General features: G+C 72.2%; 626 protein-coding genes, 8 tRNA genes and 12 pseudogenes (2 of these 646 only partly in view). 332 read left to right on the forward strand and 314 right to left on the reverse strand.

The annotated features are described in order from the left end of the window. The 8 genes from WME98_RS26600 to WME98_RS26635 all read right to left on the reverse strand — a co-directional run. Positions 1-1,013: the 5' portion of a hypothetical protein gene (locus WME98_RS26600; RefSeq protein WP_437953845.1), read on the reverse strand. Its footprint begins 73 nt before the window's first position; 1,013 of the gene's 1,086 nt are visible here — the first part of the coding sequence; the start codon lies at positions 1,011-1,013; the stop codon falls past the left edge of the window. A gap of 99 nt (positions 1,014-1,112) precedes the next feature. Continuing rightward, positions 1,113-1,820, reverse strand: a complete 708-nt coding sequence (locus WME98_RS26605) for a sigma-70 family RNA polymerase sigma factor (RefSeq protein ID WP_437953846.1) — start codon at positions 1,818-1,820, stop codon at positions 1,113-1,115. Beyond that, a complete protein-coding gene (locus WME98_RS26610) occupies positions 1,813-2,076 on the reverse strand; it encodes a hypothetical protein (protein ID WP_437953847.1) in 264 nt (87 codons plus the stop codon). Before WME98_RS26610 ends, WME98_RS26605 begins: the two co-directional genes overlap by 8 nt. A gap of 33 nt (positions 2,077-2,109) precedes the next feature. Then, complete coding sequence (locus WME98_RS26615) at positions 2,110-2,394, reverse strand: hypothetical protein (protein ID WP_437953848.1); 285 nt, start codon at positions 2,392-2,394, stop codon at positions 2,110-2,112. Positions 2,395-2,581: 187 nt separating this feature from the next. Continuing rightward, positions 2,582-4,144, reverse strand: coding sequence for a serine/threonine-protein kinase (locus WME98_RS26620; RefSeq protein WP_437953849.1), 1,563 nt, complete (start codon positions 4,142-4,144; stop codon positions 2,582-2,584). Then, complete coding sequence (locus WME98_RS26625) at positions 4,141-4,371, reverse strand: hypothetical protein (RefSeq protein WP_437953850.1); 231 nt, start codon at positions 4,369-4,371, stop codon at positions 4,141-4,143. The genes WME98_RS26620 and WME98_RS26625 overlap by 4 nt, the downstream gene beginning before the upstream one ends. Positions 4,372-5,111: 740 nt before the next feature. Beyond that, complete coding sequence (locus WME98_RS26630) at positions 5,112-6,011, reverse strand: hypothetical protein (protein ID WP_437953851.1); 900 nt, start codon at positions 6,009-6,011, stop codon at positions 5,112-5,114. Positions 6,012-6,260: 249 nt separating this feature from the next. Further along, positions 6,261-7,508 carry a class I SAM-dependent rRNA methyltransferase gene (locus WME98_RS26635; RefSeq protein WP_437953852.1) on the reverse strand — a complete coding sequence of 416 codons (1,248 nt, stop codon included), beginning with the start codon at positions 7,506-7,508 and terminating at the stop codon, positions 6,261-6,263. 30 nt (positions 7,509-7,538) lie between these two features. On the opposite strand from WME98_RS26635, the gene WME98_RS26640 reads away from it, so the two are divergent. The 14 genes from WME98_RS26640 to WME98_RS26705 all read left to right on the forward strand — a co-directional run bounded on the left by WME98_RS26640 (position 7,539) and on the right by WME98_RS26705 (position 26,459). Next, on the forward strand, positions 7,539-8,618 hold the full coding sequence (locus WME98_RS26640) for a hypothetical protein (RefSeq protein WP_437953853.1): 1,080 nt from the start codon (positions 7,539-7,541) through the stop codon (positions 8,616-8,618). Positions 8,619-9,130: 512 nt separating this feature from the next. After that, positions 9,131-10,333, forward strand: a complete 1,203-nt coding sequence (locus WME98_RS26645) for an FIST signal transduction protein (protein WP_437335687.1) — start codon at positions 9,131-9,133, stop codon at positions 10,331-10,333. Between the two features lie 25 nt (positions 10,334-10,358). Beyond that, a complete protein-coding gene (locus WME98_RS26650) occupies positions 10,359-12,233 on the forward strand; it encodes a GAF domain-containing sensor histidine kinase (RefSeq protein WP_437953854.1) in 1,875 nt (624 codons plus the stop codon). A 110-nt stretch (positions 12,234-12,343) separates the two neighbouring features. Further along, positions 12,344-14,305, forward strand: coding sequence for a 4-alpha-glucanotransferase (locus WME98_RS26655; RefSeq protein WP_437953855.1), 1,962 nt, complete (start codon positions 12,344-12,346; stop codon positions 14,303-14,305). A 178-nt stretch (positions 14,306-14,483) separates the two neighbouring features. After that, positions 14,484-16,196 carry a serine/threonine-protein kinase gene (locus WME98_RS26660; protein ID WP_437953856.1) on the forward strand — a complete coding sequence of 571 codons (1,713 nt, stop codon included), beginning with the start codon at positions 14,484-14,486 and terminating at the stop codon, positions 16,194-16,196. Continuing rightward, complete coding sequence (locus tag WME98_RS26665) at positions 16,193-17,191, forward strand: hypothetical protein (protein WP_437953857.1); 999 nt, start codon at positions 16,193-16,195, stop codon at positions 17,189-17,191. The genes WME98_RS26660 and WME98_RS26665 overlap by 4 nt, the downstream gene beginning before the upstream one ends. Positions 17,192-17,204: 13 nt before the next feature. After that, positions 17,205-17,615 carry a hypothetical protein gene (locus tag WME98_RS26670; RefSeq protein ID WP_437953858.1) on the forward strand — a complete coding sequence of 137 codons (411 nt, stop codon included), beginning with the start codon at positions 17,205-17,207 and terminating at the stop codon, positions 17,613-17,615. 25 nt (positions 17,616-17,640) lie between these two features. Further along, positions 17,641-18,849 (forward strand): hypothetical protein, encoded by a 1,209-nt coding sequence (locus tag WME98_RS26675; RefSeq protein WP_437953859.1) that lies wholly within the window; start codon positions 17,641-17,643, stop codon positions 18,847-18,849. Positions 18,850-19,128: 279 nt separating this feature from the next. Continuing rightward, a complete protein-coding gene (locus WME98_RS26680) occupies positions 19,129-20,088 on the forward strand; it encodes a hypothetical protein (protein ID WP_437953860.1) in 960 nt (319 codons plus the stop codon). A gap of 42 nt (positions 20,089-20,130) precedes the next feature. Beyond that, entirely contained in the window at positions 20,131-20,901 is a 771-nt protein-coding gene (locus WME98_RS26685) for a thioesterase II family protein (protein WP_437953861.1), read from the forward strand. 90 nt (positions 20,902-20,991) lie between these two features. Continuing rightward, entirely contained in the window at positions 20,992-22,638 is a 1,647-nt protein-coding gene (locus WME98_RS26690; RefSeq protein ID WP_437953862.1) for a fumarate hydratase, read from the forward strand. A 367-nt stretch (positions 22,639-23,005) separates the two neighbouring features. After that, positions 23,006-23,329: a hypothetical protein gene (locus WME98_RS26695; RefSeq protein WP_437953863.1), complete on the forward strand. Its 324-nt coding sequence runs from the start codon at positions 23,006-23,008 to the stop codon at positions 23,327-23,329. Further along, entirely contained in the window at positions 23,329-24,276 is a 948-nt protein-coding gene (locus WME98_RS26700; RefSeq protein ID WP_437953864.1) for an alpha/beta fold hydrolase, read from the forward strand. The genes WME98_RS26695 and WME98_RS26700 overlap by 1 nt, the downstream gene beginning before the upstream one ends. Before the next feature lie 644 nt (positions 24,277-24,920). Then, entirely contained in the window at positions 24,921-26,459 is a 1,539-nt protein-coding gene (locus WME98_RS26705; protein WP_437953865.1) for a serine/threonine protein kinase, read from the forward strand. Positions 26,460-26,656: 197 nt separating this feature from the next. Here WME98_RS26705 and WME98_RS26710 read toward each other — a convergent pair whose 3' ends face one another. The 4 genes from WME98_RS26710 to treS all read right to left on the reverse strand — a co-directional run bounded on the left by WME98_RS26710 (position 26,657) and on the right by treS (position 33,024). Next, positions 26,657-27,262 carry a superoxide dismutase family protein gene (locus tag WME98_RS26710; RefSeq protein WP_437953866.1) on the reverse strand — a complete coding sequence of 202 codons (606 nt, stop codon included), beginning with the start codon at positions 27,260-27,262 and terminating at the stop codon, positions 26,657-26,659. A 264-nt stretch (positions 27,263-27,526) separates the two neighbouring features. Then, positions 27,527-28,132, reverse strand: coding sequence for a hypothetical protein (locus WME98_RS26715; protein ID WP_437953867.1), 606 nt, complete (start codon positions 28,130-28,132; stop codon positions 27,527-27,529). Between the two features lie 46 nt (positions 28,133-28,178). Then, entirely contained in the window at positions 28,179-29,057 is an 879-nt protein-coding gene (locus tag WME98_RS26720) for a hypothetical protein (RefSeq protein WP_437953868.1), read from the reverse strand. 571 nt (positions 29,058-29,628) lie between these two features. Then, positions 29,629-33,024, reverse strand: coding sequence for a maltose alpha-D-glucosyltransferase (gene treS / locus WME98_RS26725; protein WP_437953869.1), 3,396 nt, complete (start codon positions 33,022-33,024; stop codon positions 29,629-29,631). A 430-nt stretch (positions 33,025-33,454) separates the two neighbouring features. On the opposite strand from treS, the gene WME98_RS26730 reads away from it, so the two are divergent. Further along, positions 33,455-34,054, forward strand: coding sequence for a hypothetical protein (locus tag WME98_RS26730; protein ID WP_061629390.1), 600 nt, complete (start codon positions 33,455-33,457; stop codon positions 34,052-34,054). A gap of 105 nt (positions 34,055-34,159) precedes the next feature. Next, a complete protein-coding gene (locus tag WME98_RS26735) occupies positions 34,160-35,761 on the forward strand; it encodes a protein kinase domain-containing protein (protein WP_437953870.1) in 1,602 nt (533 codons plus the stop codon). A gap of 30 nt (positions 35,762-35,791) precedes the next feature. Here the strand turns inward: WME98_RS26735 and gspC are convergent, their stop codons facing one another. The 3 genes from gspC to WME98_RS26750 form a co-directional block, all read right to left on the reverse strand. Further along, positions 35,792-36,748, reverse strand: coding sequence for a type II secretion system protein GspC (gene gspC, locus WME98_RS26740; RefSeq protein ID WP_437953871.1), 957 nt, complete (start codon positions 36,746-36,748; stop codon positions 35,792-35,794). Positions 36,749-37,018: 270 nt separating this feature from the next. After that, positions 37,019-38,806 carry a cytochrome b N-terminal domain-containing protein gene (locus WME98_RS26745; RefSeq protein ID WP_061628105.1) on the reverse strand — a complete coding sequence of 596 codons (1,788 nt, stop codon included), beginning with the start codon at positions 38,804-38,806 and terminating at the stop codon, positions 37,019-37,021. Further along, entirely contained in the window at positions 38,803-39,360 is a 558-nt protein-coding gene (locus WME98_RS26750; protein ID WP_437953872.1) for a ubiquinol-cytochrome c reductase iron-sulfur subunit, read from the reverse strand. The genes WME98_RS26745 and WME98_RS26750 overlap by 4 nt, the downstream gene beginning before the upstream one ends. A 416-nt stretch (positions 39,361-39,776) precedes the next feature. On the opposite strand from WME98_RS26750, the gene WME98_RS26755 reads away from it, so the two are divergent. After that, positions 39,777-41,981, forward strand: coding sequence for an autotransporter assembly complex protein TamA (locus WME98_RS26755; RefSeq protein ID WP_437953873.1), 2,205 nt, complete (start codon positions 39,777-39,779; stop codon positions 41,979-41,981). An 81-nt stretch (positions 41,982-42,062) separates the two neighbouring features. Here the strand turns inward: WME98_RS26755 and WME98_RS26760 are convergent, their stop codons facing one another. The 5 genes from WME98_RS26760 to WME98_RS26780 form a co-directional block, all read right to left on the reverse strand. Then, positions 42,063-42,323: a hypothetical protein gene (locus WME98_RS26760; RefSeq protein ID WP_437953874.1), complete on the reverse strand. Its 261-nt coding sequence runs from the start codon at positions 42,321-42,323 to the stop codon at positions 42,063-42,065. 275 nt (positions 42,324-42,598) lie between these two features. Further along, the gene (locus tag WME98_RS26765) at positions 42,599-44,965 is read right to left on the reverse strand and encodes a (Fe-S)-binding protein (protein WP_437953875.1); all 2,367 of its coding nucleotides are present in this window, start codon (positions 44,963-44,965) and stop codon (positions 42,599-42,601) included. A gap of 198 nt (positions 44,966-45,163) precedes the next feature. Beyond that, positions 45,164-45,862 carry a hypothetical protein gene (locus WME98_RS26770; protein WP_437335708.1) on the reverse strand — a complete coding sequence of 233 codons (699 nt, stop codon included), beginning with the start codon at positions 45,860-45,862 and terminating at the stop codon, positions 45,164-45,166. Between the two features lie 13 nt (positions 45,863-45,875). Next, on the reverse strand, positions 45,876-46,712 hold the full coding sequence (locus tag WME98_RS26775; RefSeq protein ID WP_437335709.1) for a TrmH family RNA methyltransferase: 837 nt from the start codon (positions 46,710-46,712) through the stop codon (positions 45,876-45,878). Positions 46,713-46,865: 153 nt separating this feature from the next. Next, a complete protein-coding gene (locus WME98_RS26780) occupies positions 46,866-47,393 on the reverse strand; it encodes an ureidoglycolate lyase (protein WP_063823896.1) in 528 nt (175 codons plus the stop codon). A gap of 280 nt (positions 47,394-47,673) precedes the next feature. Between WME98_RS26780 and WME98_RS26785 the strand changes: the two genes are divergently transcribed. The 4 genes from WME98_RS26785 (at position 47,674) to WME98_RS26800 (ending at position 51,171) form a co-directional block, all read left to right on the forward strand. After that, entirely contained in the window at positions 47,674-48,225 is a 552-nt protein-coding gene (locus WME98_RS26785) for a LemA family protein (protein WP_237244973.1), read from the forward strand. Between the two features lie 13 nt (positions 48,226-48,238). Further along, a complete protein-coding gene (locus tag WME98_RS26790) occupies positions 48,239-49,021 on the forward strand; it encodes a TPM domain-containing protein (RefSeq protein WP_437953876.1) in 783 nt (260 codons plus the stop codon). A gap of 237 nt (positions 49,022-49,258) precedes the next feature. Next, positions 49,259-50,470, forward strand: coding sequence for a thiolase family protein (locus tag WME98_RS26795; RefSeq protein WP_437953877.1), 1,212 nt, complete (start codon positions 49,259-49,261; stop codon positions 50,468-50,470). Between the two features lie 131 nt (positions 50,471-50,601). Beyond that, positions 50,602-51,171 (forward strand): peptidylprolyl isomerase, encoded by a 570-nt coding sequence (locus tag WME98_RS26800; protein WP_437953878.1) that lies wholly within the window; start codon positions 50,602-50,604, stop codon positions 51,169-51,171. Between the two features lie 61 nt (positions 51,172-51,232). Here the strand turns inward: WME98_RS26800 and WME98_RS26805 are convergent, their stop codons facing one another. From WME98_RS26805 to WME98_RS26815, 3 genes are all read right to left on the reverse strand, one after another. After that, positions 51,233-52,303, reverse strand: a complete 1,071-nt coding sequence (locus WME98_RS26805; RefSeq protein WP_437953879.1) for a hypothetical protein — start codon at positions 52,301-52,303, stop codon at positions 51,233-51,235. Between the two features lie 163 nt (positions 52,304-52,466). Continuing rightward, on the reverse strand, positions 52,467-53,594 hold the full coding sequence (locus WME98_RS26810) for a CHAD domain-containing protein (protein WP_437953880.1): 1,128 nt from the start codon (positions 53,592-53,594) through the stop codon (positions 52,467-52,469). Next, complete coding sequence (locus WME98_RS26815; protein WP_437953881.1) at positions 53,591-55,183, reverse strand: ribonuclease J; 1,593 nt, start codon at positions 55,181-55,183, stop codon at positions 53,591-53,593. The genes WME98_RS26810 and WME98_RS26815 overlap by 4 nt, the downstream gene beginning before the upstream one ends. Before the next feature lie 434 nt (positions 55,184-55,617). Between WME98_RS26815 and sppA the strand changes: the two genes are divergently transcribed. From sppA to WME98_RS26830, 3 genes are all read left to right on the forward strand, one after another. Beyond that, positions 55,618-57,405, forward strand: coding sequence for a signal peptide peptidase SppA (gene sppA, locus WME98_RS26820; protein ID WP_437953882.1), 1,788 nt, complete (start codon positions 55,618-55,620; stop codon positions 57,403-57,405). A gap of 508 nt (positions 57,406-57,913) precedes the next feature. Continuing rightward, positions 57,914-61,327, forward strand: coding sequence for a vitamin B12-dependent ribonucleotide reductase (locus tag WME98_RS26825; RefSeq protein ID WP_437953883.1), 3,414 nt, complete (start codon positions 57,914-57,916; stop codon positions 61,325-61,327). 477 nt (positions 61,328-61,804) lie between these two features. Then, positions 61,805-62,299 (forward strand): hypothetical protein, encoded by a 495-nt coding sequence (locus WME98_RS26830; protein ID WP_437953884.1) that lies wholly within the window; start codon positions 61,805-61,807, stop codon positions 62,297-62,299. A gap of 52 nt (positions 62,300-62,351) precedes the next feature. Here WME98_RS26830 and WME98_RS26835 read toward each other — a convergent pair. Further along, a pseudogene (locus tag WME98_RS26835) lies at positions 62,352-63,229 on the reverse strand (AAA family ATPase). A gap of 331 nt (positions 63,230-63,560) precedes the next feature. On the opposite strand from WME98_RS26835, the gene WME98_RS26840 reads away from it, so the two are divergent. After that, complete coding sequence (locus WME98_RS26840; protein ID WP_437953885.1) at positions 63,561-64,349, forward strand: hypothetical protein; 789 nt, start codon at positions 63,561-63,563, stop codon at positions 64,347-64,349. A gap of 90 nt (positions 64,350-64,439) precedes the next feature. On the opposite strand, the gene WME98_RS26845 is transcribed toward WME98_RS26840, so the two are convergent. From WME98_RS26845 to WME98_RS26890, 10 genes are all read right to left on the reverse strand, one after another. Beyond that, entirely contained in the window at positions 64,440-65,570 is a 1,131-nt protein-coding gene (locus WME98_RS26845) for a hypothetical protein (protein ID WP_437953886.1), read from the reverse strand. Between the two features lie 6 nt (positions 65,571-65,576). Beyond that, complete coding sequence (locus tag WME98_RS26850; protein ID WP_437953887.1) at positions 65,577-67,133, reverse strand: AAA family ATPase; 1,557 nt, start codon at positions 67,131-67,133, stop codon at positions 65,577-65,579. Positions 67,134-67,568: 435 nt separating this feature from the next. Beyond that, the gene (locus tag WME98_RS26855) at positions 67,569-67,874 is read right to left on the reverse strand and encodes a type II toxin-antitoxin system RelE/ParE family toxin (RefSeq protein WP_437953888.1); all 306 of its coding nucleotides are present in this window, start codon (positions 67,872-67,874) and stop codon (positions 67,569-67,571) included. Then, on the reverse strand, positions 67,853-68,128 hold the full coding sequence (locus WME98_RS26860) for a type II toxin-antitoxin system Phd/YefM family antitoxin (RefSeq protein WP_437953889.1): 276 nt from the start codon (positions 68,126-68,128) through the stop codon (positions 67,853-67,855). Before WME98_RS26860 ends, WME98_RS26855 begins: the two co-directional genes overlap by 22 nt. Positions 68,129-68,170: 42 nt before the next feature. After that, the gene (gene thiL, locus WME98_RS26865; RefSeq protein WP_437953890.1) at positions 68,171-69,160 is read right to left on the reverse strand and encodes a thiamine-phosphate kinase; all 990 of its coding nucleotides are present in this window, start codon (positions 69,158-69,160) and stop codon (positions 68,171-68,173) included. 19 nt (positions 69,161-69,179) lie between these two features. Beyond that, positions 69,180-70,787 (reverse strand): ATP-binding protein, encoded by a 1,608-nt coding sequence (locus WME98_RS26870; RefSeq protein ID WP_437953891.1) that lies wholly within the window; start codon positions 70,785-70,787, stop codon positions 69,180-69,182. Continuing rightward, positions 70,784-71,512, reverse strand: a complete 729-nt coding sequence (locus WME98_RS26875) for a GTP-binding protein (protein ID WP_020732588.1) — start codon at positions 71,510-71,512, stop codon at positions 70,784-70,786. Before WME98_RS26875 ends, WME98_RS26870 begins: the two co-directional genes overlap by 4 nt. A 136-nt stretch (positions 71,513-71,648) precedes the next feature. Next, positions 71,649-73,466: a dynamin family protein gene (locus WME98_RS26880; RefSeq protein ID WP_437953892.1), complete on the reverse strand. Its 1,818-nt coding sequence runs from the start codon at positions 73,464-73,466 to the stop codon at positions 71,649-71,651. Between the two features lie 47 nt (positions 73,467-73,513). Further along, positions 73,514-74,407: a M48 family metallopeptidase gene (locus WME98_RS26885; RefSeq protein ID WP_437335721.1), complete on the reverse strand. Its 894-nt coding sequence runs from the start codon at positions 74,405-74,407 to the stop codon at positions 73,514-73,516. Between the two features lie 162 nt (positions 74,408-74,569). Beyond that, a complete protein-coding gene (locus tag WME98_RS26890) occupies positions 74,570-75,589 on the reverse strand; it encodes a homoserine kinase (protein WP_437953893.1) in 1,020 nt (339 codons plus the stop codon). Positions 75,590-75,936: 347 nt separating this feature from the next. On the opposite strand from WME98_RS26890, the gene hflX reads away from it, so the two are divergent. Beyond that, positions 75,937-77,802, forward strand: a complete 1,866-nt coding sequence (gene hflX / locus WME98_RS26895; protein WP_437953894.1) for a GTPase HflX — start codon at positions 75,937-75,939, stop codon at positions 77,800-77,802. Between the two features lie 45 nt (positions 77,803-77,847). Here the strand turns inward: hflX and WME98_RS26900 are convergent, their stop codons facing one another. The 8 genes from WME98_RS26900 to WME98_RS26935 all read right to left on the reverse strand — a co-directional run bounded on the left by WME98_RS26900 (position 77,848) and on the right by WME98_RS26935 (position 86,673). Beyond that, the gene (locus WME98_RS26900; RefSeq protein WP_437953895.1) at positions 77,848-78,810 is read right to left on the reverse strand and encodes a hypothetical protein; all 963 of its coding nucleotides are present in this window, start codon (positions 78,808-78,810) and stop codon (positions 77,848-77,850) included. Between the two features lie 12 nt (positions 78,811-78,822). Continuing rightward, positions 78,823-80,118, reverse strand: a complete 1,296-nt coding sequence (locus WME98_RS26905; RefSeq protein WP_437953896.1) for a PEGA domain-containing protein — start codon at positions 80,116-80,118, stop codon at positions 78,823-78,825. Positions 80,119-80,266: 148 nt separating this feature from the next. After that, complete coding sequence (locus WME98_RS26910; RefSeq protein WP_437953897.1) at positions 80,267-80,875, reverse strand: precorrin-2 dehydrogenase/sirohydrochlorin ferrochelatase family protein; 609 nt, start codon at positions 80,873-80,875, stop codon at positions 80,267-80,269. An 86-nt stretch (positions 80,876-80,961) separates the two neighbouring features. Then, positions 80,962-81,753 (reverse strand): hypothetical protein, encoded by a 792-nt coding sequence (locus WME98_RS26915; protein ID WP_437953898.1) that lies wholly within the window; start codon positions 81,751-81,753, stop codon positions 80,962-80,964. Beyond that, complete coding sequence (locus tag WME98_RS26920; protein WP_437953899.1) at positions 81,750-83,366, reverse strand: BamA/TamA family outer membrane protein; 1,617 nt, start codon at positions 83,364-83,366, stop codon at positions 81,750-81,752. Before WME98_RS26920 ends, WME98_RS26915 begins: the two co-directional genes overlap by 4 nt. A gap of 81 nt (positions 83,367-83,447) precedes the next feature. Beyond that, positions 83,448-84,350 carry a hypothetical protein gene (locus tag WME98_RS26925; RefSeq protein WP_437953900.1) on the reverse strand — a complete coding sequence of 301 codons (903 nt, stop codon included), beginning with the start codon at positions 84,348-84,350 and terminating at the stop codon, positions 83,448-83,450. A gap of 151 nt (positions 84,351-84,501) precedes the next feature. Continuing rightward, positions 84,502-85,191: a bifunctional phosphoribosyl-AMP cyclohydrolase/phosphoribosyl-ATP diphosphatase HisIE gene (gene hisIE, locus WME98_RS26930; RefSeq protein WP_437953901.1), complete on the reverse strand. Its 690-nt coding sequence runs from the start codon at positions 85,189-85,191 to the stop codon at positions 84,502-84,504. Between the two features lie 3 nt (positions 85,192-85,194). Then, positions 85,195-86,673, reverse strand: coding sequence for a prolipoprotein diacylglyceryl transferase (locus WME98_RS26935; RefSeq protein ID WP_437953902.1), 1,479 nt, complete (start codon positions 86,671-86,673; stop codon positions 85,195-85,197). 213 nt (positions 86,674-86,886) lie between these two features. On the opposite strand from WME98_RS26935, the gene WME98_RS26940 reads away from it, so the two are divergent. Then, the gene (locus WME98_RS26940) at positions 86,887-87,642 is read left to right on the forward strand and encodes a hypothetical protein (protein ID WP_437953903.1); all 756 of its coding nucleotides are present in this window, start codon (positions 86,887-86,889) and stop codon (positions 87,640-87,642) included. A gap of 5 nt (positions 87,643-87,647) precedes the next feature. Then, the gene (locus WME98_RS26945) at positions 87,648-89,237 is read left to right on the forward strand and encodes an MXAN_5187 C-terminal domain-containing protein (protein WP_437953904.1); all 1,590 of its coding nucleotides are present in this window, start codon (positions 87,648-87,650) and stop codon (positions 89,235-89,237) included. Between the two features lie 230 nt (positions 89,238-89,467). Here WME98_RS26945 and WME98_RS26950 read toward each other — a convergent pair whose 3' ends face one another. After that, a complete protein-coding gene (locus WME98_RS26950) occupies positions 89,468-89,620 on the reverse strand; it encodes a hypothetical protein (protein ID WP_187345854.1) in 153 nt (50 codons plus the stop codon). Between the two features lie 391 nt (positions 89,621-90,011). Further along, entirely contained in the window at positions 90,012-91,811 is a 1,800-nt protein-coding gene (locus WME98_RS26955) for a protein kinase domain-containing protein (protein WP_437953905.1), read from the reverse strand. An 871-nt stretch (positions 91,812-92,682) separates the two neighbouring features. Between WME98_RS26955 and WME98_RS26960 the strand changes: the two genes are divergently transcribed. From WME98_RS26960 to panB, 18 genes are all read left to right on the forward strand, one after another. Beyond that, positions 92,683-92,755, forward strand: a tRNA-Thr gene (locus WME98_RS26960). An 81-nt stretch (positions 92,756-92,836) separates the two neighbouring features. Continuing rightward, positions 92,837-92,918 (forward strand) — tRNA-Tyr (locus tag WME98_RS26965). Positions 92,919-92,992: 74 nt separating this feature from the next. Further along, a tRNA-Gly gene (locus WME98_RS26970) sits at positions 92,993-93,065 on the forward strand. Between the two features lie 16 nt (positions 93,066-93,081). Beyond that, positions 93,082-93,157, forward strand: a tRNA-Thr gene (locus WME98_RS26975). A 52-nt stretch (positions 93,158-93,209) separates the two neighbouring features. Further along, a complete protein-coding gene (gene tuf / locus WME98_RS26980; protein ID WP_020733175.1) occupies positions 93,210-94,400 on the forward strand; it encodes an elongation factor Tu in 1,191 nt (396 codons plus the stop codon). A gap of 9 nt (positions 94,401-94,409) precedes the next feature. Further along, positions 94,410-94,580 carry a 50S ribosomal protein L33 gene (gene rpmG / locus WME98_RS26985; protein ID WP_020732607.1) on the forward strand — a complete coding sequence of 57 codons (171 nt, stop codon included), beginning with the start codon at positions 94,410-94,412 and terminating at the stop codon, positions 94,578-94,580. A gap of 29 nt (positions 94,581-94,609) precedes the next feature. Next, positions 94,610-94,682 (forward strand) — tRNA-Trp (locus WME98_RS26990). An 87-nt stretch (positions 94,683-94,769) separates the two neighbouring features. Beyond that, entirely contained in the window at positions 94,770-95,375 is a 606-nt protein-coding gene (gene secE, locus WME98_RS26995; protein WP_437953906.1) for a preprotein translocase subunit SecE, read from the forward strand. Positions 95,376-95,405: 30 nt separating this feature from the next. Next, entirely contained in the window at positions 95,406-95,936 is a 531-nt protein-coding gene (nusG, locus tag WME98_RS27000) for a transcription termination/antitermination protein NusG (protein WP_020732609.1), read from the forward strand. A gap of 117 nt (positions 95,937-96,053) precedes the next feature. Beyond that, entirely contained in the window at positions 96,054-96,497 is a 444-nt protein-coding gene (gene rplK / locus WME98_RS27005; protein ID WP_437953907.1) for a 50S ribosomal protein L11, read from the forward strand. Between the two features lie 145 nt (positions 96,498-96,642). Further along, a complete protein-coding gene (rplA, locus tag WME98_RS27010) occupies positions 96,643-97,353 on the forward strand; it encodes a 50S ribosomal protein L1 (RefSeq protein WP_020732611.1) in 711 nt (236 codons plus the stop codon). A 3-nt stretch (positions 97,354-97,356) separates the two neighbouring features. After that, entirely contained in the window at positions 97,357-97,887 is a 531-nt protein-coding gene (gene rplJ / locus WME98_RS27015; protein ID WP_061628734.1) for a 50S ribosomal protein L10, read from the forward strand. A 97-nt stretch (positions 97,888-97,984) separates the two neighbouring features. Continuing rightward, entirely contained in the window at positions 97,985-98,377 is a 393-nt protein-coding gene (rplL, locus tag WME98_RS27020) for a 50S ribosomal protein L7/L12 (RefSeq protein WP_129572918.1), read from the forward strand. A gap of 366 nt (positions 98,378-98,743) precedes the next feature. Further along, positions 98,744-102,880 carry a DNA-directed RNA polymerase subunit beta gene (rpoB, locus tag WME98_RS27025; protein ID WP_020732614.1) on the forward strand — a complete coding sequence of 1,379 codons (4,137 nt, stop codon included), beginning with the start codon at positions 98,744-98,746 and terminating at the stop codon, positions 102,878-102,880. Positions 102,881-103,021: 141 nt separating this feature from the next. Beyond that, entirely contained in the window at positions 103,022-107,311 is a 4,290-nt protein-coding gene (gene rpoC / locus WME98_RS27030; protein WP_061628731.1) for a DNA-directed RNA polymerase subunit beta', read from the forward strand. A gap of 424 nt (positions 107,312-107,735) precedes the next feature. Continuing rightward, positions 107,736-110,030: an HD domain-containing phosphohydrolase gene (locus WME98_RS27035; RefSeq protein ID WP_437953908.1), complete on the forward strand. Its 2,295-nt coding sequence runs from the start codon at positions 107,736-107,738 to the stop codon at positions 110,028-110,030. 22 nt (positions 110,031-110,052) lie between these two features. Continuing rightward, complete coding sequence (locus WME98_RS27040) at positions 110,053-110,682, forward strand: GNAT family N-acetyltransferase (RefSeq protein WP_437953909.1); 630 nt, start codon at positions 110,053-110,055, stop codon at positions 110,680-110,682. A gap of 192 nt (positions 110,683-110,874) precedes the next feature. After that, positions 110,875-111,822, forward strand: coding sequence for a 3-methyl-2-oxobutanoate hydroxymethyltransferase (gene panB / locus WME98_RS27045; RefSeq protein ID WP_061621593.1), 948 nt, complete (start codon positions 110,875-110,877; stop codon positions 111,820-111,822). A 117-nt stretch (positions 111,823-111,939) separates the two neighbouring features. On the opposite strand, the gene WME98_RS27050 is transcribed toward panB, so the two are convergent. Both WME98_RS27050 and WME98_RS27055 read right to left on the reverse strand, forming a co-directional pair. Continuing rightward, complete coding sequence (locus WME98_RS27050; RefSeq protein WP_437953910.1) at positions 111,940-114,018, reverse strand: VWA domain-containing protein; 2,079 nt, start codon at positions 114,016-114,018, stop codon at positions 111,940-111,942. After that, positions 114,015-114,959 carry a DUF58 domain-containing protein gene (locus WME98_RS27055; RefSeq protein ID WP_061621654.1) on the reverse strand — a complete coding sequence of 315 codons (945 nt, stop codon included), beginning with the start codon at positions 114,957-114,959 and terminating at the stop codon, positions 114,015-114,017. Before WME98_RS27055 ends, WME98_RS27050 begins: the two co-directional genes overlap by 4 nt. 254 nt (positions 114,960-115,213) lie before the next feature. On the opposite strand from WME98_RS27055, the gene ftsH reads away from it, so the two are divergent. Continuing rightward, positions 115,214-117,073 carry an ATP-dependent zinc metalloprotease FtsH gene (gene ftsH, locus WME98_RS27060; protein ID WP_437953911.1) on the forward strand — a complete coding sequence of 620 codons (1,860 nt, stop codon included), beginning with the start codon at positions 115,214-115,216 and terminating at the stop codon, positions 117,071-117,073. Between the two features lie 31 nt (positions 117,074-117,104). Here the strand turns inward: ftsH and WME98_RS27065 are convergent, their stop codons facing one another. The 3 genes from WME98_RS27065 to WME98_RS27075 form a co-directional block, all read right to left on the reverse strand. Further along, positions 117,105-118,529: a choice-of-anchor D domain-containing protein gene (locus WME98_RS27065; RefSeq protein ID WP_437953912.1), complete on the reverse strand. Its 1,425-nt coding sequence runs from the start codon at positions 118,527-118,529 to the stop codon at positions 117,105-117,107. Between the two features lie 62 nt (positions 118,530-118,591). After that, a complete protein-coding gene (locus WME98_RS27070; protein WP_437953913.1) occupies positions 118,592-119,836 on the reverse strand; it encodes a serine/threonine-protein kinase in 1,245 nt (414 codons plus the stop codon). Then, positions 119,833-120,813 (reverse strand): LysM peptidoglycan-binding domain-containing protein, encoded by a 981-nt coding sequence (locus WME98_RS27075; protein WP_061624702.1) that lies wholly within the window; start codon positions 120,811-120,813, stop codon positions 119,833-119,835. Before WME98_RS27075 ends, WME98_RS27070 begins: the two co-directional genes overlap by 4 nt. Before the next feature lie 116 nt (positions 120,814-120,929). On the opposite strand from WME98_RS27075, the gene WME98_RS27080 reads away from it, so the two are divergent. Further along, on the forward strand, positions 120,930-121,928 hold the full coding sequence (locus WME98_RS27080) for an OmpA family protein (protein WP_437953914.1): 999 nt from the start codon (positions 120,930-120,932) through the stop codon (positions 121,926-121,928). A 105-nt stretch (positions 121,929-122,033) separates the two neighbouring features. Here the strand turns inward: WME98_RS27080 and WME98_RS27085 are convergent, their stop codons facing one another. The 3 genes from WME98_RS27085 to WME98_RS27095 form a co-directional block, all read right to left on the reverse strand. Further along, positions 122,034-122,906 carry a hypothetical protein gene (locus tag WME98_RS27085; protein WP_437953915.1) on the reverse strand — a complete coding sequence of 291 codons (873 nt, stop codon included), beginning with the start codon at positions 122,904-122,906 and terminating at the stop codon, positions 122,034-122,036. A gap of 149 nt (positions 122,907-123,055) precedes the next feature. Beyond that, entirely contained in the window at positions 123,056-124,609 is a 1,554-nt protein-coding gene (locus tag WME98_RS27090; RefSeq protein ID WP_437953916.1) for a glycosyltransferase family 39 protein, read from the reverse strand. Continuing rightward, positions 124,602-126,257: a helix-turn-helix domain-containing protein gene (locus WME98_RS27095; protein ID WP_437953917.1), complete on the reverse strand. Its 1,656-nt coding sequence runs from the start codon at positions 126,255-126,257 to the stop codon at positions 124,602-124,604. Before WME98_RS27095 ends, WME98_RS27090 begins: the two co-directional genes overlap by 8 nt. Positions 126,258-126,464: 207 nt before the next feature. On the opposite strand from WME98_RS27095, the gene WME98_RS27100 reads away from it, so the two are divergent. Both WME98_RS27100 and WME98_RS27105 read left to right on the forward strand, forming a co-directional pair. Further along, positions 126,465-127,688: a DUF1015 domain-containing protein gene (locus tag WME98_RS27100; protein WP_061628623.1), complete on the forward strand. Its 1,224-nt coding sequence runs from the start codon at positions 126,465-126,467 to the stop codon at positions 127,686-127,688. Positions 127,689-127,720: 32 nt separating this feature from the next. Next, positions 127,721-128,158, forward strand: coding sequence for a rhodanese-like domain-containing protein (locus tag WME98_RS27105; protein ID WP_061628622.1), 438 nt, complete (start codon positions 127,721-127,723; stop codon positions 128,156-128,158). Positions 128,159-128,224: 66 nt separating this feature from the next. Here the strand turns inward: WME98_RS27105 and WME98_RS27110 are convergent, their stop codons facing one another. Beyond that, positions 128,225-128,800, reverse strand: a complete 576-nt coding sequence (locus tag WME98_RS27110; protein ID WP_061628621.1) for a hypothetical protein — start codon at positions 128,798-128,800, stop codon at positions 128,225-128,227. Positions 128,801-128,922: 122 nt separating this feature from the next. Between WME98_RS27110 and WME98_RS27115 the strand changes: the two genes are divergently transcribed. The 3 genes from WME98_RS27115 to WME98_RS27125 all read left to right on the forward strand — a co-directional run bounded on the left by WME98_RS27115 (position 128,923) and on the right by WME98_RS27125 (position 132,422). After that, positions 128,923-129,702 carry a glycosyltransferase gene (locus tag WME98_RS27115; protein ID WP_437953918.1) on the forward strand — a complete coding sequence of 260 codons (780 nt, stop codon included), beginning with the start codon at positions 128,923-128,925 and terminating at the stop codon, positions 129,700-129,702. Between the two features lie 216 nt (positions 129,703-129,918). Beyond that, on the forward strand, positions 129,919-132,057 hold the full coding sequence (locus WME98_RS27120; RefSeq protein ID WP_437953919.1) for a HAMP domain-containing sensor histidine kinase: 2,139 nt from the start codon (positions 129,919-129,921) through the stop codon (positions 132,055-132,057). Then, positions 132,054-132,422: a response regulator gene (locus tag WME98_RS27125; protein ID WP_044985472.1), complete on the forward strand. Its 369-nt coding sequence runs from the start codon at positions 132,054-132,056 to the stop codon at positions 132,420-132,422. The genes WME98_RS27120 and WME98_RS27125 overlap by 4 nt, the downstream gene beginning before the upstream one ends. Here the strand turns inward: WME98_RS27125 and WME98_RS27130 are convergent. Beyond that, positions 132,410-133,435 carry a squalene/phytoene synthase family protein gene (locus WME98_RS27130; protein WP_437953920.1) on the reverse strand — a complete coding sequence of 342 codons (1,026 nt, stop codon included), beginning with the start codon at positions 133,433-133,435 and terminating at the stop codon, positions 132,410-132,412. The genes WME98_RS27125 and WME98_RS27130 overlap by 13 nt on opposite strands. 990 nt (positions 133,436-134,425) lie before the next feature. Next, on the reverse strand, positions 134,426-138,373 hold the full coding sequence (locus tag WME98_RS27135; protein ID WP_437953921.1) for a serine/threonine-protein kinase: 3,948 nt from the start codon (positions 138,371-138,373) through the stop codon (positions 134,426-134,428). Between the two features lie 482 nt (positions 138,374-138,855). Here WME98_RS27135 and WME98_RS27140 point away from each other — a divergent pair, with 482 nt between their 5' ends. From WME98_RS27140 to WME98_RS27155, 4 genes are all read left to right on the forward strand, one after another. Then, positions 138,856-139,380: a hypothetical protein gene (locus WME98_RS27140; protein ID WP_437953922.1), complete on the forward strand. Its 525-nt coding sequence runs from the start codon at positions 138,856-138,858 to the stop codon at positions 139,378-139,380. A 296-nt stretch (positions 139,381-139,676) separates the two neighbouring features. After that, complete coding sequence (locus WME98_RS27145; protein WP_437953923.1) at positions 139,677-140,810, forward strand: hypothetical protein; 1,134 nt, start codon at positions 139,677-139,679, stop codon at positions 140,808-140,810. A 100-nt stretch (positions 140,811-140,910) separates the two neighbouring features. Beyond that, on the forward strand, positions 140,911-142,455 hold the full coding sequence (locus tag WME98_RS27150) for a PLP-dependent aminotransferase family protein (RefSeq protein ID WP_437953924.1): 1,545 nt from the start codon (positions 140,911-140,913) through the stop codon (positions 142,453-142,455). Between the two features lie 245 nt (positions 142,456-142,700). Further along, positions 142,701-143,168 (forward strand): carboxymuconolactone decarboxylase family protein, encoded by a 468-nt coding sequence (locus WME98_RS27155; protein WP_437953925.1) that lies wholly within the window; start codon positions 142,701-142,703, stop codon positions 143,166-143,168. A gap of 99 nt (positions 143,169-143,267) precedes the next feature. Here WME98_RS27155 and WME98_RS27160 read toward each other — a convergent pair whose 3' ends face one another. Genes WME98_RS27160 through WME98_RS27170 form a run of 3 tightly spaced genes read right to left on the reverse strand, consistent with a single transcriptional unit; the run spans position 143,268 to position 146,477 of the window. Continuing rightward, a complete protein-coding gene (locus WME98_RS27160) occupies positions 143,268-144,779 on the reverse strand; it encodes an AMP-binding protein (protein WP_437953926.1) in 1,512 nt (503 codons plus the stop codon). A 10-nt stretch (positions 144,780-144,789) separates the two neighbouring features. Then, complete coding sequence (locus WME98_RS27165; RefSeq protein WP_020732644.1) at positions 144,790-145,059, reverse strand: acyl carrier protein; 270 nt, start codon at positions 145,057-145,059, stop codon at positions 144,790-144,792. Positions 145,060-145,091: 32 nt separating this feature from the next. Next, on the reverse strand, positions 145,092-146,477 hold the full coding sequence (locus WME98_RS27170) for a cystathionine beta-synthase (RefSeq protein ID WP_437335762.1): 1,386 nt from the start codon (positions 146,475-146,477) through the stop codon (positions 145,092-145,094). 151 nt (positions 146,478-146,628) lie between these two features. On the opposite strand from WME98_RS27170, the gene WME98_RS27175 reads away from it, so the two are divergent. Together WME98_RS27175 and WME98_RS27180 are read left to right on the forward strand one after the other, a co-directional pair. Continuing rightward, on the forward strand, positions 146,629-147,258 hold the full coding sequence (locus WME98_RS27175) for a hypothetical protein (RefSeq protein WP_437953927.1): 630 nt from the start codon (positions 146,629-146,631) through the stop codon (positions 147,256-147,258). A 100-nt stretch (positions 147,259-147,358) separates the two neighbouring features. After that, the gene (locus WME98_RS27180; RefSeq protein WP_437953928.1) at positions 147,359-147,793 is read left to right on the forward strand and encodes a VOC family protein; all 435 of its coding nucleotides are present in this window, start codon (positions 147,359-147,361) and stop codon (positions 147,791-147,793) included. A 58-nt stretch (positions 147,794-147,851) separates the two neighbouring features. Here WME98_RS27180 and WME98_RS27185 read toward each other — a convergent pair whose 3' ends face one another. Next, positions 147,852-149,384, reverse strand: a complete 1,533-nt coding sequence (locus WME98_RS27185; RefSeq protein ID WP_437953929.1) for a phytoene desaturase family protein — start codon at positions 149,382-149,384, stop codon at positions 147,852-147,854. 128 nt (positions 149,385-149,512) lie between these two features. Here WME98_RS27185 and WME98_RS27190 point away from each other — a divergent pair, with 128 nt between their 5' ends. After that, positions 149,513-150,877 (forward strand): sigma 54-interacting transcriptional regulator, encoded by a 1,365-nt coding sequence (locus WME98_RS27190; protein ID WP_020732652.1) that lies wholly within the window; start codon positions 149,513-149,515, stop codon positions 150,875-150,877. Between the two features lie 97 nt (positions 150,878-150,974). On the opposite strand, the gene WME98_RS27195 is transcribed toward WME98_RS27190, so the two are convergent. Then, the gene (locus WME98_RS27195; RefSeq protein ID WP_061629791.1) at positions 150,975-151,274 is read right to left on the reverse strand and encodes a CsbD family protein; all 300 of its coding nucleotides are present in this window, start codon (positions 151,272-151,274) and stop codon (positions 150,975-150,977) included. Positions 151,275-151,685: 411 nt separating this feature from the next. Here WME98_RS27195 and WME98_RS27200 point away from each other — a divergent pair, with 411 nt between their 5' ends. Both WME98_RS27200 and WME98_RS27205 read left to right on the forward strand, forming a co-directional pair. Further along, positions 151,686-151,943 carry a GlsB/YeaQ/YmgE family stress response membrane protein gene (locus WME98_RS27200; protein WP_020732654.1) on the forward strand — a complete coding sequence of 86 codons (258 nt, stop codon included), beginning with the start codon at positions 151,686-151,688 and terminating at the stop codon, positions 151,941-151,943. A 563-nt stretch (positions 151,944-152,506) separates the two neighbouring features. Further along, the gene (locus WME98_RS27205; protein WP_044987460.1) at positions 152,507-153,721 is read left to right on the forward strand and encodes a pyridoxal-phosphate-dependent aminotransferase family protein; all 1,215 of its coding nucleotides are present in this window, start codon (positions 152,507-152,509) and stop codon (positions 153,719-153,721) included. Positions 153,722-153,735: 14 nt separating this feature from the next. Here WME98_RS27205 and WME98_RS27210 read toward each other — a convergent pair whose 3' ends face one another. Continuing rightward, complete coding sequence (locus WME98_RS27210; protein WP_437953930.1) at positions 153,736-155,637, reverse strand: chloride channel protein; 1,902 nt, start codon at positions 155,635-155,637, stop codon at positions 153,736-153,738. A 1-nt stretch (position 155,638) separates the two neighbouring features. Then, a complete protein-coding gene (locus WME98_RS27215) occupies positions 155,639-156,199 on the reverse strand; it encodes a MarR family winged helix-turn-helix transcriptional regulator (protein ID WP_437317843.1) in 561 nt (186 codons plus the stop codon). Positions 156,200-156,512: 313 nt separating this feature from the next. Between WME98_RS27215 and glyQ the strand changes: the two genes are divergently transcribed. Further along, on the forward strand, positions 156,513-157,460 hold the full coding sequence (glyQ, locus tag WME98_RS27220; RefSeq protein ID WP_437953931.1) for a glycine--tRNA ligase subunit alpha: 948 nt from the start codon (positions 156,513-156,515) through the stop codon (positions 157,458-157,460). Positions 157,461-157,614: 154 nt separating this feature from the next. Here glyQ and pyrE read toward each other — a convergent pair whose 3' ends face one another. Genes pyrE through WME98_RS27240 form a run of 4 tightly spaced genes read right to left on the reverse strand, consistent with a single transcriptional unit; the run spans position 157,615 to position 159,698 of the window. Next, positions 157,615-158,193 (reverse strand): orotate phosphoribosyltransferase, encoded by a 579-nt coding sequence (gene pyrE, locus WME98_RS27225; protein WP_020732659.1) that lies wholly within the window; start codon positions 158,191-158,193, stop codon positions 157,615-157,617. Then, positions 158,190-158,900, reverse strand: coding sequence for a bactofilin family protein (locus WME98_RS27230; RefSeq protein ID WP_437953932.1), 711 nt, complete (start codon positions 158,898-158,900; stop codon positions 158,190-158,192). The genes pyrE and WME98_RS27230 overlap by 4 nt, the downstream gene beginning before the upstream one ends. Positions 158,901-158,903: 3 nt before the next feature. Beyond that, complete coding sequence (locus WME98_RS27235) at positions 158,904-159,218, reverse strand: bactofilin family protein (protein WP_020732660.1); 315 nt, start codon at positions 159,216-159,218, stop codon at positions 158,904-158,906. Between the two features lie 54 nt (positions 159,219-159,272). Beyond that, positions 159,273-159,698, reverse strand: coding sequence for a bactofilin family protein (locus WME98_RS27240; RefSeq protein ID WP_061623199.1), 426 nt, complete (start codon positions 159,696-159,698; stop codon positions 159,273-159,275). A gap of 614 nt (positions 159,699-160,312) precedes the next feature. On the opposite strand from WME98_RS27240, the gene WME98_RS27245 reads away from it, so the two are divergent. Next, positions 160,313-161,719: a styrene monooxygenase/indole monooxygenase family protein gene (locus WME98_RS27245; protein WP_437953933.1), complete on the forward strand. Its 1,407-nt coding sequence runs from the start codon at positions 160,313-160,315 to the stop codon at positions 161,717-161,719. A gap of 245 nt (positions 161,720-161,964) precedes the next feature. Here WME98_RS27245 and WME98_RS27250 read toward each other — a convergent pair whose 3' ends face one another. The 8 genes from WME98_RS27250 to WME98_RS27285 all read right to left on the reverse strand — a co-directional run bounded on the left by WME98_RS27250 (position 161,965) and on the right by WME98_RS27285 (position 174,472). Beyond that, complete coding sequence (locus WME98_RS27250) at positions 161,965-162,471, reverse strand: hypothetical protein (RefSeq protein ID WP_437953934.1); 507 nt, start codon at positions 162,469-162,471, stop codon at positions 161,965-161,967. Continuing rightward, positions 162,468-163,409, reverse strand: coding sequence for an RHS repeat domain-containing protein (locus WME98_RS27255; protein WP_437953935.1), 942 nt, complete (start codon positions 163,407-163,409; stop codon positions 162,468-162,470). Before WME98_RS27255 ends, WME98_RS27250 begins: the two co-directional genes overlap by 4 nt. Further along, positions 163,406-166,645: a PAAR-like domain-containing protein gene (locus WME98_RS27260; protein WP_437953936.1), complete on the reverse strand. Its 3,240-nt coding sequence runs from the start codon at positions 166,643-166,645 to the stop codon at positions 163,406-163,408. The genes WME98_RS27255 and WME98_RS27260 overlap by 4 nt, the downstream gene beginning before the upstream one ends. A 374-nt stretch (positions 166,646-167,019) precedes the next feature. Next, positions 167,020-167,508 carry a hypothetical protein gene (locus WME98_RS27265; RefSeq protein ID WP_437953937.1) on the reverse strand — a complete coding sequence of 163 codons (489 nt, stop codon included), beginning with the start codon at positions 167,506-167,508 and terminating at the stop codon, positions 167,020-167,022. Between the two features lie 840 nt (positions 167,509-168,348). Beyond that, positions 168,349-169,062, reverse strand: a complete 714-nt coding sequence (locus WME98_RS27270) for a hypothetical protein (protein WP_437953938.1) — start codon at positions 169,060-169,062, stop codon at positions 168,349-168,351. Further along, positions 169,059-170,042 (reverse strand): alpha/beta fold hydrolase, encoded by a 984-nt coding sequence (locus tag WME98_RS27275; RefSeq protein WP_437953939.1) that lies wholly within the window; start codon positions 170,040-170,042, stop codon positions 169,059-169,061. Before WME98_RS27275 ends, WME98_RS27270 begins: the two co-directional genes overlap by 4 nt. A gap of 75 nt (positions 170,043-170,117) precedes the next feature. Then, a complete protein-coding gene (locus tag WME98_RS27280) occupies positions 170,118-171,173 on the reverse strand; it encodes an AraC family transcriptional regulator (RefSeq protein WP_437953940.1) in 1,056 nt (351 codons plus the stop codon). Positions 171,174-171,274: 101 nt separating this feature from the next. Continuing rightward, complete coding sequence (locus WME98_RS27285; protein ID WP_437953941.1) at positions 171,275-174,472, reverse strand: VWA domain-containing protein; 3,198 nt, start codon at positions 174,470-174,472, stop codon at positions 171,275-171,277. A 283-nt stretch (positions 174,473-174,755) separates the two neighbouring features. Here WME98_RS27285 and WME98_RS27290 point away from each other — a divergent pair, with 283 nt between their 5' ends. The 3 genes from WME98_RS27290 to WME98_RS27300 all read left to right on the forward strand — a co-directional run bounded on the left by WME98_RS27290 (position 174,756) and on the right by WME98_RS27300 (position 177,477). Then, positions 174,756-175,901 (forward strand): serine/threonine-protein kinase, encoded by a 1,146-nt coding sequence (locus WME98_RS27290; protein WP_437953942.1) that lies wholly within the window; start codon positions 174,756-174,758, stop codon positions 175,899-175,901. A 458-nt stretch (positions 175,902-176,359) separates the two neighbouring features. Beyond that, a complete protein-coding gene (locus WME98_RS27295; RefSeq protein ID WP_437953943.1) occupies positions 176,360-176,953 on the forward strand; it encodes a Uma2 family endonuclease in 594 nt (197 codons plus the stop codon). A gap of 8 nt (positions 176,954-176,961) precedes the next feature. Next, entirely contained in the window at positions 176,962-177,477 is a 516-nt protein-coding gene (locus WME98_RS27300) for a hypothetical protein (RefSeq protein ID WP_437953944.1), read from the forward strand. Positions 177,478-177,585: 108 nt separating this feature from the next. On the opposite strand, the gene WME98_RS27305 is transcribed toward WME98_RS27300, so the two are convergent. After that, complete coding sequence (locus tag WME98_RS27305; protein ID WP_437944633.1) at positions 177,586-179,691, reverse strand: VWA domain-containing protein; 2,106 nt, start codon at positions 179,689-179,691, stop codon at positions 177,586-177,588. Position 179,692: 1 nt separating this feature from the next. Continuing rightward, positions 179,693-180,766: a DUF58 domain-containing protein gene (locus WME98_RS27310; protein ID WP_437944634.1), complete on the reverse strand. Its 1,074-nt coding sequence runs from the start codon at positions 180,764-180,766 to the stop codon at positions 179,693-179,695. A gap of 162 nt (positions 180,767-180,928) precedes the next feature. Here WME98_RS27310 and WME98_RS27315 point away from each other — a divergent pair, with 162 nt between their 5' ends. From WME98_RS27315 to WME98_RS27340, 6 genes are all read left to right on the forward strand, one after another. Then, positions 180,929-182,086 carry a zinc-dependent alcohol dehydrogenase gene (locus WME98_RS27315; RefSeq protein WP_437944635.1) on the forward strand — a complete coding sequence of 386 codons (1,158 nt, stop codon included), beginning with the start codon at positions 180,929-180,931 and terminating at the stop codon, positions 182,084-182,086. A 331-nt stretch (positions 182,087-182,417) separates the two neighbouring features. After that, positions 182,418-183,998 (forward strand): hypothetical protein, encoded by a 1,581-nt coding sequence (locus WME98_RS27320; RefSeq protein ID WP_437944637.1) that lies wholly within the window; start codon positions 182,418-182,420, stop codon positions 183,996-183,998. An 11-nt stretch (positions 183,999-184,009) separates the two neighbouring features. Further along, positions 184,010-185,587, forward strand: coding sequence for a vWA domain-containing protein (locus tag WME98_RS27325; protein WP_437944638.1), 1,578 nt, complete (start codon positions 184,010-184,012; stop codon positions 185,585-185,587). Positions 185,588-185,872: 285 nt separating this feature from the next. Next, entirely contained in the window at positions 185,873-186,721 is an 849-nt protein-coding gene (locus WME98_RS27330) for a hypothetical protein (protein WP_437944639.1), read from the forward strand. 16 nt (positions 186,722-186,737) lie between these two features. Continuing rightward, positions 186,738-187,637, forward strand: a complete 900-nt coding sequence (locus WME98_RS27335; RefSeq protein ID WP_437944640.1) for a hypothetical protein — start codon at positions 186,738-186,740, stop codon at positions 187,635-187,637. Positions 187,638-187,958: 321 nt separating this feature from the next. Next, complete coding sequence (locus WME98_RS27340) at positions 187,959-188,657, forward strand: DUF2382 domain-containing protein (RefSeq protein WP_437944641.1); 699 nt, start codon at positions 187,959-187,961, stop codon at positions 188,655-188,657. Here WME98_RS27340 and WME98_RS27345 read toward each other — a convergent pair. Next, positions 188,654-190,117: a WD40/YVTN/BNR-like repeat-containing protein gene (locus WME98_RS27345; protein ID WP_437944642.1), complete on the reverse strand. Its 1,464-nt coding sequence runs from the start codon at positions 190,115-190,117 to the stop codon at positions 188,654-188,656. The two genes, WME98_RS27340 and WME98_RS27345, sit on opposite strands and share 4 nt — an antisense overlap. Positions 190,118-190,201: 84 nt before the next feature. Here WME98_RS27345 and WME98_RS27350 point away from each other — a divergent pair, with 84 nt between their 5' ends. Further along, a complete protein-coding gene (locus tag WME98_RS27350; RefSeq protein ID WP_437944643.1) occupies positions 190,202-192,916 on the forward strand; it encodes a hypothetical protein in 2,715 nt (904 codons plus the stop codon). Between the two features lie 47 nt (positions 192,917-192,963). Further along, entirely contained in the window at positions 192,964-193,764 is an 801-nt protein-coding gene (locus WME98_RS27355) for a hypothetical protein (RefSeq protein WP_437944644.1), read from the forward strand. A gap of 43 nt (positions 193,765-193,807) precedes the next feature. Here the strand turns inward: WME98_RS27355 and WME98_RS27360 are convergent, their stop codons facing one another. Further along, positions 193,808-194,764, reverse strand: coding sequence for a hypothetical protein (locus WME98_RS27360; protein WP_437944645.1), 957 nt, complete (start codon positions 194,762-194,764; stop codon positions 193,808-193,810). 398 nt (positions 194,765-195,162) lie between these two features. On the opposite strand from WME98_RS27360, the gene WME98_RS27365 reads away from it, so the two are divergent. Further along, on the forward strand, positions 195,163-196,554 hold the full coding sequence (locus WME98_RS27365; protein ID WP_437944646.1) for a hypothetical protein: 1,392 nt from the start codon (positions 195,163-195,165) through the stop codon (positions 196,552-196,554). A 15-nt stretch (positions 196,555-196,569) separates the two neighbouring features. Here WME98_RS27365 and WME98_RS27370 read toward each other — a convergent pair whose 3' ends face one another. After that, complete coding sequence (locus tag WME98_RS27370) at positions 196,570-197,541, reverse strand: tetratricopeptide repeat protein (RefSeq protein ID WP_437944647.1); 972 nt, start codon at positions 197,539-197,541, stop codon at positions 196,570-196,572. Between the two features lie 467 nt (positions 197,542-198,008). On the opposite strand from WME98_RS27370, the gene WME98_RS27375 reads away from it, so the two are divergent. Continuing rightward, positions 198,009-199,694 (forward strand): serine/threonine protein kinase, encoded by a 1,686-nt coding sequence (locus tag WME98_RS27375; protein WP_437335789.1) that lies wholly within the window; start codon positions 198,009-198,011, stop codon positions 199,692-199,694. Positions 199,695-199,793: 99 nt separating this feature from the next. Next, entirely contained in the window at positions 199,794-201,983 is a 2,190-nt protein-coding gene (locus tag WME98_RS27380; protein ID WP_437944648.1) for a bifunctional alpha,alpha-trehalose-phosphate synthase (UDP-forming)/trehalose-phosphatase, read from the forward strand. A gap of 16 nt (positions 201,984-201,999) precedes the next feature. Here WME98_RS27380 and WME98_RS27385 read toward each other — a convergent pair whose 3' ends face one another. Beyond that, a complete protein-coding gene (locus tag WME98_RS27385) occupies positions 202,000-203,613 on the reverse strand; it encodes a right-handed parallel beta-helix repeat-containing protein (RefSeq protein WP_437944649.1) in 1,614 nt (537 codons plus the stop codon). 260 nt (positions 203,614-203,873) lie between these two features. On the opposite strand from WME98_RS27385, the gene WME98_RS27390 reads away from it, so the two are divergent. Then, positions 203,874-204,491, forward strand: a complete 618-nt coding sequence (locus tag WME98_RS27390) for a Maf family protein (RefSeq protein ID WP_437944650.1) — start codon at positions 203,874-203,876, stop codon at positions 204,489-204,491. A 57-nt stretch (positions 204,492-204,548) separates the two neighbouring features. Here the strand turns inward: WME98_RS27390 and WME98_RS27395 are convergent, their stop codons facing one another. Next, positions 204,549-205,565 carry a LacI family DNA-binding transcriptional regulator gene (locus WME98_RS27395; protein WP_437944651.1) on the reverse strand — a complete coding sequence of 339 codons (1,017 nt, stop codon included), beginning with the start codon at positions 205,563-205,565 and terminating at the stop codon, positions 204,549-204,551. Positions 205,566-205,954: 389 nt separating this feature from the next. Here WME98_RS27395 and mgtE point away from each other — a divergent pair, with 389 nt between their 5' ends. Further along, a complete protein-coding gene (gene mgtE, locus WME98_RS27400; protein ID WP_437335794.1) occupies positions 205,955-207,289 on the forward strand; it encodes a magnesium transporter in 1,335 nt (444 codons plus the stop codon). Positions 207,290-207,410: 121 nt separating this feature from the next. Here the strand turns inward: mgtE and WME98_RS27405 are convergent, their stop codons facing one another. Then, positions 207,411-208,016 carry a hypothetical protein gene (locus WME98_RS27405; protein WP_437944652.1) on the reverse strand — a complete coding sequence of 202 codons (606 nt, stop codon included), beginning with the start codon at positions 208,014-208,016 and terminating at the stop codon, positions 207,411-207,413. A 324-nt stretch (positions 208,017-208,340) separates the two neighbouring features. Between WME98_RS27405 and WME98_RS27410 the strand changes: the two genes are divergently transcribed. The 3 genes from WME98_RS27410 to purU all read left to right on the forward strand — a co-directional run bounded on the left by WME98_RS27410 (position 208,341) and on the right by purU (position 210,469). Then, entirely contained in the window at positions 208,341-208,646 is a 306-nt protein-coding gene (locus WME98_RS27410; protein WP_061628064.1) for a hypothetical protein, read from the forward strand. A 123-nt stretch (positions 208,647-208,769) separates the two neighbouring features. Next, complete coding sequence (locus WME98_RS27415) at positions 208,770-209,507, forward strand: histidine phosphatase family protein (RefSeq protein ID WP_061628065.1); 738 nt, start codon at positions 208,770-208,772, stop codon at positions 209,505-209,507. Positions 209,508-209,572: 65 nt separating this feature from the next. Then, positions 209,573-210,469: a formyltetrahydrofolate deformylase gene (gene purU, locus WME98_RS27420; RefSeq protein ID WP_061628066.1), complete on the forward strand. Its 897-nt coding sequence runs from the start codon at positions 209,573-209,575 to the stop codon at positions 210,467-210,469. Positions 210,470-210,693: 224 nt separating this feature from the next. On the opposite strand, the gene WME98_RS27425 is transcribed toward purU, so the two are convergent. The 3 genes from WME98_RS27425 to WME98_RS27435 form a co-directional block, all read right to left on the reverse strand. Then, on the reverse strand, positions 210,694-211,380 hold the full coding sequence (locus WME98_RS27425; protein WP_437944653.1) for a hypothetical protein: 687 nt from the start codon (positions 211,378-211,380) through the stop codon (positions 210,694-210,696). 424 nt (positions 211,381-211,804) lie between these two features. Beyond that, positions 211,805-212,497: a glutathione S-transferase N-terminal domain-containing protein gene (locus WME98_RS27430; protein WP_437954027.1), complete on the reverse strand. Its 693-nt coding sequence runs from the start codon at positions 212,495-212,497 to the stop codon at positions 211,805-211,807. A 149-nt stretch (positions 212,498-212,646) separates the two neighbouring features. Then, positions 212,647-213,504 carry a homocysteine S-methyltransferase family protein gene (locus tag WME98_RS27435; protein ID WP_437944654.1) on the reverse strand — a complete coding sequence of 286 codons (858 nt, stop codon included), beginning with the start codon at positions 213,502-213,504 and terminating at the stop codon, positions 212,647-212,649. 405 nt (positions 213,505-213,909) lie between these two features. On the opposite strand from WME98_RS27435, the gene WME98_RS27440 reads away from it, so the two are divergent. The 3 genes from WME98_RS27440 to WME98_RS27450 all read left to right on the forward strand — a co-directional run bounded on the left by WME98_RS27440 (position 213,910) and on the right by WME98_RS27450 (position 217,243). Next, positions 213,910-214,518 (forward strand): hypothetical protein, encoded by a 609-nt coding sequence (locus WME98_RS27440; RefSeq protein WP_437944655.1) that lies wholly within the window; start codon positions 213,910-213,912, stop codon positions 214,516-214,518. A gap of 47 nt (positions 214,519-214,565) precedes the next feature. Beyond that, positions 214,566-216,185 carry a S53 family peptidase gene (locus WME98_RS27445; RefSeq protein ID WP_437944656.1) on the forward strand — a complete coding sequence of 540 codons (1,620 nt, stop codon included), beginning with the start codon at positions 214,566-214,568 and terminating at the stop codon, positions 216,183-216,185. Positions 216,186-216,274: 89 nt separating this feature from the next. After that, positions 216,275-217,243, forward strand: coding sequence for a hypothetical protein (locus WME98_RS27450; protein WP_437944657.1), 969 nt, complete (start codon positions 216,275-216,277; stop codon positions 217,241-217,243). 76 nt (positions 217,244-217,319) lie between these two features. On the opposite strand, the gene WME98_RS27455 is transcribed toward WME98_RS27450, so the two are convergent. After that, positions 217,320-219,833: a glycoside hydrolase family 31 protein gene (locus WME98_RS27455; RefSeq protein WP_437944658.1), complete on the reverse strand. Its 2,514-nt coding sequence runs from the start codon at positions 219,831-219,833 to the stop codon at positions 217,320-217,322. Between the two features lie 823 nt (positions 219,834-220,656). Between WME98_RS27455 and WME98_RS27460 the strand changes: the two genes are divergently transcribed. The 6 genes from WME98_RS27460 (at position 220,657) to WME98_RS27485 (ending at position 226,918) form a co-directional block, all read left to right on the forward strand. Continuing rightward, the gene (locus WME98_RS27460; protein ID WP_437944659.1) at positions 220,657-222,234 is read left to right on the forward strand and encodes a L,D-transpeptidase; all 1,578 of its coding nucleotides are present in this window, start codon (positions 220,657-220,659) and stop codon (positions 222,232-222,234) included. Positions 222,235-222,447: 213 nt separating this feature from the next. Continuing rightward, entirely contained in the window at positions 222,448-222,828 is a 381-nt protein-coding gene (locus WME98_RS27465; protein ID WP_437944660.1) for a cupredoxin domain-containing protein, read from the forward strand. A gap of 29 nt (positions 222,829-222,857) precedes the next feature. Further along, on the forward strand, positions 222,858-223,328 hold the full coding sequence (locus tag WME98_RS27470) for a hypothetical protein (protein ID WP_437944662.1): 471 nt from the start codon (positions 222,858-222,860) through the stop codon (positions 223,326-223,328). Next, complete coding sequence (locus WME98_RS27475) at positions 223,318-224,799, forward strand: TolC family protein (protein WP_437944663.1); 1,482 nt, start codon at positions 223,318-223,320, stop codon at positions 224,797-224,799. The genes WME98_RS27470 and WME98_RS27475 overlap by 11 nt, the downstream gene beginning before the upstream one ends. 1 nt (position 224,800) lies before the next feature. Beyond that, entirely contained in the window at positions 224,801-226,129 is a 1,329-nt protein-coding gene (locus tag WME98_RS27480; RefSeq protein ID WP_437335807.1) for a multicopper oxidase family protein, read from the forward strand. Between the two features lie 204 nt (positions 226,130-226,333). Continuing rightward, positions 226,334-226,918: a DUF2914 domain-containing protein gene (locus tag WME98_RS27485; RefSeq protein ID WP_437944664.1), complete on the forward strand. Its 585-nt coding sequence runs from the start codon at positions 226,334-226,336 to the stop codon at positions 226,916-226,918. 63 nt (positions 226,919-226,981) lie between these two features. Here WME98_RS27485 and WME98_RS27490 read toward each other — a convergent pair whose 3' ends face one another. The 8 genes from WME98_RS27490 to WME98_RS27525 form a co-directional block, all read right to left on the reverse strand. Further along, on the reverse strand, positions 226,982-227,587 hold the full coding sequence (locus WME98_RS27490; RefSeq protein ID WP_437944665.1) for a Uma2 family endonuclease: 606 nt from the start codon (positions 227,585-227,587) through the stop codon (positions 226,982-226,984). A 68-nt stretch (positions 227,588-227,655) separates the two neighbouring features. Further along, complete coding sequence (locus WME98_RS27495) at positions 227,656-229,017, reverse strand: metallophosphoesterase (protein WP_437944666.1); 1,362 nt, start codon at positions 229,015-229,017, stop codon at positions 227,656-227,658. Positions 229,018-229,127: 110 nt separating this feature from the next. Next, a complete protein-coding gene (locus WME98_RS27500) occupies positions 229,128-231,179 on the reverse strand; it encodes an alpha/beta hydrolase (RefSeq protein WP_437944667.1) in 2,052 nt (683 codons plus the stop codon). Positions 231,180-231,216: 37 nt separating this feature from the next. Next, the gene (locus tag WME98_RS27505) at positions 231,217-232,257 is read right to left on the reverse strand and encodes a hypothetical protein (protein ID WP_437944668.1); all 1,041 of its coding nucleotides are present in this window, start codon (positions 232,255-232,257) and stop codon (positions 231,217-231,219) included. After that, entirely contained in the window at positions 232,250-233,479 is a 1,230-nt protein-coding gene (gene tyrS, locus WME98_RS27510; RefSeq protein WP_061623275.1) for a tyrosine--tRNA ligase, read from the reverse strand. Before tyrS ends, WME98_RS27505 begins: the two co-directional genes overlap by 8 nt. A gap of 121 nt (positions 233,480-233,600) precedes the next feature. Continuing rightward, a complete protein-coding gene (locus tag WME98_RS27515) occupies positions 233,601-233,945 on the reverse strand; it encodes an HU family DNA-binding protein (RefSeq protein WP_020732714.1) in 345 nt (114 codons plus the stop codon). A gap of 135 nt (positions 233,946-234,080) precedes the next feature. Further along, on the reverse strand, positions 234,081-236,603 hold the full coding sequence (locus WME98_RS27520) for a hypothetical protein (protein WP_437944670.1): 2,523 nt from the start codon (positions 236,601-236,603) through the stop codon (positions 234,081-234,083). A gap of 1 nt (position 236,604) precedes the next feature. Next, entirely contained in the window at positions 236,605-238,923 is a 2,319-nt protein-coding gene (locus WME98_RS27525) for a hypothetical protein (protein WP_437944671.1), read from the reverse strand. Positions 238,924-239,548: 625 nt separating this feature from the next. Here WME98_RS27525 and WME98_RS27530 point away from each other — a divergent pair. The 20 genes from WME98_RS27530 to WME98_RS27625 all read left to right on the forward strand — a co-directional run bounded on the left by WME98_RS27530 (position 239,549) and on the right by WME98_RS27625 (position 270,765). Further along, complete coding sequence (locus WME98_RS27530) at positions 239,549-239,818, forward strand: hypothetical protein (RefSeq protein WP_437944673.1); 270 nt, start codon at positions 239,549-239,551, stop codon at positions 239,816-239,818. 489 nt (positions 239,819-240,307) lie between these two features. Further along, positions 240,308-242,356 carry a GAF domain-containing protein gene (locus WME98_RS27535; protein ID WP_437944674.1) on the forward strand — a complete coding sequence of 683 codons (2,049 nt, stop codon included), beginning with the start codon at positions 240,308-240,310 and terminating at the stop codon, positions 242,354-242,356. A 12-nt stretch (positions 242,357-242,368) separates the two neighbouring features. Further along, a complete protein-coding gene (locus WME98_RS27540; protein WP_437944675.1) occupies positions 242,369-244,048 on the forward strand; it encodes a sensor histidine kinase in 1,680 nt (559 codons plus the stop codon). Between the two features lie 128 nt (positions 244,049-244,176). Further along, the gene (locus WME98_RS27545) at positions 244,177-245,007 is read left to right on the forward strand and encodes a TIGR02757 family protein (protein WP_063823778.1); all 831 of its coding nucleotides are present in this window, start codon (positions 244,177-244,179) and stop codon (positions 245,005-245,007) included. Positions 245,008-245,820: 813 nt separating this feature from the next. Further along, positions 245,821-247,020: an alpha/beta fold hydrolase gene (locus tag WME98_RS27550; protein WP_437944677.1), complete on the forward strand. Its 1,200-nt coding sequence runs from the start codon at positions 245,821-245,823 to the stop codon at positions 247,018-247,020. Between the two features lie 236 nt (positions 247,021-247,256). Then, complete coding sequence (locus tag WME98_RS27555; protein ID WP_437944678.1) at positions 247,257-250,208, forward strand: MXAN_6577-like cysteine-rich protein; 2,952 nt, start codon at positions 247,257-247,259, stop codon at positions 250,206-250,208. Between the two features lie 232 nt (positions 250,209-250,440). After that, on the forward strand, positions 250,441-253,122 hold the full coding sequence (locus WME98_RS27560; protein ID WP_437944679.1) for an MXAN_6577-like cysteine-rich protein: 2,682 nt from the start codon (positions 250,441-250,443) through the stop codon (positions 253,120-253,122). 187 nt (positions 253,123-253,309) lie between these two features. Beyond that, positions 253,310-253,525: a hypothetical protein gene (locus WME98_RS27565; protein ID WP_437944680.1), complete on the forward strand. Its 216-nt coding sequence runs from the start codon at positions 253,310-253,312 to the stop codon at positions 253,523-253,525. Between the two features lie 111 nt (positions 253,526-253,636). After that, positions 253,637-254,743 (forward strand): hypothetical protein, encoded by a 1,107-nt coding sequence (locus WME98_RS27570; protein WP_437317906.1) that lies wholly within the window; start codon positions 253,637-253,639, stop codon positions 254,741-254,743. Between the two features lie 254 nt (positions 254,744-254,997). Next, positions 254,998-255,354, forward strand: a complete 357-nt coding sequence (locus WME98_RS27575) for an NADH-quinone oxidoreductase subunit A (RefSeq protein ID WP_020732728.1) — start codon at positions 254,998-255,000, stop codon at positions 255,352-255,354. Beyond that, positions 255,342-255,926: an NADH-quinone oxidoreductase subunit B gene (locus WME98_RS27580; protein WP_129573004.1), complete on the forward strand. Its 585-nt coding sequence runs from the start codon at positions 255,342-255,344 to the stop codon at positions 255,924-255,926. Before WME98_RS27575 ends, WME98_RS27580 begins: the two co-directional genes overlap by 13 nt. Further along, the gene (locus tag WME98_RS27585) at positions 255,923-256,597 is read left to right on the forward strand and encodes an NADH-quinone oxidoreductase subunit C (protein WP_061625326.1); all 675 of its coding nucleotides are present in this window, start codon (positions 255,923-255,925) and stop codon (positions 256,595-256,597) included. Before WME98_RS27580 ends, WME98_RS27585 begins: the two co-directional genes overlap by 4 nt. A gap of 3 nt (positions 256,598-256,600) precedes the next feature. Then, positions 256,601-257,815 (forward strand): NADH-quinone oxidoreductase subunit D, encoded by a 1,215-nt coding sequence (locus WME98_RS27590; protein ID WP_437317909.1) that lies wholly within the window; start codon positions 256,601-256,603, stop codon positions 257,813-257,815. Positions 257,816-257,884: 69 nt separating this feature from the next. After that, complete coding sequence (locus WME98_RS27595; RefSeq protein WP_437335823.1) at positions 257,885-259,579, forward strand: 2Fe-2S iron-sulfur cluster-binding protein; 1,695 nt, start codon at positions 257,885-257,887, stop codon at positions 259,577-259,579. After that, positions 259,576-261,342, forward strand: coding sequence for a complex I subunit 1/NuoH family protein (locus WME98_RS27600; RefSeq protein ID WP_437944681.1), 1,767 nt, complete (start codon positions 259,576-259,578; stop codon positions 261,340-261,342). Before WME98_RS27595 ends, WME98_RS27600 begins: the two co-directional genes overlap by 4 nt. A gap of 11 nt (positions 261,343-261,353) precedes the next feature. Further along, positions 261,354-262,028: a NuoI/complex I 23 kDa subunit family protein gene (locus WME98_RS27605; protein ID WP_437944682.1), complete on the forward strand. Its 675-nt coding sequence runs from the start codon at positions 261,354-261,356 to the stop codon at positions 262,026-262,028. Positions 262,029-262,159: 131 nt separating this feature from the next. After that, positions 262,160-263,617: an Asp-tRNA(Asn)/Glu-tRNA(Gln) amidotransferase subunit GatB gene (gene gatB / locus WME98_RS27610; protein WP_437944683.1), complete on the forward strand. Its 1,458-nt coding sequence runs from the start codon at positions 262,160-262,162 to the stop codon at positions 263,615-263,617. A gap of 207 nt (positions 263,618-263,824) precedes the next feature. Next, complete coding sequence (locus tag WME98_RS27615) at positions 263,825-264,676, forward strand: lysophospholipid acyltransferase family protein (protein WP_437944685.1); 852 nt, start codon at positions 263,825-263,827, stop codon at positions 264,674-264,676. Positions 264,677-264,750: 74 nt separating this feature from the next. Next, positions 264,751-268,191 (forward strand): GAF domain-containing protein, encoded by a 3,441-nt coding sequence (locus tag WME98_RS27620; protein ID WP_437944686.1) that lies wholly within the window; start codon positions 264,751-264,753, stop codon positions 268,189-268,191. A 270-nt stretch (positions 268,192-268,461) separates the two neighbouring features. Further along, positions 268,462-270,765: a glycoside hydrolase family 15 protein gene (locus WME98_RS27625; protein ID WP_437944687.1), complete on the forward strand. Its 2,304-nt coding sequence runs from the start codon at positions 268,462-268,464 to the stop codon at positions 270,763-270,765. Here WME98_RS27625 and WME98_RS27630 read toward each other — a convergent pair. The 6 genes and pseudogenes from WME98_RS27630 to WME98_RS27655 form a co-directional block, all read right to left on the reverse strand. Next, complete coding sequence (locus tag WME98_RS27630; RefSeq protein ID WP_437954157.1) at positions 270,731-271,042, reverse strand: hypothetical protein; 312 nt, start codon at positions 271,040-271,042, stop codon at positions 270,731-270,733. The genes WME98_RS27625 and WME98_RS27630 overlap by 35 nt on opposite strands. 358 nt (positions 271,043-271,400) lie before the next feature. Then, positions 271,401-271,927 (reverse strand): annotated as a pseudogene (locus WME98_RS27635) (FAD-binding oxidoreductase); the annotation flags it as partial. A 103-nt stretch (positions 271,928-272,030) separates the two neighbouring features. Further along, positions 272,031-273,137, reverse strand: coding sequence for an enolase C-terminal domain-like protein (locus WME98_RS27640; RefSeq protein WP_437944688.1), 1,107 nt, complete (start codon positions 273,135-273,137; stop codon positions 272,031-272,033). A gap of 2 nt (positions 273,138-273,139) precedes the next feature. Further along, complete coding sequence (locus tag WME98_RS27645; RefSeq protein WP_437944689.1) at positions 273,140-274,927, reverse strand: thiamine pyrophosphate-requiring protein; 1,788 nt, start codon at positions 274,925-274,927, stop codon at positions 273,140-273,142. 215 nt (positions 274,928-275,142) lie between these two features. Next, positions 275,143-276,036: a dihydrodipicolinate synthase family protein gene (locus tag WME98_RS27650; protein ID WP_437944690.1), complete on the reverse strand. Its 894-nt coding sequence runs from the start codon at positions 276,034-276,036 to the stop codon at positions 275,143-275,145. After that, on the reverse strand, positions 276,033-276,530 hold the full coding sequence (locus WME98_RS27655) for a cupin domain-containing protein (protein WP_061628827.1): 498 nt from the start codon (positions 276,528-276,530) through the stop codon (positions 276,033-276,035). The genes WME98_RS27650 and WME98_RS27655 overlap by 4 nt, the downstream gene beginning before the upstream one ends. 64 nt (positions 276,531-276,594) lie before the next feature. Here WME98_RS27655 and WME98_RS27660 point away from each other — a divergent pair, with 64 nt between their 5' ends. The 3 genes from WME98_RS27660 to WME98_RS27670 all read left to right on the forward strand — a co-directional run bounded on the left by WME98_RS27660 (position 276,595) and on the right by WME98_RS27670 (position 286,012). Then, positions 276,595-278,082: a PLP-dependent aminotransferase family protein gene (locus WME98_RS27660; protein WP_437944691.1), complete on the forward strand. Its 1,488-nt coding sequence runs from the start codon at positions 276,595-276,597 to the stop codon at positions 278,080-278,082. A gap of 344 nt (positions 278,083-278,426) precedes the next feature. Further along, positions 278,427-281,234, forward strand: coding sequence for a YncE family protein (locus WME98_RS27665; protein WP_437944692.1), 2,808 nt, complete (start codon positions 278,427-278,429; stop codon positions 281,232-281,234). Between the two features lie 194 nt (positions 281,235-281,428). After that, positions 281,429-286,012, forward strand: coding sequence for an AAA family ATPase (locus WME98_RS27670; RefSeq protein WP_437944693.1), 4,584 nt, complete (start codon positions 281,429-281,431; stop codon positions 286,010-286,012). A 134-nt stretch (positions 286,013-286,146) separates the two neighbouring features. On the opposite strand, the gene WME98_RS27675 is transcribed toward WME98_RS27670, so the two are convergent. Genes WME98_RS27675 through WME98_RS27695 form a run of 5 tightly spaced genes read right to left on the reverse strand, consistent with a single transcriptional unit; the run spans position 286,147 to position 292,292 of the window. Next, a complete protein-coding gene (locus WME98_RS27675) occupies positions 286,147-287,745 on the reverse strand; it encodes a DUF1552 domain-containing protein (protein ID WP_437944695.1) in 1,599 nt (532 codons plus the stop codon). A 15-nt stretch (positions 287,746-287,760) separates the two neighbouring features. Continuing rightward, positions 287,761-289,452 (reverse strand): DUF1592 domain-containing protein, encoded by a 1,692-nt coding sequence (locus WME98_RS27680; protein ID WP_437944696.1) that lies wholly within the window; start codon positions 289,450-289,452, stop codon positions 287,761-287,763. Positions 289,453-289,471: 19 nt separating this feature from the next. Continuing rightward, positions 289,472-290,494, reverse strand: a complete 1,023-nt coding sequence (locus WME98_RS27685; RefSeq protein ID WP_437944697.1) for a hypothetical protein — start codon at positions 290,492-290,494, stop codon at positions 289,472-289,474. After that, positions 290,487-291,080, reverse strand: a complete 594-nt coding sequence (locus tag WME98_RS27690) for an RNA polymerase sigma factor (RefSeq protein ID WP_437944698.1) — start codon at positions 291,078-291,080, stop codon at positions 290,487-290,489. Before WME98_RS27690 ends, WME98_RS27685 begins: the two co-directional genes overlap by 8 nt. A gap of 36 nt (positions 291,081-291,116) precedes the next feature. Then, positions 291,117-292,292, reverse strand: a complete 1,176-nt coding sequence (locus WME98_RS27695; protein WP_437944700.1) for a hypothetical protein — start codon at positions 292,290-292,292, stop codon at positions 291,117-291,119. 93 nt (positions 292,293-292,385) lie between these two features. Between WME98_RS27695 and WME98_RS27700 the strand changes: the two genes are divergently transcribed. Then, positions 292,386-292,643, forward strand: a complete 258-nt coding sequence (locus WME98_RS27700; RefSeq protein WP_437944702.1) for a hypothetical protein — start codon at positions 292,386-292,388, stop codon at positions 292,641-292,643. Positions 292,644-292,762: 119 nt separating this feature from the next. Here WME98_RS27700 and WME98_RS27705 read toward each other — a convergent pair whose 3' ends face one another. Both WME98_RS27705 and WME98_RS27710 read right to left on the reverse strand, forming a co-directional pair. Continuing rightward, positions 292,763-293,275: an RNA polymerase sigma factor gene (locus WME98_RS27705; RefSeq protein WP_437944703.1), complete on the reverse strand. Its 513-nt coding sequence runs from the start codon at positions 293,273-293,275 to the stop codon at positions 292,763-292,765. 261 nt (positions 293,276-293,536) lie between these two features. After that, on the reverse strand, positions 293,537-294,718 hold the full coding sequence (locus WME98_RS27710; RefSeq protein ID WP_437944704.1) for a sigma-70 family RNA polymerase sigma factor: 1,182 nt from the start codon (positions 294,716-294,718) through the stop codon (positions 293,537-293,539). Between the two features lie 342 nt (positions 294,719-295,060). Here WME98_RS27710 and WME98_RS27715 point away from each other — a divergent pair, with 342 nt between their 5' ends. Genes WME98_RS27715 through WME98_RS27725 form a run of 3 tightly spaced genes read left to right on the forward strand, consistent with a single transcriptional unit; the run spans position 295,061 to position 298,292 of the window. Beyond that, positions 295,061-296,092 (forward strand): hypothetical protein, encoded by a 1,032-nt coding sequence (locus WME98_RS27715; RefSeq protein ID WP_437944705.1) that lies wholly within the window; start codon positions 295,061-295,063, stop codon positions 296,090-296,092. Positions 296,093-296,127: 35 nt separating this feature from the next. Then, the gene (locus tag WME98_RS27720) at positions 296,128-297,237 is read left to right on the forward strand and encodes a hypothetical protein (RefSeq protein WP_437944706.1); all 1,110 of its coding nucleotides are present in this window, start codon (positions 296,128-296,130) and stop codon (positions 297,235-297,237) included. Then, entirely contained in the window at positions 297,234-298,292 is a 1,059-nt protein-coding gene (locus tag WME98_RS27725) for a hypothetical protein (protein ID WP_437944707.1), read from the forward strand. Before WME98_RS27720 ends, WME98_RS27725 begins: the two co-directional genes overlap by 4 nt. 272 nt (positions 298,293-298,564) lie before the next feature. On the opposite strand, the gene WME98_RS27730 is transcribed toward WME98_RS27725, so the two are convergent. Genes WME98_RS27730 through WME98_RS27745 form a run of 4 tightly spaced genes read right to left on the reverse strand, consistent with a single transcriptional unit; the run spans position 298,565 to position 300,091 of the window. Next, positions 298,565-298,912: a hypothetical protein gene (locus tag WME98_RS27730; RefSeq protein WP_437944708.1), complete on the reverse strand. Its 348-nt coding sequence runs from the start codon at positions 298,910-298,912 to the stop codon at positions 298,565-298,567. A gap of 2 nt (positions 298,913-298,914) precedes the next feature. After that, positions 298,915-299,562, reverse strand: a complete 648-nt coding sequence (locus WME98_RS27735) for a nucleotidyl transferase AbiEii/AbiGii toxin family protein (protein ID WP_437944709.1) — start codon at positions 299,560-299,562, stop codon at positions 298,915-298,917. Beyond that, positions 299,508-299,813 carry a DUF6922 domain-containing protein gene (locus tag WME98_RS27740; protein WP_437944710.1) on the reverse strand — a complete coding sequence of 102 codons (306 nt, stop codon included), beginning with the start codon at positions 299,811-299,813 and terminating at the stop codon, positions 299,508-299,510. Before WME98_RS27740 ends, WME98_RS27735 begins: the two co-directional genes overlap by 55 nt. Before the next feature lie 17 nt (positions 299,814-299,830). After that, positions 299,831-300,091 carry a hypothetical protein gene (locus tag WME98_RS27745; protein WP_437944711.1) on the reverse strand — a complete coding sequence of 87 codons (261 nt, stop codon included), beginning with the start codon at positions 300,089-300,091 and terminating at the stop codon, positions 299,831-299,833. A 171-nt stretch (positions 300,092-300,262) separates the two neighbouring features. On the opposite strand from WME98_RS27745, the gene WME98_RS27750 reads away from it, so the two are divergent. Further along, on the forward strand, positions 300,263-300,439 hold the full coding sequence (locus WME98_RS27750) for a hypothetical protein (RefSeq protein ID WP_437944712.1): 177 nt from the start codon (positions 300,263-300,265) through the stop codon (positions 300,437-300,439). Between the two features lie 321 nt (positions 300,440-300,760). Next, complete coding sequence (locus WME98_RS27755; RefSeq protein WP_437944713.1) at positions 300,761-301,357, forward strand: hypothetical protein; 597 nt, start codon at positions 300,761-300,763, stop codon at positions 301,355-301,357. A 20-nt stretch (positions 301,358-301,377) separates the two neighbouring features. Here the strand turns inward: WME98_RS27755 and WME98_RS27760 are convergent, their stop codons facing one another. Beyond that, positions 301,378-301,551: a hypothetical protein gene (locus WME98_RS27760; protein ID WP_437944715.1), complete on the reverse strand. Its 174-nt coding sequence runs from the start codon at positions 301,549-301,551 to the stop codon at positions 301,378-301,380. 85 nt (positions 301,552-301,636) lie between these two features. Next, positions 301,637-302,236, reverse strand: a pseudogene (locus WME98_RS27765) (chloride channel protein); the annotation flags it as partial. 104 nt (positions 302,237-302,340) lie between these two features. Between WME98_RS27765 and WME98_RS27770 the strand changes: the two are divergent. Next, on the forward strand, positions 302,341-303,309 hold the full coding sequence (locus WME98_RS27770; RefSeq protein WP_437944717.1) for a sulfotransferase domain-containing protein: 969 nt from the start codon (positions 302,341-302,343) through the stop codon (positions 303,307-303,309). On the opposite strand, the gene sat is transcribed toward WME98_RS27770, so the two are convergent. Continuing rightward, positions 303,297-305,033 (reverse strand): sulfate adenylyltransferase, encoded by a 1,737-nt coding sequence (sat, locus tag WME98_RS27775; RefSeq protein WP_437944718.1) that lies wholly within the window; start codon positions 305,031-305,033, stop codon positions 303,297-303,299. The two genes, WME98_RS27770 and sat, sit on opposite strands and share 13 nt — an antisense overlap. A 188-nt stretch (positions 305,034-305,221) precedes the next feature. Between sat and WME98_RS27780 the strand changes: the two genes are divergently transcribed. Continuing rightward, positions 305,222-305,983 carry a sulfite exporter TauE/SafE family protein gene (locus tag WME98_RS27780; RefSeq protein ID WP_437944719.1) on the forward strand — a complete coding sequence of 254 codons (762 nt, stop codon included), beginning with the start codon at positions 305,222-305,224 and terminating at the stop codon, positions 305,981-305,983. A 116-nt stretch (positions 305,984-306,099) separates the two neighbouring features. Here the strand turns inward: WME98_RS27780 and WME98_RS27785 are convergent, their stop codons facing one another. The 5 genes from WME98_RS27785 to WME98_RS27805 all read right to left on the reverse strand — a co-directional run bounded on the left by WME98_RS27785 (position 306,100) and on the right by WME98_RS27805 (position 311,427). Further along, entirely contained in the window at positions 306,100-307,491 is a 1,392-nt protein-coding gene (locus WME98_RS27785; RefSeq protein WP_437944720.1) for a DUF1552 domain-containing protein, read from the reverse strand. Next, positions 307,488-309,224, reverse strand: coding sequence for a DUF1592 domain-containing protein (locus tag WME98_RS27790; RefSeq protein WP_437944722.1), 1,737 nt, complete (start codon positions 309,222-309,224; stop codon positions 307,488-307,490). The genes WME98_RS27785 and WME98_RS27790 overlap by 4 nt, the downstream gene beginning before the upstream one ends. A gap of 162 nt (positions 309,225-309,386) precedes the next feature. Continuing rightward, on the reverse strand, positions 309,387-310,094 hold the full coding sequence (locus WME98_RS27795; RefSeq protein WP_437944723.1) for a hypothetical protein: 708 nt from the start codon (positions 310,092-310,094) through the stop codon (positions 309,387-309,389). After that, positions 310,091-310,882 carry a tetratricopeptide repeat protein gene (locus WME98_RS27800; protein WP_437944724.1) on the reverse strand — a complete coding sequence of 264 codons (792 nt, stop codon included), beginning with the start codon at positions 310,880-310,882 and terminating at the stop codon, positions 310,091-310,093. The genes WME98_RS27795 and WME98_RS27800 overlap by 4 nt, the downstream gene beginning before the upstream one ends. Beyond that, positions 310,882-311,427 (reverse strand): RNA polymerase sigma factor, encoded by a 546-nt coding sequence (locus WME98_RS27805; RefSeq protein ID WP_061624147.1) that lies wholly within the window; start codon positions 311,425-311,427, stop codon positions 310,882-310,884. Before WME98_RS27805 ends, WME98_RS27800 begins: the two co-directional genes overlap by 1 nt. 208 nt (positions 311,428-311,635) lie before the next feature. Here WME98_RS27805 and WME98_RS27810 point away from each other — a divergent pair, with 208 nt between their 5' ends. The 4 genes from WME98_RS27810 (at position 311,636) to WME98_RS27825 (ending at position 316,263) form a co-directional block, all read left to right on the forward strand. Continuing rightward, on the forward strand, positions 311,636-312,676 hold the full coding sequence (locus tag WME98_RS27810; protein WP_437944725.1) for a hypothetical protein: 1,041 nt from the start codon (positions 311,636-311,638) through the stop codon (positions 312,674-312,676). 181 nt (positions 312,677-312,857) lie between these two features. Then, positions 312,858-314,138 (forward strand): peptidoglycan-binding protein, encoded by a 1,281-nt coding sequence (locus tag WME98_RS27815; protein ID WP_437944727.1) that lies wholly within the window; start codon positions 312,858-312,860, stop codon positions 314,136-314,138. Continuing rightward, complete coding sequence (locus WME98_RS27820; protein ID WP_437944728.1) at positions 314,135-315,682, forward strand: hypothetical protein; 1,548 nt, start codon at positions 314,135-314,137, stop codon at positions 315,680-315,682. Before WME98_RS27815 ends, WME98_RS27820 begins: the two co-directional genes overlap by 4 nt. Positions 315,683-315,693: 11 nt before the next feature. After that, positions 315,694-316,263 carry a hypothetical protein gene (locus tag WME98_RS27825; protein WP_437944729.1) on the forward strand — a complete coding sequence of 190 codons (570 nt, stop codon included), beginning with the start codon at positions 315,694-315,696 and terminating at the stop codon, positions 316,261-316,263. Positions 316,264-316,270: 7 nt separating this feature from the next. Here the strand turns inward: WME98_RS27825 and WME98_RS27830 are convergent, their stop codons facing one another. After that, positions 316,271-316,801, reverse strand: coding sequence for a hypothetical protein (locus tag WME98_RS27830; RefSeq protein WP_437944731.1), 531 nt, complete (start codon positions 316,799-316,801; stop codon positions 316,271-316,273). Between the two features lie 280 nt (positions 316,802-317,081). Beyond that, positions 317,082-317,345: a hypothetical protein gene (locus tag WME98_RS27835; protein WP_061624993.1), complete on the reverse strand. Its 264-nt coding sequence runs from the start codon at positions 317,343-317,345 to the stop codon at positions 317,082-317,084. Between the two features lie 279 nt (positions 317,346-317,624). Between WME98_RS27835 and WME98_RS27840 the strand changes: the two genes are divergently transcribed. The 3 genes from WME98_RS27840 to WME98_RS27850 all read left to right on the forward strand — a co-directional run bounded on the left by WME98_RS27840 (position 317,625) and on the right by WME98_RS27850 (position 320,030). Then, a complete protein-coding gene (locus tag WME98_RS27840) occupies positions 317,625-317,957 on the forward strand; it encodes a hypothetical protein (protein WP_437944732.1) in 333 nt (110 codons plus the stop codon). Between the two features lie 73 nt (positions 317,958-318,030). Continuing rightward, a complete protein-coding gene (locus WME98_RS27845; RefSeq protein WP_437944734.1) occupies positions 318,031-319,173 on the forward strand; it encodes a D-alanine--D-alanine ligase family protein in 1,143 nt (380 codons plus the stop codon). Positions 319,174-319,220: 47 nt separating this feature from the next. Beyond that, entirely contained in the window at positions 319,221-320,030 is an 810-nt protein-coding gene (locus WME98_RS27850; protein WP_437944736.1) for an aminoglycoside phosphotransferase family protein, read from the forward strand. Positions 320,031-320,061: 31 nt separating this feature from the next. Here the strand turns inward: WME98_RS27850 and WME98_RS27855 are convergent, their stop codons facing one another. Both WME98_RS27855 and WME98_RS27860 read right to left on the reverse strand, forming a co-directional pair. Beyond that, entirely contained in the window at positions 320,062-321,159 is a 1,098-nt protein-coding gene (locus tag WME98_RS27855) for a GHMP family kinase ATP-binding protein (protein ID WP_437944738.1), read from the reverse strand. Positions 321,160-321,450: 291 nt separating this feature from the next. Beyond that, complete coding sequence (locus tag WME98_RS27860; RefSeq protein ID WP_061624997.1) at positions 321,451-321,957, reverse strand: hypothetical protein; 507 nt, start codon at positions 321,955-321,957, stop codon at positions 321,451-321,453. 286 nt (positions 321,958-322,243) lie between these two features. On the opposite strand from WME98_RS27860, the gene WME98_RS27865 reads away from it, so the two are divergent. The 6 genes from WME98_RS27865 (at position 322,244) to WME98_RS27890 (ending at position 331,966) form a co-directional block, all read left to right on the forward strand. Continuing rightward, positions 322,244-324,559 (forward strand): ATP-binding domain-containing protein, encoded by a 2,316-nt coding sequence (locus tag WME98_RS27865; protein WP_437944740.1) that lies wholly within the window; start codon positions 322,244-322,246, stop codon positions 324,557-324,559. Positions 324,560-324,674: 115 nt separating this feature from the next. Further along, positions 324,675-324,751 (forward strand) — tRNA-Met (locus WME98_RS27870). 410 nt (positions 324,752-325,161) lie between these two features. Then, entirely contained in the window at positions 325,162-326,682 is a 1,521-nt protein-coding gene (locus tag WME98_RS27875) for a pectate lyase family protein (protein WP_437944742.1), read from the forward strand. 264 nt (positions 326,683-326,946) lie between these two features. Continuing rightward, positions 326,947-327,020 (forward strand) — tRNA-Met (locus tag WME98_RS27880). A 985-nt stretch (positions 327,021-328,005) separates the two neighbouring features. Then, entirely contained in the window at positions 328,006-329,991 is a 1,986-nt protein-coding gene (locus WME98_RS27885) for a globin family protein (RefSeq protein WP_437944744.1), read from the forward strand. A 109-nt stretch (positions 329,992-330,100) separates the two neighbouring features. Further along, positions 330,101-331,966, forward strand: a complete 1,866-nt coding sequence (locus WME98_RS27890) for a protein kinase domain-containing protein (RefSeq protein ID WP_437944746.1) — start codon at positions 330,101-330,103, stop codon at positions 331,964-331,966. A gap of 72 nt (positions 331,967-332,038) precedes the next feature. Here WME98_RS27890 and WME98_RS27895 read toward each other — a convergent pair whose 3' ends face one another. Further along, on the reverse strand, positions 332,039-332,308 hold the full coding sequence (locus tag WME98_RS27895) for a hypothetical protein (RefSeq protein WP_437944748.1): 270 nt from the start codon (positions 332,306-332,308) through the stop codon (positions 332,039-332,041). Between the two features lie 435 nt (positions 332,309-332,743). Here WME98_RS27895 and WME98_RS27900 point away from each other — a divergent pair, with 435 nt between their 5' ends. Beyond that, a complete protein-coding gene (locus tag WME98_RS27900; RefSeq protein WP_061628518.1) occupies positions 332,744-333,001 on the forward strand; it encodes a hypothetical protein in 258 nt (85 codons plus the stop codon). A gap of 532 nt (positions 333,002-333,533) precedes the next feature. On the opposite strand, the gene atpD is transcribed toward WME98_RS27900, so the two are convergent. Further along, entirely contained in the window at positions 333,534-334,964 is a 1,431-nt protein-coding gene (gene atpD / locus WME98_RS27905; protein WP_044987500.1) for a F0F1 ATP synthase subunit beta, read from the reverse strand. 793 nt (positions 334,965-335,757) lie between these two features. Between atpD and WME98_RS27910 the strand changes: the two genes are divergently transcribed. The 6 genes and pseudogenes from WME98_RS27910 to WME98_RS27935 all read left to right on the forward strand — a co-directional run bounded on the left by WME98_RS27910 (position 335,758) and on the right by WME98_RS27935 (position 404,073). After that, on the forward strand, positions 335,758-350,775 hold the full coding sequence (locus WME98_RS27910; protein ID WP_437944750.1) for an SDR family NAD(P)-dependent oxidoreductase: 15,018 nt from the start codon (positions 335,758-335,760) through the stop codon (positions 350,773-350,775). Then, positions 350,753-369,079, forward strand: a complete 18,327-nt coding sequence (locus WME98_RS27915; RefSeq protein WP_437944752.1) for an SDR family NAD(P)-dependent oxidoreductase — start codon at positions 350,753-350,755, stop codon at positions 369,077-369,079. The genes WME98_RS27910 and WME98_RS27915 overlap by 23 nt, the downstream gene beginning before the upstream one ends. 80 nt (positions 369,080-369,159) lie before the next feature. Next, positions 369,160-389,550, forward strand: a pseudogene (locus WME98_RS27920) (SDR family NAD(P)-dependent oxidoreductase); the annotation flags it as partial. Further along, positions 389,547-401,411, forward strand: a complete 11,865-nt coding sequence (locus tag WME98_RS27925) for an SDR family NAD(P)-dependent oxidoreductase (RefSeq protein ID WP_437944754.1) — start codon at positions 389,547-389,549, stop codon at positions 401,409-401,411. The pseudogene WME98_RS27920 and the gene WME98_RS27925, both read left to right, overlap by 4 nt. Further along, positions 401,408-402,538, forward strand: coding sequence for a lipase family protein (locus WME98_RS27930; RefSeq protein ID WP_061622474.1), 1,131 nt, complete (start codon positions 401,408-401,410; stop codon positions 402,536-402,538). The genes WME98_RS27925 and WME98_RS27930 overlap by 4 nt, the downstream gene beginning before the upstream one ends. A gap of 149 nt (positions 402,539-402,687) precedes the next feature. Beyond that, entirely contained in the window at positions 402,688-404,073 is a 1,386-nt protein-coding gene (locus WME98_RS27935) for a hypothetical protein (RefSeq protein ID WP_063823654.1), read from the forward strand. Positions 404,074-404,118: 45 nt separating this feature from the next. Here the strand turns inward: WME98_RS27935 and WME98_RS27940 are convergent, their stop codons facing one another. The 3 genes from WME98_RS27940 to fabD all read right to left on the reverse strand — a co-directional run bounded on the left by WME98_RS27940 (position 404,119) and on the right by fabD (position 408,776). Continuing rightward, on the reverse strand, positions 404,119-405,375 hold the full coding sequence (locus WME98_RS27940; RefSeq protein ID WP_063823653.1) for a cytochrome P450: 1,257 nt from the start codon (positions 405,373-405,375) through the stop codon (positions 404,119-404,121). After that, the gene (locus WME98_RS27945; protein WP_061622471.1) at positions 405,363-405,725 is read right to left on the reverse strand and encodes a hypothetical protein; all 363 of its coding nucleotides are present in this window, start codon (positions 405,723-405,725) and stop codon (positions 405,363-405,365) included. The genes WME98_RS27940 and WME98_RS27945 overlap by 13 nt, the downstream gene beginning before the upstream one ends. 225 nt (positions 405,726-405,950) lie before the next feature. After that, positions 405,951-408,776, reverse strand: a complete 2,826-nt coding sequence (gene fabD / locus WME98_RS27950) for an ACP S-malonyltransferase (RefSeq protein ID WP_437944758.1) — start codon at positions 408,774-408,776, stop codon at positions 405,951-405,953. 788 nt (positions 408,777-409,564) lie between these two features. Here fabD and WME98_RS27955 point away from each other — a divergent pair. From WME98_RS27955 to WME98_RS27980, 6 genes are all read left to right on the forward strand, one after another. Then, on the forward strand, positions 409,565-410,584 hold the full coding sequence (locus tag WME98_RS27955) for an NADP-dependent oxidoreductase (RefSeq protein ID WP_437944760.1): 1,020 nt from the start codon (positions 409,565-409,567) through the stop codon (positions 410,582-410,584). Positions 410,585-411,005: 421 nt separating this feature from the next. Beyond that, positions 411,006-411,203, forward strand: a complete 198-nt coding sequence (locus WME98_RS27960) for a phosphopantetheine-binding protein (RefSeq protein ID WP_061626682.1) — start codon at positions 411,006-411,008, stop codon at positions 411,201-411,203. A gap of 26 nt (positions 411,204-411,229) precedes the next feature. Continuing rightward, positions 411,230-412,039: an enoyl-CoA hydratase-related protein gene (locus WME98_RS27965; RefSeq protein ID WP_061626681.1), complete on the forward strand. Its 810-nt coding sequence runs from the start codon at positions 411,230-411,232 to the stop codon at positions 412,037-412,039. Positions 412,040-412,060: 21 nt separating this feature from the next. Then, positions 412,061-413,056, forward strand: coding sequence for a Pnap_2097 family protein (locus WME98_RS27970; protein WP_437944763.1), 996 nt, complete (start codon positions 412,061-412,063; stop codon positions 413,054-413,056). Positions 413,057-413,207: 151 nt separating this feature from the next. Beyond that, positions 413,208-414,293: a polyketide synthase gene (locus tag WME98_RS27975; RefSeq protein ID WP_437944765.1), complete on the forward strand. Its 1,086-nt coding sequence runs from the start codon at positions 413,208-413,210 to the stop codon at positions 414,291-414,293. Positions 414,294-414,446: 153 nt separating this feature from the next. After that, the gene (locus WME98_RS27980) at positions 414,447-415,688 is read left to right on the forward strand and encodes a hydroxymethylglutaryl-CoA synthase family protein (RefSeq protein ID WP_061626678.1); all 1,242 of its coding nucleotides are present in this window, start codon (positions 414,447-414,449) and stop codon (positions 415,686-415,688) included. 462 nt (positions 415,689-416,150) lie between these two features. On the opposite strand, the gene WME98_RS27985 is transcribed toward WME98_RS27980, so the two are convergent. Next, complete coding sequence (locus WME98_RS27985) at positions 416,151-416,804, reverse strand: ATP-grasp domain-containing protein (protein WP_437944767.1); 654 nt, start codon at positions 416,802-416,804, stop codon at positions 416,151-416,153. A gap of 406 nt (positions 416,805-417,210) precedes the next feature. Beyond that, the gene (locus tag WME98_RS27990) at positions 417,211-417,756 is read right to left on the reverse strand and encodes a transposase (RefSeq protein WP_061626676.1); all 546 of its coding nucleotides are present in this window, start codon (positions 417,754-417,756) and stop codon (positions 417,211-417,213) included. On the opposite strand from WME98_RS27990, the gene WME98_RS27995 reads away from it, so the two are divergent. Beyond that, the gene (locus WME98_RS27995; RefSeq protein ID WP_437944770.1) at positions 417,755-418,195 is read left to right on the forward strand and encodes a hypothetical protein; all 441 of its coding nucleotides are present in this window, start codon (positions 417,755-417,757) and stop codon (positions 418,193-418,195) included. The two genes, WME98_RS27990 and WME98_RS27995, sit on opposite strands and share 2 nt — an antisense overlap. Before the next feature lie 125 nt (positions 418,196-418,320). Then, positions 418,321-418,620 carry a hypothetical protein gene (locus WME98_RS28000; RefSeq protein WP_437944772.1) on the forward strand — a complete coding sequence of 100 codons (300 nt, stop codon included), beginning with the start codon at positions 418,321-418,323 and terminating at the stop codon, positions 418,618-418,620. A gap of 276 nt (positions 418,621-418,896) precedes the next feature. Here the strand turns inward: WME98_RS28000 and WME98_RS28005 are convergent, their stop codons facing one another. Continuing rightward, on the reverse strand, positions 418,897-419,496 hold the full coding sequence (locus WME98_RS28005) for a hypothetical protein (RefSeq protein WP_061626684.1): 600 nt from the start codon (positions 419,494-419,496) through the stop codon (positions 418,897-418,899). A gap of 388 nt (positions 419,497-419,884) precedes the next feature. Further along, positions 419,885-421,099, reverse strand: coding sequence for an MFS transporter (locus tag WME98_RS28010; protein ID WP_437944774.1), 1,215 nt, complete (start codon positions 421,097-421,099; stop codon positions 419,885-419,887). Positions 421,100-421,464: 365 nt separating this feature from the next. On the opposite strand from WME98_RS28010, the gene WME98_RS28015 reads away from it, so the two are divergent. Further along, positions 421,465-421,602 carry a hypothetical protein gene (locus WME98_RS28015; RefSeq protein WP_437944776.1) on the forward strand — a complete coding sequence of 46 codons (138 nt, stop codon included), beginning with the start codon at positions 421,465-421,467 and terminating at the stop codon, positions 421,600-421,602. A 61-nt stretch (positions 421,603-421,663) separates the two neighbouring features. On the opposite strand, the gene WME98_RS28020 is transcribed toward WME98_RS28015, so the two are convergent. The 3 genes from WME98_RS28020 to WME98_RS28030 all read right to left on the reverse strand — a co-directional run bounded on the left by WME98_RS28020 (position 421,664) and on the right by WME98_RS28030 (position 426,277). Further along, positions 421,664-422,584, reverse strand: coding sequence for a glutamate--tRNA ligase family protein (locus WME98_RS28020; protein WP_437944778.1), 921 nt, complete (start codon positions 422,582-422,584; stop codon positions 421,664-421,666). A gap of 82 nt (positions 422,585-422,666) precedes the next feature. Then, on the reverse strand, positions 422,667-424,466 hold the full coding sequence (locus WME98_RS28025) for a glutamate--tRNA ligase (RefSeq protein ID WP_437944780.1): 1,800 nt from the start codon (positions 424,464-424,466) through the stop codon (positions 422,667-422,669). A gap of 161 nt (positions 424,467-424,627) precedes the next feature. Next, positions 424,628-426,277 carry an adenylate/guanylate cyclase domain-containing protein gene (locus WME98_RS28030; protein ID WP_437944782.1) on the reverse strand — a complete coding sequence of 550 codons (1,650 nt, stop codon included), beginning with the start codon at positions 426,275-426,277 and terminating at the stop codon, positions 424,628-424,630. A gap of 623 nt (positions 426,278-426,900) precedes the next feature. Here WME98_RS28030 and WME98_RS28035 point away from each other — a divergent pair. Further along, positions 426,901-427,614 (forward strand): hypothetical protein, encoded by a 714-nt coding sequence (locus WME98_RS28035; RefSeq protein ID WP_437944784.1) that lies wholly within the window; start codon positions 426,901-426,903, stop codon positions 427,612-427,614. A 237-nt stretch (positions 427,615-427,851) separates the two neighbouring features. Here WME98_RS28035 and WME98_RS28040 read toward each other — a convergent pair whose 3' ends face one another. The 3 genes from WME98_RS28040 to WME98_RS28050 form a co-directional block, all read right to left on the reverse strand. Further along, on the reverse strand, positions 427,852-429,504 hold the full coding sequence (locus WME98_RS28040; RefSeq protein WP_437944786.1) for a hypothetical protein: 1,653 nt from the start codon (positions 429,502-429,504) through the stop codon (positions 427,852-427,854). A 191-nt stretch (positions 429,505-429,695) separates the two neighbouring features. After that, a complete protein-coding gene (locus WME98_RS28045; protein WP_437335878.1) occupies positions 429,696-430,076 on the reverse strand; it encodes an Hsp20/alpha crystallin family protein in 381 nt (126 codons plus the stop codon). A 91-nt stretch (positions 430,077-430,167) separates the two neighbouring features. Then, on the reverse strand, positions 430,168-430,632 hold the full coding sequence (locus tag WME98_RS28050; protein ID WP_437944788.1) for an Hsp20/alpha crystallin family protein: 465 nt from the start codon (positions 430,630-430,632) through the stop codon (positions 430,168-430,170). A gap of 366 nt (positions 430,633-430,998) precedes the next feature. Here WME98_RS28050 and WME98_RS28055 point away from each other — a divergent pair, with 366 nt between their 5' ends. Continuing rightward, on the forward strand, positions 430,999-431,580 hold the full coding sequence (locus WME98_RS28055; RefSeq protein WP_437944789.1) for a YtfJ family protein: 582 nt from the start codon (positions 430,999-431,001) through the stop codon (positions 431,578-431,580). Between the two features lie 46 nt (positions 431,581-431,626). Here WME98_RS28055 and WME98_RS28060 read toward each other — a convergent pair whose 3' ends face one another. After that, positions 431,627-432,541: a MerR family transcriptional regulator gene (locus WME98_RS28060; RefSeq protein WP_437944791.1), complete on the reverse strand. Its 915-nt coding sequence runs from the start codon at positions 432,539-432,541 to the stop codon at positions 431,627-431,629. A 147-nt stretch (positions 432,542-432,688) separates the two neighbouring features. Between WME98_RS28060 and WME98_RS28065 the strand changes: the two genes are divergently transcribed. From WME98_RS28065 to WME98_RS28075, 3 genes are read left to right on the forward strand one after another with little or no spacing between them, the layout of a single operon-like run. After that, complete coding sequence (locus WME98_RS28065) at positions 432,689-434,281, forward strand: phytoene desaturase (protein WP_437944793.1); 1,593 nt, start codon at positions 432,689-432,691, stop codon at positions 434,279-434,281. Then, positions 434,262-435,218 (forward strand): phytoene/squalene synthase family protein, encoded by a 957-nt coding sequence (locus tag WME98_RS28070; RefSeq protein WP_437944795.1) that lies wholly within the window; start codon positions 434,262-434,264, stop codon positions 435,216-435,218. Before WME98_RS28065 ends, WME98_RS28070 begins: the two co-directional genes overlap by 20 nt. Next, positions 435,215-436,678 carry a lycopene cyclase gene (locus tag WME98_RS28075; RefSeq protein WP_437944797.1) on the forward strand — a complete coding sequence of 488 codons (1,464 nt, stop codon included), beginning with the start codon at positions 435,215-435,217 and terminating at the stop codon, positions 436,676-436,678. Before WME98_RS28070 ends, WME98_RS28075 begins: the two co-directional genes overlap by 4 nt. Here WME98_RS28075 and WME98_RS28080 read toward each other — a convergent pair. Genes WME98_RS28080 through crtD form a run of 3 tightly spaced genes read right to left on the reverse strand, consistent with a single transcriptional unit; the run spans position 436,663 to position 439,600 of the window. Then, on the reverse strand, positions 436,663-437,154 hold the full coding sequence (locus WME98_RS28080; protein ID WP_437944799.1) for a beta-carotene hydroxylase: 492 nt from the start codon (positions 437,152-437,154) through the stop codon (positions 436,663-436,665). The genes WME98_RS28075 and WME98_RS28080 overlap by 16 nt on opposite strands. Further along, positions 437,151-438,035, reverse strand: coding sequence for a carotenoid 1,2-hydratase (locus tag WME98_RS28085; protein ID WP_437944801.1), 885 nt, complete (start codon positions 438,033-438,035; stop codon positions 437,151-437,153). Before WME98_RS28085 ends, WME98_RS28080 begins: the two co-directional genes overlap by 4 nt. Then, positions 438,032-439,600 carry a 1-hydroxycarotenoid 3,4-desaturase CrtD gene (gene crtD, locus WME98_RS28090; protein ID WP_437944803.1) on the reverse strand — a complete coding sequence of 523 codons (1,569 nt, stop codon included), beginning with the start codon at positions 439,598-439,600 and terminating at the stop codon, positions 438,032-438,034. Before crtD ends, WME98_RS28085 begins: the two co-directional genes overlap by 4 nt. Before the next feature lie 101 nt (positions 439,601-439,701). Here crtD and WME98_RS28095 point away from each other — a divergent pair, with 101 nt between their 5' ends. The 5 genes from WME98_RS28095 (at position 439,702) to WME98_RS28115 (ending at position 447,082) form a co-directional block, all read left to right on the forward strand. Continuing rightward, positions 439,702-440,610 (forward strand): polyprenyl synthetase family protein, encoded by a 909-nt coding sequence (locus tag WME98_RS28095; protein ID WP_437954028.1) that lies wholly within the window; start codon positions 439,702-439,704, stop codon positions 440,608-440,610. 510 nt (positions 440,611-441,120) lie between these two features. Further along, positions 441,121-442,887 carry an acyl-CoA dehydrogenase family protein gene (locus WME98_RS28100; RefSeq protein ID WP_437944805.1) on the forward strand — a complete coding sequence of 589 codons (1,767 nt, stop codon included), beginning with the start codon at positions 441,121-441,123 and terminating at the stop codon, positions 442,885-442,887. Positions 442,888-443,016: 129 nt separating this feature from the next. Further along, the gene (locus WME98_RS28105; RefSeq protein WP_437944807.1) at positions 443,017-444,105 is read left to right on the forward strand and encodes a MaoC family dehydratase; all 1,089 of its coding nucleotides are present in this window, start codon (positions 443,017-443,019) and stop codon (positions 444,103-444,105) included. Between the two features lie 120 nt (positions 444,106-444,225). Beyond that, entirely contained in the window at positions 444,226-446,346 is a 2,121-nt protein-coding gene (locus tag WME98_RS28110; protein WP_437944809.1) for an ATP-binding protein, read from the forward strand. Between the two features lie 190 nt (positions 446,347-446,536). Then, positions 446,537-447,082: a hypothetical protein gene (locus WME98_RS28115; RefSeq protein WP_148313296.1), complete on the forward strand. Its 546-nt coding sequence runs from the start codon at positions 446,537-446,539 to the stop codon at positions 447,080-447,082. A 47-nt stretch (positions 447,083-447,129) separates the two neighbouring features. Here the strand turns inward: WME98_RS28115 and WME98_RS28120 are convergent, their stop codons facing one another. Then, on the reverse strand, positions 447,130-448,587 hold the full coding sequence (locus WME98_RS28120; protein ID WP_061621590.1) for a cyclic nucleotide-binding domain-containing protein: 1,458 nt from the start codon (positions 448,585-448,587) through the stop codon (positions 447,130-447,132). A 195-nt stretch (positions 448,588-448,782) separates the two neighbouring features. Next, positions 448,783-449,838, reverse strand: a complete 1,056-nt coding sequence (locus WME98_RS28125) for a pepsin/retropepsin-like aspartic protease family protein (protein WP_437944812.1) — start codon at positions 449,836-449,838, stop codon at positions 448,783-448,785. 394 nt (positions 449,839-450,232) lie between these two features. Between WME98_RS28125 and WME98_RS28130 the strand changes: the two genes are divergently transcribed. Further along, the gene (locus WME98_RS28130) at positions 450,233-450,766 is read left to right on the forward strand and encodes a DUF2505 domain-containing protein (RefSeq protein WP_437944814.1); all 534 of its coding nucleotides are present in this window, start codon (positions 450,233-450,235) and stop codon (positions 450,764-450,766) included. A 40-nt stretch (positions 450,767-450,806) separates the two neighbouring features. Here the strand turns inward: WME98_RS28130 and WME98_RS28135 are convergent, their stop codons facing one another. The 3 genes from WME98_RS28135 to WME98_RS28145 form a co-directional block, all read right to left on the reverse strand. Next, entirely contained in the window at positions 450,807-451,652 is an 846-nt protein-coding gene (locus tag WME98_RS28135; RefSeq protein ID WP_437944816.1) for a ribokinase, read from the reverse strand. Positions 451,653-451,739: 87 nt separating this feature from the next. Then, positions 451,740-453,443: a hypothetical protein gene (locus WME98_RS28140; protein ID WP_437944818.1), complete on the reverse strand. Its 1,704-nt coding sequence runs from the start codon at positions 453,441-453,443 to the stop codon at positions 451,740-451,742. A gap of 709 nt (positions 453,444-454,152) precedes the next feature. Next, positions 454,153-455,991, reverse strand: coding sequence for a vWA domain-containing protein (locus tag WME98_RS28145; RefSeq protein ID WP_437944820.1), 1,839 nt, complete (start codon positions 455,989-455,991; stop codon positions 454,153-454,155). A gap of 512 nt (positions 455,992-456,503) precedes the next feature. Here WME98_RS28145 and WME98_RS28150 point away from each other — a divergent pair. The 5 genes from WME98_RS28150 (at position 456,504) to WME98_RS28170 (ending at position 461,549) form a co-directional block, all read left to right on the forward strand. Next, entirely contained in the window at positions 456,504-457,319 is an 816-nt protein-coding gene (locus tag WME98_RS28150) for an SIR2 family NAD-dependent protein deacylase (RefSeq protein ID WP_437944821.1), read from the forward strand. 96 nt (positions 457,320-457,415) lie between these two features. After that, positions 457,416-457,655, forward strand: a complete 240-nt coding sequence (locus WME98_RS28155; protein WP_044985492.1) for a DUF378 domain-containing protein — start codon at positions 457,416-457,418, stop codon at positions 457,653-457,655. A gap of 300 nt (positions 457,656-457,955) precedes the next feature. After that, entirely contained in the window at positions 457,956-459,308 is a 1,353-nt protein-coding gene (locus tag WME98_RS28160) for an erythromycin esterase family protein (protein ID WP_437944823.1), read from the forward strand. A gap of 185 nt (positions 459,309-459,493) precedes the next feature. Further along, on the forward strand, positions 459,494-460,363 hold the full coding sequence (locus WME98_RS28165) for an isocitrate lyase/PEP mutase family protein (RefSeq protein WP_437944825.1): 870 nt from the start codon (positions 459,494-459,496) through the stop codon (positions 460,361-460,363). Between the two features lie 10 nt (positions 460,364-460,373). After that, complete coding sequence (locus WME98_RS28170; protein ID WP_437944827.1) at positions 460,374-461,549, forward strand: acyl-CoA dehydrogenase family protein; 1,176 nt, start codon at positions 460,374-460,376, stop codon at positions 461,547-461,549. Between the two features lie 81 nt (positions 461,550-461,630). On the opposite strand, the gene WME98_RS28175 is transcribed toward WME98_RS28170, so the two are convergent. The 5 genes from WME98_RS28175 to WME98_RS28195 all read right to left on the reverse strand — a co-directional run bounded on the left by WME98_RS28175 (position 461,631) and on the right by WME98_RS28195 (position 465,763). Then, on the reverse strand, positions 461,631-462,251 hold the full coding sequence (locus WME98_RS28175; protein WP_437944829.1) for a glutathione S-transferase family protein: 621 nt from the start codon (positions 462,249-462,251) through the stop codon (positions 461,631-461,633). A 25-nt stretch (positions 462,252-462,276) separates the two neighbouring features. Further along, positions 462,277-462,951, reverse strand: coding sequence for a glutathione S-transferase family protein (locus WME98_RS28180; protein WP_437944831.1), 675 nt, complete (start codon positions 462,949-462,951; stop codon positions 462,277-462,279). A gap of 65 nt (positions 462,952-463,016) precedes the next feature. Next, positions 463,017-464,039: an ABC transporter substrate-binding protein gene (locus WME98_RS28185; protein WP_437944833.1), complete on the reverse strand. Its 1,023-nt coding sequence runs from the start codon at positions 464,037-464,039 to the stop codon at positions 463,017-463,019. A 10-nt stretch (positions 464,040-464,049) separates the two neighbouring features. Beyond that, positions 464,050-464,889 carry an ABC transporter ATP-binding protein gene (locus tag WME98_RS28190; RefSeq protein WP_437944835.1) on the reverse strand — a complete coding sequence of 280 codons (840 nt, stop codon included), beginning with the start codon at positions 464,887-464,889 and terminating at the stop codon, positions 464,050-464,052. 40 nt (positions 464,890-464,929) lie between these two features. Then, the gene (locus tag WME98_RS28195; RefSeq protein ID WP_437944837.1) at positions 464,930-465,763 is read right to left on the reverse strand and encodes an ABC transporter permease; all 834 of its coding nucleotides are present in this window, start codon (positions 465,761-465,763) and stop codon (positions 464,930-464,932) included. Between the two features lie 850 nt (positions 465,764-466,613). Between WME98_RS28195 and WME98_RS28200 the strand changes: the two genes are divergently transcribed. Further along, positions 466,614-467,198: a GNAT family N-acetyltransferase gene (locus WME98_RS28200; protein ID WP_437944839.1), complete on the forward strand. Its 585-nt coding sequence runs from the start codon at positions 466,614-466,616 to the stop codon at positions 467,196-467,198. A gap of 191 nt (positions 467,199-467,389) precedes the next feature. On the opposite strand, the gene WME98_RS28205 is transcribed toward WME98_RS28200, so the two are convergent. The 4 genes from WME98_RS28205 to WME98_RS28220 all read right to left on the reverse strand — a co-directional run bounded on the left by WME98_RS28205 (position 467,390) and on the right by WME98_RS28220 (position 481,479). Beyond that, a complete protein-coding gene (locus tag WME98_RS28205; protein WP_437944841.1) occupies positions 467,390-467,878 on the reverse strand; it encodes an N-acetyltransferase family protein in 489 nt (162 codons plus the stop codon). A gap of 198 nt (positions 467,879-468,076) precedes the next feature. Continuing rightward, positions 468,077-470,200 (reverse strand): ATP-binding protein, encoded by a 2,124-nt coding sequence (locus WME98_RS28210; RefSeq protein ID WP_437944843.1) that lies wholly within the window; start codon positions 470,198-470,200, stop codon positions 468,077-468,079. Further along, complete coding sequence (locus WME98_RS28215) at positions 470,197-476,709, reverse strand: AAA family ATPase (RefSeq protein ID WP_437944845.1); 6,513 nt, start codon at positions 476,707-476,709, stop codon at positions 470,197-470,199. Before WME98_RS28215 ends, WME98_RS28210 begins: the two co-directional genes overlap by 4 nt. A gap of 351 nt (positions 476,710-477,060) precedes the next feature. Next, complete coding sequence (locus tag WME98_RS28220) at positions 477,061-481,479, reverse strand: tetratricopeptide repeat protein (protein ID WP_437944847.1); 4,419 nt, start codon at positions 481,477-481,479, stop codon at positions 477,061-477,063. A 286-nt stretch (positions 481,480-481,765) separates the two neighbouring features. On the opposite strand from WME98_RS28220, the gene WME98_RS28225 reads away from it, so the two are divergent. Next, entirely contained in the window at positions 481,766-482,365 is a 600-nt protein-coding gene (locus WME98_RS28225; protein ID WP_437944849.1) for a peptidyl-prolyl cis-trans isomerase, read from the forward strand. 54 nt (positions 482,366-482,419) lie between these two features. Beyond that, positions 482,420-482,716 carry a polyhydroxyalkanoic acid system family protein gene (locus tag WME98_RS28230; protein ID WP_437944851.1) on the forward strand — a complete coding sequence of 99 codons (297 nt, stop codon included), beginning with the start codon at positions 482,420-482,422 and terminating at the stop codon, positions 482,714-482,716. Here WME98_RS28230 and WME98_RS28235 read toward each other — a convergent pair. Next, the gene (locus tag WME98_RS28235) at positions 482,713-483,051 is read right to left on the reverse strand and encodes a hypothetical protein (RefSeq protein ID WP_437944853.1); all 339 of its coding nucleotides are present in this window, start codon (positions 483,049-483,051) and stop codon (positions 482,713-482,715) included. The genes WME98_RS28230 and WME98_RS28235 overlap by 4 nt on opposite strands. 104 nt (positions 483,052-483,155) lie before the next feature. Here WME98_RS28235 and WME98_RS28240 point away from each other — a divergent pair, with 104 nt between their 5' ends. The 3 genes from WME98_RS28240 to WME98_RS28250 all read left to right on the forward strand — a co-directional run bounded on the left by WME98_RS28240 (position 483,156) and on the right by WME98_RS28250 (position 494,261). Next, positions 483,156-487,931, forward strand: a complete 4,776-nt coding sequence (locus WME98_RS28240; RefSeq protein ID WP_437944855.1) for a tetratricopeptide repeat protein — start codon at positions 483,156-483,158, stop codon at positions 487,929-487,931. Then, a complete protein-coding gene (locus WME98_RS28245) occupies positions 487,928-493,675 on the forward strand; it encodes a hypothetical protein (RefSeq protein ID WP_437944857.1) in 5,748 nt (1,915 codons plus the stop codon). The genes WME98_RS28240 and WME98_RS28245 overlap by 4 nt, the downstream gene beginning before the upstream one ends. A gap of 169 nt (positions 493,676-493,844) precedes the next feature. Further along, positions 493,845-494,261, forward strand: a complete 417-nt coding sequence (locus WME98_RS28250) for a YkgJ family cysteine cluster protein (protein WP_061623527.1) — start codon at positions 493,845-493,847, stop codon at positions 494,259-494,261. Positions 494,262-494,279: 18 nt separating this feature from the next. Here WME98_RS28250 and WME98_RS28255 read toward each other — a convergent pair whose 3' ends face one another. The 5 genes from WME98_RS28255 to WME98_RS28275 all read right to left on the reverse strand — a co-directional run bounded on the left by WME98_RS28255 (position 494,280) and on the right by WME98_RS28275 (position 498,843). Next, complete coding sequence (locus WME98_RS28255; protein ID WP_437944859.1) at positions 494,280-495,932, reverse strand: phytoene desaturase family protein; 1,653 nt, start codon at positions 495,930-495,932, stop codon at positions 494,280-494,282. A gap of 62 nt (positions 495,933-495,994) precedes the next feature. Further along, positions 495,995-496,483, reverse strand: coding sequence for a hypothetical protein (locus tag WME98_RS28260; protein WP_437944861.1), 489 nt, complete (start codon positions 496,481-496,483; stop codon positions 495,995-495,997). 26 nt (positions 496,484-496,509) lie between these two features. Then, a complete protein-coding gene (locus WME98_RS28265; protein WP_437944863.1) occupies positions 496,510-497,442 on the reverse strand; it encodes an MlaE family ABC transporter permease in 933 nt (310 codons plus the stop codon). Then, complete coding sequence (locus tag WME98_RS28270; protein ID WP_437335924.1) at positions 497,432-497,992, reverse strand: hypothetical protein; 561 nt, start codon at positions 497,990-497,992, stop codon at positions 497,432-497,434. The genes WME98_RS28265 and WME98_RS28270 overlap by 11 nt, the downstream gene beginning before the upstream one ends. A gap of 68 nt (positions 497,993-498,060) precedes the next feature. Continuing rightward, a complete protein-coding gene (locus WME98_RS28275) occupies positions 498,061-498,843 on the reverse strand; it encodes a rhomboid family intramembrane serine protease (protein ID WP_437944864.1) in 783 nt (260 codons plus the stop codon). A gap of 279 nt (positions 498,844-499,122) precedes the next feature. Here WME98_RS28275 and WME98_RS28280 point away from each other — a divergent pair, with 279 nt between their 5' ends. The 3 genes from WME98_RS28280 (at position 499,123) to WME98_RS28290 (ending at position 502,889) form a co-directional block, all read left to right on the forward strand. Continuing rightward, positions 499,123-500,085, forward strand: a complete 963-nt coding sequence (locus WME98_RS28280) for a DnaJ C-terminal domain-containing protein (RefSeq protein ID WP_437944865.1) — start codon at positions 499,123-499,125, stop codon at positions 500,083-500,085. A gap of 85 nt (positions 500,086-500,170) precedes the next feature. Then, positions 500,171-501,295 (forward strand): AgmX/PglI C-terminal domain-containing protein, encoded by a 1,125-nt coding sequence (locus WME98_RS28285; RefSeq protein ID WP_437944866.1) that lies wholly within the window; start codon positions 500,171-500,173, stop codon positions 501,293-501,295. Between the two features lie 160 nt (positions 501,296-501,455). Next, complete coding sequence (locus WME98_RS28290; protein WP_437944867.1) at positions 501,456-502,889, forward strand: serine/threonine-protein kinase; 1,434 nt, start codon at positions 501,456-501,458, stop codon at positions 502,887-502,889. Between the two features lie 52 nt (positions 502,890-502,941). Here the strand turns inward: WME98_RS28290 and WME98_RS28295 are convergent, their stop codons facing one another. Then, a complete protein-coding gene (locus WME98_RS28295; RefSeq protein WP_437944868.1) occupies positions 502,942-504,204 on the reverse strand; it encodes a chorismate-binding protein in 1,263 nt (420 codons plus the stop codon). Positions 504,205-504,268: 64 nt separating this feature from the next. On the opposite strand from WME98_RS28295, the gene WME98_RS28300 reads away from it, so the two are divergent. Continuing rightward, entirely contained in the window at positions 504,269-504,943 is a 675-nt protein-coding gene (locus tag WME98_RS28300) for a TlpA family protein disulfide reductase (protein WP_437944869.1), read from the forward strand. A 48-nt stretch (positions 504,944-504,991) separates the two neighbouring features. On the opposite strand, the gene WME98_RS28305 is transcribed toward WME98_RS28300, so the two are convergent. Beyond that, a complete protein-coding gene (locus WME98_RS28305; RefSeq protein WP_020732843.1) occupies positions 504,992-505,600 on the reverse strand; it encodes a response regulator in 609 nt (202 codons plus the stop codon). A gap of 525 nt (positions 505,601-506,125) precedes the next feature. Between WME98_RS28305 and WME98_RS28310 the strand changes: the two genes are divergently transcribed. Next, positions 506,126-506,202 (forward strand) — tRNA-Pro (locus WME98_RS28310). A gap of 389 nt (positions 506,203-506,591) precedes the next feature. On the opposite strand, the gene WME98_RS28315 is transcribed toward WME98_RS28310, so the two are convergent. From WME98_RS28315 to WME98_RS28330, 4 genes are all read right to left on the reverse strand, one after another. Continuing rightward, a complete protein-coding gene (locus tag WME98_RS28315; protein WP_437944870.1) occupies positions 506,592-509,339 on the reverse strand; it encodes an ATP-binding protein in 2,748 nt (915 codons plus the stop codon). A gap of 262 nt (positions 509,340-509,601) precedes the next feature. Beyond that, the gene (locus tag WME98_RS28320; protein ID WP_020732845.1) at positions 509,602-510,573 is read right to left on the reverse strand and encodes an electron transfer flavoprotein subunit alpha/FixB family protein; all 972 of its coding nucleotides are present in this window, start codon (positions 510,571-510,573) and stop codon (positions 509,602-509,604) included. 72 nt (positions 510,574-510,645) lie between these two features. After that, positions 510,646-511,473 carry an electron transfer flavoprotein subunit beta/FixA family protein gene (locus WME98_RS28325; protein ID WP_061622359.1) on the reverse strand — a complete coding sequence of 276 codons (828 nt, stop codon included), beginning with the start codon at positions 511,471-511,473 and terminating at the stop codon, positions 510,646-510,648. Between the two features lie 732 nt (positions 511,474-512,205). Further along, complete coding sequence (locus WME98_RS28330) at positions 512,206-513,027, reverse strand: hypothetical protein (RefSeq protein ID WP_437944871.1); 822 nt, start codon at positions 513,025-513,027, stop codon at positions 512,206-512,208. Between the two features lie 276 nt (positions 513,028-513,303). On the opposite strand from WME98_RS28330, the gene WME98_RS28335 reads away from it, so the two are divergent. Genes WME98_RS28335 through WME98_RS28345 form a run of 3 tightly spaced genes read left to right on the forward strand, consistent with a single transcriptional unit; the run spans position 513,304 to position 516,565 of the window. Next, positions 513,304-513,774: a hypothetical protein gene (locus WME98_RS28335; protein ID WP_437944872.1), complete on the forward strand. Its 471-nt coding sequence runs from the start codon at positions 513,304-513,306 to the stop codon at positions 513,772-513,774. After that, positions 513,768-515,105, forward strand: a complete 1,338-nt coding sequence (locus WME98_RS28340; protein WP_437944873.1) for a tyrosine-protein kinase family protein — start codon at positions 513,768-513,770, stop codon at positions 515,103-515,105. The genes WME98_RS28335 and WME98_RS28340 overlap by 7 nt, the downstream gene beginning before the upstream one ends. Beyond that, positions 515,102-516,565 (forward strand): P-loop ATPase, Sll1717 family, encoded by a 1,464-nt coding sequence (locus WME98_RS28345; RefSeq protein ID WP_437944874.1) that lies wholly within the window; start codon positions 515,102-515,104, stop codon positions 516,563-516,565. Before WME98_RS28340 ends, WME98_RS28345 begins: the two co-directional genes overlap by 4 nt. 93 nt (positions 516,566-516,658) lie before the next feature. Here the strand turns inward: WME98_RS28345 and WME98_RS28350 are convergent, their stop codons facing one another. Both WME98_RS28350 and WME98_RS28355 read right to left on the reverse strand, forming a co-directional pair. Next, complete coding sequence (locus WME98_RS28350) at positions 516,659-517,300, reverse strand: sigma-70 family RNA polymerase sigma factor (protein ID WP_437944875.1); 642 nt, start codon at positions 517,298-517,300, stop codon at positions 516,659-516,661. A 44-nt stretch (positions 517,301-517,344) separates the two neighbouring features. Then, a complete protein-coding gene (locus WME98_RS28355; protein WP_437944876.1) occupies positions 517,345-517,659 on the reverse strand; it encodes a hypothetical protein in 315 nt (104 codons plus the stop codon). Positions 517,660-517,966: 307 nt separating this feature from the next. On the opposite strand from WME98_RS28355, the gene WME98_RS28360 reads away from it, so the two are divergent. The 13 genes and pseudogenes from WME98_RS28360 to WME98_RS28420 all read left to right on the forward strand — a co-directional run bounded on the left by WME98_RS28360 (position 517,967) and on the right by WME98_RS28420 (position 536,972). Further along, a complete protein-coding gene (locus WME98_RS28360) occupies positions 517,967-519,256 on the forward strand; it encodes a serine/threonine-protein kinase (protein ID WP_437944877.1) in 1,290 nt (429 codons plus the stop codon). A gap of 135 nt (positions 519,257-519,391) precedes the next feature. Beyond that, a pseudogene (locus tag WME98_RS28365) lies at positions 519,392-520,075 on the forward strand (serine/threonine-protein kinase); the annotation flags it as partial. A gap of 439 nt (positions 520,076-520,514) precedes the next feature. Then, entirely contained in the window at positions 520,515-521,630 is a 1,116-nt protein-coding gene (locus WME98_RS28370) for a hypothetical protein (RefSeq protein WP_437954159.1), read from the forward strand. A 24-nt stretch (positions 521,631-521,654) separates the two neighbouring features. Beyond that, entirely contained in the window at positions 521,655-522,749 is a 1,095-nt protein-coding gene (locus tag WME98_RS28375; protein WP_437954160.1) for a hypothetical protein, read from the forward strand. 14 nt (positions 522,750-522,763) lie between these two features. Continuing rightward, on the forward strand, positions 522,764-523,888 hold the full coding sequence (locus WME98_RS28380; protein WP_437944878.1) for a PEGA domain-containing protein: 1,125 nt from the start codon (positions 522,764-522,766) through the stop codon (positions 523,886-523,888). 28 nt (positions 523,889-523,916) lie between these two features. Further along, positions 523,917-525,524, forward strand: a complete 1,608-nt coding sequence (locus WME98_RS28385; RefSeq protein ID WP_437944879.1) for a hypothetical protein — start codon at positions 523,917-523,919, stop codon at positions 525,522-525,524. 607 nt (positions 525,525-526,131) lie between these two features. Continuing rightward, on the forward strand, positions 526,132-527,052 hold the full coding sequence (locus tag WME98_RS28390) for a PEGA domain-containing protein (protein WP_437944880.1): 921 nt from the start codon (positions 526,132-526,134) through the stop codon (positions 527,050-527,052). Between the two features lie 68 nt (positions 527,053-527,120). Next, positions 527,121-528,635 (forward strand): PGRS family protein, encoded by a 1,515-nt coding sequence (locus tag WME98_RS28395; protein WP_437944881.1) that lies wholly within the window; start codon positions 527,121-527,123, stop codon positions 528,633-528,635. Between the two features lie 948 nt (positions 528,636-529,583). Next, positions 529,584-530,252, forward strand: coding sequence for a PP2C family protein-serine/threonine phosphatase (locus WME98_RS28400; protein WP_437944882.1), 669 nt, complete (start codon positions 529,584-529,586; stop codon positions 530,250-530,252). Positions 530,253-531,053: 801 nt separating this feature from the next. Further along, positions 531,054-531,221: a hypothetical protein gene (locus WME98_RS28405; RefSeq protein ID WP_437944883.1), complete on the forward strand. Its 168-nt coding sequence runs from the start codon at positions 531,054-531,056 to the stop codon at positions 531,219-531,221. Between the two features lie 1,895 nt (positions 531,222-533,116). Further along, complete coding sequence (locus tag WME98_RS28410) at positions 533,117-534,796, forward strand: L-aspartate oxidase (protein ID WP_437335946.1); 1,680 nt, start codon at positions 533,117-533,119, stop codon at positions 534,794-534,796. An 83-nt stretch (positions 534,797-534,879) separates the two neighbouring features. Beyond that, complete coding sequence (locus WME98_RS28415; RefSeq protein ID WP_437944884.1) at positions 534,880-535,752, forward strand: CPBP family intramembrane glutamic endopeptidase; 873 nt, start codon at positions 534,880-534,882, stop codon at positions 535,750-535,752. A 143-nt stretch (positions 535,753-535,895) separates the two neighbouring features. Continuing rightward, entirely contained in the window at positions 535,896-536,972 is a 1,077-nt protein-coding gene (locus WME98_RS28420) for a patatin-like phospholipase family protein (protein WP_437944885.1), read from the forward strand. 90 nt (positions 536,973-537,062) lie between these two features. Here the strand turns inward: WME98_RS28420 and WME98_RS28425 are convergent, their stop codons facing one another. Next, on the reverse strand, positions 537,063-537,563 hold the full coding sequence (locus WME98_RS28425) for a YchJ family protein (protein WP_061626685.1): 501 nt from the start codon (positions 537,561-537,563) through the stop codon (positions 537,063-537,065). Positions 537,564-537,778: 215 nt separating this feature from the next. Here WME98_RS28425 and WME98_RS28430 point away from each other — a divergent pair, with 215 nt between their 5' ends. From WME98_RS28430 to WME98_RS28440, 3 genes are all read left to right on the forward strand, one after another. Then, positions 537,779-538,246 (forward strand): Tudor-knot domain-containing protein, encoded by a 468-nt coding sequence (locus tag WME98_RS28430; RefSeq protein ID WP_437944886.1) that lies wholly within the window; start codon positions 537,779-537,781, stop codon positions 538,244-538,246. Between the two features lie 176 nt (positions 538,247-538,422). Continuing rightward, positions 538,423-540,510 carry an elongation factor G gene (fusA, locus tag WME98_RS28435; RefSeq protein ID WP_437944887.1) on the forward strand — a complete coding sequence of 696 codons (2,088 nt, stop codon included), beginning with the start codon at positions 538,423-538,425 and terminating at the stop codon, positions 540,508-540,510. Between the two features lie 11 nt (positions 540,511-540,521). Then, positions 540,522-541,838, forward strand: coding sequence for a hypothetical protein (locus WME98_RS28440; protein ID WP_437944888.1), 1,317 nt, complete (start codon positions 540,522-540,524; stop codon positions 541,836-541,838). A 168-nt stretch (positions 541,839-542,006) separates the two neighbouring features. Here WME98_RS28440 and WME98_RS28445 read toward each other — a convergent pair whose 3' ends face one another. Next, the gene (locus tag WME98_RS28445; RefSeq protein ID WP_020732871.1) at positions 542,007-542,441 is read right to left on the reverse strand and encodes a DUF6918 family protein; all 435 of its coding nucleotides are present in this window, start codon (positions 542,439-542,441) and stop codon (positions 542,007-542,009) included. Between the two features lie 376 nt (positions 542,442-542,817). On the opposite strand from WME98_RS28445, the gene WME98_RS28450 reads away from it, so the two are divergent. Further along, positions 542,818-543,876 carry a hypothetical protein gene (locus WME98_RS28450; RefSeq protein WP_437944889.1) on the forward strand — a complete coding sequence of 353 codons (1,059 nt, stop codon included), beginning with the start codon at positions 542,818-542,820 and terminating at the stop codon, positions 543,874-543,876. Between the two features lie 92 nt (positions 543,877-543,968). On the opposite strand, the gene WME98_RS28455 is transcribed toward WME98_RS28450, so the two are convergent. Continuing rightward, positions 543,969-546,767 (reverse strand): glycoside hydrolase family 15 protein, encoded by a 2,799-nt coding sequence (locus WME98_RS28455; RefSeq protein WP_437944890.1) that lies wholly within the window; start codon positions 546,765-546,767, stop codon positions 543,969-543,971. Positions 546,768-546,862: 95 nt separating this feature from the next. Here WME98_RS28455 and WME98_RS28460 point away from each other — a divergent pair, with 95 nt between their 5' ends. The 7 genes from WME98_RS28460 (at position 546,863) to WME98_RS28490 (ending at position 552,986) form a co-directional block, all read left to right on the forward strand. After that, positions 546,863-547,414, forward strand: a complete 552-nt coding sequence (locus tag WME98_RS28460) for an OmpA family protein (protein WP_437944891.1) — start codon at positions 546,863-546,865, stop codon at positions 547,412-547,414. Positions 547,415-547,564: 150 nt separating this feature from the next. After that, positions 547,565-548,305, forward strand: coding sequence for a MotA/TolQ/ExbB proton channel family protein (locus WME98_RS28465; RefSeq protein ID WP_061621835.1), 741 nt, complete (start codon positions 547,565-547,567; stop codon positions 548,303-548,305). Between the two features lie 15 nt (positions 548,306-548,320). Then, positions 548,321-548,842, forward strand: coding sequence for a biopolymer transporter ExbD (locus tag WME98_RS28470; RefSeq protein WP_437944892.1), 522 nt, complete (start codon positions 548,321-548,323; stop codon positions 548,840-548,842). Beyond that, a complete protein-coding gene (locus WME98_RS28475) occupies positions 548,839-549,699 on the forward strand; it encodes a TonB C-terminal domain-containing protein (RefSeq protein ID WP_061623473.1) in 861 nt (286 codons plus the stop codon). The genes WME98_RS28470 and WME98_RS28475 overlap by 4 nt, the downstream gene beginning before the upstream one ends. Beyond that, on the forward strand, positions 549,690-551,021 hold the full coding sequence (locus WME98_RS28480) for a tolB protein (RefSeq protein ID WP_437944893.1): 1,332 nt from the start codon (positions 549,690-549,692) through the stop codon (positions 551,019-551,021). Before WME98_RS28475 ends, WME98_RS28480 begins: the two co-directional genes overlap by 10 nt. Positions 551,022-551,479: 458 nt before the next feature. Next, positions 551,480-552,064 carry a hypothetical protein gene (locus WME98_RS28485; RefSeq protein WP_437335954.1) on the forward strand — a complete coding sequence of 195 codons (585 nt, stop codon included), beginning with the start codon at positions 551,480-551,482 and terminating at the stop codon, positions 552,062-552,064. Between the two features lie 421 nt (positions 552,065-552,485). Beyond that, positions 552,486-552,986 (forward strand): hypothetical protein, encoded by a 501-nt coding sequence (locus WME98_RS28490; RefSeq protein ID WP_437944894.1) that lies wholly within the window; start codon positions 552,486-552,488, stop codon positions 552,984-552,986. A 247-nt stretch (positions 552,987-553,233) separates the two neighbouring features. Here the strand turns inward: WME98_RS28490 and WME98_RS28495 are convergent, their stop codons facing one another. From WME98_RS28495 to WME98_RS28505, 3 genes are all read right to left on the reverse strand, one after another. Further along, the gene (locus WME98_RS28495; protein ID WP_437814849.1) at positions 553,234-554,919 is read right to left on the reverse strand and encodes a protein kinase domain-containing protein; all 1,686 of its coding nucleotides are present in this window, start codon (positions 554,917-554,919) and stop codon (positions 553,234-553,236) included. Positions 554,920-555,264: 345 nt separating this feature from the next. Next, positions 555,265-556,092, reverse strand: a complete 828-nt coding sequence (gene thiD / locus WME98_RS28500) for a bifunctional hydroxymethylpyrimidine kinase/phosphomethylpyrimidine kinase (protein ID WP_061621842.1) — start codon at positions 556,090-556,092, stop codon at positions 555,265-555,267. A 63-nt stretch (positions 556,093-556,155) separates the two neighbouring features. Further along, a complete protein-coding gene (locus WME98_RS28505) occupies positions 556,156-556,380 on the reverse strand; it encodes a hypothetical protein (protein WP_437944895.1) in 225 nt (74 codons plus the stop codon). Positions 556,381-556,584: 204 nt separating this feature from the next. On the opposite strand from WME98_RS28505, the gene WME98_RS28510 reads away from it, so the two are divergent. The 3 genes from WME98_RS28510 (at position 556,585) to WME98_RS28520 (ending at position 560,630) form a co-directional block, all read left to right on the forward strand. Continuing rightward, the gene (locus tag WME98_RS28510; RefSeq protein ID WP_437944896.1) at positions 556,585-557,379 is read left to right on the forward strand and encodes an ABC transporter ATP-binding protein; all 795 of its coding nucleotides are present in this window, start codon (positions 556,585-556,587) and stop codon (positions 557,377-557,379) included. Beyond that, entirely contained in the window at positions 557,376-559,520 is a 2,145-nt protein-coding gene (locus tag WME98_RS28515) for an ABC transporter permease subunit/CPBP intramembrane protease (RefSeq protein WP_437944897.1), read from the forward strand. The genes WME98_RS28510 and WME98_RS28515 overlap by 4 nt, the downstream gene beginning before the upstream one ends. A 234-nt stretch (positions 559,521-559,754) precedes the next feature. Further along, entirely contained in the window at positions 559,755-560,630 is an 876-nt protein-coding gene (locus WME98_RS28520) for an extensin-like domain-containing protein (protein ID WP_437944898.1), read from the forward strand. A gap of 215 nt (positions 560,631-560,845) precedes the next feature. On the opposite strand, the gene WME98_RS28525 is transcribed toward WME98_RS28520, so the two are convergent. The 4 genes from WME98_RS28525 to uvrB all read right to left on the reverse strand — a co-directional run bounded on the left by WME98_RS28525 (position 560,846) and on the right by uvrB (position 567,703). Continuing rightward, on the reverse strand, positions 560,846-562,774 hold the full coding sequence (locus tag WME98_RS28525) for a glycoside hydrolase 5 family protein (protein WP_437944899.1): 1,929 nt from the start codon (positions 562,772-562,774) through the stop codon (positions 560,846-560,848). Positions 562,775-562,860: 86 nt separating this feature from the next. Further along, the gene (locus WME98_RS28530) at positions 562,861-563,880 is read right to left on the reverse strand and encodes a LacI family DNA-binding transcriptional regulator (RefSeq protein WP_020732885.1); all 1,020 of its coding nucleotides are present in this window, start codon (positions 563,878-563,880) and stop codon (positions 562,861-562,863) included. A 331-nt stretch (positions 563,881-564,211) separates the two neighbouring features. Beyond that, entirely contained in the window at positions 564,212-565,393 is a 1,182-nt protein-coding gene (gene serB, locus WME98_RS28535) for a phosphoserine phosphatase SerB (RefSeq protein WP_437944900.1), read from the reverse strand. A gap of 105 nt (positions 565,394-565,498) precedes the next feature. After that, entirely contained in the window at positions 565,499-567,703 is a 2,205-nt protein-coding gene (gene uvrB, locus WME98_RS28540; protein ID WP_437944901.1) for an excinuclease ABC subunit UvrB, read from the reverse strand. Between the two features lie 668 nt (positions 567,704-568,371). Here uvrB and rsgA point away from each other — a divergent pair. Next, complete coding sequence (rsgA, locus tag WME98_RS28545; protein WP_437944902.1) at positions 568,372-569,484, forward strand: ribosome small subunit-dependent GTPase A; 1,113 nt, start codon at positions 568,372-568,374, stop codon at positions 569,482-569,484. A 166-nt stretch (positions 569,485-569,650) separates the two neighbouring features. On the opposite strand, the gene WME98_RS28550 is transcribed toward rsgA, so the two are convergent. The 5 genes from WME98_RS28550 to WME98_RS28570 form a co-directional block, all read right to left on the reverse strand. Beyond that, positions 569,651-570,748 carry a PAS domain S-box protein gene (locus WME98_RS28550; protein WP_437944903.1) on the reverse strand — a complete coding sequence of 366 codons (1,098 nt, stop codon included), beginning with the start codon at positions 570,746-570,748 and terminating at the stop codon, positions 569,651-569,653. 29 nt (positions 570,749-570,777) lie between these two features. Beyond that, a complete protein-coding gene (locus tag WME98_RS28555) occupies positions 570,778-571,179 on the reverse strand; it encodes a DUF7793 family protein (protein WP_437944904.1) in 402 nt (133 codons plus the stop codon). Between the two features lie 648 nt (positions 571,180-571,827). After that, on the reverse strand, positions 571,828-573,768 hold the full coding sequence (locus tag WME98_RS28560) for a sigma 54-interacting transcriptional regulator (RefSeq protein ID WP_437944905.1): 1,941 nt from the start codon (positions 573,766-573,768) through the stop codon (positions 571,828-571,830). Between the two features lie 207 nt (positions 573,769-573,975). After that, positions 573,976-575,730, reverse strand: coding sequence for a hypothetical protein (locus tag WME98_RS28565; RefSeq protein ID WP_437944906.1), 1,755 nt, complete (start codon positions 575,728-575,730; stop codon positions 573,976-573,978). Between the two features lie 219 nt (positions 575,731-575,949). Next, the gene (locus tag WME98_RS28570; RefSeq protein WP_061626462.1) at positions 575,950-576,792 is read right to left on the reverse strand and encodes an SDR family oxidoreductase; all 843 of its coding nucleotides are present in this window, start codon (positions 576,790-576,792) and stop codon (positions 575,950-575,952) included. 52 nt (positions 576,793-576,844) lie between these two features. On the opposite strand from WME98_RS28570, the gene WME98_RS28575 reads away from it, so the two are divergent. Next, on the forward strand, positions 576,845-578,020 hold the full coding sequence (locus WME98_RS28575; RefSeq protein WP_437944907.1) for an ImmA/IrrE family metallo-endopeptidase: 1,176 nt from the start codon (positions 576,845-576,847) through the stop codon (positions 578,018-578,020). Between the two features lie 26 nt (positions 578,021-578,046). Next, entirely contained in the window at positions 578,047-578,643 is a 597-nt protein-coding gene (locus tag WME98_RS28580) for a hypothetical protein (protein WP_437944908.1), read from the forward strand. Between the two features lie 285 nt (positions 578,644-578,928). Here WME98_RS28580 and WME98_RS28585 read toward each other — a convergent pair whose 3' ends face one another. The 4 genes from WME98_RS28585 to WME98_RS28600 are packed head-to-tail and all read right to left on the reverse strand — an operon-like array spanning position 578,929 to position 585,388. Then, complete coding sequence (locus tag WME98_RS28585) at positions 578,929-580,077, reverse strand: NAD(P)/FAD-dependent oxidoreductase (protein ID WP_061626458.1); 1,149 nt, start codon at positions 580,075-580,077, stop codon at positions 578,929-578,931. A gap of 6 nt (positions 580,078-580,083) precedes the next feature. After that, the gene (locus tag WME98_RS28590; protein WP_437954029.1) at positions 580,084-580,920 is read right to left on the reverse strand and encodes a 3'(2'),5'-bisphosphate nucleotidase CysQ family protein; all 837 of its coding nucleotides are present in this window, start codon (positions 580,918-580,920) and stop codon (positions 580,084-580,086) included. Positions 580,921-580,925: 5 nt separating this feature from the next. Beyond that, the gene (locus WME98_RS28595; protein ID WP_437944909.1) at positions 580,926-581,867 is read right to left on the reverse strand and encodes an aldo/keto reductase; all 942 of its coding nucleotides are present in this window, start codon (positions 581,865-581,867) and stop codon (positions 580,926-580,928) included. Beyond that, positions 581,864-585,388, reverse strand: coding sequence for a kelch repeat-containing protein (locus WME98_RS28600; protein WP_437944910.1), 3,525 nt, complete (start codon positions 585,386-585,388; stop codon positions 581,864-581,866). The genes WME98_RS28595 and WME98_RS28600 overlap by 4 nt, the downstream gene beginning before the upstream one ends. A gap of 807 nt (positions 585,389-586,195) precedes the next feature. On the opposite strand from WME98_RS28600, the pseudogene WME98_RS28605 reads away from it, so the two are divergent. The 4 genes and pseudogenes from WME98_RS28605 to WME98_RS28620 form a co-directional block, all read left to right on the forward strand. After that, a pseudogene (locus WME98_RS28605) lies at positions 586,196-586,639 on the forward strand (nidogen-like domain-containing protein); the annotation flags it as partial. Positions 586,640-586,837: 198 nt separating this feature from the next. Next, on the forward strand, positions 586,838-589,348 hold the full coding sequence (locus tag WME98_RS28610) for a DNRLRE domain-containing protein (protein ID WP_437954030.1): 2,511 nt from the start codon (positions 586,838-586,840) through the stop codon (positions 589,346-589,348). Between the two features lie 509 nt (positions 589,349-589,857). Further along, positions 589,858-590,361: a hypothetical protein gene (locus WME98_RS28615; protein WP_437944911.1), complete on the forward strand. Its 504-nt coding sequence runs from the start codon at positions 589,858-589,860 to the stop codon at positions 590,359-590,361. Positions 590,362-590,554: 193 nt separating this feature from the next. Continuing rightward, the gene (locus WME98_RS28620; RefSeq protein WP_437944912.1) at positions 590,555-591,526 is read left to right on the forward strand and encodes a pectin acetylesterase-family hydrolase; all 972 of its coding nucleotides are present in this window, start codon (positions 590,555-590,557) and stop codon (positions 591,524-591,526) included. Positions 591,527-591,597: 71 nt separating this feature from the next. Here the strand turns inward: WME98_RS28620 and WME98_RS28625 are convergent, their stop codons facing one another. Both WME98_RS28625 and WME98_RS28630 read right to left on the reverse strand, forming a co-directional pair. Further along, positions 591,598-592,944, reverse strand: coding sequence for a DUF1552 domain-containing protein (locus WME98_RS28625; RefSeq protein WP_437954031.1), 1,347 nt, complete (start codon positions 592,942-592,944; stop codon positions 591,598-591,600). A 35-nt stretch (positions 592,945-592,979) separates the two neighbouring features. Then, positions 592,980-594,620, reverse strand: coding sequence for a DUF1592 domain-containing protein (locus WME98_RS28630; RefSeq protein ID WP_437944913.1), 1,641 nt, complete (start codon positions 594,618-594,620; stop codon positions 592,980-592,982). Positions 594,621-595,683: 1,063 nt separating this feature from the next. On the opposite strand from WME98_RS28630, the gene WME98_RS28635 reads away from it, so the two are divergent. Together WME98_RS28635 and WME98_RS28640 are read left to right on the forward strand one after the other, a co-directional pair. After that, entirely contained in the window at positions 595,684-596,376 is a 693-nt protein-coding gene (locus tag WME98_RS28635) for an ROK family protein (RefSeq protein WP_437944914.1), read from the forward strand. A gap of 154 nt (positions 596,377-596,530) precedes the next feature. Further along, positions 596,531-597,820, forward strand: coding sequence for a cytochrome P450 (locus tag WME98_RS28640; RefSeq protein WP_437944915.1), 1,290 nt, complete (start codon positions 596,531-596,533; stop codon positions 597,818-597,820). A gap of 60 nt (positions 597,821-597,880) precedes the next feature. Here WME98_RS28640 and astD read toward each other — a convergent pair whose 3' ends face one another. After that, positions 597,881-599,347, reverse strand: a complete 1,467-nt coding sequence (gene astD, locus WME98_RS28645; protein ID WP_437944916.1) for a succinylglutamate-semialdehyde dehydrogenase — start codon at positions 599,345-599,347, stop codon at positions 597,881-597,883. 542 nt (positions 599,348-599,889) lie between these two features. On the opposite strand from astD, the gene WME98_RS28650 reads away from it, so the two are divergent. From WME98_RS28650 to WME98_RS28665, 4 genes are all read left to right on the forward strand, one after another. Continuing rightward, a complete protein-coding gene (locus WME98_RS28650) occupies positions 599,890-601,422 on the forward strand; it encodes a hypothetical protein (protein WP_437944917.1) in 1,533 nt (510 codons plus the stop codon). A gap of 264 nt (positions 601,423-601,686) precedes the next feature. Then, the gene (locus WME98_RS28655; RefSeq protein WP_437944918.1) at positions 601,687-602,787 is read left to right on the forward strand and encodes a PAS domain-containing sensor histidine kinase; all 1,101 of its coding nucleotides are present in this window, start codon (positions 601,687-601,689) and stop codon (positions 602,785-602,787) included. A gap of 247 nt (positions 602,788-603,034) precedes the next feature. After that, positions 603,035-603,226 carry a hypothetical protein gene (locus WME98_RS28660; RefSeq protein WP_437944919.1) on the forward strand — a complete coding sequence of 64 codons (192 nt, stop codon included), beginning with the start codon at positions 603,035-603,037 and terminating at the stop codon, positions 603,224-603,226. Between the two features lie 132 nt (positions 603,227-603,358). Next, positions 603,359-605,944 (forward strand): bifunctional serine/threonine-protein kinase/formylglycine-generating enzyme family protein, encoded by a 2,586-nt coding sequence (locus tag WME98_RS28665; RefSeq protein WP_437944920.1) that lies wholly within the window; start codon positions 603,359-603,361, stop codon positions 605,942-605,944. Between the two features lie 84 nt (positions 605,945-606,028). Here the strand turns inward: WME98_RS28665 and WME98_RS28670 are convergent, their stop codons facing one another. Both WME98_RS28670 and WME98_RS28675 read right to left on the reverse strand, forming a co-directional pair. After that, positions 606,029-606,700 carry a hypothetical protein gene (locus tag WME98_RS28670; RefSeq protein WP_437944921.1) on the reverse strand — a complete coding sequence of 224 codons (672 nt, stop codon included), beginning with the start codon at positions 606,698-606,700 and terminating at the stop codon, positions 606,029-606,031. 113 nt (positions 606,701-606,813) lie between these two features. Beyond that, positions 606,814-607,386 (reverse strand): hypothetical protein, encoded by a 573-nt coding sequence (locus WME98_RS28675; protein WP_437944922.1) that lies wholly within the window; start codon positions 607,384-607,386, stop codon positions 606,814-606,816. 276 nt (positions 607,387-607,662) lie between these two features. Here WME98_RS28675 and WME98_RS28680 point away from each other — a divergent pair, with 276 nt between their 5' ends. From WME98_RS28680 to WME98_RS28690, 3 genes are read left to right on the forward strand one after another with little or no spacing between them, the layout of a single operon-like run. Further along, on the forward strand, positions 607,663-611,562 hold the full coding sequence (locus WME98_RS28680; RefSeq protein WP_437944923.1) for a serine/threonine-protein kinase: 3,900 nt from the start codon (positions 607,663-607,665) through the stop codon (positions 611,560-611,562). After that, the gene (locus WME98_RS28685; protein WP_437944924.1) at positions 611,559-611,756 is read left to right on the forward strand and encodes a hypothetical protein; all 198 of its coding nucleotides are present in this window, start codon (positions 611,559-611,561) and stop codon (positions 611,754-611,756) included. Before WME98_RS28680 ends, WME98_RS28685 begins: the two co-directional genes overlap by 4 nt. A 12-nt stretch (positions 611,757-611,768) precedes the next feature. Then, positions 611,769-612,299 (forward strand): hypothetical protein, encoded by a 531-nt coding sequence (locus WME98_RS28690; RefSeq protein ID WP_437944925.1) that lies wholly within the window; start codon positions 611,769-611,771, stop codon positions 612,297-612,299. 78 nt (positions 612,300-612,377) lie between these two features. Here the strand turns inward: WME98_RS28690 and WME98_RS28695 are convergent, their stop codons facing one another. Continuing rightward, positions 612,378-613,883, reverse strand: a complete 1,506-nt coding sequence (locus tag WME98_RS28695) for a sigma 54-interacting transcriptional regulator (protein ID WP_437944926.1) — start codon at positions 613,881-613,883, stop codon at positions 612,378-612,380. Between the two features lie 849 nt (positions 613,884-614,732). On the opposite strand from WME98_RS28695, the gene WME98_RS28700 reads away from it, so the two are divergent. The 3 genes from WME98_RS28700 to WME98_RS28710 all read left to right on the forward strand — a co-directional run bounded on the left by WME98_RS28700 (position 614,733) and on the right by WME98_RS28710 (position 618,126). Continuing rightward, complete coding sequence (locus tag WME98_RS28700; protein WP_437944927.1) at positions 614,733-615,563, forward strand: class I SAM-dependent methyltransferase; 831 nt, start codon at positions 614,733-614,735, stop codon at positions 615,561-615,563. 350 nt (positions 615,564-615,913) lie between these two features. Beyond that, positions 615,914-616,585, forward strand: a complete 672-nt coding sequence (locus WME98_RS28705; RefSeq protein ID WP_187345862.1) for a CPBP family intramembrane glutamic endopeptidase — start codon at positions 615,914-615,916, stop codon at positions 616,583-616,585. A 17-nt stretch (positions 616,586-616,602) separates the two neighbouring features. Then, positions 616,603-618,126 (forward strand): B12-binding domain-containing radical SAM protein, encoded by a 1,524-nt coding sequence (locus WME98_RS28710; protein ID WP_437944928.1) that lies wholly within the window; start codon positions 616,603-616,605, stop codon positions 618,124-618,126. 103 nt (positions 618,127-618,229) lie between these two features. On the opposite strand, the gene WME98_RS28715 is transcribed toward WME98_RS28710, so the two are convergent. Then, the gene (locus WME98_RS28715) at positions 618,230-620,299 is read right to left on the reverse strand and encodes a hypothetical protein (RefSeq protein ID WP_437944929.1); all 2,070 of its coding nucleotides are present in this window, start codon (positions 620,297-620,299) and stop codon (positions 618,230-618,232) included. Positions 620,300-620,784: 485 nt separating this feature from the next. On the opposite strand from WME98_RS28715, the gene WME98_RS28720 reads away from it, so the two are divergent. After that, positions 620,785-621,363: a hypothetical protein gene (locus WME98_RS28720; RefSeq protein WP_437335992.1), complete on the forward strand. Its 579-nt coding sequence runs from the start codon at positions 620,785-620,787 to the stop codon at positions 621,361-621,363. 89 nt (positions 621,364-621,452) lie between these two features. Here WME98_RS28720 and WME98_RS28725 read toward each other — a convergent pair whose 3' ends face one another. The 4 genes from WME98_RS28725 to WME98_RS28740 form a co-directional block, all read right to left on the reverse strand. Further along, positions 621,453-622,439 carry an HTTM domain-containing protein gene (locus WME98_RS28725; RefSeq protein WP_437944930.1) on the reverse strand — a complete coding sequence of 329 codons (987 nt, stop codon included), beginning with the start codon at positions 622,437-622,439 and terminating at the stop codon, positions 621,453-621,455. A gap of 4 nt (positions 622,440-622,443) precedes the next feature. Continuing rightward, complete coding sequence (locus tag WME98_RS28730; protein WP_437944931.1) at positions 622,444-623,232, reverse strand: DUF5819 family protein; 789 nt, start codon at positions 623,230-623,232, stop codon at positions 622,444-622,446. A 108-nt stretch (positions 623,233-623,340) separates the two neighbouring features. Further along, entirely contained in the window at positions 623,341-623,733 is a 393-nt protein-coding gene (locus tag WME98_RS28735; RefSeq protein WP_437944932.1) for a hypothetical protein, read from the reverse strand. Positions 623,734-624,667: 934 nt separating this feature from the next. After that, entirely contained in the window at positions 624,668-625,585 is a 918-nt protein-coding gene (locus WME98_RS28740; protein WP_437944933.1) for an alpha/beta fold hydrolase, read from the reverse strand. Between the two features lie 297 nt (positions 625,586-625,882). Here WME98_RS28740 and WME98_RS28745 point away from each other — a divergent pair, with 297 nt between their 5' ends. The 3 genes from WME98_RS28745 (at position 625,883) to WME98_RS28755 (ending at position 627,477) form a co-directional block, all read left to right on the forward strand. Next, positions 625,883-626,350, forward strand: a complete 468-nt coding sequence (locus tag WME98_RS28745) for a hypothetical protein (protein WP_437944934.1) — start codon at positions 625,883-625,885, stop codon at positions 626,348-626,350. Positions 626,351-626,393: 43 nt separating this feature from the next. After that, complete coding sequence (locus WME98_RS28750; RefSeq protein WP_437944935.1) at positions 626,394-626,954, forward strand: STAS/SEC14 domain-containing protein; 561 nt, start codon at positions 626,394-626,396, stop codon at positions 626,952-626,954. A 97-nt stretch (positions 626,955-627,051) separates the two neighbouring features. Beyond that, positions 627,052-627,477, forward strand: coding sequence for an STAS/SEC14 domain-containing protein (locus WME98_RS28755; RefSeq protein ID WP_437944936.1), 426 nt, complete (start codon positions 627,052-627,054; stop codon positions 627,475-627,477). A 65-nt stretch (positions 627,478-627,542) separates the two neighbouring features. Here the strand turns inward: WME98_RS28755 and WME98_RS28760 are convergent, their stop codons facing one another. Next, entirely contained in the window at positions 627,543-628,388 is an 846-nt protein-coding gene (locus WME98_RS28760) for a GFA family protein (RefSeq protein WP_437944937.1), read from the reverse strand. Positions 628,389-628,492: 104 nt separating this feature from the next. Here WME98_RS28760 and WME98_RS28765 point away from each other — a divergent pair, with 104 nt between their 5' ends. Together WME98_RS28765 and WME98_RS28770 are read left to right on the forward strand one after the other, a co-directional pair. Continuing rightward, complete coding sequence (locus WME98_RS28765; RefSeq protein ID WP_437944938.1) at positions 628,493-628,765, forward strand: hypothetical protein; 273 nt, start codon at positions 628,493-628,495, stop codon at positions 628,763-628,765. A 145-nt stretch (positions 628,766-628,910) separates the two neighbouring features. Next, on the forward strand, positions 628,911-629,930 hold the full coding sequence (locus WME98_RS28770; RefSeq protein ID WP_437944939.1) for a hypothetical protein: 1,020 nt from the start codon (positions 628,911-628,913) through the stop codon (positions 629,928-629,930). 105 nt (positions 629,931-630,035) lie between these two features. Here WME98_RS28770 and bioA read toward each other — a convergent pair whose 3' ends face one another. Continuing rightward, complete coding sequence (gene bioA, locus WME98_RS28775) at positions 630,036-631,319, reverse strand: adenosylmethionine--8-amino-7-oxononanoate transaminase (RefSeq protein ID WP_437944940.1); 1,284 nt, start codon at positions 631,317-631,319, stop codon at positions 630,036-630,038. A 429-nt stretch (positions 631,320-631,748) separates the two neighbouring features. Here bioA and WME98_RS28780 point away from each other — a divergent pair, with 429 nt between their 5' ends. The 4 genes from WME98_RS28780 to WME98_RS28795 all read left to right on the forward strand — a co-directional run bounded on the left by WME98_RS28780 (position 631,749) and on the right by WME98_RS28795 (position 634,244). Further along, positions 631,749-632,600: an alpha/beta fold hydrolase gene (locus tag WME98_RS28780; protein WP_437944941.1), complete on the forward strand. Its 852-nt coding sequence runs from the start codon at positions 631,749-631,751 to the stop codon at positions 632,598-632,600. Positions 632,601-632,691: 91 nt separating this feature from the next. Beyond that, positions 632,692-633,429 carry an RNA polymerase sigma factor gene (locus tag WME98_RS28785; RefSeq protein ID WP_437944942.1) on the forward strand — a complete coding sequence of 246 codons (738 nt, stop codon included), beginning with the start codon at positions 632,692-632,694 and terminating at the stop codon, positions 633,427-633,429. A gap of 6 nt (positions 633,430-633,435) precedes the next feature. Then, complete coding sequence (locus tag WME98_RS28790) at positions 633,436-633,678, forward strand: anti-sigma factor family protein (protein ID WP_061622586.1); 243 nt, start codon at positions 633,436-633,438, stop codon at positions 633,676-633,678. A 50-nt stretch (positions 633,679-633,728) separates the two neighbouring features. Beyond that, positions 633,729-634,244: a putative immunity protein gene (locus WME98_RS28795; RefSeq protein ID WP_061622585.1), complete on the forward strand. Its 516-nt coding sequence runs from the start codon at positions 633,729-633,731 to the stop codon at positions 634,242-634,244. An 82-nt stretch (positions 634,245-634,326) separates the two neighbouring features. Here the strand turns inward: WME98_RS28795 and WME98_RS28800 are convergent, their stop codons facing one another. After that, positions 634,327-635,175: an oxidoreductase gene (locus WME98_RS28800; RefSeq protein ID WP_437944943.1), complete on the reverse strand. Its 849-nt coding sequence runs from the start codon at positions 635,173-635,175 to the stop codon at positions 634,327-634,329. Positions 635,176-635,300: 125 nt separating this feature from the next. Between WME98_RS28800 and WME98_RS28805 the strand changes: the two genes are divergently transcribed. Further along, entirely contained in the window at positions 635,301-636,251 is a 951-nt protein-coding gene (locus WME98_RS28805; RefSeq protein ID WP_437944944.1) for a LysR family transcriptional regulator, read from the forward strand. 97 nt (positions 636,252-636,348) lie between these two features. On the opposite strand, the gene WME98_RS28810 is transcribed toward WME98_RS28805, so the two are convergent. Continuing rightward, the gene (locus tag WME98_RS28810) at positions 636,349-639,501 is read right to left on the reverse strand and encodes a hypothetical protein (RefSeq protein ID WP_437944945.1); all 3,153 of its coding nucleotides are present in this window, start codon (positions 639,499-639,501) and stop codon (positions 636,349-636,351) included. A 278-nt stretch (positions 639,502-639,779) separates the two neighbouring features. On the opposite strand from WME98_RS28810, the gene WME98_RS28815 reads away from it, so the two are divergent. Continuing rightward, positions 639,780-640,718, forward strand: a complete 939-nt coding sequence (locus WME98_RS28815; RefSeq protein ID WP_437944946.1) for a PEGA domain-containing protein — start codon at positions 639,780-639,782, stop codon at positions 640,716-640,718. 3 nt (positions 640,719-640,721) lie between these two features. Here WME98_RS28815 and WME98_RS28820 read toward each other — a convergent pair whose 3' ends face one another. Both WME98_RS28820 and rph read right to left on the reverse strand, forming a co-directional pair. Continuing rightward, on the reverse strand, positions 640,722-642,275 hold the full coding sequence (locus WME98_RS28820) for a serine/threonine-protein kinase (protein ID WP_437944947.1): 1,554 nt from the start codon (positions 642,273-642,275) through the stop codon (positions 640,722-640,724). A 494-nt stretch (positions 642,276-642,769) separates the two neighbouring features. After that, on the reverse strand, positions 642,770-645,388 hold the full coding sequence (rph, locus tag WME98_RS28825; protein WP_437954032.1) for a rifamycin-inactivating phosphotransferase: 2,619 nt from the start codon (positions 645,386-645,388) through the stop codon (positions 642,770-642,772). A gap of 584 nt (positions 645,389-645,972) precedes the next feature. Between rph and WME98_RS28830 the strand changes: the two genes are divergently transcribed. The 3 genes from WME98_RS28830 to WME98_RS28840 all read left to right on the forward strand — a co-directional run bounded on the left by WME98_RS28830 (position 645,973) and on the right by WME98_RS28840 (position 649,491). Further along, positions 645,973-646,629, forward strand: coding sequence for a hypothetical protein (locus WME98_RS28830; RefSeq protein WP_437944948.1), 657 nt, complete (start codon positions 645,973-645,975; stop codon positions 646,627-646,629). 517 nt (positions 646,630-647,146) lie between these two features. Next, positions 647,147-648,658, forward strand: coding sequence for a B12-binding domain-containing radical SAM protein (locus WME98_RS28835; RefSeq protein ID WP_437944949.1), 1,512 nt, complete (start codon positions 647,147-647,149; stop codon positions 648,656-648,658). Continuing rightward, the gene (locus tag WME98_RS28840; RefSeq protein ID WP_437944950.1) at positions 648,655-649,491 is read left to right on the forward strand and encodes an acyl-CoA desaturase; all 837 of its coding nucleotides are present in this window, start codon (positions 648,655-648,657) and stop codon (positions 649,489-649,491) included. Before WME98_RS28835 ends, WME98_RS28840 begins: the two co-directional genes overlap by 4 nt. 415 nt (positions 649,492-649,906) lie before the next feature. Here WME98_RS28840 and WME98_RS28845 read toward each other — a convergent pair. From WME98_RS28845 to WME98_RS28855, 3 genes and pseudogenes are all read right to left on the reverse strand, one after another. Next, positions 649,907-651,676, reverse strand: a pseudogene (locus WME98_RS28845) (DEAD/DEAH box helicase); the annotation flags it as partial. Between the two features lie 61 nt (positions 651,677-651,737). Continuing rightward, entirely contained in the window at positions 651,738-652,184 is a 447-nt protein-coding gene (locus tag WME98_RS28850; RefSeq protein ID WP_061623688.1) for a hypothetical protein, read from the reverse strand. A 22-nt stretch (positions 652,185-652,206) separates the two neighbouring features. Beyond that, entirely contained in the window at positions 652,207-652,671 is a 465-nt protein-coding gene (locus tag WME98_RS28855; RefSeq protein WP_437944951.1) for a DUF3565 domain-containing protein, read from the reverse strand. Between the two features lie 271 nt (positions 652,672-652,942). Between WME98_RS28855 and WME98_RS28860 the strand changes: the two genes are divergently transcribed. Beyond that, positions 652,943-654,466 carry a dipeptidase gene (locus WME98_RS28860; RefSeq protein ID WP_437944952.1) on the forward strand — a complete coding sequence of 508 codons (1,524 nt, stop codon included), beginning with the start codon at positions 652,943-652,945 and terminating at the stop codon, positions 654,464-654,466. 294 nt (positions 654,467-654,760) lie between these two features. On the opposite strand, the gene WME98_RS28865 is transcribed toward WME98_RS28860, so the two are convergent. The 7 genes from WME98_RS28865 to WME98_RS28895 all read right to left on the reverse strand — a co-directional run bounded on the left by WME98_RS28865 (position 654,761) and on the right by WME98_RS28895 (position 663,900). Next, positions 654,761-655,867: a hypothetical protein gene (locus WME98_RS28865; RefSeq protein ID WP_437944953.1), complete on the reverse strand. Its 1,107-nt coding sequence runs from the start codon at positions 655,865-655,867 to the stop codon at positions 654,761-654,763. 12 nt (positions 655,868-655,879) lie between these two features. Then, positions 655,880-656,470 carry a hypothetical protein gene (locus WME98_RS28870; RefSeq protein WP_437944954.1) on the reverse strand — a complete coding sequence of 197 codons (591 nt, stop codon included), beginning with the start codon at positions 656,468-656,470 and terminating at the stop codon, positions 655,880-655,882. 77 nt (positions 656,471-656,547) lie between these two features. Then, complete coding sequence (locus WME98_RS28875) at positions 656,548-657,315, reverse strand: hypothetical protein (RefSeq protein ID WP_437944955.1); 768 nt, start codon at positions 657,313-657,315, stop codon at positions 656,548-656,550. Between the two features lie 540 nt (positions 657,316-657,855). After that, positions 657,856-660,729, reverse strand: a complete 2,874-nt coding sequence (locus WME98_RS28880; RefSeq protein WP_437944956.1) for a PAS domain-containing protein — start codon at positions 660,727-660,729, stop codon at positions 657,856-657,858. Between the two features lie 406 nt (positions 660,730-661,135). Continuing rightward, complete coding sequence (locus WME98_RS28885) at positions 661,136-662,041, reverse strand: DUF6999 family protein (RefSeq protein WP_437944957.1); 906 nt, start codon at positions 662,039-662,041, stop codon at positions 661,136-661,138. 1 nt (position 662,042) lies between these two features. Beyond that, positions 662,043-662,693 carry an iron-containing redox enzyme family protein gene (locus WME98_RS28890; RefSeq protein WP_437944958.1) on the reverse strand — a complete coding sequence of 217 codons (651 nt, stop codon included), beginning with the start codon at positions 662,691-662,693 and terminating at the stop codon, positions 662,043-662,045. Between the two features lie 76 nt (positions 662,694-662,769). Then, the gene (locus tag WME98_RS28895; RefSeq protein WP_437336026.1) at positions 662,770-663,900 is read right to left on the reverse strand and encodes a beta-ketoacyl-ACP synthase III; all 1,131 of its coding nucleotides are present in this window, start codon (positions 663,898-663,900) and stop codon (positions 662,770-662,772) included. Positions 663,901-664,219: 319 nt separating this feature from the next. On the opposite strand from WME98_RS28895, the gene WME98_RS28900 reads away from it, so the two are divergent. The 15 genes and pseudogenes from WME98_RS28900 (at position 664,220) to WME98_RS28970 (ending at position 684,447) form a co-directional block, all read left to right on the forward strand. Beyond that, complete coding sequence (locus tag WME98_RS28900; protein WP_437944959.1) at positions 664,220-665,233, forward strand: hypothetical protein; 1,014 nt, start codon at positions 664,220-664,222, stop codon at positions 665,231-665,233. A 36-nt stretch (positions 665,234-665,269) separates the two neighbouring features. Next, positions 665,270-665,836, forward strand: a complete 567-nt coding sequence (locus tag WME98_RS28905) for an RNA polymerase sigma factor (protein WP_437944960.1) — start codon at positions 665,270-665,272, stop codon at positions 665,834-665,836. Beyond that, a complete protein-coding gene (locus WME98_RS28910; RefSeq protein ID WP_437944961.1) occupies positions 665,833-666,756 on the forward strand; it encodes a hypothetical protein in 924 nt (307 codons plus the stop codon). The genes WME98_RS28905 and WME98_RS28910 overlap by 4 nt, the downstream gene beginning before the upstream one ends. Then, positions 666,753-667,502, forward strand: a complete 750-nt coding sequence (locus WME98_RS28915; protein ID WP_437944962.1) for a hypothetical protein — start codon at positions 666,753-666,755, stop codon at positions 667,500-667,502. The genes WME98_RS28910 and WME98_RS28915 overlap by 4 nt, the downstream gene beginning before the upstream one ends. Before the next feature lie 25 nt (positions 667,503-667,527). Next, on the forward strand, positions 667,528-669,234 hold the full coding sequence (locus tag WME98_RS28920; RefSeq protein ID WP_437944963.1) for a TolB family protein: 1,707 nt from the start codon (positions 667,528-667,530) through the stop codon (positions 669,232-669,234). A 192-nt stretch (positions 669,235-669,426) separates the two neighbouring features. Continuing rightward, positions 669,427-671,214, forward strand: a complete 1,788-nt coding sequence (locus tag WME98_RS28925; protein ID WP_437944964.1) for a peptidoglycan DD-metalloendopeptidase family protein — start codon at positions 669,427-669,429, stop codon at positions 671,212-671,214. 72 nt (positions 671,215-671,286) lie between these two features. Then, positions 671,287-672,213 (forward strand): hypothetical protein, encoded by a 927-nt coding sequence (locus WME98_RS28930; RefSeq protein ID WP_437944965.1) that lies wholly within the window; start codon positions 671,287-671,289, stop codon positions 672,211-672,213. A 100-nt stretch (positions 672,214-672,313) separates the two neighbouring features. Then, entirely contained in the window at positions 672,314-673,225 is a 912-nt protein-coding gene (locus tag WME98_RS28935) for a hypothetical protein (RefSeq protein WP_437944966.1), read from the forward strand. A 131-nt stretch (positions 673,226-673,356) separates the two neighbouring features. Beyond that, positions 673,357-674,414, forward strand: a pseudogene (locus tag WME98_RS28940) (3-keto-5-aminohexanoate cleavage protein). A gap of 29 nt (positions 674,415-674,443) precedes the next feature. After that, positions 674,444-675,424, forward strand: a complete 981-nt coding sequence (locus tag WME98_RS28945; protein ID WP_437944967.1) for a quinone oxidoreductase family protein — start codon at positions 674,444-674,446, stop codon at positions 675,422-675,424. Between the two features lie 56 nt (positions 675,425-675,480). Further along, positions 675,481-676,386, forward strand: coding sequence for a TauD/TfdA dioxygenase family protein (locus WME98_RS28950; RefSeq protein WP_437944968.1), 906 nt, complete (start codon positions 675,481-675,483; stop codon positions 676,384-676,386). 71 nt (positions 676,387-676,457) lie between these two features. Further along, positions 676,458-678,737 (forward strand): hypothetical protein, encoded by a 2,280-nt coding sequence (locus WME98_RS28955; protein WP_437944969.1) that lies wholly within the window; start codon positions 676,458-676,460, stop codon positions 678,735-678,737. A gap of 174 nt (positions 678,738-678,911) precedes the next feature. After that, the gene (locus WME98_RS28960; RefSeq protein WP_437944970.1) at positions 678,912-679,784 is read left to right on the forward strand and encodes an NAD(P)-dependent oxidoreductase; all 873 of its coding nucleotides are present in this window, start codon (positions 678,912-678,914) and stop codon (positions 679,782-679,784) included. A gap of 312 nt (positions 679,785-680,096) precedes the next feature. After that, entirely contained in the window at positions 680,097-682,895 is a 2,799-nt protein-coding gene (locus WME98_RS28965; RefSeq protein WP_437944971.1) for a phage head spike fiber domain-containing protein, read from the forward strand. 304 nt (positions 682,896-683,199) lie between these two features. Next, a complete protein-coding gene (locus WME98_RS28970) occupies positions 683,200-684,447 on the forward strand; it encodes an FG-GAP repeat domain-containing protein (protein ID WP_437944972.1) in 1,248 nt (415 codons plus the stop codon). A 61-nt stretch (positions 684,448-684,508) separates the two neighbouring features. Here the strand turns inward: WME98_RS28970 and WME98_RS28975 are convergent, their stop codons facing one another. Further along, positions 684,509-685,849 carry an MFS transporter gene (locus tag WME98_RS28975; protein ID WP_437944973.1) on the reverse strand — a complete coding sequence of 447 codons (1,341 nt, stop codon included), beginning with the start codon at positions 685,847-685,849 and terminating at the stop codon, positions 684,509-684,511. A 227-nt stretch (positions 685,850-686,076) separates the two neighbouring features. On the opposite strand from WME98_RS28975, the gene WME98_RS28980 reads away from it, so the two are divergent. The 4 genes from WME98_RS28980 to WME98_RS28995 all read left to right on the forward strand — a co-directional run bounded on the left by WME98_RS28980 (position 686,077) and on the right by WME98_RS28995 (position 692,912). Beyond that, positions 686,077-687,315, forward strand: a complete 1,239-nt coding sequence (locus tag WME98_RS28980; protein WP_437944974.1) for a YncE family protein — start codon at positions 686,077-686,079, stop codon at positions 687,313-687,315. Positions 687,316-687,777: 462 nt separating this feature from the next. Continuing rightward, on the forward strand, positions 687,778-689,826 hold the full coding sequence (locus WME98_RS28985) for an arylsulfatase (protein ID WP_437944975.1): 2,049 nt from the start codon (positions 687,778-687,780) through the stop codon (positions 689,824-689,826). Positions 689,827-689,906: 80 nt separating this feature from the next. Then, a complete protein-coding gene (locus WME98_RS28990; RefSeq protein ID WP_437944976.1) occupies positions 689,907-692,189 on the forward strand; it encodes a tetratricopeptide repeat protein in 2,283 nt (760 codons plus the stop codon). Positions 692,190-692,279: 90 nt separating this feature from the next. Further along, on the forward strand, positions 692,280-692,912 hold the full coding sequence (locus WME98_RS28995) for a MarC family protein (protein ID WP_061623211.1): 633 nt from the start codon (positions 692,280-692,282) through the stop codon (positions 692,910-692,912). A 25-nt stretch (positions 692,913-692,937) separates the two neighbouring features. On the opposite strand, the gene WME98_RS29000 is transcribed toward WME98_RS28995, so the two are convergent. From WME98_RS29000 to WME98_RS29010, 3 genes are all read right to left on the reverse strand, one after another. Beyond that, on the reverse strand, positions 692,938-693,321 hold the full coding sequence (locus WME98_RS29000; RefSeq protein ID WP_437944977.1) for a PAS domain-containing protein: 384 nt from the start codon (positions 693,319-693,321) through the stop codon (positions 692,938-692,940). A gap of 177 nt (positions 693,322-693,498) precedes the next feature. Further along, on the reverse strand, positions 693,499-694,407 hold the full coding sequence (locus tag WME98_RS29005) for an NmrA family NAD(P)-binding protein (RefSeq protein WP_437944978.1): 909 nt from the start codon (positions 694,405-694,407) through the stop codon (positions 693,499-693,501). Next, positions 694,404-694,856, reverse strand: coding sequence for a nuclear transport factor 2 family protein (locus tag WME98_RS29010; RefSeq protein ID WP_061621213.1), 453 nt, complete (start codon positions 694,854-694,856; stop codon positions 694,404-694,406). The genes WME98_RS29005 and WME98_RS29010 overlap by 4 nt, the downstream gene beginning before the upstream one ends. Before the next feature lie 135 nt (positions 694,857-694,991). Between WME98_RS29010 and WME98_RS29015 the strand changes: the two genes are divergently transcribed. From WME98_RS29015 to WME98_RS29040, 6 genes are all read left to right on the forward strand, one after another. Further along, entirely contained in the window at positions 694,992-695,930 is a 939-nt protein-coding gene (locus tag WME98_RS29015; protein WP_437944979.1) for a helix-turn-helix domain-containing protein, read from the forward strand. A gap of 455 nt (positions 695,931-696,385) precedes the next feature. Next, positions 696,386-697,570, forward strand: coding sequence for a leucine-rich repeat domain-containing protein (locus WME98_RS29020; RefSeq protein WP_437944980.1), 1,185 nt, complete (start codon positions 696,386-696,388; stop codon positions 697,568-697,570). 113 nt (positions 697,571-697,683) lie between these two features. Next, positions 697,684-699,369 carry a right-handed parallel beta-helix repeat-containing protein gene (locus tag WME98_RS29025; RefSeq protein ID WP_437944981.1) on the forward strand — a complete coding sequence of 562 codons (1,686 nt, stop codon included), beginning with the start codon at positions 697,684-697,686 and terminating at the stop codon, positions 699,367-699,369. A 328-nt stretch (positions 699,370-699,697) separates the two neighbouring features. Next, positions 699,698-700,873 carry a CmlA/FloR family chloramphenicol efflux MFS transporter gene (cml, locus tag WME98_RS29030; RefSeq protein WP_437944982.1) on the forward strand — a complete coding sequence of 392 codons (1,176 nt, stop codon included), beginning with the start codon at positions 699,698-699,700 and terminating at the stop codon, positions 700,871-700,873. A gap of 271 nt (positions 700,874-701,144) precedes the next feature. Next, positions 701,145-702,065, forward strand: a complete 921-nt coding sequence (locus tag WME98_RS29035; protein ID WP_437944983.1) for an NAD(P)/FAD-dependent oxidoreductase — start codon at positions 701,145-701,147, stop codon at positions 702,063-702,065. Further along, on the forward strand, positions 702,062-702,967 hold the full coding sequence (locus tag WME98_RS29040; RefSeq protein ID WP_437944984.1) for an NAD-dependent epimerase/dehydratase family protein: 906 nt from the start codon (positions 702,062-702,064) through the stop codon (positions 702,965-702,967). The genes WME98_RS29035 and WME98_RS29040 overlap by 4 nt, the downstream gene beginning before the upstream one ends. Before the next feature lie 89 nt (positions 702,968-703,056). Here WME98_RS29040 and WME98_RS29045 read toward each other — a convergent pair whose 3' ends face one another. Beyond that, on the reverse strand, positions 703,057-704,523 hold the full coding sequence (locus WME98_RS29045; RefSeq protein ID WP_437944985.1) for an endo-1,4-beta-xylanase: 1,467 nt from the start codon (positions 704,521-704,523) through the stop codon (positions 703,057-703,059). A 657-nt stretch (positions 704,524-705,180) separates the two neighbouring features. On the opposite strand from WME98_RS29045, the gene WME98_RS29050 reads away from it, so the two are divergent. Together WME98_RS29050 and WME98_RS29055 are read left to right on the forward strand one after the other, a co-directional pair. Next, a complete protein-coding gene (locus WME98_RS29050) occupies positions 705,181-706,074 on the forward strand; it encodes a sigma-70 family RNA polymerase sigma factor (RefSeq protein ID WP_437944986.1) in 894 nt (297 codons plus the stop codon). Between the two features lie 129 nt (positions 706,075-706,203). Continuing rightward, entirely contained in the window at positions 706,204-706,911 is a 708-nt protein-coding gene (locus WME98_RS29055) for a flavodoxin family protein (protein ID WP_437944987.1), read from the forward strand. On the opposite strand, the gene WME98_RS29060 is transcribed toward WME98_RS29055, so the two are convergent. Together WME98_RS29060 and WME98_RS29065 are read right to left on the reverse strand one after the other, a co-directional pair. Further along, positions 706,877-708,343 (reverse strand): hypothetical protein, encoded by a 1,467-nt coding sequence (locus WME98_RS29060; RefSeq protein WP_437944988.1) that lies wholly within the window; start codon positions 708,341-708,343, stop codon positions 706,877-706,879. The two genes, WME98_RS29055 and WME98_RS29060, sit on opposite strands and share 35 nt — an antisense overlap. Then, complete coding sequence (locus WME98_RS29065) at positions 708,340-708,681, reverse strand: hypothetical protein (RefSeq protein ID WP_437944989.1); 342 nt, start codon at positions 708,679-708,681, stop codon at positions 708,340-708,342. Before WME98_RS29065 ends, WME98_RS29060 begins: the two co-directional genes overlap by 4 nt. 346 nt (positions 708,682-709,027) lie before the next feature. Between WME98_RS29065 and WME98_RS29070 the strand changes: the two genes are divergently transcribed. Next, complete coding sequence (locus tag WME98_RS29070) at positions 709,028-709,522, forward strand: hypothetical protein (protein ID WP_437944990.1); 495 nt, start codon at positions 709,028-709,030, stop codon at positions 709,520-709,522. A 32-nt stretch (positions 709,523-709,554) separates the two neighbouring features. Further along, entirely contained in the window at positions 709,555-710,070 is a 516-nt protein-coding gene (locus tag WME98_RS29075; protein ID WP_437944991.1) for a hypothetical protein, read from the forward strand. Between the two features lie 73 nt (positions 710,071-710,143). Here the strand turns inward: WME98_RS29075 and WME98_RS29080 are convergent, their stop codons facing one another. Beyond that, entirely contained in the window at positions 710,144-711,787 is a 1,644-nt protein-coding gene (locus WME98_RS29080; protein WP_437944992.1) for a cell wall anchor protein, read from the reverse strand. A gap of 198 nt (positions 711,788-711,985) precedes the next feature. On the opposite strand from WME98_RS29080, the gene WME98_RS29085 reads away from it, so the two are divergent. From WME98_RS29085 to WME98_RS29100, 4 genes are all read left to right on the forward strand, one after another. Beyond that, positions 711,986-715,846, forward strand: coding sequence for a protein kinase domain-containing protein (locus WME98_RS29085; protein WP_437944993.1), 3,861 nt, complete (start codon positions 711,986-711,988; stop codon positions 715,844-715,846). A gap of 661 nt (positions 715,847-716,507) precedes the next feature. Continuing rightward, a complete protein-coding gene (locus WME98_RS29090) occupies positions 716,508-718,004 on the forward strand; it encodes a hypothetical protein (RefSeq protein WP_437944994.1) in 1,497 nt (498 codons plus the stop codon). Between the two features lie 12 nt (positions 718,005-718,016). Then, positions 718,017-718,520 carry a hypothetical protein gene (locus WME98_RS29095; RefSeq protein WP_061626389.1) on the forward strand — a complete coding sequence of 168 codons (504 nt, stop codon included), beginning with the start codon at positions 718,017-718,019 and terminating at the stop codon, positions 718,518-718,520. Between the two features lie 29 nt (positions 718,521-718,549). After that, a complete protein-coding gene (locus tag WME98_RS29100) occupies positions 718,550-719,611 on the forward strand; it encodes a hypothetical protein (RefSeq protein WP_437944995.1) in 1,062 nt (353 codons plus the stop codon). Between the two features lie 29 nt (positions 719,612-719,640). Here WME98_RS29100 and WME98_RS29105 read toward each other — a convergent pair whose 3' ends face one another. Beyond that, positions 719,641-723,819, reverse strand: a complete 4,179-nt coding sequence (locus WME98_RS29105) for a TOMM system kinase/cyclase fusion protein (protein ID WP_437944996.1) — start codon at positions 723,817-723,819, stop codon at positions 719,641-719,643. A 145-nt stretch (positions 723,820-723,964) separates the two neighbouring features. Continuing rightward, positions 723,965-725,710, reverse strand: coding sequence for a sigma-54-dependent transcriptional regulator (locus tag WME98_RS29110; protein WP_437944997.1), 1,746 nt, complete (start codon positions 725,708-725,710; stop codon positions 723,965-723,967). A gap of 306 nt (positions 725,711-726,016) precedes the next feature. On the opposite strand from WME98_RS29110, the gene WME98_RS29115 reads away from it, so the two are divergent. Further along, on the forward strand, positions 726,017-727,114 hold the full coding sequence (locus tag WME98_RS29115; RefSeq protein WP_437944998.1) for a hypothetical protein: 1,098 nt from the start codon (positions 726,017-726,019) through the stop codon (positions 727,112-727,114). Between the two features lie 388 nt (positions 727,115-727,502). On the opposite strand, the gene WME98_RS29120 is transcribed toward WME98_RS29115, so the two are convergent. After that, positions 727,503-728,846, reverse strand: coding sequence for a cellulose binding domain-containing protein (locus WME98_RS29120; RefSeq protein WP_437944999.1), 1,344 nt, complete (start codon positions 728,844-728,846; stop codon positions 727,503-727,505). Between the two features lie 660 nt (positions 728,847-729,506). On the opposite strand from WME98_RS29120, the gene WME98_RS29125 reads away from it, so the two are divergent. The 3 genes from WME98_RS29125 (at position 729,507) to WME98_RS29135 (ending at position 732,004) form a co-directional block, all read left to right on the forward strand. Beyond that, positions 729,507-729,863, forward strand: coding sequence for an ArsR/SmtB family transcription factor (locus WME98_RS29125; protein WP_061626394.1), 357 nt, complete (start codon positions 729,507-729,509; stop codon positions 729,861-729,863). After that, the gene (locus tag WME98_RS29130; RefSeq protein ID WP_437945000.1) at positions 729,850-730,374 is read left to right on the forward strand and encodes an SRPBCC family protein; all 525 of its coding nucleotides are present in this window, start codon (positions 729,850-729,852) and stop codon (positions 730,372-730,374) included. The genes WME98_RS29125 and WME98_RS29130 overlap by 14 nt, the downstream gene beginning before the upstream one ends. A gap of 310 nt (positions 730,375-730,684) precedes the next feature. Then, a complete protein-coding gene (locus WME98_RS29135; RefSeq protein ID WP_437945001.1) occupies positions 730,685-732,004 on the forward strand; it encodes a pyridoxal phosphate-dependent decarboxylase family protein in 1,320 nt (439 codons plus the stop codon). Positions 732,005-732,024: 20 nt separating this feature from the next. Here WME98_RS29135 and WME98_RS29140 read toward each other — a convergent pair whose 3' ends face one another. From WME98_RS29140 to WME98_RS29150, 3 genes are all read right to left on the reverse strand, one after another. Continuing rightward, positions 732,025-733,200: a trans-sulfuration enzyme family protein gene (locus WME98_RS29140; RefSeq protein ID WP_437945002.1), complete on the reverse strand. Its 1,176-nt coding sequence runs from the start codon at positions 733,198-733,200 to the stop codon at positions 732,025-732,027. Between the two features lie 64 nt (positions 733,201-733,264). Beyond that, the gene (locus WME98_RS29145; protein ID WP_437945003.1) at positions 733,265-734,323 is read right to left on the reverse strand and encodes an inosamine-phosphate amidinotransferase 1; all 1,059 of its coding nucleotides are present in this window, start codon (positions 734,321-734,323) and stop codon (positions 733,265-733,267) included. Positions 734,324-734,437: 114 nt separating this feature from the next. Beyond that, positions 734,438-735,442 (reverse strand): fatty acid desaturase family protein, encoded by a 1,005-nt coding sequence (locus WME98_RS29150; RefSeq protein ID WP_437945004.1) that lies wholly within the window; start codon positions 735,440-735,442, stop codon positions 734,438-734,440. Between the two features lie 806 nt (positions 735,443-736,248). On the opposite strand from WME98_RS29150, the gene WME98_RS29155 reads away from it, so the two are divergent. After that, on the forward strand, positions 736,249-736,860 hold the full coding sequence (locus WME98_RS29155) for a hypothetical protein (RefSeq protein ID WP_437945005.1): 612 nt from the start codon (positions 736,249-736,251) through the stop codon (positions 736,858-736,860). 73 nt (positions 736,861-736,933) lie between these two features. Here WME98_RS29155 and WME98_RS29160 read toward each other — a convergent pair whose 3' ends face one another. Then, a complete protein-coding gene (locus tag WME98_RS29160; RefSeq protein ID WP_437945006.1) occupies positions 736,934-737,866 on the reverse strand; it encodes an AraC family transcriptional regulator in 933 nt (310 codons plus the stop codon). A 145-nt stretch (positions 737,867-738,011) separates the two neighbouring features. Between WME98_RS29160 and WME98_RS29165 the strand changes: the two genes are divergently transcribed. Then, positions 738,012-738,899, forward strand: coding sequence for an NmrA family NAD(P)-binding protein (locus tag WME98_RS29165; protein WP_437945007.1), 888 nt, complete (start codon positions 738,012-738,014; stop codon positions 738,897-738,899). 221 nt (positions 738,900-739,120) lie between these two features. Here the strand turns inward: WME98_RS29165 and WME98_RS29170 are convergent, their stop codons facing one another. Continuing rightward, positions 739,121-740,764, reverse strand: coding sequence for an alpha/beta hydrolase family protein (locus tag WME98_RS29170; RefSeq protein WP_437945008.1), 1,644 nt, complete (start codon positions 740,762-740,764; stop codon positions 739,121-739,123). Between the two features lie 327 nt (positions 740,765-741,091). Continuing rightward, entirely contained in the window at positions 741,092-741,667 is a 576-nt protein-coding gene (locus WME98_RS29175; RefSeq protein ID WP_437945009.1) for a YceI family protein, read from the reverse strand. A gap of 146 nt (positions 741,668-741,813) precedes the next feature. Between WME98_RS29175 and WME98_RS29180 the strand changes: the two genes are divergently transcribed. Then, positions 741,814-742,713, forward strand: coding sequence for a LysR family transcriptional regulator (locus WME98_RS29180; protein WP_437945010.1), 900 nt, complete (start codon positions 741,814-741,816; stop codon positions 742,711-742,713). Positions 742,714-742,942: 229 nt separating this feature from the next. Here the strand turns inward: WME98_RS29180 and WME98_RS29185 are convergent, their stop codons facing one another. The 9 genes from WME98_RS29185 to WME98_RS29225 are packed head-to-tail and all read right to left on the reverse strand — an operon-like array spanning position 742,943 to position 762,840. After that, a complete protein-coding gene (locus WME98_RS29185) occupies positions 742,943-749,398 on the reverse strand; it encodes an RHS repeat-associated core domain-containing protein (RefSeq protein WP_437945011.1) in 6,456 nt (2,151 codons plus the stop codon). An 18-nt stretch (positions 749,399-749,416) separates the two neighbouring features. Next, a complete protein-coding gene (locus tag WME98_RS29190) occupies positions 749,417-750,535 on the reverse strand; it encodes a hypothetical protein (RefSeq protein WP_437945012.1) in 1,119 nt (372 codons plus the stop codon). Positions 750,536-750,548: 13 nt separating this feature from the next. Next, positions 750,549-752,837: a hypothetical protein gene (locus tag WME98_RS29195; RefSeq protein WP_437945013.1), complete on the reverse strand. Its 2,289-nt coding sequence runs from the start codon at positions 752,835-752,837 to the stop codon at positions 750,549-750,551. A 23-nt stretch (positions 752,838-752,860) separates the two neighbouring features. Next, a complete protein-coding gene (locus WME98_RS29200; protein ID WP_437945014.1) occupies positions 752,861-754,369 on the reverse strand; it encodes a hypothetical protein in 1,509 nt (502 codons plus the stop codon). Between the two features lie 60 nt (positions 754,370-754,429). Continuing rightward, positions 754,430-758,212: a hypothetical protein gene (locus WME98_RS29205; RefSeq protein ID WP_437945015.1), complete on the reverse strand. Its 3,783-nt coding sequence runs from the start codon at positions 758,210-758,212 to the stop codon at positions 754,430-754,432. A gap of 28 nt (positions 758,213-758,240) precedes the next feature. Continuing rightward, the gene (locus WME98_RS29210; RefSeq protein ID WP_437945016.1) at positions 758,241-759,626 is read right to left on the reverse strand and encodes a hypothetical protein; all 1,386 of its coding nucleotides are present in this window, start codon (positions 759,624-759,626) and stop codon (positions 758,241-758,243) included. Then, positions 759,623-760,813: a hypothetical protein gene (locus WME98_RS29215; protein ID WP_437945017.1), complete on the reverse strand. Its 1,191-nt coding sequence runs from the start codon at positions 760,811-760,813 to the stop codon at positions 759,623-759,625. Before WME98_RS29215 ends, WME98_RS29210 begins: the two co-directional genes overlap by 4 nt. A gap of 26 nt (positions 760,814-760,839) precedes the next feature. Beyond that, positions 760,840-761,595: a hypothetical protein gene (locus WME98_RS29220; RefSeq protein WP_437945018.1), complete on the reverse strand. Its 756-nt coding sequence runs from the start codon at positions 761,593-761,595 to the stop codon at positions 760,840-760,842. A gap of 39 nt (positions 761,596-761,634) precedes the next feature. Next, a complete protein-coding gene (locus WME98_RS29225; RefSeq protein ID WP_437945019.1) occupies positions 761,635-762,840 on the reverse strand; it encodes a hypothetical protein in 1,206 nt (401 codons plus the stop codon). A 712-nt stretch (positions 762,841-763,552) separates the two neighbouring features. Here WME98_RS29225 and WME98_RS29230 point away from each other — a divergent pair. From WME98_RS29230 to WME98_RS29240, 3 genes and pseudogenes are all read left to right on the forward strand, one after another. Further along, a pseudogene (locus WME98_RS29230) lies at positions 763,553-763,756 on the forward strand (aldo/keto reductase); the annotation flags it as partial. Between the two features lie 236 nt (positions 763,757-763,992). Beyond that, positions 763,993-764,400 carry a bifunctional diaminohydroxyphosphoribosylaminopyrimidine deaminase/5-amino-6-(5-phosphoribosylamino)uracil reductase RibD gene (locus WME98_RS29235; RefSeq protein ID WP_437339445.1) on the forward strand — a complete coding sequence of 136 codons (408 nt, stop codon included), beginning with the start codon at positions 763,993-763,995 and terminating at the stop codon, positions 764,398-764,400. 320 nt (positions 764,401-764,720) lie between these two features. After that, complete coding sequence (locus WME98_RS29240; RefSeq protein ID WP_437945020.1) at positions 764,721-766,022, forward strand: aminotransferase class V-fold PLP-dependent enzyme; 1,302 nt, start codon at positions 764,721-764,723, stop codon at positions 766,020-766,022. Positions 766,023-766,172: 150 nt separating this feature from the next. Here the strand turns inward: WME98_RS29240 and WME98_RS29245 are convergent, their stop codons facing one another. Both WME98_RS29245 and WME98_RS29250 read right to left on the reverse strand, forming a co-directional pair. Further along, positions 766,173-767,192, reverse strand: a complete 1,020-nt coding sequence (locus WME98_RS29245) for a trypsin-like serine protease (protein ID WP_437945021.1) — start codon at positions 767,190-767,192, stop codon at positions 766,173-766,175. Positions 767,193-767,654: 462 nt separating this feature from the next. Beyond that, a complete protein-coding gene (locus WME98_RS29250) occupies positions 767,655-768,713 on the reverse strand; it encodes an SDR family oxidoreductase (protein WP_437945022.1) in 1,059 nt (352 codons plus the stop codon). A gap of 127 nt (positions 768,714-768,840) precedes the next feature. Here WME98_RS29250 and WME98_RS29255 point away from each other — a divergent pair, with 127 nt between their 5' ends. Together WME98_RS29255 and WME98_RS29260 are read left to right on the forward strand one after the other, a co-directional pair. Further along, positions 768,841-769,731 (forward strand): LysR family transcriptional regulator, encoded by an 891-nt coding sequence (locus WME98_RS29255; protein WP_437945023.1) that lies wholly within the window; start codon positions 768,841-768,843, stop codon positions 769,729-769,731. 135 nt (positions 769,732-769,866) lie between these two features. Further along, positions 769,867-770,244 (forward strand): hypothetical protein, encoded by a 378-nt coding sequence (locus WME98_RS29260; RefSeq protein ID WP_437938928.1) that lies wholly within the window; start codon positions 769,867-769,869, stop codon positions 770,242-770,244. Between the two features lie 51 nt (positions 770,245-770,295). On the opposite strand, the gene WME98_RS29265 is transcribed toward WME98_RS29260, so the two are convergent. Continuing rightward, entirely contained in the window at positions 770,296-770,856 is a 561-nt protein-coding gene (locus WME98_RS29265) for a flavin reductase family protein (protein ID WP_437945024.1), read from the reverse strand. A gap of 16 nt (positions 770,857-770,872) precedes the next feature. Next, positions 770,873-771,922, reverse strand: coding sequence for an NAD(P)-dependent alcohol dehydrogenase (locus tag WME98_RS29270; RefSeq protein WP_437945025.1), 1,050 nt, complete (start codon positions 771,920-771,922; stop codon positions 770,873-770,875). Positions 771,923-772,382: 460 nt separating this feature from the next. On the opposite strand from WME98_RS29270, the pseudogene WME98_RS29275 reads away from it, so the two are divergent. Beyond that, positions 772,383-773,000, forward strand: a pseudogene (locus tag WME98_RS29275) (hypothetical protein); the annotation flags it as partial. A 198-nt stretch (positions 773,001-773,198) separates the two neighbouring features. On the opposite strand, the gene WME98_RS29280 reads toward WME98_RS29275, so the two are convergent. Both WME98_RS29280 and WME98_RS29285 read right to left on the reverse strand, forming a co-directional pair. Continuing rightward, complete coding sequence (locus WME98_RS29280; protein WP_437945026.1) at positions 773,199-774,401, reverse strand: aminoglycoside phosphotransferase family protein; 1,203 nt, start codon at positions 774,399-774,401, stop codon at positions 773,199-773,201. Positions 774,402-774,511: 110 nt separating this feature from the next. Further along, positions 774,512-775,435 (reverse strand): RNA ligase family protein, encoded by a 924-nt coding sequence (locus tag WME98_RS29285; RefSeq protein WP_437945027.1) that lies wholly within the window; start codon positions 775,433-775,435, stop codon positions 774,512-774,514. Between the two features lie 91 nt (positions 775,436-775,526). Here WME98_RS29285 and WME98_RS29290 point away from each other — a divergent pair, with 91 nt between their 5' ends. Further along, entirely contained in the window at positions 775,527-777,431 is a 1,905-nt protein-coding gene (locus WME98_RS29290; protein ID WP_437945028.1) for a response regulator, read from the forward strand. Positions 777,432-777,544: 113 nt separating this feature from the next. Here the strand turns inward: WME98_RS29290 and WME98_RS29295 are convergent, their stop codons facing one another. Together WME98_RS29295 and WME98_RS29300 are read right to left on the reverse strand one after the other, a co-directional pair. Then, positions 777,545-778,087, reverse strand: coding sequence for a hypothetical protein (locus WME98_RS29295; RefSeq protein WP_437945029.1), 543 nt, complete (start codon positions 778,085-778,087; stop codon positions 777,545-777,547). Between the two features lie 119 nt (positions 778,088-778,206). Next, positions 778,207-779,712: a carboxypeptidase-like regulatory domain-containing protein gene (locus WME98_RS29300; RefSeq protein WP_437336110.1), complete on the reverse strand. Its 1,506-nt coding sequence runs from the start codon at positions 779,710-779,712 to the stop codon at positions 778,207-778,209. Between the two features lie 377 nt (positions 779,713-780,089). On the opposite strand from WME98_RS29300, the gene WME98_RS29305 reads away from it, so the two are divergent. After that, a complete protein-coding gene (locus WME98_RS29305) occupies positions 780,090-780,596 on the forward strand; it encodes a DUF1993 domain-containing protein (protein ID WP_437318185.1) in 507 nt (168 codons plus the stop codon). Positions 780,597-780,629: 33 nt separating this feature from the next. On the opposite strand, the gene WME98_RS29310 is transcribed toward WME98_RS29305, so the two are convergent. From WME98_RS29310 to WME98_RS29325, 4 genes are all read right to left on the reverse strand, one after another. Then, the gene (locus tag WME98_RS29310; RefSeq protein WP_437945030.1) at positions 780,630-783,377 is read right to left on the reverse strand and encodes a M23 family metallopeptidase; all 2,748 of its coding nucleotides are present in this window, start codon (positions 783,375-783,377) and stop codon (positions 780,630-780,632) included. Next, a complete protein-coding gene (locus tag WME98_RS29315) occupies positions 783,374-785,542 on the reverse strand; it encodes a hypothetical protein (RefSeq protein WP_437945031.1) in 2,169 nt (722 codons plus the stop codon). Before WME98_RS29315 ends, WME98_RS29310 begins: the two co-directional genes overlap by 4 nt. A 208-nt stretch (positions 785,543-785,750) precedes the next feature. After that, positions 785,751-786,059, reverse strand: coding sequence for a hypothetical protein (locus tag WME98_RS29320; protein WP_437945032.1), 309 nt, complete (start codon positions 786,057-786,059; stop codon positions 785,751-785,753). A gap of 54 nt (positions 786,060-786,113) precedes the next feature. After that, positions 786,114-788,126, reverse strand: coding sequence for a hypothetical protein (locus WME98_RS29325; protein WP_437945033.1), 2,013 nt, complete (start codon positions 788,124-788,126; stop codon positions 786,114-786,116). A 316-nt stretch (positions 788,127-788,442) separates the two neighbouring features. Between WME98_RS29325 and WME98_RS29330 the strand changes: the two genes are divergently transcribed. Continuing rightward, positions 788,443-789,663, forward strand: a complete 1,221-nt coding sequence (locus WME98_RS29330) for a TfuA-like protein (protein ID WP_437945034.1) — start codon at positions 788,443-788,445, stop codon at positions 789,661-789,663. Positions 789,664-789,687: 24 nt separating this feature from the next. After that, positions 789,688-790,479, forward strand: coding sequence for a hypothetical protein (locus tag WME98_RS29335; protein ID WP_437945035.1), 792 nt, complete (start codon positions 789,688-789,690; stop codon positions 790,477-790,479). Positions 790,480-791,550: 1,071 nt separating this feature from the next. Here the strand turns inward: WME98_RS29335 and WME98_RS29340 are convergent. Next, a complete protein-coding gene (locus tag WME98_RS29340) occupies positions 791,551-792,159 on the reverse strand; it encodes a hypothetical protein (protein ID WP_437945036.1) in 609 nt (202 codons plus the stop codon). On the opposite strand from WME98_RS29340, the pseudogene WME98_RS29345 reads away from it, so the two are divergent. After that, positions 792,064-792,555: pseudogene (locus WME98_RS29345) on the forward strand (ATP-dependent Clp protease proteolytic subunit); the annotation flags it as partial. The gene WME98_RS29340 and the pseudogene WME98_RS29345 overlap by 96 nt on opposite strands. Positions 792,556-792,603: 48 nt before the next feature. Here WME98_RS29345 and WME98_RS29350 read toward each other — a convergent pair. Next, complete coding sequence (locus WME98_RS29350) at positions 792,604-793,422, reverse strand: hypothetical protein (RefSeq protein ID WP_437945037.1); 819 nt, start codon at positions 793,420-793,422, stop codon at positions 792,604-792,606. 579 nt (positions 793,423-794,001) lie between these two features. Between WME98_RS29350 and WME98_RS29355 the strand changes: the two genes are divergently transcribed. Both WME98_RS29355 and WME98_RS29360 read left to right on the forward strand, forming a co-directional pair. Then, positions 794,002-794,634, forward strand: a complete 633-nt coding sequence (locus tag WME98_RS29355; protein ID WP_437945038.1) for a transposase — start codon at positions 794,002-794,004, stop codon at positions 794,632-794,634. A 634-nt stretch (positions 794,635-795,268) separates the two neighbouring features. Beyond that, complete coding sequence (locus tag WME98_RS29360) at positions 795,269-795,595, forward strand: hypothetical protein (RefSeq protein ID WP_437945039.1); 327 nt, start codon at positions 795,269-795,271, stop codon at positions 795,593-795,595. A gap of 88 nt (positions 795,596-795,683) precedes the next feature. Here WME98_RS29360 and WME98_RS29365 read toward each other — a convergent pair whose 3' ends face one another. The 3 genes from WME98_RS29365 to WME98_RS29375 form a co-directional block, all read right to left on the reverse strand. Next, complete coding sequence (locus WME98_RS29365; protein ID WP_437945040.1) at positions 795,684-795,920, reverse strand: hypothetical protein; 237 nt, start codon at positions 795,918-795,920, stop codon at positions 795,684-795,686. Then, positions 795,917-796,243: a hypothetical protein gene (locus WME98_RS29370; protein ID WP_437945041.1), complete on the reverse strand. Its 327-nt coding sequence runs from the start codon at positions 796,241-796,243 to the stop codon at positions 795,917-795,919. Before WME98_RS29370 ends, WME98_RS29365 begins: the two co-directional genes overlap by 4 nt. Before the next feature lie 66 nt (positions 796,244-796,309). Continuing rightward, a complete protein-coding gene (locus tag WME98_RS29375; protein ID WP_437945042.1) occupies positions 796,310-796,705 on the reverse strand; it encodes a hypothetical protein in 396 nt (131 codons plus the stop codon). Positions 796,706-796,952: 247 nt separating this feature from the next. On the opposite strand from WME98_RS29375, the gene WME98_RS29380 reads away from it, so the two are divergent. Beyond that, positions 796,953-797,267, forward strand: coding sequence for a LamG domain-containing protein (locus WME98_RS29380; protein ID WP_437954033.1), 315 nt, complete (start codon positions 796,953-796,955; stop codon positions 797,265-797,267). 477 nt (positions 797,268-797,744) lie between these two features. After that, complete coding sequence (locus WME98_RS29385; RefSeq protein WP_437945043.1) at positions 797,745-798,935, forward strand: calcium-binding EGF-like domain-containing protein; 1,191 nt, start codon at positions 797,745-797,747, stop codon at positions 798,933-798,935. A gap of 186 nt (positions 798,936-799,121) precedes the next feature. Here the strand turns inward: WME98_RS29385 and WME98_RS29390 are convergent, their stop codons facing one another. Then, positions 799,122-800,078, reverse strand: a complete 957-nt coding sequence (locus WME98_RS29390; protein ID WP_437945044.1) for a LysR family transcriptional regulator — start codon at positions 800,076-800,078, stop codon at positions 799,122-799,124. Positions 800,079-800,151: 73 nt separating this feature from the next. On the opposite strand from WME98_RS29390, the gene WME98_RS29395 reads away from it, so the two are divergent. Beyond that, complete coding sequence (locus WME98_RS29395; protein WP_437945045.1) at positions 800,152-801,144, forward strand: quinone oxidoreductase family protein; 993 nt, start codon at positions 800,152-800,154, stop codon at positions 801,142-801,144. A gap of 67 nt (positions 801,145-801,211) precedes the next feature. On the opposite strand, the gene WME98_RS29400 is transcribed toward WME98_RS29395, so the two are convergent. From WME98_RS29400 to WME98_RS29415, 4 genes are all read right to left on the reverse strand, one after another. After that, positions 801,212-802,087, reverse strand: a complete 876-nt coding sequence (locus WME98_RS29400; protein WP_437945046.1) for a hypothetical protein — start codon at positions 802,085-802,087, stop codon at positions 801,212-801,214. A 16-nt stretch (positions 802,088-802,103) separates the two neighbouring features. Next, positions 802,104-804,521: a TonB family protein gene (locus WME98_RS29405; RefSeq protein WP_437945047.1), complete on the reverse strand. Its 2,418-nt coding sequence runs from the start codon at positions 804,519-804,521 to the stop codon at positions 802,104-802,106. Between the two features lie 211 nt (positions 804,522-804,732). After that, positions 804,733-805,383, reverse strand: a complete 651-nt coding sequence (locus WME98_RS29410) for an NADPH-dependent F420 reductase (RefSeq protein WP_437954034.1) — start codon at positions 805,381-805,383, stop codon at positions 804,733-804,735. Between the two features lie 17 nt (positions 805,384-805,400). Continuing rightward, positions 805,401-806,255, reverse strand: a complete 855-nt coding sequence (locus tag WME98_RS29415; protein WP_437945048.1) for an inositol monophosphatase family protein — start codon at positions 806,253-806,255, stop codon at positions 805,401-805,403. A 112-nt stretch (positions 806,256-806,367) separates the two neighbouring features. Here WME98_RS29415 and WME98_RS29420 point away from each other — a divergent pair, with 112 nt between their 5' ends. Further along, the gene (locus WME98_RS29420) at positions 806,368-807,276 is read left to right on the forward strand and encodes a LysR family transcriptional regulator (protein ID WP_437945049.1); all 909 of its coding nucleotides are present in this window, start codon (positions 806,368-806,370) and stop codon (positions 807,274-807,276) included. Between the two features lie 218 nt (positions 807,277-807,494). Here WME98_RS29420 and WME98_RS29425 read toward each other — a convergent pair whose 3' ends face one another. Further along, positions 807,495-807,752, reverse strand: a complete 258-nt coding sequence (locus WME98_RS29425) for a hypothetical protein (protein ID WP_061621162.1) — start codon at positions 807,750-807,752, stop codon at positions 807,495-807,497. 336 nt (positions 807,753-808,088) lie between these two features. On the opposite strand from WME98_RS29425, the gene WME98_RS29430 reads away from it, so the two are divergent. Then, on the forward strand, positions 808,089-810,335 hold the full coding sequence (locus tag WME98_RS29430; protein ID WP_437945050.1) for a prolyl oligopeptidase family serine peptidase: 2,247 nt from the start codon (positions 808,089-808,091) through the stop codon (positions 810,333-810,335). Between the two features lie 92 nt (positions 810,336-810,427). On the opposite strand, the gene WME98_RS29435 is transcribed toward WME98_RS29430, so the two are convergent. Together WME98_RS29435 and WME98_RS29440 are read right to left on the reverse strand one after the other, a co-directional pair. Further along, the gene (locus tag WME98_RS29435; protein ID WP_437945051.1) at positions 810,428-811,759 is read right to left on the reverse strand and encodes a trypsin-like serine protease; all 1,332 of its coding nucleotides are present in this window, start codon (positions 811,757-811,759) and stop codon (positions 810,428-810,430) included. 383 nt (positions 811,760-812,142) lie between these two features. Further along, positions 812,143-812,472, reverse strand: a complete 330-nt coding sequence (locus WME98_RS29440; RefSeq protein ID WP_437945052.1) for a hypothetical protein — start codon at positions 812,470-812,472, stop codon at positions 812,143-812,145. Between the two features lie 237 nt (positions 812,473-812,709). Between WME98_RS29440 and WME98_RS29445 the strand changes: the two genes are divergently transcribed. The 4 genes from WME98_RS29445 (at position 812,710) to WME98_RS29460 (ending at position 816,941) form a co-directional block, all read left to right on the forward strand. After that, positions 812,710-814,074: an ABC transporter substrate-binding protein gene (locus tag WME98_RS29445; protein ID WP_061629719.1), complete on the forward strand. Its 1,365-nt coding sequence runs from the start codon at positions 812,710-812,712 to the stop codon at positions 814,072-814,074. Further along, positions 814,074-815,057 carry a carbohydrate ABC transporter permease gene (locus WME98_RS29450; protein WP_437945053.1) on the forward strand — a complete coding sequence of 328 codons (984 nt, stop codon included), beginning with the start codon at positions 814,074-814,076 and terminating at the stop codon, positions 815,055-815,057. The genes WME98_RS29445 and WME98_RS29450 overlap by 1 nt, the downstream gene beginning before the upstream one ends. Continuing rightward, positions 815,050-815,892 (forward strand): carbohydrate ABC transporter permease, encoded by an 843-nt coding sequence (locus WME98_RS29455; RefSeq protein ID WP_437945054.1) that lies wholly within the window; start codon positions 815,050-815,052, stop codon positions 815,890-815,892. The genes WME98_RS29450 and WME98_RS29455 overlap by 8 nt, the downstream gene beginning before the upstream one ends. A 248-nt stretch (positions 815,893-816,140) precedes the next feature. Beyond that, positions 816,141-816,941 carry a hypothetical protein gene (locus tag WME98_RS29460; RefSeq protein ID WP_437945055.1) on the forward strand — a complete coding sequence of 267 codons (801 nt, stop codon included), beginning with the start codon at positions 816,141-816,143 and terminating at the stop codon, positions 816,939-816,941. Positions 816,942-817,098: 157 nt separating this feature from the next. On the opposite strand, the gene WME98_RS29465 is transcribed toward WME98_RS29460, so the two are convergent. Both WME98_RS29465 and WME98_RS29470 read right to left on the reverse strand, forming a co-directional pair. After that, positions 817,099-818,133 (reverse strand): Kelch repeat-containing protein, encoded by a 1,035-nt coding sequence (locus WME98_RS29465; protein WP_437945056.1) that lies wholly within the window; start codon positions 818,131-818,133, stop codon positions 817,099-817,101. A 150-nt stretch (positions 818,134-818,283) separates the two neighbouring features. After that, the gene (locus tag WME98_RS29470) at positions 818,284-819,252 is read right to left on the reverse strand and encodes a LysR family transcriptional regulator (RefSeq protein WP_437945057.1); all 969 of its coding nucleotides are present in this window, start codon (positions 819,250-819,252) and stop codon (positions 818,284-818,286) included. Positions 819,253-819,382: 130 nt separating this feature from the next. Between WME98_RS29470 and WME98_RS29475 the strand changes: the two genes are divergently transcribed. Continuing rightward, on the forward strand, positions 819,383-820,015 hold the full coding sequence (locus WME98_RS29475) for a DUF6151 family protein (protein WP_437945058.1): 633 nt from the start codon (positions 819,383-819,385) through the stop codon (positions 820,013-820,015). A gap of 271 nt (positions 820,016-820,286) precedes the next feature. Here WME98_RS29475 and WME98_RS29480 read toward each other — a convergent pair whose 3' ends face one another. Next, the gene (locus tag WME98_RS29480; protein WP_437945059.1) at positions 820,287-821,375 is read right to left on the reverse strand and encodes an L-type lectin-domain containing protein; all 1,089 of its coding nucleotides are present in this window, start codon (positions 821,373-821,375) and stop codon (positions 820,287-820,289) included. Positions 821,376-821,872: 497 nt separating this feature from the next. On the opposite strand from WME98_RS29480, the gene WME98_RS29485 reads away from it, so the two are divergent. After that, complete coding sequence (locus WME98_RS29485) at positions 821,873-822,757, forward strand: transglutaminase-like domain-containing protein (RefSeq protein WP_437945060.1); 885 nt, start codon at positions 821,873-821,875, stop codon at positions 822,755-822,757. Positions 822,758-822,811: 54 nt separating this feature from the next. Here WME98_RS29485 and WME98_RS29490 read toward each other — a convergent pair whose 3' ends face one another. The 3 genes from WME98_RS29490 to WME98_RS29500 all read right to left on the reverse strand — a co-directional run bounded on the left by WME98_RS29490 (position 822,812) and on the right by WME98_RS29500 (position 826,061). After that, entirely contained in the window at positions 822,812-823,927 is a 1,116-nt protein-coding gene (locus WME98_RS29490; RefSeq protein ID WP_437945061.1) for a hypothetical protein, read from the reverse strand. A 200-nt stretch (positions 823,928-824,127) separates the two neighbouring features. Then, positions 824,128-825,372, reverse strand: coding sequence for a FecR domain-containing protein (locus tag WME98_RS29495; protein WP_437945062.1), 1,245 nt, complete (start codon positions 825,370-825,372; stop codon positions 824,128-824,130). Then, on the reverse strand, positions 825,369-826,061 hold the full coding sequence (locus WME98_RS29500) for an RNA polymerase sigma factor (RefSeq protein WP_437945063.1): 693 nt from the start codon (positions 826,059-826,061) through the stop codon (positions 825,369-825,371). Before WME98_RS29500 ends, WME98_RS29495 begins: the two co-directional genes overlap by 4 nt. A 118-nt stretch (positions 826,062-826,179) precedes the next feature. Here WME98_RS29500 and WME98_RS29505 point away from each other — a divergent pair, with 118 nt between their 5' ends. After that, entirely contained in the window at positions 826,180-826,335 is a 156-nt protein-coding gene (locus WME98_RS29505; protein WP_437945064.1) for a hypothetical protein, read from the forward strand. A gap of 173 nt (positions 826,336-826,508) precedes the next feature. Here WME98_RS29505 and WME98_RS29510 read toward each other — a convergent pair whose 3' ends face one another. Further along, on the reverse strand, positions 826,509-827,456 hold the full coding sequence (locus WME98_RS29510) for an STAS domain-containing protein (RefSeq protein ID WP_437945065.1): 948 nt from the start codon (positions 827,454-827,456) through the stop codon (positions 826,509-826,511). Positions 827,457-827,835: 379 nt separating this feature from the next. Continuing rightward, entirely contained in the window at positions 827,836-828,756 is a 921-nt protein-coding gene (locus WME98_RS29515) for a hypothetical protein (RefSeq protein ID WP_437945066.1), read from the reverse strand. A 114-nt stretch (positions 828,757-828,870) separates the two neighbouring features. On the opposite strand from WME98_RS29515, the gene WME98_RS29520 reads away from it, so the two are divergent. Both WME98_RS29520 and WME98_RS29525 read left to right on the forward strand, forming a co-directional pair. After that, complete coding sequence (locus WME98_RS29520) at positions 828,871-829,788, forward strand: LysR family transcriptional regulator (protein WP_437336160.1); 918 nt, start codon at positions 828,871-828,873, stop codon at positions 829,786-829,788. 97 nt (positions 829,789-829,885) lie between these two features. After that, complete coding sequence (locus WME98_RS29525; protein ID WP_437945067.1) at positions 829,886-830,308, forward strand: DoxX family protein; 423 nt, start codon at positions 829,886-829,888, stop codon at positions 830,306-830,308. Between the two features lie 150 nt (positions 830,309-830,458). On the opposite strand, the gene WME98_RS29530 is transcribed toward WME98_RS29525, so the two are convergent. After that, positions 830,459-831,727, reverse strand: a complete 1,269-nt coding sequence (locus WME98_RS29530) for a PAS domain S-box protein (RefSeq protein WP_437945068.1) — start codon at positions 831,725-831,727, stop codon at positions 830,459-830,461. Positions 831,728-832,002: 275 nt separating this feature from the next. Next, entirely contained in the window at positions 832,003-834,423 is a 2,421-nt protein-coding gene (locus WME98_RS29535; RefSeq protein ID WP_437945069.1) for an alpha-glucuronidase family glycosyl hydrolase, read from the reverse strand. Between the two features lie 649 nt (positions 834,424-835,072). Here WME98_RS29535 and WME98_RS29540 point away from each other — a divergent pair. After that, positions 835,073-836,785: a delta-60 repeat domain-containing protein gene (locus tag WME98_RS29540; RefSeq protein ID WP_437945070.1), complete on the forward strand. Its 1,713-nt coding sequence runs from the start codon at positions 835,073-835,075 to the stop codon at positions 836,783-836,785. A 96-nt stretch (positions 836,786-836,881) separates the two neighbouring features. Here WME98_RS29540 and WME98_RS29545 read toward each other — a convergent pair whose 3' ends face one another. Beyond that, positions 836,882-838,681 carry a lamin tail domain-containing protein gene (locus WME98_RS29545; protein ID WP_437945071.1) on the reverse strand — a complete coding sequence of 600 codons (1,800 nt, stop codon included), beginning with the start codon at positions 838,679-838,681 and terminating at the stop codon, positions 836,882-836,884. Positions 838,682-839,201: 520 nt separating this feature from the next. Further along, positions 839,202-839,846: a TetR/AcrR family transcriptional regulator gene (locus WME98_RS29550; protein ID WP_437945072.1), complete on the reverse strand. Its 645-nt coding sequence runs from the start codon at positions 839,844-839,846 to the stop codon at positions 839,202-839,204. A 223-nt stretch (positions 839,847-840,069) separates the two neighbouring features. Here WME98_RS29550 and WME98_RS29555 point away from each other — a divergent pair, with 223 nt between their 5' ends. Continuing rightward, complete coding sequence (locus WME98_RS29555) at positions 840,070-843,126, forward strand: carboxypeptidase regulatory-like domain-containing protein (protein WP_437945073.1); 3,057 nt, start codon at positions 840,070-840,072, stop codon at positions 843,124-843,126. A 140-nt stretch (positions 843,127-843,266) separates the two neighbouring features. Here the strand turns inward: WME98_RS29555 and WME98_RS29560 are convergent, their stop codons facing one another. Continuing rightward, positions 843,267-849,287, reverse strand: a complete 6,021-nt coding sequence (locus WME98_RS29560) for an AAA family ATPase (protein WP_437945074.1) — start codon at positions 849,285-849,287, stop codon at positions 843,267-843,269. A gap of 245 nt (positions 849,288-849,532) precedes the next feature. Continuing rightward, positions 849,533-850,996, reverse strand: coding sequence for a glucose/sorbosone family PQQ-dependent dehydrogenase (locus tag WME98_RS29565; protein WP_437945075.1), 1,464 nt, complete (start codon positions 850,994-850,996; stop codon positions 849,533-849,535). Between the two features lie 988 nt (positions 850,997-851,984). On the opposite strand from WME98_RS29565, the gene WME98_RS29570 reads away from it, so the two are divergent. Both WME98_RS29570 and WME98_RS29575 read left to right on the forward strand, forming a co-directional pair. After that, entirely contained in the window at positions 851,985-852,998 is a 1,014-nt protein-coding gene (locus WME98_RS29570) for a hypothetical protein (RefSeq protein WP_437945076.1), read from the forward strand. A gap of 45 nt (positions 852,999-853,043) precedes the next feature. Beyond that, the gene (locus WME98_RS29575; protein WP_437945077.1) at positions 853,044-853,403 is read left to right on the forward strand and encodes a hypothetical protein; all 360 of its coding nucleotides are present in this window, start codon (positions 853,044-853,046) and stop codon (positions 853,401-853,403) included. 779 nt (positions 853,404-854,182) lie between these two features. Here WME98_RS29575 and WME98_RS29580 read toward each other — a convergent pair. Then, positions 854,183-854,950 carry a DUF4339 domain-containing protein gene (locus WME98_RS29580; RefSeq protein WP_437945078.1) on the reverse strand — a complete coding sequence of 256 codons (768 nt, stop codon included), beginning with the start codon at positions 854,948-854,950 and terminating at the stop codon, positions 854,183-854,185. Positions 854,951-855,272: 322 nt separating this feature from the next. On the opposite strand from WME98_RS29580, the gene WME98_RS29585 reads away from it, so the two are divergent. Beyond that, a complete protein-coding gene (locus tag WME98_RS29585) occupies positions 855,273-856,058 on the forward strand; it encodes a hypothetical protein (RefSeq protein ID WP_437945079.1) in 786 nt (261 codons plus the stop codon). A gap of 31 nt (positions 856,059-856,089) precedes the next feature. On the opposite strand, the gene WME98_RS29590 is transcribed toward WME98_RS29585, so the two are convergent. The 10 genes from WME98_RS29590 to WME98_RS29635 all read right to left on the reverse strand — a co-directional run bounded on the left by WME98_RS29590 (position 856,090) and on the right by WME98_RS29635 (position 865,938). Next, entirely contained in the window at positions 856,090-857,256 is a 1,167-nt protein-coding gene (locus WME98_RS29590; protein WP_437945080.1) for a CheR family methyltransferase, read from the reverse strand. Then, positions 857,246-858,193: a chemotaxis protein CheB gene (locus WME98_RS29595; protein ID WP_437945081.1), complete on the reverse strand. Its 948-nt coding sequence runs from the start codon at positions 858,191-858,193 to the stop codon at positions 857,246-857,248. Before WME98_RS29595 ends, WME98_RS29590 begins: the two co-directional genes overlap by 11 nt. Then, the gene (locus tag WME98_RS29600) at positions 858,190-860,355 is read right to left on the reverse strand and encodes a response regulator (RefSeq protein WP_437945082.1); all 2,166 of its coding nucleotides are present in this window, start codon (positions 860,353-860,355) and stop codon (positions 858,190-858,192) included. The genes WME98_RS29595 and WME98_RS29600 overlap by 4 nt, the downstream gene beginning before the upstream one ends. Beyond that, positions 860,339-861,877 carry a methyl-accepting chemotaxis protein gene (locus tag WME98_RS29605; RefSeq protein WP_437945083.1) on the reverse strand — a complete coding sequence of 513 codons (1,539 nt, stop codon included), beginning with the start codon at positions 861,875-861,877 and terminating at the stop codon, positions 860,339-860,341. The genes WME98_RS29600 and WME98_RS29605 overlap by 17 nt, the downstream gene beginning before the upstream one ends. Before the next feature lie 186 nt (positions 861,878-862,063). Continuing rightward, positions 862,064-862,645 carry a YfiR family protein gene (locus WME98_RS29610; protein WP_437945084.1) on the reverse strand — a complete coding sequence of 194 codons (582 nt, stop codon included), beginning with the start codon at positions 862,643-862,645 and terminating at the stop codon, positions 862,064-862,066. A gap of 54 nt (positions 862,646-862,699) precedes the next feature. After that, the gene (locus tag WME98_RS29615; protein ID WP_437945085.1) at positions 862,700-863,107 is read right to left on the reverse strand and encodes a hypothetical protein; all 408 of its coding nucleotides are present in this window, start codon (positions 863,105-863,107) and stop codon (positions 862,700-862,702) included. A gap of 1 nt (position 863,108) precedes the next feature. After that, complete coding sequence (locus WME98_RS29620) at positions 863,109-863,600, reverse strand: response regulator (protein WP_437945086.1); 492 nt, start codon at positions 863,598-863,600, stop codon at positions 863,109-863,111. Then, a complete protein-coding gene (locus WME98_RS29625) occupies positions 863,597-864,106 on the reverse strand; it encodes a chemotaxis protein CheW (RefSeq protein WP_437945087.1) in 510 nt (169 codons plus the stop codon). Before WME98_RS29625 ends, WME98_RS29620 begins: the two co-directional genes overlap by 4 nt. A 371-nt stretch (positions 864,107-864,477) precedes the next feature. Then, the gene (locus WME98_RS29630; protein WP_437945088.1) at positions 864,478-864,927 is read right to left on the reverse strand and encodes an ecotin family protein; all 450 of its coding nucleotides are present in this window, start codon (positions 864,925-864,927) and stop codon (positions 864,478-864,480) included. 480 nt (positions 864,928-865,407) lie between these two features. Beyond that, a complete protein-coding gene (locus WME98_RS29635) occupies positions 865,408-865,938 on the reverse strand; it encodes a YkgB family protein (protein WP_437945089.1) in 531 nt (176 codons plus the stop codon). A gap of 126 nt (positions 865,939-866,064) precedes the next feature. On the opposite strand from WME98_RS29635, the gene WME98_RS29640 reads away from it, so the two are divergent. Both WME98_RS29640 and WME98_RS29645 read left to right on the forward strand, forming a co-directional pair. Further along, positions 866,065-866,706, forward strand: a complete 642-nt coding sequence (locus tag WME98_RS29640) for a sigma-70 family RNA polymerase sigma factor (RefSeq protein WP_437945090.1) — start codon at positions 866,065-866,067, stop codon at positions 866,704-866,706. Then, positions 866,703-866,936 (forward strand): hypothetical protein, encoded by a 234-nt coding sequence (locus WME98_RS29645; RefSeq protein ID WP_437945091.1) that lies wholly within the window; start codon positions 866,703-866,705, stop codon positions 866,934-866,936. Before WME98_RS29640 ends, WME98_RS29645 begins: the two co-directional genes overlap by 4 nt. 182 nt (positions 866,937-867,118) lie before the next feature. Here the strand turns inward: WME98_RS29645 and WME98_RS29650 are convergent, their stop codons facing one another. Together WME98_RS29650 and WME98_RS29655 are read right to left on the reverse strand one after the other, a co-directional pair. Further along, positions 867,119-867,388: a hypothetical protein gene (locus tag WME98_RS29650; protein WP_437945092.1), complete on the reverse strand. Its 270-nt coding sequence runs from the start codon at positions 867,386-867,388 to the stop codon at positions 867,119-867,121. Positions 867,389-867,935: 547 nt separating this feature from the next. After that, positions 867,936-868,481: a hypothetical protein gene (locus tag WME98_RS29655; protein ID WP_437945093.1), complete on the reverse strand. Its 546-nt coding sequence runs from the start codon at positions 868,479-868,481 to the stop codon at positions 867,936-867,938. A 649-nt stretch (positions 868,482-869,130) separates the two neighbouring features. Here WME98_RS29655 and WME98_RS29660 point away from each other — a divergent pair. Then, positions 869,131-869,700, forward strand: coding sequence for a GrpB family protein (locus tag WME98_RS29660; RefSeq protein WP_437945094.1), 570 nt, complete (start codon positions 869,131-869,133; stop codon positions 869,698-869,700). Between the two features lie 180 nt (positions 869,701-869,880). Next, positions 869,881-870,087, forward strand: a complete 207-nt coding sequence (locus WME98_RS29665; protein ID WP_437945095.1) for a hypothetical protein — start codon at positions 869,881-869,883, stop codon at positions 870,085-870,087. On the opposite strand, the gene WME98_RS29670 is transcribed toward WME98_RS29665, so the two are convergent. The 3 genes from WME98_RS29670 to WME98_RS29680 form a co-directional block, all read right to left on the reverse strand. Continuing rightward, on the reverse strand, positions 870,084-870,455 hold the full coding sequence (locus WME98_RS29670; protein ID WP_437945096.1) for a 6-pyruvoyl trahydropterin synthase family protein: 372 nt from the start codon (positions 870,453-870,455) through the stop codon (positions 870,084-870,086). The two genes, WME98_RS29665 and WME98_RS29670, sit on opposite strands and share 4 nt — an antisense overlap. A 506-nt stretch (positions 870,456-870,961) precedes the next feature. Then, positions 870,962-871,858: a hypothetical protein gene (locus tag WME98_RS29675; RefSeq protein ID WP_437945097.1), complete on the reverse strand. Its 897-nt coding sequence runs from the start codon at positions 871,856-871,858 to the stop codon at positions 870,962-870,964. A gap of 237 nt (positions 871,859-872,095) precedes the next feature. Further along, entirely contained in the window at positions 872,096-874,501 is a 2,406-nt protein-coding gene (locus WME98_RS29680; protein WP_437945098.1) for a hypothetical protein, read from the reverse strand. Between the two features lie 89 nt (positions 874,502-874,590). Here WME98_RS29680 and trmB point away from each other — a divergent pair, with 89 nt between their 5' ends. The 3 genes from trmB (at position 874,591) to WME98_RS29695 (ending at position 878,628) form a co-directional block, all read left to right on the forward strand. After that, on the forward strand, positions 874,591-875,292 hold the full coding sequence (trmB, locus tag WME98_RS29685; protein ID WP_437945099.1) for a tRNA (guanine(46)-N(7))-methyltransferase TrmB: 702 nt from the start codon (positions 874,591-874,593) through the stop codon (positions 875,290-875,292). Between the two features lie 400 nt (positions 875,293-875,692). After that, complete coding sequence (locus tag WME98_RS29690) at positions 875,693-877,309, forward strand: spherulation-specific family 4 protein (RefSeq protein WP_437945100.1); 1,617 nt, start codon at positions 875,693-875,695, stop codon at positions 877,307-877,309. Positions 877,310-877,899: 590 nt separating this feature from the next. After that, positions 877,900-878,628, forward strand: a complete 729-nt coding sequence (locus WME98_RS29695) for an MXAN_6577-like cysteine-rich protein (protein WP_437945101.1) — start codon at positions 877,900-877,902, stop codon at positions 878,626-878,628. A gap of 58 nt (positions 878,629-878,686) precedes the next feature. On the opposite strand, the gene WME98_RS29700 is transcribed toward WME98_RS29695, so the two are convergent. After that, complete coding sequence (locus tag WME98_RS29700) at positions 878,687-880,024, reverse strand: serine hydrolase domain-containing protein (protein ID WP_437945102.1); 1,338 nt, start codon at positions 880,022-880,024, stop codon at positions 878,687-878,689. A 58-nt stretch (positions 880,025-880,082) separates the two neighbouring features. On the opposite strand from WME98_RS29700, the gene WME98_RS29705 reads away from it, so the two are divergent. Together WME98_RS29705 and WME98_RS29710 are read left to right on the forward strand one after the other, a co-directional pair. After that, entirely contained in the window at positions 880,083-880,751 is a 669-nt protein-coding gene (locus WME98_RS29705; protein ID WP_437945103.1) for a TetR/AcrR family transcriptional regulator, read from the forward strand. A 426-nt stretch (positions 880,752-881,177) separates the two neighbouring features. Beyond that, the gene (locus WME98_RS29710; protein WP_437945104.1) at positions 881,178-882,284 is read left to right on the forward strand and encodes a response regulator; all 1,107 of its coding nucleotides are present in this window, start codon (positions 881,178-881,180) and stop codon (positions 882,282-882,284) included. 29 nt (positions 882,285-882,313) lie between these two features. Here WME98_RS29710 and WME98_RS29715 read toward each other — a convergent pair whose 3' ends face one another. The 3 genes and pseudogenes from WME98_RS29715 to WME98_RS29725 form a co-directional block, all read right to left on the reverse strand. Next, positions 882,314-887,875: an AAA family ATPase gene (locus tag WME98_RS29715; protein WP_437945105.1), complete on the reverse strand. Its 5,562-nt coding sequence runs from the start codon at positions 887,873-887,875 to the stop codon at positions 882,314-882,316. Positions 887,876-888,079: 204 nt separating this feature from the next. Continuing rightward, complete coding sequence (locus WME98_RS29720) at positions 888,080-893,212, reverse strand: phosphorylase family protein (protein ID WP_437945106.1); 5,133 nt, start codon at positions 893,210-893,212, stop codon at positions 888,080-888,082. Positions 893,213-893,235: 23 nt separating this feature from the next. Then, a pseudogene (locus WME98_RS29725) lies at positions 893,236-893,634 on the reverse strand (thioredoxin); the annotation flags it as partial. Positions 893,635-894,003: 369 nt separating this feature from the next. Here WME98_RS29725 and WME98_RS29730 point away from each other — a divergent pair. Continuing rightward, positions 894,004-895,644, forward strand: a complete 1,641-nt coding sequence (locus WME98_RS29730) for a GMC oxidoreductase (protein WP_437945107.1) — start codon at positions 894,004-894,006, stop codon at positions 895,642-895,644. A gap of 270 nt (positions 895,645-895,914) precedes the next feature. Beyond that, the gene (locus WME98_RS29735) at positions 895,915-898,044 is read left to right on the forward strand and encodes a beta-propeller domain-containing protein (RefSeq protein ID WP_437945108.1); all 2,130 of its coding nucleotides are present in this window, start codon (positions 895,915-895,917) and stop codon (positions 898,042-898,044) included. Positions 898,045-898,086: 42 nt separating this feature from the next. Here the strand turns inward: WME98_RS29735 and WME98_RS29740 are convergent, their stop codons facing one another. The 3 genes from WME98_RS29740 to WME98_RS29750 all read right to left on the reverse strand — a co-directional run bounded on the left by WME98_RS29740 (position 898,087) and on the right by WME98_RS29750 (position 900,092). Beyond that, positions 898,087-898,563 carry a hypothetical protein gene (locus WME98_RS29740; protein ID WP_437945109.1) on the reverse strand — a complete coding sequence of 159 codons (477 nt, stop codon included), beginning with the start codon at positions 898,561-898,563 and terminating at the stop codon, positions 898,087-898,089. A gap of 315 nt (positions 898,564-898,878) precedes the next feature. After that, a complete protein-coding gene (locus WME98_RS29745; protein WP_437945110.1) occupies positions 898,879-899,082 on the reverse strand; it encodes a hypothetical protein in 204 nt (67 codons plus the stop codon). Beyond that, positions 899,079-900,092, reverse strand: coding sequence for a DUF4423 domain-containing protein (locus WME98_RS29750; protein WP_437945111.1), 1,014 nt, complete (start codon positions 900,090-900,092; stop codon positions 899,079-899,081). The genes WME98_RS29745 and WME98_RS29750 overlap by 4 nt, the downstream gene beginning before the upstream one ends. A gap of 152 nt (positions 900,093-900,244) precedes the next feature. Between WME98_RS29750 and WME98_RS29755 the strand changes: the two genes are divergently transcribed. Further along, complete coding sequence (locus tag WME98_RS29755) at positions 900,245-901,591, forward strand: hypothetical protein (protein ID WP_437945112.1); 1,347 nt, start codon at positions 900,245-900,247, stop codon at positions 901,589-901,591. A 128-nt stretch (positions 901,592-901,719) separates the two neighbouring features. Here WME98_RS29755 and WME98_RS29760 read toward each other — a convergent pair whose 3' ends face one another. The 3 genes from WME98_RS29760 to WME98_RS29770 form a co-directional block, all read right to left on the reverse strand. Next, the gene (locus WME98_RS29760; RefSeq protein WP_437945113.1) at positions 901,720-903,192 is read right to left on the reverse strand and encodes a DUF1552 domain-containing protein; all 1,473 of its coding nucleotides are present in this window, start codon (positions 903,190-903,192) and stop codon (positions 901,720-901,722) included. A gap of 4 nt (positions 903,193-903,196) precedes the next feature. Further along, positions 903,197-904,954, reverse strand: a complete 1,758-nt coding sequence (locus WME98_RS29765) for a DUF1592 domain-containing protein (RefSeq protein ID WP_437945114.1) — start codon at positions 904,952-904,954, stop codon at positions 903,197-903,199. Between the two features lie 99 nt (positions 904,955-905,053). Beyond that, positions 905,054-906,130, reverse strand: a complete 1,077-nt coding sequence (locus WME98_RS29770; RefSeq protein WP_437945115.1) for a DUF4082 domain-containing protein — start codon at positions 906,128-906,130, stop codon at positions 905,054-905,056. Positions 906,131-906,689: 559 nt separating this feature from the next. Between WME98_RS29770 and WME98_RS29775 the strand changes: the two genes are divergently transcribed. Next, positions 906,690-908,219 carry a right-handed parallel beta-helix repeat-containing protein gene (locus tag WME98_RS29775; protein ID WP_437945116.1) on the forward strand — a complete coding sequence of 510 codons (1,530 nt, stop codon included), beginning with the start codon at positions 906,690-906,692 and terminating at the stop codon, positions 908,217-908,219. Positions 908,220-908,339: 120 nt separating this feature from the next. Here the strand turns inward: WME98_RS29775 and WME98_RS29780 are convergent, their stop codons facing one another. The 4 genes from WME98_RS29780 to WME98_RS29795 all read right to left on the reverse strand — a co-directional run bounded on the left by WME98_RS29780 (position 908,340) and on the right by WME98_RS29795 (position 915,100). Then, on the reverse strand, positions 908,340-909,614 hold the full coding sequence (locus WME98_RS29780; protein ID WP_437945117.1) for an AgmX/PglI C-terminal domain-containing protein: 1,275 nt from the start codon (positions 909,612-909,614) through the stop codon (positions 908,340-908,342). 91 nt (positions 909,615-909,705) lie between these two features. Further along, a complete protein-coding gene (locus WME98_RS29785; protein WP_437336225.1) occupies positions 909,706-910,437 on the reverse strand; it encodes a response regulator transcription factor in 732 nt (243 codons plus the stop codon). Beyond that, positions 910,434-912,311, reverse strand: a complete 1,878-nt coding sequence (locus WME98_RS29790) for a sensor histidine kinase (RefSeq protein ID WP_437945118.1) — start codon at positions 912,309-912,311, stop codon at positions 910,434-910,436. The genes WME98_RS29785 and WME98_RS29790 overlap by 4 nt, the downstream gene beginning before the upstream one ends. A 164-nt stretch (positions 912,312-912,475) precedes the next feature. Next, positions 912,476-915,100 (reverse strand): M23 family metallopeptidase, encoded by a 2,625-nt coding sequence (locus tag WME98_RS29795; protein ID WP_437945119.1) that lies wholly within the window; start codon positions 915,098-915,100, stop codon positions 912,476-912,478. Between the two features lie 431 nt (positions 915,101-915,531). Between WME98_RS29795 and WME98_RS29800 the strand changes: the two genes are divergently transcribed. Both WME98_RS29800 and WME98_RS29805 read left to right on the forward strand, forming a co-directional pair. Continuing rightward, complete coding sequence (locus tag WME98_RS29800) at positions 915,532-915,684, forward strand: hypothetical protein (protein ID WP_437945120.1); 153 nt, start codon at positions 915,532-915,534, stop codon at positions 915,682-915,684. 948 nt (positions 915,685-916,632) lie between these two features. Continuing rightward, complete coding sequence (locus WME98_RS29805; RefSeq protein ID WP_437945121.1) at positions 916,633-917,475, forward strand: PfkB family carbohydrate kinase; 843 nt, start codon at positions 916,633-916,635, stop codon at positions 917,473-917,475. Between the two features lie 37 nt (positions 917,476-917,512). Here WME98_RS29805 and WME98_RS29810 read toward each other — a convergent pair whose 3' ends face one another. Both WME98_RS29810 and WME98_RS29815 read right to left on the reverse strand, forming a co-directional pair. Then, complete coding sequence (locus WME98_RS29810) at positions 917,513-919,690, reverse strand: alkaline phosphatase D family protein (RefSeq protein ID WP_437945122.1); 2,178 nt, start codon at positions 919,688-919,690, stop codon at positions 917,513-917,515. A 7-nt stretch (positions 919,691-919,697) separates the two neighbouring features. Further along, positions 919,698-920,477 carry an FMN-dependent NADH-azoreductase gene (locus WME98_RS29815; RefSeq protein ID WP_437945123.1) on the reverse strand — a complete coding sequence of 260 codons (780 nt, stop codon included), beginning with the start codon at positions 920,475-920,477 and terminating at the stop codon, positions 919,698-919,700. 219 nt (positions 920,478-920,696) lie between these two features. Between WME98_RS29815 and gcvA the strand changes: the two genes are divergently transcribed. Next, a complete protein-coding gene (gene gcvA, locus WME98_RS29820) occupies positions 920,697-921,599 on the forward strand; it encodes a transcriptional regulator GcvA (protein WP_437945124.1) in 903 nt (300 codons plus the stop codon). A 30-nt stretch (positions 921,600-921,629) separates the two neighbouring features. Here the strand turns inward: gcvA and WME98_RS29825 are convergent, their stop codons facing one another. After that, a protein-coding gene (locus tag WME98_RS29825) for a M48 family metalloprotease (RefSeq protein ID WP_437945125.1) crosses the window boundary here: on the reverse strand, positions 921,630-922,746 show its 3' portion. The gene runs 311 nt beyond the window's last position; the window shows 1,117 of its 1,428 coding nt (coding positions 312-1,428); the start codon falls outside the window, past its right edge; it ends in the stop codon at positions 921,630-921,632.

Genomic DNA, 922,746 nt, shown 5'->3' on the forward strand with positions numbered 1-922,746 from the left:
GCGGGCGCAGGCGCCGAGGGCGCGTCCTTGGATGCGGCGACGCCTTCGGGCGCCGCCTTGAGCGACGGCTTCGGCTTCGGCGCCGTCGGTGCCGGCGCATGCGTCTCGGGGGCGGGCCTCCGGCGCGCAGCGCTCGCGGCTTCAACTCGATCCGGCACGACGCCAGGCGCAGCGCGTTCGACGGGCGTCTCGTGCGCAGTGCCCGCGGGAGCGCTCTCCGCGATGGCCGCCGCGGAGCTTTTCGCGCGCTGGTCGCTCGCCGCCGCGTCGCTCGCTGCCGGCTTGCTCATCGCTCGCGCGCCGCTCGCCGCCACCTCGCTCGCCGCGGGCTGCGCCGCCTTGCTAGCCGCCGCCGCGCTCTGCGCCGGCGCCCGCTCCTTCGCCCCGCACATCGCCGCGGCCCCGATTCCCGCCGCCAGCGCCAGCGCCGCCGCGGCCGTCGCGGCGCGCCGCAGCTTGCCCGGCCCGGCCGCCGCCTCGTCCTTCTTCTCGTCCGCCGCGCTCCCCCGCCGGCGCGTCGGCGGCAGCGCGCCCTTGTCGATCACCGCCGCCGCCGCCTCGTCCCCCGCCCACGCGCTCCCGCCGGCGCTCTTCCCGGCGCCGCTCTTCTCCGCGTCGCTCTTCTCCGCGTCGCTCTTCTCGGCGCCGCTCTTCTCCGCGGCGCTCTTCTCGCCAGCGCCCTTCTCCGCGGCGCCCTTCCCCCCGCCCTTCTTCGCCACCGCCTGCCGGAGCCCCGCCGCCTCGGTCGGCTTGCCCTCGTGGTCGACCCGCACGCTGACGCTCGGCGCCCGTGGCGGCGGCCCTTGCCGCGTCCTCTCCCACGCGGCGTAGGCCTTCCAGTACGCCTCGACCTCGTCGCGCAGGTCCGGCTCGACGTGGACCACGCCCGTGTGGAACGCCGGGTGTCCCACGGGCGGGTTCGACCCCGCCGCGGGGCTCGCAGGCGCGCCCGCGCCCGCCTCGCGGCCTCTGCGCTCGTCCTGGTCCTCGTCCTTCACAGCGTCGCCTCCCATCCGTGCTGCCCGTCCGTCACCGCGATCCATCGCCCCTGCGCGCCCGGTTTCTCATCGTTCGCACCGCGATCCTCGCGCTCCTCAACCCGCCGCCGCCGCTCACAGCTCGTCTTCCCGCGGCGGCGGCTCGGTCACCCCGGCCGCGCGCAGCAGCTTGCCGAGCCGCACGATCGCGCGGTCGTGGACCCGGTACGCGCCCGGGTGCGGGATCCGCAGGGCGCCCCCGACCTCGCTGAGCGGCCGCCCCTCCAGGTAGTGCATCGACAGCACCTCCGTCTCGCGCGGCGTCAGCCGCGAGAGGCTGCTCCGGAGCAGCGCGTGGGCCCGCTCGTGGCGCTCGCGCCGCGACAGCGCCTCCTCCCCCGTCGCCGGCTTCGCCATCCCGGCGGCCGTCGCGAAGAGGCTCGCCGCGAGGCCGTCGACGTGGTCGAGGAGCCGCTCCTCCGCCTTGCCGTCGACGTCCGTCATCACATCGCCCTGCCGCCGCCTCCGCGCGATGTAGTCGTACCCGCCCTGCATGCAGAGCGCGAGCACCCGGTCCTGCTCCCGCGCCTCCCGGAGATAGCCGTCGAGCATCGCGCCCCGGATGCGGTGCCGCGCGAACCGCGGGAAGCTGTCGTTCTGCGCCGGGTCGTAGGCGAGCGCCGCCTCGATGAGCCCCTCCCGGCCGAGCGACATCAGCTCGTCGAACGAGAGGTGCTTGCGGAGCTTCGGGGCGAGCCGGCGCGCCGCGCCGCTCACCTCGTGCAGCGCCGACGCCGCCAGCGCCTGCTGCGCCGGCGTGAGCTTGTCCCTCGGCTCATCCATCCTCGCCGCCCCCCGCCTTGCGCCGCGGCGCCGGGGCGCCCTCCCGGGCCTCGATGCCGCTCCCGAGCGGCGCCGCGCGAGGCCGCGCCCGCTCCAGCAGATCCCGCCCGACCTCGTCCTCGGTGAGCGCCTCGACGAGCATCTCGCGCATCGTCTCGAGCAGCTCGCGCGACGCGATCCCGCGGTACGGCGCGAGCGTCCGCTCGACGACCTCGTCGAGGAAGGGATCGGTCGCGCTGGGTTCATCGATCGGCATGGTTCCGCTCCTTGCTCGTAGCTCCGCGCGTCTTCAGAAGATCTCCCGCCCGCCTCGGGGCTTGGCCGGCCGCGCAGGCGCGGGGACGCGCCCGCGCGAGGGGATCCCGTAGATGTCTTCCTCGTCCTCGTAGATGCCGTCCGACATGTCGCCCCGCACGCGCGGCGCCAGGGATCGCGCCGTCCCCGCGCCGGGTCGCCCCCGCGTCCCCGGCGCGGGCGCCGGCGCCCCCGCCACCGGCTTGGACGGCGCCCCCGCCACGCCCGCGCTCGCGGCGCGGGTGGACGCCGCGCTCTCGCGCGCTTCGAGCCCGATCACCGGGGGCTGGCCCTTCCCCGGGCCAGGCTTCGCTGCGTGCGCGGGCGGAGCCGGCGGCGTCCCGGTCCCGCGCTTGCCCGGCGGCGCCGCCTCGGCCCGCGCGGTCGCGGCGGGAGCGCCTACGGTCGGGACCCTGGCATTCCCGCCCGCGAGCGTGGCTGCCGCGGCCCCGCTCGCTGGCGCGGTCTCAGCGGCCCCGCCCGCTGGCGCGGTCCCAGCGGCCCCGCTCGCTGTCGCGGCTCCAGCGGCCCCGCTTGTCGGCACGGCTACGGCAGCCCCGCTCCCCGCGGCGGCCGCCGTGGCCGCCGCGGAGCGCTCGCGCTCCGCGTGGATGTACAGCGCCGTCGCGGCGCCCGAGATGGGGATCGCCAGCGCCGCGGCGGCCAGGCAGCGGCGCAGGAGCTGCGATCGCCTGCGCCGGTCCGCGACGCGGTCCGTCGCCGGCAGGCCGCGCGTCGCGCCGCTCCATCCCCGACCCCCCGGCGACGACCGCACCGTCACGGGCCCGGGGGTCACCGCCAGCGGCCAGCTCGGCTCCGTCGCCGCCGGGGCGCTCGGCGGCGGCGCCGAGGCAGGCGCCGCCCGCGCCCCCACGCCCGCCCGCGCCGCCGCGCCCGCGCCGCCGCGCCCGCGCCGCCGCGCCCTCCGCGCTAGCGTCGTCCTCGCCCGGCTCGGTCGAGATCGCCACCCCGCTCAGGATCACCCGCGTGTCGGTCGCCCTCGGCGCCGTCGTCAGCCGCTCGGGCGACCGCGGCCCGTGGTGCTCCCGCCGGGATCCCGGCTGCCCCGGCTGCCCGGTGTCCGGCCCCGCGGCGACCCGGCCGGCGCGCACGTCCGACTGGTAGCGCTCCCGGAGCTCGCGGAGCGCGCTCGCCGCAGCGCCGGCGTGCCGGAAGCGCGCGGCCGGGTCCTTCGCCAGCCCGAGCTGGAACACCGGCCAGAAGTACGGCGGGATCCACGGCGCGACCTCGTGCAGCGGCACCGGCATCCAGAAGAGGTGCGCCGCCACGAGCTGCCCCTCGCTGGGGATCCCCGTGAGGCCCCGGCCCGTCGCGAAGATGTAGCGCCCGGCCAGGAGCTCGTAGATCACCAGCATCAGCGAGTAGACGTCGCTGGCCGGCGTGCACGGATCGCCGTAGCACTCCTCCGGCGCCATGTACGCCGTCGTGCCGAACCGCTGGCCCGGCCGGGTGCTCGGCGGGCCGTCGACCTGGATCTTCGCGATGTTCAGGTCGAGCAGCTTCACCTCGCCGTGCCGGTCGAGGAACACGTTCTCCGGCTTCACGTCCCGGTGGACGATCCCGAGGTCGTGCGCCGCCGCGAGGCCGTCGGCGATCTCGATGCCGACGTGGAGCCCTCGCGCGGTCGGCAGCGGCGTTTCCACCTGGCAGATCCGGCGGAGCGACTGGCCCTCGAGCAGCTCCATGGCCATCCAGACGGTGCCGTCGGGCAGCGTGTCGGCGCTGTGCACGGAGACGATGTTCCTGTGCCGCAGCCTGCAGAGCGCGATGGCCTCCTTCCGGGCGCGCTCGCGCGCCTGCGAGGAGCTCGCGTAACCCGGGAGCAGCAGCTTGAGCGCGACCCTCCGCTGCGTGAACTCGTGGACCGCCTCGTACACGGCCCCGAGGCCGCCCGAGCCGAGCACCCGGAGGAGCCGGTGGCCCGCGACGACGCTGCCTGGAGGATAGGGGGCCAGGAGCGAGGAGCTCTGTGCTCCGTCCTCTGCCGTGCTGTCCTCGCCGTGACTCATCCCATCCACCACCGCATCAGGAGCGCGGCGACCATACCAAAGAACGCCGCCGTGGACGCGACCATCAGCCAGCTCATCGCCAGCTCCCGCGGGCGCGGGAACGCCGCGCGCGGGACCGGCGAGCGCTCCTCCGTCCGCGAGGAAAGCGGCGTCCGGCGGATCGGAGAGGGCACCTCGATCACGACAGGTCGCGTGACGGCCGCCGGCGGCAGCGGAGCCGTCGTCATGGGAACAGGCGCTGTCGTTCGCTCCGCCCACGGGAGCGGCGAGCCCGGGCGATACCCTGTCGGAAGCGGCTCGGTGGCGAGCGGGCACGGAGCAGGCGCGACGCATTCCAGCGGGCGCGTGGCGCGATCGTCGGCTTGAGCGCGTTCATCCACGGGCACGGTTGCGAGAAGACGTTCGAACGAGCGACGGGCTGTCACGGCCATGTTCCTCGTCAGAAAGCGCGGATCATCAGGAAGCGTGGACAAGACGGCAGCGAAGGCGTCCAGCGCCCTGGAGCGGGCCTGACGTCGGCCGCCCTCCTCGCGTTCGGGCGGAGCCGCCGTCCTCCTCGCGTTCGGGCGGATCCATCGACATGGGGAGGGGGAATTCTCCAAAAAATGAGGGCTGCTGCGGACCGTTCGGCCATGTCTGCGCTTTTCGCGGCCGAGACAGGGCTCCCCGCGGCCGCAGCTGCGGTTTTCGCAGCCGTGGCTGCGCTTTTCGCGGCAATGTCTGCGCTTTTCGTGGGCGTGGCTGCGCTTCCGGCGGCCGTGGTTGCGCTTTTCGTGGGCGTGGCTGCGCTTCCGGCGGCGATGGCTGCGCTTCCGGCGGCCGTGGCTGCACGCGCGCAGCGCGTGGCCGCGCACGCCCGTGCCTCGGCTGCACGCTCGGAGGGCGGTGCTGCGCCGTTGGAGCCCCAGACCGCGCGCTCCGGGAGCTCGGCTGCGCGCCGGGAAGGCGGGTAGGTGGTCCCGGCGCGCTACACGGGCGCGCCGGGCTGAAGCGGCGGCTCCGCCGCAGGAGGGGTGTCCTCGCTAGGCTTCTCGGGCTTGGTTCTCCGCGGCGAGAAGTACCGGCCGAGCGAAATGGGGATGAGCCGGGGCACCGAGGGGTCGACCTGGTGGGCGGCGTCGAAGATATCGATGACCATTTCGAGGAGAAGGAGGTTCATCCCGTCCCAGGTGTCGACCTCCGTCTGATCCACGCTCGCGCTCGCCGTCACCGCGGCCGCGGCGTCGCCGGCCTTGCGGATCTCCTCGGCGAGCGCCTCGATCTCATCGAGCTTCGCCGCGTCGAGGCGCGTCCCTCTGCGGCGCTGCTGGGCGGCCTCGGAGCGGTCGGCGAGGATCTCGCGCCCCACCTTGACCAGCGCGGCGAGCGACTTGGCGAGCTTCGCCGCGTCGGGGGCGGCGCCGTAGGCGCCGTCGATCTTCTTCAGCAGCTTCGGCTCGCCGCCGCTCAGCGTCCGGAGCGCGGTCGCGAGCTGCTCGCGCACGCCGCGGCCCCTGCGCCGCGCGGCCTCGGCCGCGGCCTCGCGCGCCGCCTTGGCGCTCCCGGCCTTGGCCACGCTGCCGTCGCGCTCGGCCGCGAGCCGGCTGCCGCGGCGCGCGGCCCAGATCGCGGTCCGCAGGAGGTCGTCGGATAGCCCGAGCAAGGCGTCGCGCTGCGCCTCAGTCGCCCTCCTCAGGAACGCGTCCGCCCTGCCGTACAGGCGCGCCGCGTCCTTGTCGATCCGCGAGGTCGCGACGGCTCGGCCCTCGCGGACGAGATCGGCCTTTTCGACGCCGCCCACGTACGCGAGCACCTCCTCGACGGTCGCCTCGCCGCGCCGCGCGACGAGGTCGTCGAGGCTGTAAATCGCGTCCTCCTCGTCCTGCATCTCTTGTGTCGGCGCGGCCGGACGGGCCTTCTCCTTCGCTTTCGGTGCGATTCGGGATGTCCCTCGCGCCGCAGCTCGGGTCTTCGTGGTGAGTTTTGTCGCCATGGTCGGAGGCTACGGAGGCTGGCGTTCCAAGCGCAACGGTGTGATCGCCGCGATTTCGTGCTCGCCGAGCCCCTGGCCAGGGCCCCACGACGGCCCCGACCGCGAGGTCGCGTCCACGGGCGCGCGCACGCGCCCGTGGCGCGCTCACTCCAGCACCACGAACTTGAGGTACCGCCCCTCCCACCACGCCGGCAGCGTCGGGTGATCCTCCGGCTGCCCGTGGATCGCCCGCACCCGCAGATCGTCCCGCTCCAGGGTGGCGTCGTCGAGCGTCGCCAGGAAGTCCTCCGCCGTGATGTGGCTCGAGCACGACGCCGCGCACAGCACGCCGCCGCGATCGAGCACGCGCGCGACCGCGGCGTGCAGCCGCCGGTAGGCGCCGAGCGCGCGCGGCTTGGCGCGCTCGCTCGGCGCGAAGCTCGGCGGGTCGGAGATGACGAGATCGTACCGGTCGCCGCGGGCGCGGGCCTTCTCGAGGAAGTCGAACGCGTCCGCCGTCACGAAGTCGTGCGCCGCGGGATCGACGCCGTTCTCGCGGAACGTGCGCTGCGCGGTCGCGTGCGCGGCCGGCGCCGAGTCCACCGAGGTGACCCGCCCCGCGCCGCCGAGCGCCGCGGCCACCGAGAAGCCGCCCGCGTAGCTGAACAGGTTGAGCACGCGCCGGCGCCCGGCCGCGAGCGCGCGCACCCGCGCGCGGTTGTCGCGCTGGTCGAGGAACGCCCCCGTCTTCTGCCCGCGCGCGAGATCGACCTCCATCGCGACCCCCGTCTCCCGCACGAAGAGGCGGTCCGGCAACGGCGGCCCGTGCGCGTGCGCGAGCTTCTTGCCGTCCGCGTCCCCGCCCGCGGCCTCCCCGCGCGCGCGCACGCCGATCGAGCGCACGCCGCGGGCGCCGAGCGCGCGGGCGAGGAGCGGGAGCAGGCGGTCGAGCCACGGCGCGAGCATGCCGCCGTCGAGGCGGACCACCGCGACGCGGTCGTACCGATCGATGACCAGCGAGGGCACCCGGTCCCCCTCGCCGTTGCACAGGCGGTAGGCCGTCGTGTCGCGGCCGGCGAACCAGCCGTCGCGCAGGGCGAAGGCGCGCTCGAGCCGCTCCGCGATGGCGCGCTCGTCGAGCGCCGGCGCCTGCGCGCGCTGGAAGACGCGGACGGCGATCGGCGAGTCGGCGTCCCAGAGCCCCCGCCCGAGGAACGGCGCGCCCTCGGCCGACAGCTCGACCACGTCGCCCGTCGCGGCGGCGCCGCCGCCGCCTCGAGGCGCGCGCTCCCCGCGCCGGCGATCCCCGGCGCCGGTCGCGCGCCCGCCGCCGCCCGCGATGCCGTCTCGGTACACCCACGGGTGGCCGCGGCGGACGGCGGCGGCGGCTGTCGCGGTGAGATGGACCCGCATCGACCCCGCCTAGCACGGTAAGCTCCCAGCGTGCTGCACCGTGTTGTCTCGATCGGCTGTGCCTGCTTCGGGGGGATCCTGCTTGCCGCGCTCGGCGGACCCGGCTGCACGCAGGACCACGACCTCCTCGGCCGGGATCCGCCGAGCGCGGCGAGCACGTCCGGCGCCGGCGGCGGCCCGGGATCGGCCTCGAGCAGCGCGACCACCACGGGGACGGGCGGCGGCGGCGTCGTCGAGCCGCCGGGGCCGACCAGGCTCACCGTGGTGAACGGCGTCGCCGATCACGACGCGGTCCGCTTCTGCTTCCTCGCCTATCCCGACGGCACCGGCGCCGGCGTGGCGCCCTGGCCGAGCGAAGGCGCGGGCCTCGGCTTCGCTCGTTCCCGGGCGATCGAGCCGCTCGGCGCGGCGATCCCCGAGGGGGCGAGCGTGCGCGCGCACGTGATCGCCGGCGACCTCGGCGCGACGGAGGGGCTCGACTGCGCCGAGATCCTCGCGCTCGCCGCGGAGCCCGCCGCTCCGATCGTCGCCGCGGGGCTCCCCGTGGTGCCGGCGCCGGTGTTCGCCGAGGAGAAGAGCCTCCTCCTCGTCGCCACCGGCTGCCTCGGCGGCGAGGGACACACGCACGCCAGGGAGAAGCAGGGCTGCGGGGACGCCTACACGGCCGACACGCCGACCGCCGGCCTCGTGGCGGTCGCCATGTCGCGGCAGACGAGCTTCGGCAGGCTGAGCTTGCAGGTCGCCCATGCGAGCGCGGCGGCGCCGCCGGTCAACGTGCGGCTCGCGCCCGGCCGCGCGGACGTGAGCGCGGTGCCCGTCGCGCAGGACCTCTCGTACGGCGCGATCTCGCCGTTCCCTCCGTTCGTCGGCCTCTCGCGCGGCGACCTCGGCGCGCTCGAGGAGGTCGAGATCGAGACCTACGAGCCGCTCTCGGCGACGGTGACGTCCTCGGTGTCGATGCGCGAGATTCTGGCGAACAGCGATGTGCCGGCGGACGACGTCTCCGACGGTCAAGGGCTCGTGCTCGTGGCCATCGGGGCTGCTCCGGGGACGGAACGCGGCGGGTTCTGGCACCCCCTGACCTACGCGCTGTTGTGGGCGGATCCCTGAGCCGTCCCGATCATCCTATCTCCGATATCCCGCGCTGACCGTCCCCCGCCGGGGGGCGGGCACACCTCGCCCGGTCGCTCTCCCGTGCCTACGAGGTGCCGCAATTCCGCCTTGGGCATCAAGGCGACGTCGAGCGTGGTCTGCAATCCACGTTGCCCGCGTGGTGCGCTGCGTTGTCCGGCGCGCGCGGCGCGACCTCGGTTGCTTCTGTGCAATCGACTCGGGTGTCCGCCGTGCCCGACGAGCTTGCAGGGGACGTGGTCGTATTGAAGGATAAGGATTCTGCTCCCTCGGTCTCGGGCACCTCTGTCTCCCCAGCAGCTCTCCTCCTCGCGGGCCCGCCGTGGCTCTGCCCGGCGCTTCATTCGAGGTTGTCACGCCGGGAAAATCGCGAGTCGCTCGACGAGCGGGAGCGCCCTGTACGGACGACATCACAGGAGAATGCGCGCCGTGACGTTCGGGTGAATCTCCAGTATAACGCGAGTGCCTACATTCCGAGGGGGGAAGAGAACATGGCGACACAGGTATTTGTCGGCGCGAGCTCCACGGCGGACCCAAAGAAGGCTGCCTCGGAGGCCGTGGCTGCGGCGCTCCGCGAGTCGGCGCGCTTCGATCACGGGGGTTCCGCGGCGCGACCCGCGTTTGCGCTCGTCCTGTCGACGGATCAATACGACGCTGACGCGCTCGCCGCGGCCACGACGAGCGAGCTGCCCGGCGTCCCGTGGGCGGGGTGCTGTACGGCCGGGGTCTTCGCGGGCAGCCGCCTTCTCCGGCAGGGGCTCGTCGTGGGGCTCGTCGTCTCGGAGACCGTGCGCGTCGGCATCGGGGTCGCGCAGCCGGTGAGCCAGGACGGGCGGCGCGCCGGCGTGCTCGCCGCCTCGCGGGCGCTCGAGGGGTTCCCGCCGTCCGTTCCGGCGGGGTGGAGCCGCGCGCTCATCGTGCTGCCGGACGCGCTCACGGGCAACGCGGCCGACGTCGTGCGCGGCGCGGTCGAGGTCGGCGGCACGGGCGTCGTCTGGGCCGGCGGCGGCGCGGGCGACAACCTCCGCTTCGTGCGCACCGCGCAGTTCGCGGGCGGCCGCGCCTACTCGGACAGCGTGGTCGTGGTCGCGATCGACTCGCCGGCGCGCATGGCGACCGGCATCCGCCACGGCTTCCGCCCCTATGGCCCGCCGACGATGGTCACCCGCGCCGAGGGCACGGTCCTCGCGGAGCTCGAGTACGAGGGCGCCTTCTCGGTCTACCAGCGCACCGCCCGGGCGAAGGGCCACCAGGTCAACCTCGACGGCTTCGCCACCTTCGCCATGACCCACCCGCTCGGCATCCCGCAGGCCGACGGCGAGCACGTCATCCGGGACCCGCTGCGCGTGATCTCGCCCGGCGGGCTCTACTGCGTCGGCGAGGTCCCGGACGGGTGCCTCATCCGCGTCATGGAGGGCGACCCCATCGGCCTCGTCGGCGCCGCGCGCGAGGCCGCGATCACGGCCCGCGACGCGGTCTCCGGGCCGATCGCCGGCGCCTTCGTGTTCGATTGCATCTCGCGGTGCATGATGCTCGGCGACACGGTGCGCGACGAGCTGACCACCTTCGAGAGCGAGCTCGGCCAGAGCGTCCCGGTGATGGGCTGCCTGACGTTCGGGGAGGTGGGCACGCTGGGCCGGGGGGTGCCGCAGTTCCACAACAAGACCGCCGTCGTGCTCGCTCTGGGGGCCTGAGCCCCGGAGCGGCAGGAGCCCCGTCATGGCGAGCGGCGAAGATCACGAGATCCAGGAGGAGCGGCTGGCGCTGCTCAGCGTCCTCCAGGAGCTCACGGTCGCCGCGCTCGACCTCTTCGATCCCCGCCAGTCGATGGCGATCTTCCTGGAGCGGCTCGCCGAGCGGCTGAGCTGCATCGCGGTGCTCGTGCTCGTCGAGCCGACGCCCCTCGCCCCGCGGCTCCTCGACGCCGCGGGGCTCTCGGCGAGCTCGCGCGCGCTGCCCATCCCGCCGCGCTCGCCGGCCGCGGCCGGCGCGCCGCTGGGCGAGGGCGCGGGCCTCCACTTGCCGTACCCGGAGCTCGCGCGGCCCGGGCTCGTCACGTGGCACTTCTCGCTGGAGGGGCAGGACGACAGCGGCGCCTCTGGCCTCATCCTGTGCTTCGAGGGCGAGCCCCCGTTCGCGCCGCGGTACCGGGGCATGATGCGCAGGCTCGCGTCGACCTTCCGCACGGCGCTCGTGCACCGCCTGCTCTACGCGCGCATGATCGAGAACGAGCGCGAGCGGGCGCGGCACCTCGCCGCCGCGGAGGCGGGGCGCGCGGCGGCGGAGGCGGCGCAGCGGCGCGCCGCGTTCCTCTCGGAGGCGAGCCGGCTGCTCTCCAGCTCGCTCAACTACGAGGCCACGCTGGTCCGCGTCGCGCGGCTGCCGGTCCCGTTCGTCGCGGACTGGTGCATGGTCGACATCATCGAGCGCGAGGCGATGCTCCGGCGCGCGGTCGTCGTGCACGCCGACCCCCAGAAGAGCGAGCTCGCGCGCCTCTTGCAGGGCCAGACGCCGATGGACTCGGTCCTCCCGGCCGGCGTCTCGCGCGTGCTGCAGACGGGCGAGGCGGTGCTCTGCGAGATCATTGCGGGCGCGCCCGCCCCCGAGGGCGAGCGCGCCGCGTACGACGGCGAGCCGCCGGTGTCCGCCAGCGAGGCGCTCCTCCGGGAGCTCGGCCTCCAGCGCTACATCTCCGTGCCGCTCGTCACGCGCGGCACGATGCTCGGCGTGCTCACCATCGCCTCGGGCCGCGACGACCTGCCCTACGGCGTGGAGGACCGCGCGCTCGCGGAGGATCTCGGGCGGCGGGCCGCGCTGGCGATCGACAACGCGCGGCTCTACGAGAGCGCGCAGCGGGCGATCCGGGCGCGGGAGGAGCTCGTCGCGGTGGTGTCGCACGATCTCAAGAGCCCGCTCGCGACCATCGTCATGAACACGAGCCTCCTGCGCCGGAAGCTGCCGAGCTCGGACGAGGCGGCCGAGCTGCGTCGCCCGGTCGAGCGCATCCAGAAGTCGGCCGATCGCATGAACCGCCTCATCCGCGATCTGCTCGACCTGGCGAGGCTCGAAGGCGGCCACATCTCGGTCCAGCCGGTGCCGCACGACGTCGCCGTCCTCCTGGGCGACGCCCTGGAGCTCCTGCGCGAGGAGGCGGCGGAGAAGTCGCTGCGCCTGGAGCTCGGCGTCGAGCTCGGCGTCGAACGGGCGCTCTGCGATCGCGAGCGGATCCTGCAGGTGATCGCGAACCTCGTCGGCAACGCGATCAAGTTCACGCCCGCCGGCGGCGAGGTCGCGATCCGCGCCGAGCCGTGGGGCAGGGAGGTGCGCGTGTCGGTGCGCGACACCGGCCCGGGCATCCCGGAGGACCAGCGGACGAGGATCTTCGAGCGTTACTGGCAGGCGAAGGAGACCGCGCACAAGGGCACGGGGCTCGGCCTCTCGATCGCGAAGGCGCTCGTCGAGGTGCACGGCGGGCGGATCTGGGTCGAGAGCAAGGTGGGCGAGGGGAGCACGTTCTTCTTCACGCTCCCGACGGCGGAGGCCGCGGCGGGCGCGACCACGGGAGTCGCGGCGGGCACGCGGCTCGGGGCCTGACAGCCGTCCTCGGGTTTCGCCGGACATCGATATCCTCCAGCCACCGAGGGCGATCTGTCCATGATTTCGCGTCTTGGCGGGCCGATCCCTTCATCGCTATACCTACCGCGATGAAGGACGCCGGGAACGACAGGGGCGACGTGGCAGAGGCCCAGGCTCGAGCGGACGAGGACGAGCGGGGGCTCGTCAAGGCCGCATTGCAGCTCTTGGGCATCCGCAACCTGGTGCTCGCGATCCACGATCCGAGCTTTCCGTCGGACGACGCCGAGGACATCGGGCGCGGGTCCCCGTATACCGAGGGCGGGCGCCGGTTCCTCCGGTTCGCGCGCGATCTCGGGTTCAACGGCATCCAGCTCGGGCCCCAGGGGGAGACCTCGGCCGACAACGCGTCTCCGTACGACGGCACCATCTTCTCGCGGAGTACGCTGTCGATCTCGCTCGCCCGGCTCGCGGAGGACGGCCCCTTCGGCGCGCTCCTGCGCCCCGAGTCGGTGCGGAGGATCGTGGCCGAGAGGCCGGCCGGCAGCGAGGGGCGCTCGCTGCACCGCTATGCCTACCGCGCGCAGCGCGCCGCGCTGCGCGAGGCGTACGCGTCGTTCGTCGACCGGCGGAGGCGCGGCGAGCTCGGCGCCCTCGCCGAGCGGCTCGACGCGTTCAGGAAGCGGAACGCGGCGTGGCTCGAGCGCGACGGGCTCTACGGCCCCCTCTGCGAGGAGCACCAGAGCGGCTGGTTTCACGGCTGGTCGGGCGAGCCGGCGCTGGATCGCCGCCTCTTCGCGCCCGGCCCTGGCGAGGTGGTCGCCTGCGAGGAGCGCAGGCGAGAGCTCCTCGATCGGTACCGCGACGAGCTCGAGCTCTACGCCTTCTGCCAGCTCCTCGCGCACGAGCAGCACGCGGCGCTCCGCAAGGTGACGGGCGAGCTCGGGCTCAAGCTCTACGGCGATCTGCAGATCGGCTATTCGCCTCAGGACGCCTGGGCGCATCAATCGGTCTTCCTGAAGGGCTATCTGATGGGGGCGCCGCCGAGCCGCACCAACCCGGAAGGTCAGGTGTGGAGCTACCCTGTCCTGGATCCGGCGCAGTACGCGGACGGGTCCTCCGGCGCGCTCGCCCTCGTGCGCGCGCGCATGGACAAGATGTTCGACGAGTTCGACGGGGTGCGCCTCGATCACCCGCACGGCCTCGTCTGCCCGTGGGTCTACGCCGCCGACGCCCCCGATCCGCTGCGCGCGGTCCAGGGCGGGGCGCGCCTCTTCTCGTCGCCCGACCTGCCGGACCACCCGCTGCTAGCGCGCTATGCGATCGTCTCCCCCGCCCAGCTGAACCGCGCCGTGCCCCGGTACGCGGACGACTGGGTCTCCGCGCTGACGCCGGAGCAGGTGGGGCGATACAGCGTGATCTTCGACACCATCGCGAGCTGCGCGGAGGCGCGCGGCCGCGCCACCACCGACATCGTGTGCGAGGTCCTGAGCACGCTCCCGTACCCGCTCAAGGCGGTCCTCGAGCGGCACGGGCTCGGGCGCTTCCGGGTCACGCAGAAGGCCGATCTCGACAACCCGAAGGACGTCTATCGCAGCGAGAACGCCGCGCCCTCCGACTGGATCATGGTGGGCACGCACGACACGCCGCCGCTCTGGCGGCTCCTCGACGCGTGGGCGCGCTCCTCCGCGCTCGAGCGGCAGGCCGCGTACCTCGCAGGCCGGCTCGCGCCCTCGCCGGCCGAGGAGGGCGCGATGGCGCGCGCGCTCGCGTCCGATCCGCGCGCGCTCGCGCAGGCCAAGTTCGCCGACCTCTTCGCGAGCCAGGCGTCGAACGTGATGGTCTTCTTCTCCGATCTGCTCGGGGTGAAGGACATCTACAATGCTCCCGGGACGATCGGCGATCACAACTGGTCGCTGCGGGTGCCCCGCGATTACGAGCGATCGTATTCGGAGATGCGCGCGCGCGGCGAGGCGCTCGACCTCCCGCGCGTGCTCGCGCTCGCGCTGCGCGCGCGCGGAGGCGCGGAGTCGCAGGAGCGCCGCGACCTCGCCGCGCGGCTAGAGCGCCGGTCCGGCGCGACGCGCGGCTAGAACGCCGGTCCGGCCCGGCGCGCGGCCAGCGCTGACCGCCCGCGAGCGCGGCGAGGCGAGCCCGCGCCTCGCGCGGCGGCGTTCGCGCGAACGTCACCCGGCGTTTGCGTGCAAGTAACAGGCTGAGCGCATCCTCGGGCCTGGCTTTTCCCTCGGGGATGGAGCCGGCCTAGGTCGAATGAGCGCTCCCAGCGATCCCCAAGGTTGGCGCAAGTACCGCCCGATCGCCGAGATCGGCAGGGGCGGGATGGCCGACGTCTGCCTCGCGGTCGCCCGGGGGCCGGCCGGCTTCAACAAGCTGGTCGTCCTCAAGCGGGCGCGGGCCGAGCTGTGCGAGGACCCCGAGATCCTCGCCATGTTCCTCGACGAGGCGCGGCTCGCGGCCCGGCTCAATCACCCCAACGTCGTGCAGACGTACGAGGTGGGCGAGGACGGCGAGCGGCTCTTCATCGCCATGGAGTACCTCGACGGCCAGCCGCTCAGCCAGCTCCGCGCCCGCGTGGGGCTGGTCGATCTGTCGCTCCCCGTCCAGGTGCGGATCCTGACCGACGCGCTCGCCGGGCTCCATTACGCGCACGAGCTGCGCGATTTCGACGGCACGCCCATTCACGTGGTCCACCGCGACGCGAGCCCGCAGAACATCTTCGTCACCTACGACGGCGTCATCAAGGTGGTCGACTTCGGGATCGCGAAGGCGGCCGACTCGCTGTCCGAGACGCGCGCCGGCATGCTCAAGGGCAAGGTCGCCTACATGTCGCCGGAGCAATCGCGCGGCGAGCGCGTGGACCGGCGCTCCGACGTCTTCTCCGTCGGCGTGATCCTCTGGGAGGCGATCGCGCGGCGGCGCATGTGGAAGGGCTACAACGACCTCGCCATCCTCGGGCGGCTCGGCCTCGGCGAGCTCCCGGAGCTGCGCGTGGCCGCGCCGGACGTCGATCCAGAGCTCGAGCGGATCTGCCACAAGGCGCTCGCGCACGCGCCCGGCGACCGCTACGCCACCGCGGCCGAGCTGCACGCGGAGCTCGAGCGCTGGCTGCGCGAGCATCACCACGGGATGAGCGCGCGCGAGGTCGGCGCGTTCGTGGCGAGCCGGTTCGCGGACGACCGCGCGCGGATCCAGCAGCTCGTCGAGGAGCAGCTGCGCGACGTGCGCTGGTCGGGCAGCTACGGGAAGGTCGCGCTCTCGGACCTGCCGAAGATCGGCGCCGGTCCGGTGTCGATGACGCCGACCTTGACGGCCCCCGCGGCGTTCAGCCCCTCGGACGCGATCTCGACGCCGCCCGCGGTGAGCTCGACCGAGACGGGGCAGACCGGGCGAACCGGGCGAACCGGGCAGGGCGAGCGCAGCTCGCGCTCGACGCGGGTGGTGGCCGCGACCGCGATCACCTTCCTCATCGCCGCGGGCGTCGTGACGGCCGGCATCCTGCGTCCGCGGCCGCCTCGCGCCGCGCCAGCCGGCCCCCCCGAGGCGCTCGCCGCTCCTCCGGCGGAGGCGCCGCCCCCGCAGCCGTCTCCGCCGCAGCAGGAGGAGGTGCGCCTCGTGGTCCGCGTCTCGCCCGCCGAGGCGCAGCTGTTCCTCGACGGAGCGCCGCTGTCGCGCGGCGACTACCAGGGTCAGCTCGTCAAGGACGGGCGCGCGCACGTCGTCCGCGCCGAGGCGCCTGGTTTCCTGGCCCAGGAAGAGAAGATCACGGCGAAGAACGATCTCGTCGTGAAGCTCGCGCTGGAGCGCGATCCGGGCGCGCTGCGCGGAAAACCGGCGCCGCTCGCCCGGAGCACGCCGGCGGTCGCGCCCACCCCCGCGCCGTCCGTGACGCCGGCGCCTGCCCCGCCGCGCACCGGCGAGAGGCCGGGGCGAGGAATCGACCTGGAGAGCCCCTACGCCCGATGACGACCTCGCGAACCCTCGCCCTCGTCGCCGCGGCGATCGTCTCCGGCTTTCCGGGCGGCGCGCTCGCCCGGCCCGCCGACAAGACCGCCGAGGCCGACGCGCGCTTCCGGCGCGGCGTCGAGCTCTACAAAGAGGCCGATTACGGCGCGGCGCTCACGGAGTTCCGCCGCGCCTACGCGCTCGCGCCCGCGTACCAGGTGCTCTACAACGTCGCGGGCGCGTGCTACCAGCTCAGGGACTACGCCTGCGCGCTGCGCGCCTTCGAGCGCTACCTGACCGACGGCGGCGCGCAGATCGTGGCCGACCGGCGGGCCGAGGTCGAGCGGGACATCGCCGTGCTGCGGGGCCGCGTCGCGACCGTCGCGCTCTCGACCTCGGTGCCCGACGTGGAGATCGCCGTCGACGACGTCCCGGTGGGCAGGACCCCGCTCGCCGAGCCGCTGCTGATGAGCGCCGGGCGGCGGCGCATCGTCGCCGCGGCGGCAGGCCGCCCGGCCGTCACGCGGATCATCGACGTGGCCGGCGGCGATCAGGTCGAGCTCAGGCTCGAGATCCCCGACGCCTACGCCGCGCAGCCCGTGGGCGCCGGCCCGCGCGTCGCCGCGCCCGCGCCGCCGGGGCAGCCCGGCGGGCCGGCCGACCGGGCGCCTCGCCGGGAGCGGAGCGTGCCCGTCCTGCCCTGGATCGCGACCGGCGCCCTCGCCGCGGGCGCGGCGTTCACCGGGGTGCTCGCGCTCAGCGCCTCGAGCGATCTCACGGCCAAGCTCGACGCGTTCGAGGCCGACGAGCGGGACATCCAGAGCGCGTCGACCCGGAAGGCGACGCTCGCGCTCACCACCGACCTGCTCGCCGGCGCCGCCGTGGTCGTCGGCGGGGTCGCGCTCTACCTCACCGTGGCCGGCGGCTCGGAGCGCCCCGGCGGAGCCCGCGCCTCGTCGCCCTCGATCCGGGCGGCGGTCGCTCCGTCGTCCCTCCGGCTCCTCGGCGCCTTCTAGGGCCGCGCGCGCCATGCAACGGCAGCCCTCCGGAACGCAGCAGCGGAACCTCACGCGGCGGTCGCCGCGCGCGCTCGGCGCCTGCCTCGGCGCGGCGCTCTCGCTCGGGCTCGCCGCGCTCGCCTCGTGCTCGCTGATCGTCGAGCAGCGGGATCGGCAGTGCGAAACCGACGACGACTGCGCGCGGTTCCCCGGCGCCCGGTGCGACCGGGCCAGGCACGTCTGCGTGCCTGCGGACGGCGTCCCGCCGGTCGGGTGCGACGGCGACGACGGCTGTTACAGCTGCGCGCCGACGACGAACGAGCAGCTCCTCAACGCCTGCACCGACGCGGCGTGCCGGCCGTTCGATGACGCGAGGCTCACGAACCTCCGCGACGGCGGGCTCCCCCCGCTGCCGGAGCCAGGCGCGGGCGGGGGTCGCTGACCCACGCCGCGGACGCGGTGCGACCATGATGCGCGACGGGATGTTCCGGACCTGCCCGATCCTCCTCCCTGCCGCGGCGCTGCTCGGCGCCGCCTTGGCCGTCGCGCCGCCGTCGGCGGCGCAGGAGGCCGTGCCGTGCTCCTCGCTGCCCTTCCCGGTCTACGTCACCGGATCGAGCGCGGTGAAGCCGTTCCTCGCCGAGCTCGCGAAGGTGCTCAGCGCGTCGACGCCCCCCATCTCGATCGTCTACCAGGGGCAGGGCTCGTGCTCCGGGGTCGCCGCCTTCTTCGAGGGCGCGCCGCTCTCGGGCGCCGGCCTGAGCACCTGGGACGCCGACACCGAGCTCCGCTGCGACGCCGATCCGGACGGGAGCCCGATCGACGTCGCGGTCTCCGACGTGTTCGCGACGACCTGCGACGCCGCCTTCACGACCTCGAGCACGATCAGCGACTTCACCGGCCCCATCCAGCCGATGACCTTCGTCGTCCCCAACGCGTCGACGCAGGCGTCGATCAGCGCCGAGGCCGCGTACTTCGTGTACGGGTTCGGCCAGGGCTCCGGCGTCGCGCCCTGGGTCGACGAGCGGTTCATCTTCCAGCGCAACGCCGGCTCCGGCACGCAGCAGATGATGGCGGCGGCGATCCGCGTCCCGGCGTCGCGCTGGCTGGGGGCGCCCACGGCGTCGAGCGACGACATGAGGAGCAGCGTCGCGTTCTCGACGGACGCGGAGCGCACGATCGGCGTCCTCGGCGCCAACGTGGCGAGCGAGAGCGCCTCGCTGCTCAAGGTGCTCGCTTACCAGCACTACGACCAGCGCTGCGGCTATTACCCCGACTCCGATCCTCTGAAGCGCGACAAGCGCAACGTCAGAGACGGCCATTACGCGATCTGGGGGCCTCTCCACTTCCTCACCCACGTGAGCATCAACACCGGAGCTCCGTTGAGCGACGGCGCGGCGCTGGTGATCGACTATCTCACCGGCAGGAAGCAGCCGCCCGCGGGGCTCGATCTCATCAAGCTCGAGGCGCAGCACGACGTCGTCCCCGAGTGCGCCATGCGGGTGCGGCGCACCGAGGAGATGGGGCCGCTCGCGTCGTTCATGCCGACGCGCTCGTGCTGGTGTTACTTCGACGCCGTCGCCGGCGGCGGCGCCGACTGCGCGCCTTGCGACAGCGACGCGGACTGCCCGTCCGACGCGCCGAAGTGCAACTTCGGCTACTGCGAGCCGCAGTGATCCGGGCGCCCCGCGCCGGCGGCCGCGCGACGCCGCGCTGACGGCGACGCGCGGCGCCCCGCCGGTGCCGCGTCGTGCGCGCTCCGGCGGGGCCGCGCGACGCAGGGCGTCGCAGGGTCGCGGCGGTCAAAAAGCTTGCATCCAGGGCGCTCGGGCTGCATTGATCCGAGCGAGCGCCGCGGTCATGGGGCCTCGCCCGTGCGATGCGGCGGCACAGTGCGACAAGGTGGTTCATCGCCCGCAGCGCCCGCGCGTCGAGAACGAGATGGGAGACACCAGGTGAGCACGACCAAAGCCTCTCTTGGCACCCTGTTCCTCATGCTCTCCCTGGCCACCCCCGCGCTGGCGCAGGAGCCGCCGGCGTCGCGGCAGCCCGTCACGGACAAGACGAAGGAGCGTTGGGCGAAGAGCCAGGGAGGCCGGTTCGGGTTCGAGGTCGACGTCCTCAGCTCATCGTACCAGGAGCAGGTCGTCGACGTGCTCCCGGGCCCGGACGAGGTCAGGCTCGAGGAGTCCGATCGGCTCGGCATCGCCATCACCGCCACCGCGCAGTACAAGATCGTCGCGGGGCTCCACCTCGACGCGGAGATACCGTTCGTCTACGGCGACGTCTCGGGCCGCCAGGACACGGACCTGTTCGGCAAGCGATTCTGGAGCGAAGGCGAGCACAGCCATTTCTTCTTCGGCAACCCCACGTTCGGCCTGCATTACGCTGGCAACGCGCTGCCGAACCTCGCGCTGTTCGGCGGCATGAGCCTGACGATCCCGCTCCATCCGCACCCGGGCTCGCGCCTCGAGGTCGCGGCGGTGGCGAATTTCCCCGCGCGGGCCTACTTCGACGCGCAGCGCGTGCTGCTCGGACACTGGGCCCTCCGGGCGCGCGTGGGGACCGAGATCCACTTCGGGAAGATCCTGTTCCTCACCCACGACGTCGCGACTCAGTTCTTCCTGCCGACCCGTGAAGGGGATTTCACGAAGACCGTCATCGAGCAGGGCAACGAGATCGCGTTTCGCCCGTTCGGCAACTTCGGCATCGGCATGCGCCTCCAGGCCGCGTTCCCCCTCTCCTCGAGCAACTCCGCCCAGCTGGCGGCGGAGCCGTTCATCGACTGGGAGCCGCTCGTGAAGGGCTCCTTCACCCGGGTCGGCGCGCTGGTCGCGCTGGACGACGATCTCGGCTTCGGCCTGAACCAGGGGAAGGTCGCCACCATCCGCGTCGCCCTCGGCAGCAAATGGTAGGGGGCGGGCGCGGCGGCGGCGAGCTACGCTGAGCGCCGCACGATGACCACGAGCTCAATCCCCGACACGTGGGTCGGCTGCCCGCGGCCGAACCCCGGCGCCCGGCTTCGCCTCTTCTGCTTTCCCTACGCGGGCGGCGGCTCATCGATATACAGCGCCTGGTGGCGCGAGCTCCCCGCGCACACCGAGCTCTGCGCGATCAAGCTCCCCGGCCGGGAAGCGCGCCTGAGCGAGCCGCCCTTCGATCGCCTCACCCCGCTCGTCCAGGCCCTCGCCACCGGGATGGAGCGCTGGCTCGAGAAGCCGTTCGCCTTCTACGGCCACAGCCTCGGCGCGCTGGTGAGCTTCCAGCTCGCGCGCGAGCTGCGCCGGAGGGGCGCTCCCCTGCCGCGCCACCTCTTCCTGTCGGGCCGGCGCGCGCCCCACCTGCCCGGCCCGGCGCCGCTCCACGGCCTGTCCGATCCCGCGTTTCTGGAGCAGATCCGCCGCATGGGCGGCACGCCCGACGAGGTGCTGCGCGAGCCGGAGCTCCTGGCGCTCTTCCTGCCCACCCTCCGCGCGGACGTGGCGGTCAACGAGGTCGAGCCGTTCGTCCCCGAGCGCCCGCTCGACTGCCCGATCTCCGCCTTCGGCGGCCTCGACGACGAGCGCGCGCGCCGCGCCGACCTGGAAGCCTGGCGCGAGCACACGAGCGGGGCCTTCCGGGTCGAGATGTTCCCCGGCGGGCACTTCTTCCTGCGGAGCGCCCGGGCGCCGCTCCTGCGGTCGATCTCGGCCCTCCTCGACGGCGTGGAGCGCTCGCTGCCCGCGTGAGGCGGCCGGCGCTGGGTGGGTGTTGAGCCCGGGGCCGGAGCCATGCAAAGAAGGGGGACCCGCAGCCTCCCGCCCCCGGAGACCCGAACGATGACCGAATTCCAGTACCAGGACATGCTGCCCATCGGCCATGACGAGACGCCGTACCGCCTCGTCAGCCGCGACCATGTCTCCACCTTCGAGGCCGCCGGCTCGACCTTCCTCAAGGTCGAGCCGGAGGGGCTCACCCTGCTCGCGCGCGAGGCCATGCGCGACATCGCCCACCTCCTCCGGCCCGGCCACCTCGCGCAGCTCGCGCGCATCCTCGGCGATCCCGAGGCCTCGTCGAACGATCGCTTCGTCGCGCTCGAGCTCCTCAAGAACGCGAGCATCGCCGCGGGGGGCGTGCTCCCGTCGTGCCAGGACACCGGCACGGCGATCGTCATGGGCAAGAAGGGCCAGCTCGTCTTCACGGGCGGCGGCGACGAGGCGGCCATCGCGCGCGGCGTCTTCGAGACCTACCGCGCGCAGAACCTCCGCTACTCGCAGCTCGCGCCGCTCGACATGTACAAGGAGGTCAACACGAACGACAACCTCCCTGCGCAGATCGAGATCTTCGCGACGGACGGCGACGCCTACAAATTCCTGTTCATGGCGAAGGGCGGCGGCTCCGCGAACAAGAGCTATCTCTACCAGGAGACCAAGGCGCTCCTGAACCCCGAGAGCCTGCTCTCCTTCGTCGAGGCCAAGATCCGCGCGCTCGGCACGGCGGCGTGCCCGCCGTACCACCTCGCCATCGTCGTCGGCGGCACCTCGGCCGAGCACACGCTCAAGGTCGCGAAGCTCGCCTCGGCGCGCTACCTCGACACGCTCCCGGCCGAGGGCAACGCGCGCGGCCGCGGCTTCCGCGACCGCGATCTCGAGCAGAAGGTCCTCGAGATCGCGCAGCGGACCGGGATCGGCGCCCAGTTCGGGGGCAAGTACTTCTGCCATGACGTGCGGGTCATCCGCCTGCCGCGGCACGGCGCCTCGTGCCCGGTGGGCATCGCGGTCTCGTGCTCCGCGGACCGGCAGGCGCTCGGCAAGATCACGCGCGAGGGCATCTTCCTCGAGCAGCTCGAGGCCGATCCCGCGAAGTACCTGCCCGACACCACGGACGCGGATCTCGAGGGCGAGGTCGTGAAGATCGACCTCCGCCGCCCCATGCGCGAGATCCGCGCCGAGCTCGCGAAGTACCCGATCCGGACGCGGCTCTCGCTGACCGGGCCGATGATCGTCGCGCGCGACATCGCGCACGCGAAGATCAAGGAGCGCCTCGATCGCGGCGAGGGCATGCCGAGCTACATGCAGGAGTTCATGGTCTACTACGCGGGGCCCGCGAAGACGCCGGCGGGCTATGCCTCCGGCTCGTTCGGGCCCACCACGGCCGGCCGGATGGACGCGTACGTCGACCTCTTCCAGGCGCACGGCGGCAGCTACGTCATGCTCGCCAAGGGCAACCGCTCGCCCGCGGTCACCGCGGCGTGCAAGAAGCACGGCGGCTTCTACCTCGGCTCGATCGGCGGTCCGGCCGCGCGCCTCGCCAAGGACTGCATCAAGAAGGTCGAGGTGCTCGAGTACCCCGAGCTCGGCATGGAGGCGGTCTGGAAGATCGAGGTCGAAGATTTCCCCGCCTTCATCGTGGTGGACGACAAGGGCAACGATTTCTTCGCCGACATCAACAAGCCCGCCGGTCGGAAGCTCGACGTCGCGGGCTGAGCTCCGGCGCCCGGGGATCGCGGCCGGGCAGCTCCCCGCGGCCTCCAGCGCGGCGCGGCCGCCGATCGGCCGCCCCACGCCGCGCGCGCCAGACCTTCCAGGACGTGCGGACGTTCCGCGCCGGCGGACCTGAAATAACGAGTTCGACTGGCGATCTTGTCCGCCGGACCGATCGTGAAAAACCCCTGTTCCATCCGTTCGTGACAAGGCCCTTGACCCGCGCTTCGCCGGGATCGAACGAGGCAAAAGGTCACACTCGGGGCGTCTTTGCCCCTGTTCAGCCCGCTCGCGGCCCCGCGATCATCTCTGGATCTGCGCTTCGCAGGGGCACGGTCCGTGCTTTGACCCCGTGCGGAAGGAGCTGAGCATGACAGTTCGACCTGATCGCACGGTGTCCCATGGCCATGCCGGGAACGGGCACCACCGCTTCGAGGATCGTCACGGTGGTCCGGAGGGGGCTCGCCATCACCTGGAGGAAGAGCGCCTGGAGCGGCTGGTGCGCGCCGCGCAGGAGGTCTCGGACCAGGCCGAGCGCGGAGAGCGCGATGGGCGCCGGGATGCTGGCCAGGCTGGCCAGCATCGACAGGCCGCCGCTGGCGGCGCCGAGGCGCGGCCGGCTCCGAGGACCGCGAGCATCGCCGATATCGAGCGCGCGGACGACGAGGGGATGCCCCCCGTGGAGGGGACGTGATGGCAGCGCGCGCGATGAGCCTCGATGGGGTCGTCGATCGTTTCCGCTTCGTGCCGACCGCGCTCCGCCGGCTGGAGCGCGCGCCCCTCGCGGCGGCGCTCGACGCGGAGATCCGGCACGTCGACACGTGGAGCGCCGGGCGCCTCGCCTATTACGTGGACACGCGCGCAACGGGGCGCCCCGTGGTGCTGCTGCACGGCGTCGATGCGGCCGCCTCGTCCAAGGAGGTGGCCCCCCTGTTCGATGCGCTCCGCGGGGAGCGGCCCGTCTATGCGCTCGATCTCCCGGGCTTCGGCCTCTCGGAGCGCGCGGACCGCGCCTACGATCGCGAGCTCTATCGCGCCGCGGTGCGCCGCTTCCTCACGGACGTGGTCCGCGAGCCTGGCGGCGCCGACGTCATCGCGCTCTCCCTCTCGTCGGAGTTCGTCGCCGCCGTCGCCTGCGAGGAGATGAGCCTCGTGCACAGCCTCGTGCTCGTCTCGCCGACGGGGCTCGGCCGCGAGGCGCCCGGCGCGAGCGCCGTCCTCCGCACGATCGCGCACGTCCATCCGGTCGCCGGAGCGCTCTATCGCATGCTGGCCTCGCCGCCGAGCATTCGCTGGTTCCTGAAGAAGAGCTTCGTCGGCGCCCCGGATCCGGGCCTCGTCGACTACGCCATCCGCACGTCGAAGGAGCCTGGCGCCCACCGCGCGCCCCTCGCGTTCATCTCGGGCGCCCTGTTCACGGAGGACGCGTTCGAGCGCCTGTATGCGCGCCTCCCCGTCCCCACCCTGATCGTCCACGATCAAGACCCGTATTCGCGCTTCGAGCGCCTCGGCGACCTCCAGCAGCGGAACGCGCGCGTCGAGGTCGCCCGCGTCGCGCCCACGCGGGGCCTCCCCCACTTCGAGCAGCTCGACGCCACGCTCGAGGTCGTGCGCAGGTTTTGGGCGCAGGACCCCTGGTAAAACCCTCCCACGAACGACCGGGACAGCGCGGAGGCGACTCCGCGCTGGGCGGATGTTGCGCGCTCGCTCAGCGCGTGGGCGTCGGCGAGCGACGAGACTGCCGGTGTCCCAGGCGATCGACCGAGAGCACGTAGGCTGGATTACGGAGACGCGCTCTCCGGGCTCGCCGGCGCCCGGCCGGCGGCAGCCGATCGGGCCGAGGAGCGACCAGGCCCCTTGCGTTCCGGGTCGTGATGCTGCTGTTGTACAACGAAGCCGTTGCCGAGCGGCGGGCGAGATGACATAGCCGCATTGTGTGCACGACCACACATGAGCCGCTCACCTTCGATCCACTTCGTTAGGACCCTGACATCCGCTGCCTCGACCGGGTTTGCCCGCGGCCGCGATGGAGCGCTGCGCAAGAATGCCACGGTGTGGCGGCGAACGATGGAGCGGCGCGCCACGCGTCCGGGAGGTGTTCCGGGAGGTGCGCGGAGTGTTTCCAAACATAAAAGTCTTTGCAAACTCGGGGTCAACGGGGTAATTAAGCTCTTATAGCGGGGGATGTCGTGAATGCAGGCGGCCAAACCATCTCGACGAACAAGCAAGCGGGCAATAGCTTGCTTGGTCGATACCGCCTGGTTGCAAAATTAGGCCGTGGGGGAATGGCGGATGTGTTCCTCGCCGTTTCCCGCGGGCCCGGGTCGTTCAACAAGCTCGTTGTTGTGAAGTGTCTCCGCGTCGGGATGGCGGAGGACCCGCGCTACGTCCTGATGTTCCTGGACGAGGCCAAGCTCTCGGCCCGGCTCAACCACCCGAACGTCGTCCAGACCTACGAGATCGGGGGCGAGAGCGGCGGGTACTTCATCGTGATGGAGTACCTCGAGGGGCAGCCGCTCAAGGACATCGTGAGGGCGGTGGTCAGCGGCTGTCCCGGCGCCGCGAGCTTCTCGCGCGCGGTGTGGGTCAGGATCATCGCCGAGGCGCTGCGCGGGCTGCACTACGCGCATGAGCTCACGGATTTCGACGGCCGCCTGCTCGGCGTCGTGCACCGCGACGTCTCGCCGCACAACATCTTCATCACGTACGACGGCGCGGTAAAGATCGTCGATTTCGGCGTCGCGAAGGCGTCCCTGAACGCTGCGCACACCGAGAGTGGGACGTTCAAGGGCAAGATGGCGTACGCCGCGCCCGAGCAGGCGATGGCGAGCGGCGACGTCGACCGGCGGGCCGACATCTTCGCGATCGGCATCGTGCTCTGGGAGCTCCTGGCGATGCGGCGGCTCTTCGACGGCGACCATGTCGCCGTGATGCACCAGCTGCTCACGCGGGATATCCCGCGGCTCTCCGCCGTCGTTCCGGACATCGATCCGGCGCTCGACGAGATCGTGGCCCGGGCGCTCCAGCGGGACCCGGCGCAACGGTTCTCCACCGCGCAGGAGATGGGCGACGCGCTGGAGAGCCACCTGCGGGCCTCGGGCGAGGACGTCCGCACCGAGCAGCTCGGCGCGCACGTGCTCCAGATGTTCGCGGAGAGCAGGGCGCTCGTGCGCCAGCAGGTCACCGCGCAGTTCGAGTACCTGACCTCGCTGGACGTCACGGGCGACATCCAGCGCACCTCGATGGTCGGCGAGTTCCCGCGCGCGTCGATGGTCATGGGGATGAACCGCTCCATGTGGCCCTCCGCGACCGCGGCGTCGCTGCCCGTGCTCACCGATCACAGCAGCCCCGCGAACCACCAGTACGAGCCTGCGGCCGTCGACCCCGACAGCCTGGGCGCGACGGTGGGGCGCGTCTCGTCGTGGCGGCAGCGCGGGTATCTCGCGTCCGCGCTCGGCGTGGCGGCGCTGCTGGCCGTGGGGGTCGTCGCGATGCTCCGCGGGAGACCGGCGGAGCCGGTGGATCCTGTCGTGTCGATGCAGCCTCCTCCCGATTCCCCGGTCGAGCAGGTGGTCGAGCCCAACGTGGCGAAGGCCAAGGTCACGATCCGGAGCGAGCCCGCGGACGCGAACGTGAGCTGGAACGGCAGCATGCTCGGCACGACGCCGCTCAGCATCGAGCTCCCTCGGGGGATGCAGGTCGTCGTGGTGTCCAGGTCCGGCTGGTTCGACGAGTCGATCTTCCTGCAGCTCTCCGCGTCCGACGTCGTCGAGCGCACCGTGACCCTCCGCCGTCAGGAGGTCACGGGGATGCCTCCGAAGTAGAGACTCCGAGCCTCGGCTCGCTTGGCGTCCTTGGCGTCGTGGCGGTCCTCGTAGCCGGGTTGCCGCCCCCGGCGCGGCCGAGTCGCACGCTGGCGCGCCCGACGGGCGCCGCGAGCGGCCCGGGCCCGGAGAGGGCGCGCCTGCCGGGAAGCGGCGCGCCCCTCGACGGGCCCGGACAGAAGAGCTCCGCGGAGGGGTTACTCCAGCTCGATGAGGCCGCAGCCGATGCGGCCGCCGGCGTTCGGATCTGCCGCGGCGTGGACGACGATCGAGTACTTCGTCACGTCGGTGGCCGGGTCGCCGCCGACGGTCCAGACGTCGGTGCCGCGCTTGACCGTGTGCGTGCCCTGGCCAGCGTCATCGCACGTGAAGCTGCCGAGTCCTTCGCCGTTCGGAATCCAGTGGGCGCCCGCGGCGTTACCGTTGTCCTCGCAGCTCTTGTTCTCGTGGATGTGCGCGGAGTGCTCGCCGGCGGGGCAGCCGGACACCGTGATGGTGAGCGTCACGTCCTCTCCGGACTGCGCGAACGTCGCAGTCCCGCTCAGGCCGCTCGAGTTGAGCTCCACGAGCTCCGCCTCGGCCTGCAGGGACCCACCGCCGCTCCCGCCGTCGCCGCCGCTCCCGCCGTCGCCGCCGCTCCCGCCGTCACCGCCGCCGTTCCCGCCGTCGCCGCCGCCGTTCCCGCCGTCGCCGCCGCCGTTCCCGCCGTCGCCGCCCGAGCCGGTCGTGGCCGACGTGCTCGCGCCGCTCGACGTGCTGCTGGACCCAGCGGGCGATTCTCCGTCGTCTCCACACGCGGCCAAGAGAGCGCTGGCACCAAAGGCAAGCAACGAAAGCTTCAACCACCGTGACATAAGTCTCCTTTCCTCGGCGCGACCCGAGCGGGCACACCATTGCCCCCGGATTCGGCCAAGCCATCGAGGGCACGAGTATGTCCCAACATGGCGAACGTCCAAGCAGCTACGCCACAAAAATCATGCAATGATCGCCTTTGGCCAAGAAATTGCGCTGATAATAGAAAGATGTGGCCCTGCTCGCCGGCTGCAGCGCTTCGACCGCGTGACGGGCTATCGGGCCCGGAGCGCCCGAGTTGCGGACGCTGCAGCGGCAGCGAGGCGATCGTATTCTCGGCCGAGCCAATCGAGAAAATCCTGATTCCACGTAGGGCCGTCTGGCCAGCCCTTAAGGACGAGCGCGGCGAGCTCTAGATCCCAGCGGCCGTAGAGGTCCACGAGCGCGTCCTGGGCCCTGCGCCCGGCCCGCGCTTCAGGGTCGCCGCGACCCTCGCCCCCGTGCGCGAAGGCGTCGTCGCAGACGTAGTAATTGCATGTCGCGGCCCGCCGGTCGGGCGGGATGGTGCACCCCCCGGGGCCGTGGAACGCGCACCGCTTCGGCAGCGCGTGGCCGTCGCCGCCCTGGGGCTCGACGCGCAGGATGAGCAGGCCGCGGCGGCCGGGGCGCAGCTTGCCCGCGGTCATCTGATCGAGCAGCCAGCCTGCGCCGCCGAGCGACACGATCCGCCCGATGTCCGACCACTCGACCCCCGGCGGGCTGGCGCAGCAGCCGGTCGGCCCCTGCGGGCAGGCACCGCACAGCGTCGCGTGCACCCGCGTATGCGCGCCTGCGAGCTCCAGCCGGATCATCGCCCCACCAGCGCTCGAGGATAACGGCATCGCCCGCGTCGTCCAGCGCGCCGGCGGGCTCAGCGGATGGGGTGGCTCACCACACGCCGCGGAGCGAGATGCCGCTGGCCGACGCGGTGACCTCGGCGCGCGGGCTCGGCGACGACTCGGTGAAGAGCGCAATCCCGAGCGTGCCGGCCGCCAGCACGCCGCCGGTGATGAAGCTGGCGGCGCCGAACTCGCGCGCCGTGAACATGGTGTCCTCGTACCTGGCGGCCCGCTTGCACTCCGGCGCGATGAGGCGAAGGCAGTTGTTGCCGCCGGCGCTGCGCGCGGTCTCGTTCCGGCTCATCTCCGCCTCGTGCGCCACGATCATCAGCCCGCCGCCGAGCGCCAGGAAGAGCGTCGAGGCCGCGGCGCCCCCGAGGATGAGGCCGGTCCGCAGCCTGGAGGCGGGCGGCGCGCTCGCGAGCGCAGGGGCCCGCGTCGCCGTGGGCCGGAGCGCCGCAGCCGGCACATCGAGCCGGACGTCGCGGAGCTCCCCGCGGCGGACATCGACGTCGACCCGGACGGCGGCGCCGTTCAGCGTCGCCACCACGGCGTGGCGCCCCGGGGTGACGGGGATCGGCTTGTCGCGCTCGATCGTGATCTGCTCGCCGTCGATGGTGCAGGTCGCCCCGGCGGGGATGGCGATGCGGAGCTCGCCGACGAGCTGGCGCGCGCGCGCCAGGTCGAAGAGCCGCGACTCGTACAGCTCGCGCTCCTCCGGCGTGCGCGGCGGCCGCATGATCTCCTTGCAGAGCGACAGCCAGCGCACGGCCGCGGGCGCGTCGCCGATCCGGTAGGCGAGCGCCCCGATATTGCAGGCGGCGACCTGGGAGCGCTCCATCGTCCAGATCGCCTCCCAGATCTCCCGGGACTCGGCGAAACGCCCCTCCGCCTGGGCGGCGTTCGCCTGCGCGCGCAAGCGGGTCACCGCGTCGCTGGCGGAATTTGCGGGCTCGGCGCGCACATTGGATGAGAAAATCAGAAGCGTGGCGGCAATGCGTAGTCCCAGGCCGAGTTGCGAACTCCTGCTCACTGGTAGGACCTCCTGGCCCGAGGTTCAGGCCAACCGCGCTCCTGGTGCTGTTCGTCAGCCGCGCAGGCCGCCAGCCTAGCAGAGATGCCCGCCGTCCGACTCGACTCTTCGCCTGCCGAGCAAGCCAGTCGTCCCACGCCAAAGCACCTTCTCCTCGGGAGAGCCGACGCGCGCGCCGCCGGACAGGCCGTCGCGGTCGCGGTGGGCGCGGCCCGCGCGGGCAACGAGCTGCAGCCCGCGCGCGAGCCGGGTCTCCGCGAGCGCCGCGCATCGGGTGCGCCCGGAGGGTGGCCGGATTTGAACATGAAGGCGGGAAGAAAAGATCAATGATCTTCCTGCCTTCCCGCCTTCATGTGAATCACTCCGGGGCAAATTGGGCCACCATCCGCGCCCGGCTGGGCGGCGCCCGATGCGGCCTGACCGGCTGGAGGGGGAGGGAAGGGGAGGGAGGCGCGCCGGGAGGTTATTACGTCCCGGGCGTAATCAGACGCTCCAGCCCGCGCAGCGGGATGTCCAGCCAGTCGGGCCGGTTGTTGAGCTCGTAGCCGACCTCGTAGATGCACTTCTCGAGCTGGTAGAAGTCGAGCAGGAGCACCGTATCCGCGTCGCTCGCGGGCACGTACGGCGCCGTCTCGTCCGCCCGCGGCTCGGCGCTCGCCTGAGCGCGCGCGATCGTCTCCAGGTATCCCGCGAGGTAGCTCGCGGAGACCCACGCCACCCAGGCGTCGGTCCACGGCTTGAGGACGGCGACGTCCTCGGGCCGGAGACGAGCGTCCCGGAGCGCCGACGCGCCGGCGTAGTCGAACGAGCGCAGCATCCCGCCCACGTCCCGGAGCGGGCCGCGCTTGTAGCGGCGCTCGCTCAGCGGCCTCGCCGGCTCCCCCTCGAAATCGATCAAGATGAAGTCGTCGCCCGTCGAGAGCACCTGGCCGAGGTGGAAGTCGCCGTGCGTCCGGATGCGGGCGACGTCGAACCTCCTCGACACGATCTGCTGGAGCTTGGCGTTGATCTCGGCCTCGCGCTGCAGCATCGCCGACACCTGCTCGCGCACGTTCTCGGGGAGCGAGCGCTCGCGCTTCCGGAGCAGCGTGAAGGTGCGCGAGAGCATGCCGTGCGCCGACTGGAAGATCGACTGCTGGTGCAGCGTCGTGAACGGCTGCTGCCCGAACGCGGGGTCCTTGCTCTCCCTGCCGAGCGTGAGGTGGAGCTGCGCGGTGCGCTCGCCGAGCAGCCGCATCCTCACGAGCTCGGTGCCCATGAGCTGGTTCACGACCGGAGGCGGCGCCGCGCGCGACGCGTCGACGAGCGTGCCGGTCGGCATCGGCGGCACGCTCCCCTTCACCGACCCCTCGTCGGTGAGCACCCGCTCGAAGAAGCGGTTCAGCGACTCGAGCGTGCTCGTCCACGCGTCGCTCTGGCTCTGCACGTACTCCTGGAGCATCGCCACCGTGGTCGGCTCGCGGCCGCGGCCCTTGTACTCGATCGCCCCGGCGAGCCGCGGCGTCGCGGGGAACTGGTGGTCGGTCAGGAACCTGCCGATCTCGAGCTCCGGGTTGATGCCCTCCTCGACCTGCCGGAAGATCTTGAGGAGCAGCTTGTCGCCGTAAATGATCGTGGTGTTGCTCTGCTCGCTCTCGGCGACGCGCGCCGGGAGCTCTCCCTCCACGCCGAGCGCCTCGAGCGTCGCGCCGAACGGCAGCGCCTGGAGCTCGCCCGCGGCGCCGGTCGCGACGCCCTGCGCGCGGATCGCGGCGAGGACGAGCGCGGCGAACTCCGGGGTCGTCAGCGCGTCGTACAGGACGCCCTCCGGCGCCGCCGCGGCGTCCGGCTCCGGATCGCGCACCGTGACGTCGGCGATCACCGCGTGGCGCGTCCGCGTGGCGAGCGTCCGCGCGTAATCGCCCGTGGCGAAGCCGATCGGCACGACGTACGTCTCCGGCGAGCCGTCCGTGTACTCGATGCGCACGAGCAGGAGGTAGTGCTCCGCCACCGTCTGCTCGCTGCGCAGGATCGGGATGACGTCCGCGAGCGTCGTCGTGCGCCGGGTGCGCGCCTTGCCGCGGAACCAGCGCCGCGCCGCGATGAACTTCCCGAGCGCCGGCTCGAGCGCCCTGCGCCCCTCGGGCGAGAGGAGCGCCCGCCACGAGCCCTTCGTCGAGATCGCGGGCACCGCCTGGGCCTCGCCCACGGACGCCGTCGGCGTCGCCGGCTCCAGCGCGAACCAGAAGAAGTCGTGCGGCCCGAGCGACAGCGGGTAGCTGCGGCTCGTGATCTCCGGGAAGCGGCTCCTGCCGAACAGCTCGACGGGCACCATGCCCTCGAAGCGCGCGAGGTCGAGCTCGACGTGCTGCGCGTACCGCGACAGGTTCGCCACGATGAGCAGCCGCTCGTCCCCGTACGCGCGGATGAACGCGAGCACCTTGTTGTTGTCCGGGTGCAGGAACTCGATCGTGCCGCGGCCAAGCACCTTGTTCTGCTTGCGCAGGGTGATGAGCCGCTTCATCCACCAGAGGAGCGAGGCGGGGTTCTGCTGCTGCGCCTCGACGTTGATCGCCTCGTAGTGGTACTCGGGGTCGATGATGATCGGCAGGTAGAGCTTCTGCGGGTTCGCCCGGGAGAAGCCGGCGTTCCGGTCGGCGCTCCACTGCATCGGCGTGCGCACGCCGTCGCGGTCGCCGAGATAGATGTTGTCGCCCATCCCGATCTCGTCGCCGTAATAGAGGACGGGCGTCCCCGGCAGAGAGAAGAGCAGCGCGTTCATCAGCTCGATCCGGCGCCGCGTCTTCATCAGCGGGGCGAGCCGCCGCCGGATGCCCAGGTTGATCCGCGCGGTGTGCTCCTGCGCGTAGACGCGGTACATGTAGTCCCGGTCCTCGTCGGTCACCATCTCGAGCGTGAGCTCGTCGTGGTTCCGGAGGAACGTCGCCCACTGGCAGGTCTCGTGGACCACGGGCGTCTGCTTCAGGATGTTGACGATCGGGAAGCTGTCCTCGAGCTCCACCGCCATGAACATCCTGGGCATGAGCGGGAAGTGGAAGTTCATGTGGCACTCGTCGCCGTTGCCGAAGTACGCCGCGGCGTCGGCGGGCCACTGGTTGGCCTCGGCGAGGAGCATGCGATCGGAGAAGTTCGCGTCGATGTGCCGCCGGAGCTTCCGCAAGAACTCGTGCGTCTCCGGCAGGTTCTCGCAGTTCGTGCCGTCGCGCTCGTAGAGGTACGGCACGGCGTCGAGCCGCAGCCCATCGACGCCCATCTCGAGCCAGAAGTCGACCACCTTGAACACGGCGGCGTGCACCTCCGGGTTCTCGAAGTTGAGGTCGGGCTGGTGGGAGTAGAAGCGGTGCCAGTAATAGGCGTTGGCCACCGGATCCCACGCCCAGTTCGACGTCTCGAAGTCCTTGAAGATGATCCGGGCGTCCTTGTAGCGGTGGGGCGTGTCGCTCCAGACGTAGAAGTCGCGCCAGCGCGAGCCCTTGGGCGAGGTCCGCGCCCGCTGGAACCACTCATGCTCGTTCGAGGTGTGGTTCAGGACGAGCTCGGTGATGACGCGGATGTCGCGGCGGTGCGCCTCGCGCAGGAGGCGGGCGAACTCGCGCCGCGTCCCGTAAGACGGGTTGATGTTCGCGTAGTCCGCGATGTCGTATCCGCCGTCGCGCAGCGGCGACGGGTAAAACGGCAGGAGCCAGATCGCAGTGACGCCGAGATCCTGGAGGTAGTCGAGCTTGTCGACGAGCCCCTCGAAGTCACCGATGCCGTCGGCGTTCGAGTCGCTGAACGCGCGGACATGGAGCTCGTAAATGATCGCGTCCTTGTACCAGAGGGCGCTGCCTTCGGCGGGAGGGGGCTTTTGATCCTGGCTCATGGCTGCTCCGACGGATGCGCGTTATCCGCGCGATGACGCCGGGCGCTCAGGACACAGCGGGACGGCCCCCCGCGGCGTGAGCACGCCGCCTGGGCCGGAGGAGGCCAGGAGGCAAGGCACGCTGGGGAGGTCCACCACTGGGCGCGCACTGCCGTCCCACGCAGGTGACGCGAATCACGTGTATAGTTTAACTACTTGGAATTGCAAGACCGCGCAGGCCAACCTCGGATAGCACGCCGCGCGCTGGGCGCAAAGCGGCGCGGCGGCGGCGGGCGCCGTCCGTTGACGTTCGTTGCCGTTCGTCGCCCCCGCGCTGTCGAGGCCGCTGCGTCGCGCGCTCGGCCCACACGTCGAACCGCAGCCGGTGTAAGAAGCCCCGGCACCTCGTTCAGTGATCGGGCGAGCTCATGCCCATCGAAGGAGCATTCTCATGATGCGTGTCTTCCACGTACTCCCGCTCTCCCTGGCCGCGCTCGGAGCGCTCGCGTGCTCGTCGACGCCTGAGCCGACGATCGACCCGAGCAACCCGTGCCCGCCGGGCCAGTGGTGCGCGTCGGCCGTGCCGACGACCGCGACCACGGTGCCCACGACGACGGCCACGGCCGCGCCCGCGGGCACGGCCGCCACGCCGATCCCGCCGGTCGCCGCGGTGGCCGCGACGCCCGTCCTGCAGGGGATGGGCACGACGGAGGCGCCGGGCATGAAGGCGGACGGCGGGCCGTTCGCGGGGCAGTTCCAGGAGGGCCAGACGCTCGAGCAGGACATCACCATCTCGGCCGGCAAGTGCTACACGGTCGTCGGCATCGGCATCGGCGTCCAGGAGCTGGATATCCAGCTCGTGTCGCAGCCGGCGCCCGGGCTGCCGCCCGTCGTCCTCGCGCAGGACAGCACGACCGGCGCCGCGGCGACGCTCGGCGGCAAGGCCTCCGGCTGCTGGAAGAACCCGCTGCCGGTCGGCGGCCCGGGCAAGGTGATCCTCAAGGCGACGAAGGGCACCGGGCTCGCGGCCGCGCAGGTCTTCTCCAAGTAAAGCCGCCGGAGCGCGCGGCGGGGGGCGCCGCGCTCCTCTTCTATTCCCCCCGCCTGCGTGCTCCCCTAGAGGCTGGCGGGCGCGGCCGTGCGCCGCGCGCGACGCATGAGCGAGACCATCTTCCTCGGCCCCGACGCCAGCAATCCCTGCGCGAGGGCGCGCTGGGAGTGGCTGTCGCCGCGGCTCCCCCCGGACCTCGAGGAGGAGGCGGTGCGGCGCATCGCGTGGGTGGCGCTCTTCACGATCGTCGCGGGCGCCGCCGGCTTCATCGTGTCGGAGCTCTTCCCGGGCGTCGCGCTCGGCCCCCGCCCGATCCGCTTCGCGGTCTTCCTGCCGTTCGTGCTCGTCTCGGCCGCGCTCTTCGTCGTCGCGCGGCGGCGGCTGCTCTCGCCGCCGCGGATCGTCGACCTCTCGTTCGCCTACAAGGTCCTGGGCGCCGCCTCGATCTCCGTCATCACCAACGCGCAGCCGTGGCCCGAGGGGCCGATGCTGCCGGGCTGGCCGCCGGTGGCCGTCTGGGTGCTGGTGTTCCCCATCATCATCCCCGCCCCGAGCGTTCGCACCCTGCTCACCTCGACGCTGGCGATCCTCACCGACCCGGCGTGCCTCTGGGTGCTCGTCCGGTGGGGCTTCATGGAGATGCCCGCGCGCGAGGCGATGTTCCGCCGCTTCTTCCCGAGCGTCATCGCGCTCGCGCTCTCCGTGTTCGTGTCGCGCGTGGTCTTCGGCCTCGGGCGCAAGCTCGACGCGGCGCGGGAGCTCGGCAGCTACCGCCTCGTCGAGCGGCTCGGCGGCGGCGGCATGGGCGAGGTGTGGCGGGCGAGGCACCGCATGCTCGCGCGCCCCGCGGCCGTGAAGCTGATCCGCCCGGAGGCGTTCCAGGGCGAGGCGGCGAGCGGCGGCAACGCGAAGGCGCGGTTCGAGCGCGAGGCGCAGGCGACCGCGGCGCTGAGGTCGCCGCACACGATCGGCATCTTCGACTTCGGCGTCGCCCGCGACGGGTCGTTCTACTACGTGATGGAGCTGCTCGACGGCATGGACCTCGACACGCTCGTCAAGCTGGACGGCCCGCAGCCGCCCGCGCGGGTGGTCCACCTGCTGCGGCAGGCCTGCCACTCGCTGCACGAGGCGCACAGGGCCTTCCTGGTGCACCGCGACATCAAGCCCGCCAACCTGTTCCTGTGCCGCTACGGCGCGGATCTCGATTTCTTGAAGGTGCTCGATTTCGGGCTGGTCGCCGTGCGCAAGAAGGACGCGGCCCCCTCCACGCTGACGGCGGACAACGCGATCACCGGGACGCCCGCGTTCATGGCGCCGGAGGTGGTGGTCGGCGACCGCCCCATCGACGGCCGGACGGACATCTACGCGCTCGGGTGCGTCGCCTACTGGCTGCTCACGGGCGCGCTCGTGTTCGAGGCCGAGACCGCGATGAAGATGGTGCTGCTCCACGCCACCGAGGCGCCCGTCGCGCCGTCGAAGCGCGTGGGGCGCCCGATCCCGCCGGCGCTCGATCGCCTCGTGCTCGACTGCCTGGAGAAGGATCCGGCGAAGCGGCCGCAGTCCGCGCGCGAGCTGTCCGAGCGGCTCGCCGCGCTCCGCCTGGACGCCGAGTGGACCGAGCAGCACGCGGCGGCGTGGTGGGAGTCGGTCGCGCCGCCGTCGCTGACGGGCCGGGCGGCCAAGGCGACGCTCGACGCCCTCGGCTGAGCCGCGCGGGGCTCCGAGGCGCCGACGCCTTCAGCGGATGTTGAAGTCGACGGTCATCAGCTGGCCGCCGCGCTCGATCGCCACGGACAGGTGGTTCGCGGTCCGGAGCCGCGCGTAGGCCTCCAGCGCCTTCTGCGGATCGGTGACGTCGAAGCCGTTGATCGACCGCAGCGAGTCGCCGCTCTCCAGCCCGAGCGACTCGAGCAGCGAGCCCCGCTTGATCCTGAGCTTCAGCCCGACGACGCGGCCCCCTTGCCGCTCCGGGATCACCCGAGCGGAGCGCATGAGGAGCGCCTGCTGCTCGAGGATCTGGTCCACCGCCGACCGGTCGACGTTGAACTCCGTGGCGCTCACCCGCCGGATGCGGGCGGCGATCTCCGGCGGGATCGAGCTCATGCCGCCATCGCCGCCGACCGGCCTCGCCTGGGGCCGCGGCGGCGGCGGCGGCTCCGGCGCGGCCGCGCGCGCGCTCTTCCCGAGCATCAGCTGGCAGCGCGCGCCGCCCGCGGCGATCCAGACGCGGTCCCAGGCGATGCGCGCGAGCGTGCCCCCCGGCGCGTCGCCGCCGAGCCGCCGGAGCTGCGTCCGTCCGTCGGGGCCCTCGATGGCCGCGAACGACCACGCGTCGTCCTGCGAGGCCGCGATGAGCACCACGCGCCCGGCGTCGCAGATCGGATCGCGCCACGGATCGCCGCCCGCCGCTGCCGCGCGCGCCTCGGGGGCTCCGCCCGGCGCCGGCAGGAGCGGCCCCGTCGCCGCGTCGAACGGGTTGCGCTGCAGGATCGCGTCGGCGTTCGTCGCGTGCAGGTCGTTCCGCTGCGTGCGGCCGGAGGCGCGCGGCAGGGACGCGACCCCCGCGGCTCTGTCCGGGATGATCGTCCTCCCGAGCAGGTGCGAGACCCCCGCTGCCTGGAAATAGGCGGCGGACGCGATCAGCGTGCCCGCGATCCACGGGAAGTGATGCTTCACGGCCGCATCCAGGTCCACGGATCCTGCTCTTTCTGGGCGCGCGCGCGCCGCCGCCGTCGATGCGAGCGCCGCGCGCACGCCGGCGTGGGAGGCGACCGTGCACGATGTCGCCACCGGCCCCCGCCCTCGGGGACGCACAGCACCGCGCATGCCGGCGCGCGCGCCGGGGCGCGCGCGAGCGCCGGCCAGCGCGCCGCGACCCGAACGGATCAGCGCGCGCCGGCGTTCATCGAGAGGAGGAGCGAGCGGAGGGAGGTCTGGGACGGCGGGGGCCCGAGCGCGGCGCGCTCAGGGCTTCTTCTCGGGCGCCTGGGCGCCGGCCGCGGCCTCGCCGCGGCCGCGGCGGTACACCCAGGCGGCGAGGATCTTCCGGTCGTTCGCGGAGATCTTCTCCTCGAACGCCGGCATGTGGCCCTCGAGATCCTTCGCCATGGCCGCCGGCGGGTAGGCCTTGCCGCTGCCGGGGTTCGCGATCTGCGCCTCGATCCACGCGACCGAGGCCCAGCCGCGGAGCTCGGGCGCGGCCGACTCCTCGTCGTCGGTCTTGCCGTCGAGCCGGTGGCAGCTCGTGCACCGCTGCCGGACCAGCTTCTCTCCCTGGGTCCCGGCGCTCGGCTCCCCGCGCGCCTGCGCCTCGAGGAACGCGGCGATCGTCTCCTGGTCGGCCGCGCTCATCGGCGTGAACACCTTCGCCGCCTCGGGATCCGCGGGCGGCTTGACCACCGACGGCATCATCTCCTTGAACGGCGTCTTGCCGAAGAGGTGGTCGGCGTCGGGATCCCTCAGCACCTCGAGCGCCCAGGCCTTCGTCCCGAACCCGGTGAGGTCCGGCGCCGTCTGCTTGTCCTTGGGCGGGCCGAGATCGTTCAGCCGGTGGCAGCTCGCGCACTCCTTCTTGTAGAGGTCCTCGCCGCGCGTCTCCGGATCGTTGCGCAGCATCGCGAGCGCGCCCTCGGGCGGGACGCCCTGCTTGAACAGCGCGATCGCGCGCGCGGTGCGCTGGGCGTTCTGCGCCTGCGAGCGCTGGTAGCCCTCGTCCTTCGCGTCGGACGCGAACGATTTCGCCAGGAGGCCGGCGGCCCCGAGGCCGACCAGGAACAGCGGCGCGAGCGCCGGCAGGCGCGCGCGGAGCGGGCCGGGCTTCCGGTCGATGAACGGGAGCAGGGCGAGGTACAGCCCGATCACGCCCGGCAAGCCGACGGTCGCGATGAGCTCCAGCGAGCCGGGGAAGAACTTGCGCAGCTCGAAGAGCGGGCGGAAGTACCACGCCGGACGGGCGGTGTAGTCGCTGACCGGGTCCGCGGGCGCCTCGAGCGGCGCGCCGTGCTCGATGGCCGCGAGATCGAAGAGCACGACGAGCGCGACCGCGCCGGCGAGGAGGATCATGCCGAGCTGCTTCGGGAAGAACCGGTCGGACTTCGAGAGGTTCGCGCCGTGGGGCGCGCCGAAGCCGTGCTTGCGGAATTGCGCGAAGCTCCCGGCGAGCAGCAGGGCCGTGGCCGCCGGCAGCACGAACACGTGCAGCGCGTAGAGCCGCGTCAGCGTCAGGTGGCCGAGCGAGCTGCCGCCGACCACGAGCTCCTGCGTGAGCGGCCCGACGACGGGGACCGCGCCCATGATGCCCGTCTCGACGCGCGTGCCCCAGTAGCCGTCCTGGTCCCACGGGAGCGGGTTGCCGGTGAAGGCGAAGCCGAGGACCATCAGCAGCAGGCCGAGCTTGAGGAACCAGCCGACCTCGCGCGGCGCGCGGTACGCGCCGTGGATCGCGAGCTGCGCCACGTGGATCCCGATCAGGATGACGAGCGCCTGCGCTCCGAAGTAGTGGAGGCCCCGGATGAGCCACCCGGCGCGCAGGGTGAAATTGATGTGCGCGACGCTCGCCCACGCCGTGGTCGCGCTCGGCGCGTACGCCGACATGAGCAGCGCGCCCGTGACGGCCTCGACGAGCAGCAGCAGCGCGAGCGCGCCGCCCCAGACGTAGCCGATGCGTGCGCCGCCGGGGATGGGCTCGTCGAGCAGGCGGCGGAGGGGCTCGCGGTAGCCGACGCGCTCGTTCAGCCAGTCGCCGAAGCTCATCCTGCGATCTCCTGGAGCTCGGCGGTCCCGTCACGGTAGCGCCGGAAGTCCACCTCGACCCAGCCGTCCACGACGCGCGTCGCGAGCGCATCCATCGGGCGCGGGGACGGCCCCGTCTCCGGCACGCCCGACAGGGCGAAGCGCGACGCGTGGCACGGGCAGTTGAAGCTCTTCTTGTCGTCGTTGAGCTCGATGCCGCAGCCGAGGTGCGGGCACGTGGCGCTCATCGCGCGGAGCTTCTCGCCCTCGCGGATGACCCAGATGGCGCCGAGCATCTGATCCTTCGCGACCGTGAAGGCGTCGCGCTCCTCGCCGATCACCTTGAGGCGTCGGGGCTCTCCCGGCGGCAGATCCGCGAGCCGCCCGACCCGCACCCAGCGCTCACGCCCGCTTGACGCGCCGGCGTTGCCGGCAGGACCGGCGATGAAGGTCGCCGCCGGCACGGCGATCGCGCCGGCGTAGGCCAGGCCGCCGATCGCCACGAGCGCCTTCAGGGCGCCGCGCCGCTCCTCGGGGGGCGGGGCTCCGAACGGCGCGCCTGCGCTCGCGGGCACCCCGGGGGCACCAGGTTCATGCGGCAATCCATATCCCGGGTACCCACCGGCACCAGGTTCCTTTTGCGTCGGCTCTGCCATCTCGTAGGCTCTCCCTCGCTCGCGCCGCTCCGAGGGCCCGCTCAGACTCGGAGCGGGCCTCTGGCGGCCGAAGTGGACGGCAGCATATCGAAAACACGGGCCTAACGTTGAATCCTCGCCATCGCGCACGCCGGGGCGATCGCATCGTCGCCGGCTCAACCGAAAGTTCTCTTTCAGGTGTTCAGGTCCGGCCGTCGCGATCCGTCGCCGCAGCGCTCACGGCGCTCGCAGCGCTGGGCGTCTCCGCCTGTGCCGCCTCGCGTCAACCGCCGGCGTGCACGCGCCCGGACCTCAGCGGGTGCGCCATCGAGGAGGTCTCGTTCGACGGCGACGAGGTGATCAGCGGCGACGAGCTCGCCGATCGGATCGCGACGGCGGAGAGCTCGCATCTGCTCGGCGGCGCGCTCGAGCCCGTGCCGATCCTGAGCATCTGGGACGCGCTCACGGTCGAGTACGAGCGGTTCGACCGGTTCGTCCTCGAGCGGGACATGGCCCGCATCGAGCGGTATTACCGGGCGCGCGGGTTCTACAACGCGCGGGCGCGCGCGGCGCGGGTGCAGCGGACCGGCGGCCCCGGCAAGGAGGGGCGCGTGCGGGTGCGCATCGTCGTCTCCGAGGGGCAGCCGGTGAAGATCGCCTCGGTGGATCTACAGTGGCGGGACTGGACCCTGGAGAAGGGCAAGGACGTCGTCCGGCCGGTGACCGACGCGAAGGCCCGGCTCCGGGTCGGCGAGCGCCTGGACGAGGAGCAGTACGAGGAGCTGAAGAAGGCGCTGCTCCGGGTGCTCACCGATCGCGGCTTTGCCTACGCGACGGTCGAGGGGCACGTCGACGTCGACCTCGTGAAGAACGAGGCGCGGGTCCGCTACACGATCGAGCTCGGCCCCGAGTGCACGTTCGGCAAGGTGAAGCTGGAGGGGCTCGGCGAGCTGCCGGAGGGGCCGGTCAGGACGGCGATCGGCATCGAGGAGGGCGAGCGCTTCTCGACCGCGGCGCTCGCGGAGGCGGAGCAGGCGCTGGCCGATTTCGGCGTGTTCGGCGCCGTCGCCGTGAAGCCCGAGCTCGCGCCGGCCGGGCAGCCGAGGAGCCCGGTCGTCCCCGTGACGTTCTCCGTGGAGCCGGCCGCGCTGCGCGCCGTGAAGCTCGGCGGCGGCGCCGAGGTCGGCTCGCGCGTCGAGGCGCACCTCGTCGCCGGGTGGGAAGATCGCAACTTCCTCGGCGGCCTGCGCCGCTTCAACATCGAGGCCCGGCCTGGGCTGGTCTTCTATCCGGTCGAGTTCTCGACCCTGTTCGGCGAGGACCTCGGGGACACCTTCCGCCTCTTGCCGGAGATCCAGCTGCGGTCCGAGCTCCGCCAGCCGGGGGCGTTCGAGCGGCGCACGGCCGCGGTGCTGCGCGGCTCGTTCAAGCTCTATTGCCCGCGGACCGGTGAGTTCTGCACCAAGCCCGATACGGCAAAGAAACCAGAAGAGGGGGAGCCAGGAAGTGCAGCAAACCCTCCTCAGGAGCCGCCGGAACACGCGATCGTCGGCTACCGCGAGTACGTCGGTTCCATCGGCCTGGAGCGGCCGTTCCTGAAATCGGACCTGAACGCGGCCCTCCTCTACAACGTTCAGCTCAACAGCCCGTTCACCTACAACGACGTGCCGGTGCCGCTGGGGTTCCAGTCCATCTTCATCCCATATTTGCAAGCGCTCGTGTCCTACGATCGCCGCCTGAACCGGGCGGGCAAGCCGGACCGGCTGACCCCTCACCATGGCTACTACGTCGCGCTGGACGCGCAGCTCGCCGGGTACTTGCGGTTCGACACCGCGCTGGCGAACGCCATCGTCGGGCACGAGGTCCGCGCCGCGCGCGACCTCCGCCTCCAGCCCGAGTTTCGCGCCTACCTCCCCGTCTCGCGGAAATGGACCCTCGGCTTTCGCATGACGACCGGGTGGCTGTTCCCGAGCGGCTACGGCGACTCGTCGTCGGCGGATCTGACCCGGTGCGACACCCTCGCGGAGGGCGATCCGGCCCGGGCGGGCTGCCGGGCGGACGTGGGGGCCGACGTCCAGCTCATGCAGTTCCGCGGGTTCTTCAGCGGCGGCGCGACGAGCAACCGCGGCTACGGGTTCAACGAGGTCGGCCCCCACGCCCGCGTGCCGAGCCTGACCGGCCAGGGGGATACCCAGGGCGATGAGGCCCCGCTGGTCCCCATCGGCGGCCGGTTGCTCTGGGAGGCGAGCCTGGAGCTCCGGATACCGCTCGGCGAGAGCTTCGGCACCGTGATCTTCGCCGACGCGGGCGACGTCACCCGGGAGCTCAGCCTGTTCCGCTCGGGGGCGCAGCGGCCGCACCTCTCGGCCGGCGTCGGGCTGCGCTACACCACGCCGGTCGGCCCGCTGCGCTTCGACGTGGGCTACCGCGTCCCGTGCATGCAGGTGTTCGGCGAGTGCACGCCCGGGGAGGATGGCTGGCCCCCGGACGAACGGACGCCGGACGCGCTGTTCGGCGTGCTGCCCATCGCCGTGAACCTGGCGATCGGCGAGGCGTTCTGAGGGGATGCCGAGGGGGAGCGAGCCGCCGGGCGGCGGCGCGGCCCGCGCCCGTCGCCCCTCGGCGCGGCGGGGGAGGCGGGCTCAGCCCTCTTCTTCCTCGGCGTTCCAGGCGGACAGCGCGGTCATTCCGATGGCGACGGCGCAGCCGCCGCACAGGGCGGGCTCCTCGATCCGGAGCTCATCGCCGCGCGACCACACGTAGAGGCCGCGCCCGGCGGGCTCGCCCTCGATGGCCGCGTCGCACACATCGCAGCGGAGCTCGGTCACGCCCGAGGCTGCTTGACGCGCGCGCAGCGCGCTGTCGGCGACCGCGTCGACCGAGATGCAGATCGGGTGAGTCAATGTCCCCCTCAGCCGGTGCTCCGCATTCGCGGCTCCCTCCAGCGTAGGGCGGGGGTCCAGGTTCGCGGTCCCCTTCAGAGCGCCTTCAATCACATCCACCTCCGGCGGCACGGCCGAATCTAGCTCAGGCCGAGACGGGACGCACGAGAAGGCTGCGCCTGATCCTCGTCAGGCCTGCTCCAGGGCGCAAATGTGGGGAAACGCGCGGGATCGTACGCCATGGGCCCCACGGCGCGGCGATCCCGCGTGCGTTCACAACGGAAATGTAGGGGAAGCTAGGCGCTGGCGGCCGTCTCGGAGCCGGCGGCCTCCTGGGCGGCGCGGCTGCTGGCCGGGCGGTCGAGGGCGCAGCTCTCTTCGAGCAGCTCGACGACGTCGAGCTGGCGGATCGAGTCCTCCTTGGACTGATCCTTGAGCCCGTCGGTGATCATCGTCTGGCAGAACGGGCAGGCGGTCGCGATCGTCTTCGCCTCGGTCTGGAGCAGCTGCAGCGTCCGCTTGACGTTCACGCGGTCCTTGTTCTGCTCCTCCATCCACATCTGCGCGCCGCCGGCGCCGCAGCAGAGCCCCTTCTGCCGGTTCCACCCCTCGGCCTCGACGAGCTGCACGCCGGGGATGCGCTTCAGGATGTCGCGCGGCTGCTCGTACACGTCGTTGTAGCGGCCGAGGTAGCAGGAGTCGTGGAAGACCACCTTCCCCTCGACCGGCTTCTTGGGGACGAGCTTCTTCTCGGCGACCAGGCCGAGCAGGAAGTCCGTGTGGTGCACGACCTCGAACTTCGCGCCGAAGTCCGGGTACTCGTTGGCGAGCGTGTTGAAGCAGTGGGGGCAGGTCGTGACGATCTTCCGGATGCCGCCCTGCTCCTTGTAGCCGTTCAGGGTCGCGGCGTTCTGCTCGGCCAGCATCGCGAAGAGGTACTCGTTGCCCGCGCGGCGCGCCGGATCGCCGGTGCAGGTCTCCTCCTGGCCGAGGATCGCGAAGTCGACGCCGGCCGCCTTCAGGAGCCGCGCGGTCGCGCGCGCGATCTTCTTCGCGCGGTCGTCGTAGCTCGCCGCGCAGCCGACCCAGTAGAGCACCGGCGCCTGCGGCTTCTCGGCCATCGTCGGGATCTCGAGCCCCTCGGCCCAGTTTGCGCGATCGATGCGCGCGAGGTTCCACGGGTTGCCGTTGACCTCGATCGCGTTGAACGGATTGCCGAGCTCGGCCGGGAACTCGCCCTTCACCATGACCAGGTGGCGGCGCATCGAGACGATCTTGTCGACGTAGCTGATCATCACCGGGCACTGCTCCTCGCAGGCCCGGCACGTGGTGCAGGCCCAGAGCACGTCCGGGTGGACGACGTTCGCCACGAGGTCGACCGGCTTGTACCCGGCCTCCGGGGTCGGGACCGGGTTCTCCGGCGCCGCCTGCTCCGCGTGGCCGGCGCCCTCCTGCGCCTCCGCGCCCTGGCCGTCCTGCGCCGCCGCCCCGTCGCCGGCGTGGCCGTTCGCCTGCGCCGCGTGGCCGTTGCTCTCGCCCCGCGGGCCGCCGGGCCGGTTGAGGAACTCGACGTCGCGGCCGTACAGGTGGTCGCGCAGGTCGAGCGTGAGCTGCTTGGGGCTCAGGATCTTGCCCGTCTTGTGGGCCGGACAGTTGTCGCTGCAGCGGCCGCACTCGGTGCACGTGTAGAAGTCGAGGATCGCCTTCCAGGTGAAGTCCTCGATGCGCCCGATGCCGACCGGCTCGGCCTTCTCGGGCTCCTCGGCGGCCTTCATGACCATCTCGCCGATCGCCTCGGCGCTGCCCGCGACGAGCGGCAGCCGGCCGCGCGGGTCGAGGTTGCGCGTGAAGACGTTCGGGATCGACGTGATGATGTGGAAGTGCTTCGAGTACGGGAGCAGGTTCAGGAACACGAGCACCAGCGTGACGTGCGTCCAGAACCCGACGTGCGCGAGGACGACGAGGACCCCGGGGCTCGCGCCGCTCAGCAGCACGGCGAACAGCGAGCCCGCCGGGGCGGGGAACAGGTGCCACCGGAGCGCCGCCGGGTCCGCGGGGACGCCCGCGAACGGGGCGGTCACGGTGGCGACGCGCTCGCAGAGCGCCGCGTCGCCGGAGGCGCACGCCGCGGCCGACCAGCGGTGGTGCAGCACCAGCGAGGCGCCGTCGTAGAGCATGTCGCTCAGCATCATCGTGACGATGATGCCGAGGATGAGCAGCCCCTCGCCGGACAGGGTCATGCGTCGCTCGCGCTTGATCGCCCGGTAGTAGATGAACACGAGCGCGCCGGCGACGACCAGCGAGGCCATGACGTCCTTCACGAACTCGTAGATGCCGCCGAGCGGCACCGCGCCGATGCCCGGCAGCCGCACCGGGTCGTGCCCCAGGATCCACAGGTCGAACGCCGGGTCGAAGCCGCGCCCCCACAGGATCAGCGTGCGGAGCAGGAGAACCAGGAATCCGAAGAAGATGAGCTTATGCGCCAGCCCGGCGAGCGGGTAGTAACCCATCTTTCGCTGGCGGAAGGCGTACTCCCAGGTGCCTTTGAGGCGCTCGGCGAGCCGGTCGAGCCGGTTTTCCCCGCGCCCGACCTTGAGGAGCTGCCAACGCCGGTTGGCGCTCCACGCGAAGGCGGCGAAGAGGCCGACGAGCAATGTGAGCATCCAAATGGGATTCATTCGCGGGACGTCTCCGGGTGCAAAATGGCCACATCTTTTAAGGTGGGGGGATGGCGGACGTCAACCGCGCGGCGGCGGTGAAGCGCGCGGATCGCTGTCGCTGGATCCCGTTCCTGCAAGGGCGGAGTCGCTGGTGCGCGCGCTCGCGGATCGCGCTCGGGCCGGAGGCGTGCCCGCCGGGGCTCAGAGCGTGAACTCGACGCTCTTCTCCTCGCTCGCGGGCGAGGGAGACAGGTCGAGCGCCATGCTGTACGAGCGCTGGCCGACCCGCGCGCTCAGGCGGACGCGGACGGGCGCCGTCGCGTCGTTCAGCTTGTCGAGCCGCACGACGACGCGGTAGCGGCCCCGGGCCGGCTCGCCCTCGGTGAGGAAGACGTTCTCCACGTTCTGCTCCTGGCACTCGCCGCTCACGCGCGGGCAGTCGCGATCTTTCATGAGGCCGCTCGCCGTCGGCTCCCCGACGCGGGCGAGCTCTCCCGCCGGATCGTAGACGTTGAGGTCGACGTCGGCCTCGGCCTCTTCCCAGGCGATCGTGAACTGGAGGATCCCGGTGTGGAGCCCGCACCCCTCGTCGATGACGCCGTTGCAGTTGTTGTCGCGCGCGTCGAAGCAGAGCTCGACCCCCGTCGGCGTGCACGCCATCTCGAGCCCGACGCCCTCGGGGACCTTGAGGTCCTTCGGCTCGAGGGGCGGCCTGGGCGGGGGCGGCGGCACCTCGATGCAGCCGGCGAGGAGCAGGGCCGCGAGCGCCGCGCCGAGCGCGCGCCTCGCCCCAGCGCGCGCCCCGCGCACGCCGGCGAGGCGCGCGCCGGGGCCGGGGGTCGCTTTCGGGATGGCGCCGCGGGCTCGGCGCTCGCGCCGCGGGGGACCGGGGCTTCGCATGGGGGGCTGCATGCTAGCCGCCTTCCGGCTCCTGCGGGGCGCCGGCGCCGCGCTCTTCCCGCGCGGGGGCCGCCGCCGGCCTCCGCGGCTTGGGGCCGCGCGGCTGCGGCGGAGGGGGCGGCGTTCCTCCGAGCGGCGGCGGCAGGCGCATGCCCCGCGCGGCCAGGATCTCCGCCGCGTGGGGGACGGTGAGCACCAGCGCGCGGGCGTAGAGGCTCGTCTGGTAGGGCTCGGGCAGATCGCCGGGCCGGCCGCTGGTCGCCTGCTCGAGCAGGATCGCCGCGGTGACGCTCACGTTGAGGCTCTCCGCGAAGCCCCGCATCGGGACGCGCACGGCGCGGGCGCAGGCGGCGGCGAGGTCGGGGCGGATCCCGTCGCGCTCGTTGCCCAGCACCAGCGCGAGGCGGGGGATGCCCGCGAGATCGCGCGGGGTCAGCTCGCCGTCCGGGCGGGTCGCGACGAGCTCGTGCCCCGAGGCGCGGAGCGCCGCGACCGCGGCCTCGGTGGTCGCGTGCGTGCGCACGTCGACCCAGCGCTCGGAGCCGCGCGAGACGGTGTTCGACACGAGGAACTGCTCGGCGCGCTCGATGATGTGCAGCCGCTGCAGGCCGAACGCGTCGCACGATCGGAGCACGGCGGCCCCGTTGTGCGGGTCGTGCGGCGCGTCCATGGCGACGGTGACGGCGTCGAGCCGCGCCGCGATGACGCCGCGCAGCCGGGCCTTGCGCTCGTCGGTGACGAACTCCTCGAGGATGCGGGCGACGGCGGCGACGTCGAGGGAATCGAGCGCGGCGAGCAGCCTTCGCTGCTCCTGCGCGACGAACGAGCAATTGGGGGTCGAGCGGCGCATGGCTGGGTCGGGGGCGCCTCTATAGCGCGGCGCGCCCCCGGAGGCTGCGGCCCATCGCGGCCCGGAGGGACCGCCTCCGCCGCGGCCCCGCCTGCGCCGGCGCGGGCCGTGGCGCCTCGCCGGGCCGGCGCGGGCGGCGGGGCGGAGCGGCGGTCAGGGCTCGATCGCGATCGCGACCCGCTCGCCCTCGGCGTACTCGACGACGGCGCAGTCGCCGGGGGAGCCGTCTTCCCAGACCAGACAGACGAAGTCGGCCTCGGCGTCGAGCGCGATCATGGGGTGGTGCCACACGCCGGGGCGATAGGTGATGCCCTGGGCGCCGTGGGCGATGAAGGCGGCGAGCGTCGTGAGGTCGGGCCGGTCGCCGCCCAGGGCGACGACGACGAGGTAGCGCCGCGCGTTCATCGGCACGAACGCCTGCGTCGAGCCGGGGTGCTTCTCGAGGAGCGCGAGCGGCAGCGGGAAGCTCGAGCGCGGAGCGCAGCGGAAGACCGAGACGTTCAGCGCCGCCTGCCCGGGGCGGAGGTTCTCGATCGCGGCGAGGTGATCGAAACGGCGGGCGGTCCCCTGGTTGGCCGGCCTGCCGGGCTGGCCGTGCGGCGAGGCCATGAGGATGTCGCCGTACGGCGCATAGGCTGCAGGGCTGAGCGAATGGGCTGCGATGCGCGGGCGGTGGCTCATCGGAACGGGCGGCTGTGGCGGTGCGCCACGCGTGTGGCCCTCCTGCGGCGAGCGCCCAGGCCGCGGGCGCGATCGCGGAAGCGAAGGGTACCACGCCGCCGGGGCGGCCGGCGGGACACCCCGCGACCGCCACGAGGCCGAGGTTTTGCATGACACGGCGCGACGCCTTACCCGTCGGGTAACGCGAGCGACCCTGGAGTCAGTCATGCGGATTGTTCACAAATCGACATTTCGGAAGCGCCTCGCGGTGTTTTCCATTTTCTTGGCGGTGCTCGCCCTCATGACGTCTGTCGTCGGCTGCCAGCGCTACGACGTGCTCGTCGAGAAGGATCAGATCGCGGCCCAGAAGTGGTCGGATCTCGAGGCGAACCTCCAGCGGCGTTACGACCTCGTCCCGAACCTCGTGGCGGTGGTGAAGGCGTCGGCCAAGCACGAAGAGCAGACGCTCGCGAGCGTCGCCGAGGCGCGCGCCCGCGCCACCAGCGTCCAGCTGAAGGCCGAGGACCTGACCGACCCCGAGAAGGTGCAGGCCTTCCAGAAGGCGCAGGAGCAGCTCAGCGGCTCGCTCTCGCGGCTCCTCGTGGTGCAGGAGCAGTACCCCGATCTCAAGGCCAACCAGAGCTTCCACAGCCTGCAGGTCCAGCTGGAGGGCATCGAGAACCGCATCCTGCGAGCGCGCGAGGAGTACAACCAGGCGGCGCGCGAGTACAACGCGGAGCTCCTGAAGATCCGGGGCCAGGTGGTGAACAAGGCGACGGGCCAGCCGTTCAAGCCGCGCGTGTACTTCACCGCCTCCCCCGAGGTCCAGTCGGCGCCCAAGGTCGCGTTCTGAGGAGGGGGCGGCGATGCGCCAGGCAGTCTCGGGCGGAGCGCGGCTGCGGGCCGTGGCCAGGGCGGTCGCCGCCGCGATCGCGCTGGTCTGCGCGCTCGTCGCTCGGCCCGCCCTCGCCGAGTTCACGCCGCCGAAGCTCACGGGGCACGTCGTCGACACCGCCGGGCGGCTCGGCCCGTCCGACCTCCTCTATCTCGACCAGAAGCTCGATCGCCTCCGCCGCCAGACCGGCTTCGAGATCGTCGCCTTCGTGGCGGGATCGCTCGAGGGCGAGACGATCGAGGACGTCGCGTACGAGGCCTTCAACGCGTGGCAGCTCGGCCAGCGGGGGGCCGACAACGGCGTCCTGCTGGTGATCGCCCCGTCCGAGCGGCGCGTCCGCATCGAGACGGGCAAGGGCGTGGGCGGGGCGCTCACGGACCTCCAGTCGAACGACATCATCCGGCAGACGATCAACCCGCTGCTCCGGCAGGATCGGTTCCGCGACGCCATCGATCAGGGGACGACCGAGATCGCCCGGGCGCTCATCGCCGGGACGCCCGAGCAGGAGCGGCGCCCGGCGCCAGGGCCGGCGCCCACCCCGGTCTCGCCCATCAAGATCGGCGTCACGCTCGTCGCCATCGTGGCGGCGCTGCTGCTCGCGGTCATCTCGCCCTCCTTCCGCTGGTTCCTGTGGATCGTCCTGCAAGCGCTCCTCTTCCGCGGCGGCGGCGGCGGTCGCGGCGGCGGTGGATCCGGCTTCGGCGGCGGCGGCGGCGGTCGCTCCGGCGGCGGCGGATCCAGCGACAGCTACTGAGCCGCTGCGGCGCGCCAGCGCCATGCCGCGCCGCGCCAGCTCGCTTGCGGCGCGCCAGCGCTCCGTCGGGAAACGGATCGGGTCGCTCGTCCGTCGCGACGTCGGCCCGCGGCGCTGTGCTGCACTGGCCGTGACCCGGCGGGCGGGCGCGACCTCGCCGCCGCCCGGCGCGGACGAGGGGTCGAGCGCGCGCGATCTCGGAGCGGCGCCGCGACCGGGCGAAGCTACGCTCTCCTGATGGCTGCTGCTCTGCGCCCTGTCTTCGTCGTCGACGCCGTTCGCACCCCGATCGCACGTTACGCCGGCGCGCTGGCGACGGTCCGCCCGGACGACCTCGCGGCGCACGTCCTCGCGGCGCTCGTGCGCCGCCAGCCCTCGCTCGCGCCGCGCCTCGACCAGGTCGTCCTCGGCGCGACGAACCAGGCCGGAGAGGACAACCGCAACGTCGCGCGCATGGCCGCCCTGCTCGCCGGCCTCCCCTACGAGGTCTCGGGCGTCACGGTGAACCGCCTCTGCGGCTCGGGGCTCGAAGCGGTGGCCGACGCCGCGCGCATGATCGCCACCGGCGAGGCCGACTGCGTGATCGCCGGCGGCGTCGAGAGCATGACGCGCGCGCCGTTCACGATGCCCAAGCAGGCCGAGCGCTTCGATCGGAGCGCGCCGACGGTCTACGACACGACGCTCGGCTGGCGCTACCCGAACCCGAGGATGGCCGCGCGGTTCGAGCTCCAGTCGATGGGCGAGACCGCCGAGAACGTGGCCAAGAAGCACGGCGTCAGCCGCGAGGATCAGGATCGGTTCGCGCTCTTGTCCCACGAGCGCGCCACGCTCGCGTGGGAGTCGGGCGGGTTCGCCGCCGAGGTCGTCCCGGTCCCCGTCCCCCAGAAGAAGGGCGCGCCCGTCCTGTTCGAGCGCGACGAGTCCGTGCGCGCCGACGCCTCGCTCGAGGCGCTGTCGAAGCTGAAGCCCGCCTTCCGCGAGGGCGGGACGGTGACGGCGGGCAACGCCTCGCCCCTCAACGACGGCGCCGCCGCGCTCCTGCTCGCCTCGGGCGACGCCGTGCAGTCCGCCGGGGCGGCGCCGCTCGCGCGCGTCGTCGCGACCGCGACCGCGGGGGTCGATCCCAACCTCATGGGCGAGGGGCCGATCCCCGCCGTGAAGAAGCTGCTCCAGCGGACCGGGCTGCGCGTGCCCAACGTGGACGTCTTCGAGCTCAACGAGGCGTTCGCAGCGCAGGCGCTCGCGTGCTCACGCGCGCTGGAGCTCGATCCGGCGCGCGTCAATGTCCGGGGCGGCGCGATCGCGCTCGGGCACCCGATCGGCTGCTCGGGCGCGCGCATCGCGTGCACGCTCGTGCATGCCATGCGCGCGCGCGGCGCCAAGGTCGGGGTCGCTTCGCTGTGCATCGGCGTGGGCCAGGGCATCGCGACGCTGTTCGAGCGCGCCTGAGGCGATTTCGCCGCTCGTCCGCGGCGCCAGATGCGATAAGACCGCCGTACCAGGACGCAGGAGGGGGGCTCGCGGCTCTCCTCCCTCGGCTGACGGCGCCGCCTCGGCGGCAAAGAACAGGAGAAGGCCCGATGGAGTTCCCCCCGATCAATGTGCCCGGCACCGGCCAGCTTCACGCTCGACTGAAGACCTCGCTCGGTGAGATCACCATCCGCCTCGAGGAGCAGCGCGCCCCGAACACCGTCAAGAACTTCGTCGGCCTCGCCACGGGCGCGATCAACTGGATCGATCCGACGACGGGCAAGGGGATGCAGGGGACGCCCTGTTACGACGGCGTCCGCTTTCACCGCGTCATCTCGGGGTTCATGATCCAGTGCGGCGATCCGCTCTCGCGCTACCCGGAGAAGGCGCCGCTCTGGGGCACGGGCGGCCCGGGCTACAAGTTCGCCGACGAGTTCAACCCCGAGCTGCGGCACGACGGCCCCGGCGTGCTCTCGATGGCGAACTCCGGCAAGAACACGAACGGCGCGCAGTGGTTCATCACCGAGGGGCCGACGCCGCACCTCGACAACCGGCACTCGGTGTTCGGCAAGGTCGTGAGCGGGCTGGACGTCGTGAACCGCATCGCCAACGTGGCGACCACGCGCGACCGGCCGAACCAGGACGTCGTCCTCGAGCGCGTCGAGATCTTCCGGCAGTAGCCGCGCCCAGCGACGCGCGATCGCGCCCAGCGTCGCGCGTCGCGGCCAGCGCCGCGCTCGTTCAGCGGGCGCAGCAGACGGTGATCTTGTCGTCGCCTTCCTCGACCTCGCCTCGGGGGTCGCCGCCGCGCGGCTGGCAGCTGCCGGCTCCGGTCACCTCGATCGACACCGAGGCGGCGGGGGGCGGCTCGCCGACGCAGGCGCCGTTGAACGGCACGGTCTCGATGGGCTCCCGACAGCGGGTCTCCCCGAAGAGCGCCAGCGTCGCCGCGCAGCGCACGCCGTCCGCGTCGCACGTGCACCGCGTGCAGCCGCGGTTGTCGACCAGCGAGCTCGCGAACACGCGTCGCTCGCCGAACCCCTCGGGGCAGCGCCGCTCCCCCTCGCGCCAGACGCAGACGCCCGGCTCGAACGGCGCGTCGACCTCTCGCGGGGCGCAGGCCTCGCCCGCGTCACATCCGCCGGCGTCCGGCCCGGGGGCGCACACGAGCCCCTCGACGCCGAAGCGCGGCGGCGGCAACGTCGCCTCGCCGCCCGACGCGGCGCACGTCGCCGAATCCACGTCGGGCGCTTCGGCGCTGTAGCTGCCGGGCTGGAAGTCGCGGAGGTTGATGCAGTTCTCCGACGCGACCGGCAGCGTGACGCTCGCCCCGTCACACCCCTCGTCCCCATACACGGTGACCGCCGGACGCTCGCACTCCACGTCCGGCGCGCCGCACGAGCACGGGCTGCAGGTCGCGGGCGTGTCGACGGGATCGCGGCCGCCCACGTCCACCCGCGTGGAGAAGCCCTCGGGACAGGCGACGTCCGCGGCCTCGGGGCCCTCGTACAGCAGGCCGGGCCCCTGCCAGTCCGCGGGCACGGCGACGCAGGCGAACCCGCCGCAGTCGTCGTCGGCGCAGTCGACCGCGCCGTCGCCGTCGTCGTCGTCGCCGTTCGAGCACTGCTCGCCGCCGCCTCCGCCGCTGGTGGTGCTCGCGGTCGTCGTCTGGCCGCCGCCGCTGCCGCCGGAGCCGCTCCCGGACGACTGCGGGAAGAGCTCGGGCTCGAACTGATCGAAGTCCTGGGTGCAGGCGCTCGCCGCGAGGAGAGCGACGATCGCGGTGACGCTTTGGACGGCAGAGCGGCGCAACACGACCTCCTGGATCGGCGAGCTTCGCCTCGATGAATGCAGCCACGGCGACCGTATCACGACCGCCTGCCGCCATGGCGAGCTCCGCGGTCGGCGAGGCTCGGCCCCCCTCCGCGGCTGTCTTGCTGCGGCGCTCCTTGCTGCACCGCGCCCGCGCGCCGCGTCACCCCGGCGAGGGTGCCGGCGGCGCGTCGGACCAGAGCGACGCGAGCGTCTCGATCTCCTGCGCGAGCTCTTCCGTCGCCTTGCCTGCGAGCCGCGCCCGCTCGGCGCCGAGCGCCTCGACGACGGCGGCGCGATCGTCGGGGGACAGCTCCTCGGCCCTCGTCATCTGCGCGAGCGCCTCGTCGACGTCGTGCAGCTGGCCGAGGCGGCGCTGCAGGCGTGACGCCGATTTGGCGGTGCGCTCGGCGCGCTCTCCGAAGAGCGGCGAGAACGTCTCCGCGGAGTAGCGCAGCCGCTTGAAGCGGATCCGGAGCGCGTGCATGGCCGCGCCGTCGCTCGGATCGCTCGCCGCGAGCGCGCGCACGTCCTGCAAGGCATCGCGGATGGCCCGCCGCGCGAGCGCCTCGGCGCCGCGCTTCTTCGCCCTCTTGCGCGAGATGCGCCGCTCGAGGCGCGCGAGGTACGGCTCCAGCCGGAGCCGCTCGCCCACCACGGGCGCGCCCGCCCGCGGCTCGTCCGCCTCGCCCACCGCCACGGGCGTGCCGGCCCGCGGCTCGTCCGCCTCGCCCGCCGGCGGCGCGTCGGCCCGCGGCTCTTCCGCGTCGCCCGCCGGCCCATCGGCCCGCGGCGCGCCTTTGTCGCCCGGATGATCCCGCCGGAGCAGCTCGACGATGTGGGCCCTCGCCTCGTGCTCGCGGCGCGAGCGCTGCGCGACCCAGGCGGCGACGGCCGCCCGCGGCGCCTCGCCCAGCTCGAGCGCGGTGAGCGTCTCGCGCAGCACCTCCTCGTCGCGCAGCGTCCCGGTCGCCCGCGCGAACTCCCGCAGCCCGTCGGCGATGGGGCGGATCCGCTTCTTGCCGTAGATGCGTCGCGCCGGCTTGAGCAGCGTCCGGAGCCGGCGGAGCGACACCCGGAAGTCGTGCACGGCTTCCTCGTCCGGCTCGGCGCCGTGCGCGCTCGTGGCGACGACGCGCCGCGCATCGGCGCGCACGCTCTCGATGTGGGTGAGCAGCACCGGACCGAGGAAGCCCCGCGCCGAGAGCTTCGCCCCGGCGCCGCCGCCCGCCGGAGGCGCGCTCCCCTCGCCGCCGCCTTCCGGCGGCGCGCTCCCCTCGAGCGGCGTCACAGCCGCGTGAGCGCCACCGTCACCAGCGGTCGCCTCCCGAGCTTCGCCTCGATCGTCCGGCGCGCCGCGAGCCGGGCGACCTCGATGATGTCGTTGTCCCGGCGCCGCGCGCGCGGATCGCAGTCGTTCACCGCCTGCGCGACCGCGCGCGCCGCGGCCCTCAGCGCGCTGCCCTCGAGCTCCCCGGTGACCCCGCGGGCGACGACCTGCGGCGGCGCCGCGAGGGCGCCGTGCACGTCGACGACCAGCGACACGAACGCCACCCCGGAGCGACCGAGGTTCGCGCGCTCCCGGAGGATCTCCTCGCCGAGCTCCTCGCCCCCCGCCGTCGCCACCCGACCGGTCACGGCCCGGCCGCTCCGGCCGAGCGGCTGCGTCTTGCCGATCTCCACGACGTGGCCGTTCTCGGCGACGAGCACCTCGGCCACGCCGCGCTCCCGCGCGAGCGCCGCGTGCCGCGTCAGGTGGTGCAGCGCGCCGTGCACGGGGAGGAAGCTGCGCGGCTGGGTGAGATCGATCATGCGCTCCTGCTCTGTCCGGTGCGCGTGCCCGCTCGCGTGCACGCGCCGATCCGTCGACCACGTCACGAGCTCGACGCCGAGGCGGAGCAGCCCGGCCATCATATCGACCACCGGTCGATCGTTGCCAGGGATGACGCGGCTCGAGAGCACGACCCGATCGCCCTCTTCGAGGCGCAGCAGCGGGTGCGTCCCCGACGCAAAGCGCGTCAGGGTGGAGGCCCGCTCGGCCTGGGTGCCGCTCGCGACGACGAGGAGCCGCTCGCGCGGCATGGAGGAGGCGACCTCGGGCGGGACGAGCAGGTCGCTCGGCCACGGGAGCCGCCCCACGGCCTGCGCGGCACGCACGTGCGTCTGCACGCTGCGGCCGAGGAGACAGATCTTGCGGCGCGCGCGGACCGCGGCCTGACCGAGGGCGAGCAGGCGCTGGACGTTGGAGGCGAAGACGCCGACCACGACGCGCGCCGGCGCGGTCTCGACGAGCTCCGCGAGCGCGTGGGCGACGTCGCGCTCGCTCCCCGCCTCGCCGGGCGAGTCCACGTTCGTGCTGTCGGACAGGAGCAGCCGGACCCCGGCGTCGCCGAGCGCGCGGAAGCGGGCCTCGTCGGTCGGCTCGTTGTCGAGCGGCGTCGGGTCCAGCTTGAAGTCCCCGGTGTGGACGACGAGCCCCGCGGCCGTGTGGATCGCCAGCGCCGTGGCGTCGACGATGGAGTGCGTCACCCGGAGCGGCTCCACGACGAAGCCGCCGATCGCGACCTCTCGCCCGACCTGCGTCGGCAGGAGCCGCACCTTGTCCTCGAGCGCGTGCTCGGCGAGCCGGTAGCGCACGAGCTCCAGCGCGTGCGGCGGGCCCCAGACGGGGACGTCGAGGTGGCGCAGGAGGAAGGGCAGCCCGCCGATGTGGTCCTCGTGGCCGTGCGTCAGCACGACGCCGCGCACCCGCTCGCGCAGCGCGAGCACGTGATCGAAGCGCGGGTGGTACACGTCGACGCCGAGGTCCGAGCTCGGGAACGTCACCCCGCAGTCGATGAGCAGAATGCCGTCGGCCTGCTCGAGCGCGAGACAGTTCATGCCGACCTCGCCGAGCCCTCCGAGAGGCACGAGCCGCAGGGTGGACGGGGCTGGCGGGGGGAGCTGGCTCGGGGCGGGGGCGCTCTGCTCGGGATGCACGTTCGGTGAAGGGGGGGTCTGCCACCCAGGGCGCCGGAGGCCTACGGCCCACGGCTTGCTGAGCTGGTCTGTAAGAGAGAGGACGACTTCTTCAAGACCTAACCGACATCGGCTCGCCGTCCCCTTCGAAACTTCGAGCGACAGTGTAGCCACAGGGTGGCCCCTTGCGTCACGCTCTCTCTTTCCAGTGGCGGCGCGAGGCCCGGGGCCGCCGGCCTCGCCGGGCTCGCGCCGCGCGGCCCGGTCCCAGCGCAGCTTGCCTTCTCCGCCGTCTCAGCGCCGCCCGATGCCGGACCCCGAGCCGCCTTTCCCCTGAACGTTCCGAGGAGCCACCGGTGATCGCTGCCCTGCTCGTCAATCTCCTCCGCCTGCTGCTGCTCCCGGCGAGCGCGCTTCGCTGGGCGTTTGCTGCACCACGGGGCGGGTATGTCGTCCTCGAAATCGACGGCCGCGTGGTCGATCTCCAGCCGCCCCGGGTCCGCCTCGCCCTCTGGTGGCGTCCTCGGAAGAGGGCCCCGCTCTCGGTGGAGCGCGTCCGGGAGCTCGGCAAGCACCTGATGAAGGACCCGCGCCCGGCGGGGCTGCTGCTCCGGATGCGATCGGTCCACGCGGGGCCCGCGGTGCTCGCCTCGCTGCGGGACGCGCTCCTCGAGATCCGCGCGGGGGGCAAGGACATCGTGGCGTACCTGCCGATGGGCGCCGACAACGCGACGCTCCTGCTCGCCTCGGCGGCGCGCGCCGTCGTCGTCGGGCCCGAGACGCTGGTGTCGCCGCTCGGGTTCGCGGTGGAGGGCCGCTACGTGCGCCGCGCGCTGGAGCAGGCCGGCGTCGAGCCCGAGGTGTTCGCGAAGGGCATGTACAAGAACGCCGGCGAGGTGCTCGTGCGCGACACGATGAGCGCCGCGCAGCGCGAGCAGGTCGGCGCCCTGCTCGACGCGCGCCTCGGCGACCTCGTCGCGGCGCTCGCCCAGGGGCGCCGCGTCGATCGCGAGACGGCCGCGCGGTGGATCGACGAGGCGCCCTACGGCGCGGAGCAGGCCGTGGCGCGCGGCATCATCGACGCGGTCGCGTACGAGGACGAGCTCGAGCACATGCTCGCGACGGGGCTGCTCCCGGGCACGACCGCGCCGCGCCGCGCCCAGGTCGGCGCCTCGGGCTCCGCGGGGGAGGGGGCCCTCGCGTCCGGCCGGCACGGGAGGGCCCGCCTCGTGGCGGCGGGCCGTTACCTGCGCGCGCGGCGCGCGCTCTCGCTGCGGCCGATGCTGCCGCGGCCCATCATCGGCGTCGTCGAGGTGCACGGCGCGATCGTCAGCCGCGCCCACTTCCGGGGCGCCTCGCTCGCCAGCGAGGAGCGGCTCGTCGCGAGCCTGCGCGCGGCGCGGCAGAACCCGCGCATCCGGGGGGTCATCCTCCACATCGACTCGCCGGGCGGGTCCGCGCTCGCGTCCGACCGGATCCACCACGAGGTCACGCGGCTCGCCGAGGTCAAGCCGGTCGTGGCGTGCATGTCGAACGTGGCGGCGAGCGGCGGCTACTACGTGGCGGCGGCGGCGCATGCGATCGTCGCGCAGCCGCAGACGATCACGGGGAGCATCGGCGTGGTGTCGGCGCGCTTCGCGCTCGGCCCGCTGCTCGAGCGGCTCGGCGTCTCGACCGACGTCGTGAAGCGCGGCGCGCGGGCCGACCTGTTCTCCCCGTCGCGCAAGCTCGACGCGGGGGAGCGGGCGGTGATGGAGCGCGAGCTCGACGCGATCTACGCGACGTTCCTCCGGGTGGTCGCGCGCGGGCGGCGGCGCCCGGTCGAGGAGATCGAGCCGCTCGCGCAGGGGCGCGTCTACAGCGGCGCCGAGGCGCAGGCGCGCGGGCTCGTCGACATGCTCGGCGGCTTCGAGCGGGCGCTCCACGAGCTGCGCCAGATGATCGGGCCGAAGGCGGCGGCCATCGAGCCGGCGATCGTGCGCGCGTCGCGGTACATCCCGCCGCCGCCGCTGCTGCCGGCGCCGGTGCCGACGCTGCTCGACCTCGTCGGGCTGCACGGGGTCGCCGCAGAGGTGACGCTCGCGATCCACTGCCAGGGGGAGCGGGTGCTCGCGTACTGCGCGGAAGCGACGGAGCTCGACTAGAGCGGCAGCGGCTGCGGGAGGTGTGGGCGCGCCCGCGCTCCTACACCTCGCCCGGCTCTCCGGATTCATTGAATCCCCTTCCGGACGGGGTCGGATTTTTGCGGGGGAAAGCTGTGCGTAATCTGTGCGCCCGGTGGGTAGCACCTGTTCAGAACTGCTCAGAGATCGCGACGAATCCCGCGCCGAACGGACGAGACGCTATATGTGGGCCCTGTTCGGCCCGGGATCCCAAGATGTAGCGGTTCTCCTTGACGCACGGGCCCTTCGCGGGTTTGACTAGCTGGCGGTCAGGCGCTCCCGAATGTCGGCGCACGCCTTTCAGGCATGGCACCTGGACCTATGCTCACTGGCCGGAAGACGGAACGTTTGAGCAGGTAGCAGGGAGAAGCAAACCGGACCTGTGGAGATCCGAGGCGAACGAGCCTCCGGTGTTCTCCCGGGAACTATTTGTGCTTTCGGTACGATCCGAGTCACCGACCGGTGCGGTGGCTTACAGGAGGACTTGGAGATGGCCCAGTCGGCAGTTGTGGGTGACGGCGGTAAGCTACCCGCCGGGAACGGCAAGATGACGGCGCGGACGAAGGAAGATGCGGGGGCCCGTCCGGTGACCGGCGGGGCTGCCAGGGCGCAGGTCAACGGCGCGGCTGCGACGAAGGCCGCGAAGAAGGGGGCCTCGCGCCCGCGCGGGCTCGGGTTCGAGCGGCGGTTCACGCACCGCGGCGTCGACCCGCTCGACGAGGTCACCTGGGAGCGCCGCTCGAGCGTCATCACCAACCCCGACGGCTCGGTCGTCTTCAAGATGGAAGGGGCCGAGATCCCCGCCGGCTGGTCGCAGCTCGCGACCGACATCGTCGTCTCCAAGTACTTCCGCAAGGCTGGGATCCACGGCAAGAAGGAGCTCGGCGAGACGAGCGTCCGCCAGGTCGTCCACCGGCTCGCGCGCACCATCCGCGAGGCGGGCGAGCACTTCGGCGGCTACTTCTCCTCCACGAAGGACGCGGACACCTTCGAGGCCGAGCTCGCGTACCTGCTCGTCCACCAGTACGGCGCGTTCAACTCGCCCGTGTGGTTCAACTGCGGGCTCTTCCACCGCTACGGCATCGAGGGGTCGGGCGGCAACTACGCCTGGAACGAGGCCTCGGCCGACGCGGGGAACGGGGGCGCCGTCGCGAAGGGCGCGTCCACGAGCCGGGCGAACGGGGCGGGCGCCGTCGACGAGATCATCGAGACCCGGAACGCGTACGAGCGGCCGCAGTGCTCCGCGTGCTTCATCCAGGCGGTCCAGGACGACCTGATGAGCATCTACGACCTCGTCAAGGCCGAGGCCCGGCTGTTCAAGTACGGGTCGGGGACGGGGACGAACTTCAGCGCGATCCGCGGGAAGCAGGAGAAGCTCTCGGGCGGCGGGACGAGCTCGGGGCTCATGAGCTTCCTCGAGGTGTTCGACCGCGCCGCCGGCGCCACCAAGAGCGGCGGCACGACGCGGCGCGCCGCCAAGATGGTCTGCCTCGACATGGACCACCCGGAGATCGTCGACTTCATCCAGTGGAAGGTCCGCGAGGAGAAGAAGGCGATGGCCCTCATCGCCTCGGGGTACCCCTCCGACTTCAACGGCGAGGCGTACCACACGGTGAGCGGGCAGAACTCGAACAACTCCGTGCGCGTGAGCGACGACTTCATGCGCGCGGCGGCGTCGGGCGCGCCTTGGGAGACGCGGTCCCGGACGACCGGCGAGGTCGTCGACACCCTGAGCGCCAAGGACCTCTGGCGCCAGATCGCCGAGGCGGCGTGGGGCTGCGCCGACCCGGGGGTGCAGTACGACACGACCATCAACCGCTGGCACACGTGCCCGAACACGGCGCGCATCAACGCCTCGAACCCGTGCTCCGAGTACATGTTCCTCGACGACTCGGCCTGCAACCTGTCGAGCCTCAACCTCACCCGGTTCCTCCGCGAGGACGGCTCGTTCGACATCGAGGGCTACCGCCACGCGGTGCGGGTGTTCTTCGTCGCGCAGGAGATCCTCGTCGACTTCTCGGCGTACCCCACCCGGAGCATCGCGAAGAACTCGCACGACTACCGCCCGCTCGGGCTCGGTTACGCGAACCTCGGCACGCTGCTCATGCTGCAGGGCATCCCGTACGACTCCGACCAGGGCCGCGCGGTCGCGGGCGCGCTCACCGCGATCCTGTGCGGCCACGCGTACCGGGTCTCGGCCGAGATGGCCGCGGCGAAGGGGCCGTTCGCCGGGTTCGCGAAGAACCGCGAGCCGATGCTCCGGGTGATGGGCATGCACCGCGACGCCGCCTATGCGATCGATCGCGACCGCTGCCCGGAGTCGCTCTGGCGGGCGGCGTGCGCCGACTGGGACGAGGCGGTGCGGCTCGGGCAGGAGCACGGCTACCGCAACGCCCAGGCGACCGTGCTCGCCCCGACCGGCACCATCGGCCTGCTGATGGACTGCGACACGACGGGCATCGAGCCCGACTTCTCGCTCGTGAAGTTCAAGAAGCTCGCCGGCGGCGGCTACTTCAAGATCGTGAACCAGTCCGTGCCCGAGGCGCTCCGGCGGCTCGGCTACCCCGAGGCCGAGGTGCAGGAGATCGTCGCCTACGTCTCCGGCACGAACACCCTCCTGGCGGCGCCGCACGTGAACCGGGCCTCGCTCAAGGCGCGGGGGCTCACGAACGACGACCTCGCGAAGGTCGAGGCCGCCATCCCCGGCGTCTTCGATCTGGATCTCGCCTTCGGCCCGTGGATCCTCGGCGAGGAGACCTACGACCGGCTCGGCGTCTCCAAGGAGTCGCGGGCGCGCTTCGGCTTCTCGCTGCTCCAGCACCTCGGCTTCTCGCCCGCGGAGATCGAGGAGGCGAACGAGACGATCATCGGCCGCATGACGGTGGAGGGGGCGCCGCACCTGCGCGAGGAGCACTACGCGGTGTTCGACTGCGCCAACCGCTGCGGCAAGAAGGGCCGGCGCTACCTCGCGCCGATGGCGCACGTCCGGATGATGGCCGCGGCGCAGCCGTTCCTGTCCGGCGCGATCTCGAAGACGGTGAACCTGCCGAACGACGCGACGATCGAGGACGTGCAGCGGATCTACGAGGAGGGGTGGCGCCTCGGGCTCAAGGCGGTCGCGCTCTACCGCGACGGCTGCAAGGCGTCGCAGCCGCTCTCGTCGACCTCGAGCTCGAGCGACAGCAAGGCGGACGCCAAGGGCAAGGCGGACAAGGCCGAGATCGCCGGGCCCGTGCTCCAGGCGGCGACGGCGCTGGCGCGCCCGCGCTCGCCCTCGGCGGCGGCGCCCGAGCGGTTCCGCCTGCCCAGGAAGCGCAAGGGCTTCACGCAGGAGGCGCGCGTCGGCGGGCACAAGATCTACCTCCGCACCGGCGAGTACGACGACGGGACGCTCGGCGAGATCTTCATCGACCTCCACAAGGAGGGGGCCGCGTTCCGCTCGATGATGAACTGCTTCGCGATGGCGGTGTCGATCGGGCTCCAGTACGGCGTGCCGCTCGAGACGTTCGTCGAGCAGTACACCTTCACCCGGTTCGAGCCGCAGGGCGTGGTCGAGGGGCACGACTACGTGAAGTTCTCGACCTCGATCGTGGACTACCTCTTCCGCGTGCTCGGGGTCGAGTACCTGAACCGCTACGATCTCGCCCACGTGCAGCCGGTCACCTCGGCCATGGAGGATCCGGTCGAGTCGCGGGCCCAGGAGAGCGGCGTGGCGTCGTTCACGCAGGGCGCCTCGGCGTCGGCGGTGCTCGACGGCGGGGGACGGGCGGCGAGCGCGCTCGACGCGCAGCTCGAGGACATGATGGGCGACGCGCCGGTCTGCGACGGCTGCGGGCACATCACCGTGCGCAACGGGGCCTGCTACAAGTGCCTCAACTGCGGCAACAGCATGGGTTGCAGCTGAAGAGCGACGGGCGGGGGTGGGGGTGATGCGGGAGGGGCTGGCGGGGGGCCCCTCCCACGAACTCGCGCCTCTTGGCGGCTATGGCCCGCTGAACCGGTGAGAGGGGGCTGGAACGCCCCGCTGCGCTGAAGGCCGGCGCTCGGATTCGTGGGGCCCTACCCCCGCCAGCCCCTCCCGCATCACCCCCACCCCCGCCGACCCGGTGGGAAAGGGGGGCGAGGAGCGATCGCCGGGACGATCGCTGACGGTGGGCGGTCAACATGGACCGCTGGGGGATCGCTGATTCGTGGACGGTGATGGTGCCCGTTGACCGCTGACGGTGACGATGAGCACCGGCGGCGCTCGTTGACGGCTCGCGATGAGCGCCGAGCCGTGGCGGAGGTCGTGCTGCGCGGGGGGTCTGCGGGGGCGTCCGGACGCGGTTCTACTTTGTCAGCCCGATGGCTGTGCTCCGCGAAGCTTTGTAGAAGACGACGCATGATCCGGTCGCGTTCGTCCATGGCCTTCGTCGTCCTTGCCTGCGGCATCCTGTCCAGCGCCTGCCAGAAAGAAGAAGCAGCGCCGGAGACCATCCCCGCGCCCGCGCAAACGGTCGCGCCGGTGGCCGCCGATCCGGTGCCCGCTGCGACGCCGGATCCGACGCCGACGCCCGCTGCAACCCAGGAGCCCTCCGCAGCGGCCTCCGCCGAGCCCGCGGCCGCAGATGCAGACGCGGGGGCGGCGACGGCCGAGCCGGCGCCGGGGGCATCCCGCGGGGGAGGCGCCTCCATCCAGGCGTGCTGCACGGCGCTCCACGCCGTCGCCACCAAGTCGGGCAAGTCGTCGGAGGCCAAGTCGAAGGCGGCGACGGCATCCCATCTCTGCGCCGGGATCGAGAAGCTCGTGAAGAGCGGGAAGACCCCGCGCGCCAAGGCGCTCACCCAGATCCGAGCGAGCCTCGGCGGAACCACGCCGCCCGCCGAGTGCAACTGAGCCAGGGCGGTCCGGGGGGTACTTAGGCCCGCAACACCGTCACGGCGCGCCCCTAGGGGGTCGTGGCCTCCTCGAAGCGGGTGCGGTCCTCGGTCGAGGGCGCGCCCGCGCGGCGATCGAAGATCACGAGCACGCCGGTCGCGAGGCCCAGCCGCTGGAGGTACTCGTCGAGCTGCGCGAGCCCCTTCTGCAGCGGGTCCCTGGCGCCGTCCCTCCACACCTTGAGCTCCAGCGCCTCGCGCTGCACCGCGCGCTGGCCGCCTTCGCCCGAGTGAGGCAAGCGCACGAGTAGGTCGATGCGCCCCCGGCCGACGCCGTACTCACGATCGACGTAGCCGCCGCCGTTCACCACGCGCCGAGGCGCAGCGACTTGAGCTTGATGTTGAACGGGCTCGAGGTCCCGAGTCGGTTCGGATCGCCGCCGCTCGCCGCCTTGTAGTCCCGCACGTCGCGCAGGCCGCACAGGACGACCGACCAGGGGAAGCGCTCCGGCCGGTTGGCGAAGCCGGCGCGGAGCTGCCGCAGCACGCTGATGAGGCTCGCGCCGCGGAGCGCGTCGATTTCATCCACGAGCAGGACGAGCGGCCGCGGGCACGCCTGCGCCCACGCCGAGAGCGTGGCGCCGAGCAGATCGCCGGGCGGGGCAGGCGGCGGCGGCGGCGACCCGAGCTCCGGCGGGAGCACGGCCGCGGCGTTGCGGAGCATCTCGCTCACGACCGTCCGCTCGGCGGACGCGATGTCCTCGCCCCACGCCTCGCCCGCCTCGCAGGAGAAGAGCACGGCGGCGTAGCGGTCCGCGGCGTTCAGCCGCTCGGCGAGGCCGCGCAGGGCGGTGGTCTTGCCCGTCTGCCTGGGGGCGTGGACCACGAAAAAGCTGCTCTGGTCGACGAGGTCCGGCGCCTCGGGGAGCCGCCGCTCGGCCGGGATCATGTAGTGCAGGTCGGGATGGCACGGTCCGGCGACGTTGAAGCGGCGGCTTCATCCCAGCGCCAGCTTGCGCCGCGCTGTCCGGGCAGCGCAAGCGCTCCGGTGAGCTGCGCGATCGTCCCGGGTCGCGCCGCCCCGTCCCGCGCGCTCGCTCGTCCCGGGTTGCGGCTCCCCACCCCGATTCCCGCGATCACGAGCGGCGGAACCCTGCCGGGCGCTCGATTGCGCGCGGCAGGCCCGGGTACCCTGCGTGGTTGCGCGGCGTTCGTCCGCGCCGCAGCGGCGGGCGACGGCGCCCGCCGTCGCGCGTCGACGCTCACGGGAAGGAGCTGTCATGCCCTCGAAGCTGGTCACCGATCGTCAGAAGAGCGCCAACTCCGTCATCGCGTCCGGCGAGGCCCACGCCGACCGGATCGCCGCGGAGCTCGAGGCGCTGCTCTCTCCGCACCTGCGCAAGGGAGAGAAGACGCCGGACGCCTCCCTCTTCACGCGCCTCGTCGGGCGCGCCCTCGCCGACGCGCGCGACCGCATGGTCGCGGCCGACGAGGCGCACCTGGAGGAGCTCGCCGACGACGCGGTCCCGCGGGAGGCCCGCGACGAGGCCGCCGCCGAGCTGTACACCGAGCTGACCGAGCTCCGCGAGTGGCTCACCGGCCTGTACGGCGCCGCGGCGCTGGCGCGCCTCGGCTTCACGGACGTGACGCCGCGCGACCCGGTGCAGCTGGAGCGCTTCGCCGGCGAGGTGGCGCGCGCGCTCGGCGCCAAGGACCTTCCGAAGCCGCGCCGTAAGGGGATCCGCTGGGACGCCGAGGAGACGGTGCTCCGGATCGAGGGCCTGCGCGGCGCGCTCCGCGGTCACCTCAAGGACGTGGCCCGCGAGGCGCGCGAGGCCGAGGCGACGCTCCTCGCCAAGACCGCCGCGATCGCGGCGTACGACGAGCGGTTCAGCCGCGCCGCGACGTTCCTCGTGGGGCTGTTCCGGCTCGCCGGTCACCCGGAGCTGGCCGCGCGGGTGCGCCCGTCCTCGCGGCGTCCCGGCCAGATCGAGGCCGACGCGCCGCCGGCGGAGCCGGGTGGCGAGGCCCCGGTGGCGCCCGAGGAGGCCGCGCCGCTCGGCGGGTGAGCGCCGTGGCCGTCGTCGCGGCGCCAGGCGCGAGCGCGAGCGCCGCGGACGCGGCCGGGAGCGCCTCTCGGGACAGCAGGCGCTCGGATCTCACGTCGAGAGCGGCGCGAGCGCGAGGCCGAAGGCCAGCACCTCGTCGGCGAGCTCTTTCAGGGCGGCGTCCTCGTCCTCGAGCAGGCGAAAGCGCTTGGCGAGATCTCGCTTCGACTTGCGGGCTTGCATCCAGCTCACGACGGCGGAGAGCGCGTCCGCGCCGAGCGCGTCGACGACGTAGCACTTGCACTCTTCCCGCTTCGTGCACTGCTCGCAGGATGCCTGGTTGCAGCGGTCACGCCCGCAGTTCTTCGCGATTGGGCGCCAGTACTTGCCCTCCTCCGGCGTCCTCGGGTTGTCGACCTGGTGGAGCCGGAGCCCGTCCTTGAGGTGCGCATAGCGGAGGACGTCGGCCGGCGCGGACCGGAGCAGCTGGGCGATCCTGTCGATGCGGGTGAGGCGCTCGGGGGACGAGAGCACCTCGCGGTAGATCGCGAGCGGCACCAGCGCCTCTGCCGTGCGCACGTGGAGCGGGCGGGCGCGCTGGTAGGTCGGACGGTCCTTGGCGGCCTCGGCCAGCTTGCGGTACGTGCCGCCGACAGCGCCACCCGGGTGTCGCTGATCGGTATCTCCGATGGCGAGCACGATGCGACCCTGATCAGCGAGGCTTCCGAACTCGCTCGCGATCGTGTCTCCGCCGCCGCCGCGAGGCTCGTGGACCATGTCGATCGCCTCCCAGCGACGCTGGGCCAGCATCATGATGCCGAGCTCTGCGAACAGGCCCGCGTCGATCCGGTTCTCGCCGAGGAGCACGCAGCACGCCGTCTTGTGGGTCCGGTCGAAAGCCGAGAGCGGCGCGCGGATCACCCTCCGGCCGCCTGGAACCTCGCGCGCCGTACCGTCGAACGCCGCGCCGATTCCCAGCTCGATCGACCAGGGGACCTCGTCACGCAGGCCGGCGATCTGGGCGAAGTTCTCGTCCACGTGCTGGAGGGCTCGCCGCGCGCGCGGGGACCAGCCGTGCGCCGAGCCGAGGAGCGCCTCGGCGTCCTCGGGGCGCAGCGAGATCACGTGATTGCCATCGAAGTGCGCGAGGAGCAGGTTCTCGATGGACGCGTGCGAGCCTCGCGCGGTGGCGCTGTTCGAGAGCGCGTCCGCCGCCGCGGACTCGTGGAGGTGAAGAAGCACCGCGCGTCACTCCGCCGCGGAGCGTACACGTCGGTCGGCGACGGGGGACAGGAAGCCGTAGGGCCAGTCGTGGAGGGCGCCGCTGTCGCGGTAGCCGGCGAGGCGCACCTCGGCCTCGCCGGTCTCCTCGTCCTTGTCGAAGAGGACGATCTGCACGTCCTCGGCCTTCAGATGGCCCTCGTGGATCAGCTTGCCGAGGCCGTTGATCAGCGACTCGCTGTGCGTCTCCACGATGATCTTCGAGCCGCTTCCGGACACCGCCTCCACGAGCGTTCGCGCGAGCTTCGCCTGGGCGGCGGGGTGGAGGTGCAGCTCGGGCTGCTCGATCGCGACGAGCGGCGCGGGGGCCCGCTTCTGCATGCGGGGGCGGATGCACGCCGCCCAGAGGGCGGCGGCCAGCGGGAGGACCTCGGAGTAGCCGAAGCCCACGTCGACGAGGTTGACGAAGCCCTTGGCCGGGCCCTCCTTGACGAGGATCTCGGCGTGGATCCCGGTCGTGCGGACCTTCGTCTCGAAGCCCAGCGTGGCCTGGGTGAAGCGGGCGAAGTCCTGCGCCTCGGGGGTGGAGAGCGAGCGCAGGAACATGGGGAGGTTCTTGCCGTCGGGATCCACCTCGTCGACGGCGAGGTTCTGGATGCGATAAGCGCGCTCCGGGCTCACGCGGAGGGGCTTGAGGTACGCGACGCGGCTCATGAGGTCGGCGAGGACGAGATCGGCTGCCTCGATGATGTAGGGCGAGATGCGTGCCGCTGCCGCGGAGGCGATGCGCTCGAACTCGTCGTCGCCGGGGCCGAGACCGCCCACCCTTTTCTGAAACTGAGTGTGATCCGAGAGGGAGACGAGCCGCTTCAGCATGGCGCTTCGCTTGCCAAGGAACAGCTCGTCGGCCACCCCGTCGATCGTGTCCGCCGACGTGTTTCCGTGAAAAAAAGGGACGAGCAACGCGGCGAGCGGCTTGAGCAGGACCGTATCTGCCTTCGTCTGGTAGTCGATCGCCTCGGGGACGAGCCCTTCCGGCACCTGGTGGTAGCTCAGCGCCGGCTCCGTGCCTGGTTGCAAGGTCGGCAGCAGGTACGACTTCGTTCCCAGCGAGAGGGGCGCTTCGGTCTGGATGGTCTCGTCGTTCGCAACGAGCCTGAGGAGCCGGCCCGTGGGGTCGAGCTCCCATCGGACGAGATGGCCCTCGGCGCCAATTTCGTAGCCCCTCACATGAGGGGTCTCGCCTCCGGCGAGCGTCACCGCGATGTCGAAGGCAGGGTCGCCGAGAGCGACCTGCGCCTGCTCTGGCAGCCGCAGCCGGAATTGGAAGGTCACCTCCGGCTCGCCGAGCCGACTGGAGGCGGCGTCCTTCAGCGAGCCGAAATCCACATACCGCTCGTGATACCAGAGGATCGGGCTGTCTCGGGGCGTCTCCACGCTCTGCCGGAGCAGCGGGAAGGCTCGAAGGAACGTGCTCTTGCCCGAGCTGTTGCGGCCGACCAGGACGGTGATGGGCCGGATCGGCACGAGGCCGGTGTCCGTCAGGCACCGCAGGTTCTTCACGCCGAACGCTTCGAGGCTCACCTGACTCGGGTAGCGAACGGGTGGCAAGCGGTCAAGAACGGGCAGGGGGCGCCCGGGATCGCGCGGCGCCGCTCGCCGCCTGCCCTCGCTGGCCCGGTACTTGATCGGTCGCGTCGCTGTTCCTTGCTTCGCTGCTGGCTGTGTCCTGCTCCGGGAAGAAACTCCAGGCGCGAGCGCCGCGGACGCGGCTGGGAGAACCCCAGGCGCGCTCGCGAGCGCCGCGGACGCGGCTGGGGGAGCCCCAGGCGCGCTCGCGAGCGCCGCGGACGCGGCCGGGAGAACGCCAGGCGCGCTCACGAGCGCCGCGGACGCGGCTGGGAGAACGCCAGGCGCGCTCACGAGCGCCGCGGACGCGGCTGGGAGAACGCCAGGCGCGCTCGCGAGCGCCGCCGCTGGAACAGGCGCAGCAGCGCCAGGCGCGACCGCCGCAAGACGTCAGAACAGCCGGTCAGCCCGGAGCAGCCGCTCCGAGCGAAGCACATGGACGATGAGCACCTTCGCGCCCTCCCGCCGGTAGATGATCCGACACGGCGGGACGATCACCTCACGGTAGAGCTTGCTCGAGATCTCCGGCACCCACCGCCCCGACTCCGGGTGCTCACGCAGACGCTCCACCTCAGCCAGCGCGCGACGGGTGAGCTCCGCGGCTGCCCTCCGGTTCTCTTGGGCGATCCAGCTGGCGATCTCGTCCAGGTCGTCGAGCGCCGGAGTCGCCCAGATCAGCGCGGCTCGTCGAGCCACCGGCTGAGCCGCGCCTTCGCTTCCTCATGCGAGGCGACGCGCCCTTCCGAGAAAGCTCGCTCGCCCCGCGCGATGCCCTCCAGGATCTCGAGGCGCCGGAGCAGGGCCTGGTAGCTCTCGACGTCGAGGAGGACCGCCGCGGAGCGCCCATGCTCCGTGATCAGCACCGGCACGCGATCGGCCTGAAGCTGCGCGATGATCTCCGTCGCGTGACGCTTGATCTCGGTCACGGGTTTAACGGCGGGCGCGTTCATGTATCACAAAAGTATCACTTTGCCCGCACCCCGCAAGCGGCATCAGGCGAAGTGGTCGTACCCCCGCGCCACGAGGCTCGTGAGCTGCCCGTCCGGGCCGAGCAGCGCCACGTCGCTCGCGCCCTCCTCCCGCGGCGCGCAGCGGCCGATCACCACGAAGCCGGGGAGCGCCCCGACGTCGGGGCCCGCGACCGCCACCGCGTAGTCTTCGCCGCCGTAGAGCGCTAGCTCCAGCGCATCGGCGCCGAGCAGCGCGGCGGCCTCGCGGAGCTCGGCGCTCACGAGCGCCCCGGGGTCGAGCAGCACGCGCACGCCGCTCGCGGCCGCGAGGTGCGCGAGATCCGCGGCGAGGCCGTCGGAGATATCGATCGCAGCGCGGGCGGCCGCGGCCGCGCGGAGGCCCGCCTCGATGCGCGCCACCGGCCGGCGGAACGCCCGGATCGCCGGGGCGGCCGCCGCGCCGGCCAGCGAGACGCGCCGATCGAGCAGCGCGAACCCAGCCGCGGCGAGGCCGACCGGCCCCGCCAGCGCGAGCGCGTCGCCGGGGCGCGCGCCGTCGCGCCGGAGCGGCGCGGCCGCGACGCCGAGCGCCGTCGTGGTGATCGAGATCTCCCCGCCCCGCGAGAGGTTGCCGCCGACGACCGCCGCGCCGATCTCGTCGCACGCGGCGCGCTGGCCCGCGGCGATGGCGCCGAGATCGTCGTCGCTCACGTCCGGAGGCAACACCAGCGCGGCGAGCAGGCCGAGCGGGCGCGCCCCCATCGCGGCGAGATCGCTCGCCGCAGCCATCGTCGCCCGGTAGCCGAGGTCCTCGAAGCTCAGGAGATCGCGCCGGAAATGCACGCCCTCGACGGCGCTGTCGACCGTCCAGACGAGCGGCGCCGCGCCGCCAGGGAGCGCCCCGCCCTGCGGAGCCACGGGCGCGAGGATCGCGGCGTCGTCGCCGATGCCGCAGAGCACGTGCTCGCCGGCCGCGCCGCCGAGCACGGCGCGCAGCAGCGCGATGCGCGTCCACTCGGAGCGCCCGCTCATCGAGGCCCGCTCATTGGAATCATTGGAAAATGGGCGGCACGAGGCTGTTCGACGACGAGCCGGCGACCGTGGGCAGCTTGACCACGAACACGGTCCCGCGCGGCTCGTTCGGCTCGATGCGGACCGTGCCGCTGTGCGCCTCGACCAACCGCTTGACGATCGAGAGGCCGAGGCCCGTGCCGCCGTGCTCCCGCGTCGAGCTCTGATCGATCTGGTAGAACGGATCGAACACCTTCAGCCGCTCGCCAGGAGGAATGCCGATGCCCGTGTCCACGACGCGGATCTCGACCGCCTGCTGGAGCGGCGCGACCAGCACCAGCCCGGGGAGATCGTCCGTGTCCTCGCTCACGGCGCGGGCGACGAGCTGCACCTCGCCCCCCGGCTCGGTGAACTTCACCGCGTTCTCGACGAGGTTGACGAAGACCTGGCGCAGCCGGTCGCTGTCCCCGAGCACCGGCGGGAGATCGCTCTCGGCGTGGATCCGGAGCTCGACGCCCTTCTTCGAGGCGGCCGGCGCCATCGTCGACGCCGCCTCCACGAGCACCGGGCCGACCGCCACCTCGGTGCGGTGCACGATCAGCGTGCCGCTCTCCAGCTTCGAGAGATCCAGGAGGCTCATGATGAGCCCGAGCAGCTGCTCGCTCTTCGACCGGATCGTGTCGATGAACTCGCGCTGCTCGCCCGTCAGCGGCCCGCCGATGCCCTCGGCGAGCATCTCGCTGTAGCCCATGATCGACGTGAGCGGGGTCCGGAGCTCGTGCGACACCGTGGCGAGGAAGTTCGACTTGAGCCGGTCGAGCTCCTTCAGCCGCTCGTACGCCTGCTCCAGCTCGGCGTTCTTCTGCGAGAGCTCTCGGAAGCTCTCGCGGATCGACGCGACGTGCATCGTCGACGTGAGGAGCGACTTGTGCCCGCTGAACAGGATGAGATCGAGGACGGCGCGGAGGTGATCCGCGATCTGGCCGAGCCGCTCCGGCCGGAGCCGCGGCAGCGGCGGCAGCCCCTCCGCCGCGCGCGCCTGATCGAGCTGCGCCGCCGCCGCGAGCTCCGCAGCGGGAGGCGCGTCGAGGCCCTCGGGCAGGTACGGGCCGAGGATCGACCGGCCGATCGCGCGACCGTCGTACTCGATCGGGAACACCTGGTAGAGCGCGCCGGGGGAGCGGGGATCCGCGAGCTCGCCGCCGGCCGCCGGGCCGCGCCCCTGCGCCCGATCCGGAGGCGCCGCGCCGGTCCGCTGGGTCTCCTGCGCGTCGCCGGCAGGGTCGCGCGGAGACGCGAGCGGCGCGGGCGCGCCGGCCTCCGCGAGCGTCGCGCCGCCGATCGACTGGATGCGGATGGGCAGCCCGAACAGCTCGTGGAACGACGCCGCCATCTCGCCGAGGGCCTGGCGATCGACGAGATCCTCGAGCGAGAGCGGGCCGATGCCGACCAGATCGACGACCGGCGCGGCCGCGGGGGGCGGCAGCGTCGAGGGCTCGGGCGCGCTCGCCGCGCCGTCGCGCTTCGAGGAGCTGGGCGCGTCCGCGACGCGCGCCGACGGCATCGGCGCGGAGCTCGGCACATGGAGGAGGTCCTCGTCGTCGAGGCCGAAGTCAGCCGGCGTCCCCTTGTGGGCGTCGGGCCTCATGGAACGATCCGGGAGCTCTTCTCGAAGCTGCCGCCCATACGCCTCGCCAGGAGTTCGCCCACCGAGCTCGTCACCCCGAGCTGGCGCGCCGCGCTGTTCAGGAGCTCCTCGCCGCTGATCGACAGCCGCTTCGAGAGCTGGTGCGTCTGATCGAGCGTCTCCCACGTGAGGTGGAGCAGGCCCATGAACGTCTCCACCGTGCCCATGCCGCGGGTCGCGATGGCCCGGTACACCGGCTCCTTGCCCCGCGCGGCGAGCCGCGCCAGCTCCTCGTCGCTCCGGATGTCGGGGAGGTCGCGCTTGTTGAACTGGATGACGAGCGGCATCCGCGCGAGATCCAGGCCGTTCTCCCGCAGGTTCTGGCGGAGGTCGAAGAACGCCTCGGCGTTGCGCTGCGTCTCCGTGATCTGCGAGTCGGCGATCAGCGCGACCCCGTCCGCGCCCTGGAGCACGAGCCGCCGCGTGGCGGCGTGCATCGGCTGGCCGGGCACGGTGAACAGCTTGATGCGGAGCGAGACGTCGCCGTCCTTCGCGCGGAAGGTGAGCGGCAGGAGATCGAAGAACAGCGTGCGATCGTCCTGCGTTTCGAGCGTCATCAGGCGTCCGCGAGCGTCCGACCCGGCGAGCCCGTGCAGCGAGACGAGGTTCGTCGTCTTGCCGCTGAGCGCCGGGCCGTAATAGACGAGCTTGATCGTCACTTCACGGGCTGCGAAGTCGAGCTGCACGGCCGCATTCTCGCATGAGCGCCCGACGATTGGATATGGCCACGGCGCCCGGCATGGCCACGGCGCCCGGCCGAGGAGGCCGGGCAGGGCAGCGCCTCCCCCCGTGTCAGGAGGCGTGCGCTCGCTCAAGCCGAGTTCAGGCCGAGCCGCCGGGCGCGTTGGGCACGCTGGACACGGGCGGGGGGATCGGCTTGCTCTCGCCGTTCTCGACGGTCCAGAGCGCGCTGCGCAGCCCCTCGAGGCGGGCCGTCAGCGCCTTGAGCGCCTCCGCCTGGTCGTCGCACGCCTTGAGCTGGCTCTCGCCGCTCGGCTCGGCGCGGACCCGCTCCTCGCGGGCCGCCTTGAGCACCTCGATGACCTCCCGGTGGAGCTCCTGGCCGGCCGTGACCACCCACGCGTCGAGGCGGCTCGCGAACTCCTGGATCATCTCGTCGAGCTTCGGCCCGATCCGGGTGGCGGCCTCGCGCAGGGCGATCGGCGCCATCTCCTTCGCCTTCTTGCGGGTCTCGGCCTCGACCTTCTCCTTCACGTACACGGCCAGGACCGGCGCCGCGAGCGCCAGGATCCCGCCGAGCAGGGCGTTCGTGAACATGACGCCGAGGCCGATCGTGAAGAGCGCGAAGACCCCGACGTCGTAGCCGAACGTGTCGACCTCGACGTTCGGCGTCTTCACGTCGCCCCCGAGCGCCTCGCTGACCCGCTTGGCCACGTCGTGCGCGTCCTCGCGGACGAGCGCGATCGTCTTCTCGGCGAGCGTCTCGAGCGCCGTGGCGATCTCCTTCGTCTCGGCCTGCGCCCATTCCGCGAAGGTGCGCTCCAGGAAGGCGCCGAGGTAGACCTTGATCTCGTCGGTGTGGGCCTCGTCGATGATCGCCGGCAGCTGCCGGAGCACGTCGTCGACGAAGCGGTCCAGGTCGCGGCGCACCCACGCGCGGATGGCGCTCACCTCCTCGCGGATGCCGGCGCGCCGCTCCTCGATGGTGCGCGACTGGCCGGCCAGGTCCTTCTCGATCATCTCGATGCGGCGGCTGAGCTCGTCGCGCGACATCGCGGTCGCCCGCCGCCGCGCGTCCACGCCCTTGCCGAGCAGCCGCGCGGACTCCAGGCCCTCGCCGAGCGCGTTGTCGAGGAGGATGCGCCCGCGCTCCTCGGCGAGGAACCGGGTCAGGTGATCGAGCAGCTCCGGCATGCCGCTGCCGGCCCGGTCGCCCTCCAGCGCCCGCTCGCTGGAGATCGGGAACACCACCGGCGATTTCACGAGCTTGCCGAGCTCGCCCCGGATGTAGGCGAGCGCCTCGGCCTCCTCGTCCTGGCTCCAGATGTCGCGCTTCGTCACGACGAAGAGGATCTTGTCGCGGGACTGCCCGAGCAGCTTGTCCTGGAGGAAGACGCGCTCGCTCTCCTTGAGCGGCTGGCCGGCGTCGATGAGGAACAGCACGGCGTCCGACCGCGGGATGTAGCTGTAGGTGATGTCCGCGCGCTGCAGCGAGAGGTCGTTCACCCCGGGGGTGTCGACGAGGACGACGCGCTCGCGCAGGAGCTCGGCCGGGTACCCCACCTCGAGGAACTTCACCTCGCCGGCGCTCGACGAGCGCTCCCCGCCGACGGTGAAGGCCCGCACGTCCTCGAACGGCAGGCCCGCGCGCTCTCCCGACGCGTAGACCACCTCGGCGCGCGGATCGGCCGCGTACTCGAGGTGGTGGATCACCGCCGTCGTGGGCGTCACGCCGACGGGCAGGATCGAGGCGCCGAGCAGGGCGTTCACGAAGGTCGTCTTGCCGTGGTTGAACTCGCCGACCACGACGAGGTGGAACCGATCGGCCTCGAGCTTCTTCACGAGATCGTTCGTGATGCGCGTCGCGACGCTCTTCGCGCCGAGGCTCTCGGCGAACTCCGAGAGCTCCCGGAGCGCCCCGGTCACGTCGTCTTTGCGGCTGTGGAAGGATTCGAGCATGTGCGTTGACCTCGGCCTTGGGTCGGTAGCCAGGAGGAGCGAGCCCCTCAGCCCCAGATCTTGATGACTTCGTGCACCTTCTCGTCGACCTCCTCCATGGAGAGGCCGCCCGAGCCGAGCCCGGCGTGGCGCTGGTAAAGCTCGCTCTCGGCGAAGGCCCGGAGCGCCAGGACGCGCTTCGGCAGCCACGGGTGGCTGGCCGTGAACTCGGCGAACCGGCCGATGCCGCCCTTGCCCTCGTCGTGCTGGGCGATGAACGCCTCGAGGTTCAGCTCCTCGTAGAGCTTGGTCGAGCCGAGCGCGAGCTTGGTGAGCGCGCGCGTCGAGACGTCGAGGCTCTTCGCGCAGAGCAGCCCGGCGCGGTCGCAGGTGACCTCGGCCCGGCGCGACCAGCCGGAGAGCGCGAGCATCGCCGGGCCGACGATCCACTTCACGAAGACCGACGCCATCCGCGTCAGGTAGTGCATCGCGGTCAGATAGACGACGTGGCTGTTGTGGATGTGGCCGCACTCGTGGCCGATGACGCTGAGCAGCTCGTCGTCGGTGAAATGGTCGACGAGCGCCGAGTGCACCATGATGAACGAGTCGTCGTTCGTGCCGTAGGTGGCCGCGTTGAGGGTGGGGCTGTTGACGATGTAGAGCGTCGGGGTCGCGATCCCGAGCGTCTCGGCGCAGTGGACCGCGAGCTTGTGGACGCGCGGGAACTGCGTGGGGCCGACCTTCACGGCGTGGCCGAGGAGCTCGTTCTTGCCGACCGTCTTGAACAGCCGGACCGCGGCGGTCACGGCGAGCTCGACCGGACGCATCTTCTCGAACGCGAGCCGCGTGTTCTTATCGGACACGTAGGCGTACGCGTTGCCAGCGCCGTCCCCGCCGCCCGCGCGCTGGCCCTTCCGTCTCTCGATGAAGCCCTTGAAATCGAGCGTTCCGACCTGTGCCATCCGGCGAAGGTAACGGTCGGGCCGCGGGCGCGCAACGCCGCCCTCGCCCGGCGCCGTGAACTTCACGCAAAATCACGAGGCGACCTTCGCGCACACTCGAATCGGACGCGAGCGGACGAGAGCGGACGAGAGCGGACGCAACGCAGGCGACGGCGGGCGCGATCAGACGCGGAGCAGCGCGAGGAGCCCCTCCGGGCCGAGGCGCTCGAGCGTCCGCTGCCGCGCGAGGAAGCGCCGGAAATCCTTGTAGACGCCGCTGCCCTTCGGGCGGAGCTCGAAGTCGGTGATCCGCGTGATGGAGAACCGCAGCGCCGCGACCAGGCTCTCGTGGAATAGACGGCCGCGCTCCTCGGTTGAGAGCGGCCGCACCGACGTGTAGCCGGCGGCGAGCGCGGCCGCGAGGTCGGGGGCGAGGTCGTCGCCGTAGCACCACGCCAGCATCGTGACGGCGAGATCGAAGGCGGCGCTGCCGCGCGAGGCGCTCTCGAAGTCGAGCAGCGCCGAGATCTCGCCGCCCTGCCAGAGCACGTTGTCGCGGAAGAGATCGCCGTGGATCAGCGTCTCGGGCCCGGGCGCCCGCGGCGCCGCGGCGCGGATCCGCTGGAGCCGGCCGGTGAGCTCGTCCACCGCGGCGGCCACGTCGGGCGGGAGGGCCGCGGCGGCCTCGCCGGTGGGGCGCGCAGGCGCGCGGAGGCCCTGGAGCCGCTGGTCGAGGCTGTCGAGGTCGAACCGGCTCACGTTCGCCCCCTCGAACGACGCGCCGACGAGGTGGACCCGCGCCAGGGCCGCGCCGACGCGTCGGGCCGCGTCCGGCGTGACGCGCGCCTGGCAGAGCGAGTCGCCCGCGACCCACGGGAACAGCGCGACCGGCTTGCCGGCGTGCTCGGCAATGAACGCGGTGTCCTCCGACCCGGACATTCCATCCTGACGGCGGAGCGGCTGCGGCGTGGCCACGCCGCCGGTCGCGAGGTGCGCCAGCATGCGCGCTTCGCGCGAGGCCGCGCCGCGCTGCTGCTCCTCGTAGATGCGCAGGAAGACCTGCCCGCGACCGTCGGCGAGCGCCAGCGCGAAGTTCGAGTTCACGCTCCCGGCGAGGAGGCCGCGCACGTCGGCGACCTCGAGGCCGTAGAGCGCGCCGATGCGGCGGGCATCTGCGAGCGAGAGGGGGGTCAGGATGGCCATCGTGGGCAGCGTTGCCACGGCTCGGCCGCGGCCTCTACAGGAACGTGGAGCCGCGCGCAGGCGGGAGACGCGAAGCGCGGGAACGGGACGCTGGAAGGGGAGATCGAGGCAGCGACGAAGGGGAAGAAGGGGCAACGCGGGGAACGCGCGGGGAGCGGAAGAGCGAGGGGGAGACAGAGGGAGGGGGAGACAGAGGGAGGGGGACACGGGGGAAGAGGACCTGACGGCGACGAGCGATGAGAAGAAAAGAAATTGCTCGACCCGCGTGAGATCCGCGGTGGCCCCGGTGCGGACCGGCCCTGCGTGCGTTATGAATGAGCGGGAGCAACACTCCCTTCAGCTATCGAATGCCCACCCTCTACGGAAACACCACCGGACTCAGCCCCCTCGCCACCAAGACCTTAGAGCGCATCTACCGCCGCAAGGTCCCGCTCGGCAGCATCGCCACGCCCGAGCTCATCAAGGCGCTCGCCGAGGCGTCGCACGAGACGGGGCGCCAGGTCGGCGCCCTGGTCCACCGCTCGGGTGAGATCGACTATGTCGTCGTCGGCGACGCGACCCGGCTGATGCTGCCCGACATCGGACGCCTCCGCGCCGCGCAGGGGCGCTTCAGGGCGCTCCGGCTCGTCCACACGCACCTCTTCAACGAGCCGCTCACGCGGGACGACCTCGTCGACCTGGTCCGCCTCCGGCTCGATCTGGTCGCGGCCGTGCAGCTCTCCCCGCAGGGAGAGCCGCGGACCCTCCAGTACGCGTACAACGTGCCGGTCCACGGGAAGGAAGCGGTCACGGTGACCGTGGACGACGAGGGCGGCGACGATCGCGGGAAGGCGGAGCTGCCGTACCGGACCGTGGGCCCCGTCGCGGTCGGCCGCCTCGACGTCGATTTCGGCGCGCTCATCCAGGCGCTCGAGGACGAGTTCGCGAAGCGATCGCGCACGCGATCGGTCGCGGCCAAGGACGGCCGGGCGATCCTCGTGCACGTCGCCGAGAAGGGCAAGGCGGGCGCGCTCGCGCGGGCCGAGGAGAGCCTGCGCGAGCTGACCGACCTCGCCGGGACCGCCGGCGTCGACGTCGCGGACACGGTCCTCCAGCTGCGCGACCGCATCGATCCGCGGCTCGTGCTCGGCAAGGGGAAGCTCGACGAGGTCGTGCTGCGCGCCTCGGAGCTCGACGCGGAGACGCTGGTCTTCGACCGGGATCTCACCCCGTCGCAGGCGTCGGCGATCGCGAAGCACACGGACCTCAAGGTGCTCGACCGGACGCAGCTCATCCTCGACATCTTCGCCCAGCGCGCGGAGTCGTCGGACGGCAAGCTCCAGGTCGAGCTCGCCCAGCTGAAGTACACGCTCCCGCGCCTCGGGCAGAAGGACGACTCCCTGTCCCGCTTGACCGGCGGCATCGGGGGGCGCGGTCCCGGCGAGACGAAGCTCGAGATCGGGCGCCGCCGCGCGAAGGAGCGCGTCAGCTTCCTGGAGGCGCAGCTGAAGCGGCTCTCCCGGCAGCGCGAGCAGCGCCGCCGGCGCCGCGCCCGGCTCGGCGTGCCGGTGGTCTCGATCGTGGGCTACACGAACGCCGGCAAGAGCACGCTGCTGAACACGCTGACCGGCGCCGACGTGCTCGCCGAGAACAAGCTGTTCGCGACGCTCGACACCCGCTCGAGGCGGCTGCGCTTCCCCGAGGAGCGCGAGGTGGTGATCACCGACACGGTCGGCTTCATCCGGGAGCTCCCGAAGGACCTGTTCGCCGCCTTCCGGGCGACGTTCGAGGAGGCCGCCGACGCCGATCTCCTGCTCCACGTCGTCGACGCGAGCGATCCCGCGCGCGATCAGCACATCGAGACGACCGAGGCGCTCTTGACCGAGCTCGATCTCATCGGCATCCCCCGCATCCTGGTGTTCAACAAGGCGGACCTGATCGCCCCGGAGGAGGGGCGGCGGCTGCTGCTCGGGCACCCGGACGCGGTGCTCCTGTCCGCCACGGACCGGGAGACGACGCGGGAGCTGCTCGCGAAGCTGGCGGATCGGCTCAAGAGCCGCTGGGAGGAGGCCGCGACGGTGCCCGCCTACGAGGTGGAGGCCGAGCGCGGCGATCTGGAGGAGGACGGCGGCCTGTTCGACGGGGAAGCCGAGTCGATGACGGTGCTCGGCCCGCCCTCCGGCGCCGAGGCCGAGGCGATCAGCGCGCGCGCGCGAGGGACGTTCGGGGCGTGAGCTCCGCCGGGCTCCGCGGGGAGCCCGGCGGGAGCCGGAGAGAGCTCAGGGATCCGGGGTCTCGATCTCGTCGCAGGCCTTGATGGCGCTGATGGTGATGCAGTTGCCGCTGGCGCACTCCTCGTCCGTGGTGCACCGCTGGCCTTCGGCCAGCTTGCAGGCGCCCTCGCCGTCGCAGACGTTGACGTCGCTGCAGTCCATCCCGTCGTCGGCGCCGAGCGGGACGTTCGAGCACGTGCCCGCCGAGCCCTCGATGTTGCAGGCCTGGCAGGGCGAGTCGCAGGCGGTGTCGCAGCAGACGCCGTCGACGCAGCTCCCGCTGCCGCAGTCGGTCGCGTCCGTGCATTCCTGACCGTTCGCGGCCTTGCACTCGCCCGCGGCGTCGCACGCCTGGTCGTCCTCGCAGCCGAGGCCCGTCGCGCCCGCCGGAGCCAGCGAGCAGGTCCCCTCGCCCGCATCGCAGACGTGGCACTTGGCGCACTGCGTGTCCTCCGAGCACTCGGCGAAGCACGCGTTCTCGTCCGGATCGCAGGCGAACGTCTCGCACGACGTCTCCTCGCCGGGCGCGCAGTCCACGCTCGTCCCGTCGCAGGTGCCGCGGGCCGTCTGGACGCCCTCGGAGCACGTCGCCTCGCCGCACTCGGACTCGGCCTTCGAGGCGCCGCACGAGCCGTCCTCTTCCCCCGACTCCTTGAGATCGGCGGTGCAGGCATCGCACTCCGCGTCGCACGCGGTGTTGCAGCAGACGCCGTCGGCGCAGAAGCCGCTCGCGCAGTCCTCTTTCGCCGTGCACGCCTTGGCGAGCTCGCACTGCGGGCAGGTGGAGCCGCCGCAGTCGATGTCGGTCTCGTCGCCGTTCTTCGTGCCGTCAGCACACCCGTCGGTGACGCCGTCGTCCCCGGGGATGCGCGAGCGGTCGACCGTGGCGATGAGCTCACAGCCCATCCCGAGCGTCGAGAGCGCGCCGGCGCAGAGCGCGATCGCGAAAAGGTACTGGTTCTTCCACATGGTGTAGTCCCCTTAGAAGGTAAACCGCGCGGCGGCGCCGCCGCCTGTCGGGCTGACGTACGGAGTGACGAACGCCCTCTTCTTCGAGCTCGAAGCAGCGGCCTTCGGCTCGGCCGGCGCGTCATCGGTGAGGAGCAGGACCGCGCCGGTGACGCCGAACGTGAGCGCCACCGCGAAGGACATGTCCGAGATCAGCGCGAAGCGGTCGACGCGATCCGCGTTCTTCGTCGTCGGCTGCTCGTCGAAGTCGCCCTTCGCGCCGAGCGCCTGGATGCCGAAGATCGTCCCGACCACGACGCCGGCGCCGGCGAGCCCGAGGGTCACGTAGGCCGGCACCGGGGAGCGCGGCTCGGTCGCCGGCGCGGGCGGCGGCGGCTGCGCCGGGGGCACCTCGGCGGCCGGCGGCGGAGCCGGGGGCTGCGCCGGCGTCGCGGCGACCGGCTCCTGCGGCTTGGGCGTCAGCGTCACGCTGACCTCGCGCGCCTCGGCGAAGGTGACCTCGAGCTCCTGGCTCGAGTCGATGAACCCCTCGGCCGAGACGGTAAGGGTGTGCTTGCCGGGCGGGACCGAGAGCTCGGTGCCCGTCTGGGCCACGCCGTCGATCGCGATCTTGAGGCCCGGCGGCGCCTCCGGAGCGGTCGCGACCTTCACCTTGGCCGGCGTCTTCTTCAGGGCCTCGACGCGCCCCTGCGCCTCGGTGATCTTGTCCTTGAACTTCTCCGCGTCCGGCTTCGAGTCGAGGAACGCCTGCCACGCCGCGACCGCCTCGGTCGCGAGCCCCTGCTTGTCGAGCGCGAGGGCGAGCTTGTACTTCGGCGCGGCGCCGGGCACGTGCTCGTCCGCCTGGCGGTACAGGTCGGCCGCGACGGCGTACTCGCCCTTCTCGAACCTGGCCTCGGCCTCCTTGTAGAGCTTCTTCGCCTCGTCCTTCTTCTGCTTCTCCGTCAGCGGCTTCTTCGGCTTGGTGGTGGTCACCTTCGCCGCGGGCTCGGCGGTCTTTCCGGGCGCTGCCGTCGCGGGCGTACCGACGGCGGGCGGCGTGGCGCCAGCGGCGGGCGGCGTGGCGCCAGCGGCGGGCGGCGTGGCGCTGGCCGGCGCCTGCGCCGCGGCGGCGGGCTTCGCAGGACCCGGCGTCGGCGCGGCCGCGGCGGGCGCCTGCGCGGCCGCGACGGGCGCCTGCGCGGCCGGCTTGCCCGCCGGGGGCGGCGCCGTCTGCGCAGATACCGGACTGACGTTCGTCAGCGTCAGGAGCCCAGAGACCATCGCCGCCGAGGTCAACATCGTCAGCCGGCCCGATCGTGAACGCATACCGTAAGCCCTCCTCCGCGGATAGTGTCGCGTGGGCGCCCACTTAAGCCTTGAAGGCCGCTCTACACAAGGGTTTTCGCGTCCGTCGGGGTCGCGCGCGCCCCCTCGTTCGCGGCGCCCCCCGCTCTGCCTGCGGCATCTCCGGACATCAAGGCTCGTCGCCTCGCTCCAGCCACGCAGGGAACCGCAGCCTCGCCTCCAGCCCGAAGCCCGAGGTGGCCTTCCGCATGCGCGCGGCCCGTTCGGCGCCCCGCGGGAGGCTCTCGCGGAGCCGCCGCAGCGCCTCGATGTAGCGCGCGAACCGGGGATCCGAGAAGAGCGCGCCGAGATCCTCCCGGATGCGCCGTATCGTCCCCGGGCTGACGCCGTGGCTGCTGAAGCTCATGGTCAGTCCGGAGGCGGAGACCACCGAAGGGTTGACGAAGTTCGACACCTCCGGGCGATCCAGCGTGCAGACGAGTCGTCCGGCGTCCGCGAGCTCGCGATGGAGTCGCCGCGAGAGCGCGTCGTCGCCCGGCGCGAGGAACACGATCGCCGCGCCGGCGAGGTCGCCGTCCGCGAACGGCCGCCGGTGCAGCTCGAGCCGCCCTTCCTGGCCGGCGCGTTCGATCGACGCGTCGACCTGCCCCGGCGCCACGACGGAGACGCGGGCGCCCGCCGAGAGGAGCCGCTCCACGGTGTAGGGGACCTCGCCGTCGGCGCCGATGACGAGGGCCCGCCGGCCGTTGAGGTCGAGCGCGATGGGGAAGAGGCGCATGGGGGTGGAGTAGACACGAACCGGGGGCGGCCGCGCAGCGATTGTCGAGCGCCGGACGCCGCGGCGGCGGGCAAGCTCGGCGCGCCTCAGCGGGTCGGGGGGCTCTGGGGCGGCGGGGGAGGGCTCGGCGGCGGAGCCGGCGGGAGGAAGGCCTGCGTGCGGAACGCGAGCCTCCGGTCGGCGTTGCCGATGCGCGTCACGAACAGGCCGACGAAGGAGCCGAACAGCGAGTCGCCGGGCCCGATCGCGGTGGAGCCGGGCGGACGCGTGACCCACCGCTTGATGCGATCGAGCATCTCGGCGCTCATGGGGTTCACCTCGACGAGCACGGCCACGAAATAGCGGTTGCCGTCGCGGACGAGCGACCGCTCCACGAGCGGCAGCCTCCGGGCCTCGGCGCAGTTGCGGAGCACGCCCTCCACGTTGACCGCGACCGTGCTCGACTGACCTCCGGCCTGGATCAGCTGGATCCGGAACACCTCGTCCCAGAGGTCGTAGACGATCCGGCAGCTCTTGGCGGCGAGCGCGACCGGGTTGCCCCCGCTCTCGTGGAAGAGATAGCCGCGCATCGTGATGACGGTCGGCAGCCCGCTGAGCAGCTTCTTCGAGATCTCGCCGTCGACCACGTCGCGGAAGCCGACGGTGAGCTGCACGATCGTCTTGTCGAGCGAGAGGCTCGCCACGCGCGTGGGCAGCGCGGCCGGCGTGCCGAGCGCCTGCTGCGCGTCCGCGTCGTCGATCTCCTTCGTCTCCTGCCGGTCGCCCGCGCCGCCGGGCCGCTCCTGGGCCGCCGCCGGACCCGCGCCCAGGGAGAGCGCGGCGAGCAGCGCGATCGAGCGCCAGCGCGCCGCGCCGCGGCCTGCGCCCGGGCAGGTCATTTCCGCTCACCGCGCCGCGCCGGGATCAGCCCGAGCAGGTTCGAGAAGGCGAGCGTCACGCCGCCGACCGCCGTGTCGACCCGCAGACCGAGGTTGTACGTGATGTCCACGGGCACGCGGGCGAGGCCCTCGTACCCGGTCGGCGGGTCGGTGAACTCGCGGCGGGTCGCGAGCCCGTACAGGCCTGCGGCGCCGAAGAAGTCGACGCCGTAGATCGAGCCGCGGCCGGCGTAGACCGGGATCCGGTACTCCGCCTCGAGCTTCGCGGCGAAGTCCCCGTACCGGACCTCGATGATGTCCGTGCTGAGGAAGTTCGGCGGCTGCCTGCGATCGGGGGCGAGGTCGAGCAGCCGATCCGGCAGGAGGTCGGTGAGGTCGCCCACGTAGAATTTCTCGAAGAAGGGGGCGTCCCCGGCGACGGCGCCGGCGAACGCCTCGACGCGGAGCACGTGCCGCATCGGGAGGCGGAACCAGCGTTGCGCGGCGAACTCGAACTTCTGGTAGCCGTAGTCGCTGCCGAACGGCGGGACGCCCACCGTGACCGCGACGGAGGCGAGCGTGCCCTGCGTCGTCAGGAACGGCGCGTCGCGCGTGTCGTAGTCGATCGCGGCGCGCAGCGACGAGAGCACCGTCCTGCCGCCCAGGATGTCGAAATCGATGGGCTCGCGGCGGTCTCCGCGCATGTGCGAGGCGACCGTGGGCACCGTCGCGTCGATCTGCTCGAGGTGGTAGTCGAGCGACAGCTGCAAGGAGGAGGAGACGTCGTGGCCCGTGCCGAGCGTCGCGCCGAACCGCTTGTAGGCGACGACCGCGTAGCCCGTGACCTCCCGCTGCTCGAGCAGGGGGGACTCGAACGAGACGTCCCGGTTGCCAAAGAAGTCGCGCGCGTCGTTGTAGAGCACCGTCACCGCGGCCGACCAGCGGGTCCCGACGAACGCGGGATCGACGAAGCGGGTCCTCAGGGCGAGCTGGTCCGCCGCGAGGCCGACGCCGGCGCCGAGCGTGATCCCGGTCCCCGCGAGGTTGGTCTCGGCGACCTGCACGCCGGTGAACGCGGAGAGCGGCCGCGCATTGCCCGCCGTGTCCTCGTCGGCCGCGATGCCGAGCCAGAGGTCCTGCACGACGAACGTGTTGCGCTCGACCACGTCGATCACGAGCGTCGCGCTCCCGCGCTCGGCCCCTTTGCGGAGCGACAGCCCGACCGAGGCGAAGAACCCGGTCCCGAGGAGGCGGTAGCGCGTGAGCTCGATCTCCGGATCCTCGACGTCGAGCACGCCGCCCGCGCGAAACCTGACGTAGCGGAGGATCACGCGCGCGGCGGTCCGCACGTTGCCTCGGATCTCGATGCCGTCGAGGGTGTACCGGACCCGGTGCCGCTCCTGCGGCGTCGCGCCGGCGGACAGCCCTGCCGCGCGGTGGCGCGCCGCGCGAGGCGTCGGCTCGGGCGCCGCGGGCCGCGCGCCGGCGGCCGCCTCCGCGCCCTGGCCGAGCGCAGGGCCCGAGCGCGACGCCACGAGCAGCGCGCTACAGAGCGCGAGGAGCGCGCGGCGGAGCACAGGGGGCAGGGGGATGGCCGGGGAGCGTGACGTGCCCCGGAATCGAGGAGGGTTCACAGGAGCGCTGCGACACCGCCGGAGCCAGCTGCGACGTCAGCGACGCACCCTTCGACGACGCATCGCTCAGCGGGGCACCGTTCAACGGCGCACCATAGCACGGCCTCCTGCTCCGCCGGCGGGATCGGCCGCGTCGAGCTCGGCGAGCGACGCGGCGTCCGCGGCGTCGTCGCCGGGAGGGGCCTCGGGCGACGGCGCCCCGCGGCGGATCCGCGCCGCGGCGGGCGCGCGCTGCTGCCGCCGCGGCTCGCGCGAGATCGGGGCGGCCTCGGTGCGCTCCGCCAGCGTGAGCAGATCCAGCCGGGCCGGCGTCGGCTCGATCAGGTGATCGGCCGCGGAGCGCAGCAGCGACCGGACCTCGTCCCGGACGCCGGCGTCGCGCGTCCAGCGCGCGCCGGCGCTCGCGGCGATGGCGCGGGCCAGGAGGAGCTCCGCGCGGCCGCGCACGTCCGCGGGGATCCAGTCGGCGATGAGCGGATCGGCGAGCATGGAGAGCGTCCTGCGCAGCGCGGCGACGCGGCGAGGGCCGAACCGCTCCGGCGCGCGCGCCGCCTGGCGCGCGAGGCGCAATGCGCTGCGGAGCGCGCGCCTCGCCGCCCTGCCGACCACGGCGCCGCGCACGGTGAGCCGCTCGCGCGGCGCATCGAGGGCGCGCAGCACCGCGGCCAGCGAGAGACCTCCCGCGATCACGAGCGCCACCGTCGCGGCGGTCGCACCGACGCCGCTCAGCGTGAAGCCGCCGGTCGCCGCGACGAAGGCGCAGGCGGCCACCAGCGAGAGCCCCAGCGAGCCCAGCGCGCCTGCCGCGTGCGACCGCCAGCGGAAGGAGCCGCCCTCGCCCTGGATCAGCCGCGCGTAGCCATCGGGCGCGATGAGCCTCCCGCCGCTCGGGATGAGGCCCACCATCGCTCGCCGCGCCGCGCGCCCGAGCCCGACCTCCAGCGGGCCGAGCTCGACGCCGGGCGGCTCACGGAACGGGCTCACGCCTCCAGGATAGCCCATCCCTCGCCGGCGCGGAGGGCGCGCCGCGGCGCAGCGGCGACGGCGGATGCGCCCGCTTTTCACGGCCTATACGCTCGGCGCGCGAAGAGCATCGCCGCCTGCAGCCTCGCCGCCGCCCTGAGGCGGCGGCCCGTCACGGCGCTCCCGCCCGGTCCTTCTGCGCCCGCTGCGCCTTCTCGACGAGGCCGCTCGTGCCCATGCGCGCCGCGAGCGCGGCGAGGACCGCGCGCAGCGGGACGCCGCGCGACGCGATGCCGACCAGCAGGTGGTAGATGACGTCTGCCGCCTCCGACGCGACGCGATCGTCGCTCTCCCCGGCGATCGCCTGCGCGAGCTCGTCGGCCTCCTCGCGCAGCTTCGCGCCGATGAGCGGCGCGCCGCCGTCGAGCAGCTTGCGGGTGTAGCTCTTCGTCGCCGACGACGCCTTGCGCGCCTCGATCTCCCGCTCGATCGACTCGAGCACCGCGGACGCGTCCTGCCCCTCGTCGGCGGCCTCCGGCTCTTCGTCGCCGCGGGCCTCGACCTGCCGGAAGAAGCAGCTCGCGCTGCCCGTGTGGCACGTCGGGCCGCGCGGCTCCGCGAGCACGAGGAGCGCATCCCCGTCGCAATCGGCGTGAATGCTCGTGACCGCGAGCGTGTTGCCGCTCGTCGCCCCCTTCTCCCAGAGCTCGCCGCGCGATCGGCTGAAGAAGGTGGCGCGCCCCGTCTCCAGCGTCCGGGCGAGCGACTCGCGCGTCATGTACGCGAGCATCCGGACCTGTCCAGTCAACCGATCCTGCACGACGGCCGGAATGAGCTTGCCCTCTCCGAATGCGATTTTCACAGCCTATGCCTCTCCGGTGGTGTCGGGCGCCTCGGCAGCGGCGCCGCGTTCGCGGGCCGTCGCCCGGCCTCCGTCCTTCGCGCTGCCGCGCTTTCCCCGCGACGGCTCGTCGCCGGCCTTCGCCTTCGCGCCGCGCTTCTCGCTCGGCGCGCCCTCCTCGTCGTCTCCGTCGCCCGGCGCGTCGTCCTCGTCCTCGTCTTCGTCGTCGCCCTCGTCGTCGGCGGCGGGCTGGCTCTGCGGGAGGTTGAGCGCCATCGCCTGCTCCGGGTGGTCGAGGGCGGCCTTGTAGTAGATCGCGAACGCGATCGACGCGGCGAGCCCGGTCGCCAGCGCGACCGCCTGGGAGGTCGAGTACTGGAGCGCCGTGGACGCGCCGAACGTCTCGGGCTTGAGGGCGAGGTACAGGGCGACCGCGGGGACGAAGGCGAGCGCCTGCGTCACCTTGCGCGCCACGTCGTTGCGGACGACGCGGGAGAACCCGATCGCGTACCCCACGGCGAAGACGAGCAGGCCGGCGGGGAGCAGCACGTGCTCCGGGAGCGTCGGCGGGATCGAGCCGCGCTCCGCGTCGTCCCGCAGGAGCTCGAGCAGGTAGCGGCAGACGCCGTAGGAGAACGTGAAGAGCAGGAAGATCTCGCCGCGGAACCTCTGCCGCCGTCGCGCGAGGAGCAGGAGCGCGAGCAGCCCCGCGCCGACGAGGGACTCGTAGATCTGCGTCGGGTGCACGGCGAGCGACGCCTCGGAGGTCGGATCCAGCCCGCGCTCCTTGACGTGCTGCACCCACGCCGGGGACCCGCTGCCGTGGTCCAGCGTGCCCTCGGCCCAGTGGGGGAAGGTGCCGAGCTTCTTCAGCCAGGCGGGCGCCGTCTCGCTGAGCGGCCGGCCGAAGTCGCAGCCGAAGAGGTAGCAGCCGATGCGCGTGATCATGAGGCCCGAGGCGAGGCTCGGGACGGCGACGTCGGCCCAGGGGAGCAGCGGGAGCCGGTGGGACCGCAGGAACAGGTACGAGCCCAGGAAGCCGCCCAGGAACCCACCGTACGCCACGAGCCCCCCGCGGCGGATGTCGAACATCGCGCCGAACGAGTCGAACTCGTCGAGGTTCGTGAGGATGTAGAGCACGCGCGAGCCGAGGACCGCGGCGAGCGCGGTGACGACGTAGCAGTTCGCCATCGTCTCCTTCGGCAGGCCGTCGCGCTCCGCGAGCCCGAGCGTCAGGTACCAGCCGACGACGAGCGAGAGGCCGAGCATGACCCCGTAGCTGTAGATGGGGATCGGACCCAGCGTGTAGGTCTGCTCCTTGAACTGGGACGCGAGCACGGCGAGCACGACGCCCGCGACGCCCGCCGCAGCGGCGCCTGGCTTGTTCTTGCCGATGAGCAGCCCGATCGCGCCCGCGAAGGCGATGCCCGCAGCGATCAGGAAGACCCAGAGCAGGGGCACGGTCCAGACGGGCAGCGGGACGCGGAACAGGATGGGATGCATGGCGCCTCTCCTTACGCCCGGGATTGGAGCCCATCAAGCGCCGTCTCTCGGGTATGACGCGGCGAGCCAAGGCGCTTTCCGTTGCTGGTCCGGCCGCGTCGGGCGCTCGCCATGCGCCCGGGCTGGCAGCGCGGCGGAGGCTCGACTCCCTTCCGGCGATGGCGTCCGCCAGCGGCCTCGAAGTCCGCGCGCACCGCTGCTAGCATCGATTCCGTGCTCTCTGGCCGTGCCACCGTCAGCGTGTTCGCCGTGCCTTCGCTGCTCGTGAGCGCGTCGTGCGTGCCCGAGGGGCCGGCCACCGGCGACATGAGCGCGCGGCCAGCCGGGACGGTCGCTGCCTCGGCCTCCGCGTCGGTCGCCGCGGGCGGCGTTCAGGGAGCGCAGCGCGCGGGGGTGTTCGAGGACGATTTCGATCGGGCGGCGCTCGGCCCCGACTGGAACGCCCTCAGCCCCAAGTGGAAGATCGAGGAGGGGCGGCTCTGCGTCCGCGGCGCGAGGAACCGCGGCGCGTGGTTGAGACGGCCGCTGCCCGAGAACGCCCGGATCGAGTTCGACGCCATCGCCGAGGCCCCCGACGGCGATCTCAAGGTGGAGCTCTGGGGCGATGGACGGAGCGGAGCGACGGCGGCGAGCTACACGAACGCGACGAGCTACCTCGTGATCCTCGGCGGATGGAAGAACACGAAGCACGTGCTCGCCCGGCTCGACGAGCACGGCGCAGATCGCCTCGAGATCGACGTGGATCCGGACAGCGACGACGAGCGCGCGCGCCCGGTCGCGCCGGGGCAGCCGTACCGCTTCCGGATCGAGCGCCGCGACGGCAGGACGCTCTCCTGGTCGGTCGACGGCGTCGACTACTTGGAGCTCAGCGATCCCGCGCCGCTCGCCGGCCCTGGGCACGAGCACCTGGGCTTCAACGACTGGGATGCGCCAGTCTGCTTCGACAACCTGCGCATCACGCCCCTCTAGCCGCGATGGAATCGAGCGAGGTCGAACGGGAGCTTGAGGAGCTGGAGACGCGCATCGAGCGGCTGCGCGCGCTGTACGAGCAGTACTTCATGGGGATCGAGCGGCTCGAGCCGCTCATCCCGCGCAAGGACGTGGAGCGCCGCATCTGGGTGATGCGGCGGGAGCAGATCAGGAACACCGGGCTCCGGTTCAAGTTCCAGATGCTGTTCCAGCGCTACAACACGTTCCAGCAGTACTGGGGCCGGATCGCGCGCGAGATCGAGAACGGGACGTACCGTCGCGACGTCATCCGCGCAGCGAAGCGGGTCGGAACGAAGGAGGCGCTCACGATCGTCGGCCGGAAGCGGGCGGAGCGCTACGCGGAGCTCGCCGAGCAGCAGGCGGCGCGCGAGACAGCCCGCCGCGACGACACCGGCGACCACGAGGAGATCGACGTCGACGACGAGGCGGTCACGCTGGCGCCCCCGCCGCTGCCCGCCGCGTCGCCGTCGCGCAAGCAGCCGCCGGTCGAGCTGGCCGCCGAGGAGGCCCCGCCGCGCGAGCCCGCCGCGCCGCCGATCGCACCGCCGGAGGCCGCGGCGCCCGCCGGCCCGCAGGTGCGCCCCGCCCTGGTGCCGCCCGCCACGCCGCAGGCGGCGGCGGCCGTGAAGCCGGCTCCGCTGGGCGGCTTGCCCCGGGGGCTCGGCCTGACCAGGCCCCAGCAGAAGCCGCCGGAGATCAAGCCGGCCGAGGCGAAGCCGGCCGAAGCAAAGCCGACCGAGGCAGCTCCAGCGGGGGTGAGGACCTCCGCGCGCCCTGCCGCCGACCGCGCCCCGCCCGCGGCGGGCACCGCCAACCGCCAGCGGCTGGCCGAGCTCGCGGCGGAGATGCGCGCTCAGCGCGCGCAGAGCGCCAAGACCGGCGACGCGGCGGCGGCCGCGGCCGGGTCTCCCGGGGCCCTGACGGACGTCGCGCCCGAGCCGCCGCCTGCTCCGCCGAAGCGACCGCCGCCTCCGCTCCCCGTCCGATCTCCGCTGAGCGCCGCGGCCGCGCCGGCAGCCGCAGCGCCGCCGGCCGCATCGGCTCCGGGCGCCGCGAAGGCGCCGGCCGCCGCAGCGCCGCCAGCCGCAGCGCCGGCGGCCACCGCGGCGGCGGCCGGCGAGGCAAAGGGCGCTGGAGCGAGGCGGCAGGACCGCGTGCACTCGGAGCGACCGCCGCCGAGCCGGCGCCGCCGCTCCACCGCGCCGCCCGCGGCGGACACGGGTACGGCGAGCGGCGGAGCGCGGCACGCGGCGCCGCGCGCCTCCTCGCGTCCGCCGGAAGCCGCGCGCGCCGGCCTGGACGCCGCGACGCGCCCTCGGCCCGGGCCGCCCCCGCAGCGGTCGGCCGCGCGCGACGACGAGCTCCCGGAGCAACGGCTGCGCCAGATCTACGCGAAGTACGTCGAGACCAAGCGCGCCGCGCGGGAGTCGACGGCCGGCGTCACCTACGAACGCCTCGCCGAGAGCCTCCGCGCGCAGGCGGCGAAGCTGCGCGCGACGAACCCGGCCAAGTCGGTGGATTACGACGTCGTCGTCAAGGACGGCAAGACGCTGCTGAAGCCGATCCTGAAGTAGCCGGTCGCCATCGCCCAGCCGGGCTCCGCCGGCGCGGGTCCAGGCGGCCCCGAGGGCGCGGGCCGCCAAGGCGGGCGCTGGCGCGCGCGCGCGAATGCCACCGCGGCGAGCTCCTGGAGCTCGAGCGCGCCGGGTCGTGCCCGGCGCGCCGGGTCGTGCCCGGCGCGCCGGGTCGCTCCGGAAGCGCTCGCTACGTCTGGTGGCGGGGTGGATGAGGTGGTTGTGGCCGATCAGTGGTGCGCGACGCGGCGCCACAGCTGCGGCAGTCGCTGGACCTGCGCCGGAACCCCGGCCTCCTCCTCGACGAAGAGGATCGCACAGGCCGTACGGTCGGCTTCGCGCATCCGCGCGCATAAGTCGGCCAGGTCGTCGTCGGCGTCCACGACGTCGGCCTCGGCCGGCTGACAGCCGCCCGTAACGTATCGGACGTTGTCAAGGGCGATCCATCGCCCAGCAAACTCTTCGGATCGACATATGTCGCGCCAGGTCATTCGAGGCGCGGCCAAACGAATCTTACTGCCCATTTCCCGTGAGCGACCTTCTCCCCCATGTTCCAAAGTCAAGCGCCGACCTACCAAGCCAGGTCATGGCGTTCACTGAACTTTCAGAACCCGTCGAGGCAGGATCTAGCATCGGTCAAAATCGCGCGTCAAGGCAAGCCTGGAACAGACCGGGCCCGCCCGGCGTTGAGCCCGATCGTCCACAGCCGTCGCAACCGCGCCGCTCCGTCCGCCTCGTCGCGTTCGTCACGTTGGCCACGTCCGCGCGGCATGGTCACTGACACTTCGCCGGCAGCTGGGACATCGCCTCGCCGGCCCCGATACGCGCGGCGGCCATGGCGTGGGACTTGGCCGCGCACCCCTTGGAGGCGACGGCTCGCTTGGCGCTCGCGCTGATCGCGGCCCTCGCCTCGGCCTTCCTGGGGCCGTCGCAGGCCGCGAAGCGCTTCACCGCGAGATCCGTGTTGCCGCCGTTCGCCAGGTTGATCGCGGCCCTGCACTCCTGCTCGGCCTTCTCGTTGCCGGGGGGTGGGGCCTTGGGCCCGGCGGTCGGGGTCGGCGTGGTCTTCGCGGGGTCGGCGGGCGTCTTGACCTGACCCGCCTGCTCGGGCGGGGGCTCCGGGGTGGAGGGCTCGCTCGTCGGCGGGGGCACGGTCGGGTCCGACGCGACGGAGACGGGCGGCGCGACGGACGACGCGCCCGAGGGCAGGGGGATCGCGGTCGACGTGCTCTCCTCGGTCGCGCCCCCGCTGCCCCTCTTCGTCATCATGACGACGCCCACGACGCCGAGCACAGCGACGGCCGCGACCGCGGCGAGGATCGGGGCTGTCTTGTTCTTCTGCACCGGCGGCGGCGGCGGCGCGGGGAAGACCTGACCGCTGCCCGTGTTCACGGGCGGGTGGGCCGCCACGGCGCCCCCGGGCATCGCCGCCTGGTCCATGACGGTGGCGGCGTGGTGGGGGACGACGGTCTTGCCCGGTCCCGTGGGCGGCCCCGCGACGAACAGCGGCTCGCCGATCTGCGTCTGACCTGAGCGCGACGGCATCAGCGCCGTCCCGCTGGTCGGGGCCTCGAGCCCGACCTGGGTGCGGGGCGGCGTCCCGAGCACCGAGAGGCGAGGCCCGGCGCCGATGGTGAGCTCCTCGTAGAACTCCCGCGCCGACTGCTGGCGCTCCTCGCGGTTCTTGCTGAGGGCCCTCATGACGGCCGCCTTCATCTTCGGCGGGGCCGCGGCGCCCATCGGCACGGCCTCGAACGGGAACGGCTGCGCCGTCATGTGCTGCGTCGCCCACGCCCACGGGGTGTCGGCCTCGAACGGCAGGCGCCCGGTGAGCATCTCGTAGGTCAGCACGCCGAGCGAGTAGATGTCGCTCCGCGCGTCGAGCTCCTTGCCCGTGAACTGCTCGGGGCTCATGTACGGCGGCGTCCCGAGCACCGTCCCCTGCTGCGTCAGCTTCTGCTCGGCCTTGGCGCTGCGCTCGTCGCGCTTCGCGATGCCGAAGTCGAGGACCTTGACGTAGTCCTCTTCGCCGGCGCGCCTGGTCAGGAAGATGTTGGCGGGCTTCAGGTCGCGGTGGACGATCCCCTTCTCGTGGGCCTCCTGGAGCGACCCGCACACCTGCGCGAGGATGCGATCGACCCGCTCGGGCGCGAGCGCGCCGCCTCGCTCGAGCGCCGTCTCCAGCGACTGCCCGGTGAGCAGCTCCATCGCGATGTAGAGCTCCCCGGTGTTCGTCTGCCCGAAGTCGTAGACCTTGATCGTGTTCGGGTGCTCGAGCTCGCTGACCGTGCCGCACTCCCGCATGAAGCGCGCGACCACCTGCGGGTCCTTCGCGTGCTGCGAGAGGAGCGTCTTGATGGCGACCTTCCGCACCGAGGTCCCCATCGGCTGCTCGCCGTTGTAGACGCGGCCCATCCCGCCCTCGCCGAGCACCCCGACGATCCGGAACCGGCCGCCCACGATCGTGCCGATGAGCGGGTCTGCCTCCACCGGCGCGACAGGGAGGAGCGCGCCGCACGTGGCGCAGAAGCGCGCCCCATCGATGTTTGGCTGATGGCAAGCGGGACAGTCCATGCGATCGAACCTCTACCCCCGAAGCGTGATGAACCGCGACGACGCTCGGCGCTGCTCCGCTGCGCGCCCGAGCGAACGTGCGCCGGGCAGGATCGCAGCAGCCGCGCGCCGAGCGCAAGGGAGCTCTTGCTCGCCCGAGGCGCGGCCAGGGCGAGTCTCCCGTCGCTTCCCGTGACTTCGCTCGCCTCCCGTGGCTCCCCGCGAGCGCGCGCGTCGCGACGGCGTCGTGCTGCGGGGGGCGCCGCGCGTCGCGACGGCGTCGTGGTGCGGGGCGCGCCGCCGTCGTGCGGAGCGCGTCGCGACGGCGTCGTGCTGCGGAGCGTTCCGTGCGACGACGGTGCGATGCGGGCTCGCCGCCGTGCCCGCGCGGCGCCATCGTGCGGCGTGGGCCCGCCGCCGTGCCCCGGCGGACGGTGCGGCTCGAGCCCGCGCCGCGCCGCTTCGCGCGCTGGGCGCGACGTCCGCCTTGAAAACAGTCGTCACTCGAGCGAGATCGGCGCTGCCGGACGAGGCGGGAGCTCCTGCCCGCCGCAGCTCGACGGCGCGCTCGACCCGCGCTTCCGCAGCCGATTCCAGCGAAACGGACGAAAACGGGACGAAAACGATGCACACCGCTTGACACGTCTCTTGCAGGGGGCTAAGAGCCTCCTCCCTTCGCGGGACTCGTCTACCTTCGGAGCGACGTGAGCAGCACCAGCCGCTTCACCTCGCTGCGGTCCAGGCCGGCTCGGGATGCCCCGAGCCGCGCAGGCAGACGGTCCAGCAGGGCCGGGAGTTGATTGCTCGTAGAGAAGTGATCGATCTTGGGACATGTCGCTAGGTCAGCACGCACGCCTCCCGGAGCCCCGGGGGCGAGCAGCGGGTCGATGTCGCTGGCGTAGCTCAATCGGTAGAGCACCTGCCTTGTAAGCAGGGGGTTAGGGGTTCAAGTCCCCTCGCCAGCTCCGATGCAAGGCAGCAGGTCGACGGTTCGGGAGGCCACGGGACGGACGAACACGGTACGGTAGAGAAAAGATAGAAAATCTGGAGGGTTGCCCGAGCGGCCAAAGGGAGCAGACTGTAAATCTGCCGGCAATGCCTACGATGGTTCGAATCCATCACCCTCCACCGGAGCGGTCGTTCGCTCCGACAGCGGTCCGACCAAGATGTAGATCCGCTGGGATCACTCCCGGCGGAGCCCCGCGGGCGTAGCTCAGTTGGTAGAGCGTCAGCCTTCCAAGCTGAACGTCGCCGGTTCGAACCCGGTCGCCCGCTCCGTGGTCGGTCGTTTGCCCACCTAGCTCAGTTGGCAGAGCACGTCCTTGGTAAGGACGAGGTCGTCGGTTCAATCCCGATGGTGGGCTCCAGCGAGGACAGCGCAACGCAGTCGCGAACTTCATTTCGGCAGGAGACATCTCGATGGCCAAGGAGAAATTCACTCGTACGAAGCCGCACGTGAACGTGGGCACCATCGGCCACATCGACCACGGCAAGACCACGCTCACGGCCGCGCTCGTCAAGGTGCAGTCGAAGCGCCAGCTGGCGAAGGCGATCTCGTACGCCGACATCGCGAAGGGCGGGACGGTCCGTGACGAGACCAAGACGGTGACCATCGCGGCCGCGCACGTCGAGTACGAGTCCGAGAAGCGCCACTACGCGCACGTCGACTGCCCCGGGCACGCCGACTACATCAAGAACATGATCACGGGCGCGGCGCAGATGGACGGGGCGATCCTCGTCGTGTCGTCGCTCGACAGCGTGATGCCGCAGACGCGCGAGCACGTGCTGCTCGCCCGGCAGGTCGGCCTGAACCACATCGTCGTGTTCCTGAACAAGTGCGACGCCGTGGACGACCCGGAGATGCTGGACCTGGTCGAGATGGAGGTCCGCGAGCTCCTGTCGAAGTACAAGTTCGACGGCGACAACGCGCCGGTCGTCCGGGGCGCGTCGTTGCCGGCGCTGCAAGGCGACCCGAAGTGGGAGGAGACGATCCAGCAGCTGCTCAACGCGCTCGACAGCTACATCCCCGAGCCGGTGCGCGACATCGACAAGCCGTTCCTGATGGCGATCGAGGACGTGTTCTCGATCAAGGGCCGCGGCACGGTGGCCACGGGCCGCATCGAGCGCGGCGTGATCAAGGTCGGCGACGAGGTGCAGATCATCGGCTTCAAGGACACGAAGAAGTCGGTCGTGACCGGCGTCGAGATGTTCCGGAAGCTGCTCGATCAGGGGCAGGCGGGCGACAACGTCGGGTGTCTGCTCCGCGGCGTGGAGAAGGAAGAGATCGAGCGCGGCCAGGTGCTCGCGAAGCCCGGGTCGATCACGCCGCACACGAAGTTCACCGGTGAGGTGTACGTCCTCAAGAAGGAGGAGGGCGGGCGCCACACGCCGTTCTTCACCAACTACCGGCCGCAGTTCTACATCCGGACGACGGACGTAACCGGCACGGTGAACCTCCCCGAGGGGGTGAAGATGGTGATGCCGGGCGACAACATCACGATGACGATCGAGCTCATCGCCCCGGTCGCGCTGGAGGAGCAGATGCGCTTCGCCATCCGCGAGGGCGGCAAGACGGTGGGCGCCGGCGTCGTCACGAAGATCCTCGCGTAGGAGGCCGACGTGGGCGAGCAGGCCGGTGGGTGGCGTGCGGCGCGCATCGCCGTCTCACTGGCCTGCTGCGAGTGCAAGTCGCGGAATTACAAGACCACGAAGGCGCCCGACCAGGTGGTTTCGCTCAAGAAGTTCTGCAAGCAGTGCAAGAAGCACACGGTTCACAACGAGACGAAGTGAACGGGTGCTCAGGAAGGCGCAGCGATTCTAGGGGTATAGCTCAGTTGGTAGAGCAGCGGATTCCAAATCCGCAGGTCGGGAGTTCGAGCCTCTCTGCCCCTGCCGGGGAATGTGGGCGCCCAGGGGGCGCCCTCGGAGCCCCATCGAGCAGGCTTCTGTCTGCCGCGGGCCGGCGCGTTTGGTGTGGTTATGGCGAAGAGTCAAGAAGACAAGCAAACGCCGAAGGTCGCGGAGGATGGGGAGCCGGACGAATCTGGAGCGCCCGCGCCCGCTGAAGCGTCGTCCCTCGTGACGCAAGGCGAGGAGCCGGGGGCCGCTGACGCCGAGGCGCAGCGCGAGGACACCGAGGAAGCCGAGGAAGAGGTCGCGGCCACGCAGCTCGGGACCGAGCGCTATGTGCTCGCCGGCTTCTTCGCCTCCGGGATGCTGCTCGCTTACCTGCTCGGCAAGGTCATCCACGGCGTCTGGGCGACCCTCTCCAACAAGGACTGGTTCAGCCGAACGCTGCCGGCGGTCTCCGCGGTGGGTGACGACGACAAGACGACCTACGGCATGGTCGTCGGCGGCGTCATCGCGATCATCGTCGTGCTGCGTGCGTTCCGCAACGCGGAGCTCCGCACCTGGAGCGACGAGGTCGCCGCCGAGCTGGCGAAGGTGAAGTGGCCGACCAAGAAAGAGGTCACGAACGCGACGTTCGTCGTCATCGCGACGACCACCGTGGCGACCCTCTACCTGGCGCTGCTCGACCGCTTCTGGGCGTTCGTGACCAACATCGTTTACGGCGATGGAAGCTGAAGCAGGGAGATCCTGAGGGAATCAAGCGCCATGGCCAAGAAGTGGTACGTCATCCATACCTACTCGGGATACGAGGCGAAGGTGCGCGACGCGCTCCAGCAGCGCGTGAAGCAGTACGGACTGGAAGATCGGTTCGGCGAGATCCTCATCCCGAGCGAGACGGTCACGGAGAACCGCCCCGGCGGCAAGACGCGCGTCCGTCAGAAGCTCAGCTTGCCCGGCTACATCTTCGTCGAGATGGAGATGAACGAGCAGGTCTGGCACCTGGTCAAGGACACGCCCAAGGTGACCGGCTTCATCGGCAACCAGACGCCGCAGGAAGTCCCGCTGGTGCAGATCGACAACCTCCGGCGGGGCATCGTCGAGGGGTCGGTCAAGCCGAAGCCGCGGCTCACGTTCGAGGTGGGTGAGGAGGTGCGGGTCCTGGACGGGGCGTTCGCGAACTTCACCGGCACGGTCGACGACGTGAAGATGGACAAGCAGAAGCTCAAGGTGAAGGTCAGCATCTTCGGCCGACCCACCAGCGTGGAGCTCGACTTCTCAGCCGTGGAGAAGCGCTAGCCGGGGGCGAACGGCTGCAAACCTGCGGGCGAGCGCCGCGCCTCCGCGGCGCTCCGCTGTTTCTCTGAAAAGTAGACCGCCCGTCGGGCGGCGGTTCGATAGGGTGCGAGATTCATCATGGCGAAGAAAGTCACTGGGTACGTGAAGCTGCAGCTTCCGGCGGGCAAGGCCAACCCGTCGCCCCCCGTCGGTCCGGCGCTCGGCCAGCACGGCGTCAACATCATGGCGTTCTGCAAGGAATTCAACTCGCGGACGGCAGCGCAGGGAGACATGATCATCCCGGTGGTGATCACGGTCTACTCGGATCGCTCGTTCACGTTCATCCTGAAGACGCCGCCGGCCTCCGTCCTCCTCAAGAAGGCGGCGGGGCTCGAGACCAAGAAGAAGCCGGGCGCGGGCTCCAAGGAGCCCAACAAGGTCAAGGTGGGCAAGGTCACGCAGAAGCAGCTGCAGGAGCTCGCCCAGCTCAAGATGCAGGACATGAACACGACGAACCTCGAGTCCGCGATGCGCAGCATGGCGGGCACCGCCCGCTCGATGGGCATCGACATCGTCGACTGAGGTGCGTCGCAGCGCTCCCCGCGGTCGGGGATGCGCGCCGCCTGGCGGCGCTCCGAGGAGGGCGCCCCGGCGGACGGGATAGAAGACTTACCACGGTAGTTTAAGGCGCACCGTGGGAGGCGAGAGCCGTTAAGAAGGAGGGCATGTGCCGAAAGTCGCCAAGAAGAAACTCGCAGCGCGGGCAGTCGTCGACCGCGCTCGAAAGTACACGTTGCAGGAGGCCTGCGCGCTCGTGAAGCAAGCCGCGCCTGCCAAGTTCGACGAGACGGTGGACCTCGCGGTCCGGCTGGGGGTCAACCCGCGGCACGCAGACCAGATGGTCCGCGGCGCCGTGGTGCTCCCGCATGGTACGGGGCAGTCGCTCCGGGTGCTGGTGTTCGCCAAGGGCGAGAAGGCCAGGGAGGCCGAGGCTGCCGGGGCCGATTTTGTCGGCGAGGCGGATCTCGTGAACAAGGTCCAGGAAGGCTTCATGGACTTTGACCGCGTGATCGCGACGCCCGACATGATGGGCCTGGTGGGCAAGCTCGGCCGTATCCTCGGTCCGCGCGGCCTGATGCCGAACCCCAAGGTCGGGACGGTCACGTTCGACGTGAAGACGGCCATCACCGAGGCCAAGGCCGGCAAGGTCGAGTACCGCGTCGAGAAGGCGGGCATCGTGCACGCCCGGATCGGCAAGGTCTCCTTCGCGGAGGGCGCGCTCCAGGTCAACGCGGACGCGCTGATCCAGGCGCTCGTCCGGGCCAAGCCGGCGACGGCCAAGGGCATCTACCTCCGGAGCATCACGATGTCCTCGACGATGGGCCCGGGGGTTCGCATCGACCCGGTCCACTTCATCGGCAAGGCAGAGGAGGCGTAGCCCATGGAACGGTCCCAAAAGGAAGAGGTCGTCGGCTCCGTCCGGCAGAAGTTCGAGCGGATGTCTTCCGCGGTCTTCCTGGACTTCAAGGGGATGAACGTCGAGGCGGTCACCAAGCTTCGCGATGAGTTCCGGAAGTCCGGCGTGGAGTACCGGGTCGTGAAGAACACGCTCGTCCGCCACGCCATCAAGGAGCACCCCTGGGCGAACACGCTGGCGAAGAGCCTGACCGGCATGACCGGCGTGGCCTGGAGCTACGAGGATCCGAGCGCGGCAGCCAAGGTCGTCAAGGCGTTCCGCAAGGACAACCAGAAGCTCCAGATCAAGGCCGGGCTCATCGAGGGGCAGATCCTCTCCGGCGACGCCGTCGAGACGCAGCTCGCGACGATGCCCGGCAAGGATGAGCTCCGCGCCACGCTGCTCGCGACGCTCCAGGCGCCGCTCCAGCAGTTCGTGCAGCAGCTCAACGCGCCTCTCCAGAATTTCGCCTATCTCCTGAAGGCGAAGGAAGACGCGGCGGGCACATCGGGCTGAGGCGGCCCTTTCGTAAAAATGGGCCTTGCGCCCGTCTGGTTTTGGTTTACATGGCCCCCTCCCCGGGGCGCGCAGAAGAGTTTGAAGGAGTCTTGCAATGGCTGAGATCACGCGCGAGCAGGTCGTCGATTACCTCTCCAACCTCCCTGTCATCCAGATCGCCGAGCTCATCAAGGACCTCGAGAACAAGTGGGGCGTCAAGGCCGCCCCGGCGGCGGTCGCCGTCGCGGCCGGCGGCGCTGCCGCCGGCGCTGCTCCGGCCGAGAAGCCGCCGGAGCAGACCGAGTTCGACGTCATCCTCGCGAACGCCGGCAGCAACAAGATCGGCGTGATCAAGGCGATCCGCGAGATCACGGGTCTGGGCCTGAAGGAGGCGAAGGACCTGGTCGAGGCCGCGCCGAAGACCGTCAAGGAGCAGGTTTCCAAGGCGGACGCGGAGGAGATGAAGAAGAAGCTCGTCGAGGCAGGTGCTACCGTCGAGCTCAAGTAACGATCACCGCTCCCTGCCAGGGGAAATCGGGATCCGCCGGAGGACGGCGGCAGGGCGGTCGTCCCTGCCGCACGTCCCGCTTTTGTCTGAAGAAAGGGGCCGCGCGTGCGGGCCCTCGCGCAACGCTGAAGAGGACCGCGGGTACGGGTCCTCGGTCAATTCTGAAGAGGACCGCGGGTGCGGGTCCTCGACCAATGCCGGAGCTCAATGGGTCGCCACGCGGTCCGCTCTGCCCCCACAACCAAGATGTTTTGGGTCCCCACATGCTGGGGACGCTCGCTCGCCATTGGTGCGTAGCTTCGTGTTCGTTGCTCGGTTCGAGCCGTGCGCCCGCCCCGCGCGGCTCGTGTGAGCCGGAGGAAATCGATGCCGTCGGTCGTCCAATCCAACTTCCGCGTCCGTAAGAACCTGGGTCGCGTTCGTCGCATCATCGACGTCCCCAACCTGATCGACATCCAGAAGTCGAGCTACGACAAATTCCTCCAGATGTCCGTTCCGCCGAACGAGCGGGAGGAGGTCGGGCTTCAGGCGGTGTTCCGCTCGGTCTTCCCGATCAAGGACTTCAACGGCACGAGCGAGCTCGTCTTCGTCTCGTACAACCTCGAGCCGCCGAAGTACGACGTCGACGAGTGTCGCCAGCGCGGCATGACCTACTCGGCCCCGATCAAGGTCACGAACCAGCTGATGATCTACGACACCCGCGACGGCGGGGAGCGGATCGTGCGCGACATCAAGGAGCAGGAGGTCTACTTCGGCGAGCTCCCGCTGATGACCGAGACGGGCACGTTCATCATCAACGGGACCGAGCGCGTCGTCGTCAGCCAGCTGCACCGCAGCCCCGGCGTCTTCTTCGACCACGACAAGGGCAAGACGCACTCGAGCGGCAAGCTGCTCTACTCCGCGCGCGTCATCCCGTACCGCGGCTCGTGGCTCGACTTCGAGTTCGACCCGAAGGACATCATCTACGTGCGCATCGATCGGCGGCGGAAGATGCACGCGACCGTGCTGCTGCGCGCGCTCGGGTACTCGACGCAGGACCTGCTGAACTACTTCTATTCGACCGAGACCGTGTACCTGGAGAAGGGGGGCAAGTACTCGAAGAGCATCGAGTACGATCTCCTGGCCGGTCAGCGGACGACACGCGACATCAAGATTGGCAACGACGTCATCGTCAAAAAGAACACGAAGTTCACCCGCGCCGCCATCCGGAAGATGAAGGAGGCGAAGCTCGAGCGGCTCAGCCTCGAGCCGGAGGAGCTCGTCGGGAAGGTCGCCGCGCACGACATCGTCGACCCGGAGACGGGCGAGGTCGTGGTCGAGGTCAACGAGGAGCTCACCGAGGCGAAGCTCGAGCGGCTGCGCGACGCGAACATCGAGCAGTTCCGCATCCTCTTCATCGACGGCCTGAACGTGGGCTCGTACCTCCGCGACACGCTCCTCACCGACAAGGTGAAGACGATGGAGGACGCGATCCTCGAGATCTACCGCCGGCTGCGGCCGGGCGATCCGCCGACGCTCGAGACCGCGAAGACCCTGTTCCACAACCTGTTCTTCAACGCCGAGCGCTACGACCTCTCGAAGGTCGGCCGGCTGAAGCTGAACTACAAGTTCTACCGGGACGTCCCCGAGGACGAGCGGCCGGGGCTCGATCTCACCGTGCTCACGCCGCAGGACATCCTGGAGACGGTGCGCCACCTGATCGAGCTGAAGAACGGGCGCGGCTCGGTCGACGACATCGACCACCTCGGCAACCGCCGCGTCCGCGCGGTCGGCGAGCTGATGGAGAATCAGTATCGCATCGGCCTCGTCCGCATGGAGCGCGCGATCAAGGAGCGCATGAGCATGTCGCAGGAGATCGACACGCTCATGCCCCACGACCTGATCAACGCGAAGCCCGTCAGCGCGGTCGTGAAGGAGTACTTCGGGAGCTCGCAGCTCTCGCAGTTCATGGACCAGACCAACCCGCTCTCCGAGGTCACCCACAAGCGCCGGCTCTCGGCGCTCGGGCCGGGTGGCCTCACCCGCGAGCGGGCCGGGTTCGAGGTGCGCGACGTCCACGCGACCCACTACGGGCGCATCTGCCCGATCGAGACGCCGGAAGGCCCGAACATCGGCCTCATCGCGTCGCTGTCGACGTTCGCCCGCGTGAACGAGTTCGGCTTCGTCGAGACGCCGTACCGCAAGGTCGAGAACGGCCGCGTGACCGAGGACGTGATCTGGCTCTCCGCGCTCGAGGAAGAGGGCAAGTACATCGCGCAGGCGACGGTGAACCTCGACGAGAGCGGGCGCTTCAAGGAGTCGCTCGTCTCGGCTCGCTACAACGGCGAGTTCAAGATCGTCACGCCCGAGATGGTGGAGCTCATGGACGTCGCGCCGAACCAGATGGTGTCGGTCGCCGCCGCGCTCGTGCCCTTCCTCGAGCACGACGACGCGAACCGCGCGCTCATGGGCGCCAACATGCAGCGCCAGGCCGTGCCGCTCGTCCAGTCGCACGCGCCGCTCGTGGGCACCGGCATGGAGGAGCGGCTCGCCCGCGACTCCGGCGTCTGCGTGATCGCGCGGCGCCCCGGCGTCGTCGAGAGCGTCGACGCGACGCGCATCGTCGTCCGGGCCGAGGGCGAGGGCGCCGAGGTGCCGGACATCTACCACCTCATGAAGTTCCAGCGCTCGAACCAGTCGACCTGCTACACGCAGAAGCCGGTCGTCCGGACGGGCGAGGTGGTGAAGAAGGGCGACGTGCTCGCCGACGGCCCGTCGACGGACATGGGCGAGCTCGCGCTCGGCCAGAACGTGCTCGTCGCGTTCATGCCGTGGCAGGGCTACAACTTCGAGGACTCCATCCTCGTGTCCGAGCGCATCGCCAAGGACGACGTGTTCACCTCGATTCACATCGAGGAGTTCGAGTGCGTCGCCCGCGACACGAAGCTCGGCAAGGAGGAGATCACCCGCGACATCCCGAACGTCGGCGAGGAGGCGCTCAAGGACCTCGACGACTCCGGCATCGTCCGCATCGGGGCCGAGGTGCGCCCGGGCGACATCCTGGTCGGCAAGATCACCCCGAAGGGCGAGACCCAGCTCTCGCCCGAAGAGAAGCTGCTCCGGGCGATCTTCGGCGAGAAGGCCGGCGACGTGCGTGACAGCTCGCTCAAGGTGCCGCCCGGCGTCGGCGGGATCGTCATCAACGCCCGCGTGTTCTCGCGCAAGGGGACCGAGAAGGACGACCGCGCGCGGGACATCGAGGACCAGGAGCGGGCCCGCATCGAGCGGACGCGCGACGAGGAGATCAAGATCCTCCGCGACTCGTTCTTCCGCCGCATCCGCGAGCTCCTCCTCGGCAAGGAGGCGACGGGCAAGCTCGTCGACGACAAGGGCAAGGTGCTCTTCCAGAAGGGCGCCATCATCGACGAGGCCTCCCTCGCCGAGATCCCCCGCAAGTACTGGGGCGAGATCCCCGTCGACGACGCCGAGCGGGTCCAGCAGATCCTGCGGGACCTCGAGGAGCTCGTCCGCACGCGCGAGGAGCACTTCCGGGACAAGATCGATCGCCTGTCCAAGGGCGACGAGCTGCCGCCGGGCGTCATCAAGATGGTGAAGGTCTATATCGCCATCAAGCGCAAGCTCCAGGTCGGCGACAAGATGGCGGGCCGCCACGGCAACAAGGGCGTCATCAGCCGCATCCTCCCCGAGGAGGACATGCCGTATCTGCAGGACGGCAGGCCGGTCGATCTCGTGCTCAACCCGCTCGGCGTGCCGAGCCGCATGAACGTCGGTCAGATCCTCGAGATCCACCTCGGGTGGGGCGCCTTCGAGCTCGGCAACCAGCTGCAGAGCATGCTCGAGCAGCAGCGGGCGACCGCCGAGATCAAGGAGCACCTGAAGGCCATCTACGCGGGCGACGAGTCGATGGCCGGCTTCTTCGACGACCTCGACGACGGCGACGTCAAGCGCTTCGTCAAGACGGTCGACGAGGGGGTCTTCATGGGATCGCCGGTGTTCGACGGCGCTCATGAGTCGGATATCAAGGGCGCTCTCGAGCTCGCGGGTCTCCCGACCTCGGGCCAGGCGATCCTCTTCGACGGGCGCACGGGCGATGCGTTCGATCAGAACGTCACGGTGGGCATCATGTACATGCTGAAGCTCCACCACCTGGTCGACGACAAGATCCACGCGCGCTCGATCGGGCCCTACTCGCTCGTCACGCAGCAGCCCCTCGGCGGCAAGGCGCAGTTCGGCGGGCAGCGGCTCGGCGAGATGGAGGTCTGGGCGATGGAAGCCTACGGCGCGGCCTACGCGCTGCAGGAGTTCCTCACCGTGAAGAGCGACGACGTGATGGGCCGCACCCGGATGTACGAGGCTATCGTGAAGGGGGATTACACCCTGGAGGCGGGGCTGCCGGAGAGCTTCAACGTGCTCATCAAGGAGCTCCAGTCGCTGTGCCTGAACGTGGAGCTGGTCGAGACGAGCGGAGGCGTGGAGGCCTCGGCCGCGGAGGAAGAGGAGTGATGCAGTTCGTCACGTCGCGAGCGCCGCGCGCCCGGTCGGTGATGGGGGGGGAGGCGCGCCGCGCGGGCGGCGCGCCCCCGAAGTCCGACTCGGTGGGCGCTGGCAGGTTCATCGGTATCGTTTCCGTCTCCGGAGGTCTCCATGCGTGACATCTTCAGCTTCTTCGAGAAGCCCAAAGACCCGCTCTCGTTCAGCGCCATCCGCATCTCGCTCGCGAGCCCGGAGAAGATCCGCGAGTGGTCGCACGGCGAGGTGAAGAAGCCGGAGACCATCAACTACCGGACGTTCAAGCCGGAGCGCGATGGTCTGTTCTGCGCCAAGATCTTCGGGCCGGTGAAGGACTACGAGTGCAACTGCGGCAAGTACAAGCGCATGAAGCACCGTGGCATCGTGTGCGAGAAGTGCGGCGTCGAGGTCATCCAGTCGAAGGTCCGCCGCGAGCGGCTCGGGCACATCTCGCTGGCCACGCCGGTCGCCCACATCTGGTTCCTGAAGAGCCTGCCGTCGCGCATCGGCAACATGCTCGATATCACGCTCAAGGACCTGGAGAAGGTGCTCTATTGCGAGGCCTACATCGTCATCGATCCGAAGGAGACCGGCCTCATGAGGGGCGATCTCCTGAGCGAGGAGCGCTACCTGCAGCTGCTCGACGAGTACGGTGACGACAAGTTCAGCGCCGGCATGGGCGGCGAGGCGATCCTCGAGATGCTCAAGCAGGTCGACGTGCACGGTCTGGCCGAGCTGCTCAGGACGGAGATGCGCGCCGCGACCAGCGAGGCCAAGCGGAAGAAGCTCGCGAAGCGGCTCAAGGTCGTCGAGGCCTTCCGCGAGAGCGGCAATCGGCCGGAGTGGATGATGCTGACCGTGATCCCGGTGCTGCCGCCGGATCTGCGCCCGCTCGTCCCCCTGGACGGCGGCCGCTTCGCGACCAGCGATCTCAACGACCTCTACCGCCGCGTCATCAACCGCAACAACCGCCTGAAGCGGCTCCTCGAGCTGAACGCGCCGGAGATCATCATCCGGAACGAGCGCCGGATGCTGCAGGAGGCCGTCGACGCGCTGTTCGACAACGGCCGCCGCGGCAAGACGATCACCGGCCCGAACAAGCGCCCGCTCAAGTCGCTCTCCGACATGCTGAAGGGCAAGCAGGGCCGGTTCCGCCAGAACCTGCTCGGCAAGCGCGTCGACTACTCGGGCCGCTCGGTCATCGTCGTGGGCCCGACGCTGCGCCTGCACCAGTGCGGCCTGCCCAAGAAGATGGCGCTCGAGCTCTTCAAGCCGTTCATCTACAACAAGCTGGAAGAGCGCGGCTACGTCAACACCATCAAGAGCGCGAAGAAGATGGTGGAGAAGGAGCGGCCGGAGGTCTGGGACATCCTCGAGGAGGTCATCAGCGAGCACCCGGTGCTCCTGAACCGCGCCCCGACGCTCCACCGCCTCGGCATCCAGGCGTTCGAGCCGGTGCTCATCGAGGGCAAGGCGATCCAGCTGCACCCGCTCGTCTGCGCGGCGTTCAACGCCGACTTCGACGGCGACCAGATGGCGGTCCACGTGCCGCTGTCGGTCGAGGCGCAGATGGAGGCGCGCGTGCTCATGATGAGCACGAACAACATCCTCTCGCCCGCGAGCGGCAAGCCGATCATCAACCCGACGCAGGACATCGTGCTCGGGCTCTATTACGCGACCCGCGAGCGCAAGTTCGAGAAGGGGTCGTTCCGCGCCGACACCCTCTCCTTCGGCGAGGACGGCGTGGCGCAGGGCTACCTGCGGGGCATCTACGCCTCCCCCGAGGAGGTGCGGATGGCGTACGACAACGGCGAGGTCGCGCTGCACGCCGGCATCCGCGTTCGCGTGCCGATTATCGACGACGACGGCAACCCGCAGCTCGACGAGTTCGGCCACGTGAAGCGCCGCATCGTCGAGACCACGGTGGGCCGCGTCATCATCTCCGAGGTCCTCCCGAAGGGGGTCGCGTTCGAGTACGCGAACAAGACCCTCGACAAGAAGGCGCTCTCGGCGCTCATCGACGTCTGCTACCGCATCCACCGCAACAAGGAGACCGTCCTCCTCGCGGACCGGCTCCGCACGCTCGGCTTCGACCACGCGATGCGGGCGGGCATCTCCATCTGCATGGATCACATGGTGATCCCGCCGGCCAAGAAGGTCCTCCTCGGCGAGGCGCAGAAGGAGGTCGAGCGCGTCGTCGAGCAGTACCAGGAGGGGCTCATCACCGACGGCGAGCGGTACAACAAGATCGTCGACATCTGGGCGAGCATCGCCGACCAGGTCACGACCGAGATGATGGCCGGCATCGGCAAGGAGACGGTCGTCGACCACGAGACGGGCAAGGAGTCGGTCGAGCCGAGCTTCAACCCGATCTACATCATGGCCGACTCCGGCGCGCGCGGCTCCACGCAGCAGATCCGGCAGCTGGCCGCGATGCGCGGCCTCATGGCCAAGCCGTCCGGCGAGATCATCGAGACGCCGATCACCGCGAACTTCCGCGAGGGTCTCAGCGTGCTCCAGTACTTCATCTCGACGCACGGCGCGCGTAAGGGCCTCGCCGACACCGCGCTCAAGACGGCGAACTCGGGTTACCTCACCCGCCGGCTCGTCGACGTGGCGCAGGACGCGGTCATCTCCGAGTTCGACTGCGGCACGCTCGACGGCATCCGCGTGGCGAAGCTCGAGGAGGCCGGCGAGGTCATCCAGCCGCTCGGCGACCGCATCCTCGGCCGCGTCGCGCTGGAGGACGTGGTCGACCCGCTCACCGGCGAGGTGCTCATCACGGCCAACACCGAGCTCGACGAGCAGGCGGTGCGGTCCATCGAGGACGCCGGCATCGAGGAGGTCGTCATCCGCTCGGTGCTCACGTGCCAGCTCCGCCGCGGGGTGTGCGCGCTGTGCTACGGCCGCGACCTCGCGCGCGGCTACCGGGTCAACATCGGCGAGGCGGTGGGCATCATCGCCGCCCAGTCGATCGGCGAGCCGGGCACGCAGCTCACGATGCGCACCTTCCACATCGGCGGCACCGCGGCGCGCGGCAAGATCGAGGCGAGCTACCTCGAGGCCCGCACCGAGGGCACCGTCCGCCTCCGCCGCGCGGTCGTCCAGAAGAAGAAGGACGGCACCATGGTGGTCATGAACCGCCACGGCGAGATCGTGGTCGTCGACGAGACGGGGCGCGAGCGCGAGCACAACCGCCTCGTCTACGGCGCCATCCTCAAGAAGGCCGACGGCGAGCGCACCAAGCCCGGCGAGCTGCTCGCCGAGTGGGACCAGTTCGCGACGCCGATCCTCACCGAGGTCTCCGGCGTGGTGAAGTTCGGCGACCTCATCGAGGGCGTCAGCGTGCAGGATCGCCTCGACGAGGTGACGGGCCTCTCGCGAAAGGTCGTCATCGAGTCGAAGGCGGCCGACGTCCGCCCGCGCATCTCGCTGAAGGACCCCGAGTCCGGCAGGACGCTGAAGCTCCCGAACAGCGAGCTCGAGGCGCGCTACCTGCTCCCCGTCGGCGCGCACATCGTCGCGCAGGAGGGGGATCTCATCGAGGCCGGCGAGGTCATCGCGAAGATCCCGCGCGACACGACGAAGGTGCAGGACATCACCGGCGGTCTGCCCCGCGTCGCCGAGCTGTTCGAGGCCCGGAAGCCCAAGGATCACGCCATCATCAGCGAGATCGACGGCGAGGTCACGTTCGGCAAGGACACGAAGGGCAAGCGGAAGGTCATCATCACGCCGTACTCGCCGGACGGGCATGCGCTCGGCGATCAGGCGCGCGAGTACCTGATCCCCAAGGGCAAGCACATCCAGGTGCAGCCGGGCGACCGGGTGCGCGCGGGTGATCCGCTCCAGGACGGCCCGCCGAACCCGCACGACATCCTCCGGGTGAAGGGCGAGAAGGAGCTGTCGGCCTGGCTCGTGAACGAGATCCAGCAGGTCTACCGGCTCCAGGGCGTCGGCATCAACGACAAGCACATCGAGGTCATCGTCCGGCAGATGCTCCGGCGCGTCCGCGTGCGCGAGGTCGGCGATACGAACTTCCTGGTCGACGAGCAGGTGGAGAAGCACATCTTCGAGAAGGAGAACGAGAACGTCATCGAGCGCGGCGGCAAGCCCGCCATCGCCGAGGCGCTCCTCCTCGGCATCACCAAGGCCAGCCTGTCGACCGAGTCGTTCATCAGCGCCTCGTCGTTCCAGGAGACGACCAAGGTGCTCACCGAGGCCGCGATCAACGGCAAGACGGACGATCTCCGCGGTCTGAAGGAGAACGTCATCATGGGTCGCCTGATCCCGGCAGGGACGGGTCTGCCCGCCTACAAGCGCCTCCAGGTCGTGGTCGAGGGCGAGCCGGTGGTGCAGGCGCCGTACGTCGCCCCGCGGCCGCGCCCCGAGGAGACGGCGCCGCTCACGGCGGTGAACGAGGAGTGACGACCGCCGGCGCGCCCGGGCGGGGCCTACCCTGCCTCCGGGCGCGCCGCCCGGCACCCACTTCCCGAGCGCGCCGCCCGCCACCCCAATCACCGGGCGCGCCGCCCCGGGCCGCTTTCCCCTCCCAGCCCTGAGCTTGCCGGCCTGGCGGAACGCGCCGGACGTGGCGTGAGCGCCTACCCGGGGTCAGTCTTCATCGCCACGTAGCAGCGCGTCGGGTCGAGCGGGACCTCGGGGGCCAACCGGCGCTGGCCGGGATGTTCACGGGGCTCGCGCACCGCTCCGAGCTCTGCTCTCATTCATCGAGCGCACCCCATGGCGGATACGCCGCGAGCGGCTGGCCAGCTTTCCCCGCGTGCTTTCGTTCCGCGAGGGTTCTTGGGCGCGCGCCTACCTCCAATTTCTGAGTAGAATCAGGGTTTCGATGGCTTCCGTTCAAGGATTGAACCAGCGGATTGCCGATCGCCTCGTCCTCGAGGGGCGCATCACCCCGGACGACCATCGTCGCGCGGTGGAGTACGCGATGCGGACCCGCGGCCGCATCGAGGACGCCATCATCGAGCTCGATATCGTCAACGAGGCCGAGCTCCTGAAGTTCATCGCGACCGTCCACAACACCCGCTTCGTCTCGACCGAGAAGCTCTCGAAGGCGATCATCGAGCCCCGCGTGCTCGCCAAGGTCTCGGCGATCACCGCGACGCTGCACGGCGTCTTTCCGGTCCTGCTCGACGAGCGGAACACGACGCTCTCGGTCGCGACCGCGGATCCCGACAACGACGCCGCGCTGCACGAGATCCGGCTGGCCGCGGGCGTGCGGGACGTACGCGCCATCGTCGCCCGGCCGGCGGCGGTGCGCGCGGCCATCGCCTACCATTACCGGGGCGACACGACCGCCTTCAATTCGCTGCTGCGTCCGGTCAGCTCGTTCGACGAGATCCTCTACAACAACAACAGCAATCCGTTCGAGCGTACGTCGATGACGTACGAGCGCGCGTCGATCCCCGATCGCACGTCGATGACGCACGTGCCGGCTGCGCAGCCGATGCACCCGCAGGCGACGATGCACGGCCAGCCGGCGCACGCGACGCCCGCGCATCCGCAGGCGACGATGCACGGGCAGGCGACGATGCACGGGCAGCCGATGCACGGGCAGCCGATGCACGGGCAGGCGACTATGCACGGGCAGCCGGCGCACGCGCAGCCGATGCACGGCCCGCCGGCGCTCGCCTCCATCCCTGCGCCGCTCGCCGCGACGCCGCAACCTCCGGCGGTGATGCGGGGGCCCGCCGCGCCCGTCGCGCCGCCGCGCGCGGCCCCGGCTGGCCCCCCGCCCACGCCGGTGCCGCCCTCGCCGCCCCCTCAGCCGCAGGTCGCCCCGGTCTCCGTGCCGGTCGCGGCGCCCCCGCCGCCGCCGCACCCGACCACGAGCCACGCGTACGTCGAGACGCTGAACGTCCTCGTGAGCCTGCTCGAGAACGCGCGCCAGGACCTCCGGGGCCACTCCTCCACGGTCGCGCGCATCGTCCGCAAGCTCTGCGAGCGCATCGGCCTGCCGCCGACGACGGTCGCGAGCTATGTGGCCTCGGCGTACCTGCACGACCTCGGCAAGAACGGCCCGTACCACCTCACCGCGCTCAACGTGGCCGAGTACGAGGGGCACCGCCTCGCCGCGACGAAGAGCGTCGATCTCCCCGCGCACCTCATGGAGTCGGTGGGGCTGCCGCAGGAGGTCGTCTCCGCGATCAGCCTGATGTACGAGCGCTACGACGGCAGCGGCTTCCCCGACGGCCTGTCCGGCAAGGAGATCCCGCTCGGCGCGCGCATCCTCGCGGTCGCGGACACCTACGCCGACCTCACCCAGAACCCGCGCAACCCCTACCGCAAGGCGCTCCGCCCGCCCGAGGCGTGCGACGTGCTCGCCCAGTACCGCGGCACCATCTTCGATCCGAACATCGTCGACCTCTTCCGCCAGGTCATGACCGGCGACGACATGCGCGCGAAGCTCCTCTCCGACCGGCACCAGGCGCTCATCGTCGACCCGGATCCCGAGGAGACGACGGTCCTCGAGCTGCGGCTCCTCGAGCAGGGGTTCGAGGTCTCGATCGCGCGCAACGTGGCGCAGGCGCGGCGCGAGCTCGAGACGAAGGACATCGAGGTGGTCGTCAGCGAGATCGATCTCGAGGAGCCCGACGCCGGCCTCGCGCTCCGCGCCGACGCGCTGAAGCTCGGCTTCGGCCGCGACAAGACGTGGGTCATCCTCACCGCGAAGACCGACCGGCAGACCGCCCAGCGCGCCTTCGATCTCGGCGTCGACGACTTCGTCTCGAAGCCGGCGTCGACCGACGTCATGGCCGCCAAGCTCCGCCAGCTCATCGAGCGGCGCTCCTCGACCGCCGCCCCGCGCGGCGTGTCCGGCTCGCTCGCCGAGATGGGCCTGCCGGACATGATCCAGATCCTCTGGCACGGCCGGAAGACGTGCGCGCTCAAGATCCAGGCGAACTCCATGGCCGGCGAGATCCACTTCGCCGACGGGCAGGTCGTCCACGCGCTCTGGGCCGGCGCGCAGGGCGAGGACGCGTTCTACAGGATGCTCACGCTGCGCGAGGGCGACTTCCGCCTCGACCCGACCTTCTCGCCCAGCACGCGCAGCATCACCGCCTCGCCCGAGGCGCTGCTCCTCGAAGGGATGCGCCGCCTCGACGAGGGGACCCTGTCGTAGGCGCGCCGCGCGGGAGGCCGGGTTGAAGAGCTCCGTCTGCATCGAGACCCCGCGGCTGCGCCTCCTCCTCCCGCCCCTCGACTTCGCCGGCCGCTACCTCGCCTATTTCGAGCGCAACCGCGAGCACCTCGCCCGGTGGGATCCGCCGCGCCCCGAGGGCTTCTACACCGAGGCGTTCTGGCGCGAGCGCCTCCTCCGCGATCACGACGACTTCGCCGCCGATCGGGCGCTCCGGCTCGCGCTGCAGTGGCGCGGCGCCCCCGACGGCGAGGTGATCGGGGTCTGCAACTTCACCCAGTTCGTGCGCGGCGCCTTCCAGGCCGCGACGCTCGGCTACTCGCTCGACCAGCGCGCCGTGGGCGCGGGCGTGATGTTCGAGGCGCTCGAGGCGGCGATCGCGTACATGTTCGACGCGCTCGGCTTCCACCGGGTGATGGCGAACTACCTGCCGCACAACGAGCGCAGCGGCCGGCTGCTCCGGCGCCTCGGCTTCGTCGTCGAGGGGTACGCCCGCGATTACCTGTTCATCGACGGCGCCTGGCGCGACCACGTCCTGACCGCCCTGACGAACCCGAGGTCCGTGCCGCCGGGCGCGTCGCGGGCGCCGGCAGCGGCGCTCCCCTCCGGCGGCGCCGGGCACCGCCGCGGGTGAGCGGCCGGCGCAAGAGCGGGCGTGCCGCGCCTGCGCCCGCCGCGGCTGCTGTCATGGATAAGTGTCCAGGATACTTGGGGATTGTGACCAGGTAGGCCGCGGCCGGCGCGCGCCGCGTCTTGCCCGGGAACGGGCGCGGCCCTAGCCTCTCCGGAGGCGTGGACCGCAGGTGCGGCCGCGACCCGGAGGAACATGTACGGTCCGCAAGGCAATGGTGGGGGCGGCGCGCGCAGGCCCGCGCAGCGCTCGACGAAGGTCACGGTCCCCGAGATCCGCGCCCGCAAAGGGGTCTCGCCGATCGCGATGGTGACGGCCTACGACTTCACGATGGCGCGGCTGCTCGACGAGGGCGGCGCCGATCTGCTGCTCGTCGGCGACTCGCTCGGGATGGTCGTGCAAGGGCACGCGACGACCCTCCCCGTGACGGTCGAGGAGATCTGTTATCACGGGCGCGCGGTGGCGCGCGGCGCGCGGCGCGCTCACGTCGTGGGCGACATGCCGTTCATGAGCTTCCAGCTCTCTCCGATGCACGCGCTCGAGAACGCCGGGCGGATGATGAAGGAGGGCAGCTTCGAGAGCATCAAGCTCGAGGGGGGCGCCGAGATCGCGGAGCACGTGCGCCGGATCGTCGCCGCGGGCATCCCGGTGATGGGCCACCTCGGGCTCACGCCGCAGTCGGTGCACGCGATGGGCGGCTTCAAGGTGCAGGGCAAGGGCGACGAGGCGGCCGAGCGCCTCATCGCCGACGCGCGCATCCTCGACGAGGCGGGCGCCTACGCGATCGTGCTCGAGGCCATCCCGCCGGATCTCGCGCAGGAGGTGACGGCGGCGGTCTCCGTGCCGACGATCGGCATCGGCGCCGGGGCGGGCTGCGATGGGCAGGTGCTCGTCTGCTACGACCTGCTCGGGATGTTCCGCGAGCTGACGCCGAAGTTCGCGAAGCGCTTCGCCGAGGTCGGCGATCAGATCGTGGAGGCGACGCGCGCTTACGTGGACGAGGTGCAGTCGCGCACGTTCCCGGCCGCGGAGCACAGCTTCAAGCCGAACGGGCCCCGCCGAGCGGCCGTCGTGCCCGCCGCGCCGGCCAAGCCCGAGTTCGCGCCGGCGGACGAGATCCCCCCGCACTGGCAGACGCACTGAGCGCGGCGGTGCGGCGGCGCGGCGTTTGACGCGCGCCGGCCGCGCCGCGCGCAAGCCACGCCGAAGGCGGCCGCCGGCCGCGCCGCGCGCAGGCCGCGCCGAAGGCGGCCGCCGGCCTCAGCCCGCCCGGAGCTCCGCCGCCTCCCGCCGCCCGCCGAGGGCGCGCAGCAGGAGCTCGGCCGCGAGCAGCGCGAGCAGCAGCAGCGCGACATACGGCGATCCGTCGATCGAGGCCGACATGCCGCCCAGCTCGGCCGCGCGGGCGCTCTCGGCGACGCGCCGCGGGCGGAGATCGATCTCGCGCTCCGGGACCGAGACGACGCGCGTCGAGCGCTCGCCGTCGAGGGTGAGCTCGTAGAGCCCGGCGAGCGGGGGCGAGACGCGCAGCCGCCGCTCGACCTCCACGACGGGGAGCGCCTCGCGCCCCGCGGGCCCCTCGGCGCGGTCGACCTGCACGCGCTCGACCTTGACGTCGCGGTAGCCGTCGAACGTCCACGTCTCGCCCGCGGCGAGCCGCCGCGCGCCGCCGCGGGCGCGCGCGGCGCCGACGAACCCGTCGAGCAGCGAGAGGAACGCCGGCCGCAGCGCGACGTCGCTCTCCTCCGTGCTGAGCGGCAGCGTCATGAACAGCACGACGCCGCGCCCGAGCGGGCGCCGCACGAGGAACGGGGCGCCGTCCGACCACCGCGCGAGCACCTCGGCGCCCTCCGACGCCTCGGCGCCAAGCGTGGCCCGGCCGCGCGGGGCCACGTCGGCGAGGCTGGCCGCGGACGGGCCGAGCCAGCCCGCCGTGGCCGGATCCACCCCGCGCGCCGGGGACGCCGACCAGCGGACGACGCCGGGCACCAGCGGCTCGAACCCGGCGCCGAGCGGCGCCGCGGCGGCGCGCTGGCCGAGCGTGAGGAGCGCGACGCCGCCGCGCTCGACCCACGCGGCGAGCGAGCGGCGCACCTCGGGCGTGAAGCCGGGCGCGTCGTCGACGATGAGCCCCGCGTGCGCGGCCAGCTCGTCCGCGTGCTCCGGGACCGAGGGCAGCGGCCTGATCTGCGCGTCGAGATCGAGCGCCGAGAGCGCCTGCTCCAGCGGCGGCGGGCCGCCCGTCTCGACGTGCGTGGTCGCGGGGTCGACCACGACGGCGATCGACAGCGGGCCGCCCGCGGAGATGATCGGCGCGCGATCGTCCTCGGCGATCGCGTCGCCGCCGGTGAGCGCGGCGATCAAGAATTCGGGCGTCCCGGCGGGCAGGTCGATCGTGAGCTCCTCGGCGCGCAGCGCCGGATCGAGCGCGACCTTGCCGATCACCGCGTCGCCGGCGCGCACCTCGAGAGACCGCCCCGCGGCGGCGGACGCGCCCGGCGACGCCGCGCCGCCGTCGCGCTCCGCGGCGGGCAGGTCGGGCCCGGGCGCGGCGGCCTGCGCGGCGGTGCAGACGACGCGGATGCGCGCCTTCTGGCTGGATCGATCCGCGCGCACGATCCCGCAGTCCTGCCCCGCCGCCTCCAGCTCCTCGAGCGGCACCCACGTGGCGATGTCGGGGGTGCCCGCGATGGGCGGCGCGCCGGGCGCGCCGTCCGCGAGATCGCTGAGGAGCACGATGCGCTTGTCGCTCTGGGGCAGCCCCCGGAGCAGATCGCGCGCGAGATCGAGGGCGCCGTCGAGGTCGGTGGCGCGGTCCGACGGCGTCACCGCGTCGAGCGCGTCGGCGACGGCGGCGAGGTTGGTCGTCGACGCGAGGGCGACGCGGGCCGGGGCGCCCGCGAGGACGAGCGCCGCGGCGTCGCCGGGCGCGAGCCCGCCGGCGAGCTCGCGCGCGGCCGTGAGCGCGCGCTCGAAGCGCGAGGGGCCGGCGCGCTCCGCGCCGTCGCCGCCCGGGCGCGCGCGCATGCTGAGCGAGTCGTCGACGACGATGGCGAGCGCGACCGACGCGCCGGCCCTGCGGCTGAGCGACAGGTGCGTGCAGCGCAGGAGCGGCGTGGCGCCGAGCACCGCGAGCGCGAGCACCGACACGGCCCGGGTGGCGAAGAGGGCGCGGTCCTCGAGGAGGCTCCGTCGCCGCGCCGTCGGCGGCGTGGGCGGGACCAGGCGCGCGGGCGGGAACGGCCGCTCCTCGGCGCGGCGGCGGCGCAGGAGGTGCGCGGCGATCGGCGCGCCGACGAGGAGCGCGACGAGCAGCGCGCCGAGCGTGACGAAGCTCATCGCCGCACCTCGGCGATCGCCTGCACCAGGGCGCGGACGACGTCGGTCGGGGGATCGGCGCTGGTCGCGCGGAGCAGGCGGCCGCCGCGCGACGCGAGCGCGCGCGCCCAGCCGTCGGCGAGGGCGGCGAGGCGCGCCTTGTACTGCGCGCGGACCGCGCCCGCGTCGGCCTCCACGACGGCGCCGCCCTCGAGCGCGCGCAGGCGCACGTTGCCCTCGAAGTCGAGCTCGGCCTCGCTCGGGTCGAGGACCTGGAGGGCGATCAGCGTGCGGCCGCCGGTGCTGAGCGGCGTGAACGCGGAGAGGGCGCGCTCCGCGCCCGATTCATGAGCGAGATCGAGCAGATCCGAGATGAGCAGGACGACGGCGCCGCGGCGGGCCTTCTTCGCGACGGGCGCGAGCGCGCGCTCGATGGCGCCCGCGTCGCCGCTCCAGTCCTGGGCGGCGGAGGTGGCCTCGAGGGCGCCCACGATCCGCTCGAACGCCTCGCGCCCCGCCATGGCGGGCAGGCCGTGCGTGCCGGCGCCGCCGAGCCACGCGAGCCCCACCGGGTCGCCGGTGGCGAGCGCGACGCGGGCCATGGCCGCGGCGATGAGCGCCGCGTAGGCGAGCTTGGCGCCGGGCGCGCGCCGGCCGCGGTAGGACATCGAGGCGGTCGCGTCGACGCACAGCCAGAGGGCGCGGTCGGTCTCGGTCTCGAACTCGCGCACCATGAGGCGATCGTGGCGGAGCAGGGCGCGCCGATCGAAGAAGCGGAGATCGTCGCCGGGCACGTAGGGCCGCTGCCCGCCGAACTCGACGCCGGCGCCCTTGCGGATGCTCCGGTGCATGCCGGCGTAGACGCCCTCGGCGACGGCGCGCGACTTGAGGCGGAGCGGGGCGAGCCCGCCCCAGTCGATGGGGAACGCGGCGAGCGAGGCGCGGTCGGAAGCGAGCGGCACAAGGGCGCTTCTTAGCCTGGATCCCGGGGGCGATCACCCGGCGGCAGCCGTACGGCGGCGAGCGGTGGCCGAGCGGTGAGACCGGCGGCAGAAGCGCGGTGGAGGCGCGGAGCCGGGCGGCAGAGCCGCCGTGACGCGCGGCCAGGCGGCTCCCGGCCGGGCTCCCCTCCCGCGCCGCTTTACCGTGTGATTTCCGGTTCTTCCGGGGCCCGGGGCTTGCCGTGGCGACGCCCGCCACACATCAGCTCCATGGAATGGCTGACGAGAAAAGGCCGGTGTCGCGCACGTGGCTCGGGTACCTGCTGATCGCCGCCGCGATCCTGGTCTTTTCCGGGATCGTCAAGCCGCCGGGGCCCCCGCTCGTGCCCTACGACGAGGCGGTCGCCGCGGTGCGGCGCGGGGAGGTCGGCGCGGCGGTCGTGAAGCCCGACGAGATCGAGCTCGTCCGCCACGCCGGCGCGCAGCGGACCGAGGAGCACGTCCGCGCGACGCGGCTGCCCGGCGTCGAGGACGAGCCGCTCGTGCGGGCGCTGCTCGAGCAGAAGGTCCGCATCGAGGCGCAGAGCGCCCGGTCCGGGGCGTGGGCGCAGGCGGCGATCTGGCTCCTGCCGCTCCTGCTCCTCAACGCGGCGTTCTTCATGATGCTGCGCCGGGCGGGGCAGGGGGCCGGCGGGCCGCTCGGGTTCCTGCGCAGCAAGGCGAAGGTCTACGACCGGTCCAAGCAGGAGCCGGTGCGCTTCTCCGACGTCGCGGGGGTCGACGAGGCCAAGGACGAGCTCGTCGAGGTCGTCGACTTCCTGAAGGAGCCGTCGCGGTACCGGTCGCTCGGCGGCCGGATCCCCCGCGGCCTGTTGCTCGTCGGGCCGCCCGGCACCGGCAAGACGCTGCTCGCGCGCGCCGTGGCGGGCGAGGCGGACGTGCCGTTCTTCTCGCTGAACGCGAGCGAGTTCGTCGAGATGTTCGTCGGGCTCGGGGCCGCGCGCGTGCGCGAGCTCTTCGAGGAGGCGCGCAAGAGCGCGCCCAGCATCGTGTTCATCGACGAGATCGACGCCGTGGGCAGGACCCGGGGCGGCCTCAGCGCCCTGTCGACCCACGACGAGCGCGAGCAGACGCTCCACCAGCTCCTCGCCGAGCTGGACGGCTTCGACGCGCGCACCACCGTGATCCTGATGGCCGCCACAAACCGGCCCGAGGTGCTCGATCCGGCCCTCTTGCGGCCCGGGCGCTTCGACCGCCAGGTCATCGTGGATCGCCCCGATCTGCAGGGGCGCGAGGCGATCCTCGCCGTGCACGCGCGGCGGGTGCCGCTCGCGAAGGACGTCGACCTCGGGCTCGTGGCGCGCCGCACGCCGGGCATGGTCGGGGCCGACCTCGCCAAGATCGTCAACGAGGCGGCGCTCGCCGGGGCGCGGCGCGGCGCGAGCGAGATCGGCCAGGCCGACGTCGACGAGGCGCTCGACCGGTCGCAGCTCGGCCTCCGGCGCCGCGGGCAGATCATGACCGCGGAGGAGCGGCGGCGCGTGGCCTACCACGAGGCCGGGCACGCGCTCGTCGCGCTCGCGCTGCCGGCCGCCGATCCGGTGGAGCGGGTGTCGATCGTGGCGCGCACGATCGGCGCGCTCGGCGTCACGATCCAGGTGCCGCGCGGCGAGCGCCAGCTGGTCACCGAGCAGGAGCTCGAGTCGCGCGTCACGGTGATGCTCGGCGGCAGGGCGGCGGAGGAGATCGCGCTGGGCCAGGTCTCGAGCGGCGCGCACGACGATCTCGGGCGGGCCACGGCGCTCGTCCGCGAGATGGTGACCCGCCTCGGGATGAGCCGGCGCCTCGGGCTACCCGCGCTGTCGCGCAACGTCGGCGCGCCCATGCTCGGCGTGATCCAGGAGGAGCGCACGTGCAGCGAGGAGACCGCGCGCGAGGTCGACGAGGAGGTGAGGGAGCGGCTCGGCGAGATGTACCTGAAGGCCAAGCAGCTGCTCGTCGATCGCCGCGAGGGCCTCGAGGCCGCCGCGGAGGCGCTCGTGCTCAAGGAGACCCTGCGCGGCGAGGAGCTGGAGCAGATTGCGACCGTGTCGACGCGCCGGAAGATCTCCGTGGGGTCGCCGAGCGCGGCCTGAGGCGCGCGCCCCGCGGCGCTGGGCCCGTGCCTCAGGCCGCGCGGCGCCGTCGCCTGAGGCCGCCCGCGAGCGCGGCGAGCGACAGCCCGGCGGCCGCCCACGCCCGGTCGCCCGCGCCCCCGGCGGCGCGGCAGCCGCAGCCGCCGTCCTCTTCCGCGAGCTCGCCGCCGTCCGGACCGTCGTCCGGCGGCGCGACGCCGATCCCGCGCACCGTGATCTCCTGCACCGGATCGCTCGGGTCGTTCGACGCGACGCGGACGGTCGCCGCGAACGCGCCGCCCGCCTTCGGCGCGAAGCGGATCGCGAAGTCGACCGCCGTCTCGGGGTCGATCTCGAGCGCCTCGTCGGCGAGCTCGAAGCTCTCCGGATCGTCGGTCTCCACGGCGACGTCGAGCAGCGCCTCGCCTGCGTTCGACAGCTGGACGATCTCCACGTTGGCCTGCCCGACCTCGACCGGGCCGAAGTCGATCTCCCGCTTGTCCAGCGCGAGATCCGGGAGCGGCACGTGGACGCGCTCGCTCTCGAAGATCCACGCCCGCTCGGTGAGCGGGAAGTCGAGCGGGATGTCGGCGATCGGGATCGACCACTCGCGGCCGAGCAGGCTGACGCTGAACGCGGGGATGAGGTGGAGCGTGCCCTCGTAGCGCACCGAGCCCTCGGGGCGCACGTTGAGCTCGACCGACGGGCCGCCCAGGTACTCCGTGAACGAGGCGCTGCGCTCCTTCGTGATGTCGCCCCCGCTCACCGTCGCCTGATCGAGCGTCTCGACGGCCACGCGGTGGGTCACGTAGCGAGCGTCGACATCCATGGCGACGTCGAGCTCGAACCTCCCCTCGATGCCGGGGATCGAGCCGCCGATGAGGTCGCCGAGGGAGACGGCCGCGAGCCGCTGCGGCGCGGTCGAGCTGGCCATCGCGACGCCCGGCTCCCAGCCCCAGGCGTCGAACGATTCGCTCTCGTGCACCTGGAAGTCGATCTGGGGCACATAAGGGATATCGCCCGTCCACTCGAAGTCCTGGCCGAGGACGGAGATGCTGACGCGCCCCTCCGCGCTGACGTCGAGCCCATAGTCGCAGCTGAACGTGCCTCCGCCCTGGTCGCCGGGGGCCGCGAGCGCGAGCGCCTCTGGCCACGACGCCTCGAGCGCCCCGCTCAGCGAGACCTGCGTGTTCGCGTACACCGCGGCCCGGAGGTTCACTTGCAACGGCGAGCCCGGAGGGACCCAGCCCGTATCGAAGTCGAGCTCGAGCGGGATTCCGTCTCTGCGCTGGAAGGTGACCGCGCCCCGCTCGCAATAGAACGGGTCGTCGGCGCACGGCGCAGCCAGCGAGTCGTAGGCCGACGCGGCCGCGGGGGCGAGGAGGGTGAGCGCGGCGGCGGCGCAGGGGAGCGCGCGCCGGGGCCGGGCGGGGCGGGAGGCCTCGAGAGCAGCGTCGCCGGACAGCAGAGAACGCATGATAGCGATTACCACGATCCGCGCGCTCCACGCCATAGCGGCATTCCAGGGGTCCAGCGTCGCTAACGTGCCCCGAACAGCGTGCCGACCACGATGCCAGCGGCCGCGCAGAGAATGGCCACCACGGTCCAGAGGAGTCGCTCGCGCGAGGCGCGCTCCGGCGTCGCCGCGGCCGCCGCGCGGCCGCCGAGCGCGTCGCCGCGCGCCGCGGCTCGGCCCGGGGGCAGCGCGCCGATCCCCTGGCGCTCCCGGGGCGGAACCGCGGGAGCGACGTCCGCGGTGGAAGCGTCGTTCTGGGGCGTCGCGGCGTAGTCCAGGCCGGTGCGCTCGAGCCCGAGCTCGGTGATCGAGATGGCGTCCGCGAGGCTCGTGGGGGTGTGGCCCACGACGCGCCGCTCGCGGCAGGCGCGCAGGGCGTCGGCGAAGGCCCGGGCGCTCGGGTGCCGCGCGGCCGGGTCCTTGGCGAGGGCCCTCAGGATGACGGCCTCCAGGCCGGCCGAGATGAGCCCGTCGCGCTTGCCGGAGCGCGGCGGGAGCGGCTGCTCGGTGATATGCGCCGTCATGACGGCGATGGGCGTCCGTTTGCTGAACGGCACGGCGCCGACCACCATCTCGTAGAGGATGCAGCCGAGCGCGTAGATGTCGCAGCGCGGATCGACGTCCTCGCCGCGCACCTGCTCCGGCGCCATGTACTCCGGCGTCCCGAAGATCATGCCCTGCTCGGTGAGCCCGGTCGTCATCAGGTCGCCGTGCACCACCTTCGCGAGCCCGAAGTCGACAACGCGGACGCGGCCCGCGAGCGGCGACGGCGCGCCGCCGCCGGGCGTGGACGACGGCGGCGCGCCCGGGCGCTCGATGAGCACGTTGGCCGGCTTCAGGTCGCGATGCACCACGCCCGCCGCGTGCGCGGTCTCCAGCGCGGCGCAGATCTGGAGGGCGATCTCGATCGCCCGGTCGACCTCGATCGGCGCGTGCTCCCGCAGGAGCTCCTCCAGCGAGCTGCCGTCGATGTGCTCCAGCGCGATCATGAGCAGCCCGCCCTCCTCGACGAAGTCGAGCATCCGGACGACGTGCGGGCCCTCAAGGCGCTTCAGGATGGCGGCTTCCCGGTGGTAGCGCCGGAAGATCTGCGGCGCGCCGGAGAGGTGCCGGTGGATCACCTTGAGCGCGACGCGCTGGCCGTCCTCGTCGCGGGCGGCGCGGTAGACGACGCCGGAGGAGCCCTCGCCGACGACCGACTCCACGGTGTACCGCGACGCGATTCGGTGCCCGGGGGCCAGGCGATCGGGCGCCGGCGGCGAGGTCACCGCGCACCACCCGCGTCCACGGCGTCCGCCGGCGCCGGGTCCGGCGGAGGCAGCCGGAGGTGCTGCTCGGTGAACGAGGTGCAGGCGCGCACGATCTTCGGGCTGAGCTCGATGGGGTCGAGCCGCGCGGTCGGATCGTGCTCGCGCCACGCGGCGCAGGCGGTCTCGGCGAGCCCGGTCGCGTCGAGCGCGACGTAGGCCTCGAGCAGGTGGCGGTGCAGCGTGGCGATCTGCATCCGGGCGAGGTCGCCGTAGCCGAGCAGCCGGCTCGCCCGCGCCACCGCGTCGATGTAGCGGCCGCTCCGCACGTCGCTCGCGAGCTGCGGCAGCTCGGCGTCGACCCGCCGCTGGGCCTCGCGCGCGCGGCCCGCCCCCTCGGAGCGCACGAGCGCGCCGGCGCTCGCGGCCTCGGCCTTGCCCTGGGTCGTGAGCGGCAGATCCGTGAGCGGCACGAGGATCACCATGCCGCGGTGCAGCGTGTCCTTCTTGAAGTGGTTGTACTTGTGGAGCATCCACGCCTTGTCCCGCTTGCCGAGGAAGCGATAGGCGATGGTGAGCAGCGTGTCGTGCTGTCCGACGACGTACCGGAGGTTGTACGGCACGATGATCTCCTGCCCGTCGGTCGGCTCGATCCAGGGCATCGTGTCGTTCGAGAGGGCGAGGACGTCGCTGCGGTCGGCGGCGCCGAGCAGGCGCTCCGCGAGGATCGCCCAGGTCTCGCCGGCGGTGACGCGGTGGTGGCCGAGCGCGGGCACCTCCAGCCGCAGGCCGGGCATGATCGGCACGCCGGCGCCGGCGTCGAGCGCGTTGGCGGCGACGAGCACCTGCTCCATCTGCACGCGCCCGTAGGTGCGCTCCGCGATCTGCGCGAGGGTCTCTCCCTCGCGGACGACGTGCGGGAACGCCGCCGCGGCGCTGGCTACCAGCGTCGTCGCGGCCAGGGCGCCCGCGGAAAACCAAGTTCGCCGAGAGCTCACGCCGGCGAGGGTACCAGGGGATCGCCCGGGGTGGGACGGCTCGTTCGGGGGCGGCCGCGGGACGTTCGCCGCGATTTCGTCGCGCCGACGGTTTCGTGCCAGAGTGCGCGCGACGCATGAACACCACGACGACGGCCGGTAGAATCCCGGCGTGGATGTCGCGGCGCTTGCCCGCCGCGGCGAGGCTCCTCACGGCCGCCCTGCTCGGTCTGGCGACGCCGGGCTGCCTCGTCCGGCAGGACCTGTACGACCAGGCGCGCGCGGAGATCCAGAAAGAGCGCGAGGCGGGAGAGCGGGCGCGCGCCGAGGCCGAGCTCGCCCGCGCCGAGGCGGCGCAGCGGTCGGCGCAGGCCGCCGCGATCGAGGCGGAGCTGTCGCGGCTCGCGGACGATCTCCGTGCGCGGGATCTCCGGCTGTCCGAGGTGACGACGACCGAGGCCGGTCTCGCGCGGCGGCTGGACGAGCTGGCCGCGATGAACGAGGAGCTGTCGGCGCGGCTCCGGAGCGCCGGGCAGAGCGTGGGACAGCTCGCGAACGAGCGCGGCAGCCTGTCGGCGGAGCTCGCCGAGGCGCGGGCCAAGGTCGACGATCTGCGCCGCCACCAGGCGGCGGCCGAGGCGCGCGCGGCGCGGATGCGCGACGTCGCGAGCCGGCTCCAGGCGACGGTGGACGGCGGGAAGGTCCGCGTCGGGATCCGCGGCGGGCTGCCGCTGCTCGAGATCTCGAGCGACGCGCTGTTCGACGGCGCGAGGACCGAGGTCAAGCCGGCTGGGCGGAAGCTCCTGGCCGAGGTCGCGGGGGCGCTCCGGACGATGACGGATCACCGGTTCCAGGTCGTGGGGCACACGGACGACCGGAAGGCGAGGGGCGCGAAGCGCGCGTCGAGCTGGGACGTCTCGACGGCGCGCGCGGTGGCGGTCGTCGAGGTGCTCATCGAGGGCGGGGTGTCGCCTCAGCGCCTGTCCGCGGCCGGGGGCGGGGAGTTCGCCCCGGTGGCGCCGAACGCCTCGGAGGAAGGGCGGGCGAAGAACCGGCGCATCGAGATCGTCCTGCAGGCCGAGCCGGAAGGGGCAGGGAAGGCGCCCGGCGAGGCGGGGGCGGCGGCGGCGCCCTGAGGGGCGCGAGAATCTCGCTCTGTGGCCGGCGTCCCGGCGCGCACTGCGTCGAGGCCGTGCGCGTCGTCGGAGCCGGCGGCGGGTGAGGCCGGTGCCTGGCCGTCCTCAACTCGGATCGTCGAGCACGTCGGCGAGCGCGGCCGCGGTGACGGCTTTCTCGATCCAGCGCTCAAGGCGTTCCGGGTCCTTCTGGGCGACGATGCGCTCGCGTGCGGCGTCTGGCACGGCGATGCCGCGAGCCCGGAGCACGCTCAACAGGGCGCGCACCGCTCCCTCGATGCGCCCCTCGTCACGGCCCTGCGCGACGTACTTCTTCGCGAAATCGCTCTGGTACTCGTAGCCCTTCATCATCGCCTCCAGTGCCCGGCGGGCCGCCTCGTTCAGGGAATTGTACAGGAGATCGTAGTAGAGCCGGGCGCGTTCGTCATCGAGCCCCTCGATCGCGGGCAGCACGGCGCTGGCGATCGTTGCGCCTTGCTCCGTCTCGCCGTGGGCCATTGCGGACAGCACCCCCAGCTCCGGTCGGCGGACCGCTTCTGCTGGGTCCGTCACGACCGGAACGCTGCTGCGACGGAGCACGGGCGGGCGCAGGACGAAGCCGGGCACGCCGATCTCGATCGGCTGCGCGCACCAGTCCGCGACGAGGGGGTCGGGCGCGACGACGAGCAGACCCGCCTGACAGCGGTGCTGATCGCGCGAGACGGTCAGATAGGCGGGCCAGCTAAACGGCTTGTTGTCGTCCTTCCTGAGCTGGACCTCGACGATGATGACGCGCACCGGCTTGCCCGCATCGAGGAGCACGACGACGACATCGGCCCGGTACTCGGCAGGCGTCGTCTCGGTCAGATCGGTGGAGGCGACTCGGGCCTCGCTGTAGGTCGGAAGCGCGACGCCGAGGACCTCGACGAGGATCTCGGCGGCGAGGGAAGGTCGGTTTCTGAAGAGATCCACGAGGACCTCGTGGCGCATGGAGACCATGGCGAAGCGCCTTCGCACAGGCCCGGACAGAGGGCCAACCAGCCGGCGTGCGACGATGACGCCGGGGGGCGCACGTCGAGACATCCGTGCGATTCCAGAACGAGCGCGCGGCGAAGCCCGTATTCAATGCATCGGGCTTGCCGCAAGCCTCAACCCATCTTGCGGTCTGTCGCGGGCTGCCCTGCTTCGCGCGTCGCCTCCCCGCGCCGCAGCGCGCACGCCGCGAGGATGCACAGCGCCGGGGTCACGACCATGTGATACCGATCCTCGCCGAAGAACACCGCGTGCGTCAGCGCCACCGAGGCGACCGCGAACGCGAGGTAGCCGACGACGCCGCCGTTCGCGGGCCGGCCCGGCAGCGGCAGCGCCGCGAGGAGCGGGATCGCCACCGCGAGCGGCCAGAACGCGTGCTCGTCTCCGACCACCCCCCACGCGACCAGCCCCAGCACCGCCGCGAGCGAAAGCAGCTGCGTGACGAGCGCCCGCCACGGCCTCGGCCGCGGCAGCGCCACCACCCCGAGCCCCGCGACCGAGAGCAAGGCGAGGTGCGACGTCGTGAGCACCCGGCGCCACGCCGCGCGCCGCCCCTCGGGCCACGCCGCCGGGTTCGCCTCGCCCAGGTACCCGACCGGGAACGACTCGTGGTCGAACGTGAAGCTCAGCTTCTTCGGAATCAGGCCCAGCCAGCGGGATGGATCGTTCTTGATCCACCGTAGCCCCTCGGCCATCCAGCAGCGGTCCTGCGCCACCTGCCCGCGCGCGATCGGGCAGCCGTCGCCGGCGCGCAGCGTCTCGAAGCGGCCCGTCGCGCGCGGGAACGCGCCGATGGCGAGGTTCCAGCCGCCGTTCGTGGAGACGAGCGCGCAGCCGTCCATCACGCGGCAGTTCCGGATCGTCCACGGCGCCACCACGGCGAGCGCCGTCGCGGTCGCGAGCGCCGCCGCGAGCGCGCCGCGCCGCCACGCGGCCCGCGCCCCGCCGGTCGCCCCGTCGGCGCCGCCGCGCGCGAGCAGCGCGAACGCCGGCGCGCAGAGCAGGCTCTGCGGCCGCACCAGCGTCGCCAGCCCGAGCGCCGCGCCCGCGAGGATCGCGCCGCGGACCGGCCGCCCGCGGGCCGCGTCGCGCGCGAGCAGCCACGGCGCCGTCACCAGGCCGAGCGCCGCGAGCGGCTCGGTCATCACGAGCGCCGCGTAGAGGACGAGCCCCGGCGAGAGCGCCGCGAGGAGCGCCGCCGCGCGGGCGCGCGCCGGCGTGGTCGCGTACCGGGCGAGGCGGTGGACCACGACGACGAGCAGCGCGCCGGTCACCGCGTTCGCGACGGTCGCCACGTGCGGCCCGGCGCCGAACAGCCTGTAGATGAGGCCCAGGAAGCCGCTGTAGCCGACCGGGTAGTGGCACCACGGGTGCCACACCGCCTGGCCGCCGACGATGAGATCGTCCGAGTAGCCGAGGCCGGCGGCGATCCGGCGCGCGCCGAAGTCGTAGTAATGGCCGTCCCACACCGGCTCGCGCGCCCACGCGATCGCCACGTAGAGCCGCGGCAGGAGCGCGAGCACGAACGCGAGCGCCGAGAAGGCGAGATCCCCGCCGGCGCCGGGTGCGCCCCCGCCCACGCGCGGGGGCGCCGAGGCCGCCCGGCCCGGTCGCGCGGCCTCGGCGCCGGCGCGCGCGGCCTCGACGCCGGCGCGCGCCGCCTCAGCCATGCTGCCTGGCGCGTGTTCCGGCGGAGATCTCGCGCAGGCGGCGCATGTAGGTCTTCGCTACCTGGGCCGGATCGAGCCGCAGGAACTTGGCGATTTCCTGAACGAATCCCTGGACATAGACGGGCGCCGGCAGGTCGCCCATCGCCTCGTTCTCGATCGCCTGGAGGTGCGCGAGCGAGATCTTCGTCCGCTGCGAGATGTCGGTGAGCTCGACCCCCTGCGACTCGCGCACCTTGCGCAAGAGCGCGCCGCTGAACTGCGTCTCGGCGTTGATCTCGCGCGCGAGCTCGGCCTGGAGCATCGCGAGCTCGGCCGCGGCGGCGGCGTTCTCGGCGCGCGCCGGGCCGAGCGGCGTGCGCGGGTCGTCCGGGTAGGTCGAGAGGTCGTAGGCGCGGCGGCGCACGGGATCGAGCAGGGTGTCGTGCGCCTCCTCGATGCGCGCCTGCTCCTTCTGGAGCACCGCGGGGCTCAGCACGCTGACCACCGGCAGGCTCCCCTCGCGGTAGATGTCGCGCTGCCGCTTGTAGGCGCGCCGGATCTCGTCGTCGGCGGCCGTCCGGGCCAGGCCGAGCGCCTCGTACAGGGTGGCCGGCGCGGCGCTCTTCGAGGCGGCGGCCAGGGCGCGCGCGTGCGCCTCGGCCGGGCGCGAGTCGCGCGCGGCGAGCAGCGCGAGGATGCGCCGGGCCACGCGCTCGAGGTTGCGCGCGCTCTTCGAGGTCGGGCTGTCGATGAGCAGCGGCTGGCGGCGCCGCGCGGTCAGCCACACCGCGTCGTCGTGCTCGATGTGCCCGAGGTAATCGAGGGAGATGCCGAGGAAGCGATCCGAGACGGCGCTCATCGCCGGGCCGAGCTCCAGGTCCGAGCGGTGCCGCGTCTGGCTGACGACGAGGTGCGGCTTCACCCGCGGCAGCTGCGCGGCGGCGAGCGACGCGACCCCCTCGTCGAACCGCTTCACCTCCATGATGAAGTCGCGCGGCGTCGCCAGCGCCGGGAGCGACGAGGCCACCTTCTCGACGAGCCGGATCTTGAAGCGCTCCTTCATGAGCGCGCGGCGCAGGGTGCGCTGGTAGAGCGCGCGGCAGAAGCGGTAGGAGTGCTCGACCGCGAGCGGCTCGGGCGTGGTGACGCAGATGCCGACGTCGGCGTGCAGGAAGAGGTCGAGCGTCGAGGAGCCGGTCGCCGCGCCGAGGCTGACGATGACGTAGTCGACGTCGAGCTCCTGGATCATTTTCATCCAGTAGGCGGCGCGGCTCGGCCGGAGCGGCGTGGCCGTCATCGGGTCGTACGCGGTCGGGACGAGCCGGAGCCCGGGCACCGTGGTCGCGATCGGCTCGGCCTTGCCCTCCTCGATGTCCTCGCGCGTGACGAGCGGCGGCGCCTCGATCCCGAGCGCCGCGTGCAACCCCGGGCTGTAGGCGTCGGTGTCGATGATGATCACGTCGCGCCCGAGCTGCGCGAAATACACGCCCAGGTTGACCGCGAGCGTCGCCTTCCCGACGCCCCCGCGGCCGCCGCCGACGGCGATCACCCGGCGGGATCGCGAGCTGGAGAACGAGGGGAGCTCGCCCGGCAGGGCGAGGTCGTCCGACGAGCCGGGCGGGAGGGTCGAGAAGCGCGACGGAGGGTAGGACTCACCGGAGCTGGACAAGGTTCCTCTTCGTGCGGCGTGCGGGGGCGATGTCGGGCGGCTGCGGGCTGCTCGCGGGGCGCGCGTGTCCCTCCTAGCACGCGCCGCGCGCCGCCATCAGCGCCGACGTCGCCGGGGCCTCTGCGGGCGCGCACGTCTGTTCGCCGCGCCGGCGTCCGACGCGTGAGCCGTCTCGACGCGCCCCGGCCGTTGGGCTAGTCGCTCGCCGTGTCCACCGTCCGACCCTTCCGCGCTTACCGACCTCCCCAGGCGCACGCGGCCCGCGTCGCCAGCCCGCCGTACGACGTCATCTCCACCGCCGAGGCGCGCGCGCTCGCGGCCGGGGGCCTGCACAGCTTCCTCCGCGTCTCCCGGCCCGAGATCGACCTGCCCGAAGGGACGGACGAGCACGACGACGCCGTCTACGCCCGCGGCGCGCAGAACCTCGCCGACCTCATCGCCAGCGGCGATCTCGCGCAAGACCCGGAGCCGCACCTCTACCTCTACGCCCAGAAGATGGGCGATCACCGGCAGATCGGCGTCGTCGGCTGCGCCTCGGTCGCGGAGTACGAGCAGGACGTCATCAAGAAGCACGAGAAGACGCGGCCCGACAAGGAGGACGACCGCACCCGCCACATCGAGGAGCTCGGCGCCCACGACGAGCCGGTGTTCCTCACGTACCGCGCCGACGCGGGCATCGACCGCGCCGTCGCGGCGGCCACGCAGTCGCCGCCCATCTACGATTTCACGACCGCCGACGGGGTCGAGCACAAGCTCTGGGTCCTCGGCCGCGAGGCCACCGCCGACCTCGAGGAGCGCTTCCAGGCGATCCCGACGCTCTACGTCGCCGACGGCCACCACCGCAGCGCCGCGGCGGCGCGCGTCCACAGGAAGCTGCGCGGCGACGGCGGCGAGCACGACGTCTTCCTCGCCGTGGTCTTCCCGCACGACCAGATGAACATCATGCCGTACAACCGCGTCGTGCGAGACCTCGCCGGCCGCAGCGCGGAGGCGATCCTCGCCGCCCTCGGCGAGCGGCTCGACGTGGCGCCGGCGCAGGACGGCGCGGCCGCGGCCCCCGCCGGCCCGCGGGCCTTCGGGCTCTACCTCGGCGGCCGCTGGTTCACCGCGAAGGTCCGCCCGGGGTCGTTCGACGCGAACGACCCGGTGGCCTCGCTCGATTGCTCCATCTGCCAGGACCAGATCCTCGGCCCGGTCTTCGGCGTCAGCGACCCCCGCCGGGACAAGCACGTCGATTTCGTCGGCGGCATCCGCGGCGTCGCCGAGCTCGAGCGGCGCGTCGACTCGGGCGCGTTCACGATGGCGATCCGCCTCTATCCGACGCAGATCGGCGAGCTGTTCGCGGTCAGCGACGCGGGGCTGCTCATGCCGCCGAAGAGCACGTGGTTCGAGCCGAAGCTCCGCAGCGGGCTCTTCATCCATACGTTCTGACGACAGCGCCGCCCGAGGGGTAGACTGCGCCCATGGCGGACATCAAGCGCGTATCACCCGAACAGGCAAAGAAGCTCATCGACGAGGAGGGGTATCTCTACCTCGATGTCCGGAGCGAGCCGGAATATGCGGCCGGGCACCCGAGCGGCGCGCACAACGTGCCGCTCATGCACGCCGCCGCCGGCGGCATGAAGCCCAACCCGGACTTCCTCGACGTTGTCTGCTCCCTCTATCCCAAGGACGCGAAGATCATCGTGGGCTGCAGGTCCGGACAGCGCTCGCTGCGTGCGGCCGAGGCCATGGTGTCGGCCGGCTACACGGCCGTCATCGATCAGCGCGCCGGCTTCGAGGGGCCGCGCGACGCGTTCGGCGCGCTCACCGAGAAGGGGTGGGGGCCCGCCGGGCTGCCCGTCGCGACGACCACGCCCGGCGCGTCGTACGCCGAGCTCCGGCAGAAGGCCGGCAGGTGACGGCCCCATCGGGCCCCCGCAGGCGATGACGACCGCGCGCGCGGCGATCAAGGCCGCGCGCGGTCGTCATCGCCGCAATCCATCGTAATCCAGCGCCGCGCGCTCCACGACGTCCCAGTCGAGGGCGGCCCGCTCCGCCTCGGCGAGCAGCTCCGCGGTGAACATCGACAGCCCCCAGAGGCCGCCCTCGCGCCGCCGGAACACGTAGCGCGTCCCCCGCGCGGTCTCGACGACGGCGCGATCGCCGTCGACCTCGACCCGCGCGACGCCGGAGAGATCCCGGCGGAGGCGGGCGATCCAGCCGAGCCGCGTCGCCATCTCGACCCAGACGTCCGCGCCGTCGGGCGCCTCGGCGTGCGCCCTGTACAGCGCGAGCAGCTTCGAGCGCTCCGGCTCCGGATAGCTGGCCTGAACCCGGTCGCTCGCCTTCTGTCGATGGTCGCGGATCGCGTGGCAGGCGCGCTGCGCTTCATCGTCGAGGGCGCTGAAGGCGGGGCGGACGTCGCCGCGGCCGAGCGCGCTCGCGAGGCGGAGATACGCCCCCTCGGGGGTGGTGTCGCCGGGGTGGCGCATGACGGTGAAGCCCGTGAGCCCGCACGCGGCGGCGGCGATCCCCAGGGCGATGGCGGTGCGACGGTGCATGGCAGGAGCGGCGTGGAGCGGAGCGCGCTCCCTCTACCACGCCCGGGCGCGCACGGGCTCGCCGCGCGCGGCGCGGCGCCGAGCGGCGTTGCCGAGGGCCGCGCCTTCCGCTAGGAAACCGCGTGCTCCACGGTGCGCGCGTCGCAGTGGTCCTCCCCGCGCGGGACGAGGCCCGGTGGATCGCCGAGGCGGTGGGGGCCGTCCCCGCCTTCGTCGACCACGTGATCGTCGTGGACGATGCTAGCCGAGACAGCACGGCCGAGCTCGCGCGCGGGGCCGGGGACGAGCGCCTCGAGGTGGTCGTGCACGCCGAGTGCCGCGGCGTCGGCGCGGCGATCGTCTCCGGCTACCGGCGCGCTCGCGCCCTCGGGGCCGCCGCCGTCGCCGTCATGGCCGGCGACGGGCAGATGGACCCGCGCGACCTCCCGCGCGTCGTCGCCCCGATCGTCTCGGGAGAAGCCGATTATGTGAAGGGCGATCGGCTGCGGCACCCCGACGTCTTCCGCGTCATGCCCCTCCCGCGGCTCGCGGCCACGGCGGCGCTCGCCGCGCTCACCCGCCGCGCGGCGGGGCTCGACGCCCTCTCCGACAGCCAGTGCGGGTACACCGCGATCTCGTCCCGCGCGATCGACGCGCTCGACCTCGACGGCCTCTGGCCCCGCTACGGCTACCCGAACGACCTGCTCGCCGCGCTCGCGGCGCGCCGCCTCCGCGTCCGCGAGGTCAGCGTGCGCCCCGTCTACCGCGGCGAGGCGAGCGGCCTCCGCGCGCGCCACGTGATCACCATCCTTCTCCTGATCGCCAGGAACGCCATAAGGCACCGCCTGAGCTCCTCAGGGAAGCCGAAAGATCGCCCAAGCCAGGACGGAACGCGTGAGTCGGAGTTCGTCGAATCGACATGAGCCGTCGCTCAAATAGGTCGACAATCCGCGCATAGGTTCCATAGCAAAGCGGCCTGGCGACCTGACTCATCGGCTTGGCGCGGCGGACCCCACAGGCGCGGACGCCGCAGCCATGCTTCAACATGGGGGGTGACGGACGTGGCGATCAGCCGAGCCGCCTGGTCTAGAATCTGGAATCCGGGGAGGGCGCGGACTCCATCCTTCACACCCCGGGTCGTGGCCTATGCGTTCGGCATCGAGCTGCCGTATAGCCTGCTCGTCCCGGTCGCTCACTTGCGGCTCCTCGGCGTCGTGGATTCAGGGGTCCAGGCGCGCATGCTCGGGATGATCGGGCTCATGTATGTCGTGAAGACGGCGGGCCTCGTCGCGCTGCTCGTCCACATGCTCCGTCCGATCGAGCACCTCCGGCGATACGCCGTGGGCCACCCCCTCCGGAGCGGCGCGAGCGTCGAGGAGCTGGGCGGCGGCGCGGCGCCTCCGGAGGAGCTCATCCTCGCCGCGGCGAACGCCGCCTACGACACGCCGCTTTCGTTCGCGACGGTCTGGGCCGTCTCCTGGGCGCTCCTGTACCTGCCCGTCACCGTGGCGCTCTACTACATCGCGCCGGACCAGCGCCCGCTCGACGTCCAGCGCGGCATCGCGCTGGCCCTGTTCGCGCTGGCGCTCTTCGCGGCCGCGCTGCCGCTCGCCTACAGCATCCTCGGCCGCCTGCTCTCGCCCGCCGCCGGCGTCATCTCGCTCATCGCCCGCGAGCGCGGGCTGTCCGTGCCCGGCAAGGGCTACTCGCTCGCCGTCCGCCTCGTGATCCTCGGCGCCTGCCTCGCCATCGCGCCGACGAGCTGGATGGCGGCGATGGTGCTCGGCGAGACGGCGGGGCCCGCCAAGCCCGGCCTGAAGCTCACGCTGGCCATCTTCTCGATGGTCGCGGTCACCTGGGCGCCCGTCTGCGCCGGCTTCCTCGCGGGCGCCCTGGCGGGCCCGTTCCAGCAGGTCGCCGCGGTCATCCAGAAGATCGTCCAGCGCGGCGAGGTCGACCGGCTGGAGCGGATCCCGGTCTACTTCAAGGACGAGATCGGCGCCCTGGCGGGCGGCGTCAACGCCATGGTCGATCGCCTGGAGGAGTCGTCCCGGCGCATGCGCAGCTACCTGGCCGAGCGCGAGCGCCTCTTGCAGGACGCGGCGCAGCGCGCGGCGCAGCTCGGGGCCGTGCTGGACAACCTCGTCGAGGGGGTGTTCGCGTGCGACCGCCAGGGCCGGCTGACGATGATCAACGCCTCGGGGCTCAGGCTGCTCGGCCTCTCGGGCCGCTCGGAGGAGGCCGGCCGGACGGTCGAGGAGGTGATGGACCTCAGCCGGATGCGCCACCCCGACGGCCGCGCCTTCACGCGCGACGAGCTGCCGATGGTGCGGGCGCTCGCCGGCGAGACCATCGTGCAGGAGGAGCAGGTGCTCGCGAACGGCCGCGCGGGCCGGGACGTCTTCCTGCGCACCAGCGCGGCGCCGATCCGCAGCGAGGGCGGGGCGATCCTCGGCGCGGTCACGGTCGCCCGCGACGTGACGGAGCTCATGGAGCTCGATCTCGTCAAGGACCAGTTCATCCGGGTCGGCGCGCACGAGCTCAAGACGCCGGTCGCGATCATGAAGGGCTACGCGCTCGCGCTCCTGCGCAACACGAGCGACCTGCCGGCGCCCCGCCGCAAGATGCTCGAGGCCATCGACCGCGGCGCGGACAGGATCAACCGCATCGTCGACGATCTCCTGGCGATCTCGCAGGTCACGCTCGACGTGCTCCAGGTCTCGGAGGAGGACGTCGATCTGAAGGAGCTCCTGGAGGAGACGGTCGACCGCGTGGCCAAGTCGGCGAGCCGCCACCGCGTGCGGCTCTCGCTCGGCGCCGAGCGGCCGCCCGTCGTGCGCGCCGATCCGGAGCGGCTGCGCCAGGTGCTCGCGAGCCTGCTCGACAACGCGGTGAAGTACTCGCCGGACGGCGGCGACATCGACGTCAGCGTCGCCGTGGCCGAGCGCGCGCCGGCGTCCTCGCCGCCGCGCTGCGACGCCGCGCTCTTCTCGCAGCGCCACGGCTCGATCCCCGGCCTGGAGGCGGTCGTGTCGGTGCGCGACCGGGGCGTCGGCATCCCGGCGCACAAGCAGGAGCGGATCTTCGAGCGCTTCTTCCGTGCCCACACGGACACCCGACACGACTACGGCGGGATGGGCATCGGGCTGTTCCTTGCGAAGGACATGATCACCCGTCACGGTGGTCGCATCTGGTTCGAGAGCGAGGAGGACAAGGGCAGCACGTTCTATTTCACCGTCCCACTCAGCAGCGAGGCCCCCGCGGTGGACCGACGATGAGCGAAAGACATGCAAAGACGGTGCTCTTGGTGGAGGACGACGCGGACCTCGTGGCGCTCGTCTCCCTCGTGCTCCAGGAGGACGGCTACCGGGTCAAGATCGCCTGCAACGGCCGCGAGGCGCTGGCCAAGCTGGAGCACGATCTCCCGGATCTCATCCTGCTCGACATGAAGATGCCGGTGATGAACGGCCCGGAGTTCGCGCGCGAGCTCGAGGTCCGTCACGGTCGGCAGGCGCCCATCATCGTGCTCACCGCCGCGGCCGACGCGCACCGGCGGGCGGCCGAGGTCGGCGCGGACGCGTGGCTGGGCAAGCCGTTCGACCCGGACGCGCTCCTCTCGACGGTGAGGCGTTACGCGGGGTGAGCGCGGGGGAGCTGCCGCCGCTCGGCGAGGTCGCGCCGCACCTCGGCCCAGTACCGCGCGGGGAACCGGCGGTGATCGAAGCCGGTCGCCCGGAACACCCGAGCGATGCGGGCATAACGGCGCAGGCTCCAGTCTCTCATGATCTCGAGCGAGGGGTGGAGGCCGCGCGCGTCGATGAACGGCGCTGCCCGCGCGTAGAGCGACGGCATGACCTCCTCGAGCCAGGACCGCATCAGGCGCTGGTATCCGGGCAGCTCGACGCACCGTCCGGAGATCACCTGAGCGCGCGTGACGCCGTGGCGCGCGAGCTCCTCCTCGGGCAGGTAGCAGAGGCCGCGATCGGCGTCTTCCTGCATGTCCCGGAGGTTGTTGAAGAACTGGTCGAGCCGGCCGAACTCCCCGGCTGCGTCCCAGTGCTCCTTCGTCAGGAACGGAACCAGCTGGAAGATATGCCCTGACAGCCGCGCCAGCATGGTGTCGTGCTCCTTCATCGTGCGGATGAGGAGCCCGGGAGCGTGGTAGTCGGCGAGGGCGCGCAGGTAGGCGTCCCAGGCGGCGAGCGCGCGCGCTTGCATGTCGTCCTGGTCGCGCCCCGCGCGCGCGGGGTGGTCGTGCCCTGGGCCGCTCGCGTCCCGGAGCCACAGCGCGCGGATGGCCGAGAGCTCGCTCGCGAAGGGGCAGCTCGGATCGACGAAGCCGCGTGAACGGAGCAGCCTCCAGGCCTCCATGAACCGGCTGAAGCGCCGTTCGTGGGGCTCGATGCGCTCGTTCTCGGCGAGGCGGTCGACGATGCGGATCCAGCGGATGCGGTCGAGCCACGCCTGCTTCACGTCCGGCTCGAGGCCGAGCACCCAGGCGGCGTTGTCCTCATCCTTCAAGGCGTCGTCGGACAGCGCGCGATAGTGCGATGAGCCGACGACCGCGGAGATGGTCTGGTAGGCAGTCCGCTCCGACGCCGGCGCCGCGAGGGGCAGGCAAGGCGGTCGGGGGGAGATGGGTTGAATAGGTTTCACGAGGTCGAGTGCCGAACGTTGATGTTGCCTGTTTCCGGTGTCCCCGGGCTCGCGCGTGAGCGTCGGTGATTATGGGCATGGCCCAATCTGGCTACTTGGGATCACCTGTGTTGATGATGCTTGTGGCCCTCTGTCTTGTAGAACTTTCCGCTCCTCCGCCGGATGCGGGGTGACGCGTGCTCGCCTTCCTTTATGAGACCTTATAGTCTCCCAGTCGACGCGGAAATTCGTCGTCCAGGGCACGGGCTCCGCAGATAATGCGCGGATTCCCTGTGTGTTTTGCCCATGTGTTGGGAGCGCGCCGGCAATGATCGTCGGTGTATACCCTGGGCTCATACGTTGTCCAACGGATAAGACCGGGATTGGCTCGACGTTTTCGCTTCTTGGTTGTCCGTCGCGGCGGTCTCTCAGTCGTCCAGGGCAGATGGCCTTTCCGGAGTTCCGGGTGGATGGCTGCTCTGCCTACATGACGTCATGCGGGGCGGCACGCGGGCGTCGCGCGACGAGCCCCCTTTTCCTCGTCGCTCAGCCCGCTGTGCCGCGCGGCGCGATCCGCTCGATCCGAGCGCGATCCGGCGCGGTGCTAGACGCACTCGTGAGCTGGATGATTCAGCGTTTGTTGCCACACAGCTCGTGCTGCGGTGAACGCGGCGACTCTGTGGTTGTGGTTACGACCCGATGCCATCGTCCGTGTCTGCGCGGTCATCCGCTCCAGACATAGGAAGACGACACATCCCCGTCGAGGGAGCAGGTCGTGCGGCGCGGGGGGATGGGCCCAACGTCCGAGCGAGAAGCCATGGAGGGAGACCGTAGGCCGCCCGGGAGGGAGCAGGGCGCGCGGGGCGGCGCGGGGGATGGGCCGATGTTTGAGCCTTGGACATCATCCCTCCGGCGCACCGCGCCGGAGGGATGATGTCCAAGGCGAGTTCGGCGGGGCCCCCGCGCCGCCCCGCGCGCCCTGCTCCCTCCCGGGCGGCCGGGCCTCCTCGATTACCGCTCTCGCAGCCGCGCCACCCGGTCCCGCCAGTACTGCAGATCGAGCGCCGAGAAGAGCCCGACCGCGCGCGCGATCTGCCGCTCGCGCCGCGGATCCCCGCGTTCGAGGTGCCGCGCGAGCTCGAACCGCGCGCGCGCCTCGTCCACGGGCAGGCCGCGCCGCAGCGCCTCGCCGATCGCCGCGACCCAGAGCCGCCGCGCGCGCGCGCGGCCGCCCGCGAGCCACGCGGCGAGCCCCCGCAGGCGGAGCGAGGTCGAGCGCCCGAGCGGGAAGACGCGCGCGTACCGGCCGAGCGCGCGGCACGCCTCCGCCGAGAGCCGCCCGAGCTCGAGCCGCTCCGACGGCGCGCGGGCCTCCTCGAGCAACGCGAGCAGCACCTCGCACGTCGCGGCGTAGCCGTACAGGCAGTGGTAGCCGGCCGGCTGCCCGTCGCGGATCATCGGGAGCGTCCGCTCGGCGGCCGCGCGCGCGTCGTCGCGCGCGCCGCGGAGCAGGTGCCCCAGCGCCACCTGCCCGTGCGTGATCTGCTGCGTGCGGTCGCCGATCCGCTGCACCTCGGCCGACAGCGCGTCGAAGATGGCCGTCGCGCCCTCGCCGTCGCCGAGCAGCAGCCGGCACTGCGCGCGGCCGCTCTCCGCCCAGAGGTGCCCCTGCGCGTTGTCGCTCGCGCGCGCCGCGTCCGCGAGCGCCCCGTACCGCTCGAGCGCCTCCGCCCAGCGGCCCTCGGTGTGCGCCACCCCGGCGAGCAGCGCGAGGCACTCCTCCTTGCGGCGGCGGTCCTGCAGCGCCTCCGCGAGCCGCTCCGCCTCGGTCAGCAGGGCCCGCGCGTCCCGGCACCGGCCCTCGCCGAGCGCCGTCAGCCCGCGCAGGAGCGACACCGACGCGACGCCCCGCGGGTCGTCGAGCGCCGCGGCGGCCTCGGCCGCGCGCGCGGCGTAGGCGTCCACCACGGCTTTCCACGGGACATACCCGAACGCGACGCTCAGGGTCGCGTAGCCGCGCGCGAGCGCGAGCGACGGCCCGAGCCGCGCCGCGGCGTTCGTCGCCGCCAGCGCGGCCAGGAAGGCGAGCGCCGGCTCGTTGCGGAACAGGTACGTCTCCGACAGCTTCTCTGCCGCGAGCGACGCCTCCGTGAAGCGCTCGCGCTCGGCCGCTTCGCCCGCGACCGGGATCGGCAGGCCCGCGACGTGCGCGAGCTGCAGCCCGAGCTGCTTCATCGAGGCCGCCGCGGCGCGGAGCCGCGCCCCGAGCGGCGCGCCGCCGCGCTCCCCGGGCGGCGCGCCGCCGCCAGAGGCGCGCAGCCACCCCGCGCCGCCCTGCGAGAGCACATCCAGCGCCGCCGCGCAGTGCCGCTCCGCGCCGATCAGGTCGCCCATGTTGTAGTGCGCCTGGCCGAGCCGCCGCTCCCAGCGCGCGCGCCGCAGCGGCGCCGCGCGCTCCTCCGGCGAGAGCGCGCCGTCCAGATCGAGCGCCCTCCGGTAAAAATCGACGGCGTCGCCGGACGCGCCGGTCGCGAGCGCCTGGGCGCCCGCCTTGTCGAGGTACTCGAGCGTCTTCTGGACGACGCCCGCGGTCGCGTAGTGGTGGGCGAGGAGCGGGTACGACAGGGCGAGGTCCGGCGCGTCGCGGTGCCGCTGCTCGATCGCGCGCGCCGCCGCGCCGTGCAGGGCCCGCCGCCCCCGCTCGGGGATGCCGGCGTAGACGACCTCGCGCAGCTTGTCGTGCACGAAGCGGAGCTGCCCCGGCTCGGCCTCCTCGAGCACATGGCGGCCGGCGAGCTCCGCGAGCGCGTCCATCGCCTCGACGTCGGCGAGGCCGGCGGCGCCGAGGAGCAGGCGCTCCTCGAACTCGCGGCCGAGCACCGAGGCGAGCCGCGCGAGCGCGAGCGCCCCCGGGCTCAGGCCCGACAGCCGGCGCGCCACGAGCTCCCGCAGCGAGCCCGGCAGCGGCAGCGACGGGGGCGGCTGGCTCGCGCGCGCGGCGCGGGCGAGCGCCTGCGCCGCGGCGCCCTCGGCGCTCGCGCGGATGCGCCACACGTAGGCCTCGTCCCGGTAGATCATCCGCTCCTGGATCGCGGCCCTGAGGTACTCGGCGATGAAGAACGGGTTGCCCTCCGACTGCTCGAAGAGGTAGCGCACGAGCGCCTCGGGCGGCTCGTCCAGCGCGAGCATGTCGCGCACCATCCGCCCGACCGACGCGCGATCGAGCCGCCCGAGCTCGATGAGCGACGCCCAGGGCGCGCCGAGCAGCGGGGCGAGCGCGGGCGCCGCCTCGTCGGTCCGGTAGGCGCCGAGCAGGACCACGGGGTGGGCGGCGAAGTAGGCGGCGTCGAGGTGCTCGAGGACGTCGCGCGAGCTCTCGTCGGCCCACTGGAGGTCGTCGAGCACGAGCAGGACGGGCCTCGTCGCCGCGAACGCGGCGAGCGTGTCGGCGAGCGCGGTCCGCAGCCGGTAGCGGGCCGCGTCCGGCGAGAGCTCGGGCGGCTCCGGGGTGCGCTCGTGGCCGCGGAGCTGGGCGAGCGACGGCTCGTACGGCGCGAGGACCCGGCCGCGCGGGCCGAGCAGCGCGTCGTAGCCGCCGGGCCCGAGCTCGTTGCACCGGTCGGCCACCGCGAGCAGGAGGGGGCGGAACGGGTGCAGCGGCGCGGCCCTGACCGCGCCCTCGCGCTCGCCCTCGGCGGACACGGCCGCGCACGCGCCCGTGACCACGGCCATGTGGACGAGCGCCGCCTGGTGCACCGCCTCGACCGCGAGGCGCGTCTTGCCGACGCCGCTCTCGCCGCCGACGAGGACGAGGCTGCCCTGGCGGCGCTCGTTCGCGCGCTCGATCGCCTCGTTGATCCGCCCGAGCGCCTCCCCGCGCCCGGCGAGGCGCGGCCGGTACAGGTACGGCTGCGCCGGCGGCGCGGGCGCCTCGTCGCGCGGCGGCGCGTCGTCGGCGCCGAGCGCGGCGAGCGCGTTCGCGACGTCGTCGGCGTAGCCCAGCCGGTCCTCGGGGCGCTTCTTGAGGAGCCGCGCGATGAGGGCGTCGAGCTCGGGGGGCACGTCGGCGACGAGCTCGGAGGCGGGGAGCGGCTCGGCGTAGAGGTGCATGGACAGCACGACCGCGCTCGAGTCGCCGAGGAACGGGACCGCCCCGGTGACGGCCTCGTAGAGCATGCAGCCGAGCGCGTAGAGGTCCGCGCGCGCGTCGACGAGATCGCCGCGGATCTGCTCGGGGGACATGTAGTCCGGGCTGCCCATGAGCCGGCCGCCGGCCTGGAGCTCGTCGCGCCCCTTGTGGCCCTCGAACCGGAAGGCGAGGCCGAAGTCGAAGAGCACCGGCGCCCCGTCGTCGCGGATGAAGACGTTGTCCGGCTTGAGATCGCGGTGGACGACGCCCCGGCCGTGCACGTACGCGAGCGGCCGGCAGATGGCGCGGAGGAGCGTCAGCGCCTGGCGGAGCGCGCCGCCCGCCGCGCGGTGGAACGGGCGCGGCGCGAACGGCTGGTACGAGCGCGGGATGATCGAGTCTGGCGCGATCTCGGCCGTGGCGGTGCTCGTCTCCGCGTCGAGGATCGCGGACACGCTCACGGTCACCTCGCTGTTCGAGGTCCCGGGGCGCCAGCGCTCCTGGTTGTGGTCCCGGAGCGTGCGCCCCTCGAGCAGCTCCATCGCGTACCACGGGATGCCGCCCTGGACGCCCTCGTCGAGGATCCGCACGACGCCCGGGTGCTGGACGCCCCGGAGCGCGTGGATCTCGCGGCGGATGCTGGAGACGAGGCTCGCGTCGCCGACGCAGACGGTCTTCAGCGCCGCGAGCGCGCCGGTCCCGCTGTGCTGGGCGCGGTAGACGACCCCCATGCCGCCGCGGCCGAGCTGCGCGAGCACCCGCCACGGCCCGATGGACACGGGGAGATCCGGGGCGTGCCTGGCCTGGCCCGAGCTTGGCGTCGTGATCATCTGGGGACCGCGGCCCCCCGGGCCTGGGCTGGGATTCGCTCCAGGTGGTAGGCCAAAGGCGGTCTCCCCACATCGCCGCTGGGACTGAGTACATCCACCCGAGGGGCTGCGATGATGTCACGGGGCGGCCGATCCTACAACAAGTCCGTGTCGGGCCCCGATCACCGCACGAGCGCCGCGCGGTGAGGTCACCGCACCGACAGGCGACTACACGCCCGCGCCCGGGCGCCGGCGCCGCGGAGCACCTCCCGGCGCGGCGCTCGGTCAAGGACGTCTCGGCGTCCTCGGGGCGCTCGGGTTGTCGAGAATGGTTCTCTTTTCTCGCTCGCTGGATTCCGCATCTCCGCGGCCGATGTCCTGTTTTGCGGGGCCGCCGCCCCGTCGAGCGGCTCAATCGTGCACAACTGAGAACGAGGTACATGGCTTGCTCTCGGGGTGCCCACGGTCGCGCCCGCGGCCGCACTTAGAAAGGAAGATAGCGAATGAAGCGATCGACTCATCTCGGGGCATTTCTGACCGTCCTCTCCCTCGCCGCGTGCGGCGGCGAAGGTGCAGATTCGGCCCCGACGGACACCGCCATGAGCAGCAAGCAGCTCAAGGACCTGACGGCCGATGACGTCCAGTCCACCTGCGATGCGCTCGAGGCGAGGGTGAAGCTCACCAAGGAAGATGCCTGTGAATATATGGGGCTCCTCGCGGCCTCCGCCCTCGGGAAGCCGTGCGGCACGCTGAGGGACGAGTGCGTCTCCGCGGAGGAGCCGGCCGAGGGGGAGGGCCCCCACCCGGACTGCATGCCTCCGACCGATCAGCGCGCGGGCTGCACCGCCACCGTGGCCGAGTACGAGGTCTGCTTGGTCGCCCAGACGCAGCAGGTCCGGGCGCTCACGTGCGACTCTTCCTTGAGCGCGCTGGACACCGTTCCCGCGGATTGTGACGCGGTGAAGCGCAAGTGCCCGCAGCTCATCGCGACGCAGGCGACCGACGGCCAGGGCTCCGAGGGCCCCTGATCGCGGCGCCGCAGCGCGCGTGATCGGGAATCGGTCGACGCGCGGACCGCTGCCTGAACGAATTGTGGGTAGGCCCGACACGGCCGCTCAGCGGCCGTGAGCCCCGTTGTCCCACCTCCGTTCTCGTGGATCTTTTGATTCCCACCGATATTCGCGCTCGTCCGCGCCTTCCGGGGCATCTCGTCGTATGATGCGTCCCGACGTCGGCGCGTCCGGGGAGCTTTCGGCTCCGGCGCGCCGGCCCGAGCGAGGCCGCGGCTCACCGCCGGGGGCTCGCTCGCACCGAGGAGGATTTCATGAAGATCACCAAGCTTTCCGGAGTGTTCGCCCTGCTGCTGATCGCCCTTGCCGCGCCCGGGTGCGGCAAGGAAGAGCAGCCGGCCGAGGCGAACGCGACGGTCGAGGTGACCGCCACCGCCGAGTCGGCGATCGGCGAAGGCGCCTACGTCGAGGAGCACGAGAGCGGCAAGGCCGCCTTCAACGTCGCCGCGGACGGGAACGTCAAGGCCGTGGTCAGCGGTCCGGACGGCAAGCCGATCCGCGAGGACGTGAGCGGCACGCTGCTGTGGAAGGACGCGTCCGGGGAGAAGACCTTGCCCCTGACGCTCGACGCGAAGACCGGGCTCCTGGTCGCCGCCGGCCCCAAGCTCGAGGCGGATCTCACGGAGATCGGCTACACGCTCAACGTCGCTGGCAAGCCGTGGAACGGCACCCTGCACGTCCCCGCCGGCGGCACCGCCGAGCTCTACGCCAACGCCAAGGGGTCGGCGGACCTCGGGCTGCCGGAGGGCAAGCTCGGCCCGCACGGCGGGCGCATCGAGATCGTCGGCGACGACCGCCTCGAGCTCCTGGTCGACGAGGCGACCGGCGAGGTCCGCGTCTACGTGCTCGACGCCGATCTGAAGCCCATCGACATCGGCGAGCGCAAGGTCACGCTCGGCGTGGTGGCCGAGGCGCCGCAGGTGGTCGTCCTCGCCCCGGTGGCCGCGACCGCGGGGGTCGCCGCGGGGGCGTACCTGACCGGCAAGCTCGCGCTCGCGGCCGATCCGCTGAAGGTGACGGTCGCCGTGCGGAACGCGGGCCGCTCGGCGGTGGCCCTCTGCGGCTACCGGGCCGGGGCGGCGTTCGCCGTCCACGCGCACGCCCCGCGCGTGAAGGTGCGCATGAAGACCGACTGGCACGCGCACGCGCACGCGCACGCCGACCTGAAGGCGAAGGCCGATCTCGACCCGAAGGTCCACGTGCACACCGGGGCCGGCGCGAAGGCCCACGCGAAGGCGAACGTGAACGTCAAGGCGCCGAGCGTCCGCGTGACGCCGCCGAGCGTGAACGTGCAGATCAAGGCGCCCAGCATCTCGATCCCCAAGCCGAGCTTCAAGGCGTCGGCGTCGGCGCGCGCCAGCGCGGGCGCGAAGGTGGGGACGCGCTGACGGGCGCCCCGGGGGGAGCGGCGCGCGGCGCGGGCCGCCCGGCGGGCGCTCCCTCCCGTTCTTCCCACCGGTTTCTTCGGCGGCGCCGGAGCTCGCCTCGTTGACGCGGACGACCTCGACGACGCCGCGGACGACCTCGACGAAGCGGCCGCGGCGGGCCTCTCCGCCCGCCGGCGCCGTGACGGCCGTGGCGCTCGACCCGGCGTCGAGCGCGCCGCTCCACCGGCAGGTCTACGAAGCGGTGCGCGGCGCGATCCTCGCCGGGCGGCTGCGATCCGGGAGCAAGCTGCCGTCGACGCGGGCGCTCGCGGCCCACCTCGGCCTGTCGCGCAACACGGTGCTCGGCGCGTACGCGCAGCTCCTCTCGGAGGGGTACCTGCGCGGCCGGATCGGCTCCGGGACGTACGTCGCCGACGCCTTGCCGGAGCGCCTGCTGCTCGCCCGGCCGAGGCCCGAGCCGCCGCCTTCGCCCTCGCCGGGCGCCGGGGCCCTGTCGAGGCGCGGCGCCCTCGTGGCGGGCGCCGCGTCGCCGTTCCGGCGCGCCGCCGCGCCGCTCGGGCCTGCCGGCTGGGCGTTCCAGGTGGGCGTGCCCGCGTTCGACGCCTTCCCCGCCGCCGTTTGGGGCCGGCTGATGAGCCGGCGCTGGGATCGCTCGTGGCGGGCGCTCGTGCCGCGCTGCGAGCCGCAGGGGTACGCGCCGCTGCGCCGGGCGATCGCCGACTACCTCGTCACCGCGCGGGGCGTGCGGTGCACGCCGGAGCAGGTCATCGTTGTCGGCGGCGCCCAGCAGGCGATCTCGCTCGCGGCCGAGGTGCTGCTCGATCCGGGCGATCCGGTCTGGGTCGAGGATCCGGGCTACACCGCGGCGCGCAGCGCCCTCGTGGCGGCCGGGGCGGCGCCGGTCCCGGTGCCGGTGGACGACGAGGGGCTCGACGTGGCGGCCGCCCTGCGGGGGCCGCCGGCGCGGCTCGCCGTGGTGACGCCGTCGCACCAGTTCCCGCTGGGCGTGACGATGAGCCTCGGGCGCCGGCTCGCGCTGCTCGACTGGGCAAGGTCGTCGGGCGGCTGGGTCTTCGAGGACGATTACGACAGCGAGTTCCGCTACGCGGGCCGGCCGCTCGCCGCCCTTCAGGGCCAATCGCCGGGCGCGCGGGTGATCTACGCGGGCACGTTCAGCAAGGTGCTGTCGCCGTCGCTGCGGCTCGGATACCTGGTGGTGCCGGAGGGGCTCGTCGACGCGTTCGTCGCGGCCAAGGCGCTGGCCGACGTGTCGTCGCCCTCGCTGGAGCAGGCGGTCCTGGCGGACTTCATGGCCGAGGGCCATTTCGCGCGCCACGTGCGCCGCATGCGCGTGCTGTACGAGCGGCGCCAGGCCGCGCTGGTGGCGGCGGCGGCGCGGGAGCTCCGGGGGCTGCTCGAGGTGCGCGCGGCGCCCGCCGGCATGCACCTGCTCGGCTGGCTGCCGGCAGGGCGCGCGGACGGCGCGGCGGCCGAGCGGGCGGCCGCGAACGGCGTGCGGTGCGTCGCGCTGTCCGAGCTCCGCGTGCGTTCGGCTGGGCCGGGGGCGCTGGTGCTCGGCTATGCCGCGGCGGGGGAGGACGAGATCGATGAGGGCGCGCGCCGGCTCAGGGTGGCTTTGCGCTAGCTCCACCCGCCAGGAGCGCGGCCAGAGAGCTCAACGCAAAGGCGCAAAGGCGCAAAGGCGCAAAACAACAAAGATGATGCATTTGCGTCTTCGCGTGAGCCCCGGCGCTCGCCCGAGCGCGCCGCGCGCGGTGGATCCCGTCGATCGTGGCGAAGTGGCCCTCGTCGCGGCGCCGCGCGCCGACTAGAGGGTGGGCTGTCGCGCGCGGCGTGGCCGGCGCAGAAGGGATGCCCACGAGGACGAGCATGCAATCACGCATCGATTACGCGAGCGTCAACCCCGAGGCCTACAGAGCGATGCTGGCGCTGAGCGCCTGTGTGAAGCGCAGCGCGCTGGAGGAGCCGCTCAAGCACCTCGTGCTCCTCCGCGCCTCGCAGATCAACGGCTGCGCGTTCTGCATCGACATGCACTGGAAGGACGCGCGGGCGGCCGGGGAGGGCGAGCAGCGGCTCTACGGGCTCAGCGCGTGGCATGAGGCCCCCTACTACAGCGAGCGCGAGCGGGCGGCGCTGGCCTGGACGGAGGCGGTGACCCTCGTGGCCCAGGAGCACGTGCCCGATCTCGTGTATAACGAGGTGCGTGAGCACTTCTCGGAGCGGGAGCTCACGGATCTGACCTGGCTCGTGGCGACGATCAACGCCTGGAATCGGATGGCGATCGCGTTCCGGAAAGAGCCGGGCTCGTACGAGCGCCCGGCGCGGTCGAACGCCTGAAGCGGCGCGAGGCCGGGCGGCTCGCGACGCCCAGGGCCGCGTGCGCGGCGCGCCATGGGGTCCGCGGGAGCATGCCTGTCCCCGGAACGCCGCGCGCGCTCAACCGGGCAGCGCGCGATAGTCGATCTTCCCCGTCGGGGTCCGCGGCAGCTCGTCCATCGTGACGATCGTCTCCGGGACCATGTACGGAGGCAGCCGCTCCGCGAGGTGCATCCGGAGCGCGCGCTCGTCCGCGTCGCCCGCGAGGGCGACGAAGCCCCGGAGCGTCTTGCCGAACCGCGCGTCCTCGACGGCGAGCACGGCGGCCTGGCGCACGGCGGGGTGCGCCGCGAGCGCGGCCTCGACCTCGCCCGGCTCGACCCGGTAGCCCCGGATCTTCACCATCCGGTCGATGCGGCCGCGGAAGTAGAAGAGCCCGTCGGCCTTGCGCTCCACCCGGTCGCGCGTCCGGTACGGGCCGCCGCCCACGGTCGTCGGCCCCGAGACCACGAGCTCGCCCGTGCCGGGGCCCTCGATGGTGCGGCCGCCCTCCTCGTCAGCGTCCAGCGCCAGCAAGGCGCAGGCCGCGTAGGGGCACGCGACGCCGATCGGGACCTCGCTCACCCCGTCCAGCGCCGCGCGATCGACGCGGTGGAACGTGCAGACGTTCGTCTCGGTCGGGCCGTACAGGTTGTAGAGCGCCGCGCCGGGGGCGCGCGCCGCGAGCGCCGCGAGCTCGCGCGGCGGGAACACCTCGCCGGCGAAGAGGATGGCGCGCACCGGCGGCGAGAGCGCCCCGGCCGGCGCGCCCGGGCCCGCCGCGGGGAGCGCCGCGACGAGCTTCATGAACATCGACGGCACGCCGTAGATGATCGTCGGCGCGAGCGCGGCGACCGCGTCGCGCAGCGCGCGCCCCGAGGCGAGATCGCGCCGCGCCATGGTCGCGAGCGTCGCGCCGGCGCGGAGCGTCGCGAGGTGGTCGAACCACGCGAGATCGAAGACCAGCTCGGCCACCCGGAGCACCCGATCCGCCGGCGCGAGGCCGATGAGATCGATGCAGAAGGCGGTGAACGCGTCGAGCCCGGCCCACGTGATCGGCACCGGCTTCGGCTCGCCCGTGCTGCCGGAGGTGTGCAGGATGCACGCGAGCTCCTGCGCCTCGGCGCCGCCTTCGCCGCCCGCGCCGTCGTCGACGCCCGCACGGGCGGGCGCCGCCCCGCGCAGCACCCGGCCCTCGGCGTCGAGCTCCACCCGCGCGAGGCCGCCGTCGAGCGCCGCGTCGATCCCGTCCGCGAGGCCCCCGGCCGCGGCGTCGAGCACGAGCGCCCGGCACCCCCGGGCGCGCGCGATCCGCGCGAGCCGCGCGGGCGGCGCGGTCGCGTCGAGCGGGACCGCCACCGCGCCGGCCGTGAGCACCCCGACGAGCGCCACCGGCTCGTCGTGCGCGCGGCCCGAGGAGAGCAGCGCCACCCGGTCGCCCGGGCGCACGCCCGCCCCGGCGAGCGCCGCGCCGACGGCCGCCGCGCGCGCCGCGAGCTCGGCGTAGGTCACCGCGGCGCCGCGCGACGCGAGCGCCACGGCGCCGCCGCGCGCCGAGAGGTCCTCGGCGCGCAGCCGGTAGGGGGCGGCCACCGCGGCCCCGCTAGCCCCGCGCCGCCGCGATGCGGCCGGCGACGAAGCGCGCCATGCGGTCCACGGTCGACACCGCGTCGAGGTCCACCTCCTCGTCCGGGATCTTCACGCCGAAGCGCTGCTCGATGAACACGAGCACCCGCGTCAGCGACATCGAGTCGAACCCCGACCCGCCCTCGAAGAGATCCTCGTCCAGGGCGAGCGGCGCCTTGCGCAGCAGGATCTCGTTCACGATATGGTCGTGCAGCGCGCGCCGCACCGTCTCGAGGTCGTGTGTCACCGCGGTGTCCCTTTCCTGTCCTGTAAAGCCGCTCAGCCGAGCGCCGGCGTCGCCTTGCGGGCAAGATAATCGATGAGGTCGATCTTGGACACGACGCCGAGCACCGTCTCCTCGCCGACGACGAGCGCGATCTTCGCGTCGCTCAGGACGCCCTTCAGGAGCTCGACCTTCGTCGCCGGCGTCACGGTCGCATAGTCGCTCTCGACGAGCCCGCCGATGCTCGAGTCGAGCGTGCCGCTCCCCTCCACGAGGTGCCGCAAGAGGTCGATCTCGTGGACCATCCCGCGCAGCTTGCCGCGCTCGGTGACCGGGAGCTGGCTTATCCCGTGCGATTTCATCATGTCGATGACCTCGCGGACCCGCGCGTTCGCGTCGGCGGTGACCACCGCGCCGCTCGGCTTGACGGCGAGCAGATCGCGCACCGTCCCGAGCCCCTTGTCCTCCTCGAGGAAGCCGTTCTCGCGCATCCAGTCGTCGTTGAAGATCTTCGAGATGTACTTGGACGCGCCGTCGGGCAAGAGGACGAGGATGTTCTCCTTCTTCCCGCTCTGCCGCGCATACTTGATCGCGCCGGCGACCGCCGCGCCCGCGGAGCCGCCCACGAAGAGGCCCTCGAGCCGCACGAGATCCCGGGTCATGAGGAAGCATTCCTTGTCGTCGACCCGGACGATCTCGTCGATGATCTCGAGGTTCATCGTGCTCGGGAAGAAATCCTCGCCGATCCCCTCGACCTTGTAGGCGAAAGGCTTCGTGATCCGCTGGGTCTTCACGTAGTCGTAATAGAGCGAGCCGACCGGATCGACGCCGACCATCTTGATGTCCGGCCTCCGCTGCTTGAGGACCTTGCCGACGCCGCTGATGGTGCCGCCCGTCCCCATGCCGGCGACGAAGACGTCGAGCTCGTCCCCGCACTGCTCCCAGATCTCGGGGCCGGTGGAGCCGACGTGGGCCTCGGGGTTCGACGGGTTGTGGTACTGGTTCGCGTAAAAGCAGTTCGGCGTCTCGTCGGCGATGCGCTTCGCGACCTGGTAATAGCTGCGCGGATCGTCGGGCTCGACGGCGGTGGGACAGACCACGACGCGGGCGCCGTAGGCGCGCAGGGTCGCGATCTTCTCCTGCGACATCTTGTCTGGCATGACGAAGACGCACTTGTATCCGCGGATGGCGGCGACCATGGCGAGGGCGGCGCCCGTGTTGCCGCTGGTCGCCTCGACGATCGTCCCGCCCGGCTTGAGCCCGCTCGCCTCGGCGTCGCGGATCATGTTCAGCGCGACCCGATCCTTGTGGCTGCCGCCCGGGTTCAGGTACTCGCACTTGACGTAGATGTCGCTCTGGAGCCCCTCGGTCACCCGGTTCAGCTTGACGATCGGCGTGTGGCCGACGGCCCTCGTGATATCGCTGAGCGCGCCTCGCATCATGGGGAAACCTCTTACCCGCCGCGCGCCGCAGCGACAAGGGGAGCAAGCGGCCGCGGCGGGCCGCGCACCATCGCCTCGCGTGCCGGCGCAGCGCGGTGGCTCACAAGCGTTTTCGCGATCGTCGGGCGGTCGATGAGATAGGGTATTATCCATGATCTCCCGCCGCGTCGCGCTCGCCGCAGCCGGTCTATCCTTCGCCGGCGCGCTCGCCCCGGGCCTGGCCCGCGCCGCGGGGCGCGCGCCCGCGCCGCTCCCGGCATTTCCCCTGTCGATCGCCGTGGCGGAGGAGGCGGCGGGGCAGCCGGTGCGCGACGACGCCTGGATCGACGCGCAGATCGCCGAGGCGGTCCGGCTGTTCGAGCCCGCCGGCGTGGCGCTGCGCAAGGTCGGCTCGCGCGCGCTCGCCCCGCGCTTTTCGCGGATCGAGACGCGTGCCGACCGGGACGCGCTCGCCGCGGCCATCGAGGCGCGCCGGATCAACGTGATGGTGGTCGCGTCGCTGCGCGACGTCGACGATCCGCGGCGCTTCCGGATGGGCGTGCACTGGCGGAACCGGGCGACGCCGGAGCGCCGCTGCGTCATCGTCGCGGCGAACGCGCGGCCCACCGTCCTCGCCCACGAGCTCGGGCACTTCTTCGGGCTCGGGCACAGCGGCGTCGACGACAACGTGATGAGCTACACGCGCACCGGGGCGCCCGTCTCCTTCGACTCGGCGCAGATCGAGAAGATCCGGTCCGCCGCGCGCGGGTACGCGGCGAGCAAGGCGTTTGAGCCCGCCTAGGGCGGGGACCCCTCATCGAGCGATCGGGGGAGCGGCCTCTGCTGCTGCCGTGTCCGTTCGCCTGGTAGTCTGTCGGGAGAGAAAAGCAGGAGAGTTTACCATGAAACCGCTGATGACCCACGTCGCGCTCCACGTGAGCGATCTCGACGCGACGATCGCCTTTTATCGCGAGTTCTGCGGGCTCAAGGTGGTTCACGAGCGCAACGACGCCGGCACGCGCGTCGCCTGGCTCGCCGAGGCGGGGAAGGAGCGGGCGTTCGTCCTGGTGATGATCGAGGGCGGCCGGCGCGCGCCGCAGGCGCCGGAGGACATGAGCCATTTCGGGTTTGCGCTCGAGAGCCGCGACGCCGTGGACGAGATCGCGCGCCGCGGCCGGGAGCACCTCGTCTGGCCGCCCAAGGAGCTGCCGTATCCGGTGGCGTATTTCTGCGCGCTCAAGGACCCGGACGGCAACTACGTCGAGTTCTCCTACGGCCAGCCGCTCGGGCCCGGCGCCGAGGCGCGCGACGCGGAGCTCTTGGCGGCCTCGCGCTGAGCGAGCCAGGGCGCGGTCCCCCGCGCGCGCGCCGGAGCCCTCGTGTGCCCGGCGCCGCTCAGCCCCCGCCCGCGCGCCCGAGGCGGCGCGCGACGCTCTCCGCGGTGCGCGCGCCGCCGATCGCCGCCGCCAGGGTGCTCTGCCCGGGAAACACCGAGTCGCCCACCATCCAGAGCCCGTCCTGCACCGGGCGCGGCCACACCGACAGGTAGTGCCCGAGCCCCGCGCGCCGCGGCACGCCGCCGACGGCGCCGCCCGCGCGCCCGGTGAAGCGCGCGAACGTCCGCGGCGACGCCGTCAGCGCGTGCACGACGTTCGCGCTCCACTCGGGCGCGAGCGCCGCGAGCCCCTCGCGCATCCGCGCCTGGATCGCGCCGATGTACTCGCCCTGCCGACCGGGCGGGAGCGCGCGGAGCTTCGCGAGCGGGACGTGCGTCGACACCGTGATCGTGCGGTGCCCCGGCGGCGCGCGGCCCTCGTCGGCGGCGCCGCTCGCGGACACGAACAGGTGGTTGCCCTCGATGAACGGCGCGCCCGGGTCCTGCACCAGCTCGAGGTGGTGCGCCGCGGGCGAGGCGCCGTCGGGCGCGCGCGCCACGAGGTAGAGCATCGCCGCGCCCCAGCCGCCCTCGTCGACGTCGCGCGCCAGCCGATCGAGCCGCGGCAGCGCGCCCGGGGCGGCGCCGAGCAGCGCGCGGAGGTCCTGCGGGAGCAGGTTCGCGATGACGTGGCGCGCGCGGATCTCGCCCGAGCGCGTCCCGGCGCGGAACCCCTCGGGGCCCGGCTCGAGCGAGCGCACCCGGGTCGCCATGCGCACCTCGCCGCCGAGCCGCTCGACCGCCCGGACGAGCGCCCACGCGAGCGCGCCGATGCCGCCGCGGACGTGGCCCGTGCCGCGAAAGTAGTAGTCCATCGCCGCCATCGCGAACGGCGCCTCGGCCTCGGCGACCCCGCACTGCACCGTGATCTGGCAGAGCCCGTCGAGGTAGTGCCGGAGCGGGGCGAAGCCCGCGACGCCGAACCGCGCGAGCACGCCCTCGAGCGGCCGGCCGACCGCCGGCAGCAGCGCGGCGTAGCGCGGGGTGCTGGCCGCGTGGCGCACGAGCGCGCCCGCGCCGAGCGGCGGCAGCAGGGCGGGGTCGTCGAACAGCGCCCAGAGCGTGTCGGCGATGCGCGCCTGGTACGCGAAGAAGGCGCGGACGCCGGCCGCCGGGGCGCCCGGCAGGCCCGCGAGGGCGGCGACGAGCGCCTCGCGGTCGCGGCCGATCGGGAGGCGGAGCGTGGGCGTCCGCAGCTCGACGAGGGGGTCGATCCAGTCGACCGCGACGTCGAGGCCGTGGCGCGCGATCCACCGGCCGAACAGCTGCTCCGGGGCGAGCCCGGAGAACAGCGTCGCCCCCGCCTCGAAGCGGTAGCCGCCGCGCTCGAAGGTGCTGGCGCAGCCGCCGGGGTACCGGAGCGCCTCGCACAGGACCACCTTCGCCCCCCGCTCGGCGAGCGAGAGCGCCGCCCCGAGGCCGCCGAAGCCGGCGCCGACGACGAGGACGTCCGCGCCCGCGCCGCGCGGCGCGCCTGGGCTGGCCGGGCTCACGCCGCACCTGTGTAGGGCGCCGCGCAATGGGGGCAAGATGGAGGGAACATGGAGGGGCGATAGGGGAGAGAGGGGAGAGAGCCGGCCAGCCCCGGCCATGCGCGGCACCGTCGTGGTAGGCTGGCGCGATGGGCTCCGAGCCGAAGGTTCACCCGAGCGCCGAGACGGCGCTCCTCAAGGTCCGCTCCAAAGAGATCGCGTTCAGCCGCTTCCGCGTGCAGGTGACGAACGGCCCCGACGCCGGGTCGTCCCAGGTGTCGGACGCCACGGAGTTCGTGATCGGCACGGCGCCCGGCAATCAGCTCATCCTGAGCGACCGGGCCGTCTCGCGGCACCATTGCGTGATCACCGTCACCCCGCGGGGCTTCTTGCTCCGCGATCTCGGCAGCAAGAACGGCACGACGCTCTCCGGCTTCCGCGTCGAGGCGGCCTACCTCCAGCCGGGCGCCACGCTCGGCCTCGGGCAGTCGACGCTCCGCTTCGAGCCGCTCGCCGAGGAGATCCGCGAGCCGCTCGGCGACGAGGACCGGTACGGCCGGGTGCTCGGGCAGAGCACCGGGATGCGCCGCATCTTCGCGGCGCTGCCGCGGATCGCCGCGTCGGACTCGACGGTGCTCATCGAGGGCGAGACGGGCACGGGCAAGGGCCTGCTCGCCGAGGCGATCCACGAGAACAGCCCGCGCGCGGGCGGGCCGTTCGTCGTGATCGACTGCGGCTCCATCCCGCCGACCCTGATCGAGGCGGAGCTCTTCGGCCACGCGAAGGGCGCGTTCACGGGCGCGCAGGCGGCGCGCGCCGGCGCCTTCGAGGCGGCGCGGGGCGGCACCGTGCTGCTCGACGAGATGGGCGAGCTCCCGCTCGACATGCAGCCGAAGCTCCTGCGCGTGCTCGAGGAGCGGCAGATCCGGCGCATCGGCACGATCGAGCCGATCAAGCTCGACATCCGGGTCATCGCGACGACCAACCGCGACCTCCGCCAGGAGGTGAACCGCGGGAATTTCCGGTCGGATCTCTATTACCGGCTGAACATCGTCCGCCTCCGCGTCCCGGCGCTGCGCGAGCGCCCGGACGACATCGCGCTGCTCACGGCGCACTTCTACCGGCAGCTCGCGCAGGGGCCGGACCAGAGCCCGCCGGGCGAGCTGCTGGAGGCGTTCATGCGCCAGGACTGGCCGGGCAACGTCCGCGAGCTGCGCGGCGCGGTGGAGCGCGCGGTGCTGATGATCGATCCGGCGCTGTTCCGCGAGGCGGTGATGGCGGGGGAGAAGGAAGGCGGCGCCCCGGCGGTCGAGGCGCTCCGGGACGACGATCTCAGCCTGTCGTTCCGCGAGGCGAAGGAGCGCGCCGTGGCGCGCTGGGAGCGGACGTACCTCGCGGCCCTGGTGCGCGCGAACGGCGGCAATCTGTCGCGCGCCGCGCGCGCGGCGCGGATGGACCGGAGCCACCTGCGCGAGCTCCTCCAGCGGCACGGCGTCTCGGCGAACGAGGTGTGACGGCGCGAGGCCGCGCAGGAGCCCGGCCGGGGAGGGCCGGGCTCCCGTCGAGCGGGCGCTTTCGCGCCTTCTCGCGCGGGCGAGCGGGGCGCGCACCCTACTGATTGGCCTTCTGCCGGTTCTCTCCCCGGAGCTCCTTGGCCTTTCCTTCGGCCGCCATCTGCTCGTTGTCGACGAGCTTCCCGACCCGGTTCTTGATGGCGCCGGCGGCCTCCTCGAGCGCGCCCCGCGCGCGCTCATCCGCCTTGGCGTCCTCTTGCTGGACCCTTCCTTTGAGCTCCTTGGCGCGGCCCTCCGCCTCCATCTGCTCGTCGCCGAGCAGCTTGCCGAGGCCCTTCTTGAGCTTGCCGCCCATCTCCTCGGCGGCCCCTTCATTCCGATCGCTCTCGTTGCTCATCGTACCCTCCTCGGGGTGAACGCCCGCAGAGCCTTTCTGCGGCGCGCCATTGCCCTCTGGAGATAGCAACCGCTGCGCCACCCCCCGCGCCGGGGCGCATCGTCGAGGTCGTGGCGGCGATTGGGGCAGGCTACCTCGCCCGCTCTCTGCTTTTCAGCCCGTCTGAGGCAATCCGCCACGACGCCGCGACGCGAGCGATCTCACGACCTGATCCGACCGTCCCGGCTCTCCAGGGCGCATTCCCCGCCGCGGTCGGATTTCGCGATGGAAAGGTGACCCGGCGCCGCTGTCCAGGCCGTTCAGCTCGCCTGATGGCCTGTGGAGAGGCCGGACTCCACGGCATGGCGCGGCGCTTGCTGAACAGACTGCATAGCAACCAGGAGCGCTTCGCTCCACTCTGGGAGGTTCATCATGTCGTTCATTCTCTTTCTCCTGTTTGGCCTCGTCGTCGGTGCTCTGGCGCGCCTTATCGTCCCGGGGCGTGAGCCTGGCGGGTGGGTCGTCTCGATGATCATCGGCGTCGTCGGCTCGTTCGTCGGCGGGCTGCTCGGCCGCATGCTCTTCATGTACCGCGAGGGTGAGCCGGCCGGGTTCTTCATGTCCCTGATCGGCGCCATCCTGCTCACGGCCGCCTATCAGGCGATCTCGCGCCGCCGCTCGGTGGTATGAAAGGGTCGATTGACCCTCTCGTGAGGCGCTACGCCCGATACCGTCTCAGGGCGCGACGAGGAGGAGCTCTCGCTCCGCTGCCGCGCCCCGTGACGTCGGGGATCGCCTTGGCCGACCGCACGAGGAGCGGGGGATGAGGCGCCGCTGTGCATGAGCTCGATCTCGGGCTCGAGCGCCGCGGCGCTCTCCTCCCTCCTCGCGGCAGGCCAGAGGGGGCCCTGTTCGTCGCATGGCTCGCCCCCCCAGGGCCGTGCGACGAGCAGGGCCTCCTCGGCAGGCTGGAGGGGGCCTCGCTCGTCGCATGGCTCGCCCCCCAGGGCCGTGCGACGAGCCGGGTCCCTTCGGGCCGGCAGCCCGCGAACCGGCCCCCGGGAGTCCCGGGACGGAACGGAATGAAGGTGGCGCGAGATGGCGCGTCGGCCCGGCGTCCGGCGCGCTCTCAGGCCGTCCCGCGCCATGTCCGGGGCCGCCGCGGGCCCCGCCAACTTGCCCGGTAGCGCTTGACGCCGCAGGATGCATTGGGCTTGCTAGCGCGCTCCGCGCTCTCGCCCAAGGTCCTGGCCATGTCGTTTTCCATCCTGCCCCCGCCGATCACGCCCCTCGCCGCGATCCTGCCGTCCGAGCCGCTGCTCCTCATGGGCGCCGGTCCGGTGCCGATCCCGCAGGCGGTGGCGCAGGCGAACGGGGTCATCATCAATCACCTCGGCCCGACCATGGATCGCGTCATCCAGAACGTGAAGTACATGGCGGCCTACGCGTTCCAGACGCGCAGCGACAAGATCATCGGCATCGCCGGGCCCGCGTCCGCGGCGATGGAGATGGCCGTCTCGAACCTGTGCTGGCCCGGGCGCAAAGTCCTCTGCCTGAAGGTGGGGACGTTCAGCGGCCGCCTCGGCGAGATGGCGCTCGGCGTGGGCGCCGACGTCACCTTCCTCGAGGGGCCGCCCGGCCGGCCCGTGACGCTCGCCGACGCGCGCGAGGCGATGAAGAAGCAGCGCTACGACGTGGTCACGATGGCGCACGGCGAGACGTCCTGCGGCGTCCGCATGGTGGAGCTGCCGGAGATCTGCAAGCTCGCGAAGTCGCAGGGCGCGCTCACGATCGTCGACGCGGTGGTCACGCTCACGGCCATGCCGGTGCACATGGACGAGTGGGGCATCGACGTCGGCATCGTCGGCGGGCAGAAGGCGCTGTCGTCGATCCCGGGCGTGTCGGCCTGCGCGTTCTCGCAGGACGCGTGGAAGACGGTCGAGGAGCGCCCCTCGCCGCGCCCGCACTGGTGCTACGACGCCACGCGCGCGCAGCGGTTCTGGGGCTACCAGCAATACCACTACACCGCGCCGGTGCCCGGCGTGCTCGCGCTGCACGAGGCGCTGCGCCTCGTCTGCGAGGAGACGCTCGAGCGGCGGTTCCGCCGCCACGAGATGAGCTCGCTGGCGATGCAGGCGGGCCTCGAGGCGATGGGGCTCGAGCTGTTCGCGTCGAAGGACGTGCGCCTCAACAGCGTGCTCGCCATCAAGCTGCCGAGCGGCGTCGACAGCGCCCGGATCCGCGAGTACATGACCAAGGCCTTCCGCGTCGAGATCTCCGGCGCCTTCGGCCTCAACATCGTGCGCGTCGGGCAGATGGGCGAGCAGTGCCGCTCGCACAACCTGTTCAAGACGCTCTACGCGATGGGCATGAGCTTCCAGCGCGAGGGCGTGAAGCTCGACGTCTCGAAGGGCATGGCCGCGCTCGAGCAGGGCCTCGCGGGCGACCGCGAGTACTTCGTCGACTAGCGCGGCCCTCGCCGCTAGCTGCGCCCGGCAGAGCCGTCGGCCGCCAGATCAGCGACGGCGGCGCGGTCGCCGAACCGCCTCGCGGCGGCGAACGCCAGCTCGCGGCGCTGCCCGGCCTCGATCCGGCTCCGGTGCGCGTCGAGCAGGTCGCTGCGCGTCAGCACCCCGATCACCTTGCGCGGCGCCTCCCTGGACACGACCGGGAGCCTGCCCACCCCCTCGGTGACCATGTGATCGGCGGCCTCGCGGAGGGAGCTGTCCTCGAACACCACCGCGGGCGGGCGCCGGAGGAGGTCGCGGACCGAGAGCGCGCCGGGCTGGTCGGTGAGCAGATCGCGCTGGGTGATCACGCCGACGAGCTCGCCGCCGCTGTCCACGACGGGGAAGCCCTGGTGGCGCGAGCCCTCCGCCCGCGACAGCAGGAAGGCGCGGGCGGCCTCGACCGTGTCGTCGGCGGCGAGCGTCACGGCCGGGCGGGAGGCGACGTCGCGCACGAGGATCTGCGCCAGGTGGTCGGCCGCGTACTCGACCATCACGGGCGCGCCGCGGCGGGCGAGCTTCTCGGTCATGATGGAGTGCCGCATCAGCAGGCTCGAGACGAGGAACGCCGCGCTGCAGCCGCCGAGCAGGGGCAAGAGCCCCATCGGCTGCCGGGTCGTCTCGAAGGCGAAGACGACCGAGGCGAGGAGCGCCCGGGAGGCGCCCGCGAAGATCGCCGCCATCCCGACGAGCGCGGCGACGCGCGCGTCCACGCCGAGCCAGGGAAAGAGCGCGGCGGCGCCGAGGCCGAGGATCGCGCCGAGCCCGCCGCCGATGGTGAAGAGCGGCGCGAGCGTCCCGCCCGAGGTGCCGCTGCCGAGCGCGATCGACCAGGAGACGAACTTCAGCACCGAGAGCGACACGAGCGCGGCGAGCGCGAGGCGGCCGCTCAGGATGTCGTCGATGTTGTCGTAGCCCACGCCGAGCGTCTGCGGCGCGACGTAGCCCACCGCGCCGATCGCGACGGCGCCGATCGCGGGCCACCACATCCAGTGCAGCGGCAGCCGCTCGAACGCCTCCTCGATCGCGTAGATGGCGCGGGTCGCGCCCATCGCCGCGACGCCGAGCGCCGCGCCGAGCACGATGTAGAAGGCGAGCGCGGGGCCGGTGGAGGGCGCCACGGCCGCCATCTCGAACGCCGGCGCGGTCGCGCCGGCGGCGAGGCGCGCGGCGGCCGCCGTGGCGGCGGCGAGGGCGACGGGGATCACCGAGCGCGGGCGGTACTCGAACAGCAGGAGCTCGATCGCGAGCAGCACCGCCGCCACCGGGCTGCCGAACGTCGCGGACATGCCCGCCGCCGCGCCCGCGGCGAGCAGCGTCTTGCGCTCGTCCGCGGTGATCCGGAGCAGCTGCCCGACCAGCGAGCCGAGCGCCCCGCCGGTCGCGATGATCGGCCCCTCCGCGCCGAACGGCCCGCCGGTGCCGATCGCGATCGCCGCGGAGAGCGGCTTGAGCAGCGTCATCCGCGGCGGGATGCGGCTCTGGTTGAAGAGCACCTGCTCCATCGCCTCCGGGATCCCGTGGCCGCGGATCGCCTGGGAGCCGAAGCGCGCCATGAGGCCGACGACGAGCGCGCCGGCGATCGGGATGACGAGCACGAGCGCGCCCGCGTGGTGATCGGCGGGGGAGGCGGGCGCGGCGGAGAGCCGGCCGAAGAACGCGAGGTTCGTGATGACGGCGATGAGCGCGGTGAGCAGCTCCGCCGCGAGGAACGCGGCGCCGGCGATCGCGATCGCGAGGCCGCTCACGAGGACGACCCGCCGGTCGACGGCGGCGCCCGGGGCGGGGACGCGGAGGTCCTCGAGGGTCGGGCTCATGGAGGGGGCGACCGGGATGCTCTCGCCGGCCGCGGTATTTGGGGCGTGCACGCTGGACATGTCAGCTCTCCTCGCGGTCTGCCGCCGCGGCGCCGGCGAGGGCGTCTTCGCCCTCGAAGAACAGGGGTGGGGCCTCGTCGCCGGCGCCGAGCGCCCGGGCGAGGGTGGTGAGGCTCTGCGCGAGCCCGCGGCGCTCGTCCTCCGGCAGGCGGTCCACGGCGGCGACGAGCTCGGCCTGCACGGTGCGCGGCGCGCGGCGGAGCAGCGCGCGGCCGGCGGGGGTGAGCGAGATCTCGGTCCGGCGCGCGTCCTCCGGCGAGGCGCGCCGGGCGACCAGCCCGCGCTCGGCGAGGCGCGTCACCACGACCGAGACCGAGCTCTGGTGGGTGAGCGTGCGCTGCGCGAGCTCGGCGACCGACGCGGCGGCCGCCTGATCGAGCTGCTGCAGCACGAACAGCTGCGCGCTGCTCAGGCCGAGCTGCCGCTCGCAGGCGCGCGAGGAGACGCGCAGGCGCTGCACGATGGCGCGGATCGCGTCCATGACCCGCTGCGCGTCCGGCCCGCCCTGGGCCTGCCGCGCGGCGGTCTTCCGCCGCGCCGCTGGAGATGCATGGGACCCCATACAACGCGCCGGAAGCTACGCCACGCGCCGGGCAAGCGCAAGCGGCCGGCAGGACCGCGCGGGCGGCGCCCCGCGGATCGGCGCGGGTCGAGGCGGGCCGGCGTGGGCCGGGGTGGGCCGGCGTGGCCCGAGGCGGGGCCGTCCTCGACGGGGTTACGCCCGGAGGGGCGACCGGCGGCGGCGGTCCACCGGCGCGGCGTTCGGCGCGCCGCGCCGGCGGACCGAGCGCCGCCTCTCGGGGGGACGGTGCGGGCGATCCTTCGCGGGGCGTCGCCTGCGCGGGCGATCCAGGCTAAGAACCGGCCCTCCCACCATGACCTTCCAAGACCTCATTCTCACCCTGCAGAAGTTCTGGGCCGATCGCGGCTGTCTCGTCGTGCAGCCGTACAACTCGGAGGTCGGCGCTGGCACCTTCAACCCGGCGACGTTCCTGCGCGCGCTCGGCCCCGAGCCCTGGAATGTGGCCTTCGTCGAGCCTTCCCGGCGGCCCGCGGACGGTCGCTACGGGGAGAACCCGAACCGGATGCAGCAGTTTCACCAGTTCCAGGTGATCCTCAAGCCGAGCCCGATCGACATCCAGGACCTCTACCTGGAGTCGCTGCGGGCGATCGGCACGAACCCGCTCGAGCACGACGTCCGGTTCCTCGAGGACGACTGGGAGTCGCCGACCCTCGGGGCGTGGGGGCTCGGCTGGCAGGTGTGGATCGACGGGCTCGAGATCTCGCAGTTCACCTACTTCCAGCAGATCGGCGGGATCGACTGCCGCCCCGTGTCCGGCGAGCTCACGTACGGCCTCGAGCGGATCGCGATGTACCTGCAGGACAAGGACAGCATCTACGACGTCGTCTACTCGGACAGCGGCGGGAAGATCGTGCGCTACGGCGACCTCTACCAGCGCGCCGAGTGGGAGTGGTCGACCTACAACTTCGAGGAGGCCGACATCCCCGAGCACTTCGCCGCGTTCGACGTGTGCGAGGCCGAGGTGAAGCGGCTGCTCACCCGGGGCGCGGATCCGGCGGCGAAGGGGGCGGCGATCGATCCGAGGAAGGCGCTCGTGCTGCCGGCGTACGATTTCGTGGTGAAGGCGGCGCACCGCTTCAACGTGCTCGACGCGCGCGGCGCGATCAGCGTGACCGAGCGGCAGCGCTACATCGGCCGGGTCCGCGCGCTGGCGCGGGCGGTCGCCGAGACGTACCTCGCGCAGCGCGAGGCGCTCGGCTACCCGCTCCTCGGCGAGCCGCAGGCGAAGGCGGCGGAGTAGCGCCGCAGGCCGAGGCGGCAGAGCAGCGCCGCAGGCGCAGGCGGCGGAGTAGCGCCGCGGGCGCAGGCGGCGGAGCAGCGCCGCAGGCGCAGGCGGCAGAGCAGCGCCGCAGGCGGCGCCGCTGCGCGCCGCCTCGCCGGGCGGGCCGCCCGCTTCAGCCGAGCGGGCTGTCGGGGATGAAATCGCGGCGCGTGCAGATCGCGACGAGCGGCAGCCCCGCCGCGCGGATCGCCTCGGCGCCGCCCTCGAGGCGGTCGACCAGGGCGATCACGCCGACCACCGAGGCGCCCGCGGTGCGCAGCTTCTCGACCGCCTTCAGCGTCGAGCCGCCCGTCGTGATCACGTCCTCGAGGATCGCGACGGGCATCCCGGGCGCGAGCCCGCGATCGCCCTCGACCAGGCGGCGCGAGCCGTGGTCCTTGACCTCCTTGCGCACGTACAGCGCGGGGAGGGGGCGGCCGCGCAGGAAGCTCGTGAGCGACACCGCGCTCGCGAGGGGGCAGCCGCCGAGCTCGACGCCGGCGACGGCCTCGCACCGGGGGAGCGCGTCGAGCGCCTCGAACATCAGCGCGCCGACGAGGGCGTGGCCCTCGGCCGTCAGCACCGACTGCTTGCAGTCGATGAAGAAGTCGCTCTCGCGGCCGGACGCGAGGACGACGCGCTTCTGCTCGAACGATCGCTCGCGCAGCAGCGCGACGAGCCGCTCCCGCTCGGACGTGCCGGCGGCGCTCACCGCCCGCCCCGCTTGCGGAGCGACGCCTTCGCGGCCCCCTTCCGGAGCGCGGGGACGACGGGCGGCGGCGGGCCGCCGGCGCCCTCGGCCGCGTCGGCCTCGTCGCCCTCGCCGTTCGCGGAGGCGGCCGACAGATCGGCCTCATCCTCGTCCTGCGCCGCCGCGAGGCGCGGCTCGGGCGCGGGCGCGGGCCTCGCCTCGACCGGGGCCGGGCGGGCCGCGGGCGCGGGGCGCGCGGGCGCCGGCGCGGGGCGGGCCGCGGGCCGCGCGGCAGGCGCCGGCGCGCGCTCCGCGGGCGCCCGCGCCGGCCGCGCCGCCGCGGGGGCGGCCGCGGCACGCGGCGCAGCTGCCGGGGCGGCGGCCCGGACCGGGGCGGGCGTCGCGGCGAGCGGCGCGCCGGTGGTGACGTTGCCGCGCACCAGCGCGCCGGCGTGGATGCCGATCTGCGGCGCGCCGAGGTCGCCGACGACGCGCGCGCCGGGCTCGAGGATCACGGCCTCCTCGCCGGAGATGTTCCCGGCGACCGCGCCGCGGACGACCACGCGCCGCCCCCGCACGTCGCTCTGGATGAGCGCGCCTTCGCCGATGGTCACGTCGCCGGTCATGACGACGCTCCCCTCGACGCGGCCGAGGATCTCGAGATCCCCGTCGCCCTGCACGTTGCCGCGGATGGCCGTCGTCGGCCCGATCGAGGACTGGGCGGCCATCGGCTACACGTCCATGTCGACGTTGCCCTTGAACGAGGCTCCGTCCGCGATGGTCAGCCGCGACGCCTTCACGTCGCCGACGAGGCGACCGCCCGCGAGGAGGTCCACGCGGTCGGCCGCCGTGACGTTGCCGGTCACGTTGCCGCCCACCTGGAGCGACGCCGCCCCGATGTCCGCTTCGACCAGCGCCCCTGCGTCGATGGTGAGAGGCCCCTCGACGGTGAGCTTGCCGCGCACCGTCCCGGCGACGATCACCTCGTCGTCGGAGGTGATCTCGCCCTCGATCGTGAGCCCGTTTCCGATGATCGTACCCGCCACGTTCGTGCTCCTCGTCGCGCCGTCGCGGCGCGGTTCTCCGTCCGTCAACGCGCGCTACCGCCCCGCCGGTTCGCGCCGGGGGCTCTGCGCGCGCCCGCCGGTCCGCTCCGAGAGCTCGGCCGGCAGGTCGAACTCCGCCTCGATGCGGCCGGCGAACGCCGCGCCTTCCTCGAGGATCACCTCGCTGCCGCCCACGTTCCCGGCGTACTGCGCGGTCGCCCGGATGGTGACGGGGCCGCGCGACGTCACGTCTCCCGTGAGCTGTCCGGCGACGACGAGCGAGCTCGCCTCGACGTCCCCGGTGACCGACGCTCCGTCCTCGATCTCGAGATCGCCGGTCAGCTGGATGTTCCCCTCGACGCTGCCCTCGACCCGGAGCGAGCCGTCGCCGTGGACGCGCCCGCGGATGCGGGAGCCCCTTCCGATGAGCGACTCGGCGGCGTCCGATTCGCGGTGCGTGGTTGTCGAGCCTCGGGCCATTCTCGTCTCCAGTGCGCGTCCAGTGCGCGAGGGGGGCCGCGCGAGCCGGGGCGCGCACACGAGGCCCGGCTCGTCCGCTCGGGCGGGGCGATCGGCGTCGCCCGGCCCTGCGGCGGCGCGGACGCTACTCCAAGGCGCTGCGCCTCGCAACCGGCGGGCGGGCTCGGTCCAGGGCGGGCTCGGTCCAGGGCGGCCTCCGCGCGCTGCAACGGAGCCCTCGGGGGGAGGGGGTGTCGCGCGGGGGGCCGAGGGGGGCCCTCCCACGAACTCGCGCCTTGTGGTGGCTATGGCCTCCTGTGCGGAGGTGCCGAGTCCATGGGCGACCCGCTGCGATGCGGGCCGGCGCTCGGGTTCGTGGGGCCCTCCCCCTCGGCCCCCCGCGCGACACCCCCTCCCCCCCGAGGGCTCTCTCCGAGGGGGGCCTCTCCGGTCGTCGGTCGTCCAGCACCTCGTAGGAGGCTTCCGGCGCTCCTGGCCGAGGTGATACGGTCTCCTTTGACTGGGCTTCCCTTGCTCGCGACGCCTCCGGTGCCCCTGACGGCGAACCGACTCGGACGGCTCGGCGCGCGTCGTCGTGAGACGAGCGCAGACCAACCCAACCCGGGGGTTTCCTCATGCGCAAGATCGCTATCGTGGGGTCTGGACAGGCTGGCTTGCTCGCGGCGCACGGCCTGGTGAAGGCCGGCTACGGCGTGACGCTCTACTCGGATCGGACACCCGAGCAGTGGCTCCACGAATCGAAGCCGACCGGCAGCGCCGCCCGGTTCGACAGGGCGCTCCAGCTCGAGCGCGAGCTCGGCCTCGCCTTCTGGGAGGACGCCGCGCCCCCGGGCGAGGGCGTCCAGCTGACCGCGTGCCCCGCGCCGGGCAACCGCCTCCTGACGTTGGCAGGGCGCCTGGAGCGGCCCTTCAGGGCGATCGATCTCCGGCTCCAGAGCCACCGGTGGATGCTCGAGCTCGAGCGGCGCGGGGGCAAGATCGCGATCGAGCCGGTCACCATCCCGCGGCTCGACGCCATCGCGGCGGAGAACGATCTCACCATCGTCGCAGCGGGACGAGGCGACCTGTGCAACCTGTTCGAGCGCGACCCGGCGCGCAGCGTCCACACGGAAGCGCAGCGCAACCTCGTCATGATCTGCGTGACGGGCCCGAAGCTCGGGTTCGACGGCGTCCCGCTGATTCCCGTCAAGTTCAACCTGTTCGCGGGCCTCGGGGAGGCGTTCTGGGTGCCCTACTACCACAAGGACGTGGGACCGAGCTGGAACTGCATCGTCGAGGCGGTGGCCGGAGGGGCGTTCGACCGGTTCCAGGGCGCCACGACGGGCGAGGAGATCGTCGCGATCACGAAGGAGCTGGTGAAGGAGCTCATCCCCTGGGACTACGAATGGTTCAGGACAGCCGAGCTGTCGGACAAGCATGGATGGCAGAAAGGCCGGGTCGTCCCGGCGGTGCGCAAGCCCGTGGGGCGGCTGCCCTCCGGCCGCATCGTGACGCCGCTGGGCGACACGGCGATGTCGCTCGACCCGATCGGCGGCCAGGGCGCCAACAGCGGCAACAAGATGGCGCGCAACCTGATCGAGTGCGTCGTGCAGCACGGCGATCGCCCCTTCGACGCCGAATGGATGACGCGCACCTTCGATCGCTTCTACGCGCGGCACGGCGGGCCCACCGACCGGTTCAACAACCTCCTCCTCTCCGGAGCGTCCGCGGGGATATTCCACCTCCTCTTCGCCCAGTACGGCAGCGACGGGCGGGCCGACAACGCGAGCCGACCGCAGGCGCTCGCGAACGCCTTCGTGAACAACTTCAACGATCCGGCGCAGCTCACGCCGGTCCTCGAGGACGTGGGGCGGGTGCGCGCGTTCATCGGGCAGACGACCGGGAAGCCGTGGCCGGTCGCGCTCGCGGCCGGGGGCGTGGGCGTCGGCCTCGCGCAGGTGCGGCAGCGCCTCGGGCTCCCGCCCGGGCACCCGAGGGCGCCGGAGCACGCGCGCACCGGCAACGACGGAGCGCTCGCATAGCGCCTCGCGGGGCGACCGCCTTCGTCTGTCGTCTTCCGTCCCACTGCTCGTCTATCGTGCGCAAGCGCGTGCTCACGTGACCAGGTCGACACGCTCGGGCAGCGCTGGCCGAGGCGACTCGCCCTGCCACCCCCTCGGCGCTGCTCGCCCGTGACGCGCCCGCGCTCGTCGCGCGCGAACGAGACCACCTCGCCCGCCGGCAGCAGCGCCGCGCTGAAGTCCGGTGTCCGAGTACTCGGTCGAGCCTACGAGGTTCCGACCACGCCTCCAGCTCCCTGCGCGAGGTAATCCTCTCCAGCCTCTTTGATGTCATCGTCATTGCTTTGCGCGGCGCGCTCTGCAAGCTTTCTGGCGAGAGCCGGGCTCAGCTGCGCGTAGACTTGTATCAACATGCGGTACTCTTCGTACGTGGCATCTCGAAGTATATTCTCCGCGTGGGCTTCGATGTTCTGGGTGACCCAGTCGCGAGGTAATAGCATGAGGAGCTGTATCGCTTCACCAGATAGACCATGCGCGTAGCAGCTTAATGCGAGCAGGTCGGGGAAGAGTTTCTTCTGATCTTCCTCGGAGAGGCAGCGGAATACGTCGACTGCCAGGGCTCGATCGGATGGCCTACTCAAGGCTGAGCGAACCAGCTCAACGATGGAATCCGCCTGTGTGAGCAAGGCTCGTCGAGCCTGGATGAATGCGTGATGTGCTTCAGCGAGGTTACGCCAGAGCGCTTCCTGCTCTGCGAGTTTTGAGCTTGTCATTTCTTTCCCCCGTAGCTCCACGGCAAGCTGTTGTATTTGCTCTCGAACTCCGTTGGTGTCATCGGTTCGGTAGCGACGATGGTGTGATGCGTCCTTGCGTGCGTGCCGCCGACGTCTTTGCCGTCGGCGACCACTCCCAATCCTTGGGGGAGCTTTGTGCCGGCTGGAAGTGTGTGGTAATGGCCGGTGATCGGCGCCTGGGAGGGGTCGGCGAATGTCGACGCTCCCTGTGTGACGTCCGGCTGTAGCATCTTGTTTGCGTCGGGGACCATGTCAGCCTTCTGCCCTGGCTTCGTGTTATGCCCTTCGATGCGCGGTGGTCGTGGTGTCGCCTTGTTCCCAAACGCATGCAGGTCTGTCGGGACCGTCGTCTGAGCTTTTTGGCACGGCTTTTCGTCGGTAGCAAGACCGAGGGCATCCACGACGGTTGATGGGCTTCCATCGAAGCCAAATAGATTCCTTCCGCCATGGATCCCGAGCGGATCCGGGCTGCACCAGCCGCCGGTCTCGGGATCGAAGAACCTGAACCTCGTATAGCAGAGCCCCGTCTCGTCATCGGCGTACTGCCCGAGCAGCCTGAACGGCGACTCGACGGTGGTCCTGTGGTTGAGGACGCTGATCGGATCGCGCCAGACGTCGGTGATCTTGCCCCAGGCGGAGTGGGCTGCCGACCAGGCGACGAGCCCGCGCGGGTCGAGCAGCTCCTTGGGCGTGCCGAGGTGGTCGTTGACGTAGGTGAGCACGCGCCCGTCCTGCTGCTGGAGCAGCGGCACGAAGGTCCCCGGCGCGTGGACGAACGTCCGCGCTCCGTGCTCGTTGTCGACGTCGGCCGCCAGCACATCGCCATCCCAGACGAACTCGACCCTGCGCGGCAGACCGACGACGGCCTCACGGAGCACCTCCTTGCTCACGCGCCTTCCGAAGGCGTCATAGGTCATGATGACGCGGTGCCATCGGGCAGGCGCACCTCCCTGAGCCTGTCGCGGCAGTCCCAGACGTAGCGGGTCATGTCCTGCTCGGTCGCGGCGCCGCCGCTCGGGTGGTTCTCGCGGTAGCGCGCCAGCTCGACCTTGGCGGTGCGGCGCCCGCGCGCATCGACCTCGTAGGCCGCGGTCTCGGTCCTGCGCAGCACGCCGCCGGGCTCGAGCTTCCACGACGGCTGCGTCCAGCCCTGGGGCTGCTGCGCCCGCGTCGCCGGCGCGAGCGGCCCCAGATCGTCGTTGCCCGCGAGCTCCTCGAGCATGCGCGTGATCGAGCCGGCCGGGTCGTAGGCGAACACCTCGCGCACGGTCCCCCGCTGCGCGGACAGCAGCCGGTCGACGCGGTCGTAGCGGTACGCGGTCGCGCCCCAGCGCGCGTCGTCGATGCGCTCGACACGACCGCGCGCGTCGTACAGCCACTGCCGCGCGACGAGCACCTTGGGCACGCCCGGCGCCGGCGCGGTCGCGCGCTGCTCGATGAGCCGGTCCATCGCGTCGTAGCTGCTCCGCACCGCGATCGCCGCCACCTCTCCGGCCGCGTCGCCGTCGCGCGGCGCGCCGCTCGTCCGCTGGACCTCGCGCCCGAGCACGTCGCGTTCGATCGCGACGCGGTGCCCGTCGTGCTCGACGGCGCTCAGCGCGTCGAGCGCGTCGTAGGCATACCTCGTCCTCGCCCCGTTCGGCATGACGCGCTCGATGCGCCGGCCGCGCGCGTCGTAGGCGTAGCGCACCGCCTTGTCGCCCTGCCGCTCGCACACCACGCGCCCGAGCCCGTCGCGCTCGAACCACGTCTCGACGCGCAGCCCGCTCGCCTCCTCGAGCGCGGCCCCGAGCAGCCGCCCCATCCGGTCGCGCGCGTAGCGGATCGCCCCGTCGGGCGTCTCGTCGCCGGTGAGGTTGCCCGCGCGGTCGTAGAACAGGTTGCGCCACCAGGTCCGGTCGGCCGCGAGCTCGATGCGCCCGAGCCGCCCCGAGCTCCTGTAGCCATAGCGGAGCTTGCGGCCGTCGAACGTCTCTTCCCGCGTCACCCTTCCTGCATCGTCGTAGCCGAAGACGTACTTCTCGCCCTTGGGGTTGGTGATGACGTGCAGCCGCTCCTTGCTCGTATATTCGAAGCGCCACACGCCCCCGCCCGGCTCGACGACCTGCGCCAGCACGCCCGTGCCCTGGTAGGCGAGCTGCGTGGTCTGCCCCAGCGCGTCGACGAGCCGCACCGGGTTGCCCATGCGATCGTAGGTCGCAACAGCCCTCGTCCCGTCGGGCCGATCCATGCGGATCGGCCGCCCCATCGGGTCGTACGTCACGCGCGTCGTCCGCCCCAGCGCGTCAGTCTTCGACACGGGCCTCCCCACCCCGTCGTGCGCGTACGTCGTCCGCGCGCCGCGCGCGTCGATCTCGGCGATCACGTTGTGCCGCGCGTCGTGCTCGTAGCCGAACAGCAGCCCGTCCTGCCCACCGCGGTGCGCGTACACGCCCGTGACCCGCCCGCGATCGTCGCGCGCGAACGAGACCGCCTCGCCCGTCGGCAACAGCACCGCGCTCACCTCGCCGCGTGCGTCGCGCATCACCTGGGTTACCAGCCCCTCGGGGCTGATCTCGCGCACCACGAGGTCGCCCTCGTGCTCCCACCGCGTCTCGTTGCCGAGCGCATCCATCTCCCGGACCACATTCCCGCGGGCGTCGTGCCAGGTCTGCACGCCCTCGCCGTCGCCGTTGACCTCGGCGACGAGGAGCGCGTCCCCGTCGTACGCCCGCTCCCACAGCACCGTCCCATCGGGCAGCGCCGCGCGCGTGACCAGGCCGTCGGCGTTCCAGGTGTACACCCGCGGCTCCTCGCCGCGGACCTCGGTCGTCCTCGCCCGCTCGTCGCGGCGGAGCTCCACCTCGTAGAGCCCGTCCCGCCCTCCAGCCTTCCGGCACCGGTGCCCGTGGGGATTCTCGTAGGCGTACCAGAACCGCTCGCCGTTCTTCAGCGTCGCCGCCGTCATCCGGCAGCGCGCGTCGACCTCGTACGCCTCGACGCCGCCCACGGCATCGACCGCCGCGATCAGGCACCCCGCGCGGTCGTACCGGTAGTCCACCCACTGCCAGAGCCGCCGCTCCGCCCAAAGCTCCAGGCGCGTGATCCGCCCGTCCTTCCACCGCACCCCGAGCTCCCGCCCCGCCGTATCCACGATCCGGACGAGCCGCTCTCCCTCGTAGTCCAGCCGGATCTCGTTGCCGTGCGCATCCCGGATCGCGCGCAACAGCGCCCTCGCCGATCCGCCCTCCGCCGCGAACACCCGCACCTGCCGCGACCCGAGCTCCACCACCCGGTACGCCCGCGCTCCGTCTCGGTGCAGCTCCAGCCGCTCGCGCCGGTGGAACGCGCGCTCTCCGAGCCCGACCTTCTCGAACCAGATCCACCGCCCCTGGCCGTCCCGCAGCGCGAGGACCTGCTCTCCCTCCTCAATCCATTGCTCGTAAGAAAACGCCCACCCCGGCCCGAGCGCCGCGTCGCGCTCCTCGTACCGAGATGAGCGGTAGTGCCGCGCCCATACGAGCGGGATCACCCCCGCCACCTCGATATCCGTCGCCGCGTCGACCACCGCGCCGTCCGTGACGTCGACCGGGTGCCCCTCGGTCGTGCACTGGTCCACCGGCGGCGATGACGACTTGCCCGCCGTCGCCCCCTTGTGGCTCTTCCCGCCGCCGCCGCCCCCGCCGCCGCCCGGCGTGCTCGGCTTCCTCCCGCCCGGCGCCCCCGCGCCGCCGCCGCCGCCGCCGCCGCCCCCGCCCCCGGCGCCCCCCGCCCCGCTCGCGCTCGTCCCGGCGCCGGCGGTGACCGACTTGTTCATCTGCCCCATGCTGCCGGTGATCCCGGCCATCCCCAGCTCGACGAGCACGTTCGGCGCGCCGAGCCACGGGAAGCACGGACCGCCCGTGTTGAGGCTCAACGTCTCCTTCAACGTGCCCGGCTCGTTGCCGTGACACGCCTTCATGCACCCGCCGACCGTCAGGATCTTCTTCCCTTCGATCTTCGTCCGCATCGGCGCGTCGATGACCCCTTCGGCCACCGTGCCCATCGTGGGGTAAGGAATCGGCAGCGGGCTGGGCGCCGCCGGCGTCGTGCACACGCTGACGGCCATGCCGGTCATCTGATGTCCAGAACCTTCGTGGACCGTATCCAGCCCCAGCGCCGTGACCTTGCTCATGGCAGCAGCAATTTCGCCCACGCTCTGTCGGGCATACAATCGGGACCCGCCCGACGCGGATGCGAACGCGACGCCGGCCGCGCCGGTCCTGGCGGCGAAGGACCATACGCTCCCCCCTCGCGCTCCTCGCCGGACCTCCGCGATCCTGAGGGGTTCTACGTGGTCGTGGATATGGCCCGCGATGGCTACTCCAGGACGGCGGCGTAGCGCCCGCTGGGCGTGAAGATGACGTGAGCCTGGAGCGGGGCGTTCAGCGCGCAGGAGAGAGCGCGCAGCTCCTGGGTCGCCGCTTGATCCACCTCGGTCGGCGCCGCGCGCGTTTGCCCGGGCGCGTCACGTCCGGGCGGTCCGCGCCCCGGTCGAGCAGCGGGAGCTCAGTGCTTCCCGAAGGGCCTGCTGAACCAGACGTTCGCGATCGAGCCGAGCCGCTCGACGACGAGCGCCGCCGTCGCCGTGTCTCCCCGCAGCACGAAGACACGGAAGCCGGCGATCGAGGCATCGGGCGCCCATGCGTGCAACGCCGGGCCGACCGCCGGCTCTCTCCTGAGCGCCTCGAGAGCTTGCTGCGCGAGCTCCCTCTGCTCCCGCGTGTGACAGCCGGGACGCAGCTCGACCCGGACGCGCCGTGGAACCGGGATCCGGGCCTGAATCGATGCCCAATCGTGGAAGCCCGGCTCGAAGACGACGACGATCGACCGCCGCTTCCGCTCGGGGACCACCCCGATGAACGACGGGTGGTTCGAGAGCAGGTCGTGCAGCGGCTGGTAGTCGGTCACGCGGAGCTCTGGCCATGCCATCTCGCCGACCGGGCTCGTGCTGCCGGGCGCCTGAACCTCCGGCTCGCAGTAGGGCTGCAGGTTCACGCCGGCCGCGTGGCCCTCGGTGATCTTGTGCTGCGCGCGCTGGATCGTCTCGAGGGTGACCGGGCTGAAGGCCGCTCGGTCCGCGGCGGGAGGGACACCGCTCGACCGACTTGCCGCCGGGGCCTCCGGCCTCGAGGACGACGGCGCGGCCGACGTCGAGGCCGGGGTTCCCCGTGGTTTCGCGTCGGTGGTCGCTGCATCGCCGCCGCTCCCCGGTGTACGAGCGTTGCACCCGGCCACGAGGAGGAGGGAAGCGGCGAGCGGTCGGGCCGCGGCGAGGCTGCAATCAAAAGGCAACGGTGACTCCTAGCTGAGATTCGATGTTGCCGACCGAGTGAAACCAGGTCTGGTCGAAGGAGGCCACCATCCTACGTCACAATGGAGTTGCGGAGCACCCCAGCGGGCCGGAAGCGCGGCCAGCGGGCCGGAAGCGCGGCCAGCGGGCCCGGAGCGCGGCCAGCACGCGGCGAGACGGCCAGGAATCGTGTCAGCAGGTCCGGGGAGCCGCACCAGCAGGTCCGAGGAGCCGTACCAGCAGGTCCGAGGAGCCGCACCAGCAGGTCCGAGGAGCCGTACCAGCAGGTCCGAGGAGCCGCACCAGCAGGTCCGAGGAGCCGCACCAGCAGGTTCGAGGAGCCGCACCAGCAGGTCCGAGGAGCCGTACCAGCAGATCCGAGGAGCCGCACCAGCAGGTTCGAGGAGCCGCACCAGCAGGTCCGAGGAGCCGTACCAGCGGGTGCCGGCAGGCCTCCCGGGGCTGCTGGGGAGTCGCCGGGAGGTGCTGGCGGCGTTCGGGGAGTTGCTGGCAGCCGACCTGGCCGAAGCGCGCGATCGCCTTCGCTACGGATCGATCGCTCGGGGCGGCGCCGCTGCCGGCGCTCCGAACGCGTAGGATACGCCCACTTCGGCGCGGAAGGGGACGAGCGGGGGCGGCTCGAGGCCGTGGGTCGATCGATAGCCCGCGCGCAGCCCGAGCTCGACGCTCGAGCCGATCGACAACCCGAACGCGAGGCTCGCGTCGAGGTAGCCCCCCGCGGGCGCATAAAAGCCGTCGCGAATGCCCGCGTAGGTCGCGCGCGCGCGATCGCTCGCCGCGATGTACGTGCTCAGGATCGCCGTGTACTCCACCTCCAGCGCGATGAACCAGCCGCGCTCGAAATACCCGCCCGCGAGCCCGGGGTGCGCGCCCACGCTCACGAACTGGAACGTCTGGTTGTCGCCCGTCTGCACCGGCAGCCCCAGGCGCCCGGCGAGCCCCCAGCCGCCGCGCTGCACGAGCATCGCGCGCGCCGCCGGCTCCAGACGGAAAGAGTCGAGCTCCGTCACGAGGAAGACCGGCAGCGTCAGCCCGATCTCGAGGTCGAGGCGGCGCACGAGCCGTTCCATCGGGATCGCGCGCCCGTAGGCGAGCTCCAGGGCGGGCGCGGAGTTCCAGCCGAGATTGACGTGCGTCGCGTTCTCTCGCTCCCCTTGATACCCGCTGATGGGCGCGGCCGACGCGACCGCGGAGACCGCCGTCGCGGCGATCGCCGCGGCGAGGGCGACGGCCCTCATCTCGCCCCCTCGTAGGCGCCGAGATGGGCGCGCAGGACCTCCATGACACGATCGGGGTGCTTGTTCACCCAGCCGTGGTCTGCGCCCTCGACGCGGACGAGCTCGACGTCGCAAAACAGAGGGGCGTGGCGGCGCTCTTGTTGCTCGAACCCGATGACGGTGTTGATCGTCGTTCCGATCAGGGTCACCGGCTTGCAGAATCGATCGAGGCCCGAAGAGAAATCGAAGTCCCACGCTCCGTCCGTCTTCGCCGAGCCCTGCAGGTCCCGCATCGCGCGCGCGCCCAGGCGGAACGCTTTGAAGTTGTCGGGGTCGTCCGGGTCTTCGTAATACCCTGGCTGTGACCAGCCCTGCCCCAAGGACAGGAGGAAGTCTGCGCGCGCGTCTCCGTCGGGGCTCATGGCCCATTCCGACCAACCGAGATCGTTCAGCCCCTCGGCGGTGAGGCCGAACGTGAAGAGCTCGGTCTCGTTCGCGATCGACGCGTTCAGGAAGCCCGGCTCGCTGAGGACGGCCTCTCCGACGCGGTCGGGGTGCCGCTGGATATAGAGGGCCGCGTACATGGCGCCCCACGAATGCCCGAACAGCGTGACCGGCGCGTCGGGGGAGAAGCGCTGGACGAGCTCGTGGAGATCCGCCGCGTACGTCTCGACGGTGAAGTCCGATGAAGGGACACGCTCCGAGAGACCGGTGCCTCGCTGATCCCAGTGGACGACGAAGTACCGCTCGGAGAGCGCGCCGAGGCCGAGCATGCCGCGCATGTCGCCGCCAGGGCCGCCGTGCAGCGTGATGAGGGTGGGGTTCTTCGGGTCCCCTTGCGTGCGAAGGTGAATGCGGGCGCCGTCGCGGAGGGTGAAGCGAGGGAGCGCGTCGTCCTCCGCCACCGTCCTCGGGACGAGGTTTCCAGGCGCGTCCGGATCCAGACAGCCCGAGGCGAGCACGAGGCACGCAAGACAAGAGCGGCGGGCGAAGGAGCGCATGACCGGAGCGTACGGACCCGGGCCGCCCTCGGCATTGTGCCGCCACGCCAATCGATTGTCCGGCGGCGCCTCCGGCTACGCCACGGAGCGGTCGCGGAGCTGGCCCGGCGTGCTCCCCGTCCACCGCCGGAACGCCTTGTAGAACGCGCTCACATCGGAGAAGCCCACCAGCGCGCCGATCTCCGCGAGCCCGATGGCGGGATCCTCCAGATAGCGCAGCGCGAGCTCTTCGCGGGTCTTCTCGACGAGCGCTCGGAAGGGAAAGCCGTCCTCCGAGAGGCGCCGTTGCAGCGTGCGCGCGCTCAGCCCGAGCCGCTTCGCCACGGTCGCCAGCCTGGGAGCGCCGCCGTGCAGCTCGAGGGCGAGCGCGTGCCGCGCGCGCTCCACGAGGCTCGCCTGGGCGGGGGGGAGCTTTTGCACGAGGAGGGCGGCGTGGCGATCGAGGACGGCGCAGAGCTCGGGGGCGGCCCCTTTCATCGGCGTCGCGAGCGCCGCGCGCGGGAGGACGATCGCGTCGCCGGGCGCTCGAAATCGGATCGGACAAGCGAAGATCCGGGTGTACGTCTCGAGCTCTGCGCAGCGCGGGTGACGGAACTGGATCGAGGAAGGCGACAATGGTGTGGCGGCGAGCGCGCGGAAGCGCAGGACGATGTTCGCGAAGCCGAACTCGGTCGCGACCCGGTGCGGGGCCGCGCCGGGGACGTGCTCCCGAACGAGCCGGGCCTCCTTGCGATCGACCTGAAGGACATGGCGCACGGCCGTGCTGATGACGGCGAAGTGCCGCGAGAACCTCTGGAAGGCGTCGCCCACCGTGTCGCTCGACGCGACGACGAAGTCCATCACGTCCCAGTGGCCGATCGAGAGCGCCTCCGCGGCGCGGAGCCCGACGCCCGGATCGCCGGCCCTCTCGACGACATCGTCCCAGAGCGCGATCCACCGGCGATAGGAGAGCCGGAAGTCGGGGTTGCGCAGCTCCTCCGGCGCGAGCCCGTGCGCTCGGGCGATCGAGCTCGCGTCGATCCCGGCAGCCTCTGCGGCTCCGAGCACGCTCCGCAGCGCCTTCACGCCGACGCTGAGCGTGCGCTCGCCCTCCGCCTTCACGAGCGGGTCGAGCCCCCGACGAGAGCTCACGAGGCGAGTCTGCGCGACGCTTCCCATGGATCGATGTTGCGGGATTGTAACGTCATCGGCGTTCCAGACGTGTCGATGGCGCGCCCGAAGTACAGGCCATGTCACTGGCGCCCGCGGCGGCGCGCCAGGATCTTCTCCGCGGCGGTGAGCGGCCGTCCTTCCGGCGTCGCTCCTGGCGCCCGAGCCTGGTGCGCTCCCTGTGACGGCGCGGAGCGAGGCGCCGCAGCCGACCCAGGTTGCGGCGCCGACCCAGGTTGCGGCGCCGACCCAGGTTGCGGCGCCGACCCGGGTTGCGCGGCCGACCCAGGTTGCACCGCCGCGGCCGACCCAGGTTGCACCGCCGACCCAGGTTGCGCCGTCCACCTCGCCGCCGCCCTCCCGGCCGCTCGCGCCTGCCCCCCCTCTCGCGCCGTCCTCGCCCGCTCCCGCGCCGACAGCAGCGCCCCCACCGTCTCGCCCGCGCTGGCCTCCTCCACCGCCGCTCCCGACCGCCGCGCCCGCAGCCGCTCCCCGGCCCGCGCGGCCCACGCCCACGCCGCCTCCGGCAGCGCGAGCCGCCGCGCCGCCACCGCCAGCAGCAGCGCGAGCGCCGCCAGGCCGACCAGCCCCGCCGTCGCGTCCCGGTACGCGAACCGCCTCGCCGCCCGGTCCTCGAAGATGCCCGCCAGCGTGTCGCGCCGCTTGCCCCCGGTGAACTCCGCGATCCGCCCGAGCAGCGACAGATCGCTGCCCGTCGGGCGCAGCTCCTCGCCCGCGGTCATCGCCGTCCCCGTCGTCCCCACGGCCTCCCCCGTCAGCTCGTCCCGCGCCACCGCCACGTAGGTGCCCGGCCGCGACAGCGGCAGCGTCGCCGTGTACGACCCCGCGCCAGTCGCCTCGAGCGGGAGCTCCCGCGCGAAGCCGTCCGGCCCCGCCACGTGCACGACCAGCCGGCGGAACGACTGCGCCCGCCCATCGTCGCCGATCACGCTCGCCCGCACCGACAGCTCGCCCCCCGACGCGTCCGCCTCGAGCCGCACGCGCGGATCCTCCGCCTTGCGCGCCACGTCGCGCGCCGCCTGCGCGATCATCCGCGCCGCGCCCGGCCAGCGCGTCCACGCCGCCCCCCAGCGGCCCTTCAGATCGCTCGTGAACGCCGCGGCCCGGCCGAGCCCCGCCGACCACGCCGCGAGCACCGGATCCCCCTCCGGCCCGGACAGCAGCACCGTCGACCGGCCCTTCGGGACCGTCACCACGTAACCCCCGAGCGGCGGCGCCTCGCCGAACGGCACGCCGGCCGTGATCGACGACGGCGCGCCCAGCGCCACCTGGAACGGCTCCTCCACGATCGCGCTCCGCGCCGCGAGGATCGTCTCCTGCGTGAACACCGCCGGCAGCCGCCCCGCGTCCTCCACCAGGTAGAACCGGCCGCCGCCGAGGCGCGACAGCGCCTCCAGCTCCGGCACGTCGGAGCCCTGGCCCAGCGCCACGACGCTCGTCGTGATCCCGCGGCGCATCGCCGCCCCCACCATCGCGCGGCACGGCCCCATGTTCTCCGCGTCCGACCCGTCGGCGAAGAGCAGCACGTGCTTCAGGTTCGTGGCCTCCCGGTCGAGCGCCCGGTACGCCGCGTCGAGCGTGATGTCGACGTAGATCCCGCCGCCGCCCGGCCCCACCGCGCGGATCGCCCTGTCGATCGCCGCCTTGTCCGCCACCGGCCCGAGCGGCACGCTCCACCGCACCGCCGTGTCGACGTGCGCGACGCCGAGCCGGTCGCCGGGGCCGAGCAGCGACGCCGACCGCGCGGCGGCCTCGTTGGCGAGCTCGAGCTTCGTGTGCGCGCCGGCGCTCGCCGCCATCGAGCCGGAGATGTCGATGCCGATCACCTCGGCCAGGCTCGCCCGCCGGCGCTCCTGCTTCAGGTCGAACGAGACGGGGGAGACCTCCTCGAGCGGCGTCCGCGCGTAGCCGCCCGGCCCCATGCTCCGGTCGCCGCCCATCAGGATCAGGCCGCCGCCGAGGTCGCGCACGTAGCTCGCGAGCGCCTCGATCTGGCTCGGCGACAGGTCCGCCGCGCGGAGGTCGCTGAGCACCACCACGTCGTAGCCGGCGAGCTCCCCGAGGTCGGTCGGGACGCGGTCGAGGCCCCCCTCGTCCACCCGGAACGCGCCGTCCGCGAGCGCCCGCGCGATGAACGCGCCCTGCCCGGCGTCGCCCTCCAGCACGAGCGCGGCCGCCGCCCCGCGCACGCGCAGGAACGCGCTCGCCGCGTTGTCCTCGGCGGCCTCGTCGAGCCGCGGATCCTTCGCGGTGACCTCGACGTCGTAGCGGTGCAGCCCCGGCCCCGGCGCCTTCTCGCGGATGCGCAGCACGTCCTCCCCGGCGGCGATCGAGGCGTCGGCGCGGGCGATGAGCTCGCCGTCGCGGCGCAGGCGGATCTCGACCTCGGCCGGCGACGGCGACGAGGTGACGAGCCGCAGATCGAGCGCCTCGCCCTCGTCGGCCCGCGCGGGCGCGCGGAGGGCGACCACGCGGACGTCGGGGACCAGGCGCTGCTCCAGCGGGAGCACGTCGATCGGCAGGCCGGCGGCGACGGCGGCCGCGGCCGCGGCCATCGTGTCGCCGCGGGTGGCGACCCCGTCGGTCAGCAGCACGACGCGCGCCGCGGAGTCCGGCGGCACCTCGGCGAGGGCGCGCCGGATGCCCGCGGCGAGGTCCGTCCCGTCGCGGCCGAGCGCGACCCGCTGCGGCGCGGGGAGCTGCGAGCGCGGGCGCGGCGGATCCTCGGTGGCGGCGCCGGCGGCGAACGCGATGGTGGCGATCCGGTCGTCGTCGCGCATGCCGAGCTCGGCGACGGAGAGCTCCTGCGCGACGCGCTTGTCGGCGTTCGGCACGAGGTCGATCGAGCGGCTGCGATCGATCGCGAGCAGGACGGTGAGCCGGTCGAGTGGTCGGCCAATCTCTGGGCCGGCCACGGCCATGGCCGCGGCGAACGCCGCGAAGGGCGTAAGGAGATCCCCGAATCGCGTGCGCCACGCTCCCTGCCTGCGGGCGTACGGCGACGCGAGCGCGAGCGCGAGGTACCGGAGCGCGACGAACGACGTGGCGCCCGCCGCGAGCAGCGCGCCCCAGGGCCGCGCGAGCCGGAGCTGCGCGCCCGAGAGCAGCCCGCACCAGACAAGCCCCACGTAGAGCGCCGGAAGCGCGCCCGCGAGCATCCAGGCGAGCAGGATCGGGCGGCGGAGCGCGCCCTGTCGGAGGGCGAGGCGGAGCAGCGCGGCGAAGAGGAGCGCGCCGGCCAGCGTGGCGACATGGGGCAAGGCGCGCAGCGCGGCCGCCGGGATCAGGGAGGCCTCCGTTCGGTCCGCATGCGGTCGTGCCGCAGTAAATCATCTTTGCGGCGCTCCGGGGATGCCGCTTCGGCGGGTGTGGCCGAGTGCCCCATCGGGGCAGTCGTGCGGCGTCCCTGTCGGTTTCGAGCGGGTTACGGGCGGCATTTGGGCCCCGCCTGTTCACATTTCCATGTTTGTCAAAGATGGCACGTTGTCTGCTTCAGCGCGGGCACGGTGCGGCGGGGCCGCGCAGCAGGGGGCAGGAGAGATCATGTCGCGCATCGAGACCACGGACGCCTGGAGCACCTCGAACGACAGCTCATGGGACCTCGACGAGGGGTTCGGTGAGGCCCCGTGCAGCGTGCACTACCAGGAGGGGGATCTCGTCGCGGGCAAGTACCGGCTGGTGCGCAAGATCGGCGAGGGGGCGATGGGCACGGTCTGGGTCGCGACCAACGTCGTGGTCGGATCGGAGGTCGCGATCAAGCTGATGCGGCCCGAGCTCCGGTCGGCGGAGCTGAACGAGTATTTCCTCCGCGAGGCGCGCGCCGCAGGAAGGCTGAACCACGCGGAGATCGTCCGGATCTTCGACCTCGGCGAGACGGCCGAGGGCGATCCGTACCTGGTGATGGAGCTCATCGAGGGCGAGTCGCTGAGGAGCGTGCTGGCGCGCGAGGGGGGGATGGCGCCGGAGCGGGCGATCGCGCTCTTGTTGCCGGTCGCGGCCGCGATGCACGCGGTGCACGAGAAGGGGGTCGTCCACCGCGATCTCAAGCCGGACAACGTGATGCTGGTGCGCCGCGGCGGCGGCCGGCTGCAGCCGAAGGTCGTCGATTTCGGCGTGGCGAAGCTCGTCGCCGAGCGCGAGGAGGGGCAGTCGACGGGGGGCCTCGAGGTGTTCGGGACCCCGGACTACATGCCGCCGGAGCAGGCGCTCGCCGTCCCCGACGTCGATCGCCGGGCCGACGTCTGGTCGTTCTGCGCGATGCTGTACGAGCTGCTCTCGGGGCGGCCGCCGTTCTCGTCGAAGAACGCGCTGGACGGCCTGCGCGCGGTCCTGCAGGACGCGGTGCCGTCGCTGGTCGACGCGTGCGGCCTCGACGCGGATCTCTGGGCGATCGTGGAGCGCGGGCTGCAGAAGGAGCCGTCGCTGCGCTGGTCGAGCATGCGCGAGCTCGGCGAGGCGCTCGCCGCGTGGCTGAGGGCGCGGGGCGTCCGGGAGGACGTGCGGGGCGTGTCGCTCGAGGGCGAGTGGCTCCCGCGCGAGGAGGCCTGCGCGCCCGTGAGTTGTGGCGTAACGCCACGCCTTTCATGGTTGGAAGAGCGCGGCCGGCCAAGCCGCCGGTGGTCGTCGCGCCGCCGGGGGCACCGGCTGCACCGGGGGCGGCCTCACGCGGAGCAGGCGGCTTGCCCGTGAGGGCGGCGGACGCTGAGGAGCGGTCCGGGCTCGGCGGAGGCGGGCGGTGGTGAGTGCGCTGCGGGCCGGCGGAAGCGCGGCACCGCGGAGGATGGCTCGACCTCGCCACGTCCTCCAAGGACACTTGAAGTGCGCCTCTGGATCGATACCAACGCGGCACGCAACCCCCGTGGAGGACGACGCTGCATCGCGGATCATCACCCAGGACGAGGGCGAGGAATGGCGGTGGCTTCGCGAGGCCGAGCCGAGTCGCGCCCTGCGCTGGGACGAGGCTGTCACCTGCCTCCAGAGCCTTCCCGCAGCAGAGCCATCGCCTGGCCGAAGCGCGTAGGCGCTGCGCCGGGCGCGCCGTCAAGGCGGGCGTTCCGGCCAGACGGCCGGCGCTCGCTCGGCTGTACCGCGCTCTCGGGAGCCCAGCCACCGCTGCCGCCGCGAGGTATGCTCGCGAGAGGTCGCGCATGAACCTCGCCGACAAACTCGTCCAGCCCGCCACGCTCGCCGACCTCGACGAGCTTCCGCCCGACTGGCGGGGCGAGATCATCGACGGCACGCTGTACGCCTTTCCACGCCCGCGCTTCGTTCACGCGAACATCGAGGGCCTGATCACGGCCGACCTGAAGAACCCTTACCAGCGAGGCAAGGGCGGACCGGGCGGGTGGTGGATCCTCCCCGAGCCGGGCATCCAGCTCGATCGCGCGCCCGAGATCTCGCCCGATGTCGCAGGCTGGCGCCGGGCGCGCATGCCGAGGCCCCCGCGGACCGGGGAGCCCATCCGGCTCGTTCCTGACTGGGCCTGCGAGATCCTCTCGCCGCGCACGGCGGGCTACGACAACCTCGTCAAGCGCCGCTTCTATGCTGAGATCGGCGTGCCTCACCTCTGGTACGTGGATCCCGTCCGGCGGACGCTGCTGGTCAGCCAGCTCGAGAACGGGCGGTGGATCGAGCTGGGGCTCCACGGTCAAGACGAGAAGGTGCGCGCGGCGCCGTTCGAGGACGTGGAGATCGACCTGGCCGAGTGGTGGGAGGGGCTCGGCGAGGACGATGAGGCCTAGAACACCGCATGACCAGGATAGAGGCGTTTGTTCCGACAGCGATGCTCTTTCAGATGATCGCCGACGTCGCTCGTCCTCACAAGGCGCGTCTCGTGCTCCAGCGTTTCGAGACCGCTCATCATGGCGCGGCGCTCTCCGTCGTCGAAGCAACCCCCCTCGCGGCTGACGAGTACTTGTGCGGCGGCTATGAGGTTGTGTATCTGGCGCTGCGGAAGGTGCCCGCGAGCGAGCAGGACTGGAGCTTCGTCGACCGTGAGGCCGCAGATCTGCTCGAGTTCGCCGGCGCGCGTCAGCGCGGTGAGGATCTCGAGCAGGTCACGATCCGCCCTTTGGCCAGGAAGACCAACGTGGCCAGGTTGTTCGCCGCGACGAAGGCGGCCATCGCGGCCGCCTGCAAACAAGGGGTGACGCTCAACGGTCAGCTCTACCCGAAGATCTTCTACGCGAAGGAGCTCGAGGCTCGAAGATCTCGGTTGTGGGTCGATATCGAGACCAAGACCATATCAGCCAGGGTGGTCGGGTAGGAGCCTGGCTCCCGCGGGACGTCGGGCCGGGGAGCGAGCCGCCATGCGCCTTCGCGCCGCTGCGTTGCAAGGACGCAAGAAATAGCTCCTCGCCTTTGCGCCTTTGCGTTAAATTCTCGCTCTTTCTTCCACTTTTGACCCGTCTGTCGCTTCAGGCGGCAGCGCTGTCGTGCCCTGCAGTCGCCGCGGCACGCGCGTGAAGTACCAGACGTCGAACACCACGAACGCGAGCGCCGCGAGCGCCACGAGCCAGGTCCACTCGGTGTGGGCGTCCGGCTCCCCCGCCGCGCTGGAGACCGCGACCTCGCCGCCGCCCTCCGCGACGAGCGGCTTCGGCGTGAGATCGCTCTCGGCGACGCTCGTGAGGTTCGCCGGCACGACGACCGACCCCGCCTGCGGCCCCTGCCAGGCGAGGCGGTAGAGCCCGGCGCGCGGCGTCTCGGCGACCACCGCCACGCCGGCGCGCTGCGCCACGTCGAGCCGCTTGCCGGCGGGGCCGATCGCCTGGAGGTCCCGCGCCGTCGCCGGGACGCTCACGCGCAGCGGCTCGCCGGTGCGCGCCGGGCCGGTGATGCCGTGCGCGCGGTGGGCCCGCGCCTGCTCGAGCAGGTTGCGCACGAAGAGCACGAAGGACGCCTTGAGCGGCCAGTCGCTCTCGCCCACGTCGAAGCCGAGCAGCGTGCCCGTCCGCGACGAGGTGGAGATGTCGGTCGCGATCGTGCCCTCCTGGGCGCGGATCAGCGCCCGCGCCGCCGCCTCCGGGGTGAGGGACGAGGCGGCGCGCAGGTGCACGCCGTCCAGCGTGAGGAAGCGCAGCCGCGGATCGGCCGTGTCCCAGGACGTGAGCGTGGGGCGCTCGAGCGCCGGCCCGACGAGCGTGCCGAAGCAGCGCCCGGGCGGCGGGTTCACGATCAGCAGATCGCCGCCCGGCGGGTCGGGCGGGCAGGCGCCGTCGATCACCACGAACGTGTCGGGATCGAGCCCGGGCGCGCCCAGGAGATCCGCGAGCCCGCCCGAGGTGACCGAGGTCATCGGGTCGGACGCGAGCGCCCGCTCGAGCCAGGCGGAGCCGCCGGACGCCGTCCCCGGCTGCGCGCCCGCCCCCGGCTGCGCGCCCGCGCCCGGATCGCCCCGGCCCGCGCCGGCCGACGCGAGGAAGACCGGGAGCCTGTCGCCGGCCGGCACGCGGCCGTAGGCGACATCGTCGAGCGGCATCGCGTCGCGCGGCGAGAGCTCGAAGACGAGCCCCTTGCGGTAGTCGCCGGGCGACGGGCGGAACGTGAGCACGACCGGCAGGCGCTCGCCCGGCTTCACCAGCACGCGCCGCGAGCCGAGCACGTCGAGCGCGCTGTCCTGCCGCATCGTCACGTAGACGTCGCGCGGCTGCGCCCCGAAGTTCGCGACCACGAGGAAGGCCTGCACCTCCTCGCTGGCCTCCGGCGGCTCGCCGCTCGCGCTGCCGGCGCTGCCGGAGCGCACGTCGACGCGGACGATGGCGGCGTTGTCGATCGGGTCGCCGACGGTGATGACGTCGAGCGGGAGCGACACCCCGCGCAGCGCGCCGGGGCGGGCCAGGTTGCCGTCGGTGATCACCACGATCCGGCGGGCGCCGCCGAGCTGGCGGAGCCGGTCGACCGCGAGCGCGACCGCGGCGCCGAGATCGCCCTCGACGTCGCGCGCGGCGACGGGATCGATCGCCGCCCTGAGCCGGACGAGATCGCGATCGAGCGCCGCGACGAGCCGCGCGTCGCGCCCCGCCTCGAGGATCAGCGCGTCGCTGCCCGGGGTGAGGCCGGAGAGGAGATCCCTGGCGAGCTGCTTGGCGAGCTCGATGCGCGTCGTCGCCTCGCCCGACGGGCCCCGCGCGGCCGCGGACATCGAGGCGCTCGCGTCGAGGATGATCGCCACGTGATCGCCGGTGAGCTCGCGCCCGCGCGAGGCGGGGCGGGCGAGGGCGAGCGCGAGCAGCGCGAGCGCGAGCGCCTGCAGAAGGAGCGGCAGCTGGGCGAGGAGCCTCCGGAAGGGCGCGCGCGCCATGAGGTCGCGCTGCGCGGCGGCCCAGAGCCACGTCGAGGGGACGCGGCGGCGGCTCCGCTTGATCTTGAGGATGTAGAGGAGGACGAGCGGGCCGAGCAGCGCGAGCAGCCACAGGCCGCTCGGGGAGAGCAGCGCGAGCGGGGCCCCCGCGGAGGCCTGGGCGAGCGGCGCGGCCACGTCAGTCGACGCTCCTCGCGACGAAGCGGCGGACGGCGCCCTCGAGCGGCTCGTCGCTCCGCGCCCGCACGTACGTCGCCCCGTGCCGGCGAGCCCAGCCGCGCAGCGCCTCGCAGAGCCCGGCGAAGCGCGCCGCGTAGGCGGAGAGGGCCGCGGCGTCCATGGTGACGTCGATGAGCGCCCCGGTCTCGGCGTCCTCGAGCGTCAGGTCCCCCTCGAAGCTCGGCGCGAGCTCCTCGGCGGCGACGACCTGGAGGAGCGCGACGTCGTGGCCGGCCTGCGCCGCGCGGCCGAGCGCGGCGGTGACCGGGCCGGGATCGAAGAAATCGGAGACGACGCAGAGCAGGCCCGGCCGGGCGCTCCGCCGCACGACGGCGTCGATGGCCCGGGCGAGGTGCGTCCCGCCGGCCGCCTTCACGCCGTCGAGCGCGCGGAGGAGCGCGGCCAGCCCGGCGCGCCCGCGCACGGGCGCGTGCTCGCGGGCGATGCCGTCGCCCGCCACGAAGAGCTGCGCGCGCTCGGAGCGCGCGAGCGACATGTAGCCGACCGCGGCCGCGAGCCGCCGGGCGGCGTCGAGCTTCGTGGGCTCCCCGAAATCGAGCGACGCCGACGCGTCGCACACGAGCCGGGCGATGACGTCCTCCTCGGCGCGGAACAGCTTGAGCACCGGCTCGCCGGTGCGGGCGTAGGCGGCCCAGTCGATGCGCCGCAGGTCGTCGCCGGGCGCGTAGGCCCGGTGCTCCTTGAACTCGGCCGATCCGCCGCGGCGCCGCGCGAGGTGCTCGCCGGCGCCCCCGGAGCGGGCGCGGATCTCGAGCCGCCGCTGCAGGACCTCGAGCTCGCGGACGAAGCTCGCGCCGAGGAGCGGCGCGGAACCGGGACCGGAACCGGAACCGGAAGAGGACGAGGGGAGCATCGGAGACGAGTAGACCTCGTCGCCGGCGAAGGGGCCAGCGGCGTCGCGGAGGAACGGCGGCCCGCGCGCGCGCGGCGTCGACGAGGGCGGCGGGCGGCCCGGCCCGCTGCCGCCGGGCGGCTCCGAGACAAAGCGCCACCCTGGGGCACCGCGCCACATTCGGATTCTCCGCAGCCCTCCAGATTCCGTCCTCGGGCGCGCATTCCCGCCGTGGCTCGCTTTATGCGACCCAGCGCTCGTGTCCAGCTGTTCGTGCGTGGGCTCGACCGGGTAGAGCCGTCGATCGCCCTGTACCGAGGGTTCACCAGAGGAGGAGGCATCGTGAAGGCGCTTGTTTTCCACAAACCTTCCGACGTCCGCGTCGAAGACGTTCCGGATCCCAGCATCAAAGAGCCCACCGACGCCATCGTGCGCGTCACCGCGACCGCGATCTGCGGCTCCGATCTCCATATCTACAACGGCTTCTTTCCGCAGGCGCGGCCCATGGTGCTCGGCCACGAGTTCATGGGCGTCGTCGAGGAGACCGGCCCGCAGGTCACGAAGCTGAAGAAGGGTGATCGCGTCATCGTCCCGTTCCCCATCGCGTGCGGACACTGCTTCTTCTGTCAGGCGGAGCTCCCGGGCCACTGCGAGCGATCGAACCCCAAGCACTATGGCCCCGAGGGCGGCGTGATCGAGAGCAAGGGCGGCGCCCTGTTCGGGTATACGGATATCTACGGCGGTTACGACGGCGGGCAGGCCGAGCTCGTGCGCGTCCCGTACGCCGATTTCGGGCCGCGGAAGGTGCCCGAGGGGCTCACCGACGAGCAGGTCCTCTTCACGACCGACGTCCTGCCCACCGGGTGGACGGCGATCGAGTGGGCCGAGCTCAAGGGCGGAGAGACGGTCGCGGTGTTCGGGTGCGGGCCGGTCGGGCTCGCGACCATGAAGATCGCCTGGCTGCGCGGCGCCGGGCGCGTCATCGGCGTCGATCGCGAGGAGTACCGCCTGAAGAAGGCCCGCGACGTCGCCCAGGCCGAGACGATCAACATCGACAAGGTCGACGTCGTCGAGGCGATCCGCTCGATGACGGACGGGCGCGGCGCGGACGTGTGCGTCGACGCGGTCGGGATGGAGGCGCACCGCACCGTCCTCGAGAAGGCCGCCAACGTGCTTCACGGCCAGGTCGGGACGATATCGACCCTGAAGCTCGCCTTCAGCGCCGTGCGCCGCGGCGGGGTCGTGCCGATCGTGGGCGTCTACGGCGTGCCGTACGACAACTTCCCGCTGGGCCAGTTCTTCGACAAGGGCCTCAGGATGAGGGCCGGCCAGGCCCCGGCGCACAACTTCGTCGATCAGATCATGCGGCACATCCAGGAGGGCCACCTCCGCGCGGACGACATCATCACCCACCGCCTGCCGCTCTCGCGCGCCCCGCATGGCTACGAGGTCTTCAACAAGAAGCTCGAAGACTGCGTCAAGGTCGTCCTCACGCCCTGACCCGGACTCCCCCGCTCTCCGCGCGCCCGCCGCGCTGCGCCGCCGCCCCGCCGCCGGCGCGGTCGCTCCCCGAGCTCACCCCGACGACGCTCGCCCGTCGGCGCGACCCGAGGCCGCGGCCCCGGGCGCCCCGGCGCCCGCGCCGCGCGGCGCGCAGCCCGGCTGCCTGACATCCGCGTCAGGGGGCGCGCCGGGGAGTAGACGCATAAGCGATTGATTTCATGAATATTTTTGTAGGGTATGGCCCTTGCTTTGGGCCGGTCCTCGGCAAGCCCCTCGTTCGCTTGCTTGGCCACCGTGCTGGCCCTCATCGCACGGAAGGACAGCCCCGATGCCTCGAGATCTGCGCTCGTATCGATCGCTCCTTCACCCTTTATGGATAGGAGCCCTGGCGCTCCTCGTCCTGAACGATCACGCCCTCAAGGGGTCTGGCCTGCTCCCCGGGTGGGCGACCGGAAAGCTCAGCGACTTCGCGGGTCTCCTGGTCGCGCCCGCGGTCCTCGCCTCGCTGCTCGGCCTCACCTCGCGCCGCGGCTTCCTCGGGGCGCACGTCGCCACGGGCGCTGTCTTCTCGGCCATCAAGCTCGCTCCGGAGGCCGCCCGCGCGGTCGAGGCGCTCATGGCGCTCACGCCGCTCCCGTGGCGCATCACCGTCGACCCGACCGACCTCATCGCCCTTCCGATGCTCGTCGTCTCGTACCGCGTGCTCGGCGAGGCCGCGCGGCGGCCCGAGCCCGCGCAGCGCCCGATCGCGCGAAGGCTCGCGCTGATGGCGGGCAGCCTCGCGTGCGTGGCCACGAGCTCCCCGCACGAGCCGTGCGGCGGCGACGAGGACCCGGGGTGTGATCCGTGGGCGCCGCCGCCGCCGCAGGAGGTCGCGTCGCTCCTGATCGGCAACGCGACCGAGACCGAGCAGCTCCTCCGCGTGCGCCGGCTCCGCGGGTCGGCGCGGGTCGACTGCAGCGTCATGCTCGCCGATCCGGAGGGGGCCCTCTCGCGCGATCTGTTCGAGAACGCCGAGACCTGGCTCATCGCGCCCGGCCGCGCGCTCCCGCTCGACAACGCGGGGTGCGACGCCTACCTGATCGACGCCGACGGGCTGCCGCTCACGCTGCTCGCGTGGTCGGCGGAGCAATTCCCGGAGGATCTCCTCGTCACCACGACGGACAACTCGCTGCCCGGCCGGATGATCGCGCTGCAGCGCGACGGGGCCCGGCTCGCGCTCGCCGAGCACCCGGCGGTGTTCGACGCGCCGCCCGCCGAGCGCCGGCTGCCCGCGGAGGCGTGCGGCGTCTCGGTGAAAGGGAGCCGGCTCGACTGGACCGTGCCCGTCTCCGAGACGGCGGTCCTCACCGGCATCATGTCGTCCCCGGACGGGTGCCACGCCCTCGCGCTCGATCGCGGCGAGATCTTCTTCCTCTGCGCTCCCGCCGAGGCGATCCCGTTCAGCGCGGGCGACCTCCTCCACCTGAGCCCGGTCGAGATCGACGGCGGCGTCTACCCGGAGCGCCCCGAGAACGAGCGGGCGTTCGCGCGCGGCATCCACATCGAGAGCGAGACGCACGCCGTGCTCGTGCTGCGCGGCAACGTGCTCGCCCGCGGATCGATGATCGGCCGGCAGCCGCCGGTCGATTTCCGGGCCGAGCTCACCCCGCTCAAGGGCTGCCGCGGGTTCCACGACGCGTGCGGCAGCCTCGTCGAGCCGCTCGAGGTGTCGCTCCTCGGCGACGGCGTCTCCGGCGTCGTCTCGCTGCGCGCCGGAGAGAGCGCCGCGCTCGCGGAGGGCGCCGAGACGCTCCTCGTCGTGCGCGCCGAGGACATGCCCGTCCGCAACGCGGACTGCTTCACCGCCCCCATCGATCAACCCCGCCTGCTCGAGTCGATCTGGATCGCCGCCGCGCCGGCGCCCTAGGAGGTCACGCCATGAAGCTTCGAATCCATCCTCTCCTCGCGCTCTGCGCCGCCGCGGCGCTCGGCGCGCTCGGCTGCAGCAGCGACGACGCGAGCGACTCCGGCGGCTTCGCCGATCCGATCGCGCCGGGGACCCCGCCGGGCAGCGTGGGCGTCTCCCAGGGCGGCTCGCAGGACTTCGGCCTGTTCCGCCAGATCCTCGAGGACGGCGAGATCCCCGGGCCGGACACGCTCGACGACGTCGGCTTCTTCGCCGAGCACAAGCTCGACTACCCCGCCGCGACCTGCGGCGACGACGTGTGCATGCACGGCCTGCTCGGGATCATGGGCAACATGATCAGCGGCTCGCCCTGCACGCTCATCCAGGTCGGGATGAACTCGCCCGTGGATCTCGGCGCGCTCGAGCGGCCGCCGCTGCACCTCGTCATCGCGGTCGACACGAGCGCCTCGATGACGGGCGACCCGATCGACTACCTGAAGGCGGGGCTCGTCGAGATGATCGACGCGCTCGGGCCGACCGACCGGATCTCGCTCGTCCGCTACTCGAACACCGCCGAGGTCGTCCTGGAGCACGCGGAGGGCTCGGACCGAGAAGCGCTCGCCGAGGCGTTCGAGGGGCTCGTCGCGGCCGGGTCGACCAACCTGTACGAGGGGCTCTTCACCGCGTTCGCGGTCGCGGAGCGGCACCTCGATCCGGGCTGGCAGAACCGCGTGATCTTCCTGTCCGACGGCGTGGCCACCGCGGGGCTCACCTCCCCGGAGCGGCTCGTCTCGCTCGCGCGCGGGTACGCGGAGATGGGGATCGGCGTCACGGCCGTCGGCGTCGGCGCCGAGTTCGACGTCGACGCGATGCGCGGGATCAGCCAGGTCGGCGCGGGCAACTTCTACTTCCTCGAGGACCCGACGGCGGTGGAGGAGGTCTTCACGGAGGAGGTGAAGACGTTCCTCGTGCCCCTGGCGCTCGACGTCGAGCTCGACGTCGCCGTGGGCGACGGCTACGTCGTGCGCGGCGTCTACGGCACGAACGGCTGGCAGGGCGGCGAGCGCGGCGGGGCCGTGAACATCCCGAGCCTCTTCCTCGCCGGCCGGACCAGCGCCGCGGAGCCCGTCGGCTCCGGCCGGCGCGGCGGCGGCGGCGCCATCCTGATCGAGCTCGTGCCGAACCCCGAGCAGCAAGGCGTCGAAGACCCGCGCGCGGTGGGCTCCCTCGCGCTGTCGTGGAGGCACCCGCTGACCGGCGAGATCCACGCGCAAGAGGTGGAGATCGAGGCGCCGAGCACGCCCGATGCGCCGCCCGAGGGCGGCTATTTCTCCGGCGATACCGTCGAGAAGGGCTTCGTGATGCTGAACCTCTACGCCGGCTTCAAGCTCGCCGCCCAGCTCGCCGCCGACGCCGACCCCCGCACCGCGCGGCGCACGCTCGAGGCGCTGCGCCCGAACGTCGAGGCGTGGCTCGAGGAGCACCCGGACCCGGACGTCGAGGACGACCTGCGCTACGTCGAGCTGTTCATCGAGAACCTCATCACGGCGGAGGCGAGCGTGCAGCCCTACACGCCGGCCGAGCCGCCGAACCCCTGGCCCGCCGATTGATTCCGCGCTCCTCCCGCGAGGTCGCCGCGTCGGAGAACGCGCCGCGGCGGCCTCGCGGGATGGCCGAACCGTCGCCCGGCATTCACATGGAGCCCATCAACTGGCGTTCACAGGCGCGCCCGATGTCCTGAAGGCGTCCTGAAACCGACGCGCACCGACGCGCGCCGACGCGCCCTGAGACGCTCCCCACGCCGCGGGCCCGAGCCGCGCAAATAGCGCTTCCCTGACGAGATTTGCCCTGTGTACCATCCTGTGTTTGCGGCCGTTCAAGAAGGAGAGTTCATCGTGAGAGCATCCAGAATTCTTGGGTTGGCGAGCATCGCCGTGGGTCTTTCGGCCGCTCTCCCAGCGCGCGCGGGGATCGAGGAGTGCGGCAACATCCGCTTCGACGAGCTCTCGGGCTGCGAGGTGCGCGTCTCGGCCGAGTGCGACGCGAGCTGCAGCGAGCTCGGTATCTACGAGACCGCGTGCGCCACGAAGCTCGTGCCGGTCTGCAAGACGGAGTGCTCCCTGTCGGCGGAGGCGACCTGCACGGACAGCTGCACCACACAGTGCCAGACGGATTGCGACAGGGGCGTCAACGTCATCTGCTCCCACAACTGCTTCGTCGAGTGCACCACCGAGCGGGACGCCGAGTGCGCCGCCGCCGCCGACCCCGGGAGGTGCTCCGCGACGTGGGACGCGAACTGCGACAGCGAGTGCGACGCCCAGTGCGTGACGGTGGATGGAGGCTGCTATCAGCACTGTATCGAGTGCTGCGGCGGCTCGTGCACCGCCGACGCCAACATGGATTGCCAGACCACCTGCCAGGACGAGATCTTCGAGGACTGCGAGCACGAGTTCCGCGCGAACTGCGATGCTTCCTGCAGCGGGGACGGGGCGCTCTTCTGCGGGGGGAAGTACATCATCTCCGGATCGCAGGTCCCGGCGTGCGTGCGAGCGCTGCTCGCGCAGGGCATCTCCGTCGAGGCCAAGGCCGAGGTCTCCATCGGTCCCGACGGCGTGACCGGGGATCTGTCCGCCGGCATGTGCGCCGTGAGCCCGGGGAGCAAGGCCCCCCTGGCCGCGCCGTTCGCCGCGCTCGCCGCGGCGGCAGGCTGGCTCGCGCGGCGGCGCAGGCGCGCGTCGCGCTGATTGGCCCCGCGTGGTCATGCGGCCGGCCCCCCAGGCGCTGCTCGCGCTGCTCGCCCTCGTCCCCTCGGCCTGCGGGGGCGAGGAGGCCGACGCGCGCGTGGTGGCCGGCCTGACGACGGACATGGCGATCGGCTTCGAGATCCACGCGATCGAGAGCACCACGAAGGTGGATGGCGTCATCACGCGCGCCGAGCGCCTCTCGTACGGCAGCGGCGATCTGTCGCTCCCGGCGGAGCTCCCGATCGCGAGCGCGCGAGACGGCGCCGAGATCGAGCTGTCCATCGCGGCGTTCCGCGACGGCGAGGCGGCGCCCATCGTGACGCGGACGACGGCGACCCGCGCCGCCTTCGGGCGAAGCTTGCTCCTGCCCGTCTCGATCGACGCGGCGTGCTCCGGGCTGGCCTGCGCCGCCGGCACGACCTGCGCGGCGGGGGCATGCGTCGATCCCTTCGTCGCCCCGTCCGCCCTCGACGACCACGATCCGATGTGGATCGCCTCGGCGAAGGACGCGTGCAAGACGCCCTCGTCGGGCGAGCCGGCGATCGTGATCGGGCAGGGGGAGAGCGCGTTTGCCCCCCTGGACGAGGGCGAGGTGGTGCCGATCGAGGCGGGCCCTCAAGGGGGGCACCACGTGTGGCTCGCGCTGCGCGTGACCGGGCTCAGGCAGATGGGCTCGCGCCTGCGGGTGGGGGGCTACTTCCCCGAGCTCGAGCGCGAGCTGCTCCCCTTCACCGCGCTCGTCACGCTGCGCCGCGCAGGCGAAGGCCGCTGCGAGATCTACGGCATCCGCTTCCAGGTGGATCGCGGCCTCTCGGTCGAGGCCGTCCGGGGTCGAGCGCTCGACGTCGAGGTCGCCTTGGAGGACCCGAACGGCGACGCGGCGACGGCGGCGCGGCGGGTCGTCATCGCTCCCTGACACCTGGCGCCTCGCGCCGCTGTCACCGCGGCGCACGGAGCCGAACGGGCGCGGCGGCGCGCTCCCGGCGACGTCGGTCTCGGGAGCGACGGCGAGGCCAGGACCACCGACGCTCTGCCGACGCTGCGATTGCATGGCGATTGCATGGCTGCATGGCGCGGAAGGACAGCGGAGGGCGCCGCGACCCGCGACGGGGCGAGCGAGCGGCCGCCCGAGATCGATGGGCCGAGCGGGCGCCGCTCAGCGGGGAGCCGAGCGGCCCGCGCCGGCGGCGCCCGTTGGCGATGCAGATCCGGAGGATTCCGGGGTTGGGGGTAGACCATGGTGAAGCAACAGGAGATCGCGCGTGGAATGGTCGTCCGGAGCTCGGACGGCGAGAAGCTGGGCAAGGTGACGCGGCTCGACGTGGACGCGTTCGAGATCGAAAAGGGCTTCTTCTTCCCGAAGGAGTACGCCGTGCGCTACGACGAGGTGCTCGGCATCCGGGACGGGGACATCATCCTCGCGCACGCCCGCGACCAGCTCGCCGGGGCGCGCGACCAGGAGCGCGGGGCCGACAGCGCGATCGCGGCGAGCGACGAGATCCGCGTGCCGCTCGTGGAGGAGGAGATCACGGCCGGAAAGACGGTGCAGGAGGTCGGTCGGGTCCAGGTCAGGAAAGAGGTCGTGACCGAGGAGAAGCAGGTCACCGTGCCGGTGGCGCGCGAGGTCGTGCACGTCGAGCGCGTCCCCGCGAGCGAGGCGCGCCCGATCGCGTCCGGCACGACGATCGAGGAGGGATCGATCAGCATCCCTGTCCGCGAGGAGCAGGTGGAGATCTCGAAGCGGCCCGTGGTGAAGGAAGAGCTGCGGATCAGCAAGGAGGTCGTCCGCGAGCAGGAGCAGGCGAGGGCGACCGTGCGCCGCGAGGAGGCCGAGGTCCGGACCGAAGGGCAGGTGCGGCGCGAGGACACGCCGGACGCGGCGACCGAGCCGATGCCGCCGGAGCTGGCGACCGGGACAGGGGGCAGGCGGCGCTAAGCGCGCCGCCGCCGCGCCGCCGCGGCCGCCGCCAGGCACGCCGCGGCGAGCGCGCCGGCCCAGCCCGCGCTCCCGCCGCCCGCGCGGCAGCCGCAGCCGCCGTCGCTCGGCCGCGCCCCGCCGGCAGGCTGCGCCCCGCCGGTGGACACCTCCGGCGCTCCGCCCGTGCCCCCGGCGCCGCTCGCCGCGCCGCCACCGCCGCTCGCCGCGCCCCCGCCGCTCGCCGCCGTCGCTCCGCCGGCGCCGGTCGCGCTGGCGCTCGCGCCGCTGCTGGCCGCGGGGGAGCCGGCGTCCGGCGCGCAGCCCTCGTGGCCCGTCATCATCGCGATGCGCGGCCAGTCGAGCGGGCAGAGCGCCCCGACCGAGGTGCTCGCCGCGCAGTCGAGCGGGCCGCGGATGCACGCCTGCCGGAGCAGCGGCTCGAACGTCGCGCCGCCGTCGAGCGAGCGGCCGATCGTGAAGTCGTCCAGGAACTCGCTCGCGCACGCGTAGAGCCCCGCCTCCGTCCAGGCGAAGCAGCGCGGCGCGACGCTCGAGACGCGCTCGAACGAGAGCGTCGACGAGGGCGCGCGGAAGACGCCGTCGATGTCGCTGCCCACCGCCACCTCCGCGCCGTCCGGCGAGATCGCGAACGCGCGCACGAACCCCTGCGTGTCGAACACCGGCTCGAACGTCGCGCCGCCGTCCCTCGAGACGAACAGGCGCCCCGGCGCGCTCGCGATCCGCACGTACAGCACGTCGGCGTCGCGCGGATCGACCCCCGCGATGTACGGCTCGCGCGACGTCGTGCTCCCCGGCACCACCGAGATCTCCCACGTCTCTCCGCCGTCGGCCGAGCGCGCGAGCTCCCCCTTGACGGGGCCGCCTCCGGTCGCGAGGCCGCTCACGTAGATGCGCCGCGGATCCGAGGGCGCGACGTCGACGGTCCGCGCCTGGAAGCCCGCCGGGAGGGGCGCCCCCGCGCTGGCCCAGCGCGCGCCGCCGTCGCGCGACGCCCACAGGCCGTGCCTTTGCCCCGCGACGACGGCGACGACGTGCGACGGGTCGCCCTGCCGGACCGAGAGATCGAGCACCGCCTTTCCCTCGAGCTCGGCGGCGCGCGCGAAGGCGCAGCCGCCCTCGACGCCGATCGCGATCCCGTCGCTCAGCGCCGCGAGCACCCTGCCGCCCTCCGCCGCCGCGATGGGCGGAGCGACGCCGCCCGTGTCGTCGTACCCGACCGCGCCCTCGCAGATCCAGTGCCAGCTCGCGCCCCCGTCCCGCGTGGTCAGCAGGCCGTACGTCATCCGGGCCACGGCGCGCGCCGGGTCCGCCGGGTCGAAGACGATCTGGTCCGCGGAGGGAAAGACGCCGTTCGCGGCGGCAGGGGAGGGCAGCGCCGAGAGCGCCGCGGCGGCGAGCGCGGCGGCGCGCGCGCGGCGAGAGCGCGCCTTTGCAGCGCGCACGGGGGGCGATCGCATCGAGGATCCATCGTACCGCGGGGCGGGCGCGCGCACGCCAAGAACCGCCCACGCGCTCTCCGCGCCCCGCTACACTCGCCGCCAATGCCGGAGCGCATCGTCGTGTCCTTTCGAGGTACTGCGGCCCTCTCGCGACCGGACAGCACGGACGCGGTCCTGCCGTCGCTCGGCCGCCGCGGCGCCGCGCGCGCGGCCGCGCCGCCCTCGCGCCACCGGGGCGCGCCGCGCGACGCGGGCGCCGCGGCGCGCGGCGAGGAGAGCTACCTCGCGCGGGCGCTCGCGCTGAAGAAGCGCGCCGAGGCGCTCGGCGCCACCCTGTGCGCCTGGAGCGCGCAGACCTTCTCCTTCGAGTTCACGCCGGACGACATCGAGGAGGCGGTGCTGCTCGCCGCGCTCGCCGCCGAGGACGCGTCCGTGCACCCCGACGCGCGCTTCGCGGTCGGCATCGCGCAGGGGGAGATGACGTACGTCGGCGAGGCCGGGCGCTTCACCGCGCTCTCGTGGGGGCAGCCGCTGCTCGTCGCCGTCATGCTCGCCCGCATCGCCCTCCCGGGCGACGTGCTCCTCGACCCCGCGCTGTCCGCCGTGCTCGCGGGCGAGCTCATGACCCTCGGCGCCCACCGCGGCGTCGACGGCGCGCGCCGGGTGCGCGGCCTGCGCCTCGACGCGCAGCAGCCGCTGCGCCGGCAGGTCGCCGAGAGCGTCGCGCGCCTCTCTCGGCCGCCGCTGATCGGCCGCGACGGCGAGCTCGCCGCGCTCGCCGTGCCCCCCGGCTCCCTCGCGCTCGTCCGCGCCGAGCCCGGCGCCGGCGGCTCGCGGCTGCTCCTCGAGCTGAGCCGGGTCCTCGCCCCGTCGCGGAGCCTCTTCGTCGCGCCGATCGGGGCCTCGCGCGAGCCGTTCGGCGCGCTCCGCCGCGCCCTCGCGCGCGCGGCGGTCCGCGCCGAGAAGGGCCGCGCCCGCGCGCCCTCGCTCCCGGATCGGCTGAGCCCCGCGCTCGCGCGGCTCATCGCCGGCGAGGGCGTCGAGCCGTGGACCGCCGCCGAGGTCGTCGCCTCGTGGCTCGCCCCGGAGGGCGCCCGCTCCGGCCTCATCCTGGTCGACGACACCGGCGAGGTCGACGCCGCGAGCCTCGAGGCGCTCGCGATCGCGCTCGAGATGGGCGGCGGCCTGCGCGCCGTCGTCCGGCTCGGGCGCTCGGAGCCGCTCCCCGCGCCGCTCAACGCGATGACCGTCTCCGCGACGGCCGCGCTGGGGCCGCTCTCCGCCGCGGGCGCCCAGGAGCTGGTCCGCCGCCTCCTCGACGGCTGCATCGACGACGCGGGCGCGCGGAGGTGGGCCGCGCGCGCGCCGGCCTTCCCGCTGGCCCTGCGCGAGCTCATCTGCGAGGCGCTGGAGAGCGGCGCGCTGCGCTGGATCGGCAGGAGCGTCGCGCCGCGCCGGCGCAGCGCCGGGCGGGGCGGGCCCGCGCGCACCATGACCGGGGCCGAGCTCGCGGCGCCGCCCGCGTCCCGCGCGATCGAGGGCCGCCTGCGCCTGCTCCCGATCGGCCCGCGCACGGTCCTCACCGCGCTGGCGACGCTCGGCGGCGACGCGTCGGAGTCGGCGATCGAGGCCCTGTGCGACGGCACGGGCGCGCCGAAGGTCGCCGCGGTCCAGGCGGCGCTGCTCGGCGCCGGCTGGGTCGTCCGGCCGGAGCCGGGCTGGCTGAAGCTCTCCTCGCGCACGCTGCGCGACGTCCTGCTCGCGGCCGTCCCGCCGGGCGAGCGCTCCGCGTGGCACCTCGCCGCGGCGCGCGTCGTCGAGGACCACGCGGGGGTGCTCGGCCTCGCCGACGCCGCGTGGCACGCCGCGAAGGCGGGCGACCGGCGCTCCGCGGCCGATCTCGCCGGGCGCGCCGCGCGCGCCGCCGGCGACGCGCTGCTCGAGTCGTCGGCCGCCGAGCTGCTCGCGTTCGCCGACGAGCAGGAGACCGCGAGGGAGCACCGGCTCGACGCGGCGCCGGACAGCACCTCGAGCCAGCCGCCCACCTTCCGCACGCCGATCGAGGTGGTCGGCGACGCGCCGGATCCGCAGCGCGGCGCGCCCGGCTCGGATGGCTCCGCCGCCGACGCGTCGCGCGAGGCGGCCGACAGCGCCGCGCGCCGGCGGGGCTCCACGATGCCGGTCGAGAGCGGCGGCGCGCGCGACGGCGCTGCCCGCGCGTCGCGGCCGGAGGGCGCGGCGGCGCCCCGGGACGTGGCGCCCGCGGGCTTCCCCGACGTGGCGCCGCTGGAGGAGGACTTTCCGCTCGCCGACGCCTCGGGCGATCCGCTCGCGAAGACCTCGGAGTCGCCCGTCCTGTCGATGAACGACATCGCGGTCCGCCTCGCCGAGCTGGCCAAGCAGGCGCTCGTGCAGGGCGAGCTCCGCACGCTGGAGCGGCTCGTGGACGAGCTCCGCCGCACCGGCGAGCACCCGGAGCTGGTGGAGCGCATGACCGGGCTGATCTCGCTCGGGCGCGGCGCCAAGGACGAGGCGCTGCGGCGCTTCCGGAGCGCGGCGGAGGCCGAGGCGTCGCCCGCGCAGAAGGCGAGGGCGCTGCTCGCCTACGGGATCGCGCTCGCCGCCGCGGGCCGCACGGAGGGCGCCCTGCTCGAGGCGCTGAGCGCCCTGGCGCGGGCCCGCGAGGCCGCGGATCGCCGCGGCGAGCAGGCGTGCGCGCAGTTCCTGGCGAGGCTCGCGGCCGCGACCGGGCACGAGGAGGCGGCCCGCACGTGGACGCAGGTGGCGCGCCTCGCCGGCGCGGCGCCCCCTGCCTGACGGCGCATCGATTGACAGCGTCGTCGCGGCTGGCCATACCCGCGGCCATGTCGTCTCGAGAGCCCGCCGGCGAGCCTTCCTCCGCGCCGGGGACCGGCGAGGGGCGCGCCGCGGCGGATGCGAGCGACGAGCGCGCTGCGCCGGATACGCGCGAGGGGCGCGCCGCGCCGGATACGAGCGAGGGGCGCGCCGCGCGTCCCGGCGTCGGCGCGCGCTGGATCGCCGCGCTCCTCGCGCTCGCGCTCTCGCTCGGCGCGATCGCCGGCGTCGCGTACCAGCGCTACGCCGCGGTGCACCTGCGCGAGCTCCCGAAGGTCCCCCGCTGCGTCCGTGGGGCGCGGGTCGCGTTGCGCAGGCCGGTCGCGGTGTCCGGCACGGAGCCCCGCCAGACGGCGTCGGGCGAGACGGTCCACCTCACGCCCGGCGAAGACCGCGCCGTCGCCTGCGCCCTGCAGTTCGATGAGGCGCTCGCCCGCCACCTCGCCGGAGCGCTGGCCGAGCAGGCGCCCGCGCAGCGCGCCGCCCGGCTGCTCGAGCTCGTGCGCGACCGCGTGCCGCCGGATCCGGCGCACGACCGCTCGGCCTCCGCCGCCTACATGATGGCCTCGGCGGCCCTGCGCGGCCTGCCCGAGGACGCGCCCGAGGTCCGCGCCGCGGCCGAGGCGCTCGAGCAGCACCACGCCTGCCGCTTCGCCACGCGGCGCGCCTGCCCGACGCGCCCCTCGCCGCCGGCGCTCGTGTGGCTCGCCGGCGTCCCCGCGGCGCTGAGCCTGCTCGGGCTGCTCGGGATCGGCCTTGCCGCGAGCGCCGCGCGCTACCGGCGCTGGACCGCGCGCCGGGCCCGCTGATCGCCCGCGCGCCGGCCGCCGAGCGCCCGCGCCCCCGCGCGCCTCAGTCGATCGCCTCGACGCGGAAGCTCGACTGGACCAGGCGGTGGCGCCCCGCGCCGATGTCGGCCACGTCGAACCCGAAGCCCGCGCCCTGGTGGTGGATCCCGCCCGACGTGGCGCCGCTCGGCATCTTCACCGACGAGCTCACCGTCACGTAGACCTTCGCGCCCTTGGCGAACGCGGCGGTCATCGCGAGGACGCGCCCGGCGAGCTGCGCCGCCGCCTCGCGCGCCACCCGCGCCCAGAGCGCGGCGGCTCCGGCCGTCGACGACAGCGCGCGCACCCCGAGCACCGCGCCGGCGCCGCTCAGCTGCACCTCGAACACCGCGCGCGCCGTCTCGGGCGTCTCGGCGGCGCGCACCGCGTCCGCCACCACGGACGCGACCGTGCCGGCGGCGGGCAGATCCAGCCCCAGCGTCTTGTCCCGATCGCGCATCGCCTCGCGCAGCACCTCGCCGCCCCTGTCCATCGACACCTCGCGCTGCGCGGGGGGCGCGGTCGGCGCCGGCGGCGGCGGCGCGCGGTCCGGCAGCACGCCGGGCAGCTGCCACACCGGAACGCCGCCGAGCCCGGCCACGCCCGGCGGCGCCTCGGCGCTCGGCGGCCCGTCGTACTCGGAAGGCGGCGCCGGCGCCGGGGCCGCGGCGGGGCCCTCCCGTGGCTCGACCGGCGCCTCCGGCGGCGCGGGCGCCTCCGGCCCGCGGCGATCGCGGCGCGCCGTCCGCGCGAGGGCCGGCGCCGCGTCCTCGCGCGGCCGCGCCCCGTCCGGAGCGCGCGGCTCGTCCTGCCGCGGGGCGAGCGGCGCGACGGGCTCCACCTCGATCTCGACCTCGGGGTAAGCGCCGCTCGATCGGGCCACGAGCGCCGGCGTCGGGCGGTCCGCGATCCGCGAGACCCACGGGATGGCAGCGTGGAGCAGCGTCGCTGCGAGCAGAAAGCGGGCCTCACGGGGGAGCAAGCGCGGAGCACCTTGCTGGCTGACGGGGAGGGGTGCAAGTGCGCGTTTCATCGCCGCCGTGCTCTGTTCACGGCGCGCACCTCACCCGCGCCGCCACGAGCACATCGCTCTCGCTCCCCCGCTTCGCCGCCCGGCGGGCTCACCCATGCGTGATCCAGCAGGGCACATCGTATTACGGTCACGCTTAAATCTGCGCGCACGGCACGGTTGCCGCTTGAGCTTGTGGCCGTGCTGGTCGATCCTCCCGCTGCCACGGCGCCTTCCAGGCTCATGGCAGGAGCAGAAACGCAGCGCGGCGCCGCACGTGCAACGCGCTCACCGAACAGAAGCAGCGCCTGGCAGCGAAGGCCGAGCGCTACGTCCCCGATGTGAGGAGGCGTATCAAAATGAAGGGAAACGTGAGCGCTGGCAGGTCGCCTGCGGACCTCTCGACGACGCCCACGCCGCCGCCCGTCACCGTGGTCCAGGGCTCCCCGGATCGCGGTCTCCCCCTCGACACGCCGCCCCTCGGCGCGGCGTCCGGTCCGCTGGAGCAAGGGCTGCTCTTCGATCCGCCGCCTGTCGGCGCCGAGCCCGGCCCGCTCCCGCCGGGGTTCGCGCCCGGCTTCGTCGATCCCGCGCCGTCGGGGGCGCCGCTCCACCTCGCCGGGGTCGGGCCGTACGGCTCCTTCTCCGCGCCGTCGCCGCGCGAGCGCCGCGCCCGCACGTGGCGCGCGCTCGGCGCGTTCGTCCTCGCGGCGGCGACCGTGATCGCCGTCGTCTTCCTCACCGCGCGCGGGATCGCCGCGAGGATGCCGGTCAACGGCGAGGCCTTCCGCGCCATGACGCCCGTCAGCCGCGCCCTGCTCCTCGCCTCGCGCTCCGTGGCCGAGGGCGCCGCGGCCAGGGTGCTCGTCGCGCCCGAGGTGTTCGCGCGCTGGCAGGGGGCGACGCCGCCGCCCGAGATCCGGCACGACGGCTACGCGTCGATCCGCGGCGGCGTGCTCTTCACGCCCGAGACGTTCAGGCCCGCCGGATCGAGCTACGATCTCGTGATCCATTTCCACGGCAACACCCAGCTCGTCCGCGAGAGCGCGGAGGTCGCCGGGCTGAACGCCGCGGTCGCCGTCATCAACCTGGGCATCGGCTCGGGCGCCTACGAGGAGCTCTACGCGCAGCCGGGTGTCTACGAGAGCCTGCTCGCGGACATCGACCGGGCGCTCGCGCAGCGCGGCCTGCCGACCCCGCGCCTCCGCCGGCTCGCGCTCTCCTCGTGGAGCGCGGGCTACGGCGCGATCGCGAAGATCCTGGAGCTCCGCCGCGGCATCGACGCGCTCGACGCGATCCTCGTCACGGACGGCATCCACTGCGGCTTCGTCCCGGACCACCCGAGCGGGCTCAACACCCTCCAGCTCGCCTCGTTCGCGCGCGCGGCGCAGCTCGCCGCCGCGGGGCAGGTGCTGTTCACGATCACGCACTCGGAGATCGACCCGATCGCGTACGCCAGCTCCAGCGCGACGGCCAACTACCTGCTCGGCGCCGCGGCCGGGCACCCCGTCGAGCGGTCGCCCGCGCTCTCTGCCCCGCCGCACCTGCGCCTGCGCGCGGCCGAGGGCGCCGTCTCGAGGAAGCTCGAGAAGCAGATGATCCCGACCACCGAGGCGACCGTGGGCGAGCTCCGCGTCCGCGGGTTCCGCGGCAACACGCCGGAGCACCACATGGCGCACCTGCTCCAGATGGCCTCGACCGTCCTCCCCGAGCTCGTCGAGCGCTGGCGCGAGGGCGGCGACCCCGCGCCGCCCTCGCCCTGAGCGCGGCCACCCCCGTCAGCTCCGGCTCCGCGCCTCGTCCATCCACGCCTTGATCGCCCCGGCCACCGGGTGATCCGACCCGAGCTCCGCCTCGGCCAGTCGGAGCGCCCGCTCGTAGAGCGGCAGCGCCGCGGAGGGCCGCCCGGCGGCGTGGTGGACCTGCGCGAGCCGGACCAGCGTCGGCCGGAGCGACGGGTGGGCGTCCCCGACGATCGCCTCGCGCGCGGCGAGCGCGCGCTCGTACAGCGCCGCCGCCTCGGCCGCGTCCCCGTGCGCCTCCCGCGCGGCGCCCAGGTTGTGGAGGATCGACGCGCGCAGCGCCCCCTCCACGGCGGGGCCCGCCTCGGCGATCTCGAGCGCCCTCCGGAGCATCGCCTCCCGCTCGGCCGCCGGGCGGTCCTCCTCGAAGAACGTGGCCGCGTTGTAAAGCGCCTCCGCGACGAGCGGGTGGCGGGCGCCGAGCGCCCCCTCGCGCAGCGCGACCGCCCGCTGGAAGAGCGGCGCCGCCTCGGCGCGCGCCCCCTTCCGGCCGAGCAGCAGGCCGAGCCGGTTGAGCAGCGCGGACAGCTCGAGCGGATCGGGGTCGCGCATCCGGTCGTAGCCCGCCAGCATCCGGCGGAACAGCGCCTCGACGTCCTCGGCCGCTCCCTCGCGCTCCAGGATGGCGGCGAGCTGCTCGAGCAGCCTCGGCAGCGGCGGGTCCGCGCCCGCCCCCGCCGCCTCGGCGATGGCGATCGCCCTGGCGGAGCTCGCGCGCGCCTCGGAGAGCCGCCCCTGCGCGAGCTGCGCCGAGCTCAGCGCGTAGAGCGGCCCCGTGAGCTCGGCGTCCCCGGGGCCGTAGATCTCCTCGGCGATGGCGATCGCCCGGGCGCACGTCGCCTCGGCCTCGGCGTGGCGGGAGCCGGCCAGCTCGGACGCCGCCTGGTCGAGTAGGCGCCGGTACTCTCTCCCCCTCCACCAGCGCCGCAGGGCGCGATCGGGTCGCATCCTTCTCTACTACCTCGTCCCCACCCGCCGGGGCGAGAGGGCCGGCAGGGACGTCCGGCGCCCGCGGCGGCGCCGCGAGGCGGGGACGATCGGAAGAGCGTTGCGCCGGCGCGGAGCAGTGTAATCTGCTCGCAGGGTCTCGTGGTGCGCAGGTGGGATGCAGACGCTCGGTGCCAGCAACTGGCGGTCCTCGTCGATCGGGGCTATGGCGCTCGGCGCATGGTGCAGCGCCTCCCGCCCGGCCTCGGGCAGGGCTTCCGGAAGGGCCCCCGGCAGGGGACACTCGGCCTCGCGGACGGGGCGATCGAGGAAAGGTCGCCAAGGACTTTTCTTCCGTTTAGACTGCCCCGACGGCCCCACGCACCGACGCCCCCCACGATCATGAGGTCCAAGCTCACGCATCGCGAGGCATCGTTACCGAGGGGAGGGCTCGCCCGCGCCCGCACGGGGAAGGCGACGGAGTTCATATGAGTGCCAACGAAAACGTCGTCGATGAAGTAGCGCGCAGCGAGCCGATCGATCCGTTGCTCGGAAAGGTGCTCAACGGCAAGTTCAAGATCCTGTCCATGCTCGCGACCGGCGGCATGGGCACGATCTATCGCGGCGAGCAGATCCCGCTCGGGCGCCCGGTGGCGATCAAGGTCCTGATCCCGAACCAGGCGTCGCGGCAGCTCGACCCGAACTTCCACAAGCGCTTCTTCCTCGAAGCGAGCATCCTCGCGCGCCTCCAGCACCCGAACATCGTCACCGTCTTCGACTACGGCCGCATCGAGGCCGACGATCAGGACCGGTTCTTCATGGCGATGGAGTTCCTCGAGGGCGAGACGCTCTTCCGGCGCGTGCGCCGGCAGGGGCGCCTGCCGCCGCCCGAGGCGATGCGCATCGCGCGGCAGATCGCGCGCGGGCTGCGCGAGGCGCACAAGCACGGCGTCGTCCACCGCGACCTCAAGCCGTCGAACGTCATGCTCGTCTCCAACGAGGACTCGGAGGAGGCGGTCAAGATCCTCGACTTCGGCCTGGTGAAGCAGCTCGGCGACGACTCGGAGGAGCTCACGCAGCAGGGCGCGTTCCTCGGATCGCCCCGCTTCATGTCGCCCGAGCAGATCTCGCACGGCAAGGTCGATCTCAGGACCGACATCTACTCGCTGGGCGTGATCCTCTACCAGATGCTCTGCGGGAAGGTCCCGTTCGAGTCCGAGAAGTCGATCCAGATCCTGATGGCGCACCTCCAGCAGCCGGTGCCGCGCATGAAGGATCGGAACCCGGACGTCGACATCCCGGAGCCGCTCGAGGCGCTCGTGATGCGCTGTCTGGCGAAGGATCCGGACGGGCGGCCCGCGACGATGGACGCGCTCATCCAGGGCCTCGGCGAGTGCGCCCGCGGCATGGGCGTGACGACCGCCTTCGGCGGCACGCAGATCACCTCGTTCGAGTCGCTGCCCGGCGTGCAGATCTCGTCGCGCTCGTCGACCGTGCAGGCGCTCAAGGAGGCCGTGACGCTCCCGGCGCCGTCGACGGACGACGAGGCGAGCGGCCGCACCTCCGGCGTCGGCACGGGCGTCTCGGCGGCGACCACGGCGGACGCGTCGAAGGGCGCCGCCGGCGCGCAGGAGGCGCGCCCCGGCGGCGGACGCAAGGCGGCGATCCTCGCCGCCATCGGCGCCGTCGTCGTGGCGGCGGTCGTGTTCGTGCTGACCCGCAGCCCCGCGCAGAGCGAGGCCACGACCGACCCCCCGCCCGCCGCCGCGCCCCCGCCGGCGACCACGCCGACCGATCACAAGGGCGCGCCGTCGTTCATGCTCATCATCGAGTCGATCCCGCCGGGCGCCGAGGTCCTCGAGGACGGCAAGTCGCTCGGGCTCACGCCGCTCCAGCTCTCGATCGAGAACGAGCAGGTGCGCGCGGCGCCGCGCCGGCTGACGCTGCAGAAGGAAGGCTTCCAGCCCTACTCCATCGTGCAGGGGCCGTCCGAGATGTCCGTCCAGACCGTCGCGAGGCTCGCGCAAGTGGCGGCGCCGGCGAAGACGGAGGAGCCCTCCACCTCGGGCAGCAAGAGGAACTGGGGCCGCACCGTTCGCCCGGCCGCGCCTCCGCCCACGACGAAGCCCTCCACCCCCGAGAACACGGCGCCCCCGATCCGGATCGACCGCTGACGTTCAGGACGAGCCCTACGATCCGTATCGGCTCGTCCTGGATTCGCGCCGCCGCGAGGGCGCGGTGCCGTCGCCATGCGCTAGCTTTTTCGCTCGCGCATGTCCCGCCTGCTCATCGTCTCGAACCGCCTCCCCGTGACCGTCCACGTCGATCAGGGCGACGTCTCCGTCGTCCCGTCGGCGGGCGGCCTGGTCACCGCGATGCGGAGCCCCCACGAGCGCCACGGCGGCCTGTGGCTGGGCTGGCCGGGCGACGTCTCGCGCCTCGGCGCGGCGCAGCGCGCGGCGCTCGAGGAGCAGCTCCGGCAGCTCGGCACCGTCCCGGTGCACCTCACGCCGGCCGAGGTGAGGCGCTATTACGACGGCTTCTCGAACGGCGTGCTGTGGCCGCTGTTCCACTACCTGACCGAGAAGGTCCACCTCGACGCCCGGCGCGACTGGGAGACCTACCGCGAGGTGAACGAGCGCTTCACCGAGGCGATCGTCGAGCAGTACAGGCCCGGCGACCGCGTCTGGATCCACGACTACCAGCTCACGCTCGTGCCGGCGATGCTGCGCCAGCGCATCCCGGACGCGCGGATCGGCTTCTTCCTGCACATCCCGTTCCCCGCGGCCGAGGTCTTCCGGAGCCTGCCGTGGCGCGAGCAGGTGCTGCGCGGCATGCTCGGCGCGGACGTCGTCGGGTTTCACACGGCGTCGTATCGGTACCACTTCGTCTACTCCGCCGCGCGCGTGCTCGGCCTCGATCCCGACCTCGAGACGCTCGCGGTCGAGGGGCGCAAGGTGCGGCTCGGCGTCCACCCGATCAGCATCGACGTCGACGAGTTCGTGCGGCTCGCCCGGGACGAGGAGGTCCGCGCGGAGGCGCGGCGCATCCGCGAGCGCGCCCAGGGGCGGAAGATCGTGCTCGGCATCGATCGGCTCGACTACACGAAGGGGATCCCGCGGCGCATGCTCGCGATCGAGCGCTTCCTCGAGCGCGAGCCCGAGCTCCGGAGCAAGGTCCGGTTCATCCAGCTCGCGGTGCCGACGCGCGAGAAGGTGGACGCCTACGCCGACTTCCGGCGCACCGTGAACGAGCTCGTCGGTCGCATCAACGGCAGCTACGCGACGCTCGACGACGTCCCGATCCACTTCCTGCACCGGTCGATGCCCATGTCCGAGGTCGTCGCGCTCTACCTCGCGGCCGACGTGATGATGGTGACGCCGCTGCGCGACGGGATGAACCTGGTCTGCAAGGAGTACGTGGCCTCGCGGATCGACGACACCGGCGCCCTCGTGCTGAGCGAGTTCGCGGGCGCGGCCGCCGAGCTGATCGAGGCGCTCCCGGTCAACCCGTACGACATCGACTCGGTGGCCGCGACGATCAAGCGGGCGCTCGTCATGCCGCCGTCCGAGCAGCGCGTCCGGATGCAGGCGCTCCGGCGCCGCGTCGTCACGCACGACGTGCACCGCTGGGCGCACTGCTTCCTGAACGATCTCGAGCGCGCGTGCAGCGCGGCGCCGGAGGTCGGGGCGGTCCGGCGGCGCACCGACGCGCCCCAGCTGAACACGATCGCGAGCGCCCGCAGCGCCCCCTCGCTGGTCGTGATGCTCGACTACGACGGCACGCTCGTCCCGCTCGCGGCGATGCCCGAGCTCGCGCCGCCGGACGAGGAGCTCATCGCGGATCTGCGCGAGCTCGCGGCGCGCCCGCGGACGCAGGTGCACGTGGTGAGCGGCCGGCCGCGCGAGGATCTCGAGCGCTGGCTGGGCGAGCTGCCCATCAGCCTGCACGCGGAGCACGGGTTCTTCTCACGCGCGGCCCCCGGCGAGCCCTGGGTCGCGCTCCGCGAGGCGTCGCTCGACTGGAAGCCGCGGGTCCGCGACATCCTCCAGGGGTTCGTCGACCGCACGGCGGGCAGCTTCATCGAGGAGAAGGTGGCGTCGATCGCGTGGCACTACCGGTCGGCCGACCCGGAGCTCGCCAGCCAGATGGCGCGCGAGGTGCCCGCGAAGCTCGAGGAGGTGCTGCGCGAGCGCGATCTCGAGCTGATCCCCGGCCGGAAGGTGCTGGAGGTGCGGCTGCGCGGCGTGAACAAGGGGGCGATCGTGCCGCGGGTGCTGGCGACGGTGCCGCCCGAGGCGATGGTCGTCGCGCTCGGCGACGACCGGACGGACGAGGATCTGTTCGCGGCGCTCCCCCCGACGGCCCTGACCGTCCACGTGGGCGGCGGGGAGAGCTCCGCGGCGTTTCAGCTGCCCGATCCGGCCGCGGCGCGGCGCTTCCTGCGCGCGCTCGTGGCGTGAGCGCCCGCGCTGCGGGTCACGCCCTCTGGCGGCGGCCGCGGCGCCGGAGGGCGGCGCCGAGGAGCGCGGTCGCCGCGGCGGCGGCCGCGCCCGAGCCGGCGAGCGGGGCGCCTGCGAGCGCGCCGCTGGCGCTGCACGCGCCGGCGCGCTCGAGGGCCTCCTCGTCGGCGGCCGCGGCGCGGTCTTCGGCGTCCGCGCCGTCCGCGGCGCCGCTGTCGATCTCCGCGCCGTCGCCGCCGGTGTCATCGCTGTCCGCGCCGTCGCTCTCGGCCGGGGCGCCGCTGTCGGCGGCGGCAGCCCTCACGGCGATCGTCGCGTCGGCGAGGCCGGGCCCGAACTCGTAGGCGCCGATGTCGATCGCGCCCGCGGTCGGCCGCTGCGGCGCTCCGCTGGCCGCGCGCACGCCCCTCGCGGGGGCGAACCGCGGCGCGGCGAGCGGGCTCGGGAACGGGTGCCCGGCCGGGCTCGGCGTCCACCGGGCGCCGGCGTCGACGAGCGGGCTGCCCGCCGACGGGCGGAGGTCCATCGAGCCGACGTCGGCGAACCCGGGATCGGCGCCCTGAAGCGTGCCTGTCCACGCCGCGGGGATGGCCGACGAGCCGGACGGGACCCAGTTGTTCGCGCCCGCGATGAGCGCCGCTCCCGTCACCCAGCTCGCCGACCTGTCGACGTAGACCTCCACGCCGCCGCCGCCGCGCCGATAGAACACGTTGTTGCTCATCTCGACGCTCTCGATGCCGTCGTACATCCGGATCGCCGGCCTCGAGCCGGGGGCGAGCAGGAACGTGTTGTTGACGAACCGGAAGCGACCGAACGTCTGCCCCGTCCCGTCGCCCCCGACGCGCGCGACGAAGTGCTGTCCCGTCTTGACGAAGACGTTGCCGACCACGTCCGAGTCCTCGCGCGCGAGCCCCTCGTCCTGGCCGTCGGGCCCGATGAGCTCGATCTCGTGGTATTTCGCGCCCTCGATCCAGTTGTAATAGATCTCGTTCCGCTCGGCGCGGCTCTTCACGTTGTTGCCGCCGTTGCCGTCGTGGACATAGCAATGCCGCATGCGGAACACCGAGCCGAGGCGCGTCTCCTCGTCGGTCGCGATGTAGATGGGGTGCCTGGTGTCGCCGGAGCCGCACGCGTAGACCTCGACGTACTCCAGCGTGAACGAGCCCGACTCGGAGTCGGCGCCTAGGATGCCGTGGCCAGGGCAATCGTGCACCACCGCGTCGCGGACGGTGACGTCGTGCGCGCGGTTGAACACGCAGCGGCTCGCGCCGCCGGTGATCTCGAATCCTTCGAAGGTGTAATGATTGCCACCGAAGACCACCGTGTTCGTCCCTCCGGACAGCACGGGGCGGCGGCCGTTCACGCGGACGCCGCGGATGGTGATCTTCTGCGCTTCGGTGCCGGACTTCTTGAAGATCACGTCCCCTGGATAGGTCGCGTCGCCCTGGACCTCGACCACATCCCCGGCAGCGAGGCGAGGGGCGATCTCCGCGAGGCTCGAATACGGCTTGCCTCGACCCACCTCGTACGTCGCTCCGCTCGCCGGCGAGGCCGCGAGCAGCACGGAGAGCCCGATGCCCGGCGCGACGAGAGAGAGCGTGACGAGGTGTCTTGTATTGAGTTGCTGCATCGCCGCAATCTCACGTGCTGAGGAGTCGAATTGCAAGCTGCTTTTTAATGAAATGCATGATGGGTAATTCAGGCGACACCTTACGGCGGTCAGCGTACGCCGTTCTTTCGCGGATCCCCGGGGTTTTGGCCATTACTGACTCTCCGTGTCCGCAGGCAGATTCGATGGAATGAATGCAGTCGGCGACGTTCGAGCGGCGCGCGGGGCAGGGGAGCCGGTCCCCCTCGGCACGGGCGTCGTTTCGTGCCATGGATCCGGCCATGTTCCGGATTGTCCTCGCCTCCACGTCTCCCTTCCGGAGGGCGCTCCTCGATCGCCTCGGGCTCGCGTACGAGGTCGCCCGGCCGGCGTTCGACGAGATCGCGCCCGAGGGGCTGCCGCCCGTCGCCTGCGCCCGCGCTTTCGCGGAGGGGAAGGCGCTGAGCCTCGCGGCCGCGCACGAGGGCGCGCTCATCATCGGCGCCGACCAGGCGCTCGATCTCGACGGCGAGCTCCTCCGCAAGCCGGCGTCGCTCGACGAGGCGGCGGACCAGCTCGGTCGGCTCGCCGGGCGCGTCCACGCCCTCCACACCGCCGTCGCGGTGCACGCGCCTCCGGGGCTGCCGCTCGCGCTCGGGGAGCCGCGGACGCTGGCCGAGGTCGTCACGGTGGAGCTCCGCGTCCGGCCGCTCGACCGCGCGCAGATCCGGCGCTACGTCGCGCTGGATCGGCCGATCGGCAGCGCGGGCGGGTACCTCTTCGAGAAGCACGGGCCGTGGCTGTTCGACGACGTGCGCCACGCCGACGAGACCGCCATCGTGGGGCTGCCGCTCGTCCCGCTCTGCCGCCTCCTGCGCCGCTTCGGGGTCGATCCGCTCGGCCTGCCCGCGCCCGCGTGAGCGACCCGCCCCGGGAGCGGCGCGCGCCGGCGCGAGCCGCCGCGGGAGCGGCGCTCGTCAGCGCGAGCAGCCGCAGGAGCGACGCAGGACGAGCTCGACGGCCAGCCGCGGCTGCGGCTCCCCGGCGCCGCGCTGGCCGCTCTGGACGAGCCGCACGAGCTCCCGGACGGCGAGCCTCGCGACGAGCTCCGTCGGCGGGCGGACCGTGGTGAGCGCCGGATCGAGGTGCCGCGCGGGGCCGATGTCGTCGAACCCCACCACCGACACGTCGGCGGGGACGCTCCGGCCCTCGCTCCGCAGCGCATCCATCGCGCCGATCGCGGCGGCGTCGCACCAGCCGACGACCGCGTCGAACGGCGCCTGCTCGCGGAGCCACGCCATCGTCGAGGCGCGCGCCTCCTCGGCGCTGAGCCCGCTGCGGCAGAGGCGCGGATCGACCGGGAGGCCGTGGCGCACGAGGGTCGCCCGATACGCCTCCTCGCGCCGCCCCGCGTCCTCGTTCCCCGCGGGGCCCCGCAGGAACGCGACGCGACGCCGGCCGTGCGCCTGGATCAGGTGCTCGACCGACTCCCGCACGCCCGCCTCGTTGTCGATGGCGATGCTCGGCAACGAGAGGCCCGGGGGCGGCGTTCGATAGACGAGGAGCGCCGGGAACCCCTCGGCCGCGAGCCGCCTCAGGCTCGCCTCGCCCATCGCGGAGCCGAAGATCAGGACGCCATCGGTGTTGTGCCGGCCGAGCATCCGACGCAGCGAGCTCTCCGAGCGCAACGCGATGAGGAGATCATACCCCTCCTCGGTGGCCGCGCTCGCGACGACCTGGAGGAAGCTCGACATGAACTCGGTGCCGATGGTGGGCAGGAGAAAGCCGAGCGAGCCTGTCCGGCCCTGCGCGAGGCTCCTCGCGGCCGCGTTCGCCACGTAGCCGAGATCGCGTATCGCGGCGAGCACCCGCTCGCGCGTCTTCGCGCTGCACTTGCCCCGATCGTTCAGGACCCGGCTGACCGTCGCCGGCGACACCCCGGCGTGCCGGGCCACCTCCTCCATGCGCACCGTCGGCCGAGCGCCGGAGTTCATCGTGACAGCCTCAGGCGAAGATTTCATATTACCAGACAAGCCAAGGAAAGCGCTTCCATCCTAGTCGTCGCGGCGGGCTTCTGTCAAACCGAACTCCGCGCGTCGACACGGTTTGATTGGCCAAGTAAAAATTCGAGGATATCGGAATGTGCCGGAGGGCGATTGGGCCGCCCCAGGCGGAGCGCTGACGCGTAGCGCTGGCCGCTGGCGCAGGCGGGCGGCGCCGCGGGCGGCGCGGCCAGCGTGGCCGGCGCGGCCGTGGCGCGCGCGTTGCTAACCGGCTGATCACCGTGGATCGAGGGTCGAGCTTGCCGCTCAGCCCCTCTGACTGAGCACCTTCTGCCGGGCGACGCCGACGGGGCGGGCCAGGCGCTCGACGAGGTGAGGCGATGATGGAACGCCCGCCCATCCAGGCGAACGAGACGCTCTCGGCCGCCGAGCTGTCCGTGTCGTGGCCGGCCCTGGAGAACGAGGAGCGGGTGCAGGCCTATCGCCGCCTGCGGCGCGAGGAGGCGGAGGATTTCTTCCAGGGCCTCCCCACCGCCGACCAGGCCGCGCTCCTCGCCGCCCTCACCAAGGGCGAGCGGAGGCTGTGGCTCCGCCTGCTCGCGCCCGACGACGTGGCGGACATCCTCCTCGAGGTGTGCCCGGCCGCGCAGGAAGAGCTCCTCTCGCTGCTCGACGAGCCGACGCGCCGGGAGGTGAGCGCCCTCCTCGCCTACGCGGAGGACGAGGCCGGCGGGCTCATGAGCCCGTGGTTCGCGCGCGTGCGGCCGGAGGCGACGGTCGACGAGGCGATCAGCTACCTCAAGCGGCAGGCCCGGGATCACCTCGAGACCGTCTACTACGGTTATGTGCTCGACGCCGAGCAGCGGTTGCGCGGCGTGGTGTCGCTGAGGCAGCTCATGATCGCGCCCGGCCACCTCCGGATCAGCGACGTCATGAAGACCGACGTCGTCTCGGTCAACGAGGACGCCGACCAGGAGGCGGTCGCGCGGCGCTTCGCGGAGCACGATCTCGTGGCGATCCCCGTCGTCGACGGCGAGGGCCGCATGAAGGGGATCGTCACCGCCGACGACATCGTGGACGTCGTGGAGGAGGAGGCGACCGAGGACATCCAGAAGCTCGGCGGCATGCAGGCGCTCGACGCGCCGTACCTCCGGACCCCGCTCTTCAAGATGCTCGGCAAGCGCGCGGGCTGGCTCTCCGCGCTGTTCGTGGGCGAGCTCCTCACCGCCACCGCGATGGGGCACTACGAGGACGAGATCGCCCGCGCGGTCGTGCTGGCCCTCTTCGTGCCGCTCATCATCTCGAGCGGGGGCAACTCCGGATCTCAGGCGACGACGCTGGTCATCCGGGCGATGGCGCTCGGCGAGATCCGGATCGGCGATTTCTTCCGCGTCAGCCGCCGGGAGCTCGCGTCGGGCCTCCTGCTCGGCGGCATCCTCGGCGGGATCGGCTTCCTGCGCGTCCTCGCCTGGGAGCAGCTCTTCGGGGCCTACGGGCGGCACTACGTGCTGCTCGCGCTGACCGTGGCCATCAGCCTGGTCGGCGTCGTGACGTGGGGCACGCTCGCGGGCGCGCTCCTGCCGTTCGCGCTCCGGGCGCTCCGCTTCGACCCGGCGAGCGCCTCGGCGCCGTTCGTCGCGACCCTCGTCGACGTCTCCGGCCTCGTGATCTACTTCAGCGTGGCCGAGCTCCTGCTCCGCGGGATCTTGCTGTGAAGCGGGCGTGCGGCCGCCGCGGCGCGCGCGGCCCGCGCGGCCCGCGCGGCGCCGCGAGGGCGCGGCTCCCCGGGCCTGGAGGCGCCCGGGGGGAGGAGGGCGCGCTCCGCCGCGGCGCGCGCTAGGGGGCGACGCGCGACGCGAGGTAGCGGGCCGCGTAGGCGGCGATCACGCGCGCGTCCTCGCGCCAGCGGCCGCCCATCGTCAGCTTGTCCGCGTCGGCCGCGCTCAGGGCCGTGTTCGGGATCGGCGACGGCGTGCGGCTCGAGAACTGGACCTCGTCGAGCACCTTGCCGTCCCGCGTCGTGATCCGCAAGGTCAGCCGGATCTGGCTGGGAGCCGAGGAGACGACCGCGTAGAAGCCGGGGTTCATGTAGCCGACATAGGGCTTGAGCACGAACGGCGCCGACGTCGTGCCGGCGGCCTCCGCGACCTCGATACCCTCCTCCTTGGCGCCTTCGACCAGGGCCTTCGCGAACTCCTCGTTGATGGAGTCCTTGTCGGCCATGAAGCGCTGGTAGTCGTCCCCGTCCTTGCCGGCGAGGTACCGGTCCTCGGACTGGTCGATGATCTGGAGGCCCACGAAGTCGATGGGCATCAGGGCGAAATACCGCTGGCCTACGAACGGAGCGGGGCTCGCCTGGGTCACGACGCGCCAGCTCGGCGCGCACCCGACGAGGGCCGCGGCGCCGAGCAGCGCGGCCGCGATGAAGCTGCGACGGTACATGAGATCTCCTTCAGGGGCCCGCCTTGTAGGCCATGTCCGAGCGCGCTGGCAAGCGCGGCCCAACGCGCTGGCAAACCGGCCCGCGGGCCGCGTTTGCCAGCGCGCGGGGCCCCGGGCGGCGGCGCGGCGGGGCCCCGGCGATCGGGCCCGGCGCCTCCTCCGGCCCGGACGGGCCGGCTCCCTCGCTCGGGAGCGCGCTCGCCGCGCGGCCGTGTGCAATGGGCGGACATGAGCCGAGCTGGCCTGTCGAATGCATGTCGATACGACAGATGCACTCGCTACCTCGTACGCGGATGCATTTTCATCGATGTTGGAGGTGAGCTCATGGTCCCGCATTTCGTAGCAGGCCTCTTCGGCCTCTTGCCCATCGTGGTATTCCCGGCGTTCGGCGTCGATCCGCCGGAGGACGCCGGCGGCAGCGGCGCCCAGGTGGGCGGCGCGTCCGAGCCGGGGAGCCCCGGCGAGCTTGGAGAGAGCGGTCCGCGGTTCGTCTACTCGATCTCCTGCATCGAGGGCAGCACCGGAGAGAAGGCCTTCCGCACGGCCGACGATTTCTGCAGCGCCCTGCGCGGCGAGCAGGTCTGCTCGGAGAGCGCGGCCTTCTTCGCGCTCCTCCACGGCTGCCCCTGAGCGCCCGCGCGGCCGCGGCACAAACCCTTGACATTCGAGGGGGGCCTTGCTCTTCCTAGCGGGCGCGGACCGCCCCGCGCGGCCGTCCCCCTCGCCAGGTCGCGCGCCTCGGAGGCTCAGATCGTGACGAACCTCTATCTCATCCGGCACGGAGAAGCGCTCGTCAACGTGAACCATATCGTGGGCGGGATGCGCGGGGACACCGGGCTGACGTCGCTCGGGATCCTCCAGGCGGAGCGGCTGCGCGATCGCCTGGCCGCGACGCGCGAGCTCGCCGCCGACGTCCTGATCGCGAGCTCCTTTCGCCGGGCGCAGCAGACCGCCGAGATCGTCGCCCCCGCCCTGGGGCTGCCCGTCACGCTCGACGACGACGTCCAGGAGCTCCGCCCCGGCGAGGCGGACGGGATGCCCGTCGGAGAGGCGATGGTGCGCTATGCGATCGATTTCGAGCGCGAGCCCTACCGCCCGGCGAGCCCCGGCGGGGAGAGCTGGGCTCAGTTCATGCTGCGGGTCTCCGTCGCCCTCGATCGCATCACCCGCGAGCACGAGGGGCGGACGATCGCGATCGTCACGCACGGCGGCTTCATCGACGTCGCGTTCCTCCACTTCTTCAAGATGAACGCGCTCGCGTTTCCGGTGGCGCACTTCGCCACCCGCCACACGTCGCTCACCCACTGGCAGCGCCGGCGGCGCTGGGGTCGCGCGGAGGCCTGGCACCTCATCTATTACAACGACAGCGCCCACCTGCGCGACGTCGAGCGCACCGTGCGCATCCCCTGGGCGGAGCTCTCCACGCTGGCGCCCAGGGGCGCGGAGGATCCGTCGGGGCCGCCGTCCTCGGAGAGCGGCGAGGGGCGCTAGCGCCCCCGCCGGCCCGCCGCGCCCCGCGCTTGCGCCGCTGCCTCGGGGCGAGCACCATGGCCCGCATGACGGGTCCTGTCCACGCAACCTTCCTCGTCGCCGCGCCCGACCAGCCCGGGCTCGTCGCGCGACTCGCGGGCTTCTTCTACAACATCGGCCTGAACATCATCGACGCGAGCAATCACACGGATGCGTTCACGGACGAGGGACCGCGCTTCTTCATGCGCCTCGTCGTCGATCTGTCCGGTCTCTCGTCGCCGGCCGCGGTCACCGCCCTGGGCGGCTCGGCCACCCGCAGCGCGATCGAGGCCGCCTTTCGCGAGCTCGCCACGTCGCTCTCGGCGCGCTGGTCGGTCGACTACAGCGATCACGTCCCGAAGATGGCGATCCTCGTGACCAAGGATCCAGCGTGCCTCTACGATCTCGTGCTCCGGCAGCGCGCGGGCGAGCTCCGCTGCGAGATCCCGCTCGTCATCTCCAATCACCCCACGCTCGAGGCGGTGGCCGAGAGCTTCCGAATCCCCTTCTTCTGTCTCCCGATCACCCCGGAGACGAAGCGCGAGCAGGAGCGCCAGGTGCTCCACCTGCTGAAGAGGCACCATGTCGATCTCGTCGTCCTGGCGCGGTACATGCAAATCCTGTCCGAGCAGATCCTCGATGAAGGGCCGCCCGTCATCAACATTCACCACGGGTTCCTGCCCGCGTTTCAGGGCGCGAAGCCGTACCATCAGGCGCACGCGCGCGGCGTGAAGCTCATCGGCGCGACGGCGCACTACGCCACGCGGGACCTGGACCAGGGGCCGATCATCGAGCAGGACGTCGCGCGCGTGAATCACCAGCTGGGTCCGGAAGAGATGACCCGGGTGGGGCGCGACGTGGAGCGCCTCGTCCTCTCCCGCGCCGTCCGGGCGCACCTGGAGCGGCGGGTCATCGTCGAGGGCCGCCGGACCGTCGTGTTCTGACAGCCCGAGGCGCGGAGGATCCAGGGGCGGATCCTGCCCTGCGCGCGGCTCCCCCCGGGGCTCGGACGAGCGGGGATCGGACCGCCGAGACGCCGAGGGCACGGGGGAGGCCGCAAAGGGTCTCCTCGGGTCCTGGCGTCTTGGCGGCCTCGTGCTCCGGATCGCCGTGCGGGGCGCGGCCCATCACGGCTCCGGTGAGCCGGAGGGGCTCGCGCGCGGGGAGATCAGGGGTTGCGCTGCTGGCCGAACCCGCCGGTCTGGCCCGTGGCGCCGGGCGCGAAGGCCGACTGCTGGCCGACGCCCAGCTGGCCGACGTGGCCGTAAGCGCCCGATTGACCGATGGCCGTCTGGCCGAGGGCGGCGGTCTGGCCAACGCCTGCGTACTGGCCCATCTGGCCCAGCATCGCCTGGCCGGATTGCTGGGCGCCGTAGCCGAACCCAGCCTTCGACGGGATCTCGCCCTTGCTCGGACCGAAAGAGCCCTTGCTCGGACCGAAAGAGCCCTTGCTCGGGCCGAAAGAGCCCTTGCTCGGGCCGAAAGAGCCCTTGCTCGGACCGAAAGAGCCCTTGCTCGGGCCAAAAGAGCCCTTGCTCGGGACGAGCCCCGCCTGGCTGGGGACGAGCCCCGCCTGGCTGGGGACGAGCCCCGCCTGGCTGGGGACGAGCCCCGCCTGGCTGGGGATGAGCCCCGCCTGGCTGGGGATGAGCCCCGCCTGGCTGGGACCGAGCTGCGACGTGCCCATTCCCACGTATCCGCCCCGCGCCCCTCCGAGCGCTTGCTCGGCCGACGCGATCGAGGCCTCGTCGAGCTCGGCTTGATCGAGATCGGCCTCGTCGGCGCTCACCGCGCAACCGGCGGCGAGGGCAGCGAAAAGAACTGCAGGCACCAGCATCTTGCTATGCATCGACATGATCGGTTCCCCCCGATGTCCGCGAGGGCCCAGCAGGCCCAGACATCTCGGCTCACCGCAGAGCAGGGTGTGTGCCTGTTCGACGTGTGCATACGTTTCCGCTCCCGGCATGCTTGACGTTGGGGGGGCGGAAGATGCAGCGCGCGCGATCGGCGTCCCGGTCCAGCCAGGGCGCACCGCTCCTCCGGTGCGCAGGGCGATGATCCGCCCGCGAGGCGCGTCGCGCGACGGCCTCGCCCTGCTCGGAAGCGCGTCGCTCGAGCCGCGTGTGCATCGCCGGGGCGCCGGGACGGGACGGTCGTCCGAGGTCGAGCCGTCCGCCCAGACCGCAGCCCCGTTCACGAGGCGTTGCGCGCCCGCGACGCTCGAGCGCACCGCCGCGGGGCGCGGAGGCCGCACCTCACGCGCGCCGCGGACGGGCGGCTCACGCCTGGGGCTTCTTGCCGAACAGCCAGCGCTTCGCCTCGTCGTCGAGCGACTGGCTCTGGTTCCGCAGCTCGCTCCCCGCCGCGAGCCCCCGCGCGACGGCCGGCCGCGCGCGCACCGCATCGATCCATCGCTTGAAGTTCGGGAGCTCGTCGGCGGAGACCCCGTACCGATCGTACAGCATCGCCCAGGGGAAGCTCGCGACGTCGGCGATCGAGTACTCGCCCGCCAGGTAGGGCCGATCCGCGAGCCGCTTGTCCATCACGCCGTAGAGCCGGCGGACCTCGTTCGTGTAGCGCTCGATCGCGTACGGGATCTTCTCCGGCGCATACTGGCCGAAGTGCCCCGCCTGACCGCTCATCGGGCCGAGGCCGCCCATCTGCCACATGAGCCACTGGGTCACCTCATAACGACCCCGGACGTCCGAGGGGATGAGCTGGCCCGTCTTTTCCGCGAGGTAGAGCAGGATCGCGCCCGACTCGAACACCGAGATCGGCGCCCCGCCGCCCGGCGGATCGTGATCGACGATCGCGGGCATCCGGTTGTTGGGGCTGATCGCGAGGAACTCCGGCTTGAACTGATCGCCCCGCCCGATGTTGACCGGGATGAGCTTGTACGGGAGGCCCGTCTCCTCGAGCATGATGCTGATCTTCCAGCCGTTCGGGGTGGGCCAGTAATAGAGGTCGATCATCGTGCGCTCCGTCTCCGTGGTGTGTCGCCGATCGCGACTGCGTGTCATCTCGGGACCTGGATCGTCTGCAGGGCGCCGCGCCGGCGCCGCCCTGCGCCTCGGGCATCGGTGGCACGTCGACCCAGGGAGAGCAACCGGCGATCGGCGCCTCAGCGCAGAGGCCCCGCGGGGCGGCGCGCCGCCTCGTCGGCGAGCGCGCGCAGCGCCGCGACGTGCGCGGGCCCCGTCCCGCAGCAGCCGCCCACGATCGTGGCGCCCGCCTCGATCCAGCCGCGCGCGAGGTCGGCGTAGCGCGCGGCCGAAGGGCGGCCCTGCCCCTCGGCCCAGCCGAGCCCCTCGGCCTCGGCGCCGGCGTTCGCGTAGGCCCCGAACGGGACGCCGCACGCCGCGAGCCGCTCGACGTGCTCGAGCGTGCGCGTCGCCGGGGTGCAGTTGACCAGGACGGCCCGCGCGCCGCGGGCGGCCGCCTCCCGCGCGGCGGCGCCGATGTCCTCGGGCGAGAGGAGATCCGCGCCCGGCCCCGCCGTGAACGACACCCACGCTTCGACGCCCGTGGCGACGGCCTCCTCGAGCGCCACGAGCGCCTCGCCGACGTGCGGGAACGTCTCGCAGAGCAGGACGTCGACGCGCGCCGCCGCGAGCGCCTGCGCGAGCTCGCGGTGCTCCTGCCGCGCGCTGGCCGGGCTGAGATCCGGCCGGTAGCAGTCCTCGAGCGGCGCGATGCTGCCGGCGATCCGGTGCCGCGGGTCCACCTCGCGGATGGCCTCGCGCGCGAGCGAGACCGCGCGCGCGAGGAGCTCGGCCCACGCGGCGCCCGCCTGCCTGCGCTTCGTGCGGAACGTGTTCGCCGTGTGCACCGTGGCGCCGGCGCGCGCGTAATCCCGGTGGATCGCGCGCACGACGTCGCAGCCGCGCGCGTCGAGCAGGGCCGCCGCGCTCCAGAGCGGCGCCGGCGTCGCGACCCCCCGCGCTGCGAGCTCGGTCCCGAGCGGGCCGTCAAGCACCACGATGTCGGACTCAGCCGTCGTTTCGACGCGCCTGGACCGCGCGCGCTGCTCGTCCACCATGTAGGCTCCGGTATGTCCGTGACCGGCTCTCAAGGCAACCCCTGATTCCCGCAGTGCGCCCGCTGTACTGCGGCAGGTACGCCGGGCCCGCACAGCGCACCGTCCCGACCACTATGCCGCAGAAAGAACGATGGAATTCTCTTTCGCGCCGGGAATTTGCTTGCCAGGTATGGGGGGGCTGCGGCACCGTTTGAAATCATCTTCCCCTCATTCGGCTCGACTCGCGGGAGTCGTGGGGTCCAACAGGCAGCCATCGCTCGAAGGACCGACAGGGGTGGAGCTCCCTCTGGTCAGCGCTAGGCCAGGTGACCTCCGTCAGTGAGCCCAAAGAAAGGAACGCCCAACATGATCCGACAGTCCATCCGTTCTTCCAAATCGCTCGCTCTCAGTGTTGCGCTCGGCGTCATCGCGGCGGCCGGTTTTACCGGATGCGGCGCGTCGGAGGAGCCGGTCGTCGATGACGCGGTGACGCACGAGCGGATCACGCAGGCCGACCTCCCGGAGGCGGGGTTCCTGAGCCTCGAGATGGACCAGAAGACGGTCTATGCCTTCGACTACTCGGCGGCGCCGATCGACTACGCGCGCATCAAGCTCTCCACCGGCGACGGCAAGGAGATCCTGCTCTCGGAGCAGATGGCCGCGGTGGAGAGCGCCGACTACGGCGACTACCCGGCGCCCGTGCTGACGGAGAGCTCGGACGACAGGTTCAGCATCGCCTCGGACGCGGCCGCCTTCGGCAAGCTGTCGGAGAGCGAGCTCGATCAGCTGAAGGCCGACGGGTTCTTCTACTCGGAGAAGCCCCTGAAGTCCCCGGGGGCGAGCCCGCAGACCACCGACCCCGAGTGCATCCACGCGTACTGCGAGATCTGCACCGACAACGTCACCGGCGGGCGCCCGGAGACCTGGTATCCGGGGACGTACACCTGCTACCTCGTCGAGCACGTCTGGTGCTGAGCCTCGCCTGACGACCTCCTCCCCCCTCGCTGGCAAGGCCCTCGTTGATGCGTTCGCTCTCGGTTTGGTGCGTCGCGCCGCTCGCCCTCGCCGCGGTGGGGTGCGGGGATGATGGACCGGTGCTCCCGAGCGGCCTCCCGCGGCCGCTCGCGGGGGTCTACCTCGACTTCGGCCCGGCGCCGGAGGAGGACCGCTTCCGCGCGCTGATCGGGTTCCCGACCCGGGACGTCCCCGGGCTCGAGAGCGCGATCGAGGACATGTACGACCCCGGGAAGCCGGAGACGTTCCGGAAGTACATGTCGGTCGACACCTGGATGGAGCGCCACGCCCCGTCCGAGAGCGATATCGCGGCCGTCGAGGCCTGGCTCACCCAGCACAAGATGGAGATCCGGCGCCGGTCCAAGAACCGGCTCCTGCTCGAGTTCGCGGGCACGGTGGAGCAGTTCAACACCGCCTTCGACACCGAGCTGCGCGACTTCGAGCGCGAGAACCCCTCGAAGGGCGGCAAGCCGCTGCGCACGTTCGGCGCGCTCGATCCGCTCAGGCCGCCGCAGAAGATCATCGACCTCACGTCGGGCGTCATCGCGGTCGACGTCCCGGCGGACACCGATCCGCTCCCCGGCGAGACGGGCTCGATCGAGAAGACGCCGCCGGAGGGGCAAGAGCAGGGGGTCACGCCCGCGCAGATCGCGCGCGCCTACGCGGTCGACAAGCTCCACGACGAGGGGCACCGCGGGCAGGGCGTGAAGCTCGGCATCGTGGTCGGGGCGCACTTCAAGACCCGCGATCTCCAGTCGTTCTGGCAATCGTTCGGCATCACGTCGCGCGACAACCCGGAGGTCGTGGTCACGGCGGATCCGGTCTCGACCCGCTACCTCGAGACGACGCTGGACACGGAGTGGGCGGGCGCGATGGCGCCCGAGGCGGAGCTCATCGCGTACGAGGGGCCGGACGCGCGCACCCTCTCGATCCTCTACGCGTGGAACGAGGCGATCGCGGCCGGCGAGGTGTCGGTGCTCTCGACGTCGTTCGCGCACCGCGAGGAGACCGAGGCGGAGCCGATCCGGCGGCAGTACCACGAGGCGGCGCGGATGGGCGCGGCGCTCGGGATGACGATCGTCGTCGCGGGCGGCGACTCGGCGAAGCCGGACGTGCCGTCGTCGAGCCCGTACGTGACGTGCGTCGGCGGGACCCGGCTCGAGTTCGGCGGCGACGGCGAGGTCGCGCGCGAGGTCGCGTGGAGCGGCTCGGGGTCGGGGCGATCGCGCCAGTTCGAGACCCCGTGGTGGCAGGAGGGCGTCGTCCTGGACGCGCAGGGGCGGCGCGCCGTCTCCGATGTCGCGCTGAACGCCTCGGGGGACTCCACGTACTGGCTCTACTACCTGGGCGAGTGGGAGCGGCGCAGCGGCACGTCGTTCGCCGCCCCGGTGTTCGCCGGGCTGATGGCGACGGTGAACAGCCGGCGGCTCGCGCAGGACAAGCCCGTCGTGGGGTGGCTGAACCGGGCGCTCTACACCGACGCGAAGGTGCAGGCGGCCTTCCGCGACATCACCGAGGGCAAGACCAACGACGGGAACGGCGAGGGGTTCAGCGCGGGGCGCGGCTGGGATTATCCGACCGGCTGGGGCGCTCCGCTCGCGGACAAGCTCGCCGAGGCGCTGCCGTAGCGCTGCCGTAGGTCGCCGCGCCTCGTCCGCTCGAGCTTCCGCCGGCCTGCGCGTCGTCTCCGCGGCGACGATGCGTCATCCTGGGTCGGATGACGCCCACCGCCGCTTCGCTCTCCCGCCCGCTCGTTTGCATCGCGCTCCTCGCGGCGGCGGCGCCGGGGTGCGACCGCGCGGGCCGGGCCGCCGGGCCTTCGCCCGCGCCGCCCAGCGCCGCGCCCGCCGCGGCGCCGGAGGGCGCGGCGCCCGCCGCGGCGCGAGAGGGCGCCGCGCCCGCCGCGGACGGCGGGGCGACGCTGGCGCCCACGGGGGACGCCGCCGCGCCCGCCTCCGCGGCGGAGGGCGCCGCGCCCGCCGGCACCGCGGCGGTCGCGCCGCTCCGCGCGGATGCGCCGTTCGTGGAGCTCCCGGTCGACGGGTTCGCGAGCGCGGTGGTGTCGGTGCCGATCGGCGCCACGGCGCGGCGCCCGGTGCTCATCGCCTCGCACGGCAACTACGACCGGCCCGAGTGGCAGTGCCAGGTGTGGCGCGACATCGCGGGGGGCGACGCGTTCATCCTGTGCCCGCGCGGCGTCGCGCGGTCCGACTCGCCGTCGGCGAGCGACGTCCGCTTCACGTACGAGAGCAACGCGCGCCTGGAGCAGGAGATCGACGCGGGGCTCGCGGCGCTGCGCGCGCGCTTTCCCGAGCACGTCGACCCCGGCGCGCTGCTCTACACCGGCTTCTCGCTGGGCGCGATCATGGGCTCCGCGATCGCCGCGCGGCGGGCGGCGCTCTTCCCGCGGCTCGTGCTGGTCGAGGGCGGACACGACAAGTGGACGCCGAAGGCGGCCAGGGCGTTCGCGGACGGCGGCGGGCAGCGCGTCCTCTTCGTCTGCGCGCAGGCCGGGTGCGGCGCCGCGGCGAAGGCGGCGGCCGCGCGCCTCGAGAAGGCGGGCGTGCTCACGCGGGTGGTGCGCAGCGAGGAGGCCGGGCACCGGTACGACGGGCCGGTCGCCGAGGAGACGCGGCGGGCGCTCGGCTGGGCGCTCGAGGGCGACGCGCGGTGGAGCGCGCCCTAGCTTCGCGTGGCCGAGCCTCCGTCTGCCCGCGCGTCGACGCAAGGCCGCGGGGTGTCGTGGAGGTGCGGGCCGTCGCTCAGTCTGCGCTCACGACCACCTTCGAGCCATTGTACGTGACCGTTTGATCCGCGGCGGCGGTGACGTCGACGCCGGCGCCATGACTTTCGCCTACCCACACGATCTTGAACGTCCTGGTGGCCGGCATCCCGTCATAGCTCCCCTCCCTTGCGCCGATGGTCAAGTCCTGGGTGGCCTCGTCCCACGTGAGCGGGATTTGCGAGTATTGCCCGTCCTCGTAATCATAGCTGTCGCCCTCGTCCTCGTACAGGGTGAAGGACCCGTTTTGGCCTTTATAGATCCGGATCTCCAGCGGGTCGATGCTCTGCGTTGCATACTGGATGTTGGGGCCCATGGGGACGATCGAGCCCGCTTTGACGAAGAGCGGCAGCTCGCTCAGCGGCGCGGGGGCCGTGACCGTGCTCCCGCCGTTCGTCGTCGCGCCTGTCCAGAAATTGTACCAGGTCCCCGCGGGGAGATAGACGGAGCGGCTGGTGGCGCCCGCGACGGTCACTGGATTGACCAGGAAGGATGGCCCGAACAGGAACTGATCCTTGATATCGAACACCTTCTGATCGCTGGGATAGTCGAAGACCAGGTGCCGCATGATGGTGTAGCCTTCGCTGGTCACCTTCCATGCCAATGAGTAGATGTAAGGCATCAGCCGATAGCGCAGGTTGTCGATCTTGAGGAGGTTGGCCTTGGTGGCGGCGCTCCAGCTGTTGCCGTACAGCTCCCTCGACCCGCCTCCGTGGATCCGGAAGATCGGCGAGAACGCGCCATACTGGAACCAGCGGGTGAAGAGCTCGTTGTTCGCGCTGGTGCTCCAGTTCACGTTGTGGCCCCAGTACCCGCCGATGTCCGTGGTCCAGTAGGGCATCCCCGCCAGCGAGAAGTTGAGCCCCGCGGGGATCTGCTTGACATAGGTCGGAAAGTCGCTGTTGATGTCTCCCGACCAGCACGTCGTGGAGTATCGCTGCTGGCCGGCGAAGGCGCTGCGGGTGAGGTTGTAGACTCGCTTCCCTTTCGGGCCGATGCTGCGCCAATGCTCGTACAGCCCCGCGGAGTGTTGCAGGGGATAAGCGTTCACGTACAGCGCCCCCTTGCCGATCGCGGTATTTGCCGCCCGCACGTTGACGGCGTCCGGATAGCCCTGCGGCTCGGTGTTGTCGGCCCAGATGCCGTCCCAGCCGTGCGGCCCCAGCAGGCGATCATGGATCTGCTGGTACACCAGGGCCCTGGCGGCGGGGTTGAAGGTGTCATAGAAGTGGTGTGAGCCGCCGCTGGCGTACAGCGCCCCAATTTCATCGAGCGCGCGATAGTTGTCCAGCTCTCCCGGCTTCCTCTCCGTGTTCACGCGTTGATACAATGGCCAGATCGATATCACCGTATGGACGTTATCGTCGTGCATCTGAGCGATCAGAGACGCTGGATTGGGATAGCGGCTCTCATCCATGAGATGGGAGCCCCACGCGTACGGGGTCCAGTAGTCCCAGTCTTGAACGATGCAGTCGAGCGGAATGTTGTTGTCGCGGTAGCCGTCCTTGACCCTCAGCAGCTCGGACTGGCTGCCGTATTTGTCCTTCGAGTGGAAGAGCCCGTAGGCCCATTTGGGGAACATCGGGGCTGCGCCGGTCGCGGTGCGGTAGCCGGCGACGACCTGGTCGATGCTTGGACCATAGAAGAAATAGTAGTCCACCATCTCGCCCGCTTCGGACGAGTAGCTGTACTTCGTGTTGTTGGACTCGGACCCGTCGAACTCCGAGACGGAGTAGTTGTCCCAGAAGATCCCGTAACCCTTGTTGGACACCAGTACCGGAATGTTGATCTCTGTATTGACGTTGACGATGCGTCGTTTCGTGCCCTTGCGGTTCATCACGTTGTCCTGGTGCTGGCCGAGGCCGAACAGGGCTTCGTCAGAGGGCGATTTGAACACGGTCTCGACGCGGTTCGTGCTGACCCCCTCGACGGTCGCTGGGGTCACGGTCTTGCTGTCTTCCGACAAGATGACGTTGCCGTCCAAGTCGGCGTAGGTGACCAAGCCGCTGGCCGTGTCGACGCTGGCCTTCAGGCGCGTGGTGGTGATGGTCACGACCCCTGAATTTTCCTCGACGCAAAAGCTCCGTGTGTCCCACTTGTTGTTGACGGACAGAGAGGTCTTGTCGGGGAGCGAAGCGGCGTTGGTGTACTGGACGCGGATGATGCTCTCGTTGCAAACCTCCAGCTTCAGCAGACCGGTTCCCACGGTGAAGGTGACGCCGGTCGCGTCGATCGCATAAGCCCCGGTCTCTGCTGGCGCAGGTGGGCAAACGAGCTGGTCGTCGCCTCCCTGGCCACCGGTCCCGCCGCCGGCGCCGCCCGCAGCGCCGGCGCCGCCCGCGCCGCCTCCCACGCCGGTCGTGCTGGCGGCGTCGGTCGCCGTGCCGCCGGTACCCGGATCGGGGGCGGGGTCGGTCCCGTCCGAGCATGCGCCGCCGAGCGGCGTGAGGCCGATCAGCGCCACGTAAAGATATCGATGGATTAAGTTTCGCATGGCTCCTCGTGAACAACAGATTGGACAGCGGATATCAGCGATTTCGGCGGTTTGCGGCGGCCCTGACCTCGCCAGGAATGCTCCTTCGCGGGGCAACTGTGGACGAGCTCCCGCAGGCGGCGGCGTGAGGGCGGCGCCTTGGATGCATGGATGACCTGTTGAGATAGCTTCGCTCCTGCAGGGTGGACCGGCAGGAGGAACCTCGGAGCGCACGAGAATGCTCTGCCGGCCAGGGGGCAGCGCCGTCAGTCGGGGACTGACGTTTCCATGCGCTTGGAATTCCTTCTCCCTTCACGACAAGGGAACCCGAAGCACCAGATTGTTAACGTTAACATTTGGAGGCGTCAATCCGAATCGGCCGGCCGGCGACTATCCTCAAACCGACGGACAAGGCTGGCGGGTCCCGTCTGGAGCGCCGCGTTAACGGGAGCGCCGCATCAAGAAGAGCCAGCGCCGGACCGCCGGCGTCGCGGTCCCGCCCGGCTCAATGCTGAGGTCGCCTACGCCGAGATATGGTCCCATCGGCGCGGCTGCCTCGCGCGCGCTCCGTTGCTCGGATCGCTGTACCGGTTTAGTGGTGGATGTCAACGGAGAGGTCGGCTACGAGCTCGCCAGGGCTCCTCCGAGTTCGTGGGTCGAGGATCGGCTCGATCGCATGCTGTCGGGCCTCCACCCTCCAGCACGCGATGGGAGACACGGGCTGGCAGCCGAGCCAGACACCGAGCTGCTCGGTCCGCTCCTCCTCCGGCGCACGCGCGGCGCGCCGTGTGGCGACGCCCTCTGGCCGGCGGGCGGCCTCTGAGCTAGACGAGGCCCGTCGTCGATGATGGCTTGCTCTTTCGTGGAGACGCGCGCGCGGCATCGCGGTGGCCCGGGTCGGTCGCTCCGCGCCGTGGCGCTCGCGGCGTCCGCCCTCGCGGCCGCCTGCGGCCCGGGCGAGGAGCCGCCGGGGCGCTCGGCCGCCGCGCTGCAGGCCGCCCCCGAGCAGCCGCCGGCCGCCTCCGGCCCCTCCGAGCTGCTCGCCGCCCTCGACGCGGGCGCCGGCGGCGAGGCCGAGCCCGCGGCGACCCGGGAGGCGTTGCGCCCCGGGCGCGGCGACAAGCTCGCGAGCATCGCGATGCGCACGTTCGTGTACGCGTCGCCCGAGCGCGGCGCCGCCAAGGTGGGGTACCTGCGGGCCGGCGCGGTCGTCGAGCGCGCGGCGGCGCCGTCGGGCGACGCGGGGTGCCCCGGCGGGTGGTACGCCGTGCACCCCCGCGGCTTCGTGTGCGTCGGCAAGGGCGCCTCGCTCGACCTGAACCACGAGATCGTCGCCGCAACGCCGGCCGGCCCGCGCCGCGGGCAGCCGTATCCCTACCGCTACGTCGTGTCGCGGAAGCCGCCGCCGCACCTCTATGTCCACCTGCCGAGCGAGGCGGAGCAGCGGCGCGTCGAGGGGCGCTCGCGCAGCCAGGGCACCCCGGCGTGGTCGCTCCGCGACGAGGCGCTCCTCGGCGAGCCGGAGCCGCTCACGCCCTTCTTCGCGAGCCGCCGCGACCTGCCGAAGCCGTTCGGCGCCGCCGAGAAGGTCCGCTTCCCCGCGCACCGCGGGCGCGCGCGGGCCGACTCGGCCTTCGGCCTGATCTCGACCTTCGCGTGGACCGGGCGGCGCTTCGGCCTGACGACCGAGCTAGATCTCATCCCGATCGACCGCACCTCCGCCGTCGTCCCCACGGCGATGCGCGGCGTCGAGGTGACGACCGAGGGGACCCCGGCGTTCGTCATGCACCACGGGGTGCGCACGCTGAAGCCGGACGCCTCGGGCGAGCTCAAGCCGGACGCCTGGGCGCCGTACCGCTCCGGCTGGGTGCTCACGGGCAAGACGGCCGCCGGCGGCGCCTATGCCGAGACGGACGCGGGCGCGTGGATCCCCGCGTCCGCGCTGCGCGTCGCGCGGCTGGGCCGCGACTTCTGGGGGCAGGCGGCGCGCGGCCGGAAGTGGATCGACATCTCGATCGAGCTCCAGATGCTCGTCGCCTACGAGGGCGTGCGCCCCGTCTTCGCGACCCTGGTGTCGACGGGCAAGGGCGAGCTCGCCGACCCGGCGACCACGAGCGCGACCGTGCAGGGCACGTTCTTCGTCCGCGAGAAGCACGTCACGGCGACGATGGACGGCGACGATCTCAGCGAGACGTCGGTCGATCTGCGCGACGTGCCCTATGTCCAGTACTTCCACAACAGCTATGCGCTGCACGGCGTCTACTGGCACGACGCGTTCGGCAAGGTGCGGAGCAGCGGTTGCGTGAACCTCGCGCCCGCCGACGCCGCGTGGCTGTTCGCGTGGACCGATCCCCCCGTCCCCGAGGGCTGGCACGCCGCGTTCAACGACAAGGGCGGGACGCTCGTGTACATCCACGCCTAGCCTCGACGTGGGCAGTCCCCCGGGGGCACCACGCGGAGAGCGCCGATGTCGACGCTGGCCAGCCCGACGACGGACGGGACACCCGAACACGCCGCCGGGCAGGCTGAGCCATGCCTCCCGCACGGCAGCCAAGGGATTCGATCGAAGACCGTGTAATGCCGCCGGGGCGCGCGCGTCCGCCAGGCACAACCCCGAACGAAGGTACCCATGGTCATGACGCGTCGCCTTGTCGTCTCCGGTTTGTTCGCTGCCTCGCTCCTCGCCCCCTCGCTGCGCCCGCCGAGCGCCGCGGCGGAGGAGGCGCCCGCCCCATCGCCGCAGGCCGTCCGCGAGATCGAGATCGTGGTGGACGGCGGTTACAAGCCGAGCCGCATCGTCGTCACCGAGGGCGAGCGGGTCCGCCTGAAGGTGGTCCGGCGGGACTACTCGCCTTGCTCGCGCGAGGTCGTGTTCGCTTCCCTCGGGATCCGGCGCGAGCTGCCGACGAACGTGCCGGTGGTGATCGATCTTCCCGCGCTGAGCCCGGGAGAGATCGAGTTCAAATGCGGCATGAACATGCTACGGGGCGTCATCGTCGTCGAGCGCCGCAAGTGATCGCGCTCGCCGATGCTGGAGCGGCTTCCATGAAACCACGTCACCTCGCTGGGCCGAACGCCCTGCTGATCCTCGTCGTTGCGCTCGCCGGCTGCGCGCCGCGCAGCGTTCCCGCGAGCTTCCCCGCATCGTCTGCCGCCTCACCGCAGGCCGCAGAGGCGCCCGCGCCGCGGATCGGCGTTGCGCTCTCCGAGGACCCTCCGCTGCCCGGAGAGCCCACCGCTGGCTGGGTTGGGCTCGAGCCGGCGTCGGCGCCAGGCGCCGATCCTCACCAGCATCACCATCACCACCATCACCACGGCGCCGCGCCGGCCCCGGCGCCGCCGGGCGGTCACCAGCACCACGACCACGGCCCCGCGCCGGCCTCGACGCCGCCGAGCGGTCCTGCGCCGGCTCCGACGCCGCCGGGGGGTCACCAGCACCACGACCACGGCGCCGCGCCGGCGCTGACGCCGCCGGCCGGCCCGCCCAGGCCCAAGGAGCCCGCCCATGCGCACTGAACCCCGTCGTTCGCGCCCGCTCGCCGCGCGCCTCGCGCCGCGCGCGGCGGTCCTCGCCCTCATCGCCGCGGCCGCGGCCGGCTGCGGCGCCCCCTCGGCCACCGCCGACATCGCGCGGATCCGCGCGCTCTCCGGCGCGGAGCTCCCGCCGAGCGCGACGTCCGACGCCGTCGACCCGGAGCCCGCCGGCGACGCGCGCTCCCCCGGCCAGGCGCCCCGACGGCCGCTCACCGCGGACGCCGCGGTGCGGCTCGCCCTGCTCAACAACCGCGAGCTGCGCGCCGCGCTCAAGGAGGTCGGCGTCGCCCGGGGCCAGCTCGAGCAGGCCGGCGCGCTGCCGAACCCGGAGATCGAGGTCGAGGTCATGCCGCGGCAGGACGGGCTCGAGCACACGCACGTCGAGCTCGCGGTCGAGATCGATCTGACCTCGGCGCTCCTGTCGCCGCTCCGCGCGCGGGCGGCGCGCTCGGAGCACGAGGCGGCGCGCTTCCGCGCCGCCGGCGCCGTCATCGAGCTCGGCTACCAGGTCCGCGCCGCGTTCTACGCCGCGCAGGCGGCGGAGCAGCGCCTCGGCATCGCGAACCGCGCGCTCGACGCGTTCGCCGCCGCCCGCGACGCCGCCCGCGCGCTCTTCGCGGCGGGCAACGTCCCGGAGCTCGACGTGGCGACGCAGGAGGCCGGGTACGAGGAGGCGCGCGTCACGGCGGCGCAGATCGAGCTCGAGCTCCTCACGCAGCGCGAGCGGCTCCACCGGCTGCTCGGCCTCTCCGGCGCGGCGACCGCGTGGACGATCGCCGGCCCGCTCCCGCCGGCGCCCGAGGCGGTCGCGACGCCCGCGCGCGCCGAGACGCAGGCCGTGCGGGCGAGCCTCGAGCTCGCGGAGCTGCGCAGCCGGCTCGACGCCGCGGCCGGCCGGGCCGGCGCCCTGCGCGCCGAGGGCTGGGTGCCGGACATGTCGATCAGCGTGCGCGGCGAGCGGGAGCTCCCCGAGCGCGGCGAGGTCGACGAGCACCCGTGGGTCCTCGGCGCCGGGCTCCGCGTCGCGCTCCCGATCTTCAACCGGCGGGGCGGCGCCGAGGCCGCGCAGACGGCGGAGTTCGACAGCCTGCTCGAGCGCTACCACGGGCGCGCCGTCGACGTCCGCTCGGCGGTCCGCGACGCCCGGAACCGGCTCGCGTCCGCGCACGCGCGGGCGCGGCACTACGAGCGCGTCGTCCTCCCCGCGCGCAAGCGGGTCCTGGAGCAGACGCTGCTCCAGTACAACGCGATGCAGGTCGGCGTCTTCCAGCTGCTCTCGGCGCACCGCGAGCAGCTCGACGCCGAGCTCGCGGCGGTCGAGGCGCTGCGCGAGCACTGGACGGCGAAGGCGGCGTTCGACGCGCTCCTCTCGGGGCGCCGCGTCGAGGCGGCGGGGGCGGAGGCGCCTGCCGCGATGCCGAGGGCCACGGGCACGGGCGAAGGAGGGCACTGACATGGATCGACGTTCGTTCATTCACGCGGGCGGCCTGGCCGCCGGCGCCGCCTTGCTCACGCGCGGGCTCGCGCACGCGCAGGAGCGCCCGGCCGCGCCGCCCGGCGCCGCGGCGCCGGCGCCCCGCCGGATCGCGGCGCCCGGGGGGCAGCCCGCCGTGGTGACGCCGAACGGCAGCACGCTCCCGCTGCGGGCGGTGGACGGCGTGAAGGTCGGCCACCTCGTCGTGGGCCCCCTCGAGCACGAGTTCGCGCCTGGCCTGAAGAGCGAGGTGTGGGGCTACAACGGCGGCACGCCCGGCCCGACCATCGAGGCGGTCGAGGGCGATCGCCTGCGCATCTACGTCACGAACAGGCTGCCCGAGCCCACCACGGTCCACTGGCACGGGCTCGTGGTGCCGAACGGCATGGATGGAGTCGCCGGGCTCAACCAGCGGCCGATCCCGCCCGGGGAGACGTACGTTTACGAGTTCGTCGCGCGGCATCCGGGGACGTACATGTATCACTCGCATTTCGACGAGATGACCCAGATCGCGCTGGGCGCGGTGGGGATGTTCGTCGTGCACCCGCGGAGGCCCCGCGGCCCGCGCGTGGACAGGGACTTCGTGCTGATGACGCAGGAGTGGAAGATCAACGCCGGGGCGCGCCGGCCCGATCCGAACGCGATGAACGACTTCAATGTCCTCACGTTCAACGGCAAGGCGTTCCCCGCGACGGCGCCGCTCCTCGTCGGCCGCGGCGAGCGCGTGCGCATCCGCCTCGGGAACCTCGGCCCCATGGATCACCACCCGATCCACCTGCACGGCCTGTGGTTCCAGGTCACGGCGACCGACGGCGGGTATGTCCCCGAGTCCGCCCAGTACCCGGAGACGACGGTCCTCGTCCCGGTCGGCAGCACGCGGGTCATCGAGTTCGTCCCCGAGGAGCCGGGCGACTGGGCGGTGCACTGCCACATGACCCATCACACGATGATGCAGATGGGCCACGGCCTCCCGAACATGGTCGGCGCCGACACCCGCGCGCTCGATCGCCGGATGAGCCGCGTGATGCCCGACTACATGACGATGGGGACCACGGGGATGGGCGGCATGGGCGAGATGCCCATGCCGGTGCCCGCGAACAGCCTGCCGATGCGCGGCGGGGCCGGGCCGTTCTCGTACGTCGACATGGGCGGGATGTTCACCATCCTGAAGGTCCGCGACGCGCCGGACACGGCGGATCCTTCCGGCTGGTACGCGCACCCCGCCGGCACCGTGGCGGGGCCGGCCAGCGCGGAGAGGATGCGGGCCGACGGGATCGACCCGGCCGGAGGAGGAAAGTCGGGCGGGTGAGCTCCTCGACGTAGGCTCCGGCGGCGGCGCGGCCCCGCCGCCGCGCCGGACACACAGGGCGCGGCCCGGCGCCCACAGGGTCGGAGAAATCCTCAATGATTCCGATGGATCAGCAGCGGTCCGCGCCTTGCCATATCGACGGCGAGACGGGGACGCCCCGGAACACGGAGGAGTGCTTCGATGGCTACGAGGATGGCTCGACGGATGACGTTTCTGGCCCTTTGCGCGGTTTCGCTCGCTGGCTGCGGTGAGCGTCACGACGCGCGGCCTCCGGCGGCGGCCGCCGCCGCGAGCGCCGCGGCGACGCAGTGCCCCGAGCCGGCGGTCGCCGTGGCGGCGCCGCCCGCGAGCCCGCCGGCTGCGGCGATGACGGCGCCGGCGCCGGCGCCTGAGGCGAGCGCCGCGGCGGACAAGGGCGGCAAGGCGGGCAGGGAGAAGGGGAGGGGCGCGGCGGAGCTGAAGGTGAAGCGGCTCGTGCTCGCGGAGGGGGTGAAGGACCGCGAGCCGGTGGCGCCGGGGACGACGTTCCGCGCGCCGGAGACGGAGCGGCTCTATGCCTTCCTGGAGATCGAGAATCGCGGCGACGCGGAGGGCGAGGTGACGGTGGCGTTCGTTCCGCCGGACGGCGGGGCGCCGGTCGGCAATGTGACGCTCGGGGTCGGGCCGTCGCCGCGGTGGCGGACGTGGGCCTTCACGCGCGGGGTGCGCAAGGCGGGGGAGTGGACGGCCGTCGTGCGGTCGGAGACGGGCGAGGAGCTCGCGCGCGCGCCGTTCGAGGTGACGCTGTAGCCGGGGCGCGCCCTCCGCGCGCGGTCGCGCCGGCTACAGCGCGCGGAGGGCGCTCCGCCTCGGTCAGGGCGCGGCCGGCGGCCCATCGCCGGTCGGGCTCCGATCGAAGACGTCCAGGTACACCCGGTCGACGTCGAGCGCGCAGTCCAGAGACGAGAGCGCCGCGCGCTCGCCCGGCCCGTGGATCCGGAGCAGCCAGGCCCCGTCCGGCTGGCGCGTGAAGACCTCGATTCGCGGCGCCTTCTGCGATGCGAGCACGTACTCCTCGAGCGACGGCAGCGTCCGGTACTGCGCGAATTTCTCTCCGCGATCGTAGGCCTCGCTGGAGTCCGAGAGCACCTCGACCACGAGGCGCGGGTTCAGGAGCGTGTCGCGCTGCTCGTCCTCGAACTCGGGCCGCGAGCACACGACCGCGCCGTCGGGGTACACGTAGCGGCGCGTCGCGGCGATCTTGATGCGCATGTCGGAGGTGAGCACTCGGCATCCTCGACCCTGGAGCGCGTTCCGCAGCTCGCCGATGACGTTCGCGGCGACCGCGCTGTGCTCCAGCGTGCCGCCTGCCATGGCGAAGATCTCGCCGTCCGCATACTCGTGGCGGAGCGGCGAGGAACGCTCGAAGGCCAGGTATTCGTGGGGCGAAAGGCCGGTGCGCGCAGCGGCTTGTGCCATGGTCCTCAGCTTCACCCAGGACGCCGAGCGCGTCCACACGGAGCCCGCGCTCGGCGAGCTCCGACGCGTCAGGCGGGCACGAGCTCGACGAGCGTGATCTCCGGCGGGCAGTTGATGCGTACCGGCAGCCAGCCGCCGGCGCCCGCGTTGACGTGGAGGCGCCGGCCGCGGTGCTCGTAAAGGCCATTGTGATAGAGCCCGGCCGGCAGCATCGGCGTGAGGGCGTAATCGCCGATCCGGCCCAGCGAGATCTGCCCGCCGTGCGTGTGGCCGGACAGCATCAGGTCGAACGGCAGCTCGCGCGCCGCGCGGAACGTGCCCGGGTGGTGGCTGAGCAGGACGCGCGGCGCACCGTCGTCCCGCATCTGCCCGAGCGCGCGGGCCAGCCCGTCGGCCGTCGGGCGCCGGGCGGGCTCTCCAGGGCGCGCGCGGCTCGGGTAGTCGATCGCGCCCATCCACAGGCGATCGCCGCCGAGGCGGACCTCGCGCGCCTCGTCGACGAGCACCTGGGCGCCCGCTTCTTCGAGGCCCTTCACGATCGCCGGGATGCTGGCCGAGCGCGCGGCGATGTACTCGTGGTTGCCCATGCAGAAGAAGAGCTGCCCCCGGGCGGGGCGCAGGCCCCGGAGCAGCCGCGCGGACAGCTCGAGCTGGGAGACGTGGTGATCGAGCAGGTCGCCCGTGATGACGTGGATGTCGGCGCGGACCGCGTTGATGGCGTCGCGGAGCTCGTCGAGCCGCTCCGCGTCCATGAAGCTGCCGACGTGCACGTCGCTGAGCTGCGCGATGGTGACGCCGTGGAGGCTCGTCAGCTCGCGCCGCACGGGCAGCGCGACCCTCACCACGACCGGCCGCTGTCGCGAGGCGAGCACGCCGCCCATCGAGACCGCGACCGCCGCCGCCGGCAGCGCCCACGACGCGCCGACGACGAGCCGACGGCGGATCTCGTCGACGGGCTCCGGCGCGGTCTCGGCCTCTTCTGGAGCGCTGTTGGCCTGAGCGGCTGGAGCGTCGGCGGCCTGAGCGGCTGAAGCAGCCCGAGCGGCAGAACCGGCCCGAGCGTTCGTGTCGACCCGAGCGCCCATGACCGCCCCGGCGTTCGGGGCCGTCCGATCGCGGCGAAGCGCACGGACGGCCGCGGTCGCGGTCGCGGTGATGCCGAGGAGCAGCCCGTACATCAGCAGGGCCACCTGAGCGCCCATGGCGACCAGCGACACCGGCTCGGGCACGTGGCGCTGGATCGCGCGCAGCCCCGACCAGCTCGCCACGGTCATGAGCAGCGCCGGGTGCGCGACAAGCAGCAGCCCCGCGGCGCACAGCCCGTCGATCAGCGCTCCGTGCCGCGGGAACGCCGCGCGGAGCCGCCGCCAGACGAGCAGGCCGAGGAGCGCGTTGACGAGCGTGACGACGAGGCCGCCGAGCTGGAACACGCGCTCGAAAGTAGCATCGCGCCGCTCGCTCGTCCGGCCGCCGGCTCCTGACGAGCGAGCGGCGTCTCCACGAGGAGCGGCGGCGCCGGCGGCGCGCCGCGCGGCCGGCCCTAGAGTCCAGCGCCGCGGCCAGCCGTCTCCGCGCTCACCGGGATCTCCCTCGCTTCGAGCCCCTCGAGCGACTCCTTGCCGGAGAGCGCGCCGAGGCACCTGTGGGCGTCACGGAGATAGCCGTTGAAGAACGCGGCGAGGTAGCCCATCGCGATCGCCTGCTGCTCGCGGCGCGGGAGCTCGGCAGGGCCGTCGAGCGGCTCGGCGAGGCCGAGCGACGTCGTGTAGCCGAAGTGGCTCGCGCCCGGCAGGGTCACGAGGTGCTTGGGCGCGCGCGCCCGGCCGTAGAGCGCCGCCGGGACCGAGGCGGAGATCGGGTCCGCGGTGCCGCGGACGACGAGCACCGGGCGAGGCTCGAGCGCGTCGATGGGCGGGGCTCGATCCGGCTCGCCCGCCGGCGCGAGCAGCGCGAGGGCGCGGACGTGGAACGGGCCGGCGGGATCGAGCGCCAGCGCGAGGGCGGCCTGCGCGCCGAGCCCGTGGCCGAGGGCGCCCACGCGATCGAAGTCGGCCAAGAGCGGGCCCCGCGAGCCGGCCCTGAGGTAAGAGAGCGCGTCCCGGAGGACCGCGGCGCGGCGCAGCGGCGCGTCGTCCGGGGCGAGCCACGAGAGATCGGGCGCGATGACGGCGAAGCCCCAGCGCGCGAGGTGCGCCATGACGCCCGCGAGCTGGCGATAGTCCTGACCGATGCCGGCGGGCGACCCACCCGTGACGGCGCTCGTGAGGAGGCGTCGATCGTGGGCGATCGCGATGACCGGGAACGGGCCTCCCGGCGAGAGCGGCGCCTCCTCGCCGTCCGCCGACGCGGGGTAGTAGAGCAGCGCGGCGCCCTGCGCGGGGCAGCGGTAGAGGGTGCCCTGGAACGGCCAGGTATCGGGGTAGCGGGCGTCCTCCGACAGCGAGAGCGCGTCGATGCGCCGGAACCCCGCTCGGTGCGGTCCGGCGCGCAGCTGCAGCGCAGCGCTGGCGGGGCGCGGCGCGGTCGGGGGCGGCGCTGCAGCGGCGGGCGAGGGCGGCTGCTGCGCCGCGGACGCGGGCGGCTGCTGCGCCGCGGACGCCGGCGGCCGCTGCGCCGCGGACGCGGGCGGCCGCGGCCCAGCCGGAGAGGCCGCGTCCGCCGCAGCGAGCCCGCTGCGGAGCACCGCGCGCCGCGACCAGAGCTCGCCGTCGCGCGCCAGGTGGACGATCTGCCCCTCGGCGCGCACGGCGAGCTCGATCCGTGCGAGCGGGCGGCTCTCGATGACGGACACCGCCTCACACCGGCCCAGCGCGGTGGCGAACACCGTCGGCCCGCGGAAGCGCGCGCCCCGGGCGCCGTCGCCGCGACGCCACCACGCGAGCCCCACGCCCGCGAGCGGCGCGAACAGCTCGAGCGCGCCCTCTCCGCCGGACGCGCTCCGGAAGAGCGCCGGCGTCCCCCGGACCCCGGAGACCACCTCCTCCGGGCCTTGCCACGCGGCCCCGGCAGGGCGCCGGAACATCACCAGGCGATCGCCGGCGCGCGCGACCACCTCGAGATCGCCCGGCGCGCCGGGCGCGTCCGCGCCGCGCTGGACCATCGCGACCGCCTCGAATCGCCCGAGCTCCGCGCCGAAGATCGCCGGGCCGTGCCATCCGAGCTCCGCGGTGTCGTTGTCGCGGTGGTAGTGCGCGATCCCGCCGCCCGCGTGCGGCACCACGAGCTCGAAGTTGCCCCGGCCGCCGAAGGCGCCCTGGATCAGCGCGGGGTCGCCCGCCACGCCCTCCGCGAAGAAGCGCGGCGCGCTCCACGACGGCTCGGGGGCGGGCGCGCACCAGAACGCGGCCAGCCGATCCCCGGCGCGCACCACCGCCTCGAGGTGGCCCGGATCGCCGAAGTTGCTCTGGATGAGCGCCACCGCGCCGACCTGGCCGAGGTCCGCGGCGAACGTCGCCGCGTGGCGCCACGGCCCGGCGGCGTCCTCGCGGCGGTGGTGCTCGACGCCGAACGGCGCCCCGGCGGCGGGCACGACGAGCTCGAGCGTGCCGCGCGAGGCGCATTGCAGGAAGTAGCCGCTGGTCGTGGTGGGCATGGTTCCGATGAGGTTTACCGGCGCGGCGCGGCCGCGCCTACCGAAGCATCTCCTCGACCCTCTCGCCCGTCGCCGCGGCGAGCCCCCGGGCGAGCGCGCGCGGGTCCAGCTCGACGGCGACGGCCACCGCGTCCTCCGCGTGCGTCGCGAGCGGCGGCTCTACCGGCGCGTCGAGCCCGAGCAGGTGACCGAACGAGCCGTGCGCGAGCTCCTCCCACGCCGCGAGCAGCTCCTCCGAGGCGGCCGCGCCGCTCGTCGAGAAATCGCCCGCCACCGCGATCGCGAGCGCGATGCCCTCGCGCGCGCTCGGCCTCGCGGCCGCGCCCACGGCCGTCGCCGCCGCGAGCAGGCCGCGCGCGCCGCGGGCGAGCTCCCCGTCGAACGGGCCCGGCGCGAACGCGCGCGCGGGCGCCGGGCCGAAGCGGGCCGCGAGCGCCGCGAGCGGGCCCTCCGACAGCGCCGTGGGCGAGCGCTTGAGGCGGCCGAGCGCGTACAGCGACGCCACCCGCGCCGGCCCGCGCTGCGGGCTGCCGCCGTCCTGCACGCCGACCACGTCCTCGCCGAGGAGCACCAGCGCGTGCGGCGCCGTGCCGATGTCGCCCATCACGCGCACGACGTCCGGGCGATCGAGCGCCCGCCGCTCCTTGCCCGTGAGCCGCCGCCGGAAGAGGCGCTCGATGGTGCGGGGATCGCCGCTGTGACGCGCCACGTAGAACCTGGCCTCGCCCGACGCCCCCGCGTACGACGCGATCGCGGCCTCGCGCACCTGCCGCAGGTCGACGCCGGTCGCGCGCGCGTGCCGGGCCAGGTTCTCCTCGGGCGCCACGAGGGCGATCGAGGGGATGAGCCACGGCACGGTCGCGAGCTCGCGGGGCCGGACCAGGACGAGCCACCGGAGCCCCGCCTGCGGCAAGAGGCGCGTGAGGTCCGCCGTGTCGAGCGGCGGCAGCGGCGGGCCCGGCCGAGCGGGCGGCCGCGGCGCGCCGCCGCACGACGGCAGCGCGAGGCCGAGGACGCAGCCCAGGACGCCGCCGAGCGCGCCGCGGCGGCGGAGCCCCCGCCCGGGCGCGTCAGCCAACGACGAGGTAGGCGAAGCGGCGGTTCTTCGAGCCGACGCGGACCAGAAATCGCTTCCCACGCTCGAGCTTGAGCTGGTCGTCCTTGATCACCTCGCCGTCGAGGTGCACCGCGCCGCCCTTCACGAGGCGGAGCGCCTCGGAGGTCGACTTGGCGAGCCCGGCCAGCGCGAGCGCCTTGCCGATGGGGATCGCGTCGCGGTCGCTCGCGACGTGGAGCTCCTCGATGACCTCGGGCAGGCCGCCGGCCGCGACGCTGCGGCGCCGCTCGAGGGCGGCGCGCGCGTCGTCGGCCGAGTGGAAGCGGGTGACGATCTCCTGCGCGAAGAGCTCCTTCACCGCGATGACGCTCTCCTCGCCGCGCAGGACCGCCTCCCGCAGCCGGGCGACCTCCTCGGGCGGGCGGGACGACAGGAGCTCCATGTAGCGCCAGATGACGCCGTCATCGACGAGCATCAGCTTCTGCAGCATGTCGAACGGCGGCTCGGTGATGCCGACGTAGTTGTCCGCGCTCTTCGACATCTTCGGGCCCACGACCTTGCCGTCCTCGATCCGCGCGTTCGTGCCCTCGAGGAGCGGCATCGTCATCACCATCTGGGCGCGCTTGCCGTAGCGGGGCATGAGGTCGCGCGCCACGAGCAGGTTGAAGAGCTGATCGGTGCCGCCGAGCTCGATGTCGGCCTCGAGCTCGACCGAGTCGTAGGCCTGGAGGAGCGGGTACATGAACTCGTGCACGTAGATGGGCCGCGCCTCCTCGTAGCGCTTCTTGAAATCGTCGCGCTCGAGCATGCGGGCCACGGTGTACTTCGCGCAGAGCTCGATCATCTGCGCCGGATCGAGCTTGTTCAGCCACTCGGAGTTGTAGCGGACCTCGGTCTTGTTCCGGTCGAGGACCTTGAACGCCTGCGCCTGGTAGGTCTCGGCCGCGGCGACGACCTCCTCGCGCGAGAGCCGCGGGCGCAGCTCGTTCTTGCCGGTCGGATCGCCGACCATCGCCGTGAAGTCGCCGACCACGAAGATGACGGTGTGCCCGAAGTCCTGGAACTCCCGCATCTTCTGCATGACCACGGTGTGGCCGAGGTGGAGGTCGGGGCGGGTCGGGTCGAAGCCGGCCTTGACGCGCAGCGGCTTGCCCTCGCGGAGCCGCTCCTCGAGCTCGGCGCGCACATGGAGGTCGACGGCACCCTTGCAGAGAATCTCGAGCTGACGTTCGGCGGGGACCATGGGGCCCCGCTTCTACCGCGCAGCGGAACTGCCCGCCAGGGGGGCGAGCGCGCCTCGAGGCGCGCGGGCGCGTCACGCCGTCGACGACGGCGACGTCATGGGCGTGCGCTGGCGCGTCGCCTCATTCGTCGTCGGTGTCCTCGTCCTCGTCGTCCTCGTCGTCGTCGTCGCCCGAGATCGCGTACGCGCGGCTCGCGTTGACGAGCTCCTTGAGCTCCTTGCCGACCTTGAAGAACGGGAGCCGCTTGGCGGGCACGGGCACCGGCTGGCCCGTGCGGGGGTTCCTGCCGCTGTACGGCTTGTACGGCCTGACCGTGAAGCTGCCGAACCCGCGGATCTCGATGCCCTCGTTGCGCTGGAGCGCCTGCGTCATCGCGTCGAAGACGCAGTTCACCACGAGCTCGGCTCGAGCCTTGGTGAGCTCCCCCCGTCCCGCGATCGCGTCGATGAGCTCGCTTTTCGTCATTGGTCCACCTCCCCCACCCGAGCGGACCGCCGCCGGCGCCCGACTTGCCGCTTTCCACCGCAGAGCCCCGGGAGATGCGCCGGTCCAGGAGCCGCATGACAACAGAATCCTATGAAAAGCTCGCATGTTACGGGACTAGCGGTCAACCGAATTCCCGCCAGCGACCGCGACCGCGTCGAGCGCAAAGAGGCCTCCGGCCGCGGGGCCGCCCGGGCCTCCCGGAGCGCTCTCGGCGGCGGCGTCGACGCGGATCCGCGCGGCATTCGCGGCCGTCGGCGTGGCGGCGCGGGCCTCGTCGCGCGGGCCGTCGCGCGCGTCTCGCCGCAACTTTCCGTGCTGGCGCGCATTCGCGCGCGCGATGGAGAGCTCGATTCCGACGGCGTCCTCGGGGATGGGGCAGGGCGGGAGCTCGACGCAGGTGAGCGGCGCGCCGGGGGCGCCCGACGCGGCGGGCTCGACCCGCCAGACGTGGATGGGGGCGCCGTCGACGGCGAGGACCACCTCGCCCGCGCCGTCGCCCGAGACCGCCACGCGCGGGCTGATCCGGGCGCCGCGGAGCCACGGGGCGGGCAGGCCGACCCGGACGACGGCCTCGCCGCTCGCCGCCGCGTGCACCGCGAGGAGGCGCCCCCCGGACGCGCACGTGCCGCCGGCGTGCTCGGGCGCTGCCCAGGCGCCGCGCTGGGCGCGCGGCGGCCACAGCGACTCGCCCTCGATGAGCGCCTCGCGGGGCGGCGCGGCGTCGAAGGCGAGCGGCGCGATCGAGACCGAGGCCAGGCCGCCGCCGTCCGGGATCGCGAAGCCGTAGCGGTAGGCCGGGGGGCGGCCGCGGGCCTCCCACGCCATGCGGTCGATCGCGTCGCCGCGGTAGCGCAGCACCGCGATGTCGCCCGCGGCGGGGTCGAAGCCGAGGTTGAAGCCGTGGTCCGTGTCGACGAACACGAGGCCGCGCGCGACGCCCGCGCGCGCGACGGCGGCGGGATCGAACATCGGCAGGCCGCCCTCGCGATCGCGGAGCGCGGCGTGGTCGAAGCCCGCGCGGAAGGCGAAGCCGGCGAGGGGGAGCGCCGCCGCGAAGAGCGCCGCCGCGAAGAGCGCCGCCGGGACGAGCGGCGCCGGAAAGAGCGGCGCCGGGAAGAGCGCGCGGAGCCGTCCCGCGAGGCCGCCGCGCGCGGCCGGCGATCCCGCGCGCTCCGCGATCGCGGCGCAGGCCAGGGCGGCGAGGGCGTGCTCCACCGGCAGCACGTCGGCGAAGAAGCGAGCGCCGCCGCCGGGGTAGTTGCCGTCGAAATAGAAGGGGGCGTAGGCGGCGATCTGGAGGAGCGGCGCGAGCGCGAGGGCGCGCGAGCGCGGCCGCCGGAAGGCGATCGCGGCGCCGACGATCACGAGCAGCGCGAGCGGCTCGGCGTTGAGCGCGTCGACCAGGTGGAGCTTCAGGCGGCGCAGCGTCGTGCCGGCGGCAGCAAGAAAACCGTATCCTTCCGCGAGGTTATGCCGGACGAAGTCGCCGTGCTCGAAGAGGCAGCCGACGCCTTCGCCGAAGCCGTAGCGGAAGCAGCCGGGCGGGCCGTCGGAGACGGCGTAGTAGGCGCTCTGCGACGACGCGAAGGCGCCGGTCGCGGCGCGCTGGTGCGCGGCGAGCAGCGCGAGGCCGGGGACGGCGCCGATCGCGAGCGCCGCGGCGAGCCGCCCGAGCCGCGGCGAGGGGCGCGGCGCGGCGTCGCCGTCGCGAGGGCCGGCCGCGGCGGTGCCCGGCGGGCGCTCCGGCAGCAGCGCCACGAGGAGCGCCGCGGCGAGGGCGAGCGCGCTCGGCGGGCGCGTGGCCGCGAGCCAGCCGGCCGCGACGCCCGCGAGCGCGGCGGCGCGGACGGCGGGATCGCGCCACCAGCGCGGCGCGCCCGCCGCGGCGGCGGGGGCCTCGTCGAGCGCGCGGCGCGCCGACGCGAGCGCGACGGTGAAGCAGAGGGCCGCGAGCCCGTGCGACATCGTGTCGGCCGTGTGGTAGCGGAGCGCGGCGCAGAGCGCCGAGAAGAGCGCGGCGAGGAGCGGCGCGAGGGGGATCCGCGCGCCGCTCCCGGCGGAGGCCGGGGCTCCTTCCGCGAACCGCGCTGCGAGGTCGTACGTGGCGACGGTCAGCGCCGCGGCGAGCAGGGGACCGATCGCGAGCGGCGCGCCCGCGAGGAAGCCGAGCGCGAGGAGGGCGGGGTAGCCCGGGGGGAAGATGACCGCGACCTCGGCCGCGCCGCGCCGAGCCGCGTCGCCTGCGGCGTCGCTGCGGACGAGGAAGCGGCCGAGCACGGAGGCCTCGGGCTCGCCGAGGGGCCACGCGAGGTGCCCGGCGGCCATGGCGCGGGCCTCGAGCCAGTAGCTCGTCGCGTCGATGATCCGGGGGCCGCCCCGCAGGTAGACCGCGACGTACGCGGCCGAGATCAGCGCCGCGGCGAGCCCGAGGGCCGCCGCCACGGCGACGCCGCGGGGCGCGCCGGAGCGCGGCGCGGGATCGAGGCCCGCGGCGCCGGGGCGCAGGGGCGCCGGGCCGGGGCGCGCGGCAGCGTGCGAGCGGCCGCGGCGGAGGAGCCAGGCGCCGGCGAGCAGCGCGGCGAGGGAGAGCGCGAGCGCGATCCACTGCGCGGGGTCGCGGGGCAGGCCGGCGCGCACGTCACGGCCCGGCGAGCGGCCGCGCCTCGAAGCGCGCGGCGCGCTCGAGGACCCAGACGTGGTGATCCACCCACTCGCCCTCGACCGGCGTGAGCGCGAGCGTGAACGTCTCGGGCAGCCCTTCGGGCAGGTCGATCGACGCCTCGGTCCAGCCGCTGCTCTCGCGGATGGCGAGGTGGCCGAGCTCGCGGCCGTCCGCGGTCACGCGGATCCTGGCGGGGCGGGACGCGGCGGTGCGGACCACGAGCCGGCCCGGGCCCGAGCGCGGGGCCCGCAGGCGGGCCGTCTCGCTCTTGCCGCCCGGGATGACGCGCCCCGCGTCGAACCGATCGCGCCCGGACCCGCGCGGGTCCGGCAGCACGCTGAAGCTGACGAAGCCGGCCTGCGGCCGCGGGAAGGCGTAGCCGTGCGCCCGCTCGCTCACGAGGTCGGCGACGTCGAGCTCGTCGAGCACCTGCTCGCCGGCGCGCATCGACGCGGGCGGCTCGCCGTGCGCGAGCGGGCTCCAGTCGGCCTGGTAGATGACCTTCTCGGCGCCGCCGCAGATGACGTTCCCGACGACGGGGATCCCGACGATCCGCTTGCCGAAGATGGCCGGGAGCTCGCCCCACCAGGTCGGATAGATGGCCAGCGCGTCGGGCCGCTCGTCGGCGGGGATGCGCTCGATGAGCTCCAGCGAGGCGCCGAGGCCGTGGACGCCCGCGCGCGCGAACGGGAGGTCGTGGTAGCCGCCGAGCCCGATGAGGTCGAGGCCGGGCCGGTCCGACGCGTAGAGGAGCGCGCCCGCGTCGCCGACGAGGACGCGGCGCACGTCGAGCTGCGCGAGGACCTTGCCGGCGACGAGGTGCTGATCGCGGATGTTGCGGCTCGCGCGGCCGAAGAACCAGATCTGGTCGCGCATCCTGGGCAGCTGGTGGACCCAGAAGAGCGCGGCGAGGGCGAGGGCGAGCGCGACGCGGGCGGCCCAGAGTCCGCGGCCCGCGAGGCCGAAGCGGCCCGCGAGGCCGAAGCGGCCCGCGAGGCCGCCGGGAGCGCCGCCGTCCGGCGCGGCCCACGCGGCGCGCGCGACGAGCAGCGCGAGCCCCATCGCCGCGAGCACCAGCAGCCAGGCGACCGCGGGCATGGTGTAGCGTTCATTCTGCCAGCGCACCTGGCCGTTCAGGGCGACGAGCGCGAGCCAGCCGACGACCTGGACCCAGAGCATCGCCGCGATCCCGCGCGTCCTGCGCGAGGCGAGGGGGACGAGCGCGAGGGCGGGGACGAGCCAACCCCAGGGGAGGGCGTCCGAGAAGTGGTGGTTGGCGTTGCGGGCGATGACGTAGCGGACGAGGAACTCGTAGGTGTCCCACTTTTCCTGCGACGTCATGTACGGGTTGTTCAGCGCGAGCTTGGCGATGGCGCCGCTCGCGGACCACTCCCCGGTGAACACGCGGTTGGCGACCGCCTGGGCGACGCACGCGATCGCGCCGGGCACCGACGTCCGGAGCAGGGTCGCGATCGCGGCGCGCGGGCCGCGGGCCCGCCCCACGGCGGCGGCCGCGTACACGCTCAGGGCCGCGACGCAGACGACCGACTCCGGCCGGGTGGCGTAGAGGAGCGCCCCGGCGAGGCCGGCGAGCCAACCGAGGCGGGCGAGGCGCTCCGGTGGCGCGCCGGCCGCGCCGGCCACCGAGAGCGCGGCGAGGGTGGCGAGGGCCCAGACGCCGAGGTGGAAGGCGTTCTCCATCCCGCTGAACAGCGACCAGTCGAGCGCGCCGATGGAGAGCGCCACGGGGGGCAGCAGGTACTTCGCCCAGCGCCCGATCGGCTCGAGGAGCCGCGCGCCGACGAGCAGGAAGCCCAGCGTCGAGGCGCAGGCGACGATCGCCGCCCACTGCATCAGCAGGAGGCCGCGGAAGCCGACGAGGTAGCCGAGCGCGAGGACGAACGGGTAGCTCAGGCTGGTGTTCCCGCTCGAGAAGCCGTTGCCCTCGGACCACTCGAACGGGTATCCGCGCGCCGTGGCGCGGGCGTAGTCGAAGTGGATGAACACGTCATCGAGCGGCGCCGACCACATGCCGCCCGTCTGCTCGTGCATCGCACGGTAGAACGCGGCGGCGGCGTAGAGGACGCACGCGCCCGCGTAGACGGCGAACAGGAACGGATCGAGGCGCGGCCATGCGGCGACCACGCGATCGAGCCGGCCGGGGGGCGCTGCCGGACCGGCGCCCTGCGAGGCCGCGGCGTCCGTGTCGCCAGGGGAGACGATGCTCGGCCGAGACGGAGGCGCAGCTCCTCCGGGCGGCGCGGAGGACACGGGTTCGGCGCTGGACGGTGACACGCGGCTCTTTTACACGACTTTCGCGCGGCCCGAGCCCGCGGAGCCCGGTCCGCGAGGGGCGCCGGCGCGGGGGAGGGGCCGGCCGACGGGTGAACGCCCGCGGCCGACGGCTCTGTCCAGCACGTTTGCAAGCGGCCGCTTCAGGATTGAAAGGCGTACGCCGTTTTCGTAGGGAAAGTGCCCGAAAGCGGGAAAGATGTACCTTGGCCCGCCTCCTGCTCAGGACAGAGGCCAGAGCGCCCGTGACGGTCTCCCCCCCCGCCGTCGAATGGGCGCTCTGTTTTTTTTGTGCTGGTGACCCCCGGCGCGACGCGGACCGATGCGCCGGATCGGGGTTGCAGCGCGGGCCGATGGCGGTGGCCCAGCCTGCTGCGGCCCAGCCTCCCGGTGGTGGCCGGATTTGAAGATGAAGGCGGGAAGGCGGGAAGAAAAGATCAATGATCTTCCTGCCTTCCCGCCTTCATGTGAACCACTCCGGGGCAAATGGGGCCACCACCGGCCTCCCGGGGGACCAGGGCAGCTGCCGGCTCGCTGCGCGGGGGTCGTGGAGACGGCGTTCGGCTTTCACATCATCCTGCGGATGCGATAGCGAGCGGCGGGCCCTCCGGGGTAGATCAGCGCACGAGTGAAGTTGCAGCGTCGAGCATCACCGATCGTCCCCTGGGTCGGGATCGCCGTCCACCTCGTGATCGGTCCGGCTTACGCGTTCGCCGGTCTCCTCGCGCCGCCTTGGGCGGTCGCGACGCTCTGGGCGATCTGGATTGCGCTGCTCGTGATGGCCATTCGGGTGCGGCGCAGCCGACCGTGGCTGACAGCGGCGACCCCGTTGATTTCGGCGGCCGTGTGGCTCGGCGTGCTCACCCTCGGCGAACGGCTGCTCGGCTGGACGGCCTGAGCCCGCCCCGAGGGGCCGCAGGCGCCGGCGCCGCCGGCGCCGCGCTCCGCCTCTCGCGAGCGGATGCGCGATGCGGTTCTCGCTGCCGGACAGCACAGCGGGTGACCGGACAGCGCGGCGGATGACCTGGAGGCGACCTGGCCGAGTGGCCCCTTCCATCGCACGACACCGCCGGCGGCGCGACCCATCGCACGACACCGCCGGCGGCGCGACAGCCGGGATCTCCCGCCTCTACAGGAATACCCGGCGGCCGTTCAGTGACCGAGCGGATTGGGCTGCGGCGCCTCGCCGCGCGCGGCGCGACTTCAGGACAGGGCGGAGTTTCCCTTCCGGTCCGCGGTTGAGAATATTTCGGGCCCTGCGCCAAAGGAGCCCGCGCGCGCTCCGTGCGGTCTGCGCGTTGACCCCTCTCGCGCGCGTCGAGTAGAACGATGTTCGCGCCAGAGCGCGCGACCCAGTCAGCGCCAGCGCGGATTGGAACCGCAAACGATGCGTTGGTTCGTCGAGATCTCGTCATTGGGCCAGAACGCGCCGCCGACCAGGAAGGTGTGCGTCGAGGCCCCGCAGTGGCAGCCCGCGCTGCAGAAGGCCCGGGCGCTCCGCGGCGATGGCGGGCCGCTCAACAATTTCTCCGTGGACCTGCTCGAGAGCGGCTACCGAGCGATCGATCCGGCGACGCGCGTGCGGTACGTCGTGCAGCGCGCGCCGGACGACGCGGCGCTGACGGACGGGGCGGACCCTCCGGCGGGCGCGCCGCCGGCCGGCGCAGCGTCTCCCAGGCCCGCCGACCCGGGGGCTCGTCTGCCGGGGAAACGGCCGGTGGCGGCCACGGTCCCGTTCATCTCGATGGGGACCGCGCTCCTCGTGCCGGAGCCCGCCGCCGCCGCGCAGGCGGCCAAGGGCGGCGCCGCGGCGGAGCGGGGCGCCACGCCGGAGCGGGACGCCACGCCGGAGCGGGACGCCGCGGCGGAGCGGGGCGCCGCGGCGGAGCGGGGCGCCGCGCCGGAGCCGAGCGCGCTGCCGCCGTTCGAGCTCGTGTCGCAGCGCGAGGAGAACCCGTCCGAGCGCTCGCCGCTCACGTACCGAGAGCTCGTCTATGCGGTCCCGACGGGCACCCCGCGCGATCTCGTCAGCGCGTTGCTGCTCGACCGGCTCGAGAAGGCACGGCAGCTCATCGACGACGCGCGCCCGGGCAAGTTCATCCATATCGCGGTGTTCGATCATGTCTTCCGCGGCCGGCCTCAGCGCGGCCCGCTCGCGACCCTCGCCTGGAAGGACTGGCGCTCGGCGGAGCCCGAGATTCAGTTTCGCCCGCGCACCGGCGCCACCTCGCCGCCGCCGGCCGCCGCGCCGCCGGCCGCCGCGCTGCCGACCGGGGGAGCTCTTCTGGCCGCCGCGCTGCCGGCCGAGGGGGCTCTCCTGCTCGTTGCGCCGCCCGCCGAAGGGTCGCCTGCGGCCGACGTCGCATCGGCGGCCGCTGCGCCGCCGGTCGATGCACCGCCGACCGATGCGTCGCCGGCCGATGCGTCGCCCGCCGCCGCGCCGCCGGCCGCCGCGCCGCCGGTCGACGGTTCCGCGCCGGCCGCGGCGCAGCCCGCCGAGGGATCGCCCTCGGCCGACGCATCGCCCTCGGCCGCCGCGCCGCCGGCCGACGCATCGCCCTCGGCCGCCGCGCCCTCGGCCGACGCATCGCCCTCGGCCGCCGCGCCCTCGGCCGACGCATCGCCCTCGGCCGCCGCGCCCTCGGCCGACGCATCGCCCTCTGCCGCCGCGCCGCTGGCCGACGCATCGCCCTCTGCCGCCGCGCCGCTGGCCGACGCATCGCCCTCGGCCGCCGCGCCGCTGGCCGACGCATCGCCCTCGGCCGCCGCGCCGCCCGGCGAGCCGAGCGCGCTGCCTCGGCCCGAAGGCGCTCTTGCGTCGGGCGAGATCCCCGCGCCCAGGCCAAGCCAGCCGCCGCGGCGGCGCTCCTCCTTCCCGCCGAGGAACGGGCGCCTCTCCGGCGACGACCTCATCGCCGAGCTGTTCGAGGCGTGCAGCGACCTGCACTTCCTCCAGGACACGCTCGCGGGCGCCGACTTCATCCTCGCGCTCACGCTCGACAAGATCCCGTGCGCCCTCGGGCTCGTGTCGCTGTTCGACATCAACCGGGGCGAGTTCGTCGTCGTCCGGCAGTACGGCGGCAAGAGCGCGCTCCTCGCCAGGCTGTCCGAGCGCGCGCCGCTCGCCCTCGCCGCCATGCGGTCCAGGCGCGCCGTCGTGGTGCCCGACGCGTCCAGGGACGAGCGCGTCATGGACGACCGGTGGAAGGCGATCGGCGTCGAGCTCCGGAGCGTCATCTGCGCGCCGGTGGAGCTCGCGGGCCGCTACCTCGGCCTCCTCGAGATCGGCAACCCCCTCGACGGCAAGCCGTTCTCCGAGAGCGACGGCAACGCGCTCACCTACATCGGCCAGCAGTTCGCGGAGTTCGTCGGGGCCCGCGGCGTGGTCCTCGACCCCGGCCTCGTGACCGCGGGGGCGAAGAGGGCCGCCCGCTAGCGGAGCTCAGCGATGGACCTCCTCCCCTCGGTCGGGAAGCGCCATCGCGTCCCGTACTTCGCCCTCGTCCCCGCCATCGTCGTCGCCGTGCTCGTCCTCGGCGGGATCGCCCTGCGCACCACGCTGCAGATCGAGAAGGCCCGCCAGCAGACCGTCTTCGACGCGACCCTCACCCTCGCCGACGAGCGCGTCGACCGCCTCGACAAGCTGATCATCGCGCAAGATAACGTCGTCGCCGCGCACGTCGACGTGGCGAACCTCTCGGTCATCGCGCGGAGGTGGCTCCCCACCGCGGCGCGCGAGACGCCGACGGTGCGCGCCATCCTCGTCCTCGACATGGACCACGAGGCCCACGACGTGCTCGCGTTCGCCTCGCGCGGCGCCTCCGGCCGGGAGGACGACGCCTTCCGCAAGCTCCTGCTCGCCCGCCTCCTGCCCCAGATGAACTTCGACGGCGACGCGGCCGAGCTGCGCCACCTCCACCACGTCATCGACCAGCAGAGCCTGCTCGTGAGCTACTGGCAGCGCGAGCACCAGGGGCGCCGGTTCCTCGTGGTCGCCTGGCACGAGGTGCCGCGCCTGGTCCACGAGGTGATGCCCCGGCTCTTCCGCGACCTCGATCGAGAGAAGAGCCGGATGAACGTCATCGACGAGGAGGGCCGCATCGTGTTCGGCCCGCCCATCATCGGCGGCGAGTTCACGGTCGGGCGCCCGTTCCCCACCACGCTCTACAACTGGCGCCTCCAGATGGCGCTCACCACCGCCGAGGAGCTCGGCGAGAAGGTGGAGCGGCAGCGCCTCATCGAGATCCTGATGGTCGGCTTCTCGGCCCTGGTCGCCCTGGCCGGGCTCGCGATCGTGGTGCTCGCCTCCGTGAACGAGCGGCGGCTCGCGGCGCTGAAGAGCGACTTCGTCGCGAACGTGTCCCACGAGCTCAAGACGCCGCTCTCGCTGGTCCGCATGTTCGGCGAGCTCCTCCTCGGCGACCGGGTGCCCAACGACGAGAAGCGCCGCCAGTACCTGCAGATCATCGTGAGCGAGAGCGAGCGGCTCACCGCGCTCATCGAGAACGTCCTCGATTTTGCCCGGGTCGAGCGGGGCAAGGCCGCCTACGAGTTCGCGCGCGGGAGCGTCGCCGAGGTGGCCGCGCGCGCCGTGGACATGTACCGCTACCGCGCCGAGCGCGAGGAGATGACCGTCGAGCTGACGGTCGCCGACGGGCTGCCCGAGGCGCTCATCGACGCGCGCGCGCTCGAGCTCGCCATCGTGAACCTGCTCGACAACGCGCTCAAGTACGCGAAGGACGGCGGCCGCGTCGCCGTCGCGGTCGAGGTCGAGGGCGGGCGCGGGGGGCGCCTCTCCGCGCTGACGCACACGGCGAGGCGCGTCGCCATCCGGGTGAGCGACCGGGGGCCCGGCATCGATCCGGACGAGCAGAAGCACATCTTCGAGCGCTTCGCGCGCGGCCGGCGGGCGAGCGAGCGGCAGGTGCGCGGCAGCGGCATCGGGCTCGCGCTCGTGAAGCACATCGCCGAGAGCCACGGCGGCGCCGTGCGGGTCGAGAGCCCGGTCACCGAGGACGGGCGGGGCAGCGCCTTCGTCGTGTCGCTCCCCGCGCTCGAGCACGACCGCGAGGCGTCGGAGCGGACCGCGCGGGCCGAGCCGCTCGCGGCCGACGCGGGGGCGACGTGACGGCGCGCACGCGTGACGGGCGCGGTGAGACGGCGCCCCGGCGGGGCGATGCGGCGCCCCGGCGGAGCGATGCGGCGCCCCGGCGGAGCGATGCGACCTCCCGGCGGGACGCTGCGCGGAGCGCTGCCTTGCAGGCGGCGCTGGACGAGGTGCGCGCGCGGTGCGCCATCGAGGAGCGCCGCGCGCAGGACCCGGTCTCCTTCGTCCATCGCTACACCGATCCGGCCGATCAGGAGCTCGTGGCGCTCCTCGCCGCGTCGCTCGCCTTCGGCAACGTGAAGGCGCTGCGCGCCAAGATCGGCGAGGCGCTCGACCGGCTAGGCCCGCAGATCGCCCTCACCGCGGACGACGCCCGGGCCGTCTCGGCGCGCCTCCGCGGCTTCCGGCACCGCGTCTACCGCGACCGCGACCTCGCGGCGCTCCTCGTCGGCGCGCGTCGGGTGCAGCGCGCCTCGGGCTCGCTCGGCGCCGCCTTCGCGGCCGAGCTCTCGCGCAGCCGCGACCTGCGCCAGGCCCTCGGCGCGTGGGTGCGGGCGATCCGGCGCGCCGGCGGGCTCGACCGCCGCCCGGACGACCGGGGTGCGGCGCACATCCTCCCCGACCCCGAGAAGGGCAGCGCCACAAAGCGGCTCATGCTCCTCCTGCGGTGGATGATCCGCCCCGCCGACGGCGTGGATCTCGGCCTGTGGCCGATACCGCCGTCCGCCCTCCTGATCCCCGTCGACACCCACATCCAGAAGCTCGGCTACAACATCGGCCTCACCGACCGCAGGGGCGCCACCTGGAAGACGGCCGAGGAGATCACCGCCGCCCTCCGCGGCTTCGATCCCGCCGACCCGGTCAAATACGACTTCGCCCTCTGCCACCTCGGCATGCTCCAGCAGTGTCCGTCGCGACGCGATCCGGTCCGCTGCCAGGGGTGCGGCGTGAAACCCGTCTGCCGCCACTGGGACGAGTGAGCACGCCGTGCACAGTCGTTTCGTCCAGGACAGCTGCAGGTGGTGCCGCGGAACGCTTTGAAATCCTTCGAATTTGCACTGGATTTCAATTTTGTTTTGCAAGGATGCAACGGTGGCGATGGAGCTGCGTGATAACTGTCTGAAACGTGGTGGTAGGCAGACCGGCACAGAGCCTGCTCTATCGGTGGGCGAGCGCCGTCGCGGAGACCTTCCCCCCCCAGGTCCGCGAGGCGCTTTTTTCATTTTGTTTCAACGGTCGCCAGAGGGCGCCCGCCCGGCGCTGCCACCGGCGTGACACGAAGCGCGCCGCAGCGGAGCCCCCCCGAGCTCCGCTGCGGCGCCTTGATGTGTGCCCCCGTGCACCGGGGTGCTTACGGGACCCTTTCCACGTCTCTCCTCTCCCCGACGTGATGCGACCCGCATGCCACGTCCCGGGCCGGTCACGATGGAACCTTTGTGCACGCATGCAGCGAAGGTTTCGCGTCGAGCCCTGTGGCCCCGGACACCCGCCGCCACCACCGCGCGATGCGACGCGGCCCAAAGCGAGCCGTCGCGACATCCGTTTCCGTCGAGAGCAGTCGCGGAAGCGCGCTGTGGGATGGAAGCGGCGGAGTCGACCGGCCAGCGCTGTGTGACTTTCTCGCGCGCTGGTAGAAATGATCATGAAACATCGTGTTCCCATGAATTCATGATCATCGGGCGCCGAGCGCCGGTAAGCGAGCTCAGCGAGCGGCTGGCCCGCGCTCCGTCCATGCGCCACTATTGCCGAGGGCGCTCGCATGCGGAAACGGCGCCAGCAGGTAGATTGGGCGTATGGTCTGGACATTCGGGGCTTATCTCCTGGTCGCGCTGGCTCTCGTGGCGCTGGCCGCGATCGGGCTGTGGGCGCACCTCTTCTACTGGGTCAAGCGGCTGACCCTGCCGCTCGAGTACAGCGTCGAAGAGGTCCTGCGGACCGAGGACGGCGCCCCGATCGAGATCCGCCGCGTCCCCGTCCCGCCCGGCGCGGAGGCGCAGCCGGATCTGCCACCGATCCTCCTGGTCCACGGGATCGCCGCGAACCATAGAAATCAGGACATCCACCCCGATTACTCGCTGGCCCGCCACCTCGCCACGCTCGGACGCGACGTGTGGCTGCTGACGTTGCGGAGCGGCCGCCTCCTCACCCGCCTCGAGCGCCGCAGCGTCCGCTTCTCGGCCATGGTCCAGTACGACCTGCCCTGCGCCTTCGACGCCATCCTGAAGCGCACCGGCGCCCGCTCGCTCGATTATGTCGGCTTCTCGATGGGCGGCATGCTCCTCTATGCCGCGCTCGGCCGCAGCGTGCCGGAGGATCGGGTGCGCCGCGTCGTCATCGTCGGCTCTCCGGGCCGCCTCGCCACGCCGGCGCGGCTCATGCGCTTTCTGCCGGGGCGGCTGCTCCCGGGCGTGCCGCTCCGCTTCATGGCGCGCAGCGTCGCCTTCGCCTCGGAGTGGCTGCCGACGCCGATTCACCACGCCGTCGCCAATCCGCGCAACGTGCCTCCCGGCGTCACGCGGCTCGCGCTCGTCAACTGCATCGAGGACATCCCCGCTGCGCTGAACGCGGACTTCGCCGCCTGGCTGGCGAGCGACGGAGAGATCCGCGTGGACGGCGAGCGCGTCCTCGACGGCCTCGCGTCCGTCGCGGCGCCGGCCCTCTTCATCGCGGGCAGCGCCGACAGGATTGCCCCCGTCCCGTCGGTGCGCGCCGCGTTCGACGCGTGGGGGCGCGATCACCCGGAGACGCCGAAGCGGTTTCTCGTGCTCGGTCGCGACTTCGGGGCGCGGGAAGATTACGGCCACGGCGACCTCGCCGTGGGCGCCTATACCGGCGTCGAGCTCTTCGAGCCGATCGCCCGCTTCCTCGGCCCGGAGCGGCAGCCCGAAGACGCGCCGGGGCCCGAGACGGGCGCTCCGGCGCTGGAGGCCGTCCAGGCGCGTCAACCCACCTCCGACCAGGCCGATCCGCTGCCGGATCACCCGGCCGTGTGACGCGTGCGCCCCGCGCGGCCGTATCGCGCATTCCGCCGGACCGCCCCTCCGTGCTGGTCCCTGCGCTCCATCTCACGATCGCGCTCACGAGTGCGTGTCCGAGTGCGTGGAGGTCGAACGATCTCGAGTCGATGCGCGGTGATCCGTGATTGCGGAGCGAAAGCGAAGAGGCGTATCCTCAACGGCGAAATCTCCAAGAGCCGCGAGGCGGCCGGCGTATCCGCCAAAGGAAGTTCATGAGTCAACCCGGATTGCGCTCCAGGTTCGAGCTGTCGTTCACAGCGCTCTGGCTGACGGCAGCTGCCCTCCTCGTCTGCTCTGCGTCCTGCGCGCGGGGAGACAGCTCGAGCATCACGTGCGATGACGGCCTCGCGATGTGCGGCGGCGCCGAGTGCGTCGACACGCAGGTCGATCCCGACCACTGCGGCGGCTGCGACGGCGTCTGCGCGAGCGGGCAGCGGTGCGAGGCGGGCGAGTGCGTCGGCGAGGACAAGGGGAACGGCGGGGGCGGCGGGGACCAGGGGGGCGTGGAGGCCCCAGGGGAGTCGGACGGGACCGGCGGCGCGCTCTGCGCGCCCGGCCTCGAGCCGTGCAGCGGCGGCTGCGTCGATCTCGACATCAACCCGCATCACTGCGGGGGCTGCGGCCAGGAATGCCCGGCCGGGCAGCTGTGCGAGGGCGGCGCCTGCCGCTGCGACGGCGGCCTCGCGGAGTGCGGCGGCGGCTGCGCGGATCTGACGAAAGATCCGTTGCATTGCGGGGGCTGCGACGTCCGGTGCGGGCTCAACGCGACGTGCGTGGACGGGGAGTGCGCCTGCGACGAGGGCCTCACGGCCTGCGACGGCAAGTGCGTCGATCTCGCGAGCCACCCGCAGCACTGCGGCGCGTGCGGCGCGGCGTGCGGCGGGGGGCTGGTCTGCCAGGCGGGCACGTGCGCCTGCATCGTCGGCGAGCACGAGGTCCTCGGCTCGACGACCCCGCAGGTCGTGAGGGGCAGTACGCTCGGCGCAGACACCTATTTCGGGCTGGACTGCGTGGCCGCCGGCTCGTCCGAGGTCGTCTACGCATTCACGGCGGACGAGCCCGGCACGTACAGGTTCGATACGGCCGGGTCCAGCTACGACACCGCGATCGCCGTGCTCGATCGCGCGGTCTGCGGCGAGCTCGCGTGCAACGACGATCGCGCGGGGCCCGAGGCGGCCGCCTCGGTGATCCTCGAGGGAGGGGAGGAGGTCCTCGTCGTCGTCTCGGGGTACAACGGCGCGCAAGGCGACTTCGTGCTCCGCATCGACCGGGCGGCGCCGCCGGCCTGCCCGGTGGGCACCCTCGAGCCGACCCTCCCGCAGTCGGTCCACGGCGACACCTGGGCGCTCGGCGACGCCCTCGTGGCGAGCTGCGGCTCGCTCGACACCCCCGACGCGAGCTACGCGTTCACCGCGCCCCACGCCGGGAGGTTCATCTTCGACACGGCCGGCTCCTCGTTCGACACCGTCCTCGAGCTGCGCAGCGGGACCTGCACAGGCTCGATGATCTCCTGCAACAACAACAACGCATCGGAGAAGACGTCGCGCGTCGTCGCGAACCTCACCGCGGGCCAGACGGTGGTGGCGATCGTCGACGGCGCCGAGGGAGAGTACGGGCCGTTCACGCTCAACGTCAGCGAGTACGTGCCGCCGCCGTGCCCGGAGTTCGTCCTCGACGCCTCCACGTTTCCGCAGCGGGTGACGGGCACCACCGCGATCGTGGATCGCGAGAGCGCCCTCCCGGCGCCCTGCGGCACAGGCGCCGGCCCCGAGGCCACCTATGCGTTCACCGCGCCGGCGGACGCGCTCTACACCTTCGACACCATCGGCACCGGCTTCGACACGGCCCTCCACATCCACGACGGCACGTGCAGCGGGCCGAGCCTCGGGTGCAACGACGACGTGGTCACCGGCGTCCTCCAATCGCAGGTGAAGGTGCTGCTCGACGAGGGGCAGACGGTCATCGTCGTCGTGGACGGCTACAGCAGCTCGGCCTCCGGCGCCTACACGCTCAACGTGAGCCAGACCTTCGTCCCCCCGTGCCCGCTGATCGATCTCGGGACGACGGTGCCTCAGACGGTGACCGGGACGACCGCGGACGCGGTGGACCTGCTGCGCCCGACCTGCGGCGGCGCCGGCGGCCGCGAGACGACGTACAGCTTCACCGCGCCCGAGGCCGGGACGTACCTCATCGATACGTTCGGATCGAGCTTCAACACGACCCTCGCCGCGCTCGACGGCTCCTGCTCCGGGACCACGATCGCGTGCAACGCCGACGCGGCAGGCAGCCAGCAGTCGCAGCTCACGCTGGATCTCGAGGAGGGGCAGACGATCATCCTGCTCATCGACGGCGATTCGGCGGGCGCGTCGGGCGATTTCACGCTCAATATCGAGCGGTTCGACGGCGGCGGCACCTGCTCGACACCCATCGAGCTCGGGTCCAGCTACCCGCAGGTCGTCACGGGGAGCACCGTGGATCAGCCCAGGTCGGTCACCCCGAGCTGCGGCTCCTCGACCGCTCCGGACATGGTCTACAGCTTCACCGCGCCGGAGAACGGGACCTTCATCTTCGATACGCTCGGCTCGAGCCTCGATACGGTCCTCCAGATCTTGAATGGAAGCTGCAGGGGCGCGTCGCTCGGGTGCAACGACGACTCTTCGGGCGGCCGGCAGTCGCGCGTCTCCACCGTCCTCGCCGCGGGTCAGACCGTCTTCATCGTCGTCGACGGCCGCGGCACCAGCGCCGGCGACTACGTGCTCCAGGTGGACCGCTTCACCGGCCCGGGGACCTGCTCGACGGCGATCGATCTCGGCTCGGAGCTGCCGCTCACGACGACCGGCACCACGTCGAGCCAGCCCAACTCGGCGACGCCAGCCTCCTCCTGCACGTACAGCTCGACCGCCGCGGACATGGTGTTCACCTACACCGCGCCGGCCGACGGCGACTACGTCATCGACACGATCGGATCGTCGTACGACACCGTGCTTCACGTGCACAGCGACGGCTGCGGCGGCGAGACGCTCAAATGCAACGACGATTGGGGCGGCACCTCGCGGTCGAGGGTGAGGCTGACGCTCACCGCCGGTGAGGTCATCACCGTGGTCGTCGACGGATACGGCTCGTTGTCGGGCAGCTTCACGCTGAACATCAACCCCGCTCCGTGAGGACGCCGCGCTCGCCCTCTCGCCGATCCGGCGGCGCCGCCGCCCGTCGCGCTGAGCTCGCCGCGGCGCCTCCGCGAGGCGCCGCGAGCACGGTCCAGGTCGCGGCTCGCGCCGCGCGTAGCCAGGCGAACTTCTCGCTCCATGAGCGCCCCCGCCGGTTGCGGATACCTCGGGCGTGGGCGTATCGTGTTATCCGCTCCGCCCCAACGGCCAGGTACCCCCAAGGATGCATATGAAACGATCCGGATTGCGCCTCAGGCCCACCCTCTCGTCCGCTGCGTTGCTCCTGGTCGCCGGGGTTGTCCTCGCGTCGTCCTGCGCCGAGAGCGCCAACTCGCTGAACCCGTGCACGGACGGGCAGTCGCAGTGCGGCGGCGAATGCGTCGATACCCAGGCGAGCGTCGACCATTGCGGCGAATGCGGCAACGCCTGCGCGGCGGGGCGTCGCTGCGCGGCGGGCACCTGCGTCGATGGCGAAGACCCCGGTGAGGGCGGGGGCGGCGAGGGCGGCGAGGGCGGCATCGACGCTCCGGGCCAAGGGGGGGCCGACGGCGCGTGCAGCGAAGAGCATACCGAGTGCGACGGCCGCTGCGTGAACCTCCAGACCGACCCGCGGAACTGCGGCGATTGCGACGTCGCGTGCGAGGAGGGGCAGGTCTGCGCGGACGGCGAGTGCGCCTGCCCCGAGGGCCTCACGGCGTGCGACGGCGCCTGCGTGGACGCGCTGACCGACAGGACCCACTGCGGCGACTGCGAGACCCGCTGCTCGCCGACCCAGCTGTGCGTCGAGGGCGCCTGCTCCTGCTCCGAAGGCCTCACGGACTGCGACGGATCGTGCGCCGACCTGGAGACGAGCGAGCTGCACTGCGGCTCCTGCGAGGTCGCGTGCGAGCGCGGGGCCATCTGCCAGGAGGGCGCGTGCACCTGCGCCATCGGCACCTACGACGTGATCGAAGACACGTTCCCGCAGACGGTGACGGGGACCACCATCGCGGGAGAGACGAACTACGGGCTCGCGTGCGTGGCGGCCGGCTCGTCGGAGCGGGTCTACCTCTTCACGCCCGCCGAGGCCGGGACGTACACGCTGGACACTTCGGGGTCCAGCTTCGATACGGCCCTTGGCGTGGTGTCGGCGACCAGCTGCGCTCAGCTCGCGTGCAACGATGACATCAGCCCTACCATCTTCCAGTCCAAGGTCCGCGCGGTCATCGGCGCGGGCGAGCAGGTCTTGATCGTCGTGACCGGCTTCGACGGCTCGGAGGGCGAGTTCAAGCTTCACCTGTCGAAGGCAGGCCCGCCGATCTGCCCTTCAGAGGACGTCGGCGACACGCTCCCGAAGACGTTCACCGGCGACACCGAGCTGCTCGGCGACGCCATCACGCCGACCTGCGGCCACCCGGGCGGCCCCGACGTGAGCTATACCTTCACGGCGCCGGCGGACGGGAAGTATGTATTCGATACGTTCGGCTCCGAGTTCAACACCATCCTGGAGCTGCAGGACGGCGAGTGCGACGGCGAGGTGCTCGTCTGCAACGACGACTCGCTAGGAGGGTCGCAGTCGCGCGCCGTCGTGGAGCTCGAGGCCGGTCAGACGATCGTGGCGGTCGTCGATGGATTCGAGGCCGCGGGCGGGCGCTATACGCTGAACGTCGCCGCGTGGGAGCCGCCCTCGTGCCCCATGATGGATCTCGGCTCGACCTACCCGCAGTCGGTCACGGGCAACACGTCGGGCCTCGACCACGTCCTCGAGTCGCCCTGCGCCTCGAGCGACAGCCCCGAGGCGACGTACAGCTTCACGGCGCCCGTCGACGGGCGTTATACCTTCGATACGATCGGGTCGAGCCTCGACACCGTGCTGCACGTCCACGACGGCAGCTGCGCGGGCCCCACGCTGGGCTGCAACAACGACGCGTCGTCCTCCTCGTCCCACTCGGTGGTGTCCACGCCGCTCTCGGCGGGACAGACCGCGTACGTGGTCGTCGACGGCGCGTACGACGACGCCGGCGCTTACAAGCTCAACGTGAGCGGCATCCCGGCGCCCCCGTGCCCGGCGAACGAGCTGGAGTCGGCCGTCCCGCAGACCGTGAACGGGACGACCGTCGGCCTCGGCGACTTCGTGAGCGCGCCGTGCGGCGCTCCCGGCGGCGCCGAGGCGACGTACGCGTTCGTCGCCCCGGAGGATGGCGTCTATGTCTTCGACACGTTCGGCTCGAGCTTCGACACGGTCCTCCACGTGCACGACGGCGCGTGCGGCGGCCCGTCGCTCGGCTGCAACGACAACACGGCCGGCCCCCAGTCGCGGGTCGCGGTGTCGCTCGTCGCCGGGCAGGCGACGGTCGTCGTGGTCGATGGCTCCGGGCCGTCCGCCACGGGGGCGTTCAAGCTCAACGTCTCCCTGTCGAACGGCGAGGGCACCTGCGCGAACCCGATCGACCTCGGCTCGACGGTCCCGCAGCGGGTGAATGGCTCGACCTTGCTGCAGCCGAACTCGGCCGCGCCGGGCTGCACGACGTCGAGCGGCAACGACCGGGTCTACCGCTTCACCGCGCCGGTGGCCGGGACCTACATCATCGACACGCTGACCTCGACCTTCGACACCATCCTTCACGTGCACGACGGCGACAGCTGCACCGGCGCCGAGCTCGCGTGCAACGACAACGCGAGCGGGGTCGCCTCGCGGGTGGAGGTCACCCTCACCGCGGGCCAGGTGATCACGATCGTCGGCGACAGCCGGCCCTCCTCCTCTGGCAACCTCGTGCTGCACATCAGCGCCGCGCCCGCGCCCGATCCCGATCCGGATGCGGGGACCGATCCGGATGCGGGGACCGATCCGGATGCGGGGACCGATCCGGACCCGGGGACCGATCCGGATGCGGGGACCGATCCGGATGCGGGGACCGATCCCGAGCCGTAGACCAGGCCCGGCGGGCCGCCTGCGTCGACCCGAAGGAGACGCCGCCAAGGCGCCAAGGCCGCCAGGAAACAAGAGAGCCAAAAAATTCTCTTCATGGCGTCCTCGATGCCTTGGCGGTTTGTTTTTCCTCGCCACGGAGAGCCGCTTCTGACCCGCGTGGCGTAGAGCCAGGGGGGAGGCTCGTGCGATGGGCGACGGCAGCGGCGCCCTCGGACGGCTCGCGCGGGGCGTGAGGCACTGGGCTGGGTCGGGCCGGCCGCTGCGCCTCGTCGGCGGGGGGACGAGCGGGCAGGGGCGGCCCCCGGAGCGCGGTGGGGGCAGGTGGCCCGGCGTGCCGCGATGGATGGCGATGGCGAACGGCGGCGGCGCGCTCGAGGCCGACGGCGATGCGCGCGATCCCTAGGAGTTTTCTTGAGAGCCGCGCGCGACCGTGCGAGTCTCGCCCCCCTGGGATTTGCGTCCGCCATCCGGGACGCGCCCTTCGGATCCGGGTCGAACCATGCCAAAGGAACGCGTGTTCTCCCTCGATGCCGTTCGGACCGACGGCTGGTTCGAGCGCATAGGCGACGGCATCGGCAGCTTCCAGGCGCTCTGCGAGATCGTGGGCGAGGCGTTCTTTGCCTTCTCGATGATTACGGGCGCCCGCATCACGGCGCTCACCGTCGACCGCCGCAACCCGGACAACACGCTGGTCGATTTCGTGATCGCGCCGCCGGGCGAGGAGGAGATCGACGGCGACGTCCAGCGGCTCACGCTCGCCGACTTCCGCCACCGCCTCGTCGGCGCCCTCCTCACGGAGGACACGACGCCGCAGGCCCCCGAGCGGGACACCGACCTCGAGGGCATCCAGCTCCACATCGGCGTCCGCTACCTGCTCCTCGCCCCCCTCTACGGCTACAGCCTCCGCAAGCTGTCCGTCGAGGGGAAGACCTCGCGCCTCCTCCTCCTGCGCGACGGCATCGAGGAGACGCACGAGCTGAACGAGTTCCGCGCCCGCATCCGCTCGCACGTGCGCGACGAGCTCGAGCGCGCCTCGGCCGGCGCGCGCTCCGCCATCGACCTCACCAAGGTCGCGGAGGCCGAGGTCGCGTCCCAGCGCGGCGACTACCCGAAGGTGATCCAGCTGCTCGGCACCTGGCCGGCGCCGCTCGCGATCTTCCTGCGCACGCCCGAGGGGCAGATGCTCACCCCGGACGCCCGCAGCCTGATCGCCAAGGGGCTCGGCCTGCTCGGCACCGCGTGCGTCAAGCTCGGCGAGGAGCACCAGGGCGAGGAGGTCATGCGCCTCGCGGTCCAGTACGCGCACGACGGGGCCGCGGCCGGCGACATCTTCCGCCGGCTGGGCGAGGCCATGCTCGACGACGGCCGGGCGGGCGAGGCCATCGGCCCCCTCCGGCGCGCCGCGAACCTCGGCGCCCCGCCGAAGCAGATATGGCCGCTCCTCGCGCGGGCGTTCGTGCAGCGCAAGAAGTTCGTCGCCGCCCTCGCCTGCGTCCGCGAGGCGCGGAGCGTCGGCGTGCCGGACGCCGAGATGGTCGAGGAGATCCGGGAGATCGAGGCGACCCTGGGAACGGCCCTGACCGCATGGAGAGGGCTGGTCCTCGTGGCGAGCCGCTCCTAGGATTGCGGCCCGCCGGTTGGGGGGCAGGTTGACCGCCGCCTCCATTGACACCCCCGCGGCGGCCGACTAGATCCGGCGCGGATTAAGCCGGGATCGCTCGGATTTTTGCTGTTTCAGGCAGCAATCGCCGCGTCGCTCTCACCTTTTGGACTGCATGGTTCGGGGCCGCGGGCCCTGAGGTCTCGCCCGAGGCGCCGCGCGCTGCGGCGAGGCGGTCGACCCTCCCGGGACCGACCCGTAGGAGTGCTCTCTCGATGGCCACCTACATCCCCTTGTTCCTGCTGTTTCTCGTCGCCGCGGTCATCGCGCTCGCGATGTTCACGCTGACGTCGCTCCTCGGCCCGAAGAACCCGACGCCCGAGAAGATGATCCCGTACGAGTGCGGCAGCGACTCGACGGGCGGGCGATTCGTCAAGCCGAGCGTGAAGTTCTACCTGACGGCGATCCTCTTTGTCGTGTTCGACATCGAGGCGGTGCTCATCTACCCGTGGACGGTCCAGTTCCGCTCCCTGGGGTGGACGGGCCTCGCAACGATGAGCTCGTTCATCGCGATGCTCGTCGTCGTGCTCGTGTACGTGTGGAAGAAGGGAGCTCTGGAATGGGAGAAATGAAGGGTGGAGGGCCCTCGACGCGGGTGATGGAGGGCTCCGAGCACGGGTTCGCGACGACGCGCGTGGACGCGCTGCTCAACTGGGCGAAGAAGTACTCCCTGTTCCAGTACCCGTTCGTGACCGCATGCTGCGGGATGGAGTACATGGCGATGGCGAGCCCGCGCTACGACATGGCGCGGTTCGGCGCCGAGGTGCCGCGCTTCTCGCCGCGCCAGGCGGACCTGCTCTGGGTGGTGGGGACCATCAGCCAGCGCCAGGCGCCCGCGCTCCGGCGCATCTACGAGCAGATGGCCGACCCGAAGTGGGTGCTCGCCTTCGGCACGTGCGCCTCGTGCGGCGGCTTCTACGACAACTACACGACCGTCGCCGGCATCGACAAGATCATCCCCTGCGACGTCTACGTGCCCGGGTGCCCGCCGCGCCCCGAGGCGGTGCTCGACGGCCTCATGCTCCTCCAGGACAAGATCGCGCGCGGCGACCGCACGCCGGCGATCGTGAAGCCGCGCGAGGACCCGGCCCAGACCGCGGAGCGCCTCGTCACCCTCCAGCGCAAGGAGAGGAGCCAGCAGTGAGCAAGAAGGTCCTCGAGATCTTGACGGCCCAGTTCCCGGGCGCCGTCCTGGAGACGCACTCGCAGTTCGGCGACGACACCGCGGTGGTCGACCCGGCGGTGTGGCGCGACGTCGCGCTCTTCCTCCGCAACGACCCGCGGACGCTGATGAACATGTTCGTCGACCTCACGGCGGTCGACTACCTCTGGCGCGGCGACGTGCCCCGCTTCGAGGTGGTCTGCCACCTGCGCTCCTTCGAGAAGAACCACCGCATCCGGATCAAGGCGCGCGTGGGCGACGAGGAGGGCAACGGCGCCGAGATCGACTCGATTGTGCCGGTGTGGAAGGGCGCGAACTGGTTCGAGCGCGAGTGCTACGACCTGCTCGGCATCGTCTTCCGCGGGCACCCCGACCTCCGGCGCATCCTGATGTACCCGGAGTTTGAGGGGCACCCGCTGCGCAAGGACTACCCGGCCAACCGCATCCAGCCGCTCATCCCGTTCCGGGAGGTGCCGAACATCGGCAAGCTGCCGCCGTTCGGCCCCGACGAGGGCATGAGCTTCGGCCGCCAGACGCACGACTTCGCGCTGCTGAACGCGGGCGCGTCGCTCGAGTCGACCGGCGGGGACGAGGCCTCGGACAAGGGCAAACCGCAGGGCATCGGCGTGGGTGCGCTGCAGGAGCGAAGCTGAACGATGGAACCGCTGGATCGCGACCTGGACGAGGCCCACCTCGATCTCCCGAGCGAGCCGATGCTCCTCAACATGGGGCCGTCCCACCCGGCGATGCACGGCACGGTGCGGATCGTGCTCGAGCTCTCGGGCGAGACGATCAACAAGGCCGACGTGCAGATCGGCTACCTGCACCGCGGCTTCGAGAAGATGTGCGAGCGCGGCACGTGGACGCAGGTCTTCCCGTACGTCGACCGGCTCAACTACGTCTCGCCGATGCTCAACAACGTCGGCTTCGCGCTGGCGGTCGAGAAGATGCTCGGCGTCACGGTGCCCGAGCGCTGCCAGTACTACCGCGTGATCCTCGGCGAGATGGCGCGCATCTGCGATCACATGATCTGCAGCGGCGCCATGAGCATGGAGCTCGGCGCCTTCACGCCGTTCCTCTACCTGTGCCGCGCGCGCGAGATCTTCTGGGAGATCTTCGAGGAGGAGACGGGGGCGCGCCTGACGCACAGCTTCGGCCGCGTCGGCGGCATGGCGCGGCCGCCCACGCCCGACTTCAAGTCGATGGTGCGGGTGGGCCTCGCGCGCGTGCTCGCGCTCGTCAACGACGCCGAGAAGCTCATCCTGAAGAACCGCATCTTCCTCGATCGCCTCGACGGCGTCGGGCAGATCTCGCAGGAGGACGCGCTCGCGCTCGGCTGGACGGGCGTCGTGCTCCGGGCGACCGGCCTGGCGTACGACGTGCGCCGCGCGAACCCGTACATGGTCTACGACCGCTTCGAGTTCGACGTGCCGGTCGGCACGCGGGGCGACAACTACGACCGGTTCATGTGCCGCCAGGAGGAGATCCGCCAGTCGGCGCGGATCATCGAGCAGGCGCTCGACCAGATGCCCGACGAGGGGCCGGTCAACATCGACGATCCGCGCATCGTGCTGCCGCCGAAGGAGGAGGTCTACACGACCATCGAGGCGACCATCCAGCACTTCAAGATCGTCATGGAGGGCATCAAGGTGCCCGCCGGCGAGTGCTACTCGTACACCGAGGCCGGCAACGGCGAGCTCGGCTTCTACCTGGTGTCCGACGGCAGCGGCACGCCCTACCGCGTCCGCATCCGGCCGCCGTGCTTCGCCACGACGCAGGGCCTCTCGCAGCTCATCACCGGGCTGATGATCCCCGACGTCGTGCCGACCTTCGGCTCGCTCAACATGATCGGCGGGGAGTGCGACCACTAGCGACGGCGCTCCCGTCATCGACCTAAGGAAGCTGGGGCCCGCGCGGCCCCGCCGGGAACCGAGAGCACGATGCCTACGATCAAGATCGACGGAAGGGAGATCCCCTTCGAGAGCGGTGACACGATCATCCGGGCGGCGCACCGCGCCGGGATCGACATCCCCCATTACTGCTGGCACCCGGGCCTCAGCGTCGCCGCCAACTGCCGGATGTGCCTCGTCGAGGTGCTGCCGCCGCCCGGGCGCCCGGCGATGAGCCTCGACATCCTCCGCTGGGACCCGGCCAAGCAGGACTACGTGCCGGCCGCGAAGCCGAAGCTCCAGCCGGCCTGCCAGATGGCCTGCGCGAACGGCATGGAGGTGCTGTCCGAGGGCAGCGATCACGTGGCCGAGGCGCGCTCGGCGGTGCAGGAGCTCCTCCTCCTGAACCACCCGGTCGACTGCCCGATCTGCGATCAGGCCGGCGAGTGCCGCCTCCAGGACTACTGGCTCGAGCACCAGCGCAAGGGCAAGCGGATGCACCAGGAGCCGGTGCACAAGCCGAAGGCGGTGACCTTCGGGCCGACCATCGTCTACGACGCCGAGCGCTGCATCGTCTGCACGCGGTGCATCCGCGTCTGCAACGAGCTCGCCCGCGATCCGGTGCTCTCGGTCCGCGAGCGCGGCAACCTCGGGGAGATCACGGTCTCGCCCGGGCGCGAGCTCGACCACAACTACACGCTGATGACCGAGCACGTCTGCCCGGTCGGCGCCCTCACGTCGCGCGACTTCCGGTTCAAGGCGCGGGTCTGGTTCCTCCGCAGCGCCCGGACCGTCTGCCAGGGCTGCGCGACGGGCTGCAACGCCTACCTCGACTACGATCCGCGCAACAACACGCCGTACCGGCACCGCCCGCGCGAGAACATGGCGGTCAACACGTACTGGATGTGCGACGACGGCATGCTGTCGTACCGGCACGCGGTCGAGGGGCGGCTGCTCACGGCGCTCGTCGGCAACGACGACGCGAGCGTCGAGGACGCCCTGGCCGCGGCCAAGGAGCAGCTCAGCGGCCACGCCGACGACCCGTCGCGGGTCGCGATCGTCCTGTCGGCCCAGCACTCGAACGAGGACAACTTCGCGCTCTACCACCTCGCCACGACGTACCTCGGCGCGACCGACTTCTTCGTGTCGGGCAGGCCGCTCGGCCAGGGCGACGACATCCTGATCAGCGAGGACAAGAACCCGAACACCCGCGGCGCCGTGCAGATCGCGGCGGCGACCCCGCCGCGCCCGGTCGCGGAGCTGCTCCAGGGGATCGCGTCGGGGCAGTACGCGTACGTCGTCGCCCTCGGGTCGGACCTCGAGGTCGACGCGGGCGAGGCGCAGCGGGCGCTCTCGCGGCTCAAGGGGGTGGTGACGATCGCCGCCCACGAGGGGCCGCTGGCGAAGGCGGCGCGCGTCGCGCTGCCGGCGTGCTCCTGGGCCGAGGCCGAGGGGACGTACGTGAACCGGAAGGGCCTCGCGCAGCGGAGCGAGCGGGCGCTGCTCCCGCACGGCGACGCGCGCCCGGCCTGGGAGCTCATCGGCCGGCTCGGGCGCGCGCTCGGGTACGAGACCGGGTGGAAGACCCTCGCCGAGCTGCGCCGCGCCATGCCGCCCGGCGCGGTCGCGGGGGCGGGCGCGCCGGCCGCGGTGCTCGGCGCGGCGCCCCCCGCGCACACGGCGGCGGCGACCGCCGTCGCCGACGGCGCGCGGGTTGAGCCGAAGAAGACGGAGGCCACGGCATGACTCTCGTCGAGGTCGTTCTCGCGATCGTGAAGATTCTCATCGTCGTCCTGTTCCTGCTGAACATGGCGGCGATCGCCACCTGGGCCGACCGGCGCCAGGGCGCGATGGTGCAGGACCGCGTCGGCCCGAACCGCGCGGTCGTCTACCTGCCGTCGATGCTCGTGCGCGGCATCGTGTTCTTCCCGCCGGCGCTGCTCGGGGCGCTCGCCGTGTTCACGGCGACGCGCGAGATGACCGGGCCGGCCGGCGTCGAGACGCTGGTGATCGGCGCGCAGCTCGCGGTGCTCGTGACCTGGCTCGGCCTGCTCGTGTTCTGCGCGTCGGCCCGCCGGGGCGGCCCGATCAACGGGGCCGAGGAGGCGCTCGCCCGCGTCGACCCGCGCAACATCTTCTACGCCGGCGTCCTGGGCCACGTGCTGGCCTTCTTCGTCACGCAGGCGATCCCGGTCGCGGCGGCGCCCACGGCCGCGCGGGTCGTGTGCGTGCTGCTCGGCGCGCTGCTCGTCGTGACGGGCGCGTACACGGCGCTGCGCGTGCCCGAGGGCAAGATCCCGCTGCGCCTGCTCGGCACGCTCCACGCGGCCGCCGACGCGATCAAGATGATCTGGAAGGAGGACTTCATCCCGAAGAACGCCGACCGGCTCCTCCACTCGCTCGCGCCGCTGCTCGCGATGTTCCCGGCGCTGGTGACGTTCGCGGTCATCCCCTTCGGCGACAAGCTCTGCTTCGCGGACAACGGCGACGGGATCTTCGGCTTCGCGGACCTCCCGCTCCTCCAGCGGACCGTCGACCAGTCGTTCACGTGCTCCGGCCACGTCGTGAACCTCCAGGTCGCCGACCTCAACGTCGGCATCCTCTACATCTTCGCGATGGCGGGCACCGGCATCATCGGCGCCGCGCTCGCCGGCTGGGCGAGCGACAACAAGTTCTCGCTGCTCGGCGGCCTGCGCGCGGCGAGCCAGATGGTCAGCTACGAGGTCGCCATGGGCCTCAGCGTCGTCGGGCTCTTCATGATCTACGGGAGCGTCCGGCTCGGCGACATGGTGCAGTGGCAGGCCGAGCACGCGTGGGGGATCTTCGTCCAGCCGTTCGCGTTCATCCTGTTCCTCGCGGCCCTCGCGGCCGAGACGAAGCGCATCCCGTTCGACCAGCCCGAGGGCGAGAGCGAGATCGTCGCCGGCTACTTCGTCGAGTACTCCGGGATGAAGTTCGGCATGTTCATGACGGGCGAGTACGTGGAGCTCATCACGTCGAGCGCGCTCCTCGTCACGCTCTTCTTCGGCGGCTACCACCTGCCGTTCCTGGACCGCGACGGCATCAACGTCGTCCTCGGCGACGCGACGCTGTTCCAGTACAAGATGACCCACTGGGCCGTGAGCCTGACGTACGTCATCGCCTTCTTCGGCAAGACGATCCTCATGTCGTGGGTCCAGGTCTTCTTCCGCTGGACGCTGCCGCGCTTCCGTTACGACCAGGTGATGCGGCTCGGGTGGACGAAGCTCCTGCCGCTCACGCTCGTCAACATGATGGTGACGGGCATCGTGATCCTGGCCGTCGACTCGGCGCCGGTGGGGCTCCGCGACGGCCTCCAGGTCGCCGCCGACATCACCCACGCGCTCGTCGCCGTGGGCGGCTTCGCGGCGGTCGTGGCGATGATCGCCGGCCTCCTCGAGCCGGTCGAGCGCCAGCGCATCATCGTCTCCACCTCGGCCCGGTTCGCCGCCGCGGCGGGGGGCACCAAGGCGACGCCGCAGCAGGCGTAGAGGAGGATCCCATGGCGAAGGCTACCCCGAGCAATCCCTGGACGAAGCCGGCCGGCAGGCCTGTCGCCGGCAAGCCGATCCCGCGCCCCTCCCGGAGCGCCGACGTGCAGGCCTACATCCCCGAGATGGTGAAGGGGCTGGGGCTCACGATGAAGCACTTCTTCAAGAACACGAAGGAGATGGTGCTCGGCCAGAAGCCGGACCCGGTGCTCAACGCGCTCGAGCCGGGGGTCACGACGATCAGCTACCCCGAGGAGAAGCGCCCCTACCCGGAGCGCTTCCGGGGCATCCACCGGCTCACGCTGCGCGAGGACGGCTCGCCCCGCTGCGTCGCGTGCCTCTGCTGCTCGACCGCGTGCCCGGCGCAGTGCATCGCGATCGATCCGGCCGAGTACCCCGAGGGGGATCGGCGGCACGGCTACGAGCGCTACCCGAGCAGCTTCGTCATCGACGAGCTCCGCTGCGTCTTCTGCGGCTACTGCGTCGAGGCGTGCCCCGTCGACGCCATCCGCATGGACACCGGCCTCCACGCGGTGCCCTACGACTCGCGCGAGCAGTTCATCTACCGGCGCGATCTCCTCATGAGCCTCACCGATCGCTCGGGCTCGCGGCTGACGGCGAACAAGCGCCACGAGCCGGGCGACCCGACGCACCCCGGCCTCACGCGCGAAGCCGCGGAACACTGAGCCGCGCCCACCCGGCGGGCTCCTGCCCGCCGGGCGATGAGACGGCGGGCTCCTGCCCGCCGGGCGATGAACCACGACAGGTAAAGCCGGAGGCCCCTCGCCCGCGCGAGGTTCTGCTAGAACGGCGAGCCATGGCGACGACGTACGGCTCCTTCGAGGCGGTCATCGGGCTCGAGGTCCACGCGCAGCTCCTCACCCGCACCAAGGCGTTCTGCGGCTGCGCGACCAGCTTCGGCGACCCGCCGAACACGCACACGTGCCCGGTCTGCCTCGGCCTCCCGGGCGCGCTCCCGGTGCTGAACCGCGAGGCGGTCCGGATGGCGGTGAGCGCCGCGCTCGCGCTCGGCTGCGAGATCCAGGAGAGCAGCATCTTCGCGAGGAAGAACTACTTCTACCCGGACCTCCCGAAGGGCTTTCAGCTCAGCCAGTACGATCGGCCGCTCGCGCTGCGCGGCGCCCTCGAGATCGAGACCGAGGCCGGCAAGCGACGGGCGGGGATCACGCGCGTCCACATGGAGGAGGACGCCGGCAAGAACCTCCACGGCATCGGCGGCCTGTCGGTCGTCGATCTCAACCGCGCCGGCACGCCGCTCATCGAGATCGTCGGCGAGCCCGACCTCCGCTCGGGCGCCGAGGCCGCCGAGTACCTGAAGCGGCTGCGCGAGATCCTGATGTTCATCGGCGTCAACGACGGCAACCTCGAGCAGGGCAGCTTCCGCTGCGACGCCAACGTCTCGGTCCGCCCGGCCGGGGAGGCGAAGCTCGGCACGCGGACCGAGCTCAAGAACATCAACTCGTTCCGCTTCGTCGCCGAGGCGATCGACCTCGAGATCCGGCGGCAGATCGCGCTCATCGAGCAGGGCGGCCGGGTGCGGCAGCAGACCCGCGGGTACAACGCCGAGAAGAAGGAGACGTACCTCCTCCGCGACAAGGAGAACGAGTCCGGCTACCGCTACTTCCCCGAGCCGGACCTGCCGCCGCTCGTCGTGGACGAGGCGTTCCTCGCCGACGTGCGCGCCGCGCTCCCGGAGCCGCCGGCCGACAAGCGCCGCCGCTTGACCGAGTCGCTCGGGCTGACGCCGTACGCGGCGCAGGTGCTGACCGGCCACCCGCAGATCGCGGCGTTCTTCGAGGAAGCGGCGCGCCTCCACGGCGACGCCGTCAAGGTCGCGAACTTCGTCCAGGGCGAGGTGCTGCGCGACACCCGCACGGCGGGCCTGTCGGCGACGTTCCCGGTCTCCCCGGCGCAGGTGGCCGGGCTGCTCCGCCTCGTGGACGAGGGCGCGATCAGCGGCAAGCAGGCCAAGGAGGTGTACATGGAGATGGCCGGCACCGACCGGGCGCCCGGCGACATCGTCCGCGACAAGGGGATGGCCGTGATGAGCGACGCCGGCGCCATCGAGGCGATCGCCGCCTCGATCATCGCCGCGAACGAGAAGCAGGCGGCGGCGTACCGCGCCGGCAAGACCGCGCTCCTCGGCTTCTTCGTCGGGCAGATCATGAAGAAGACGGGGGGCAGCGCGAACCCGGCCGTCGTGAACGACGTCCTCAAGCGGCTGCTCGAGGGCGCCCCCGTCGCCGGCGCGTGAGGGAGCTGCCGCCGCGGGCGTCGCGCGGGCCTTCGTCCCGCCGGGCGCTCGCCACGAACTTGGCGAGCGGCGGTCTCGCCGCGGTCATCTGCATCCCGTATGCGGTCGCCTGCGGCGCCCGGTCGCGCCGAGGCTTCCTCTCCGTGCAGCTCCGCGCCAAGGATCGCCGCGCCACCTGAACCGCCCGACGACCAGGACACCCGAACCATGGTCAGCGCTCTTCCCCTCGACGCCCTCCGCTTTCCGCTCCGCACCGCCGGCTTCGTCGGCCTCACCTTCGGCATGTACGGCCTGCTGGAGATCGACACCGCGCTCTCCAGCGACGCCGATCGCGAGGTGGTCCTCCATACATGGATGCGCCGTTACGGGCGCGCGCTCCTGAAGTTGTACGGCCTCGACGTGCGCGCCGGGGGTCTCGTCCAGGCGGAGCCCACGCGCGGCCCCGCCGGCGGCGCGGCCGACCCGGCCGTGGCGAGCGGGGCGTACTACCCCGGGCGCGATCCGGGGGGCGTCGGGCGGCTGTTCGTGATGAACCACCGCTCCGCGCTCGACATCATGGTCACGCTCGCGTTCTTCGAGGCGACCGTCGTGAGCCGCGCCGACCTCGCCGGCTGGCCGGTCATCGGCATGGCGGCGCGCCGCGTCGGAACGCTCTTCGTCGACCGGTCGAGCAAGCGCAGCGGCTCCGCGGTCGTGCATGCCATGTGCACCGCGCTCAAGAGCGGCCGTGGTGTGATGGTTTACCCCGAGGGGACCACGTTCTCCGGGGATGAGGTGCGGCCGTTCCGCGCGGGCGGTTTCACCGCGGCCTGCCGCGTCGGCGCCGAGATCGTCCCTGTCGGGCTCGCGTACGGCGGCGCGGAATCGTCCTACGCCGACGAGTCGTTCGCGGCGCACATGGCCCGGGTGAGCCGTACGCGACGTATCCCCGCGGCGATCGAGGTCGGCGCGCCCATCGCCACGGCAGGCCAGGACGTCGGCGCGGTCCGCGACGAGTCGCATCGGGCCGTCCAGGCGCTCGTCCACCGCGCCCGCGCGCGGCTCAGCGCCGACGTATAGGCGCCTGGCCCCGCTCCTGCGCCGCTGGCTTCTGCGATCGGCCCTCGCTACGATGCGGGCCGCCGGCGACCATCATGGAGCGTGAAGGCCACCCCACCGAGACCGCCATGGCGTGGCAGGTCCTCAAGCAGCCCCGCGGCGGGGCGATCCATAATGAGCTGATGTTCCTGGCGGACGCGAGCGAGCAGCTCACCGGATCGCTAGATCCGCACACGATCCTGGAGCGTCTCGCGCGTCTGTCGGTCCCCTTCCTCGCGGACTGGTGCACGGTCGATCTGATCGAGCGCGGCGCCGCCGACGCGATGGGCCTGGTCAGCTCCGTGCCGCCGCCGCCGCCGTCGCCGGTCTCCGAGGCCGACGGGCCGCCGTTCGCGCCGGGGGTGAGCGCGCTCGACGTCACGCCCGCGCCGGGGATCTACGCGCAGCGCCGCCAGCGCGCCGCGGCCGAGGCGGCGGGCGAAGGGCGCGCGGGGCAGGCGGGCGCGCCGAAGAACCGGTTCTGCCGGGTCGCGGCCAAGCACGTGAACCCCGAGCGCGAGGGGCTCCTCCGCGCGATCTCGCCCGACGCCGAGGAGCGCCTCGGCATCGCCAAGGTGCTGCACAGCGGCGAATCCGAGCTCCTGCACGAGCTCGACGGCGAGCAGGGCGAGGAGGCCGCCGAGCGCGCCGCCGCGCTGGAGCAGCTCGGCACGCGCTCGGCCATGGCGGTGCCGCTCATCGCGCGCGGCCGCAAGCTCGGCGTGCTCTCGTTCGGCGTCTCCGAGTCGAACCGCATCTACTCCGCGGACGACCTCGTGCTCGCGGCCGAGCTCGCGCACCGCGTGGCGCTGGCGCTCGACAACGCCTACCTCTACCGGAAGGCGGAGGAGGCGCGCCAGTCCGCGGAGCGGAGCGCGGACCGCGCCGCCTGGCTCTTCGCGGTCACGGCCGCGCTGTCCGACGCGATCACGCCGCCCGCGGTGCTCCGCGTGCTCGCGAGCGACGTCGTCGCGGCCGCCGGCGCGGTGACGGGCATGGTGGCGCTGCGCGCCGGGCTCGGCGGCGAGCTCGAGACGGTGCGCTCGACGGGGTACCTGGAGGCGCAGATCGCGCGCTTCAAGACGTTCGAGCTGAGCGCGGAGCTGCCGCTCGCGCGGGCGGTCCGCGAGCGGCAGCCGATCTTCCTCGAGTCGGACGAGCGCTTCGTCGAGTTCGAGCCGGGCTTCGTGTCCTGCTGCGCCGCCACGGGCGAGCGCGCGTACGCCGCGATCCCGCTCTTCCTCGAGGGGCGCGTGCTCGGCGCCGTGGGCTTCGGCTTCTCGGCGCCGCAGTCGTTCTCCGAGGACGACCGGGCGTTCATGCTCGCGCTGGTCCAGCAGAGCGCGCAGGCGCTCGAGCGGGCGCGCCTCTCCGCGCTGCAGACGGAGGAGGCGATGCACCTCTCGCACGAGGTGCTCAAGCAGATGCCCGAGGCGATCCTCGTGACCGACGTCGAGGGCAACATCCGGTACTGGATGGGCGAGGCCGAGTCGATCTTCGGCTACCTCTCCGAGGAGATCGTCGGCAAGAGCATGGCGCTCCTGCACCGCGACGACGTCCGCGACGAGACCACGCGGAGGATCCTCCAGCAGATCGAGGACGCGCGCACCTTCGTCGGCGAGGTCCCGTGCGTGCGGCGCGACGGCTCCGAGGTGCCGATCGAGGTGACGGCGTACGCGGTGCACGACCAGGAGGGCCGCCCGCTGTTCCTGGTCGGCATCCACCGCGACATCACCGATCGGAAGCGGTCCGAGGAGGAGCGCGCGCGGCTCATCCGGGTGCAGGCGGCGCGCGCCGAGGCCGAGGAGGCGGCGCGGCGCTTCGCCTTCCTGGCGGAGCTCAGCACGGCGCTCGCCGCGTCGCTCGACTTCACGGCCACGCTCCAGTCGCTCGCGCGGCTCGCCCTCCCGGTGCTCGCCGATTTCTGCCTGGTGGACATCGACGACGGCCTCGGCCTGCGCCACGTCGCGGTCGCGCACGTGAGCCCGCTGAAGGAGCCGCTCCTCCGGTACTTCCACCCGAGCCGCGTCGACGGCGAGCCGGGCCCGGTGGCGCGCGTGCTGCGCACGGGCCGGTCGGAGCTCTACGCCGACGTGCGCGGGGACGTGCTGCTGCACGACGCGATGACGAGCGAGGAGGCGGCGGCGAACCGGGCGCTCGCGCCGCTCTCGTACCTCGTGGTGGCGCTCCGGGCGCGCGGGCGGATCCTCGGCGCGATCTCGCTCGTGTCGTCGGAGTCCGGCCGGTTCTTCGAGCGGTCCGACGTCGCCTTCGCCGAGGAGGTCGCGCACCGCGCCGCGCTCGCGCTCGACAACGCGCGGCTGTACCGCGAGGTGCAGGACGCGAACCGGCTGAAGGACGAGTTCCTCGGGACGGTGTCGCACGAGCTGCGCACGCCGCTCAACGCGATCCTCGGCTGGGCGCGGATGATGCAGGCGGGCTCGCTCGATCGGGTGGCGGAGACGCGGGCCCTGTCGGCGATCGAGCGCAACGCCGAGCACCAGGTGACGCTCATCGACGAGCTGCTCGACGCGTCGCAGGTCGTGACGGGCACGCTGAAGATCGAGCGGCTCGCGGTGGAGCTGACGCTGCCGGTGCAGACGGCGGTCGAGTCGATCCTCCCCTCGGCCGCCGGCAAGGGCGTGGCGATCGAGACCAGGCTCGATCCCGAGGGCGTGTTCGTGGAGGGCGATCCGGCGCGGCTCCAGCAGGTCGTGTGGCACCTCCTGTCGAACGCGGTGAAGTTCGCGCGGCCCGGGGGGCTGGTCCAGGTGCAGCTCTCGCAGGACGAGCGCAACGCCGAGATCAAGGTGAGCGACGACGGGGAGGGCATCTCGGCGGACTCGCTGCCGCACGTCTTCGAGCGGTTCCGGCAGGAGGACAACAGCGGCGCGCGCCGCCACGGCGGCCTCGGCCTGGGGCTGTCGATCGTGCGGCACGTCGTGGGGCTGCACGGCGGCACGGTGCGCATCACGAGCGCCGGCCCCGGGCGCGGGACGACGTGCACGGTGCAGCTGCCGCTGTCGACGGGCGCCACGGCGACGGCGCTGACGAGCGCCGGCATCGCGCCCGACCCGCGCAACCCGTTCCCGCGGCTCTCGGGCGTGCGCGTGCTCATCGCGGACGACGATCCCGACACGCTCGCGATGCTGACGTCGGTGCTGCGGCGCTGCGGGGCCGAGGTCAGCACGGCGACGTCGAGCGCCGAGGCGCTCAAGCTGCTGGAGACGTCGGAGCCGGCGCTGCTCGTCGTCGACATCGGGATGCCGGGCGAGGACGGGTACTCGCTGATCCGGAAGGTGCGCGACCTCCTGCCGCGCAAGGTGGGGCGGACGCCGGCGCTGGCGCTGACGCCGTACGCGCGGACCGAGGACCGGGTGCGGGCGCTCGCGGCCGGCTACCAGATGCACGTGCCCAAGCCGATCGAGCCGATCGAGCTGGCGGCGGCGGTGAAGAGCCTGGCGACCGGGCTCCTGCCGTGGTCACGAGACGAGTGACCCGGGGAGTCCAGGCCCGCGGCTGCTGAGCGGAAGGGCGGGCTCCCCGGGAGCGACGCCGCGTCACCCCCAGGTCGCGCGCGAGCCGTGCCTCGCTGTGCTCGATCTGCTCGGCGGGCGCCGCGGGACCGGCGCCGGTGGTGACGCGACCTCGCTCGCTGAGGGGACGCGCGACCAATGCCCAGCGCGCCGCGCCGTCGCGCCCGGGCCATGGACCATGCGTTGCACACCTCGCAGCCGACGGCCTGTGCAATGGTCGCGGCGCGGAGCATGCCTATGCGGATCCTCGGAAAAACGGCGCTCGCGGCAATCCTGGGCGCCTCGCTCCCGCTCTCCGCCGCGGCGAGGGCCGCGGCGCCCACCGGCGCGGCGCCCGGGTCCTCGTCCTCCGGGAGCTGGTCTCACGGCTCGAAGGATCTCTTCGGCGCCGCGTACGAGAGCTACGATGATGACCTGAAGGTCTCGGCGCGCTCCGATACGGCCCCGATCAGCAACGTGTGGTTCACGGGAGCGAGCGGCATCCTGACCGAGGTGTACTGGCCGACGAACGACACCCCGCAAACACGGGACAGCCAGCTCCTGGTCACGGGCGGCGGTCGAGGCCTCTTCGAGGAGCGGCGAGACGCGCGGCGGAGCATCTCCTGGATCGAGGAGGGAGTGCCGGCCTTCCGGGTGATCTCGGAAGACCCGGGCGGCAGGTTCAGGATCGAAAAGACGATCTTCGCCGATCCCGATCGCGACGTGGTCCTTCAGCGGCTGAAGATCACCCGGAAGGTCCGGGGGCTCAGGTTCTTCGTCCTTCACAACCCCGGCGCGGGGAACACGCCGCTCGGCGACAGCGCCATGGCGAGCACCGGAGACGCGCCGGGTGCAGGGTTGTTCGCCTGGCAAGGCCCCTTTGCGCAGGCCCTCGTGGCCTCCGTCCCATGGCGCGACGCCACGGCCGGCTTTTCAGGGACCGCGAGCGACGGCTATCGGGACCTGACGAAACATCGCACGCTGACCGCGCATTACCGCGACGCGCGGGACGGGGACGTCGTGCTCACCGGGGAGCTGGAGCTCCCGCTCTCCCCTGGGGCCACCGAGCTCACGCTGGCGCTCGGGTTCGGGCGCGACATCGACGAGGCCTACCGCGCCGCCCGGGCGTCGCTCGGCGCGGGGCCCGGCGCCCTCCTCGACAGGTACCGCGCCCAGTGGCGCGCCTATCAGGCGTCCCTCCGCCCGCTCGGGAGCGCTTCGCCCGGCCTCGCGCGCCTTTACCGCAGCTCCGTGGCGGTCATGAAGTCCCTGGAGGACCGGTCGCATCCAGGGGCCTTCATCGCGTCGCCGTCCGTGCCCTGGGGCGACGTCAGGCTCGACCGAGCGAGCGCGATCTCGCCGCGGACCTCGGACAGGATCACGGGCGGTTATCACCTCGTGTGGCCGCGCGACCTCGTCCAGATCGCGCTCGCGCTGCTCGCCGCCGGCGACGCGCGCTCGCCCCTCGCGGCGACGCGGTTTTTGAGCGGCATCCAGCTCTCCGCGTCCGACGGCGCCTGGGATTTCGGATCACTCCATGTATCGAAGGAGGGGTCATTTTACCAGAACACCTGGTCCGACGGGGCGCCGTACTGGAAAGGCCTTGAGCTCGATCAGGTCGCGCAGCCGATCGACCTCTGTTATCACGTCCATCAAGCGCAGCTCGTCGCGGCCGACGCATGCTGGGACCTCGTGCGCCGCGCCGCCGACTTCCTCGTGGCCTTCGGTCCCTGGACCCCGCTCGATCGATGGGAGGAGGTGTCGGGCATCTCGCCGTCGACCCTGGCCTTCCTCTGCGCCGCCCTCGTCCACGCGGCGGAGATCGCCGGCGCGACGGGCCACCCCGACCGTCAGATCCGATACAGAGAGACCGCCGAGCGGTGGGCCAGGCAGGTCGACGGCTGGACGTTCACGACCCGAGGGAGCATCGGCAAGGGGCGGTATTACGAGCGCGTCGACGGGGCCGGTGGCCCGGACGCCCCGAGGGATCCGAACGACGATCGAGGCTACGTCTTGCGAGGGCGCTTCTGGCTGGAGCGCGACGTCGTCGATTGCGGCTTTCTCCGGCTCCCCGTGCTCGGCGTGCGCCCGGCGCTCGCGGCGGACATCACCGATTCGGTGGCGGCCTGCGACGCCGCGCTGCGCGTCGAGATCCCGGGGCTCGGCCCAGGGTTCCGCCGCTACGTCGGCGATGCGTATGGCTTCGATCCGCGCACGGGAGAGCGGACGCGAGGCATGTTGTGGCCGATCCTCACGGGCGAGAGAGCCGAGTACGAGCTCGCGCGCGCGCTCGAGGCGTCCGGCTCCTCGGCGGCGGCGCGGAAGCGGATGCGGCCCTACCTCGACGCGATGGCGCGCTTCGCGAGCGCGACCCAGATGCTGCCGGAGCAGGTCTTCGATCGCGGGCCTCGCGCCGGCCAGCCGACCGGCGCGGCGGCGCCCCTCGGGTGGGCGCACGCCGAGTTCGTCACGGCCCTGCGCGAGCACGAGGACGGGAGGCTCTTCCGCCTGCCGATCCGCGTCACCGGAGGGCGCCCGGGCGCCCGACGGCGATGAGCCCCGGCTTCCTCCGCCCGAGCAGCCCCATCGCGGCGAGCGCCACGGCGGCCGCGCCCGCCGCCTGGAGCCACCGGCCGCGCCGCGCCCGCCGCCGCTCCGCCGCGAGCCGCGCGAGTCGACTGCCCGCCCAGAGGAGCGCCACCACGCCCGCCGGCGCCGCCGCGAGCGCCGCCGCCTTCGCGCGCGGCATCACGTACACCTCCTCGGGCCCGGGCAGGTAGGCGCGCTCGGGGTAATCGCCCGCCGGCCCCTCGGGGCCGTGCAGCGTCGCCATGCGCACGACCTCGGCGGATCGAGACGTCGTACTTGTCGCCTTCCTCGAACCCGAAGGCGCCCGCCATCCCGCAGCAGCCCGCGTCGAGGATCTCGGCGTCGAGCCCCATGCCGCGGAGCACGTCGCGCTCGCCGTCCATGCTCAGGATCGCCTTGTGGTGGCAGTGGCCGTGCACCACGGCGCGCCGGTCGAGCCTCGGCAGCTCGCGCCCGCGCGGGCCGAGCAAAGGCCGGCCGGGATCGCCGTCCGGCGCCCCCTTCAGATAGTCGCCGAACATGTGCGTCTGCTGACGGAGCTTCGACGCCACCGGGTCGTCGGGGAAGAGCCCGTAGAGCTCGTCGCGGAAGACCGAGACGCACTCGGCGTACAGCCGACCGCGCCGGCCCCCCTCGCGGACGATGGCGTCGAGCTCCTCCTCGCTCGTCGGCCCCACGCGCAGCCGCAGGCCGTCGTAGGTCAGCACCTCGAGCTCGTGCACGTTGTCGGCGGTGCGCCCGCCGAGGACCGAGTGCGTGCCGCAGGAGTTGTTGCCGATCATCCCGCCGAGCCCGTCGAGCGAGAGGACGCCGCGCATGTACTTTGGAAATCGAGGACGACGGCGACGTTGCACGTCTGCCCGGCGAGGCTCGTGCCGCCCCCGCGCGCGAGGATGGGCGCGCCGTGGCGGCGGCACGCGGCCACGGCGGCGATCACGTCGTCCTTGTGGCGCGGCACGACGACGCCGATGGGCAGCTGCCGGTAGTTCGACCCGTCGGTCGCGTAGAGCGCGCGGTCGCCCGCGGTGAAGCGGACCTCGCCCTCGACCGCGCGCGAGAGCTCGTCGGCGAGCGCCTCCACCTCGGGCCCGGCCGCGGGCGCGAGCCGCACGCGCCGCTCGCCGGGCAGGCGGATCACGCCGCGGTCGATCTCGCGCTGGACGGGTCGGAGGGCCTGTCCTCCGCCGCCGCGCGCTCCCTCTGCTGCTCGATGTGCTGCATGATTCCCCCCTTCACACCGCGAAGCGCTCGGCGTCGGCGCGCCGGAGCGACAGCCCCATCCCGGGGCGCCCCAGGTCCGGCGCGAGCGCGCCGCCCACGGGCGCCGCCGCGCCCTCGAAGAGCATCCGCTCGATGCGGACGTGATCGTGAAAGAACTCGAGGTGCGCGAGCCGCTGGACCGCGCACGCCGGGTGCAGGTGCAACGACGGCGCGCAGTGGCCCGACAGGTCGAGCGAGCGCGCCTCGCACAGCGCCGCCGCGGCGAGGAAGCCGGTGATCCCGCAGCGGCTCGCGTCCGCCTGCAGGACGTCCACCGCGCCGGCGTCGAGCATGCGGCGGAAATAGACGAGGTCGTAGCCGTACTCGCCCGCCGCGACGTCCATGCCGGCGGGCGCCCGGTCGCGCAGGAGCCGCAGCCCGTCGAGATCGTCCGAGCTCACGGGCTCCTCGAACCAGCGGACGCCCTCGCCGGCGAACCGCTCGGCGAAGGCGAGCGCCTGCTTGCGCGCGTAGGCGCCGTTCGCGTCGACGAACAGCGCGGCGTCCGGGCCGACGGCGCGGCGCGCCGCGCGCACGCGCGCGAGGTCGGCCGCGGGGTCGCGCCCCACCTTCATCTTCACGCGCGGGATGCCCGCGGCGACCCAGCCCCCGAGCTGCTCGGCGAGCTCGACCTCGGTGTACGAGGTGAACCCGCCGCTGCCGTAGATCGGCACGCGGTCGCGCGCCATGCCGAGCAGCGTCGCGAGCGGCAGCGCGAGCAGGCGGGCCTTCAGGTCCCAGAGCGCCGCGTCGACGGCGGCGATGGCCATCTGCGCGATCCCGGGCCGGCCGAGGTTGCGGATGCTGCGCACCATCGCGGCCCACGCGCCCGGCACCGCCATCGCGTCGCGCCCGCGCACGACGCCGGCGAGCTTGTCGGCCACGAGCCGCGCCGCCGCGACGTCGGCATAGGTGTAGCCGAGCCCGCGCTCGCCGCCGGCGGACGCGTGCACGACGACCAGCGTCGTCTCGCGCCACTCGAGCGTGCCGTCGGACTCCGGCCGGTCGGTCGGGATGGTGTACGCGGCCACCTCGACCCGCTCGACCGGGGCCGACGCGGGGTGCCTCTCGCCGGCCATGATCACCCCCGGTGCGGGATCCAGCTCTCGATCATGTCCCGGTACGCCTGGCGGATGATCCCGCGCGCGCCCGGGTCGCCCCGCAGCAGCGCCGTCGTGAGCATCCTGGCCTGCTTCACCGTGATGTGCGGCGGCAGCGGCGGGACCTCCGGGTCGGTGACCGCCTCGACCACCACCGGCCGGTCGACCCGGAACGCCTCGTCCCAGGTGCGCGCGACCTGGTCCGGGCGGTCGATCCGCACGCCCGAGAGCCCGAGCGCCTCGGCGTAGGCCGCGTACGGGAAGTCCGGCAGCGCCTGGGACGCCTCGAGCTTGGGGTCGCCGCTCATCACGCGGAGCTCCCAGGTGACCTGGTTGAGGTCGCGGTTGTTGAGCACCAGCACGACGAGGCGCGGGTCCTTCCACTCGCGCCAGTACTTCGCGACGGTGATGAGCGTGTTGATGCCGTTCATCTGCATCGCGCCGTCGCCGACCAGCGCGACGACCGGGCGGTCGGGGTAGGCGAACTTGGCCGCGACCGCATACGGCATCCCGGGCCCCATCGTCGCCAGCGTCCCCGAGAGCGAGGCCATCATGCCCTCCCGGATCTTGATGTCGCGCGCGTACCAGTTGGCCGACGAGCCGGAGTCGGCGGTCAGGATGCACCGGTCGGGCAGCCTGGGCGACAGCTCCCAGTAGACGCGCTGTGGGTTCAGCGGATTGGCGTCGTTCATCGCCCGCGCCTCGAGCACCTTCCACCAGTCGGCGACGCTCTCCTCGAGCCGGCGCCGCCACGAGCGGTCGGTCTTGAGCTTGAGGTAGGGGATGAGCGCCCGCAGCGTCTCGGCGCTGTCGCCGATCAGGTTGACCTCCATCGGGTAGCGCAGGCCGAGCATCCGGCCGTCGATGTCGATCTGGACGCCGCGCGCCTGGCCCTCTTCCGGCAGGAACTCCGGGTAGGGGAAGCTCGATCCGACCATGAAGAGGGTGTCGCAATTGGCCATCATCTCCCAGCTCGGCTTGGTGCCGAGCAGGCCGATCGCGCCGGTGACCCAGGGCAGGTCGTCGGGGAGCGCCGCCTTGCCGAGCAGCGCCTTGGCCACGCCGCACCCGAGGATCTCGGCGACGCGCGCGACCTCCGGCGCGGCGCGGAGCGCGCCCTGGCCGATGAGCATGGCGACCCGCTTGCCGGCGTTGAGCACGTCGGCCGCGCGCCGCAGGTCCTCCTCCTTCGGCACCACGCGCGGCGAGGAGTAGCCGATGCCGGTGTGCACGGTGCCGTGCTTGTGCGGGGGCTCCTCGACCGCGTCCATCTCCTGGACGTCCTTCGGGATGATGACGCACGTGACGGTGCGCTCCGCCCGCGCGATGCGCATCGCGCGGTCGATGAGGTGCCGAATCTGCGCGGGCGAGGACGCCATCTGCACGTACTCGTGGGCGACGTCCTTGAAGAGCGTGATGAGATCGACCTCCTGCTGGTAGTGCCCGCCGAGCGCGGCGCGGTCCTGCTGGCCGACGATGGCCACGACCGGCTGGTGGTCCAGCTTCGCGTCGTAGAGCCCGTTCAGGAGGTGGATCGCGCCCGGCCCCGAGGTCGCCAGGCACACGCCGACCTCGCCGGCGAACTTCGCGTGAGCGCACGCCATGAACGCGCCCATCTCCTCGTGCCGCACCTGGATGAACCGCAGGTCCGGAACGCGGTGGAACGCGCCCACGATGCCGTTGATGCCGTCGCCTGGGTAGGCGTACACGCGCCGGACACCCCACGCGACGAGGCGCCTCAGCAGGAACTCGCCGACGGTCTGCGCCATGAGTCTTCCCCCCCGAGCCCGGAACGTGAGCTCGACCCTGCGAGGCGTGCGAACTCCGTGCCGCCTCGCCGCGCTGCGCGCTGCGTGCCGCGGCTGCGCGTGCGGACGGGCGCTGCGCGTGCGGCGCCGCCGAGCGGCCGCGCGCGTGCAGCGAGCGCGCCGCGGAGGGGCCCGCGCGCCGCGCCCCGGCGCGCGGCGCCGACGCGGAGAGCGCGTCACGCGGCCGGGAGCACGGCGAGATCGACCAGGATCCGTCGAAGCTCCTCGACCCGCTCTTTCTCGAGCGGCAGCAGCGGGGCCCGGAGCGGCCCGACCCGAGTGCCCATCAGCTCGAGGGCCGCCGAGATGGCGCGCGGCAGGCCGTGCGCGACGATGAACTGAAGGAATGGCAGCTGGCGGTAAAAGCATCTCCGGGCGGCGTCGAGGTCGCCGCGCGTCACCGCGTCGTAGAGCTCGACGGTGAGGCGCGGGATCACGTGCGGGGCCGCCGTGCACCAGCCGCGGGCCCCGGCCACGAACGCGGCGAGCGCGAGCGGATTGCTACCGTTGTAGAAGGCCACCTGGTCGCCGCAGAGCTGCACGAGCCGGTGCATCCGGTTCACGTCCCCGGTGCTCTCCTTCACCATCGTGACGTTCGGGATGCGCAGCAGCCGCGCGATGGTGTCAGGGCTCAGGTCGATGCCGCCCGTCGCCGGGTTGTTGTACACGGCGATGGGGATGGATACGGCCTTCGCGACGGCCTCGAAGTGCGCCACGATCTCCTTGTCCGAGAGCTTCCAGTAGCTCATCGGGATGATCATCACCGCGGTGGCGCCCGCCCGCTCCGCGTACTTCGCGTGGCGTACGGTCCGCTCGGTGGTGAGGCTCGACACGCCGACAAGGGTCGGCGCCCGGCCGGCCACCCGTTTGACGACGAGGTCGGTGACGGCCTCGCGCTCCTCGTCCGAGAGGTACGGCAGCACCCCGGTGCTGCCCAGCGGCGCGATCGCATGCACGCCCGCGGCGAGCATGTCGTCGACGATGCGCCCGAGGAGCTGCTCATCGACGCGCCCGGCCTCGGTGAACGGCGTGATGGGGTAAGCGACGATCCCACGGAGAGGGGATGTCATCGCGCGCCTCCTTCCGCCTCGTGGTGCTTGTCGAAGAGCAGGTCGGCCCGGCCTGGCACCTCCTCGCGCAGCGCGACCCCGCCCATGTTCTGCAGCGCCGGCGCGTTCTCGCAGGCGAGGTAGCGCGCCCGCCCCTCTCCGGTGTTGACGTGGTTGTGCCAGGCCCACACCGGGACGTAGATCGCGTCCCCCTGCTTCCAGTCGACGCGCTTCCCGCCCACGTACGAGTAACCCTCTCCTTCAAGGACGTAGAGGATGGTCTCGTAGGTATGCCGGTGCCGATTCGAGGATTGCCCCGGCTCGAGCCAGCCGATGGTCACGCTGATCGCGTGTGACGGGAGATCCACGAAGAAGACCGGGTGCTTCCTCGCCCTCGAGTAGGCGTCGCGATGCCCGTCCGACTCGACCGCGGGGTGCGCGAGCCTCTCGGGCATCACCACGCGGGGCCGCGGCGGCGTCTTGTCGAAGTCTGCTGAATGGAACCGTTCGCCCATATCTGCTCCTTGTCGGCGCGAAGAGCGCCTTGCGCAGGAGCAGGAATAGCGCGATGCTGGACCCATGGGAGGCTCCAGAACCAACATATCGACGGGTCCAGCTGGTCGGCCCTGGCGCTTCGACCTGGCGCTCGACGGCGGCGCGTCCGTGCCGCGCCAGACCCAGCTGAGCCGCGCGATCATCCAGGAGATTCGGCGCGGGCGGCTCCTGCCCGGGGCGACGCTCCCGGGCAGCCGGACGCTCGCGGCCCAGCTCAAGGTCAACAGGAAGGTCGTCGTCGCCGCCGTGGGCGAGCTGGTGGCCCAAGGGTGGCTCGAGGCGCTCCCCGCCCGCGGCACCCGGGTGGCGCTCAACCTGCCGACGCTCGCCGTCGCCGACGCCGAGGGCCGCCGCTCGGTCGGGGCGGCGCCCGCCCAGAGGCGCGCCGCCGTGATCGCGGTGAGCGACGGAGTCCCGGACGCCCGCATCGCGCCCGTGGACCAGCTCGCCCGCGCCCAGCGGCGCGCCCTCCGAGCGCTGACCCGGACGGGCCTCGGCTACGGCGACGCCGCGGGCGATCCCGTGCTCAGGGATGTCCTTGCGGGCTTCGTCAACCACGCTCGCGGCCTCTCGTGCTCCTCGGAGGAGGTCGTCCTGACGCGCGGCAGCCAGGGCGCGCTGAGCCTGTTCGCGCTGGCGATGCTGGAGCCCGGCGAGGTCGTCGCCGTCGAGCACCCCGGCTACGCGCCGGCGTGGCGCGCCTTCCGGCTCGCCCGGGCCGAGGTCGTCCATGTGCCCGTCGACGCCGAGGGCCTCCGCACGGACGAGCTGGAGGCGCACGCCAAGCGGCTCAAGGGGCGCCTCAAGGCCGTGTACGTGACACCGCACCACCAGTACCCCACGACCGTGGCGATGTCCGCGGAGCGCCGGATGCACCTGCGGCGGATCTGCGAGACTTACCGGCTCTACATCGTGGAGGACGACTACGACTACGAGTACCACTTCGAGGGCGCGCCGCTCTTGCCCCTCTCCGCGACCAAGGACCTCTCGTCGCGCTGCGTCTACATCGCTTCGCTGTCGAAGCTCATCGCCCCCGCCCTGCGGCTCGGATACATCATCGCGGACAGGTCCGTGGTCGCGCGATTGAGCTCGGTCCGTGAGCTGCTCGATCGTCAGGGAGACGTCGTCCTCGAGCGCGCCGTGGCGGAGCTCATCGAGGACGGCGAGGTCCAGCGCCACGCGCGGCGCGCCCGGCAGCTCTACCGCGAGCGCCGTGACCACCTGCTGGAGCAGCTCGCGTCGCGGCCGCCCCTCTGCGCCGCGCTCGCGTGCGATCCGCCCGGCGGGGGGCTGGCGCTCTGGCTGCGCCTTCGCGGCGTGACCTCGGAAGAGCTGGCCCGACGCGCGCACGCGCGCGACGTGACCCTCACGCCGGGGTCTGCGCACGTCGCCGACGGGTCGTTGCCCGCGTTTCGCTTCGGCTTCGCGGCGCACACCACCGAGGAGCTGTCGGCGATCTGCGACACGCTGGAGGCGTGCCTCAAGCCCGACGCCGGCGCGAAGCGCCGATGAGCCGCGCGCGGGCGCGCGCGGCGCGCTCAATCTAGACCTCATGCAATCGAAGCTCCTGGCCGGCGGAGCGACGCCGGCGACCGCCCACCTGCGACGGGGCTGAGGCGCATGCAGGGCGAGATCCCTTCTCCCCCACACGCCGCACTCCTTCCCGACACGCACGCACAGCGATCCGCGCCAATGCCGTGGCGCCCCGCGCCCTCGACTCGACGCCCTTCGCCGCGCGGCGTCGGCCGCCCGCGCGCGTCGGCCGTGATCAGGGATAGCCATTGATTCGAAAATGCTGTTAGCCTGAAAGCGTCGTCCGCCATCACCCCGGATCCCACGAACGGGAGGGAGGAATCATGCAATCGAATGTCAAGCTCGCGCGCTTCCATGCGCGCCTCGCCGTCGCTGCGGCCGCTTCCCTGGGCGCGCTCGCGACGAGCGATCTCGCGCGCGGCGCGCCGTCGTACACCCTCTTCGAGAGCGGCCAGGTCCGCCCCCTCGCCATGTCGCCCGACGGCAACTTGCTCCTCGCGCTCAACACGCCAGACGGCCGCCTCGAGGTCTTCCGGGCCCACCAGGGCGGCCTCTCCCATCGCGCGTCGATCCCGGTGGGCGTCGAGCCGGTCGCGGTCGCCGCCCGGACCAACGACGAGGTGTGGGTCGTCAATCACCTCTCCGATAGCGTGAGCGTCGTCGAGCTCGACCCCGGGGGCACCGGCGGGCGCGTGGTGCGCACGCTGCTCGTCGGCGACGAGCCGCGCGATATCGTCTTTGCCGGGCCGGGGCGGCGCCGCGCCTTCATCACCACGGCGCATCGCGGCCAGAACGTCCCCTTCGACCCGCAGCTCACGACGCCCGGCATCGGCCGCGCCGACGTGTGGGTCTTCGACGCGAACCACCTCGGCGCGTCGCTCGGCGGCGACCCGCTCACCATCGTCACCCTGTTCACCGACACCCCGAGGGCGCTCGTCGCGACGCCGGACGGCAAGCGCGTCTACGCGGCGGGCTTCCATTCAGGCAACCGGACGACCGTCGTCAACGAGCAGGTCATCCCGGACGGCTTCGGGCCCGGCGGGACGCTCGGCCCGGCGACCAACGCGCAAGGCTTCCAGGCGCCGGAGGTCTCCCTCATCGTCCAGCACGACGGCGCGCACTGGAAGGACGAGGCCGGGCGCGACTGGGACGACGTCATCAAGCTCTCGCTGCCCGACAAGGACGTGTTCGCGATCGACGCGATGGCGAGCCCGCCAAAGCAGGTCAGCGGCCCCGCCGGCTTCTTCACCGGCGTCGGCACCATCCTGTTCAACATGGCGGTGAACCCCGTGAACGGGAAGGTCTACGTCTCGAACACCGAGGCGCTCAACCTGCAGCGCTTCGAGGGGCCCGGCATCTTCGCCGGCAGCAGCCTGCGCGGGCACCTCCACGAGAGCCGGATCACCGTCCTCGGGGGCGGCTCGGTCGCGCCGCGGCACCTGAACAAGCACATCGACTACGCGAGCTGCTGCGCGCCGGCGCCCAACGCGGAGAGCAAGAAGAGCCTCGCCCAGCCCACGGGCATGGCCGTCTCCCCCGACGGCGAGACGCTCTATGTGGCGGCGCTGGGCTCGAGCAAGGTCGGCGTCTTCAGCACGGAAGAGCTGGAGGACGACACGTTCGTCCCCGACGCGAAGAGCCATATCCCGGTGAGCGGCGGCGGCCCGACGGGGCTCGTGCTCGACCACGCGCGGCGCCAGCTCTACGTGATGACGCGGTTCGACAACGGCATCTCGATCCTCGACACCAAGAAGCGCAAGGAGGTGGCGCACGTCACGATGTTCACCCCCGAGCCGCCCGCCATCGTGAACGGCCGGCGTTTCCTCTACGACGCGGCGTTCTCCTCGAGCCACGGCGACTCGTCGTGCGCGAGCTGCCATATCTTCGGCGATTTCGACAGCCTGGCGTGGGACCTCGGCAACCCGGACGCCCCCGTGGAGGCGAACCCGGGTCCGTTCGGGAACATCACGAATTTCTTCACCGGCGAGCCGATGCCGACCGACTTCCACCCCATGAAGGGCCCGATGACGACGCAGAGCCTGCGCGGCATGGCCAACCACGGGCCCATGCACTGGCGCGGCGATCGGACGGGCGGCACCCCGGACGCGCCCTCCGCGCAGCCCGACACCGGCACGTTCGACGAGCGCGCGGCCTTCAAGAAGTTCCGGCCCTCCTTCATGGACCTGCTCGGGCGGCACGAGCTCATCCCGGAGGCCGACATGGAGGCCTTCACCGATTTCATCCTCAAGGTGACCTACCCGCCGAACCCCGTCCGGAACCTCGACAACTCGCTGACCCCCGCCCAGCAGCAAGCCGAGGATTTCTTCAACAACGTCGTCGTCGACATCACCGAGCGGTGCGGCGACTGCCACGCCGTCGACCCCGCCGCAAACCCGGAGTCCGACGCCCCGGGGTTCTTCGGCACGACGGCGTTCACGACCTTCGAGTTCCAGCCGATGGTGCTCAAGATCCCGCACCTGCGCAACGCTTATCAGAAGGTGGGGATGTTCGGCGCGGAGCTCCCGCTATCGAACACCTTCGACGAGTTCCCGTTCATGGGAGACCAGGTGCGGGGGTTCGGCTACATCCACGACGGGACGTTCGATACGATCTTCAGGTTCCTCCGGGTCTCGGATTTCTCGGATGAGTTCGTGACGCCGTTCGCCGAGAACCCGACCGGTATCCCGGTCACGCCGGAGGGCGACGCGCTCCGCCGCGGGCTCGAGTCGCTCATCCTCGCGTTCCCGACCAACATGGCGCCCATCGTGGGCCAGCAGATCACGCTGACCCGCCACAACGCGCTCGTCGCGGCGCCGCGCATCCACCTGCTGCGCTCGCGCGCCGACGCCGGCGAGTGCGACCTCGTCGCGAGGACAACCCTGCTCGGCCGATCGCTCGGCTATCATTACCTGGGCGGCGGCTACTTCTCCGCCAATCGCAGCGCCGCCCCGCCGCTCAGCGAACCGCTGCTCCGGTATCTGGCCGTCGTGACCGGCCGGGAGCTGACGTATACCTGCATGCCGCCCGGCTCCGGAGAGCGCGCCGGGATCGACCGCGATCTCGACGGCTTCCTCGACGGCGACGAAGAAGACGCCGGCAGCGATCCCGCCGATCCCTCGGACACGCCCTGACCCGCGCGGGGACGCGCACATCGTCGCCTCTCGCCGCCTACCGGCCCATCACCCGCGCCGCCGGAGGCTCCGGCCCATCTCCTGAGTCGCTGCGCACACCTCGATGCGACGGAGATCGACCACGTCCGTGACGTAAGCGTGGCCACCGACGGCCGTCCTGCGATAGAAGGCAGGCTCATCTGGAGAGTCGCGTCATGCAGCCGTTCCTGGACTCGCAAGCCCCCCCTGCCGGCACCTTGCTGGCCGCGCCGATGGACATGCCGCGCTTCCTCGCCGCGGCGGTGCGCCTGTCCCTGTCGCTCGCGGAGCTGCACAAGGACGGCTCGATCCATGGACGGCTGTCGCCTCGCAGCCTGCTCGTCGGGGAGGGCGGCGACCCGCTCCGCATCGCCGCCCCTCCGGCCGGCGCTCCCGATCGAGAGCAGCTCGTGGCCTACGTGCTCGCCCAGCCGGAGCTATTTCCGTACATATCGCCCGAGATTACCGGGCGGATCAACCGGCCGATCGATCACCGCGCCGACCTGTATTCGCTGGGGGCCCTCTTCTACGAGATGATCTCGGGCGCGCCGCCTTTTCAGGCCAGCGACCTGCTCGAGTGGACCCATTGCCACGTCGCCCGGCGGCCACGCCCGCTCACGGAGGTGGCGCCGGCGACACCGCCTCTCGTGTCCGAGATCGTCTTGAAGCTCCTGGCCAAGATGCCCGACGAGCGTTACAGGACGGCGCGCGGGCTCGCGCACGATCTCGAGCGGTGCGCCGCCGCCCTGCGCGAGGCGGGCGACGTCGCGCCGTTCGCGCTCGGCGCGCGCGACACGCCGGATCGGTTCCAGATCCCGAGGACCCTCCTCGGGCGCGATCGCGAGATCGCCGCGCTGACCGGCGCGTTCGAGCACGTCGTCTCGACGGGGACGCCGGCGCTCGCGCTGGTCACCGGCCCTTCGGGGATCGGCAAATCATCGCTCGTGCGCGAGCTGCTCCACCACGTCGTGAGGGCCCACGGGGCGTTCGCTTCCGGCAAGTTCGACCAGTACAAGCGGGGTATCCCGTATTCCACGTTCACGCAGGCGTTCGGGGAGCTCGTCCGCCGCCTCCTGACCGAGAGCGAGGCTCGCCTCGACGCGTGGAGGGCGCGCTTGCTCGAGGCGCTCGGCCGGTACGGTCAGCTCATCATCGACGTCATCCCCCGGGTCGAGCTCATCCTCGGGCCGCAGCCGCCCGTGGAGCGGCTGCCGATGAGCGAGGCGGAGAACCGCTTCGTCAGGACGTTCCAGCAGTTCGTCGGCGTCTTCGCCGCCCCCGATCACCCGTTCGTCCTGTTCCTGGACGACTTGCAATGGGCGGACGCCGCCAGCCTCCGGCTGCTGCGGCGCCTGCTCGATCCGGCGCCGTCGCGCCCCCTGCTCATCCTCGGCGCCTACCGCGACGGCGAGGTCGGCCGCTCGCACCCCCTGACGGCGATCGTGGAGGAGCTGACCGCCGCGGGCGCGCCGGTGCGCCGCGTCCCCCTGGGTCCGCTCGCCGCCGTCGACGTGCGCGCGCTGGTGGCGGCCACGCTCTCCTGCGATCCGGAGGCCGCCGAGCCCCTCGCCGAGCGCGTGCACCTCGCGTCGGGCGGCAACCCGTTCCTCTCGGCGCAGGCGCTCACCGCGCTGCACAAGCGCGGGCTCGTGCGGTTCGACGGCGGCGAGGGCGCGTGGCGGTGGGACCTCGCCGAGATCGACGCGGAGGGGCAGCTCGGCGGCGCCGCGGACCTGTCGGCGAGCGCGCTCGAGCGGCTGTCGAACGAGGCGAGGGCAGCGCTGCGGCTCGGCGCGTGCATCGGCGACGAGTTCGAGATCGCCACGCTGGCGCTGCTCGCCGGGGCGCCGGAGGAGGCGCTCCGGGAGCACCTCCGGGAGGCGGCCCGGGAGGAGCTCGTGACGCTCGGACAGCGCACGTGCGCGTTCGTGCACGATCGGGTGAGGCAGGCGGCCTACGCGCTGATCCCCGAGGAGATGCGCGCGGCGGAGCACCTCCGCATCGGGCGGCTCCTTCTCTCGACGGAGGCGCCCGGACAGAGCGTCTTCGCCGTCGCCAGCCAGATGAACCTGGGCGCGGCCCTGATCCGCGAGCGGGGCGAGCGGGCGCGGGTCGCCGCGCTGAACCTCGACGCGGGGCGAAAGGCCAAGTCCTCCGCCGCCTACCGGCCGGCCGCGGACTACCTCGCCGCCGGGATTGCCATGCTCGCCGAGGATTGCTGGGAGACGCAGCACGAGCTCGCCTTCGCCCTGCACCTCGAGCGCGCCGAGTGCGCGCAGCAGAACGGCGACCTCGACGAGGCGGAGCGGCTCTGCGCCCTGCTCCTCTCGCACGCGAAGACGCTCCTGCACAAGGCGCCCGTCTATCGGGTGAAAATCGAGATCTGCACGAGCCGGTTCAGCCCCGACACGATGCCTTGCATCCTCGAGTGCCTGAGCGCCTTTGGCGTGGGCGTGCCCGAGCGCCCGAGCGACGCCGACGTCCAGGCCGCGTTCGACAAGGTGTGGCGCGCGCTCGGGGATCGCCCCGTCGCGTCGCTGATCGAGCTGCCGCCGATGGCCGACCCGGAGAGCCAGGCGGTGATGAGCACGCTGGCCGTGACCTACGTCGCGACGTGGTTCATGGACGAGAACGTCGCGCACCTGACGGCCAGCTGGATGGTGCACCTCAGCATGACGCGCGGCAATGCGGACGCGTCGGCGCTCGCGTACGGCGGCTTCGGGATGTCGCTCGTGCAGCGGTTCGGCGACTACAAGAACGCGGTTCGCTTCAGCGAGCTCGCCTACGACTTCGCCGAGCGCCGCGGATCGATCTATTTCCTGGGCGTCGCGGCGGACCTCCACGGGGTCATGATCTCGCCCTGGGTCCGCCCGTTGCCGGTGAGCCTCGAGGTCATCCGGAGGGGCCTTGGCGCGGCCGTCGAGTCCGGAAACCTCATCTTCTCGGCCTTCCTCGCCCTCGGCACGGTGACGCACGGCCTCGCGCGAGGGGAGCCGCTGGAGGAGCTCTATCGCGCGAGCGAGGCGCGGATGGAGACCGTGCGAGCGGCGAACTTCGCCATGGCCGAGCGCTGCCTCGTCGTCCTCCAGCGCTTCATCAAGAACATGATGGGCCAGACGAGCGGCCCGCTGACGTTCAGCGGCGACGGCTTCGACGAGGCGGAGTTCGTGGAGCGGCTCGCCGACGGGAGCTCGCCGCTCGCGGCGCTCTGGTATCATGTCGCGCGGCTCCAGGCCCGCTTCCTCGTCGGCGAGCTGGACGAGGCTTCCCGGGCCGCGGCGGCGGCGCAGGAGATGTACTGGGCGAGCGTGCTCCAGATCCTGGTGCCGGATTATCACTGCTATGCCGCCCTCACCCTCGCGGCGAGCCCCGCCGATCCCGAGGACCCGCGGAGGAGGCGCGAGGCCCTCGCGACGCACGAGGCGCGCCTCCGCGGCTTCGCGGAGCATTGCCCCGAGAACTTCGCGCACAAACATGCGCTGATCCAGGCCGAGATCGCCAGGATCGAGGACCGCGCGCTCGACGCGATGGGGCTTTACGAGCGCGCCATCGGCGCGGCCCGGGAGGGCGGCTTCGTGCACGACGAGGGCCTCTGCGCGGAGATCGCCGCGCGCTTTTACATGGCCCGCGGGGCCACGACCGCGGGGCTCGGCTACCTCGGCGTGGCGCGGTCGTGTTACGCGCGCTGGGGCGCGGCGCTCCTCGTCGACCGGCTCGATGCGCGGTACCCGGAGCTCCGTCAGGCGGCGATCGGCGCGCCCCGGCGCGCCGCGGGCGACCGCAGCCGGCAGCTGGACACGCTCGCGGTCGTGAGGGCGCTTCAGGCCATCTCCAGCGAGATCGTCCTCGACAAGCTCCTCTCGAACCTGCTCCGCGTCGTCATCGAGCATGCGGCGGCGGAGCGCTGCCGCCTGCTCCTCGTCCAGGATGGCCAGTTCACGCTGCTCGCGAGCGCCTGCGCCGAGCAGCCGGTAAAGATCCAGCGCCTCGCGGAGGGGGGCTCGCTGCCCGCGGGCTGCGTGCCGATGTCCATCGTCAGCTACGTGAAGCGGACGGGGGAGCACGTGATCCTGGACGACGCGTCCGAGGGCGGCCATTTCGCGACCGACGAGTACGTCGCGCGCCGCCGGACCAAATCGGCGTGCTGCGTGCCGATCACGCGGCAGAAGGCGCTGACAGGCATCCTTTATCTGGAGAACGATCTCACGAGCGGCGCGTTCAAGGCGGACCGGCTGGCGCTGCTGGATCTCGTGGCGAAGCAGGCGGCCATCTCCGTGGAGAACGCCCTCCTGTACGAGGGGCTCGCCCGCGAGAACGGCGAGCGGAAGCGGGTGGAGGACGAGCTGCGCGATCAGCTTCAGATCGTGTTGCGCCAGGAGGACGCGATACGGGCGCTGTCGACGCCGATCATCGAGGTGTGGGACGGCGTCGTGACGATGCCGATCTTCGGGGCCATCGACGGCCAGCGCGCGACGCAGATCATGGATGTGCTGCTCACGACGATCACGCGCAAGCGGTGCAGGTTCGCGATCCTGGATCTGACGGGCGTCGAGGTCGTCGACACGGTGACGGCGCACCATGTGATCTCGGTGATCCGCGCGGTCGAGCTGCTGGGCGCCCGAGGCATGGTGGTCGGGCTCCGGGCCGAGGTGGCTCAGACGATCGTGTCGGCCGGCGTGGATCTCACGCGCATCAGGACGCTCGGGAACCTCCGGCAGGCGCTCCAGGTCTGCCTGCGGGCGTCGAAGAGCTCGCCCTGATCACGAGCAAGGCCGAGCGGCGACAGCTGAAGCGGCGTCTCCGCGAGGTCACGGCTGTCACTTCATCGACGCCAGCCTTCGGGCAGCACGACGCGGCGGAGAGCGCGGCGTCGCCTGCGGGGAGCAAGCAACGATTAGCTGCTCGCGCGAAGAGCCGTGAATTCTCCCGGATCCTTGATGTCCGGTGGGTTATTCACGTCGGCAAAGAGCTTGGTGTCGTCGTGCTTGCCGAAGTGAGTCACCTCTCGCGTGCCGCCTATCGCCGGGAAGCCGTCCGGACCGGCCTTCACCCCGATGGCGTTCATCAAGTTGCAGAAGTACTTGTTGATCGGCTGCGAGGCGATAGTCGGCGGAGTCCCCAGGTTATGCAGCTCGTTGTACTTGAGCACAGACGGGCCGTCCAGCCACCTGCAAGCACCCTCGCTGTTGCCGCGGGTCAGGTCGGCGCTGCCGCCGTCCACGTTCACGGCCTGACCCACCTTGAAGTAGCCCCCACAGCTCCCGGCCTGGAGGATCGGAAGGTTGTTGAGGTTGCGGGCGGCGCCGTCCGAACATTCCTGGAACCAGACGGTCGCGGTGTTGTCGAGGAGCTTCACGTCGCCCTCCTCGATACTGTCGAGCCGACCGACGAGGTATGCGAATTTCTTCGCGTACCAGTCGTCGATTTCTCGAAGCATTTCGAGCACACCAAGCGCGCAATCCCCCTGTATCGATTGGGTGCCAGTGCGGTGGGAGAGGCCATCGCAATCTCTGTCATGATCGATGCCGTCCCACTTGAAAACGACGGCCGGGGGGAACTTCATGAAGATGACGCGGTTCTGGTCGCAGATGGCCGAAAGCACCGCGAGGTCCAGAATGACCTTCGTGCGCTTCGGCACGTCGAAGCTCGAGCCGTCACCTTCCGCCGCCTGCACGGATTCGAGCGTCAAACCGAGCGCCGCCGCGATCTCTGCGGAGCATTCGGCCCTGACCGTGCCCGATGTCTGGTGGAGGAGATCCACCCAGTCAGAGAGCTTTCTCTTGTCCGACTGGCTCATGTCGACCCTCTGGAGCCTCGCCAGGTCGTCTCGCACGATGTCGACGATGCTCTTTCCGCGGGCCACCTTATACGAATCCGGCGACACGGGGCCCTGACCGAAGAGGTTCGTCAGGTCGTTGAAGACCTCGATCGGCGACCTAACGCCCCCGAATATCTCCCCGGGCGCGGAGTACGAGATATTCGATCTGGTGTCTTGCCCTTTCTGGCCCATGGACATCACGAGGGGAGGCGCGCCATTGGGGTTGACCTGCTCCGCACAGAAGTGATCGAGCGAGCGGCCGGTTGGCTTGGCGTTGAACTTGTCGCTTTCGGGCGTCACCGGGTGACAGGTGAAATACGAGCCGATGACCTGAGTGTGGAGATCGTTGTTCTGACCGTAGGTCCGCTCGAGGCTCCACTCGTTCATCGCTCGGATGCCGCGGGGCACCAGGAGCTTGGGCGCAAAGGGGGCGAGGTGCTTGAGCGTCGTCGCCTCGTAATCGGCGCCGGTCAAGGTGCCATGGGCCTTCTTCGGGAACCATCGATTCGTAACGCAGCCATTGTGCGTAAAGAACACGATCAGCCGCTTCGGACCTTCGACGCCGCCCGACTGCGCCTTCGCGGTACGCTCCGCGACGGAGCCCAAGAAAGGCGCAGCGACGACAGCTCCGCCCAGGCCTCGGAGGAATATTCTTCGGGTCAGATTCTTCGTCATGTTCGTATCCCCTTCTCAGTCTCCAACGACTCGCAGACGGAAAGAATCTGCTTGGGTAAGATCGGCGAGCAGATCGAGAATGGTATAGCCGTCGTCAGACAGCTTGATGTCGAGCTCATCGACGACGCAGGCGTCGCTCGAGTTCGGCGACCGTCGAGTGGCAAAGGAGACCCACCGCTCGGCATAGTGGCGCCTGACGCCCGGACCGGTGCCGAGCTCGGTCATCAGCTCGATGGGTGTCGTGATCGTCTTGGTGTTGTCAGCGCTAAAGTAGACGTCGGCGGTCCCGTCGATCGCACCGCCGAGCGGATCGGTCGTCTGCGCCTTACCAACCGCGTCGTACCTCTCGAGCACGAAGCCCGGCGCATTGGTAAAAGGCACGTGACACGCGGAGCACGCCGCCGGGGCGGTCAAAGCCTCAACGACCTGACGGTTCGTGGTGTAGTCGTTCGGAGGGACCGACGATGTATCCATAAAGGGCTCTGGCGGCAGGGTGATCCCGAGTAGCCTCGTGATGAACGCGCCCCGGAGGATCGGGTTCGTACTGGCGTAGGATGAGTAGGAGCTCAAGAACCCAACGCGGGTCAAGAACCCCGGCCGCTCGCTCGGGTCGAGCTCCACCCGCGTCAGCTGCGTACCGTAGCTCGCGGGATTGAGCCCATAGAGCGGAGCGGTGTCCTTGTTGACGAAACCGATGTTGCTCAGGAAGAGATCCTTGAGCGACCCCGCCGCGAACGCCACCTCCTCGAAGAAGGCGTCCATCTCTGCCACCATGAGGGGAGCCGCGTCCGGGGAATAGTCGGGGTACTTGGTCGTGTCGTGATCGCGGGTCCCCCACAGCGAACCTGCGCGAATCTCCGCCAAATCACGATGGAAGGCGACCACGACCCGCGCCGTCTTTTGGCGGTTCTGAATCATCCGCCGCGCCTGCGCCAAGATCTGCGCCTTGGTGGTGAGCTGACCAGCATCAGCCGCGGCGTTCAGGACGTCATCCGGAACGGAATCCCAGAGCAGGAACGAGAGCCTCGCCGCCACTTCGTGACTGGAGAGCTTGATAGCGTCTCCTTCTCGCTCCTGCGCCAGCTCGGGGAGCATGATGAACGAGGGCGAAGCGAGGAAGGCGACGAGGATGGCCTCAGCGACCTCTTCGGGCGTGCCCGGGGGCTCTAGCGTGGTGAGCCGCATGAAGCTCTGCACCTCCTCTTCTATCAGAGGACGACGAAAGGCCTTGCGACCAAAGGCGCGAATCGTCGCCTCGAGGCACCCTGGCGCCGCCGGATCGCAGGCAATGAACTTGGACTTGTTCGGCCCGGCCATCAGTTCGGCGGCAATAGATTCGGCTACCACGAGGTATCTGTTCCACGCGAGATCCGTCAGGCTGCCCTCGAAGTCGGAAACGAGGACCTCAGACGGCGGGCGGTTGTCGGCGCTCGCCAAGATCGTCACGCCGAGCAGATCCCGCACCACCGCGTCGTACTCCCGGTTCAACAGGCGTGGGATCTGGGACGTCGCCAGGATGTCGTGGCAGACACCTGAGCTCCCCCCGACGCCCGAGCTCCCCACGACACCGGAGGCGGCGCCGTTGCCACCGCCGCCGGCATTGTCATCGTCATTGCCATTGCCCAGAATCGTGATCCCGCACCCAGAGACGAAGAGCGAGAGCACCGAGGCGCAGCAGAGTAAAGATACGTCATCCAAGAGCCTCATGACAAAGCCTCCTGCGGTATCAATCTCCGAGTCTGTTCCCCGGGATCACGAATTCGTCGCGCGCGTCGATCCCGGCGGCCGATTCGATACGCTTTGCGTGAGGGCTGCCCGGGTGCGCTTCGAGGAAGCGCCGCGCCGCCGCATGGGCGCCCGCGCGATCCCCCTGGCTCGCCAGCGCTTCGACGCGGATCACGGCGGCCTCGTCGGCGAGCTGAGCGCCGGCGAACTCGCGCGCGTGGCGATCCAGCAGCGCGAGCGCGGCCGCCGGATCCCCCCGCCGCAGCGCGCGCCGCGCGGTGTCGAGCAACGCGAGCTCGGAGGCCAGCGTCGGCGCGCGCTTCTCGGGCGCGCGCGGGCTGTTCGCCGCGGGGGCGGCTGGTGCCGGGGCGGCAGGCGCGGCCAGAGGCGGCCCCTCATCCGCTGCACTCGGCCCTTCCGCTGCAAGCGACCCCTCCGCTGGAGGCGGCCCCTCGTCCGCGCGCTCCTCCGGGACTCGCCTTGCCTCCGCCTCTGCGGCGCGGCGGGCGGGCGGAGCACTGAACGCTGCCGGCGCGCTGGGCGCCTCCTGACCGTGCCTCTCCGGCGCCGACACGCTGACGACGCCCGTCCATTCCACGACCCCAAGCGTGAGGACCCCCGCGAGCACGCCGATCCCGAACGCGCTCAAGATCCCACCCCCGGCGGCCGCGCCCACCGCCGCGCCGCTCACCGCCGCGCCGCTCGCCGCCGCGGCCGCCCCACCCATGGCCGCCCCACCCATGGCCGCCCCACCCATGGCCGCCCCACCCGCGGCCGCCCCACCCGTGCTCGCGGCCGCGCCGCCCGCGCTCGCCGCGGCCGCGCCGCCCGCGCTCGCCGCGACCGCGCCGCCCGCGCTCGCCGCGGCCGCGCCGCCCGCGCTCGTCGCGGCGGCGGCGACGCCGAGCGCGACGAGCGTGCGCCGGGTCAGGCCGCTCGGCACGCTCTCGTCGAGCGCCGCGCGGAGGAGCGCCGTTTGCAGATCACTCCCCTTCTGGTCCAGGAGGCGCTCAGGATCACTCATTGCACTCACCTCGGAAATGGGCTCGCGCCTCGAGCCGCCTCACGGCGGCCTGGAAGTGCTCGCGCGCGCGGCGGAGGCGGGAGGCGACCGTGCCCGCCGGGAGCTCGAGCATCGCGGCGATGGTCGCCGTCGTCAGCTGCTCCAGCTCGAACAACACGAAGACCGCGCGCAGATCGAGCGGCATGGTGTCGAGGATGGCGTCGAGCGTCGCGCGGGCGCGCGCGCGATCCATCATCTCCTCGGGATCCGGCGCCGGATCGACGCGCTCGAGGGGCTCCTCCTCGAGGACCTCCCGGCGCCGCTGCCGCGTCCTCCGCGCGCGCGAGGCGATCCGCAGCGCCGTGCTGAACAGGAACGCCGACTCCCGGCCGGATTCGATGTCCCCGAGCTTCCGGGCCACAACGAGGAAGACCTGCTGCACCGCGTCCTCCGCGTCAGCGCGTGGCACGCCGAGCCGCACCAGCGAGCGCCACACGAAGGCCGAGTGCTCCGCCACCAGCGCGGCGAGGCGCCCCGCCGCCGCCCGGCTCTCGGGGGGAACAGCGGCGGGGAGCTCCACCAGGGTCAGCGCTTCACCACGGCTCACACCTCGAGCAATCTCCGGCTCGCGACCGTCTGATCATCAAAACGAGAGGCCGGCGCCGACGTGGAGCGCCCACGTGACCGCGGGCACCTCGTGAATGACCAGCGCGGGCCTCTCGAACATGAACGAGCGCCGTATCAGCGGAAATTGCGGTCCACCGTGCACGTCGACGCGCACGAGGGCGCCGAGCGAGGCGGTCATGCGCGCGAGGAGCCCGAGGCTGGCCCACGGTACCGTGGCGTCCTTCACCTCGGTGATCGTGTCGCCGACCAGCCCACTGCTGTGGAGGAAGCCGCCCTCCGCGCCCACGCAGGACCCGAGCGAGAGCCAGCGCGCCGGTCGGAGGACGTCCGCGCAGGTGTCGAGCCGACCGATCCAGCGGGTGAAGCGGGCGCCGCCCGGCCCGACATCGATGGCGCCGGTGGCGGCCACCTCGGCTGCGACGCGAAATGACGCGCGGAGGCCCAGATCGGCGCGCAGCTCGACGAAGGGCCCGCCGCCGAGGAGGGCCTCGGGCGCGACCCCGGACGCCGTGCTCGCCTGGATGCCGAGCGTCCACCGGCGCTCCAAGGGCAGCGGCCGCTGCGGGGAGCGCAATGCACCGGCGGCCGGTGACGGCGGGCGGGGCGGCGCGGTCGCGGGGCGCGCGACCGGGGCGGTTGGGGCCAGGGACGCGGCTTGCGGCGGCCCCGCGCGCGGCGGGCTCGCCGGTTCCGGCGCCTGGCCGCCGGGGGGGACGAGAGCCCCGGCCGGCGGCGCAGCCCCGGTGGGATCCGCGGCGGCGCCCGCGGCCCCGGCGGGGTCCGAATCGTCGGACGAGCGCGGCTTCGCGGTCGGCCGCTGCGGATCGAGGGATGCGGTGGGGTCGACCCAGAGGGCCGTGATGAGCGCCAGGGCCGCGACGACGTCCGCGCACGTGGCGCCGCCGACCTCGCGGACGCGCGCGTCCTCCTCCGTGCCGACCGTGATTCGGCCGCGGCTTTCGCCCTCGGCCGAGGTGATGTGCACGCGCACCTCGAGCGCCGCCTCGTCCGGCGCGGCTTCACGGGCGAGCTCCGTGCGCGCGGTCACCTCGCGCAGGAACGCCTCGGCGCTGGGACAGCCCTCGTGCGCCTCGTACGCGACGCGCAGGGGCTGTACCTCCGCCCGCGCGTCGGCCCCGGTCAGGACGCCAGCGAGCACGGCGACGGCCGCGAGCCAGCGCGGGGGCAGCACGGCAGTCTCGAACGATCGCACGGCGGCGCAGGTTACACCGAACCGCGCCGCCCGGGGCGGACCATCGAGGCGGGACTGCCCGACGATGAGGAATTGGCGAAGGAGCACAAGGTACTGGAGATGCACTACGGCGAACGCCAAGAACACCTCCTCCAGGGATTTGCTGAGCTCATCTTACTGCACGCCGGAACCGACCTCGGGCTGCGGCAAACCGTGGCCGTGGTAGCCGAGAGCGGCGGACCCAGCGTCAGTCATGTGGCGCTGCACGAGAAGATAAGGTTGAGCGCCCCCCATCTCCATGCGCTGGTCGGTCGACTGGCACAGGGAGATGAGGCGACGCCAGAGCGGTAGGCAGGCTACGAGGTCGTGACGGCCGACGGCTCGACCCCAGCTGGTCCCAGCGTCTGCCGACCGTGGCCGCGCAGCTGGACATGTGTGTTGGCGCAAATCGGTATCGCGGTCATTGGGCCTTATCGGCGGAGCAACCACCGAAGCTTCCTGCGAGCCCGGTGGAGTTGCCGCACCGCCGTCGAGCTGGGCATGCCGAGCGCGCGTGCGATGTCGCGGATACCGTGGCCGACCGCGCAGCGGGCGAGCATCTGCTGGTCGCGCTGCGGCAGCCAGGATATCGCGATGCGCACGGCGAGGAGGCGCTCGCGCGCATCGAGGAGAAGCTCGTCGTCGCGCGGCGGCTCCGGCCGGGCGCTCCACGGATCCGCCGCCGGGATTTCCCGGCGGACCCAGGCGCGATTGACGTGGTGCCCTACCTTGCGCCAGACGATGCCAAACAGCCAGCCGAGGAACGCTCGCCGCGGGGCGACGGACGGGTCAGGGCGGTATCTGCCCGCCTCGACAGCGATCCACGCGGCCACGATCACGGCCTGCGCCACATCCTCGCGGTCGCGGCGGGGGACGCCGCCGGAGGTGACGAGCGCGGCGATCCAGCGGCGCTCCGCGAGGATGCGATCCACGGGAATGCGCATGGCGGGGTGCTTGGGCGTGCTGCGCTCGGGGACAGCGGCTGTCGTGCGGCGTCGCGTCTGCATACCGGATCTCGGCAATCGGTGCCTGTAGAGAAGCCCTGAGCGCCATCGCGCCCGCGGCGGCCGCGCGCCGCTCGTGAGCGCGGGCCGGCATCGCGGCTCGACGGTCGAGTCGACCCACGTCGATGACCCCGAGTGCGGGAGCTCGCGATTCCTTGTGCGGAGGCGCTCTTCGCGGAGGCGCTCTTCTTCAGCGAGAGCTCAGCGAGAGCGCGCCGCGGGCGTCGAGGACGCCGGAGACACGTCGCGGCCGGGCGCGGGCCCGACACCCGGCAGGTCGTGGCGGCGCCCCTGCATCAGCGTGCGCGCCAGCGCGTCGTGCCCGATGGCGCGCGCCGCGGCGGCCATCCTCAGGCGCTCCAGGTCGTCGTCCTGCGCGTCGGGTCGGCGCTGCGGTTGCCGGGGCAGGGGACCCGGACGAGCTGACGCGCCGTCGCCGGTCCTCACGGAGAACATCGCCCCTCGCGCCGGTGCATCGTCGTTGAGCGCCAGATACGAGGGCTCGCTGGCTTCCTCGCCTACAGGCGCCGTCGCCGAGGCTGCGCTCAGATGCGCGGCGATGGAGGGGGCCGGCGATGCCGCGCCTCCGCGGAGAGCGCCGCTGTGGCCGACCAGCAGGAGCCCTGCTGTCAGGACGGCGCCGAAGGCGCCCACCGCGAGCGAGGCGCAGGTGAGGGCGACCGTTCGTGGCCGCGGTGCCCTCGCGCCGGACATCGCATGACGGAGCGCGCGCCCGGCGCGATGCAGCGGGTGCTCCCGCGACGCCGCGCGCCGCGAGCGCTCCCCCGAGCAACCTGCCGCGCGCATCGGCAGCAGGGCGGCGAGGCGGCGGTGATGGCGCGCCTGCCAGCGGCGCGCCGCCGCCTTGAGCTCCTCGCGCCCGTGGCGGACTCGGCTCTTCGCGGTGGTGGCGGGTATCGAGAGCAGCTCCGCGACATGGCCGATGCCCGCCTCGTCGAGCTCGTGGGCGATCACCGCCTCGCGCCGCTCCGGCGGCAGCTCGAGGAGCAGCTTCGACAGGAGCTGCCGCCGCTCGCGCTCCATCTGGCGCTCCTCGGAGCTCGGCGCCTCGTCGGCGACCTCCAGCGGCTCGTCCGGCCACGGCGCCTCGCGCCGCCGGTAGGCGCGGCGCCGGTACATGGATGCATGGTTGTGGACGATGGCCTTCAACCAGGCGCGCAGCTCGCCCCGGGCCGGATCGAACGTGGCGAGAGCCCGCGAGATGCCGTGCAGCACCTCCTGCAGCACGTCCTCCCTGTCGGCCGCCGGGATCCGCTCCGACGCCACGCAGCCGCGCAGGTAGCGGAGGTGCTCGCGGACGACGGTCTCCCAGGTGGGCGGCGGTGCTCCGGCGGGCGCGCCGCGCGGATCCTTTGCATCCATGCCCGATCCATTATCCGCCGGTTACCCGACGGCGCTCCAAATCGTTCGCGCTTCCGGAGCTGGCGGTGTTGCGTTGTCATTGGATTCCGGACCCCAGGCGGGCGCTGAGCCGACGTGGCGAGGCGTGGGGCACGCCGGGTGATGACGCTTTACGGGGACGTCGTTTGATTTCTCATTCGAGCGCTTGCCCGTTCGGTGCCTGCGGCGCGTGCTTGCGGACGAACAGGGGGCTGAATAGGCTCGGCGCCCATGCGCTTGGCGAGGTGCGTGGGGCTTGCGGTGCTGTTGGTCGCAGCAGGCTACAGCCGCGGTGCGCTGGCCGAGGGGCCGCAATCGGCTGGCTTGGGGGTCGGGGATGCGCCCTCGGCGGTCGCGCCGTCAGGAACCTCGCCTGAGACGGCTTCGCCCGCGGGGCTCTCGTCCGAGGCGACCGCGGAGACGATCCGCCGTGCGGAGCAGGCGCGGCGCGCCGGGCGATGGGATGAGGCTGCGGCGGCGTATCGAAATGCCTGGAAGTCGACCGGCGACCCTCGCTGGGCCGGCGAGCTCGGGCTGGCGGTGCTCTCGCTGCGGCGCTACCGGGACGCCGCGGAGCACCTGCGGCGGGCGCTCGAGGCGGAGGACGCGCTCGCGCCCGACAGGAAGGCTCGGGTCCAGCAAGGGCTCCGGCGGGCCGCGCAGGAGGTCGCCGCGGTCGCGATCGTGGTGGGCAAGCCCGAGGCGGAGGTGTTCGTCGACGGCCGGCGCGTCGGCCAGGGGCTCGCCACGTACGTGGTCTATGTCGAGCCCGGCAGGCACGAGGCGCGGGCGACGCTCGCAGGCCACGAGGACGGCGTGGGGCGCTTCGAGGCGCAGCGCGGGGACACGCCGGCGATCGGCCTGGCCTTGAAGGAGAAGCCGAAGCCGCCGGCGCCGCGGCCGGCAGCGGCACCGCCTGCCGCGGCGTCCGCGCCGGGGCCGGCGGCGATGCGGCCTGCGGGCGAGGGGACGGCGGTCGGACCGGCGATCCGGATCGGGGGGCTCGCGCTCGCGTCGGCGGGCGTCGTGGTCGGCGCGGGATTCGCGCTCGCGTGGGCGGTCAAGGACGGCGAGACCGCGACGTTGCGCGAGCAGATTCGCAGCGTGAGCGGGGAGAACGGGTGCAGCCTGAAGAAAGGGATCACCGACGCGCGGTGCCCCCACCTCCGGGACGCGCTCGAGGCCCGCGATGCCCTGGGTCTCGTCGCGGTCGCGAGCTTCGTGGCGAGCAGCGTGATCGGCGCGGCGGCGCTGTCGTCGTTCTGGTGGGCGCCCGCGCCGGACGAGGGCGGCGTCCGCGTGGTGCCGCGCGCGACCGCCCACGGCGGCAGCATCCGGATTGAAGGGGCGTGGTGAGGGCCCGGCGTGAAGGTGAAGAAGGAGGAGCGGCGATGAGACGATGGGAGGCCGGGCGGGTCCTGGCGGCGCTGGCGAGCGCGGGCGGCGCGGCGGTCGCGATGGCGAGCGGCTGCGGGACCGTGGACGGCTACGACTGCCACGAGCTCCTGGCGTGCGACGTCATCAACGAGGACGGCACCAGCAACGGGGGCTGCGAGGGGAGCTGTGTTCCCATGAATCTCTCCGGCTTCGAGCAGGGCGTGTACCTGGTGCGGGTGACCGCGGGCCTCGAGGACCTCCGGTGCGACGAGGCCGTGGTGTTGAACCCACGCTGGAACGAGGAGGACCGCAAGAACATGATTCCGCCGTTGTACAGCGAGCTGTTCGTCGCGCCGGGAGCGCATCCCGGGTGCGGCCCGTGCGCGTGCTCCGCGCCCGCGTGCGTCCTCCCGGCCGGCCTCACGGTGAGCTCCGGCTGGATGTGCGACGACAGCCCCGGCGAGACGTTGACCCCGTTCGACGCACCGGCCGGCTGGGATGGCGCGTGCGTCGCGCCCGGCGCGGTCGGGGCCGAGGCGTTCGGCTCGTTCCGGATCGCGCCCGTCACCGCGCGCCCTTGCGAGGTCGTGACGTCTCCTGTGCCGCGCGATGGCGATGCGCCCGCGGGAGGGCAGGTCGTGGTCACCTGCAACGCGTTGCGGGGCGACATGTGCCCGGGCGCTGCGCAGGTCTGTGTCCTCGGCGCGGAGCAGGTCAGCCCGGGCTGGCGCCGGTGTCTCCTCTCGGAGGACGACAAGGACGTCGGATGTCCCTCCAGCGAGCAGACCGCGGGCCTCCACTTCTCGGAGCAGCTCACGTTCTGGCGCGAGGTCGAGGACCGCCGCGCGTGCACGCCGTGCTCGTGTACCGAGACCGCGCCGAGCACGTGCGAGGCGCTCGTGTCGACGTTCGAGGACGGGGCGTGCGACGATCTCGTCGCCGCCGCGGTCGTCGCCGGCAACGGCGGCTGTCACGACGCCGAGCCCGGCTCGACGCTCGGCAGCGTGCGCGCGGAATGGCGGGTCAACGCGCCGGGGAGCTGCGCGCCGAGCGGCCGGGAGCTCGTGGGCGAGCTGAGCTTGAGCAAAAGGGTGATCGCCTGTTGCTTGCCGGAGGGAACATGACGCGCGCGATCGGGACGACGTGGATTCGGAGGACATCGATGGGGGCGGCGCTCCTCGCGCTCGGTGCCGGGGCGGCGCTGCTCGGGGCGTCGTGCAACTCCGGCCCGTGTCCTGGCATCGACTGCCCCGATCCCCATGCCGGCACCTGTCCCTGGCGTTGCGCCGAGCCCGTGTGGGACGGCACCAGCTACTCCGTCGACGGCTTCGAGAACCGGCGCGTCCTCGTCGCCTGGGTGGGGAGCCCGCGCGACGCGCCGGACTGTGAAGCGTCCAACTACAATCATTTCCGGGATTACTATCAAGAGCCGAAGTCCCTCGATCGCTGTCCCCGATGTGTGGCCGAGCCGCGGAGGGGGAGGCGATACGCAAGGGTCGAGCTCGTGAAGGGCGACAACTGTACCGATGACGTGGTCATCGAACCCCCCAGCGCCAGCGAGTTCGTGCTGCCGCCTCACTGGGACGGCAGCTGCGTGTCCCAGAGGACGGACGTGGTGCCGGCGCCGGACGACGTCGACCTCGGCTGGGGCACCGCGGAGTATGGACTCTGGGACTGCGACACGTCGCTCTCCCTGGAGGATGTGGACGCCCTCTGGGGGAAAATCGTTCGGGTGTGTGAGCGCACCTGGCCCATGGATCAGTACTGCGCGAAGATTGGCACCGAGTGTATCCCGGTGCCGGCGCCAGGCTTCCGCGAGTGCCTTCAGTATTTCGGTGGGGACGAGCTCCAGGCGTGTCCTCGCAGCCACCCCGAGCTCGTGCGGGCCCACTCCGGTGTGGAGGGGTGCACCGAGTGCGATTATGACGCCGATGGCATCGAGAGCGGGACGCGAACGCTCACCTTCTACGCCGACGAGCAGTGCTCGCAGCCGATTCCCAGCACCGATGCCCGCGGCATCGGTCAATGTTTCGACCTGCCGCCCGGCGTTTTCCCGCGGAGCGTCAGCGCGACGTTGACCGTCGAGAGCATCGCTGTCTGCGAGCCCAGAGGCGGGGAGCAGGAGGGCGAGCTCAGGCCGGGAGGCGTGGCGATCTTCTGCTGCGGGCCGGCCGCGTGACGCGGAGGGGTCCAGCTCCTCCGCGAAAGCGCTTGGAACGGCGCAGGACGAACGAGCTCGTGATCGATCTCGGCAAGGTCCGCGAGAGGCGCCGGCGCTCGACCGGAGCGTAGACGCCGAAGGGGTACCCGTTTCCTCAGGAGAAGAGGTCAGGGCCGTGCTCGGCCTGCCCCGGCCCCCGCGTGGCGCACCTCCTCGCACGCCGATCCGCGTCCTGCCCCGGGGGCTTCACAAGCGGGAGAGCCGGTCATCTTCGAGCAGCAAACACCAGCTCACTTACGCTGCTTTGGAGGCACGTGTCCTTCGATCCAGTCGGCTTGCGCGGCAATTTGCGCCGCTTGATAAGCCGGCGCGCACGATTGCTGGGACAGCGAGAGCGACACGGGCGAGTTGTCATGGGGCCCCTTCTTCCACCGCACGATCGCGTCGCTCTGCTGTGCATCTAGCGACGCATAAAACGCTTCATAGCGCCGCTGGTCGAGGTGTACCAGCGGCATTGGCTTGTTGTTCCGGTCTCGAGGGGCATGGCACCACGATTCAATATCGCGACCGTTTACAAGCGCCTTGCGGTGGTGGTTCCAGTAGTACCATAGGCATTCGATTAGGTCGATGGTCACCATGGTCACTCCTTCTCTTCCGTCAGCAACCCGGGCGCTTCCGCCAGGAAGAACTTCTTTATCCGCTCCCACCTCGTCGCGGTCAACCCTCGCGGATACACGGGATCCTTCTCCGCGTCCTCGAAATACGTCAGCGATCGCAGCACATGATACAGATCCGCTTCCGACACACCGAACTTCGCCACATACGCCGCCGCAGCGTCCCGCAGCGGCAGCCCACCCTCGGCGAGCGCGTGGAGGTCCCAGAAATCGCGACGCAACCCACGTCGCGCGATCGCGGAAAGCTTCATCGCGGCCAGGTCCCGCACCCCTGCCACGGGGAACGCTTCCGGGCCGGGCTCTGGCGCATCGAGCAGCCCGTAAGGGTACCTTACGATATCCACTGGGACGTCGCCCACCCGTACCCGCAACGCCGCATCGGTCGTGCTGATCACCTGCATATCGGGCACCACAGCCCGAACCGCCTGGGCCAGCATCGTCAGATCGATGTCTGCGGACACGCTGAACAAGTCGAGGTCCAGCGAGCGACGGTGGCGTAAATGCACTGCGACGGCCGTCCCCCCGGCCAGGTAGAACCGCTCGATCCCTGGGACGATCTTCAGTCGACCCAGGGCGCGGCTTTGTTCCTTCGCCAATCCGGTGAACTTGCCCACACCTCACCCTCCGCCTTCAGCACCGCCCGCCAGAACCCGAGCGTCCGCGCACTCAATTCGGGGTGCCCGACCTCCCGCAAAAAGCGGTGAATTCCGTTCATCCCGTATGTCCTGATGAGCCAGCGCACCTCTTCCAGCCGGCCGAACTCAAGCACGCGCGGGATGATGTAGTTCCGGGCCGTCGCCGTATCGAGTGCCTTGGCGTCGACGTCCCAGAACACCCAGCGGAACTTCTCCGGCACCTTCGCCATGCCCGAGTCTACCGCACCTAGAGATTCGTGAGGAAGCCCCTGCCGCTCGGCCTTCGGGCGGACTGCTGGATCCGCCGGCCTCTGTCTGGGGTCGCGAGCACGAGCCAGGCTTCCACGGTCTTTCCGAGGCCGACGTCGTCGGCGAGGAGCAGCGAGACCCGGGGCATCAGCAGCGCCTTGAGGAGCGGAACGAGCTGGAAATCCTCGACCTGGACGGCCCCGAAGAAGGGCGAGGCGATGGGCAGGTCCGGCGAAAAAAAGCTTCCCCGCCTTCGCACAGCGGCGCGACCGAGCGACCGCGGCAGCGGTGGTCTTCGGAGCGGCGCTGCATGAGCGTGCCGAGGCGATTGCGGGGCGGGCCCCCGTCGAGCAGCGCTCGGGGCTGCGAGCCCGGGGGGCACCGGGGGTGCGAGGCGAAAATGGGCTGAGCGAAGCGGTTCAGGGCGACCGTGGAGCGGTTCAGGGCGACCGTGGAGCGGTTCAGGGCGACCGTGGAGCGGTTCAGGGCGACCGTGGAGCGGTTCAGGGCGACCGTGGAGCGGTTCAGGGCGACCGTGGCGCGGTTCAGGGCGACCGTGGCGCGGTTCAGGGCGACCGTGGCGCGGTTCAGGGCGACCGTGGCATAGGCAGGAACGGCTCTGGAGGGGCCAGCACGCTCCTCACGAAGTACTCCGCTCAGGCCTCTTTCGTGCATTCACGGCTCGTGAACGAGCGCGGAGAGACCCCGGGGCGCTGCCGGCGCCGAGCGCACCATCGATGGTAAATAGTTGCAGTGACCCTGCTCCTCCTGCGGTTGAGCTGCGGCTGCGGCCGATGCTGCTGTCACGAGAGCCATCTCCGCTCTCGTCCTGGCGTGGAGTTCGTGCTCCGGTGGTCACCCATCCTTGCGGGCCCAGATATGCCAACTTACGGTACCCGCTCGCAACCGCAGCACGGGAGGATCACCAATGCCCTCGAAGAAGAAGGATTCGAATTGGACCACGTGGGAAGACATGCCGATCGAGGAGTTCCGGGCGCGCGCCGAGAAGGCCAGGGCCCTGGCCGCCGAGTTCGGCGAGAGGCTCGACAGCCTCTTCCCGGGGCTCGTGACGCTGACGAAGGAGCAGCGGCAGACCGCGCCGCGGCTGCGTGACGGCGAGCACGCGATGCTGAACAAGGTGCTCGACGTGGTGGACATGAAGCCCGCCCTGTTCGAGTCGCTCGCGGATCAGGACGAAGGGATGGACCCGAACCGCTTCGAGACCGCGCTGCTCCGGGACCGCATCGAGAAGCACCTGCTCTTCAGCAAGCTCGCGGAGAGCCTCGCGCCGATCGGCGGGGAGCTCGGCGACTCGACGCTCTACACCGCCGTCAAGTTCCGCGAGGCGCTCTATGCAGCCTACCGGATCGCCAAGACGCACGCGCAGACCGATCGAAAGGTGATGGACGTCCTGGCGCCGGTCATCGATTTCATGCGGAGGAACGTCGTCACCGCGGCCGCGGCGAAGAAGAGCCGCAAGCCGGCGCCGGCCCCGAGCGCGATCGCCGTCGCAGACGACGCGTAGCCTCGAAGGCGGCGAGGGATCTAGCGACCGGCTCCCCGGCGCGCGCCGTCGCGTGGCGCCGCGGCCTGCTCCACCATGCGCCGCCCTTCCATCGTCATCTTCCAGCCGATCCCTCGCTGCCGGAGCTCCGCGGTGTAGATGGACTCGCGGCGGAGCCGGCGGGACACGAGCGCCGCGATCGCGGTGGCGAGCACGAGCGGAAGGACGATGGGCGGTCTCGGCGGCGATGAGCAGCCGCGCCCGGTCGATCGGCAGCCCCAGGTGGTCGCTGACGAGCTTGCCGGCCGCTCCTCCGAACTGGATGAGCGGCCCCTCGCGGCCGATCGATCCGCCGGTCGCGATCGCCAGCCACGACGCGGCGGACTTGAGCAGGGTGACGCGCATGGACAGGCGGACGCGCCCGAGGACCACGGCCTCCATGACGTCGCCGACGCCGTGCCCCGCGGGCGCCCGGGCCACGAGCACCCCAGCAGGCCGGCGAGGAGGCCGCCCGCGGCCGGCAAGGCGAGCCGCGCCGAGCGCGGCGCCGCGAGCATCGCCGACACGACTTCCGACGTGCCCGCGGCGCGGTGGAGCGCGAGCGCGAGCGCCGAGCGGAACGCGGCCGCGAAGGCCGCCGCGGCCGTGGCGACGAGCAGGACGCCGAGCCCGAAGCGAACGCTCGCGCTCCACCGCGCCGCGGGCGCCGCACGCGAGGCGGCGGCCTCGCCGTGGGCCGGGGCCGCCGGAGCGTCGGGCGAGGCTGGAGGTACCACCCGGGGACACGACCACCCGGGGACACGACCACCCGGGGCGTCTGCTCTCCCGGCCCGCGCGGGCGGCGTCCCGCAGGGGGCCTGAGGAACGCATCCGGGGCTGGTCCGGTTCTTGAGAAGCCATTCCAATCGAGACATCGAAACGAAGGGCATGGCCGACTGCCGCCAGGTGCGGGCGAGCCCGTCGTCCGGGCGTCCTGCGCGAGCGGCGATGAAGGAAGGTGACACATGGTCACGAGCGACACGTTGCTTCCGCCGACGCGGATCGTCAGAGATTACCTCAACAGCTCCCTCGTCTGGAACGACTTCCTGGCACAGGGCGGCTTCGTCTCCGGCGACATCGTCGTGGCGGACCCGTTCAAGGCGGGAACCACGTGGACCCAGCGCATCATCCAGCAGATCCTCGACAACGGCGAAGATCGCGAAGAGGCGCTCTCGGACACCTCCCCCTGGCTGGACTCCAGCTTCGGCGACCACGCCGCGATGCTGGCGATGCTGAAGGCGCAGCGCGAGGCCGGCGAGCGGCGCGTGCTGAAGTCGCACCTGCCCGCGGACGCCGTGCCCATCGCCGCGCAGGCCCGCTACATCTTCGTCGGCCGGAACGGCAAGGATCTCGGCATCAGCTTCCACAACTACTTGAGCCAGTTCTCCGCCGAGACCATGGATAAAATCAACCGCATCCACGCGGCGTGGTCCGGCGATCCAGCGCGCCTCGTGATTCCGGAGAGCATGCAGGAGTTCTTCGACCGGTGGCTCGACACCGACGGGTACGGCTGCTGCGACCTGTTCGACGTCGTGCGATCGTGGTGGGAGCTCCGGGACGAGCCGAACGTGCTCCTCGTGCACTACCGGCGGCTCAAGGAGGATCTGCGCGGTCAGATCGTGCGCGTCGCCGGGTTCATCGACGTCGATCCGGCCGGGCTGCGGTTGGATCGGATCGTGGAGCACTGCTCGTTCGGCTACATGCGCGCGCGAGCCGAGCAGATGGCCCCGTTCGCCGGCGCGCACATGCGGGACCCCAAGGCGTTCTTCCACAAGGGGCCGGCCCGCGACTACCGCGCCGAGATCACCCCTGCGCAGAGCGCGCGGTTCGATCGGCTGGCGCTGGAGAAGCTGGGGGGCGATTGCGCCCGCTGGCTGGAGACCGGCGAGGAGCGCCCCGGAGCGTCGGCCGGCGGGCGCCGTCAGGCTGCCTGATCGTGCGCTCGTTCCCGCGTCGCCGAGAGGAGGATCTGCGCGACCTCCGGGCGGCTGAACTCGGGTGGAGGCAGCTTCCCGGCGCGCAGGAGCTCGCGCACCTGCGTCCCCGAGAGCGTGATGCGCGTCTCCGGTCCGCCCGGCGCGGTCTTCTCGGTCGCCATCCCGCCGACGACCGTGGACCAGAAGGCCTCCTCGAATTTGAGCGGCTCGATGCCGAGCTCGCCCGGGAGGAAGTCGTCGAACGCGCGCTGCGCGTCGTACGTCCCATAGAAGCGCCCGACGCCGGCGTGGTCGCGCCCGACGATGAAATGGGAGCAGCCGTAGTTCTTGCGCACGAGCGCGTGGAAGAGGGCCTCGCGCGGCCCCGCGTAGCGCATGGCGGCCGGATACAGCCCGAGGACGACCCGGTCCGCGGGGTAGTACTTCTCCAGCAAGAGCTCGTAGCAACGCATCCGCACGTCCGCCGGGATGTCGCCGGCCTTCGTCGCGCCGACGAGCGGGTGCAGCAGGAGGCCGTCCGTGATCTCGAGCGCGCACTTGGTGATGTGCTCGTGCGCGCGGTGGATCGGATTGCGCGTCTGGAACCCCACGACGCGCCGCCAGCCGCGCGCCTCGAAGGCCGCCCGCGTCGCCGCCGGATCCCGGGGATGCTCCGGGAACTGCGGCACCACGGGGCGATCGACCAGCCAGACCTCGCCGCCGAGGTACACGTCGCCCGAGGACCGCAGGGAGGCGACGCCCGGGTGGCTCCCGTCCGTCGTGCCGTAGACGTCGCGCGCCTCGAGATCCTTGTCCGGTGTCCAGCGGTCGGCGAGCTCGAGCACACCGACGACCCGCCCGTCCGGCGCTGCCAGCGCCACCTCGCTGCCGAGGGAGAGGCGGCCGGCGTCCTCGCCCGGGACCGCGAGCGTGATCGGGATCGACCAGACGAGGCCGCTCTCCAGCCGCCGCTCGTGAACCACGCGCAGGTAGTCCCGCGACGTCATGAACCCCTTGAGCGGGGAATAGGCGCCATTGCCGATGAGCTCCAGATCGCTCGCCCCGCGCTCGTCGAGCGTCACCCTGGGTAAGCCGGCCGCGCGCTCGAGCAGCCGTAGCCTGGTCTCGCCGCGAACGAACCTGTCGACGAGCTCCCCGCCGTGCGGGGGCACGAGGCCCGTCCGCGCCGGCTCGGCCGGCTGCGCCGCGGGACGGATGTATCCGAGCTCCTCGAGCTTCGCGAGGATCCGGGCGACGCCCTCGCGGGGCGACTCGCGATCGGTGTGGACGACCACCTCGGGCGAGGGCGGCGGCTGGTACGGGTCGTCGATGCCGGTGAAGCCCTTGATCTCGCCCGCGCGGGCGCGCGCGTAGAGCCCCTTGGCGTCCCGGCGCTCGAGCACCTCGATGGGGCACTCGCAGTAGACCTCGCAGAAACGCCCGATCGCGCGCCTCTGCTCGTCGCGGATGTCCCGGTAGGGGCTGATCGCCGCGGTGATCGCGCATCCGCCGGAGCGCGCCACGAGCCTCGCGACGAAGCCGATCCGGCGGATGTTCGTGTCGCGATCCTCTCGCGAGAACCCGAGCCCCTTGGAGAGGTGGGTGCGGACGACGTCGCCATCGAGCGACTCGACATGCACGCCCCGCCGCGACAGCTCGGCAGCCAGCATGGCGGCCAAGGTCGACTTGCCGGACCCCGACAACCCAGTGAACCACACCACGAAGCCCTCGCCCGACGCCATTCTGTGCCCCCTCCCGACGCGTTCAGCGCGCGCCAGGGCTTGGGCACGCAGTATGCCATCTTGCGTGGGCGCGCTGCCCGACGCGCGGGCGGCCGTCGCCTGCCTCCCGGCGGCGCGGGAGATCTCCGCGCGCTCGGGCGCGCTCGGCTCGTCCCCCGGAACGCGTCGGTACGACGCGACGAAGCGCTATGACGATGTACCTGATAGCAGCGCTCGGCCTGGTCATCGGGATCGTATCGGCCATCCTCGGGGCTGGCCCGTCGATCCTCACCGTGCTCCTCTTGACCAGCATCGCCGGGCTCGCGCTCCACCGCGCGGTCGCCACCTCGCTCGTGGCCGTCCTGCTGATGAGCCTCGTCGCCGTCGTCCCATACGCCATGGAGAAGGCCGTCGTCTGGCGGTTCGCTCTCGCCTTCGGCCTCGCTTCGATGACTGGGGCCTACCTCTCCGGACACATCGCGGGCGTGATCCCAGAGCGCGTCCTTCAGGTGATCTTCTTCATGGCCACGGTCGTGGCGTCCGTTTCCATGCTCCGGAACCGCCCCACGCTTCCGCGGGACCAGGGCAGAAGGCGGCCGGGCTGGCAGACGTTGGCCGTGCTCGCGGTCGGGGGGGCCCTGGTCGGGTGCTTGACCGGCCTGGTCGGCCTCGGCGGCGGATTTGCCATCGTTCCCCTGCTCGTCGTGTTCGCGGGGACCCCCGTGCACGCCGCGATGGGCACCTCTATCCTCGTCATCGCGATGAACACGATGGCTGGTCTCGCCGGCCATCTCCCCCACCCGCCGGTCGATTGGCGGATCGCCGCTTGCCTGAGCGTCAGCGAGTGTGCGGGCAGCCTGGCCGGCGCCCGGCTGTCCAGTCGCATCAGCGCGGCCGTGCGCCGTTGGGCGTTCGCCGGCCTCATGCTCGCGGCGTCCGTCGTGACGCTCGGACGAGCTATCCACGGATAACAGCCCTCGCGAGCGCCGAGCGGCGCCGCCGCGGCTGCGCAGAGCCCCGCCGTCACCTCACGGCCGTCCGGCCGGTGGGGGCGCTCTGGCGGTGGGCTGCGCTGGTCGACCCTCGCTCACGCCACCAGCCCCGGCAGCGCCCCGGTGCACACGCCGGGGATCCCGAACGTGGTCACGTCCTCCAGCCCCATCGCATTGCACACCGACACGAGCAGGTTGTTGTGCGGCAGGTCCGCATACTTGATGTAGCGCCCCATCTTGAAGTACCCGCCCACGCCGCCCGCGAGCACCCACGGGATGTCCCTGTACGTATGCGTATTGCCGACGCCGAGCTCATTCCCCCACAGCAATAGCGTGCTATCGAGCATCGAGCTGCCGTCCACCTCCTTGGCGAGCGCCAGCTGGTCCAGCACGTACGTCACCTGCTCGCTGTGCCACCGGTTGATCTTCACGAGCTTCTCGTTCGCGACCGCGTCGTCGTCGCCGGCGTGGGACAGCTCGTGGTGCTCCTCGTTCACGCCGATCCAGGGATAGTATTGCCAGCTATCGGCGTTGGCCCACATGAACGTGGACACGCGGGTCATCCCGCAGATGTGCGCGAGCAGCATGAGATCCATCTGCAACCGGCCGACCTTCGGATAGTTCTCCATCGCGCGCGTGTCGAACTTCTCCGGCATCTCGAGCGGCGTGCACGAGACCCCGGAGCTCTGCAGCCGCTGCTCGATGTTGCGAATGCCGCCGAGGTGGGCCTCGAGCCGCGCCTTGTCCTCCGAGCTGACGCGCGCCTGCAGCCGGCCGATATCGTCCTTCAAAAAGTCCAGCACGCTCTGGCGCTCGGCCATCAGCCGCTGGAGCTCCGTGTCGGACAGGTCCGCGTTGGCGAAGATCCGCGCGTACATCTGGAACGGGTCGTCGACCGCGATGTTCGGCTGGTTCGCGCCGCGGTACGAGATGACGCGGAGCGGCTCCTGCCCCTCGATGCGCACGCCGAACTCGAGCGACGGGAACTGGCTGCTTCCGCCGATCCGATTGGCGATGTATTGATCCACCGAGATCCGATCCGCCCAGCCGGCAGGCCCGCCCGCGCCGGTGAAGCTGCCGGCGAGCAGCGAGCCGCCCGTCAGCATCGCGCCGGGGCCCTTCATGTGCGGGCCGCCGGGCTTGTTCGCGCTCGGCACCCCGAGCTCGTCCTCGACCGTCGAGTTCATGTGCACGCCCTTGAGCACCAGCATCTTCTGCTTGTGCGCCTCGAGCGGCTGGAGGATGGGGCCGAGCGACAGCGGCGCCTCGTGCGCGTCCCCCGGCGGGAAGAACGCCGACGGCACCGTGCCGTTCGCCGAGAAGATGCCGATGAAGCGCTTTGCGCCCGGCTGGTTCGCGTCCTGACCGAACACGGTGGCGCTCCGCCAGATGGGGCTCGTCAGCGCGACGGTCAGGGCGCCCAGCCCGCCGAGCAGCTTGCGGCGGCTGATCTGGGTCCGGAGGTCGATCGGGCCTTTGCGGTTCATGGCATCTCCTTCGCATCCGCGTGCGTATCGATCGGACGACGGTACAGGAAAGCGTCCGTCTCCACGACGGCGCGGGGCAGCGCGTTCAGATCCTGACCGGCGCCCCTGAACGTCTCGAGCAACCGCTCCATCGAGCAGCCATCCATGTCCTGCTCGAAGCGGGCGATCGCGAAGCGGAACCACTGACGCGCCACGCACTCTTCCACCTCGGCGCTGCCCGCGAGCCTCTCGCCGAGCTCCGCCACGCCCACGAATTCGCCGTTCATGTCGCGGGTGACGACCACCTTGCCGCTCGCGTCGACCGGCTTGCCGCCGTCGAGCTCGCGGTAGCGGCCGAGCGCGTCGTAGTGCTCGAAGCCGAAGCCGATCGGGTCGAGCAGCTGGTGGCAGCCGGAGCAGCTCGGGTCCACCTCGTGCTGCGCCAGCCGCTCGCGGGTCGAGCTGCTCGCGTCGACCTCGGGCGGCTTGGGGATGTTGGCCGGCGGGGCCGGCAGCTGCTGGCAGAGCAGGGCCTCGCGCACGAACCTCCCGCGGTAGATCGGCGAGCTCTCGGCGGGCTTCGCCTGGACCGCGAGCAGCGCCGGGAGCGTCAGGATGCCAGACGCGGTGCCGTCCGCGCGCTCGAGCGCCTGGAAGGCGTCGCCGCCGGTGACGCCGTAATACCCGCCCAGGTCCTTGTTGTAGAAGACCGTCGTCGAGGTGAAGAGCGCGCGCAGCGCGCCGCCCTGCTCGTGGAGCACGTGGTCGAAGAAGGCGTCGGCCTGCCCGCGCAGCGACTCGCGGAACGACCGCGATTGCCACTCGGGGAAGGCGCGCTCGTCCTTCACCACGCCGTAAAGGCCGTTCAGGTGCGTCCAGCTGCCGAGGAAGCGATGGAGGAGCTTTTTGCCGCGCTCGTCCTCGAGCATCCAGCCGACCTGCGCCGCGACGCCCTCCCGGGTGGTCAGGCCGCCGTCCTCGATGGCCTCGTTCAGCCGGGCGTCCGGCAGCGTGCCCCACAGCGTGTAGGAGAGGCGCGCGGCCACCTCGTGCGGAGAGAGCCTCACGGCGCGCTCGCTCACCTTCTCCGAGGTGCCGATCTCGACGCGGTAGAGGAAGCGCGGCGACTGCAGCATGCCGCGGAGGAGCATCTCGATCCCGTGCTCGTAGCTCGTCTCCGCGCCGACGTCGAAGAGCCCGAGGTGTCGCTCGATGTCCGCCGCGTCCGTGATCGGCGCGCGGTAGGCGCGGGCGCCGAAGCGCACGACCACCTGGCGCGCGCACGCGCGCGGCTCGGCGCCGGCCTCGCAAGGCGCGATGTCGCCGAGCCGCGCCGGGTCGGAGGCGATCGCCGCGGCGATGACGTCCGCCGCGGCCTGGAAATGCTCGAGCTCGACCTGCGTCACGTCGGGCTGCACGAGGCCGAACGCCGACGCCTCGATCGCGGGGCCGAGCGCCGCCTCCAGGCCGGGCACGTCGCCGACGAGGTCGCGCACGGTATTCAGGTACTGCTCCCGCGAGAGCAGGCGCATCGGCGACGGCCCCGGATCGACGACGCTCGCGTCGCACTCGAGCGCCTCCCCGGGGGTCACCGTCCCCGGGCCGCCGCCGCTCGAGCTGCCGCTCGTGCCTTCCCCGGGCGGCGCGCCGTCGACGCCTCCCAGATTGCCGAGGCACGCCGACAGCGCGAACGCCAGGGCGAGCACTCCCACGCTTCCGTGGGCCGTGGATTTATCGATGGATAACGTAGTCATTCAGGGCTCCGCTCGGGGCTGCTGGCGACTCCGGGTGGGTGGCAGTCCAGCGAGGGAGCGATCACCTTTTTCGTCATCGAGGCGTGGAGACGCCTCGATCGGGTGCGAAGAGGTGTGTCTTCGGTCGACGAGCTCCGACCCGATCCCGGGGCGCGGCTCGGCTCACGGTCCTTCGAGGCGACAGCACACCCCGCAGTCGTAGGCGTCGAGCAGTTCGCGCCCGGCGCACTGGGCTTCGCCGCATTCGGTGCCCTGCAAGGCGCCGCAGCTCGGGAGGCATTCGCCGCCGACCTCGATCGAATGCGGGGGATCGCACGGCGTGTCGTTGCCCGGCGGCTCATCGCCGTCCGGCGTGAAGTACAGCCGATCCAGCCGGACGCCGTCGGCGGCGTTCGCGAGGACGAGCTCGTGAGCCCCGGCCGCGAGGGCGAAGCGGAGCGGCTCGCCGTAGCGGGTGTCGTCGTGGAGATCGTCCCAGAACCAGATCTCGCCGACGCTGATGCGCCAGAGGGTCCACGCGCCGCCGTCCACCTGGAACCAGAAGCGGTTGTCGATCGCGTTCGGCGCGTAGATCCGCCCCCAGATCACGTAGTCTGCCGCGCTCGGCGCCTCGAAGCGGTAGCGAGCGCGCGCGGGCCCCGGCGCCTCGCCCGAGCTCATCCCGCCGGGGGGCGAGAGGAAACGGCCCCCGGAAGCGCGGCTGTCCTCGCCCACGGTGAAGCCGCCGGTCAGCTCGCCGAGCTCCGCCTCGACGTACGAAGATCCGGAGACGACAGGCGCCCAGGCGCCGACCGAGGTGATCTCCGCGTCGCACCCGGAGGCGGCGAGGCAGCCGAGCGCCGCCATGCGAGCGGCCGACCAGCGCTTCACGGCGCGTCCAGGAGCCGCTTGAGCTTCGCGCTGTGGGGGCTCCCGGGATACTGTTTGACGAAGGCCTGAGCGCGCCGCTTCGCTTCCTGCATGTTGCCGCGCGAGGCCAGCACCTCGATGGCGAGCACCTCGCGCTCCTGCCGGAGCACGCCGTTCGGGAACTGCGCGCGCAGGCGCTCGAGGATCGCCGCGGCCGCCGCCGCGTCCCCGGAGCGCAGCTTGGCGCGCGCTTCCGTGAGCAGCGCGCTCTCCGCGCGCAGCAGATCGGTCTCGGTCGGCTTCGGTCCGCTCGGCCTCCGGCTCGGCTCCCCCTCGATCGGAGTCTCCGGCCGCGGCTCGGGGCGCGGCGCCGGCTCGGCCGCCGTCGCGACCGGCGCCTGCGGCTCCTGCGGCTCCTGCGGCTCCTGCGGCGCTGCCGCCGACGCTTGCGGCGCCACCGCCTGCGCCTGCTCCGGGCCCGCCGAGCGGCTCGGCGGCGGCTCGGCCGACGACGAGAGCGCCCAGTACCCCGCGCCGAGCGCCAGGCCGCCGCCCACGAGCAGCGCCGCCGCCTTGATCGACAGCGCCGACGACAGGAGCGAACCGGCGGCCGCCTTCTTGGCGGCCGCCGCGCCGGAGCCCGCCGTGACGCCGACGGCCGCCGCCGCCGCGAGCTCGCTCGCGATGCCGCTCCACGCGCGCTCCTTCGCGCCCTCGGGCGGACCCACGTGGCGCACGCTCCCGAGGAGCTCCCGCTCGAGCGGATCCGCGCCGCTCTTGGCGCTCAGCAACCGTTCCGGATCCCCCATCACACCGCCTCCTTTCGGCCCGTGCCTTGTGCGACGGCGAGGCGCTTGACCTCGCGCGAGAACGCTTCGCGCGCCAGGCGCAGGCGCGAGCGTACGGTGCCGACCGAGATCCCCAGCAGATCTGCGATGTCCTGGCCGGACATCTCCTCGAGCTCGAACAGGACGAACACGAGGCGCTGCGGCTCCGGCAGCTTGTTCAAGAGGGCCTCTGCCGCCTGCGCGCGCTGCCGCGACTCCGCGCTCTGCGCGAGCTCCTCGGACGCGCCGCCGTAGAGGTCCATCGCCGCGGCGTCCGTCGTGACCTCGCGCCGGAAACGCGCCGAGCGTCGGTAGTCGCTCGCCACCCGCTGGCAGATGGCGAAGAGCCAGGTCGTGACGAGCGAGCGGCCCTCGAACTCGGGGAGCTTGAGGTGCGCGGTCAAGAACACCTTTTGCGCCAGATCGAGCACGTCCGCCTCGCGAACGCCGAGGCGCCTGAGCGAGCACCAGACGAAATTGAAGTGCGCGTCATAGAGGGCTCGAAAGCTGGGGTCCGGTGTGCTCATGCCCGTGACGTCCGGGTGACCTGCTCAGCGAGCGCAATGAGCCGAGCCCGCGAGCTCGGGCGCGGAATTGTACGGAGAATCGAACGGAGACGATACCACTCGGCCCCCTCGTGGGGAGACGGGCCCGACCCGATCACAAAAAATCGCGCGTGTTCCGCGCTGCGGCTACGCTCGCGTCGTCCCGATGCGGAGGATTCGCGCTCTTTGCGTGGGTTTTTGTGCGATGCTGGCCGCCGCGGGGACCGCCAGGGCGCGCGCGGAGCCGTTTCTGAGCGTGACGCGCGGTGCCGGCGCCGAGAGCTGTCCGGACGCGCCGCGCCTCATCGCGCGCGTCGAGCAGCTCCGGGGGCGACCGGAGACGGGGGCGAGCGGGGCCTACGCCGTCAGCTTCACCCGCGGCGACGACGGCTTCCGCGCGTCCATCCGGAGCGGGAGCGGCGCGCGCGAGCTGCGCGATCGCGGCGGCAGCTGCGCGGCGCTCGAGCAGGCGACGGCGGTGACGCTCGCGCTGCTGCTCGACTCCGACGCGCGGGAGCCGTCGTTGCAGGAGCCCGAGGCGGACGCGGGGGGCGAGCCCGCGCCCGGGGCGCCGGCGCCGGCGCTCCAGGCGCGAGCGCCGGCGACTGCCCCTGGAGCGCCGGCGCCTTCCCAGGCTTCGGCGGCGGCGCCGCCCGCGCGGCCCGAGCCCTCGGGAGCCGGTGGCGGCGCGCGGGAGCGCGAGGCGCCGAGCCCGGAGGGCGACGCGACGCGGCTCACCCTGGCGGCCGGCGCCGCCGGCCTGTTCGGCGTGGTGCGCCCCTTCGCGCCGGCGCTCTCCGCGGAGGTCGGCATCGGCGGCGCGCGATGGCGAGCGACGATGGGTGCGCTCTGGCTCGTCCCGCAGACGCTGAGACACGGACCGGGCGAGCTCCGCGAAACGCTGCTCGGCGGCGCCGCGCGCGCCTGCTTCGCGGCCGCCGGCTCGGCGGCGCTGCGCTTCGATGTCTGCTCCGGCGTTCACGCCGGCCGGCTCCAGGCGGCGGCGAGCGGCTATACGCGGAACGACGTCGCGGCGAAGGCGTGGCTGGCGGTGCCGCTCGAGCTGTCGCTCTCGCGCCTCTCGGGTCCGCTCGGCTTCGACGTCGGCGCCGCCGCGCTGCTGCCGCTCCGTCGCAACGATTTCTCGGTGGATGGCGTGGGCGTCGCGTACAGCTCGCCGCCGGTCGGCGCGCTCGTGTCGCTCCGCGGCGTCGGGGTCTGGGTGCTTTAGCTCCGCGCCTCCGGTTGGCCCTCCGTCCTCGCCCACCGCTCCTGCGCCGCACCCTCCCCGAGGTGGGACAGGCGATCCGGGCCGGCGAAGCGCGGGCGCTCGCGCTGCGCCGAGCGCGCGCCTTGACAGCCGCGGTAGGCTCGCGATGTAGTGCCGGCTCCGGAGGTGGTGAGCGCGGGACATGGCCGAGAGCGACGAGGCAAAAGGCGTGGCGATCTCGACCGGGAAGGCCCACCGCTTCATTTTCAGCCCGAAGATCGAGTGCAGTGAGCTCTCCGGCCCCCACTTCGATTTCGATCGTACGTTCATTCGCCCCGGCGGGATGGACTCTCTCGGCTCCATCGCCGCGACGGTCAAGGCCAAGCCCAGCAAACAGGCGGCGATCTTCGGCCACACCGACACGGTCGGCGACGAGGCGTACAACAAGGGGCTCTCCGAGCAGCGCGCCCGCCTGGCCCACGCGGCGCTCACCCATGACCCGGAGCCATGGGAAGAGCGTTATCGCGCCGAGCACTGGGGCCCGAGCGCGATCCAGGCGATGCTCAACGCCGTTCAGCCCCCCGAGGACAGGAGCCCTCGCCTCGCCGAGGACGGCGTGCTCGGCCCCAAGACCAAGGCCGCGATCGAGCGCTTTCAGGAGCGCTCCGGCCTCGGCGCCGACGGCGACGCCGGCCCCGACACCCGCAAAGCCCTCTTCAAGGCGTATTTCCAGCGCTCGATCCCGGAGCCCATCGACGCGGCGCAGGTCCTCGACGTCGGCGGCTCCAAGTTCATGGGCTGTGGCGAGTACAACCCCTTCACCCAGGGCGTCGCCGACGACGCCAGCCGCCGCGTGGTCGTCATCCTCTTCAGCCCCTCGACCAGGCCGAGCGGCCTCCCGTGCCGCCTGGGCGATGTGGGGCCGTGCAAGGGCAACCTCCGCGGCAAGGACGCGCCCCCGCCCCCGGACGACAAGACCCCTCATTTCCGCTGTGAGGTCTACCGCGGCATCGCCGAGCGCTGCCCCTGTGGCCCCGGCGTCGAGCTCCAGCCGTTCGAGCTCCAGATCCACGACGAGCTCTACCGCCCGTCCGGCGACGTCGAGTATCGCCTCACGCTGCCCTCTCAGGCGCGGATTCATGGCAAGACCGACGCGAAGGGCTGGATCAAGAACGCCGTGCCCAAGGGCCGCCAGAGGATCGTCGTCACCTACACGCCCGAGGGGAGCGATCACGAGATCTCGTTGCGCGTCCTCGTCACCGACGCCGACCCGAGCTCGGACGAGGCCATGCTCTGCCACCTGCGCAACTTCGGCTTCACCCACGACGATGACAGCGACCGCGGCGCGATCCTGCGCTTCCAGGCGGCGAAGGGCCTCGAGCGCTCGGGGGAGCTCGACGGGCCGACGCGCGACGCGATCCGGCGGATCGTCGAGGGAGGCGATGACTCCATGCAAGAGAGCCTGCGGGAGGAGACGGCATGAGCGTCGTCAAGGCGGCCCCCAGCTTCTTCTATTACGCCATGGCCGACGGCACCTCGGCCGTCGACAGCGAGGCGTTCGGCAAGCTCCTCGACGCCAAGGGGGGCGCCACGGGCTGGCGCAACCTGCTCGACCTGCTCGACCAGGACCCGGCCGAGCCCGGGCGCCTCGTCGACCCCAAGCACGATTTCCTGCCCATCTACAAGCTGAAGCGCGCCGGCTCCCTCGCCGCGAAGGATCCGAAGGGCATCGCCTGCATCTGCCCGGGCGGGCTCAACGGGCTCGGTCAGGACGGCATGTGGCAGAACTTCCGCGGCGGCGCGGCCGTGGATTTCCCGGAGCTCAAGGGCACGAACTGGGAGAAGCTCGTCGGGCGCCACGCCGGCGCCGAGCTCTCCGCGAAGTTCCTGAGCGAGTTCATGCTCGATCCCGTGGTCGAGGTCGACGGCGCCAAGAAGCAGATCGTCAGCGGCGCGTCGGCCGGCGCCAAGGGCACCCTCTTCCGCGCCAGCCTGCTGTACATGAGCTCTCACGGCTGGCTCGGCGGCTTCGCCCGGGGCGACCTGAACCCCGAGCACCCGGCGGCGCTCCCGCACCCCGGGGCGGGCGTCGCCGACGACCCGCGCGAGGCGTACATTCCCTTCAGCGCCTATTTCGTGGCCGGCAAGTACGACATGGCGGGCCGCGCGTTCAGCGGGCCGCAGTGGATCATCCTCGCCCAGTGCTCGACGCTCAACAACACGACGTGGGCGATGTGGGCGAGAGTCATGGCCCGCAGCTCGCCCCAGGTGCGCGGCATCCTCGGGTACGAGGAGGCCTCGCCCTCGGCGGTCGCGTCGATCCCGATCGCGACCTCGTTCTTCACGCACCTGAAGAACAAGAAGACGTTCTACGAGGCGTGGAAGGCCGCCAACCCGGGGCAGAACTGGGCGGCGCTGGTCCACGAGGACGCCATGGGCGACACCCTCGACGGGTGGGCGGCGCGCAAGGCGCTCGGCGGGAAAGACCTGTCCAATTACCTGGGCTCCGCCTCGAAGGCCACGAAGCAGGTCAAGGTCGCCGATCCGCCGCCCCCCTACCGCGTCCAGGTCTTCCAAAAACTCAGCGCCGCGAACGGCGGCGACACGTTCGAGATCAGGCCCGACGTGCTCGACCGCATCGACGCCGGGCTGTTCGACGAGAGCGAGTACCGCGTGGAGATCTCGCACCTGGCCGGCGGGAAGATCAGCCAGGTGAAGCTGCAGTGGATCCACATACGCGACACCTTCAAGCAGTTCGACCTCAAGACCATCTTCAGCAGCTACTCCGCCCTCGGCGCCGGCGCGTCCGTGAGCACCAAGGACCCCAAGGTGCTCGTCGCCGACCTCGCGACCCCCGCGAGCAAGGTCGTGGTCACCTTCACGGCGAGAGACGCGAAGGGCCTCCTCGCGAGCGGCCTCGAGGGCCATCACTCCTACCTGTGGCCGCGGGTACACGCGACCGGCGACGGCCTCGTCGATCAGCGGCACGACGCGAAGGCGCGCGGCCTCGTCTATTATGGAGTCTAAGCGCAATGTCGATGCGTGGCTGTCTCTGCTCGATCTTGGCGCTCGTGGCCGCCTGCTCCTCCGGGGAGCCGGCCGCGCCGCCGCGCGCGCCCGCGTCCACGGCCGTGGCAGCGGCGCCGCCGTCCGCGTCCAGCGCGCCGGCCCTCGCCGCCGCGTCGGCGCCCGCGTCCAGCGCGCCAGCCTCCGCCGTCGCGTCGGCGAGCGAGACGCCGCCTCCGCCGCCGGTCGTGGAGGTCCACACCTCGGCCCTGCGGAAGCGGTTCTCGATCGCGGCCTCTGGGGCGGCCATGCGCCGGCGCAGCACGGGGTTCCGGCCGGATGTGGTGGGGCATGGGCAGGTGAAGCCCGAGAGCCTGGAGGCCTTTCACGAGCTCCTGCTCGACGTCGGGTTCTGCGGGCTCGCGCCGAAGGAGCGGGAGAGCGCGCCGGGCTACATCGTGATCAAGGCGGGCTTTCCCGACGTGACGTGCACCGTCGAGCTGCCCGACAAGAAGTGGGACGAGATCCCGAAGGCGAAGCGGGTCATCGAGGCGGCGCGGAAGCTCGAGGAGGAGGCGTGCGCTCAGGGGTGTCTGCCGTGAGCCGGAGCTAAGCGGGCCGCCAGTCGTCGGCGTCGAGCTCAGGGAACGAGATCTTGCACGTCCCGGGGTCGAGCCCCTCGACGAAGATCCGACCGTTTTGATCGAGCAAGCCCTCGCGGGGCAGCTGACCGGGCACCTCCAGGCGGTATTTCTTGAAAGGCACGGGCTGCGGCGGATCCGCGTCGTCCATGAGCTGAACTGCGATCCAGGTCTTCTCTTCCCGGGCGGGCGGCTCAGGCCCGCTGGGCTCGGGGAGCTCCGGCGACAGGACGGGCGCGCCGGGGGAGACGCGCGTCGTGCGGTACGCGACCAGACGGCCGTCGAGGAGCGCCTCCCGCACCCGCGCCCGGAGCCCGCTCGGATCGAGCCACCGTCCCGTGGAGGGCGTGTGGCCGAGCGCATCGCAGATGTCGGCGAGCGCCAGCCGGCCGTAGATCGGGTCGGCGGCGCGCGCGTCGAGCCACCACGTCGCTTCCAGCGCCGAGAGCCGCTGAACGCCCGCGTGCGCCGGCACGTCGGAGCTTCGTGCAATCCACATGACCTCAGGAAAGGAATCGATACGAAAGCGGTGACTCATCGGCGGATCGGCTCGAGCTGAGCAGAGCCGTCATGGCACCACATCGCGACGGACGCGTCAATCCCAGGTGCGTCCGGGGCCGTACCCGCCGGGCCCGACGAGCTCTGCCCGCCGGACGTCGTCACGTCGAGTCACGTCGAGTCACGTCGAGTCACGTCGAATCACGTCGAATCACGTCGAATCACGTCGAATCACGTCGAATCACGTCGAATCACGTCGAATCACGTCGAATCACGTCGAATCACATCGACTCGACCGACTTGAGCATCTCCGGGATGAAGTGGAGCCTCGGCCGGAGCAGCCTGTCGCGGCGTCCGGGCTGCCGGACCTGGAGCATGACGCCTGTCGCGGCGCTGTTCGAGGCATCGAGAAGGTCGTCCGTGAATGTGTAGCTGTAATTCTCTTGCTTGGTCGGCGCCTTGTCCTGCGCGCCGGCTTCGGGGATCGAGGCGCAGAGAAACAACAGCGCGGCTGTGGCCGAAAAGAGCGATCGCGGCTTCATCATGACTCCTTGCTTCTATCGGACACGAGCGACGACCACGGATTGGGACCCTTTTGGCCGAGCTCGATGTCGCGCCGCGAGGCACGCCGGCGGCCATGCCGCCGCCGCGGATCTCCTCGCTCAGGCGCCCCCTCGGCGGCCGCGCCCCCCGTGCGCGATGCGCCGCTGTGGCCTTGTGCCGACAGCCGCGCTCGGTGTCGTCGCGATGCGCCCCTGGACGGAGCGCCGGATCCGGCGACATCGCAGGTGACATCGCCCACCTTCCGCGTAGAATCACCCCCGATGCTCATCCGCGGTCGAAGGAGCGTGGCGGGCAGCCTCATCGTCGCGGTCGTCGCGGCGCTCGCCGCGGTCGTCCCCGGCGGAGCGGCGGGCGCGGGCGAGGAGGCGCCGGCCAAGGTGGCGAGCGGCATCGCCGTCGGCGCGCAGCTGGAGGCGCTCGCGGACGTCAAGGTCGCGCGCGCCGAGGTCGCCCGGGGCTCCAGGGTGAGCGTGGCCAGGCTCATCGAGCGTCAGGGGCAGCTCACCGCGGTCGACGTCGAGCTCGCCGACGGCCACATCGCGCGCGTGGCGATGGCGACGGTCCGCGCGTCGTTCCGCGTCCTCTCCGAGTAGCGGCCGCGCCCCCCCCGGCCACCCCGACCCCGCCTTCTTCACCCCCGCGCCCGATCGCGGCTAGGGTGCCGCCATGCGGAACCCCGCCAAGGTGCGCGTCGCCGTCCTGTTCGGCGGTCGCTCGGCCGAGCACGAGATCTCCCTCCTGTCTGCCCGCTTCGTCGTCGAGGCGCTCGACCGCGAACGCTTCGAGCCGGTGCTCGTCGGCATCGACAAGTCCGGCCGCTGGCTGCTCCAGGACGAGGCGCTGCTCCTCGGCGCCGCGCGCGACCCCCGCCTCGCCCGGCTGAACGAGGCGATGCCGGAGATCGCGCTCGCCGCCCACCCGGGGCCCGCCGGCGAGGCGACGCTGGCCGTGCCGGGCGGCGGGCGCTCGCCGATCGACGTGGTCTTCCCCGTCCTGCACGGGCCCACGGGCGAGGACGGGTGCGTCCAGGGCCTCCTCGAGCTCGCCGGCGTCCCGTACGTCGGCTCCGGCGTGCTCGGCTCCGCCGTGGGGATGGACAAGGACGTGATGAAGCGCCTGCTCCGCGACGCCGAGATCCCGATCGTGCCTCACGTCGCGCTCCGCCGCGCCGCGTGGGAGCGCGATCGCGGCGCGTGCCTCGAGCAGATCGCCGGCCTGTCCCCCGCCGGGAGCGGCGGCTTCGGGCCGATCTTCGTCAAGCCGGCGAACCTCGGGTCGTCCGTCGGGGTCCGGCGCGTCACGGCGCGCGCCGAGCTCGAGGCGGCCGTCGAGCACGCCTTCGAGTTCGACCTGAAGATCGTCTGCGAGCGGGGCATCGAGGGCGTGCGCGAGGTCGAGTGCTCCGTGCTCGGCGACGACGACCCGATCGCCTCGGTGCCCGGCGAGATCGTCGTCGGCCACGCCGACGGCTTCTACTCCTACGCCGCGAAGTACATCGACGCCGACGGCGCCACGATCCGCATCCCGGCCGACCTCTCGCCGGCCGAGGCGAACGCCGTCCAGCTGCTGGCGCTCCGCACCTTCCGCGCGCTGGAGGCGTCGGGCATGGCCCGCGTCGACCTCTTCCTCGCCCCGGACCGCTCGCTCTACGTGAACGAGATCAACACCATCCCCGGCTTCACGGCGATCTCGATGTACCCGAAGCTCTGGGAGGCGAGCGGCATCCCGCCGCGCGCGCTGATCGAGCGCCTCATCGCGCTCGCGCTCGAGCGCGGCGCGCGGAAGGCCCGCCTGAGGACGAGCGCCTAGCGCCGCGTCCTTGAGGCGGCGGCCCGCTCGTGCGCACACGGAGGCGGATGTTCGACACGCACCTGCGCCGATGGAGCCTCATCCCCGACGGCGAGCCCATCGTCACCCGGAACGCACGCTTGCTGCCGGTCCGGCGCGCGGGCGAGCCGGCCATGCTCAAGCTGGCCGTGCACGAGGAAGAGCGCCGCGGGGGCCTCGTGATGGAGTGGTGGGACGGCGACGGCGCCGCCCGCGTGCTCGCCCGCGAGGGCGACGCCATCCTGCTCGAGCGCGCCGAGGGGCCGAGATCCCTGGCCGAGATGTCGCGCAACGGAGAGGACGACGAGGCATGCCGGATCCTGTGCGCCGTGGCGGCTCGGCTGCACGCGCCGAGGGCCCGGCCCCTCCCGGAGCTGGTCCCGCTCACGCGCTGGTTCCAGGCGCTCGCGCCCGCCGCCGCGGCCCACGGCGGCATCCTGGTGCGCTGCCTGGAAGCTGCCCGCGCCCTGCTCGCGGAGCCTCGCGAGGTCGTCGTGCTGCACGGCGATCTGCACCACGACAACGTGCTGGACTTCGGCGACCGCGGCTTCCTCGCGATCGACCCCAAGCACCTCGTGGGCGAACGAAGCTTCGACTTCGCCAACCTCTTCACCAATCCGGACCTGGCCGATCCCACCCGCCCGGTCGCGACGGAGCCCGGCCGGTTCGCCCGACGGCTGGAGATCGTGGCCCATGCGGCCGGCCTCGAACGGACGCGCCTGCTGCGCTGGATCCTCGCGTGGACCGGCCTGTCCGCGGCGTGGTTCCTGGGGGACGGCGACTCGCCCGACATCGACCTGCGCGTGGCGGAGCTCTCGGCCGCGGAGCTGGATCGATAGAGGCAACGCGCCGGCCGGGCAGCTCGGCAGCTCACGCCGCGGGTTCGGGATCGAGCCGCACCCCCGCCGCCCCCAGCGCGGGCCGCCGCACCAGACACGGCCCGAGCTCCTCCAGGATCCGCGCGTGCCGCTCCGCCGGCGCCCAGATCAGGATGTGCCCGCCCCCGCCCGCGCCGCACATCCGGAGCACCTCGACCCCCAGGCCGTCGAGCCTCTGCCGCATGGCGACCGCGATGGCGCTCGCCGCCTCCGACAGCCGCACCTTGGCCGCCGCCCCGCGGCGCATGCCCGAGAGCACCAGCGCGAGCGAGCCGATCTCGAACCCGCGCGCGACGTCGCCGGCCGCCGCGACGAGCTCGCCCTTGGCCCCGCACGCCGCGCCGGCGTCCACCCGATCCAGCACCTCGCCGGACACGCGCCGCACCGCCGTGTCCACCAGCAAGAGCCCGGCCGAGAGCGCCGGCACGAGCTCCGGGCTGCCGATCGCGAGCCGCCGCACCCCCGAGCAGCCCCGGGCGTCGAAGGCGAGATCGAGCAGCCCGCCGAACGCCGCGAACACCTGATCCTGCGCGCCGCACGCGTTGCCCAGGCGCTCGCGCTCGATCGCGACCGCCTCGCGCGAGAGCTCCTCCGGCGAGGCGACCTCGCCCACCGAGGCGCGCAGCGCGAACAGCGCCGCCACCGCCGCGGACGCGCTGCCTCCGAGCCCAGCGCCGGGCGACATCTCGGTCTCGACCCGGAGCGCGACCCCGTCGCCCACGCCCGTCGCGGCGAGCGTCGCCTCGATCAGCCGGAACGCGAGATCGTCGCGCGGGGGATCCGTGCGGCGCCGCGTGAGCACGCGCGGCGCGCCGGCCTCGGCGGCCTCGGCGCCCCAACCAGGCGGCCTCTGGCCGCGCGAGGCGAGCTCCATCCGCACCCAGCCCCGATCGAACGGCTCCACGACCACGCGGACGCGCAGATCGAGCGCCGCGCCCACGACGCGCCCGCCGTCCAGCAGGGCGACGCCGGGCAGATCGCTGCCGCCTCCGGCGAAGGAGACGCGCATCGGGGCGCTTGCGGCCGCGCGCCAGAGCGGGGTTCGCAGCGCTCGCGGCGCGAGGAGGGAGCCGGCGCAGGGGGTGCTCATGTCGTCTTCAACGCTTCAACGCTTCAACGCGCAACGCCTCGGCGCGGGCGCGACCCGACGGGACGCGAGAGGAGCCCAGGGACCGAGGTGGAGCGCCCGCGGCGGCTCCCGGTGCAGGGAGCGAGCCAGCGATGGAGCGCCCGGCGTGCACGCACGCCCGCGCCCGAGCAGGGAGCGAGCCGCGGCCCTCGAGCGCCGTCGTCCAGAGGGGCACGCGCCCGCGCGGCCCTGGTGCGGCTCGGTCGTGGACGGAGATCGCGGGAGCGGCGCGCCGCCGCCCGCCGGCCGCGCTCAGTTCAGGTCCTTGCTCGCCGGCTCGTCCCGGGGCGCGGGCTGCGCGCGCGCCGCGTCGAGGATCCGCTCGATGACCCTGAGGCCGGCCGCGAACATCTCCCGCTCAGCGCGCTCGCCCCCGGCGTGCACCTCGGCCGCCTTCTCGCGCAGCGCGAGCGCGTCGCGGCGGACGACCGGGAGGCGGGCCGCGGACGCCGCCTCGGCGATGCACCCGGCGAGATCGTAGACGAGGAACGCGTCCTCCTCGCTGATCCGGGGCTCCGCGCGGCGCGCCCCGGCGCGCCCGCGCGCCCCGGCGCCGCCTGCGCGACCCTTCTGGACGAACGACGACGCGACGTCCCGCTCCTCATCGTCCCCGATCGAGCTCGCGGAGACGCGATCGAGCAGGCTGGTCAGCTCGGCGCGGTAGGCGGCGAGGACCAGCGCGCAGAGCGCCCCGCGATCGCGCAGCGAGAAGAGGATCAGCTCGAGGAGCCGGTCGGACCGGGTCGCGCAGTTTTGCATCGCTGCCTTTTACGGTGTTCACCCACGCGACCTCAATCCAGAACGCCACCGCCCTCGGCGGATCCACCCGCGGACGCAGGGCGCGTTACGCCGCGAAGGCGCTTGCACGGCCGCCGCCGGCGCGCCGGAGCGCCGACCAGGTGGGGGGCCCCACGCGGCGGTTGCGGAGCTGGGCCGGATCGGTCAATAGGTCCGACCCTCCTGCGCCAGCGGGCCTCGACGGATGTCCGGCGCGCTGGCGCTGTCGCTCAGCCTGTCACCTGATCCTCACCGCACCGGCATTCCCGTGACCGCGAATCGTTCTACGAGCCCCACGCCCACCGAAGAGCAGTCCACCGCGCCGACCTCGGCCACCGTCGTGACCACGTCCGCCCAGCCCGCAGCCGGCGCGCCCGGCGCCGGGCTGAGCGCGAAGGGCGAGGCGATCGTGCGCGAGGAGGAGGCCCTGCTCGCCCGCGTGACCGCGCACCTCGCCACCGCCGCGGCCAAGCCGTCGCGGCCGCCGCCCATCGAGAACTACGAGGAGCAGCTCCTCTCGCTGCGCGATCAGATCGCGGCGGCGCGGCTCGAGGACGTGCCGGCGCTGGTGCAGCAGATGGAGCGCCTGCAAGGGATCGCCGCGCGGCGGAACGAGAACGTCGTCGAGCCCGTCGATCCGAAGTCGCCCTACTTCGGCCACCTGCGCCTGCGGGAGAAGGGCCGTCCCGAGCGCGACGTGCTCATCGGGCGCACGACGCTCGTCGACGCGAGCGCGGGGGTGCGGATCGTCGACTGGCGCCACGCCCCGGTCAGCCAGATCTACTACCGCTACGAGGAGGGCGCGGAGTACGAGGAGACCTTCGGCGAGCGCGAGGTCGAGGGCACTGTGCTCGTGCGGCGCACCGTGACCATCGACGACGGCGAGCTCTACCGCATCGCGGCGCCGCAGGGGACGTTCGTGCGGGGGCCCTCGGGCTTCCGCGAGATCGCGACGCGGGCGACCGAGCTCGCCGGCGGCCAGGGCAGCGCGGTGCGCCCCGAGGACATGCGCGACATCGCGCTCGCGGCCGGCGCGCGCGGCGGGCTCGGGACCGGGGCGGCGTTCCACGCGCGCGAGGACCGGCACCTGCCCGAGATCGCCGCGCTCCTCGACCCGCGGCAGTTCGAGCTCATCTCGAAGCCGGACGGCGGCATCGTGGTCATCCAGGGCGGCGCCGGCAGCGGCAAGACGACGATCGGCGTCCACCGGCTCGCCTTCCTCGCGTACAACGGCGGCCGCCGCTTCACCGCCGACAAGATGCTCGTCATCGTCGGCAGCCCGGCGCTCCGCGCGTACATCAGCGAGGCGCTCCCCGCGCTCGGCCTGGGCGGCATCGCGGTGGAGACGTTCTCCGAGTGGGCGCGCGCGGCCAGGAAGCGCGCGTTCCCGTGGCTCGAGGCGCCGGTCGAGGAGAACACGCCCTCGGTCGTGACCCGGTACAAGACCCACCCGGCGATGCTGCACCTCCTCGAGCAGCGCGCGTCGGAGCTCAAGGACGACGCGCGGGCGCGCCGCGACTCGCGCGGCACCCTCGCGTTCTGGGCGGACCTGCTCACCGATCTCGACCGGGCGCTGGCCGCCTTCGAGGCGGCGGGGGACCCGGAGTTCGGCCCGGAGCAGGTGAAGCGCGCGTGGCGCTGGTGCGCGGATCGCTGCCCTGCCGTGCTCGATCTCGACCCCGGCGATCGCGCCGAGCGCAAGGCGGCGATGGCCGACGAGCCCGCGGACGACGGCGACGACGAGCGCGGCGCCGACGCGCGCGAGGTCTCGAGCGACGACCGCGCGGTGCTCGACCCCGAGGACGACGCGCTCCTCCTGCGGGCGTACCAGCTGCTCCGGGGCGAGCTCCGCAAGGGCAAGAACGTGCTCACCTACGAGCACCTCTTCGTGGACGAGGCGCAGGATCTCGCGCCGATCGACCTCGCGGTGCTGCTCGGCGTGGTGGCCGAGCCGCGCAGCGTGACGCTGGCGGGCGACACGGCGCAGCGGCTCTTCATGGACTCGGGCTTCCGCGACTGGCGCGCGACGCTCGACGACCTCGGCCTGTCGCGGGTCGACGTCGAGCCGCTGCGCATCGCGTACCGCTCCACGCGCGAGGTGCTCGCGTTCGCCCGCGCGGTGCTCGGCCCACTCGCGGATCCGACGCCGCCGCTCGCGCCGCGCAGCGGCGCGCCGGTCGAGCACCACCATTTCCCGAGCGCCGGCGCCGCCGTCGCGTTCCTGGCCGACGCGATCCGCCCGCTGTTCGCCCGCGAGCCCCGCGCGACGCTGGCGATCCTGGCGCGCCACCCCGAGCAGGCGGACGTCTATTACGACGCCCTCAGGATGGCGGAGATCCCGAACCTCCGGCGCGTGCGCGCCTACGAGTTCGCGTTCCGCCCCGGCGTCGAGGTGACGGAGATCCGGCAGGTGAAGGGGCTGGAGTACGACTACGTGGTGCTCGTCGACGTGAACGCGTCGACCTACCCGGCGGACGACGAGTCGCGGCACCTGCTCCACATCGGCGCGACGCGCGCGGCGCACCAGCTCTGGGTGGTGTCGACGACGGCGCCGTCGCCGCTCCTGCCGGACTGGCTGGGCTGAGGCCGGCCGGCGCCGCGGAGCCGGGGCTAACCGGCTCGGAGGCGAGCTCGACACAATCGACATGGCGCTGTGAGAGAATCCTTGACCTTCAGGGGGCCGCGAGTAGATTCCCTCTCGCGCGGTGGAGCAGCCTGGTAGCTCGTCGGGCTCATAACCCGAAGGTCGTGGGTTCAAATCCCGCCCGCGCAACCAAACGGTCCTGAGGACCAACCCAAGCAGCCCCGGTGGTTATCCCCCGGGGCTTTTTGCTGTCCGCGCTCCGCGATTCTTCGCACGCTCGCGTCGAAGGGATCAGGGGGCTCGGCGCGAGGTCGCCTCGTACCGCGCTGGCCGCACCTTGCGGTTGCCGCCGTCGTGGCGCGGCGGCGCGTCAATCGTCCTTGAGACCTGACGATTCGTGACGGGTGCACGCTCCCTCGCGCAACTAGGTCCGACATGGACCACGGCGCCTCTGCCGCTGCCCGCGCGCTCCTCACTCCCGTGCCGTCTGGTGCGCTGGCCGGGGGCGACCCGTTCTCACCACGAACGACCGGCGGCGGACCCGTGGCTCTGACACGTGGAGGGTGCCGATGAAGCGACTCAGCGATCGTTCGCGTGGGGTCATGCTCCGTGCCTCGAGCACGACCCCAGCTGTTCTCCTCGTGCTCGCGGCGCTCGTCACGCCCGCGTGCGGCGACAGCGGTGGCAGCCCCCCGGGCTCGGGCGCGGCTGGAGCGCCGGGGGACGGCGGTGCAGGATCCGTGGGCGGCGGAGGCGGATCGAGCGCGATCGCCGGCGTCGCGTCGGGCGGTGGTGCCGCGGGGGGTGGCGGGGCGACCGTCGCCGGCAGCGGCGGCTCGTCAGGCGACGGCGCCTCTGCCGGCGGGAGCCCTGCGGCTTCCGGTGCCGGCAGCGGCGGGGCGCCACCGAGCGGCGAAGTGCTCGCATTTCCGGGGGCTCAAGGGTTCGGGCGGCACGCCGTCGGCGGGCGCGGCGGCGACGTCGTGCACGTCACGAACCTGAACGACTCCGGCGCGGGCTCGCTGCGCGACGCGATCAGCCAGCCGAACCGAACGGTCGTGTTCGACGTCGGCGGCGTGATCGAGATCTCGTCGCGCCTGGTGTTCAAGAGCAACCAGACGATCGCGGGTCAAACGGCCCCGGGCGGCGGTATCACCATCTACGGCAATGGCACCTCGTTTTCCGGCGCGTCGAACACCGTCGTACGCTTCGTCCGCTTCCGCATGGGCGCCGGGGGCGATTCGGGCAAGGACACCGTGACCATGGCGAACGGGCACGACGTGATCTGGGACCACTGCTCGCTCAGCTGGGGGCGCGACGGCACGTTCGATCTCAACAAGGAGAGCGGCGCCGAGCTCTACAACTTGACCCTTCAGGACTCGATCGTCGCGCAAGGGCTCCAGTCGCACAGCACGGGCGGCCTGGTGAACACCGCCGGCACGTCGATCATCCGGTCGCTCTACATCGACAACAACTCGCGCAACCCGAAGGCGCGCGGCACGCTGCAGTTCGTCAACAACGTGGTCTACAACTGGGTCGTGTCCGGCTACATCCTGGGCGACACCAGCGGCCGCTCGGACGGCTCGATGCTGGGCAACTACTTCATCGCCGGCCCGGAGACGAGAGGCGGCACGCTGGATAGCCCCACTCCCGCGTACAATCTCCACGCCGACGGCAATTACTACGACAGCGACAAGGACGGCACGCTCGACGGCAGGCTCCTCGGCAAGGGCGACTTCGGCACGGTCACCTGGCTCGACGCGCCTTCCGTCGAGTTCCCCGACGTGCCCGCCATGACCGCGCAAGAGGCGTACGCGTATGTCAGCGCGCACGCCGGAGCGTCGATCCACCGCGACGAGGCGGATCGCTACGTGCTCGACGAGCTGGCGTCGCTCGGCGAGCGGGGCGCGACGATCAGCAACGAATCGAGCCTCGGCTTCGCGAACGGTGTCGGCGCCCTGCCCGGCGGCAGCGCTCCGCGCGACGCCGACCGGGACGGCATGCCGGACGCCTGGGAGAGCGCACGAGATCTCGACCCGGCGAACGGGGACGATCGGAACGGAGACCGCGACGGCGACGGCTACACGAACCTCGAGGAGTATCTGAGCTCGCTCGTGCCGTGAGCCCCGCCTGCGAGGGCGCGTCCGGCCAGCAGGAGCCGTCGGGATCGGCCTCTCGTCCCTCGACCCGGGCGCGTTCCACGAGTCCAGGCGAGCGCTGCTTCGGCGTCGAGCACGCCCGCGGTGCCCGCGATACCCCAACGATGAGCCTGCTCGGCGTACCGTCAGCCAGCCTGAGGGGCTGCAGCGCGATCGCCACGGCAGGGGCCGCGACGTGTGCCGTGAGAGAATCCTTGACCTGCGCAGGGCCGTGAGTACATTCCCTCCCGCGCGGTGGAGCAGCCTGGTAGCTCGTCGGGCTCATAACCCGAAGGTCGTGGGTTCAAATCCCGCCCGCGCAACTGGTTCGCGTGAACCACGCGATACCTCGCGAAGCGATGGAACGGAGCCTCGGTCGAAAGACTGGGGCTTCGCCGTTTCTGGGACGCTGCCGTCGAGAGCACCCGTGACTGCGGCCGCGGCATCGTGAAACGGTCCGCGGAAGCGGGGGAGGACCGCTCGCCCAGGGCATCGGCTTCGAGATCGGGCTTGAGAGCCGTCACCTCAGGCGACGGCGACATCTCCCCGGCGCGCGCCGCGCGAGCGTGGTGATGCGCGACCACACGCTGCTCGCAATGAGCTCGGTTCCCAGGTCAGCTCTCCCTCAGCGCCCACGACGTGTCGTATGCGCGCTCGCTCGCCGCACCAGGCGATGGGGTAGCTTTTCATCGGCCACCTGCGTGCCCGCCAGGGTTTTCTCTCCTCATTCGTTATCGCCCGTCGGGCGCAACTCGAGGCGTTGTTCGCGCCCGCACGGGTGCTCTCGGGCGCCGCGCAGCACCTCGCGCCTTCTGGAGCCCAGGCCTCGCCGGCGAGCGGTTGCAGGCCGTCGCCCTGCTCGCTAGGTCCGAGCTCGCCTATGGTCCAGCACGCAGCAACGGCCCGCGTGAGGTGCGGCACCGTCGCGCGAGGGCCCAGCGGCGCCGTCGGCGACGTTCCGTCCGCCGCCGGCAGGCCCGGCCGGCAGTTCACCGCGGTCCTGCGCCGGGACGGCGGGACTGCGGCGCGCTGGCCGCCGGGCGGCACGTCACCTCCGCTCCCCTCGTCGGCGCGACGCGCGCGGACCGGGCGCCGCGTCGCGCACCCCCGCCGGCGGCGCCGTCCTCGTCGCGCCACGGCCTCGTCGCGCCACGGTCCTCGTCGCCCCGCGGTCCTCGTCGCGCCGTAGGCAGGCGCCGGCTCCCTGATGTAGGATGGCGGTAGCGGCAGCTCCTGCGCTCTGAATGCGCGCGCCACAGCGCGCAACCCACCGATGCAATCCCGGTAACCCCCAGCGGACAACTCACGATGGCCAAACCGAACGATCCCTTCGCACCCCCGACCAACACGCGCGGCTCCGCGACGCCGGGGGATGCCGCGAAGCCGCAACGCGGGGTCAGCGCGCCCGCGCCCGCGGCGCGCGCGTTGCCCGCAGCGTCGGCCGGGCCCGCCACCCAGCGAGGGCCGGGGGCCTACGGCGCCCCGGATTTCCTGAACAAGGCCGCCCGCACCGCGCCGCCAGCCGAGCTCCTGAGCGCGCGCACCATCGAGCTCGTGCAGTGGTCCTGGGCGAAGGTGATGCCCATCTCCGATGCCGCGGCGTCCCTGTTCTATGAGCGGCTGTTCACGCTGGATCCGTCCGTGCGGCCGCTCTTCAAAAACGACATGGCCGAGCAGAAGAAGAAGCTCATGCAGATGCTCGCGGTGGCCGTCGACGGGCTGAACAACCTGCCGAAGCTCGTGACCGTGCTCCAGGCGCTCGGCGTCCGCCACCAGGGCTATATGGTGGCCGAGCGCCATTACGATGTCGTGGGCGAGGCGCTGCTCTGGACGCTGCGCGAGGGGCTCGGCGACGCCTTCTCGAGCGACGTCGAGGCGGCGTGGAAAGAGGTCTACGGCGTCGTCGCCGACGTCATGAAGAAGGCCGCCGCGGCGCACGCGGCCGTGGGCACCACGCAGGCGCTCCCGCCGACGCCCGCGCCGGGCGGGCGGGACGCCGCCCGGGGCAACGCCCCGCCGGCGCCGGGCCCCGCGGCGCGCCTGGGCGCCGCGGACCCGGTGCATCGGCCGAAGTCGGTGCCGCCGCCCTCGTCGGCCCAGGCCGCGCGGACGCTGGTCGGGGTCGTCCCGCCGTGGCAGGGCGAGCCGCCCCCGGTTCCACCGGCAGCCGCGCCGGCGGCAGCGGGCCCGAGCGCGGGCGCGCCGATCACCCCGCGCACCATTGAGCTCGTGCAGCGCTCGTGGGCGAAGGTGATGCCGATCTCGGACGCGGCGTCGGCGCTCTTCTACGACCGCCTCTTCGAGCTCGATCCGTCGGTGCGGCCGCTCTTCAAGAACGACATGGCCGAGCAGAAGAAGAAGCTCATGCAGACGCTCGCGGTGGCCGTCGACGGGCTGAGCAACCTCAACAGGCTCGTGCCCGTGCTCCAGGCGCTCGGCGTCCGGCACCACGGGTACATGGTCGTCGATCGCCACTACGACCTGGTGGGCGAGGCGCTGCTCTGGACGCTGCGCGAGGGGCTGGGCGACGGCTTCACGCGCGACGTCGAGACGGCGTGGAAGGACGTCTACGGTGTCATCGCCGACGTCATGAAGAAGGCGGCCGCCGAGCACGTCGCCGGCGGCGGGGCCCCGGGCAAGGCCGACGCGGCGCCGGCCCGCGAGCGCCCGCAGCGGCCGCCGATGTCGGAGCCGCGGGCGCCCGCGCCGCAGAGCGTGACGGAGGTGATGCCGCAGAAGAAGCGCCCGAGGAGCCCGATCGACGAGGACGCCGACACGCTGCACTACCAGACGAACCCGGCCCACGAGGCCCTGGCCAGCAGCGGCATCGACCACGAGGCGCCCCGGGGCCCGAGGCCCGCCGCCGGCGTGCCGGCGAGCCCGCAGGGGCTCGTCGTCCCGTTGTCGGGGCAGGACATGGTCCTCCAGGTCCAGGTCAAGCTGGACGGCCCGCTCGTGACGGTCCCCGCCGCTGCGCCGGTCGTGGCCCCCGCCGCGCCGGTCGCGCAGGAGCCGACCGGGCCGAGCGGCCTCGTCGCCGGCCTCGCGATCGGGTTGCTCTCGATCGCCGCCTCGATGGCCACGGCCATCCTGCTCACGGTGGGCGGGCCCGACCGGGCCGCGGCCGGCGCGGGCGCCGCGGCGGACCGGGCGTCGACCACCGTCGCGTCCCTCGCGACCTACGCCGTGCCGATCATCGTCACGGTCCTGGTCCTCTCCGCCTTCACGATGGGCCACCTCCTGGGGCGGGGCCGGGCGCGGAGCGACGCGGGGCCGGGCGGGGGCCGGCTGTGAGCCCGCGCGCGGGTGATCACCGGTGACCTCGGGCCGACGCATGCGCCGGGCGAGCGCAGGGGTTTGATGTCAAGATGGGAATAACTCTCCGATGATCGCGGATCCTGCGATGACGCTGACCCACCTGGCGGGACAGTGGCTGGGCCCCTTCCAGCTGATCCAGCTGCTCGGCATCGGCGCGATGGGCGCCGTCTACCTGGCCCGGGACACCGTCCTCCAGCGCGACGTGGCGGTGAAGATCATCGCGAAGGGGAGCGCGGACACGGATCCCGACCGGCGCGACCGCTTCCTGCGCGAGGCGCGGGCGGCGGCGCGCCTCCTCCACCCGAACGTGGTGCAGATCTTCCAGGTCGGCGAGGACGAGGACGTCCGTTACATCGCCATGGAGTACGTCCACGGCCTGACCATGGCGCAGGCGGCCAAGCAGCAAGGCGGACGCTTGCCGGAGCAGTTCGGGATCGAGAAGATGCGCGAGGCCGCGGCGGCGCTCGAGCTCGCGGCCTCGTTCGGCATCTCCCACCGCGACATCAAGCCCGCGAACCTCCTCCTCAACGCGTCGGGGACGCTCAAGATCGCGGATTTCGGCCTCGCGTCGCACCCGGAGAGCGGCCCGCTCGGCAGCGCCAGCGCCTCCCGCTCGCTGGAGGGCACGCCGTTCTACATGAGCCCGGAGCAGTGGACCGGGCAGGAGATCGCGCCCCCGTCCGACATCTACAGCCTCGGCTGCACCTTTTACCATCTGCTGGTCGGCCGGACGCCGTACTCGGCGCGGGATCTCGCCGGCTGCTTCCAGGCGCACTGCCACGCTCCGGTCCCGGATCCGAAGCTGGCGATGCCGGACATCGATCCGCTCCTCGCGGAGCTCCTGCGCCGCTGCATGGCGAAGCGGCCCCAGGAGCGGCCGTCCGCCGGGCACATCGTGGCGTTCCTCGAGGACATGCTGATGCTCCGGCGCAGCAGCGTGCGGCCGCGGGAGCTGCCGGAGCCCAAGCGCCCGAGCCTGCTCTCCACGATGGAGCTCTCCGACACGCGGGTGAGCGAGCTGCCGCCGGCGCCCAAGGGCTCGGTCGCGACGCCGACGGGCACGATCCTGGTGAGCAGCTCGACCGCGCTCGGGCATTTCACCGGCCAGTACAGCTACCGCGACCATTTCGGGCTGACCGGGTATCCGTTCAGCGACATCCGGCAGCCGAGCTTCTTCTGGGATGCGGGCCCGTATGCCTGGATCCTGAGGACCCTGGCGTCGCAGATCGTGGCCGGGCAGCGCCCTGCGATCCTCGTGGGCGAGCCCGGGAGCGGCCGGACGTTCGTGTGCGAGATGATCAAGAACAAGGTCCCTCGCATCCAGGTCTTCACGATCGAGCCGCAGCTGCTCTTCGGGACGCGGCCTCTCGTGTCGCTGTGCAGGCAGGTGGGGGCGACGGCCATCTCTCCGACCCTGAGCCAGCAGTTCCTTGTCGACGCGTTCCTCGGTCAGGCGCTCCTCCGCGCCGGGCCGGACGCGATCGCGGTCCTGGTCATCGACGGCGTCGATCCGGAGGATCACGACCTCCTGATGGAGCTCCACGACATCCTCCGCTGCGCCCCCCTGGGCCGGCTGTCGATGATCCTGGTGGGCGCCCCCGATCTGCCTGCGACGCTCGCGTCGAACGGCGTGCCGCGCGAGCTCTACACCGGCGCGCAATCGCTCCTTTTGCCCGGCATGACGCAGCAGGAGATGATCGAGTACATCGACTTCAGGATGCGGTCGGTCGGCGGGAGCGGGCGGGGGCTCAAGCTGGACCTCGCGTCGCAGCAGCTCTTGCACGCGAGGAGCGGCGGCAGCCCGAAGCTCATCAACATCTATTGCCACAACGCGCTGACGCTCGCGGCGCTCCAGGGCGAGTCCGAGGTGAGCCTGTCGTCGATCCGCCTCGGCATGAAGAGCAAGAGCTACCTCACCGCCGACGCGGCCATGGCCCTGCTCCGCGGCTGAGCCGCGCGCCGCGGCGAGCCGTCGCAGCCGGGCTGGTCGAGGGCGCCGGCGGCGTCTCCGCCCCGCCGGACCTCAGTCGGTCCACTGGTGGGTCTCCTCCGGTTTCCCGCCGAAGGCGGCCATCGGGACGGTCCACGTGCGGGGCCGCCGATCGCTGCGCGCGTACTCGCGGACGCGGCCGGCCGCGAAGAACGCCGTCGTCGCGCGGAGCAGCTCCGGGAACTCCTTCACGAGGCCGGTATGCACGGGCATGACGGTCTCCAGGGCGAACGCCATGGCGACGTCGGCCAGGGTGGTGCGGCCGGGCAGGATCCAGTGCTCGGCGTCGGCGCGCGTGCGCACGAAGTAGTCCTCCAGCCGCTCGAGCTTCTTTCCGGTGGGGGCGCGGTGATCGGCGCGGACCTCGTGGAAGCGTGGGTTCCAGAAGAGCGCGCCGGCGTCCTACCGCGGGCACACCTTGCACCTTGCGTGCGAGCGACTCGGCACCACCCTGATCCTCGCCCGCCCGTACGACGCACCGCACACCGCACGCAGCGCTCTTCGGCAAATCCCCCGCGCAGGTCTACGAGGAGTATCCCCACGTCACCGACGTCCTCGACGGGCGGAAGAGCTCTTCACCTCGGACGCGATCGCGATCGCTGCACGAGGCGGCCGCTGGCAGCCTGCGCGACACCGACCGACTCGCCACGGCCGGTCTCCGCGCCTCCATAAAAAACGCAAGCTCGTCGGGCGCGATGTCCTGAGCCGCATCCTGCAACTGGACGCCGAGGAGGCCGGATGAACGCCGCCCCCTTGACCGAGGAGGACGCGCGGCGCGGCGACGACGAGGGCAGCGCCGTCGCCGTCCTCGTCGTTGCCTTCGCGCTCGCCCGCGACGCGCTCACCGCGAGCTACCCGGACGATCCCGATCCGCTCTGCCCTCGCATCTACGCCGTCGACGTCGTCCTCCATCACATCGACGGGCTCAGCGACGCCATCACGCGCTACCACGCCGTCCTCGACGGCGATGACCGCCTCCCCATCAATATCGACTGAGAGCCTCGTCGCTCTGCGACCGCCGCAGTCACCCGGCGCCTCGCCTCGTTGCAATCGCGGTGAGCGGAGATCCAGCTCGATGACGGCCATCACGGAGCCGGATCTTCCGGCCATCAAACAGCCTGCTCGGCAACAACAAGAAGTGCCACGCGCACGACGCGACCGCACCACGGTTGCCCACCGGAGCTGTGGCGATGGTGCTCGCCGATCCGCCGTGGCGAGCCGTGCTGGTGCGTGGGCCTCGCGGGGATCGAGCAGGCGGAGACGACAGGACCGCTGGAGGGATGAGTCGAGCCTTGCAAGCCGTGCAGGCCCAGGGGCAGCGACGGGTGCGTGGGGGCGCAGGGCCTCCAGGCAAAGGCCCCATGGGATGGGCCGTGCCGAGCTAGGCTAGGGCGGCCGCGAAGCGGACGCCGGGGTTCGGGGCGGAGCCCCGAGGAAACAAAACTAGTTCCGCCCGCGCGAAACCGCCGCGAAGCGGCGCAGAAGTCCGGCCATCCCTGGCCGGACTTCTGGCGGGCGGGACTAGGCACTAGGCGGAGCTCGAAGCGCTCCGGGCCTTCACCTCGTCGATGCCTCCGGCCATGTAGAAGTCCTGCTCTGCGACGTGGTCGAGCTTGCCATCGAGGATCTCCTCGAAGCCATCGATCGTGTCCTTCATGGGGACGAGCTTCCCCGGCCGGCCCGTGAACTGAGACGCAACGAAGAACGGCTGCGACAAGAACTGCTGTATCCTGCGGGCGCGCGCGACGATCAGCTTGTCGCCCTCGCTGAGCTCGTCCATGCCGAGGATGGCGATGATGTCCTGGAGGTCCTTGTAGCGCTGGAGCGTCTGCTGCACGCGACGGGCCACGTTGTAGTGTCGTTCGCCGACGATCATCGGGTCGAGCATCGTCGAGCTGGAGTCGAGCGGATCGACGGCCGGGTAGATACCAAGCTCGCTGATCGCGCGCGAGAGCACCGTGGTCGCGTCCAGGTGCGCGAACGCCGTCGCCGGCGCAGGGTCGGTGAGATCGTCTGCCGGGACGAAGATCGCCTGGACGCTGGTGATCGACCCCTTGGTCGTCGAGGTGATCCGCTCCTGGAGCGCGCCCATCTCGGTCGAGAGGGTGGGCTGGTAGCCGACGGCGCTCGGGATGCGGCCGAGGAGGGCGGAGACCTCGGAGCCGGCCTGCGTGAAGCGGAAGATGTTATCGACGAACAGGAGCACGTCCTGTCCCTGTTCATCGCGGAAGTGCTCTGCCACCGTGAGGGCGGACAGCGCGACCCGGGCGCGGGCGCCGGGTGGCTCGTTCATCTGGCCATAGACGAGCGCGGTCTTGGAGATGACCGGCTCACCGGTCTCGAGCTTCGACTCGCTCATCTCGAGGTACAGATCGTTGCCCTCGCGGGTGCGCTCGCCAACGCCGGCGAACACGCTGACGCCGCCGTACGCCTTGGCGACGTTGTTGATGAGTTCCAGGATGATGACCGTCTTGCCGACGCCGGCGCCGCCGAACAGGCCGATCTTGCCTCCCTTGCGGTAAGGCGCGAGCAGATCGATGACCTTGATGCCCGTCTCGAATACCTCGACTTTCGTGGACTGGCTCACGAAGGCGGGCGGTTCCTTGTGGATAGGCGCGAACTGCTTCGCGTTCACGGGCTCACCTCCGTCGACGGGGGTCCCGACGACGTTGAGGATGCGGCCGAGGCATTCTTCGCCGACCGGCATCATGATCGGCGCGCCGGTGTCACGGACCTCCATCCCTCGCATCAAGCCGTCCGTTGAATCCATCGCCAGCGCCCGAACGGTTGACTCGCCGAGGTGCTGGGCTACTTCGAGCACCAAGTTGTCGGGCTCGGCGGAAATGCTCGGGCTGGTCACCTTGAGAGCATTCAGAATCCTGGGCAGCTGGCTTGACGGGAACTCGACGTCGACCACGGGGCCGATGACCTGGGTGATTTTTCCAACAACCATGGAAATGGGGCCTTCCTTACGTAACCAGTGAAATCCGCGGCACCCTAGCACAGCGCTTGCGTGTCCAACAAGTCCGATAAGATGCTACTTTGGATTACATCGGAGCCGGATGTGTGCCTCGCTGCACGGAGGCGTCCGCGCGTGCCGTGGCGCGCGATCCTCCCCCGCTCCTGTGGACACCCACGAAGGCGTCGCGAGGATGGATGGGACGGAGAAAGAGGAGGGCGTCCTCGCCTGAACCCGGGCGGGAGGCGGTGCGGCCGGCTCAGCAAGAGCGCACGGCGGCATCACCCCCCTTCGCGGCGATGCCCTTGACTCCCCTGCGCGCGGCCCGCTCCGGCGAATCATGTGAGCACGGGGAGCCCCCCGAAGCACGGTTTGATGGTGGTTGTCAAGGGTGAGCCATCGCGGTGATGCGGCGTCACGTGAGCAAGGGATTGTGTACCTCTGGTATCCAGCGGATGGCATCCAGGCAACGTCCAAGTGACCTGAGCTCGCGCCATGGTTCCTATGGACCTGGGCCCGATCCCAGAGCCTCCTGGATGATGTGCTCGCATAGGGTCAAACGACTCTCGGTGTGCGGGAAACGTCTCTCGTGGCTTCTCGTGTCGTATTGGGGCACGGCTTCGACGTTCAGGCCCGGGCTCGCCCGGACCTCGGCTCTGACCGGACACATCCGTGCATGTGCATTCAATGTGAATGTAATATTGTATCGTGGTTAAATCATCGTGTTAGTGTCAAATTATTCCGTCTCAAACATGTGGCACGGCTTTCTGTTTGATCTAACATCCCGCGGCCTATGGGGTCGAGCCGCGGCGATGATTTCGTAGTTCCACCGCATGATGTTGCCGTAATCGGTATTGCATGCCGCTTCCCCGGGGCGGCCGACCAGCGCGAGTACTGGCGCAACATCGAGGCGTCTGTCGTAAGTATTGAAGAGGTCCCCTCAACGCGATGGGACTGGCGAGATCTGTGTCGCCAGGCAGGCCTCGACGAGGACGGGAGCAGCATCCGCTGGGGTGGATTCCTCGACGACATCGACCTCTTCGATCCGGAGTTCTTCAACATCTCGCCGCGCGAGGCGCATGCCATGGACCCGCAGCAGCGCATCCTGCTGCAGCTGGCCTGGTCGTGCCTCGAAGACGCCGGTTACGCGGCGTCCCGCGTCAAGGGTACGAACGTTGGAATCTTCGTCGGCATCTGCAACTACGACTACAAGGAGCTCCAGGATCGCTGCGGCGAGGCCATCGGTGGCCACACCCTCACCGGGACGGCCAACACCATCGTGCCGAACCGGGTCTCTTACGAGCTGGATCTGCACGGCCCGAGCGTCTCCACCGACACCGCCTGCTCCAGCTCGCTCTTCGCGATCCACGAGGCGGTGAGCAGCCTGCGCAACGGCGAGTGCGAGATGGCGCTCGCGGGCGGCGTGAACCTGATGCTTTGCGGGGAGCGCTATGTCTCCATGGCCAAGCTCGGGATGCTGTCGAGTGCAGGCCTGTGCAACACGTTCGACGCCGACGCCGACGGGTACGTGCGCGCCGAAGGCGCGGGCCTCGTGCTCCTCAAGCCGCTCGAGCGCGCGCTCCAGGATCGAGACTTCATCTACGGCGTCATCAAGGGGTCGGCGGTCAACCACGGGGGCCGGGCCAGGACGTTGACCTCGCCCAACGCCTTCGCGCAGTCCAGGGTCGTCGCGGCCGCCTGGCAGCGGGCCGGCTTTCCTCCGGAGACCATCGGGTACATCGAGGCGCACGGGACAGGGACCCCGCTCGGCGATCCCATCGAGGTGCACGGCTTGCGCCGCGCCTTCACCCAGCTCGCGAAGGGCACGAGCTCGGGGAATCCGGAGAAGGCGACCTGCGGCATCGGGTCGGCCAAGGCCAACATCGGCCACGCCGAGGGGGCGGCCGGCATCGCGGGCCTCATCAAGGTCCTGCTCGCCTTCCAGCACGGCGTGTTGCCCGGGATGCCGCGTTTCCGGCGCCTGAATCCGCGCATCAAGCTCGAGGGGAGATCGCTGTTCGTCGTCGATAAGAGCCAGCCGTGGGAGCGGCTGCTCGACGACCAAGGGAAGCCTCTCCCCCGGCGCGCCGGGGTCAGCTCGTTTGGCTTCGGGGGAGCGAACGCTCACGTGGTGCTCGAGGAGCTCTGCTCCTCCGAAGCTCCCGCTCGAGACGCTCGACCGGCAGGCCCCGTCGTCGTCCCGCTGTCGGCGAGGAACCCCGAGCGTCTGCAGGAGATGGCCGGCGCGCTGGCGAGCTTCCTCGCCGAGAACCGCGGCCGCGTCGACCTGCACGACGTCGCGCACACGCTCCAGCTCGGCCGGGAGGCGATGGCGAGCCGGGTGGCCGTGGTCGCCGCCGATCTGGACGCCCTCATCGCCGGCCTCGACGCGTTCTCGCGAAATCAGCCGGCGCCCGGCGTGATCCACGGCGAGGCGGGCAAGCCGAAGGCGGACGCTGCGCCCGCGCGGAGCGCCGGAGAAGACGGGGCGACCCCGAGCGATCTCTCACCGGCCAGCGTCGCATCGCACTGGGCTCACGGAGGTGACATCGACTGGTCGGCGTCGGAGGTGGGGGCGAAAGGCCGCCGCATTCCGCTGCCGACCTACCGCTTCGCGCGCGAGCGGTACTGGCTGAACGGCCTGGGGCGGCCGGCGCCCGCCGCTCGCGAGCGGGCGGCGGGCGGCGTCGGCGCCGCTCACCCCTCGGTAGGGCGCTCCTGCCCGCACCACGGCGAGCGCTGCACCGTCCTCGAGCTCGCGCCCTCTGACCCGCGCATTCGTGACCATGTCGTGGAGGGGCGCCCGGTCGCGCCCGCGGCCCTGGTCCTCGACCTCGTTGTCGCGATCGCGCGGGCCGGCGGGCAGGAGCGAGCTCGCCTGCGCGAGGTCGCGTGGATCCGCCCCCTCCGCGTCGAGGAGGCGACGCTCCCCTGCCATGTCGAGCTCACGCCGTGCGGCGACGAGCTCACGTTCGAGATCTTCACACAGTCCAGCGGGGCGGATCGCCAGGTCTTCGGGCGCGGAACGCTCGCGGTCTCCTCCCGCACCGGCGGAAACCCGGAGCAGGAGCGCCGCGACGTCGCGGCGATCGAGGCGCGCTGCAACGCGCGCGAGGACGCGGGCGCGCGCTACCGCGCCCTGAGCCTCGCCGGCCTCGACTACGGGGCCACCTACCGCGTACTCCGGCGGCTCTCGCGGAGCGACAGGGAGGCCCTGGCGACGCTGCAGGCGCCGCAACACGCCGTCGGCGATGCCGCACCCTCGCTCCTTCGGCCGGATGTCCTGGATGGAGCGCTGCAGGCCGTGTCGGCGCTCCTCGATCTCGAGGTGGACGGGGTGCCGCTGCCGGCGCAGCTCGCCCGGATCGAGGTCCTCGCCCCGCTGCCCCACGAGGGCTTCGCGCACGTCGTCCGCAGCGGGGCCGCGGCCGATCGCTTCGATCTCGAGATCCTCGACGGCGCCGGCCACGTCTGCGCCAAGCTGGAGGGGCTCACCATCCTCCGCCGGCGCGCTGCGCCGATGGGCCTGTTCTATCGCCCGACCTTTCGACCGCTGGGGCGGCCCGAGGGGGAGGTGGCGAAGGGAGGCGAAGGCAGCGTCCTGCTCGTCGGGCTCGCGCCGCAGCGCGATCTGATGCTGAGGATCGCGGCCGTGCACGGCGGCCAGCAGGCGCGGACGGTCGTGCTCGAGGACCGCACAGCGCAGATCTCGCCTGACGAATGGACGCTGGCTCCGGCCGACGCCGAGGGCCTAACGAGGTGCCTCGACGGGCTCGGGAGCGTGCGCGCGCTCTACTTCCTCGGCGGGCTGGTCGACCCCGCCCAGCCCCTCGCGGATCTCGACGAGCTCAGGCATAGCCAGCTGCGCGGCGCGCTGACCTTCCTGCGCTTCGTGCAGGCGCTCGACCGCCGGAGCCTGCTCCGGGACGGGACCGCCGTTCGGGCGTTCACCAACGGCGCGTTCGCGGTGTCTCCCGCCGACGAGGTCGTGCCCCACAGCGCCTCCCTCGTCGGGCTCGCCCTCTCCGTCGCGCGCGAGCACCCGGCGCTGCGCGTCACATGCACCGATCTGCCCGCCGCAGTCGAGGCGAGCGCCGAGCTCGTCGAAGCGATGACCCGGAGCGATCTCGCGGCCAACGCGGTGACCGCGGTCCGCGGTGGCGTTCACTTCGTGCGCGTCCTCGAGCCGCTGCGCGTCGAGCCCGGCGAGCTCGAGCTCAGGCAGCGCGGCGTCTACCTCATCCTCGGCGGCGCCTCGGGGATCGGCCTCGAGACGGCGGTCCTCTTCGCCGAACGGGCGCGCGCGCGCGTCGCGGTGCTCGGGCGGCGGCCCCTCGACGCCGAGATCTCGAGCCGGCTCGAGCGCGTCCGAGCCGCTGGCGGCGAGGTGCTCTACTGCCAGGCCGACGGCGCCTCTCGCGCCGACATGGAGCGCGCTGTCCAGCGAGTCTGGGACGTCTTCGGGCCGATCAACGGGGTCGTGCACTCCGCGGTCGAGCTCGCGGATCGGCCGCTCGAGAGCATGGATGAAGCCGCGTTCTGGGCCGCGCTTGCGCCCAAGGTGCAGGCCTCGGTCGTCCTCTCGACGGTGACGGAGCGCGAGCCCCTCGATTTCACGCTCTTCTACTCCTCGGCGATCTCGTACCGCGGGAACGCGGGCCAGGGGAACTATGCCGCAGGCTGCACCTTCCAGGAGGCGCTCGCCGCGCGGCTCCGCAAGGCCGGGCGCCGCGTCAAGGTCGTCAGCTGGGGGTACTGGGGCGAGACCGGCGTCGTCGCGGGAGAGGTATGGCTGCGGAAGCTCGCGCGGCTGGGGATCCGGCCCATCTCCCCGGCCGAGGGCGTCGATGCCATCGCCCGGATCCTCTCGGCGCCGATCGAGGAGGTCGCCGCGCTCCGCGCGGATCGCGCGGCGCTCGCCGACTTCGGCGTCAGCGTCGGCGGCACCGCCGGCGACCCACCTGCGGCCCGCGCTCCGGACCTCCGTGAGGGCGCGCTCGACCTCCCGTCCCTGGCGAGGGCGAGCGAGGATGCTCCTGAGCTCTCGAGGCAGGCGCAGGCGTTCCGCGAGCTCGAGGACCTCGGGGGCCTCGGGCTCCTCGATGCCCTCGGACAGATGCGCGCGTTCGGAGAGGGCACCTCTCCCCTGACGCTCGCCGACGTGCGCGAGAGGATCTCGCTGGCTCCAGGCTTCGAGCGGCTCGTCGGCGCGATGCTCGAGCTCCTCAGGCGCGCGGGCCACGTCGTCGGCGCCGGTCAGTCGCTCCACCTCGGCGACCCTGCGAAGGAGCGGCTGACGCTCCGCCACCGCCAGGAGCTGCCGGAGCGCTTCGCCGCGTTCGAGCAACGCCACCCCGACTTCATGCCGCACGCACGGCTCCTGCGGGCTTGCCTCTCGGCGCTGCCGTCGGTCCTGCGCGGGGAGACGCCCGCGACCGACGTGCTCTTCGCCGCCGAGACGCGGCCCCACGTCGAGCGCGTGTACCGGGAAGGGGCCGTGGGCGCGTACGGCCGGTGCGCTGCCAGCGCGGTGCGCAAGCTCGTCGCGCAGCGCGCCGGCGGCGCACCGGCGCCGATCCGGCTGATCGAGGTCGGCGCCGGGACCGGCGGCACCACAGGGCACGTGCTGGTCGCGCTCTCGGGCTCACCGCGCCGCGTCGAGTACGTCTACACCGATGTCTCGCCGGCCTTCCTGCGCCTGGGAGAGGAGCGCTTCGGCCCGCGCCATGCGCCGATGCGCTTCGCGAGGCTCGACATCGAGGTGCACCCGGGCGAGCAGGGCTTCGAGCGAGGATCGGCGGACATCGTCCTCGCCGCGAACGTCCTGCACGCGACGCGAGACGTGGCGGAGACCCTGCGCCACCTCAAGTGGCTGCTTGCGGACGGCGGGCAGCTCCTCTTCTGCGAGACCCGCGCGGTGCAGTTCTTCACGACGCTGACGTTCGGGCTCCTCGACGGGTGGTGGCGCTTCGAGGATCCGGAGCGGCGCCTGCCCCACTCGCCGCTGCTCGATATCGAGCGCTGGCAGCGGGAGCTCCGTGACCAAGGCTTCCGAGCGGTCCAGGCGGCCTGCATCACCAGCGACCCGCACGAGCCGCTGGCCCAGTGCCTGGTCGCGGCGGAGAGCGACGGCATCATCGCGGCGCCGCGCCGGGCTGCTCCCACGCCGAGCGTCAGTCGCCCTCATCGGCCGGAGGCGCGCCGGTCCGAGCCCGCGCCCAGCGAGGTCGGCAGCGCGTCCACGGCCTCGCTGCAGGCCGCTGTGCTCGAGCGGGTCATCGCCGAGCTCGCGCGCGCGACCCAGAGCCCGCCGGCCAGCATCGACGCGGAGCGTCCGTTCGCCGAGCACGGCGTCGACTCGATCGTCGCCGCGGACGTCGCGCAGGGGCTCTCCAAGGCGTTCGGGCTGCCGCTCAAGACGACGAGCCTGTTCGAGTTCACGACCACCGCCGCGCTGGCCGAGCACCTGTGCGCGACCTATCCCGCGGAGCTTCGCGCCCGGCTGGGCGTGGAAGAGCAGCCGGCGCCGCCGGACCGCGGGGGAGCGCCCGCCCGAGGCGCGGCGCCGGACCACGGGGAAGCGCCCGCCCGAGGCGCGGCGCCGGACCACGGGGAAGCGCCCGCCCGAGGCGCGGCGCCGGACCACGGGGAAGCGCCCGCCCGAGGCGCGGCGCCGGACCGCGGGGGAGCGCCCGCTCGAGGCGCGGCGCCGGACCGCGGGGGAGCGCCCGCTCGACCTGCGGGGGACCGCTGGGAAGCGCCCGCTCGACCTGCGGGGGACCGCTGGGAAGCGCCCGTCCGAGCTGCGGCTCCCAGGGGAGGGAGCGACGCCGCTCGCACCGCCGCCCGCGTGTCCGGAGGGAGCGCGGCGGACGGCGAGACCTGTCTCGGCGTCGTGCTCCATATGCCTGGCAGCATCGACGACGTGCACATCGAGCCCGTGGTGGTCGGCCCTCCAGGGCCGAGGGAAGTCCAGATCCGGGTCCACGCCTTCGCCCTCAACTTTGGCGACTTGCTCTGCGTCCGGGGGCTGTATCCCACGATGCCGGAGTACCCCTTCGTGCCCGGCTTCGAGGTCTCGGGGACCGTTGAGCGGGTGGGTGCCGAGGTCGAAGGGCTGCGGGTCGGCGATGAGGTCGTCGCGCTCACGGGCGCCGCGCTCGGCGGGCACGCCGCGCTCGTCAACACGCCGGCCGAGGTCACCGTCAAGAAGCCCCGCGCGCTCGGCTTCCCCGAGGCGGCCGCGCTTCCGGTCGCGTTCGTGACGGCCCATGCCGCTCTGCAGCACGCGGCTCCGGTCGCTGGAGAGCGCATCCTCATCCAGACCGCAGCGGGCGGCGTCGGGACCATGGCGATCCAGCTCGCCCAGGGGCGCGGCCTCGAGATCTTTGCCACCGCCGGCTCCGCGGAGAAATGCGAGTACCTGCGCCGGCTGGGGGTAGCGCACGCGATCAACTATCGAGCCACTGATTTCTCCAAGGCGATCTCCGAGCAGACAGGGGGACAGGGGGTCGACATCGTCCTCAACATGCTGCCCGGCGACGCGCTGCAGAAGGGGCTCGACCTCCTCGCCCCAGGGGGGCGCTACATCGAGATCGCGATGACCGCCCTGCGGCAGGCGCGCGCCGTGGATCTCTCCCGCCTGGTCGGAAACCAGTCCATTCACAGCATCGACCTGCGGCGCACGCTCCTCTCTCGCCCGGAGCGCGTGCGCGGCGCTCTCGAGGAGATGGTCGCGCTCGTCGAGGCCGGGCGGATCCAGCCGAACGTAGGTCGAACCTTCGAGTTTCAGGATTGGCGCGCGGCCTATCGATACCTCGACGGCGCCCGCAGCGTCGGAAAGGTCGTCGTCTCCGGCGTGCCGTTCGACCGCGAGCCCGCGGTGCCCTCGAGCACACCGGTGAGCCGGAGCGCAGGGCCGACGGAGCGGCCGGGCCAAGAGCCCATCGCCATCATCGGCGCATCCGGGCGCTTTCCGGGCGCGGCGGACCTCGCGGCCTTCTGGCGCAACATCGCGGCAGGCGTCTGCTCGGTGACGCGCGTGCCCTCCGAGGATTGGCCGATCGCGATCCGCGACATCCCTGGAGCGGGCGGCGATCTGGGCTCGGGCGTCGAGTACGGAGGCTTCCTCGAGGACATCGATCGCTTCGACCCGCTCTTCTTCCGCATCTCGGGCACGGAGGCGACGCTGATGGACCCGCAGCAGCGCCTCTTCCTCGAGGAGTGCTGGAGAGCGCTCGAGGATGCGGTCATCGCGCCCTCCAGCCTCGACGGGCAGCGCTGCGGCGTCTTCCTGGGGACAGCGCCGGGGGACTACGCCGACGTCCTGGGGGCGGCGGGCGAGCGCATCGAGGCGCATACCTTCATCGGCAACGAGGCCTCGATCAACGCCGCGCGGATCGCCTACCTGCTCAACCTCAAGGGCCCGACGCTGGCGATCGGGACAGCATGCTCCTCGTCGCTGGTGGCGCTTCATTACGCCTGCCAGAGCCTGCGCAGCGGGGAGTGCGACCTCGCGCTGGTCGGCGGCGTGTTCGTGAACACCACGCCGCGCTTCCACGTGCTCAGCAGCCGCGCCGGGATGCTCTCGCCTGCCGGGCGCTGCCGCACCTTCGACGCGGGGGCGGACGGCTTCGTGCCCGGCGAGGGGGTCGGCGTCCTCGTCCTCAAGCCGCTCGCCCGCGCGCTCGAGGATCACGACCTCATCCGGGGCGTGATCACGGCCACCGGCGTGAATCAGGATGGGAGGACGAGCGGCATCACCGCGCCGAGCGCCGCCTCGCAGGCAGCGCTCCTCGAGTCCGTCTACAAGGCGGGCGGCATCGATCCGGGGACGATCGAGCTCGTGGAGTGCCACGGGACCGGCACGCCGCTCGGGGATCCCATCGAGATCGAGGCGCTGACCCGCGCCTTCCGCGCCAAGACCGACAAGGTGCGGGCCTGCGCCGTCGGCTCCGTCAAGACGAACATCGGGCACGCGGTGACCGCGGCCGGCGTCGCCGGCGTCCTCAAGGTGCTGCTCGCGATCGAGCACCACGCGCTCCCGCCGAGCCTCCACGTCGAGCGCCCGAACCCCCGCATCGACTTCGAGAGCGGCCCGTTCTTCGTCAACACGGAGCTCAAGGAGTGGCGCTCCTCCGGCCACCCGCGCCGCGCGGCCGTCAGCTCCTTCGGCTTCAGCGGCACCAACGCGCACGTCGTCGTCGAGGAGCCGCCGCCGCAGCCGGCGCGCGCGGAAGCGCCTGGCCGGCGCCGCCTCTTCTGCTTTTGCCTCTCCGCCGCCACCGAGGACGCGCTCCGGCGGAGGAGCGAAGATCTCCTCGACTGGCTCCGGCGCCACGGACGCGAGCACCGCCCTGGCGATGTCAGCTTCACCCTGCTCGCTGGCCGGAGCCACCACGCCGTGCGGCTTTGCATCGTGGCGAGTGATCTCGACGAGCTCACGGCGCACCTCGAGGCCGATCTCGCGGGGCGCTCGGTCCCGCGCGCTCGGCGCGGAGCTCGGTCGGAGGATCCGCGGACGCAGGCGCTCGACAACGACCGCTGCCGCCGGCTCGTCGGGGAGCTTCGGAACGCGCTGAAGGAGGGCGCGGCGAGCTACGACGCCATGGTGGAGGAGCTCGCCGAGCTCTATGTGCGCGGCGCCAAGCTGGACGCTCGCGCCCTCGTCCAGACGGAGGATCACCGCCGCGTCCGCCTCCCCACGTACCCGTTCGCGCGGGAGAGCTACTGGCCTCGAGGAATCCGGCGCCGCTTCGCCGGCGAGCGGCGCGTGCCGCGTTCGGGTACGCATCCTTTCGTCGACCGACGCCTCGCGAACGGCGGGGCGCCTCTCTTCGCGAAGACGTTCACGCCCGCCGACGTCTGGGTGCGCGACCACATCGTCTGGGGTCAACCGGTGCTCCCGGGCGCCGTGTTCCTCGAGATGGCGCGCGCCGCCGCCGCCTCGGCGGGCGCGCAGGTGCGGCGCATCTCCAGGGCGGCGTGGTTGCATCCGCTGCCGGTGACGGCGGGACCTGTCGAGGTCCAGATCGAGCTGAAGCCCTCGGGGAGCGGCTTTCACTGCCAGATCACGAGCGGACAGGATCGCGCGCTGAACGTCGAGGTGCAGCTCTCGTCGCCGCCCGTGTCCGCGCCGCCGGCCCTTGATCTCGCGTCGCTCCGGCTCCGGCTCCCGGATCGCCTGACCGGCGACGCGTGCCGGACGCAGCTCCTGCGCCAAGGGCTCGCGTTCGGACCGACGTTCTGCGCCCTCGACGAGGTGCTGCGATCCGGCGACGAGGCGCTCGCGACGCTGAAGGCCGCTCGCGACGGGGAGCGCGGCGCCGACGGGCTCGTCCTCCTCCCGCCCGTCATCGACGGCGCCTGGCAGGCGCTCGTCGCCCTGTTGCCCGGCGAGGAGTCGGCGTCCTTCCGGCCGTTCTCCCTCGAAGAGCTCACGTGGTACGATACGCTCGGCCGCGCCGCGTTCGCGCATATCACCGCCAAGGGCGCGGACGGAGGGCGGTATCGGCGCTTCGCGCTGACGTTCGTCGACAAGGCAGGCCAGGTCCTCGCGGAGATGACCGGCTTCACCGTGGCCCGCGCGGATGCGCCGTCGCGGAAGGGGTCCTCTGGAGAGCCGAGGGACGCGGGCGGCACGTCGCTCTTCTTCGAGCCGGTCTGGCGAGGCACGGAGATCACGGCGGACCCGGCGGCGCGAGCCCCGCGCCGGGTGCTGGTGCTCGACGACGACGGCGGCCTGAGCGACGCGCTGGCAGCGCGCGTCGGGCGCCCGTCCGGCGTCGGCTCGCCGGCCGTCGAGCGGCTCTCCTTCTCGCGCGGCGACAGGGACGAGGAAGCGACGCTTCAGCGGGCGATCGACGGCGCGCCGCCCGAGCTTGTCGTGGTCCACTGGCCGTCGCCCGCGGGCCGGATGCGAAGCGGGGAGGAGGCAGAGAATGCGCTCCGACAGCAGGGCCTGACGATGTACCGGCTGAGCCGCGCGCTCGCGCGCACCAGCGGCGCGGGCGTCCGCTTGATGTGCGTCCGCGCCGGGGGGACGGACGCCGGCGCGCCGCTCTTCGAGGCCCTCGGCGGTCTTCTCCGGACGCTCACCCTGGAGCACCCGGCGTGTACGGCACAGCTCGTCGATCTCAAGGACGCTCCGGGCGCCGGCCCCGAGGCGCTGGCCGACGTCGTGCTGCGCGAATGGGGGGCGATCGCTCCGCTCGCTCGAGAGATCCAGTACGTCGGTGGGCTGCGCCAGGTCTGCGACCTCGCCGAGTGGCAGCCGCCCGCCGGCGGCGGCGATCGATCGCCGTGGCGGAAGGGCGGTGTTTACCTGATCACCGGCGGCGCCGGTGGGATCGGAGGCGTGCTCGCCGAGCATCTGGTCCGAGAGGCCGAGGCGCACGTCGTGCTGCTCGGGCGCTCCGAGCTGAGCGACGCTCGGCAGCGATGGCTCGACGGCATCCGGCGGCTCGGCGGGGGCGTGACCTACCACCGGGCCGACGTGACCCGACGCGACGAGGTGCGCGCCGCTGTCGAGCGGACGCGGGACCAGCTCGGCGCGCTGCACGGCGTTCTCCATGCCGCCGGCGCGCTTCGGGATGGCCTGCTCGCGCAGAAGACCGAGCGCGACATCACCGAGGTCGTCATGGCGAAGGTGCTCGGCGCCGTGCACCTGGACGAGGCCCTCGGCGACGGTCCGCTCGATCTGTTCCTGCTCTTTTCCTCGCTCGCGGGTCTCACCGGCAACGCTGGGCAGGCCGATTACGCCTACGCGAACCGCTTCCTTCTCAGCTTCGCCGCGCGGCGGGAAGCGCTCAAGAAGTCCGGCGCCTGCAGCGGCCGCACGCTGGCCGTCGCCTGGCCGCTGTGGGCGCAGGGAGGCTTCGCCATCTCGCCGGCGGTGCGCGAGCGGATGGCCGCCGTCGCGGGGCTCCTTCCCATGCCGACCGAGGCAGGGCTCTCCGCGCTCCGCGCGTGCCTGGAGCGGCCCGGCCCGGCGCACTCGGTCATGTACGGCAAGGACGAGGTAATGCGCGCGTTCCTCGCCGGCTTCCGCAAGCACCCGCTCTCCCGTCGCGCCGCGGCGCCGCTCGAGCCCGAGCGAACCGACGGCGACGCGCTCCTCGCGGCCGCCGAGCGACTCCTCAAGGATCGCTTCGCCGAGCTGCTGCAGCTCCCGGCGAGCCGCCTGCACCCGAGCGCGTCGTTCGAGACGTACGGCCTCGACTCGATGATGGCGACGAGGATCACGAGCCGCCTCGAGGACGATTTCGGCGAGCTGCCGAAGACGCTCCTCTTCGAGCACCAGAGCCTCGCCTCGCTCGCGCGATGGCTCGTCGAGGAACATGGCCGGAAGCTCGCCGCGCTCGTCGGCGCCGGAAGAACGGTGGCGGTGGAGGCGCCCAGCGCGCCGGCGGCGGTGGAGGCGCCCAGCGCGCCGGTGGAGGCGCCCAGCGCGCCGGCGGCGATGGAGGCCCCCAGCGCGCCGCCGCGGCCGTCGAGCGCGAGCGCGCCCTCGGGCGGCGCGCGTGCTTTCGAGGACATCGCCATCATCGGCCTCGCGGGTAGGTACCCGAAGGCGCCCGACCTGGACACGTTCTGGCAGAACCTCCTCGAGCGGCGCGACTGCATCGAGGAGATCCCGGCCGAGCGCTGGGACCTCGTCCGCTACTTCGACGCCGATCCGAGCCGGCGCGACCGGACCTACGGCAAGTGGGGCGGCTTCGTCGCCGACCACGACATGTTCGATCCGCTCTTCTTCCACATCTCGCCGCGCGACGCGGAGGTGATGGATCCCCAGGAGCGCCTCTTCCTGGAGGTCGCGTGGGCGGCGGTCGAGGACGCGGGCTACAGCCGGTCGACGGTGCGCCGCGAGCTCGATCGGCGCGTCGGCGTCTTCGTGGGCGTGATGTGGAGCGACTACCAGCTCTACGGGGTGGGGGACGGCGCTGACGGTCGAGGGGTCAGGCTCTCTTCCTCCTTCGCGTCGATCGCGAACCGCGTGTCGTTCGTGCTCGATCTGAGCGGCCCCAGCATGGCGGTGGACACGATGTGCTCGTCGTCGCTGACGGCGGTGATCCTGGCCTGCCAGAGCCTCTCGCGCGGCGAGTGCCTCATGGCCATCGCCGGCGGCGTGAACCTCTCGCTGCACCCGAACAAGTTCCTTTACCTCGCCCAGCAGAAGTTCCTCTCGTCGGACGGGCGATGCCGGGCCTTCGGCGAGGGGGGCGACGGGTACGTGCCCGGGGAAGGGGTCGGGGCGCTGGTCCTCAAGCCGCTTCGCCGCGCCGTCGCCGACGGGGATCACATCTACGGCGTGATCAAGGGGACGGCCCTGAATCATGGGGGGATGACCCACGGGTACACCGTGCCCAGCCCCGACGCGCAGGCCGCGCTCATCCGCGAGGCCCTGACGACGAGCGGCATCGACCCGGCGACGCTCGGCTACGTGGAGGCGCACGGCACGGGCACGGCGCTCGGTGATCCCATCGAGCTCCGCGCGCTCGCCCGGGCGCTCGGCGGTGTGCGGCCGGACGGTTCGACCTGCGCGGTCGGGTCGGTCAAGTCGAACATCGGCCACCTCGAGTCCGCGGCGGGGGTCGCAGGGCTCACCAAGCTGCTCCTCCAGCTCCGCCACCGCACCCTCGTCCCCTCGATCCACGCCGACACGCTGAACGGGAACATCGACTTCACGACGCTGCCCCTGCGGGTTCAGCGCGAGGTCTCGGCGTGGGAGCCGGTGGAGGACAGCGCTGGCGTCCGGCAGCCGCGGCGCGCCGGGCTGAGCTCGTTCGGCGCAGGCGGCGCGAACGCGCACATCATCGTCGAGGAGCACGTCCCGGAGGAGCGCGCGGAGCAGCGAGAGCACGCGGCCTCGCCCCAGCTCTTGCCGCTCTCGGCCGCGACCGAGGAACGCCTCCTCGCCTACGCGCAGCGCGTGCTGAGCTTCCTCGCCCGCGCGCGGAGCTCGGACGAGCCGCTGCCGCCGCTCGCCGAGATCGCCTATACCCTCCAGGTCGGCCGCGAGCAGCAGGACAAGCGGCTCGCGATCGTCGCGACCGACATCGAGCAGTGGGAGGACCGCCTCGCGCGCTTCGTCGCTGGCGAACGGGCCGTCCCGGGGCTGTACCTCGGCAGCCCCAGCGACACGCCGCCTCACGGCGCGCAGGCGAGCGAGGGCGCGGTCCTCGACGCGATCGGCCGCCCGCCGACGGCGGACGAGCTCGCCGCGCTGGCGGCGCGCTGGATCTCGTCTCGCGACGAGGTGAGCTGGACGGCCCTGCACGCCGGTCGGCGGCCGCGCCGCGTCTCGCTGCCGACCTATCCCTTCGCGCGGCGACGGTGCTGGGCGCCGAGGCGCACGGCCGAGGATCCCGCGCTCGGCGCCCGCGCACGGGAGCCCGAAGCGAAGCCCGTGCGCGTCCCCAGCAAGGCGCGCCCGCAGGCGCACGACCCGGACGCCTACTGCATCATCGGCGGCGGGCCGACCGGCATCGGCACCGCAAAGTGCCTCCTCCAGCGCGGCATCCCGATCGAGATCATCGAGCGCGAGGACGACTTCGGCGGCGTGTGGAACTTCGGCTCGTCGAGCGGGCGCGTCTACGAGAGCACGCACCTCATCTCGTCGAAGCTCAACACGCAGTTCAGCGACTATCCGATGCCGGAGGACTACCCGCATTACCCCGATCGACGGATGTTCCTCCGCTACCTGCGCGACATGGCGCGCCATTTCGGGCTGTATGATCGCGCGCGCCTCGGCGCCTCGGTGGAGCGGATCGAGCCCGAGGGGGACAGGTGGCGAGTCACGACGAACGACGGCGATGAACGGCTCTACCGGGGCGTCATCATCGCCAACGGGTTACAGCGGCAGCCGAGCTATCCCAATCTCCACGGAACGTTCACAGGGGAGACGCTGCACTCCGCCGACTATCGCAGCGCGAATATTTTCCGGGGCAAGCGTGTTCTCATCATCGGAGGCGGAAACTCCGGCTGCGACATCGCGGTAGACGTGTCCTCTTCCGCCGACACCGTCTTCCACAGCATGCGACGGCCGTACTATTTCATGCCGAAGTTCATCGAAGGCCGCCCGACGCAGGAGTGGCTGATGGATCTGCCTCGGCAGCTCGGAAAGGGGATCGACGTCTGGTCTCACGTGCGCCGGGTCTTCAAGCTCGCGGGCTTCGACCCGTCCGACTACGGCCTGCAGGCGCCCGATTACGGGATCAACCAGGCGCACCCGATCATCAATTCACACTACCTCTGTCATGTCGGCCAGGGCGACATCGTGCCCAAACCGGACGTCGCGTCGCTCGACGGGCAGCGCGTACAATTCGCGGATGGCAGCGCCGTCGATGTGGATTGTATCCTCTACGCCACCGGCTATAATCCGCACTTCCCGTTCCTTGATGAGCGCCACCTCGCATGGACGCAAGGTCGCCCGGACTTGTTCCTGCGCATCTTTCATCGCGAGTATGACAATTTGTTTCTTGTCGGTTTCGTCAACGCACCCGCAGGGCTTGGCAACGTGGTCAATGCCATTGGCAACCTTCTTGCTACCTACCTGCGCGCTCGAGAGCGGGACACCCCCGCCTTCCGTCGATTCCGCGCGCTCATGAGCGGGCCTGACCCGGATCTCGGCGAACAGAATTACATACGTAGCGAGCGCCACGCGTTCGAGGTCGACCTCTGGAAGATGATCCAGGCCATCAGCTTCTTCCGCGCCAAGCTAGAGGTGGGGGCTTCCCATGGCACGTCCAGCGCCGCGAGCCTCGCCGGCGCTCCGCTTCAGAGACCGCATGAAAACACGAGAGATCTATAAGCGCCCTGAAGATGAAGACCGCGAGGCCCAGCCGATCGGGCCGCGATTCTCCGAGCGCCTGCGCAGATTGACTGCGGAGATCCTGAAGCTCGACGTCGAGGAGGTGGACCTCCGTCAGCCCGTCGTCGACTACGGGCTCAACTCGGTTCTGGCCACCGAGTTCATCGAGCGCTTCGAGAAGCTCTTTGGTATCAAGCTGGCTCCCACGGTCTTCTTCGAGTACCAGGACCTCCACGCGCTCGCGAACCACCTCGTCGAGAGGTATCCGGACCGGATCGAGCGCGCCCTGGATGCAGATACAGACGAGGGCACGCCCAGGCCCGCGCCGCTGCGCGGGGCAGGGACCGCGAACGGCAGCGCGGCGTCCGGTGCGAGCGCGCTCGGTCGGGCTCCCCGCGCGCAGCCGAGCGCCGCTGGCGCCGGCGCGCTGACGAGCGACCTCGAGGCGCTCTGGGGCAGGGAGGGGCAGGAGGCGACGGCCAGGGAGCTGGCCTCCACGGAGGCCCCGACGCCCGACACCCGAGAGCGCGGTCCGGCCGGCGCGGCGGCGTCGGAGCGCGGAGAGCGCGGTCCGGCCGGCGCGGCGGCGTCGGAGCGCGATGACATCGCCGTGATCGGCCTGAACGCCGTGCTGCCGGCCAGCGCAGACATCGAGGAGTTCTGGGCGCACCTCCTGGCCGGCGACCAACTGGTCACGCGGATCCCCGCCGAGCGGATCGCGGCGGCGACATACCACCCCGCGTCGATCGGCGGCGGGCGACGTTCGGACGTGGCGTGGGGGGCATTCCTCGACGGCGTGGACGCCTTCGACGCCGCGTTCTTCGGGATCACGCCGCGCGAGGCGGAGCTCATGGATCCGCAGCAGCGGCTCTTTCTCCAGACCGCCTGGCACGCCATTGAGGACGCCGGCTACGACCCGCGAGGGCTCGCCAACAGCCGGACCGGCGTCTTCGTCGGCGTCGCGACCACCGATTACCTCGATCTCGCGATGGAGACGGGCGCCGCCGTCGACGCCTATATGGCGACCGGCCTCGCGCATTCCATCCTCGCGAATCGCGTGTCGTTTCTCCTCGGGCTCAACGGCCCGAGCGAGCCGGTGAACACCGCCTGCTCGAGCTCGCTCGTCGCCATTCACCGCGCGCTCGAGGCGATCCGCGCCGGGGACTGCGACATGGCGATCGCCGGCGGCGTGAACCTCATCCTGCACTCGCGGGTGTCCGACGCGTTCCAGAAGGCCGGCATGTTGAGCCCGACGGGGCGCTGCAACGCGTTCGCAGCGGGGGCCGACGGCTTCGTGCGGGGCGAGGGCGTGGGCGCCGTCCTGCTCAAGCCGCTCCGCAAGGCGCGCGCAGACGGGGACCCCATCCGCGGCGTCATCCGCGGGTCGGCGATCAACCACAACGGGCGCTCGGGGACGCTCGTCGCCCCGCGGCTCGACGCGCAGGTCGACGTGCTCGTTCGCGCGTACGTGAACGCAGGCGTCGACCCCTCCACCGTCGGGCTCATCGAGGCCTACGGCGTCGGCGCGGACCTCTCGGACCAGGTCGAGATCCTCGGGCTCAAGCGCGCCTTCGGCGAGCTGTACCAGCGGTGGGGGCTCCCCGCCCCCGAGCCGACCTGCGCGATCGGCTCCGTGAAGACGAACGTGGGCAGCCTCGAGACCGCCTCTGGCATCGCGTCGCTCGCCAAGGTGCTGCTCGCGATGAAGCACGCCCAGCTCCCGATGAACGCGAACGCGAGCGCGAGCGCGCTCAACCCGCACATCGATCTGGGGGGCAGCCCGTTCTACCTCCTCGACCGGACGGCGGCGTGGCCGCGCATCGTCGACCCGCGCGCGGGGCGCGCCCCGCGCCGGGCGGGGATCAGCGCCTTCGGCTACGGAGGCGTCAACGCGCACATCGTCGTGGAGGAGCCCCCCGCGTCCGAGGCCGCGGCGGAGACCGACGCGGGCCCGCGCATCCTCGTGCTCTCGGCCCGGACCGAGGAGCGCCTGCGCGCGTATGCCTCGCGGCTCGCGCGGTCCCTGCGGCGCGAGATCGAGGCCGGCGCCGCTCCCGCCCTGCGGGACCTCGCGTTCACCTTGCAGGTCTCGCGCGCGTCGTGGGAGTGCCGCGCGGCCGCGGTCGTCTCGGACCTCGCGTCGGCGCTGTCCGCGCTGGACGCCGTCGCGTCGGGCGAGGTGCGGGCCTCCGGCGTGCTCCTCGGCGAGGTCCCGAAGCGCACCGTGAAGTCCGCGCTCGCCCGCCCGAGCGCGGCGGAGCAGGAGGAGCAGGCGACGCTCATCGCCGACCGACAGTGGAAGGCGCTGGCCCGGCGGTGGGTCGAAGGGGAGAGCGTGGAGTGGACACGGCTCTATGCTGACGGGGCGGCGCCGCGGCGGGTCTCGCTGCCGGGCTACCCGTTCGAGCGGCGCCGCCACTGGCTCTTCGAGCGAGGGGAAGCAGGCCGGCTCACGCTGAAGGGAGAGGGCCCGCACGTCGAGGCGGGCGCGAGCCAGGCAGAGCAGCGCGGCGACGCGTCGGCTTCTGGCGAGGCGGCTCAGGCGCGCGCGCCGCGCGAGCTCCTGCGGACCGTCTATCGCGCCGAGGACCCCGCGCTGAAGGGCCACACGGTCCGAGGCATCGGCGTCGTGCCCGCGTCGACGCTCCTCGAGCGGGCCTTCGCGGCCGCGAGCGCGCTCTCCGCGGAGCGGTGCGCCCTCGAGCGGATCGTGTTCCTGCGGCCGCTGTCGTGCGCGCGCGGCGAGGTCTCCGTCCGCGTCGTGGCCGCGCGGCGCGAGCGAGGATGGGAGTTCGAGATCCAGGACGATCCCGGGGCGGCCTACGCGCGCGGCGCCATCGCCCTCGGGGATGGCGGCCCGACGCCGCAGCCTCTGCCCCTCGACGATATCGAGCAGCGGTGCGCCGACGAGCTCCCCGCGGCGCAGCTCTACCGCCTGCTGTCCGCCGCCGGCATCGAGTACAGCCCCGACTTGCGCGTGCTGGCGCGCGTCGGCCGGGGGGCGGGCGAGGCCCTGGGGCGCTACCGCCTGGACCGGGCGGCGCCCGCGTCCGAGGCGCTGCCGGGCGCCGTCTTCGAGGGGGCGATCCAGACGCTGGCCGCGGTCCTCTCCACGAGCTCGGGCCGGGTCGTCTTCTCCCTCGGGCGCGTCGAGATCTGGCGCCGGCCGGGGCGCAGCGGGTGGACGTATGTCCGGCGCACCAGCGATGAGCGCTTCGACGTGATCGTCACGGATGATGTCGGCGCGATCTGCGTCCGGCTCCTCGACGTGGCGCTCCGCGCCCCCGCTGACTCCGCTCGAGAGGAAGCCGCGGACCGCGCGGCGCCGCTCGCGGCGCCGTCGTCGCTCGATGCGGCCCTGTCGCCAGCGCGATCTCGGCTGCGCGCCGTGGACGCCGCGGCCCACCTGGGCGCCCTGGCGAAGCTCGAGTCCTTCGCGCAGAGGCTGCTCCTGCACACGCTGCGCGGCGCAGGGATCGACCTCTCTCGAGCAGGAGACGTCGACAGGGACGCGATCCGTCGCGCGCTTGGCGTCACGCCCGCTCGCGCGCCGCTGCTCTCGGCCCTGCTGAACGCCGTCCGCACGGCGAGCGCGCCGCTCCCTGAGCATGCGTGGGATCCCGCGCTGGAGGCGGAGCGCCTCGCCGCGGACTCGCCTTCCATCGCGGCCCACCTGGCCTTCCTCTCGCGCTGCGCCGCGCACCTCGTCGCCGTGCTGCGCGGCGAGGTGACCCCGACCGAGGTCGTGTTCCCCGGCGGTTCGAGCCACCTCGTCGAGGCGGTGTACGGCGACAGCCCCTTGACCATCCCGTTCAACGAGGCCGTCGCGACGGCCGTGCGGACGTTCGTCGCGCAGCGGGCCAGCGCAGAGGGGCCGGACAGGCGCGTCCGCATCATCGAGGTGGGGGCTGGGACCGGAGGCACCAGCATGCCGGTGCTCGACGCGCTCGAGCCCTGGCACCGGAGCGTCGAGTACGTCTACACGGATATCTCCCGCGGCCTCCTGCGCCGGGCGGAGGAGCGGCTCGGAGCGACGCGTCCCTTCGTCCGCTTCGCGGCGCTCGATATCGAAGCAGACATCGAGCAGCAGGGCTTCTCGGCCGGCAGCTTCGATATCGTCATCGCCGCCAACGTCCTGCACGCGACGCGGGACATCGAGCAGGCCGTCGGCAACGCGAGGAACCTCCTCGGGCCGGGCGGCTGGCTCATCGTGAGCGAGGCGACGAGCCTGCAGCTCTTCCTCACGATGACGTTCGGTCTTCTCGACGGCTGGTGGAGGTCCGAGGACAACCGCCGGTCCCCCGAGGGGCCGCTCCTCGGCCTGGGGGGCTGGCAGGCGCTCCTCCGCGACCTCGGCTTCCCTGCGGTGTCGGCGCTCACGGCGCCTGGCACCGGCGGAGCGGAGCCGCATCAGGCGGTGCTGATTGCGGAGAGCGACGGTCGCATCGCCCGCCCGAGCGCTTCGCCACCCGCCGAGGCGCGAAAGCCGCGCGCTGCCGCGCGCGGCGGCCGGCAGGTCGCCGGCACGCGGGCGCGAGGACCCGAGGCCGCAGAGCCGATCGTTCGTGAGCTCGTGGCGCAGATCTGCGCCGCGCTGCGGATGAAGCCTGACGACGTGGACGTCCACCAGCCGTTCGCGGACTACGGCGTCGATTCCATCATCGCCGTGGAGCTCGTCGAGCGCGTGAACCGGATCCTCGGGGCGAAGCTGCTCCCGACAGCCCTCTTCGAGCACAACAACATCGCTGCCCTCGCGGCCCACCTCGCGGAGGAGCTCGCCGACGCGCCGCGCACGGGCGCTCTCGACGCCGGCGCAGGATCGGCCGCGCCGGCGGACGTGCGCGGCACCGGCGTCGCGCCCGACACCGCGGTCGCGGCGCAGGCCGGCGGCGGGGCGGCCCTCGCGTCCGACGCCAGCGCGCCGGATGGCCTGATCGCGGTCATCGGGATGTCCGGGCGCTTTCCGGGCGCGAGGAACCTGGCCGAGTTCTGGCGGCTCCTCGCGAGCGGCACGTGCGCCATTCGACGGGCGCCGAGAGAGCGCTGGGCGGCGGAGGAGATCTTCGACCCCGACCCGGAGCGACTCGACAAGTCCTACTGCATCGAGGGCGGCTTCCTCGATGACATCGACCTGTTCGACGCGGCGTTCTTCGGGATCACCGGGCGTGAGGCCGAGCTGACGGATCCGCAGCACCGGCTCTTCCTGGAGGAAGCCTACGCCGCGCTCGAGGACGCGGGGTACGCCACGGAGTCCATCCGAGGGGCGCGGTGCAGCGTCTTCGTCGGCGCCGGCGCCGGCGACTACCTGAACCGCCTGCTCGAGCTCCGGATCCCGAAGGGCGCGCAGGCGTTCTGGGGGAACACGGCGTCGGTCCTGGCGTCGCGCCTGTCCTACTTCCTGGACATGAAGGGCGTCTCCCTCGCGGTCGACACCGCGTGCTCGTCGTCGCTCGTGGCGGTCCACCTCGCCTGCAAGAACCTGCTCGACGGCGAGAGCGACCTCGCGATCGCCGGCGGGGCTTTCCTCAACGTCACCCCCAGCTTCCACATCCTGGCGAGCAACGCGCGGATGCTGTCGCCCGTGGGGCGCTGCAAGGCGTTCTCCGCGGACGCCGACGGCTTCGTGCCCGGCGAGGGCGTCGGCGCCGTGGTGCTCAAGCGGCTCGACGCCGCGCTGCGCGACGGCGACTGCATCCACGGGGTCATCCTCGGCTCGGCCGTCAACCAGGACGGCAGGACGAACGGGATCATCGCGCCGAGCGTCGAATCGCAGGCCGCGCTGCTGCGTGAGGTCTACGACCGGAACGGGATCGATCCGGCCACCATCACCTACGTCGAGGCGCACGGCACGGGGACGAGGCTCGGCGACCCCATCGAGGTGGAGGGGTTGACCCGGGCGTTCCGCGCGTTCACCGACGCGCGGGGGTACTGCGCCCTCGGCTCGGTGAAGTCGAACATGGGGCACGCCGCGACGGCGGCGGGGATCGCCGGTCTGCTGAAGGGGCTGCTGTGCCTCCGGTACGGCCAGATCCCGCCCTCGCTCCACTTCAGCGCCCCGAACCCGGCGATCGACTTCGGCGCGAGCCCCTTCTTCGTCAACACCGAGCTCCGCGAATGGGGCCGCGATCGGGGGCCGCGACGGATGACCGTGAGCTCCTTCGGGTTTGGAGGCACCAACGCGCACCTCGTCCTGGCGGAGCCGCCCGAGCGCCCGCTCCGGCCGGCGGCGCGGAAGCCCGCGGCGTACGTCGTCCCCCTGTCCGCGAAGCACCCCGACGCCCTGCGCCGTCGCGTCTCAGACCTCGGGCGCTGGCTCGAGGAGCAGGGGCCGCGGCACGACCTCGGCGACGTGGCCTATACGCTGCAGCGCCGCAGGAGCCACCATGCCCACCGTGCCGCCTTCGTCGCCCGGGATGCGCAGGAGCTCCTCGAGGCCATCCGGGCGGTGGAGCAGGAGGGGCGGCATCCGTGCTTCGTGACGAGCGAGGGGCGGGGCTCCCTCGCAGGGCTGCGCCGCTCGCTCGACGAGCTGGCGGCCTCGCTCTGCCGCGAGCTCGGCGACGGAGCGCTGCCCCCGGACGAGCAGCACAAGAAGAGCGCCGTGCTCGCCGAGCTCTACGTCGTGGGCACGGAGATCGACTGGGACCGCGCCCTCCCTGACGAGGGCCGCACCGTCTCGTTGCCGACCTACCCGTTCGTGCGCCAACGCTTCTGGGCAGAGGCTCCGGCGGAGGTGTCGCCGCGCGCCGCCGAGGCGCCGAGGCCGAGCCTGCCGGCGGCGGACCAGGAGCGTCGGCTCGCCTACTTCGGTCCGCGCTGGGACCGCGCCCCTCTGCCCAGCGCCACGGCGAGAGCGTGGCCGGGCGGCGATCTCGTGGTGTTCGATCTCGACGCTCGGCTCGTGCGCGAGCAGCAGGCCCGCGGCCTCGACGGCGCGCGGCGGATCCTCTGGGTCCGCCCGGGGTCACGCTTCGAGATCTCGGCGCCGGACGCGATCGCCGTCGACCCGAGCAGCCCGGACGACTACCGGCAGCTCTGGGCGCACCTCGCCGGATCGGGGCGCGCGCCGGCCGCTCTCGTGCTGCTCTGGCCGTGGCGCCTGTCCGCCGGGGCGAGAGCGGACGCGGCCCACGCGGAGCAGGCGATCGCGCACGGGATCCGCGCCGTCGAGCTGCTCGTCCGCGCGATGTGCGCAGCGCCGCCCGCGTCCGAGACGCGGCTCGTCCTCGTGTACCGCGGCGACCGCGAGGTCACCGCGGGCGACCAGCCCCTGGGTGAGGCCGCTGCGGCCTACGGAAGGTCGCTCCGGCCGCTCCTGCCGCAGGTCCGCTACCTGTCGCTGATGCTGCCCGGGGATCTCGACGAGCGCCGCCTCGTCGACCTGCTCGACCGGGAGCTCTCCGACGCGGGCGGGGACCCGCACCGCGAGGTCGCGTACGACGGCGGCGAGCGCTACGTGCGCGGCCTCGGCCCGGCCGAACCGATCCCCTGCGAGGACGGCGCGGCGCTCCGCGATCGCGGGCACTACCTCATCACGGGCGGCGCCGGCGGCCTCGGGCGGATCTTCGCGCGCCACCTTGCGCGCCGTTGCCAGGCGCGGCTGCTGCTGCTCGGCCGATCCCCGCTCGACGAGCGCCTGCGCGCCGAGCTCGCGTCGCTCGAGGTCCTCGGCGCCGAGGTCATGTACCGCCAGGCGGACGTCACGCGGACGCGCGATCTCGAGGCGGCGCTGGCGGAGGCGAAGCGGCGCTTCGGGCCGTTGCACGGCGTCATCCACGCAGCGGGCGTGATCACGGGGCGACTGCTGACCGACAAGAGCCCTGCGGAGTTCGAGGCCACGCTGCGGCCGAAGGTCGTGGGCACGCCGGCGATCGACGCCGTCACCGCGGGCGAGCCGCTCGATTTCTTCGTCGCGTTCTCCTCGGCCTCGTCCTGGCTCGGGGACATGGGCCAGGGCGATTACGCGGTCGCGAATCGGTTCATGGACGCTTACTGCCTGCACCGCGAGGGCCTGCGGCGGCGCGGCCTGCGCCGCGGGCGCTCGGCGTCGATCGCCTGGCCTCTCTGGCGCGACGGGGGCATGCGGTTCGCTCCGGAGCTGGAGCAGCGGTACCTGCGCTCCTCGGGGCTCTCCCTGGTCGAGGAGCGCCACGGTATCGAGGCGTTCGACGTGATCCTCGCGGGCGGGCCGGTCCAGGTGATGCCGCTCATCGGTGAGCTGTCGCTCCTCGCCCCGATCCTGGGGCTCTCCGCGCCTCGAGCGCGACCGTCCGTCAATGCAGCCTCCGCGGACGGCGCGACGCGCGAGGCGCCCGCCGGCAGACGGAGCGGGGCGGCGGGCCCCGCGCGGGAGCAGATCGAGGCGGATCTGCGCAAGATCATGGCCGCGCACTTCAAGGTGAACATCGGCGAGCTCGAGCTCGACGACAACCTCGGGGCGCTTGGCTTCGACTCGCTCATGCTCACGGAGCTCGCCGATCGAATGAGCCGGCGCTACGGGGTCGAGGTCCTCCCGACGGTGTTCTTCAGCCACAACACCGTTCGGAGCCTCGCGGCCCACCTGGTGGAGACGTTCGGCCCTGGGCTCCGTCTCGAGGAGAGCCTGCCACAGGCGGCTCGTGGGGCTGAGGTCAGCGCCTCGCCGCTCGAGGCACCGCTCGCGGTGGCCCGCGAGGCGCCATCGGTCCGCGAGGCGCCATCGGTCCGCGAGGCGCCATCGGTCCGCGAGGCGCCATCGGTCCGCGAGGCGCCATCGGTCCGCGAGGCGCCATCCGCCCGCGAGGCGCCGTCCGGAGCGCCCGGATCGGAGCCGAGCGCCATCGGCCGGGCCCGTCGGGGCTCGGACGCCCACGGCGACGCCATCGCCATCGTCGGGATGAGCGGCGTGTTCCCGGGGGCGCGGGACCTCGACGAGCTCTGGGAGCACCTCGTGGCCGAGCGGGATCTCATCACCGAGGTGCCGCCGGAGCGATGGGACTGGCGCGCGCACTTCGGTGCAGAGCGCGGCCAGTCGACCTCGAGGTGGGGCGGCTTCATCGCCGACGTCGATCGCTTCGACGCCGCCTTCTTCCGCATCTCGCCGCTCGAGGCCAAGCTGATGGACCCCCAGCAGCGCCTGTTCCTCGAGCACGCGTGGAAAGCGATCGAGTCGTCGGGCCACCGCGCGTCGGAGCTGGCCGGAAGAGCCGTCGGCGTGTTCGCCGGCGTGCAGTTCAACGATTACCAGATGCTCCTGTCCTCGCGCGCCGATTACCGGGCGCAGGTGGTCACGGGCAACGCGCACACGATGATCGCCAACCGCGTCTCGTACGTGCTCGACCTGCACGGCCCGAGCGAGGCGGTCGACACGGCCTGCTCCGCGAGCCTCGTCGCCCTGAACCGCGCCGTCCGCGCGCTCCGGGCGGGCGAGTGCGAGGCGGCGCTCGTGGGCGGCGTCAGCCTGATGCTCGCGCCGTCGACGATGATCGGCGCGAGCCAGCTCGAGGTCCTGTCGCCCCGGGGCCGGTGCCGCACCCTCGACGCGGGCGCGGACGGGTTCGTCAAGGGCGAGGGCGTGGGCGTCCTCTTCCTCAAGCCGCTCTCCGCGGCGCTCGCCGACGGCGATCCGATCCACGCGATCCTCCGCGGCGCCGCGGTGAACCATGGCGGGCGCGCCCACTCGCTGACCGCCCCCAACGCCGACGCTCAGGCCGCGCTCCTCCATGCCGCGTACGAGGACGCGGGCGTGGCCCCCGAGACGGTCACGTACGTCGAGCTGCACGGGACGGGCACTAAGCTCGGCGATCCCGTCGAGGTCGAGGGGCTCAAGAAGGCGTTCGGGCGCACCAGCGCGGGCGGCGCGGGCGCGACCTGCGGCCTCGGGTCGGTGAAGGCCAACATCGGCCACCTCGAGCCGGCCGCCGGCATCGCCGGCGTGATCAAGGTCGTCCTGTCGATGCGCCACGGGGTGCTGCCGGGCAACCCGCACCTCGTCGAGCTCAACCCCTACCTCCAGATCGAGGGGACCCCCTTCTACGCCGTCGAGCGCACGCGCCCGTGGCAGCGTCTCGCCGATCCGAGCGGCAACCCCGTGCCGCGGCGCGCCGGCGTGAGCTCCTTCGGGTTCGGGGGCGCCAACGCCCACGTGGTGCTCGAGGAGCACGTCCCGACGCCCGCGGCCTCGGCGAGCGGTCACGCCGGGCCCGAGCTCATCCTCCTGTCGGCCCGCGACGAGGAGCGCCTGCGCGACGCTGCCGCAGCGCTCGTCGCCTACCTCGAGCGTCGGAGGGCGCGCGGCGGCGAGGTGCTGCCCTCGCTGCGCGACATCGCCTTCACCCTCATGCTCGGGCGGGAGGAGTTCGAGTGCCGGCTCGCGGTCGCCGCCGGAACGCACGAGGAGCTCATCGAGAAGCTCCGCGCCGCGCTCGGCGCCGGCCCGATCCGCCCGGGCGTCCACCGCGGCCACGTCAGCCGACGGACGCCGCCCGCAGAGGGCGACGACGCGGCGGCGCTGCGCGCCCTCGCCGAGCGCGATCTCGACGCGCTGGCGCGCCTCTGGACCGGCGGCGCCCGGATCGCGTGGCAGCCCCTCTTCGAGGGCGAGCCGCGGCCTCGCAGGGCGTCCATCCCGACGTACCCCTTCCGAGGGCCCCGGTACTGGTTCGACACCTCCTCGAGCGCGGACAGGGGCAGGTTGGACGGCGACGGGAAGCCGGAGCTCGCGCCGGCGGCCGACCCCACGTTCGCGGAGGTCTGGGAGCGCCGGGCGTGGTCCTACCAGGGCGACGAGGTGACGCTGCAGATCGTCGACGGCTCGATCGCATGGATCGAGATGAACGACGTGGCCCACCGCAACATGTTCTCGGAGGGCCTCGTCCTCGGCCTGCTGGCGCGCTTCCGCGAGATCCAGGGCCGCACCGACATCAAGGCCGTGGTCCTCACGGGCGGGGGCAATGTCTTCATGATGGGCGGCACCGAGGAGGGCTTGATCGACATCGCGGACGGGAACGCGAAGTACTCCGATCTGCCGTTCCTCTACGAGGGGCTGCTGCGCTGCGAGGTCCCAGTGATCGCCGCGATGCAGGGGCACGCGCTCGGCGCGGGCCTCTGCTTCGGCCTCTACGCCGACATCGTCGTGATGGCCGAGGAGGCGGTCTACGGCGCGAATTTCATGAGCTACGGCTTCACGCCGGGGCTCGGCGCCACGTTCATCCTCGCCGAGCGCTTCGGGAACCCGCTCGCGACGGAGATGATGTACGTCGCGCGCTCGTTCACCGGGCGGGAGCTGAAGGAGCGGCGCTCCTCTCCGATCTTCCGCCCCGCCGCCGAGGTCCACGCGGAGGCGCTCGCCATCGCGCGCCGGCTGGCCGACAAGCCGAGGGAGTCCCTCGTCATCCTCAAGCAAGAGCTCGCCGGCCGCACGCTCGCCGCGCTCCCCCGCGTGATCGCTGCCGAGATCGAGATGCACAGGCAGACCTTCGCGATCCCCGAGGTGCGCGACCGCATCCGCGAGCACTTCGCGAAAGCGAGCCTGCAGCCGGTCGCCGCCGCGGGGCAGCCGGCGACGCGCGGGGCAACCGCCGGCGCCCAGCACACCAGCGCGCCGACGCTCGGCGCCGGCGGCGCTGGCGTCCTCGGGGCCGAGCCGGTCGATCCGGGCCGCGAGGGCACCTCGTACGCCAGCGCGGCGCGCACGCTCGAGCAACGCCCCGTCGGCGAATCCGTCGCCGTACAGGCGTCCGCCCCCGCGCGGCAGGCGGCTGAGGCCAGCGCGCCGCGCGCCGCAGCGGCCGCCGCGCCGGCGCCGGCGTCCGCGGCTCCCCCCGCGCCGGTCGCGGCCGCCGACGCGATCTCCGCCATCCTCCGCCGGCTCCGGGGCGTTCTGTCCGACGCTCTCCAGATCGAGGACGAGGTCGACGCAGATCTGCCGTTCCAGGAGATGGGGGTCGATTCCATCAGCGGCGTCGAGATCATTCGCGACATCAACCGCACCTTCGGCCTGAACCTCGAGGCGATCGCGCTCTACGACCACCCGACGCTGAACGCGCTGGCCGAGCGGGTCCAGGCCGAGCTCGTCAAGGCGGGACGCCCGCTGCCGGGGGAGCTCTCAGGGCAGGGATCGGCAACGCCGGCTGCTTCGCGCGCGGTCGCCTCGTCCGAGCAGGCTGCCCCGGTGGAGCCGGCTCGGAGCGCCAGCGCGCCGCCGCCCGCTCCGGCCACGGCGGCAGCGCCGGCGGCGGCCGCGCCCGCGGCAGCGCCGGCGGCGGCAGCGCCCGCGGCAGCGCCGGCGGCGGCCGCGCCCGCGGCGGACGCGGCCGACGTCGACGTGGGACACGCGCGCGTGGCGGCGGTGAACGCCGTGTCCCTGGAGCGCACGGCCGCTGAGCGCGCCGCCTCCATCGGCGGAGGCGCCACGGTGACCATGGCCGAGGACGTCGCGATCATCGGCATGTCCGGGCGCTTCCCCGGCGCCCCCGATCTCGATCGGTTCTGGGACAACCTCGCCCACGGGGTCGACAGCGTCACGGAGGTGCCCCCCGAGCGCTTCGACGTGGCGAGGGTGTTCGATCCGGATCCCCGCGCAGCCGGCCGGACCTACTGCAAGTGGGGCGGCTTCCTCACGGACATCGACCGGTTCGACGCCGAGTTCTTCCACGTCTCCCCGAAGGAGGCCGAGATGATGGCCCCTGAGCAGCGGCTCTTCCTCGAGGAGTCCTGGAAGGCGCTGGAGGACGCCGGCTACTCGGATCGCCGCCTGGCCGGCAGCCGGTGCGGTGTGTTCGTCGGCGCCAGCGCGCGCGACTACGTGGAGCGGGCGCGCGGGCGGAAGACGGGGCACGCGCTGACCGGCCTGTCGAACAGCGTCCTCGCCGCGCGCATCGCCTATCACCTCGACCTCAAGGGCCCGGCCATCGCAGTGGACACGGCCTGCTCGTCGTCCCTCGTTGCCATCTGGCTCGCCTGTCAGAGCCTGCTCGCGGGCGAATGCACCATGGCGATCGCGGGCGGGGTCACCCTGATGCTCTCCCCCGACTTCCTCATCGTCTCGAGCAACGCCTCGGTGCTCTCGCCGTCCGGCAAATGCGCGACGTTCAGCGGCGCGGCCGACGGCATCGTGATGAGCGAGGGGGTGGGCGTCGTCGTGCTCAAGCCCCTCGCGCGCGCGCTCGCCGACCGGGATCACATCCACGCGGTCATCAAGGCGGTCGGCGCGAACCAGGACGGCAAGACGAACGGCATCTCGGCGCCGAGCGCGCGCTCCCAGACCGCGCTCGAGCTCGAGGTCTACCGCCGCGCCGGGATCGACCCCGACCAGATCTCGTACGTGGAGGCGCACGGGACCGGGACGCCGCTCGGCGACCCCATCGAGCTGAAGGCGCTCAAGGATGCGTTCCCGGCGTACAGCGACGAGCGGGCGCGCTGCCCGATTGGCTCGGTCAAGACCAACATCGGGCACGCGAACATGGCCGCCGGCGTCGCGTCGGTGATCAAGGTGGCGCTCTCGATGCGCCACCGGCAGATCCCGCCGTCGCTGCACTTCGACGCGCCGAACCCGCACATCGATTTCGGGAGCAGCCCGTTCTACGTCAACACGGCGCTCACGCCCTGGGAGCGGCGCGGTGGCGGCCCGCGGCTCGCCGCCCTCAGCTCGTTCGGGTTCAGCGGCACCAACGCGCACGCGGTCCTCGCAGAGCCGCCGGCGCCCGAGCGGCGCGGCGCGCGCTCGCGCCCGCACCTCGTCGTCCTCTCCGCGAAGGACGAGGCTGCTCTTCGGAGGCGGATCGAGGAGCTGCTCGGGTGGCTCGGCAGGCAGGGCGACGACCTGTGGCTCGGCGACGTCAGCTTCACCCTGGGCGCCGGGCGCAGCCATTTCGAGCTCCGCAGCGCCTTCGTGGTGCGCGACCCCGGCGAGCTCAGGGCGTCGCTCGAGGCCGCGCTGGCGGGCAAGGCCCAGCCGCACGCGCGCCGGGGCGAAGTGCCCTCGGACCACGCGACGGTGCGCGAGGCGCGCGCGCGGGGGGCGCGCGCGCAGGACGCGTGCGCTCGCGCCGGGGGCTCCGAGGACAGGCGCCGCCAGGCGTTGCTCGAGATGGCCGAGGCCTACGTCGGCGGGTACGACCCGGACTGGGAGGCCCTCTTCGCGGACGAGGACGCGCTCCGCACCTCTCTCCCGACGTACCCCTTCCAGGGGGAGCGCTACTGGATCGACGACGAGGAGCAGCAGAGGAGCAGCGCGCCCGTGGCGCATGCCGGCTCCCACCCGCTCCTCGACGGCGCCGACTGGCGGGGCAGCCTGGGCGAGGGTCTCGTGTTTCGAAAGACCTTCTCGCCCGACGACCCGGTCGTGCGCGACCATCGGGTGCAGGGCCAGGCCATCCTGCCCGCGGTCGCGTACCTCGAGCTCGTCCTCGCGGCGCTGGCGGCCACCGGCGACGAGGCGGCGTGGGCCCTCAGGCGGGTGCGCTGGCTCCGCCCCCTCGCCGTCGGGGATCTGGTCGAGGTGCAGGTGCGCCTGCGCGACGACAAGGGCCAGATCCGCTTCGAGGTGACCAGCGGCAGGCCCGAGGCGCGCCAGGTCCACGCCCAGGGAGACCTGTGCCCGGCCGACCCGGCGCCGCCGCGCGGCGTGGACCTCGACAGCATCCGCAGGCGTTGCGCGCGCCGCCTCGCCCACGACGAGGTCTACGCGCAGTACGCGGGGCTCGGTATCGTGTACCAGGGCGATTACCAGGCGCTCGCGGAGGTCTCCGGCAACCGCCGCGAGGCGCTCGGCGTCCTGCGGCTGCCGGCAGAGGCCAAGGGCCATGAACGCTATCGGCTCGACCCGGCGCTCGCGGACGCAGCGCTGCAGGCGATCGCCGGCTTCGTGCTGGATGGACAGGAAGAGCAGGCGCTGCTGCCCTTCTCGGCGGAAGAGGTCGAGGTCTACCGGCCCGTGGGCGCGGGCGGCTTCTCCTACCTCGAGCTGGCGGGGGAGCGACGGTTCCACGTCACGCTGCTCGACCTCGCGGGAGAGGTGTGCGCCGTGCTGCGGGACGTCTCGCTGCGGCCGTGGCGCGATCCCCTCGCCGATTTCTTCTATACGCCACGGTGGGTCGAGCAGCCCTACGGCGCGGCGCTGCCCCAGCAGCGCGCCGCGATGCGGAGCGTCCTCGTCATCCACGCCGACGAGCGCCTCGGGCTCAAGGAGGGCGTCGCCGCGCTCCACCCGGGCGCTGCCATCGCCGAGGTGGTGGTCGGCGCCCGCCACCGCCGGCGGGCGCCCGATTCCGTCGAGATCCCGGCGGAGGATCCGAAAGGGTACACCGCCGCGCTCGAGGATCTGCTCACCCGCGCCGGGAGCATCGACTGCATCTACTTCCTGGCGAGCCTCCTGCCCACCGGCAGGAGCGCCGGGGACCTCCGCGACGTCCAGGAGCGGAGCGTCATCGCCCTCTTCCGTCTGATCAAGGGGCTCATCGACGCAGGCCTCCAGCGCGAGCCCCTGCGCCTCGTGGTGGCGACCAACGACGTGCACCCGGTGACCGGCAAGGAGGCGCTCGACGCCCGCGCCGCAGGGGTCCACGGGCTCACCAAGGCCATCGCCAAGGAGTTCTCCGGGTGGGACGTGTCGTGCGTGGACGTCAGCCTCGAGGGCGCGCGGCCCGGGGCGGGGCCGGACGCGTGGGGAGCGCTCCTGGCCGCGCTCCTGCGCGAGCCTCGCCAGCGGGGAGGCGAGGACGTGGCCGTGCGCGACGGCCGGCGCTTCGTTCGCGTCATCGAGAAGGTCACGCTGGCGCCGCGGCCCGAAGCGCCGCTCCGGCGCGGGGGCGTCTACCTCATCATCGGCGGCGCCAAGGGGATCGGCCTCGCGCTGAGCCGCGACCTCGCGGCGCGCTTCTCCGCGCGGCTCGTGTGGCTCGGGCGGAGCCCCCTCGACGACGAGCGGCGCCGTGACATGGACGAGATCCGCCGCGCGGGCGGCGAGGTGCTCTACCTCCAGGTCGACGCGACCGACCGGCGCGCGATGGACGGGGCGGTCCAGGCCGCGCGGCAGCGATTCGGGCGGATCGACGGGGCCGTTCACTCGGCGATCGTGCTCGAGGATCGATCCCTGCTCCGGATGACCGAGGGCGAGCTCCGCGCGGTGCTCGGCCCCAAGGTCGACGGCGCGGTGAACCTCGTCGAGGCGCTCGCGGGGGAGGCGCTCGACTTCCTCGCCTTCTTCTCCTCGGCGCAGTCGTTCGCGGGCAGCGCCGGGCAGGGCAACTACGCCGCCGCGTCGACCTTCGAGGACGCCTTCGCGCACGCCACCGCGCGCCGCGCGCCGTTCCCCGTCCGGATCATCAACTGGGGCTACTGGGGCACCGTGGGCATCGTCGCGAACGCCGAGGTCGCGACGCGCATGGCGGCCATGGGCATCGGCTCCATCCGCCCCGAGGAGGGCGTGGAGGCGTTCCGCCGCATCCTGGCCCACGACCTCGTCCAGGTGATGGCGATCCGGGCCGACAGGAGGATCAGCGAGCGCCCCGACCTCCTCCAGGGCGACGGCAGCGAAGGCCACGGCGGCGGCGGCGAGCCCGCCGCCCCCCCGCCCTGGGTGGACAGGGTCGTCGAGCGGGCCGTGCTCCCCGGCATCGAGGCCGGGGTCGTCCAGCACTACGAATCCGCCGCGACCGCCATCGACCGCCTCACGGCGCGCATGCTGCGGGAGACCCTGGTGCGGGCGGGCGCCCTGCCCCCCGGCCCGGCGCGCCTCGGCCGCGATGAGCTCCGCCGTCGGCTGCGCGTGCTGGACGGCTACCGCCGGCTGGTCGACGCGTCGCTCGACGTGCTCGCGCGCGCCGGTTACCTGCGCCTCGCCGGCGACGCCGTGGAGGTCTTGCGCGCCCCGGACGAGGCCGAGCCCCGCCTCGAAGAGGCGCGCGCGCGCATCCTCGAGGAGCACCCGGAGGCCGGCGCCGCGGTCTCGCTGCTCGAGGTCTGCGTGGACGCGTTCCCGGGCGTCGTGAGCGGCGAGAAGGATCACATGGCGGTGCTCTTCCCCGGGGGAGGGATGCAGCGCGTCGAGGGCATCTACCGGGGCAACGCGGTCATCGACTACTTCAACCGCGTCACGGCGAGCGTCGTCGAGGCCTACGTCCGGGCGCGGCTCGCCGACGATCCCTCGGCGACCGTCCGCATCCTCGAGGTGGGGGCCGGCACCGGGGGCACGACCGCCTTCGTCCTCGAGGCCCTGAAGCCGCACGCCGCGCGCGTCCGGTACCTCTACACCGACGTCTCGCGCGGCTTCGCGGAGTTCGGGCGCTCCCGCTTCGCCGCCACCTATCCGTTCGTGGAGTTCGAGGTCGTCGACGCCGAGCGGGCGAGCCAGACGTCCGTCGTGCCGCTGGGCACGGTCGACGTGGTGCTCGCCAGCAACGCCATCCACGCGACCCGCCGCATCGGCAGGACGCTCGGCGAGATCCGCGCGCTGCTCCAGCCCGGCGGGCTGCTGGTGCTGAACGAGGGCTGCCGGCGCCGGGACTTCGCCACGCTGACCTTCGGCCTGACGGGCGGCTGGTGGCTCTACGAGGACGAGCGACTACCCTGGGCGCCGCTCCTGAGCGTGGCCGGGTGGGAGCGCGTCCTCGGAGAGAGCGGCTTCTCGGCCACGCGGGCGCTCGCGCTCCCGGGCGTGCGCCCCGAGGACGCCGCCCAGGTCGTCCTCGTCTCCGAGCGCGATGCGGCGTCACCGCGGCAGGACGTGGCTCGGCCCGCCACGGCGCCTGCGGCGGCGACCCGTGCGTCCGAGCCCTCCGGGGAGCCGGCCCGACCGGCCGCTCTAGCTTCGGCCTCGGACAAGGATCTTCACGGGCGCGCGCTCGAGTACGTCACCCGCGTGCTCGGGGAGGTCCTGAAGAGCGACGGGGCCAAGATCCGGCCCGACGCGACCCTCGAGCGCTACGGGATCGACTCGCTCATCAGCCAGGAGATCAACGCCCGGTTCGAGCGCGATCTGGGCCCGCTGCCGGCGACGATGCTCTTCGAGCACAACACCGCAGAGCGCCTGTCGGCGTACCTTCTGGCGGAGCACCGCGGCGCGCTCGCGCGGGTGCTCGGCCCGACGTCGAGCGGAGCGGCCGCAGCGCACGAGGGGGCGGCCGACCCGGGGCGCGGAGCGCGCGCGGACGCGACCCCGCCGGCGCCTCGCGACAACGGTGGCCATGACGCCAGGGCCGCCGCGGCGCCCGGCGGCGACGTGCGCCGGCGGATCGCGCAGCTCTCGGATCAGCAGGTCGAGAACCTCCTCAACAACCTCATCCACATGAATCCCACCCTGAACGGGGGACGCTCACGCTGGTGAAAGATCACGACATGGATCACAAGCGCGAACTTCTCGCTGAGCTGCTTGAGCAGCGGTCGAACGGGCGTGCGCCCATGGCCGTCGCCATCATCGGGGTGGCGGGCCGGTACCCCGAGGCGCCCGACCTGGAGACCTTCTGGATGCGCCTGCGCAGCGGCGCGAGCTGCATCGGCGAGATCCCCGCCGAGCGCTGGGAGGCGGATCGTTACCTCGATCCCGATCCGGATGCGCTGGGCCGCTACTACACGAAACGCGGCGGGTTCCTCGAGGGCGTCGACCTCTTCGATCCTCTGCTGTTCAGCATCTCGCCGCGCGAGGCCGAGGCGATGGATCCTCAGGAGCGCCTCTTCCTCGAGATCGCCTGGGAGACGCTCTCGGACGCCGGCTACACGCGCAAGGACCTGTCGAGGTCCGGCAAGGTGGGCGTGTTCGTCGGCGTGATGAACGGCAATTACGGCCGGCTCAGCGCCGAGGCGTTCGCGCGCGGCGCCGAGGTGCTCGCGTTCTCCGATTTCCACGCCGTCGCCAACCGGGTCTCGTATTGCTTCGATTTCACCGGCCCGAGCGTCGCGGTCGACACGGCCTGCTCCTCGTCTCTCACCGCGATCCACCTGGCCTGCCAGAGCCTCGCCGCGGGCGAGTGCCGGGTCGCCCTCGCCGGGGGCGTCAACCTCATCCTGCACCCGCTGCACTACATGCGCCTGAGCCGCATGCGGATGCTCTCCGCCGAAGGGCGAGCCAAGGCGTTCGGCGCGGGCGCGGACGGCTTCGTCGACGGCGAGGGCGTGGGCGCGGTGCTGCTGAAGCCGCTCGTGGACGCGGTCCTCGACGGCGACCGCATCCACGCGGTGATCAGGGGCTCGGCCATCAACGCCGGGGGCAAGACGAGCGGCTACACGGTCCCCAACCCGACCGCGCAGGCCGAGGTCATCGTCGAGGCGCTGGAGAAGTCCGGCGTCGATCCCCGCGCGATCAGCTACATCGAGGCGCACGGCACCGGGACCGACCTCGGCGACCCGATCGAGATCGCGGGGCTCACGCGCGCCTACCGGCGCTTCACCGACGCCGTCGGGTTCTGCGCCATCGGGAGCGCGAAGACGAACATCGGGCACCTCGAGTCGGCCGCCGGCATCGCCGGCCTCACCAAGGTCCTGCTCCAGCTCAAGCACGGCGAGCTGGCGCCCTCGCTGCACGCGTCCCGCACGAACCCCAAGATCGATTTCGAGCGCTCCCCCTTCTTCGTCCAGCAGGAGGCTCAGCCCTGGAAGGCCCGCGTAACCGTCGTCGACGGCGTCGCGCGCGAGGAGCCGCGGCGCGCGGCGGTGAGCTCCTTCGGCGCCGGCGGCTCCAACGCGCACCTGATCCTCGAGGAGTACAGGCCGCCGCAGGCGCCCGCGTTCGCTCCCGGCCCGCGCCTCATGCTGCTGTCGGCGGCCACGGCGCCGCAGCTGTCCGAGCTCGCGGGGCGGATCCTGCGCTTCGTCCGAGAGGCCGCGCGCGGCGAGGGGGCCGGCGATCCGACGACGTTCCTCGCGAGCCTCGCCTACACCCTCCAGGTCGGGCGTGAGGCGCTCGATCACCGGCTGGCCTTCGTCGCCACCTCGGTCGACGACGTGATCGACCGCCTCGAGCGCTACCTCGCGCGTGGCTCCGAGGCCGAGGGCCTCTTCACGGGGGCGCTGTCCGGCGACGAGCGGCGCGCTGCGCTCGACGCCGAGGGCCCGGAGCGACACGCCGAGGGCCTCCTCCGGCAGGGGCGCCTCGACGAGCTCGGGCGCGCCTGGGCGGGTGGGCTCGACGTCGCGTGGCGGGACGTGATCAGCGAGCGGGCGCCGCTGCTGTCGCTGCCCCACTACCCGTTCGCGCGGGAGCGGTACTGGGCCTCGGCGCAGCCTGTCGACGTGACGACCGGGCACGCCTGGACGCAGGGCGTGACGGCCGGGTCCACCCGGACGCCGAGCGTGACGGCCGGGCCCGCCCGGACGCCGGGCCGCGCGCTCGGCGGGGCCGATCCTGCGCCGGATCTCCGGCGGAGCGGGGGCGTCTTCCGCAAGATCCTGCGCCCCACGGACCCCCTGGCGCGCGATCACCGCGTCGGCGGGCGCCCCGCCGTGGCAGGGATCGTCTACGCAGAGCTGGCGATCGCCGCGGCTGCCTCGCTCGGCGAGGGCATCGACGCGGGATCGATCACCGTCGAGGACCTCGTCCTCTCGCACGTCTGCTGGGTCGACGCGGAGCGCGAGATCCGCGTCCCCCTCACGCAGGCAGGCGACCGCCTCGCGTTCCGCGTCGAGAGCGGGACCGAGGATCAGCCCGTCGAGCACGCGCGCGGGCTCCTCTCCGTCGGCGCGCCGGCCGGCGCTGGCGCTTCCTCTCGCCTGGAGATCGAGGCCATCCGGGCGCGGTGCACGCGCGTCGTCGTCGAGGGGGACGATCTCTACCAGCGCTTCGGAGCGGCCGGGGTCGAGTACGGCCCCTGCTTCCGCGGCATCGCGCGCCTGTCGGTCGGCGACGGCGAGGCGCTGGCCGAGCTCGCGTTCCCGGCGGAGGTAGGGCGCGAGGCCGCGCCCTACCGGCTGCCTCCCATGGTCATCGACGCTGCCATCCAGGCGGTGGCCGGGCTCCTCGCTCAGCGCGAAGAGGACGGGCGCGGGCCGCGCGTCCCCGTGGCCATGGAGGCCATCGAGGTGTCGTCGCGCCTCGAGCTGCGCGGCTTCGCCTATGTCCGGGCCTCGGGGTCGGATCGGTTCTACGTCGCCGTCATCGGTCCGGACGGGGAGATCCTCGCCAGGGTCCGCGGCGTCTCCTTTCGCGCCCTCCCGGGCAGAGAGCCGGCGGCCGTCCAGGCCGCGGCGCCGGGCCATCGCGACCTCGCTGCGCCGCCGGCGCAGGGGCCGCGAGCGCCGGATGCGGTGGCGCCCGCCGCGGCGCACGGGCTGCGCGAGCGCGCGATCGACTACCTCCGGCAGGTCTTCTCCGGGCCCCTGCGCCTCCGCGCGGAGCGCATCGATCCGAAGGCTCGCTTCGAGCGCTACGGCATCGACTCGCTCCTCGTGCTCCAGCTGATGAAGGAGCTCGAGAAGGATTTCGGGCCGCTCTCCTCGAGCCTGCTGTTCGAGCTGCAGACGATCGAGGCCCTGGCCGATCACCTCTGCGCCCACCATGCGATCCGGCTCGGGGAGCTGCTCGGCGTGAGCGGCGTCGCCTCCTCGTCGCCACCGCAGGAGCTGGCGCCGCCGTCGCACAAGGAAGCGCCGCCGCGTCCGGCCGTCGCGGCGCCGTCGCCCGCGCACAGGTTCGAGCCCCTCCCGAGCGAGGGGGCCGTCTCTCGAGCGGCCGGGCCGACGGCAGGCCGGAACGAGCCGATCGCGGTCATCGGCATGAGCGGCCGGTATCCCCTGGCCGCGGATCTCGACGCCTTCTGGGACAACCTCAAGGCCGGGAGGGACTGCATCCGGCAGCTTCCCGAGGACCGGCGGTCGTGGTGGCAGCGCCTCGCCCCGGGGGAGGCCTCCGGCGACGTGATCGCCCCGTACGGCGGCTTCCTCGACGCGATCGACGCCTTCGACGCGCGCCTCTTCCACATCTCGCCGCGGGAGGCCGCCCGCATGGACCCGCAGGAGCGGCTGTTCCTCGAGACCGCGTGGTCGCTCTTCGAGGATGCGGGCTACCCCCGCCGCAGGATCGAGGCGCTGGGCGGGCGCGTCGGCGTCTTCGTCGGGGTGATGAACGCCCATTACGAGCTCGTCGGCGGCGACCCCGGCGCGCGCGACGCGGCCTCGGACGGCCTCGCGTCCTTCTGGTCGATCGCCAACCGGGTCTCCTACGTCTTCGACCTCTACGGCCCGAGCATCGCGGTCGACACCGCCTGCTCGTCGTCGCTCACGGCCGTGCACCTCGCCTGCGAGAGCCTGCGCCGCGGCGAGTGCGCGATGGCCATCGCCGGCGGCGTGAACCTGGTGCTCCACCCGCTCCACCTCATGCGCCTCCACGCGATGAACATGCTCTCCCGCGGCCGCTGCTCGAAGAGCTTCGGCGTCGGGGCCGACGGCTTCATCGACGGCGAAGGGGTGGGCGCGGTGCTCCTCAAGCCGCTCTGGAAGAGCCTGGAGGACGGCGATCGCATCGAGGCGGTCATCCTGGGCTCGGCGCTCAGCGCGGGGGGCAGGACCAGCGGGTACACCGTGCCGAACCCGCGCGCCCAGGCGCGCGCCGTCGCGGACGCGCTCGAGGCGACGGGCGTCGACGCCCGCACGGTGAGCTACGTGGAGGCGCACGGCACCGGCACCGACCTCGGCGATCCCATCGAGATCGCCGGCCTCGCCGAGGCGTACCGGCGCTCGACCGACGCGCGCGGCTACTGCGCCATCGGCACGGTGAAGTCGAACGTCGGGCACCTCGAGTCCGCGGCGGGCATCGTCGGGCTCACGAAGGTGATCCTGATGATGCGGCACCAGCAGCTCGTGCCCACGCTGCACGCCGATCCGCCGAACCCGCGGATCCAGTTCGAGCGCACGCCGTTCTATCTCCAGCGCGAGGCCTGCCCGTGGCAGCAGCCCGTCGTCGAGGAGGGGGAGGCGCGCCGCGTGGTCCCGCGCCGCGCCGGGATCAGCTCCTTCGGCGCCGGAGGCGCCAACGCGCACGTCATCGTCGAGGAGCTCGTCCCCAGCGCCCAGGCGACCGAATCCGCAGCGTTCTCGCCGCCCTTGCCGGCGATCGTCCCCCTGTCCGCCAGGAACGAGGACCGGCTCCGGGCTCACGCCACAAACCTGGCTGCGTGGCTCGATGGACGCCTCGCCGAGGGACCGGAGGCGGGATCGAGGCCCGAGCTGGCCGACATCGCCTACACGCTCCAGGTCGGGCGCGACGCGATGGAAGCGCGCCTCGTCGTGCTCGCGAGCTCTCTGGAGGAGCTCCGCGACGCGCTCTCGCGCTTCTCGCGCGGCGAGGGCGGCGCGAGCAACACCCTCTCCCACGTCCTCGTCGAGGGGGACGCCCTCCCCTTCGACAACGACGATCTCCGCGTGCTCATCGAGAGCCTCCTCGCCAAGGGCCAGCGCGCGCGGCTGGCCGAGCTCTGGGTCAAGGGCGCGGACGTCGACTTCGCCCTGCTGCCCGAGAGCCGCGGGCGTCGCATGCTCTCCCTGCCGGCCTACCCGTTCGCCAGGACGAGGTACTGGGTCGAGCAGCGGGCCGGCGGCCGCGGCGTGGCCCCCGCGGGCGCGCGCCTGCACCCGCTGCTCGACGAGAACGCCTCGACGATCTCGGCCTGCGAGTTCGTGACCCGGCTCGACGCTCGGTCGCGCTTCATCCGCGACCACCACGTCGCCGGCCAGGGGATGCTGCCCGGGGCGGCCTTCCTCGAGATCGCCCGCGCAGCCTCGGAGCACGCCGGCATGCGGGCGCAGGGCGCCCGGTCGTTCAGGTGGTCTTCGCCGCTCGTCGTCGCGGCCGAGCCCGTCGAGCTGCGGACGCGGCTCACCGCCGCCGGCACCCTCGTCGAGGCGGAGCTGTACACGACGGGGCCCGCCGGCGATCGCTGCGTGCACGCCCGAGGCTCGCTGTCGTCCGGGGACCTCGAGGGCGCCCTCGAGACGGGCGCGGGCGTCGACCTCGACGCCATCCGCGCGCGCTGCCCTGAGATCATCGGAGAGGACGCCTGCTACGGGCGTTTCCAGGACGCCGGGCTCGCCATCGGCTCCACCCTCCGGGTCATCCGGCGCCTGTTCCGCGGCCCGGGCGAGGTGCTGGCCGAGCTGTCGCTCCCTTCGGCGGAGGCGGTGGAGGACGCGCGGCTCCTGCTGCACCCCGCGTTGCTCGACGGCGCGCTGCAGGCGATCGCCCCGCTGGTCGAGGAGCTCGGCGCGGAGCCAGCCCTGTACGTCCCGTTCTCCATCGCGGAGGCGGCGTGGGCGACGCCGTGGCCACGGTCGTGCGCGGCGCACGTCACGTTCGCCGGGCCTCAGGGCGGCGGCCGAGAGGGCGACGCCTTGAAATTCCGTATCCGGATGGCGGACGCCGAGGGCCGCCTCCTGCTCTCGGTGGAGGACTTCGAGGTGCGGCGGCTCGATCCGGCGCTGCGCTCGATCGCGCGCCCGCCGCTCGCGTCGGCGCGCGCCGGGCGCCCTCCCGCCGACCCGGCGCTGGACCGACTCTTCCTCTGCCCCGTGTGGCGCCCGGCGCCGTTGGCCGCGCCGTCGGCGGAGACGCCGGCCGGCGAGGTGCTCGTCTTCGACCGCGACGATCGGCTGGCCCGCGCGCTCCGGGCGCGCGGGTGCTCCGCGACCCTGGTCCTGCCGGGCGACGCCTGCCGGCAGGGCGATGACGCGTGGATCGTGAGGCCGACGCACGAGGAGGACTTCCGCGCGTTGCTCGTCGAGCAGGCGAAGCGCGGGCAGACGCCCCGCATCGTCCTGTTCCGCTGGGACGACAGCCCCCGCCTCGACGCCGCCACGGCCGAAGCGTGGCTCGAAGCGGACTTCTCGTCCGTGGTCCTGGTGTGCCGCGCGCTGGTGGCCACCGGATCCGAGAGCGTCCGCGTCCTTTGCGCGATCCAGGGCGCCCGGGAGGGGCTCTCCCCGCAGGTCGCCGCCTTCGGCGAGCTCGGCAAGTGCGTGGCGCTCGAAGATCCCCGCCTGCGCCTCGGCGTGGTGGCCTTGCCCTCCGCGGTCAGCGCGGAGGAAGCCGCGGCGCTGCTGCTGCGCGAGGCCGCGGCCCCGGACGAGGAGCGCACGGTCTCGCACCGCGCGGGGACCCGGCGCGCACGCACCTGGGAGGAGGCGCAGTCCGATCCGGTCTCGCGGTCGCTCCTCAAGCACCGGGGCGTGTACGTCATCACGGGCGGCCTCGGCGGCATCGCTAGCGCGCTCGCGCAGCGGCTCGCGGAGCGGCACGAGGCGCGCCTCGTCCTCTGCGGCCGATCGCCGGTCGACGAGCGCGTCGAGCGGGCCCTCGCTGCGCTCCGGGCGCGGGGAGGCGAGGCGATCTACGTCCCCGCCGACGTGCGCGATGGCACGGCGGTACGGCAGCTCATCGACGCGGCCCGGGCCCGGTTCGGATCCGTCGACGGCGTCGTGCACGCGGCAGGCACGATCCGCGACAGCCTCTTCCTCCGGAAGACGCCGGCCGAGATGATGGCGGTGCTCGCCCCGAAGATCCTCGGCGCCCTGCACCTCGACGAGGCGACGCGCGAGGATCGGCTGGATTTCTTTGCCCTCTGCTCGTCATGGACGGTCGTGCGAGGAAACCCGGGCCAGGCGGATTACGCCTACGCGAACAGCTTCCTCGACTACTTCGCCGACGCGCGCGAGCGACTCCGGGCGCAGGGCGAGCGGTGGGGGCAGACCGTCTCCTTCGCTTGGTCCGCGTGGGACGTCGATGGAATGCCGGTCGACCCCGCGACGAAGCAGCGCCTGCGGGACGAGGCGGGGCTGGTCCCGCTCACGCCGGATCGGGGGTACGAGGCGTTCGAGGAGGGGCTCAGGCTGGGCGCGCCGCACCTCGTCGTCGTCGACGGCGACGCGGCGCGGATCCGGGCAGCGTGGCGTGCCCATGACCGGCGGGCGGCGCAGCCGCCGGTCGAGGCGCCCGCCGATGACGTTCCGCTCGCCGCGATCGAGCGCTTCGTCAAGGAGGTCGTCGCGGTGGAAGTGAATCTGCAGACCGATGAGATCAACGCGCGGGAGCCGTTCCACAAGCTGGGGATCGACTCGGTGATGGTGATGCACATGACGCAAGCGCTTGAGCGTACTTTCGGCGAGCTGCCAAAGACCTTGTTTTTCGAGTACCCGTCTGTCGCCGAGCTGGCGCGTTATCTGACGACGCACCGCCGGGACGCGTGCCTCCGAGCCTTGTCCCCGAGGGCGCCCGAGCCGCCGAGCGCCGCCGAGCGCGCGGCGAGCTACCCTGCGTCCGCGGCGTCGGCTCCGCCGCTTTCGGCGTCGACCCCCGTGTCCGCGGCGTCGACCCCCGTGTCCGCGGCGTCGGCTCCGCTGTCCGCGCCGGGCGACGGGCCGACTCGCGCGCATCCCGGCGGGATCGACGAGCCCATCGCCATTGTCGGGGTGAGCGGGCGATACCCGATGGCGGAGGATCTGGCCGCGTTCTGGCGCAACCTCGCCGAGGGCCGGGACTGCATCCGCGAGATCCCCGCGGACCGCTGGGACCACACCGCTTATTACGACCCCACGCGCCACAAGCCGGGGAAGACCTACCTGCGCTGGGGCGGCTTTCTCGACGGCGTCGACGGCTTCGACGCGAACTTCTTCTCCGTCACGCCGCGGGAGGCCGAGGTCCTCGATCCGCAGGAACGGCTGTTCCTCGAGACCGCCTGGCATACGATCGAAGATGCCGGCTACACGCGGGCCAGCCTGCGCGGCGCGCGGGTCGGTGTCTTCGTTGGCGTGATGTACGCCGAGTATCCCCTCGTCACAGGGGGCCAGCCCGGGGCGGACGGCACGCCGCCTGGCTCCTCGTTCGCGTCGATCGCAAACCGGGTCTCCCACGTGCTCGACCTGCGCGGTCCCAGCCTCGCGGTCGACACCATGTGCTCCTCGTCGCTGACGGCCCTTCACCTGGCCATCGGCAGCATCCGGAGCGGGGAGTGCGAGGCCGCGCTCGTCGGCGGCGTGAACCTGTCGCTGCACGCGCACAAATACCTTGTCCTCGGACAGGGCGGCTTCGGAGCGAGCGACGGGAGGTGCAGGAGCTTCGGAGCGGGCGGCGACGGCTACGTCCCGGGCGAGGGCGTCGGGGCCGTGCTGCTCAAGCCGCTGTCCAAGGCCATCGCCGACGGCGACTACATCTATGCGACCATCGTCGCGTCACGCATCAACCATGGTGGCCGGTCCAACGGCTACACGGTCCCCAATCCGACGGCGCAGGGAGAGCTCGTGAGCGAGGCGCTCCGGGTGGCCGGCTGGGATCCGAGCACGATCGGATACATCGAGGCCCACGGCACCGGCACCGCCCTCGGCGATCCCATCGAGATCCGCGGCCTCGCGATCGCCTTTGGCGGGCAGCCCTCGGCCGGCCCGACGTGCGCCATCGGATCCGTGAAGTCGAACATCGGTCACCTGGAGTCCGCCGCGGGGATCGCCGGCCTCACGAAGGTCATCCTTCAGATGCAGCACGGCCAGCTCGTCCCCTCGATTCACGCCGATCGCCTCAACCCGAACGTCGCGTGGGAGACGGTGCCTTTCCAGGTCCAGCGGGAGCTCGCGGCCTGGACACCGAGGGCCGAGGAACGCCACGGCGTCCGCCAGACGCTCCCGCGCAGGGCCGGAGTGAGCGCGTTCGGGGCAGGCGGCAGCAACGCCCACGTCCTCGTCGAGGAGTACGTGCCGCCCCCGGTCGAGCGCCGCAGCCAGGGGCCGTACCTCTTCGTGCTCTCGGCGATGAGCGAGGAGCGCCTGCGCGCCTACGCCGAGTCGCTGGTCGCGTCCCTCGAGCGCCCGGCGCCCGGCCGGTACCGCGATCCCGCGGACGTCGCCTACACCCTCCAGGCGGGGCGGGAGCCGTTCGCCGCCCGCCTCGCCGTCGTGGCCTTCGATCTCCTGGAGCTCCTCGCGCGGCTGCGCGGGTGGCTGCGCGGGGAGGCGGGCTCCGGCGTCTTCGCTGGCTTCGTGGCGAAGGCCTCGGCCGACGTCATCGATCCGGGGGAGCGGCGGAGCCCGCAGGAGCTCGAGGAGCTCGCCCGGCGCTGGGTCAGCGGCGCCTCGATCGACGCGTCCGCGCTGCGGCGCGACCCTGCCCGGCGGCGCACGCCGCTGCCGGGCTACCCCTTCGCGCGCACCCGGCACTGGATCCGCGCAGCCCGCGTCGAGGCCGCGCCGGCGGGGCGGGTCGCGCCGGCCACGGGCGGCGCCGCGAACGGCCAGGCCGAGCAAGCCTGGACGCCTGGGGCGGCGGGGATGGCGCTCGCCCCGGCGGCGGGGAGCGCCACGAACGGCGTGGCAGAGCAGGCTTGGACGCCCGGGGCGGCGGTGATGGCGCTCGCACCGGCGGCGGGCGGCGCCGCGAGCGCGACCCCGAGCGACGGGGCCGTGCGGACTCCTCCGGCCTCCGGGGCGGAGCTCGCGCTCTTCGAACCGGCCTGGCAGGAGTCGCCTCTGCCGCCTCCAGCCGGCGCGGAGCCGGGGGGCTCCGTCCTCGTCCTCGATACCGACGGGCGTTTCGCCGAGGCGCTGCGCGCCAGGTTGGCGCGGCCGCAGGCGGCCTGGAAGATCACGCACGCCCTCCTGGGCAGCGAGTTCCGTGCGCTCGAGGAGGGGCGTTACGAGGTCGACGGCAAGCGACGGGGCGACTGGGAGAGGCTGCTCGACGCGCTCGAGGTGCGGGGGGCCGCTCCGACGCAGATCCTGCTGTGCCCTGCGGCTGCGCCGCCGGGCAGCGGCGAGTGGGCGATCCGGCGCCAGCTCGACGCGGGGCTCTACACCGTCGTGGCCCTCAGCCAGGCCCTGCTCGCCCGCGCGTCGGCCGCGCCCACCCAGCTGCTCATCGTGGATCGCCAGCCGTCGCGCGAGGAGCCTGCCGCCCTGCCTCTGTACGCCCCGCTCGCCGCGCTCGCGAGGAGCCTGCGCTCGGAGAGCTCGCGCGTCATCGCGCGGGTCGTCCACGTCTTCGACGCGCCGGAGGCGCTCGCGGACCGGATCTGGGAGGAGAGGCGCGACGCCGCGCCGGAGATCTGGCTCCGGGACGGCCGCCGGCTCTCGAAGCGGTTTACCCGGTGCGGGTCCGCGCCGCAGCGCGAGGGCGCGCCCGTGATCCGCAAGGGCGGGGCCTACCTCGTCGTCGGCGGGAGCAAGGGGGTCGGCCTCCTCTTCGCGCGGCACCTCGCCGAGCGGTTCGACGCCCGCCTCGTGCTCTGCGGGCGCTCGGAGCCGGACCCCGCACTCCTGGCCGAGCTCGCCGCGCACCAGCGGGCTGGCAGGCACGTCCGGTACGTCCGCGCCGACGTGGCGCGGCGCGAGGACGTGGTGGCGCTCCTCCGCGAGGCGAGGGCGTTCCTCGGGGAGATCCACGGCGTCCTGCACTGCGCCATGGTGCGCCACGACGGTCACCTGGCGCACAAGCGCGCCGACGAGATCGAGGCCGTGCTCGGGCCCAAGGTCCAGGGCACCGTCTTCCTCGACGAGGAGACGCGCAACGAGCCGCTCGACTGGTTCGCGGTGACCTCCTCGCTCGCGGGGCTCATCGGGAGCGCGACCCAGACGGACTACGTGTTCGCGACCGGCTTCCAGGACGAGTACATGGGCTACCGGGAGCGCCTGCGGGCCGCCGGCCTGTGCCGAGGCAAGTCGCTCGCCGTCGACTGGCCGCTCTGGGAGGAGGGCGGCACGCGCGTCGAGCAGTCCCTCGCCGACCATGTCCGCGCCCAGACGGGCGTGGCGCAGCTGCCCACGGCCAACGGGATCGATGCCTTCGAGCGCGCGCTCCGCGCGGACGCGAGCCAGATCGTGGTGCTGTACGGGCGCCTCGACCGCGCCGACGAGCTGCTCAGCGGCTCCGCGATCGGCGAGCGGCTGGCGAGCGCGCGGAGCGATGGCGGCGCCCAGGAGGGCGATCTGCAGCGTCGCACGGAGACGTACGTCTGCGACCTCATCGCCCAGGTGACGGGTAGGCCCAGGGAGACCATCGAGCCGACCGTGCCTTTTGCCGACTACGGCTTCGACTCCATCGTCCTCGGCCACCTCAAGGCCCGGCTCGAGGAGGACATCGCCGAGATCTCGCCGACCACCGTGCTGGCCTATCCGAGCGTGCAGGCGCTCGCGTCGTTCCTGCTCACGGAGTACCCCGAGCGGGTCCAGGCAGTTCTCCGGGATCGCTACGGCGCGATCGGCCATGCCGAGCCCGGCGAAGATGCCGGGAGAGCGCGCCAGGCGAGCATCCCGGAACGTCAAGGCGCGACCCCCGTCGAGCGCCAGGATCGCCAGGACCGCGAGCAAGGTGTGCGGTCCGAGGCGCGCAGGGCGCCGGCGTCAGCCACGACCTCGCGCGACGATGCGATCGCCATCATCGGGGTCGCGGGCCGCTACCCTGGCGCGCGCAACCCCGGGGAGATGTGGCCGCGCCTCCTCGCCGGGCAGAGCGGGATCACGACCGTTCCCGCGGACCGGTGGCGCACGGCCGACGGGTCCAGCGCCTCGGGCGGGTTCCTCGACGGGGTGGATCGCTTCGATCCGCTGTTCTTCCAGATGACGCCCCTCGAGGCCGAGCAGGCCAGCCCCGAGGAGCGGCTGCTCCTGGAGACCGCCTGGGAGGCGCTGGAAGACGCTGCCATTCGTCCTTCCAGCCTGCGAGGCCGAGCGGTCGGCGTGTTCGTGGGGATGACGACGCACACCTACCCGCTGCTCACGCGCGAGCACGACCACCGTGGGGCGCCCGCGCTCGACGGTGCCCACTTCCGGATCGCGAACCGCCTGTCCATCTTCTTCGACCTGCTGGGGCCGAGCTTCGCGGTCGACACGGCGTGCTCGTCGTCGCTCGTGGCCTTCCACCTCGCCTGCCAGAGCATCCGTGCGGGGGACTGCGAGGCCGCCCTCGTCGGCGGCGCGAACATGTACCTGCACCCCTCGAAGTTCGCGAACCTGCGCCGGGCGAGGCTGCTCGGCACGCGGCCGAACCGCGGCGTGTACTCGGCCGACGGCGACGGGTTCATCCCCGGCGAGGGCGTCGGCGTCGTCGTGCTGAAGCCGCTGCGCGATGCGCTCCGCGATGGCGATCCGATCCACGCCGTCATCCTCGGGTCCGCCGTCCGGCACAAGGGCAAGGGGAGCGGCGCCTCGCTGCCCTCGCCGAAGGAGCAAGCCGCGGTGGCGGCCGAGGCGCTGGCGCGCGGCTCCGTGGATCCGAGCACCGTCGGCCTCGTCGAGGTGCAGGCGACCGGCTCCGCCCTGGCCGACGCCGCGGAGTGGGTGGCCCTGGATCAGGTGTACGGGGGCAGGAGCGGGGCCCAGGGGCCCAGGTGCTCGGTCAGCGCGCTGAGCGGGTACCTCGGCCACTCCGAGGGGGCATCCGGGGTCGCGCAGCTCACGGCGGTGCTCCTGCAGATGCGGCACGGGCGCATCGCGCCGGTGCGCCTCCCCGACCGCCTCAACCCCGAGGTCAACCTTGCGCGCTCGACGCTCACCTTGCCGACCGAGCCGACGCCCTGGGGGCCCGTGCGGGTCACCGACGGCGCCGGAGAGGGCCGCCTGGTGCGCCGCGCTGCGATCAGCTCCGTGGGCGTGGGCGGCACGATCGCGCACGTCGTCATGGAAGCCGAGGTGCGGCCGCCCCAGGCGTTCGCCGAGCTGAGCGAACGCGCTCGTCGAGCGGAGCTCGTGCCCCTGACCGCGCGGACGCGCGATGGCCTCGTCGAGCAGGTGCGCCGGCTCCAGCGGTTCCTCGCCTCCGAGGCGGCCACCGGCGCGGAGCCGGTCCGGCTCGGCGATCTTGCGTGGACCCTCCAGACCGGGCGGGAGCACTTCGTCGAGCGGCTCGCGCTGATCGTCGAGAGCAAGGAGCAGCTCGCGGCGGCGCTCGACGCCCTCGCGTCCGGCCAGCGGCCCGCGTGCCCGACGTTCGTGGGGAGCGCGGCCGGCGCTGACGGAAATGGCGCGGCCGCCGTGGGCTCCACGCCGCGGGACCTCGAGGAGGCTGCCCGGCGCTTCGTGAAGGGGGCGGCGATCGACTGGCTCCGTCTGGCCGACGGGTCGCCGGCGCGGCGGCTCCGGCTCCCGACCTACCCGTTCGAGCGACGCCGCTGCTGGCCGCACGATGCCGGCGACGAGGCCGCGGAGACGCCGTCGGCGAGGGCCGTGGAAATGCCGTCGGCGAGGGCCGTGGAGGCGCCGTCGGCGAGGGCCGCGGAGGCGCCGTCGGCGGGGGTCGCCGGCAACAAGAACGCGGCCGCTGGCTACTACAACCATGTGCTGTCAGCGCTCGATACGCCGAGCGGCAGCGCCCTGGAGGACGATCACTTGATCCTGGCACCGTTCATCGAGCGCGTTGATGGATTCTCGTGGCTGCTGACCTTCGCGGATCCGGAGCGCCACGCCGAGCACTACCGACTCGCCATCGAGAAGCAGCGGGAGCTCAAACAGATGCTCTTCGGCGGCGTCGACATGAAGCGTGTGACGCGCGCCCTCGACATCGGATGCGGGCTCGGGACCGACATCATGACGCTGGCGCGGGCCTACCCGGACCTCCGCGCCGAAGGGTTCAACATCAGCTCCCGGCAGGTCCAGGTCGCGCGCCAGCGCATCGACGCCGCGGGGCTGTCCGACCGCGTGCGCGTGCACGAGGCAGACAGCTCCCGGACGCCGTTCCCGGGCCGCTACGACCTCGTCATCGGGTTCGAGGTCGGGGTCCACATCCAGGACAAAGACGGTCTGTTCTCCAACATCGCCCAGCACCTGAGCGACTCGGGCCGGGTCCTGCTCGCCGACGTCGTGGCGAGGACGGCGGCGCCCGTGCACAAGCCCGAGCTCGGTCATTTCACCTCGACCGAGGCGGAGCTCGCCCGCTGCCTCGCGCGCGCCGGGCTGCGCGTGGAGTCCTGCGTGGACGCGAGCCGCGAGGTGGCGAACTTCCTGGACGATCCCGATTTCGAGGCGAACCTTTTGCAGCTGCACCGGGCGCACCCCGCGCTCGAAGATGTCGCCCCGATGCACCGCGGGTGGCTGCGCTTCGGCAAGGCGCTCAGCCTGGGCCTGTTCCGCTACGTGGCCCTGACGCTCCGGAAGGCCCGCCCCGACGAGCGCGAGGCCGCGGTCGCCGAGGCCAACCTCGACGCGTTCGTGAGCTCCCGCAGCTACTCCGAGGCGATCCGGGGGCTCGCGCGGCCGGCGCGGGCGGCCTCGGCGCCGCAGGCTTCGGCGTCGCCGGTCTCGGCGCCGCCGGTCGCTGACGTCGCTGCCCGGGTCGCGGAGATCGTGCGCCGCGTGCTGCGCATGCAGCCGCACGAGCTCGACCTCGACGCGCGCTTCGCCGATTTCGGCGTCGATTCGCTCCAGGGCCTTCAGGTCCTCGAGAGCATCAACCGCGAGCTCGGCCTCACGCTCGAGGTCCACGCCCTCTACGATCATTCCAGCGTGCGAGATCTCTCCCGCTACATCGCCAAGATTTACGCCGAGCAACGGCCGGCTGCCGCTGGCCGACAGGGCGCGGCAGCCCCGGAGCCGCTGCTCGCGCAGCGCGGATCCGATCCCGCGCCGTCCGCTCCGCTGCCGTGGGCCGACCTCGCGCCGCCCGCTCCGCTGCCGTGGGCCGAGCCCGCGTGGGCCGCTCCGCAATCGCGCCCGCAGCGCGCCGCGGAGCACCCTGCGGGGTGCATCGCGGTCATCGGCATGGCGGGGCGCTTCCCTGGCGCGAGCGACGTCTTCTCGTTCTGGGAGAACCTGCGCAACGGCGTCGATGCGGTCCGGGAGGTCCCGAGCGACCGGTGGGACGCGAAGCGCTACTACGACGAAAGCGCATCGAGCGAGTCGGTCAAGACCCTCAGCAAGTGGGGAGGCTTCCTGTCGGACGTCGATCGGTTCGACGCGGGCTTCTTCGGGATCGCGCCGGCCGAAGCCCGGCTGACGGATCCCCAGCAGCGGCTGATGCTCGAGGCGTGCTGGGCCGCGCTCGAGGACGCCGGGGTCGCGCGGCAGGCCCGCGGCTCGCGCTGCGGCGTCTACATCGGGGTGCTCGGCGGCGACTACCAGGACATCCTCCGGGACGCGGGCGGCGACGAGCAGTATCGCGCGCACGCGATGACCGGGAACGCAACCTCCATCCTGGCCGCGCGCATCGCCTACTTCCTCGACCTCAAGGGCGGGGCGGTGAGCCTCGACACCGCGTGCTCCTCCTCGCTGGTGGCCGTCCACAAGGCCTGCCAGGACCTCCTCGCCGGCGAGGCGGACCTCATGATCGCCGGCGGGGTCACGCTCTACCTGACGGTGCGGCCTTACATCATGATGAGCCGCGCGGGCATGCTCTCGCCCCGCGGGCAGTGCCGCGCGTTCGACGACCGCGCCGACGGGATCGTCCCCGGCGAGGCGGTGGGCGCCGTCGTCCTCAAGCGGCTCGAGGACGCGCTCCGCGACGGCGACCGGATCGACGGGATCATCCGCGCCTCCGGGATGAACCAGGACGGGCGCACGAACGGCATCACCGCGCCGAGCGCCGCCTCCCAGGAGGCGCTGCTCCTCGACGTGTGGCGCAAGGCCGGGATCGATCCCGCCAGCATCTCCCTCGTCGAGGCGCACGGGACGGGCACCCCCCTCGGCGATCCGATCGAGATCGCGGCCCTGAACGCTGCTTTCCGCAAGCACACCGATCGCCGGCGGTTCTGCGCGATCGGATCGGTCAAGAGCAGCATCGGCCACACCTCGGGGGCCGCGGGTGTTGTGAGCCTCATCAAGACGCTGCTCGCGATGCGCCACCGCCAGATCCCGCAGTCGCTGCACTTCGAGCGGGCGAACCGACACATCCACTTCGAGGAGAGCCCGCTCTACGTCAGCGACCGGCTCAGGGCATGGGAGCAGCCGACCGGCGGGCCGAGGCGCGCCGCGATCAGCTCTTTCGGGTTCAGCGGCACGAACTGCCACCTCGTCGTCGAGGAGCACGTCGCTCCGAAGCCGGTCCGCAGGCCCGAGGCGTGGCAGATCGTCGTCCTGTCGGCGCGCACCGAGGAGCGGCTCCGCGCCTGCGCCGACCAGCTGCGCGCCTTCCTCGCGGCGCGCCGAGGCACCGCGGAGCTGCCCGGCCTCGACGAGATCGCTTACACGCTGCAGCTCGGCCGGACGCCGATGCCGGCGCGGCTCGCCATCGTCGCCTCCACCGTCGACGAGCTCATCGCGCGCCTCTCGGCCTATGTCGACGGCAGAGTGGACGACCCGTCCCTCTTCTCGGCCCGCCTGAGCCGGGGCGAGGACGCCGCCGCCAACGGCGGCGCGCCCGCGGCCGCCGTGCCCGGCGGGTTCGAGGAGCTCACGCCCGAGCGCGCGAGGGAGCTCGCGCGCCGGTGGATCGCGGGCGGCGAGGTCGCGTGGCGGCATCTCTACAGAGATCCTGCGCCCGCGAAGGTCGCGCTGCCCCTCTATCCCTTCGAGCGCGAGCGCCACTGGGTCGGCGGCGCGGCCATCGCCGCGGCCGAAGCCCCGCCCGCCCGCACCCGACGCGCGCCCGGCTACAGCGTGGACGAGCTCTGCTACGAGCCGCGCTGGCTGCCAGCATCGCTCGACCACACGTCCCCTGGTCCGCGCCCGACCCGGCCGCTCTACCGGCCCGCCCTGCCGCAGGATCGCGACGGCGCGGTGCTCGTCGTCGTCCCGCCGGGCTTCTCGGCGGCGGCGCGCGTCATCGAGGCCTGGCATCCCGGCCGACGCACCATCACCGTCACGCTGAGCGCCCCCAACGGCCACCGGCACGACGGGCCGTCCGAGGTCGACTCGTCGGATCCGGCGGGCTGGTCCAACCTGCTCGCGTCGCTCGCGGACCGGGGCATCAGCGCCTTCCACACCGTGTACTTCCTCGCCGGACTGCGCGCCGGCAACGAGCCCCTGCCGCTGGATCTGCGCGCCGTGAACCGCTCCACGGAGCTGGGCGTCATCGCGCTCTACCGCCTGACGCGCGCCCTGATCGCGCGCGGCGCGCTCGGGCGCACGCCGATCGAGATCAAGATCGCCACGGCCAACGTCTACCGCGTCAACGCCGCGAGCGAGGTGAGGCCGCACTTCGCCGGGCTCCACGGCTTCGCCATGACCCTCTCCCAGGAGTTCCCGACGGCGAGGGTGACCTCGATCGATCTCGACCTGACGGATCTCACGGACCCCCGCTCTGTGGAGGAGCTCGCGGCGCGGCTCCTTCCGCTCCGGCGGGAGCCGCCGATCCTCACCGGCGAGCAGGTCGCGATCCGCGGCGGCCGCCGCTGGGTACGGCGGCTGTTCCCCATCGCGACGCCGAAGCCGGCGCGGCCGGTGTTCCGCGACCGGGGCGTCTACCTGATCCTGGGCGGAGCCGGCGGCGTCGGGCGGGAGCTCTGCCGCGACCTCGCACGCCGTCACAAGGCGCGCCTCGTCATCGTGGGCCGCAGCCCGCTCGACGAGGCGCGGCGCCGGCTCCTCGCGGAGATCGAGGCCGAGGGGGGCGAAGCGCTCTACGTACGTGCCGACGCTTCCGATCTCGACAGCATGCGCGACGCCGTCGACGCGGCTCGGGCGCGCTTCGGCCGGATCGTCGGCGCGTTCCACTCCGGCCTGGTGCTGTCGCGCGAGACGCTGAAGGAGCTCGGCGAGCAGAGCCTGCGCGCGGTGCTCGCGCCCAAGATCGCGGGGAGCGTCGCGTTCTACGAGAGCCTTCGCGACGAGCCGCTCGATTTCATGGCCTTCTTCTCCTCCGCCCTCTCCTTTGCCTGCACCGAGGGGCGCATCCACTACGCCGCCGCCAGCACCTTCGAGGACGCCTACGCGTGCTCCCTCATCGGCCGCGCGCCGTTCCCCGTCGTGCTCGTGAACTGGGGTGTGTGGGACGTCAACGAGGTCGACCCGACGGGCCGGTCGCGACTCGAGGGGCAGGGGGTCAACTTCTTCGCTCCGGAGGACGGGATTGAGGGGCTCCGCCGCATCCTCGATCTCCGCGCAGGTCAGGTCCTGTGCATGGCGCTCGACGAGCTCGGAAGAGAGCAGGTCGGCGTGGTCGCGGGTCCGTTCGAGCAGCGGCCGACCGAGCAGCGGCCGTCCGAGCAGCGGCCGTCCGAGCAGCGGCCGTCCGAGCAGCGGCCGTCCGAGCAGCGGTCGCTCCTCACGAGGCTGCCCGAGATCGTCACGCCGCCCGACGCCGCGCTGGTCCAGAGGCTCAGGAACGCCTCCGACGATCTCGGGGACTTCGTGCGCCTCCTGCTCCTCGACGCCTTCCACCGCATGCGCTGCTTCCTCCGGCGCGGGGAGCGTTACGAGCCCGCCCGGCTCGCGGCGGACCTGCGCATCGTGCCCGCGCGTCAGCGCCAGTTCGACGCGCTGCTGACCATCCTCGAGAAGGCCGGGTTCGTGACGCGGGCTGCGGGGGAGGTCGTCTCCACCCAGGAAATCGATCGCATCGTCGCGAGCGGAGCGCTCGAGCGGCTCGACGAGGGGCGCGAGCGCCTGCTGGAGCGCTATCCGGAGGTGAAGTCGCAGCTCAAGGTGGTGAGCCTCTGCGCGCAGCGTCTGCCGGAGATCCTCCGCGGCGAGGTCCCGGCCACCGACGTGCTGTTCTCGGACCCGTCCAACCTCGCGAACATCTACGGCAACAACACGACCGCCGCGTATTTCAACGACCTCGCCGCGACGATCTGCCGGGCCTATATCGAGTCTCGGCTCCCGCAGGCCTCGCCCGGCGAGCGGGTCGCGATCCTCGAGATCGGTGGAGGCACCGCGAGCACGACGGTGCCTGTCCTCAAGGCCATCGAGCCCTTGGCCGACCGCATCACCTATACCTTCACCGATCTCTCACGCTCCTTCGTCGCGCTCGGGCAGCGGCGGTTCAGGGCCGCGTACCCGTTCTTCGAGGCGCGCGTCCTGGACATCGAGCGCGACGTGGCCGAGCAGGGCTTCGCGGTCGGCACCTACGACCTGGTGATCGCGGCCAACGTCCTGCATGCCACGCGGAGCCTCCGCGAGACGGTCCGGCACGCGAAGTCGCTCCTCAAGCCGGGCGGCTGGCTGGTCCTCTACGAGGTGACGCGGAACCTGGATCTGCTCACCATGATCTTCGGCTGCCTCGACGGGTGGTGGCTCTACACCGACCCCGCCGAGCGCATCGAGCACTCGCCGCTCTCGCCAGTCAGCGGATGGTTCAAGCTCCTCGGGGAAGAGGGCTTCACCGTGGGCGGCGCCTTCGGCGAGGGAGACGGGTCGGTCGACGCCTGGTATCAGGCGGTGCTCGTCGCCGAGCGCAGCGACCTGGCTGCGCGGCAGGCCGCCGCCCCCGAGACGCGAGCCGTCCCGCCGCAAGCGGCGCCGCTGCCGGCCGCGCCCTCGCCGGCCGCGACGCCTCCGCGCGATGGCCGGTCGGGTCGGGGTGCGGGCGAGAAGGCGGCCGAGCTCGAGCGACTCGTGATCGACAGCCTCACCGGCGTCCTGCAGATCGGCCGCGACAGGCTGGATCTCGATCAGCCGTTCCTCGAGATGGGCGTGGACTCCATCATGGCAGTCGACATCATCAACCAGATCAACAAGGGGCTCACGGTGCGTCTGAAGACGACCGATCTCTTCAATCTCACCACGCCGCGCATGCTCCTCGATCACCTCCTGACGAACGCCGAGGAGCCGTCGAACGATGCGGCCGCACCGCCGCCGAACGCCCCCGCCCGGGAGGAGCCCGCCCCGCCGCCAGTCGCTGGCGCCGCGGGCGACGATGAGCTGCGAGACCTCCTGAGGCGCATCGGGAGCGGTGAATCCGTCGAGCTGGGCCAGCTGCTAGAGCTGTCCAAGAGCAACGCTCAGGAGGAGACCAGCCAGCGATGAGCGAGCGATTCGAGCCGATGCAGTCCCGGGAAATAGCCATCATCGGGATGTCTGGCCGCTTCCCGGGCGCGCGCAACCTGCGTGAGTTCTGGGCCAACCTGGTCGAGGGGCGCGTCTCCATCGGCGAGGTCCCGGCGTCGCGCTGGGACGCCGAGGCGCTCTACGACCCGGACCCGAAGGCGCGCGGAAAGAGCGTCAGCAAGTGGGGCGGGTTCATCGACGACGCCGACGTCTTCGACCCCCGGTTCTTCCGCGTCACGCCGCGCGACGCGGTCTACATGGACCCGCAGCAGCGCCTCTTCCTCGAGGAGAGCTGGAAGGCCTTCGAGGACGCCGGCTACTCCGACCGCGATCTCGACGGCGCGCGCTGCGGCGTCTTCGTCGGCTGCAAGATCGCCGATTACCTCATCCGCCTGCAGGGCCTCGGCGATCGGGTCGAGGGCCACGCCATGAGCGGCAACGACATCTCGATGCTCCCCGCGCGGCTCTCGTATTTCCTCAACTTGCGCGGCCCGAGCCTCCCGATCAACACCGCCTGCTCGTCGTCGATGGTCGCCCTCCACCTCGCGTGCGAGAGCCTCCTCGGCGGCACCTGCGACATGGCCCTCGTGGGCGGCGTCGAGCTGATGACCAGCCCCGGTATCTACCAGGCGCTCAGCAGCGCGGGCGCGCTCGCGCCGAGCCCCGAGTGCCGGCCGTTCGACGACCGCGCCAACGGCGTCGTGCTCGGCGAGGGCGTCTGCGCCGTGTTGCTCAAGCCCCTCGCGGCCGCGATCGCCGACGGAGATCCCATCCGGGGCGTCATCAAGGGCTCGGGCATCAACCAGGACGGCAGGAGCAGCGGTATCAGCGCGCCCAACGGCGCCTCCCAGACTGCGCTCGTCACGGACATCTACCGCCGAGCCGGGATCGATCCCGAGACCATCGGTTATGTCGAGGCGCACGGAACGGGCACGGCCCTCGGCGATCCCATCGAGATCCACGCGCTGACCGACGCGTTCGGGCAGTTCACGCGGAAGCGCCGGTACTGCCCGATCGGCTCGCTCAAGGCCAACATCGGCCACCCGCTCTCGGCCGCCGGGCTGGCGGGCATCCTCAAGGTGCTGCTCTGCTTCGAGCACGGGCAGCTCCCGCCGGCCGCGGGGTTCTCGCGCGAGAATCACCTCATCAACTTCGAAGACAGCCCCTTCTTCGTGAACACCGCGCTCCGCGCGTGGCCTCAGGGCGGCTCCCCCCGCCGCGCCGCCGTGAGCTCCTTCGGATTCAGCGGCACCAACGCGCACGTGGTCGTGGAAGAGCCGCCCGCCGTCGCTCGCCAGAGGGCGCGCTCGCACGCGGGGCCCCACCTCGTCCTGCTCTCGGCGAAGACCGAAGAGGCGCTGCGCTGCCGCGTCGACGATCTGAGGCGCTGGCTCCTCGAGGACAGCGGTCGCCACTCCATGGCCGACGTCGCCTACACCCTGCACCGGGGTCGCGCGCACTTTTCACGGCGCCTGGCCCTGGTCGCCGACAGCGTCGACGACCTCGTCGGCCAGCTCGAGCGCGCCGGCTCCGGAGCCGCTGCGCCGTCGCTCAACCGGGCCTCCAGCGCGGGCCTGAAGGCCGTGGAGGATCGCATCGCTCGGCACCTCCACGGCGGCGGCCTCGGCGCGGACGGGCACCGGGGTGCCCTCATGATGCTCGGGGATCTGTACCTTCGGGGCTACCTCCCCGACTGGCGCCACCTCCACCCGAAAGGAGGAGCGCGCGTCCCGCTCCCGACCTACCCCTTCGCGCGCGAGCACTACTGGCTGCCTTGGTCGGCCTCCACCGCGCCGACCGCGGCCGCGCCGACCGCGGCTGCGCAGGCTGCGCCGAGCTCGTCGCCTGTCGCGGCCTCGTCCGAGGGGAACGCAGGCGAGCTCCGGCTCCTCCGGGACGACTGGGTGCCGGCGTCGCTCCCCGCGCCGACGTCCTCGGCGGGAACGGACCTTCCGGAAGGCGATCTGCTCCTCTTCGGGCGCGACGAGGCGCTGTGGAGCGCGCTCCAGAGCCGCGTGGCGGGACCTGGGCGCCGCGTCGTCCTCGTCGAGCCCGGGGCGGCCTTCGGCGAGGTGGGGAGCGACCGCTTCACGGTGCGGCCCGGGCACGAGGAGGATTTCGAGAGGCTGGTCGCCGCCGTGCGCGTTGTGTCGAGGCCGGTGGGCGCGATCCTCTTCCTCTCCTCCGCCGGCGGTGGCGACGAGGGCGAGGTCGGGATCGAGGAGCGCCTCGACGCCGGTCCTCGCTCGCTCTTCGCGCTCGGCCGCGCGCTCGCCAAGGCCCCGCCGCGAAGGCCGCTGCCGATCGTCTGCCCCGTCCCGCTCCTGCGCGGAGCGCCTGACCCGGTGCTCGCTGCCCTCACCGGCTTCGCCCGGACGCTCGAGGCAGAGGCGCCGACCTTGAAGCTGAAGACCGTCGCGCTCGAGGCGGAGCGAGCCCCCGCGGCGCACATCGATATCCTCCTCGCGGAGCTCACGGCGACGGAGCCCGGCGGCACGGCGGTTCGCTATGATGGCGATCGGCGGCTCCAGCGCCGCTTCCTCCTCGAGCCGCCGGCCGAGCTCCAGCGGCCCGAGAGGGGGGCATCGCTCCTCCGCCGCGGCGGCGTCTACGTCGTCACCGGCGGCGCCGGCGGCATCGGCGCCATCGTTGCCGAGCACCTCGCCCGCACCGTGGGGGCGCGCCTCGTCCTCGCCGGGCGCTCCGGATCGAGCGAGAAGACGGACGCCCTGCTCGCGCGCATCCGCGAGCAAGGCGGCGAAGCGCTCTACGTCCAGGCGGAGCTCGCCCGCCGAGCGGACGTCGAGCGGCTGATCGACCAGGCCCGCGACCGCTTCGGGCGCATCCACGGCATCTTCCACGCCGCCGGTGTCCATCGGGACGCGCTGGTCCGGAACAAGCGCAGGAGCGACATCGACGCCGTCCTCGGCCCGAAGGTCCTCGGCACCCTCCACCTCGACCGAGCGACCGCCGACGCCGATCTCGACCTCTTCGTGTTGTTCTCGTCGCTCGCGGCCGTGCTCGCCAACCCGGGGCAAGCGGACTACGCGTACGCGAACGCCTTCCTCGACGCCTTCGCCGTCGAGCGCGAGGCGCAGCGCGCGCGAGGCGAGCGGCGAGGGCGGACGAGCTCGCTCAACTGGCCCTACTGGCAGGACGGGGGAATGCGCCTCGCCGCCGGCGACGTCGAGGCCCTCCGACTCCATGCCGGCCTGATGCCGATGCCGAGCGCTGCCGGGCTCCGGGCGCTCGACGAGGCGGCGCTGCGCGAGGGGCCCGCGCGGCACGTGGTCCTCTACGGCGACGCGACGAGGCTGGAGGCCACCCTGGCGGAGCAGTCGCCCGCGCCTCCGGAGAGCGCGCCGGCCGAGCGCCGAGGCGCGGGCGACAGCGCCGACGTCGCGTCGCTCCGCGACGAGGTGGAGCGGCTCCTCCGGCACGTGATGGCCAAGGCGACCCAGCTCGGTCCGGAGGAGATCGACCCGGAGGTGAGCTTCACCGACTACGGCGTCGACTCCGTGACGATCAAGGAGTTCAACCTCCGGCTCGACGAGCTCGTCGGCGCATTGCCGAGGACCCTCCTCTTCGAGCACGACAACCTGCGGAGCCTCTCGGACTACCTCGCTCGCCATCACGCGGAAGCCCTGCGTCGCGCGCTGGGGAAGCAAGCCGAAGCCCCGCCCGGGGAGGCGGCGCCGCCGCGCGACGCCGCGCTGGCGGGACCGACCGCCGAGCGCGCGCCGGCGGGCGAGCCCCGCGCAGGGAGCGCGGGTCGGCCCGACCGGGGCGGCGAGCAGCCCGCCAGGGCGCCGCTCGTCGACGCCGGCGACATCGCCGTCATCGGCGTGCACGGCCGGTACCCAGGGGCGGACGATCTCGACACCTTCTGGAACAACCTGGCCGAGGGGAAGGACTCCGTGACGGAGATCCCCGCCGGCCGGTGGCGTTACATCCCGCGCTACGACCCCGATCCCGAGCGGAGCCGCGAGGGCGCGATCTACTGCAAGTGGGGCGGCTTCCTCGACGGCGTCGACCGCTTCGACGCGAAGTTCTTCGGCGTGTCGCCGCGCGAGGCCGAGGTCATGGATCCGCAGGAGCGGCTCTTCCTCGAGACCGCGTGGGCCACGTTCGAGGACGCCGGGTATACCCGCGAGCGGCTCCGCGCCCTGTCGACGGACGACAGGGGGGCACCTGTCGGCGTGTTCGTGGGGGTCACGACGAACACGTACCTGCTCTACGGCCCGGAGGAGTGGCAGAAGGGCAACCTCGTGACGCCCGTCTCGGCGCCGTGGTCGATCGCCAACCGCGTCTCGTACCTGCTCGACCTCACCGGTCCGAGCGTGCCGGTGGACACGGCGTGCTCGTCGTCGCTCGTGGCGCTGCACTTCGCGGTCCAGAGCTTGCGGCGCGGGGAGTGCCGCATGGCGCTCGTCGGCGGGGTTAACCTGTACCTCCACCCCTCGAAGTACGTGAACATGTGCCAGGTGCACATGCTCTCGCCCACGGGGCGATGCCACGCCTTCGGCGCGGACGCCGACGGGTTCGTCCCGGGCGAGGGCGTCGGCGCCGTGCTCCTCAAGCCGCTCGACGCGGCCATCCGCGACGGCGACCACATCTACGGCGTGATCAAGGGCAGCGCCGTCAACCACGGCGGCAAGACGAACAGCTACTCGGTCCCGAACCCGAACGCGCACACGCAGCTCATCAAGGAGGCGCTCCGGGACGCCGCGGTCGACGCCGGCACCATCAGTTACGTCGAGGCCCACGGAACGGGCACGGCCCTCGGGGATCCGATCGAGGTGCGCGGGCTGACCAACGTGTTCCTCAAGCACACCACCGAGCGGGGCTTCTGCGCCCTCGGCACGGTGAAAAGCAACATCGGTCACCTGGAAGCCGCCGCGGGGATCGCGGGGCTCACCAAGCTGCTGCTCCAGCTCGAGCGCCGCCAGATCGCCCCGTCCCTCCACGCGGACCGCCTGAACGAGGATCTCCAGCTCGACACCACGCCGTTCTACGTCGCGCGGCGCCTCGCCGCGTGGCGCCCGGCCGACGGGGCGCCGCGGCGGGCGGGCTTGAGCTCGTTCGGCGCGGGCGGCGTGAACGCCCACGTCATCGTCGAGGAGGCCCCAGCCGACCTGCGCCCGGCGGCGCGCGCGCCGCTCCCGACGGTCGCGGTGCTCTCGGCCAAGAGCGACCGCGCCCTCCACGCCTATGCGGAGGCGCTCCTCGGCCACGTGCGCCGCCGCCGCGACGCCATCGCCGTCGAGGACGTCGCGTACACCCTCCAGGTCGGACGCCAGCCGATGAGCGCACGCCTCGCGATCGTCGTGAGCAGCCTCGACGAGCTGGAGCGGGGCCTCGAGGGCTTCCTCGCCGGGCGCCACGGCGACGTGGAGTGGGTCTCGGGCCAGGTCATCAAGAACGGACCGCGCTCGGGGTCGCTCCTCGAGGGCGAAGAGGGGATGGCCTCCCTGCGCGAAGCGCTCGAGAACCGGCGGGTCTCCAAGCTTGCTCGCCTGTGGGTCGAGGGGGGGCCGGTCGACTGGAGCCTGCTCTACGCGGGCGCGACGCCGCGGCGCATCCCGCTCCCCACGTACCCCTTCGAGCGGAAGCGGTACTGGATCACGACGGTCGATGCTCCGCTCCCGCCCGCTGGCGCGAGCGCGGAGCGGGGGGCGAGGCCGCTGCCTTTCCCGTTCGAGCGTGTCCCTGCCGCCCCCGGCGCCCACAGCTTCCGTGTGGAGCTCCGCGGGGACGAGTTCTATCTCCGCGATCACCTCATCGACGGCCGACCCGTGCTGCCGGGCGTCACCCTCCTCGAGATGGCCCGGGCCGCGGGCGAGCTCCTGGAGGGCAAGCCCGTCCGGCGGCTCCGCCAGGTGGTCTGGGTCAAGCCGATCGCCCTCGACGGTGCTCCGCGCCAGATCGAGGTCGTCCTCCGCCCGGATGGGCCCGGGGCGACCTTCGAGGTGCGCTCGTCGCACGGCGGGACCACGGAGATCCACGCCCAGGGGCGGCTCGAGGTCGGCCTGCAGGCGCCGGCGGTCGCGCAGCCCTCCGTCGACCTCCGCGCCATCGAGCGCCGCTGCCCGCGCCACCGGTCCGCCCAGGAGTGCTACCCCGAGCAGGGCGCGGACAGGGCCGCGGTGCGGATCGGCCCGAGCCTCCGCTCCATCGTCGGGCTGCGGAGCGGCGACCGGGAGGCGCTCGCCGAGCTCGCGCTGCCTGCTCACCTCGAGGCGGAGTCCGACGGGTTCTTCCTGCACCCCGCGCTCCTCGACGGCGCGGTGCAGCTCGTGGTGAGCTTCGGCGGGGACGCCGGGACCGGGCTCCGCTGGCTCTTCTTCCCGTTCTCCATCGACGCGGTCGAGATCTTCCGGCCGTTCCCGCGCCGCGCGTACGCGCACGCGCGGCTCGTCCAGGGGGGGACGCTGGAGGAGACCTCCCTCATCAAGCTGGACATCGAGATCGTCGGCGAAGAGGGCACGCCCCTGGCGAAGCTCGCGGGGGCCGCCTTCCGCGTGGTCGATCGAGAGCTCGGCAAGGAGCGGCGCGCGCGCGCCGCCACGGACGCGGGGATCCTCTACTGCACGCCGGCGTGGGTGCCCTCGCCGCTGCCCGCTCCCGCGGACCGTCGCGAGGTGCCGGGGCCCGTCCTGCTCCTCGACGTGGACGGCGCCCTCCACGGCGCGCTCCAGCGGCGCATCGACGGCGGAGGCGGCCCGCAGGCGCCGGTCGTGCTCGTCCATCCCGGGTCCACGTTCGCGCGGACGGGCGAGAGCACCTTCACCGTCGCGCCGGGAGACGCCGGGAGCTTCCGCCAGCTCGTCGACGCGCTCGCGGCGCGCGGCCTCCTGCCACGGAGCGTCGTGTGCGCGTGGGGCGAAGACCGCCCCGATCTGGACGAGGGCGGGCTCCGGGCCGGCCTCGAGTCGGGCCTGTACACCCTCTCTGCGCTGAGCCAGGCGCTCGCCGCGCAGAAGGGCCAGCCGGTCCATCTCCTCCACGTCCACCGCGCGCTGGACGCCGGGCCGCGACCCGAGGCTGACGCCCTCGCGAGCTGGGTCGTCTCGGCCAACCTCGAGGGCCCCGGGCGCATGGCCAAGGCGCTGACGATCGTGGGCTCGCCCTCGCCGTCGGAGCTCGCCGAGATCGTCTGCGCCGAGCTCGCCCCGGAGAGCCGCGGCGATGCCGTCGTCCGGATCGAGGGCGGCGCGCGGTGGGTCCGGAGCCTCTGCGCCAGCGACCCGCGCGGGGATCTCCTCGAGGGGCAGGGCGCCCTCCGGCGCGGGGGCGTGGTCCTCCTCGCGGGGGGGGCCGGCGCGCTCGGCCGGATCTTCGCGCGCCACCTTGCCGAGAGCGCCGGCGCGAGGCTCGTCCTCGTCGGCAGATCGGCCCCGGCGGAGCGCCATCAGCGGCAGATCGAGTCGCTCCGGGCGCTCGGCGCCGAGGCGATCTACGTGCAAGCCGACCTCGCTCGTCGCGACGACGTCGTGGCGGCGGTCGAGCAGGCGCGGGCGCGGTTCGGCGACATCCACGGCGTCATCCACGCGGCCGGCGTCCTCACCGAGGGGTACGTGGCCGAGCGCCCGCGGAGCGCGATCGAGGAGGTCGTCGCCGCCAAGGTGCTCGGGGCGCTGCACCTCGACGCGGCGACGCGCGACGAGCCGCTCGACTTCTTCGTGACGTTCTCGTCCACGGCGGCGGAGCTCGGAGGCCCCGCACAGGCCGACTATGCCTTCGCGAACGGCTTCCTGGATCGCTTCGCAGCGCTCCGGGAGGAGGCCCGGAAGAAGGGGCAGCGCGCTGGCAGGACGCGGTCCATCGGGTGGTCTCCCTGGGAGGTGGGCGCCTTCGACGCGAGCGTCACCGAGTGGCTGCGCCGCACCATCGGCCTCGAGCCCCTCGCCGCCGGCGCAGGGACCGAGGCGTTCGCGTGGGCGCTCTCGGCCCCGTGGGCGCAGGTGGTCGTGTTCTCCGGAGATCGCGAGAGGATCGCGCGGTACGTGAGCGACAGGCAGCTCCACGCGCCGGGGGCCGGCGCGGCGCGCGCGGCGATCTCCAGGGCCGCTGCCTCACCGGCGCCGGGCGCCGCGGGCGCGCGGGCAGCGGATGCCGCGGGCGCGCCGGCTCCGGACGCCGACAGCCGGATGGCCGCGCTCGGCCGTGAGCTCCTCGACGTGGCGGCGCAGCTCCTCAAGCAGGACCCGTCGGAGATGGACATCGAGACGGAGCTCAACGAGTACGGGTTCGAGTCGATCAGCCTCATCGAGTTCACCAACTCCATCAACCGGCGGTACGGCGTCGAGCTGATGCCGACGGCGTTCTTCGAGCATCGGACGTTCGGCGCGCTGGCGAGGCACCTCCTCGACACCTTCCCCGCCGCCCTCGCCGCTCGGCCCACCGCGGGCCCCGAGCCTCCGGCGCGCGCCGAGGCGAGACCCGTCGAGAAGCGCCCGGGCGAGCGCCCGCAAGCTCCCATCGCAGTCGCCGCGCCGCCGCCCTCGCCGCGCGCTACGCCGGTCGCTGCGCCTTTGCCGCGCGCCACGCCGGTCGCTGCGCCTTTGCCGGACGCCGAGCCGGTCGCCGTGTTCGCTGCGGCGCCGCGCGTCGAGCCGGTCGCCCTGTCCGCTGCGGCGCTTCGCGCCGAGCCGGTCGCGATCGTGGGCATCAGCGGCGCGATGCCGAGCTCCGAGGACCTCCAGGCCTTCTGGGAGAACCTCCGCGCCGGGCGCGCGCTCATCACCGAGGCGCCAGCGTCCCGCTGGCGCTGGCAGGACCACGGTGAGGCGTCGCGGTGGGGCGGCTTCATGCCCTCGGTGGACCAGTTCGATCCGCTGTTCTTCGGGATCTCGCCCCGAGAGGCCGCCCTCATGGATCCGCAGCACCGGCTGCTGCTGGAGCACACGTGGAAGGCCATCGAGGACGCGGGGCACAGGCCGTCCGACCTCGCGGGGACGCGCACCGCCGTCTTCATCGGCGTGATGAACGCCGACTACGCGCAGATCGTGAAGGAGCGCCTCCGGGAGATGGAGGCGCACGCGCCCATCGGCAATTCCCTCTGCATGCTCCCGAACAGGATCTCGTACTTCTTCGACCTGAGCGGCCCGAGCCAGCCGGTGGACACCGGCTGCTCGAGCGCGACCATCGCGGTCCATCGGGCGATCAAGGCGATCCAGGACGACGGGTGCGAGATGGCGATCGCCGGCGGCGTGAACGTCATGCTGAGCCCGATGCAGAGCCTGTTCTTCGCGAAGGCAGGCGTGCTGAGCCGGGATCACCGCTGCCGCGCGTTCGATAAGGGCGCCACGGGCATGGTGCGCGGGGAGGGCGTGGGCGCGCTCCTGCTGAAGCCGCTCTCCCGGGCGCTCGCGGACGGCAACCCCATCTACGCCGTCATCCGCGCGAGCGGAGAGAACCACGGCGGGCGCGCGCGCTCGCTCACCGCGCCGAACCCGCTCGCGCAGGCCGATCTCGTCGCCCAGGTCCACGAGGCCGCGGGCACCGATCCAGCGGCCGTCGGGTACATCGAGGCCCACGGCACCGGGACGGCCATCGGCGATCCCATCGAGGTCGACGGGCTCAGGAAGGCGTTCGACCGGCTGTACCGGTCCAGGGGCAAGCGCGCCGACGCGCCGCACATCGGGCTCGCGTCGGTCAAGAGCAACGTCGGGCACCTCGAGCCGGCGGCGGGCATCGCGTCGATATTCAAGGTGCTCCTCGCGCTCAAGCACCGCTTCCTCCCGGCGACCCTGCACTTCGAGGAGCTGAATCCGTTCATCAAGCTCGACGGGACGCCGTTCTACATCCTCGACAGGGCGCGCCCGTGGGAGGCCCCGCGCGACGCCGCAGGCCGCGCGCTGCCGAGGGTCGCGGGCGTGAGCTCCTTCGGGATGGGCGGCGCCAACGCCCACCTGGTGCTCGAGGAGCACCGCGTCGAGCGCCGGCCGGCAGCCTCCGCCGCGGACACCCCGCAGCTCGTCGTCCTCTCGGCGAAGTCCGAGGACCGGCTCAAGGCGTACGCGGAGCTCCTGCTCGCGTTCCTCGGCGAGGACGACGAGGCGACGCTCGAGGAGATCGCGTACACCTTCCAGGTCGGTCGCGAGCCGATGGAGTGGCGCTTCGCGACGGTCGTACCGAACAAGCAGGCGCTCTTCCGCCGGCTCCGCCAGTTCCTCCGGGGCGACGGCGGCGGGAGCGAGTACTTCTGCGGCGCCGCGACCGGATCCGCTCACGCGCGCGCGACGGCTCCGCGCGACGCGCTCGACGAGGCGCAGCCGGACGCGCGTCGGCTCGAGTCGCTGGCGCTCGCCTGGACGCAGGGCGCCGCCGTGGAGCTCGCGCAGCTCCACCCGACGCCGCCGCGCCGCGTCTCGCTGCCGACCTACCCGTTTGCCCGCATCCGCTGCTGGCTAGACGAGGACGGCTCCAGCCTGATCGACGCGGCGCCGCCGCGAGCGACCTCGGCCGGGGCGCTCCCCGCGGCCGAGCCGACGGAGGCGGCGCTGGAGGACGACGTGGGCGGGCGAGGCGGCCGCGAAAACGGCGCCCACGGCGCGAGCCAGCCGGCCGAGGCGGACCGGAACGAGCAAAGCGCTGCCGGGGAGCCGGCGCCCACGGCCGCCGATGCCGGCCCGCCCGCGGCGGCCCATGGCGGCCCGCCCGCGGCGACCCGGGAGGGCCTCCTGCAGCAGCTCCGGCGGATCGCGTCGGAGCAGCTCGGGATCGGCCCGGACCTGCTCCTCGAGGACGAGCCGCTCGCGAAGTTCGGCATGGACTCCATCAACCTCGCGACGTTCCTCGGGCGGCTGGGCCAGGAGTTCGGGCTCACCCTCGATCCCACGGCCTTCCTGGAGCACCCGACGCTGCGGTCGATCGCGCAGCACCTCGAGGAGCGGCTGCCCGCGCACCGCGCGGCGGCCGAGGCGCCCGCGCGGCCGCCCCAGAACGCCCGGCCGGCGCTGGCGCCGGAGGTCGCCGTGTTCAACGCGAAGGGCACGAGGCCGCCGTCGTTCTGGGTCCCGGGCTCCTACGGCTTCGTCGAGTCGTTCATCAGCCTCGCGTCGGCGCTCGGGCCTGACTACCCCGTCTATTCCTTCCGGGCGCGAGGCAACGACGGCAAGCGAATGCCCTTCGCGCGGCTCGAGGAGATGGCGGCGTACTACGCGGATCAGGTGAAGGCGATCCATCCCCGCGGGCCGTACGTGCTCGGCGGGTACTCCTATGGCGGCCTGGTGGCGCTCGAGATGGCGCAGATCCTCGCGCGCCGCGGCCTGCGCGTCGGGAAGCTCGTCCTGCTCGACGCCTACCCGCCCACCGAGCCGATCTACCGGATCATGCGCGACCCGAAGCACAACTTCGAGATCAAGCTCGTCCTGGCGAACTACCTCACCGGTCATGGAGAGTGGAGCCAGGTCATCCAGCGTGAGGATCTCGACGGCGTACCGCCGCGGTTGCACCTCGCTCACCTCGCCTCGCTCGTGGCCGAGCGCGGGCGCACGCGCATGTCGCGCGACGACATCTTCGCCTATCTCCAGGGAGCGACCGAGGTGAGCGAGTATGCAGCGGAGTCGTACGCCACCTACCGCCCGTCCCCGTATGACGCCTCGGACGTGCTGTATTTCCGATCGCAGGAGGGCGCCGACGACTACATCGGCGGGTATGACTACGTCCGTCCCTGGGAGGATATCGTCCGCTCCAGGCTCCGGGTCATCGCGTGTCCGGTGAAGCACGCGGACATGACGGGTGAGCGCGCGCTCGAGATCATCCTGGGGCCGCTCAAGGCGGCGCTCTCGGAGCACGAGGTCCGCGTCGCCGCGCCCGCGGCGGAGCTGTCGTGAGCGCGCAGCCCCTCTCCCCCGGCGGCCCCGAGCCGCTCGATCGCCTCGCGGACGAGGCGCCCCGTGAGGCGCTCCTGCGCACCCGCCAGGAGATGGTGACGCTCTCGTACATCGCCTATACCGGCATGCTGGGGAGCGCTGGATTCCAGGCCAGCCGGCTCCACGCGGAACTGCTGCGCCTGCTCGGCGAGCTCCCGCCGGTCCGAGATCGCTGGAGGCTCGTCTGGGGGCCGGCGGTCGACTCGCTGGCCGTGGGCTTGCTCCCCTTCGATCACATGCTCTTCGCGGTCGAGGACCCCGGCGACGAGCACCGGGTCACCGTCGTGGTCCGCGGGACGAACCCCGTCTCCCTGATCACGATGCTCTTCGAGGTGGGCGCCGTCTACCAGCAGCGCCCGTGGCCTTACGGGAAGCCGAGCCGCGAGCTCCAGCCGAAGATCTCGGTGGGCGTCGACCGCGCGCTCAGGGCGCTCCTGCGCCTGCGCGCGGCGCGCGGGGCGCCGGGCGCGGGCGACACGCTCCTCGAGTTCCTCCGGCGCCGCGTCGCCGGGGCGCGCGGGCAGGTCTCGATCGCCACGACCGGGCACAGCCTCGGCGGCGCCCTGGCCTCGACGCTGGCGCTCTGCCTCGCCGATCTGCAGGGGAGCGACGGGATCGCCGAGGATCTGCGCTGGGATCCGGAAGGCAGGGCGGTCGTCTCGACGACCCCGATCGCCGGCCTCTCCGCCGGCAACCTCGATTTCGCGCTCTACTCGGACGCGCGGCTCCGCGCGCGCTGCGACAGGCTGGTCAACGCGCTCGACGTCACGCCGCTCTCCTATGCGGCCGAGGATCTCGGGCGCCTCCAGCGCCTCTACGAGCCCGGCATCCGGACCCCGTCGCTCTTCTGGTGGCTGGCGCAGCGGGCCCTCCGCCGCATGGAGCGCGCCGGCGTGAGCTACCGGCAGATCTGCCGAGACGCGGAGCCGCTCAGGGGCACGGTCCGGGAGGGGCGCCGCAGCTTCCTCGCCGAGATGGCCTGGCAACACACGATAGGTTATCTTGAGCTGCTCGGCCTGCGCGGGACGATCGACGCCATGGCCATCCTGCGCGGGCGTCCGGTCGGCGGAGGGACCCCAGGGGCGTAGGCGTCGCCTCTGCCTTCGCGATCCACAGCGTTTCATGGAAGCTGCGATGCCCCACTCCCCCGTCGAACGCGCCGGTCTTGCGAGGTCGCCATCCATCAGCCCGTGCCGCGAGCTGCGGCGCGCCGGGCAGGTCCTTTCTGTGGAGTGATATGACGCGACAGGTATATCGTCACGCGATCGTGATTGGTGGCAGCATGGCCGGGATGGTCACGGCGCGCGCCATCAAGGACCATTTCGAGCGGATCACCATCGTCGAGCGCGATCGGTTCCCGGAGGGGCCGGAGCCCCGGAAGGGGGTGCCCCAGAGCAGGCACGTCCACTTCGTCTTGATCCGCGGCCGGAGGGAGCTCGAGCGGCTCTTCCCCAGGCTCGCCGCGGATCTGGAGAAGGAGGGCGCGGTCTCCTTCGACTACGGCCGCGGCGCCGCCGTCTTCAACAAGGGCAAGACGATGGCGCGGTTCGACTCGGACCTCATCGTGCGCGGGTGCACGAGGCCGCTCATCGACTGGCACATCCATCGCTATCTCGAGGAGTCGCCCGGCATCTCGTTCCTCGAGGGGGTGAACGTGCTGGGGCTCGCGGCGGGGCCTGACGGGCGCACGGTCACCGGCGTGCGGTGCTCGACCAGCGATGGCGGGGAGCAGGTCCTCACGGCGGATCTGGTCGTGGACGCGAGCGGCCGCCAGTCCCGCGCCGGATCGTGGCTGACGGCGCTCGGCTTCGACGCCCCCACTGAGACGGTCATCGACAGCGCGCTGACGTACGCGTGCCGGTTGTACGCTCCGAAGCCCGGCTTTCAGCCCGATTGGAAGCTGCTCTCGACCGTCCCGCGCGCGCCCGATCAGCCGCGGAGCGGCGCCATCTTCACCGTCGAGGGCAACCGGTGGCTCGTGTGCCTCGCGTCGATGGGCGAGGATCACCCGCCGACCGACGACGCGGGGTTCCTCGAGTTCGCGCGCTCGCTCCCGGTCGCCAAGGTCCATGAGAGCCTCATGAACGCGGAGCCCCTGGGGCCCATCTACCGCAGCGGATCCACGGAGAACCGGCTCTATCACTACGAGAAGCTGCGCCGCTTCCCCGAGAGCTTCGTCCTCGTCGGCGACTCGGTGTGCGCCGTGAACCCGCTGTATGGCCAAGGCATCACCAACGCCACGCTGGGCGCGCTCGCGCTCGCCGAGGAGCTCACCCGGCAGCGCGATCGCCGGCCGCAGGGCGACCTCCAGGGGCTCGGGGCTCGGTTCCAGAAGCGGCTGGCGCGGCTGAACAAGGACGTGTGGATGCGCGCGACCGGCGCCGACGGGGCATGGCCCCAAACCCGTGGCCTGAAGCGGCCGGGCAGCCCCCTGCGGGACGCGCCGAAGCGAGCCCTCCGGGCATATGCCGATCTCCTGCTCGAGGTCGCGGCGAGCCAGCCGGAGGTCGCGCGCCTCCTGGTGGAGGTCGGCCACATGGTCCGTCCGTCCTATGACGTCCTCAGGCCGGGGCCGCTCCTCCGGGTGCTCGTCCACCGGCTCCGCGCGCATCAGCCTGCATGATCCGCGGGCGCCGGCCGCGCGCGCCGGCGCCCCTCTGCGGAACGCTCAGCCCGAGCTCAGGGCCACGCGCAGCGACACCATGTCGCGCATCTGCGGATTCGGACGGAACTCCGGCTCGACGTCGATGAGGCGGGGATTCTTGGACCGATCGAGCAGCGCGCCCACGGCCACGTTCAGCTCCAGGCGGGCGAGCGGGGCGCCCAGGCAATAATGCGGGCCGACGCCGAACACGAGGGAGCCCGTGTTGTCGCGGCGCATGTCGAACACCTCGGGATCCGGGTAGACCTCCGGGTCGTGCAGCGCGGCGCTCACGATCGGATGGACGCGGTGCCCCTTCGGGATCGTCACGCCGCGGATCTCGACGTCCTCGAGCGCGTAGCGGGGCAGCGTACCGAATTTCATGAAGGGGTTGTGCCGGAGCGACTCGTCGATCGCCCCCTTGAGCAGCGCGCGATCCGCGAGGACGGCCTGGAGCACGTCGGGCTGCCGGAGCAGCTCGAACACGGCGAAGCAGAGCCCGTGCACGGTCGTGTCCGAGCCGGCGATGAGCAGCCCGATGATGATCCCCATGAGCTGGTCGATGGTCAGCCGATCTCCCGCCTCCTCCGCCCGGATGAGATCGGATAGCAGGTCATCGGCGGGGTTGCTCCGGCGCAGCTCGATGAGGCGCACCAGCAGGCGCTTGCCCTCGAGTACGGTCGCGACGCACTGGGCGAGCTCGTCGCGCGCCCGCCAGGGGTTGAGGGCCTTGATCAGGGCGAGGGCGAACGCGCGGAACTCGACGTCCTCGTCGGCCGGGATGCCGAGGATGCTCCCCAGCACGCGGATCGGGAGCATCTCCGCGAAATCGTTGCGGACCTCGACCGTGCCCTCGCGCACCGCCGCGTCCAGCATGCTGTCGACGATGCCCTGCACCCTCTCTCGCATGCGCTCGATGGCCCGGGGGTTGAATGCCGGATTGACGAGCCTGCGCAGGCGGACGTGATCATCGGGCGGCGCGCCCGCGAGTCCCGAGCCGACGAGCCGGTAGAACTCCGCGATCGGGCCCTCCATCGGGGTCCGCTCCGCGTGGATCCAGTGGCGTGGGCTCACGCTGAACCGCCGGTCGCGCAGCACGAGCGCCACGTCCTCGTGCCGGGTCACCACCCAGGAGCGCCCGGCCTCCCACGAGTACACCGGCGCGTGCGTGCGCAGGTAGCTGTAGGTGGGAAACGGATCGCGAGCGAACTCGGCCGTTGTGGGATCGAACGTGAACTCGACGGCGGCCGCGGCGCCGACGGGAGGGGGGCTCATTGCGGACATCGGTCATTCTCCTTTGGACTGCTCGACCCTTCCGTCGCGCTGCCGCTCTTGATGCGTCGGAGCACGACCTGATCCCCCTGGGTGTTCTGCCAGATGACCTCATCCTCCTGGAGTGACAGGAGCGGATCGACGAGCTCCCTGCCGATGATGTCCTTGATGCTCGACTGCTCCACGTTGTAAAACAGCTTTCCTCCCACGAAGCGCCACGTGCCGCTGTTGTCGAACTGGGTGGCGACGCCGTCTTTCTCGACGGTCCCCCAGTTGCGGCACCTGCCGTTGCCGTAGAACTCCGAGAAGTACTTCCAGAGCAGCCCGTGGTTGATCTCCCTGTGGCATTCCCACAGGCCCACGAGGACTCTCGTTACCTCCGCGTCGTCAAATGTGGTCGTGGTCTCTTTCGACATGGATTCAGCTCCGTTCCGAAGGAATGTCGATTCCGAGCGTGGCTGTGCCTGAAGGGCTCGGGCGCAGGACGTGAAAAGGCTATTTCTCCCTTAGTCGAGCGATCTGACGCAATCAACCGTCCCGGATGCCCCCGCGTCGCGGGCGCGCTCCGCCGGCGGGCGGGGGTGACGCTACGGCCTCGAAGCGACCTCGCGGGCCACCTTGTCGAGGGAGCTCGGGTGCGCGCCGAACCGGGTGGCCAGCGTCAGGACGCGCCGCTCGTCGCCGAGGTGGTGCTTGATGAAGCTCGACAGGGTGCCCGAAGGGCCAGCGTCGATGTATCTGCGGACGCCGTGGGCCTCGAGCGCGTCGACGGCGCGCGGGAACACCGCCCGCGCCCGGCACGCCCGCCACAGGCTGTCCACATCCACCGCGCCCAGCCAGCCGCCCGCCGCGGTCGAGAAGATCGCGGCGCGCGGGGGCCTCAGCGTGAGCCGGCCGGCGAAGCGGCGAAACGGCGCCTCGATGCCGTCCATCGACGACGAGTGCAGGGCGTACCCGATCGGCAGCGGGAACGTGGCGACGCCGAGCGCCTTCAGCTTCCTGGACGCCTCGCTGATCTCGGGCGCGGGGCCGCTGACGACGAAGTGCCTCTGGAAGCTGATGCCAGCGAGCTCGCATCCGCGGAAGAGCGAGGGGTCGCGCTCGACGAGCTCGCTGCTGTCGAAGACCGCGAGCGTCGCGCCCGGCGGCGCGCGCTCCTCGAGGAGCCGCGCCTGCTCGATCGCCAGCGCGAGGCCGTCCTCCAGGCTGAGTGCGCCGGCGACCACCGCCGCCGTGTACTCGCCGATCCCGTACCCGAGCACGACGTCGGGGCGCACGCCGCGCGCCTCGAGCGCGCGCGTCAGCGCATAGCCGATGGCGAGCAGCGCTGGGTTCGAGTGGAGGACCCGGTCGAAGGGCCGGAACGGCTCGCTGCCCCGGTACAGGATGTCCACGAGCGAGCCGCCGAGGAGCGGCGCGACGAGCGCGGAGCACTGCTCGACGGCAGCACGGAACGTCGCCTCCTTCTCGTAGAGCTCGGCGCCCATCGCGAAGTACTGCGAGCCCTGGCCCGTGTAGAGGAAGACGAGGCCATCGCGCGGCGGCCGGGGTTGAGGCGCCGGAGGGGCGCCGGCGCGCGGCGGCTGCTCCGCGGCGCGAGGCGCCGCTGGCCGCGGCTCCTCGCGGGCCGGAGCGACGGGGCGGGCCGCGAGCGGCCCGGCCGGCGGCGGACCCTCGCCCGGCCCGGCGGCGGCGCGCAACGCGAAGGGCTCGACCTGCATCGGATCCTTGCGGATCTCGGCGATCATGCGGGCGAGCACCTCGCCTGGGCCGACCTCCTCGAACTGGGCCTCCGGGCAGGTGAGCAGGCGCGAGACCGTCTCGTACCAGCGCACGGGGCTGGCGATCTGCCGCACGAGAAGGGCGCGGATGGAGCGCTCGTCGTCGGGGTAGGGGCGCGCCGTGCAGTTGGCGATGACCGGGATCCGCGGCGGCGCGAAGCGGAAGCGCTCGAGGAAATCCCCGAACACCCGCTGCGCGGCCTGCATGTACCGGGTGTGAAACGCCGCGCTCACGTTCAGCGCCACGAAGCGCGCGCCCGCCTCGGTGAAGAGCGCGCCCGCCTTCGTGAGATCCGCTTTCGGCCCACCGATCACCGTCTGGCGCGAGCTGTTCAGGTTCGCGACGTCGATCCCGTCGAGGCCGGCGCGGTCGAGCATCTCGCGGATCCGCTCGGGCGGCAGGCCGAGCACCGCGGCCATGGTCCCCTCCTTGGCCTGGCTCATCAGCTCGCCGCGCCGCTGCACGAGGCGGACCCCGGTGGCGAAGTCGAACACCCCGGCCGCGAAGAGCGCGTTGTACTCGCCGAGGCTGTGTCCGGCCACGGCGTCGGGCGGCGCGCCGCCCTTGTCGAGGCGCGCGAGGTAGGCGAGCGCGTTCACCGCGAACAGGGCAGGCTGCGTGTACTGCGTTAGGCTGAGCTCGCTGCGCGGGTCCTCGAGGCACAGCGCGCGCAGCGAGTAGCCGAGGATCTCATCGGCCTCCGCCACGTGCTTCGGGTAAGCGTCGAACAGCTCCCTCCCCATCCCCTTGCGCTGGGACCCCTGCCCCGGGAACACGACGATCCTCGTCGGTCGCTGCACGGCCGCGGGCGGCCGCCCGCCCGTCCCGTTCATGCCAGCAGGCATCTTCCCGTTGATGCTGTGGTGCGCGGCGAGGTCCGCCGCGATCGAGCGCAGGACCTCTGTCCGCGCACCGCCGTTCACGAAGAAGTGATCTCCCTCCATCATCCGGAGCCGGAACGGCGCTGCGGTCAGCTCGGCCCACGCGCGCAGATCCTCGACGCTGGCGTGCGGATCGCGATCGCCGCCGAACGCGCTGATCGGGCAGCGGAGCGTCTCGCCGGGCCGGAAGACGTACGTCTCGAGCATGGTTAGATCCGCGCGCAGCGTCGGCAGGAATAGCTGCAGGAGGCCGGCGTCGTCCCTCACCACATCGGGGATGCCCCCGTAGGTGCCCTGCAGGGCGGCCACGAGCTGCGCGTCCGGCAGCCTGTGCAGATCCGGCGTCCGGCGCGGTACGTGCGGCGCCCCGCGGCCCGACACGAACAGGTGCGCGGGCTCCTTGCCGTGGCGCGCGCGGAGCTCGCGGGCGACCTCGAAGGCGAGCACCGTCCCCATGCTGTGGCCGAAGAGCGCAAACGGCCTGTCGAGCAGGGGGGCGATGGCCTCGACCAGCTCGTGCACGAGCGGCGCGAGCCGCTCGGCAGGCCTCTCCTTCACGCGGCCCTCGCGCCCGGGCAGCTGCACCGCGTGCACATCCACGCTGTCGGGCAGCTCCTCTGCCCACCTGAGGTACACCGAGGCGCCCTTGCCCGCGTAGGGAAAGCAGAAGAGCCGGAGGCGCGCCTGCGGGCGCGCGTGTCGGCGGAGGAACCAGAGGCTTGAGCTCCGGGATGCAGACACTTCGTGCACGTCGTTCATCCTGTCACCTGCGACCGCCCGACCCATCGACTCCGCGCGTGCGCGGCCGCCGTCGAGGCGATCCCATTCGCCATGAGGACGCGCAGCTCGCCGCGCATGTGCGCCGCGCCCCGCGAGGGTCCTCGGTTAACTGCCGTGGGGAGCTGCGGCGGCCGAGGAGCCTCGCGGCGGCGGTGCGCTCCGATTCCGCGCTCCGCACGTCGAGAGGCCGCGCCGCCTCGACCTCCTGGCCGGCGTCGATGCGCCACCCTGCGAAAGCGATTCTTCCGCTCTTCGATCGAGTCCTCGCCCAGCCGCGGCCCCTGCACCATGAGCCTCTGGCGCCCCCCGTCCGGCTCATCGCCCGCCAGCCGAGGCACAGCGCATTCGACGCTTCCTTAACATGGGTCCTCCCGTCGGACAAGCAGGGCCGAGCGCCCCGGCGCGGCGGTGATGCTGGACTGTCGGCAGCGGCGCAACGCGCGCGGTCCCCCCCGCGCCGCCATGCCGGGATCCGACCCGCGGCTCGCCCCGGCCCCGCTCTGTGCACCTGATGTGTTTCACGATGGTGTCATCTGCGCAGCGCTCTCGACCCAGCGTTAGTTTGCATGCAGCGTGCCGCCGCCCCGCACCCCGACCCACCATCACCGCAGGAGCTCGTGGATTGCAGCCAGAGCAGCATTTTGCGCCTCGGTGCGCGTTCCCCTCCTGGCTCGATGAGTCCCACTCCGAGTATCCGCGTTTCATGGCGTCGTTGCGGCCCAACTGGCAACGTGCTACCGGGACGGCAGGAGCGACGCGTGATACAGGGAGTGAATCGGCAGTGGCGCCTGGCGGTACGGCCGATTGGACCGATTGACCAGGGCCTTTTCCGCTGGATCGAGGAGCCGATCCCCGCGCCGGCGACGGGCGGCCAGATCCTGGTACGCAATCTCTACCTGTCGATCGACCCCACCCAGCGCGAGTGGATGATGCACGACACCTATCTGCCAGCGATCCGCATCGGCGATGTCATGCGCTCGCTCGCCGTCGGGCGTGTCGAGAGCTCGACGCACCCGAGCTACGCGCGCGGAGATCTGGTGCAGGGGCTGTTCGGCTGGCAGGACTACGCGCTGGTGGACGCCACGATCCCGGGGGCGGCCACCAGGCTCCCGCCGGGCATGCCGATCACGCGGGCGCTGAGCACGCTCGGGCTCACCGGGCTGACAGCGTACTTCGGGCTGCTCGACGTCGGCCGCGTCGCCGCGGGCGAGACGGTGGTTGTCTCCGGCGCCGCGGGCGCGACCGGCTCGGTGGCCGGGCAGATCGCCCGGATCAAGCAGTGTCGCGTCATCGGCATCGCCGGCGGCGCGGAGAAATGCGCATGGCTCACGAGAGAGGCGGGCTTCACCGCGGCCATCGACTACAAATCCGAGGACGTCCGCGCCCGGCTGAGGGAGCTGTGCCCGAACGGCGTTGACGTCTATTTCGACAACGTGGGTGGCCGCATCCTCGACGCCGCCCTCGCCGAGCTCGCGCTCCGGGGCAGGGTGGTGCTCTGCGGCGCCATCTCCAGCTACGGGGTGACGGAGCTTCCACCCGGGCCGAAGAATTACATGAACCTCATTCTCAAGCGCGGCAGGATGGAGGGCTTCATCATCATCGACTACGTCCAGCGCTTCGGCGCCGCCGTGCAGGAGCTGAGCGGGTGGATCGCGGCGGGGCAGATCAAGGACCAGGTCGATGTCCAGGAGGGGCTGGAGAACGCCCCGCAGGCGCTGCGCCGCCTGTTCTCGGGGGAAAACCGGGGCAAGCAGCTCGTGAAGATCGCCGATCCCTGAGCGTGGGAGATGTGCGTGCAGGTCGCCCGGGAACGAGGACCACGTCTCGTGGCCTGTGAGCTGCAGAACCAAGTTGAGCGGATCGAACGGCTGTGATACGCATCGTGCGTGGGCGCTCCGACTCCCCAGAAGGGCCAGGCACGGGCCAAGTCGACGCCGGCTACGAGAAGCGCTTGCCGTGTATGGAGAGCTCGTGTCTGCCTGGCTTGGAGGGAGCCGCGCGCGGCCGGGGTTGCGCTGCCCGATGACGCCGTCGCAGACGGGCCTCCATGGGCATTCGATGCCGCCCATGCTGCGGTCCGATGGCGGCAGCGTGACACGGCTCGTTGGCCAGCCGCGAGATCAACGATCCGGGGCGCTTGAAAGGAACCGTATGACGCGGGAAGAAATCTTTGGCCTACTGAAGCATCACATTGTCCGTGTGATCCCTGCCGTCACGCCGGATCGGATCTTGCCGAGCGTGAGCTTGAAGGACCTCGGTGCCGATTCGGTCGACCGCGCCGACATCTCGACGTCGCTCAAGGACGAGCTCGGGGTCGACATCCCGCTCGTGGAGCTCGGGAAGCCCGGCGACCTCGGCGGCCTCGTCGACCTGCTGTACCGGGCGCAATCGGGCTGAGCCCCCCCGGCCGTGGAGCGTTCACGATGAGCCACGACGCGCCTGAGACGAGCTATCGGACGCTCCGGGTCCATGTCGCCGACGGCCGCCGGACCGTCGTCTTCGATCGGGCGGAGCGCAGGAACAGCTTCAACTCCCGCCTGCTGACCGAACTCGGTCGCGCGCTCGACGAGGCGCAGCGCGATCCGTCGTGCCGGATGGTCGTGCTCGAGGGGCAGCAGGGGCACTTCTCGACCGGCCTCGACTTCGAGGACGGGCTCGATCGTGGCGGACCGGACGGGTCGGCGCCCTACATGAGCGTGCTGCGCCGGCTTGCCTCGCTCCCCGCGGTGGTGGTGGCGTATGTCGACGGCCAGGTCCGCGCCGGAGGGCTCGGCTTCGTGGCCGCCAGCGACGTCGCGATCGCCACCCCGCGCTCCACCTTCGGTCTCCCAGAGGCGCTGTGGGGGCTGGTCCCCGCGTGCGTCGGCCTGCACCTGGCGCGCCGCATCGGCCTGCAAACGACCAAGCGGATGTGCTTGACAACCGAGAACTTGACCGCCTCCCAGGCGCTCGAGGCCGGTCTGGTCGATGAGGTCTCCGACCGACCGGAAGAGGCGCTGCGGCGGTTGTGGCTCAAGGTCTCCCGCCTCAAGCCGAGCACCGTGGGGCGCATCAAGCGTTACTTCAACGACGTAGCCGGGATCTCGGAAGCCCACGAAGCCCGCGCCATGCAGGAGACCGACCGCGCCATGAGCGACCCCGAGGTTCGCAACGGGATAGAGGACTTCGTTCGCCATGGCACGTTTCCGTGGGAAGGCAGCCGGTCGGAATCGCCGCGAGCGCGGCGCCCCTGACAGGCATCAACGAGCATCATCATGGATCGAACACCTTCCGCAGCCGCCCATTCGCCCGCCGAGCCGCAGGCGCCCTCGACCGCGGGCCCGGATTTCCGGGCTACCTATACGCTGGGCATGCCCCAGATGCTGTTCGGCGGGCTGTCCGAGCGATGGTTGTTGAAAGAGGCCGGGGACATCCACTGGCGCATGCTCTGCGCCGACCTGGGGGTGCCCTCGGGGCAGCTCGCCGACCGCGAGGGCGAGCGGCTCTACGCGAGCTTCATGCGCATCCGGATGGAGAGCACCGTGCCCTTGACCCGGTACACCGAGAACGAGTCCCTCGCGGCGAAGGGCGCGCTGAGCCGGTTCGGAGACAAGCGGTTCTTCAGCGAGCTGACCTTCCTCGGCGCCGCAGGCGAGGTCCGGGTCGAGATGGCCAGCGTCTTCATCACGCGGTCCACCGACAACAAGAGCCTGGCCCGGGCGACGCCGCAGCAGATCGAGCGATCGCGCGGGCTCAGCCATTCGGTGTTGCCGCCGTTCGGGCAGGCATATCAGAAGATCAAGCATCTCGCCCTCGAGACGGCGGAGCCGGTTCGAGACACCGTGCTGGAGCTCGGGGGGACGACGTTCGACTGGGTCGACCACGATCTCGATTCCCGTTCGTATGTGGTGAACCCGTACCACGACCTCAACGGCGCCAACCTGCTCTACTTCGCGTCTTACCCCCGGATCCACGACGTGTGCGAGCGCATGATCCTCAACGAGCGCTTGCACCGTGCAGGGCACGAGCGCGAATCGGCGTTCCAGGTCGCTCCGGTCGCGCGCGATGTCTTTTATTACGGGAACGCCGATGCGGGGGACGAGCTCACGTTCCGGCTCCGGAGGATGGAGCGGAGCGGCGCGGACCGCCTGCGGATCTGGTCCACCCTGGTCCGCCGTCGCGACGGGGTGAGGATCGCGGACCTGTTCACCGTCAAGGCCCTCGTCGATCCAGCGAACGCGGTGGGACGATTGCTGGCCGGCGCCGCGTAGGCGCGCGCCTCGCAGCGGGTTCGACCGGGCGAGCAGCCCACGAGGAAGAGCGCCAATGTCGACGATGAGCTACGGGAAAATGGCTTCGACCGCGCTCGGCAGCGCCGCGCGAGACACATCGCACTCCAGCGATCCCACGAGCAGCGCAGGCATGACATCGACCGAGTGGGCGCGGCGAGCCCTGGCGCACCGGGGAGACGAGGTGACCCTGCGGCTCGTCGACGGGGCGATCGCCTGGCTGGAGATCGACGACCCCGCGCATCACAACGCGCTCTCCGAGGGCCTCTTGCTCGCGCTGCGCTCCCGGTTCGCTGAGATCGTGCAGCGGCCGGAGATCAAGGTCGTGGTGCTGGTCGGACGCGACGACGTGTTCCTGATGGGGGGAACGGAAGCCGGGCTCAGCGAGGTCGCGGATGGGGGCACGAGGTCCTCGGATCTCTCGTTCCTCTGCGGGGGGCTCCTGTGCTGCGAGGTGCCGGTCATCGCCGCCATGCAGGGCCAGGCGGAGGGTGCTGGCCTCTGTTTCGGGCTCTACGCCGACGTGGTCGTGCTGGCGGAAGAGGGCGCCTACAGCGTGAGCTCCATGGATTACGGGCTCACGCCCGGCCTGGGCGCCACGTTCATCTTGAGGGAGCAGCTCGGCGGTCCGCTCGCGACCGAGATGATGTACCTCGGCCGATCGTATACGGGCCGCGAGCTGCGCGACCGCGGGGTGTCGCTCGCCGTGCGGCCGATGGCGGAGGTCCGGGCGGAGGCGCTGGCGATCGCGCGCCGGCTGGCGGAGAAGCCGCGGGAGGCGCTCATCGTGCTGAAGCGCGAGCTGGCCGGTCGAAAGCTCGCCGCGCTGCCGCGGGTGGTCGATGCGGAGATCGAGATGCGGCGCCGGGTGCTCGCCAGCCCGGAGGCGCGGGACCAGATCCGGTCGCGCGTTGAAAAGGCGAGTCTCGGGCGTGGCGCGGCTGCGGCGTCGGCAGGTTCGCCGCCGGTACGCGGTGCACGGGAGCTCATCTCGCCGGCGTCGACCCCGGCGGCCGCCGAGGTCGACGCGCCGGCGCCGATCGCCCGGCAGCCCGTTCGGCTGAGGGCGAAGGAGACGGCTCTCCAGCCGCTCTCGTCGGCGCCGATCGCGCCCCAACGCGTCTCGCTCTCTCCCAAGCATCGCGCCGCGCAGACCGCGTCGGCGGACCAGGGCAGCCCCGCGATCGATGTGCGCTCCCGCCGGGCTGTCCGATCGTGACGAGCAGGGCGGGCAGGGGGTTCCAGACCGTGTCCGCGAGCCGTCACGAGCGCCTCCATTCATGGCAGGGCGCTCTCTGGTAAGGTATCGTTCTCCTCAGATCGCGCCGCGCGTCGGGGCGCACCGAAAGACAGCACGCCGAGCGGGAAACCTATGCGAAATACAAGGGTCGGGATCGAAGCGATCAACCTCTACGCGGGCCCAACCTACGTCTCCGTCAAGGACATGTTCGAGGCGAGGGGGCTCGACCTCGGCCGCCTCGACAACCTGAACATGAACAAGAAGTCGGTCGCGCTGCCCTGCGAGGACGCCGTTTCCTATGGCGTCAACGCAGCAAAGCCGATCATCGACCGCTTGACGGTCGACGAGCGGAACCGGATCGAGACGGTGATTACGGTCACCGAGTCGCCTGTCGACTTCGGGAAATCGCTCAGCACGTACATCCACGACTGGCTCGACCTCCATCCCAACTGCCGGCTCATGGAGGTAAAGCAGGCGTGTTACGCGGGGGCTGCTTCCCTGCAAGTGGCCTGCGCCATAGCGGGCTCGGGCTTTTCACCGGGGTCCAAGGTCCTCGTGATCTGCACGGACATCGCCCGCGCGGTCGCCAGGGACACCTACGCGGAGCCCACTCAGGCTGCGGGCGCGGTCGCTATCCTGGTCAGCGATCGCCCGAAGCTGCTGGAAATCGACCCCGGCGCCAGCGGTCGCCACAGCTATGAAGTGATGGACGTGTGCCGGCCCATGGCCGAGCTGGAAACCGGGGATCCAGATCTCTCCTTGCTCTCCTATCTGGACTGCCTCGAGAAGAGCTTCAAGGAATACGCGAGCCATGTGGAGGGGGCCGACTTCTGCGATACCTTCGACTACTTCGCCTTCCACACCCCGTTCGCGGGGATGGTCAAGGGCGCACACCGGCGCATGATGCGCCGGTTGCGGAGCGCGAGCTCGGAGGAGATCGAGGCGGATTTCCGTAAGCGGGTGGCTCCATCGCTCCATTACTGCACCGAGGTCGGGAACATCTACGCGGGTACGGTCTTCCTCGCCCTGTGTGGCGTCATCGCGAGCGCTCACATTGAAGCCAGCAGTCGTGTGGGAATGTTCTCGTACGGCTCCGGATGCTCCTCGGAGTTCTTCAGCGGATTGGTCCCTGCGAGCTCGCGGCAGGTCCTGGAGCCTCTCGACATTTCCGGTCAGCTGCGCCGCCGGGTGCGCTTGGACGTGCCTCGCTACGACGAGATCCTCGACTTGAACGCCGAGTGGTGCTTCGGATTGAAGGACAAAACCGTCGACCGGAGCCCCTACGGCGATCTGTATGAGCGGTTCTTCGAGGGGAAGGGGCTCTTGACCTTGACTGCGATCAAGGGGTTTCATCGGGAGTACGCGTGGAGCTGACCGTGGACGTTCGACCCGAAGAACGGTCAGCTTGAGGGGCGGCGCCCGTCGGTGCGCGCCCGGCCCGCCTCACCAGTGTGAGCTTCGATGTCGCCGGGTTTGCCGGAGCCACGGCGCTGGCGCACAGAGCGCGAGCGCAAAGCGAAGATCGCCGAGACGATCGAGCGGCACGAGAAGCGGCTCGCGAAGGTGGACGGGGCCGGGCCACGGGGCACGGGAGGCCAGCCGGTAGCTCCTCCAGCCTGACGTGCGCCCAGCCGGTCCGATGGTGATATCGCGCCCTCGTGCTGCGATCCGCCCCTCGTCGTACACGAAGCCGAGATGCCGAGGAGAACGCGTCATCTCGAGCGCCCCCTGTCACCCATACCGTCTTGCGCGCACCACGCACGGGCGATCCCGACGAGGGTCAGCCTGCCTCGCTCCTCCAAGCTCGTGGTGCGACATGAAGACGAGCCCGAACCCTCATCCGACGCGCCGCACCCAGCGCTGGTCTGCCTCCGACACCATGCCCCGTGGCACCGCTGCCCGCTGCAGCACGCGTAGCACGCTCGCCGGGTCGCACCCGCAGAGCCCCGAGGCCCACGCGGGATTCGCCTCGACGACGCCCCAACCTCGCCCCGCCATTCGTCCGATGTCCACGACCACCGCGGGCGGTAGCTCCACGTCGGCGTCGGCGAGCAGCGCGTCGATCGACGCGGATGCTGGCTCGACCTCCGCTGGATCCGCTTCCCAGTCGCCCGCCGCGCTGCGCGCGATCTCCCCGCCCCGGACATAGGGCGAGAGCGTCGCCACCTCGCGCTCTACCACGAAGAATCGGAACTCCACCTCGAACACCACGGGCTCGCTCACAAGAGCAGGCAGATCCAGCCGTAGCCGCGGGTCCGGGTCCACCGCGGCGCCACCCGCGTACACACGTGCGGGGAAGATCTTCTCGTCGGTCGGCTTGATGAACGCACGATCGCGGAGGGCCAGGGCATCCTCGAGCGTCGTGAGCCGCACGTCACGAAGACGATGGCGCTTCGGCAGCCGCGGCAGCCAGTCAGCGGTCGGTTCGAGCAGCGCGATCCCGAGATCGTCCTGGATCGCGTCGGCGAGAATCGTCTCGCCGTAGAACACCGGGTCGCGCGCCGCGGGGCCCTCGGGGCAGCGGAACGAGTGGAGGCGCTCAACGTCCCAGCCGGCGGCGAGCGCCGCGGCGAACAGGGCGTTAGAGTCAGGATCTTTAGCGGCGCCCTCCCTGTGATCCACCCTGCGGCGCGATCGTGATCATCCACCGCGCCGCCACCTGACGCCGACCGCGCGGCGCGATCGTGATCCACCCCAGCGGCGCCGTACGTGCAGGAAGGCGGCCCACCGCCGTGCGTTGGGGACGCTGCGCGCATCGCGACGTGCAGGCGATGCTCGGAGTGTCGAAGGACGTTCACGCCGTCGGCGAAAGCGCGGGCGACGCAGCGGGTCTGCGGCGCGACGTGCCGCGCCGCGCGGGATCGCAAGCTGGCACGGGCGCGCAGACGCCGCGAGGTCATCGAGCACCGGGCCGAGGAGCGGCGTGGATCACCCTCGCCGTCGGGTCGGAGTACGCCGCTGGAGACGGCCGAGACGCGGCGGTCAACGTCGCCGCGCAGGCGCGCGCAGCGGCTCTATCGAGCGCGCCGCGATGGCGCTGAAGCACCCGCTCGAGCACATCGCCGACGTTCTTGAGCAGGTGCCACCGGTCCGCCACCTGCACGGCTTTCGGCGCCCCATCGCGGATGCCCTGCGCGTACGTCTCGGCGCGGTCACGCGTTACAAGGGCGATGCCGGGGTGCTCTCTGAGCCAGTGTGCAAGCGTATCGGCGGTGCGGTCGGGGAGCAGGTCAATGGGGACGCGCCGCTCGAGATCAACGAGGATGGTGCCGTAGCGGTGCCCACGCCGGATGGCCCAATCATCAACCCCTACCACTCGCGCGGGCGGAGCAGGCGCGATCGCCGCGTAGCGCACCCGCCGAAGGATGGTGTCGGCGCTGCCGACCAGGCCGAGCCCTGGCAACAGCCGTCCAGCGGCCTCGCCGCCGAGCGCGACGCCCATGCGCGTCAGCAGCTCGTTGAGCCGCGTCGTCGCGGGTGCGTGTGGCGGGGCGATCGTGGGCAACCGAGCCGAAGTAATTGTCGCTGATCAGACGCTCGAGGACGCCAACGTCAAGCTCAGCAGCGTGGTGTCCGACACGCTGGGCGCCAGCGGTCGATCCATCCTCGACGCGCTCGTGACTGGGGAGACGGACCCGGAGCAGCTGGCACGTCGCGCCACCTCGCGCCTGAAAGCGAGCCGCGCGGAGCTAGCCGAGGCGCTGCGAGGGAACGTAACCGACCACCACCGCTTCCTGCTCGGGATGCACCTGCGGGTGTACGACGATCTGCAGCGTGCTATGCGCGAGGTGGAGGCGCATATCGAGCGCGAGCTCGCCCCGTTTCGCGACCAGATCGAGCGGCTGAAGACGATCCCGGGCATCAGTGACATCGCCGCCTAGGTGATCGCCGCTGAGATCGGGATGGACATGAGCCGCTTTCCGACCGCGGGCCACCATGTTGTCATGGGCTGGGTTGTGCCTGCGCAACGACACGAGCGCGGGCAAGCGCATGTCGACCCGGCTTCGTGATGTGGCTGAAGTCCACGTTGGTGCAAGCTGCCTGGTCGGCCGCTACCCGCACCAAGGGCACCTACTTCCGTGAGCAGTACCACCGCATCCGCGCTCGCCGCGGCCACGAGAAGGCCGTCGTCGCCGTCGCCGCCTCAATGCTGACTGCCGCGTACCACATCCTGCGCGACGGCACGACGTACCAGGAGCTGGGGGCCAGCTACTTCGACAAGCGCGACGCAGCCAAGGTGGCCAACCGGCTGATTCGACGGCTGAACGATCTGAGGCTCCAGGTCGAGTTGAAGGCGGCGGCTTGACCTAACCCGGAGCAGGCTCGACCTGAACCCTTGAGTTTCTTTCGAGCCCGTCGGTGGTTCTGGAGGAGGGTAGGCCCGAGGAGGGAGTGTTGGTGGCGCGGCGCGGGGAGGGCCGATGTCTGAGCCCAATAGCCTTCACTCCTCCGGCGAAGCCGGAGGAGTGAAGGCTCAGGCGAGTCCGGCGGGGCCCCGCGCCGCGCCACCAACACTCCCTCCTCGGGCCGGGCGGCCCGGCAACTCCCCCGCGCCACCAGGAACGTCCCGATCCGGCGGCGTCTAGCTATCGTTTCCGACCGCCGACGGCGTCGCCCGCGGCACGGGCTTGACCTCGCGCCCCGGCGTCGAGGCGAGCACCGCCTCGTCCGTCATCGGGGCGCGCGGCACGTGCTGCGCGCGTCCGATACGTGCTCTCGAGTGTTTGTCGTTGGCGATACACCTGCCGCGCGTGTATGCGCTGAGCCGGTCGAGCGCCTCCTGTTTGCGGCACGCCCCGAAGGATCTCCGGATCAGCGCGAGCCCCGAGCGAAAGCACTTCTCACGGTCCGACACGAGGTCCTCGTGCGACCACCCCTCCCGGGTCTTGCCGGCGCCGACGCGGATCTGGAGCAGACAGGAGTCGACCCCCGAGCCGCGCGCGAGCTTCCCGAGGCCGAGGTCCACGTCCCGGCGGTAGCCGCTCTCGAAATATGCGATCGACAGGAGCAGCGCCATCGTATCGGCTCGCCCGCGCGGGCCGCCGAAGAGCGGCTTCAACTCGGGATCATACGCCACCTTCGCCGCCGCGCGCGCGATCTCGTGATAGCGCGCGCGGCCGTCCTCGGGCGTCTCGACCGCGTCCTTGATGTGGCTCGTCCCGGGCGGGGCCCATGCGATCATGATACCAACCGCCCACGCGATAATCGAGTCCATGACATATGTAAGGTCCTGTTGTCCCTCTGTGTCAAGCAATTAGGACAGCCTGGCTGGGATTATCGCCAGGCATTGTATGATTGCGTGCCGCCCAGCGTGCATTTGTACCGTCCTTGTCAAATTGCCAATCGTGCGGACGGCAGTACGCGGTGCGCAAGTGTTTTCGCAGCAGAGTCATTCCGCGCGTTTGTCGCGGGGCTGAAGCGTGGATTGGCTCCCTTCGGTCCGCGCGAAGGCGACTCGCGTTCATCTTTCATCGTTCATCCAGCCGGCGCGAGCTGGCATCGGCGGTGCGCTGCGCTCTGCCGAACGTGAGCCCGCGCGGGCGCGCGGCGCACGTCGCGCGCGGCGCTCATCACGCCTTCGCGGCGGCGTCGTCTTCGGAGGTCGCGCGCGTGTCCTCGAGCCTGTCCACCGCGCGCAGCTCGGGGAACAGCCATCCCCAGAGCAGCACGACGGCGATCGTCCCAAGGCCGCCGACGATCACGGTAGGGACCGTCCCGATGAGCCTCGCGAGGGTGCCCGACTCGAGCTCTCCGAGCTCGTTCGAGGCGCCGACGAACACCATGTTGACCGCGCTCACGCGGCCGCGCATCTCGGGCGGCGTCGCGAGCTGCTCCAGGGTCATCCGCACGACGACGCTCACCATGTCGGCGGCGCCGATCACGGTCAGCGCGACGAGCGAGAGCAGGAAGCTGTGCGACAGGCCGAACACGACCGTGGCGAGCCCGAACACCCCCACGCAGAGGAGCATCTTCGTCCCGGCGTGGCGCCGGATCGGCCGGAACGCGAGGAGCACGGCCATGAGCCCGGCCCCCACCGCGGGCGCGGCGCGCAGCAGGCCGAACCCCTGGGGGCCGACGCGGAGCACGTCGGTCGCGAAGATGGGCAGGAGCGCGACCGCGCCGCCCAGGAAGACCGCCACGAAGTCGAGCGAGATCGACGCGAGCAGGACCTTCTTCCGGTAGACGTAGCGCAGCCCGGCGAGCGCCGTGGCGAGCGACGGCGGCTTCTTCTCCATGCGCCCCGTGCGCGCCCGCACGGCCAGGAGGCCCGCGGATGCCGCGCCGAGCGCGAGGCTCGCGGTCAGGTAGACGGGCGCGGGCGCCTTCCAGACGCCGTAGAGCACCCCGCCCACGCTCGGTCCGCCGATGGCCCCGACCTGCCAGAGCGTCGACTGCCACGTCGCGGCGTTCTGGAAGTGCGCCGCGGGCACGAGGGACGGCAGGAGCGACGCGCCGGCTGGCCCCTGGAAGGCGCGCACCGTGCCGAGGAGCACGAGGACGGCATAGATGGCCGACACGTTCGGGGTCGGCGAGCGCGCGAGGACGAAGAGCGCGAGCGCCGCGACCGACGAGGTGAGGTAGCAAAGGAGGAGGATCCCTCGCCGATCGAAGCGATCCGCCGCGTGCCCGGAGGCGAGGGACAACCCCGCGATGGGGAGGAACTGGGCGAGACCCACGTAGCCGAGCGCGAGCGGATCGCGCGTGAGGTCGTAAATCTGAAACCCCACGGCGACCGACTGCATCTGGTACGCCATGGTGGCGAGCAGGCGAGCCGCCGCGTACACGCGGAAATCGTGCGATTCGAAGGCGGCGAAAGGCGACGAAGGCTTCAGGGCGGTGAGATCGGCGGCCATGAAAAGTCCGGGCGACGTTCATGGCGCATTCGAGCACGTGCCGCCAGGGACGCCCTGCGCCCACCCCATCAAAAATCAATGCGGCTGTTCTCCTCAACGGAGAGCGCGTTCTGTCTCGGCGATCCTCGGTTCGGGGCGACCCGCCGTTCGGAAGGCGCAGCGGTCGAGCCTGCGCGCAGAAAGCTGGCGCGTCGGCCCGGAATCGTGGTAAGCGGCTGCCCGACATGATGCCCCATGGAGACGACACCTCGTCGGGCCTAGCGCACGACCTGGCCGCGCAAGCGCGGCGTGCCTGGATGCTGTTCGGGAGCCGTTCCCGCCGCGGGCGCGATGGCCGGCGCGACGACGACGACGACGACGATCTGCCGCGTCCGAACGCGATCGTCGCCCTGTTTCCGTTGCTGAGCTTCGCCGTCTCGCCGCTGCCGGCCTGACCTCCGCCCGCCCGTCCATCGAGCGCCTGAGACGGCGGCGCCGTTCCTCGACGCGACCTCGTCAGGAACGCACCTCGAGCTCCCCGTCCCGCCACGCCACGACCCGGTCCGCGGTCGCGACCCGCGCCCAGCTGAACTCCCGCAGCAGCTCCGCCGGCGTGCACGGCTCCGGTCGATCCCGCAGGCCGATGCACCACGCGAGCGCGCCAGAGAGCGCGGGCGCGCTCCGGGCGAGCGCCGCGCCGCGCGCCGCGCCGTGCGTCTTGGCCAGCTTGCCGCCGCGCTCCTCCAGGAGGAGCAGGTGGTGGCGGTAGACCGGCGCCGGCAGCCCGAGCAGCGCCTGGAGCGCCGCCTGCGTCGCGGTGCTCGGCGCGATGTCGCGCCCCCGGACGACGCGCGTCACGCCCGCCGACCCGTCGTCGACCACCACCGCGAGCTGGTACGAGAACGCGCCGTCGCGCCGGCGCACCACCGGATCGCCCATCGCCAGCGCGGGCTCCTGCGACAGATCGAGCCCGCCCTCGTCGACGGGCCGGAACACCCCGTCCGGCAGCCGTGCCCGGATCGGCTCCGCGCTCGCGCGCCACCCGCCGGGCGGCAGCGCGCGGCCGCGGCCGCGGTTGTCGTAGGCCCAGCCGCCGTCGGGCGCGCGCCGGCCGATCGCGCGCACCTCCTCGCGCGTCGCGGAGCAGGGGTACAGCGCGCCGAGCGCCTCCAGCCGGTCCATCGCCGCCTCGTGGTGCGCCCGCCGGGTGTGCTGCTCGACGCGCTCGTCGAAATCGAGCCCCAGCCACGCGAGATCCTCCTCCAGGGAGCGCGCGAACTCGGCCCGGCATCGGTCGGGATCGAGGTCCTCCAGCCGGAGCAGCAGCCGCGCGCCCCGCGACCGCGCGTCGAGCCACGCGAGCAGCGCCGCGGCGAGCGTCCCGAGGTGGGCCGGCCCGGTGGTCGACGGGGCGAACCGGCACACCTCGCTGCTCATCGTTCCTCCTGCCGCCGCCGCCCGCGGCGCAGCGGCCGCCCGCGCCCAGGGCGCGCCGCCCGCGGGCTCGCCACCCCGCGCCTCAGAGGAAGCGCGCGATGCGCGCCCGCACGCGCTGCTCGCCCAGCACCGCCATGACCTCGGCCAGATCGGGGCTGTTGCGCGTCCCGCAGATCGCGACCCGGATCACCATCGAGACGTCGCCGACATGGCCCTTCCACGACTCGGGAGAGGCCTTGTACTGCTTCACCTCGCCGGCGTAGCCCAGGGGCACCCCGATCTGCCGGACCTTCTCGAACCACGCGTCCTTCGAGTCGGCCGGATCGAAGGCGTCGAGCATCTGCTTGAGCACCGCCGAGCGGTCTGCCTCCGGGACGTTCTCGGGGAAATCGAACGACGTCAGGCCGTCATAGAGCTCGTCGTAGAAGAAGGAGAGCTGAGGGCGCAGGTCGGGCCAGGTGACGATGCGCTTGTTCGACTTCTTGCCGCCGCGCTCGATGCCGAGCGCGCGCCTCGTGTACTCCGGATCTCGCTCCATCAGGGCCGCGAGCTCCTTGTCGTACGTCCTCGCCCAGTCGAGCCCCTGGGCATAGACGTCCTCGGCGCTCATCCGGCTCACGACCGCCTGGCTGACGCTCTTCAGCTTGACCAGGTCGCTCAGGGCGCCGCCGGGGGCGAGCTTGTTCAGCTTGAGGGGGAAGGCGGAATAGGGCTTGTCGGGGTTCGCCTTGCGCCAGTCCTCGAACGCGGAGTTGGCGATGTTGAGCAGGTACTCGATCGTGGCCGTCTCCGGGACGCCGATCTCCCGGTAATACTCGATGTTCGCCTCGGGGTCCTTGCGCTTGCTCAGCTTGCGCCGCGCGTCCGAGACCTTCTGCTCGCCCGTCTCCGGGTCGGTCTCCTCCACGCGATCGAGCTTCTGGATCGGCGGGACGTGGGCGTACTCGACCGGCTTGAACCCGAGCACGCGGAAGAGCTGCAGGTGGAGGGGCATCGACGAGATCCACTCGTCGCCGCGGATCACGTGCGTGGTCCGCATCAGGTGATCGTCGACGGCGTGGGCGAAGTGGTAGGTCGGGATGCCGTCCGACTTGAGGAGGATGGTGTCGAGATCGTTGACCGGCATCGAGATGACGCCCTTCACGCCGTCCTTCCACTCGACCCGGCCCGAGACGTCGTCCGGGGCGCGCAGCCGGAGCACGAACGGGGTGCCGCTCGCGAGCGCCTCCTTCACGCGGGCGAGCGGCGCGTCGCGCCACTTCGCCCACCTGCCGTGGTATCCGGGCTTCACCGTGAGCGCCATCTGCTCCTGCCGGATGGCGTCGAGCTCCTCGACCGTGCAGAAGCAGGGGTAGGCGAAGCCGCGGCGGATGAGGTCGATCGCGTAATCCCGGTAGATCTCGACCCGCTCCGTCTGGATGTAGGGGCCGTAGCTGCCCTGCTGGATGAACTCGCCCCGCGCCTCTGGCCCGCCGCCCTCCTTCGCCGGCGCGCGGAGCACGCCCTCCTGGGGCGAGAGATCGAAGCGCGCGAGCGAGTCGACGATGGTGTCGAGCGCGCCGGGGATGGCGCGCTTCACGTCGGTGTCCTCGAGGCGGAGGAAGAAGACTCCCTCGCTCTGGAGCGAGAGCCGCTTGTTGATGAGCGACACGAAGATGCCGCCAATGTGCATGAACCCGGTCGGGCTCGGCGCGTAGCGGGTGACCATCGCGCCCTTGGGCAGGGGGCGGCGGGGATAGCGCGCCTCGTACTCCTCGGGCCGCTTGGCCGACGCGGCGGCGTCGCCGAACAGGAGGCGCACGAGCTCGTCGCGGTCCTCTCCGGGGCCCGGCTCGCGGACGGTGACGGGAAGCGTCGTCTCGTTCAGTGCCTGCTTGTCCATGAGGGCGGGTCGCTCCAGGTCTGACATCGGGCGGGGGGCAGCCATTGCACGCCCGCCAGGCCTTGTCAATCGCGGCCTCGGGCGCGGACGTGGCGGTCCGCGCGGCCGCGCCGGGCGAGGCGCGCCCCGCATCGCGTGTCGCGCGCCGCGCGGCCGCCGCGCTACTGCGGTGTCTTCTCGCCGAGGAGCCAATAGGTCTTCATCGCGCCCTTGCCCTTGATCGCCACGAGGCCACGCTCCTCGAGGAGGAAGTCCCCCCGGAGCAGGGCATAGCTCGCCTCGCTCACCTGGACGCGCCCGGGCTCTCCGCTCGACTCCATGCGGCTCGCCACGTTCACCGCGTCGCCCCAGAGATCGTAGCTGAACTTCTTCTTGCCGATCACGCCGGCGATGACAGGCCCGGTGTTGATGCCGATCCGGAGCCGGAACGGCTCGCCGTCGTCGGCCAGGAACTGGCTCATGGCGCGCGTCATCGCGAGGGCCATCCGCGCTATCGCCCTCGCGTGGTCGGGGCGCTGCGCGGGCAGGCCGCCGACGACCATGTAGGCGTCTCCGATGGTCTTGATCTTCTCCAGGCCGTGCTGGTCGGCGAGCTGATCGAACGACGAGAACATGCGGTTGAGGAGGCCGACGAGCTCGGTCGGGTTGAGCCGCGCGGCGAGGGAGGTGAAGCCGGCGATGTCCGCGAAGAGGATGGTCACGTCCTCGAAGTGCTCGGCGATGAGCTGCTCGTGCTCCTTGAGCTGCTCGGCGATCGATCGCGGCAGGATGTTGAGGAGGAGCCGGTCCGAGCGCTCGTGGGCCCGCTCGGCCGCCGCCTTCGCCTGCTCGAGCGCGGTCTTCTGCTGGCTCTGGCGCCGGGCGTTCGCGTCGAGGGCCGAGAGCATGCCGTTGATCGAGCCGGTGAGGCGCGACAGCTCGTCGGTGCCCGGCATGGCGACCCGCGCCGAGAGGTCGCCGACGCCGCCGATGTCGGTGACCTCCCGGCTGAGCCGGGCGAGCCGGGAGAGGACGAGCCTCTCCAGGAGCAGCAGGGTGACGCCGCCGAAGACCAGGCCGACGAGCACCGTCACCAGGACGAGGTAGCGCAGGGTGTCGTGGCCCATCCTGAGGATCGCCCGGTCGTTGTCCACGCGCAGGAGCAGCGCCGGCCGGCCGTCGATGTCGTCGAGGACGGTGTACCCGGCGATCCGGTCCTCGCCGAGCGGGTGGACGAGGATCGCCTCGGGGCCGGCCATGGCGGCGCTGGCCTCGCGGAAGTCGGCGGGCAGGTCGGGGTCGTCGAGGCGGCGCACAGCGAGCGAGAGGCCGGCGGGCTCGGTGAGGCGCTTGATCTCGGCGTCGGTGAGGAAGCGGCCGAACGTGACGGTGCCGGCGACGGCTCCGCGGCCCGAGCTGCCGACGCTCGGCTGGGAGCAGACGAGCATGGGCCCGTCCGGCAGGAGGACGATGCCGCCCCGGACCGCGCTCGACGGCGCATCGGGCCCGAACAGGAGATCGCCGACGCGGAGCCGCTCGGCGATGCCTCGAGGGAGCGGGGCCCAGCGCTTCCCGGCGCGATCGTAACCGGTGCTGTAGACGGGGATTCCGTCCGCGTCGGCGAAGACGGCGAGATCGATGCGGGCGATGTCGAAGAGCTCGGCGACCAGGTTCGAGCGGACGAACTCTTGATTGCCGTCCTGCACGAACCCGTGGGCGTCGTCCCACTGGCTCCAGTCGGTCCAGCGGGCGTTGAAGTCGTGGACGGCCTGGCTCATCAGGTTGAGGGCGACCTGGACGGTGCGGCGCGTGTCCTGCGCCTCGGCGGCCATGGAGTTGGCGAGGAGCGCCCGCGAGGAGACGCCGTACAGGGCAAAGCTGAGCCCGAGCAGCGTGGCGGCGATTGCCAGCAGCGTCTTCGCGCGCAGCGAGAGCAGGGCGTCGAGGGCGGGCTTCAGCGTCAGCGACGCCGAGCCTATCGAAATGCGCGCCGGCGCGGAAGCGCGGCGGATGGAGCGGCGGATGGGGCGGAGGCGTGGTGGACCGATGCTGACGCCGAGGTGGAAGCAAGCGGGTGGGATGCCGGGCGGGGCGCGGCGCGAGGGGGGCTGGGAAGGGCGCGGGGCTCCGGGGAACTGGCGCTCGTCGGGACGGGGGGCCTCGATGCTGGGCGGGCCGGGAGGGGGCGATGTCCTTCCGGCCCAAGCAGCGCGTCAGGTGGCGGACCGAGCAGGGCGCCAGGTACCGAGTTCCAGGTGTGTATCGACGACGTTGCCGCGGCCGTCCGTGCTGCGGTGCGCCTTGGTCATCTCCTGGGAAATTCAGGTTTATGGTAACGGATGCAACTCTGCAGGTCGTCGGCGTTACGGGCCCGTGGTGCGCATCGTCACGGTATCGCATTTCACCTGGGTGGCTTCCTTGGACCGCTCTCGCGAGAGCAGATAGAATGCTCTCAATGCTCACGCCCCACCGGCAGCTGGTCGTTCCTGCGCTCCTCCTCATCCTCGCTGCGTGCGCCAACGGCACCGACGAGTTGATGCCCGGGTACTACGAGGAGCAAGCCGGCGGAGGCGGAAGCGGCGGCGGGGGAGGCGAGGGCGGCGACGGAGGGGTGGACGCGTCCTCCAGCTCGAGATCGAGCTCAAGCGCAAGCACCAGCTCGAGCTCCGCCGGGGCCGGCGGCGCCGGGGGCGAGGGCGGGAGCAGCGATGGAGGCGGTGGCGAGGGCGGCGACGGAGGAGCGGCGGGCGAGTGCGACTATGGGGCGCCGAACACGTGCACTGGGGCAGAGGACCTCGGTGAGATCTCGGGCGACGTTGATGCCGATTCGATAACGGTGACAGGGACCACGTCAAAGTGGTTCAAGGTCTACGTCGTCGACGACTTCACCATCCCTCCCCTCACCGAGAGCTTCATGGCCACACTCACCTCGCCGCCGGGGATGAACTTCGATTTGATCGTCTATCAGGGAGATATCAGCGTACCAGATTGCTTCGCGTCCGGTGTGAGGGGGCAAGGCACACCTGAGTCGTTCATGACCACGTGGAATGATCGCTCGATCGATGACGACCACCTCTGGTTCTCCATCGAGGTGCGGCACGTGGAGGGCACCGCCTGCGGCGAGGACGCGAAATGGACACTGAAGGTCCAGGGCAATCCGGACGGATGACTCTCGGAGCGCCGTGTCAGCGCGCGTCAATCGGATGACGACTCGCGGCAGGGCTAGAGCGACGCACTCGTCGTGAAGCGGAGGCGAAGGGCGCTGTTCTGGAGCACCGCAGAGTTCTTGTCCGAGCCAATGCCCTGCACGACCGTGGAGCTGATGGGAACGTCCGGCGATGCTCTGTCCGGGGCTGCTCTCGGAGGGGTGCGCCGCAAGGAGCTAGTCGCCATCCAGGCGTCGCGCTCAGGGTGACAGCCGTGCCAGTACCACGCTGGCACGATCCGTCAGCAGTGGCGGATCAACCACGTCGATTGCGCCGTCACTCACGCCTGCGACGACGATCTCGCGCGTTTTCGGATGGATCGCCGCGGACATCGCCCCCTGGAACGCTGCACCGCTGCCGTAACGATGACTCCACCGGTGAGTTCCCGAAGCATCGAACTTGGCGATGAACCAGTCGGTATCGTTTGCGCTCAGCTCCCCGCCGCCAAAATCCACCTTCCCGCGAAACCCGCCGGTGAAGACGAGCTCGCCCTCCGTGTCGAGCGCGACGCCCTGAATCGGTATATTCCAGCTCTGATCGGTCGCGTCTCCAAGCCGTTTGGACCATGAGTGGGCACCGGTCGATGTCAGGCGGACGACGAACAGATCGACGTCGTCTGCGCCGGTCGTCTCGCGCGTAACATCCACCGAGACGCCCGTGCCCACAAACGTGACCATGCCGGAGAAGAGCCCGACAATGCCGACGTTGCCGTCAGGATCCACGTCGATGCCACCGATCTCGACCGCGCTGCCGTCGCCATGGATGAAGGCTGTGTTCCAGGTAAGCATCCCCCTCGCGTCGTACTGGGCCACCCAGCCGGACGGCCCCGTACTGGACGACTCATAGGTACGATCAGCGCCGAAGTCGACCGAGCTTACGAATGTGCCGGCGACCACCACACGGCCCATCTCATCAACCCCAACGCCTTTGGACCACTGTTGGCCTGGGGGATAGTCCGCGCGATCCCCGATGTGGACGCTGTATACAGGCGTGCCGTCCTCACCGCTCAATCGCGCCAGAAAGCCGTCCATGTCCGAGATCTCGGCGGTCTCGAACGTCGGGCCGCCGAAGGTCAGGGCGCCGCCAAAAATTCCGGTGATCACAGCGTCGCCGTCCGGTGTTACGGTTATGTCGGTCGGTGTGGTGTAGCCCTCCGAGCCGCCGAACTGCTTGCTCCACTGGTGCCTGCCGTCCGCGTCGAATTTGACGACCAGCATGTCGTTGGTGCCTTGGGCCGGGAGATCGTAGCCGCCGAGGTTCACAGTCCCCGCGTACTCGGTAGCGAACAGCACATTGCTTTCCGCATCCAGTGCCACCACGGCAGCGCTCTCCCCTTCGATCGGCACGCCGCGACTGTACACATGGTTGCCTTCGCCATCGAACACGGCGAGGAATGCGCCACCACGAGGCTGTTCGGGCAGGGCCGTCGTCGGATCTGGGCCGAAGTTGAGCTCATCGCGGTAGGTGCCGGCGATAGCGATGCGATCCCCCCTCGGGCTGATCGCCGCCGACATTGCCCACTGGAAGGACCCCCCGCCGAAGATCCTCGCCCACACGACGTCGCTGCACCCCACGCCGTCGCAGTCCTCATCGCCCCGCTCGTTGCAGTCCTCTTCCCCCGGGAGCACCTGCCCCTCGCAAGCCCCCCAGCTCCCGTCCGCGCCGCACGTCTGCGTGCCCGGCGCGCAGACGCCGACCCCCTCCGTCTCGCTCGCGCCCTCGTAGCACGCCCGTGTGTCGCCCCGCGCGCAGGGCGTCGCGTCGCCGCCGCCCTCGGTCCCCCCGGCGGACGCATCGGTGAACTCGTCGAGGCCGAGCAGCGCGCCGCAGCCGGAGACGAGCAGCGCGGCCAAGGTAAAGGATGGCAGGACACGACGCAGAGGAGGCACGCGGAAACAGTAGCCGAGACCGGCCCCCCCAGGACAGGGGGCACCTCGACAGAGGGCGCCCCGAACGCGCGAGAGGCACCGCGCGCCGCCCCGACGCGCCCCGAGGGGCCCGCCGCTCGCCGGCAACGCGGTGCCTCGACCGCTCACACGCCACATCAGCTCGCGCTGATCGGGATCTGACGGGGCTTGAGCGACGCGCTCTTCGGCAGGTGGATCCGCAGGACGCCCGCCTGGAGCTCCGCGGAGATCTTGTCCGAGTCGATGCCCTGCGGGACCACGAAGCTGCGACGAAAGTCCGGCAGGTTGTCCGCGCTCTGCTCGCGCTCGGCCGCGTCGGTCCGCCGGCCCTCGAAGCTCAGCTCCCCCTTCTCCAGGCGGATGGCCAGATGATCCTGCGTCACACCCGGAAGATCCGCCACGACCAGGAGCTCCTCGGCGTTCTCGTAGATGTCCACCGCCGGGGCCACCGCAGGGCGCTGCTGGATCTTCTCAGGGCTGGTCTCAGCGCGGTTCGTCAAGTTGCGATCGGTGCTCATCTTCTTCACTCCTTCCTCGCTTCCTCTCCATTCAACGCATTCCAAATCCGCTGCTCGCGGGAGCCTCCCTCTCCGTCGGCTCCCGCCTGCCTCAGCGCGCCGTCACCGTGATCTGCCGCGGCTGCGCCTCGGCGGCCTTGTTCAGCGTCAGCGTCAGCACGCCGTTCCTCAGCACCGCCGTCGTCTTCTCGGGATCGACCTTGCTCGGCAGCGTGAAGCTCCGGCTGAAGCGCACCCCGCCCCGCTCCTTGCGGTGGACCAGATACCCCTCGGGCGCGTCCGGCTTGCGCTCGCCGCTCACCGTCAAGACGTCCTGGTTGAGCGAGATCTGCACGTCCTTCTCCGTCAGCCCAGGAAGGTCCGCCTTCACGACCAGCGCGCTGCCCGTGTCGTAGAGGTGGATGCGCGGCCCAGCCGTGTACCGGGGCGACTGGTCGAACTCGCCGCGGAGCGACGAGCGGGGCGCGTCGTACTCCTCGAACACCCGATCCATCCGCCGGCGAAGCTCATCCATCATGGCAAACGTGCGATCGAAATCCGTGTAACGGTTCAGCATGACGACTCCTCCGTGACCCCCGCGCGCGGCGCGCGCCGGGGCCTCGCCCGCGGCGCCGTCACCCTGCTCGCGACGGCCGTTTTGTTGTAGCGTTACGGGACCTTGGCTCCGAGAGCCGGTCTCTTCGCACCGCCCAATCTTCGCACGCCGCCGGGGGTGTCAAGAGCCGGGCCAGCCGCCCGCGCCCGCGCCAGACCGGCAGGAAAAGCGGACACAACAGCCGCGGCCCGCCTCCCGGCAAAGGACCTCCAGGACATCCGCAAGACGCCTCCGGCAACCTCCAGCACGACGCTCCTGCCGCGCCCGCCCGGCTCATCGACCAGCTTGAACAACCCTGGGGGCACGTTCCCGGAAATGCTACGAACCATGGACATGCCGAACCGCCCGCTCGCCGCTCGCCGCTCGCGGACCGCCCGCCTCCTCTCGGCCGCGTCCGCCGCGGCGCTGCCCCTCGCGCTGATCGCGGGCGCCGCGCTGGCGCTGCCGCCCGTGGGCGACCGGGCGCCGAACGCGCGCGTCGAGGACGCCGACGGCCGCGAGCTCCAGCTCAAGGCGCTGTGGGGCAAGCCGGTCCTCATCATGTACGAGGACAAGGACTCGGCGACGCAGAACCAGGCGCTCAAGGACGCGGTGGCGAAGCTCGCGAAGGGCGACCGCTACCGGCGAGCCATCGCCGTCGCCGCGGTCGCCGACGTGAGCTCCTACGACTTCTGGCCGGCGAAGGGGTTCGTGAAGGACGCCATCCGCGAGGAGTCGCGGAAGGTCGGCGCGACCATCTACTGCGACTGGGACGGCACCTTCCGCGAGGCCTACCGCCTCCGCCGCGGCATCAGCAACGTCATCCTCGTCGGCAAGAACGGCCAGGTGCTCTTCGCGGCCGAGGGCAAGCTCAAGCCCGAGGCGCAGGCGAAGCTCCTCGACCTGCTCCGCAAAGAGGTCGAGGGCTGACCGCGGCGCGCGCTCCGTCAGATCGAGGGCCGGCCGCGGCGCGCCTTCAGCTCGCGTCCTTGCGGCGCCGGCGCGAGAGCAGCGCGGACTCGACCTGCGCGCGGATCTCCCCGACGTCCGGGGCCGCCACGATGCCGCCGCGCGCCTCGATGAACGGCCGGAGCGCCTCGGAGCCCGCGCCGCCCACGATCCACGCCGCGTCCCGGCAGGCGTCGGCGTAGGCGTCGATGAGCTCGCGCGCGGTCGGCGGCGGCGGCGGGATCGCGACCGTCAGCGCGACCATGTCCGGCGCGAGCGACTCGACCGCGCGCGCGATCGCGGCGGGCGGCGTCCGCGGGCCGAGCACGATCGAGCGGAAACCCCACGCGCAGAAGCGCAGGCCGATGCCGAACAGCCCGAGCACGTGATCCTCGTCGGCGAAGGCGGCGAGCAGCACGCGCCGCCCGCTCTCGCCCGGCTGCGCGAGCCGCAGGAGGTGCAGCAGCGTCGCGCCGAGGACCTGCGAGGCGAGGTGCTCCTGCGCGACCGTGATCTTCCCCTCGTGCCAGAGATCGCCGATGCGCTCGAGCGCAGGGCCGAGCGCGCGCTCGAAGATCGTCACCGCAGGGCCGAGCGAGAGGGCCCGGTTCACCTCGGCCTCGAGGCCGTCGGGATCGAACCGGATCGCGGCGTCGACGATGCGTTCGCTCGCGCCCGCGAACGCGTCGCCGCCGTTCGAGGGCGCCGGCGCGCGCGGCGCCTCCGTCTCGAGCACCATGCGCGCCGCCTCGGCGGCCGCCATCCCGCCGTTCACGTAGTCGCGCATCTTCTTGACCACCGCGACGTCGTCATCGCTGTACAGGCGGTACGCCGACGCCGTGCGCGCAGGGGACGGCACGCCGTACCGGCGCTCCCACGCGCGCAGCGTCGCCGACGACACGCCACACATCTTGGAGACGGCATGGATTCTGTAGCGGCTCACGTGGACAACCCTGGTCAACCCGCCGGACCCCAGCCGCCTGCGCCGGCTCGACGCGCCGAGCCGGCGGGCAACGAGGCCCAGGAAGGCCATCTTGTGCAGATGTTTTCGCCTTTGTCAAAGGCTGGGACAAACATTATACTCGCCGCCATGCAAAACACCAGCGCTTCGTCGGCGCAGGAAGAGCGGCCTGGCGCCTCGCCGGGCGAGGACGGGGCTGCACCGGCGCGAGCGCCGCGCGCGGCGGGCCGCCGGGGTCCGAGGCCGCGCGCCGTCGTGATCGGCAGCGGCTTCGGGGGGCTCGCGGCGGCCGTGCGGCTCGGGGTGCGGGGCTACGAGGTCACGGTCGTCGAGAAGCTCGACGCGCCGGGCGGACGCGCGTACGTCCACCGGCAGGACGGCTTCACCTTCGACGCGGGGCCGACCGTCATCACGGCGCCGTTCCTCTTCGAGGAGCTCTGGCAGCTCTGCGGCCGGAAGATGGCCGACGACATCGATCTCAGGCCGGTGGCGCCGTTCTACCGGATCCGCTTCCACGACGGCGTGACCTTCGACTACACGGGCGACGCCGCCGCCATGCGCGCCGAGGTCGCGCGCCTGTCACCCGGCGACGTCGAGGGCTACGAGCGCTTCGTCAAGATGAGCGAGGCGATCTTCCGCGTCGGGTTCGAGGAGCTCGCCCACGTGCCGTTCGGGTCGTGGACGGACATGGCGCGCATCGTGCCCGACATGATGCGGCTCGAGAGCTACCGCACGGTCTACGGGCTCGTCGCGAAGCACGTGAAGGACGACCGCCTGCGCCAGGTGCTGAGCTTCCACCCGCTGCTCGTCGGCGGGAACCCGTTCTCGACGACCTCGATCTACAGCCTGATCGCGTTCCTCGAGCGCAACTGGGGCGTGCACTTCCCGATCGGCGGCACGGGCGCCCTCGTGCGCGGGCTCGTGTCCCTCATCGAGGGGCTCGGCGGGTCGGTGCGGTGCGGCGCCGAGGTGCGGCGCATCTCGGTCGAGGGCGGCCGCGCGCGGGGCGTCGAGCTCGCGTCGGGGGAGCGGCTCGCGGCCGACGTCGTGGTCTCGAACGCGGACTCGGCGTGGACGTACCGGCACCTCGTGGCGCCCGAGGCGCGGAGGCGCTGGACCGACCGCCGCATCGAGCGGCAGCGCTACTCGATGAGCCTCTTCGTGTGGTACTTCGGCACGCGCCGGCAGTACCCGGACGTCGCGCACCACACCATCCTCCTCGGCCCGCGGTACAAGCCGCTGCTCGAGGACATCTTCCAGAGGCACGTGCTCGCAGACGACTTCAGCCTGTACCTGCACCGGCCGACCGCCACGGACCCGGCCCTCGCGCCGCCCGGGTGCGACGCGTTCTACGTGCTGTCGCCGGTGCCGAACCTGCTCAGCGGCACGGACTGGCCCGCGACCCAGGAGCGCTACCGGCGCTCGATCGCGGCGCTGCTCGAGGCGACGCTCCTGCCGGGGCTCGAGGGCGCGCTCGCGAGCTCGCGGCTGCTCACGCCGCAGGATTTTCAGGACCGGCTGCTGTCGTTCCGGGGCGCGGCGTTCGGGCCGGAGCCGGTGCTCACGCAGAGCGCCTTCTTCCGGCCCCACAACGCGAGCGAGGACGTCGAGCACCTCTACCTCGTCGGGGCAGGGACGCACCCGGGGGCCGGCCTGCCCGGGGTGCTCTCGTCGGCGCGCGTGCTGGATCGGGTGGTGCCGGATGCATCGACCTTCGGTTGAGGCGTCGGCGGCGGACTTCGCCGCGTGCAGGGCGCTCCTGCGCAAGGGGTCGAAGAGCTTCGCCGCCGCGGCGCTCCTCCTGCCCGCGCGGGTGAGGGAGCCGGCGGCGGCGTTCTACGCGTTCTGCCGCGTCGCCGACGACGCGGTCGACGAGCTCGGCGAGCACGCCCCGCCGTCCGCCGCCGCGGCGGCGGTCGCGGCCCTGCGCGAGCGGCTCGCGCGCGCGGCGATGGGCAACCCCGACGGCGGCCCCGTCGACCGGGCGCTCGCCCACGTCATGGCGGCGCACGCGCTGCCGCGCGCGTTCATCGAGGCGCTGCTCGAGGGGTTCGCGTGGGACGCGGAGGGGCGCCGCTACGAGACGCTCTCGGAGCTCCACGCCTACGCGGCGCGCGTGGCGGGCGCCGTGGGCGCGACGATGTCGACGCTCATGGGGGCGCGCGGGCCCGACGCGCTCGCGCGGGCGTGCGATCTGGGCGTCGCCATGCAGCTCACGAACATCGCGCGCGACGTGGGAGAGGACGCCCGGCGCGGGCGGATCTACCTGCCGCTCGCGTGGATGCGGGAGGCCGGGATCGAGCCGGACGCGTGGCTCCTGCGGCCCGCCTTCGACGACCGGCTGGGGCGGATCGTCGCGCGGCTGCTCGACGAGGCGGAGGTGCTCTACCGCCGCGCGGGCGCCGGGATCCCGATGCTGCCGCGCGACTGCCGCGCCGCGATCCAGGCGGCGCGGCTGATCTACGCGGACATCGGGCGCGCCATCGCGCGCCGCGGCTTCGACTCGGTGTCGGCGCGGGCCGTGGTGTCGCCCGGCCGCAAGCTGTGGCTCGTGCTGCAGGCGCTCGTCCACAGGCCGGTCGCGGCGGCGGACGAGCGCGAGCACGGCGCGGCCCCGCCGCTCGACGAGGTCCGTTTCCTCCTGGAGGCGGCGCGATGAGCGCCGGGGCGGGCGGCGCGGCGGCGCGGGAGCTCGACGCGGCGCGGGCGCGCGTGCGCGAGGCGGGCGGCGAGGCGCTGCTCGCGCGCCTCGAGCACCTCGACGCGGCGCGGGCCGAGCCCTCGCGGCCCGCGGCGGCGCCGCGGCCGCCGGGCCGGGGCGCCGCCGTCGATTTCGACGTCGTCATCGCGGGCGGCGGGCTGTCGCTCCTGCTCGCGCCGATGCTCGCGTCGGCCGGGCTGCGGGTCGCGGTGCTCGACCGGGCGCGGATCGGCGCGGCGCACCGCGAGTGGAACGCCGGGACGGCCGAGGTGGCCGCGCTCCAGGCGTCGGGGATCTTCGCGCCGGGCGAGGTGGAGCGGCTCGTGATCGCCCGCTACGTCGAGGGGCTGTGCCGCTGGCACGGCGGCGGGACGTACCCGGTGCGCGGCGTGCTCGATCACGCCATCGACGCGGGGGGCTTGCTCGCCGCGGCGCGGGCCCGGGCCGAGGCGCTCGGGGTGACGCTGCTCGACGGGCACGCGCTGCTCGGGCACGCGGAGGGGCCGGACGCGGTCGCGCTCGCGGTGGCCGAGGCGCGGCCGGGCGCCGCGCCGCGCGGCCTGTCCGCGCGGCTCCTCGTCGACGCGCGCGGCGCGGCGAGCCCGTACGCGACCGCGGACCTCGTCTGTCCGACGGTCGGCGGCGTGCTCGCGGGGCTGGCCGAGGGCGACGGCGAGCGGCGGATCCGGCCGGACGTCGGCGAGATCCTCGCCACCACGGAGGACGTCGAGGAGGGCCGGCAGCACCTCTGGGAGGCGTTCCCGGGGCGGCCGGGAGAGACGACGGTCTACCTCTTCTATTACGCGCGCTCCGGGGACGTCGGGCCGGGCGCGCTGCTGTCGCTGTACGCGCGGTTCTTCCGGCTCCTCTCGCGGTACAAGGAGGGCGACGCGCGGCTCGTCCGGCCGACGTTCGGGTTCATCCCCGGCTGGTCGCGGCTGTCGCCCGCGCCGCGCGCGCCGGGGCGGCGGGTGCGGCTCGTGGGGGACGCGGCGGCGCGGCACTCGCCGCTGACGTTCTGCGGCTTCGGCGCGAACGTCCGCGAGCTCGCGACCACGGCCGCCGACCTGGCGCGCGCGGTGGCGGACCCGAGCGCGCCGAGCGCGGCGCGCGACGCGCCGGTGCACTCGGGCACGGGCGCGCTCGCGGCCCTCATGGCGAGGCCGGCCGGCGGGGCGAGGGCAGGGGAGATGAACGCGCTCCTCAACACGGCGTTCGCCGTGCTCCACGCGATGGGCGACGAGGCCTACGCGGCGCTGCTGCGCGACGAGATGCAACCGGCCGATTTCGTTCGTTTTTTGAGGGAGACGGCGGCGCGGCGGCCCGAGGTGTACCGCGAGGTCGTGAGCGCGCTGCCGCTCCGAGCCATCGGCCGCTGGGGCGCGGGGCTCGCGCGGGAGCTCTACCGCGCGCGCTGAGGGGGCGCGTCCTCCGCGGCGCCCGTCGCTGCCCGGCGCGCGAGGACGAGGGGCCCGAGGAACAGGCCGAACGGCGGGCCGCCGGTGCTGTGGTGGACGCGGTGCGCGTCGCGGACGCGCGCGAGGTAGGGGATGCGCGCGAGGCCCGAGACCGGGAGCCGCCGGTGGACGAGGCCGTCGTGGACGAGGACGTACGCGAGGCCGAAGGCGGTCATGCCGAGGCCGAAGCCGAACGCGGCCTCGCGCAGCGTCCCAGGCGCGCCGTCGACGCCGTAGATGATGAGCCCGGCGGCGATCGGGGCGTGGAGGAACGCGAGCGCGTCGTTCTGCTCGAAGGCGCCGCGCCGCTTCGTGTGGTGGGAGCGGTGGATGCTCCAGAGGGCGTGATGCCAGACCCTGCCGTGGAGGAGCGCGGCCCACACCTCCATGATCGCGAAGGCGGCGAGCGCCGTGGCGATCCAGATCGCGAGCGTCATCGCGCCCTCCGCATGCGGAACGGCAGGAGGAGCTGCACCCAGGGGCTGACGAAGCGGTCGAGCGACAGGGCCTCGTGGACGACCGTCGCCGGCTTGCCGCCGAACGTCGCGGCCGCGAGGGAACGCGCGTAGAACGGCGTGTCCTCGTAGGTGCGGAGGAGCCGCGGCGCGGAGCCCGGGTCGGCGGCGATGTCCCGCGCCATGCCCCAGCGCGTGTCGCCCAGCGGCCGCGGGGCGAGCGGCGGGAGCTCGCGCGCGCCGCCCCTCGCGTCGAACGCGGGCGAGAGGAGCATGCGCGTGCCGTCGCGGCGCCGGACGTCGTAGGTGAGGGCGATGCCGTCCGAGCCGACCGCGCGCGACCAGGTCCAGCGCTCGAAGGCGTGGTCGAGCGGCTCGTCGCCGGCGTTCGTGTCGAGGTAGGCGCTGCCGGAGAAGCGCAGCGACGGGTGCGCGAGCTCGACCTCGGCGCGCGCGATCGGCGCGAGCGGCGACCAGCGGTGCCGCCCCCACCGGTCCAGCGCGACCCCGGCGCGCGCGCCCAGCGCCGCGGGCTCGGGCACGGACGGGCGGAGGCGCACGGTCCCGGCGAGGCGCGAGGGGACCGGCGCCGTGACCTCGTCGAAGGCGACGCGGAGCTCGCCCCCGGACCACTCCATCACGCTCGGGCCGATGGCGAGCGACCGCGGCGCCCTGAAGACGGCGCCCCGCGGACGTTCGGTCAGCGCCCAGCGATCGGCGCGCGGGCCGTACAGCGCGACGTTCATCGCGCAGTGCATGAGCGGGTCCGCGGCGCCGCGCGCGCGGGCCCTGGCGTAGTACGGCGAGAAGACGCTCCCGAGCATCGCGATGATCGTGATCGCGCTCCGGCCGTCGTCGCTCACCGCGTCCAGGTACCACCAGGCGTAGCCGCCGCTCGGGATCTCGAGGTCGAAGCGAGGTCCTCCATCACGCTCCGCGCCGCGAGATGGCCGCTCAGCGCCGCCATCGGCACGCCCGCCCCCGGGTGCGCGCTCCCGCCGGCGAAGTACAGGCCCGGGAGCTTCGAGCGCGAGGCCGGGCGCGCGAAGGTGGAGTTCCACCCGTGGGACACCGGCCCGTACAGCGCGCCCCCCGTCGCCGGGAACATGCGCTCGAAGTCCGCCGGCGTCGTCGACACCGGGGAGGGGCTGGTGCTCCTCAGCGAGAGGCCGAACCGCTGCAGTTGCTGGAACACGCGCTGTTCCCATTCGTGGATCTCCGTGGATGAGGGGGTGTGCATATCACCGGTCGCAGGGGCGTTGACGATGAAAAACAGGCGCTCTTCTGTAGGTGCGGGCGCAGGCGCGGTCGCCGCGTCGAGCCCGGGGGACGGCTGGTTCCAGCGGTCCTCGGCGCAGATGTAGATGGTGGGGTCGCGCGGGGTCTCGGCGCGATCGAAGAGGTCGCGGAACTCGGCCTCGTAGTCCCTCGAGAAGAAGACGTTGTGCCGGAGCAGGGGAAAGCCGCTCACCTCGGCGACGAGCGCCAAGGTGCGCGCCGAGAGCGACCGCGGCGCCTCGGCCGGGGCCTTGCGGGCGGCGCGCTGGCCGAAGAGGCCGCGCCGGAGCGCCGCCGGGTCGGCGTTCATCACGATCGCGTCGGCCTCGATGCGCTCGCCGCCCTCGAGCACGACGCCCGTCGCGCGGCCGCGGCCGTCCTCGATGGCGGCGACGTGCGCGCCGCAGCGCAGGGTCGCCCCGGCGCGGGTCGCTGCCGCGGCGAGCGCCTCGGCCACCCGGTACATCCCGCCCTCGGGGGACCAGACGCCCTCGCGCTCCACGTGCGCGATCAAGCTCAGCGTGGCCGGCGCGAGGTACGGCGACGAGCCGCAGTAGGTGGCGTACCGCCCGAACAGCTGGAGCAGGCGCGCGTCCGCGAAGAAGTCGGTGAGCGCGCGGTGGAGGGTGCGGTGCCCGTCGATCTTCATCATCCCGCCGAGGCCCAGGCTGCCCGCCGTGCTCAGGATCGTCTTGAGCGTGGGCCGCTCCGCGCGCAGGAACGGCGCCTCCACCACGTCGAAGATCTCCCGCGCGTACCGGCAGAACCGGCGGTACCCGTCCGCCTCCCGCGCCCCCGCGAGCGCGCCGATCGCGTCCGCGCTGCGCTCGAGGTCCGCGAAGAGATCGAGCGTCGAGCCGTCCTGCCAGGCGTGGCGCGCGAGCGTCTCGACCGGGCGGAGCGGCACGCAGTCCCCGAAGCGGAGCCCGAGCGACGCGAAGATCTCGTCGAAGACCCACCGCATCGTGAGCGTCGTCGGGCCGACGTCGAGGCGGCGATCGCCGATGGCCAGCTCGCGCATCTTTCCGCCGACGCGCGGCGCCCGCTCGAGTAGCACGACGTCGAGCCCGTTCGATGCCAGGAGCGCGGCCGCGGTCAGCCCGCCGATGCCCCCGCCGATCACCACGACGCGACCTCTTCTGTCCACCATGGAGCCGCAGTGTACCTGGCGCGGGTGGTTTGTCTATACTTTGTTTAACAAGTGTTCAAACTATTGACAATCCCTTGATCATCGCCCAAAACTCGGTCGATATGGATTTCGATCGCCGGATCGAGCGCGTCCTTCTCGTCGCCATCGAGTCGCTCTCCTCGCCCGCGTCGCCGCCCGGGCTCCTCGCGGCGACGCACCACGCCGTCTTCCCTGGGGGCGCTCGCATCCGGCCACGGCTCTGCCTGGCCGTCGCCTCGGCGTACGGCGATCCTGCGCCGGAGGTCACCGACGCGGCGGCGGCGGCGGTCGAGCTCATCCATTGCGCGTCGCTGGTCCACGATGACCTCCCGTGCTTCGACGACGCGCCGATCCGGCGCGGCCAGCCCTCGGTCCACCGGGCCTTCGGCGAGCCGATCGCGGTGCTCGCCGGCGATCAGCTGATCGTGCTCGCCTTCGAGGCGCTGGCGCGCGGCGCGTTCCACGCGGTGGCGAGCGGCGTGTCGGACGCGCGGCGGGCGGTCCGGTTCTTCGAGGTGCTCGCGGGCGGCGTCGGGATGCCCCAGGGGATCATCGCCGGGCAGGCGTGGGAGTCGGAGGGGAAGGTCGCGCTGTCGGCGTACCGGCGCGCGAAGACGGGGGCGCTGTTCGAGGCGGCGGCGACGCTGGGCGCGCTCTCGGCGGGCCAGGACGGGGCCGCCTGGCGGGACCTCGGGCAGCGCATCGGCGAGGCGTACCAGGTCGCGGACGACGTGCTCGACCTGATCGGCCAGCCCGAGGACATGGGCAAGCCGGCGGGGCGGGACGGGGCGCTGGGGCGGCCGAACACGGCGCTGGAGCTCGGGCTCTCGGGGACGACGCGGCTGCTCCAGCGGCTCATCCAGGACGCGGTCGAGTCGGTGCCGCAGTGCCCGCGGGCCGACGACGTGCGGTTGTGGGCGGTCGAGCTGGGGGACAGGCTCCTCCGGGCGTGCGCGGTGCGGGCGGCAGTCCCGAACGTGAGCTCGGCGTAGCCGGCCTCGACCGGAGGGCCTACGGCTGTTCAAAGGGGGGCCGTCCGAGGCTTATGGCCGGGCTCGGGACATCAGCCCGTCCGCGCCCGGCGCGACTACACATACCGAGGGGGCCTACGGCTGTTCAAAGGGGGGCCGTCCGAGGCTTATGGCCGGGCTCGGGACATCAGCCCGTCCGCGCCCGGCGCGAACACACACCGAGGGGCCTACGATGGTTTGAAAGGGGGAGCTCGCGGGCCGTCCGAGACTTAGGGGTTGCGGAGGAACAGGGCTGTTTGCGCGTCGCCGGACGGAAGCGAACAACGGGCTTCGGGAAAGGCCTTAATGTGACGTCGATCCGAGACAGAGGGCGTGCGGGCCGGCTCGACGAACGGTGTTTGGAGTGCCATCCTCGGCAGACCTTTCCGCGCCTGCCGCGGCGGGGATGAGCGTGGGGCGGCGCAGAGGGGGTATGCCCTGCGCCTCGTGAAGCAAGGGGTGGGTCGTAGTCCGCGATCGGGGGGATTGGGGATGAGGGCGATTCGGGAGCAGCACGCCACCATCGTTTCTCGCAAGCTCGAGGCCGACAGCCCAGGGGGCATGCGCGAGGCGATCACCTCCGTCGAGCAGCTCGCGCGCGTCGCGCGAGGGCGGCTCCGGGACCGGGTGGTGGACGTCGGGAGCCCGACCAACGCAGGCCTCCGGGGCGCGCCGAGGAGCGCGAGCTTCGTCCGGCCGAGCGCCTCCGTGCCGCTGCACGTGTCGCGCATGCTGCTCGATCGACACCAGCTCGCAGCCCACGCGCTCGCCCACCTCTACGCGGAGATCGAGGCCTGCAGATCGCTCGCCAGCTGGGCGTGCGAGGCGGGCGGCGAGGCCAGGGCCGTCGCCGAGGCGCACGCCGGAGCGCTGCTGCTCTCGCTGCGCGGTGGCGTCGATCTGGGAGGCGGAGAGATCGCGCCGCTCGGCGAGCTCGAGCTCCGCGACGACGAGGTCGCCAAGGCGATCGGGCACCCCGCGGTCACGGCGTGGGCGCGCGACGCGGGGTCGGGCGCGGCCGTGGCGGCGCTCGCGCGCACGGCCGCGGAGCAAGGGATCCCCGGCTGCGGCGGCGCCGAGGACGAGCGCGTCGGCTGGATACGGCACAACATGCGCGACTTCGTGGAGCGCCTCGTCGAGCCGCTCGCCCCGGAGATCCACCGGCGCAACGGGCTCATCCCGGAGTCGATCGTCCGCCGCATGGGGGAGTTCGGGGTGTTCCGGCTGGCCACCGCGCCGGAGCACGGCGGCGATGGGCTCGGCGCGGCCGCCATGGCCGCCGCCGTCGAGGAGCTCGCGCGCGGGTCGCTCGGCTTCGGCGTGCTCACCATGACCGCCTCCATCGCGGCGGATCTCCTCGCCCGATCCGGCACGGACCTCCAGCGCAGGACCTGGCTGCCGCGCATCGCGGGCGGCGAGGCGCGCTGCGCCCTCGCGCTCTCGGAGCCCGCCTACGGGTCGGACCTCGCGCGCGTCGCCACGCGCGCCGAGCGCCAGGCCGACGGCAGCTACCTCATCACCGGCAAGAAGACCTGGGTCACCGGCGCGTCGCGCGCCGACCTCGTGCTCACCCTCGCGAGGACGACGGCGCCCGGCGGACAGGGGCAGCAGCCGCTCGGGCCGAGCCTCTTCGCCATCGCCAAGCGGCGCGGCGCGCCCGGCGCCGACTTCCCGGACGCGGGGATCGCCGGGGCCGAGCTGCGGGCGCTCGGACAGCGCGGCATGGGCCACTACGAGCTCCGGATCGAGGGGCTCCAGGTGGGCCGCGAGGCGCTGCTCGGCGAGCGCGAGGGCGAGGGCATCGCCCAGGTCCAGCGGTCGCTCGCGATCGGCCGCGTCTACGCGGCGGCGTGCGGCGTGGGCGTGGCGCAGGCCGCGCTGGAGCTCGCGCTCGAGCGGGCCAGGACGCGCGTGCAGTTCGGGTCGCAGCTCATCTCCTTCCCGCGCGTAGCGCACCGGATCGGCGGGCTCATCGCCCGCGTCGCGGCCGCGCGCCAGCTCACGCGCGCCGCGGCGCAGGCCGCGGACACGGGGCAGCCGTGCGAGCTCACGTCCGCCATGGCGAAGCTGTTCTCGAGCCGCGCCGCGTGGGACGCGGCCGACGCCTGCATGCAGATCCACGGGGCGAACGGCTATGCCGAGAGCTCGGTCCCGGCGCGGCTCCTGCTCGACGCGCGCAGCCTCGCGTTCCACCTCGGCACGCGCGAGGTGCTCGCGCAGGGCATCGCGCGCGCCCTGCTCGAAGGATCGCTGCCCTGAGCGGGCCCGCTCCGGCGCGGCGGAGCGCGCGGGCGCACGCGGCCGTGGGCGCCCGCGCCCCGCCGGGCCAGCGCGCGCGGGCGGCGCCGTCGTCAGCGGTGCGCGCCTGTGCCATGATCGCGCGGACCGATGGTCCGCGTCCGCTCTCCCCGCTACGGCCGCAAGCTCGACGATTTCACGGTCGGCGCGGTGTACGCCCACCCCTGGGATGTCACCGTCGACGAGGGGATGCTCGCGCTCTTCGCGGCCTCGTTCCAGGACGCGATCCCGACCTACTCGAGCCGCGTCGCCGCCCGCGCGGTGGGGCTCAGGGACAGGCCGGTGAGCCCGCTGCTGCTCCTCAACCTCGGGATCTCCTTCAGCGTCCACGATGTGAGCGAGCAGGCGATCGCGCACCTCGCGTACATCGACGTGCGGTTCCCGGAGGCCTGCTACCCAGGGGACACGCTGCGCGCGAGCTCGATGGTCATCGGCAAGAAGCCGGTGTCGACGGGCGACAAGGGCGTCGTGCACGTCCGGACGCAGGTGGTGAACCAGGACGGGCAGCTCGTCTGCTCGTTCGAGCGCAAGGCGCTCGTGCCCCCCGGCCGCGTCGCGGAGCGTCCCGCGGACGCGCCGCACGCGGTCGTGCAGCCGGACGAGCCCCCGGGGCGCCTGCCGAGAGAGCTCGGCGGCCCGCTCGCGCCGCCGGCGCGCCACGGCGGCTTCGCCTGCTCCTGGGAAGACTTCGAGGTGGGAGACGTGCTCACCCACGAGGTCGGCCGGACGGTCGGCGACAGCGAGCACATGCAGCTCGCGACCCTCCTGCGCAACTCCCACCCGCTGCACCTCGACGAGCAGTACTGCAAGGCGAGCTCCTTCGCGAAGACGCGCGTCGTCCACGGCGGGCTCGTGCTGTCGTGGGTGCTCGCGCTCTCGAGCCGGGACACGGCCGGGTGCGGCGTGTGGGACCTCGGCCTCGACGACGGCGCCCACCCGAGCGGCGTCCTCGCGGGCGACACGCTCTTCGCCGCGTCCAAGGTGATCGCCCGGGAAGAGGCCGGCGCGGGCGCGGGGAGCGTCACGTTCCGGATCGTCGGCGTGAAGAACACGCCGCCGCGCGCGCTGCTCGAGCAGGGGGCCGATCTGTTCACCCCCGAGCTCGGCAAGGCCGACGGCAGGGTCAAGGAAAAGGTCGTGGAGATCACGCGAACGCTGCTCGTGCGGCGAAGGGGCTAGGCGCGCTCGCGCGCCGCGACCGCGGGGCGCGCCGCAGAAGAGGGATCCCCCGCGGGGCGCGCCGCGGCATACAATGCGCGTCATGAGCACCGGCGCTCCGCGACGAGGGACAGAACGGCCATGAGCGCGGCTGCGAGCCGTGAGCTCGACGCGCTCCGCGCGCGCGTCGCCGAGCTGGAGCAGGCGCTGTCCCGCGCCGAGGCGTCACGCCAGCGCGGCTCCAGCCCGGACCGGCCCGCGGAGCCGGGCAGCGCGCGGGGCACCGTCGCCATCGGGTCGGAGGCGCAGCTCGACGAGGCCGAGCAGGCGGCCCAGATGGGCAACTGGCTCTGGGATATCGGCTCGAACCACGTCACGTGGTCGCGGCAGCTGTTCCGGATCCTGGGCTGCGATCCCGCGACGGACAAGCCGTCGACGGAGGCGTTCCTCGCGGCCGTCCACCCCGACGACCGGGAGCAGATGCGCGCCGGCCTAGAGCTGGCGATCGAGACCGGCGAGGGAACGGGCGCGAGCGCGTTCCGCGTGCGCCACCGGGACGGCGCGGTGCGGGAGTGCCTCCTGAGCAGCCTGCCCGTCGTCGAGGGGGCGGGCCCGCCCACCCGGTTCTTCGGCGCGGTCGTCGACCTCACCGAGCGCCGCCGCGCCGAGCAGGAGCTCCGCCGCAGCGAGCGCATGCTCAACGAGGCGCAGCGCATCGCGCACGTGGGCAGCTGGTCCTACGACCTCGCGTCGCGCACCGTCCGCTGGTCCGAGGAGCTCTTCCACATCCTCGGCGTCGACCCGTCGGTGCGCCCGACGTTCGAGCTCTTCGCGAGCCTCATCCACCCGGAGGACCGCCACCGCGTCTTCGGCGGCGCGGAGAGCGCGTCGCCGCTCGGCATCGCGAGCCCCGTCGAGTGCCGCGTCGTGCGCCCGTCGACCGGGGAGCTGCGGCACGTGCAGATGGCGGCGCAGCTGCTCACGGACGACGCCGGGGCGATCACGGGGCTCGTCGGCACGAGCCTCGACATCACCGAGCGCCGGCGCCTCGAGGAGCAGCTCCTGCACAGCCAGAAGCTCGAGGCGATCGGGCGCCTCGCCGGCGGGGTCGCGCACGACTTCAACAACATGCTCACCGCGATCTTCGGGCACAGGGAGCTCGCGGTGCGCAAGGTGCCGCCGTCGTCGCCCGTGGTCGATCACCTCACGCAGATCGGCACCGCCGCGGAGCGCGCCGCGGCGCTCACGCGGCAGCTGCTCGCGTTCGCGCGCAAGCAGCTCATCCAGCCGACCGTGGTCGACCCGAACGCGCTCATCCTCGGCGTCGAGCCGCTCCTCCGCCCGCTCGTCGGCGAGGACGTGGAGCTCGCCGTGCTGCCGGGGAGCGAGATCTGGCCGATCCACATCGATCGCGGCCAGTTCGAGCAGCTGCTCATGAACCTCGCCGTGAACGCGCGCGACGCGATGCCCGCCGGGGGGCGCCTGACCATCGAGACCGCGAACACGACGATCGAGGCGGGCGACGCGGCGTCGAGGCCCGAGATCGAGCCCGGCGACTACGTGGAGCTCACGGTCACGGACACCGGGCAGGGCATCGACGACGCCATCCGGCACTACGTGTTCGAGCCGTTCTTCACGACGAAGGAGCCGGGCAAGGGGTCGGGGCTCGGGCTCGCGACGTGCCACGGCATCGTGAAGCAGCACGGCGGCCACATCTGGTTCTCGAGCGCCCCCGGCCAGGGGACGCGCTTCACGATCTGCTTCCCGCGCGTGCGGGGCGCGCCGTCCGAGCAGCCCGCGAGGGCGCCCTGCGCCGTCTCGGGGGGCGGGGAGACGGTGCTCGTCGTGGAGGACGAGGCGCAGGTGCGCGACCTCTGCGTCACCGCGCTGCGCTCGTTCGGCTACTCGGTCCTCGCGGCGCGGAACGGCAAGGAGGCGGTCGCGCTCGCGGCCACGTACGCGGGCGCCATCCACCTGCTCGTGAGCGACGTGGTCCTGCCCGACGCGCGCGGCCCCGCGCTCGCGGCGGCGCTCGCCCGCGCGCGCGCGCCGCTGCCCGTCCTGTACGCGTCGGGCTACACCGAGGACTCCCTCTTCCCGGGCGATCTGCTCGACGGGTCCGTCCACTTCCTCTCCAAGCCGTACACGCCCACGCAGCTCGCGAAGGCGGTGCGCGCCGTGCTCGACGCGTCCGCGCAGGCGCGGCGGGCGAAGGGCCCGGGCGACGCGCCGCCGCCGGCGGCCGCCGAGCGCCTGCTGTGAGCGCGCGCGCGCGGACACACGCGCACACACGCCGGAGCGGCGGCGCCGGAGCGCGCCGCGTGTGCGCGCGTGTGTCCGCGCGCGCGCCGCGACGCGCTCCGGCGCCACCGCTCCGCGCTGGCCCGAGCGGCCGGGGAGCATCTATCCTGGACGGGCGGCCGTCTCGATGAAGATCCGAGGCTCAGCGCTCATGCATACGAGGACCTACCTGCAGACGCGGTGGGGGAGCCAGGCCATGTCGGTCCTCGACGCCAAGCTGCCCGCCGCCGCCCGCGCGGTCTTCTCCTCGCCCGATCTCGTGGCGCATAGCTGGTACCCTGTCGCGGTCTGGAACGCCATCGCGGACGAGATCTCGAGGTGGCCCAACAAGACCGGTGTCATCCGCGATCTCGCGGCCTACGTCGCCGAGCAGGACCTGACGCTGGCGCACAAGGTGCTCATCAAGCTCGGCACGCCCGCGCTCGTCATGCGGCAGGCCGGGGTGATGTGGGGCATGTATTTCAACGGGGGCCGGCTCGCCCCGCTCGCGGAGGGCGAGCGGTTCTTCCGCCTGATCCTCTACCTCGGCGTCGATCCTCAGTCCGACCCGGGGCGCCAGATCTGCAGAGACGCCGTGCCGGCGTGGCAGGAGAACGCGCTCCGGCTCTCGGGCGCGCGGGGCGGGCAGAGCCTCCACACGAGGTGCCGTTTCGAGGGACACCCCACCTGCGAGTACGAGGTGCGCTGGCTCCGCTGAGGCCGCGGCGGCGCGCGAGGCGCGCTGCGCCGCGCGCCGCGGGCGCGTCACGTCTTGGTGCAGAACGCGAACAGGTTGACCTGCGCCTCCTCGGCGCGCACCTCGACGGGGGTGCTGCCGAACTTCGAGCGGGTGAACAGCGTCTTGAGATCATCGGCGCTGCGATGGATGAGCTCCCACTCGAGGACGTGGTCCATGAAGGCCTTGCTCGGGTTGTTCACCCCGAAGTTGCCGACGACCGCGATGCCCCCGGGGAGGAGCTTGTCGTGCATGCAGTTGAGGAGGCTCACGACGAGGTCGTCGCGGAGGTAGTCGGTGAGCCCGATGCTGTAGATCATGTGCTGGGGCTTGAGCACCGTCCTGCCGCGGCCGTGGGCGAGCCGCACCACGTTGTCCTGGGCGAAGCTGAAGCGGTCCATGACGCCGAGCTCCTCGGCGATGCCGGCGGCGTAGGCGAGGGCCTGGTTGTCGATATCGATGCACGTCGCCTTGATGTCGGGCGGCTCGCCCCCCTCGGCGAAGAGGTCGAACAGCTCGCGGGCGGGGCCGCTCGCCAGGCTGGTCACGAGGACCTGGCCGGGCCCGTGGACGCGGCAGGCCTCCCGGAGCGCGCGGCTCAGCACGCCGCGCCTGTTCTTGACGGCGCGGCAGGCCTCGAGCTCGAGCCCCCAATGGTCGATGAAGCGGCCGAGGCGGCCGTCGCCCGCGGGCTCGTCGTTGTACATCATCTCGATCGTATAGAAATCGCCCGCGTAGCCGCGCGGCTTCGTGTAGCAGCGGTCGACGGTGCGGCTCAGCATGAAGAGCGAGAAGGTCTCGCGGAAGACGTAGGCGCCGATGCCCTTCTCGAGGTGGCGCTCGCGCTCGATGTGCTCGCGCAGCGCGGACACGATCGTCTGGCACGCGGCGCTCACCTTCTCCTGGATCTCCGCCTCGGGGTGCTTGGCCTCCTTGACCATCCTGTCGGCGATCATCATCTCGAACTTGAACTGTTCGACCGTGTCGATGAGCTTCGGAGGGATGTTGTTGGTGCCGGCCTGGCCCGTCCTCGCCGCGTGAAAGCGGTTGACCTGGGGCACGTCCTCGACGAGGAGCGGGGGGAGCATCGCGGTGTTCTCGCGGAGGCGCTGGGCGAGCATGATCGCGAGCGACTGGTAGAAGCGCGCCGCGAGGCCGGGGACGGAGGCAAGCAGCGAGTGGACATACGGGCCCTCGATCACGTCGAGGGTGCACTCCTCGCGGGCGACGACGGAGGCGCTCGCGGCGGCGCTCTCGAGGAACGACATCTCGCCGAAGATCGCGCCGGGGCCGAGCTGGCGGAGCGCCACGCCGCGCCCGAGGTGGGCGACCTCGACGCCGACCAGGCCGCTGCGCACGATGAAGATGCCCTGCCTGCGCGAGCCCTCCTCGAGGATCTGCTCGCCCGGTCGGTAGGTGACGCAGGTCGACTTCTCCAGCAGCAGCCGCTCGTCATCCTGGGTCAAGAACTCGAAACCTGTCGACATGATGCCTCCCGACCACCGCGCGACGCCTCCGCGCCGCGGCGAGCTGGATCCCTCCCCCGCCGCGGCGACCGGACGTCCACGCGTGCGCCTCTTCTACCACGACGCATCGCGACCTCGCTGGGGCATGGCGCGCCCCTCGGCGGCTCGGCCCCGGCCAGGGCCGCGGCCCTCAACGCGGCAGCGCGCGCGCTCCGCTCACCGCGGGGCGCAGGCCGCGAGGCCGCCGTCCTCGGCGAGCAGCAGCACACAGCTGCGGAGCACATCCATGCCGGCAAATCCGTCCGACGGGCAGGCCCCCCGCCGCTCGCCGGGCAAGAGATCGAGTTCCGCGGCGGCGTCGAACCCCGCCAGGTGGAGGCGAGCGCCTGACAGCACGGGAACGGTGTGCTTGCCGGAGGCGGCGTAGGCGCTCCGGCCGCCGGCCGCCCGGTGCGACAGCCGCCTCCCCGCGGGCGAGGCGGCGAAGAGGGACGTCTGCGATGCGCCCGAGTCGACCTTCAGCGTCACGGCGATCCCGTCGACCGTCGCCGCGGCGGTGATCTCGTGGCCCTGGTTCGGGCCGCCGCAGTGGCCGAGCTCCGCGACCGCGGCCTCGCCGAACCGCGCCCGGAGCGCGCGGGCGGCCTCGTCGCGGGGCGCCTCGGTCATCCGGCCCTCGCGCAGGTCGAGCACGACCGCGCGGCCCGGCCCCGCCAGCGCCTGCGGCGCGAGGACGCCGCCGATCCCGAGCCGCTGCAGCGCGTCGGGGACGGGCACGACGAGCAGCGCGGGCGCGTCCACCGAGCCCCACCCGGCGAGCGCGATGGTCGCGCGCTCGATGCGGGAGACCGGCAGGGGCCTGCCCGCGTGATCGACCGCGACGTCGCCGGCCGTCGAGAGCGGCAGCGCGAGCTCGGCGGCCAGCCAGCGGGCGAGCACGTGGTGGGAGGCGCCGGTGTCGACGAGCAGCGCGGTCGGCTGGCCGGCGACGACGGCATCGATGAGCGGCGAGGGGAACGGGCGTTCGTTGAGCTCGAACTGGAGGCTCGCCCGGCGCCCCCCGGCGCTCGCCGGCGCCGGCGCCGCCGGGCGAGCCGGCTCCGCGGGCGAAGGCCCGCCGGCGGCGCCTCCGGCCGGCGCCGCGCCGTGAGCCGAGGCCGGCGCCGCGCGGACCGCGGCGGTCTCGGCGCAGCCGGCTGCCGCGAGCGCGCCGGCGGCGAGGGAGATCGAGAGCGCGAGGGCGGCACCCCCACGAGCGCGCTTCACCCGCATCACCAGCGCTCGACCTGCCGCGGTGAAGGGCGGCGCCGGGCCTCGCCGCGCTCGCCTCTCCTCGCAGAGCTCGCAGAGGAGGAGAGCCTCTCTCGCATCATCATCAATCCATCATTGGCCGGCGCCCGACCTCGGTCAAGCGGCCTCTACCGATGAGCCCGGAGCGCCGCGCCGCTGAGCGCAGGCGGCCTTGAGATGTGTCGCCAGCAGAAACCGCACCTCGGCGGATCGACGGCGTGCCCTCGTGTCCTCTGCCTCTCTCGCGGCGCGCGGGCATCCGCCCGCACGCGGCGTCCGCGCGCGGGCGGCGTCAAAACATCTGCGCCGAGCTTCCTCGCGCCGGTTGTCAGTCGGCTCGTCCGGCTCCAAGGTGTGCGCAGGAGAGGGAAAACGCATGATCCACATCGAGGCGAGGCACGTGATCCGCTGCGACGAGGACACCTTCTGGGAGCTGTTCTTCAGCGGTGAGGTCAACGAGCAGATGTACCGCGACGTCCTCAAATTCCCCTCGTTCGAGGTGCTGGAGCAGCGGGAGGACGAGCGCACGCGGGTGCGCAAGGCGGTCGGGCAGCCCCGTATCCACGCGCTGCCCGCCGCCATTCAATCGATGCTCGGGCCGAACTTCCGCTACGTCGAGGAGAGCGTCTTCGACAAGGCCGCGCGGACGTGGAGCTGGACCATGGCGCCGAGCCTGCTCTCCGATCGGCTGCGCAACTCGGGCACCTTGCGGGTCGAGCCGTCGGGCCCCGGCCAGGTGACGCGCGTGGCGAGGGCGACGATCGAGGCGAAGATCTTCGGGTTCGGCAGGATGCTCGAGGGCCTCATGGAGAAGGAGATGCGCGCGGGCTGGGACGACAGCGCGGCGTTCCTGAATCGATGGATCGCGGAGCACCCGGCCCGGGCGGAGGCGAGCGTTCAGCCGGCGTGAGGGGGGCGCCCCCCGCCGGGAAGGTCGGGCGGAGCGGCGATCACGGGCCCGGGGAGGCGCCGAGGCGGCGCTCCACCTCGGCGCGGGTCGGATAGGAGGGCTGGCACCCCTCGCGCTCGACCGAGATGCCCGCCGCCGCGATCGCGAGGCGCAGCGCGGCCTCGATGGCCATCCCGGAGGCGAGCCCGCCGGCGAGGACGCCCGCGAGCGCGTCCCCTGCGCCGGTCGTGTCGACGGCGCGCGCGGGGAGGGCGGGGAGCTCCTCGCCCGAGGGCAGCAGCACGGCGCCGCGGGCGCCGCGGGTGAGCACCACGCGCTCCGGCAGGTGGCCTCGCAGCGCCTCGTGCTCGAGCTCGTTGACCACGGCGAGATCGAACCGGCCGACGAGCGCGGGGTCGATGGCGTTGACGGGCGATGGATTGCAGATCGACAGCGCGCCGTCCGCCCGCGCGGCCGACAGCACGCCGGCGATGGCCTCGGCCGGGATCTCGCCCTGGCACAGCCAGACGGAGGCCCCGCACGGCGCGGGCGGCGCGACGAGCGCGTTGGCGCCGGGGATCGCGAGGATCTGGTTCTCCCCGGCGTCGTCGACGCAGATGAGGGCCACGCCGGTCGTCGCGCCGCGGTGGATCGCCACGGTGGAGAGGTCCACGCCGTCGGCGGCGAGCGCGGCGGCGCAGAGCTCGCCGTGGGCGTCGTCGCCGCGCGCGCCCGCGAGCCGCACGCGGGCGCCGGAGCGCGCCGCCGCGACCGCCTGGTTCGCGCCCTTGCCGCCCGGCGCGACGAGGAAGCGGCGGCCCAGCACCGACTCGCCCGGGCGCGGCAGCCGCGGGCCGTAACCGAGGAGATCGGCGGTGATCGAGCCGCAGATCGCGAGCAACCCCATGTCCGCCGCATACCACGAACGCGGCGGCGCGGCGGCGCGGGGCGCGGGGCGGGCCCTTGCGCCGATGAGGCGACCGATCGGTCGAGATCAGCCGCCGAGCGCGCCGCTGGAGCCCAGCGCGAGCCCGAGGGCGAGCAGCGTCGTGCGGCCGAGCAGCCACGCGAGCGCGCGCAGCGGCCATTTCGCCTGGCGCGCCGCCTCGCTCCGCGTGCCCTCGCCGAGCTCGTGCTCCGCCTTGCCGGCGCGCGAGAGCCGGTGTCTCCGGGCCCTCTCCATTCGCTTCTGCGTCGACTCGCTGGCGAGCTGCGCCGGCGCGCGCGCCTTGGGCCGCGGGCAGATCTCGGCGTCGAAGAGCAAGGCGCCGTCTGGGGCGTAGCGGCGCGCGCCCGAGCCGTTCTCGAAGAGCCAGACGCCGTCGTCGGCGGCGAGGAGCACGGAGTCGCGCCACACGCGATCGGCCGGGCCGTCGAGGCAGGTGCGGAGCTCCTCGTCCCCGGGCCGGGCCACCCAGAGGCGGCGGTGGTTGAGCACGCCGACGAGCCCGCTCCGGCTGACCGAGAACGAGAGCCCGTCGAGCGAGCCGTCCTTCGGATTGACAAGGAACGTCCTGAGCCCGCCGCGCGGATCGACCACGTCGAGCCGCACCCCTCGGTGGCGGGAGAGGACGCCGAGCCCGCCGCCGGGCAGGCGCCGGACGACCTTCACGCCGCGCCGGCCGAGGACCGCTCCGGGGAGCGCGGCGGCGTCGCCGTGCACCACGGCGAGGCGTCCCCTGTCGATCCGCAGGTGGAGGCCGAGGACGCGCGCCTCCCGCCCGTGGAGCGACGCGATCATCGCGTCGCTCGTCGCATGTTTTCCGAGCGAGGCGCCCGTCCTGCCGTCGAGCACCTCGTGCCCTTCTCGGGAGGAATAGAGGACGATGCGCTCGCCGTCGGACGCGAGGCCGAGCGCCTGCTTGCCGAGCCTGCCGGGGACGCGCTCGCGCCGGAGCCACCGCACCCGGAGGTCCGGGTCGAGCGCCATGACGACGCGCTCGTGCACCTCGTCGAGGCTCCGCCGCGGCCCGGTCCACTCTCCGCTGGAGAGCGAGAGCAGGACGAACCCTCCGTCGTCGAGCGGAGCGACCCTGGGCGCCTCTCTCCAGTCGAAGAGCCCTTCTTGCACGGGCGCGGCGTGCCCGCTGATCGGGGCGAACCGCTCGGACGCGATGAGCCACGTTATCGGCGCGCGGTCACGGGGTCGTCGCGAGGATGTTTCGGGAACGTGCGGGGCCGCGGCGCAGCGCTCGCAGCCCTCCGCGGGAGCGCTGGAGTCGCGCGCGCCGCCGCAAAGGGCGCAAGGCGACGGATCGAGCCCTGGGGCGTCCGGGCGCTCGTCCGGGGGCGCGAGCTCGGCCTCCTCTCCGACGAGGACCGCCTCGGGATCGAGCCCGGCGATCGGGATGTCCGCCGGCCAGCGGCGGCGGGCGTGCTGCGCCCCGCAGCTCGAGCACGAGAGGGGGGTGAGCGCGCTCGAATCCACGGCGAGCGGCGTCCGGCAAGAGCGGCACGCGGGCTTCGACCGAGAAAATTCGAGTGACAGCGACATTTCCTGCACGCGCTGCACCTCGCCTGGCAGCAGGCGCGGAGCGCGGTAGAGCGGTTCGCGTAGCATGCGATGCCACACGCGGTTGGCGATCTCGGTGAACGTGCCGCACCCCGAGCAGAAGATCTTCGTGTCGACCCGGTTGATGGGCAGCATCGCCTGGCAATACTGGCACCGCCCCCGCATCGTTACGCACAGCGCTTCCACGGCAGCGTCCTCGCTTCCCGCCTTCGTCCCGCGCGACACGCCCGAGGACGGTGAATGATAAAAGCGACATCGGTGACGAGATGTCAAGTCACAGTTCCGCGGATTCCAGTCGAGAAACTGCATTGGATCTGCGCCGCGCTGGAATCCAGTCTGCCGGTTGCTCTCGTCGGTCGGTTTTCGTCGGCTTTCGTCGGCGTTCGTCGGCATTCGTCGCGGGTGGCGTGCGTTGCGCTTCCACGCGGCGCGGGTCTGCGATATCGCGGTTTCGGTGCCGCGAGGGGGCCACTTGGGGGAGCCGGCGCTGTGATCCGGGGTGAGCGCGTGTACAATAGAGTGCGCTTCGAAATACGGCCGAGCTCTGGCGTGTCGTTTCCTGTCACGGCTCGGTGTGCCGGTTGCCGACGAGGGATCGCCTGCGTACTGCGGCGTGCCTGGATGCTCCGGAGGCAGGTAAAGATTCGAAGAATTTAACGCAAAGGCGCAAAGGCGCAAAGGCGCAAAAAAGAAAGAGAGAGAAGGTGCGAGCTCTCTCTCTCTCTCTCTCTCTCTCTCTTTTTTTTTTTTTTCTCTCCTTGCGCCTTTGCGCCTTTGCGTTAAATTTTCTTCTCTCTATCTCCCTCTCCTGGCATCCAGACAGCTCGCCCTTCGAGCCACCGCTGCTTCAGCGATGGCGTCCCCCCCCGGCAAGCACCGCCGCCTCCCCGGCAGGTCAGTCGGCGCCCCGCGCAGCCACCGCGTCCGTCTTGCCGCCGGCGAGCGCGCCGGCGCGGCGGACGATGCCGATGAACTCCTGCTGATCTCCCTTGCTGGAGGCCGACGCCCTCGCGATCTTCTCGACGTCGGAGAGCCTCCAGGAGCGCGCATGCGGGCTGTGGCGCAAGATCTCGGAGAAGCCGGCCACCGCGGACGCAAAGCGAAGATCGGCCGGCGCCGCGTCGAAGGTAGGGGCGATGGCGCCCGGAGCCATCTTGACCAGCGTCTCCTCGGCTACGTCCGAGCCGAGCGGCGCCTTGTGGCGGAGGCGCACGACGAGCGGCGCCGCGCCCGCGCCCCTCGGCGCGGCGTCCTTGAGCTCGACATCGTAGATGGCCGTCACGCTGTGACCGGCGCCGATCTCGCCCGCGTCCACCTTGTCGTTCCGGAAATCCCGGTCGGCCACGTTGCGGTTCTCGTAGCCAATCAGCCGATAGCTCTTCACGAAGCTCGGATCGAACTCGACCTGGATCTTCACGTCGCGCGCAATGACCTGGAGCATCCCGCCCACCTGCTCGGAGAAGACCCGCCGCGCCTGCGCCTCGCTGTCGATGTACGCGTAATTCCCGTCGCCCTGGTTGGCGAGCTGCTCCATCATGACATCCTTGTAGTTGCCCTGGCCGAAGCCGACCGTGGACAGCGTGATCCCCTTGTCCCGCGCGCGCTTGATGGTCTTCAGGATCTCCTCGTGAGAGGTCGGACCGACGTTCGCGTCGCCGTCGGAGAGCACGACGACACGGTTGATGTGCCCCTTCACGAGCGTCCGCTCCGCCAGGCTGTAGGCGAGATCGATCCCGCTCGCCATGGCGGTGGAGCCGCCCGCCGTGAGGTCCGCGATCGCCGCGAGGATCTTCCCCTTGCTCTCGATGCCGGTCGGCGCCAGCACCTCCCGCACGCTGCCCGCATAGGTGCAGAGCGCGACCGTATCCCCCGGCTTGAGCGACTCGGTGAGCATTCTCAAGCTCTTCTTCGCGAGCTCGATCCGGTCCGGCGCGTGCATCGAGCCGCTCGTGTCGACCAGGTACACGAGGTGCACCGGCGTCCGCTCCTTGGCCGGCACCCGCTTGCCCTGGACCGCCACGCGCACGAGGTGATGGCCCACCGTGAACGGCGAGGGCGCGGCCGCGAGGTGCACCGCGAACGGGCCCGCCGTGGGAGACGCATAGCCATAATCGAAGTAGTTGAGGAACTCCTCGGCGCGCACGGCCTGATAAGGAGGCAGCGCGCCGTCCAGGATCTTGCGGCGCGCGATCGCGTAAGAGGCCGTGTCCACGTCGATCGCGAACGTCGAGAGCCTGTCCTTCGCGGGGTCCTCCACCGGGTTGACGCCGTAGTCCCGGTACGACTCGCTGCCCTGGGGCTCGGGCGCCGTCACGGCGACCGCCGCGGGCGGCGCGGCGGGACGCGGCGCGGCGGCCGGCGCCGGGGCGGAGACCTTCTTCGGCGCCGGCGCGGCGCCCGCCACGCTGCGGCGCGCCTCCGGCTTGCCAGCCGCGGTCACGCCGGCCGACGGGGCCGCCGGCGACGGCGTAGCAGGCGGGGGCGGCGCCGCCGCGACGGCCGGGGCGCCGGAGGCGTCCGCCTCCTCGGCCTTCTCCGCGGCGGCCGACGCGCGGCCCTCCTCTCGCGGAGCGTCGAACTCCGGCTGCATCGACGGCGCGGCGGCGGTGTCCACCGGCGCTGCCGCCCCCGCCGGCGCTGCCGGCTCCCTGGCGACAGGCGCGGCGCCGCCGCAGCCGACGAGCTGCGCGGCGAGGAGAGCAGGGGCGACGAGATCGAGGGGCCGGATGCGCATGAGGTGTCCTCCTTGAAGGGGATCGCGAGCGCGGATCCCCGCAGTGCGTTCTCGCGGGGCGGCCATCGCCGACCCCGACACACGTCCTCGCGAGGGCCGCACGCGCGGCCCCCGTTCAGGGGCGAGACGGATCCCTCCGCCGCTCTCGCCGGGCGAGAGCCGCGAGCCGCTGATCGTCCGGCGGTCGACGGAGGGACCGGCGCGGCCGGGGCCCGCGGTGGCGGGCCCCGGCGCGTCCGAGTGCCAGGGAAACGCGGTCGCCTCCGGCGGCTTACACCCGAAATCGAGGGCGCGTCGACGGCGCGTCCGCCGCGGCCTGGATCGGGGGCGCGGTCGGCAATCGGGGGCGCGGCCGGCAATCAGGGCCGCGACCGCGGCGCGGCGCGCGCCGGCCGCGGCGCAGACGTCGCCCCGCGGCGTGCGCTAGAGTGCGCTGGAACGCGGGGAGCACCGGCAGGCGCGATCGCCCTCCCGCCTTCCCGCCTCCCTGCTCGATTCTCAGGAGGTCCGCCATGAGCGCAACGAGCCGCGAGCGTTTCCAGTCCAGCCTGCGCCGCGCCAGGAAGATCGCCGTCCTGACCGGCGCCGGCGTCTCGGCGGAGTCGGGCATCCCCACGTTCCGCGGCGCCGGGGGGCTGTGGCGGCGCTACGAGGCGACGAGCCTCGCCTCGCCGGAGGCGTGGCAGCGCGATCCGGGCCTCGTGTGGGAGTTCTACAACCACCGGCGCGAGCGCGCGCGCGGCTGCCAGCCGAACCCGGGCCACCACGCGCTGGCGCGGCTGGAGGCGCGGTTCCGGGAGGCCGGCGGCGCCTTCACCCTGATCACCCAGAACATCGACGGCCTGCACGAGCAGGCGGGCTCGCAGGATCCGGTGCGGCTCCACGGCTCGCTGTGGCAGGTGCGCTGCCTCTCGTGCGGGAGCGTGACCGAGAACCGCGACGTGCCCATCACCCCCGCCTTCGCGGGAAGCGGCTCCCCCGATCCGGAGACCCGCGCCCGCCGCTTCTCCGCCGCGGAGCTGCCCCACTGCCCCTGCGGCGGCGTGCAGCGCCCGCACGTCGTCTGGTTCGGCGAAGCGCTGAAGGAGAGCGACCTCGCCGCGGCGGCCGCCGGCGTCGATGGCTGCGATCTCCTGCTCGTGGTCGGCACCTCGGCCGTGGTGTACCCGGCCGCGGGGTTCGTCCCCCTCGCCAAGCGCCACGGCGCCCTCATCGCCGAGGTCAACGTCGAGCCCAGCGCGGTCACCAGCCTCTGCGATTTCGTGTTCACCGGCGGCGCGGGAGAGATCCTCCCCTCGCTGCTCGACGTCGCGCCGGCGCACGCATGACCGCCCAGCGCCCGCCGAGCGAACCGGCGGCGTCAGCGCCGCAGCGCGCGCGCGGTGCACGTCGCGCGCGGCGCGGCTCGTGCTTCTCCCGGCGGCATGGAACAGGTCAACCGTGGGATTTCAGGGCTAACGTGGGCCGCGATCGTGCTGGCCGTGATCGGCGCCGTCAACTGGGGGCTCGTTGGGCTGTTCGAGTTCGACTTGGTCGCGGCGATCTTCGGCAGGCTCAGCACGATCAGCCGCATCGTCTACGTGCTCGTCGGGCTCGCCGGCCTCTATCTCCTCTACGCTTCGGTCCAGCTCGGAAAGCGCGCGCGCGTCTCCACCATGCCGTGAGCGACACCCTGCCGTGAGCGGTATCGGCTCGATCGGACGCACCGGCGCGGAGCTGGCGCACCGAGCCGAGCTCCGGAGTCTCTGGGAGTCGGGCGGCTCCTGAGGTCGTGGTCTGTCCCGGCGCGGGTTTTGCAACTCATGGCGCCTGTCCAGACACCGAATCGGATCCACGGAACAGCGAGCACAGCGGCAATCCACGGGCATCCTCTGCCGTTCGCCGGAGGCGTCGATCCGGCGGGCTGGAGAGGAGCTGCCGTGTCCCGAGGCCGCCGCGGCCGCCACGGACCAAGGAGTGACACCATGCCCAGCTCTCGAGAACCCGTGACCGCCCTCGTCCGCGACGCTGCCCGGCCGCTGCGCGGCGGCGCGCGCGACTACGACGCGCTGCTCGACGCGATCGGCGATCGCCGCTTCGTCCTGCTCGGCGAGGCCACGCACGGCACCCACGAGTTCTACCAGGCGCGCGCCCAGATCACGCGGCGGCTCATCGCCGAGAAGGGCTTCACCGCGGTCATCGTCGAGGCCGACTGGCCGGACGCGTACCGCGTGAACCGCTATGTCCGCGGGACGGACGACGACGGCAGCGCCGAGGAGGCGCTCTCCGGCTTCAAGCGGTTCCCGCAGTGGATGTGGCGCAACGAGGACGTCCTCGGCCTCGTCCGCTGGCTCCGCGAGCACAACGCCGGCGTGCCGCGCGGGCAGGCGAAGGCGGGCTTCTACGGCATGGACCTCTACAGCCTGCACGCCTCGATGGAGGCCGTCCTCGAGTACCTCGACCGCGTCGATCCGGAGGCCGCCGGGCGGGCGCGGCGCCGCTACGGCTGTTTCGACCGGTTCAGCGAGGATCCGCAGGTGTACGGGTACGCGGCCGGCTTCGAGCTCAGCGGGTCGTGCGAGCGCGAGGTCGTCGAGCAGCTGATGGAGCTGATGAAGAAGCAGGCCGAGTACGCGAGGCTCGACGGGCGCGTCGCCGAGGACGAGTACTTCCAGGTCGAGCAGAACGCGCGGCTCGTGCAGAGCGCCGAGGAGTATTATCGCACCATGTTCCGCGGCCCCGTGTCGTCGTGGAACCTCCGCGACCGGTACATGGCCGAGACCGTCGAGGCGCTCGTCGCGCACCTCGACCGGTTCCACGCGCCGACGCGGGCCGTCCTCTGGGCGCACAACTCGCACCTGGGCGACGCGCGCGCGACGCAGATGGGCGAGGCGGGCGAGTGGAACGTCGGCCAGCTCCTGCGCGAGCGCTTCGGCGAAGCCACGTTCCTCGTCGGCTTCTCGACGCACACCGGCACCGTGATGGCCGCCTCCGAGTGGGGCAATCCCGCGGAGATCAAGCGCGTCCGGCCGTCGCTGCCGAACAGCTACGAGCGGCTCTTCCACGACACGGAGCTCTCGCGCTTCTGGCTCGACCTGCGGCCCGAGGCGGGCGCGCGCCGCGAGCTCGTCGAGGCGCTGCGCGAGCGCTCGCTCGAGCGCGCGATCGGCGTGCTCTATCTCCCGGAGACCGAGCGGGCGAGCCATTACTTCCACGCGAGGCTCAGCGAGCAGTTCGACGCGGTCATCCACGTCGACGAGACGACCGCGGTGAGGCCGCTGGAGTGGACCGCCGAGCGGCGCGAGCCCGAGGCGGAGACGTACCCGACAGGGGTGTGAGCGCCGGGATCAGGCGCTCTGGCGATCTGGCAAGAGGCGAGTCGCCTCCCCGCGGCGCGCGCCGGCGATAAAAAACCCGGCGCGCCCTGCTGCGGCGAGCGCGCCGCCTGCGCGCCCTCCGCGCCGGCTCGCCTCGGGCGATCGCGCTTGCCCGGAGGGCCGCCGGGCGCGGTATCGTCTGCGCCGTGTCCTCCGCTCACACGCTCCGCGAGCTCCTCGCGACGCCCGGCCTCCTCGTGATGCCTTGCTGCTTCGACGCGCTGTCGGCGCGGCTCATCGAGCAGGCGGGCTTCCCGCTCACGTTCATGAGCGGCTTCGCGGTCTCGGCCGCGCGCCTCGGCGCCCCGGACACGGGGCTCATCTCGTATGGCGAGATGGTCGACCAGGCGCGGGCGATCTGCGCCGCGGTGTCGATCCCGGTGCTCGGCGACGGCGACACGGGCTACGGCAACGCGATGAACGTGAAGCGCACGGTGCGCGGCTACGCGCAGGCCGGGCTCGCGTGCGTCATGATCGAGGACCAGGTCGCCCCGAAGCGCTGCGGCCACACGCGCGGCAAGCAGGTCGTGCCCCGCGACGAGGCGCTCACCCGCATCCAGGCCGCCGTGGACGCGCGCGACGAGGGCGCCGGGGTGCTCATCCTGGCGCGCACCGACGCCCGGCAGACGCACGGCTTCGACGAGGCGCTGGCCCGCGCCCAGGCGTTCGCCGATCTCGGGGCCGACATCGTGTTCCTGGAGGCGCCCGAGAGCGTCGAGGAGATGCGTACGTTCTGCCGGGAAGTGCGCGCGCCGACCATGGCGAACATGGTGGATCACGGCAGGACTCCGGTGCTGCCGCCGGCCGAGCTCGAGGCGATCGGCTACAAGATCGCGGCGTATCCGCTCACCCTGCTCTCGGTCGCCGCCGCCGCCATGCGCGAGGCGCTCGCCGCGTTGCGCGCCGGCCGGCACCCGGACCCCCGGATGCGCTTCGAGGCGCTCCAGGAGATCGTCGGATTCCCCGAGTACTATGCCGAAGAGGGGCGCTACGCGCAGCCGCCCAGGAAGGGATGAGCCTTTGACCATGGCCACGACGTCCTCCGCCGAGCCCGCGTCGCTCCTCGACGCGGCGCGCAGCCTCGTCCCGCTCGTCCAGAAACACGCGCAGCAGGGGGAGCGCGAGCGCCGTTTGCCGGATCCGGTCGCGCGGGCGCTCCGGGAGGCGGGGTTCTTTCGCATGTTTCGTCCGGCCGCGCTCGGCGGGCTCGAGGCCGACCCCCTCACGGCGATGCAGGCCATCGAGGAGCTCTCGCGCGCCGACGGCGCGGCGGGATGGTGCGCCATGATCTGCGGCGCGACCGGCGCCTTCGACGCGTATCTCCCCGCAGAGGGGGGCAAAGAGATGTATGCGCGCCCGGATGTCGTCACGGCCGGGGTCTTCGCGCCGGGCGGCCGCGCCGTCGAGGTCGAGGGAGGGGTTCGCGTCACGGGGAGGTGGGCGATGGCGAGCGCCTGTCAGCACTGCGACTGGCTGGGCGGCACCGCGGTGGTCTTCGACGGGCTGGCGCCGCGCCTGTCGCCGGCGGGCGTGCCGGAGGCCGTCGTGCCCATGTTTCGCGCCTCGGAGTGCACGATATTGGATACGTGGAGCGCCTCCGGGCTCGCGGGCACCGGGAGCCACGATTTCGCGGTCGCGGACGTCTTCGTGCCGAGCCGCCGGTGCATCCGCCTTCCGATGGCGGCGCCGACCCATCCGGCGCCCCTGTTCGCGTTCCCCCTCTTCGGCCTGCTCGCGAGCGCGGTCGCGGCGACCGCGCTCGGGATCGCGCGCGCGGCCCTCGACGAGCTCCTCCGGCTCGCGGCGGCGAAGCGGCCGGTCGGCGCCGCGGTGCCGCTCGCGGCGCGGCCGTCGACGGCGCTCGCCGTGGCCGAGGCCGAGGCCACGCTCGGCGCGGCCAGGGCGTACCTCGTCGAGGCGGCCTCTGCCCTCTGGGATGCCGCCCTGTCCGGCAAGTCGATCTCGATCCGGGATCGGGCGCGCGTCCGGCTGGCCGCGACGAACGCCGCCCTCGGCGCGGCCCGCGCCGTCGATCTGGCCTTCACGGCGGGCGGCGCCGCGGCGCTCTACGCGGAGAGCCCGCTCCAGCGCTGCTTCCGCGACGTTCACGCCGTCACGCAGCACGCCCTCGTCGCCCCGCACACGCGCGATGTCCAGGGCCGCGTGCTCCTCGGCCTGGACACCGAAGTACCGATGTTCTGAAGGGCCGTCCCCGAGAGGGGAGAGGCGGAGACGAGCGGCCGGAGCGGGCGAGCCGACGCGCGCCCGCGGCCGGCGCGCGCCTCACGTGAGCGGGAGATCCACCCAGCGCTCGAAGCCCGGCCGGCGCTTGACGCGGCCGTACCACGCGTCGACGTGCTGGAGCGCGGGCCGCTCGGTCGGCAGGTTGTACCACCGCTGCGCCGCCACCCCGAGGGGGATGTCGGCGAACGTGAAGTACTCTCCGGCGACCCACGGTTGCTTCGACAGCTGCCGATCGAGGATCCCGAGGGCGGCGAGCGCCGCCTTGCGCGCGCCGTCGATCGCGCCCTGATCGCGGCGCTCCTCCGGCGTGCGCAGGAGCTGCACGAGGAGCGTCCGCACCGGGGGCCACAGGGTCCCGAACTGCCAGTCCGTCCACGCGTCGGCGCGCGCCCTGTCCGCGAGATCGCTCGGCTGGAGGGGCGGCGAGCCGTACCGCGAGAACAGGTAACGCACGATCGCGTGCGACTCCCAGAGCACCAGCGGCCCGTCCTCGAGCGTCGGCACCAGCCCGTTGGGGTTGAGGGTGAGGTAGTCGGCGTCCTTCACGCGGCCGAACGGCCCGCCGGCGTCGATGCGCTCGAAATCGAGCCTCAGCTCGTCGAGCGCCCAGAGGACCTTCTGCACGTTCGAAGAATTCTTGTGACCCCAGAGCTTCAACATGATGTCTCCTGTCTCCCGGCGCCGCTCAGGCGGCCGTCGCCTTCGCCGGCTTCACGAACTTCGCGTAACGCTCCACGTAGAAATCGACCGGGCTCGCGGCGGCGCGGACCGCGTCGCGCGCCGCCACGGCGTCGATCCACGCCCGGAGCCGCGTGAGCTCTGCCGGGATGGAGAACCCGCGGAGCCGATCCACCGCGGGCAGCCGCTCGAACCACGGATAGAACGCGAGATCGACGAGGCTGACGTCGGCGCCGAGCCAGTAGGGCCCGGGGCCCGACGACCTCTCCAGCGCCTCCCGCTCGATGAACGCGAGCACGTCGCCGAGCGCCTTGCGCCCCTCGGCCTCCTGGTCCGGCGCCTCGGCCCGGAGCAGCTGGGCGAACGCCGGCACGAGGCGCGTGTTCGCGTAATCGATCCAGATCCTCGCCAGGGCGCGCCTGCCCGGCTCCCTCGGCAGGAGCGGCGGATCGGGGAACGCCTCGTCGAGGTACTCGTTGATGATCGCCGATTCCCAGATGCGGTGGCCCTCGTGCTCGATCGCCGGGACCTTTCCGTAGAGCGAGGCGTCGACGAACGCCCGCGGCTTGTTCTGCAGATCGACCTCGATCAGCTCGGCGTCGATCGCCTTCTCCTTGAGCACGAGCCGGGTGCGGTGGGCGAAGGGGCACGCCTTCGCGCTGTAGAGTCGCAGCTTCGTCATCCTGTTCTCCTTCGTGGCGTCTGCCACGCGAAAAGCGCTCCTGTCGTCCGGGCCCGCGGGCGCCCTCAACGGGGCGGGACGCGGTCGTTGAACCGCCCGTCGAACACCCGCGAGACCTCGATCTTCTGCGGCAACAATCCCTCCTGGAAGAAGGCGTCCGCCATCGTTTGCTGCGCTCTGGCGATCTCGTCGTCGAGGGGGACGTACCTCGGCTCGTGGTGCTCGAACATGTCCTGAGCCACCTCGAGCGGCAGCTTGGTGACCTCGGCGAACTTGCGCGCCCACACGTCCTTGTGGTCGTTCGACCACTCGTGGGCCTTGTGCGAGCGGGCCAGGTAGTCCGCGATCGCGGCGGCCTTGCCCGGATCGGCGAGGGCCTTGTCGCTGCTCACCTGGAACGAGAGCGCGTCGGTGAGCCCGGCGCCGTCGAGGAGCTTCACCGCCCCTTGCCGCACGTTGCTCGCCACATAGGGCTCCCAGACCGCCCAGGCGTCGACGTCTCCGCTGGCGAAGGCCGGCTGGGCGTCGTTCGGGTTCATGTACACGGGCACGATGTCCGCGATGCCGAGGCCGTCCCGGCGGAGCGCCGCCAGCAGCAGGTAATGGGCCGAGGAGCCCTTGGCCACCGCCACCTTCTTGCCCTTGAGCTCGCGGAGGGCCCGGACGCTCGACCCCTTCGGGACGAGGATCGCCTTGTATTCCGGGCGATTGTGGGTGACCGCGACGATCCGGATCGGGGCTCCGGCGGCCTGCGCGAAGATCGGCGGCGTATCCCCGACGGCGCCGATGTCCACCGCGTCGGCGTTGATGGCCTCGAGCAGCGGAGGGCCGGCGGTGAACGTCGCCCACTCGATCGTGTAGGGGATCCCTTCGAGCTGGCCCGCGGCCTCCAGCCCGCTCTTCACGATGCCCGTCTGCTCGCCGATCCGGAGCGTCACCGTCGCGAGGTCGACCGCGGCCGGCTCGCCCGCCAGGGGGGGAGCGGGCGCGTCCCCCGCCTTCGAGCACGCGGCGACGGACAGGGCGAGCAGCGCCGCCGCGGCGTGGCGGAGCGGGGCGAGCGCGTCGAGGAGAGCGGCGATGGACATGGGCCTTCCTTCAGGAGACGACAGACGGTAGGGCCCGCGCTTCGGCGGGAGCAGGGGGGGGCGAGGCCGCTCGCTGGGCGCGCGGGGCCGATCGGGGGATGGGCGCGTCGTCCGGCTCGTCGCCCTCGACGCCGAGGTGGCCGAGGAGCGCGCCGCGCAGCGCCGCGAACCGGGGGCCGCTGCGCCGCCGCGGCGCCGGAAGATCGAGGGCGAGGTCCGCGGTGATCACGCTGCCAGCCTCGGGCGACGGCCTGGCGAGGACGAGCGCGCGATCGGCCAGGAGGAGCGCCTCGTCGACGTCGTGCGTGACGAGCAGCACGGCGGGCCGGTGCCGGGCGCAGAGCTCGGCCAGGAGGCCGTGCATGCGGAGCCGCGTGAGCGCGTCGAGCGCGCCGAACGGCTCGTCGAGGAGCAGGAGCTCCGGCGCGCGCACGAGCGAGCGGGCCAGCGCCGCGCGCTGGGCCTCTCCGCCCGAGAGCGTGAGCGGCCAGGCGTCCGCGTGGGCCGAGAGCCCCACCTCGGCGAGCGCGAGGAGCGCGCGCCGCTTCGCCTCGTCGGGCGGGCAGGGGAGCCCCAGCGCGACGTTCCGCCAGACCCGCTTCCACGGGAAGAGCCGCGGCTCCTGGAAGACGACCGCGCGCCGGTCCGGGACCGCGACGTCGCCGCTCGCGTGCGCGTCGAGCCCGGCGAGCACCCGCAGCAGCGTGCTCTTCCCGGAGCCGCTCGCGCCGAGCAGCGCGACGAACTCGCCGGCGCGGACGGTGAGGTCGACGCCGCCGAGCACCGGGCGGGCTCCGAACGCCCGCCGGACGTCGCGGAGGCGCACGGCGGGACCAGGGATCGTGCTCATCCGAGAAGCCTCCACGCTGCGCTCCATGGGATTCTCGTCCTCACCGGCCGGCGAACGCCGCGCGCCAGGCGAGGACGTTGCGCTCGAGCCATCGGACGAACAGGTCGGTGCTGAGCCCGAGCAGGGCGTAGATCGCGAGGCCGAGGACGATGATGTCGGTCCGCAGGAACTCTCGCGCGTTCGTCATGAGGTAGCCGATGCCGGCCGTCGCGTTGATCTGCTCGCTGATGACCAGCACGAGCCAGGCGACGCCCATCGAATGGCGCAGCCCGACGAGGGCGTTCGGGAGGGCGCCGGGGAGCACCACGTGGGCGACGAGCCCGATGCGGCCGAGCCCGAGCGTGGTCGCGGCCTCGACGAGCTTGTTGTCGACGCTGCGGATGCCCGCGTACGTGTTCAGGTACACGGGGAAGAACGTGCCCAGCGAGACCAGCGCGATCTTCGGCGTCTCGCCGATCCCGAACCAGAGGATGAAGAGCGGCACGAGCGCCAGGACGGGGAGGGTCCTGAGCATCTGGATGGGCGCGTCGAGCAGGTCTTCGCCGAGCCGGAACAGCCCCGCGACGAGCGCCAGCGTCACGCCGGCGCTCACGCCGAGGGCGAGCCCCCGGCTGACCCGGCCGAGCGACACCCAGAGGTGGCGCGGCAGCTCCCCGCTGGCGAGGAGCGCGAGCCCCGTCTGCGCCACCGTGGTCGGCGACGCGAGCACGCGCGGCGACACGAGGCCGAGCGACGTCACGGCCTGCCATGCGAAGAGCAGGAACAGGAGCACCAGGATCCTGGCCCATCGGACCTCGTTCCAGGTGCGCCGCGCGGCTCCACGCTCGGAGCGCGCGCCGGCGTCGGCGGCGATCGTCGGTTGCGTGCGCGTCATCTCACGAGCCGGCGGAAAAGCAGGTAACGTGCCAGAGCGCTGTCGCAGGAACGGATCGCAATCCGTCATGGTGGACATGGACTTGCTGCGACAGGAGCAAGGCGATGCTGGTGATGTGCTGCTGCGGCAGCAGTCGATGCGGCGCGCGGCGGGGGTCGTGCTGGCGGCATCCTGGGATGCCGAGAGGGCTCCAGGGACCGCCGGGGCGGCGCGTTCGAGGTGATCGGGGGTCGGCTTGCTCGTCCGGCGCTCCGCGGAGCGCCGGGCGCAGGGATGGATCGCCGTGGGGGAAGGGGCGAATGACGTCAAACGCCCGGGAGGCGCTGGGCCTCTCGGGGGGCGCAGGTTCAGATCTTCATCCTTCCTCCTCGTGTCTTGCTGGTCGCGGATGCGACACAGAGAGAGGCGCAGTCGACGCCACCGCGTCGGGTGGCGCCTCTGCTCGAGCGGGTCATCCACGCGCGGGCATGGACGCAGGACCTCCTCACCGGCGCAACGGAGGGAGCGTTGCTGTTTTCCGCCTTACTCTTCTGGGACGGAAGTTAGTCCGCTATAACGGAAGTGTCAAGCCGCGCCGCGAGGGGCTCGATGCGCCCGTCAGGAGGTCGATGCGCCCGTCGGAAGCGCCCGGGACGGTTTGCGGCGGGAATGGCGCCGCGGGGAGGCAGGCGCGGACGTGCGGGGCTGTGCGGGGGAGGTCTTCGTTGTAAGCTCCGTGGCATGATGACGGCTCGCCTCCCTGCTGGAGCGATCTGCGTTGGGGGACCTGTCCTTCGCGGGGCCTGCCGCGTTCGACAGGGGGGAGCCATCGGCGTAGGGGGCACGATGAGCGCGGGTACGGAGCGGGGCGATGGCCGGTGAGCGCCCGCCGGCGTGCATCCTGACCGCGCGGCTGACGCTGCGCGCGTGGCGTCCCGAGGATGCCCCGTCGATCAGGGCAGCGATCGACTCCAGCCTTGCGCACCTGCGTCCCTGGATGCCGTGGGCCGTGAACGAGCCGGCCTCCCTGGAGGCGACGACCGCGCTGCTGGAGAAGTTCCGGGACGACTTCACGGCAGGACGCGACTTTCATTACGGCATCTTCACGCGCGACGAGCGCGAGGTGCTCGGGGGTACGGGGCTCCACCCGCGGATCGGTCCGGGCGCGATCGAGATCGGCTATTGGCTCCGCGAGGCCGCGACGGGCCGCGGCTATGCGACCGAGGCCGTGGCGCGGCTGACCCGGGTCGCGCTCGAGGAGGTGGGGTGGAGCCGCGTCGAGATCCGGTGCGACCCACGGAACACCGCGAGCGCCGCCGTGCCCCGGCGGCTCGGGTATCGGCACGTGACGACGCTCGAGGCGAACGCCCTGACGCCGGCGGGCGAGCCGCGCGACACGATGGTGTGGGAGCAGACCGCCGCGGGCCTGGGGCCAAGCCGGGAGCAAGCCCCCTGAGCATGAAGGCGGGGAGTCATGGAGAATACCCATGATCTTCCCGCGCACCCGTCTTCATGGGACATCGCTCCGGGCGAGTGACAGCACCGTTGCCCGGAGGAAGGCCAACGTCCGGGAGACCACCGCGCTCGGCCAGCGCACCGCAGGCACCATCGCCTTCGGAGCGAGGAGCCCGAGGCGCGCTGCGGCGATCAGAGCTCGAGCGTCATCTCGGTCATCGTGCGGCGGAAGCCGAACCGCTCGAACAGGCGCTGCGCGGCGGCGTTCTGCGTCGCGGTGTGGAGCACGACGCGCGGCGCACCGAGGGCGCGGAGGCGCGCGATCACGGCCTCCAGCAGGAGCGCGCCCGCGCCGAGCCGGCGCGCGGGCTCGTCGACGTAGAGGTCGTGGAGCGCGCCGCAGGCGTCGAGCAGGCTGTTCCAGTCGCGCGGCTCCCGGCGGCCGTAGGCGTAGCCGACCAGCGCCGGCTCGGCGCCACCTCGCTCGGCCACGACGATCGCGGCGCCGGGGTCGGCGAGCTCGCGGGTGAGCCATCGCTCGTAGCCCGGCTCGAGCGGCTCAAGACACAGGAAGCGGTGGGGATCCAGGGCGTGGTGGAGGCGGACGAGCTGCGCCGCGAAGCGCGCCACCTCGGGCATGTCGGCGCGCACCGCCGCGCGGACCGTGAGGGCGGAGATCATCCCCCAGGATAGCCGAGCGAAGGCCGCCCGCCCGGCGCCCGGCTGTGAGCGGCCACCCAGATCCGCGGAAATTGGACCCGAACTGGGTCCCGGAGATGGCCGGCCCGGAAGCTCGCCGGCGTCGGCGTGACACTAGGGACAGGGCGCAGGTCGTGAGCGCGTCGCGGAGCCTTCGCTCGTCGACGCCCTGTCCACGACTCATCTGCCCGTCGAACGGGCCACCTCGACTCCACAGCCTGCGGGCTCCGGCTGCCTTGGCTCGCCGTGGTGGCGCGCCGCGCTCTCGGTCGAGAGCGGCAGCTCGACAAAGAAGGTCGAGCCCCGGCCGACCTCGCTCGATACGCGGATTCGCCCGCCGTGCGCCTCGACGATGGTGCGCGTGATGTAGAGGCCGAGCCCGAGCCCCCCGTAATTCCGCGACGAGACGCCGCGGCGAAACCGCTCGAAGAGCTGCTCCTGCACCTCGGCCGGGATCCCGATCCCGTGGTCCGTCACCGAGAGCCGTGCGACCCGATCTTCCCCGGTGATGGCGATCTCGATCGGTGAGCCTCCCCCGAACTTGATTGCATTGGTGAGGAGGTTGGTCACGACCTGCTCCAGGCGGTACGGGTCCCACCAGCCGATGACGGGCTGCTCCGTGCGCATGGCGAGCGTGCTGCCCGACTGCGCGAGCTGGTCGCCGAGGTGGGCGACGATCTCGGCGACCAGCTCGCGTAGATCGACGGAGGCCCTGTTCAGATCGAGCCTCCCCGCCTGGATCCGGGAGGCGTCGAGGAGCATATCGATGAGGGTGGCGAGGCGCGTGATCTGGCGGCCGGAGACGGCGACCGCGGATCGCACGCGCCCGGCGTCCATGCCCTGCGAGAGCCTTCGCCCCAGCGCTTGAATGGAGAGCTGCAGGCTGGTGAGCGGGGTGCGGAGCTCGTGCGAGGCGACGAGGAGGAACTCGTCCCGCAGACCGATGGCCTCCTCCGCCGCCGCACGCGCGCGCCGCTCCTCCAGGAGGACCCGATTGCGTTGCTGTTCGGCGTCCACGCGCGCGGTGATGTCGCGGAAGCTGAAGACCCGACCGACCACGCGCCCACCGAGGCGCTGGGGCTGCGAATAACGCTCGAAGACCCGCCCGTCCAGGAGCGGGAACGTATCGACGGCGCTCGCCTCGGGCTCGGCGTAGAGCTCATCGACGCTTCGTAGGAAGAGGTCGGGCTCGCGGAGCCGGCCGCCGGCGAACGCGAAGAAGGTGTCGGCCGATCTGCTGGCGAGGACGTCCTCGGGGATGCGCCACATCTGCGCGAGCTTGTGGTTATGGAGCACGACGCGCCTCGCGCCGTCGACGACCACGATGCCGTCCGCTGTCGATTCGAGCGTGGCCTCGAGGAGCGAGTAGGAATGGCGCAGCACGTCCTCGGCGTGCTTGCGGGAGGTGATCTCGGTCGAGATGCCGCAAATGCCCTCAGGTCTTCCGGCGGGACCGCGGAGCGGGAACTTGAGGGACATGTACGTGCGCGCGCCGCTGCGCTGGGGAGCCAGCTCGTCGAGCTCGATGGCCCGATTCTGCTGCAGGACGAGCAAATCGTTGGCGCGGTACACGTCGGCCTGCTCGCGTGGGAAGACGTCGTGGTCGGTCTTGCCGACGACCTGCTCGCGACCCAGGTGGAAGAGCTCTTCGAACCCGCGGTTGACGAGCATGTAGCGCCCCTCGAGGTCCTTGGCGAAGATGACGGCGGCCGTATTGTCGACGATGGCTTGAAGCAGCTGCTGGCTCTCGCGGAGAGCGGCGTTCGAGCTGCCCAGCTCGGTCGTGCGTTCTCGCACCCGCTGTTCCAGCTCTTGATGAGCACGCTGCAGCGCCGCCTCTTTTTGCTGGCGTATCGCCATCTCGCACTGCAGCTGCGCGTTCTTCGCTTCGAGCTCCTTTTGCGCCTCGCGCAGGCTCAGGTGCGTCGTGACGCGCGCTATCACCTCTCCAGTGTCGAATGGTTTGGTGATGTAATCGACGCCCCCCAGCTTGAACCCCGCGAGCTTGTCAGCCGCATCGGTCACACAGGTCATGAAGAGCACCGGGATGTCTCGGGTTCCTTCATCCGCTTTCAGGCGCCGGCACGTCTCGAACCCGTCGATGCCAGGCATCACCACGTCCAGCAGGATCAGGTCGGGTCTCGTGAAGCTGGCCCGCTTCAAAGCCTCTTCACCGCCCTGAGCGACGAGCACTCGATGACCTATGCATTCCAGACTATCCACCAGCACGCCGAGATTGGCTGGCATGTCATCCACGATCAGGATGGTGCCGGTGCGCGCACCGGCTGCTGTGGCTCCGCTCATGGTCGCTGCCCGCCCTCCCTGCGCCGCGGCGGCTCCAGCGCCACCATCGCCCTCGGCTCGACCCCCTGCAGGTGCTCCTCGACCAGGCTGAGGATCGCCTGGGACTGATAGTCCTGCGCCAGGCGATGCAGGCGGTCGGCGAAGGGACGATAGCGTTCGTCGAGCGTGATCAGATAGTCCGCCCGCTTTCGGATGTCGCGCATGTTGCCCTCCAGGGCCAGGGTATGCAGGACGTCCATCTCCTCTGGGGGCGGTGCCACGAGCTCCACGGCCTCCCCGTCCCCGGCTCGCTCCTCAGCCGATCTGGCATAGACCCAGGTGAGCCCCAGCTGGGCCCCGATGATCCGCAGCAGGCTCTCCTGGTCGATCGGCTTGGCGAGGAAGGCGTCGGCGCCGACCGCCATGCTCCCAGCCTGGTCTTCCTCGTTGGCGCTCGCGGAGACCGTGATGGACGGCAGCCGCGCGAGCCCCCGAGCCCGGCGATTGCGACGAATGCAATGGATGGCCTCCAGGCCGTCCATCACCGGCATGACCAGATCCATCACCGCCAGATCCGGCGATGCCGCCATCTCCTGCTCGACGGCCTCCTGGCCATTGGCCGCTTCGCACACTTCGAAGCCCAGGCCGCTCAGCAGGTCCAAGAGCACCGCCCGATTGCCCACCACGTCGTCGGCCACCAGCACCTTCCGGCGCGGCCCCTCGTAGCCGATGGGGGCCCGCTGAGAGGGCCGGAGGGGGGCTGCGAGCTCGGTCATCGGCAGGATCACCTCGAACCAGAACCGGCTGCCCTCGTCGGGCCGGCTCTCCACCTGGATCTCGCTGCCCATGAGGTGCACCAGCTGGTGGCTTATCATGAGCCCCAGGCCGCTGCCCGCGCGGCGCCGCACGTCCCCCACCCGCCCGAAAGGCTGGAAGAGCTTGGCCAGCTGCTCCGGCGCCATTCCCACGCCGGTATCCTCCACCTCGAAGCGCAGCCGCGCCGAGGCCCCGTCCTGGGAAAGCGGCTGCACCCCGAAGCTCACCCGCCCCCGGTCGGTGAATTTCACCGCGTTGCCCAGCAGGTTGAGCAGCACCTGGCGCAGGCGCTTCTCGTCGGCCAGCACCGCCTGGGGCAGGTGGGGGGTGACCTCGTAGTCGAAGTAAAGGCTCTTCTGCTCCGCCCTGACGCGGATGATGTCGGCGACGCCCCTCAGGAAGGTCGAGAGGTGGATCGGCTCGGGGTAGAGATCGAGCTTGCCCGCCTCGATCTTGGCCAGGTCGAGCAGGTCGTTGATGAGGGTCAAGAGGTGCTGACCGCTCTGCTGGATGGTGTTCAGTCCCGTCGCCTGGCGGTCGTCGAGCCCCGGGGAGCGCCTGAGGATCTGGGCGTAGCCAAGGATGGCATTGAGCGGCGTGCGCAGCTCGTGACTCATGTTCCTGAGGAACTCGGTCTTCGCACGGCTCTCGGCTTCGGCCGTCTTGCGGGCCTGGCGTTCCGCTTCGGCCTGCTTGCGCTCGGTGATGTCGGTGGAAATGCCGCAGAGGGCATAGGGCTGCCCCGCCGCGTTGCACAGGGGATACTTGAGAGCGAGGTAGGTGTGCAGCCCATCGTCCTGGGGGGCCACTTCCTCGGCCTGCAGCGCCGTTCCGGTGGCCAGCACCTCTTGGTCGAGGGCGCGGAAGGCATCGGCCCGCTCCCTGGGGAAGACATCGTAGTCGGTCCGGCCGACGATCGCTTGCTCACCGACGTGGAACAGCTCGGCGTAGCGCCGGTTGACCATCAGGTAGCGCCCCTCGACATCCTTGAGGTAGATGATCGCTGTCGAGTTGTCGACGATCGACTGCAGCAGCTCCTTGCTGTCCCGCACGGCCTGCTCCGCTCGCCGGCGTTCGCTGTTCTCCTGGAGCAGGTCGGCGTAGAGCGTGGCATTGGCGATCGAGATGGCGGCCTGGGCCGACAGCAGCTCCAGCACCGACAGCCGGTCCGGGGTGAACGCGCCGGCGATGAGGTCGTTCTCCAGGTAGAGCAACCCCACGAGCTCCGCCTGCCGCAGGATGGGCAGGCAGAGGGCGGATCTGGCGTACCGATAGTGGTCGTCGTCGGCGATGACGGGGTTCCGTGCCGTCCCGTCGTCCAGGATCACCTTCTCCCGGCTGCGCCGGACATAGTTGAGCAGGGACGCCGGCAGGTCCGAAGGGGAGGCTTCGGGCTCGTGGGGAATACGCACCTCGAACTCGGGCCCCTCCGCCTTCGCCTCGGCAGCCAAGAACAGGGTCTCGGCGCGGGCGAGGAGCAGGCAGCCCCGCCTCGCGCCGGCGTTCTCGACCAGGATGCGCATGAGCGCGTCGAGCAGGCGGTCGAGGACGATCTCGCCCGAGATGGACTGGGAGGCCTTGAGCACCGAGCCGAGGTCGAGCGCGGTACTGGCGGGCGCGGCGGCCTCCGGGCACGTCGCGCCGCGGAGGATCTCGCTGGGGACGAGGTCGGGATACGCGCGCTCGAGGCGCCGCATCGCCTCGGTCGCGCCCCAGCGGCCGTAGAGCCGGTGGGCCTCGGTCAGGTAGGCGCGGGCGATGGTGGTCTTGCCGAGAGCGCGAAAGGAGAGGCCGGCGAGCTCGTTGGCGAGCGCCTCGTCATGGAGGTAGCCGCCGCGCTGCGCGAGGGCGATCGCCTCGTCGTAGCGATCGCCGGCGGCCCGCGCGTCACCGCGGACGCGCTCGAGCTCGGCGCCGAGCAGGACGCTGCGGTGCGCCAGGTTCTCCGGACACAGGCTCGCCCAGCGCGAGAGCCTCTCCGCGAAGAACTCCGCGCGGGCGAGGAAGAGCGCGCGCTCGTCCGAGGAGACCATGTCCGCCGCCTGCGTGAGCGCGACGCCGGCGTAGCAATGCAACGCGGGGGTGCCATGCCAGGCCGCCACGCTCGGGATGTTGATGTCCAGCGAGAGCGCGATGCGCGCCGCTTCCTCGAACGCGCCCTGGAAGACGCCGAGGAGAACGACGACGAAGTGGGCGAAGAAGAGTGAAGCCTGGTTGTCGATCCGGCGGGCCTCCTCCACGACCTCGTCGATATCGACCCACTCGCCCTTGAGCGCGGCCGGGCGCGCCGTCTCGACCGAGAGCTGGTGCGCGAGCTGTCCGACCGCGCTGGTCACCCAGGTGATGGCGTTGGACTTGTCGAGCCGGTGTATCGGCTGGTAGCCCTCCGTCTCGGCGAGGAGGTCGGAGAGCGGGAGGCCGCGCAGGAGGCTGTTCGTGCTCAGGTTGACCGTGTTGTAGAACGCCCAGATGTACTGGCCGGTCTCGAGCCCGGCGTGCATGCCGACGCGCAGCGTCTCCCTGTAGGCGGCGTAACCCTCCTTCCAGTGCTGAATGAAGGCACCCCACATGTTGCAGAGCATCGACTCGGACTTCTTGTCCGGGTACCGCTCGGCGAGCTCTACGGCGATTCGCCCGAGTCGATAGCCGAGCGCGATGTCGCCACGGCTGCAAAGGAACATCGCGAAGGTCACGCAGCCGGAGATCGCGTGCTTCGACAGCCCGTAGCAGAGCGTGTTCTCGAGGATCTTCGCGACCGTGATGCCGAAGAGGTTAGGGCTCAAGAACCAGCAGGGAACGAACAGCTCCAGGAGCACGTCCTGCATGGCGCCGATCTCCGGGTCCCGCAGCGGCGGCAGGCCCTGTAGCGCCTCGAGCGTCCGCTCCCGGACCAGCTCCATCGTCGCGTCGATCTGGGCGTCGACCATGGCTTGGTCGGGGAAGAGGGGCAGGTCGAGCCCGAACGGGCGCAGGGCGGCGAGTCCCTCCTCGAGCGCGGCGGGCAGGTCATTCTTGAGCACCTGCACGTTCATCTTGAGCCGCAGAACCTCGGTGCGATCGAGCCGGCTCGCAACCCGCTCCAGGCAGTCAGAGAGGATCGCCAGCGCTTCGTCGTGCCGGCCGCCGAGCGAGAGCATGAGCGCGGTCTTCTTCGCGTACTCGAGGCGGAGCGGGTGCTGCGACGCCCAGGCGTCCTCCGGGAGGCGCAGGAGGCCGAATTGCAGGTAGCGCAGCGCGGCGCCGAAGGCGGACGAATCCGCGGCGCGGCAGGCGGCCTCGAGGCTCATGCGGGCGAGGGAAAGGCGCTCCGCGGGGTCCGACACGAGGTCGCCTGCGCTGTTCAGGTGACCGACGACGTCGAAGAGGTTCTGGCTCTCGGAGAGGTCCAGCTTGCCCGCGAGCAGCCGGCCGATCCGGAGGTGGAAGGTGGGCCGGTCCGCCTCCGGGATCATCGCGTAGGCGCCCTCCTGGACCTTGTCATGGGCGAAGCGGTAGCTCTCGCGCCCGGCGAGCACGAGCCCCTCGCCGAGGGCGGGATCGAGGCGGCCGTACACCTCTTCCGGCGAGCACTCGCTTACCGTGGCGAGCATGTCGAGCTCGAACCGGTTGCCGATCGCCGCGGCGAGCTTGAGCGCCTCCACCGCCTCCGGCGGCAGGCGCGCGATGGTGCGCACCATGAGGTCGACGACGTTGTCCGTGTACGCGAGCGCGTCGATCCGGGCGAGGTCCCAGCGCCAGCCCGACCCGGCAGAGAACGTGAGCACGCCGTGGTGGTGCAGCGATCGGACGAACTCCTTGACGAAGAACGGGTTGCCGCCGGTCTTCTTCTGCACCGCGTCGGCGAGCGGCCCGCAGTCGTCGCGCTGGAGGCTGTCCGAGAGCATCTGGAGCAGGTGCGGGCGCGCGAGCGGGGCGAGGACGATGTCGCGCACGACGAGCCCTGTGTGCTTGAGCTCCTCGATGGCCTGGACGAGCGGGTGCCCGGGCGACACCTCGTTGTCGCGGTAGGCGCCGCAGAAGAAGAGCGCCTCGAGCGCGTCGTCGGCGACGAGCGTGCGGAGCAGCCCCAGGCTCGCGGGGTCGATCCACTGCAGATCGTCGAGGAACAGGACGAGCGGGTGCGCGCCGCGCGCGAACACCGAGACGAACAGCAAAAAGCACCGGTTCAGGCGGTTCTGCGCCTCGAGCGGGCCGAGCGCCGGCACGGGCGGCTGCGCGCCGACTACGTAAGAGAGCGAGGGGATGACGTCGCAGATGACCTGCGCGTTCGGCCCGAGCGCCTCGAGGATCGCGCTGCGCCAGCGCTCGATGCGCGCCTCGCTCTCGGTCAGGATCTGCCGCACGAGGCCGTCGAACGCCTGGATCACCGCGCTGTAGGGCGCGTCGCGGTTGTACTGGTCGTACTTGCCGCTCGTGAAATAGCCCTTCTGCCGCGCGAGCGGCTTCAAGATCTCCTGCACGAGCGAGGACTTGCCGATGCCCGAGTAGCCGGAGACGAGGACGCTCTCGCGGCTGCCCTCGAGCGCGCGCTCGAACGCGGCGGTCAGCGCCTCGATGTCCTGCTCGCGGCCGTAGAGCTTCTGGTGGATCCGGAACAGGTCCTGGCGATCGCGCTGGCCCGCGACGAAGGGCTCGATCGTCCCCGTGCCGCGCAGGGCCTCGCGGCAGCGCTCGAGGTCGGCGAGCAGACCCTCGGCGCTCTGGTAGCGCTCCTCGGCGTTCTTCGCGAGCAGCTTGAGCACCACGGCGGAGACGGCCGCGGGGATCGTCGGATTGACGCGGGACGGCGGCGCAGGCGCGACGGCGAGGTGCGCGTGAATGAGCTCCATCGGGTCGAGGGCCTCGAAGGGACGCTGACCCGTGAGCGTCTGGTAAAGGATGACGCCGAGCGCGTAGAGGTCCGTCCGGTAGTCGACGCCGCGGTTCATGCGGCCTGTCTGTTCGGGGGAGACGTAGGGCAGCACGTCGGCGATCACCGCCGGCGCGTAGAGCCGTTCGTGCGCGCGGGTGATCTCGGCGTCGACACCGAAGTTCGTGATCTTGACCGCGCCGCCCGCGCCGGCGAGCACGTTGTGCGGGCGCAGATCGCGGTGGATGAGCCCCGCCGCGTGCACTGCGGCGAGGCCTTCGGCGATCGCAACCGCGAGATCGAGCGCCTCGCTGAGGGGCATTCTGTGCGGCGGACGCTCGGCGAGGGTGCGCGCGAGAGCGCGGCCCGGGAAGTCCTCGAGAACGACGATGAGGGCGCCGGCGAGCTCCTCGACGCCGTGCAGCGCGACGAGGCGGGGCGAGGCGAGCTGCGCGATGCGCTCGCACTGGTGCTTGAAGCGCGCGACCTCGGCGCGAGTCGCTTTTTCCGCACGCAGGACCTTCAGCAAGATCGGGACGTCGTCACCTTTGCGGCACGCGCGGATCAGACTGAAATCGACAGTCTCCTCGGCCTTCTCAAGGATCGAATAGCCTTTCCCGAGGATCATCGACCACCTTGCTCGCTCGCCCGTGAAACCAGCGAATTCGATTATAGTCAGAGGTAGAGGCTCGGCACCGGAAGTCGGTCGTACCACTGCGGCTTGGCGCTGCCCACGCCACCCGCCTGCTCGCATGCCGAGATAGGAGAAATATGATTTTGCGGAGCAGGCGGACTGAGGGCCCGCGAAGTCGCGGCGGCTGCGCTTGGAAAGGTGGTGGCGCTCGACGTCGCGCTCAGCGACCACCGGAGGTGCTTCAGCTGTCAGTAGGAGCGCTACACCCTATCTCAAGATGCCCGCCGCCTGCGCGGCGAGGCTGCCGCCCATGTCGCGACATGCCCGCCGCCTGCGCGGCGAGGCTGCCGCCCATGTCGCGACATGCCCGTCGCCTGCGCGGCGAGGCTGCCGCCCATGTCGCGACATGCCCGTCGCCTGCTCGGCGAGGCTGCCGCCCATGTCGCGACATGCCCGCCGCCTGCGCGGCGACGCACCTGCGCATGTCGCGACATCCCCGGGGGCGTGACGCGCGAGGCAGCTGCCCCTGGCCGACTTGCCTGGGGGCCTGACCCGCGGCGCAGGCGCCCAGGTCTCCCTCGCTCACCGCCCCTTGCCCGCGCCCAGGCTCTCCAGCGCCTGCTGCGCGTCGCGCCGGTAGGCGTTGTCGGTCGGCGCGGTCTCCAGGAAGCGCTGGTAGTGGCGGATGGCCTTCTCGCGGTCGTTCGTCGCGCGGAGCGCCTCGGCCAGGAGGAAGTGCGCGTCGAACAGCCACGGCGGGGTCGAGCGCTCCGGCGCCTCGGCCAGCGTGACCGCCCGCTCCATCTCGGCCGCGGCCCCGGCCCGGTTGCCGCGCGACGCGTAGATCTTGCCGAGCCGGTAGTGCCACTCGGGGACCTTGTCGTTGGCCGCGATCGCCTTGCGCCACGCCTCCTCCGCGGCCGCCCAGTTGCCCTGATCCTGGTAGCAGAGCGCCATCGTGGCGTAGGCCTCGTAGCGCGACGGCCGCTTCTCGAGCGCGATCTGCAGATCCGCCAGCGCGTCGCGGCTCGCCCCCTGCTTCTGCAAGAGGACGCCGCGCTGCCAGTACGCGTCGCCGAGCTCCGCGTCGAGCTCCAGCGCCCGCTTGAGCGCTATCTCCGCGCGCGCGGTCTGGCCCGTCTCGTTGGCGCCCCAGCCGACGTAGAGGTGGTACTCGGCGCGGTTCGGGTCGATCTCCGCGGCGCGCTCCAGGAACCGCAGCGCCTCGGCCATGTTCGTGCCGCGCCCGAGGAGCGCGCGGCCGAGGAAATGGTTCGCCTCGGCGGAGTTCGGGCGGTTCTGGATCACCTCGCGCAGGATGGGCTCGGCCTGGCTCGCGTGCCCCGCCATCACCTGGGTCGAGCCGACGCGCAGCTTCAGATCGACGTCGTTCGGCGCCTTGCGGAGCGCGTCGGCGTACATCTCCAGCGCGCGCTCGCTCTGCCCGGTCTCCTCGAACAGGAGCCCTCGCTCCAGCGCCAGGCCGGGGTAGTCCTTGTCCGCCGCCGTGACCTTGTCGAAGAGCCGCGCCGCGTCCTCGAACCGGCGCAGGCGGCGGTAGGCCACCCCCAGCTTGAACTGGCTGCCGAGGTCGTCCTCCTTGGCGAGCGCGAGCTCGAGCTCCTGCCGCGCCTCCTCGTTCCTCCCGGTCTGGAGCGCGACCTCGGCCTTCGCCTTGTGGAGCGCCGGCAGGTCCGGGAACTTCGCCGTCGCCTCCGACAGCTTCGCCGCCGCTGCCTCGTTGCGGCCCAGGCTCGACAGGAGCGACGACAGCGCCACGTAAGCGTCGACCACCTCCGGGCGGTTCTCGCTCGACTTCACCGCGTCGAGGTACGCCTGCTCCGCCTCCTTCTTGTTGCCGAGCGCGAGCTCGGTGCGCCCGAGCCAGTAGGCGACCTGCGGATCCGCGGCGTGGGTCTTCTGCAGCCCCTTCAGGAGGTCCTTCGCCTCCTTCATGCGCTCCTGCGCGAGCCACGTCTTCGCCTTGCCGATGTGCGCGGCGAGGTTCTGCGCGTCGGCGCGGGCCGCGGCCTCGAAGCGCGCCTGCGCCTCGGAGTAGCGGCCGGACCGGTAGAGGACCTCGCCGTTGCCGATGAGCGCGCGCACCGCCTGCGGGTCGATCTTCACCGCGGCGGCGAAGGCCTGCTCGGCCGCGCTCATGCGCGACCGCGCGAGGTGGATGGTGCCGAGCAGCGTGTACGCCTCGACGATCTCGGGGTCGCTCGCGGCGGCCCGGACCGGGCCGTCGCCGGTGACCTTGCCGAGCAGGTCGAGCGCCTCCTGGTCGCGGCCCGGCGTCTGCCAGACGAGCGACGCGATCAGGGTGCGGGCCCCCACGTGGTCCGGCGACGCCTCGAGCGCGCCCCTGGCGCTCGCCTCGGCGCCGGACGCGTCGCCGGCGAGCAGCTGCGCCCGGGCCGTGCCGAACAGCGTGCGCGCGCTCTTCTGCAGCTCGCGCGCGCGCTGCCACGCCGCGGCCGCCTTGGGCGCGTCCTTCGCGAGCAGCTCGATCTCGGCGGCGAGGACGGCGACGTCGATGTCGTCCTTGAGCTGGGCGCCGAGCGCCTGCGCGGCCTGTCGCGCGCGAGGGAGCTGGCCCGTGGCCGCGTCCTGCGCCGCGACGGCGAGGGTGAGCAGGTCGCTCGGGCGGGAGCTCGCGAGCGCGACCATCTCCTTGCCGAAGGCGTCGTCGACGGTCCGGTGCCCGAAGCGGATGCTGCGCGCGAAGGCGACGTACGCGGCGTAGGCCATGGTCGGCCGGTGGCGGGGCGCGTTCGCGCGCGTGGACTTCGCGTCGCTCAGCGCGCCGTTCGCGGCCGAGGCGGTGTCCTTGGCGAGGGCGGACTGGGTCCGCTGCCGGAGATCGGCGAGCGCCCCCTCGTACGCGAAGGCGTTGAGCCGATCGCTGATGAGGTTCACGCCGAAGGCGCCGACGTCCGGGACGAGCGCGAGCGCGCCGCCGCCGACGGCGGCGACGGCGAGCGCCGCGACGACGTAGCGCTTGACCTTCGACTTCTGCTGCGGGGCTTCCTGGGCCGGCGCGGGCTTCTCGACCTGCGCCTCCGTCCCGGCGCTCAGGTCGCCGATCTCGGTGCCCGCGCCCGTGAGATCGACCTCGTCGCCGACGCTGGGGTGCGGCGCGCTGAGCTCGATGCCCCGATCGTCGGCGTCCATCGGCGTCTGCGTGAAGTTCGCGGAGCGATCGGACGGATCGTAGGCGGTGGGCGCGGCGCCGGCGGCGAGGTGCGTCACGCCCTCGCCGAGCGCGATCTCATCGCCGAAATCGGCCGGCATCGCGCCGGTGCTCCGGCCGAAGCCGGCCGGCGGCATCGCGCCGGTGCTCCGGCCGAAGTCGGCCGGCGGCATCGCGCCGGTGCTCCGGCCGAAGTCGGCCGGCGGCATCGCGCCGGTGCTCCGGCCGAAGTCGGCCGGCGGCATCGCGCCGCTGCTCGGGCCGAAGTCGGCCGGCGGCATCGCGCCGCTGCTCGGGGGCTCGGGCGGCGCCGGCGGGAGCGGGCGCGGGCCGGGCGCCTGGAACGCGGCGCCGACGCGCGAGTCGTCGTAGTCCGGCGGGGCCTCGTCGAAGAGCTCGGCGCCGACGATGGTGCCCGGTCCGGCGGGCAAGCCGGGGCCGGTGGCCTTCGTGGGGAGCGCGGCGCCGGTGGCTTTCGTGGGGAAGCCCGCGGGGGCCGCGGCCGGGAAGCCCGCCGGCGCCGGGGCGGGGAAGCCTGCGTGCGCGGGGGCGGGGAAGCCTGCGTGCGCCGCGGCCGGGAAGCCTGCGTGCGCCGGGGCGGGGAAGCCTGCGTGCGCGGGGGCGGGGTAGCCCGCGGACGCCGTGGCCGGGAGCCCCGCGCGGACCGGGGAGGGGAGCGGGGCAGAGGCCGGCGTGGGCAGGCCCGCGTCCGGGAACGGGGCGGGCATGCCGATGACGCCCGGGACCGAGCTCGGCAGATCGCCGGCGACGATGGGCAGGTCGCCCGACGAGGGCGAGGGCAGCTCGGCCTCGCCGTCGCCCTCGAGCGGCAGCTCGAGCTCGCCGAAGCCGAACGACATGGAGCCGCCGCTGGAGCGCGCCGGAGGCGCCGGGGGCGCGTCGTCGTCGAGGTCTCCGAAGTCGTACTCCGGGGCCACGCGCGGGGGCGCGACGTCGCCCATCCCGCGGGTGCGCCCGCGGCCGAGCGGCTGCGAGGCGGCCCCGGCGTCGCGCGCGCTGGGCACGCCGGGCGCTGAAGGAGCGCTCGGCCGCGAGTCCCGCAGGCCGAACCCGAGGGTGCGCCGGCTGCTCGGAGGAAGCGGATCGACCCGCGCCGGCAGGTCGGCGTCGGCGAACGCGGTGGGCGTCGCCGGTGCGGTGCGCGACTGCGCGCGCGACCGCGCCGAGAGCGGCGCCGGCGCGGCGGGCGCGTTGCCGTAGACGACCGGCAGGTCGTCGGGATCGAGCCCCTGCACCTCGGCGTCCGTCGGGCTCGGGAGCTCGACCATGAGGTCGATCTCGCCGAAGCCGCGCCGCTGCGGCACGGTCTTGGCGTTGCGCCGATCGGACGGGGCCGGGCGATCGGGGACGTCGGGCAGGCCGATCTCGCCGAAGACCTCGGGGCCCGGCGGCTCAGGAGCCGGCGCGGGCGGCGCCGGCGGCGCGGGCCGCTGGGGGACCGTGGTCGCCGTACGGCGCGGCGGCGTGGCCACCGGCGCCGGACGCCGAGGCGGTGCGACCGCGGGGAACGCGACGTCGTCCGGGGCCGCCACGGGCAGATCGGCGTCGTCGTGCGGCGTCGGCGCGCTCCGCTCCGAGAGCTGCAAGCCTCCCGCTCCAGCCCGCGGCGCAGGCGCAGGCGCGGGCGGCGGCGCAGGCGCGGGCGTCGGCGCAGCGGTCGCGCCCCCCTTGGTCACCAGCAGGCTCGTACCGCACTTCGGACAGCGCATCCTGAGCCCCGCAGGGGGAACGCGCTTTTCGTCGACCTGGTACGGCGATTTGCATCCGTCGCACTCGACCTTGATCATGCTCCCCGACCCAATGCCGGCGCTGCGAGGGCTTCCGCAGGCGCGCCTTCACGCTCATTCGGCCTGCGAAAGGCCGGGATGCCCCGACATCCGCTCTCCTTACTAGCAGGGCTTGTGGTCCTTGGATCGCCTCTTCTACGGGCCGTCCTCAAATCGGCGATTTCCTCGGGCATATCGCGTGCTTGTCTCCGGCGTGAAGCCGGGACGGGGCCGTCGTGGACCCGGGACGGCGCCGGCGTGAAGGCCTCGCCAAGCGTCCTCCACCTGTGCTAACGCGCTGCCGCCCATGCAGCGCTCGACGGCGGTCCTCTACACGCTCTTCTTTGCGGGCGCGCTGGCGTTCGTCATCGCGAACGGCGGTCCGAAGGCGCGCGGCGCGGCCAGCGCTCCCGCCGACGCGGGCGCCGACGCCGACGCCGACGCGGGCTCGCCCGCGGCGACGGCGGCCGGCGACGGCGACGCCGGGACCGACGCCGGCGCAGAGGGGCTCGTCCAGGAGAGCGGCCCGGAGCTGGCCGTGCGATCCGACGCGGGCGTCACGCTCCTCTCGGGCGAGGCGCCGCCCGCGCTGGCGGCCGAGGCGCCGAAGAAGGTGCGCTTCGGCGTGGTGCTGGTCCAGTACCGCGGGGCGCAGGGCGCGCCGCAGAGCGCGCGCTCCAAGGACGCCGCGCTGGCGCTCGCCAGGGAGCTCGCCGAGGTCGCCAAGACGGACTTCAAGGCCGCCATCGACAAGGGGGACAAGGGCTCGACCGACGATCTCGGCTACATCCCGCGCGGCGTGCTCGAGCCCGCCCCGGAGTACGAGCTGTTCAGCCTCCCCAAGGGGGGCGTGAGCGGCCCGGTCGACACGCCGCGCGGCTTTTGGATCGCGCGGCGGATCGAGTAAGTAGGGCCTACCGCGCGGCGCGTCGCCGCGCGCGCGAACGAGTGGAGATACCGTATGGCGACCATCGAGATCCGCCGGCAGCACGCGCTCACCAAGGACGAGGCCAAGAAGCGCGCGGAAGAGCTCGCGCGGGGCATGGAGGACAAGCTCGGCATCCGGTGGCGATGGGACGGCGATCTCATCCGGTTCGAAGCCCCGGGCGGCGCCGCGAAGGGCACGACGGGCCTCGTGCGCGTCGAGGCCTCCGCCGTCCAGGTGGACATCGATCTCCCGTTCCTGCTGAAGGCGATGAAGGGCATGGTCGAGTCGAAGGTCAACGAGAAGCTCGACGCCGTGCTCTCCAAGGCCTAGCCGCGGCGGCCGGGCTCGACCCGGAGGGCGGCCCCGGCGCCTCGATCGCCCGCCGCGCCGCGCGGGCCGCGCGGCTGCCCGAGGCGCATCGTCGCCCCGCGCTCCGCCGTCCTCGCCTCCTCCTCTCCATCTCCGTCGCCCGTGCAGCCCCGCGCCGGCGAGCGACCTCCACCCGAAGCGCCGCGCAGGTCGCGCGTGGCAGCGCCCGCGAGCACCTCGCTTTCCAGGGGCGCGCGCGCGGCGGTCGCGGCCGCGCGCGCCGCGGCCATGCCCGAGGCGCGGCCGCGCGGCGTGCGCGGCGCGCGCGCCGCGCGCGCCGCGCCAACCGAACCCACCCCCTGCCCAGCGAGCTTTACTCCGCGACGTTCGGTTCGCTACTCTCCGCCATCGTCATGCGTTGCGCACACATGAGACCCCCTGCGGAGGCGACGCGAGCGAGATGACGGTTCAGGTACCCGAGGGGCACGTGGAGAGCATGACGGCCCTGATCGCGCGGCTCCGCGCAGAGCAAGGCGACCAACCGGAGCGACAGCTCCAGGCGCTCCTGTTGCACGAGCTCGGCGCGCTCGAGGAGGCGCTCGGCGAAGAGCCCACGGCCGCGCGCGACTACCTCGCCGCGTTCAACGCCGACCCCCAGTTCCGCGAGCCGCTCGAGGCGCTGGTCCGCATCCTCACCCGCCGCAAGTCGATCAAGAACCTCGGCAAGCTGCTCGACGCGCTCACGCGCGCCGCGGCCACGCCCGAGGAGCGGGCGCGCGCGTTCTGGGAGCGCGCGGCGTACCTCCAGGACCACGAGCAGAACCTCGCGGCGTCCAAGGAGGCGCTCGAGGAGGCGGCGCTCAGCAACCCGGAGGACGCGACGCCGTGGCTCGAGCTCGAGCTCATCGCGGCCAAGGAGGGGGACCTCGCCGGCCGCATGCGCGCGATCGAGGCCCGCGCCGAGCTCGCGACCGACGCGACGTGGAAGGGGCTGCTCTTCATCGAGCTCGCCGACCTCGCCGCCGCGACCGAGAACGTGGAGCGCGCCTACGAGCTGCTCGACGCGGCCGCCGCCCTGGAGGGGCGGGCGCGCTTCCGGTCGCAGCTCGCGCTCGAGGCGATCGCGCGGCGCGAGGAGGACCTCGGCGCGCTCGCGCGCGCCCTCGAGGGCCAGGCGGAGCTCATCGCCGACGCGCTCGACGACGAGGCGAGCGGCGAGGCCAACGGCGTCCCGCGGTACATGCGCAAGCCGGAGTACGCGGCCGACGCGTGGCTCCGCGCCGCCGAGCTGACGCAGCGCGCGGGGACGGGCGGCTTCGCGTCGCTCCTCGAGCGCGCCGCGGAGCGGCTGCCCCAGTCGGCGCTGCTCGGGCGGGCGCGCATCGCCGCCCTCGAGGCCGCCGGCGAGGCCGAAGCCGCCGCCGGCCTGGCCAAGCAGGAGATCGCGCGCGGCGCGAGCGGGCCCGGCGCCGCGGCGCTGTGGCTCCGCATCGCCGAGGCCGCGGCGCTGGCGAGCGACCGCGAGGCCGCCCTCGCGGCGCTCCGGAGCGCGCTCACGGCCGACCCGCAGTGCATCCCGGCGCGCGCGCTGGAGATCGATCTGCTCGGCGACGGCCAGGACCCGTCCGCGTTCGCGGCCTCGCTCGAGGCGACGGCGGCGTCGTACGGCAGCGACGAGGCGAGGGGGCGCGCGCTGCTCCTCGCGGCCTACGTCTGGGCGGTGCGGACGGACGACGTCGGCGCCGCGAAGGACGCCCTGTCGCAGGCCGGCATGGCCGGCGTGCACCCGGGCGTGCTCGCGCGCTTCGGGCGGTCGTTCGCGGCGCTCCGCGGCGACGCGGCCTGGTACGAGGAGTCGACGAAGCGGCTGCTCTCGACCGGCGTCGACCCGGCCGAGAAGGCGAGCCTGTGGTTCGAGATCGGCAGGAGCCGCCTGCTCCGGGGCGACGCGGACGGCGCCGAGGGCGCCTTCGCCGAGCTCGCCGCCGCTGGCGCGGACGACGGCGGCGCCGCGCCGAACGCGTGGCTCGGGCGGGCGCTCGGCGCCTTCGCGGTCGATCTCGTCCGCAGCCGGCGCGAGCGCGGCGACGAGCCCGGCGCCCCCGGCCCGCGGCGCTCGCCGACGGTGATCGAGGCGCTCGCGGAGGTCGAGGGCCCGGAGACCGCGCGCGGGCTGTGGCTCGTCGCGGCCCTGCGCAGCGCGCGCAGCGGCGAGCTCGATCGCGCGCGGAGCCGGCTCCGCGCGCTCTTCGAGCAGTCCGCGGACGACGAGGTCGTCGCCGTGTTCCTGGCCGAGCTGGAGCGGCGCGCGGGGAGCCCCGCCTCCGCGGCCGCGACGCTCTCGACCTGCGCCGCGGCGATCGACGACGCCGATCTGTCGGCGGCGCTGCACATCGAGGCGGCCATCCTGCTCTGGCGCGACGGCGAGCGCGGGCGCGCCGTCGAGGAGCTCGAGGCGGCGCGGGGCAAGGCGCCGCGGTCGGGCGCGACGGCGCTCACCTGGGCGCTCCGCGGCCACGAGGCGAGCGATCTGCTCAGCCGGCGCCGCGCCCTCGAGGTGGCGGGCGAGGCGGGCGAGGACCCGGCGGCGCTCGCGCTGTCGCGGTTCGGCCTCGAGATCGGCGCGGCCGAGGGCGGCGACGCCGACGAGGCGCTCGCGACGCTCGAGGCGCTGGAGTCGCAGGCGAGCGACGACCTCGCCCTCGCCGCCGCGCTCGGGCGGCTGCTCTGGCAGCCGGCGCTCGAGCAGCGGAGCGCCGTCGAGCGCGCGCTCGACTACATCGAGGAGCGCGGCGACGGCGCCACGTCCATCGCGCACGCCGAGCGCTTCCGCCTCGCGCGCACGCTCGACCATGACCGCGCGCGCACCGCGGCGCGCGCGGCGGCGTGGGCCGCGGCCGACCCGAGCCCGCACGCCGAGCTCGAGTGGCTCGGCGCGGCGCTCGGCGCCGAGGACCGCGAGGCCGAGGTCGCCGCCCGGAGCGCCCTCGCGCGCCACATGGAGGGCGAGGCCCGCGCGGCGATGGAGGCCTCGGCCGCGATCGTCGGCGCGCTCGACCAGCCGAACCTGCCGCGCCCGTTCCTGTCGGGCGAGCACGCGCCCGCCCAGCTCGCCAACCTGGAGCTCGCGCTCCCGGGCTGCGATCCGCGCCGCCGCGCCGCCGCGCTGCACGGGCTCGGCGACGCGCTCGGCGAGGACGCGCAGCTCACCGCGCTCTCCCTCGCGGGCTGGTCGGACTTCGCGGCCGGCGATCACGAGCGCGCGCTCGGCGCGTTCCGCGCGGTGGTCGAGCGGAGGCCCGACGACGTCGCCGCCTGGGAGGGCGTCCGCGCCACGTCCGAGGCGCTGCGCGATCCGGTGTCGACGGCGCTCGCCTCGGCCCAGCTCGGCGCGCTCTGCAAGGACGACGCGCGCGGCGCGGGCTTCTGGGAGAGCGCGGGGCTCCTGCTGCTCCAGCACACCGAGGCGCATGACGACGCCGAGATCGCCTTCGATCGCGCCTTCGCGCGCGACCCGCGGCGCGGCGTCGCCTTCGACCGGCTGTTCCGCCGGGTCCGCGCGCGCAACGAGGACGATCGGCTGCTCGACATCGTCGAGCGGCGGCTCGGCGTGGCCGACAACGACCTCGAGATCTGCAAGCTGTTCTGGGAGCGCGCGCGCGTGCTCCGCAAGAAGGGCAAGCTCGACGAGGCGCTCGCCGCGCTAGAGAACGTGACGCTGCTCGAGCCGGATCACATCGGCGCGCTGGCGCTCTCGGCAGACATCTCCAAGGCGCAGGGCGACCTCGGCCAGGCGGCGGCGTTCTACGCCGAGCTCTCGCGGGTCGCGAAGGCGCCCGGGGAGCAGCGCCTCATGTCGGGGATCACGGCCGTCGACGCGTTCGAGAAGCTCGGCGAGCACGACAAGGCGCTCGAGGTGCTGGTCGGCCTGCACCGCGCCGGGCTGTCGACGCTCGTGGTCCGCGAGCGCCTCGTGCGGGTCGCCGCCCGGGTCGGCGCCTGGGAGGAGGCCACGCGCCTGCTCGAGGAGCTCATGGTCGAGCGCGACGCCCCCGACGGGCGCATCGAGGCGGCGCGGCTCGCGATGGCCATCTACCGGGACCAGCTCCGCGCGCCCCGCCGCGCGGAGCGGGCGGTGGCGAAGCTCCTCGAGGAGGCCCCGGACGACGGGGAGGCGATCGATCTCGTCCTCACGACGGACTACGACCCGGCGTTCCGCACCCGCGTGCTCGGCCGCGCCAAGGCGACGCTGATCCAGGCGCTCGCGTCGGACCCGATCGACGCGGACCGGGTCGCGCTCCTCGCGAAGATCGCCGGCGCCGGGCAGGACGCGCCGCTCCGGCAGGCCACGCTCGGCGCGCTGGTCGCGCTCGGCCGGATCGACGACGGCATCTCCGCGGAGCTCAGGAAGATCGACGCCCGCGTCCCGGCGCGGCCGCAGATCGCCCTCGACGCCAAGGCCATGGCCGACATCGCCGATCCGCTCGACGCCGGGCCGGTCGGCGAGCTGTTCGCGAAGATGGCCGAGACCATCTCCATGGCGCTCGGCCCCTCGCTCGTGTCGCTCGGCGTCGGGAAGAAGGACCGCATCGAGGCGCGCGGCGGCCACCCGCTCCGCGTCGCGGTCGCCGAGTGGATGGGCGCGCTCAGCTTCGAGACCGACTTCGAGCTCTACGTCGGCGGCCCGAGCCCCCGCGGCGCGACGGGCATCTACGGCCAGCTGCCGGCGCTCGTCCTCGGCCCCGAGATCACGGCGCCGCTCGACGCCGCCTCGCGCTCGGCGATCGCGCGCGAGGCGTTCGCCCTGCGTCGGGGCATCACGTCGCTCAGGACCCGGGACGACAACACCGTCGCCTCGCTCGTCGCGGCGGCGTGCATCGAGGCGGGCCTCGCGGTCCCCCAGCCGCCGTACGCCGTCTTCGGCGAGGTCTCGCGCGCCATCCACAAGGAGATGTCGCGCGCGACCCGGAAGGCCATCGCCGAGGTGTGCCAGCGCATCGTCTCGAGCCAGCAGGATCCGCACCGCTGGGCGCAGGCCGCCCGCAGGAGCATCGATCGCATGGCCGTCATCGCCGCCGGCGACGTGTCGCTGGTCCTCTCGGACATCCTCAACACCCCGCGCGAGCAGCTCGGCGGCGTCGTCGCCGAGAGCGAACGGGCGCGCCAGCTGGTCGCGTTCGTCCTGTCGCAGAGCTACCTCGAGCTCCGGAAGAAGCTCGGGATGGGGGTCCGGTGAGCAAGAATCCGCAATCCAAGAGCTCCTCTGGCAACGGCGGCGAGGAGGGCACCCCGTCGCAGGAGAAGATCACCGTCCCGCCGCCGGCGATGTACGGCGCGGCGGTCTCGGAGGGCGACGTCGAGGAGGCCACGCTCCTCGCGAAGATCCCCGACGAGCTCATCAAGTCGATCCGCGCCGAGGAGGGCGAGCGCGTCGGCGAGGGCGGCCTGAAGCAGCTGTTCTCGCGCGAGCCGGTGCCCGTGCCCGCGCGGCCGGCGCAGAGCGCCGGGGAGAGCGACGCGCTCCTCGACATGCTCTTCGAGGACCAGCGCGGCGAGGACGCCGACGACGGGGTCGTGACCTCGGCGCCCGCGCTGCCCGGCGCGCGCCGGGGCGCCTCGCCCCCCATCCCGCCGCCGCGGCCCCCGTCGCTGCCCCGCCCCGTGGCCCCGCCGCGCTCGGGCAGGCCGAGCGACGTGAAGGCGCCCGCCGCCGAGCTCGCGCCGAGCGATCGGACGCCGAAGATCCCGGCGCCGTCCGCGTCCTCGAGGCCCGCCCCGCCGCGCCCGCAGCCCGCCGCCGCGGCGCCGCCCCCGCTGCCGCCGCAGCCGCAGCAAAGGCGCCTTGAGCCGGTGCAGGACGAGGACACCGCCGAGCCGGGCGACCGCGCGACGCCCATCCCCGACGGCGGCGACTCCCCGTTCGAGTTCGCGCCGCCCAGCCTCGTGAACAGCAGCCGGCGCGCCGCGGCGCCGGACTTCGACGACGAGGACACGACCGGCTTCGACGACGAGGAGACGAAGGCCCTCGACGAGCCCGGGCCCACGACCCGGCCGTACGCCGGCCAGCCGCCCGCCCCGGCGAGCCACTGGGACCAGGCCGCGATCGAGAGCGATCCCGGCGAGCTCGTGGACGAGTCCAGCCTCCTCGACGGGCCGGCCGACGAGGACGATCTCGCCCAGACGCGCGTCGCGAGCCGGAGGCCGGAGGTCGGCGCGGCGTTCGGTGCGCCGCGCTCGTCCGCGCCCGCCCGCGCGCCCGAGAGCCTCCCGCCGCTGCCGTCGATCCCGCCGCCCGCGTCCGTGTTCGACGCCGAGCAGGACGCGAGCGCGATCCTCGTCCAGTCGCAGCAGCGCGACGTCTGGGCGGCGCGCGCCGCCTGGCTCCGCGCCGAGGCGGAGCTCATCGAGGACCCGACGTCCCGGGCGCGCGCGCTGCTCCCCGTCGCCGAGCTCTACGTGATGGCCGGGGAGGACGCGACCGCCCGCGCCATCGCCGCCGAGGCGCGCGAGCTCGCCCCGAGCCTGATCTTCGCCCACCGGCAGCTCCGCGGGCTCCTGATGCGCGAGGGGGACCTGCCCGCCGCCCTCGACGCGCTGGAGGCCGAGACCCGCATCCTCGGGACGCCGGCCGCGCGCTGCCACAACCTGGTGCTCGGCGCCGAGCTCTCCCGCATCTCGCTCGCCGATCCCGACGGCGCGCACAAGCGCCTGGAGCTCGCGGCCCGGATGCACCCCGCCGATCCGCGCCCGCACGTCCAGCGCTTCTGCGAGGCGCTCGCCGCGCCGGACTCGGACGCCCAGGGCTCGGCCATCGCGAAGTTCCGCCTCCCCGACGCGCCCGAGCTCGCGCCGCTCGCCGCGGCGTGCGCGCAGGTCGCCGCGCACCGCGGCGCCCTGCGGCCGGCGCGCGGCCGCGCCGCCCCCGCCACGCCGTACGAGGCGCTGCTGCGCGCCCGCGCCCACCTCCGCGCCGGCGACCTCTCCGAGGGCCTCGCGAGCCTCGAGCCGCTGCGCGGCACCTCGCTCGCGCCCGGCGTCGCGTGGCTCACCGCCGCGCTCAGCGCCGCGCGCAAGGAGACCCGCCCGGCGGCGCTCGGCGCGCTCCGCGCCGTCGCCGCGGGCTCGCACGCCGGCCAGGCGCGGCGCGCCCTCGCCGCGCAGGCAATCGAGCTCGGCGACGCCGCCGCCGCGCGCGAGGCGACGCTCGACGACGGCGACGCGTTCTCGCCGGCCGACCGCATCGTCCTGTCGGCGCTCGCCGGCGGCTCCGCCGGCGATATCGAGCCGTGGCTCGACGCCCTCGCCGACGATCCGGACTTCGCGCCGCTCTCCGCCGCGGCGAGCGCCGCCCTGAGCGACGCCGGCGGCTCGGCGGCCCAGGCGCCCGCGCCGCGGGGCGTGCGCGCCCTCGGCGGCCCGAGCGCCCGCGCCGCCGCGGTCCTCGGCCGCGCGCTCTCCCGCGAGGCCGTCCCGGCCGAGGGCGGCATCGACGCGAGCGACGCCTTCTCTCGCGCCGTCGTCACCTACGGCGACACCGCGCCCGAGAGCCCGCTCTTCCGGGCCCTCTCGCTCGAGCTCGACCTCGACGGCGATCGCGGCGCCCGCGTCGCCAGGGCCGTGGCGGCGCTCCGCGAGGTCGCGTCCGAGCGCGACAGCGCGCTCGCCGCCGCCGTGATCGCGGAGATCGCCGGGGATCAGCGGGCGGCCATGAGCGATCTCGATCGCGCCCGCGGCGCGGATCCGCAGCACGAGGGCGCCGCGCGCGCCCGCGCCGCGCAGGAGAGCGGCGTCGGCGCGGCCCGCATCCTCGCGGAGCACGCGCTCACGCTCGAGGAGGGGCCGCGCGCCGCGGTGCTCGTCACCGAGGCGGCGATCCGCCTGCTCGACGCCGGCGACAACGAGGAGGGCGAGCGCCTGCTCTCGCGCGCCGCGCAGATCGATCCGAAGCTCCCCGTCGCGCTCCACCTCGGCGAGCGGAGCGCGCGCGCCCGCGTGGACCGCGACGGCCTCCTCGAGTGGCTCCGGACCCGCCGCGAGAGCGCGACCGACCCGCTGGAGCGCGCCCACGACCTCGTCCGCGAGGCGCTCCTCGTCGCCGAGGCCGACCCCGCGTCGGCCGCGTCGCTCCTCGAGACGGCGCACCGCTCGCGCCCGCAGGACATCGGCCTGCGCGAGCTCTTCGAGCGGCTCGCGCCCGAGCCCCCGGCCGACCGCGCCTCCTGGCGCGCCGATCGCGCCACCGAGCTGATGCGCGCCCTCCACCCGGGCGGCGACGCGCCGGCCGAGGGCGACGACCGCGCCGCCACGGGCGTCGAGGCCGCGCGCCTCGCCCTCGAGGCCGCCCTCGAGTTCGAGCGCGCCGGCGATCTCGGGCAGGCCGCCGCGTCGGCCCGCCAGGCGATCGCCGCGGGCGACGACGCGCTCGCGCCGATCGCCCTCTACCGCGCGGCCGTCGCCGGCCACGGCGCCGGCGAGCTCGTCGACGCCCTGATCCCGCGCGCCCGCGAGGCCGCGGACGCGGCGGAGCGCCTCGAGATCTACGAGCGCCTCGCGGAGCTCGACGAGCTCGGGCGCGGCGACCCCGGCAACGCCCTGCTCTGGCGCCGCTCCATCCTGGAGGAGACGCCGCACCACCTGCCGACGCTCCGCCGGGTCGCCTCCTACCTCATCGGCGAGGGGCGCGACGAGGAGCTCGAGCCCATCGCGCTCGAGATCGCGCGCGTCCTCGACGGCCCCGAGGCGATCGCGCACGCGCTCCTGTCGGCGCGGCTGCGCCTGCGCGTGCTCCCGTGGGAGGAGACGCTCGAGCCGGTCCAGATCGCGTACAGGAACGAGCCCCGGGGCATCTGGGCGCTGCGCCAGATGGCCGCGCACGCCCGCGCGAAGGCGGATCACGCCCTCGCGATCGAGGCGGATCGCCAGCTCATCGAGCGCACCGATCGCCCGTCCGAGGCCGCCGCCCTCTCGGTGCGGGCCGCCAAGGACGCCCTCCTCGCCGGCTCGATCGAGGACGCCGTCGCCTTCTTCCGGCACGCGATCACGCTCGTCCCGCACTACCTCGTCGCGCACCTCGATCTCGCCGACGCGCTCGAGCGCGGCGGCGACGCCGCCGCCGCCGCGGCCGCGCTCGAGTCCGCGGCGGGCGCCAGCGTCGGCTCCGAGGGGCGCGCGCACTCGCTCTACGCCGCGGCGGTGCTCTGGCAGGACAAGGTCCAGAACGCCGCGCGGGCCCGCGACGTCCTCGAGGCGGTCGCCACGGTCGACCCGTCGTACGCCGACGTCTTCTCGCGGCTCAGGGCGATCTACGTCGCCGAGGGCGCGCGCGCCGAGCTCGCCGCCCTCCTCGAGCGCCGCCTCGACGCGGTGACGGATCCGGCGGAGCGGGTCGAGATGGAGGTCCTCCGCGGCCGGGCGCTCGCCGACGTCGGCGACGTGGCGGCGGCGAAGCGGGCGCTCGCCGCCGCGCTCGACGCGAACCCCGACCACGTCGAGGCCCTGTCCGCGTTCGCGGACGTCTGCGCCGGCGAGGGCGACTGGGCCGGCGCCGAGCAGGCCTGGATCCGGCTCGCGCGCCTCGTGCCCGATCCCGACAAGCAGGTCGCGATCTACCTCCGCCTCGGCGAGCTCTACGACGAGCACCTCCCGAACGCGGAGCGCGCCGAGCTCGCCTACCAGGAGATCCTGAAGCGCGCGCCGGGCGACGTGAGCGCGCGCGAGCGCCTGGTCGCGCTCTACAAGCGCGCCGGCGACGGCGCCCGCGCGCTCGAGCAGCAGAACCTCCTCATCAACGCCGCGGAGGCGCCCGAGCAGAAGTGCCGCCGAACGGCGGAGCTCGCCGAGATCTACGAGTCGATGGGGGACATGAAGAAGGCCGAGGCCACGCTGCTCACGGCGCGCAAGACGTGGCCCAAGGACGACTTCGCGCTCGGCGCGCTGGCCCGCTACTACCAGCGCACCGATCAGGCCTCCGCGGCGGGCGTCCTGCTCGATCGCGCCCTCGCCGACGCCCGCCGCGCGCTGAACACCGGCCGCTTCGAGCCGTACCTGTTCTCGACGGTCGCGACGGTCGCGGAGCTCCGCGGCCGCGCCGGCGCCTCGAGGATCGCGCGCGCGACGGTGGCCGCGCTCGACGGCCGCGACGCGGCGATGGGCGGCGCCGGCAACGCCGCGGGCGCGGCCCGCCTCGACGTCCACCTCGCGCCGGAGCTCATGACCGCGGCGTTCCGCGAGCTCCTGCTCAAGACCGGCCCGCTGCTCGACGCCGCGGTGCCGTTCGATCTCGACTCGATCCGCGCGACCCCGCTGCCGCCGCAGCACGCCGACATCACCGACCTGGCCCGCGGCGTCGGGGCGGCGTACGGCCTGCCCAACCTGCAGGTCTACGTGACGGCCGCGCTCGGCGCCGTCTGCGTCCCGGCCTCCTCGAGCCCGCCGAAGATCGTCCTCGGGCAGCCCCTGGTCGCCTCGCCGCGCGAGGACGTCCGGCTCTTCCTCATCCACCGTGCCGTCAAGATCCTCCAGACCAACGCCTCGGCCTTCTCGCGGACGGCGCCGATCGACCTCTGGCCGTTGCTCGCGGCCTATTTAAAGGCGCTCACGCCCTCGTGGACGCCGCAGGGCGCCGACGCCGGTCGCCTGCGCGAGTACCAGGGCCGGATCGAGCGGGTGACGACGGGCGGGTTGGATCCGAAGCTCGGCGTGCTCGCCGCCGACGTCATCGGCTCGATCGGCAACCGGGCGTCGACGCTGAACACGGCGATCAACGGCTGGGGGAACCGGGCTGCGTTCCTCGCGGTGGGCGACCTCAGCATTGCCCTCACGGGCATCGCCTGGTCGGGCGGCCACACGAACGCGCCGCCCGCCGGGGGCAAGGACCGCGTCACCTGGATCGGGCGCAACGCCGAAGCGCGCGACCTCATCGTCTTCGCCGTGAGCGACGGCCTGGCCGAGGCGCGGGAGCAGCTCGGGTTCACCGAGTGAGCGCGCGGGCGCCCGCGCGCTCGTCGTCGCGCGCCGCCGCGCTATGTTGAGCGCGCCGTCGCGAGCACTTCGCCGTCGCGGAGGTTCGCGCGGCCGCGTATGCTCCGCTGCCTGTCAGCGAGCGTGCCGCCTCTCCTCGCCGGCATCGGCCGCACGTCCCTCACGATCCATGACCACGACCCTCAAGGCGAAGCGCCGCGTCTCTTACGACTGCTCGAAGTGCCCGGCCTACTGCTGCTCCATCTACGAGCGGGTCGAGGTGACGCCGCGCGACCTGCGGCGGCTCGCCCGTCATTTCGGTCTCACGCTCGAGGCCGCCGAGGAGCGCTTCACGAAGCGCTACAACGGCGAGCGCATCCTCCGGCGGCAGTCGGATCCGCTGCTCGGCCGTGTCTGCCGGTTCCTCGATCTCACGACGCGCGGCTGCACCATCTACGAGGCGCGGCCGGAGGTCTGCCGCGACTACCCCGGCAGGCCGCGGTGCGGGTACTACGACGTGCTCCAGTTCGAGCGGGAGACGCAGGACGATCCCAACGTGATGCCGCTCGTGCAGATCACGTTCCGGTCCCGGACGCCTGCTGGCTAGCGCCCTGCGTCGCAGGGCTCACGTCGTCTCGTTGCGCTCGTCCGCGTCGGCCTCCGCCTCGGCGGCTCTTCTCTTCTCGTGCAGCCACTCCTCCGGTCGGTCGGCGGGATACACCCGCAGCGAGCCGTCCGCCGGCCCGAGCAGGTCCCCCGCGCGCGCCGCGCCCATGATGCGCTGCGCGGCCATGAGGCCCGACATCGCGGCGCCGGCCACTCCGTGGCTCAGCGTGCTCGCGCCGCACTGGTACAGCCCCGGGATCCTCGTCTTGACGGAGAACGACAGCGGGCCGAGCTGCCAGGGCGTCTTGGCGGTGCCGTAGGCGGCGCCGCGGTGCGAGGCGCAGTAGAAATCGTTGGTCAGCGGCGTCGCCACCGAGCGAAACACGAGCGCCCGGGAGATGCCGGGAATGACGTTCTCCGCCGCGGCGATCATCTGATCTCCGAGCGACTCCTTGAGCGCCTCGTACTCGGCGCCTCGCTTGCCCGTGCGGGTCTTCTCCCAGCGCGCGAAGGGGCCGTGGGGCACGAACGTGAACATCTCGATGGTGTGGTGATTGCCCCGCGTCGGGTGGCCGGGGTCCTTCAGCGTCGTGATGGTCAGGAACAGCCCGTCCACCGCGCCGCGCGGCATCTGGCGCTCCGCGCGCTCGTAGATGCGGCCCACGTCGCGCCCGCGGTACCACCAGTAATTGCCCGAGTCATAGCCCATCGACCGCAGATCCATGTCCACGGCGCAGAACACGCTGAGCAGGCTCACGGAATACTCCATCCGTTGGACCTTGCGGCGCTCGCGGGCGGTCAGCTCGGGCGGGAGCAGCTCGCCGTAGGTGATCGCCGGGTCCGCGTTCGAGACGACGCTCGCCGACCGCACGATCTCGCCCCCTTCCAGCTCGACGCCGGCCGCGCGCCCGCCCTCGACGAGGATGCGCCTCACCCGCGCGCGCATCCGCACCTGCCCCCCGAGCCGGCGCAGCGCCCGGATCATCGCGAGCGGGATGCGCCTCGCCCCGCCGCGCGGGTAATACCCGCCGTCGAGGTAATGGCCAATGATGCTCGCGTGGATCGGCAGCGCGACGCGCGACGGCGAGAGGCCGTGATCGCCCCCCTGCGCCGCGAGGAACGCGCGCAGCAGCGGGTCGCGGATCGTCGCGTCCAGCAGATCCTCCTGGGTGCGGAGGCCCCAGCGCACGAGGTCCGGCGCCTTGAACGGCAAGAGCAGCACCTTCGGGAACTCGAGCATCTCGTCGACGCGGCCGAGATCGTCGCTCAGCCCGCGGAGGACGCGGAAGTACCGCGCGATCCCCGCCGCCTCGTGCGGGAAGCGCGCCGTGAGCCGGGCGACGAGCCGCTCGAACCCCTTGGGCACGTCGAACCGCTCTTCGCCGACGATCAGGTGATCGAGCCCATCCGGGTTGAGCTCGCAGAACTCGAGATCCTCCGAGAGGCCGAGCCCCTCATAAAGCCGCCTCACGGCGCCTCCCGGGCCGAGCTCGCCGATGTAGTGGACTCCCGGGCTGAACAGATAGCCGTCCAGCGAGAAGCTGTGGGTCCACCCGCCGGGGAGGTAGTGTTGCTCGACGACGATCACCTTCTGTCCCGCGCGCGCGAGCGCGAGCGCCGCCGTGAGCCCGCCGGCGCCCGATCCGATGACGACGGTATCCGCGTCCCTCATGCGTCCCCCCTCGGACTCCGATGCTCGGAGGAGGAGCCTGGCTGCGCGCTTCTGCCGCTCGTCTATCTGCCGGCGTCCGACTTGCGGCCGCCCGGCTTGCCGCCGTCTCGGCCGCCGTCCGGCGGCGCTCCGGCGTCTGGCGGCGCCCTGTCCGCCTTCTCCAGGTTCATGAGCACCAGCGGACAGACGACGGGCACGGCGCGGCTCGGGGTCTGCGCAGACTCGCGCATGCACGTCTTGCCGGTCAGGCGAACGCGCTCGCCCACCTCCAGGTCGGGCGGGCACACGACCGTCTGGGACGCGGAGACGAGGTCCCCGTCGATCCAGAAGAGCTCGCAGCCGTCGTCCGTCCGCCGCAGGTGGTAGTACCGCGTCGGGCGCCGCGGCGCCGGGCTGCCCTCGGCCGCGAGCGCGTCCCCGCCGTCGAGCGCCGGCGCCGCCGCGCCCTCCCGCCCCGCGTCTCCCTGGCACGCCGCGACCCCGACGAGCAGCGCGGGCAGGGCCCGGGCGACGAACCCGATCCCCCGGCGCGGCGACGTCGATGACGGCATCGGGGCGCCTTCCTGACCGGGCGGGATCACCGGCTCGGGAAGAACAGGATGGACATCTTGGTCAGGAAGAAGTCGGCGATCAGGATGGCGATCGACGTCACCACCACGGTGCGCGTGGTCGCGTGGCCGACGCCCTCCGTTCCGCCGCGCGTGATCAGCCCGAAGTGACATCCGACCAGCGCGATGATCGCCCCGAAGAAGGGCGTCTTGTACATCCCGCTGAAGTAATCCATGAACGTGACCGAGCTGAGCGCCGTCCTCAGGAAGAAGCCGGCCGGGATGCCGAACTCGGTCGCGCAGATCAGCATCGCGCCGCTGAAGCCCAGCACGAGCGCGAACGCGCCGAGCACCGGCATCACCACGATGCTCGCGAGCAGCCGGGGCAGGACGAGCTTCTTCACCGGGTTGGCGCCGAGGGCGCGGATCGCGTCGATCTGCTCGGTGACGGCCATCGACCCGACCTCCGCCGCGATGCCGGCGCCGATGCGGCCGCCCACGATGACCGCCGTCAGCGTCGGCGCGAGCTCGCGCGAGAACGACAGGCCGATGATGCGGCCCGTGTACTCCATGCCCCCGAACTTCTGCAGGCCGATGGCGAACTGCACCGCCATGACCATCCCGACGAACAGCGCCGTCACGGACGCGATCGCGGCCGAGCGCACGCCGAGCGACTCCATCTGGTAGAGGGTCGAGCGCAGCTCGAGCGGCCGCTCGAAGATGGCCCTGATCGCCCCCCAGGTCATCCGCCCGAACTGCCCGAGGTGCTCGACGAACCCGACGGCCGTGTCGTTGACCCTCGCGACGAGCGGGGGGAGCGGCGGCGGGGCGATGCTGGCCGGCCCCCGGCTCCCGGGGGCCAGGCTGCTCGGCGGCAGGCTGCTCGGGCCCGCGCTGGGCGGGGCCGGGCTGTTCGCGGAGGGCGGCGCCGCCTCCAGGGGCCGTTTGCGCTCAGTCGTCATCGGCCGGCAGGGTCGAGAAGCCGCGGACCATTCGCGTGAACGCCGGCTCGCCGGCGGCGTAGCGGGCGGGGTCGGCGATGAGGAGCATGTCGTACACGCAGCCGTTCTTCTTGAGCACCCAGACGTCGAACACCTTCGGCACCCCGTCGAGCTTCGCCGAGAGGACCGTGTGCATCGCCTCGCGGCCGTCGAACGGGACGACCTCTTGCTTCAGCACCTCGCGCTCCGTGAAGTGCAGGAAGAGGTGGTTGGTCAGCGAGACGAGCGGGACGTCGTCCTCGTTCCGGCAGCGTCCGTTCAGGGCGATGGTCGCCCCGTTCGCCTCGTCGCGGTACGCCACGGCGGCGTCCGACACCGAGAGCGGTCTCCAGCTCGCCGGCGCCGGGGGCACGCGGAAGGCGACCTCCGAGCCGCGGTAGATCGTTCCGTCGAACGACGGGCCTCCGCAGCCGGCGAGCGCGACCGTGAGCGCCAGCAGCCTGGCCCGGGGGTTCGCTGCCTCTGCCGCAGAACCGCCGGCGGTGGGGCGCCTTCGAAGGGGTCGTCGCATCGCTGCGGCCGGGACGCTATCACGCTTTTGCATCCTGGGCGAACCACGAGCGCCGCGATCGCGCCGCGCTACCAGCCCCAGGGGTCGCGCCGCCGCGGCGCGCCCCACGACGCGGGGCGGCGGGCTGCCGGGCGCCGGGGCGTCGCGCGCCAGTGCTGCCAGCGCTCGTGCTCGCGCGGGGAGCGCCCCACCATGAGGAGGCGGACGAGGAAGAGCCCGGCGACGAACCCCCCGAGGTGCGCGAAGAACGCGACGCCGCCGCTGCGCATGCCGATGGAGCCGAGCCCGTTCAGCAGGTTCACCACGAAGTACTCGAGGATGACCAGCCACGCCGGGAGCTCCAGGAACAGGCCGAAGATGAACCACAGGAGAAAGATCGGGTTCAGCACCGTGATCGGCGAGCGCGGGTAGAGCGACGCGTACGCGGCCAGCACGCCCGAGATCGCGCCCGAGGCGCCCACCATGGGGATCATCGATCCGGGATCGATCAGGATCTGCGCGCCCGCGGCGGCGATCCCCGACAGCACATAGAACGCCGCGTAGCGGAGGCTGCCCAGCGCATCCTCGACGTTGTCGCCGAAGATCCAGAGGAACAGCATGTTCCCGCCGAGGTGGGCCCACCCCGTCGGGTCGTGCATGAACATGCTGCTGAAGACGGTCCACCAGGTGTCGGTCGGCTCCGTCAGCAGCTGCGCCGGGACGAGGCCCCACAGCGAGAGCAGCCGGTCGGGCGGGAACCCGGCCGCGATCATCGACCGCATCCAGAAGAAGCCGAGGACGTTGGCCGCGATCAGCAGGTAGTTGACGACCGGCGCCTTGCGGGTGGGCAGTTGGTCTCGGACGGGCAGCATCGCGATTTACTTAAGCACGCGGACCGGTGACAGCATCCGCCGGCCTTGATAGACCCGGGGCCATGCCCGAGGTGCGGCTCCGCGACACGCTGGCCGAGGCGCCCGCCCCGCTCGGCTCGCCGCTGCGTGGCGAGGTCCGCCGCGCGCGCTCCCCGGCCGCGGCCGTCCTCAGCACCAGTGGACGAAAACGGCAGGCAGATCTAGGTTTCCGCCCGATGCGGGCCCCTCGCGGCCCGCATCGCCTGCATCTCCTGCAGCCCAGAATGACGACGGACGACCATGGCTCGTGATCTCTACTCCGTGCTCGGCGTCTCGCGCGATGCGGACGAGGACACCATCAAGAAGGCGTTCCGCAAGCTCGCGATGAAGTACCACCCGGACAAGAGCCCGGGGAAGGCCAACGAGCAGAAGTTCAAGGAGATCAACCAGGCGCACGAGGTGCTGAGCGACAAGGCGAAGCGCGCGCTCTACGACGAGTTCGGCGAGGAGAGCCTGTCGCAGAACTTCGATGCCGAGCGCGCGCGCGCCTACCGTCGCTACGCGAACGCCCGGGCCGCGGGCGGGGGCCGCGGCGGGCCCGGCAACTTCGACGTGCAGGAGATCTTCGGCAACGCCGGCGGCGGCGCCGGCGACCTCAGCGACATCCTCGGCGATCTCTTCGGCCGCGCCCGCGGAGGCGCGGGCCGGCGCGGGCCGCCCACGCGCAGCCGCGGCAGCGACGTCGAGCAGGACCTCACCATCGACTTCGTCTCGGCGGTGCGGGGCACGACGCTCCAGCTCCAGCGCGAAGGTGAGCCCGAGCCCGTGACCGTGCGCGTCCCGCCCGGGGCCGCCGAGGGGAGCCGCCTGCGCATCCGCGGCCAGGGCGGCCCGGGGATGGGCGGCGGCGAGCCGGGCGATCTGCTGCTCAACATCCACGTCACGCCCCACCCGTTCTTCAAGCGCGAGGGCGACGATCTCCACCTCGACGTGCCCGTCACCCTCGGCGAGGCTTACCGCGGCGAGAAGATCCGCATCCCCACGCCCGACGGCGAGGTGACGCTCAAGATCCCGGCGCGCACCCAGACCGGCCAGGTCATCCGGCTGCGCGGCAAGGGCATCGCCCGCAAGGGGAAGGAGCCGGGGGACCTCTACGTGAAGTTCGTGGTGCACGTCCCGACCGTCGACGACCCCGAGGTGGCGAAGGCGATCGATCTGCTCGACGGCAAGGTGGAGGCGCCTCGCGGCGATCTCCGGTTCTGAGCGCGGCGCCCGGCCGCGCGGCGATCCGCCTCCGCGGTCGCGCGCGCGTCGCCCGGCGCGGTCGCGGCTCCCAGGTCGACCTCCCATGAAGCAGCCGCTCGCCATCGATCCCCGGCCCCTCCTCGCGGCGGCCGTCGCGCTCGCCGCGTGCGCGGCGCCGCCGCGCCCGGCGCCGCCCGCCGCCGGCCTCCCGGCGCCCGCCGCCGTCCAGCCTGCGCGCCCCCCGCGGCCCGCGGGCGCGCCGGCGCCCTCCGTCGCTTCCACCGCCGCGTCCGGCGCGGCCGCGCCGTCCTCGCCGCCCGCGCCCTCGGCGCCCCCGCCCGCGGCGCCGAGCGCCGCCGACGCGGCCGCGTCCGGCGCCGGCGGGGCCCCTGGCGCGGCCGCGCCGCAGGGGCCCTCGATCGCGATCGATCCGCCCTACAAGCTCGGCCAGCACCAGGTGCCCCGCGGCCAGGCCGAGGCGGCGGAGCGGGATCGCTGGAACGCCGGGGGCAGGGGAGAGCCGCCCGCGCCGCCGCCGCCGGCCGAGGGGCACCCGCTGCCGCGGATCATCGTGGACATCGACAAGGTGAACGGACCGCTCAAGGCGCGCGAGGTCGAGCGCGTCGCCCGGCGGCACCTCTGGATCCACGTCTACGCGTGCTACCGGCTGCGCGCGTACAGGGATCCGTCGCTGCACGGCAAGACCACCGTGCGGCTCACGGTGAGCCGCGCCGGCAAGGTGACGGGCGCGCGCGCGACCTCGTCCACGCTCTCCGCGCCGGACGTCGTCTCGTGCCTCGCCGCGCGCGCGCGGTCGCTCCCGCTGCCCAGGGCCAAGGCCGGCTCGACCGTCGTCGCCACGCTGCAGGTCTACCCGGGCGACGATCCGGTCGAGCCTCCGCCGTCCGTCCTCGCTCCCGGCCCGGGGGAGCTCCGGCCCGACGCGATCGAGGCCGCGGTGGCCGAGGCCATGCCCGCGTTTCGGAGCTGCTACGACGCGGCCCTCGCCGGCGCGCCGGCGCTCTGGGGCCGCCTCGCCATCCGCTTTCACGTGACCGACAGCGGCGCCGTCGACGAGGCCTTCGAGGTCGAGTCGCGCTTCCCGGACGAACGGCTCGCCCGCTGCGTGCTCCGGCGCGCGCGCGCGCTCACGTTCCCGGCGCCGGAGGGCGGCGACCTGCGCTTCGTCGTGCCGCTCCGATTTTCGCCCGACCCGCAGAGCCCCTGACGGCCCCGCCCGACGTGGGCGGCCTTCCCCGTGCGCTCCCCCCGTGCGACCGCTCACAGCGCATCCCCCGCCGAGGCGATTTCTCAAGCGATCCGCGCTGCTACAAATTGCGCCCCGAGGTCGATGTGCAACTTTACCGTGGGGGAGGAGGCTCAGGTATATGGACATCACACCGGGCACCATCGTCGGGGGGAAATATCTGCTGGAGAGGCAGCTCGTGCGGCCTGGCGCGCGGCTGGCGCGCGACCGAGGCTCGGTCTGGGTCGCGCGCGAGCTGCGGCTCGGGGGGCGCGTCGCGCTGAAGCTCTTCCACCCCGACGCTGGCGCGACGGGAGAGCTCCTCCGGATCGATCGTTGTGTCCGCGCTGCCGCCGGGCTCTCGTCGCGGCACGTGGTGCGCGTGCACGACCACGGCGCCGAGGGGGACAGGGTCTACCTGGCCATGGACCTGCTCTCCGGCGAGGATCTCGCGGCGCGCCTGCTCCGGCGCAGCCGCCTCTCGCTGCAGGAGGCGGCGCGCATCGCCGCGCAGGCCGGCGAGGCCCTCCGGTGCGCCCACGCGGCGGATCTCCTCCACCAGGGACTCCGGCCGGAGAGCCTCTTCCTCGCGCTGGACGGCGGCGAGGAGATCGTGAAGGTGCTCGATCTCGGGCTCCCGAGGGCGGTCGCGCCGCGGCTCGTGAGCGACGTCGCGGCCGAGGTGAGCGCGAGCTCGCTCCACTACCTCAGCCCCGAGCAGATCCGATCGGAACGTACCCTCGATGCGCAGACCGATCTCTGGTCGCTGGCCGCGGTCCTGTTCCGTGCGGTGACCGGCCAGCTCCCGTTTCCGGGCGACATCGCCAGCGTCGTGGCCTCGAAGATCCTGCTCGCGCCGCCGCCTGCGGCGACGCAGCTTGTGCCGAGCTTGCCTGCTGCGCTGGACGGCTTCTTCGAGAAGGCGTTCGCGCGCGATCTGGCGCGGCGCTTTCGATCGATCGAGGAGATGGTGGAGTCGCTCGTCGGCATCGCGGAGCTCGCGCCGCCTCCCTCGTCCGGCGTGCTGCGTCCGCCCCCGCCTGCGCGCGTCCCTCCGTGGGCGGCCGCGGCGCGGCCGCTGGCCGCGCTGTCCGCGGAGGTGGCGTCCAGCGCTGCTGCGCGGGCGGATCCCGACCCTGAGCCGCCGAGCGCCGGCCAGCGTGCGGCCCCGGACACGCTGCTCGGCGCGGAGAGCGCCGACGTCCTGCGCGGGCTCGACGGCCCGCCCGCGCGCGGCGCGTGGCTCCTGCCGGCGGGCCTCGTGGCGCTGCTCGGCGCGGTGGCGCTCGTGACGAGCGCTCGGCTGGATCGCCCCGCGCCGGCGACGGCCGTCGGCGGCGCCAGGGCGGCGGTGCTCTCGGCCTCCCTCGCCGTCCGCCGCGCCGCGCCGCTGCCCGCCGCGCCCGAGGCGGCCTCGTCCGCGCTCTTCCGCCGAGCCCCTCACGCCTCTCCCCAGCGCAGCGCCCACGCCGCCACGGCCGCGCCGCCGCACGCCGCGCCGCCGCGCCCGGCGCGGCCGGGTTCCTCGGCGGGGCCCGCGCCCGCGCGCGTGCGCCACGGCTTCGCGCCGGACTGAACGGGCGCGGCGCGCGCTGGCCCGAGGGCGGCGCTGGCCCTCGTGGGTCGCGCTAGTCGCTCCGGGATCCGTCGTCCCCAGCGGCATCCTTCTCGGCGGCGGCCTTCTCAGCAGCGGTCTTCTCGGCGGCCGCCCTCTCGGCGGCGGCCTTCTTCTCCTGCGCGAGGTCGTGCGCCTTGCGCGCCTCGTGCGCCACGCGGATGGCCGACAGCGGGCCGCGCGCGTCGCGCCGCGTCCGCTCGGCTTCCGCGCGAGGCTCGCTTCCGTTCCCGATGCGCGCGCCGGTCATCACCTCGAAGTACCCGAACGCGCTCCAGACGGCGCCGAGCGTGTGCGCGATCTCGGAGCCCTCCGGCCCGAAGTACCCCACCGCGCCGCCGTAGACCCACCGCGGGCCGGCCTCCAGGCTGCGGCTGATGGCGCTCGCGCGCGCTGCCGGCTGGCCGACGGCGCTGCCGCCCGCGAGGGCGGCGCGCATCGCCTCGACGAACGACGCGTCCCCGGCGCGCGGCTCGGCCGACGCATCGCGCTCGGCGCGCACGAGCGTCTCCCCCGACGCCCCCGCGATGGCGAGCCCCGGCGCGAACGGCGACTCGGCGAAGTCGAGGAAGTAGAGGTGCGTCGACGGCGCGAGCAGCCGCAGCGCGCGGTACACGTCGAACGGATCCGCGCCGCGGAGCGGTGACCGGAACCTCCGCGCGAGCACCACCTCCGTCGCCTCGCCGGCCGCGATCCGCTCGCGCGCGGCCGCCACCTTCGCCGCGTAGCCGTCGTCGGTCACCGGCGTCTCCAGGTGCTCCGGCAGCGCCTCCGGATCGAGCGCGGGCAGGCCCGGCTGCTCCGGCCCGTGCGTCATCTCCCAGGCGCAGCGGTTCACCGCGCCCTGCGATCGGCCGGCGATGGTCATCGTCTGCGCCACGCTGTCGAACACGACGACGGTCGCGTCCTTCAGCACGCGCCCGAGGTACATCTCCTCGGGCCACGGCTCGATGCCCATGAGCTGGTGCAGCGTATCGTACGAGAGGAAGCCGACCCACGACCGGCAGACGCGCGCGGCCAGGTCGCGCGGCGAGCCCGGCGCCCCCGGCTCCGCGAGCCCCTCCGCCAGCGCCTCGAACGGGTCGAACCCGCTCGGGAGGAGGCTCTCGGCGCGCGCCCGGTACCCCAGGATCGCGTAGCGGCCCCAGCGCTCGCCGGAGACGGCGGACTCGAACATGAACGACGATCGGCCCGGCGCGTGGGCGCGGAGCGCGGCGTAGGCGCGGACCGGCGTGATGTGATCGGCCGGGAGGGTGCGGGTCACGACGGAGCTCATCGCCGCCGAGCCTACACGACGTTGCGCCGTCCGGCGAAGGAGGCCAAGGTTGCCCGGGAACACCGTGCGAAGCGCGATCGTCCTCTCGTCGGTCCTCTGCCTGGCTGCCTGCGGCGGCGCCCAGCCCGCCTCGTCCGATGCCCGCACCACGGTCGTCTCGCTGCGGAACATCGACTGCGAGGCGTGCGGCGCCGAGCTCGTCGCCGATCTCCGCGAGCGCCCCGGCGTCTACGCGGCCACGTTCGACAAGCGCCGCGCCGAGATCGCCGTCACCGCGTCGAGCTCGTTCGACGTCGCGGACGCCGTGAAGCAGCTCGCCGCCGACGAGGGGTTCGAGGCGGTGCTCGGCGGCGGCAAGGGGCAGTACCTCGGCTGGGCGACCTTCCCCGAGGGGGCGGACGCCCGGACGATCTCCGAGGGCGGCGCGGACATCCCCGATCTCGGCGCCCACGTCGTCCCGGGCAAGGTCACGGTCATCGATTTCGCGGCGAGCTGGTGCTTGCCGTGCCGCAAGCTGGACGCGCACATGGCCAAGGTGCTCCAGGCTCGCCGGGACGTCGCCTACCGCAAGCTCGACATCGGCGACTGGGGCACACCGCTCGCCCAGCGTTACCTGAAGCACGTCTCAAAGCTGCCCTACGTGATCGTCTACGACGCGACCGGCGCGCACCTGGACGCGATCGCGGGCCTCGAGCTCGACAAGCTCGACGCGGCGATCGAGCGCGGCGCGCGGCGCTGAGCCGGCGCCCGCCCGGTCGCTCGCGCGCGCGGCGGCGCCGGCCGCGGATCAGTAGTGGCCGAAGAGGTCCTGGATGCGCGACTCGAGGGCGACCGCGATCTTGTAGAGCGACGAGATGGACGCCGACGACTCGGCGCGCTCGATCTGCGAGAGCAGCGACACGCTGAGCCCCGTGCGGCGGGCCATCTGCTTGAGCGTCAGGTCCTTGTCCTTGCGGAGGTTCCTGATCGTGTCGCCGATGACGCGGTGGAGCTGCTCTTCGGGCGTCCGCGCGAGGCCCTTCTTGCGCATGACGCGGGCGAGCACCTCGCGGAACTCGTCGACGTTGAACGGCTTCTTGATGTAGTCGACCGCGTCGAGCTTCATGGACGCGACGGCGCTCTCGAGGTTGGGGAAGCCGGTGAAGATGACGACGGCGATGTCGTTGTCGACCTTGCGGATGCGCTTGAGCACCTCGATGCCGTCGAGCTTCGGCATCATGAGGTCGAGGATGATGAGGTGGTAGCCGCCCGCGCGGACCTCCTCTTCCACGGTCGTGGGATCGCCCAGCGTCTTGACCTGATAGCCGTCGCGCTCGAGCAGCGTCTGCATGTAGTCACAGATCGCCCGGTCGTCGTCGACGATCAGAATGCGCACAGCGGGAAGCTCAATTGCCACCTGTTCCTCCTCTCACGTACCCGTCGTAGGACCGCCGAAGCCGGTCGCCTTTGTCTCACGGTCGACCGAAGCCGGTCGCCCGTGTGTCATGCACCCGCACGACCGCCGAAACCGGTCGCCCTGGTCTGTTCTGGAAGGGGCCGCACCGGCGGTCCCCTGCCCAACGCTGCGCGAGCAGGGGGCGAGGCCCTGACCGGCGCCACAGGCCCCTCGCGCTTTGCTTGCTCTCGGCAACATCGGGATTCCAGTGACACTTTAACACGGTCTGAGCAAGTCGTAGACGGGAGTTTTTTCTTGCGCTCCCCCAATTCTTGGCTTCGTGAAACGTCCGGGGCGCCGGGTGAGGCGGGAAACAGGAGTGTTTCTGGGCACTTTCCGCCGTTCGTCCGTGTTGCGGCGGGCCGGTGTTTCCGGGGGCGCGGGTTGGGGCGGGGGCGTCCTGGATCATTTCGTCTTGACAAGCGGCCCGCTCTTAGCGATGTTGCGCGCCCGCTGTTCAGCGGGCGTTGCTCTTGCGGCAGCGTACGGGGCGTAGCGCAGCCTGGTAGCGCACTCGGTTCGGGACCGAGGAGTCGGAGGTTCAAATCCTCTCGCCCCGACCATCTCTTCGACAGAGGGACAGGTCGATCGCAGCGAGGGCGTCCGTCGCCCTCGCTGGTATCCCTGTCGCCCGCGAGCGACGCTCGCCGGCACCTCGCTGCTCAGTGGTCTCTGCGATCCGCCGCTGTGGCCGCTCTGCGGGGCTGCCGCTGGGCGCGCTTTACGAGTTGCCGCTCGGGTTCCCACCCGTGTGGGAAGGCGCTCCTGGGAAGGCGCTCCTGGGAAGGCGGTAGGCCCTTGGCGGGGGTGGCCGCCGCGCGGCGCACGGAGGGCTGATGTTTGAGCCTGTGTGACGTCGCTCCTCCGGCGAAGCCTGAGGAGCGACGTCACAGGCGAGTTCAGCCCTCCGTGCGCCGCGCGGCGGCCACCCCCGCCGAGGGCCGGGCCCCGGCTATCCCGTGCGCCCCGCCAGGTTGGCGATCACCGCCGCGAGCTCCGACGCCTCGATCGGCTTGGGGACATGCGACTGGAACCCCGCCAGCAGCGCCCGCGTCCGGTCCTGCGCGCTCGCGTACGCCGTCAGCGCCGCCGCCGGGATGCGCCCGCCGTGCTCGGGGCTCTGCGCGCGCAGCCGCCGGATCAGGCTGTAGCCGTCCTCCCCGGGCATCCCGAGATCGCTCAGGATCACGTCGGGCTTCTCGCGCGCGATCGCCGACAGCGCCTCGTCGACCGTCGCCACCGCCGTGATGGTCGCCCCCTTGCGCTCCAGCACCGTCGTCACGAGCTCCCGCGCGTCCGGCTCGTCGTCGACCATCAGCACGCGCACGCCCTGCAGCGTCGGCTCCGCATCGGCGGCCAGGCTGCTCAGCCCCTCGGCCTTCCGGAGCGCCGCGATCGCGCCCCGCGGCGCGAGCGGGATGTCCACCGTGAACGTCGCGCCCTTGCCCTCGCCGCCGCTCTCCGCCTTCACCGTGCCGCCGTGCAGCTCGACCAGGTGGCGCGCGATCGCGAGGCCGAGCCCGAGCCCGCTGTGCGGCCGCGTGCTCGTGCTGTCGGCCTGCCGGAAGCGGTCGAACACGTAGGGCAGGAACTCCGGGACGATGCCCTGGCCGGTGTCGCTCACCTGGATGCGCGCCACGCCCTCGACCCTGCTGAGCTGGATCGACACCTTGCCGCCGCGCGGCGTGAACTTGATCGCGTTCGACAGGAGGTTCCACACCACCTGCTGCAGCCGCGTCTGGTCGCCCGAGATCGGCCCCGCGCCCGCGTCGAGCTGCACCGCGAGCTCGATCCCCTTCGCGTCCGCGCCGTGGCGGACCGCGTCGATGGCCGCGTTGATGATCGGCGGCAGATCCACGAGCATCACGTCGAGCCGCAGCTTGCCGGTGATGATGCGGGAGGCGTCGAGCAGATCCTCGACGAGCTGCGCCTGGAGCGTGCCGTTGCGCTCGATCGCCTCGAGCGCGCGGACGTGCGTGTCCGGCTTCAGCGAGCCCTGCCGGAGCATGCGCGCCCAGCCGAGGATCGCGGTGAGCGGCGTCCTGAGCTCGTGGGAGAGCGTGGCGAGGAACTCGTCCTTCGCCCGGTTGACCTGCTGCGACTCGCGGTAGAGCTGCGCGTTGTCGAGCGCGAGCGCCGCGAAGTTGCAGAGCTCCTCGGCGAGCGCGAGATCGTCGACGCCGTAGCGCCGGCTCGACTCGGTCGAGAACAGCGTGATCGCGCCGCGCGTCCGGCCGCGCGCGCGCAGCGGGACGACCATCGCCGAGCGGACGCCGAGCTCCCGGAGCAGCGCGGGGTAGACCGGATCGCGCGCGCCGGACAGGGCCTCGTCGCCGGGCTCCGGCGACGAGGCCCGCTGCCACGCCATGCCGTCGACCTCCGGGAGCAGCAGCGACTCGCCGCACCGGAGCACCGCGTGCACCGCGCGCGGCACCTCGGGGTCGCTCGGGTAGCGGGCCGACAGCTCGTTGCCGAGCGCCTGCTTCGCGCTGCTCGCGTGCACGGCGGCGAGCCGGCTCAGCGAGCCGTCGGGCTCGACGATGTCCACCACCGCCGCGTCGGCGATGTGCGGCACCGCGAGGCGCGCGACGTTGGACAGGGTCGTGTCGTACTCGAGGCCGGACAGCGCGAGCTGCCGGCTCGCCTCGCCGATGAAGTAGCGCCGCTTGTCGGCGAGCCGCTTCTCCGTCACGTCGCGGAAGACCAGCACGAGCCCGACGAGCTCGCCCTCGTCGCTCCGGATGGGCGCCCCGCTCGAGTCGATCGCGAGCTCCGAGCCGTCCCTGCGCAGGAGCAGCGTCGTGTCGTCGAGCCCGATGATGCCGCCGTGGCGCAGCACCTCGGTGACCGGGTTGTCGAGATCGTCGCGCGTCTGCTCGGAGATGACGCGGAAGACCTCGGACAGCCGGCGATCCCGCGCCTCTTCGAGCGTCCACCCGGTCAGCTTCTCGGCCACGGCGTTCATGAAGTCGATCCGGCCCGAGCCGTCGGTCGAGATCACCGCGTCGCCGATGCTCTTCAGCGTCGTCGAGAACTTGGTCCTGCTGACGTGCAGGTCCGCCTCGAGCTGCTTGAACTGGGTGATGTCGGCGAAGATCGAGACGGCGCCGAGCAGCTCGCCCTCCGGCGAGAAGAGCGGCGCGCAGCTGCCGAGCAGCATCCCGTGGGTGCCGTCGAAGCGCTGGAAGTGGATCTCCTCGGCGGGCACGCTCTCCCGGCTGGAGAGGCACCGCGCCATCGACCAGTCCTCGCCCTCGAACGGCCGGCCGTCGGGGTGGAACGCGCGGTAGCGCCCCCACCCCTCGACGTTGTCGGCGGTGGAGCTGCCGGCCCAGATGCGCTCGGACGCCCGGTTCTGGAGGATCAGCTTGCCCTGCCCGTCGGAGACGATGATGCCGTGCGGGCTCTCGCTGAGCAGCGCGTCGAGCAGCCCGCGCTCGTGCCGGGTGATGGCGCGCAGCCGCTCGACCTCGCGGCGCAGCGTCTCGACCTCCGTGTCGATCGGCGGCACCGACGCGGCGAGCGGCGTGAGCTCGAACGAGGCGCTCGCGGCCGGGTCGAGGCTCACGATCGCGCGATCGATCTCCATGACGGCCGGGCCGATGAGCCGGCGCTGCTCGGTGGTCGCGGCGGCCTCGAGGAGCGATGCCCGCGCCTGCGCAAGGGCCGTGACGATCGGGATGTCCGAACGTTCGGGCATGGCTTCAAGGGATCCCACGGCCGCCGGACGCGAACAAGATGCTATGCGAGCGACCCGACACGGAATTTACGTTGCCGTACGTGGACTTCTCGCTGGACGGACTCTTCCGGTGGGCCGGGGCACGGCCGCGGCCCGATTTATAGAGAGCGGCGCGGCGCGCCCCGGCGGGGCCGGTCGCGGCGCGCCCCGGCGGGGCCGGGCGCGGCGCGCCCCGGCGGGGCCGGGCGCGGCCGTCGGCTTTGCGCCGCGCGCGCCGCCTGGATCAGCCGCGCGCGGCCTGGATCTGCTTCACGAGCTCGGGCACGGTCGTGAAGAGGTCGGCGACCAGGCCGTAGTCGGCGACCTGGAAGATCGGCGCGTCGGCGTCCTTGTTGATGGCCACGATGACCTTCGAGCCCTTCATCCCGGCGAGGTGCTGGATGGCGCCGGAGATGCCGACGGCGACGTAGAGCGACGGCGCGACGACCTTGCCCGTCTGGCCGACCTGCAGGTCGCTGGCGGCGTAGCCGGCGTCGCACGCGGCGCGGCTCGCGCCGACCGCGGCGCCGAGGACGTCGGCGAGCGGGTCGAGGACCTCGTTGAACCGCTCCTTCAGCGCGCGGCCGCCGGAGACGACGACCTTGGCCTCGGTGAGCTCGGGGCGCTCGCTCTTCACCTGGTCGAAGGAGACGAACTCCACGCGCTCCGCGGCGGCGCTCGGCGCGACGACCGCGACCTGCTCGACGGGCGACTTCGACCCGGCGGGCTCGGCGGGGGCGAACGCGCTCTGCCGCACGCTCACGACCTGGACCGGGGTCGCGACGGAGCAGATCCCGTACGCGTTGCCGGCGTACATCGGGCGCTTGTACTTGAGCGTCGCGCCTTCGGCCACGAGCTCGGAGATGTCGCTCGCGAACCCGGCGGAGAGCCGCGCGGCCACGCGCGGGAGCAGGTCCTTGCCGTAGGCGCTCGCGGTGCCCACGACGACCGCGTAGCCCTTCGCGGCCGCCGCGACGGTCGGCACGTAGCGCTCGGCCACGTAGTCCTTGAGCGCGCTCGACTCGGCGACGAGCACCTTGGCCGCGCCGAGCGTCGCCGCCTCGGCGGCCGCGTCGCCGAGGGCGTCGCCGATCACGAGGATCGCGTACGTCCCGCCGAGCGCCGCCGCCGCCTGCCTGGCGAACGTGACCGCGGAGTGCGTCGTCTTCTTCAGCTTTCCTTCGGCGGCCTCGGCCACCACGAGAACGTCAGCCATGATCCCTCCTGCACCTCCTCAAATGGTGTCGGTTCACCCCCGCGCGGGCGGGGATCTGCCCTTCGGGTCCCGTCAGAGGACCTTCGCCTCGTTCTTGAGGCGGGTGACGAGCTCACCGACGTCCTTCACCTTGATGCCCGCCTTGCGCGCCGGGGGCGGCTGGAACGCGTGGTACTGGACCTTGAGCGCCTGGTCGGCGGCGAGGTCGGCGAGCTTCACCTCGGCGAGGGGCTTCTTCTTGGCGGCCATGATGGCGGGGAGCGCCGCGAAGCGCACGCCGTCGTTGTACTTGAAGGCGGGCGCGGTCTTCATCGAGTAGACGCTGGTCGGCGCGACGATGCGGAGGTCGACCGTGACGACGGCCGGCAGGCGCACGCGGAGGGTGGCGACGCCGCCGTCGACCTCGCGGCCGACGAGCAGGGCGCCCTTCTCTTCCTTGAGGGTCGCGGCGAAGGTGGCGAGCGGCCAGTCGAGCAGCTCGGCGAGGATCTGGCCGACCTGGTTCGAGTCGCCGTCGACGGCCTGCTTGCCCATGACCACGGCGTCGGGCTTCTCGCGCTCGACGAGCGTCTTGAGGGCGCGGGCGACGAGGTCGCCGTCGAGCTTGTCGTCGGTGACGTCGACGCGGATGGCGCGGTCGGCGCCGGTGGCGAGGGCGGCGCGGAGGGTCTGCTCGGTCTCCTTGGGCCCGAAGGTGACGACGATGACCTCGCCCGCCCGCGTCTTCGGCGCCTTGCCGTCCTCGGTCAGGCGCAGCGCTGCTTCGAGCGCGTATTCGTCGAACGGGTTCGGTTTCCACTCGAGCCCGGTCGTCTCGATTTTGTCCCCTGACGCAGGGATCTTCACCTTGTTCGCGTTATCCGGATCGGCGACGCGCTTGAGCGGAACGAGGATCTTCACGGCTCGGTTGGCTCCTGTGGCTGTGGGGGTAACGCAGAGCGTAGTCCGCCCGGGCAGGGGCGCGCCACACGACAGACGGGCCGGCGGACCCGAGCGTGGATCTGGCGAGCCCGACTGAAATAGCGCGCCCGAGGCGGAGGAAAGCGGTCATGGCAGCGCCGACGTGGTGCGTCAAGCAGACGCGGCGGTTCTTGTGGGATGGAGGCGACTCGTTGTGAGGAATCTCGCGGAGGGGAAGGGCGCCCGGGGTGAGCCGGTGTGAGGGCGTGAGGGAGCTCGCGGCGGGGAGGGGAGGGAGCGGGGGTGTGAGCGGCGGAGAGGGGGCCGGCGGCGGGGGAGCGTGACGGAGGCGATCCGTGGAGAGGGGGGTGGCGGCGGGGGTCGTGGCGGAGGCGATCCGTGGAGAGGGGCTGGCGGCGGGGGGCGATAACGGATCGAGTCCATTGCGAGAGCCTGCCGGCAGGGGTTCTCCTTGGATCGAGTCGGTCAGGAGGGCCTGCGCGCAGGGGGGGTCAACGGATTGAGTCCGTCGGTGGGCCGCGCGTGCAGGAGGGTCTCAACGGATCGAGTTGATCAGGAGGGCCTGCGCGCAGGGGGGCTCGACGGATCGAGTCCGTCAGGAGGCCCTGCGCGCAGGGGGGCTCGACGGATCGAGTCCGTCAGGAGGCCCCGCGCGCAGGGGGCCTTGATGGACGGAGTCTGCCAGGAAGGCCTGCCGTCAGGGCCGGCACGTCAATCCACCCCGGCGGCGGGCGCTTCCCCATCGGTCGCGGGCTCGCCTGTGCCGCCGGCGGCCGGCGGAGCGACGTCCTCCGCGTCGGTCTCCTTGCCGCTCGCGCGCCGGCGCTCGGCCTTGGCCGTCTCGCGCTCGAGCGGCGCGAGCAGCCGGCGCGTCGTCTCCGCGTCGGCCTCTTCGAGCTCCAGCATCTGGAGCACGCTGCGCATCACCTTGATCCAGCGGTTGCGCGCCCGGAGCTGCCCGCCGCGCGGATCCGCCGCGCCCGGCCTGTCCTGCGCCTCCAGGTGGACGCGCCGCGCGTCGAGCTTGCCCAGCTCGTCGCCCGCGGCGAACCACGCTTGCACCGCCTTGAGCAGGTTGCCCCCCGGCGTCGGCAGCGCCTTGAGCGCCGCCTTCGACTCCGGCGTCAGCCGGTCGCGCGCGAGCTTCACCTCGCCCGCCTCATCGCTGTAGCTCGCCGAGATGAACTTCAGCCCATCCGCGAAGAGCTGATCTCGAATCTCGAGATAGATCGCCGCGTCCTCGGGATCGTCGGCGAGATCGGCGAACCCGGTGAGCACCGCGTGCGCACCGCGGGCCTTGCGGTCGTGAACCTGGTCGGTCGCGACCTGCTTTTGCTGGATCGCGGCGAGCTCGTCGTTCGCCTTCTTCGGCGGGCGGTGCGACTTCAAGATACCGTCGTGCGCGGCCTCGACATCGTCGATGAGCGGGGCGCACCGCTTCAGCGACACGATGAGCGGTCTTTCGCGCTCCGGGTCGAGCCATGCGGCCGTGATCTGAACCATCTGACGAGGAGAGAGGTCTTTGAGCGCCATGGTGCCTCCTTGGCTTTCCTCCGGCGGTGATCGCCGGGGAATGCACCGTCGGCCAGGCTCCCAGGTCGAGCGCTGTCCGGGAAGGACGTTCGCGCGACGCGAACGTGCCCTGGCCACCATCACGGCGGCAGTTTTTCCGCCGGCGTGAACCGGGGCCGCGCAGCGCCGGCTTCCAGCCGTCGTCCTGCCTCGCAGCCGCCTGGCGGGCGAGGAGCCGACCACCCGCGCCCTCGCCTGTTGACGCCCTCGTCCAGACCGTGTTCACACGGTGCGGCGATGGCCCGATCGAGCGCGCTGACCCTCTCCACCAAGGCGGCCGACCTGCTGTCCGCGGCGCTGCGGCATGTGCGGGACGCCGAGCACCTGCTGGACCCGGCTGCCGGCTACACGTCGCCCGACCAGGCGTATCACCTCGCGGGCTACGGTCCGGAGTGCGCGCGCAAGGCCACCGTCTCCCTGCGCTGGCTCGACCAGGCCGTCGGCCACGGCGTCGAGACCTCCGCCGCTGACGTGACCGCGTTCATGCTGGACCTCGATCCGCTGGCGCGGCGCTACGATGTGCCCATGGATGCCGCACGGTGCCCTGCGCTGTCCGCCTGGCGGGTCGAGGCGCGCTACCAGCGCACCGGGGCGCGATCCCGGCCGGAAGCACAGGCGCTCTGCCAGGAGGCGCGCGAGGTGGTGGATTCCGTCGCGGTCGCGCTCTGGGCGGACGGTCGTATCGCCGAGGGGCACACTCCATGGTGACGTTCGATGAGGTGCTTCCGACGCTGGTGCGGGTGTGCGAGGAGGCTCCGCACTTCGCCACGGTCCGGCGCTGCTGCGCGGTGCGGGATCTCCACGGCCGGGTGAGGCTCGTCCTCGACCCCGAGCCCGGCGCCGCGGCCGTGGACGTCGATGCGCTCGCGCAGGCGCTTCGGGGGGCGCTCGGCGGGTATTTCGTCGGTCCGATCTGGTCGACCGCGACTCGGCACGCCGATGAGGCCAGGCTCGCGCGCGCCGTGCTGGCTCGCCCGGAGGCGCAACCCCGGTGGGGCGCGACGTACGACGACCCCGCGACGGGCGTTCGCGGTCTCGCTGCTCGCGCCCCATGGCACAAGATGGAAAGGCGCCTGTCGAAGCAGGCGTGGCTGGAAGCGGGCCAGCCCAACCTGCCATGGGAGCTGGGGGACGGGCCGGCGATCGTGACCTTCTACTCCTACAAGGGCGGCGTCGGGAGGACGACCGCGCTGACGGCGTGCGCGTGGCAGCTGGCGCAGGCGGGGCGGCGGGTCGCCGTGGTGGATCTGGATCTGGAGGCGCCGGGCCTCGGCGTGCTGCTGGAGGGAGAATCCGGGCGAGGGGTCGTCGACTTTCTGGCCGATCATATCGCGACGGGCGCGTCTCGGCTCGACGATCTCGTCGCGGGGGCTCGCGCCCTCGGGGACGACGAGGAGCGCGTGCATGTGCTCGCGGCGGGCAGGCTCGGCCCCATGTACCTGGAGAAGCTCGCGCGCCTCGACTTCCTCAGCGCCGACGCCGGCCAGGGCGGTCACGCGTCCACGAGCCCGATGGAGCTGGCGCTTCGCGAGCTGCTCTTCGCCGTGCGGCGGGACATCGCGCCGGACTACATCCTGATCGACTCCCGGGCAGGGCTGCACGATCTCGCGGGGCTGTCGCTGCACCGGTTGGCGCACGTCGACGTCATCGTCAGCCGTGCGAGCGAGCAGGGGTATCGCGGGCTGGACGTGACGCTCGGCGCGCTCGTGGGTCGCAAGGGGACGACAGGGCTCCAGTGCGTCCTCGCGCAGTCGTTCGTGCCATCGGAGGGGCTGCCCGAGGCGGTTTTCGAGGAGCAGGAGTTCCGGCAGCGCAGCTATGCGAGCTTCGCTGCGCACGTGTACCAGAGGGCGGCGCTCACGATCGCCGAGCAGGATCCGGGGCCTCACGTGCCGTTCGTGCTGCGCTACGACGCGGGGCTCGCGCGGTTCGCCTCGCTGCGGGCGATCCGAACGTCGCTGTTTGCCCCGTGGTTCGAGGAACTGCGCAAGCGGGTCGAGATCCTGTGCGTGCCGCCGAGGGAGGACGAGGACGCATGAGCCCGGAAGAGCGCGAGCAGGTGCTCGAGGCGTTCGCGCGGCTCGGCGCGCGCGGCGACGGCGAGGCGCTGGATCCGCTGACCACGTTCGTTCCGCTCGGTCCGCACCGCCGCGCCCTCTGGCCCGAGAACGTCGTCATCCTGGGCAGTCGGGGGACGGGCAAGACGGCGCTCTTCCGGCTCGTCAACGAGCCGCGCACCGCCGCGCGCCTGCGCGCGCTCTTCGAGGACGAGCGGATCCCGGAGGCGACGTGGATTGATGCCTTCTCGGCGGCGGCGCTCCATCCGGAGGTGGGCACCTTGGAGGCCTATGCTGCCGGCGCGAGCGACATCACGCTGCGAGCGTTCTGGATGACGCACCTGCTCCGGCGGCTGCGGGACGAGGTGCCGGAGGTCGTCGAGGTGCCGGAGGCGCTCTCGTCCGTGCTGGCGGCGCCTGTGCCCGATCTCAGGGCATGGTTGCCGGCTGCCGAGGCGAACCTCGGCGCGGTCAACGCGGCGCTGGATGCGGCCGAGCGCGCGCTGTCGTCGGCCGATCGCTCCGTCATGGCGACGTACGACACGCTGGACCGAATCGGCCAGTTCGACCCCGGCGTTCGGCGCCGCTACCTGAGCGCGCTCCTCTCCCTGTGGTTGTCGCTCTCCAGCCGATACCGGCGTCTGCGAGGCAAGCTGTTCCTTCGGGACGATCTGCTCGATGCCGGGGAGCTCGGCTTCGCGGACGCCAGCAAGCTCCGGGCGAGATCCGAGGCGCTCACGTGGGATGCGGGCGCGCTCTTGCAGGTGGCGGCGCGACACCTCGCGGGGGAGTCGGAGGCGGCGCGGGCGTGGCTGCGCGATGTTCCCGGCTTCACGCTCGTGGACCGAGGGGAATTCGGCTGGATGCCTGGAGAGATGAAAGCGCGCGAGGTGCAGAGCGCGTTCGTCGCCAGGTTCGCGGGCAAGGTGATCGGCCAAGGGGTGGTCAAGGCCTCCTCGCTGGACTGGATGATGGGCCGGCTGCGCGACGCGCACGGCGGGGTCACGCCGAGAGTGCTGCTCTGGTTCCTCTCGTTCGCCGCGGAGTCGGCGAGGAAGGGGCCACCTCGGAGCCGGGGAGCTCTGGTGACGCCCAGGGATCTCCTGGCTTCGCTTCAGCAGACGTCGCGACAGCGGGTGCAGGAGCTGGTGGAGGAGTACCCGCTCGTGAGGCGCATGGAGAACCTTCGCGGGCTGACGCTCTGGCTCGGCCGCAGCGAGGTCGAGGCGCGGCTCGCGCAGCGCCGCCCGGACGAGCCGGCGGGGATCCCGGCGCGAGGCGACCTGGTGGTGTCGGAGCTGCTCCGGCTCGGCGTGTTGCGCGAGGTGGACGACGGGAAGCTCGACGTTCCAGATATCTACAGATATGCGTTCGAGATCTCCCCGGACTACTCGGCGTCATGGCGTGATCTGCTCGTGGGGGAGAAGCAGCGGGCGCGATAGCAGCTCATCCAGGAGCCGCCTCGCCTCGCGTTGCCGTTTCTTCGGCTTGCTCGGATACGATGTTGGACTCTGCGGACTCGCGTCGATCGACGCTCAGGCCCCCTCGCTCGGCGGCGGCTCGTCCACCTCGCTGGCCCGCAGATCGCCCCTGAGCCGCCTCCGCAGCTGCTCGTCCATGCGCGTCGCGTACTTCTCGTGCACGCCGAGCGCCGCGGCGACCTTGGCCCACGAGAGGTCCTGCCAGTACCGGAGCTCGATGAGGCGCGCCTCCCGCTCGTCGAGGCCGCGGAGCGCCGTCCGGAGCGCCTCGAGGGCCTGGCTGCGCGCCACCGTGTCCTCGGGGTGCGCCCGGAGCCGCTCGCCGGCGCCGGCGACGAAGCGCGCGAAGACGAGCGCGCGACACTGGTCCTTGAGCTGACTCAAGGCGTCGGCGTCGTCGTCGCCGAACGGATCGCTCGCGTCGCGCATCGACTCGGCCGCGTCGAGCGCGGCGTCGAGGCCGGCGCGGCGGAACGACGCCTCGCGCGTGAGCAGCCGGATGACGGCGCCGGCCACCCGCTTCCAGGCATAAACGCCGAACGGGACGCCGCGCGCCGCGTCGTATCCGGGGCTCGCCTCGACGAGCGCCTGATAGGCTGTCTGCTCGCAGTCCTCCAGGCCCTGTCGCGTCCGCACGCCGTAGACCCGCGCGGTCGTCCGCGCGACGTGGCGCGCCATCGGGAGCGCCTCCAGCACGCGCTCATGATCCGGAGGAGAGGGAGGCGGACGCTGGCTGCCCGTCACCGCCGCCCACCGAAGGTCCCGTCGCCGCGCTCCGGCGCCGCCGGGGTCGCCATCGCCCCTCCCGCGCCCTCGCGGGCCACCTCGCCGCTCTCGGACAGGACAGGAGGCCTCGCCCGCAAGCGATCGTAGAGCGGCATCGACGCCGGGTGCGTCGTGATGAAGACCTCGAGGAGCCTGCGGTAGTCCTCGATCTCCTCGGGCGAGAGCGCCTCGAGGTAGGGGCGCAGCGCGTCGGCGACACAGGCCTCGACGAGGGGATCGACGTCGCCCGTCCTGTCCAGGTCGTCGCGCTCGGGAGCTTCGTGCGTCATGGGGCCTCGCGTGGCGGGACCCCGCGTGCGGCGCGGCGCCCCGTCGTCCTTCCTCTTCTTCTCAAATCACCATCGGCGGACCGGTTCGGACAGGGAAAGCGATGCCCCCGTCGTTTTTCTGCGCCGCCCGGGCGGGCGCGGCGGCGGGCCGGGGGGCGGATGCGCGGGCGTTCGGCGGATGCGCGGGCGTTCGTGGCCAGGCAACTACGTGAATCGACGCTGCTTTTCAACAATCGACCGCGCCGGTGCATTTTCTCTGTCGGAACCTGCCTCGTGCTCGTGATTTCCCCTTCAGGAGACCACGCCGGTGGCACGCCTCACGTCAGGCAGCGCAGAGCCTCCCCGCGGCGGGAGGGACGAGCTGGAAGGAACGCCCTATCGGGCGCTCCGGCGGCTCGGGCGCGGGGGCATGGGGGAGGTGATCGAGGCGGAGCACCGCGCGCTCCGGAAGCGGGTCGTGGTGAAGCTGGTCCGCCGCGCGCTCGCCGGGGATCCGCGGTTCGCCGACCGGCTGCGGGTCGAGGCGCAGGCGCTGGCGGCGGTGTCGTCGCCGCACGTGGTGGCGGTCCTCGACCTGGGACGGACGCCGGCGGGGCGGCCCTACCTCGTGATGGAGCGGCTCGAAGGCAGGACGCTCGGGGAGGAGCTCGCGCAGCGGGGTGCGTTGCCGGTGGCCGAGGCGATCGATCTGGTGCGGCAGGTGCTGGCGGGGCTCGCGGCGGCGCATCGGGTCGGGCTCGTTCACCGCGACGTGAAGCTCGACAACGTGTTCCTGTGCGCGCCGGGGTCGGCGGCGCCGGGCGGCGGCCGCGTCGCAAAGCTGCTCGACTTCGGTGTCGCGAAGGTGCTCGACGGGGGCGTCGAGCCGGGCGCGCCGGGCGCGGAGCGGCCCTTTCCCCTGGAGGGGCCGGCGTATCCGACCGAGGCCGGGTTGCTCGTCGGGACCCTGCGGACGGCGTCGCCGGAGCAGGCGCGATGCAAGCCGGTCGACGCGCGGGCCGACGTGTATGCCGTCGGGCTGCTGATGTATACGCTCCTGGTGGGGCACGGGCCGTTCGCTCACCTGGACGACGCGCTGGAGGTGCTCCGCGCGCACGTGCTGGAAGCGCCGGCGGCTCCGTCGCGGCGCGCCGCGCAGCCCATCCCGCCGGCGCTGGACCGGGCCGTGCTGAAGGCGCTGGCGAAGCGGCCGGAGGAGCGGTTTCAGAGCGCCGAGGCGTTCGCGGGGGAGCTGGGGCGGATCGCGGCGGAGCTGGGGGAGGCGGGAGGGAGCGCGCGGGGGGCGGCTGTGGCGGGGGTGGCGGGGACAGGGGGAGCGGAGCGGGCGGCGCCGCCGGCGGCGGCAGAGCGGGCATCGAAGGGGGCGACGGCTGGCGGAGGGGAGGCGGGAGTAGCGTGGACGCCGGAGATCGGGGCGTGGTTCGAGGCGATGCCGGACGGCACAGGCGGGGCGGGGGCTCGCGCGTGCGTAGCGGCGGACGCGGGGGAGGGGGCGGCGCCGGTGGACGCGCGGCTGTTCGCGGCGCTCACGGCGGGGAGCACGGTGGTGTTCTCGCTGATCGCGGCGCTCCTGCTGCGCGGCCTGGGGGTGTGGTGATGGCGCGTGAAGCGCTGAAGGCCGGGGACGTGTTCCTGGACTACCGGATCACGGAGGTGATCGACGCCGGCGGGATGGGGGAAGTGTACAAGGCGGTGGAGGACTACATCCGAGGATGTCGTGGCGATCAAGTGCATGTCGCCGCGGCACGTGAGGAGAGAGGACTTCGCGAGGCGGTTCCGGCAGGAGTGCAAGTTCTATCCGAAGCTGAAGCACCCGAACATCGTGAGGATGAGGAAGGCCGGGGTGTCGCCGGACGACGTGGCGTACATCGTGATGGACTACCTCGAGGGTCGGACGCTGAGGAAGGTGCTGAACAAGATCTACCGTCTGGATTTTTTGAGCGCGATGCACGTGATGCTGCAGGTGGCCGATGCGATGACGTTCGTGCACTCGAAGGGGATATGGCACCGCGACCTGAAGCCCGAGAACATCATGGTGGGGGCGAAGGGGGACGCGAAGGGTCACGTGTGGCTGCTCGACTTCGGGATAGCGAAGTTCGCGGACGGTGGAATGAACACGGACGACCTGCCGGACGTGGGTACGGTGAGGTACATCTCGCCGGAGCAGGTGAAGATGCTGTACGGGGCGTCGAAGAAGGCGGAGCGCGGGGAGGGGGCGAGGCCGGACGGTCGGACGGATATTTACGCGTTCGGGGCGATCTTTTACGAGGTGCTGACGGGCAAGCACCTGTTCTTGGACGACGGCGAGGCGGCGACGGCGGAGGAGACGCTGACGGGGCACCTCGTGGCGGCGCCCGAGCCTGTGCACGAGCTGGTGCCGGATTGCCCCGAGTTCGTGTGGCCGGTGGTGGCGCGTTGCATCGCGATCGACCGTGAGGAGCGGTATCCGAGGTTCGACGAGGTGGCGCGGGACCTGCGGGGGCTCTTGAGGGACACGGTGCCGGCGGGGCACGTGCTGGCGCAACGGCTGGCGCAGGAGCGGATGAGGGCGGAACGGCAGGCGGCGTTCGCCGGGGTGGAGATGGAGGAGGACAGCGCGCCGGTGGCGGGGGAGGGCGAGGGCGGGAGAGAGGGGGGCGGGATGGTGCGGGGGAGCGAGAGCGAGGAGAAGGCGAGGGGGCGGCGGGTGGTGCACGGGGAGACGGCGCCGCTGGAGCAATTCGTGGCGCCGGCGAGCCCGCTGCCGTTCGCGCCGGCGTCGCGAGAGCCGGCGCGGGTGCCGCGCGGGCGGGGGGGGGTATACGGAGCCGCTGCCGCCGACGCTGGCGCCGCTGCCGGTGCGCGGGGACGCGGGAGTGCGAGGGAGCGCGGCGCCGCGGGAGGCGACGGCGGTGCTGCCGGGGGCGTGGGCGGAGACGGCGGCGGCGCGAGGAGGGGCGCCGGGGGTGCCGGGAGCCGCGGCGCACTATCCGGCGGCGCCGCCGCCCGAGGTGGGAGCGCAGCGGGCGGTGCCGACGCCGGTGCCGGTGATGGAGACGCTGCACGCGGCGCCGCTGCAGTCGCCGTGGAGGGAAGCGCAGCGAGCGGTGCCGCCGCCGGAGATGGCGTCGGCGCAGCTGATGCCGCAGCAGCGGGAGGTCGCGGCGCAGTACGCGACGCCGCAGCAGCGGGAGGTCGCGGCGCAGTACGCGACGCCGCAGCAGCGGGAGGTTGCGGCGCAGTACGCGACGCCGCCGTTGCCGATGACCGAGATGCAGCGGGCGGCATCGGCGCCGCCGCTGTTCGCAGGACCGCCCGCGGCGCCGAGCTCGGTGACGGCGCCGAGCGCGCAAGCGCCTGTGTCATTGCCGAGAGAGGCGCCGAGGACGCCGGCGGCGATGCTCGTGCAGCCACGGCGAGCGACGCGCATGTATGTGCTGGCGCCGCTGTTGGCGCTGGTGATGACGGTGGTGGGCGTCGGGGCGGCGCTGGGGATCCGAGCGATGAGCGCTGCTGCGCCGGAGGGGGCGCAGAGAGAGCCGGCGGCGAGCGCGGCGCCGGCCGGGAGCGCGGCGGCGAGCGCGGCGCCGGCGGCGAGCGCCGCCGAGCCAGCGCCGGTGGCGGTCCCCGCCGCACCGGCGCCGGAGGCGACGGCGAGCGCGGGGGCGGTGAGCACGGCCGAGGCGGCTGCGGAAGCCGGCACCCCCGCGAAGGCGGAGGCGGTTGCGGAAGCGGAGGCACCTCCTTCCAAGGAGCAACCGCCGGCGAGGGAGCCGCCGCCGTCGAAGGCGGCGCCGGTGAGGACGGCGCCGGCGGAGACGGAGGACGAGGAGGACGTCTACCCGATGCCGAAGCGGCAGAAGCCGTCGTTTCTGCGGGTGCTGTCGGAGGAGAAGAAGAAGGCGGCGCCGGGGCAGAAGGCGGCGCCTGCGGATGCAGGGGGCGCAAAGCCAAAAGGCCCGTGCGAGTCGGCGGGGTGCAGGCCGTTCTAGTCGCTGAGGAGAGAGGTCTTCGAGATGAGCAGCAACAAGGACAGCGACGACGTCCGGCAGTACCTGCCGGACCTGGAGAGCATCCGGCGCGAGGCGGATCCGGCGGTGGCGGAGCGGAAGCTGCAGCAGGCGCTGAACAACCCGGAGCTGGACCGGGCGCTGTCCGAGATGCAGCAGCAGCAGCCGACAGGGCAGCCGCTGTTCCAGTTTCCGGTGGTGCCGGCGGTGCCCCACGGGCACGCGGCGCCGCCGGGGGTGGCGGTGCGGCCGGGGCTGCCGCCGCTGCCGGGGGCGCAGCAGGGCGCGGTGGGGCCGCCGCCGCTGCCGGGGATGGCGGCGCAGCAGGGCGCAGCGGTAGCGCATCGAGGAGCGGCGGCAGCGCACCACGCACCAGCGGCGGCGCACCACGCACCAGCGGCGGCGCACCACGCACCAGCGGCGGCGCACCACGCACCAGCGGCGGCGCACCACGCACCAGCGGCGGCGCATCACGCACCAGCGGCGGCGCATCCCAGATCGGCGGTGCCGCTGTACGGTGGCGCGGCAACGCCGCTGGGAGCGGCGATGCCCGGTGCCGTGGGTCCACGGAGCGCGGCGGCGCAGCCGGGAGCGATGGCGCCGAGCCAGTGGGCGGATCGTACGCTGCCGCCGATCGACAAGTCGCTGCTGCCGTCGTCGTTGCTGCCGATCACACCGCCGCCGGTGGCGACGCCGAAGACGCCGGCCAGCGCACCGGCGATCGCGGAGCGCCGGCCGTGGATGCCGAGGTGGCTGATGGTCGTGCTTGCGGTGTTCGCGGTGAGCATGCCGTTCGTGCTGGCGGCGCTGCTGCTGCGAGAGACGCCGCCGAAGGAGCAGGCGCCGGCGCCGCCGTCGAGCGGGGCGCCGGCGCGAAGCGCGCTGCCGCCGCCGGCGGCCTCGGAGCTGCCGCCGCCGGTAGCGCCGGCGCCGCCGGCGGAGGCCGAGCCGAGCCTTGACGATGTCGCGACCGAGGGCGAGCCGCCTGCACCAGCCGCGCCGACGCCCGCGCCGCCGGCGCGCGCTGCGCCGCGCCTCTCGCCGACGCCGGTAGCGCCTGCGCCGACCGAGCGGCCGCTCGACGAAAACTGGATGCAATGAAACCGCGTGGAGCCATGACGATGAACTTCCGATCCGTTGCTCTCTTGATCTCGCTCGCGACCGCGGTCGCCGTGCCTGGCACTGCCGCGGCGCAGCCAGCGGCGCCGCAGCAGGCTGCTGGCAGCGCCGATGCGGCGAAGCGCGCCGAAGCGCTGGTCCAGAAGGCCGGCCGCCTCTACTCGGATGGAAAGTACCAAGAGGCGGAAGCGTTGCTGCTGCCGGCGTGGGAGCTGAACCCGACGTTCGACGTGGCGTACAACCTGGGTAACACCGAGTACCAGCTGAAGAAGTACCGAGAAGCGGCGCAGTACCTGTCGTTCGCGCTGAGACACTGGCCGCTGCTGAAAGGGGTGGCGAAGCTGAAGCCGAACGCCGAGAAGTGGCTGGCGGAGTCGCGGGCGCAGGTGGGCGCGGTGGGGGTGACGGTGAGCATGGCGGGAGCGGAAGTGCTGGTGGACGGCAAGGTCACGGGCAGAGCGCCGCTGGAGGGAGAGGTGTTCGTGGAGCCGGGGGAGCACCGGGTCGAGGCGCGGCTTTCGGGGTACGAGACGGCGAGCCAGACGGTGCGCGTGGGCAAGGGAGGTACGGCGAAGGTGGAGCTGGCGATGACGCTGGCGAAGAGTGAGGCGAACGAGGCGACGCCGGTCGCGAACGTTGCGGAGGGCGCGAGCGCGCCGGGCGCGGGAGCCGGCGGTGGGCCTGCGGCAGAGCTGGCGCCTGGAGCGCCCGTGGAGCCGGCGTCGCCGCCGCAGCCAAGGAGCTGGGTGCCGGTGATCGCGCTGGGGGCGGCGAGCGTGGTTGGGCTTGGGGTGGGGATCGGGATGACGGTCGCGTCTCGCAACGCGCGGAGCGATGCCGATGCACAACGCGCTGCAATCTTGTCGAGGGGGCCCGGGTGCGTGAATGCACCGAGTGACGTCGCCAGCGCATGCGACGCTTTCAAGGACACGGCGGGTAGCGCCGAGGCGTTCGGCACAGGCGCGCTCGTGGCCTATGTCGCGTCCGGTGCGCTGGCCGCCGGAGCAGTAACGTACGCGCTCTGGCCTCGATCGGCCACGACGGGCAGCTCGGTCGGAATTCGACCCATCGTCTCGCTGGCGACGAGCGAGACGATGGTCGGTGTCGTTGGTGTGTGGTGAGCGGCAGCGGGAAGGAAAGGACGCGAACGTGAGAGGACATAACGGCTTCACGGCTGGCGCCATCTGCGCGGTGCTCGTAGCGGTCGGGTGCGATGCGCTATCGATCGACCTGACCGACGACCATGAGTACACGCTGGAGAACCCGCATCACGACTGGCGCCAGGGAGAGGGAGGCGGTCTGCCGAACCCCGCGTGTGACGGGGACCCGACGCAGGACGCGAGCGCCGTGAGCGACGAGTGCGCGGTGTTCGCGAGCGCGAGCGCGGAGTCGGGGGGCGACGGGACGAAGGCGAATCCGTACGCGTCGCTCAGCGATGCTGTAGCGAATGCGAAGGGCAAGCGGGTGCTTGCGTGCGCGAGCGGAGCGTTCGAGGAGAGCGTGACGATCGAGGCGGGCGTCGAGGTGATCGGGGGCTTCGACTGCGACGCGGGGTGGACGTGGAGCGAGCAGGCGCGGAGCACGATCGAGGGGCGTGCGGGGGCGGCGGCGCTGACGCTGACGGAGACCGCGAGCGGGGCGAAGGTGCGGAGCTTCGCGATCCGTGCGGCGGACGCGAAGGACGCGACCGCCGAGGCGCACGCGACGGAGGCGGGAAGGTCGTCGATCGGCGTGGTGGTGGCGGACATCGAGGCGGAGCTCGTGCAGGTCGACGTAACGGCGAGGGACGGGCTCGACGGGGCGAACGGAGCCACGCCGACGGAGGCGCCGCAGATCGGCGCGAGCGCGCCGGCGATGAACGCGTCGGCGGCGTGCTCGCTACCTGGCGCGGTGCATGGCGGTGACCCCGGCGAGACGACCTGCGAAGACGGCCTGACACGCGGCGGAGCCGGCGGGCCAGGCGGGATCACGGGTACCGATGACGGCAAGGGGCAGAGCGGGACGGATGGCGTGCCGCCGCCGGAGCCAAACCTGGAGCAGGATGGTCTCGGCGGCGCAGGGCAGAGCGGTGGCAATTGCCGACCGGGACAGCCCGGCGCGCCTGGAACTGCCGGCGACCCTGGCGACGGGGGCAGCGACACGCAGCTGACGCTGGCCGGCATCGCGGGGGGCGACGGAGGTAACGGCGAAACCGGGAAGAAAGGTCAAGGGGGAGGAGGCGGAGGCGGAGCGAAGGCAGGGCTGTTCTGCGAAGCCATTCCGAACCCGATCGACGGTCCCGGCGCGAGCGGCGGAGGTGGCGGAGCCGGCGGCTGCGGGGGCAAGGGAGGCGGCGGCGGAAAGGCCGGCGGGTCGAGCATCGGGATCGTGAGCCTGGGGACGAAGCTTGTGCTGACGGAAGTGACGGTCGAGGTGGGCACGGCGGGGAAGGGCGGGGATGGCGTCGGCGGAAGAGGCGGTGCCGCTGGAGGCAGCGGTGCAGCTGGGGGGGCTGCTTCGTCGCTCGGTGGATCCATCGGCTGCGATGGTGGAAGAGGCGGTCAAGGCGGAATGGGCGGTCCCGGTGCGGGCGGCCGAGGCGGTCACGCGGTGGGCATCGCCTACGCCACTGCGCCAGGTGGAGCCGTCGAGCTGGCGAGCTTCATGCCCGGCACTGCCGGCGACGGCGGCACCACGGCGCCGGACGGGAATGCTGGCAATGCGGGTGAGAGCGGAGAATGTTGGGACTTCACCACCAATGCGAGCTGCGGGCAGTGAGAGACGCGGTGTCGCCGCGTGGCAATTCTGAAGAGCTCAACGGAAGGCGCTTGGTCGAGTAACGAGGGCTGCGCCTCGTGAGCTGCTGAGCTGAAGGAGAGAACAAGAAATGGGTGGACGCACCCCGCGCCGGGGTGGTAGGGAGTGGTTTGTCGCGGAAACGCGGCACGGTGGGCTGCCCGGCGCTGACAACCTCGCCACCTCCGAGTGGAATGCCCAAGGCGCGGGCGGGCGGACCGTCGATCTGCTGAATCCTTCTGCGTCGGGCCGCGAGCGCGGATGTTATCCGACGGTCGCTGAAGGCAGCCCAGCAGCAGATCGCTTTTGCGCGGCGGGAAGCCCGCGAGCCGTGGCCATGGCCGGGTGGACGCGTCGCAGCGTAGCATCGAGAGCCGTGGGCGCTCCGGGAACCCCTCCCGTCCCGCGCGTAGTGCGGGACTTGGGAGGGGCGGACCGCGCGCAGGCCCGCAGGGCCGAGCACGGGCCGGGGGTGGGCATCGTTGTAGTGGTCTCTCTCCTTTGCTGCACGCCAGCGCGAGCTGCCTGGTGTGCGGAGCTGGGTCCGTCGTCCGTCATGCCGCCGCGGAAGCACCAAGAGGCGGAAGCGTTGCTGCTGCCGGCGTGGGAGCTGAACCCGACGTTCGACGTGGCGTACAACCTGGGTAACACCGAGTACCAGCTGAAGAAGTACCGAGAAGCGGCGCAGTACCTGTCGTTCGCGCTGAGACACTGGCCGCTGCTGAAAGGGGTGGCGAAGCTGAAGCCGAACGCCGAGAAGTGGCTGGCGGAGTCGCGGGCGCAGGTGGGCGCGGTGGGGGTGACGGTGAGCATGGCGGGAGCGGAAGTGCTGGTGGACGGCAAGGTCACGGGCAGAGCGCCGCTGGAGGGAGAGGTGTTCGTGGAGCCGGGGGAGCACCGGGTCGAGGCGCGGCTTTCGGGGTACGAGACGGCGAGCCAGACGGTGCGCGTGGGCAAGGGAGGTACGGCGAAGGTGGAGCTGGCGATGACGCTGGCGAAGAGTGAGGCGAACGAGGCGACGCCGGTCGCGAACGTTGCGGAGGGCGCGAGCGCGCCGGGCGCGGGAGCCGGTGCGCCCGTGGAGAAGAAGACGCCTGCTGTGCCGGAACAACAGGAACAGCGGCCGCAAGAGAGGACGTGGTGGCCGGTGATCGCGCTGGGGGCGGCGAGCGCGGTGGGGCTCGGCCTGGGGGTGGGGATGACGGTTGCATCGAACAGCGCGAACTCGGAGGCGCGCGCTCAACAGCACAAGATCTTCACCGCAGGTGGCGGATGCGTGGCGTCACCGTCGTTCGCTGGACAATGCGCTGAGCTTCATGATGCAGGTGAGCGCGCTGGTCGTCTGGGAGACATCGCGCTGGCGAGCTACATAGCGTCGGGCGTGCTCGCCACGGCCGCGTTGACGTACGCCTTGTGGCCAGGGAGAGGCGGGGAGAAGGCGACCGCACTGCTCGTGCTTCCGGCGCCGCGCGTGGATGGCGTCGGCGTTGTGATGGTGAGCGCATGGTGAGCCGAGCAGGAGAGCGACCGATGAGAACAATTAGGGAAGTCCTGTTGGGGTCAACTGTCGCTGTTGCGTTGATCTCCAGCGGTTGCGATGGGCTTTGGTATCACATCGAGGACGACTGCGAGCTGATGCTCACGTGCGAGGAGTACCGGGGCAGGGGCAGCGAGGTCGTGCCTTCCGGATGCGTGCCGAGCGAGATCGAGGGCGCCGTGGATGACTCGTGCGGCGTGTTCGTGGCTTCGACAGGCAAGGACAGCAATGCAGGTACCCGTGCCGAGCCGGTCGCGACGCTCGCCGAAGCGGTCCGTCGGGCTGCCGACAAGCGGATAGGGGCCTACGCGTGCGCCGAAACGTTCGAGGAGGCGGTCGAGCTGCCAGCAGGCGTCAGGCTCTTCGGTGGCCTCGACTGCGCGAATGGGTGGAGCTGGATCGGCGAGGAGAAGAAGACGACCGTGGCGCCGGTCGATGAAGCGCTCGCACTGAAAATGATGCGGGGCGAGGGCTCTGTAAGGATCGAGGACGTGTCGGTGCGCGCGGCGAATGCTCGGACGTCGGGAGCGTCGTCGATCGCGGTGCTGGTGGATGGCGCGGAGGCGGAACTGGTGCGGTGCGAGCTGGTCGCCGGGGACGGAGCGGTCGGCGCGGAGGGAGAGGATGCGCCGAGCGAGGTGCCGGCGCAGGCGTCACCTGGGAACGCCGGAACGGATGCGTGCAGCGACCTGGACACATCAGGAGCACCCGATGAGGCGCTACTGGGAGGAGCGCAGGTAGAAAACGCGTGCGGCGGTGATGCGCTCTCCATCGGCGGCGAAGGTGGCGCTGGCAGGGTGAACAACGGTGGCAGTGGACAGATCGGAGAGCCCGGCGCGCTCGGAGCAGCTGGCTCTGGAGAGCCCGCCGCAGGCGACTGGAGCTGCGCCGCCGCTGGCACCGGCCAGGGCGGCGATAACGGCGCCGCCGGGCAAGCTGGGCCGGCCGCGAGCGGACTCGGCACGCTGAGCTCGTCGGGTTATGCCGGCGTGAGCGGCGAAGCCGGTAAAGCGGGTCAGCCTGGACAAGGCGGCGGCGGAGGTGGCGGCGCGAAGGGCGGCGCGGCGATCTGCCTGGGCGGCGTGCGGGGCGCCGGAGCGAGCGGAGGCAGCGGTGGAGCCGGCGGTTGCGGCGGGCTCCCGGGGCAAGGCGGTGGAGCCGGCGGAGCGAGCATCGCGCTGGCGAGCGTGGCGGGGAAGGTGACGCTGAAGGACTGCGTGCTGAAGGCGGGGAACGGAGGCAGGGGAGGCGCGGGCGGCGACATGCAGCCGGGCGGGCTCGGTGGCCTCGGCGGCGTCGGAGGCACGGGGATGGGCGGCTCCAAAGCTGCGTGCGCTGGCGGTCAGGGAGGCCAGGGAGGCAACGGCGGCCCCGGAGGAGGAGGTCTCGGCGGGCCGTCGTTGGCGATCGCGTACCGGGGGGAGGCGGTGAGGCAGGAAGGGCAAACGATGCTGATGCCCGGCACAGCGGGCGCGGGGGGCCCCGGCGGAAGCAGCAACGTTGAGGAGAACGCAGGCGCCGAAGGTGTAAGTGCAGCGGAGCAGAAGTTTCCGTGAGCGAGCGGTGAGGTAGCGGGCGGCCTCGTCGAGAGCGCCGCTCGCACGGCTGCGGAACGAGGGGGAGAGGAGGTGCTGGTGGTCACGCGAGGAGCGATCGCAGGGGAGAGGTGCATCCCGAGGTGTGGGCGAGGTGTCGAGCGGGCGCCGGAGGAAGTTCGTTTCCAGCGAGAATCGCGGAAGGTGAAAGCTGCCGTCGGATTTTGTGATAAATTGAAATAGTTGAGCGCAAACTGGCGAAAGGCACTGATTTTTGGAAGAAACAGCTTGGCGAGCTCTTCCGACATCGGCAGAATCAGTGCTGCCCGATCCGAAAGAGCAGCCATGCCGATGCGCCGAAAGCCCCGCGGAGACGACGCCCCTCCCTCTGGTAGGCGTCCCTGCCTGAGCGGGCTGGGAGAGTGGGAGCGGAAGTGGGTACGGAAGATGGGTCTCGAGGACATCCCGTGGGATCCGGAGCGATGCTGCGAGCACTGCATCGCGGAGCGAGCGGCTCGCGGCGAGGCGGTGGAGGAGGTTGCGCCGCCGTCGGGAGCCGACCGAAGCTGCTGCTGGGACTTGGCTGGGCGAAGACCCCGCCCGGGGCGGGCGGTCCAAAGGGGCGGAGCAAGGGCGGCGGCAAGCTGACGCTGCTGAAGCTCGTGCGCTCGTCTCGCATCGAGCGAGAGGATTCCTGAGCGAAAGACACCGTCACAAGGGGTCGGTTCGAGCGACCCGACGTTGACGAGCCAGGAGCGCTGACCGCGGACGGCAGCCGCGCTGGGCGCAGGGCTACGGATTAGAATTCGGCGCACCGCGGGCGCGGTGCGCCCTGACTCGGCTCGTCGCTGCGACGAGCGTGCGAGGTGGATGATGGTGTGCCCAACGCTCGCCATCGAGGCAGGAGCGGAAGCCCCTGTGTCGACGCGTCGTACGAGCAACGAGGAGAGCTTTGGTACATTGCCTTGCTTGGGGCTGTTCTTCGTCGCTGGTGAGGTCGGCGGAGAGGGCGTCTCTCGTACGGCCATCGAGATGGTGCATGCAGCTGTCGAGGTAGACAGCGTGGGCAACGCTTGTGTTGGTGCAATGGTTGCGCCGCAATGCCGTGACGAAGTACGGCTCATGATGAGCCCGCGTCGAACGAACCATCGTCGCCTGAGGGACGATGGTCCGGAGCAGCGGCGGAGCAGCGTGCCCGCGAGCTTCGCCGGTGTGCTGCTCGCGCCGGGGGCGGCGTACATGGCTTACATCGGCGACATGCGCGTTTGCCGATTTCGTTGCGGGAAACTGGAGGAGCGAACGTATGAGCACGCCACGTCCGACGATGGCGCGTCGGATGGAATCATCTCGCCGGATGCCCTCGCCATATTGAGCCAACACGCGCATGCCGCGATACGTGCGCTCGGCTGTGAGGCGGCGGCGGAAATGAAGGCCCTGGTCGAGCGCACCGAACCGGGCGACATCTTCCTCGTGTGCTCGGGCGGCCTCTGGGGTGCTGTGCCCGAGGCTCGCATCGCCGGCATCCTTGCCGCGCATCATGAGCTGCGCCTCGCGGCGAGCCTGATGATGGACTGCGCTCATGAGCACGGCGAGCCCGAGAGCGTGATGTGCATTCTGGCGCGCGTCGGCGACAGCTGAGCGGTGGAACTCACGAGGAGGAACGGTACGCCAGCACGGGAGGGCGGCGGGGCTGTGGAGGGGCGGGCGGCGCGCAGGCGCGAAGCGCCGAGCGGCGATGCTCGTGCAGCCGCAGCGAGGGACGCGCGCGTATGTGCTGGTGCCGCTGTTGGCGCTGGTGATGACGGTCGTGGGCGCGGGAGCGGCGCTGGGGATCCGGAGCGATGAGCGGCGCCGCGCCGGAGGAGGCGCAGGGAGAGCCGGCGGCCTCCGCGGCGCCGGCCGGGAGCGCATCGACGAGCGCGGCGCCGGCGGCGAGCGTCGCCGCGCCGGCGTCGGCTGCGGTCCCCGCGGCACCCGCGGCGGAGGCGACGGCGAGCGCGGCGGCGGTGAGCACGGCCGAGGGGGCCGCGAAGGCCGGAACGCCTGCGAAGGCCGAAGCGGTTGCGGAAGCGGAGGCACCTGCTGCGAAAGAGCAACCGCCGGCGAGCCATCTCGAACCCCATCGATGGTCCCGGCGCGAGCGGCGGCGGTAGCGCTGGCGGCTGCGGGGGCAACGGAGGCGGCGGCGGAAAGGCCAGCGGATCGAGCATCGGGATCGTCAGCCTGGGGACGAAGCTTGTGCTGACGGAGGTGACGATCGAGGTGGGCACGGCGGGCAAGGGCGGAGATGGCGCCGGCGGAAGAGGCGGTGCAGTTGGGGGCAGCGGCAGTGCCGGTGGGAATCCTTCGACGCTAGGTGGCTCGACCGGTTGCCGTGGCGGCGATGGCGGTCAGGGCGGAACTGGCGGGCCCGGCGGCGGCGATCGAGGCGGCGACGCGGTGGGCATCGCCTACGCCGCTGCGCCGAGCGCAACAGTTCTGCTGAAGAGCTTCATGGCGGGCACTGCCGGCGACGGCGGCAGAACGGCGCCCGGCGGGAGCGCCGGCGAAGTGGGTGAGAGCGGAGAATGCTGGGACTTCACCGCCAATGCGAGCTGCGGGCAATGAGAAGCATGGCGCTGTTGTGTGGTAATTTCGAACGGTTCGACGGAATGTGGTGGGCCGGCGAATGAGGGCTGCGGTTGGTGAGCCGCTGAGCTGAAGAAGACACCAAGAAATGAGTGGACGCACCCTGCGCAGGGGTGGTACGGACTGCTTAGTCGCGGAAACGCGGCACGGTGGGCTGCTCGGCGCTTACAACTTCTCCACCGCAGCGTGGAATGCCCAGGGCGCGGGCGGACGGACCGAAGATCTGCTGAACCCTTCTGCGTCGGGCCGCGAGAGCGGATGTTATCCGACGGTCGCTGAAGGCAGCCCGGCAGCAGATCGCTTTCGTATTCTGCGAGAGCCATCGGCCATGGCTGCGGCCGGGCGGATGCGCCGCAGCGCTGACGCGAGGGTCGCCGTCGCTCCGGGAACTCCTCCCGGCGCGGGGCGTGGGAGGGGCGGACCGCGCGCGCGCAGGACGCCGGCGGAAGCAGCAACGTTGCGGAGAGCGCAGGCGCCGAAGCCATAAGGGCAGCCGAGCAGGAGTTTCGGTGAGCGAGCGATGAGATAGCGGGCGGCGTCGTCGGAGCACCGCCCGCGCCGCGGTGGAGGGGGGCAGGGAGAGGTTGGTGGTGAGCGCATGACGAGCGATCGGAGGGAAGGTGCATTCCGAGGTGTGGCGAGGTATCGCGAAGGATCCGCGGGAACTACGCTCCCGGAGAACCGCGGAAAGTGATCGCTACCGTACGATTTGGTGACAAATCGACATGGTTGAACGTAAACCATCGAAAGAGCATCGATTTCTGGAAGAAACCCCTTGGCGGGCTCTTCCGATCTCGGCAGAATCGGCGCTGCCGAAGGAGTCGCCATGTCGATGCGCCGGAAGTCCAGCCGAGACGACCTGCCTCCCTCCCGTAGGCGCCCGAGCCTGAGCGGGCTGGGGGAGTGGGAGCGGAGGTGGGTGCGGAAGATGGGTCTCGACGACATCCCGTGGGATCCGGAGCAATGCTGCGAGCACTGCCTCGCGGAGCGAGCGGCTCGCGGAGAGGCGGTGGAGGAGGTTGCTCCGCCATCGGAGAGCCGACCGAAGCTGCTGCTGAGCGTTGGCTGGGCGAAGACCCATCCCGGGACGGGTGGTCCGAAGGGGCGGAGCAAGCGCCGAGGCCAGCTGAGGCTCGTGCGCTCACCGCGTGTCGAGCGCAAGGACGCTTGAGGCTTGAACCGAGGCAGGCGCGGCGGGCCCTGCGTCGAAGCGTCGTACGAGCCACAGGGAGAGCTTTGATGCGCGGCCTTGCCTGGGGCTGTTCCTGGTCGTCGGTGGATTCGGGGATGGGTTGTCTCCCGTGCTGTTGTTACGGTGGCGTGTCGGAGGGCATCGTCTCGCCTGATGCGCTCGCCATGTTGACGCAGTACGCAAGCGCGGCGACACGCGCGCTCGGCTGTGACGCGGCGGTTGAAATGAGCACGCATGTCGAGCGCACCGAGCCAGGCGACATCTTCCGCGTTTGCTCGGGCAGCCTCTGGGATTCGGTGGCCAATTGCCGCATCACCGACATCCTTGCAGCGCATATGAGCTGCGTCTCACGGCGAGCCTGCTGCTCGACTGTGCTCATGAGAGCGGCGAGCCCGAGCACGGACGTGCCTCTTGGCGCGCAGGGCGGACGTGCAGCCAGCCTCGGCGAAGGAAGGCATCGGCCTCGGCCCCGCCCGCGGCGTCGGCCTCGCGCCGGCTCACGCCAGCCCCCCCACGCCGGCGCTCGCCTCGGCTCACCTCGGCGCGGCGCCCCCACGCCGGCGCTCGCCTCGGCTCCGCTCGCGCGGCGCCGGCCCGAACGCCAGGCCAGCAGCGCCGTCACGTGCAGGACGCGCACCACGGCCTACCTTCGGACGCCCCGCTCCTGCTACCCTGCCGGGCCGTGGCGATTACGACCGATTTCCTCGTCATCGGCAGCGGTGTGGCTGGGCTTACATTTGCGCTCGAGGCGGCCGAGCACGGCGAGGTGATCGTCGTCACCAAGCGCTCGCGCGACGAGTCCAACACGAAATACGCTCAGGGAGGCATCGCCGCGGTCTTCGCGCCGGACGACTCCGCCGAGGCGCACATCGCCGACACCCTCGAGGCGGGCGCGGGCCTCTGCCACGACGTGGTCGTCGAGATCTGCGCGCGCGAAGGCCCCGAGCGGGTGCGCGAGCTCATCGCGCGGGGCGCCCAGTTCGACCACGAGAACGGTCAGGTGCGCCTCGGGCGCGAGGGCGGGCACTCCGCGCGGCGGATCGTGCACGCCGCCGACGCCACCGGCCAGGAGATCGAGCGCGCGCTCCTCGAGCAGGCCCGGCAGAACCCGAACATCCGCTTCGCCGAGCACCACACGGCGATCGACCTGATCCCGCTCTCCCGCTTCGGCGGGCCGGACGTCTGCGCCGGCGCCTACGTGCTCGACGAGACCGACGCCGCCCTCAACCCGGCGCCGCGGCCGCGCGACTCGGAGCGGCCCGCGCCCCGCCACCGCCCCGCCTCGAAGCCGCACGTCGTCGAGACCTACCTCGCGCGGGCGACCGTGCTCGCCACCGGCGGCGCGGGCAAGGTCTACCTCTACACGACGAACCCCGACGTCGCGACGGGCGACGGCGTCGCCATGGCCTACCGCGCCGGCGCCGAGATCGCGAACATGGAGTTCTACCAGTTCCATCCGACGTGCCTGTTCCACCCGGAAGCGAAGAGCTTCCTCGTCAGCGAGGCGCTGCGCGGCGAGGGCGCCATCCTCCGCCTGCCGGACGGCACGGCCTTCATGGCGAGCCACGACCCGCGCAAGGACCTCGCGCCGCGCGACATCGTGGCGCGCGCGATCGACTTCGAGATGAAGCGGACCGGCTCGGACTACGTGCTGCTCGACATCACCCACCGGCCGGCCAGCTTCGTCCGCGAGCACTTCCCCACCATCTACGCGCAGTGCCTCCGCTACGGCATCGACATCACCGCGCAGCCGATCCCCGTCGTGCCGGCCGCCCACTACATGTGCGGCGGCGTCACCACCGACCTCTACGGCAGGACCACGATCCCCGGCCTCTGGGCGATCGGCGAGTGCACGTGCACCGGCCTCCACGGCGCGAACCGGCTCGCCTCGAACTCGCTGCTCGAGGGGCTCGTCTTCGGCCACCGCGCGGCCGCGCGCCTCTCCACGCAGATCGACGAGCTCCGGCAGAGCCCGTTCCCGTCGGTCCCCGAGTGGCAGGCCGGCAACGCGGTCGCGAGCGACGAGGAGGTCGTCGTCGCCCACAACTGGGACGAGCTGCGCCGGACCATGTGGAACTACGTCGGCATCGTCCGGTCCGACGCCCGCCTCCGCCGCGCCGCCCGGCGGATCGCCCTGCTCCAGGAGGAGATCCGCGAGTACTACTGGAAGCACCTCGTCACGCGGGATCTGCTCGAGCTGCGCAACATCGCCACCGTGGCGGAGCTGATCGTCGGCTGCGCCGCCGCCCGGCACGAGAGCCGGGGGCTGCACTCGACCATCGACTACCCGGAGACGAACGATCGCCTCTCCACGGACACGGTCGTGAAGCGGGGTGTGCTGCCTCATCTGCGAGGTCGATGAGCGATCCGCGCAGCGCCGCCCAGCCTCCGCCCAGCGGCGGAGCGGAGGGCCCGCTCGTCCATCGCGGCCGCGGGGAGCGACCGATGTCGGTCCTCGCGGCGGCCGGTTGGACGGCGGCCGTCACCTTCGTCTTCGTGTGCCTGCTCGGCGCGCTCGCCCTGCTCCGGCCGGCGCCGGGCGGCGCGGCCGGCTCGCCCCCGCCGGCGCCGAGGCTCGACGTGGTCGGCAGCTTCGCGTGCCAGGCCGCCGCGTACCTGCTCGGGCTCCTCGGCGTGCGCCGCGTCCACGCGCCGCGCGCGACGGCCCGCGAGCTCCTCGGGGTGCGCGGGACGCACGCGGCGTTCTACCCGCTCGCGGTCGCGCTCGGCTTCGCGCTCGAGCCGCCCATCACCGCCCTCTACGAGGCGATCGAGCGGCGCTTCCCGTCGGGGATCAGCGACGCCCGGCTCGTCCAGACGTTCGTGGAGGCGAGCGCGCTCGATCGGATCGCGTTCGGCCTCATCTTCATCGCGCTCGGCCCCGCCCTGGAGGAGGCCTTCTTCCGCGGGGCGCTCGCCCGCCCGATGCGCCTCGCGCACGGCGCCCCGGTCGTGGTCGCGACCACGGCCGCGCTCTTCGGGGCGGCCCACGGCGAGTGGCAGAAGCTCTTGCCGATCGCGCTCTTCGGTGTGGCCCTCGGCGTCGTCCGGGTCGCGAGCGGCTCGCTGCTGCCGCCCATCCTGATGCACGGGACCTACAACGCGATCCAGTGCTTCGCGCTCCTCTCCGCCGGGGGCGCGGGCCCCGTCGACGAGGTGCCCGCCGCTGCCGGCGCGGCGCTGCCGGAGACCGCGTCGATCCCGGGGTGGCTCGTGGCGGCGAGCTCCGCCAGTGCGCTTGTGTTGACCGCGCTCGCCTGCGCCCTCGGCAACCGCGCCGAGGGGGCGGCCCGCGCGAGGGAAGAGGACCTCCGATGATGCCGGCGTTCGAGAGCCAAGGCGGCGGCGCGAGCCGAACCGCGCAGATCGCAGCGGGGGACGGCGAAGGCCGCGCCCCCGCGACCGTGGAAGCGAACGGCGGGGGCCGCGCGGCCCCTCGCCGCGAGGGGAGGCGGGCCCGCGTGAGCCTCTGCCTCCCGGGGGGCGGCCTGACGGGCGCGCTCTACCAGATCGGGGCGCTGGCGGCCCTCGAGGACGGGGTCGAGGGGATCGACAACCAGAGCTTCTCGCTCTACCTCGGGCACGGCAGCGGCGCCGCCGTGGCCGCGGCCCTCGCCGGCGGCATCCCGACCGAGCGGCTCTACCGCGCCCTGCTCGATCCGGTCGACAACTTCTTCCCGCTGGAGCGCGGCCACCTCCTGCACCTCGACGTCGGCGAGTGGCGCCGCGCGCTCACCACCAGCCTGGTCGCGCTCCGCCACGCGATCGTCCGGCTCTCGACCCGGGGCGACGCGACCCCGAACGCGCCCGCGCAGCAGTACCTCTTCGAGCAGCTCGATCGCTTCAACGACTCGCTCCCCGCGGGCCTGTTCCAGCTCGATCGCTACGAGCGGTTCCTCGCCGAGTTCTTCCTGCGGCGCGGCATCCCGAACTCGTTCCGCGCGATGCCGCGGACGCTGCGCATCCCGACGTACGACCTCGACTCGGGCGAGCGGGTGATCTTCGGCGCCGAGGGGTTCGACGACGTCCCCGTGTCGCTCGCCTGCGCCGCGTCGATCGCGCTGCCGCTGTTCTTCTCGCCGGTGCGCATCGACGACCGGCACTACCTCGACGGCGGGCTCGGCCACGTGGCGCACCTCGATTTCGCGCAGGCCGCCGGGGCGGAGCTCACGATCATCGTGAGCCCGCTCGTGCCGGTCTCCACGGCGCACCGCCCGGTCCCGACCGGCCACGGCGTGCGCGAGAGCGTGCGCGACAAGGGCATGCTGTGGATCTTCAACCAGGCGATGCGGATCGGCGCGCACGCGCGGCTCCACCAGGCGGTGGGGCGGACGCTCGCCGAGGGCAAGATGCAGGTCCTGGTGCTCGAGCCCGCGCCGAACGACGCGCTCTTGTTCCTCCACAACCCGGCCAACCTGCGCGCGCGGCGCGCCATCCTCGAGTACGCCTACCGCACGACGCGCGAGCGCATCGCGTTGTGGATGGAGAAGAACCGCGCGGTGGTCGAGGCGGTGGGGTGGCACGAGGCGCGCGCCTAGGGCACGGCGGCTGGCTGAGGCGCGACGGCCGGCAGCCGGCGCGGCGACGGCAGCCGGCGCGGCGGCCGGCGCCCCCGGCCGGGAGCGCGGTCAGGCGACCAGCGACGAGAAGCGGGCGATCGTCAGCTCGTCGGGCGGGACGCTGATGCGGGCCCGCGGGATGGCCACGCCGTGGAGGTAGCGCCAGCCCTCGCCGTCGTGGAGGAAATCGGAGAGCTCGATGAACGAGCGGTCCGCGCCCGCCTCGAAGATCTTGGCGAGGAACAGCACCGACGCGGAGTCGCCGCCCTGCAGGCTGTCGAGGATCTTCAGGCCCCGGTACCGGTGGTGGTGGGTCGTCGCCTTGAGCTCGCGGAGCACCTCGTCCCTGTCGCGCCCTCGGTCGATGTGGCCCATGTGCAGCGTCCGCCAGAGGTAGGCGGCGTCTCCGACCGCGAAGGCGGCGTACCTCGAGCGCATCAGCGCCACGGCGTCCGGCGCCTCGCGATCCCCCAGGTGGCAGGGGGCGCAGCACTCGCGGTACGCGCGCCCCGAGCCGCACGGGCACGGGCGGGAGAGGCTCCCCGTGCCAGGACGAACATCTCGGGCCATGGGCGTCCCTCTACACGGGTTCGCTCCGCGCGGCAGCGCCCGGCGTCACCGGCGCGGCGCGCACCAGGGCGACGCCGGCGCGCCCTCCGCGCCGCGCCGTCGCCCCCGGCGGCGCCCGGCACCCCCGGGCCGGCCCCCCTTCGCGGGGCGTCGCCGCCCCCGGGCGCGAACCCCCTTGCAGGGCGCCGGGGAGGGCGGTAAGGCGGGCGAGACGTATGCCCGCAGCGCGCGCTCACGCTGCGGCCCTCCTCCTGGCCTTTGCCCTGGTTCTGGGGGGCTGCAAGCGCCAATACGCCATCGGCGACGACGTCCTCGTGTCGTGGGAAGGGAACGACTACCCGGCCAAGGTCATCGAGGTCGTGGGCCCAACGAAGTTCAAGGTCCACTACCAGGGGTACGATGACATCTGGGATGAAATTGTACCGCGAGAGCGGATTCGTGGCTTCGTCGACCGGGACGTCGTCCACCCTCCGCCGCCGCCGAAGGTCCGGAGCAAGGGGCTGCAGGCCTCGCAGACCAACCTCTACAAGATCGGCGACAGGGTGCGCGTCGAGTGGCACGGGCAGATGTACCCGGCCGTCGTCACCGGCATCGTGGGGCAGGAGCGCTACCGCATCCACTACGACGGCTACGGACCGGAGTGGGACGAGACCGTCGGACTTTCCAGGATCCAGGCCAAGTAGTTGAAATGATCGCGAAGGATCATTTTCCCCCTGGCGCTTGGGATGGGGCCGAATTAAGAGCCGCGCCGAATTTCTGACTGGGCGATCGCAAGAGTGCGCCCGCCCGGCTGAGGTTCATTGCGTGCCGCACGCCCTCCACGGGCACGCCCTCACGGGTGCGCGGCGGGGAGCCTTCTGTGATCAGCGATCTGTCCAAGCTGCGCAATATCGGGATCAGCGCCCACATCGATTCGGGCAAGACGACGCTGACCGAGCGCATCCTCTTCTACACCAAGCGGATCCACGCCATCCACGACGTCAAGGGCAAGGACGGCGTCGGCGCGAAGATGGACTCGATGGACCTCGAGCGCGAGCGCGGGATCACCATCCAGTCCGCGGCGACGCACTGCTTCTGGAACGGGCACCAGATCAACGTGATCGACACGCCCGGGCACGTGGACTTCACGATCGAGGTCGAGCGCGCGATGCGCGTGCTCGACGGGGCGATCCTGGTGCTCTGCGCCGTCGCCGGCGTGCAGAGCCAGTCGCTCACCGTCGACCGCCAGATGCGCCGCTACGGCGTGCCGCGCATCGCGTTCGTGAACAAGTGCGACCGCGCCGGCGCGAACCCGCTGCGGGTCCGCGCGCAGCTGCGCGAGAAGCTCAACCTGAACCCGGTCCTCCTGCAGCTGCCGATCGGGCTCGAGGACAAGTTCGAGGGCGTCGTCGACCTCGTCACGCTGAAGTCCTACCGGTTCGAGGGCTCGAACGGCGAGAAGATCATCACCGGCGACGTCCCGGCCGACATGGCGGACGAGGTGAAGGCGGCGCGCGAGGAGATGCTCGACGCGCTCTCGATGTACTCCGACGAGCTCACCGAGGCGATCCTCGAGGAGCGCGTCACCGAGGAGCTCCTGTACAAGACGATCCGCGAGTCGACCGTGAAGCTCCAGATCGTCCCGGTGATGATGGGGTCGGCCTACAAGAACAAGGCCGTGCAGGTCCTGCTCGACGCCGTGACCCGCTTCCTCCCGAACCCCGGCGACATCACGAACAAGGCCGTCGACCTCGACAAGGACGAGGCCGTGGTCACGCTGGCGAGCGACTCGGACAAGCCGCTCGTGATGCTCGCGTTCAAGCTCGAGGACGGCCGCTTCGGCCAGCTCACGTACCTCCGGATCTACCAGGGCAGCGTCTCCCGCGGGGTCGAGATCACGAACACCCGCACGGGCAAGCGCCACAAGGTCGGCCGGCTCGTCCGCATGCACGCGGACGAGATGGAGGACATCGAGGGCGCGAGCGCGGGCGACATCGTCGCGATGTTCGGCATCGACTGCAACTCCGGGGACACCTTCACGGACGGGAGCGTGAGCGTCGCGATGACGTCGATGCACGTGCCCGCCCCGGTCATCTCGCTGACCGTGACGCCCAAGGACAACAAGTCCCAGGCGAACATGTCGAAGGCGCTGCGCCGCTTCACGAAGGAGGACCCGACCTTCCGCGTCGGGGCGGATCCGGAGAGCGGCGAGACGGTCATCGAGGGCATGGGCGAGCTCCACCTCGACGTCTACATCGAGCGCATGAAGCGCGAGTACTCGGCCGAGGTCATCACGAGCCCGCCGCGCGTCGCCTACCGCGAGACGATCACGCGCAAGGTCGACTTCAACTACACGCACAAGAAGCAGACCGGCGGCTCGGGCCAGTACGGCAAGGTCGGCGGCTACATCGAGCCGTGGACCGAGGCGCCGTACCGGTTCGACGATCAGGTCGTCGGCGGCGCGATCCCGCGCGAGTTCATCCCGGCGGTCGACAAGGGCTTCCAGTCGATGCTCCCGAAGGGGCAGCTCATCGGCGCGCCGGTCACGGGCGTGTCGGTCACGCTGAACGACGGCGCGGCCCACTCGGTCGACTCGTCGGACATCGCCTTCCAGGAGGCCGCGCGCGGCGCCTGGCGCGAGACGTACCCCAAGGCCGGCCCGCAGATCCTGGAGCCGCTGATGAAGGTCGCCGTCGAGGGGCCGAGCGAGTTCCAGGGCGGCATCGTCGGCATCCTCATGCAGCGGCGCGGCATCATCGTCGGTTCGACCGAGGCGGACGGCTTCTGCCGCGTCGAGGCGGAGGTGCCCCTCTCCGACATGTTCGGCTTCTCGACCATCCTTCGTTCTGCGACCCAGGGCAAAGCCGAGTTCACGATGGAGTTCTCGCGCTATGCTCCTCTTCCGGCGGCGCTCTCGGAGGAGCTCATCAAGAAGTACCGGGAGGAGCAGGCCAAGAAGGCCAAGTGAGGGGGGTCGGCATGTACCGCAAAGAGGTGAACGAGCGGAGCCCGATGCGGGTCTTCGAGGGGTCGATGCACGGCGGTCTCGGCCGCGGCAACGTCGGCGTCATCGTCTCTCGGCCCGGCGTGGGCAAGACGGCGTTGCTCGTGCAGATCGCGCTCGACGATCTGCTCCGGGATCGCAGGGTCCTGCACATCTCGCACGAGAACGCGGTCGACCACGTCCGCGCGTACTACGACGAGATCTTCCACGACCTCGCGCAGTCGATGCGGCTCGAGGAGCCCGAGGCCGTCCGGCTCGAGGTCGAGCGGCACCGGCAGATCTACTCGCACCTCGGTCACGTGAAGGCGTCGCCCGACTCGCCCGAGCAGGCGGCGCGGCTGTGGGTCGAGAAGATGCTCGAGACGGTGGCGTTCGCGCGCGGCGTCGCCCACTTCGAGCCCGACGTGATCATCGTCGACGGCTTCGACGTGGCGGTCGCGTCCGAGCAGGCGATGGAGGCGCTCGGCCGCCTCGCCAAGGAGCGCTCCGCCGAGGTCTGGATCGCGGCGCAGGTCGACGAGGCGGGCGCGCCGGGCAAGCTGCCGGTGGCGCTCGAGAAGATCGAGCGCCACCTCAGCGTCGTCGTCTACCTGCAGCCGGAGCGCGACGTCGTCCGCCTGCGGCTGCTCAAGGACCACGGCAACAAGGACCTCGCCGATCTCCACCTGCGCCTCGATCCCCACTCGATGCGGGTCATCGACGAGGACGTGCGCCCCCCCTCGGAGCGGCCGAAGGACCCGCGGAAGTTCCGCCTGCACTCGGGCGGGGCCAAGGGGGCCGAGGCCGAGTTCGGCGAGTGCGCCGAGCGGTACGGGGTGCAGGAGCTGAACTACAGCTTCGAGGGCCACCGGCTCCTCGAGCGCCAGCGGGGCGTCGTCGTGCTCGGCGACGACGAGCTGCGCAAGGGCGACTTCAGCCTCGTCTACGTGTCGCGGCGCCTCGGCCGCGTGCTCAGCGAGATCCCGCTCGTGCGCAACATCCTCCAGACGATCTGGCACCAGATCAACGCGGCCAGCCAGGTCTTCGTCGTGGGGACGCTCCAGGACGACGGCACGGTGCGCGGCGGCACCGGCTGGGGCGCGGAGCTCGCGCGGCTCTGGAAGAAGCCGCTGTTCGTCTACGATCAGGAGAAGCGCGGCTGGTTCCGCTGGAGCGGCACGGCCTGGGAGATCGCGCGGCAGCCGAGCATCACCAGCGAGAACTTCGCCGGCATCGGCACGCAGGATCTCAACGACGCCGGCCGCGAGGCCATCCGCGATCTCTTCGCGCGGAGCTTCGGCGCGCCCGACTGAGACGCGCGCGGAGCGCTCCCCGACCTCCCGCGCGCGCTTCGGCGCGCCGGCTCAGCCGGCGCGCGGAGCGCTCCCCCGTCCCCCCTCCGACATCTTCCGCTCTCACGAGGCGCGCCGGCGGCGCTGCGGCGCGCAGCAGGCCTGCGCGGGCCTGCTGCGCCGGGCCGCTCAGGACGCGTGCTTCTGGATCAGCTGGGACAGGCGGGGGACGGCGTCCTCGACGTTCTTCTTCGCCGAGCCGCGCAGCTTCTCGTAGGTGCCGCGCACCACGCCGCTCGTCGACGTCTTCGCCTTCTCATCGGTGACGCTGAGGAGCGCGTCGGCGACCCGCGAGCGGTTCGTGGTCAGGTACGAGCTCGCATTGCCGCTGCGCGTGGCCTCGGCCCAGAGGGGATCGAGCTTCGCGGCGAACTCGGGCAGGAGCTTCTCGACCACCTGGGCGATGAAGCCGGGCTTGATGCCCTTCACGGCCGCGTAGCCAGCCTTGACCGCCAGGCCGGAGAGCCCGCCCTTCGAAGCCACCTCCTCGTCGACCAGCGTGCAGCAGTCGGCGATGACCTGTGATTTCTTGTTCGCATCGAGCAGCGTTTCGCTGAGACCCATTCTCGAACTCCTCCGGGCGCTTCGGAGGCCGGACGTGGCCCCCCAGACCCATGTCAGCGTGACCCCCGGCAGGGAGCCCCGACCCCGTCGAGCGGACCTCCGGCCCGCTCCCGACCACATCGAAGCGCGGCTCTTACCACAGCGGCTCAGAGGCAGGCATCGCAAGCGCCCACCCGGGAATCCTTCGGTCCAGGACGGTTCGCGCACCTCCTCGACCGTCCAGGATGACAACCCATCGCGCGTCCCGCGCTCGATTCCCGGGCAGACCCCATGCACGGCCGGCCCGAGCACGCCATACTCTCGATGTAATTTAGATCACAAAGTACGACGTGGCGGGCTCTCGGCGCCGTCACGGTGCGAGGCCTGCGGGGGGCTCATGGACGTCTACTGCGAAGTCTGCGGAATCGTCACCACGGTCTCGGGCGGCGCGCGCGGCGGGGCTGCGATCGAGTGCCGCATCTGCGGCGGCGCGATGGTCGGCGCGCGGGGGAGGGGCACGGCCGGGTTGCCGGCGGCGGGCGCCGGGGCGCGCTCGAGCCGGCCTCCCCCTCCGCTCCGGCGGTCGAGCGCGCCGCCGGTGCCGCGGCACGACGACGACCCCACGATGATGGATCTCCGGTCGCTCGCCCTGAAGTCGTTCCTCGCGACCGATCCCGCCCCCCGGACGGCGGCGGCGCAGGCGGAGAGCTCGCCGCCGCCGGGGGGCGGCCCGTCCGCTCCGGCGGGCATGACGGGGTTGGCGGCGGGGCGGGTCGCGGCGTCGACGCCGGTCGCGGTCGATGCGCCGCCGAGCGTGACGGATGTGCTGCGGGTTTACGGCGCGCTCGCGCCGGTCGCGGCGCCCTCGGAGGCGCGGCGCCGGGCCCGCGTGCGCGCGCTCGTGGCGGCGTCGGCGGCCGGCGCGCTGGCGATCGCCGTGCTGGTCGCGCTGGTCGTCGTCCGCCAGCGGCCCCGCGCGCCGGAGGACGCTCTGCTGCCCGCCGCGCAGCGCGGCGTCTCCCGGGCCGGGGAGATCGCGCGCGAGGTGAGCGCGCCGGCCGATGCGCCCGGGCAGCCCGGCGCAGCGTCGCGCGGGAGCGAGGCGCTGGCGCCTGCGTCCGGCGAGGCCGGCGCAGCGGAGCGCGGCGCGGCTGCGGCGCCGGCCGCCGCGGCCAGGGCCGGGGCGAGCGCGGCCTCCGGCGCGGACGCCCGCACGGCCTCCAGCGCAGGCGTCCGCGCCCTCGCCGCGGCCGGCGCGCGCGCGGCGTCCGCGTCGGGAGCTCGCGCCCGGCCTGCGCGCCCGCCGGCGCCGCCGCCCGCGCCGCCCGCGTCCGAAGAGGCGCCGCGGCCGGCGCCGCCCGTGTCGCTCACCGACGCGATGGCCGCCGCCGTCGCCGGCACCCCGCCGCCCGCCGCCGCGCAGCCGGAGCGCCAGGAGGACCAGAGCGAGGAGTAACCCGCGAGGCGCTTTGGGCGAGCGTCATTGCCGCGCGCGCGGCGGGCGTCAGCGTTGCGCGCGGCGGGCGTCAGCGTTGCGCGCGGCGGGCGTCATCGCCGCGCCCTCCCGCGCCGCCGTCGCGCGATGGCGGCCGCGGCCACGGCCCCCGCGAGCAGCGGCCAGCGCGCCGCGCCCTCCGTGGTCGCGATGCGGCAGCCGCAGCCGGCGTCGTCCTGGATGCCGCCTCCGCCTCCGCCTCCGCCTCCGCCTCCGCCGTTGCCGCCTCCGCCGTTGCCGCCGCCGCCTCCGCCGTTGCCGCCGCCTCCGCCGTTGCCGCCGCCTTCGCCGTTGCCGCCGCCTCCGCCGTCACCGCCTCCGGCGCCCGCAGCGCCCGCGCCTCCGGCGCCCGCTGCGCCCGCCCCGCCGTAGCCGGCGCTGCCGCTCGAGGGGCCGCCCCCGGCCCCGGTCACGTCGGTGGGGCCCTCGTCGAAGTACGCGCCGCACGCCGGCCCGACGACCAGCCCGTCGCGCGCCGCGAGCGCGAGCGCGTAGACGCCCGCGCCGAACCCGATCATCGGCGCGTTGAACTTGTAGGCGCCGCTCGTCTCGTCATACGTCTCCGCGAGCGCGAGGTAGTTCGCGGACGACTGGTCGAGCACCCACCGGAGCAGCCGGTCCGAGCGCGCCTCGTCCCCCATGAGCCGCGCGGCGACCGCGCCGCGCAGATCGGTCACGACCCACTCGGCGCTGTCGTACTCGCTGCCCCAGGGGCTCAGGTCGCTCGCGCCCGCGTGATCGAAGCGATCGTCGTTCCGGGACCACCCGGCGCCCGCGGGGACGCGCAGGTGCTCGTCGAGCCCGGCGAGCGTGGCGGCGGCGATGCGGCCCCGCGGATCGAACAGGCCCATCGCGATCCCCTCGAGCACCGCCGCGTCCCAGTAGCCCGCGCCCGCCTCGAGCTCCTCCAGGCTCGCGGCGAGCGCACCCGAGGCGTCCGTGAGCCGCGCGGCGATCGCGGCGCGCAGCCGGTTCGCGGCGTCGCGGTACCCCGCGGCCAGCTCCGCCTCGCCGCGCCGCGCCGCGATGTCCGCCGCGTCGCACAGCCCGCGCGCCGCGGTGATGCTCGTGTACGCGAAGGAGCGCTCGCGCCCGTTCCAGTGGGTCTCCCAGATCGACGAGTCCTTCCGGACGAGGCCGGTGTCCGGGTCGATCAGCGCGACGAGCGCGTCCGCGACCTTCGCCGACGCTTCGGCCCAGCGCTCGTCCACGAACGCCGTGTCGCCGGTGAGCTCCTCGTAGCGGCGCAGCGCCCAGAGGAACAGGCCGAACCCGTCGAACTCGAGGTTCGGGCCGAAGTCGTTGACGTCGGTCTCCTCGACCCCGAAGCCGTGATAGCGCACCAGGCTGATCTGGTAGGGCGGCATGTCGTACGACGCGAGCTCGTTCCAGCGCTGGAAGCGCCCCGCCTCCGCGTCGAGGTAGTAGCTCAGCGCGTCGCGCGCCTCGGCCTGCATGCCGAGGGCCGCCATCGCCACCGTGGCGTAGGCGCCGTCGCGGATCCAGGCGACCGTCCACTCGCCCGGCGGGAGGCTCGCGAGCACCGCGCCGCGGCCGCGGTGGGCGACCGTCGCCGGCAGCGCCGCGGGCTCGCCGCCGAGCGTCGTGCCGAAGCGCGTGGCGCGCGGCTCGTGGTCGCGCGTCAGGTGCTCGCGCAGGAAGGCGTGGCTCTCGCGCGACTGCGCCATCCGGAGCATCACGGCCGACTGCCGGAGCAACGCCGTCTCCTCGGGCGTCGCCGTGGGCGGCACCTTCACCGAGCCCTGGAACGCGCGGTACGCGGCGATCTCGCCCGCGACCACCTCGGCCGCGCCCTTGTCGCCGACGTACGCGTCGAGGGCGCCCTGCACGAGCGGATCCGCCGCGCCCGAGGGGTCGCCGTGGTGCGCGAACGCCACGCCGACCCACCGCGCCTCGCCGGGCGCGATGCTGCCGAGGTCCCACTGGAACGCGCTCACCGATCCGTCCGAGGTCGGCGCGACCCCCTCGAGGTCCGGGAGGTCGGCGACGGCGCCGCTCGCGACGATCCGGTAGACGTTGAGGTCCGCCGGGCTGCTCGCGCTCGACGCGCCGTGGCGCGCGACGGGCTCGAGCGCGCGGGCGGCGACAACGCCGGCGAAGGCGCGCTCGAGGAAGTCGCGCCGGCCGTCGCTCGCGTCGTAGGCGACGGTCTCGCCCGACTCGCCGATGTCGGCCATGACGCCCGGGCGCCCGAAGCCGAGGTGGAAGTTGTGCAGCGAGAACGCCGACACGCCCTCCGCCGGCGCGTCGCCCCGGTTCTCGACGCGCATCGCCATCACGAACCCCGCCTGCGCGAGGCCCTGCGGCGCGAAGAAGAACTGCGCGCACTCGAGGTTGCCGACCCGCTGGACCATCGTGACGACGCCCGTGCCGCCGCGCTCCCCGCCGGTCCAGCCGGCATAGCCGCTCGCGTCGAGATCGACCGGGACGTCGGTCAGCCAGCGCTGCCTGCCGTCTGAGCGCAGCCCGAAGTACGCGTCGTAGAGCAGGTCGCGCGTGGCCACGGCCTGCGGCTGGTTGCCGACCCAGACCTCCGCGCCGCGCTCGTCGAGGAGCGGCTCCTCGGTGGCGAACAGGTGCTCGCGGAAGTGGGTGAGCCTCGCCGCGCCCAGATCGAGGAGCACCGCGCCGAACCCGTTCGACGAGGGCAGCCGGAAGAACGTGCGCCGCACCGGCGCCTCGGCCTGCGCCGCGCCGGGGGCCGCGACCGCCGCCGCGGCGCCGAGCGAGAGGAGCGCGGCGCCGAGCGCATGGCGGGCGCCACGGGCGGCGCGAGGCGGGGCGCTTCGTTGGTGCCCAAAATATTCCCGTGCCGGGGGCCGGCGATGCATCCGCGGCACTTTACAGGAATGACCGTCGTCCCGGCGCGCCGGCTCGCCGGCGGCCGCTCAAAATGCTGCAACGCGCCCCCCGGCGTGGTAACGGCATGCCCATGACAAAACTGCCTGCGTTGATCCTCGTGGTCTCGGCGCCCCTCGCGGCCTTCGCGGCCGGTTGCGGCTCCGATCCGCAGCCGCCGGCGAATGTCGGCGGCACCGTCGCGCCGCCTCCGGTGGCGAGCACCGCGGCGCCCGCGCCGAAGCAGGACACCGCCAAGCCGACGAGCGGGTCGATCCGCATCGACGACAAGATCCTGAAGGCCTGCGGCGATCTGCCGACGGCCCGCTTCGCGTTCGACTCGACGGCCATCGAGGGCGAGGCGGCGGGCGCGCTCGACGCGCTCGCGCGCTGCTTCGTCTCGGGTCCGCTCAAGGGCAAGGGGATGAAGCTCATCGGCCACGCCGACCCCCGCGGGGAGACGGAGTACAACCTGGGCCTCGGCCAGAAGCGCGCCGGCAGCGTCGCGGAGTACCTCGCCAAGAAGGGCCTCGAGCAGGGCCGCATCGCGACCTCGTCGAAGGGCGAGTTCGAGGCGACCGGCACGGACGAAGAGGGCTGGGCGCGCGACCGCAAGGTCGACATCCTGCTGGCGGACTGAGCGCCGCGCCGCGCGCCGGCGCTCGACGATGTGAAGAGGGCCACGGCCGCGCTTCCAGGTGAGAGAGGGGGCCGCGGCCGCAAACTGCACTGGACGGGGCCGCGCGCGCGCATCCCCGACGAGCCGATTCCCTGACCCGAAGAGATCGAAATGGCCTTCCTGCAAAGCGCCCCCGAGGCGGCGACGGCGGTCCCGATCAAGCTCGATCCCGTCTCCCTGATCCTCCACGCCTCCGGTCCCGTCTTCCTGGTCGTCTGGCTGCTGATCCTCGCGGCGATCCTCGTCTGGGTGATCGCCGTCCTCAAGGTCCTCCAGCTGGCCCGGCTCTCGGCGCAGCAGGCGCGGTTCGAGCAGGAGTCGGCGCACGCCCACTCGCCCGATCAGCTGTTCGCGCTCGCGCAGCGGCACGCGGACGCGCCGGGCGCCCGCGTGGTGCTTGAGCTCAGCCGCCGCACCGGGACGGGCAAGCTCCTCGACTCGATCGCGAAGCGCGCGATCGTGACCGAGACGCAGCGGGCGAGCTCGCTCATGCCGACGCTCTCGTCGATCGCGGCGGCGTCGCCCTTCATCGGCCTGTTCGGCACCGTCTACGGGATCATGGACGCGTTCCTCCGCATCGGTCAGCAGAAGAGCGCGTCGCTCCCGGTCGTCGCCCCGGCCATCGGCGAGGCGCTCATCGCGACCGCGATCGGGCTGTTCGCCGCGATCCCCGCGGTCATCGCCTACAACGCGATCAACAAGCGCATCGACGACCTGCTCGCCGCGCTCGAGGCGGCGAGCGAGGGCTGGGTGGAGATCGCGTCGCTGTCGGCGCGGGGGATCCAGGAGTCCATCCCGCTGGCGCTCCAGCGGACGAGCGACCGGCCGACGCCGGTGATGCCGAAGGGCTGAGGGGCGGGGCCGGTCATGGCGATGTCGGGCGGCGGCGGGCGCAGGCGGCGGGGCGGCGGGTTCAGCGAGATCAACGTCACGCCGCTCGTGGACGTGATGCTGGTGCTCCTCGTGGTGTTCATGGTCACCGCCCCGCTGCTCACGGCCGGGCTCCGGGTCGAGCTGCCCAACGTCTCCGCCGAGGAGGCGCCGACCAAGGACACGAAGCTCGTCGTGACCGTCACGAAGGAGGAGAAGATCCTCTTCGGCGAGGACGACGCGACCGCCGACATCGAGGGCGTGCTCGCGTCGAACGGGCGCGTGCAGAAGGAGAAGGAGCTCTACATCCGCGCCGACAAGGACGCCCGGTACGGCGCGGTGGCGCGGGTCGTGGCCGCCGCCCGGGCCGCCGGTGTCGAGGGGCTGAACCTCCTCGTCCAGCCGGAGCTCGAGCCCGAGGGCGCGGCGCCTCCGCCCGGCGGCGCGGCGCCGCGGCCCGGGGGAGCGGCGCCGCGGCCCGGGGGAGCGGCGCCGCGGCCCGGGGGAGCGGCGCCTTGAGCACGGCCGCGGCGCGCGCGCCGCGACCGACGCCGCCGGGACAGCGCCGGCCGCGGAGCGACTTCCGCCCGCGGGACGTCGCCCTCGCCGTCGCGGTGGCGATGGGCGTGCAGGCGGGCGCCGCCGTGGCGATCACCTTGGCCGACCTCTCGGTGCCGGCCGCCGCGCCCGAGATCGACAAGGGGCCGAGCGTCCCGGTGAAGGTCATCCCGGTGCTCGACATGGACACGCCGCTGCTCAAGCTGGGCGGCAAGCGCGACAAGATGAAGCTGCCCGACCGGTGGGTGCGCCAGACGCCCAAGCCGCGCGTCGAGCAGAAGGCGTTCGTCTCGCCGAGCGCGGGCAAGACGGAGAAGGACATCCCGCCGCCGGAGATCAAGGTCGCCGACGCGGGCACCGCGCCGCCGCCGCCCGACGCCGCGATCGCGAAGCAGGTCGACATCGAGCTCGATCCGAAGACCACCGACGCGGGCGAGGCCCCCAACGTCGACCAGGAGGGGCACGCGGACGGCGTGAAGGAGGGGACGGAGACCGATCCCCTCAAGGCGCGCGCGGTCGATCTGTACCTGGCCCGCATCGCGGGCTGGTTCTCGAGCAGGTTCCGCGTGAACGGCTCGGGGCTCCCGCCGGAGGAGCTCACGAAGCACAAGCCGCGCGCGGTGATCGTTTTGTCGGACGGGCAGATGGTGAGCTACACGCTGACGCCGAGCGGGAATCCCGTCTTCGACGCGGCCGCGCGGGCGACGCTCGAGGGCGCGAAGGGGCAATCGCTGCCGCCGCCGCCCGAGAACTATCCCGACCTCGGTCAGAAGCAGGTCAGCGTCACCTTCGTCTGTCGGGAGAACACATGCGACTAGCTCAATACGCCCTCGGCGCGCTGGCGCTCGCCGCCGCCGCGCTCGCTGCCCCCCCTGCTCCGGCGCAGGCGCCGGCCTCGACCGCGCCCCCCGACGCCGAGGAGATCCTCGGCCACATCACGGTCGTCGCCGGCGCGTCGCGCCCGCTCCCGAAGATCGGCGTCCTGCCGTCGCTCGTCTCCGACCCCGAGGACGTGACGCTCCACAGCGTGGTCCGGCGCGACCTCGAGCTCTGCGGCGAGTTCGAGGTGCTGCCCGACAGCGCCGCGCCCGACGGCCTGTACCTCTCCGACAGCCCGGTGGACGTGAAGGCGTGGTCCGCGAAGGGGGTCGAGGCGGTCGTCAGCGTGCGCGGCAAGAAGCTCGGCGCGGACAAGGCCGAGCTCGTCGGCCAGGCGTTCCTGGTGAACCGCGGGCAGGCCCCCGTGTTCGACAAGAAGTTCATCGTGCCGCTCCGCGACGTCCGGTTCGAGTCGCACCGGGTGGCCGACCAGCTCATCGGCGCCCTCACCGGCCAGAACGGCGGCTTCGCCAGCCACATGACGTTCGCCTCGGGCTCGGGCTCGCTGCGCCGCGTCTTCACGATCGACGCCGACGGGCACGACGCCAGGGCCGTCTCCCCGCCGGATCAGACCGCCATCGCCCCCGCGTTCGGGAAGAACGAGCAACTCTACTACGCGGCGAGCGTGAAGGGCGACGAGTACAAGATCTTCACGCCGGCGGGCGGCCCGCAGGCGCTGCCCGTGAAGGGCTCGGTCTACGGGATCGCCTTCTCCAAGGATCGCTCCCAGGTCGCGCTCAGCATCGGCGTCGGCTCGACGATCAAGCTGTTCTCCGGGCCCGACTTCCAGGGCATCAAGCCGGCGTCCGAGGTGGGGATGGCGCTGCACCCGGCGTTCACGCCGACCGGCAAGCTCGCCTTCTCCGGCGAGGGCAGGTACGGGCAGCGCATCTACGTGGGCGGCAAGGCGATCTCGCCGGAGGGGCTCTTCGCGTCGGCGCCCACGTTCTGCAACCACCCCGACGGGGTGAAGGCGATCTACGCCGTCGGGGTCGGCAAGAACACCGACCTCGTCGTCTCCGGCGAGACGGGCGGCGGCCTCGCGCGGTTGACCCAGAACCAGGGCAGGAACGGGTACCCGGCCTGCAGCCCCGACGGGCGGCTCGTGGCCTTCTTCTCCACGCGCACGTCCGGCGAGGGCCCCGGGCTCTACATCATGCGCGTCGACGGGCAGCGCCCGAAGCGCATCTCCAACCTGCTCGGGGACTCGCTGCGCTGGGATCCCCTTCCTCCCGGCAAGGCCGTCGAGGCGAAGAACTGACCCGATCGCCGGCGCCGTCCCGGGACGAGCTCCACGGAGCCGAGCCCGGCGGCGGCGTGTAGACCGGGCGCGCAGCGTGCGGACGCTGCACACGCTGTGGCAAGGCGTCCCGCACGGTCGGCCTCCCGCTCCAGCGGACGGCACGCCGCGCGTCGCGCCGCGGCGGGCGCGGCCAGGACGTCCGGCGCGCGGGATCGGCGGGCGCCTCGTCGCGGCTGGATCCAGGGGCTCTCCGTCCGGCAACTTCTTCGGCCCAAGCGCGTCTTACGCAGGTCGTTCCTGCGCGAGCGCGCGCGTCTCCGCAGCGAGCGGAGCGCCATGAGACCGCGCCCCTGGGTCACCGCTTCTTTGGCCCGCTGCGTCGGCCGCGGTTAGCCTCCGGACTGCTCAGGGGTGAGTTGGCTGGAAAGTTGCACCGGACTGGCCGTAGACCGCCCTGGTCAGCCAGCGAGACGAACATGGAGAAGAGCATGGTGTCGAGCCGCATCTGGACCGCCATCGCGATCGTCTGGACCTTCTGCGCCGGTGGCTGCAGCTCGGTGGAGGCGGTCCAGGAGGCGAAGATCAGCGAGCAGGGGGGCTTCCGGAATCCGGAGGAGCGGCTCGCGCCGGGAGAGGACGGGGGCTACTGCAGCGCCGAGGTGCTCCGCTGGCAGTACGATGAGCCGTCGGCGACGCTCCGGCTCGCGGATGCCCGGTTGATGCTCGATTGCTGCGGCAAGCGCGCGATCCACGTCGAGAGGATCGACAGCCTCTACGAGGTCACCGAGCGCGACGAGCCGGACGACGCCGAGGGGCGCTGCAGCGATCAGTGCGCCTTCGACCTGTCGGTGGGCGTGCAGGACGTCCCGCGGGGCGAGATCTACGTGAAGCTGCTGCGCGACGTCGTCGATCGGCAGGGCAGCCCGGCCGTGGTCTGGAGCGGCACCCTCGATCTGGAGGTCGCCGCGGGCGCGGTCGTCCTCGACGATGCCCCCGCGGACGCCGGCTGCCAGGAACAGAGCTCGCCGCGCCCGCGCAGCACGACCGTCGCCGCGAGGTGACGACGGCGCCCGCGTCGCCCCGCCGCGGCCGGGATTCCGGGCTCGCGGCTGACGGCGGGTCGGGGGCGTACCTCGACAGACCGGACGAAGGTGGGATGGTGGAGCACGTCGACCGACCATGACGGCCAAGGTCAGACGACCGAGCGTACTCTGCCACTTTCACCTGGACTCTTATTCCAAGAACGCGTAGATCACACCCGAATGTGCGTGCAGCTGCTCCGGGGTGCAGCGTGCATGCGCCACCTACCCACGTCTGCCTGCGACTGAATCCGGGGCATGTGCCGCGGAAACGGATCGCGAATTCTTATCGAAGCCCCTGCTTCTTCATTTTGGGCGTATTTTAACAGTGGGGCGGGATAGCCAAGGACGTCGGGGCATGAAGTACGTGGGGGCCTGCAGGGCGCTTGCAACGGTTGGATCGTTGGTTCTTCTGAGCGCGTGTCTGGAGACGGAGCCCGCGCAGGTCGGGACCGTGAGCGAGGCCGGCGGATTCGTGGATCCGGAGCGGAGGCTCGCCGTCGAGGGGGAGGAGAGCTACTGCGGCGCCGAGGTGCTGCGCTGGCGCTACGATCCGTCGACCGGCTCCCTGAAGGTCGCGGACAGCCGGCTCTTGCTCAACTGTTGCGGCCAGCGTGCGATGCACGTGGACCGGATCGACAGCATCTACGAGATCACCGAGAGGGATGAGCCCGATGCGGCGAACCCGCGGTGCGACTCGGTCTGCGCGTTCGACTTCGCGGTCTCGATCCCCGAGGTCGCCCCGCGCAAGGTCTACGTGCGGCTGCTGCGCGACGTCGTCGACGCGCAGGGCAGCGCGGAGCTCATCTGGCAGGGGGAGATCGACGCCCGGAAGCTGTCCGGCGAGGTGGTGCTCGACCACGCCGCCGCTCCGGGCGAGTCCTGCAGCGGCTCGTCCCTGTGATCGCTCGCCGCTCCAGCGCCGGAGCGGTCCAGTCGCGCGCGAGCTGCCGGCGAGCGTGCGCTCGCGCCGGCGGCTGCGCGGCTGCGTGACGAGCGCCGCATCTCCGACGGAGCGCGCGGCCGCGGGACGGCCCCGCGGCGCGGAGGACGGCTAGGCGGCCGCGATCCTGCGGCGACCGCGACGGCGCCGGCGACGCCGAGATCGCCCTCCACGCGATCGAACGGCTCGGCGGCGCGGCCGTCCGCCGTCAGTCGATCAGCGTGCGGGCGGGGCGACCCGGCTCGCACTTCACGAGCGTCGCGGTCAGCTCGAGCGTCTCGGGGAGAGTGCCCTGCACCTGCGCGACGACCTGCTCGACCACGTGCTGGGCCTCGTCCAGGTTGGGACCCACGATCGAGACGACGAACGTGAGCGGGCCGGTGCGCCCGGCCGCGGCCGGCGTCAGGCTGAGCAGCAGCGTCTGGGTCAGGTCGACGACCTGGAGCGCCGCCTTGCGCAGCGCGAGCATCTCGAGGATCGTCGGCCGCAGGCTCACGAGGCCGTTCTGGCCGCGGAGCTCGAAGCGCGCGATCTGCATCGGCACCTCGGCCCACTCGGCGAAGAAGCCGTCCTCGTCGATGGCCTTCATCAGGTGCTCGCGCACGAGGAGCCCCGTGAGGCCGTCGCGCCGCGCGAGGTAGCGCTTCGCCTTGTCGTGGTGCGGCGAGTCCGGTCCGAACGTGACCACCATGAGGCGGCACTCCCCGAGCTGCACCTCGGCCCCGTGGAGCAGCGAGACCTGCGCCTTGCGCTCGAACGGGAAGTCCGCGTACGTGCCGTTCGTGCTGTTCAGATCCTCGACCAGCCACGAGCCCGTCTGCCAGCGGAGGAGCGCGTGCGACCCGGAGACGGTCGCCTCGGCCAGGACGAGATCCTGATCGCTGCGGCGGCCGATCGAGAGCACCGGCTTCTGCAGCGGGAACAGCGTGGCGACGCTGTCGGGCGCGTTCGTGGCGTACGTGATGAGCAGCGACTGCGCGCCGGGGGTGAACTGCGTCTTGATGGCCCGCCCGGGCGCAGGTCCGGGATCGATGCGCTCGCGCGGCAGCTGGATCGGCGCGGTCGTGGTCTGCGTCGGGTTGAAGAACCGCATGTGCCGCGCCTGCGGGCGCATCTGCGGATCCGGGTTGAGCGCGCGGAAGATCTGCCTGATCTCGTCGTTCGTCAGCGCGGCGGGCACGTCGAACGTGATCTGCTGCTTCATCGTCTTGAGCCGCGGCTTGTAGCCGGGCTCGGGGACGCGGCAGGTCCACATCTCCCAGAGCGTCAGCGCCGCGGCGTAGACGTCGTCCTCGGGGCTCGCGCCGCCGCTGCGCAGCCGCTCCGGCGACATGTAGTGAGGCGTGCCGCCGTCCGGCGGCGCCCCCGGCTTGCGCACGGCCGCGCGCGCGCGCTCCTTCGCGAAGCCGAAGTCGAGGATGACGGCGCGATCGTCGGCGACCATCACGTTGCCGGGCTTCAGATCGCCGTGCACGAGCCCCTGCTGGTGGATCGCGGCGAGCCCCGCGCAGACGTCGGTCGAGATCTTGCGGAACTCGTCGGCGCTGAAGCCGCCGGACGTCTTGCGCTTGCGGATGTGGTTGTGGAGCGTCTGCCCGGGGATGTACTCCATCACGAGGATGGGCCCCCACGGGCTCGGCGCGAGGTCGTGCACGCGGCAGACGTTCGGGTGGCGCGCCTTCTGGGCGAGGATCACCTCCTGCCGCAGCGCCTCGTCGTCGCCCGGCATGGCGGAGGCCTCGGGCACCACCTTGAGCGCCACCTGCTGCTGGGTCAGGCGATCGAAGGCCAAGAACACCTCGCCCATGCCGCCTTTGCCGATGCTCTTCAGGACCTCGTACCGGTCGTTGATGACCGTTCCGACGTCGATGGGAGGGAGGGGATCTTTGGTCACGGCCACGGGCGCACGAAGGGTGAGGAAGAGCTCCGCGCCGGCGCCGAAGCTGAACCGCCGGCACGCCGATACGGACTGCGCGCAGGGTCGTCCATTCGAGCCCCGGGCGCAACGAGTCGTTGCACATGCGCTGCGGCTTGCCCGTTCGGCGCGGCGCGGGGCGCTGTCAGGCCGCCGGCACGCGGCCGCCACGGCCGCCACGGCCGCCACGGCCGCCGGCGCGGGCCCGCCGGCGCGGCCGACCGCGCGCGGCGGCCGGCTGCGCGTGGCCGCCCGCGGCGCCCGCCCGCGGGAGGGGCGCCGCCCGGCGCGTTGTTCACAGGAGGGCGCCGCCCGGCGCGCTGTTCAGGAGAACGGCCGCGCCGTGTGGGCGTGGTTCAGCGGGCCGTGGCCGTGGCCGAGCCCCGGCGCGGCGCGCATCGCCTCGCGGAGGTAGCGGCGCGCACGCGCGATCGCCGGGACGAGGGCGAGGCCCTGGGCAAGGCCGGCGGCGATGGCCGAGGCGAGCGTGCAGCCCGTGCCGTGGGTCGCGCGCGTCTCGATGCGCGCATCCTCGAACAGCTGCTCCCCCCCGGGGTGCCCGGAGGCGCCGGGCTCGGGCGCGGTCCGGAGGACGTCGACGACGACGGCGCCAGGGAGGTGGCCCCCCTTCAGCAGCACGGCGCGCGGGCCCATGGAGAGCAGCTGCGCGGCGGCGCGGCGCATCGCGTCCACGCTGTCGATGACCGTGCCGGTCAGCGCCTCGGCCTCGGGGATGTTCGGCGTGAGCAGCGCGGCGAGCGGCAAAAGCCGGCCGCGCAGGGCGCCCTCGGCGTCGGGCTTCAAGAGGCGCGCGCCCCCCTTGGCGACCATCACGGGGTCGACCACGAGCGGCGCGCCGCGGCCGAGGCGCTCGTAGACGCGCGCGACCTCGTCGATGACCTCGGCCGAGTGGAGCATGCCGGTCTTGATCGCGTCGGCGCCGATGTCGTCGAGCACGAGCTCCATCTGGCGGCCGATGAAGTCGGGCGGCACCGGGAACACGCCGGCGACGCCGCGGGTGTTCTGCGCGGTGAGCGCGGTGATCGCGGTCGCGCCGTACGCGTCGAGCGCCGTGACCGCCTTGAGATCCGCCTGGATGCCGGCGCCGCCGCCCGAGTCGGACCCGGCGACGATGAGGACGCGGCCCTTCATGGAGCCCCCGGGCCGCGGGGGGCGGCCAGCCATGTGTCGTTCATGAGCACCCGCCGCCGCGCGTCAATAGTGCCTGTCGAGGACCGCCGGATCGGTCGTTGTCGAGAACACCGTGTCGCAGCGACGGCACCGGTATTTCACCTTCGTCGGCCGCGCCGAAATCCCGAACGCGAGCTGGATGTACCCCACGACGCGGTATTCCGCCTCGGCGCTCACCATGTAGTGATCACGGCCGTGTCCGCAGGGGCACTGCACCGGCTCGGACGTCGTGCGGTTGCGGTAGGGCATGGAAGGTGTGCTTGGCGACATGCGTTTTCAGGGTAGTCTAGGGGGTCCGCGGCGGACGTCGAGGGGCGGCGCCGCGGAACAGGGCAGGCGGGGGGCGGGCGGCGTGAGCAGGGCGCTCGCGCGTGCCGGCGCCGCCTTGCGCGGCGGCCCCATCGAGAGACCGGCGCTTTGCGCCCCGCCGCGGACCGAATAGGACGTGCCGTCATGCGCGCCGCACTCCGCGCCGAGCAGCTGGTGAAGCGGTACGGCGACTTCACGGCCGTGGAGGGGATCGACCTCGCCGTGCACCCCGGGGAGATCGTCGGCCTGCTCGGGCCGAACGGCGCGGGCAAGACGACGACCCTGCGGATGCTCGCCGGCATCCTGTCGCCGACCGCCGGGCGCGTCCTCGTCGGCGGCGTCGACCTCGCCGCGAGGCCGCTCGAGGCGAAGCAGCGGATCGGCTTCCTCTCGGGCGACACCCAGCTCTACCAGCGGCTCACGCCCCGCGAGGTGCTCCGCTACTTCGGCCGGCTGTACGGCATGGGCGAGGCAGCGCTCTCGCGCCGCATCGACGCGCTCGTGGCCGACCTCGAGATGGACGCGTTCGCCTCGCGGCCGTGCAGCACGCTGTCGGCGGGGCAGAAGCAGCGCGCCAACATCGCGCGCGCCTTCCTCCACGAGCCCGAGGTGCTCATCCTCGACGAGCCGACGACCGCGCTCGACGTGATCAGCGGCCGCTTCATCGTCGAGTCGATCCGGCGCGAGCGCGCCGCGGGCAGGGCGGTCCTCTTCTCGACGCACATCATGGGCGAGGCCGAGTACCTGTGCGACCGGATCGCCCTCTTGCACGAGGGGCGCATCGCGGACAGCGGCGCGCTGCCGGAGCTCCTCGAGCGCACCGCCACCGCGAACCTGACCGACGCCTTCCTGTACCACGTGGAGCGGAGCCGCCCGCGCGAGGCGCGCGACGGGTCGGGGAGCGCCGGCGCGCCTGCTCCGGGAGGGCCCGCGCGGTGAGGCTCGCCATCGTCTGGACCATCCTGCGCAAGGAGCTCGTCGAGTCGCTGCGGGACCGGCGCACCCTCGTGCGCCTCGTCCTCGTGCCGATCCTCCTCTATCCGCTCTTCGCGCTCGCGATGAGCAAGCTCGTCGGCTCGGAGGCGGCGGCGCGCGAGGCGCGCTCGTCGCGGATCGCGGTGTGGGGCGAGCTGGCCGAGGGCCTCTCGACGCGGCTCTCGTCGGCGGCGAAGCTCGAGCTCGCGCCGTGGGCCGGCGCGCCGCCGGAGGTGCGCGAGGGGCTCCTCTCCGGGGCGCTCGCGCCGCCGGCGGACCCTCCGCCGCGAGCCGAGGAGGGGGCGCCCGGGGCCGAGGACCCGCGGCCGAGGTGGATCGAGCCGGACAACCCCGTGCTGGCCGCGGCGCGCGCCGCGGTGAGCGCGCGCGAGGTCGACGCGGTGCTCGTCCCGTGGCCGTCGCTGGGGGCCGAGCTCGGGCGCGGCGGGAAGGGCGCCGTCGCGATCTACTTCGACTCGGTGCGCGCCGACTCGGCCACGGCGGAGGCGCGCCTCGCGGCCGCGCTGCGGCGCGCCCGCGGCGCCATCGTCGCCGAGCGCGAGGCCGCGCGCGGACTGCCCGAGGGGTTCTCGATCGCCTACGACGTCGTGCCGCGCGACGTCGCGGAGGACAGCCGCAAGGTCGGCCAGATCCTCGGCTCGATGATGCCGATGATGCTGATCCTGATGTCGCTCCTCGGCAGCTTCCTTCCGGCGATCGACCTCACGGCGGGCGAGAAGGAGCGCGGCACGATGCAGACGCTGCTCTGCGCGCCGGTGCGATCTATCGAGATCATCTCGGGGAAGTTCCTGGCCGTGTGGATCATCTCGCTGCTCACGGCGCTCGGCAACGTGGTGAGCCTGTCGCTCACGGTGAGCCGGATGCTGCCGGACGTGATGGTCGTCGACCCCTGGATCTTCGCGCTGACGTTCGCGCTGCTCGTGCCGGTCACGCTCCTGTTCTCGGCGCTGTTCCTCGCCCTCGCCGTGTTCGCGAAGGACTTCAAGGACGGCCAGAACGCGCTCATGCCGGCGTACCTGCCGCTCTCGCTGCTCGCCGGCATCACGGCCCTGCCGGTGGTCGAGCTCAACCCGTGGACGGCTTACGCCCCGGTCCTCAACATCGCGGTGCTGATCAAGGCGCTGTTCGTTGGGGAGGCGCCGGTCGATCTCCTGTTCACGGCGCTCCTCTCCTCGGCGCTCTACGCCTGCCTCGCGCTCCTCTTCGCGGCGCGCGTCTTCGAGCGCGAGAACGTGCTGCTCGGCGGCCAGGAGTCGGCGCGCGCGGTGCTGGGCCTCCGGCGCCGGGCCGGCGGGGCGCCGTCGGCCGGGTTCTCGCTCGCGGCGTTCGCGGGCGTCCAGGTGCTCTTCTTCTACGGCAGCCTGCTCATCGCCCGCGCCAGCGTGGCGGTGCAGCTCGCGGTCTCGCAGGTCGGCTTCTTCCTCGCCCCGACGCTCGCGCTGGTCGCCGGCTTCGGCTACTCGCCGCGGGCGACGCTCGGCCTCCGGCGGCCCTCGGTCCGGGGCCTCGCCGGGGCGCTGCTCCTCGGGGCGTCGGCGTGGGCGGCGATCGGCGGCACCGTCCTCCGGTGGTTCCCCCCGCCCGAGCCGTTCGTCCGCGAGCTCGGCGAGCTCGTGCTGCTCGGCGGGCAGCCGTATCTGGTCGTGCTCCTGCTCGTCGCGGTGACGCCGGCCGTCTGCGAGGAGCTCTTGTTCCGCGGCCTCGTCTATGCGGGGCTGCGCCGCGCCGGGCCCGCCGTGGCGATCGGCGTCTCGGCGCTCCTCTTCGGGCTCGCGCACGGCTCGGTTTATCGGCTCCTGCCGACGCTCTCGCTCGGGCTCGTGCTCGGCTACGCGCGCCACCGCACCGGCTCGGTGCTGCCCGGCGCTCTGCTGCACGCCTTGAACAACGGGCTCGCGGTGTCGCTGCTCTATTTCAAGCCGCCGTCGGTGCAAGGGATCGTCGAGGGAGAGCTGCTGCCGTGGAGCGTGACGGCCGCAGCGGCGGTCGTCTCGCTGGCCGGGCTGCTCCTGCTCCGGTCGGCATCGCCGCGAGCGCCGGAAGAGGGCGAGCACCTCGGGGATGGGGAGCCGAGGGGGCCCTGAGGGCGGGAAGCAGGGAGAAAATCTGAACTAAAACAATATCTTGCTGCCTCCGTGGGGACGCTCCCGGCGAGGGCGAGCGCGACCGGCGCGGGAGAGGAGCGAGGCTGGCGGGTGCGGCGGTGGTGTGGGCCGTCGCGCGGAGATGGATGAATCGCGCGTCTTGCGCCGGTCGCCCGCTGGAGTACGGACATCGATGTGCACGCACGCTCTCTTGCGGGGCTCGTTGCGGCGGCGGTGATCTCCGCGCTGTCCTGCTCGCCCGGCGGCCCCACGCTCGCGGACCTCGGTGGAACCGCGCTGATGGCGCCCCCGGCGCCGGCCCTCGCGGGCGGAGCGCCGGCCCTCGCGGGCGCAGCGCCGGTGGACGCCGGCGGGCCGCCGACCCTGGCGGAGCCAGCGCCCGCCATCGCCGGCGGAGCTCCCGCGGCGTCACCGGCGGCGTCGCCGGGATGGGCCGGCCCCTGGGTCGAGCAGCTCGCCGACGCCGCCGGCCTGCGCGAGCGGCCGCCGCGGGCGCAGCGCCAGTGGAACCACATCGCCGCGGCCGCAGGCGCGGATTGCCGCGACGCGCTCAAGCAATCCGGCGCGCGGTTCCAGGCGCTGCCGGACGTCGCGAAGCCCAACAAGAAGGGGTGCGGCATCCCGCACGGCGTGCTGCTGACGCGCGGCCCGACCGGCATCGTTTACTCGCCGCCGCTGCAGGTCGATTGCTCGCTCGCCCTCCGGCTGGCCGATATCGAGCGCGTGATCCAGGAAGAGGCAGAGACGCACCTGGGCTCGCCGATCGCCCGCATCAGCACCCTGGGGAGCTACGCCTGCAGGGAAGTCGTCGGCAGGATGCGTAGGTGGAGCGAGGGGCTGAGCGAGCACTCGTTCGGCAATGCATTCGATATCTCGCGCTTCTCGCCGAAGCGCGGGCGCGCGATCAGCGTGCTCCGCGATTACGTGCTTTACGGGAGCGACCCGACCACCCGCGAGGGGCACTTTCTCCGGGGCGTGACCCGCCGCCTCCGCGCCGAGGGGGCGGCCGCGCGCGTCCTCGGGCCGGACTTCGATGCGAGCCACCGGGACCACCTGCACGTCGATTGCGGCACGCCGCGCTGGTACTGAGCCGCGGGCGCGCGCCTCAGGGCTGCCGCGGCCTCGCGGCGCCGGCCTACTTTGCGGCCATCACCAACGGATGGAGCGAATGCCATGCAGGACGCCTCAATGGTTGGGCTGGGCGCGATAGCGACGTCGGCCCGCAGGAGAGCGGCTCTGGCGTGGAGTGGACCTCTCGATGGGTCAGCGCGAGACGAGGGCAGGCGGCCCCGCGCTCACCCGGTTCAGGCCCGCAGCTCGAGGATGCGCACGTCGTACGGCGCGAGCTCCACGGCGTGGACCCTGGACTTGCCGCCCAGCTCGGTCAGGTGGCCCGAGGCCGCGACGGGCTTGACCGAGAGCGGCGCGTCGGCCTGGCTGACCAGGAACACGAAGCGCCGGCCGTCCCGGTGGCGCAGGGTGTCGGCCGCGACGCGCGGGTCGTCCACGGTCACCGGCCGACGCACGCCGGCGAGCGCGGCGAGCGCGTCGTAAAGGCGGTAGGTCGGCTCCGGGTTGACCCGCGGGGTCGCCGCGGCGAAGTGCTCGATCGGGTAGGTGCAGAGCACGACGCTGCCGCTGCCGACCCGGCGCCGCAGCAGCGCCGGCCGGCCGCGCTGGTCGACCGCGACGACCTCCGCGCCCCGGGGCCGCACCGGCAGGTAAGCGCGGCTGTGCTCGGTGCCGGCGACCGGGAACGCGAGCGTTGTGCCCTCCGCGATCGTGCCGAACCCGCGCTCGAAGGTGAGCTGCACGCGATCGTCCTCGATCGGATCGACCATCCCGTAGCGCAGCTGATGCTCGACGCCGAACATCGCGTTGAGGTGCGCGTACCACGGCCCGCGCTGCGACCCGTGCGTGCCGTGGGAGTACGACGCGTAGACCACCGCGCCGCCCGAGGCCAGCCGCTCCAGGAGATGCCAGCTGGGCGCCGTCAGCTGCTTGGCCGACGGCAGGAGATACAGCCGGCAGTCCTCGGCGATCCCGTCCCGCTCGCGGGTCAGCCCGACCGGCAGATCCGCCTCCTTCGCGGCGATGTAGGCCTGCCGCAGCGTCGTGAACAGGTAGCTGCGATCCTCGGCCTCAGTGAACGGAAACGCGCCCTCCAGGTACGACGGCACGATCAGCGCCGCGTCGGCCGGCTCTCGCTCGCAGCCGAGGACGTCGATGTCGGCGAGCACCCGGGCGAAGCGCGCCATCTCCTCGAGCTGCGGCTTGGGGCGGCCCTCGGTCGTCGTCAGCCCGAAATGGAGCTCGAACGGGTGATGCCGGTAGGGATCCTGGTCGATGAGGTCGAAATCGGTGTTGTTCCAGCCGATCCAGCCGGTGGCGCCGGCGAGCAGGGTGTTGTGGAGGACCTGCCGGTAGTAGTGCGCGGCGTTCTCGTCGGAGACGAAGCTCGAGGACACCCCGAACTCCTCCAGCACGACCGGCTTGCCGAGGAAGCCCGTGAGCTCGCAGATGAACGCCGCCCCGTAGTGCTGGCGGACCAGGTCGTTCTCCATGCGGTACACGTGCGGGCCGAGGAAATCGACGAGCGCCCCGAGGTCGCGCACCGAGAACCCGTTGTCGTTGCCGGTGACCTCGATGCCCCACGCGCCGTCGCCGATCGAGATCGGCTCGCTCGCCCCGCCGGCCCGCAATCCCTGCACGACCAGGCTCGCCCAGCTCGTGACCGTCTCGCGGACCGAGCGCTCGCGCTCGCCGTAGATCGGCATCTCGTTGGAGACGAGCCAGCCGGTCACCGCCGGGTGGCCCGCGAAGCGCCGCGCCATCTGCTCGGCGAACCACGCTTGCCGGGCCACCATCCACACGTCCCCGTACAGATCGCGCCCGCGCCGCCAGACCGGGTCCCAGTTCTCGCCGGACATGTGGCCGACGAGGAGGGTCGGAATGGTGGTCATCCCCGCCTCCACGTGCGCCTCGAGAAAATCGCCGTAGCGCTCCGCGCAGCCCTCGTCGATCCGGTCGGGCTCCGGCATGAAGTGGGGCCAGTAGAAGAACGACCGCGTCATCGTGAGGCCGTGCTCGGCGAGCACCCGGAGCTCCTCGCGGACCAGGGCCGGATCGTAGCTCTGCCACATGAGCGGGCCGCCGCGCCTCGACCAGAAATTGGCCCCGAGCCAGGCGACGGCCTGTTGACGAACAGCGACTTTGGCGAAATTGCGATGCATAGTCCTCACGTCCCGATCACGCTACTTAATCGGTTCAGTATGCGCTCCGCAAGGGAGGAACGCACCGGCGGCGGCGCCGGGCCGGATCAGGCGCGGGGGGGCGGCGCGGTGCTGCCCCGGGTCGCGAGCGTCGGCGCGCTGCACTCGACGTCGTCGATCGGCTCGCCGGCCACCAGGCGGAGGAGCAGCGCGGCGGCGCGGGAGCCGTGCTCGGCGATGTTGCGGCGCACCGCGGTCAGGGCGGGGTGCACGAGCTGGCACAGCGCCGAGTCGTCCCAGGCCACGATCGAGAGGCGCTCGGGCACGGGGACCCGCATCTCCTGGGCGACGGCGAGCGCGGCCACGGCCATCACGTCGTTGTCGAAGACGATGGCCGTGGGCGGCGTGGCCCCCGCGAGCAGCCGCCGCGTGGCCTGACCCCCCGCCTCGCCCGTGTAGTCCGCGTGGACCGTCTGCACGCGCTCGATCCGCCGCTGGCGGGCGGCCGCGCTGAACGCCTTCGTGCGCAGCGCGGTGTGCATGAACTCCGCGGGGCCGGCGACCCGCGCGATCGACCGGTGCCCCAGCGCGGCCAGGTAGTCGACCACCGCGCGCATCGCGCTCGCGTCGTCGCTCCACACGCCGGAGAGCCGCCCCTTGCCCGTCGGCCCGCCGACCACCACCGCCGGGAGCTTCAGCTCCTCGACCAGCTTCACGCGCGGATCGCCCTCGCAGAGATCGACCAGGATCACCCCGTCCACCCGCCGCTCCGCCCACCAGCGGCGGTACGTCTCCAGCTCGGCCGCGCGATCGTCGGTCACCTTGAGCAGCAGCGCCTCCGCCTTCTCGGACAGCTCCGCCTCGATGCCCGAGATGAGCTGCATGAAGAACGGCTCGATGCCGAGCGTGTGCGCGGGCCGATCGATGACCAGGCCGACGGCGCTGGCCCGGCCGTCGGAGAGCGCGCGCGCCGCGTTGCTCGGCTGCCAGCCGAGCTCCGCCGCGATGGCGAGGATCCGCTCGCGCGTCGGCTCCGACACGCCGGGCCTGCCGTTCAGCGCATAGGAGACCGCTCCCTTGGACACCCCGGCACGCCACGCGATGTCCGTGATCGTCGGACGCTTCACGCCTCACCTCCGCTCCAGCCGGTGGAGCGCGCCTCTCGTGTGGACCTGCTCCGCCGCATGGCCCCGCTTGGATAGCACGGCGGCCCGCGGGCGAGCCTCGCGCCGCGCAGGGCCGCGCGCCGCCCGAGGCCTGCGCAGCCGCTCCCACACCCCCTCCCAGCGCAGGCGCCGCGGGCGAGGGGGCCCGCTGCCCCCCCGCGCGGCGTCCCGGTCGGCGCGCCGAGATCCGCCGCGCGGGGGATGGGGGAGCCGCCTCCGCCCCCGGCGGACGCCGTGTCCGCTGAACCGGTTCAGCCTGGCGGGCCGGTTCGTCTGTCGCGGCAGGCGCCGCTCACGCCACTTCCAGGAGCTCGCGCTCGGTGATGCCGAGCAGGAAGAGGATGGCGTCGAGGCCGCTCGCGGACAGCGACGTGTCCGCGGCCTCCCGCAGCTTGGGCTTCGCGCGGAACGCGACGCCGAGCCCGGCGCGCTGGAGCATCAGGAGGTCGTTGGCGCCGTCGCCCACGGCGATGGTCTGATCGAGCAGCACGCCTTCGGCCTGCGCGATGGTCTCGAGCAGCTCCGCCTTGCGCTGCGCGTTGACGATGGGCCCGGTCACCCGGCCGGTGAGCTTCCCGCCCTCGACCTCCAGCGAGTTCGAGTAGGCGTAGTCGATCCCCAGCCGGGCCTTGAGCGCCTCCGCCGCGATCGAGAAGCCGCCCGAGATCACCGCGGTCCGGTAGCCGAGCCGCCTCAGCACGCGGACGAGCGTCTCGGCGCCCTCGGTGATGGGGAGCTCGGCGGCGAGCTTCCGGAGCACGCCGACGTCGAGGCCGCGGAGCAGCGAGAGCCGCTGGCGGAGCGACTCGTCGTAATCCATCTCCCCCTGCATCGCCCGCTCGGTGATCTTCGCGACCTGCTCCGCCACGCCCTTTTCGCGCGCGAGCTCGTCGATGACCTCGATGCGGATGAGCGTCGAGTCCATGTCCATCACGACGAGCCGCTTGCTCCGGCGGAAGAGGCCCTCGCGCTGCAGGGCGAGGTCGAAGCTGTTCTGCATGGCGAGCGCCAGGAGGGCCCGCTTGAGCGCGTCGGCCTCCTCCTCGCGCTGGAGCAGCACCTGGATCTCCACGGACGACAGGCGCTCGACCGACAGGCGCGCGATCTTCTCGATGTTCGCGCCGTGGCGCGCGAGCGTGGAGGCCACGTCGTGCAGCTGCTTCGCGCCGAGCTCCCGCCCGATGGCCGTCACCACGTAGCGGCTCCCCGGGGCGCGCGGCGGCGCGCCGCCGTCGAGGGGCTTGAAGTCGAGCGCCACGCCGAGCTCCTTCGCCGCGAACAGGAGCTCTTTGAGCCCGCTGCGCGTCTCCGGGAAGAGCGCGAGCAGCGCGAGGTTCAGGTTGCCGTGCACCACCACCTGCTCGATGTCGAGCAGCGTGGCGCCGATGTCGCTGAGGACGCCGGTGAGCCGGGCGGTGATGCCCGGGAGGTCCCTGCCGGTGACGGTGACGAGGATGGGATCGGAGGCGGCCATCGCGCGCCCCTTATCAGGGCCGCGCCGCAGGGTCGACGCCGATCCCCCGCGACGTCCGGAAGCCCGGAAGAGCGCCTGTCGCCGCGGAGCCGGGCTCCGTCGCCGTCACCGGTATCGCCCGCGTCCCCGCGCCGCCGCCGCGCGCCCGCCGCCGCTCGCCCCCGCGCCCGCGCTCGCGCGCCCGCCGCCGCTCGCCCCCGCGCCCGCGCGCCCGCCGTTCGGCTTGGCGCCCGCCGCCGCGCCCCGCCGGCTCGCCGTTCGCCCGGAGCGCGCCGGCTTCTCCTCGGCCGCCTCGCGCGCGACGCCCGCCTCCCCGTCGCCCTGCTGGGCCTTGAGCTGGCGGAGCTGGTCGCGCAGCCGCGCCGCCTTCTCGAACTCGAGGTTCTCCGCCGCCGCGAACATCTCCTGCCGGAGCGCGTCGATCTGGTCGACAAGGTCCATCGCGGCGCGCGCCGCCTCGGCCGCGGGCTTCGCCGGGCCCTTCGGCACGGCGTAGTAGTCGCGCGTGCCCGACGTGGGCGACAGGTCGAGGATCGCCTTCTTCACCGTGGCCGGCGTGATGCCGTGCTCCTTGTTGTACGCCTCCTGGATCGCGCGCCGCCGGGTCGTCTCGTCCATCGCGCGCTTCATCGCGTCGGTGATGCGATCGGCGTACATCACGACCTCGCCGTGCACGTTGCGGGCGGCGCGGCCGATCGTCTGGATGAGCGAGCGCGGGCTCCGGAGGAAGCCCTCCTTGTCGGCGTCGAGGATCGCGACCAGCGACACCTCCGGCAGATCGAGCCCCTCGCGCAGGAGGTTGATGCCGACCAGCACGTCGAACTCGCCGCGCCGGAGATCGCGGAGGATCTCCACGCGCTGGAGCGTGTCGACGTCCGAGTGCAGGTACCGGACCCGGATGCCGAGCTCGGTGTAGTACTCGGTCAGATCCTCGGCCATCCGCTTGGTCAGCGTCGTGACGAGCACGCGGTCGCCGCGGCTCACCCGATCCCGGATGCGCGCGAGCAGGTCGTCGACCTGCCCGGACACCGGCCGGATGTGGATCTGCGGATCGATGAGCCCGGTCGGCCGGATGATCTGCTCGACGACCGCGCCGGCCGACTTCTGCAGCTCGTAGTCGCCGGGCGTCGCGCTCACGAAGAGGACCTGGGCGTAGTGCTGCTCGAACTCCTCGAACTTGAGCGGCCGGTTGTCGAGCGCGCTCGGGAGCCGGAACCCGTACTCGACGAGCGTCTCCTTCCGCGCCCGGTCCCCCCGGAACATCGCCCCGACCTGCGGGACGGTCTGGTGCGACTCGTCGATGATGAGGAGGAAATCCTTCGGGAAATAGTCGATCAGCGTGGGCGGGGGCTCGCCGGGCTTCCGGCCCGAGAGGTGGCGCGAGTAGTTCTCGATGCCGTTGCAGAACCCCATCTGCTCCAGCATCTCGAGGTCGTACATCGTGCGCTGCTCGATCCGCTGCTTCTCGAGGAAGCGCACGGCCTTGTCGTAGAAGTCGATGCGCTCGCGCAGCTCCTCCCGGATCGCCTGGATCGCGAGCCGGAGCTGCTGCTGCTCGGTGACGTAGTGGGAGCCGGGGAAGACCGCGTAGCGGTCGAGCTGGCCTACCACCTTGCCGCGGACGGGGTCGACCTCCTTGATCGCCTCGATCTCGTCGCCGAAGAACTCGACCCGGATCGCGAGCGACTCCTCGTAGGCGGGGAAGATCTCGACGACGTCCCCGCGGACGCGGAACGTGCCGCGGTGGAAGTCGACGTCGTTGCGCGTGTACTGGATGTCGACGAGCCGCCGCAGGAGCTCGTCGCGGCGGATCTCGGTGCCGCGCTCGAGCTTGATCAGGAGCCCGTGGTAGCTCTCGGCCGAGCCGATGCCGTAGATGCAGCTCACCGAGGCGACGATGATCACGTCCGGGCGCGAGAGCAGCGCGTGCGTCGCCGCGTGGCGCATGCGGTCGATCGCGTCGTTGATGATCGCGTCCTTCTCGATGTACGTGTCGCTCGTCGGGACGTAGGCCTCGGGCTGGTAGTAGTCGTAGTAGCTGACGAAATAGTGGACGGCGTTGTTGGGGAAGAGCTCCCTCATCTCACCGTAGAGCTGGGCCGCCAGCGTCTTGTTCGGCGCCATGATGAGGGTCGGCTTCTGCAGCTTCTCGATCACCTTGGCGGCGGTGAACGTCTTGCCGCTGCCCGTGACGCCGAGGAGGACCTGGAAGGTCTCGCCCTGCTCGAAAGCGGAGCAGATCTCCTGGAGCGCGCGAGGCTGGTCACCGCACGGCTTGAAATCGGAGACGAGCTCGAAGTTTGTGGGCATGGAGCGGAGGACCCTAGTGCGGCGAGGGCCTCCTCGCAACCTCCGGCGCGGTCACGGCCCGCTCCACGCCCCAGAGGCCCCAGAGGTCCGGCCTCGTCGGTGCACCAACCACCGGCCGACCGAAAATTGTCGGCCAGCTGTCGGCCGTGGTCGGACACCGACCACGGCCGCACGCGCGCGGGGTGGTGGCGGTGGTGGCGGTGGCGGCGGTGGCGAGGTGAAGTGCCTGGGGCGATGCGGCCGGGCAGAGCAGGAGGCGCTTGACGGCGGGGCGGGGCTGGCGGATTCTAGGCGCTGCCGCGTCGTTGTGACGTGAGCCGAACACGGAGGTCGGGTCATGAGTGGGAATACACAGCACACCCATTGCGCCGCCGCCGTCGTCTCCGCCGCGGCCAGCTGAGCTCGTCTCCACGCTGTCGTGAAGGCGTGCGCGCGCCCTGATCGGCGCGCGTTCGTCCTGCGCTGCGCGCGCCTCGCAGGGCATCCGCCCTGGCCGGGCGCGCCCTCCGGCGTGACGTCCTGACGGTCGACGAGCTCCGCCCCGCGGCGGCCCCGCGCGTGGAATGGCCGGCGCGGGCGCGCTTGCGCGCCGCCGCGCCCTTGTCCGTCGATCGCCGCGCGCCGCAGCTCGCGCCGCGCGGCCGAACGCCATGGAGCGCTCGTCCGTCATGCATATCGACTCCGATTTTTCCGTTGATCCGTCATCGCAGAACGAACCGCGGCCCGATCTGATCGGGCTCGGATGGACTCCCTTCTTCGCGAGCCAGCTCGCGTCCCTGGAGGAGGCCGTGCAGCCGGCGCGCGTCCTCCTCGCCTCCGCCTCGCGGCACCACGTGCAGACCGCGGACGGCCCGCGCCTCGCGGTGGTCAGCGGGCGCCTCGCGCACGAGGCCGCGGGCCGCGCGGCGCTGCCCACCGTCGGCGACTGGGTGGGGCTCAGGCCCGGCGACGGCGCCGGGCCCGCGTACATCGTGCACACGTTCGCGCGGAATACGTGCCTGCGGCGCAAGGCCGCGGGCCCCGCGATGGAGGCGCAGGTGCTCGCGGCGAACGTCGACAAGGTGTTCATCGTCACGTCGCTGAACGCCGACTTCAACGTGCGCCGCCTGGAGCGGTACATCGAGGCGGTCATCGACAGCGGCGCCCGCCCGGTGCTCGTCCTCAACAAGGCGGATGTCTGCCCCGATCCGGGGCGGTTCATCGACGCCGCGCGGGAGGTCGCGCCCGCCGCGCCGGTCGCGCTGGTCAGCGCCCTGTCCGGCGCCGGACTCGACGCGCTCCGCGCCGAGATCGGGGCCGGGGAGACCATCGCCCTCGTCGGCTCGTCCGGCGTGGGGAAGTCGGCGCTCAGCAACCGCCTGCTCGGCGTGGAGGTGCAGCGCGAGGGGGCGATCCGGGCGTCGGACGAGCGCGGCCGCCACACGACCGCCCACCGGGAGCTCTTCGTGATGCCCGGCGGCGGCCTCCTCATCGACACGCCGGGCGTGCGGGAGCTCGGCCTCTGGTCCGACGACGGCGCGGCGCCCGCGGGCTTCGACGACGTCGAGGCCCACGCCGCGGCCTGCCGCTTCCGGGACTGCAGCCATGACGGCGAGCCCGGGTGCGCGGTGCTGCGCGCCATCGAGGAGGGCGAGCTCGATCCGGAGCGCCTCGGCGCGTACCGGAAGCTCGGGGCGGAGCGGCGCTACCTCGCCCGGCAGCAGGACGTGCGCGCGAAGCTCGAGGAGAAGCGGCGCTGGAAGCAGATCTCGAAGCGGATGCGCGCGAATCCGAAGCAATAGAGCGATCCGTCGCTGGAATCGCCAGGACGCCAGGAACGCCGGGGGGAACATGAGATCTCCTGGCGTTCCTGGCGCTTCTTTCCGTATCTGCTCTCGACCCTGACACGCTCTCCGGCGGGGGACCTCCCCGTGCGGAGGGATCCTCCGCACGAGCTTTGACCCTCTGTCACGCGGAGCGCGCGCCCGCGGCAAGCCGGCCCTTCGCGGCCCCCCGCAGCGCGTGGACGATCCCGTCTTGCAACGACCCGAACGTCGCGACCCCGTCGAGGTCGGCCCCGATCTCGACGAGCGCCCTCGCCACGTCCGGGCGGATGCCGCTGAGCAGCACCCGCGCCCCGAGGAGCCGCGCCGCGCCGACCGAGCGGATGAGCCCGTGCACGGCCTGCTGATCCACGGTGCGCACCCCGGTGATGTCGAGGATGACCATGCTGGCGGCCCGCTCGGAGAGCGCCTGCAGCAGCGACTCGGTCATCCGCGACAGCCGCTGCTCGTCGAGCGAGCCGACGAGCGGGACCACCATGATCCCGCCGGTGATGGGGATGATCGGCGTCGAGAGCTCCTCGACGAGGACCGTCTGCCGGTGGACCGCCTCGCGGAGCCGCCAGCGCTCCTCGTCCGCCCGCTTGCTCTCGGTGAGGTCCCGCGCCACGCAGACGAGCCCGTGGACCTGCCCGCCGTCGGTCCGCATGACCGAGGCGAGGAACGACACGGCGACGGCGCGCCCGTCCTTGCGCAGACAGACCCTCTCGTCGCGCGCGCCGCCAGCGTCGATGAGCGCGCCGGCCGAGAGCCCGGGGAACACGACGTCGAGCGGCCTGCCGACGAGCTCTTCCCGGGTATACCCCGAGAGGTCGCAGGCGGCCTGGTTGACGCTCCGGATCCCGCTGTCGCCGTCGGCCACGACGAGGAGGTCGAGCATCGATTCGATGATGCCCGTCACGTACGTCTTGGAGACCGTCGAGCCCGCGAGCTCCTCGCCGAGCATGTTCAGCCCGGCCGCCATGCCGTCGATCAGATCGTTCCTGTCGCTGACAGGCGCCTTCCTGGCGTAATTGAACCCGACGAGCGCGACGACGACCTCCATGAGCTCTTCCAGCCGCTGGCTCAGCTCGTCCTCGGCCGGGCGCGGCGCCGCGAGCGGGGCCGCGAGCGATCGCAGCGCGGAGAGGGCCTGATCGAGCGGATCCGCCCCGAAGGCCGGCGGCAGGGCGCCGCGCCGCTCGGCCGGGAGCAGGCGCAGCACGAGCTCGCAGAGCTCGGCCACGCGTGGATCGTCCAGTGGGCCTGTGCCCATCAGTCAGCGAAGCCTTTCAGCCATTGAATCGCCTCCCTCTCCTCGGTGAAGAGCCGAACGGGCTTGGCGCGCTTCCCGTAGACGGTGAGGAAGATGTTGCCGATCATCCGCGCGACCGGGCGCCCGCCGAGGAGCGCCATCGCGCGGTATGTCCGCGTCGCCTCCTCGGATGCGTAGTAGTTGCGCGCGTCCAGGTCCGTGGCCTTGCCCCGCGTGAGATCGCACAGCACCGGGTACGGCGTGCCCCTGCTGAATCGCTCGTTGGCGGCGATGTTCTCCTTCGCGTCGGCGAGCGTCTGGACCGCGCCCTCGTCGACATCGAAGCGGATGACCCCGTTCTCCCTGTCGAAGGAGAACTCCCCGGTCCGCGTCTTCAGACGCTCGTCTCCGAGCTCGTTCACGTCCCCCCCTCTCGCCGGTTCGCTCGGGCGGGCCGAATGCAGCGCGCAGGCCGGTAGCCGCGCCCCACCCGCGTCGATCGCCGGTCCACCCCTGCCGCCGACGATGCGCTCATCGCGCCCCCCTGAGATTCGGTTGTAACACCAACTTGCTCGGAATGTACAAGCTCTTTACAAAGTCCGTGCAGGCCGGCGCCCCGTCGAACGCGACGTGGCGCAGAGGTGGCAGGCGTACGACGAGGAGACATCCCGCGTGCGCAGGGGTAGGGACGATGCTCCGGGGAGGCACAAAGGGCCATACCTCGGACCATCGTGGACCGATGTCTTGCGCTTTGCGTGGCCGACGCCGATATCGAGGCTCGATCTCACGACCATCGCCCCGCCCTCACGCTCTCCCCCCGCCGCGCTTCGGGAAGAGCCATCGGGAGGGGGTGGCGCGCGCGGGGGTGGCGGGGGAAGGGCCCCACGAATCCGAGCGCCGGCCCGCATCGAAGCGAGTCGCTCCTGGTCCTCTCTTACCCGTTCAGCGGGCCATCGCCACCACAAGGCGCGAGTTCGTGGGAAGGGCCCCCCGCCACCCCCGCGCGCGCCACCCCCTCCCGATGGCTCCCTCGCGACCCGGCTCTCTCCCCCCGCCCGCTCCCGCCCCCGTCAGATCCCGTATTGCCGCAGCTTCTTGTGGAGCCCCTCGCGCGTGATCCCGAGCGATTTCGCCGCGTTGGTCTTGTTGTTGTTGTGCCCGCGCAGCGCTTCCAGGAGGAAGTACTTCTCGACCGCGTCCATCATCTCCTTGAGCGACCCCTTGGGCGTCCCCGCGCGCGCCACGAGCCCCTCGACCTGCCGGATCCGCGGCGACAAGAGCTCCGGCGTCGCGAACGCCCCCGGATCCAGCTGGATGACGAGCCGCTGCACCTCGTTCTGGAGCTCCCGGACGTTGCCCGGCCAGTCGTAGGCGACCATGAGCTCCATCGCCTGCTGGCTGAACCCGCCGCACGGCTTGCCGATCTCGTCCGCGTAGCGCTCCAGGAAGTGCGCCGCGAGCAGCGGGATGTCGTCCCGCCGCTCGCGCAGCGGCGGCAGGCGGATCGGGAACACCTTGAGCCGGTAGTAGAGGTCCTCGCGGAACCGCCCCTTGGCCACCTCGTCCTCGAGGTTCCGGTTCGTCGCCGCGACGATGCGCACGTTGACGTGCTTCGGGCTCGTCGCCCCCACCGGGCGGATCTCGCCCTCCTGGAGCGCCCGGAGCAGCTTCGACTGGAGCGACAGCGGGGTCTCGGTGATCTCGTCGAGGAAGAGCGTGCCGCCGTCGGCGATCTCGAACAGGCCCTTCTTCTCCTCGGTGGCGCCCGTGAACGACCCCTTTTTGTGGCCGAAGAGCTCGCTCTCCAGGAGGCTCTCGGCCAGCGCCGCGCAGTTCTGCGCGACGAAGAGCTTGTCGCGGCGGCGGGAGCGGTAGTGCACGGCGGCGGCGATGAGCTCCTTGCCCGTGCCCGTCTCGCCCTCGATCAGCACCGTGACGCGCGTGTCGACCACCTTGTCGAGCTGGCCGATGACCCGGCGCATCGCCTCGCTGTTGCCGATGATGTCGACCGCGCCCCCGCCCCGGCGCTTCTCCTCGCGCCCCTTGAGGAAGCTGTTCTCCTTCTGGAGCCGCTCCTCGGCGAGCACGAGCCGCTTGATCAGCCGGGCGTTCGCCACCGCGAGCGACGCGTTCGCCGCCAGCACGAGCAGCGTCTCCAGATCGCCCGCGTTCAGCATCCCGGGCGCGCTCCGGTTGTCGGCCTGGAGCACGCCGATGATCTCCTCGCCCTTCCAGAGCGGCACGGCCAGCGTGCTGCGGATCGAGGCGCCCATCAGCGACTCGGTCTGCCCCACCTCGATCGGCGCGTCGGCCGCGAGCACCGCCGCCCGCTCCTTGATCACCTTGCGGTACACGCTGCGCGTGATCGGCACCGGCCCCGCCGGCGGCGCCCCGCGGCCCGACGGCGAGCGGACGCGCGTCAGCACCGGGACGAACGCCGCCGGCGCCGCGCCCGGCTCCTGGTCGTCGTCGCGCAGCACCACCGTGACGTGCGTCGCGCTCGGCACGAGGGCGAGCACCGCGTCGGCGATCTCGGCGAGCACCTCGTCGAGATCGTTTGCGGCGCCGATGCGCTTCTGCGCCGCGTACATGGCCGACAGCGCGCTCGGGTCGCGCTCGATCTTCGCCGCGGCGGGCTCGATCTCGTCGAGGCGCCGGATCGAGACGACCCGCGCGTCGTCGGCCTCCTCCGGGATCTTCACCACCATCCGGGTGACCGCGTCGCCCGAGCCGAGCTCGATGACGTCGTCCGTCTGGAGGGCGACCGCGCTGCGCCCGGGCCCGAGCTCGAGCCGCTCGCCCCGGCGCACCACGCTCGTCCCGTTCGTGGAGCGCAGGTCCTCGAGGATCACCCCGTCGGCGCCGTTCACGATGCGCGCGTGCGCCCCGGAGACGTGGCGATCGTCGAGCACGACCCGGTTGTCCGGAGAGCGCCCGAGCGTGATGAGCTCGCCCTGGAGCTCGAAGGCGCGCCCGGCAGCGAGACCCTGGGTTACCTCGAGCACGATCATGGTTCGTTCAGCCAGGAAGGCCCCGTGGGGAAGGCCCGGAGTAAACCGTCAAGACGGAGGAGATGCCAGGAAAAACCGGGGAGCCCTGCGCTCGGGCAAAACATCGCACCCGGGAGGCGCTCGGCAAAGAAAATCTGGAATCAGGAGGTCGCGTCGACCTTCCTCAACCCGCGCGCGACCCCGGGGTCGCGCGCGGGAAGGCGGCGCTCACTGGGCGCGGGCGGTCAGGCGGTAGATGACCGTCTTGAAGGGCGCGTTGCCGGAGATCTTCTCCGGATCCTTCGACGCCTCGCCCTCGTCGACGATCTTCTGCAGCTTGGTCGCGACCTCGGCGTCGCCCTTCGGCGACAGGGCGTCGATGACCGAGACCGACACGAAGCGCACGGCCGCGTTCGAGACCTTCGGCAGCGCGTCGATGATCTGCTGCCGGACGTCGGGGGAGCCGAGGACGCCCGTCATGTAGGCGGCCTTGATCCCCTGGAACTGCGTCTCCTTGGCCTGCGACGCCGGGTCCCCGAGCTTGCCGATGTAGCAGTCGACCTTGGTCCCGCAGCCGTTCAGCAGGTCCTTCGCGAGCTTGATCTCCTTCTCCATCGACTTGCCGACCGTGCCGCCGCCGCTCGTGCGGGTGTTCGCGAGCCGGTCGACGTCGGCGACCTGGTCGGGCTTCATCAGCTTGAGCGCCGTCTGGAGCGAGACGTCGCGGATCTGCGCGACGTCGTCCTCCTCGCCCCGCGCCTCGAGCCCCGTCTTCACGATCCACGGCACGAGGCTCGCGTCGAAGAAGTTGCCCGCCGCCTCGGCGAGCATGACCCGCGCGTTGATGCCGGCCGGCGGCATCTCGAGGCCCGCGGGCGTCTTCTCGTAGGCCGCCTGGAAGGCGGCGAGGGTCTCGGGCGTCTTGGGCACCTTGGTGAGCTCGCGCGCGATGATGGCGCGGGGCACGTCCTCGGCCTTCTCGAGCGCGGCGAGCAGCGGCTGCACCGACTCCTGCCGGCCGATCGTCGCCAGGACGAGCGCGGCGGCCGCCACGTGGGCGGTCTCGGCCGCCTTCTTCTGCTCCGCGCTCGGCTTGTCGCCGGCGGCCTTCAGGTTCTCGACCTTCGAGTACTCGACGAGCTCCTTGTGCTCGCCCTTGAGCAGCTGGATCGCCGGCTCGATCGCGGGCTTGCCGATCTTCGTGAGCGCGAGGATCGCCGTCGCGGCGGCGTCCGCCTTGATCGGCGACAGCACCACCTTGAGCAGCGGCACGACCGCCTTCTCGCTGCGCTGCCAGCCGAGCAGCTCGGCCGCGGTGATCTGCCAGAACAGCTCGTTCCGCATCGTGGCGACGTCCTTCGGATCGTTGATCGGACGCCCGAGCATCGTGATGAGCCCGTCCTCCCACGACTTGCTGTTGATCTCGATCATCGCGTCGTGCACGTCGCGCGAGATCGTGGAGCCCTTCGGCTTGCCGTGCTGGAGCTTCGTGAAGACGGCCATGAGCGGCTCGGCGGCCTTCTCCGACTTCATCGCCCCGAGGCCGCGCACGGCCCAGCGGACGTCCTCCTCGGTCGACTCGGGCTTGTAGTCCTTGAGCGCCTTGATGAGGCAGGCGTCGCCGCGCGGGTCGCGCGTGTCGGAGATGAACTTGATGAGCTTCGAGTTCGTCCGCTCGTCGAGGTCGCCGGCCACGCACCGCTGCGTCATCGGCTCGATGATCTTGTCGAGGAGCGGCTTCACGGTCGGGCCGTTCCGGTCCTTGTTGTCGCGGGTCATCGCGTCCTCGAAGAACTGGACGAGCCGGTTGACCGAGGGGGTAACCGTCGCCGGGTCGTCGAGCCGCTTGACGTGCGTCTCGGGGTCGTTCTCGTCGGCGCACCCGGCGACGATCCCTGCGGAGAGCGCCATCGACGACGCGGTGGCGGCCCCCAGGAGGAGCGAGCGAAGGAGCGGCAGGATGCTGCGTGCTGAGCGGGACATGGTGTTTCCTCCGGGACCTCGGTGATGCTGCCGGCCTGACCTCGCCGTCGCGAGGCGCGAGAAGGAGAGGCGGTCAGCGGCTAGCCTTCGTTAGCCTGAGGGGACGAAAGTGGACAAAAACAGCGCGCGGCAGGGGGCGCGGCCCCCCTTCGGCCACGACGTGGCGCCGCTCCGCCATGGAAACGGCGGAGCCGAAACTATTCGGCGCCCGGGGACGTGTCAACGCGAGCGCGGCACGGACACGAGCCGGCGGATCCCCGTGGCGAACAGCCGGTCGGGGATGACACGGCGCAGCGCGACGAGCGCCCGAGCGTCCCGGCCGATGAGCGTGCGGAACGGCGGCGAGGGCGCCTCGATGAGGCGGAGGATCGCCGCCGCGACCGGGGCGGGCGGCGGGGCCTTGGCGGCGTCCTGGAGGACGAGCTGCTCGATCGTCCGGGTCATGGCGGCGTAGGGCCCGTCGGGCGAGATGTGGGCGCCGCGACGCTGGTTCTCGAAGAAAATTTCGGTCTTGAACGTGCCGGGCTCGACGAGGCAGACGTGGACGCCGAACGGGGCGACCTCCCAGCGCAGCGCCTCGCTGAAGCCCTCGACGGCGTGCTTCGTGGCCGCGTAGGCGCTCACGCCGGGGAGGCCGACGAGCCCGGAGACGCTCGAGACGTTGACGATGCGACCGCGCCCGGCGCCGCGCATGGCCGGGAGGACGGCGCGCGTCACGGTCATGAGCCCGAAGACGTTGGTCTCGAACTGCGCGCGGACGTCATCGTCCGCCTGCTCCTCGAAGGCGCCGCCGACGGCGATGCCGGCGTTGTTGACGAGGGCGTAGGCGGGGCCGTGCTTCTGGAGGATTTCCCGGACCCGGTCGGGGGCGCTCGCCGCGGCGACGTCGAGCTGCTCGACCTCGAGCGAGGCGCCCGCCGCCGCGGCCGCGGCGAGGAGCGCGCCGGCCTTGTCGGGGCGGCGCATCGTGGCGACGACCCGATGGCCCGCGGCCGCGCAGGCGACCGCGGTCGCGAGGCCGATGCCGCTCGAGGATCCGGTGATGAGGATGAGGTGACCCATGGGGGAGGGGGGCGAGTATAGACGAGGTGCGAGGATTCACTATGCTGCGACCATGGTCGACTTCGCAGCGGTGGGACGACGTCTGCGGGAGGCTCGCGAGACGCACCACGTAGAACGGGCCACGCTCGCCCGTGACGCAAGCGTGCCCGAAGAAGTGCTCGCACGCCTGGAAGCAGGCGAAGCCGTGCCGATCTCGACCGCGGCGCTGGCCCGCGTCGAGCGAAGGTTGAAGCTCTCGCCCACAGCGCTATGGGCGGATACGCCACACGAAGAGGTCGCCTTATCGTTTCATTTTCGACACGCCAGCGTGCCGGACTTTTTTCACGCGGATGAGGATGCGGCACGAGAAGCGCTGACGATCGCGCGCGACGTGGAAGGGTTGGAGGAGCGCCTGGGCCGCCCCGCGCCGCTCAAGAGAGTCCATTGGTTCAGGGAAGCGCCGGTCGGGCACAACGCGAGCGCCGACGGATACGCGCGGGCGTGGCGCCTTCGAGATATCCTGCACCAGAAGAACTTCCTCGATTCACCCACCTCTCCTCTCCCCGATCCACTGGAGACGCTGGTGGAGGAAGCCTTTGGTGTGCCCGTTATCGAGAAGTCACTACATAGTCCGTCCGTGCTGGCCGTCACGGTGAAGGACCGGGCGAGCGGGCTTGCAGCCATTCTTCTCAACACGGCGGCGAAAGGGGGTCTTCAGCCGCTGCGGCGGCGTGTGGATCTCGCACATGAGATCTGCCACCTCCTCTTCGACGAGCCACGAGACGACGTTGGCCTCTGGATTGATGTCGCCGAAGACCAGGAAGAGGATGCGCCAAGACGGCAAGGCGATGCCGTCGAGAAGCGCGCCCGCGCTTTCGCTGCAGAGCTGCTGTTGCCGAAGCTCGGGCTCCACCGGTTGCTCGGGAGGCCGCAGGTCCGCGCGAGAGAGCTGAAGCCCGCTGTAGAGCTGGTCCAGCGCGCGCGGGAGCACTACGGGACGACGATCGAGCTGACGTCCTACCACCTGTACAACGTCGGCTACATAGAAAAGTATCTTCTCGAGGAGATCCTCGCGGAGATCCAGAAGACGGTCCCGCTGCTCTCGCACGCGGCGCCGTCGGCGCGTGAGGCTCTACGTTCACGGCGGGTTCGAGAGGCGCTATCTGCCGGACTCATCTCCGCCATGCGGGCACGCGAGCTGCTCGAGCTCTCTGCGTGGGATGAGCTCCCCTGGAACACCACACGATGACTGCGAGCGCTGAGTGGCGGGCGTACGTGCTGGACACGGGGGTGCTCGTCGCCCTCCAGCGTGCGGGACACCTCTCGATTCTCGTGGATATCAGCGAGCGAGTGACCCTCGTGATGCTGGAGGAGGTGCGCGACGAGCTGATCGTCGACGCCAAACCCAAGCACGCGAAAGCTGCCGAGCAGGCGCGGATCACGCTGGAGGGAAGCCGGATCAGGGTAGAGGAGATCCAGATCGCCGACCCCGCCGCTGCCAGGCTCCAGGCGCTGCGGGCCGGCAAGACGTCGGCCTCGGATCTCGGTGAAGCTGCCTCGATCGCTTGGGCCATGAGCCGGCCCGAGGCGAGCTTCGTGACCCGCGACGGTCAAGCGGCGCTCCTGGGCCTCGAAGAGCTGCGCGGCCGCGCCATGGGGTTCTTTCAGTTCCTCGCCGAGCTCGTCGATCTCGGTGCGCTGGATGTCTCCGTCGCCGGGCAGGTTGCCGAGGACACGGTGAAGGCGAGCGGTGTCACCGCCCGCGTCCCGCTCTGGTGGCCGGACTGGATCCAGTCGCACTCGCCGCCAACGTCATCCTCGGCTCCGATAGAGCCCGAGCCGCTAGAGCCCGAGCCGCGCGGCGAGTCGTGACATTGGCTGGTTGCCGTCGCCGTGGACTCCTGCGCGCATCACCTGGACAGGATCCAGCACGACCCGGCGTGGACGGAAGGCCTCCCGAGGTTCGAGGGAGAAGGTGCACTGTCCGTGCGGCCGGCACCCCTGTCCGGGCAGCCGGCGCCCCTGTCCGGGTGGCCGGCACCCCTGTCCGGGTGGCCGGCCCCCTGTCCGTGCGGCCGGCCCCCTGTCCGGGTAGCGTATCGCTAGAAGAATACCGACCGGATGCACGAGCGCCGCAGCACACGGCCGCGGCCGGGATCATCCGATGATCATCGCCTCGCTGAGGAGCCGGCCCTCCTTGAAGCGGCGCAGGTTCCAGCGATCGAACAGCGGCAGGGCCGTGCCCTCCGCGATGTGCTGCGCGATGAGCTTGCCCATCACCGGCGCGATCATGAAGCCGTGCCCCATGAACCCGGACGCCTGGTAAAAGTGCTCCACCTCGTCGACCCCGCCCACGATGGGGTTCTGGTCGGGGGTGAGGTCGTAACAGCCAGCCCACTGCCGCAGCACCTTCACGCTGCCGAGGACCGGGCACGCCGTGACCAGCGCCCGCGCGTACAGCGCGAGGAACTTGTGGCTCGACCCCATGTCGAGGCCCTCGGGGACATCCTCGTTGGAGATGCCGCCCACGATCTCGCCGCGCATCGACTGGGAGAAATAAAGGCCGTTCGACAGGTCGGCGACGAGCGGGCCGAGCCAGGGCTTGAGCGGCTCGGTCGAGCAGATCTCGTGGCGGTGCGGGCGGTTCGGCAGATCCACGCCGAGCATGCGCGCGATCTCCGGGCTCCACGCGCCGGCGGCGTTGACCACCCGGTGCGTCCGGATCTCGCCGCGATCCGTGACCACGGCGTCGATGCGCGCGCCCTGCGTGCGGAAGCCGAGGACGTCCGTGAAGGTGGCGATGTCGACGCCGAGCTTCTGGGCGCGCTCGGCGTAGCCCCAGACGAACGGCCACGGGAACACGACGCCGTCGTCGGGGTTGTAGCTCGCCGCGACGACGCCCTCGGTGGAGAGCTCCGGCACGAGCGCGCGCGCCTCGTTCGCCGTGAGCATCCGCGTCCCGAGGCCGCAGTCGTTCTGCACGGCGACGCTCTTCTCGAGCGTCCGACGGCCGGCCTCGCTGCGCACGAGGAAGAGGTAGCCGCCCTGCCGGAACCAGATGTTGATCTTCATCTCGCGGGCGAAATCGCGGCAGATGCGGATGCTCTCCTGCATCAGCCGGATGTTCCCCTCGCTCGAGAACTGCGCCCGCACCCCGCCGCCGTTGCGGCCGCTGGCGCCGCCGCAGAGGTAGCCCCGGTCGACGACGACGACGTCCGTGATGCCGTGGTGCCGCGCGAGGTTGTAGGCGATCGCGAGGCCCATGATCCCCGCGCCGATGATGACGATCTCCGCCTGCGCCCGCATCGCGCCTCAGCCGAGCTCGGACCTCGCCGCGGCGACGACGGCGTCCTGGAGCGCGCCGTTCGAGGCGATGATGCCGCGGGCGAGCTTGAGCCCGGGGCCGGTGTAGTCGATGGGCGCGCCGGCGAGGTCGGTGAAGCGTCCGCCGGCGCCGAGGAGCACGGCCTCGGGCGCGCAGCTGTCCCAGAGCTTGGCGCCGCCGCCGCCGTGCACGTAGAGGTCGACCTCGCCCGTCGCGATCCGGGCGATCTTCACGCCGACCGAGCCGCACGGGACGACCTTGGCGATGCCGAGCCGCGAGAGGAGCGGCTCGATCTCCTTCGGCCGGTGCGACCGCGAGACGATGAGCGTGGCGTCGGCCGGCGAGGCCACCGCCGAGACCTGGAGCGCGCGGCGGCTGCCGTCCCGCGCCTCGAGGAAGGCGAAGCACCCGCCGTCGTCGGCGCGGCCGGCCAGCGCCTCGCCCGTCGTGGGCATCACCACGACGCCGAGCGCCGCCCTGCCGCGGACCGCGAGGCCGATCATCACGGCGAACTCGCCGTTCCGGTCGGCGAACTCGCGCGTGCCGTCGAGCGGATCGACGAAGAACACCCGCTCCCGGCCGAAGCGCGCGGCGAGCTCGTCGCCGGCCGGGACGCTCTCCTCGGCGAGGATCGCCTCGCCGGGGAACGCGGCCTCGAGGGCGCTGCAGATGAGCGCGTTCGCCTCGCGATCGGCGCGCGTCACCGGATCGCCCGGGCCCTTCATCTCGACGGCGAACGGCGTCGCGTACACGTCCATCACGATCGCCGCCGCCGCGCGCGCGATGCGGACGATCTCGTCGAGCTCCCTGTCGCTCTGGCTCATCGTGCTCACCCCTCGATCCCGACCTGGTTCAGGCGACCTGCGAGCTCCGCGAGCGCCGTGTCGCGGAGGTAGGGAGGCATGCCGGCCTCGCGGACGAGCTGGTCGAACTGCGCGACCGAGCGGGGGCCGAGCACGGCGGACGAGACGAGGCGGTTCGCGAGGACGAAGCGCAGCGCCACGGAGCGGAGCGAGACGACGGCGCCCGAGACGAACGGCCTGAGGGCGTCGAGCTGGCCGAGGCGGGTCCGGAGCTCGTCGCGGGTCCACCGGTGCATGCGGTGATCGTCGGGGAAGAACTCGCGGTCGGCGCTCCACTGGCCGGCGAGCAGCCCGTGCGCGAGCACCGAGCGGGCGAGGACGCCGGCCCCGCTCTCGGAGACGTCGCCGGCGACCTCGTGGAGGTCGCCGGGGAGGAAGGCGTTGTAGGCGAGCTCGATGACGTCGACCTCGTCGCGCAGCGCGGAGCGGGCGACGTCCGCGGAGCCGGCGCTCACGCCGAAGGCGCGGATCTTCCCGGCCTGCTTGAGCTCCTTGAGGTAGGCGAGGGGCTCCTTCGCCTGCATCGCGGCCACGGTGGGGTTGTGGAGCAGGACGACGTCGACGACGTCGCGGGCGAGCCGCTCCTGGGAGCGCTCGAACGCGGTGCGGAGGTAGGCGGGGTCGAAGCGCTTGGTCGGCGGGAGGCCCTCGAGATCGGTGCCGATCTTGGTGACCACGAACGTGGCGCCGCCGCCCTTGAGCCGCTTGCCGAGGCGGCGTTCCATCTCGCCGCGGCCGTAGACGTCGGCCGTGTCGAAGAGGTCGATGCCGACCGCGAGCGCGCGATCGATGACGCGATCGACTTCGAGCTCGGAGACCGGGCCGTAGCCGTCGCCTGAGAGACCCCAGGTGCCTAGGGCGAGCTCCGAGACCTGGAGGGTGGTCTTGCCGAGGGGGCGTTTCCTCACGGGCGGCGATCTACACCAGCGCGGGGAGCGCGCCACGAAATAGGCAGGCGCCCGAGGAGCAGCGCCGCGAGGAGCCAGAGCGGACCGTGGCCGGCATCACCCGGGGCGCCGCCGGGGGGCGCGCTCGCCGCGCAGCCGTTGCCGTGGAGCCGGAGCTCTCCGCGGTGGGCGTCGCCGGGGGGCTCTTCGCCGCCGGCGACGGCGCCACCAGCGTCGCCGCCCGCCGCCGCGCCGCCCGCCGCGCCCGCCCCGCCGGAGCCGCCAGCGGCCCCGCCCGAGCCCGGCTCGGCCCCGCCCGCTCCGCCGCCGGTGCCGCCGGCGCCGCTCGGTCCGCCGCCAGCGCCTCCGCTGCCGGGCGGGTCGTCGAGCACGCAGCCGCCGGCCCTGCATCGCCCACCGGGGCACGGGGATTCCTCGTACGCGTTGCGCTCGACGCAGGCGCCGTTCGGCGCCAGGCAGGCAAAGCTCCTGCATGGGCCCGGATCGGGCTGGGGGCACATGAAGGGATCGCCGCCGGCGCATCGCCCCGCCTGGCAGGTGTCGGCGAGGGTGCAGGGATCGCCGTCGTCGCAGGGGTCGCCGTCCTGCTTGGGGGGCTCGCAGCTGCATGCCCGATCGGAGGTGGTGCCCGGGTCCGCGATCGTGGGGCAGGCGTCCTCCGTGTCCGGCTTGCCGTCGCCGTCGTCGTCGTCGTCGCACGCGTTCCCCTTGCCGTCGTCGTCGATGTCGACGTCTGCGGTGTTCGGCGTGTCGGGGCACGTGTCCTCTGCGTCGGGGACGCCGTCGCCGTCGCGATCGAGCGAGCAGGTGCCGCGGATGCAGGCGCCGTCGGCGCACTCGACGGTCGCCCTGCAAGGCGCACCGATCGGCTTCTTCGCCGCGCAGGTCGGCGGGGCGCAGTAGGCGCCTGCGGCGCAGTCCTCGTGCGCGGAGCAGCGGGTCATGCACGCGTCGTCCGCGCAGACGTAGAGGCCGCACGCGACGGCGGCGCGCTCGACGCAGGCACCGTCGGCAGTGCAGCGGCTCGGCGGGACACTGGAGGTCGCGTCGACGCAGGCGCCGGGGGCGCACACGGTGTTCGGCGCCGCGAGGGCGTCGGCGGGGCATGCGGCGGCGGCGCCGGTGCAGGTCTCGGCCACGTCGCAGGCGCCCGCCGCCGGCCTGCACACGGTGGTGGCCGGCGCGAAGGCGTTGGCGGGGCATGCGGCGGCGGCGCCGGTGCAGGTCTCGGCCACGTCGCAGGCGCCCGCCGCCGTCCGGCAGGTCGTGTCGGCAGGTACGAAGAGGTTCGCGGGGCACGCCACATCGGTGCCGGTGCAGCTCTCGGCCACGTCGCAGGCGCCGGCCGGCGCCCTGCAGACCGACGTCGCCGGCGCGAGGAGGTCGGCGGGGCAGGCGGCGGCGGTGCCGGTACAGCGCTCGTCCACATCGCAGGGGCCTGCGGCCGGCCTGCACACGGTGGTGGCAGGCGCGAGGGCATCGGCCGGACAGGCGGTGGCGGTGCCGGAGCAGGTCTCGGCCGCGTCGCAGGGGCCCGCCGCCGCCCGGCACACCGTGGCGGCGGACGCGAAGGCGTTGGCGGGGCAGGCGGCGGCGGCGCCGGTGCAGGTCTCGGCCACGTCGCAGGCGCCCGCCGCCGGCCGGCAGACCGTGGCGGCGGATGCGAAGGCGTCGGCGGGGCAGGCGGCGGCGGTGCCGGAGCAGGTCTCGGCTGCGTCGCAGGGGCCCGCCGCCGCGCGGCACACCGTGGAGGCCGACGCGAAGGTGTTCACCGGGCACGCAGGGGAGCTTCCGGAGCAGGTCTCGGCCACGTCGCAGGCGCCCGCGGCCGCCCTGCACACGGTGGAGGCGGAGGCGAGGACGTCTGCGGGACACGCAGGGGAGCTTCCGGAGCAGGTCTCGGCCACGTCGCAGGCGCCCGCGGCTGCCCTGCACACGGTTGCGGCAGCCACGAAGCCGTCCGCAGGGCACGCGGCGGAGCTTCCGGTGCATGTCTCGGTGGTGTCGCACAGGCCCACCGCGGGCCTGCACACGGTGGCGGCGGAGGCGAAGGCGTTCGCGGGACATGCCGTGGAGCTGCCGTTGCATCGCTCCTCGACGTCGCAGCTCCCGGCCGAGCCGCGGCAGAGGCTTCCCGAGGCGCGCGCCCCGCACACGCCGTTCGCGGATGCGCCCGCCGCGGTGCTGCAGGCCTCACAGTCGCTCGCGTCGCCCCCGCCACACGCGTTGTTGCAGCAAACCCCGTCGACGCAGTGGCCGCTCAGACACTCCCCGTCGGCGACGCAGGGCGTGCCGTTCGGGGACTGGGGGAGATAGAGTTCGGAGCTCGACAGGGCGGCCGTGGTGTTCCGGCCGCCCGCCGCGAGGAGCCGGCCGTCGCCGAGCGCCACCAGGGTGTGGTAGCCGCGGGCGGTGAGCATGCTCTCGGCCTCCGACCACGTCCCGCTCGTCGAGTGGTACAGCGCCGCCGTGGCGAGATAGCTGCCGTTGAAACCGCCGGTGACCAGCACGTCGCCGCTCGAGGCGAGCAGGACCGCGGCGTGATTGCTGCTCGCGAAAGGCATGGATCCGGCCGGTGACCAGGTCCTCGTCGCTGGGCTGTATCGCTCGGCGCTCGCCTGGTGTGTCGCATTCGTGCCCCCGGCGACGAGGACATCGCCGTTCGGGAGGAGCGTCGCGCTGTGTTGCCTCCGCGCTGTGCTCAGGTTGCCGGTGGTCGACCACGTGTTGCCCACGGGGTCGAAGAGCTCCGCCGTGTTGAGGAAGTCGGCGCCATTGCCGCCCGCGACCAGCACGGCGCCGTCGAGCAGCCGTACGGCGCTGTGCGTGTAGCGGGCGCTCATCGTCCCCGCGGCCGACCACGCGCCCGTCGCGGCGTCGTAGCGGCGGGCATCGCCGACCGCGGAGCTTCCGTTGTACCCGCCCGCCACGAGCACGTCGCCGTCGTCGAGGAGCGTCGCCGTGTGGAGCGCCCGATTGCCCATGCTCCCGGCGTCCGACCAGGTGTTCGTGTCGGCGTTGTACAGCTGCGCCGTGCCCAGGTACGTCGTACCGACGCGGCCGCCTGCCACGAGAACGCGGCGTCCGTCGCTCAGCAAGGTCGCCGTGTGCTGGTATCGTGCGCTCGGCGAGGCCGCGGGCGACCACGCATTGGCGACGGGATCGTACAATTCGGCGGTATTCAGGGAGGCGGCTCCGTTGAAGCCGCCCACGACGAGGACCTGGCCAGCCCTCGTGCCGCTCGTGATCAAGGTCGCGGTGTGCTCTCGGCGCGCCGCGCTCAGCGCCGAGGGGACTTGTTCCCAGAGCGGGTCGACGAGGATCGCCTCTCGTTCGGCGTCGACGTGCAAGGCGAGCGTCTCTCCTTCGACGGACAGCCGCGCATCGACCGGGCGCACGCCTCCCTGGGCATACGCCTCTGGCGCGGTCACGCGCAGCCTCGGTACGCCTGTCCCGTCCACCACGAGCACGACCTCGCCCACCTGGCGCAGCGCTGCCCCCTTGATGTGCCACGAGGCCACGGGCGCGCCGCGTTGGACTGCCTCCGCGTCGAGCAGCAGCCACTCCTCTGCGGAACCATTCTCGTTGGCGGTCCAGAAGGAAGTCCCACCGGGTCGCCGGAAGGCGACAGCGCGGCCTGCCCGCGTCACCTCGCCACGGGCGCCCGCTTCGCGCACTTGGATGTCCAGGGCGTCTGGGCACACGGGGGCAGGGCCTTCGCATCCTCCTGCGCCAGGGAGGCGGAAGCGGACCGCCTCTCCAGCGTCGCGGGGCAACTCCACCGCGAGGAGCCCCGTGCCGCGGATTTCTGGTAGGGTGAAAACAGCGCCCTTCTCGACCAGCTCCCCGCCCCGTTCGAGCGCGCGCGCTGCCACGGCGGGGAACCGCTCCGAAAGCGCCTCGGCGGGCGGCGCCGCCGTGTCATCGCATCCACCGGCGGCGGCGAGCGCCGCGAGCAGCGACCCTGCCAGCAAGCGATGGCGGGCCGGCGGACGTTCGCAAAGCCATTGGAGCCCGCGCAACATGGCCGCCATGAGAGACGGGCGTCCGGAAGGTCGTCAAGAGAGATTTGCGGCTGCCGCGTTTCCACTGTGAGTGAAAGGGCGTTGCCAGCCAACGGCGCCCGCGCGCTCATGCCTGGATACGCAGGTTTTCTGTGTCCTTTCAAAGATCTAAGCGCATGGCGCGAGGCGTCTTGAACCGCGTGGCGGCGCGAGACGCGACACGCGCTGGCGGACGAGATAACGCCAGCGCGAAAAAGGTTCCATCGTCGCGCGGGGTGATGCAATATCATGGCGCCTCTTTGTGTGAGGCGAAGCGAGGACGGGATGAGACGCAATGTTCATCGGGTGTTGGCCTCCGGCATCGTGGTGCTCTCGGGGTGGCTACCCAGCGAGGCGCTCGCGGTCGGCCCGAACGCCGTGATCTACCACCCAGGTTGCCTCGAGGGGGATTCGCTAGATTCGAACGACGACGATTCAAGCGGCGTGGTGGCGCTCCCTTTCGAGGTCAACTTCTTCGACCGGCACTACAACACGATCTACGTCAACAACAACGGCAACGTCACCTTCGACGGTCCCCTCAACGTGTACACGCCCTTTCCGCTGGACGATACGGAGCGCGCCATCATCGCTCCCTTCTTCGCGGACGTCGATACCAGGGGCTCTGGTTCGGGGGTCGTGCACTGGGGTACGATCGAGAACTTCACGTCTGACCGAGACGCATTCTGCGTGCTGTGGGCGACCCCCATCGCGCCGCCGGATACTGTCGCGGGCGTCGGCTATTACAACTCGGGTACCGACAAGCTGAATATCTTTCAGCTCCTGTTGGTCGACGCTCACTCGTGCGATTCTGAAGAGGAAGAATGTATCAATTGGCATTGTGCCGATGGCGAGTTAAATTGTCCGCCTGCGAGATGCAATCCTATGTCGCCGCAGTGCCTCCCGCCTCTTAATGAGGAGACGAATTCCTTGTATCGTCCGAAGGGCGATTTCGATATCTGGTTCAATTATGACCAGATCCGCTGGAACGCGGGATCCGCGAGCGGCGGCGCCGGCGGGCTCGGCGGCGAGACGGCGCGCGTGGGATATGCTTCCGGTAGAGGCCGGGCCAAAGAGCTTTCACGGGACAAGTACCAGCTCTCCACGGATCCCGAGGTCCGGGACATCTTCACCGACGATGACCTGTCCTATCCGCTCACCAAGAGGGACAGTAACAGCTCGGGCGCGCTGGGGCGCTACAAGTATCCGGTCACGAACGGCTTGCCGAACACGGGCAGCGGCGTCATCAAGCAGCGGGTCGTGGAGGACGAGCAAGGTCAGATCGTCGGTGTGCCCGGCGCGCCCGTCGAGGTCTGCTCGACAGCGGCGGCCGCAGCGGGGGATGTCTGCCCGTGGATCGGGACGACCGATCAGACGGGGCGGTTCACGGCGAGCGGCCTGGAGGTGGGTACCTACAGGATCACGGCGTTCTCACCGGCTGGGCGAAACCTGATCCAGAGCGAGATCGTCGTCACCGTGGGTGATGAGGTGCTCGACGTTGACGGAAGCGAGGAGGATGATTTCTCGCCGATAGTGCTCGCAAAGCCGTCCGCCCCTCCCCCGGGCACCGCCCTCGAGCCCTCTTTTTCGGGCGGCGGCGACGTCCCCGTTGTCTACTGGGGCAATCCCACCACCCTCACGACCCCCGGCTGCGCCGGCGGGACAGCGACTTACCAGGTGAAGTTCGGCGCCCTCACCTTCGCCTCGGGCACCATGGCGCTCGACGCGAATAGCGGCAACTTCACCGTCACGATTCCGCCCTTCTACCCGAATCACGGCCCGGCCGACGTCCTCATCCAGACGCACTGCGGATTGACGACCGCGAGCATCGGCTTCTCCATCTACATCGACCCGAGCGGGTGGGTCCGCACCGTAGGCGGCGCGCCGATCGAGGGGGCCACGGTCACGCTCCTCCGCTCGGACACCGGGGGGGAGGGCTCGTTCACCGTGGTGCCGGACGGGAGCGCCCTCATGTCGCCGATGAACCGCGCCAACCCGAGCATCTCCGACGCGGAGGGGCACTTCGGCTGGGATGTCGTCACCGGCTATTACAAGGTCCGCGCCGAGAAGCCGGGCTGCCACGCGCCCGGCAACGCCGCCCGGACGTATGTCGAGAGCGCCGTCATGATCATCCCGCCGCCCGTCTTCGACCTGGACCTGCGCCTCGACTGCGGCACCGGCGCGGTCGGCGACACGACGGCGCCGACGCTCTCCGTGCCCGACGACCTCGTGCTCGAGGCGACGGGCGCGAGCGGCGCCCCGGCCACGTTCACGGTCTCCGCGATCGACGACGTCGACGGCGCCGTCCCCGTGATCTGCACGACGCCCCCGGGCAGCACCGTTCCGATCGGCGTCACCGTCGTCCACTGCTACGCGCTCGACGCCACAGGCAACCTCGATTACGGCACCTTCGCCGTCATCGTCGAGGACACGAGCGCTCCGGTCCTCACCGTCCCCGGCCCGATCACCCTGGAGCCGACCGGGCCCTGGGGCGCCGAGCTCGCGTTCGTCGCCGTCGCGCTCGACGTCGTCGACGGCGCGGTCCCCGTGACCTGCTCCCCCGCGCCGGGCACCGTCCTGCCGGTCGGCGTCTCCACCGTCACCTGCGGCGCGACCGACGCGGCGGGCAACGCGGCGAGCGCCTCCTTCGACGTGAGCGTCCCCGAGTGGGTCGACTCCGACGCTGACGCCGTGAGCGACACCTTCGACAACTGCCCGCTCGCCGCGAACCCGGACCAGGCCGACGCGGACGCCGACGGCGTGGGCGACGCGTGCGACAACTGCGCGCTCGCGGCGAACGCGAGCCAGGCGGACGCGGATGCCGATGGCGTGGGCGACGCGTGCGACAACTGCCCGGGCGACGCCAACCCGGGGCAGGGCGACAACGACGCCGACGGCGTGGGCAACGCCTGCGATCCGATCTGCGTCGCCGTCCGCCGCGGCGGCGCCGGCGGGGCCGCCGACGCCTTCATCTCCAGCTCCGAGCCGAACACGACCTCGGGCTCGTATCCTGGCCTCTTCACCGGCGTCTCCGGCTCCGGACAGAAGATGGCCCTCGTCGCCTTCGATCTCTCCGGGATCCCCGGGGACGCCACCATCGAGGGCGCGACGTTCTCGGTGAGAGCGCTCTACGCCCCGACGGCCGCGACGCTCGACGTCCACGCGATCACGGCGCCGTGGACCGAGGCCACCGTCACGTACAACACGCTGAACGGCGCCTTCGACCCCGCCGTCGAGGCGTCGCTCGCCGTGCCGGCCAACCTGACGACCACCGTGTCGTGCGACGTGACCGCGCTCGTCCAGGACTGGGTCTCGGGCGCGCTCGCCAACCACGGCGTGCTCCTGCGCGAGCTCGGCACGGGCAAGCGGACCCTCCGGTCGAGCGAGGAGGCGAACGCCGCCGAGCGGCCGCGCCTCGACCTCTGCTACGTGACGCCCTGACAGACCAGGCCCGCATCGCCGTCACCCGCGGCGGAGAGGACGCTCGGCGCCCCCTCCGCCGCGGATCGCCCCCGTGTGGCCGGATTCCCTGACCAAGCGCCGGACGTCGAGGTCGAGCCCGCGCTCCGGTCCGTCAGCGACGACGGCCGCCCACCGCCGCGCCGCGGGCGCCGCCGCGGTCGTCCTCTCCGTCGCCTTCTCCCTCCTTCTCCGGCGGACGAGGCGCGCGCTGGCAGGGGCCGCCGGGGCGCCACGTCCCTGCGCGCTTGGCCGCGGAACGATCCATGCCAGAGGAGCCGGGGAAGGGGCGTGATGTGGCGGCGAGCGGGGCGGCGCGCCGAGGGCAGGTGACCAGGGGACATGCGGAGTCCACCCCTGCCCGCGGCCGACGAAGGGGGCTGTAGAGTATGGCGAAAGGTCCTAATGAGGCATCGAGGGCCGAACCCGTCAGCGACCGGAGATCACGGCCGCCCGCGGCGAGCGCCTCCGCGCGGCGCGCGCTGGAGCTCGTGGCCGTCCGAGGCAAGGACGTGATCGGCGTCCGCCACCTGCTCGCCGAGGGCCGGGCGCACATCGGCGACACGCCCGCATCCATCGCGCGCGTGCCGTCGATAGAGCTGGACAGGGCGGCCCCCGTCATCGCGGAGGTGACCGGCGCGCGCTACGTGCTGCACGTACCGCGGCGGACGCGGGCGCGCGTCCACGGCGCCGACGGGCTCGGGCGCCTGCTGGCCGGCCCCGCCGACATCGAGCTCCAGGAAGGGGACCGCGCCGTCCTCGTGATCGGCGCGGTCCAGATCCGCGCGCAGATCGTGCCCATCGAGATCATCTCCCGGCTGGGCGCGTCCGGTCTGCGGTGGATCGGGCTCATCGGCGCCCTCTACCTCGTCGCGCTCGCCATCTGCGCCGCCCTCGCGCCGCGCGACCGCGCGCGCCTCGACGAGGGCTCGATTCGCCGCGCGGTCAGCGCCGCCGCCGCGCAGATCTGGGCAGAGCACGCCCCGCCGCCGTAGCGCTCGCCCCCGCGCCGTCGCCGGCGGACAAGCCTGGGAGTCGCGGAATGCTATCCTCACGCCCGTCATGCGCTTTAACCCCGCATTCCCTCGATTCCACATCTCGCTGTGTCTGCTCGCCATCGTTGGCTGTGGCGGCTCGTCCGCCAAGGACGAAGGCCCGAACAGCCCGCCACGGGCGGGGATCCTGAGCTTGCCCTCCGGGTGGAACACCATCGAGCCGGGCGGCGAGACCACCTGCGCGCGCGGCGATCCGTTCAAGTACCTCGTGCGCCCGGGCACCGTCAATCGCGTCATCGTCGAGTTCCGCGGCGGCGGCGCGTGCTGGAGCGCCGCCACCTGCTCCGCCGGCGCCGACATCTTCCAGGAGACCGTCGGCGACGATCCCCTGACGACCGGGATCTACGACCATGACAACCCGGACAACCCGTTCAGGGACTGGCACCATGTCTACATTCCCTACTGCACCGGGGACATCCACTGGGGCGACAACGTAGCCACGTACGGACAGGGCAGCAGCGCCGTCACCGTCCGGCACAAGGGCGCCGTCAACGTCCGCGCCGCGCTCGACTGGGTCTACGCGAACGTCCCCGCGCCCGAGAAGATCTTCGTGACCGGCTGCAGCGCGGGCGCGTATGGCTCGATCCTGTGGTCTGCCCACCTGCGGGAACACTACAAGAACGCGTCCGTGGTCCAGTTCGCCGACAGCGGCGCGGGGGTCATCACCGACGCCTTCTTCAACGACAGTCTCCCCTCCTGGAAGCCGGAGGGCGCCTATCCGACGTGGATCCCCGGGCTCGATCCGGCCGAGCTCGTGAACCTGTACGTGCTCTACGAGAAGATCGGCGCGCACTACCCCGACATGCGCCTGTCGCAGTACAACACGGTCCACGACGAGGACCAGATCTTCTTTTACAGCGCGATGGGCGGCGAGGGCGGCGCGGAGGCGTGGTCGGCGGCGATGAGGGCGTCCGTCGGCCACATCGAGGCGTCGACGCCGAACTTCAGCGCGTACCTCGCCGCCGGCAGCGCTCATTGCATCCTCTGGCGGCCGGAGTTCTACACGTTGGAGTCGGGCGGGACGCGCCTCGTCCGATGGCTCGACGCGCTCGCGAACGGCGAGCCGCCCCCCAGCGTCGCCTGCGACGACTGCGGCTCACCGTAGCGGGCGCGCGGGCGAGGGGCGGGCGCCGCCCTGTCGCGTTCGAGCGAGGGGGCGTCCCGCCTCGGGAGCGGCTAGGTCAGGTTGGTGAGCGGCCCGGTGCAGTCCCGCGGGTCGCCGAACGTGGTCCGGGTGTCGCCGAACAGGTTCAAGATCGAGACGAGCAGGTTGTTGTGCGGGAGGTTCGGGTACCGGAGCCAGCGCCCGGTGCGCAGGCCGCCGCCGCCGCCGGCCAGCAGGAACGGCATGTCGTTCTTCTTGTGCGACGGCGGATCCGACAGCTCGGAGCCGAAGAAGACGACGCTCTCGTCGAGCAGCGAGTGCCCGCCCATGTCGATCTTCTCCATCTCCTGCAGGAGATAGAGGTGCTGCTTCGAGTACCAGGTGCAGATGGCCTCGCACTCGTTCGGCCTGAAGCCGCCGTCGTGCTGGTAGAAATGGTGGTGCTCGGTCAGGTTGAGCCAGGGGAAGGTGTGCTTCGCCTCAGTGTCGCTCCACTGCAGGGTGCCGACCCCGGTGATGTCGCAGGCGAACGCCATCACCATCATGTCCGTCAAGAGCTTGCCGACCTTGGGGATCGCCGCGTCGGTCGAGGTGTCCTTGATCGAGCCGTTGTCGGACGAATTGAGCCCCGTGCGCGGGTTGTAGTCGGACGTGTCGACCCGCGTCGGCACCTTGCACGCGCTCGTCTCGACCGGGACGTTGCTGAGGCTCTGCTCGATCTCGCGGATCTTCGTGAGGTGCTGGTCGATCTTCTGCCTGTCGGCGGCGCCGAGCTGCCCGGACAGGGTGGCGTAGCGCCGGTCGAGGAAGTCGAGGATCGATTGCTTCCGCGCGAGGCGACGGGCAGCGTCGTTGCCGTCGTTCGGGTTCAGCGTGCCGAAGAGCTCGGTGAAGATCTCCACCGGATCGAGGCGCGGCGGGATCGGCTTGTGCGGCGCGTCGTTCTCGAAATTCGCGGCGTTCATCGGCGACAGCAGGCCGTGAGACTTGCCCGTGGCCCAGCGCAACGCGATCTGGATGCTGGCCTTCGCCTTCTGACCGGCGGAGATCCGGGCGGCGATCACCTGATCGATGGACGGCCCCTTCCCGTAGCCGCCGTTGTTGGAGCCCTCCTGCGACGTGCCCGTGAGCCAGGCGATGATCCCGGCCTGGTGCTGCTCGCCGCGCGCGCTCTTCATGTCGAGGCCGTCGACGACGATCAGCCGGTTCTGCACCGGCGCGAGCGGCGCCAGGATGGGGCTCAGGGTGAAGCTCGTCTCCGAGCCGGTCGGCCTCCAGCGGTTCAGCACGGTCCCGCCGGGCGTGTAGACGGCGAGGAAGCGCTTGGCGGGGGCGGGGGCCGCGTGCGCCGGGCGCTCGGTGCCCATGATCTCCAGCCAGGGGAGCGAGACCGCGATGGCGCCGGCGCCCCGCAGCATGGCACGTCGGCTCAAACGAAATTTCGACATGACCGTCACTCCTGTCCTGAAGCCAAATAGTGGAAAGCGTCCGTCTGCGTGAGATCGATCAGGAGCTGTTTCACGTTGTACCCGGAGGCCTTGAAGGCGGTCGTGACAGCCTCTTCGGTGCACTTGTCCTCTTTGCGCAGGGTGAGGCCGTAGGCGAACTCGCTCCAGCGCTTGGCGAAGCAGTCCTGCACCTCTTCCGACGCGGCGAGCTTCTGCACCAGCTCGATCGGCCCGCTCACATCCCCCAGCGTCCCCGGGACCGTGCCGCTCGGATCGATCACGACGTCGTTCTCGGTGGTACGGTACAGCCCGACCGCGTCGTAGTTCTCGAACGCGAAGCCGACCGGATCCATGAACTGGTGGCACCCCGCGCACGCCTTGTCCTGGCTGTGCTGGCTGAAGCGCTCCCGCGCCGTCTTGCCGGAGTACGGATCCGGCGGCTTCACCTGCTCCAGGATGTCGCCGGTGGGGAGCGGGATGATGATGCACATGAGCTTCTGCAGCACGAACGAGCCGCGGGTCACGGGGTTCGTGTTGTTCGAGTGCGTCGTCCCGGCCATCATGCCCGCCTGGGTGAGGATCCCGAGGCGCTGGGTCGTGTCGAGCTCTACCTTCTGGAACTCGTCGCCCGTCACGCCGGAGACGCCGTAGAACGCCGCGAGCTGCTCGTTCATGAACGAGTACGGCGCCGTCAAGATGGACGGCCATGTCCCGCCCCCCTCGAAGACCTCGTGCTCGATGAGCCGCTGTGTCTCCTCGCGCATCAGCGAGCCGATGGTGCGCGAGAAGGTCGGGAACGCCTCCGCGTTCCGCTCGAGATCCGCGAGGCTGCTGATGGGGAGCAGGTTGTCGAAGAAGAACCGGATGGTGGGCCGGGACCGGGGATCCTCGAGCATGCGCTCGGCGTGCTTGCGCACGCCTTCCTTCGTCGAGAGCTCACCCGCCTGCGCGGCCGTGCGCAGCTGCTCGTCGGGCGTCGTGCCCCAGAGCATGTACGAGAGCCGCGTCGCCATCTCGTCGCCCGTGGGCCGGCGGAGCTCCGGGCGCTCCGGGTCGGGCATGCCGCGCTCGATGCGGTAGAGGAAGTCCGGCGATTGCAGCAGCGCCTCGATCACCGTCGCGACGCCGGTGGCGAACGTCGCGTCGGTCCTGCCGACTCGGTACAGCGCGAGGAGCTCGTCCGCCTCGCCGTCGGCGAGGGGCCTGCGGTACGCGACCGGGGCGAACCCCTCGATGATCGTGCGCGCGCACGCCTCCTCGTCCGCCGCCGCCACGTTGCGCGCGCAAGGGGCGAGCTTCGCGAGCGCCTCCGGGGTGGCGGTCGCGCGCTGGGCGACGCCCTCCGCGACGGTGCTCAGCTGCTCGGCAAGCAGGCTCGAGACCGACAGCGTGTCCGCGTCATTGCCGAAGCCGTTCCCGACATCCTCGCTGGGCAGCGAAAAGGCGGGGTTGGTCGTGTCGCCCAGGAGATCGCGGACGGTGTTGTTGTACTCGACGCGCGTGAGCCGCCGCAGCGGCGCTCGCCCGGGGTACACCGCGCCGTCCTTGCACGCGAGCGGGGCCCCGGTGGTGGGATCCGTGACGTCAGGCTCGTCGCCGGGCTCGGCGCCGGAACCGGAACCGGACCCGGAACCGGAACCACCCACGTTTCCGATGCAGCCGCTGGCCAGGAGCAACGCGGCCAGGATCGCCGACCGAGAGCCTCGGAAAGGACGCGCCTGGTCATGATGGGAGGGCCTAGACATGAACATCCCTCTTCGCCCGCTGTGGGCACGCTGAAGGTAATTGTCGAACCGCTGGCTTCCCTGACGACATCGTCAGATTATCATGGTGCAGCCCTCAGAGGGGCACTCTGGACCTCGCGAGAAGCAGTCGGCAGCTATAACGAAGAAGTGCAATGAGACGGTGAACGCATCGCCTCTCGCGTGACTCAGTAAAATTCCCGGCGGGGCCTCATCCATCAAACGGTGCCCCTGAGGAGGACGTCGTCGCGATCTGCCGCCACGTAGCTCACGCCGTCCCCACGCTCGCCATTCGGCCGTTTCGCCGGATCTTCGAAACAACATCCCCCGTGGGCGCACCCAGGCTCACAGGACCTTCGCCGAATCAGCGAGGTGGATCGTGTTCTCTGGCGAGAGACACCCTTGGTGAAACGCTACCCATCCTCGATCCGCAATCGCGCCCGCAACGACCGAGCTAGCGGAATCGGTGCCGAGACCATCGATGGCAAAGCTCTCGGCGCGCAAGACGACCCCTCCAAGGCGAAGCAGAAGGATGCGGCTCGGACCAAATGTGAACGATCACATGGCCCATGTCAACGCCAAACCGGACGGCCCGCGGGCTCCTCGGGCCGGGGGCCGTCCGGTTTGGCGGGGCTCCGCCGGAGCGCCGCGTCAGAAGAAATGGGCGCCGAATCGGGCGCCGAATCCCGCCGCTTTTGCGCTCGCTGGACGTTTCCGCCCTCCTCGTGGCCAACGGCCCAGCGGCGCTCGGCGTGCTCCGCTCCCTCCTCCGGATGGCCGATGCTGGCCACCTGTTAGCGTTAACATCGCATCGAGCCAGCGCGCGCCCGTGCCGCTGGGGCGGTCATGTTGCGGCTCCAGTTGACACACGGCCGGCGCTCCAGATGATGTCCGCCGCGATCGCGGGCGCGCCGACGTGCCCGCGGCAGCCTCGGAGGAAGAGCTCCGGGAGGAGACAGAGGAATCCATGCGCACGCTTTGCATCGATATCGGCGGAACGGGGATCAAGGGCACCATCCTCGACGGGCAGGGGACTCCGATGGCGGATCCCATGCGCGTGCCGACGCCGCAGCCGGCCTCGCCGGACCCCATGCTCGACGTCATCGAGGAGATGGCCCGCGCGCTCGGGGAGTTCGATCGCGTCTCGATCGGCTTCCCCGGCGTGGTGATGGACAACGTGACCAAGACGGCGCCGCACCTCGACAACGAGAAGTGGAAGGGCTACCCGCTCGCCGAGGCGGTCGAGCGCCGCCTCGCGAAGCCCGTGCGCGTGGCCAACGACGCGGGCATCCAGGGGCTCGCCGTCATCGAGGGCAGGGGGCTCGAGATGGTGCTCACCTTCGGCACGGGGCTCGGCTGCGCCCTGTACATCGACGGCCACTACGTGCCGAACCTCGAGCTCGGACACCACCCTTACGGAAAGCGGGACCTGAAGTACGAGGATCGCGTGTTCGACGCCGAGTGCAAGCGCATCGGCCCGAAGCGCTGGAACAAGCGCGTGCGCCAGATGATCGCGCAGCTCGAGCCGATCTTCAATTACCGCAAGCTCTACCTCGGCGGCGGCAACGCGCGCCTGCTCGACGTCTCGCGGCTGCCCGAGAACGTCCTCGTCGTCGACAACGTCGCCGGCCTGCTCGGCGGAATCAAGCTCTGGGCCTAGCAAAGCGCCCCCCGCATCGCGGGCAGGCCCCGGCCGCCTCGCCCGCGGCGCGCCGGCCGGGGCGGGCGCTCGGCGAGCGAAGGCCGCGCCGGTCCCCGAGCGGGCGCGGGCCGCGCCGGTTCCCAAGCGGGCGCGGCCGGCGTACCCTGGGCGGATGAACTCGCCCGACGCACCGAAGCCCGACGCGACGCCTGCGGCCCCTCCAGCGGCGGACGCTGATCTCGACCCGTTTCGCCTTCAATCGCCGGAGACCTTCGCGAACCCGTACCCCGTGTACGCAAAGCTGCGCGAGCAAGCGCCGGTGTACTTCAGCGCGGCCTACAACGGCTGGCTCATCACCCGCTACGACCAGGTCGCCGCGGGCTTCCGCGACCCGCGCCTCTCGGCGAAGCGCTCCGGCGCCTTCGTGACGAAGCTGCCGGAGGAGGTGCGTCAGCGGCTCGAGCCGTTGCGCCGCAACCTGGCGTCGTGGGCCTTGCTGCTCGACCCGCCGGAGCACACGCGCATCCGCTCGCTCATCAACAAGGCGTTCGTGCCGCGGCTCGTCGAGGGGCTGCGCTCCCGGGTGGAGGCGCTGGTCAACGAGCTGCTCGACGCGGTCGCGCCCACGGGCCGCATCGACGTCCTCCGCGACCTCGGCGACGTCCTGCCGCTGCTCGTGATCGGCGAGGTGCTCGGCGTGCCCACGCAGGATCGGCACCGGCTGAAGGGCTGGTCGAACGCGCTCGGCGGGTTCCTCGGCTCGGGCCGGCCGACGCTGGAGATCGCGGGCGGGGCGCTGAGCGCCGTCGCCGAGATGGAGGACTATTTCCGCGGCGTGATCGCGGCCCGGCGGCAGAACCCCGGGAGCGACCTGCTCAGCCAGCTCCTCGTCGCGGAGGAGCAGGGGATGATCCTCGGCGAGCAGGAGCTGCTCTCGACGTGTTGCATGCTGCTCTTCGGCGGCCACGAGACCACGAAGAACCTGATCGGCAATGGCCTGCTCGCGCTGCTCCTGCACCCGGCCGAGCGCGACGCGCTCCGCGAGGCGCCCGCGCTGATCGGCCCGGCGGTGGAGGAGCTGCTCCGTTACGACTCTCCGGTCCAGTGGATGAGCCGCGTCGCCCTCGACGACATCGAGCTCGACGGCGTGCGCATCGCGAAGGGCGATCGCGCCTTCCTGGTGCTCGGCGCGGCGAACCGCGATCCGTCGCAGTTCCCCGATCCCGACCGGCTCGACTTCCGCCGCACGGACATCCGTCACATCTCGTTCGGTCTCGGCGTGCATTACTGTGCCGGCGCCGCGCTGGCCCGGGTGGAGGCCCAGGCCGCGATCTCCACGTTCCTCCGCCGCTTCCCGGACTCCGCGCTCTCCTCCGCCCCGCTGACCTACCGCCAGAGCCCCGGCATCCGCAGCCTCACCGCCATGCCGGTCGAGCTTGGCGCGCAGAGCTCCGCCTCCTGACTTCAACACATTCTTCGACAGAGCCCATCGAGCCTCCCGCCGGCGGCCGTTGCCCTCTCGTTAGTTCCCCCGCATCCCTGGCGCCAGCTGTGCCGGCAGCGCCACGCTCGCCGCCTCCAGCCCCGCGACCGGATAAGCGCAGTAGTCCGCCGCGTAGTACGCGCTCGGCCGATGGTTCCCGCTGCTGCCGATCCCGCCGAACGGCGCCGCGCTCGACGCCCCCGTGAGAGGCTTGTTCCAGTTGACGATCCCCGCCCGCGCTTCCCGCCAGAACTTCTCGTAGAGCTCCCTGCGATCCGAGATCAGCCCCGCGGCGAGCCCGTAGCGCGTGCGGTTCGCCAGCGAGAGCGCCTCGTCGAAGCTCTCGTAGCGCTGCACCTGCAAGAGCGGCCCGAAATGCTCCTCGTCCGGCAGCTCCTCGATCGCGGTCACATCGATGATCCCGGGCGAGAGCAGCGCTGTCCCCTCCTCGAGCCGGCGCATCTCGAGCAGCGCCTCCCCGCCGAGCGAGATCAGCCGCGCCTGCGCCTCGAGCAGCCGATCCGCGGCCGCGAGCGAGATCACCGCGCCCATGAACGGCTGCTCCGCGTCGTCGTACCTGCCCACCTTGAGCCGCCCCGCCGCGTCGACCAGGCGCTCCACGAGCGCGTCGCCCTCCGGCGTCGCCGGCACGAGCAGCCGCCGCGCGCACGTGCACCGCTGGCCCGCCGAGATGAAGGACGATTGCAGGATATGGTGAATCGCCGCCTCGGTGTTGGCGACGTCCTCGACGATCAGCGGGTTGTTGCCCCCCATCTCCAGGGCGAGGATCTTCTCCGGCTGCCCCGCCAGCTGCCGGTGCAGCGCGCTGCCCGTCGCGGAGCTGCCCGTGAAGAAGAGGCCGTCGATGCCCGGGTGACCCGCGAGCGCGATCCCGGTGCTCTTCCCCCCCTGAACCAGGTTGAGCACCCCGGCCGGAACGCCCGCCTCCTGCCACAGCCGCACGGTCTCCTCCGCGACCTTCGGCGTGAGCTCCGACGGCTTGTAGACCACGCAGTTGCCCGCGATCAGGGCCGGCACGATGTGGCCGTTCGGCAGGTGGCCCGGGAAGTTGTAGGGCCCGAACACCGCGACCACCCCGTGCGGCCGGTGCCGCACCACCGCCGTCGCGTCGCCCGCCTCGGCCTGCCGCTCGCCCGTCCGCTCCCGGAAGGCCATGAGCGACACGTCGACCTTGCCGATCATCGTCTGGACCTCGGTGAGCGCCTCCCAGCGCGGCTTGCCGGTCTCGAGCCCGATCAGGTCGGCGAGCCGGGCCTTGTGCTCGCCCAGCAGCCCGGCGAACCGCTTCACCAGCGACACCCGCGCCTCCGCGCCGCCGTCGCGCCACGCCTTGAACGCGCCGCGCGCCGCCTGCACGGCCGCGTCCACCTGCCCCTCGGCCGCGGCGCGCCCCTCGAAGACGAGCGCCTGCGTCACGGGGTTCCGGCTCGCGAACGGCTCCCCCGTGCCGGACACCCAGCAGCCGTCGATGAAATGGGTCGACATGGTCACCTCTCCACGCGGAACGCCCCGCGAGCTCAGCAGTCCGTCCAGCCAGGCTGGCGAGCGTCCACCTTGCCCCGCCAGTGTGCACCGTACCAGCCGCCCGCGCAGCGAGCCCGCCCACCCCGGCGGGCGGGCGCGGGCAGATCGCCGGCGCCGCCGCCGATCTGCCCGCCCGCCCCGTCCAGGGCCGCGGCCGCCCGCCGCGCGCCGGATCCGCGCGCGTCCCGGGGCGACCCCAACGGAGGGGGTGTCGGCCCGATGGACCCACAACCGATGGTATCCGCTCGCCCGATGAGAATCCCTGAAGGTGGTCCTTAATGCACGTTGCGCCACCGCGCCCCGACAGCGCATGTGGCGAGCTCGCGACATTCACAGGGATGCACCGTGGCGAACAGGTGTGCAGAGCGCGATCGAACCGTGAGATCACGCTCCGGGCGAACGCCGCCGGGGCGCGCCTCACGGCCCATGACACCAAGTCTTGACGGTCCCGTGGCTGGCGTGGAAATGTGGATATGTCAGTTTCCCCGCCGATGCATCACACGGTGGCTATCTCAGACATCCATCTATGTGAGCTCGAGCCGACCGCCGGTCTCTGGATGCGCTATCGGCAGGCGCCGTACTCCCCGGACGGGGAGATCGCGGCGATGCTCGACGCCCTCCGAGGAGAGATCCGGAAGGGGACGGGCGGCTCCGGTGGGCTCGACACGCAGCGTGACGAGCTCACGCTGGTCCTGAACGGCGACATCTTCGACCTGGACGCGCCGCGCGTGATCGACAACGAGAGCGTGGTCCACGACCTGCCGCGCACCGCCGAGCACGCCGTGCCGGCGATGGAGGCCATCCTCCGCGACCACCCCGTGTTCGTCGCGGCCGTCGGCCGGGTCGTCGCGGACGGGCACACGGTGGTGTTCGTGGCGGGCAACCACGACATCCAGCTCACGCTCCCCGAGGTGCGCGACGCGGTGAGGCGGCGCGTCGTCGACGCCGCCCTGCACGCGCTCACCGCCCGCGACGGCGCTCCCGCGGCGAACGCCGCCCTCGAGCGCCGCGCGGCGCTCGAGGCGCGGGTGGTCTTCCGCGCCTGGTTCCACCGCACGCGCGACGGCGTCGTCGTCGAGCACGGCAATCAGTACGATTCGTACTGCTCTTACCGCTACCCGATGGCGCCGTTCGGCCGCAAGCGGGGGGAGATCCAGCCGACCATGGGCTCGCTCGTGAGCCGCCTGCTCGTGTCGCGCATGGGGTACTTCAACCCGCACGTCGACTCGTCGTTCATGCTCTCCGGCTTCGGGTATCTCTCCCACTGGGCGCGGTACTACCTGTTCTCGGGGAGGTCGCTCGTGCTGGCGTTCGCCGTGGGCGCGCTGCGCACGATGCTCGAGCTCGTGCGCCGCCGCGACCCGTGCCGCCGCGCGCTCCGGCGCGCCGATCTGGCCGCCGCCGCCCGCGAGACGGGCGCGCCGTTCCCCGCGGTGGTGAAGCACGCGCGGCTGTTCGCGCGGCCCGCCGAGGACTGCCTCGGCCGGGTGGCCCGCGAGCTCTGGCTCGATCGGCTCGGCCTCGTGCTCGTCGGGCTCGTCGCGGCGCTCGCGTGCCTGTGGTGGATGCCGGAAGGGCTCGCGCCGGCGGTCCTGCTCGCGCCGACGCTCCTCGTCGCCTACGAGTGCGCGGTCCCGAAGCCCACGCTCGACGCGGTCTGGCAGGGCGTGAACGGGGCGGCGCGGCGCGTGGCGCGGGCGCACCGCGCGAAGGCCGTGGTCTTCGGGCACACCCACAACCCGGAGGGCAGCTGGGAAGACGGGGTGTTCTTCGGGAACACCGGCTCCTGGTCGGCGGCGTTCGAGGACATCGCGTGCACGAAGCCGGTCTTCGAGGCGCGCCCGCTCGTCTGGCTGCGCTCCGAGGACGGCGCGGCCCCCGACGCGCCCCTGTCGGGCGGCCTCCTGATGTGGAAAGACGAGCGCTTCCAGCCCTGGAGGGCCGACGCCCGGCCCTCGGTGCCCCGGAAGGCCGAGGTCGCCAAGCGGCCGCGCCCGGCGCTGCGGCCCCAGGCGACCGCCGCGATGCGCGGCTGATTTCCTCCCATCTCCGACGCCAACGCACGCTGGCCCGCGCGCCCGGCGCCCTGCGGCGAGCTCGGCAGAACACGGCTGCTGAGACTGCCACCCTCGAGTCCGGACGAGCGTTCGTCCGGGCTCGAGCCACGCTTCCCGTCGCGCACTTCCGTAGTAGATGTGCTGACGTGGAGATGATGAGCAACGCGACGCCGGCCCTCGACGCGGCCATCCCCCGCGCGGGCGATACGCCCGGCGCGCGCTGCGCGGCGGGAGGGGACGCCGATGGCTGACGCCGACGTGGACCTCGCTCGCCAGCACCGGCCCGCGGTCGAGCGGTCCCGGCTCCCATCGGTCTTGACCGCGACGGAACAGCACCTCGTCTTCTACGCGAACCCGGCGTTCTGCGGGCTCTCCGCCCTGTCGCTCGGCGAGCTCTCGGGGGTTCCCCTCACCGATCTGTTTCGGCAGGCAGAAGGCCTGGCGAGGCTGCTCGATCGCGTGATCCGGGACGGCGTCACCGACGTCGCGGTGGACATCGCGTTCGCGTCCTCCGGGGGGAGCGCGTTCCACGGCACCGCGATCGCGGCGCCGCTCCTCGACGAGCAGGCGCGCCCGCGGGGGCTGCTCGTGCAGATCCTCGACACCACCGAGCAGGCCGCGGCGCGCGCCCAGGAGGCCGAGCTCGAGCGGCGCCGCGAGCAGGTCCTGTCGCGCATCACCCACGACCTGCGGAGCCCGCTGACCGCGGCGATGTTCTACGCGGAGAGCCTCGAGCTGGCCCGGGCGGAGCACGACACGAAGCGGCTCGCCGGCCGGATCGTCCGCAGCCTGAGGCGCATGGACGAGATGATCCGCGTTCTCCGGGAGGTGCAGCGGCTCCAGGCCGGCCACAGGCTGCCGCTCTCGCTCGGCGCGTGCGATCTCGCCGCGATCGCCCGCGAGGTCGCCGACGACCTCTCGGCGTTCCACGACCAGCGCCTCGTCGTCCAGGGGGAGGCGTGCGTCCGGGGGGTCTGGAGCGAGGAGGAGCTGCGCCGCGCGATCGGGATCCTGGTGAGCAACGCGCTCCAGCACGGGGCGGAGGGAGCGCCGGTCGCCATCACGGTCGAGGCGGCGGCGGGGCTCGCCGTCGTGGCGGTGCACAACGAGGGCCCGGCGATCCCGCCCGACGGCCAGGCGCGCGTGTTCGCGCCGTTCTTCCGGGCCGGCGCGTCCGAGGCGGCGCCGCGCGGGTGGGGGCTCGGCCTCGCGTTCCTGCGCGGGTGCGCCGAGGCGCACGGCGGGACGGTGAGGCTGGAGAGCGACGCCGAGCGCGGGACCACGTTCGCCCTGGAGCTGCCCCTCGACGCGAGCCCGTACCAAGATCCGCAGGACCCGGGCTGACCAGGGGCCGCCGCCCGCCGCGCCGCGCGCGGAATAAGGCCCTGGCGAGCGGCGAAGGCGCCTTGGGAGGAGTGGTGTCGCGCGTGCGTCGGATTCGAGCCCTCGAGAGCGATTGACAACATGGCAGAAAGTCAGCGCGGCTGTCCGGCGTTGACTGCGGCGGACCGGGGGAGGCGCAGCGCCGTCGCCCGAGCGGTCTCCGGCGGGGCGCGCCGACGCGGTCGGGTCGGCAGGCGACGCTTCCGTGATGAACGCGTGGATCGGCGTCGCCGACGTCGGGCTCGTCTACCAGCCTTGGGAGCACATCTATCTGCACATGGCCCCGGAGCTCGTGCTCCGGCTCACTCGCGTCGAGAGCTCACGAGGCGGGGCTCTCCGGGGCAGCGCCTCGCTCGAGCTCGGCTTCACCGGCGGGGTCGGCGTCCTGCTGGGCTCGTGACGCGACGCCGGATCCGGGCCGCCGCGCGCCGACAGCCCCTCTCGGCTTGAGGCCTGCGCGCCTCGACGATAGGGTCGGCGCGGACCTCGGCCCGGAGCGCTTCCCGGGCGGGATCCGCGGAGTGCACGGATCATGAACCGCAGCGAGCGCGAGCAGATGGAGATGACGCTGCCCGCGCGCGGAGCGGCGGGCCCGGACGAGTCGGGCGACGTGCCGCCGGCCGGCGCCGCGTCGGACGTCACGTTCAGGCTGCGCGTGTCCCCGGCCTCGCCGGCGCCCGAGCGGCCGCCCGTCCCCGTCGCGGCGCCCGAGCCCCTCTCCGCGGAGGAGCGCTACGAGGACCTCGGCTGCATCGGGCGCGGGGGCATGGGCGAGGTGCGCCGCGTGCGCGACCGGATCATGGGGCGCGTGCTCGCGATGAAGATCCAGTCGTCCGAGGCGCGCGACGCGACGCTCGATCGCGCCCGCTTCCTCGCCGAGGCGCGGCTGACCGCGGAGCTCCAGCACCCGGGGATCGTGCCCGTGCACGACTGCGGCGCGCTCGCCGATGGGCGGCTGTGGTTCACGATGAAGGAGGTGCGCGGGCGCACCCTGGGCGAGGTGCTCGACGAGCTGTACGCGGCCGGCGGCGGGAGCCTCTCGCCGGCGGCGCTGCGGCGGGCGGTCGACACGTTCCTCCGCGTCTGCGAGGCCGTGGCCTATGCGCACAGCCGCGGCGTGATGCACCGCGATCTCAAGCCGGCCAACGTGATGATCGGCGAGTTCGGCGAGGTCCTCGTGATGGACTGGGGCCTCGCGCGGCCCGCCGCGCCGCTGCGCGCGTCGCCCGGGGCCGCCGGCGCGGCGGACGCCCTCGAAGCGGCCCCGCTCACGCAGCCCGGCGAGGTGCTGGGCACGCTCCTCTACATGGCCCCGGAGCAGGCGCGCGGCGAGGGCGATCGCCTCGGCGCGGCGAGCGACGTCTACGCGCTCGGCGTCGTGCTCTACGAGATCCTCGCCGGGCGCCACCCGTACGGCGGCCAGCTCGCCGCGGTCTGGAGCGCGCTCCTCACCGGCGGGCTCACGCCGGTCGAAGAGCGCGCCCCGCACGAGGTGCCCGCGGAGCTCGCGGCCATCTGCGCCCGCGCGATGGCGCTCGCTCCGGAGGCCCGCCATCCCGACGCGGGCGCGCTCGCCGCCGACGTCCGGAGCTGGCTCGACGGCGCGCGGCGGCGCGAGCGCGCGCTCGCGATCGTGGACAAGGCGCGCGCGATCCAGCCGGAGATCGCGACCATCCGGGCGCGCGCGCGGGCGCTGCGCGCCGAGGCGCGGGCCCTGCTCGACGGCCTGAGCTCGTTCGATCCCGCCGAGCTGAAGGCGCGCGGGTGGCGGCTCGAGGACGAGGCGGAGCACCTCGAGCGGGAGGCGTCGCTCGGCCAGGTCGAGTGGATGCAGCTGCTCCGCGCGGCGCTGAACGAGGCGCCGGATCTCCGCGAGGCGCACGAGGCGCTGGCCGACCACCACGCCGAGGAGCTCATCGAGGCCGAGCAGGCGCGGGACGCCCGGGGCGCGGCGCGCGCCGAGGCGCTCCTCCGGCAGCACGACCGCGGCCGCCACGCGGTGCTGCTCGCCGGCGACGGGGCGCTCTCGCTGTCGACCGAGCCGGAGGGGGCGGAGGCCTCGCTCTACCGCTATGTCGAGCGCGACCGCCGGCTCGTGCCCGAGCACGCGCGCGAGCTCGGCCCCACGCCGCTCCGCGGGGTGGCGCTCCCGCGCGGGAGCTACCTCCTCAAGCTGCGCGCGCCGGGGCACCACGAGGCCCGCTATCCCGTGCTCATCGAGCGCGGGCGGCCCTGGGACGGCGTCCGGCCCGGCGGGAGAGCGCCGCACCCGGTCCGCCTCCTCCGGCTCGGCGAGCTCGGCGAGGACGACCTCTACGTGCCGCCCGGCTGGTTCGTCTCCGGCGGCGATCCCGACGCGGGCGACAGCCTCCCTCGGCGCCGGCTCTGGTGCGACGGCTTCATCGTCCGGAGGCACCCGGTCACCAACGCCGAGTACCTCGCCTTCCTCAACGCGCTCGTGGCGACCGGGCGCGAGGCCGAGGCGCTCGAGTGCTGCCCGCGCCTCTCGCTGGGCCGCGCCGCCTCGGACGCGGGCCCGGACTCGCTCCGGTTCGAGCGGGGCGACGACGGCCGCTTCCGGCTCGGGCTCATCCCGACCGACGTCCAGGAGGAGCCGCGGATGCCGGTCGCCTTCGTCCACTGGCGGGCGGCGATGCGCTACGCCGCGTGGTACGCCGCCGAGACCGGCGCGCCGTGGCGCCTCCTGAACGAGCTCGAATGGGAGAAGGCCGCGCGGGGCGTCGACGGCCGCTGCATGCCCTGGGGGGATTTCCTGGAGCCGACCTGGGGGTGCATGCTGGGCAGCCACGAGGGCGTCGCCGGCCGCCGCCCGGTCGACGACTTCCCGCTCGACGAGAGCCCTTATGGCCTGCGCGGCGCGGCGGGCAACGTGCGGGACTGGTGCGTCAACGCGTGGAAGCGCGAGGGGACGCGGACCGACGAGGGGATCGTGCTGCTCGATCCGGCCGACGACGGCGACCCGGATTTCCGCGCGGCGCGGGGCGGCGCGTGGTCGACGTCGCCGAACCTCTGCCGCGCGGCCGGACGCTTCGCGGGCAAGCCCGGGGATCGCTTCGGGGGGATCGGGTTCAGGCTGGCGCGCTCGGCGCCGCGGTGAGCGGCCCGCCGCCGCCCTGCGCGGGAGGCCTGTCCGGGCGCGCCGCCGCCGCGGCCGGGGCGCGGCGGGAGGCGCGCGCGCCGCTCACACGGATCTCATCTCGCCACGGTAGTAGTACCAGGTGCACTGAGCGTCGATGTCGTAAGGATCGGTCGACTGCTTTCTCTCCTCGCCCACGACCAGCAGCGTGAAGGTCAGCCTGCTCGGGGCCTTCTGGAAGACCAGGCCGCCCGTGGGCTGCTTCGTCTTGTACCAGACCACGTTGAGCAGCTCGCCGGCGCTCCCGAGCTCCAGGAGGAGGCCGATCCGGCGCGTGCTCGGCGCGTCCGGATCGGCGGCCCAATAGAACGCGCTGTTCGGAGAGGCCGGCTGGTGGACGCCCTGGACCCACTGCTGCGCCGACACCTCCTGAGCGGTCGCGAGGACGCTCCCCCCGGCGAGCCAGTCATGGAACTCCTTCGGGTACCCGGCCGATCCCGAGCGGTTCGCGAACCCGATCGACTCCAGGATCATCGCGCTCGTCTTCAGGGTGCCGCGCCTCGACCAGTACTCGGTCATCGCCGTGTATCCGGGGGGAGGGTTCGACCCCGTCACGGCCACCTGGAGGAGCGGGGTCTCGGTCCTCGCCTCGATGAAGCGGAGCTTCGAGTCGATGGGGATCTGTGTTTGGTCCGGCTGCTCCGTCTCCTCCGGCTCCTTCGGCAAGAGGTCTCCCCTCTTGACATCCAGCTCGCCCGTGCCCGATCCAGTGCTCATGGTTCGATGATCTCCTCGTCTCGTGGGTGGAACGTCCGAATCCTATCCGCTTCGCTCGCCGGGCGCGCCCCCGGCGCGGCGGGCCCTCCCGGGCCCGCTCGCGCCGGGAGGGCTCAGAGGAGGCCCACGGTGATGGGCTGGAAGAAGACCTGGACGCCGGTCCTGGAGCCGGCCTCGTTGCCCTTCGTATCGCCGACGTAGTCGAGCAGGGACACGAGGCTTCCGGGCGAGAAGGCGTAGAGATCGCGGGCGTGGTCGGTGTCGGTGTACTCGTGCTCGAAGTACGTGGGGCTGAGGATCTCGGCGATGTTGCCGGGCGCGGTGTAGAGGTGGAACCAGCCGGTCCCCTCGGCGCGCGTCCAGTCGCTCTTGGTCTCGATGGCGTCGATGTGGACGGAGGCCCAGACCTCGTTGCCATTGAAGACGTGGAGCTCTACTTCGAGGTTGACGCGCGGCCCGTGGCCGCCGAAATCGGCGTCGCCGCCGACGTGCGGGGGGATGTAGAACGGCGTCTCCGAATGAAACGTGACCGACGAGGAGAGGGCGGCCACGGCGACGTCCACCTCGTCCTCCGCGGCCGTCGCAGCCATCGGGGAGAGACCCTCCTCCGCCGCGTCCTCTGCGGGCGCCGCGGCGCAACCAGCGAACGACACGGCGGCCAGCGAAGCAAACAATGCACGCATCATGATGAAGCTCCTTGTTTAGGGTTGCCTGCGCGCCCCTCTGCCGGGACATCGGCTCCGTGCGCGGCGATTCGCTTCGGAGCATGAGCATGCGTCGTGCCACGGCGAGGACGCGGCGATCCGGGCCGCATCCGGGGAGCCCTCGCGCCCCGGCGCCGCAGATCGCGTCACCCCCGCTCGACTTGAGCAGGCCTCGCGCAAGCGGCGCCGGCGCGCGCCCCGCCCGGCGCCGCGCGCGCGCTCGACAGCCCCGGAGCGCGGACGTACCCTCGTCGCCCGATGCGGCCTGGCGACCTCGTGGCGGGGCGTTTCGTGCTCGAGGCCCAGGCGGGCACCGGCGGGATGGGAGAGGTCTACCGCGCCACGGATCTCCAGCGCGGGGCCGCCGTCGCCGTCAAGCTCCTGCGCGCCGCGAGCGGCGCCGACGCGCCGCGGTTCCTGCGCGAGGCGCGGCTGCTCGAGGGCCTCGAGCACCCCGGGATCGTGCGGCACGTGGCGCACGGCGCGCTCCCGTCGGGCGCCCTGTACCTCGCGATGGAGTGGCTCGAGGGCGAGGACCTCTCGCGCCGGCTCGGGCGCGGGCCGCTCGGCGTGGACGAGAGCGTGGAGATCGCGCGCCGCGTGGCGGACGCGCTCGGCGCGGCGCACGCCCGCGGGGTCGTCCACCGCGATCTCAAGCCGAGCAACGTGTTCCTGGTCGGGGAGGGCTCCCGCGATGTGCGGCTGCTCGACTTCGGCGTCGCCTGGGCCGGCGGGACGCGCATGACCCAGAGCGGCGTCGTGATCGGGACGCCCGCGTACATGGCGCCGGAGCAGGCGCGCGGCGGGGACGTGGTGGACGCGCGCGCGGACGTGTTCGCGCTCGGCTGCCTCCTCTTCGAGTGCCTGACCGGCGAGCCCGCGTTCGGCGGGGATCACTTCATGTCGATCCTGGCCAAGGTCCTCTTCGCCGATCCGCCGCGGCTGCGGGACGTGCGGGGCGACGTGCCCGAGCCGATCGCGGCGCTGTGCGCGCGGATGCTCTCGAAGCGACCGGACGCCCGGCCGCGGGACGGCCGGGAGGCCGCGGAGGCGCTGCTCGCGATCCAGCGCGGCGAGCACGCCCCCGCGAGCGCGCACGGCCCGGCGCCGTCCCGGCCCGGGGCGCTGACCGCGACGGAGCGCCGGTCCGTCGCGGTGCTCCTCATCGGCGCCATCGACGCGTCCGCCTTCGCGAACGTCGCGACCGAGATCGCGACCGTGCCGAGCCAGCTCGTCGAGGAGGCGTCGGCGTGGGGCGCGCGCGTCGAGCCGCTGCCGGGCGGGGCGGCGGTGCTGACCATGGCCGGGCAGGGCGCCGCGACGGACCTGGCGTGGCAGGCCGCGCGGGTGGCGCTCGCGCTGCGCCGGCAGACCCCCGACCGGCCCATGGCGCTCGCGCTCGGGTGGAGCGCCGCCGCGGGGCGGATGCGCCTCCTGCGCGACGCGATCGACCGGGCGGCGCGGCTCATCTCCGCGCGCGGCCCGGCCGGCCCCGGCGACGCGCGGCCGATCGCGATCGACGAGGGCCTCGTGGGGCTCATCGACGCGCGGTTCGACGTGCGCGAGCACGAGGAGCGCTTCTTCCTGGTCGGCGAGCGCTCGAGCGTCGGCGGCGGGCGGGCGCTGCTCGGCAAGCCGACCCCGTGCGTCGGGCGCGACGGCGAGCTCCGCATGCTCGAGGCGGCGTTCGCGGCGTGCGTCGACGAGCCGTCGGCGCGGGCGGTCCTCGTGATCGCGCCGCCCGGCGTGGGCAAGTCGCGCCTCGCGCAGGAGTTCCTGCGGCGGGCGGCCGAGCGCGCCCCGCGGGCGTCGATCTGGACCGGGCGCGGCGACCCGCTGCGGGCGGACGCGCCGTACGGGCTGCTCGCCGGGGCGATCCAGGGCGCGTGCGGCATCGTGGAGGGCGAGGCGCTCGCGGCGCGGCGGGACAAGGTGCTCGCGCAGGTCGCGCGGCGGGTGCCGGAGGCGGAGCGGCCCCGGACCGCGGAGTTCGTCGGGGAGCTCATCGGCGCGCCGTTCCCGGACGGCGAGAGCCCCTTGCTCCGGGCGGCGCGGCGCGACGCGCAGATCCTGGGCGAGCAGGTGCAGCGCGCGTTCGTCGCGCTCGTCCGGGCCGCGTGCGCGGAGGGGCCGGTCGTGCTGGTGCTCGAGGACCTGCACTGGGGCGACCCCGCGACCACGCGCCTCGTCGAGGCGGCGCTGCGGCAGCTCGCCGACGAGCCGCTGTTCGTCCTCGCGCTCGCGCGGCCGGAGATCACGGCCCTGTTCCCCCGGCTGTGGGCGGAGCGGAGCGTGCACGAGCTCCGGCTGAAGGACCTCGGCAAGAAGGCGTGCGAGCGGCTCGCGCGGCTCCTGCTCGGCGAGGGCGCGCCCCAGGAGACCCTCGACCGGATCGTGGCGCTCGCCGACGGCAACGGGTTCTACCTCGAGGAGCTCATCCGCGCGGCGGCGGAGGGCCGCGGCGAGGCGCTGCCCGACACGGTGGTGGCGATGGTGCAGTCGCGGCTCGACGGGCTGGGCCCCGAGGCGCGGCTGCTCCTCCGGGCGGCGAGCGTGTTCGGCGAGGCGTGCTGGGCCTCGGGCGTCGAGGCGCTCGTGGGGGTCCCGGTGAGCGACGGGCTCGCGCTCCTCGCCGGCGCGGAGCTGCTCGTGCGGCGGCCGGCGAGCCGGTTCCCCGGCGAGGAGGAGTTCGGGTTCCGGCACGCGCTCCTGCGGCAGGGGGTGTACGCCATGCTCGGCGACGAGGATCGCGCGCTCGGGCACCGGCTGGCCGGGCGCTGGCTGGAGGAGCGCGGCGAGGCGGACCCGCTGGTCCTCGCCGAGCACCTCGACAGGGGCGGCGAGCGCGCGCGGGCGTCGCGCTGCTGGCTGCGCGCCGCCGAGATCGCCCACCGCGGCGGCGACGTCGATGCGGCGCTCGCGCGCGTCGACCGGGGGCTCGCGGGCGACGCGCCGGCCGACGTCGAGCTCGCGCTGCTCGGGCTGCGCTGCGAGCTCGCCATGTGGCGCCTCCCGAGGGCCGGCCTCGCGGCGCTCCGGCAGGCGGGCACGCGGGTGATGCGCGAGGCGGCGCCGGGCAGCCTGCCGTGGATGCAGGGCGCGTCGGCGACGGCGCTGCACGCGACCCTGCTCGGCATGGAGGGCGATCTCGAGGCGATCCTGAGCGCGATCGTGGCCGTGGAGCCGGCGGAGGACGCGATCGCGAGCGGGGCGTTCGCGCTGCTCGCGGGGCTGTACAGCGCGCTCCACGTCGGCGGCGTCGCGAAGCGGGGGCAGCTGGTCGAGCGGGCGCGCGCGATGCTCGAGCGCCACGGCGAGCGCGAGCCGTGGGCCGCCGCGCTCCTCCACACCGCGCTCATGTTCGACCACCTCCTCGCCCTGGAGGACCCGTGGGGCGCGCTCCAGCGCGTCCAGGCGGCGCTCGACGCGGCCCTCCGGGTCGACGACGCGCGCGGCGCCGGCGCGATCCGGATCCTGCTCGGGACGGTGCTGTGGACCCTGGGCGCGACGGCGCGCGCGGAGGAGGTGCTGGGCTGCGTGCCGGGCCCGGACGAGGAGTACGGGGCCTGGTCGTCGTACCGGCCCTTCGTCCGCGTCCGCGCCGCGCTCGAGCGGGGGGATGTCGACGGGGCGCGCCGCCTGGCCGAGGCGCTGATCGCGTCCGGGCGCGCGCGGTCCCATTCTCCGCACGAGGGGCGCGGCCGCTGGCTGCTCGCCGAGGTCCTCGGCCGCGCGGGGGAGCTCGAGCGCGCCGACCGCGAGCTCGGCGCCGCGCTCGGGCTGCTCTCGGGGGCGGACCGCATCGATCGGCCGGGCGCGATCGCGGCGCGCGCGGAGCTGCGCCTGCGGCAGGGCCGCGCCGCCGAGGCGCTCGCGGCGGTCGAGGAGGCGCTCGCGCGGGTCGAGGCGATGGGCGGCACCTGCGGGCTCTTCGGGGGCGCCCGGATCCGGCTCGCGCACGTCGCGTGCCTCGACGCGGTGGGGCGCCGCGGCGCGGCCGAGGCGGCGCTCGCCGCGGCGCGGGATCGCCTGCTCCGCATCGCCGGGACGATCCCGGACCCGGCCTACCGGGAGAGCTTCCTCGAGGCGGTCCCGGAGAACCGGACGACGCTCGCGCTCGCGCGGGAGCGGCTCGGCGACGCGCCCGAGCGCGGGTGACGGCGAGGGCGAACGGCGCAATCGCTGAACATCGCGACAGCGCTGCCCCGCGCGCGGAGAGCACCGCGCTCGCGCTGCAATTCTTCAATCAGAGGCGCATTGCCGGCGGAATTGCCGGCGGAAACGAGGTCCGATGCCACGGCGTCGGCGTGATGGGCAAGAACTCTGCATTGCGAGCGAGCGACAAGGTGTGATATGAGACGCCCATGAAGGTTGGGGGAATTCTTTTCAATACCATTGCCGTGCTCGTCGCCTGCGGGTGCGCTTCCTCGTCGCCGCTGTCTCCGTCGCTGCCGGACGGCGCGGACGGCGCGCGCGCGCCGGCGGACGGCGTACCGGCGGCGGGCGCGCCGGTGCCGGCGCCGGCGCAGAACGACGCGGCGGCGCGCTCCGCGGGGCCCCGGGGCCGCGTCTACCCGGCAGAAGAGCTGCGCCGGGTGGCCCGCGTCGCGTCCGCGCGTTGCAAGAAGGCGAATGCGCCGTCGGATTCGGCGTGCCTGCTCACGGAGGCCACGCCGTTCCTGAAATACCGGCCCGAGGATCCGGATTGCCGTTATGTGTCGGGGACGGCGCTGTCGGTGGCCGAGTGCTCCGATTTCTCGGAGGGCTGCCAGAGCGTGGATCCCAAGGATCTCGACCACCAGCTCGCCGCCCTGGAGACCGCCGGCAAGGATTGCGACCGCGAGCCGACCGAGATCGAGCGGGCCGAGGTGCTGAAGCTCGCTGGCTCGCAGTGAGGCGTTGTCCGGCGGGATGAAGCGCCCCCTGGCGCGGCGCCTGCGCCATCGGACGCGGGCCCTGGCCGGCGGGCCGCGTCAGCCCTTGGCCTTGCCCTTGCGCGGCCGCGGGATGCCGTAGGCGCTCAGCCGGGCGACGAAGGTGCGGCGGGGCATGCCGAGGAGCGCCGCGGCCTGCGTCTGGTTGCCGGCGCACTGCTCGAGCGCGTCGACGATGCGGCGCCGCTCGATCGCGTCGAGCTCGCCGCGCAGGCCGCCCGCGGCCTCGGCCGATCGGGGAGGGCCCGGGGGAAGGGGGCTTGGGGGGCGGTGACCGGCGGGGAGGGGACCGGCGAGCGCGGCGACCTCGGCGGGGTGCGCCTCGACGGACGTCGGGGTGCGCGTGTCGACGAGCGGCGGCGGCGCGGAGGCGTCGAGCAGGAGGTGCTCCGGCAGGAGCGTGTCCCCGCCGGCGAGCACGACCGCGCGCTCGATGACGTTGCGCAGCTCGCGGATGTTGCCGGGCCACGGGTGCGCCTCCAGCGCGGCGAGCGTCTCGGGGGCGAACGCCGGCGCCCGGCGCCCGAGCGCGCCCGCGGTCCGCTCGGCCATCGCGTGCGCGAGCGGCGCGATCTCGGAGGCGCGCGCGCGGAGCGGCGGGATCGTCAGCGCGATGCCGTTGAGCCGGAAGAAGAGATCTTCGCGGAAGGCGCCGCGCTTCACCTCGGCGGCCAGGTCCCGGTTCGTGGCCGAGATGAAGCGGACGTCGATGGGCCGCGGGCTCAGCCCCCCGACGCGCATCACCTTCCGGTCCTCGAGCACGCGCAGCAGCTTCACCTGGATGCCTGAAGGGAGCTCGCCGACCTCGTCGAGCATCACGGTGCCCTTCTCGGCGGTCTCGAGCAGCCCGGGCTTCGCCTGGCCGGCGCTCGTGAAGGCGCCTTTCTCGTGGCCGAAGAGCTCGCTCTCGAGGAGCGACTCGGCGAGCGCCGCGCAGTTGAGGCGCAGGAACGGCCCGTGCGCGCGCGGCGATCGCCGGTGGATGTGCTCGGCGAGCACCTCCTTGCCGGCGCCGGTCTCGCCGAGCAGGAGCACGCTGAGGGGCGACGCGGCCACGCGCTCGGCGAGCGCGTAGAGCCGCTGCATGGCCGGATCGCGGACGATGGGCTCGCCCGGCGCGTGGCCGGCGGCGGCGCTCGCGGCGCCCTCGCGCGGCAGGATCACGATCAGGGTCGAGCCCAGGTTGACCGCGTCCCCGACCGCGAGCTCCGTCGTCTTGCCTGGCTCGAGCTGGAGCTCGAGCAGCTTGGTCGTCGGCCCGGCGCTGCGCTCGCGCCGGAGGCGGGTCCCGTTCGCGCTGCCGAGGTCCTCGATCGCGAGCCGGGCGCCGAGGTGGATGATCGCGTGGCGGCGCGAGACGGAGCTCTCGTCGATCTGGACGTCGTTCTCCTTCGAGCGGCCGAGCGACACCCGGCCTTCGGCCGGCAGCGGGTGCCGGGTCACGCGGCCCCCGGCGAACACCGCGAGCTCCAGGGCATGCTGCGCGTCGATCTGCGCATCCTTCCGGGGGGACATCGCGCCGGCCACGTCTCTCTCCTTGCTCACTTCCGCTCGTTCTACCGCGCCGCGCCGCCCGCGGGGCGAGCCGAAGCGCCTCGCGGCTGCGCGCGGCCGGGGGCCGGAGCCCGCGGGCGTCGGCGCGAGGCGCGATCGATGGCGGTCACGGCGCCGGAAGAGCGCGCTTCGCGCGCGGCCGCGGTGGCGACGGGCGGGACGAGGGACAGCGACGGGCGTGCGCGCATCGGACGCCAGGATAGCCGAAGCCAGCGCGTCTCGCTGGACCGCGGGAGCTGGAGGGGGGCGAGCCAGCGGGGGTGATACCTGTCACTACATGAGGGCGGGGAGCCTTGCTGGCCTGAGGCGGTCTCCCCGGGAACCCGATGGCCTCCTGGCGACGTGCGTGGCGAAGCGGCCTCTCGACGTGGGCTGCCAGAGCTCGACGGGGTTGCCGGACGGGGCCTAGCGCGGGGTTCGCTTGGGTTCCATGCAGACCGCCTCCGTGCTTCGTCGCTCGTCTTCCGTGCTTCGTCTCCCGTCTTCCGTGCTTCGTCTCCCGTCTTCCGTGCTTCGTCTCCCGTCTTCCGTGCTTCGTCTCCCGTCTTCCGTGCTCGTCCTTCGTGCGCGTGCGCGTGCGCGATTCCACGGAGTCAGCGCGCACGCGCACGAGCACGCAGACGCGCACGAGAGACGGGGACGAGAGACGGGGACGAGAGACGGGGACGAGAGACGGGGACGAGAGACGGGGACGAGAGACGGGGACGAGAGACGGGGACGAAAGACGGGGACGAAAGACGGGGACGAGAGACGGGGACGAGAGACGGGGACGAGAGACGGGGACGAGAGACGGGGACGAGAGACGGGGACGAGAGACGAAGCGCGGTGTATCCTCTCGCCATGAGCTCACACAAACGCGACTACGTGTCGATCAACCTCGCGAACTGGAACAGCCGTGTTCCGCACCACGAGCAAGGCTATGAGCTCCACAGGTTTCGCGAAGACCCGCGGTGGCTCTCGGGCGTGGTCGAGTTCGATCGCGAGCGGCTCGGCGACGTGCGCGGCCTCGACGTCGTCCATTTGCAGTGCCACATCGGCACGGACACGCTGTCGCTCGCGCGGCTGGGGGCGCGCGTGACCGGGCTCGATTTCTCCGAGCCGGCGCTGGCGGTGGCGAGGCGGCTCGCCGCGGAGTGCGGCGCCGACATCGAGTACGTGTGCAGCACCGTCTACGACGCGGTGGCGGCGCTGGGCGCCGAGCGCTTCGACGTCGTGTACACGGGCGTCGGCGCGCTGTGCTGGCTGGACGACATCCAGCGCTGGGCCGCCACGGTCGCGGCGCTGCTGAAGCCCGGCGGCCGCCTGTTCCTGCGCGAGGGCCATCCGATGCTGTGGGCGCTCGCCGAGCCGCGCCCGGACGGCCTCCTCGTCGTCGAGTATCCCTACTTCAAGGTCGAGGGCGGGACGCTGTTCCACGAGAAGCAGACCTACGTGTCCCACGAGGGGGAGCTCGCCGCGCCGGACAGCATCAGCTTCAACCACGGCCTCGGCGAGATCGTCACCGCGCTCTTCGCGGCGAACCTGCGGTTGACCGCGCTCACCGAGCACGATTCGGTCCCCTGGAACCCGCTCGGAGACGGCATGGTGCAAGACGAGCGCGGCGAATGGCGGCTCCGCGAGAGGCCGGAGCGGCTGGCCGCGAGCTACACCTTGCAGGCCGTGAAGGGCTGAGCCAGCGCTCGAGCCAGCGAAGCGCGCCGGCGCTGCGCGCTCGCCGCCAGGCGCCCGGCGAGGGCCGCGCCGAGGGCGGCCCCGGTGCGCGCCACGAGCGGCTCTGGTGATCTCGGACACTCGCCCGTGCGCCCGGCGCCGGGAGCCGACCGGGACCACCAGGGCGAAGGCGCCATGTCGTTGTGCCGTATCGGCTCAATTCGCGCCGCCTTCACGCACCTCGTCCGCCGGCCGACAGCGTCCTTCGCCGCGGATCCCCGCGTGGCACATCCGCTGCTCAGCGAGCCGGCATGGCCATCGACGCTCCGGCAACCATCGCTCCCGGGCTGCGCGAACGCAGCCTCGAACCCGTGTGTGGGGCCCCTGCGCGAAAGCTCCGCCGCGAGATCACCTCCTTCATCGCCCTCGCCGCGGCGCTCCTCCTCATGGCGCGGGTGGTCCAGCGAACGGTGACCCCCGGGCTGCCCCCCGCCCAGCACATGGCCTATTCCTGGGGGCTTCTGCTCGCCCTCCTCGTCCCGGTCGCGTGGTACGTGCGCCGCCAGTCGCTGCCGCTCTCGCGGATGGGCGTGACTACGGCCGGACTGCGCAGCAGCCTGGCGGAGTCGCTGGCCGTCGCGCTCGCCCTCGCGGCCGCCTGCTTCGCGCTGCGGCTCGGCGCGTGGACGCGCGGCGAGCCCCTCGTCACCTGGGGATCGATCGCCGATTACGACGCGACCTCGCGGGCGCTCTTCTTCGCCCTCTACGCGCCCCACTGCCTGCTCCAGGAGTTCGTGGCGCGCGGCGTGATCCAGACCTCCCTGGAGCGCTTCCTGCCCCGGTCCGGCCGGGCCGTCCCGCTCGCGCTCACCTCGGCGTTCTTCGGCGTCTACCACCTTCATGTCTCGCTTGGATTCGCTTTCCTCACGTTCGCCATCGGCATGCTCTTCGGCGCGCTCTACGCGCGGCACCGCACCCTCGCCGGGGTGACCCTCGCGCACGCCGCCCTCGGCCTCGCGAGCGTCGCCGTCGGCCTGAACTGAACCAGGAGCCCCCTTCGATGCGCATCGCCATCATCTCGACCTACACGCACCCGAGCCGCCTGCACCGCAAGGAGCGCTCGGTCATGCAATCCTCCGTTCCCGAGCTCATCGCCGCCCTGTGCCCGCCGGACGCGGAGATCGAGCTCTACAACGAGAAGGAGACGGACATCCCCCTCGATCGCCCCTGGGACCTCGTGTTCTTCTCGTACCTGCACGCCTATTACGAGCACACCAAGGTGCTCTCCGCGCTGCTCCGGCGGCGCGGCGTCACCACGGTGGCCGGCGGCCGGCACGCGGGCCATTTCCGCGCGGACGCGCTCCAGAACTTCGACGCGGTGGTGACGGGCGATCCGGAGTCGAACGTCCCGGCCCTCATCGCCGATTTTCAGCGGAATGAGCTCCAGCCCGTCTATGCGCTCCCGCCGGTGCCCCCGGAGCGGATCCCCACCTACCGTTACGACCTCGTCGACTACCGCAACAACCTCGTCCGGATGCCGGGCATCGAGGCGTCGCGCGGCTGCCCCTTCTCCTGCAACTTCTGCGTGCTGACCGGGCACGAGCAGTACCGCTATCGCCCGATCGACCACGTGATCCGGGACATCCGCGATCGGATGATCTTCAACCGGCGCATTCCGGGGGTGACCGGCGATGTGTTCGGCTTCCTCGACAACAACCTGGGCGGCTCTCCCCGCTACCTGCGAGAGCTCTGCGAGGCGCTGATCCCGCTCAAGAAGATCTGGGGCTGCGCGCTCACCTTCAACGTGCTGCGCGACCCGGAGCTGGTCCGCCTCATGGGGCGCGCGGGGTGCCGGTACGTCTACACCGGGCTGGAGTCGCTGAACCCCGAGTCGATCAGCGCGATGAACAAGGGGCAGAACAAGCTGAGCGAGGTCCGCGAGGTGATGCAGCGGGCCTCGTCGAGCGGGATCGTGCTCTCGTTCGGGCTCCTCGTGGGCGCGGACGGGGACACCAACGAGTACCTGGAGCGGGTGCCGGAGTACCTGCACGACCTCGGGGATCAGTGCCCGACGTTCCTGGGGATCGTCTGCCCGTACCCAGAGACGCCGTTCTTCGCGCAGGTGGCGGCCGAGGGGCGGCTCCTGCCCGGGGTGACCAGCCGGGACCTCGACGGGTACACCCTGTGTCACCGGCCGGCCCGGCTGCACCCCTCCGAGGCGATCGAGCACTTTCAGCGCCTGAGCCGCATCCTGGGCAGCGTGCGCAACGTGGGTCGCCACCTGTGGAGCCGGCTGATGGCGAGCGATCTGCCCCGCTACAAGACGTGCGTTCTGATGTCGGCGCCCGAGGTGATGAGCCTGCGCGCGCCGTTCGCCAACGACGCGCGCAGCTACATCGCCGGGCGCGATCCGATCGAGGCGTGGGACGCGGCGAGGATGCGGGAGCTCGGGCTCGAGCCGCAGCGCATCGACGCCGCGTCCTGCCGGGCGGATCCGCGGGGCCTTGCCCGCATCCGGCCCCGGCGGGCGGGTCGGTCCGGGTTGAGCTCCCCGACCCAGGTTGAGCTCCCCGACCCGGGTTGAGCTCCCCGACCCGGGTTGAGCTCCCCGACCCGGGTTGAGCTCCCCGACCCGGGTTGAGCCGCAACCGGCGCGAAGACGCGCGGGCGGCGGACGTGCGGGAGTCTCAGCCCTCGCCTGTGGGCAAAGGCGGGGGCGGCGGCAGCGCACGGGGGGGCTCGAGGCGCGTCGGCTCCGCCTTGCAGTCGATGGTGCGGCCCTCGCAGCCACAGACGTTCCCGCCCAGATCCTCGTAGACCGCCGGGGAGAGCTCATCGACGTCCCTCACGATGTCGAGCGGCTCGCACGTGAAGGTCGTCGATGCGATCTGCACCGTCGCGCCGTGGTTGTAGATACCCGCCCCGGCGCTCCGCGCCATCACGCTGTCCCGGACGAGGACGTTCGCCAGACCCGTCTCGTCGTTGTGGGCGATGATGCCGTAGCCGTTCCTGCCGTCGAGCGCGCGCCCCAGGGTGTCCGCGATCGTCGTCGACTCGACGGTCGCGTCCGAGTCGCTGAGGAAGAGGCCGACGTCCCTGTTCCGCTCGATCAGGACGTTGCGCACGCGCGCGCTCCCGCGCTCGCCGAGGTCGGGCAGCGCCTGGACATTGACGCCCCGGCCGAGATCCTGGCTCGACGGCAGCGGCCTCGTGTCGCGCACCACGGTCGAGTCCAGGGCCGCGTCGGCCCCGAAGACGGCGATCCCGGTCCCGTAGCTGCCTTCCACCGCGCTGCCGCCCACCCGGACATTCGCGCGTCGCCGATCGTGCGCGATCTCGATCCCCGCGCCGTAGTCCGACGCGCCAGGCACGAGCTCCCGCACGAGGAGGCCATCGATCTCGACATCGGAGCCGTTGACGACGACCCCCCTCTCGCGGCTCCGCTCGACGAGGACGTGCCGGAGCGCCACGCGCGCGGGGCGCCCGTCGACGCGGCTCGGCTCGGCGTAGATGCCCGCGCCGCCCGGATCGCCCTCGGCCGACCCTGCGCCCGTGTCGCGCACGACCGTCGCCTCGATGGTCGCCTCAGCGCCGATCATCGCGATCGCGGCGGTGTGGTTCCGCTCCAGGGCGCTGCCCCGGACCGTGAGGGTCCCCGGATCCGAGCCCGGGATGTGGGTCGACGCGAGCCCGGTGCCCGGCAGCTCCGCCGCGAGCCAGGCGACGTCGCGGACGACGCTGTCCTCGACGACGCCATCCGCCCCGGAGAGCCTGATCCCGAGCCCCCCGACGCGCTCGATGACCACGGAGCGCGCCGTCACGCTCGCGCGGCGCTCGGACGACTCGACCTGCATCGCCATCGCATGGCCGTCGAACGGGTGCTCCGGATCCCCGGCGGCGAGATCGACGTCGCGCAGGACCGTGCCCTCCAGCGTCACGGCGGCGTCCGCCACGACCATGCCCGCGCCCGTGGCGTGCTCCACGAGCGCCCCGCGCACGGTCACGCTCGTCTCGGTCTCCGGGCCTGTGGCGAGGAGGCCCACGTCGCTCGTGTCGTGGATCCAGACCCGCTCGACCACGACGTCGCGCGCGTTCCTCACGCCGAGGCCGATGCCCTGTCCGCGGACAGCGAGGTCGTGGATCTCCGCGGCGCTCGCGCCCCTGTCGATCTGGACGGCGATCTCCGCGCCGGGCGGCCCGACGATCTCGACGCGCGCGGGGCACCGGCCCCAGAGCCGCACCGGCTGCCCCCAGATGAGCAGCTCTTCGACGTAGCTGCCCTCCGCGATCGCGATCAGGGCGCCCTCGCGCGCGTGGTCCACCGCGTCCTGGATCGTCGTCCACGGCCTGGCTTCCGTGCCGTCGCTGTCCGCCCCGGCGTAGGCGGCGTCGACGAACTCGGTCGTCTCGTCGACCGGCGCGCTGCCCCACGGGCCCGCCCCGCACGGAGCGACCTCACGCCACGCCGTCTCGCCGGGGACGGCCATCTGCCCTGGCGGGCCCGCCTCCTTCGGCAGGACGGGCACGCAACCCTGCGCCCCGTCGGGGGCGAAGCCGCTCCCGCACCGTCCGGGCGGGACCCCCGCCGGCTCGCAGCCCGCGTCGGTCTCCACCGCGCCCGGCGGGCACGGGAACGTGGGCCCGGCGCCCGTCTCCGCGCCGTCGTCCGGGTCAGGGCCGTCCGCGTCAGGGCGCTGCGCGCACGCCGCGAGCAGGGCGATCTGCAGGAGAGAGAGGGCCAGCCGCTCTTTTCGCATGGTGTTCGGTGCCTCGCGCGGACGATACGACAGCTTGGAGGGCAGCGCTCACGCTTGTCGAGCGCTCCGAGGGCCATGCCGCGGCCCGCTTTCGGCGGTTCGCGTCGGTCCCGAGCCCTTCGCGCGCCCCCGCGCGCGGACGGCCACGCGGGCCGGCCGCAGCGGGTGCGCGCCGTGACGCTCCTCCCGACACCACGTTCTGCGCAACTGGACGAGGTTTCGCTCAACGGTTGAGCGAGCCTCTGCGCAACGCCGCCCCGCCCGCCAGGGCGACGCCCGCGGTGCCCGCCTGAATTCGGGCCTTTCCGACGCAATGTCGGGGCGGGACCGGACCGGAGGGCGATGGTACGCGCCCTGCTCATACCGGCGGCGCGGACCTCGAAGCCTCGATGCCCGCGCCAGGTCTAACAACTCCAATTCCACAAGGCGCGACCGTGCCACCGACGCGAAGCCGACTCGCGCACGGTCGCGCCACGAGGTTCATCATGAAGATTACATCGACGCTGTCGCTTCTCTCGCTGCTCGGATCGACCCTGTTGACGGTGCCCGGCTGCATGGCTGAGTCGGTCGAGAGCGCGAGCGACGCCGATATCGAGATGGACGAGGAAGTCGGAACGGCGGCCGACGCCATCACGAATGGATGGACGGCCGACACCTCCGACGGCTGGGCGCCCGTCGCGTGCGACAGCGGCAACGCCATGAGCGCGTTCCATTGCGCCGGCTCCGACTGTGACAACATCAGGGGCTATTGCTCTTCCCTCGGGACCTACAACACGTCCACGTACTGGACCTCCTACTTCTCCGAGGAGAACACGAACTACCGGAGGTGCAACTACGGGGATTTCGTCACGGGGCTCGCGTGTACGGGCAGCTACTGCGACAACGTGTCGCTCCAGTGCTCCCATCTCAACGGGAAGACCTGGGGCAGCTGCTACTGGAGCGGGTTCATCTCCGAGGAGAACGGTGGGTCGATCTATTTCCCGCCGGGCTACTACATCGCAGGCGCGAAGTGCAGCGGAGATCACTGCGACAACATGGCGTTCTATTACTGCCAGGCCATCTGAGCGCAGGCGCTCGCCCGAGCCCGGCCCTCCGGCGCGGCGACCTCCGCGGTCGCGCGCAGCCGTCGCGCGCCGGCATGTAGCTCCCGGCGCTACCTCGCCCGGACCCGGCGCCCGGACAGGAGGCGCCGGAGCGAGGGCACCTCGAAGGACAAAAGCCGCCTGGAGAGGGCGCCGATCGCCCGATACTCCGCGTCCGAGACGAGCGCCAGCTCGACGCTGATCATGAACGCGGCGAACGTCCCGAGGCCCATCATGACCGCGATGCCGGCGTGGAACAGGAATGCGCCGGCGAGCGCGAGCCTCCGTGTGTGCCGGTTCAGGGCGAACAGGAACGGGAAGCCGAGCTGGAACGCGACCGTCGCGTAGGTCAGCGCCGTCACCAGCGCCACGCTGTGATAGAGGCCTTCGCTGTGGCCGGGCCACGTGAACTCGCCGACGCGGGTGATGTAGTAGAGGGCCGTCCCGTTCTGCCACAGCTCCCCTTGCACCTTGTACAGCCCGGCGACCCCGTAGACCAGGCACACCTGGACGGCGCAGGCGAGGATCGCCGCGTTGTGCACCATCGCCTTGAGGCGCTCGATTTCCCCGCCGCGCTCCCGCTGCGCGCGGAGGCGGTCGGCGTCGAGCGAGAAATGGGCGCCGAGCTCGGCGAAGATGCCATACAGAAGGGCGAGCCGGACGACGTTGTCGCCGCCGTCGAGCAGGACGGGGTTCCGCTGGTGCAAGGACCAGAGGCCGACGTACGTGAGCAGCGACATGAGCCGCGTGCGGAAGCCGACCACCCACAGCGCCGCGAACAGGACGCCGAGGTGGAAGACGACCTCGAAGTAGAGCGGCGATCGGCTGAGCACGTAGATCGAGAACGCGCCGGCGCTGCGGGACTCCTCGAGCGACCGCGCGAACGGCCATACCCCCTCGGGGCCGTAGAGGTAATGGCGCTGGTAGTAGTTGGCGAGGTAGAGGTGGAGGATGGTCAGCCCGGCGACGATCCGGAAGAGGCTGGCCCCGATCAGGCAGCGCTCGCGGCTCGCGAGCTCCACGACGCGATGCCAGCGCGCGCTCGGCTTGCTCGGCATGGCGTCACCTCTCCTCCAGCGCGGCCGCCCGGAGGGCCACCGGCGGCCCTCGATCGTCCCCCGCCGCCGCCCCCAGCGGCGCCACCGCCTGGACCGGGGCCCAGTCGAAATCGTAGTATGTCATCGCGCCTCTCGAGTCGGGCAGGTCGCGCCGGGAGAAGCGCGGGAATTTCAGCACCGCCATGCGCATCCGCACGGCGGTGGTGCGGTTCGGACCGAACAGGCTGTCGCAGTGCGCGGAGCCGGCGCGCTCCAGGACGATCTTCCCGAGCTGAAAGCCGGCGTCCTGCTCTTTCTTCACCTCGTCCCGGAGCCTGTCGACCACCTGCTCCTCGGGGGCCTCCGCGCCGCCTCCGCCCGCCTGCGCGCGGGCGCGATGCTCCTCGAGCTTCTTCGCCATCTGCAGCGACGTCGGATCGGCGCTGTAGATCAGGCGCGCCGCGCCGGTCACCGATCGCCCGAGGCGCGCCGCGGGGCCGAGCCGGTCGTCCAGGTGGGCTTCCCAGTAGGGGGTCGTGATGTCGATCCACCCGGTCTCGGTCGCGCCGCCGTCCGGCTGGCGCAGGCGGCAGGCGACCATGAGGACGCGCGTGTCGGTGATGGGGTCCGGGGCGAAGAGGTGCCAGTTCTGCTGGAGGAACGGGTGCATGTATCCGTCGATGAGCCGCGCGAAGCGGAGCTTGAGCGGGTTCTGCGGCGTCAGGTACGAGAGCGTCATCGCGAAATGAAAGACGAGCGCCGCGGCGAGCAGCGCGGGCGCGGACGTCGAGAGCACGCGGAGGGTTCGGCGCATGGGTTCGTCCATTCCGGGTTCGGGGTCGTCGGAGAGGAGGCCGCGCGCGGCGCTCCGCCCGCGCGCGGCCCGTGAACGGCGGCGGCCCCGGCGGGCCGGCCGAGATAGCTAGTTGTCGAAGAGGACGTCCGCTCGACTGCACGCGGGCGCGTCGTTCATCGCGATCCTCCGCCAGCCTCCGATGCCGCGGCCCCCGAAGCCCTGCGCGTTGGCCGTCGAGACACCGACGTTGCCGATCCCGCCGGCCTGGGCGACCGCCGCCTGGGAGACGACCCCCGAGGTCCCGATCGCGATGCCCGCGAGGCCCACCTGCGTCGTGGTGGCCACGTTGGCCGCGGGGTACCCGTAATACGCCACCCTCTCCGGCGTCGCGGCGCTCGCCTCCGCGCCGAGGACGGGGCGGGCCTTCATGCTCGAGGCCGCGGGCGTCGACGCGTGCGCCAGCGCCATGCCGACGAACAAAGACAACCCCGCGAGCGCCGTGATGATCTTGCGTGTCATGCTCTTCCCTTTCCGTTCAATCATGTGATGGTTGCAGCGGCCCGACATGCCAGCTGCGATGGTCGAGCCCCGCGGAGCCCCGCGTGACTGCGGTGCTCCGCGGGCTCTGCGCGTCAAGCCAACTCGCAGCTCATGGTAGGCTCTCTGACCAAGAGCACGCGCCGTGCCGGCCGCCCTCTCCGCGGGCGCAGCGCGCGCTCCGCCCGCCGGCCGAGCCCACCTGCTGGTCGCGCCCGCTGGGCCGCGCGCTCGGGCTGCCGGGCGACTTGCGCGGTCGAGCAAACCACCACGCGCAGCGGTTTGCTCGGCGCGTCGCGCGCGGAGCCGCGAGGTCGCCCCGAGCGGCGGTGAGGCGGCGCGACAGGCGAGCTCGACCCGCGCAGCCGACCTGGCTCCGCCGCCCGAGCACGGCGGGCGCGCGCGGGACAGCGCCCCTCGGACGGCCCAGGCGCCGCGATCTCGGCCGCGCGCCGCGCGGATCGGCACGCCGCGTGCCTCGCTCCTCGACCATTCACGATGTTCAGCCGTGGAACCATCGCTGGACAGGAGGAGTGAAGATGCGCGCTACGCTGCTATCGGTGTTGATGATGTCAATCCTGCCCGCCCCCACGACGCTCCGGACGAGCGCGAGCGCGGGGGCCGCGGACGGCGAGTCACGGGGGTCGACCGGCGCAGGCGACCGTGGTCCCTCGCGCGCCGGCGGAGCTGACGCCGCGGCGGCGGTCGAGGCGGACTCGGTGGCTTCGTGCGTCGTCAGCTGTCCGAGGGGTGATCGAGAGATCTCGTGCCCTGATGGAGTGTGTCAATGCTACTGTGACGCGGGCGGCGAGCCGGTCTGCAAGTGTGGTTGACCGGCGGATCGGCGCGGCGGCGCGGCCCTCGGGGGAGCGCCGCCGCGCCGACGAGGGCCGCGCCGCCGCGCGGGCGCGGCCGCTCAGGCGCGCGCGAAGGCGAGCAGGGCGCGGCTGACGTGCTCGCGGTGGGTGACGAACAGCCCGTGCGGCGCGCCCTCGATCACGAGCAGACGGCTGCCCGGGATGAGCGCCGCGGTCTTCTCGCCGGTGAGGGCGAGCGGCGCCGACGCGTCGCGGTCGCCATGGATGACGAGGGTCGGAACCGCGATCCGGCGCAGCTCGTCGCGGAAGTCGGCCTCGACCGACGCGCGGTTGCAGTCGAGCAGCGCCTTCATCGAGCACTGGAGCATGAGGTGCTGCACCCAGTCCCTCATGGCCTGCGACGTCTCGGGCACGAAGAACGGCGGCGCGTTGTCGGCCAGCCATCTCGGGTAGTCGGCGCGCATCGCCGCGCGCGCCTGCTCGACGAGGCGCCGATCGAGCCCATCCGGGTTGTCCGCCGCCCTGAGGAGCATCGGCGTGGTGGGCGCCAGGAACACGGCGCGGGCGATCCGGCCGTCGCCGTGGCGCGAGAGGTAGCGCGCGATCTCGCCGCCGCTCATCGAATGGCCCACCAGCGTGACGTCCCGCAGATCGAGCCGCTCCAGCACCGCGGCGAGGTCGTCGGCGAGCGTGTCGTAATCGTAGCCCCGCCCCGGATCGCTCGAGCGGCCGTGCCCGCGCCGGTCGTAGGCGACGCAGCGCAGCCCGTGATCGACGAGGTCGATCATCTGGTAGCCCCACATCTCGCTGCTCAGCGCCCATCCGGAGAGGAACAGCACGGGTTTGCCCGCGCCCCAGTCGCGGTGGAACAGGCGCGCGCCGTCCTGGGCCTCGATGAACGGGCCGGCGGCGGGCCGCGGCCTGCTCCGCGCCGGCTGCGGCTCTCCCGGGCTCGCCGCCGGGCCGGCTTCGGGATCCACGGGTGCGGCCGGCGTGTCGATGTGCTGTTCCGTCATTGCGGTTCTCCTTCCTCGTCGCGCGTTGTGAGGAGGAGTTGAACCACGCCGCGTGCGGGGGTCGATTACCTGCCAGGTAATGGAAGAGCGCGAGCCGCTGCTCGAGGGCTGGCGCGGCGGCGCGGCGTGGCCTGGCGGGCCGCCGAGGTACGGCCGGCGGGGAGCTGCGCGCCGGGGCTGGCTCGATGGAGGTGAGTGGAGGCGCGACGAGTGCCGGGGGAGGCGCGCGTGGTTGCGTCGGTTGCGTCGGTTGCGTCGGTTGCGGACGATGAAGCGGGCGTGGTACTTGTCGCAACCATGAGGTCTGGGGGATCCTTGCTCGCCCTCGTCGGCGCGTGCGTCGGCTTCGCGTGCGCGTGCTCCGAGACGCCGCGGCCAGCGGCGGGCCCGCGGACCGCCGGCGCCGCGAGCGCGCAGCCTGCGCGCCCTCGGGTCCCGATGTACGCGGCGGCCGATCTGGAACGGATGGCGCGCATCGCCGCCGCGCGCTGCAAGAAGGCGAGCACGCCGTCGGACGCCGCATGTCTGCTCACCCAGGCCTCCACGTTCCTGAGGTATCCGCCCGGGGATCCCGACTGCCGCTATGTCGCGGGGACCGCGCTCTCGGTCGCCGAGTGCTCGCAGTTCGAGGAGGGTTGCATGAGCGTCGATCCCGGCGATCTCGTCCGTCAGCTCGACGCCTTGCAGGGCGCCGGCAAGGACTGCCAGCGTGAGCCGACCGACGCCGAGCGGGCAGAGGTGCTGCGGCTCGCGGGCGCGAAGTGATGGGCGGAAGCGGCGTCGCGCCGGCGCGCTGCCGAGGGGGACGGTGACCGCCGCGCGCGCGCGGGCGGCGCTGTCCGCCGCCTCAACCGATGCGCTCGCTCGCGTCGCCCCATCGCCAGCGGCATTGAGCGTGAGGGCGCGCACCGCGCCTCGCCGCAGAGGAGCTAGCATGGTCCGCATGAGCGATCTCGGCCTCAAGGGAGCGAGCCCCGATGTACGTGACGAGCCCGACGGCATCCTGCATGTGACGATCGACGGCGAGTTCAGGGAAGAGCGACTGCGCGCCATCTTTGGCGTGTTTCGGCGGGTGGCGGAGAGCGGCCGCGAGGTGCTGGTGCTCGCCGACATGCGTCAGGCGGGCCTTCTCACGGCGCCGGCGCGCAAGGCGACGACGGAGGAGGTGCGGAGCACGCGCGTCGATGCGGTCGCGATCCTCGGAGCGAGCTTTTCCCTGCGCGTCGTCCTGGGGCTCCTCGCGAAAGGCGTGCAGATGCTCACGGGACGGCCCTACCCGCAGCAGTTCTTCGACACCGAGGGCGAGGCGCGCGCGTGGCTGCTCGCCCAGCGAGACGCGCTCCGGGTCAGGCCGGGCTCGAGCGCATGACGCCCAGCAGGGCGCAGGTCGGCGAGCTCGCGGCGGTCGACGTCCACGCCCCCTGCGGGCGCGCACGATGTGCCCGAGAGGCGCTAGCATGCTCAGCATGAGCGATCTCGGCCCCGAGGACGCGAGCCCCGAGGTTCATGAAGAGCCCGACGGCCTCCTGCGCTTGACCATGCGCGGCGAGCTCACCGAGGACCGAGCGCGCGCGATTTTCACCGTCCTCCGGCGGGTGGCGGAGAGCGGCCGCGATGTCCTGGTGCTCGCCGACGCGCATCACATGGGAATCATCCCGCCGCTGGCGCGCAAGGTGTTGACCGAAGAGGTGCGGAGCGCGCGCATCGATGCGGTCGCTCTCGTCGGAGCGAGCTTCTCCGTGCGCGTCATCGTGGCGCTCCTCGCGAAGGGCATCCACATGATCACAGGACGGCCCTACCCGCAGCAGTTCTTCGCCACGGAGGACGAGGCGCGCGCGTGGCTGTTCGCTCAGCGAGACGCGCTCCGGGCCGCTCGGCGCCAGGTCACCTGACGCCGCCTGCCGCGTGCTTCCCGGCGTCCGGCCCCGGCGCCGCGGCCGATCCCTCGATGCCGTCCTCAGGCCTGGGGCGGCAGCTCGTCGAACTGCGGCACGTCGCCCGTGATCCGGAACCAGCTCGCCTTGGAGCCGACGAAGATGTGCGCCGCCGGCCGGATACCTGGATCGGTGTCGAGCGTGCCCGCGGGCACCACGGCGAAGCCGCGCTCGGGCGACAGGCGCGGCGCCGCTCCGCCGCAACCCGTGCAGAAGGCCACGCTGAAGAACCGCGCCTCGGGCAGCTTGTAGCTCGCGACCTGCGCCTCGCCGCGGACCCAGCGGAACCTGTCCAGGGCCACGAAGACGTTGGCCGCGTGCGCCGCGCTGCGCCCGCGGCGGCAGCGCGTGCAGTGACAGTACATCATGCGCAGGGGCGTACCGTCGAACTCGAACGCCACGTCGCCGCACAGGCAGCTGCCCTGGGTGACTCCCTCTCTGGCCTCGACCGCGGGGCGCTCCACGACCGGCGCCTGGGTCCCGGGCGGCCACTGCTCGAACTGAGGCAGGGAGTCCGTGATCGTGTACCAGGGCGCCTTGGAGCCGACGAGCTGGTGAAACTGCGGCTCGATGCCGAGATCGCCCTCGAGGTTGCCGGCATGGACCAGGGCGAGCTGCCTATCCGGGGCGAGCAGCGGCGCGGCCGCGCCGCAGGTGACGCAGAAGGAGCGATAACGGCTCGCGCTCGACGCGCGGACGGCGTGCTCGCCGGCGAGCCAGCGAAAGCCTTGCAGCGGCGCGACCGCGGCCGTGGCGAACGCCGAGCCGTGGAACTTGCGGCACATCGAGCAATGACAGTTCAGCATGGTCTGGAACGGACCGTCGATCTCGTAGCGGACCGTTCCGCATAGACACGCGCCCTTGGTCATGGTCGTACCTCCCGTGGTCGTGCGTGAACCGTGTGCGCCGGCGCGATGACCGGGGCGCGCACGGTAGCACGGCGGCGGCTCCTTGCTCCTCCAACTACGATGCGATGGGACTCGTGACGCGCATCAGCCCGGACGGCGCCGACGCGCTGGCCGGCTTCCTCATCAACTCGCGTCCGCCGCAGGACCTGGACGTGATCGCCGCCGGCAAGGTCGTGCAGCGCCGCATCGCCATCGAGAACCACAACGAGGACGCGCAGATCGTCCTCTCCGACCCGCAGGGCCGCGAGCGCATCATCCTGGGCGTCGACCGCGACGGGCAGGCGCGCATCCAGATGCTCGACGCACAGGGCAAGGTGACGTTCCAGGCGCCGCAGTGACGCGGCGGAGGCGTGCGCTCGGCCCGCCGGCCGTCCCGGTGGCGGTGCGGGAGGTCGAGCTTGCCGACGCGCGAGGTCGGCGACACGACGCCCCCCTGCGGCACGGACGCCGCGCGCATCCATGCGCACGTGCTACGCGGTCGGCATGCGAGCCCTCGTCCCGTTGCTCCTCCTTGCCTCGGCGTGCACCCCCGCCGCGCCTCCCTCGCCCGGACCCGCGCCCACGCCCGTCGCGGTCGCCGCGCCCAGCCCCATGGAGCCCGCGCCGGGCCGTCCCGTCGCCTTGCCCGCGGAGTTCGTCGCGGACCGCATCTTCGTCCGCCCCGTCATGGTCGACGGGCGACCCTTGCGCCTCTACACGGACACGGGCGGCGGCACGCAATTCCTCCATCCGCCGGCGGTGGAGCGACTCGGATTCTCGGTCCGCACGATCGAGGCGGACGGGGAGAAGCTCTCCCTCACGCCCATTCCCGCCTGGCGCGCCGAGGCGAGCATTCCACCGCCGCTCGCCATTCACCAGCCTCCCGAGCTGAAGACGCACTATTTGGTCCTCGACGAGGCTTTCGACGAGGGGGACGGGTTCCTCGGCCAGGGCTGGTTCGGCGGGCGCACGTGGACGTTCGACTATGCGGCCCGAAAGCTGCTCTGGCGCGCCGCGGGGGACTTCCCTGCCCACGCGTCCTCCGATGCAATCCCGCTCCATCTACCTCGCGCCCAGGATGGCCTGCCCACGATGCACTTCGGTCGCGTCACCGTGCTCGTCGACGGGGAGCCGATCGACCTGCTGTTCGACACCGGCGCCACCCTGACCCTCACGCCCGAGGCGCTCGCGACCCTGGGCGACGGCGGTCCCGCGACCCGGGGGACGAGCTTCATCGCGCGCAACGTATTCGAGCGCTGGCGCTCCCGCCATCCAGAATGGCGCGTCGTCGCCGACGCCGAGCGGCGCACGGGCTTTGCAATCATCGAGGTCCCCAGGGTGTCGATTGCGGCCCACGAGGTGGGTCCGGTGTGGTTCACCTTCCGCAAGGACGAGAGCTTCCACGCGTTCATGTCCTCGATGATGGACGCCAGGGTGGAAGGCGCGCTCGGGGGCAGCGCGCTGCGCTACTTCCGCGTCACCGCGGATTTCGCCCAGGGGAAGGTCGTCTTCCAGCGCCCGTGAGCGATGGAGCGCGCCAGGCTCCGCCGAAGGGCAAGCGCGCGAAGGCCGTGGTCGCTCGTGCTGACGCTGTGGTCGCGCTCGAACAGCGGGACCTGCGCGTGCGGATCAGAGCTCGGACGCCACGCTCACGATGGCCCCGGTGATGCGCGACAGATCCTCCGGCGCGATGATGTAAGGCGGCATCGTATAGACCAGCTTCCCGAACGGCCGTAACCAGACGCCGCGCTCCACGAACGCCGGCTGCACGCGCGCCATGTCGACGGGCCGCTCGAGCTCGACAACGCCGATGGCGCCGAGCACGCGCACGTCGGCCACCGCGTCGAGGGCGCGGCAGGGGGCGAGCTCGCGCTTTAGCTGCGCCTCGATGGCCGCGACGCGCGCGCGCCAGGGCGAGTCGAGCAGCAGCCGAACGCTGGCCAGCGCGGCGCTGCACGCGAGCGGATTGCCCATGAACGTGGGGCCGTGCATGAACACGCGCGGATCGCTCCCGGCGATGGTCTCGGCCACCCGCTCCGTGAAGAGCGTGGCGGCCAGGGTCATGGTGCCGCCGGTGAGGGCCTTGCCCAGGCACAGGATGTCCGGCGCGATGCCCGCGTGCTCGCAGCCGAACATCTCCCCGCTGCGGCCGAAGCCGGTCGCGATCTCGTCGAGGACGAGCAGCACGTCGTGGCGGTCGCAGAGGGCGCGCAGCTCGCGCAGGTAGCCCGGGTGGTAGAAGCGCATCCCGCCGGCGCCCTGCACGACGGGCTCGAGGATGACGGCCGCCACCTCGTGCGCGTGCCGCTCGAGCAGGGCGGCCATGCTGCCCAGCGCTTCCGGCGACCAGGGCGCGCCGAAGGCCGGGCCGGGCGCCGGGGCGAACAGGTGCTGGGCGAGCGCGCCGCGAAACAGGTGGTGCATGCCGTTCACGGGGTCGGTGACCGCCATCGCGCCGAACGTGTCGCCGTGGTAGCCGCCGAGCACGCTGACCAGGCGGCGCTTCTCCGGCCGCCCCCGCGCGATGAAGAACTGCAAGGCGAGCTTGATCGCCACCTCGACCGACACGGATCCGGAGTCGGCGAGGAAGACGCGCGTCAGCGGCTCGGGCGTGAGCGCCACGAGCGCCTCGCACAGCTCGACCGCGGGCGCGTGGGTGAGGCCCCCGAACATGACGTGGCTCATCCGCTCGAGCTGGGCGCTGATCGCCGCGGTCAGCGCCGGGTGCCCGTAGCCGTGGATGGCGGCCCACCAGGACGACATGCCGTCGACGAGCTCGCGGCCGTCGGTGAGGGTGAGGCGGACGCCCTCCGCGCGCTCGACGGCGAAGAGCGGCGCGCTCGAGATGGGCGCGGCGTAGGGGTGCATCACGCAGCGGCGGTCGCGCGCGACGAGGTCGTCCCCGCTAGCCACGGCGCCCTCCTCCGGCCTGCCGAGCCGACGGCGTGCCGTCCTCGTCGCGTCGAAGCGGGCTGCGGCGCGCGAGCGCGCGGGTTCCTCGGAGCTCGATCGTTCGCCAGGGCATCGCGGCGCGTCTAGCCCAGAACGCGCAGCGCCACCAGGGTCCGCCGGGCACGGGGGCCTCCCTGCCCAGCGCCGCCGCGCCCCGGCGGCCCCGGGCCGGCGCTGCCGCCCCCGAGGCGCGAGGCCGCGACCCCCCTCCGTACGATTCCTCGATCGGGCTGTAACGTTCGGGCCCCCTCCGAGACTGTGCTCGTAGCGGGATGAGCCGCCGTCGCGCCGGGGACAGGCCCGGGCGCAGGTGCGCGCGCATTCATCGCACGTCGAGACACGTGATGACGTCGCGCTCGAGCAGAGCCAGGCGACGATGAGGAGACATCCATGAACGGTCTGCTTCGCAAGGTCCTTCGGTTTGGCACCATGATCTCGGCCGCGGCGCTCATGTCGTCCGCGCTCCCCGCCTGCGGCGGCGGGGACGGCGACGGCGCGACCGGCGCCGGCGGCCCCGAGGGATCGGAGAAGAATACGTATGTCCTGGTCCACGGCGCCTTCGTGGGCGGCTGGGCCTGGGACAAGGTGGTGCCGCTCCTCGAGGCCGGCGGCAACGAGGTGATCGCCCTCGATCTCCCCGCGCACGGCGAGGACCGGACGCCCCTCGCGAGCGCCAGCCTGCAGGCCTATACCGACGCCGTGGTGGAGGCCATCGACAGCGCCTCGCGCCCCGTGATCCTCGTGGGCCACAGCATGGGCGGCATCGTGGTGACCCAGGCGGCCGAGCAGCGGCCCGACAAGGTGAAGACGCTGGTCTACCTGACCGCGTTCCTGATGAAGGACGGCCAGTCGCTGAACCAGGAGTGGGCCGACGACGCGGGGGCGGAGATCAAGGCGTATGCGGCCCCGTCGAGCGACGGCACCTCGCTGAGCTTCAAGGAGGGGTGGGCCGAGGACGCCTTCTGCCAGGATTGCTCCCCGGAGGACATCGAGGCGCTCGAGAGCCACCTGCGCGAGGAGCCCGCCAAGCCGTTCGACGAGCCCATCCACGTCACCGAGGAGCGGTGGGGGAGGGTCCCGCGGGTCTACATCGAGGCGCTCCAGGATCTCGCCATCAGCCCTGCGGAGCAGAGGCAGCAGTACACGGCGTTGCCCTGCGAGAAGGTGATCTCGATCGACGCGGGCCACGCCCCCTTCCTGACGAAGCCGAGGGAGGTCGCGGACGCGCTGACGTCGCTGTGACCCGGCCGACGGCCGCCGTCCTCCCCGGGGCGAGCCGCCACGGATCGGCGTCGATTGCTGGGGGGCTCGGCGGCGTGGTACCGTCCGCCGCGTGTCCCACGACGCTCTGGCCGGCGCCGGCGCCGGCGCCGACGGCACTGCGGCCGCACCGGCGCAGCGCGCATCGGCCGAGATAGGCCCGCTCCCCGCGACGGACGGCGCGGCCGGCTCCGCGGCGTCGGCGGACGACCTCGCGCTCGTCCGCCGGCTCCTCGCGGGCGACGAGCAGGCCTTCGAGCGGCTCGTGACCCAGCTCCACACGCCCATGCTCCGGCTCGCCCGGACCATCGCCGGCCCCGCGTGCGCGCAGGAGGTCGTCCAGGAGACCTGGGCGGCGGTCTTCGACGGGCTCGTCCGCTTCGAGGGGCGCTCCGCGCTGAAGACCTGGGTGTTCCGGATCCTCACGAACCGCGCCAGGACGTGGGGCGCGCGGGAGAAGCGCACGGTCCCCGTCTCGTGGCTGGAGGACGGGGATCGGGGCGGCGAGCCCGCGGTCGAGCCGGCTCGATTCGACAGCACGGGCGACTGGGTGAGCCCGCCTGTCCCGTGGACGGAGCAGAGCCCGGAGGGGCTCTTGCTGCGCAAGGAGATCGGCGCCGTGCTCCAGCGGGAGATCGAGGCGCTGGTGCCTGGCCAGCGCGCGGTGGTCCTGCTGCGCGACGTGGAGGGGTGTCCCTCCGATGAGGTCTGCGAGATCCTGGGCATCAGCGAGGCGAACCAGCGGGTCCTCTTGCACCGTGGCAGATCGAAGCTCCGGGCCGCGCTGGAGCGATACCTGACGAGGGGGTGAGCGCGCATGGTCGTCACATGCTGTCAGCTGACGGAGATGATCACCGACCGGAGCGAGGGAAAGCTGTCCTCGGAGCAGGAGGAGGGCTGCGCGCGGCACCTCGCGTGGTGCGACCGGTGCCGGACCTACCTGCGGCAGATGGAGCTGACGATCGACGCGCTCCGGGGGATCCCGGGCGAGCCGCTGCACGACGAGGTCCGCGCCGCGCTGTTCGCGCAGTTCCAGCGGCGGAAGACGACCGCCGACTAGCGCCGCGGGTCAGGAATCCCGCCGACGAAGTGTTCTAGAGCAAACAGCACATGATTCTCCCCAAAAAACGTGACCCACGGTTCATCACCATCCGCCGCGGAGGGCTCCTGGAGGACGGCACCCATCACGCGCTGGCGATCTGGGCCGCGGAGTGCGCGGAGCACGTCATGAGGTTCTTCGATGAATACAGGCCCGACGATGACCGGCCGCGCAGGGCGATCGCGCTCGTGCGGGCGTGGACCCGGGGCGAGGCCACGATGAGAGAGTGTCACAACGCGGCGTTCGCCTCCAACGCCGCAGGCCGCGACGCGCCCCCCGCCGCCCGGTTTGCCGCCCTCGCGGCGGGTCAGGCGGTGGCCGTGGCGCATGTCGCCGCCCATGAGCTGGGGGCCGCGGCGTACGCCATCAGGGCTGCCAGGGAAGCCGCGCCGCCGGGCCAAGGGGACGCCGCCGCGCGCGCCGAACGCGCGTGGCAGTGGGAACAGCTGACCGACGAGATACGAGACCTCGTCCTCGACGACCAGAAGCTGCGAAACGCGCTCTGCTGGAACGTGTTCGTCGATTGAGCATGACGTTCGAGGTCCGCTCCATCCAGGAAGCCACGGCGGGTCGTGGGGTTGTCGGGGTCAGCAGGTCGGCCAGCGAGCTTCACGTCGGAAAGTCGGTCGACGCCGAGACCGCGCGCCACGCGGCGAGCTCCTGCGCCACGAGCGCGTTCTTCGCCTCGATCGCGGCGACGGCGTCGGTGCCGAGCGGCAGACGCAGCGGCGGGTTCTTCGCGCGGGAGAGCTCGACGACCACGCGGGCGAGCCGCACCGGGTCGCCAGGCTGCTGGAGGCTGACCTCCTTCGCGTAGCTCCGGACCTTGCCCGCGGTCTCCGCGTAATCGTCGATGACCTTCCCCGTCGCCACGACGGACTTCGCCTCCAGGAACTCCGTGCGGAAGTAGCCCGGCTCGAGGATCGTCACCGAGATGCCGAGCGGCGCGAGCTCCGCGTGCAGCGCCTCCGAGATCCCCTCGACGGCGAACTTCGTCGAGCAGTAGATGCCGAACCCGGGCCCCGACCGGTAGCCGCCCACCGACGAGAGGTTCAAGATCAGGCCGGCGCGCTGCTTCCGGAGCTGCGGGAGCACGGCGCGCGTCACCGCGAGCAGGCCGAACACGTTGGTCTCGTAGACGCGCCGCACCTCGTCGCCCTGGGTCTCCTCGATCGCGCCGACGACGCCGTAGCCGGCGTTGTTCACCAGCACATCGATCCGGCCGAACCGCGCGACGGCAGCCTCGACCGCGGCGGCGACGGACGCCTCGTCCGTCACGTCGAGCGCGACGGGGAGGAGCGCCTCATGCCGCCCGAAGCGGTCCGTGACGCTCCTCGGATCGCGCGCGGTGGCGACCACCCGGTCGCCGGCGGCGAGCGCCGCGTTCGCGATCTCCGCGCCGATGCCGCGCGACGCTCCCGTGATGAACCAAACACGCTTGTTCTCGCTCGCCTCCATGGGGATCTCCTCTCGGTGTCCGGGGGGCTCAGCGCCCCTCGCACGAGTGAACATGCAGCATCCCGACCTTGAAGAAAATGCGCAGAACGATTGAAGCTCTATGAACGTACGCTTCATAATCGGGCATGATCGACGCGCTCGACGGGCTCACGACGTTCCTCGCCGTGGGCCGCTGCAAGAACTTCACCGCCGCCGCCGCCGCGCTCGGCGTCACCCCCACCGCCGTGAGCCAGAAGATCAAGCTCCTCGAGCGACGGTACGGCGTGGTGCTGTTTCAGCGGACCACGAGGCGCGTCGCGCTCACCGAGCCGGGCGAGAGCCTCTTTCGGCGCCTCCAGCCCGCGATCGCCGACGTCGAGGGGGCGCTCGCCGCGCTCGGCGACTACCGCGGGCGCCCCTCCGGCAACCTCCGCATCACCGCGCCGCGCATGAGCGGCGCGTGGCTCCTCGCTCCGCTCGTCGCGCAGATGCGGGAGGCGTACCCGGAGCTGTCCATCGAGGTCTCGCTCGACGATGCCTTCGTCGACCTCGTGGCAGCCGGCTTCGACGCGGGCATCCGGCTCGGCGACGCTGTCGAGAAGGACATGGTCCGGGTCCCGATCACGAGCGACTCGTCGTGGTCGATCGTCGGCTCGCCGGCCTACCTCGCGAAGGCGGGGCGACCGCGCGCGCCGGAGGACCTCGTCCGCCACCGCGCCATCCGCCAGCGCCTCATCGCGAGCGGCACCGTGTATCGCTGGGAGCTCGAACGCCGGGGCAAGACGATCACGGTCGATGTCCCTGGCGGCATCGTCGTCGACGACATCGCGCTCATGGTCGCGCTCGCGTGCGCGGGGTCGGGCCTCGCGTACGTCCCCGACCAGGCCATCGAGCGCGACCTCGCCGAGGGACGGCTGGAGCGCGTGCTCGAGGCGTTCATCACGAAGGGACCTGGCTTTTACCTGTACTTTCCGGCGCGCACCCAGGAGCAGCCGAAGCTCCGCGCGCTGATCGAGAGCGTCACGAGCGCTCGCGGGCAGAAGGCCAAGCGTCGTTCGGGTCGGACCGGCGCCTCCGGCGGCGAGGGCCCCGCGTGAGCCCGAGCCCACCCGCGGCCCAGCGCGGCCGCAGCGCCACGCCGCCGCCCTCGGCGCCGGCGCTGTCCCCTCACGACGACGGCCGCGCTGCCTCGGTTCAGCCGCCGCCGGCGCGCCGCACGGCGACGCCGACGCCGGCGGTGCTCCAGCAGTCGCTCACATTCCAGGAGATGGTGGTGTTGGAGTTGGCCACGAGGTAGCCGGCCAGCGCGACCATGGTCGCCGGCGAGGTCTGGCGCAGGTTCATCGTCGATGTGGCCGAGGTGGGGCTGATGGTGGGGCTGGCGTTGGCGTTGCGCGCCGCCATCAACGTGTACACGAACGAGTTTGTCGCGCTGAAGTTGGTGGTGACCCCTCGGGCCGTGCCGTTGCAGTCCGTCGCGTTGTTGAGGAGGCCAGTCGAGGTGGTGCTCGCGAACGGGTTCGATTGATGCACGCCCTTCAGCTCCACCACGTTGGCGAAGGACACGCCCCAGCTGGCCGAGTTCGCCATCTGCACCACCACGGGCCTGGTGCCGGTGGTGGCCGGCAGCTGGCTGTCCAGGAGGTAGTAGATGCGCGCAGCGGCGTTGTTCTCGGTCGTCACCCCGTTGAAGAGCGTCATCGGCGTGCCGTCGTAGGTGACGCTCACCGGCACGAGCGCGTTCTCGGAGGCGACGACCCCGACCAGGACCATGCGATCGTTGCCCGACGGCGACTGCAGCGTGTGGCTCACGTTGATGATGGGCGTCGCCATCCCGCTGACGCCCACGCTGCCGGTGCGCGAGTTGACGACGACGATATCCGGCGTGACGACGCAGCTGCCGTTCGAGCAGATGGGCCTCGCTCCCGAGCACACGTGGCCGCAGTCGCCGCAGTTGCTCGAGGTGCCGAGCTGGGTGGTGCAGCCGTCGCTCGGGTCGCCGCACGCCTTCCAGCCCGGGTTGCAGGTGGGCACGCAGGTGCCGGCGGTGCAGGCGACGGCGCTCGCGTGCGCGTTGCTGCACACGTCACCGCAATCGGCGCAGTTGCTGACCGTGCCGAGCTGGGTGGTGCAGCCGGCCTCCGGGTTCGCGCACGCCTTCCAGCCCGCGCTGCAGGTGGGCACGCAGGCGCCGGCCGTGCAGGTGGTGGCGCTCGCGTGCGCTGTGAGGCACCGGGTGTCGCAACCGCCGCAAGAGTTGATGTCGCTGGCGGTGTCCTTCTCGCAGCCGTTCATGCCGTTGCCGTCGCAGTTGCGCCACGCGCCGCTGCACACCGGCTGGCACTGGCCGCCGCTGCAGCCGTTGCTGGTCACGTGCGCGCCGGAGGCGGTGCTGCACACCTGGTTGCAGTCGCCGCAGTGGCTCGGGTTCGTGGCGGTGTCCGTCTCGCACCCGTTGTTCGCGTTGCCGTCGCAGCTCTCGTAGGCTCCGGCGCACACGGGGTTGCAGCCCGACGAGCTGCACGTGTTGCTGACGACGTGGGCGCTCGACCCGCTCTGGCAAACGAGGTTGCAGCCGAGGCAGTTGCTCTCGTCGTTGTACAGATCGATGTTGCAGCCGTTCTTCGGTACCCCGCAGTCGTCGTACTGCGCGGTCGTGCACACCGGGTTGCAGGTGCCGTCGAGGCACTGGTTGCTGGTGGTGTGGATGGTGTTGCACTGGGTGCTGCAGTCGCCGCAGTGCCCCTCGTCGGTCCTGATGTTGGCCTCGCAGCCGTCGCTCAGCGAGCTGTTGCAGTTGGCGTAGTCCGCCTTGCAGCCGACGAAGGCGCAGGCGCCACTCTGGCACGTCGCGGTGGCGTTCGCGTAGATGGTGTTGCAGTCGACGCCGCCGGCGGCCGCGCAGGCGCCGCAGTGCGTCTGGTTGGAGTTGACGTTCGTCTCGCAGCCGTTGTCCGGGTCGCCGTCGCAGTCGCCCATCCCGCTGTTGCAGGTCCTCACCTTGCATTCGCCGCCCTCGCACTTGGGGGCGCCGCCGGCGATGGTGCACGTCTCGCCGCAGCCGCCGCAGTGGCTGAGGCTCGTGTCCGTGCTGGTCTCGCACCCGTTCTCGTAGATGCCGTCGCAGTCGGCGAAGCCCGGCGCGCAGGTGCCGACGGCGCAGCCGGTGGCCGTGCACTTGCCGGTGCCGTTGGCGACCGTGCACAGGCTGCCGCACGTGCCGCAGTTCTCCGGATCGGCGGCCAGGTTCACCTCGCAGCTGTCTTCGGGGTCGCCGTTGCAGTCGCCCCTGCCGGCCGGGCACACCGTCTCTCCGCACTCACCATCGCGGCACCAGGGCCTGCCGCCCGCCGTGGGCTTGCACTCGATGCCGCACCCGCCGCAGTTCAACACGTCGCGGGTGACCGCCCTCTCGCAGCCGTCGCCGACCAGGCCGTTGCAGTCGGTGAAGCCCTCGTCGCACTCGACCTTGCACTCCGACGCCTCGCAATACGCGTCGCCGTTCGCCGCCGGGCACAGCTCGTCGCACGCGCCGCAATGGCTCGAGTCGATCGCGGTGTTCACCTCGCAGCCGTTCTCGGGGTCGCCGTCGCAGTCGGCGTACGGCGCTTCGCACTCCTTGACCTTGCAAGCGCCGCCCTGGCACTCGGCCGTCGCGCGCGGCAGCGCGCATTTCTGGCCGCAGTCGCCGCAGTTGTCCACGTCGCCGCGCAGGTTCACCTCGCACTCGCCCTCGACCTGGCGATCGCAGTTGGCGTAGCCATCCGGGCAGGTGGGGCCGCACACCCCGTCGATGCAATCGCTGCTGAGGCAGTCCCTGCTCGAGCGGCAATTCTTTCGGTCCTCGCAGCCCCCGCAGTCGGCGCCGCAGTCCACGTCGCTCTCGGTGCCGTTGTGCACGCCGTCGGTGCAGGTCGGCGCGACGCACAGGCCCTCCTGGCACACGCGGCTCTCGCAGTCGCTGCCCTGGTTGCAGTCCTGGCCGGTCGCGCACTTCCTGTCGCAGCTGCCGCCGCAATCGATGTCCGACTCCGAGCCGTCGCGGGCTTCGTTCATGCAACCCGCTTCCTGGCAAATGCCGTCGATGCACTCGCCCTCGGCGCAGTCGCGGCTCGCGGCGCAGCCGGCGCCGAGCGGGCACGGATCGCACTCGCCGCCGCAGTCCAGGCCCGTCTCGCCGTCGGACTGCGTGCCATCGGTACAGTGCGGCGGGGGGGCGGCGCCGCCTGCCGGCGGGAACTCGAAGTCCGGCACGCTGCACGAAACGGCGGAGATCCCCGCCGTCAGCGCGGCGGCCGAGAACGCGCGGAGCAGCGCGAAGCAACGTAGAAAGCTCGGGGTCGACATCCACCGGCCAAAGTACCATCCTCTGGCGGATTTCGCGGCCACAAATCGAGACAGCGCCAGGATCCTCGCCGAGCTCTGCCGGCGCGCTCGCACCTCCGACGACGACGCGGCGCGGCGTCGCGCGCCGCGAAGGCCGCGCCGCCACGTTGACAGGAGCGGAGACGGCAAGCCACTATGGTAAGCCTCGCATGAGGCATCTTCTACGAATGTTCCGCGTCGCAGCGGTGAGGAATTTTCTACGAATGTTCCGCGTCGCAGCGGTGAGGAATTTTCCACGAATGTTCCGCGTCGCGGCGGTGCTGCTGCTGCTCGAGGCGCCCGCGCTCGCGCAGGACGACGACGCGCTCAAGCGAGCTCGCGCGCAGTTCCAGCAGGCGACCGAGCTCGAGCAGGCTGGCAACTGGGCCGCGGCCCTGCAGCAGTTCCGCGAGGTCGGCCAGGTGCGGATGACGCCGCAGGTGCGCTTCCACATCGCGGTGTGCGAGGAGAACCTGGGGCGGCTCGTGGCCGCGCTCGGCGGCTACGAGCTGGCGCTCGCCGAGGCCGACGCCGTGGGGCCCGATTTTCGGGGCGAGGTCGAGCAGTCGATCGGCCGGCTGCGCGCCCGGATCCCGAAGCTCGTCATCGTGCGCGGCAAGGGGGCGGCCTCCGCGGCCATGGCGCTCGACGGCGTCGCCCTCGGCGGCGCGTCGATCGGCGCCGAGGTACCGCTCGATCCCGGGCCTCACGCGCTCACCGCCAAGGCGCCCAATCACAAGCCGTTTCAAAAGACGGTGGAGCTGAAGGAGGGGGGGGTGACGCGCGTCGAGGTGACGCTCGAAGCGTTGCCGCAAGAGCTGCTGATCCGGGCGGGCGCCTTGCCGGACAAGCCGCCCTCCAAGGTGGTGCCGTTCGTCGTCGGGGGCGTCGGCGCGGCGAGCCTGATCGGCTCCGGGGTGCTGTTCGTGCTCCGCCAGGGAGCGCTCACGGATCTGGAGGACGCCTGCGGTCCGGGCGGCAAGTCGTGCCCGCCCTCCATGCAGTCGCGTTACGACGACCTCAAGTTCTATCACTACGGCGCGCAGGTGGCGCTCGGCGTCGGCGTCGCCGCGGTCGGCACGGCGACCGCGATCCTGCTCCTCCAGAAGAAGCCCAAAGAGCCCGCGAAGACCTCGCTCGCCGTCGTGCCCGTCGCGGGCGCATCCGAGATAGGGGCGAGTCTCTCGGGCGCGTTCTGAGCGTCAGAACCCCGGATCGTGCTTCCACGACTTGGGCGGCGCGGACGTCGGCGTCGGGCTCGCCGGCTTGACCTGCTCGGCGGGCTTGTCCCGACGGCGGGGCCCTGGGCTCCCGTGGGACGCCGGGCGCGGCGCCGGCGCTGCGCTGGCCGACGCGGAGGCAGAGGGCTCGCCCGCGGGCGCGCCGAGCTCGGTCGCAGGGGGCGCCTCCGCCTGAGGAGGCGCGGGCGACGACGCCTCCTCCTTGGGGAGCGCCGGCGCAGGGGCGGCGGTCGCGGCGATGGACGGAGAAGGGGCTGGTGGGTCGTCGCTCCGGAGCGTCAGCACGGCGAACGCGACGGCGGCGAAGAGACAGAGGATCGCGATGGCGATCGGCGCGCGGCTGTTGGAGCGCGCGAACGGGGGGATGTCGTCGTCGAGCGCGCCCCTTCCGGCCTGGCCCGGGGCCGCGCGGCGGATGTCGACGGGGTTGAAGGCGCTCACCACCGAGTGGCTCATGCCGGTCACGTCGGAGATGCCGAGGTTGCCGCTCGGCGGATTGCGGTCGGCGCGCTCCAGCGCTTCGGCGAGGGCCGCGCGCGTTTGCTGGTGCTCCTCCTCGAACAGCTCGCGGATGAAGGCGGCGACGTCGTCCTCGGTGGCGCGCTGGTTGGGCGGCAGCGCGTTGTCGAGCGCCCGCAGCAGCTCGTTGGCGGTGGCGTAGCGCCGGTCGCGCTCTTTTTCGAGCGCGCGCATCAGCACGGCCTCGAGCGACGGCGGGTAGCTCGGCAGGAACGTGCGCGGCTCCACCACCGGGTCCGGCGACGAGATGGCGAACAGCGTCGCGCCCTCGGATTCCCTGCGGAACGGGTGTTTGCCGGTGGTGAGCGCGTAGAGCACGATGCCCATCGCGAACACGTCCACGCGCCGGTCGATCGGGTCGCCGCGCACCTGCTCCGGCGCCGTGTAGCTCACCTTGCCCTTGAGCTGGCCGGCCTTCGTGGTGCTGTCGTTGAACGCGGTGGCCTTGGCGACGCCGAAGTCCACCACCTTGGCCATGCCGTTGTACGTGACCAGGATGTTCTGCGGGGAGATGTCGCGGTGCACCAGGCCGACGAGCTTGCCGCCGTTGTCCTTGAGCTCGTGCGCGGCGTGCAGGCCGGCGCAGGCCTGCGCCACGATGCGCACGGCGATCGGGATCGGCACGCCGCTCCGGCGCTTCGCGACCTTCATCACCTGGCTGAGCGGAACGCCGTCGATCCACTCCATCGCCAGGAACAGCACGCCGTCCTGCTCGCCGAGATCGAGGATCTCGACGGCGTGCGGGTGGCGGATCTGGGACGCGAGCGACGCCTCCAGGAGGAACATGCGCTCGAACTGGTCGTCCTCGGACAGCTTCGGCAGCATCGTCTTGACGGCGACGATCTTCTGGAAGCCGCGCGTCCCCTTCAGCCGCGCCGCCCACACCATGGCCATGCCGCCCGCTGCGATCGGCAGCAGCAGCTCGTAACGACCCAACACGGACCCGGGCCCGAGCTCGGCCGCGTTGGTCGCTAAGACGTTCGGCGCAGGATTCACGCTACTCGCAAGGTTAACTACGGCCCCTCACTGTACGAGTGGGCGGCGAAACCAAGCAAGGGCATAGCGCAAGAAACACGACGGAGACAGGCCGCAATTGTCGTACCAACGCCCCCACTCACTTACATCTTACATCCGCCGGCAGCCGATGGGGCCGCTTCGCAGGTGAATTGCCGCTCCCGCAGGCCGTGGCGTGAAGGCGGCCCGTCTGGACATGGATGGATTGTAGATAGAGCGTTGTTTTCCCGGAGAGCTGGATCGCAGAGAGGTTGTTGATACGGCGCCACTTTTCCACGAAAGAGGTGGATCGCGGAAGGTGCCTTATGTCCACCAGCGCATGCAGCGCGACTGGACGGTGGGTGGGACGGCCACGACGAGGAGCTTGACTTTCGGATCGCGTTTGGACTTCTCACCCCCGGGCGCCCGCCCTGTCTCGCCTCTGTGCCGGCACGGCTCCGCAGGCGCGGGACCCCAGAGTCTCCCTGGCCGCGGCCTCAGGTCAGGATCTCGACAACCCCGTCCGTTCCATTCACGCGGATGCGTTGCCCGTCCCGGATCAACTTGGTCGCATTTTCCACGCTGACGACGGCCGGCAAGCCGTACTCTCGGGCGATCACCGCGCCATGGGTCATCATGCCCCCCACCTCGGTCACCAGGCCCTTGACGGACACGAACAAGGGTGTCCAGCTCGGGTCGGTGAAGGCGGTGACAAGGATGTCCCCCGCCTCCAGATCCGCATGGGCCATGTCCAGGAGGACGCGGGCGCGTCCCTCGACGACGCCGGAGGAGACTGGTAGGCCGACGATGGCGCCGGCGGGGAGATCGGCTCGCCTGTACGCACCCGACACGATTTCCCCGTCGGACGTCATGACGCGCGGGGGCGTCATCTTCTTGTGGAGCTCGTGCTCGGCCTTCCGTCGGCTGACGAGCTGGTCGTCCAGCCGATGCGTGCGCACGACCTCGCGGAGCTCGTCGAACGTCAGATAGTAGATGTCTTCGAGGTCGTGGATCACGTCGGCCTGCACGAGCCGCTCGGCCTCTTGCAGCAAGGCCTGCTTGTAAACGAAGTAGCGGCTCACGATGGCGTACTTCGGATACTCGCGATACCCAAGGAAATTCCGGAGCCGGCCGATCATCCGCTGGGCTTCGCTGGCCTTCTGCTCCCCATCCGGCAGCTGCCTCAACCGGTCGAGCAGCTCCTGCGCTCGCTGCAAGGCCTCCTGCTGCCCCTGCTCGAACCTCCGCTTGCCGGCATGAGGCTCGAAGTTCTTGATGTTGCTCAGGATCAAGGGGACCAGGGTCGTCGGCTTCTCGCTCCAGCGGGCCCTCGTGATGTCGATTTCCCCGGCACAGCGCATGCCGTATTTCTGAAGGTACGCCAGGATGGCGTCCCGGGCCTGCTGCCCACCGTCGAGCTCGACCAGCTCCTCCAGGAAGCCATCGTGCTTCACGTTCTGCAGATACGCGACCACGTCCGGATAAGGACGGATCACGTCGGCGACGTCCAGGAGCTCCAGGCCCATCTCCGACGTGATGTTGTTCGACACGGACTGGGAGAGCGTGTCCGCGGCGTTCCTCTCGCCGAGCCACTCCATCATCTTGTCGTTGAGCCACCATGAAGCGTTCATGGCCGCCATGATCGCGCCCATGTTCTGTGGACCGAACATGGACTTCTTCATTCGCTGGACGTCCTCCAGGATGAAGTCGAACAACGCCGTTCCCGTCTTGCCTCGGATGTCGCGCTTCAGCTCCTCGAGCCCGGCCTGGGCCCGCTCTATCAGCGCGGTGACGATCGCCGGGTCGTCTTCGACCTGCGCGTCGAAGCGCGATGGCGCCGCCCCTTGCTCGCCCTGGCCGGGACGCGAGGCCGCCGGATCGACGGGCGAGGGCTCGATGAAGTCTCCCCGCGCGATGATGGTCGAGAGGGCGTCCTTGATGAGCGGATCGGAGCGCCCCACGAGTTTCAGGAGGGCGTCCCGGCTGGCCGGTGAGGCCAGCTGCTTCGTGGGATCGACGAACAGCCTGCCGCCCGCTGCGACCATGTGGCCAGCCGCGGCCAGCTGGAAGAAGGACAGCCCGAGGGGCTTCATGGGGTCGGTCATCATCTGTTGATGACCGACCGAGATGTAGACGCGGTTGCCTCGATCCCCCGTCTCGGGGATGGGATACAGGGTCGTGATCGGCCGGCTCTGGACGACGTGGAGCTCATCGCCGACCAGGCACCACTCGATGTCCTGGGGGTGGCCGAAATGCCCTTCGATCTGCCGGCCCAGGCGCTCGAGCCGCAGGATCTGCGCGTCCGTCAGCACCTGCCCGCCCTGCCGCTCGGGCTCGATCGCCCGCTCTTCGGTGCCGCCCTCCTCCAGGGCGCGCGTGGCCAGCGTCTTCTTGGCGATCGCCTTCTCGACGATCTGGCCGTTCCGCACCTTGTAGCGATCGGCGCTCGCCACGCCGGAGACCAGGGCCTCCCCCAGGCCGAAGCCGGCCTCGATCGACGACACCTTCCGGTTCGACGTGACGGGATCGGCCGTGAACAAGATCCCGGCCGCCTGCGCAAAGACCATCTTTTGCACCACCACCGCCATGTGGACCTTGCGGTGGTCAAAGCCGTGCTGGGCGCGGTAGGTCACCGCCCGCTCGGTGAAGAGCGATGCCCAGCACCGGCGGACGTGCTGCAGGACCGCCTGCGTCCCGATGACGTTCAGGTACGTATCCTGCTGGCCCGCGAAGGAGGCCCCCGGCAAATCCTCCGCCGTCGCGCTGGACCGTACCGCGTAGGCGTCGCCCGCGCCGAGCCTGGAGAGAGCCTGGGTGAGCGCCTCTTGCAGGTCCTCGGGGATGGCCGTCCCTTCGATGATCCGGCGCAGCTCGCCGCTGAGCTCGCGGATCCCGTCCCGGTCTCCCGCCTCGAGCGACGACAGCCGATCGAGCAACCCGGCGATCGACGGCGCTCCTCCCATGATCCGCTGGAAGGCTCCGGTGGTGACGCAAAAGCCAGCGGGCACGCGGATACCCTCGATCCTGGAGACCTCCCCCAGGTTCGCGCCCTTCCCGCCGACCACCTTGGCCTTCGTTCGATCGACCTCCTGGAGATCGAGCACATAGGTCCGCATCCGTTCACCTCCATCCGACGTTGGCAGCTCGTTCGCTGCGACGGATCGTCGCGCCCCCCCGTCGAAGGGCGCCACTATAACGCGAACCTCCGCGCCGTTCAAACGGGCGCCACGACTGGATTTTCCCCTCATGCTTGAGCGTCGAGGTCCTTGGCTGGGATCGCCGCTGCTCGCCCGTGGCGGGGCATCCGCCGCGCTCCACCGCGAGCTCGTCAGCGAGAGGGAGCCGAGCGCGTGACATGTCACGGTTCCAGCATGACAGGTCACGTGACAAATCACGCTGGAACCGTGACATGTCACAGCTCCAGCGCGATGAGCTGCGTGCGCTCCTCGGTGTGGTCGAACCGATGCCGGACGTCTTCGTCAGCAAAAGCCCAGCAAAAGCCCAGCAAAATGCGCGCCTCTGCCGAAATTTCTCGTGGGGATGTCCTGTAGAGGTCCCTCGCCGGTCGCGACGTGACAACGCACAGGCGACGCTCCGGATTCCAGGAGCTCGGCACAGTATGTGTATGCCGGCGGGCGGCCTGTCTCCCGCGGAGGCCGGTCGCCACACCTGCAATTCATTCTGAGCGATCGAGGGGTACATGAGAGCTTTGTTTCTGGCCATTGCGGCGGTTTGTTCTGCGTTTGCCGTCGGTTGTGCCGAGGGAGCGCCGTACGAATCGAGCATCGAGGGCGAGCAGGCCGAGGTCTTCGGCGAAGCGCAGCAGGCCCTCGGCGAGGCGGGCTGCGCCAAGTACACGCTGACGAGCACGGGCACCAAGCACGGGATAACGCGCAGCACGGCCGGCGTGCAGACCAGCCCCGACTGGACCTACGACGCGACCACGAGCGACTCGAGCACGACGTGCCCTTATCAGTACATCGTGGAGTACACCAACATCACTGTCCCGCAGCCCGACTCGCGTTTGTGGGCCGGGGCGTCGCTGGCGTCCCCCTGGGATATCGATGATGTCGAGACCGAGGATGATTGTGAGCGGGTCCAGGTGGAGACCGGCATCTACGTCTGGAATACCAACACCACCAACCCTTCCGCCACGTACACCAACATTCAGACGGGCAGCTGGAACGGCACGTCGTGCAACAGGGTGTTCTCCGGTACGGAGCCCTTTGACGTCGCGGGAAAGCACAAGGTCCGAATCGCCGCGAGGGCGAGGTATTGCCTCGGCGTCGGTTGCCCCTCTACGCCCCTGACCACGAATCTCCGGGTCCGAGCCGAGACGCGTTGGATTCCTGACTGACGCTCCCCTCGATCGTTCGACGAGCCAGCCCTCCTCGTGTCCACCGCGGCAGCGCGCTGGCTCGAGGGGGGCTCTCCCCGAAAATCGAGCTCCTGGCAGCGGCCGCACCATCGGCCAGCCACGCTGCGCGCGTGGGTCGACGCAGCGAGCTCCCTGCGCTGCCTCCGGGGCGCTTCGACGCGCACACACACCGCACAGGCGATCTCGGTCGACCGCGACGAGCGCGCCTGGGCCCAGCTCTGCCACGGAGCCCGCCCGCGCCCGGGCGCACCGCGCGGCAGCTGCCGCCACGCTAGGTCCAGCGTAGGTGTGGGGGATCCCACAAGGGCTCTCGGCTTGACCGGAGGGCCGCCGGCGTGCCCCGGGGTGGTCCAGCGGACAGTGGTCCTGGGGCTGCGCCCGGCGCGGCACATGGCGTATTCTAGCGGGCTTCTGCTCGTCCTCATCGTCCCGGTCGCGCGGCCCTGGGCCTCGCGAGCGCCGCCGTCGGCCTGAGCTGAACCAGGAGCCCCCCTCGATGCGCATCGCGATCCTCTCGACCTACACGCACCCGAGCCGCCTGCACCGCAAGGAGCGCTCGATCATGCAGTCCTCCGTGCCCGAGCTCATCGCCGCCCTGTGCCCGCCGGACGCGGAGATCGAGCTCTACAACGAGAAGGAGACGGACATCCCCCTCGATCGCCCCTGGGACCTCGTGTTCTTCTCGTACCTGCACGCCTATTACGAGCACACCAAGGTGCTCTCCGCGCTGCTCCGGCGGCGCGGCGTCACCACGGTGGCCGGCGGCCGGCACGCGAGCCATTTCCGCGCGGACGCGCTCCAGCACTTCGACGCGGTGATCGCGGGCGACCCGGAGTCGAACGTCCCGGCCCTCGTCGCCGACTTCCAGCGGCGCGAGCTCCAGCCCGTCTACGCGCTCCCGCCGGTGCCCCCGGAGCAGATCCCCACCTACCGCTACGATCTCATCGATTACCGGAACAACCTCGTTCGCCTGCCGGGCATCGAGGCGTCGCGCGGCTGCCCCTTCTCCTGCAACTTCTGCGTGCTCACGGGGCACGAGCAGTACCGCTATCGCCCGATCGACCACGTGATCCGGGACATCCGCGATCGGATGATCTTCAACCGGCGCATTCCGGGGGTGACCGGCGACACGTTCAGCTTCCTCGACAACAACCTGGGCGGCTCTCCCCGCTACCTGCGGGAGCTCTGCGAGGCGCTGATCCCGCTCAAGAAGATCTGGGGCTGCGCGCTCACCTTCAACGTGCTGCGCGACCCGGAGCTGGTCCGCCTCATGGGGCGCGCGGGGTGCCGGTACGTCTACACCGGGCTGGAGTCGCTGAACCCCGAGTCGATCAGCGCGATGAACAAGGGGCAGAACAAGCTGAGCGAGGTCCGCGAGGTGATGCAGCGGGCCTCGTCGAGCGGGATCGTGCTCTCGTTCGGGCTCCTCGTGGGCGCGGACGGGGACACCAACAAGTACCTGGAGCGGCTGCCCGCGTACCTGCACGACCTCGGGGATCAGTGCCCGACGTTCCTCGGGATCGTCTGCCCGTACCCGGAGACGCCGTTCTTCGCGCAGGTGGCGGCCGAGGGGCGGCTCCTGCCCGGGGTGACCAGCCGGGACCTCGACGGGTACACCCTGTGTCACCGGCCGGACCGGCTGCACCCCTCCGAGGCGATCGAGCACTTCCAGCGCCTGAGCCGCACCCTGGGGGGCCTGACCAGCGTGGGCCGCCACCTGTGGAGGCGGCTGATGACGAGCGATCTGCCCCGCTACAAGACGTGCGTTCTGATGTCGGCGCCCGAGGTGATGAGCCTGCGCGCGCCGCTCGCCAACGACGCGCGCAGCTACATCGCCGGGCGCGATCCGATCGAGGCGTGGGACGCGGCGAGGATGCGGGAGCTCGGGCTCGAGCCGCAGCGCATCGACGCCGCGTCCTGCCGGGCGGATCCGAGGGGGCTCGCCCGGATCCGGCCGCGGCGGGGGAGCGGCCCGGCGGCGGTCGCGCGGGGAGGAGAGCCGTCGTGAGGGGCCGCGCGAGCGGCGCGGCGATCGCCTACTTCGCCCTGGTCCACGCGCTGGCCGTCGTCGGGCTGCTCCTGCCGATCCGGGCGAGCTACGTCGCCCTCGCGGCCGGGCTGTACACGGCGCTCCACCTGTCCACCATCGTCGCCCTGCACCGGCTGCTCTCGCACCGCGCGTTCCGCTGCCCGCGGTGGGTCGAGTACGCGCTCGTGTCGGCGGCGATGATCAGCGGCCAGGGCAGCCCGATCGCGTGGGTAGCGACGCACCGGCGGCACCACGCGCACACCGATCGCGAGGGCGACGTCCACTCGCCGCGGCGAGGCCTCTGGTACGCGCACCTCGGGTGGATCGTCGACGACGGCTCGACCGATCCCCGCGATCCGGAGCGGTACTGCCGCGATCTGGCCGGCGATCCCTACTACCGGTGGCTCCTCCGGTGGCGGTTCGCGCCGCAGGCGGCGGCGGTGCTGCTCGCGGGGCTCGCGCTGGGCTGGGGCGCGGTGCCGTTCGTGTTCTTCCTGCCGCTCGTGTGCTGGATGCACGCGACCTACCTGGTGAACTCGGTCTGCCACGCGCCCCGCTTCGGCCGCCGCGCGTTCGAGACCCGCGACGGGAGCCGCAACGTGGGCTGGGTGGCGGTCCTGACCTTCGGCGAGGGCTGGCACAACAACCACCACGCCTTCCCGCGCGCCGCCCGCTACGGGATGGCGCCGGGGCAGCACGACCTCGCGTTCCTGTTCATCCGCGCGCTCGCGGCGCTGGGGCTCGCGTCGGACATCCAGCCCGGGCCGGAGGGGCGCGAGGGCGCGCGAGCCCGGCCGGCGGGGGGCGGATAGGCCCGAGCGCCGAGCGCCGGCCGCCGATCGCGCTGCTCGGCGCGCGGGAGCGCCAGCGCGGCGGACCCGCCGTCGCGCGCGGGTGGCCGCGGAGCGGAGCGGACCGCCGCAGGGCTCAGTCCCGGGGGCGACGCCGCGGGGGCGCCATGCCCCCCGCGCGGTCCCGGGCCGCGGCCGCGCGGCCCGGCGGCTTTGCCTCGTCGGGCGCGTTGGCCCGCGCCCGGGCGCCGGCCGCGCTGCTCCGGGGCCTGTCCTCGTCGGCCGCGCTGCCCCGCGGCCTGTCCTCGTCGGCCGCGCCGCTCCGGGGTCCGCCCTCGTCGGCCGCGCCGCTCCGCGCCCGCGCCCGCGCTCCGGCCGCGCTGCTCCGGGGCCTGTCCTCGTCGGCCGCGCCGCCGCGCGCGCCGGCCTCGTCGCTCCGGGCGTCGCCGGGAGCGTCGTGGTGGTCGCGGCGGACCTGCACCTTGCGCCCCTTCAGCCGGGTGGCGCGCAGCGCCTCGATGACGCTGTCCGCCGCGCCGGCCGGCACCTCGACCACCGAGAAGCCGTCCGCGATCTGGATGGCCCCGATGTCGCGAGAGCTCAGCGACGCCTCGTTCGCGATCGCGCCGACCAGATCGGCCGGCCGGATGCCCGCGGCGCGCCCCGCGCCGATGTAGAGCCGCGCGACGGTGCCGTCGGCCTCCCGCTCCTCGCGCCCCCCGCGCCGCGGCCACCCCGGCGCCTCCCCCGGCCGCCCCGGCGCCTCCCCCGGCCGGCCGCGCGCCCCCGGCGGGCCGCGCCGCGCGCGCTCCGGCACGGGCGGCGGCGGCCGGAACGACGGGATCTCCGCCTCCTCCTCCTCCCGATCCCCCTCCGTCGCGCGGTGCGCGAGCTGCACCGCCGCCGCGGCGATGTCCATGACGTCGAACTCGTCGGCGAGCCCCTCGACAACGACCCGGAACCGCTCGGCGCCGCCCTGGAGCAGCGCCTCCCGGAGCGACGCCCGCGTCAGCTCGAGGCGACGGGCGCGCAGATCGGCCACCGTCGGCAGGGTGGCGGCCTCGATGCGCTGGCCCGTGAGCCGCTCGACGTTGCGGAGCAGGTAGTGCTCGCGCGGCTCGATCAGCGTGATCGCCGCCCCCTCCCGGCCGGCGCGCCCCGTGCGGCCGATGCGGTGGACGTACACCTCGGCGGCGCAGGGGACGTCGTAGTTGATGACGTGCGACACGTGCTCGATGTCGAGCCCCCGCGCCGCCACGTCGGTCGCGACGAGCAGGTCGGCCGCGCCGGCGCGGAAGCGCGCCATCACGCGATCCCGGTGCTCCTGCGAGAAGCCGCCGTGGAGCGCCTGGGCCTCGTAGCCGCGGGCGCGCAGCGCCTCGGTCAGCTCGTCCACCTCGTTGCGCGTGCGGCAGAAGAGGATCGCCGACGACGGGTCCTCCATGTCGAGCACCCGCGTCAGGGCCGCGGGCTTGTGCGCCCGCGGCACGATGTACGCCGTCTGGCGCACGCGCGGGAGCTCCCCCGGCGCCGCCTTCTCGACCGCGATCTTGACCCGCACCGGCTCGCGCAGGTGCCGGCCGGCGATCGCCGCGATCCGCGCGGGCAGCGTCGCCGAGAAGAGCACCGTCTGCCGCTCGCCCGGCGTGGCCGCGAGGATCTCCTCCAGCGCCTCGGCGAACCCCATGTCGAGCATCTCGTCCGCCTCGTCGAGCACGACGGTGCGGATGCCGTCGAGGGCGAGCGTGCCGCGGCCGATGTGGTCGAGCGCCCGGCCCGGCGTCGCCACCACGACGTGGACCCCGCGCCGCAGCGCGCGCAGCTGCTGCCCGAACGGCTGGCCGCCGTAGACCGACAGCACCTGCACGCCCAGCCGGCGGCCGTAGCGGTGCATCGCCTCGGCCACCTGCATGGCGAGCTCGCGGGTCGGCACGAGCACGAGGGCCACGGGGCGGCCGGGCGGCGCGCTGCCGATCTCCAGCCGCTGGAGCAGCGGCAGCGCGAACGCGGCCGTCTTCCCGGTGCCGGTGGCGGCCTGCCCGAGCAGGTCGCGCCCGCCGAGGAGGTGCGGGATCGCCTCGCGCTGGATCGGGGTGGGCTCTTCGTAGCCGAGCTCGGCGAGCTCGCCGAGGAGGGCAGGCCCGATGCCGAGCGCGGCGAAGCTGGCGGACGAGGTGGTCGGTTCCACGGCGGCTCCGCGTCTCATGGCCTCGCGTCGGCGTCATGGCAAGCCGGCAGGCGGCGCGGCGCGCGCGCCCGCATCCCGGTCAGCCGAGCCTCGCGGCGAGGGCGCGGTACCGCTCGGACAGGCGCGCGGCGTCCACCCGGCCGAGGAGCGCGCGCGCGGCCTCCTCGGCGCGGGGGCTGCCCTGGGGCGCGCGGCTCATCGCCTCGAGGTGGAGCTCGAGCGCGCGCCTCTGCTCCGCGAGCGCCTGCGCGGCCCGGCCCCGGAGCTCGAGGATCTCGGCCTGCTCCGCGCAGAGCGCCGCGTACGCGCCGATCTTCTCGGGGTCACCGAGCAGCGTGGCCGCGCCCGCGGCGTCGACCCGGTCGAGCATGTCCCGCATCGGGCCGAAGAGGCCGTCCGCGGTGGTGCGGACGAGCAGCTCCGCCTCGTCGAGCTGGCCGGCGCGCCGGAGCCCGGCGATCCGGCCGATGGCCTCGGCGAGCTGCTCGATCATGCGGAGGAGGTAATCGCGCTGCCTGAGCGACATGGGGTCTCCTGAACGATCCTGGTCACGCGCCCTTCTTGTGAAACTCCACGAAGAACCTGACAGGACCGTCCGGCTCGACGTGGTGCAGCACCTCCGGCGCGACGATCCCGGGGGCCTCCGGGGTCAAGAGGAGCTCTCGCCCCGCGGGCCCCTCGATGCGGTAGCGGAGCTGCCCCGAGACCACGTGGATCACCCCCCACACGCCGGGCTTCGTCGCATGGTTCTTCCGGAGCCCGCCGGGGATCGTGCCCTCGTCGAACTCCGCGGTCCGCTTGTAGGCGCAGAGCCCGCCCGGCATGTCGAGCCGATCGCAGCGCGCGCAATCGAGCTCGGTGCCGAGCATCGAGGCGCGGCCCTCGGCGGTGAGCACCCACGGGCGCAGGAGGAAAGGGGGCTTGTGCCGGACGTGCTGACCGTGACCGCAGCTCAGCTCGGCCACCCAGTCGCCCGCGTCGTCCCTGTGGTAGCCCGTGATCGGTCGGAGCATCCCGGCTTCTCCCCCGAGGGCTGGCTGCGATGCCAGCGCGCGAGAAGGAAGAGCAGAGCGATTCGAGGACGTCAAGCGAGGCTCGCGGCGCTGGCTGGCAGGGACGCAATCCTTCGCCGCCAGGTGCTTCTTCGTGGGTCGAAGGGGCATAGGAGCCCACTCGTGCGCCGCACCACGACGCCGCTGGGCGCCGCGGTATCGACGGCCGGGGGCACGATCCGGCCGTCGCGCGGGCCGTCCCACCGCTGAGACCGCGTGATACGCTCGGCTCATGCGCACACGCATTTCTTTCGCGCTCATCGCCGCCGCGTCGCTCGCGGCCTGTGTTCCTCCTCAGGCGACCGCGGAGTCGCCCGATCCCTTCGCGACGGCCGAGCGCGAGATCGCGCCGTGGACCGAGCCCGCGCCCGAGATCGCGGAGAGCCCGGTGGGGCCCGAGACGCCGGAGCAGCGGGTCGCGCGGTTGCTCGCCAAGGCGACCCTCGTGGACGGCCACAGCAGCGTGCCCTCGCCGCTCCTCGGCGGCGCGCCCCGCCGGGCGAGCCCGGACCACGAGGCGACGGCCGAGGAGCTCGCCAGGATGAAGGCGTCAGGCGTCGCCGGCGCGTTCTTCTCGATCCATGTCGGCGTGTCCTCGGCGCAGGCCGCGTTCGGCGCCGGCGCCGCGCGCCGCGCGCTCGATCTCATCGACGCGACCCACCGGCAGATCGAGCGCCACCGCGACGCGCTGGTGCTCGCGCGGAGCGCGCGGGACGTGCGCCGCGCCAAGCGCGAGGGCAAGATCGCCGCGTTCCTCAGCGTCGACGGCGGGCACGCTATCGAGAACTCCCTGCCGGCGCTGCGCTCGCTCTACCGGCTCGGCGTCCGCAGCATGGCGCTCACGCACACCACCACGAACAGCTGGGCGGACTCCGCGGGAGGACCCCTCGAGCCCGGGCTCGCCCGCCACCGCGGCCTCTCCTCCTTCGGCGAGACCGTGGTCCGCGAGATGCAACGGATCGGCATGCTTGTCGACCTCTCGCACGCGTCGGACGACACGTTCCAGGACGTCATGAAGGTGGCCAAGGCGCCGGTCATCACCTCGTCCACGATGCCCGCCGCCGGCCATCTCCGGCGCAACCTCGACGACTACATGCTGCGCGCTGTCGCGGAGAATGGCGGCGTCGTCCTGGTGAACGCCTGGGCGCTCTTCCTCGACGCGACCTACGCGGAGCAGTCCGAGCGCTTCGTGCAGAAGCACGGGGCGCACCTCAAGGAGCTCGGCGAGCGGCTCCAGGGCGACGCGCAGGCGCTCCGCGAGGAGCTCGAGAAGCTCAAGGCCCAGGAAGCGCCGATGACGCCGCCGCCGCCCTCGCGGATCGCGGACCATATCGATTACCTGGTGAAGATCGCGGGGATCGATCACGTCGCCGTCGGCTCGGTCTTCGGCGAGGGCGAGGCGCTCCAGGCGGGGAGCGCCGGCGCCGACGGGCTCACCGGCGTCACGCTGGAGCTCCTCCGCCGCGGCTACTCGGAGGGGGACATCCTCAGCCTGCTGGGCGGGAACTTCGTGCGCGCCCTCGAGCAAGCCGAGGCCTACGCGGCCGCCACGGCGACCACGCTGTCCGGGCACGGCAGCACGCGGCAGCTCACCGCGGCGGAGCTGCGCGAGCTGCAGCTGCTGGACGCGCCGCCGCCGCCCCCGTCGTCGCGGGAGCCGCAGTGGTGGCTGGCTCCGCCGCCCGCGCCGGCCCCGCGGCCCGCGAAGGGCGCGGCGCCGCCGCCCCCGCCGCCGGATCTCGCGCCGTCGCGGTAGCCTCGCTCGGCGGGCCGGCCGGGCGCTCGGCGGGCCGGGCGCTCGGCGCGGGAGCTGAGCGACCGCCGGCGCCGCGTGGCGACGCCTCGGGCCATCCGTACGGCCTGGGGCAATCTCAAATCGTCATGTTGAGGAAGCGGGCCGGCATCGAGTTCACCGACGTCGGTCCCATGCTCCCCAAGATCCGGGAGATCGTCCCACTCTTGACGGAGAAGATACGACCTCTCCTGTCGAGCGAACCGTAGGCTCGGGGCTCGTCTCCGGCTTCCTCTTCGACAGCAGGACCCACGACGATCAAATTCCGCCTGAGATATCGCTCACGGTCACGAGAGAGGTGATCCCTTCGATCGTCAACCCCGGCGGCGTCCGGCACATCACCCCGAACTGTAGCTCTTTACCGATGAGCTCCGTGCCGGCCTGGTGCAACTTACGAACGCCGGCGATCTTCGAGAGTGCGCCGGTGTCTTGCATGATCCCATCCCTATCGTACCACATGAGCCGGCAGCTCGGGCAAGTCGCGCCGCCCACGCAGGAGTTCAAGTTCGAGCTACTTGTGTTGTAGAGATCCGAGTAGTAGACCGTCGTGTCTGTGACGCTGCGATTGTGCTCCCGACTGTCGTCCGAGGGTGGAGCGATCGGGCAGAAGATATCGACGGGAGAGCTCCCGAGGTTCGTGGCCCCATACCCGTTCCGATAGACGCTCGCGACCGTACCTTCCGTGCCCGCCGCCGAACATTCGATGCCGCTCGTCTGAACGTAGTTCCAGCCGCTGGTCGATGTCGTGGTGTCGTCCTCTGGATCGCCCCCTCCGTGAGTGCAGTCACCCGTGAGCTGGCAGAGCTTGGCCTTGTAGCCGAGGATCGCCGTTTGTTCGGGCACCAAGCACACGAACTCCAGGCCCTTCGCGACGGTATCCTCATGGGCCTCCAGCGTGTTGCCGCTGCCCGTGCCGCCCGCCCACTGGCCACCGCCGGTCGTCGACCCCGCCAGGTCGAGCCGATCGACGCCGGAGCCGCCGGTGTCCGAGACCGAGGCGCTGTAGTAAACCGAGTTGTCGGAGGCGCGCATCGCGGCGTAGCAGCTCACGGTCCGCGTCCCCGCTCCTCTGCGATCGAAATAGACGATCGCAGAGAGCGCATCCGCCCAGCGCTCGGCGTCGAACGCCGGCGTCCCGTTCGAGCCCCAGCGGCCCGACAAGGCCACCGGGCAGATGACGTCGCGGGCCGAGGTGCTGGAGTTGAGAATCGCGCCGCTCGAATCCATCCGATCGGTGGCGAGCGGGTACGCGAATGTACACTCTGCCCCCCCGTCCTTCATCAGCCAAGCTTTGTGCGTCGCGAGCGCCGAATGGCTCACCGAGAGCGCTGCGGCGACGAGCGCCGCGATCGTGATCTTCTTCATGCCGTTCACCTGTCAATTCGAAGAGACCGTTGCTTCGTAGGAGCGGATGCTGGAGCTGCCTGGCATGTCGCAGGCCAGACCCCACTGAACCGAGGTCTGCGACGTGAAAGGGTTGCTCCAGGAGAGGGTGTTGGTCCCGCCGGAAGGCGTCGTGTAGGACCCCGCCGGCGCGCTGGTGCAGCCCCCGGCGGTGGAGCACGCGTAGCGGGCGGTGCCCCAAACGACGCTGCCGCCGATCGATTGCGCGAACGGTGTGCAGCGCAGCGCCTCTCCCGTATTGGCGTCCCTGACGTCGGCCTTCAACTCGGTCGCGGTCACTTCGGTCGCCAGGCTCGATGAGAGCGAATCCCCGTAGTAGGCGGTCGCGCGCCTCGTGACCGGGCAAACGACGAACACGGTCCCAGAGACGTTCCAGTTGACCGAGGTCGACTGCACCGAGTGCGTCAGGTCGTCTTGATCATCACTGAACCCAGCGCGGCAGCGGGTTCCGCTCATGTTGACGTGGTTCGGACCTCGAGTGTAAACGTACTGCGCGTGCGCCCCGACCGTGACCAGGCCGATCGCGCAGAATGCCAGCGCCCCTATTCGTACCTTGTGTCCCATACTGTCCTCCTCTGTTCTCCGTTCACTTCGACGTCGAGCCGATCAAGGCCCCACGCCGCGCCGCGGCGACGCAGCCCTCATCGACCAGAGCCGCGCTCCACGAGCTCGTCGAGGTTGTCCCGAGGCAGCGCCTCCGGAAGCACGGGGCTATCCGGCGGCGGCGCGTCGAGGATCCAGGTGACCTCCACCCGATCGCCGTCGTGCTCGATCAAGCCGCTGCGCATCTTGCCAGCCTGCCAGCCGTGGAACTCGCCGGTCCGGGTGATGACCTCGGTGGCCTCCTCCGCCTTCACCGCGGACGCGTGGACGACCGTCACGGAGCAGCCTTTCGCGTAGCACTCCAGCGGCTCGAACGTCCCCGCGGCCCCCAGCTTCGCGAGCTTGCTCGTCCACGCGTCGACGACGGCCGACGCAGGCGCGAACAGGCGGTGGTCCGGGCCTGAAGCCCGGAGCTCACGCAAGACGCGATCGCGATGCTCGCGCGGCGATGGCCCCCTGGGCGACTCGGCGGGCTCGCTCGAAGGCGGCCCCGGATCGACGGGCGGGACGGGCGGCGAGGCAGCGCCGGCGGCGCGCTCATCCGCGCGGGCGTGCTGCGCGAGATCCTCCGCTCCCGGGGCGGCGTTCGGAGCGTCTTCGTGCTGCCGCTCGCGCTCTGGAAGCGTCGCCCGGGCGCCGAGCTCATAGGCGAAGAACAGCGCCCCGATCACCGCGCAGCCAGCGAGCAGCCTCCTTATCAATCGGCCCTTGGAGCGCTCCGCCGGCAGCCCCGGAGAGCTCGAATCCCGTGGGTTCGAAGGCAGCCCTGTTCCTGTCCCAGGTTCATGCTTGACCAGCTGACTCATCCCGTCAATTCCATCCTTACTTCTGCAGCCTGGACCGTGCCGCTCGGGCCCCCATGGCCGGAGCTGGCGAGCTCCTTGTATCGGTTCGAGCTCGGCTTCGAAGATCCGCAAGAGCGTGGACGAACGATCGGCGCGGCGCGGGCTCGTGGCAGCCGTGTCGCCTGCGCGCTGGCTGCCAGCTCTGCCGGGGCGCTCATCGTCCGGAGGACCGATGCGCGGAGGCCCGAGGCCTCGTGGTCGTTGGGAACGACGGTCGTCCTCGAGCGCTGCCCGGAGGTCGTCGCACGTCCCGTGCCAGCTTCAGCAATGGCCTGGGTCGTCCGGACATCACGCTCCGTGCGGAAAAGGCACGGACGAGATGGAAATGCAGGCCCGATTCGCCGTGACCTGTCACGGGTTGCACCGTGACTTGTCACGGGTTGCACCGTGACTTGTCACGGGTCGCACCGTGACTTGTCACGGGTCGCAGCGTGAGGAGCTGAGGCGGCGCGGTCTGCTCGTGGGCTCGGGCATCGTCCACGAAGAGCACCGAGATGCCGCTCAGGTCGGAGAGCTCGCAGAGGTCATCGACGCTCGCCCAGCATCGACCTCCCGCGCGTCCGTGGCGCCGTCCGCCGAGGCGTGGGCGACGCCGAGCGGGAGCTCCACGGTGAAGGTCGCGCCCTCTCCCACGCCAGCGCTCGTCGCCCGCACGGCGCCGCCGTGGAGCTCGACCAGGTGCTTCACGATGGCGAGCCCCAGGCCCAGCCCGCCGTGCCGCCGAGTCGTCGAGGCGTCGGCCTGGCGGAAGCGCTCGAAGACGTGGGGGAGGAACTCGGGCTTGATGCCTTCCCCGGTGTCCGAGACGGTGATTTCGACGTGATCGCCGGCGCGGGAGACCTTCACCTGCACACTCCCGCCCTCCGGGGTGAACTTGATGGCATTGCTCAGGAGGTTCCACACCACCTGTTGCAGCCGGCTCGGATCGCCGCGCGTCACGCCCACGGCGGGGCTCGAGATCTGCTCGAGCTGGATCCGCTTCGCCTCCGCCGAGGGCGCGGCGGACGAGACGGCCGCGCTGACCACGTCGTGCAGGTCGAGAGGCTGCACGTCCAGACGGAGCTTGCCAGACGTGATGCGGCCCATGTCGAGCAGGTCCTCGATGAGCTGGGCCTGCGCGCGGGCGTTGCGGTCGATGACCGCGAGCCCCTTGCAGAGGTCCTCGTCCTCGCAGCTCGACCGACGGCGCAGGAGGTGCGACCAGCCGAGGATGGAGGTGAGCGGGGTGCGCAGCTCGTGGCTGACCGTCGAGAGGAACTCGTCCTTCAGCCGGTTCGCCCGCTCCGCCTCGCTGCGCGCGGCCTGCTCCACCTCGAGCAGGCGCGTCCGCTCCTCCTCGGCCTGCTTGCGGTCGGTGATATCGATCACCGAGCCGATATAACCAAGAAACTCGCCGCTCGGGCTGAACCGCGGGGCCGCCGCGTCGATGCACCACCGGTACTGCCCGTCACGGCGGCGGAGGCGGTAGTCGAGGCGGAACGGCTCCCGCCTGCCATTGGCGGCGCGGAAGATGCTCGCCGCGCGCTCGGCGTCCTCCGGATGAAGCGTGGCGAGCCAACCGAACCCGAGGCCGGCGGCCTGAGCCTGCCCCGTGAAGTCGGACCAGACCTTGTTGACGTAGGTGCAGCAGCCGTCGGGCCCGGTCACCCAGATGATCACGGGGGAGTTGTCGGCGATGTTGCGGAATCGCTCCTCGCTCTCGCGCATCGCGTCCGCGGCCGCTCGCTTCTCCGTGATGTCGGTGACCATGCCGATCATGGAACGAGGCTGTCCGGCCTCGTCGTGCTCGACGGTGCCGAAGTCCGTGACCCAGCGGATCTGCCCGTCGGGGCGGACGATGCGGAACTCGATCGCATAGCCGGCCCGCCCCCTCATGGCCGTTTGCGCCTCCGCCCGGACCCGCGTCCGGTCGTCGGGGTAAATCCTCCGCTCGAACGCCTCGAGCGTCCCCTCGAACGTGCCAGGCGGGATGCCGAAGATGCCGCACACCTCGTCGGACCAGACGACGCGGCCGGTGACGAGATCCCACTCCCACACGCCGGTCTGACTGGCGCGCAGCGCCAGCCGCAGCCGCGCCTCGTTCTCCTGCAGCGCCTCCTCGGCGTGCTTGCGCTCGGTGATATCCCGGACGACCCCGAGCATCACGAGCTCGTTCCCCGCGCGCTCGAAGGCGCCGGTCGACGCCACCCACAGGACGGTGCCGTCGGCGTGCAGGACGCGGTACTCATCCTTGTAATGGGCTTCGGACAGCCGGGATCGCGCCTGCTCTATCGCCTGGTCGACCGTGCGGACGACGGCCGCGCGGTCGTCGGGATGGATGGTCTCGAGCCAGCGCGCGTAGTCCACCCGGCCGCTCCCCGGACGGCGCCCCTCGAAGAGCGCCCGCGCCTCGGGCGTCCAGGCTGCGGCTCCGCTGTCGATGTTGAATTCCCACAGGCCGATCCGGCCGGCGCGGCTGGCTCGCCGCAGCCGCTCCTCGTTCCTGCGCAACGCCTCGCTGTTGCGTCGCTCGTCGGCGACGACGGCCAGCACCAGCGTGGTCATGGTGGTAGCGCCGATGAACTGCTGGAGCAGCGCGAACTGGAGCCCCTCGGGGGTGCCGAACGGCCCGTGCCCGTCGGTCGTGGCCTGGATCGCGACGACCGCGACCGGGAGCATCGCCGTCGCCGCGCCACGGACGCCCCACGTCAATGCGGCCCAGGTCAGGGCGGGAAAGGTCAGCCATGGGCGGACCATGCGGGAGGATCCAGGCCCGAAGCTCAGCAAGGCCAGGGCCCAGGCAGCCGCCGTGCACAGCGCGAGGTGCAGCCATCGCCCCCGGTCCCGGCCGACCGGCTCGCCACGCGCCCAGCTCAGCACGAGGGGCGTCACCACGATCACCCCCGTCACGTCGCCGACCCACCAGGTGAACCATGTCGCGAGCGCCTGCCCGGAGCCCTGGTCGAACGCGCCGGCCAGCGCGAACGTCCCTGCAGTGGCGGCGATGGCCGAGCTGCCCAGGGCGACGGCGCTGACGACGAGCACGTCGGTCAGGCGCGTGAGCGCCGGCCGCAGGCGAGCGCGGCGCAGCGCCCATGCGCCGCCCAGGGCTGCCAGCGTGTTCCCGGACGCAAAGGCGGCCTTGGCCCACAGCGGGAGGGACGGCGCTTCCAGGAGGAACGCGGCCATCGTCCCGACGAACACCGCCGGCCACAGCCGCGAGCCCCCGAGGAGGAGCCCGGCGAGCGCGACCCCCGCGGCGGGAAACACCGGGGAGGCGGCGCCGCGGACCGTCGCCCACTGGAGACCCAACAAAGCCAGGAGGAAGTAGCTCGTCAACAACGCGGCGGCAGGGCCAAGGCGACGTGACCCGCCAGCGTGTCCGCCTGTTTTCACGACGCACCTCCTTCCGCCGCGATGCGCGGGGCGCGCGGGCCGGCTCTCGCTCGGTCGGCGGCTTCGGCATCTCGCGGATCACCTCGCTCGCAGGGCCCGAGACGCAGGCGAAAACCTCCTCGGCGATGCGTCTCCGAGGCGCCAGAGCGAATTGAATGGCGAGGGGGCATTTTATGGATAAACGTCTCTCGGACCTGCGTACGCTCTTTCTCTTACGCATGAAGGAGGAGCCGTCCAGACTCCCAGCCTCCCTGCCGCTGCGCTGGCGAGCGCAGCGCGCGGCGGCGGGGCGGCGGCGACACGGGTCGCGGCGGCGGCGGGCGGCTGCCGCCGGCCGGACTGCGCGGGATGGTCCCTGGCCCGCCAGCAGGGCGGACCGGCTTCAGGAGGAGGGTTCAGGAGAGCGTCACGGCGCGGCGGATCCCCGGGCCGCCGCGCTCTTCGCTTCTGCCTTCAGCTTCTTCAGGTGTCCGTGCAGGGTCTCCGAGTCGAGGCCATGCAGCGTCAACCGAAAGCCAGCCTCCAGCGTCGATCTGGGCACCATGGGATGATGGTTGTGGACCAAGGCGACAGGCAGCGGGTCGTTCAGGATCTTGCCGACGTAGAGCGCGATGATCTCGTCCAGCTGCAGCGAGTTGCTCGCCCGCCAGAAATGGTGGTCAGACAGGAACAGCGCGTAGAGCGGCGTGTAGAGCTCGATGGCGGTCTGCAGGTCGACGACGTTCAGCCAGGTGTTCGGGAGGTCGTCCAGGCTCGCGTCGTCATCGGTGATGGCAGAGTAGTCGATCTCGCTCCGGGGCTCGATCTCACGCCCCTCTGCGCGGAGCTTCTCGTTCAGCTCGATGATGAAGTTGTAGAACGTCAGGTCATGGACCGTGAACGTGTTGTCCAGCAGGTCCTCCAGCCTCCTGGTCCTCAGCGGCGTGGTCGTCTCGATGTCGATGCCCGGGACGTTGTCCTCGATGAACTTCAAGATCTCCGTGCCGATCGTGAAGTGGCGCAGGATGAGATAATTGGCCTCCGGGGCGACGAAGAGCCTCAAGCCCCAGTAAATGGACCGATGCAAGAGCCACGGAGATTGCCAGCTCGCCGGGGCGAGGACCTTCATGAGCTTGATCCCGGAGATCGACAGGCGGGCGAACGGCCTGACGATCGGCATCACGACCCTGCGCGTGAAGCTGCGCTGGCTCTTCAGGAGGGCGGCCTTGGCCTTGTCGTCGATCGGCAACGACCGGTCCAGGTACAAGGCGAGCCACGGATCGGGATCGCTGGGGTCGTGCTTCATCTTCCTGAAAAAGTCCTGAAAATCCATGTCAGTAACTCCCGATCTCCTCGAGCTGGAGGCGGTAGAGCCGCGCGGTGACCCGGGCGGTCTTGAGGATCCTCGGCGCCATCCGCGGGAGGTCCAAGATGCCAGAGCGGAGCGCCTCCTCCAGCTCGCCCAGGTGATCTTCGTCGGCCTTCGCGTGATAGAGGTAGAAGCTGACGGCCTGCGCCTCCAGGCGAAGCGCGGACCGCACGTGCTCGGCCCACTGGGCCGCGACCCGCTTGCCGAGGCCCTCGATGATGTACATGGCGCCGAGGAGATCGAACGGGTTCGGCTGATCGGCCCGATGGAAGATCCAGGCCGACAGGGCCTCGCTGCCGATGTTCAGCTCGTGCCGCGCGAGCCCGGCCGGGTCGCCGCCGCTCTCCAGGTAGTCCTGCTCCAGCATCAGGTAATCGCGGTGCTCCGCGGCCGCGTGGCGGATGAAGCGCGAGCGCAGCTCGGCGAACTCGTGGCCGATGTTGGAGGCGGCGCGCGCGATCCAGAGCGCCCCGTTCATGACCTGCGCCCGGTGGTTCAAGAGGAGCTCGTGGTAATCGGCCAGGCGAATCCGACGCTCGATCACGCGCCGCACGATCGGGATGTGATGCACCTGGGACTCGAAATCCAGCCAGATGGACGACAGCGCGCGCAGCACGGCCCGCGGTGAATCTTCGTCTCGAGGCGACGTGGTTTCCGGAAGCATCCTGAACCTCCCTGGGGATGACGGCGGGTCAGACGACGGTGAGCAGCATGAAGGCGATGACGCAGCGGCCGCTCTCCGGGACGAAGCCGAGGACCTGCTGGCCCGGCTGCAGATCCCGCTCCTCGATCAGCTGGTGCAGCATGAGGAGGATGGATGCGGCCCCCGTGTTCCCCTGGGAATAGAGGTTCGTGAACCAGCGAGCTTCGGGCACCATCGCGCCGGTCTTCGCGAGCAGCTTGACCATCTCTCCGCGGAGAGAGTGGGACGAGTAGTGCGCGAGGAAGTGGTCGATGGCCCCGGGCCTCAGCCGCCGCCGATCCACGAGCTCGAGGTAGTGCTTCGCCCAGACGGGGAACATGCGGTAGAGCAGCTCGAAGTCCTGCTTGAGGACGACGGCGCCCTCCTGCGCCGCGAGCGCGGGGCTGTCGTAGTGACTCCAGGGCTTCCTCTCGCCCGCTCGGTTCCTGGAGGTCCCCGCGTACATGCAGGGGTCGAAGCGGTCGGCGTAGGAGCAGAGATCGATCCAGTCCACCCTCAGCGAGCGGCGCCCTTCGTTCGGCCGGGTCTCCAGGAGCCAGGCGCCGGCCCCGTCGGAGAGGGTCCAGCGGAGGAACTCGGTCTCCATCAAGGCGGAGGATCCCTCGCCTTCCTGCGCCCGACCGGCGTAGAAGCCGGGCCGGAAGAAGCGGCTGGAGAGCTCGGCGGCGCAGGCCACGCCGCAGTCGTGCTCGCCCGCCTTGAGCTGGAGGTAGGCGGACTTGAACGCCATCATGCTGCTGGCACAGACGCTCTGGAAGCTGGCGATCTCCATGGGCCGCAGGCCGAGCTCGCCGTGGACCGCGCTGGCGAAGCCGGGGACGAGGAGGTCGCCCTGCGTGGTGGCCGCCGCCAGGAACGAGAGCCTCTCCGCGGCGATCTCGCTGCGGGAGAGCGCGTCCCGGATCGCGCGAGCCGCCATGTCCGCGCTGGTGTGGAGGTGCGCCCCGTCCGGCGTCACCGCGTAATGACGTGTCTTGATGCCGTTCTGCCGGAGGACGAAGCGCCCGAGCCTGGAGCGCCTGTCGTCGATCTTGCCGATGTACTGCTCCATCTCGTCGTTGGGGACCGGCTTGCCAGGCAAGAAAGCGCCAGTGCTGGTGATGTAGACGGAACGATCCATGATCCCTCTTCGCGGCAGCGATGGGCTGGGAGCTCGTCACGGCGGCCAGCAACACTACCTCAGTCGCCCTTGGCGGGCCGAGTTCCAACGATGTCCGTCGGTCGCGTCGTCGCGCTGTCGCGCGTCCGTCTTGGCCGGAACCTGCGGGAGCAGCCCGGGCGCCTCCCGAGCCGCCTCGGTGTTTCCGCGCCGCCATGCCGAGGGCGTGGCGCGAGGCGCGCTCCTGTGCGGGCTGGATGCGAATCGGGGAGCGATCGGGTATGGAGCGGCCTTATCGACGACCGCGTCGGTGCACGCCGATTGCCGAGGAGTGGTTTCGATGACGACGCCATGGACGATGAAGATGCGACCGAGCTCTGCGGTTCGCGGCAGATGCGCGGCTGCGGCGCTGATGACGTCCGTTGTCGCGTCGCCGGTGGCGCATGCTGCACCAGCACCGATGCGGCCCATCGAGGACGTCCTCGATGTGACGAGCGGCCGGTGTCTCGAGCGCCAGGCCATCGCGGCCCGGCTCAGGGCGCATCTCGGCAGGTCGGACGTGGATGGCCGGATTCTCATCCAGGTCACCGAGACGGAAGAGAGCGTGAGCTTCTTCGTCTCGCAGGGCGGCCGGGGGCCGCGACAGCCACGCGCGCTTCACGTGGACCGTGAAGCGCCTTGTGAAGAGCGCATCGAGGCCGTGGTGGCGCCTATGGCCGTCCACCTGAGGAGGCTCCCGCCCGGCGAGGCAGCGCCCGCGCAGCGGCCGGCCCCCCCGAGGGATGCCTCGGGCCCGTCATCCGCCCCGGACAGGCGACTGCCCATCGACGCTGGAGCATCGCTGGAGGGCGGCATGCTCATCGGCCCGCTATCGCGGGCGGCGTTCGTGCTGTCGCCCGCCGTCGATCTCACACTGGCGGCTACCTATTCCGTCCGGATCTCGGGGATGTGGACGCCGACGACGTTCGCTTCCTTGTTCGCCGACCCCTCGGCGGGGCCCTCGGCGCTCCAGCTCGTCGCCGGCCGCGTCGATGGCTGCCTCGGTCGTTCGGTGTCCGCTGTCCGCCTCCGAGGGTGCGTCGGCGGCGTGGCCGGGCGAGTCCACGCCGAGAACCGCGGTTTGCCAGAGCACCGAGCGGCGAGCCACAGCTGGATCGCGCTCGCCGCTCGCATTGGAGCGCAGGTGCAACTGCTCGGTCCGCTCAACATGGATGCCTCTGTAGATGGGCTCGCCAGCCTCCACTCCCCGTATTTTCGTGTGCAGCGAGATGACCCCAAGATGCCTCCGCTGGAATGGCGAGCCGCGGTGGCCGGGCTGGCCGTCAACCTGGGGGCTTCGGTCAATTTCTGGTGAAGGTTTGGGATCGACCCGCCATCCATGTCCGGTTCGATGGAACAACCGGAGGTACCCATCAGCACCGAGGCGCTCTTCCAGGAGCACGCCTACTTCGTGGCGCGCTTCCTTGCGCGACTCGGGGCCGATCCTCAGGACATCGCAGACCTCGTCCAGGAAGTTTTTCTCGTGGTCCATGCGCACGGCGGGTACAGACCGGGCCCGGCGCGCCCGACCACCTGGCTGGGCACCATCGCGGTGCGGGTCGCGCAAGGCGCCCGCAAGGCGCGGCGGCGCGGCGGTGTCACCGGCAGCGAGACCGTCATCGCGTCGGCGGTCTCCGATGACGCGACCCCGCTCGAAGCCGCCGTGGCCGTCCAGGATCTGCGGCGACTCGCGGCCGCTCTGGACGTGCTCGACTTCGCGCATCGCGCCGTCTTCGTGATGTACGAGCTGGAGGGCGAGCCCCGGGAGGCCATCGCTCAGGCGCTGGACATCCCGGTGGGCACCGTGGACTCGCGGCTCCACACGGCCCGGCGCAAGGTGAAGGAGGCATTCGAGCGCGCGGAGACGACGCCGCACGCGCCCCGGCCGCTCTCGGCGCTCGAGAGGAGGGCGGGATGACGAGCGAGCCCACCCGGTTGGTGGACGATCCGTCCACCCCCGATGCCCTGCGAAGCGCCATGGAGCGCGCGGTGTCCGCGCCCTGGGTGAACTACGACGTCCAGATCGGGCTCGCGAAGCTGCAAGCGGCCATCAAGGCAGGGCCGCCCGGCGCGCCGCCGGCGCCCAGCGCGGCCGCGGCGGGCGGCGCGCCGGTCAAGGTGGTCCTGGGCGTCGGCGCGAAGATGCTGCTCGCCGCCGTGACGGCGGCGTGCCTCGGCGGCGCCGCGTTCTGGCTCGGGCGGGACGACGCGCGTCCGCCGGCCGCGAGGAACGGGCTGGCCGCGTACGCCGCGGCGCTGGAGGCGCGCGCTGCGGCCAGGCCCACGCCGACCTCGCCGGCAGCGGGGCCTCGCCTCGTGATGGAGGATGGCGTGGCGCCCGGAGACGGTCGGTTCGGTTGGCCCGGCCCTGCCGCGGCTGCCCCTGCGCGTCCTCCCGTGCGCCGCGCCGCGCCGAGGGCGCCCGCCGCGGGCTCGCCGGGCGCCGCGGCGTCCGCCGCTTCGTCCGGGGTCGCCGCCGCCGCGCGGCAGCCCGCTGCGCCGGAGCCCGCCGCGCCGCCGCCCGAGGCGACCGCGACGGCATCGCGGCCGGCGCCGAACCCCCTCGCGGAGGAGATCGCTCACCTTGCGCGAGCTCACGCGCTCCTGGCGCGGGACCCGGAGCAAGCGCTGTTCATGGTGGAGGAAGGCCAGCAACGCTTCCCGAGCGGCGCGCTCGCCGAAGAGCGGGAGGTGATTGCAATCCACGCTCTCGTCGAGATCGGCCTGGAGGACGACGCCAGGCTCCGCGCCAAGCGATTCTTGCGTCGCTATCCGGACAGCCATTCTGCGGCGGATATCCGGAGGATCGCCGGACGCGACGTCAGGGGGAAACCATGAGATCTATCGACCACCGACGGATTCAGGAGCGGGGAGGGGGGCGGCGCGGCCGCGCGGCGGAGGCTGCGCTGCTGCTCGCCGTCCTCTCGTGCGACGGGCCTCAGACGCTCGGCATCTTGCCCGGGCCGGCTGGACCAGGTCAGGGCGGCGCGGGCGGGTCCGCGTCAGGGACGGGGGCAGGGCAGGCGCTGGACGACGGCACGCGCGGTCAGGGCGGGGCGCTCTCCGGTCCTGCTGGCGCGTGCACGGAAGAGTCCCAGTTCTCCATCCTGGTCCACGAGTACGATCCGGCGGCACCAGGCGAGGGGTTCGGCCCTGCGGGGTGCAGCAGCGATCCCGGCGACCCGGTAGGCCTGTCCATCGCCTCGCAGCGGCTCGGCAACCTGCTCCGGGTCTACGTGCGGCGAGCCGACGGCGCGGCGCTGGATCCCGGTGTGCAGCTCACGTTGTACGTCGGCTCTGCCGTCGAGGGCGACTCCCAGTGCCAGGCCGATGTCGCCAATGTCCCCAAGGAGGTGCAGCACGGCGTCCTCGACGCAAAGACGCATTACCTCGACCTGTCCATCTGTCCTTATGACCCTTGCTGGTGCGAGGGCCTGGAGAAGATCTTCTGGGTCGCCGAGTCTGTTCCAGGTTACGAGTCGCTGCGAGCCTCGTCGGCGATCCCCCTCGTGCGCAACTGCATCCCCGAGACGGGCGCCTGTCCCGAGGTCGGCACCTGTCCACCCGAGTTCCCATGCCCGTGACCCCAAGCAACGAGGAGCTCTGCCCATGCACGCCTCCCGCTTGCGCGTGGCCTTGACGCTCGCCGCGCTGGCTCCGGTCGCCGCCGGCTGCGCCGAGGGCTCCACGCTGGATCCCGCGAGCCCCGGCGGTCCTCCCGCGGATCCTGCGGGCGTGTTCCCTGCCGCACCGGTGCTCCTCCCCGGCGCCCCGGGCAGCGCGCCGGACCTGTTCGGTCCACCGGACAGCGGGCTCCCGGACGGCGGCCCCTGCCTGCTGAGCCCCGAGCCGGGTGCGCTTGTGCCGCTCGACTGGGCCCCGCTCGAGATCGAGCTCGTCGCTCCGGCGTCGCAGGACCTCTTCGAGATCCGGCTGCACGCGGAGGCCGCTGCGAACGAGCTCGTCCTGTACACCCCGAGCCGTCGCCCGAGGGTGCCTCGCGACGTATGGACGAGGATGACCGCGATGCTCCGCGACCACCCCGTGGTGGTCTCGGTCCGCGGCGCCACCCTTGATGGCGAGCACCTCGCGGGGCCGCCGGCGCGCGGCTCGACCGCCACGTTCACGATCGCTCCGGTCGAGGCCGGCGGTCGCATTCTCTTCACGAGCTCCGATCCGGACCGGCAGAACGCCGCGATCCACGGCGTGGCGGTCGCATCTGGCGGGAATCCGTCCGTCGACCTGATCCCCGGGTCCGAGCGCGGAGGCACCACCTCGCCCGCCATCCGGTGCATCGGCTGCCATGAGGTCACCCCCGATGGTCGTGGCATCGGCGCCATGGTCGTGCGCTACGCCATCCCGCCGGGCGACGCGTCCTTCGCTGCCCGGGACGAGCCGTGGCGGAACGAGATCCTCGCCCTGCCGAGCACGAGCTCGGGTGAGCCCGGCGGGAGCTTCCCCTCTTTGCCCGGCGCCAGCATCGTCACCCGCCTCGCCGGCGATTTCCTGGCCTTCTCTCCGGCGCACTGGGCCGGCGGCGACCGCGTCGCGATCGGCGTCATCGGCGCAGGGGTCGACAGGAACGACCGGGCGCTGCGCCAGCTCGCCTGGTTCAACCTCGACGCGGTCTCCAGGAGCCCAGGTATCGCTTACGAACCGCTCGCGCGCACCGGCGATCCCGCGCCGGCCGCCGTGATGCCGGCGTTCAGCCACGACGGCGCGCGGGTCGTGTACGCGTCGTGGCGCGACGATCCCGAGAGCGACGTCGAGGAGGTCGTCCATACCGACCTGTACTCCATTCCCTACCGCGACCCGCGGTCGCCCCGGGCGATGCCGGTCCCGGGGGCCGCGGAGCCGGCCTTCAACGAGTACTATCCCGCTTTCTCTCCCGACGACGAGCTCATCGCCTTCACCCGCACGGCGAGCCCGCGCAGCACGCACAGCCCGCCCGACGCGGAGATCTACGTCATCCCGGCCGGAGGCGGCGCGCCCGTGCGGCTATCCGCCAATGACCCCCCGGCCTGCTCGGGCTGCCTGAGCCCGGGGGTCAGGAACAGCTGGGCCCGTTTCGCGAAAGAGGCGCGACGGCACCAGGGAAAGACGTATTACTGGATCGTATTCAGCTCTGGCCGGCGCGGACATCCGAACCACGATCCCTTCCAGCAGATCTACGTGACCGGCCTGGTCGTCCGCGACGGCGTCCTCTCGCTGCACGGAGCGTTGCGTCTGCCGGGGCAGCCGGACGAAGCGCGCAACATCATGCCTTCCTGGGACCAGCTCGCCGAGCTGCTGCCGGAAGACGTCGAGCTGCGCTGACCTCTCGCCCCGCGCGATACCCAAAGATCGCGTGAGGGATATCGACGTCCGTGGCATTCATGGCAGGAGCGACGCGCTGATGGCGGGGATGCCCCCCGCGCGCGCGGCGACGCTCTCCGCTGTTCCGATCCGGTGAACCCGATGCCCGCAGCGGGCACAGGCTCGAGCGCCGGAATGGAAGGAGTTCAGGCCATGAAATCGATCCCCTCTCGCTCGCTCTCCCTCGCGTTGCTGTTCGTCATCACGGGCTGCGGCGCCGAGGGGCCGGATCTGCTCGATGGCTCCAAGGAGCCGCCGGACAGCGCCCGTTCGTCGCTGTCCGACGACGCCCTGCTCGCCGCTGCCGTCGACGCTGAGGAGCGCGGCGAAATCGAGCTGGCCCTCCGGTGCTACGAGGCGCTCGGGCGCTCTCCCAGCGCCTGGTACGCTTGGGCCGGCGTGTCGGGCCTCACCGCCCTCCACCGCATGCTCGGCGATTTCGACGCCGCGCGCGCCGTGACCGCGCGCGTTCGGGCGGAGCAACCCGATCGCGCAGGCCTGATGCACGTGTGGGACGGCGACACCGCGGCCATCGAGGGGGACACCGCGCGCGCCCTCGATGCGTACGGCGCGGCGTTCGACGAGCACGGGGTGCAGGTCGCCGGGCAGCAGCACCCCATCGGGCTCGTGGCGCTGCGGCAGATCTCCCGCGTGCACCTCGGCGCTGGCGACCCTGCCGGCGCCGCCGCCGTGCTGCGCGAGCTGGTCCGGCGGTACCCGGACCACCGAGACGCGGAGCTCGCCCTCGCGAGCGCGATCGCGTTCGACGCGATGGCCGACGGCGCGCTGCCCACGAGCTCGCTCCCCGAGCTGCTGCACGAGGGCGGCTGCGTCGAGGGAGCGCCCTGTGCCCTGGCCAGCCGGGGCCTCCCGCCGCCGAGGGCCGCTTCCGTCGCCACCGAGCTCGCCGGCCTCTCGGGGCTCCGCTTCACGCTGAGCGCGGAGGACGACGCGCTCGCTCGGTCGGTCCGGCGCGCGACGCTCCTGCGAGGTGAGCGCGCGCGGACGGCGGTCGAGCGCGAGGCCTCCGCGGCCGCTTGCGTGGTCCCGGTGGCGTCGGATGGCTTCATGATCCCCTTGGCGAACGATCACTCCGGGTACACCTTCATGGAGTCCCCGGACTCGACCGGCGGTTACCACCCGGGGCTCGACATCAACGGCCCCGGCGGCGGGGACTCCGATTGCGGTCTGCCCTTCGTCGCAGCGGCGAGCGGATGCGTGACCGACTCGAGCCCTGCGAACTGGGGCTCGGCCACCGTCCAGAGCGCTTATGCGCTGCGCACATGGACGCACCAGTACGGCCACGCGTCGGCCATCCTCTACTCCACCGGCGCTGCCGTGGCGAAGGGCGCCTCGCTCGGGTACGTCGGTCGGGTCGGAGCGAAGTCGTGCCACCTGCATTTCGAGATCCGAGAGCAAGATCACCCGAACGCGACCAGCGCCGACTACTACAACACGTCGTCGCAAGCGAACGTCGGCGACTGGTACCAGGATCCCTTCCCGTTCATCGGCGCGCACCGGTCCTACGCGGCCATCACGTGGGTGGACGAGGACGCATTCACGTTCTCCGGGTCCTGGACCAGCGTGTCGGGCGTCGGGGACGAAGACGATCTCCGCTATGCGGTCACCACCCCGACGTCATCGAAGACGAGCTACGCGCGGTACACCGTCATACCGTCTTCCTCGCGGAACTACCAGCTCTGGGCCTTTGTCCCCTGGAACCACGCGACCAGCACGGCGGCGCCTGTCAAGCTGTACAATCCGTCGAACGTCGCGGTCATCAGCGGCGCGGTCAACCAGAACATCCGCTACGACGCTTGGGTGCTCGTCGGCGCCGCGGCGCTCGCGGCAGGCGCCGCGTACTCCCTGGAGGTCGCGAGCAACACCGGCGAGAGCGGCCGGAAGGTCGCCGTGGACGATTTCCTGATCGTCGGCCTCTAGAGCCGATCCCTCGATGCTGTGGCGACTCGCCGAACACGGATTTCAACGCGAATTTCGACGGAGGATAAGACGATGAACAACGATGGTATGCGCGTGCTAGACAGCGACGGTCGCGCGTCGATTCTGGTCCGGATCTTCGCAGGGCTAGCCTGGCTGCCCGGCGTGCTGGCCGGCTGCGGTGCGGCCGACGACGGCGTCGTCGAGGGTGAGGCGGCGGGCGCGGGGGGTGAGAGCGACGTGGCCTCAGAGGCGCTCGTCCCTGTCCCCGCCGGCTACAGCGAGGTCGCCCTGAGCGCTCCGAGCTCCGGGGTGCGCGTCTTCAAGAGGAACGACGCAGACGAATGGGTGACGATCGTGGATCTCCGGCAGGCGACGGCGCGGAACATCACCGGCGCGGTGAGCGGGGGAGATCCCGACTACCTGCTGGTCCAGAGGAACTCGTACACGGCGTACTGGACCGACGCGAGGAGCCACGAGACCTCGACCCGGAAGCTCCGGGTGGTCGTCAGCGGCACTTTCGGAGCGTTCACCTACCCCACGGGGATCGCCTTCGGGCTGAAGAAGGACGGCTCCCATATTTCGTATGGATACGCCGCGCCCGGAGGGCCAGCGCCCGAGAGCTTCAACGTCAAGCTGTTCACGTTCAACAATCCGATGAGCCGCGCGTGGATCGGCACGTACGATCGCTCCTCGTTCGGCTCGCCGGACGTGGTAGGCGCGCTCGACGTCGCCGCGGACAAGAACAAATACGCGAGCATCCAGCGCACCATGGTCGGCGTGCGCGACGACAATGGCGACGGCGACCTCGAGACCATCCTCGTGCTGTCGACGAGGCGGGCCACGCAGGCCGTGGCCGCCAGCAGGCTCAGCGCGTTCGGAGCGCACGAGATGGCGATGCTCGATGGCAGCGGCAGCACGTCGCTGATCGTCGACGGCGCGACCCGGATCGCGGCCGACCGGCCCGTCCCGCACGCGATCGCGTTCTACTCCGGGAAATGACCCCGGCCAGCGCGCGAGCGACCTGGACGCTGACACGAGCTCGTGTACCATCGCGAGCATGCGTCGACGATGCGCGTTGGTCGCGGTGATCGCGTGTGCCATGGCGGCCTGTTCGGAGTCGCCGCCCGACGCCGGCGCGGGCGGCGGCGGCGCGGGTCCCGCCGGCAGCGGCGGCGCCGGCAGCACCGCGGAGACCAGCTCGAGCGCGGCGGAGGGCACGACCTCCAGCACCGCGACCGGCACCGCGGCCGAGGGTGGGGGAGGCGGGACCGGGGGAGGAGGAGGCGCGCTCGAGGGCGCGTGCGCGAGCGTCTCGGAGGTGCCACCCGAGCTGGGGCTCGACCCTTTCTACAAGAAGTACGTCGACGCCTCGGGGATCCCCGTCGTGAGCTCCGAGAGGCCGCCGGACGCGGCGCTGCTGCGCGCGTGCTCGGTCGTCGTCCGCATGCTCGGCCTGCGCGACGACGTGCGTCTAGCGATGATCGAGAACCGCACGCGGGTCGCCGTGATGGCGGAGACGGAGGTGACGACCGATATCCCCGAGCACAGCGACCTCTACGAGGCGTTCCCGGGGACGGACTGGGACACACGGGCCCGCGGCCTCGGCGCGACCCCCGCGCGCCCGGCGAGCTCCTGCGCCGAGGAGAACGTCCTGTGTTATCCGAGCGATCGGTACACGGGCGAGGACATCCTGGTGCACGAGTTCTCGCACGCCATCGCGATCATGGGCATCGCCTTCGCCGAGCCGACGTTCAACCGAGAGCTCGAAGAGGCGTTCGAGGGCGCGCTGGCGGCCGGAAAATGGGCGAACACCTACGCCGCGACGAACAAGGACGAGTACTGGGCCGAGGGGGTCCAGGACTGGTTCGACACAAACATCGAGTCGATCCCGGGGAACGGGATCCACAACGAGATCAACACCCGCGCGGAGCTGCGCGAGTACGATCGCCCGCTTTACGATCTCATCGCCAGGTACTTCGCCGACGACGCATGGCGGCCGAGCTGTCCCTGACAGGACAGCGGCGCCCTTGCGTTTGCAAAGGCCAGAGACCAGGGAGGACTTCAGCGGCGTGCTCCAGCGCGCCGACGCGTGCGACCTCCGCACCCCCCCGGTTCGACGGCGACCTGAAGCGAGGGATCTCTATGAACTTTCTGGATGATTCCCTGTTTCCCGAGAAGCAAGAGAAGCTCGTCATCACGGTGGCGCCTACGGGCCGGAGTGGGAGCCGGCCGATTTTCCGGAAGACATCGCGGTGACGATGGCCGAACAGGTCCAGAAGGCGGTGGACTGTTATAACGCGGGCGCCACCGTGGTGCACGTGCACGCGCGCGACGCGGAAGGCAAAGGCTCGAAGCGGCTGTCGATGTTCAACGAGCTGCTGGCGCGCCTGCGCGACGCGGTGCCCGACATGATCCTGCAGGTCGGCGGATCGATCTCCTTCTCCCCGGAGAGCGGAGGGGAGCAGGCCAAATGGCTGAGCGACGACACGCGTCACAGGCTGGCCGAGCTCTCGCCGAAGCCCGACCAGGTCACGATCGCGATCAACACCACCCAGATGAACGTCGTCGAGCTGATGAGCGAGGACGACGTCGCCGGCAGCTCGTTCGCGCGGCCGGACGTCCACGAGGCGTACCGCGAGATGACCGTGCCGGCCGGCCCGGCCTGGGTCGAGGAGCACCTGAGGCGGCTCTCGGGGGCGGGCATCCAGCCTCACTTTCAGCTCGCCAACATCCCCCAGCTCGAGACCGTGGAGCGCCTGATCCGCCGTGGCGTCTACACCGGGCCGCTCAACGTCACGTGGGTCGCCATCGGCGGCGGGTTCGACGGGCCGAACCCTTACAACATGATGGAGTTCATCCGACGCGTGCCCGACGGCGCCTGCCTGACGCTGGAGACCCTCATGCGGAACGTGTTGCCGATCAACACGATGGCCATCGCGATGGGGCTGCACGCCCGCTGCGGCATCGAGGACACGCTGTGGGGACGCAAGGGTCAGCGCATGACCTCCGTGCAGCAGATCGAGCAGACCGTCCGCATCGCGCGCGAGCTCGGCCGCGAGCTCGCGGACGGCAAGGAGGCCCGCCGCATCTACAAGATCGGTGAGACGTACCGGAGCGCCGATGAGACGCTCGCGAAGCTCGGCTATGCGCCCAACCGCAAGGTGGGCGAGCGAGGGGTGCCGCTGCGCGTGGCGGCCTAGCGCCGGGGCGAGATCCGGGGGGGAGCTCGATGGAACACGCAGTCCGCTTTCACCAGACCGGCGGTCCGGAGGTCCTCTGCTGGGAGGAGGCCAGCGTCGGCACCCCGGGTCCCGGCCAGGCCCGGGTGCGGCACGTCGCCGTGGGGCTCAACTTCGCCGACGCCTATTTTCGCAGCGGGCTCTATCCCGTGCCGCTCCCCAGCGGCATCGGGGTGGAGGCCGCCGGCGTGGTGGAGGCGGTCGGCGAGGGCGTCACGAACGTCGCGCCGGGCGACCGCGTGACGTACACCGGCTTCCTCGACACGCTCGGAGCGTACTGCACCGAGCGGATCCTGCCCGCGGCGCCGCTGATCCGGCTGCCGGACGGCATCGGCTGCGAGACCGCCGCGGCGATGACCATGCGGGGCCTCACGTCGGCTTACCTGATGCGCCGCATCTGGCCGCTCAAGGCCGGCGACAGCATCCTGCTGCACGCGGCGGCGGGCGGCGTGGGCCTGATCGTCTCGCAGTGGGCGAAGCTCCTCGGCCTCCTGGTGATCGGCACGGTGTCGAGCGACGCCAAGGGGGATATCGCGCGCGCCCACGGCTGCGATCACGTCATCCATTCCGGCCGCGAGGACGTGGCGAGGCGGGCGCGCGAGCTGACCGGCGGGGCCGGCGTGTCGGTCGTCTACGACGGCATCGGCAAGGACACGTTCGCCGGCTCGCTCGCCTCGCTGAGGCGGCGCGGGCTGCTCGTGTGCCTGGGCACGGCCTCGGGCCCGGTCCCGCCGCTCGACGTGGCGCAGCTCGCGGCCAGGGGATCGGTGTTCGTCACGCGCCCGGCGCTCGCCGACTACATCGCCGATCCCGCGGAGAAGGGCGAGCTCGCGGGCGAGCTGTTCGGCCACGTCGCCGCGGGGCGGATCCGGATCGAGATCAACCAGCGCTACAGCCTGGAGGACGCGGCGCAGGCGCACCGCGATCTGGAGTCGCGCAGGACGACCGGATCCTCGATCTTCGTCGTTTGACGCATGAGATCGCCTGTTGGGCGCGTGCCCACGCACGCTGAACCCGGAGGACCAGAATGACAAGCTCAAGCTCTGCCGGATTGGCCGCCGCTCGCGCGCCGGCGCGCGACTCCATCCAGGTCAAACCGCTCACCTGCACCATCGGCGCCGAGCTCGGCGGCGTCAGCCTGGCCGACGCCGCGCGCGACGACGCGCTCTTCGCGGAGATCAGGGCGCTCTTGTTGAAGCACCGGGTCCTGTTCCTGCGCGACCAGGACATCACGCGCGCGGATCACGTCGCCTTCGCGAGGCGCTGGGGCGAGCTCGAGGACCACCCCATCGCCGGCAGCGATCCCGATCATCCGGGGCTGGTGCGCATCTACAGGGACGCGAACAGCCCGCCGGATCACTACGAGAACTCGTATCACTGCGACGCGACCTGGCGCGAGGCGCCGCCGATGGCCTGCGTCCTGCGCTGCGTCGAGACGCCGGAGGTCGGCGGCGACACCATCTGGGTCAACATGGTCGAGGCGTACAATCGCCTGCCCGAGCGCATCAAGCAGCGGATCGCCGGGCTCCGCGCGAGGCACAGCCTCGAGGCCACCTTCGGCGGCGCGATGGCGATGGAGAAGCGCCACGCGCTCAGGGCCCGCTATCCCGACGCCGAGCACCCGGTCGTGCGCACCCATCCGGAGACCGGCGAGAAGGTCCTGTTCGTCAACGCCTTCACCACGCATTTCGTCAACTTCCACACGCCGGACAACGTGCGCGTCGGCCAGGATTTCACGCCCGGGGCGAGCCACCTCTTGAGCTACCTGATCAGCCAGGCGGCGATCCCCGAGTACCAGGTCCGCTTTCGCTGGAGGAAGAACAGCGTCGCGATCTGGGACAACCGCTGCACCCAGCATTATGCCGTCCAGGATTACTGGCCTGCGGTGCGCAAGATGGAGCGCACGGCGATCCTCGGCGACCCGCCCTGCTGACCGCGACGTACCCGCAAGCGCTGCCCGGTCGACAGGCCGCCTGGCCGGGTCTACCGTACCGATCTCCCGCGATGCGAACGGCGGCGCGACCCCTGACCCGGCGACGAGCGCCCGCGCTCCCAACGGCGCTCGCCGCCTGCCTGCTCGGCGGCGCTTGCTCGGAGGCGCCGCCGCCCCCGGCCGGCCAGGGCGGCGCCGGGCCGGGCGGCGCCGGCGCGACGTCCGCGACGACCACCTACGTGAGCGTCGGCGCCGGCTTCGGCGGCGCCCCGGAGGAGCTGCCGCGCTCGTTCGTTGTGACCGGGGTGGTCACGGACGGCGCGGCGCCGCTCGAGGGCGCCATCGTGATGCAGGCCGGCGGCGAGCCGGCCCTGGTCACCGGCGCGGACGGCGCGTTCTCCGTCGAGATCACGCGCGACATCCCGGGCCAGCCGACCGTGGTCGCGGCGAAGATCGGGTATCGGACCGACGGCATCGAATTCGAGGCTGTCCCCGACGGGCCGGTGGAGATCGCCCTGCGCGGCGTGTCGCCTCCGGACAACGCGCTCGGCTACACCTACGGAGACCCGGGCGAGGGCGATCCCCACAATTCGACGCGGTTCTGCGATCACTGCCACACGACGCTCGTGGCCCAGTTCCTCGAGTCGGGGCACGCGCGGTCGGCGAAGCGCCCGCTCCTCCAGGCCGTCTACGCCGGGGTCTCGCTGGCCCACGGCGACGAGGCGTCGTGCGCGGCCGCGGGCGGGCGCTGGAAGGCCGGCCGCGTCCCGGGGACCGAGGCCGGCGTCGCGATGCGGTGCTACCTCGGGAGCGGCGTGCTGCCGGATCTCAACCCGTCCTGCGGCGGCGCGGGGCGGCCGTCGTGCGACGACCCCGCGCTGCCCGCGGCGGAGCGGCCGGCGGCCTTCGGCGCGTGCGCCGACTGCCACGCCGCGGGGATCGACGGCCCCGCGGGCGGGCGCGACCTGCTCGACGCCACCGGCATCGCCTTCGAGAAGGGCGACCACTGCGACGCGTGCCACAAGGTCCGCGACGTCGATCTGAGCAAGCCGCCCGGGGTCGCCGGCGCCCTGATGATCCAGCGCCCGCGGGAGCGGAGCTCCGCCGATCCTGCCTCGAAGCTGCTCGACGTGATGTTCGGCCCGCGGCCCGACGTGCCGAACAGGTTCATGGGCGGGAGCTACCAGCCGAAGTACTCGACCTCGGCGTACTGCGGCGGCTGCCACGAGCAGAAGCAGGCGGCGCTCCTGCCGGGCGCGGCGCTCGACCCGGCGCGCTGGCCCGATGGGCTGCCGATCCACGAGACGTTCTCGGAGTGGGCCGGGAGCGCGTGGAACCGCCCCACGTCGCAGTGCCAGGCCTGCCACATGCCGGAGACCCCCTCGCTGAAGAGCAGCGTCGACGTGACGACCGAGGCGAACGCGAGCGTCTCGCTCGGCTTCGTCCGCCCGCCGGGGTCGGTCCTCTCGCACGTCTTCCTCGGGCCGCTGCAGGGCGAGCCGCCGCTCCTCCGGGGCTCGGTCGAGGTCCGCGTCGCTGCCGCCTCGGTCGCGTCGGGCGAGCTCGAGGTCACGGTCGCCCTGACGAGCGAGCTCGCGGGCCACGCGGTCCCGACCGGGGAGCCGATGCGCGCGCTCGTGCTCCTCGTCGCCGCGGAGGCCTGCGGCGCGCCCATGGCGCCGTCGAGCGGGATGACGGTGCACGACACGGGCGGCGCGCTCGCGGAGGCGCGCGTGGGCCAGGGCGCGCGGCTCTCGGGCGCGGCGCTCGCCTGGCCGGAGGGCGCGGCGCGCGCGAGGGCAGGGGACGTGGTGCGGGTCGTCCGCCCCACCGGCGCGTACGACGATTACACCGGCGTCGGCCGCTTCGCGGATCCGTCGCTCGACGCGGCCGACAAGGGGCTCGAGATCCGCGCGCCGGTCGGCGAGGCGCGGGTGGTCGAGGCGGGCGGCGGCGCGATCGCGCTGAGCGGCGCGATCCCGGCGCAGGACGGGGACATCGTTTATCTTGGCGCGCCGGCGCCCGCGCCGCCGGTCGACGTCGAGCGACCGGCGGCCGCGTTCGCCGGCGCGGCGGGCTACACCTTCGCCAAGGTGCTCGTCGATCCGGCGGGCGCGCGGCACGCGCCGCAGCACCGCGCCGTCGACATCGCCAGCGACAACCGCATTCCGCCGGGGCACGTCGCGGTGACCTCGCACGGCTTCGCGGTCCCCGCGGGCTGCTCGGGGACGGCGAACGTCACGGCCACGCTGCTCTACCGGCCCGTCCCGCTCACCCTCGCGCGCGAGCGGGGTGTCGACGCGCGCGATTACCTCGTCGACGCGGCGGCCTGGCCGGTGCCGCTCGACTGAGCGGCGCGGGCGGTGGACCCGCGGACCGGCGACGATCGTCCGAACGTGCTCTCCGAGCACCCATTCGTGCGCGACGGCGGCTCGCGCAGGACGCACTCATGGCGAGCATCCGCGCGGGCCCGCTGGCAAGCGGCGCCCGCTGTCGACTGCGGGTGCGCCAATGGAGGACATCGTATGCGCGACGTTTCGGTCATCGGTCTGGGTCTCATGGGTTGCGAGCTCGCTCGGGCGCTGCTCCGCGGCGGCTTCCGGGTCACCGTCTGGAACCGGACGAGCGCGAAGGCTGAGCCGCTCGTCGCGGAGGGAGCGGCGCTCGCGTCGAGCGTCGCAGCTGCGGTCCAGGCGAGCGCGGTCGTCATCGTCTGCGTCACCGACTACCAGGCGACGTACCGCGCGCTGGCGTCGACGGACGTGACCTCCGCCCTCGCCGGCAAGGTGCTCATCCAGCTGAGCACGGGGAGCCCGGACGATGCCCGCGAGGGCGAGGCATGGGCGAAGCAGCGGGGAATCGAGTACCTCGACGGAGCCATCCTGGCGATCCCGAACCAGATAGGGAAGCCCGAGAGCGCCATCCTCGTCTCGGGGGCGGAGCCGGCGTACCGGAAGAGCAAGGCGCTCCTCGAGAGCATGGTCGGGACCGTGACGTACCTCGGGGGGCAGGTCGGCGGGGCGTCCGCGCTGGACCTCGCGTTCCTCTCGTACCTGTTCGCGGGACTCGTGGGCTTCTATCACGGCGCTCGCATCTGCGAGGCCGAGGGCCTCCGCGTGGACCATTTCGGAGCCATGATGGCCGGCGCCGCTCCGGCCATCGGCGGGATGGTCAGGCGAGGTGGCGACGCCATCCACGCCGGAGACTACGAGAACCCCGAGGCATCGCTGGAGATCTGCGCGAAGAGCATGGACCTGCTCCTGCGCCAGGCGAAGGCGGCGGGGATCAACGACGAGCTGCCGGCGTTCGTCGCAGGGCTCTTCAGGAGGGGAATGGCGGCAGGCTACGGGAGCGAGGCGCCGGCCGCGCTCATCAAGGTGCTGCGCGCGGGCGCCTGACGCGCTGGAGCGGCTCGACGGTTCGAATCATCACGCTGACGAACAGCGGTTCAGCGCCGATCCGCCCGTTGTCGGGGCACCTGTCGTTATCCTGCGCTTCGAACGAATCCATCGATGCATCCCGGCCGCCGTGCGCGAGCGATCGCTGGAGTGCGGTGTGACGGAGTACGTCCTCAGGTGCTTTGCGCCGCGCGCTCCGCGTGGTCATGCTTACAACGCTTCAACCGGGACGGCTGGATCGAGGGGTGGGCGGGCTGTCGCTCGTGCCGCGATCTGCCGCGAGGGCGGTTGAGCCGAGAGAGAGGACCTTTCATGAGCGCTTGGAAAGAGCCGGTCAGGATCTGCATCCCCACGAACATCAACGCCACGACATCCCAGGTGCAGAACGGCGTGACGCTCGCGTTGGACGATCGTGTCTTGCTGGTCGGGCAGTCGCATGCGCCGCAGAACGGTATCTATTACGTGCAGTCCGTCTCGGCGCCGAACGTCACGCTCGCGCGGGCGCCCGACGCCGACGCGTCGAGCGATTTCACCCCCGGGATGAGCGTCTGCGTGGGCCCCGAAGGGACGCTGTACGCCAACACCGAATGGGTGCTCACGGCGACCGGCCCGATCACCCTCGGGACGACGAGCCTCACCTTCAAGCAGCGCATGTTCGGCCCCGCCCGCGCGCCGACGGTGCACGCGAGCGAGCAGCCGGGCGCGAACGCGGGCGAGCAGATCCGGAACGCGATCCTCGCGCTCCCGTGCACCGGCGGCGTCGTCGACGCGCGCGGGATCTCCGGCAGCGTCGAGGTCACCGCGCCGATCGTCGTGGATCGGCCGGTCACGCTGCTGATCGGCGCGGCGACCTACACGGCCAAGGCGAGCACCCCGGCCGCGACGGCCGCCAACCCGATGTTCGACATCCAGCCGAACACGACGGTGTGCGGCGCCTCGAGGCCGAACTTCGCGGTCGTCGGCCTGGACCCGTACGCCTCGACGTTCAAGACGACCCTCGAGGACGGCGTCCTCTTCGAGCTGTCGGGCAACTTCACGAACACCGTCGGTCGAGGCAGGGAGTATTTCGCGGTCGAGCAGATGACGCTCGACGGCGGAAACTCGGGGAGCACCGTCGTCAGCGGCAGCATGATGCTCAAGACCCACCCGTATCCGACGCTCGACTTCCAGGACGGGCTGATCCGCATCGAGCACAATACGATCCAGAACTTCGGCGGCACCGCCGTCCACATCGACGACTCGGTCTACGTCTACCGGATCAACGGCAACCAGTTCAAATCCAACGCGGCCTCCATCCACATCGGGCTCTTCGCGGACGGGTCCATCAAGGAGAACTGGTTCTGGCAGGCGCTGCAAGGCCCGAGCAGCGGCCCGACGCTCACGGTGCTCGGGCCCGCGGTGCGCGTCGTCAACAACTACTTCCTGCGCGCGCCGATCTACGACACCGTCGCGGAGCCGGACATCCTCCTCGTCCCCAGCCAGGATAAGCGAGGGAACCGCCAGGCCGGCGGGTACGCCTGGATCCTGGACAATCGATTCGCGAGCGAGCGAGAGAATTTCAACAAGGCGCGCGTGCGCATCAAGGTCCGTGGAAGGTCGGAAGGCGCCGAGGATCTGGCGACCGTGGGCGGGCCCCTCATGGTCCGCGGGAACCTGTTCCTGGGCAACGCGGCGCCGATCGTGTCGGTCTCGGCGTCGTCGAACGTCGTCACCGTCACGCTCAACACGACGACCTTCAGCTCCGTGCCCACCCAGGGCCTCGCCGTCGGGGACCGGGTGACGATCACCGACGTGACCCCGGCGGAGTTCAACGGCGAGTTCACCGTCACGGCGGTGACCCCGACGACGTTCCAGTACGCGCTGGCGACGACGGCGACCTCGGGGACGGGCGGCGGCGTCAGCTCGGCGGAGACGTTCGCGATCGAGCTCGATAACCCCGGGTTCATGCACGACATCAGCCAGAACATCTTCGCGAACTACGCGACCCTCATCAAGGACGCGCAGAGCCGGGTCGATGGCTCCTACGGCGGGTCGATCTTCGCGAACAACCACGTCATCGCGCCGCGGGGCGGCGGGTACAGGGAGTTCGTCAACGAGGGTCGAGAGTTCTCGGTCGTCCGGCCGAGCGCCGGGTCCGCGCTCGAGCGCGTCGACGGCGAGGCGCGCCAGGTGGAGACGAGATACCTCATCAACCGGCTGCACAAATCCGAGCAGCTCGACGGGTGGACCAAGAACGGGAGCATCGTCGTCGCAGCGGGGGAGGCCGATCCGTTCGGCGGCGCCCGCGCGTTCAAGGTCACGCTGGGAGGAACGACGAGCAGCCAGTACATCGCCAGCGTCGTCGATATCGTCAACCCGTCGAGCGCGCTGGCGACCGGCACGCGGCTGTTCATCACGTTCTGGGCGAGGATCCCGGCCGGGTCGACGGCGGACGCCGCGACCATGGTGGTGTCGATGCGCGATCTCACGGACGCGACGACCGCGGGCGACATGTTCACGGTCAACCTGGGCAATCAGTGGAAGAAATACAAGCTCGTGACCAACGGCATCGTCGCCGGGCACACGTACAGGCTGCATTTCTATCCCGGCTATTTCGACCGGCTCCAGGGCGAGGTGACCTTGTTCGGGCCCCAGGTGTCCGAGCTCGACGCGGATTACCTCCCGAACCAGGGTACGCAGTCGGCGTACGACAAGACCGCCGGGAGCCGGTTCGAACAGGCGGCCATCTTCACGGCGATCAAGACGAGCCGCCGCGCCGGCACGAGCGCGCCGAGCATTCAGGGGACCCCGTCGGGGCTCGGCACGGGCGGGAGCGCCGCCCTGGTGGCCGGCTCTACCCAGGTGTCCGGGACCATCGAGCTGACGGCCGACTCCGCCGGCGCGTCGAGCGCGGGCTCGGTCACCGTCGCCTTCGTGGGGAGCGACTACGCGACGGGCAACGCGCCCGTCGTCATCGCGACGCTCGCCGACGGGAACCAGCCGTGGGCGGGGACGGCGCAGGCGCGCCTCAGCGCGTCGAGCAGCACGGACTTCACGGTGGCCTGGTCGACGAACGGGGCGGCGCTCGCCGCCGGCAAGAAATACAGGATCAACTACCACGTGCTCGCGTGACGTCTTGAGGTCTCCCGCTCGCCTCCTCATGTCCACCAGGGGCGAAGGGCGCCGAACAGCGCCTTTCGCCTCCAGGCAGCCGAGAGGCGTCCGGTCAGCGGGAGCGAGGCGTGGGCTGCGCCACGCGTCCACGAGCAGCGAGCGCCGGAGAGGCGCCGCTGCTCGTGGACGCGGCCGCCGAGCATGTCGTGGATGGCCCGCGGCGCACGGTCGATCGGACGGACGCGCGCGGGTACAGTACCGAGAAGGGATGCTGACGATGCCGAACAGAATGGGGTTGATGACGATGCCGAAGAGAATGGGGTTGATCTGGGGAGCTCTCGTGGCGCTGGGCTCGATCCTGGGCGGGTGCAGCGACGAGGCGACGTCGCCTGCGGATGCCGGCGGCGCGGGTGGCGGCGCAGGCGCGGAAGGCGGCGCAGGCGCGGGAGGGGATGCGGGCGCGGGAGGGGATGCGGGCGGGGGAGGCGGCGCGGGCGGGGGAGGCGGCGCGGGCGGGGGAGAGGGGGGATACGAGCTGGCGGGCGCTTACCCTGCGAGCGACGGGGACAAGGCGCGCCTCGTGGCCGTCGGCGACATCGACGGCGACGGCGCGAACGACGTGGTCCTCGCGGGCGTCGAGGGCGCGTCCGCCGTGGCGCTGCGCAACAAGGGCGACGGCGCGCTCGAGCCCGTCGACACCATCGAGCTCAGCGGCGCCCCCTCGGGCGTCTTCCTGGCCGCGATCGACGCCGACCCGGTCCTCGACCTGGTGACCCTCAGGAACTGCGACGCCTTTCCGTGCGCCGCGGTGGAGGTCTACCCGGGGCTGGGCGACGGGACGTTCGATGCCCCGGTCGTGGCGCTGGAGGTGCCCGACGACGGGCTCCACGAGCCGATGATGGCGCACGCCGCGCTGGGCGATCTCGACGGCGACGGGCGCGCCGAGATCTACGCCTCCCAGAGCTCCGAGCTGTACGCCTGGCTGATCCGGCGGGGCGAAGACGGCAGCTTCACCAGCGAGAGCGTGCGCGCGCTCGATGCGCCGGCGCTCGTCGACCTCGACGGCGACGGCGAGCTCGACCTGGCGGGCGGGGCGGTGGACGCGGATCTGTCCTCCACCGTGGTGATCCGCAACGAGGGGGACGGGTCGTTCCCCACGCCCGTGTCGGTGGCGAACACCGGGGCCTCCGCCATCGCGACGGGCGATCTGAACGCGGACGGCAACCAGGACCTCGTCGCGGTGAACTACGCGTCGCTCTCGCTGCTGCTCGGCGCGGGCGACGCGGCGACCTTTTCCCAGGAAGATTGGATGTTCGAGGCGCCCCTCCTGTCGCCGGTGGTGACCGACTTCGACGGCGATGGGGAGCGCGACGACGTGCTGGTCCTCCAGGGGGACAGCGTGAACGTGTTGATCGGCGAGGGCGACACGTTCCGCCCCGCGCCCGCGATCCAGGTCGGCTCCGAGCTGCTCTCGCTCGCAGTGGCCGACATGAACGGCGACGCTCACCCCGACCTCCTGGTCACCCGGGGCGAGACCGGCGATCTGGCTGTCCTGCTCTGGACGCCTTGATCGCCCGGCGTGGCGCCCTCGAGCGCTGACCCGAGGCTCGCTTCGACCTCTCGCGCTGCGCTCACTCCTTGGCCGGGGACGTCATCTCGGTGGTCTGGCCCAGGGCCTCGGCGATCTCGGGCAGGATGCCGAGCCGCACGTAGATCGGCCGGGTGAGCCGCCGCAGCTCCGGCAGCTTGCGCACGAACACGCCGATCGCGGCGAGCGTCGCGACGCCGCCCCACAGCACGGTCGCCGGCGCGCCGATGCGGCCGCCCAGCCAGCCGGCGATCAGGCTGCCGAACGGGGCCATGCCGAAGAAGGCCATCGTGTAGAAGCTCATGACGCGGCCGCGCTTGTCCTCCTCGACGATCGTCTGGAGGAGCGTGTTGCTGGCCGCCATCTGCACCATCATGCCGCCGCCGATGAGCGCCAGCAGCGGCGCCGACAGCCACACCGAGCGCGAGAACGAGAACCCCACGAGGCCCAGGCCGAACAGCGCGCCGGCGATCCACAGCGCGCGCCCGAGCCCGAGGACGCTCCGCCGCGAGGCGAGCCAGAGCGCGCCCGCGACCGCGCCGACCCCCGACGCCGCCATGAGCAGCCCGAGCGTGTACGCGCCCCCGTGCAGCACCTCGCCCGCGAACACGGGCATCAGGATCGTGTAGGGCATGCCGGTCAGGCTCACCACGGCGAGCAGCAGCAGGATCGCGCGGATGGGCGCGAACGAGGACACGTAACGGAACCCCTCGCGCAGGTCGGCGAGGACGTCGCCGCGCTTGGCCGCGCGCCGCTCCGGGCGGGCGATGCGCATCGCGAGGAGCGAGGCGATGACGGCGAGGTAGCTGATGGAGTCGATGGCGAAGCACCAGCCCTCGCCCACGGCGGCGATGAGCACGCCGGCGATCGAGGGGCCGAGCAGCCGAGCGCCGTTGACCATCGAGGAGTTCAGCGCGATGGCGTTGGAGAGGTCCTCGCGCGCCTCGACCATCTGGACGACGAACGCCTGCCGCGCCGGGGTGTCGAAGGCGTTGATCACCCCCTGGAACGCGGCCAGGACGAGGACGTGCCACACGGTGATGGTGCCCGTGAGCGCGAAGGCGGCGAGCAGCGCCGATTGCACCATCGCCAGCGCCTGCGTGATCACGAGGACGCGGTGGCGATCCCAGCGATCGACGAGGACGCCGGCGATCGGGGCGATGAGGAACGTGGGTATCTGGCCGGCGAACCCGACGATGCCGAGGAGCAGCGCGGAGTTCGTGAGGCGATAGACGAGCCAGCTCGTGGCGACGCGCGTCAGCCATGTGCCGATGAGCGACGCGCCCTGACCGAAGAAGAAGAGGCGGTAATTGCGGTGCCGGAGCGCGCGCCCCATCACGGCGAGCGTCGAGTCGTTGGGAGCCGTGCGAGCGGGTGAATCCACGAGGCGTGAGCCTAGCACCGGGGCGCGGCGCGGCGCCGGCCCGGGCGGCCGCGGCGCCCGTGGCAGCGCAATTTGGTTCCCCGGGTGCAGCACCTCGCGGCCGCCGGTCGCCCAGCGCCGCGGCGCGCACGGGCGGGCGGATCCGTGGTACGGCGAGCCGCGTCCAGCGCGGGCGGCTGCTAGGATGCGGAGGGGCCGGGCTGGCGGCGCTCGTCTCGAGGTCATCCATGGTCATCGCGCGATTCCTGGGTTGCGCGCTCGCGGCGGCGGCGCTGGCGGGCTGCAGCGACCCCGATTCCATCATCGAAGTTCGCTACGGTGCTTACGAGGGCGACCCCTATCCGAACCGGCGTCCGGAGATCGCGATCCCGGAGGGCGGAATGGGCGTGGTGACCGATAGCCTCTCCGATACGATCTCCCTCATCGCGCTCGAGACCGGGGAGCGGTTCGGCGTCCGCCCCGTGGGCCGCGAGCCCGTGACGATCGATGGGCCTCACCGCGCGGCCGTGGACGCCGCGGGCGGCGCGCTCTACATCGCGCTGTCGTACCCCGACACCGCCGGATCGAGCGGCCCCCACGCGGTGCACGGCGGGAGCGCGGTGGCCGGCTATGTCCAGAAGCTCGCGCTCGACGATCTGCGCATCCTCGGGCAGGTGCGCGTCGAGGCCAACCCGGGCGACATCGCGATCTCCGAGGACGGCCGGCGCGTGGTGGTCTCTCATTTCGATCTCAAGCGCGCGCTCGACAACCCGGACGACCTCGAGGCGGCGCGCTCCTCGCTCGCGGTCGTGGATCCGGACGCGATCTTGCCTCATGGCTCGGCCGCGCCGACGCGCATCCCGGTCTGCAAGGCCGCGAACGGGATCGCCCTCTCGCGGCCGGACGGCGCGCGGGCCTATGTGGCCTGTTATGGCGACGACGCCCTCGCGATCGTCGACCTGACGGACCCGGACGCCGAGGTGAAGCTCGTCCCGGTCGGGCCGCCGCTCTCGTCCGACGCCCACGCGTCGTCCTACGGGCCCTACGCCGCCGTCATGTCGCCCGATCAGAAGACCATCGCCGTGAGCAACACGGACAGCAGGGAAGTGCGCTTCTTCGATGTTGCGTCGGGGACGTTCGACGAGGAAAAGACGATCCTCACGATCGGCGCGCCCTATTTCGCCGCGTGGACCCCTGACGGGAGCGCCATCTACGTGCCGACGCAGGTGCCCGACACGATCGCGCGGATCGGGATGACCGCGGACGCCCGCGGCGCCGTCTCCCGGAACATCAGCGAGGAGTGCTTCAGGCCGCACCTCGCGGCGCTCGACGAGGAGCACGGGCTCTTCATCGTCTGCGAGGGCGACCAGACCGTGACGCCGGGCAAGGTGCTCCGGCTCGATCCCGAGACGCTGGCGACGCGCAGCGAGGCCGAGGTGGGCCTCTTCCCCGACGCGTTCGCGCGCGTCGCGGCGGGGGCGCGATGAGGGCCCGACGGCGCCATCGGCAACCCGGGCAGCTGGCCGATCGGCTCGGGACGTGAAAATCGTCTTGTATAGCGTCTTGTCTTCCGTTATAACGGATGAATGTCTCCTTGCCTCGCCGCCGCGCGGATGTTCGGTTCTCACCTGGGGGCCATAGGCGCGCGCCGTCGAACGAGCGGTTGCCCTTCGTGCTGTAGTTAGCCGCATACGCCGTGGCGCGAGCTGCGGTGAGGAGAACAGCGAGGCAGCGCACCCGTGTCCACGGCGACGCGCCACGCTGTCGTTCGTCGTGACGGCCGAGCCACGCGGCTCATCACCGTCAGCGTCCGCCCTTCTCGTGGCGCGCCGGCCGAGCTTTCGCCGGCGCGCGGAGCGAAGCGTCCCTTCGGGACGACGGCGGGTGCTCGCTTCCGACGGCGATCGGCTCCGGCATGCGGCGCTTTCAGCACTCCTGAGGAGACAGGTATGAAGCGGTTCTTCGGACGTCATGGATGGATTGGTTCGGCGCTCGCGAGCGGGCCCTGGTTGCTCGCGATGCTGGTCGGCCCGATCGGCTGCGGGAGCGACGACGACGCGGGCAACGGCGGCAGCGCCAGTCAGGCCAGCAGCTCGAGCAGCGAATCGGGCGGCACCGGCAGCGCGACGGGCGGTGGGACGGGCGGCGGGACCGGCGGCGCGGGCGGCGGGACCGGCGGCGCGGGCGGCGGGACCGGCGGCGCGGGCGGCGGGACGGGCGGCGCGGGCGGCGGGACGGGCGGCGCGGGCGGCGGGACGGGCGGCGCGGGCGGCGGGACGGGCGGCGCGGGCGGCGGGACGGGCGGCGCCGGCGGCGGCGGCAGCTCGGGTGAAGCTGGCGCGGCGGGCGAAGGCGGCGGCGCCGCCGCGGGCTCGGGCGGCGCGGGCGGCGGGACGGGCGGCGCCGGCGGCGGCGGCACGGGCGCCGAGCTGCCCAACATCGTCACCATCGTCGCCGACGACCTGGGCTTCTCGGACCTCGGCGCGTTCGGCGGCGAGATCAGCACCCCGAACCTCGATACGCTCGCCGCCGAAGGCCGCATCCTCACCGGGCACCGCTCCGGATCGCTGTGCGCGCCGACCCGCGCGATGCTGGTCTCCGGCACCGACAGCCACTCGGTCGGGCTCGGTCGCATGGGCGGCGGCACCGGCCCGCAAGCAGGGCAGCCCGGCTACGAGGGCTACCTGACCGACAACGCGCTGTCCGTCGCCGAGATCCTGAAAGACGCCGGTTATCACACGTACATCGCCGGCAAGTGGCACCTCGGCGACGACGAGGACCAGAGCCCGCCGGTGCGCGGCTTCGAGAGATCGTACGTCCTGCTCGGCGGCGTGGCGGCGTTCTTCAACGAGTACGCCGACCCGCCGACGACCGCGCAGACTCGGCTCTATCGCGAGGACGGCGTGTACACGCAGCCGCCGCGCGGCTTCTACGCGACCGAGCTCTACACGGACAAGCTCATCCAGTACATCGAGAGCAACCGCGCCGACGGCAAGCCGTTCTTCGCGTTCGCGACGTACACCGCGCCGCACTGGCCGCTCCAGGCTCCGCCCGAGTACATCGACAGGTACCGCGGCCGCTACGACGCGGGCTACGACGCCATCCGCGAGCAGCGCCTCGCGCGGCTCAAGAGCCGCGGCATCATCCCCGAATCGTTCACGCCGAACCCGCGCTTGCCGAGCGACGGCACGAACCCGAAGACGTGGGAGCAGCTGACGCCGGAGGAGAGGATCTACGAGGCGCGGCGCATGGAGATCTACGCCGCCATGGTCGAGAACCTCGACGCCAACATCGGCAGGTTGATCCAGTACCTCAAGCGCGTCGGCGAGTACGAGAACACCTTCATCTTCTTCCAGTCCGACAACGGCGCGGAAGGCGGCAATCGCGAGGGCTTCGCCGCGAACGACCCGAGCCGCTCCGGAGAGGTGGTGAACACGCTCGAGAACCTGGGTCGACCGGGCTCGTACATCGGCGTCGGACCCCGCTGGGCCGAGGTGAGCGCCACGCCGTTCCGGCTGTGGAAGAGCTACACGACCGAGGGCGGCGTCGCCGTTCCGGCCATCGCACGCCTGCCGGGACAGCACCACGCCAAACCGCAGTTCGACGGGACCACGCACGTGGTCGATTTCCTGCCGACCGTGCTCGATCTGGCCGGCGTGCCCAATCCGGGGAGCACCTACAAGGGCAGGGACGTCGAGCCGATCAGCGGGCACTCGATCCTGCCGGTGCTCGACGATCGGGCGACCGCCGTGCGCGCGCCAGGTGAGACGTTGATCTGGGAGCACGGCAATCACCGCTACGTGATCCGCGACAACTGGAAGCTCTTGTGGCTCGGCGCGCCCTACGGCCCGACGCCGCGCGCCTGGACGCTGTACGATCTGGCCACCGACCGCGGCGAGATCAACGACGTGTCCGCGGCGCATCCCGAGCTGGCGGCCGAGCTCGCCGCCGCATGGACGCAGTACGCCACCGAACGCGGCGTCATCCTCACCGAGTAACCGCGCACCGCGCCGCGCGCGAGACCCGGGCGCCCCTGCGCGACCCGGGTCTCGCGGCGGCGCTTGCCTCCGCCCCGCCCATGGCTCATCCCCGTCCCGTTCGCTGGTGGCCCATCGCCGCCCTGACCCTGGCGCTCGCCGGGATCGTGGTCTTTCGCGCGCCCACGCGCGCATCCTCGCTCACGCCAGCCGACGCCTCCACGGCGAGCGCTCCGGGCGCGAGGCCCGGGGCGGCGCACGGCGACGCCGCGGAGGCCTCGCCGGCCTCGTCGGCTCCCGCGCAGCCGGAGCGCGCGGCGGCCGGCTTCGTCGGCAGCGACCGCTGCGCGCCCTGCCACGCCGGAGAGCACGCCGCGTGGCGGGGCTCGCAGCACGCGCGGGCCATGCAGCACGCGAGCGCCGCCACCGTGCTCGGGGACTTCGAGGGGGCGCGCCTGCGTTACGCCGGGCAAGTCCACCGCTTCGATCGCCAGGACGGCAAATACTGGGTCACCACCGACGGCCCCGATGGCCAGCTGCACCGTTACGAGGTGCTGTACACCTTCGGCGTCGAGCCGCTCCAGCAGTACCTCGTCGCCGGCCCGGGCGGACGCCTGCAGGCGCTGCCGTTCGCGTGGGACGCGCGCCCCCGCGCGCGCGGCGGGCAACGCTGGTACCACCTGCACGAGCGCGACGGCGTGCGCGCGGGCGACGTGCTGCACTGGACCGCCGCCAGCCAGAACTGGAACCACATGTGCGCCGAGTGCCACTCGACGCACGTCACGAAAGGGTACGACGCGGCCGCGGACCGCTTCGCCACCACCTGGTCCGAGATCAGCGTCGGGTGCGAAGGCTGCCACGGCGGCGGCGCGCGCCACCTCGCCTGGGCCGAGGCGCGGACGCCGGACCCCGCGAAGGGCCTCGACGTGCGCTTCGACGAGCGCCAGAACGCCACGTGGACGCGGCTCCCCAGCGGCACCGCGCGGCGCGACAAGGGCCCATCGAGCGGCACCGAGAGCGCCACGTGCGCGCTCTGCCACAGCCGCCGCGAGAGCCTCTCGCAGCCGTTCGGGCACGGCGCCCCGCTGCTCGACAGCGCCGCGCTCGAGCTGCTGACCGCCCCCTTCACCACGCCCGACGGCGTGATGAGCGACGAGGTCTTCACCTACGGATCGTTCCAGCAGAGCAAGATGGCGAACGCCGGCGTGACGTGCAGCGATTGCCACGAGCCGCACGCCGGCCGCCTGCGCGCCGAGGGCAACGCCGTGTGCGCGTCCTGCCACGATCCGGCGCGCTTCGATGTCCCCGAGCACCACCACCACCGCGCCGCGGACGCCGCCGCCGCGCCCGGCGCGCCCGCCGCCCCGCGCTGCGTCGATTGCCACATGCCGGCGCGCACGTACATGGGCGTCGACGTCCGTCACGATCACGGCTTCCGCGTGCCTCGGCCGGATCTCTCGGTCTCCCTCGGGCTCCCGAATCCATGCACCGACTGCCACGCGCAGAAGCCCGCGAGCTGGTCCGCCGACGCGGTGCGATCCTGGCTCGGCCGCCCGGCGCAGGGCTACCAGGGGTACGCCGAGGTCTTCGCGCGCGCGCGCGCGGCGCCCGGCGACCCGGCCGTCGCCGCCGAGCTCCAGCGGCTCGCGGAAGACCGCGCCACGCCCGCCATCGCGCGCGCCACCGCGCTCGCCTCGCTGCGCGCCGCCCCGACGGCCGCGTCGCTCGCCGTCCTCCGCGCCGCGCTCGCCGATCCCGACCCGCTGCTCCGGCGCGCCGCGCTCGGCGCGCTGGAGGGCTACGACCCTCGCCGCATCGCGGCCGTCGCCGCGCCGCTCCTCGCCGATCCGGTGCGCGGCGTGCGCGTCGAAGCCGCGCGCGTGCTCGCGGGCGTCGACCTCGGCGCCTTGCCCGGGCCCGCCGCGCAGCAGCTGGACGGAGCGCTGCGCGAGTACATCGCCACGCAGACCCTCCACGCCGATCGCGCCGAGGCCCAGAACAACCTGGGGCTCGTCTTCTCCCGGACCGGCAAGCCGCGCGACGCCGAGCAGGCCTACCTCGCCGCGCTCCGCATCGAGCCTGGCTACGTCCCCACCTACGTGAATCTCGCCGACCTCTATCGCGAGCTCGGCCGCGACGCGGACGGCGTCGCGCTGCTCCGGCGCGGCATCGCCCGCCTCCCCGAGCAGGCCGAGCTGCTCCACGCGCTGGGCCTCGCCCTGGTCCGGCAAGGCCGCCGAGACGAGGCGCTCGAGCCGCTGAAGCGCGCCGCCGAGCTCGCGCCCGAGCAGGCTCGCTTCCAGACCGTCTACCAGGCCGCGCTGACCGCCTTGCGGCCCTCCGGCCCGGCGCCTCACGCCCGGCCCCCGCTCGGGCGGCCGTGAGCTCTCCGTCGCTCGCCCGCGCCGCTAGCGCGGCCGTCGGCGATGTGGGAGAGCGTCGGGCCCGCGGGATCCGCGACGCGTCCGGTGAGCATGGCCAATTACGTCTCGGTCTTCCTCGTGTCGCTGTCGGCGATCTTCTTCGTCGTGGATCCCATCGGCATCGTGCCGCTGTTCCTGACGATGACCGCCGGCGATCCCCCGGAGAAGGTGCGGCGCACGGCGCGGCGCGCGTGCGCCGTCGCCGGCGGGCTCATGCTCTTCTTCGCGCTCTTCGGCGGCGTCATCTTCAAGGTCTTCGGCGTCTCGCTGGCCGCGTTCCGCGTCGCGGGCGGCCTCCTGCTGCTCATCACGGCGCTCGACATGCTGCGCGCCCGCGCCTCGGCGACGCGCACCACCCCGTCCGAGCAGCAGGAGGGCATCGAGAAGGAGGACGTGGCGCTCGTGCCGCTCGCCATGCCGCTCCTGGCCGGACCGGGCGCCATCGCCACGGTGCTGGTGCTGATGGCGCGCGGCGGCGACGACCCCGTGGCCATGGCGCTGGTGCTCGCCAGCGTGGCCATCACCTTCGCGGCCTCCTACCTCGTGCTGCGCGGCGCCGGGCTCGTGCAGCGGGCGCTCAAGGCGTCCGGCGTGGCCGTGCTCGAGCGCGTCATGGGCCTCATCCTCGCCGCCATCGCCGTGCAGTTCATGGCCGACGGCGTGAAGGAGCTCTGGCGCGGGTGACGGCCGCGCGGCGCGGCGCCGCGGATCACGTCGAGGGCTCCCCCGTGGAGCGGGGGCCCCGGGCCAGCTCGCCCTTCCGCTGCGCGTAGGCGGCCTCCGAGATGCAGGTCGTGAAGCAGCGCGTGTGGACGAACCGCCCGTCGCGCCGGAAGGCGTTGGAGTTGATCAGCACGTGCTTCACGCTGCCGTCCTTGGCGCGCAGGCGGGCCGGATAGGAGAGCAGCCGGCCGGCCCCGGCGAGGGCGGCCAGGATGTGGTCGATCGCGTCCCTGTCGACATGGAACTCCGCGAACCGCCGACCGATGTACTCGTGAGGCGCGTAGCCGAGGAGCTCGAGCTCGAGCTTGTTCGCCCACAGGATCTTCCCGCCCGCGTCGATCAGGTGGACGCCCAAGGAGGCGTTGTCCAAGAAATCTTGCCAGTCCTCGAAACGGCTCGCTGCATGCATGATCCAGCGGGGCAGTCTGCCAGTCACAGCACGGTCGACAAGGGGATCGGCAGGTGGGCGAGCGGTGGAGTCCGCGCCGCGGGCGCGGTCGGCCGAGCCGGGGCGCGCGCTCCGCGGCTCGGCCCGGCCGGCGGGCGGCTACGCGGCCGGGGCGTCGCGGGGCGCGGCGGGCGCCCCGCGGAAGACGTGCGCGTGGGCGCGCGCGAGGTCGCGGAAGGCGCGCGGCGCGCGGCCGGTCACGCGCCGCACCGTGTCGGTGACGCGGTCCTCGGCCCCGTCGCGGATGGCGAGGTCGAGCCGCGCGAGGAACGCGGCGTACGGCGCGGGCATCCCCGCGTTCACGAGGTGCGCGCGGGCGGCGTCCTCGTCGGCGCGGACGTGGCGTATCGGCCGGCCGGCGACCTCGGACAGGACGGCCGCCACGTCGTCGTGGCTGAGCGCCTCCGGACCGGTGATGACGTGCGCGGCGTCGTGGGGCGCCTCGTCGAGCAGCGCGCGCGCGGCGACCTCCGCGATGTCCTCGGCGTCGACGAAGCCGACGCGGCCGTCGCCGGCCGCGGTCGTGATCTCGCCGGGCCCGACGATCCCGGCCCAGCGCGCGTGGCGCGGATCGACGAAGTTCTGCATGAACCACGACGGCTGGAGCACGGTCCACTCCGGCGCGCGCTCGCGGAGCGCGCGGTGGACGACGCCGAGGCCGGCGCTCCCCTCCGGCACGACCGACGCGCTGAGCAGCACGAGGCGGCGCACGCCGCCCGCGAGCGCGCGCTCGACGAAGGGCAGCATGAGCGTCGAGGGGTCCTCGACCAGCGCGGGCGCCAGGAGGTAGGCGCGATCGACGCCGCGGAGCGCCTCCTCGTGCGTCGCCGGGTCGGCCCAGTCGAAGCGCGCGTGCTCCACGCCATCGCGGCCGGCGGGCGCCGTCCGGCTCGCGACGCGGACGCGCGCGCCGGCGGCCTCGAGCCGCGCGGCGAGCGCCCGCCCGGTGGTGCCCGTCCCGCCGATGACGAGGACGCGCGGCCCGCCGCGCCCTGCGCGCGCGCTCACGACGCCCCCTCGCGGGGCGCGGCGAGCTCGCCGAACGCCTCGGCGACGGGCGCCGGGTTCCAGTACTCGCGGTACCGCACGACCTTGCCGTCGCGCGTGGCGACGACCATCACGTAGTCCTGCTCATAGCGCTTGCCCGACGGCAGGATGATCGCCGAGCCGTGCACCTCGGCGAGCGCGACGTCCGGATCGGTCGTCGGATACCGCCGCACGTCCCGGAGCGACAGGTCGCGAAAGCGCTCGATGGTGCCCTGGAAGTAGCGCCGGATGGCCTCTTTGCCCTCGAATCGGCCGGGCACGCCGAGCGCGGTCGCGTACGGGAACTCCACGGTGGCGTCGTCGGCGAAGAGGGCGAGCCATCCCTCGATGTCGCGGACGATGAGGTCGAGGAGGGCGTCGAGCGCCTGCGCGGCGTCGAGCGGGCGAGGATGCGGCAGAGGGTGAGTCATACAAGGCCCTTTCGTGATGGGTGACGGGGAGAACGTAGCCAGGCGGCGATTGCCGCGCGTCCGGCTCTCCGATCCGCGCGTCCACGGACGGCGCCTCTGGCGGGGCCCCGCGCATGCGGTACAGTCGAAGGCGCCATGTCTGCCGCTTTCGACGAGCTGGCCCGGAGCGTCGCCCTCCGCGAGGCCGAGGTGATGCGCTTCGCGCTCGGCGATCGCTGGGGCAAGCGGCAGCCGGCGCGGCGCGCGTCCGCCCGGGTCTACGCGGCGGAGCGCGGCGGCGGGTGGATCGATGTCGCGCGGCGGCGGCTCGCGTTCGGCGCGGGAGAGCTCGTGTTCCTGCCGCGGGCCGACGCGCACGCCATCCGCGATCGGCCGACGACCTCGCTCGAGCAGCCGGAGGCCCTCTGCCGCGGGATGCACGCCGTGGCCGACGGCGCCCTGGCGACGGAGGCCCCGCCGGAGGCGCACCTCGTCATCGTCGACCTGCACCTCGACGCGGCGGGCGCCCCGTGGATCGCGCTGCTGCCGCCGGCCGTGCACGTCACGGGCGCGACGCCGGGCCTCGCGCGCTGGCTGGGCGAGACGCTCGCGCTGCTCGCGGGCGCGCGGGACCTGTCGCCGGCGCTGCGCCGGTCGATCGGCGAGACGTGGGCGCACGCGCTGTTCGCGAGCGCGCTGCGCGACCCCGGGGCGTCGCTGCCGCGGGCCGAGGCGCTCCGGGACGAGCCGGTCGTGGCCGCGCTCGCGCGGGTGCGCGCCTCGCCCGAGCGCGCGTGGGAGCTCGGGGAGCTCGCGCGGCAGGCCGGGCTCTCGCGCTCGGCGTTCGCGGCGCGCGCGACGGCGCTGCTCGGCGAGCCGCTCGGCCACCACGTGCGCCGGCTGCGCCTCCAGCGCGCCGCGGTGCTGCTCGGCGAGACGACGCTCCCCGTGAAGCTCATCGCCGCCCGCGTCGGCTACGACAGCGAGCCCGCGTTCGCGCGGGCCTTCGCGCGGGCCCACGGCGTGAGCCCCATCGCCTACCGGCAGGCGAGGCGGCGAGAGGACGGCGCGCCCGAGATCCGTCGCGCGGGGTGACGGGCGCGGGAGCGCCGGAGCGCGGCGCGGCGGGCCTCGCGCCGGCGCGGCTCCGGACACACCCCACCCCGCGCAGGCGGCGGCAGGGGCGCGGCGGCACGCTGGCACGCTGGCACGCTGGCACGCTGGCACATGCGTCCGCGCGGGTGACCGCGAGCGCTCGCGGACCCAGGCGCTCCGCGGGGCCCATCGCTCCTCCGGGCCGGAGCGACGCGCAGGCATGGGCAGTGCTCAAAATTGAACATGAAGGCGGGGAGGCGGGAAGAAAAGATCGATGATCTTCCTGCCTTCCCGCCTTCATGTGAACTCTCTCCCGGCACATTTGAGCACTACCCGGGCATGGCTGGCATCTCTCGTGCTTTGAGAGGCGCGCTTCCTTCCCATGCAGCTTGCTTGCCGATCCCCGTGCTCGACGGGGCGGCGCTCCGTCTGACTTTATTTCAGTACGAGGGGATATGTACAATCTAGACAGCGTCGGCCGATGGTTGGGTATCGCGCTCCTGACCGGAGCGGCGAGCGCCGGGTGCGGGTGGATCGCCGTTGATCCGGTGCCGGGCGCGACCGGTACGGGTGATCCTGCTGGCGTCACGACGGGCGAGGGCGCTGGCGGGTCAACGGACCCTGTGGAGGAGCCTGGGACGGGCGGCAGCGGCGGTGGCGGTGCCGGCGGCACGGGTGGCGCTGGCGGCGAGGGCGCTGGCGCCGGCGGCACGGGTGGCGGCGGCGGCGCTGGCGGCACGGGCGCGGGCGGCGCGGGCGCGGGCGGCGCGGGCGGCGGCGGCGGCGCTGGCGGCACGGGCGCTGGCGGCGCGGGCGGCGGCGAAGCGTGCGCCGGACCGCTCGCGTTCGCCGATGCGGCGCTCGAGGCAGCCGTGCGCGAGGCCGTGGGCATGCCGGACGGTCCGCTCCTCCCGGCCGACGTCGCGTCGCTCGACTTCATCGACGCCAGGTACCGCGATATCCAGTCGCTCTCCGGCCTCGACTGCATCAGCTCGCTCATCGCGCTGGACCTCACCGGGAACCTCGTGACCGACGTCACGCCGCTGTCCTCGCTCACGGAGCTGAGCTACCTCGAGCTCGGGTCCAACCAGATCTCGGACATCGCGCCGCTGTCCTCGCTCCTCCAGCTCGAGCACCTGGGTTTGTCGAACAACGCGATCTCGGACGTGACCGTCGTCGGCGCGATGACCGAGCTGCTCACCTTGCGGCTGATCGCGAATCCGATCGGCGATCTCGGCCCGCTCGGCTCGCTGGTCAACCTCACTCAGCTGTACCTCGGCGGCGCCCCGCTCCCGACGCTGGCGCCGCTGGCTGGTCTGGAGGCGCTCCACGTCCTCGTGGCGAACGAGGCGGGGATCAGCGACATCTCGGCCCTGTCGACCATGACGAACCTGCGCCAGGTGATGCTCACCTCGAACCGCATCTCCGATCTGTCTCCGCTCTCGAGCCTTCCTCACCTGTTCTACATCACGCTCTGGAGCAACTCGGTGTCCGACCTGTCGCCCCTCGTCGCCAACCCGAGCATCGGCGCAGGGGTCTCCCTGAACGTGGGCGGCAACCCGATCGACTGCGTCGCTCAGGCGAGCAACATCGCCGAGCTCAGGGCGCGTGGAACGAACCTCGGCTCGACCTGTCTCTGACGCCGCCCCCGGCGAGGCGCAGCTTCCTCGTCGGGCGACGCTGACCCGAAATTAGAAGCCTGCGCCGGAGGGACCGCGCTCCGCGGCGCGGCCTTGAGTGTATTCTCCATCGTATGAGGCAAAGCGCGAGGATAGGGGCCCTGCTCGTCGCCATGGCGGCGTGCGGCGGCGAGGAGGCGATGTCCGCGGCCGGCGCCGGAGGCGCCTCGGCGGGCGCGGGCAGCGCCGGCGGGGCCGCCGGGCCCGGCGGGGCGAGCGGCGCCGGGGCCGGCGGCGAGTCGCCGGGGGTCCCGTCCTACGGCCGCTTCGGCGAGCCCAGGACCACCTTCACGCTGCCGGCGCCGGCCCCGAACGAGGGCGAGCGCCCCGCGATCGCGGTCCCCGACCTGGCCGACGCGTTCCCGGAGGTCGACTGGAGCGCGCTCGATCGGCTCTACATCCCGGCCGGCGAGTACCGGAGCATCCTGCTCGGCGGCCTGCCCGAGCGCAGCGCCGAGCGCCCGCTCGTCATCACGAACCTCGGCGGCCAGGTCAAGGTCGGCGGCGACGCTGCCAATCACCTGTTCGTGCTGAAGGGCGGAAAGGGCTGGATCCTGACCGGCCGCCACGATCCCGTCTCGAAGACCGGCGACGCGGGGTTCCGCGGGCACGCCGAGGGCGGCTTCGCCCACAGCCAGGGGACGTACGGCATCTTCGTCGACGACGCGTTCAGCAAGGAGGGCCTGTCCGGGCTGGCCATCGGCGGCGGCGCGTCGGATTTCGAGCTGGAGGTCATCGAGGTCGCGCGCGTCGAGTTCGCCGGGGTCATCGCCAAGACCGACGACGACGGGCAGGCCACGATGCGCAACGTGAAGGTCCACGACCTCTACGTGCACGACGTCGGGTCCGAGGGCATCTATTTCGGCAGCACGCAGGCGCAGCCGCAGCACGCGTTCGAGCGCCTCGAGGTGTACGACAACCGGCTCCTCCGCACCGGCACCGAGGCGCTGCAGGTCGGCCAGCTCGGGTCCGACTGCGAGATCCACCACAACGTCCTCGGACCCGGGGCGGTCCGGTGGCGGTCGGCGTTCGACCATTACCAGGACGGCAACGTGCAGTTCGGCCAGCGTTACGGCAGCTCGACCTTCCACCACAACATCGTGATCGGGACGGGCGACCTCTTCGTCGAGCTGTTCCCGACCCGCGTGGACCAGGACCCGCGCTCGCCCGGAGACACGATCTCGTTCACGGACAACTACTTCGCCGACACCTCGCTCAGCGGCGTGTACACGCACGCGGTGGACACCGGGGCCACGATACGGTTCGAGCGCAACGTGTTCCTGGGGTTCCACTTCAACTACGGCGAGGTGTACCCCGACACGGAGGAGCCGGTGCAGGTCTTCGGCGTGGGGAGCAACGCGCCCAATCCGCACATCCTCCGGGACAACCGGGTGGACGGGCCCTATCCGTTCATCAAGTGGCTCTTCGACAGCGTGACGGCCGAGGACAACCCCACGGTCGCGGTGCCCCGGGCGCGCTTCCGCGACTTCATGGCGGGCGCCATCGACGAGGACTACCGCCGCCTGGAGTGGTGGACCGACCGCGCGACGCTCAGCCCCGACGAGCGCGCCGTTGTGTACCCGAAGGGCGCCTACGTCCTCCACCAGGGCGCGCTCTACGAGGCGCTCGAGGAGAGCCAGGGCAAGCAGCCCGACCAGCACCCCGACGCGTGGCGCGCGCTCCCGCCCCCCGCGGACGACGTCCGCCTGAGCGCCGACTCGCCGCACCAGGGCCTCGGCGTCCGCTGGCCTCCCCCCTGAGGCGAGCGCGGGTCATCGCCGCATGGCCGCCGAGAGCGGCCGGTGGCGAGCTCGCGCGATCCCTCGACGAGCCGCTCGAACACCGCTATTCTCTCGTCGCCTGCGTCGAAGGCAGGTCCGAGGTGTAAGGATGGATACAGCCCAGTCAGACGAGTGAGCCGCAGCAACCCCTGAATTCGTTGCTGCGGCTATCTGCTCTCGATCGTCCGACGAGCGCCGTCCTTGAGGCAGATCGCCGCCGAATGTCCACCATTTGCGCGGGTGTATCGTCGTGCCTCGAAATCGTTCAACACATTGGAATCTCTCGCTGTCCGCAGCGCTGCTGCTGATGGCCCCGTTCGACCTCCTGGCCTCGCTGGCCATGGATGTCTATCTGCCGGTGGTGCCGAGCATGCCAGGCATCCTCGGCACGTCGCCGTCGGTCGTTCAGCTGACGTTGAGCCTCTACATGGTCGTCCTGGGCGCCGGACAGCTCGTGTTCGGGCCCATCTCGGACCGGGTGGGCCGGCGGCCGGTCCTGCTCGGCGGCGCCGTCCTGTTCGCCGCCGCGTCGTACCTGCTCGCGGGCGCCGGGTCCGCCGCGGCGTTCGTCGCCCTCCGCGTCCTCCAGGCGCTGGGCGCGGCCGCGGCGCTCGTCGCGACCTTCGCGACGGTGCGCGACGTCTACGCGGAGCGCGCCGAGGGGGCGGTGATCTACAGCCTGTTCGGTTCGATGCTGGCGTTCGTGCCCGCGCTCGGGCCCGTGATCGGCGCGCTGCTCGCGGACCACCTCGGCTGGCGGGCGATCTTCGTCGCGCTCGGCGCCGCCGCCACCGCGGCTGCGCTGAACGCGGCGCCGAGGTGGCGCGAGACCCGGCCCCTGCACGCGTCGAGGCCGCGCGCCGCGTTCGGCGAGATCCTGACGGACGCCTCGTTCTGGACCTACACGCTCGGCTTCAGCGCGGCCATGGGCGCGTTCTTCGTCTTCTTCTCGACGGCGTCGCGCGTCCTGATCGATCGGGCAGGCTTCTCGCAGCTCGCCTTCAGCCTCCTGTTTGCCACCGTCGCGCTCGTCATGATCGCCACGACCCGGTTCGCGAAGCGGTTCGTGGCGCGGTGGGGGAGGGCCGGGAGCCTCGTCCGCGGGATGGGGATGCTGCTCCTGGGAGCCGCGCTGCTGGCCGTCGGGCAGGGGATCGCCGCCCCGTCGTTCTGGACCTTCGTCCCGCCCATGTGGATCATCGCGATCGGCATCGTCTTCGCGAATTCGGTGGCGGCCAACGGCGCGCTCCAGCGCTTCGGTCACGTCGCGGGCACCGCGACCGCGCTCTACTACTGCATCGAGAGCCTCGTCGTGGGGATCGTCGGAACGACGCTGGTCGTCCTGCTGCCTGGGGACACGGCGTGGCCGCTCTCGGCCTATTGCACGCTCATGGCCGTGGTCGTGCTGGGCCTTGTCCGGCGCGTGGAGAGGTCCCCGGCGACCGCCGTCTCGCCGGATCCGGCGCGCGCTCGCGAGACGTAAGGTGCTTCGCCAGCGGGAGGAGGAGCCTCTCCTCCTCCCGCTCCAGCGGGACCCCATCGAAAACCTCGTCAATCGGACCGAAAGCCCCGCCCTTCAGGGGCTCGGCGCGCCGAGCTACGACGGGGACATGGCGAGCGAGACCGACGACCCGCGGCTCACGCGACGCGCGTGGCTTCGGGCGAGCGCGGCGCTCGGCACCGCCCTGGCCGTCCCGGGCTGCGCATCGGGTTGCGGCGCTTCGCGACCATCATCCTCTGCGAGGAAAGCCAACATGTCATACGACGTCGTCATCGTGGGAGGCGGCCCCGCCGGGCTCTCCGCCGCGCTGGCCCTCGGCCGCGCGCGCAAGCGTGTCCTGCTCTGCGATGCGGGGGCTCGCAGGAACGCCGCCGCGGAGCACATCCACAACTTCGTCACGCGCGATGGGACGCCGCCGGACGAGTTCCGGGCGATCGGCCGCCGAGAGCTCGCGGCGTACCCGAGCGTGGAGGCGCGCGATCTCCGGATAGAGGCCATCGCGGGAGCGCGAGGCGCATTCCAGATCGCCTCGGCGGCGGGCGCCGTCGAGGCCCGCCGGGTCCTCCTCTGCACCGGGCTGATCGACGAGCCGCTCCCCATCGAGGGGTTCCGCGAGCTGTGGGGTCGTTCGATCCTTCAATGCCCCTACTGCCACGGATGGGAGGTCCAGGACCGGAGGTGGGGCTACCTGGCGCGAGGGGTACAGTCGCTCCATTTCCCGCTCCTCTTGCGCGGATGGACGCGAGACGTCGTGGTCTTCACGAGCGGAGCGTTCGACGTCCCGGCGGACACCCGCGCCCGCCTCGGCGCCGCGGGGATCCGCGTGGAGGCGCGGCCCGTCGCGCGCCTCGTGGCGCGCGAGGATCGGCTGGAGAGCGTCGAGCTCTCGGACGGCGCGACGATCCCCTGCGAGGTGCTGTTCGCCCATCCCCCGCAACGCCAGGTGGGCCTGATCCGGGCGCTGGGCGTGGCCCTCGACGACGATGGCTTCGTGCAGGTCGACCCGGTGAGCCGCGAGACGTCCGTACCCGGTGTGTATGCGGGCGGGGATCTCGTCTCACGAATGCAGGGGGCGGTCCTCGCGGCAGCGTCCGGGATGCAGGCCGCGGCGATGCTCAACCACGAGCTCACGGCGGAGCTGGCGACCAGCGGCGGGTCCGGAGGACCGGAATGAAGATCTTCCTCACGGGAGCAACGGGGTACATCGGCGGCTCTGTTGCCAAGCACCTCACCGAGCAGGGACACTCGGTTCGAGGCTTGATCCGGCGCCGCGAGCTGGCGGCATCGCTCGAGGCGCAGGGCATCGGCGCGGTGCTCGGCGACTTGAGCGACCATGGGCTGCTCGAGGCCGAGGCGCGCCGAGCGGACGCCGTGATCAACGCCGCAGACAGCCTCCGCGGCGACGTGGTGACGGCGCTTCTGCGCGGACTGGAAGGTTCTGGTAAGGCGCTGATCCACAGCAGCGGGATCGGCCTCGTGTCGGAGGACGCGTGCGGCGACGTCGTCAGCGAGCGAATCTCCAGCGATGACGAGCCGATCGTCGAGGGGGGGCATCCCATGCAGAAGGCCTTGCGTGAGGTGGAGGTCCAGGTCCTCCATGCAGCACGGGTGGGCGTGCGCGGCATCGTCCTGTCCAACGCGATGGTCTACGGCATCGGCCTCGGCCTGCGCGCGGAGAGCGTCCAGATCCCGATGCTCGTCAGGGCGGCCCGCGAGGTCGGCGCGGTGTGCGTCGTTGGCAGGGGCGTCAATCGATGGTCGAACGTGCACGTACGCGACATGTCGTCGCTCTATGCGCTGGCGCTCCGCGGTGCTCCCGCCGGCGCGTTCTACTTCGTCGAGGCCGGCGAAGCCTCGTTCGAGGAGATCGCAGCGGCCATCGCCGCGCGCTTGCGTCTCAGTCCGATCCGGAACTGCAGCCTCCAGCAAGCGACGGCCCTGTGGGGCGAGATCCCGGCGCGTTACCTCTTGGGCTCGAACAGTCGTGTTCGGGCCGTTCGCGCCCGTCGTGAGCTCGGATGGGCTCCGCAATGCCCGTCGCTCCTGGCGTGGATCTCGGCCGAGCTGGCGGCGTAGGCCTCCCGCGCCGCGCGAAGCGCTGGGGCTCCGAGAGCCGCGCCGCCGAGCCACGGATCACCGGGCTCGGCGGCCGGGGCGGCGGCTCGTCAGCGGCCGAGGAAGCTCATGAGCCAGCTCATGGCCGGCCGCATGGTGCCGTTCGAGTGCTGGATGCCCGTGTTGTCCCGCCAGGTGGCGCCGACGATGTAACCCCACAGCGTGATGCCCTTCACGGAGGGGTGGTTCCAGAACATCGTGAACTGCTCCTCCATCACCCTCTTCTGCTGGTTGTCGTCCGCGATGCCGATGTCGTACTCGGTGATGTACACGGGCTTGCCCAGCGAGGCGAGCTTGTCGATGTACCCCTTCACGGTGTTCGTGTTGATCTTGTAGGCGTCGTGGGCCTGCGCGCCGAGCGCGTCGACGGGGGCGCCCGCGTTGATCACCGCCCGCGCGATCCGCATGAAGTTCTGGTGATCGTTCTCGTACTCGATGTTGTTGTAGTCGTTGAGGATCAGGACCGCGCCCGGGCAGAACTCGCGGGCCCACTTGAACGAGTTGACGATCCAGTCGTAGCCGCTGGCGCCGTCGCCGCCGATGCCGTTCTTGTAGGAAGGCGTGGTGTGGGGCGGCGGCTCGTTGACGACGTCGATGTACTTCGTGTCGGGGTATCGCGCGCAGAACGACCGCATCCAGTCCCTCACGGCCGCCTGCTGATCCGAGCCGGACAGGCCCCCGAGCCAGCTGGGTTGCTGGGCACCCCACACGAACACGTGGTGCTTGAAGATGATCTTGTTGTCCTTCGCGTACTTGTAGATCGCGTCGAGCCTGCTCCAGTCGCGGACGCCGCGCGACCGCTCGACCTCGCCCCACTTGCCCTCGTTCTCGGGCGTGATCTGGTTCCAGTAGTTCGCGAAGCCGTTGCGCACGGAGCCGCTCGTCGTGATGTTGCCCACGAACTTCCCGGTGGTGCCGCCGCCGGAGCCGCCGGAGCCGCCCGAGCCGCCCGAGCCGCCCGAGCCGCCGGCGCCACCCGAGCCGCCGGCGCCGCCGGAGCCGCCCGCGCCGCTGCTCGACGAGGAGCTCGACGAGGAGCTCGAGCTGCTGCTCGACGAGCTGCTCGACGACGAGGTGGTCGTGCCGGTGCCCGTGCCCCCGTTGCCGTTGACCGAGACGATCGTCGGCATCCCGGTGCCGTTCGCGCAAAACCCGAACGACGTCGACTGGCCCGCGCCCAGCGCCCCGTTGTAGCTCTCGTTGGTGACGGTCAGCTGCCCGCCCGAAGCCGAGGAGCGCCCGTTCCACAGGTTGGCCAACGTCGAGCCGTTGAGCCCGACGACCAGGCCCCAGGAGGTGGACCGGCCGGTGCTCGTGTTCGTCACCGTCACGCTCGCGCAGTAGCCGCTGCCCCACTGCGACTGGAGCGCGAGATCCGCCTTCATCGTGTTGTCCGCGCTGCTCGCGGCGGACTCGTACGCCTCGCTGTCCTCCAGGTCAGCTGGCTCGACGGCGCAGGCGAGCAGGCCGCACGCGAAGGAGAGGGACACAGGGCCAAGCAAGCGATCGATACGCATCAAGGTTCTCCATGATCCGGACGGATGGGTCTCAGGCTTCTGTTCAAGATGGACAAGTAAACCAGAAGCGCCTGCGAGCCCCGCCGCCCATGGGCCGGGGCAGCATGATTCCCGGCCAAAGCTTGTTCACCACGACCGCGTGCACCCATTTGCACGGGTCGTATGCCCGGTCACACCGTGGCTGTCGAGGTGAGTCTTGCGCGGACATGCCCGGTGCGAGATGGGCCCGAGCATGTCATGAGAATAAAGCACGCAAGCGCGCGCCGGAGTCAAGCGCCTTTCAACGATTTGTCGTACAGCCATGTTGCAGTCACGTGTGTTTTGGTGGAAGGAGCGCCAATCGCCACGTGCAGCCGATTTTGCCGTACAGCCATGTTGCATTGACGGGCTCTCGACGGAACGAGGAGCACGCCGTCCGCCCTCCCGGAAAAGCGATGATGGCTCGAGCATCCAATCGTCCGCGCGGAGGACGCCCATTGTGCGCTCGGACGCGCCGAGGGCTCCCGCGCGGCGGGGGGAGCGCGCGAACGACGGGTGTGATCTCCACGGCTCGTCGCCTCGTGATGGGCTCCCGACATCCCCTCGCGACGACAGCCCTCGACGTTGCGCCGTCCTCTCACGAGGTGTATGACGAGCCGCGACGACGAAAGGTGACCGATGATCAGTCAAGCCGAGCTGGCCGAGCAGCTCGACCGGGCCCGCAGCCACCTGCGGGCGGTCGCGTTCCGCATGCTCGGCTCGGTGGACGAGGCGGAGGACGCGGTGCAGGAGGTCTGGCTGCGAGCCAGCCGCGCCGACGCCGGCGCCGTCGCCAACGTGACGGGGTGGCTGACCACGATCCTCGGCCGCGTCTGCCTCGACATGCTGCGCGCGCGCCGGCGCCGGCGCGAGGAGCTCAACGAGATCGGCGAGCTGGATCAGGGGGTCGACCGCGAGGGGCCCTCCGGCCCCGAGGACGAGGCGGCGCTGGCCGACGCCGTCGGGCTCGCGTTGCTCGTGGTCCTCGACACGCTCGGGCCCGCCGAGCGCGTCGCCTTCGTGCTCCATGACCTGTTCGCCGTGCCGTTCGACGAGATCGCCGCGATCGTCGACCGGTCGCCGGCCGCCGCGAAGAAGCTGGCGAGCCGCGCCCGCCATCGCGTGCGCGGCGGGGCCGCCGCGCCCGCCGCCGAGCTCGCCAGGCAGCGGGAGGTCGTGGAGGCCTTCCTCGCCGCCTCGCGCACCGGCGATCTGGGCGCGCTGCTCGCGGTGCTGGCCCCGGACGTCGTCCGGCGCGCCGATCGCGCCGCGCTGCGGGGAGGCGCGGAGGCCGAGGTGCGCGGCGCCCGGCGCGTCGCCGAGGAGACGGCCACCAACGCCGGTCGGGCGCGCTTCGCCCGGCCCGCCCTCGTGAACGGCGCCGTCGGCGTCGTCGTCGCCCCGCGCGGGCGGCTGCAGCTCGTCCTCGCGGTCGCCATCGAGGGCGACCGCATCGCCGCGATCGACGCGATCGGCGACCCGGCCCGCCTCCGCCAGCTCCGGCTCGCGGTCGTCGACGCCGCGCCGCCCTGACGGGCCGAGCAGGCGGGGCGGCTAGCGGGCGCGCGCCCGTGCCGGTCACCTTTCCTCGCCGCGCGTCGTCAGAGCGGTGACGCGCCGGACGCGCCCGCGACCGGCGGCGATAGCCAAGGAGGAAGTACGTTGAGTGTGCACACGGTGCAGCGCAGGGCGCAGCAGGGCGCGCGGCCGGCGGCGAGCGAAGAAGCGCCCTCGCCGGGGGTCCGCGTCGCGGTCGTCTACCACAGCGGCCACGGCCACACCGGGCGGCAGGCCGAGGCCGTCCGAGCAGGCGTGCAGCAGGTGGAGGGCGCCGAGGCCCTGCTGCTGACCGTCGAGGAAGCGCAGGCGCGCTGGGGCGATCTCGCCTCCGCCGACGCGATCGTCTTCGGCGCGCCGACCTACATGGCGAGCGCCTCGGCGGCGTTCAAGGCCTTCCAGGAGGCGAGCTCCCGCGCGGTCATGGCCAGGGGCTTCGGCTGGAGAGACAAAGTCGCGGCCGGCTTCACCAACTCGGGTTCCCGCTCCGGCGACAAGCTGGCGACGTTGATCCAGATCGCCCTCTTCGCCGCCCAGCACGGCATGCACTGGGTCAACCTCGGCCTGCCGCCCGCGAACAACTCCACGAAGGGATCGGAGGAAGACCTGAATCGACTCGGCTTCTGGCTCGGCGCCGGCGCGCAGTCGAACGTCGACCAGGGCCCCGACGTCGCCCCGCCGGAGGCGGATCTGCGCACGGCCGAGCACCTCGGCCGCCGTGTCGCCGAGGTCGCGCGTCAGCTCGTGTGCGGCCGCGTCGTCCTCGGGGGTGGCGGCGTCAGAGGCTGCCGCCCGCCAGCACGAAGGGGATGACCCACGTGTCGCCCGCGCCGAAGCTCGGCGAGGACCCCGTGTCGCCGTCGATGGCGTAGACGTATTCGAACCCAGCGCCCAGCCGCAGCGCGATGGGTCGATCCGTCGGCGCCACGAACAGGGTGCCGTAAAAATGGGCCAGCTTCGTCGCGCCCAGGCCGTCGAGGCGCGCGCGCGCCTCGACGCCCGGCTGCACATCCCAGGAGACCGAGGCCTGAGGCACGTAGACGACGGCAGCGTCGATGAACGCCGTGAGCTCGACGGAGTCGTCGGACTCGAGCATCAGCGCCTTGGCGCATTGCTTCCCGGTGACGGCCGTGTCCGAGCTCGTCAGCGTCTTGCAGCGATCGAACTCCTTGGCCTTGTACCCGTCGCCGACCGTGGCGCCCACGCGAACGGGGATGGCCATGGACGTCGTGGGGTAAAATCGGCCGACGAGGTTCGGGGTGAACTCCCACTTGCTCTTTGCCACCGCCTCCGCGGCGACGTCGCTCTCGTAGACGTCCTGCCGGTCGAACGAGCCGGCGAGCTCGAGGCCGAACGAGAACCGCATGTCCATCGGGACCCTGCGAGAAAAGACGCCCTCGGGCGCGTGCGGAGCGAGCTCCGGGTACGCGCTCGACACCTGGCGCGCGAGCTCCGGCTTGCCGCGCACCCATTGCCAGAACTCGTCGGACGGGCACTCCTGGAATTTCTCTGTCGCCTTCATGTACCGGCGGCAGAGGTCGGCGCGGTCCGCGTTGCCTTCCCAGAGAATGTCCGCCGCTTCCTTCGCCGCCTCGTCCTGGGCTACCCATTTCCAGAAATCGACGGTCGGGCACGGCGAGCTCGGTTTTCCAGGCTGGTTCTGGTACAGCGTGCAGGCTTTCCACTGCGCCTGAGTGTTCCGATCGGTGTTCACGAACTCCTGGAGGTTCTCCCTCATGGAGTTGTGCTCCAGGGAGAGCTTGAGCTGGAATGGCGACGGCCGCCCCCGGGCGTCGAGCAGCGGTGCACGCCGTGTCTCCTCGTCGAGCGGTACGGTGAGCTCTCCTGCGAGCGTGAAGCGCCCTTGGTCCAGAGGACCCGAAGCGCCCACGATGGCCTTCTTGTCCTTCTCGGCGAGCTTGAGCGCGAAGCCGTTCCAGGGGGCCCTGCCGGAGAAGAGCTCCTTCGGGTCCGTGGACGCCGGGGTCAGCTTGCCCGCGGCGACTTCGAGCGTCTTGCTGGCGGCGTCCAGCTTGTCCGCTGCCTTCTGGAGCGCGGCCGCTGCCGCATCCATCGGCGCCGGACCTGGCGCGGGGGCCACTGGCAGCGCGGCCACGGGCTGCGGCGCGGCCACGGGCTGCGGCGGCTGCGCGACCTGTGGCTGCGGCGGCTGCTCCTGCGCGGACGAGAGACCCGCGACGCAGAGGACCTGTAAGCCCAAGGCGAGGCGGAACGAGAGATTCATGTCTTGTCCTTCAGCATGAGGAAGCGCGCCTCGGGGAACTTCTGCACGACGTCCTCCCCCTCGAACAGGATGGCTCCCTCCGGGCCGTCTCTCCGGACCTCTACCGTGAACTTCACGCCGGGCCGAGCGTGGAATGCGGCCACCACAACGAGCCGGTCCACCTTCCTCGGCGACGCGAACTCGATCCCGCCGGTCCATGTGAGCTTGTCTTGCTTCAGGTCGAACTTCTCGTTGTTCTGCGCCTGGTTGTCCGAGTTCAGATCGACAGCGGCGAAGACCTCCGGCGGCGGAAACCCCATGTGCTTCGCGAGGACGAATTTGAAGTGCAGCTTCGGCATGGAACGCTCCTCTTCACGCGGCCGCCCTCCGGGGCGGCGCTCGCGGCGACGACCGTTCCAGCGTTCCAACATCTGTGCCACGGGGCTTTCACCCCGTTTCTGCCTCGCGACCGTGTCCATTCCGGTGTACGCGATGTCCAGAAAACTGGACGCCGCTCCAGCCGCGCGCCCAAGCCGAAGCGCCTTCGGCGCAGCCGACGCACGGCGGAGCTCGAGCGACAGGAGGCTCCGCCCGCCGGACCACGACGCTGAAACGAGGCGGAGCGCGAGGGCGCGGCAGGAAAGATCGCGGCGGGGCCTCGAGCCCGGGCCCCGCGCGGCGCCGGAAAGGGGTAGGATGCCGTCCATGAACCGCGTTTCCAAGATGATGACGGCGGCGGCGCTCGCCCTCGCGGCGGCCGCGGGCGGCTACGGGCTCCTGAGCTCGCGCGGGTCCGACGCGAAGACGCTGGTCGGCCGCCTCTGGATCGAGCGGATCCCGAGGGACGACACGGACCAGATCGAGCTCATGGTGATGCTCGCCGACGAGCCGATCGGCATCTTCCGGCGCACGTCCCAGTTCGAGGGCTCGTATGCCCTGTTCCGTTACGAGCTGCGCGGTAGCGACAAGCTGCAGCTGCTCTTCCCGCAGAACAAGTCGAAGCACGAGGTCGCCTTCGACGCGCGGCCGTGCGACGCGAAGGGCTTCGACTACTGCCTCGATCTGAGCGGCGCCCCGCGGGGCGCGGCGAAGTACTACAGCCGGAAGGACTGGGAGATCGACGCGAGCGACCCGGCGGCGCTGGAGGGCGCGCTCCGGGAGCTCGTCGACGAGCTGCGCGCGTCTCCGCCGGAGCCGTGACGGCACCCCGCCCGCTCACGCGAAGAGAAGAGATGTCCACCCCGCATCCGCTGGCGGCATTCTCGTTCTACCTGTCCGGCCGGCACCAGGTCCTGCTGTCGATCTCCAAGGAGATCCTCGAGGGCCTCGACGCGTGCGCCTCCAGCGAGGGTGCCTTTCCCCATGAGGCGAGGGCGCGCGCCTCGGATCTCATGTGGCTGTGGACGCTGGGCGCCTACGAGGTGGTCAGGACGATGTGTCAGGCGAGCCGGTGCTTCTCGGAGCGCTTCGCCAGAGCGATATCGCACCTGAAGGCCGATCTCGAGCGGGTCCGGGTGCCGAACACGAAGCTGGAGCGGATCAAGTACAACCGCCGGGACAGGCCCATCCCCGTGAGCTCGGATCGCGGTCCGGACATCTGGGACGACGCCAGCAAGGATCTCCTGGTGGGAGATCCCGCAGACGCCGTCTCGTGCCGCATGCTGCTCCGGAGCTACGAGAGCGTCATGTCCTCCTTGACCGTGGACGACGTGAAGATGTCCCACGAGGACTCGTTCGGAAGAACGTAGAACCGCCCCGCGGCTTCGCGCGGTCCGCGGGCCCATCGACCGCGGCTGGTCGACGGGCGCGTCGACGCGGAGCCTACTGGCGCGCCACGCGCTTGAGCGGGTATGGCGCGGCTTCCCGTTCGGTCATCGTGAAATACCCCGAGCCGTCCGCCTCGTACTCGATCGACTCGCCCTGACCCTCGACCGTGTCCGTGAGCGCGACGGGCGGCGCCGCGAAGGCCGCCTCGAAGCCCGCGCCGGCCGGCGCTCGGTACTCGTAGACCGCCCGGTAGGTGCGCAGCAGAAACCGGTCGGCGCACGGGTGGATCGTCCCGGCGGTGACCGACCGGAAGTTCTCGTCCGGGCCGAGGGGCATCTGGAGGTCGGCCACGTGAATCAGCGTGGACAGGGTGCCAGGCGCCGGTAGCGGGCTCGGGAACTTGTACACCTTGCTGAGCCCGGTCGTGCCCTCCTTCGTGACGACGTAGATGTCCCCCGTCGTCGGGTGCACCATCAGCGCCTCGGCGTTCTGCGGCGTGTCCGGGTACTGGAAGGGGAACCGATCGCCGGACACCGTGCCGCTCGTCTCCCCCGCGGCGAGGTTCGGCTCCTTCATGCGGACCACGGCGAAGGTCGTCGGGTAGGGCGGCGGGCGTCCGCTGAGGCGGCCGATGTCCCCCATGAAGATGCAGCTCCCCGCCGGGCACGGACCGGTCGCGATGTCCTCCCAGTCCCAGGGGAGCACGCCGGCAACGTAGCTCCCCACGACCGCCGCGTTCGTCTTCTGGATGGCGACGAAATTCGCGTTGTTCTCGCTGTGCGCGTACAGGATGCCGGGGTTGACGCGGCTCGCGGCGAGCCCGGAGATCTCCACGATGGCCGTCGAGGTCAGGCTCCCGACCGTCGTGTAGGTGCTCGCGAACGGTTCGCCCGCGGAGCAGCTCGGAGCGCCGGCGGGCCTCAGCGCGACGACCTGCGCGGTGTTCGTGTTGGCGAAGGGAGAGGCGCCGCTCCACGCCGGCTGCGAGCCCGCAGCGCCGAGCTGCTTGTACGCCGCGTCGAACAGGAGACCCGTCGACGACGAGAGCAGGCACGTGTCGAGCGGCTCGGTGAAGCCCGACGGCGGCACGATCGGGCTCGCCGGGCAGGACGAGCCCGTCCAGACCTGCGTGCCGAACCAGACCGCGACGCCGTTCGCCGCCGTGGTGGTGACCGGGGGCGCGGCCAGGGTCGCGGAGTTGCCGTTCTTCTGGCCGCTCGCCGCGTCGATCGGGCTCGCGGAATCGGCGCCGCTGAACGCCACGATGCTGCCCGCCAGGTAGGCCGAGACGTCGAAGCCGAAGGAGTAGCTCGCGGGCTCGGCGCCGCTCGCCACCTTCCAGAGGACCCACGACTTGAGGGCGGACGCGCTCTGATCCGAGCGGAGGAGCGTCCATCCCGCCGGCGGAGCGATCACCGCGCCCACCTGGTTCCGGATGGCGATGCGCGCGAGCAGGACGTCGCCTTGCGCGACGCCCGCCGGCTTCGCGAGGGTCAACGCGGTCAGGCTCTTCCCGGTCGCCGTCGAGCTGGAGCGGAAGGTCACCGTCGAGAGCGGCTGATCGGCCGCGCCTGTTTCATCGGCGCCGTCACCGTCGAAGTCCGTGTCCTGGTGATCGACGGAGATGCAGCCAGCCCATCCGAGCAGCGAAATCGAGGCGACGAGAAGAGCTCTGGCGCTGAGATTCCTCGAGATCAATGTTGTTTCCTTTCGGGTAAGCAAGTTTTTTAGGAGGCGGAACTAAACCACAAAAAGCATGCGATGCAACCCGGCCCCACGACGTCCGGCGTCCAGCCGCGGCCGGCCGGCGCCGCCGCGCGGGGGGCGCCGAGGCGAGCCTCTTTACATCCCTCGCCGCATCGACGGATAATTGCCATCGTGGAGCAAGGAGCGGTCTTGGCCGGACGCTACCGCCTTGAGCACCGCGCGGACGCGGGGGGCATGGGCGAGGTGTGGAAGGCGCACGACCAGGAGACGCGCGAGGCGGTGGCGGTGAAGCTCTCGCCCCAGCGCGACGCAGAGGAGGCGGCGAGGTTCGAGCGAGAGGCGCAGATCCTCGCGGGCATGTCGCACCCCCACGTGGTCCGGTACGTGGCGCACGGGGCGTGCGCCGACGGTATGCCCTACTTGGTCATGGAGTGGCTCGAGGGCGAGGATCTCGCGGCGCGGCTCGCGCGTGGTCCGCTCGAGATCGACGAGAGCGTGGCGCTGGCGACCACGGTCGCGGACATCCTCGGTTTTGCGCACGAGCGCGGCGTCGTGCACCGCGACCTGAAGCCAAGCAATCTGTTCTTGCCAGGGGGGCGCCTCGACGGCGTGAAGGTGCTCGATTTCGGCATCGCGCGGCTCGGGCAGGCGACGCGGATGACGCGTCCGGGCGTGCTGATCGGGACGCCAGGGTACATGGCGCCCGAGCAGGCGCGGGGCGAGGCGAGCATCGACGCCCGCGCGGACGTGTTTTCCCTCGGCTGCGTGCTGTTCGAGTGTCTGACGGGCAGGCCTGCGTTCGGCGGTCAACACGTGGCGGCGATCCTGACCAAGGTGCTGTTCGAGGAGACGCCGCGCCTGCAAACCCTGCGGACCGGGGTGCCCGAGGCGCTCGACGATCTGCTCCGGAGCATGCTGTCGAAGCGCCGGGAGGAGCGGCCTCTCGGCGGGCACGCGGCGGCGGCGGCGCTGCGCGCGCTCGAGGATGCGTCGCGGTCGCCGGCCGTGAGCTCGGCCCGCTCGCCCTCGCTCACGAGCAGCGAGCAGCGCGCCGTGGCGGTGATCGTGGTGAGCGCGGCGGCGGACGCCGAGGTGAGGGCGTTCGGCGGGGACACGACCCTGATCCTCTCGCCCGGCGACGAGGCCGTCCTGCGCGAGGCCGAGGCGCATGGCGGCCGGAGCGAGCGTTTGCTCGACGGGTCGGTCGTGGTGATGCTGGCGGGCACCGAGACGGCGACGGATCTGTGCGCGCAAGCGGCGCGGTGCGCGCTCGCGCTGCGCCGGTGCGCCGCGGGCCGGCGCGTGGCGCTGGCCATGGGGCGGGGGGAGCGGACGGCGCGGTCGATGGGGCCGGCGATCGACCGGGCGGCGCGGCTCGCGAGCACCACGGCGCGCCACGTCGCCCCGGAGGGCGCGGCGATCATCGACGAGGTCGTCGCTGGCCTGCTCGACGCGCGCTTCGAGGTGCGGGAGAGCGAGGGGTTCTTCACGCTGCACGGCGAGCGCCCGCTCGCGGAGGGGACGCGCCTGCTCCTCGGCAGGGTCACACCGTGCGTGGGGCGAGAGCTCGAGCTCGGCATGCTCCGGGCGCTCGTGATGGAGAGCATCGAGGAGAGCACGGCGCAGGCGGCGCTGGTGACGGCGCCGCCCGGCGTGGGCAAGTCGCGCCTGGCGCAGGAGTTCCTGCAGGAGATCCGGGGGCAGGGCGCGGGGGTGTCGGTGTGGGCCGTGCGCGGCGACGCGCTGCGGGCCGGCTCGCCCCTCGGCATGCTGGGCCAGGCGCTGCGGAGCGCGTGCGGGATTCACGAGGGCGAGCCGATCGAGGTCCGGCGCCGGAAGCTCTCGGCAGAGATCGAGGCGCGGGTGCCGCCCGGCCACCGGCGGCGCGTCGAGGAGTTCCTCGGCGAGATCGTGGGCGCTGCCTTCCCGGACGAGGACAGCCTGCCGCTCCGGGCCGCGCGCCGCGACGCGCAGCGCATGGCGGACCAGGTGCGCGCCGCCTTCCTCGATTACCTCGCCGCGATCGTCGCCGGCGGCCCGCTGATCGTCGTGCTGGAGGATCTGCACTGGGGCGACCGACCCACGGTGTCGCTCCTCGACGCGGCGCTGCGCGACCTCTCGGATCGGCCGCTGTTCGTGCTCGCCCTGGCGCGGCCGGAGGTGCGCGAGCTGTTCCCGAAGCTCTGGGAGGGGCGGCGGCTGCACGAGCTGCGGCTCAACGAGCTGAGCCGGCGCGCGGGCGAGCGGCTCGCGCGGCACGTGCTGGGCGAACGCGCGGACTCCGACGCAATCGCGCGGATCGTGCGCCTGTCGGAGGGCAACGCGTTTTACCTGGAAGAGCTGATCCGCTGGACCGCGGAGGGCCGAGGCCCGGACGTGCCGGGGACGGTGGTCGCCATGGTGGAGTCGCGCCTCGGGGCGCTGGACGACGAGGCCCGGCGGCTCCTGCGCGCGGCGAGCGTCTTCGGAGAGGTCTGCTGGGCTGGAGGGGTGGCGGCGCTCGTCGGCGGCGAAGCGCGCCGGAGCCGGGTCGCCGCCGGGCTCGAGGCGCTGGTGGCGCTCGAGATCCTGGTGCGCCGCCGCGAGAGCCGCTTTCCGGCGGAGGAGGAGCTCTCGTTCCGGCACGCGCTCCTGCGCGAGGGCGCGTATGCCATGCTGACCGAGGGGGATCGGGTGCTCGGCCACCGGCTGGCAGGGGAATGGCTGGAGCGGGCGGGGGAGCCGGATCCCGTGGTGCTGGCCGAGCATCTCCAGCGCGGGCGAGCGCTCGATCAGGCCGCGTGCCATTACCTGCGCGCGGGCCGCGAGTCGTGCGATCGCGGCGACTTCGCGAGCGCCCTCGCGCGCGCGCAGCGCGGCGTCGACTGCGGCGTGCAGGGCGAGACCCTCGGCAACCTGATGGCGCTGCGGGCGATGGCGCATTGCTGGCGCTCGGAGTTCGATGCAGCGAAGCAGGCGAGCGCCGCTGCGCTGCCGCTCACGGGGCGCGGGAGCCGGTGGGCGTGCATCGCGCTGTTCCATCGCGCGTGGGCGTCGCTCGTCCTCGACGCAGAGGACGATTTCATGGAGACGGCCGACCGCTTCGTCCAGTTTCAACCCGACGCGGAAGCGGACCGGGAGTACATGCTCTGGGCGCCGCTCGCCGCGTCGCTGCTCCAGACCTACGGGCGCCGCGAGCTCTGCAAAGCCTTGCTCGATCGCGCGGACGCGCTGGCGGCCGCGCTGCCCGTCCTGGATCTCGATCTCAGGGGCGCGCTCGCCATCGGGCGCAGCGATTACGTCCGCGCCTTCGAGCGGGATCCGTGGCGGCAGCTCCAGCTGACGCGACAGGCGGTGGAGGCGTTCCAGGCGATCGAGGATCTCCGGAACCAGATCACGGCCTTGAACCGGCTCGGCCAGGCCGAGGCCGAGCTCGGCGATCCGGCGGCGGGCGAGGCCACGCTGCGGCGGGCGGTGGCGCTGGCGCAGCGCATCGCGATCCCGTTCGCGCAACGCCAATCCGCATTGCACCTGGCGGCGCTGCTCTCGCGCGGCTCGGATCCGTCGAAATGGGGAGAAGCGAGCGACATGGCCGGATCGTTGCTCGGCGCTGCGGGGGTGAGCGTGGGATACCGAGGCTGGGCCCACGGGATCTGCGCAGAGGTTCTCCTCCAGCGTGGCTCGTACGACGATGCCGTGCGGCAGGCGCGCGAGGCAGATGCGCTGTGCGCCCGCATCCCGCTGCGGCGGCTCTGGGTGACGGCGTTGCTCGTCCGCGGGCTGATCCAGCTGGGTGACCGCGATGAGGCGGCGCGCGTGGCCAGCCGCATCGAGCCCGGGCTCGCGTGTCTGGGCGGCGGCGGCTACGTCGAGATCGACGCGCGGGTGGCGCTGGCGGAGGCGTATTGGACCGGCGGCAGGCAAGGCGAGGCGCGGGCGGCGCTCGGCGAAGCGATTCGCGGGATCGCGGCGCGGGCCGAGGCGATCCCCGACGCGGCCTGGCGCGCGCGGTACACGGCGTGTGTGCCGGAGATCGCGCGCGCCCGCCGGCTGGCGAGCGCATGGGCGTAGGCGCGTCGGGCAGACCCCGACACGCGCGCACCTGAGGCCGGCTCGCCCTACTTCGGGGGCAGCCTACCACGGTTCGCGCCATCGGACGAGCGCTCGTCGGCGTCGTGCGCATGGCAGATGGCCATGCGCGTGCGCGCACACGCGAGATGACCGTGCGCCGCGTGCGCGCACACGAGAGATGACCGTGCGCGTGTTCGCGCACGCGAGATGACCGTGCGCGTGCGCGCACGCGCGCAGCATCGGGCGTCTCCGCACGAACACCCCGCGCGCCCGCGAGGAGGAGCGCGGGTGAACGGCAGGGAGGCGCCCGCGTCGCGGGGTGACGTACGCGCGTCCCCGGGGACGCGCGCAGCGGGGCGCAACGTGCGTTGATCGGTCGAGACGGGCGCCGGCGGCCGCCCGGCGCACGCCTCGTATCCTCCTCACCCAGCCCGAGGTGGGGGCGGCGAGCGCATGAGGCCTGTACGAGAGTCGATGGCTCTGTTCTTGCTTGGCCACTCATCGCATCGCGATCAGCGGCTGAGAGCTACTCGGGCGTGCCCGACGAGGCTCGCAACCGGGCGCGTACCGCGTCCCAGGGATTCGCGACACGGATACAACAGCTTACGCACAGCCGGAGACGTGTATCATGAGCAGGGTAAGAGGTTCGCTGTATCGTGGGTTGAACGCCGCTCTGACGAGCGCGCTCCTGATCGCGGCCTGTCGCGGCGGCCGCTCCAGCACAACTGGCGGCGGCACCGGCGGCACCGCCGCCGGGCAGGATCCGTGCGCATACAAAGCCGGCCCGGAGCTGCTCAGCTTCCCGACCGCCCTCGATTCGCTCGGCGAGATGCCGCCAGACGTGTGCCCTCCCTCGCCCGAGCTCCGTTGCGCCAGCGTCTGCCCCGGCGGCGCGTGCGACGAGGTCGCGCTGGATCGGCTGCACGACATCTTCGCGTGGCGCCTCTTCGTCGCCACCAACTGGCCACACACCGCGACTGGACCCCAGAGCTCCGGAAGCGCCGGCAGCTGCAAGGACCTGGTCGGCGCGGCGACCCAGCCGGCGCCGCAGCTCTCCGGCGCCGGCGTGCCCCTGTGGTGCACGTGGCACGACGTCTCCGAGGCGTTCGAGCGCGACGCGCCTCACGATGGAGAGGAGTGCCAGGACGTGAACGTCAAGCAGGTGATGTCGTCGGGGTGGACCGACCCCTTGCCGCCGCGCGACAACCCCGTGTGGGACCAGAGCGGGAACCCCGTGAAGTTCGAGGCGCGCATCAATGAGCGCTCGTACCAGCAGTTCGTGGCCAACCTTCGCGTGAACGATATTGCTGGCCAGCTGGCAGTCCAGTGCTTCGCGCCCGAGTGCCAAGACCCGGGCTCGGCCCGTTGCTTCGGGCTCAGCGAGCAGAACTCCACGTGGGGCCGGTATCCCAACTGCGCCAGCGAGTACCCTGGAGGAGCGAACGAGCCGCTGGTGCACCTCAAGCTGGCGTGGAAAAAGCTGGGCCCGTCCGACGACCCAGGTCGCTTCATCGTCCACGAGGACGGAGAGCACGGGCTCGTGGCCATGCACATCGTCGCCAGGACCCTGATGACCAAGGGGTCATGGTTCTGGGCGACGTTCGAGCACGTCGACAACCTCGAGCCGTCCGAGCCTTGGCGCACGCCGCTGTTCCGGGATCCGTCGTGTCAGGACTGCGTCCCGAACAAGTGCCCTCAGCCGGCGCCCGGCCAGCCGCGCCGGACCCAGATCGAGCGGCTGACGCCGATCCCGGAGGGCGTGGCGGCCCTCAACGACGAGGTGCGGGCGCTGTTCGCGCAGCGCGGGCACGTGCTCCAGCACTACCAGCTGATCGGCGCCCAGCGCCGGGACAGCGGAGAGTACGTGGCGTGCTCCCTCGACGGGAAGCCCACCCACGTCCCGCTCGACGGGCTCAGGCCCGCTCGGCTGGCGAACGCCGTCATCGAGTGGGACCGGCAGGACATCTCCTGCTTCGAGTGCCACGCGCGCGCCAAAGGGGTCGTGTTCAAATCCCCGGCGACCGATTGCATGGACTGCGACACGGACACCTGCCCGATGGCCAAGGAGGGCGACGTCCGCTTCGCGGAAGGCTGCGCCGATTTCCTCTGGCAGGCCGCCAGGGCTGCCTGGAATCCCATCGTCAACACGGAGCAGTGAAGGAGGCTCACCATGAGCTACGCGAACCCGAAGCATCCGACCCTCTCATTCCTCTATGCGCTCTACTCGAACGACACGGCAGAGAAGCAGCGGATCCGCAATAATCCCAAGCCCGCCTACAAGGAGTATTCCCTCTCCGCCAAGGCGGCGAATATCTGCAACAAGGTCGGCCTGCAGCCCGGCGCGAAGCCGACGGCCGAGCTCGCGGATGAGATCTGCGTGCTGGTGCGGCAGGAGCTGATCCGGGTGCCCGATCGGCTGATGTACGACACGCGCTACGTCACGCACCAGTCGCCGATGCAGGGGCTCCTCTACGCTGTCTACGCCGGCGACGGCGGGAGCTCGTCGCGCAAGCCCTTCGACGGCGGCGTGCAGATCCATTTCCCGGGCACCGAGGTCGCGGTGGCGGCCCTGGCGTCGCCGGGCAACGGCAAGGAGCTGAGCCACAGCCAGCTGAACGCCATCTTGGCGGTCGTGAAGGCAGAGCTCCTCGGCCCCGTGTACTCGGCCTGGTAGGCGGTCCGGCCGGAGAAGGTGAGGACACGATGAACGACATCCTGACAGTCGCATCCGCGCGGATGCCCGCCGAGGTCGGCTTCGATCGAGCGAGGGCCCACGCGCGCTTGTTCCGATCGGGCCTCGAGGGCGACGTCACCGCGCAGTACGTCGAGTGGCGGCTCGGTCCAGCGGACGATCAGGTGGACTTCCTCGTCGCCCTGGATCGGCCGGGGCCGCAGGGCACCCGGGTGTTCCGGGATCTCGAGGAGCGCTCGCGGAGCTGGACCGAGCAGGAGCGCCACGCCTGGCTCCCCGTCGCGCGCCTCGGGGCCGCTTGGTCCGGCCCCGAGGCGCCCCTCTGGCCGCGCGTCCCCACCGTGTGGCTCGAGCTCGACGACGTGCGCGGGCCGGCGGCCGCGCCGCCGTGCGTGAGCGTGTGCCTCGTGTCGGGGTACGCGCGACCGCTCGAGCCCCTCGGTGCGCCTCGGCCCGACGAGGAGATCGACACCGTCCACCGGGTCCTCGACCTCTTGGGCGTGCCCGCGTCAGCGCGCCTCAGCGGCGCGCTCGGGCGGTGCTTCGCCGCCCTCCCGCGAGGGGGGCGGCTCATCCACCTCTCGGTGATGCTGGGCCGCGATCCAAAGGCGGTGAAGCTCTACGGCAAGGTGCCGCGCGCCGCGCTCTCACCGTACCTGAAGGCCATCGGATGGAGCGGCGAGCTGGCAGCGCTGGAGCGAGCTCAGCGGGCGTTGTATCCGGAGGCGTACACCGGAGACGACGTGTACTTCGATCTGAACCTGGCCAACTACGACGCTCCCGGGCGCGCATCGCTGGGGCTCGCGTTCAGCCAGCAGCAGGTCGCTCGCGGCCCCTGCCAGGATCCGCGCCGGCGCGCGATCCTGGACCGGCTGGTGGAAGCCGGGCTCTGCCACCCGGCCAAGGCGGCCGCCGTCGCCGGGTGGCCGGGCGAGTCGCGCGAGCAGGTCGCTGGAGAGGCCTGGCCGCGGCGCTTCCTGCGCTTCCTCGACATCAAGCTGGTCTGGGACGAGGACCAGGGTCCCTCGGCGAAGGCCTATCTCGGCACCAGCTGGCCATCAGGGCTCTTCTGAGCGGGCGGCGGACGTCCGCCGCCGCCCGCTCACGCCGGCGCTGCGACGATACGGTGCGCCTCGCGGAGCGCGGCGGCGGAGGCATCATCGCCGTCGATCGCGGCGAGCGCGGCCGCGATCTCGGCGCGCGCCCCCCCTGACCCGCCGCGCCGCGAGCGGGCGCGGTGCAGGCTCAAGAGCGCGCTCAGCTCGAGCCACCGCGCCGAGAGCTCCCTCGCCCGGGTGAGCGCGCGCTCGAGCTCGAGCTCGCCCGCGGCCTCGTCGCGCCGAGGGTTCTCCGGCGAGAGGAGGATCTCCGCCCGCTGGCGGTGGACCTCCGGCTCGAGATAACGCTCCTCGGTGCGTTCGTAGTGCGCCGTCGCCTCGTCGAGCGTTCGGAGCGCTCCGCCGAAGTCCCCCTGGAGCCGGAGCGCCGCGGAGAGGAACGTGAGCTGCCAGATCGTGCCGAGCTCGGCCCCCACCCGCCGCCACATCGCCATGCCGCGCCGGAGAGGCTCGATCCCCCCGCCGTCCCCCGAGAGGGCGCGCGCCGCGGCGTCGATCATGCGCCCGTAGGCTTCCCAGAACGGAAAGCCGTGCTCTTGCGCCACCGTGATGGCCTGCTGAGCGTGCTCCCGCGCGCCGTCGAGGAGCGGCGCGCCCGTGCCCGTGCAGCCGAGCACCAGGTGAAGCCACGCCGCCTGGCCGTGCATGCCGGCGATGCGGCTCGTGTATCCCAGCCGCATTGCATGGTCGATCCCTTGCTGCTTCCGGGCGAGGGCGAGGTCGACGTGCCCGAGGAGGAGCTCGGCCAGCGCCTCGAAGGACAGCGAGGAGAGCAGCGGATCGTCGCCGTAAATGACCGCCAGATCGCGGTGCCGCTCGAAGACGTAGATGGAGTCGCACTTCCGGCTATGCGCGACGGCGTCCGCGAGGCGCCCCATGCAGAAGCTCGTCATGCAGAGCGCCTGGTGCGCCCCGAGCAGCCGCTCCGGCCGCCCATCCTGCTCGGCGATCGCGAGCAGCTCGCGCCCGAGGCGCAGCGCCTCCGGCAAGGAAGCGCGCGTGTTGTGGAAATACCAGAGCCCCCGCCGCGCCACGAAGGCGCGCTCGGAGGACGCTTGGCCGGCCGCGGCGAGCTCCACGACCCGCGTGAACGACCGCTCCACCTCCGGATCGCTATAACCGACCTTGGACATCAGGATTGCCCCGCGCGTCAGGAGCAGATCCATCTCCTGGTCGTCGCGCGCTGCTCCGGGGGGGAGCAGGCCGACATCGGAGAGCCCTCGCGCGATGTGGTGCAGCGCATCGGTGTACGCCGACGCGCTGGAGGCCTTCTTCGCCGCGTCGTGCCAGTACCCGACGGCCTTGTCCGGGCGATCCGCGTCGGACCAATGACGGGCCACGAGATCGGGCCTCTCCCGCGGCAGATCGTGGAACTCGGCCTCCAGCGCGGTGGCGATCCGCTTGTGCATGGCCTGCTGGGTCGCGCGGGTCATGCTGTCGTAGGCCGCGTCGCGGATGAGCGCGTGCTTGAACACGTAACTCGGGTTCTTGATCCGGCGCTTGCGGTACACGAGGCCAGTGTCCGTCAGCCGGTCGAGATCCTCCTGCACCGCGGCGGCGCCGAGCGGGCTCACGACCGAGAGCACGTCGAGGCTGAACTCCCGGCCCAGCGCCGCCGCGACCTGCGCTGTCTCCCTGGCGCGACCCAGCCGATCCAGGCGGGCCGTCAGCAGGTTGCGCAGCGTGCTCGGGATCTCCGTCTGCGCGAGCGGACGGGCCAGATCGTACCTGTCCTCCCCCTCCACGAGCGCGCCTGTGTCCACCAGCATCCAGATCAGCTCCTCCACGAAGAGCGGCACGCCGTCGGTGCGGTCGAGCACCTGATCGAGGACCTCGGCGGGAAGCGCCTTGCCGCCGAGGAGCGCCGTGATCATCGGCTCGACCTGGGCGCGCTCGAGGCGGTTGAGGGAGAGGTGCTGGACACCGGCGGTAGGGAAGGGAATCGAGAACTCGGGGCGTGAGGTCATGATCAAGGACACCGGGGCCGAGGGAGCCTCTTGGACGAGCAGCGTGAGCAGCTCCAGGGTTGTTGCCTCGGCCCAGTGCAAGTCCTCTGCCACGAAGATCAGCGGGCGCTCCTCGGCCATCGCGAACAGCAGCGACAGAACGGCGTTCAGCGTCATCTCCTTCCGCCGCTGCGGGGAGACGTCGAGCGGGGCGTAAGGGGGCGCGACGGGGAGGGAGAGGAGCGGCAGGAACAGCGGCATCACCTCTGGCGGCGTGAAGCCGTGGCCCGCGAGGCGCGCCTCGAGCCGCGCGACGCGGGCGTCCGGCGGCGCCTCGTGATCGAGCTCCAGGATGCGCGCGAGCATCTCGACGATCGGGAAGAGCGCGCTGTGCTGCGTGTCCGGCGCGCAGCGGCACTCCACGAAGGTGTGCGGCTCGCGCGCCACCCGCGCCCGCAGCTCGCGCACGAGGCGGCTCTTGCCGAGGCCGGGCTCCCCGCTGATCATCGTGCACTGCCCCGCGCCCGCGCGCGCGCGGCGCCAGCGCTCGAGCAGGATCGCCATCTCCTGCTCCCTGCCGACGAGCGGCGCCTCGTTGCTGATGGAGTCCGGGGTGGGCGGCCGATCCGACGCCGCGCGGAGGACGAAGGTCTTCCCGGACGCGCCCGCGCGATCCGCCTGCGGCCCCTCGCCGCCTTCGAACTCGAACGCGCCCCGCAGGAGCCGCCGGACCTCGGCCGACACCGCGACGCCGCCGGGCGGCGCGAGCGCCGCGACGCGCGCGGCGGTGCGCGGCGTCTCCCCCACGCCGGGCGCCGAGCCGCCCCGGAGGTCCTGCGCGACGAGCACGCCGCTGTGGACGCCGATCCGCACCTCGATCCGCGCGCCCGGCGCCGCGCGCCGGTCGTTCTTGGCGCGCACCGCGTCCGCGATCGCGAGCGCCGCCCGGGCGGCGCGCCGCGCGTCGTCCTCCTCGGCGCGCGGGTAGCCGAAGTAGATCAGCACGCGATCGCCGAGCGCGGCGGCCACGTGCCCCCGGTGGCTGCGCGCGATGTCGGCGCAGGCGGCGACCTCCGCGCGCAAGAGCCCGTCGATCTCTTCCACGTCGAGCCCCTCGGGCGTCGCGGCGATCGCGTCGAGCGCGCAGCAGACCACGGTGAGCTGCCGCCGCTCGCCGTCGAGCGTGGCGAGCGTCGCGGCGTCGGGCGGGTGGGTGACGGTCGGCGCGAAGAACGCGTACGCCCGCGGCGCGCCGGCCGCCGACCCTCCCCCGAGCGGATCGACCGGGGTGTCCTGCGGCTCGCCGGAGGCGGCTCCCCGGGCGATCGCGTCCCGCGACAGCGCCGCGACGTCGCAGGCGTCGAGCGCCGGGACGAGCGCCGCGGCGCTCGCCTCGCGGGCAGCCTCGTCCTTCTGCGTCACGTGGCGGAGCAGCGCCCCCAGCCAGTGCCCCTGGAGCGCGGCCGGGATGGGGACGGGGGCGGGGTTGAGCTGCTGGTACAGGATGTCGGCCGCCGAGCCGCCGGCATACACGGGCACGCCCGTCAGGCACTCGAGGAAGACGAGCCCCCACGAGAACAGATCGACGCGCGGCGTCGGCTCGAGCCCGCGGAGCTGCTCGGGCGCGGCGTAGCCGGGCGTGCCGAGCGTCTCGCCGGTGGCCGTCAGGCGCGCGCTCCGGCCGCCGCTCGCCCCGGCGATCACGCCGATGCCGAAGTCGAGCACCACCGCGTTCCGGCGAGCGCCGGAGGGGAGCACCATGATGTTGCGCGGCTTGAGGTCGCGGTGGATGACCCCTTGGGCGTGGGCGCACGAGAGGGCGTCGAGCACCTGCACCATGAGGTGCCTCGCCTCCGCGGGCGCGAGCGCGCCCTCCCGGGCGAGCACCTCCTCGAGCGTCTCGCCGGGCACGTACGAGAAGACGGTGTAAAGGAGCTCGTTGCCGGCGCGCCCCGCGTCGATGAGCGTCACGATGTTGGGGTGACGCAGCTGCCCGCAGAGCTCCGCCTCGCGGAGGAACCGCGCGATCCGCCGCTCGATCGCCGCCGCGTCGCCGCGCTCCGGCAGCGTCATGATCTTGAGCGCCACCGTCTGGCCGGTGGTGAGCTGCCGCGCCTTGTAGACCCTGCCGAAGCCGCCTGCGCCCAGCTCGGAGACGATCTCGTATCGCCCCGCGAACGTCGATTCGGCGGCCAGCAACGGACTGCCCTGATGCATTCCGGCCTCGTTGTGGTGACATGCCCGGCGTTTCCCGGGCGAGGGCCCGGAGGGGCCACGGACGACCCTCGGCGAGCGACGAACGGCCGCGGCGCCTCGAGCCTGGCGGCGCTGCGCGGCGGTAAACCTCAAGGAACAGCGCGGATCAGCGCCCCTCCGACGGCGCCTCGACATCCTCCTTCAGCAGCGCGACGAGGTCGCGATCGATCTCTCCGCCGAGCGCCTCGGTCAGCTCGCGGACGCGATCGAGCTCCCGCCGCAGCGCCCGGTGGTGATTGCGGTTCTTGACGAGCTGCTGCTGGCCGAGGAGCGCGAACGCCTCCTCGCGGCTGCCGGCGCGCTGCAGCGCCGCGCCGAGCACCAGGCCGCGGAAGCCCTCGCTGAGATCGAGCGACAGCGGCTCCCCCCCGCGCGCGCGCCGCTCCGCCTCCAGGACGAAGGCGTGCGCCGCGCGCCAGAGCTGGGCGAGCAGCGCGCCGGTCTCCGGCGCGCCGTCGTAGGCGAGGGCGCGCGCGAGGTGGCTCCGATCGAGCGCGAGCTCGCCGCCCGCGCCGCCGCGCTCCGCGACCGAGAGCGCGTACGCGCGGCGGATGATGTTGTCGAGCTGCCGCAGGTTGCCCGGCCACGGCACCTCGCAGAGGAGCGCCACCGCCTCCGGCGCCAGCCGCGCCGCGCCGTGCGCGCCGCCCTCGCGGTGGCGGCGGCTCAGCATGTAGTCGGCCCAGAGCGGCAGCTCGTCGAGCCGCTCGGCGAGCGGCGGCAGCCGGACGGGCAGCACGTTGATCCGGTAGTAGAGATCCTCGCGGAAGCGGCCGTCGCGCGCGGCCGCGCGCAGGTTTTCGTTGGTGCCGATGAGGAAGCGCACGTCGGCGCGGCGCTCGCCCCCCTCGTCGCCGAGCGCCCGGTAACGCCGCTCCTCGAGCACGTGGAGCAGGCCGGCCTGCGCCTTGAGCGAGAGCTTGTCGACCTCGTCGATGAAGAGCGTCCCCTGCGCGGCGCGCGCGATCGCGCCCGGGTTGTCCCGCACCGCCCCGGTGAAGGCTCCGCGCTTCCAGCCGAACAGCTCGGCCATCTGGAGGTCCTCGGGGACGCTGAGCAGGTCGAGCGTCTCGAACCGCTGCCCGACGCGCCCCGACTGCTCGTGGCACCAGCGCGCGAGCCGGGACTTGCCGGCGCCGGTCGGGCCGCTGATGAGGATGGTCTCCTCCTGCCGGGCGAACACGCGCAGCAGGTCGATGAGGGGCCCGGTCGTGGGGCCGACGACCGGCAGGAACTCGTCGACGCGCGCCGGGCTTGCCGGCCGGGGCGGCAGCGCGCGCAGGTAGGGCGCCGCGATGCTGGCGAGGAGCTCGAGCTGCTCGTAGCACCCGCGCCACATCGGCTCGCCCCCGGCGGCCGCCTTGCAGCTGGCCTCGAGCGCGACCATCCCCTCGACGGCGCCGCCGGGGGCGCGCAGCGGCACCACGTGCACGTGCGTGGCGTCGCGCTCGAGCATCCGGTCGCGCGTCTCGTCGCCGGGCAGACCGGCGCCGCCGCGTCGCTCGACGAGCGCGGCCGCCCCGTCCGGGAGCCAGGGGCGGAGCACGCCGAGCTGAACGTCGATCGAGACCGAGCAGCGGTGCTCGACGAGCCAGCGCCAGACGCTCGCCGAGGTGAGATAGCCGGTGCCCTCGACCCGCGCGCCGTTGCGGTGCTCGATGCCGAAGAGGCGCTGATAGCCGCCCTCGGGCCGGAGGTGCACCACCCCACGGAGCAGGCGCCCGCGCGGGGTCGCCGTGAGGGCCTGCTCGGCGCAACCGAGCATCTTGCGCAGCACCGCCGTGGCAGCGTCCTCGAAGCAGGTCGCCTCCACGAGGGAGCCGATCAGCGCAGGAAGCAGATCATGAGCCATGGCGAACGCAGGCCAGCATACACGAGATGTGTCCAGGCATGAGGCTGGATGAGCGGAGCAAAGGGTCGGCCAACCCGCATCCGGGTGCCTCGCGGGGGGATGGCGGACGTCCTCGGCTGACGCATCTGCGTCCCACGCGACGCAGGGGTTCCGTCTGTGCTGGCGCGAGGCGCTGGCCGCCCGAACGCCCGCGGAGCGAGCCGCTGCCGGTCCGCGGCGCCGGGCGCCGCAGGCAGGCGCGATCGAGGAACGTCGATGTCCCTCTGACAGCAGCCATCGGATCTGGCCATCGTGATAAGACACGCCATGATCTCGATCTACACCTCACGTTGTGTGAGCATGATGTTGCTGGGCCTCTCGCTCCTGGCCTGCGGCGACGACGACGGCAAGGGCGGCGGCGGCCCCGGCGGCACGAGCAGCGGCGCCGGCGGGGGAGGGGGCAGCGGCGGCGGAGGCGGCGGTGAAGGCGGCGGCGGCCCGGCGGAGCTCGACCCGCGCGTCGAGGCGTGCCTGCGGATCAACGCATGTGACGCCGACGGCGGCGCGCCGGTGGGACTCCAGGCCTGCCTCGGCCACGAGCTCGATCAGCGGTGGGCCTGGGCGACCACCGGGGCGAGGCGCCTCGGCCTCGCGGCCATGGACTGCAAGCTCGCGGCGGCCGACTGCGCCGGCGTCCGCGCGTGCACGCCGGCCGTCGAGGAGCTCGGCGCGGCGTGCAGCGAGCGGGCCGGCGCCGATCTGTGCGAGGGCGACACCTGGGTGATTTGCGACGACCTGGGCGCGCCGCTCGCCGCGATGGACTGCGCGGCCGCCGGGCTCTCCTGCATGTCCGATTTCAACGCCGGGTGCGGCGCCGAGCCGTGCGATTACGCCACCACGCCGGCGGCGTGCGATCCCGAGGACGCGGACGTGCTCGTCGAGTGCAGCCCTGCCGGCTTCCTGACGCGGGTCCACTGTCCGAGCCAGTACAACCTGGTCCATGTGAACGGCCGTGAGGGGGAGCAGGTCTTCTCGATCGCGGGGGAGACCTGCGGGTTCGACGAGCAGCGCAGCGCGCTCGGGTGCGTGGGCACGGGCGAGGCGTGCTCCTTCTTCTCGCAGCGGTGCGACGGCGCGGTGCTCGAGACCTGCGCGGGCGGCAAGCTGGGCCGCCGCGACTGCGCCGCGCTGGAGCCGGCCGGCCAGGGCTGCGGCTTCGTCCAGAGCGGGCCGTTCGCCGGCGCGGCCTCCTGCGGGCTGGTCGGCGGCGCGTGCGATCTCGGCAGCGACGAGGCGTGCGACGGCGCCGTCCTCCGGTACTGCAGCTGGGGAGAGCCGGCGGCGCTCGACTGCCGCGCCGCGGGATACACCGGCTGCGCCACGGCCGAGCAGGGCGGGCGCACCGTCGCTTACTGCACGCCGTAGGGCCGCCCCGGATCAGGCACCGAGCGACTCGACATCTCCTCAATCCGCTGAACCGGGGGGAGCGCGCTGCTGCGTGGGCAGCAATCGCGGCCCCTCGTGTTGCTCGGGCGCGACGCATCAACGGCAACTACTTCCTCGAGGCGCAGAAGAACCTGAAGCTCGACGCGAAGGTGCTCGCCAGCGAGCCCGCCAAGGGCAACCCGTACGCGAACGTGCGTGCGGCGCGCTCCGTTATCAAATCTCGGGAGAACCACTTGCCCGTTCGAGTCGATGATCTCGCGTCCCGGCTCCGGGCCGGCAAACTCGCCGCCGGAGGCTGCGCCGGTCCGTGCCGGGACGAGTGATCATCGAGCACTCCGCTGCGCCGAGCGGAGATGCTTCACGGCGCTCAGGGCGTGGTGGCGGTCGGCGTGTAGTTTGTGCCGGTCTTGTTCGCGCAGAAGCCGAACGAGGTCGTGGCTCCGGGCGCGAGGTTCGCATTCCAACTCAGCGGAGTGACCTGATACTGACCGGCGGAAGCCGCGTGAAAGTTCGCGCTGTGGCTGCTCGTTAGCGTGGATTGATTCATCGCGAGCGACACGGACCAAGAGGAGATCGCGGTCGTGCCACCGTTGTGAACCGCGACACTCGCGCAATAGCCCGTGTTCCAATTGCTGGTCACGGTGAGCGTCGCGGTCCACGGCGTCGTGCTCGCGCCGCACGGGATCTGGCTCGTCGTCCAGGACGTATTCGGATCGATGAAACACAGGTCCCAATTCGAAGGCGGGCCGTTGAAGTCCGTCTCGCTCGGCGGCAAAAGGCTCGTCACGCCGTCGTGAACGAGGCTCGTGTCGATGAAGCCGAGCTGCGGGAACGGCTGATCCTCGAGCGGAGAAAAGTTTTCGACGATCGGGCCCCACCAGCCGCAGCCGGTCACACTGCAGTCTTGTTGCGGACCCGTGAACGCGTGCGCGTACTCGAGATCCCACTGACTCGTGCAATAATTCCAGAACAAAACGCGGTTCTCCCAGCCGCTCGCGGTGGAGACGGTGGCATTGGCGTAGTACAGCGTCTCGTGGTTCACGCCGGCGCCGTCCGCCATTTGCGTGAGCTGGCAGGTGTTGTCGCTGAATGGTCGCGTCCAGATCCAGGAGGGCACGGTCTGACCGCCCGCGCACGGATCGGTCGCCGAGCACGACCAGTCGAAAACGCCGATGTGATGCACGCTGGCCTCGCGGTACCAGCCGACGACCTCGACGGTTTTCTCCGTGCGATTCGTGGCCGTCGTGAACAAATCCGCCGGTACGTCGAAGCCGAGACCCTCCGGATACACGATCATGTGTGTGTAGAGCGTCGATGATTCGGTTACGGGCAGCGCGCCGCTCTTGTAACTCACGCCCGCGCCGAGCCCGCCCGGCACGTGGTCGGGGACGATCTCGCGCGAGCGCGCCGCGCGCGGCGCGCCGTCCGCCGTACCGCGCATCGCCTTGAGATTCGGCGGCAGCCGCTCCGGCCTGCGCGCGGCGGCACGCTGCGCTTCAGCGCGGCGATCGGCGATCGGCGCGCACCGCTGCGTCTCCGGATTCTGCAGCAAACCGGCTGCGCAATGCCCGCCGCCTGCGAGCGCATGCGCCTCCGAGACGACGTCCGCCTCGCCGGATGCGTCCGCACCGCACGCGAGGAGAACCAGCGGTGCCGCGAGGTACAATGAAGAAGAGAAGGCCGACATCATCGAAACCGTGACTCGTTGCATCGTCGCTCCTACTTCGGTCGGCATACACTTTTGGTGAGCTCACGCGCAGTGAGCAGGTCGACCGAACCCGGGTTCTTCGTTTCAGACTCTCAGCGCCATTAGAGTCTCGACGCGCAGGCAAATCGAGCCGGATCGCAGCGCGAGGAAGCGCAGCGCAGCAAGGCGAAAGGGTGAGGCCGCGAGCGGCTCGTATGCTCCATATTCATGGCTCACCGGGGGGCGTGATTCTAATGAAATGGCATCATAGACCCCATGCAATGGATTCATCTCGCCATGAGCGACCCGGAACGTGCCGCGGCGGCGCGCCCCCGGCGCGCCCGCAGTCGGTAGCCGCTATTCCACGGAACGGAGTCAAAGCCAAAGCGGCTGCAGCGCGAACGAGGGGGCCCTGCGAAACTACAGCGGGAAAATGATGAGGCGTAGTGCACCTGGCTCTGTGGCGTCGGACGCAGGGGGGATCAGGTAGTCCAACCGCCTGCTGGCCCCGTACCCCCGCGGTGGGGGCCGCGTTGGCCCGGCGGGGCGGGGTGGCGGCGCCGAGCCGCATTCCGCTGTCACTGCAAATGGTCGCAAATTTCTGAAGCAAAGTCGGCTCGCGACGGAGCACGCGCTCGATCTCCTCTTGCACGACGCCGACGCGCGCGTTAGATGCTGAACCACATGGTTCAGTTTTCGAGTGCCCGCCTCGACGCTTCCTTCGCCGCGCTTTCCGACGCGACCCGGCGCGGCGTTCTGGAGCAGCTCGGACGAGCCGACGCTTCGATCACGGACCTCGCCGAGAAGTTTCACATGACCCTCACGGGCATGAAGAAGCACGTCGGCGTGCTCGAGCGGGCCGGGCTCGTCACCACCGAGAAGGTCGGCCGCGTGCGTACCTGCAAGCTCGGCCCGCGGGGGCTCGACGAAGAGACGGCGTGGATCGAGAGGTACCGCCAGATCTGGGCCGCGCGCTTCGACGAGCTGGACAAGGTCATCGAGGAGCTGAAACGAAAGGAGAACGTCGATGGACGCAAGTAAAGAGAGTGAGCCCAAATTGACGAGTAATCGCACGACGGTGGAACCGAAGTCCGATCGCGAGATCGTCGTCACACGGACCTTCGACGCCCCGGCGCGCATCGTGTTCCAGGCGTGGACCACGCCGGAGCTGTTCAGGCGGTGGTGGATACCGAAGTCGATGCCCGTGCCTCTACTTTCCTACGAAGCGGATATTCGCGCCGGCGGCAGCTACCGCCTGGTCTTTGGTCACGATGCCGCGCAGCCGATGGCGTTCTTCGGCACGTACCTCGAAGTGACACCGCATTCGCGCATCGTGTGGACGAACGACGAAGCGGGCGACGATGGCGCCGTCACGACCGTGACCCTCGAGGAGAGAGGCGGCAAGACGCTGCAGGTGCTGCACGAGCTCTATCGATCGAAGCAAGCGCGCGACGCCGCCCTGGCCTCGGGCGCGTACAGCGGGATGGGCGAGACGTTCGAGCAGCTCGATGAGCTTCTCGTCACGCTCGGTGCGACGGCGCGATCGTCCTGAAGCCATCGCGCCGGAGGGGCGCCGGGGAGCGCGACACCCTGCGAGCGCATTCGTCCTGAGATGCTTAGGGATAAATCCTGCGCGGCGCTTGCGTCTCGATTTGCAGCGCTCTAGCCTCTCGTGGCACCGCAAAGATCACCTTCGGAGCGGGAACGAGGCGCCCGTTCGAGGATGATCTCGTACGGCATCCATCTCCCGATGGATAAGAACCATGGAATTCTCCAGCGCCGCTGGGGTTCACCTGCTTTCTATCGCAATGACGAAGACCTTGCATGGCTCGACGGACGAATCGGAGCACTTGGCGCGTCAAGTGATCGACCTCGTATTGCGCCGCAATCGGGACGCCTGGCCGCTCGGCGGCCCGGTGGCGCCGGAGGTGCTGGCGCAGCGGGCCGGGGAGACGATCACGAGAGCGGGCCTCGGGGGAAAGGAGGCGCTGCGGCGCTGGGTCGACGAGCTGGCGCCGGCGACGGTCGCGGCCGATCACCCCCGGTACTTCGCGTTCATCCCCCATGCACCGACGGAGGCGTCGGTGCTCTTCGACCTTGTCGTGAGCGGAGCCGGGCTCTGCGCGGCCAGCTGGCTCGAAGCTGCGGGCGCCGTCTACGCCGAGAACGAGGCCTTGCGCTGGATCGCCGACCTCGCCGGCTTCCCCGCGGCAGCCGGGGGCACCTTCGTGCCCGGCGGGACGCTGGGCACCCTCTCGGCGCTCCATGCGGCGCGACATGCAGCGCTCGTGCGGCGCCAGGGGGCACGGCCGGCCCGCTGGAAGCTGGCGGCGTCGACCGACGGCCACTCGTCGATCAAGCAGGCGGCGCGCATCATGGACGTCGATCTGATCGAGGTCCCCGTCGATGGCCGCCACCGCATGACGAGCACGACCCTCCGGGGAGCGCTCGAGGCGCAGGGGGACGATGGGCTCTTCGCGGTGGTCGCGTCGGCGGGAGGAACGAACCTGGGCCTGATCGATGATCTCTCCGGTGTCGCGCAGGTCTGCCGCGAACGGGGCGCATGGCTGCACGTCGACGGAGCCTACGGCCTCGCGGCGCTGACCGCGCCGAGCAAGCGAGCGGCCTTCGCCGGGATCGAGATGGCCGACAGCTTCACCGTCAATCCACACAAATGGCTCTTCGCGCCCTACGACTGCTGCGCGCTCATCTACCGCGACCCGGCCCAGGCGAGGGCGGCGCACAACCAATCGGCGGCCTATCTGGATCCCATCAACGACGGCGCCGATTGGAATCCCGCGGACTACGCGTTGCAGCTGAGCCGACGCGCTCGCGGGCTGCCGTTCTGGTTCTCGCTCGCCGTTCACGGGACGGACGCGTACTCCGAGGCGATCGAGACGACGCTGGCGCTGACGCAGCAGGCGGCGGAGGCGATCCGCGCGAGGCCGTTCTTGGAGCTGCTCATCGAACCCGAGCTGAGCGTCCTCGTGTTCCGCCGCCGCGGCTGGTCCGCGGCGGACTACGATGCCTGGTCGGCCCACCTGATCGCCTCGGGCGCGGGGTTCGTCGTCCCCACGACGTTCCAGGGCGAACCGGCCGTGCGGATCGTCATCATCGACCCGCGGAAGACGCATGCCGACATCGAGAGGGTGCTCGACGCGATGAAGGACGCTCCTCGCTGACCGGGCCTGACGGCCGCGCCTCAGCTCAGCTTCGCGAGGGCTTGCGCGAGATCCGCGATCAGATCGTCCGCGTCTTCCAGCCCGACCGACAGGCGGAAGAGATCGTCGGCCGGCCTGCTCCCTTCCGAGGCCTCCCCACCGGCGTCCTGGACCATCGAGTGCGACATCGATTGGGCGTGCTCGATGACGCTATAGATCCCTCCCAGGCTCACCGAGAGCCCGATGAGCTGGGGCGCCTCCAGGAGCCGCGCGATGTTGCTCGCAGGACCCGCCACGGAGAAGGAGATGACGCCCCCGCCGCCGCCGAGGAGCTCGCGCGCCCGGTCGTGCTGCGGATGCGACCGCAGGCGCGGATACCGAACCGACGTGACCCGGGGATGCATCTCCAGGAACTCGGCGATGCGGGCGGCGCTCGCGTTTTGTTGCGCCACGCGCACATGAATCGTCTTGAGACCCTCGGAGACGAGCCAGGCCGCGTGCGGATCCATACAAGAGCCATACAGCGTCTGCTTGCGCCAGATCTTCTCGGCGAGCGCGTCCGAGCACATCGCGGCGCCGCCGTGGACGGCGAAGTGGCCGCTCAAGTACTTCGTCAGGCTATGAACCACGACATCGGCTCCCAGGGTCGAGGTCTCCAGGACCCCGGGAGGGGTGAACGTCGCGTCGCAGATGCTCGTCGCCCCGTACCGAGAGGCCAGCCGGCAAATCTGCTTGCAGTCCGGCAAGATGAGCTCTGGATTGCTCAGCGTCTCGAAGTACACCGATCGGCAGCCGCGTCGGAGCAGCTCCTCGAGCTGCTCCGACTCCTCGGGCACGAAGAAGCGAACCTCGTAGCCGAAGCGCCGCATCTCTTCGGCGCAGAACCTGAGGCTGTCGCCGTAAATACGGGTCGACACCGCGAGCGTGTCGCCAGGGTCGTTGAGGGCGAGCAGCGCGGTCGTGATCGCCGACATGCCCGAAGGGAAGCCGATCGCGGTCTCCGTCTCGGCGAGCGACGCCAGCTGCTTCTCCAGGAAGCTGACCGTCGGGTTGCCCCAGCGCGTGTAGTAAGAGCTCGGTCGCGTCGCATGCTCCGCGCCGACAGCGGCATCGTAGCTCGGCATGCGGAAGAGCGTGGTCTGATAGATCGGCTGAACTACCGGCACATTCTCCGCGGCGACCGGCTTCGTAAGGAGGAGCCTAGAGCTGCTTTTCACCAGAACCTCGTAGGAGCCCGCGGCGATCGCCGCTCGGCGCTCCCTGGTCGATAGATGAGGTGCTTCATTCGCAATACGATTCCAGCTTCCCTCGACGTCGGACGTCCAGCGTGACGCAGTGGAACCCCCCGCCGAGGGTGCGGCCGTGGCGCAGCCGCAGCGGGACCACCTCCACGCGGTGCCGTTCGAGCAGGCGGATCAGGCGCGTCTGATCTGCGTCCACGACGGCCAGGTGCGGGCTGAGCATCAGCAGGTTGATCCCCAGCCAGATCGACGCGCTCGGCGCGAGATCCGAGTAGCGCACGACCTCCATCTCGGGAGCTTCGATGACCTCCCACCCCCTGAGCGGAGCCGGGAGGTTGTCCTTGTTGACGCGCTCTGGATTGATCAGCACGAGGCCAGGACGTATGGGGGCCAGGGTGGTGTCGATATGCGAGCCGCAATAGAGATCGCGGCACGGATGGACGCGGTACTCCGGCCCGAGCGCGCTCTGCAGCCACCGTGCGCCCAGCTCGTTGCCGGTGGATGACACGAGGTAGATGATGTCGCGCCCGAGGCGGAGCACGTTGGCAGCGTCGAAGGCGGGCTCTATCTCTCGCAGGGTCGGCTGAGCGGGGTTGCTGGTCTCGTAGAGCTCATCCCTCAGCGACGGCTTCGGCGCCGAGAGCCAGCGAGAGCCGTGCCTCAAGTAGCCGACGATGATGTCACGGTAGGCCATGGACTCGAAGTACCGCGATCGGAACGGGTTCGGTGACTCGATGACCGTGTCGCCGATCGCGAGCAGGACGTCTCGCGGGCAGTACGGAAAGTAGTATTCGGATTCCCAGAACGGCGTTCGGACGAGGCCAGGGAAGTCGATCGGCTTCGGCCTCTGGACGACGATGCCCAGCCTGTCCAGGATCTCGACGAAGCGCTCGAGATCCTCTTCGGTCTCCTCGATCACCCTGGCCGGGAACCTTCGGTCCTGGGTCGACTCGAGGATGTGCCGCGTGCTGGGCTCGATCGCGTTCATCCCGTGGTCGAAATAGGGCAGCTGTGCGAACTTCGCGCTGCCGACGATCACCTCTTCCAGCGGATCCCACTCGTTGTGCACTTCAACGCTGATTCTTGTGTGCGTAAGCATGTTCCTGCTCTCGATCCTGTAAAGGTTTGTCATCGTTGTTGAGCGCTCGCCGGCCGCGCTGCCTGCGCGTCCTCGCGTCGCCGGCTCGAGCCGAGCGCCCGGTCGCCCGCCTGGTCAGGCGCTCGCGACGGATCTCTCCATCTCCGGCCCGGGCAGCGACGCGAAGACCGTGGAGAGCGCGGCCAGGCCCTTCGGACGCTTCAGCTCGGCGTACGCAGGATCCCTCCTCAAGATGGTGTGCGCTTCCTTCAAGCGCCAGAGGGGGACTCTGGGGAAGAGGTGATGGACCAGATGGTATCCTTCGCCCTCCTCCTCTCCGAGCAGGAGCCGCTCGGCTGGTCCGTAATCTCGGTTCCACGTCATGCGTATGTCGACGCGCGACGCGGTCTCGATCAGCGGATAATGCTCCAGCAGCTCTGCGACGGCCCCTATCCAGACCTGCGTGGTGACGAGCGGGACTATCCAGTACGCCGCGAGCGCGCCGAGCCACCCCGTGGCCGCGGCGGCGGCGACGATCGTCAGGAGGCCGACGAGCCTGACGTAGCGCTCCCAGCTCGCTTCTTCCTTGTGCAAGATCCTGTGTCGAATCAGGTACGCAACGTACGACAACGTCGAGCGTGGGCCAGCCAGGCTCATCAGATAGTCGCGCAGCTTTGCTCGCTGGAGGTTTGGCCCGCACAGCCCGACGCGCTGGTACTGGAGGTAGTCGGGATCTCGCTGGGGGTCGCCGAAACGACCGTGATGGTTGACCACGTGGGAAAGGCGGTATCCAGTGTAGCTCTGAAGCACAGGATGTCCCGCGAGCGCCGCTCCGATGATGGAGCCTATCTTGGTGTTCGACATGAGCGTGCCGTGGCAGGCCTGATGGAGCACGCCCGCCAACGCGCGCTGCCGCCCGCCTATGAAGAAGATCGCGACGAGGTACGATGCGGCGCCCGCCGCCAGAGGGAGATGCCGCCACGACCAGCATGAAAACCAGACCCAAAATGAGATGAACAGCCAGTGCCTGACGATCTCCAGGGGGCCATGCCAGTTGTCCGCCGTGTAGCAGGCCCTGACGTCTTTGAGGATGTCTTTCGAGAACTTGTGTCTCTTGATCGAGCTCGCCGTTGTTCCCAAGGCTGCATTCTCCTGGCTTCACTCGCTGAACTGAGTTTTCAGCTCGGGGCGCCGGACAGGATCCCTGAGCTCGGCCTCCCCATCGCGCGCTCGCTTGCTGCGTGGCGGGCTCACGTAGGATTTGCAATGCATGTGCCAGGCCGTGCCGTCTGGGGAAGGCGCATCTCGTCGCCTGCGTGACGCCCGCAGCTGGGTCGGACATGCGGATAGGGACGGGGCGTATCTTCGCTGGAGAGACCGCTCGCGCCTCGCAGCGCGCGGCGAACATCGTCGCTCAGCGCGCACGCCGAGGCGTTCGAGGGAGGGAGGGCGGCCTCACCTCGTGCCGCGCCGTAATGCCGCCGATCGAGCAACGGCCCGATCTCGACGCGGCGGCGAGGGGAGGGCACGTGTAACATGAGACGTGGCACAGGTCACGTGCCACGCGCCGCGTGCCACGTCGCATGTTACACGTGCCCGGCGAGGAGCCCTGGCTGCGCGCTATCGCCGAGCAGGCGTGGCTGCGCGCTCATCCATTTCCGCGCTCGCGCCCGGGGAGGGCGACTGCCCCGCAGCTGATCGCGACCCGTCCCGGAGTCGTGGTCGAATTCGAACATGAAGGCGGGAAGGCGGGAAGAATTACCTTGATGATCTTCCCGCCTTCATGTGGACTCGCTCTGGGCAAAGTTGTCCACTACCCGTCCCGGAGGCGAGCGATCCCGGTCCGGCCGCTCTGGTAGGTCGCCACGGACCCGCGGGCACAGCTCTTGCTGTGGACCGGTCCGACCGACTTGCTGTTTGGCTTTTCTCGTCGCACGAGGGGCAACATGACACAGTACATCATCCGGCTCGCAGTCCAGTCCGACAAGCCGGCCATTCGTTGCTTGCAGGAACAGTTCATGGCGGAGATCGAGGACCCTCTGGAGCTCGTCGAGTCCGACTTCGACCGCAGCGACTTCATCCTCGTCGAGGCGGTGGATGGGAGCTCGAGGCGCGCCGTCGGGATGATGAGCATCATGCGCGCCTCCGGCGCCCCCTTCGTCTTTGAGAGGGTAATCCGTGACGTGTGGCAGCGTATCGACGTGGGTGCCCTGACAGGGCGGACCGACCTCCGGCGCGAGGATCTCGTCGAGGTCGACTGGCTCTACCTGGAGAAGCCCCACCGGGCCAAGCAGCTCACCCGGCTCCTGATGGCCGCGTGCGTCCTCCATGCCCACCGCCGGGGCTATCCGGTCATCGCCGTCATCACGAATGCAGCCTCCAAGGTCGTGTTGCTGAGCGGCCTCTTTCACGGAAGTGGACTGGCGATCGAGATTGGCGGCGTCCCCTACGAGCTCGGCACGGTCTCGCCTGCTCAGAGCGCCGCCTTCATGGCGGATTTCGTCCAGTCCGCGTGCGCGGCGGATCCTCGCCTCGCGTGGCACCTCGACGGCAGCTGAGGCGCGGGCGCACCCGGCGCGGCCGCCAGGCGGGCGCGTTGAACGCCCCTGGCCGCACGCCTGGCGGGCAGAGCTAGCGGCTCTCCCGGGCGCGCGCCTTGCGCCGGTAGGCGCCCGGGGTCTCGCCCATGTGGCGCTTGAAGGCCTTCAGGAACGCGCCGTCGGTGTCGTAGCCCACCGCGGTCGCCACCGCCGCGGTGCTCGCGGCCTCGTCGGCGAGCATGTCGGCGGCGCGGTGCATGCGCCAGCGCGTCAGGTACTCGAGGGGCGCGAGGCCGAGCACCCCTTTGAAGCGGGCGGCGAAGGCCGAGCGCGACACGCCCGCGGCGCGCGCGAGCGCCTCGACGGTCCACGGGTCGGCGGGCCGCTCGTGCATCCGCTGCAAGGCGACGCCGAGCGTCGGATCCCAGAGGGCCCGCAGCCACCCCGCCTCCTCGCACGTGACGCCCGCGACGTGGGTGCGCAGCGCCTGCACGAACAGCACGTCGGCCAGGCGGCCCGCGACAAGCTCGTGGCCGGGCAGCTCCGCGTCCATCTCGGCGGCGACGAACTGCAGCGTGGACTCCAGCCATCGCGTCGCGACGCCGCCGTCGCCCTTCACGTGCATGACCTCGGGGAGGCTCGCGACGAGCGGGTTCAGGCGCGCGTCGGTGAAGTGGAGGCCGCCGGCGACGATCGTCGTCGGCGCCCCCTCGCCGCCGTAGTGCACGATGCCGCCGCAGCGGCCCCCGCGCTGGGCGTACACCTCCTCGGCCGAGACGGCGCGCGAGCCGGGGCGATCGCGGAGCGCGTGCGCGAGCCGGGCGCGCAGGAAGACGACATCGCCGGGCGCCAGCGTCAGCCGGCGCCCGCCCACGTCGAGCACGCACCCGCCCCGCGAGAGCGCGTAAAAGGTCGTCACGTCGTGCCCGTCGACCCGCATGCCCCAGGGCGCCTTCATCTCGAGCCGCCCGTAGATCTGGCTCCGCAGCTGCACGCTGCGCAGCGTCTCCGTCAGGATGTCCATGCGTCCTCTCTGCTGGACGATCGAACCATTTTTATGGACGCTACAACGCTGCCCGTCCGTTATCGAGCCCTTATCGTGACGTGCGCGGGCGGCCGGCGCCGGGGCGCCGCGGGCCCACGACCCACCTGCGAAGGGAGAGCTCGTCATGACAACGAACAAGGAGAGGCTCGTCCTCGTCACGGGCGCCACGGGACAGCAGGGCGGCGGCGCCGCGCGAGCGCTGCTCTCGCGCGGCGTTCGCGTCCGGGCGCTCGTCAGGGACCCGAGCGGCGAGCCCGCCGCGGCGCTGCGCCGGCTCGGGGCCGACGTCGTGGGCGGCGACCTCGGCGATCGCGCCTCGCTCGAGGCCGCGGCCCGCGGGGCCGATGCCGTCTTCAGCGTGCAGCCGAGCGAGGGGCAGCCTCAGTATGGCGTCACCTCGGACGACGAGCTGCGCTTCGGCAAGAACGTCGCCGACGCCGCGCGCGCGGCGGGGGTCCGGCACCTCGTCTACACCTCGATGGCCGGCCTCGTGCCGGGGACGGGCGTCGGCCATTTCGAGAGCAAGTGGCAGATCGAGGCGTACGTCCGCTCGCTCGACGTGCCGTTCACCCTCCTGCGTCCCGGCGCGTTCTTCGAGCTGCTCACTCAGCCGCAGTTCTACGCGACGCCGGGCGCGTTCACGTTCCTCTACCCGCCGGGGCATCGTATCCCCTTCATCGCGGCCGACGACATCGGCGCGATCGCGGCCGCGGTCTTCGCGGCGCCGGACGCCTTCGCGGGCCAGACGCTCGAGCTCGCGGGCGACGTGCTCACGGGCGAGGAGGTGGCGGCCGCGCTCGGGCGCGCGACGGGGCGGCCGCTCGCGTATGCGACCGTTCCGGCCGAGGCGCTGCGCCAGAATCCCTTGATTGAGCGCGTCGTCGAGGTCGCGATCAAGCTCCGCGTCGACGTCGACATCCCCGCGCTCCGGGCGATCCACCCGGGGCTGAAGACGCTCGCGGCCTGGATCGACGCAGGGGGCGCCGCGCGCATTCCCGTCGCGTCGCTCTGAAGGCCGCCCGCGGCGGCGCTCGCCGCGCGGCGAGCCCACCGACGTCCTAGCGCGCTCGCCCAGCCGAGGGCCGCCGTACCCCTCTACGAGCAGTGGTCAAATTTGAACATGAAGGCGGGAAGGCGGGAAGAAAACCTTGATGATCTTCCCGCCTTCCCGCCTTCATGTGGACTCTCTCTGGGCAAAGTTGACCACGACCGGCGGTTTGCCCGTGCACGCCCTCACTCCTCCACGCGAAGCCGATCGATCTCCTCCTGGGTGAAGCCGAACTTCGCCGCAGCGCCGGTGTCGGCGACGATCTTCTTCGCGAGCAGCTCCGTGAGCGGGGCGAGGATGGAGAAATGATCGGCCTGCATCGCGGTGAAGGCCTGGAACGGGACGCCCGCCTGAGCGGCTCGGTCGGCCATCCACTGCGCGAGCCCTACATGGCTGGAGCCGCTCCCCTCGAAGTAGAACGTTGGACGCCGGATCGACCGGACGAACGGCGCGGCCGAGCGGAGGAGGACCTCGGCGGCGTCCGTCGGATCGAACGGCACCCCGCCGTACGGATCGTAGCTCGCTGGATCGCGGAAGAGCGGGCTCCCGCCGATCGAGAACGCCGCGCGAAAGCCGTCGCTCCTCTCGGCGGCCAGCAGCACGAGGGTACCCCCGGAGCTATGGCCGGCGAGGTAGATGCGATCCGGGTCCACATACGGGCGCTTGGCCACGTGATCTCGCAGCGCGAGGAGGTCGTCGACCTCGCCGTAGTACAGCTCGTAGTCGCCGGGGTTGTCGTTCTCGGCGCGCCAGGAGCCGACGGCGAGCACGATACCCGCCTCCCGGAACGCGCGCGCCGACTGGTCATTGCTCCGGGGAGCGGCCTCCCAGAACCAGCGGTCGATGCCGCCGAACCCGCCGTGCGCCCAGACGACGGCCGGGTGTTTGCGCGAGTCCTTCGGGTCCGGGGTGATGTACGCCGTCAGGCGCCCGACCGGCCCCTTGACGTGCACCTTCTCGAACGTCCCTCGCGGAGGCATGGGCGCGGGCAGCCCATCGAACCCCTTCTCCGGCCTGCCCTTCCGGACCTTGGTGCGAAAGGCCGCCCGCGCCTCGGCCAGCGTCCGGGGATCTTCCTTGACCTCGGGGTGCCACCAGCGTGTCGGCCCGCGGTCGGCACCAGGATCGGTGACGCGAAAGGACCGGAGCAGCGTCGTCCGTCCCTCTGCGCCCTTGTCCCAGGAGGAGGCGGGCGCGGTGTACTCGACCCAGTAGAATACCTGCGCCCGTTCGGTGAACAGCAGCGTCGAGCGCCTGCCGCCGGCGTCCGTATCGGTCTCCAGCGCGAGGACAGGGCGCCCGTCGATCGGCGGCTCGTCCGTTTTCCTCGTCCGCCCGGCGCCGTTCGCGCGGTCGAGCTTCACGATGTCGCTCAGCACCCACTGCGCGAGCTCGACAAGCGTCATCGGCCCCGAGCTGCGCTTGGGCAGACAGGAGACCGAGAGTGTCACTCCGTCGGGGCCGAGCAAGCGCAGGTGCTCTTGCTGGCGCTCCGTCGCTTCGGTCCGAAATGCATCCGGAGCGTCGATCGCCGCCCCGCACCCCGGGACGGCGCGCGAGACAGGCCCCTGTCTCGGCGCTGCGGCATGGCTCGCGTCCGGCGTCCGGTCGCAACCGGCCAGCAGGATTGCGGCGGCGATCCAGGAGCGGAGGCGCGGGGAGCGCGCGGCGGGGGCGTTCGCGCGGGCGCTCTCGGCGCGCTTCGGGCGCTCGTCCCGCGTGAGGTCCGGAGGGGTGCTCTTCTGTGCGTTCTCCCCGGCGCGCGGCGTCGGCTCCCCGCCGACCGCATCGGGCGCCGCTCCGCGGTGGTGCATGCGTCGCTTCTCCATGGGTCATTCCAGCGTGAGCGCGCCCCGCTGGAGCGCGGGGACGGCGCCTCGCTGGCCGTCGCCATGGTACACGACTCTTCGGGAGCCTCCCGGGAGAATTGAAATTCAGACCGGAGGCTGCCGGGAGCCTCCGGGGAGAATTGAAATTCAGACCGGAGGCTGCCGGGAGCCTCCGGGGAGAATTGAAATTCAGACCGGAGGCTGCCGGCAGCCTCCCGGGAGAATTGAAATTCAGACCGGAGGCTGCCGGGAACCCCCTGGCAGAATTGAAATTCAGACGGGAGGCTGCCGAGGACCGCGCGGGGCCGGGCGACGGCCCCCCGGCGCTCACGCCTGCTTGATCAGCTGGATATCGAGCGTGATCGAGACCTCATCCCCCACGAGGACGCCGCCGGTCTCGAGGACCGCGTTGAAGCTCATCCCGAAATCGCTGCGGCGGATCTTCGTCGTGGCGGCCGCGCCCAGCCGGCGGTTGCCGTACGGATCGTCGTGCTCGCCCGAGAGCTCGCTCACCGCGAGCGTCACCTCGCGCGAGACGCCGCGGATCGTCAGGTCGCCGACGATGTCGAGCCCCTCGCCGCGGCGGCGGACGCTCCTGGAGACGAAGGTGATCGTCGGGTGCGCCTCGACGTCGAAGAAGTCGGCGCTCCGGAGGTGCTCGTCGCGCTTGTCCTCGCGCGTGTGGATCGACGCCGCGTCGATCGTGGCCGAGACCCTCGACGCCTCGGGGCGCCGCGGGTCGTAGGTGACCTCGCCGGCGACGCCCGCGAACCCGCCGCGCACGTTCGAGATCATCATGTGGCGTACGGAGAACGAGACGCTCGAGTGGCTCGCGTCGATCGTCCACCGGGCGGCCTGGGAGGAAATCGCGCTCGGGGTGCTGGTGATGGTCGTGTTGTCCATGGCTCGTCGTCCTTCGTGAAGAGGGGCCCGCCGCGCCCGGCTCATCCGGGGCGCGCGCGCCGTGCGTCACAGGAGCCACCATGCGCCGTTGCTCGAGGATGCACTAGACAGGCGTCCGAGAACGGGTTGTTCTCCTGGGACGAACAATGGACCTCAACCGCATCGCCGTCTTCGTGCGCGTCGTCGATGAGCAGGGCTTCACCGCGGCGGCCAGGGTCCTCGGGCTGCCGAAGTCGTCGATCAGCCGCTCGGTCGCGCTGCTCGAGGAGGCGCTCGGGGCGCGCCTCCTGCACCGCTCGACGCGCAGCGTGCGGCTCACGGAGGCCGGCGCGGCGTTCTACGAGCGGGCGTCGCGCGGCGTCGCGAGCCTCGAGGAGGCCGCCGCGATGGTGGCCGATCTCCAGTCGGTGGTGCGCGGTCCGATCCGCATCACCGCGCCCGTCGACGTCGGCGTCGCCATGCTCGAGCCGGCGGTCGCCCGGTTCGTGCGGCGCCACCCGGCGGTCCGCGTCGACGTCGTCCTCACGGGGCGCGTCGTGGATCTCGTGGAGGAGGGCTTCGACCTGGCGCTGCGGGCCGGGCCGCTGCGCGACGGCTCGATCATCGCGCGGAAGATCGGGCAGGTGGAGGACGCGCTGTACGCCTCGCCGCGCTACCTCGAGCGCGCCGGGGTGCCCGGCAGCCTCGCCGACCTGGCGGCGCACCGGTGCGTCCTCTTCCGCGCGACGCGGAACCACGCCGCGTGGAGGCTCACGGGGCCCGCGGGGGAGGAGACGGTGGAGGTCGAGGGACCGCTCGCCGTCGACGAGCTCAGCTTCGCGCGCCGCGCGGTGCTGGCGGGCGTCGGCGTCGGCCTCCTCCCGATGATCCTCTGCGCCCGCGAGGTCGCGCGGGGCCGCCTCGTGCGCGTGCTGCCGTCGCACATGGCCTCGGACGCCCCCTTGCACCTCGTGTACCCGTCCGCGCGATACCTGCCTCATCGCGTCGCGGTGTTCCGCGACTTCCTCGTCGAATCGCTCACGCGGCGATTCCAGCGCTCGCCGTGACCGCCGCTTCTATCGCGACGCGAGCGACTGCTCCGGCAGCGAGGGCGCCCGGAGACCGGCTGCGTCGAAGCGGACCCGGAGGGGCGCTATCTGCGAGTGAACCACCAGACTCTCCCACGGGCGCATCGACGCGCGACCCCTTTCGCGCCGATGCGCCCGCTGAGAAATTCAAGCAAGAGAGGTCACGAGATGCGCTGCGCGCCGCGGCCCTCCCGCCGATGCGTCGCTGCTAATTCGACGAAGAATCATAGAAGAGGGCACTGTCCGTATTGATTCCATGAAACTCGAGGAGCTCTTGCACGGCCGACAGGCTGTCCTGGACCAGCGTCAAGCCATCCGTACGGTTGAAGGCATAGCTGGAGTTGAGGTCCACCAGCCAGAGCGGGGAGGGATGATCGTACCAACGGATCTCGCCACCCGCGCGCGCTTCTCCACGCACGAGCCCCCGGTTGCCAGGCGTCAGATCGCCGTGCTTGACGCTGTGCTCTCGACCGTCATTCCGCAGGAACCCTCGCTGCCGTTCGGGCGCCACGTGGAAGTGCCCAGCTGGGCTGACGACCCACAGGTACGTCCTGGTGGCGTCCAGCTGATGGAAGCCCGTGAACCTCGTCGCCGTCGGGTGTCCGGGATCCGTGGTGTACATCTCCGGCGGGTTCCTGTAGGGGATCTCGCTTGCACGATTCGTGTGCACCCCGCTCGCAGGGCCGATCGCGTCGAGGATCTGCCGGTGCAGCGCCTGCCGCTGTTGCTGCTGATGCTGCTGCTGCCGCTGCTGCCGCGCTGTGGACCGATGCCGGCTAGCCCACTGCCCCAGGAAGCCCGACTCGTCTACGAAGTTGACGGGGTCGTGGATCGCATAAGCGTAGGGGTGGCACTCGAGCGGGCTCCTCGCGCAGAGCTCGGGGTCGCCGAGCGCATAGGGATCCGGCGTCGCGAAGCTCGCGATGGCTGGCACGTAGTCGCGCGCCCCCATGTGGACGAGCCCGGTCTCCGGATCGCGCAGCTGGCCGGTGAAGGCGAGGACGAGCTCGGTGCTGCCGAGGCCCGGAGGGGCGGCCTGGATGTCGCGCGCGAGCGCTCCGAACGGCGTCGTGTCGGCCGTGAGGACCGTCTCGCCGCGCTCGTCGACCACGCGCTGGACGACCCCGAGCTGGTCGTCGAGGAGCGAGAGGACGCGCGCCTCGTCGACGAGCACCACTGCGCGGTGGCCCCCGACGCGGACGAGGCTCTGGCGCTCTACGCCGTCGTCACGCGTCGCCCGCGTGGGATACACCACGAGCGACCCGGGGACCTCGATGTCCCCCTCGCGGCGGAGCTGCCGCCTGGAGAGCCGCTCGCCGGCAGAATCGTAGCCGTACTCCAGGACGCCGCCGTCGACCTCGACCCGCCGGAGCCTGCCCCAGGGGTCGTACTCGGCGTTGCGGAGGCGCCCAAACGCGGTGAGCCGGCCAAAGCTGTCGAGCTGACCATGGCCCGCTTCGGGCAACGGCAACGCGTCGCGCCCATCCTCGACGACGAACGGCTGTGCCTCCGCCCCCTCGCCGAGCGACGCGACCAGGCCAGCGGGCGTATACGCATAGGTGTGCGCCACGCCCGCCTCCGAGGCGCCGAGCAGCTCGCCGCGCGCGCTGTACGTGTACGACGAGACGCCGGAGCCCGCCGCGCCCGGAGCGCTCTCGCGCGCCGCGACGACACGGCCATCGGCGCGGCGATCATAGGCCACGTCCTGCAGCGGCCCGAGCGCGCAGGGGTCCGCCCCTTCGCCCACGCACGCCTTGAGGTGCGTGAGCAGCCCTGAGCTCGAATCATAGCCGAGCGTCCGGTGCAGGCGGGTGGACGGGACGCGGTAGCTCGCGAGCTGGCCGCGCGGATCATAGGTGATGTCCGTCATGAGCGGCGCCGCCGCGCGATCGCCGGCCGACCAGGCGACGGAGGACGGCTCGCCCGAGGGCGTCCGCGTGAACGACAGCGTGTTGCCGAACGGATCGCGGTACGAGGCGACCGTCCCATCGAGGTCGTACGTCCACTGCTCCTCGTAGTCGCGGCGCGCGTCGCCGGCATCGACGGACTTCGTCCGGGCCGTCGTCCGCCCATCGCGATCGTACGCGAAGGACTCCTGGACGCGCTGCCCGCTGATCCGATCGAAGGTCGTCGCCTCGACGAGCTTCCCGATGAGCTCGGGGCGCGGCGCTTCGCCTTCTCGACCATCGTAGAGGAAGGAGCGCTCGTCCCAGCCCTCCGGGCGCGACGAGGATGACGCGAACATGTCCGCCGGACGGTCGAGCGCGTCGTAGGTCATCTCGACGCTCTCCCACGCCGCGAACGCCCGATCCCACGTGCGCATCTCCGTCGCCCGCCCGCGCGTGTCGCGGACCCACAGGCGCGTGAGACCGGAAGAGAGCGACGTCATCACGAGCTTGCCCGCCGAGTCGTAGGCCATGCGGCGCGGGGCTCCGGACCCCGCGAGCGTGACGGCACGCAGGCTGCCGCGCTCGTCGCGCTCGTAGCGCTGCACCTGGCCGAGCTCGTCGACGATCGCGTAGACCTCGTCGCCGCGTGCCACCATGAGGCGCGTCTCGACGCGCGCATCGCTCCCGCCGCGGTTCTCCTCGACGCGCTGGCCCCAGGGCTGGTGTGCGATGCGCGTCACGAGCCCCGCGGCGTCGGTGCGGACCACGACGCGCCCGAGCCCGTCGTAGGCCGTGCTCGTGCCGCGCGCCGCGCCCTCGGGCGAGGGGAATCGACCGGCATCGAAGGCTGTATCGATACCCACCGCGGTCGAGTACGGGAGCGCCTCGAAGATCGGGTCGCCGCGGCGCCCATGCCGGGTGAACGCGACGACGCGCGCGCCCCCTGCCTCCTCGTGCTCCACCGCTTGACCGACGGGGAGCCCATCCGCCCGGAAGGCGGCGAGGCGCTCGACGGGCTCGCTCCCCGCGTCCGCCGCCGTGCGCCGATCGGCGATGTGAACCAGCGCGGGGGTCTGCGCGCCAGCGTCGCGGTAGGCGTAGCGGCCCTCCGCGCCGCTCGAGTGCACCCGATGAACGGGGCGATGGCGCGCGTCGTACTCGGTGAGCTCCACGTCGCCCTGCGGCGTCCGGACATGCGTGGGCAACAGGCTCCGCGCCGGGACGAGCCCCTCGGCCGGCGGGGCGAGCGACGCCAGCGCGCAGCCCGCCGTGCCGTAGCAGTACTGCGCGGCGTGCCCGAGGGCGTTCTGCCTCCCGACCAGCAAGACGCCGGTCGCGTCATAGATGTTCCTGATCAGGAGCCCGTGCTCGTCCGAGGTCTCCACCACGTTGCCGAAGGCGTCGTACCGCGACGCATGCACCTGGGTGCGCGACGAGAGGAGCGGCGCGCTCACCGCCGCGGGCAATGAGGCGAGCGCCTCGGCGTCGATGAGGAGAGGCTGGGTCACGCGCACCGGCAGCGGCACGTCGGGCCCGTATTCATACAATGTCCTCTGCAGCACGCGCCCCGATGGCCCCGCGAGCAGCGACTGCTCCCGCACCGCCGTGAGCACGCCGCGCGCCTCCCAGCCCGCGTCGTACGTGAATGTGCTCACGTAGCGGCGCGCCGGCAGCTCCGTCCCGTTCGGCCCGGCGACCGCGGGCAGCGACTGTTCCCGGCGGACGAGCCGGTTGTAGGTCGTGTCGTACGTGTTGGTCTGCGTTACGGTCGCCCCCTCCGCGCACGACCCCGCTCCGCTGCACTGCACGTCGCGCGTGCCGGTCTGTCGCAAGAACGCCGGCGTCTTCGGGTCGGGCGCCGAGGGCAAAAGGGCCCACGCCTCCTCGTGCACGCTGTGCAGCGACTCCACCTCGTAGGGCTCCTCGCTCCAGGTCTCCGCCGTCTGCGACGCCGCCTCGACGCCGCTCGGCCACGCGCCCGCGCTCGCCGCGATCCGCGCCGCCTGCGCGCTCGAGAGCCGCGGCTCGAAGAACTCCTCGGTGCGCAGCTTGCCGCCGAAGAAGCGCCTCACCGGCGCAGCCGCCGACGCCACCTGGTAGACGCGCCGGCGAACGACGCTCGCCGCGCTGTCGTCTCCAACATCCAGCTCCTCGCACTGCCCGAAGCCCGCGAAGTCGCGCTCCCGCTCGTTGAAGTACGGCGCGTGGTACTGGAGCTCCCGCACCCGCGGCGCCTCGGCGCCCACCGCGGTCAGGTGCCGCTTCACCACCGTCACCGGATACGGCAGCGCCCGCACCCGCGCGTCGTCGCGGCCGAAGCGGCGCGCGTCGCGGATCGACTCGTCCGTGCTCGTCGCGTACTGCACCGCGTGCTTCAGGCCCGGGCCCTCCTCCACCTCCGACAGGAGGTCAGGGCCGATCAGGTTCTTCACCCCGTCTCGGTTGAAGTCGATGACCTTGATCCGGCCACCGCCCAGGTTCGACTCGTAGACGAGGATCTCCTCCACACCGTCGGCGTCGATGTCGAGGACCCGGGTGTTCCACTTGTTGTCCGGATCGACCGACACCCCTTCGTCCAGCGGCAACCGCCGCTCGGCGGCGAAGCCCTTCTGCCCTCGTCCGAGCCAGACGCCGAGCTCGTTGGCGGCCGCCGTCACGTTGACCAGGTCCATGTCCCCGTCTCCGTTGACGTCGATCAGCCACATGGCGTTGATGTTCTGGCTCGCCGCGAGATCAGGCACCGACACGAACCGGCCCTGCCCGCACACCGGGTCGCTCGCGCTCGCGTCCCCGAACAGCAGCCCTCCCGTCAGCTTCGCCACCGAGGACGAGCCAGCCGGGTATGCCACCACCTTGCCCTGGTTCTCGTAGATGCAAATGCCCTTCTCGCCGGCGCCGCTCGACCGGATGACCGCGAAGTCGGTCAGCCCGTCGCCGTTCGCGTCCAGGAAGCGATAGGCCGGGTTGTCGAGCTCCGTCCCCGCGCCCTGCCGGAACGGGAAGGTCAGCCCCACGAGCGGCTTGAACGACAGCGCGCTGGCGCCCGGCTCTGTGACGTTGATGAACGCCGTCCACGTGCTGTCCGTCGACCCGGCCACCGTGGTGAGCAGGTCCGCCTTGCCGTCGGCGTTGAGGTCGATCGCCTGGGTCCGGCCGCGCGCGAACCGCGGCAGCTCGACATCGACCACCGTCGAGCTCGGCGCCGCGGAGAACGGTCGCGTCCGCTCCCCGCGGCCCGCATAGTGCGCGAGCTCCGTTCGCGTCCCCGACGCCGTTGCCTGCACGAGGTCCGTTCGACCGTCAGCGTCGAAGTCGCCCGAGAGAAACACGCTCGTCGCCTGCGCCGCCGCGTCGAACCGGGGAACGTCGGTCCGCGACACGCCGCCGACGGTCCGCTCCACCGTCAGCGGCGCGCCGCTGGTCGCGAACAGGCTCGCCTCGGCGAGATCACCGCCGTTGTACGACGGCACGCTGGTTCCCTCGCGCGCCGAATACCGCACGATGTCCGCGAGGCCATCGGAGTTGATGTCCATCAGCTCCGAGCCGCCGCTCGGCCCGAAGCCGAACACGTCCGGCACGTCCATGTCATAGACCAGCTCGTGGCCGGCGAGGTCGTCCGCTCCCCACGCCGTGTACCGGAACCGGATCAGCGGCTCTGCCGGCGTCGACCGGTCGAACGGCGCCTGGCTGCGCCCGAACCGATAGACCCCCAAGAGCTTGCTCTCGCTGCTGAGCGAGGCCGCCACGCGCTGCCGGTCCGACGCGAAGTCTTCGCTCGCCAGCGCCTGGCAATCCGGGTGCGTCACGATCTCCGGGCCGCTCTCGCCGTGCACCGCGTGCACGAAGCACCAGGTGTACATCGGCTCGCCGTCGAAGCTCGCCACGAGCTTCGTGTACAGCTGCCCCGGCCCCTGCGGGTAGCCCATCAGGTGGCTCACCCGCCCTTCGCGCCGCGGCACCGACTCCAGCGTGTAGACCGAGCGCCCGCCGGCGAACCGCACGCTCTTGAGGTACGACCGGTCGCCCGCCTTCGTGTACTCGTACGACACCGCATCGCCTGTCGGCGAGATGGCGTGCACGAGCGGCCACCGCGTCGGGGAGAACGTCGACGCGCCCGCCACCCCCTCGGCGACGGTCGGCTCCTCGCTGTAGATCTCCCGCCGGCCGTCCGGATACACGACCTCGAACCCGGTGAACGCCACATTCCGTAGCGCGCCCGATGCGTCGCGCATCGCCACGGTCCCGCCTTGCGGATACCGGTAGAGCCGAACGGTCGTCTCCGAGGCGTCGAGCCGGTACTCGATCCTCGTCTTGCCGCTCACCGTGTCCGTCTTCACCCAGACGAGGCGCTCGGCGCCCAGCGACAGGCGCGCCGTCACGTCCTGCGAGCTGCTCAGGCGAGCGCGGTAGGGCACGCCCCAGTCGGTCGTCATCTGGATCGACGGCACGCTCAGGCTGAACCCCACGCCGAACCCCGCCGAGACGTCCGCGGGCACCGACCCGTACGACAGCAGGATCTCCGCGGCGGACGACGCGCGCGACGGCAAGGCGGGGAACGCAAGACCCGCCGACAGCTCACCGCGCTCCGGCGAGACCGCGACATTGAGCGCCGGCCGCGGCGCCAGCGCCGAGACATCGCCGGGCGACGCGCCCGCCGACGACGCCGCAGGCGAAACCCCCTTCTCGGAGCTCGTTACGTCGTCCCCGGGCGCGCTGCCCCCGCACGCGGTCAGCACGAAGGCTAGACCGCTGGACCATAAGAATTTTCGTTTCACTGTTCGATCTCCGCCCATCTAAGAATCCGTATGGATTGCCGTGATGTTCTCGACGAGCGCGCGCGCGGCCCCCTCCGCGCCGATGCGCCCGTCGGCAAACTCGATCCAGACCGGAGCGAGGGCCGCGTCCGCGGCCCGCACGCTCGCCGGATCCGCCGAGACGGCTGGCGCGCGCAGCGCGCGCTCCTGCTCCAGCCGATCGGGCGCCGGCGCCTCCGCGGCGCCATCGGCCGCGGCCGGCGGCTCCGCGAGCGGCAGCTTCCCGAGCGCCGCGAAGACGCGCTTCTGCCCCTCGCCGCGGAGGTAGGCGACAACGCCGTCCGCGGCGCTCGCCTCGCGATCCTTCAGCGCCGGCGCGCGCTCCACGCCGTACGTGCGCCCCACGCTCCTGAGCGGCGGCCCCCCGCGCGAGAGCGACGGCAGCGGCGCCAGCCCGAGGCGCTCGCCGAGCGCGCGCCGGAGCTCGGGGATCCGCCATTCGCCGAGCACCGCGAACGGGACCTGCCCCTCCGCGAGCAGGCGAGCCGCGCAGTCCGACGTGCACGCGTGAGGCGAGAGGCCGTACGTGAAGCGCAGATCGCCGAGGAGCGCGAAGGCCTCCTTCGCGGCCGCCTTCGCCTCGTGCTGCGGCGCAGCAGGCCAGAAGACGTCCGAGAAGAGCGGGAGGAGGGGATGGGTCTCCTCGGGGAGCGCGAGGCCGTACGCCACATCGCCCTTCGCCTTCAGCGCGAGCGCCTGCGTCACGAGATCCGGAAAGCTCGCCGGCGGCTCGGCGACGCGGCTGCGGTCATACGCGAGCACCGCGTAGTCCGCGGCGAAGAGCGGCGCGACCTTGTCCGCCTCCGCCGGCTCGAAGGGGCGCAGGACGAGGTGCGCGCCTCGGGCCCCCGAGAGGCCCTCCTCGGCCGCGCGGGGCCTGTAGGTCACGCGCACGCGCACGCCCGGCTGCGCCTCCAGGTAAGGCTTCAAGAGCTCCTCGACGCGCGCCCCGAAGTCGGCGCTCACCGACTGCGCGAGCTCGAGATCGACCCCACGGTCGCGCTCGCCGCGGCGCAGCACGAGGTACGCGAGCGAGAGCGCAAGCGACACGACCCCCACCGCCGCGGCCGCGGCGACGATTCTCTTTCTTTTTGTCATGGTCCTTCTCGCCTTATTCGCCTGTGGGCTCCCACAGCGTCGCCGATTCGAAGGTGCAGGCTCCCTGCCTCAGGCCATACGTGATCTCCTCGAACGCAGGCCTGTCGAAGATGATCTTCGCCGTCCCTCCCGACAGCCGCGAGGGGCAGCGGAGCACGTGTCCGAAGTTGACGACCGTGGAGTTCACGAAGTCGAGCTGACCCCTGCCCGCCACCGAGAGCATGACCGACTCGCGATCGAAGTAGCCGGGAGCGCTCGTGAACGTGCTGTCGACCGCGAGGAGCCCGTCCTCGGTCCACGTCGCGCGGTCGTCGTTCCACGCGACCGCCATCGGGCCTGACACGCGCATCCCGACGACGAACGCCTGCACGTCGGCGCTGAGCGTCAGCGCGCGGAAGTTCGCGACCGAGCCCCCGAGCCACTCCCCCCGGAGATCCACGAGATCATCCGTCGTGAGGTCGGGCTGGGCGAGCGACTCGATGCTATGGCCCCCGGCGACCGGCCACGAAACGATGGACACGCGCGCCCGGTCGGCCGACACCCCGTCGGTGAAGGCGCGCACGCTCGAGCTGTGGAGCGCGAGCGTGCCCCCCGAGAACACGATGCCTTTGTAGAACACCGGCGCCGTGTCGCCGCCGATGACCACGTCGCGGACCCGCAGGACGAGCCCTCGCGCAGCGCTGCCCGCGGCCTGCACGCCCACGCGCGCGAGCGGCGCCGGCGGGCCCGCGGTGCTCCCCGTGGGGGCGCGCGATACGAGCCGGAGGTGCTCGAGATCGACCGTCAGATCCCCCTGCACCAGGAGGGCCGGCTGCGCGTCGGTGCACGCGGTGCTCGTGCCGAAACCGCAGGTCGGTTGCGCCACGGTGATGGTCGAGCCCTCCGGCTCGCCGATCATGCGCACCTTGCGCATCCTCGCGGGGAGCGTCGCCGCGTCCAGGGTGAACGGCGGCCGGCTCACCGCGGCGCGCTTCCCCACGCGGACCTCCAGGGCCTCGGCGTCCACCGCGCAGTTGCGCGTCAGGGTGGCGACGGTCGTGGTCGACAGGTCCGCGCCCTCGCGGAGCGTGACCGAGCACGTGCGGTCCGGCACGAGGCACGGAAGCGAGACCAGACGGGGCGCCGCGTCCTCGCTCTTGCCGGCGTTGTAGGCCGCGATGAGCCGCGCCAGCCACGTCCCGCCGCCGTCGTGGCCCGAGAGGCCGAAGCGGCGCTCCCACGCCTCGCTCGCGGTGCAGATGGGCAGATCCAGGGTGACGCCGCCGAGCGGCGCGCGCCGGCTCGTCGTCCCGTTGAGCTCAAGGCGGTCGGTATAGCCCTTCCGCTCGCCGTCCAGGCACCCGCCGGTGCTCGGATCGAGCGAGCCGCTCTCGCACTCGAGGTAGCCGTCCCTCAGGACCTTGTGCGCCGGGACCCAGCTCGCCGTGCCGCACCGCTCGAGGCACACGTCGAAGAACGGCATGTCGGGCTGGATCTCTTCGTCTTCCGGGACGACGTCGGTCGACTCCCACGAGCTCGGCACGGCGAGGAGCTTCCTCACGTCGCTGAGCGCCTTGGCGCGCTCGGCGTCGGTGAGGTCGTTGTAGGGCCGCCCGTCGAGCGACTCGACGAAGAACGACGTATTCCCCTTCTTGACGAGCACCATCCACCGGAACTCCACGCTCGGCAACCAGGCCGAGTGGACCTCCCAGCCGTCGTAGGGCTCCGCCGCGCGCTCATTCGCGCACGAGAGCTGGATCGGCGCGGCGCTCGGCTCGGGCGTCCAGCCGGGGCTCCCCAGGGGAGGGGCCGGCGCGCGCCGCGCGCGCTCGGCGATCCCGAGGTGCTTCATCAGCCCCCCGCAGCGGTTGGGAATCACGAAATAGCGCCCGGGCCCGGCCTGAGGGGGCTCGCCGTCGAGCCGGTAGTCGAGGAGCGACAGGCCTTGCGTCCTCGGCTCCGCATAGACGCTCGCCTCCGCGGCGATGCGGTCCGGACACGCGATCATCGGCGCCGCCGCGTCGATGACGACGTCGGTCCGCTCGGCGATCGCGCTCCGCCTCACGCCGAAGAGCTCGCGCACGACGCGCTCATCGAGGCACCCCTCCAGGCGGAGCAGGATCGTCGTCCCGTCCTCCTGCGGCAGCTCGGCAGCATACCGCATCTCCGAGCCCGCCGCGCCGGTCGCGCGGTAGCGAAACAGCGTCGGCTTGGCGGCCAGAACGGCGCGCGCGCTCGTCGTCGCCATCTCAGGCTCGCCCGCATCTCCGCACGCGCTCGCGACGACCGGGACGAGCGCCCACAACCATCTTCGCGTGTTCATCTTGCTCGCCTCAATGCGTACGGTCACGGGTGGAACTCGCTCATGCAGGTGTCGACCGCCCTCGCGGTCATCGCGGTGTTGGACACGTACGACGCCGGAAGGCCGACGCCGCTGCACAGCGCGGCGGCCGTCTGCGCGCCGGAGACGACCGTCCCGGCGACGTCCGCCGCGCAGAGCGCGTTCACGTCCTTCACCGGGCGGCCGGCGGTCGCGTCGACCTGGTTGCAGGCGTTCGTGAAGAACGTCCGGTTGCGATTCCGGATCTCGCAGAAGTAGATGCTGCACTGCCGCTTCATGAGGTCGTTCTCCACGGCGCTCCGGTCGGCGAGGAGCGCCATGTCGCGCTTCATGAGGTCGAGCTTCTCGAGGAGGGTCATCTCGTTCGGGACCGCCGGCAGCTCGGCGCGCGCGAGCATGTCGCGGAGGCCCTCACGGCTGTTCTGCAGCTCGACGCGGACGTCCTTGCCCTGGTGCTCGTAGAGGCCGCTGACCCAGCGATCGACGAAATCGAGGATCGTCTGGCTCCGCAGCACCGCGCGCTCGTACCCTTCGTGGAGGCGCGCCACGGCCGAGGGGAGGGGCCCCGCGCAGAGCCCCGCGGTCTCGCTCTCCGGGAGGCAGAACATCGACGCGATCCCCTGGTAGGAGCCGACGAGGAGGTCCTTCTTTTGCACGAGGCCGCCGAGGAGCGCCGCCGAGTCCCGGAGCGAGCTGTCGGCCATCTCGATCTTGCGCGCCAGCATCGCCTTGAGCGGCGGGATCGCGCTGCCTTCGGGCGGGGCGTCCTCCGTCGCGGTGCCGAAGTAATCCGCGAGGATATCGCGGGAGACGGTCTCCGCCGCCGCGTCGATCGCCGCCGGCGAGGGCGACGACACGACGCCGCACGTGGCGTCGTACCCCCCGTGCAGGTACTCCGCGTAGCATTGCGCCATGCTCTCGGCGTGTCCCGTCAGGCTGAAGCTCGAGGTGTCGTAGCTCATCTCGAGCCCCTCCCACCGCACGCGCGTGAAGCTCGCCTTGGCCATGCCCCGGTGCATGCAGAACGCCTCGCGGTGAGCGAGCTTCGCGGTGAGCTCGCCCTGGTAACGATCGTCGAGCTCTGCGAGCTTGCGGCAATGGAGGAGCCCCTCGAACAGCGCCGCCGCGCTCCTCTGCGACGGGAGCAGGCCCACGGTCGCGGCCTTCTCGAGCTCGTGGAGGCCGTGGTCGACGTCGCCGTCCGGGCGATGCGCCTCGCACACCCCGTTCAGGAAGTGCACCGGCGCGCGCGGCCCCACCTTGACCTTCAGGATCCCATCGACCTTCTCGATGGGATAACCCTGCCGCGGGAGCGCGTCCCACTGCGACGGCTCGCACGGACCGGACCAGATCTGCGCCCGCAGGTGGGTCTTCCGCTCCTGCAGGTCGCACGACGCGAGCGTGCGCGAGCACTCGTCGTCCTCCTGGGCCGCCGCCATCCTCATCCCCGGGAGCGTCGCGAACACCGCCGCAACGACCAGCGGGATGTAGGACGCCAAATCCTGTCGATCCATCGGCCAAACTCCTTCTATCTTCAGAAACGACGCTTCTGCTCGCCGGCCTGCGCGCGTACGTCAGCGCACCGGCTTGCGCACGAAGATGAACACGAGCTTCAACGACGGAGCACCCTGGCTCATGCAGCGAACCAGGTTCTCGTCGGCGATGATCTCGTACGTCCCCACCAGCGGATAGCCCACGAACGGATACGCGTTCTGGCTCAGGACGTCGTTCAGGCGCCGCTCGAGCCCCTCCGCGGTGTACGGGCCGCGACGGAAGCGGAGGTACTCGTCGTTCATGAGCTCCATGTCCGAGCCGCCGTACACCGGGATGAGCGCCGTGACTGGCCGCTTCACCACGAGGCTCGGCACGATCTCGCTGCTGTCCTTCGACAGGCGCGAGAAGACGGTCCCGAAGCCGAGGTGGGTCATCAGCGTCTGCTGAGAGCGGCACGACGAGCTCGAGACCCCGGCCATGACGTGCACGAGGCGCATCGGCTCGCGCTCGTTCATCGTCATCTCGTCCCAGAGGACGAAGTTGCCGAGGTTCCGGCTATCCGCCTGCGAGCCGGCGAAGGGCGAGATCTCGAAGCGCGCGCGCCCGTTCTCGAGGAGCTCGGACACGAGCCCGCTCGTCTTCTCCAGCGTGAACTCGGCCACGCTGCCCACCATCGTCGCTGTGCTCCAGGCGAGCGAAGAAGGCCGGCAGATCTCGCTCGTACCGGCCGTCCCGCAGTCGCTGAGGAGCGAATCCAGCTCGGCCGCCGTCCCGATGAACGTCCTGTCCGGAGACAGGTGCCCGACGTCGCCGGCGAAGTCGCTCAGCATGTTGTAGCGGTTCCGGTACAGGTTGTAGGTGAAGTTGACGTTCTCGACGACGCGGCGCTTGGCCTCGAGGAACTCGTTCGCTCCCCGCGTGAGCTCCGCTTGCATGTCCTCGAAGTCCCAGAAGAGGACCTCGGCGGCGCCGTTCACGGGCGCCATCTCGACGAGCCCCATGATGCGCGTGCGGCTCTCCAGCACCGCCTCGCGCATCTCCCGCTCGATGTCCAAAAGCTCGTGCTCGAGATCCTTCGCCTCTTCCACCATCCGGATCTGCCGGCGGAGGTCCTCGATCTGGACGAAGGTCGCCGCCCGCTCGTCCTCGATGACCGACGCGAGGAACGCCATCTGCCCCTCCGAGATGTTGATGGTGTTCTGCCGGATCTTCTCCCGGATGTCGTTCAGCACCTGGCGCTTCGCGTCGTAGTGCCCCTCGAGATCGTGCACCCTCCCCTGGTAGTGGCCGATCCGGCTGATCTGCGCGTCGATCGACGACTTCATGGCGAGGAGGTTCTGCTTGTCCTGCTCTAGCCTGCTCGCCTCGATGTCGAGCTCCCCGAGCGCGAGGGCGAGCCGCTGGATCTCGATCTGGGCCTGCTCGCGCACGTTCTCCTGCTCGTCGATGTCGAAGTCGACGAGCGCCGACTCGTCCGACTTGGTCTGGAGATCGGCCACGAGCGCCGCGCGGTCGGCCCGCAGCTTGGCGACCGTCGCCGCGATCTCACCCCGGTCCAGCCTGCACTGGATCGCGTGCAGCTTCTCCTCGCCGGTGATCTCGACGACCTCCTTGTCGAGCTCCGCGAGCTGGACCGAGATCTCGGCGAGCGCCCGCTTCTTCGTCCACTCTTCGATCAGCTTGTGGATGTCGAGGGCGTTGATCTCCCTCCTGAGCTCCTCGACCCGGACGTTGAGCTCGTGCCGCTCCTGCGCGATCATCTGCTCGAACTGCAGCTCGCCGAACTGCCACTCGTACACCTGCGCGGCCGTGTCGGCCGCGACCTTCGCCGCCGCCGCCGCCGCCTCGACGAAGTGGAACGTCTTGACGGGGAAGATGCCCATGATGCCGGTGTCGCCGTCGGGGATGGCCGCGAGGACGGCGGCCGTGGCCGAGAGCGCGAGCGCAGCCCCCTTCAGCGCGTCGAGGCCGTTCTGTTCGGCCATCGCGGCGTCGAGCGCCCGCATGCGATCGTTGATCTGATTGATCGTCGTTTGCCACATGTCGCGCTGGTGGTCGAAGATCTTGAGGTTCTGATTGTAGAGCTCCTCCGCGACCCGCTTCAGGTTCTCGTCCTTCGTGGAGCAGCTCGTGCCAGAGCCGTCGATGCACGCCCTGATCTTGTCGATCTCCTCCTTGCTCTTGGTGGAGAGCTCCTTCCGCGCCATGCAGATCTCGTCGAGGAGCGCCGGCTTCGGCGCCTCGATGGACGGCGGGCTCGCGCACGACGCCCCGGAGATCGGATCGGTGAACCCCTGCGCCGCCCCGGTGTAGAACGCGAGCTCGGCGTCGACCGAGCAAATCTGGTGCACGACGGGGACGCGCATCGATTCGAACACCGTCTCCTGCGAGGCCCGGAGCCGGCTCGTGATGATCTCGGAGCCCTCGATGCGCTTCTGCTCGAGCGCGATCTGTCGCTCGATCTGCGCCTTGCGGTTGTCGACGAGCTCGAGCTCCTTGTCGTCGGACGCGACGCGGTTCAAGAGCTCCTCGATCTGCAGCTCGAGGCCGTCGCGCTGCATCTCGAAGTTGAAGCCGGCGAGCGTCATGTCGATGTTGAACTGGATCTCGGCGATCTGCTCGCGCACCGCGTCCTGGTCGAGCGCGAGGAGATCTTGCTCGCGCTGGCCCCGGAGGAGCACGATCTGGTTCTCGAGCTCCTTCGTCTCGCGCTTCAAGGCCAGCTCGAGCACGCGGATCCTCTGCTCGAGCTCGAACGTCGAGATGTCGCTCTGGAGCGCGCTCAGCTTCTGCTGCACGTCGTTCTTGAGCTGCTCGGCCATGTCCTGGAGCTGCGCCATCTTGTACACCTCGATCTCGATGGCCCGAGAGTGCTTCATGTTGGCCATGTCGAACTTCTGGTTCTGAAGATCGGTGTATTTCCGTGCCCACGCCTCGAGCATGCGCTCGATGTTCCCGTCCTGCTGCTCGATCGCGGCCTCCTGCATCCGCAGCTGCTGGCCGAGCCGCTCGATGCTGACGAGCGGGAAATCCTCGGGATCGATGTTGATGTACAGGTAGCCTTTGCGCACCGAGTCGAGGCGGAGCGTCACGTCCTTCTCGATGGTGGCGAGCGTCGCGAGCTCGGCGGTGAAGAGGTCCCGATCGGGGAGGGAGCCCTTGGCCTCGAGGACGAGCCAGAACGCCTGATCGTAATACGTGGCCGCCTTGTAGTACTCGCTCCCTTTGTCCCCGTCCGCCGCGGGCGCGTCGCCGAGCGCCTCGCCGACCAGATAGCCCATGTGGTCGAGCCGCGCGACGGACGCCTCGCGGTACCAGACGTCGCCCGCCGCCACGAGCAGCTTCGCCTTGAGCCCCTGGAGCTGCGCCATCGCCTTGAGATACTTGTTGAAGGCGATGTTCTTCTGCTCCTCGCCCGTCCCCGAGCTCGCCTGCCGCGGGAGGCGCGCGATCCCCTGCTCCACGATCTCGAGCCCCGCCGTGGCCTGCGCGAGGAGCTCCGCGGGGCTCGTCAGCGCATCGCCGGGCGCCGCGGCCCCCTTCGCGTTGAGGAGCGGCAGCCCCGTGGCGCGAAAGCGATAGACGTTCGCGCGCTGGTAGTAGCACTCCGCATCGCAGACGCGCGTGGTCATGGACTCGGGGCACCTCCCCCTCGCGCCGACGAGCGCCTCGAGATCGCCGAAGCTGTCCTCGAGGAGCGCCATGCTCGCGCCGTACTGCGCGATCTTCAGCTCCGAGACGAGCCGCCCGACCTCCGCGCGGATCGCGGTCTCGTTCGAAGGGATGCACTCGATCTCCTCGGCGCGCGCGGGCGAAGGCAGCAGCAACAGACCGAGGGCGAATGAAGACAACAGTCGTTTCATGGATCGCTCCAGCAAGCTTTGCCGTCGGCTAAAGACTATTGATGTACCCGATATAAGCCTTCGAGAGCCCCGAGACCTTCTCGACGAAGGCCGTCCGGGCCGGGTCGCTCGCGCCCGCTTCGTCCTTGAGCGCGCCGTAGGCCCGCGCCGCCTCGGTCAGGCAGGCGTCGACGCGTCCGGCGTACTCCGCGAAGTTCTCCGGCGTGAGCGCGCCCGGGATCGTCGCGCACACGGCCAGCTTCTCCTGGGTCGACCAGTCGAGCCCGGGCGTATTCGCGATCTCGCGGAGGGCCTCCACCACGGCGCCGAGGAGCGCGGCGTGGCGCTCGAGCGTGGCGCGCGCCGCCGCCACGTCGGCGTCGACCCCGGCGGCGCTGGCGTTGCTCCGGATGCGGTCGATCTCGCTGCGCTTCGCGCGGAGGCGCGCCATGAGCGGCTGTCCCGGCGGCGTCGTCGCCGGCGCCCGCTCGAGGCCGAGCGTGTCCCGCTCCACGAACTCGTAGAGCGAAGCCGTGTCCTCGACGGTCTTCTTGAGCAGGAAGATCTCGCGCGTCGGGAGCTCCACGGCCGAGTCCCGGAGGGCCGCCGCGTACTGCCGCTCTTTCTCGGCGAGGCTCCGCGACGTCGCGTCGATCTCCGCCTCGACGCGCAGACGTATCCGCTGGTCGATGCCGGCGCGGAGCATCGACTCCACCTCGGCTTTCCGCACCGCCTTGCGCATCGAGCAGAGGTTCGCCGGGATCTGGTCGGCGAAGGGCCCGGCGTGGAACGCCCGCGCCTCCTCGAGGAGGGTCTCCCAGCCGGCGCGGACCGGCACGGGGAGGCCGAAGTCGGCGCCGAACCCGACATACCGCGCGTGCTCGTTCGCCCGCTGGTACGACAGGCACTTTTCCTCGCGCGTCTGCCCTTCGAGGTACGCGAGGCTATGGGCCACGAAGAGCTCGAGGTGCGCGGTGTTCGCCATCTGCAGGACCTCGTCGCTCCGGCCCGCCGGGGCGCCTTCCGGCTCGCGGTAGCTCCGGAGCGCCCCGACGAGGAGCTCGAGGAGCGCGACGCGGCGGTGGAGCTCGCGCGCCGCGGCCGGCTCGACGCCGGCGATGGGCAGGAGACGCACGGTCGTCACGGATCCGGTGACCTCCTCGATGGGCACGGCGTCGTCCTCGATGATCTCGCCGCCCGAGCTGCCGCCGCCCGACGCCGGCGGCCGCAGCTCGTTCGAGGCGAAGGAGAGGAGCGCCGTATCGAGCGGCCGCCCAGCGGTCGCCCGGCGGAACGCCTCGTCGACATCGACGTACGACGGCGCCGCGATCGCGGGGCCGCTCGGGGTCGGGAGCGAGGCCGCGTGCGAGGCGAGCGACGCGAGCGCCGAGAGGGGCACGATCGCCAGGGCGACACGCCACGTGATCTTCTTCACGGCGTCCTCCTGCAGTACCAGGCCGGCCTCGAGGAATTGCAGTACTTTGCCATCCCTTCCTTCCAGAGCGTCTCGACGTGCGCGGCGGTCCGCGTGAGCTCGTTCCGGTTCGGCTTCGCGAGGGCGTCGTCCAGCGCTGCCCTGCCGGCTCGCTCGGGCGCCTCCATGGCCGTCCAGAAGTTCGTCCCCAGGATCAGCGACGTCGAGAGATCCCTGAGCTCGATCACCGTTCGCTCCTTGCGACTCACGTAATCCTCCATCGACAGGCCGCCGATCGCGGCGATGATCTCCGCCTCGATGATCGCGATCTCTCCTCGCTTCTCCGGCAGCAGGAGATCCGTGAAGCGGGTCGTCTTGGCGCCGATCGTCCCGAGGATCTGCGCTTTCCACGTCGCGTCGTACACGAAGCTGGGGAACGACTCGTCACCTCCGACGGGCTGCGCTGCGACCTTGACCGCCTCGGCGCCGAAGAGGCCGTTGATGCGGTCACGGATCCCGAAGAGGTATTGCCGCCCCACGTCGATCTCGGTCAGGTTGAGGCCGTCGCGCGTCTCCACGCTGGACGCCGTCGCCACGAACGCCTTCATCTGGTCGCCGAGCTGCGTCATCTTCTCGTCGAAGCGGTCGCGGAGCGCGTCCGGCCCCGACGTCTCGTAGAAGAGCCCCCGCAGGCGCCCCACCGCGTACCGCCGGCCGTAGCGCTCCAGGCTGGCCGGCGTGTGGGACGACTCCTCGCACCCGGTCACGGCCTCGAGGGCGGCCACCATCTTTGTCGCGTGGTACGTGTACTTCATGTCGTCGGACGTGCCGAACGAGTGCTGCTCGCGATAGAGCACCTGCTGCTCGGTCAGGAACGCCTCGAGGAGCGCGCTGGCGCGGACCGCGGCGTGGCACCGGAGGCTGTCGGCGCCCGTCCGGTTCGACAGCCCGAAGTAGGCCATCCCGAGGAAGTACCGCTCCTGCGGCGCGAGCCCGAGGGTCTCCACCTCGATGAGATCGACGATCTCCTGGTAGCTCCCGCGCGCCGCGAGCGTCTCGTAACAGAGGCGCTTGTTCTGCGTGAACACAGGCCCTTCCGAGGCCGCCGCCCTGCACGCGGGAGGCGGAGCGACGCCGGCGTGCGCGGCGCCGGCCGAGCCGACGACGCACGCCGCGCCGGCGACGATGCTGAGAACCCTGATCTTCATGGTGTCACTCCCGTCGGCGCGGGCGCTCAGCGCTCTTTGCGGCAGGCCGCGATGTTCGGCGAAGAATTGCCCCAGGTCTCCACGACGCAGATGATCGAGAGGTAGTTCCCGGGGATATGGTTGCCGCGGATCAACGCCCCGATGTAGTCCGCCCAGGCCGCGTCCCCGACGCACGGTCTGCCGCTCCTGTGGCAGGCGCGGTCGGTCACGTTCTCGATCTCGTAGAAGCAGCCGTTCGCCTTGTCAGAGCACCTCTTGAGGTAGCTCGCGTGCTCCGCTTCGAGCGAGCGTTGCGTGTAGCCCTTGTCCTTGTTCGCGGGGGTGTAGAACTCGCCGGTCCACCACGCGATCCCCTCGGGCGCGGGGCACGGGCCGACCTCCACGGGCGTCTGCCAGCACCCGTAGGCCCAATCGTAGCTCGCCAGGAGCTCGTCGCGCGACGCGGGCGTCGCGTTCGTCACGCGCTCGTTCATCCACCTGTAGAGGCCATACCGGGCCGCCTGCTCGATGTTCGCGTTGATCTCGTTCGTGAAGTACGTCCGCTCCTCGTCGAAGACGCGCCCGCCGTCCAGGTTCGTGCGGCGCGGGTTGCTCCTCTTGCCGTTTCCGACGGCGCGACCGAGGATGTCGTTGAGCGGGTCGGCGAGCCCGAGGTAGACGGCGTAGGCGCGCGACATCATCGTATTGGCCTCGGCCTCGCTCGTGTCGCCCGTTTTGCTGTACTCCGCGTAGGCCGCCATCGTGTCCTGGAGCTCGCGGTCGTTCGGCTCCCGCCCGAACACCCAGAAGAACAGCTGCGCAATCCTGGCGCGACCGGGGCCTCAGCACCCGACCTCCAGCATCCGCGTCTTGCTGGCTGGCGCGTTCGGGTCGACGAAGAGGTACGGCACGGCCGCCCTCGGGACCGACTGCGCCGCCGGCGCCCCTTCGGCGAAGAAATTCGCGGCCGTCGGGCACGTGAAGCGAACCAGCGTCTTGCCGCCGCCGAGCTGGAAATAGCGCGCCGAGGGCGACTGATCGGCGGTCTGGAAGATCTTCACGCTCCTGTCGCACGCGAGGTGCGGCTGCCGGTCGGGATCCGAGGCGGTGAAGCGCGGGTCGCTCGTCGACAGCTCCTCGAGCGTCGCCGCGGGGTCGAAGCCGAATGCCCGCTTCATCATGTCTGCGTTCGAGCCGCAGTCGATCGCGTAGCCTTTCCCGCCGGCGATCAGGTAGGGCGTCACGCGCGTCCTGATCCCGGTGAAGGAATAGCGAACCAGGTAGAGCTCCGCCTCGGCGGCGTAGCTCGTCTCGGCCGTCTGCTGCGGGAGATCGCGGCGGGCCCGCGGGAGCGCCTTCCCGGTGCTCGTGTGGCAGTTGATGTCCCGCGTGGCGATCCCCTGCGCGTTCCAGACATCGAGGACGGCGCGGTTGATGGGGATGCTCACCTGCTCGAGGTTGCTGCCGTCCGCCTTCGTCCACGAGAGCGCCGAGAGCACGTTGCTGCATCCTACGGTGTAGATCGTCCCGGGGTCGTCGCGGAGCCGGAGGTAGTATTCGGCCTCGCCCTTCCCCAGATCGGCGTCGACGCGGCGATAGACCTGGAAAATTTGCTGGCGCGTGACGTTGGGATCGGCGTCGCAGCGCAGCGTATGGATGGGGACCGGCCCGCCCGCGTCGCGCTCGAGCTGCATCTGCATCGAGTCGAACGAGTCGTAGAACGCGGCCTGGTTGAGGTCGAGCGTACGCGGGTACCCGAAGCCCTCCAGGATCGGCCCATAATTCGAGCCGCAGCCGATCTGGAACACCACGTTGGGCTTGTTGTCCTTGAAGCTCACGACGACCGGAACTTCGCGCGGCAGGTCGTCTGCGAGGTCCGGATTGTCGTAGACGAGGACCTCGGTCACGTTCGGCCCGATGACCTCCGCCGCGGCCGTGCCCGTGATCGGCGCGTCGACGTCGGACTCCGCCTCGCCGACGCAGCCAGACACCCAGCCCAGCGAGGCGACCGTCAGGGCCGCGACGTACTGTCGTTGTATGATCTTCACCTCGTCCTCCGCCTTGATTCGTCCTGTCCCGGAGCGTCGGACCGACCGCCGCGATTCGAGCCCATGCCCGATCGCGCGGAGCAGATCGATCCCGGATGCCAATCACGTTATGATCGGGATGCGTAAATGCGCTGAGAGGCGTTCTGGGTGAACGTGCGGGATGCGAGCGCGGCGCGGACTCCAGCTCGTTGCCTCGCGTCGACGGCGTCGACGAGCCGTGGACACGGATTCGCCGAAGAGAATTCGAGCAGAGCTGCGTCTGATCTCGCCGACGGCGTGCTCCCCGCCGCACCGTCCGGCCAGCTCACTGCTCTTAGTGCCGCCAGGGGGAGCGACCCTTCAGATTATTTTGAGTGGCCTCACTGCCCCGTTCGCTGATGCGGCCCGCCTGGAGCGCCGCTCCACCCACGCTGTTCGCGCAGCATGCTTGGCGGAATCGGAGAGCGCTGTTGGCCGCTTGGCGCTTGTGCCGCCGGGGAGCGGGGGAGGCGGGGGATCGACCGTGGTCCCCTGCGATGCGCTTCTGCTGCCAGCGCAAGCCCGCGGCCTGAACGGAGGCCGCCCTCGGTCGCCGATGCGCTCCACGCGCTCGTCTGGCGCCACGCCGCCGCGGAGTGTCCGCTATAAGAGAGCCATCGTCCGTTATGGTGGACGTGGCCGCCGCTCCGTGGTACTGGCTCCGTGGTACTGGAGGCCCACGGACGGAACAGCGATGCACTACCGACAGCTGGGTGACAGCGAGCTCCGGGTCTCGGAGCTCTGCCTTGGGACGATGACGTTCGGCGAGCAGAACACGCTCGAGGACGCGAAAGCGCAGCTCGACTACGCGTTCGACGCGGGCATCAACTTCGTCGACGCGGCCGAGATGTACCCGGTGCCGACCCGCGCCGAGACGCAGGGGCGCACCGAGAGCTACGCCTTCGTGCGCAGCCGCTGGTTCGTGGCGAGCACCATCATCGGGGCGACCACGCTCGCGCAGCTCGAGGAGAACGTGAAGAGCGCGGGGGTGGAGCTCGGCAAGGAGGTGCTCGCCGAGATCGAACAGATCCACGCCCGCTACCCGTGCCCGGCGCCGTGAGCGCGCCGGCCGTGGAGGCGCAGATCGCCCGGCGGGCTCGGCCCTCGTACACCGAGGCCGAGAAGCGGCGCTTCATGGCGCGGGCGCTGGAGCTGTCGCGCGGCGCGCTCCCGAGCTGCCGCCCGAACCCGCCCGTCGGCTGCGTGGTGGTGCGCGGCGGGAGCGTCGTCGCGGAGGGCTTCACGCAGGCGCCCGGCTGCCACCACGCCGAGGCCATGGCGCTCGCGACGCTCCCCGGCGATCTCTCGGACTGCGCGGCGTTCGTGACGCTGGAGCCGTGCTCGTTCTTCGGCCGCACCCCGTCCTGCGCCAAGGCCCTGATCGCCCGGCGCGTCGGCGCGGTGTTCGTGGCCGTGATCGACAGCCACCCGCGGAACCTCGGCCGCGGGATCGCGCTGCTGCGCGCCGCCGGCGTCCCCGTCGAGGTCGGCACGCTCGCCGACGACGTCGCGTCGTTCATCGACGGCTATCTCATCCGCTGAGATCCCGGCACCGGCGCGCGACCCCGCGCGGGAGACACCGACCATCCATGGCAACCCGGGAATGTCGCGCTCGAGCGGCGTGACGGGATGAGGCCGAGAGCGCGGATTGACGCGATTCACCCGCGCGCCGCGCGGTGAGCGCCGCGCGGTGAAACGTTGTTTGGTGTCAGATAGTGACTGCTTGTCTGGAGCCCCGGTGCATACTCCCCTGCCGGCGCGGCGAGGGGGGGACCTCCCTGGCGCGGCATCGAAGCGCCCGTTGGCGCGCGAGCTCGCGGCTCCAGAGGGACCGCGCCCGGCACGGAGGGAGGAAGCTGTAGATGACGACGAAGCTATCGAGGCGCAGCCTGCTCGAAGGCATGCTGTTGATCGGCGCCGCGGGCTGCGCGGCCCCGGAGGCGGTGGCGGCCGCGGGCGATCGGGCCCAGGCGCCGGCCGACGCGTGGCAGCGCATCCGGGACGAGTTCGAGGTGTCGCCGGCGTGGATCCACATGACGAGCTTCTATCTCGACTCGCACCCGCGGCCCGTGCGCGAGGCGATCGAGGCGCTGCGGCGGGAGCTCGACGAGAACCCGGTGGACGCGGTCCACGAGCACGAGGACACGACGCCGGTGCGGGAGGCCGCCGCGGCGTACATGGGCGCCCATGCCGACGAGATCGCGCTGACGGACAGCACCACGATGGGGCTCGCCTTGCTGTACCTCGGCCTGCCGCTCAAGGCCGGGGACGAGGTGCTCACGACGGAGCACGATCACTATGCGATGCACGAGTCGCTCCGGCTCGCCGCGGAGCGGTCGGGCGCGGTGGTGCGGAAGATCGCGCTCTACGAGCGGGGCAGCGACGCGACGGAGGCGGAGATGGCGGGCGCGATCGAGCGAGCGATCACGCCGGCCACGCGGGTCGTGGCGATCACGTGGGTCCACTCGAGCACGGGGGTGAAGACGCCGGTGCGCGCGATCGCGGAGGTCGTCGCCAGGGCGAACCAGGGGCGGGCGCCGGAGGATCGCGTCGTCTGCGGCGTGGACGGCGTGCACGGCTTCGGGGTCGAGGACGCCACCATGGCCGACCTCGGCTGCGATTTCTTCTCGGCCGGCTGTCACAAGTGGATCTTCGGGCCGCGGGGCACGGGCGTGCTCTGGGGCAAGGCCGAGCTCTGGCCGCTGCTCCGCCCGAGCATCCCGCAGTTCGGCAAGGAGGCCTACGAGGCCTGGCTACAGGGGCAGCCGCCGCCGCCCACGAACGCCAACATGATGACGCCGGGGGGATTCCACTCCTTCGAGCACCGCTGGGCGCTGCCCGCGGCGTTCGCGTTCCACCGGCGCATCGGCAAGGCGAGGGTCGCGGACCGCATCCACGCGCTGAACCGGCAGTGCAAGGAGGGGCTCGAGGGCATGCGCCACGTCACGCTGCACACGCCGCTCGACGACGCGCTCTCCGCGGGGATCATCTGCTTCGAGGTGGCGGGGATGACGCCGGAGGCCGCGGTGAAGAGGCTCCGCGAGAGGAAGGTCATCGCGTCGACGTCGCCGTACCGGACCTCGTACGCGCGCGTCGCGCCGAGCCTGCTCAACGACGAGGCGGAGGTGGACACGGTGCTGCGGGCGATCCGGGCGCTCGCGTGAGGGAGCGCGGGCGCATCACGGGATGACTGACCGCGTTCGCCACGACGCAACGCCGTGAGGCGTCGCGTCGTGCGCGAGGGGCGCGGCATCCCCGGGGTGGGCTCGGGCGGCGCGGTGAGCTCCTGATGCGCCCGCGCCGCGCCGCGCGCCTCATTTGATCCCGGTCGTGAAGCCGCTGTACGTCACCGGTCCGTCGCCCATGTCGTCGTAGAGGTAGCAGTTGTTCTCTCCGCCTCCTTCGTGGCTGTAGGCGATGCACTGCGAGTCGTGCTCACAGGCGTACTTGCACTTCCTCAGGTCGCCGGATACGAAACCGTAGGGCCATCCGTCGATGAGCTTGTTGGTCAGCGTCTGCGAGTACGCGCCGCTCCCGGTGTACCCGATTTTGTCGAGGATCCAGTTGAGGTGGTACTGGGTGCTCGTGTACTTGTTGCGCATGGCGAAGGCGACCCACCAAGAGCCCCAGAGCACCCCGGACACGCGCTGCCCGTTGGTGAAGATCGGCCCGCCCGAGTCCCCGTCGTCGGTACGGTCGTCGTTGGTGTAGAAGTATCCGTCGTCCACGTTGTCCGAATAGAGGCCGTTCGTCGCATACTTGAGCAGGCTCGTCGAGTTGCTCCCGCCGTCGTGCAGCCCGCGGCCCACCTGGGTGCCGGTCGCGTCGTCTCCGGGGTAATGGAGGTCGAGGCTGGCCACCACGGAGGTCGACGGGATCGGCTTCGCGAGCGTGAGGACCGCGATGTCGGCGAAGTTGCCCCCGTTGTCGTCGAGCTCGTCATCCCACGGATCCACGCCGGGCTTGAAGGCGACGTTGGTGACGTCGGTCTTCGGCGCGTCGGGCGTGTTCATGGTGCTATAGAACTGCACCTTCGTGGTCCCCACGGCGGGCAGGCAGTGCGCGGCCGTGAGGACGTGATTCTTGCTGACGATGACGCCGGTGCAGTTGCCGAGCGACACGACCCGCTGCCGCATCCACGCCGCGGGGGCGCTCCCGCTGGTGATGGCGCTCGATTCGCTGTCGACGAGCTCGGCCTCGTCGCCGGCCGCGAGCGCTGCCTCGTCGCCGGTCACGCCCTCGGCCACACAGGCCGGCGCGAAGGCCGCGGACGCGAGGAGGCCGAGGGTTGCGTACATGCGGTGAAGCCGGTTCAAGTTCAAGAGGCTGGTCACTGGATCCACTCCTTAGCTTCGCAGGTTGAAACGCATCGATCTGTCCGCCCAGCGTTCCCGAGGGCGAGTCGCAATCGCCCGCCTTGCGCCTGGCGTCTGGCGTCTGGCGTCTGGCGTCTGGCGTCTGGCGTCTGGCGTTTCGTGTCTGCACTCGCCGTGCCGCGCGCGGCCACCCGGGGATGGAGGCGTGAGCGCGCGGGATCTGCGCCGGAAACCCAGCCGATCCGCCAGGGCCACGCGACGTTCGGAGCCCTCTGGCACCGGTGGCACCGCTGGCACTCACAGCTGGCACCGCGGCCGCGACCTTCGGAGGCGGGCAGCTCGGCAGGACCTCGAGGCAAGGGCGAACGCCGCCGGCGAGGAGCTACGCTGCCGTGTCGGGGAGCCCTTCGCCGCGGAGCCCCAGCGGGACGCGGCACGGCAGGTGGACCGGTCTCGAGAGCGTGAGGGGACGCGGGTCGATCACGGGATGATCCTCCGCCGCCGGAGATCCTCGAAGATCCCCCGGAACATCGCCTCCGTCTCGACGTGCTCGTGGAAGCCGAACCGGCGCGCCTTCGAGCCGTCCGCGATCACGTCGTAGTCCCACGAGAACACCGCATCTCCGAAGCGCCACGACGACACGTCCCGGTACGGGTGCCGCGCCAGGCCGTGTTTCTCGATCATGGCGTTCCAGAGCGGCTCCTTGTCGGCCATGACGTCCGCGAGCGGCATCGGCAGCGGGGGCGCCGCGTCCATGTCGAACATGCGAGCGATCTTCGGCCACATCTCGCTCCAGCGGAACATGTCGCCGTTGTTGATGTTGAACGCCTGGTTGCGGCACGGCGCGCTGGTCGCCGCCCAGACCGTGGCCCTGCCGAGCAGGCGCGCGTCGGTCATCTCGATCAGCCTGTCGTAGGCGGCCGGCTTGCCGGGGAACCGCAGGGGCAGGCCGAGCTCCTTCGACATCGCCGCGTAGACCGCGATGACCATGGCGAGGTTCATCGGGACGCCCAGCGCGAAGCCGCACACCACCGACGGCCGGAGGGACGACCAGGACCAGGCCTTGCCCTGCTGCCGGGCCTCGAGGAACGCCTGCTGGTCGACGTTGAACTCGGGCGGCATGTGGTGCGCGTCGGTCTCGCGGGCCGGCGTCTTGAACGGGCCGAGGTGCGCGCCGTAGACCTTGTAGCCCTGCATCAAGCTGATGTGCTGGAGTCCCGACGCGACCGGCTCGACAGCGTCGACCACGTTGACGAGCATGGCGAGGTTGGGCGGCACGAGCTCGGCCCACGTGGGCCGGTCCTGATAGGCGGCGTAGAAGATGTGCGTGACCTCGGCGAGGCCGCCGAGCTTCTTCCGGCAGTCCTCCCGGTCGAGCAGATCGACCACCACGTGGCGGACGCGGCCCGCGGGCGCGCCGCCGCGCCGGGACAGGCCGATCACGTCCCATTCGCCGAGCGCCTCGAGGTGATCGATGAGGTTGCGGCCGATGATCCCTTGCGCGCCGACGACCAGGGCGACCTTGTTCTGGATGCTCATGGTTTGCTCCTGCTTCGAGGTCTGTCCGCGCCCGGTCCGTGCTCGCGAGCGCAGGGGAAAGGTGGAGCGCGGCGGCCAGGGCGAGTACGGGCTCGAGCCGCGCAACACCTTTCGATAAAATCGAAAGATGAGCGCGCTCCTCGAGATGCAGACGTTTCTGGAGATCGTCGATCGCGGCAGCCTCAGCGCGGCCGCGCGTTCGCTCGCGACCGTGCCGTCGACCGTCAGCGCGCGGCTCGCGGCCCTGGAGGAGCGGCTGGGCGTGCAGCTCGTGGTCCGGAGCACGCGGCGGCTCCGCCTCACCGAGGAGGGCGAGCGCTACCTGGTCGACTGCCGCCGCATCCTCGACGAGATCGAGCGGAGCGAGGCGTGCATCCGGCGCGGGCAGAGCTCGCTGCGGGGCAGCCTGCGCATCACCGCGCCCTCGGATCTCGGGCGCGGCCGCCTGCGCGCCGTCCTCGAGGCGTTCCTGGAGGCGCACCCGCGCATCAGCGTGTATCTCCACCTCTCGGACGAGGTCGTCGACCTCGTGCGCGGGGGCTTCGACGTGGCCTTGCGCGTGGGACCGCTGCAGGGGAGCAGCCTGACCGCGCGCAGGCTCGCCACCGGGCACCGGGTCGTGTGCGCGGCGCCCGGCTACTGGGCTCGGCACCCGCGGCCGAGCGCGCCGGGCGATCTCGCCGATCACGATTGCCTGCTCTGGAACGCGGAGGGCCGGAACGAGGCGACGTGGACGTTCGCGGCGGAGGGCGAGGGGACGCAGGCGGTCCGCGTGCGCGGGCGGCGCAGCTCGAGCGACGGCGAGCTGGTCCGCGCGTGGGCGCTCGCGGGCCTCGGGGTCGCGCAGAAGTCGTTCTGGGACGTCGAGGGCGACCTCGAGGCGGGCCGGCTCGAGTCCGTGCTGAACCGGTTCGTCCGCGCGGCGGATCTGTCGGTCGTCTACCCGGCGGGCCGCCATTTCCCGCGCCGCGTCCGCGCCCTCGTGGACCATCTGGTGGAGAGCTTCCGCGGGCGATGAGATGGCGGCCCGGCGCCGCCAAGTGCTCTGGAGGGCGGCCTCCGGCGCGCGCGGCGGCGCGGGATCGGGCGCCGCGCCCGGATGAGCTCGCAGGTCGTGATGGAACCTCGTGGTGATCCGTGAGAGAGCACGCGCATGAGACACATCCTCGATCGCTCGATGGGGCTCCTCCTGGCCGCCGTGCTCTGCTGTGCTGCGTGCAGCGCCTCGCGGAACGAGCCTCCCGGCTCGAACGCGCCGCCGGCGCCGGATCCGGCCACGACGACGCCCACGGCCACCCCGACGGACGACTCGATCGCCGTGGGCAGCGACCCGTGCCAGAGCGACGCGGACTGCGTGCCCGTCTGCGGGTGCCACCCGGCCGCCTGCGTCGCGAAGGCCACGGCGCCCGCGTGCGAGGGCGGGATGATGTGCACGCAGGAGTGCCGGCCGGGGACGATGGATTGCGGCGGCGGCTGTCTTTGCCACGAGGGCCGGTGCGCGGCCCGGCTCGTCAACGCGCCGGCGCGCTGAGCCGCGGCCCGGAAAGGGCGCGCTGCCCCGGCGCTGCGCGCGGGCGGCGCGTCACAGCATGTCGGGGCGAAAGAGCCGGCGATACCGGCGCGTGTTCTCCCCCGAGAGCATGAAGATGCCGTCGCCGCGATAATGGAGCGTGCGCGGGTAGCGCGGCGTGGTCGCGGCGTGCGCCTTGACCACCTCGAAGATGAAGAAGTTGTAGGTCTTCACGAGCCGAGCGTCCGCGAGCCGGCACTCGAGGCTCGCGTGGCACTCGGCGATGAGCGGCGCCCCGACCACCTCGCCGGGTACCGGCGTGAGCCCGAAGGCGGAGAACTTGTCCGTGTCGCGGCCCGAGCAGTTGCCGATGCCGACCACCGCCTCGGCGAACTCCGCGGTGGGGATGTTGATCGCGCACTCCTTGCTGCGGCGGATCAGCTCGAAGCTGTGGTTCGCGCTGCTGATGACGCACCCGACCAGCGACGGCGCGAACTCCATGACCGTGTGCCAGCCCATGGTCATGATGTTTGTCTCGCGCCGCCACGCCGAGCTGACGAGCACGATCGGGCCGGGCTCGAGGAACCGGCGGATCTCCGCGACCGGGAAGTCTTTCTTGGGAGTCGTCTTCATGGGCGCGTCGCGCCGCTCACCCGGATCGGAGCGACGCCATGTCGATGGAGAAGCGATACTTCACATCCGACTTGAGCAGCCTCTCGTAGGCTTCGTTGACATTCTGGATGGGGATGATCTCGACGTCGGCGGTGATGTCGTTCGCCGCGCAGAAATCGATCATCTCCTGGGTTTCGGCGATGCCGCCGATGTTCGAGCCGGAGAGGCTGCGGCGCCCCATGATGAGCCCGAACGCGGCGACGCTCAGGGGCTTCGCGGGCGCCCCGACGAGGGTCATGTTGCCGTCGCGGCGGAGCAGATTGAGGAAGGCGTTGATGTCATGGTCCGCGGAGACGGTGTCGAGGATGTAGTCGAGGCTGCCGGCGTGCTTCTGCATCTCGTTCGCGTCGCGGGAGACGACGACCTCATCGGCGCCGAGACGCAGGGCGTCCTCCGTCTTGCCGTGCGAGGTGGTGAAGACGACGACGTGCGCCCCGAACGCGCGGGCGAACTTCACGCCCATATGGCCCAGCCCGCCGAGGCCGACGACGCCGACCTTCTTGCCCTTCTCGATGCCCCAGTGGCGCAAAGGCGAGTACGTGGTGATCCCAGCGCAGAGGAGCGGGGCCGCGCTGGCGGGGTCGAGGTTCGAGGGGATGCGCAGGACGTACCGCTCATCGACGACGATGGTGTCGGAGTAGCCGCCATACGTGACGCCCCCGAGGTGCTTGTCCGGGGAGCCGAAGACGATGATCTGGTTCGGGCAGAACTGCTCCAGCCCTTCCACGCAGCTCGGGCAGGTCCTGTCCGAGTCGACGATGCAGCCGACCGCGGCGAGGTCGCCGGGCTTGTACCTGGTGACCGCCGAGCCGACCTTGGCGACACGGCCGACGATCTCGTGGCCCGGCACGATGGGGTAGACCGTGTGGCCCCACTCGCCGCGGGCGGCGTGGAGGTCGGAGTGGCAGATCCCGCAGAAGAGGATCTCGATCTGCACGTCGTGCGCGGTCGGATCGCGCCGCGGGATCTCGGTGGGGGCCAGGGGCGATGTCGCGCTGGCGGCGGCGTAAGCCTTCGTTGTGTACATGGTTCAATGCTCCTCGTGACCGGGGTTGCTCGCGGCGGTCAGCGGTCGATCGGCTGCGTGCGGGCCTCGGGCGGGCGACGCCTTGCGCGCTTTGCGTGACCTCTTCGCTGTTCCTGTCTCCGTGGGTTCGTGCCGTCGAGCCCCGCGCACGAAGAAAAGTGCGCCCCGGTCCCGCCGAGGGCCAGGCGCCGCGGAGCGGATGGGCTGTCGAGAGCGGGAGCGGGCTGCAGGACGTGGCGCGTTCCGGTGCGCGGGGACGTGGCCACCAGCGACAGCGAGCTGAGCGTGGCCATCGCCGAGGAGTGAAGGCCCGTGTCCCGGTGTCGGGGCGGACGCAGGTCACACGGCGTGACGGATCCGGGGAGCTGCCCGGAATTCAAGAATGAGACGCGTCTGCTCTGGCCCCTGCGGGACTTACCGCACGCGCCTGGCATGCCGCCTCAGGATTCAGCATGGCCGCTGGCCGGTCTACGTCACCCAGACGAGGGCCCGGCACCGCTGTCCGACCCGGCTGCTGGTCGTGACGATCGACGCGGCGATGTCCCAGTGGTGCTCGCGGCCGATCGACACGGGCCATCCCGGCTTGACCCTGACGCCGCTGGTGCTCGGCCCCGAGGGGGGCCCCGTCGTCACGGACGCCGAGCAGGCGAGGGCCGCGCCCGAGGTGGCGGTGCTCTCGGCGATGGCGCACGGACGGGGCGAGGCAGGGAAGGCGATCGGCGTGGCGTTCCTGGCGGCAGCAGCCGGGCTCGATGAGGAGCGCCGCGCCCTGTACGCGGACGTGGTGCTATCCTCGCTGAACGAAGCGGCGAGGCGGATGTTGGAGGCGATGATGAAGAGCGGATACCAGTATCAGAGTGAATTCGCGCGCAGCTATGTGGCCAAGGGCCGGCAGGAGGGCAGCATCGAGGCCAAGGCGCAGGCCGCGCTCGCCGTGCTAGAGACCCGCGGGCTGGAGATCCCCGCCGACGTGCGGGAGCGCGTCCTCGCGAGCTCCGACCTCGCCGAGCTGGACCGCTGGATTCGCCGCGCCGCGGTCGTCACCGACGCCCGGGAGCTCCTCGTCACCAACGGCTAAGTCGGCCTGGCCGGTTACGTTCCCGCCTGCCGCGTCCCCGCCCGCGCCGCGCGGGCGACTGGTACACTGTCCTCCGCCTTTCGTCCCCGCCTTCCGTGCTCGTCCTTCGTGCGCGAGTTCACGGGGTCAGCGCGCACGAGCACGAGCGACGAGCACGAGCGACGGAAAACAGCTGCATCAACCTCGAGCGAAACCGCGCTAGGCGCGCGAGCGCACCATCTCGGCGGTTCGCTCGAGCCACCCCGGTACATCCCTGGCGTGGTAGGGGTGCTCCGACGGCTCGATGCCGTCGAGGAACGTGCGGTAGATGACCGCTTGGCGGGCAGCGGCGACGGGGGCGAGCAGCTCGGCGGCGCGCTCGGGGTCGGACCCCGGGACCGCGGCGCGCCACGCGCGGCCCCAGAGGCTCCGGAGCGGGCCCACCGCGCCGGGCGGAACCCGCGTGAGGAACCCTGGCTGATCGAGCAGCGGGTGCCCGACGCCGCTGTCGCCCCAGTCCAGCAGCGCGACCGACGTCGCGTCACCGCGGGCATTGCCAGGATGGAAGTCGCCGTGGACGAGCGTGTCGGGCAACCCGGTCTCGGCCAGGCGACGAAAGCGCTCCGGCAAGCCGTCGACGAATCCCTCGAGGGTCGCCCGATCGCCGGCGGACAGCTCGGGCGTGCGGGCCACCGCGTCGGCGATGAGCCGTGTCAGCGCCGGCCCGCGGAAGTCCGGCAGCCCCAGCGCCAGGAGCTCGTCGACCTGCCGGCTCGCGTCGCGCTGCAGGCCGACCAGCAGCGCGACAAGCCGCTCCAGGATCGGCAGCTCGGCGTGATAGAGATCCTCGCCCGGGAGCTCCGGCATGAGGATCCGCCGGCCGTCGTGGCCCAGGAGCACCGGCACGGGCCCGCCCGCGAGCCGCGCGATGAGCGCCCCCTCGTGCCCGAAGAACGGCGGAACGTGCTTGAGCCAGAACGTCTGGCCCCCCGCGCGGAGCCGCCACACGCTCGACAGGTTCCAGGACCGGATCTGCTCCGCGGGCGCCGTGCGCGAGAGCCCGCGAGCGCGCAGGACCGAGTCCGCCCAGGCGAGGTCGTCGGAAGGCCCGCCCGGCCGCGCCCACGGCTGCCGGAGCGGGTGATCGTCGAGCGCCCCGCGCCACGGTTCGACGCCGGGCGGCGGCGGCGCCTCGACCTCCGCAAGGTAGGCGACGCCCCCGCCGTGGGGAGCCGGCAGCTCGGTGGCGAGGATCCGGAGGACCGTCACCTCGACGCCGAAGCGCTCGCGCGCCCCCTGGACGACCGCGCTGGTGTCCTGCCACCACGGCGTCGCGACGGAATAGGGCGGCAGTGCGCCAAGGAGATCTCCCGCCCTTGTGACGAGGACGAGTCGAACGATGCGCGGAGGCTCGGTCTGCACGGGGCGGAGGATAGCCAAGGGCCGGCGCTAGTCGAGCGCTCGGATCCGTGACGGACGGCGGCGCTCCCGCGAGGAGCGACGACTCCGAGCCTCGTCCGAACCGCTCTCGTCTAGAGCGGATGCGCCGCGACGGCCGCCCTGACGGCGCGCTCGAGCGCCTCGCCGTCGTCGCGCGAGAGGGCGCGCATCGCGCCCGGGAACGCCGCTTCGAGATCGACGAGCACGTCGAGCGCCGCCTCCGCCTCGACGGCCGCGCGATCGTGGCGCCCGACCTTCGAGGCGGCGGAGGCCAGGCGCGGGCCGTTCGCGAGCCGCTCGCCCCAGCGGATCAGCGTGGGCAGAGCCACCGGGCGCTCCGGATCCCACGGCGCGCTCTCGTCGAAGCGGTCCTCGCGCATCTCGGCGATCTTGCGCTTCAACGCCATGTACGCGCCCGCCGGCATGCGGACATCGGGCTTGGCGACAAGCCCCTCCGCGAGGTTGGCCGGGCCGAGCGACGGATAGCCCAGGGCGGACGCGACGCGCGACGGGAAGCGCTCGGGCAGGGCGGCGATCTCCGCCTTGCGCCCGCGGGCGAGGAGCGGGGGCATCATCAGCCCCGCCGCGGCGGCGACCGGCGCCGCCTCGCTGAAGGCGAGGAACGCGTCCTCGCCGCCGCCGACGGCGCGGAGCTCGAAGAGCGCCCACCGCAGGTCGGGCGCGTACCAGACGCCGGTCTGCACCGGGATCACGCCGCCAGCGGGGACGTCCGGGTGGGGATAGCCGCCGCCGAAGAGCTCGCCATAGAGGACGAGCCGCTCCGCCCCGACCGCCGCGAACGCCGCGCGGGCGGCGTCCCGGAGCGACGCGCGGAGGAGCTGCCAGCCGAAGAACGGGTCCTCGTCCCGGAGCCACTCCTTGCGCTTGCCGAAGCGGACGCCGGCCGCGTCGACGCCGATCACGAGCTGCGCGCCGTGGATCTTCTCGAGCGCGACCCACGTCGGAGCATCGCTCGCGCCGAGGCACGGCATCTTGGGAAACGCGAGGAACTCCATTGCGCGACGATAACGCGGATGCCGGCGCCCGCGTTAGGTGCTTGACTTCCGGGAAAGCCTTCGAGTTCTTTGATCGAAGGGGGGGTCACCTATGTCCGCCGAATCCAGCCAGGCTCCGCCGGCGCCGCGCTTTCGCCTTCTCTTGATCGAGGACAGCGCCATCGCCGCCTCGATCGTCCAGAGCCACCTCGACGCCGTGCCGTGGCAGCGCGCCGAGCTCGCGCACGCGGAGACGCTCGCGGCGGGGCTCGCGCGCGTGAAGGAGGGGTGGGACGTCGTCCTCCTCGATCTCTCCCTGCCCGACGGGGAGGGCCTGGAGGTGGTCGAGCGCATTCGCGACGTGGACGCGCACGTGCCCATCGTGGTGCTGACCGGCCACGACGACGTGCGCCTCGCGGAGCGCGCGCTCGGCGCCTCGGTGCAGGATTACCTCGTGAAGCGCAGCCTCGACGCCGACGCGCTGTGGCGCGCCATCCGCTATGCGGTCAGCCGCCAGCAGCTCGTGACGCAGCTCGCGCGGACCATGGCGGAGGCGCGGGAGAACGAGGCCAACCTGCACCAGCTCATCGCCCGCAGCGCCGACGGGGTGATCGTGCTCGACCCCGGCGGGGCGGTGCTGTTCGCGAACCCCGCCGCGGAGGCGCTGCTCGGCGAGGGGCGCCTCGTCGCCGGGCGGGGCTGCCCGGTGGCGCTGCCGACCGGCGAGACGAGCCTGGAGCTCGGGGGGCACACGGTCTTCATCGATGTTCGATGGGTCGACGTGGACTGGCAGGGGCGGCCGTCGCGCATGGCGCTCCTGCGCGACGTGACCGGGCGGCGCCGGGCCGAGGAGCTGCGGCTGCGGCTCGAGCGCACCGAGCGGCTCGCCGCGGTCGGCCAGCTGGCGGCGGGCGTGGCCCACGAGATCAACAACCCGCTCGCGTACGTGGTGGCGAACCTCGAGCTGCTCGCCCGCGAGATCCGGCGGCTGGCCAGCCAGGGCGCGGCCACGGAGCACCTCGCCCAGCCGCTCGACGACGCCCGCCACGGCGCGGCGCGGGTGATGCACATCGTCCGGGATCTCGGGGTGTTCGCGCGCAGCGAGGCGAACGAGGCGATCGGGCCGACGGACGTCAACGCGGTGATCGAGGGCGCGCTCAACATCGTGCACGCGCAGATCAAGCACCGCGCGCGCGTGGTGCGCGAGCTCGCCCCGGTCTCGCGCGTGGGCGGGGCCGAGGGGCGCCTCACGCAGGTGTTCGTGAACCTGCTGATCAACGCGGCGCAGTCGATCCGGGAGGGGCGCGTCGCCGACAACCTCGTCGAGGTGCGCACCCGCCAGCAGGGCCGCGAGGTCGTCGCGGAGGTCGTGGACTCGGGCTGCGGCGTGGCCGAGGAGCACATGCCCCGGCTGTTCGAGCCGTTCTTCACCACGAAGCGCGCGGGCGAGGGGACCGGGCTCGGGCTCGCGATCTGCCGGAGCATCGTCGAGTCGTGCGGCGGGAGCATCGGGATCAGCAGCAAGGCCGGCGTGGGCACCTGCGTCCGCGTCCGGCTGCCCGTCTGGACGAGCGCCGAGCCCGCGGCGCCGCCGGCGCCGGCGCGCGACGAGGGGCCGGCGCGGCGCGCCCGGATCCTCGTCGTGGACGACGAGCCGCTCATCCTGCGGGCGCTCGGGGGGCTGCTCGGGTCATCGCACGAGGTCGTGTGCGTGGGCTCGGGCGCGCAGGCGCAAAGGACGCTCCGGCGGGACGCGGGCTTCGACGTCGTGCTCTGCGATGTCGTGATGCAGGAAGGCTCGGGGATAGAGCTCCACGAGTGGATCGAGGCGGAGCTGCCGGCGCTCGCGGACCGGGTGCTGTTCATGACCGGAGGCGGGACGAGCGAGGTGAGCCGGCGGTTCCTGGCGGCGTACGGGGGGCGCGTGCTGCCGAAGCCGATCGAGCCGGCGGAGCTGATCCGCCGGGTCGAGGCGCTGCTGCCGGCGAAGGCGGCGGAGCCGGGGGCGGGGACGTAGCGGGGAGGTCCAGGGACCGGAGCGCGAGCGCGGCGTACTTCGAGGTTCGCTCGCTCCCTGCATCGAACGACGCGCGCCGCGGCCCCGCCGATCGCGCCCGCGCGCCGCGGGGCTCACATTCCGCCGCAGGCCTCGTACTCCGCCTTGCACGCGTCCATGCCCGCCTGCTGCACGCAAGGGGCGCAGTCCGCCGTGATGCCCCCGCCGGCGCACTCCACCTCGCACTCGTCCGCGCACACGCCCGCCGCGCAGACGCAGGCGATGAGCGCGTCCGTCTCGGCATCCTGCTGGGGATCCGAGCCCCGATCGCAGCCTTGCACGCACGCGCAGCAGATGCCGTCGCCCGCACAGCACCCGTCGCCGCGCCCCAGGGGACAGGCGCAGTCGCTGCCGTCCGCGTCCATGCACGCCCCGTAGCCGCTGCCGTCGGGGAGGCACGTCGCGACGCCCGGAGGGCGCACGGCGTGACAGGTGCACGACATGGTCGAGCCGGGCACGCACGACGTCCCGGTGGCCGAGCTGGCGCTCGTCGAGCTGGCGCTCGTCGAGCTGGCGGCCGACCCGCCGCTCCCGGTCGGGTCCGGGTCGGTCGTCGTCGAGCCGCACGCGGCCGCGAGCGCTGCGGCGATCAAGCAGAGGACAAGAGGGTTTCGCATGACCTCCCCCTATAGCGCGGCGGCGGCGCGGCCGTCGAGGACCACCGCCGCGCTCCTCCGGAGCGCGCCACCGCTATCGACCGAATCGGCGCGCCCGCATTCAGGCGCCAAACGGAAGATCAGGGCGCGACCGACTCGGACCCGGGCGAGCAGTCGCCCGCGAGCGGGGCGCAGGTGAGCCGGTTCTGCATGAAGCTCACCCGCCGCGGGATCTCGACCTCTTTGACGAAGCTCGAGAGGACCCCGGTGCCGTCGGGGCCGGGCGTCGCGAACGGCGCCACATGATAGAAGGTGGCGAGCTGCTGGGTCTCGGCGTTATGGCACCCGTTGCAGGTCTGCCCGGCGAACGCGTGGCGCAGCGGCTCGTCCACGCCGGGGAAGACCCATTTCGTGGCGGAAGGGACGATGTTGCCCTCCGCCTCTCCGCCGAGGAACGAGGGATCGAGCGGCGTCGCGCCGGCGATGATCCCGGTGCGGTTCGCGAGCAGGAAGGCCTCGAGGCCGGCGTCGCCGTTGAGCTGCTGATCCGGCGTCTGGGCGGCCTCCGCGAGCCGCAGGAAGGCCTGATAGCCGGTCGGCTCCGGGACGAGGTGGAACTCCCGCCACGACCAGGGGGCGCCCATCAGATCCTCGCTCGTGCGGAGCTGGGCGAGCGCGCTCGCGTTGGGGTTGCCCATCGTGCTGCGCTCGGCGCCGCGCTGCGTGAAGAGATCCGTGATCGCCTGGAGCTCCTGGTTGTACTGGGCGCCGAAGGCGCGCTGCCCGAGCGCGTGGAAGCGGGCGATCCAGCTGTGCCGGTCCGGCGCGATCGAGTTGGTCGGCAGGCGGTACTCGAAGATCACCGTCATCCCGCCGATGAAGTGGTTCGGGGGGACGATGCCGAACACGAAGCGCGCCTCGCCGCTGCCGCTCGCGTGCAGGTCGGTCCGGTTGAAGATGCCGAGGAGCCGGAACGGCGCCTGCGCGAGGTCGAGCTTGCCGTCCGGCCGCGTCGGCCAGAGGTTCAAGAGCGAGAACATCCCCCGGCTCGTCGTGGGATAGCCGTTGATCGTCAGCGGCTGGAAGCCCTCCAGCCACTCCGCCACGAAATCCGCGGGATCGACGCCGCTCGGGGTCATCTGCTCGATCAGATACCGGAAGCTCCAGGGCCCGCCGGTCGCGTTCGAGGCGCGCGCGTCCTGCGTGACCGACGGGTCGACGATCGCGATCTCCTTGTACGGATCGACCGCCGGGCCCCCGCCGCACGCGCCGGCGCAGGTGAAGCTCTGGATCTGGTCGGTCGTGACGCTGCCGAGGTTGACGGTGCTCGGCGTGAGCGTCGCGCCCGGCTTTACCGCGGTGAGCGTGTACGCGCCCGCGGGCAAGCCGGCGAAGAGGAAGTTGCCGTGGCTGTCGGTGACGGCCTGCGCGCTCGCGGCGCCGCTGAGCTGCACGATGACGCCGCTCATCCCCGCGTTCGACGCGTCGTTGCCGACGTGCCCCGCGATCGCGACAGCGCCGTTCAACGCCGCCTCGGCGCCGCCGAGCGGCGGCTGCTCCTCGAGCGGCTCGACTCCGCAGGACGCCAGGGCAAGGGCGGAGAGCGCGAGCAGGCGAGAGGGCGATCGCCGTAACTTGGTTTTCATCGACAAGGATCCTTTCAAGACAGGTGGAACCAGCGGACGCGGCGGCGCTCGCCCGATCCTGGGCCTCTAAGAAGGTCGAAAGCCCGGTACGTCAAGAGGCTTTACATTACTTCACGTGGTTTCCACGGGGCGGAGCGCCTCCGCGGCGCGCGCTCAGCGGCGGCGTGCGCGGCGGCCGGCGGGCCCGCGCCCTGCCGGGAGCGGGAGCGGTCGGGAGGCCGCGGGCGATTTCTGTGCGCTGGCGCGCTTGCCGGGGGCGCGGGGCCACCACTATGTTCGCGCCCGCGCGCGCCCCCACAGGCGGTGCTCCCGCACCGCGCTGCCCCTGACGTACGGGGGACACGCTTTCCGCACCGTGCGATAGCAAGGAGATGAAGATGGCGATCTCGATGTATCAGGCGTCGGTCCCCGTGCTCGTGAGGGGGCTCAACAACCTCTCGGCGATCCTCAAGAAGGCCGAGGCGTACGCCGAGGCGAAGAAGATCGAGCCGCGCGTCCTGCTCGACGCGCGCCTCGCCCCGGACATGCTGCCGCTCACCCGCCAGATCCAGATCGCGAGCGACAGCGCCAAGGGCTGTGGGGCGCGGCTCGCAGCCGTCGACGTGCCGAAGTACGAGGACAACGAGGCCAGCTTCGACGATCTGCAGGCCCGCATCGCCAAGACGATCGCGTTCCTGAACACCTTGAAGGCCGAGCAGATCGACGGCTCCGAGGACCGCGAGGTCACGATCCCCACGCGCGATCAGCCGATGAAGTTCAAGGGCCTGCCGTACCTGCTCGGCTTCGTGCTGCCCAACTTCTTCTTCCACGTGACGACCGCCTACGCGATCTTGCGCCACAACGGGCTCGACATCGGCAAGATGGACTACCTCGGCAAGCCCTGAGCGGGCGGCCGCCATCGCCGCGGAGGCCGCCGCTCACTGCGGCGGCGCTTCGATGAACCACGTCGGCGAGACGTATCCCTCCGTCGTCGCACCGTCCATGGGCTTCGTGCATCCGTCCGCGGCCTTCATCGCGGTGAGGGCGACGGCGTCCTCGTCCGGCGTCTTGCACTCGTCGTACCCATAGGGCGTGTTCCAGCTTCCGGCGAAGCGCCGGCACTCCGCGTCGGAGAGCACCGTGTAGTGCAGGTGCGAGTTCTCCGTCCGTCCGTCGGCGTAGCACGTGAACTTATCCGAGGACGTGGGGCACTCGGTCCACTTCTCGTCGAAGTGGAGGTTGTGCAGGCGGGGGATATCGTTCCACCGCACCACCTTCCCGAGCACATCGTCGGTCGTCACCTGCTGTCCCGCCTCCAGGCCCGGCGCCAGCCCGTCGACGTCCAGGTGGCCATAGAACGAGCAGTAGCGCTCCCCCGTCCCGCTCTTGGGCGGGTGCTCGACGAGCGCCGCGCCCAGGTACTGGGATCTGTTGATGCCCTTCCAGAGGAGCCGGCCGTCGGCCACCGGGTGCACCTCCGCGCCCGCCGTGCCGCCCGAGCTCCTGACGAGATCCTCGCCGAGGTGGCGGCCGCCGTAGTCCTCGGCCACGACGCCGAACCCCCGGATCACGCGGCTGTCGTCGATGGGAGCCGCCCGCTTGCCGCCCCCGGGCCGCTTGCATTCGTCGCTCTTCGCCGCCCCGTTGCCCTGGCAGCCGAGGGCGCAATACACCGTGTGATCGAGGAAGTAGCGGCGCGTCCGGGGGGCACCGCCGCCGCCGAGCCCCTCGGAGCCCTCGCACGGCGCCATGTGTCCCGGCCCGCCCTCCCAGCGCGGGCAATAGGCCTTGCAGACATACAGCATGTTCGGGTCGCCCTGGTCGATGCCGGGGAGGCTGTGACCGCAATACGCCGGGGTGTTGATCCGGACACCAGGGGCGTTCGAGCACGGGTTCCAGCTCTGCGCGAAGCTCGCGTCGTCGCACGCGAGGCCCTCCGCGTCGGCGAAGTACGCGCAGACCGGGGTCTGGTCGCCGTACGGGTCGGGGCCGCAGACGCCGCAGGAGGTGCCGCAGGGGATCCCCGTGGCGCGCCAGCCGTCGGGGCGGTTCAGCTGGCGCTCGTCGCACGCGAGCACCTGCCCGCCGGGACCGCAGACCTGCGAGCCGATGCGGAGCGATCGCACGGGCACCGCGTTCCCGTGGTAGTCGACGATCGGATCGCACGTCGACGTGATGCTCGGCGTGGGCGTGGGATCGGGCATGCCGTGCGGCTGCTGCTCCGAGTGGGCGTCGCACCTGTCGCTGTTCTTCGTGGGGTCCCGGAGCCCGCAGCCGCTCGGGCACTCCTCGTACGGGACGGGGCGCCCCACGACCGCCGTGTCGCTCACGGGCGGGCACGTGTAGTTCGCGCTGACGAGGTCGTAGGCGCAGTGATACAGCGTCCCGAAGCGACCCGTGATCACGTCCTGTCCGCAGAAGACGTGCTCGCACTGGGCGAGCGTGCCGCCGTTGGTGTAGGCCGGGAAGTAGCGAAGGGCGTCGCTGACCGGCGGACACGACTCGTCGCAGCGGTCCCAGTCGCGGATCTTCGGCTCGTTCGCGCCGGGATGGGCGCCGATCGCCTCGTGCCAGCGCACGGGCGGGATCTCCCGCACGCGCATGCACGCGCCGCTCCCGCCCCGCCCGCCGCAGTCGCGGTAAGGCACGGGGCGCGCGCCGGGGCCCGGGCAGGCGTAGAGCCGATCCGCCCCGCCCCGGATGCGGAGGTCGAGCTCACCCAGGTTGATCGCGAGGTCCTTGTTGGCGCGGCCGCCGAACACCTGATCTCCGCAGAATGTCTGTCCCGGCTCGACGGGCTTCCACTGGCCGTCGTTGTCGCGGAACTCCACCGGACATCGGCCGAGCGCCGCGCCCGCCTCGCCGTTCGAGGCGCCGGGATCGCAGGGGAGGTTGAGGTCGAGCCAGCCTTCCTCGCCGCACACCCATCGGCTCTGGTTCCCGACGCCGAGGCCGCACACCTCCGCGCCGCAGGCCGTGGTCGTGATCTCGCGGCCGGAGCTGCCCTGCACGCCGCGGCACGCCGGACAATCGCCCTGCGGCTGATTGCACGCGAGCCCGAGGCTGCGCCAGCCCTCGGCCGTGCACACCTGCCTCACGCCGGCGCTGCCGGCGCCCGTCGGAAAGCAGAGGGTCGTCCCGCAGTGAAGCGGGATGTGATCGCCCCCCGGAATGGGCGGGACCGCGCACGGGCACTCGCCGCTCGCCTCGCCCGTGCACGCGCCGTCCTCGCAGCCGCCCGGGCAGACGCGCCACTCGAGCGGGATCTGCCCCGCGCCCGGGCACTGGTAGAGCGCGGCCGGCTCGCCGTTCACCATGTCCTCGCCGCAGAACGTCCCCTCGGCCGGACACGCGAGATCGCCGCACCGGTTCTCCGGATAGCTCCGCCACGTGTCGGCGGCGGTGTCGCCGTCGAGGCATTGATAGGAGATGAGGTCGCGCCCGCACACGAACGTATCGCAGCGCGTCTCCGCGAGCGGGATCGGCTGGTTGTTGTAATAGAAGCCCGAGGCGCACTCGCACGCATCGGTGTCGTCCTGCGGCCCGAGCGGCGGCGGCGCGACGTCGCCTACCGGCGGCTCCTGGCTGCAGCCCACGCCGATCACCCCTCCGCCGCCGAGCAGGACGGCGGCCGCGCCGCACAGCCGCGAGAGCGCGCGGCGACCGGGCCTGCGGGAGAGGCTCACTTGGCGATCCTCCGCAGGTCGCCCGCCTGCGTCGCCCAGTAGACGAACGCCTCGTCCACGGCGATCGCGATCGCGCCGGTCTGCCCCACGGCGAGCGTGTCCACGGCGCCGCCCGCCTTGGGCACCCGGCGCACCGAGCCGAGGCGGTTGACCCAGTAGAGCGCCCCGCCGCCCTCGGGATCCACCGCGATCCCCGCGGGACCGGGCTGGCCGTCGGCGAGCGCCACGAGGCCGGAGCCGTCCTTGTCGAGCCGGAAGAGGTAGCCGCTCGGCGTGCTCCAGAAGAGGTGGGCGGCGTCGGCCGCGAGGTATTGCGGCGTCAGGTTGGTGCGCTCGAAATCCTGCGCCGACGCGATCTGGCGCGGCTCGGAGCCGTCCTTGCGGAGCTTCATGACGGTGCCGTCCGCCCAGGTCCAGTAGAGGTGATCGGCGTCGGCGGCGAGCGCGCCGCCCACCTCGCCGGTGGCGCCGGTGATCTCGGCGGCGAGCTGCCCGGCGAAGAGCGCGTCGGTGCGGTACAGGCCGCCCTGCGAGAGCGACGTGAACCAGACCGCGGCGCCGTCGCTGACGACGGCCCACGGGTCGGGGACGCTCGCGGTGACGGTGGTCGCGGCGCCGGACGGCGGGAACCGGAGCACGCCGGCGGAGCCGGTGACGAACGCGCCGGCGTCCGTCAGGGCGATGCCCTCGAAGCGCTCGCTCGCCCCGCAGGCCGCGGCGCCCGGCGCGGCGCCGGTGGCGAGGCAGGTCGTCGCGCCGGACGCCTTGTCGACGCGGACGGCGACGCCGCCGGCGGGCCGGAAGCCGACGACGTAGACGGCGGCGGCGTCGACCGCGATCGCGGAGGGGACCGCGAGGCCCGACGCGAGCTGGAGCGCGCCCGGGCCGCACGTCCCGCCCTCGCAGGCGCCGCCGGAGCAGTCGTTGCCGCAGGCGCCGCAGTGGGACGGGTCGGCGTCGAGCTCGACCTCGCAGCCCGTCGAGGCCTCGCCGTCGCAGTCGGCGAAGCCCGCGTCGCACTCGAGCACGCACGCGCCGGCCTCGCAGGCGGCCGCGGCGTTCCTGTCGCTGCAGCCCTTGCCGCAGCCGCCGCAGTTGTCCACGTCGCCCTCGAAATCGACCTCGCAGCCGGTCGCGGCGTCGCGATCGCAGTCGCCGTGGCCGAGGTCGCAGGCGAGCGAGCAGGCGCCGGCCGCGCAGGAGGGGACGGCGTGCTGGTCGCCGCACACGTTCCCGCAGAAGCCGCAGTTGTCCACGTCGCTCGACGTATCGCCGCAGCCCCCGCCCGCGCCGCCGCCGCCGTCGAGGCACAGGCCGGCGGCCCGGGCGGCGCTCTCGAACGCCTCGCAGCGCGCGCGGCTGCCGGAGAGCGCGCTCAAGTCGCACTCGTAAGCGAGCGCGGGCTCGAGCGTGCCGCAGCAGGTCTCGAGCAGCGCGTCGCAGGCCGCCGAGGCGAGCGGCTCGCCGCCGCCGAGCGTGGGGCACCGGCCCGCGTCCGCGGCGCCGCTCAGGTAGTCCAGGCAGGTGTCCGCGTCCGCCTCGGCGGCGAGGTCCTCGCAGCGCTCGCGCGGCCCTCCGGGCAGCGAGGGACAGCACTGCTCGGCGAGGTAACCGCAGCTCTCAGCCGCGGGATCGGCCCCCTCGCAGAGGCCGTTCGCCTGGGCCTCCCGCTCGAGGAAGCTGCCGCAGAGCGCCTCGTTGCCGCGGAACCCCGTGGCGTGGCAGGCGGACGCGAGCCGCGCGGGCAACGACGCGCAGCAGTCGTTCAGCAGGCCGGCGCAGCCCGGGCCGTAGGGGACGCCGTCCGGCGCGGCGCCGCCGCTGCAGAGCCCGGCCGCGCTCGCGCTGCCGGCGTAGTCGTCGCACGCGGCGTCGTCCGCCTGCGCCGCGACCGCGTCGCAGCCCGCGCGGAGCTCGGCCGGGAGCGACGGACAGCACGCCTCGCCCAGGGCGCCGCACCCGCCGCCGAGCGCCCCCGGCGCGCTGCCGCAGGCGCCGAGCGCGGTGCCGTCGTCATTGCAGCGCTGCGCGCCGAGCGAGCCGTCGGGGAGGAAGCACGCGGAGAGCGCGCCCGGCGCGCAGAGCTGGTCATCGCCGCAGCCGGGGCCGCCGTACGCGAGCGCCGACACCACCACGAGACACAAGGCGAGGGGAGGTCGGCGCATAACTGGACGCGCGATGCTCGCGGGGCGCGCTCGCCATGTCAACGATCACCACGGGCGGGGTGAGGCGAGCGGGCGCCCGTTCAGGGTAGGGGGCCGGTGCGTCAGGAACCCCGCGAGCACGACCGGGCGATCATGAGCGGTCGCCGGAAACGTCAGCGATCGCCGTGGCTTCCGCCTGTTTCGGGCGCGTTCGCGGGGCGGCGCACACCTACTTCGCCTTCCCCGCTGCCTCCACGGCCTGCTGCGCCTTGCGGTAGGCGGCCATCTGCGTCTTCGTCGCCTGGAGGATCTGCGAATACGCCGCGTCGCTCCCCGCTGACTCGCACGTCTGCGCGTCGGCCCCGAACAGCGTGTCCTTCATCATTCGGCGGGGCCTCGACTTCGCCTGGGCGACGAAGTTCAGCCCTTTCTCTCGCCAGAGGGCGCAATCCTCTGCCCCGAGGTCTGCGCACATCCGCGCGTCCAGATCCTCGCAGACGTTGCACCCCATCGCCAGGGCACCAACGACACATAACATCAGGGCGTTCATCTTCGATTGTATGGAATCACTCACGATCTGCACCGGGTTCGTCTACTGCAAGACCAGGTTGAAGCGCAAGCGCTCTTCATCGCAACCGTCGTGAAAAATCAGGCTGGTTCCTTCGGCGGGGGTCGCCGATCCGCCTAGCGGGTGGACGCAGCGGCCGGTCTCGCTGTTCTGCAGGCTGCCACCGGACGTCACGTCGAAAGAGAGGCGCACCTCGGGACCGCAGTAGGGGTTGAGGATCAGGCCGACGCCGTTGTAGGCGGTGCCTTGATTCGGGTGAATACACAGCCCGCTCGGGAGATGCTTCAGCAGGCCGCTGGCCAGGACCCTGAAGGAAGAGGCGAGCGTGCTGCAGCTGCTCGACAGCACCAGCGGCGTGTCGTCGGCCGGCATCGTGGCGCCGCCTTCCGGGACAAAGCATTTGCCGCTTGTGTGCTGCACGATCTTGTACTCGTCCACCGCGGGGCTCAACGCGTAATCTCTCGGCGTGATCTGGGCGAATGCGCGTGGGCCGAAGCCGCGGTAAGTGTCATCGGAGGCGATGACGGTCCCCAACCAGTAGTCGCGGTACCAGTGCAAGTACGAACGGCCGGGAGTCTTGGATTTGACATAACGATTGGCTTCGGATCCATGCAGCACCCCTTCGGGGAGCGGGACCCCCAGCTCTTCGTAGAACCCATCGAGGCCGTGCATGGGTTCATGGATGAACACCTCCGCAGGCTCGCTGTTGACGGTGGACAGCCACTCCGAGGCGACCGTATTTTTCCCGTTCACCGTCGTCCACATGGTGTAGTTCGATTCGTAGTTGCTCCCCGGGCCCCACCCCCAGCCCCCCGGCTTGCTGTCGCCGGGCGTGAAGAACACCTGCACGGTGTCGTACTCGCCGCGGGGCACGAAGCTCTGCACGTCTGGCTGGAGGTGGATGGCCGCCGGCAAATAATTGTCATTGCCCGAGCCCGACAGCGACGTGATAGGATCGTTGGATACGACGCTGGAGCCATGCCAAGCGACCCGGCCGTCCGTGATCAGATCCATCCAATAAGCGACCCGCTCTTCGAAGGCGATCTGCACCGCATCGACGACGCTGGTCGACAGCGAACCTTGCGTGACACCAGGGACGTTGGTATTGGGCTTGACGAGGAGGAGCCCGTGGAAATCGAACTCCACGCTCGCGAGGCGCTCACCGAAGCCGACAGGCTCCAGGTACCAGCGCGCGCTGTCGTCGCAGGTCCCCAGGGTGGGCTGCGCGCCGCCATTGGGGACAGCGCAGCTGTTCCCGCTCGAGCGCAAGCGATGCAGGGCAGGGCGCTCCACCGTGCGGGCACGCAGGGTCTCCACGGTCCACTCCGCCGCGCTGCCGCTGCAGCCGCCGAGCACCGTCGTGCCGCTCGACGCGACCAAGCACTGGCCGGTCTCCTCGTGGAAAAACTGATACTTGCTCGCGCCGACGCCGACCAAGCGCCAGTGTTGATAGTCACCGCCCGAGTAATCGGCGCCGACCAGCTGCCCGGTGATGGCATCGCGGCTCAACGTGCCACGGTCGGCGCGGGACATCAGTCGCCAGAGCCCAATCTCAAGCTCATCGTCGCCGGCGATCGTCGGCTCGACGCGCAGGCTGTGCACGTCGAACTCCGCGGTGCCTTGCGTGTCCCGCAGCTCTACCGTGTTGTTCCCGGCCTGCAGCGTCACCGGGAACGGGCCGAGCTCTTTCCCGGTCGGGCGCGGGCTCTCCGTGGCGCTCGACGTGACGACGGCGATCTGGCTGCCGTTCAGCCAGAGGCTCATCGCTCTGGTCTGCGACAGCACGGCGATCTTCACATAGAGGTCCGCGTTGCGGCCGGCGCCGCCCGCCACGTTCCAGACGAATCCGGTGTTGTCATTGAGGTCGACGCCCCAGCTTTCATTCGTGCAGTTCGCGCCGCCCGTGCACCCGCTCACGCCGGGCCCACCGCTGGACGAGCTCGCAGGATAGACGGCCGCGTGCGCCGAGCCCGCCGCTCCGAGCAGTAGAATCGATGCAATCGCTGTTGAAGTGTATGGAAGATGCTTCAGTCTCATGTACAAGGTTCCTTCTAGACAAACAGGAAAGAGATGCGCGAGCGCGACGCCGCCAGCGACGACGTCAAGGAGTCAGACTCCGTCGACATCCGTATGAAACAAATGATTCAAACGAGTGTTTAGCATGGACGGACGCGTTGTCAAGGCCCGGGGTCGACGACGGCGCGGGGCGGCTGCTCTAGCACGGCGGAGGCATGAGGGAAGAGGCGCCGGCCGACGTCCGCGAGCGGATCGTCACCTCCTGCATGGAGGTCCTCGAACGCGAGGGTAGAGGCGAGCCGGCGCGCTTTCATGGTGGGGTGCCGATCCGTCGCCCATGGCGTCCTACCGGTTCGATCCGAGCACGCTGGGCAGCCCGGCCCCCAAGGGATACCTCGCCGGCACCCACCGCCAGGTGCCGCCCGAGGAGACGCTGCGCCGGGTGCGCCGCCTGATGCCCGTCGTGGGCATCACCCGCGTCGCCAACGTCACCGGCCTCGACAACATCGGTATTCCGGTCGTGATGGTCTGTCGGCCGAACTCCCGCTCGCTCTCCGTATCGCAGGGCAAGGGGCTGGATCTCCCGACGGCGCAGGCGTCTGGCCTCATGGAGTCGGTCGAGGCGTATCACGCGGAGCGGATCGACCTGTCGCTCAAGCTGGCCTCGTACGAGGAGCTCCGCTACACCCACCGCGCCGTCGACGTCGACGATCTTCCGCGCATCGCGGGCGCTCAATTCCACGCCGATCTGCCGATCCTCTGGGTCGAGGGGGTCAACCTGCTCCAGCGCGAGCCGGTGTGGGTGCCGTTTGAGGTGGTGCACACCAACTACACGGTCGCGATGCACCGGACCCTGGTCGGCTTCGTCGCGAGCTCGAACGGCCTGGCCTCCGGCAACGGCGCGCTCGAGGCGATCAGCCACGGGCTGTGCGAGGCGGTGGAGCGCGACGCGACGACGCTCTGGCGGCAGCGCAGCCCGGCGTCGCGCGCGGCCACGCGGATCGAGCTCGACAGCGTTCCGGAGGGGAGCTGCCGCGCGGTGCTCGACCTGTACGCGCGCGCGGAGGTCGCCGTCGGCGTCTGGGAGATCACGTCGGACATCGGCGTCTACCGCGCGGCGCAGCGGGGCGCGAGGGTGATCGGCATCGTCGACGGCTATTTCGAGGGCGTGCCGTCGGTCTGGCACAAGGAGATCCTCTGGGCGATGCGCGAGGGCGTCCACGTGTTCGGCAGCGCCAGCATGGGCGCGCTGCGCGCGGCGGAGCTGGCGCCGTTCGGCATGGAGGGCGTCGGCGACGTGTTCGAGGCGTACCAGCGGGGCGAGCTGGAGGACGACGACGAGGTCGCCGTCGCGCACGCGCCCGCCGCCTACGGCTACCGCGCGCTCTCCGTGGCGATGGTCAACATCCGCGCCACGCTCTCGGCGGCGGAGGCGCGCGGGGTCGTCCGGCCGGCGACGTGCGCCGCGCTGCTGCGGATCGCGAAGCAGCTGTTCTATCCGGACCGCAGCTACCCGCGGCTGCTCTCGGAGGCCGCCGCCGCGGGGCTCGACCCGTGAGAGCTCTCGGCCCTGAAGGGCTTTTTGCCCGAAGGCCAGGTCGATCGAAAGCGCGCCGACGCGCTCGCGATGCTGCGCGCGATCGAGGCGAGGCTCGCGGCCGGGCTCGCGCCGAAGCAGGTGCGGTATCACTTCGAGGCGACGATCTTCTGGGACTCGCTGCGCCAGGCCGCCGCGCCGGTCGACGAGCCGCGCGACGAGGGCGGGGAGGGGTCGTGGATGCAGAGCGCGCTGCTCGACGAGGCGCGGCTCCACCCCGTCGCCTACGCGCTGGCGCGCAAGGGCGCGCTGACGCGCCTGCTCTCCCAGGCGCTCTCGGACGAGCACGCGCCGCGCCCGCTGGGCGAGGAGGTCGACGCGGCGATCCTGAGCTTCCGTCGCGCGCGCGGGCTCTGGGACGCAGGCGCGATGGAGGGCTGGCTGCGCGAGAACGGCCTCCGCGCCGAGGAGTTCGCGCGCCTCATGGAGAGCGAGGCCCAGGTCGCGGCGGTGCAGCGCTGGGCGGCGCCGCACATCAGCGCGCACCTCGTGGACCAGCTGCGCCTCGACGACCTGTATGCGGGGCTATGGGCACGCGCGCGCGACAAGCAGCGTTTGCTGGAGGAGGCCGGGCTCGCCGATCCGGACCTCTCTGCGGCGCCGCTCTCGCGGGAAGCGCTCCTTTCATGGTACCTCGAGCGGCGCGGCGAGGGCGCCGCGCCCCGCGACCTCGCCGAGGCCGCGCGCGGGGCCGGGTTCCGCGACGAGCCCATGTTCCTGCGCGCCCTGCTCCGCGAGTACCATTATGTGCGGCTGCGCGAGCTCCGCGAGCGTTAGTGCCGTGCGTCAGAAATACCGCCAGAGAAACCGATCGATGGCGAGCGGTCGCCGGAAACAGTAGCGATTTTCATGGTTTCCGCCTGCTTCGCCGCCGAGGGCGGCTCCGGTGTGGCCCAACGCGGCGCCCTCTTCCGCCGCATCGCCCGCGGTGAAGGGCCCGCGGCATCACCGATCGAGGTCGGCGCCTGGCCTGGCGGCGCAGCGCCGAGGGATTCTGCTTCGCTCGCCGCCCTGTTGTCGTGCCCCTTGATGCGCTGCCGCCTGTTTCGGGATCGTGCCTGCGTCCCCGCACTCTGACAGCCCAACGTTGAATTGACCTGCGGCGCGAAGCGCCGTCAGGTCCAACTCTGTGTTGGGCGGTGCCGGGTCGCGCATTATGGGATCAGACATCCCAGAGCCGCCTCTTGCCGGGCTGAGAGCCGCCGCTCGCCGCAGCAGCGGTCGTGGTCGCGCCGTACCTCTCCGCCATGGCGCCGCCAGGTCCCGCCGGCTTTCGTCCCGCTGAATTCCCCGGGGAGCACGAGCGGCCCGTGTTTCGCTCGCAGCCGCCGGGATGCTCACCCAAGCGGAGTCTCGGCCTCTGTCGGCGCGTCCAAGGACCTCGCGGCCAGCGCCGCACGCCTACGCGCCTCGCGAACCGCATCAGACCGTGTTGTATGGCCTTGTTCAGGAGCACCTCGCGATCTACGTCGCGCTACGTCGCGCACGCAGCGCGCACGTACGCGGCCCCGCTCCCGAAGTACGTTGTCGCCGTCTTCGATGGCTACCTCGCCTGTGGCGATCTCGCGCGAGGTTTCGTCCGATGTCACTGCGATGGCTGCGGTCACGATGTGCTCGTCGCCTTCATGCAAGCTCCGCGGCCCCTGCCCCAGCTGCGCCTCGCGCCGGATGTGCGATGAGGCGGCGACGCTCGTCGAACGTATCTTGCCCAACGTGCCCGTCAGGCAGTGGGTCATGTCGCTTCCGTTTGAGCTGCGTGCCCTTGCGGCCAAAAGGTCCGACGTCCTCGCGGCGATGGAGTCGCCTCTTCCCGATGGGGACCAACTCGTCGGGCGGCGCGCTCGTGCTCTACGATTGTCCGATCGCCAAGATCATCAACGGCTCGTTCTCGGACAACCAGTCGCCTGCGGGGGCGGCGCTCGCGTTCACGTAATACTCGGAGACGTGCAGCGTGACGCTCTCCAACGGCGTGTTCTGGGGGAACAGCCCGCAGAAGCTCATCACGAGCGGCCCTTCGCTGTCGGTCACGAACAGTTGCGTGCAGCAACTGACGAGCGGCCCGGGGAACGAAGCGGGCGTTGACACGTCGACCACGTAGAAGCACGCCTGCCCCGTCAGGCACGGCTTCGCGAGATAGACCCTGCTCGCGGCGACATCGATGAGGACCGTCCCTGAGCTCCCAGGCACCGTCAGCGTCGCGAGCGTGGTGGGCGCCGTGGGGTTCTGGAAATCCACGACGTAGAGCTTGTCGTACGAGGGCACGTAGAGGATCTGGCCCTCGAGCCCGAACACGGAGCTCGAGGACTGACTCCCCGCGACGTTCCCGATGACGTTGCTCTTCGTGACGAGGGTCGGCGCCGCGGGGTTCAGGACTTCGAATACGCAGATATAGCCGATGCTGCAGAGCTCCTCGCCCTCGTGAGCGAGAGCGAGCAGCCGATCCGGATCTTGATCCACTCCCCGGGAGGGCACGTCGAGTCGGGCGACACGATTCACGATGTGATTCGCTTCATCCGACCCGAGGTCAAGATGATCGGCACCGGATGGGTCGCCAGCGCCGGCGCGTTGATCTTCGCCGCCGCGAGGAGGGAGAACCGGTTCGCGCTCCCGAACACGCGCTTTCTCTTGCACCAGCCGCTCGGCGGCATGCGCGGCCCCGCATCGGACATCGAGATCGAGGCGACCCAGATCATGGCCACGCGCGAGCGGCTCAACCGCCTCTTCGCCGAGGCGACCGGGCAGGAGCCCGCGAAGATCGCGCAGGAGACAGAGCGCAACCTGTGGATGACGGCGCGCGAGGCCCAGGCGTACGGCCTCGCGCATCGCGTGATCGCGAGGGCGCTGGAGGTCTGAGACCGGGCCCGAGCCGCGCCGGCGACGGCTGGGACAGCGGAGATCCTTTCAGAGGGCGCCGCACAGCGCGTTGCCCAGGGTCCGCGTATCCGAGTCGCGGATCGCGCAGCCATAGCCGGGGCCGTCCATCGAGCCGCCGCCGTCCAGACGCGCGATGTCCCACGTGCCGAGCTTGCCGCACAGCTCCGCCTGCCGCGCCCGCGCCTCCTGCGGCGAGATGAGGGCCGAGCCCGCCGGGCACGGCTTGTCGCCGACTGGTCTCACGAAATCGAGCTGCACGCAGACCGTGTTCCCGAGAGAGCGGCTGTCGGCGTCGCGGATCCCGCAGCCGTAGCCGGGGCCATCCATCGACCCTCCGCCCGCGAGCCGCGCGATGTCCCACGTGCCCAGCGTGCTGCAGATGGACGACTGATTCGCCCGCGCCACCATCGAGTTTGCGACCGTGTAGCCGCTCGGGCAAACGCCGTCGCCGATCCCCCTCGTGAACTGCACGGCCTGCTTGCAGACCGAGTGGCCGAGGCTGCGGGTATCGGTGCTGCGGATCCCGCAGCCGTAGCCGGGGCCATCCATCGACCCTCCGCCCGAGAGCCGCGCGATGTCCCAGGTGCCCAGCTTGCTGCAGACGGCCGCCTGGTTCGCGAGCGCCTCGGCCGGCGTGGCCAGGCTATAGCCGGTGGGGCAGGCGGTATCGCCGACGACCCTGGTGGCCACGCCGAGCGCGAACGACGCTTCGGCCACCTCGCGCCCGCTGTCCACATCGTCCACGCCCACGCTCTCCTCGAGGGAGCCCGAGCTGTCGGTCGAAGCGGCGCAAGCCACGGCGGAGGCCATCACGGACGCGAGGAAGGCAAAACGAACGAGCTTCATGTGAATCTCCATCGCTCCTGCGTGCTTACCCAACGTTGCAGGGCCCGCTCTCCGGCAGGATCGGCGAGCGATTTCATCGATGCGACGCGGGGCAGCCATCGCAACGATCGTGCCACGGGCCTCTCGGGGCGCTGGCGCAGTTCACCCCACCGGGATCGTGTGCACGCGCCCGATAGGTCAGCAACTCCTTGCCGGCGGGCAAGACCTTGCCGGCAAAGAGTGGCCGCGGTGGATCTCCGGGAGCGAGATTGCCAGGACAAGGAGGAGCACGGAAGGGAGCACGCCGCGGACGGCAAGCAGGGCCTCGGCAGGGCCGATCACGGCGGTCATGGGCAGGCGCGGGGAGAGCCCGCCGCGGCGCGCGAGGGGTGGTACGCATGGTGCATCACGAGGCGTCCTGAGGCATGCAGGCGGATCCACGCGGGCGCACCGCGGCAAGCGAGGAGATCTTGTGCCGGCGAGTTGGAGGACACGACAGCCGCTGATTCAGCGTGTGGCCGTCACCGCGAGCCGCGGCTCGCGAGCATCGCCGGCGCACGGACGGGCTCGGTCGGGCTCCCTCAGAGATTCGGCTCGAGCTTGAACGTTCACGTCCATTTTCACACGCTGGCAATCGATGGCGTTTTCGAGAAGACCGCCATGGGCGTGCGCTTCCACGATGCGCCGCCGCCTTCAAAGGACGATGTCAGCGAGGTGGCGCGACGGGTGCGCGAGCGTGCGCTTCTTTGGCTACGGCGCCGCGGCTACCTCGACGAGCGCGCGGCCGAGGAGCGCAGCAACGAGACCATCGAGCCCTCCGCGCTCGATGCGTGTACCCAGCTCGCACTCGCAGGTGGAGCGTGTCATGCGCGGCCTTTCGAGCACAAGGACAGTCCCGACGCGGCTTTCGAGCGCCGAGAGCGACGCTTCTCCGCGGCGTGCGACGGGTTCGACTTGCATTGCGCGGTGCGCATCGCAGCGGATGACGATCAGGGGCGCGACAGGCTCGTGCGGTACTGCTCCCGCCCGGCCTTCGCACTCGATCGAATCGAGCTCCTGCCCGATGGGCGTATAGCGTACTTGCTGAAGACACCTCGGCGGGGACGCATTCACCGCGTCATGAGTGCAATGGATTTCATGGCCCGGCTCGCGGCTTTTATTCCTCCGCCGAAGATCCCGCTTGTGAGATACCATGGCGTGTTCGCGCCTCGCTCGCCTGGCGCTCTCTCGTGACACCCAAACCTCCGGCCCGCGCCGCGAAGTCTGAGCCGTGCGCGGGGCAAACCGAATACGAGGTGCGCCGGTGTAACCGCCGTTCGCGCTCGGGCGCCGCGTGGCCGCGAAGAGCGCCGCCGTCCAGACGCACTTCCCCTCGCGATGAAATCGTTCAACGACGACGGCAACTTCGATAAGCTGCGCTTCACAATCGCGGTGGAGCACGCGATCGTGCTATGCGCAGCAGTGGCAACGTCGCTGCGGCTTCGAAGTACCTGCCGACCGTCTTGCGGTCGAACCCCGTCTCGCGCGCCACGTGACGCGCGCTCTGCCCCGCCGCACGACGGCGGAGCATTTCCTTGATGTCAACCATGATCAGCTCTCGGTAGGGCCTCGGCCTCCTTCCGACGGCGACCCGCGCCGTCATCGGAAGGAGCCCGTCTCAGATCCCGACCACTGCGTCCCGAGCTGGCCCCATGAGGCTGCAAAAAACCTCGAAAGCTGGCCCCATGACCCTGCAAAAAACCGGGTCACGCCCCCGCGCGGGTGGCCCCATCCTCCTGCGTTTGGGGTGGCCCCATGACCCTGCAAAAAACGCCGTCAGGTGGCCCCATGAGGCTGCAAACCGGCAGAGCCCGTCGCGCTTGATGTGATGCTCGATCGGCTGCTCCGGATCGGTTGCGTGCGCGCGCCGGCAGCGAACAGCTGGTGCCCGGTCAGCGTCGACGAGTTGCCCTCCCAGAGGCGCCTCACCATCTACCCGAATGGATCCGCATGCTTTGGGCCGTACAGCTTCTGGGTCGATGGGCGCAAGCTCCACGCCACGAAAGACATCCGGGGTGAGCGCGACGACGAGAAGTTCAAGGCAGAAGTCCGAGCGGACGTGGTCAAGCTCGGCGGCTTTGTGAAGATCGTCGAGCGGACCTGGAGGATCAAATCGCGGGTAGTGGTCAACTTTGCCCAGGGAGAGTCCACATGAAGGCGGGAAGGCGGGAAGATTATTAATGTTTGCTTCCCGCCTTCATGTTTAAATTTGACCACTACCAAATCGCGCGACGCTGGAGGCATCATGTACAGATGTCAACGCCGTCGATCCAGGCTTCATCGCCGAGGACGTCGAGATCAGGCACAAGAAGATGAAGCTCCGCTTCAAGTGCCAGGGCGCGGCCCGCCGCCCGAACTCGGCCCAGCTCGCGCTCGCCGAGGCGAACCTCGTCTTCCTCGGCCAGCTCCTCGGGCAGGCGGTGTCGGTGGTGCTCCGGGGGACGTGGGCGAAGAAAACCTCGGTGGAGGACCAGCGTCATTGGATGCAGCCTGAGCCGACAACGCCGGGGTCCGCCACGGCGCCGGTGACCGCGTCTACATGTATTTGGACGTGGCGTTTATTTTTGCATTCGTCGCCCCAGCCGACGCCGACTACGTATGCGAGCGTCTCGTTGGCAATACCGAACATCGGCTGGCTCCCGGACGTCGCGTCGTCCGGCGCGCCGTGCAGGCACCGCGCCGCGAGCAGCCCGACGCGCTTCGCGTCCTCACTGGACATCGTCGTCGTCACCTTGGAGAGGTCGAAGAACGGCCCGACCGTGATCTGCGCGCGTAGGCCCTCGGGCTCGCTGCCACTCTCCATCTCGTACGCTTGCAATGCGCCGTCGAGGTCGCTCTTGTAGTAGACGAGCTGTGTCCCGCGGTAGGATCAGGAGACGTGGATGGTCAGGCGGTCCGGCTGCTGCCGCAGAACGGGCGGCGCGTCCGGCGTCAGCCCGAGCGCGGTGAGCACGCCGGTGATGTCGCTCTCGGCGCGCGAGCCGTCGAGGGGCGTGAAGTGACGCTTGCTCCACCAGCGCAAGAGCAGGAAGCGCCCGTTTTCGTCGTTGTAGCGCTCGACGCGCCCCTCGCCCGTGTCCCAGCGCGTGACCGGACGCCCCGTGAAGTCGGTCGCCGCGCGCGGCCCCTGGGTCACGGGGTCACCCGCGGCCTTCGCGAGGGCCCGCGCGAGCGCGTCGGGCGAGCCCGCGAGCATGCCGGCCAGGGGCGCGTTGCGCGAGAGGCGCGCGGCGGCGAGCGCCTGGCAAGTTGTGAGCGCGGACATCGTCGGCGGAGCGCAGCCGGCGAGGAGCAGGACAAGCAGAAGTGTGGCACCAATGGGATGACAACGAGTGGTAGCGACAGCCAACATGATGTCGAAGTCTACCTGTCCCGGGGAGGAAGCGAAAGTCTGACCGGCTGAGCTCAACAGCAACGGCGGCGGCGATCTCATCGGCAACCGGGTAGCCGGGGGCGCCTGCAACTTCCTCTCGGGGCGGCTCAGCGGCGCGTCCTCCGGGACGTCCGTCGAGATCTACCAGGACCGGGCGGGCACGAACGGCAACTCCGTCAGCCTCTCGCCGTCGCCGCTCAATAGCGGGACCTGGCACCACGTCGCTTACACGCGCAGCGGGACCTCGCTGAAGATGTTCGTCGACGGGGTGCAGATCGGCAGCGGGACCAGCGCCGCGACGACCAACCTCACGGGCGCGAGCTCGTTCCGCATCGGCCGCAGCTTGCCCTCCTGCCTGTCGAACTTCTACAGCATCCCGGCTTCGTTCGACGACGTGCGGACCTACAGCCGCGCGCTCGGCGCCTGTGACGTCGCCGCGCTGGCGACGCCGTAACCCCCCGCGGCAGCCGGGCGGATGTGATGACCATCCGTCCGCTCGAGCTGCCGCGCGCCGTCGCTCCTGGCCTCCCTCGGTCGCTCCGGCCGAGACCCGAGGTGCGGGAGGGCCCGCGCACGGCGGCGCGCGCGATTTGCCGTGACAGGGCATCGTGCCGGGCGACCATCCCAGGCTCACGAAAGGGGCATGCATGGCAAACGAAGCAGCTCGCGAGTCGCTCCTCGATCTTCACGTCTTCACCACGGGCCGGCGGGTCTTCGCGCTCCAGCAGGTGCGGCGCGGTCGACGCGAGCGCGGAGATGTCGGGCTGCGGCGCGGAAACCCGCCACGATACCACGTCCGCTCTCTCCTGACAATCCCCACAAGGTCGGGGTACCGGTCGGCCGGCTCCGCGATCCACCCTACGCCGTCAGTCACTTCCCGGCGTTGCCCGGCCCTCCTGCCGGTGCCCGACCCGGGAGCTGGAGAGCGCCCATGAACCATGAAAGAACGCTTCTGCACACCGCCTTCCTCCTCCCCGCTTTCGCCGTGAGCGGCCTCGTGCTCCTCGCGGGCGGCTGTTCGCAGCCGGTGGGGACCGACGAGCACCACGGCGCGGACGAGGCCGCGCTGACCGCGGCGCAGTGCAGCTACTTCGACGTCAACGGCACGACCACCATCTGCCACCACACCGGCTCGGCCAAGCACCCCTACACCATCATCAAGACCAGCGAGCAGGGCTGCATCAACGGGCACGCCGGCCACGCGCACGACTACGTCGCCGTCGGCGATCCGACCTGCCAGGGCGGCGGCTGTCTCCCCGTGAACGCGCCGTGCGACGCCACCCTCCCGTGCTGCGAAGGCCTCTTGTGCCAGAGCGGCACCTGCATCGACCCCTGCGCCGCGGCCCCCTGCCAGAACGGCGGCGCCTGCGCGGCGACCGAGAGCGGGTACACCTGCACGTGCGCGCCCGGCTTCACGGGGACGAACTGCGAGATCGACATCGACGAATGCGCCGCGAATCCGTGCGTCACCGGCGTCTGCACCGATCAGGTCAACGGTTACACCTGCGACTGCGCGCCCGGCTGGACGGGGGCGAACTGCGACACCGAAATCGACGAATGCGCCGCGAGCCCGTGCGTCAATGGCGACTGCGTCGACGGAACCAACCAGTACGAGTGCCTCTGCTATCCCGGCTGGACGGGGACGAACTGCGAGACCCAGCTCTGCGTCCCCACGACCTGCGCCGCGCAGGGCGCGACCTGCGGCTCGATCGCCGATGGCTGCGGCGGGACGCTCGACTGCGGCTCGTGCGCGTCGGGCTTCACCTGCCAGAGCGGCACCTGCCAGCCCCCGGCGCCGACGTGCCCGTGTGAGACGCTGGACGCGTGGCAGGCGTTCGTCGCCAATGAGACGGCGTACGCTGATTGCATCGACTACGAGTCATTCAACTACCCGTTCGTCTATCTGAAAGGTCAAACGCACATCACCTGGAACGGAGGAGACCTGGGGACGGGCATCGCCGCGTCGCCCGCGAATGAGCAGCTCGGAGAGCCGCAACAGTGCTCGGGGGTGTGGGCGGGCTACGGCCCCCAGTCCCTGCCGGTCAACGATGCGGAACTGCAGGTCTGCTTGGACCGCATCAGGGAGATCGCCGCCTCCCGCGGCCTGACGTGCGGCCCGTGAGCTGCCACTAGCGCCGCCCAGCGGCGACGCAGGGGCCGAGATCCTCCGCTGATCTCTCGGCGCGGGCGCGGCGCCTGCTTCGCCCGACGGAGGGGCGCGGGCTCCGCGCTCGCTCTGCGCCCCGCGCTTCAGCGTCTCCAGTGCGAGCTTGGCCACGAGGACGCCGCGCCCACCCGCGCTCTTATGTCAGGCGTCGCGCGACCGCCGGGCGGGCGCGGAGGCCGGCCGCGACGCCTGCTGCTCGGCCGCGGCCTCCGCGAGCTGCTCGCGGAGCCACGCGTGCGCCGGGTCGTCCGTGAGCCTGGGGTGCCAGACGGCCGAGAGCGTGAAGCCAGGGAGAGCGAGCGGCGGCCGCGCGACGACGAGCTTCAGCGCAGGGGCGATGTCCCGCGCGACCGCGCCGGCCAGGACGCCGATGAGGTCGGTGCCCGAAAGCAGGTGAGGCGCCATCAGGAAGTGCGGCAGCGTGACGTGGACGTCGCGCTCGAGCTGCTGGGCGGCGAGCGCGCGATCGACCACCCCGACGCGCCCGCCGTGCGGTGAGACGAGCAGGTGCGGCCGCGCGAGGAACGAGCGCAGCGTGCGCGGCGCGGGAGGCTGGCAGACGAGGGCGAAGTCGTCGCGCAGGAGCGGCCGGGACTCGAGCCCGGCCAGCCCGGGCCCCTCCACCGCGAGGCCGACGTGGACCTCGCCCGCGTCGAGCGCCCGGGCGGCGTCGCGCGTCTCGAACGCCAGCACCGCGAGCCTGGCCCTCGGCGCGCGCGCCCGGAGCCGCCGGACGAGCCGCGGCAGCAGCACGTACGCGGCGTAGTCGTTCATGCCCACCCGCAGCTCGTCGCAGAGCGCCGCGGGGTCGAACGCCGGACGGCGGGCGAGCGCCGCCCGCAGGCGGTCCAGGGCCGGGCGCACGTCGCGCCGGAGCTGCTCCCCGCGGGGGGTCAGGAAGAGCGCGCGGCCGCGCCGGACGAGCAGGCGATCGCCGAGCAGCGCGCGGAGCCGGCCGAGGGCATTGCTCGTCGCGGGCTGGCTCAGGCCCACGCGCTTGCCGGCGGCGGTCACGCTGCGCTCCTCGAGCAGCGCCTCCAGGACGACGAGCAGATTGAGGTCGAGCGCGGAGAGATTCACGACGTGAATGCATAGCATCCGGTGCATCCATTGGACGGGCGGACCGCGCGCCCGCACGCTGGGGCCTGTTCAACGCGGAGGGACAGCACGGATGAGAGCTGCATTGTTGGGGCCGGGCCCGGGCGCGGGCGGCGCAGTGATCGGCGAGCGGGAGCTCGGCCCCGTTCCACGCGGGCACGTGCGCGTGCGCGTGGCGTTCGCCGGGGTAAACCACATCGATCTGCTCCTCGCCGACGGGAAGCTCCCCCTGGCGCCGATGCCCGTGGGGCTCGGCCTCGAGCTCGCGGGGACGGTCGAGGCGCTGGGCGAGGGCGCGCGCGGGCCGGCGGTGGGCGCGCGCGTCGTCGCGATGGGCACGCCGCACACCGGCGCGTTCGCCGAGCTCGCCGACGTCGAGGCGCGCCGCGCCGCGCTCGTGCCCGACGGGGTGCCGCTCGACCGCGCCGCCGCGTCGATCGTCAACTACGCGACGGCGTGGGTGCTCCTGCGCGAGCGCGCCCGGATCGCCCCCGGCGAGACGGTGCTCGTGCACGGCGGGGCCGGCGGCGTCGGGACCGCCGCTCTGCAGCTCGCGCGGCACCTCGGCGCGCGCGCGGTGGCGCTCGTCGGCGACGCCTCCAAGGTGGATCATGCGACGCGCAACGGCGCCGCCGCGGTGATCGTCCACGGCCGCGAGGACGTCGCGGCGCGGGCGCGCGCGCTGACCGACGGGCGCGGCGTCGATGCAGCGCTCAACGCGACCGGCGGCGCGACGCTCGCGCGCGACCTCGGCTTGCTCGCCCCCTTCGGCCGCCTCGTGTCCTTCGGCTTCCTCGAAGGGCCGCCGGGCGTCGAGCTCGGCGCCGCGCTCGCGGACGGCTTCGGACGCAGCGTATCGCTCGCCATGAGCGACCTGTTCACGGTGGCCAATGAGGCGCCGGAGCGGTTCTCGAGCACGATGGACGAGGTGCTCGCGCTCGTCGAGCGCGGAGCGCTCGATCCGGTCGTTCACGCGACATGGCCGCTCGAGCGCGTCGCCGACGCGCTCGATGCGCTGCGGGCGCGCGCGGTTCAGGGGAAGATCCTGCTGCGCTGCGCTGCCTGAGGACGCGGCGACGGAGCACCACCAGGACGGGCGCGTCCGGCCTGCCGCGAGGGGCGCCTCGCCGGGCCTACTCCAGGTCGAGGGACGAGCAAGCTTCCGTCCCGTTGAGGTGGCCCACGTTGGCCATGCGCATGTCGATCCACGTGGCGAGGTCGAGCGCCCATTCGCTCGCATAAGCGCCGTCGGGCCGCGCGATGGCCGAGAGCGGTACGTTCACCAGCTCTTGCCGGGTCACCTCGCCGTCGGCGTTTCCATGGGTCGGATGGTTGTCCGCGCCGGCGATGGGGTCGAATCGCACCTGGGCCGCCGCCTCGTCCATGCGATCGAAGAACAGGTGATCGCCGCGGATCGCGAGGTCGGCCCGCTCGGTCGCGCCGGAGCGCACGCGGATCGTCGGGCCCGAGCCCTCTTCCGCGTTCCAGAGCAATCCACCGCTGCAGAAATCCTGGAAGAGGAAGCTCCATCGGAACACCTTGGTCACCGCCCCCTTGGTCGCCTTGCCCTCCACGTACGCGCCGGTCGTCAGCGACTCGACCAGGGCCAGATCCTCGTCGGTCACCCCAGGTCCTAGCCACTCCTCGGCGTCGTAGTACTCGCGCGGCGGGAGGGGCCCGACATGGTAGGTGAAGCCGCACTCCCCGGTGGCGAGGGCCCTGGCGACCTCGTGCTTCCCCGCCACCCGCGCGTCGACGAGCGTGGGCGTGTCCGCGATGGCGGTGACGGCGCACGCGGAGGACTCGTGGGTGGTCACGTACCGCGCCGCGAGCAGGAATTTCGAAAACTCGATGCTCCAGCCGTCGGAGCTCTGCACGCCGCCGACGACGTCGGCCGCGCCCGAGATCGTGTAGACGAGCTCGCCGGGCTCGGGCCTTGTCTCGCTCGGCAGGCAAGCGCCCAGGGCGAGGAGCGCGGCGGTCGAGAGGAGCGAAGCACGGGAGCTCATCGTTTCCCTCCTGGGCTCAGAACCCGCCCTCCACACCGATGCTCGGAATCGTGACAGGGCCGATCGCTTCTCCACCGATCACCTCCTTGTGCGCGGTCACGTTCATCCCTTCGAGGACCGCCGAGAGCCAGCCGCGTTCGCCGATGGACCAGCGCCTCTCGATGCGCGCGTCGAGCCGGTAGAAGGGAGGATCGCGGTCGATCCTCGCTTGCTCGCCCGAGCCGTCGCGCTCCTCGGCGGCGAGCGAGGCGCCCGGGCTGCCCGTGTAGAACAGGAACCTCGCTCCGGCGCGCCAGTGCCGGTCGAGCTGGTAGGTCAGCGCGAGGTTGGCGACGTGGGTCCGGTCGAACGGGGCGGGGGACCGCGAGCGCCCGGCGGCCTGGGTCGAGCGCGACAGCGTGTACGAGGCGAACCCGCCGAGATTCCGGGTGAGGCGGCGCCTCGCGTAGAGCTCGACTCCGTAGCTCGACCCGAGGGTCCGGGGCACGTCCGCGAGGTCGTCGAAGTCGTCCGTCCACCCGTGCGCCACGGCGCCCAGCGCGTCCGTCATGTCGAAGAACGCGTTGTAGAACGCGGTCGCGCCGGCGGTGACCCCCTCGGGGAGATCCGCCTCGACGCCGGCGCTCCCCTGAGCGCTCTTCTGGAGCCCACCGCGCAGGCCCGCCACCTGAACCCCGGGGAGCGGTGCCACGGTCGAGGGCGGCTGATGCGCGACGCCGAACGCGTTCACGAGGCGCAGGCTCTTCGTCACGTCGAGCCGGGACGCGAGCCGGCCATCCACGCCGACGGCCGTCGCGCCGCCGGAGGCGAACAGGTCCGCGCGCACGCCGGCGGTCAGCTCGAACCGGGGCGCGAGCTTCAGGACCACGTCGGCGTGGGCGCCCAGCGCCGCGTCGTCGCGCGAGCCGAACTGCTGCTCGAGCCGCCTGGAGCCCCCGCGGCTGACGGTATAACCGATGATGTCGGTGACGTAGGAGTCCACGGCCCCGTCCACGCCCACGCGGACCTCGGCGTCGGGGTGGACGCGATAGATGACGTCGGCCCGGGTCGCGACCATGCGGTCTCGCGCGGTGCGATTGCCTTCCAGCGCGGTCCGATCGAGCCCGAGGAGCGCGCCGAGCCGCAGCTCGCCGTTCTGAAACCGATGTCGGTACCTGAGGTCGAGGCGGTAGAACTCGACGCCGAACAGGACCGAGAGCCCGTCGTCCCGCTCCTCCCCGAGGAGATCGTACGATCCGAAGCTGAAGACGGTGAGGCGATCGTCCGGCGTGACGTCGTAGGTCAGGCGAGCCTGGTAGTCGCGGTAGTCGATCACCGCGTCCGGCGCGATCAGCGACGCGACCGCCGCCGTGTACGAGTACCGGCCGCCGAGCAGGACGGTCCCACGCCCGTCCGCGAACGGCGCCTCCACCATGGCGCCCGCGTCGAACAGGCGGATGTTCCCCTCGCCGTGGAGCTCGGGCCGCGGCTCCGCGGTCTCTGCCGCCACGATGCCGCCGACATAGCGCCCGTACCGGGCGGGGTAGCCTCCGGGGTAGAGGTCGACGCGCTCGACGAGCGCCGGATGGACGACCGACGGCCCGGCGGCGAAGTGGTACAGGAGCGGGACGCGGACGCCGTCGAGGAGATATCCGACGTTCGCCGGCGGCGCCCCGCGGACATAGAAGTACGGAAGCCCGGAGATGGCGGGGATCACCCCGGGGAGGATCTCGACGGCGCGAAAGGCGTCCCCGAACGCGCCGGGCAGCTGCCGGACCTCGCCGCGCGCGATGGACTGGGTGGCGGGCGGGAGCTGCTCGCCGCGAACGACGACCTCGATCGGCGCCGGGCTAGCGTCCCGGTCTGCCGGGCGGTCGTGACGTGGCGCGGCGCCCGGCGCCGGGGCGGGCGCCGCGTCCGGCGGCGGCGCGGCGGCCTCGCGGGGCGCCGTGAAGTCCACCCGCATCCGGATCTTCGCCGCCACGGCGACGCCGTTCCGGGTCGCAGGCTCGAAACGATAGGCGAGGGCGGCGCGGACGGCGGCGCTGGAGAACGGCTCGTGCTGCTCGACCGGCGCTGCCTCGCGAACAGACCCCTTCGCGTCGACGGTCACGGTGAGGACGACGGCGGCGTCGCCCGTCGCCCCCGGCGGATACGGCGCTTCGGGGGCGGACAGGAGGCGTGGGGGGACCACCGAGCTCTGCGCCTCGGAGGGCGTCGCCGCGGCCTCGCGCGACCCCTGGGGGCCGGCGGCCGGCTGAGCGCCGGCGAGCGCCGGCAGGAGCCACCCCGCCATGCCGAGGAGCCATGGCAGCAGCGAGCCCGCCCCGCGCTTCGTTCGCGAGGCGAGGGGAGGGCCGAGCCGCGCCCGCGGCCCAGGAGCGCGCCCTGGTGCCGCGGCCGGCGCGCGATCCGCGATCTGCAGCCGATGTGTGCCCGGGTAGCGCAGCCTCATCGATGAGCCTATTCCGCGTCACACCCGGGGCCCTTTAACCATGCCTGACGATTTCTCGCGCTCGGCCCCGCGGAGCGGGCGCCATGCCCGCAGCGCGCCGCCGCTTCTATCGCTGCCGGCCGAACGGCGCGGCCGCATCCGCCCGCCCAGCACGAAAGCGACGCGCCCGGTGCGGTTCGCGCGAAGGGAGGCCCCTCGCCGCGCCGCGACGTCACCGGGCGAGCGCGATGGCGAACGGCGCGAGCCCTCGCCGCCGCAGCACCGAGGGGACGAGCAAGGCGGCCGCCTCGGGCCCGCGGGCGGTCGCGATGTCCCCGAGATCCTCGATCCAGTCCGCCGGCCACCCCAGATCGCCGAGGAGCCGCGCGACCACCGCCTTCGCGCTCTCGTCGTTGCCGGAGAGGAACGCGGTCGGGCGGACGCCGAGGCTCGTGGGATCCGCCATGACGGTGAACAGCATCGTGTTCAGCGTCTTGACCACCGCCGTCTCCGGCAGCGCCGCCTGGAGGCGCTCGGCGACGCTGCCGTTCGGGTAAAGCAGGCTGCCGGGCAGGCCGTCCTCGGCGCGCAGCGTCGCATTCGACACGTCGATCAAGATCTTCCCCTTCAGCGCGTCGCGGAGGGCGCCGAGCCGCTCGACGCTCGTGTCTCCGGGGGCGGCGTTGACGACGATCGCGGCCCTCCGCGCGGCCTCCGCGGGATCGCCGAACGCGACGCGCGCCCCCGAAAAGCTCGCCGCCGCGCGCGCGGGGTCCCTGGTGCCGACGGTGACGGCGTGTCCGGCGCTCGCGAGCTTGCCCGCCAGGGCCTTTCCGACCCGGCCCGATCCGAGGATTCCGATGTTTTCCGAGACGCGTTCCATCTTCAAGACCTCTCTCCTCAGCGAACGGTGGACAGGACGGCGACCGCGCCGGCGTGAAGCCCCGGCGCTGCGGCCAGGAAGTTTTCGCTGGTCAGGCGCCACGGATTCCCGCGGGTGTCCGTGACCGGGCCCCCGGCCTCCGCGACGAGCAGCGCGCCTGCGACGAGCCCGGAGAGGACCTGGCTGTATTGCCAGAAGACGTCCATCCGGCCGGCGGCGACCTCCACGAGCTGGAGGGTGGCCGGGACCGAGACGCGCAGCACCAGCGCGCTTCCGAGCATCGCGGCGACCGACTGGCCGATCCGCCGGTGCGTCTCCTGGTCCTCGCCCGGCATGGCCTGGCCGGTCCCGACGAAGGCGGCGTCGAGCGCCGTCTTCGCCGAGGCCCGGAGCCTCCTCGCCCCGAGGTGGGCGCCGGCGCCCTTCCGCGCGGTGTACGTCTCGCCGCGGAGGGGCAGGTGCACCGCCGTCAGGACCGGCTCGTTGTCGCGGACGAGCGTCGCCGTGACGCACCAGTCCGTCATCCCGTGAACGTGGTTGATGTTCCCCTCGACCGCGTCGGTGACCCACCACTCGCCGGGCGGGAGCGGCCCGCGCTCGAGCTCGTCCTCGACCCACCCGGCGCCCGGGCGAGCGCGCGCGAGCGGCTCGCGGAGCGCGTCGAGCGACACCGCGTCGTTGTCGCCGAGGGCGGCGAAGATCTCCTCGCGGCTCCCGAGGCGCGGCGCTGTCGAGAAGCGAGCGACGAGCCGCTCTCCTGCCGCGGTGAGCGCCGCGACGACCGCGGGCAGCAGGGCCTCGTCGTCCGCGCGGGCCGCGCTCGGGTCCCGTCGCATGGAATGGTCGGTCATCGGCTCCGAATGGGTCGACATGAATCCTCCTGGGCGTGCGGCTCGCGCGTCCTCGCGAGCTCCAGCGCGGAGGAGTAAACCCTGGACGTGGTATGTCGTCCAATGCATCCTTGCTATACGAAGGATTACCCAGATGCATGTGGACATGAACCTGCTCACGGCGCTGGACGCGCTGCTCGAGGAGCGGAGCGTCAGCGCCGCCGCGGCCCGATTGCACCTCTCGCAGCCCGCGATGAGCCGGACGCTGGGGCGCATCCGGGACGCCACGGGGGACCCGATCCTCGTGCGCACCGGGCGGACGATGACGCTGACGCCCCGCGCGCTGGCCTTACGCCAGGAGGTCCACGCCCTGGTCCAGCGGGCGCACGCGGTGTTCGCGCCGGAGCGGGCGCTCGACCTCGAGAAGCTCGAGCGGACCTTCACCGTCCGCTGCCACGACGCGCTCACGACGGCGCTCGGTATGCGGCTGCTCTTCGCGGTGCAGGAGCAGGCCCCGCACGTGAAGCTCCGGCTCCTCGGCGAGCCCGCCGGGGACACCGACGAGCTGCGCCACGGGCGCGTCGATCTCGAGATCGGCGCGACGGAGCCGGCCCTCCCGGAGATCCGCGGGGAGTCGATCGGCGAGGATCGCCTCGTCGTGGCCGTTCGCCAGGGTCATCCGCTCGCGCGCGGCCGGCTCACCGCCAGGCGCTACGCGGAGGCGCTCCACGTCACGGTGTCGCGGCGCGGTCGCCTGCGCGATCGGATCGACGACGCGCTGGAGTCCCAGGGGCTCCGGCGGCGCGTCGTCGCGGCGGCCCCCACGACCGCGGCCGCCGCCCATTTCGCCCGCGAGAGCGACCTCGTTGTCGCGCTGCCGGCGCGGGTCTGCGGTCCGATGTTGCGGGCGCTCCACCTCAGCGCCCGGCCGCTGCCGCTCGACGTGCCGGAGGTCCGGATCGTCCAGCTGTGGCACCAGCGCTTCGAGAGCGACAAGGCGCACGCGTGGCTGCGCGGGCTCACGCGCGAGATCGTTCAGGCCATCTGTCGTGGAGAGGCGTAGTTCCGCCCGCCAGAAGTTCGGCCAGGGATCCGGAGCGAGAGTTCAACGCCAAGGCGCAAAGACGCAAAAAAGATTTGTAGTTTTGCGTCTTTGCGTCTTTGCGCCTTTGCGTTTATTTCTCTATCGCTCGTGAGGCAGAACCCTGGCGGGAGTTCTGATCCGCGGAACTGGACCAGGGCGGCGTCCTGGAGCGATCTCCGCTGGTTTTCACTGGATCCTCACGCGCCCTCGTCCGGCGGCGGAGGCCGCTCGCCCGCGGCGACCTGGAGCTCGCGGACGATCGAGAGCAGGGCCGGACAGCAGAAGCGCTCGACCACCGACCCGTCGGAGGCGAGCTCGAACGTCGGCGGCCCGCCGTGCATCGGACAGGCCACGTCGGCGTACTTCGACTCGAGGTCCTTCAGGACGCTGTCGTCGACCTCGCGGACCTCGACGTCGGCGGTCGTGGTCGCTCCCTCGTTCACGTCGTTCGCCATGCGGCGCACGCTAGCACGAAGGGCGCCGCGCCCGGCGCGCGCGGCGCCGCAACCGCGTGGGCTCGGGGAACGCGCCGCCTGAGATCAAGGCACAAAATAGCAGCGCCGCCGGGCGCCTCGGGGGGTAGCGGAGGCCGCCGGCGGAGCTGGCCGGCGGATAAGCATCCTCCGTACCAGACCCTTCCCCCCGGAATTCCCCGCATTTTCTGTCGGGGACATCGACCCGGCGGTTTCGATCCTGCGAGGGCGGCGTTGCAGCGTTGCAGGATCGCGCGGCGCCCGCCGTCGAGCCGATTCTCTTCCGCGGCGGCCGCGGCGGGGGCTAGCTTCGACGGCATGAACCGCCTGCGCCCGATCCCCGCCATCACCCTGGCGCTGCCGCTGCTCGCGGCGTGCAGCGCGCCCGCGCCGAGGCCGCCGGACGAGCCGGCCGCGCCCGCCGCCGCGGCCCCGCCGCCGGCCCTCGCGCCTGCCGCGCCCGCGGCAGGGGGAGCCCGCCTGCCGTACCCGGAGACCCCGAAGCGGCCCGTCACGAACGAGTACCACGGCACCAAGGTCGTCGACCCCTATCAATGGCTCGAGGACTCGAGCTCCCCCGAGGTCCAGCGCTGGATCGAGGACCAGAACCGGCTCACGCGCGGCACCCTCGACGCGCTGCCCGCGCGCGGCGCCGTCCGGGCGCGCGTCGAGGCGATCCTGTCGGCGACCTCCACGAACTACTACGCGGTCGACGACGCCGGCGGGCAGCTCTTCGCCCTCAAGGACCAGCCGCCGAAGCAGCAGCCCTTCCTCGTGGTCATGAAATCCGCGAACGATCCCGGCTCCGAGCGGATCGTCGTCGATCCGGAGGTCGTCGACCCGAAGGGGCACACGACCATCGACTGGTTCGTCCCCTCGCGCGACGGCAAGAAGGTCGCCGTCTCCCTGTCCGAGGGCGGCAGCGAGAACGGCACCGTGCGCGTCTACGACGTCGCGACCGGCAAGGAGACGGGCGACATCGTCCCTTACGCGAGCAGCGGCACGGCGGGCGGCAGCCTCGCCTGGAGCGGCGATGGCAAGGGGTTCTACTTCACCCGCCACCCGCACGCCGGCGAGCGCCCGCAGGAGGACATGGGGTTTTATCAGCAGATCTACTTCCACAAGCTCGGCGCGCCGGAGAAGGAAGACAAGTACTCGCTCGGCAAGGACTTCCCCCGCATCGCCGAGGTGGAGCTCACGACGAGCGACAGCGGCAAGCTCGTGCTCGCCAGCGTGCAGAACGGCGACGGCGGCGAGTACTGGCATTACCTCCTCGACGCCACGGGCAAATGGACCCGCTTCGCCGACCTCCCCGACAAGATCATCCACGCCGAGTTCGGCGCCGACGACCGGCTCTACCTCCTCTCGCGCAAGGACGCGCCGCGCGGCAAGGTGGTGCGCCTCGCGCCGGGCAAGCTCGATCTCGCGAAGGCGGAGCTCGTCGTGCCCGAGAGCGAGGCGGTGATCCAGGATTTCTTGCCCACGAAGGGCCGGCTCTACGTCCGGGATCTGCTCGGCGGCCCGTCCCAGGTCCGCGTCTTCGACCTCAAGGGCAAGGCGCTCGGCATCGTGCCGATCCCGCCGGTGTCCTCGGTGCGGCAGCTCGTGCGCGCGGACGGCGACGACATGCTCTTCCGTGGGATCAGCTTCACCGAGCCGGCGGCCTGGTTCGCGTACGCGGCCAAGGACGGCAAGGTGACGAAGACGCCGCTCGCGATGACGTCCCCGGTGTCCTACGCCGACGTGGAGGTCGTCCGCGAGGCGTGCACCTCGAAGGACGGGACGAAGGTGCCCATCAACATCCTGCGCCGCAAGGACACGGCCCTCGACGGGAGCGCGCCCGCGCTGCTCACCGGATACGGCGGGTACGGGATGAGCATTGCTCCCGGGTTCAACCCGCTCTGGCGGCTGTGGTTCGACCAGGGAGGGGTGTTCGCGGTCGCCAACCTGCGGGGCGGCGGCGAGTTCGGCGAGGCGTGGCACCACGGCGGCAACCTGACGAAGAAGCAGAACGTCTTCGACGACTTCGCGGCCTGCGCCAAGCACCTCGTCGACGGCCGCATGACGCGCCCGGACCGGCTCGCGATCATGGGCGGCTCGAACGGCGGCCTGCTGATGGGAGCGCAGCTCACGCAGCACCCGGAGATGGTCAAGGTGGTGATCTCGCACGTCGGCATCTACGACATGCTCCGGGTCGAGCTCACGCCGAACGGGGCGTTCAACGTGACCGAGTTCGGCACGGTGAAGGACCCGGAGCAGTTCAAGGCGCTCTATGCCTACTCGCCGTACCACCACGTGACGGACGGGACCGCGTACCCGGCCACGCTGCTGCTGACGGGCGCGAACGACGCGCGGGTGGACCCGTTCCACTCGAGGAAGATGGCGGCGCGGCTGCAAGCGGCCACGTCGAGCCCGGCGCCCATACTGCTCAGGGCGAGCGGCTCGACGGGCCACGGCATCGGGACGCCGCTCGGGGAGAAGATCGAGGAGCAAACGGACGTGTTCGCGTTCCTCTTCAAGCACCTCGGGCTCGAGGCGCCGCCGGCGAACGAGAAGCTCCGGTGATGGAGCGGCCGCGGCCGCCCCCCGCTCGGGGTGCGGCCGCGGCCCGGTCATAACGCGCCTCGGTCGAGGCGCCTCGGTTCACGAGATCTCGCCTACCAGGTGCTGAAGTACGCCCACGACTCGTTGCCGGCGGACGCCTGGAAGCAGTAGCCGCCGTTGCGCTTCGCGGGCAGCGAGATGTTGCCGCCGTTGCAGGTCACGGCCGTGCCGTTGACCGAGAACGTGCGGCCGCTCGCGAAGTTGCCGCAGTTGGCGCCGGTCAGGTTCGCCGTGGTCTCGAAGCAGCGCGCGCCGGTGCCGAGGTTGCCCGAGTTGTAGCTCGGGCCCGCGAACGCGGTCGGGCTCGTGCACAGGTTGCTGCACGGCGCCGTCCCGGTGCTGGGCTGGCACACCCCGGCCACGCAGTTCTGGCTCGTGCAGTCCGCGTTGGTGCTGCACGTATCGCCGTTCGCGCAGTCGGCCGCGCACGTGCCGCCGCAGTCCACGTCGGTCTCGGTGCCGTTCTGCACGCCGTCGGTGCAGGTCGGCGCGGTGCCGCCGTTGATCACGCTCACCCCGAGGGACTGGAGCCACGACGTCACCGGGTAGCGCGCCGACGTGTCGAGCCGCGTGTGCCAGTTGGTCTGCGAGGGCGCCGGGCCAGGCCAGCCGGACGGGAACGTGTAATAGGCGTTGACGCCGACGACCACGAGGCTCGTCGAGCTCTGGCGATAGAGCGGGCCGCCCGAGTCGCCGGGGCACAGGCTGGCGTAGCTGGTGCTGCTGGCGTACCCCGGCGTGAGCACGTACGCCGCCGCGACGTCGATGATGCCCTGGCCGGAGACGTAGGAGCCGGGGTGATTCAGGATCGAGGAGGCCGACGCGGTGAGCTCCTGGAGCTTGAAGAGGCCGCCGCCCGAGCCGCTCGGGTCCTCGCAGCCGTAGCCGGTCGCCACGACGGGATCGCCCACCGCGACCGGCGCCCCGTCCACCACGGCGGCCGGGATCGTCGGCGAGAGCTCGTTGACGACGACGAGCGCGAGGTCGGGCGTGTGCCCCGGGTTGAGGACGTTGACCGCGCAATCGGTCGCTCCGTTACTCAGCGCGGCGGCGCAGTCCGCGAGCCACTGCGGGTGGATGTACGTCTGCTCGATCGTCAGCTCGACGTAGGGCCAGATCGGGGGCGTGTTCGTGGCGCTGACCCAGTAGGAGCCGCCCGGCCCGTAGCTCGGGGACACGGTGGCGTTGTACTCGTCATCCACGCAGTGAGCGGCGGTGAGGAAGTGGCGCGGCCCGACCTTCGCCGCGGTGCACCCCGGGCCGAGGACCGTCGACGGATACTCCGATTCGAGCGCCGGTCGCCCCCCGATCAGCGCGTCATCCGCCGCGCTGATCTCCTCGGAGGGCTCGACGTAGCCCTCCACGCTGCAGGCGACCAAGGACAATGAGAGCAAAGCATATACAGGTGCGCGCACTGGTTGCTTCTCCTGTCGCCCCGATGGTCTCGAGCTCCCACGCCCGTTCGCCCGCCTCGCGCTCCGTGCCCGCGGGCCGGCGCCCTCCGTCGGCCGCGCTCGCGCTCGACGCGGCGCGCACGCGCCGTGTCTCGCTCTCCGAGGTGCGAACGTCAGTGGAGGGCGCGTCCCGTGGTGATCCCACGTCGAGCGCAAGGGCAGGCGCGGCCGTCCAGCGGGACCGCCTGCGCGAGGTCTCGTCGTATCGGCGCGACGGCGATGTCTATGTCATTGGAAAGTATCTTTCCAATGAGAACGCAGCATGGACGTCATGCACCGCATGCATGAGCCCGCCGGGTCGCCACGGCGTCGTCTCACCAGGAAGGGTCCCAGGCGAGCCGCCGGAGCGCCTCGCAGAAGGCATCGAGATCGCCCGCCTCGGCGAGCACCTCCCCGACCGGCATGAGGAACATGTTGGCGTGGTCGGGGAAGAACCCTCGACCCGCGGCGAGCTGCCGGCGCCCGAACTCCGTGAGCTCGTCGTGATCGAGCACGAGCCGGCGTAGCCGCCACCGCCCGTCCTCGCAGGTGACGCCGACCTGGAGCGTGGGCCCCCCGATGCGGATCGGGAGCCGGTCGCGGGCGTCCGGGGCGCGGAGCATGGCGATGAGCCGATCGCGGCCCGTGGGCGGAAGAGGCGCCATGCCGCCGAGGCTCCCCGCGCGCCGGCGGCGCGTCAAGCCGGCCGCCGCTGCCCGCGCCCGGATCGGCCCGGGTCGGGCGGCGCGCGCCGCACCCTCTTGGCCGTTGACTCTGAACCGATTAAGTGCTCTCCTCGCGGGTGCTCCCCGTTGCAACCCCGACCGCGCGAGGGGTAGCCTGCCCGGGCTCGCGCGACCCGCGCGACAGGGTGTGAATCTTCAGACGGAGAGGGGGTCACCGTGAGGTCACGCACGATCGAGGCCGTAGCCGCATTTGCCCTGTTCTCCCTCGGAGCCGCCGCGTGCGGCAAGAGCGGGGGCGACGCGCCGTCGTCGTCGCCCTCGCCGTCAGGGTCGGCGGCCGCGGCTTCGCCGGGGTCCGGGCCGGTGACGCTGTCGTACTGGGCGAGCAACCAGGGGCCCAGTATCGAGGACGACAAGAAGGTGCTGCAACCCGAGCTCGACAAGTTCGAGAAGCAGACCGGGATCAAGGTCAAGCTCGAGGTCATCCCCTGGCCGGACCTGCTCAACCGGATCCTCGGCGCCACCACGAGCGGCAAGGGGCCCGACGTCCTCAACATCGGCAACTCGTGGTCTGCGTCGCTCCAGGCGACCGGCGCGTTCCTGCCGTTCGACGACGCCGCGCTCGCCAAGGTCGGCGGCAAGGACCGGTTCATCCCGGCGAGCATGTCCGCCACCGGCGCGCCCGGCCAGCCGCCCGCCTCGGTGCCGCTCTACGGCCTCGCGTACGGGCTCTTCTACAACAAGAAGATGTTCGCCGACGGCGGCGTCGAGAAGCCGCCCGCCACGTGGGCCGAGCTCGTCGCGGTCGCCAAGAAGCTGACCGACGCGAAGAGCGGCCGTTACGGCCTCGCCATCATGGGCGCGAGCTACTCCGAGAACGCCCACTTCGCGTTCATGTTCGGCCGCCAGCAGGGCGCCACGATCTTCGAGGGCAAGCAGGCGCGCTTCGACGACCCGGAGCTCGTCGCCGGCGTCAAGCAGTACATCGACCTGCTCAGCGTCCACAAGGTCGTGAACCCGAGCAACGCCGAGTACGTGAACGACACGCAGATCCTCAAGGACTTCGCCGCCGGCAAGGCGGCGATGCTCATGATCCAGAGCTACGCCGCCACGGCGATCGAGCAGAATGGCCTCGCCCGCGACGCCTACGGCGTGGCGCCGATCCCGCTGCCCGACCCGCTGCCCGCGAACGGCAAGCGGGTGAACAGCCACGTGGCCGGCATCAACATCGCCGTCTTCGAGGACAGCAAGCACAAGGACGCCGCGCTCAAGCTCGTCGCGTTCATGACGAGCCCCGAGGAGCAGCGGATCCTGAACGCCGCCTTCAACTCGCTGCCGGTCGTGACCGAGGCCTACTCCGATGAGCGGTTCAAGACCGCGAACATCCAGGTGTTCCAGAAGGTGCTCGCCGAGACGGCGGAGTCGATGCCGATGATGGAGGAGACGACGCAGTTCGAGACGCTGGTGGGCACGGCCATGAAGGATCTCCTGGCCGAGGCCGCCTCCGGCAAGGCGGTGGACGAGGCCGCGATCCGCGCCAAGCTGACCAAGGCCAACCAGCAGATGGTGAGCGGCAAGTAATGCGGGAGGGCGGCGCGGGAGGCGCCGGGGGAGAGGCGCCCGCCGGGGCGGCGCACGGCGCCGCGGGGCCGCGGGCGGGCTCGCGCTGGCCGCGGGCGTTCCCGTACGTGCTCCTCTTGCCCGCGCTCGCCGCCGAGCTCGCCGTGCACATCGTCCCGATGTTCGTCGGGGCGTGGATGAGCTTCCTCCAGCTCACGCAGCGCTACATCCGCAACTGGGGCAAGGCGCCGTTCGCGGGGCTCGCCAACTACCGCATCGCGGTCGACTTCGGCTCTCCGATCGGCGTCGAGCTCCTGCGGTCCTTCGCGATCACGGTCGCCGTCAGCGTCCTCGTGGTCGGCGGCTCGTGGCTCCTCGGCACGGCCGCCGCGGTCGCGCTGCAGAAGCCGTTCCGCGGCCGCTCGGCGCTGCGGACGCTGTTCCTCATCCCGTTCGCGATGCCGATCTTCACCGGCGTCATCACGTGGAGCTTCATGCTCCAGCGCGACACGGGCATCGTGAACACGGTGCTCGTCGACCAGCTCGGCCTCGTCCAGGATCGCCCGTTCTGGCTGCTCGGTGGCAACAGCTTCCTCAGCCTGGTGGTGGTGGCGATCTGGCGGACGTGGCCGTTCGCCTTCCTCACGGTGACGGCGGGCCTCCAGGCCATCCCGTCGGACCTCTACGAGGCGGCCAGCGTCGACGGCGCCGGCCCGTGGACGCGCTTCCGGTCGATCACGCTCCCGATGCTCCGGCCGGTCAACCAGGTGCTCTTGCTCGTCCTGTTCCTGTGGAGCTTCAACGACTTCACGACGCCTTACACGCTCTTCGGGCGGGCGGCGCCGCCGGAGGCCGACGTGATCGCCATCCACATCTACCAGGCGTCGTTCATCACCTGGAATTTCGGGCTGGGCTCGGCGATGTCCGTGCTCCTCGTGGGCTTTCTGCTCGTCGTCACGACAGGCTATCTCTTGATCACCGGCAGGAGCGCTCGCCATGCGTGAGGCTGCGTGGGTCGCCTGGCTGCGGCGCGCCGTGCTCGCGGCGCTCGCGCTCTTCACCGTCGTCCCGCTCTACGTGATGCTGATCTCGGCGATCAAGCCGCTGCGCGACGTCCAGGGGCCGTTCACCTGGGTGCCGACGGAGGTCACGCTCCAGCCGTTCGTCGACATGTGGCGGACGGTGCCGCTCGCGCGCTACTTCGTGAACAGCGCCGTCGTCGCGGCGGCCGCGACGGTGTTCTCGGTGGCGCTGGCGATCCTCGCCGGGTATGCGGTGAGCCGGTACCGTTTCCGGGGCCGGCGCGCGTTCCTCACCACCGTGCTGTCGACGCAGATGTTCCCCGGGATCCTCTTTTTGCTCCCGCTCTTCCTCCTCTTCGTCACGATCGAGCGGTCCACCGGGCTCGCGCTGCACGGGACGCGGCTCGGCCTCATCCTCACGTACCTGACGTTCTCGCTGCCGTTCTCCATCTGGCTCATCGCCGGGTATTTCGACACCATCCCGCGCGAGCTCGACGAGGCCGCCCTCGTGGACGGCGCCGGGCCGCTCACCGCGCTGCTCCGGGTCGTGCTCCCGGCGGCCAAGCCGGGCGTGGTCGCGGTCGCGATCTACGCCTTCATGACCGCGTGGGGAGAGGTCCTGTTCGCCTCCGTGCTCACCGACGACGACGGCCGCACCCTGGCCGTGGGGCTGCAAGGGTATGCGACGCAGTCGAACATCTACTGGAACCAGGTCATGGCGGCCTCGGTGGTCGTCAGCGTGCCCGTGGTGGCCGGGTTCCTCCTGCTCCAGCGCTACCTCGTCCAGGGGCTCACCGCGGGCGCCGTGAAGACATGACCGGGCGAGACGGGGGGGGCGGCGCCCCGTCCGGACCATGAACGGGCAGTCACAGCCGCCGCGTCGCCCCGGCGTCACGCCTGGCCGCTGCGCGCTCGCGCGCGCGGCTCTCCGGCGGTCCGAGCGCCGGACCGCGAGGCACGTGGCTTGCTTGGTGGCCGGCGGTCGATTCACCGACGACGAGCGCTCGTCGCTGCGCGACGCGCTCGGCGCGTATCCTATCCCCTCCACTTTCCAGGAGCGCCTTCGTGTCGAACCCCACGGTCAACTGCTCGCCCCGAGAGGCGGCGATCTCGCGACGCCCTGCGATGTCGTCCGCGCTGGGCGCTCTCCTGATGGGCTGGCTTTGCGCGGGCTGCGTGCAGCTCGAGCTCGATCCCAAGTTCGCCCCCCGGGCGGAAGAGCTGCCGACGGAGAGGCCCTCTGGCTTCTTTCCGCCTGAGTACCTCCGCATCGGCCCCTACCGCGTGACCGCCATCGACTACGAGCGCAGCAGGGGTGTTGCCCTGATGAAGCTCGGCTCGGCGAAGGTGAGCCATGACAGCCGCTGGCGGCTCCGCGCCGCCATGACCGGGCCCGACATGCCGGCGGGCAGCATCGATTGCGCCGGACCGCGCGACCCCTGGAGGAACCGCGGCTCGCGTCAGCTCGGTTGTCGTCTGCACGACGGCACGCGCGCCTGGGCGATGCGGTTCGACGTCGAGCTGAAGACCACCTGGCCGAAAGAGCCCGAGTGGGTGCCCGAGTGGGTGAAGGAGATGCGCAAGATCGGGGGACCCAAGCCCGAACCGCGTGAACTGCTCGACTGGGACGCGCTCCTGCGCAGCGAGGACGAGCGCGTCCTGTGGGTCGAGTGGGCGCACCAGACGGTGCGCCCGAGCAACGTCGGCGGCTACTACGTGCTGGCCGATGGCGGCATCCTCGGGGCGGTCGACATCACCCCGGGCTCTCGGCGCTCGTACATCGCTCGCAACGCGCCTTCCGCGCTGCGTCCGTCGGTCGCCGTGACCGTCGCCGCCATCCACCTGCTCGTCGAGGTGGATTCCTGAAGCGCGGCGTAGAGGAAGACGTAGCGCTCCGTCGCCCGGGCGCTCGCGCCCGGATGTCCGGCGCCACGATATCTCCGTCCGGGCGTGGATCTGCTCACCCCTCGAACGCTCCAGCGCTGGAACACGGTCGTTACGGCCTCGCGCGGTCGCGCCCCGCTCAGGGCATGAACGCATCCGTGACGTCGGTCGAGCCGAAGCCTTGCTGGGTCCCGCCGCCGGGAACGTAGATCGCCCCGTCGACGGCGACCGCGCCGGTGCCGTGGCGCGGCGTCGTCATCGGCGCGAGCACCTGCCACGCGTCGCGCGCGGCGTCGTAGGCCTCGTTGTCGTCGAAGACGCCCAGCGCGCCCGGCTCCTCGTTGCCCTCGCCGCCGATGACGTAGATCGTCTCGCCCTCCACGGCCGCCGCGACGCCGCCGCGCGCCGTCGGCATCGGCGCGCGCGTCGACCAGGCGCGCTCCGAGAGGTCGTACGCGAACACGGTGTCCTTCACGTTCCCCTGGCCGTTCGCCCGGCCGCCGAGCACGTAGAACGTCGAGCCCACGACCGCGCCGCCGACGTGATCGCGCGGCTCGGGCAGGTCCGGCAGCGCCTCCCAGGCGCCGGTCACGACGTCGTACGAGGAGACGTCGAGCACCGTGTCCTGGAAGCGGGGCGTCAGCGAGCGCAGCCCGCCCGCGAGGTAGATCTTCGTGCCCTCCACGCCGACGGCCGCGCTCCCGCGCTCGGTCCCCACCGGCATGGGCTCGATCTCCGTCCACGTATCGGACTCCGGATCGTACTCGAACGCATTTCCGACGGCCGTCCAGGGGAACTCGCCGATCATGCCGCCGAGCAGGTAGATCTTGCCGTGCAGGGCAGCGACGTTCGGGTGATTCAGGGCCATCGGCAGCGGCGCGGCCTCGGACCACGCGTCCTCGCGAGGATCGTAGACCTCGACGCGCCCGGTGTTGAGCAGCTCGCCGCCGACGCCCGCGATGACGTAGACCTTGCCGTCTAGCGCGACCACGCCGTGCTCCTGGCGCGGGCCGCCCGCGATCGGAGCGAGCCCGCGCCAGCCCGGGCGCGCGCCCTGGTCAACGCCGTCGCCGGAGGCCGCGCTGCCCTCGCTCCCGCCCGACCCGTCGTCGGCGCACGCGGCCGCGGCCAGGGAGAGGCAGAGAGAGAAGCCGAGCGCGGTGATGGATCGCATGGTGTTCTTTCCTTTCGGTGGCTCGCGAGGCCCCGTGCCTCGCGGATCGCGGCGGCGCGTAGCGCCGCGCGACGGCCTGCCGTCGTCGGACCAGAGCGTAATGGCGGCCCCGCGGACGGTCCACGCCGCGGCGCGCCCGACTGGCTGTTACTATCTATCGATGGTGTCGATAGGCCGGCCGGCGGCCGCGCGCGGCGTCCCGGCGTGGATCTCGCGACAGATCTCGGAGATGCACCTGCGGAGCCAGACGTGCGCGGGATCCTTCTGCCGTGTTGCGCTGAAGAGGCATGAGAACGAAAAGGGCGGGATCGCGAGCGGCGGCTCGATCACGCGGAGGCGGAGGAGCGGCGCGGTCGCGTGGACGAAGCTGCTCGGAAGCGTCGCGATGAGGTCCGTCTGCGCGACGACGAACAGGGCCGCCGAGAAGTGCGGGACCCGGAGCACGACGCGCCGGCGGTGCCCGAGCCGCGCGAGCTCGTCGTCCAGAGGGCTCCCGGGCAGCTCGTAGGGCGCGACAAGGACATGGGCGGCGGCGGCGTACGCGTCGAGCGTGATGCGCTCCCCGAGGTCGGGGTGGTCGCGGTGCGCGATGCACACGAACGGCTCCTCCAGCAGCCGCTGCATCACGAGGCCGGAGAGCGGCTGGAACCTCACGCCGAGCGCCACGTCGATCTCGCCCGACTGGACCGCCCGATCCACATCCATCCTGAAGGAGCGCAGCACGACATCGACGCCGGGCGCCTCGCGGCGCAGCCGCGCCATGAGCGGCGGCAGCATCAGGACCACGGCCCAGTCAGGCGCGGAGAGCGTGAACGTCCGCTCGAGGCGCGACGGCTCCACGCCCGCCGTCGGCTCGAGGAGCTGCTCCAGCGCGTCGAGCTGCGCGCGCAGCGGCGCCGCGAGCTCCTCGGCGAAGCTCGTCGGCCGGAGCGCGGTTCCGGTGCGGACGAAGAGCGGATCGCCGAACACCTCGCGGAGCCGGCCGAGCGCGTGGCTCACCGACGACTGCGCCCGACCGAGGCGCTTCGCCGCGACGACGGTGCTCTGGCTCCGGAGCAGCTCGTCGAGCACGACAAGCAAGTTCAGATCCAGAGAGGCGAGGCGGGCGCGGCGGCTCATCGTGCGAGCAATAACACTGCCAGCCGCGGTCCTGGTCGCGCCGCGGCGCCGGCGGTCGCCAGCGGCTCAGGGGAGGCGCGCGCGTCGAGAAGCGCGCGCGCCGCGCGTCAGAACATGATATGTGGGCTCCATGTCCCGAGATATCGAGCTCCAGTGTCGTTGCGGAAAGCTCCACGGATGGCTGCGCGATGCGTCGCCGAGCACGGTGAACCGCGCCATCTGCTACTGCGCCGACTGCCAGGCGTTTCTGCACCACCTCGGCCGCGCGGACCTGCTCGACGAGCACGGCGGCTCGGACATCGTGCAGGTCCCTCCGTCGGCGATCTCGTTCGACCGCGGCGCCGAGGTCATCGCCGCCGTGCGCCTCACGCCGCGGGGCCTGTATCGGTGGTACGCGAGCTGCTGCAAGACGCCGCTCGGCAACACGCCGACGCCGCGGCTGCCGGTCCTCGGCATCACCACCGAGCTGTTCCAGCAAGCGCCGAGCGCGAGCCCGTGCGACGAGGTCTTCGGCCCGCCGCGCGGCGGGATCTTCGGCAAGTTCGCGATCGGCGAGCCTCCGCCCGGGACGGTGAAGCCGAACGTGCCCCTGCTCGCGCGCACGATCGGGAAGGTGCTCGGCTGGAAGATCCGCGGCAAGACGTGGCCGCACCCGTTCTTCGATCGCGCGAGCGGCAATCCGAAGTACCCGGTCACGGTCCTGCCCCAGGCCGAGCGCGACGCGCTGCGCCCGCTGTGCGGCCCGCGCCCCGCGAGCGCGTGACGGCGTGATTTCCGGGGAATCGCGCACGCGCTCGCGCACGAAGACGTAAGAGGGGAGACGGAAGAGGGAAGACGTAAGAGGGAGCGGAGAACGGAAGACGGGGATGAGAGACGACGTACGGTGTCTCTCGTCCCCGTCTTCCGTCTCCTGTGCTCGTCCTTCGTGCGCGTGCGCGTGCGCGATTCGCCGGAGTCAACGCGCACGCAGACGTGAACGGAGACGAGAGACGAAGTACGGAAGACGCCTGCGTTGAACCCGAGCGAAAACCGCTCTACAGGCAGCGTGGAGCGGGGAACGTGATCGTCACATTCCGGATCTCCTGGCGCGCGACGGCAGCTCCGGTGCCGGCGGCGAAGCCATAGAAGAGCTCCGACCCGACGGGGAAGCCGGGGATGGCGAACTTCTCGATCAGCGGCTTGCCGTCGAGGCTCACGCTCGCCTCGCCCTGATTGAGCTCGATGCGGGCCGTATGGAACGCGGCGTCGCCGAGCCGGAGGTCGCCGTACACCTGGAGCAGCGAGTCGAGGACGCCCCCGGCGCAAGGCCGGGCGAGATCGGCGATGCCCATGTGCTCGCTGCTCGCGTCATCGCAATCGAAGTTCTCGTATGTATCGAACTCGACGCCATAGCCGGCGAGCCCGGCCATGCCCAGGCCGCCGCCGGGCTCGCCCACGGCCGTCGCTCCCGTCGCCTGGAGCATGAAGCCCACGCCGTCGCCCCGGCCGAGGCGGAACTGGAACGTCGCGGTGAAGGCGTCGGCGACGAGGGGCTTCCGGTAGACGACGGTGCCGGCCTGCTGGCTCCTGGCCTCGGTGAGCACGGCGGTCCGCGACTCCGGGTCCCAGAAGGCCGACCCGTTGAAGGACCATCCCTCCGGCGGCGACGCCATGTCCGCGGTGAGGCCCGCGCCGCACGCCGTTCCGTCGGGGCACGTGCCCTCGTCGGTCTGTCCATCGCAGTCGTTGTCGACGAGGTCGCACGCCTCGGGCGCCGGCGTGCTCTCGCCGGTGCACGGACCCCACGCGCCCCGCGAGCAGACCTGCACGCCGGCCCTGCACGCCCCGATGCCCAGGCTGCCCTGCGGGCCCGAGTAGCAGCCCCGTTCTCGCCCCTCCGCGCAAGGGCAGCCCTCGTCGACGACGCGGTCGCAATCGTTGTCGAGGCCGTCGCACACCTCCGGCGCGGGCTCGCACGCGGGGACTGGGGCGACCTCCTCGGCGCCGCCCTCCTCGAGGACGTCGCTCCGGCCGCCGCACGTGGAGAGCGCGACGGCGAGCGCCGGGAGAAGGAGGCGCGCGCGCGGCCGCCGGTCTGCGCGCGGCGCGGCGCGTGAGGCGGAGGTTGGCTGGGATGGGTGCATGTGCTGTCGATGCGGCGCGCGACCGGGGATCGCGCGCTCGATGCGGAGCACCCTCGCGCGCCAGCCCTTTCTGCGCCGCAGTGTACCAAATCGAGCGAAGCGCGCCTCCGGGCGACCTCCTGGCCGAGACCCCGCGCGCAGCCCGGGGGCTGCGCCCGAGGCGAGCGCTGGCGGCAGCCCTCGGCGACGGCGCCGGACACCGAGCGCCCGGGCGACCCGGGCGAGCGAGAGGCTCAGTACTCGGTGATGTTCTCCGGCGGAACGTCGCGCCGACGTCGGGCGCAGCGTGTCGCCTTTGCCGTCGTACACGACATGAGGAGGAACGAAGATGGTCTGGGACATCGTCCGAGCGGTTCCCGTCCCCTCCGTGGCGTAGGTCAGCGGTCCGACCTCGTCGGTGAGTTGTCCCCGAGCTCTTCCCGCACCCTCGAATTGATGGGAGACTCCACCGGGCGGCGCGCGGCGCTCCCCGGAACACCACACCTCGCGGACGACGGATGACAACGCTTGCACACGAAATCTCCGACTTTTACACGCGCCCCGGCGCGATGACGTCCGCCGGCGCGCACGCGCCCCGGCTCGACGAGCTGCCGAGCGACGTGGCCTCGCTCGTCCGCGTCGTGCAGGGCCTGCTGCTGCACCAGCACTGGGCGCAGGCCTACGGCGTGGAGCTCTCCGACGAGCGCCGCGGCGAGCCCCACCTCCGTCCCGCAGACCGGATGCTGGAGCGCCTCCTCGCCCACGACGGCCGGCCGCTCTCCGCCGCCCGGCCGCCCGGCGCGCGCCTCGTCGGCAATTGCCGCCACTTCACGGTGCTCCTGGTCGCCCTGCTGCGCGCAAAGGGGGTCCCCGCCCGGGCGCGCTGCGGCTTCGCCGGCTATTTTTCCCCCGACAGCTTCATGGACCACTGGGTCGCCGAGCACTGGAACGCCGCCGAGGCGCGCTGGGTCCTCGTCGACGCGCAGCTCGACGACGTCCAGCGGGCGGCGCTGAACCCTGACTTCGACGCGCTCGACGTGCCCCGCGACCGCTTCGTCGTCGCGGGCGACGCCTGGGCGCGGTGCCGCGCCGGGGAGGCCGATCCGTCGAAGTTCGGCTTCCTCGACGAGCACGGGTACTGGTTCATCGACGGGAACATCGTGCGCGACGCGGCGGCGCTCAACAACATGGAGATGCTGCCCTGGGATTGCTGGGGCGGGATGAGCCGCCCCAACGAGCCGCACGGGGACGAGCGGTTCGCGCTGTTCGACCGGCTCGCCGCGCTCACGCGCTCGCCCGACGCGAGCTTCGCCGAGCTGCGCCAGCGCTACGAGAGCGACGAGCGCCTGCGGGTGCCGCCGACCGTCTTCAACGCCGTGCTGGACCGCCCGGACCCGGTCTGAGCTGGGCGCCCCGGCCCGGGGCGGACGACCGCCCCGGCGCCGGGGAGCGCCGCCTCACTGGGGCACCTCGAACGGCTGGCACACGCCGCCCAGGCACACGTCGCTGTCCCAGCAGCAGTCCGCGTTCGCCGTGCACTCCCCACCCGAATCCCTGCACTCCTCACCCCCGCCCGGATCCTCCCCGGGATCGCTGCCGCCTTCGCCGGCGGGCGGGTCCTCGCCCTCGCACGTCGTCGGGGGGCACGGCCCCGGCGTCACGGTGAGCGTGTCCGACGGGTACTTGCTCGGCGACGCGTGCACATAGCTGATGGTCGCGTCGCCGAAGCCCGCCGCGCCGAACGCCGAGGCGCTCACCCACACGTCGTACACGACCCGGTAATCCCAGCCCGGCGTCTGCGGATTCGGGGTGTAGCTCTCGTCCGTCTCCGGGGAGTCGACGACGTACGCGCCGTACCCGCACGCGTTGAGATCGCGGTCGAGCGAGGTGGTCGCCGCGACGACGGCCCCGGCGTCGCCGAGGAGCATCTTGCCCTCTCCGCCGAGCACGCCGAGCGATCCGTAGCCCGACGGCTTCGCCTCGTCGGCCGAGACGTAGTCGACGAAGAAGTCGAGCACGAGCTCTCCCTTCCCGTCCGTCATCTGGAACTGGGCCTTGTCGCTGCCCACGAGGTCCTTGAACGTGTGCCCCTTGTGCCCCTTCGGCTTCGGCCCGCCGCCGGGCGCGGGCGGCTGCCCGGGCCCGCCGCCGGGCGCGGGCGGCTGCCCGACCTGCTCTTCGCCGCCCCAGCCGATGGCCGTCTCGCCGTACGTGTTGTCGACGAACGCGGGGTTGAGCGTCAGCCGCACGTGCACGAGCTCCTCGCTCTCGGCGATCTCGACGACCCGCTCGACGAAGGCCATCGGCGTCGTCGGGTTGCTGTTCGTGTAATAGCAGTCGACCTGGGCGGTCTCGTCCACCGGGGTGCCCAGGCGGCTCGCTCCACACGACAGCGCATCGAGATCGGCGGTGATCGGCTCGCCGGCGCCCGACGTGCCGGACCCCGGGAAGCTCGGCGCCGGCGCGCTCCCTCCCTCGTCCGACGGGACGCAGTCGTCCCCGGAGACCATGTTGCTGCCGGCATCTCCCGTCCCCAGCACGGTACAGGCCGGGCCGACGATCGCGAGCGACAACAGCCCACCACACAAACACCCAGTCAACGCGAACGAACGCATCGGGATCCTCCCAAATCGAAGAGCAAGCACGACCCTGCCGCCGCCGGCGAACCCGCTCGCCGGGGCGGCGATTGCCTCTGATGAAGTGAAAGTCGCCGGAGGCGCCGAGAGCAGGCAGGGGTCGTCAAAAAAATCGAGACGGCGCCGCGCGCGGGCGCTCACGGGCGAGCGCCGCTCGGGCGCGCGGCGGACGTGGCTTCCTCGCGCCCGAAGCCCTGCGGGTAGTCCTTGAGATAGCGGCGCGCCTCCGCCGCCGTGCGTTGCTTGTCGCCGAGCATCTCGATCGCGCGCAGGCGCTCCACGCGGGCGATCTCGGCGAGCGGCGAGTCCGGGTAGCGGCCGAGGAGGAGGTCGAGCCGCTCGATCGCCCGGCCCGGCTGCCCGCCCCTCCGGGCCGCCATCGCGCTCTGGAGCAGCGCGTTCTCGGCCGTGAGCGAGGCCCGCGCCGGCGCCTCGCGCGCGTCGCGCGGCGCGCGCGGCTCCCCCTCGCCGGCCTTGCCGCCCTCGCCGGGCCCGCCGCCGGCCTTGCCGCCCTCGCCGGCGGCGCCGTCCTGCGCCTCCCCGCGCGGCGGCGCCGGCGCGTCGCCCGGCCGCCCCTCGGCGGGCCGGTCCACCCGGCGCTCCTCGTCGCGGGACGACCACGTCTCGCCGGGGCTCAGGGCGCGCTCGACCGCGTCGCTGTGCACGGCGACCCGACCTTCCATGACCGACACGCGCGTCTCGGCCGGCGCCCCCGCCGCGCCGGGCTGCCGCTCGACGGAGAAGCGCGTCCCGTGGACCGTGACCACGGCGTCCAGGGTCCGCACCGACAGGGTCACGCCCGTCGGCAGCGGCGGCACCTCGACGGCGATCCTGCCCTGCTCGAGGGTGACGACATCGCCGAGGCGGTCGCGCCCGGCCCCCACCGGCGCGAACCGCACGCGGGTCGACGGCCCGACCTCGACGGTCGCGCCCGTCGCGAGCGACGCCTTCGCCCGCGCGCCCTCGCCGGTCCGCAGCTCCTCGTCGCTCGTGAGCGGCACGAGGGCGAGCGACGGCGGCGAGCGCGTCGCGCCCCCGGCCGCGATCTCGACCGAGCCCTGGAGCGCCGTCACCTGCGCCGCCGCGGGCGAGGCGTCCTGCGCCCGGACCCCGATCAGGACGCCGGCGACCGCCGCCGCCAGGGCGGCCGCCAGCGCCCCCGCGACGAGGGCGTCCCGCTTCCGCCGGGCGACGCGGCCGCGCCGCTCCGCCTCCTCGGCGGCGAGCTGGTCGATGCGGCCGGCGATCCGCTGCTGGAGGTACCGCGCCTGGGCCCTGGGCAGCGGCGGCACCGGCTGCTCGACAAGCGCCCGCAGCGAGGCCTCCACGCCGGGCGCATCGGCGCGGTCCTCCGGGGTGGCGTCAACGTCGTCCTGCTTCATCGTGGCTCCTCGGGCCGATCGGCGTCGCGTCGCGCCGCTGCGTCGGGCTCGCAGCGCGCCTTCAGCTCCCGCCGCCCCCGCGACAGCCGCGACTGGGCCGCGGCCTCGGAGACGCCGGTCAAGTGTGCGATTTCATTGACAGAATAGCCCATGGCGTGGAGCAGCAGCGCGGTCGCGCGGTCGCCGTCCATCGCCGCGAGGTGCCGGCGCAGCGCCTCGAGGTCGCGCTGCGCGCTCACCGCCCGCTCGGGGTCGGCGCTCTGCGCGGGCGGCTCGGGCGCGGCGCCGGCGTCCTCCGAGGGCCCCGGCGCGCGATCGATGACCTTGCGCTCGCGCCGGCGGGCGCGCAGCGCGCTCAGCCCGACGTGGCAGGCGATGACGGACGCCCAGCCCGCCAGGCTGCACTCCCCCGCGAAGCGGCGCTTCGCGAGCGTGCTCACGATCTGCTCGAACGCGCCCTGCACGAGGTCGGCGTGGTCCTGCTCGCGGCAGCCCAGGATCCGGTACAGGGTCCGGTCGACCGCGGGGAGCAGGTGCTCGTACAGGCGCAGGCCGATCCCGCGTTCGCCCCGGTGGAAGGCGCGCAGGAGCTCCTCGTCGCTGGCGGGCGCGGGTTGCCCGTCGGCCTGGGCGGAGACGAGCCTGAGCCGGCGGTCAGCTGGTCGTGGCTCGGCGGTTCCCATGCTCATGCAGTAGCCGTTCCGCCGGAAAGCAGGCTGAGCCGCGGCGCTTTTTTCGACGCCCGCCGCGCCGCCGCCCTGGTCCCGCCCGCCACACGTCGACCCCGATCTGCTGCGGGGGGCGCGGGTGACGCTCCTCATGGACGACCCGCCGGCGGGCCGCCTCCTCGCCTACGACCGCCGCACCCCGCTCCCCACGTCCTTGCCGACCCTGGACCCGGCCGTCGCCCAGCGCCTCTACGACCGAGCTCGCCACCTGCTCACCGCGGACTCCCGCGCTTGAGCCGGCGCCGACACCTCGGCTCCGGGATCCGTCTCCCCCCATCCGCCGATCGAAACGACGGTTCTGGCTGACGACCTGAAGCAGCATGGGGGCAGTGAAGTCCATCAGGTCGTGATTGGCGCTTCCGGTCATCGGCTCGCCGAGGACCAGGTCGCGGACGTGGCCCTGTAGCTTCAGCGTCGCCCGGCGCCGCCCTGCATCGCGTAGGCGATCCCGGCTTGCAGGGTGCCGCGGGTCACGATGTCGGGCAGGTCGGAGCCGAGATCGACCAGGCACCGCGCGACCTCCGGGCGGATCCCCGTCAGCACCACCTTCGCCCCGAGCAGCCGCACGGCGCCCGCCGCCTGGAGGATGCCGTGGGTGGCCTCCGCGTCCATCCCGGGGACGCCGGTGATGTCCAGGATGGCGACCCTCGCCGCGCGTCGCTGCAGCTCGTCCAGGAGCGCGCCCGTGGCCTGCTGCATCCGGGCTCGGTCCAGCGCCCCGATGAGCGGCATGACGATGACGTCGTCGCTGATGGGGATCACCGGCGTGGACAGCTGCGCCAGCATGGTCATCTGCGCGCGGATGGTCTCCTCCTTGCTCTGGCGCAGCGCCTCCTCGGCCCGCTTGCGATCCGTGATGTCCAGGAGCGACACGAAACAGCGCTCCCACGTCTGCTCGGAGCCCGCGCTCATCGCGAGCCGGAGCGTGACGGTCCTCCGCTCGCCGTCGAGCGTGGAGATGAACGTCTCTTCCTCGAAGGACGTCGCCCCGCTCCCCAAGGCGACGAGCTCGCGGTGGAAGGTCATCACCGCGGGCTCGTCGAAGATGACCGACAGCCCGGCGAGGATCTGTTCCTTGCTCGAGGCGCGGCAGAGCTCCAGCGTGGCCTTGTTCACGTCGAGGATCTTCACGAGGGCGATGCCCGTGAAGACATCGTCGACACGGGTTTGGAAGTGCCTGTCCAGGTCGGTGACGCCCGACGCGATGATCTGGTCGATGTGCCGCCTGACCGCCGACCAGTCCTCCTCCCAGAGGGAGATCGGGGAGCTCTCGAAGATACCGCGGTAACGCGCCTCGCTCCGCTCGAGCTCCTCGATCCGCCGGCGTAGCTGCGTCAGGTCGTCACTCGTGTTCATCGATGTCATGCTCGATCGGTTGCTGCCGGGAGCGCAAGCGCCCAGGACCGGGATGCCACGGCAGCCCCCTCAGAGCACGTCGACCACAGCCAGACCGTCGGCCTCTACCGTGCTCGCCGAGCGGGGCGACATCCAAAGCCTCGTTCGCTCCATCGCTCGCGCGCGCGGCGCGCCAGTCGCCGCGCGCTGGACCAGCGCGTCGCGCCGGCCGTCCTCGCCGAAACCGCCATGGCCCGGAGCGCGCGTATCGCGGTCTCATCGGCCATCCGCTCTTCGAGGGAGCGCATCGGCCCGCAGGCTGTGGCGTGAAAGCGGCCCCCTCGATGCATGAGTAAGTCGCTGGTAGAGCGTCACGTTTCCAGGAGGGGTGCGGAGCTACCTAGCGCAGGCGCAGCTGTACCCCCAGCATCCCCGTGAAGCCGCCGCTCGGCAGCGTCGCCTTGGGCTTCGGGTGGACGTGGAGATCGGTCTGATGGATCCGCACGAACGCCTCGGCGCTGCCGAAGAGGGCCACGCTGCCCTCGGCGGGCCACGCGAGGTCGATCGCCGTGCGCGTCCCGAAGGTCCACCCGTGCCCCGTCTCCTCCGGCGCCTTCGGGTCGCGCGGGGAGCCCATCACCCACTCGGTCGCGGCCTGGATCCTCGCGCGCACGAGCGCGTCGAGCGGCGCGACGGGCGCGGCGATGCCGCCGCCGACCGCCAGCCCGAGCCACTGGAGGGACAGCCCCGGGGCCGGCTCGCGCAGGGTCGTGGCATAGGACGCCGACAGCGCCCCGAAGAAGCCCGAGCGCCGGTCGAGCGCCGTGGCCATGACCCAGCCGCCGGCGCTGGGGGGGCCGCCCTCGAGCCCGCTGCCGGCGAGCCCGCCGGCGCCGATGAACCAGCCCAGCGGGCGCGGCGGCGGCGCCCCCGCGGCCTGCTCGGCGTCGGCCTGCTCGGCGTCGGCCGGGGCGGCGTCGACGGGGGCGCCGGCGCGCTCCGACGAGAGGGCCGCGACCAGGAGCCCCGCGGTGCGGTAGCGGTCGGGCAGCGGATCCTCCTCGCGGAACTCGATCTCGCGCGACGACAGCGTGCCCCCGGGCGCGCCGAGCGAGGCGACGTCGACCCGCAGGCGGCGGTGGTCCGGCCCGTCCAGCCAGACCACGGCGAGCGCCCGCACCGGGGTCCCGGTGCGCTTCGGGTCGCCGAGCGCGCACCCGCCGCCCCCGGCGGCGCGGGAGCACGCCTCGATGAGGAGCGCCGGCAGCTCGCCGTCCACGGCAGGGCCCGACGCGATGTCGACGACGATCGGGGCCGCCACGATAATTCTACCCGGGGCCGACGCTACCGGAGGGGGAGGGGCGAAGGCAAGCCGGAGCCGCCCGGTCCTCGCGGCCGCGGGTCTCGTTCTCCCTTGCGAACAATCCGCCCCGCCGTGCACCGTGGGCGCATGCTCGACCCGCTCTTCGACGATCTGCCCGCCATGCTGTGCTTCGCCCGCGTCGTGGAGCGCCGCTCCTTCACCGCCGCGGCGGCCGAGCTCGGGGTGTCGAAGTCGATGGTGAGCACCCGGGTCGCGCGCCTGGAGGAGCGCCTCGGCGAGCGGCTGCTCGTGCGCACCACGCGCAAGCTCACCGTCACGGACGCCGGCATGAACCTCTACGCCCGCTGCGCGCGCGTGCTCGAGGAGGCCGCGGCGGCGGTGCGGGGCGCGTCCGACGCCGACCGCGGCCGCATCCGGCTCAACGCGCCGGTCACCTTCGCGCAGATGTACCTGGCGGAGCCGCTCGCGCGGTTCCTGCGGGCGACCCCGGGGGCGCACGTCGAGCTCGCGCTGAACGACCGGCTCGTCGACCTGGTCGAGGAGCGCGTGGACCTGGCCATCCGGATCACGAAGCTGAAGGACTCGAGCCTCGTCGCGCAGAAGCTCGCCACGACCGCGCTGCACGTGGTCGGCGCGCCCGGCTACCTCGAGCGGCGGGGGCGGCCCGAGCAGCCGGGGGACCTCCTGCGCCACGACTGCCTGCGGTACCTGCACCTGCGCGTCGAGGACGAGTGGCGCTTCTACGGCGCCTCGGGGCGCATCTCCGTCCCCGTCTCGGGCCCGCTCACGGCGAGCAACGGGACGGCGCTCCGCGAGGCGGCCGTCTCCGGGATCGGCCTCGCGGTGCTGCCGCGCTTCATGGTCGACGAGGATCTCCGGGCCGGGCGCCTGGTCACGCTGCTCGACGCCTTCGCGCCCCGGCCCATGGGCATCTACGCCGTGCACGCCGCCGGCCGGCGCCCGCCCGCGCGGGTGCGCCGGCTCGTCGAGCACCTGGCCGCGGCGTTCCGCGGGGTCTCGTGGGCGTAGCGGCAGATCGTTCTCCGGAGAGAACAATTCGTTCCGGGGCGCGCTCTACCGGCGCGCCGCGCCGGGGCTTACTCCTCGGGGCATGGAGGCATCACCCATGAACCGAATCGACACGATCCTCGCCGCCCCCCGCTCGGCCGACCTGGCCGCGCTCCTCTTGCGCCTCGGCCTGGGCGCCGTGTTCCTGGCGCACGCGCTGGCCAAGCCGCTCGTGTTCACGCTGCCGGGCACCGTGGCGTTCTTCGCGGCGAGCGGCTTCCCGGGCTGGACGGCGTACCCGGTGTTCCTCGCCGAGCTGCTCGGCGGCGCGGCGCTCCTGGCCGGGCTCCGGACGCGCCTGGTCGCGCTGGCGCTCCTGCCCGTGATGGCCGGCGCGCTGCTCGTGCACCTCCCGAACGGCTGGATGTTCTCCGGCCAGGGGGGCGGCTGGGAGTACGTCGCCTTCCTGATGATCGGGCTCGGCGCACAGGCGTTGCTCGGCGACGGCGCGTTCGCCGTCAGCCGGCTGCAGCGCAGCTGACCCCGCCGGCAGCGGAGCGCCGCCGCCGGCGGCGCTCTCGCGATCACGGCGCCGCGGGCGGAGGGAGCTTGACGTCCGCGACGTTGCATCCAGCACGGTTCCGGCGGCCGCGCAGCGCGCCTGCGCAAAGCTCCGGGCGGGCGCGCCGCGTCAGCCCGCGCCGCTGCCCTGGCAACGGGAGAGCGCGTAGCGCAGGGCGTTCTGGAGCAGGCCGAAGGTCATGAACGCCCCCTCGGCGCCGCCGATCTCAGTCATGGTCCGGGCGATCGCGGGCGAGATCCCCGAGACGAGGCACCTGCTGCCGAGCAGGCTCGCCGCGCGCACCACGGCGAGCAGGTGAGACACGGTCGCGGCGTCCACGGCGCTGACGCCGGTCAGGTCGAGGACGGCATAACGCGCCTGCGTGCGCACGATCTCGGGGAGGAGGCGCTCCATGATCTGCGCCGCCCGCGCGGTATCCACCGTCCCGATGACCGGCAGCACGAGGACCCCCTCCCACGCCTGGATGATCGGCGTGGACATGGCGAGCATCGTCTCCTGCTGCTGCCGCAAGAGCGCCTCGGCGCGCTCGCGCTCGGCGTTCTCCTCCGCGAGCATCCGGTTCTTCTGCTCGAGCTCCTCGGCGTCGGCCTCGCGGCGCTGGAGCGACTCCCTGAGGTCGCCCTCCAGCCGCTTGAACGGCGTGATGTCCCTGGCCGTGACCGCGACGTCGTCGTCGCTCAGCGGGATGATCTGGTAGTGCATCCAGAAGCTCCCGCTATCGGGCGTGCGGAACTCGAGCACCTCGAGCACCCGCTCGCGGGTCCGGAGGGCGCGCTCCATCAGCGCCACGACCCCCACCTGGCGGGTCTCCGGCGTGATCTCGTCGACGGACCGGCCGATGACGGCCTCGCGCGGCCTCCCGAACATCTCGACCAGCTTGGCGTTGGCCTCGGTGAACTCGAAGCCCCCGTCTGCCCCGCGCTCGCCCGGCGCGCGCCGGAGCACGCAGAAGACGTCCAGGCTGCCGTCGATCGCCGCCCGGAACCGGGCCTCGGCCGCGACCAGCGCCTCCTCGGCGCGCTTGCGGTCCGTGATGTCGCGCGCGACGAAATAGACGACCTGCGCCTCCTGGTTGGCCGATGAGTTCCACTCGATCCATCGGTACGAGCCGTCGTGGCACCGGTAACGGTTCGTGAACGTGACGCTGCCGGTGCCGGCGAACGCCTGCGCCGACTCCGCGAGGGTGCGCTCTCGATCGTCCGGATGGACGAAGTCGAGGAAGGGTTTGGAGAGGAGCTCTTCGCGCGAGTAGCCGAGCGCGCGCTCCCAGGCCTGGCCGATGCGCTTGAAGTGCCCATCGAAGCCGGCGATGCCCACCAGATCGACGGACAGCTCGAAGAAGCGGCCGAGCTCGTCCAGCTGCCATGATTCCGCCATGTGCCGTCTATCCGTATCAGCTTCGGCGCTGAGCGTCGACTCGCCGCGCGCTCGACAGAGGGCCAGACTACATGGCCCAGCGCGCGCGGCCCCGCGGCGTCGCCGCGTGGATGTGGACGAGGAGGAGACCGGGGCACCTGGTCGCCCCCAGCGCGCCGGTGCGCGTGGCGAGAGACGTGGAGGGGCGCGGCGGCGCGCCGCACAGCCCGGTTGCTATCGATGATCCGGTGTCGCGCCTCAGGCCGCTCGGGCCGGGCCGAGCTCGCCGGACGAGCTCATGGGAGGATGGCGGGCGACGGCTCGCCCTTGTAGACCTGCGAGCAGCGGGGCTTCTTCGCGTCGGCGGGGCAGCCGAGCCCCTGGTAGAAGCTCAGCGAGTTCGCCGGGGGGGCATAGCCGCTCGGGACCTCCAGCCGCCCGACCTGGGCGAAGTAGGTGAGGCACGCGTCGCGCCACCAGCGCGCTTCGTAGTGCTGGATCTGCAGGAAATCGGTCACGTCTTTGAACCGCTTGGCGTCGATGCGGCCCTCGACGGACTTCCATGCATCGCGCAGGAGCCCCACCCCGTCCACGCCGAGGCTGTAGCGATGGACGAGCTCCTCCCAGACCGTCCGCCCGGAGCTCAGCTCGTCCTGCCAGCCGACTTTGTGGAAGAAGAGCAGAAAGTCGTCAGGCACCGTGTCCCGACTCCCGAACTGCTGCCCCACGGGCGCGGCGTACTGGGCGACCGCGTTGCTGCCCGAGGGAGATCGGTTGAAGCCGATGCCGGTCGCGTCCGCCTTGTGGTAGTAGACCGGGTTCCACTCGGCGCGGCCCAGGTTGTTCACCCAGGGGGCCGGCCCGTAGTGGTGGTCGCTGCCCATGATGTGGACCAGGCCGAGCGGCGTCATGTAGTCGACGAGCGTCTGGTGAGAGCTCATCATCATCTGAACGACCGGCTCGACGACGGCGGGGTCGTTCGAGAACGTCTGGCGGACCCACTCCTCGGCGATGGCCTCCGCGGAGAGGTCCGGATTCCATGCCATCCGCCCGAACACGTACCAGTTCGCCTGGTTCATGTGGGACCCGGTCCAGTTCGCGTCGTCGCCGACGTTGGAGACGCCGGCGATCGCGGTGGTCGCGTAGTCGTGGAGGGAGCCGTCGATGACCCGCGCCACGGTCGAGCCGTCGCCGTTCGCGTGGGTGTCCGCCCTGAGGACCTCCTCGTAGAGCGGGCCGAGGTAGGCGAGGTGCGTATCTTCGCCGAGGTACTCCTTGGTGATCTGGAGCTCGAGGACCAGCGGCGTCTTCGGCATGGCCCCGAACAGCGGGTGGAACGGCTCTCGAGGCTGGAAGTCGAGGGGGCCGTTCTTGGCTTGCACGAGGACGTTCGCCTTGAACTTGCCGTCCAGGGGCTTGAACTCTTCGTACGCCTGCTTGATGCGGTCCGGAGGGCTCGTGTCCGAGTAGACGAAGGCGCGCCACATCACGATGCCCTTGTGGGGCGCGAGGGCGTCGGCGAGCATGTTGGCGCCGTCGGCGTGCGTGCGGTTATAGTCCTGCGGCCCCGGCTGACCCTCGGAGTTCGCCTTCACGAGGAAGCCGCCGAAGTCGGGGATCTGCCGGTAGATCTCGTCGACCTTGTTCGCCCACCACTGCTTGACGTTGGCGTTGGTCGGGTCGGCCGTGCTCAGGTTGCCGATCTCGACCGGAGCGCTGAAGCGGGCCGTGAGGTAGACCTTGATGCCATAAGGGCGGAAGACGTCGGCGAGCGCCTTGACCTTCGTGAGGTACGACGGCGTGAGGACCTGCGCGTTGGCGTTCACGTTGGTGAGCACGGTCCCGTTGATGCCGAGGGAGGCGTTGGCCCTCGCGTAGTCCTTGTAACGGGGGGAGAGCGTGCCCGGCAGCGCGCTCCAGTCCCAGATGGAGCGGCCCGCATAGCCGCGCTCCACGCTGCGATCGAGGTTGTCCCAGTGGTTCAGGATGCGATGCTCGATCTTGGGAGAGCCCCCGAGCGACAGCCCGGCGAGGGCGCTGTGGCTCTGGAGGTGCCGGAGGAGGGCGAAGGCGCCATAGAGCACGCCCACCTCCGTGTTGCCCGCCACGGCGATCACCGATTGGCCTCCCACGTCCGCGGCCTCGACGAGGTAGCCCTCGGGGCCCAGGTCGCCGAGGCGCGCCGCGAGCGGCAGGCCCTTGATGATGTCGGCGGCGGCCGTGCCGATCACCACGGCGCCCGGGCCGTCGACGGCCGCGCCGGTCTCGACGGTCCCGCCGGTCAGGCCGCTCAGGCCCTTGACCAGCTCGGCCTCGGCGATGTCGAGGCTCGCGCCGCTGCCCGATTTGACGACGCGCTTGAAGGCAGCCTGGTACTCGGCGAGGCGCCTCGGAATCGGGACCTTCGGGTACCGGAGCCAGAGGTCTGCTCCGGTCTCGTCCGGCAGGGAGTCCGGCAGGGGGTACTCCTCGTCGGAGCCCAGCATTCCGCCCTCGCCTCCGGCGCCATCGCCGCCGGCGCCGGTCGTGGCGCCGCCGCCTGAGCCGCCGCTCGCGCTGGTCGAGCCGGTCGCCTCGGTGGAGCCTCCCGTCGAGCTGGACCCGCCGCCGCTGCCGGTCGTCCCGTTCGGCCCATCGGCGCCGCTCGAGGAGCAGGCGCTCGCGAGCGCGACGCCGAGGAGCCCGACGAAGAGGAGCGGGGCTCTGCGGATCGTCATCGAAGGGGATCGCTTTGCCGGCGGTGGGCCTGAGCGATTTGAAATCTCATTTTCCGAAGGAGGCGTCATCTGCATCAGCCTTTCCAGTGGAGGGGGCCAGGGAGAAGCAAGACCAAAGCGGTTTGCCGGCGTCAAGGGTGAATCGCGACGCTCGCCTCGGGCTGACACGGAGGCTCCGGCTCGACTCCGGCGCGCTCCGCCTCACTGCATTGCTTGCGTTTTTTTTCATCATGGTGGCTTCCGTCTCGGGTGGCGGTGCGCTCGGGCGGAGCCGCGCGCGGCGCCCGGCTCGCGGCTCGATGACCCGGAGGTCCTCGACCTCCACCTGGAGCCCGGGATCCGAGATGAGATGGTGGTTCACACGGAAGGAGAGCTGGTTCGTCCCGGGCTGGACCAGGTCGGTGACCTTCAATCGAAACTCCTACGGATCCCCGTCGACGACCTCCGTGAGCTGCGGCGCGAGCGGGGCCGGGCGCCGGCGATCATGTCGCTGCTGCTCCGCCGGCGCCGTGACATGTCACGGCGCCGGCGGAGCAGGTCAGGGGCCCGGATGGGGCACGTCAGGCTGCCCGCGCGAGCGCCCCCGAGCGCGAGCGCCGCGGCCGCCGTCTCGACGCGGTGGCGCCGGTGGCCTAGCCTGCTCGATGCCGTGAACCGCACACCCCGCCGAACCACCGTCTTCCTGGCCTCCATCGCCCGCACGGCCCTCCTCGGGGGCGCCGCGGCGCTCCTCGGCTGCGAGGCGCTCCTCGGCATCGAGGACGTGTCGCTCGACCCGGGCGCGGGCGGCGGCGGCGCCAGCGTGTCGTCGTCCTCGGCCTCGGCCTCGACGAACGGCGGGGGGCCGGCCGAGGGGGGCGGAGGGCAGGGGGGCCAGGCCCAGGGCGACTTCACGTTCGCCATCCAGTCGACCGGGGTCAACGTGCCCTACAACGGCGTCAATCACGTCGATGTCGCGATCACCCGGATCGGCGGCTTCGACGGGCCGGTCGAGGTCGACGTGCAGGCGCCGCCCCCGGGCCTCGTCGCGAAGGCGATCACCATCCCGCCGGGCAGCAGCGCGGGCCGGCTGGAGGTCGGCGCCTCCGGCGCGCTCACGCTGGGCACCGCGTTCGACCTCGATCTCATCGCGACCTCCGGCGGGACCGTGCGCACCGACACCGTGCGCGCCGTGGTCACGGGAAAGCCCGGCACGCTCGACGAGAGCTTCGGCGAGGCGGGCATCTCCGCCTGGAACCTCGGCTCCGACGGCGGGGGCCTCTACGACCTCCGGCAGACGGCGCAGGGGAAGATCCTCACCGCCGGCAACAGCATCGACGGCCTCGGCGGGGCCCGCCTCGAGGGCTTCCGCCTGCTCGGCGACGGCGCGGCCGACCCGTCCTTCGCGGGCGGCGGCGGCGTGTCGGAGCGCTTCTGCGGGTGCACGAAGTACCAGGAACTCCGCGGGATCACGCGGCTCCTGAACGGCTCCGTCTTCCTCGTCGGCTACGCCCCCGGAGACACGACGGACGACATCGCCTTCCTCCGCTACCGCGACGACGGGACCCTGGACCGCGTCGACTCGGCCAATACGGGCATGGATCTGATCGATCTCGGCGGCGAGGAGCGCGTCGCGGCCATGGATCTGTCGGCCTCGGAGCGGCTCCTCGTGACCGGCCAGCGCGACGGCCAGCTCTTCGTGGCGGCCATCAACCCCACCTACGGGTGGCTCGACCGCGACTTCGGCGCGGAGGGGTGGACCGTCCCGTTCATGGGCAGCCCGGGCGCGAGCGCGGGCACGGCGCTCGCGGCGGGCGCGCGCGGCTCGACGCTGGTGGCCGGCTGGGTGGAGGACGGCGGCGATCGGGACCTCGTGCTGCTGGAGCTCACCGCGGAAGGCGCGATCGGCGGCCTCGGGATGATGCAGGTGAAGCGCGCCGGCCTTCAGGAGCCGGTCGCGATGGCCGTCCAGCCCGACGGCCGCATCCTCGTGGCCGCGCGGAGCGAGGAGGCGGGCTCGAGCGACTATCTCGTGGTGCGCTTCGAGGCGGACGGCACGATCGACGAGACCTTCGGGGAGGACGGGCAAGCGCTCGCCGGGGTCCCGGGCGGCGCGGCGGTCGACATGGCGCTCCAGCTCGATGGCCGCATCGTGGTCGCCGGCAACGTGGGGGAATTCGCGGCCAGCCGGCCCACGCTCGCGCGCTTCCTGCCCGACGGCGCGCTCGATCCGACGTTCGGCGAGGGCGGGGTGCAGACGGTGTTCCTCGGCGAGGAGAACGCCGTGCAGTCGATGACGGTCTCGGCCGACGGCAAGCTGCTCGTGGCCGGCACGCGGCAGACATTCCCCACGTACGGCCTCGTCGCGCGGCTCTGGAACTGAGCGCGGGCGCGCTCTGGGCCCGGCAGCGGCGGCCCGCCGGGCGCGGCGGCCGCTGCCGGGCGCGGCGGGGGGCGGCGCCCGGCGGGCCGCCGCGGCTCAGAACGGCGAGCCGTCCACGCGCGTGCCGGGCGAGCTGTCGCTCGCGGCGAGGGCGGTGTGCAGCGCGAAGGGCTCTCCCGGGGTGGCGTCGGGGTCGCGGTTCATCGAGACGCCGTCGATGGAGAGGGTCGCGTCGTAGGTCATCGCGTCCACGGTGGCGCCGGACGCGTCCTTGAGCGTCACGGTGTCGCCCGCGTTGGTGAGCTCGAGGCGCCCCGTGGACGCGGCCACGGCCCAGCTCGCGCCGGGGGGCACGGCGGTCGCGCCGCCGTACACCACGATGGCCGCGTCGGGCGCGAGCGTCGTCCCGGCGGCGAAGGTGTGCCGCACCGACACGCGGTCGGAGAGCGTCCACCCGCCGAGGTCGGCGGCCGACGCGCCGAGGTTCACGATCTCGACGAACTCGCTGGCCGTGACGCTCTCGGGCTCGTTGGCGAGGATCTCGTTGAGGAAGACGGCGGCCGTGCCCGGCGTCGGATCGACGGGGGACGCGTCCACGGGGATCAAGAAGTCGCGCACGACGCCCATGTGCTGCATCTGGTCGGCGCCGCTGTCGGTCGCGAGGGCGGGGCTGAGCTCCGCGATCGGCGTGTAGACGCGGGTGTCCGCCACGAGGCCGTTCGCGAAGCTGCTCTCGCCGATCACGACGGCGGTCTCGTGCGCATCCAGGTCGGTGTCGACGAGCACCCAGTCGTACGGCTTGCTCCTGCCGGCGTTCGTATCGGTGTCGCCGTTCCTGTCGGCGGGGTAGGGGCTGGACGTGACGACGACCTCCGACAGGGCCGAGATGCACGGCTCTGTCCGGGTGTCGGTGTTGAAGTCGCCGCCGATGACCAGGTAATCGCCCTCGGGCATGCGCTCGCGGAGGCGCTCGACGAGCTGCCGCGCCTCGGCCTGGCGCACGCTCGAACTGGCGGTCAGGAAGTGCACGCTGACGGCCCAGAGGTCGATCGGCCCGGGGATGTCGATGCGCGCCCAGGCGAAGTCCCGGTTGGGCGCCTCGCTGTCCTCCCACTCGCCGGCTTCGAGGATCGGATACCGGCTCACGATGCCGTTCGGGATCTGCGCGCCCGCTTCGCGGTAGTAGCTGAACGCGCTGCCGAAGGTGTCGTCGACGAAGGTGCGGAGCGCGTCCGCGCCGTTGGTGCCGTAGTTGAGCTCCTGGAGCAGGACGATATCCGGTCTGACCCCCTGCATGATGCGCTGGCCGTGGCCGGGGTCGTAGCTCTGGCGCGTTCCGCTCGTGAGGTTCGCGGCCATGAGCCGGACGCGCACCGGGGGGACGTCCTCGCCGCCGCCGGAGCCGCCGGAGCCGGCCTCGCCGCCGGAGCCACCGGAGCCGGCCTCGCCGCCAGCGCCTTGGCCACCGGCGCCACCCTGGCCGCCGGCGCCGCCTTGGCCACCGGCGCCACCCTGGCCGCCGGCGCCGCCTTGGCCGCCGGTGCCGCCTTGGCCGCCGGCGCCACCCTGGCCGCCGGCGCCGCCTTGGCCGCCGGTGCCGCCCTGGCCGCCGGCGCCGCCCTGGCCGCCGTCTCCGCCTTGACCACCGGCGCCACCCTGGCCGCCTTGGCCGCCGCCGCCGCCCAGCCCGCCGGCGCCGCCCCCGCCGCTGGCATCGCCGCCGCCGCCCAGCCCGCCGGCGCCCGCGGTGCCGCCCTCCCCACCGGACGATGCCGACGACGGGAGGTCTTCCCCTTCCACCGGCGGCGAATCGGCGCCGCAGGCGGTTCCGGCGACGGCGGACAGGAGCAAGGAGAGCCGCAGGAGCAGGTGCCCCACGGTCAAGGAAGACAACACGCGCATCTCGTTACACCGGACCTTTCTTGGTTCCTTTCATGAGAGCATGAAGACGAGCGCGGCAGATACCCTGATCGTGGGCGAGGTCCCCATCTGAGGCATTGGGAGCCCATGTGCGCGAAATCGCGTATTCTGCCTTACGACCGCTCCGTCGCGAGCCTCGGACCTCCCGCCTCCCGTGCGCGTGCGGGTGGTGGCCCAATTTGCCCCGGAGCGATTCCCATGAAGGCGGGAAGGCAGGAAGATCATTGATCTTTCCTTCCCGCCTTCCCGCCTTCATGTTCAAATCCGGCCACCACCCGCGTGCGCGTGATCGGACCCGGAGCAACTCGCGCACAAGACAGCGCGCATTCGCGTCGGGCTAGTCCGAAATCAACGGGAGCCTCACGGCTCACACCAAGTCGCCCCTCGTGAGCAACGCATCCCTCGATGCGCCGCGCGCGGTGTTCGACACCAACCTGTTCGGCGTCGCCGCCGCTCCCCAGGCGCCACGGCTGGCGCAGAACGTCGTCGCGCCTCTTCAGCGCGCGCGGCGTCGCTCTCCCGGAGCGAGACCCGCCCCCGGGGCGCCGTAGCGCAGCCCGTCGATCAGCAGGTCGACCATGCGCCGACCGTGGAGAGCTCCGTCCTCACCGGTGGCGATGCAGAGGTTGCCGACCGCGCGCAACAGCTCGTACGGCTCGACGTCGGCGCGGACCTGACCCGCGCTCACCGCCGCGTCGAGCAGCGACTGGAGGGCCGGCTCGAGGTGCTGCCGGAAGTACGCCGGCAGGGCGTCGAAGGCAGGGTCTCCGGAGTGCAGGGCCGCGGCGAGCCCGCGCTTCGTCGCGATGAAGCTCGTGTATCGGCGAAGCCAACGCGCCAGCGCCTCGACCGGCTCGTGCTCGCGCGAAAGCGCGGGGGCGGCGGCGGCGCATGCGTCGACCTCGCGTCGAAACACCGCCGCGACGAGGTCGGAGCGCTGCGGGAAGTGACGGTAGACGGTCGCGACGCCGACGCCGGCCCGCGCGGCGATCTCACGCACGGGCGCGTCCACGCCCTTGTCGCCGAAGACGGCCTTGGCCGCCTCGAGCAGCGCGTCGAGGTTGCGCTGGGCGTCGGCGCGCACGCCCCGCGCCGCAGGCCCCTGCGCTTCGGGCTTCTCTGCTCTCGCCGATGGCTTCACGTCGTCCCTGCCTCGGTCGAATCGTGCGCCAGCGCTCCGCCCCTGACAAACGGTATCGACGACGAGGCGCCGCAGCGAGCGTTCCGCAGCCCCCGCGACGCCGCGGCGGTGCGCGTGGACGGCATCACGAAGGAGCCTCCGCGCCGGCGACGTGCTCTTCGTGCTCCGCTCGCTTCTCGTGCCCTACCCTGGCGGCCCTCGCGATCGCCCCGGAGAAAGCCCGATGAAGCGACCTTGGACCAAGACGATGGGCGTGCTCGGCGTGCTCTGGCTCGCCTTCCTGGTTCTCCTCGTCCGCTCCTCCTGCTCCCGCTCCACCCCGGCGCCGCCGAGCAGCGCCGCGCCTCCGCCCGCGAGCGCGGCGCCGGCCGCGGGAAAGGCGCGCCGGCGCGCCATTGAGCCAAAGCCGCGCGAGCCCGGGAGCATCGCCGGCCGCGTCGCCGAGCCCGCGGGCGCGCCGGTCGCCGGCGCCCTGGTCTGCGCCGCCGTCGAGCCGGCCGCGCCGGGCGCGCCGCCGCCCGCGGAGGCGCGCGAGCCGGTGTGCGCGCCCTCCGCGGACGACGGCCGCTACGCGCTCTCCGGCCTGCCGCCCGCGCGCTGGACGATCACCGCCTCGGCGCCGCATCACCGCCCGGCGCGCCACGCCTCGCCCGACGCCGCCCGCACGCCGTTCATCGAGCTCGGCGCCGGCGAGGCGCGCGCCGGCGTCGATCTGGTCCTCCCGGCCGGCGGGGTCGAGGTCCGGGGGCAGGTCGAGGACATCGGCGGCGGCGCCATCTCCGGCGCGCTGGTCACGCTCGACTGGCTCGAGCCAGGGATGGGCTCGGTGGTGGCGAGGTCCGACGCCGAGGGCCGCTACGCCGCGTGGATCGACGAGGGGCCCTACTTCGCGCGCGCTCAGGCCGACGGCTACGCCGAGGCGTTCAGGGACGGCGTGGCGCCGGGGCCCTCGCTCAAGCTCCTGCTGACGCCGGCGTCCGCGCTCGTCGGGCGGGTCGTCGAGGCAGGCACCGGGACGCCGGTCGAGGGGGCGACGATCTCCGTCGACGGCGAGGGCGCGTGGGGGCCGATGCACGGTATGCCCGCGGCGCGCAGCGACGCGGAGGGGCGCTTCCGCGTCGAGCGGCTCGCGCCGGGGCGCTACCGGCTGGTCGCCCGCGCGCTCGGCAAGCTCGGCCAGGCGCGCGAGAGCGTGCTCCTCGGCCTGGGCCAGACCTCGCGCGAGGTGGTGATCGAGGTCCACCGCGCGCCCGTCGTCGCGGGCCGCGTGGACGTCGCGCCGGACGGCGCGCCCTGCAAGCGCGGCAACGTCGCCCTGATGAGCCCGGGGCAGACCGGGATCCAGAGCGCCGCCATCGAGGGCGACGGCTCGGTGCTCTTCGAGGCCGTGGTCCGCGGCTCCTACGAGGTGCTCGTGGCCTGCGCCGACCACGTGGCAGAGCCGACGTACCCGGTCGTGGAGGTGGGGGACGCCGACGTCGAAGACCTCGTGTGGACCGTGCGCGCCGGCCTGGCGATCCGCGGCCGGGTCGTGGACCGCGACCAGAACCCGGTCCTCGCCGCCGTGCACGCGTACGCGCCCGCGATGATGGGAGCCCGAGGCGCCACCGGAGCGGCCGCCCGGACCGAGGCCGACGGGACCTTCGCGCTGAAGGGGCTCGCGCCCGCGAAGTACATGATCATGACGCGCCCGGTGAGCCATGCCGAGCCCGCGCCCGTCGAGGTCGAGCTCCGCGACGAGCGCGCCCCCGAGGTGACGATCGTTGTCGACCGCGGGGGCGCGATCGAGGGGATCGTCGTCGACGAGGACCGGAAGCCCGTCGCGGGCGTGAACGTCTCGATCCTGGGGACTCCGCCGGACATGGGGGCGCCGGGCGCGGCGATGGGGCCCATGCGGCCGCCCGCGGGCGGGATGGCGAGATCGCTCGACGACGGGAGCTTCGCGGTGCGGGGGCTCCCGCCGGGCGATTACCGGGTCTCGGCCAGCGACGCGCCGCCGGCGCTGCCGCCGCCAGGCCCGGGCGCGCTCGGCGGGGCGCCGCAGGCGGTCGCCGCGCGCGTGGAGGCGGGGGCGAGCGCGCGCGTCACGCTGGTCGTGGAGCGCCGGAACGGCGAGATTCACGGGCGCGTCGTGGACGACATCGGCGAGCCGGTGACGGACGCCTTCGTCCACGCCGAGCGCGAGCTCGGGGGCGCGAGCCCGCCGGGGGCGAGCAACCAGGGCAGGGCGCGGTGGGGCGCCTTCGCGCAATCGCCGGTGCTCACCGATCCCGAGGGCAAGTTCGTCGTCGGGAGCCTGCCCCAGGGCACCTACACGGTCCACGCGTACCGCAAGGGAGGGGGCGAGGCCTTCGCCGAGCACGTCCACACCGGCGACAGCGTGACCCTCACCCTCAAGCCGGCCGGCGCGATCTCGGGCACCCTCTCGGTGCCGTCCGGGAAGGTCCCCGAGCAGTTCACCGTCCGCGCGCTCGAGCGGGAAGCGGCGCTCTTCCGCGCCGAGACCTTCGCCTTCACGGGAGGCGCATTCACGATCAGCGACCTCCCGGAGGGGAAATACGAGCTCTCCACCGAGACGCAGGAAGGGACGGCGTCCGTGGACATCGCGCTCGCGCCAGGGGAGCAGCGGAGCGGCGTGGTGCTCGCGCTGGCGCCGCGCGCCTCGTTGACAGGGCAGGTGGTGTCGCTCGACGGCGGCGCGCCGATCGCCGGGGTGCGGATCAACGTCTATCCTCGCAAGGGGGGGCCGTCCGTGGGCCCGGGCAGCTTCCAGCAGGAGATCCGCACGGACGAGGCGGGGCGCTTCGAGGTGAATCAGGCCCCTTCCGGGCCCATCATGCTCGTCTGTGCGCCGTCCGATCCGATGGGCTCACCCTACGATATCGCCGTGCTCCCGGTGGACGCGCAGCCGGGCGCGGCGACCGACGTGGGGCGCGTCGTCATGGCGAAGCGCCGCGTCGGGCCGGAGAATCCGCCCGGCGATCTCGGGTTCTCGATCAAGGACGCGTTCGCCATGGATCTGCCCGCGCAGACCCTGGAGGTGAGCGAGGTGCGCCCCGGAGGGCCCGCCGCGCGGGCGGGCCTCCAGGTGGGCGACGCGATCGTGTCCGTCGATGGCCACGATGTCCGCGGGAAGATGGCGTATCTCTACCGGCCGCTCTCCACCGTCCCCGCGGGGACGCAGGTGACGCTCGGGCTCTCGCGCGGGGCGGCCGTGTCCATCACGGCCGGCGAAATGCCGATGCCCCCGGGGTTGCCGGCCGGCGTACCCGCGCGGTGACGGTTGCGCCCGAGGAGCCCGAGAATGAAGAGATTGGAACCGCAGAGGCACAGAGGACACAGAGATGAAGAAAAAATCCTGAGCTCTCTCTCCTCTTCCTCTGTGTCCTCTGTGCCTCGGTGGTTCATTGTCTCGGGGTCTCAACCCGTTCGGCGTTCCAGTCCAGGCTCGGCGAAGCGTTCGTCCGCCTCTGTGGGGCTCAGCGGGAGCTCCACGATGAACGTCGCGCCGGCGCCCGGCTGGCTCTCCACGCGGATGGATCCGCCATGCGCGCTCACGATGCAGCGCGCGATATACAGCCCGAGGCCGAGGCCGCCGAAGTTGCAGACCGACACCGCGCGCTCGAAGCGCTCGAAGATCCTGGCCTGATCCGCCTCCGCGATCCCGATCCCGTGATCTCGGACCGCCAGCATGGCGCGGCCTTCCCGCTGGCGCATGCTGACGTGAATGGGGCCGCCGGAGCCGTATTTCATCGCGTTCGACAGGAGGTTGAGCACGACCTGCTCCACGCGAGACGGGTCCCAGCGCCCGATCACGGGCTCGTCCAGATCGAGCTCGGTCCGGCAGCCTGCGTCGGCGAGCTGCTGGCTCAGCCGCTCGATCACGTCGCGGATCAGCTCCGCGAGACCGACGGGCGCCCGCGCGAGCGTCAGCCGCCCGGCGTTCAGCGTCGTGACGTCGAGCAGCTCGTTCACGAGGTGTCCGAGCCGCGCGAGCTGACGATGGAAGACGCGGAGCGCCCCCTCGATCCGCTCCGGGGTGAGCTCCGCGCGCTGGTGGCGACGCAAGAGCAGCTCGACGCGCTGCGTCTGCAGCTGCAGCGAGGTCAGCGGCGTCTTGAGCTCGTGGGAGGCGACGACGAGGAACTCATCCCTCCGCGCGATGGCCTCCTGGGCGTCGGCGAACAGACGGACGTTGTCGAGCGCGAGCGCCGCGCGGTACCCGAGCTCCTCGGCCAGCCGCAGGTCGGCGGGGCCGTAGCGGCGCCGGGGCGTGGTCGAGAGGAGGGTCATGACCCCGAAGCACCGGTCGCGCGCGACCAGCGGGACCCGGAGGAACGCGTGGAGCTCGAGCTGCTGGAGCAGGGGCGCGGCGCGGAGGTCGCCCACCTCGGGCCGGTCGAGCGACGCCGCTGCCAGGGGCCGCAGCGCGTCCACGACCGCGTCGGCCAGCTCGGCGGGCACCCCTGCGGTCACCGTGTGTCCCAGGCCGCCGCGGGCGAGGTCGACCTCGATGACGCACTGGTCAGCCAGCTCGGGCACCGCGAGCTGCGCCACGCTCTCGAGGGTCGCGCTGTAGCCGAGGGCCATCAGCCTGCGGCTCGCCTCGGCCAGGAAGCGCTCGGCCCGCTCGGCGCGCTTGCGCTCCGTGATGTCGGTGGAGATGCCGCAGAGCGCGGAGGGCGTCGGCCCCTCGCCGAGAGGGAACTTGACCGACAGGAAGGTGTGCAGCCCGTCCTCCAGCGGCACCTCCTCCTCCCACTCCATCGGCACGCCCGCGGCGAGCACCCGCCGGTCGTGGTCTTCGATGGCCGCGGCGAGCGGAGCGGCGAACACATCGGCGATCGTCTTGCCGACGATCTGCTCGGACGGCAGGCGCAAGGTGCTGCTCACGTGCCGGTTGGCGAGCAGATGCCGGCCTCGGTGATCCTTGACGTAGATGGACGCCGGTGAGTTGTCGATGATGGCCTGGAGGATCTGCTGGTTGGTCTTCAGCGCCTGTTCCGCCCGCCGTCGCTCGGCGTTCTCCTGCTCCAGCTCGGCATAGAGCAGGGCGTTCTCCAGCGAGATCGCCGACTGCGAGGCGAGCAGCTCGACGACGCTGAGCCGCCCGGGGGTGAAGGCGCCGGTGACGAGGTTGTTCTCGAGGTAGAGCAGGCCGAGCAGCCGGTCCTGGCGCACGATCGGGAGGCACAGCAGCGATCTCGGGCGCCTGCGCCTGAAATACTCGTCCTCCATGTACGGGTGCCGGGCGGCGGCGTCGTCGAGCAGCACGCGCTCGTGGCTGCGGCGAACATAGTTGAGGACCGACTGCGGCAGCGCGGCCGAAGACGCCTCGTCCGCGCCGAGCAGCCGCACCGCGCCGCTCGGCGCCTCGATCGCCGCGGTCCACGCGTGTTCACCCCGGACCAGGAGCACGCATCCCACCTCGGCGCCCGCGTGCTCGACCACGATGCGCAGCAGCATCTCGAGCAGGCGCGGGAGCTTGAGCTCGCCGGAGATGCGCTGCGAGGCCTTGACCACGGACAGGACGTCGAACTGCTCGGCCCGCACGGCGAAGGTGACGGTGGGCGCGATCGGCTTGCGGTCGACGAGATGGGGATAGCGCTGGTCGAGCTGCTCCACCTTGGCGTGGGCGCCCCAGCGAGAGAAGCCAGCGCGGGCCTTTTGCAGGTAGGCGCCTTCGGGTGTGGACAGGCCGCGCGCGCGGTAGAACCCCGCGGCGAGCTCGCAGGCGATGGCCTCGTGCTGGACGAAGCCGCCCTCCCGCGCCGACGCGATGGCCTGCTCGTAGAGCCGGGCGGCCTCCGGGTCGTGCCCTCGGAGCCGGGCGATCTCGGCGCGGACCAGCGCGTGCTTGTGGAGGAAATTGTCGGGGCAGCTCCTGGCCCACTCGCCGAGCTGCCGCTCGCAGTCGAGGAGCTGCGCGGGGAGCGCCCCGAGCGGGGATGCTCGCGCCTCGTCGCACAGGGCCGCGAGCGAGAGCGCGAGGTAATAGAAGTTCTCGGCGATGAGGGCGTGCGGCTCGGTCCTGAGGGGGTGCTCGACCATCATGCGGGTCGCCACCGCGGACGCCTCCCTGGGAGAGCCGAGCACGAAGAGCGCCTGCGCCTTCAAGCAGTAATAGACAGAGCGAATGGTCCGCAGCACCCCCTCCAGCTGCGCCTCGAAGGCCGGCGGATCCAGATCGGACCCGTCCAGCATCGAGAAGCGGACCGGCCTCCCGCGCAGCGTCTGGATCGTGGCGTGGGCGATGAGGAGGGTGCCGTGTGCGAACGCGTCACCGGCCCTGCGCACGAAGCCGAGGCGCTCGTCGGTCTCGTGAAGCACGTCCTCCAGCGGCTCGCCAGAGAGCAGCGGGAACAGCGCGGCCCAGCCGCAGTTGATGCACGCCATGTTCAGATCCCCGGACTCGACCGCGGCGCTGAAGCCGGCGCGCGCGTACGGATGCGTCTCTCGGTAGTGGCGTGTCCAGAAGGCGACATGGTATGCGAAGATGGTGAACACCACCGATTTCGTGGTGAGGGAACTGCTCCTGCCCGCCAAGTCGTAGGCGAGCTTGCCGAACCGATCGGCCTCCTGGTATCGCCCGAACTTCGGGCCGAGCACCCTCGCGAAGCCGGTGTACGCGCGAGCGGAGTGCCCGGCGTTGCCGTGGCGCAAGCTGAGCTGGACCATGCGCAGGACGATGAGAACGTGAAGGTCCGCGTCCACGTAGACCGCAGGGAGGGACACCCCCTGCAGCACGCCCATCGTGATCTCGATCTCCGGGTCCGTCATGGGGGGCAGATCGATCAGGTCCTCGATCGCCCGATCGCCCAGGGCCTGCCAGACGCTCTCGGTCTTCTCGTCAATCTGTGCGCCTGAGGGGTGGAGCGGCAGATCGATGTCGTAGGTGCGGAGCCATGAGAGCCCGATCTCCACCGCGCGTGCATATTGCGCGCGGGTGACATTCTGCGCGACGACGAGCTCGACGACGGCGGCCATCTCGCTCCGGGTCCTCGCGCGGCCCATGAGCTCTTGCAGGAGCCGCTCGGCCTCGTCAAAGCCGCCGGTGATGTACACGACGTGCGCGCGCTCGAAGGCCAGGTCGAAGGTCAGCTCGTGCTGCGTCTCCCACGAGGCCGGCGCGAGCAGCGAGAGGCCCGCGGCGAAGAGCTCGGCGGCGAACTGGAACGCCGCGGCGGCCTTGGCCTTCCTGCCGGCGCGGAGGTTCAGCGCGGCGAGATCGTCCCGCTCCGCCTGGCAACGCAGGAGCGCAGCGCCGCGGTTGAGATGGCCGACAACGTCGAAGAGCGCCTCGTCGCGCTCCTCCGCGCGCGGAGCCCCGAGGAGCAGCCGCCCGATCCCCAGGTGCATCTCGGCGAGCTGTCCCGACGGAATAAGCGAGTAAGCGGCTTGCTGCACCCGGTCATGGAGGAAGCGATAGCCAGAGCCCCGGCGGAGCAGCAGCCCCTCTCGCACGGCCTCCTCGAGCGCGTCGCGGAGCTCCGCCGCCGGGCGGTCCGCGACGATGGCGAGGGTGTCGAGGTCGAGGCTGCTGCCGAGGCACGCGGCGAGCGTGAGCGCTTCCCGCGTCGGGACCGAGAGCCGCTTCAGCTTGCCCGCCATCAGGTCGACGACATTGTCGGTGAACCCCTTGTCGCGGATCGCGGCGATGTCCCAGCGCCACCTGCCCGCCTCCGCGTCCAAGGTGATGAGCCCCTCCTCGTGCAGCGCGATCAGGAACTGCAGCACGAAGAACGGGTTGCCGCCGGTCTTCTCGTAGACCAGCCGCGAGAGCGGCTCGGCCTGCCCTTCGGGCGCGTGGACCGTCTCGGTGACGAGCGCCCCGACGTGGGCGGCGGAGAGCGGCGCGAGGACGAGCTCGGAGACGGCGGCGCCGCGCCGCCGCGCCCCGGCCAGCGTGAGCCGAAGCGGGTGCGCGGGGCCGATCTCGTTGTCGCGGTACGCGCCGATCAGCAGGAGGTGCTCGGATCCGGCGTAGGTGGCGAGCTGCTCGAGCAGCTGGAGGCTGGCCGCATCGGCCCACTGCAGATCGTCGAGGAAGAGCGCCACGGGGTGCTCCTTCCGGGCAGTCGCCGCGACGAAGCGCTGGAGCGTCGCGAGCAGCCGGCTCTGGGCCTCGGTGGACGGGAGCTCGGGCACGGGCGGCTGTGGGCCGAGGAGCAGCTCCAGGCCGGGGAGCACGTCGGCGAGCAGCCTCCCGTCGGGGCCGAGGGCATCCCGGAAACGCTGTCTCCAGCGCTCGACCTGCTCCTCGCTCGCGCAGAGGATCTCCTGCAAGAGCGCCCGGAACGCCTGAAGGAAAGCGCGGTAGGGGACGTCCCTCGTGGTTTGATCGAACTTGCCGCAGAGGAAGAACCCCCGCTCCCTCACGATCGGCCGGTGCAGCTCGGTGACGAGCGACGACTTGCCGATGCCCGAATAGCCCGACACGAGCACGAGCTCTGGCCGGTCCTGCGTCACCACCCGCTCGAACACGGCGAGCAACGCCTCCACCTCGCGCTCGCGCCCGTACAGCCGCTGCGGGACCTGGAACCGGTCCGAGAGGTCGCGCTGCCCGAGCGGGAAGGGCTGGACGGCGCCGCTCGCCCGCCACCGGGCGAAGCACTCGTCCAGGTCGTGCCGCAGTCCGAGCGCGCTCTGGTAGCGCTCCTCGGGGGCCTTGGAGAGCAGCTTGAGCACGACCGCGGACAGGGGCGGGGGAATCGAGGGGACGATCGCGTGCGCCGCCGGCGGCTTCTTCGCGATGTGGCAATAGACCCACGCGACGGGATCGCCGGCCCGGAACGGCAAGGTGCCAGTCAGCATCTCGTGGAAGGTGACGCCAAGGGAGTAAAGATCGGTCCGCTCGTCGATCCAGCGGTTCATCCGGCCTGTCTGCTCGGGCGCCATGTAGGCCAGCGTCCCCTCGATGAGCCCGTGGTGGACGACGTCCTGGGGCTCCCGGGGCGAGAGGCAGGCGATCCCGAGGTCGGTGATCTTCACCTGCCCGGTCTCGGCGTTGTAGAGCAGGTTCTGGGGCTTGATGTCCTTGTGGATGACGTGGTGCCGGTGCAGCTCGGCGAGCGCGTCGGAGAGGCGCAGGGCGAGGGGGAAGAAGCGTTCGAGCGGCATCGGCTCTCCGAGGAGCCGTTCGAGCGAGCGGCCGCCGAAATCCTCCAGGATCAGCGCCGCCTGGCCGCCGGCCGATCCGAGCGCGTAGACCTTGGCGATGGCCGGCGTGCTCAGCGCCGCGGCGACCTCGCGCTCGTGGCGCAGCCGCCCGAGGGCGCGAGCGTCGGCGTGGTCGCGTCGCAGGACCTTGAGCACCACGGGGAGGCCGTCGTCCTCGCGCACGGCCCGGTAAAGAAGGGTGTCTGAACCCTCGTGGAGGACCGCGATGATGGCATAACGGGACGACGCCCCGTGATCGGTGCAGACGGGAATCGTGTTCACGGGAGCGGTGCGACGGGGAATGTGCGACGCATGCTGCCATGGTCGGCGCGCATCGCCATCGCTTTGAGCGGGGCGATCGTCGAGGGGCCGCTCCGCGGGAACCCTGGAGCTCGAGCGCCTGGCGTGAGCCGCGGCCGCGCAGGGGAGGGGCCAGGCGCGGGCCGAGCGGGATCTCCGAGCGCGGGACCGGGCGCGGTCGCGGGCCTACGCCGCACCGGCGCAGGGCCCGCGACTCCGGCGCTGGCTCAGGGCGAGCCGGTGTACTTGAACTCGAGGAGCGCCCCCGGGTTCTCCAGGGCCGTCGTGGCGCCGCCGTTCGGCCCGCCCGTGTTTCCAGCGGTGTCCGTGATGACGTAGAGCGTCCGGCGGTCCGGGCTCCACGCGAGATCGCGGTAGCGGTTCGTGGTGTCGAAGTGGACGACGGGCTCGCCGACAACGGACTTCCCGTTCGGGCTCAGCTTCACCCGGTAGAGCGCGCCCTTCTTCAGGCTGGTCATCAGGAGCGAGTTCCCCCACCCGGGGATGCCGTGCCACCCGGTGGGGTAGTAGTGGAGCGACGAGGGCGCGATCGTGGGCCAGCACATGTACTGGAGGAACCCGCACGCCGGATCGAAGAACTGGTAGTCGTCCTCGACGGTGAAGAAGGTGAGGAGCGGCTCCTTGAAGTCCGGATGGCTGAAGGCGCTCTCCTCTTGCTGCGGGACCGAGGGCGGGGCCTCGTAGTCGTTCCACGCGAGCTCCTCGCACGGCGTCGGGCTCGAGGCCGACCAGTTGTCGTAGGTGTAGGCCTGGTTGTCCTGATAACCCGCGACGTGAGGCCAGCCGTAGTTCTTGCCGGGCTTGATGATGTTCAGCTCGTCGTCGGTCTTCGGCCCATGCTCGTTCGCATACAGCTTGCCGCCGCGACCGAACGTGAGGCCCTGCGGGTTGCGGTGGCCGTACGAGTAGACATGGCTCCGGACGCCGTCGATCCGCGGGTTGTCGTGCGGGATCGAGCCGTCGAGGTTCAAGCGCAGGACCTTGCCGACGTACGTCGACCAGTCCTTCGCCGCGACCTGGGCCTTCGTGGGCAGAGCCTGCGCGCGGATCGGGATGCACTTCCTGCCGAACTGGTTGTTCCCCTGATCGCCGATCGTGTAATAGAGCTTCTGATCAGGGCCGAACAGGAGCCGCGCGGAGTTGTGATCGTCGCTCCCTGGCAGGCCCGTGATCACGTCGAAGGGGCTCCCCAGCGTCATGGTCGCCGGGTTATACGTGTAGCGTCGGATCTTCGTCCTGCGGTCCACCTCCGTGCCGGGATCGGCGTCATAGGTGTACGAGACGTACACGTAGTCTCTCCCCTTGCCCTTCAGCAAATCCGGGTGCAGGGCCAGGGCCAGGAGGCCGTCCTGACCCCCCGCCTGGTACACCTCCGAGATGGTGATCGCCGTGGTCCGCACGCCGTCCTCCGGCCTCACGCGGACGACGCGCTTTCCGGTGCGCTCGGTCAACCACAGGTGGTCGTCCGGCCCCCAGACGAGCCGCATCGGATACTCGAAACCCCGGGTGATCTCGCGCGACGTGAAGGACGTGTCGTCGGCGGCGCCGGTCTGGTCATGGTCATGGTCGAAATCATGGGCGAAGAGGGCAGCGGCGTCGGCTTCGACCGGCTCGTCCAGGGGATCCGCCTGGACGCACCCGATGACGGCCAACGAAGCCGTGGCGAGCAAACCAACTTGAGCCAGGAAAACAGCTGGGCCGCGTGAGATAACAAGCGACATAGAACTACCTCACTGTTTCGTTTCAAGTGACGTTGCCGACCAAATGCCACCGCTCCAGGCGCGGTGGACGCGCTGGACAAAGCTCCGGCATCTACCGGGGACCGCATGGCTTCCGGTAAGTTGGACCCCCGATTAGGGTAAGGTCTTTACTATAGCAAGCGCAGAGGTCGTCCGCACTGTCAAGGTTGATTTACGACGCCGGCACAGTAACAGCGCGTGGCCGAGACGACGAGTCCAGTGGCACGGAGGTTGCTGCTCTGGGCAGCGCGTCACGCGATGGCGACGCGGAGCGCGACGCGGAGGCGACCCTCGGAGCGAGCCGTCGCTGGCGGCGAGCGCACGATAGCGATGCTCGCACGCGAAGAGATGAATCGACGAGGCGCCGTGAGGACCTCTCCGACGCCGAGGCGCCACGGCAGAAATCTCAATCGTTTCGATGGGGGCCCCGACCGGAACGAGAGCGAGCGCCTGCGCGCGATCCTGCCCGAGGTACGTCACGAGTGCTGCAACGCGCGACGCGTGCACCCGATCTGGGACGGAGCCCCGTCCCACGTCGCACGGGAGACCCCATGGCCTCGCGGGCGAAGCGCCGCGCCTCGAACGCGCGGGCGCGGCGCCCATAAAAAAGATTGACGCCCGTTCCTGCGACACCTCCACTTCGTCATCGAGATGTCACAGAGAACGCCTGGGAATTGTAAAATTCTCCCCTTGGTGCGGAGGCCGCGCCGGCGTGGAGGCCAAGGGCGTGAGCCCGCTCGTCGATCTGGTCGTCTCGTCGCAGGTCGAGCGACCGGTGGAGAGCGCGGGGCTCACCTCCTGCAACGACAGCGTAAAGTGCCCCGACGGCCAGCCTGCCAGCCCGATCTCACCTGCCAGTGAACCTCGCCGATCGCGGCGCGACCGACAGTCCAGCTTACCAAGACAAGGAAACGAGACCATGAAACGCGCTTACCCCCTCTCCTTGCTCCCCCTCACCCTGGCGCTGCTCTCTCCCGCGCTCGGCTGCTCCGGCTCGGACACCGGGTCCTCGAGCGACGGAGCGACCGGCGCGTCGTCGAGCTCCGGCGGCTCCGCGACCACCGGCGGCGGCGGCACCACCGCGACCACCGGCGGCGGCAGCACCACCGCGACCACCGGCGGCGGCACCACCACCGCGTCCACCGGCGGCGGCACCACCACCGCGTCCACCGGCGGCGGCACCACCACCGCGTCCACCGGCGGCGGTACGACCGAAAAGTTCAGCTTCTTCGTAACCAGCCTCGCCGCCATGCGGGAGCTGTCGGGCTCCCAGGACGGCTTCGGGGGCGATCTCCGCTTCGGGGAGACCGGCCCGGGCGCCGGTCTCCGCGGCGCGGACAAGATCTGCGCGACGATCGCCGAGAAGAGCCTGCCGGGCGCGGGGAGCAAGACGTGGCGCGCGTTCCTGAGCGCCGCGGCAGGCGAGGACGGCAAGCAGGTCGACGCGATCGATCGGATCGGCGAGGGGCCTTGGTACGACCGCCTCGGCCGGCTGGTCGCCAACAACAAGGAAGAGCTCTTGAACGAGCGCCCCTCCGGGGCCGACGAGGCGGTCGCCGACGATCTGCCGAACGAGGACGGCGTCCCCAACCACCAGCCCGAGCCGAGCCAGCCCGAGGTGGACAACCACGACACGTTGACCGGGAGCAACGCGGAGGGGCGGCTCTATGGCCCGACGGCCACGTGCAGCGATTGGACGAGCGCCGTAGCGGACAGGAACTCGAAACCGCGTCTCGGGCACTCGTGGCCGAGGAACTTCGGCGGCGGCGGCCCGGGCGGCATCAACATGGCCCACTGGATGTCGGCCCACGAAGCGCCCGGGTGCACCCCGGGCGTCAACCTCGTGGACGCGGGGGGACCGCAGCAGGGCTCGACCAGCGTCGGCGCCGGCGGCGGTTACGGCGGGATCTACTGCTTTGCGCTGACGCCCTGACGCCCTGACGCCCGCGCGCCCGCGCGCCCCCCTCGATCAGCTCACGTGTCTCAGAAGGGGCATTCGACGTCCGAGGTCCAGACGGCAGACGACTGGCCGCAAGACTGCTTCGGCGGGAGCACGTTCGAGATCGCCGCAGGCGAGAGCGCGACGTTCTCCTGGAGCGGCCTGCTGTACGAGACCCAGCAGATGCCGATCGCCTGCGCGGCGCAGCCGGACAATCCGTTCGCCGACGACTGCCCGCGCGCGGTCGCCGTGCAGCCCGGAGCGTTCAAGATCGCTTTCGAGCTCTTCGGCGCGGCCACGTGTGAAGACGAGGGTCTATGCTCCCTCGGCGAGCCGTTCACCGTCGAGCAGCGGTTCACGTACCCGGACGACACGGCGGTCGAGCTCTCCGTCGACTGACGTCGCGACGTCGGCGCTCCACGACCTGCGGGGCGAGCGCCGCGCTGTAACGGAGAGTCTTCGCTTGCGCCACCGATCTGTCACGAGCGCGGAGGCAAGCTGTTCCCCAGGAACATGCGGATCGATCCACCAGCCACGCTGGGACGACACACCGTGACCCTGTACCTCGGGCCCGCGGAGGACCAGGGCCCCGAGGCCAACGAGTCGCTTGGCGAGGCCATCTGGTTCGACCGCCGGGATCCACGATCCATTCGCCGCGCTCAGGAGATCCTCCAGGACCGGCTGCGACTCTCGGTCGCGCCGACGCTGTGCGACGAGCCTTCGCCTGGCCTCGGGGCAGCGTTGGGCAGGCTCCTCGCGGCCCTCGTCAGCGCGCTCGAGCGCTGGCATCGGCGCGACGCTGATGAGAAAAACAGGTTGAGCTCGAGCCGCGAAGGACGGGATCAAGCCGCAAGACATCGCCATCCTGTCAGGGCGTGTCGGCAAACGCGCGTAACCGCAGGCGGACAGCTGCCGACGTGACGCTGGACAGGTGCTGTTCGCCTCGTTTCTCGTGGAGCCTCTCTCTTCATTCTCTTGGCGCCCTTGGCGCCCTGGTGGCTCTCTCGTTCGAGGCGTTCTGGTGAGAAGACGATAAACCGCCAAGACGCCAAGGACGCCAAGGAGAGAATCGCTCGATTCTCCCGGCGTCCTTCGCGCCTCGACGGTCTTCTTCTCTGGGGGGCCGTGTCGGGAGGGCTGAGCGCCGCTCGTTTCAGACGCGCAGGAGCGCCGCGCGCTTACTTGGCGGGCGCCGGCTCCGCGGGCGCGCGGAGCGGCTCGATCGAGCGCGGGGTCCCGAACCCGGGGCCGCCGAGCGCGGTCTCGATCTTCTGATACACGCCCTCCCGCCCCGCGGAGCGCGCCGCGTCGAGGAGGACGTCATTGCGGTAGAGCGTCATCGTCAGCCCCGTCACGACCGACAGCGCGAGCATCAGGCGCTGCGCACGGCCCGTGTCGCGCGCACGCGCGCGCGGCGGCGCCTCGACCGCCTCGGCCGGCTGGATCATGAGCAGCGGGGCGCGCAGATCCGGCATCCCGGGCGGCGGCGTCGGCCGGGACGCCGCGAGGATCGCCGCCGGGGGCGCCTGCACCTCGGTCCGCGTCACCAGATGCGGCGAGCTGTCCAGCTCCCCGATCGGCATCGTGGGTGAGGTCGGAAACATGATGGACGACAGGCTCGACACCACCGGCGTCGGATGATCGGAATCCATGTTCCGCGACGGAGGACTGGGCGGCGGCGGCGGGACCCGCCGCGCCGTGCTCGCCGGAGCCGGGGCCCGCGCCGACTCGGCCGGCGGGTCCGAGTCGAGCCCCGCCACCACGCCGAGCGGCTGCCAGGTGGCCATCCCGGGCTTCCATATCTTCGTGGACTCGTCGATGACGTCGAGCCGGAACAGATCGTCGAGCTTCTCCAACGTGAGCACCTTGATGTCGTCGGGCGCGATCGCGACGTGCCAGAGGCTCTCGCGATCATCGGTCGCCGGAGCGGGCGGCGCCGGGCGCATGGTCGAAGCAGGCGGCGCCGGGCGCATGGTCGAAGCAGGCGGCGCCGGGCGCATGGTCGAAGCAGGCGGCGCAGAGCGGGTAGTTGAAGCGGGCGGCGCCGGACGCCTGGCCGGAAGGGGCGGCGGTTTCATACAAAGTCCTCCCTTGCGCGCGTGAGGATGCCACGGTCCGAGCGCACCTGTACACACCGACATGCGGCGCGGCGCGCTTTCGAGACGGTACGGATTTTTTCAGCGAATTGAGGCGCGACCCGTGGCGCTGGCGGGATCCTCGCCATGTAGGTATTCTCGCGGCCGATGGGGGCGGAGCATGGAGGCATTCATGAGCACAGCGGATGAGGTCGGGGCCAGCAACAGCGCTGGATCGTCCGGCTTCCGGCGCTGGGTCCGGCTCGTGCCGGCGCTCCTCCTCGTCGCGAGCGCGACGTTCGTGGCGGCCTACTACGTTCCGCTCCGCCGCGCTCACCTGCTCCTGATCGAGGAGCAGCGAAGGTCGAACCAGCGGGGCAAAGACCTCGAACAGACGCTGAGCCAGGTGCGCGGAGAGCTCCAGCAGAAGACGGCGCAGGTCGAGAAGCTCGAAGCGGAGCGACGGCAGACCGAGGACGCCAAGAAATCGGGCCTCGCGCGGGTCGAGCAGCTCAAGACCGAGCTCGCAGGGAAGCTCGACAAGCAGATCAAGAAGGGGACCGCGGCCGTCGCCGTCGCGGACGGTCAGGCGCTCGTCGCGCTCCCGGAGACGGCGGTGTTCCTCCCCCACAAGCTCGACGTGAGCCCGCAGGGCCGCGTCCTCTTGTGCCATGTCGCGGGCGCCGTCGCGGCCATCGGCCAGGCGCCGATCCGCGTGGGCGCGGTCAGCGGCCCTCCGGACCTCGAGTCGCCCGCACTGCAGAGCGGCTATCCGACGCCGTGGGCGCTCTCCGCGGCCCGCGCGGCGAGCGTCGCGCAGACCCTCCAGGACGCGTGCTCGCTGCCAGGAGCCCGGCTGTCCGCGGTCGGGCACGCCGAACACGACCCCGCCGGCGCCGCGCTCGGAGAGAGCAAGCTGCCCGCGGGGCGGGTCGAGATCTCCATCGCGCTGCCGGGCGAGCCGGGCGACGCGAAGTGACCGGCGCGCGGCGGCGCGCCGCGCCCGCGGCTCAGCGCGGGTCCCGCAGCGCCTCCGCGCGTCGCGCCGCCGCGCGCCGCAGCGCGCCCGCGTCGACGTGGCGCGCGCCGGCGGCCGAGCAGCGGAGCACCCGCTGGAACGCCGCCCGCGCCTGCGCCCGCTCGCCCCGCGCCAGCAGCGCCTCCCCGAGCAGGAACCACCCCTCGAGGTGCTCCGGATCGGCGTTGAGCAGCGCCGCCAGCACCTGCTCCGCCTCGTCGGCGCGCCCGGCGCCCAGCAGCCGGGCCGCCGCCTCCGCGCCGGGCTCCCGCGCCGCCGCGCCCGCGCCCGCGGACGCCGGCCCGTCGTCGGCCTGCGCGCCGGGCGCCCGCGAGCTCGCCGGCTCGACCCCGCTCGACGGCTCCACCCGGCTCGCCGGCGCCACCCCGTCGCCGCCCTCCGGCCGCTGCAGCCAGCCCGGCGCCGGGCCCCGCCGGAGCTCCGGCGGCAGCGGCAAGATGCCCTCCGCCGGCGACAGGACGACGTGGCCGCCAGGGACGAGCTCCGCGGCGAGCCGCCCGAGCAGGCGCGGCACCTGGTCCCGCTCGAAATAGATGAGGACGTTGCGGCAGAGGATGACGTCGAACGGCCCCGCCCCGAGCGCCGGCTGCGCGTCCGTCAGCGACGCCACCTCGAAGCGCACGCGCCGCCGCAGCGCCTCCGGCACCCCCTCGGCCCACGGCGCCGGCAAGGGCGCGCCCACCGAGCGCCGCTGCGGCAACAGGCCGCTCCGCGCCACCGCGATCGCGACCGGGTTGACGTCGGTGCCCAGCACCGCCGCGTCCACCCCCGCCGCCTCCGCGCACGCGGCGGCGCTGTACGCCTCCTCGCCCGTCGAGCAGCCCGCGCACCAGAGGCGCAGCGGGCCCGGCCGCCGCGGCGCGAGGTCGGCCAGCACGCGCCCGAGGCGCTCGAACTGCTCCGGGTGCCGGTAAGCCGCCGTGTGCCCGATCGTCGCGGCGTCGAGCAGCATCGCCAGCGAGGCCGCCTCCCCGGCCTGGCCCGCGCGCTCGACGTACTCCGCCTCGCCCAGCCCGGCCCGCTGCGCGCGCTCCCGCACGTGCAGGTAGAGCGTCTCGGGCCACCGCGACGGCGCGTGGCCGAGCCGCGGCGACAGGACCCGCGCGAGGGCGCGCTCCAGCGGGCGATCATCCTTCACCGAGCACCCACCTCCGCGCGAGCTCGACGAAATCCGCGACGCGGATCGGCCTCACCCGCGGCGACGAGAGCAGCGCCGCGCGCGGCATGGCCGGCGCGCTGCACTCCGAGGGATGCTGCGCGAAGCCGAGGCCCCCGCCGTCCACGAGCGCCGGCAGCGCGCGGGCGCCGTCGCTCCCGAGGCCCGACAGCACAAGCGCGGCGACCCGCCGGGCGAGCGGCGCCGCCGACGCGAACAGGACCTCCGCCGACGGCCGGTGCCCGCCCACGGGCCCGTCGCCCGTCAGCTGGATCCGCCCGCGCCCGTCGAGGGCCATGTGCGACCCCGACGGCGCGAGCAGGAACTCCGGCGAGAGCGCGTCGCCGGCCCGCGCCGGCCGCGCCCGCGCGCCCAGCGCGCGGAGCGCCCGCGCGAGGTCGCGCTCCCGCCGATCCGGCAGGTGCTGCACGACCAGCACCGGCACCTCGAGGGGCCCGAGCCCCCGCGCCAGCGCCTCCAGCGCGGGGATCGCCCCGGTCGAGCCCGCGACGAGGATCACGCGCCCGCCCCGCGCCGCGACCGGCCGCCGGGCCGCGCGGAGCACCGCGGCGCGCAGCCGCGCCCGGGCCGGGGCGCCGGCGAGGTCGCGCTTCTCGAGGCCGTCGACGGCGCCCTGCGCCAGCGCCTCGCGGACCGCGGCCGAGCCGCGCGGGAGCGAGCTGACCACGATCACCCCGGCGCGGGCGGCGACGGCCCGGATCACGGACAGCCCGTCGAGCTCGGGCATGAGCAGGTCGACGAGCACCACGTCGGCGATCGCGACCGCCGGCAACGCCAGGAGCTCCGCCCCGGTCCGCGCCCGGCCCACCACGCGGATCCCCGCGTCCTCCTCGAGGATCGCCTCGAGCAGGGCCGCGGCGATGTCCGAGTCGTCGGCGATCACGACCCGCGTCGTCACGCGCCACCGAGGCTTTCCGCGACGATCCGGCGCAGCTCCTCCTCGACGAACCGCTGCTTCGACAGCACGGCCCGCACGCCGAGCTCGCGCAGCGCGGCGACGTTCTCGGCGTGGGTCGCGGCGGTCTGCGTCGTCAGCACCACGACCGGCACCCGGGCGAGCGCGGGCGTGCGCCGGAGCTCCGCCACCATCTCGAGGCCGTTCATGTAGGGCATCTCGAGGTCGGTCAGCACCACGTCCGGCGGCGCCGCCCGCGCCCGCGCGAGCCCCTCCCGGCCGTCGCTCGCCTCCTCCACGCGCAGGCCGATCGCCCGCAGGATCCCGGAGAGCAGCTCCCGCGCGACCGGGGCGTCTTCTACGACCAGCGCGAGCGGCTCGCGCTTCGGCGCGGCGGCCGCGGCGCGCACCGGCGCCTCCCGGGGCGCCTGCCGCGCCCACGCGAACACCCGCTCGACGTCGAGGAGCAGCATCGCCTCGCCGTCCGCCGTCGGCGCCACGCCGCGCACGAGCGGCGAGCTCCACGGCAGCTCCTCCGACCGGACGAGGGCGACGAGCCGCGGGTTCTCGTAGCCGTCCACGCTCACCGCGAACAGGCCCGCGGCGTGGTGCAGCACGAGCGCCGCGTCCCCCGGCGCGGGCTGGCCCCCGTCGCCGAGCACCGCCCCGAGCGCGTAGAGCGGCACGAGCTCGACGCCCGGGCCGCCGGCCAGGCGCACGCGCGGCCCGTCCGAGGTGTGCAGCAGCTCCTCCAGCAGCATCACCGAGTGCACGGCGTGCGTCGGCACCGCGCACCGGAACCGGCCGCAGGTGACGGGGACCACCTCCTCGCCGTGGGGGCTCTTCGGCACGACGAGCAGGATCGTCGTCCCGAGGCCGGGCCTGGAGTCGACCCGGACCTGCCCGCCCAGCGCGCCGACCTCCCGCGCCACGACGTCGAGCCCGACGCCCCGCCCCGAGATCGCGCCGACGCTGCGGGTCGTGGTGAGCCCGTGCGCGAACAGGTACGGGATGAGCTCGGCGTCGTCGAGGGACGCGACGTCCGGCACCGCCTCGGCGAGCACCTCGCGCAGGCGCGCGAAATCGACCCCGCCGCCGTCGTCCTTCACCTCGACCCGCACGGCGGCGTCGGTCTGGACCACGGTCACCGCCACCGCCCCGCGGGCGGGCTTGCCGCGGCGGGCGCGGACGTCCGCCGGCTCGATGCCGTGGTCGACGGCGTTGCGCACGAGGTGCAGCAGCGCCGGCTCGAGGCGGCGCTCCACGGCCGCGTCGAGGAGCCCCGTCCCCTCGACGCGCACCTCGACGTCCTTGCCGAGCATGCGCGCCGCGCTCCGGGCGGCGAGCGACACCTGGTTCAGGAGGCGCTCGGTGCGCACCACCGACGCCCTGCGGACCACCTCGTCGAGCTCGCCGAGCGCGCGCCCGGCCGCGAACTCGTTGCTCGACCAGTCGGCCCGCACGGCGCCGAGGAGGCGCTCGATCTCCGCGCCGTAGCCGAGCGTCTTCGTGATGCGCTCCGCGACCCGGTCCGCGGCGGCCCCCCGGGGGTCGATCTCGACGAGCAACGCGCGGAGCATGCGCTGCGCCTCGCGGAGCCGCCGCTGGAGGACCTCCCGCTCGCCGTGCAGCCGCTGCATCTCGTGCAGGAGCGCCCCGACCGCCGCGGCGTCGAGGGCCGCGGGCGGGGCGGCCGGGTCCGGCGCGGCCGCGGGGTCGAACCGCGGCGGCAGGGCGCTCTCGGTCGCGGGGGCGCGCGGCGGCGCGGCCTCCCCGGCGGGGGCGCCCGCGCCCGTGAGCTCCGCGTGCGCCGCGCGGAGGGTCTCCTGCACGGGGCCGAGGTCGAGCGGGGCCGCCTCGCCGGCGCTCGCCGACAGGAGCCCGAGCGCCTCCAGCGCGCCGAGGAGGCTGTCGCCGGTGAGCTGCGTGGGGCGCGCGCCGCCCCGCACCGCGTCGATGACGGTCTCGGTCAGCTCGGCGAGGTCGCCGCACGCGGCGAGCTCCAGCATGTGCGCCTCGCCCTTCAGCGTGTGCAGGAGGCGGCGCAGGACCGGGAGGTTGCCGGCCTGGCCCTGCTCGAAGCCGAGCCAGAGGTCGGTCGCCTGGGCCACGCGGTCCGGCATGGCCCGGTGGAACGCGGCGACGAGGTCAGCCCGGCTCCTCATCCGCGTCCGCCTCGTCGTTGGCCGGCGCCGTCGCCTCGCGCTTCGCCCCGGCCGGCTTCACCCGGAAGGCCCTCGCCGTCGCCTTGAGCGCGTGCGACAGCTGGAGCAGCGACTCGGCCGAGCGCGTCGCGTCCGCGCTGCTCGTCAGCGTGTCGTTCACCGCCCCGACGATGTCGACGATCGCGGTCTTCACCTGCGCCGTCCCCTCGCGCTGGTGGTCCACGGCGTCCGAAATCTTGGCGGCGGCGGCGGCCGTGTCGCGGGCCAGCTTGATGCCGTCCTCGGTCGCGAGCACGGACGCGTGGGAGGCCGCGTGCATGTCCGCGACCAGCTTGCGGATGTCGCGCACCGAGTCCATGACGTGCTCGGACAGCCGGCGCATCTCGGCGGCCACGAGCGAGAACCCGCGCCCCACCTCGCCGGCCTTGGTGCCCTCGAGCGCGGCGTTCAGGGCGAGCAGGTCCGACTTGTCGGCGATGCTCTGGATCAGCGACAGGATCTCGCCGATGCGGTCCGAGTGGGAGCTGACGAGGCGCGTCTGCTCCGCGGTGCGCTGGACGCTGACGAGGCTCCGCTGGGCCATCTCGTGCACGGTGGCCGCGTCCTTGGCGATGTGATCGGCGCTGGCGGTCAGGGCCTCCACGGTCCGGCGGATCTCCTCGAGCGCCGCGTTCTGCTGGTTGGCGGTAGTCTCCTGCTCGCGCACCGACGAGAACATCCCGGCCGCGGCCGACGCGACCTCCGACGAGGTGTTGCCGATGCGCGTGGCGAGCCCCTGGAGGCTCGCGACCATGGCCCGGAAGGCGGCGAAGAGCTCCCCGTCGCCGGTGATCTTGCAGGTGAAATCGCCGCCCGCGACCCGCTTCGCCGTCTCCTGGAGCTCGCGCAGCTGGGTGTTCATCCGCTCGAAGGCGCTGGCCATGTCCCCGAGCTCGTCGCCCGAGATCCGGAGCGACAGCCGCGCCGACACGTCGCCGCGGGCGATGCGGTCGGCCGCCTCCTTGATGTGGGCCATCGAGCGGGTCATGCGCGCCGAGATGATCCACGCGAGGCCGAGGCCGAGCAGCATGATCCCCGCCGACTGGAGGGCGATGGTCCTGCGCGCGTCGGCCCGGCGGTGGGCGATCCGGTCGCTGCGCAGCCCCACGGCGAGCGTCCCGAGCTGGCGGTCGCCGTTCCGCGACCGGATCGGCGCCTCGCTGACGACGACGCCCCCGTCGCCCTCGCCCTGCACGTCCGCCGCGCTCCCGGGCACCTGCACCGCGCCGATCGCGGCGATGCGCGCGCCCTTTTCGTCGTAGACGGACACCCAGCTGACCAGGGGATCGGTCATGGCGGTCCGCAGGGTGTCCGGGAAGGTCTCTGGGGGCTGCTCGAGGTCCATGGCGACGCCGATGGGCTCCTTCAGCATCGTGGCGAGGATCCCGGCGCGCTCGCGCAGCTCGGCCTCGCTGGCCCGCGCCGTGCGGTCGGGGATCAGCCACAGATCGAGCGCCGACAGCACGATGGCGACTGACGCCACGAGGGCGGCGATCTTCCAGCGGATGGAGCGAAAGTTGAGCATGGCGGCGGAGGAGGAGGATCGATGAGGGTCGCTGATCGATGGCGGACGCTGGAGCGGAGATCGTGAGTCGCGAGCCGTGAACCGTGAATCCTGAGAGGGGCGACGCGCCGTGTCGGCCGGCCGGCGGCCGGCGTCGCGAGGGCCCTAGTCGACGATGCGGGCGAGCCGGAGGAACTGCGGATCGAAGCGGAGGCCGATGGCGTTGGCGTGCTTCACGTTCAGGAGGAGCTCGGGCTTGGTGCCGGCGAGCGTCACGGCCACGGCGCAGCCGCGCTTGGTGTCGTCGCCGTCGCCGCACACGACGATGCGGACCACGGCGCCCTCGCGCGGCGGGATGTCCGGGATGGCCGCGGCGAGCCCGCGCGCCACGTAGACCACCTCGGCGCCGCCGGCGCGCAGCGCCTCCTGCAGCTGGGCCTTTCCGGTGTACGTCACGCGCAGGACGGTCGCCTGCCGGCTGGCCACGGTCGTCTTCGCGGCCAGCTTCGAGAGCACGGCGGCCATCGCGTTCGCGTCGTCCGCGCTCTCGCCCGACTCCCCCCCGACGACGGCGAGCACGGCCGCGCCCTTCCGGCTCGCGAACCCGCTCTCGTAGCCGATCGAGCGCAGGAGGATGGCGCCCCTCAGCTCGTACGGGACGGAAGCGGCCGAGCGGCCCTCGGCGCTCGCGGTGGTGATGAGCAGGAGGGCCGTCAGCATTCGAATCGAGGAGCTCGGAAACGCCATGTGTCTCTGATCAGCCTTGAACGACCTCGAACGGGATCTTCGATGCGCGCCGCATCAGGCGCCGATGTCGGGGAGGCGGCGGGCGTCGAGCACCCAGTGCAGGGCGCCGTCGATCTCGGCGAGCCCGACGACGTGGGGCAGCGCCAGGATGTCGGCGAGGAGCTCCGGCAGCGGCCACACGCGCTCCCGGTCGACCTCCACGAGCCGGGGGCGCGCGCAGGCGATCGCTCGGGGGGCGCCGCCGGTCGACAGGCGCACGGTCCGCGTGGCCGGCTCGGGGGCCGCGTCCGCCGCGCGGCCCGGGGCGGGGTCGCCCCAGAGGCAGGCGCCCGGCTCTGGCGCGGGGTCGCCCCAGAGGCAGGCGCCGGGCTCTGGCGCGGGGTCGCCCTCGGCGAGGAGCACCTGCTGTGCTGGCACCGCGCATCGCACCCCGGCGTGCAGCATGGCGACCACGGCCCCCACGTCACCGCTCCTTGCCGGCGAGCCGCCGGACGAGGGCCGGCAGGCGATCGAGGTTGCGCTTCGAGAGGACCGCGTCCGCCTGGACCTCCATCTGCAGCTGCTCGAGCTCGCGCTCGGAGTGCCCGGACATCAGGATGACGCTGAGGTGCCCGAGCCGCTGGTTCTTCCGGAACAGGGTGAGCAGCCGGTCACCGCGGATGGTGGGCATGAAGACGTCGACGACGACGATCCGCGCCTGATGCCGGACGATGGCCTGGGTCGCCCCGATGGGGGAGGGGAGCGCGACCACCTGAAAGCCGGCCGCGCGCAGCAAGCGGGAGACCTCCTCCCGGGCGATCTCGCTGTCATCGATGACGAGCACCGGCGGGCTCGGCGGCGCGCTCGACGGCGATCTCGGCGGCGGAGGCGCGCTCGCGGGCGTCCCCGCTTCATCGACCGGATCGGCCGGTGGTCTGGGCCTCGTCGTGGGAGTCCGGGAGCTCGGATCGCTCATCGACCCAACCAGGCGGCCGGATCGCCGCGCGGCGCGACGGACGGCTGCGGCGCGCCCTCGGAAGCGTCGAGCAGGTGGATCACGTCGAGGAAGGTTACTACTCCCTCGCTGGTGTCGACCACAGCTTTCGGCGCGAGCTCTCCGAACACTTTTACCGCGGCAACACACCGCGTCTTGCCGGCGGGCAAACCCAGGTAACCCCGCTGCGTGCGGCAGACGACGATGCGGAGCGGCGCGGCCGCCGGCGCGGCGAGCGGGGCCGACACGATCACGATGATCCTGCCGCGGTCCTGGAGGATGCCCATCACCCGCGGATCGGCGCGCGGCAGCGGCAGGGGCGTGCGCCACGCGATCACCTCTTCGACCTGCTGCGCCCTCAGGGCGAAGGTCACCGGGCCGAGCTCGAAGAGCAGGAGGTCGACAGCGGCCCTCTCGCGCGGCCCCTTGTCCGGGGCGTCGTCGCGCAGGTCGAGCAGCGCGTGAACGTGCGTGAGCGCGTCGGACAAGGTGTCCTCGGTGTACCACAACGGCTGAGGCCGGGGAGCTGGTTTTGCGCTCGCCCTCGTGGATTCATGCGGTATCGGGCGTCTTCTGACTCACCAGGCCAGCCGCGCTTGACTCACCAGGCCAGCCGCGCTGTCCTGCGGCGCCCTCTCCCTCCCATGCGGCGCTCGGGGGTGGCGCGCTGCGCTGGGCCCGGGCGGCGCGCTGGCTGAGCGCGCGCGCAGTGACGCCCGCGCGCGAGCCTGACCCCAGTGCAGCTGGACGCCTGGCGGCGTCCGTGAGCGGCTTCGGCCGAGGCGCCGACATGGTGGTCCAGGCGGCTCGGCTCGGCGTGCGCGATGCTCCACGACCGGATCCCGTCATGGAAGCGGCTTCAGCTCCTCGTCTGGAACCCGCCAGGCGTGGTGAACGTCCGGAATGCCGCGTCGAGGCCATCCGGAACGTAGATCACGAGCGGAAGCTTGGAGTTGTAACGGATCATTTCTCTCGCGCCGAATACGGGTTCGGTCTTTGTCGGCGTGTTCCCGCAGCCGATGAGCGTGCTCATGATCTCGCCGTCGCTGTTCACCTCCCAGTAGGGGTAACCCCAGCCTTCGATCGTGCCTTCCTTGATTGTGCCGCTGACCCACTTGTGATTGCAGTCTGAATTTTCCAGCAGCTTGGAGAACGAGATCTCCACGCGTGCGCGGTCTTCGTGCTCGAGCTGAGGGAGATCGATGACGATGCGACGTTTGCCGTTCATGGTCTGCGGGTAAGGCTTCAGATTCTCCACGTCGTACGCGGAGGCGGGCGTGGCGAGCAATGTGGCGGTCAGCAGCAGCATGAGACGTTTCATTGGGAGTCTCCTTTCTGTTTGATGCGCAACGTGTGTCGTCGTCGGTCAGGCGCGCGGCGAGCGCGAGCGGCTCGTGGATCCCTGCCGGCGCCCGACGCCGTGATGAGCTTGCTTCTCGACGTGGTGGCGTGAACGCGGCGGCTGGCGCCGCCGCGGGGGGCTTGCAGGGTCCATTCCATGCGGCGCCTGGTGCGGTGACCTGAAGCAGGCGCGACTCAGCGCCGGAGAGCGTCTGGGGGAGGGACGCGCGCCAAGTCGGGCGGCCTGGCTGGATCGAGCCATCGCCTGCCTACGGCGGCCGGGCTCGACGAGCGGACTCATGGTTCAGGGGCTTGCGCAAGGCCGACGGACTCGACCTGCGCGGCCGAGCGAAGACTTCGGCCTCGCGGAACGCAGCCTGGGTTCGTTCGTGGTGATCGGTCTCGATTCGATCGACGGGCGCTCGTCGCCATGGTCGCTGCTTCGGCCCTACGCCTCGCGACGTGCAGCGCGGAGCGCCTCTCCGAGAGACCAGACCGAGATCGCCAGCAGGGCCACGTCCTTGATCAGGAACTGACCGAGCGCGCCGATCGCGGGGAACCCGCCGATGTCATCGGCCCACACCCCGGGCGTCGTGATCAGGAAGCTCAGCGTGCTCAGGAACGTCAGCACCCCGAGCAGGCTGCCGACCGCCGTGAGCCGAGCGGACCACGGCCGGGACAGGATCGCGAGCCCGATCGCGATCTCCGTGATGCCGAGCAGGTTGGACATGCCCTGGAACCCCAGCACGGGATACGTCCACGCGAACAGCGGGCTGTTCTCGATGAACGGGCGGATCGCCTGCGCCTCGAGCCCGGTGAACTTCATGCCGCCGATCCACAGCAGCGTGAGCGCCAGACCGGCGCGGAGCAGGCGGCCGCCGAGGGCCTCGATCCGGACGCCCCACTCGGCTAGGCTGGGCTCCGTGCGCTTCGTAACGTGGATGTCGGCGAGCTGGGCGGTACGGTCGGCGGTCGACATGGTGGTCTCTCCCTCGTGGATTCGGTCTCTCGGGCCCGCCTCGCCGGCGGCCCCTTCTCGGTCCATGGGACGCCGTGGGGGTGCCGGTTCTTACTTCCGCGGGGAGACTCTTTTCGAGGCGGCCGGATGAGCGAGCGGACGAACGAGGAGTGGCTGCGGCTCCTCCGCGAGCCCGAGGCGCAGGCGAGCGCCGGTGTCGCCGAGCTGCGGCACGTCGTGCGGGGAGGTCTGCGGAGGGCGCTCGCCGGACGCGCCGGGGTGGGGGACGCCGTGATCGACGACCTGACCCAGGACGCCACGCTGAAGGTGCTCGGCGCGCTCGATTCCTTCCGGGGCGCCAGCCGCTTCACCACCTGGGCGATCACGATCGCCATCCGCGTGGCGCTCACCGAGCTGCGGAGGGCCCGGTGGAAGGACGTGTCGCTGGATCAGATGACCGAGAGCGCGGGCGGGCCGATCCCGATCGCGGCCGCTGACGCGAGCGCCCACGTGGCCAGGGAGCGAATGATCGCCGCCCTGTACCAGGTGCTCGATACCGAGCTGACGGATCGGCAGCGCCGGGCGCTCATCGCCGAGCTCAGGGGCATGCCCCAGGCCGCGATCGCCGAGCAGCTCGGGACGACCCGGAATGCGCTGTACAAATTGACCCACGACGCTCGCCTCAAGCTGCGAGAAGGCCTCGCTGCGGCCGGATTCGGCGAGGACGACGTAAGAGAAGCGTTCGATACTCCGTCCCAGGGAGGGATGCCCTCGAGAGGAGCGCCATGAAGCGCCTGTCCCAGGAAGAGATCCGCGATCTGGCCAAGGCCGTCCTCGCGACGAAGCCCGACGAGCTGACGTGCGATGAATGGCTGGAGTACGCGGCGCAGTACGCCGAGCTCGTCGCGGAGGGCGCCCCGGTGCCGGAGGCGCTGCGCGAGGCCGCGCAGCACCTCGACCTGTGCCCCGAGTGCGCCGAGGAGCTGCGCGCCTGCCTCCTCGCGCTGGCGGCGCGCTGAGGGGCGAGCGCCACCGACGCGCTGGGGGTGGCGCTCATCTCATCGTGGAAACCTACCGAGACCCTGCCAAAGGCTGCCCCTCAGCGTCGAGCGAGCCGTCCGTCTTCGAGCAGCACCCAGGGAGCCGAAGCGGAGTACGCCTCGGTCCGGGCCATGGGAGGCTTGGCGCATCCGTGAGTCGCTCATTGGCTCTCCTTCATTCGCGGCTCGAGGGGCGGATCGAGCGCATCGCCATGGACCCCACGCAACACGATCGCGGCGTGCTGGGCTCCGTTCTCGACCGCATCGAGAGGATCGACCCCGTATGTAGTAGACGGGCGCCCATCGATGTCAACAATGACAGCCCAAGGCCACTTTTTCTCCGGAGGGTTTCGCGTCGGCTCGTGGATGCGCACTAGGATTTCGCGCGGGTCGCCTTCTTCTGGGGTTAGCTTGAACGTCAGCTCGATCATTGCTTACACCTCCTGTCGCAGTCTTTGAGGCACCGGCTATATTCGTCGCTGCACTCCTTCAGACAGTTCTTGTCGCCCCTCGGGCAGTTGTCACGACAGAGTCCTAATATCTGATCGCACTTTTCCTTGCCTGCCTCTTTGCAGTCGGACGAGCTCGATCTCGTGCCCCATTCACAAGAGCCACACGACTGCGCTCCGGAGCCGTTTCCGACCCCACTAACCCTCTCGCACTCCTCCTCGGCTTCATCGAGCGACGCATGCTGGCCCTGGTACAGGGTCGTGCAGCTGGATGCGCTTCCTCTGCAAGCAGCCGAGCCCGCTTTCCATATAACCGTACACGTTGCCGGCTGCGAGCTACATAGATCGTAGGAGTAGTCGTCATCGTCGGTGCTTTGCGGCTTCCTCGGTACATCGCCGAATCCTCCGGCACCTGTCGGGTTGATAATGCCGCCCCCGGCGCCGCTCGGGTCATCACCGGGGAGCCAACACTCCCCGACGTCGTAGTTGCAAGCGATAAGACCGAGGAGCGGGACAACAAAAGCTCTGTTCATCTCGACTCTCCCCCGAATCTCCAGACAGGTCCAGCGGTGACCATCGCCACCCAGTCACCATGAAGTACGCGACTATCTCCGCCGGCCCAATCCAGGTTGGCGCTCACGGACACGCCCAAGGGCTCGGAGAAGTACCAGTCGGTCTGGGTGTGACCGCCCGGAGCGATCCCCAGCACTCGGTTGCAGCTCATGAGGCCGCACACCGGCATCGAGTAGATCGACAGGGCCGGCCCAAGCCCGAATTTGCCTGTTTTCCAGACGTGCACCAGGGAGATCGCCGTTCGATCGTAGATCCCGATGCGGGCGCCAGGAACGACGCTGAACATGTTGTGAAGTTCGAGCTGAAACTCGCTCTCTCGGCGCCAGAGCAACCCGCCGAAGGGGCTCACCGCGAGCCTCGGGCCGGTCCCAATCTGGAGCCCGCCCACGCTCACGCCACCGCTGAACTCGAGCGCCCTCGCCGGCGCCGGAGGGACGACCAGCGCCCAGGCACAGCCGCACAACGCGAGCGCGCTCGCCGTCCCCGTCGGCCCGTACCCCATGCATCCACCCCCACGGGCACCGTCCTCCTACGGGAAGTCGGCGTCAACGGGTAACCCAGGCTGCAATTATGTCCGCATCGTTTTCATCTCTGCGGCGCGAGCCGTGCGCTGGCCCCGAGGGGCTCCGACCCGTGCTTACGAGCCAGGCGCTGAATGACAGCCCCGCGCCCGGAGCCCCCGCGGAGGGCGGACTGGCCGCGCTCTCGTCAAGACAGGCGAGCTACCGCCCGCCCGTCATGACCCGTGACCCGGCCCCCTCCACCTTCGCGAGCCGCTTCTCGCACCTCTCGATCGCCTCGACGATCTTCGCCTTGCGCTCGCGCTCCGTTCGCCAGCGCCGCGGCTCCGGCAGACCGAGCCACCGGGCGAGGCGCTCCAGCGTAGCGACATCGGCGCGGAAGAGACTCTCACGGCGCAGGCGGATCACGGTGGCGGCAGGGTAGATCCTCGGTGCCGCCGCGTCCGCATTTCGCTCGCGCCGCTTTCCCCCCGCCTGCGGTGCGAGACGCGCCGTCCCTGAGGCCGAGCGGAGGTGGCCGCAGTGCGGCGCGGTCCCTCTGCCGGAGTCTCGCCTCCCGTCGCCGTCGCGCCTCTGATATACGGTGCCGCAGCAGCGGCTGGATCCGCGGACCCGGGGATAGAAATAATTATGAGCCGTCTGAACAGATGTAGCGAAGACATCGATGAGCCGATCAAGGTGGTCGAATACGACCCCTCCTGGCCGATTTGGTACACTGCAGATGCGGATGAATTGTTGAACACCCTCGGCGCCCGGATCCGAGAGGTGCAGCACTTTGGCAGCACCTCGGTGCCCGGAATGGCGGCCAAGCCGATCATCGACATTCTCGTCGCGCCTGTAGAGTGGCCGCTGGCCGCGCATGACAGGAGAGCACTCGAGGCGCTCGGGTACCAGTACCTCGGCGAAGCTGGCGTAGCCGGACGCGAGTACTTCAGGCGAAGAGGCGCGCACGACACCAACCTTGCGGTCGTCGAGTGGGGGGCCAACCTGTGGCGCGACAACCTTCTCCTTCGGGACTTCCTGCGGGCGAATGAGGGCGCGGCTGCCGAGTATGCGCGCTCGAAAGAGGAAGCGTGGCAGAGCGGGGCGAGGACCCTTCTGACGTACTCGGAACACAAAGGTCACGCCGTCACCGCTTTGTTGAGCGCTGCGAAGAGATGGCGAACCGAACAACCCGGCGGGAGAGACGACCCGGTGTGAGCGAGATCGCCGGAAGCCACCGCTGCGGGTGACGCGAGGGTACGGGGCTTCGCGGAGCTCCAGGGCAGGCGCCGAGCCGGCGGCTCGCTACCTGAGCGAGTCGCGGGCCACCACGGAGCGGACACCGAGGGGCGACCTCGGCGCAGTCGTGAGCGGCCCGCCGACTGCCCAGCAGCGCAGGTGTCCTGCAATGGCGCGTGCCTCCCCGTGGGCGTGTCGGCCGGCGGCTGCACGGTGCTCGCGCACGCCGGGAAGCACGTGTCCATCGATCACGGCATCGCGGTCGACGCGTCGCACGTGTACTGGGTCGAGCAGCTCTCATACACCGCCGTCGCGCGCGTGGCGAAGGCGGGAGGCGGCGCGGCGGGTGACGCGTGGACAGGCTAGGGTCTGTACGTAAACCGGGCGCGGATCGCCTCGTCGCGCAGGAGGGTTACGCAGTCGAGGCGTACGCCGGGCGGCAGCCGCGGCGCGAGCTTGCGATAGAGGACCTCGGCCATGCGCTCGCTGGAGCTGTTGACGTCCGCAAACTCGGACAGATGGTTCAGCGTCTTGCCCTCGAGCGTGCCGACAGCGTCGGCGAGCAACCGGTCGAGCTCGTTGAAGTCCATCACCCCGCCGATCGCGTCGAGCCGTTCCGCCGACACCTGGGCGTGGACCTGCCACCGGTGGCAGTGCAGCGGCTCGTACTTGCCGTCGTACAGCCGCAGCGCGTGGGCGACATGCAGGAAGCGTTCGATCGTGAGCTCGTACATCTCGGTGTCCTCGGTTGGGCGCCCCCCCGGGCGCGATCAGCCCCGACGCTCGCCAGCACCTCGGCCACGCGCGCGACGGCGAGGTACACGTCCCCTCGCCGGCGGCAATTATAGCACCGGGGCATGAGATCCGCTGGCCCGGCCAAGCCTCAGCCGACCCGGTGAGAGCGCGCGCGCCGGAAACCAGCGTGGCGGGTGACGCGAGGGCAGGGGCTCCACGGCACCGCACGGCGCGCACGAGCCGGCGGAGTCGACCCCGGGTCCGTGCCTGACGGACTGGCGCCATCGCCGCAATCAGAGCCAGGGATCGATGCAGCAATCAGCCTGTAGAGCGTCATTGACGCTGGCTCTCCCGCACTGTGCTGGAGGAGGGAAGGTGGGGGCTTCCTTGGATCAGTGCGTCTCGAGCGGATTGATCGACCTCGCCCCCTGCTTACGAGCAGCTCTACGATCAGGTTCCGGAGGAACGGGACCGCCGCGCGGCAGCCTCCGGAGCCCCCGCGCACTCAGGAGCCGTTCGTGTCGAGCAGCTCCCTGGCATCGCTGACGACCGCGGCGCGGCGAATCCACCGGTCCAGCTCGGCGAGGTCCTTGCTCGCGACGACGCGCTCCCGTACGTCGGCGGGGACCTCCAGCCCGCGCGCTTCGAACACGGCGAGCACGCTCTGCGCCTTGGCTTCGAGGAGCCCCTCCTGCCGGCCTTCCTGCCGACCCTTCGCCACGTAGCTGCGCGCGAATTCACTCTGATACTCGTATCCACTCTTCATCATCGCCTCCAACGTCCGCCTCGCCGCTGCGTTCAGCGAGGATAGCACCACGTCCGCGTACAGGCCGCGCCGCTCCTGATCGAGCCCGGCTGCCGCCGCCAGGAACGCCACGCCGATCGCCTCCCCGGCCTCCTCCTGCCCGTGCGCCATCGCCGAGAGCACGACCACCTCGGGCGCCGCCTTCGCCTGCTCGGCGTCTGTGACGACCGGGACGCCCTCAGGGCCGAGCACCAGCGGGGTCAGCGTCCAGCCGGGGTGGCCGGTATCGATCGGCTGAGCGCACCAGCGCGCCATCTTCCGGTCGATCGTCACCACCAGCAGCCGCGTCGGGCAGCAGTGCCGGGCCCTCGTCTGGGCGGCGTACACGGGCCAGGCGTACGGCTTGTCCGGGTCCGGGCCGAGCTGGACCTCGACGACGATGGCCATCGCGGGCCGCTGCTGCTCGGCGACCAGCAGGACGACGATGACGTCCGCCCGGCGGTCCGAGGGAACGATCTCCGCGAGGTCGGAGGGCTCGATGCGCGCCTCCGTGAAGGCCGGGACCGGCTGGCCGAGCGCGTCGTGCAGCATCTCGGCGGCCAGCGTCGGCCGGTTCTTGAACAGCTCGACCAGGGCTTCGTGGGTGACTGAGGGCATCGTGGGTCTCTCGGGGGGTTGCAGCCATGCTGGATGTCCGAGGGCGTGCCTGGCTCGTGCGGTAGGTCCCGCAGGGGCCGAAGCGGCCACCTCTCATTCTCAAATTCCGGGCAGCTCCCCGGATTCGTCACGCCGAGTGACCTGCGTGTGCCCCGATGATCGGCAGCATCGGATTGCCGCGCGACCGGATGCAGGCGTCACCACCGGGCGCAGGCGCGGTGGTGACGCAACAGCGCGTCAGCGTCCCACGAGCCAGTAATGAAACGCGTGAAATCCATCCCCGCGCCGCAGGGTGATCGCGATCGGCGTCGCCCCGGAGAGGCGCGCGGCGGGCAGGGCCACCGCGCGCTCCACCCACGTCCCGGCCGGCACCTCGACGGTCCCGGCCTCCTGGCCTGCCACCGAGATCGCGAGCTCGGCGCCATCGTCCGACGCCACCCGCATCACGAGGCGCGCCTCGGCCGGCGGCGCGGCGACGTGAACGACGAACCGGTCGGCCGCCCTGTAATACCGGCCCCCGTCGGCGATCTCCGCGCGGGCCCTGTCGACCTCTCCGGGCGCGTCGCTCTCCGGCGCTGCGAGCGCGACCGCCACGTTGCGCTGATCGGCGAGCGGCTCCAGCGCATATCCGTGCGCCGCCTCCGACTCGAGATCCGACACGTCGACCTCATCGAGGATCCGCTCGCCAGGCGCCGACCGCACCGGCAGCGCCCCCGAGCCGAGCAGGTCCCACCGCGCCTCGTACGCGATCATCGTCGTGCCGCCGAGGATCGCCTGATCCTCCACCGTGGCGTCGACGAGCTCGCGGCCGAGCACCGGCGCGCAGGCCATCCAGTGCGGGTAGACGATGAAGTGCGTCGGCCGGCGCTCCGGCGGCAGCTTCTCGTAGTGCTCGAACCTGGAGCCCGCGCCGGCCACCCAGTAGCGCGCCTCGCCCTCGGTCGTCAGGCCGACGACGTCGAAGGTCCTCCGGCCGCTGAAATAGGCGAGCGCGCCGGTGTCGTTGACGCCGATCCGCGCGTCCTCGGGCAGGTGCTGCGCGGCCCAGCGGCCGAGCCAGACCTGCTGCCGGTCGATGGCGCGCGCGGAGTTGGCGAGGTCGTGGATGGCCCACGGGAGCCGCGCGGCCAGGGCGCCGGCGAACGCGCCGGCGATGAGCGGCGTCACGTAGTGGAGCGAGCGCCGGACCCGCTGGGCGGCGTCGCCGAGCTCGCGCGCGAGGCACGCGGCCATGACGAGCCACGCCGGGGCGAACGGCCAGACGTAGCGCACGCGGTTCCAGAGGAAGCTCAGGTACGTGCACGGCAGCAGCGCGCCGAGCGCGAGCGCGGCCACGATCGCGGCGTGCGCGGGCCGGCCGCGCCGGTGCGCGGCCACGGCGAGCGCGACGGCGCCGAGCGCGATGACGACGGCGGAGCCCTCGGGGAGGAAGACGGCGGTCCACTGGCCGCCGTCGAGGACGTCGGTCACGAGCAGCCGGATGTTCTGGAGAAGGGCGTCCCGGAGCGCCGGTCCGTCGTAGTTGGGGTTGCCGAGCAGCCACTTGACCGTGGTCGTCGACGAGGTCGGGTGGCCCGCGAGCAGCTGGTTCAAGGCCGGGACGACCAGCGGGCCGAGGAGCGGCGCGAGGACGAGGAGGCGCCGGTCGAGGAGGCGGGGGATGGCGCTGCCGCGGCGAGGCGGCGCGATGGGCGCCGGGGGCGGCGACGCCGGGAGGGGCGATGGCGGCGCCGGGCGGGCCGCCCAGACGGCGAGCGCGAGCGCGGCGAGGAGGGAGGCGAGCGCGCCTTCGGGGCGGAGCAGGGGCGCCGCGAAGCCGGCGAGCGCGAGGGCGCGGGCGACGGCGGCGGGGGGCCGCTCGGCGGAAGCGGCGGGCAGCTGGGCAGAGGCGGTCGGCGTCGCATCGGACCGGCCCAGCGGCGCATCGGAGCCGCTCGGCGGCGCAGCGAAGCCGGCCAGCGGTGCAGCGGAGCCGGCCGGCATCCCATCGGAGCCGCTCGGCGCCGCATCGGACCCGGCCGGCATCGCATCGGAGCCGGCCAGCGTCGCACCGGACCCGGCCGGCATCGCAGGCTCCCCGACATCCTCGGCCGCCTCCGCCTCCGCCTTCGCCGGCTCGAGGAGCCCGGCGGCCAGCCGGGCGGTCCGGGTGAGGATCCACGCGAACGCGACCGTCTCCATCCCGCTCCACGCGAACCACGCGAACGCCGCGAACCCGGCGCACATCGCGCCCGCGCCGGCGGCCGCGGCGGGGCCGGCCAGGGGGCGCGCGAGGCGCGCGGTCTCGACGGCGAGGGCGGCGTGGAACACGAGCCCGAGCGCCCAGATCGCGTAGACCAGCGAGAGATCGCGCAGGCCGAGCGCATAGAAGGGGGCGAGCAGCACCGGCCAGAGCAGGCTCGTGGCGCCCGTCGAGTACCCCTCGCCGGCGACGAAGCTGAAGAAGCCGCCCTCCGCGAGCCGCCGGGCGTACTGCATGTGGATGAACGCGTCGTCGAGCGGCAGCGCCGGGCGCCCCGCCTGATCGAGGACCGCCCGGATGCACAGCGCCCCGATCGCGCCGCTCGCGGCGAGCGCGGGCGCGTAGGGGAGGGCGCGCGCGGCGAGGGCGCGCAGCGGGGAGGGCGCTTGGGGAGCCGCCATGGGGGCCGACGAATACCACCGCGCCCCCGCCCCGGGGCCGCGATTTCCCGCGCGCGCGTGGCCGGCATTTGGTAGAGCGCCGGGGCTCCATGGTCTTCCAGCCGCGCCCGAACCACCCCTACGCCGACGCGCCCCGCTTCCCCGACGGGGACGACGTCTCCATCGACGACCTGCTCCCGGGCACCGGCCCCGTCGAGATCGAGATCGGCCCCGGCCGCGGCGGCTTCCTGTTCGAGCGCGCGGCGGCGAGCCCCGCGTCGCGGCTGCTCGGGCTGGAGATCCGCCTGAAGTGGTCGGCCATCGTCGACGAGCGCCTGCGCAAAGGCGGCCTGGGCGGCCGGGTGCGGGCGCTGAACGCCGACGCGCGAGAGGCGCTCGGACGGCTGCGGCCGGACGCGTCGATCGCGCGGTTCTTCCTGCACTTTCCGGATCCGTGGTGGAAGAAGCGCCACGAGAAGCGCCTGGTGATGGGCCCGGCGCTGCTCGACAGCCTCGCGCGCCTGCTCGTGGACGGCGGCGAGCTGTTCGTGCAGACCGACGTGGAGGAGCGCGCCGCGCTGTACGCCGAGCAGATCGGCGCGCACCCGGCGTTCGAGCCGGCGGGCGACGCGCCCGGCTCGCCGCACCTCGGCGAGAACCCCTACGGCGCCAGGAGCCCCCGCGAGCACCACGCCATCGCTGACGGGCTGCCGGTGAGCCGGCTACTCTACCGCAGGCGGCCGCGCGAGGCCGAGGCGGGGGCCGGGGACGGGGCGGGGGCCGGAGACGGAGCGCCGGCGGACGGCGGATAAGCCCTCTCCGGCAGCCGTCGTCGCGGGCGATCCTCGCGCCGGGTCGGGTGAACAGGGCACGTCATCCTTCCCCCGTCACGGGGCCGGAGCACGCGATCGAGGACAGCACGACGAGGACTCCGTCGAAAAAGATCCGCATCGTCCGAACGTACTACAGCCCAGGGCTAGGCGTGGGTCTTTGCACTACTTCAAAGAGCCCCGCCGACGCCCTCTTTCTCGGCGAAAGCGCGAGCTCCGCCGCTCGCGACCGCCCCCGCGAGGGATCTGCCTCGCCATCGTCGCTTGACCGAGCAGCGTTTGCCGGTACGCTGCCGGAGGCTCGATATCTGGAGGCCTCCCCGGCATGCCTCGGGGGCTCCGGCATCATCCATTGTCGACTTTCTTGCTTGAAGAGGCCGATATGACCTGGATGCACAGGAACCCCCCGGGCGCGGCGGCAGCCGCGCTCGCCGGAGCAGCGCTGCTGGTGCAGGCGCCCGCGGCGGCCGCGCCGAACGAGGCGGCCCACCAGCGCACGGCGATCCCGGCGTACTGGGGGCCGGACACCGCCGGCGGGGCCGAGATGTTCGCGCGGCTCGCGCAGAACGTCCCGACGAGCGACATCGTCGTCGTCAACGGCAGCGCCTCGAAGCCAGAGGCGCCGTTCCACGAGGCGTGGGCCGACGCGATCGCGAAGATCCACGACGCGGGCGCCCTCGCCATCGTGTACGTCGACACCGGCTACTACGGCTTCGGCTTCCCGCCGGTGGCGCCGCACGCCACCAGGCCGGACGGCCCCGGGGGCGGGGGCAGCTCGGTGGCCGACTGGACAGCGCAGATTCAGCAGGACATCGACGACTGGTTCGCGCTTTACGGCGCGTACGGCGTCGACGGCATCTTCCTCGACCAGGTGACCGCGCTGTGCGGCACCGCGGCCGATCCCGACCTCTACGTGGACCTGTACGCGGCCGTCAGCGACTACATCAGCGACAACTACCCCGGGGCGTACGTCATCCTCAATCCCGGCATGCCGGTGGAGCCGTGTTACGAGGACATCGCCGATACGATCGTCACGTTCGAGGGCAGCTACGCCAACTACATGGACGACAACGTCTTTCCGACCGCGCCGTGGCAGCTCGAGAGCGCGAATCCCGAGAAGTTCTGGCACCTCGTCTACGACGTGCCGGACGCGGCGGCGATGGCCGCGGTCGTCGCGCGCAGCAAGCAGCAGAACGCCGGCTTCGTGTACGTCACCGACGACCAGCTCGTCCTCGACGCGAACGGGGCCGCGCTCGGCCATCCCTGGGACACCCTCCCGGCCTACTGGGACGCCGAGCTTGTCGAGGCGGCCGGCGTCGACGATACCCTCGTGCCGGATCCGCCGGACGGCCTCGGCGCGGCGGCCGTGTCGGGCACCTCGACGGCGCGCGCGACCCTGACGTGGAACAACCCCTGGGACAACGTCGCGACCGCGGGCTACGAGGTGTTCAAGGACGGTGTGTCGATCGGGACGACCTACGGCAACCGCATGACGGTGACCGGCCTCTCGCCGTCCACGAGCTACGGATTTCAGGTCAAGGCCTGGGACGCGGCGGGCAACGTGAGCGACCTCAGCGACCCGCTGACCGTGACCACGCCCGCGGCGGCCGCGGCGTCGATCCTGAGCCCGTCGTCGTGCCTGAGCGCCTCGGTCGCGCGGTACGAGGCCGCGTACGTGGATCCGTTCACCCATCACCGCGTGTTCATCGACAGCGACAACGACACGACCACCGGCTATCACCTCCCTCCGGGGCAGCCCGCCGGCGTCGATCACATGATCGAGAACGGCGCGCTGTACCGGTACGTCGGCCCGGGCTGGGCGTGGGTCCAGGTGAGCGGCGTCTCGCCGCTGGTCTCCACGACGGACGACGTCTACGTCTGGGAGGTGCCGCTCAGCGCGCTCGTCGGGGCGGCGACCACGCAGGTGCTGGTGTTCCAGGGCGGCTCGCCCGACGCCTACAGCGCGACGCTCACGGTCTCGCAGAGCACGGGCTGCTGAGCCCTCGACGTCGCTCCCCGTCTGCGGGAGCTCCCCGCGGCTGCTCCTGAATTACCACGGGGCGGGGACCGCCGGCTGCGCGGCGGAGGCCGCTCGCTCCTGGTCTCGCCAGGGCCCGCACGTCAGCGATCCAGGTGTTGCCGAATCGCGCGAGGAAGCCAAGCCTGCGCCCGGAGCGGCGCACATCGCTGCATGTACGCCGCCGACTCCTGTCGTGGACCGGTTCCGACGTGATGTAGCAAGCTGGGGTACAGCGCCTCTTCGCCGCGAGCACGGATGGACCGGTCCGCCCGTATCCTGGCTCATCTCTCCTGCGGAAACACCGTTGCCTATGTCATGGAGGCTACTCGATGGCTCGAGCGGAGGGCCTCGGCCCGGGTGCCCTGTGGCTTCCCCGACAGATGTCGTCGCTTCTCTGGTCGGGAGATGAGAAAAGCTGAGCCGCGCGCGCGGCCTGCCGCAACAGCGATGCGTGGGAGTCGTGGTGACTCCCCAGGACAGAACAGATCTTGAGCATTGCTCCACTTACATTGGAGGACGAGATGCATCGTGCGCGCGTACGCATGTGGATCCTGGGTTGGATGGCGGGCGTGGTCGCCTGTTCGGTGCCGGTGGTCGGGTGCGGCGGCGGCGAGAGCAGCCAGGCGACGAGCACCACGTCAGACGCCGCCACGAGCACGAGCGGCGCCGCTGGAGGGGACGCCGGGAGCGGTGGAGACGTTCAGGGGGGCACCGGGGGCCTGGGCGGCGCGGGAGGGCAAGGAGGGAGCGGCGAGGGCGGCGCTGGCGGCACCGGAGGCTCGGGGGGCCAAGGCGGGGCCGGTGAGGGCGGCGCCGGCGGCGCAGGAGGCCAAGGAGGGAGCGGTGAGGGCGGCGTCGGCGGCGCCGGGGGGCAAGGTGGCCTCGGCGGCGCGGGTGGACAGGGCGGCGAGAGCGAATCGCCGTGCGCCCCGACCGAGACGTTCTGCGATCCCGTGTGCGTCGATACGCAATCGGACAACGCGAACTGCGGGGCCTGCGGCACCACGTGCGCGGGAGGCTCGACTTGCCAGGCCGGCGCCTGCACTTGCCCGCTGACGGGGCAGACCTACTGCGATCCGCTCTGCACCAACACGAACCTCGATCAGTTCAATTGCGGGGCGTGCGGCAACGCGTGCGGCGGCGGCTCCTTCTGCACCGCCGGCGAGTGCACCTGCAATGCAGGGCTGGCGTACTGCGGCAGCCGCTGCGTGAACCTGAGCAACGATGAGGGCAACTGCGGAGCCTGCGGCACCGTCTGTCCCGATGGACAGATGTGCGTCACGGGTATTTGCCGGTAGCGGGCCGGTTCACCCCGCCGGGGCGCCGCGCCGCTCGGCAGCGGCGCGGGCCTCGGTGTCACGGCTGCGCCTGGCCGTAGACAGCGCGCCGCACGGCGTCCGGGAACTCGCCCGCCATGCCGGCCAGGGCCGTGTTGGTCAAGACGATCACCGTGAGCTTGGCGCTCGGGTCGACCCAGAAATTGCTGCCGTAGGCGCCGCCCCACTGCCACGTGCCGGCGGCGGACGGCATCGTGCCCGGCTCCGGCGCCTTCAGGACCGCGAACCCGAAGCCGAACCCCCATTTCCCGCCCGGCTGCTGCACCTCGAGCTCACCGGTCTGGTTCGAGGTCATGGCCTGGACCGTCGCGGGCCGCAGGATCTTCCCGCCGCCGGCGCGCAGCGCCTCGAGGAACTTGAGGTAGTCGTCCGCCGTGCCGACCATGCCGGCGCCGCCCGACGGATACGAGCGCGGATCGAGGATCCGGGACGGCGAATACGTGATCTTGGCCGGCCCGAACGGCACGACTTGCGGATCGGCCATCCGCGCCGGGCGCGCGCCCGCGTCGCCGTACGGGATCGCGAGCCGGCCCGGGTCGGCGACCGTGAACGCGGCGTCCATCCCGAGCGGCCCGGTCACGAGCCGACGCACCACGTCCGGGAGGGGCGCGCCGCCCGCCTTGGCCACGACGCCCCCGAGCACGTCGGTGGCCAGCGAGTAGTGCCAGGCCTTGCCAGGCTCGAAGAGGAGCGGCGCCTTGGCGATCCGCGCGAGGTTCTCCTCGAGGGAGAGGCCGGGCTGATCGAGCCCGTCGGACACGCGCGCGCGGTGATAAGGCCCGTCCGGGGCCTCCATGAAGGTGTAATTGAGGCCCGCGGTGTGGGTGAGCAGGTGGCGCACCGTGATCGTCGCGGCCCGGCCGTCCGCGAGCCGCGGCGCGAACGAAGGGAGCCACTTCGTCACCGGATCGTCGAGCCCGAGCGTGCCCGCGTCCACGAGCGCGAGGGCCGCCGCCGACACGATCGGCTTGGTCATCGACGCGAGGCGAAATACCGTGTCCTCGCGCACCGGCCGCTGCGCCTCCCGATCGGCGAAGCCGGCGGCGCGCCGGTAGACGACCTGGCCGTCGCGCGCCACGACGACGACCGCGCCCACGATCCGCCCCTGGGCCGTGGCCGCCTCGACCACCTCGTCGAGCCGGCGTTGAAGCGCCTCATCGCCCCGAGGAGCGGCCGCCTCGGCCGGCGGCGCCGAAGGAGCGGCCGGCGCCGAGGCAGCGGCCGGCGCCGAGGCAGCGGCCGGCGCCGAGGCAGCGGCCGGCGGCGCCGGGCTCGCGCACCCTCCCAGCGCGGCAGGCAGCAGCGAGAGCAACAAGCCCGAGGCGAGCACGACAGCAGATGAACGGAAGAATTTCATAGTGAATGCTATGTAAATTGGAGGAGCTCGCCCGTCAAGGCATTCTATAGTGATCGCTATGAAGAACGTGTCCCCCCGGGCGGCGCGCGGCCGGCCGCGCGCCTTCGATCGCGGTGTCGCCCTCGAGGCTGCGCTGCGCGTGTTCTGGCGGCACGGATACGACGCGACGTCGCTCGCCGAGCTGACGGCCGCGATGAAGATCACGCCGCCGAGCCTGTACGCGGCGTTCGGCAGCAAGAAGGAGCTGTTCCTCGAGGCGGTGGCGCTGTATGCCGAGATGTACGGGGCGAGCGTCCCGCGAGCGCTGTCCGAGGAGCCGACCGCCCGGGCCGCGGTGGCGCGCGTGCTCCTGGAGTTCGCGGCGTTCTCGAGCTCGTCGGATCATCCGCTCGGGTGCCTCATGGTCCACGGGGCCGCCAACTGCACGCCGGGGTCCGCCGAGGTGGAGGCCGCGCTGCGCGAGCGCCGGGCGGCGAGCGAGGCCGCGCTTCGCCGGCGCATCGAGCAGGGGATCGCGGAGGGCGACCTCCCCGCCGACACCGACGGGGCGGCGCTCGCCAAGTATTACGGCGCGGTGATCCAGGGCATGTCGGTGCAGGCGCGCGACGGCGCCTCGAGGGAAGAGCTGGAGCGCGTCGCGCAGGCCGCCCTCCGGGCGTGGCCGCGGCGTCGGCGGGGCGCGGCGCCCGCGACCCGCGCCGCCCGGCGAGCGCTCCCAGCGCGGTGAGCCGGCGAGAAGAGCGAAGACGCAACGACGAAAGGACCCCACGACGTCCAAGGGGAATGAGACGACGAGAAACGACAGGACGTGACCTACACGGTAGTGGCTTCGTTCTCCCTCCGCGTCTCTCTTCATCCATCCATCTCGTTGCCTCTTTCCCTCCTCGCCGCCTTCTGAGTCCTCGCGCCGACGGTCATGGCTTACGCGGCGAACGCCTGGGTGCTCCGCCGCGCCTCGCCGACGCTGGTGGACTCACGCCCTCGTCGCGAGGGCGAGACTGCGGCTGATGAGGCCCGCGATGTAAGGCGCTTGACAGCCGAAACCGGGTACGTGACGATGCGGCCGAGGTCAGCCACGAGGCTGATCGGATAACGCACTCACGCCGGGGGGAACGCGAGCGTTCCTGCGCAGGCGCTCAGGGGAGGTGAAGGGATGCGGGCTGAGCAGCCGTCGCCAGGGCTCGTGCTCATCGCGGACGACGTTCTCGTGAACCTCGAGGTGCTCTCAAGCACGCTGGAGTCCGCGGGGATCGAGGTCAGCGTCGCGACCGACGGTCCCATGGTGCTCGAACGTCTGGAGTACGAGACTCCCGACCTCATCCTGCTCGACGTCACCATGCCGGGCATGACGGGCTTCGAGGTCTGCGAGCGGCTGAAGTCGAGCCCCGCGACCGCCGATATCCCCGTCATCTTCACCACCGCGCACGCCGAGATCGCGGACAAGCTGCGTGGGTTCCGCCTGGGCGCGGTCGACTACGTGACAAAGCCGTTCGCGCGCGACGAGCTCCTCGCGCGCGTGAAGACGCAGCTGTCGCTCCGGCGCGCCCTGACCGCGCTGGCCAGGAAGAACGCCGAGCTCGAGAACGAGATCGAGGTGCGCGCCGCCGCGCAGGAGGATCTCGCCCGGCTGGCGGACGATCTCGAGCGCCGGGTGGAAGAGCGGACGCAGGCGCTCGCCCGCGCGGTGACGGAGCTCGAGCGCGCCAAGGAGTCGCTCGAGGAGACGGTGGAGCGGCGCACCCGCGAGCTGCAGCGCGCGAACGAGCGGCTCGAGCGCGAGCTCGCCGAGCGGGCGTCGCTCGAGGAGGCCCGCTCGGCGCTCCAGGCGCAGATCATCGGGGCGCAGGCGGCGAGGCTGGCCGAGCTGTCGACGCCCATCATCCCGATCAACGACCAGATCCTGGTCATGCCCCTCATCGGCGTGGTCGACGAGGAGCGCGCGCAAGGCATGGTCGACGTGGCGACGCTGGGGGTGAGCGCGCGCAGGGCGGCGGTGATGATCCTCGACATCACCGGCGTGTCGCGCGTCGACGCGCGCGTGTCCGAGGCGCTGGTGCGGGCGGCCCGAGCGGTGCGCCTGCTCGGCGCGCGGGTCGTGATCACCGGCATCCGCCCGGAGGTCGCCCGGGAGCTGGTGGCGCTCGGCGCCGAGATGACGGGGATGGTGACGCAGAGCACGCTCCAGGACGGCATCGCGTACGCGATGAGCATGACGCGCGCGCCGTCGCGCCGCGCGGCGGCGCCCGCGGCGCGCGAGTGACGCGGCGGCGTCCGGCGCGCGGGTGACGCTCACCGGGGCGCGGCGCCGCTCTCGGACGGCGCCGCCGCCGGGGCGGGGCCGGCGGCGGCGCGGAGGAGCTCGCGCAGCCGGTTGACCTGAAAGCCCCTGGCCAGGCCGCGCAGCTCGTCGAGGAACGGGCGGAGGCGCGCGTCCTCGCGCTCGAGCCGCTCGATCTCCAGGAGCAGCCCGCTCAGCCGGCCTCGGTTCACCAGGTCGAGCAGCCCGGCGAGCGTCTCCGCCGGCGGCAGCGCGCGCCCCGGCGCCTCGACCGCAGCGCGGCCAGGCCCCTCGTCGCCGATCGCCCGCGCCCAGCGCTCCGGCGCGGGCGCGGCGGCGGCCGGCGCGGCGATCGCGTCGACGAGCGGCACCTCGAACTCGAAGATGCTGCCCTGCCCGGGCTGGCTCTCGACCCGGAGCGCGCCGCCCATCTGCTCCACGATCCGCCGCGCGATCGCGAGCCCGAGGCCCGTGCCCTCGACCGGCGCGCCCTCGGTCGGCACCTGCTCGAACGGCTCGAAGATCCGCTCGAGGTGCTCGGGCGCGATGCCGGGGCCCGTGTCCTCCACGCGGAAGCGCACCGGCCGCGCGGCGCCCGCGCCCGAGCCCGGAGGGGCCTCGCCCGCCGTCACGCGCAGCACCACGCGGCCGCTCTCGGTGAACTTGATGGCGTTGCCGAGCAGGTTGAGCAAGACCTGCATGAGCCGCTTCTGGTCGGTGATCACGGTCCCGAGCGCGGCGCCCTCCTGCTCGAACAGGAACGTCAGGCCCTTGGCCTCGGCGCGCACCTGGCAGATGCCGAGCACCGCCCGCACGAACGAGGGGAAATGCACCTCGTCGGGGATCAGGGTCAGCTTGCCGGCCTCGATCTTGGCGAGATCGAGCACGTCGTTGATCAGCGTGAGCAGGTGCTCGCCGGAGGACTGGATGATCTGCACGGCGCGCAGGTGCCGGGGCGACAGCCCGTCCAGGCGCCCCAGGATCTGCGCGTAGCCCAGGATGCCGTTGAGCGGCGTGCGCAGCTCGTGGCTCATGCTCGCGAGGAAATCGCTCTTGGCGCGGCTCGCCGCGTCGGCCGCCTCCTTGGCCGCCTTGAGCTCGGCGGTGCGCTCCTCGACGAGCTGCTCCAGGCGGTGGTGCGAGCTCGAGAGCTCGCTGTAGAGGGCGGCGTTCTCGACGGCGGTCGCCGCCTGCGCGGCCAGGAGCGAGACCACCTGGACGCGCGCCTCGGGGAAGGCGCCCGAGACGCCGGCGTGCTCCAGCACCATCACGCCGAGCAGCCGGCCCTGGTGGAGCAGCGGCACGAGCAGCAGCGAGGCGGGGCCGCGGCGCTCGAGGTACGGGTCGTCGTCGAAGCGCCCGTCGCCGCCGTCGCGCCCGAGCACGAGCGGCTCGCGGCTGCGGGCCACGTAGCGCACGACCTTCTCGGGCAGGAGCGCCGAGCTGAGGGCCGGCTCGTCGGGGTGGAGCGTGATCCGCTCGGGATCGACGGTGAGCTCCGCGCGGACGACGAGGCGCTCGCCGCGCGAGAGCACCAGCACGGCGCGCTCGGCGCCGGCGTTCTCGGCGAGGAGCCGCATCATGCGCGCGATGAGCGACCCCGGATCCCGGTCGCTGGCCAGGGCCTGGGCGGCCTTGAGCAGCGAGACCACGTCGATCCGGCTGCTCGCCGGGCCCGCCGCGGTCGTCGCGGCGCGCGCCCCGGCCGGGTGCGCCGCGGCGCCCGCCGTCTCGTCGCGGGCCGCCTCGGCCGCCGGGAAGACCTCGGGGTGCCGGCGGCGCAGGACCGCCGCGGCGCCGGCGGCCTCCCAGCGCAGGTAGGCGCCGTGCGCGTCGCGCAGGTAGGCGCGCGCCATCCGGGCGCGGCCGCGGCCGAGCAGGTGCTCGCCCGCGAGGCGCAGGCCGAGGGCCTCGCCGCTGACGAAGCCCCGCCGGTGGGCGTGCTCGATGGCCTCGTCGTAGAGGCGCTCGGCGTCCTCGTGCCGCCCCGCGGCCTGCGCCTCGCGCGCCTCGGTGAGCAGGAGGGCGTGGCGGAAGGTCGCCGGGTTGAACGCCGAGAGCCGGGCGAGCCGCGCGCGCTGGGCGGCGAAGGCGGCGCGGGGGCCGCGGTCCTCGTCGGCGGCGTCCGGGGCCGCGGCGGGCGGCAGCGCAGCGCCGAGGATCGTGACGATCTCGAGGGCCCAGAGGGCCGGCGGGTTGCACCAGCCGGCCGTCCACTCGGCGCTCGCCTCCGCGGCGAGCCGCAGCCCCTCGCGATCCTCGCCGAGGTGCGCGGCGGCGAACGCGGCGGCGCCGAGCACGATGACCCGCAGCATCGGCGAGCCGGCGGGGAGCGCGGCGATGCGGCGGATCGCCTCGCCGACGTCCGCCTCGCCCGCCTGGGCGAGCAGCTCGTGGACGGCGCGGCACGCCGGGGCGCTCTGGCCGGCGATGAGGTCCCTCCAGGGCCTCGCGGGGATGGGACAGCTCGACAGCCGCGCCCCCGCGGCCATCCGCGCGGCGGGGAGGATGACCTGGCCGACCTCGCTGTGGGTGATGGCCCCCTCGCGGGCGCCGAGCTCGGGCACGTCGCGCCAGCGCTCGTGGACGGCGCCGAGGTCCGGGTGCACGCACTGGGCGGCGATGCTGCCCGTGTGGAGGGCGCCGGCGAGGAGCAGGCCTTGCGCCGATTCCGCGGCGTACACGAGCTCGACGCACCGGGCCCCGAGGGGCAGCTCCTGGAGCACGCCGGTGAACACGACGGCGCTCATGCTCAGCCCGTAGGCCGCGCGCGGATACAGCCCGTGCAGCAGGGCGATCTCCGGCATCGCGAAGATCAGGCTCGCCGCGAGCGGCGGCTCGCTGAGCGCCGCCGCGGTGATGGAGGCGCCGATCAGCTCGCCGGCCACGCGGGCGACCGGATCGGCGCAGCGGGGCAGGGCGCGGAACGACGCCGGGCTCATCGCCGCGATCAGCGGGGCGATGCGCGCGGCCTGGGCGGCGAAGAACGCGGCCAGCGCCTCGGGCTCGCGCGGGAACGACCAGCCGAGCTCCGCGAGCGCGGCGAGCCCGACGCCGAGGCCCTCGGGGTAGCGCCCGGCGACGGTGAGCAGCGGCACCTGCGCGAGCGCCACGCGGCCGCGCGCGACCGCGTCCCTGGCGCGCTCCCGGCACGCCGCGAACAGCCGCTCGCCCACCTCGGGCTGCCCGGCGAGCCACTCGGTCTCCGCGAGCGCGAGCAGGATCTCGAAGTGGAGATCGTGGGCGCCGCCGTCGGCCGAGGCGCCGCCGCCTCCGCCCAGCAGCTCGCGGCCCGCCCGCAGGAACCGCGCCGCTTCGGCGTAGGCCGAGGCCGCCTTCGCCCGCAGCCCGCCGGCGAGGCAGCGGTCGGCCACCCGGCGCCGCTCGGCCGGCGCGCTCAGGCGCTCCGCGGCCCGGAGGTAGTGGTCGAGGAGGGCGAACAGCTCGGCGTCCCCGCCGCCGTCGGACCAGCGCCGATCGAGCTCGCGCGCGAGCGCGAGGTGGAGATCGAGGCGATCGCCGTCCCCGAGCAGCTCGTACGCGGCCTGCTGCACCCGGTCGTGCGCGAACGCGTACGCCTCGCCCTCGCCCTCCCCCGCGGCCACCAGCAGCCCCTCGTGGAGCAGCGCCTCGGCCCCCCTCCGCAGCGCCGCGGCCGGGAGCCCCGCGGCGGCGCTCACCAGGGAGGCCTCGAAGCCCGCCCCCACGCACGCCCCCGCGGCCAGCGTCCGCCGGAGCTCCTCGGGCAGGCGCCCCATCTTCGCCGTCAAGAGCGCCACGACGTTGTCGGTGACCGCGGTCCGCTCGATGCGCTCCGCCTCCCACCGCCACCGGCCCGTGGCGAGGTCGCGGGAGAGCAGCCCCTGCTCGTGCAGCGCCCGCAGGAACTGCTCGACGAACAGCGGGCTGCCGTCGGTCTTCGCCCGCACGATCGCGCAGAGGGCCCGCGCCTCGTCGCCGGCGCCCGGCAGCATGTCGAGGACCATCCCGGCGAGCGCCTCGCCGTCGAGGGGGCCGAGCGCGTGCACCTCGGCGCGCCGCCCGCTCGCCCGGATCGCCTCGAGCAGCGCGCGCAGCGGGGGCGCCTCGCCCACCTCGCCGTCGCGGCAGGCGCCGAGCAGGAGGAGGTGCTTCATCTCCGGGTCGGTCGCGATCGCCTCGAGCAGGGCGAGCGACGGCGCGTCGGCCCACTGGAGGTCGTCGATGAACAGCACGAGCGGGGGCTCGGCGCTCGCCGTCGCCCGGACGAAGCGCTGCACGGCGCGCTGGAAGCGGTGCTTCGCGTCGGCCGGGCTCACCTCGAGGAGCGGCGGGGGCTCGCCGAGGATGCGCGCGAGCTCCGGCGCCATGTCGACGAGGACGCGCGCGCTCTCGCCGAGCGCGGCGCGGCAGGTCGCGGCCCACCCCTCGAGCGCCTCGGCGCTGTCCGAGAGCCTGCGGCGGGCGATGGCGCGGAAGGCCTGCGCGAGCGCCGCGCAGGGGGCGCCGCGCTGGAGAGCGTCGAACTTGCCGGGCGCGAACAGGCCGCCGGCGAGGCGCGCCTCCTCGCGCAGCGCGCCGGCGAGCGCCGATTTGCCGACGCCGGACGGCCCGGAGAACAGCATGAGCTCGGTTTCGCCGCCGCGCGCGCGCTCCAGAGCCTCCCGGAGCGCGCGCTGCTCCCGCTCCCGGCCGACGAGCCGCGACGGCCTGCGGAGGCGGTCCTCCCAGTCGCGCGCGCCGAGCGCGAACGGCCGGATCGCGCCCGTCGCGCGGAGCTCCTCGAGGGCGTGTTCCAGGTCGTGCGCCGCGCCGTCGCCGGTCTGGTAGCGCTGCTCCGGGCTCTTCTCCAGGAGCCGCATCACGACGGCGCTGACCGCCTCGGGGATCCGGAGCGCCGGCGCGCGCTCGTGCGGCGGCGGCGGCCTCCGGGCGATGTGCGCGTGGATCAGCGACAGCTCGTCGGTCTGCTCGAAGGGCAGCTTGCCCGTGAGCATCTGGTAGAGCGTGCAGCCCAGCGCGTAGAGGTCCGCGCGCGCGTCGGGGGCGCGCTTCATGCGGCCGGTCTGCTCGGGCGCCACGTAGGCGAGCGTCCCGACGACCGCGCCGTCCGCCTCGGCGGCGTCGCCGGCCGCCTCCCGCCGCGCGGCCAGGCCGAAATCGATGAGCCGGACCTGGGCGCGCTCGGCGTCGACGAGGACGTTCTGCGGTTTGACGTCGCGGTGGATGACGCCCCGGCGGTGCAGCTGCCCGAGCAGGCGCGCGAGCGACGCGCCGAGGCGCAGCGCGGCCTCGACCGGCAGCGGCCCGTGGGCCAGAGCGAGGTCGAGGGAGCAGTCCCCCCAGCGCTCCAGCACGAGGGCCACCCCGGCGCCGTAGGGCACGAGGTCGAGGGCGCGGGCGGTCCCGGGGAGGCCGAGCTCGCGGAGCAGCGCGTATTCGCCGCGGAGCCGCGCCACGACCCGGGCGTCCGGCACCTCGTGGCGCGGGATCTTCAGCACGACGTCGGCCCGGCTGGTCAGGTCGATGCCTGCGACGACCCGCGTCTCCACGCCGGTGTACAGCACCTTCCCGAGCCGGTAGTCCATCGGCATCGGTTCATCTTCGCCGAAGTCCCGCGCTGCGTGTCGCTTTCCTGCGGCGCCGCGCCGCGGCGAGCGTGAACGGGTGGCGGAGCGCTGCGATGCGGCGGCTCTCCAGAACCCAGCTTGCCTCGACGGACAGACGGCGCGAGCGGCGACCGGGCGAAGGAAGGGAGATGCCCTCCGCATTCGACGATGGTAGATGAACCGGTTAAGTCAACTCCGGTGCAGCGGGAGGACGAGCGGCTCGCCGTCGGGGACGCGCTGGAGGGAGGGGAGGAGCGCGTCGAGCTCCCCCGGCTCGAACCTGCAGAGGCCGATCGCGTACCAGAACGACCCCGCGAGCGCGCCGCCGAGCTTGTAGCGGCGGCCGTCGGGCGTGAACGCCGCCCAGCCCTCGGCGCGCGAGAGGAGCACCGCGCGGCAGGCCCCTGTCGCCACCTCCCACAGCCGGACGGTCCCGTCGTCCGAGGCGCTCGCGAGCCAGGCGCCGTCCGGGCTGAAGGCGATCCCCTGGACGGCGCTCGCGTGGGCCAGCAGGACGCGGCGCTCGGCCCCGGTGAGCGCGTCCCAGAGGCGGATCGCGCAATCCTCGGCGGCGGAGGCCAGCAAGGCGCCATCCGGGCTGAAGGCGACGCCGGCCACGGCGGACGCGTGGCCTCGGAGCACGAGCCGCTCGTCGCCCGTGGCCGCGTCCCACACCTGCACGGCGCCGTCGCCCGCGCCCGCTGCCAGCGAAGCGCTGTCCGGATGGAAGGCGACGCTCCTGACGAGCGCCGAGCGGCATTTCAGCACGTGACGCACCGCCCCCGCGGCCACGCTCCACAGGAGGACGATCCCGTCGTCGGCGCCCGACGCCAGCGACGCCCCGTCCGGGCTGAAGGCGATGCTCCGGACGGCGTCCGCGTGGCCCTTCAGGACGCGATGCTGGGCGCCCGTGGCCACGTCCCACAGCCGGACCGTCCTGTCCTTTCCACCCCACGCCAGCGAGGCGCCATCGGGGCTGAAGGCGATGGTGATCGCCGACAGGGGGAAATCCTTCATGATGCGCTGCCCGGTCCGCGTCGCCGCATCCCACAGCCGGACGGTGCCGTCCGTGGAGGCGCTCGCGATCGAGGCGCCATCCGGGCTGAAGGCGATGCTCCTCACGTGGTCCACGTGGCCTTCGAGAACGCCGCGCTCCGCCCCCGTGCCCGTGTCCCAGAGGCGAATGGCGCCCCCCTCCGAGGCCGTCGCGATCGAGGCGCCATCCGGGCTGAAGGCGATGCTCCGGATCGTCGATGCGTGGCCCCGGAGGACCCTGCGCCTCGCCCCCGTGGCCACGTCCCACAGGACGACGGCGCTGTCCGTGGAGCCCGAGACCAGGGTCGCGCCATCCGGGCTGAACGCGACGCTCCTGACGGTGGCCGCATGGCCCCGGAGGACCTCGCGCTGGGCCGCCAGGGTCACGTCCCACAGCCGGATGGTGTTGTCGTTGCCGGCCGACGCGAGCAGATGGCCGCTCCCGTCGAAGGCCACGCTCCTCACCGACGCCTCATGGCCGATCAGGACGCGGGGGTCGGCCCCCGCGGTCAGATCCCACAGCCAGACGGTGCTGTCGTGCGCGCCCGAGGCCAGCCACGCGCCATCCGGGCTGAACGCGACGCTCCTCGAAATGCCGGCGTGGCCCATCAAGGTGCGCCGCTCGGCGGCCCTGGCCACGTCCCAGAGCCGGACGGTCTGGTCGTCCGCCGCCGAGGCCAGCGAGGCGCCATCCGGGCTGAACGCGACGCTCCGGACGATGGCCGTGTGCCCCGTCAGCACGCGCGGCTCGGCCGGCGTGGCCACGTCCCAGAGCCGGACGGTCCTGTCGTTGCTGCCCGACGCGAGCACGGCGCCGCCAGGGCCGAACGCGACGCTCGTGACCGGGGCCCCGTGGCCTCGCAGCACGCGGACATCCCGCCCCGTGGCCACGTCCCAGAGCCGGATCGTCGCGTCGCTGCTGCCCGCGGCCAGGAGGGCGCCATCCGGGCTGAACGCGACGCTCCGGACCGTCGCCGCGTGCCCGGCCAGCGCGCGGCGCGCCGCGCCGGTGGCGGCGTCCCACAGCCACACCGGCCCGCTCCGGTGCGCCGACGCGATGAGCTGCCCGTCGGGGCTCACCGCCACGGCCATGCAGGGAGACGCGGCCGCAGCCGCGACGACGTCGGCGTGGGCGGCGCCGGGGGCCGCGCTCCCGAACGCGTCCAGGCCGGCGAGCGCGCCCTCGTCGAGCCGCGCGCCGACGAGCTGGGCGTAGCGCAGCCGGGCCGACGCGAGCCGCGCGCCGCGCAGATCGGCGCCGAGGAGCCGCGCGGACGACGCGTCGGCGCCCTCCAGGTCCGCCCCCGCGAGCCGCGCCCCCGAAAGGTCGGCGCGCGAAAGCGCGGCCCCGGCGAGCGACGCGCCGCCGAGGTCGGTCTCGATCAGCAGCGCTTCCCGCAGATCCGCCCCGCGGAGATCCGCGCCGCGAAGGTTCCGGCGCGAGAGGTCCTTGCCGCGCAGGTCCTGGCCGGCGAGGTTCACCCGCTCCTCGGCCTCGACGTTCAGCCGCTTCAGCACGCCGATCGCGTTCCGCTTGGCGATCTCGCCCGACGTGCCGCTGAGCGCCCGCCTCGCCCAGGCGACGCTCGCCTCGCGATCGGCCATCGCCGTGAAGAGCTCGACCATCAGGTCGGACATCTCGCGCCAGCCGAGCACCGTGGCCTCGCCGCCCCGGCCGAGCTCGGCCGCCGCCTCCCGCGCGACGAGCCACTCGAGCACCGAGGCGTGGAGGAACGAGAAATTGCCCTCCGGATCGCGCACCAGCAGCGTGCCGGAGCCGACCGCGTGGACCGCCTCCTCGAGATCGATCTGCCGCGTGCTCAGGTCGGCGATCGCCTTCGCCACCTCGGCGGGGAGCTCGTCCGCGTGGACGCTCGGCTCCATCTTGGACCAGAGCCGGAGCGCGAGCGTCGTCACGGCCTTCCACCGATCCTCGGCGACCAGGGACGCCGCCGCGCCCCGCACGTGGACGCGCGCGTCCTCGCTCCGGAACCACCGGTCGATCAGGCTCTGGTACAGCCCGGCGGCGGTGATCTTCCCGGTCCGGTCGCGCGCCTCGAGGAGCTCTCGCTCGGGGATCTCGGAGATGAAGCCGAGCAGGCGCGGGTTCTCGGACAGGCGCAGGAGGTCCTTCACGTCATCGAGCAGCCGCACCCGGGCGTCGGCGGCCTCCCTGCTGCCGAGCAGGTTGACGAGGAACTGGCGCACCTGGACCGGCGAGAACGTCGTGAGCGTGGCGATCCGGTGGCCGGGGATCCGCTCCGCCTGCTCGCCGAGCTTGGTCCGGATCTGGTCGTCCGAGTAGAAGTGCTGCGTCCGGCTGGTGAGCACGACCTTGGCCTTGCCCTGCGCCGCCTGGATCAGCGTGTCGAAGTGGTCGGCGGCGCGGCTGTAGCGCACGCGGAGCGCCAGCTCGTCGAAGCCGTCGAAGAGGAGCGCGATCAGGCCTTCGGCGAGCATGTACCGGAAGCTCGGCAGATCGAACCGCTCCATGCCCGAGAGCGCGAGGTGGTTGGCGACCAGCGCGTCGAGCGAGTGCGCCTTCTCGAGCGAGCGCATCTCGATGAGCACCGGGTACGGCGGCCCCTCGCGCGCCCCGAGGCGGCGCGCCAGCTCGTGGAGCAAGAAGGTCTTTCCGGTCCCGAAATCGCCGAGGACCAGGACGAACCGGGCCGCGGGCGAGGCGAGCAGGTCGTCGATCGCGTCCAGCGCGTGGTCGACCTCCTGCCTCGGGCCGCCGGCGGCGGTCAGCGTCGCGCGCTGGGGGACATAGAGCCGCGGCGGGTAGATCGGATCGCGCTCCAGCCGGTGGATCAGCCGCTCGACATACGGCCCGAAGTGGATCAGGCCCTGGTACTCGGCGATGCTGGCCAGCCAGACGCCCTTGCGGTGCGCCTCCCGCACCAGCGCCTCGGGCGCCGGCGGGCCGTCGTAGACGAGCTGGGAGAACGTCCCGGCGCTGCGCCGCTGGGTGCGCGCGTGCACCTGGGTCCGGAAGAGCTCGATCGCGGCGGGGGTGACGGGGCCCGCCACGGCGCCCACGGCGAAGGCCAGCGCCGGCCCCAGGAGCGCCGGTCCCAGCGGCTCGGCCGTGACCACCTCGGCCACCGCATGAAACGGGGGCGGGGCCTCCCGCCAGGCGATCGTGACGCGCTTGCCGCGCGCCTCCTCGCGCATCCGGCAGATGCGCACGACGTGGTCGAGGAGGTCCTCGCCGCGCTCGTCGCGCTCGTCGCGCTCGTCGTCCCCCGCTCGGCCGCGCTCGCCGCGCTCGCCCCCGTCGCGCGCCCGCGCGCCTCGAGCGGCCGCGGCGGGGGGCTCCGTCGCGCTCGCGCGGCTCGCCCGCATCCGCTCGAGCACCGCGCGGGCGTAGGCCGCCGCCACGATGGCCGCGTACATCTGCCATGCGTCGCCCTTCTGCTCATCGCAGTAGTCGCAGATGCCGCGCACCACCAGGTACCCCACGTCGTGCTGCCACGCGGCGTCGGCGAGCCCCGAGCCCTCCATCTCCACGGCCTTGATGCCGAGCTCGTCGCGGAGCTGGTCGCGGCGGCGCGCGGCCTTGAGCAGCGTGTTGCCCGACCCGATCGGCCCCTGGAAGACGCGCGGCTGCCCCTTCTTGCGCTGCGGATCCGCCGGGTGCGGGCGGACCTCCGACGGGTCGAGCGGATCGCGCAGCACGTCTTCCGCGTCGGGAGGCCGCTTTGCGCCCACGAGCCTGCGCCCGCGGTCGATCAGCTTCACCCACGGCGCCTTCCGCTCGTAGGCCAGGACCTCGAGCGCGTCGACGCCCTCGAGGAGCCACGCGCCCGGCGCCCTCGGCGAGGGGCGGGGGGTCTTGCCGCGGGCGGTCTCCTTGTCGAAATCGTACTGCACCACCCCGCGCCGATCGACGACGACGACGTCGCCGAGGCGCACGTGCTCGGCGGGTTTGTCCGGGTGCGGCACCCCGCCGGCGATCCCGACCATCACCACGCTGCGGATCTGGGGGAAGTGCTCGAGCATCTGCGTCACCCGGACCGACGCGAGGTTGTTGCCCATGCCCGTGCTCACCAGCGCGACCGCGTGCGCGCCGCCGCCCTTCGCCGGGATCTCCCCGAGCACGTAGTCCCGGCCCGCGCCTTCGCCCCCGGCCGAGTGCTCGACGGGGCCGTCGAGCATCGCCTTCGCCGCCGCGAGCTCCTTGGGGAGGGCCGTGACGAGCCCCACCGTCACGCGATCGCGCAGCGCTCGGGCGCGTTCGTCGGGCGCGGGCCCCGGCGCCGGACGAGGCTTCAAGGACGCCATTGCGCCCTTCTATCATGACCGGCTCAGGGGCGCGTCGCGCCGCTCCCCGCGGCGGGCGCGACGCAGAAGTCGCCCTCGGCGGCGTAGCCCTCGGCGCCCTTGAGCTCCACCACCCGGTCCCGGCCGAGGGGCGCCGCGCCCGGGACGCGGAAGGTGGCGACGTCGAGCCGCGGCACCGGCTTCTGCCGCGGCGCGGGCAGCTGGGGCACCCACGTGTACGGCGCGCGGTAGGCGCGGTAAACCAGGTTGAGGCTGAGCGGCGGTTTGCGCCAGTAAGGGCTGATGTACTCCCAGACGATCTCGTGCCCCGGGGTGACCTCGAAGATGCGGCCGTCGGAGCCCTCCGTGATCAGCGTGTTGCCGTTGGGCAGCCGCTGGGCGCTGCTGATGAAGGGGCTGTAGAAGCGCGACGCGTCGAGGGGCATCACGATCGTGTCGTCGAGCAGCGGGTGCTCGGAGATCGCGTAATTCTGCGCGTTCTCGTGCACGAGCAGGAACGTGCTCCCCCGGTCGATCAGCGGCTCCTGGCCGGGCGCGTAATACCCGACCGGATTGCCCTGCCGCTGGAAGTGCACGCGGCGTACCAGGGCCAGAAGACGCGCGCGAAGGCGTGGCGCCGAGCGCCGCGGCGCAACGCTGCTGCGCAGGGAGCAGCTGGCCAGCACCGGAGTAGCCCGGGTCGCGAGGGGAGGCGGGGATGGCGAGCGGGCGAGCGGAGGGGCGGACCTGCGTCCGCGCGGTAGGCGCCGGAGGGCGGCTGGACCATACTCCGCTCCGAGAAGCAGGTGTGCATGGACTTCGATGTCGACTTCGCGATCGTGGGCTCCGGTTTCGGGGGCAGCGTCTCCGCGCTGCGCCTCACCGAGAAGGGCTACAAGGTCACGGTGCTCGAGTGCGGCAAGCGCTGGAGCAAGGAGGATTTTCCCCGGACCAACTGGAACGTGCGGAAGTTCCTCTGGGCGCCCAGGGTGCTGTGTTACGGCATCCAGCGGCTGACCCTGCTCCGGGACACGCTCATCCTGTCGGGAGCGGGCGTGGGCGGCGGGTCGCTGGTCTACGCCAACACCCTCCTCGTGCCTCCGCCCGAGGCCTTTACCAACCCGGGCTGGCCCGCCGGCACGGACTGGCGCGACGAGCTGATGCCCTTCTACGAGACGGCGAAGCGCATGCTCGGCGTGACCGCGAACCCGAAGCTCTGGCCGGCGGACCGGCAGCTCCGGCAGATCGCCGACGAGATGGGCCGCGGGGACACGTTTCACGTCACGAGCGTGGCCGTGCTCTTCGCGAAGGAAGGTGAGCAGGAGGGGCAGCGCGTGCCCGACCCGTTCTTCGGCGGCGAGGGGCCGGAGCGCGCCACGTGCGTCCACTGCGGCGGCTGCATGGTGGGCTGCCGCTTCGGCGCCAAGAACACGCTCGATCTCAACTACCTGTATCTGGCCGAGAAGAAGGGCTGCACCATCCAGCCCGAGACCATGGTCACCGCCATCGACGCGCTCCCGGGCGGCGGCTACGAGCTCACCCTCGAGCGCTCCACCGCGCTGCTCCACAAGCGGCGCCGCAAGCTCCGGGCGCGCGGGGTGGTGCTCAGCGCCGGCGTGCTGGGCACCGTGAAGCTCCTGCTCAAGGCGAGGGCCGAGGGACGGTTACCGCATCTCTCCCGGCAGCTCGGCAATTACGTGCGCACCAACAGCGAGGTCATCCTCGGGGTGACCGCCAGAGACGACCGGGTCGACTACTCCCGCGGCATCGCGATCACGAGCGGCATCTACCCGGACGCGCGCACGCACATCGAGCCGGTGCGCTACCCGGCCGGCTCCGACGTGATGGGCGCGCTCGGCACGGTGCTCACCGACGACAGGCCGGGATTGCCGCGATGGCTGCGCTGGCTCGGCCGCCGGCTGCTCCACCCCATCGATCTGATCTTCGGCCTCCTGCCGTTCAAGTTCGCGAGGCGCTCCACGATCCTCCTCGTGATGCAGACGGTGGACAACTACATGCAGCTCGTCTGGAAGCGCGGCGGCATGACCACCCACCGCCCGCCGGGGCAGCCCAAGCCGCCGGCGTACATCCCCATCGCCAACGAGGTAGGCAAGCGGCTCGGCGCGCTGATGAACGGCACTCCGCGCAACGCCATCAACGAGGCCGTGCTCAACGTTCCGACCACCGCGCACATCCTCGGCGGCTGCGCCGTCGCCGACAGCCCGGAGCGCGGGGTGATCGACCAGCGCAATCAGGTGTTCGGCCACGAGAACCTGTATGTGGTCGACGGCTCGATGGTGCCCTCGAACCTGGGCGTGAACCCGTCCCTCACGATCACCGCCATGGCCGAGCGGGCGATGAGCAAGATGCCCCTCAGGAGCGACAACGCCGCCTTCACCGGGGCATCCCGGATGCTCGAGGCGGCGGCGCCCTCGGAGCGCGTCCACCTCTGAGCTGAACTCGCGTCTCCTGGCGGCGGAGCTGCGGCGCCGGAGCTCGCTCGGTCCCTTGAGAGGCGCTCGTCGGCGCGTGCGGCCGCCGCCCCATCTCCGGCGGGGCACCCCGCGGCGAGGGCGTCGCGCCGGGCGCCGCGGCGCAACGCTGCTGCGCAGGGCGCAGCTGGCCAGCACCGGAGTATGCTCGCGAGCCGCATCGGGCGGCGTGGCTGGACGCCTTCGGGAGGCGGGTATGGCGAGCGGGGGCGTGAGGGCGGAACGGAGGACATGGCGGCTCGCCGGCGCGGCGATCCTCGCGGGGAGCGGGGTTGCCGCCGCGGCCTGCGGCGCGTCGCGGAGCGCGGCGCGGTCGCGCCCGCGGCGAGCGCGAGCGCGACCCCTGCGGCGGTCGCGAGCGGCCCGCCGCCGCAGCCACGGCCGGTCGCCCCCCGGCGAGACTTCGGCCCCGGCGACCGGCCGCCGAACTGGCAGTGCAGCCCCGAGCTCCTGGCGCAGCTCGAGGCGCCGGTGCCGCCGCCGCGGGTCGACAGGCCGGCGGGCGCCGGGGTGGCGCCGTCCACCCGCGGCTGCGCCGAGCACGCGCCGCGCCTGCGCGAGGTCGCGCTCCGCGCCGCGGACCATCGGATCGAGGCGGCGCGCCGCGAGTACCTGCTGTTCCAGTGCACGCCTCCGCGCCTGGTCTTCGTCTCCGAAAAAGGGTCGGTCGTGCGCCAGTCCGGGACCAACGTGCAGGTGCCGGGGGTGGACGAGCCCGATTTCGTGAAGCTCGACGGCCCGCGCCTCTACACGCTCAGCGGGACGAAGCTGCGCATCTTCGACGTCGCCGCGCCCGCGAGGGCGCGCGGGGTCGGCGAGGTCACGCTCGACGGCCCCGCGCGCAAGCTGTTCGCCGCCGGCGATCGCCTCGTCGTGTACTCGTCCATGGACCCGCCCGCGGGGCGCGCCGCCACGCCCGAGTGCACGTACGGCTACGACTGCGTGCCCACCGGCGACGGCGCCGCGACGCGGATCAGCGTGCTGGACGTCTCCCGGCCAGGCGCCCCGAAGACGCTGCGCGCGATCGACGTCTCGGGCTCCTTCATCGCGGCCCGGCGCATCGGCGACGCGGTGCACACCGTCGTCCACGACGACCGGATCGGGCCGCCCGGGCTGCGCTTCGCGCCGGAGAGGCCGCTCGCCGGGCCCGAGGACGCAGAGCGGGAGTTCGCGCGGCTCCGAGAGGAGAACCGGCGCGCCATCCTCGCCGCAGACCCCTCCGTGTTCCTGCCGACCGCGCGGGAGGCGGGGCAGCCTGGCGCCGGCTCGTGCCGGATCCATGTCGCGCCGGGGGCTGACGCCGCGGGCTTCACCTCGATCATCAGCCTCGATCTCGGCGCGTCCGGCGGGTTCCACCGGGAGATGGTGCAGACCCAGCCGGGCTTCGCGTACGCCTCGAAGGGCGCGCTTTACCTGGCCGTCCCGCAGCTCGCGAGGCGCGATCTCTACCCCGACTGGGCGCACAGCGGCGACACGCTGATCCACGCCTTCGATCTCGCCGGAGGCGCCTCGACCTATGCGGCGAGCGGGGTGGTGCGCGGCCGCCTGCTGAACCAGTTCTCCATGGATGAGCACGAGGGCCACCTGCGCGTCGCCACCACGGTCGGCCGCGCCCCGGACCCGGCGGCCCGCAGCCTCGTGAGCGTGCTGCGCCGCCAGCGAGCCGAGCTCGCCACGGTCGGCGTGCTCGATCGCCTCGCGCCGAGCGAGGACATCCGCTCCGTGCGCTTCGACGGCCCGCGGGGGTTCGTTGTCACGTTCAAGAAGACCGATCCCCTGTTCGCGCTCGACCTGTCGCAGCCGACCGCGCCGCGGGTCCTCGCCGAGCTCAAGATCCCCGGGTTCTCCACCTACATGCACCTGATGGACCCGGAGCACCTGCTCACGATCGGGTACGACGCCGAGGATCAGGGCAAATTCGCCTATTTCCAGGGCGTGCTCCTCCAGATCTTCGACGTACAGAAACCGAGCGAGCCGCGGCTCCTCCATCGCGCGGTGATCGGCACGCGCGGATCGAGCTCCGAGGCGCTCACCAATCACCTCGCCTTCACCTACTTCGCGCCCAAGGAGCTCTTGAGTCTGCCGATGACGATCTGCGAGGGAGGGCAGGGGCCCCAGCACGGCACCTCGCAGTTCTCGGGTCTCCTGCTCTACCGGGCGAGCGCGCAGCGCGGCTTCCAGCCGCTCGGCCGCGTGGCGCAGGGGCAGGCGCTCTGTGGCGCCTGGTGGTCGAGCGCGTCCTCCGCGGTGAAACGCAGCTTCGTGACCGGCGATCACGTGCTCTCCGTGAGCGACCAGGAGGTGAAGGTGCGGCGGATTCAGGCCCCGTCGAAGGAGCTCGTCACGCTCACGATGCAGTAACGGCGCTGCACTCCGGCGAGGGGCCGTGCCGCCGCGACGTGCCTAGCTCCGCCCGCCCCTTGCGAGCATCGCCGCGATCTCCGCCCCGTCCCCCGCCACCGTGACATACGCCGCCTCGGCTCCGAGCACGTCCCCCTGCTGCGCGAGCCCCTGCACGGCGCTCTCCGCGTTGCGCAGCTGCACGCCCACCGCGCCTCCCCCGAGCCGCACCGGCATCCCGCGCTTCAGCTCGATCACGTAAGCGCGACGCCGGGCCGGCCATGGGCTCGACATGTCGACGGCCAGGAAGTCGCCGCAGGAGGCGCGCTGGTTGGAGCGGAAGAGCCAGAGCTCGGTCCGGCGGTCCATGAGTTCGCGCGCGAATCCATCCTCATCGGCCTTGAACGCGAACGCGTGAAAGGCGAAAGCGGCGTCGGCCTGGCACGGACGGACGGCCTTCTGCACGAGCTCGCAGAAGAGGTCTCGCCGCGCGACCGCGCGGCGCGTGAGCTTGATCGAGAGCGGAAGACGAGGCGCCATGATGCACGGGCTCGAGGCCCCGCTCGGCTCGTCCGAGCGGGCCCGAGGGGTGGAGTCGAAGGTCGAACGCACGCCGCTCCGCCCGCGCGACGGGAGTGCGGAACAGAGGGCAACGGCGCCGGAGCGCGAGCAACGCGGGCGGCGGGAAGAACCCGCCCGGCGAAAGGGACCGCGCTGCTACCGGAAGACCTTCATGGCGCCACCTCGGCCGCGCCGAGGATACACGATCGCGCAGGCCGCGCCAGGGGGGCAGACCGGCGCTCGCTCCCCCGACCCGTTCGGCGGAGGCGGGAGACGGGAGGTGGATGCCGCCTATCACCTCGCATGCATCGCGGGGAGATCCCCCTTGGCCAGGCTCAGCGACGGCCGGAACACGGAGAGCGCGATCACCGCCAGGAACAGCAGCACGTTCACCGCCCCGCACCCGGATTCGGTCAGGTAGGCCGGCGGGGCCGTGAAGTGGAAGCACGCCCGCCAGGGCACCGAGCTCGCCGTCGCCCGGCGGCGCGCGGTCTTCACGCCGGTGCTGGCGATCCGCCGCTGATCGCCGGCGCCGGCTGGACCGAGAGGTCGAGCATTTGCGCGCACGCGAGCACGAGCCGCTCGCACGGCTGCGACGCCGCGACGATGGCGCGCATCTGCTGGAAATACGCGCGGTGCAGCTCGCGCAGGCGCTCGAGGTCGGGCGCGGAGACAGTGAACAGGTTGTACGAGCTCGGCCCCGGCGCGCCGAGCTCGAGCCGCTCCACCGCGCGCTGGCTCCACCACACCTTCACCTGGTGCGCCGCCTTCGGATCGCGCCGCGTGTCCACCGTGCGCGACGGTGCGATCGCGTACTTGCGGCCGACCAGGTGAATCTGTCCGGTGCGCTCGAGGAGCGCGAGGCACTCGCGCTCCTCCTTGGGCGTGATGCCGATCCGCTCGGCGATCCACCCGTCGCGGTGCCGCGGCAGCTCCTCGTACGCGCGCAGCTCGAGCGCGAGGAGCACCGCTTGCGACCACGGGACCTCGTAGGCCGCGCGCCGGCGCGTCTCGAGCTGCTTCCACGCCGCGCGCGCGCTCGGCAGGGCCCGGGGGTCGACGAGCGTCGCCAGGAAGTCGAGGAGGCGCAGCGAGCACACGTCGACGAGGCGGAGGAAGTCCGGGAGGCGCGGCTCGGCGTCGCCCTGCAGCCAGCGCGCGACCGCGAAGCGGCTCCGCCCCGCGCTCCGCGCGATCTCCACGATGGTGCGCCCGGCCCGCAGCTCGCCGAGGAGCTGCACCACGCCCTCCGGGGTTCCGAGCGAAGCCCGCGCGAGCCACGGCGGCGCGGCGCCGAAGAAGCGGGCGATCGCGGCGGCGGTGTCGACCCCCGCCCGCTCCGCCGCTGCGAACGCCTTCGCCGCCGTCGGAAAGCTGCGCCCCGACTCCCACGTGTACGCGATGTTCGTGCGGTACCCGAGCCGGCGGCTGAACGCGCGCTGCGAGCGTTTTCCCCGCACGGCGCGCAGGAGCTCGCTCGCGAGGACGTCGAGATCGAGGTTGTTCATGTCTTGGAGGTTTGCACACTGGAGGGCCGCCCGACCACACGATATGTGCGAAACGGCCCTTGCGACAGACGGGGTCGAGGCACAGCATCGTGATCGCAGCTGGTCTCGAACCGCATGAGGCGCCGCGTGACGCGCGCGCCCGGGAGGTCGCCGTGTCGTCTTCACTTCGTCGCTCGTCTTCGCTTCGTCACTCGTCCGTTCGCGCCGGTGGGCGCGGTCTCCTCGTCGTCGCCGCGCTCCTCGCGGCGGCGTGCACCGCCCCCCAGGGCGGCAGCCAGACCGGTCACGACGGCCTCGGGACCGGCGACGGCGCCTGCGAGGAGACATCCATCGTCGTCGGCTCGCTCGAGGAGGCCACCGCGCTCGGCTTCACCGCCGGCGAGGTGCTGGCCCAGGCCGAGGGGACGTTCGAGAGCCCTATCGTGTGGGCGCCACCCGGCGACATGGTGAACGCCGGCCCCGAGCAGGGCGAAGGCGAGATCACGATCGACGTCGCCCACGGCGGCGGCGCGATCCGGTTCGTCGAGTCGCGGTTCGTCGAGTCGCGGCCCCGGGGGTCGAACGACGAAGACGAAACGGAGGGCGGCCCCGCGATCGCCGGCGACCTGTGCAAGAGCCGCATCGAGATCGACGTGGAGCTGACGATCGCGACGAGCGGCGGCGCGCTCGCGGAGACGGTGCCCGCCATCCTCTCGTCGTCGGATCCGCGCCACGTCGCCCTCGAGGCCGAGCTCGATCCCGACGCGCTCTCCGGGTCGCTGGTCTTCACGCCGCAGAGGGAGGGCTGGGCGCTGGCCGATCTCACCATCCGCGGCGGCATGGCGGCCGGCGCCTCGTGGGGATCGATCGGCGCGCGGCTGGAGTACTCGGACGGTGAGGTGACAGGCGCGGGGTTCCGCTCGTTCGCGTCGTGGCCGACCGCCGAGACGTGCGCCCGAGGCGGCCTGCCGCTGCCCCTCGACACCGCGCTGCTCGCGTTCTCCGCCGCCGACGTGCTGGCGGAGAACGCCGAGGTCGCGGCGACGTTCACCTGGGACCCCGGGACGACGACGCGGATCGCGCTGTCGCTCGAGGCGGCGGACGACGTCGCGTGCGTGTCGCTCGGAGGGGAGTTCGACGAGGCGGGCGTGCGCATCCCGGCGCGCCTCCACCTCGTGACCGAGGACGGCCGCGTGGATCTCGAGACCGACGTCGACGTGTACGCGCTCGCCGACGCCGAGGGGCGCCTCGTCGACGCCTCGTTCCAGAGCGTGCACCTGCGCGGCGTCGCGCCCGACGACTTCGAGGCGACGTACGGGATCACCGGCTTCGACGTGAGCGGCTACGACGAGGCGTCGTCCGCCGTGCGCGGCACGTTCACCGGCGGCAGCAGCACCGGCGCGCTGAAGGTGCTCGGCCTCACCGTGCCCGAGTGCGTGAGCGATCCCGCCTCGAACCCCGGCGGCGGGTGCGAGGGCATCGACATCACCGAGCTCGGCGGCGGCACCTGGGCGCCCTGAGCCGTTGACGTGAGCTGCGCGCGCCGCGCGGTGGAGGAGCAGGTACGGGGTCCGAGCGGGATTTCTGACGCACGGAGCTAAGGGGCCAGGCGCGGCCGGTACACGTCCGCGCCTCGCGCGGCGCGCCCTCACGGCAGCTCCGCCAAAGGCCCCTTCTTGTACGCGGTGTCGTTCCCGAAGTGCGCGTCCTCGTAGCCGAACGCGCGCAGGATCGACGTGTAGACGTTGTGCATCGACACGTCCGTCTCGTACGCGGACTGCCCAGGATCCTCGCCCGCGCGCTTGTTGTAATTGACGTGCCGTCCGCCCTGCCACCTGCCGCCGGCCTTGCCGGCGAGCAGGACCGGGATGTCGCGGGGCGAGTGCGCGCCGCCGCACCCGAACTCGCTCGTGAACAGCACGACGCTGTTGTCGAGCATCGTGCCGTCGCCCTCGGGGGTGCTCTTCAGCCCGTCGAGCAGGCGCGCGAAGATCTCCATGCGCCAGCCGCGGTTCGCGAGGATGGTCGCGCGCCAGTCCTCGAGCTTGTCGGGCTCCGCGCCGTTCGGGCCGACGTCGAGGCCGGCGTGGCCGAGGCTGTGGCCCAGGTCGGTGTTGTAGGGCTGAGGCAGCCAGCTCGTCAGGACGTCGGCGATCTGGAACGTGGCGACGTTCGTGAGCCCGCAGCGGAGCGCGTGCAGGAGGATGTCGACAAGGAGCGGCGCGGCCTCCTTGATCCCTCCTCCCGTGTAGGACCCGTATCCCTGGTACACGGGCGCGCCGCCGACGTCCGGCTTCGTGCACGCCGCCAGGTTGGCGACGCCTTCGAGCTTCTTCTCCAGGCTGCGGATGTGCTCCGCGTGCGCGTCGAGCAGGTGCCTGTCGCTCGCGCTCACGCGCCCCTTCAAGGCCGCGAGGTGCTCGCTCACCCCGTCGAGCACGCTCTTGCGCTGAGCGCGGATCCGGAGCTGCTCGGGCGTCGGACCCGAACCGGTCTCCGTGACGTCCTTGAAGAGCCGGTCGAAGGCGCTCGTCGGGTCCTTCTCGGTGGACAACGGCTCGCCCGACGCGCGGTACAGCGGCTCTCCGTAGTTGTGCCCGTCGACCATGAGATCGATGGACGAGAAGGGCGTCGGGCGCTCGGCGGCGAGCCGCTCCGCGAGCACCTGATCGATCGACGGGCCGCGCGCCCTGGCGTCGTCGCCGCCCGAGGTCGTGTCGGCGCACGTGAGCACGGTCGCGTTCGAGCAGCCGTGGTGCCCGCCGTAGTCTCCCTGGACGTACCCGGCGGCGTCGTCGACGCCGCGGAGCAAGGTGAGATCGCCCTTGTGGCCCTCGAGCGCGGCCATCTCCTCGCCGAGGACCTCGAGCGCCTGCCCCTCGCCGCCCGGGCGCCAGAGGTCGAGCATGCTCCAGGCGCCCGGCTTCCACGGATCGCCCAGCTCCCCCGAGTTGTGGCGGGACGTGATCGTGCCGCCGTGGCTGAAGAACACGATGAACCGCCTGGCCCTGCCGTCCGCGGCCCAGACGGCGCCGTGGGTCGCCTCGAGGAACGGCAGCGCGATGCACAGGCCGGTCGCGGTTCGGAGGAAATTCCTTCGGCTGAATGCGGCGCGGTTCATGGGCTCACCCCTCGGGCTTTCGCAGGTGCAAGAAGGCATTGCTCGTCGTGAGGTCGAGGATCAGGTCGCGCAGGCTGCCGCCGCTCTCGGGCGCGGGCGTGGCCGCCTCGACCGACGCGAGATCCTGGTCGACGGGGACGCGCCGGAGCGCCGTCTGGAAGAAGTGCCTCGTGAGGCAAGCGCGCGCCGCGGCGCTCGCCGCGAGCGCCGCGGACATCTCGACCCCGCCGTCGACCTCCACGCTCTCCTCGTCCGGACCGAGCGCCGGGAGGACGCCGCGCGCGTCGATGTCGAGCGCGTACGTGTTCTCCTCGTCCCCGCCCGTCTCCTGCGCCTGCCAGCGCCCGAGCGCGTCGTAACGCTCGAACGCGAACCCGATCGGGTTGATGGCCTTGTGGCAGCTCGCGCAGGTCTCGCTCGACGTCTTGGCCTCGACGTCCTCTCGGATCGTCCTGTGCACCAGCGCGCCGTCCTCCTCGACGGCGCCGCCCTTGACCGGCACGTCGCTCGCGTTGGGCGGCGGGGGGCCGAGGGGGCGGCAGAGCACCTCCTTCAGGATGTACGCGCCGCGGCGGATCGGCGATTTGACCTCGACGCTGCCGAACACGCTCAGGAAGGCCGCCCGCGTGAAGATCCCCGCGCGCTGATCGGCCGGGAGCGAGACCCACGCGAACGCGCCGTCGCCCGCGGGGCCCTCCACCCCGTAGAGCGCGGCGAGGGGCCCGTTGACGTACGCGTCCGTGGTCGTGAGCAGCGTCTCGAAGCGGCCGTCCCCCTCGAAGAGCACGCGCTCGGCGAGCGCCTCGATCTCGGCGCGCATGGCGGCGCGCAGCGCGGGGGAGTCCTCGGGGTAGAGCTCGGGGCTCTTCGGCGCGTTCTCGAGCGAAGCGTGCTTGTTGGTGCCGTCGAGCTCTAGCCAATCGGCGAAGAAGCGCTTCGCCGTGGCGCGGGCGCGGTCGTGCGCGAGCAGCCGCTCCGCCTGCGCGCGCACGCCCTCCGCCGAGTCGAGCGCGCCCGACTCGGCGGCGTCGAGCAGCGCGTCGTCCGGCGTCGTGTTCCAGAGGAAATACGACAGCCGCGACGCCCGCTCCCACCCCGTGAGCGGGCGGACGCCGGAGGCGAGGGCGTCGCCCCCGTCCCCGTCGCGGCCGAGCTCGACGAAATAATAGAGGTTGGGCGACTGGATCATGGTCTTGAGCACGACGAGGAGGGCGTCCTCGAACGACTGCTCCTCCCGCGCCCGGGCGAACTGACCCTTGAGCATCGCGACCTCGGCCTCGTCGAGCGTGTGCCGGAAGGCGCGGCGCCCGAACGTCCGTACGAAGCCGTCCACGCACGCCTCGTCGTCGGCGCCGCGCGTGTCGCACGGGAACACCTGGGTCCCCCACGACGCGCGCCGCGCGACGATCGCCTCCGCCGCGGCGTTGAGCTTGTCCACGGCGAGGAGGGACGCGACCTCGCCCGCGTCCGGGTCGAGGTCGAGCTCGAGCCCCGGATCGCCGAACAGGTCGCGCATCGAGCTCGTGAACTGCTCCGGCGTCATCCGGCGCATGCCCGCGCTGGCGACGTCGACGAGCCCGCTGTCGCCCGGCGCCCCGTCGCGCCCGTCGCGGTCGCCGCCGACGTCGCCGACGCAGCCCGAGAGCGCGCCCGACGCCGCGAGGGCGCCCGCGCCGAGGAGCGCCGCCCCGCGCCGCCGGCGCGCGGCCGAGCGTCGGAGTTCTTCGAGGGGGATCACGCCGTCCGGCTTCGTTCGCTTCATGGCTTCGGTCCTCGCGCGGTCAGAGCAAGAGAAAGCTAGGGACGGGATCGCAGCGCCGCGCCCTCACGGCGCGGCGCCCAATCACGGCGCGGTGCCTACTCATGGCGCGGTGATCGAGACGTCGTCGAAATACGCCGCGCCCCCTTGCCGGAGGACCTCGACCCCGGACGTGCCGGCGGCGTAGGTCGTGTCCGTGGTGGTCAGCTCCAGCACCCCGTCGATATAGAACTCGAGCGTGGTTCCGACCGTCACCGCCTTGAAGGTGTGCCACGTCCCCGGGGCCAGGGTGAGCGGCTTCGACACGGACGACACGACCACATCGAGATCGCGCACGGCGATCTCGAGCTCGCCCGTGCTCTTGTACATGAAGGTATACCGGTCGAGCTCATAGATGTTGTACCTCGAGTTGAGCCCCACGCTCCCCGGGCCCGACCAGCTCGGGATCTTGATCCTGGCCTCCACGACCGAGTCTTGCCAGTTGGTCGCCTCGGGGAAGAGCTTGGCGTTCGAGTCGGTGGTCGAGTACGACAGCACCTTGTTCGTCCCGTCCGTCGTGATGAGGAAGCCCGCGTAGGACTGGTCCCAGCCGTCGAGATCGCCGTCCTCGAAATCGTCGGCGAACGCGCTCGGCGGCGCCGGCTCGAACACGACGTCGCGGAAATAGTTGCTGTTCTTGTACACCATCCAGGGCCTCTCGCCGGCCGAGGTGCCGTAGACGCCGCTGCCGACTTCGGTGACGAGATCGCCGTTCACGATCGGGGCGTTGAACCCTCCATTCGTAGCAGCGTACCAGTGATCTCCGCTGGTCGACACCGAGATCGTATAGGTCCTGTTGGCCGCGACCCGCACCGGTGCAGGCAGCGTGAACTCCTTCCATCCAGCGGTCCCACCGGGGATGTTCCACGTGTGGGAGGCGAGGGGCGCGTCCGCGCCGAGGCCCCAGATCCGCACCGCGTGGGCGCCGCTCTCGGCGGCGTTCGTGTAGATCCGTACCTTGGTGATGTTGCCGTCGCGGAGCGTGTGGAAACGGGTGCCCAGCTCGTAAAAACCGTCGTTGGCGAAGACGGCAGGCGTCTGGGTCGTGAAGATCGACCCAGGCGCGGAGGCGAGCGCGACGCCCCCAAGGGCGAGCGCGGTGAGCACGACGGGCGCGGAAAACAGCGGACTCGGGCGCATGGTCCTCCTAACGGATTCTCTCAGGAATTGTCGAGCCGTGCTGTGCGGCGCGCCCGTCGACCCGCCGAAGGCAGGGTTCGAGCGAGCGCCGAGCCAGGGCTCGTCTCCGTGGTTGGATAACTAACCAGCTCATCGGTGCGAGCCAACTCATAGGCCGCATGCGATGCATGCACACCGTGCATGGCGCACGTCATCGCCTCGAAACCAGTGAACAAGAGGCCGATGATGCGAGCCGCCGAGAGGTCAGGGGCGCCGAGAGCGCTCAGGAATATTCCTCTCTCGGTGTCCTCTCGCTCTGGGTGATTCGACAGCTCGTCGCCAGCACACTGCCATCCTCGGTGGTCGGCGCGCGCCGTGACGAGGCCGCGGAAGCCGCGTAGCGCCCAGGCTGGATTACATCCTGCTACCGGAAGCGCAGGATCTGCCACCACAGCAGTGTCTGGTCGCATGACAACCGGCAATGTTGTGTCATCTTGCCTCGCCACGGCGAGAATGCCTCACCGTGTCTCTGAAAAATTACAGTGGAGCTTTTGTAGCCCATGACGAGGAGGACGCTTCTGTGAAAATTCGAGCTTGCGCGATCGGGTTGCTCCTCACGGCCGGGTGTACCGGCGAGCTCGGTGGAGCGACGGCGGACGGACCGGTGACCCTCCCTCCGCCGGTCAACATCCCGCCGGTCAGCATCGACTGCACGCACGTCGGGAGCGGCCGGGACTTCCAGGTCGGTCCCGGCAAGGCGTTCGAGGCGCTCGGCGACGTGCCGTTCGAGACGCTCGCGGCCGGCGACACGGTGCGCGTCTTCTGGCGCGCCGAGGGGTACCACGAGAAGATCATGCTCGGCGGCCAGGGCACGGCGGAGCAGCCGATCCGGCTCTGCGGCGTCCCTGGGCCGAACGGCGAGCTGCCGGTGATCGACGGCGAGGGCGCCACCACCCGGCCCGAGCTCGATTTCCCCTTCGACGGCCACCAGGTGCGGGGGCTCATCATCGTCGGGCACAAGCATGACGACCCGTACGATCTCGATCCAAGCCACATCGTCATCGAGGGGCTCGAGATCAAGAACGCTTCGCCCCCCCACCGCTTCACCGACAAGTCGGGGTCGGCGGCGTCCTACGCGAACAACGCGGCCGGCATCTTCGTGGAGCGCGGCGACCACGTGACCATCCGCGCCTGCGAGGTGCACGAGAACGCCAACGGGCTCTTCGTCGGCACCGCCGGCGGCGACATCCTCACCGAGAACGTGCTCATCGAGTCGAACTACATCCACGACAACGGCAGTCTGAGCGACTACAACGAGCACAACGTCTACAACGAGGCGTCGAACGTCATCTACCAGTTCAACCGCTTCGGCCCCACGCGCGGCGGGAACGGCAACAACATCAAGGAGCGCTCGGCCGGCGTCGTGATCCGGTACAACTGGATCGAGGACGGCGCTCACCTGATCGACCTCGTCGACGCGCAGGAGGCGACCGACTCGGTCGCGCTGCCGTCGTTCCACGAGACCTTCATCTACGGCAACGTGCTCCTGCGCACCGGCTACGGCGCGTCGATGATCCACTACGGCGGGGACAGCGGGGAGAAGGAGTACTACCGGAAGGGCACGCTCCACTTCTTCTCCAACACCGTCTTCGTCAAGAACGACACCTACCGGGATTACCAGCGCTCCGCGGTGTTCGAGGCCTCGACCAACGACGAGCGGATCCACGCGCGCAACAACGTGTTCGCCAGCACCCAGGAGCCGACGGACATCCGCGCGGTCACCTTCCTCGGGGATCGCGACGACGTGGCGGCCGGGGTGCTCGTCCTCGCCGGCAACTGGGTGAGGAAGGGGTGGACGGCGTTCGACCCCGTGCCGGGCCCGAAGGTGATCGGGAGGGTGGACGGCCTGGAGAGCTCGATCTTCGGCGTCGACCCGGCGTTCGCCTCGGCGGCGAGCCACGACTTCATCCCGGCCTCGGGCGCGCCGCTCATCGAGGCCGGCGCGGCGCTCGAAGGCCTCCCGGCGGTCGACTACCAGTACGAGCCGCACCAGCAGGCCAAGCGGCGCAGCGACGGCGCGAAGCTCACCATCGGCGCGTTCGCGCAATAAGCTGGAGGGCGGGCGGGCGCGCCGGCGTCGATGCGCGGCGCGCCGCGCCCAGCCACGCTCGCGAGGCGGGCGCCGCGGCGCATCGACGCCGGCGCGCCCGCCCCGGTCACCGGCCCTCCCTCAGCCGCCAGGCGAGAACTCGATCGGATAGACGACCGTGGTCTTCTTCCCGATCGCCGGGAACCGCAGCCCCCTCGTCGCCTCCACCATGCAACGGTCCGTCGTCGCGTCGCGCAGCGTCGCCGCCGCCGCGTCGACCTGGACGTCGGCCGCCGTCCCGTCGCCGTGGATCGCGAACGAGAGCGGGATCTTCCCCGCCGCGTCCGGGCGCCGCGCGAGCAGCGCGTCGTAGCAGGTCCGGTACGCCGGGAAGGCGCTCCGCACCACGGCCTGGATCTCCGCCGGCGTGAGGCCGTCCGGCAGCGGCACCGCGATCGGCCCGGCGGGCACCTCCGCCATCGCGGCGAGCGCCTCCTCGACCGCGGGGAGCTGCGCCCTCCGCGGCGCGGCGATCAGGATCGCGGGCGGCGCCCCGGCGCGCTCGCGCACCGCGATGAGCCCCTCGCCCTTCTCGAGCCGCGCGACGATGTCCGCCGTGGGCAGCGGCAGGTCCGCGTCGTACCGCGCGGGGATGCGCTGGTTGCCGAGATCGAAGTAGAAGACCGCGAGGCTCGACCCGAGCAGCGGCCGGGCCGCCGGGATCTGGGTCCAGCCGTCGGTCCCGTGCGACATGCGGTTGATCGACACCTTGTCGCAACGCGGGCAGGCTTCCTGCCGGAGCGCTCGGATCGCGGTCGGGATCGCGAAGGTCTTGAGGCGCTCGCTCGCCTCCCGGTTCCCGCCGAACGTGAGCACGGTGACCGTGAGCTCCCGGGGGCCCGACTCCGGCACGGGGAAATACCGCGCGAGCGCGCGGGCGAACGGCGACGCCTGCTCCGCGTCGGCCGGCTCGTCCGGCAGCGGCTTCTCCTCGCTCCCGGTGACCAGGAGGCGCAGGCGCCGCTCGGCGGCCCGCTGGAGCGGCCAGGGCTCGTCGACGGCGTGCTCGCCGAGCATCGACTCCACGGCGGCGATCGCGGCCTCCCGGTCGCCCTCCGCCTCGAGCACCCGGCTCATCGCGAGCCTCGCCTGATCGCGCTGATCCCGCGTCAGCGCCGGATCGGCGAGCACCTCGGAGAGCGCCTGCCGCGCGGCGGCGATCTCCCGGCCCGCGTCGAGCCGGCGCTCGGCCTGCTCGATCGCGAGCGAGGCGTCGGGCCGCCTGTCCGCGCCGGCGGCGAGGTCGACGCGCGCCTCGGCGCCCGGCGCGGCGGTCTCCGGCCCCTCCACGCACGAGGCGAGCGAGATCAGGCCCAGGGCGACGGCGGCGGCGGCGGAGCGATGGATGATGTTCATGACGATCGATGTCCTCCTGCGCGCGGCCCGTTTGCGGCGGCGCGTGAGGGGGAGTCTGCACACTGGCCTTGTTGGCTCCGTCTTCGCCATGTCACCGTTCTGTCTCCGGCGCCGGAGCGCGGGTGAACCGGTAGCCGGCGCCACGCACGGTCACGAGGTGCCGCGGCGATCTCGGGTCGGGCTCGAGCTTCGCGCGCAGCCGGTTGATGAAGTTGTCGACCGTGCGATCGGTGCCGAAGTAGTCCGCGCCCCAGACCGCGTCGAGGATGCGCTGGCGCGGCAGGAGCGCGCCCTCGCGCTCGACGAAGAAGCGGAGGAGCTTCATCTCGAGCGCCGTGAGCTCGACCGGCGCCCCGCGCCGCTCCACGCGGTGGGCGCGGAAGTCGATGACGACCTCCGCGAACCGCACGACGGCGCGCTCGGCCTCGCCGAGCCGCCGCCGCCGCAGCGCCGCGTCGACGCGGGCGAGGAGCTCGGAGACGCCGAACGGCTTGACGATGTAGTCGTCCGCGCCGAGCCGGAGCCCCCGCACCTTGTCCTGCTCCTCGCCCTTGGCGGTGACCATCAGGATGGGCAGGTCGGCGTCGTGCCGGCGGAGCTCCTCGCAGATCTCGAAGCCGTTCAGCCCGGGCAGCATCACGTCGAGCAACACGAGGTCGGGCCGCGCGGCGAGCGCCATCGACAGCCCCTCGGCGCCGGTCTTCGCCACCTCGACGCGGAAGCCCGCGGAGCGCAGCGTCTTCTGGAGGCCGAGGCGCAGCGTCGGGTCGTCCTCGACGACGAGGACGGTCTCCAGCCTGCCTTCGGGCGTCTTCTGGGTCATGGCGTCTGCTCCTTCGGTCCTCGGGGGCCCGGGATCCACAGGGTGAACGCGGCGCCGCGGCCCGGCTCGCTGTCGACGCGGGCGCCGCCGCCGTGCGCGCGGGCGACGTGCCGGACCAGCGACAGCCCGATGCCGCTGCCGGAGACGGCGCGGCTCAGCCGGTCGTCGGCGCGCTCGAACGGCTCGAAGATGCGGCGCTGGTCGCGCCGGGCGATGCCCGGGCCGCGGTCCTCGACGGCGATCGCGACGCCGCCCCGCTCGCGGGCGACGCGCACGCGGTAGGGGGCGGCGAGCGGCGCGTACTTCAAAGCGTTGGCGAGGAGGTTGTCGACGGCGAGCTGGATCTGGCCCGCGTCGATGCTCGCCTCCGCGGCCGGGTCGAGATCGCGCACGACCTTGGGCATCTCCGGGTTCCGCTCCTCGAACGTGTCGATGGAGGCCGCGACCGCCTCGGCGACGCGGGCCGGGGCGCGCTCGGCGGCCGCGCGTCCGGCCATCATCCGGCTGAAGCCGAGCAGCCGCTCCACGGTCTCGCCGAGCCGCCGCGACTCGCGGCCGAGCGCCTCGAACACCTCGCGGTGCTCGTCGGGCGAGAGCCGCCCCTCCTCGAGCAGCTCCGAGAGCATGCGCACCGACGCGATCGGCGTCCGGAGCTCGTGGGAGACGGCGGCGACGAAGTCGGTGCGCAGCTCGCTGGAGCGCCGGGCGGCGCGCATGCGCGCGAACAGGAGCGCGGCCAGCCCGAGGGCGAGCGCCGTGGCGGCGGCGCCGACGCCGACGAGCAGCCGCTTGCCGCGCGCCGCGTGCCGCTCGACGGCCGCCGGGTCCGCGGGCGAGAGCCGCACGGCGAGCTCCGGCGCGATCGGCAGGAGGGCCGCGGGCGCGCCGCCGAGCTCGGGCGCGACGGGCGCCCGGCCGGCCCCCGCGGCGGCGGCCCCGGCGAGGACGTCGGCGCGGACGTCGGGCGGCAGCGGGCGCGCGTCGCCGCGGAGCCAGCCGGCGAGCGAGCTCGCGTGGATGACGAAGCCGACGGAGCGCCCGTCCGGGAGCGCCCGCAGCGCGCCCGCGGCGGCGCCCGCGCGGAAGGAGACGAGCCCGCGCGCGTCGGGGCGCGCGCGCAGCGCGGCGTCGAGGCCTCCGCGCCGGAGCTCGGCGACGAGCGCGTCCCGCTCGGGGCGCGGGGCCGCGAGGGCCGCGCGCGCCCGCTCGCGCGGCTCGCCCGAGAGCGCGGCGTCGACCTCGAGCGCGGCGGCCTTCCGCTCCGGCTCGGAGAGCCCCGCCGCGTGCGCCTCGAGCCACGCGGCGACGGTGCCCTGGTCGACGGCGCGATCGGCCGCGGCGTCGAGCGCGAGGACGGGCCAGAGCCACCGCCCCGCGGGCGAGCGGGCCTCGGCGCAGCGCGCGAGGAAGTCGCGCCGCGCGGCGGCGCGGGCCTGAGCGTCCGGCCCGGCGGCGGCGCGGGCGAGCGCGGCGCACCCGTCGGGCGCGGGTGCGGCCTGTGGCGCGGCCTGGGGCGGCAGCAGCACGGAGCGATCCGGCGCGAGCAGCACCGGCGCGGCGAACGGCGGCGCGATCTCGGCGAGCGCCGCCGCGGCGGCCTCGGGGGGGCCGGTGGGGTGGGTAAGGGGGCCGATGAGGGGGTCGGTGAGGGGGAGGGCGGCGAGGGCGGCCTCGGCGCGGTCGGTCTCCTGGTCGATGGCGCGCGACAGGCGCGCGGAGGCGGTGGCCAGCCCGAGCGTCACCTCGCGGCGGGCGCCGTCGGCCTCGTTGGAGACGGCGCGCAGGCCGAGGACGCCGACGCAGATCGCGGGGACGCTCGCGGCGGCGGCGAAGAGCGCCCAGTCGCGCAGGCGGCTGGCCCGAGGGGAGAGCACGGGCGCAGGATCGCACGGGAAGGTCACCGGAGTGTCACGGGCGGGGGGGGGCGCGGCCGCCTCCTCGCCGCCGGCGGAGCGCGCGCCTCGGCGGGAGCCGAGAATGGGCGCCGGCGAGCTCGGCTCAGCAGGCGGGGTGGATGGGCGGCGTCACGGCGCGGGCGTCACTGGCACGCCTGGGCGGCCGTGTTCCGGCGGAGCCCGCAGACGAAGGCGCCTCCGCCGCAGCTGAAGACGCTGCAGTACTCGTGCACTTCCTTGCGCCCGTTCGGGTAGGTCTTCACCTCGCAGTCCTCGATGCTGTACTGGGTGCACACCCCCTCGCAGCGGATCGGTCCGGTCGTCCCGTCGTTCGCGTCGGTGCACGGCCGCTCGTCGAGCTGGGTGTGCGACGTGAAGCCCACGTCCGCCTGATCGTCGAAGTGCCCCGTGCAGAAGTGCGCGTCGGTGACGGTGCCCTCGAGATAGCTCCGGAGGTCCTGCGAGAAGAACGGCACCGGATTCGGCGCCTTGTTGTCGGCGACGCGGCGGACCTCGAAGTGCAGGTGGTCGTTGTTCGGCCAGTCCGACGACTCGCCGATCTCCTGCCCCGGGACGACGAGATCACCCTCCGCGACGAGGCTCGACGCGGCGTGGCCGTAGATGACGTACACCGAGCCATAGCGGATCGTGAGATCGATCTGCGAGGGCGCGCCGCGGGCGATGGGGTACCGGTTCGTGCAGGCGTTCGGCCCGGCGCACATGACCTTGCCATAGCCGACCGAGTACAGGGGGCTGCGCGCGGGGACGGAGAAATCGAGCCCGCTGTGGTTGCCCGAGGTGTGCGTGTAATAGACGGTCTGGAGCACGACGGAGGTGCACGTGTGGCCGAAGTACTGGCCCATGGGCGGCGCATCGCCGTTCGGCATCGTGGTGGGGTGATTGCAGAACGTCGGCGTCTTCGTGTCGCTGAGCTCGTCGCCGGGCCCCACCTCGCCGCAGCCGGTGGTCGGGTCCCCCCCGCCGCCGGCGCCCGAGAGCGTCGCGTTCGTGATGGTCGCGCCCTCGTCGTACAGGCTCGTGTCCAGCTCGAGCGGGTAGGTGGGCGCCGCGCTGCTCGTGTGGAACACGGTCCCGTTCTTCAGGTAGCGCACCTGGCCGCCCTGCACCTCGACGCGGAAGATGTCGCCGGCCTGGTAGCTCCCGAAGTAGCCCTGACCATAGCCGTGCTCCACGACCTCCAGGCCCCCGTCGCCGCGCAGGTAGATCGCGTGATCGATGTCCCCGTAACCCTGATCCGTGTCGGCGTGGCCGAGGCCCGCCATCTTGTACCGGCTCGTCTCGTTCGTGGAGAACTCCGCGTAGCCGTCGCCCGACGCGATCTGCTGCACGGACGAGGCCCCGGCGTGCCACCCCCAGCCCGCGGCGCGCGTCAGCGAGCTCCCGCTCGCCGGGGCGTAGCGGACGTTCTTCCAGAACCCCGGCGCCATGCAGCTCGTGTCGCCGGCCGCGCAGCTCACGACCTGGGCGCTGGCGACGGTCGCGCCCTCGTCATGCAGGCTCGTGTCGAGCCCGAGCGGGTAGGTCGGCGCCGTCAGGCTCGTGTGGAACACGAGGCCGTTCTTGCGGTAGCGCACCTGGCCGTTGAACACCTCGACGCGGAAGACGTCGCCGGCCTGGTACGTCCCGAAGTAGCCCTGTCCGATCCCCTGCTCGAAGATCTCCAGGCCTCCATCGGCGCGCAGGTAGATCGCATAATCGATGTCCCCGTAGCCCTGATCGGCGTCGCCGTGGCTCAGGCCCGCCATCTTCTGGAGGTTCGCCTCGTTCGTGGAGAACTCCACATAGCCGTCGCCCGCGTCGATCTGCTCGGCCGACGAGGCCCCGGCGTGCCAGCCCCAGCCGGCGTTGCGCGTCAGCAAGCCCCCGTTGGCGGTGACGTACCGAACGTCGCTCCACAGCCCCGGCGGCATGCAGCTCGTGTCGCCGGGCGCGCAGCTGATGACCTGGGCGCTGGCGATGGTCGCGCCCTCGTCGTGCAGGCTCGTGTCGAGCCCGAGCGGGTAGGTGGGCGCCGCGTTGCTCGTGTGGAACACAAGCTCGTTCTTGCGGTAGCGCACCTGTCCATCGAACACCTCGACGCGGAAGACGTCCCCGGCCTGGTAGGTCCCGAAGTATCCCTGTCCGACCCCCTGCTCGAGGATCTCCACGCCCCCGTCGTCGCGCAGGTAGATCGCGTAATCGATGTCCCCGTAGCCCTGGTCGACGTCGCCGTTGCTGAGGCCGGCGATCTTCTGGAGGTCCGCCTCGTTCGTGGAGAACTCCACGTAGCCGTCGCCCGCCTCGATCTGACCGACCGACGAGCCCCCTGCGTGCCAGCCCCAGCCGGCGTCGCGGGTCAGCAGGCCTCCGTTCGCCGTGGCGTAGCGGACGTTCTTCCATTCCTGCGGCGGCATGCAGCTCGCGTCGCCGGCCGCGCAGCTCATGACCTGGGCGCTGGTGACGGTCGCGCCCTCGTCGTGCAGGCTCGTGTCGAGCCCGAGCGGGTAGGTCGGCGCCGTGTTGCTCGTGTGGAACACCATCCCGTTCTGCCGGTAGCGCACCTGGCCGTTGAACACCTCGACGCGGAAGACGTCGCCGGGCTGGTAGGTCCCGAAGTACCCCTGTCCGGCCCCCTGCTCGAAGATCTCCAGCCCTCCATCGGCGCGCAGGTAGACCGCGTAATCGATGTCTCCGAAGCCCTGATCGCCGTCGCCGTGGTTGAGCCCGGCCATCTTCTGGAGGTTCGCCTCGTTCGTGGAGAACTCCACGAACCCGTCGCCCGCCTCGATCTGCTCGACCGACGAGGCCCCGGCGTGCCAGCCGCCAGCCGGCGGAGCGCGTCAGCAAGCCTCCGTTGGCGGTGACGTAGCGGACGTTCCTCCACAGCCCCGGCGGCATGCAGCTCGTGTCGCCGGCCGCGCAGCTCGCGACCTGGGCGCTGGTGACGGTCGCGCCCTCGTCGTGCAGGCTGGTGTCCAGCCCGAGCGGGTAGGTGGGCGGCGTGTGGCTCGTGTAGAACACGAGCCCGTTCTTGCGATAGCGAACCTGGCCATTGAACGCCTCGACGCGGAAGACGTCGCCGGCCTGGTAGGTTCCGAAATAGCCCTTCCCAGCTCCCTGCTCGAAGATCTCCAGGCCTCCGTCGGCGCGCAGGTAGACGGCGTAATCGATGTCTCCGAAGCCCTGATCGGCGTCGCCGTTGCCGAGGCCCGCCATCTTCTGGAGGCTCGCCTCGTTCGTGGAGAACTCCACGAACCCGTCGCCCGCCTCGATCTGCTCGACCGACGAGGCTCCGGCGTGCCAGCCCCAGCCGGAGCTGCGCGTCAGCAAGGTCCCGTTGGCCGGGGCGTAGCGGACGTTCTTCCAGAACCCCGGCGGCATGCAGCTCGTGTCCCCGGCAGCGCAGCTCGAGACCTGGGCGCTGGTGACGGTCGCGCCCTCGTCGTGCAGGCTGGCGTCGAGCCCGAGCGGGTAGGTGGGCGCCGTGGCGCTCGTGTAGAACACCACCCCGTTCTTGCGGTAGCGCACCTGGCCGCCGAACACCTCGACGCGGAAGACGTCGCCGGCCTGGTACGTCCCGAAGTAGCCCTTCCCGGACCCCTGCTCGAGGATCTCCACGCCCCCGTCGGCGCGCAGGAGCAGCCCGTAATCGATGTCCCAGAACGCCTGGTTGTCATCGCCGTGGCTCAACCCGGCGATCTTGGTCCGGTCCGCCTCGTTCGTGGAGAACTCCACGAACCCATCGCCCGCCTCGATCTGCTGGACCGACGACGCGCCGGCGCTCCACCCCCAGCCCGGGCCGCGGGTGAGCGCGCCGTCGCCCACCTGCACCTCGAAGGCGTTGTTCCAGAACGCGGTGGCGCCCTCGGCCGCGCGCGCGTCGCCCGTGCTCGCGCAGATGCCCAGCGCGGCGAGGACCGCTGGGAGCGCGCTCTTGCCGAGCCGCCTCATGACGCGTCCGTCCTCTCGCGGCCCGCGACGATCGCGGCGGCGAGGCGTGACGCTGGGTGAGGAATGGGTCTGTCGAATGCGTCCTGGGACATGGGGATGATCTCCTCTGCACATGAGTTCTCGGGCCACCCCCTTTCCTACGCCGCGTCCCTCCGGCTTCTGACAGCCTCGCCATCCTTTCCCTCCGCCCTCCATCCTCCCCGTCCCCCGTCCCCCGTCCCCCGTCCCCCGTCTGCCGTCTCCCTCTGCGTGCGCGTGCGCGTGCGCGTGCGCGATTCTTCATGCTCGACGCACGCCCCAAATCCCGGCGTCCCCCGCCTCCCGCCGCCGCCGTGCTATGTCGCCCCCCATGCCAGCGCCGCGCATCGCCGTCGTGGGCCACGTCGAGCACGTGACGCTCGGCCGCGCCGAGGGCGTCCCCGCGCCGGGCGACATCGTTCACCTGCTCGACGCGCGCTTCCTCCCCGGCGGGGGCGGCGGCCTCGCCTTCGCGCAGCTCTGCCGCAGCGACGCCGAGATACACCTCTTCACGGCGCTCGGCCACGACGCCGCGGCGCGCGCCGTCGAGGCGCGCATCCGGGTCGCGCCGGGCCGCGTCCACGTCCACGCCGCCGTGCGCGCCGTGGATCACCCGCGCGTGGTCGTCGTCGTGGACGCCGAGGGCCGCCGCACCATCATCGTCACCGGCGCCCCGCTCCAGCCCGCCGCGACCGACCCGCTCCCCTGGTCGATCCTCGCCGGCTGCGACGCCGCCTACTTCACCGGCGCCGACCCCGAGAGCCTGCGCCTCGCGCGCGCCGCCCGCCGCCTCGTGGTGACCGCCCGCAGGGGCGCCGCGCTCCGGGCCGCGGCGGTCGCGCCCGACGTCGTCCTCGGCAGCGCCTCCGACCCGCGCGAGAACGCCCCGCTCGACGCCTACGACCCTCGCCCCGGCGCGCTGGTCCTCACCGACGGCCCGCGCCCGGTCCGCGTCCTCCGCCCCGGGGGCGCCGCGCTGGTCGACGCGCCGCCCGCGCCCGACCGCGTCCTCGGCGATTACGGCGCCGGCGACAGCTTCGCCGGCGCCCTCACCTTCCACCTCGCCCACGGCCTCCCGGTCGAGGAGGCCTGTCGCCGCGCCGGACCGCACGGCGCCGCGGTGCTGCGCGGGATCGATCCGCTCGAGACGCAGATCCCCCTCGTCCCGCCGTGATCCCGCCGCGGCGCCAGCGCCTTCCGCGCGCGCCGGCTCAGATCCATGTCTGCGTGTCGGGATCCCAGCGCTTCCAGGCGCCGCGGTCGTGCAGGTAGAGCTCGCTCTCCCCGCGCAGGGTGCGGAAGCGCTTGCTCCCGATCTCCAGCTCGCCGCGCTTGTCCGAGTAGTCGATCAGCGCGTCGGCGGCGCCGATGCGCCGCATCTCGGCCACGAGCTCTTCCCCGCTCGCCTCGACCACCACGTAGCCGTGGGCGTTGCTGTCGGCGTGCGCGAGGTGCGGGTTGACCTTCGTCTCGGCCGACGTGAGCAGATCGTCGATGCCGGCGGCGAGCAGCGCGGCCCCCGGGACCGAGCCCAGCACCGGATCGCCGGTCACCTGGCTCGTCAGCAGCTCGCGGAAGGCGCCCGACGAGACCGCGCCGCCCACGAGCTCGACGATCTTCTTCGAGGGGTCGCCGGCGAGGCCCGCGGTCCCCGCGTAGAAGGCGTGGATGTCGCCGGTGATCGCCACGACGCCGCCCACGTCCACGAGCCGTTTCAGGAGCTCGTTCCGCTTGTTGGGAAACCCGTCCCAGGCGTCGACGTTCATGGTGAAGCGGCGCTTGAACTGCTCGGGGATGGCGTAGGGGGAGAGATCGACGGCGAGCGGGAGCAGGCAGAACTCGTTGCCCCAGATCTTCCAGGTCGCCTTCGAGCCTTCCATGGTCTCGAGGAACCAGGCCTCCTGCTCGGCGCCCATCACGTCCTCGCTCGCGCCCTGCGTCTCCTTGTAACGGAAGGCGGCGTAGAGCTCGAACGTGTCCTTGACCGCGAGGTAGCGCGCCCCGACCGCGCCGTGGGCGCTGAACTTGCCGAGATCCACGTACGCGATGCCCCGATCGAAGGACGCCGAGGCCGCGGCGTCGATGAGCGGGATCTGCATGTCCTCCGGCAAACCCTCGTTCACGCCGGCGACGATCTGGTTGATGACGAGCACGCTGATATCGCCCGTCACGTCGGCGGCGTCGTAGCCGGCGGCCTCCGCGGCCTCCTTGAGGACCGAGGCGTACAGGCCGCCTTCGTAGGTCTCGATGTCCACGTAGGGCATGGCGAACTCGGGGAGCTCCTCGAGCTCCTCGATGAGCGTCGCCTGGTCGAGCACCACCTTGCCGGGGAAGGCGCCCTCCGGGACGAGGTGATCCGGCCGGTAGCTGCGCAGATCCGTCATCACCAGGTGGACGTGCTTGCCGAACGCGAAGTCGCGGTAGATGCGGAAATCGTCCGGGAGCGAGGCGCCGGGGTCCTGCTCGACGTCGTCGCCGTAATCGACGGGCTGGTACTCGAACCAGGCCTGGTTCGCGGCCCTGCGGCGCTCCACGTCGGTCTCGTCCTCCCGGTCGTCGAAGTAGGTGGCCGTCGCGCCGTAGCAGTCGTTCGAGAACTCGTGATCGTCCCACGTGGCGATCATCGGGAAGCGCTCGTGGACCCGCTGGAGGTTCGCGTCGGAGCGATACGTCTTGTAGAGCTCCCGGTAGTTGCTGAGCGACCTGGCCGCTTGATAGGCGTTCTCGCCCTCGCCGAGGGCGATGGCGCCGGCCGCGTCGGTGAAGACGACGCTGCGCCCGGAGGTGCTCTGGAAGCTCGGATCGCCGGTCGTCTCGTAGACGTAGTCGCCGAGGTGGACGAAGAAGTCGAGCTCCTCCTCGGCGAGCGCCAGGTAGGTATTGTAGAAGCGCCCGATGTAGTCCTGGCACGACACGTAGGCGAAGCGGACCTTGACGTCGTCGTCCTCGGCCGGCGCGGTCTTGGTGCGCCCCACGCGGGACACGTAGGCCGTGCCGCCCTTCACGTAGATGAAGCGGTAGTAATAGACCGTGCCCGCCGAGAGCCCGCGGACCTTCACCTTGACGCAGTGATCGTGCCGCGCGAGCGCCTTCAGCTTCGCCTGCCCGGCGTCGAGCGCCACCCGTTGCGTGAACTCGGCGTCGGTCGCGACCTCGACCTCGAGATCGAGATCCTCGTCGCCGTCCTGCACGCGGGCCCAGAGGACGACGCTGCCGGGGCGAGGGTCGCCGGAGGCGATCGACTGCGGGAAGTACGCCGACCCGTCGGCGAGCTCGCGCCCGGGCTCGGCGCCGAGCGGATTGACGATCTCGGGATCGCCGCAGGCCGGGACGACCAGCGCGCCGGCGGTGACGAGGGTGGCTCGAAGGAACTCTCTGCGCTTCAGCATCGCGCGTTCAGGGAATCCTGGAACTTTCTCCGGTGTCAACCTCCTTGTGGACCCCGCCCCGCGCCGGCGCGTGAGCAAGATCTCGACGGGCGGGCGACGATCCGGCCGCCGTTCGGCGCGCCGACAGCAGGCGGTCGACGAGGGCGTCCACCTCGAGCTCTGCTCTCGCGATCGACGCCGTGAGCCGCTCGTCGGCGAACTCGTCGTACTCGATCGCCACAGACTCGACGTCGGTAATCCCGATGTAGCCGAACGCGGTCCGGACGCTCGGCTCGACGTGGTTCATGGCCTCGATCCGCCCGCCCTTGCCGTATCCGTGGTCGCCGCGCGACGTCAGGATGACGAGCTTCTTCCCGTGCCCGTCGAGGAGCGGCCAGTACGGCTCGCCCGGCCGCGCGCGGTCGAAGCCGAACGTGCGCCCCACGCGGACGATGTTGTCGATATAGGCCTTGAACTGCGCGGGCACGTTGAAGTTGTACATCGGCACGCCGGCCACGACGAGGTCGGCGGCGAGGAGCTCGTCGACGAGCGCGTCGCTCTCCGCGAGCGCCTGCCACATCCAGGGCTCGCGCCGGTCGGGCTTCGTGAACGCGGCCTGGATCCAGCGTCCGGTCACGGGCGAGGGCGGGCTCTGGCCGACGTCCCGGTAAAGGATCTCGTCGCCTGGACGCGCCGCGCGCCAGCGCGCGACGAAGCGGGCGGTGAGGCGCCGGGTGTGAGAGCCGTGGCGGATCGTATCCGAGCCGCCCGGACGAGCGCTCGAGTCGATGTGCAGTATCGTGGACATGGCCTGTCTCCTGAGCGGGGTGGGGGCGCCGCCCGCGGCCGAGCGGGGTCGATCCGGGATGATCGACATTCACCTGTCGAAGCGCCGTCGCGGCGCCGGTCTCTCTGCTCCTGGGCCCGTGGCGGGCGCGTTCACGCGATGAATATGGGCCGCCGCGCGCGGATGACCAACGAGTAATTCTCAGCTGATAGATGAGCTGGGATCAGCTATCTCACCCCCATGCGAAGGCTCCCACCGCTCACGGCGCTCCGCGCCTTCGAGGCCGCCGCGCGCCACCTCAGCTTCAAGCGGGCCGCCCGGGAGCTCGGGGTGACGCCGACCGCGATCAGCCACCAGGTCCGGCTGCTCGAGGAGACGATCGGCGTCCGGCTGTTCGAGCGCCACGCGCGGCAGGTCGTGGCCACGCGCGAGGCGCAGCGCCTCTATCCGGTGCTCCGCGACGGGTTCGACGCGTTCGCGCGGGCGATCGACGAGCTGACCGCCCGCCGCGCGCGCCGCGGGATCACCCTGTCGGCCACGACCGCGTTCACGGCCAAGTGGCTCGTGCCCCGCGTCGCGGCCTTCCGCGAGGCGTGCCCCGGGTTCGACCTGCGGCTCCACGCGTCGGACGAGCCGGTCGACCTCGCCGCGGGCGAGGTCGACGCGGCGATCCGGTACGGGCGAGGCCCTTACCCCGGGCTCGCCGCCGAGGCGCTGATCGCCGATCGCTTCGCGCCCGTCTGCAGCCCCGGGCTCGCCGTCCGCCGCCCGGAGGACCTGCGCCGCGCGCCGCTGCTCCACTTCGAGTGGCGGCGCGTCGAGCGCGACACGCCGACGTGGCGCCTGTGGCTCGAGCGCGCCGGCCTCTCCGGCGTCCGCGACGACGGCGGCACCACGTTCTCCGACGAGGCCCACGCGATCCAGGCGGCGATCGCCGGCCAGGGCGTCGCGCTCCTCAGCCTGGTCCTCGTCGCCGACGACCTGGAGAGCGGCGCCCTCGTGCAGCCGTTCGGCCCGGCGCTCGACGGCTATCGCTACCATCTCGTGCACCTCCCGGGCGCGGCGGCGCGCGAGGAGCTCGCGGCGCTCCGGGGCTGGCTCGCCGCGGCCACGACCGGGGAGCGGCCGCGGCCGAAGCGGTGAGCCGGACGCCCCTCTGCGCTGGCGTCGGGGCTACGGCACCCCCGCCTCGGCGCAGCGCGCGCGCCACGCGCCGGCGTCGAGCTTGCCGTCGAGCAGGCGCCGCACCACGAGGAACGGCTCCAGCGCGTGCTCGCCGCGGCGTGCGCGGACGGGCGCGCCGGGCAGGCCGTCGAGCTCGAAGCCGAGCTCCGCCAGCGCGGCGGCGAGCCAGACGCTGAACAGGCCCGTCATCCGCCGGCGCTCGGCCGCGGGCGAGAGCAGCGCCAGGCCCACCCGCGTGCGCTCCGCCCAGGCGTCGATCTGCGCCAGCGCCTCGGGCAGCTGGCTCGGGCGGAGCTCGCGGAAATGCGCCCGGTGCGCCTCGAGCTGCTGGCGCCAGCGCGGCAGCCACACCTCGCGCGTGACGTCCGCCCACGCGATGCGCGGCAGGGGCCGCGACGGGTCGAGCAGCAGCGACCGCAGGACGGCCTCCTCGGCCGCGGCGACGTCGTCGAGGAGGTCGAGGCAGTGCGCGCCCGGCTCCGGCCCGCCCGCCTCGGCGCCGAGCGCGGCGAGCCGCTCCGACAGCGACGGGTGCGTGTCGTAGATCGTCGACTTCTCGCCCGCCCGCTCGGCCTGCCGCTCGGCGAGGGCGCCCTGCTCCGCGGCCACGGCGCCCTCGAACCACCGGAAGCCCTCGAGCAGCGGAGGGAAGCGCCCGGCGGCGACCACGGGCAGCACCTCCATCTCGAGGTAGGCGGTCCAGAGCGGCCCCTTCTCGTGCGTGATCCGGAGCGCGCGCGCGGTGGGACCGCGCCCGGCGATCCGCGCGGCCACCGCGTCGGCCTCGAGCTCCTGCGCGCGCGAGATCCCCGAGCTCGAGCGGACGAACAGCTCGGCGTACGCGACGAACGGCAGGTGCAGCCAGAAGCTCGAGCCGTCGAGGTGGTCGAGGGCGCCGCCGATGGTGCGCCGCGTCCTGTGCACCCACGGGCCGAGCGCGAGGTCGCCCGAGACGTGGTGCCCGAACTCGTGCGCGATCACCGACTCGAGCTCGCTCCGGCTCAGCCAGGCGAGCAGCGGGAGCCCGGCGCCCACCACCGTGCGGCTCCGGAGCCACGCCTCGCGCCGCACCGCGGTGAAGGCGTTGGCGTCGTGGAAGAGGTGG

The organism is Sorangium sp. So ce296 (assembly GCF_051529605.1).
Classification (GTDB): domain Bacteria; phylum Myxococcota_A; class Polyangia; order Polyangiales; family Polyangiaceae; genus Sorangium; species Sorangium cellulosum_D.

Coding starts and splice junctions, on each gene's coding strand:
- WME98_RS26605 (WP_437953846.1), bottom strand. CDS start 1,820: ATGGATGAGCCGAGGGACAAGCTCACGCCGGCGCAGCAGGCGCTGGCG.
- WME98_RS26610 (WP_437953847.1), bottom strand. CDS start 2,076: ATGCCGATCGATGAACCCAGCGCGACCGATCCCTTCCTCGACGAGGTC.
- WME98_RS26620 (WP_437953849.1), bottom strand. CDS start 4,144: ATGAGTCACGGCGAGGACAGCACGGCAGAGGACGGAGCACAGAGCTCC.
- WME98_RS26625 (WP_437953850.1), bottom strand. CDS start 4,371: ATGACGACGGCTCCGCTGCCGCCGGCGGCCGTCACGCGACCTGTCGTG.
- WME98_RS26630 (WP_437953851.1), bottom strand. CDS start 6,011: ATGCAGGACGAGGAGGACGCGATTTACAGCCTCGACGACCTCGTCGCG.
- WME98_RS26635 (WP_437953852.1), bottom strand. CDS start 7,508: ATGCGGGTCCATCTCACCGCGACAGCCGCCGCCGCCGTCCGCCGCGGC.
- WME98_RS26645 (WP_437335687.1), top strand. CDS start 9,131: ATGGCGACACAGGTATTTGTCGGCGCGAGCTCCACGGCGGACCCAAAG.
- WME98_RS26650 (WP_437953854.1), top strand. CDS start 10,359: ATGGCGAGCGGCGAAGATCACGAGATCCAGGAGGAGCGGCTGGCGCTG.
- WME98_RS26655 (WP_437953855.1), top strand. CDS start 12,344: ATGAAGGACGCCGGGAACGACAGGGGCGACGTGGCAGAGGCCCAGGCT.
- WME98_RS26660 (WP_437953856.1), top strand. CDS start 14,484: ATGAGCGCTCCCAGCGATCCCCAAGGTTGGCGCAAGTACCGCCCGATC.
- WME98_RS26665 (WP_437953857.1), top strand. CDS start 16,193: ATGACGACCTCGCGAACCCTCGCCCTCGTCGCCGCGGCGATCGTCTCC.
- WME98_RS26670 (WP_437953858.1), top strand. CDS start 17,205: ATGCAACGGCAGCCCTCCGGAACGCAGCAGCGGAACCTCACGCGGCGG.
- WME98_RS26675 (WP_437953859.1), top strand. CDS start 17,641: ATGATGCGCGACGGGATGTTCCGGACCTGCCCGATCCTCCTCCCTGCC.
- WME98_RS26685 (WP_437953861.1), top strand. CDS start 20,131: ATGACCACGAGCTCAATCCCCGACACGTGGGTCGGCTGCCCGCGGCCG.
- WME98_RS26690 (WP_437953862.1), top strand. CDS start 20,992: ATGACCGAATTCCAGTACCAGGACATGCTGCCCATCGGCCATGACGAG.
- WME98_RS26695 (WP_437953863.1), top strand. CDS start 23,006: ATGACAGTTCGACCTGATCGCACGGTGTCCCATGGCCATGCCGGGAAC.
- WME98_RS26700 (WP_437953864.1), top strand. CDS start 23,329: ATGGCAGCGCGCGCGATGAGCCTCGATGGGGTCGTCGATCGTTTCCGC.
- WME98_RS26705 (WP_437953865.1), top strand. CDS start 24,921: ATGGCGGATGTGTTCCTCGCCGTTTCCCGCGGGCCCGGGTCGTTCAAC.
- WME98_RS26715 (WP_437953867.1), bottom strand. CDS start 28,132: ATGCCGTTATCCTCGAGCGCTGGTGGGGCGATGATCCGGCTGGAGCTC.
- treS (WP_437953869.1), bottom strand. CDS start 33,024: ATGAGCCAGGATCAAAAGCCCCCTCCCGCCGAAGGCAGCGCCCTCTGG.
- WME98_RS26730 (WP_061629390.1), top strand. CDS start 33,455: ATGATGCGTGTCTTCCACGTACTCCCGCTCTCCCTGGCCGCGCTCGGA.
- WME98_RS26735 (WP_437953870.1), top strand. CDS start 34,160: ATGAGCGAGACCATCTTCCTCGGCCCCGACGCCAGCAATCCCTGCGCG.
- WME98_RS26745 (WP_061628105.1), bottom strand. CDS start 38,806: ATGAGCTTCGGCGACTGGCTGAACGAGCGCGTCGGCTACCGCGAGCCC.
- WME98_RS26765 (WP_437953875.1), bottom strand. CDS start 44,965: ATGCTCACATTGCTCGTCGGCCTCTTCGCCGCCTTCGCGTGGAGCGCC.
- WME98_RS26770 (WP_437335708.1), bottom strand. CDS start 45,862: ATGCGAAGCCCCGGTCCCCCGCGGCGCGAGCGCCGAGCCCGCGGCGCC.
- WME98_RS26775 (WP_437335709.1), bottom strand. CDS start 46,712: ATGCGCCGCTCGACCCCCAATTGCTCGTTCGTCGCGCAGGAGCAGCGA.
- WME98_RS26780 (WP_063823896.1), bottom strand. CDS start 47,393: ATGAGCCACCGCCCGCGCATCGCAGCCCATTCGCTCAGCCCTGCAGCC.
- WME98_RS26785 (WP_237244973.1), top strand. CDS start 47,674: ATGACGTCTGTCGTCGGCTGCCAGCGCTACGACGTGCTCGTCGAGAAG.
- WME98_RS26790 (WP_437953876.1), top strand. CDS start 48,239: ATGCGCCAGGCAGTCTCGGGCGGAGCGCGGCTGCGGGCCGTGGCCAGG.
- WME98_RS26795 (WP_437953877.1), top strand. CDS start 49,259: ATGGCTGCTGCTCTGCGCCCTGTCTTCGTCGTCGACGCCGTTCGCACC.
- WME98_RS26800 (WP_437953878.1), top strand. CDS start 50,602: ATGGAGTTCCCCCCGATCAATGTGCCCGGCACCGGCCAGCTTCACGCT.
- WME98_RS26815 (WP_437953881.1), bottom strand. CDS start 55,183: ATGAACTGTCTCGCGCTCGAGCAGGCCGACGGCATTCTGCTCATCGAC.
- WME98_RS26825 (WP_437953883.1), top strand. CDS start 57,914: ATGGCCCAGTCGGCAGTTGTGGGTGACGGCGGTAAGCTACCCGCCGGG.
- WME98_RS26830 (WP_437953884.1), top strand. CDS start 61,805: ATGATCCGGTCGCGTTCGTCCATGGCCTTCGTCGTCCTTGCCTGCGGC.
- WME98_RS26840 (WP_437953885.1), top strand. CDS start 63,561: ATGCCCTCGAAGCTGGTCACCGATCGTCAGAAGAGCGCCAACTCCGTC.
- WME98_RS26860 (WP_437953889.1), bottom strand. CDS start 68,128: ATGAACGCGCCCGCCGTTAAACCCGTGACCGAGATCAAGCGTCACGCG.
- thiL (WP_437953890.1), bottom strand. CDS start 69,160: ATGAGCGGGCGCTCCGAGTGGACGCGCATCGCGCTGCTGCGCGCCGTG.
- WME98_RS26870 (WP_437953891.1), bottom strand. CDS start 70,787: ATGAGGCCCGACGCCCACAAGGGGACGCCGGCTGACTTCGGCCTCGAC.
- WME98_RS26880 (WP_437953892.1), bottom strand. CDS start 73,466: ATGCTCGAATCCTTCCACAGCCGCAAAGACGACGTGACCGGGGCGCTC.
- WME98_RS26885 (WP_437335721.1), bottom strand. CDS start 74,407: ATGGCACAGGTCGGAACGCTCGATTTCAAGGGCTTCATCGAGAGACGG.
- WME98_RS26890 (WP_437953893.1), bottom strand. CDS start 75,589: ATGGCCATCCTGACCCCCCTCTCGCTCGCAGATGCCCGCCGCATCGGC.
- hflX (WP_437953894.1), top strand. CDS start 75,937: ATGCCCACCCTCTACGGAAACACCACCGGACTCAGCCCCCTCGCCACC.
- WME98_RS26900 (WP_437953895.1), bottom strand. CDS start 78,810: ATGTGGAAGAACCAGTACCTTTTCGCGATCGCGCTCTGCGCCGGCGCG.
- WME98_RS26905 (WP_437953896.1), bottom strand. CDS start 80,118: ATGCGTTCACGATCGGGCCGGCTGACGATGTTGACCTCGGCGGCGATG.
- WME98_RS26910 (WP_437953897.1), bottom strand. CDS start 80,875: ATGCGCCTCTTCCCCATCGCGCTCGACCTCAACGGCCGGCGGGCCCTC.
- WME98_RS26915 (WP_437953898.1), bottom strand. CDS start 81,753: ATGACCTGCCCGGGCGCAGGCCGCGGCGCGGCGCGCTGGCGCTCGATC.
- WME98_RS26935 (WP_437953902.1), bottom strand. CDS start 86,673: ATGCATCCCATCCTGTTCCGCGTCCCGCTGCCCGTCTGGACCGTGCCC.
- WME98_RS26945 (WP_437953904.1), top strand. CDS start 87,648: ATGGAATCGAGCGAGGTCGAACGGGAGCTTGAGGAGCTGGAGACGCGC.
- WME98_RS26955 (WP_437953905.1), bottom strand. CDS start 91,811: ATGGACTGTCCCGCTTGCCATCAGCCAAACATCGATGGGGCGCGCTTC.
- tuf (WP_020733175.1), top strand. CDS start 93,210: ATGGCCAAGGAGAAATTCACTCGTACGAAGCCGCACGTGAACGTGGGC.
- secE (WP_437953906.1), top strand. CDS start 94,770: ATGGCGAAGAGTCAAGAAGACAAGCAAACGCCGAAGGTCGCGGAGGAT.
- nusG (WP_020732609.1), top strand. CDS start 95,406: ATGGCCAAGAAGTGGTACGTCATCCATACCTACTCGGGATACGAGGCG.
- rplK (WP_437953907.1), top strand. CDS start 96,054: ATGGCGAAGAAAGTCACTGGGTACGTGAAGCTGCAGCTTCCGGCGGGC.
- rplJ (WP_061628734.1), top strand. CDS start 97,357: ATGGAACGGTCCCAAAAGGAAGAGGTCGTCGGCTCCGTCCGGCAGAAG.
- rplL (WP_129572918.1), top strand. CDS start 97,985: ATGGCTGAGATCACGCGCGAGCAGGTCGTCGATTACCTCTCCAACCTC.
- rpoB (WP_020732614.1), top strand. CDS start 98,744: ATGCCGTCGGTCGTCCAATCCAACTTCCGCGTCCGTAAGAACCTGGGT.
- rpoC (WP_061628731.1), top strand. CDS start 103,022: ATGCGTGACATCTTCAGCTTCTTCGAGAAGCCCAAAGACCCGCTCTCG.
- WME98_RS27035 (WP_437953908.1), top strand. CDS start 107,736: ATGGCTTCCGTTCAAGGATTGAACCAGCGGATTGCCGATCGCCTCGTC.
- panB (WP_061621593.1), top strand. CDS start 110,875: ATGTACGGTCCGCAAGGCAATGGTGGGGGCGGCGCGCGCAGGCCCGCG.
- WME98_RS27050 (WP_437953910.1), bottom strand. CDS start 114,018: ATGAGCTTCGTCACGCTCGGCGCGCTGCTCGTCGCGCTCCTCGTCGGC.
- ftsH (WP_437953911.1), top strand. CDS start 115,214: ATGGCTGACGAGAAAAGGCCGGTGTCGCGCACGTGGCTCGGGTACCTG.
- WME98_RS27065 (WP_437953912.1), bottom strand. CDS start 118,529: ATGCGTTCTCTGCTGTCCGGCGACGCTGCTCTCGAGGCCTCCCGCCCC.
- WME98_RS27080 (WP_437953914.1), top strand. CDS start 120,930: ATGAACACCACGACGACGGCCGGTAGAATCCCGGCGTGGATGTCGCGG.
- WME98_RS27085 (WP_437953915.1), bottom strand. CDS start 122,906: ATGGTCTCCATGCGCCACGAGGTCCTCGTGGATCTCTTCAGAAACCGA.
- WME98_RS27090 (WP_437953916.1), bottom strand. CDS start 124,609: ATGGCTGAGGCGGCGCGCGCCGGCGTCGAGGCCGCGCGCGCCGGCGCC.
- WME98_RS27105 (WP_061628622.1), top strand. CDS start 127,721: ATGGCGGACATCAAGCGCGTATCACCCGAACAGGCAAAGAAGCTCATC.
- WME98_RS27110 (WP_061628621.1), bottom strand. CDS start 128,800: ATGCACCGTCGCACCGCCATCGCCCTGGGGATCGCCGCCGCCGCGTGC.
- WME98_RS27125 (WP_044985472.1), top strand. CDS start 132,054: ATGAGCGAAAGACATGCAAAGACGGTGCTCTTGGTGGAGGACGACGCG.
- WME98_RS27135 (WP_437953921.1), bottom strand. CDS start 138,373: ATGATCACGACGCCAAGCTCGGGCCAGGCCAGGCACGCCCCGGATCTC.
- WME98_RS27140 (WP_437953922.1), top strand. CDS start 138,856: ATGAAGCGATCGACTCATCTCGGGGCATTTCTGACCGTCCTCTCCCTC.
- WME98_RS27145 (WP_437953923.1), top strand. CDS start 139,677: ATGAAGATCACCAAGCTTTCCGGAGTGTTCGCCCTGCTGCTGATCGCC.
- WME98_RS27155 (WP_437953925.1), top strand. CDS start 142,701: ATGCAATCACGCATCGATTACGCGAGCGTCAACCCCGAGGCCTACAGA.
- WME98_RS27170 (WP_437335762.1), bottom strand. CDS start 146,477: ATGATGCGAGGCGCGCTCAGCGATATCACGAGGGCCGTCGGCCACACG.
- WME98_RS27175 (WP_437953927.1), top strand. CDS start 146,629: ATGATCTCCCGCCGCGTCGCGCTCGCCGCAGCCGGTCTATCCTTCGCC.
- WME98_RS27180 (WP_437953928.1), top strand. CDS start 147,359: ATGAAACCGCTGATGACCCACGTCGCGCTCCACGTGAGCGATCTCGAC.
- WME98_RS27190 (WP_020732652.1), top strand. CDS start 149,513: ATGGGCTCCGAGCCGAAGGTTCACCCGAGCGCCGAGACGGCGCTCCTC.
- WME98_RS27195 (WP_061629791.1), bottom strand. CDS start 151,274: ATGAGCAACGAGAGCGATCGGAATGAAGGGGCCGCCGAGGAGATGGGC.
- WME98_RS27200 (WP_020732654.1), top strand. CDS start 151,686: ATGTCGTTCATTCTCTTTCTCCTGTTTGGCCTCGTCGTCGGTGCTCTG.
- WME98_RS27205 (WP_044987460.1), top strand. CDS start 152,507: ATGTCGTTTTCCATCCTGCCCCCGCCGATCACGCCCCTCGCCGCGATC.
- WME98_RS27210 (WP_437953930.1), bottom strand. CDS start 155,637: ATGTCCAGCGTGCACGCCCCAAATACCGCGGCCGGCGAGAGCATCCCG.
- WME98_RS27215 (WP_437317843.1), bottom strand. CDS start 156,199: ATGGGGTCCCATGCATCTCCAGCGGCGCGGCGGAAGACCGCCGCGCGG.
- glyQ (WP_437953931.1), top strand. CDS start 156,513: ATGACCTTCCAAGACCTCATTCTCACCCTGCAGAAGTTCTGGGCCGAT.
- WME98_RS27230 (WP_437953932.1), bottom strand. CDS start 158,900: ATGGCCGCCCAGTCCTCGATCGGGCCGACGACGGCCATCCGCGGCAAC.
- WME98_RS27240 (WP_061623199.1), bottom strand. CDS start 159,698: ATGGCCCGAGGCTCGACAACCACGCACCGCGAATCGGACGCCGCCGAG.
- WME98_RS27245 (WP_437953933.1), top strand. CDS start 160,313: ATGCGCAAGATCGCTATCGTGGGGTCTGGACAGGCTGGCTTGCTCGCG.
- WME98_RS27250 (WP_437953934.1), bottom strand. CDS start 162,471: ATGACAAGCTCAAAACTCGCAGAGCAGGAAGCGCTCTGGCGTAACCTC.
- WME98_RS27255 (WP_437953935.1), bottom strand. CDS start 163,409: ATGACCTATGACGCCTTCGGAAGGCGCGTGAGCAAGGAGGTGCTCCGT.
- WME98_RS27260 (WP_437953936.1), bottom strand. CDS start 166,645: ATGAGCAAGGTCACGGCGCTGGGGCTGGATACGGTCCACGAAGGTTCT.
- WME98_RS27270 (WP_437953938.1), bottom strand. CDS start 169,062: ATGAGGGCCGTCGCCCTCGCCGCGGCGATCGCCGCGACGGCGGTCTCC.
- WME98_RS27275 (WP_437953939.1), bottom strand. CDS start 170,042: ATGCGCTCCTTCGCCCGCCGCTCTTGTCTTGCGTGCCTCGTGCTCGCC.
- WME98_RS27290 (WP_437953942.1), top strand. CDS start 174,756: ATGTCGCGCATCGAGACCACGGACGCCTGGAGCACCTCGAACGACAGC.
- WME98_RS27295 (WP_437953943.1), top strand. CDS start 176,360: ATGAACCTCGCCGACAAACTCGTCCAGCCCGCCACGCTCGCCGACCTC.
- WME98_RS27300 (WP_437953944.1), top strand. CDS start 176,962: ATGACCAGGATAGAGGCGTTTGTTCCGACAGCGATGCTCTTTCAGATG.
- WME98_RS27310 (WP_437944634.1), bottom strand. CDS start 180,766: ATGTGGCGCGGTGCCCCAGGGTGGCGCTTTGTCTCGGAGCCGCCCGGC.
- WME98_RS27320 (WP_437944637.1), top strand. CDS start 182,418: ATGCCTCGAGATCTGCGCTCGTATCGATCGCTCCTTCACCCTTTATGG.
- WME98_RS27325 (WP_437944638.1), top strand. CDS start 184,010: ATGAAGCTTCGAATCCATCCTCTCCTCGCGCTCTGCGCCGCCGCGGCG.
- WME98_RS27335 (WP_437944640.1), top strand. CDS start 186,738: ATGCGGCCGGCCCCCCAGGCGCTGCTCGCGCTGCTCGCCCTCGTCCCC.
- WME98_RS27340 (WP_437944641.1), top strand. CDS start 187,959: ATGGTGAAGCAACAGGAGATCGCGCGTGGAATGGTCGTCCGGAGCTCG.
- WME98_RS27345 (WP_437944642.1), bottom strand. CDS start 190,117: ATGCGATCGCCCCCCGTGCGCGCTGCAAAGGCGCGCTCTCGCCGCGCG.
- WME98_RS27350 (WP_437944643.1), top strand. CDS start 190,202: ATGCCGGAGCGCATCGTCGTGTCCTTTCGAGGTACTGCGGCCCTCTCG.
- WME98_RS27355 (WP_437944644.1), top strand. CDS start 192,964: ATGTCGTCTCGAGAGCCCGCCGGCGAGCCTTCCTCCGCGCCGGGGACC.
- WME98_RS27370 (WP_437944647.1), bottom strand. CDS start 197,541: ATGCGACCCGATCGCGCCCTGCGGCGCTGGTGGAGGGGGAGAGAGTAC.
- WME98_RS27375 (WP_437335789.1), top strand. CDS start 198,009: ATGAGTGCCAACGAAAACGTCGTCGATGAAGTAGCGCGCAGCGAGCCG.
- WME98_RS27380 (WP_437944648.1), top strand. CDS start 199,794: ATGTCCCGCCTGCTCATCGTCTCGAACCGCCTCCCCGTGACCGTCCAC.
- WME98_RS27385 (WP_437944649.1), bottom strand. CDS start 203,613: ATGCAGCAACTCAATACAAGACACCTCGTCACGCTCTCTCTCGTCGCG.
- WME98_RS27390 (WP_437944650.1), top strand. CDS start 203,874: ATGTTCCGGATTGTCCTCGCCTCCACGTCTCCCTTCCGGAGGGCGCTC.
- WME98_RS27395 (WP_437944651.1), bottom strand. CDS start 205,565: ATGAACTCCGGCGCTCGGCCGACGGTGCGCATGGAGGAGGTGGCCCGG.
- mgtE (WP_437335794.1), top strand. CDS start 205,955: ATGATGGAACGCCCGCCCATCCAGGCGAACGAGACGCTCTCGGCCGCC.
- WME98_RS27405 (WP_437944652.1), bottom strand. CDS start 208,016: ATGTACCGTCGCAGCTTCATCGCGGCCGCGCTGCTCGGCGCCGCGGCC.
- WME98_RS27410 (WP_061628064.1), top strand. CDS start 208,341: ATGGTCCCGCATTTCGTAGCAGGCCTCTTCGGCCTCTTGCCCATCGTG.
- purU (WP_061628066.1), top strand. CDS start 209,573: ATGACGGGTCCTGTCCACGCAACCTTCCTCGTCGCCGCGCCCGACCAG.
- WME98_RS27425 (WP_437944653.1), bottom strand. CDS start 211,380: ATGTCGATGCATAGCAAGATGCTGGTGCCTGCAGTTCTTTTCGCTGCC.
- WME98_RS27430 (WP_437954027.1), bottom strand. CDS start 212,497: ATGATCGACCTCTATTACTGGCCCACCCCGAACGGCTGGAAGATCAGC.
- WME98_RS27440 (WP_437944655.1), top strand. CDS start 213,910: ATGATCCGACAGTCCATCCGTTCTTCCAAATCGCTCGCTCTCAGTGTT.
- WME98_RS27445 (WP_437944656.1), top strand. CDS start 214,566: ATGCGTTCGCTCTCGGTTTGGTGCGTCGCGCCGCTCGCCCTCGCCGCG.
- WME98_RS27450 (WP_437944657.1), top strand. CDS start 216,275: ATGACGCCCACCGCCGCTTCGCTCTCCCGCCCGCTCGTTTGCATCGCG.
- WME98_RS27455 (WP_437944658.1), bottom strand. CDS start 219,833: ATGCGAAACTTAATCCATCGATATCTTTACGTGGCGCTGATCGGCCTC.
- WME98_RS27460 (WP_437944659.1), top strand. CDS start 220,657: ATGATGGCTTGCTCTTTCGTGGAGACGCGCGCGCGGCATCGCGGTGGC.
- WME98_RS27465 (WP_437944660.1), top strand. CDS start 222,448: ATGACGCGTCGCCTTGTCGTCTCCGGTTTGTTCGCTGCCTCGCTCCTC.
- WME98_RS27470 (WP_437944662.1), top strand. CDS start 222,858: ATGAAACCACGTCACCTCGCTGGGCCGAACGCCCTGCTGATCCTCGTC.
- WME98_RS27475 (WP_437944663.1), top strand. CDS start 223,318: ATGCGCACTGAACCCCGTCGTTCGCGCCCGCTCGCCGCGCGCCTCGCG.
- WME98_RS27480 (WP_437335807.1), top strand. CDS start 224,801: ATGGATCGACGTTCGTTCATTCACGCGGGCGGCCTGGCCGCCGGCGCC.
- WME98_RS27485 (WP_437944664.1), top strand. CDS start 226,334: ATGACGTTTCTGGCCCTTTGCGCGGTTTCGCTCGCTGGCTGCGGTGAG.
- WME98_RS27490 (WP_437944665.1), bottom strand. CDS start 227,587: ATGGCACAAGCCGCTGCGCGCACCGGCCTTTCGCCCCACGAATACCTG.
- WME98_RS27500 (WP_437944667.1), bottom strand. CDS start 231,179: ATGCCCACCACGACCAGCGGCTACTTCCTGCAATGCGCCTCGCGCGGC.
- tyrS (WP_061623275.1), bottom strand. CDS start 233,479: ATGGTCCCCGCCGAACGTCAGCTCGAGATTCTCTGCAAGGGTGCCGTC.
- WME98_RS27515 (WP_020732714.1), bottom strand. CDS start 233,945: ATGACGAAAAGCGAGCTCATCGACGCGATCGCGGGACGGGGGGAGCTC.
- WME98_RS27535 (WP_437944674.1), top strand. CDS start 240,308: ATGCGTTGGTTCGTCGAGATCTCGTCATTGGGCCAGAACGCGCCGCCG.
- WME98_RS27540 (WP_437944675.1), top strand. CDS start 242,369: ATGGACCTCCTCCCCTCGGTCGGGAAGCGCCATCGCGTCCCGTACTTC.
- WME98_RS27550 (WP_437944677.1), top strand. CDS start 245,821: ATGGTCTGGACATTCGGGGCTTATCTCCTGGTCGCGCTGGCTCTCGTG.
- WME98_RS27555 (WP_437944678.1), top strand. CDS start 247,257: ATGAGTCAACCCGGATTGCGCTCCAGGTTCGAGCTGTCGTTCACAGCG.
- WME98_RS27560 (WP_437944679.1), top strand. CDS start 250,441: ATGAAACGATCCGGATTGCGCCTCAGGCCCACCCTCTCGTCCGCTGCG.
- WME98_RS27565 (WP_437944680.1), top strand. CDS start 253,310: ATGGGCGACGGCAGCGGCGCCCTCGGACGGCTCGCGCGGGGCGTGAGG.
- WME98_RS27575 (WP_020732728.1), top strand. CDS start 254,998: ATGGCCACCTACATCCCCTTGTTCCTGCTGTTTCTCGTCGCCGCGGTC.
- WME98_RS27580 (WP_129573004.1), top strand. CDS start 255,342: ATGGGAGAAATGAAGGGTGGAGGGCCCTCGACGCGGGTGATGGAGGGC.
- WME98_RS27590 (WP_437317909.1), top strand. CDS start 256,601: ATGGAACCGCTGGATCGCGACCTGGACGAGGCCCACCTCGATCTCCCG.
- WME98_RS27595 (WP_437335823.1), top strand. CDS start 257,885: ATGCCTACGATCAAGATCGACGGAAGGGAGATCCCCTTCGAGAGCGGT.
- WME98_RS27600 (WP_437944681.1), top strand. CDS start 259,576: ATGACTCTCGTCGAGGTCGTTCTCGCGATCGTGAAGATTCTCATCGTC.
- WME98_RS27605 (WP_437944682.1), top strand. CDS start 261,354: ATGGCGAAGGCTACCCCGAGCAATCCCTGGACGAAGCCGGCCGGCAGG.
- gatB (WP_437944683.1), top strand. CDS start 262,160: ATGGCGACGACGTACGGCTCCTTCGAGGCGGTCATCGGGCTCGAGGTC.
- WME98_RS27615 (WP_437944685.1), top strand. CDS start 263,825: ATGGTCAGCGCTCTTCCCCTCGACGCCCTCCGCTTTCCGCTCCGCACC.
- WME98_RS27620 (WP_437944686.1), top strand. CDS start 264,751: ATGGAGCGTGAAGGCCACCCCACCGAGACCGCCATGGCGTGGCAGGTC.
- WME98_RS27625 (WP_437944687.1), top strand. CDS start 268,462: ATGCCTATGCGGATCCTCGGAAAAACGGCGCTCGCGGCAATCCTGGGC.
- WME98_RS27630 (WP_437954157.1), bottom strand. CDS start 271,042: ATGGCGACGCTGCACGGCCCCGAGGGGCCGGCGGGCGATTACCCCGAG.
- WME98_RS27640 (WP_437944688.1), bottom strand. CDS start 273,137: ATGGCCGGCGAGAGGCACCCCGCGTCGGCCCCGGTCGAGCGGGTCGAG.
- WME98_RS27645 (WP_437944689.1), bottom strand. CDS start 274,927: ATGGCGCAGACCGTCGGCGAGTTCCTGCTGAGGCGCCTCGTCGCGTGG.
- WME98_RS27650 (WP_437944690.1), bottom strand. CDS start 276,036: ATGACATCCCCTCTCCGTGGGATCGTCGCTTACCCCATCACGCCGTTC.
- WME98_RS27655 (WP_061628827.1), bottom strand. CDS start 276,530: ATGGGCGAACGGTTCCATTCAGCAGACTTCGACAAGACGCCGCCGCGG.
- WME98_RS27660 (WP_437944691.1), top strand. CDS start 276,595: ATGGGAGGCTCCAGAACCAACATATCGACGGGTCCAGCTGGTCGGCCC.
- WME98_RS27665 (WP_437944692.1), top strand. CDS start 278,427: ATGCAATCGAATGTCAAGCTCGCGCGCTTCCATGCGCGCCTCGCCGTC.
- WME98_RS27670 (WP_437944693.1), top strand. CDS start 281,429: ATGCAGCCGTTCCTGGACTCGCAAGCCCCCCCTGCCGGCACCTTGCTG.
- WME98_RS27675 (WP_437944695.1), bottom strand. CDS start 287,745: ATGACGAAGAATCTGACCCGAAGAATATTCCTCCGAGGCCTGGGCGGA.
- WME98_RS27680 (WP_437944696.1), bottom strand. CDS start 289,452: ATGAGGCTCTTGGATGACGTATCTTTACTCTGCTGCGCCTCGGTGCTC.
- WME98_RS27685 (WP_437944697.1), bottom strand. CDS start 290,494: ATGAGTGATCCTGAGCGCCTCCTGGACCAGAAGGGGAGTGATCTGCAA.
- WME98_RS27705 (WP_437944703.1), bottom strand. CDS start 293,275: ATGCGCATTCCCGTGGATCGCATCCTCGCGGAGCGCCGCTGGATCGCC.
- WME98_RS27710 (WP_437944704.1), bottom strand. CDS start 294,718: ATGGATGCAAAGGATCCGCGCGGCGCGCCCGCCGGAGCACCGCCGCCC.
- WME98_RS27720 (WP_437944706.1), top strand. CDS start 296,128: ATGAGACGATGGGAGGCCGGGCGGGTCCTGGCGGCGCTGGCGAGCGCG.
- WME98_RS27725 (WP_437944707.1), top strand. CDS start 297,234: ATGACGCGCGCGATCGGGACGACGTGGATTCGGAGGACATCGATGGGG.
- WME98_RS27730 (WP_437944708.1), bottom strand. CDS start 298,912: ATGGTGACCATCGACCTAATCGAATGCCTATGGTACTACTGGAACCAC.
- WME98_RS27740 (WP_437944710.1), bottom strand. CDS start 299,813: ATGGCGAAGGTGCCGGAGAAGTTCCGCTGGGTGTTCTGGGACGTCGAC.
- WME98_RS27755 (WP_437944713.1), top strand. CDS start 300,761: ATGCCCTCGAAGAAGAAGGATTCGAATTGGACCACGTGGGAAGACATG.
- WME98_RS27770 (WP_437944717.1), top strand. CDS start 302,341: ATGGTCACGAGCGACACGTTGCTTCCGCCGACGCGGATCGTCAGAGAT.
- sat (WP_437944718.1), bottom strand. CDS start 305,033: ATGGCGTCGGGCGAGGGCTTCGTGGTGTGGTTCACTGGGTTGTCGGGG.
- WME98_RS27780 (WP_437944719.1), top strand. CDS start 305,222: ATGACGATGTACCTGATAGCAGCGCTCGGCCTGGTCATCGGGATCGTA.
- WME98_RS27785 (WP_437944720.1), bottom strand. CDS start 307,491: ATGAACCGCAAAGGCCCGATCGACCTCCGGACCCAGATCAGCCGCCGC.
- WME98_RS27790 (WP_437944722.1), bottom strand. CDS start 309,224: ATGACTACGTTATCCATCGATAAATCCACGGCCCACGGAAGCGTGGGA.
- WME98_RS27800 (WP_437944724.1), bottom strand. CDS start 310,882: ATGGGGGATCCGGAACGGTTGCTGAGCGCCAAGAGCGGCGCGGATCCG.
- WME98_RS27805 (WP_061624147.1), bottom strand. CDS start 311,427: ATGAGCACACCGGACCCCAGCTTTCGAGCCCTCTATGACGCGCACTTC.
- WME98_RS27815 (WP_437944727.1), top strand. CDS start 312,858: ATGGCCGAGAGCGACGAGGCAAAAGGCGTGGCGATCTCGACCGGGAAG.
- WME98_RS27820 (WP_437944728.1), top strand. CDS start 314,135: ATGAGCGTCGTCAAGGCGGCCCCCAGCTTCTTCTATTACGCCATGGCC.
- WME98_RS27825 (WP_437944729.1), top strand. CDS start 315,694: ATGCGTGGCTGTCTCTGCTCGATCTTGGCGCTCGTGGCCGCCTGCTCC.
- WME98_RS27830 (WP_437944731.1), bottom strand. CDS start 316,801: ATGTGGATTGCACGAAGCTCCGACGTGCCGGCGCACGCGGGCGTTCAG.
- WME98_RS27835 (WP_061624993.1), bottom strand. CDS start 317,345: ATGATGAAGCCGCGATCGCTCTTTTCGGCCACAGCCGCGCTGTTGTTT.
- WME98_RS27840 (WP_437944732.1), top strand. CDS start 317,625: ATGCTCATCCGCGGTCGAAGGAGCGTGGCGGGCAGCCTCATCGTCGCG.
- WME98_RS27845 (WP_437944734.1), top strand. CDS start 318,031: ATGCGGAACCCCGCCAAGGTGCGCGTCGCCGTCCTGTTCGGCGGTCGC.
- WME98_RS27850 (WP_437944736.1), top strand. CDS start 319,221: ATGTTCGACACGCACCTGCGCCGATGGAGCCTCATCCCCGACGGCGAG.
- WME98_RS27855 (WP_437944738.1), bottom strand. CDS start 321,159: ATGAGCACCCCCTGCGCCGGCTCCCTCCTCGCGCCGCGAGCGCTGCGA.
- WME98_RS27860 (WP_061624997.1), bottom strand. CDS start 321,957: ATGCAAAACTGCGCGACCCGGTCCGACCGGCTCCTCGAGCTGATCCTC.
- WME98_RS27875 (WP_437944742.1), top strand. CDS start 325,162: ATGCTCCGTGCCTCGAGCACGACCCCAGCTGTTCTCCTCGTGCTCGCG.
- WME98_RS27885 (WP_437944744.1), top strand. CDS start 328,006: ATGGCCAAACCGAACGATCCCTTCGCACCCCCGACCAACACGCGCGGC.
- WME98_RS27890 (WP_437944746.1), top strand. CDS start 330,101: ATGACGCTGACCCACCTGGCGGGACAGTGGCTGGGCCCCTTCCAGCTG.
- WME98_RS27900 (WP_061628518.1), top strand. CDS start 332,744: ATGAACGCCGCCCCCTTGACCGAGGAGGACGCGCGGCGCGGCGACGAC.
- WME98_RS27910 (WP_437944750.1), top strand. CDS start 335,758: ATGGGGTCGAGCCGCGGCGATGATTTCGTAGTTCCACCGCATGATGTT.
- WME98_RS27915 (WP_437944752.1), top strand. CDS start 350,753: ATGAAAACACGAGAGATCTATAAGCGCCCTGAAGATGAAGACCGCGAG.
- WME98_RS27925 (WP_437944754.1), top strand. CDS start 389,547: ATGAGCGAGCGATTCGAGCCGATGCAGTCCCGGGAAATAGCCATCATC.
- WME98_RS27935 (WP_063823654.1), top strand. CDS start 402,688: ATGACGCGACAGGTATATCGTCACGCGATCGTGATTGGTGGCAGCATG.
- WME98_RS27940 (WP_063823653.1), bottom strand. CDS start 405,375: ATGTCCGCAATGAGCCCCCCTCCCGTCGGCGCCGCGGCCGCCGTCGAG.
- WME98_RS27965 (WP_061626681.1), top strand. CDS start 411,230: ATGAGCCACGACGCGCCTGAGACGAGCTATCGGACGCTCCGGGTCCAT.
- WME98_RS27970 (WP_437944763.1), top strand. CDS start 412,061: ATGGATCGAACACCTTCCGCAGCCGCCCATTCGCCCGCCGAGCCGCAG.
- WME98_RS27975 (WP_437944765.1), top strand. CDS start 413,208: ATGACATCGACCGAGTGGGCGCGGCGAGCCCTGGCGCACCGGGGAGAC.
- WME98_RS27980 (WP_061626678.1), top strand. CDS start 414,447: ATGCGAAATACAAGGGTCGGGATCGAAGCGATCAACCTCTACGCGGGC.
- WME98_RS27995 (WP_437944770.1), top strand. CDS start 417,755: ATGCGCGTCAGCAGCTCGTTGAGCCGCGTCGTCGCGGGTGCGTGTGGC.
- WME98_RS27990 (WP_061626676.1), bottom strand. CDS start 417,756: ATGGGCGTCGCGCTCGGCGGCGAGGCCGCTGGACGGCTGTTGCCAGGG.
- WME98_RS28005 (WP_061626684.1), bottom strand. CDS start 419,496: ATGATCGCATGGGCCCCGCCCGGGACGAGCCACATCAAGGACGCGGTC.
- WME98_RS28015 (WP_437944776.1), top strand. CDS start 421,465: ATGCTGTTCGGGAGCCGTTCCCGCCGCGGGCGCGATGGCCGGCGCGAC.
- WME98_RS28020 (WP_437944778.1), bottom strand. CDS start 422,584: ATGAGCAGCGAGGTGTGCCGGTTCGCCCCGTCGACCACCGGGCCGGCC.
- WME98_RS28025 (WP_437944780.1), bottom strand. CDS start 424,466: ATGGACAAGCAGGCACTGAACGAGACGACGCTTCCCGTCACCGTCCGC.
- WME98_RS28030 (WP_437944782.1), bottom strand. CDS start 426,277: ATGGCCGCCGAGGCGCAGGACACGCGCCGCACCGTCCAGGTCGCCCTC.
- WME98_RS28035 (WP_437944784.1), top strand. CDS start 426,901: ATGCTCACGCCCCACCGGCAGCTGGTCGTTCCTGCGCTCCTCCTCATC.
- WME98_RS28045 (WP_437335878.1), bottom strand. CDS start 430,076: ATGAGCACCGATCGCAACTTGACGAACCGCGCTGAGACCAGCCCTGAG.
- WME98_RS28050 (WP_437944788.1), bottom strand. CDS start 430,632: ATGCTGAACCGTTACACGGATTTCGATCGCACGTTTGCCATGATGGAT.
- WME98_RS28055 (WP_437944789.1), top strand. CDS start 430,999: ATGGACATGCCGAACCGCCCGCTCGCCGCTCGCCGCTCGCGGACCGCC.
- WME98_RS28065 (WP_437944793.1), top strand. CDS start 432,689: ATGCAAAACACCAGCGCTTCGTCGGCGCAGGAAGAGCGGCCTGGCGCC.
- WME98_RS28070 (WP_437944795.1), top strand. CDS start 434,262: ATGCATCGACCTTCGGTTGAGGCGTCGGCGGCGGACTTCGCCGCGTGC.
- WME98_RS28075 (WP_437944797.1), top strand. CDS start 435,215: ATGAGCGCCGGGGCGGGCGGCGCGGCGGCGCGGGAGCTCGACGCGGCG.
- WME98_RS28080 (WP_437944799.1), bottom strand. CDS start 437,154: ATGACGCTCGCGATCTGGATCGCCACGGCGCTCGCCGCCTTCGCGATC.
- crtD (WP_437944803.1), bottom strand. CDS start 439,600: ATGGTGGACAGAAGAGGTCGCGTCGTGGTGATCGGCGGGGGCATCGGC.
- WME98_RS28095 (WP_437954028.1), top strand. CDS start 439,702: ATGGATTTCGATCGCCGGATCGAGCGCGTCCTTCTCGTCGCCATCGAG.
- WME98_RS28100 (WP_437944805.1), top strand. CDS start 441,121: ATGAGGGCGATTCGGGAGCAGCACGCCACCATCGTTTCTCGCAAGCTC.
- WME98_RS28105 (WP_437944807.1), top strand. CDS start 443,017: ATGGTCCGCGTCCGCTCTCCCCGCTACGGCCGCAAGCTCGACGATTTC.
- WME98_RS28110 (WP_437944809.1), top strand. CDS start 444,226: ATGAGCGCGGCTGCGAGCCGTGAGCTCGACGCGCTCCGCGCGCGCGTC.
- WME98_RS28115 (WP_148313296.1), top strand. CDS start 446,537: ATGCATACGAGGACCTACCTGCAGACGCGGTGGGGGAGCCAGGCCATG.
- WME98_RS28120 (WP_061621590.1), bottom strand. CDS start 448,587: ATGTCGACAGGTTTCGAGTTCTTGACCCAGGATGACGAGCGGCTGCTG.
- WME98_RS28125 (WP_437944812.1), bottom strand. CDS start 449,838: ATGCGGGTGAAGCGCGCTCGTGGGGGTGCCGCCCTCGCGCTCTCGATC.
- WME98_RS28130 (WP_437944814.1), top strand. CDS start 450,233: ATGATCCACATCGAGGCGAGGCACGTGATCCGCTGCGACGAGGACACC.
- WME98_RS28135 (WP_437944816.1), bottom strand. CDS start 451,652: ATGGGGTTGCTCGCGATCTGCGGCTCGATCACCGCCGATCTCCTCGGT.
- WME98_RS28145 (WP_437944820.1), bottom strand. CDS start 455,991: ATGCGCATCCGGCCCCTCGATCTCGTCGCCCCTGCTCTCCTCGCCGCG.
- WME98_RS28150 (WP_437944821.1), top strand. CDS start 456,504: ATGAGCGCAACGAGCCGCGAGCGTTTCCAGTCCAGCCTGCGCCGCGCC.
- WME98_RS28155 (WP_044985492.1), top strand. CDS start 457,416: ATGGAACAGGTCAACCGTGGGATTTCAGGGCTAACGTGGGCCGCGATC.
- WME98_RS28160 (WP_437944823.1), top strand. CDS start 457,956: ATGCCCAGCTCTCGAGAACCCGTGACCGCCCTCGTCCGCGACGCTGCC.
- WME98_RS28170 (WP_437944827.1), top strand. CDS start 460,374: ATGGCCACGACGTCCTCCGCCGAGCCCGCGTCGCTCCTCGACGCGGCG.
- WME98_RS28175 (WP_437944829.1), bottom strand. CDS start 462,251: ATGTTGAAGCTCTGGGGTCACAAGAATTCTTCGAACGTGCAGAAGGTC.
- WME98_RS28180 (WP_437944831.1), bottom strand. CDS start 462,951: ATGACGAAGCTGCGACTCTACAGCGCGAAGGCGTGCCCCTTCGCCCAC.
- WME98_RS28185 (WP_437944833.1), bottom strand. CDS start 464,039: ATGTCCATCGCCGCTCTCCTCGACGCGCTCGCCCCGCTCCGCCACGCC.
- WME98_RS28190 (WP_437944835.1), bottom strand. CDS start 464,889: ATGAGCACGATCCCTGGTCCCGCCGTGCGCCTCCGCGACGTCCGGCGG.
- WME98_RS28195 (WP_437944837.1), bottom strand. CDS start 465,763: ATGACGCGCACGCAACCGACGATCGCCGCCGACGCCGGCGCGCGCTCC.
- WME98_RS28200 (WP_437944839.1), top strand. CDS start 466,614: ATGGCCGGTGAGCGCCCGCCGGCGTGCATCCTGACCGCGCGGCTGACG.
- WME98_RS28205 (WP_437944841.1), bottom strand. CDS start 467,878: ATGATCTCCGCCCTCACGGTCCGCGCGGCGGTGCGCGCCGACATGCCC.
- WME98_RS28210 (WP_437944843.1), bottom strand. CDS start 470,200: ATGAGCGGAGCCACAGCAGCCGGTGCGCGCACCGGCACCATCCTGATC.
- WME98_RS28220 (WP_437944847.1), bottom strand. CDS start 481,479: ATGATCAAGGTCGAGTGCGACGGATGCAAATCGCCGTACCAGGTCGAC.
- WME98_RS28225 (WP_437944849.1), top strand. CDS start 481,766: ATGCAGCGCTCGACGGCGGTCCTCTACACGCTCTTCTTTGCGGGCGCG.
- WME98_RS28230 (WP_437944851.1), top strand. CDS start 482,420: ATGGCGACCATCGAGATCCGCCGGCAGCACGCGCTCACCAAGGACGAG.
- WME98_RS28240 (WP_437944855.1), top strand. CDS start 483,156: ATGACGGTTCAGGTACCCGAGGGGCACGTGGAGAGCATGACGGCCCTG.
- WME98_RS28250 (WP_061623527.1), top strand. CDS start 493,845: ATGACCACGACCCTCAAGGCGAAGCGCCGCGTCTCTTACGACTGCTCG.
- WME98_RS28255 (WP_437944859.1), bottom strand. CDS start 495,932: ATGAGGGACGCGGATACCGTCGTCATCGGATCGGGCGCCGGCGGGCTC.
- WME98_RS28260 (WP_437944861.1), bottom strand. CDS start 496,483: ATGCCGTCATCGACGTCGCCGCGCCGGGGGATCGGGTTCGTCGCCCGG.
- WME98_RS28265 (WP_437944863.1), bottom strand. CDS start 497,442: ATGACGACTGAGCGCAAACGGCCCCTGGAGGCGGCGCCGCCCTCCGCG.
- WME98_RS28270 (WP_437335924.1), bottom strand. CDS start 497,992: ATGCGACGACCCCTTCGAAGGCGCCCCACCGCCGGCGGTTCTGCGGCA.
- WME98_RS28275 (WP_437944864.1), bottom strand. CDS start 498,843: ATGCTGCCCGTCCGAGACCAACTGCCCACCCGCAAGGCGCCGGTCGTC.
- WME98_RS28280 (WP_437944865.1), top strand. CDS start 499,123: ATGGCTCGTGATCTCTACTCCGTGCTCGGCGTCTCGCGCGATGCGGAC.
- WME98_RS28285 (WP_437944866.1), top strand. CDS start 500,171: ATGAAGCAGCCGCTCGCCATCGATCCCCGGCCCCTCCTCGCGGCGGCC.
- WME98_RS28290 (WP_437944867.1), top strand. CDS start 501,456: ATGGACATCACACCGGGCACCATCGTCGGGGGGAAATATCTGCTGGAG.
- WME98_RS28295 (WP_437944868.1), bottom strand. CDS start 504,204: ATGAGCTCCGTCGTGACCCGCACCCTCCCGGCCGATCACATCACGCCG.
- WME98_RS28315 (WP_437944870.1), bottom strand. CDS start 509,339: ATGCCCGAACGTTCGGACATCCCGATCGTCACGGCCCTTGCGCAGGCG.
- WME98_RS28320 (WP_020732845.1), bottom strand. CDS start 510,573: ATGGCTGACGTTCTCGTGGTGGCCGAGGCCGCCGAAGGAAAGCTGAAG.
- WME98_RS28330 (WP_437944871.1), bottom strand. CDS start 513,027: ATGGCGCTCAAAGACCTCTCTCCTCGTCAGATGGTTCAGATCACGGCC.
- WME98_RS28335 (WP_437944872.1), top strand. CDS start 513,304: ATGGCCCGATCGAGCGCGCTGACCCTCTCCACCAAGGCGGCCGACCTG.
- WME98_RS28340 (WP_437944873.1), top strand. CDS start 513,768: ATGGTGACGTTCGATGAGGTGCTTCCGACGCTGGTGCGGGTGTGCGAG.
- WME98_RS28345 (WP_437944874.1), top strand. CDS start 515,102: ATGAGCCCGGAAGAGCGCGAGCAGGTGCTCGAGGCGTTCGCGCGGCTC.
- WME98_RS28355 (WP_437944876.1), bottom strand. CDS start 517,659: ATGACGCACGAAGCTCCCGAGCGCGACGACCTGGACAGGACGGGCGAC.
- WME98_RS28375 (WP_437954160.1), top strand. CDS start 521,655: ATGAGCAGCAACAAGGACAGCGACGACGTCCGGCAGTACCTGCCGGAC.
- WME98_RS28380 (WP_437944878.1), top strand. CDS start 522,764: ATGACGATGAACTTCCGATCCGTTGCTCTCTTGATCTCGCTCGCGACC.
- WME98_RS28415 (WP_437944884.1), top strand. CDS start 534,880: ATGTCGGTCCTCGCGGCGGCCGGTTGGACGGCGGCCGTCACCTTCGTC.
- WME98_RS28425 (WP_061626685.1), bottom strand. CDS start 537,563: ATGGCCCGAGATGTTCGTCCTGGCACGGGGAGCCTCTCCCGCCCGTGC.
- WME98_RS28430 (WP_437944886.1), top strand. CDS start 537,779: ATGCCCGCAGCGCGCGCTCACGCTGCGGCCCTCCTCCTGGCCTTTGCC.
- WME98_RS28440 (WP_437944888.1), top strand. CDS start 540,522: ATGTACCGCAAAGAGGTGAACGAGCGGAGCCCGATGCGGGTCTTCGAG.
- WME98_RS28445 (WP_020732871.1), bottom strand. CDS start 542,441: ATGGGTCTCAGCGAAACGCTGCTCGATGCGAACAAGAAATCACAGGTC.
- WME98_RS28450 (WP_437944889.1), top strand. CDS start 542,818: ATGGACGTCTACTGCGAAGTCTGCGGAATCGTCACCACGGTCTCGGGC.
- WME98_RS28455 (WP_437944890.1), bottom strand. CDS start 546,767: ATGCATCGCCGGCCCCCGGCACGGGAATATTTTGGGCACCAACGAAGC.
- WME98_RS28460 (WP_437944891.1), top strand. CDS start 546,863: ATGCCCATGACAAAACTGCCTGCGTTGATCCTCGTGGTCTCGGCGCCC.
- WME98_RS28465 (WP_061621835.1), top strand. CDS start 547,565: ATGGCCTTCCTGCAAAGCGCCCCCGAGGCGGCGACGGCGGTCCCGATC.
- WME98_RS28470 (WP_437944892.1), top strand. CDS start 548,321: ATGGCGATGTCGGGCGGCGGCGGGCGCAGGCGGCGGGGCGGCGGGTTC.
- WME98_RS28480 (WP_437944893.1), top strand. CDS start 549,690: ATGCGACTAGCTCAATACGCCCTCGGCGCGCTGGCGCTCGCCGCCGCC.
- WME98_RS28485 (WP_437335954.1), top strand. CDS start 551,480: ATGGAGAAGAGCATGGTGTCGAGCCGCATCTGGACCGCCATCGCGATC.
- thiD (WP_061621842.1), bottom strand. CDS start 556,092: ATGAAGGGCCGCGTCCTCATCGTCGCCGGGTCCGACTCGGGCGGCGGC.
- WME98_RS28505 (WP_437944895.1), bottom strand. CDS start 556,380: ATGCCCTACCGCAACCGCACGACGTCCGAGCCGGTGCAGTGCCCCTGC.
- WME98_RS28510 (WP_437944896.1), top strand. CDS start 556,585: ATGCGCGCCGCACTCCGCGCCGAGCAGCTGGTGAAGCGGTACGGCGAC.
- WME98_RS28525 (WP_437944899.1), bottom strand. CDS start 562,774: ATGCATCGCAATTTCGCCAAAGTCGCTGTTCGTCAACAGGCCGTCGCC.
- serB (WP_437944900.1), bottom strand. CDS start 565,393: ATGGCCGCCTCCGATCCCATCCTCGTCACCGTCACCGGCAGGGACCTC.
- uvrB (WP_437944901.1), bottom strand. CDS start 567,703: ATGCCCACAAACTTCGAGCTCGTCTCCGATTTCAAGCCGTGCGGTGAC.
- rsgA (WP_437944902.1), top strand. CDS start 568,372: ATGCATATCGACTCCGATTTTTCCGTTGATCCGTCATCGCAGAACGAA.
- WME98_RS28560 (WP_437944905.1), bottom strand. CDS start 573,768: ATGATCGTGCTCGAGGTAACCCAGGGTCTCGCTGCCGGGCGCGCCTTC.
- WME98_RS28565 (WP_437944906.1), bottom strand. CDS start 575,730: ATGTCCCGCTCAGCACGCAGCATCCTGCCGCTCCTTCGCTCGCTCCTC.
- WME98_RS28570 (WP_061626462.1), bottom strand. CDS start 576,792: ATGGGTCACCTCATCCTCATCACCGGATCCTCGAGCGGCATCGGCCTC.
- WME98_RS28575 (WP_437944907.1), top strand. CDS start 576,845: ATGGTCGACTTCGCAGCGGTGGGACGACGTCTGCGGGAGGCTCGCGAG.
- WME98_RS28585 (WP_061626458.1), bottom strand. CDS start 580,077: ATGCGGGCGCAGGCGGAGATCGTCATCATCGGCGCGGGGATCATGGGC.
- WME98_RS28590 (WP_437954029.1), bottom strand. CDS start 580,920: ATGAGCCAGAGCGACAGGGAGCTCGACGAGATCGTCCGCATCGCGCGC.
- WME98_RS28625 (WP_437954031.1), bottom strand. CDS start 592,944: ATGCTGCGGGGCGCCGGCGCCATCGCGGTCTCGCTCCCCTGGCTGGAG.
- WME98_RS28635 (WP_437944914.1), top strand. CDS start 595,684: ATGCGCACGCTTTGCATCGATATCGGCGGAACGGGGATCAAGGGCACC.
- WME98_RS28640 (WP_437944915.1), top strand. CDS start 596,531: ATGAACTCGCCCGACGCACCGAAGCCCGACGCGACGCCTGCGGCCCCT.
- astD (WP_437944916.1), bottom strand. CDS start 599,347: ATGTCGACCCATTTCATCGACGGCTGCTGGGTGTCCGGCACGGGGGAG.
- WME98_RS28655 (WP_437944918.1), top strand. CDS start 601,687: ATGGCTGACGCCGACGTGGACCTCGCTCGCCAGCACCGGCCCGCGGTC.
- WME98_RS28660 (WP_437944919.1), top strand. CDS start 603,035: ATGAACGCGTGGATCGGCGTCGCCGACGTCGGGCTCGTCTACCAGCCT.
- WME98_RS28665 (WP_437944920.1), top strand. CDS start 603,359: ATGAACCGCAGCGAGCGCGAGCAGATGGAGATGACGCTGCCCGCGCGC.
- WME98_RS28670 (WP_437944921.1), bottom strand. CDS start 606,700: ATGAGCACTGGATCGGGCACGGGCGAGCTGGATGTCAAGAGGGGAGAC.
- WME98_RS28675 (WP_437944922.1), bottom strand. CDS start 607,386: ATGATGCGTGCATTGTTTGCTTCGCTGGCCGCCGTGTCGTTCGCTGGT.
- WME98_RS28680 (WP_437944923.1), top strand. CDS start 607,663: ATGCGGCCTGGCGACCTCGTGGCGGGGCGTTTCGTGCTCGAGGCCCAG.
- WME98_RS28690 (WP_437944925.1), top strand. CDS start 611,769: ATGAAGGTTGGGGGAATTCTTTTCAATACCATTGCCGTGCTCGTCGCC.
- WME98_RS28700 (WP_437944927.1), top strand. CDS start 614,733: ATGAGCTCACACAAACGCGACTACGTGTCGATCAACCTCGCGAACTGG.
- WME98_RS28710 (WP_437944928.1), top strand. CDS start 616,603: ATGCGCATCGCCATCATCTCGACCTACACGCACCCGAGCCGCCTGCAC.
- WME98_RS28715 (WP_437944929.1), bottom strand. CDS start 620,299: ATGCGAAAAGAGCGGCTGGCCCTCTCTCTCCTGCAGATCGCCCTGCTC.
- WME98_RS28720 (WP_437335992.1), top strand. CDS start 620,785: ATGAAGATTACATCGACGCTGTCGCTTCTCTCGCTGCTCGGATCGACC.
- WME98_RS28725 (WP_437944930.1), bottom strand. CDS start 622,439: ATGCCGAGCAAGCCGAGCGCGCGCTGGCATCGCGTCGTGGAGCTCGCG.
- WME98_RS28730 (WP_437944931.1), bottom strand. CDS start 623,232: ATGCGCCGAACCCTCCGCGTGCTCTCGACGTCCGCGCCCGCGCTGCTC.
- WME98_RS28735 (WP_437944932.1), bottom strand. CDS start 623,733: ATGACACGCAAGATCATCACGGCGCTCGCGGGGTTGTCTTTGTTCGTC.
- WME98_RS28740 (WP_437944933.1), bottom strand. CDS start 625,585: ATGACGGAACAGCACATCGACACGCCGGCCGCACCCGTGGATCCCGAA.
- WME98_RS28745 (WP_437944934.1), top strand. CDS start 625,883: ATGAGGTCTGGGGGATCCTTGCTCGCCCTCGTCGGCGCGTGCGTCGGC.
- WME98_RS28755 (WP_437944936.1), top strand. CDS start 627,052: ATGAGCGATCTCGGCCCCGAGGACGCGAGCCCCGAGGTTCATGAAGAG.
- WME98_RS28760 (WP_437944937.1), bottom strand. CDS start 628,388: ATGACCAAGGGCGCGTGTCTATGCGGAACGGTCCGCTACGAGATCGAC.
- WME98_RS28765 (WP_437944938.1), top strand. CDS start 628,493: ATGGGACTCGTGACGCGCATCAGCCCGGACGGCGCCGACGCGCTGGCC.
- WME98_RS28770 (WP_437944939.1), top strand. CDS start 628,911: ATGCGAGCCCTCGTCCCGTTGCTCCTCCTTGCCTCGGCGTGCACCCCC.
- WME98_RS28780 (WP_437944941.1), top strand. CDS start 631,749: ATGAACGGTCTGCTTCGCAAGGTCCTTCGGTTTGGCACCATGATCTCG.
- WME98_RS28790 (WP_061622586.1), top strand. CDS start 633,436: ATGGTCGTCACATGCTGTCAGCTGACGGAGATGATCACCGACCGGAGC.
- WME98_RS28795 (WP_061622585.1), top strand. CDS start 633,729: ATGATTCTCCCCAAAAAACGTGACCCACGGTTCATCACCATCCGCCGC.
- WME98_RS28800 (WP_437944943.1), bottom strand. CDS start 635,175: ATGGAGGCGAGCGAGAACAAGCGTGTTTGGTTCATCACGGGAGCGTCG.
- WME98_RS28805 (WP_437944944.1), top strand. CDS start 635,301: ATGATCGACGCGCTCGACGGGCTCACGACGTTCCTCGCCGTGGGCCGC.
- WME98_RS28810 (WP_437944945.1), bottom strand. CDS start 639,501: ATGTCGACCCCGAGCTTTCTACGTTGCTTCGCGCTGCTCCGCGCGTTC.
- WME98_RS28815 (WP_437944946.1), top strand. CDS start 639,780: ATGTTCCGCGTCGCGGCGGTGCTGCTGCTGCTCGAGGCGCCCGCGCTC.
- rph (WP_437954032.1), bottom strand. CDS start 645,388: ATGCGGACCTATGTGCTCGATCTCCAGGAGGTCGATCGAACGAAGGCC.
- WME98_RS28830 (WP_437944948.1), top strand. CDS start 645,973: ATGAGAGCTTTGTTTCTGGCCATTGCGGCGGTTTGTTCTGCGTTTGCC.
- WME98_RS28835 (WP_437944949.1), top strand. CDS start 647,147: ATGCGCATCGCGATCCTCTCGACCTACACGCACCCGAGCCGCCTGCAC.
- WME98_RS28850 (WP_061623688.1), bottom strand. CDS start 652,184: ATGTCGCTCAGGCAGCGCGATTACCTCCTCCGCATGATCGAGCAGCTC.
- WME98_RS28855 (WP_437944951.1), bottom strand. CDS start 652,671: ATGCTCCGACCGATCACGGGCTACCACAGGGACGACGCGGGCGACTGG.
- WME98_RS28860 (WP_437944952.1), top strand. CDS start 652,943: ATGCGCACACGCATTTCTTTCGCGCTCATCGCCGCCGCGTCGCTCGCG.
- WME98_RS28865 (WP_437944953.1), bottom strand. CDS start 655,867: ATGAAGAAGATCACGATCGCGGCGCTCGTCGCCGCAGCGCTCTCGGTG.
- WME98_RS28870 (WP_437944954.1), bottom strand. CDS start 656,470: ATGGGACACAAGGTACGAATAGGGGCGCTGGCATTCTGCGCGATCGGC.
- WME98_RS28875 (WP_437944955.1), bottom strand. CDS start 657,315: ATGAGTCAGCTGGTCAAGCATGAACCTGGGACAGGAACAGGGCTGCCT.
- WME98_RS28885 (WP_437944957.1), bottom strand. CDS start 662,041: ATGGATTTTCAGGACTTTTTCAGGAAGATGAAGCACGACCCCAGCGAT.
- WME98_RS28895 (WP_437336026.1), bottom strand. CDS start 663,900: ATGGATCGTTCCGTCTACATCACCAGCACTGGCGCTTTCTTGCCTGGC.
- WME98_RS28900 (WP_437944959.1), top strand. CDS start 664,220: ATGACGACGCCATGGACGATGAAGATGCGACCGAGCTCTGCGGTTCGC.
- WME98_RS28905 (WP_437944960.1), top strand. CDS start 665,270: ATGGAACAACCGGAGGTACCCATCAGCACCGAGGCGCTCTTCCAGGAG.
- WME98_RS28910 (WP_437944961.1), top strand. CDS start 665,833: ATGACGAGCGAGCCCACCCGGTTGGTGGACGATCCGTCCACCCCCGAT.
- WME98_RS28915 (WP_437944962.1), top strand. CDS start 666,753: ATGAGATCTATCGACCACCGACGGATTCAGGAGCGGGGAGGGGGGCGG.
- WME98_RS28920 (WP_437944963.1), top strand. CDS start 667,528: ATGCACGCCTCCCGCTTGCGCGTGGCCTTGACGCTCGCCGCGCTGGCT.
- WME98_RS28925 (WP_437944964.1), top strand. CDS start 669,427: ATGAAATCGATCCCCTCTCGCTCGCTCTCCCTCGCGTTGCTGTTCGTC.
- WME98_RS28930 (WP_437944965.1), top strand. CDS start 671,287: ATGAACAACGATGGTATGCGCGTGCTAGACAGCGACGGTCGCGCGTCG.
- WME98_RS28935 (WP_437944966.1), top strand. CDS start 672,314: ATGGCGGCCTGTTCGGAGTCGCCGCCCGACGCCGGCGCGGGCGGCGGC.
- WME98_RS28945 (WP_437944967.1), top strand. CDS start 674,444: ATGGAACACGCAGTCCGCTTTCACCAGACCGGCGGTCCGGAGGTCCTC.
- WME98_RS28950 (WP_437944968.1), top strand. CDS start 675,481: ATGACAAGCTCAAGCTCTGCCGGATTGGCCGCCGCTCGCGCGCCGGCG.
- WME98_RS28955 (WP_437944969.1), top strand. CDS start 676,458: ATGCGAACGGCGGCGCGACCCCTGACCCGGCGACGAGCGCCCGCGCTC.
- WME98_RS28960 (WP_437944970.1), top strand. CDS start 678,912: ATGCGCGACGTTTCGGTCATCGGTCTGGGTCTCATGGGTTGCGAGCTC.
- WME98_RS28965 (WP_437944971.1), top strand. CDS start 680,097: ATGAGCGCTTGGAAAGAGCCGGTCAGGATCTGCATCCCCACGAACATC.
- WME98_RS28980 (WP_437944974.1), top strand. CDS start 686,077: ATGGTCATCGCGCGATTCCTGGGTTGCGCGCTCGCGGCGGCGGCGCTG.
- WME98_RS28985 (WP_437944975.1), top strand. CDS start 687,778: ATGAAGCGGTTCTTCGGACGTCATGGATGGATTGGTTCGGCGCTCGCG.
- WME98_RS28990 (WP_437944976.1), top strand. CDS start 689,907: ATGGCTCATCCCCGTCCCGTTCGCTGGTGGCCCATCGCCGCCCTGACC.
- WME98_RS28995 (WP_061623211.1), top strand. CDS start 692,280: ATGGCCAATTACGTCTCGGTCTTCCTCGTGTCGCTGTCGGCGATCTTC.
- WME98_RS29010 (WP_061621213.1), bottom strand. CDS start 694,856: ATGACTCACCCTCTGCCGCATCCTCGCCCGCTCGACGCCGCGCAGGCG.
- WME98_RS29015 (WP_437944979.1), top strand. CDS start 694,992: ATGTCTGCCGCTTTCGACGAGCTGGCCCGGAGCGTCGCCCTCCGCGAG.
- WME98_RS29020 (WP_437944980.1), top strand. CDS start 696,386: ATGTACAATCTAGACAGCGTCGGCCGATGGTTGGGTATCGCGCTCCTG.
- WME98_RS29025 (WP_437944981.1), top strand. CDS start 697,684: ATGAGGCAAAGCGCGAGGATAGGGGCCCTGCTCGTCGCCATGGCGGCG.
- cml (WP_437944982.1), top strand. CDS start 699,698: ATGGCCCCGTTCGACCTCCTGGCCTCGCTGGCCATGGATGTCTATCTG.
- WME98_RS29035 (WP_437944983.1), top strand. CDS start 701,145: ATGTCATACGACGTCGTCATCGTGGGAGGCGGCCCCGCCGGGCTCTCC.
- WME98_RS29040 (WP_437944984.1), top strand. CDS start 702,062: ATGAAGATCTTCCTCACGGGAGCAACGGGGTACATCGGCGGCTCTGTT.
- WME98_RS29045 (WP_437944985.1), bottom strand. CDS start 704,523: ATGCGTATCGATCGCTTGCTTGGCCCTGTGTCCCTCTCCTTCGCGTGC.
- WME98_RS29050 (WP_437944986.1), top strand. CDS start 705,181: ATGATCAGTCAAGCCGAGCTGGCCGAGCAGCTCGACCGGGCCCGCAGC.
- WME98_RS29060 (WP_437944988.1), bottom strand. CDS start 708,343: ATGAATCTCTCGTTCCGCCTCGCCTTGGGCTTACAGGTCCTCTGCGTC.
- WME98_RS29065 (WP_437944989.1), bottom strand. CDS start 708,681: ATGCCGAAGCTGCACTTCAAATTCGTCCTCGCGAAGCACATGGGGTTT.
- WME98_RS29070 (WP_437944990.1), top strand. CDS start 709,028: ATGAACCGCGTTTCCAAGATGATGACGGCGGCGGCGCTCGCCCTCGCG.
- WME98_RS29075 (WP_437944991.1), top strand. CDS start 709,555: ATGTCCACCCCGCATCCGCTGGCGGCATTCTCGTTCTACCTGTCCGGC.
- WME98_RS29095 (WP_061626389.1), top strand. CDS start 718,017: ATGAGCTACGCGAACCCGAAGCATCCGACCCTCTCATTCCTCTATGCG.
- WME98_RS29100 (WP_437944995.1), top strand. CDS start 718,550: ATGAACGACATCCTGACAGTCGCATCCGCGCGGATGCCCGCCGAGGTC.
- WME98_RS29105 (WP_437944996.1), bottom strand. CDS start 723,819: ATGCATCAGGGCAGTCCGTTGCTGGCCGCCGAATCGACGTTCGCGGGG.
- WME98_RS29110 (WP_437944997.1), bottom strand. CDS start 725,710: ATGGCTCATGATCTGCTTCCTGCGCTGATCGGCTCCCTCGTGGAGGCG.
- WME98_RS29115 (WP_437944998.1), top strand. CDS start 726,017: ATGATCTCGATCTACACCTCACGTTGTGTGAGCATGATGTTGCTGGGC.
- WME98_RS29120 (WP_437944999.1), bottom strand. CDS start 728,846: ATGCAACGAGTCACGGTTTCGATGATGTCGGCCTTCTCTTCTTCATTG.
- WME98_RS29125 (WP_061626394.1), top strand. CDS start 729,507: ATGGTTCAGTTTTCGAGTGCCCGCCTCGACGCTTCCTTCGCCGCGCTT.
- WME98_RS29130 (WP_437945000.1), top strand. CDS start 729,850: ATGGACGCAAGTAAAGAGAGTGAGCCCAAATTGACGAGTAATCGCACG.
- WME98_RS29145 (WP_437945003.1), bottom strand. CDS start 734,323: ATGCTTACGCACACAAGAATCAGCGTTGAAGTGCACAACGAGTGGGAT.
- WME98_RS29155 (WP_437945005.1), top strand. CDS start 736,249: ATGACACAGTACATCATCCGGCTCGCAGTCCAGTCCGACAAGCCGGCC.
- WME98_RS29160 (WP_437945006.1), bottom strand. CDS start 737,866: ATGGACATCCTGACGGAGACGCTGCGCAGCGTGCAGCTGCGGAGCCAG.
- WME98_RS29165 (WP_437945007.1), top strand. CDS start 738,012: ATGACAACGAACAAGGAGAGGCTCGTCCTCGTCACGGGCGCCACGGGA.
- WME98_RS29170 (WP_437945008.1), bottom strand. CDS start 740,764: ATGGAGAAGCGACGCATGCACCACCGCGGAGCGGCGCCCGATGCGGTC.
- WME98_RS29175 (WP_437945009.1), bottom strand. CDS start 741,667: ATGGACAACACGACCATCACCAGCACCCCGAGCGCGATTTCCTCCCAG.
- WME98_RS29180 (WP_437945010.1), top strand. CDS start 741,814: ATGGACCTCAACCGCATCGCCGTCTTCGTGCGCGTCGTCGATGAGCAG.
- WME98_RS29190 (WP_437945012.1), bottom strand. CDS start 750,535: ATGACAAAAAGAAAGAGAATCGTCGCCGCGGCCGCGGCGGTGGGGGTC.
- WME98_RS29195 (WP_437945013.1), bottom strand. CDS start 752,837: ATGAACACGCGAAGATGGTTGTGGGCGCTCGTCCCGGTCGTCGCGAGC.
- WME98_RS29200 (WP_437945014.1), bottom strand. CDS start 754,369: ATGGATCGACAGGATTTGGCGTCCTACATCCCGCTGGTCGTTGCGGCG.
- WME98_RS29205 (WP_437945015.1), bottom strand. CDS start 758,212: ATGAAACGACTGTTGTCTTCATTCGCCCTCGGTCTGTTGCTGCTGCCT.
- WME98_RS29215 (WP_437945017.1), bottom strand. CDS start 760,813: ATGAAGATCAGGGTTCTCAGCATCGTCGCCGGCGCGGCGTGCGTCGTC.
- WME98_RS29235 (WP_437339445.1), top strand. CDS start 763,993: ATGGCGCGGGCGCTGGAGCTGTCGCGCGGCGCGCTCCCGAGCTGCCGC.
- WME98_RS29240 (WP_437945020.1), top strand. CDS start 764,721: ATGACGACGAAGCTATCGAGGCGCAGCCTGCTCGAAGGCATGCTGTTG.
- WME98_RS29250 (WP_437945022.1), bottom strand. CDS start 768,713: ATGAGCATCCAGAACAAGGTCGCCCTGGTCGTCGGCGCGCAAGGGATC.
- WME98_RS29255 (WP_437945023.1), top strand. CDS start 768,841: ATGAGCGCGCTCCTCGAGATGCAGACGTTTCTGGAGATCGTCGATCGC.
- WME98_RS29260 (WP_437938928.1), top strand. CDS start 769,867: ATGAGACACATCCTCGATCGCTCGATGGGGCTCCTCCTGGCCGCCGTG.
- WME98_RS29265 (WP_437945024.1), bottom strand. CDS start 770,856: ATGAAGACGACTCCCAAGAAAGACTTCCCGGTCGCGGAGATCCGCCGG.
- WME98_RS29270 (WP_437945025.1), bottom strand. CDS start 771,922: ATGTACACAACGAAGGCTTACGCCGCCGCCAGCGCGACATCGCCCCTG.
- WME98_RS29285 (WP_437945027.1), bottom strand. CDS start 775,435: ATGGAGTTCCTCGCGTTTCCCAAGATGCCGTGCCTCGGCGCGAGCGAT.
- WME98_RS29290 (WP_437945028.1), top strand. CDS start 775,527: ATGTCCGCCGAATCCAGCCAGGCTCCGCCGGCGCCGCGCTTTCGCCTT.
- WME98_RS29295 (WP_437945029.1), bottom strand. CDS start 778,087: ATGCGAAACCCTCTTGTCCTCTGCTTGATCGCCGCAGCGCTCGCGGCC.
- WME98_RS29300 (WP_437336110.1), bottom strand. CDS start 779,712: ATGAAAACCAAGTTACGGCGATCGCCCTCTCGCCTGCTCGCGCTCTCC.
- WME98_RS29305 (WP_437318185.1), top strand. CDS start 780,090: ATGGCGATCTCGATGTATCAGGCGTCGGTCCCCGTGCTCGTGAGGGGG.
- WME98_RS29315 (WP_437945031.1), bottom strand. CDS start 785,542: ATGCGCCGACCTCCCCTCGCCTTGTGTCTCGTGGTGGTGTCGGCGCTC.
- WME98_RS29320 (WP_437945032.1), bottom strand. CDS start 786,059: ATGTTATGTGTCGTTGGTGCCCTGGCGATGGGGTGCAACGTCTGCGAG.
- WME98_RS29325 (WP_437945033.1), bottom strand. CDS start 788,126: ATGAGACTGAAGCATCTTCCATACACTTCAACAGCGATTGCATCGATT.
- WME98_RS29330 (WP_437945034.1), top strand. CDS start 788,443: ATGGCGTCCTACCGGTTCGATCCGAGCACGCTGGGCAGCCCGGCCCCC.
- WME98_RS29350 (WP_437945037.1), bottom strand. CDS start 793,422: ATGAAGCTCGTTCGTTTTGCCTTCCTCGCGTCCGTGATGGCCTCCGCC.
- WME98_RS29360 (WP_437945039.1), top strand. CDS start 795,269: ATGCTCGATCGGCTGCTCCGGATCGGTTGCGTGCGCGCGCCGGCAGCG.
- WME98_RS29365 (WP_437945040.1), bottom strand. CDS start 795,920: ATGACGCTGGTCCTCCACCGAGGTTTTCTTCGCCCACGTCCCCCGGAG.
- WME98_RS29370 (WP_437945041.1), bottom strand. CDS start 796,243: ATGGAGAGTGGCAGCGAGCCCGAGGGCCTACGCGCGCAGATCACGGTC.
- WME98_RS29375 (WP_437945042.1), bottom strand. CDS start 796,705: ATGTCCGCGCTCACAACTTGCCAGGCGCTCGCCGCCGCGCGCCTCTCG.
- WME98_RS29385 (WP_437945043.1), top strand. CDS start 797,745: ATGAACCATGAAAGAACGCTTCTGCACACCGCCTTCCTCCTCCCCGCT.
- WME98_RS29390 (WP_437945044.1), bottom strand. CDS start 800,078: ATGCTATGCATTCACGTCGTGAATCTCTCCGCGCTCGACCTCAATCTG.
- WME98_RS29395 (WP_437945045.1), top strand. CDS start 800,152: ATGAGAGCTGCATTGTTGGGGCCGGGCCCGGGCGCGGGCGGCGCAGTG.
- WME98_RS29400 (WP_437945046.1), bottom strand. CDS start 802,087: ATGAGCTCCCGTGCTTCGCTCCTCTCGACCGCCGCGCTCCTCGCCCTG.
- WME98_RS29405 (WP_437945047.1), bottom strand. CDS start 804,521: ATGAGGCTGCGCTACCCGGGCACACATCGGCTGCAGATCGCGGATCGC.
- WME98_RS29410 (WP_437954034.1), bottom strand. CDS start 805,383: ATGGAACGCGTCTCGGAAAACATCGGAATCCTCGGATCGGGCCGGGTC.
- WME98_RS29415 (WP_437945048.1), bottom strand. CDS start 806,255: ATGTCGACCCATTCGGAGCCGATGACCGACCATTCCATGCGACGGGAC.
- WME98_RS29420 (WP_437945049.1), top strand. CDS start 806,368: ATGCATGTGGACATGAACCTGCTCACGGCGCTGGACGCGCTGCTCGAG.
- WME98_RS29425 (WP_061621162.1), bottom strand. CDS start 807,752: ATGGCGAACGACGTGAACGAGGGAGCGACCACGACCGCCGACGTCGAG.
- WME98_RS29430 (WP_437945050.1), top strand. CDS start 808,089: ATGAACCGCCTGCGCCCGATCCCCGCCATCACCCTGGCGCTGCCGCTG.
- WME98_RS29440 (WP_437945052.1), bottom strand. CDS start 812,472: ATGGCGCCTCTTCCGCCCACGGGCCGCGATCGGCTCATCGCCATGCTC.
- WME98_RS29450 (WP_437945053.1), top strand. CDS start 814,074: ATGCGGGAGGGCGGCGCGGGAGGCGCCGGGGGAGAGGCGCCCGCCGGG.
- WME98_RS29455 (WP_437945054.1), top strand. CDS start 815,050: ATGCGTGAGGCTGCGTGGGTCGCCTGGCTGCGGCGCGCCGTGCTCGCG.
- WME98_RS29465 (WP_437945056.1), bottom strand. CDS start 818,133: ATGCGATCCATCACCGCGCTCGGCTTCTCTCTCTGCCTCTCCCTGGCC.
- WME98_RS29470 (WP_437945057.1), bottom strand. CDS start 819,252: ATGAGCCGCCGCGCCCGCCTCGCCTCTCTGGATCTGAACTTGCTTGTC.
- WME98_RS29475 (WP_437945058.1), top strand. CDS start 819,383: ATGTCCCGAGATATCGAGCTCCAGTGTCGTTGCGGAAAGCTCCACGGA.
- WME98_RS29480 (WP_437945059.1), bottom strand. CDS start 821,375: ATGCACCCATCCCAGCCAACCTCCGCCTCACGCGCCGCGCCGCGCGCA.
- WME98_RS29485 (WP_437945060.1), top strand. CDS start 821,873: ATGACAACGCTTGCACACGAAATCTCCGACTTTTACACGCGCCCCGGC.
- WME98_RS29495 (WP_437945062.1), bottom strand. CDS start 825,372: ATGAAGCAGGACGACGTTGACGCCACCCCGGAGGACCGCGCCGATGCG.
- WME98_RS29500 (WP_437945063.1), bottom strand. CDS start 826,061: ATGAGCATGGGAACCGCCGAGCCACGACCAGCTGACCGCCGGCTCAGG.
- WME98_RS29510 (WP_437945065.1), bottom strand. CDS start 827,456: ATGAACACGAGTGACGACCTGACGCAGCTACGCCGGCGGATCGAGGAG.
- WME98_RS29525 (WP_437945067.1), top strand. CDS start 829,886: ATGAACCGAATCGACACGATCCTCGCCGCCCCCCGCTCGGCCGACCTG.
- WME98_RS29530 (WP_437945068.1), bottom strand. CDS start 831,727: ATGGCGGAATCATGGCAGCTGGACGAGCTCGGCCGCTTCTTCGAGCTG.
- WME98_RS29535 (WP_437945069.1), bottom strand. CDS start 834,423: ATGACGATCCGCAGAGCCCCGCTCCTCTTCGTCGGGCTCCTCGGCGTC.
- WME98_RS29555 (WP_437945073.1), top strand. CDS start 840,070: ATGAAGCGACCTTGGACCAAGACGATGGGCGTGCTCGGCGTGCTCTGG.
- WME98_RS29570 (WP_437945076.1), top strand. CDS start 851,985: ATGAAACGCGCTTACCCCCTCTCCTTGCTCCCCCTCACCCTGGCGCTG.
- WME98_RS29580 (WP_437945078.1), bottom strand. CDS start 854,950: ATGCGCCCGGCGCCGCCCGCTCCGGCGACCGATGATCGCGAGAGCCTC.
- WME98_RS29585 (WP_437945079.1), top strand. CDS start 855,273: ATGAGCACAGCGGATGAGGTCGGGGCCAGCAACAGCGCTGGATCGTCC.
- WME98_RS29600 (WP_437945082.1), bottom strand. CDS start 860,355: ATGAGGAGCCGGGCTGACCTCGTCGCCGCGTTCCACCGGGCCATGCCG.
- WME98_RS29610 (WP_437945084.1), bottom strand. CDS start 862,645: ATGGCGTTTCCGAGCTCCTCGATTCGAATGCTGACGGCCCTCCTGCTC.
- WME98_RS29620 (WP_437945086.1), bottom strand. CDS start 863,600: ATGAGCGATCCGAGCTCCCGGACTCCCACGACGAGGCCCAGACCACCG.
- WME98_RS29630 (WP_437945088.1), bottom strand. CDS start 864,927: ATGCTGCTGCTGACCGCCACATTGCTCGCCACGCCCGCCTCCGCGTAC.
- WME98_RS29635 (WP_437945089.1), bottom strand. CDS start 865,938: ATGTCGACCGCCGACCGTACCGCCCAGCTCGCCGACATCCACGTTACG.
- WME98_RS29640 (WP_437945090.1), top strand. CDS start 866,065: ATGAGCGAGCGGACGAACGAGGAGTGGCTGCGGCTCCTCCGCGAGCCC.
- WME98_RS29645 (WP_437945091.1), top strand. CDS start 866,703: ATGAAGCGCCTGTCCCAGGAAGAGATCCGCGATCTGGCCAAGGCCGTC.
- WME98_RS29650 (WP_437945092.1), bottom strand. CDS start 867,388: ATGATCGAGCTGACGTTCAAGCTAACCCCAGAAGAAGGCGACCCGCGC.
- WME98_RS29655 (WP_437945093.1), bottom strand. CDS start 868,481: ATGGGGTACGGGCCGACGGGGACGGCGAGCGCGCTCGCGTTGTGCGGC.
- WME98_RS29660 (WP_437945094.1), top strand. CDS start 869,131: ATGAGCCGTCTGAACAGATGTAGCGAAGACATCGATGAGCCGATCAAG.
- WME98_RS29670 (WP_437945096.1), bottom strand. CDS start 870,455: ATGTACGAGCTCACGATCGAACGCTTCCTGCATGTCGCCCACGCGCTG.
- WME98_RS29675 (WP_437945097.1), bottom strand. CDS start 871,858: ATGCCCTCAGTCACCCACGAAGCCCTGGTCGAGCTGTTCAAGAACCGG.
- WME98_RS29680 (WP_437945098.1), bottom strand. CDS start 874,501: ATGGCGGCTCCCCAAGCGCCCTCCCCGCTGCGCGCCCTCGCCGCGCGC.
- trmB (WP_437945099.1), top strand. CDS start 874,591: ATGGTCTTCCAGCCGCGCCCGAACCACCCCTACGCCGACGCGCCCCGC.
- WME98_RS29690 (WP_437945100.1), top strand. CDS start 875,693: ATGACCTGGATGCACAGGAACCCCCCGGGCGCGGCGGCAGCCGCGCTC.
- WME98_RS29700 (WP_437945102.1), bottom strand. CDS start 880,024: ATGAAATTCTTCCGTTCATCTGCTGTCGTGCTCGCCTCGGGCTTGTTG.
- WME98_RS29705 (WP_437945103.1), top strand. CDS start 880,083: ATGAAGAACGTGTCCCCCCGGGCGGCGCGCGGCCGGCCGCGCGCCTTC.
- WME98_RS29710 (WP_437945104.1), top strand. CDS start 881,178: ATGCGGGCTGAGCAGCCGTCGCCAGGGCTCGTGCTCATCGCGGACGAC.
- WME98_RS29715 (WP_437945105.1), bottom strand. CDS start 887,875: ATGCCGATGGACTACCGGCTCGGGAAGGTGCTGTACACCGGCGTGGAG.
- WME98_RS29720 (WP_437945106.1), bottom strand. CDS start 893,212: ATGGCGTCCTTGAAGCCTCGTCCGGCGCCGGGGCCCGCGCCCGACGAA.
- WME98_RS29730 (WP_437945107.1), top strand. CDS start 894,004: ATGGACTTCGATGTCGACTTCGCGATCGTGGGCTCCGGTTTCGGGGGC.
- WME98_RS29735 (WP_437945108.1), top strand. CDS start 895,915: ATGGCGGCTCGCCGGCGCGGCGATCCTCGCGGGGAGCGGGGTTGCCGC.
- WME98_RS29740 (WP_437945109.1), bottom strand. CDS start 898,563: ATGGCGCCTCGTCTTCCGCTCTCGATCAAGCTCACGCGCCGCGCGGTC.
- WME98_RS29750 (WP_437945111.1), bottom strand. CDS start 900,092: ATGAACAACCTCGATCTCGACGTCCTCGCGAGCGAGCTCCTGCGCGCC.
- WME98_RS29760 (WP_437945113.1), bottom strand. CDS start 903,192: ATGAACCGCGCCGCATTCAGCCGAAGGAATTTCCTCCGAACCGCGACC.
- WME98_RS29765 (WP_437945114.1), bottom strand. CDS start 904,954: ATGAAGCGAACGAAGCCGGACGGCGTGATCCCCCTCGAAGAACTCCGA.
- WME98_RS29770 (WP_437945115.1), bottom strand. CDS start 906,130: ATGCGCCCGAGTCCGCTGTTTTCCGCGCCCGTCGTGCTCACCGCGCTC.
- WME98_RS29780 (WP_437945117.1), bottom strand. CDS start 909,614: ATGAACATCATCCATCGCTCCGCCGCCGCCGCCGTCGCCCTGGGCCTG.
- WME98_RS29785 (WP_437336225.1), bottom strand. CDS start 910,437: ATGACCCAGAAGACGCCCGAAGGCAGGCTGGAGACCGTCCTCGTCGTC.
- WME98_RS29805 (WP_437945121.1), top strand. CDS start 916,633: ATGCCAGCGCCGCGCATCGCCGTCGTGGGCCACGTCGAGCACGTGACG.
- WME98_RS29810 (WP_437945122.1), bottom strand. CDS start 919,690: ATGCTGAAGCGCAGAGAGTTCCTTCGAGCCACCCTCGTCACCGCCGGC.
- WME98_RS29815 (WP_437945123.1), bottom strand. CDS start 920,477: ATGTCCACGATACTGCACATCGACTCGAGCGCTCGTCCGGGCGGCTCG.
- gcvA (WP_437945124.1), top strand. CDS start 920,697: ATGCGAAGGCTCCCACCGCTCACGGCGCTCCGCGCCTTCGAGGCCGCC.